The sequence below is a fragment of the Corallococcus exercitus genome, assembly GCF_042231735.1.
GTDB lineage: Bacteria > Myxococcota > Myxococcia > Myxococcales > Myxococcaceae > Corallococcus > Corallococcus exercitus_B.
The window spans coordinates 3,940,798-4,863,543 of the sequence record NZ_CP102577.1; the positions used below are offsets into that span (position 1 = coordinate 3,940,798).

Consider the following 922,746-nt stretch of genomic DNA (forward strand, 5'->3'; position numbering starts at 1 on the left):
CACGTCCGGCGGACAGGTGAGCCTGGGCGGACGCGTGTCCGGGACGAGTCCCGACAGCCGGAACAGCGCCCTGCCCGTCCCGTCGCTCGCGGAGAAGTAGACGGCCGAGCCATTCACCGTGAGCTGCTCGGGGCGTGACGAGCCCGGCCCGGCGACGACGTCCGCGACACGCGTGGGCTGGCCGGTGGGCGAGTCCAGCCGCCACGGCTCGCGGCCTCCCGCGCCCTCCTCCGCGACGAACAGCAGCGGGCCCGACGGAGAGACGAGCGTCAGCTGATCCGGCAGCGACGAGCCGCGCCCCGGCTGGAGGTCCGCCACCCGCACGGTGCCCGCCAGCGTACCATCCGTGCGCCACAGCTCCGTCCCCGACGCATTGTCCTTCCCGGAGAAGAAGGCGACGTCGCCCCAGGTGACGAAGCCACCGGGGTAACCGGGCGTGACGGCCGCGCCCACCGGCTGCGTGCCCTGGGCCGTTCCATCCGTCGTCCACAGGCGGGCCGTGGGGAACCAGGTCCAGAAGACGGCCCGGTCACCCACGGGGTGGAGATCCGAGGGCGCCGAGCCGCCCGCTCCGGGATTCAGGTCCGCCAGGCGCGCGGTCCCGCCAGGGGTCCCATCCGTCTTCCACAGCTCCCGGCCGGCGACGCCGTCATCGGCGAAGAAGAGGGTCTGCGACCCCAGGGGCGTGAAGCCCGCAGGCTCGGAGCTCTTCGAGCCCACCCAGATGTCCTTGAGGAAGACCGTGCCCCCCGGCGTGCCGTCGCTCGCGTACAGCTCGTTGCCCAGGCTGGAGTAGAGCCCCGTGAGGTAGGCCCTGCCGTTGGAGACGCCCATGTTGCGCGCGTTGTCCACGCCGGGGTCGGTCAGGTGCGTGCCCGCGTCGGTGCCGTCCGTCCGCCACAACCCCACGGCCTGGTACGGGGTGGAGCCGATGAACAAGCCGACCTGGTTCGGCAACTGGGTGACGCTCCCGTAGGCCCCGGAGCCCGGCAGCGCCTTGAAGCGCACCGTGCCCGCGGCGGTCGCGTCCGTCATCCACAGCTCCGGCCCACGAGCGATGAGCAGGCGGTCCCCGAAGGGGGCCATGGCGGGGGAGTAGGAGGACGCGCCCATCGCCGGCGAGAGCGGCTGGGTCCCCGCGGCCGTGCCATCCGAGCGCCAGACCACCGTCTGCCCCGCCTCGTTGCTCACGCCCATGAGGAGCCAGTCGTTGTACGCCTGCATCCGGGAGGCATCGCCCTCGCGCTGCACGGGCGTGACGTCCGCGACCATCCGGGTCCCCTCCGGGGTGCCGTCGGTGCGCCACACCTCCTGACCGTGGAAGCCGTCGTCCGCGGGGAAGAAGAGCACGTCCCCCAGACGCACGCCGTCCGTCAGGTCCAGCCCGTAGCGGCTTCCCGACGCCTGCGGCGAGACGATCTCCTTCAGCAGGACGGTGCCTTCCGCGGTGCCGTCCGTCCTCCAGAGCTTCCCGGCCCCACCGGAGGTGAGCCCCACGAAGATCAGCCCGCCCTCCACCGGAAGGAGCTCCGGCCCGAAGAACCCGCCCGAGGTGCCCTGGATGATCTCCTTGAGCATCGCGCTGCCGGCGGTGGTGCCATCCGAGGACCAGAGCTCACAGCCGGCCTGGGTGGTGCACGCGGAGAAGTAGAGCCGGTCGCCCAGGCGCGTCACCCCCTTGGCGTTCGAGGAGGCGCTGCCCGGCACCAGGTCCAGGACCTGGGTGCCCGCCGCCGTGCCATCCGTGGCGCACAGCTCCGTGCCGATGGCCGGCGTGGTGCACTGCATGTACGCGCGCCCGTTCAGGGTGGCGAAGCCTGACTCGCTGGAGCCCACGGTGTAGTTGTTGGCGACGTGGAGCAGTTGGATGGGGCCCGCCGAGCCGTCCGTGGCGTAGAGGGAGCGGCTGTTGGAGGTGGAAGCCGCCGAGAAGAGCAGCTGGCCGTTGATCTCACCCAGCAGCGAGGGACTGCCGCTCGCACTTCCCGGGCCCACGTCCGCGACCAGGACCGTGCCCGGCCCCGTGCCGTCCGTGGCACACAGCTCCACGCCCGCGCTCCCGGAGCCCAGGGTGCAGGCGAAGTACAGCCGGTTCCCCATCACCCGCCATCCGCTGGCGAACGCGTCCTCCGTGACCTTCATCGCCGCGGTGGCGAGGACCTGCGTCCCCTGCGCCGTGCCGTCCGAGCGGTAGAGCGACGTGCCCACGCTGAAGTAGAGCGCGCCGTTGAAGACGACCGGCGGCGTGGGGCTGGACGCGAACGGCGTGTCCAGCATGAGCCGCGTGCCCTCGGGTGTCCCGTCCGACGTCCAGAGCTCCTGCTGCTGGAGCCAGTAGGCCCGTCCCCCCAGCGTGACCAGGTGGGGCGCGCGCTGGAAGGAGTCCACCGTCGGCTCGAGGTCGCGCACGAGCGACGTCCCGGCCTCCGTCCCATCCGTGCGGAAGAGCCCCTTGCGGGCCCTGGAGAAGAAGAGGACGGAGCCGTTCACCTCCGTGAACCCGCCCGGAAGCGTGTGTTGCTTCGTGGCCTGGGCGGTGGAGAAGGCCGTCACCTTCTCCACGGACGTCACGCCCTGCGCGCGCGTCTCCAGCGGGCGCGCGGCCGCGGCCGGCTCCTCGGGCGTGCACGCCATGAACCCCAGGGCGCAGAGCCCCACCAGCGCGCCTGCGCGCGCTCCCCCCATGCGTCGTTTCATGAGACCTGCTTGCTAGCGGTTGAAGACCATCATTCGAAGGAAGGCGCGCGGGTGGCGCGCGGCCCCGTAGGAGATGGTGGCCAGCTCCACCGCCGCGGGCATCATGTCGTCCCGGTCGATGAGCGGATCCACCGCCGTCTCCTTGTGGGTGTTGAACCAGGTGCGCCACTGCCGGGCCTCGTCGGCCGGCAGCGCGCCGGACAGCCGCTGGAGGTTGAGCAGCATCTCCAGGGCGATGCGGTTGCAGAACACCGCGTCCTCGTGCGCCGCGGCGGCGTCGCGCGCGTCCTCCACCGCGCGCTTGAGCGCGTCCCGGTCCCCGGTGGCCGCGTGGTACGCGAGCAGCGGCAGGGGCAGCCCCCGCGCGATGTCGAAGCCCATCTGCCCGTAGAAGCGCGGGTTGAAGTCGATGAGGAGGTACGAGTCCTTCGTCTGGATGAACTCCACCTCGAAGACGCCGTGGTAGCCCAGCCGCTTGCACAGCCGGGTGAGCCCCGCGACGAGGTCCGGGCGCAGCGGCGAGGACTCGAAGCAGACGCCCACGCCCAGGCGGCGCGGACGCTGGAGGACCTTCATCGCGGCGCGGGCCTCGAAGAGCTCGCCGGACTCGTCCACGAAGCCGGAGAGGCTGTAGATGCCCTCGGCGGCCTCCGGGTGGAACTCCTGCACCATGGGGTTCACCACGGCCGGGTCGAACTTCACGAGCATGGGCGCGTACGTGTCGCGTGCGAACTCGCGGTACTCGCGCGCCAGGTCGTCCGGGGACGACACCGGCTGCCCCTTGCGGTGCGTGGCGTGGAGGATCTGCGTGGTGGGCTTGAGCAGCACCGGGAACTTCGCCTCGCGGCGCACCTGCTCCAGGTCCTCTTCCGAATGGGGGAACCAGGTGCGCGGCAGGTGCAGGCCGGCTTCCGTGCCCAGCTCGTAGAGGCGGCGCTTGTTGAGCAGCCCGTACACCGCGTCCACGCCCGGGTCGTAGAGGTGGAAGAGGTCCTCCAGCTTGGAGCGGTGCGCGGCGATGAGCCACGCCAGCTCGTCGCTCGTCGGGTAGAGCACGTGCTTGACGGGCTCGCGCAGGCCGAAGTCCACCAGCCACTGGAGGAAGGCCTCCGGCTGCGACTCCGGCGGGCACTGCACGCGGCGGCTGACGAAGCGCGAATAGCTGGCCGGCCCCAACCGGCCGGTGTCCGCCACCGTCACGTCCACGCCGTGCCGGCCCAGACAGCGGGCGGCGGCCAGGGTGCCGTAGAAGTTCGCGGAGAACAGCAACGCCGGGGGGCGGGCCGCGATGGCGGCCGCGGGGGCCCCACCGGAGTAGGCGGCCTCTTGCATCTCATGCTCCAGGTTCGCGGGGTCGGCCTCGCGGCGCACGCGCGCGGAGGAACGACGGGATTGGCGGTGGGGGCGCTGCGCGAGGCGACCGCCCCCGAGGTCAGGGGTCGACGGGCCGGCGACGGCGGTGCTGGACATCAGCCCCGCGGCGAAAAGCGTCAGAAGGTGCCTGTTCATGTCGAGCCGTCTACCTCCGGCGGTTCGGGGGGTCGCCGGAAGCCCAATTCCCGACAGAATACCTTTTCCGGCGCCGCTTGCGACCCGTTCCCCGACGATTGCATCTCCAAGGAGCTGCCGGGTTCAGGCCGGCACTCAGGCCGGCGTCCCGCCGGGCGGGCTCCAGCGCAGGAAGCCGCGAGCAAGGAGCCAGGCGTCGCTGGAGACCCCCGAGGTCATCCGCGCGAGGCGCACGACGGACTCGGCGAACGCGTCCGGGGGCGCGGTGTGGCCTTCGGCGCGCGCGGCCTTCCACGCCGCCTCCCACGCCTGGAAGAAGGCGTGCATGGGCTCGCCCGGGCGGACGCGGCGGCGCAGGTCGCGGGGCAGCCAGTCGCGCAGGAGCAGCGGCGCGAAGCCCCGGGAGAAGTCGGTGTGGAAGAGGAGCCCCTCGCGCGCGGGGGCCTCGGCCTCCGGGCGCCGCCGCAGCAGGTGGGCCACCAGCACCGCGCCGTCCGTGTCGGAGGAGCCCTCCACGAGCAGCCCCCCGGGCAGCAGGGGGCGCGACATGGCGAGGTGGGCCTCCGGGATGCGCTCCGGCGGCCCCTGGCGCAGGAGGTTCATGGCGCGCACCAGGCGGGCGGGCTCGTCCGGGGCCAGGGGGAGCGCGAAGCCGCCCTCGCGAAAGTGCGTGCGCGCGTCCGCGTGTGCCCGCGCGGCGGCGGTGGCCCGCTCAGGCTCCAGCTCCACACCCACCACGGACAGGCCCGGGTTCAGCGCGCGAAAGGCGGTGGCGCTCTCCAGCGTGGTCCACGGGTGTTCTCCGAAGCCCACGTCCACGAAGACGGCGCGGGCCCAGGTGTCCTCCGTGCGCGTGAGGAGCGCGGCTTCGAACTGGCACAGGTACGCGTCCAGCGCGCGCAGGCGCCCGCGCGCGGTCCTGCCCCGGGTGGGGGTATCCAGCTCACCAGCCATGGGCCCGCGTTGTAGCGCGAGAGGTCATTGCCCGGCGCGGGCCGTAACCCGGAATGTCACACGCGCCCGCCCCAAGTCCTTGAAACCCGGGGGATGGCACCGTGCCAGGGACTGGCACCGACACTGCACAGGGGCCCGGCTTGAAGTCCCCTCTTTGATGATTGGTTCTCCGTCCCCCATGACCACTTCCAGCTTCATGCGTTCCTCCCTCGTGGCCGCCCTCCTCCTCTCCGGCTCCGCCTTCGCGGCCGAGCCCCGGTCCGCGACGACCACCGCGACCGCCTGCGCCGACAGCAAGACCCAGCTGCTGGAGGCGGCGAAGGCGCAGGGCCTCGCGCTCAACGAGGAGCAGATCGGCACCCTGTCGTCGGACACTGGCAACATCGTCGCGACGAGCATCGCGGGCTTCGAGAAGGTCCCCGACACGGAGTACGCGCAGGGCGTGGACGTGGCCTTCGTCTACATTGACTCCCCCGACGCGGGCATCCCGGCGGGCCACTACCGCGTGAACGTCCGGGCCAACCCGGAAGACATCCAGGTGGGCAAGTACAAGGCCATCGCCACCCTCATCGACAAGGATGGCAAGGAGGTCGCGCAGCGGGCGACGCGCATCGAGACCTTCTCCGAGCCGCTGAAGTCGGCGCGCTACGGCTCCCCGATGAACGTGGGCCTCCAGCAGCAGACCATTCGGGACTACAACCTCACGCGCTTCTTCAAGACGGTCACGATCATCATCATCCGCCCCTGGGGCACCACGGTCATCGACCTGTTCGGCGTGGACTACAGCGACTACTACGGCTTCTAGAGCCCACCTCCCGCCGCCGGGAGCCCACGGGTTCCCGGCGGTGTCGGGGTGCGATTTTCGTCCCACCCACGGGGCCCCTAGAATCCGGGGCCCGTGAGCCTTTCGTCCACCACCTGCCCCCTCTGTGGCGCCCCCCGCGTTGACGGGCCCGAGTGCCCGGCGTGCGGCGTCATCTACCAGCGCGCGGAAGTGCGCGCCGCCACCCGTCAGGCGCAAGCCCGCGACCGCGAGGCCCGCGAGGCCGCCGAGCGCGACGCCGAGGACCAGCGGCAGGCGCTGCGCGAGGCCCTGGAGGCCCACGCGGCGCCCACGTTCGTGCCGCCGCTGGCCGCGGCCCTGCCCGAGCGGGACTCCGCCACGGAGGGCATCACCTTCCACGCGGCGGAGGAGCCGGGGAGCGAGGACGTCCTGGAGGCGCGCTTGCGGCTCGCGGTGTTGCCGGCCGCGCTCGTCATCGCCTACCTCGCGGTCCGCTCACCGGGCTTCCACTCGATGCTGCGCATCTTCCTCACGATGCCGGTGCACGAGCTGGGGCACGCCGTCACCGCGTGGTTCTGCGGCTTCAGCGCCACGCCCACGTTCTGGGTGACGCACGTGTCGCGGGACCGCTCGACGTTCATGACCCTGCTGGTGGCGGGGCTGCTCGTCGCGCTCGTGTGGCAGGGCTGGAAGCGCCGCCGGTGGACGTGGCTGGTGGCGGGCGCGGGGCTGCTCGTCGCGCAGGCGGTGTGCAGGTTCGGGCTGACGCACGCGCAGGCCAGGGCCCTCACCTTCTTCGGCGGCGACGCGGGCCTGATGGTGCTCGGCGCGCTCCTGATGGCGACGTTCTACGTGCCCTGGGAGCACTATCTCCGCCGGAACCAGCTGCGCTGGGGGTTCGTCGCCATCGGCGCCGCGGCCTTCATGGATGGCTTCGAGCAGTGGTGGGCGTCGCGCACCGACGTGGACCGCATCCCCTTCGGCCGCATCGAGGGCGTGGGCCTGAGCGACCCCAGCACCCTGGTGGACGTGTACGGCTGGAACGTCAGCCGCGTCATCCACTGGAACGTCACCGTGGGCGTCGTCTGTCTCATGGCCCTGGGCGCGCTCTACCTGCGGGGCCTCTGGACGGCCCGCGACGCGCTGCGCGGCTGAGGCTCGGCCTCGCGCCAGCTCCCGAAGGGCCACTCGAAGCCCGGCGTGCCGAGCACCTCCGGCTTCCGCGCGCCCCGCCAGCGCAGGGCCTCGCCGGGCCGCAGGAGGAGCGCCTGGGGCCCTTCCCCCTGCTCCTTCCGCACCTGGGCCAGCCGCTCCGGATACGGATCCGCGTCCGGGTTCTCGTCCATGTTGCTCGCGCCCGCGACGGGCTCGCCGGGATAGCCGGCGTAGCGCGGGCCCATGCCCTCGCGCCAGTACCAGGGGGCGCCGCCGTCCGCGCAGGGCACCACGTAGCGCGCGCCCAGGAGCGCGCCGTAGCGCAGCGCCTCCTCCGGGCCCGCCATCAGGCGCTGCGGCGTGGTGAGCGCGTCGCGCGGCACGTTGACGAGGAACGCATCCAGCGTGGTGAAGCCGAAGAAGATGGGCGGCAGCCGGAAGCCGCGCACGCCGCAGAAGAGGACGTCCACCGGCCCCTGCTGCTTGCGCACGCGGCGGCACACCGCGTCCATGTCCCCGCGCACGTCGTGGCCCGCGTCCGCGAAGAAGGCGGCGGAGAAGTCCTCCGAGCGCACCAGCCACGTGTTGCCCTCGTTGTAGAGGTCCGGGTGCGGGCCCTCGCCATCCGTGGGCTGCTCGCCGTGGAAGGGCAGCGCGTGCACCGTCACGTCCTCCACCTGCCGCGTCTCCCCCCAGCGCAGGGGCTCCACGCGCGTGAAGCCCAGCTGCTCCAGCCGCAGCGCGCAGTCCGTGGAGAAGAGGCTCTCGCGCGCCACCGCCGGCACGAAGATGCGCGTGTCGCGCGGCAGGGGCAAGAGCGAGCCCAGGTGGAAGTGGTCCCCGTGTGAGTGGGTGATGACCACCGCGTCCACCCGCCCCAGGTCCCCGGCCTGCAACGACCCATAGCCGGGCAGGTCCACCTCGCCCGTGGGGCGGAAGTATGGATCCACCAGCACGCGCCCTTGCCTGCCCGACACCAGCACCGTGTTGTGCCCCACGAAGAGGGCCCCCGGGCCGGGCACGTCCACCGGCCCCGCGTGGCGCACGAGCCAGCCGGCCTGTGACAGGTCGCCCAGCAGCTCGCCCACGATGGGGGTGGTGGCCAGCGCGTGCAGCTCCTCGCGCGTCGCGCCCCGGGCGAGCGACGCGAACAGGTCCGCCACCACGGGCCAGTCCTTCGCGCGCACCAGCACGTCCAGCCCCAGCGAGTCCTGGCGCAGATGCAGCACGCGCGGACGGTGGCGCAGCGGATCCGGGAAGAGGACGTCGTCCCGCAGCACGCGCCGGCCCATGCGCCGCTTCGTGCCCTGGCAGAGCGCGGCGTAGCGGGGCGTGTCCTCCAGCCAGCGGATGAGCGCGTCCGCCTCGCGCAGCGCGCCCTCGCGCCCCAGCGCGGCGATGTGGCGCTTGAGCGGCACCTGCGCGCGGCGCACCGGACGCGCGGTGGGCCCCTGGATGCTGCACCCCAGGTCCTCGTGGTGGTCGGCCTCCGTGCGGGCGGAGGCGAGGACGGCCAGGCTGACGCCGCGGTGCAGGGTGAATCGCATGCGTGCGACGTCGCATGGCGCCAGGCCCTTCGCAAGGGCCTGCGCTTGCGACCGGCCGCCGGGCCGCCCGCGCCCGTGTGGGTTGTGGGCCCCGCGGGAGGCCGGTACCCTCCCCCGCACCCATGGCCCACCCCGCCGAGCCGCTCCCGCCGGAGCCTTCCGCCCCCCTGGCCTCCGTGCCCGACGCCGTCACGCCGCGCTTCCGCTTCCTGCCCGCGGTGGGCACGTGGAAGTACCACCTGCTGCTCGCGTCCGTGGCCATCCTCTTCCTGGGCCCGCTGGGCGGCGTGGCCGCGGCGTACATGAACTTCAGCCTGGGCTTCTTCGTCGCCAGCCAGGTGCTCTCCGGCATCCTGGGCAGCGTCGTCACCTACGGCTACGGCGCGGAGGGCAAGCACGGCGCCAACTACATGCAGACGATGGCCGCGTCGGTGGCCTCGCTGTGCGCCATGGCCGTGCTGATCCAATCCATGGTGTGGCTGGGCATGCCCCAGCCGCCCGCGTGGCAGCTGATGCTCTTCGTCGGGTGCGTGGGCATGTTCGGCGTGGGCGTGGGCATGCTCTACACGCCGCTCCTGGTGGACCGGCTCCAGCTGGACTACCCGTCCGGCTACGCGGTGGCCAACATCCTGCGAGCGCTCACGGACAAGCGCCTGCTCAAGGCCTCCATCGCGAAGCTGGGCGGCGGCACCGGCCTGGGCATCCTGGCCGCGTGGCTCACGGAGAAGGTGGCCGCCATCGCCGCGCTGAGCGTGAGCAGCTCCACGGTGGGCGCCGGCATGGTGGTGGGCAGCCGCATCACCGTGCCCGCCATGCTCATGGGCCTCATCGGCTTCGCCATCACGCCGTACCTGCGAGACATCGGGTGGCTGGGCCCGAATGATCCGTACCGCAAGATCGGCTTCCTGGTGTCGCTGGCCATGATCTGCGGCGCGGCGCTGGTGGACCTGGCGCTGCTCGCGGTGCAGGCGGTGGACCGCATCCGGGGGCGCGCGCAGGCCCCGGCGGACAATGAGCCCGCGTGGAAGAAGGTCAACGTGCCCCGGCTCATCGCCTGGGTGGTGGGCTGGGGCGCGGCCGTGGTGGTGGTGGCCACGCAGGTGCTGCACCAGCCCGCGGGCTTCATCCTCTTCGGGCTCGCGCTGTCGCTGCTGTTCGTGCTCATCAACGGCATCGCCTACGGCATCAGCGACAACAACCCCATCTCCAGCGCCTTCGTGATGTCGGTGCTGCTGATGTCGCTGTTGGGCCTGAAGGATCCGCTGGTGGGGCTGATGGCGTCCTCCATCCTGCTCATCTCCACGTCGGTGGGCTGCGACATGCAGCAGGACCGCTCCACCGGGTGGCGCCTGGGCACCAACCGCGTGGTGCAGTTCCGCTACCAGGTGCTGGGCATCTTCATGGGCGCGGTGCTGTGCGTGGTGCTGGCGCGCGTGTTCATGGGCGCCTACCCGGTGCTGTCCGTCAACCAGCTGGACCACCCGGACGTGAAGGTGGCCCAGTGGAGCTCCGCGATGACGTACAAGTTCGTGGGCGCCATCCGCGACCTGGGCACGCTGTCCGCGCACAAGGTGACGGCGCTGCTCGTGGGCCTGGGCATCGGCTTCACGCTGGAGGTCATCCGCAAGGGGGTCCGCCGCCATCCGGCGTACCTGCGCTACGTGCAGGGGTCGCGCACGGGGTTCGGCGTGGGCTGGGCCATGGACTCGCTGGTGCTGGCCAGTCCCTACGCGTACGCGTTCGGCGGCTTCATCGCGCTGCCTGCGGCCATCTGGTTCGGCGTGGGCGGCATCCTCACGTCCGTCTTCAACACCGTCTCCAAGCGCTTCAAGCGCGAGCCCGCGCCCGGGGAGGCGGTGCTGCCGGAGGACATGAGCACCATGTCCCTGGTGGGCGGCGGCCTCATCGCGGGCGAGTCGCTCTTCTACCTCTTCGTGGGCCTCGCCGGCCTGCTGGCCCTGCTGGGCTGAGGCACCCTGCCCCGGGGCACGGCTTGACTTTCCGTGCGCCCGGGAGCACTTGTTGTCCCGTGAGCCTCGTCATCACCACCACCGCGACCCAGACCACCACCGCTTCGGCGGGCGTGGGTGCGGTGCGCGTGTCGGTGGCCTGACGAGCGCACGGTTTCCCGCCCCGCCGCAGTCCGGCCGGGGCGACCGTGCAACCTCACACGCCCCGTGTCCGGCCCCGGCTGCTTCATCCCGACCGACACACGGAGACGACCCATGCTTGATGAACACGACCACCGCGCGCTGGGCCAGCGCCTGGACCTCTTCCACCTGCAGGAGGAGGCCCCGGGCATGGTGTTCTGGCACCCGCGCGGACTGATGCTGTACCGGCTCCTGGAGGACCACGTCCGCGCCCGCATGCGCGAGGAGGGCTACCGCGAAGTCCGTACGCCGCAGCTGTGCTCCCAGCCGCTGTGGGAGCAGAGCGGCCACTGGGAGAACTTCCGCGAGAACATGTTCTGCATGCCGGAAGGCGACCGGCACCTGGCGCTCAAGCCGGTGAGCTGCCCTGGCCACATCCAGCTGGTGCAGCGCATGGCGCCCAGCCACCGCGACCTGCCCCTGCGCCTGGGGGAGTTCGGGCTGGTGCACCGCAGCGAGCCCAGCGGCGCGCTGCACGGGCTGTTCCGCCTGCGGCAGTTCACGCAGGACGACGGCCACATCTTCTGCGCGGCGGAGCAGGTGGAGGCGGAGGTGGTCCGCTTCGTGCGCTCGCTCAAGGCGTTCTACGCGGGCTTCGGCTTCGACGACGTGCAGGTGGCCTTCTCCAGCCGTCCGGCGCTGCGCGCCGGCAGTGACGCGCTGTGGGACCAGGCGGAGGCGTGGCTCCAGTCCGCGGCGAAGCAGGCAGGACTGGTGTACGAGGACCAGCCCGGCCAGGGCGCCTTCTACGGGCCCAAGCTGGAGTTCGTGCTGAAGGACCGGCTGGGCCGCGCGTGGCAGTGCGGGACGATCCAGCTGGACCTGGTGCTGCCGGAGCGCTTCGACCTGCACTACGTCGGGGCGTCCGGAGAGCGCCTGCGCCCGGTGATGCTTCACCGCGCGCTGTTCGGCAGCCTGGAGCGCTTCATCGGCATGTTGCTGGAGCACCATGGCGGTGCGCTGCCCGCGTGGCTCGCGCCGGAACAGGTGGTGGTGGCCTCCGTGGGCGCGGGGGCCGCCGGCTACGCGGAGGCGCTGGCGGCGCGGCTGCGGCTGGCCGGCTGCCGCGCGCGGGCGGACGTGCGGGACGAGTCGCTGTCGAAGAAGGTCCTGGGCTCGCACGAGGACGGGGTGCCGTTCCTCGCGGTGGTGGGTGGCCGCGAGGTGGAGTCCAAGGGCGTCCGCCTGCGGCAGCGCGACGGCGCGCAGCGCGACCTGCCCTGGGATGACGCCGTGGCGTGGCTGTCCGCCGCGTGCCAGCCGGCCGTGGCGGGCTGAGCGTCAGGACCTGAGGCACCGGCCCGGAGCTCCCTTCGCGGACTTGAAGGGAGCGCCGGGCCCTCTGGAGCTTCAGGAGTAGAGGCTCAGGTGTTCCAGCGGCTCACCGGGCCGCAGCAGCATGAGCGGCTCGGAGACGACGTCGTCCAGGCGCAGGAGTCCGACGGCATGATGCTCGGCGTCCACGACGACCAGGCGGCTCACGTGGTGCTCCTCCATCAGGCGCTCGCCGGCCTCCAGCGGTGCGTCCTCCGGACAGGTGACGAGCGGCGCGGACATTGCCTCGCGCACGGTGGTGACGTCGGGGTCATGCCCGTGGACGGTGGAGCACAGGGAGAGCTCCGAGTCGGTGAGCAGGCCCACCAGCCGGCCGTGTTCGGTCACGGGCAACGCGCCCAGGCTCGAGGACTCCAGCCGCTCGGTGGCGGAGCGCAGACTTTCGTCCGCATCGATGGTTTCTACGTCCCGGGTCATCAGTTCCGAAATCCGCATCGTCAGGCCTCCTGGTGGCGGGCGCGACGCCCCGGGGAAGTACAACTGGCGCACCGCTCCCTTCGCCGCAGGCGTGGGAGCCCGCCGGGACGCGAGGCATGCCGGTGGGGAAGCAGGCCCCTGCCTGCCTCCCTGGTGTAGCGTGCGACGCGAAGGCTGGCGGTGCATCCAAGGCCGTGCTCCGGGCTTCAGGGCCCGAAACGTGGAGGAGGACCCATGGCGGACAAGCTCAACCTTTCCAACGAAGAGTGGCGCAAGCGCCTCACCCCCGAGGAGTTCCAGGTGCTGCGCCAGCACGGCACCGAGTACCCGGGGTCAGGCTGTTTCCTCGGCACCAAGACGCCGGGGACCTACGTGTGCGCGGGCTGCAACAACCCCTTGTTCAAGTCCGGGACGAAGTTCGAGTCCGGCACCGGCTGGCCGTCCTTCACCCAGACACTGTCGGAGGACTCGGTGACGGAGATCCGCGACGTGTCGCACGGGATGATCCGCACCGAGGTCCGCTGCGCGCGCTGCGACGGTCACCTGGGCCACGTGTTCCCGGACGGCCCGCCGCCCACGGGGCTGCGCTACTGCATGAACTCCGTGGCGATGAAGCACGTCCCCGAAGGCAGCCCCATCGAGCTGGTCCGGGCCTGAAGCCGGTCACCAGGAATTCGAACGGGCAATGAAGCGCCAGAGCCGCACAGCCCACCGACCCAAAGCGCGCTGAGCGCCGTGAAGCGGTCCGCCCTCCTTGCCCACCGCCCCGCGGGTTTGTCCGCGGGAGTCGGTGGGTGGAGCCTCGAGCTGGAGGCCAGCGTCTGGAGACGGCGCGTCCCAACTTGTCCGACAGTCGGACAAGTTGCCCGAGGTCGCGCCCGTCACGTCTCCCCCTGCGCCCTCTCCACCGGGCTCGGAGGAGACGGCCCACGGAGTGGCTGGAGAGCTCGGCACTCCCCTGTCCGACTCCAGGGGAAGGGCCCACCCAGGGGAACCGAGGGCAACTCCGAGTGGCCTGGTCTCCTCGGCGGCTGGCGCGATGCGGTCGAGTCCACGCGCCTCAACGCATGAGCGCGCCTCCAGCGAATCGTCCTGCCCGGTGCCCGTCTCGACACAAGAGCATGCCTCGGACGTATCGTCCGACGCGGTGACGGGGGAGGGGTCGCCGAGGGGGCTCTCCTGCGCGTTAGAGGCTTCGGGAGATACCTGCTCCTGAGGACGTGGGGCGAATTGGTCGAGCACCAGCGCATCACACGCCTCCAGCAACGCCGGCAGTTGGCGCTGAAGCGCCTGCATGTTGCGCTCCCCCAGGGCATGCATCGCGCAAATGGCCCATGCGCGCAGCGACTCACCGCCCATGAAGGGAAGCAGCCGGGCCGAAATGCCCCTGAAGGCCCGTTGCAGCGACTGGATGAGGAGCAGGTGCCCTGGACGTGCAGCCGCCTGGGCCGCCAGCCGTAGCAACTCGAACTCCAGCTGCGCGCACCGTGCCCCAGGGTTCCAGTGCGCCGCGTCCGAGAGCCTGTAGCAGGTGTCCTCCAGCAGGCTCACGTCCCGCTCGGAGGCACTCGCGCAGCAGTCCGCCAGGAGCTCCACCAGCACCTGCCGCTTGAGGCTGAAGAAGCCCTCCAGCAGCCGCCGGCATTCCTCGGAGCGCTCGTCATGCAGCGCCAGGCCCAGGTTCTCCAGCGTCAGCGACTCGTCCAGCGTCACCGCTCGCGCCTGGCGCCCGGAGCGCTGCACCACCAGGCCCCGCGCCGCCAACCGCCGCAGCGCCTCGCGCACCGTGCCCCGGCTCACCCCAAAGCGGCGAGCCATCATCCGCTCCGAGGCCAACCGCCCGTTCCTCGGCAGCCGCCCCAGCGCGATGTCCCGCTCGAGTTGCGCCTCCACGTACGCCACAAGCCCCACCCGCACCATCGCCGCCGCCCTTCTCGCCAATGCTTCGCCCATCCAACCAGACGGGTCTGACATGGACGCGTGGGCCACCGTCCATGTCGCCAACGGGAACGGGGCGGCCTCGGGACGGAAGCGGCGCGAACTGGTCCGACTGTCGGACCAGTTCGCGGACATCGCGCCCGGCAGGGGAACTCTGTCCGTGGCCCTATCGCCCCATCCGCTCCAGCTCCCGTGGCCTCGTTACTGCGTTCAGCCCAGGTGCGCAGCGCCACGGAGAATTCCTGGTCGCGGGGCTGATTGACGAACTCCTGGCGCCTCACCGGGTCTCTTGATGCAGGACGCGTCTCCCCTCGTCTGCGAGGATGGGAGGCCATGCGACGACCTCCGGCTGGCCCCTGGGTACTGCTCACCGCGCTACTCCTGTGCGGTGTTTCCCAGGCGGCCCCTCCCCCGAAGTCCGCACCGCCCACGTCGCTCCGGACGACGTGGCTCTATCAGGACCGGTTGGCTTCGCCCTGGGAGGACCTGACGTGGGCTGGCGCGCACGCGATGAGCGCCACCGTCCCGGGGGCCTCGGGCAGCCACGCCATCTCCGTGACGCTGGGGCCGTGGGAGGCGCTGTACTTCGGCCACCCGGGCTTCGACGTGGCACCCGAGGACACGCTGGTGTTGAAGGTGCACGGCGGGAAGGATGGCGCGAACGCGGCGGTGCGCGCGCGCGTCGTCATCGGATCCGAGCAGCCCGTGGGCGTGCCCCTGGGCCCCACCTGCGCGGGCGGCACCATTCCAGCCAGCAAGTGGACGACATGCCGCGTGCCGCTGGCGAAGCTGCTGCCCGAAGGCCGCACGCGCATCACCGGCCTGTGGCTGCAGGAGGACAGCGGCAGGACGCTGCCGCCCCTCTTCTTCGACGACATTGGCATCGAGCAGGGCCCCAGGCCGGTGAGCCTCACGTTGGACACGCCCGCGGTCTTCCTGGCTCCTGGCGCCACGCATGCCTTCCGCGCCACCGTGACGAACAGCAAGGACCCGGCGGTGACCTGGAGCGTGGAGCCGGGGAACGAGCGGGGCACCGTCAGCCCCACCGGCGTCTACACCGCGCCCCGCAAGCCGGGCACCTACCGGGTGATGGCCCGAAGCAAGGCGGACCCGAGCCAGCTGGCCGTGGCCAGTGTCGTGGTGGGCGCGGCTCCCGCCGCGATCGCGCGCCCGGGACACGGCGGCAAGTGGGTGTCGGGCTATTACACGGGCTGGAACGCGGACGACTATCCGCCGGAGAAGGTGGACTTCAGCGCGCTCACGCACATCCTCGTGGGCCGCGTCACTCCGAAGGCGGACGGTACGCTGAGCACGAAGTTCGACAACGACCGGGGGCCGGAGATCGCCCGCACGCTGTCGAAGCGCGCGCACGCCGCGGGCCGCAAGGCGCTCATCATGGTGGGTGGCTCCGGTGAGCACGACGGCTGGGTGGGCGCGGCGTCCGACGCGAACCGCGCGAAGTTCGTCCGCTCGCTGCTCAAGGCCATGGATGACTTCGGCTACGACGGGTTGGACCTGGACTGGGAGCCCGTGGAGAAGGAGGACCGGCCCAAGCTGCTGGCCCTGGTGAAGGCCCTGCGCGAGGCGCGGCCGAAGATGCTCCTCACCTTCCCCCTCCACTGGATCAACACCAACTTCCCCGCTGACGCGGACCCCTGGTTCGCGGAGCTGGCGAAGTACTTCGACCAGATGAACCTGATGTCCTACGAGATGATTGGCGCGTGGGACGGCTGGAAGTCCTGGCACACGTCCGCGCTCAAGGGCGAACAGGGACTGCACCCCACGTCCATCGCGTCCAGCCTGGAGCTGTGGGTGAAGGCAGGCATCCCCAAGGCGAAGCTGGGCATCGGCATCCCCTTCTATGGCCTCGCGTGGCGCCACATCACCGGCCCCTACCAGCCCTTCACGAACTGGTCCGACTACGTGGGCGGGGACAACTCGTTCACCTACAAGAAGATCCTCCGCTATTCGAAGCAGGGGAAGTACCAGTGGGACGAGAAGGCCCAGGCCAGCTACGTGACGTTCGCTCCGGACAAGCTCGTGGAGGACGGCACGGTGACGTGGATCTCCTACGACAGCCCGCAGGCCATCGCCGCCAAGGGCGCCTTCGTGAAGCAGGAGGGCTACGGCGGCACCATCCTCTGGACGCTCAACCAGGGTTGCACCGATCCGGAGACCGGTGCCAACCCGTTGCTGGACGCCGTGCGGGACGCCTTCCTGCGATGACGCCGGAGCGCGTCAGCCCAGGGTGACGCGGGCGTTGCGGAACATGCGCATCCAGGGGCCGTCCTCGCCCCACTCCGCAGGGTGCCAGGAGTGCTGCACGGTGCGGTGCACGCGCTCCGGGTGCGGCATGGTGATGGTGAAGCGCCCGTCCTTCGTGGTGAGCCCCGCGATGCCATGCGGCGAGCCGTTGGGGTTGGCCGGATACTTCGCCGCCACCTGCCCCCGGTTGTCCACCCAGCGCGTCGTCACCAGCCCGGACGCGTTGAAGCGCGCGGCGGCCTCCGCGTTGGCGAACTCCGCCCGCCCCTCGCCGTGCGACACGACGATGAGCATGCGGCTGCCCTCCATGCCCTTGTAGAAGAGGGACGGCGACGCAGCGATCTCCACCGTGCCCAGGCGGGCCTCGAACTGCTCGGACGCGTTGCGCACGAAGCGCGGCCACGCGTCCGCGCCGGGGATGAGCTCGCGCAGCTGCGCGAACATCTGGCAGCCGTTGCACGCGCCCAGGCCGAAGCTGTCCGGCCGCGCGAAGAACTCCGAGAAGGCGTCCCGCGTGCGCGGGTTGAAGAGGATGGACTTGGCCCACCCGCCGCCCGCGCCCAGCACGTCACCGTAGCTGAAGCCGCCGCACGCCATCACGCCGTGGAAGTCCTTCAGCGACACGCGGCCCGACAAGAGGTCGCTCATGTGCACGTCCACCGCGGTGAAGCCCGCGCGCGTGAACGCCGCCGCCATCTCCTGCTGGCTGTTGACGCCCTGCTCGCGCAGCACCGCCACGCGAGGCCGGGCACCCTTCGCGATGAAGGGCGCCGCCACGTCCACCTTCGGGTCGAACGTGAGCACCGGCGACAGGCCCGGGTCTCCCGCGTCGCACTTCGCGGCGTACTCCTCCTCCGCGCAGGTGGGGTTGTCGCGCAGCTTCTGGATCTCGTAGCTCACGCGCGACCAGGTGCGCTTGAGCGCCACCGTCTCTTCCGCGAGCAGCTCCCGGCCGCCGTGCCGCACGCGCACCACCTGCGCGGGCGTGGGCCGCCCCAGTTCGTGGACGTGCGCGCCCAGGCCGTGGCGCGCGAGGACCTCCCGCACGCGCGCCACGTCGGCCGCGCGCACCTGCACCACCGCGCCCAGCTCCTCGTTGAAGAGGGCCGCCACGGCGTCACCGCCCAGCGGGGACAGGTCCACGTCCAGGCCGCAGTGGCCCGCGAAGGCCATCTCCGCGAGCGTGGCCCAGAGGCCGCCGTCGGAGCGGTCGTGGTACGCGAGCAGCACGCCCGCCGCGTGGAGCTCCTGCACCGCGCTGAAGAAGCCCTTGAGCGCCGCCGGGTCGTCCACGTCCGGGCACTCCGGGCCCACCTGCTGCTGCACCTGCGCCAGCACGGAGGCCGCCAGCCGCTGCCGGCCCTTCGCCACGTCCAGCAGCAAGAGGCGCGTGTCGCCCGCCACGTCCACCGGCTGCGGCGTCAGCGTGACGCGCGCGTCCAGCACCGGCGCGAACGCGGTGATGATGAGCGACAGGGGCGCCGTCACCGCCTTCTTCTGGCCGTCCTCCTGCCACTGCGTGCGCATGGACATGGAGTCCTTGCCCACCGGGATGGCGATGCCCAGCGCGGGGCACAGCTCCATGCCCACCGCGTGCACCGCCGCGTAGAGGTTCGCGTCCTCGCCGGGGCTGCCCGCCGCCGCCATCCAGTTGGCGGACAGCTTCACGTCCGACAGCTTCGCGATGCGCGCCGCCGCCAGGTTGGTGAGCGCCTCGCCCACCGCCATGCGCGCGGAGGCCGCCGCGTCCACCAGCGCCACCGGGGTGCGCTCGCCCAGCGCCATGGCCTCGCCCGTGTCGGACATCAGAGAGGACAGCGTCACCGCGCAGTCCGCCACCGGCACCTGCCACGGGCCCACCAGCTGGTCGCGCGCGGTGTGGCCGCCCACGGTGCGGTCGCCAATGGTGATGAGGAACGACTTGTCCGCCACCGTCGGGTGCGACAGCACCGCGTGCGCCACGGCCTTCAAGTCGGACGGGACGCTGAGCGGCGCGTGCTTCAGGGGGCGCGACACACCCTCGCGGTGCATGCGCGGCGCCTTGCCGAAGAGGACGTCCATGGGCAGCGCGATGGGGGTGTCCCCCAGCGTCCGGTCCGTGAGCGTGAGCACCTGCTCCGCGGTGGCCTCGCCCAGGACGGCGAAGGGGGCGCGCTCACGCTCGCACAGCGCGGCGAAGCGCGGCAGGTCCTCCGGCGCCACGCCCAGCACGTAGCGCTCCTGCGCCTCGTTGCACCAGATTTCGACCGGGGACATGCCCGGCTCGTCGTTGGGCACCTCGCGCAGCTCCAGCCGGCCGCCCAGCGCGTTGTCGTGCGCCAGCTCCGGCAGCGCGTTGGACAGGCCGCCCGCGCCCACGTCGTGGATGGAGCGCACGGGGTTCTTGTCGCCCAGCATCCAGCACTGGTCGATGACCTCCTGGCAGCGGCGCTCCATCTCCGCGTTGTCCCGCTGCACGGAGGCGAAGTCGAGGTCCGCCGCGCTCGCGCCCTGCGCCATGGACGACGCCGCGCCGCCGCCCAGGCCAATGAGCATCGCCGGGCCGCCCAGCACGATGAGCTTGTCCCCCGCGCGCAGCGGCGCCTTCTTCACGTGGTCCGCGCGGATGTTGCCCAGGCCGCCCGCCAGCATGATGGGCTTGTGGTAGCCGCGCACCTCCACGCCCTCCGGCGTGGGCACCTGCTGCTCGAAGCTGCGGAAGTAGCCGGTGAGGTTGGGCCGGCCGAACTCGTTGTTGAACGCCGCGCCGCCCAGCGGACCGTCCACCATGATGTCCAGCGCGGACACGATGCGGTCCGGCTTGCCGTAGGGCGCTTCCCACGGCCGCGCGAAGTCCGGCAGGCGCAGGTGGCTGACGGAGAAGCCCGTGAGGCCCGCCTTCGGCTTCGCGCCGCGCCCGGTGGCGCCCTCGTCGCGAATCTCACCGCCCGCGCCCGTGGCCGCGCCGGGGTACGGGGAGATGGCGGTGGGATGGTTGTGCGTCTCCACCTTCATCATGATGTGGGCCGGCTCGCGCACGGTGCCCCACTCGCGCGCCTCGCCCTGCGGGAAGAAGCGCTCCACCTCGAAGCCCTCGATGACGGCGGCGTTGTCCTTGTACGCGGACAGCACGCCGCCCGGACTCTGGGCGAAGGTGTTCTTGATGGCCTGGAACAGCGAGCGCTCGCGCGGCTTGCCATCCACCGTCCACGACGCGTTGAAGATTTTATGGCGGCAGTGCTCGCTGTTGGCCTGCGCGAACATCATCAGTTCGACGTCCGTGGGGTTGCGCTTCAGCTCCGTGAAGCGCTCCACCAGGTAGTCGATTTCGTCCTCCGCCAGCGCCAGGCCCAGCTCGCCGTTGGCCCGCACCAGGGCCGCGCGGCCTCCGCCCAGCACGTCCACGCGCGTGAGCGGCCGGGGCGCGTCCGCGCGGAAGAGGACCTCCGCGTCCTCCAGCCGGGACAGCACCGCCTGCGTCATGCGGTCGTGCAGCACCGCCTGCACCCCTTCCGCCTCGTTCGCGTCCAGCGGCCGGCCACCGGGGCCGGTGAGGAAGAACGCGATGCCGCGCTCCATGCGGCGCACCTGCGCAAGGCCGCAGTGGTGCGCGATGTCCGTCGCCTTGGAGGCCCAGGGCGACACCGTGCCCGGACGCGGCACCACCAGCAGCAGCGTGCCGTTGCGCTCGCGCTTGGCCGCGTGGGGGCCGTACTCCAGGAGGCGCCCCAGCCGCTCCGCCTCGTCCCCGGTCAGCGGCGCCGACGTGTCCGCGAAGTGCACGAACTCCGAGTAGAGGGTGGCCACCGTCGGCACCCGCTCCCGGCAACGGACGAGCAGCTTGGCGAGCCTGAATTCGGAGAGGGCCGGAGCCCCGCGCAGCGTGAGCATGAAGGTCCTTGCGAACGGGTGACGGGAGGTAACAGCGGGGCCGTCCTTATCACCGCGCCCCGCGTCACAACGCCCGGAGTTCATGCCCGGACGCCCGCACAGCACCCAGGTGGGTGAACCGCCGCCGACGTGTGCCCTCCTCCGTCCTGGGCCTCCTTCCCAACACTCCCAGTCTTCCAAGAATTCACCTGAGAGTCCGTGCTCCATGCTTTGCTCACCAAGCAGCACAGACTCGTTTCGTCGCACTGGGGGCATGTCATGACGCGAAAGAACCGCTGGCTCCTCGCCGGCCTGACGTTCACGCTGTCCGCATGTGGTGGGGGAGGTCCCGAAGCCGAGGCGCCTTCCGCCCCTTCTGAAGCCCGCATGGGCGACCTGCAGGCGGCGCTGGGCGCGCTGCCCGGGGCGGAGGTGACGGGGCTCCACGAGGACGGCGTCCCCCAGTTCATCCGGGGCGCCCTGGGCACGGCGGGCCGTCCCATCCCGGGGGCCAGCGCCTGGCAGGCACACGCACTGCTGGAGCCCACCCTGCTGCGCGTGCTGCCCGCCTTCCGGCTGACGGCGAAGGACGTGGTGCCCCTGCGCATCCAGCGCGACGGGCTGGGCCACACGCACCTGCGCTACGCGCAGACCAAGGCCGGCCTGCCGGTGGTGAACGAGGAGCTCATCGTCCACGTGGACGCGCAGGGTCGGGTGTACGCGGTGAACGGCACCGCGCGCGACGGCGAGCCCCTGCCGGCCCCCGCCCGCATCAGCCCGGAGGCCGCGAGCGAAGCGGCGCTGGTGGCGTCCTCCGGCGGCCTCGCGGAGTCGGTGCGTGAGGTGTTCGTCCGTCCGGCCCCGGAAGCGGCCCTGGTCCGCGCCTTCGAGGTGATGGTGTCCGGCCAGCACGAGGACGGCCTGCCGCGGCGCGACCGCGTCTACGTGAGCGCGGCGGACGGCCAGGAAGTGCTGCGCGCGCCCGAAATCCACACCGCGCGCAACCGCAAGGTCTGCTCGGTGGGCGGCCCCACCAACGGCTGGTGCCGGCTGGAGGGCCAGCTGCCCACGGGCGACACGGGCATCGACCGGACGTACGACAACCTGGGCCTCTTCTACGACTGCTTCCAGCAGAACTTCGGGCTGGACTCGTACAACGGCATGGGTGCCCAGCTGCAGGCGCAGGTGCACTACGGCACCAGCTACGCGAACGCGTACTTCGACGGCATGAAGATGATCTGCGGCGACGGCAGCCTGCCCCAGGTCGGACCGCCGTGCGAAGACCCGGACATCGTCGTGCACGAGTTCATGCACGGCATCACGGAGCACACGTCCGACCTCATCTACAGCGGGGAGTCCGGCGCGCTCAGCGAGTCGCTGTCGGACATCTTCGCCGCCACCTGCGGCAGCTGGGCGTCGGGCACCTGGAGCACCGCGACGTCCGTCTGGCACATCGCCGAGACGGCCATGACGCCCGGCACGTCCGGGGATGCCCTGCGCTACATGAACGACCCCGCGCTGGACGGCGCCTCCGTGGACTACGCCCCGGACCTGGACAGCGGCACGGGCGTCCACTACGGCTCGGGCGTGCCGAACCTGGCGTTCAAGCTGCTGTCCACCGGCGGCGTGCACCCGCGCGGCAAGACGACGGTGAACGTGCCGGCCATCGGCGTGGAGGCCGCGGCCCACATCTTCTATTACGCCAACAACAACCTCTTCACCTCCAACACCTCCCTCTCCGGGGCCAAGACGGCGACGCGGATGGCGGCGCAGCTCCTGGGCTACAGCACCGCCGTCCAGGATGCGGTGGACGCGGCGTGGAACGCGGTGGGCGTGGGCATCACGAGGACGCCCTCCTGCATACCGCTGCCCAACAACACCACGGTGTCCCTCATCTCCGGCAACGCCGCGTCGCAGAAGTACTACTGCTTCGACGTGCCCGCGAACACGCCCTCCACGGTGTCCATCTCCAGCGGCACCGGGGACGTGGACCTCTACACGCGCTTCGACACGGCGCCCACGACGACCGCCTACGACTGCCGCCCCTACCTGGGAGGCAACAACGAGACGTGCAACCTGGGGGCGCGGCCCACCGCCGGCCGCCAGTGGATCCTGCTCCGGGGCTTCAGCGCCTACAGCGGCGTGAGCCTGTCCGTGCACTACTGACGCACCTGGCTGCCTGCCCTCCACCGCGCGCACCCGCGGTGAGGGTGGGCACCTGGGGGCTGGCCTCCTTCGGGGCCCTGGGCGAAGAATGCACGCCTGGGGCCAGTGGGGGCTCCCGGCAAGGGCAGAGGGCCATGAGGGACGAGCGCGTCATCTTCAGCAGCAGCGTGGACAGCCTGTATCGCAAGGTGCTGGCGCCCTCCCTGACGCCCGAGCTGTTGGATCGGCTGCGCTCGCGCGGCCTCAACCTCCACGCCCCGCTGCTCGCCGCGTACCCGTTCGCCGTCTGGGTGGAGTGCCTGGAGGACACGGCCCGCACGCTCTACCCGGACCAGCCGGTGGAGCAGGGCCGGCGCATGCTGGGCCGGCGCATGGTGGAGGGCTACGCGCAGACGCTGGTGGGGGGCGCCGTCCTCACGCTGGCCCGCGTGGTGGGCCCCATGCGCTCGCTCGAGCGGATGCAGCACAACTTCCGCAGCGGCAACAACTACACGGAGACGCGCCTCACCGTGCTGGGCCCGTCCCAGGCGGACCTCTGGTTCAACGAGCCGCAGGCGCTGGAGGGCTTCGTGGACGGCGTGCTGGAAGAAGGGATGTTGCGCGTCGGAGTGCAGAAGTTCACCCTGAACCGCACCCGCCACTCGCCCGAGTCCGCCACCTACCACCTGGAGTGGGCCGACCGCGCCTCCTGACCCCGGCTCCCATGTCTTCCATCCTTTCGACGCTGCCCGCCCTCTACCAGGACCTCCTCCCGGCCTTCTTCCGCAAGGACGCGCCGACGGAGACGAAGGCCACCTGCTCCAACTGCGCCATGAGCCGCGCCTCCGCGCAGGCCACGGTGGAGTCCGTGGACGGGGTGGAGCACCTGTTCCGGCCGGACACCAAGTGCTGCACGTACCAGCCGCGGCTGCCCAACTACCTCGTGGGCGCGCTCCTGTCGGATGACTCGCCGCAGATGGCGGAGGGGCGCCGGCGCATCGAGGCGAAGATTGACAGCCGCATCGGCGTGAGCCCCCAGTGGGTGAAGCCGCCGGCGAAGTTCAACCACCTGTACAAGAACGCGCACCAGTTCTTCGGCCGGGCGTCGTCGCTGCGCTGCCCGTACTACGCGCTGGAGTCCGGCGGCTGCACCATCTGGGCGTACCGCGAGTCGGTCTGCTCCACGTTCTTCTGCAAGTACGTGGCGGGCCGGGACGGCCAGCGCTTCTGGATGTCGCTCAAGACGTACCTGACGCTGGCGGAGTTCCAGCTGTCGCGCCACGCGCTGCTCCAGCTCATGCCGGAGTTCCTCCTGGACGGGCGCGACAAGGCGGAGGTGGCCACCGGCCCGCTGTCCGTGGAGGACCTGGACGACGCGGCGCCCCCGGCGAAGGTGTACGCCGCGCTGTGGAAGGGGTACGCCGGGATGGAGAAGGACTTCTACCGCGCCTGCTACGACGCCGTGCGCGCCGTGTCCCGCGACGGGCTGGAGCGGATGCTGGGCCTGGACGGCACCATCGAGCAGAAGGTGCTGAAGAAGCTGCACACCCAGGCCACCGCGCCCACGCTGCCGCGCGTGCTGCGCTTCAACCCGGAGGCGACGGTGAAGTGGCTGCCGGACGGGAGCGTCGCGCTGGGCTCGTACAGCGAATACGACGCGGTGGCGCTGCCCGGCGAGGCCTACGCGCTGCTGGTGGAGTTCACCGGCCAGAAGCCCGTGGAGGCCGTCCGCCAGCACCTGCGCGAGCACAAGCAGGCGGACCTGGATCCGGACATCCTCCTGGAGCTGCACCGGCACCGCATCCTCGTCGAGCCGTAGCGCGCGTCAGAGCTGGCCCGCGAAGGCGCCCACGTCGCGCAGCCAGCGGGCGATCTTCTGGGTGCGCTCCCACGCGGGCTCGGCGGCGACCAGGTGCTCCGCCAGCCACGCGCTGAAGGCCGGGTCGCCCGCGCGCAGCCACGCGGAGGACTCGGCCAGCTCCCCTGCGGCGGCCTCCCACGCGCGGCGCACGGCGCTGGCCACGGCCATCAGCTCCGCGATGCAGCGGGTGAACACTTCCATGCCCACGGTGACTTCGTTGGCGCTGTCGCCGCAGGACAGGGCCAGCGCGCGCAGGTGGCCCAGGTCCTTGAGCAGCCCCTGCTCCAGCGCGGCGGCGGTGCCCAGCCGGGCCTGGGCGGCGCGCTGCAGCAGCTCCACGTCCTCGCAGAGCTGGCGCCACGCCACGTCGTCGCCCATGGGGAAGTCGCCCCGGCGCCGCAGGCGCACGCCCACGGCCTGCCAGAGATTGCAGAAGACGAGCACCTCCTCCACGCTGCGGCGCACGTGCGGCGGGATGTGGTCCAGGAAGTCCACCACGCACGCGCGGGCCTCGCGGACGAAGGCGTCGCCCTTCGGGGTGGCGTCCACCACGCTCCGCGCCAGCTGGAGCACGCGCCAGGCCCACTGGAGGGCGCGCTCGGAGGTGGTGAAGAGGACCTCCAGGCCGGTGCCCAGGGCGCCCGCGGCGTAGCTGGTGTCCGCGGTCGTCGGGGAGGGAATGGAGGGCAGGCCGGGGGCTTCGGCGGGCACGCCGGGCGTACGCGGAGAGGGGGTCCCCACGTCCTCGCTGTCGGTGCCGGGCCCGTGCGGTCCCGGCGCCGTGTGCTCACGCCCCATGCGCGCTTCACCCTCTTTCGCCGGCGGAAGATGCGTCCTTCCGAATATCGCACGCTGCCTGCCGCCTCCAGACCTGGATGCGGGGACGTGCGATGCACCACAAGGCGCCCCTCCCTGAAGCCAGGATGGGCGCCTTGGGATGTCCGGCACTGCGCAACCCCTACGCTCAGTGCAGGGTCGGGTTCTTCTTGAGTGCGCTGAGCCGCGCGTGCGTCTGCTTCTGCGAAGGCAGCAGCTGCTGGCGCACGAAGGTGCGCGCCTCGCCGTGGAGCTTGTCCACGTCGCGCGTGTAGTCCTTCAGGCCGTGGTCCTCGCCCTCCTCCAGCGCGTCGATGGCGCGCTTCTCCCCCAGCAGGTCCGCGCCGGCCTGGACGGCCTTGGCGAAGAGGCCCCAGGGGCCGGAGCCTTCCGCGGGCTTTCCGCCCAGCTTCTCGATGCGCTCCTTGAGCGCCTCGACGCGCTTCTCGTGGTCGTGGAGGCAGGCCTCCACCTCCGTCCGGGCGACCTCGGTCTCGATGTGCTTCGAGGCGAGCCGGTAGGTCTCCACGGCGGAGATCTCACCCCGCAGGAAGGAGTTCAGCGTCTCGAGTTCAGCGGCGGCATGGGCCATGACGTCATCTCCTTGATTCGGATGGGTTGAAATCGTCTGGCGCAAAAGGTGGTGTGCCTTCCCGGCCCGGCAATGAGGGCCCCCCTGTCTGCCCGGTGGGCAGGCATCCGGAAGGGCGCCGCCGTGACGACAGCCGTGGCAGACTCATCAGTGGCATGTGGAACTGGGTTCACCAGCTGGCGGAGTGGGCACGGGAGGACACGCCGTTCGCCGTCGTGACGGTGACGGAGTGCAAGGGCAGCACGCCCGCCTCCCCCGGCGCGAAGCTGCTGGTGCGCGCGGACGGCACCTTCCACGGCACCATTGGCGGCGGCCACCTGGAGCAGCTCGTGCTCCAGGACGCCCGCACTTGCCTGAACAAGGGCGAGGCGCGCCCGTTCCGCTATCCGCTGGGCGCGAAGCTGGGCCAGTGCTGTGGAGGGGTCGTGGACGTCTTCGTCGAGCCCGTCAACCACGGGCCCCAGCTGTACCTCTTCGGCGCCGGCCACGTGGGGCAGGCGCTGTGCCGCATCCTGGAGGGCACCCCGTTCCGCGTGCACCTGGTGGACGAGCGCGCCGAGTGGGTCCAGTCCCCGCGGGTGCCCGCCTCGGTGGTCCGCCACGAGGAGCCCTGGGACGACTTCGCGTCGCACGCGGTCTGGGATGAGGCCCGCACCTACGTGGCGGTGATGACGCACCGCCACGACGTGGACCAGGACATCATCGCCTTCGCCATCCAGAAGCCGGCCCGCTACATCGGCCTCATCGGCAGCGACACGAAGTGGGCCCGCTTCCGGCAGCGGCTGGAGGCGAAGGGGGTGCCCGCCCGGCAGGTGGACCGCGTCCAGTGCCCCATGGGGCTGCCCATCGGCGGAAAGTCACCACAGGAGGTGGCGGTGAGCATCGCGGCCGGGCTGCTCCAGCTCCACCATGGGATGGCCCCGGCGCTGGCCCAGGAGACAGGCGCTCAGTCACAGCCGGCGCCCCTGCTATCCTCCGAGGAATGAGCACCCCCTTCGAGTTCCGGCTCAACGGCCAGACGGTCCAGGTCGAGGACGCGTCGCCCAACACCCCCCTGCTGGACCACCTGCGCGCGCGCGGGCTGACGGGCACGAAGCAGGGCTGCGCCGAGGGCGACTGCGGCGCGTGCACCGTGGCGATGGTGGACCGGGACGTGAACGGCCAGAAGACCCTGCGCGCGTTCAACAGCTGCATCGCGCTGTTGCCCATGGTGGCCGGGCGCGAGCTCGTCACCGTGGAGGGCGTGGGCAGCCGCGCCGCGCCCCACCCCGTGCAGCAGGCGATGGTGAAGCACTACGGCTCGCAGTGCGGCTTCTGCACGCCGGGCTTCGTCGTCTCCATGGTGGAGGCGTACTGTCGCAAGGACTCGGGCTCGCCGGAGGCCGTGGCGGATCAGCTCTGCGGCAACCTCTGCCGCTGCACCGGCTACCGCCCCATCCGCGACGCGATGATGGACGCGCTCGCCACCCGCGACGCGAAGGGTGAAGGCCCGGGCCTCCCCGGCGTGTCGCTGGAGGGGCCGCCCTCCCCCACGCCGCCCCTGCGCTACGAGGCGCGCGACGGCCTGTTCCTGCGCCCCACCACCTGGGAGGACCTGCTCGCGCTGCGCGCCCTGCACCCGGAGGCGATGCTCGTGGCCGGCGCCACGGAGCTGGGCGTGGACATCACCAAGAAGTCCCGCCGCTACCCGTTCCTCATCTCCACGGAGGGCGTGGAGGCCCTGCGCGCCATCCGCCGCGAGGAGGACGGCTGGTACGTGGGCGGCGCCGCGTCGCTGGTGGACGTGGAGGACGCGCTGGGCCACGAGGTGCCGGAGCTCTCGAAGATGCTCAACGTCTTCGCCTCGCGGCAGATCCGCCACCGCGCCACGCTCGCGGGCAACCTGGTGACGGCCTCGCCCATCGGGGACACGGCGCCGGTGCTGCTCGCGCTGGATGCGCGGCTGGTGCTCGCGTCCGTGCGCGGCGAGCGGACCGTGGCGCTGTCGGACTTCTTCCTCGCGTACCGCAAGACGGCGCTCCAGCCGGACGAGGTCGTCCGCTTCGTCGTCATCCCCCACGCCCCGGCGAAGGACAGCGGGCTCACCCGCCACTCGGACAGCTTCAAGGTGTCCAAGCGCCGCGAGCTGGACATCAGCATCGTCGCGGCGGGCTTCTGCATCGAGACGGACGCGCTGGGGCTCGTGCGCACCGCGCGGCTGGGCTACGGCGGCGTCGCGGCCACTCCGGCGCGCGCGAAGCAGACGGAAGCCCTGCTCCTGGGCCACCCGTGGAACGCGGAGGCCGTGGCCCGCGTGCGCGCCACGCTGGAGCGCGAGTTCACGCCGCTCACCGACCTGCGCGGCAGCGCGGAGTACCGGCGCGGGCTGGTGGTGTCGCTCTTGGAGAAGTTCGCGTCCGGCGCGCGCAGCCCCGTGCTGGACGGCCGTCCCCGCTTCGCTTCGGGCGCGCCTTCGACGACGGCGGACGCGGGCCGCGAGCTGCGCCATGAGAGCGCGCTGGGCCACGTGACGGGCAGCGCGCAGTACGTGGATGACCTCGCGCAGCGCCGCCCCATGCTGACGGTGTGGCCGGTGCTGTCGCCGCACGCGCACGCGCGCATCCTCCGCCGCGACGCCAGCGCCGCGCTGAAGGTGCCCGGCGTGGTGAAGGTGCTGCTCGCGGAGGACATCCCGGGCATGAACGACACGGGCCCCATCCGCCACGACGAGCCGCTGCTCGCGAAGGACGAGGTCCTCTTCCACGCGCAGGTGGTGGCGCTCGTCGTCGGCGAGACGCCCGAGGCCTGCCGCGAGGGCGCCCGCCAGGTGGTGGTGGACTATGAGCCCCTGCCCGCCGTGCTCACGCTGGACGAGGCCCTGAAGCAGGGCAGCTTCCACACCGACCCGCACGTCATCCGCCGGGGCGACGTGGACAGCGCGCTCGCCTCCAGCCCGAACCGGCTGGCCGGGGTGCTGACGATGGGCGGCCAGGAGCACTTCTACCTGGAGACGCACGCGGCCTTCGCGGAGGTGGGCGAGGACGGCGACGTCACGGTGACGTCCTCCACGCAGCACCCGTCGGAGGTGCAGGCCATCCTCTCGCACGTGCTGCACGTGCCCAGAAGCCGCGTGGTGGTGAAGGCGCCCCGCATGGGCGGCGGCTTCGGCGGCAAGGAGACGCAAGGCAACGCGCCCGCCGCGCTGGTGGCGCTGGCCGCGGTGCACACGGGCCGGCCGGTGAAGTGGATGCTGGACCGGGACGTGGACATGGTCGTCACCGGCAAGCGCCACCCGTTCCACGCGGCCTGGGAGGTGGGCTTCGACGCCACGGGCCGGCTGCTCGCGCTCAAGGCGGACCTCACGTCCAACGGCGGCTGGTCCCTGGACCTCTCCGAGTCCATCACCGACCGCGCCCTCTTCCACCTGGACAACGGCTACTACGTGCCGTCGGTGCGCTACACCGGCCGCGTGGCGAAGACGCACCTGGTCTCCAATACGGCCTTCCGGGGCTTCGGCGGACCGCAGGGCATGCTGGTGATGGAGGACATCCTGGCGCGCATCGCGAGCGCCCTGGGCCTGGCGCCCGAGGCCGTGCGCCAGCGCAACCTCTACGACGGCGTGGGCGACACCAACACCACGCACTACGGCCAGGAGCTGGAGGACAACCGGCTGCCCAGGCTGTGGAGCGACCTGCTGGAGTCGTCCGACTTCGCGAAGCGCCGCGCGCAGGTGGAGGCCTTCAACGCGTCCAGCCCCCGCATCAAGCGCGGCCTCGCCATCACGCCGATGAAGTTCGGCATCTCCTTCACCGCCACGTTCCTCAACCAGGCGGGCGCGCTGGTGCACGTGTACCGCGACGGCTCCGTGCTGCTGTCGCACGGCGGCACGGAGATGGGCCAGGGCCTGCACACCAAGATTCAGGGCGTGGCCATGCGCGAGCTGGGCCTGCCCGCGGACCTGGTGCGCGTGGCGCAGACGGCCACGGACAAGGTGCCCAACACGTCCGCGACGGCGGCCTCCAGCGGCTCGGACCTCAACGGCGCGGCGGTGCGCGAGGCGTGCATCCAGGTGCGCGAGCGGCTGGCCCCGGTGGCCGCGCGCATGCTGGTTCAGCTGCACGGGCAGGCGGTGTCACCGGACGCGCTGGTCTTCGAGGCCGGGCGCATCGCGGCGGCGTCGCGGCCGGACCAGGGGCTGCCCTTCGCGGCCGTGGTGGAGGAGGCCTACCGCGACCGCGTGGGGCTGTCCGTCACCGGCTACTACCGCACGCCGGGCATCGGCTACGACCGGAGCCTGGGCCGGGGCAAGCCGTTCCTCTACTTCGCCTACGGCGCGGCGGTGAGCGAGGTGGAGGTGGACGGCGACACGGGCATGAAGCGCGTGCTGCGCGCGGACCTGCTGGAGGACGTGGGCGACTCGCTCAACCCCGGCGTGGACCGGGGCCAGGTGGAGGGCGGCTTCGTGCAGGGCCTGGGCTGGCTCACGGGCGAGGAGCTGAAGTGGGACGCGAACGGGCGGCTGCTCACGCACTCCGCCAGCACCTACGCGGTGCCCGCCTTCAGCGACGCGCCCATCGACCTGCGCGTGACGCTCATGGAGCGGGCGGAGCAGAAGGGCACCATCCACGGCAGCAAGGCCGTGGGCGAGCCGCCGCTGATGCTGGCCCTCTCCGTGCGGGAGGCGCTGCGTGACGCGGTGGCCGCCTTCGGAGCGCCGGGCGGCGACGTGGGGCTGCCCTCGCCCGCCACGCACGAGGCCCTGTTCCTCGCCATCCAGCGGCGCAAGGCACGGGGGACCGGGCTCCCGGTTCCGGAGGAAACGCGCGAGGTGGCGTGAGGTGGGAAGCGGGTGCGGCAACATGCCACGGCATGCTTTCGCGCCCAGTACGTTAGACGGGGACACCTTCCAAGGATGATTCCCATGACCTCCGTGCTCCGCTCCCGCCTCCTCCTTCCGCTGGCCCTCATGGGCGCGCTCGGCTGTGGGGACGACGAACCCCAGGTCCCTCCCATGGTGACGGTGGACCTCCCTGTCGTCGCCCGCGTGGGCGCCGAGCCCTTCGCGTGCGGCCGGACGTACACGAACGTCGGGACGACGGGGACGACGTACGAGCCCATGGACTTCCGCGTGTACGTGCACGACGTGCGGCTGGTGACGCGGGCCGGGGAAGAGGTCCCCGTCACGCTGACCGAGGACGGCACGTGGCAGCGCGCAGGCGTGGTGCTCCTGGACTTCGCGAACAAGGACGGCCTGTGCACGCAGGGCACGGCGGGCATGAACGCGTCCATCAAGGGCACCGTGCCCCAGGGTGACTACACGGGCCTGCGCTTCACGCTGGGCGTGCCGGAGGACCTGAACCACGGCGACGTGGACACCGCGGGTGCGCCGCTGGGGGACATCGGCCTCTTCTGGACCTGGCGCTCCGGCTACATCTTCCTCCGCATCGACGGCCACACGCCGGGCCTGCCCGAGCACGTCATGCACCTGGGCAGCACCGACTGCGCTCCCCCGCCCGAGGGACAGACGCAGGGCACGGCGGGCTGCGCGAACATCAACCGCCCGGAGATGGCCCTGGACGGCTTCGACGTCACGAAGAACAAGGTGGTGATGGACCTGGGCGCGCTCTTCGCGGGCTCCAACCTGGACCAGAACCTCAGCGGTCCCAACACGTCCGTGGGGTGCATGTCCTCGTCCACCGACGTGGACTGCGCGCCCATCTTCGAGCGGCTGGGGCTGGGCTTCAGCGGCAAGACCGCGAACCCCGCCGCGCAGTCCTTCATCCGCGCTGAATAGGAGCACCCCCGCCGTGGCACGACGACAAGGCAAGACGTGGAGGTTTCTGGCGACGGCGGCGCTGCTGACCGTGGGCTGCTCGGATCCCGGCACGCCCGGAGAGGAGCCCGCGCCGTACGACTGGAAGCTGCCCGCGGGCTTTCCCGTGCCGCGCGTGCCCGAGGACAACCCGATGTCGGAGGCGAAGGTGCAACTGGGCCGGAGCCTCTTCTACGACAAGCGCCTGTCCTTCAACGGCACGCAGTCCTGCGGCAGCTGCCACGAGCAGGCGCGGGCCTTCACCGACGGGCGCGTGCACTCGGTGGGCAGCACCGGCCAGACGCACCGCCGCAACGGGCAGGGGCTGGCCAACGTGGCGTACGCCACGAGCCTCACCTGGGCGAACCCGGCGCTCACCACGCTGGAGTCGCAGGTGCTGACGCCGCTGTTCGGCAAGGAGCCCGTGGAGCTGGGGTTCGCGGATCAGCAGGAGACGCTGCTCGAAAGGCTGCGCGCGGATGCGGACCTGGTGGGGCGCTTCCAGGAGGCGTTCCCCGGCGAGGCCACGCCCGTGTCGCTGGCCACGCTGACGCGGGCCCTGTCCGCGTTCGAGCGTTCCATCATCTCCGGCACGTCGCCGTATGACCGCTATCTCTACGGCAAGGAGGTGGACGCGCTGAGTCCCGCGGCGAAGCGGGGCCTGCAGCTGTTCCTGTCCGAGCGCATGGAGTGCGACCACTGCCACTCCGGCTTCAACTTCCAGGACGCCACGGCGCACGAAGCCACGCCGGAGCCCATCCTCCCGTTCCACAACACGGGCCTCTACAACGAGGACGGCCAGGGCGCGTATCCAGCCTGGGACACGGGCGTCATCGAGCTGACCGGCCGTCCGGCGGACATGGGCCGCTTCCGAGCGCCGTCCCTGCGCAACGTGGCCGTCACGGGGCCGTACATGCACGACGGCAGCCTGGAGACGCTCTCCGACGTGTTGGATCACTACGCGGCGGGAGGCCGCGCGAGGGCCGCGAACGGAGGACAGCCGAGCCCCCTGCAGAGCGCCTTCGTGCGCGGCTTCGAGCTGACGCCCGACGAGAAGGCGGACGTCATCGCGTTCCTGGAGTCGCTCACGGACACCGCGTTCCTGAACGACCCGCGCTTCGCGGATCCCGCCACCGTGCCGTGACCGGGCGCGCCCGCGCGCGCCATGGCCAGACCTCCTGGCGTCCAGCAAGCCGCGAACTTTGCACCGTGGCGTCGGATGGCGATTGGCCTCGCATTGATTGCCATTGGCGCCATCGCTAGCCTCTTCACTCCCTGTCACAGGAGAGGTGCCATGCGCCGTCTGCTTGCTGGATTCTCCGCCGTCGCCGCGATGTCGCTGTCGTCCGCTGTCTGGGCCGAGGAGTCCCGGCCGCCTGAAGGCATCCAGGCGCTGGGCGCGGGCGATGCGGTCGCGGCCTGCTACGTGGACACGTCCGCCTGGGAGGTCCTGATGCCCGGCTCCTGTTTCTCCATGGCCAGCCCCTACACGACGCAGGTTGTCTTTGGGGTGCAGGGGATTGATCAATCCGGGGGCCGCTACGTCGTGCAGTTCCTGGATGGAACCTGCGAGTCGACCGGGTACACCCTGGATGAAGGCAACATCTGCCTTCGCACCATCCGCCACTACCAGACGCTGAGCCAGCGGGTGCAGGTCTACGACACGTGGACGGGCCAGTGGTCGGGCATCCTCACCGCGGAGGCCTCCTACGAAGGGTTCAACTGAGCCACGGCGCCCAGGGCCTGGCACCCAGGCCCCGAGGTGACGCCCGCTACCGGGACGGCGGGGTGCTCGTAGCGCGTGGAAGGAGATTGGGGGATCGTCATCGGCTGTGAGCCAGCCATGGCGATTCCTCGTGCGGCGGTGGGCGGTGCTGACGTGCATGGCGCTGTTCATCGCGGGCTGTGCTTCGTCGCCGTCCCACGGGGGCGCGTGGAGCTACGGCACACCGACGGCGCGGTCGGCATGGAGGCCCTGGGCTGGCGCCGCCCGGAAGGTGCCCACGGAGGCCTCCGCGGAGAGGGAATGGGCCTGTGGCGGCCAAGCCCCGCCGCAGGGGTGGCCCGACCTGGAGCGTGGCGAGCAGCGCCTCGCGCCCTTTCTGGCCTGTGCCTCGCCCGCGGCCTTCGTGGCCATGCAGCGAGGGGTGGACATGCCCCGGCTGGTGGAATCCCTCGAGGATTGGGATGCCGTCCGGCTGGGAGCACTGGGCCCGCTGGACGCGAAGGCCTCCAGCATCCTCCAACGCAAGCGCGCCGCCTTCCTCGTCACCGCGGTGGAGAAGTACGGCCCGCCGCGCGCCGAGGTGTTCGCCCTCTTCATCCTCCACACCACCTTCGATGACGAGCTGCGCGAGCTGCTTCAGCGTCTGGCCCGCGACAAGCAGTTGGGCGAGACGCTGGGTGGCATGCCCGCCGTGCGCGAGGAACTGCTGCGCCGTGGCTTGAAGGTCGCGGCCCACCCGGAGCGGGAGGAGCGGGCCGGTGACGTTCTGCGGGGACTGGGCCGCGCGGGGCGGGACGCGCTCTCCAGCACCGAGGTGAGTGCGGGGGCCCGCTACGTGGACTTCACGAAGAAGCGGGCCCAATTGCCTCCGCCGTACCAGGAAGCGCTCGACGCGGTGGAGCAGGCCCTGATGGCAGGGCACTTCACACCGGGCAACGTGGTGCTGGGAGGCTTTGATCACCTGACGTTCGGTGTCCCGATGGGCTTCTTCCACCTCGTCGCGGGGACAGCCCAGGGTGCGTCCTCCCTGGCGAAGGGCCGGTACGAACAGGCCACGCGGGAGCTGGCACCCGCCGCGCTCATGGTGGCGCTGTACGCGGGAGGCAAGGGCGCACGGGCCCTTCGGGAAAGACAGCCCGCCTTCGACGTGGAGGCGCTCAAGGCTGCGTTGGAGCGCCTTGAAGATCAGATCGGCGTGAACGCCACGCGAGAGCTGTTGCGCCAGCTCCGAGCGAGCCGGGAAGGTGCCCTCCTCGCGGCCGAGTGGGGAGAAGCCGGAGCGCTGGCGCTGTACGAAGCCCGAGGCAACACGGCGAAGGCCCAGGCGCTGCTGGCGGAGGCAAGCCGTGAACGCCCGGGCGCCGGAAGAAGTGGAGGCGCCGCAGCGCTGTCGAAGGACTTTTCGGGAGTGCCGCCGGAGGTCCTGGAGGCGCGGCTCGCCCAGGTGGAATGGGAGGCCACGGGTCCCCGCCTGTCCCGCGAGGTGTCCTTCCTGAAGGAACATCCGCCAGAGCGGGATGCACCGCCAGGAGCCGAAGCGCACCCGCTCTGGACCGAGTACGTGAGTTATCGCGAGGCCCGGCTCGCGGAACTGGAACAGGGCAAGCAGGCGAAGGGGCCACTGAGGTGGGAAGGCTACCTGGACCTGCGCGGGCTATTCATCCGTGGCCTCATGTTCGAAAGGGCCATGGTCGCCCGGCTCCGGGCGGATGCGGCCTTGCCCCGGGCGCAGCGTCAGTGGCTCCGGGACTTTGATCAGCCCCGCATCGAAACGCACGTGGGCATGACGAAGTCCGACCTGCGCTTCGCGGATGTACTGGTCATTGAAACGAAGCCATCCTCAGGACAACCGCCCCGCATGGAGACCTTCAGCTTCAAGAGCCGTGATCTGCGTCAACTCAACGAGCGTGCATTGAAGGCCCAAATGGGAGCGGACGCGCGTGCGGCGCTTCGGTATTACGGCGAGACCGTGAACGTCCGCAGACCTGGGCTGGAAGGACCGGCACAAATCCGCAAGGTGCGCCTCGTCTACGAGGGAGGGGCCCTCGAATATCGGGGCACGGCCATGTTGGAGGGAATCCTGACGGACCTCCAAGACCAGGTCCCAGGTGTGGAGGTCCAGATCCAATGACCGCGCAAGAGAACCCCGGGTTCATGGCGGGCGACTACCTGTATCTCTCGTTTGATGGAGCCTGTAACACTCCCGGCGACCTCGGACACGAGCTGGCGCCGTTTCTTGAAGCACTCGAATCAGGTGCTGGGGAGTGGATGCCAGACATCGTCAAGGGGGTGCGGCGCCGCAAATACACACGCGAGGCCGTCACCAAGGGCTTGGCTGAATCGCGCCAGGAAAGAACGACCTCTGTAGGGCTCTACAGCACAAGGGTGCCCGACCTGGACACGTCACTCCATCTTCGGCTTCCACCACTACGACCAAGCCTGAGATTCTCTCTTACGGTGAAGCCGCTCGACCGCTTCGCAGGGGAGTCGAGTTGCAAGAAGCTCGTGGAGATGGTCCGGGCCTGGGCCATTCACTACCCCGTCACCCACGCCTCGGCCCACAGCTCGGCGGACAGGGAGCTGGCGGGCGACCCTCTCTTCGGCCGTGACCGGGAAACGTACTACCGGGACGGCTTCGACAAGATCTACGAAGTCTGCTGGCTCAACGTCTTCGGCGCGAAGCTCGTGGAGTCCGTCGGCCGCGAGCGCATGCGCTCCACGCCCGCCCACCGCGTCGAAGAGCTTCCCGACGGCTCCGTCCTCCTCGTCACCTGGCCCACGGCCGCGGACTTCGCCAGCGAGCCAGCTCGCGTTGCCCAGGCCCGCGCGTGGGTCCACCTCCGGCCGGACCTGGACTTCGACACCGTGATGGCCACCCTGCGCGAGCGAAGCGCGATCCTCGCGCCCGTCGAACCCCGCTTCGCACCAGACGTCGCCGCGCTGCTCTCGCGCCTGCCCGAATACGCGTCCCTGGGCCAGCAACAGCGGCGCATCGCCGAGCTCAACACCTACGTCCCGCCAGAGCCCGACGAATGGCTCCCAGCCACCGCCGCCCTCCCCCCGGACGTGGCCGACCCGAAAGCCGCCCTCGATCAATACGCGTACTTCGCGGAACGCCTCATCGCACTGCTCCACACGCCGGTGCCCTCCGTCTTCAAGATGTCCCCCGAATCCCTCACGGACATCGACTTCCACTTCTGGAAGGAAACCTTCCCGGACACCTTCGAGCGGCACAACATCGAAGCCCACGCGGTCCCCGCCGTCGGGGCCTACCTGGGCGAGGTGCTGGTCCGGCACCTGGGCGGACAGTGGCTTCCACGCAAGCAGTGGATGGAAGCCCAGGTCCGCGTCGGTGACCGCGTCTGGCTGCCCTTCGTCCGCGCCCAGCGCTACATGCGGTCCACCCAGGCCCTGCTGGACCACTCCCTCACCCAGCTCTACCGCGTCGCGGAACGCCACTCCCGCTGAAGCCCTCCCTACCGGGACGGCGGCTTGAGGTCGTCCGGCAGCCGCTCCAGCGGCGGACGCTCCAGCGCGCCGGGCCGCTCGACACCGGAGGCCGTGCCCGCGTCCTCCACGATGGTGCCCGCGTCGCTCTGCCCCGTGGGCGGCGGGACGGCGGGCTTGTCCGAACAGCCGGCGAGGACGCCGACGCACAACACGATGAGCCAGTGGCGCATGGTCGCTGTCTCCCGTGCCTCGCTAGTACTTCACCCAGATGACCGTGCCCGGATGGATCTGCGTGAGCGCGGTGACGCCCTGCTCCTTCTCGATGAGCGCCTGCGTCACCGGGTTGAAGCTGTACGCCTGCGAGCCGGACCAGACGATGAGCGCGTCCTTGAACACGGTCAGGTCGTGCACGTGCTCCTCCACCGTGTACTGGTTCCAGCCCGGCAGCCGCGAGGGCAGCAGGTACAGCGACGGAGCCGGGTTCTCCGAGGGCGCCGTGCCCGCGTCCCCGTCGTGGCTGTGCTCGCCCCCGGCCGTGCTCGACCACTCCACCACCGTCTCCACGCCCGCCGGCGTGCGGCACGTCTGCGTCGTGGGGAAGAACACCGTGGTGAACGGCTTCGCGGGCAGCTTCATCCGCAGCCGCAGGTGGAAGAAGTGCGTGTCCGCCGCCTTCACCTCGCCCGTGGGCCGGGTCCACGTCACCGCCTTCACGTTGCCGGCGGCGTCCTTCTCCACCTCGGCCTTGCCGAAGACGGAGTCCACCGGGCGCACCCCCGTCACCCCCTCCGGAATCTCGACCCGCATCTTGTAGGTGTCCGCCCCGTCACAGCCGTGGCTCACCGTGAAGTCCGCCTCGAAGGTCGCGCCGGCATGGGGAGGCGTGACCCCCGCCACCGCCGCGTGCGCGAAGGCAGTGGAGGACAGCAGCGAACCCGCGACGACGCACAGCGGCCCCAGGGGAAGCTTCATCACGTGACTCCAGGAAGAAAGGAGCACCCCGGATAGCAGCCTCCCCGGAAGCGGCGGCTGCGGTCATTTGTCGCAGCACCCGCGCACCGGAGACTCACGGCAGCGCGATGCGCCCCGGAGCGTTCTGGGCGCCCTGCTCGGTGTGACAGGTGTTGCAGTCCCCGTTGCTCTGGGGCGTGAGCATCGTCCGCGACGTGCCATCCGGCCCCACCAGCCGCGCCCGGTACGGCAGCGGGAAGGACGGCTGGAGCGTCGTGGACAGGAAGTTGCCCGCGGCGTTCGGCACCAGCGTGAGCCGCACCTGCCCCTCCGCGTCCAATATCTCCACCTTCACCCGGGACGGCTCCGGCAGCCGCGCATCGCACCCGTCCTGCTCGTGGAGCGTCGGGAACACCGTGCCCATGAAGTAATACGCCAGCGAGGGCGCCTGCCGCAGGTGACAGCTCCGGCACGCGTAGCCCGGCGCCATGCCAGGCCCGGTGGCTCCGCTCGACTCGGTCCAGAGGCTTCCGCTCGCGCACGTCGTCGGCGCGGGCCCCGCGTCCACGCCTACCTCCATGCCCGCGTCCACGACCCGCGCGAGCTCCGGCTCCACGGAACAGCCCAGCACGCCGCACACGAGCAGCGCGCCCCTCATCCACCGCGTCACGTCACGAACCGGCCTCGGCATGCCTCACCCTCCAAAAGCCGCCTCTACCATGCGCTTCGCGAGCCCCCCTGCGGCACAAGCGCGCAGGAGCCGTGTCGGACCTGCCCCGTATCCTCCGGAAACACTCACCGACAGAATTCAAGGAATCCAAACTTCACTGACAATCCACAGACGCAAAGCAATCCCCACGCGACTTCGCCGTAGCAGGGGTGCCGGTCTCAGGCGGACCCATACACTCCGCGTGTTCCCGTCGCATGATCCGATGTGTCACGTTTACACGGACACCGCGCGCGGTATCCCGTGAACGGGGGAGGTCCCCGGGTTTCCGACCTTGGGGGTCGTTTGAATGTTCCTCCGTTCGCGCGATGAAGTGACTCGCGGCCCCGACGCTCTTCGAATTCCGTCACCATGAAATTCGCACCCTGCCCCGCTCCTGATTCTCGAGCCTCCACCGTGCCCGAGGCCCGGCAAGGCTCCAATGTGGGTGGGGGGGGATTGCTCGCGCGCGCGCCAGACGATACATGCGCGAGACAACGCGCCTTCACGGCGGGTGCTGCTTGCGACTGACCTCTTGAAACCCTGTCTTGCCGGGCGACAGCTTCCCCCCGGCCCCTGAATCCGCGTCTCCGTGCTCCCCGTGCACGGAACACCCCCGCCTCCCAGGAGTCGCGTTCATGCCCACTGGAACCACGCCCGGTTCTTCCCCGGCCCCCGACTTTGCGTTTTCCACTCTGGTTGAATTGCTGCGCGTCCGCGCGAGCACCCAGGGAGACCGTCGCGGCTTTACGTTCCTGCTGGATGGGGAAACGGACGAAGCGCACCTGACGTACGCGGAGCTGGACCAGAAGGCCCGCGCCATCGCGGCGGCGCTCCAGGCGCGTGGGGCGCAGGGACAGCGGGCGCTGCTCTTGTATCCGCCCGGGCTGGACTACATCGCCGGGTTCTTCGGCTGTCTGTACGCGGGCGTCATCGCGGTCCCCATCTATCCGCCGGACCCCATGCGTCTGGCGCGCACGCTGCCGCGCCTCCTGGCCATCAGCCAGGACGCGCAGGCCACCATCGCCCTCACCACCGACTTCATCTACGGCATGGGGGAGATGCTCTTCGAGCAGGCGCCGGAGCTGCGGGAGCTGCACTGGATCGCCACGGACACGCTGGACGCGGAGGTCGCCGAAGGCTGGAAGGACCCCGGCGTGGCCACGGACACGCGGGTGTTCCTCCAGTACACGTCCGGCTCCACGTCGTCGCCCAAGGGCGTGGTGCTGACGCACGGCAACCTGCTGCACAACTCGAAGCTGATCCACGCGTGCTTCGGGCACTCCCCGCAGAGCCAGGGCGTCATCTGGCTGCCGCCGTACCACGACATGGGCCTCATCGGCGGCATCCTGCAGCCCCTGTACGGCGGCTTCCCGGTGACGCTGTTCTCGCCGGTGGACTTCCTCAAGCGCCCCATGCGCTGGCTGGAGGCCATCTCCCGCTACAAGGCCACCACGAGCGGCGGGCCGAACTTCGCGTTCGACCTGTGCGTGCGCAAGTCCACGCCGGAAGAGCGCGCGAAGCTGGACCTGAGCCACTGGGACCTGGCCTTCAACGGCGCGGAGCCCATCATGCCGGACACGCTCCGGCGCTTCGCGGAGGCCTTCGGTCCGCAGGGCTTCCGCTCGGAGGCCATCTACCCGTGCTACGGCCTCGCGGAGGGCACGCTCATCGCCTCCGGCGGTGACAAGCGCGAGCTGCCGGTGCAGCGCACCGTGGACGGGGGCGCGCTGAAGGACAACCGCGTGGTGGCCAAGGAGGCCGCGAGCCCCGGCGCCCAGACGCTGGTGGGCTCCGGCCGCAACCTCACGGACCAGCGCCTGGTCATCGCGCATCCGGAGACGGGCGCGCCCCTGCCCCCGGGCCAGGTGGGTGAGATCCGCGTCGCCGGGCCCAGCATCGCGCAGGGCTACTGGGGCCGCGAGGAGCAGACGCGGACCACGTTCCAGCAGCCGCTCGCGGGCACGGGCGACCCGACGCCGTTCCTGCGCACGGGCGACCTGGGCTTCCTCGCGGACGGCGAGCTGTTCGTCACGGGCCGCCTGAAGGACCTGATCATCATCCGCGGGCGCAACCACTACCCGCAGGACATCGAGCGCACGGTGGAGTCCAGCCACCCCGCCATCCGCCCCGGCTGCACGGCGGCGTTCTCCATCGAGCAGGACGACGAGGAGCGCCTCATCGTCGTGACGGAGGTGGACCGCCGCGCGGTGGAGCGCGACGGCGTGGACCTGGACGCGCTGGCGCAGGGCATCCGGCAGGCCGTCGCGGCCGGGCATGACCTGCAGGCCCAGGGCGTGGTGCTGCTCGGGCCGGGCGCCATCCCGAAGACGTCCAGCGGCAAGATTCAACGCTTCGCCACCCGCGCGGAGTACGTCGCGGACACGCTGGAGGCGCTGCACAAGAGCGTGCTCGCCGCAGCACCGGTCCAGGCGCCCGCGGCCCCGGCTGCGACGACGGCCCAGGCCGCCGCGCCCGAGGCCGCCGCGCCCGTGGGCCCGGACACCAGCATGCTGCAGAAGATGCTGGCGGTGGTGACGGACACGACCGCGCGCCGGGCCATGGTGGCGGTGTTTCTCCAGGAGCAGGCCGCGCAGGTGCTGCGGCTGCCCACCGCGCAGGTGGATGCGAACAAGCCGCTGCACGCCTACGGCGTGGACTCGCTGATGGCGGTGGACTTCAAGAGCGCCGTGGACGCGGGGCTGGGCATCGACCTGCCCTTGTCGGACGTGCTCCAGGGCGTGTCGCTGTCGAAGCTGGCGGAAGCCGTCGTGACGCTGATGTCGGCGCCCCCGTCCCAGCAGGCCTCGAGCGCGGTGGCCGTGACGTCCGCCACCGGTGACGCGCCCCTCTCCGGCGGTCAGCAGGCGCTGTGGTTCATGCACCAGCTCGCGCCGGACAGCGCGGCCTACCACGTGCCCGTCGCGGTGCGCGTGCGCGCGGGGCTGGACGCCAGCGCGCTGAAGGGCGCCTTCGAGGCGCTGGTGGCCCGCCACCCCGCCCTGCGCACCACGTTCGTCATGGCGGCCACGGGCCCCGTGCAGCGCGTGCACGCGGAGCTGCCGCTGGACTTCACCACCACGGACGCGAAGGGCTGGAGCGACGCGCAGGTGGCGGAGCACCTGTCCGCCGAGGCCCGCCGCCCGTTCGACCTGGAGAAGGGGCCGCTGTTGCGCGTGCGGCTGGTGTCGCGGTCCTCCGAGGACCACGCGCTGCTCATCGCGATGCACCACATCGTCACCGACTTCTGGTCGCTGGCGGTGATGGCGGAGGAGCTGGACGCGCTCTACCCGGCGCTCAAGCTGGGCAAGCGGCCCTCGCTGGCGCAGCCCGCGCGCACCTACGCGGACTACGCGCGCTGGCAGGCGGAGATGCTCGCGGGGGCTCGCGGGCAGGCGCTGGAGAAGTACTGGCGCGAGCAGCTGTCCGGCACGCTGCCGGTGCTGGACCTGCCCACGGACCACCCGCGCCCCCCGGCGCAGACCTTCAACGGCCACGTCCACACCACCCGGCTGGACGCGACCGTCGCGAACGCGGTGAAGACGCTGGCGCGCGAGCACGGCGCCACGCCGAACATGGTGCTCCAGACGGCGTTCCAGGTGCTGCTGCACCGCTACACCGGCCAGCAGGACTTCACGCTGGGCGTGGTGAGCGCGGGCCGCGGCCGCGCGGAGCTGGCGGGCATCACGGGCTACTTCGTCAACCCGCTGGTGGTGCGCACGCGCCCCTCCCCCACCCTGTCCTTCACGGACTACCTGGCCCAGACGCGCCAGACGATGCTGGGCGCGCTGGAGCACCAGGACTACCCGTTCAGCGCGCTGGTGGACCGGCTGCAGCCGGTGCGTGACCAGAGCCGCTCGCCGCTGTTCCAGGTGATGTTCGTCTACCAGCGCGCCTCCAAGCTGGACGAGCGCGGCCTGACGCCCTTCGCCCTGGACATCCCGGGCGCGAAGTCCACCGTGGCGGGCCTGCCCATCGAGTCGCTGGTGCTGTCGCACGGCGGCGCGCAGTTCGACCTCACGCTCACCATGGGCGAGGCGGACGGCGAGCTGGTGGCCTCCTTCGAGTACAACACCGACCTCTTCGAGGCCGGCACCATCGAGCGCATGGCCGGGCACCTGGCCACGCTGCTGTCCGGCATCGCCGCGCAGCCGGGCCTCGCGCTCGCGGGGCTGCCGCTGCTCACGCAGGGCGAACAGCGGCAGCTGCTGGAGACGTGGAAGGGTCCGCGCGTGCCGCTCACGCAGGCGGACATGCTGCCCGCGCTCTTCGCGGCGCAGGTGGCGCGCACGCCCGACAACGTCGCGGTCCTCTTCAAGGACGCGCAGCTCACCTACCGCGAGCTGGACGCGCGCGCGGGACAGCTGGCCGCGTGGCTGCGCGGCGCGGGCGTGAAGCCGGGCGACATCGTGGGCATCTGCCTGGAGCGCTCGGTGGAGACGCTGGTGTCCGTGCTGGCCGTGATGGCGGCGGGCGCGGCGTACGTGCCCATCGACCCGGCCTACCCCTCCGAGCGCGTGGCCTTCATCCTGGGCGACACGCAGGCGCCGGTGCTGCTCACGCAGTCCTGGCTCCAGCGCTCGCTGCCCGCCGGCACCTCCGCGCGCACGCTGTTCGTGGATCAGCCGCTGGACGGCGCGCTGTCCCCCGCGCCCGCCGCGACGGTGCAGTCCGGCGACCTGGCGTGCCTCGTCTACACCTCCGGCTCCACCGGCCAGCCCAAGGGCGTGATGCTGGAGCACGGGGGCCTTGCCAACCTCGTCCGCTCGTTCGTGGAGTCCTACGCGCCCACGGCCACGGACCGGATGCTGCCGCTCACGTCGGTGGCCTCCGCCAGCTTCGTGGGGGAAATCCTCCCGCTGCTGTGCACGGGCGGCGCGCTGGTGCTGCCCACCGAGGATGAGATCCTCGACCAGGAGAAGCTCTTCCAGCTCATCACCCGCCACACCGTCACCATCGTGAGCACGGTGCCCGCGGTCATCGCCGGGCTCAACGCGCGCCTGGAGCAGCTGCCGCCGCTCAAGCTGGTGCTCTCCGGCGGCGAGGCGCTGGTGGCCAGCGACGTGGAGAAGCTGCTCGCCACGGTGCCGGTGGTGAACGGCTACGGCCTCACGGAGACGACCGTGTGCTCCACCTACCACCGCATGGCGGTGGAGGACCTGCAGGGCCACGCGTGGGTGCCCATCGGCCGGCCCGTCATCAACACGGACGTGTACGTGCTGGACGCGGAGAAGAACCTGCTGCCCGTGGGCGTCGCCGGTGAGCTGTACGTGGGCGGCCTGGGCGTGGCGCGCGGCTACTGGAAGCGGCCGGAGCTGACCACGGAGCGCTTCATCGCGAACCCGTTCGCCTCCGGCAAGGGCGAGCGCCTGTACCGCACGGGCGACCGCGCGCGCTGGCTGCCGGACGGCGTGCTCACGTTCCTGTCCCGCGCGGATGATCAGGTGAAGATCCGCGGCTTCCGCATCGAGCTGGGTGAGGTGGAGGCCGCCGTGCGCCGCCACCCCGCCGTGAAGGAAGCGTTCCTGATGGCGCGCGAGGACTCGCCCGGGGACAAGCGGCTGGTGGCGTACGTGGTGCTGGGCGAGCCCGCGCCCACGCACTCCGACCTGAACACCTTCCTCGCGGAAGCGCTGCCGCCGTACATGCTGCCGTCCGCGTACGTGCCGCTCTCCGCGCTGCCCCTGTCGCCCAACGGCAAGGTGGACGCGAAGGCGCTGCCCGCGCCGGAAGGAGCGCGCCTCGCGTCCGGCGTCGCGTACGCCCAGCCGCAGAGCGCGGTGGAGCGCAGCGTCGCGGCCATCTGGCAGTCGGTGCTCAAGGTGGAGCGCGTCGGCCTCAACGACAACTTCTTCGAGCTGGGTGGCAACTCGCTGCTCATCGCGCAGGCCCACCGGCGCATGCGTGAAGAGCTGGGCGCGGACCTCGCGCTGGTGGACATGTTCAAGTTCACCACGGTGAGCGCGCTGGCCCAGCACCTCGCGAACAAGGGCGAGGACTCGGGCGCGGCCTCCCAGAAGATCAAGGACGAGGCGGAGCGCCGCCGGGCCGCCCAGGCGCGGCGTCAGCAGGCGCGCGGCCGCGGCAAGTAACGAACGACTTTCAGGCACACCCCCAGGTTTCGAAGGACGGCTCCATGAGCACTGACACCCCCGAAGTGGATGGCATCGCGGTCATCGGCCTGGGTGGCCGGCTTCCCGGCGCGAAGACCATCGCCGAGTTCTGGAAGAACCTCACCGGCGGCGTGGAGAGCATCACGTTCTTCACCGACGAGGAGCTCATCGCGGAGGGCGCCGACCCCGCCATGGTCCGCGCGCCCAACTACGTGAAGGCCCGCGGCACGCTGGGCGACACGGACCAGTTCGACGCGGCCTTCTTCGGGATGAACCCCCGCGAGGCGGCGCTGATGGATCCGCAGCACCGCGTCTTCCTGGAGTGCGCGTGGGAGGCCATGGAGAGCGCCGGCTACAGCCCGGAGCGCCAGCCCGGCCGTGTGGGCGTGTTCGGCGGCATGAGCATGAACACGTACCTGCTCTCCAACCTGTACTCGCACCTGGCGCACGTCGCGTCGGTGGAGAGCCTCCAGGCGTCCATCGGCAACGACAAGGACAGCCTCACGACGGAGGTGGCGTACCGGATGGACCTGAAGGGCCCGGCCGTCACGGTCCAGTCCTCGTCCTCCACGTCGCTCACCTGCATCCACTACGCCTGCCAGAGCCTCCTGTCGTTCGAGTGCGACATGGCGCTGGCCGGTGGCGTGTCCATCCACTTCCCGGAGAAGGCGGGCTACCTGTACCACGAGGGTGGCACCACGGCGCCGGACGGCCACTGCCACACCTTCGACGCGGAGGCCGCGGGCTTCGTCGCCGGCCACGGCGCGGCGGTGGTCGCGCTCAAGCGCCTGTCGGACGCGCTCAAGGACGGCGACACCGTCTACGCGGTGGTGCGCGGCTCGGCGGTGAACAACGACGGCTCGCAGAAGGTCAGCTACATGGCCCCCGCCGTCGCGGGCCAGGCGGAGGTCATCGCGCTGGCGCAGGCTGTGGCGGGCGTGGACCCGGACTCCATCGGCTACGTGGAGGCCCACGGCACGGCGACCAAGGTCGGTGACCCGATTGAGGTCGCGGCGCTCACGCAGGCCTTCCGTCAGGGCACGGACAAGAAGAACTTCTGCGCGCTGGGCTCGGTGAAGAGCAACATCGGCCACCTGGACTCGGCGGCGGGCGCGGTGGGCTTCATCAAGGCGGCCCTCACGCTGCACCACAAGGTCATTCCCCCCAGCCTCAACTTCAAGACGCCCAATCCCGCGTGCGACTTCCCCAACAGCCCGTTCTACGTGAACACGGAGCTGCGCGACTTCCCCCGCGGTGAGACGCCGCGCCGCGCGGGCGTCACGTCGCTGGGCATGGGCGGCACCAACGCGCACGCCATCCTGGAGGAGGCGCCGGAGCTGCCCGCCACCGACAAGGCCCGCCTGCCCGCGCAGGTGGTGCTGCTGTCCGCGCGCACGGAGAAGTCGCTGGAGGTCGCCACGGACCGGCTGGCCGAGCACCTGCGCGAGAACCCCGGCGTGGACCTGGCGGACGTGGCGTACACGCTCCAGCTGGGCCGCAAGCGCTTCGGCAAGCGGCGCGCGGTGGTGGCGCGCACCACGGCGGAGCTGGCCTCCGCGCTGGCGGAGCGCACGCCGGGCCGCGTCTTCAGTGGCACCGCGGAGAACAGCGGCCGTCCGGTGATGTTCATGTTCTCCGGGCAGGGCTCGCAGTACGTGGACATGGGCCGCGAGCTGTACGAAACGGAAAGCACCTTCCGCGCCCAGGTGGACACCTGCGCGGAGAAGCTCAAGCCGCACCTGGGCCTGGACCTGCGCACGGTGCTGTACCCGGCCGCGGAGTCGCGCGAGCTGGCGTCGGAGCGCCTCAAGCAGACGGGGCTCACGCAGCCCGCGCTGTTCGTCATCGAGTACGCGCTGGCGAAGCTCTGGGCGTCGTGGGGCGTGACGCCGCACGCGATGGTGGGCCACAGCATCGGTGAGTACGTGGCCGCGTGCCTCGCGGGCGTCTTCACCCTGGACGACGCGCTGGCGCTGGTGGCCGCGCGCGGCCGGCTGATGCAGTCGCTGCCCGCGGGCTCCATGCTCGCGGTGTCGCTGCCGGAAGAGCACGTCACGCCCATGCTGCCGGAGGGCCTGTCCGTGGCGGCGGTGAACAGCCCGGCCACGTGCGTCGTCGCCGGCCCCACGCCGCTGGTGGACGCGTTCGTGGAGACGCTGAAGCTCCAGGGCCTGGCCTCCTCGCGGCTGCACACGTCGCACGCGTTCCACTCGGCGATGATGGACCCCATCCTGGATGCGTTCCGCGAGGCGGTGCGCAAGGTGGCCCGCAAGGCGCCGACGAAGCCCTACCTGTCCAACGTCACCGGCACCTGGGCCACGGCCGAACAGGCCACGAGCCCCGACTACTGGGCCAAGCACCTGCGCGGCGCGGTGCGCTTCGCGGACGGCGTGGCGGAGCTGCTCAAGGAGTCCGACGCCATCCTGCTGGAGGTGGGCCCGGGCAACACGCTCGTCACCCTGGCGCGGCAGCACCCGGACAAGGGCGCGAAGCACGCGCTGATCAACTCGCTGCGCCACCCGAAGGAGCAGGTCGCGGACCTGGACCACGTGATGGGCACGCTGGGCCGGCTGTGGCTGGAGGGCGTGGAGGCGGACTGGGACGCGTTCCGGGGCGGGGAGAAGCGCCGCCGCATCGCGCTGCCCACGTCCCCCTTCGAGCGTCAGAAGCACTGGGTGGACCCGCGCAAGGAGACCGCCGCCGACGGCGAGCGCTCCGAGTGGGCCTCCGCGGACCAGAAGCAGCCGGTGGCCCGCTGGTTCTACCTGCCCTCGTGGCAGCGCGCGCTGCCGTCGCCGCAGGGCGCCTGGAGCGAGAAGAAGGCCACCTGGTGGCTGCTGCTCCCGGACGACGCCAACGAAGGCCTGGGCGCGCGGCTCGCGCTCAAGCTGGGCGAGGCCGGTCAGGACGTGGTGCGCATCACCCCGGCCGCCGTCACCGCGAAGCACGACGAGCACCACTGGTCGCTCGCGCTGGGCGGCGAGGCCTCGGTGCTGGAGGCCCTCAGCGCGCAGGGCCGCGCGCCGGACCACGTGCTGCACCTGGGCACGCTGGGCCTGGGTGACGCGCACGGCGAGGCGGACTTCGAGGCCGCGCTGGGCAAGGGCTTCCTGGGCCTGCTGTCCCTGGCGCAGGCCCTGGGCCGTCAGCCGGGCACGCGTCCCGTGTCGCTGGTCGCCGTGACGAACCGCATGCAGGCGCTGGGCGACGAGGCGCCGAACCCGGAGCTGGCCACGGTGCTGGGCCCGGTGCGCGTCATTCCGCAGGAGTACGGCCACCTGTCCGCGAAGGCCGTGGACGTGCGCCTGCCGCCCTCCGGCAGCTGGCAGGAGACGGCGCTGGTGGAGGCGCTGCTGTCCGAGGCCGCCACGCCGTCCAAGCTGGAGACCGTCATCGCGTACCGGGGCGGGGCCCGCTGGGTGCAGCACTTCGAGCACGTGCCGGCGGACGCGCCGCGCTCCGCCCAGCTGCCGCTGCGCGACGGGGGCGTGTACCTGCTCATCGGCGGCTTCGGCACGCTGGGCTTCTCCCACGCGAAGTCGCTCGCGAAGCGTGCGAAGGCGAAGCTGGTGCTCGCGGGCCGCACGGCGCTGCCGGAGCGCTCGCAGTGGGACGCGCACCTGTCCGCCCATGGCGAGGACGACGCCGTCTCCCGCCGCATCCGTCAGGTGCGGGAGCTGGAGGCGCTGGGCGCCCAGGTGCACGTGACGTCCGTGGACGCGGGCAACAAGGTCCAGGTGAAGGCCGCGGTGGACGAGGCGCTCACGCACTTCGGCTCGCTGCATGGCGTGGTGTTCGCGGCGGGTGACGTGGGGCAGGCGCTCTTCCGCGCCATCCCGGACACCCGGCCGGAGGACGTGCGCGACACCTTCCACGGCCGCGTGCGCGGGCTGTACGCGCTGGAGGAGGCGGTGCGCGGGCGCTCGCTGGACTTCTGCGTGCTGTCGTCGTCGCTGGCGGCGGTGCTGGGTGGTTTGGGGCTGGCGTCGTACTCGGCGGCCACGTCCTTCATGGACGCGTTCGCCACGAAGCAGGCGCAGACGTCGCCGGTGCCGTGGATGAGCGTGGGCTGGGACGCGTGGCAGTACGAGTCCCGCGCGGGCGGCGCGCAGAGCCCGTTCGGCGCGCTGGCCATCACCTCCGCGGAGGGCGAGGACGCCTTCGAGCAGCTCTTCCAGCTGGGCGCCGTGTCGCACGTGGCCGTGTCCACGAGCAACCTGCGCGCCCGCGCGCGCAAGTGGGCCCAGCCGGCCGCCTCGGAGCAGAAGGCGGAGGTGAAGCAGGAGGCGGGGTCGTCCCTGGGCACCACGCCGCGGCCCACGCTCCAGAACGCCTACGTGCCGCCGCGCGACGCGCTGGAGGAGAAGATCGCCCACCTGTGGCAGACGACGCTGGGCATCGACCAGGTCGGCGTGCACGACAACTTCTTCGAGCTGGGTGGCAACTCGCTCGTCGGCGTGAAGCTGATTGCCCGCGTGCGCGAGCAGTTCGGCGTCGCGCTGCCGGCCGTCACCCTCTACGAAGGCCCCACCGTGGGGGCGCTGGCGAAGCTGCTCAAGTCCGCCAGCGGCACCGAGGACACGGAACCCGCGCCCGAGGAGACCGAGGCGCTCAGCCGCGGGGAGCGCCGCCGCGCGCGCCGCGCGAACCGTCAGGGCGACAGCGCCTCCGACGAGGAGTAGCCGTCCCCTCCCCCCACCTTTCGAAGCCCGAGCACACCCCATGTCCGCTGACACGAACATCGACGCGCAGGCCATCGCCATCGTCGGCATGGCCGGACGTTTCCCCGGCGCCCCCGACCTGGCCTCCTTCTGGAAGAACCTGCGCGACGGCGTGGAGTCCATCCAGCCCGTGCCCGACGCGGAGCTGGAGAAGCTGGGCGTGGACCCCGTCCTGCGCAAGGACCCGCGCCACGTGAAGGCCAGCGCCGCGCTCGCCGGCATGGAGCTGTTCGACGCGGGCTTCTTCGGCTTCACGCCCCGCGAGGCGGAGCTGATGGACCCGCAGCACCGCGTCTTCCTGGAGTGCGCGTGGGAGGCGCTGGAGAAGGCGGGCCACACGCCGGAGGGCTTCGACGGCTCCATTGGCGTGTTCGCGGGCGCGGCCACCAACACGTACCTGGTCTTCCACCTGGTCCCCAACTTCGACCAGCTGAGCGGCATGGACCAGGTGCAGGTGGACGTGAACAACGGTGGCGACTTCCTGGCCACCCGCGTCGCGTACAAGCTCAACCTGCGCGGCCCCAGCTACTCCATCACCAGCGCGTGCTCCACGTCGCTCGTGGCCACGCACGCGGCCTGCCAGAGCCTCTTGAATGAAGAGTGCGACCTGGCGCTCGCGGGCGGCGTGTCCGTGCACGTGAAGCACCCGGAGGGCTACCCCTTCGTGCCCGGCGGCATCGTGTCCCCGGATGGCCACTGCCGCGCGTTCGACGCGAAGGCGGAGGGCACGGTGTTCGGCAGCGGCGTGGGCGTGGTGGTGCTCAAGCGGCTGGCGGACGCCATCCAGGACGGCGACCACATCCACGCCATCATCAAGGGCTCCGCCATCAACAACGACGGCGCGCTGAAGGTGGGCTTCACCGCCCCCAGCGTGGAGGGCCAGGCCACCGTCATCACGGAAGCCCTGGGCGCCGCGGGCGTGGCCCCGGAGACCATCGGCTACGTGGAGGCGCACGGCACCGGCACGAAGATGGGTGACCCCATCGAGGTGCGTGCCCTCAACAAGGCCTTCAAGTTCCGCTCCGCGGCGGCCAAGGCGGCCCCGCCGAAGATTCCGGTGGGCTCGCTCAAGAGCAACATCGGCCACCTGGCCAACGCGGCCGGCGTGTCCAGCCTCATCAAGGCCGTGCTGACGCTGGAGAACCGGCAGATTCCGCCCAGCCTCCACGTGTCGGAGGTGAACCCGGAGATTCCGTTCGCGGGCGGTCCGTTCTTCGTCAACACGAAGCTCACGGACTGGCAGGCGAACCCCAAGCACCCGCGCCGCGCGGGCGTGAGCTCCTTCGGCGTGGGCGGCACCAACGCGCACGTCGTGCTGGAAGAGGCCCCCGTCCTCCCGGCCTCCGGTGCGTCCCGGCCCGCGCAGCTCCTGGTGCTGTCCGCGAAGAGCGACGCGGCGCTGGACGCGGCGACGAAGAACCTGGCCGCGCACCTGAAGGCGCACCCCGCGCAGGCGCTGGCGGACGTGGCCTTCACGCTCCAGACGGGCCGTCAGGCCATGGCGAAGCGGCGCGTGCTGGTGTGCCGCGACCGCGACGACGCGATGGCCGCGCTGGACGTGGAGGGCAGCCCCCGCCTGTGGACGCAGACGCCGGACGTGCACGAGCGGCCGGTGGCCTTCCTGTTCCCCGGCCAGGGCTCGCAGTACGTGGGCATGGCGCGCGACCTGTACGCGTCCGAGCCCACCTTCAAGCGGCACCTGGATGCGTGCGCGGACAAGCTGACGTCGCACCTGGGCCTGGACCTGCGCACGGTCCTCTTCCCGGAGGCGTCCAAGGCGGAGGCCGCGACGCAGGCGCTGACGCGCACGGAGCTGACGCAGCCCGCGCTCTTCGCCGTGGAGTACGCGCTGGCGAAGCTGTGGATGGCCTGGGGCGTGAAGCCCTCCGCGATGCTGGGGCACAGCATCGGTGAGTACGTGGCCGCGTGCCTCGCGGGCGTGTTCACCCTGGACGACGCGCTGGCGCTGGTGGCCGCGCGCGGCAAGCTGATGCAGTCCCTGCCCGCGGGCTCCATGCTGTCCGCGAAGCTGGAGGAGTCCGCGCTCAAGCCGCTGCTCCCCGCGAGCGTCAGCGTGGCGGCCGTGAACGCGCCGGGCTTCACCGTGGTCGCGGGCCCCACCGACGCGGTGGACGCGCTCCAGGCGAAGCTGGAGGGCCTGGGCGTGGAGGTGTCGCGGCTGCACACGTCGCATGCGTTCCACTCCGCGATGATGGACCCCATCCTCGCGCCCTTCACCGCGCGCGTGCGGCAGGTGAAGCTCAACGCGCCTGGCCTGCCCTTCCTGTCCAACGTGACGGGCACCTGGATTGAAGCCGCGCAGGCGACGGACCCGAACTACTGGGCCACGCACCTGCGCCAGGCCGTGCGCTTCTCCGCGGGCCTCCAGGAGCTGTCGCGCAAGTGGCCGCAGGCGGCGCTGCTGGAGGTGGGCCCGGGCACGGTGCTCACCACGCTCGCGAAGCAACAGCCGGGCGCGGAGGGCCGCGTGCTCATCGCCTCCACGCGCCACCCGCGCGAGCAGACGCCGGACCTCCAGGTGCTCCTGGGCGCACTGGCCCGGCTGTGGCTGGGCGGCGTGACCGTGGACTGGAAGGGCTTCGCGGCGAACGAGCAGCGCCGCCGCGTGCCGCTGCCCACCTACCCGTTCCAGCGCGAGCGCTACTGGATCGACGCGAAGCCGCTGGGCGGCGGGGCCCGCGCGGACGCGCCCGCGTCGCTGGCGAAGCGCGCGGACGTGGCGGACTGGTTCTACGCGCCGTCGTGGAAGCTGTCCCCGCTGCCCAAGGCGAAGGACGCGGCGGGCGCGGGCTGGCTCGTGTTCGCGGACGACACCGGCGTGGCGGAGGCCCTGGCGTCGAAGCTGGGCGGGGACGTCTTCCGCGTCCTCCCCGGCGCGCGCTTCGAGCAGCGCGCGGACGGCACGTTCACGGTGGATCCGGCGCGCCGCGAGGACTACTGCGCGGTGCTGGAGGCGCTGAAGAAGCAGGGCCGCGCGTTCGCGAACGTGGTGCACCTGTGGAGCCTGTCGCGCGAGCCCGCGTCGCAGGAGAAGGCGCTGGGCCTGGGCTTCCACAGCCAGCTGTTCCTCGCCCGCGCCCTGAGCGAGACGGGCCACCTGGAGCCCCTCACCTGGTCCGTGGTGACCAGCCGCTCCGCCCGCGTGGAGCAGGCGGATTCACATCTGCCGGAGCAGGCCCTGCTGGTGGGCCCCACGCGCGTGCTGCCGCAGGAGTACCCGAACCTCGCCTGCCGCTTCGTGGACGTGGTGCCCGGCGACGCGGGCGCGGTGGCGGACCGGCTGGCCTCGGAGCTGCGCGCGGAAGTGCGTGACGCGGTGGTGGCCCTGCGTGGCCGCCAGCGCTGGGTGCGGACCTTCGAGCCCGTGCGCCTGGAGGCGGCTGGCGCGGAGGTGCTGCGCGACGGCGGCGCGTACCTCATCACCGACGGCCTCACGGGCATCGGCCATGCGCTGGCGTCCGAGCTGGCCACGGTGCACCACGCGAAGCTGACCCTGGTGGAGACGCCCGACTTCCCCAGCCGCGGCCAGTGGACGGCGTGGGTGGAGAAGCACGGCGTGCAGGACGCGGTGTCCCGCCGCATCCAGCGCGCGCTGGCCCTGGAGCGCACCGGCGTGGAGATGCTGGTGCTGCCCGCGGCCCTCACCGACGTGGAGGCCATGCGCGGCGTGGTGGACGCGGCGGTGGCGCGCTTCGGCCGCATCGACGGCGTCATCCACGCGGCGGGCGGCATGCAGGGCGCCACGCTGGGCACCATCGCGGAGACGGGCCCGGAGGAGTGCGCCTGGCACTTCCGCCCGCAGGTGCACGGCGTGCGGGTGCTGGAAGAGGTGCTCCCCAAGGAAGGCCCCGCGTTCTGCCTCCTCGTGTCGTCGCTGTCGTCCGTGCTGGGTGGCCTGGGCCAGGTGGCGCAGGCCTCCGCCAGCGCCTTCATGGACGCCTTCGCGGAGGCGCGCACGGAAGGCTTCGCCTACCCGTGGCTGAGCGTGGACTGGGACGCGTGGCAGTTCGCGGACGCGCAGGCCATGGCGGAGCTGTCCCCCACGCTGGCCCAGTTCGCCATCCAGCCCGCGGAAGGCCTGGAGGCGCTGCGCCGCGCGCTGTCTCACGGCGAGGGCCAGTTGGCCGTCTCCACGGGCAACCTGGCCGCGCGTCAGCGCCAGGGGCCGCGCGCCACGAAGGCGGAGAAGGGCAAGAAGGACGCGGCGAAGGGCAACAAGCACGCGCGCCCCTCCATCCTCACGCCGTACGCCGCGCCGCGCACGGAGCTGGAGAAGACCGTCGCGGGCATCTGGGAGCAGGTGCTGGGCATCGACGGCATCGGCATCAACGACAACTTCTTCGAGCTGGGCGGCCACTCGCTGCTGGCCACGCAGCTGCGCAATCACATCCACGCGGTGCTGAAGGTGGACCTGTCGCTGCGCGGCCTCTTCGAGACGCCCACCGTGGCCGGCGTCGCCGGGCGCGTGGAGCAGGAGCTGGGCAAGCGCGCGGCCTCCACGGAGAAGCCCATCGCGGAGCGCCTGCGCACCGCGTTCCCCACCGAGCGTCCCGCCCTGCTCACCGAGTACCTGCGCCACCACATCTCCGAGGGGCTGCGGATTCCCCAGGACCAGCTGCCCGCCGACGGCAGCCTCAAGGGCTACGACCTGCACGCGCTGGGCGCGGAGCTGGAGTACGACCTGCGGCAGGACTTCAAGTTCCAGCTCTACCCGCACGAGGTGCAGGCGCACCCGTCCATCCCGGAGCTGTCGAAGTACCTGCTCGTGGAGATGGACCGCCTGCAGGATCCGCAGCGCTTCGCGGAGAACAAGCCGCTGTCCGCGTACCCGCTCAAGCCCTACCGCGCCCAGGTGTCCGGCGTGCAGCGCACCAACACGGCGAAGAAGAACCCGCCCATGGTGTTCGTGCACTCCAGCCCGCGCGCGGGCTCCACGCTGTTCCGCGTGATGCTCGCGGGACACCCCCGCCTGTTCTGCCCGCCGGAAGTGAACCTGCTCTTCTTCGAGGGCATGCGCGAGTGGCGCGAGAACATCGGCTTCGGCTCCGAGATGGAGTGGACCACGGGCGGTCTGCAGTGGGCCCTCATGGAGCTGGAGAAGCTGGACTCGCCCGCCGGCGCCGCGCTGGTGGACCGGCTGGTCGCGGATGACCTGTCCGCGCAGGACGTCTACCGCCGCCTCCAGGAGAAGTCCGCGCCCCGGTTGCTCGTGGACAAGACGCCCACGTACGCCATGGACGTGGAGACGCTGGAGCGCGCGGAGCGGATGTTCGAGGGCAACAAGTACATCTACCTCTACCGCCACCCGCTCCCGGTGATGGAGTCCATCCTCCGGATGCGCTTCGACCGCCTCTTCGCCGCCGGCCTCTTCGGCGACGCGGACGTGGACCCCTACGTGGTGGCGGAGACGGTGTGGGCCCTGTCCAACCGGAACCTGCTCAACTTCTTCGACGGCATCGGCCGTGAGCGCTGCCACTGGGTCCGCTACGAGGACCTGGTCGCGGACCCGACGAAGGTGATGACCGGCGTGGCCCAATTCCTGGGGCTCGAGTTCGACGAGCGCATGGTCCAGCCGTACGACGGCAAGAAGGACCGCATGATGGGTGGCCTGGGCGACCCCAACATCCTCCAGCACCAGGGCATCGAGAAGAAGATGGGCGAGTCCTGGAAGCGCATCAAGTGGCCCCGCGCCTTCGACGCCTCCACGCACGCGGTGATTGAGCGGCTGGGCTACTCGGTGGAGGGCGCCACGCCCGCGCCGGCCCCGGTGTCCGTGCAGGTGGCCACGCCCGCCGCGAAGCAGAAGGTGAGCGCGGCGGAGGCGGAGAAGCTGCTGGAGAACATGGACCAGCTCTCCGACGAACAGGTGGCGGAGCTGCTCGCGGTGCTGGAAGACGCGGGCGGCGGTGACGGTGGCGATAGCAGCAGCAGCGAGGACGCGGCCTGAACATGACGCCCGAAGAGAAGCGAGCACGCCTGGCGCAGCTGCTGAAGGACAAGTCGCGCCCTGCCTCGAAGCAGGCGCCCCTGTCCTTCGCGCAGGAGCGGATGTGGTTCCTGGACAAGTGGAGCCCCGGCAGCGCGGCGTTCCACATGCCCACCGCGGTGCGCCTGACGGGCACCGTGGACACGGACGCGCTGCGCCGCGCGCTGGCCCTGCTGGTGGAGCGGCACGACACGCTGCGCACCACCTTCCAGGAGCGCGAGGGCGGCGCCGTGCAGATCATCGCCTCCACGGGCGAGGTGCCGCTGGAGGTGATGGACCTCCAGGGCCTGCCGGCGTCCGAGCGTGAGGCCGAAGCGCAGCGGCGCGTGGTGGCGCTCGCGCAGCAGCCCTTCAGCCTGGAGCAGGGGCCGCTCTTGCGCGCGGTGCTGATGCTGCTGGGCAACGGCGAGCAGGTGCTGCTGGTGGATCAGCACCACATCGTCTCCGACGGCTGGTCCATGGGCGTGCTCGTGCACGAGCTGGCGGTGCTGTACCGCGCGTGCCTGGAGGGCCAGCCCTCGCCGCTCAAGCCCCTGCCGCTCCAGTACGCGGACTGGGCGGTGTGGCAGAAGGACTGGCTCCAGGGCGCGGAGCTGGAGCGCCAGCTCACCTACTGGAAGAACCGCCTCAACCCCCACGCGCTGCTGGAGCTGCCCCAGGACAAGCCGCGCCCGGCGCTGATGAGCTCCAAGGGCGAGCGGCAGGTGATGCACCTGTCCCCCGCCCTCACCAACGCCCTCAAGGCGCTGGGCCAGCGCGAGGGCCGCACCCTCTTCGTGACGCTGCTGTCCGCGTTCAACGTGCTGCTGTCGCGCTACACCGGACAGGACGACATCGTGGTGGGCACGCCCATCGCGGGCCGTCCGCGCGCGGAGGTGGAGGGGCTCATCGGCCTGTTCGTGAACATGCTGGCGCTGCGCTCGGACCTGTCCGGCAAGCCCACGTTCAAGGAGCTGCTGCGCCGCGTGCACGAGTCCACGCTGGACGCGTACGCGCACCAGGACATCCCCTTCGAGCGGCTGGTGGACGCGCTCAAGCCGGAGCGGCACCTCAGCCACTCGCCCATCTTCCAGGTGATGTTCGTCCTGCAGAACGCGCCCATGCCGGCCCTGGAGGCCCCGGGCGTGCTGATGGAGGCGAAGCCGGTGGACACCGGCACGACGAAGTACGACCTGTCGCTCCTGCTGGTGGACCTGCCGCAGGGCCTGCGCGTCACCGCCGAGTACAGCACCGACCTCTTCGAGCGCTCCACGGCGGAGCGGCTCCTGGGCCACTACCTCACGCTGCTGGAAGGCATCGCCGCGCAGCCGGACCTGCCCATCTCCCGCCTGCCGCTCCTGCCTTCCGCCGAGCGCCAGCGCGTGCTGAAGGACTGGAACGACACCGCCGTCACGCACCCGAAGGACGCGACGCTCACGTCGCTCATCGAGGCGCAGGTGGCGCGCACGCCGGACGCCGTCGCCCTGGAGTTCGAGGGCAGCCGCCTCACCTACCGGGAGCTGGACGCCCGCGCGAACCAGCTGGCGCACGCGCTGCGCAAGCACGGCGTGGGGCCGGAAGTCCGCGTGGGCCTGTGCGTGGAGCGGTCGCTGGAGATGGTGGTGGGCCTGCTGGGCACGCTGAAGGCGGGCGGCGCCTATGTGCCGCTGGACCCGGGCTACCCGCAGGAGCGCCTGGGCTGGATGCTGGAGGACGCACGTCCGCCGGTGCTGCTGGTGCAGGAGCGGCTGTTGTCGCGGCTGCCGGCGTCGGACGCGAAGGTGGTGAAGCTGGACACGGGCTGGGAGGACATTGCCCGCGAGCCCACCACCGCGCCCGTGCCCTCCGCCACGCCGGACTCGCTGGCGTACATCATCTTCACGTCCGGCAGCACGGGCCGCCCCAAGGGCGCGATGAACGCGCACGGCCCGGTGGTGAACCGCCTCTTGTGGATGCAGTCCGCCTACCAGCTCACGCCTCGGGACGTGGTGCTCCAGAAGACGCCGTTCAGCTTCGACGTGTCCGTCTGGGAGTTCTTCTGGCCGCTGATGACGGGCGCGAAGCTGGTGGTCGCGAAGCCCGGCGGACACCAGGACCCGGGTTACTTGAAGGCGCTGATTGCCTCCGCGTCCGTCACCACGCTGCACTTCGTGCCCTCCATGCTCCAGGCCTTCCTGGACGAGCCGGGCGTGGCGGAGTGCACGTCACTCCAGCGCGTGGTGTGCAGCGGTGAGGCGCTGCCCCTGGAGCTGAAGGAGCTGTGCCTGCGCACGCTGCCCGGCGCGGGGCTGCACAACCTCTACGGCCCCACCGAGGCCGCGGTGGACGTGACGTTCCACGCGTGCAAGGCGAACGACGGCCGCCGCTCCGTGCCCATTGGCCGGCCGGTGGACAACACGCAAATCCGCATCCTGGACGCGGAGCTCCAGCCGGTGCCGCAGGGCGCGGCGGGCGAGCTGTATATCGGCGGCGTGCAGGTGGGACGCGGGTACCTCGCGCGGCCCTCGCTGACGGCCGAGCGCTTCATCCCCGACCCCTACGCGACGGTGCCGGGCGCGCGCATGTACCGCACGGGCGACGTGGCGCGGTGGCTGCCGGACGGCGAAATCGAATACCTGGGCCGCGCGGACTTCCAGGTCAAGATCCGCGGCCTGCGCATCGAGCTGGGCGAGATTGAGTCGTCGCTGGAGAAGCACCCCACGGTGCGCCAGGCGGTGGTGCTCGCGCGCGAGGACCGGCCGGGCCAGAAGCGGCTGGTGGCCTACGTCACCGGCAAGGACGCCAAGCCGGAGGCGGCGGCGCTGCGCAGCTTCCTGCTGGAGCGGCTGCCCGAGTACATGGTCCCGTCCAACGTCGTGGTGCTGGAGCGCATGCCGCTCAGCCCCAACGGCAAGGCGGACCGCAAGGCGCTGCCCGCGCCGGAAGCAGGCGGGACGGATCCGGCGCGCCCCTTCGTGGCGCCGGGGACGGCCATCGAGCAGCAGATCGCCCAGGCGTGGAAGGACCTGCTCCACGTGGAGCGGGTGGGCCTGGACGACCCCTTCTTCGAGCTGGGTGGCAATTCGCTGCTCGCGCTCCAGTTGCACCGGCGGCTCACGGCGGAACTCGGCGTGACGCTGGCGCTGACGGACCTCTTCCAGTACCCCACCGTGCGGGCACTGGCGGCGCGGCTGTCGCGCCGGGAGGACACGCCCTCGGAGGACGCGGCGCAGGCGGGCCGCTCCCGTGCCGAGGCGCGACGCACGGTCAACCGCCGCGCGGGAGCCTCGCGCGGTCGGGTGGAAACGGATGGAGACGCGGATGAGTGACGCAGTGGGTGGTGGCGAGGAGCGCATCGCGATCGTCGGCCTGGCGGGCCGCTTCCCGGGTGCGAAGACGCTGGAGGGCTTCTGGGAGATGCTCCGGCGCGGCGGCGACGCGCGACGCGTGCCCACGGACGCGGAGCTGGACGACGCGGGCGTTCCGCAGGCCCTGCGCGCCCATCCGCAGTGGGTGCGCTCCAGCTACGTGCTGGAAGGCGCCACGGAGTTCGACGCGGGCCTCTTCGGCTACAGCCCGCGCGAGGCGGAGCTGATGGACCCCCAGCAGCGCATCTTCATGGAGTGCGCGTGGGAGTCGCTGGACAACGCCGGCTATGACCCGCTGCGCTTCAAGGGCGCGGTGGCCGTCTACGCGAGCGTGAGCCTGAGCTCGTACCTGCTGCGCGCGCTGATGCGGCAGCCGGACCTGATGGACGCGGCCGGTTCGTTCGGCGTGATGCTGGCCAACGACAAGGACTACGTGGCCACGCGCGTGTCCCACCGGCTGGGCCTGCGCGGCCCCGCGGCGACGGTGCAGACGGCGTGCTCCAGCTCGCTGGTGGCGCTCCACCTGGCGTGCCAGAGCCTGCTGTCCGGCGAGAGCGACATGGCGCTCGCGGGCGGCTCGTCCGTGTCCTTCCCGCAGACGGCGGGCTACCTCTACCAGGAGGGGATGATCTTCTCGCCGGACGGCTACTGCCGCGCGTTCGACGCGAAGGCCAACGGCACCGTGCGCGGCGCGGGCGCGGCGGTCGTGGTGCTCAAGCGGCTGTCGGACGCGCTGAAGGACGGCGACACCATCCACGGCGTGCTGCTGGGCACGGCGGTGAACAACGACGGCGCGGGCAAGGTGGGCTTCACCGCGCCCAGCGTGGAGGGCCAGGCCGCGGTCATCGCGGAGGCGCTCGCCATCTCCGGCGTCACGCCGGACGACATCCAGTACGTGGAGGCCCACGCGACGGGCACCCCGCTGGGCGACCCGATAGAGGTGGCCGCGCTCAACCAGGCCTTCGGCGGCAAGGAGACGGGCCAGAAGCGCGTGGCGCTGGGCTCGCTCAAGGCGGCCATCGGCCACCTGGACGCGGCGGCCGGCATCGCGGGCGTGGTGAAGACGGTGCTCGCCATGGAGCACGGCGAGATTCCCGCGAGCCCCCACTTCCAGCAGCCCAACCCCGTCATCGACTTCGACGCGGGGCCCTTCTTCGTGCCCTCGCAGCCCCGGCCGTGGACGTCCGCGAACGGGCCGCGCCGCGCGGGCGTGAGCGCCTTCGGCATCGGCGGCACCAACACGCACGTCATCCTGGAGGAGGCGCCGAAGACCGCGGCTCCCGCGCCATCGCGCCGCGCGTGGCACGTGCTGCCCCTGTCCGCCCGCACGCCCGCGGCGCTGGACGCGGCGACGGAGCAACTGGCCGCGCACCTGGACGCGAAGCCGGACGTGTCCCTGGCGGACGTGGCCTACACGCTCCAGGTGGGCCGTCACATCCACGAGCACCGCCGCGCGGTGGTGGTGAAGGACGTCGCGGACGCGAAGGCGGCGCTGCGGGACGCGCGGCGCCTGCTGGGCGGCTCCGGCCCCAACACGCGCCGGCCGGTGGTGTTCCTCTTCTCCGGCCAGGGTTCGCAGTACGTGGACATGGGCCGGGGGCTCTACGAGCAGGAGCCCGTCTTCCGCACGGAGGTGGACGCGTGCGCGGAGAAGCTGAAGCCGCACCTGGGGCTGGACCTGCGCACGGTGCTCTATCCGCCCGCGGACGGGCGCGAGAAGGCCACGGAGCAGCTCAAGCAGACGTCCCTCACGCAGCCCGCGCTGTTCGTCATCGAGTACGCGCTGGCGAAGCTGTGGGCGTCCTGGGGCGTGACGCCGCAGGCGATGGTGGGCCACAGCATCGGTGAGTACGTGGCCGCGTGCCTGTCGGGCGTGTTCTCGCTGGACGACGCGCTGGCGCTGGTGGCCACGCGCGGCCGGCTGATGCAGTCGCTGCCCGCGGGCTCCATGTTGTCCGTGCGGCTGACGCCGGAGGCGCTGACGCCGCTGATGGACGCGCGCATCTCCGTGGCCGCCGTCAACGCTCCGGGCTTCACCGTCGTCGCGGGCCCCACCGACGCGGTGGACGCGCTCCAGGCGAAGCTGGAGGCCCAGAAGGTGGAGGTGTCGCGGCTGCACACGTCGCACGCCTTCCACTCCACGATGATGGACCCCATCGTGGAGGAGTTCCGCCAGGCGGTGGCGAAGGTCGCGCGCAAGGAGCCGAAGGACCTCTACCTGTCCAACGTCACCGGCACCCGGGTGACGCCCGAGGACGCGGTGAGCCCGGCGTACTGGGCCCGCCACCTGCGCGACGCCGTGCGCTTCCAGGACTCGGCGACGCTGCTGTTGAACGACCCCGAGCACGTCTTCCTGGAGGTCGGTCCCGGCAACGCGCTGGCCACGCTGGTGCGCCGCAACGCGAAGGAGGGCACGTTCCCGGCCATCCTCACGACGCTGCCCGCGCCGCGCGACGCCCAGCAGGACGCGCTCACGCACGCCACGGACGCGTTCGCGAAGCTGTGGCTCGCGGGCGCGAAGACGACCGCCGGCCGCGTCTACAAGGGCGAGTCCCGCCGCCGCATCCCCCTGCCCGCCTATCCCTTCCAGCGCGAGCGCTACGACCTGCTCAAGGGTCCGCCGCCCGCGCTGCCTCGCGCCGCCACGGCAGCACGGAGCACGCCGGCGCAGGGCGTGGAGCTGACCGTCCCGTCGTGGCCGCGCACGCGCGCCTCGCCGCAGGTCCCGTCGCTGGCGGGTCAGCGCTGGCTGGTGCTGGAGGCGGACACGCCGGTGGCTGCGCGCGTGACGGAGCGGCTGCGTCAGGCGGGCGCGGACGTGGTGTCGCTCGTCGCGGGCCAGGGCGCGTCGGATCCGGTGACGAAGCGCTTCGCCGTGGACGCGGCCTCGCCCGACGCGGTGAGCGAGCACCTGGAGCGGCTGCGCGGGGAGGACTGGACGCCCGCGCACGTCGCGTACCTGTGGCCGCTGGTGAAGGAGTCGCGCGACCTGGAGTCGGGGCTCGCGGCGTCGTTCCACGGGCTGCTCGCGGTGGCGAAGGCGGTGGGCCCGGGCGCGGCGAAGGCGCCCGTGACGCTGGACGTGGTGACCACCGGAGCCCAGGACGTCACGGGCGAGGAGCCGCTGCTGCCCTGGCAGGCGGCCGCCGTGGGCGCGAGCCGCGTGCTGCCGCAGGAGTACCCCGGCCTCACCGTGCGCGCCGTCGACGTCACCTGGCCCGCGCCGGAGGAGTCCGCGTCCGGCCCGTGGCTGGAGCGGCTGGTGACGGAGCTGGCCACCGGCAAGGAAGCGGTGGTCGCGCTGCGCGGCCCGTACCGCCACGTGGAGGCGTTCGAGACCATCGAGGTCCCGGGCGCTCCGGGCGCTGACACCGCGCAGGCCCCGGGCCTCAAGGACGGCGGCGTCTACGTCATCGTCGGCGGCCTGGGCCGCGTGGGGCTCGCGCTCGCGGAGCAGCTCACGCAGGCGGTGAAGCCGAAGCTCGTGCTGCTGTCGCGCCGCACGCTCCCCGCCCCCGGCGAATGGGACGCGTGGCGCGCGGGCCATGACGCCCAGGACGCGACGTCCAAGGCCATCGAGCGCATGCGCGCGCTGGAGCAGGCGGGCGCGCAGGTGCTGGCGCTGCGCGCGGACGCGGGCGTGGCCGGTCAGCTCGACAAGGCGCTCCAGGTGGCGGAGGCCCGGTTCGGCCGCGTCGACGGCGTCTTCTACGCGGCGGGCGACGGCGGCATGGCCACCCGCATCTCCGTGGACGAGTCCACGCCGGAGGCCACCACCCCGCTGTTGTCCGGCCGCTTCGGAGGCCTCACGCAGCTGGCGGAGGCCCTGGCGTCGCGGCGTCCGGACTTCGTCGTGGTGCAGTCCTCCCTCACCGTGGTGCTGGGCGGCATGGCGGTCAGCGCGGTGGCGGCGGCGCACGCCGGCATGGACGCGCTGGCGGCCCGGCAGGCCCGGCTCGGTGGCACCCGCTGGTACACCGTGGACTGGGACGTGTGGGGCGTGGGCGAGGGCTTCCGGCCCGACGCCGTCATCCCGCCCGCCGAGGGCTTCCGCCTCCTGCGCGCGCTCATCACCCAGCCCAGCGGCGGACGCTTCCTCGCGTCCCGAGGCTCGCTGGAGGCGCGGCTCCAGGTGGCTCGCGACGGCACCTCCGCCTCACGCACGGGTGGCGGCGCCAGTGGCAAACACCCGCGTCCTCCGCTCGCCAACGCCTTCGTCGCCCCGCGCGACGAGACCGAGGAGAAGGTCGCCGCGCTCTGGCAGGACCTGCTGGGCGTGGAGTCCGTGGGCATCACCGACAACTTCTTCGAGCTGGGCGGTCACTCGCTGCTGGGCGTGCAGCTGCTGTCGCGCATCCGCGAGACCTTCCAGGTCGAGCTGTCCATGCGCGCCCTCTTCGAGTCCCCCACCGTGGAGGTGATGACGGTGGCCATCGTGGAGGCGAGCGCCAGCCAGCTCGACCCGGAAGCCCTGGAAGCCATGCTCGCCGAGCTGGAGCAGGGCTGAAATCCCCCTAGGAACGCCGGGCCCGCGCGCACTCCCGTAGTACCGTGCGCGGGCCCTTGAACCTCCTGCCCCCCAGGAGAAAGAGACGTGGAATGAGCCTCGCGCAACGCCTGACCATCACCCAGCCCATGCGGGTCTTCTGGATCACCTGGTTCGGTCAGCTCATCTCGATCCTGGGCTCGGGCCTCACGGCCTTCGGCGTGGGCGCCAAGGTCTTCCTGGACACGCGCTCCACCACGCAGTTCGCGCTCCTGTCCTTCTTCGCGTTCGCGCCCATGGTCATCCTGGCCCCGCTGGCGGGGACGCTCATCGACCGGTGGGACCGCCGCCGCGCCATGCTGCTGGCGGACCTGGGCAACGGCCTCAGCACGTTGATCATCTTCAGCATGGTGCTGGCGGACAGCAAGGGCCTCTTCAAGCTCGAGGCCTGGCACTTCTACCTGCCCGTGTCCTTCGGCGCGTGCTTCGGCGCCTTCCGCTGGCCGGCCTTCTTCGCCACGGTGACGCTGCTGGTGCCCAAGCAGCACCTGGGCCGCGCCAACGCCATGGCGGAGGTGGCCAGCGGCGCCAGCCAGATCCTCTCCCCCATCATCGCCGGAGCGCTCATCGACAGCGTGGGCCTGGTGGGCGTGCTGACGGTGGACGTCTGCAGCTTCACCATCGCCGTCATCACCCTGCTGATGGTCCGCTTCCCGCGCCCCACCGTTTCCGCGGAGGGGCAGCAGGGCAAGGGGTCCATCCTCGCGGAGATGAAGCAGGGCTGGAGCTTCATCAGCAGCCGCAAGGGCCTCATGGCCCTGCTGGGCTTCACCGTCGTGGCCGTGCTGTGCATGGACCTGGTGGTGCTGCTCATCACCCCGCTGGTGCTGGCCTTCACGGACATCTCCACGCTGGGCATCATCGCGTCGATAGCGGGCGTGGGCGCGCTGCTGGGCGCCGTCGGCATGGGCGTGTGGGGCGGCCCCAAGAACCAGCTGCACGGCATCCTGGGGTTCCAGGTGGTGTCGGGCCTGGTGCTCTTCATGGCCGCGCCGTCGCCCAGCGTGCCGCTGGTGGCCACCGCCGCCGCGCTCTACCTGTTCACCATGCCGCCCATGGTGGCGAGCAGCCAGTCCATCTGGCAGCGCAAGATTCCGGCGGACCTCCAGGGCCGCGCCGCGTCCGTGAAGCGGATGATCACCCTGTGCATGTCACCGATCGCCAGCCTCATCGCGGGGCCGCTCGCGGACGACATCTTCGAGCCGGCCATGGCCCAGGGCGGCGCGCTCGCCGGCACCATGGGCCGCCTGCTGGGCGTGGGCCCGGGGCGCGGCATCGCCGTCATCTTCATCGTCCTGGGGCTGGTGACGCTCACGAACGTCGCGTTCGGGTGGTCCAATCCGCGCCTGCGCAACCTGGACCGCGAGCTGCCGGACGCGCTGCCTGACGCGTCCCCCACCCCGGACACCGCCGCCGCCCCCCCGCCGAACGCCCCCACCGCCGGAGCCTCCGCGTCATGAGCGCCTTCTCCCAGGTCCTGCGCATGCTGCGCATGTTGCCGTCCGCCATGGCCGTGGCCGCCCCCGGCGTGGGGCCGTGGCTTGCCCGCCGCCGCTGGCCGCGCGCCGAGGGGCTGCTCACGCTGCCCGGCCTGCACGGCAAGGTGGAGGTGCTGCGCGACACGTGGGGCGTGCCGCACATCTTCGCCAACGACGAGCACGACCTGTTCTTCGCCCAGGGCTACGTGCACGGGCAGGACCGGCTGTGGCAGCTGGAGATGGGCCGCCGGCTGGTGGACGGCCGGCTCGCGAGCCTGCTGGGCCCCATGCTGGTGTCCGCGGATGAGTTCCTGCGCACCATGGGCCTGCGCCACCTGGCCGAGCACGCCTGGGAGCAGGTGGAGCCGGACGCGCGCGCCATCCTGGAGGCCTACAGCGCGGGCATCAACGCGCGCATCGCCGCGGAGCCGCTGCCCTACGAGTTCACCGTCATGGGCACGGAGCCCACGCCGTGGACGCCCGTGGACTCGCTCGCGCGCGGCAACCTGCTGGCGATGATGCTGGGCGGCAACCACCGCATCGAGCTGTTCCGCGCCCGGCTGGTGGCCGCCGTGGGTGAGGACGTGGCCAACGCGCTCTTGCCGCAGAACGCGCCGGAGACGCCGCTCATCGTCCCGAAGGAGGCGCGCCTGCCGGGCCTCCAGTCCGTGAAGACGCTGTCCGGCCTGGACAGCGTGGACGCGCTGATGGGCGACCCGAACATCGTCTCCGGCAGCAACAACTGGGTGGTGCACGGCCAGCGCACGCAGAGCGGCCAGCCGCTGCTCGCCAACGACGTGCACATCCCGCTGGGCATGCCGTCCACCTGGTACGAGAACGGCCTGCACGGCGGCCGCTTCCAGCACGTGGGCTTCTCCCTGCCCGGCGTGCCCATGCTCATCGTCGGCCACAACGGGAAGGTGGCCTGGGGCATGTCCAACCTGGGGCCGGACACCCAGGACTTCTACATCGAGAAGCTGGACGACCCGAAGGCGCCCAAGCAGTACCTCTACCAGGGCACCTGGCACGACCTGGAGGTGCGCCGCGAGGAGATTCCCGTCAAGGGCGGCGCCCCCGTGGTGCTGGAGGTGAGGAGCACCCGGCACGGCCCGCTGATGAACAAGGTGATGGCGGACGAGCTGAAGGACAGCGAGCCCCTGGCCCTCAAGTGGGCGCACCGGGAATGCCAGCCGCTCATCAACGCCGTGCTGAAGCTCAACCTGGCGCAGGACTGGGAGTCCTTCCGCGGCGCGATGAAGGCGTGGGAGGGGCCGGGCCAGAACTTCGTGTACGCGGACACGGCCGGCAACATCGGCTACCAGGCCACGGGGAAGATTCCCATCCGCCAGGGACACCAGGGCCTCATCCCCATGCCGGGCTGGACGGGCGACTCCGAGTGGACGGGCTTCATCCCCTTCGAGGAGCTGCCCGCGTCCTTCAACCCGCCCGCGGGCTACGCGGCCACGGCGAACAACAAGATCACCTCCGACGACTACCCGCACCTCATCGCGCACAACTGGTTCCCGGGCTACCGCGCGAAGCGCATCACCGACCTCTTGGAGGCGGGCACGCAGCACAGCGTGCAGACCATGCGGGACATCCAGGCGGAGACGTACTCGCTGCCCGCGGAGGCGCTGCGCCCGTACTTCCTGGCGGCGGCGCTGCCGTCCGACGACACCCAGCGCCAGGCGGTGGACGCGCTCAAGGCGTGGGACCTGCGCTTCGAGCCGGAGGCCGTGGGCGCCACGGTGTTCCAGGCCTGGTACATCGAGGTGCTGCGCAAGCTGCTCCAGCACAAGCTGGAGCCGGCGCTGGTGTCCGAGTACCTCATGGGCCAGTACGAGCGGCACGGCAGCCTGCACATGCCCTTCGTCATCGGCCTGATGTCCCAGCCGGACAGCGCCTGGTGGGATGACCCGAAGACGCCGGAGAAGGAGACGCGCGACGACATCCTCCGCGCGGCGCTGGGCGTGGCCACCGCGTGGCTGGTGAAGACCTACGGCCCGAAGCCGGAGGCCTGGGCCTGGGGCCAGGTGCACCAGCTCACCTACGCGCACCAGCCGCTGGGCGGGCCCGCCATCCCCGGCCCCATCCGGCGCGTCTTCAACAGCCGCACGGTGCCGGCCCGGGGCGACAACTACTCCGTGGACGGGGCGTCGTTCCTCTGGAGCCGCCCCTTCAAGGTCGTCCACGGCACCGCGCTGCGGATGATTGTGGACCTGGCGGACCTGTCCCGCTCCGTGTCCATCCACGCGCCGGGGCAGACGGAGCACCTGTTCCACAAGCACCGCGACGACCTGATGGAGCTCAACCGCAAGGTGGAGTTCCACCCCATGCTCCACACGCGGCAGGCCGTGGAGCAGCACCGCGAGTCCACGCTGACGCTCACGCCCGCGGTGGCCCTGGCCAAATAAAACAACCCGGACTTGAAGGCCGTCACTCCCCCCGGAGCGACGGGCCTCCAGGCCCGGGTCCATTGCTTTTCAGGCTCCAGCGGGAGCCGGCACTCGTATTCGCGTCGAGTTCCCCCTCAGAAACTCGGCGCTTCCCCCTTCTATGTGCCAGCCCCGCGGTCCCCCTCATTTCCCGCGCATGCCGCGGTGAGCTAGAAAGTCCCCCGACTCCCCGACTCACCGTGTCGCGCTGCGCGGGCCCCCCTGCTTCCCGTGCTGCGATGAAGGAACAGTACCGGGACCCCCTGTTTCGATCTGTGAACCGGCCCACAAGCTGCGTGTGAAGGCGTTCACACCCGCCGGACTTGTCCGCCGGACCTGGATGGGAGGCTTCCCTACCTGCATCCCGGGATTCCAGGCACAATGGCGCCTCCCCCATGTCCTACGCGCAGCTGCTGGCCGAAATCCCCATGTTCGAGAGCCTCGGCCGGGAGGACCTGGAGAACATGTCGTCGCTCCTCCAGCCCCGGCGTTTCGCCCGGGGGGAGGTCATCTTCCACCGGGGGGACGTAGGCACCGCGCTGTTCATCATCCGGCGGGGACAGGTGGCCATCCGGCTCTCCTCCAGCGAGGGGCGCGAAATCACCCTGGCGTTGCTGGACCGGGGGGATGCCTTCGGGGAGCTGTCGCTGCTGGACGGCGAGGTGCGCTCCACCGACGCGATGGCGCGCGAGGAGGCGCACCTGCTCACGCTCCAGCGCGAGGACTTCCGGCGCTACCTGGAGACGCGGCCGCAGGTGAGCCTGGCGCTCCTGGCGAACATGAGCCGGCTGGTGCGGCGCACGACGCAGCTCGTGTACGACTCGGCCTTCCTGGACGCGCGAAGCCGCCTGGTGCGGGTGCTGCTGGAGCTGGCGAAGACGCAAGGCAAGCCGTCCCCCGAAGGGCTGCTCATCACCCCGAAGCTCACACAGTCGGAGCTGGCCAACCTGTGCGGCGTCACGCGCGAGAGCGTGAACAAGTGGCTGCGCTACTACGTGCGCGAGGGGATGCTCAGCTTCGAGGGCGGGCAGATCGTCCTCATCCAGCCGGAGCGGCTGGGACAGGACGCGGAGTAGCCGTCAGCCGCGCACGCGGAAGAGGGACAGGGGCTCCTCGCGGCCCTTCACCGTCACCGGGGCCAGGGGCTCCAGCACGAAGGCGTCCGCGTCCAGCAGGGCGCGCGTGGCGTCGGTGATGAGCACCTCACCCGGGCGCGCGACACCGCACACGCGGGCCGCCACGTTGGTGGCGTCTCCCACGGTGGCGTACTGGAGGTAGCGCTCCGAGCCGATGTTGCCCGCGGCCACCGGGCCGGAGTTGAGCCCGATGTGGACCTGGATCTCCGGCGTGCCCTCCGCCCGCCAGCGGGCGTTGAGGGCGGCCAGGGCGTGCTGCATCTCCACGGCCGCGCGCACGGCCCGGTCCGCGTCGTCCGGCCGGGCGAAGGGAGCGCCCCACACGGCCATCAGCGCGTCGCCGATGTACTTCTCCAGCGTGCCCTCGTGGCGGAAGACGATGTCCGCCATCACCGGGAAGTACGCGTTGAGCATGTCCACCACCTGCCGGGGCTTGAGGCGCGAGGACATGGCGGTGAAGCCGGTGATGTCGGAGAAGAGGATGGTGACGTTCGCCTCGCGCACCTCCAGCGGCACGCCCCGGAGCGCCTTGAGCTGGCGCACGACGTCCGGCGGGAAGAAGCGCTGGTAGGCGTTTCTCAGCACCGCCTCCTCCTCCAGCCGCCGCGCCAGGTGCGCGTGGTCCAGGGCGATGGCGGCCTGGTTGGCGAAGGCGGTGAGGAACTCCAGGTCCTCGTCGGTGAAGAGGCCGCCCTGCGTGAGGCTGTCCAGGTACAGCACGCCCAGCACCGTGTCGCGCGTGCGCAGGGGCACGCAGAGGGAGGCGCGGATGGATTGGCGGAAGACGGAGTCCGCGCCCTGGAGCCGCGCGTCGTCCTTCGCGTCGGTGAAGAGGGCCGCCACGCCGCGCGAGTGCACGTAGTCCACGATGTGCTGGCTGAAGAAGCGCTCCGGCAGCGTCCCACCCCGCGCGCCCCGGGACACGCGCGGCACCAGCGCCCCCGTCTCCCGGTCCACCAGCAGCACCGCCGCCCGGTCCACCGCCCAGATTTGAAAGACGAGCTGCAGCACGCGCTCCAGCAGCCCGTCCACCGGGCCCGGGGACGACAGAACCTGCCCCACCTTGAGGAGCACCTGGAGCTTGTCGCGGGTGCGGTCCGGCGAGCGCGTGTCGAGCAGCGACTCCATGGGCCCGCCGGAGAAGCGCGTCTCCAGCGGCTGCGTGCGCAGCGGGCCCCAGCCGTCCGGCAGCGGCGTGTCCGGGGACACCAGCCGGAACCACACCTCGCCGCAGCGGAAGGACTGGCCGTGGCCCAGCTCCTGGCGGGAGACGCGGTGCGGCCCCACGAAGCTGCCGTTCTTGCTGTCCAGGTCCACCAGCACCACGCGCCCGCCCGCGCGCTCCAGCCGCGCGTGGCGCCGCGACAGGCTGGGGTGCGGCACGCGGATGCCGTTCTCCTCGGTGCGGCCGATGGTGGTGGTGCCCTCCGGCAGCATCACCACCCGTTCATCCACCTGGCCTGGGTTGAGGATGAGGCGCATGGGCTCAAGACCGCGTGGAGAGGAGGACGGGGCTCAGGTGGGCCCCTTGGCCGTGAAGGCCTCCGCGCGGGGCGCGGCCGCGGGCGCTTCCAGGACGGCGGGGGCCACCTGCTCGGAGGTGGCGTCCGCGGAGGACGCGGACTGGCTGCCCTGGCGGGCCACCACCTCGCGCACGCCCAGCCGCTGGCCTCCAGGCCCGGGCAGGTGCCGCTCTCCGGCGGCGCGGCAGTCGAAGGCGTCCGCGAGCCGGGCGGCCAGCGTCTCGCTCACCAGCACCTGGTCGCGCGCGGCCACGGTGGCGAGCCGGGCCGCGGTGTTCACCACGTCCCCCAGCACCGTGTGGTCCAGGCGCCCGCGCCCGGCCGCGCCCACGTTGCCGGAGACCACCGGCCCGGTGTCCACGCCCATGCAGATGCCGTGGGCGTACGGGGACGCGTCGCCGCCGCTCCACGCCAGGCCCTGCAGCCGCTGCTTCACCGCGAGGCACGCGTCCAGCGCGCGCGACACGTGGCCCTCGCCCTGGAAGACGGCCATCACCGCGTCGCCCAGGAACTTGTCCACCACGCCGCCGCGCGACTCCAGCTCCGGGAGGATGACCTCGAAGTTGGCGTTGAGCCGGCGCAGCGCGGACTCCGGCGGGTGCTGGCGGGTGACGGCGGTGAAGTCCGCCACGTCCAGGAAGGCCACCGTGGCGTCCAGCTGCTCGCCCGCGAGGGCGCCGGGGCCGCGCACCAGCGGCAGCACCCGGTCCACGATGCCGCCATGCACGAACATCCGCAGCAGGGCGTTCTCCTCCGTGGAGCGCACCGCGCGGCGCAGCTCCGCCACGTGGCGCACCGTCTTGGCCAGCGTGGACTCCAGGTCGTCCAGGTCCACCGGCTTCACGAGGAAGTCGAACGCGCCCCGGTTCATCGCCGTGCGCAGGTTGGGCATGTCGCCGTACGCGGAGACGATGACCACCTTCACCAGCGGATCCACCTCGCCCACGCGCGACAGGAACGTCAGCCCGTCCATGCGCGGCATGTTCAGGTCGCACAGCACCGCGTGCGTGTCCGGGTGCTGGCGCAGGGCCTCCAGCGCCTCCTCGCCGTCGCGGGCGAAGACGAAGCGGTAGACGCCGTCGCGCACGTGCCGGCGGAAGCGCTGGCGCATGAGCACCTCCACGTCCGGCTCGTCATCCACCACCAGCACCGTGGCGGCCTGCGTGGCGCGGCCGGCCTCCACCAGCGCGACGAAGGCGGCGGCCAGCTCGCGCGCGGAGGTGAAGCGCTGCTCGGGCTTCGGGTGCAGGGCGCGCTGGAAGAAGGCGTCACCGCCCGCGCCCAGCTCCGGCACCAGCTGCGAGACGGGCACCGCGGGCGGGTGGAAGGTGCCGCGCAGGAGGGCGCCCACGGACTCCGGCCCGTAGGGGAACTGGCCGGTGAGGGCGCGGTAGAGCACCACCGCGAGCGACCAGAGGTCCGCCCTCGCGTCCAGGTCCGGATCCGCGCGCAGCTGCTCCGGGCTCATGTAGCGCAGCGTGCCGGTGAGCCCTTCGGCCTGCGCGGGCGCCCCCGTGGGCAGCAGCGAGCGCGCGAGCCCGAAGTCGAGCACCTTCACCACCTCCTCGCCGTCCACGTGGGCGAGGAAGAGGTTGGCGGGCTTCAGGTCGCGGTGGACGAGCCCCGCCGCGTGCGCCGCCGCCAGGGCCCGGGCCACTGGCGTGACGAGCGCGGCCACGCGGGCCGGGGACAGGCGCCCCTGCTGGGTGAGGCGCGTCTCCAGGTCCTCGCCCTCCAGGAGCTCCATGACGATGTACGGCACGCCGCCGTCCACGCCGGAGTCGTGCACCTGCACCACGTGCGGGTGGCGCAGCCGGGCCACGGCCTGCGCTTCCTGTTCGAAGTGGCGGTGCGCCTCTGGCGTGCGCGCCACGACGTCGGAAGCGATGAGCTTGAGGGCCACGTGCCGCTGGAGTTGCAGGTCGATGGCCCGCCAGATGGCGCCCATGCCACCGCCGCCAATCCTGCGCTCCAGCGCGTACCTGCCGCCCAGCGGGCGTCCGGTGTCCATCGGCCCTGTGTCTCCGTCCCGGGCACGGCCTGGCGCACGTGCCTCGCGAAGCCGGGGATGATGGCACACTTGCCCCCTCCCCCGGCGTGCCCATTCGGTGCCATCCCGGTGGCCCGGCCGCACGGCCGGTGTGGGAGGGGGAGCGTCAGGCGCGGGTCAGCGCCTGGGCGAGCCGGGGCAGGACGTCGCCCGCCCTCGCCTCCACGCGCACGTCCGCCAGGGGGTCGCCCCGGCTCTCCCCGATGTTGAGGATGCCGATGGGCAGGTGCCGCTCCGCGGCGCGGGTGACGAAGCGGTAGCCGGAGTAGACCGTCAGCGACGAGCCCACCACCAGCAGCGCGTCCCCCTCCTCCACCAGCGCGAACGCGTCCTGCACCAGCGGCGCCGCGACGTTGTCCCCGAAGAACACCACGTCCGGCTTCAGCGTCCCGCCGCAGCGCGTGCACGCGGGGACGTGGAAGCCGTCCACGGCCTCCGCCGACAGCTCCGCGTCGCCGTCCGGACGCAGCTCCACGACGGCGTGCGCGAAGTCCGGGTTGAGGCCCAGCATCCGCGCCTGGAGCGACGCGCGGGGCTCCTGCGCGCCGCACGCCAGACAGCGCACCCGCGACAGCGCGCCGTGCAGCTCCAGCACGCGCTCACTGCCCGCCGCGTGGTGCAGGCCGTCCACGTTCTGGGTGATGAGGCCCGGCACCACGCCCGCCTTCTCCAGCGCGGCCAGCGCGAAGTGGGCGTCGTTGGGGCGGGCGGAGGTGAAGCGCGGCCAGCCCAGCAGGCTGCGCGCCCAGTAGCGCTGGCGCACCTCCGGCTTGTGCAGGAACTCGCGGTGCTGGATGGGGTTGCGCACCTTGTGGCGCGTCTCCGGGCCGCGATAGTCGGGGATGCCGGACTCGGTGCTGCATCCGGCGCCCGTGAGCACCACGACGCGGCGTCCGCGCAAGAGCGAGGTCAGGGCGTCCACGCCCGCTTCGGGCGGAAGGGCGGCGACAGGGGAGTCCGTGAGGAGCGTCATTCCACCCTCCGTATAACGTGCCCCCCTCGCGCCCGCCCCAAGCCCTGGCGCCGACCGTCGGGGAGGGGGGCGGCTGGCGGCTCCAGGCCTTCACGTCACCGGGTGAGCGCGTCCCGGGAGGGGTCCGCGGGCTTCGGCGTGGCCATGGCGGCCTTGAGGTCCTTGCGCGCGCCCGGGGGCAGCCTGGCGATCCACCGGTCCATCGCCTGGCGGAGCTCCGGCACGGAGGACTCCTCGTCGGGCAGCGCGGCCGCCTCCAGGCGGGCCTCGGCGACGAGCCGCACGGCGCGGGCCGGGTCCTGCTTCGCGTCCCACAGCGCGCGGCCCAGCATGTAGCGCGCGGCGGGGCGCTCCGCCGGACGGGGCCGGGCGCGCTCCCAGCCCGCGACGGCCTTCTCCAGCGGGGCCAGCGCCTCGCGCGGACGGCCCAGCACCATGTACGTGCGCCCCAGGTCCACCAGGGCCCCCGTCCAGCCGCCGTTCACGTCGTCCGGCAGGGACGTCTGGAGCGCGGCGGCGCGCTCGAAGTACGGCAGGGCCTGGTCCGGCTGGTTGCGGTAGCTGAGCGTCTGGCCCATGCCCCGGAGCACCAGCGCCAGCGTGGGGTGGTCCGGGCCCAGGCTCTTCTCCACCTGCTCGAGCGCCGTGGCGAAGCGCTGGGTGGCCTCCTCCAGCCTTCCCAGGTGCACCAGCAGCGTGCCGATGTTGTTGACGATGATGGCCACGGTGGAGCTGTCGCGCCCCTCCGTCGTCTCCGCGATGCGCAGCGCGCGCTCGTAGAGGGGCAGCGCCTCCTCGCGCTTGCCCTGGTACTGCAGCGCCAGCGCCAGGCTGTTGAGCGCGTCCGCCACCTGCGGGTGGTCCTGTCCCAGCGAGCGCTCCAGCAGCGCCAGCGCGCCCCGGGCCAGCCGCTCCGACTGCACGAAGTCCCCCTGCTGCCAGCGCACGCTGGCCTGCTCCAGGCGGATGCGCGCCACGTCCGGGTGCTCGGGGCCCAGCGAGCCGCGCACGGTGCCCAGGGCGCGCTCGTACAGGCCCAGGGCCTCCTCCGCGCGCCCCTGCGAGCGGCGCACGGTGCCCAGCTCCACGCGCACGTCCGCGACCTCCAGGGCCTCCGGGCCGAAGCGCTTCTCCAGGAAGGACAGCGCGCGGGTCAGCTGCTCGTGGGCCTCCGGGTAGCGGCCCTGGCGCGACAGGAGCCGGCCCAGGTTCATCGCGAGCGCGCCGGCCAGCTCCTTGCTGCCGCCCAGCCGCTCCACCGCGGCGCTGGCGCGCTCCGCGGCCTGCTGCCCCTGGGCGTAGTGGTCCAACCGTTCGCCCGTCACGCGCACCGCCAGCGTCCACGCCCGGGCGGCGGCGTCGTCGTTGCGGCCGGCCTCCGCGCTCCACGCGGCCTGGAGCACCGTGGCCTCCGCGCCCCGGTAGTCCCCTGCCCCGTCCTTCAGCTCCGCGAGCAGGAGCAGCGCGTCCGCGGCGCCGGACCAGTCCCCCGCGGTGCGCGCGGCCTGGGCCACGGGCTCCACGCGCGCCACGCCCTGCGAATAGCGGCCGGCGGCGCGCAGGGCCCTGGCGTCCACGAGCGCCTGGAGCAGCGCGACGGTCCTGTCTCTCGCGGCGGCGTCATCCGGCGAGGAGTGGCCCCGCGACGTCAGCGCCTCCACGTCCGAGCAGCCCGCCAGCGGCGCCAGCCCCTCCACCGCGCGGGGCGCCCGCTCCACGAGGTCCGGATCCGCCTGCGTGAACAACTGCGTGAGCGCGGCCACGTCCGCGAGCCGCGCGTCCAGGCAGCGCATGCGCAGCGCCATCACCGCTTCGCTCTGCTCGTGCCGCACGCGGGTGGCCTCGCACGCCGCCGTGCGCGTCGTCACCCACGCGGCGGTGTACGCGTCCAGCCCCCGGCGCACGTGGCGGAAGGCGTCGTGCGCGAAGCGGCGCTGGGTGCCGACGAAGGCCGCCTCCACCGCCTGCTGCCGGGCCGCGTCCCACACACCGTCCATGGCACGCGCGGCGCCCTCGCAGCCCGTGGGGTCGCGGCCGTGGAGGACGTGCGTGAGGCCCACCGCGGACAACAGCAGCAGCGACGCCCCGGCCACGCGCAGCCGCCGCGTCCGGCGCGACGCGGGGTCCGACTCCAGCGCGGCGATGAGCGCCTCCATGGACGCGTGGCGGTCCTCGGGCTTCACCGACAGGCCCTTCACCACCACCTTCCGCAGCCACTGCGGCACGCCCGAGTGCCGGGGCACGCTCTTCACGCGGCCCGCGTGCACCGCCTGGGACAGCTCCTCCACCGTCGAGCCCGCGAAGGGGCGCTCGCCGTAGAGGCCCTCGTAGAGCGCGACGCAGAAGCCGAACTGGTCGCTGCGCGCGTCGGTGCGCTCCTCGGGCGGGAACTGCTCCGGGGCCATGTACGCGGGCGTGCCGCCCTCCATGGCGCGCGGATGGGTGGGGCTCCCGGGGGCCACCGGCGGGGCCACCGCGCCGGACATGATGCGCGACAGGCCGAAGTCGGTGACGCGCACGCGGCCGTCCTGGCCGACGAGGATGTTCTCCGGCTTCACGTCGCCGTGCACGACGCCCACCGCGTGCGCCGCGGCGAGCCCCCGGGCCACGGCGATGAAGACCTCCACCACCTGGCGCCACGGGTGCGGACCGTCGTGCTCCCACTTGCGCAGCGTGTGCGCGTCCACCAGCTCCATGGCCAGGAAGACCTGCCGGCCGAAGGTGCCCACGTCGAAGACGGAGACGACGTGCGGGTGGGAGACGCGGGCCATGGCCTGCGCCTCGCGCAGCACCTGCGAGCGGCCGGCCTCCGCGCCCAGCCCCAGCGCCTCCACCTGGAGCAGCTTGAGCGCGACGCGGCGGTCCAGCTCCGGATCATAGGCGGCGTACACGACGCCCATCCCGCCCACGCCCAGCATCTCCAGGATGAGGTAGCGGCCCACCGCCGTGCCGCGTGCCAGCGGCGGCGTGGGCAGGCGCAGGCGCGGCTTCTTCCCGCGCCACGGGTCCACGGCCAGCGTCGCCAGCTGGCTGTCGAGGACCTCTTCCTCCGGAGCAGGCTCGGGGGCGGTGGACGGCGGTTGCACCTTCAGCGCCTCGGACACCATGCGCCGGCAGGAGGGGCACGTGTCCAGGTGCTCGTCGACGAGCGCGGCCCTGTCGGGCGGCAGCGTCCCGAGCAGGAGGTCCATGAACGTGGGTTCGTCCAGACAGGCGAGGGGCATGGGAGGCACGCGGAAGGACGGCAGCACAGCAGGAGTCACGGCCTGCGTCGAGTCACCCTGGGGACGTTCCAGCCATTGAAGGGTTGCCTGCCCGGCGCCCAGGACGTCGGTTCGCGAACGCACATGACCTATGTGTTGAGACAGGAAGGCCTTTCTGGAAGCGTCCGAGCATGCGGCGCCTGCGACGACTCGGATGGGCCGGGCTGATCTCCCTGGCGCTGCACGCCCTCGTGTTCGGGCTGTTGTGGGCCGTGGAGCCCGCGACGTCATCCACCGGACGCATGGCCCGGATGCGCGAGAAAACGGTCGAGGTGGAGATCATCACCTCGCCCTCCGTCGCCTCCGCGACACCGCCGGTCCAGGAGCCCGCATCGCCGCCGCCCCCGGTGGCGCCGGCCCCTCCACCGCCCCCCTCGAAGCCGCCCACGCCGTCGAGGAACGAACCGGCCCCACCGCCTCCGGCCGTGGCGGAGCGGGAGCCACCCGAGAACACCCCGCCTCCGTCGGAGCCGCGCGCGCCGCCGCAGGCACCGGCCGGGTCACCGCCAGCGGTCGCGACGCGCGAGCCCGCGGAGGACACGCCGCCTCCCGCCGAGGCCCCGCGCCCTCTCGCGGACGACGTCCCCCGCTCCGGCCTCGCGACCCGCGAGCCAGCTCCGGCCGGGGACCGGCCCACGGCGGATGCACCGCGGACGCCGGGCACCCCTCCCCTGAACCTGCTTCCCTCCCCGGGCTTGAGCGGCGGGGTCATCATCTCCACGCCGGAGAACTCGCGGGGCGGCGGCCGCACGCTGCGCCCCGGTGACCCGAGCCTGTCCGCGGAATCCCGCGCCGCCGACGAGCGTGCGCTCGTGTCGGAGCGCGTGCAGGGCATCGTCGATGAGCGCCGCGCCCGTGACCGCGTGGACACCGGCCGCGTGCATCCCTACTTCAGCCAGCTGCGCGCGCAGCTGGAGAAGCAGATGGACGCCCCTCCTCTCTTCGACATGCCCAGCTTCCCCAAGCAGATGCTGTACGCCTACGCGGAGAAGGCCCGGCAGTTCGGCGCCACCGGCTCCCCTGGGAACATGCCGGGGCTCCGCACGGCCCCCAAGCCGGGCGAGCTGCTCGCACGGCGCACCCGCGACGAACCCGGCTACAACCGGCTGCGCGGCCTCACGCAGGCGGGCAATGAGCTCCAGGACTTCGCCCACGGCGTCAGCACCATGAAGCTCGTCGTCACGCTGGAGCTGCTCCAGGGCGCGGACGGCACGCTGCGCGAGGTGAAGCTCATCAGCCGCAGCGGCAACCGGGCCTACGACGACTACGTGCTCCAGTCCGTCCCGCCCGCGCTGGGGAAGTTCCCCGCGCCTCCCTCGGACGCCATGGGCGTGCACACCGACGGCATCCGCAGCGTGTGGGCCGTGGAGGGCCGCGTCGTCTACGTGCGCAAGCTCAGCGAGATGAAGAAGGGCAGCGACAACGTCTACCTCGCCGCCCTGGCCGCCGCGGGCCTCCTCGCCGGAGGCTTCGAGGAGACCACCGGCGAGATCTCCGTCATCGACGTGCGCAACCCGCACTTCGAATGCCGCTCGCGCCTGCTGCGCGTCTACTGACTCAGGGCGTGAACGCCGAGGGCCACCGCACGCCGCCGCCCAGGGGCAGGAGCGCCTCCGCCACGTCGAGCAGCGCCCCGTCCGCCCACCGCCGCCCCACGAGCTGCACGCCCACCGGCAGCCCCGCCGACGTGCGCCCCATCGGGAACACCACGACCGGGCTGCCCGTCGCGTTGAACAGGCAGGTGAACCCGCCGAGGGCCTCCAGGTAGGGGCGAGGCACCCCGTCCACGTCCACCGGACCGCCGAACGGCGTGTGCACCGGCGCGGCCGTCATCGCCACCGGCACGAGCCACGCGTCCCAGCCGGCCAGGAAGCCCTCCAGCAGCGCGATGTGCCCGTCCCGCCGGGTGAGCGCCGTGCCGTAGCCCGTCATGTCCACGCGCGTGCCCTGGACGATGGCCTTCCCCAGCAGGTCGTGCTCCAGGGGGAGGAACTGCCCCTGGAAGGCCTCGCGCACGGGCGGAGGCAGGGGCGCGCCCACCTCGCCGCCCTCCATCAGCCCCCACACCTCCACGAGGTCCGTGAAGTCCTGCCCCGCGGGCACCGCCTGCTCCACCACGGCGCCCTCCGCGCGCGCGGCGGCGGTGAAGCGCTGGAGCACCTCCCGTGTCTCGCGGTCCGCCTGGAAGGGCCCCAGCGTGTCCGCCCACGCCAGCCTCAGGCCCTTCAGGGCCCGGGGCTTCGCGGTCCCCACCGGCGCGACGGGCGGCACCTCCGGGGCGAGCGGATCCGCGCCCTCGATGAGGGACAGGATGAGCCGCACGTCCGCCACCGAGCGCGCCAGCGGCCCCGCGCACGCCATGTGGCGCACGTGGCGCGGCCCGTCCGGCATGTCCGGGATGTGGCCGAAGGTGGAGACGCGGTGCTCCGTGGGCTTGATGCCCACGATGCCGCAGTAGTGCGCCGGCTGCCGGATGGAGCCGCCGATGTCGCTGCCCACCTCGAAGGGGGTGAGCCCCGCCGCCACCGCCGCCGCCGCGCCTCCGCTGGAGCCTCCCGACGTGCGCCCCAGGTCATGCGGGTTGTTCGTCCGGCCCCAGAGCGGCCCGTCCGTCTGGAGGTCCGAGGCGAACGGCGGCAGGTTCGTCTTGCCGAAGAGGATGGCCCCCGCGGCCCGGAGCCGGGCCACCACGGTCGCGTCCCGCGCGGGCACGTACTCCGCGAAGGCCGGATGGGCGGACGTCGTGCGCAGCCCCTGGGTGCTGAACGCGTCCTTCACCGTGAAGGGCACGCCGTGCAGCGGGCCCCACAGCTCGCCCCGGGCGAGCGCCGCGTCCGCCTCTTCCGCCCGCTTCCGGGCCGGGGCCTCGTTCCACGTCACCACCGCGTTGAGCGCGGGGTTGAGCTCGCGGGCGCGGGCGAGGAACGCGTCCAGCGCCTCCACCGCGCTGACCCGACGCTCACGTAGCGCCGCGGCCAGCTCCGTGGTCGAGAGGGACACCAGCGGACGCACTCCGGATTCCTGTGGCGAGACAGACGATTTCATGTGCGCTTTTCCCCGAACGCCGGCCGCGCGGCCGCTCCGGGAGTTCTACCAGCTCCTCAGCGCGCCCGGGCCTCCCGGACCGGGAGCGCGGGCGTCACCACGTAGGCGGACGCGGCGGCATCCACCTTCACGCGTGGGGGGCGCCGGGACTCCTCGAAGAGGCGGTAGCCCGGCTCCAGGCCGCGCCAGAAGGCCTTGCGTGCGTCGGGGACGCCGGAGAGGGCCTCCAGCGCCGCGAGCCCCGCCGCGTCCAGCCGGCGCGGGAAGACGTGCACCGGGACGTCGCGGCCCATGCGCGCGCGGGCCTCGGACACCATCACGTAGAGCGCCTCGATGGGGCCGTTCTCGATGGCCATGCAGCCGATGCTCACGCAATCGCCGTGGATGTAGATGTCACCCCCGGGGTTGGCGGCGCCCAGCTTGCGGTCGAGCGCGTTCGGGTAGCTCACCCGCATGGACAGGTGGTACGCGCTCTTCGGGTTGAAGAGGTCCACCGTGTAGAAGCCCTCCGGGACCTGCAGGTCGCCAAACGCCCGCTTGGGCCCCAGCTCGCCGGAGGCCGCGCAGATGGGGAAGGTGCGCACCTTCACGAGCGGCCTTCCGCGCGGCCCCGCCCAGACCTCCAGCTCGCGCTCGGCCTTGAAGGCCCGGAGGTAGAGCTCCTCGGGGGGCCAGGACACCCCCGCCTCCTTGAACAGCTGGACGAGCCCGGCCGTCTGCCGCTTCCGGGCCGCCGCGACCCGGTCCTCGGCGTGCGCGCACAGCGAGGCCAACAGGACACCCCACGCGAGCAGGACCTTCATGGGCGGAAACGCGCTCCTTGTGGAAAAACCGTTTGGACGCTGGTGGACGTCAATCCGGTCCCCGGGCAGGGATGGCCGGCGAACAGGATACCGGGACGGGGGCACCCCTGGCCCCCTGCTTCCCAAGCTGCTAGCAAGCGGTTCGTGGGCCTTCTGGATGACGTTCAGCGTGACGGCGATGGAAACCAGGGGCTGCCCGGTGTTCTCATCTCCAACGTGCATCATGGCGAGCAGGGGCCGCCGGTGTGCGCAGCGACTGAAGCTCCCCGCCCCGTGCCGTTCCGGCCTTTTGCCTAAGAATGAATGACTCCCTCGAGACCCTCCTCGCCGACGGCATCATCGACGCCGTCATCGGCCAGCTGAAGACGGGGAAGGAGGCGGAGGTGTGGCTTGTCCAGCACGCCGGCCAGGTCGTCGCAGCGAAGCTGTACAAGGAGCGCCACGAGCGCAACTTCCGCAACAACGCCGGCTACAAGGAAGGCCGCGAGGTGCGCAACTCGCGCACGCGCCGCGCCATGGAGAAGGGCAGCCGCTTCGGGCAGGCCGCCGCGGAAGAGGCGTGGAAGAACGCGGAAGCGGACTCGCTCTACAAGCTGCACGCGCAGGGCGTGCGCGTGCCCACGCCGGTGATGTTCTACGAGGGCATCCTCCTGATGGAGCTGGTGCTGGACGCGGAAGGCCAGCCCGCGCCCCGGCTCGTGGAGGCCCCGCCCCAGACGCCCGAGGAGGCCGAGGCCCTCTACCTGGACCTGCGGGCCCAGGTGATTCGCACCCTGTGCGCGGACCTCATTCACGGGGACCTGTCGCCCTACAACATCCTGATGAGCGGGTCCGGACCGACCATCATCGACTTTCCGCAGACGGTGGCGGCCGCGCGCAACAGCCAGGCGGAGTTCTACTTCCGCCGCGACCTGGACAACGTGCGGCAGTACCTGGAGGGTTTCTCGGCCCGGCTGGCGAGCCGTGCGGGCGACACGGGTGAAATCTGGAACGCGTACGTGCGGCGCGACCTGACGCCGGACTTCGTGCCGTCGGGCGCGTTCCGCGAGGCGCCTCGCAAGCAGGGGGGCCCCGGCCGCCAGGGCTTCCGGCAGGAGCGCTATCCGCTGGAGGAGCAGCCCCGGCGCAACGAGTACCGTCCGGCCCCGGCGCCCGTGGCGGCGGTGGAGGAAGGGCTCAGCGCGGAGGAGGCGGAGCTGCGCGCGCTGGAGGCGCTGGTGCTGCGCCAGGGTGGCGGCGAGCGCGGGCGGCCGGTCGTCACGCAGAGCCCGCGGGATGGGCGCCGGCGTGGTGGGTTCGGCGGCAAGCCGCCGCCGCGCAATGGCAACGCGCCCCGGCCCGGGAACGCGGGACCGCAGCAGAACGCGGGAGCGCGTCCGCAGCAGGGCGCGGGCAACAACCGGCCCAACGGCAACCCCGGGCGTCCGCAGCAGGGAGCCCCGCGCAACGGCGCTCCGGCGCAGGGAGCGAACCCTCCGGCGGCGCAGGCGGATGCGCGCGCGAACGGCCGGCCGCAGCAGGGCGGCCCGCGCAACGGCAACCCGCGCAACGAGCCGCGCCGGGATGGACGTCCGCCGCGCTCCCCCAACGGCGAGCCGCGCATGAACGGCCAGCCGCACGGTGAGAACGGCCAGCCACGCATGAATGGCCAGCCGCATGGCGAGAACGGCCAACAGCGCACGAATGGCCAGCCGCATGGCGAGAACGGCCAGCCGCGCATGAACGGCCAGCCGCATGGCGAGAATGGCCAGCCACGCATGAACGGCCAGCCGCATGGCGAGAATGGCCAGCCGCGCATGAATGGCCAGCAGTACGGCGAGAACGGCCAACAGCGCATGAATGGCCAGCAGTACGGCGAGAACGGCCAACAGCGTACGACCGGCCAGCAGCGCGGTGAGAACGGTCAGGCCTCGCAGCGACAGAACGGCCCGCAGCGCCAGAATGGCCAGCAGCGCCAGAATGGCCAGCAGCGAATGAACGGCCAGCAGCGCGGTGAGAATGGCCAGCCGCGCACGACCGGTCAGCAGCACCAGAATGGTCAGCCGCGGATGAACGGCCAGCCGCACGGTGAAAACGGCCAGCAGCGGATGGACGGCCAGCCGTACGGCGAGAACGATCAGGCCCCGCAGCGTCGGAACGGTCCGCAGCGCCAGAATGGCCAGCAGCGCATGAACGGCCAGTCCCATGGCGGCGAGTCGGATCCGAACGCCCAGGCCCCGCAGCGTCAGAACGGTCAGCCGTATGGCGGCGAGCCGGGGGCGAATGGCCGGGGGCCTCGGCAGAACGGCCTGCCGCAGCAGAACGGAGAGCCGCGCCAGAACGGCCGACCGCCGCGTGGCGAGTGGCGCGCGAATGGCCGGCCGCAGCAGAACGGCGGACCCCGCCAGGAGAGCTCGGGGGCGCAGTCGCGCATGAACGGCCAGCCCCGGCAGGACGGCGGCGGCTGGACGGCCGAAGCTCCGGCGCGGCAGGCCCAGGACGGGGCCGGGATGAACGGCGCCGGCGAGTCCCGCGCGAACGGCCAGCAGCGCAATGGCGGCCCCCGGATGAACGGCCGGCCGCCGCGCAACAATGGCTCGTTCCAGGACGGCGCTCCTCAGCAGAACGGCGAACCGCGAATGAACGGCCGGCCGCAGCAGGGTGACGAGTCGAGCCAGAACGGCCTTGGTCCGGGGTCCGGTCCTCGCGAGGCGCGCGGCAACCCGCCCAATAACGGGCCCCGGATGCCCCGTCAGGGCACCGAGCGCGGCGCGGGACGTTCTTCCCGAGGTGCCGCCGCCCCCCAGGTGAGCTACGTGGCCCGTCCGCCCGCGGCCTCGTCCTCCAACCCCGAGACAGGCTCCACCTGAGCCGCCGGCACTGAGAAAGCCAGGTTCCCAGGCCGAGAGGCCGGGGGACCACGAGGACGCCCCAGCCGGGGCGCACGGCACGAACTGGTCCGACTGTCGGACCAGTTGGGGCAACCGCCGCTCCCAGCTGGCTGACCGGCTGCGTCAGCCGCTGCGTCAGGGTCCTTCATTCCAGCCAGGCCGCGACAGCTGGTCCGACAGTCGGACCCGTTGGGACGACTACCGTCCCCAGCCGTGCCTGGGGCAGCCCCTCCAACCGAGCCGAGAAAACCTGTCCGACTGTCGGACCAGTTGGGACCACCACCGTCCCCCAGCTGACTGACCGACTGCGTCAGTCGCCGTGCCGGGGACCTCCACGCCATCCGAACGGTGAGAACGGGTCCGACTGTCGGACCAGTTGGGACGACTCCCGTCCCCCAGCCGTGCCTGGGGCAGCCCCTCCAACCGAGCCGAGCAAACCTGTCCGACTGTCGGACCGGTTGGGATGATCCCGTCGCCGCGGGCGCGCCCTACTCCGCCTTCACCGGCTGCTCGCGCGCCAGTTCCTCGCGGAAGAAGCGGCTGCCCTTCGCGAGCGTCGCCATGTACGGCCGCACGTCCTCGCGAGCCTCCGCGCTCAGCGCCGCGAACGGCGTCACGTGCGCGTCCGGCACGTAGCGGAACGTCAGGTTGATGCGCCGCGTGCGGAAGTCCGGCAGCTCCGGCGGCATCACGTGGCCCGCGCGCGTGTCCACCCGCTGCACCCGGTGGAACGTCTGGTCCTTCCACTGCGCCCCGCCAAAGAGCTGCAGCGACCCGTCATCCAGCCACTGCTCCAGCACCACCGCGTCGCGCTCGCCGGGCCGCGTGGACGTGACGAACTGGATGAGCGCGCGCTCCCCCAGGGACAGCGACGCCACCGGGCCCGGCTCGAAGTCCTTGTGCTCGCCCACGCGCGCGGTGTCCACCCAGCGGCCATCCTCCAACCGGCTGCCGTAGAAGTTCACCAGGCACGTGTTGAGGTGCCAGCCCTGCGGCATGTCCGGCCCCCGGAACATCCGCCGCGCCAGCGCCTCCACCTTCGCAATCTGCCGCTCCAGCACCGCCGGGAACGGCTCCGCCTTCACGCAGCGGTCCTTCACGCCCTTCGGTGGCCGGTAGTAGTCCAGACACGCGAACTGCCAGTTGCCCAGCCAGTACACCGGCCGCAACAACCGCCGCTGCTGCTGCCCCTCCGGCGGCGGGAAGTGCTTCGAGTAGCGCTCCTCCCACAGCGGGTGCAGCGTGCCCAGCCACGCCAGGATTTCCGCGCGGTCCGCCGAGGCCAGGAAGCTCGCGTTGTAGTGGTGGCCCGGCGTGCGCTGCGCGGCCTTGCGCGCCAGCGGGGAACCCGGACCCCTGCGGGGAGGCAAGGCCATCGCTCGGCTCCTCACGCCTCGGAGGCGGCCACGTCGAACGCCAGCTCGATCATCTCGTCGAACGTCGTCTGACGGTCCTCCGGCGACAGGTGCTCGCCGGTGAGGATGTGGTCCGACACCGTGAGCAGCGCCAGCGCCCGCGCGCCGAACTCCGCCGCCACGCCGTACAGGCCGGCGATCTCCATCTCCACCGCCAGGATGCCCATCTTCGCCAGCGTCGCGTTGAGCGCTTCCTGCGGGTGGTAGAACAGGTCGGACGTGAAGACGTTGCCCACGCGCACCGGCTTGTTGCGCTTCTCCGCCGCCTCCACCGCGCGCCGGGCCAGCGTGAAGTCCGCCACCGCCGGGAAGTCGTGTCCCATGGCGCGCATGCGGTTCACATTGGAGTCCGTGCCCGCGCCCATCGCCACGATGACGTCGCGCAGCTTCACGTCCGTGCGCAGCGCGCCGCAGCTGCCCACGCGGATGAGCACCTTCGCGCCGTAGGTCCTCACCAGCTCCGTCGCGTAGATGGAGATGGACGGCACGCCCATGCCGTGCCCCATCACCGACAGCCGCTTGCCCCGGAAGGTGCCGGTGAAGCCCAGCATGTTGCGCACCGACGTGACGGGGCGCGCGTTCTCCAGGAAGCGCTCGGAGATGTAGCGCGCCCGGAGCGGGTCGCCCGGCATGAGGACCACTTCGGCGAAGTCACCGGGAGACGCGGAGATGTGCGGAGTTGCCATGGAACCAGAAGCCCTTTCAGCGTCCGGTCGACAGACCGGACGGAGCACCCGTGGGGACCGCCACCGGCGTCGGTGCCGGCGCGGCGGGAGTGCACGGATTGGGCAGCTTGCCCGAAGCCGCGGGCGCCGTGTTCACCAAAGCGGGGGTCTGCGCCTGGGGAGGCAGCCGGCGCGGCGGCAGCTGCACCGGCGGGGGGATGGGGCAGTGGGTGCACGGCCCCTTCAGCGGAATCACCAGCCGCCGGCCGATGCTCAGGAACGTGTTGCGCATCCGGTTGGCCTTCTTGATGGCCACCACGCTGGAGTTGTGCCGCAGCGCGATGCCGCCCAGCGTGTCCCCGTTGCGGACCCTGTACATCATGAGGTTCTGGTCCGGCTGCAGCGCCAGCAGCGGCGCCACCCGGCGGCCCAGCTCCTGCGCGCGGCCATTGAAGAAGCGCACGTGGAAGTGGTCGCGGTGCCGGCGCGCGTGCTTGATGAGTGAGTTGAAGCCCGCGTTGAACAGCGAGTCCAGCCAGACCTTGTCCTCGCCAATGGACAGCGCGTAGTCGTACAGGACCTTCATCACGCGCTTGTCCACGAGGATCATCTGCACGTCGGTGTTCACCACCAGCGAGCGCACCAGCGCCCAGTTCATGGCCACGTCGATGTAGCGCTCGCGCTCGCGCTCACGCACCGGCTCCGCGGTCGGGTAGTAGAAGCCGAAGTCCACGTCGCGGCCGTTCTGGTGGCTCTTGTGCGGGCGCAGGTAGCCGCCGTCCTTGGTGGACAGGCGGTTGACGCGCAGCGGGGGCACGTTCGGGTACTGCGCGCGCACCGCGCGGATGGCGGCGGCCACGTAGTCCACCGTCTCCTGCGTGCCGTAGGCGATCTCCGGCGACACCACGAGCCAATCCTTGTCATCCGGCACGCGCACGCTGTTGAGCTGCCGGCCGCTCTCCACGAAGCCGATGGACATGGAGCCCAGCGTGGACGGGTCCTTCTTCCACGCCTCGGTGAGCGCCTCGTCGGACAGGTCGGCGGTGTACAGCGGCCCCGCGGGCGCGGCGGGCGCGAGCGGCGCCTGCATCTCGCCTTCCTCGCTCACGCCTTCGTCGTCGGTGGCGGCGGTGGCCTCGTCGTCCTCCTCCTCGTCCACGGGGCAGGGGTTTTCGCGCACGGCGGCGTCGGTGACGACGGCGGCCACCTCCGCCGGGGAGGGCATCGCGGTGGGGGCGCCGGACGCGGTGACCGGAGGCGTGGCCTGCTGGGGCTGACCCGGCGCCGCAGCCGCGACCTGCGCGGGCGGCGTCGCGGCCGGAGTCTCCACGGGCGGCGTCGCTGACGCGGCCGGGGTCGGAGCCGGCGCCGGGACGGGGGTGACGACACGCGCGGCACAGCCGGCGCAGAGCAGGAGGATCAGGAGTGAGGAACGCACCGGGCCGCAGGATGACCCGAGATGCGCAGGCCACCAAGCGCGGAGCGCGATTTTGACTGCGCGTACGCACCCCTGCCTGCCTGCTTCATGCCTGTCTCAAACGCTCCGCGTGAAGCCTTCCGCTTCCAGCACCTGCGAGGCACGGCGCGGCGTAAGCACGTCGAACGGCAGCCGCCGCCCACCACCCATGGACAGCACGCGCTTGTCCTTGCTCACCAGCCACGAAGCCCCCGCGCGCGCGGCCAGCGCGAGGAACTTCTGATCATCCCGGTCCCTGCACGGCGGCAGCTCCACTGGAGTCCCCTCCCCGTCCGCGACCCGCACGAGCGCGCCGTACGCGTCGCGCACCGCCCGCTGCGCGTCCGCCGCCAGCTTGAACGAGGGATAGGCGAGCACCAGCTCCAGCTCCCTCAACGTGTGCCGGTCCGCCCACGCCGTCAGCGCGCCGGAGTGCAGCGCCTCCTTCAACGGCCGCGTGAACGCGTCATCAAAGACGAACACGTCCAGCACCACGTTGGTGTCCAGCACGACGGAACGAATGGCAGGCACAGCGGAAGGCGTCCTCACGGGAAGGAACTTTCCGTCACCAATACCGTCAACACAACCCTGCCCCTCACCCGCCAATCACAATGCACGGAGCGTCCTTGGCCAAAACCCGGAATCATGGATAACAATGCATCTCGTTGAACCCCTCCCCCTGACCGGCCCCGCCGGTGAAAGGTCTGTCCATGAAGCCCACGCCCCGTTCGCTGTGTCTGAGTTTGCTGAGCGCCGCTGCCCTGCTGGGTGGCTGTGGAGGCGAGGAGGCGCCCACGCCGCAGGGTGAAGGCGTCGTGGTGCCGCCGGTCCAGACGGAGGTCGCCGGCAACCAGGTGAGCGCGAGCGCGGCTTGGTGCGACGACGTGACAACGTGGGACCCGGCCTGGGTGGCGTTCGAGAACGAGGTGCTCACGCTCGTCAATCAGCGCCGCGCGGCGGGCGCCACCTGTGGCGGTGTGGCGAAGCCGGCGGTGGGCGCGCTCGTCAACAACGACCTGCTGCGCTGTGCGGCGCGCAAGCACTCCAAGGACATGGGCACGAACAACTTCTTCAGCCACACGGGATCCAACGGCTCCTCGCCGTGGCAGCGCATGACCTCCGCGGGCTACAGCTACCGGACGGCGGCGGAGAACATCGCCGCGGGCTACAGCACCCCGCTGGCGGTGGTGAACGGCTGGATGGCCAGCACGGGCCACTGCAACAACATCATGAACGGCGCGCTGAAGCAGACGGGCATCGGCTACTACAACGCGCCCTCCAGCACGTACCGCGCGTACTGGACGCAGGACTTCGGCACGCCGTAGTCCCAGCGGGAGGGAGGGCGGAGGGCTATGCTTCGCGCCCCATGCCCTCCCCCTTCGCCGAGCACTTCCCCGCCCTGCGGTCCGGCTTCAGCTACCTGGACAACGCCGCGGGGGCGCAGGTGCCCACGCACTGCATCGACGCCATCCATCAATTCCTCTCCGGCGGCAACTGCAACGTGGGCCAGCCCTACGCCGCCTCCCGCGTGGCCACCGCGCTCAAGGCCCGGGCGCGCGAGGAGACGGCGGAGTTCCTCAACTGCCGGCCCGAGGAGGTGATGCTCGGGCCCAGCGCCACCGCGTTCACCTTCCAGGTGGGCCGGGCGCTCTCGCGCCTCTTCCAGGCGGGCGACGAGGTGGTCGTCTCCGAGCTGGAGCACGAGTCCAACGCGGCCCCGTGGCGCGCGCTGGAAGCGCAGGGCGTGAAGGTGACGACCTGGCGCGCGAGCTGGCCGGAGGGCCGGCTGGAGGCGGCGGAGCTGCGCAAGCTCGTCACGCCGCGCACGCGGCTGGTGGCGGTGTCCGCGGCGGCGAACTCCGTGGGCTCGACGCCGGACGTGGCCGCCGCAGCGGAGGTGGCGCACGGCGTGGGCGCGTGGCTGTTCGTGGACGCGGTGCACTCCAGCCCGCACCACCTGCCGGACGTGCGGGCGTGGGGCGCGGACTTCGCGGTGTTCTCTCCCTACAAGGTCTTCGGTCCGCACCTGGGCTGTCTGTACGTGCGGCGTGAGCTGCTCGCGGGGCTGCCGGCGGACAAGCTGTGGTTCATGCCGGATGACGGTCCGCAGAAGTTCGAGCCGGGCACCGCGAACCACGAGGGCTGGGCCGGATGGCTGGGCTCGCTGCGCTACCTGCGCGACGTGCTGGGCGGTGGCCAGCCGGGACGTCAGGGATTGGCGCGGGCCTTCCAGCGCATCGCGCAGCTGGAGCAGCCGCTGCTGGAGGCCGCGCTGGAGCAGCTGTCGCGGCACCCGCGCGTGCGGCTCTACGGACCGAAGACGTCCGCCGGGCGCGTGGCCACGTTCTGCTTCAACGTGACCGGCCTGGCACCGCGCGCCGTGGCGGAACACCTGGCCGAGCAGGGCGTGGGCGTCGCGGCGGGGCACTACTACGCGACGATGGCGGCGGAGGCGCTGGGGCTCATGCCCGACGGCGCGGTGCGCGCCTCGCTGCTGCACTACAACACGGCGGAGGACGTGGGACGGCTGCTCGCGGCGCTGGATTCGCTTCCCTGATGCCGGGAGCGCTCACGCACTGGAGCCTCCCGCTCCGCGTCAGCTTCGACGAGCAGGGCGTCACCTTGCGCCCGCTGCTCGCGAAGCCTGTCTTCATCGCATGGCCGGAGGTGGAGTTCGTCTGCCTCACGCCCACGATGGAGCGGCTTCCCGAAGGCTGGCGGGAGAAGACATACACGTTCCTGCCCAAGGGCTTCCGCTCCACGCTCCAGACGTCGGGGCACCTGTCTGTCGAGCTGGTCGTGAAGGACCGGCGCCCCCTCCTGGCCCGGACCCGGGGCGCCTGGACCCGGCTGTGGCTCACCGGCCGGCTGCGGCCCATGCTCGACGCCATGGATGCGTGGAAGGTGGATCAATCCCTGGTCAGCCTGGATGTCTACCGGCACCGGTTGAACGCGCCCCTGGATGAACTGCTGGACCTGCTGGCGCGACATTGCCGGTTCGACCTGGTCGTCCACGACTTCTGAGCAGGCTCCGGCGCAACAGCTCGCATCGGGGCTGTAGACAATAAATCCGTGACACCGGAGTCAAACCTGACACACGGCGGGTGTGACCCAACCGTATTGTATTCCTCGCCGTCACCACTAGAGTGATTCGCCTCACCCGGCGGCTGTCCCCGCATGCGCTGATACATCGCCATGCATCAACGGGGACGGCCCCTCCCTGCGTTCGAGAACCCCATGCAACGAAAAGGCAGTTCCTGGCTGCTCTGTGTAGCGGTGTCCGTCCTTGCCGTGCTCTCCGGCTGCGCGTCGGAGACGCAACCCGCCGCGACCGGCAGCGTGCAGGTGAGCACCCTCGCCCAGAACCTGGCGTCCTCCGACGTGGCTCGCGTGGAGCTGGCGATCAGCGGGCCGGGCATGACGTCCCTCAACGCGTCGCTGGAACACACGGGTTCTCAGTGGACCGGCATGATTGGCAACATCCCCGCGGGAACGGACCGGACCTTCAACGCCCAGGCCTTCGACGCGAGCGGCACCGCCATCTATGAGGGCCAGGCGACGGGCGTCACCATCGAGTCAGGCCAGACGGCGATGGTGGTGCTGATGCTCCAGCAGCGCACCGCCCCCGCCCCCTTCGAGAACAGCGCGCCCCGCCTCACCGGCATCTCCGCGTCCGCCTGGCAGGTGCGCGCGAACCAGCCGGTGACGCTCAGCCTCTCGGCCACGGACGCGGACGGCGATGCGCTCACCTACGCCTGGACGGCGGAGGGAGGCGCCTTCGGCGATGCCACCGTGGCGAACCCCACCTGGACCGCGCCCGCGACTCCGGGCAACTACTCGCTGGACGTCGTCGTCTCCGACGGCCGGGGCGCGCAGTCGGGCGTGACGCTGCGGATCGCCGTGCTCCAGGACACGGGGTTCGCGAACGTGGCGGCCTCATTCAACACCTGGCCCGTGGTGGCGCAGGTGAAGGGCACGCCGTTCGGGCAGGTGGCGCCCGGTGGCACCGTGACGCTGGACGTGACCGCGACGGACGCGGATGGCGACGCGCTCAGCTACGCGTGGAGCGATGACTGCGGCGGCGGCTTCAGCACCACCACCGCCGCGCACGGCGTCTGGACGGCGCCCGCCTCCGAGCCCACGGGTGGCCAGTGCCAGGTCACGGTCGCGGTGACGGATGGCCGGGGCGGCAGCACGGCGGGCACGCTGCGGCTCAATGTCATCCAGCTCCAGGTTCCGACCCTGCCGCCCGTCATCGGACAGGTCTTCCAGTCCACGGCCGTGGCCGTGGCCGGAGACACGGTGCGGCTGTTCGCCACCGCGACGGATCCGGAGGGAGCGGCCCTGACGTTCACGTGGAGCGCCAGCGGCGGCACGTTGGGGACGCCTGTCTCCACGGCTTCCCGCAGTGAGGTCGTCTGGACGGCCCCGGTGGACTCGGGCGGTGCCGACATGACCGTCACGCTGGCGGTCGAGGATGCGAGCGGCCAGCGGACGACCCAGGCCTTCACGGTCCAGATGCAGGTCTGCGTCCAGACCGTCACGTCCTACCTCCTGAAGACGAATGCCTCCGCCACGCCCCGGGTCCTGACCTACAGCATGGTGGGCGGAGGAGGCGGCGGGACGGACCGCACGCTCGGCACCGATGGCGCCGTGGCGACGGGCAGCTTCACCTGGGGTGCCGGGGAGCCCCTGGAGGTCTTCGTCGGAGGCGGCGGAGGCTATGGGCGTTTCGGTTCAGGCGGTTCTGGCGGCGGTGGCGCGGGGTACTTCGGCGGTGGCGGCGGCGGCTCCTCGCCGGGTGGCGCGGGAGGCGGGGGCGGCGCGGGCAGCAGCGCCATCCTGAGCGCGGGCCAGCTGGTGGCGTTCGCCGCGGGCGGGAGTGGTGGCTCCTGGGGTGGCGAAGGTGGCAGCAACCGGGGTGGCGCGGCAGGACTCGATTACTACGGCACCCGCCGTCCCACGGCCGGAACCGCGAGAGCAGGTGGCTCGACCGACCTCGCCTCCGGAGGCATCGGGTTGAATGGTGGGGCCGGGAACGTCACCGCCGCGGGAGGTGGCGGCGGCTTCGGCGGTGGCGGCGGGGGCTCGGGCCCCATCGCCGAATCCTTCGGGGGCTCCTCGGGCGGAAATGGCGGAGCGAGCGGCGGAGGCCTGGGAGCCAATCACTGGTCCGGTGCCACGACCCTTCCGCCTGAAGCAGGCCTGGGCACGCTCGTGGGCGGCAACGCCGGCCTCGTCATCCTGAAATACGACGGCGCCTGCGCGCTCTGAACCGCACCGCGCGTCAGTCTTGAGCGGTCTCGGGCGATGCGCGCCGGTTGCTGCCGGAGCGCGTCGCCCTCACCGCCGCCACGATTTCGCCGGCGCCGAGAAGGACCACGCCCCAGAGGATGGCCTCCATGAGCCCATCGCCGTTCCCACGCAGGAGCACCTCGCCCAGCCCCAATCCCAGCATCACCTTCCCCAGGCCCGAGAGCATCCCCACGGCGAGGGAGAACGTGCCATGGCGGCCGGTGAGGTTGAGGACGAGCATCACCAACCCCATGGCAAAGAACAGCCCCCCGAGCACCAGCACGGCGGTGGCCATGCCGAAGAGCACACCCAGGGCATTCTCAGCCCCCTGGGCCCAGGCCCGGGAGGCGAACAGGACGCTGGCCGTGCCGAGCATCCAGGAGAGGCGCACCTTCATCGCGGAGAGGGATTGCATCCGTAAAACATACCACCTCACGCCTCCACGGGCGGAGGAGGCCGCTTCGCCGTCAGCGTCGCCCCCGCTGACGCGACGCTCACCAGCGCGACCGCCAGCCATTGCAGGGGCGTGAGGTGCTCGCGCAGGAACAGCCAGCCCACCACCGTGGCCACCCCGGGCTCCAGGCTCATCAGGATGCCGAAGGTGCGGCTGGAGAGCTGCCCCAGCGCCAGCATCTCCAGCGTGTACGGCAGCGCGCTGGACAGCAGCGCCACGCCCAGGCCCGCCGCGAAGAGGCCCGGCGTCATCCGCTCCAGGTGGCCCTCGCGCAGCATGAAGGGCAGCACCGTGAGCATGGCCACCACCATGCCCGCCGCCACACCCTGCCCTTCCGGCACGCGGCGCGACAGCCTTCCGCCCATCAGGATGTAGAGCGCCCAGCACGCCCCCGCTGTCAGCGCCAGCACCACGCCCAGCGGATCCAACCCGCCGGGCTGCGCCGTCCAGGGCGTAATCAACACGATGCCCGTCGCGGCGAAGAGCACCCAGAGGAAGTCCAGCGCCTTGCGCGAGCCCACCACCGCGAGCACGAAGGGCCCCACGAACTCCAGCGTCACCGCGAGCCCCAGCGGGATGCGCGCGATGGCCAGGTAGTACGTGAGGTTCATCACGCCCAGCGCCACGCCATACGGCACGACGGCCGCCCACTGCGCCCGCGTGTAGCGCAGCAGCGGTGGCCGGAAGTAGGCCAGCAGCATCACCGACGCCAGCACCAGCCGCAGGCCCGCGGCCCCCACCGCGCCCAGGACGGGGAAGAGCCCCTTCGCGAGCGCGGCGCCCCCCTGCACGCTCACCACGGCGATGAGGACCGCGGGAATGGGAGGCAGGGAGGAGGCACGGCGTCCGGCGACTTCGCTCATGGCGCCGCAATCTAGCCAGGGTGGCTCACGGATTCACGGGCGCACGCCAGGCCCCGGCCCGCAGGAGCGCCCGGCGCGCGAGGAAGCGGGAGAAGTTCCACTCCGGCACCGTGTCCCCCTGGGACAGCCGCTCCCGGTGGTCCTTCAGCACGGGCGCCAGGCGCTCCTGCTCCCACCCCGAAACGTTGGAGTCCATCAGGACCAGCCCGGGCACGGCATCCGCGGAGAGGTCGTAGAACATCTCGACGTCCACCGTGCCGGTGCGCGCGTACCGCTCCAGGTTGTGGCGGACGATGAAGGCCTCCGGGTTGAGGAAGTTGAGCGCGAGGACCGCGCCCAGCGCCGTCGCGAAGGCGCCCACCGCGAAGCGCTCCGGCTTCCACCACAGCGTCACCGCGCGCCAGGCCAGCGCCGCGCCCAGCGCCACCATGAAGACGTGCGTGTACAGGCGCAGCAGCGTGTAGCCGAACGCGTCCTCGTACAGCGACAGGCGCCGCATCGCCGACGCGAGGATGACCAGTGTCAGCCCCACCATCAGCGACGTGCTCGCGCGGAAGACCGTCTGCGCCACGCGCGTCTCGCGGCGCGTCCACCGCGTCAGGGCCATGACCAGCGCCAGCGTCAGCGAGGCGACGACCACCAGCTCGAAGAAGCCGCGCCGGGCGTACTCCGCGAAGGTGTAGCCGGCCGCGGGCGACACCCCGTCGCCGACGAACAGGTACGACACCTGGAAGGCCGCGAAGACGAAGAACAGCGCGTTGACGGCGAGGATGAGCGTGAGCGCCTCGATGAAACCCAGGCGCGGCGTGGCGGAGGCCACCTCCGCGTCCCCCAGCTCCTTCGTGGCGCGGCGGCGCAGCGCGTGGCCCAGCACGCCCGCCGCGACACACGCGCTGAACGTCACGCCGATGCCGTGCGTCACCACCGAGCCCAGGTCCACGTCGAAGGACACCAGCCGGTGCAGGGTGGAGGAGAAGACGCCGTCCGCCGACTCCAGCAGCAGCCCGAACACGAGCAGCACCGGCAGCGTCAGCAGCAGGCCCCGCGACAGCGCCCCCAGCAGGCGCGAGTGCGTCTTGAGGCCGCGCAGGTCCACGCTGTCCCGGGCGAGCGCCGGCGGGTAGAGCAGGCTCTGCGCGGCGGAGGCGAAGAAGACGACGACATAGTCGGTGAGCCCCAGCCGCTCCACGCGGCCCGCGGCCCAGAAGTGGGACAGCATCATCAGGAGCACGGCCGCGGTCAGGACGTTGAGCGTCAGCAGCCAGGAGCTGTCCCGCAGGGCCACGAAGACGCTGACCAGTCCCAGCGGCGCCAGCAGCCACGCATTGGGCCGCGCGCGCTGCCACCCCTCCCGTCCGCCCAGCCACGCGAGCGCGCCCACCAGGGCCGCCACCAGCACGGGGAAGCCCAGCCCCCAGCGCTCCCGGGCGAGCAGGAACTCCGCGAACACCCCCAGCGCCAGCGACGCCGCCAGCGTCCGGCGCGGGGCGCGCACCCAGGGCAGCAGCGGCCGGGCCGGTGCCGCGACGGAAGGGGCGGGAGAAGAAGGCAGGGGAGACATCGGAACGGACGGGTTCATGGCGTCGGCACCTCGCGGGCGCGTGCGCGCCCCACATGACGGCAGGATGCACACGCCCGGCGGCACGGCTGGGGACCTCGGGGGCGAGCGGTCGCGCAGCCACGCCGAACGGCGCCGGCCCTCCCGTGGCCGGTCGGCACGGGACGATGGAACAGCTCCACCGGGCGTCCACCTCACCGGCACCCGGAGTCCGCGCACGGTCCAGGCGAGCGAGCCGCGCTGCGTCGTCGGACGCTTCGGGCCAGTCCCCCCGTCCCATGAGAAAGCGCGGTGGTAGGTTGCCGCCCCGATGTCACCCTCGCCGCGGCTCCCCTTCCGCTTCCGTCTCCGCTCGAACCTCGCCCTGTGGGGCGCGATGCTCGCCTTCGCGGGCTGTGACGGCTCTTCTCAAGTACTGCCGGTTCCGGACGCCGGGGCGTGTGTCCAGGGCAACTGCCCGCAGCCCGACAGCGGAACGCCGCCGCTCCCGACCGGCCCCCGCGTGCGCATCGCGGCGTTCAACGTGCACCGCCTCTTCGACACCGTCTGCGCCTCGGAGTTCTGCGGCGGCTCCAACTACGAGGAGCTGCCCACCGCGGAGGAGTTCGCGGCGCAGGTGGGCCAGCTCGGCCGGGCCATCACCGCGCTCAACGCGGACATCGTGATGCTGGAAGAGGTGGAGACGCAGGCGTCGTTGGATGGGCTCCTGGGCCAGGTTCCGCAGTTCACCTACTCGCGGCTCGGGGAGACCTACTCCGCGGCGTCGGTGGACGTGGCGGTCCTCTCCCGGCACCCCATCATCGAGACGCGCAGCCACCGCGGCCAATACATCTACCGGCCGGACGGCTCCGCCACCCGCTTCTCGCGCGACCTGCTGGAGGTGCACCTGGACGTGGACGGCGCGCGCGTCATCGTCTTCGCGGCGCACTTCCGCTCCAAGGTGGACGACGATCCCGGCCGCCGCATCGCGGAAGCCAACGCCGCGCGGGAGATCCTCCTCGAGTCGGCGAGGGAGTTCCCCTCCGCGCTGGTGGTGCTCGGCGGAGACCTCAACGACGTCCCCGGCTCTGAGGCGATCAACGCCCTGGACAAGGCCCTGCTGCGCGTCGCCAGGGACCGGCCGGAGAGCGAGACGTGGTCGTATGTCTATTCCGGCCGGGGTCAGGCCATCGACCACCTCTTCCTCGCGCCCGGCGGGGGCGGCGCCTACGTGCCGGGCTCCTTCCGCGTGGCCCGCGACGGCAATGGCTACGGCGGCTCCGACCACGGCGCGGTGTACGCGGACTTCGCGCTCACCGAGCCCCCCTGAGTCAGCGCAGGACGGCGGGAGCCGCACACTCCCCCGCCCTCCTGGCGCGGGCCCTGTGGGCCACCGCACGCGAAAGGGCTGGCATTGACGCGGCAATGACAGCCAGGACGTAACCGTCCACGGCAGCCGCTTTCCAGTACGGCCGCCCTCCCTACCTTGAAAGCCATGAAAGCAAGCTCATGGCGAGGCTTCGCGCTCCGGCAACCCGTCCCCGGGGGCAAGCCATGATTGAGGTCCGCACCTTCGACGGCGACGCCTCCGAGGCCTCCTGGTTCCTCAACCGCGTCTGGCAGTCCACCTACGGAAGGACGGCGCCGCTGCCCGTCTGGGACAAGCGCTTCTGCGACTGGCGCCTGTTCCGGGGCGGCCAGGTGCCACGCGACTACCTGCTGGCGGCGTACGAGGGGAAGACGCTGGTGGGGACCCTCTTCGCGGAGCCCGCGAGGATCCGCCTGGGACGCCTGGAAGTGGACGGCAGCTATGGGCTCCGGGCCACCGTCACGAACTCCCATCGCGGGCAGGGCATTGGCGCGAAGCTGGCGCAGGAGCTGCTCCGGCGGCACCAGGACCGTGCGGCACGGCTCGCCCTGGGCTTCACGACCGCGGAGCCCCGCCCGCCGGGCTTCTGGCGCCGGACGTGGAGCACGCGCCTCTTCGGCGGGCTCGGGCTGTGGATGTATGCCTTTGACGCGCGCGCGCTCGCCCGCTGGTCCTTCACGGACAACGAGCGGCGGCTGTTCACGCTGGCGCATCCCTTCCTGCGGCACCGCTTCCGCGAGGTGGACCGCGAGGGCATCCGTCCCTATCAGCCCACGGACCTGGGGCGCTGCACGGCGCTGGTCCACGACATGCTGCGGCCGGTGACGTTGGGCTACACGTACACGACCGAGCAGCTGGCGGCCCAGCTCCAGTACCGGGACGTGCCCCACACCTTCGTGCTGGAGCAGGACGGCGAGGTGCGCGGGCTCGTCAGCTCCCACAGCCTGCTGATGACGGGCGTGGGAGAGCTCACCGCGGAGGTCGTGGACCTGATGGCCTTCCACGACTCCGTGTCCGACGAGGACCGGCAGCGGCTGCTTCAAGTCGCCATGCAGGACATGGAGCGCCGGGGCGTGGCCTGCGCGGGCATGCTGCGCGGGCCCGGCACTCCCGTGTCCCTGCTGTGCCGCTCGGGCTGGGTGCCCATGCCCCGTCGCGCGAAGGTGACGTGCCTCCTGCCCACCTGCGACCTGGACCTGCCCGCCGACCCGTGCGTCTTCACGCACCTGCGCTGACGCGCGAGCGCGAGCCCTGGACCTTGCGGTAGAGCCGCACGGCCCCGCTGGCCACGGTCCGCACGCCCCCGCCCGCGCAGACGCACAGCGCGGGCAGGACGAGCAGCAGGTACTGCGGCCACTTGGTGTTCCACAGCAGCAGGAACACCAGCCCCACGACGGCGCCCACCGCCCACACGGGCCGCTCGCGCCACGTCCTGGGCAGGCCCACCACCGCCAGCGGCAGCAGCGCCCGCGCGTTGAAGTGCGTGAGGTAGATGCCCGGGTCGGATGCCGACAGCCAGGTGTCCGTGAGGAACACGAGCGGCTGGTACCAGGGCAGCGCGCTGCGGCGCACGTGCTCGTTGTGTGAATAGTCCCAGTGGAACGTGATGGACTCCCACAGCGACGCGAACGGCGACGACCACAGCGCGGGGTTCACCAGGAGGAACGCCGCCGCCGTGGACACCACGATGGCGGCCCACGGGCGCCACTGCGTGCGCGCGCCCGCCACCAGGAACGGCAGGAACGTGAGCCCGCCCACCAGGCCATACGGATACTTCCCCGCCGCCGCGAGCCCCAGCAGCGCCCCCGCCACCGCGGTCCACCCCGGCGCGAAGCCCCCGCGCCGGGCGCGCTCGAAGGCGAGCAGCGCGAGCACCGCGAGCAGCCCCGGCACCGCCTCCAGGTACGCCTGGGACGTGTACTTCGTGTGGTACGGGTCCCACGCGAGCAGGAGCGCGCCGAGCGGATCCACGAGCGCCACGAGCGCCACCTGGAGCACCCCGGCCACCGCCGACAGGCTCCGCGTCGCGCGGAACACGGGGCGCGCGGCGTCCGGGATGGGCCGGCCCATGGGGACGTGGGACCAGTCGGGTTCGGGAGCGCCCGCCACCCGCACGGTCTGCGCGAAGAGCAGCTTCACCAGCGGCGGGTGTTCGAAGTTCTCCCGCAGCGCGCCGATGTCGCCCCAGCGGCCCTCCTCCAGCATCCCGGCATAGGTGAAGGCGATGGGCAGGTAGACCGCTTCGTCGAAGTCCTGTCCCAGCCGCTCCACGGCGCGGGCGCGCTGCCAGACGGCGACCAGGACGGCGACGAGTGCGACGAGGAGGGCCAGCAGGCGCGTGCGGGACACGAGCGCACGGATATCACGAAGGCCGCCCTGCTTTCCGTGCGCGGCCCGCCGGGCAGCCGGAGCACGGCCCTGGTGGCGCGCGTCCCCACGCCCCAGCTTTGAGGCATGAGAATCGCTCGCATCCTGACTGTTGCCGCCCTGCTCGCGGGCGGATCCGCTGTCGCGAAGCGCGACGAGACCGTGGAGCTGCGCACGCCCCGGACGACCGTGCGTGCGAGTGTCGGCGCGCAGGGTCTCCAGGGCCCGGACCTGCGGCTCCAGATGTCGGACGACGCGCTGAAGGGCCAGGCCTTCCAGCGCCCCGTGGACCTGAAGCTGTCGGACCGGCGCATCCAGGGCACCGTGGACCAGAAGCCGGTGAACCTCACCGTGGCCGAGCGTCCGGACGTGGTGGAGGTGATGGGCACCTTCGCGGGCCAGCCGTCGTCCCTGACGCTCAGTCCGGACGCGCTGACGGGGTCGGTGGGACCGTGCGGCTACAACCTCGTCATCGAGCGCGACCGCAAGCACTACCGGGGGACGCGCGCCTGCGGCGACGAGCGTGAGAACGGCGTGTCCGTCGCCATCCCCAAGGCCCTGGAGCAGGAGCCCGCGTCCGGGCGCATGGCCGCGCTGAGCGTGCTGCTCTCCCATCCGTGAGGGCGTGCACGGCGATGGTGCGCGGGGCGCGGGTGTAGTGAAGTCCAGGCCGTGTCCACCCTTCCCTCCGGCGTCGCGCCCGAGCGCACCATCGGGCCCTTCCAACTGCTGGCCCTCGGCGTCAACGGCATCGTGGGCGTCGGCATCTTCTTCGCGCCCGCGGAGGTCGCGGCGCAGGCGCCCGGCCTGGGCGCGGTGTGGGCCTTCGCGCTGACGGGGCTCGCGCTGGTGCCGGTGGCGTTCGCGTTCGCGGTGCTCGGCCGGCGGTTCGACTCGGATGGCGGGCCCGTGGTGTTCGCGCGCGCGGCGTTCGGCGAGCGCGTGTCGTTCCTCGTCGGCTGGGTGGCCTACGTCAGCGCCTTCCTGAGCACGTCCGCGGTGATGGCGGGCCTGGCGCGAGCGGTGGCGCCGTCCGTGGGCCTGGGAGGGCCCGTGGGCGAGCGGCTGCTGGCCTCCGCGCTGGTGACGGGGCTGGCGGCGCTGGTGGCCTCGGGCATCCGGGTGTCCGCGCGGACGTGGACGGGGCTCACGGTGCTCAAGCTCGTGCCCCTGGCGGCGCTGCTGGGCGCGTTCCTCTTCCTGCCGGCCGGACAGGTGCCGCCACCGCTGCCCGCCACGGGGACGTCCTGGCTGAAGGCGGGTCTGACGGTGATGTTCGCCTACCAGGGCTTTGAGATCGTCCCGGTCATCGCCGGGCAGGTGCGAGCGTCGGAGCGCACGGTGCCCATGGCGACGGTGGGCTCGCTGCTGCTGGCGATGCTGCTGTACGTGGGGCTCGTGTGGGCGTGCGTGGCGGCGCTGCCGGACCTGGCGCACGCGGGTGCGCCCCTGGCGCAGGCCGCGGGCGTGTGGGGCGGCGCGGGGCTGGAGCGGCTGGTGGGCGCGGGCACCAGCGTGTCCGCGCTGGGCATCTGCGTGGGGATGATGGTGACGACGCCGCGCTACCTGTCCGCGCTGGCCTCCGGGGAGCGTTCACTGTTCGGGCTGGAGCGCATGTCCGCATCGGGCGTGCCCATGCGGGCGCTCGCGGTGACGTGGGCGCTGGTGCTGGGGTTCGTGAACCTGGGTGACCTGTCGGAGCTCTTCGCGCTCTCCGCCATCGCGGTGCTGATGCAATTCGGTGTAACGGCCGCGGCGCTCGCGGTGCTGGCCCTGCGGCGGGAGCGGAGCCTGCGGCCGGTGCACGCGCTGCTCGCGGTGCCCACGCTGGTGCTGGGACTGACGCTGGTGGCCTTCGGCGCGAGCGCGCGCGAGGCGGCGGTGGCCTCGGTGGCGGTGCTCGCGGGGCTGGCGCTGATGCGGCTGTCGCGGCCGAGGGAGCCAGCGCCCGCCCGCCTGCCCTGACGTCCCCGCACGTCAGGAGGGCGGGCAGGCCTGGGGACAACCCGGCACGTAGTGTTGCGAAGGGGTGACCGGGCCGGGAGACTCGCGCGGGGGTCTTGCGAGGCGATGCTCGGGTATCAGGCGAATGCGCAGTGGCGGGATATGTCCGACTTCGTGGTGCACTTCACGAAGCCCGGGCCCCCGTACCACGACGCCTACCAGAACATGATGAGCATCCTGGGAGCGCGCACGCTCATCCCGGGCGCGGAGGGGTTTGGCATCGCGCGGCGGGAGGCGGTGGTGGCGGACCGGCACCGCTCGGTGTGCTTCAGCGAGATTCCGCTCGATCAGCTCGCGAGGCTGGTGCAGCGCCGGAGCCTGTACGGCATCGCCTTCCGCAAGAGCTTCATCCTGTCGCAGGGCGGAGGGCCTGTCTGGTACGTGCAGTACGGCTCTCCAGCGCACCTGGCGATGAAGCACCAGCTGGATCAGGCGCTGGCGGCGAAGGAGCCGCACAAGGAGCCCGTGTGGGCGGTGACGCCCTTCGTGGACATCCAGGGCGACGCGCACAACGCGCCCTACAGCTACCGCTTCGACTGGGAGCGCGAGTGGCGCGTCCCGGGCCTGCTGCGCTTCACGGAGTACGACGTCGCGGCGCTCTTCCTCCCGGAAGAGGTCCACACCCTGGCGAGGGACTTCTTCGCCTGGGCGGTGCGAGAGCGCGCGGGCCCGGGCTACTTCTGCCCGGTGCTGGACCCCGGTTGGAAGGCGGAGCAGATCATGGAGGCGCTGGCCAAGCAGACAGCGGCGCCGGTCGCGACGGAGCGCAAGAGCGTGCAGGGTTGAGGAGCGGGCTTGCCTACCGCACCCGCTCGATGCGGTGCTTGCGGCCCTTGATGCGGCCCTCGCTCAGCCGCTGGAACGCCACCTTCACCACGCGCTTGGAGACGGCGACGAAGGCGTGGTGGTCGTGGATCTCAATCTTGCCCACGTCCTCCGCCTTCAGCCCGCCCGCCTCGCCCGTGAGCGCGCCCAGGATGTCTCCGGGCCGCATCTTGTCCTTGCGCCCGGCGGAGATGGACAGCGTCTCCCAGCCGGAGATGAGCGACACGCCCGGCACGTTCTCCGGCACCAGCGCGTCCACGTCCCCCTTCTCCAGCTTCACGCCCGTCGTCGCTTCAATGTCCTCCACCTTGCGGCTGTCCGAGCGCGTCACCAGCGACAGCGCCAGCCCGCGCCGGCCCGCGCGCCCCGTGCGGCCGATGCGGTGCACGTACGCCTCCGGCTGCTGCGGCAGCTCGTAGTTCACCACCGCGTCCAGCGCCTCCACGTCGATGCCCCGGCCCGCCACGTCCGTGGCCACCAGCACGCGGGTGCTGTGATTGCGGAACTTCGCCATCACCCGGTCCCGGTCGAACTGCTCCAGGTCCCCCTGCAGCCCGTCCGCGCTCACGCCCGCCTGCACCAGCGCCCGCGTCAGCTCCACCACCACCGCCTTGAAGTTGCAGAACACGATGGCGGAGGCCGGCTGGTACTGGCGCAACAGCCGCAAGAGCAGCGCCTGCTTCTCCTCCGGCGTGCACGCGTAGCCCACCTGCTGGATGTCCGGCGCGGCCTCCTCCTGCGCCAGCGACACCCGCACGGGGTCCTTCTGGAACGCGCGGCTCAGCTTCTCGATGTCGTCCGGGAACGTCGCGGAGAAGAGCACCGTCTGCCGCTTCGCGGGCGTGGCCCCCAGCACCCGCTCCATGTCCTCGCGGAAGCCCATGTCCAGCATCCGGTCCGCCTCATCCAGCACCACCGTGGCCAGGTGCCGCGTGTCCAGCACCTCGCGGTCCAGCAGGTCCATGATGCGGCCCGGCGTCCCCACGCCGATGTGCACGCCCTTCTCCAGCGCCTCCACCTGCGGCCGGATGGGCTGCCCGCCCGCGAGCGCCAGCACCTGCACGCCCGGCATCCGGCGCGCCAGCCGCCTGATTTCCCCCGCCACCTGCGCGCACAGCTCGCGCGTCGGGCAGAGCACCAGCGCCTGGAGGTGGCGGTCCTGCGTGAGCTTCACCTTCTGCAGGATGGGCAGCGCGAACGCCGCCGTCTTCCCGCTGCCCGTGCGCGCCTGGCCCACCAGGTCCTTGCCCTGCAACAGCACCGGGATGCTCTGCGCCTGGATGGGGGTGGCGGTCTTGAACTCCAGCTCCTCCAGCACCTGGAGCAGCGGGGGCGACAGCGCGAGCGCGGAGAATTCCATCGAAGCCTCGGGGAACGGAGGCACGGGCGCCTCGGGAGAACGCGCCCTTGTAGCAGCCTTCACCCGCCGGACAAGCCCGGCAACCCTACCCCGCCCAGCCCGCCACCTCGCCCGCCGTCGCCTGCGCCAGCTTCGCCGCGGCGGCCGGGTCCACGCGGGCCGTGACGAGCACGCCAATCACCGCCCCCAGAAGCAGCTCCACCCGGCGGGCCACCGTCTTGCGCGGCAGCACGCCCGCCCGCGCCGCGCCCTCCAGGGCCCGCGTCAGGTGGCCTCGCAGGAGCGCCCGGTAGTCCTCCACCGCCTGCCTTGCCTCCGCGTCATGCGGGCCCAGCTCCGTCGCCGTATTCACCAGCAGGCACCCCCGCCGCGTCAGGGCCGGCGGCGCGGTGGCCATCGTCGTCGCGAGCGACTCGAAGTACTGCGTCACCTGCTCAAGGCCCGGCGCGTCCTTCGCGAAGACGCCCAGCCGCGGCCCGATGACCTCCTGGAGGTACAGCGTGATGGCCCGCGCGAACAGCCCGCGCTTGCTGTCGAACGTCTGGTACAGGCTGGAGCGGTTCAGCCCCGTCGCGGACTCCAGGTCCGACAGCGACGTCGCCTCGTAGCCGCGCGACCAGAACACCCCCAGCGCCGCCCGCACCGCCTCTGTCTCGTCGAACGCCCGCGTCCTCGCCACGTCACCCTCCTTGACAATTCTGAACCGACCGTTTCAATATGAATTCGGAACTGACTGGTTCAGAATAACCCGACCCCGGAGGGGGAGTCATCATGTCGCTGCTCGCGCAGGTCTTCGCGGTCATCGCCGCGCTCATCCACGTGCTGTTCTTCGTGATGGAGAGCCTCGTCTTCACGCGGCCGAAGGTGTGGCGGCGCTTCGGGCTGAAGTCGCAGGCGGACGCGGACGTGATGAAGGGGATGGCGTTCAACCAGGGCTTCTACAACCTGTTCCTGGCCCTGGGCGTGCTGGTGGGCGTGGTGCTGGTGCACACCGGCGCGGTGGTGTCGGGCGTGGCGGCGGTGGTGTTCGGCTGCGCGTGCATGCTGCTGGCGGCGGTGGTGCTGGTGAGCAGCAACCGGCGCTTCCTCCGGGCCAGCATCGTCCAGGGGGCCCTGCCGCTCCTGGCCATCTCGCTCGTCGTCTTCTGACTCGCCTTTCGCCCTTCGGGCCCGCCGCTCCAGCCACCTGTGGGAGCGGCGGGGCCAAAGGAAGAGAGGGAGCGGGCTCCCTCCCCTCCCAGGACTTCAGCGGCTACGGGCTGAACATGCCCGTGAGCACGCTGGCGCGGGCTCGGGGCAGCGAGCGCTTGAACGGGCTCGTCGCGAGGTCCGAGCCGGGCTGGTACCAGCTCTGGATTTCCGCGAAGTACGTCTGGCCCGCCAGCAGCACGCCCGGGGGCAGGTACACGCTCTGGAGATCCGTGTGCAGCGCCGCCACGCGCGTCGCGGTGGTGGAGCCGTTGCTCGTGCCCAGCCGGTAGATGTTCACCACGTAGTTCGTGGCCGTGCCGACCAGCGGCTTCGACCAGCGCAGCGAGGCGTCGGTCCCCACGCCCGTGAGGTTCTGGAACGCGCCGCGCGTGTTCACCAGGGGCGCCTGCACCGGCCCGACGAGGGGCTGCACGGGCGCGGCGGTGAACGCGCTCGCCTCCTGATCCACGCGGATGTCCACGCTCATCGTGTAGGGCCTCGCGGTTCCCAGCGCGTAGCTCTTCGTGAAACCCGCGGCGGCGAGCGCCACCTTCTGCCACGTCGCCGGGAGCGGGTTGTTGTAGGTCATGCTCCCCGTGACGATGTCGGTCCGCTGCGCGTCAGGATTGAGCTTCACGAGCAGCGGCTGCCCGCTGATGGACGCGATCGCCGAGCTCAGCGCGGCCGGCCGGGCGGACATCCAGATCTCGCTGTACGTGCTGACCGCGCCCGGGTTCACCTGGGTGCGCATGGCCTCGAACGCCGAGCGTCTCCAGTCCACCGCGAAGGTGCCTGTCGCGGCGGGCTGGGTGAAGGTTCCGCTGACGGTGGCGGGCTGGCCCTCCACCTGCGTCATGCTCGTGTCGAGCACCTTGTGCATCGCGCGGTAGGGCACTCCATTCGCGCTCGTCTGCCACCGCATCTGCGCCAGCGAGAACACATCCCCGAGGCCGCTGTCGAGCAGCACCGGGTTGAGCATGTCGGCGTAATTGAAGGTCAGCCCGGAGAGCGACGTGGCGCCCGCCAGGGGGAACCCCGTGACGCCGGTGTTGATGTAGCCGAACGCGCCCGGGTTCAACGAATACACTTCCAGGTAGTCCCCCGGCTGCCAGGGAGACAGGCCGGTGGCGGACACCGTCACGGGGGTAGGCAGTGAGACGAAGGTGCCATCGCGGCCCCACTCCGTGGAGCCCAGGTCGAACGCGCGGCCGGTGCTCACCAGGTAGCGCGAGCCCAGCTTCAGGTAGATGCGGCCGGAAGGAACGTTCGGCACGAAGATGCTGCCGTCTGCGGATCCCGTGCCCTGATAGGCCGTGAACGCCCCGGTCGTTGAGTCCCGCGTGTATGCCACCACCGACGTGGCGGACTGGTCGTAGGGCTTCGTCTCGTTGCCCGACGCGGCGACGAAGGTGACCGTGCTGGTGCCGGTGACCTGGGTGATCAGGCCTTGAGTGACCTGGGAGGTCGCGTCCGTCGACACGGAGGAGTCCACCGCCTCGGCCTCGTCGAGACCCGCGCAGCCGACCCCCGTCATGCCGACCAAAAGCCCGAGGGAAATCAATGACATATTCATTGTGGAGACGACCCTTTCGGCGACGCCTTGGATGGCGCCGCGCAGGGAGATTCATACCGGGTCGGTCTGACATTTCCGGCAGCACTCCGACCCCCATTTTCGCTCGGGGCGGTGAAAGCAAACGCGCTTGCCGGCGGGTGACATCACAGGGGCGCGGCTTCAGGGCGCGACGGTTTCGAAGACGTCCGCGTCCGGCAGGGTGAGGACGACCCGGCCCGCTTCGCCCAGCTTCTCGCGTGGTACGTCGCGGAAGCGCTGCACGAAGCTCGCGGACGGACGCAGCGTGAGCGACTGGCCGGTGTCGCGGTGGCGGAACGTGGTCGCGGTGTCCTCTGGAGCGGGCGCTGTCACCAGCGACAGGTTGAGCTTGCCCAGGCTGGCCCCGGTGGCCGCCGCGGCTCCGTCCGCGACGCAGGTGTTTGGACGTTCGCCGGGCTGTGATGGATGACCTCCAGCTTGAAGCTGCCCCGGGGCAGGCCCAGCTGCTGGAGCGCGTGTTCGCCCATCCGGTAGCCCGCGACCGCCCACGGCCCCGCGCCGCCATGCACCAGCGCCACCCGCTCCAGCGCGCCCGGTTCAGCGGGCGGGGTCGCGGTGGGCTTCGTGCTCGCGCAGCCCAGGGTGAGGCCCAGCGTGACGGAGAGCAGGAGGCGGCGGCGCACGGACATGGGGGCTCCGGAGGTAGGACGGGTGGAGCGTTCTATCTGGAAGCGACGGGCCCTGACGACCCACGACTCCGCCAGGCCTTCGGACGTGCGACCTCTCCACGCGGCACTCCACACAAACCTGTCCGACTGTCGGACAGGTTGGGACCGCGTCGGGGGAAGGCCTGGGTGTCCGTCGGCTTAGAGCGCGTACCCGACCATCAGCGACGCGGAGGCCCTGGGCACCAGCGCCGTGCCGGAGTCCCGCTTCGCCATGACGCCTCCGGCGGAGGCGCTCAGGAGCATCGACAGGCGGCTTCGCACGTCCAGCCGCACGCTCCCGGTGACGAGCGCCAGCGGTTCGAGCCCGAAGCGGGCTTCCTCCTCCGGAATCCGGGACTGGAAGACGGCCAGTGCTCCCGCCTCCATCGCGCCGCTGAACGTCCAGGCGCCCTGCTTCCAGTGCGGCCCCGCACCCAGCCGCAACTCCAGCTCCGTCTGCTGGAAGGTCACCCCGCTGCCCGTCCCCCGGCGTACCCCGAGCCCCAGGCTCGACGTGTCCACTCCGGAGAACAGCCGTCCTTCCCGCACCAGACGCACGTCCAAGCCCGCGATGGACGACAGGCCCGCCACGATGCCCGACGTCAGCGACGGCCCCACCGCGAGCAGCAGCGAAGCCCCCGCGCCCCCCTTGCGCGCGAGCCGCAGCCTCGCGGCCTCCTCGAACGTCGCGCCCCCCACGGTGACGGTTCCGTTGAGCGGCACCATCACCGACCGCTCCAGGTAGCCCTCATCCGCGCGCAGCAGCAGGCGGTACGCGCCGGGCGCCACGGCCAGCGTCGTAGGGCCCTCGCCCTTCTCCAGCTCCGCCACCAGCGAGCCACTCTCCGACGCCACCACCAGCCAGCGGCCCGGCGTCTTCACGTCGAGCGTCAGCCGACCGCGCGCCTGCTGCGGTTCGGAGAGGACCAGCTCGCCGCGTCCTCGCAGGTCCATCCGGAACGTGGGGCGCTGCACGCCTCCGGGTGACACGAGCGTGGACTCCAGCGTCCTCGCGTAGGCGTAGCGGTAGGCCTCCTCCAGCGTGACGCGCCCATCGCGCGATGCATCCGCCGCGCCGCGCAGTCCCACCGCCAGGTGGTGCGTGAAGAAGGAGCCCTGCAGCGCATCCGACTCCTGCGCGTACTCATCCGCGCCTGACGCGCTGATGACCACCCGGCCCTCCAGGTCCGAGGCCTCCATCGTGACGGGCGCGATCACGGGCTTGAGGCCCTTCAGGCGCGTGGCCCCCCCTGAGCGGCAGGAGTCCAGGATGAGCAGTCCCACGCCCACGGGCGCGCCCTTGAGGAAGTCCACCAGCTCGCGCATCGGCAGCTCGGTGCCGCGCAGGTGCAGGCTGCCGTCTCCCGCGTGCGAGGACACGTAGAGCAACAGCCAGTCCCGCGACGACGCCTCCGCGGCCAGCCTCGCTCGGAAGCCCTTCAGGGCCTCCCGCAGCGTCGCGGCATCCGCGCCCAGCAGCGTCATCGTCCGCTCCGGCGACACGGTGCCCACTTCCTGGAGCACCTCGCGCATCCGCTGCGCATCCGCCTCCGCGAAGCGCAGCCGCTCCTCGCCGGCCAGGCCCTGGTTCTCGCCTACCACCAGCGCCCAGCGTCGCGGCGCCTCCTCCACGGCCGCGGCCCTGAGCGGGCCCAGCACCGCGAGCAGCACCGCGAACACCTGGGCGCCCAGGCCCCAGCGGCGCGGGGTCCTCTCCTCAGCGGTCCTCTGGAGCCGGCCCACCGCCGCACACACCCGCACGCCCGGGCCCAGCGCCCGCCTCACGGCACGACCCTCAGCAGCGTGCGGGCCTGGGCCTTCCCGATGTCACCCGGCGTCTCCACGTCCAACGGCCCCTGCCCCTTCGTCCGTGCCTCCGCGACGCTCGACGTGAGCGCCTCGCGCGCCTGCTCCACGTCCAGCGGCGCGTCCGAGAAGAACGCATGCAGCGCCACCGACCCCGGCGTCACCTCCAGCGGCGGGGACAGCTTCACCTCCGCCCCTGGCGCCACCGTGCCGCTCGTCCGGCCTTCCTGTGGCCAGAGCCGGTCCACCACTCCCGCTTCATCCACCGCGAGCACCAGCACGTTCCGGTACGGCCCCGTGCCCACCGCCAGCGTCACGCGCTCGCCGGGCTTCGCGTCCAGCATCGGCGTGCCCTGCTCGGACAAGAGCCGCAATGCCACGGTGCCCTTCAACCGCACGCCATCGTCCGCACCGCGCGGCACGTAGACGACCAGCGCGAGCCCCACCGCCAGCGCCGCCACCAGCGGCACGCCCCAGCTCCAGCGGGGCTTCGTGGACCGGGCCCGCTTCTCCTCCAGCCTCGCCAGCACCGCCTTCGCTCGGGGCTCGCCCAGGCTCGACGCGCGCGCCTGCCGCAGCTGCTCGGCAACCTGCCCGCAGGCCGCGCAGGCCGCCACGTGCCGCTCCGCGCGCCCCGAGGCATCCAGCCCCGCGAGCCACTCGTCCAGCTCCAGCCTTGAAAGGTGCTCAGCCACGCCCCGCCTCCAGCGCTTCCGGCAGCCGCCCCAGCTCCGCCGCCTTCTTCCGGATGGAGTCCAGGTCGCGGACGATGGTCTTGCGCGACACGTCCAGCATCCCGGCGATCTCCTCCTGGGTCAGCCCGTCGAAGAAGTGCAGCGTGGCCACCTCCAGCTCGCGCTCGCCCATCCGCCCCACGAGGTGGCGGATGAAGTCCGCGGCCTCCCACTGGCTGGGCGTGAGCGCCGCGGCCTCCGGGGCCTCCAGGAGCGCCGGCTCCCGCAGCTGGCGCGAGCGCAGCGCGTTGAGGCACAGGTTGGTGGTGACGCGGTACACGTACGTCATCGGACGGGCCTCCCGTCGGAACCGCGCGCCAGCCGTCAGCATGCGCTCGAAGACCTCTTGAACGATGTCCCACGCATCGGCATCGCGCCCCAGCAGCGCGAGCGCGCGACGGTGCACCACGGGCGCGAAGCGCTCGTAGAGCTGCCTGAGCTCCTCCGCATCGAGCCCGCTCCCCATCCGCCTGGTCCGACCTTCCTTTTCGTCCTTGAGACACCCGGCCCCGGCGGCCTGGGACATCGCATCGCATTCGCGATGGGCCGTGGGATATTAGTCCCACCCCGGCGGCATGTCCCAGACCGGCCGCACCGGGTGTCCCAAGCGCCGTGAAACGACCCGTCCTCGCCTCCCTCATCGCGCTCCTCGCCGCGTGCTTCGACCCGCTCTACGAGGACCCGTCGCTCATCGGCGAGGCGTCCTGGGCCGTCTGCTGCGTTGGCGGACAGGTGGACACCTGCCTCTGTGAAGTGACCGAGGTCTGCGACACGACCTTCCGGGCGTGCGCCGCCGGCACCTGCACGGTGTCGCTCAGCCAGAGCTGCGGTTCCGTCCAGGGGGGCCAGGACGCCGGCAACGATGACCCCGACGGTGGCGTCAGCGTCGAGGACGCGGGCTCCACCACCGACGCGGGCACCAGCACGGACGCAGGCACCAGCACCGACGCAGGTACCTCCACGGACGCGGGCGTGGACGCCGGCACCGACGCGGGTGTGGACGCCGGCACCGACGCGGGCGTGGACGCGGGCCCCCAGCAGCCCGTGAGCTACGAGCCGTGCTGCGACCCGTCCTCCCACCGGGTCACGACCTGCCAGTGCGCGCCCTCGGGCTGCGGCTCCAGCCCTCCATTCACGCCCTGTGCGTCCGCCCGCTGCGCGCTGGCGGGAGAGTCGTGCGGGTGAGATACCGGGCGGGATGACGGGCACGTTCCGGTCGCTGCGGGGCTTCAACTACCGGACGTGGGCGGCCGGAGCCATCGTGTCCAACGTGGGCACGTGGATGCAGCGCACCGCCCAGGACTGGCTCGTCCTCACCCAGCTCACCCACAACAACGCCACGGCGGTGGGCGTGGTGATGGCGCTCCAGTTCGCGCCGCAGGTGCTGCTGCTCCCGCTGACGGGCTTCGCGGCGGATCACCTGGACCGCCGCAAGCTCCTGTTCGCCACGCAGGCGACCCTGGGGGCCCTGGCGCTGGGGCTGGGGCTGCTCACGCTCTGGGGGCACGTGCGGCTGTGGCACGTCGACGTGTTCGCGTTCCTCCTGGGCTGCGTCACCGCGTTCGACGCCCCCGCGCGCCAGACGTTCGTGGCGGAGCTGGTGGGCGAGGAGGACCTCTCCAACGCCGTGGCGCTCAACTCCACCTCGTTCCACGCCGCGCGCATGCTGGGGCCCGCCATCGCTGGGGTGCTCATCTCCTGGGTGGGCTCCGGGTGGATGTTCGTCATCAACGCGGCCTCGTTCGGCGCGGTGCTCTGTTCCCTGAGCCTCCTTCGCACGAGCGAGCTGCACGTGCGCGACCGGACGTCAGGCACGCGCGGGGGCCTGCTGGAGGGCTTCGCCTACGTCTGGAAGCGGCCGGACCTGAAGGCGGTGCTGATCATGTTCTTCCTCATCGGCACCTTCGGGCTCAACTTCCCCATCTTCATCTCCACCATGTCCGTGAGCGTCTTCGGCCAGGGCGCGAGCGGCTACGGGCTCCTGACGTCCATCATGGCCATGGGCTCGGTGACGGGCGCGCTGCTCTCCGCCCGGCGCGCGCAGCCGCGCATCGGGCTGCTGGTCACCGGGGCCGCGGTGTTCGGCGCCGGGCTGCTGCTCGCGGCGGTGATGCCGGCCTACGCCCTCTTCGGCGTCATGCTCGTCGTCATCGGCGTGTCGGCGCAGACCTTCACCACCACCGCGAACAGCCTGGTGCAGCTGTCCACCGACCCGTCGATGCGCGGGCGCGTGCTCGCCATCCTCCTGGCCATCGCGCTGGGCGGGACGCCCCTGGGCGCCCCCGTCGTCGGGTGGGTCGCGGACACGTTCGGTCCGCGCCAGGCGCTGTGCGTGGGCGCCGCGGCGGGCTTCGTCGCGGCGCTCGTGGGACTGCGCTACCGCGCGAAGTCGGCTACTTCTTCTCCAGGATGACCGCGTAGAACTCGATGCCCACGCCCTGGCGGTCCTCCTCGGTGATGTAGTCCTCGGGCAGCCCCAGGAACCGGCTCACCGGCTGGACGCCGCCGGGGCCGGGGGTCCACGGCTCGCAGAGCTTGAGGTACTCGGGCAGGGAGAACAGCTCGAAGGTCTCCCCCATCTTCTGGAACATGCCCACGAACTGCTCCCACTGGGGCGTCGTCTTCGCGGGGTCCTTCGTCTCGAACGTGGTGAAGAGCCTGGAGCCCGGCGCGGCCCAGTCGTAGAGGTCGCGGAAGAACTTCTGGTTCTCCTCCGCCTTGAGGAACACGGTGATGCCGTTCGCGCCGATGGCCACCTTGCGCTCGCCGCCCAGGAAGTCGCGCACGTCGGGGCGCTCCAGGAAGGGCTTCGCCTGGCGGATGTCGCACTCCAGGTAGCGCACGCGCGGGTCGTCCCCCAGGAGCACGCGCGCCTGCGCCATGGTCAGCGGGTTGATGTCCGAGTACAGCACCTTCACGTCCTGCGGCAGCACGCCGTGCACGTGGTCGTTGGTGGGCAGGCCGGACGCGAAGTCCACCCAGTGCGTGAAGCCCTCCGCGGACAGCCGCTTCGCCGCGGTCTGGAGGCACGCGCGCAGCATCCGCACCCACTTCCGCGTGGAGGGCAGCAGCGAGAACATGTACTCCGCCGCCTGCCGGTCCGCCTCGAAGTTGTGGGTGCCGCCCAGCGTGTAGTCGTAGATGCGTGCCGCGTCGGGAACCTGGGGATTCACGCCCGGCACGCGGGCCAGCTCGTTCACATCCATGGGGGGTCGCTCCGTGAGCCTGGTGTCCGGGCATTGTGCCGGTCCGCTCGCGTGGTTGCACCCTTCCTACGGAGCGACGCCCGCGACCTGGCGCAGCAATTCCAGGGGGCCCAGCGCGGCGACCGCGTCGAACTGCTCGGGCGTGCGCACCAGGAGCGACCCCGCGAAGCCCAGCGCGTTGACGTTGACGCCCAGGTGCTCCGCGCGGCAGCGGGGCACGAGCAGCATCCAGTCCCGCGTGACGAGCAGGTTGTACGGCGCGGGCTCGCCCAGGCCCATCGCCTCCCGCAGGAGCCGGTAGGCCGCCAGCATCCGCTCGCCCTGCCCTGGCGCTCCCCATGGCCCCAGGCCCGCCAGCAGGTGCGCGAACGGCAGTGACTCCGCGGCGATGACGCGGCCGGGCCCCGGCAGCGGGGGGAGCAGCGCCTCCACCGGCGCGCGGCGGCCGTCCGGCCCCAGGGGCGGCACCAGCTGCAGGTGCTTGTGGCGCTGGCTCGCGCCGGCCGTCTCCCCCGCGTTGTAGAAGGCCAGCCCGTCCAGCCCCTCCAGGCACGTGGAGAGCGCGTCGAAGTCCGCGCGGGTCAGCAGCGCGTCCTGCGACTCGAAGGCCCGCGTCACCAGCAGCAGGTGGTGCTCCACGACGTTGAACTTGTTGAGCAGGCACACGTGCGCGGGAGGCACGTCCCCCAGCACGAGGTCCGGCTCCGGGTTCGCGAACGGGTTGAACGGCTCCGTGCCGGCCGGCGGTGCCGGCCGCTTGCGCTCCTTGAGCGCCACCCGCCCCAGCACGCGCACCTGGAACGTGGTGTTCGCGATGGGCAGCGTGCGCGCTTGCGTGGCGATGGGCTGGAGCGCCCCGGTCTCCAGCGCGTGCCGGGTGACGGCCAGCGTGCGGGGCCACAGGGCGGCGGGCGTCAGCGGTGCGGCGTTCACGGGCGGGCTCCTGTCGTGAGGCCCGGAGTCTGTGCCGTCCGGCGCCGCCAGCGTCAACCCGCTTCCGGTAGGAGAAGCGCCGCGATGTCCGCCTCAGCGCGGAGGGCGGAAGACGTACTGGTACTCCGGTGACGGGCTGCCGGGCGGGTACTGGGCGTCCATGAAGGCGACGTGCGCGTGGTGGGTGATGAGCACGTCCTGGAGGCTGTCGTAGAGCACCACCACGTTCGTGGCCTTGCCGGTGGGGTCCAGGTCCACGCGCACCTTCAGGTTGCCCTTGAGGTCCGGCTTCTCCATCAGGTGCTCCAGGTACAGCGCCACCAGCCCCAGCGACACGCGGTCGTAGATCTGCTCCACCGTGCCCTTCGCGGGCGCCGCGGGCAGCCGCAGCTTCTTGGAGAGCTGCGCGGCCTCCTCCACCGCCTCGGGCACGGGCCGCTCTGGGGCGGCGAGCCCCGCGCGGTACGCCGCCACGGCCTCGAAGTAGCGCTCCTGCTTGAGCAAGAGCCGCGCCCGCCGCACCTGGATGTCCGCGCGCTGGGGCGCGAGCGCCACCGCCTGGTCCAGCCGGGCCTCGGTGCCGGCCGCGTCCTGCTTGCCTTCCGCCAGCGTCGCCAGCCGCAGCAGCGGCTCCGGATCCTTCGGCGTCGCGGCGGCCAGGCGCACCAGGGCCTTCGCCTCGTCGTCCGGGCGGTTCAGCTCCACGTTGAGCCGCACCCAGGTGGCGAGCACGGCGGGCTCCGCGCCCCCGAGCGTCGCGTAGCGCTCCAGCATCTTCACCGCCTGCGCCTTGTCGCCCGCGGCGAGCCACGCCTCCGCCTGCCGCCGGTGCGCTTCACGGTCATGCGGCTGGAGCGCGACGAGCAGCGCGCCGGCCTCCGCGCCCGCCTTCGCGTCCCCGGCCTCGCGGGCCAGCCGCGACAGCACCTGGAGCGCCTCCGGCTGCTCGGGCCACTCCTTCACCGAGCGCACCAGCAGCGCGCGCGCCTCGGCCGCGCCCCCGGGCCGTCCCGCCAGCAGCAGCGCCAGGTCGGTGCGGAAGCGCGGGATGTCCAGCTTCGCCAGCGCCTCGCGCAGCCGGCCTTCCGCCTCCGCGGGCTTGCCTTCCGCCTGGAGGCGCAGGCCGTCCGCCCACAGCGCGGGCGCGAAGCCGGGCACCACCTTGCGCGCGGTCTCCAGCGGCGCGGCCGCGTCCTTCAACATGCGCCAGCGCACGTAGACCAGCCCCATGCCCACATGCGGCCACGGGTTCTCCGGGTACACCACCGCCAGCGCCTTGAACTCGGCGAAGCTCTCGTCGGAGGGCAGCGCGAGGAAGGCCCGGTATACGCGGGGCATCGGGTCCTTGGGCGCCTTCGCCTCCTGGGCGTCCAGCTCCGTGCGCAGCGTGCTGGGGCTGCCCTGGACGCGCGCCGTGTCCATCCGCTGGAGCATCGCCATGCCCTGCGCGGCCGGGGCGGGCACAGGCCTCGCGCCAGCCGCCGGCAGCGCGCACAGCACGGACAGCAGCAGGCACGTCAGGACACGGGACGTCATCGGAGCTTGAGGGGAGCTTGCGGGCGAGCCGGGCGGAACGAGGAGCATCCGGAGGCTACCAGATGCCCGCGCCCGCCGACGCAGGGGAGTGTTTACACAGCTTGCTTGAATTACATGGACACAAGCGATGTTTCACGCGCGCGGGAACGGGGCGGAATGGCCCTGGAGGGCGACCGCGCTTTCGAGCGTTGGACGCCACCCTGGCGGTAGGTCTTGACCAGAACCAGCGGTGCTGGGCGGAATGGCCCCCATGGCCACCGCCGACAAACTCGTATTCCCGACCATCGTCGAAGGACTCTTCGTCCGGGGACTGTCCGGGAAGGTGTCCTTCGCGCTCAAGGAGCAGCTGCGCAAGGAGGGCCTGGACCTGGACCGCCCGCTGCAGCCGGCGTACTCGCTGGACACGTGGACGCGCTGCGTGGCGCTGACGGCGAAGACGCTCCACCCGGAGCAGCCGGAGCAGGTGGCGTGGCGGATGCTGGGTGAGCGGATGATCGACGGCTACCGCGACACCATGGTGGGCCGCGCGCTCCTGGGCGTGCTGCGGCTCATCGGGCCCAAGCGGATGCTGCTGCGTGCGAAGCACAGCTTCCGCACCGGCAACAACTACACCGAGGTGGTCATCACCGAGCGCGGCGAGCGCGAGGCGGACCTGTGGCTCAACGAGCCCGGCCTGCTGCGCTACTTCAAGCAGGGCGTGATGCTGGCCACGGTGCGCGCCGCCAGCGGCCCCGCCACGCAGGTGGACGTGGTCCAGTTCGACGACGACAGCGTCACGTACCGCGTGACCTGGGGCGCCCCCGGCTCCTGAGTCCGCCCAGGTCCCCCCCGCGGATCCGCGACCCCGGGGCCCCTTGCTCGTACCTGTCCCCATCTGCCAGCGTGAAGGTCTGGGCGCGGCGTCCGGGCCGTGAACGGCCGCGCAAGAGGGGGCTTCATCCAATGCCGTCGAGCGAGCGCGCCAACCTGCCGCGCTGGAACGGTCATCAGCGGGGGTTCTTCGAAATCTGGTTCCTGGTGGTGCTCGACCCCGGCGGCGATCGCGCCTGGTGGTTGCGCTACACCCTGTTCACCCCCGCCCCGGGCAGCGGCGGCGAGCCTCGCGCCACGATGTGGGCGGCGGCGTTCGACTGCGCGTCGAGCGACCGGCCCGCGGTGGCGCTCAAGGCCATCCACCCGGCCTCCGCCTTCACGGCGCTGCCCTCGGGCGGCGTGCGCATCGCGGACTCGGAGCTGACGCCCGGCCACTGTCACGGCCAGGTGGCCAGCGGGGGGCACACCATCACGTGGGACCTGCGCTTCCAGGGCGGAAGCCCCGGGCCGGTGCGCCGGGAGCCGCGCGGCACCGCGCTCCTGCCCCTGCCCACGCACGTCTCCCACGTGCACGACGACGCCACCTTCGAAGGCACGGTGACGGTGGACGGCGAGCGCATCGACGTGAAGGGCGCGCCCGGCCTGCAGAAGCACCTGTGGGGCCACCGGCGGCTGGAGGAGCTGACGTGGCTGTACTGCCCGCGCTTCCGCGAGGACGACGCCGCGCGGCTGGAGCTCATGGCGGTGCGCGCGAAGCGCAAGCGGGGCCACCCCCAGCTGTCGCCCATCTACCTGCGCACGCGCGACGCCGAGCACACGTTCCACGAGGTGCCCCACGTGCTCCTGTCGAGCGTGACGTCGCCCGCGTCCGGAGAGCTGTCCTTCCGCGCCGCGTCCGCCACCGTGGCCATGGAGGGCCGCGCGTGGTGCGACCCGCGCACGCTGGTGGGCTACGCGTACCGCGACCCCACGGGCTGGGACGTGCTGGTGGCCCAGAGCGACGTGGCCCGGTGCGAGGTGCAGCTCTTCTCCCGCCCCCATCCCTTCGCGGCGTGGCGGCCCACGCAGAAGCTCACCTCCACCGTGGGCGCGCTGGAGTTCCACGGCCCGGAGCCGATGCCGGGCGTGCGCTACATCCCGTGGGACGGCACCGCGCTCGAAGCGGAGGAAGCGCCCGGCGACGCCGAGGACGCGCCGGCCCTGGGGACGGGCTGAGGCCAGGGACGCCCGCCCCGGCCTTCCGGGAGGGAGGGGCTTACGGGCCCGGGCCCGGGGTGCCGTCCGGTCATCGGGGGGAGGAGCCTCCCCTGGCTGTGGAGGGGGACGGCCGTGGCCACCCTCTGGGGTGACGGCCCGACCCTCCCCCCATGCCCCATCACCGGCTGCTGAGACACCTCCAGTCGCTCTTCCGGGTGGAGCCCGGCAGACCGGCCCTGTGGGCGGGCATCCGGGCCGCCGTCGCCACCGCCCTGCCCCTGTGCCTGTCCTACCTGCTCACCGTGCCCGCGGCCAGCTGGGCGGGCCTCACGGGCCTGCTCGTCACGCTCGCGGACAAGGGCGGCTCCTACCGCGTGCGGGCGCGCGTCATGGGCGCGGTGACGGTGCTGGGGGCGCTGGTCGGCATGCTCGCCGCGCCCGCGGGCCGCACGTACCTGGTGGATGCCACGCTGCTGCTCGTGGGCGTCACGGCGGCGAGCTTCGCGCGCAGCTACGGCGAGACGGCGGGCTCCGTGGGGGGACAGCTCGCAGTCATCTTCGTCGTGTCGCTGGGCGCGCCCGCGGCCTCGCTGCGAGAGGCGGTGCTGCGCGGGGCCGCGCTGCTCCTGGGAGGCCTGTGGGCGATGGTGCTGTCGCTGCTGCTGTGGCCGCTGAGGCCCTACCGCCCCGCGCGCCGGGCGGTGGCGGAGGTGTACGCGGGGCTCGCGACCGCGGCGGAGGCGCTGCGCGGGGCGACGCTGGAGGGGGCCACGCCCGACGCCTGGGCGGAAGGGCTGAAGCGCCATGCACGGATCCGTCCGGACATCGAACGGGCGCGCGGCGTGCTCGCGGCCACGCGGCGCGGGAGGCCGGACGAGTCCCGGCGCGGCGAGCACCTGCTGGTGCTGGTGGAGCTGGCGGAGCCGATGGTGGCGCTGCTCAGCGCGCTGGCGGAGGCGATGCAGGTGGTGGGGCGCGACCCGCACCTGCACGCGACGCGTGAGCGGGTGGCGCGGCTGTGCGAGGCCTTCGCCGCGATGGGCCTGTGGGTGGCGCGAGCGCTGGTGCAGGAGCGCAACGAGGGCATGCGCGCTCCGCCCCGGCTGGCGCTCAAGCCCCGGCACCGGCGGCAGCCCGCGAGGATGGCCGCGCCGTCGGTGCGGCACACCACGGAGGGGCCGCTGTCCACGCACGTCGCCACGCTGCTGGACCGGCTGCGGGAGAGCGCGGGCGTGGCGCACGAGACGGCTTCGGGTCTGCTCTTCGGCGACCCGGTGTCGGCGCGTGGCAGGGGGACGGTGGGAGGGCTCGAGGAGGGGCCGGGGCGCTCCTGGTGGCAGCCGCTTCGGGACCACCTGCACCGGGACTCGGTGGTGCTGCGGCACGCGCTGCGCACGGGGATGGTGGCCACGGCGGCGCTGGGGCTGACGCAGGCGTTGCAGGTGGGGGACGCGCACTGGGTGAGCCTGGTGGTCATCTCCATCCTCCAGCCCTACGCGGGCAGCACGGAGGAGCGCGTGCTCCAGCGCACGCTGGGGACGCTGGTGGGCGCGAGCCTGGCGGCGCTCATCGCGACCACGGTGCACACGCCGCCCATGATGATTGGCGTCATCAGCGTGCTGACGGCCATCTCCGTGACGCTGCTGCCGCTGAACTTCGGCGCGTTCCAGGTCCTGCTCACGCCGGACTACCTGCTCATGGCCACGCTCAGCTCCGGGGACTGGACGGTGGCGTCGCAGCGCTCGCTGGGCGTGCTCATCGCGGGGACGCTGGCGCTGGTGGGCTCCTGGACGTTGTGGCCCAGCCCGGAGCGCCGCCGCTTCCCGGACGCGGCGGCCTCCGCCCTGCGCGCGGATGGGAAGTACCTGCAACAGCTGGCCACGCACCGCAGCGGCACGGAGCCGGCGGTGAACGACGAGCGCCGCCGCCTGGACCAGGCGCTGATGGAGGCGGAGTCCTCCTTCCAGCGGCTGATGACGGAGTACCGGGGCCCGCCCCAGCACCTGGAGCCGGGCATGGCGCTGCTCACCTACGCGCGGAGGTTCGCGCTGGCGGTGACGGCGCTGGGCACGGGACGGCGCGAAGGGAGGACGGCGTCCGTGCTGCCGCAGCAGCTGGCGCAGCGGGCCAGCGACAGCCTGGAGTTGCTCGCCCGAGCGCTGCAGGAGCGGCGCGAGCCCCCGCCCCTGCCCGCCCTGGCGCTGCCACGCACGAGTGACGACCCGGTGCTGGGCGCGCTGCTGGAGCGCGTGCCCCGGCAGCTCGGCATCCTGCACGGCGCGGTGGCGCGGATCAGCGAGGACCCGTCGCTGCGCTGACGGCCTTGGGCGTGGCGCAGGCGGACTGGTAGTCCTGGAGCTTGCGCTGGAAGCGCTCCCGTTCCGGCGCGGGCCACTCCTTCGGCAGCAGGTCCACGGCCTTGCGTTGTTCCGCCAGCGCCTCGGGGCACTGGTTCAGGCCGAAGTGCGCGGCGGCGGCGGTCTCCAGCACATAGGGGTTGGGGTGCTCCCCCATCACGGAGCGGCGGATCACCGGGCGCAGCGCCATCAGGGCCGCGGCGTATTGCCCGGCCTGCACGCGGTGCCAGGCCATCTCCGTCGCCGTCCACTGGAATCTGGGCGCCAGGGCATGGGCCTGTGCGAGCACCTTCGGGTAGTCCGGATCCTCCGGCGTGTGGACGGCGAGCTGCATCGCGAGGTTGGCCCAGGCCCCGCCGCTTTGGGGGAAATGGGCCACCCGCAGCCGCGCCCAGCCCAGCTTCTGCTCCAGCGAAAGCTCATCCTCGGCGGGGCCTCCATAACGGAGGTTGAAGGTAAAGGAATACGAGGTCGCGGCGGCATGTCCCGCCAGGCTCCAAGGCCGGTAGCGGCTCTCACCCAGCTGCGCGATGAAGTGTTGAGAGGGCCGCCCGGAGCCATCCTCGACGACCTGGCAGTCCCGCACGCGCTCATCCACGTCGATGCGGCATTGCAGGATGACCACGGCGTACTCGCTACGGAAGGACCGGCTTCTCTCCTTGGGGTGGGTCACCCCACCCCGGGTCCGCGCCGGCGGGAGGCTCTGCTCCTTCAGGAACTGGCACGCCTGCTCATGGTCCGCGTCGCACGCCGCCTGAAGGTCGCCCCAAGCCTGAACGACCTGGGCCTCGGTGGGCCTTCCCGCCAGGGTCTGGACGGCTTCGTTGAAGACCCCAGGAGCCTGTCCGGCCTCCAGTTCCAGGACCGGAGCATCCACGGGAGTCTGCGAGGAGGTGCCACCGGCGAGGACCGGGTTCCGCGCCACCCGCTTCGCGTAGGAGGCGGGGTCATCCAGGAAGGCATCCATGGCCAATGCCAGATGCCCATGGCTCGCCCCGGGTGGCGGCAGGTCGGACGGAAGCGGTCGGTGGGCACAGCCGGCGGAGAGCACCAGCAGGGAAAGAAGGAGCAAAGGCCAACGCATGGCGCCGCACTCTAGCGCATGGCTTCAGGGAACCACCGGAGCCGCCACGGACGTCGTGGCGGCGACCAGGTTCCCCGCACCGTCCTTCGCCAGGCCATACAGCTTGATGGCCCCTGTCACGGCAGGCAGCCGGACGCGCCACGTACCGGGAGTGCTCCCCTTCCGGGACTCCAGCACCGTCACGCGGTCGCGCTCCGCGCGGGTCGCCGCGCCCCGGAAGTTGTAGGCGAAGGACACGTCCAGCGGCGTGGCGGAGGTGACGTCGAACGCCACGTCCGCCCAACCCTTCTCCACGCCCCGGACCTCCAGGCGCACCGGCACCGGGAGCGCCGGCTCTGGCTTCGTACCCGTGTACGCCTCCCCCACCGCGTGCCACGCGGGCCGCGTGGAGGTGCCGGACAGCATTCCCAGCCACAGTCCGGTGTGGTCCAGCGTCGCGCTGTAGTTGAAGACAAACAATCCCAGACACCGGCCCGCCTGGACGTGCGGCGCCAGGGCGTTGCGCCAGCCGTCCACGATGACGGCGTACTTCTCCCCGTCACCCGGCTCCACGGGCAGGCTGCGCGCGTCCTTGGGGGCTTCCCATTCGCCCTGGGCGCCGAACTCGGTGATGAACCACGGCTTGCGCCCGCCGGCCTGCTTCACCGCGTCCGCCAGCGCATGGACGCCCCGGCCGTAGACGTTCAAGCCATACGCATCCAGCGAGGGGACGTACTTCTCCCAGAGCGGTATGCCCAGCGTCCACGCATCCACGGACAGCACGGGGTGCCCGGGGTCCGCCTTCTTCACCGCGCGGACGACCTTCTCCAGGAAGCGCGCGTAGGCGACCTTCGACGGCTCATCCGGAGAATTGAGGATGACCTCGTTGCCCAGTCCCCATGCGAGCACCGCCGGGTGGTCCTTGAAGCGGCGCACCTGCGCGAGCGTGGCCTGGAGCTGCGCCTCGCGGCCCTTGGCGTCGCGCGCGTAGTCGAAGGCGTCGTCATTCTCCATGCCCGCGCGGCCCGGCCGCAGCCACAGCCCCACCAGCACGCGCAGGCCATGCTTGTGCGCGGCATTGAGCAGCGCGGGAGTCTCCTCGCCGGTGCCCCAGGTGCGCAGCGTGTTGACGCCCAGGGCGCGCAGCTGCTCGCAATCCCTGTCGAAGTTCGCGGGCCCGCCCGTGCCGCTGAACGTCACGCCCTTGGCCACATAGGGCTGGCCGTCCACCTCCAGCTTCCACCCCGCCCCTGCCTTCACGATGGCGGTGCGAGCCTCCACGTTCCACCCGGGGAACAGGAGCGCGGTCAACAGCAGGATGCCGACAGCGAAGGAATGGGCGTTGGCCATGGAAACGGTGAGTGTAGAGCGCCTTCCATCCCTGTCAGCGGCGCCTCGCACGAACCTGTCCGACTGTCGGACAGGTTTGGAAGACTCCGGCCAGGCTTGTCGCGGTCCGGATGTCAGGAGCAGCATTCCCTGGCGTCCGCGTGGCTCGTCCCGAGAGCTGCATGGACGGCTCGGTGGAACTTGGCGGAAAGGCGGTCATGCCATGAAGCTGGAGGGGAACGGCTGGAGCGGTGACTTCTACGGCTCCTGCCCGATGCAGGGCGACGGCGAGGTGGATGGGCGTCCGTTCTACTTCCGTGCGCGCTGGGACTCGTGGGAGCTGGACATCGCGGAGCCGGGCGGAGACCCCATCAACGTCGACGACGCGGCCATGGCGCGCGGAGAGGGATGGCGCCACGAAGAGACCTGGCCGGGCGGCCCCTACGACGCGGGCTACATGGAGCTGGATGACGTGCATCGGTGCATGGACCGCGCTGTCGCCCTCTTCCGCCTCAGCCAGCCAGCCACTCCGTAGGCCCGCGACTCCAGCGGCCTAGCACTTGTCGTAGGCCCCCGGGGCACCGGGGGACTTGCGGCGGTAGCACATGCGCACCTCGTTCGCGGCGTCGCGGCAGCTGGACTCATAGACGCTCTCGCCCGAGGGCATGTCGATGAACTTGCCGCACTCCCGGCTGGACTCCTTGACCTCCAGGAAGCGTGGAAACGCGTCGCCCACCGGCGTGACCTTCGCCTCGGTCGAGCCGTTGACGAAGCCGGAGTGGCTTCCCGACTCGAGGGTGAAGATGGAGCGCAGCGAGCCCTCCTGCGCCTCCCAATACGACAGCGTCTGGTATTCGTTGCGTGAGTCCGCGTCGGTCTGCTCGACGCGGAAGACCTGCCGGACGGGGTCGGTGAGGTTCTCGAAGGAGAACACGACACGGTAGGCCTGGCTCTCCACCACGCCCGGCAGGAACTCCATCGGAAGGGCGCAGAAGGTGTTCTTGCCGCCGAGCGGGTGAAGCACCACGCCAGACAGCAGCTTCAGCCCATCGCACGCCTGCCCGCGGGCCTGGAGGACGAAGTCCTGCGCGTCCGCCGACACGATGCGTGCACGGAAGACGTCGAGCTGCGCCGACGCCGGCCCCTCCTCCTTCAGGCACTCCTGCCGCTCCCACGCCGGGTCCAATCCCAGCGGGTGGAGGAGCTTCCGCAACCCGGCGGTCGTCTTCGCCGCACGCACCTGCTTCTTCAGCTCCTGTGGATCCACCACGACCCGGAGCGCGGGTGGACATGCGTCCTGGCCAGCCTTGCTGGGAGCCGTAGGGGCCGGTGGCTCCTCGGCGGCCGCCGGGGTCATGGCGAGGACCGCCAGGAGCACGGCGGCCCGGAAGCGCGGGAGGGGCGTCACTGAGCGAGTCGTCGCGGATGAGGAGAGGTGTCTGGGCATGAATTTCCCGCGCAATCCTGACATGGGATTGCAATGGCAGCCAGCCTGCCCGCCAGGCCTTCAGGATCGGTGGGGCGCGCATGCGGTTTCGTGCTACTCCGGCGCCGTGGACCCGCTTGTCACCGCACTCGAACCGGCGCCCTGGGCGGACGAAGTGCCAGAAGCCTTCCCGAGCCCCTTCGACGCCGTGGGCCCGCACGCCCTCGCGCGCCGGGCCGCGGAGTCACTGCAGGCCACGCTCCGTGATGGGGTCATTGCTCCCGGGCTGCCAGGGGAGGTCCTCCAGGGGCCGGACGGCGGAAAGATGTTCGGAGTGCTCGTGGTGCGGCAGCCGGATGGGACCTTCGGCGTGCTGCGAGCCTTCTCCGCGATGCTCGCGGGACGCTGGGACGTGCCGGGCTTCGTGCCCCCCGTGTTCGACCGTGAGGCACGTGCCCGCGTGGAGCCAGTGGCCGATGCCACGGTGAAGGCCCTGCTGGCCCGAGCCGAAGCCTGGAGTGCTTCCGAGGAACTGCGCCGCCTGCGCACGGAGGATGACGCCCGCCAGGCCCGCGAGGCCACGGAGCGCGAAGCCATGCGCCTGCGCCATGAGGCCCGCCGCCGCCAGCGGCATGAACGCCGGGCGGAGATCCTTGCCATGCAGGGGCTCACGGAGGCTGAACGCGCGCAGGCACTGCACGCGCTCGACCAGGAGAGCCGGGGTGACAAGGCGGAGAAGCGCCGGTGGGACGCAGCGCAGGAAGAAGCGCGGCGCCAGCTTGCCCCTGCCCGCGCCAAGGCAGAGCGCCGCGTGCGCGCCCTGGACCGGCTGCGGCGCATCGTCTCGCGCGGCTTCATGAGGCAGCTCCACGACACCTACGCCATCACCAACGCCCGGGGAGACACCCGCCCGCTCCGCTCGCTCTACGGCGGCGCGGAACCCCCATCCGGCGCGGGTGACTGCGCGGGCGCGAAGCTGCTCGCCTACGCCTTCGCGCATGGCCTCCAGCCGGTGGCGCTCGCGGAGTTCTGGTGGGGGACGCCGCCCGCGTCCGGCGGCCGCATCCAGGGCGCGTTCTATCCGGCGTGCCGCGACAAGTGCGGTCCCCTGCTCCCGTTCATGCTGGAGGGCCTGGAGGTCTCCGCGCCGCGCGTCTTCGTCCCGCCGTCCGCGCCCACGCCGGAGCTCTCCATCGTCTTCGAGGACGCGTGGCTCGTCGTCATCGACAAGCCCTGCGGCCTGCTGTCCGTGCCGGGCCGGGACGCCGCACTGCTGGACTCGGTGCTCACCCGCCTGCGCGCGCGGTATCCGCACGCCACGGGCCCGCTGCTCGCGCACCGGCTGGACCTGGACACCTCCGGGCTGCTCGTCGCGGCGCTCGACAGCCGCACGCACGCGTCGCTTCAGCGCCAGTTCCTCCACCGCGACGTGGCCAAGCGCTACGTGGCGCTCATCGATGGCCCGGTCCAGGGAGACACGGGCACCATCACCCTGCCCCTGCGCGTCGACCTGGACGACCGGCCGCGCCAGATTGTCGACCCCGTGCACGGCAAGCCCGCGGTCACCGACTGGGAGGTCCTCCGCCGCGCAGCGGGCCACACGCGCGTGGCCTTCCATCCGCGCACCGGCCGCACGCACCAACTCCGCGTCCACGCGGCGCACCCGCGGGGCCTGGGCGCGCCCATCGTGGGAGACCCGCTGTACGGACACGCGGGCCTCCGCCTGCACCTGCACGCCGAGACGCTGTCCTTCGTGCACCCGGCGACGGGGCAGCGCGTGTCCTTCACCCGCGCCGCCCCGTTCTGAGCGCTCGCGTCAGTTGACGAGCAGCACCTTGCCCACGCCGCTCTGCTCCGCGACCTTCTGGGCCTCGCGTGCTTCGTCCATCTTGAACGTCCGGCTGATGGGAATGACCAGGTCGCCCTTCGCGGCGCTCTCCGCGATCTGCGAGAGCCGGTGCGCATCCGGGTGGGCCATGAAGCTGCGCACGACGAGCCCCTTCTCCTTCGCGCCCTTCGGCTCCCCCAGCACGCTGCCCACGGTCCCGCCGTGCTTCACCTTGTCGAGCACCGCCGCCACGGCCTCGCCGCCCACCGTGTCCGCCACCGCGTCCAGCGTGGGCAGCTTCGCGACGTCCTTCGGATCATCCAGCGCGACGACGCCCTCCACGCCCAGCTTCCGCGCCTCGTCCACCTGCTTCTTGCGCACGCCCGCCCAGATGCGCGCGCCCCGCGCCCGCGCCGCGAAGATGGCGGAGCGCCCCACCGCCCCCAGCGCGCCCGTGACGAGCACCGTGTCCCCATGCGAGGGCCGCACGTGCTCCTCGATGAGCTGCGTGCCCGTCAGCGTCACCAGCGGCAGCGCGGCGGCGTCCCGCAGGTCCAGATTGTCGGGCACCTTCGCCCAGCACTCCGTGGGCGCGACCACCGTCTCCGCGTAGCCGGCGTTCACCAGCCCCATCACGCGGTCGCCCGGCTCGAAGGCCTCCACGCCCGTGCCCACCTCCACGACCTCGCCGGCCACGTCGCGCCCGAGGATGGCGGGGAACTTCAGGTCCAGCCCGCCCTTCAGGTCCCCCCGGCGGATCTTCCAGTCCACCGGGTTGATGCTCGCGGCGGTGACGCGGACCTTCACCTCACCCGGCCCCACCTTCGGCTCGGGCATCTCCTGCACCGCGAGCACCTCCACGTCCCCATAGCCTTTGAGCACGACCGCTTTCATCCGGGCCTCCACGTAGCCGAGCGAGGGAAGAGACTTCCAACGTCGGCCCAACGGTAAGCACCCACGAAGGGGGCGCCATCGTCCGCGGCCGGTCGCCCCGCCCCCTGCTCCCCTGGACGGGGCGGCGTGTCAGCGGGGCTGGAACTCCAGCGCCTCGCGCAGCACCGGATAGGAGTCCTCGGCGGCGGTGCTGCCCATGAACGTGTCCAGGTGGCCGTAGCCGGGCAGCATGCGGCGCTGGTACCAGCGCGCGCCGTTCGCCTCGCGCAGCCACTGGAAGGTGCGCTCCGTGGACGACGGCAGGTAGCAGCGGTTGCGCTCGCTGGAGATGAACGTGATGGGGCGCTGGAAGGGCTCCGGATCCAGGTAGTCCGGCGGCCGGGCCTGCCCGTAGCGCAGCAGGTTGCCCACGCGGCCGTAATCGAACTTCACCGCGTGACCGCCGCGCGCCATCTGCCCCAGGTGGCGGAACGTCAGCAGGTTGCAGCGGCCGAACTGCTCCTCCAGCCGCGCGTGCGTCTCCGGATTGAGCCGCGCGTGCCGGTACAGCGGGCCGTACATGAAGGACAGCCGGTGGCACACCGGGCTGTCACACTCCATCCGCAGCAAGCCCGCCACCCGGGTGAAGGCCGCCTGGAACAGCGGCGTGCGGGACGCGTCATCCGGCGTGAGCGAGTCCAGTCCCGCGTCCAGCAGCTCCGGCACGCGCAACAGCGCCTTGAAGCGCGTGGAGGCCGGCGTGTGGTGGTGCAGCGCCACCTGCGACGCCACCACGGTGCGCACGTCCGGCAGGTGCCCCGCGGCCATGGACATGAAGAACGCCGCGGACCCCGCGCAGTGCACCACCGCCTGCACCGACTCCGCGCCGGTGATTTCGCGCACGCGCCGCACCGCCGCCGGCATGTCGTGGTCCGCCGCGTCGTCCAGCGTGAACTGCCGCAGGGGCAGCTGCACGCTGGCGCGCCAGTCCAGCAGCCACGTGTCGTAGCCGTGGCGCACCAGGTGCTGGACGAAGTTCTCCTTCAGCGTGGGCAGCATGAACATGCCGCTCCACACGCCCGCGCCGTGCACCAGCAGCACCGGCCCCTTCGTGCCCCCCACGTAGCGGGTGAGCTTGAGGGGCACGCCGTCGCCCGCGAGGAAGTCGTACCGCTCCGCCAGGGGCAGCCCCTTGAGGGTCACGTCCTGCGACAGCGTCCGCGACACCGCCGCGCCGCTTCGGTAATCAAAAGCCATGGGCCACCGCCTCCGCGATGCGCTCGGCCACCGCGCTGATGGTCATCACCGGATGGAAACCGATGGACGTGGGGATGACGGAGCCATCCGCCACGTACAGTCCGGGGTAGTTGAACACTTCGCCCTCCTTCGACACCACGCCCCGGGCCGGCGACTCCGCCAGGTGCGCCCCGCCCAGCGAGTGCACCGTGAACGGCCGGCGGAACAGCTCCCAGGTGACGAGCGGCGCGAACGTGCCGCCGTACTGCGACGCCAGCTCGCGCATCGCGTCCGTCATGCGGTTCACGAGGGCCGCGTTCTCGTTCGCGTAGTCCCACTCGATGTCCAGCCGGTCGCCCTTGAGCACCATGTGCCCGTTGGCGTTGTCCTGGCCAATGGCGAACAGGTTGCTCGTGCGCGAGGGGTCCACCCCGGTGCCCAGCGGCTTGTTGAACAGCCCCTTGGCGAACGCGCCGTGCATCAGCGGCCACAGCTTCGTCCACAGCGGAGACCCCACGCCGCCCAGCAGGCCCAGCCGCGGCTGTCCCATCCCCGCGAGCACCGCCGTCGCCGGCTGGTTGAACGTGGCCGTCACCATGGTGAAGCGCGGCGCGGCGTCGAAGAAGCGCATCACCGTGGCCACGTCCGGCCCCTCCCACGGCATGATTTCTTCCCGGCTGCCGTGCAGCGAGCCCAGGAAGTCGCCGTTGCCGGAGTAGCCCTTGCCCAGCCACTCGCTCACCAGCGGCAGCGTGCGGGCCCGGTCGCGGCTGCGCAGGAGAATCTCCACCGTGCCCAGCGCCCCGGCGGACAGCACGACGCGGCTGCCCTCCACGGACGTCTTCTCCCCGGTGGCCAGGTCCTTGAAGTGCACGCGGTAGCCGCCCGCGACGCGCTGCACGTGGGACACGGACAGGCCCGGCCACACCGTGGCGCCCAGCTTCTCCGCGCGCGCCAGGTAGGTGAGGTCCAGGGTGTTCTTCGCGCCGTGCTGGCAGCCGAACTCGCACTCCGCGCAGCGCTGGCAGGCCTTGCGGCCCGGAGCGGAGGGCTCCGTCCAGGAGACGGCCTCGTCCGGGTCGAAGGTCTTACGGCCCATGCGCTGGGCGGCCTGCTGGAACAGGTCGCGCTTCTTCAGCGGGATGGACGCGGGGAACGGCTTCACGTCCAGCTCGCGCGCCACCTTGTCGTAGTACGGATCCAACGCCTCGCGGGAGAAGCCCCGGGGCCAGCGCGGGTGGTCGAAGACGATGGGGTCTGGCCGCACGTGCACGTTGGCGTAGATGAGCGACCCGCCGCCCACGCCGCTCGCCGTCACCGTGCCGATGCCGGACAGGAAGCGCACGTCGTAGAGCCCCCGCGCCTCCGGGCGGACCGGATGGCGCCAGAGCAGCTCGTCCGCGCGCGTGATGTCCCGGGGGAACTGGCCCGGGGCGTACCGGCGGCCCCGCTCCAGCACCGCCACTGACTTGCCCGCCTGCGCCAGCCGGAGCGCGGTGATGGAGCCACCGAAGCCGGAGCCCACCACCACCACGTCGTACCGCTTCGCCATGCCCACTGTGTGTTCCCCCCTAGTCGAACTTCGCGCGGGCGAAGACGTCCCAGAGCGTGCCCATGAACATGCCGCCAAAGCGCCGCATCGCGTCCGCCTGCTTCAGCGGCGACGACGTGCCCAGCACGGAGAACGTGGTGAGCTGCTGGAGGAAGTCCGGCAGGTGCAGGCGGATGATGCCGCTGGCCACGACGGGGCCGGAGCGCTCGTGGCCCTTGCGCAGCACGGTGTAGAGCGTGGACGTGTCGCTCCACACGTCGAAGCCCGCGTCGTCGTTGACCTCCTTGTAGCCATCCAGGAGGTACGGCTGGCCGTCCACGCCGGTGAAGGGCATGAGGTACAGCATGCGCCGCTCGTAGTAGCGCTCCGTGCCCACGAAGAGGTTGAAGACGCCGTTCTCCACCGGCGCGCCCCCAGGCGGCGTGAAGCCGCGCACGTGGAGCGTGCCCTGCACGATGCCGCCGTGCGCCTCCTGCGCGAGGAAGCGGTCCAGGTTGGGCAGCGTGATGGTGACGACGAACTCCGCCGCCTGCCCCGCGCGCTGGCCCGCCCGCGCCGCTCCGTCGAAGTCGTCCGGGGCCGGGTGCCCCGGCTGGAGGAAGCCCTTCATCCGCTCCGTGAAGCGCAGCCCCACCACCGGCGTGGGAGACGCCACCGTGCCGCCGGGCGGAATTACCACGTCGCCCAGCGGATCCGTCCCCGGCACCACCGGCGAGGCCACCGTCTCCACCTCCGGCATCATCCGCATGCTGGCGCGAGGCGGGTACGCGGGCGCGGCCTTCACCGGCGCGCGCTCCGGCGCCACCCAGCCCGGCGCGTCCTTCACCTGGCGGATGACCTGCTCCACGTTGCGCTCGGCCACCGCGGCGATGCTGGAGGACGGGTTGACGCCGATGCCCACCGGCAGCGCCGCGCCGTCCATCACATACAGGCCGGGATAGCCGTGCACCTCGCCGTCAGGCTTGAGGACGCCGTACGCGGGCTCCTCCGCCATCGCGCAGCCGCCCAGGTTGTGCACGGACACCGGCAGGTGCAGCCGCTCCCAGAGGGGGTTGTACGCGGCGCGCGTGCCCAGCGCGCGGGCCACGTCCTCGCAGAGCTGTTCCTGCGTGCGGTACAGCGGCAGGTTCGCGGGCACGTCCCACTGCACCTGGAGCTCGCGCGTGATGGGCGACAGCGACAGCCGGCCGTTGGACTTGTCCCGGCCCATGGCCAGGAACACCGCCTGGAAGCGGCTCCGCTCGTTCTCGATGGAGGCCATCTCCTTCGAGCGCGTGCGCAGCACCTTCACCAGCTCGCGCTGGAGCAGGTCCGCCGGGAGCGTCATCGCGCGGTCCGGGTCCATGGCGAGCATCAGCCCCGCCGCCTGCACCGGGTGCCCGCCCTCCTGGAAGAGGAACCAGGTCTTGTCCTTGCCCTGGCCCTCCTCCACCACCATGCCGGTGGTGATGGTGGGACCCACCGAGGGGTCCCACGGCTCCTTCGTGTCGAAGGCGAAGGCGAGGAAGTCCCCGTTGGCCGAGTAGCGCGCCCCCAGCCGTGCGCTCACCTCCGGCAGCGTGCCGAGCACGTCGCGGTTGCGCAGCAGCAGCTCCGTGGTGTTCACCGCGCCCGCGCACAGGAAGACGCGGCGCGCGTCCACGGTGCGCTGCATGCCGGCGCTCGCGTGGTCGGTGAAGGTGACGCGGTAGCCCGGAGACAGGGGCTCGATGCGGGTGACCTCCGCCTGCGTCGTCACCTCCGCGCCCCGCTGTTCGGCGACGGCCAGGTAGTTCAGGTCCAGGGTGTTCTTCGCGCGGCGGTTGCAGCCGATGTCGCACTCGCCGCAGTAGTTGCAGCCCTCCTGGAGCACGCCGAACTTGTTGGGCATCGGCTCGCCCGCGGGGGCGAAGCGCACGGCGAGGTTCGGGTGGAAGAACTGCGCCTCGCGGCCCAGCTTCTTCGCCACCTCCTGCATCCGCTTCGTCTTGGGCGGCAGGCCGCGCGCGGAGGCCGTAATCGGCTGCACGTCCAGCATGTGCGCGACCAGGTCGTAGTACGGATCCAACGCCTCCCGGCTGTAGCCCTCCGGCCACCCGGACGCGAACACCTCCGGCGGCGGGCGCAGGTGCACGTTGGCGTAGATGAGCGAGCCGCCGCCGTACCCCGCGGCCTGCACGATGCTCATGCCCTTGAGGAGCTTGATGTCGAAGAGGCCCTGCCGGTGCTGATACAGCCAGCCGTTGCGGGGGTCCTCGAAGTCGCGAGGGAAGCTGCCCTTCGGGTAGCGCAGTCCGCGTTCGAGCACGCGCACGGTCAGGCCCGCCTGCGCGAGCCGACAGGCCGCCACCGCGCCGCCAAACCCGGTGCCGATGACCAGGGCGTCGTATGCCGGTGCCATGTTCCCCCTCGGGTGCGGTCCCTGGGGAGCAGGGATCCGGAAGCGCGACCCGGGAACGTCCAGGAAAGGACGGACCTGACTCTACAACGGGTCCACCCCGTTTCCTTGAGGCCCTCCCCCCTCCGTGGATCATCCTTTTTCGCTCTGGAGACGGGCATTCCAGGAACAGTTTGGATCCACGGGCGCTCGGGCCCCTCAAGATCAGCCAGCCCTCCGGTCCGCCCGGGTTCCGGAGGCGGGAACGCGACGGGGAGGAAAAGGACCGGCTCACTGGAAGTGCGCGGAGCGCTGCGTCGCCAAGCGAACGAGCGAACAGCAGACAAGCCTCCGGGGCACGCGACGGCATCCCAACGCCCACGGTACTGTCACCGCAAATCGAGCTTTCCCATGAAGACAAGAAGAATTCCGGAGACGGGGGCACACCGGGCGCTGACGGAGCGGGAGGTGCCCCTGGCGTTGGCACCGACCGCGCCGAAGGTGGATCCGCTGCTCGGGGCGAAGCTGGGCGAGTTCGTCATCCAGGAGCGCATCGGCGCGGGCGGGATGGGGGTCGTCTACCGGGCGGAGCACCCCATCATCGGCAAACAGGCCGCCATCAAGGTGTTGCGCGCGGAGCTGATGTCGCCGGAGCAGGAGCAGCGGCTGGTGGTGGAGGCGCGGTCGGTCAACGCCATCCAGCACCCGGGCATCCTGGACATCTTCAACTTCGGGACGCTGCCGGACGGGCGGCCGTACGTGGTGATGGAGCTGCTCCAGGGCCAGTCGCTCGCGGCGTTGCTGCGCGCGCGGGGACGACTGGACGTGGGGACGACGGTCTGGATGTTGGAGCAGATCCTCTCCCCTCTGGGGGCGGCGCACCGCGCGGGCGTGGTGCACCGGGACCTGAAGCCGGCGAACGTGTTCATGGTGGAGCGGCTGGACGCGCCGCCCACGCTCAAGCTGGTCGACTTCGGCATCGCGAAGGTGTTGCAGTCGCGCGAGGGTCTGACGCTGGCGGACGGCTCCGTGCTGGGGACGCCGGACTTCATGGCACCGGAGCAGATCCGCGGCGGCACGGTGGGCCCGGCCACGGACCTGTACGCGCTGGGGGTCATGGCGTTCCAGATGCTCACCGGCGCGAGGCCGTTCCAGGGTGAGAACGTGCAGGTGATGTTCGCGCACGTCGAACAGGCGCCGCCGAGTCCCTCGTCGAAGGTGGAGGGCGTTCCGCCGGAGCTCGACGCGCTGGTGCTCCAGTTGATGGAGAAGGATCCGGCGAAGCGGCCTGCGTCCGCGGAGGTGGTGCGTCAGCGGTTGAAGGCGCTGTCGCTGGGGCGGTCTCCGGGCACGCTGGGGCTTGGCGTACCGGTGGTGATGAAGCGGGAGGAGCCCACGTCTCCCACGGCGCCCCGTCCGCCGGGGCTCGCGGACCGGCGGAAGGTGGCACCGCTCGCGGCGGCGGTGGTCGCGGGAGTCGTGATGGTGGGGACGGGGCTCTGGTGGGCGATGCGGCCCGGGGAACAGCCTGCACCCGTGGAGCAGCGTCCCCCTGTGCCCAGCGCACCCGTGGTGGTGGCACCGGCTCCGGAGGTGGTGGCTCCGACTCCGGTCGTGACGAGCCACCCCGTGCAGGAGACGCATGAGGAAGCGGACACGACTTCGGAGACGGAGGGCAAGGCCTCCGGGCTGCCTCCGCTGCCAGTGGAGACAGCATCCGAGAAGAAGCTGGCGCGGCGGCTGTTCGGATTGTTCAAGCAGCTGCGCGCGCGGGCGAAGGACGTGGACGCGGAGGGAGAGCTGCGCGGCAAGCTGCTCCACCAGTACCGCGCCGCCGTGGACGCGACGAAGGACTCCGAACGGGCGCGCATCCATCAGGCGCTCGATGGCATCGAGAAAGAGCTGACCCAGCGCATCGCGCAGCACGACGCGCCTCCGGTGGCCGTCGTCCCGGAGATGCCACGGATTCCGCCACTCGTGCTTCCCAAGCTGCCCACCCTGCCCCGGACCAATCCCTCCGAACAGCGATTGGCGCAGCGGCTGGACAAGCTGGTCGCGGAGCTGCGCAAGCGCACCCAGGGCCAGGACGTCGCGCCGGACCTCGCGCGGAAATTGGTGGCGCTCTACTCAGACGCCGCGAAGGCGGAGACCGGCACCGAGCGCATGGACGTGAACAAGGCGCTGGACACGTGGCAGGAGCAGCTGCAGGCCCGCTTCCCCCGCTGATCATTTCTCCCCCAAGAGGGAAGTCAGACGCGGCCCCAATGGGTCACCTTGTCTGGTCAACGCACGTAGGGGCCAATGCACGCGGATGTTTGAAAGCCTTGGGAGCGCATGGCTATGGTTCGCGCGCCAGTGCCATTATGAAAACCCCTTCTTCCTCTCGAAGCGACGCCGGGCCATCCGCCCGTCCGGAGTCCCGGTCCAATGCATCTCCGGATCCTCTGCTGGGCACGCAGTTGGGTGAGTACATCCTGCAGGAACGCATCGGGTCAGGAGGCATGGGGGTCGTCTACCGGGCTTCCCATCCCCTCATTGGCAAGCAGGTCGCCATCAAGGTCCTGCGAGCGGAACTCGTCTCTCCTGAGCAGGAGCAGCGGTTGCTGGTCGAGGCCCGTGCAGTCAACGCCATCCAGCACCCGGGCATCATCGACATCTTTGGCTTTGGCAGCCTGCCCGATGGACGCCCTTACGTCATCATGGAGTTGTTGAAGGGCCAGTCACTCTCGACCATCCTGCGCCAGCAAGGTCAGCTCGACATCGATCGCGTGGTGTGGGTCCTGGATCAAATGCTTGCGGCCCTGGGCGCGGCGCACAAGGCGGGCGTCGTCCACCGGGACCTGAAGCCCGCCAACGTGTTCCTGGTGGAGACACCGGACACGGCACCTTCACTCAAGCTGGTCGATTTCGGCATCGCGAAGCTTCTGGAATCGAGTGACAACCCGCTCACGGCGGATGGTTCCGTCATCGGCACGCCGGAGTACATGGCGCCCGAGCAGGTCCGGGGACAGGCCGTGGGGCCGGCGACGGACCTCTACGCCGTCGGGCTCATGGCGTTCCAGATGCTCACCGGGACGCGCGTGTTCCAAGGGGAGCAACTCCAGGTGATGTTCGCGCACGTCGAGCAACAGCCCCCGCGCCCGTCATCCAAGGCACCAGGCATCCCGCCCGAGTTCGATACGCTCGTGCTCCACTTGCTGGCGAAGGATCCCGCGATGAGGCCAACCTCCGCGGAGGCCGTGCGTCAGCAATTGCGCCGCGTTCCCCAGACACCCCAGCCCGGCCCCACGCGTGAACAGCGAAGGCCCCGCGTGCTTTCTGGGCAGGAAGAAACCCTCACCTACTCCGAGCCAGAGTCCCTCCCCACGGCCGCGACCCAGACGATACCCGCGCCTCGACGCCACACGGCCATCGTTGGCGCGGTGGTGGTCGCGACGGCTATCAGCGGGGCGGCCTGGTGGATGGCCCGGCGACAAGACTTCGCACCGCCCCCTGCGACACCCACGGAGGGAGCGCCCATCTCCGCCATCACGCGGGAGCCAGTTCCGGCGCAGGTCGGGACCATCCCTGCCGTTGCTCCAACCAGCCCCACCCTGGAGACCACTACAACTCCTCCCACCATTGCGGCGCCCACCATGCCCGCGACGCCCTCGGAAGGCATTCTTCGGGAGGAAAGAAGCAACAAACCCACATCCCGCCGGACTGGTCCGAAGTCCGGGCCAGCCGCGCCAGAGGTCTCGCAAACCGTAACGCCGGCACCGGCCCCCGCCCCCGTACCAGCCCCGGTGAAGCAGTCATTGGAGCAGAGAGTGGAGGCCATCGTTGCCCGGTACGAGAGTCCAGGCGGGGGCGTGAGATTGCCCAAGGACTTCCGCGACGAGTTGAGCGGGATCGAGCACTCCCTCCGCTTGGCCAAGACCGAACCCGAGCGGGCCTTACTCAAGGAGGTGCTGGACAGTTGGGAACGGCGACTGGCCCAGCGCATGGCGACCGTGCCTGCTCCTGGCGTGCCTGCCGCGCCGTAGCTAACCCCGGTCGTCCTCGTCCGCTTCGTCCAGCCCTTCCGGGGACTCCAAGAGCCGCCGGGCGCGCTCCATCATCTCCACGACGATCTGCCCCGCGGGCTGCACGGTGTCGATGCGCGACATGCTCGCGCCTCCCGCCGGGAGGCTCATCTCCTCCAGGTCGCCCTGCGTGTCCGGCGTCGGCAGGAAGGAGCTGAACTTCGGCATCACGTACCGCACGTCCAGCACGCCCGGGAACAGCCGCGTCGTCCCGATGGCCTCCGACTCCGTTGTCTTCGGCACGCTCGATTCGCGGCCCGCCCACTCGCGCACCACGCGGTTGCGGATCACCCGCATGCGCTTGCCCGGCCACTCCGGCCCGAACAGAGTGGTCATCGCCGTGTCGCCCGCGTCCCCGTCCACCAGCCGCTGCTTGTAGAGCGGGTGCGCGTACGCCTCCACCGACGCCACCAGCCGCGTGCCCACCCAGACGCCGTCCGCGCCGTGGTGCAGCGCTCGCGCCGCGCTGAACCCGTCCGCGATGCCTCCCGCCGCGAGCACCGGCACCGCGTCCGTCAGCTTCCGGAAGGCCCTCACCAACGTCAGCGTCGGCGTGCTGCCCAGGTTGCGCCCGCCCGCCTGTCTCCCCTGCGCGATGAGCCCTTCCACCCCGGCGTCCAGCGCCTGCCTCGCCAGGTCCTCCGTGCCCGCCTGCACCCAGACCCGCGTCCCGGCGGCCTGCAGCGCGCGGATCCACTCGCGCGGCGGCATCGTCCAGTGGAACACCACCACCGGCACCTTCGCCGCGATGCAGGTGTCCACGTGGTCGCGCGTCGTGAAGCCGTGCGGCTCCAGCTTGTCCACGATGAAGTCCACGCCATAGGGGCGCTGCGTGCCCGCCTGGATGGCCTTCAGCCGCGCCTCCAGCACGCCCGGCGGCTCCGGCGCAGTGCCCAACATTCCCAGGCCGCCCGCTTCCGACACCGCCACCACCAGCGGGGGCAGGGAGACGAACGCCATGCCCGCTCCGACGAACGGATAGTGGATGCCCACGTCGCGCGTCAGCCGCGTCTTCAGCGTGTTGCCCTCCAGGACGTAGATGGGCTTCGGCTTCGGACGGGCCTCCAGGCCCGCGGCTTCGGCCTCGCCGTCCGCCAGCGGCGCCTCGTCCTCGGGGGAACCCAAGGGCTGGCCGGGTCGTCCGTCGTTCGCGCCGTTCATCGCGTCTCCCGAATGGATGCTCACGTACCGAGCCTTCAAGATTAGCAGCGACGCCCCCCGATTCAGCCGCGGCCGGGCGGGGCCGTGCTCACTGGCCAGCAGAGCGGCCTCACTCCTCCGGGATGAGGCCGCCGGGCCCCAGCCCCGCGTCCGTCAGCACCCGCCCCCGGGCCAGCCGCCGCGTCAGGGGGCGGTAGCGCTGCGCCACCAGGGTGCTCAACCGGAACGGCAAGCCCCGCTCCCGCTCCACCCGGCGCGCCCGCTCCACCAGCGCCTCGCGCGTCAGCCGTGACGGGCCTTCCAGCCCCACCAGGATGCGGTTGGTGCTGGTGGGGACCTCGAAGAGGGACAGGCCGTGGAAGCTCACCTGGTAGGTGCGCACCATCGCGTCGAAGTGCGGGTTCGCCGCGGACTCCCAGACGTTGCCCACCACCGCGCCGCCCCGCGTCAACCGCGCGCGCACCGCGCCCAGGAACTCGCGCGTGCACAGGTGCCCGGGAATCTGGTCCGCCCCGTACGCGTCCAGGATGATGACGTCGTAGGGCGGCCCATCCGCCTCGATGAAGGCCCGCCCGTCCGCCACGTGCGTGCGCAGGAGCGCGTCCTCCTGGAAGCCGCAGGAGTCCTTCGCCGCGTCCACCACCGCCGCGTCCACCTCCACCACGTCGATGTGCGTGTCCGGCAGCACCGCGCGCAGGAACATGGGGATGGCGCCGCCGCCCAGCCCGATGGCGAGGATGTTCTCCGGGCGGGGCACGAACGCCAGCGCCACCATCGCCATGCGCGTGTACGGCAGCTCCAGCCGCAGGGGCTCGCCAGGCCACACCACGCTCTGGCGCGCACCCCCGTCGCCGAAGCGCAGCGAGCGGCGTCCCTCCGCGTCCTCGGTGACGATGACGGGCCCGGAGCCGTCATCGCGTTTGTCCTCCACGGCCAGGGCGCGGGCTCCCTACTTCGCGCCCGTCACCGGCAGGGGGCCGCTGTCCAGCACCCGCTGCGCCGTCACCGCCGGCCCGTACCGGGGCGTCTGGATGGGCGTGCCCTGGGCGTCCTTCCCCTGGGTGAGCGTCACCGCGTCCGCGTCCGGCAGGTAGCCCACGCGCAGGGACACCTCGCGCACGGCGGACAGCTCGCGCGTCTCCTCCGGGCCCGTGGGGTACGGCAGCGCGGTGCGCAGGGGCAGCGGCACCACGGCGCGGCGGTTCGCCGTGGCGCCCGGCTCCACGCGGGTGACGGCGGGCACCTCCGGGGCTTCCACCGCCAGGTCCTCCGGCACCGGCAGGAGCATGCGCGACAGCACCACCTTGCCGCCGGACAGGTCCACGTAGGCCCGCTCGGGCGCCAGCGTGAGGTGGCCGCTGAAGCCCACGTCCCACAGGCCGTCCAGGAGCAGCACGGCCTTCTGTGTCCGGTTGTGCACCGCGTAGGTGACGGCGAGCGTGTCCGCCTCGCGCGCCACCGACTCCACCTTCAGCTCCACGTCCGCCTGGGCCACGCGTTGTCCTCCTGGGTCCGCCGGGGTCGCCGGAGCCGCCACGGGCCGCTCCGGCGCCCGCGCGCACCCGATGATGAGCGCCAGCGCCATGATGGCACCAGCGCGGCGGAAGGTCCTCATCCCGCGCATCCTAGTAGTGCGGGCGGGTGGGCAGGTTCAGGTCGTCGCGCAGGACGTTCTCTCCGGGACGGCCGCCCTGCACCACGTCCGGCGTGGAGGGGTCCTGGTCCAGGTCGATGGGCAGGCCCACCGCGGAGGTCTCCAGGTTGCGCGTGCCGTCCTTGGAGCCCAGTGCCAGCGTGCCGTTGTTCATGTCCGAGGCGTGCACCAGCTCGTGGAACAGGCCGACGACAGGCGGGCGGTTCATCCACTCCTCGCCGCCCAGCGAGATGCGCGTGGTGTTGTAGTTCACCTGCGAGTCCGTGCCCTTGCCCGGCGTGCCGTCCGCGTTCATGAAGCCGTCGTTGAAGTTCGTGCCGCCCGCGCTGTTGCCGCTGGCCGTCTCGCGGATGACCGTCTTCTTGCCGCTCTTGTCCAGCGAGCCCAGCAGGTCCTGGCCCGACGGCAGCGAGCGCATCGCGTCCAGGTCCGACTGCACGCGCGCCTGGAACTCCGCGCTGCCCGTCACGGACACCGACGAGCCGCGCTGGTCCGCGTCCGTCATGTCGACGATTTCGCGCTCGGCCTTCTCCGCGTCGGCGGTGGTCTCGTTCTCCTCGACGTAGAGCTTGTCGGTGCCCGTGCCGCCCGCGACCTTGTCCTTGCCCGCGCCGCCCGCCACCGCGTCGTTGCCGCGCCCGCCGCTCAGCGTGTCGTCGCCGCGCCCGCCGATGACCTGGTCGTCGCCCGCGCCGCCGTAGGCCCGGTCGTTGCCCGCGCCACCGTCGATGTAGTCCCGGCCGTTGCCGCCGGACACGTAGTCGTTGCCGTCCAGGCCGTAGAGCACGTCGCGGCCCTCGCCGCCGAAGACGCGGTCGTCGCCCGCGCCGCCCTCGAGGTAGTCGTCGCCGTCCTGGCCCTGGAGCGCGTCCTTGCCCTCGCCACCGATGACGGTGTCGTTGCCCGCGCCGCCGACGAGCGTGTCGTTGCCCTTGCCGCCGGTGAGCTTGTCGTTGCCCTCACCGCCGTCCAGGGTGAGGTCCTGCGTGACGCTCGCGTCCACGGTGATGGAGTCGTTGCCCGCGCCGCCGTTGATGATGGCGCCCTTGGCCTGCTCCGCGGTGAGCGTCACCGTGTCAGTGCCGGACTTGATGGTCAGCCCGCCGTCCTTGTTCTGGGACACCGTCGCGGTGTTGTTGCCCACGCCCAGGTCCACCACCGTGCGGCCGTCCGCGTTCGTGCTCACCTGCGGCGCGAGCGCCTTCTGCACGCCCTTGGCGACCTTGTCGATGGCCGAACCCAGGGTCGAGGCGATGCCGCCGAAGAGGCCGCCGCCGTCCTTGTCCTTCGCCGTCTCCGGGGTGCGGGCCTCCTTCAGCACCTGCGGCCGCGCCGCCGTGCGGGGGCCCGCGTCGAAGCCGTCCGACATCCGCTGCGAGACGGCGGCCTTCACCGCGTTGGGCTTCGCGGGCGCCGCGGGCGTCTTCACCGGCTGCGAGGTCAGAGGGGACGCGGGGCGCGAGCCGGGCTTTCCAATCGTGGTCATGTCGCTTCTCCCAGGTGACGGAGACACCCGGCCAGAGGTCCCGGCGACGGGGCGCCGGGGGTCGGACGAACGCCGACATTCCAGATTGTCGTGAACGTTTGCCGCCAGTTGCGTCGCCCACCGCGGAACGACACGGCGCGGCACGGAAGCCCCCGGAATCGTTGTACTTCTCAATTCTCGAATTTCGAGATCAATGCGGGGATTTCATGTATTACAGCTTCACCGCCCACCCCCCATTCGCGGGACTACGGAGGGCGGATGACGGGAGGGAGCACCGCATGAAGCTGAAGACGTTGCTGTCCGCCGGGGTGGCGCTGGCCGCCGCGGCGTGGGCCAGTCCGGGAACGGCGGCCACGGCGAACGGCCCCATCTGCGACACGGCGGCCTACGTGAACTCGACCACCTATTACGGCTGCACGGGGAGCAGCCACACGGCGCTGGATATCGGTAACGGTACCTGCGGCGAGTGGAACCACCGCGGCATGCTGGTGGGCAACTACCGCTACTACTACTACGGCGGCTGCGCGGCGGCCTGCTACGGCTCCAACTGCAACGGTGGCGCGGGCAACTACTACGTGGTGTCCGGCGCGAACGGCTGGGACTTCCGCCAGCTGCACTTCTACGCCAACGTCAGCTCCGGCACGAAGACGTGCGACCGCTGCGCGCTGGGGCTCGTGGGCGGCACGGGCAGCGCCACCGGCCCGCACGTGCACGCGGACAACCGGCAGTACGGCACGCGCAAGTCGGCCTGGTACACCAGCGTCGGCACCACGTGCGGCACCAACGCCTACTGCAACAACCGGCTGGGCGTTCCCACGCTGTAGTCCGCGCGCGTGTGTCCGCCGGGCAGGGGCCGCACGTCCCCTGCCCGGCTTCACGTCCCCGACGTCTGGCGCGCGTGCGCCCGTCCCCTTCCCCTCAAGCGTGAGCCTCCGTTCGACATGACCTCTCGTCCCCACTTCAAGGTCGCGCTCGCCGGCCTCGTCCTCCTCGTCGCCCTGGGCGTCGTGTGGCTGCGGGGCGCGGCCGGGCCCGATGACGCCGCTTCCTCGCGGCCCGTCGCTGCGGCGCCTTCCGCGCCTGGCGCCGTCCCCCCCCCTGCCGCCGCCGCGAGTCCTCCGCCCTCCGCGCGCACCGGACCGCGCGAGGAGATTCCCATGCCCGGGTGCTGGGACGGGCTGGCCGCGCTGGACCGCTCCGCGACGCTGGAGTCGCTGCACGCCGCCGTGGCCGCCGCCATCCAGGCGCGCGACACCGCGCTGGTGGCCTATCTCCAGGAGCGCCTGACGGAGCTCGTGGGGAATGATCCGGACCGCGCGCTCCAGCTGGTGGAGTGGGCGGCGAAGGGGGCGCCGCCGGAGCCGTCCATCTACCTGGAGGCCCTCAAGGCGGCGCCCGCCGTGCGCCACCCGCGCGTCACGGAGAAGCTGCTGGCGGTGGCGGAGAACAAGTCGCTGTTCACGCAGGACCGCGCCGCCGTCCTGGACGCGCTGGAGACGCAGCACCGCTTCACGCCGGAGATGCGAGGCCGCATCAAGGCCATCGCGCTGGACGACTCGGCGGACTCCGCGGCGTGGGTGGCCACGCGCACGCTGGGCCGGGTGATGAAGGAGGACTACGAGCGCACCGGCACGTATGCGCCGTACTGGAAGGACCTGCTGGACATCGGCACCACGTCGGACGACACGGCCGTGCGGCTGCTCGCGCTGGAGATGCCGTCGTACTCCGACCCGCTGCTGGACTCGGACTCCATCGACTCGCTGGCGAAGGTGATGCGCACCGACAAGGAGCGCGACGTGCGCGAGATGGCCGCCTTCCGGCTGGCCGTCACCGAGGATCCGCAGAAGGCCCTGGCCGCCTACCGCGCCGCCTTCGACGGTGAGCACGACCTGTGCGTGAGGTGGGCCTTCCTGCGCTTCGCGGTGCGCGCGGCCGGCGCGGACGCGCTGCCCCTGGTGGAGGAGTTCGCGCGCAAGGACCCGCGCCTGCGGCAGGACTCCCTGGACTTCAAGGCGCTGTACGCCACCGGCACGACGGACTTCGCGCGCATCTGGGCGGGCAAGAAGGAACACCACAATTGCGTGGTCGAGGAAGGAGCGCCGCACTGATGGGCTCGCGAACGATGAAGGCCCGCCTGCTCTGGCTGTCGCTCCTGCCCGGCCTGGCGCTGGCGCAGGGCGCGCCCGTGGCCGCCCCCACGAAGACGGCCTGCACGGTGGAGGGCATGCTGGACGAGGTGCGCGTCGCCATGAAGACAGGGTCGCCCGCGTACCGGAAGTACGCGCGGCTGCGCCTGAAGGAGGCCGCCATCGCCCTGCCGCCGGAGGCCCTGGGCCGGGCGGTGAGCGAGGAGCGCGACCCCGCCGTGCTGGAGGCCGTGGGCGCGGCGCTGGCCACCAAGGCGAGCAACGCGCAGAAGCCGGAGCTGCTCCAGCCGCTGCTCTCCCGCGCGAGCCAGGACGTGGACCCCGGCCTGCGCGCCGCGGCGGTGCGCGCGCTCCAGGGCTCGCCGTCGGTGGAGTTCATGGCGAAGAACGGCGGCGTCGTCACCTACGAGCAGCTGGTGCGAGACAGCGCGCCTGAGGTGCGCCAGGCGGTGGTGGAGAACCTGGTGACGGAGAGCGCCGGCATCTACTTCGGCCACAACCCGGAGCTGGCGGAAGCAGCGGTGAAGGTCGCGGCGGCCTCGGACGACCCGGCGGTGGCGAAGCGCCTGCTCGGCGAGGTCTCCATGGAGGCCGCGAGCCCGGAGGCGGTGCGCAAGCTCACCCAGCAGCTGCGCTCAGAGGATGCGGGCCTGCGCGCGGCGGCGGCGAAGGCGCTGGGCGGCGTGCCCGGCTCCGAGTCCGCGGGCGCGCGCCGCTCGCTCACGTCGCTGTACAAGAGCGACAGCGACCTCGCGGTGCGCAAGTCCGCGCTGGAGGGGCTGGCGCGGCTGGGCCAGTCCGGCGCCCGGCCGCTGCTGGAGTCCCTGCGCGGCGTGGATCCGCGCCTGGATCCGGAGATCGACGCGTGGCTGTCCGCGCTGAAGCGCAACCTCCAGGAGTGGCACCTCATCCTGCGGGAGAAGCAGCGCCTGGCTCCCTGAGTGCGTGCTCGCGGACGCCTCCTGTTCCATGGCGGGCATCCCCGCGCCCGGTCCCTGCTGAAAAGGTGGCCGGGCCCTGGCGAGTGCGACAGGTTGGGAGGCCATGTCCGACAGCGGTTTCGGCTCGTCCACCCTCGCCCTGGCGCTCGTTGGCAGCGCCGTCACCGTCCTGTCCACCAGCCTGGGTGCCCTGCCCGCCCTGGCCGCGCGCAGCATCTCCCGGCGCTCCAAGGACGTGCTGATGGGCTTCAGCGCGGGCGTGATGCTCGCGGCCACGGCCTTCTCGCTCATCGTGCCCGCCATCCACCTGGTGGAGGAGCGCTCCACGTCGCGCTTCCTGCCGGCGGTGGTGGTGGGCGGCAGCATGCTGGTGGGCGGCCTCTTCCTGCACCTGTGCAACCGCTTCATCCCGCATGAGCACTTCATCAAGGGCCAGGAGGGCAACGCGGAGGCGGTGAACTTGAAGCGCATCTGGCTGTTCGTGCTGGCCATCGCGCTGCACAACTTCCCGGAGGGGCTGGCGGTGGGCACCGGCGTGGGCAGCCGCTCCATGACCATCGCGGTGCCCATCCTCGTGGGCATCGGGTTGCAGGACATCCCGGAGGGCTTCGTCGTCGCGCTGGCGCTGATGGGGGTCGCGTACAGCCGCAAGCAGGCGGTGCTGGTGGCGCTCTACACGGGGCTGGTGGAGGGGGCGGCCGCGCTGGTGGGCTTCTTCGCCACGTCGTTCGCGGCGGGCGTGCTGCCGTGGGCGCTCGCGTTCGCGGGCGGGTCCATGCTGTACGTCGTCAGCGACGAGATGATCCCCGAGAGCCACCGCCAGGAGTACGCGAAGGAGGCCACGGCCGGGCTGATGGTGGGCTTCGTGCTGATGATGTTCCTGGACGTGACGCTGAGCTGACGTGTCTGCGTGCGCGTGAACCGCGTCTGTGTCCTCCCGGACACCTGGCTGCCCCGCCCCGGGTGGCCCGGACGTGGTAGTTTCGACCGCATGTCTGTGTCGGATCGAACCCGCATCGACGGGCCCCCCGGGGAGTCGAAGGACAAGGGCGCCCGCCCGGACGAAGAGGGGGCGGAAGCCGCGCTCCATGTGACGCTGCCGTACGAGCAGGCCCGCCGTCCGGGGGACCTGCCCACGGTGCGGCGCTTCCGCCTGTCCGTGGTGGAGGGCCCGGGCGCGGGCACGGTGTGGGAGTCCACGGCGGACACCTGCTCGGTGGGCTCGCACCCGCTCAACGACTTCGCGGTGGAGGACTCCACCGTGTCGCGCTTCCACTGCGAGGTGAGAATCGGGCTCAAGGGCCCGCAGGTGAAGGACCTGGACAGCCTCAACGGCGTCATCGTGGACGGCGTGCAGGTGGTGGAGGGCATCCTGCGCAGCGGCAGCCTGCTGCGGCTGGGCCGCGTGGTGCTGAGGTTCGACTTCAGCGCGGAGAGCAACCGGCTGCCCCTGTCGGAGCTGACGCGCTTCGGCACGCTGGTGGGCACGTCCGTGGCCATGCGCGGCTGCTTCGCGATGATGGAGCGGGCCTCCGCGCGCGACGTCACGGTGCTGCTGGAGGGAGAGACGGGCACGGGCAAGAGCCAGGCGGCGCTCGCCATCCACCAGGCCAGCCGGCGCAAGGACGCGGCGTTCCTGGTGGTGGACTGCGGCGCCATCCCCCCGCACATCCTGGAGAGCGAGCTGTTCGGCCATGAGAAGGGCTCCTTCACCGGCGCGGTGAGCCGGCGCGCGGGCGTCTTCGAGGAGGCCGACGGCGGCACCGTCTTCCTGGACGAGATTGGCGAGCTGCCCCCGGAGCTGCAGCCCAAGCTGTTGCGCGTGCTGGAGAACCGGGAGATCCGCCGGGTGGGCAGCAACACGTACCAGCCGGTGGACGTGCGGCTCATCGCGGCCACGCACCGCGACCTGCGCGCGGAGGTGAACGCGGGCCGCTTCCGCTCGGACCTGTTCTTCCGGCTTGCGGTGCTGAGGATCGCGATGCCGTCCTTGCGTCAGCGCCCGGAGGACCTGCCCCTGCTGGTGTCGGGCATCCTGGAGTCGCTGGGCGCGGACCCGGAGCGCACGGGCGCGCTGCGCACGCAGGAGTTCCTGTCGCGCCTGCGGCACGCGGCGTGGCCCGGCAACGTGCGCGAGCTGCGCAACCACCTGGAGCGCTGCCTGGTGTTCGAGGACGCGCTGCCGCTGGCGGAGGAGGACTCGCGCCCGGAGGGCAGCCCGCTGGAGGTGGACCTGTCGCGGCCGTACGCGGAGCAGCGCCGGCGCGTGGTGGACGACTTCGAGCGGCGCTACCTGCGCGCGCTGCTGGAGAAGCACCAGGGCAAGGTGGCCCAGGCCGCCGTCACCGCCGGCATGGACCGCGTGCACTTCTACCGGCTCCTGCGCAGGCACGGCATCAAGCCGTGAGCGGCGTCTAGCGCCGGGCGGAGAGCCGCCAGCGCTCCGGTGCGTCCGGCAGGAGGGTGGCGGCGAAGTCCATCTCCAGGCCCCGCAGCGCCGGGCCGGTGACGATGGGCGGCCCCTCCTCCCCGTCCTCGCGCACCCAGCCTGGAAGGTGGAGCAGGCCCCCTTCCCCACCCTCCGCGTCCCACGCGGAGGCCGCGCCGTCCGCCCAGCCGTGGGGCTCATCCCGCGCCGTCAGCCGGTCCACGTGCACGGTGACGTGGAAGCGCGCGGGGGAGGCGTCCCGGCCCGTCAGCGCGAGCCCCACGTCCAGCACCCGCGCCCGCAGCTCCCGCTCGCGGCGCACGTCGTCCGGGAGGCTGGCCACGGCGAGCAGGCACGCGCCGCCCATCACCCGCACCTCCAGCCCGGCCTCGCGCGCCAGGGTGCTCGCGCGCTCCAGGCCCGCGTCCAGGTCCTCCATGGCGGCGGGATCCGGCTCGCCCGTCAGCCGGGCCTCCACGTACAGCCCCACCGCGCGCGGCACCTCCACCGGCGCCGCGCCGCCCAGCACCGCGCCCCGGAGGTCCTCCAGCAGCGCGTCCACGTCCGGGTAGCGCTCCTCGCGCGCCTTGCGCAGACACCGCAGCACGACGGCGTCCAGCGCGGCGGACACCGGCGCGTGCTCGCCCGGACGCGGCGGTGGCGCGTGCAGGTGCAGCTGCTCCACCTCGTGGCGCGTGGTGCCCTGGAAGGGCGGCATGCCCGTGAGCAGCTGGAAGAGGAGCACGCCCACGGCGTACAGGTCCGTGCGCGCGTCCGGCACCTCGCCGCGGATCTGCTCCGGCGCCATGGACAGCGGCGTGCCCAGCACCACGCCGGTGTGCGTGAGCGACGAGCTGCCCGGGGCGCCCGGCACCAGCCCCTTCGCCACGCCGAAGTCCACCAGCTTCACGGATGGGCCGCCGCGTCCGGGCGAGAGCCGCACCACGTTCTGCACCTTCAGGTCGCGGTGCACCACGCCCGCCGCGTGCGCCACCCGCAGCGCCGCGCCCACCTGCTCCATCACCGCCAGCACCTCGCGCGGGGACAGCGGCCCGCGCGCGGCCAGCTCCGCCGCCAGGTCCTGCCCCTCCAGCCACTCCATGGCGATGAAGGGCCGGCCGTCCGACAGCTCGCCGTACCCCAGCACCGTGACGATGTGCGGGTGGCTCAGCCGCTGGAGCGTGGCCGCCTCGCGCCGGAAGCGCCGCAGCGCCACCGCCGCCGCGGCCACCTGCGGGTGCAAGACCTTCAGCGCCGCGGGCACGCCGGACCGCGCGTGCCTCGCCCGGTACAGCGCGGACACGGGGCCCTGGACCTGGACGCGGTCCACGACCCACTCGCCCACGAGCGCGCCGGGCCGCAGCTCCTCACCGTAGAGCGCCTCCTCGCCGTGGCCCGCCATCGCCTAGCGCTTGCCCGAGCCGTCCTGCGGCGGCGGGGGCGGCGACTTGCGCTTGCACAGGTCGCGGTGCTTGGCATCCACCAGGTCGCACGCGCCGTTGAGGTAGACGGTGACGGGCTCCATCCAGAGGTTGTTGGACGAGTCGTGGCACTTCTCGAAGTCGCCGTCGCCCGCCAGGAGCGAGCCGTCCTGCAGCTCGCACCGGTGCGTGGCCACCGGGTCGTCGGTCCAGCACGGTCCGGTCACCTTCGCCGCGCAGTCCTCGTTCGAGCCCGGCAGCGCGCACACGCGGTAGGTCGCGTACGCCATGCCGTACACCCAACCCGGGTCGTAGCAGGCGTAGAGGTCCTTGAAGATGGGATCCGTCTGAGGGGACGGCGGCCGGTTGACGACGTAGCCATTCCGCTTCCACACGTCCTGCGTCACGGTCACGTTGATGTCGCCGCGCAGCGCTTCCTTGCCGAAGAGGTTGCCGTAGAAGGCGCCCTCGCGGATCCGGTACACGCCGCGCTCGGAGAGCGGGGCCTGCACGCCGGTCGTGAAGCCCACGTTCGCCGTGCCCTCCGCGGCGCTGTCCCAGGGCGCCGTCATCACCGTGAAGTACCCGCCCGACGCCGGGCAGGAGAAGCTCACGGAGGGGTCCGTCGCGGCGGAAGGCAGGGGGTTCGAGGAGCCGGCCGAGCAGCCCTGGCTGGAGGCCACGTGCCGCGCGTCCGCGCTGTCACAGCCGGCGATGCCCCGGCACACGCGCAGCATCATGCGTGCGTCCGCGCTGGAGCCCAGCGGCGTCCCGGAGGAGCAGTTCGGCGGACCTCCCGCGCCCACGGCGATGGTCTGACCCGCGGGGCACCAGCCCACCGAGTGCATCTTCCAGCCGCAGTCCCGCCCCGCGCCCAGCGCCTGCTCTTCGCACGGCACCGCGCTGCTCAACGGCGCGGACGCGGTCGGCAGCTGGTCCAGCGGCTCTGTCCACGCATCCAGCGCGAACGGCTCCGCGATGGAGAGGCCGGGCTCGTGGAGCTCGCCGCGCATGGACAGCTCCACGCGGAAGCCCCGGCTGTTGTTGCGCGCCAGGAGGCAGGCCGTCACGCGCTTGAGGCACGCGTCGCCCGGCGCCTGCGTGCGCCACCACGGACAGAGGCCCGCGGAGCCCGCCCACTCAGCGCGGTCCGCGGTGGCGGGGTTGAGCCATTCGAGGGTCTCCCCTTCGCCCAGCGCACAGCTCACCAGGTACGCCATGAAGCGCTGCGCGTACGGGTCGCGCAGCTGGTTCTGGATGTGCGCGGCCTGACCGCTGGAGCCCAGCTCGTCGGGGTCGAAGAGGGACTCCAGCGAGTTCGTGGCCAGAGCCTCGTTGGCGTCGTGGTTCGCGGCGATGGCGTTGACCACCAGCTCCTGCGTCGTGAGCGAGTTGGCGATGCGGATGTCCGACTGGCTCGTGCCCAGCCTCTCTTCGGCACGGGGGCTTACGCCGGTGCCGTCCGGGAGCGACGGCTCGCAGCCGGTCAGGGCCAGCAACAGGAAACACCAGGGGACTCGGAGGACGGAGGAGGCCATCGCGCGAACACTCCTTGGGCAGGACTCGGAAATGGGAGGGGAAGGAAACCCCAGGCGCGGCCTTCTTGTCTCCCTGTAGCGCGAAAGGTTACGGGCGCGGACCTGTGTAGCGTTTCCCGTTACAGCGCTGCGGGTGAGAGGGCGGCACGCAGTGCGTGGAAACACGTAGCCCACAGGGGAGCTTCCGCCACGGCGGGCGCGGCGCGCTCGAGCCACGCGCGGGCCTCGTCCATGGCCCCCGTGCGGCGGGCGATGCCGGTGGCCTGCAGGAGGATCTCCGCCTTCTCGTCCGGCGAGGCCAGCGCGTCCGCTTCCGTGTGGAGCGCTTCCCACTCCGTGGCGCGGAAGGCGCCGGCGGTCCGCTGATGGACCTGGAGCTCCACGAGGCGCCGCATGATGGCGGTGGGCGGCAGGGACTCCGGCGGACAGCGCTGGGAGATCCAGGCGAGCTGCCGGGCCGCCGACGCCTCGTCGCCCGCGGCGGCCTGGATGCGGGCGAGGAGCAGCGCGTCCACGGGCACGGGGTGTTCGCGAAAGAAGCGCACGCCCAGCTCGTACGCGCGCTGCGCGAGGGGGAGCGCTTCGTCCAGGCGGCCCTGCATGTAGAGGACCTCCGCCAGGTTGAACGTGGACCAGCGCTCCATCTGCGCGTGGCCCAGCTCGCGGCCCAGCGCCATGGCGCGGCGCAGGTCGGCCTCCATGCGCGGCACGTCACCCTGGCGGAGCCACAGGAGGACGCGGTTGCTCAGCACGGCGGCCTTGTGCAGCCCGTCGCCCGCGGCCTCGCAGCGCTCCAGGGCTTCGTCGAAGCGCGCGGCGGCTTCCGGGGCGCGGTCCAGGAACGTGAGCGCGGCGCCCAGCAGGGCCAGCGACACGACCAGCGTCTCGTGGTCCCTGGCGCTCTCCGCGCCTTCGGCGGTGGACGTGAGCACGCGGGCGGCGGCGGCCCACTCGCCCTGGCGCACGTGCAGGCGGCCCCGGGCCAGGCCGCACCGGAGCGACAGGCGCGGCGCGTCCAGGGGCTCGATGGCGTCGAGGGCCTCGCGCGTGCACGCGGCGGAGCCGTCCGAGTCCTCCATCCAGTCGCGCGCGGTGGCTTCCTCCAGCAGCAGGTCCACTTCGAGCGCCGCGTCGCCCCGGGCGCGGGCCAGGGCGCGCGCGGCGGACAGGTCCGCGAGGCTTTCACGGAAGCGCTGGAGGCGATGGCGCACCTTGCCCCGTCCCGCGAGCGCCTGGGCCCGGCGTGCGGCGTCGGACTCCGGAAGGAGCGCGAGCGCGCGCGTGTAGTGCTGCTCCGCGTCCACGGGCAGGTGGCCGGCGCGGGCCTCCTCCGCCAGCGCGAGGTAGTCCCGCGCGGCTTCCTGATGGGCGCCGCAGACCGCCGCGTGGTGGGCACGGCGACGGCGTTCGGCCACGTCCTCGCCCACGCTGGCCTTGAGCGCGGCGGCGTGCAGGGCGCGCCGGGGCGCGGGAGGCAGCAGGGCCTCCAGGGCTTCGCGCAGGAGCGGGTGTCTGAAGGCGAAGCGGCCCGGGCCCGAGGGGCGCAGGAGTCCCGCGCGGGACAGCCGTTGCAGGCCGGCGCCCGCGTCCAGGGAGGCCACGCGCGACAGCTCCGGTCCGGAGGTCAGGTGGCGCAGGGCCGCGTCCACCCGGGCCACGTCCACCTCCGTGCCGAGCACCGCGCACAGCCGCGCGAGCACGCGGTGGACTTCCGGAAGGCCCGCGAGCACGCGCGGGGCCAGCCGTTCGAACAGCGGCGTGACGGAGACGTCCAGCAGCGCGTCCGGGGCGACGTACCACCCACCGCCGGGAGCCGACCGCAGCGCCCCGGCGGCTCGGAGCGCGCGAGCCAGCTCGACGAGGGACAGGGGCACGCCTTGCGCCAGTTGCTCCAGGCGCGCGAGCACGGGCTCGGGGATGTGCTCCGCCGGGCGCAGCAGGTGGATGAGCACCGCGCGGCTCGCCTCGGGAGGAAGGGGCGGCAGCGGATGGCGGGAGGCGTGGGCGCTGCGCTCGCCCAGGTGGGGACGCAAGCCCAGCAGCGCGGGGCGTCCAGCGAGGCCGATCCACAAAGGCGCCCGGGGTCCTTCGAGCGTGGCGCGCTCCAGCGCATCCAGGCTCATCGGATCCGCGAGGTGCGCGTCATCCAGCAGCAGCACGAGCGGTGCTTCACGGGCCTGGGCCAGGAGCGCGTCGGCGACGGTGCGCGGCTCCGCGGACGGGCGGCCTACGACGGCGCGCAGTGCATCCAGCAGGGAGCTGGACACCGACGCATCCGGAGGCGGAGCGCGCAGCCGGATGACACGCGCGCGACCCTCGGCTTCCAGCCGGGACGCGAGCGCCTTGAACAGCCGCGACTTGCCATGCCCCACTTCACCCGTGAGCACGCCCAGGCCCGGCACCGAGGATGAAAGGCTCCGCTCCGCATCGGAGATCAGTGCGTCCAGCACCGCGTCGCGGCCCACGAACGGCGGAGGCTCCCCATCAGCGCGTGAGCCCTCCTCGTCATGGAGGCGCAGCCGGAAGGCTGTCTCGCTGCCGTCCTGCTTCGTGACGGGCTCGACCCAGCCGGGCTCGAGCCTCGCGGCCGCATCCGGTGTCACCCGCACTTCGCCCGGCGCGACTGCCCTTCCCCACCACGTCTCCGGCCTCTCCAGCGCGGCGCCCGCGATGCGCGGCAGTGCCGTGCCGGGATGCACGTACAGCACGGCGACATGCAGGACCGCCGATGCGTCGCCGGACTCCACCAGCCTCCGTGCCGCGAGCGCGCCCGCTCGCACGTTCGCTTCCGCGGACAACGACTCACAGAAGACGAGCAGGTACCCACCCGCGGCGACCCGCGCCAGCACACCTCCGAACGGCTCCAGCGTGGCCGCAAGGCCTTCCACCGACGACGCCGTGCGCAGGCCCAGCACCGCCACCGGACGCGCACCCGCGAACGTCGTCAACGTCTGCGCGGGTCTCGCGTCCTTCGCCCCGACGACACCGGGCAGCGCGGGCCCTTCCGCGCACGCTGCCTCGAACGCGGCCAGCACGTCCTCGGCGCTCGCGTACCGCTCCGCGGGCTCCTTGGCCAGACACCGCGCCACCACCGCGTCGAGCGCCTCTGGGACCCGTGCCCGTTCGGACATGCGCGGCGGACGCCGGCTCACGTGTCCTTCGCGCACCTCGTCCGCGCTGCCGTGGAACGGCGGCGTGCCCGTCAGCAACTCGAAGAGCAACACGCCCAGCGCGTAGATGTCCGCCGCCGTGCCCGCCTCGCGCGCGTCCAGGCACTGCTCCGGCGCCATGTAGACCGTCGTGCCCGCGCGGTTCCCCGCCTCCTCCGCCGGCCCGCCCTCCATCCTCCGCGCGAGCCCGAAGTCCAGCAGGCTCAGCGCGCCGCCCTCGCGCAGGAAGATGTTCTCCGGCTTGAGGTCCCGGTGCGCGAGCCCCACCGCATGCACGCGCGCCACCGCCGGACACAGCCCCGTCAGCAGCTCCCGCACCCGCGCCACGGACGCCGCGCCCGTCCCCGGCAGCGCCGCCATCCACGCCGCGAGCGTCTGCCCTCGCAACAACTCCTGCACCAGGAACGGCCGGCCCCCAATCCGCCCCTCCTCAAGCACCGCCGGCACCGTGGGCGGCCCCACCCGCCGGAGCGCCTCCGCCTCGTGGGCGAAGCGCGCATGGTGCGGCCCCAACCCCACCTTGAGCGCCACCTCGCGGCCATCCTCCTCGCGCACCGCGGTGAAGACGTGGGCGAAGCCCCCCACCCCCAACAGGGCGGCGCCGGACAGGCCGGGGACGTCGGGGAGCGCCAGCGGCTCCAGGGGGAAGCCGGACCCGGCGGCGACGCCATTCACGGGACACGCCGCGCCGGGAGCGAGGCGGCGGTGGCAGACCGGACAGCGCATGCGGATGCCCGGAGGCTACCAGAGCGCTCGCGCCAGGACGATGCCCACCCCCACCAGCCCCTCGCCCGCGATGAGCCCGGCCGCCAGCGTCACGCCCGGCCCTTCCGACGCGGGCCTCCAGCGCCGGGCCAGCGCCCATCCCAGCCCGCCCAGGAAGAACCCCAGGCACGTGGAGGCAGGCAGCAGGCAGGCCAGCCCCATCCCCACGGCGGACGGCGTCCAGCGGCGGTAGCGCTCCGGCAGCGCCTGCTCGCCCAGCGTGAGGACGGCCGCCGCCAGCGCGGCCCAGGCCATGGCGATCCGCAGGTCCGCCGACACCGCGCCCAGCCCCGACGCCAGCACCCGCGCCACGCCCGCAGTCACCGTCGCGGCCGGCGCCGGGAAGCGCTCCGACCCCAGCACGGACGGCTCCGGCACCAGCAGGTAGAACAGCGGCACCACCACCAGCGCCCCCACGACACATCCCAGGAGCTGCGCCAGGAACACGCGGCGGGGATTCGCCCCCAGCAGGTGCCCCGCCTTCAGGTCCGTGAGCAGATCCGCGGACGAGGACGCCGCGTTGACCGTGATGCCCGCCGTCGCCAGGTTCGCCTTCACGTCGCCCGGCAACAACACGCCATACGTCAGCTGCGTCACCTGCCCCAGCGCGCCCACGGGGCTCACGTCCGTCTCGCCGGTGACGCGGCAGGAGATGAGGCACAGCACGAACGACAGCGCCACCGCGAGCAGCGCGTGCGGCACCGGCACGTCGAAGCCCACCCGCGCCAGCGCCACCGTCGCGGGCGTCAGCACCAGCATCCCCGCGACCCACCACCGCCCGGGCACCTGGAGCGCTTCAATCGGATGGGGCGCCTGCCGCGACGCCCCGCCCCAGAGCCCTCGAAGCGCCCGGCCCCACACCCGGGCCTGGAGCGCGAACTGCAACAGCGACGCGGTGGTGAGCGCCGCCGCGCCTGGCCACAGCGCCCACGCGAGGAAGTCCCCGTCCGGAGCCACCACGCCCGCCGCCATCAACCGGGGCGCGACAACGCCATGGACGACGAGCGCCCCCAGAAACATGGACGCGGTGACGCGCACGCCCAGCAGCGCGCCCCCACCCACTGGCATCAACCCCGTCTCCAGCGCGAATCCCAGCCGCTCCAGCGAAACCCCGCCCAGCGCGCCGGGAAACGCATACGCATACGGCACGCGCCCGAAGCCATCCCGCGCGAGCGTCAACACTCCCGCCACCAGCCCGCCCACGCCCAGCATCCGCAGCCGGGGCCCCGCCGACTCACCGCCCGCGTGCAGCGCGCGAGCCGTCGCCGCGGCCGCCGTCCCGGACGCGAACGGAAGCTGCTCCCGGTCCACCAGCTGCCGCTTGAGCGGCACCGCGAACAGGACGCCCAGCGCGGACAGCAGGAACGTCCACGCCAGCAGCGTCACGCCAGGCAGGTGGTGCCCCGTGGTCAAGAGCCACGCGCCCTGCACCGACACGAGCGCGCCCCCCGTCGCGTACCCCGCCGACGACGCCACCGTCTGCGCGCATCCCAGTTCCAGCAGGGACAGCGGCCCTCCCGCGACCCGGGGGCCCAAGCGCCGGAGCGCGCCATGCGTCGCGGACGCGAGCAGCGCGGCGGTGACGGCCACGCCGAACGCCACGCCCGTCTTCAGGCCCGCGTAGAGGTTCGTGGCGCAGGTGAGCACGCCCAGCCCCGCGCCCAGGGCCACCGCGCGCAGGGTGAGCTGGGGCAGCCGGTCGCCCTGGTACACGCGCGTGAGCCAGTAGGTGTCCACCTCCGCCTGCGTCGCGCCGGGGATGCTCAGCAGCGTCAGCGAGGCATCGGTGGGCTCATCCCCAGCGGGGACGGCGCGGGGAGCAGGGGCCGGCATGAGCGGCCCATCCTCCCCGTTCGTCCCCTTCCGCGCCACCCTCCTGGACCGGGCTGTAACCAAAAAGGTCTCAATCCCTGTCGTCCCACCCTCCCAATCACAGGCACGGGGATGTCACAAAATTCACCCTGGTTCGATGGGACAACTTGGAAATTCCAATCTACACTGTCCGTGAACCAAGCCACGACTCATGGTGGGCCGGGCGTCTGGTTCCGGAGTTCCCCGATGCTCCAAGTCAACCCCCGCTGGAAGCGCCTCGCCCTGTCCGCGATGGTGCTCTCGACTCCCCTCATGGCCGGCTGCACGGCCGAGCCCGCGCGTGAAGCGCCGACGGCCGCCGTGCGCCAGGACCGGGCCGCCGACTCGCTGAAGATGTCGAGGCTGTACAGCCAGTGGAAGCAGCGGCACGCCGGCACGCAGATGCCGCTCGACCTGGGTGACGCGGACCAGTACGCCTTCCTGATGAAGCGCCTGGAGGCGGCGGGCAACACCCCGGCCAACTCCCCGCGCCTGTTCTCCAGCCTGTCGCAGCAGCGCGAGCGCGTGCTGGCGCAGAAGGCCTCCGGCAGCGTGAAGGCGCAGACGACGCCCGCCGAGTGGTGCGGCCACCTGCTGCCGCTGGAGGAGATCGCGCACGGCACCAGCGCGACGACCTTCGAGGGCTCGGGCTTCATCACCTGCGCGGGCGGGTCGGACTACTCCTACGTGGACTTCAACGCGTACTCCACGACGCCGGACCGCCAGGAGTTCCAGCTGCTGGCCACGACCGCCACGGAGGCGTACCTGGCCAAGACGCTGGAGACGGATCCACTGGACGTGGTGCTGGACGCGGGGCCGGACCGGGTCCTGTATTACGACTCGGTGGCCATGGCCTATGACGAGGCCAGCGGCCGGATGGAGACCTACTACTCCACCGCGGACACCACGGTGCTGCTGCTGCCGCCGGGCCTGAACTTCGACCACCCGCGCGAGCTCATCGGCACCAGCCTGCCGGGCAACGCCATCCGCAGCTGCCTGGAGCGAGGCTCCGCGACGGGCGCGCTGGACTGCGACTACACGCTGGCGAAGAAGGACGCGGCCGGCAATATCACCGCCTTCGCTGGCGGCTACACGGGCGTGGCGGCGGTGGATGCCGCGCAGTCCGTGGCCGCGGCCCGGTGGAAGCCGGACACGACGGCGTACTGGCCCACGCCGGGCGCGTTCAACGCCGCCAAGCTGTACCTGCCGGCGCGGGGCACCTACGTGACGGGCCTGCCGTCCAACTGCACCGTGCAGGCGGTGAAGAGCGAGGTGAACATCGTCCTCCTGAGCGCGGGCGGCCGCTGCAAGGTGAACAACGTCGCGGCGACCACGCCGGGCCAGGTCGTGCTCACGGGCAGCCTGCCGCTGGGCACGGGCGTGGACGCGTCCAGCCTGCCCTTCAACGGGCTGATGGACCTGGGCACGGACTGCCTGGCCAACGAGCAGGACGTGGCGATGCAGGCCTTCACCACGGTGAGCGCGACGTGCCCCCGCTCCGGCGGCGGCTTCAGCCCGGTGACGCGCGTGGGCTTCCGCCGGCTGGCGGTGCTGGACTTCAAGAACAGCTGCCTCGCGGCGGGCACGCGTGTGCTGCGCGCGGATGGAAGGTCCGTCCCCGTGGAGTCCGTGAAGGTCGGTGACCGGGTGCTCTCGCAGGCGGGCGGCCGCGCCCTCACCGTCACCACCGTGACGAAGGGCACCGAGTCCCAGCCCATGGTGCGCCTGAAGGCGGGCCCGGGCCGCGACGTGCTCGTCACCCACACGCACCCCATGGTCAGCCGCACCCGCGGCGTCGTGGCGGCGGGCGAGCTGGCGGTGGGCGACGTGCTGCTCACGAAGGACGGCGAGGCGACGCTGGCCTCCGTGGAGCGCGTGCCCTTCAAGGGCCAGGTCTACAACCTGACCCTGGGCACGGACACAGAGCTGCTGGACGTGGGCGTGAAGGAGCACACCCTCATCGCCAACGGCTTCGTGGTGGGCGACGCGCGCATGCAGACGGACCTGGCGCGCCAGAAGCACCAGCCCGTCCCCTCGGACGTGCTGGCCGCGCTGCCGGCCGCGTGGCACGCGGACTACCTGAACAGCCGCCGCTAGGGCTTCACGCCTCGCGCGAGCGCAGCAGGTAGAAGACGTAGCCGTAGCTGTCCCCGTGGCGGCGGTACAGGTTCACCTCCTGTTCCGCCGCCGCGATGACCTCGCGCAGCGCCGCGTCCGCCGTGGGTCGCAGCCGCTCAATGCGCTGGAGGAGCGGCGTGTAGTAGTCGTCCCACCACGCGGACGCGGGCAGCGTGAAGGTGTCCACCACCGTGAAGCCCGCGGACTCCGCGGTGGCGCGGTTCTGGGCGACGCTGGCCATGGACGGATACGCGGCCGACCAGAAGCGCACCGCCTCCGGGGGCCGGGCGTCGGTGAGCCAGGAGCACTCGGTGACGGCCACCTGCCCGCCGGGCGCGAGCAACGGCCGCCATTGGCGCAGCCCCTCCCCGAAGCCCACCACGTAGATGGCGCCCTCGGACCAGATGAGGTCGAAGGACGCGGGCGGCAGCGTCAGCGCACCCATGTCCTCCTGGCGCGTGACGATGGCGTCCGACAGCCCCTGCTCGCGGGCCTCGCGCTCCAGCCGATCCAGATAGGGCCGGTGCAGGTCCACGGCGGTGACGCGGGTGCCCAGCTCGCGCGCGAGCACCAGCGACTGCCGTCCGGTGCCCGCGCCCAGGTCCAGCACGCGCGGCGAGGGCGGCGGCGGGGTCAGGCGGCGCAGCGCCTCGCGGGTGCAGTCGTCGCTGCCGGGGCCCAGGCGGGGCAGCTCGCTGTAGAGCGTGAAGAAGGCGTTGGCCGTCTGGCGCAGCTCGCCCGCGCTGCGCTTCACGTTGCCCTGGAGGAGCGGGACGCGCTTCCAGTGCTCCTCGATGCGCTGCTTGAAGAGCTCCGGCATGGGCAGGTCCGCGCGCAGCGTGGTCCACGCGTCGAGCGCGACCTCGACAGCGCCCTTCACCACCGGGAGGACGTCCTCGTCGGGCAGGCCCAGCTTGCGCGCCAGCCGCTCGAAGCTCTGGAGCGACACGTCCTCGAAGCGCTTGGACTTCGCCAGGTTCAGCGCGAGCTGGTCCTGCGGCATGTACTGGATGGTGGAGACGAAGTCGTACGCGGGCGACAGCGTGGGCCGCGTGCCGTCCGGGTAGTAGAGCGACCAGTTCTTGTGGTGCGCGTCGCCGTTGCCGCACGCGATGATGAACACCAGCCGCCGCAAGAACTCCTGGAGCGCGTCCAGGCCCGCGACCTTGAACAGCACGTTGGCGATGGTCTCGTAGTTGTACTTCTTGTACTTCTCGTCGGAGTACAGCCCCAGCACCTGCGCCAGGTCCTCCATGTGCACGCGGCGGCCCGGCGACGGACGGTCGAAGCGGCGGATGGCGTACGCCAGGTCCTCGCGCAGGGTGATGCCCTCTGGCAGGCCGTGCAGGTCGGAGACCTTGAGCAGCTGGAGCTCCGGCACGTCGATGCCGGTGGCGCGCGCCCAGGTCATCACGGACAGCTCGTTCTCCGGCACGCGGTCGTAGCGGTTGTCCGGGAGCTTGACGATCCAGTCGCCGCCCAGGCCGCCCATGGGCAGCGTCATGCCCCGGTCGCGCCGGAGCATGGAGAACTTCAGCTGCACGCCCGCGAGCGAGAAGCGCAGCGGTTCGCCGTCGGACACGGGCTCGGAGGGGACGTCCGTCAGCGGCGCGTCGTGGCCGGCGAGCTCGCCCGCGGGGCGGACGACGACGGCGCCGGAGAGGTCCTCGCCCAGGTGCGCGATGAAGAAGAACTCGCGCTGCCGGGCGATGTGCTGGCGCTCGGAGATGAGGTCGCGCAGCGGGCCTTCGGGCAGCAGGTTGGAGAAGAACGGCGGCAGCCGCATGCGGCTGGTGTGGCGGCGCGACAGGTCGTCCTCGAAGAACTGGCCCAGGACGGGGCGCGGGTAGCGCTGGCGGTAGTCCTCGGAGAGGCTGAACTCGATGCGCTCGTCCGCGAGCAGCGTGAGCGTGCCGACGTGCACGTCCCCGATGAGGACGTCGAGGATGCCGGTGGTGGACACGGGAAGCGTGGGGTCCATGTCAGTCCTCATCGTCGTCGATGATCATCGACTGGAGCGAAGGCCGGTCCGATTCGTCCCAGCGCGTCCGGGCCTCCATGAACTGCCGCAGGACGGGCTCCAGTACGGCCTGACGCAGGGAGAGGAACGCGCCGTCATTGCGCCGCAAGGACTCCAGCGCCTCCGCCGTGAGCCCCTGGCTGTGGAGCAACTCCTCGCCCGGAGGCGGCTGTGCTTCGAGCAACTGGAGCAGGGAGCGTCCCTCCACCGGAGGATGGAAGAGGTAGTTGAAGGTGCCTTCCATCAGGCGCCGGACCGTCCTGCGGTCCTGGGCCCGCTGCGTGCGCCACCGCACGTCATCCGGGAGCAGGAGGAGCTGGAAGCCCTCGCCCCTCTGCTCCAGCAACTCCGCCGGGTCCAGCACCGCGCCCGTCAGCAGGTGGCGCGGCTGGAGGGACAGCATCGCGATGCGCAGGACCAGCGGGGGCCGCACGGTGGCGTGGGGCATGACCGGCAGGCCGGTCTCCATCCACCAGCGGATGAGCGGAGGCGGCACCTGCGCCAGCAGCGTCTGGAGGGAGCGCTCCTCGTCGGAGCGGATCGCCGCGAAGACCTGCAGGGCCTCCGGGGGCTTCAGCTCCCAGCCGCCAAAGACGATGTGGCGCCAGAACCAGCGGGACAGCAGCTCCCGTGAGCGCGGTGAGGGCTCCGGGTGCAGCTGGAAGAACCGCGTCAGGAGGACGAGCGAGTTCTCCGGCGCGGGCAGCAGCTTGAGGTGCGGGATGAACGCATCGCGCTTGAGGAACACGATGGCGTCGCGGAGCGCCCGGTCCGTGCGGCGGACGGTCTCCGTGAGCTCGTCGTCCTGGTTGAGCTGCTCCTGGTAGCCGCGCGTGAAGTCCAGGCCGCGCACGGCGAGCACTGCGCGCAGCAGCAGCGACTCCGGGATGCTCCCGAAGCCCAGCTCCCGCAGCCCTTCCGTCACCGACTCCAGGCTGAGCGAGCGCGAGCCCACGTACAGCGCGTTGAACACCTCTTCGTCCGTGAGCGGCCGGCCCGCGGTGTTGAGGCGCTTGAAGATGATGCGCAGGACCTTCTCGTCCGCCGTGTCCACGACGTAGGCGGGCACCTGGTACTCGCGGATCGCCTTGCCCAGGCGGATGGCGGCGCGCAGGTGCTCCGGATGCGCCTCCCGGTCCGGGTAGCGGTTGAGCCAGTGGAGCAGGGACTCGCTGTCCAGCACCTCGTTCATCGGCAGCCAGTGCGGCGGGGGCGCTCCGGCTTCCGGAGGCGGGTGCAGCTCCTCCGTCTCCAGGTCGAAGTACAGGTGGAAGTCATCGCGCCCGGCGTCGTCCCCATAGGACGGATGCAGCAGCACGCCCGCGAGCGCCGTCACGCGCTGCTGTCCGTCCACGGCCCACAGACCCTGGCTGGTGGAGGGCGCGTCGATGCGCACGGGGCCGAAGCTGACGCTGGCGGCGGGGGCATCCCGGCGCCAGAACAACAGCGTCCCGATGGGATAGCCCCGGTACACGCTGTCCAGCAGGTCGCGCACGTCGCCCGCGGTCCATCGCAAGGGGCGCTGGAAGTCGGGGATGCGCACCTCGCCGCGCCGCACGCGGTCGAGCAGGTCCTCGATGCTGAACGACTTCGTCTCCGGGCGCCGCGTCAGGGGAGCGGGCATCGCGAGCCTCCTCCCCCGGTCTGTAACCCGAAGCTCCGGAACCCGCCACCTACACCGTGGAGTCCCGTCGCTTCGGCAGCAGCACCACCAGCCCCAGCGCGACCAGTCCCGTCGCGGCGGACAGCACGCGGCCGCCCTGCCCCACCGCGTTGACGTCCAGCTGCAGGTCCAGCAGCCCGTTCGCCAGGTTCCATCCCCAGTGCAGCCCCACGGCGCCCCACAGCGAGCCCGTGCGGGCCACCGCCGCCGCGTACGCCAGGCCCGTGCAGAACAACATCAGCCACTCCAGCGGACCGTTGCCCAGGCGGTACACGTGCGTGAGCACGAACACGCCCGCGGACAGGGCCACGTAGCCCGCCCCCTGCCCCGCCACGGGCCACGCGCGGTACCAGAAGCCTCGCGCCACGATGTCCTCCGCCACCGACGGCACGAACGTGGACACCGCGACGCCCAGCACCGCCACCAGCAGCGCCGTGCCCATCACGGGCGTGTCCAGGGGCTGCACGCGCATCACGCCCAGTGCTACGCCCACCAGCACGGACACGGGCTTGAGCACCAGCATCACCGCCAGCGCCCGCGCGAGCGCGGAACCGCGCCACTCCAACGCATACGCATGGAAGCCATTGCGGTAGCCCAGCCACCGCCCCACGCCCCAGGCCACCGCGTGGAACAGCGTCATCAGCACCGCCGTCACCGCGAAGTTCCCCAGCAGCCGTCCGCCAATCCCCTCCGGCGCTTCGTAGCAGGCGTACAGCACGGCGAACGCGAGCGCGGAGCGCAGCGCGATTCGCGAGGACAGCGACGATTCTGAAGGTGCGGAGCTCATGGCGGAGGCACCTCATAGTGCGGGAACCGTCCCCAACGCACAGCCAGCTTTCGCGAGTCCCTGCGTATTGCACCGCGAGTCACCGCGACTTCCCAACGAGGGGGATTCCCACATGCGCATCACCCATCACGCCCGGATCATCCGGGCGCTCACGGCCGTGGCCTGCCTTGGCACCGCCTGCCGCCCCGAGGACACCACCGAACCCAAGGCTCCCGCCCCGCAGGCGCCCGCCATCTCAGGCGTACGCTCCGCGTGGGTCCGCATCGGCCCCAAGGCCGAGGCCCGTGAGGTGAAGTACGAGGCCGTCAACGGCCTGGCCCTCTTCGAGGGCGACATCATCCTGGGCACCGTGGAGGACGTGGAGCGCGAGTCCCCGAAGGTGAAGGCCCAGGCCGGCAACCGCGTCTCCGCGGAGAGCATCCAGGTCACCGGCAGCAGCAAGCGCTGGCCCAACGGCGTCGTCCCGTACGTGCACGTCTACGGCTCGCTGGATGACAACTACGTCATCAACGACGCCATCCGGCACTGGCAGCGCAAGACGGGCCTGCGCTTCGTGCCCGTCTCCGCCAGCACGCCCTCGTCCACCGACCACGTCTACTTCGTGAAGGGCCAGGGCTGCTCGTCTTCCGTGGGCCGCCAGGGTGGCCGGCAGTACATCACGCTGGAGGGCGCGTGCGGCCTGGGCGCGGTCATCCACGAGCTGGGGCACGCCATCGGCTTCTGGCACGAGCAGAGCCGCGAGTTCCGCGACGACTTCGTGGAGATCCTCTGGGACAACATCCTCGACGGCAAGGAGCACAACTTCGAGCAGCACATCAGCGACGGCGACAACTTCGGGCCCTATGACTACGGGTCCATCATGCACTACGGCGCCACGGCGTTCGGCAAGCCCGACCCCGTCACCGGAAACCCCATGCGGACCATCCGCACCTTGGGCGGCCAGGCCATTGGCCAGCGCATCGGCCTGAGCGCGGGCGACGTCGCCTCCGCCGCGTCCATGTACCCGGGCGAGATGAAGGGCAACTTCGAGGAGATCACCTCCACCGGCTACGTGAAGGGCTGGACGTTCGACACCGCGTCGCCCGAGGTCTCCGTGGACGTGCACTTCTACATCGACGGGCCGTCCGGCTCCGGCGCGTTCGGTGGCGCCGCGACCGCGAACGTCGCGCGCGGCGACGTCAACAGCGCGCACGACGGCATCCTGGGCAACCACGGGTTCTACTTCCCGGTGCCCGCGTACTACCGCGACGGCCAGAACCACACGATGTACGTCTACGGGATCGACGCGCAGGGCCTCCACAACCCGCTGCTCGCGGGCTCGCCGCGCACCTTCAACCTGCCGGGCGCCTTCGGCACGCTCGACAGCATCGCGGGCGACGGCACGGTGTCGGGCTGGGCGCTCGACCTGGACTCGCCCTCGGCGTCCATCACGGTCTACTACTCCATCGACGGCAACCCGGCGTCCGTGGCCAACGTGGTGGCGAACCTCTACCGCGCCGACGTGAAGGCCGCCTACCCCATGGCGTCCGGCGCCAACGGCTTCTCCTTCCGCATCCCGGACGTCTACGTGGACGGCCAGGACCACACGCTGCGCATCTACGCGTTGGATCAGCAGGGCCGCCACAGCCCGCTGCTCGGCAACGCGCCCAAGACGTTCCGGCTGGCCATGCCGTCCGTCTACAAGGCCGGCGTCTTCGCGGGCGCGGGCGGCGCGGACCAGCTCATCGCCATCGACGGGTCAGGCTACGGCCCGCGTGTCGAGGTCTCCGGCTACGTCAACGCCGGCGGGTTCCCCAACTATCACTACCGGGAGAACTGGGGTGTGTCCCCCCTGCTGGACGGCTGGCACAACCCCAGCGACATCAAGCTCCAGGGTGACTTCCGGGGCCTGGGCTACGACCAGATGCTCTTCATCAACAACGACGGCATGGGCGGCCGGGTGATGGTCACCGACTTCCGCGACGGCGCCGCTCCCGCCGAGGTGCGCTACCTCGAGTCCTGGGGACAGAACGGCCTGCTCAATGGCTGGCACGACCCGGAGGACACGCAGCTCGCCGGTGACTTCCTGAACCGGGGCCACGACCAGGTGCTGTTCTTCAACCGCTCCGGCGTCGGGGGCCGGGTGATGATCAACGACTTCAGCGACGGCGCCGTCCCCGCGGAGACCGGCTACCACGAGTCGTGGAGCGCGCCGAACTCCTTCGAGGACTGCTCCGAGCCGGACGACAAGCTCTACGTGGGCGACTTCCAGAACCGGGGCTACGACCAGGTGCTCTGCATCAACCGCTCCGGCACGGGCGCGCGGGTGAAGATCCTCGACTTCAGCACGGGCGTGGCGCCGGCGCAGGTGCGCTACGTGGAGGCGTCCGGTGCCTTCACGCTGTTCGACGGTCTGACGGACGCGGACGACAACCAGGCGGCGGGTGACTTCCGGGGCCTGGGCTACGACCAGCTGCTGCTGGTGAACAACGGCACCACCGGTACGGCCATGCTCATCGCGGACTTCTTCGACGGCGTCGCGCCGGCCGAGGTCCGCTACAGCGAAGCGCAGGGCGTGAGCTACTACCCGACGCTGCTGGCGAACCGGATGCTGGTGGGTGACTTCCGCGGCCTGGGCCACGACCAGGTGCTCTACGGCTCCTGGGGCGACCCCACCTACTACACCACCATCCTGGACTTCTCCGACGGCGCCGCCCCTCCGGAGCGGCTCTTCCAGAAGGTGGAGCTGAACTGAAGCCGCTGACGCGGTGACACCGGCGGGGCCGCTTCCCTCATCTTCAGGGCAGCGGCTCCGTCCGGTGCCTGCGCGCCGGGTTCTCCAGGCCCACACGGAACCAGCGGTAGCTGTAGCCCTCCAGCGTGAGCACGTGGCGCCCGTCGTCCCCGGGCCTGGAGTGGCCCTCGCTCAGCACGTTGAAGAGCGTGCAGGGCTCCTCGCCGCCCACGTCCAGCTTCACCGTGCAGGGCCGGGACGACAGGTTGTGCAGCACCACCAGCGCGTTGCCCTTCCATTCGTACCGGATGGCCAGCACGCCCTTGTTGCCCGTGCGCAGCACCTTCCACGCGCCCCACCCCAGCTCCGGGCACTCCTTGCGCGCGCGGATGATGCGCTCCGTCCAGTTGAGCTGCGAGCCCGGGTCGCGGCGCTGCTGCGCCACGTTCACCTGCTGGAAGCCGAACGGGCCTTCCGCCACCAGGGGTTTCACCGGCGTCTGGGCCAGCGTGAAGCCGCCGTGCGGCTCCGGGCTCCACTGCATGGGCGTGCGCACCGCCTGCCGCTCCACCAGCGCCAGGTTCTCCCCCATGCCCAGCTCGTCGCCGTACCAGAGCACCGGCGTCCCCGGCAGCGTGAACATCAGGCTGTAGGCCACCTCGATGCGGCGGCGGTCCCCGTCCAGCATGGACGCGAACCTGCGGCGCAGGCCCCGGTCATACAGCTGCATGCCCTTGTCCGGCCCCAGCGCCTGGAACACCTCCTGCCGGTCCTCGTCCGACAGGCGCCCCAGGTCCAGCTCGTCGTGGTTGCGCAGGAAGTTCGCCCACTGCGCCGTGTGCGGCAGCTTCGGTGACGACTTCAGCGCCTGCACCAGCGGCGTCACGTCCCCGCGCGTGAGCGCCAGGTAGAAGTTCTGGTTCGCCAGGAAGTTGAAGACGAGCTGCATGCGGTCGTTCTCACCGAAGAACTCCACCACCTCGTCCATGGTGACGTTGGCCTCCGCGAGCAGGATGGCGTCACCCTTCCTCCACGACAGGAACTCGCGCATCTCCTCCAGCAGCTTGTACGGGTCCTTCACGTCCGGGTTCTTCACGCCCTTCAGCTCGACGAGGAAGGGCACCGCGTCCACGCGGAAGCCGGACACGCCCAATTCCAGCCAGAACCCCATGACCTTGAGGATCTGCTCGCGCACCTCCGGGTTCGCCACGTTGAGGTCGGGCTGGTAGTCGAAGAAGCGGTGGAAGTACCAGAGGCGCGCCTCCTTGTCGTACGTCCACGTGGAGGGCTGCACGCCCGGGAAGACCATGCCCTTGTGGGCGTCCTTGGGCTTCTTCTTCGCCCACACGTAGTAGTCGCGGAAGCGGCTGTCCGGGTCCTTGCGCGCCGCCTGGAACCACGGGTGTTGATCCGACGTGTGGTTCACCACCAGGTCCATGATGACGCGGATGCCGTGCAGCTTCGCCTCGTGCGTGAAGGCCACGAAGTCGCCCAGGTCTCCCAGGCGCGGATCCACGCCGTAGTAGTCGCAGATGTCGTAGCCGTTGTCGCGGTTGGGCGTGGGCTGGAAGGGCAACAGCCACAGGCAGGTGATGCCCAGGCCCGCCAGGTAGTCCAGCTTGCGGCGCAGGCCGGTGAAGTCCCCCACGCCGTCGCCGTTGCCGTCCATGAACGTCTCGACGTCGAGGCAGTAGACGACCGCGTTCTTGTACCAGAGGTCTTCAATCATCCTTCCCGTTTAGCCCTCCCCTCCCGGACGTCGGCCGTTCGGATGAGCCCGCCGTGCGGAACCCCACACCTGGGGGCCGTCAGGCTTCGTTCAGCCAACACTCGCGCGAAGACGGGCCTCGCGGCGGGAGCGCTCCCGCTCCAGGGTGGCGCCCGCATGCCACTCATCGGCTTCCACGCGTCACACGAGCAGTTTCCCCCCAGCGAGCTCCTGCGCCTGTCCCAGAAGGCGGAAGCCGCGGGCTTCCAGGCCGCGCTCAACTCGGACCACTTCCACCCGTGGACCGAAGCGCAGGGCCAGAGCGGCTTCGCCTGGGCGTTCATGGGCGCGGCGCTCGCGACCACCGGGCTGTCCTTCGGCTCCGTCACCGCGCCGGGCCAGCGCTACCACCCGGCCATCGTCGCGCAGGCCCTGGCCACCCTGAACGAGATGTTCCCCGGCCGGGCGTGGATGGCGCTGGGCAGCGGCCAGTACCTCAACGAAGCCATCACCGGCACCGGCTGGCCCGCCAAGGACCTGCGCAACGCGCGCCTGAAGGAGTGCGTGGACATCATGCGCGCCCTCTTCCACGGCGAGACGGTGACGCACCGGGGCCTGGTCACCGTGGAGGAGGCGAAGCTCTACACGCGCCCCAAGGACATGCCCCTGCTCGTGGGCGCCGCCGTCACGGCCAAGACAGCCGAGTGGGTGGGCAGCTGGGCGGACGGCCTCATCACCACCGCCCGGCCCCCGGAGGAGCTGCGCAAGGTGGTGGACGCCTTCCGCAAGGGCGGCGGCGAGGGCAAGCCCCTGTTCCTCAAGGTGCAGCTGTCCTACGCGAAGGACGACGAGCTGGCGCGCGAAGGCGCGTACAACCAGTGGGCGTCCAACATCTTCAGCAACAGCGTCCTCACGGACCTGCGCGCGCCCGCGCAGTTCGCGGAGGCCGCGAGCGTGGTGCAGCCGCACGACCTGGACGGCCCGCTGCGCGTCTCCAGCAGCCTCCAGCAGCACCTGGACTGGCTGGGAGAGGACCTGCGCCTGGGCTTCGACCGGCTGTACCTGCACAACGTCAACCGCGACCAGGACGCGTTCATCGACGCGTTCGGCGAGAAGGTGATTCCCGCCCTCGCACGCTGACGCCGCTGGCTATGCTCGGGCGCATGCCCAGCGACGTCCTGTCCACGCAGGCCCTCAACCGCGCCACGCTCGCGCGCCAGCTGCTGCTCACGCGCGAGAAGCTGACCGTGCCTCGCGCCATCGAGCACCTGGTGGGGCTCCAGGCGCAGCTCGCGCGTCCGCCGTACCTGGCCCTGTGGTCGCGACTCCAGGGCTTCCAGCGCGAACAGCTCACGAAGCTCGCGCTGAAGCGGGAGCTGGCGCGCGGCACGATGATGCGCGGCACGCTGCACCTGATGACCGCGAAGGACTACCTGCGCTATCGCGGCCTCTTCCAGCCCCTGCTCAACGCGGCCATGGGCTCCGTGCTGAAGGAGCGCGCCACGGCATTGGACCTGCCCGCGCTACTGGCCACCGCGAAGCCCTTTCTCGAAGAGCAGCCCCGCACCTTCGAGGAGGTGCGCGCGCACCTGCTGAAGCACCACGTGGATGGCGACGAGCGGGCCATGGGCTTCGCCGCGCGGATGATGCTGCCGCTCGTCCAGGTCCCCGAGGAGGGGCTGGAGTGGGGCTGGCCCGGCAGCTCCGGCTTCACGCTGGCGGAGTCCTGGCTGGGCGAGAAGCTCTCCACCGACGAGGACGCGTCCCCGCTGGTGCTGCGCTACCTGGCCGCCTTCGGTCCCGCCACGGTGGCGGACATGCAGGCCTGGTCCGGCATCAAGCCCTTGAAGGACGCCTTCGAGAAGGTGCGAGGCAAGCTGGTGGAGTTCCGCGACGAGAAGAAGCGCATCCTCTTTGATTTGCCCAAGGCCCCGCGCCCGCCCGAGGACGCGCCCGCGCCGGTGCGCTTCCTGCCGGACTTCGACAACCTCATCCTGTCCCACGCGGACCGCACCCGCGTCGTCCCGGAGGAACACCGCGAGAAGCTGTCCACCAAGAACCTGCGCGTGCTGAACGTGTTCCTGGTGGACGGCTACGTCGCGGGCTCCTGGAGCACCGAGCGCAAGAAGGGCACCGCGACGCTGGTGTGCAAGCCCTTCGAGCCCGTGAACAAGGCCGCGAAGGAGGCGCTGGTGCAGGAGGGGGAGGACCTCTTGCGCTTCAGCGACCCGGAGGCCGCGAAGGTGGCGGTGACGTTCGCGAAGTAGTGCCGGGAGTCATCACGGCGACGCGCCACCCAGACGAGGTGACGACGGTGCCAGGCCCTGAAGCGCACCGGGCTGGGAGACGGCAGCCAATCTGAAGCCCTGATTTTCGACTGCTCACATGCCCTGGGAGGCCTCCATCGCCCGGTTGCGGGCCGAGGTGTCGGATCCGGCGGTTATGACCGGGCTCTGCACCCGCACCGGAGTGCAGCCAGGAGGCGCGAGCGATGGACAACCGCGGGTGGGCGGTGCTGTGGCTATGGCTTCTTCCTCTTCGAGGGGAGGCTGCGGCGTCTTCCGACTCCGAGCCTGCGCCGCCAACGCGCTCCTGGTCTTCACTGGCACGGCTGGAGGTGGCGGCGCTCGCGCTCCTTCCGCGCTCAGGCCCCGGTGAGACCGAAGGTTTCGTCCAACTGGAGCCCACGCTCATCCTGGATGGCGGCCCGGAGTTCGGTCTCAACCTGGGCGCCCCCATCCGACTGCGAGCATGGGGCGGCCCGGGCCGCGTGCGTCGCGAGGACTGGGACCGGCTCTCCGACTGGGGCCAGCTCGTGCGTGGCCTCAAGCTGGGCTCGAACGCGGCGCCCGTGGGCATTTGGCTGGGTGCCTTGGAGGACTACAGCCTGCTGTCGGGGCATCTGGTGCGCCGCTACTCCAACCGGACGAATCCTGACTACCACCCGGCGGGCGGCTTCCTCACGGGCACTGTGGGACCGCTCTACACGGAAGCCTTCACATCGGATGTGCTGGGCGCGCGGTTGATGGGGGGAGAGGTCGCGCTGGACGTGGGACGCGTTATCTCGGGATCCGGTCACACACCGGGACGCTACTCACTCGCTGTTTCCGCCGTGCATGACTGGGGACGGGCCGGAGGGAATGCGCCGTCCGTGACGTTGGCGCACCTGGACGGAACGGCGGTGGTGCTCAGGCGTCCGGGCCTGGAAGCGCACCTCTTGGCGGGCTGGGGAGGACGACCGGGCGTCGGAGGCGCCTGGGGCGCGGTGCTGGGCGTGGGGGCGGATGCGGTGACACCGACACGGGACGTATCGCTGCGCCTGGAGGCACGCAGGCAGCATGGTGGCTTCCGGCAGGGCTTCTTCGGTCCCGACTACGAACTGGCGCGCTTCCAGTCAGTGGCCCCGGAGGGCGTGCCGTTGGCCACTGCTCGCTTCCCGGACGGGTACTCGCTCCAGGCGGAAGCGCGGGTGGGTTGGGATGCCGTGGGCTATCGCGGCCTGCAACGGCACCTGACGCTATCGCTGAGCGCGGAAGCCTTCTCCTGGGGCCGCCTGGATGCGGATGGCCGCGTGGCGGTGCAACTCCTGGAGCGCAGCCTGGAGGTCGCGGTGATGGGGCTCGGCGTAGGCATGGGCAAACCCGGGGCGCGCTATCTGGGCGCGGCGGAAGCGCGCTGGCGAATCCTGGCGGGGAAGCTCTATGCGGTGGCCACGGGGGGGACGCTGTTGTTCTCGGAAGGTGACGGGACGCTGCGTCCAGGGGCTTTCGCGTCGGTGGGCCTGGGAGCGGACAATGCGCGTTGACGCCCTGCTTGCGTGCGTGGCCCTCCTCTTCACTGGCTGCGCCTCGTTGCCGGCCGGGCCCGGACGGACGCTGAGCTACACATCCAGCACGGCCACGGACGCCCCTGCGGCGCGAGTGTCGAACGACGATGTGTCGCGTGCATCCGCGCCGGTGCCGAGCGTCACGCACCGTGAAGCAGCGCCGCCCCTGTACCGCCGCAAGGCCGTGCGCGAAGTGATGACGGGGGCAAGTCCTGTCCGTGCGGTGGCCATGGCGGGCAACACCCGTCCCGACGACGTGCAACCGGATGCCTGGGATCAGTTGCTGACGAACGCGGGGCTGGAGGCACGGGACGAACGCCCCCTGGGTGGAGCGTTGACGCCCACGCAAGCGGCGCGGCTGATGGAAGTGCTGATGGGCAAGCCCGTCACGTTAAGCACCTTCCCGCCTCGCATGGTGGCGGGCTTCGTCTTGCGCGAGGTGCTGGAGGGCGGCGAGGTCACGAGGCAGGAGCTTTTGGGGCGGGTGGAGCGCCTCTCCCAGGAGCAGATCGCGGTGCTGCGACCCGACGGCTATCTGGCGTGGGCCCTCACCGGGCGCACGCAGCAGAAGGTTGCACCCGTTGAATGGAAGGACGGCGCCTTCCGCGCGCATGGCTTCGAACTGGGCCGCTTCTACAGCGGCAAGGGCGGCGTCTTCCGGGCCGTGGACGCGCAGTTCCAGGCTACGGACTGGCGTCCCCTGGCCGAGGTGTACGACGACGCGGACGTCGTCAGCCGCACCCTGGATGGAGCCGAGGATGCGTTCGCGGAGCTGTACCACGCGCTGGGCCAGTTGCTCATGCATCCCGTGGACAGCATCGCGGGGCTGAGCCACCTGCCCGCGGGTGTGGCGGCGCTCATCGCGTCATCGCCCATGTACTGGGAGCGCTTCCAGTCCATGACCCGTGGCGAGCAGATCCGCGAAGTGTCGCGGCTGACAACGGGCATGCTCATCACCGGAGGAGCGGCATCGGCCACCACGCGGCCCCTGAAGGGAATGGCGATCGGAGCGGAAGTCTCGGTGCCGGTGCTCTCGCTGTCGGCGGAGGGCACGCTGGCGTTGGAGCGCATCGCAGTGCCAGCAGGGCGCGTGGCGTTGGTATTGAGCAGAGGACCTGGGGCCACCCTCATTCTCCAGCGAGTCGATGACGCAGCGGGCTCGGGAGGTGGTGGCGGTGGGGACTCACAGGAGACCGCGCCGTCGAGTGGACCGAAGGGCTATTCGTCCTTCAAGTCCTTCAAACGGGCCATGGGACCGGCTGGTGATGGAAAGGAGTGGCATCACATCGTGGAGCAGACGGAAGGAAACGCGGCTCGCTTCGGGCCACAGGCTCTCCACAACCGTGAGAACGTCATCCCGCTCGACAAGGGGCTTCACGCTGGAGTCAGCGCCCTGTTCTCCTCGAAGCGATTCGACATCACCAACACCTTCAAGACAGTGCGAGAATGGTTGAGCACTCAGTCCTTCGAAGTTCAACGTGACTTCGGCCTTCGGGCCATTGAGAACGTGAAAAATGGGGTCTGGTGATGTCGCTTGAAAAGTTCGTAGAGGAATTCGCCCAGAACATCGCGGCGCAGACGGACTGCATCCTCCGGGGGGATGCAAGGGCGGGCAATAAGCACGCTGAAAAGGCGCTTGCCGCGTTCATGTCGTTGCGCGAGAGGGGCGATGCGGGCCGCGACGCATTGGCAGCACTTTTTTCGCATGCCCGTATGGATGTCAGGGTCACTGCTGCTGCGTTCCTGCTTCGGCATAAGACCGCCGAAGCCACAGCGGTTCTGGAAGATGCAGCAAAGGGCCAAGGTCTAGCGGCCCTTGGAGCCCAGCAAACCTTGCGGAATTGGCAGAATGGTTCGTGGGCTCTCGACCCTTCCTGATGAGTACCCTGTAACAAGGAACGCCTCACGCGAAGAGCTGGAGCAGGTCCTCGCGGGTGATGGCGGCGGCGCCCGAGGCCTCGCTGAGCGCGGCCTCGAACAGGGCTCGCTTCTTCTCCTGGAGGCCCAGAATCTTCTCCTCCACCGTGCCCTGGGACACCAGCCGGTAGACCATCACCGGCCGCTCCTGCCCGATGCGGTGCGCGCGGTCCGCCGCCTGCGCCTCCACCGCCGGGTTCCACCACGGGTCCATCAGGAACACGTGGTCCGCCGCCGTGAGGTTCAGGCCCGTGCCGCCCGCCTTCAGCGACATCAGCAGCACGGGCGCGCCGTCCTGTCCCTGGAAGCGGGACGTCACCTCGCCGCGGTTCGCCGTCGCGCCGTCCAGCCGCTCGAAGCCGATGCCCGCCTCCTTGAGGCCCGGCTCGATGAGGTCCAACAGCGACGTCCACTGCGAGAACACCAGCGCCTTGTGGCCCTCCGACACCGCCGTCTCCAGCGCGTCCACCAGCGTCTGCACCTTGGAGGACGTCTTCGCGTGCTGGCCCGGCACCAGCGCGGAATGGCAGGCCGCCTGCCGCAGCCGCAAGAGCGCCTCCAGCGCCTTGAGCACGCTGCCGCCCTCGTTGAGCAGCGCCACCACCTCCGCGCGCGTCGCGGCCATCACCGCGTCGTAGACGGAGCGCTCGCGCTCATCCAGCTGCACGTGCATCACGGAGTCCGTGCGCGGCGGCAGCTCCGGCGCCACGTCCTTCTTGAGGCGGCGCAGGATGAACGGACGGATGCGGCGGCGCAGGCCCTCCGCCGCGCCCGGCTTGCCGTCCGCGATGGGCTGCGCCGTCTTCTCCTCGAACTGGCGGCGGCCGCCCAGGAGGCCCGGGTTGGTGAAGTGCATCAGGCTCCAGAGCTCATCCAGGCGGTTCTCCAGCGGCGTGCCGCTGAGCGCGAGCCGCAGGTTCGCCTTGAGCCCGAACGCCGCGCGCGACACCTGGCTCTCCGGGTTCTTGATGGCCTGCGCCTCGTCCAGCACCACCGCCTCCCACGTGGGCGCGCCCAGCACCGGCGCGTCCAGGCGCAACAGCGCGTACGTGGTGAGCGTGATGTCCGCCGCGGGGTCCAGCTTGCGGCCGGGGCCGTGGTACACGCAGACCTTCAGGGACGGCCGGAAGCGCTGGAGCTCCGCCACCCAGTTGGGCAGCACGCTCGTGGGGCACACCACCAGCGACTTCGGGCCCAGGATGCAGATGGTCTGGAGCGTCTTTCCCAGACCCATGTCGTCCGCGAGGATGCCGCCCAGCCCCGCGCCCTTGAGGAACGACAGCCAGCTGACGCCCTGCTGCTGGTACGCGCGCAGCGTGGCGTTGAGCTCCGCGGGCAGCACCGGCGGCGGCAGCTTCTCGAAGCCCTCGACCAGCGGGGCCAGCTTGTCCAGGCCCGGGGGCGGCGGCTGGTCCAACGACTCGCACAGCTGGGTCAGCTCCGGCAGCGCGTGGTTCGCGACGCGCCCGTCCGCCTGGCGCGCGGCCAGCAGGTCCGCGACGCGCTGCCCGTTCTTGTCCAGCCACGCGCGCGGCAGCGGCGCCCAGCCGCCCCCGTCCAGCGGCACCAGCCCCAGTCCCTCCGTCCACGCCCGCACCACGGCCGCGGCGTCCACCGTGCGCGCGCCGCCCTTGCCGCCCTCCACCTCGAACTCCAGCGTGAAGCACACCTCCGGCACGCCCGCGCCGGACGCGCCGCCCTCCACGCGCAGCGACGGCTTGAGGCGCATGTCCGGGCTGACGATGCCCGCCGCGTCGCCGCCCAGGTCGCCCCGGAACTTCCGCAGCTTGTCCGCGAAGCGCATCATCTCCGGGCCCTGCACCGTGAGCCTGCGGCCGGGCACCAGGTTCAGCTCGTCGCGCAGCTGGTGGAGCAACTTCTGCTCCGCGGCCTCGTCGCGCAGCGGCACCGCGCCGCGCAGGTACACCATGCGCCCGTTGTCGATGCGCACCGACGGCGGCGCGCCGTACACCAGCGTGGGCAGCACCGACAGCCCCTGGGTGAGCTGGTTCAGCTCCAGCAGGATGCGCGGCTTGAGGTCGCGGTCCAGCGGCGGCAGGCGGCGGCTCTTCATGTCCACCGGCATGCGCCGCGCCAGCTCCGGCAGAATCTTCGCGGACAGCTCCCCCAGCTGCTCCGGCGAATAGGTGCGCACGAGCGGCAGGTGCTGGAGCCACGCGCCCGTCATCGCCGTCTCGCCCAGGCGCACCAGCGACTCCGCCGTCAGCGCGACGCCGGGGCTCACCACCTCCGTGATGCGCGGGTCGCGCGTGATGGTGATGACCCACTGCTGCCCCCGGTCCTCCACCTTCGCGCGCGGAGGCAGCACCTCGCTGGACACCGCCACCGGCCGGCCATCCAGCAGCACGTTGCGCGCGGGCTCCAGCGCCCGCAGCAGCGCGTCCAGCTTCTCCGCCAGCAGCGGCCCCCGGGTGCGGCGCTCCAGCAGGCGCTCCATCACCAGGTCCACCTGCTCCACCTGCAGCGTGACGCCGCCCTGGGGCTTCGCGATGCGCCCCGTCAGGTCCTCCAGCGGCTCCTCCGTGCCGTCCGCGTGCGCGAGGACGCGGTGCAGCTGCAGCCCGCCCTCCACGCGCGTGAAGCGGTACACCACGCGCGACCAGCGCTCCGCCACCGCCTCCAGCGGCGCGTCCTGCTTCTCCGCCTTGTCCAGGGAGATGGCCGCCGCGACCACGTGCTCGCACGGGTCCACGGGGCTGGGGCAGTCGCACTCCCACGCCTCGTCGCCTGGGTAGAGGACGACGGTGAAGGCCACCGCCCGTCCCGTCACCTTCACGCGCAGCTCGATCTCCGAGGCCGTGCGCGACTGGAGCGCCACGGCCCCGTCGCGCGCGAGGCTGACGCCCCGGGACCAGAGTCCCGGCTTGGCTTCTTTCCGGACGGCTTCGAGGAGCTGGGTGTTCTCGGACATGGCAGGCGGCTTCCCTACGCCCCGCCACGCCCTTGCGCAACGTCGGATGCGCTCCGTCTGACGGACAGGCTACTCGTCGTCGTACGACGGCTCGAAGAGGTACGTGAGCTTCACCAGGAACTCCCGGCTGAACACCGGCAGGGGCGCGTGGCCGCCGTTGTACGGCTGGGCCACCCGGAAGTCGCTGCCCAGGATGTTGTAGACGCCCGCGCCAATCTCCAGGCCCTTCGTCCCCACGTTCTCCGCGCGCACGAAGAGGTTGAGCAGCAGCCGGGGCGTCAGCGACTGGACCTCCGACACGCCCTCCTCGTCCGGTGCGCCCACGGCGAAGCGCTGGCCCACCAGCACGGCGGTGGGGCTGACGGACAGCCACGGCAGCACCTTCGCCGTGCCCGAGAGCGTCGCCTTGTGCGTGGGAAGGCCGGTGAAGGCATCGGGCTCGCCAGGGACCAGGTAGTCCTCCACGTCGTTGCGGCCGCCCGGCCGGTAGAAGGAATAGCCCGCCTGCACGCGGCCCCACGGCCCGCGCAGCCGGTAGTCCAGCTCGATGCCCCGGCTGCCCAGGCGGCCCAGGTTGCGGTACGCCTCCGAGCCCGTGTCCACGTCGTACGAATAGATGATGGGGTCCGTGATGCCCACGTCGAAGGCGTTGGCGCTCAAGCTCTGGCCCTCGCCCAGGCGCACGGTGGCCTCCAGCTCGTACACCGTGGTGCGCTCCGGCCGGACGTCCTCGCCCAGGGAGATGTTCTCGATGCCCGGCGCGCGGAAGGCGCGGCTGTAGAGGGCCTTGCCGCTCACCGGCCCGAAGGACTTGAGCAGCACCAGGCGCGGCACGAACGAGCTGCCGAAGAAGCTGTGGTCCTCGAAGCGCGCGCCCGCCACCACCGTCGCGATGGGGTTGTCCGAGTACGCCTCCACGAAGCCCGCCACGTTGCGGTAGGAGACGACGTCCTCGTCCCCGTTGAAGGGCTCCTGCAGGCCGATGCCCGCGGGGCCCCGCAGCTGCCCCTGGTCGAACGCCAGGTCCACGCCGCCCGTGAGCTGGAGGAAGTCGAACGCCGCCCAGCGCGCCAGGGCCCGGCCCCGCAGGCGCCGGTAGCGCTTGTCGTAGAAGAAGTCCGACGACTCGTCGGAGTCCCGGTAGGACTCGCCCAGGGTGAGGTTCAGCCGGGGGATGATTTCAATCCGGTCCGTGGGCCGGAAGCGGTCGCTCAGCTCGGCGTGGAAGGACTCGAAGTCGGTGTTCGCGGGCGCGGGCAGCACCTCGTCCACGGAGACCACGGACGTGGTGTCCTGGCGCTGGTACAGCACGCTCAGCTGGAGGTCGCGGTAGCCCACGCCGGCCTGCACCACCGTGGGATCCATCCGCGACGCGCCGTTCATGCTCGCGGAGCCGCCGTAGAAGTCGTCGAAGACGGCGTCGCTGCGCTGCCCCTGCCCCAGCGACGCGGAGGCGAAGGCGCTCAGGCCCGGCACGCTCTCGAAGACCTTGCGCCCGGACAGCGTGAGGCTGCGGCGGCCGTTGCCGTGCGACAGCTGCCCGTACGTGCCCACCGCCAGCGCGTCCGTGCTGCCCTGGATGCCCCGGGTGATGACGTTGATGACGGCCAGCTCCGCGTTGCCGCCGTAGATGACGGAGCCGGGGCCGCGCACCACCTCGATGCGCTCAATCAGCTCCACCGGGAACTCGTGCCCCAGCTGCATCGTGGAGTAGAGCTGCTCGTTGATTTCCTTGCCGTCGATGATGAGCAGCACCTTGCCTTCCTGGCCCCACAGGCCCCGGAAGCCCGGCCCCACCGTGCCCTGCACGTCCACCCCGAAGAAGAAGCCGGGCACCTGCAACAGCACGTCCATCAGGTCCCGCGCACCGGAGGCGCGAATCTCCTCCGCGGTGATGGCCGTCACCACCGCCGGCGAGTCGTGCAGCCTGGTGATGGCGAAGGACGCCACCTGGCTGTGCACCTCCGGCTCGTCCTCCAGCTGGGCCTCGCGCTGCGCGTCCACGGAGGGCGTCTCCGGCGGCCCGGGGTCCAGCGTGGGCTCCGTCTGCGCGAAGCCCGTGCCCGCGCCCAGCAGCGCAAGCCATACACACACACGACGCCCGTGCCTGGTGAAGCCCATACGAAACGACCCTCTCGAAGGTGGGGGGCGCGGGCCCTGTCCCGGGGGGGAGACAGCCTCCGCGTGAAAACGAGTGTACCGGCTCCAGCACCGTCCGAAAGTTCTGGGATTACGCGCAGTGCGTCGGATGCGGGCGTGAGCCTTGTTTCACTTCACGCGCACGCGGGTGCTGCGGCCCGGCTCGACCTCCACCGTCATGCGCCGCTTCACCTCGCCGTTGACGCGGACCTCCACGCGCGCGGGGCCGGAGGGCAGCGCCTGCGCGGAGATGGGCGGAAAGCCATACGGCCGGCCGTTGATCCACACCTCGCCGTAGAGCCCCGGCGACGTCACCTCCAGGTCGCCCCGCTGCGCCACGGCGGCCTTCGCCACGGACGGCTCCGGCGGCACCGTGGGCTCCGGGGTGTTCGCGGCTGGCCCACCCACGGGCGCCGCGCTCGCGCCAGCGGGCGAGGCGGGCACCACCGCCACCACGGGCACCGCGGCCGGCTTCGGCGCGGACGGCGTCAGCTCCGCGGTGAGGTCGCGGTTGAGCGAGCGCACCGAGTCCCCGTCCACCTCCACCGTCTCCTCGTACAGGCGGCGGTCGCCCTGCGCGAGCACCACGCGGTGCGTGCCCGCGGACACCTGCAGCCGCGCGGGCGTCAGGTCCAGCGCCTTGCCGTCCACCATCACCACCAGCCCCGGCGGCGTGGACGTCACCAGCAAGAGCCCGCCCTTCGCCTCCTCCTGCGGAGCGGCCTGCGCGGCCTGCTGCTCGCGGGCGGCCCGCGCGGCGGCGAGCTTCGCGGCGCGCGTGCGGGGCGGCGCGCGCGGGGGTGAAGGCTCCCGCGCCGTGGGCGCCTGCGCGGTCCGGGACTGGTCGCGCGAGCGCAGGTCGGTGGCGATGCCCAGCAGGCGCGCGAGGTCGCTGTCCTTGTCGTTCGGGCGCAGCTTGAGCGCCTCGGTGAACTGCGCCACCGCGCGGTCGTAGTCGCGGTCCTCCAGCGCGGCCAGCCCGGACGCGCGCAGCGCCCGGACGAGCCCCGCGTTCGCGTCCTCCGACGGCGGCGCCACGGGCGGCGGAGGGAGCACGTCGGGCGTGGGGACGGGGGGCCGCGTGGCGACGGGCTCCGGCTGCGCGGCCTTGCGCGAGCGGACCACCCAGTACGCCCCGGCGTTCACGGCCACGGCGCCCAGCAGGATGACGGCGACCCAGGTCTTCTGATTCTTCACGTTCGTTGTCCCGCTTCCCACGACGACACGATGCGCCCGCCCTTCACGCGATGAACAGCCAGAACACCGCGCTGCCCACCAGCGCGACCCCCGCCGCGGCGGCCAGCCCCCAGGGGAACGCTCCGGGCGCGTCCGGCTGTTCCGGCGACGGAACGACGCCCGTGGTGGACCCCGTCCCGGTGCTTCGCGGCAGCACGCCGGTGGGCACCAGCGCGCTGGACTCCTGGAGCTCCACCGCGTGCTCCGGCATCGCCGCCGGCGGCGCGCTGGAGAGGCCCGAGCCCACCAGGCTGGAGGAGCCCGGCATGGAGCCCGGCACCGCCACCGCGGTGGACACCCGGCCGGAGGCATCCGGCGGGAAGAGCGTGGCCATCAGCGTCGCCAGCTCCCGGCCACCGGACGTCCAGTGCTGCGCCGTGCGGTAGCGCTCCAGGTCGTCGTGCAGCTCGCGCGCCGTCTGGTGGCGCTGCGCCGGGTCCTTCGCGAGCAGCTTGAGGAGGATGCGCTCCAGCTCGGGCGGGAAGCCGGGGGCCACCTGCGACGGCGGCGGCACGTCCCCCTGCGACGCGGCCACGATGGTGGCCTCCATCGTGTCGCGCTTGAACAGCCGGCGCCCGGTGGACAGCTCATAGAGGACGATGCCCAGCGAATACAGGTCCGAGCGGTGGTCCAGCTCCCGGTTCGTGATCTGCTCCGGGGACATGTACGCGTACTTGCCCTTCACCACCCCGGCCACCGTGCGCTCCAGGTTCACGGAGCTCTTCACGATGCCGAAGTCCGCCAGCTTCACGATGCCGTCGCGCGACACCAGCACGTTGCCCGGCGTGATGTCCCGGTGCACCAGCTTCAGCGGCGTCCCGTCCGACAGCGTCTTCGCGTGCGCGTACGTCAGCGCGTCCGACATCGCGATGCCCACGTCCACCGTCACGCGCGGGCCCAGCGGCATGTGGTGCGCCGCCGCGTGCCGCATGATGCGATCCAACGACTGGCCCTGGATCCACTCCATCGCCAGGTAGTACTGACCGTCGATCTTCCCGAAGTCGAACACCTGCACGATGTTCGGGTGCGTCAGCAGCGCCGCCACCTTCGCCTCGTCCGCGAACATCCGCGCGAAGGGCTCCAGGTTCGCGTACTCCGGCAGGATGCGCTTGATGACGCACGCCTTGGAGAAGCCGTCCGGCCCGTCGAGCGTCGCAAGGAAGATGTGCGCCATGCCGCCCGCGGCCAGCCGCTGCACCATGCGGTACTTCCCGAAGCGGCTGTCCACCCCGGGTGCGGCCGGCGAAGGCGTCGCGGTATCAACCCTGTCCAAATTGTACTCCCCGGACGGAACTCGTAATTCCGGGAAGATACCGATGACACGCCCGGCTCACAAGTTTCGCACGCCGTGTCAACAGGTTTTACGGTGAATACGCTTTAACAACGTAACGGATGGGGGCCGGGCAGGTGTCCCGGCATATCCTCCCGGTCCTCACGCGCATGGCGACCCCCTCCTCTGACGCCCCGTCCCCGCTGGCCGCTCCCCGTCCCCTGACCGCCCAGGACGTCCGCACCCTGGGGCTGGCGGCGCTGGGGGGCGCGCTGGAGTTCTATGACTTCATCATCTTCGTGTTCTTCACGTCGGTGATGGGGAAGCTGTTCTTCCCCCCGGAGACGGCGGAGTGGCTGCGGCAGCTGCAGACGTTCGGCCTGTTCGCGGCGGGCTACCTGGCGCGGCCCCTGGGCGGCATCGTGATGGCCCACTTCGGGGACCGGACCGGGCGCAAGCGGATGTTCACGTTGAGCGTCTTCCTGATGTCGGTGCCCACGCTGTGCATGGGCCTGCTGCCCACGTTCGCCACCGCGGGGTACGCGGCGCCGCTGGCGCTGCTCGTGCTGCGGCTCTTGCAGGGCGCGGCCGTGGGCGGGGAGGTGCCGGGCGCGTGGGTGTTCGTCTCCGAGCACGTGCCGGAGCACCGCGTGGGGCTGGCGTGCGGGACGCTCACCTCCGGGCTCACGCTGGGCATCCTCCTGGGGTCGCTGGTGGCCACCCTCGTCAACACCGTCTTCACGCCGGAGCAGGTGATGGCGTACGGCTGGCGCGTGCCCTTCGTCGTGGGCGGCGTGTTCGGCTTCCTCGCCGTGTTCCTGCGCCGCTGGCTCCAGGAGACGCCCGTCTTCGAGGAGATGCGTCAGAAGAAGGCGCTGGTGAAGGAGCTGCCGCTCAAGGCCGCGCTCCGGGGCCACGCGCCCGCCGTCGTCGTCTCCATGCTGTTCACCTGGGTGCTCACCGCGGGCATCGTGGTGGTCATCCTGATGACGCCCACGCTGATGCAGCAGCTGCACGGCATCCCGATGGCGCGCGCCCTGGCGGCCAACAGCGTGGCCACGCTGACGCTCACCGTGGGCTGCGTCTGCTACGGGCTGCTCGCGGACCGGCTGGGGGCGACGCGGGCCATGGCCATCGGCTCGGGCGTGCTGCTCGTGGCCGCGCAGCTGTTCTACCGGGGCGTGGCGAGCGCGCCCGAACACCTGGTGCCGCTCTACGCGGGCGTGGGGTTCTGCGTGGGCGTGGCGGGCGTGGTGCCCGCCGTGATGGTGCAGGCCTTCCCCCCGGCGGTGCGCTTCTCCGGCCTCTCCTTCTCCTACAACGTGGCGTACGCGCTGTTCGGCGGCCTCACGCCGCTCGCCGTCACGCTCGCGCTGAAGGAGGGCCCGCTGGCGCCCGCGCACTACGTCTCCGGTGTCTGCGCGGTGGGGCTCGTGGTGTCGCTGCTGCTCTTCCGGGGTTTCACCGCTCGCGCCAGCCAGCCGGACGAACACGCCGCGCCGTCGCGCTGACCGCGGGTGGGGCGTCCCAGGGGGCCGGGGGTGTTGACCGGTCGGCGGAGCAGCAGGCGTCCAGGCACGGAGCGCTGGCTCCCCCGGGGGGACGTCGGTTATGCCGCGAAAAAAACGGAGGCGCTTCGGGCAGGCCGTGCCTCCCGTGCGCACCTTGTCCCGGCGCTGGCCTCCGAACGGCGGAGGCTGGCGCTTTGGCCCTCGCCGTCAGACGGACCCTGGAATGCCAAGCAGCGAGCCCGCCCTCTTCCAGAGTGGAATCCCCAGCTTCGACGTCATCCTGGGAGGCGGCATCCCCGCCCGCCAGTCCTTCATCGTCACCGGCACACCCGGCTCCGGGAAGACGGTGCTGTGCAGCCAGGTGGCCTTCCAGGCCGCGGCGCGCGGCATCCCCGTGGTGGTGGCCACCGTCACCTCGGAGCCCCACGACAAGCTGATGGGGGCCCTGTCCAGCTTCGCCTTCTTCAAGCCGGAGGTGCTGGGCGAGAAGCTCTTCGTCATCAGCGCCTACTCCGCGCTCAAGCGGGGCCCCAAGGAGGCCCGGGACCTGCTGCTGCAGACGGTGCGTGAGCGCGGCGCGGCGATGCTCTTCATCGACGGGCTGCGCTCCATCCGGGACCTCTGGCTGGACGAGGCGCGGCTGCGCGAGTTCCTCTACGAGCTGGGCATCGGCCTGGCCGCCATCAACTGCATTGGCCTGTTCACCACGGAGTATCCACTGGAGCGGCTGATGGCGCTGCCGGAGGCCACCACGGTGGACGGCATCGTGTCCCTGTCCGTGCAGACCCACGGCTCGCGCCGGGTGCGCCGGGTGGAGGTGGTGAAGCTGCGCGGCCGGCCCCACCTGACCGGCGAGCACACCATGAACATCCACGAGGACGGCGTGGAGTTCATCCCGCGCCTGGAGTCCATCCCGGTGGACTTCCGGGATGAACCCCCCACGCTCAAGCGCAAGGGCTTCGGGCTGCCGGAGCTGGACGGGCTGATGCACGGGGGCCTGCCGGAGCTCAGCACCACGATGCTCGCGGGGAGCATGGGCATTGGAAAGACGATCCTCGCCCTGCACTTCGCCGCGGACGCCGCGCGGCATGGGGAGAAGGCGCTCTTCGTCTCCTTCTTCGACGCGCCCGCCATGCTCGCGGCGCGCGCCCGGCGAGTGGGGCTGGACGTGGCCCCGCTGGTGCAGGAGTCGCTGCTGGCCTTCCACTACGTGCCGCCCATGGAGGCCGAGGGGGACGTGCTGGTGCAGGACATCCTGCGCAAGGTGGACGCGCTCGGCGTCAAGCGGCTGGTGCTGGACGGGCTCACGGACCTGGAGCTGTCCATCGTCGACCCCGAGCGGCGGCGCATGTTCATGGCCTCGCTCGCGATGCGGCTGCGCGTCCGGGGCATCACCTCGCTGTTCACCCGGGAGGTGCCGAAGATCGTCGGCACGGAGCTGGACTTCAACGACGCGCCGGTCGCCATCCTGGGGGAGAACCTGCTGCTGCTGCGCTACGTGGAGCTGCACGGCCAGATGCACCGCATCCTGTCCGTGCTCAAGATGCGGGACAGTGAGTACTCCACCGACTTGCGCGAGTTCCTCATCAAGGACAGCGGCGTGAAGGTGCTCGCGCCCATGCGCTCCGCCACGGGACTGCTGACCGGGCAGGCCCGCCCCCTGGGGACCACCGTGGGAGGGCTGGGTGAATGAGCCTGGTCCTCATCGCGGAGGATGAAGAGGCGCTCCTGGAGGTCTTCTCCGAGGTGGTGGAGGACCTGGGCCACCGCGTCATCCGCGCGCACAACGGTGAGGAGGCGCTGCTGCTGGCGCGCACGGAGACGCCGGACCTGGTGGTCAGCGACCACATGATGCCCCGCAGGACGGGCATGCAGCTGTTGCACGCCATGCGCTCCGAGCCGGGCCTGACGGACGTGCCCTTCCTGCTCCTGAGCGCGGCGCGGCCGCAGGGGCGCGAGGCGGCGCAGACGTTCCTCGCGAAGCCGGTGGACCTGGCCACCTTCGAGCAGGCCGTGAACAGCGCGCTCCAGTACCGCACGGCGCACCGGACGGACGCCGCCCCGGCCGCGCGCGAGCCGGCCAGCTCCGTGAGCCTGGCGCGCGAGGAGATGCTCAACTGGGTGGCGCACGAGCTGAAGACGCCGCTGAGCTCCGCGCGGCTCAACACGCAGCTGCTCCTGCGCAAGGTCCAGAAGCGCGGCATCGACGACGAGCGCCGCTCCGCGGAGGCCGTCCTGCGCCAGTTGGACCGGATGAACGGGCTGGTGACGTCCATCCTGGACGCCTCCCGGCTGGCGGACGGCAAGCTGGAGCTGAAGCTCGCGCCCACGCCGCTGGCCCCCTTCCTCCAGGAGCTCGTCCAGGAGTGGCGCGACCTCCAGCCGGAGATGGACTTCACCTTCCACGACGGGGAGCCGCTGGAGCCGCTGATGCTGGACGTGGAGCGCCTGCGCCAGGTGCTCAACAACCTGCTGTCCAACGCGGTGAAGTACAGCGGCACCTCGCGCCGCATCGAGGTGGGCGTGACCATCAACCCGGGCCTCGTCCTCATCCACGTGCGCGACTGGGGCGTGGGAATCCCCGCCAGCGCCCTGCCCCACGTCTTCGACCGCTTCCAGCGCGCGGACGAGGACCGGGGGCGCGGCCACGGCCTGGGCCTCTTCATCGCCGCCTCGCTCGCCAGGCTGCACGGCGGCTCGCTCTCCGCCCGCTCCACCCTGGGCGAGGGCTCCACCTTCACGCTCCGGCTGCCCCGGCGGAACTGAAGCAGCACTGCACGATTCCGCCGCAATTCCGCCCAACCCCACCAGCACAGAAGTCCGTGAACACCCGGCGCTCTCGGTGAATTAGAAAGCGAGCGTGTCCACGCCACGTCCGCCCCGCCTGTCCTCGTTGCGCGCGCTGAAGCACCGCGACTTCGCCTTCCTGTGGGGCGGCGCGGCGCTGTCCAACATCGGCACGTGGATGGAGGTGCTGGCGCTGGGCGTGTACGTGACGAAGGTGACGGGCCGGGCGGAGTGGACGGGCGGCGTGGCGGCGCTGACGTGGCTGCCGTCCATCCTCCTGTCGCCCCTGGGTGGAGCGCTGGGGGACCGGTTCGACCGGCGGCGCACGGTGGCGCTGGGGGCGCTGGTGCAGATGGCGCTCGCGGGGACGCTGGCGGCGCTGGCCTTCACGGGCGGGCTCACGGTGCGGTGGGTGGCGGTCATCTCGTTCCTCAACGGGTGCGCCGTCACGCTGTTCATGCCCGCGTTCTCCGCGCTCATCGCCGTCTCGGTGCCGAAGGAGGACCTGCACAGCGCGCTCAGCCTCAACTCGGCGCAGGCCAACCTGGGGCGCATCTGCGGTCCGGCGCTGGCGGCGCTGCTCATCGCGCACGCGGACATCGGCTGGGTGCTGCTGCTCAACACGCTCTCCTTCGGCGCGGTGATGCTGGCGCTGCTGGGCGTGCGCGGGGCTCCGGCCGCCGCGAAGCCCGCCGTGCCGGAGGGGGTGTGGGCGGGCATCGCGCGGGGCTTCCAGGTGGCGCGGGCGGACGAGGGGCTGCTCATGGCCATGGGCGGCACGCTGGCCATCGCCGTGTGCATCGCCCCGTTCACGGCGCTGGCGCCGGTCATGGCCATCCGCGTGTTCGGCCAGGACGCGGGCGCCACGTCGATGCTGGTGACGGCGCAGGGCACGGGCGCGCTCCTGGCGGCGCTGAGCGCGGGCACGCTCGCGGACCGGCTGGGGCGGGGACGGCTGTTGGAGGTGAGCCTGCTGCTCATCGGCCCGGTGGCGGCGGCGTACTGGTGGTCCCCGTCGCTGGGGGTGGCGACGGCGGCGGTGCTGCTGTTGGGGGCGCTGTACATGCTGACGCTCACGGGGCTGGCCACGCTGTGCCAGGCGCGCGTGTCCGGGGAGCTGCAGGCGAGAATCGCCAGCCTCAACTCCATGCTGCTCTTCGTCGGCTTCACGGTGGGCGTGTGGTCGCAGGGCGCGCTCGCGGACCGGCTGGGCGTGCGGCCCGTCATGGGGGGCGCGGCGTTCGGATTCCTCCTCTTCACCGTCCTGCTGCGCACGCTGCGCTCGCGCGGCTTCGCGGCCTACGAGACCTGACGGAGTCATACGATGACGACCTCCTCGCCGGTTGCTCCGGGCAAGAAGCGCGCCCCGCTGCCCCTCGTCCCCAGGACGGAGGCGCTGCCGCTGTCCTTCATGCAGCAGCGCCTGTGGTTCCTGGCGCAGATGGAGGGCACGAGCGCCACCTACAACGTCTACTTCTTCGTGCGGCTCACCGGAGCGCTGGACGCGGGCGCGCTGGAGCAGGCCCTCCAGGGCGTCGTGGCCCGGCACGAAGCGCTGCGCACCACGTTCGCCTCCGTGGACGGCCAGCCGGTGCAGCGCATCGCGCCCACGCTGACGCTGACGCTGCGCCGGGAGGACCTGTCCGCGCGGGGGCTGGACGACGCCGCGCGGGAGCGGGCGCTGCGCGAGCACGCGGAAGCGGAGGCACGCACGCCGTTCGACCTGGCGCGCGGGCCGCTGGTGCGCGCCACGCTGGTGCGGCTGTCGCCGGAGGCGCACGCGCTGCTCTTCGTCACGCACCACATCGTCTGCGACGCGGTGTCGCTGGGCTGGATGGCGAATGAGCTGAGCGCGCTCTACACCGCCGCCACGCGGAACGAACCACCCCGGCTGCCGGAGCTCCCGGCGCAGTACGCGGACTTCGCGCACTGGCAGCGGCGGACGCTCACGGGCGACTTCCTGGAGGCCGAGCGCGCGTGGTGGAAGGAGCGGCTCGCCGGAGCACCGCCCGCGCTGGAGCTGCCCACGGACCGGCCGCGTCCACCGCGCCAGACGTCGCGGGGCGCGGTGTACCGCCTGCCCATGCCTCCAGCCCTGGCCACGGGCATCCGCGAGCTGAGCCGCAAGGCGGCCGTCACGCCGTACATGACGCTGCTGGCGGCGTTCCAGGTGCTGCTGTCCCGCTACAGCGGCCAGGAGGACCTGGTGGTGGGCACGCCCGTGGCGGGGCGCGGACGGCGCGAGGTGGAGCGGCTCATCGGCTTCTTCGCGAACACGCTGGCGCTGCGGCTGGACACGTCCAGAGACCCGTCGTTCCAAGCGCTGCTCGGCCGCGTGCGCGAGGTGTGCCTGGGCGCGTACGCGCACCCGGACATGCCCTTCGAGCAGCTGGTGGACCTGCTCGTGCCCCAGCGCGACCCCAGCCGCTCGCCGCTGTTCCAGGCGATGTTCGTGCACGTGAACGCGCCGTGGGCGGCGCTGAAGTGGCCCGGCCTCACCGTGACGGAGCTGGACTTCGAGCCCGGCGTCGCGCGCTTCGACATCACCCTGTTCCTCTACGACGACCCCAGCGGCCTGGAGGCGCGCTGGGAGTACAACGCCGACCTCTTCGACGAGGCGACGGTGGCGCGCATGGCCGCGCACTACGCGCGCCTGCTGGAGGGCGCCGTCGCGAAGCCCGAGTCCCCGGTGTCCGCGCTCCCGCTGCTGACCGCGCGCGAACGGGAACGCGCGGTGAGGGACTGGAACGACACCGGCGCGGACGTGCCCGTGCTCCCCGGCGTGCACGCCCTCTTCGAGGCCAGCGTGCTCCGGACTCCGGACGCCATCGCGGTGCGCTTCGGAGACGAGCGCCTGACGTACGCGGAGCTGGACCGGCGCGCCAACCGCGTCGCCCATGCGCTGCGCCAGTGGGGCGTGGCGCCGGACACGGCGGTGGGGCTGTGCGTGGACCGCTCGCTGGAGCTGGCGGTGGGCGTGCTGGGCATCCTCAAGTCAGGCGCGGCCTACTGCCCGTTGGATCCGGCCTATCCGCCGGAGCGGCTGGCGCTGATGCTGGAGACGTCGCGCGCGAAGGTGCTCGTCACGCGGCGCTCGCTGGCGTCGGGGCTGCCGGAGGGCGGCGCGGAGCGGCTGTTCCTGGAGGATGACCTCTCCACGCCGGACACCGCGCCGGAGCCCGTGGGCGGACCGGACACGCTGGCCTACGTCATCTTCACGTCCGGCTCCACGGGCGTGCCCAAGGGCGTGGCGATGCCGCACCGCCCGCTGCTCAACCTCATCCAGTGGCAGGTGCGCCGCTCCGCCGCGTCCCGGGGGCGCACGCTCCAGTTCTCCGCGCTGAGCTTCGACGTGTGCTTCCAGGAGATGCTGCCCACGTTCGCGGCGGGCGGGGAGCTGGTGCTCGTGTCGGAGGACACGCGGCGCGACGGCCGGGCGCTGCTCACGTTGATGCGCGACCAGGGCGTGGAGCGCATCTTCCTGCCGTTCGTCGCCTTGCAGCACCTGGCGGAGGTGGCGGACTCGGACGGCCTGCTGCCCACGTCGCTCAAGGAGATCAACACCGCGGGCGAGCAGCTCCGGATGACGCCCGCGCTGCGGCGGCTGCTCCACGCGCTGGACGGGTGCGTGCTGGACAACCACTACGGCCCCACGGAGACGCACGCGGCCACGGCCCACGTGCTGAGGGGCAACCCGGATGCGTGGCCGGACCTGCCGCCCATTGGCCGCACCATCTCCAACGCGCGCACGTACCTGCTGGACGCGCGCGGGGAGCCGGTGCCCGTGGGCGTCGCGGGCGAGCTGTACATCGGCGGCGCGGGGCTGGCGCGCGGCTACCAGCACCGGCCGGACCTCACGGCGGAGCGCTTCGTGCCGGATCCGCTGAGCCCGCATCCGGGCGCGCGGATGTACCGCACGGGCGACTTCGCGCGGTACCTGCCGGACGGCACGCTGGAGTTCCTGGGGCGGCGCGACGCGCAGGTGAAGATCCGCGGCTATCGCATCGAGCTGCCGGAGGTGGAGGCGGCGGTGGCGAAGCTGCCGGGCGTGAAGGACGTCGCGGTGGTCGCGCGGGAGGACGCGGCGCGGGGCAAGCACCTGGTGGCCTACGTGGTGACGCAGCCCGGAGCGGACGTGGACGCGGGCGGGCTCAAGGCGGTGCTGCGCGACCGGCTGCCGGAGTACATGGTGCCCGCGGCCTTCGTGTTGCTGGAGGCGTTTCCCCTCACCCCCAGCGGCAAGCTGGACCGGCGCGCCCTGCCCGCTCCGGACGACGACGCGGACGCGGCCCGGGCCTTCGTGGCCCCGCGCACGCCCCTGGAGACGGAGGTGGCGGGCGTCTTCGCCGCGCTCCTGCGCCTGCCGCGCGTGGGCGCGGAGGACCACTTCTTCGAGCGCGGCGGGCACTCCCTGCTGGCGACGCAGGTGACCGCGCGGCTGCGCGACCGGCTCCAGGTGGAGCTGCCCGTGCGCGCGCTGTTCGAACACCCCACCGTGGAGGAGCTGGCCGCGCACCTGGCCTCGCTGCGGATGGAGGCCGGAGGGGACGACCTGCCGCTCGTGCCCCGCCCGCGCGGCGAAGTCCCCCCGCTCTCCTTCGCCCAGGAGCGCCTGTGGTTCCTCTCCCGGATGGACCCGGACGGGTTCTCGTACAACCTGCCCTGGTTCACGCGCTGGAGCGGGCCGCTGGATGCCGACGCGCTGGAGCGCGGCCTCCAGCAACTGGTCCAGCGGCATGAAGCGCTGCGCACCACCTTCGTGGAACACCACGGGCAGCCGGTGCAGCGCATCGCCCCGGCGCTGGACGTGCTGGTCCAGCGCGAGCGCGTGTCCTCGCTGGCCGAGCTCACGCGGCGCGCGGAGGCGGAAGCGCGTCGTCCCTTCGACCTGGCGCGGGGGCCGCTCGTGCGTGCGACGCTGGTGCACGTGCGGGACGGCGAGCACGCCCTGCTCGTCACGTTCCACCACATCGTCTGCGACGGCTGGTCGCTGGGCGTCTTGGAGCGCGAGCTGACCGCGCTCTACCGCGCGGCGACGAGAGGCGCTCCAGCAGCGCTGCCCCCGCTGTCCATCCAGCCCGCGGACTTCGCGCGCTGGCAGCGGCAGGCCTCGGTGGGAGCCGGGATGGAGGCCCGGCTCGGGTGGTGGAAGGCCCGGCTCCAGGACGCGCCGGCGTCGCTCGCCCTGCCCACGGACCGGCCGCGCCCGGCGGTGCAGACCTTCGAGGGCGCGCACCTGTCCCGGCAGGCCTCGCCCGCGCTGTCGCGGGCCCTGGAGGCGCTGGCCCAGCGCGAAGGGGCCACGCCCTTCATGCTGCTGCTGGCGGGCTTCCACGCGCTGCTCGCCCGCTACAGCGGCCAGGACGACGTCGTCATCGGCGCGCCCCTCGCGGGCCGCGAGCGTCAGGAACTGGAGGGGCTGGTCGGCTTCTTCATCAACACGGTGCCCCTGCGCATCACCGCCCCCGGGAACGCGAGCTTCCGCGACCTCGTGGGCCTCGTGCGCGACCTCACGCTGGAGGCCTTCGCCCACCAGGACCTGCCCTTCGAACGGCTGGTGAGCGCGCTCCAGCCCGAGCGCGACCCCAGCCGCTCGCCGCTGTTCCAGGTGATGTTCGTGCTCCAGAACGCCGGAGGCCCCGCCGCGAGCCCCCTGCCAGACGTGTCCGTCGCGCCGCTGGACGTGGAGACGGGGATGGCGAAGTTCGACCTCACCCTCTTCGCCCAGCAGTCCCCCGAGGGCCTGGGCTTCGTCTGGGAGTACAACACCGCCCTCTTCGAGGAAGCGACCGTCGCGCGCATGGCGGAGCACTACACGCGCCTGCTCGCGGCCGCCGTCGCCCGATGGGAGCAACCCGTCGCCGGGCTCCCGCTGCTCACCGACGAGGAGCGCCAGCAGCTGCTGTTCACCTGGAACGACACCCACGCGGACTACCCGCGCGACGCGTCGCTGACCGCCCTCTTCGAGGAGCAGGCCGCACGGGCACCCCAGGCCATCGCGGTGGAGTTCGAGGGCCGTCAGCTCACGTACGGAGAGCTCGACGCCCGCGCGAACCAGCTCGCGCACCACCTGCGCGCGTTGGGCGTGGACGTGGGCACCCCGGTGGGCCTGTGCACCGGCCGCTCGCTGGAGATGGTCGTGGCCACGCTGGCCATCCTCAAGGCGGGAGGGGCCTACGTCCCGTTGGATCCCGCGTATCCCACCGAGCGCCTCCTCTTCATGGCCCGCGACACACGCCTGCCGGTGTTGCTGGTCCAGCCGGGCCAGGAGGCGAAGCTCGCGGGGTTGGAAGCGCGCGTCGTGACGCTGGAGCCCTCGTGGGCCAGCTTCGCGCGGGAGTCCACGCGAGCGCCGCGCGTCACCCTCCCGGCCGAGGCGCTGGCGTACGTCATGTACACGTCCGGCAGCACCGGGCGCCCCAAGGGCGTGTGCATCCCGCACCGGGGCGTGGTGCGGCTGGTGAAGGGCACGACCTACGCGCGCTTCGGGCCGGAGGAAGTGCTGCTCCAGCTGGCGCCCATCTCCTTCGACGCGGCGACGCAGGAGCTGTGGGGCGCGCTCCTGCATGGCGCGAAGCTCGTGGTCATGCCCGCGCACCAGCCCTCGCTGGAGGAGCTGGCGCAGGTGCTGGAGCACCAGGGCATCACCACGCTGTTCCTCACCACGGCCCTCTTCAATCAGATGGCGATGTTCCAGCCCCGGGCGCTCGCGCGCATGCGGCAGGTGATGACGGGCGGCGAGGCGATGTCCCCGCTGGCCGCGCGGCAGCTGCGCGAGGCGGGCCGGGGCGCCGTCAACGCCTACGGCCCCACGGAGAACACCACCTTCTCCACCACCCATTCGCTGGAGGGCACGGTGGATGACGGACGCCCCATTCCCATCGGCCGCCCCATCTCCAACACGCAGGCCTACGTGCTGGATGCCCTGGGCGCGCCGGTGCCGGTGGGCGTGGCGGGCGAGCTGTACCTGGGCGGTGACGGCCTCGCGTGGGGCTACATGCATCAGCCCGCGCAGACGGCGGAGCGCTTCGTGCCGCATCCGTTCAGCACCACGCCGGGCGCGCGGCTGTACCGCACGGGGGACAAGGTCCGGTGGCGGCCGGACGGCGTCCTCGACTTCCTGGGGCGCACGGACTCGCAGGTGAAGGTGCGCGGCTTCCGCATCGAGCCGGGAGAGGTCGAGGCCGCGCTCAAGGACTCGCCGGGCGTGGAGGAGGCGGGGGTCGTCGTGCGCGAGGACGTCCCCGGCGACAAGCGGCTGGTGGCCTACGTCGTCGGCCCACGGGTGGACACGGCCGAGCTGCGCGCCGGGCTCACCGCGCGGCTGCCGGCGCACCTGGTGCCCTCCGCGTTCGTGAAGCTGGAGCGGCTGCCGCTGACCCCGTCGGGGAAGGTGGACCGCAAGGCCCTGCCCGCGCCGGACACGCAGACGGGCCCGGGCACCTACGTGGCGCCGCGCGAGGGCTGGGAGTCCCTGGTGGCGGAGCTGTGGGCGCCGCTGCTGCGCGTGCCCCGCGTGGGCGCGCACGACCACTTCTTCGAACTGGGCGGACACTCGCTCCTCGCCACGCGGGTGGTGTCGCGGCTGCGGGACGTGCTCCAGCAGGAGGTGCCCCTGCGCCTGCTCCTGGAGGCCCCGACGGTGGCCCGGTTCGCGGAGCGGCTGGAGGCCCTGAAGAAGGGAGGCCCGGGTGCGCCGGTGCCGCCCATCGTCCCGGGGCCGAGTGGACTGCCGAGGCCCCTGTCCTTCGCGCAGCAGCGCCTGTGGTTCCTCGCGCGGCTGGATCCGCGGGGGAGCGCGTACAACGTGCCCTTCTTCCTCCGGCTCGACGGTCCGCTGGACGTCCCTGCACTGGAGGCTTCGCTGGATGCGCTGGTCCAGCGGCACCAGGCCCTCAGGACCACGTTCAGCGACGAGGAGGGCACTCCGGTGCAGCACGTCCGGGGACACCGGCCGTTCACGCTCGCGCTCGAGGCCCTGGATGGGGACGCGCTGCTGCGCTCGCGCGCGGAGGCGGAGGCGAAGAAGCCCTTCGACCTGGAGCACAGCCCGCTGGTGCGCGCGACGCTGATCCGCACCGCGCCGGAGCACCACGCGCTGCTGCTGGTCATGCACCACATCGTGTGTGACTTCTGGTCCATCGACATCCTGGTGCGCGAGCTGAAGGCGCTCTACACGGCACGGCACCAGGACCAACCCCTCTCCCTGCCGCCGCTGCCCGTGCAGTACGCGGACTTCGCCGCGTGGCAGCGCCAGGTGATGGCGGGTGAGACCCTTGAAGCCCAGCGCGCGTGGTGGAAGCACCACCTGGAGGGCGCGCCGACGCTGGAGCTGCCCACCGACCGGCCCCGCCCGCCCGTGCAGTCCTTCCAGGGCCTCCAGCTGTCGCGCCCCCTGCCCGCCACCTTCCCCACCGCCGTGCAGTCCCTGGCGCGCGACGCGGGCGTCACCCCGTTCATGCTGCTGCTCGCGGGCTTCCACGCCCTGCTCGCGCGGCACAGCGGCCAGGACGACGTCGTCATCGGCACGCCCATCGCGGGGCGCGGCCAGCTCCAGGTGGAGAACCTCATCGGCTTCTTCACCAACACGCTGGCCCTGCGCGTGGATGCCTCCGGCGCCCAGAGCTTCCGCGCGCTGCTGGGCCGCGTGCGGGAGGCCTGCCTGGGCGCCTATGCCCACCAGGACATGCCCTTCGAGCAGCTGGTGGACGCGCTGGTCCCCACGCGGGACCTGAGCCGCCCGCCCCTGTTCCAGGTCATGTTCGTCTTCCAGAACGGCGGCGCGCCCTGGGAGCTGCCCGGCGTCTCCGTCAGCGCCCTGGCCTTCGAGCCGGGCATGGCGAAGTTCGACCTCACCCTCTTCGTGCGCGAGACGCCGGAGGGCTGGTCGAGCCTCTGGGAGTACAACACCGCCCTCTTCGACGAGGCCACGGTGGCGCGCTTCGCGGACCACTACACGCGGCTGCTCGAGAGCGCGCTCGCGGCGCCGGACGCGGCCCTGGGCACCCTGCCCATGCTCGGGGACGCCGAGCAGCGGCAGCTCGCGGCGTGGGCGCATCAGTCGGTGGCCTGGCCGCCGGTGCCCGCCCCCCACGCGTTCTTCGAGTCCACCGCCACGCGCACGCCCGACGCCGTCGCGGTGCGCTTCGGAGACTCGACGCTCACCTACGGGGAGCTGGAGCGGCGCTCGAACCAGCTGGCGCACCACCTGCGAAGGCTGGGCGTGGGGGCGGACGTCCGCGTGGGCATCCACCTGCGGCGCTCGCTGGAGCTGCCCGTGGCGGTGCTGGGCACGCTCAAGGCGGGCGGCGCCTACGTGCCGCTCGACCCGGCCTATCCCCCGGAGCGGCTGGCCGCGATGCTCCAGGCCTCGGGCGCGGCGGTGCTGCTCACCACGCGCGAGCTGCGCGACGTGCTGGGCAACGACGCGGCGCGGGTGCTGGAGCTCGACACGCAGGCGGAAGTGCTGGCCCGCGAGTCCGACGCGCGGCCCGAGCTCCAGGGCAACGCGCAGGCGCTCACCTACGTCATCTTCACCTCCGGCAGCACCGGGACGCCCAAGGGCATCGCGATGCACCGCGAGGCGCTGGTGAACCTGCTGCACTGGCAGCTGGGGGACTCGGTGGCACCCGGGGCCCGCACGCTCCAGTTCTCCGCGCTGAGCTTCGACGTGTCCTTCCAGGAGCTCTTCGCCACCTGGGCCGCGGGCGGTGAGCTGGTGCTCCTCACCGAGGAGACCCGCCGCGACGCAAGCCAGCTGCTGGCCCTGCTGGAGGGCGCGGACATCGAGCGGTTCTTCATGCCCTTCGTCGCGCTCCAGAACCTGGCGGAGGCGGCCGAGCGTGAGGGCCGCCATCCCCGCCGCGTGCGGGAGATCATGGTGGCGGGAGAGCAGCTGCGCATGACGCCCGCGATTCGCCGCTTCATGAAGCGCACGGGCGCGGTGCTGCACAACCACTACGGCCCCTCCGAGGCCCATGCGGTGACGTCGCTGTCGCTGAAGGGAGACCCGGACGCGTGGCCGGCGCTGCCCTCCATCGGCCGGCCGTTGATCAACGTGCCCGTGTACGTGCTGGACGCGAACCTCCAGCCGGTGCCCAGGGGCGTCACCGGAGAGCTGTACGTGGGAGGCGTCCAGGTGGGGCGAGGCTATCTGAACCAGCCCGACCTCACCGCCGACCGCTTCATCCCGGATCCGCTCGGCGCGACGCCGGGAGGCCGGCTGTACCGCACGGGGGACTGGGCCCGGCACCTGCCGGACGGCACGCTGGAGTACCTGGGCCGGCGCGACGCGCAGCTCAAGGTGCGCGGCTTCCGCATCGAGCTGGGAGAGATTGAAGCGGCGCTCGCGCAGCACCCGGCGGTGCGCGACTGCGTCGTCGACGCCCGGGACGACGGAGGCGGCCAGAAGCGGCTGGTGGCCTGGGTGGTGGGGACGGAGCCGAAGTCGCTGGACGTCACCGCGCTGCGAGGCTTCCTCAAGCAACGGCTGCCGGAATACATGGTGCCCTCGCGCTGGATGCCGATGGAGCAGCTGCCGCTGACGCCCTCGGGCAAGGTGAACCGCAAGGCCCTGCCCACGCCGGAGGGCGGACGCGAGCCGACGGCCCCCCTGCTGGGGCCACGCACGCCGCTGGAGCTACAGCTCGTGCGCATCTGGGAGGAGGTGTTGGGCGTGCACCCCATCGGCGTGCGCGACAACTTCTTCGAGCTGGGCGGACACTCGCTGCTGACGCTGCGTCTGCAGTCGGCCCTCCGCGCCCGGCTGGGCCGGACGCTGCCGGTGTCGGCGCTCTTCCAGAACCCCACCGTGGAGCACCTCGCGGGCCTGCTCCGCGACGCCACGTCCTGGACGCCGCGGGTCACGCTCCAGGAGGGCCAGGAGGGAGTGCGTCCCTTCTTCTGCGTCCACGCGGTGGGAGGCAACGTCGTGCCCTACGCGGAGCTGGCCCGGGCGCTGGGACGCCACCAGCCCTTCTACGGGCTCCAGGCCCGTGGCCTGGACGGAGCGGAGCCGCCTTGCGACTCCGTGCCGGAGATGGCGGCCCTGTACGTGCGCGCGGTGCGGGAGGTCCAACCCCACGGCCCCTACCTGCTGGGCGGCTGGTCCATGGGGGGCAGCGTCGCGTGGGAGATGGCCCACCAGCTGCGGCGCGAGGGCGAGACGGTGGCGCTGCTCGCGCTGCTCGACTCGTCCGCGAGCCTGCACTTTGGCAACCCGGACGACGTGAACGCGAAGGCGCGGCTGAGCGCGCTGTTCCTGGAAGACCTGCTGCGCGCCATGGGCCAACCGCTGCCACCGAACGACGGCCTCTCCCCGACCCGGTGGATGGAAGCGCTGGAAGCAGCCAGCCAGCCCCTGTTCGCCGCGGAGCAGTCACTGCGCAAGCTGCGCCACGCGTTCGAGGTCCACCTGAACGCGGCCTGGGTCTACGAACCGCCCCCGGCCAGCGGGCCCTTCACGCTGTTCGAAGCGGAGGGCTCGCGCTGGGACCACGGCTGGGCCGCCTACGCGCCCGGCGGGCTGGACGTGCACACCGTGCCCGGCGACCACTACTCCTTCCTCAAGCCCCCCCACTTGAAGGTGCTGGCCGCGAAGCTGCGCGACGCCATCACGAAGGCGCTGCCGGAGTGACGGGGCCGGCAGCGCACCGGCCCCGCTGCCCCACGCGGACTACAGCGCTTCCAGCCGGAACTGCTGGCAGTCGTTGTTGGACCAGGTCCACTGCTGGAGCAGCGTGCCGTCACCGCTGCCCTGCTGGCAGCCCGTCACGTCCAGCACCTTGCCGCTATGGCGGGCCTCCAGCCGGTGGTAGCCGTTGCCCAGGGCCACCGGCTTGAACTGCTGGTTGCCGCCGCCGCCGTAGGACCACTGCTGGAGCCCCGCGCCGTCCGCGGTGCTCACGTCCTTCACGTCCAGCGCCTTGCCGCTGTGGCGCGACACGAAGCGGTAGTAGCCGCTGTCCGTCGCCTCCATGGACCACTGCTGGCTCGCGCCCGTGTGGCAGGCCCACTGGTGGATGATGGCGCCGTCCGCCGTGCTGGGGCCGTTGATGTCCACGCAGCGCCCGGAGGCCTTGTTCACCAGCCGGTACGCCCCCGTGCCGCCCGTGCCCTGCGCCACGGAGTAGATGGCGTTGAGCAGCGACGTGCTCCCGGACGTGTCCTGGGACAGCTCCCAGATCATCACGCCGCCGTTCTGCTTCCCCAGCTGCGTCTTCGCCTGGATGGTCGCGATGCCGTTGTAATAGACGTCCCCCACGTTGTCCTTGTAGGGCGCCTGCGGGTCGCGAGCGACGAGCTCCGAGTAGCCCACGTAGCTCGACGGCGAGCGCCCGTAGAACGGCACGCCCAGCACCGCCTTGGACGCCGGCAGCCCGCGCCCCTTCCAGTAGTTCAGCGACTGGACCGCCAGGTCATACGTCGAATGCGGCTGCCCGCCGTCGTACGCCATGATGTTGAGGAAATCGACGTCGTTGAACACCGACGCCGGCACGCCGCCGCCCGTGTATCCGTTGGCCACCACCGCCGCCGTGAGCAGCTTGCCCCGACTGTGCATCGCGGTGCCCAGCTGGTTCATCAGGAGCGCGTAGTTGTTCCCCGACGTGCCCGGGTCCGGGTACTCCCAATCGATGTCCACGCCGTCCAGCCCGGCCGCGTTGACGAAGTTCACCACGTTGTTCACGAAGGCCGTGCGCGCGCTCGCGTTCGCGGCCATCTGTTCAAAGCCGCTGTCGTTGCCGTCGTTCCAGCCGCCCACGGCGATGAGCACCTTCACGCCCTGCGCATGCGCCAGCGTCACCAGCGAGCGCAGCCGCGCGTCCCCGCTGCTCACCCCCGTGAGCCCACCGGACGCCGTGGGCAGCGCGAACGCGTAGTTGATGTGCGACAGCTTCGAGTACTGCACCGTGTTCACGTCCCCCGCCCACGTCGGCAGGTAGCCCACCACGCGCGTCGACAGCGCGGCCGACTCCACCTCCCCCATGGGCTCTCCGGACGCCGGAGCGTCCACGAGGCCCGAGCAGCCTCCCAACGATGCGAGAAACACGGCGCCCAGCGCCCACGTCCGGAACGGCGTCGAGGTACGAGACACGGCAGACTCCTGCGAAGAGGTTGAACGGGACTGACCCGTAAAACCCACTAAGCAGCTTTGTCCGGAAGACTCAACGACTCATCGGCTCAGCAGCAGCGGCCGCCTCCGGCGCGGTAGCGGGCCTGGAGGCGGTCGTTGAAAAACTCCGCGTAGGTCATCACCGCGCGGTCCGGGTGGTGACGGCGCATGTGGGCGACGTAGGTGTCGTAGTCCGGCACGCCAATCATCAGCCGCGCGGTGCGCACGGCCTGGCGCCAGCCGTGCTGGAGCGCGTGCAGGAGCCTCACGGCTTCACCGGGAGGGCGGCGGCCACGTAGGGCGTCTCGTGCGAGGTGGGCACCGCCGCGCGCCGGGCCCGGAGCGCGGCGCGCAGGCCGAAGAGCACCGTCGCGATGACGACGGCCATGAAGAACACGGTGAGGGCGGCATCCAGGTAGTCGTTGCGGATGATGGCCTCCATCTCCTCCACGGACTTCGCGGGGGCGATGACGCGGCCTTCGGCCACCGCCTGGGAGAAGGCCCGCGCGTGGGCCACGAAGCTCACGCGCACGTCGCCGCCAAACACCTTCTGGAAGCCGGCGGTGAGGGTGCACAGCACCAGCCACGCGGCGGGGATGCCGGGGACCCAGACGTAGCGCTCGCGCTTCATCTTCACCAGCGCCACGCAGCCCAGCGTCAGCGCCACCGCAGCGAGCATCTGGTTGGCGATGCCGAACAGCGGCCACAGCGTGTTGATGCCGCCCAGCGGATCCACCACGCCCTGGTAGAGGAAGTAGCCCCAGGCGGCCACGCACAGCGCGGTGGCCAGCAGGTTCGCGCCCCAGGACTCCGTGCGCTTGAGCGGCGCGTACACCAGGCCCGCCAGTTCCTGGATCATGAAGCGCCCCACCCGCGTCCCGGCGTCCACGGTGGTGAGGATGAAGAGGGCCTCGAAGAGGATGGCGTAGTGGTACCAGAAGGCCATCATCCCCTGCCCGGACACCAGGCCGTGGAGGATCTGCGCCATGCCCACCGCCAGGGTGGGCGCGCCGCCCGCGCGCGACAGGATGGTCGTCTCACCGATGTCGCGCGCCGTCTGCTCCAGCACCTCCGGGGTGATGACGAAGCCCCACTGGCTGAGCGTCGTCGCCGCCTGCGTCGCGCTGGTGCCGATGAGCGCCGCGGGCGAGTTCATCGCGAAGTAGACGCCCGGCTCCAGCACCGACGCGGCGATGAGCGCCATGATGGCCACGAAGGCCTCCATCAGCATGGCGCCGTAGCCCACCAGCTTCGCGTCCCCTTCCGTGGCGAGCATCTTCGGCGTGGTGCCGGACGCGATGAGCGAGTGCCACCCGGACACCGCGCCGCACGCGATGGTGATGAAGAGGAACGGGAACAGGCTGCCGGAGAACACCGGCCCGGAGCCGTCCACGAACCGCGTCACGGCCGGCATCTTCATGTGCGGCGCCGCCAGCACGATGCCCACCGCCAGCAGCAGCACGGTGCCAATCTTCAGGAAGGTGGACAGGTAGTCGCGCGGCGCGAGCAGCAGCCACACCGGCAGCACCGCCGCGCAGAACCCGTAGCCGATGAGCAGCCACGCCAGCGTGCGGCTGTCGAAGGTGAACCAGGGGGCCCAGGCGCCGGACTCGGACACCTGGCCGCCCAGCCAGATGCTGAGCATCAGGAGCACGAAGCCGACGATGGACACCTCCAGCACCTTGCCGGGCCGCACGTAGCGCAGGTACAGGCCCATCAGCACCGCGATGGGAATGGTCATCGCCACGGTGAAGGTGCCCCACGGGCTGTGCGCCAGCGCCTTCACCACCACCAGCGCCAGCACCGCGAGGATGATCATCATGATCATCAGCACGCCCACCATCGCCGTCACGCCGGCCGCGGGCCCCAGTTCCATGCGCACCATGTCGCCCAGCGACTTGCCGTCGCGGCGCACGGACAGGAACAGCGTCACGAAGTCCTGCACCGCGCCGGCCACCACCACGCCCACGAGAATCCAGAGCGTGCCGGGCAGGTAGCCCATCTGCGCCGCCAGCACCGGGCCCACTAGCGGGCCGGCGCCCGCGATGGCCGCGAAGTGGTGCCCGAACACGACCCACCGGTCCGTGGGCACGTAGTCCAGGCCGTCGTTGCGGCGCTCGGCGGGGGTGGCGCGCGAGGGATCCACCTGGAGCGCTTTTTCGGCAATGAAACGGCCGTAGAAGCGATATCCCAGCATGAACACCGCGACCGAGGCGACCACGAGCCAGATGGCACTGATGGACTCGCCCCGGTGCAGCGCCACCACGCCCAGGCTGAAGGCCCCCGCCAGGGCCAACGCCACCCAACCCAACTTCCGAGCGACTCCACCCATGATGTCTCCCGTCAGCGGGCAGGCCACCCCCACCCCGCGTGAGGTTTATAGCGTACGCCCCGCGTCCTCCCGTCCCTCTCGCGGCGGGGTGTCCGGTGGTGGAGGAAGTCGACGCAGGGTCATTTCCCTCGTCCTCGCGGGCCTGCTGGCCGCGTGTGCCACGCCACGAGCCACGGCCAAGCGCGATGCCCCGGACGCGCAGGGCGTGTGGCGCTCGCGCGGCTACGGATGGCTGCTCACGGTGACGCCGGAGGGGATGCGCCTGCACCACGAGACGACGGCGGGGTGTTATCCGGATCCGTCGTCGTCGGTGGAGCTCCAGGAGATGTTCGGGGTCCAGGAGCCGGGGCCCTCCGCGGACGTCCGGGACTTCCTCGCCGCGCCGGGAGAGACGCGCTACCGCTTCGACCGGCTGGCCGCCCTGCCCGCCGGCTGCGACACGCACCGCGCCTGGAGCGCGCTGGAGCTGTTCGACGTGTTCCGGGCGACCTTCGCGGAGCACTACGCCTCCTTCCCCCAGCGTGACCCGGCCTGGCTGGCCCGCCTGGATGCGCAGCGCTCCCGGGTGACGCAGGACATGGACGGCCGCGCGCTGTTCACCCTCTTCGCGGACGCGCTCCGTTCACTGAACGATGCGCACGTGGAGCTGCTCGCGGACGACGCGTCCTCGGAGACCTTGACGTACGAAGCCCGCCCCACGGGCACGTTCGCGATGCTGGAGCAGGCGGCCGTGGCCCTGGCTCGCCCCGCCCGGGACGTGCAGCGGGAGTGGATGCGCTCGTACCGCGACGGCATCCTCCAGACGGTGCTGCGCGGCGAGGGACGCCATGTCGCGAACCAGCGCGTCCTCTGGGGCTTCGCCGCGCCTCGCGTCGCCTATCTCAACCTGCTGACGATGGGCGGCTTCGTCGCCGGAGCGGAGGGCCAGACGCCCACGCTGGCCCAGGAGCTGGCGGCGCTGGAGCCGGTGCTGGATGAGGCGCTGACGGCCTTCGCGGGCGCGGACGCGCTCATCCTGGACGTGAGCAACAACCGGGGCGGGTACGACGCCGTCGCCCGCGCCATCGCGGAGCGCTTCACGGCGCAACCCCGGCGCGCGTATTCCAAGTGGGCGACGGGCGCGAAGGACGTCCCGCCCCAGGTGTTCACCCTCCAGCCCACGCCGCGTCCGTCCTTCCACGGGCCGGTGTACGTGGTGACGAGCGACGTCACCGTCAGCGCGGGCGAGGTCCTGGTGCTGGCCCTGCGCGCGCTGCCGAACGTCGTCCAGGTGGGCACGGCCACGCGGGGCGCGTTCTCCGACATGCTCGTCAAGCCGCTGCCCAACGGGTGGACGGTCCACCTGTCGAACGAGCACTACACCGACATGACGGGCCAGGACTTCGAGGCGCGGGGACTGCCGCCCCAGCGTCCGCTGGACGTCTTCGGCGACGGCAAGGACCCGTGGCACGCCCATGCGCGCGCCCTCCGTGCGCTGGCGGATTCACTGGTGCCCCCGGAGGCGAAGCCCACGCCGTAGGAAGCAGGCGGCCTGTCACCGCATGCCAGCACGACCGGGAAGACCTACCTCTCTTGCGCAAGCGTCCACCGCCGTCCGAGAGGAGCACGCCCGATGCCGACCCGTTCCCCGAGCCGGAAGCGCCTGAAGGATCCGAAGGGTGGCCTCACGGAGGCGGGCCGGAAGTGGTTCCACGAGAAGGAGGGCGCGAACCTCAAGCCTGGCGTGAAGGGCAAGGCGGACACGCCGGAGAAGCTGCGCCGCAAGGGCAGCTTCCTGCGCCGCCACTTCACCCACCCGCGCGGGCCCATGGTGGACGACCAGGGCGAACCCACGCGCCTGGCCCTGTCCGCCCGCGCCTGGGGCGAGCCCGTGCCCAGGGACACCGCCGGAGCGAAGCGGCTGGCCGCCAAGGGCGCGAAGCTGCTGGAGCGCTACCACGCGACGCAGGAGCGCGCGAAGCCCGCCGCCAAGCGCTCCGGTGCGAAGAAGACGCGGACCGCCGTGGCGGCCCGCCGTGCGACGACGGCGAAGAAGCGTGCGCCCACCGCCGCGAGGAAGACCGCGACGCGCAAGCGCACGAAGAAGGCCTGAGCGGCGCGGCCTCAGCGGACGGCGGGCACGGGCAGCGACTCCGCCGCCACCTGCTGCTTCACGAGCTGCACCTTGCCGCCCTTGCGCACGGTGAAGTCACACGCGAGCAACTGGTTGCCCACGAGCACCAGCGCGGAGGCCTGGAAGCCCTCCGCGCCGTCGGAGACCTTCACGGGGTGCAGCTTCGCGACGGCCTCCGCCTTGCGCGCGCCGAGCGCCGCGTCCGTGTTCGTGGCGGGCAGCCACTGCACGTCCTCCGCGCGCTCCACCAGCCGGCGCTTGCCGCCCTCGGTGTTCTCCACGAAGAAGCGCAGGTAGGCCGGAACCTCCGCGGCCTCCAGGCTCAGCGCCTCGTCCTGGTTGACCTTGTAGATGGCCTCCGCGGTGGCCGGCGTGAGGTTGACCGCGACCTTGCCGTCATCCGCGTACTTGAAGCGCAGCGCCCGGTGCGGCAGCCGCACGTCCACCGTCACCAGCTGGAAGCGCTGGTAGAAGCCCAGCGGCTGGCGCGTGAAGGCCGTCGCCGTCAGGTTCTGCTGGATGGTCCCGGCGTGCACCGGGTCCACCCGCTCGATGCGCTGCAACGTCTCGGCGTCCGCATTCACCTTCGGTTCCTCCTGGGTCCCGGCCTTCGCGGGCCGGGCCGTGTCACAGTGCGTGGTGGCCATCACCCACAAGGCTGCGACGAGGACACGATGCATTTAGCGTGACGGGTGCGCCGCGTCCCAGCCCTGGCCGTAGTAGTCGGGATAGTTCTGACCGTTGGTGCTGGTCACCACCGCGCCCGTCCTGAAGCCGTTGAGGACCGCATCGTATCCCGCCTTGTCGCCGATTTCACGCAGTTGCGCTTCGGTGAGCGACGGATCCTTCGCCTTCGCCGCGTCGATGGCCTGCTGGGAGGCGGCGTTGTACTCGGCCTCCAGCGGGAAGGTGGCGGTGACGTTCTCGCCGGCGGCGACCAGCTCGTTCTTCGCCTTGATGCTGTCCACCGTGCCGCGCGTCTCCTCGTGGAGGAGCGTGTTCACGTAGTCGTCGCGCGTCTGGTTCTGCACATCCGCGCGGGGACCGTCGATGGTCGCCTTCGCGTGGTTGATCTCATGCACCAGCGTCAGGGCCGCTTCCTGCGGATCCTGGCTGCGGTCGATGACGATCTTGTTGCCGTCCCAGTAGGAGCCACCACCGTCGGCGAACTCCACCGGGATGTTGTGGTCCTCCATGTACTGCACGGCGGCCGCGCCCGTGGGCGAGTTGCGCAGGACGTCCTTCGTCTCCTGCAGCTTCGCCGCGTCCTTGGAGGCCTGGATGGCGTCGCTGATGGCGCCGCCCACCTGGCCGCCGATGATGCCGCCCACCGGGCCGCCCAGCACGCCACCGATGATGCCGCCAATGACGCCGCCGGTGCTCTTGGCCTTGTCGAAGGAGTCCTTGAAGAAATCACCGACCGGGTTCGCGTTCGTCTGCGGACGGGGGCTCACCACCGGCCGTGCGTTCTGCGAAGCATCCGTGCTCACCACCGGGCGTGCGCCGCCGCGGCCAATTCCGTCAACCCCCATGGCTTCTCTCCCCAGAAAACAAGTGCTGCTTTGCCTGGATTATCGCCTCGGGCCCCCGGAAGTTGCGAGGCCGCCCGATGGCGCATCGCATCAGGACCGTGCGGGTAGGAGGGAGAGCGGCCGGGGAAGCGTGACGTACTCGGAGGGCTCGAAGCGCCCCACCCGGCGGCGGAAGGCGCTGGTGGTGCCGGGCCAGAGGACGGCGTTGCGACCCGTGACGTCCAGGTACCAGCTCCGGCAGCCGCCCTGGTTCCACACCGTGTGGGACAGGCGCGCGTCCACCTCCCGGACGAAGGCGTCCTGGACGTCCGGATCAGGCTCCACGGCGGCGGCGCCCCGCGCGTCCAGGTAGCGCAGCGCGCCCAGCACGTGCTCCAGCTGGGCCTCCAGCATCAGCAGCACGGACGTGTGGCCCAGGCCGGTGTTGGGCCCCTGCATGAGGAAGAGGTTGGGAAAGCCGCTCACGGTGGTGCCCAGGTGCGCCCTGGGGCTGCCCGCCCACACCTCCGCGAGCGTGCGGCCGTCGCGCCCCTGGACGTGGTGTCCCAGTGGCATGTCCGTCACCTGGAAGCCGGTGCCGAAGATGAGCGTGTCCACCGGGTGCACGGCGCCGTCCCCGGTGACGACCGCGTCCTCGCGCACCTCGCGGATGGGGGACGTGACGACCTGCACGTTGGGGAGCGTGAGGGACTGCAGGTAGTCGTCGGAGATGATGACGCGCTTGCAGCCCATCGTGTACCGGGGCGTGAGCCGCTCGCGCAGGGCGGGCTCCTTCACCACCTGGCGCAGGTACCGGAGCGCCCACCGCTGCGCGAGCCGGAGGATCCACGGGTGCTGGAAGCCCACGGACAGGCCCTCGCGCAGGATGCGCAGCCCCTCGCGCAGGAGCCACCGCGCGCCCGGCACCCGCCGGTACAGCGCGCGGCGCAGGGGGCTGGTGGGCTTGTCGCCCCGGGGCAGCACCCATGCGGGCGTGCGCTGGAAGAGGACGAGCCGGCCGACCTCCGGCTGGATGGCCGGCACGAACTGCGCCGCCGACGCGCCCGTGCCCACCACGCCCACGTCGCGCCCGGCCAGTGCGTGCCCCAGGTCCCACCGCGCCGAGTGCATCACCTTGCCCCGGAAGCGCTCCAGCCCGGGCAGCGCGGGGATGACGGGCTCGCTCAACGCGCCCACCGCGGCCACGAAGAGGTCCGCGGTGAGGGTGCCCCGGGACGTCTCCAGCACCCAGCGGCGCCTCGCCGTGTCCCACTTCGCGCGGAGGACCGCGTGCCCGAAGCGCAGGAAGGGCGTGAGCTGGAAGCGCTGCACGCAGTCGCGCAGGTAGGCCTGGATCTCCCAGCCCGGGGAATAGACGCGCGACCAGCCGGGGTTCGGCGCGAAGGAGAACGAGTACAGCAGCGACTGCACGTCGCACGCGATGCCGGGATAGACGTTGTCGCGCCAGACGCCGCCCACGTCGTCCGCGCGCTCCAGGATGACGAAGTCGTCGATGCCGTCCTGTTTCAGCCGGATGGCCATGCCCAGCCCGGCGAAGCCCGCGCCCGCGATGACGACGCGCACGTGTTGCGGAAGACGGGACGACACCGGCGGGACCTCCTGAGACGGAGGCGCACCCGGCCCCCTATCTCCATGCTGTACACCTCCCGCCCGGCGCGGGCCCGACCTGTCTGCTTGTCGGACAGGTTTCCGCCTCGGGGAGGGAGCGGAAGCCCCCAGCCACGGTCTTGCAGATCCTCGGAGGGCCATGCCCTCCTCCCCCTGCTTCCGCCTCAGGCGCCCACCACCTCCGCGCGGGTGATGCGATCCAACCGGAAGTGCCGCCGTTCACCGGACGCGAGGTCCACCGCGTCCAGCCGCGTCTCGTGCCGGTCCATCACCACGGACTCGATGCGCACCTCGCGCACCGTCTCCAGGAAGTTGCCGTCCACATAGGTGATGCGCAGCGGCTGGCGCTCGAACCACGCGCGCTCCAGCGCCTCGCGCACGGGCTTGCGCGTGGGCAGGGATGGCACGCCCAGGAACGTCAATTCGCGCAGCCGGGCCAGCAATTCGCGCTGCGCGGACGTGGACAGCGCGGAGCGGACCTTGTCGAGCGCCGACTCCAGCGTCCCCGTGAAGGGCAGGAGGCGCATGTCGATGGCGAACCGCCCCAGCGCCACCACCAGCGCCGCCTCGCGCGCGGTGAAGTTCACCGGCGGCAGGCTGTAGCCCCGGTCCAGCGCGTAGCCTCCGCCCCGGCCCCGCTCCGCGCCCACCGGCAGCGCCGCGGCGCGCAGCGCGTCCAGGTCCCGGTAGATGGTCCGCACCGTCACGCTGAAGCGCTCCGCCAGCACCTCCGCGGTGACGCCGGTGCGGCGGCCCCTCAGGTACTCCGCGAGGGCGAAAAGTCGCTCGGTGCGCTGCATGGCCTTGGAATCCTGACATACCGCTGTCAGCCGGGGCCCTCAAGCTGGGGCCGAGCCCCCGCGATGCGAAGCCCTTCCGACAGCGCCACGCCGCTCCTGGCCGCCCACCCTTGCGAAGCGGGCACCCGCGCGCCTAAGAGCGCCGGAAGCAGCGTCCGCGCGCCAAGCCGTCCCTCCCCCGAGCCCCTGCCCATGGTCCCGCCGCCCCATCCGCAGGAGGACGAGTGGTTGTGGGGATGGGACCCCACGCCCGGCATCGTGTCCGTCTGGGCGGAGCCGGATGGGCGCGCCTTCATCTGGAAGCGGCAGCCGGGCACGCACGCGCGGCTGCGCGAGGACGCGAGGTACCGGCCCTGGGTGCTGCTCGCGTCGCTCCAGGACCTGGAGCACCTGGGGGATGCGCTCCGCCCGGAGGGCCCGCCCCAGGTGCCGCCCGTGCCGGGAGTCGTGACGTACCGGGAGCTGGAGGGGCCCGGCGCGCTGCGCTTCGTCGTCAGCGCGGAGGACGGCCGCGCGCTCGCGTCCGCGGTGCTCAAGGGCGCCTCGAAGCGGTTGGATCAACGCGTGGGCCACCTGCGCGACCTGGGCCCGGCCACGGCGCTGGTGCTGCCCCCGGAGGAGCAGTACCTGGTGGCCACCGGGCGCGCGTACTTCCGCGACCTCGTCTTCGACGACCTGCGCCGGCTCCAGTTCGACCTGGAGACCACCGGGCTGGACCCTTCGAAGGACCGCATCTTCCTGGTCGCGCTGAGGGATCCGGACGGCCGCGCGGAGACGCTGGAGGTGACCGCGGACGGCGACGCGGGCGAGGCGGACCTGCTGCGCCGGCTGGTCGCGCGCATCCGCGAGGCGGACCCCGACGTGGTGGAGAACCACAACCTGCACGGCTTCGACCTGCCCTTCCTGGACCAGCGCGCGAAGCGGCTGAACGTACCGCTGGCGCTGGGCCGCGCGGGGCTGCCGGGCCTGCGCCACCGCCCTTCCGCGAGGGGCGCCGCGCTGAACCGGGGCCCCGGAGGCCGTGACGCGGACCCCATGCGCCGCGCGCGCTACACCGTGCCCGGCCGCGAGTTCATCGACACGCTGGACGCCGTGCGCCGCCACGACTTCTCCGCCCGCGACCTGCCCGGCCACGGCCTCAAGGCGGTGGCGAAGCACCTGGGCCTGTCCGGGCCCGACCGCGAGCTCATCCCCGGCGCGCGCATCCATGACGTCTTCCTGAAGGACCCGGAGCGCGTGCGCCGCTACGCGCGCGAGGACGTGACGGAGGCCGCGGGCCTGGCGCACCTGCTGGGCGGCGCGGCGTTCGCGCTCGCGCGCATGGCCCCCCGGCGCTACGAGCGGCTGGCGGACGCGGGCCCGGCGACGGGCGTGCTGGATCCGCTGCTGGTGCGCGCCTACGTGCGCTCGGGCGCGGCCCTGCCCGCGCACGAGACCGGCGACGGCACGTCCCACAGCGGCGCGGCGCTGCACCTGTTCGCCACCGGCGTCGCGCGCCACGTGGTGAAGGCGGACGTGGCCAGCCTCTACCCGTCGCTCATGCGCGAGTACCGCATCGGCCCCCGGCGCGACCGGCTGAACGCGCTGCTCGCGCTGGTGGACCGGCTGGTGGATCAGCGCCTGGACGCGAAGGCGAAGGCGAAGAAGGCCCCGCCCGGCTCGCCGGAGCGCCACACGCACGAGGCCTTCTCCGCGGCAATGAAGATTTTGATCAACTCCGCCTACGGCTACCTGGGCGCGGTGGGCCTCACGCGCTTCTCCGACGTGCACGCCGCCAACGAGGTGACCCGGCGCGGGCGAGAGCTCCTGGGCCTGCTGTGCCGCGAGCTGGCGCACCGGGGCGTGACGCTGCTGGAGGCCGACACGGACGGCGTCTACTTCGCGGTGCCGGAGACCTGGACGGAGGCCGACGAGCGCCGCGTGGTGTCGGAGGTCGCGGCCCTGCTGCCGCCGCGCGTGCGGCTGGAGTTCGACGGGCGCTACGCCGCCATGCTGTCGCACGAGCCGAAGAACTACGCGCTCCAGCCCTACGCCGGGCCGCTGCTGCTGCGCGGCGTGGCGTTCCGCTCCAGCCGCGCGGAGCCCTATGGCGAGGACTTCCTGCGCCGGGCCCTCCAGCACCTGCTGGCCGGCGACGTGCGCGCCGTGCGCGACACCTACGTGGACGCGGTGATGGCGCTGCGCCGGCGCCAGGTGCCCACCTTCGAGGTCTCCGCGCAGGTGCGGCTGACCAAGTCCCCCTCGCAGTACCTGGCCACGCGCAAGCAGCGCCGGGAGCTGCCGTACGAAGCCCTGCTCACGAACGGCCGCGAGCACTGGTCCCTGGGCGAGCGCGTGCGCATCTACCGCGCCACGGGCGGCCGGGCGGGCCTGCTCCCGGAAGCGGACGCCGAGGACGGCGAACCCGGCCCGCGCCCCGCCCCGGGCGAACCGGCGGGCGACGACGCGCGCGACTACGACGTCGAGTACTACGTGCGCCTGCTCAAGGACTCGTTCGCGGCCCGGCTCGCGCGCGGCCTCGCCCCGGAGGACTTCGCCACCGTGTTCGCGGACCCCGACCAGCCCTCCCTCTTCACCCCGTCCCTCGCGGACGCCCGGCCCGTGCTCAACGTCGTGCGGGAGCCCCGGGGCCCGGAGTTCGGGGAGGACACGCAGGTGGTTGGAGCCCCGCCCTTCTCACCGTGACTGCAACGTTGTCGTGTCCCGGTTCAGCAGGGATGCGTGGGAGGGCTTCTGCTACGTTGCGTCAACCTCGATGGCCTTCTCGTTGATGACGCGTCCCACGCCGCGCGCGCTGGTGGTTCCCGGCACCGTGGCCCTGCTGCTCCTGCTTCCCTGGCTCATCTACTGGAGCGCGGTCATCCACCGGTATGGCCTGCGTGACGACTACGCCATCCTTCGTGAAGCGCGCGAGGAGCCGGGGAAGATCCTGCGCGTCTGCGCCTCGCAGGGCCGCCCGCTCTACGGCTGGATGCTGGAGGCGTCCGCGAAGGCGGCCGGCGGCATTGACGGGCTGATGGGGCTGCGCCTGCTGGGCGTCGCCGGCCTGGGCGTGCTCGCGGCGGCGGTGTTCCTGCTGCTGCGCAGGGAAGGCTGGCGGCCCGGCTCCGCGGCGCTCTTGGCGGGGTTCCTCACGGTGACGCCGTCCGCGCAGGTCGTCGCCAACTGGGGCATCTGCTGGCCGCAGGCGGTGGCGCTGATGCTGGGCCTGGGGGCGTTCGCCTTCGCCCGCCGCGCCATGGGCCCGCCGGAGGAGGACGCCCCCATCCGGTGGCCGCTCGCGCTGGCCGCGGTGGGCAGCATGGCCACCGCGACGCTCATCTATCAGGTGAGCGGGCTGTTCTCCGCGGTGCTGCTGGCGGCGTCGCTGGTGGTGCACCGCGACGTGTCGCTGAAGGACACCGCGCGCTGGATGCTCAAGCACCTGCTGGTGATGGGCGCGGGCCTGGCGCTCGCGTACGTCGTCACCCAGGTGCTGTTCAAGGCGGGCGTCTTCCCGCCCTCGCCCCGGCTCTCCTTCGAGAAGCACTGGGTGGACAAGACCGTCTGGGCGCTCACGCACGTGTTCCCCAACGCGCTCGCGCTGTCCGCGCTCAACGAGGCGCCGGTGGGCGACATGGACGGCTACCGGGCCATGGTGGTGCTGACGCTGACGCTCTTGGGCGTGGGCGTCGCCGTGGAGGGACGCCGCTCGGGGCTCGTGGGCGTGGGGCGCTGGCTGCTGGCGCTGGTGACGCTGTCGGGCGCGGCGTACTCGGTGAGCTTCCTCGCCGGGGAGCGGTGGCCCACCTACCGCACGCTCAACGCGCTCACGGGCGTGTGGGCCGTGTTCTTCGCCGCGTCGCTGGTGAACCTGGGCACCATCTGGCCCAGGCATGGCCCGCGCATGGCCACGGCGCTGCTCACCGCGTTCGTGGCCTTCAGCGCCCTGCTCGCGCACGAGCAGTCCCTGGAGCTGTTCGCCCTGCCCCAGGGCCGGGAGCTGGCGGTGATGGAAGAGGGCGCCAGCCTCGTCGTCCCGGACCGCAAGCCGCGCGTCTTCGTCCTCACCGCCCGGCAGTCGGACTCCACCGCGCCGTTCCACTACCTGGACGAGTTCGGCTCCGTCTCCGTGGACGCGGAGTGGGTGGCCAAGGAGATGCTCAAGGCCCTGGTGAAGGAGCGCTTCCCCCGGGAGCGCGACGTCAGCGGCCTCTACCGCTTCGCCGCCGGCCCCGTCGCCCCGGAGCCACGCAACTACGACATCCTCATCGACATGCGCCGCCAGCACGTGAGCGCGGTGAACCCCATCCTCCAGAAGCCCCGCTAGCGCCCCGCGTCGTCGACAGCCGCGTGCGCGCGGCTCCCACCCGGATTTCCGGGGAGAGGCGCCGGACGAGGGGACTCTCGCGGTGCGTCGTGAAGGTTGGGCCCCACCGGACGCATGAATCCGGGTAATGAATCAGGCAGTGACGCCCTCCGTTCCCCTTCCGCGACCGCGAGCCCCGGGGATGGCCCCGTCCCGCGCCGCGGAAGGAGGCCCGTGTTGTACCCGGCCCGAGGAGACGCCCGCTGATGGACGGTGAACGTCCGGTGCGGCACGACTGGGTGTACCTGGGCGCCGGCTGGGCGGAGCACCTGCGCTCCCCGCCGTCCCCGGACGTCCTCGCGCAGGTGACGGCGTGGCGGGAGCAGGGCCGGCCCTTCGCCGTCGCCCGCCAGGACATGCCGGACCAGGACGACGAGCTGCGGCTGACGCTCACCCTGCCCGACCGCCGCCACCTGGCGCTGCACGTGGCCCTGCCCGCCGTGGAGCGCCGGCTGCCGCCGCCCACGGTGCAGGAGGTGCGCCCCTCCGCCCCCGAGTCCTGGGGGCCCGCCCTGGACGACGTCATCACCCTGGGCACCGCGTTGGATTTGACGGTGGGCGTGTTCGGTTCGCTGGCCTGGCAGCACCGCTCGGGCGTGCCCTTCGTGCGGCCGCTGTCGGACGTGGACCTGCTCTTCACCCCCGCGCGCTGGTCGGACGTGGAGCGGCTGCTGTTCGGGCTGGAGGCGGTGTCCCGGCGCCACTCGGTGGTGCGCCTGGACGGCGAGGTGCTGCTGCCCGACGGCGGCGCCGTGTCCTGGCGCGAGCTCGCGCTGGAGCCCGAGCGCATCTGGGTCACCGGCCCCCGCGGCGCCAGCCCCCGCACGCTCCGCGAACTGCGCGCCCTCTTTCCCGCCGACTCCTAGGCGAGTCCCAGGCGAGTCCCACGCCCGGCGACGCGCGCCCCGCGTGAATACACGCGGCCCGTGAGCCGTCCCGCAGCGCGCGGCCACGACCCGTTTCCACCCGCCACTCCGAATGCCTCACAGGGTTTTTTCAGACCTGCGGGATTGCCAGGGGTGCGTCCCCCTGGACAAACCTGGAAGAGCCTGAAACCGGAGCCACCGTTGCGCCTTTCGTCAACAAGTCCGTGGGGTTGCAACGTTCGTAGGGCAGGCGGAGGGGCGGACTCCCGGCGTCCCGGCTGCTTGGCCGAGGGGGCCAATTGTCTCCCTGTGAATGGTTTGGTAAAGGTTGTCTTTGGGAGCGCTTGGGGGCCTCCCGTCACGATGATGGGATTCTCCGTACAGCGCTGGGCCGCATGGGCCCCCGGCCTCGTCAACCCTGCTTCCTGGGAAACGTGGCTCGCGACGCCTCACCCGCTCCCGGCCGAAGGTACGCCCGCGCTCTCCGCGATGCCCGCGATGATGCGCCGCCGCGTGGACCGGCTGGGACGCATCGCGTTGCAGGCGGCGTATGACGCGCACGCGGACGCGCCGGACGCGCCGGTCCTCTTCGCATCGCGTTACGGGGACCTGGGCCGCTCGGTGGAGCTCCTGACGCAGCTGGCGCGCACGGAGCCGCTGTCCCCCACGTCCTTCAGCCTGTCGGTGCACAACGCCATCGGCGCGCTCTACTCCATCGCGCGGGGGGACACGTCCTCCTATGGCGCCATCGCCGCGGGCGAGGAGACGGTGGAGGCCGCCTTCACGGAGGCGTGCGGCCTGCTGTCCGACGGCGTCCCCCGGGTGATGGTCGTCGTCTACGACGAGCCCGTGCCCGCCCCGTGGGAGCACTTCTCCCGGGACGTGGCGTTCCCGCACGCGTGGGCCTGCCTCCTTTCGGCCAGCACCGGCGCGGACGCCATCCACCTGGGCTGCGCGACCGCGCCTCCGGACGCGCCCGACACGCGGCAGGAGCCCGACGCCCTCCCGGCGGACCTGCGCGTCCTGCGCTTCCTCGTGTCTGGAGCCTCGCGGTGGGAGCACGCCGTGGGCCCCCGGAGCTGGCGGTGGGAACGCCATGCTTGAGAAGCTCAACTGGCTGTGGCGCCTCTTCGCCACCGGACTGTCCTTCGCCACCTTCGGGCTGGGCGGGCTGGCGCTGCGCCTGCTCTACTTCCCGCTGCTCCAGCTCTTCGTGCGCGAGCCGAAGCGGCAGCAGCGGCTGGCGCGGTTGGCGGTGCACCACACGTTCCGCTTCTTCGTCGGCTACATGCGCTTCCTGGGCGTGCTGCGCTACGAGCTACAGGGCGTGGAGAAGCTGTCGCGCTCCGGGCTGCTCATCCTGGCCAACCACCCGTCGCTCATCGACGTGGTGTTCCTCATCTCGCTGGTCCCCAACGCGGACTGCGTGGTGAAGGCGAGCCTGGCGAACAACCCGTTCACGCGCGGCCCCATCCGGGCCACGCGCTACCTGTGCAACGACTCCGGGCCCGGGCTCATCCAGGACTGCATCGCGTCCGTGAAGGCCGGCAACAACCTCATCATCTTCCCGGAGGGCTCGCGCACGCCGCTGGACGGGACCATGCAGCTGCAGCGCGGCGCCGCCAACATCGCGGTGCGCGGCCCCTGCGACATCACGCCGGTCATCATCCACTGCGAGCCGCGGGGCCTCACCAAGGGCATGCCCTGGTGGAAGGTGCCCGAAAGGCCCATGCACTACGTCATTCGCGTCGAGGACGACATCCACGTGTCGTCCCAGGACGTGGACGCGGGCGAGGCGGCGAAGGCCGCGCGCCAGCTCACCACCCGTTTGCACGACCATTTCTCCAGGGGGAGCCAGGGCAATGTTGGAGCTTGAGCAGGAAATAAAGCGGCTGGTCATCGACACGTTGAACCTCGAGGACCTCCAGCCGGAGGACATTGATCCGGCGGCTCCGCTGTTCGTCGAGGGCCTGGGGCTGGACTCCATTGACGCCCTGGAGCTCGGCCTCGCGCTGCAGAAGTCCTATGGCGTCGTGCTGGCGAGCGACTCCAAGGAGAATCGCCGTCACTTCGCCAGCGTTCGAGCACTCGCGGATTTCGTCAGCACCCACCGTACCCGGTCCTGAAGCTCCCTTTTAAAACCCAAAAGTGAGGAATCACCCCATGACGAAGCACGAGCTGTTCGAGCGCCTGAGCGCCATCCTCCAGGAAACCTTCGACATCGAGCCGTCGCGCATCATCCCGGAGGCGCGGCTGCACGACGACCTGGACATCGACAGCATTGACGCCATTGACCTGCTGGTGCGCCTGAAGCCGGTGGCCGGCCAGCGCGTTCCGCCGGAGGTGTTCCGCTCCGTGCGCACGCTGCAGGACGTGGTGGACGCGCTGTACGGGCTGCTCGGCAGCGACTCCGCCGCAGCGTGAAGCGTCTGCGTCCGGTGCTGTTGGGGCTCGTGAGCCTCGCCTACCCGCCGCTCGTCTATCTGGGCCTGGGCCACTTCGAGCCCCGCTGGATGGCGCTGCCCCTGGCGGCCATGGCGGTGGTGCGCGCGGTGGCCACGCGGGAGAAGATGTGGCTCGCGGCCGCCGTGGGCGCCCTGGTGCTCGCGGGCTCCAGCATGCTGGGCAACAACGCGCTGCCCCTGAAGCTCTATCCGGTGCTGGTGAACGCGGTGCTGCTCACCGTATTCCTCACCAGCCTGGTGTATCCGCCCAGCGTGATTGAGCGTCTGGCGCGGCTTCGGGAGAAGGACCTGCCGCCATCGGGCGTGGCGTACACGCGCCGGGTGACGCAGGTGTGGTGCGGCTTCTTCGTCCTCAACGGCACGCTCGCGTTCACCACGGCGCTCTTCGCGAGCGACGCGACGTGGGCGCTCTACAACGGCCTCATCGCCTACGGCCTCATGGGCCTGCTGTTCGCGGGCGAGTGGGTGGTGCGGCAGCGGGTGCGCGCACGGCACGCCCATGGCTGAGCCGCTCGCGCTCGAACACCTCCTCGCCCACGGCCGTCCTTCCCGACACCCCGTGGCGCGGTGCGAGGACGGCATGCGGGACTTCGGTGCGTTCCGCGCCCGGGTCGCCGGCTGGCGCGCGGCCTTCATGGCGCACGGAGGCCAGCGCTACGCCCTCTTCACCGAGGACACCTTCGACTTCGCCACCGCGCTCCTGGGCGCCTGGCACGCGGGCGCGTGCGTCTACCTGCCCGCGGACGCGCGCCCCGCCACGCTGGACGCGCTGAAGGCCCACGTGGACGGCTTCGCGGGCCGGGCCCCCCAGGGCCTGAGCGTCCTGACGCCGGCCCTGGTCGGCGAGGGGAACGCCCCGGAGTTCCAGCCGCTTTCGCCCCGGCTCGCGGCGCTGGTCGTCTACACGTCGGGCTCCAGCGGGGAGCCCACCGCCATCCCCAAGCGCCTGTCGCAGCTGTCCAGCGAGGTGGCCACGCTGGGCGCGCTGTTCGACGCGGAGGCGGGGGACGTGCCGGTGCTGGCCACCGTGTCGCACCAGCACATCTACGGCCTGCTCTTCCGCGTGCTGTGGCCGCTGACGTCGGGCCGCCCGTTCGACGCGCACGCCCTGCCCTATCCGGAGGACATCCTGGCCGCGCTCCAGGCCGGGCCCGGCCTGCTGGTGGCGAGCCCCGCGCACCTCAAGCGGCTGCCGGCGACGCTGGACTGGGCGTCCGTGCGCGGGAACCTGCGCGGGCTGTTCTCCTCCGGCGGGCCGCTCACCCCCGAAGCGCTGGAAGCCTGCCGCGACCTGCTGGGCCGGGCGCCGGTGGAGGTCTACGGCAGCTCGGAGACGGGCGGCGTCGCGTGGCGCCGGCGCGACACGGACGACACCCCGTCCTGGCGCACGATGCCGGGCGTGGAGGTGCGCGCCGACGAGGACGCCTTCCGTGTCCGCTCGCCGCACCTGGACCTGCCCGGGGGCGACTGGTTCACCACGGAGGACCGCGCGCGGGCCGTGCCCGGCGGCTTCGAGCTGTTGGGGCGCCGCGACCGGCTGCTCAAGCTGGAGGAGAAGCGCGTGTCGCTTTCCGCCATGGAGCGCACGCTGGTGGCCGGAGGGCTGTTGCGCGAGGCCCGGGTGCTGCCCCTCACGGAAGGGCACCGGGTCATCCTGGCTGTCGTCGGCGTACCGGACGCGGAAGGCTGGAAGCTCCAGGAGGCAGGCGGCAGGCGGTCCCTCAGCCAGGCGCTGCGCGAGAAACTGGCCCCGCATTTCGAGTCCAGTGCCTTGCCGCGCCGGTTCCGGTATCTGGAGGCCATGCCGGTCAACTCCCAGGGCAAATCCACCGAGGCGGCGCTCGCCGCCCTCTTCGACCCGAAGCGTCCCCCGTTCCGCGTGCTGGAGCGCTCCGCCGAACGCGCGCTGCTGGCGGTGGAGGTCCCCGCGAACTCGCCGTACTTCGACGGGCACTTCCCGGGCTCGCCCATCCTGCCCGGCGTCGTGCAGCTGGAGTGGGCGCTGCTGCTGGGGCGCGAGCACTTCGCGCTGCCGCCGGACTTCCTGCGGCTGGAGACGCTGAAGTTCCAGCAGGTCATTCCCCCCGGCGCGCAGCTGACGGTGGAGCTCACCTGGGCGAAGGAGTCCGGGCGGCTGGGGTTCAAGTTGACGTCGGCCGCGGGCTCGCACGCCAGTGGCCGCATCGTGTTGGGGGGAGCGGTCGGATGAAGGTCTGCGCGGTGATTCCGGTCTACAACCACGGCGAGGCCGTGGGCGCGGTGGTGAAGGCCGTCCGCGGCCACGGGCTGCCCTGCGTGCTGGTGGATGACGGCAGCGAGCCCGGCTGCGCGGCGGTGCTGGACGGCCTGGCGCGCGAGGACAGCGAGCACGTGGCGGTGGTCCGCCTGCCCCAGAACGAGGGCAAGGGCGGCGCGATGATGGCGGGCCTGCGCGCGGCGCTGGAGCGGGGCTACAGCCACGCGCTCCAAATCGACGCGGATGGCCAGCACAACGCCAACGACATCCCGCGCTTCCTGGCGCTGGCGAAGGCGCAGCCGGACACGCTGGTGTGCGGCACGCCCGTCTACGACGAGTCCGTGCCCAAGGGCCGGCTGTACGGCCGCTACGCCACGCACATCTGGGTGTGGATCAACACGCTGTCGTTCGCCATCCGCGACTCCATGTGCGGCTTCCGCGTGTATCCGCTCAAGCCCACCGTGGCGCTCATCGACTCGGTGAGGATTGGCAAGCGGATGGACTTCGACGTGGAGGTGCTGGTGCGCCTGTTCTGGCGCGGCATGCACATCCTCAACCAGCCCACCCAGGTGCGCTACCCCACCGACGGCATCTCCCACTTCGACGTGCTCTGGGACAACGTGCGCATCTCCGGCATGCACGCCCGGCTCTTCTTCGGGATGCTGGGACGGCTGCCCGTGCTCCTCTGGCGGAAGGTGGCGAAATGAAGTCCCGCCACTGGGCGGAGATGGGGGAGACCACCTTCGTCGCTGGCATCTGGATCCTCTACTGGATCCACCGGCTGCTGGGGCGCTGGCCCTTCCGCGTCTGCCTCTACCCGGTGGTGCTGGTGAACTGGCTCCGGCGCCCGGCGCTGCGTCACGCGTCGCGCCAGTACCTGGAGCGGGTGCAGACCGCCACGGGGGCCCTGGGCCACCCGCCCCGCTGGCGCGACAGCGTGCGCCACGTGCTGATGTTCGCGGAGACCATGCTGGACAAGCTGCTCGCGGTGAGCGGGCGCTACCGCTTCGAGAGCGTGCGCACCGAGGGCCGCGAGGAGTTCTACCAGGTGGCGGCGTCGGGCCGGGGCGGCGTCATCGTCACCGCGCACATGGGCTGCCTGGAGCTGTGCCGCACCATGGCGGAGCGCCGGGGCCAGGTGAAGCTCAACATCCTGGTGCACACGCTGCACGCGGAGCAGTTCAACCGCCTGCTCAAGCGCCTCAACCCGGAGAGCGACTTCCGCCTGATGGAAGTCACGGACATGGGCCCGGCCACCGCCGTCGCGCTGAACGAGCGCGTGGAGGCCGGCGAGTTCGTGGTCATCGCGGGCGACCGCGTCCCGGTGAATTCCAGCCAGACCGTCAGCGTCGACTTCCTCGGCCACCCGGCGCCATTCCCGGTGGGCCCGTACGTGCTGGCGGCGCTGCTCAAGTGTCCGCTCTACCTGCTGGGCTGCATCCATGAGGGCGACGGCTACACCATCCACTTCGAGCGCCTCTTCGAGCGCGTCGTGCTGCCCCGGGGCAAGCGCGAGGCCGCGCTCACCGACTGCGCGCGCCACTACGCCTCCCGGGTGACGGCGCTGCTTCAGCGCGCGCCCTACGACTGGTTCAACTTCTTTCCCTTCTGGGATCAGGTGCATGTCTCCGCGAAGCCCCCAACTTTCTGACACCCCGGTCCGCTTCGACGGCACCCGGCTGACGCTCGAGGACGTGGGCGCCCTGTCGCGCCGCGAGCGCCCGGCGGAGCTGGGCACGGCCCCGGCCTTCCGCCAGCGCATCGCCAAGGGCGCCGCGTTCCTGGACCGGCTGCTGGCGGAGGACGGCGTCATCTACGGCGTCACCACCGGCTACGGCGACTCCGTGACGGTGTCCATTCCGCCCGCGCTCGTGGCGGAGCTGCCGCACCACCTCTACACGTACCACGGCATCGGCGCGGGCCGGTTCCTCACCCCGGAGGAGACGCGCGCGGTGCTGGCCACGCGGCTGGCGTCGCTGTCGCAGGGCTTCTCCGGCGTGGGCGTGCCGCTGCTCACCCAGCTGGAGCTGCTGCTCAAGCACGACGTGCTGCCCATGATTCCCGCGGAAGGGTCCGTGGGCGCGTCCGGCGACCTGACGCCCCTGTCCTACGTGGCGGCGGTGCTCTGCGGCGAGCGCGACGTGTGGCACCGGGGCGAGCGCAAGCCCGCCGCGCAGGTGCTCCAGTCGCTGGGCATCTCTCCCCTCAAGCTGCGGCCGAAGGAAGGCCTGGCCATCATGAACGGCACCGCCGTGATGACGGCCCTGGCGTGCCTGGCGTGGGAGCGGGCGGAGTACCTGTCGCGCCTCTCCACGCGGCTCACCGCGTTCAACGTGCTGGCCAGCGCCGGCAACGCGCACCACTTCGACGAGACGCTCTTCGCGGCGAAGCCCCACGCCGGACAGCAGCGCGTGGCGGCCCGGCTGCGCGCGGACCTCGTGACGGACCGGCCGCCGCGCAACGAGCAGCGGCTCCAGGACCGGTACTCGCTGCGGTGCGCGCCGCACGTCATCGGCGTGCTGGAGGACGCGCTGCCGTACTTCCGCACGCTCATCGAGAACGAGCTGAACAGCGCCAACGACAACCCGCTCATCGACCCGGACGGAGAGCGGGTGCTGCACGGCGGCCACTTCTACGGCGGCCACATCGCCTTCGCCATGGACGGGCTGAAGAACGCGGTGGCCAACGTGGCGGACCTGCTGGACCGTCAGCTCGCGCTGCTGGTGGACCCGCGCTTCAACCACGGGCTGCCCGCGAACCTCTCCGCGTCCACCGGCGCCCGCGCGGCCATCAACCACGGCCTCAAGGCGGCGCAGATCAGCGTCTCCGCATGGACGGCCGAAGCGCTGAAGCAGACCATGCCCGCGTCCGTCTTCTCCCGCTCCACCGAGTGCCACAACCAGGACAAGGTGAGCATGGGCACCATCGCCGCGCGCGACTGCCTGCGCGTGCTGGAGCTGACGGAGCAGGTGGCCGCGGCCATGCTCATCGCCGCGCGCCAGGGCGTCACCCTGCGCCAGCGGCTGGACGCGGACGCGAAGCCCGGCCCCGCGATGGCCGCGATGCACGCGGACCTGGAGGCGCGCATCCCCCTGCTGGTGGAGGACCGGGCGCTGGACGGCGAGCTGCAGGGTCTCATCACCGCCATCCGCCGCCGCGAGTGGAGGCTGCATGAAGCCTGACCTGAGCTGCGAGCTGGAAATCGATCCGCCGTTCCACGACCTCGACATGATGGAGATCGTCTGGCACGGCCACTACGTGAAGTACCTGGAGCTGGCGCGCGCCGTCATCCTGCGCAAGCACGACTACGACTGGCCGCAGATGCGCGAGTCCGGGTACGGCTGGCCCGTGGTGGAGATGAAGCTCAAGTACGTGTCCCCCATCTCCTACAAGCAGCGCATCATCGTGCGCGCCGAAATCACGGAGTGGGAGAACCGCCTTCGCTTCGACTACCTGCTGCGCGACGCGGACACCGGGCGCAAGGTGAACCAGGCCCACACGCTCCAGGTGGCCGTGTCCTTGAAGACGGGGGAGATGCAGTACGTCTGCCCGGAAGTCCTCTGGAAGAAGCTGGGAGTGTGGCCGGGATGAAGCCCCTTCTCGCGTTGGCCTTCGCGCTCCTGTCCGTGAGCGCCCATGCGGCGGACCTGGTGAAGGACGTGCGCGCGCGGCTGGTGGACGCGCCGCTCGTGCGCGGCCAGTTCGAACAGAAGAAGACCGTGGCGGGCTTCAAGAAGCCGCTCGTGTCCAAGGGGGACTTCCTCCTCGCGCGCGACCAGGGCGTGCTGTGGAACACGCGCACGCCGTTCGCCTCCACCCTGACGCTCACGCGCAAGTCGCTGAGCGCGGAGCAGGGCGCGGGCGGCGCGGCCTACCACCTGGACTCCACCAAGGAGCCCGCGCTGGCGGCGGTGAACGAGCTGCTGTTCGCGCTCCTGTCCGGCGACGTCGCGTCGCTCCAGAAGCGCTTCAAGGTGGAGGGCGCGCTGGTGGGAGCGGCCGGCTGGAAGCTGGAGCTGACGCCCACGGACGCGGGGCTCGCGCGCGTCTTCAAGCACATCCGCCTGGAGGGTGACGGGTACGTGCGCCAGGTGCAGCTGGACGAGACGCGCGGCGACAGCAGCGTCATCACGTTCGAGCAGCTGGCCCAGACGCCGCCCCCCAACGCCACGGAAGCGGAACGCCTTGGCAAGTAGGCTGGCCATCCTCTGGGCGCTGGTGGTGCTCGCCGTGGGCGTGCACCAGGTCCAGTTCTGGCGCTCGGCGCGCCTGGACACCGACGTGCTCGCGCTCCTGCCGGAGGACGAGCAGGCGCCGGAGGTGGACGCCGCCACGCGCAAGCTCGCGGACGACGCCGGCCGGCAGGTGGTGCTGCTGGTGGGCGCCAGGGACTGGCCGTCCGCGCAGCGCGCCGCGGACGAGGCCTCGCGCGTGCTGTCGGAGTCCACGGACCTGCTGGAGCCAGCGGTGGTGGACACCTCCGCGCTGGACCAGGCGGTGGACTTCTACCGCCCCTATCGCGACCGGCTGCTCACGCCCGCGCAGCGCCAGTGGCTCTCGCGCGCGACGCCGGAGGAGCTGGGCGGCACGGCGCTGATGAAGCTGTACCAGCCCGCGGGCGCGCGGCTGACGGACTGGAACGCGGATCCGCTGGGCCTGTGGCAGGACTGGTGGCAGGCCCGCGCGGCGGAGACGTCCGCCCGGCCCCGCGACGGACGGCTGTGGCTGTCCGGCGAGGGCCGCGAGTGGGTGCTCCTCACGTGGAAGAGCAAGGTGTCCGCGTTCGCGCTGGGGGACGGCTCGCGCGTCACCGCCGCGGTGGAGCGGGCGCGGGCGAAGGTGGAGGCCACGGTGCCCGAAGGGCGGCTGGTGGCCGCGGGCGTGCCGCTGTACGCGGAGGCCGCCGCCGCGCAGGCGAGCTGGGAGATGTCCACCATCGGCTTCGGGTCGCTGGCGGCGGTGCTCCTGCTCGTCTGGCTCACCTTCCGCTCGCTGCGGCCCATCGTGCTCGTGGGCCTGTCCCTCACGCTGGGCTGCGCGGTGGCGCTCACCGTCACCGCGCTCGTCTTCGAGCGGGTGCACCTGCTCACGCTCGTCTTTGGCTCCAGCCTCGTGGGCGTGGCGGAGGACTACGGCTTCCACTACTTCGCCGCGCGCCAGGGCAAGGCCCCGTCGGAGCGCGGCCCGGTGATGCGCTCGCTGTTGCCCGGCATGGTGCTCGCGCTCGTCACCAGCGTGGTGGCGTACCTGGCGCTGGGCATCGCGCCCTTCCCGGGCCTGCGGCAGATGGCGGTGTTCTCCGCCGCCGGCCTCACCGCCGCGTTCCTCACCGTGGTGTGCTGGTTCCCGTCGCTGGACACGGGCGCCCTGCCCGTCACGTCCTTCTCCGAGCGCTTCTCCGCGTCCATCACCCGCTGGCCGCGCGTCGCGTCCACGCCGGCCTGGTGGCTGACCGGCGCGGTCCTCACCGTGCTGGTGGCCGTGGGCATCTGGAAGCTGGAGCCCCGGGACGACCTGCGCCAGCTTCAGGGCGCGCCCGCGAACCTCATCGCGGATCAGCGCGAGCTGGGGCGCCTCTTGGGACTGCCCAGCCCGGCGCAGTTCTTCCTGGTGCAGGGCGACAGCGACGAACAGGTGCTCGCGCGCGAGGCCCTGCTGAAGACGAAGCTGGACGCGCTCGTCGCCCAGAAGGTGTTCGCGGGCTACCGCGCCGTGTCCGACTGGCTCCCGTCCGAAGCCCAGCAGCGCGAGGACGCGGCCCTGAGCGCCCGCGCGGAAGCCCAGGCGGTCGCCGCCGTCAGCGCCTCCACCGGGGAGGCCCCCACGCGCGCCGCGTTCGCCCCTGAACCGCTCTTGCCCTCGCACTTCCTCTCCGGGCCCGCCGCGGGCGCCATCCGGCAGCAGTGGCTGGGGACGCTGGGCAAGGCGCGGTACAGCGTCCTCATGCTGCGCGGCCTCAACGACCCCAAGGTGCTGCCCCGCCTGGAAGAGGTGGCGCAGGGCCTGGAGGGCATCCGCTGGGTGGACAAGACGGCGGAGATTTCAGGCCTGCTCGGCCGCTACCGCCGCATCATGGGCGGGCTCATCGCCGCGGGATACCTCGCGGTGCTGCTCACGCTGGTGGCCCGCTTCGGGCGCCAGGCGTGGCGCGCGTGGCTCCCGTCCGTGCTGGGCACGCTCCTGACGCTCGCCATCTTCGGCTGGGTGGGAGCGCCGCTGCAGCTGTTCACCGTGCTCGGGCTGGTGCTGCTGCTGGGCATGGGCGTGGACTACGGCATCTTCCTTTTGGAGCACCCCGGTGACGGCTCCGCGTGGCTCGCGGTGGCGCTGGCCGGCGTGAGCACGCTCCTGTCCTTCGGGCTGCTGGGCCTCTCCGCCACGCCCGCGCTGCGCTCCTTCGGCCTCGCCATGCTCGTGGGCGAGGTCACCATCTGGATCCTCACCCCTTGTTTCCGACTACCACCCGGGAAAATCACACATGAGAACTGAAACGACGGACATCCTCATCATTGGCGCGGGCCCTTCGGGCTCTGTCGCCGCGGGCCTCCTTCGCAAGCAGGGCCGTGACGTCCTCGTCCTGGAGCGCGAGCAGTTCCCACGCTTCTCCATTGGCGAGAGCCTGCTGCCGCAGAGCATGCAGTACATCGAGGAGGCCGGCTTCCTCCAGGACGTGGTGGAGGCGGGCTTCCAGTTCAAGAACGGCGCGGCCTTCGAGCGTGCCGGCAAGTACACGGACTTCGACTTCCGCGACAAGTTCAGCACCGGCTGGGGCACCACCTACCAGGTGCAGCGCGCCCGCTTCGACCAGCTCCTGGCCCAGGCCGCGGAGAAGAAGGGCGCCACCGTGCGCTTCCGCCACGAGGTGCTGACCGTGGACTTCTCCAGCGGGCAGCCGGAGGTGACGGCGCGCTCCCCCGAAGGGGAGACGTACCGCGTGAAGGCGCGCTTCCTCCTGGACGCGAGCGGCTTTGGCCGCGTGCTGCCGCGCCTCTTGAACCTGGAGACGCCGTCGAACTTCCCCGTGCGCGGCGCCGTCTTCACGCACGTGGTGGACAACATCCCGCTCGGCACCTTCGACCGGAACAAGATCCGCGTCACCACGCACCCGGAGCACGTGCACGTCTGGTACTGGACCATCCCCTTCTCCGACGGCCGCTGCTCGCTGGGCGTGGTCGCGAAGAAGGAATACCTGGACCAGTACACCGGCACGGACACGGAGCGGCTGCAGGCCATCGTCAAGGAGGCGCCGTCGCTGCAGAGCCTCCTGAAGGACGCCGTCTGGGACACGCCCGCGCGCAAGCTCACCGGCTACGCGGCCAACGTGAAGTCGCTGTGGGGCCCGGGCTTCGCGCTCTTGGGCAACGCGGGTGAGTTCCTGGACCCGGTGTTCTCCTCGGGCGTCACCATCGCCGTGAAGTCCGCGAGCCTCGCCTCGGCCTGCATCGCCCGGGAGTTCGCGGGGGAGAAGGTGGACTGGGAGAACGACTACGCGAAGCCGCTCAAGGCGGGCGTGGACACCTTCCGCACCTTCGTGGAGTCCTGGTACGAGGGCGGCTTCCAGAACGTCATCTTCCACCCGAACCCGTCCGAGGACGTGCGCCGGATGATCTCCGCCATCCTCGCCGGCTACGCGTGGGACAAGAACAACCCCTACGTCGCGGACAGCAAGCGGCGCCTGGGCGTGCTCGAGGCCCTGTGCGCGGCCTGATTCCCGCCCTGCTCGTCGCGGGCCTCCTGGCCTGCACCAGCACGCCCCGGCCGAGGCCCGCCGCTCCTGGCGAGCCCCTGCCACAGCTGCGCCTGGCCCCCGCCGCCCTCGGGGCGTCCGTGAGCCTGGCGCAGCGGCTGGCGTTCGCGCACGAGCAGGACCCGGGCGGCCCCCGCTCCCTGGAGGCCCTGATGGAGGTGGACCCGGCCCAGCTGCGGCTGGCCGGGCTGGCCATGGGGCAGCGCATCCTCACGCTGCGCTGGGACGGCGCCACCCTGGACGAGGAGCGGGACCCCCGCCTACCCGCCCAGTTCAACTCCGCCCTGGTGCTCCGGGACGTGCAGCTCGTCTACTGGCCGGCCGACGCCGTGCGCGCCGCCCTGCCCGCCGGCTGGACGCTGGAGGATGGGCCGGGACGGCGGTCCCTGTCGAAGAACGGCAGGGAATGGGTGACGGTGCGCTACGATGGGCAGCCGCGCTGGGAAGGGCGCACGCAGCTCACCAACCTGTCCGAGCACTACCAGCTCACCATCGAATCGCACGTCGCGGACGAGTGACACCCCATGCCTCCTGTCTTCCTCCATCAGCTGGGCCTCGTCTGCGCGTTGGGCTCCGGGAAGCAGGAGGTGGCCCGGGCCCTGTTCGCGGACACCGTCTCCGGCGTCGCTTCACATGAGGGGTACGCGGACCGCCCGCTGCACCTGGGCGTCGTCACCTCTCCGCTCGCGGCCCAGGACGCCCTGCCCCCTTCGCAGCACAGCCGCAACAACGCGCTCTTGCTCACCGCGCTGGAGCAGGTGCGCCCCGCCGTGGACGCCGCCCTCGCCCGGTTTGGCCCCGCGCGCGTGGCGGTGGTGCTGGGCACCAGCACCTCCGGCATCGGTGAGAGCGAGACCGCCATCGCCGGCCACCTGGCCACGGGTGAGCTGCCCTCGCGCTTCCACCTGCAGCAGCAGGAGCTGGGCTCCCCGGCGCTGGCGCTCACGCAGGTGCTGGGCGTGGGCGGCCCGGCCTATGTCATCTCCACCGCGTGCTCCTCCAGCGCCAAGGCCCTGGCCAGCGCGGCGCGGATGCTGCGCGCGGGCACCGTGGACGCGGTGCTGACGGGCGGCGTGGATTCGCTGTGCCGCTTCACCGTGGCGGGCTTCCGCGCGCTGGACTCCGTGAGCGAGGCGCGCTGCAACCCGATGAGCGCCCACCGCCACGGCATCAACATCGGCGAGGCCGCGGCGCTGTTCCTGATGACGCGCGAGCCGGGGCCGGTGCGGCTGTCCGGCTGGGGCGAGTCCTCCGACGCGCACCACATCTCCGCGCCGGAGCCCGGGGGCAAGGGCGCCATGGCCGCCATCCAGGAGGCCCTGAAGCGCGCCGGGGTGTCCCCGGAGCAGGTGGACTACGTGAACCTGCACGGCACCGCGACGGTGCAGAACGACGCCATGGAGAGCCGCGCGGTGCACGCGCTGCTGGGGCCGGACGTGAAGGCCAGCTCCACCAAGCCGCTCACCGGCCACACGCTGGGGGCCGCGGGCGCGCTGGAGGCGGCCTTCGCGTACCTCACGCTCGTGGACAACCCGGAGGGGCGGCTGCCCGCGCACTTCTGGGACGGGGCCGTGGACGCCTCGCTGCCGGCGCTGTCGCTGGTGAAGCCGGGCGAGGCGCTGGGGCGCCCGGTGAAGCGCGTGCTGAGCAACTCGTTCGCCTTCGGGGGCAGCAACGCCGCCCTCGTGCTGGAGCGCGCATGATGCGCATCGTCATCAACGAGCCCATCGAGGAGTTGGTGCCCCACGAGGGGCGCATGCGGCTGCTCGACCGCGCCCTGGAGGGCGACACGGACTCGCTCGTCGCGGAGGTCACCGTGCGCGAGGACAGCCTCTTCTTCGCCGACGGCGCCGTGGGCGGCTGGGTGGGCATCGAGTACATGGCGCAGGCCGTGGCCGCCTGGGCCGGGTGGCATGCGCGCAGGCGCGGCGGCACGCCCCGGGTGGGCTTCCTGCTGGGCACGCGCCGCTACGAGTGCAGCCGCCCCGTTTTCAAGCTGGGCGAGTGCCTGCGCGTGGAGGTCCACCGCCAGTTCTCCGCGGACAACGGGCTGGGCCAGTTCGACTGCACCCTGCGCATCGGGACGGAGCAGGTGGCCACGGCGGCGCTGACGGTCTACGAGCCGCAACCGGGGCAGGACCTGGGAAGGGGCAACACAGATGGGTGACAAGACGGTGCTGGTGACGGGCTCCAGCCGGGGCATCGGCCGCGCCATCGCGCTGCGCCTGGCCCGCGACGGCTACGACGTCGTGGTGCACTGCCGGAGCAAGCGCGAAGAAGCGGACGCCGTGGCCGCGCAGGTGCGCGAGGCGGGCCGCGAGGCGCGCGTGCTCCAGTTCGACGTGGCGGACCGCGCGGGCACGCAGGCCGCGCTGCTGGCCGACGTGGAGGCCCACGGCTGCTACTACGGCGTGGTGTGCAACGCGGGCATCGCGCGCGACAATGCCTTCCCCGCCATGACGGCCGACGAGTGGGACAGCGTCATCCACACCAACCTGGACGCCTTCTACAACGTGCTCAACCCGCTCACGATGCCGCTGGTGCGCCGCAAGAAGCCGGGCCGCATCGTCACGCTGGCGTCCGTGTCCGGGCTCATGGGCAACCGGGGCCAGGTGAACTACAGCGCCGCGAAGGCGGGCATCATCGGCGCGACGAAGGCGCTGGCGGTGGAGCTGGCCAAGCGCAACATCACCGTCAACTGCGTGGCGCCGGGCCTCATCGACACGGAGATGGTGCCTCCGGAAGTCCTGGAGGAGGCGCTGAAGATCATTCCCGCCCGCCGGATGGGCAGGCCCGAGGAGGTCGCCGCCGCGGTGAGCTTCCTCATGGCGGAGGACGCGGGCTACATCACGCGGCAGGTGATTTCGGTGAACGGGGGGATGATCGGATGAAGCGCGTGGTGGTCACCGGAGTGGGTGCGCTGAGCCCCCTGGGACACGACTGGACGACGGTCGAGGCGCGGCTGCGTGCGCGTCAGAACGCCGTCCAGGTGATGGAGCCCTGGAAGGAATACGAAGGCCTGAACACGCGGCTGGGCGCGCCCGCCCTGCCGTTCGAGCTGCCGCCGTCCGCGTACTCGCGCAAGACGACGCGCACCATGGGCCGCGTGGCGCTGATGGCGACGCGGGCCAGCGAGCTGGCGCTCCAGGACGCGGGCCTGTTGGGCAGCCCCCTGGTGAAGGGGGGGAAGATGGGCATTGCCTATGGCTCCTCCGCGGGGACGCCGGAGAACATGGGCGACTTCGGAAAGATGATCACCCACAAGACGACGGAGGGCATCACCGCGACGACGTACCTGCGGATGATGTCCCATACGGCGGCGGTGAACATCGGCGTCTTCTTCGGCATCACCGGCCGCATCATCACCACGTCCAGCGCGTGCACCTCCGGAAGCCAGGGCATCGGCTACGCCTACGAGGCCATCAAGCTGGGCCGCCAGGTGGCGATGCTCGCGGGCGGCGCGGAGGAGCTGGACGCCACGGGCGCGGCGGTGTTCGACACCCTCTTCGCCACCAGCACGAAGCACAACGAGGCGCCGCACCAGTCCCCCCGCCCCTTCCACGCCCAGCGCGACGGCCTGGTGCTGGGCGAGGGCGCGTGCACGCTGGTGCTGGAGGAGCTGGAGCACGCGAAGGCGCGCGGCGCCACCATCCACGCGGAGCTGCTGGGCTACGGCACCAACAGCGACGGCCGCCACGTCACGCAGCCCAACGCGGACACCATGGCGGAGGCGATGCGGCTGGCGCTGGAGGACGCGGGCGTGCCGGCCTCCGCCATCCCCTACGTCAACGCGCACGGCACGGCGACGGACACGGGCGACGTGGCGGAGAGCACGGCGACGAAGATGGTGTTCGGAGAGAAGGTCGCCATCTCCAGCCTCAAGAGCTACATGGGCCACACGCTGGGGGCCTGCGGCGCGCTGGAGGCGTGGATGAGCATCCAGATGATGCGCTCGGACTGGTTCGCGCCGACGCTGCACCTGACGGCGGACTCCGTGGATCCGAAATGCGCGCCGCTGGACTATGTCATGGGCGAGGGACGTGCTTTGCAGACGGACCTGGTGATGAGCAACAACTTCGCCTTCGGCGGCATCAACACGTCGTTGATCTTCCGCCGCTGGCCTTGACGCCTGGAGACCTCGCGATGAAGAAAGCCCTCCTGTTGCTGGCCCTGACCGCCGCCTCTCCCGCGCTGGCGCGCGACACCGTGACGAAGGTGAAGCTGGCGGACGTGATGGCCCTGCCGGAAGCCAAGCAGAAGCTGGACGGCTCGGTGAAGTTCTACCTGGACGGCGCGAAGACGCCCAACGTGCTGAAGACGCTGGGCAGCGACACCACGAACAAGAAGACCAACGGCGTGGGCAAGTCGGATGACTACGCCTGCAAGTGGGCCGCCCTCTCCGCGCTCATCGCCCTGCAGGAGGGCGCGAAGAAGAACGGCGCCAACGCGGTGGTCAACATCGTCAGCTACTACAAGAAGGTGGAGTCCAAGAGCGCCACCGAGATCGAGTGCCACGCCGGCAGCTTCGTCACCGGCGTCGCGCTCAAGGGCGACTACGCCACCATCGCGAAGTAACCCCCTGCCCTGGCGCGGCGGCGGCTACCGCCGCGCCGGTACCTCGATGCGGCAGACGCTCGCGGGCGCCAGGTTCCGCGAGCGCATCCAGGCCTCCAGGTCGCGGTCGATGCGCGCGGCGGCCTCCGGGTTGAAGCGGCGGTTGTCCTGGAGCTTCCACCCCTGCGGGTAGTTGCCCGAGTAGCCGTTCACCGTGGGCACGCCGTGCTCGACGGACGCCCACACCCCGTCCAGGTTGTACTTCCACTCCTGCGCCTCGCCGGACGTCGGCGCGTAGAAGAAGGTCGCGCAGCCGGGCTGGATGCGCGCGGCCACCGCCTCCACGTCCGCGCGGGACTCGTGCCGGTCATAGACGGGGCCGGTGAGGCCCTGCTCCAGCAGGCACAGCGCGCCCAGCCCCACCGCCAGCGCCGCGCGGCCGGAGTCCCACTGCCGCTGGAGGTACAGGGCCAGCCCCACGCCCGCGGGAATCAGCAGCCACATGCCGATGCGGGCCAGCGCGCGGATGGCCGCCGCGCCGGGCACGCCGTGGAAGATGAGCCACCAGGGCGTGAAGCCGCCGGTGTAGCGCGAGGCCAGCAGCACGGTGGCCACCGCCACCACGAGCAGCAGCCGCACGGCGGGGCGTGAGCGCGCCTGCCACAGGCCGATGCCCGCGAGCACCGGCGTGACGAAGCCGAAGCCCAGCCGGTGCTCCCACGCCACGGGCATGCGCTGGAACTTGGAGAAGCCGTTCGTCCAGCCGTACAGCCAGCTGTCCTGGCCCACGAAGAACCAGCTCCAGATGCGCGGCACCATGGGGGAGACTTCGCCGAAGGTGCGCAGCCCCACCGTGCCAATGGCCTGGCGCGAGTGCAGGACGAGGGGCGCGAGCAGCGCCAGCCCCACGACGCCAAAGCCCACGAGCGCCGGGAGGTGGCGGCGCAGCGCCGCCAGCAGCGGGCCGCGCGTGTCCTTGAAGGCGAGCCCGGCGATGAACGCCAGCAGCAGGAAGAAGAAGAGGAACCAGCCCCAGTAGAAGCCCGCGTAGAGCTGGGCCACGAACGCGCCCACCAGCAGCGCGGCCCAGGCCACCCCTCGCCGCCGGTCCGTCTCCGGCCGCGTCAGCGCGACCACCGCGCCCACGGCGAGGAGCGCGAAGAACTGCCCTTCCAGCTGCGGGTGGTTGAGCTGGTTGATGCGCGGCGCGCCGGCCGTGAAGAGCACCGCGCCCACCACCGCCGGGAAGGCGCGCAGGCCGAACCCGCGCTTCAGCAGCCACACCGCGGCGGCGTAGTTGAGCGCGGCCATGGTGAGCGCCCACGCCTGCCATGACAGGTCCGCGCCCAGCCCCAGCACGCGCCACACCCAGTAGAACGGCGCCACGCCCAGGAGCACGTCGGAGTACGCGGCGACGTTGGGCTCGGGGTGGAACATCGGCGGATCCCAGAAGCGCGCGTGCGCCGGGTCGCCGGACACGAAGCGCCAGCCGTGCTCCAGGATGTAGTGGTTGAAGCGCACGTCGCCCTCGTCACCCTGCACCAGGCGCAGCCCGGACAGGAGGGCGGGGTGGTGCGACAGCAGCACGGCCAGCACGCCGCCAACGAGGACGAGCAGGGCGACGCGGGTGCGTTCCGAGACGGCGGTTCCCATGGGCGCCCGGAGCGTTAACACACCGGGCAGACCCCTGGAACGACGGAGGACGCCTGTCGCGCGCGCCCCCCGTCCCTGCTCCGGTGGACGTCAGCGCAGCGGCAGGTCCAGCCAGGACGGCCCGCCGAGCGACACCGTCGCGCCCGTGCTGTTCGCGTCCAGGTAGAGCGGGTCCTCCGTGTCCACGACGAGCGCCAGCCGGTGCAGCACGGGGACGTCGTACGCGGTGGCGGGGAACACCAGGTCCAGGTCGAGCGGCACGCCCGGCGTGGCGCCCTTCCAGGTGAGGGGCACGTGGGTGATGAGCCCGCCGTAGTCACCGAGGAGGTCGTACAGGTACGCGACGACCGTGCCCGACGCGGTGGACGGCGTGATGCGCACACGCAGGGTCGCCGAGCCGCGGATGGAGAGGCCGCTCAGGGTGGTGGACGACGTCCAGACGCCCGCGTTGAGCCGGTTCACGCCCGGCAGCCAGACGATGGGCGGGATGCCCGTGAGCGCCTGGAGCCCGTTGGTCAGGAGCGCCACGCCCGCGTCGGCGGAGGTGTCGAAGCCGGACCAGAGGACTCGCGAGCCCGTCGAAGCGGCCGTGCCGCCCAGGGTGCCGGTGCCATCCAGCAGGCGGATGGCGCCCAGGCCGTAGCGCTGCGAGCTCCGGGAGACCTGGGCCCACGACGCATACCCCTCCACGTCGCCGTCGTAGGTGCGCAGCACGACGGGCGCCTCGCGGGAGATGCCGGTGTCCACGCCCGCGACGTACTGGTCCATCCAGCGCGTCACGCTGGTCCAGACGCCATTGGGCAGGCCCAGCAGGCCGGTGGCCTCCACGACGGCGTGGTCGCCCGGGGCGAACTCCAGCCGCTTGGGGCCCGTGAGCTGGCCGTGGAACGACACCAGCTGGTTGGGCGGGAAGAGGCTGTCGCCGTAGGCATTGGCCATCAGGATGGCGGGCCTGTTGACGTTGATCCGGTTGACGTAGGTCGCCGCCGAGCGCACGCGGCCCCAGGCCTTGATGGACTCGATGTCCTGGTTGGCGAAGTAGTTGTCGATGGTCGTGCGCAGCTCCGGGCTGGGCCGGCCCAGCAGCGTCGCGGCGAGGTCGAGCAGCGCCACCGCCTGCGGACGCCGCGTCTCTCCACCGAACAGCGACGCCACCAGGTCCGACCAGCCGGAGAGCGCCGCCACCGCCTTCACGCGCGGGTCGAAGCCGGAGGCGATGAGCGCGATGCCCGCGCCATACGAAACCCCCGCCAGCCCGATGCGAGAGGGATTCGCGGTCGTGTTGGCGAGCATCCAATCCATGACGCGCGAGGTGTCCGCGATGTCCGCCGGCCCGGCCGTATCAATGCCACCGCCGGACGCCCAGAAGCCGCGCGGCGTGTAGGAGAGCGCCACGTAGCCCTTCTGCGCCAGCGCGTTGGCCTGGGCCAGGTACTCCAGGTCGTTGAGCCCCCAGCTCGAGATGAAGACCACGGCCGGATGGGGACCGGGCGTCGTGGGCGCGATGTAGTTGGCCTTGAGGACGGTGCCGTCGCTCATGGGGATGTCCACGAACCGGAAGCCCGTCGTCGGCAGGGCCATGCTCGTGAGCGGCAGCAGCAGCAACAACAGGACCACGGGCAAACGCGTGCACCACGCAGGGGGTTTCAACGTCATCGAGACACCTCGGGGGCGGATACCTGGTTATTTCAAAGCAGCTTCTGTCCCAGCACGTCGAAGGCCTCAATGGGGCACGCGGCGGCATGGCTTGTCGGGTATTCGTCAGCGAGCAGGGTCCAGATCATCGTGTCCCGGAGCACGCCGTCGGGTGCGATGAGCCGCTGCCGCAGCGTGCCCTCGTGGACGAACCCCAGCCTCCGGGCGACCGCCGCGCTGCGCACGTTGCGTGGGTCGCAGTGGATCTCCACCCGGCGCACGCCCTCCACCTCGAAGGCGACGCGGGTGAGCGCGCCGGCGACCTCGGTCGCGAGCCCCCGGCCCGTGTGGCTGGCGGAAATCCAGTAGCCGATCTCCAGCGCGCCCTCCCCCACCCGGGGATGCAGCCCCGTGCCGCCAATGACCTCCGAGCCGTCGCGATTGAACACGCCGTAGGCGAAGTCCTGTCCCAGGTCGAACAGCCCGCGCATCCGGCGCAGCTGTCCCGCCTGCTGCGCCACGGTCATGGGATAGCGCTTCGCCCACTCCATCCAGGGACGCAGGTGCTCCAGGTTGGCTTCGATGGCACGGAGCGCCAGCCCGGCCTCGGAGGGTGACCAGCAGCGGAGCACGGAGTGTCCGGTCTGGACTGTGTATGCAGGGCGGAGTGCGGTCGGAGTCATGCGTCCCCCATGAATGGCTCAATCCCTGACCGTAGCCGATCCCCGGGGGCTGGATGGCCGAGCGGACGCGCATTGCCAGCTTCCCGCATCCCGGACACTCCCGCCCTGGAGGGACGCTTTCATGCTGTCACTGCGACGTTGTCCCCCTTGCCTCGCTGTCCTGCTGGCGCTGTGTCTGGGAGGGGGCCCACGGGCCGGGGCCCAGCCCCTGGCCCCGCTCGCCCTGCCAGAAGGCTTCTCCTCCGAGCTCGTGGTCGCGGGCCTCCAGTACCCGACGACGTTCGCGAGCCTTCCCGATGGACGCATCCTCATCGCGGAGAAGGATGGAGCGGTCCGGCTCTTCAAGGACGGCCTGCTCCAGCCCGTGCCCTTCATCGACCTCCGGGGGCGGGTGAACTCGCACCATGACCGGGGGCTGATGGGGCTCGCGGTGGATCCGGCCTTCGCCACCAACGGCTTCATCTACCTGCTCTACACCTACGACGACGATGGCACGGATGACTCCGGCCCCAAGACGTCGCGGCTGGCGCGCTACACCGCCCTGGGGGACACGGCTTCGCCCGCGAGCGAGCTCGTGCTGCTCGGCACCACCGTGGGCAACTCCTGCAATGACTTCCCCGCGGGAGCGGACTGCATTCCGTCCGACAGCGCCTCGCACTCCGTGGGCAACCTCCGCTTCGCGCCGGATGGCAGCCTCTTCGTGACGTCAGGAGATGGGGCCCGCTTCGACGCCGTGGACGACGACGCGCTGCGGGCGCAGAGCCTGGACTCACTCGCGGGCAAGGTGCTGCGCATCACCCGCTCCGGCGAGGGCGTGGCCTCGAATCCGTTCTGGAACGGGGATGCCCGGGCCAACCGCTCCAAGGTGTGGGCGCTGGGGCTGCGCAATCCCTATCGCTTCAGCCTGCGCCCGGGCACCTCCACGCCCTACCTGGGCGACGTCGGCTGGAACACCTACGAGGAGCTCAACGTCGCGCCGCCGGGGGCGAACCTGGGCTGGCCCTGCTACGAGGGCCCCTTCCGCCAGCACGGCTACGAACCCAAGCCGGCCTGCCAGGCCCTCTACGCCCGCGGGCCCGGCGCGGTGAAGGCGCCGCTGTACTCCTGGAACCACGGCGTCGGCCAGACGGCCACGGGCGGCTTCTTCTACACGGGCACCGCGTTCCCGGAGGCGTGGCAGGGCGCCTACTTCTTCGGCGACTACACCCAGCAGTGGATCCGCACCCTCCGGGTGGATGCGAATGATCAGCTCGTGCCCGACAGCGTGACGCTGTTCGCGACCGGGGTGGGCGGGCTGGTCGAGCTGGGCCTCGGGCCGGACTCCAACCCCTTCTTCGTGGACATCCTCGCGGGCGAGCTGCGCCGCATCCGCTACACGGCGGGCAACACGCCGCCCGTGGCGGTGGCCTCCGCGACGCCGCGCCGGGGTGAGCCGCCCCTGCTCGTGCGCTTCTCCAGCGCGGGCTCCAGCGACCCGGAGGGTGACGCGCTCCAGTACCGCTGGGACTTCGGGGACGGCTCCCCCGTGTCGACGCTGCCCGCCCCGGAGCACACGTACGCCATGACCGGCTTCTACGTGGCGCGGCTGACCGTCAGCGATGGACGCGGCGGCAGCCACTCCGCCGCCGTGAGCGTCACCGTGGGCAACGCGCTGCCGGTCGTGACCATCCTCTCGCCCTCGCAGACGTACCGCTTCAAGGTCGGCGACGTGGTGACCTACTCGGGCTCGGCGGTCGACGCCACCGGGGGCCCCATTCCCGACAACCGGCTGAGGTGGACCATCACCCTGCGCCACTGCACGGCGGGAACCTGCCACACCCATCCGTACTCCACGAGCACGGGCGCCACCGGCACCTTCACCGTCCCGGACCATGGGGACGAGGTGCACTTCGACCTGAAGCTGACCGCGACGAGCGCGACGGGGGTGACGAGCAGCCGGCAGATCACCCTGGACCCGCAGCTCGTGCAGGTGACGCTGGAGACGTCACCGCCGGGGCTGGAGCTGGTGTTCGACGGCACGAGCGGACCGGCGCCCCGGGTCCGCTCGGTCATCGTCGGCTCCTCGCACACCCTGGGCGCGCCGTCGCCGCAAGGCGTCTTCGAGTTCCGCGAGTGGTCGGACGGCGGGGCCGCGGAGCACGTCATCCAGGCCGGTGCGAGCGACGCGAGCTACACGGCCATCTTCGAGGCCGTCGCGCCCCTGGAGTGCCCGCTCGGACAGTACCGGGCGGAGTACTTCGGCAACCGGGACCTGGAGGGCACCCCGGCGCTGGTGCGCTGCGAAGGGGCGCCGCTCGAGAACTTCTGGGCCACGGGCAGCCCCGTGCCGGAGGTGGGCCCTGACGACTTCTCCGTGCGCTGGACGGGACGGTTCTACTTCGTGTCGGGCCTGTTCTACTTCCTCGCCCAGGCGGATGACGGCATCCGCGTGTTCGTGGACGGCTCGCGCATCATCGACGGGTGGAAGGACCAGTCGGCCACGAACTACTTCGTGGGCCGCTGGATGACCGCCGACGAGCACACCGTGGTCATGGAGTATTACGAACACGGGGGAGATGCCGTGGCCGGGCTCCGCTGGTATCGCTGAGCCGTGGGGACGACACTGCGCGCATGCGATGGATCAACGCCCTCACCTTCCCCGCCGCGCTGTTCACGAGCGGCGCGGCGTTCGCCTGCGAGACCTGCCGTCCGGCGGTGGAGGCCGGCATCTTCAACGAACACTTCTGGGGCCGGCTGGCCATCACCCTGCTGCCCTTCGGCGTCGTCCTGTGCGTCGTGGCGCCGCTGCACTTCCTGGGGCGTGAGCGATGAGCCGGATGCACCGGGGGCCGCTGCTCTGCGCGGGCGTGATGCTGGGCGTGGGGCTGGGAGGGTTCGTCGACGGCATCCTCCTGCACCAGCTCCTGCAATGGCACAACATGCTCTCCAGCCACCTGCCGCCGGACACGCTGGTGAACGCCAAGGTGAACATGTTCTGGGATGGCCTCTTCCACGCCTTCACCTGGCTCATGACCTTCAGCGGCCTGGTGCTGCTCTGGCGCGCGGGCCTGCGGACGGACGTGCCGTGGTCCACGCGCACCTTCGCCGGCTGCCTCCTGGGCGGCTGGGGCCTCTTCAACGTCGTCGAAGGGCTCATCGACCACCAGCTGCTCGGCGTGCACCACGTGCGCACCGGCCCTTCGCAGACCGCCTGGGACGTGGGCTTCCTCCTCTTCGGGCTGGCGCTGCTGCTGTCGGGCGGCGCGCTGATCCGCGCGGGCCGCGGGGACGTCACGCCCCGGGGTTCCGCCGCCCGCCCTTGAGCTCCGGGGACGCGCAATCGTCCCGGGGTTCCAGGAGCAGGTGAGCGCCTGTCCATTGCCGCACAGGCGTGGAGCACGCCCCTGGCGGGTCCACTCCAGGGCAAGCGAAGTGGCCGGATGTCGCTTCGCTCCGTGCTCCTGACACTCGTGCTGACCGCCGTCCCGCCGGCCTTCGCCTCGGACCGCTCCGTCATCCGCCCCACCGACGGACTCCTGGCGGACTCCGCCATCCTCCCCAGTGGGGGCTCCCTCCGCGCCAGCGCGGGCGGCGGCGCCATGACCCAGCCGGACACCACCGACGCCGACTCCCTGGCCAGCGTGAGCGCATCCCTCCTCTGGGCACCCCTCCCCCGGCTCGCCGCGAAGGTGTCCGGCACGCTGGAAGGCGGCCGGCTCTCCCCGTCCGCGTCGCTGCGCTACCAGCTCCTCTCCGAGGACACCCTCCCCCTCAACCTCACGCTGGGCGCGCGGCTCATGGCCGTGGGCATGGAGGGCCGGGGCTCGGAGGTCATGCTCACCCTGGCCGCGGGCCGCACCTGGGGCCGCCTCTCGGCGACCGGCCAGCTCGCGCTGGGTCAGGGGTTCAACGGCCGGTACGAGAACGACGTGGAGGCCTCCTCCCTCCTCCTCGTCCATCTTTCGGACTCCTTCCGGGTGGGCGCGGAGGCACGGCTGCGCTTCGAGGTGGAGGACGAGGACACCCCGGGTGACGTGGGCCGCCTCTATGAATTGATGGCCGGCCCTTCCGCCGCCCTGCGTCTGGAGCCCTTCGAGCTCCAGGCCCTCATCGGCTGGAGCGCTCCCCGCGCGCTGCTGCCCGCCGGCGTGGCCGGGATGGCGCTGCTGAGCCTGGATCTCTGAAGCCTCACGCGAGCAATTGGCGCCTGGAACGCAATGGCTGGGATGAAACCGCCGTTTGCGCTGTTGGCGACGCGCCCGCGTGCGCCAGAGTGCGCCACCCCGTTCGGGCACATCCAGGAGCTTCCATGTCGTTCCGTTCCAGACCGCCGTTTGGCGCCGCGCGCATGACGCTCGGCGTCTGCGCTTCCGCGCTCATCACCGCGTGCGCCTCCACCGCGCCCGCGGAGAAGTCCCCGCCGCAGGCCCAGGCCGCCACCCCGGCCCCCGCGCCCGCGGCCCCCGCCGCTCCCAAGCCGCACTTCGGGAGCTTCGGCGTCGACACGCCGGGCATGGACACGTCCGTGGCCCCCGGCGACGACTTCTACCGCTACGTCAACGGCAAGTGGGCGGACACCACGGAGATTCCTCCGGACCGCTCCTCCTACGGCATGTTCACGCGGCTGGCCGAGGACGCCTCGCGGCAGACGCGCGAGCTGCTGGAGGCCGCCGCGAAGTCGGACGCCGCCGCCGGCAGCGAGGAGCGCAAGCTGGGTGACTACTACGCCAGCTTCATGGACGAGGCCGCCATCGAGGCCCGCGGCGCCACGCCGCTCAAGCCGGAGCTGGACCGCATCTCCGCCGTCGCCAACCGCAAGGACCTGGCGTCACTGCTGGGCTCCACGCTGCGCAGCGACGTGGATCCGCTCAACACCGGGCAGGCCACCACGGAGCGCCTGCTGGGCCTGTGGGTGGCGGAGGACCTGAACGACCCCAGCCGCTACGCCGCCTACCTCCTCCAGGGCGGCCTGGGCATGCCGGACCGCGACTTCTACCTGAAGGACACGCCGCGCTTCAAAGAGGTGCGGGAGAAGTACCAGCAGCACATCGCCGTCCAGCTGAAGAACGCCGGCATCCCCGACGCGGAGGCCAAGGCCCGCGCCATCTTCGGCCTGGAGACGAAGATCGCCCAGACCCACTGGGCGGCGCAGGACACGCAGGACGTGTCCAAGGTGAACAACCCCTGGAAGCAGGCGGACTTCGCGAAGAAGGCGCCCGGCATGGACTGGGCCGCGTACTTCGCGAGCGCGGGCCTCACGCCCCAGAAGGACTTCATCGTCTGGCAGCCCTCCGCCATCACCGGCATCGCGAAGCTGGTGGGCAGCGAGCCCCTCCAGACGTGGAAGGACTACCTGGCGTTCCACGCCATCATGCGCGGCACGCAGTACCTGTCCAAGCCCTTCGTGGACGCGGGCTTCGACTTCGCCGGCCGCACCATGTCCGGCGCGCAGCAGCTGCGCGAGCGCTGGAAGCGCGGCGTGGACTTCACCAACGCCGCCATGGGCGAGGCCCTGGGCAAGCGCTACGTGGAGAAGCACTTCCCGCCCGCCGCCAAGGCCGAGGCGGACGTGATGGTGCGCAACATCCTGGCCGCCCTGGGCCGCCACATCGACGCGCTCGCGTGGATGTCTCCGGAGACCAAGGCCCGCGCCAAGGAGAAGCTGGGCACGGTGCAGGTGGGCATCGGCCACCCGGACACCTGGCGTGACTACTCCGGCCTGGAGATCGTCAAGGGGGACGCCTTCGGCAACGCGATGCGCGCGAACCTCTTCGAGCACCAGCGCAATCTGGCCAAGCTGGGCAAGCCCGTGGACCGCAAGGAGTGGTTCATGACGCCCCAGGAGGTCAACGCGCTCAACTCGCCGCAGCAGAACTCCATCATCTTCCCGGCCGCCATCCTCCAGCCGCCCTTCTTCGACCCGAACGCCGACCCGGCCGTGAACTACGGCGGCATCGGCTCCGTCATCGGCCACGAAATCATCCACAGCTTCGACGACGTGGGCGCGCAGTTCGACGCGAAGGGCAAGCTGGCCAACTGGTGGACGGCCAAGGACCTGGAGCAGTTCCAGGCCGCGGGCAAGGCGCTGGCCGCGCAGTACAACGCCTACAAGCCCCTGCCCGACATGAACGTGAACGGCGAGCTGACGCTGGGCGAGAACATCGCCGACGTGGCCGGCGTCTCCATTGCCCATGACGCCTACGTGATGTCCCTGGAGGGCAAGCCGGCGCCCACGCTGGACGGCTTCACCGGCGAGCAGCGCTTCTTCATGGGCTTCGCCCAGGTGTGGCGCAACAAGTTCCGCGAGCCGCTGCTGCGCCGGCTGCTCGTGACGGACGGGCACTCGCCGGGCATGTTCCGCGCGGCCACGGTGCGCAACCTGGATGCGTGGTACCCGGCGTTCGGCGTGAAGCCCGGCCAGGGCCTCTACCTCACGCCCGAGCAGCGCGTGAAGGTCTGGTAGTCGCTTCCCCCCCGCACCGGGCGCACGAAGGCCGTGCGTCCGGTGCACGGGGCGTGGGGCCGCGCGTCCTCCTCAAAAAACAATGGAGGCGAAACTTAAAATAGCGCGATGCGACAATGTGGGAGTCGGTAGGTCGCTCCGCATCCCCCCACGGAGGAACACCATGGAAATCAACCGCAAGTCGCCCGCCTCCATCGCCCCCGCCGCTCGCACGGACACCTCTCGCGCCCAGGCGCCCAAGGCGAAGCCCCTGACGGTGCGTGACGGCTTCGACTCCCAGGGTGCGCGGCCCTCCAACTTCGTGGACCGTCCGACGGGCCGTCCCACGCCCCCGGGCGCCAGCGTGCCGGCGTCGGCCTTCGCCTTCGGCGGCGGCAACGTCGCGGTGAAGCCGGGCGCGAACAAGGTCGTCGACGCGAAGCAGGTGGACCCGTCGCAGCCGAAGCCCAAGCTCACGGGCGAGCCGGTCATCGCGGTCATCGACGGTGGCGTGGACTTCAAGCACACCGACCTGGACGACGCGATGTGGACCAACCCCGGTGAGGTGGACGGGGACGGCATCGACAACGACAACAACGGCATCGCGGACGACATCCACGGCTTCAACGTGGGCACCGGCAAGGGCGACCCGTTCAAGGGCGAGGGCACGGACCACGGCACGCACGTGGCGGGCATCATCGCCGCCGAGGACAACGGCGAGGGCAACACCGGCATCGCCGCGGGCAAGGCGAAGATTCTGAGCGTGGGCGGCCTGTACGACGGCGCGGACCTGCTCACCAACTTCGAGCGCTCGGTGGACTACCTGGTGAAGATGAAGACCGAGCACGGCGTGAACATCCGCGCCGCGAACGCGAGCTTCGGCGACTCCTACCGCGACGCCGCGTCCCAGAAGCGCTGGGAGGCCGCCATCCAGAAGCTGGCGGACGCGGACATCCTGCTGCTGGCGGCCACGGCCAACGGCAACGGCAGCAACATGAACAACGTGCCGGACATGCCCGCCAACGTGGACCTGCCCAACGTCCTCACCGTGGCGTCCATGGACCGCGACAACGACAAGCTGGCCCGCTTCTCGTCGCACGGCGACAAGGTGGTGGACCTGGCCGCCGTGGGCGAGGACGTGTTCAGCACCGTGCCCGGCAACGACTGGGAGGAGATGAGCGGCACCTCCATGGCCACCCCCACCGTGGCCGCCACCGCCGCGCGCATGTTCGCGGAGAACCCGGACCTGACGGCCGTGCAGGTGCGCGACCTCATCCTCAAGACGGTCGAGCAGGACCCGGACCTCAAGGGCAAGGTCATCACCGGCGGCAAGCTGGACATCCAGGCCGCCATCGACGCCGCCAAGGCCACCGTCGAGCCCAAGCCGGAGACGCAGCCCGTCGCCACCCGCTGATCCTCCCGGCCTTCACGCCGGGTAGGTCCCCAGCACACACATGCCGGAAGGTTTTTTCCGGCACGGACGCAACTTCCCCCCGCCCCCGTGAGACAATCCGGGGGTTCCTGTTTTGTGCAGAGGGGGAAGTCCGTGACCGTCCGCATTCCGTCCGCTGGTGTTCCGCAGACGCGCCTGCCTGATTCGCAGCCCGTCGCGCGGCGCGCGCCCGTTGCTCCGTCGCTGGGCTACGCCACCAACGACACGTTCCAGGCGGATGCCGGTGGGATTGGCCGCCGAGGCCGCACCCCGAGCGCGGCGCCTCCCCCCGCCACCCAGCCGGCCGCGCCCGCCGCCAACACGCGCGCGGAGCCGCTGCAGCCGGAGACGAACACCGCCCTCCAGGCCCGCCTCTCCACGATGCCGGCGCCCGAGCGCGAGCGCGCCACGCAATTCCTCAACCAGCACGTCCTCAACACGCCCAACGCGGACCGCGCCACGCGCACGTACCTGGACCTGTCCGCGATGCAGGCCGCGCGGCCGGCCCGGCTGAGCATGGACACGGTGGAGACGCTGACGCGCGGCGTGGCGGAGCCGCGTGGCACCGGCGCCGCCGGCCAGGAAGGCATCCTGGGTCCGGCCCAGGCCCGGGCCGCCGCGAGCGCCCTGGTGGGCATGACGGGCGAGGACTTCAGCGCGCTCCAGGGCGCCCTGCGCAACGCGGGCACGCGCGACGGCCAGCCGGTGCCCAACGCGGACGCGCAGACGGAGCGCGCGCTCATCCTCAAGGCCGTGGGGGCACGGAGCCAGGAGATGGCGGCGCCCGGCGCGCTGGACCGCGTGCGCAACTTCTTCGGGGACACGACCTCGGAGATGGACGACGTGACGCGCTTCGCGCGGGACATCGCGGGCACGCCGCGTGACACGCTCATCAACCAGTCCACCGCCATCGACGTGAACGCGGGCTCGCGCGCGCTCCAGCAGCGCTTCGACGACTCGTGCGCCCCCACCGCGGCGCAGGTCACCCACGCGGACGCGGACCCCATCTACGCGCGCCGGCTCCACCGCGAGCCCATCCACAGCCTGGATGCGAACACGGACATCGGCCGCGAGCAGCGGCGCGTGCTGGAGAACAACGGCGGCATCGCGCGGCCCCGCCAGGGCGGCACGGGCGACAGCCTGGGCGTCTCCCCGGACGCGATGCGGGACATGTTCAACCGGGGCGTCTCCCCCAACAGCAACCGCACCTACGCGACCCAGACCATCGCCGACACGCCCCAGGCCCGCCAGGGCGCGCTGGACCGCGCGGACCGGCTCTTGCGCGACGGCGTGGACGTGCCCTTCGCCGTCCTCTGGAACGGCGGCGGCGGCCACGCGATGGTGATGTCCGACGCCCGCGGCCAGGGCGCCAACCGCGAGTACCTGGTCACCGACCCCATGGACGGCAGGACGGGCTGGGTGCGCGGCAGCGACATCGCGGCCGGCAACACCCGCATCGGCCCGGGCACGGGCCGCCTCGCCTGGACCTTCGAATAGCCTTCTGCCCTTGCAGCCCTCCATCCGGGCCCCCTCGCCATGTTCGTGGCGGGTGTGGGCCCGGAGGCCGTTTTTCCTTCCGTGAGCCCTCCATGCCCGCGCCATCCGTGATGCGTCTGCTCGTGCTGTCCGTGCCCCTCTTCTCCGCGCCCGCGTGGGCCATCGAGCGCTGCTCGTTCCAGGGCAAGCCCATCAACCTGGACAACGGCAACTCGACCGCGAAGCTCACCGGCACCGTGCGCTGCGTGGACGAGGACACGAAGAAGGAGACGCACACCGTCGCGTTCAAGAACGGCCAGCAGGACGGCTGGGAGGTGCGCCGCTGGTCCGACGGCCGCGCCGTGGAGCAGGAGTACAAGGCCGGCAAGCGCCACGGCGGCTTCAAGCGCTATGAGGACGGCCGGCTGGTGGAGACCAGCCATTACGTGGACGACCACGAGCAGGGCGAGTCGCTGCGCTACCACCCCAACGGCAAGGTGTCCCGGCGCGTGGACCGGCAGCCGGAGGACGCGAAGAGCACCTTCGCGGACTACGACGAGGCCGGGCGGCTCACCAAGGCGGGCTGCGGCCTGCGGTCCTCCTGGGAGGCGGGCCTCAAGGACTGCGTCTGGAAGGGGCCCTCGCCGCTGGTGTTCTTCCACCCGAACGGCCAGAAGCGCGCCGTCATCCAGCTGAAGGACGGGCGGCGCGAAGGCGTGACGGAGCTCTTCGACAAGGACGGGCAGCGCATCGCGACGAACGCGTTCTCCGCGGGCGTGCTCAACGGCGTGAGCACGCGGTACGCCGCCGGGAAGGCCCTCAGCTCCACGACCTGGGCCCAGGGTGAGCGGGACGGTGACGAGACGGAGTTCTTCAACGACGGCGGCAAGAAGCAGGTCGTCACCTGGAAGGGCCGCCAGCAGGTGAAGCGCGTGGAGTACTTCCAGAACGGCGAGCGCAAGCACGAGCTCGTGGTGACGGGCGAGCGCGCGGTGGAGTCCTTCTTCGAGGACGACGGCTCCCTGCGCGAGCGGCGGAACCTGATCAAGGGGGACTTCCACAACGGCTTCGACCCCGACGGCGTGACGGAGAGCTTCCTCCCGGACGGCGGCACGGAGCGCCGCGAGCACTACGTGAAGGGCAAGGCGGAGGGCCGCCGCCAGGTGTGGGCGGACAACGGCACCCTCATCGAGGACTCGCAGTGGACGAAGGACCGCGTCACCGAGCGCAAGCGCTGGAATCCCGACGGCGGGCTCGTGGAGGACGAGGCCTTCCACGAGGACGGCTCGCGCAAGAAGAAGTAGCAGGCGCGCGAGGGGGCGCCACCTTGACGGAGGATGGCGGCAATATTACTGCCGTCATCCATCATGACGCAGAAGACGGAGCAGAAGCAGAAGTCGCACGACGCCATCCTCGCGTCCGCCGCCACGTTGCTCCTGGAGCGGGGCATCCAGGCCAGCTCCATCATGGACGTGATGAAGGGCGCCGGGCTCACGGTGGGCGGCTTCTACGGGCACTTCGACTCGAAGGAGCACCTGTTCACGGAGACCCTCCGGGGGACGGCCCGGACGGCGTGGAACGCGCTCCTGCGCAAGGCGAAGGAGGACGCCCCGGACGCGCCCGCGCTGAAGGTGCTGGAGCGCTACCTGTCGCGCAAGCACCGCGACGCCGCCACGCCCACGTGTCCTTTGCCCAGCATCACCGCGGAGGTGTCGCGCACGGGGGAGCCCTACCGGGGCGCGCTGGAGGCGGAGCTCCAGGAGTTCGTTCGCTCGTACGCGGAGCTGCTGTCCACGGGGGCGCGGCGCCGGGAGAAGGCGCTGGCCGCCATCGCGCTCATGTACGGCGCGCTGTCGCTGTCGCGCGCCGTGCGCGGCACGAAGCTGGGTGACGAGTTCCTGGACGCGGCGAAGAAGCTGGGCGCGGAGCTGCTGACCGGCGACCGCGCATGAGAAAGCCCGGTCCGCGTCACTTCCGCGGGCCGGGCTCTGGACGGCTCAGCTCATCCGCGCATCAGTCGCGCTGGATGGCGCCCTTCGGGACCAGGATGACGACCTCCTTGCAGTCCGAGTAGATGATGGAGTTCATGTCCTGGTAGTTGTGGGTCGTCTTGCCGCCGTTGCGCACGATGCCCATGTCGTTGCCCTTGGAGCCGCCGCTGTAGTCCCAGCCGTGGCGGGACTGGAAGATGATGGCGCCGTCCGGCACCTTCCCGTCCGCGACGAGCTTGCGGTACTGGTCCGCGGTCACGACGTTCGCGGTGGCGTTGCCGTAGGGGCTCTTGATGGCCTTCTGCTGGGCACCCGGGAACGGGATGGACTCCCAGCCGTTGCGCAGCATCTGCGCCATGCCGCCGCGGGGGTTGTTCGGGTCGTTGCCCGTCGCCGCCGGCGTGTTCGGGATGCCCAGCCGGCTCATGTTGTCCAGCGTGGTGCGCACGCAGTAGCCCGTCTGGCCGTTGTTCAGGCGCGACGTGGCCAGCTTCTTCAGCGTGGCGTTGTTCGTGTCGATGCGGACGCCGTTGCCCAGCACCGCGCCGTTGTTGTTCGTGCCCTGGGTGTTGTTCGTGCCCTGGGTGTTGTTCGTCCCGCCCGTGGAGTTCGTCCCGCCGGTGGAGTTGGTGGTGCCGGGGCGGCGGCCCTGCAGCGCCTTGAGCGTGTCGGGGCCGACCTGGCCCGCGTTGCTGCCCGCCCTCACGCCGTTCGCCCGCTGGAAGTCCTCCACGGCCTTCTTGGTGATGGGGCCGAACTTGCCGTCCGCCGGGACGCCCAGCATCTCCTGGAGCTGCTTCACCGCCGGGCCCTGCATGCCCTCGCGCAGGTTGTTGCCACGCACCTTCACCTGGTCCATCGAGGGCGCGGCGGTCCACTTCGTCCCCGGCCTCTGGGTTCTCGCGGGCTCGAAGGTGTCGGCGGTCTGCGACGGGCGCGTGGGGGTGTTCGTGTTGGGGGTGGTGCCGGTGCTCGTCGCGGCACCGCCGAAGTGCGGCGCCAGCGCCTGCGCGCGCGCCCACACGTCGTTGGAGTAGTCATTGCCCGTGGTCCCCACGTCCATGCCCGCCTGGGTGCGGACGTTGCCGGGGCCGGAGTTGTAGGCCGCCACCGCGCCACGAAGCTGCTGCGCCTCGGACCAGTCCGGGTGCGCCTTCTTCATGTCGTTGACGTAGCCCTTGAGGATGCCCGCCGCCTGGTCGATGTGCTGGGCGCTGGTGGGGCCGCCCTGGGTCTTGTGGTAGCGGTGGTCCACCTGCATCACGCCGAAGCCGTTGCCGCCGTCGCCGTGACCCGTGCGGTCCAGCGCCGCGCCCGCGCGCGACTCGCGGCTCGCGATGGCCGCCAGCAGCGCCGGGGGCAGGCCGTGCTTCGCCGCCGCCGCCTCGATGTTGCCCTTGTACTGCTGCAGCCGCGCCAGGTCCGTCTGCGCCATCTTCGTCGACGCGGCCACGCCGGGCTGCAGCCCGTCCTGCGCCGCCGTGCGCGCGGAAGCGCCCGTGGGCTTGTACTGCGACAGGATGGCGTTGGGGTTCGCGCTGTTGCGAACCGGGTTCGCCGTCACCGTCTGGGAACGATTCGAGAAGACAGAGTTCGTGCGCGTGGACGTGGTCGCGTTGAGGCTCATGCGGGGGATTCCTCGGTGGCGGCTGTGATTCCTGCCCCGATTATCCAGACCCCTCCCCGCGAGTTGCGTGAGATCTGGAAATAAAGATCTCGCAGTTTAACCAGTGCGTAATTTTCCGCTCAAACTTGTCTTGTCTGTGGGGTTTGTCACGACCGGGTGACAATGACCCCCCAAATGCAGACGGGGCCTGTTCCCGTGAAGGAACAGACCCCGTCGGCTGCTACAGGTCTGTGACGCGGCGGGCTATGCGAAGGGGATGCCCGGGATGTCGTCCGGGATGATGCTGTCGAAGAAGTCCTTCACCTTGCCGGCCACGTCGCCGGCGAGCTCGCCCACCTCGCCGGGCAGGTCCGCCAGGGCCCCGAGCGCGTCCTTGGCGGCCTCGATGTTCTTCTTGGCCAGGTCGCCCAGGTGGTTGACGGCGGCCTCCGCCAGCTGGCCGCCCACGCCGGCCAGGTCCTTGAGCGCGTCCACGCCCGCGTCGCCCAGGTCCGCCACGGCGACGAGCAGCTCCTTGCCGCCCTCCGTGAGGTTGTCCTTCCAGGCCTTGGCGACGTTCTTGAACGACTCCACGCCGTCCTTGAGCAGGTCCTTGGCGAAGTCCTTGGCCCACGTCACGCGGTTGTCGACGAAGTCCTTGATGGCGCCGGCCGCCTTGGTGGCCAGCTCGCCGCCCTTGCGGGCCATGTCCGACAGCGCGCCGCCCACCCACTCGCCGGCCTTGGTGAGGGCCTCGCCGGGGTTCTCCGCGATGTACTTGAGCGTCTCCACGGCCTTCTCGCCCGCGTTGGCCAGGCCCTTCACCAGGCCCTCCGCCAGCTCGGCGCCCTTGGCGCCCAGGTCCTTCACGGACTCCCAGGCCTTCTTCGCCAGCTCGCCGCCCTTGGCCAGGGCGTCACCAATGGCCTCCTTCGCCTTGGCCGCGGCCTCGCCCGGGTTCTGGGCCGTCCAGGCCAACAGCTCCAGGCCCTTCTCGCCCAGCTCCTTCGCCTTGTTCACCGTGCTGGAGACGAGCTTCGACGCCCCGTCGATGAGCTCCTTCGCCTTCTCCTTCGCGGCGCCGGTGAGCTTGTCGTAGCCGGCCTTCAGGTCGTTGAGCGTGGAGACGGCCTGCTTGTAGAGCGCCTTGCCGGCGTCCGTGGCCAGGTCCAGGCCGGAGTTCACGACGCTCTTGATGCCGTCGAGCGCCTTCTTCGCGGCCTCGCCCGGGTTCTGGGCGATGTACTTGAGCGTCTCCAGGCCCTTCTCACCCAGCTTCTTCGCGCCGTCGATGACGCCGTCGAGGACCTGCTTGGCCTCCTTCGCCAGCTCGCCGCCCTTCTCGATGGCGGTGTTGAAGGCCTCCGTCGCCGCCTTCGCCGCGGCCTCGCCGTACTTGGACGGGTTGCGCACCACGTCCGCCAGCTTGTGGATGACCTTCGCGGCGCCCTTGAGGCCCTCGCCGGCCAGCTCCGCCTGGGACACGCCAACGAACTCGGCGGCCTTCACCGCGCCCTTGGCGGCCTTCTCCACGCCCCACTGGATGAGCTGCGCGGTGCCTTCCGGCCCGTAGTACGCGGCCATGTGCGCCAGGCCCGCGGGGCCCTGGGCGGCGGCACCCGCCAGGTTCACGGCCTTCATCCAGTCCGGGGCCTTGTAGCCCTCGGGGTCGGCCTCGTACTTGGCCTTCTCCTGGCTGAAGCCGATGTCCATGGCCAGCTCGGCGGCGCCCAGCACCACGCTGGCGCCCACGTCCGCGGCCACGCCCACGCCGGTGAGGTCCAGGGCGATGCCCAGGGCCCCGTCCGCGGTGTTCAGCACCGCGGCGGTGTGCGCGAAGTAGCCCAGGTCGTTGTTCTTGCCGTGCAGCTCCAGGGATTCCTTCTCGTACTTCACCGCGTCGATGGCGTTGGGGATGGCGCCCGCCACCGGGACGACCTTCGCCAGGTTCTTGAAGACCTTGCCGGCCACGTCGGCGGTGACTTCCACGCCAATCTTGCCCAGCACCTTGTCCATCACCTTGAGGCCCTGGCCCACGAGCTTGCTGCCCGCCTTGTCCAGGAGCGGCCCCAGGCCCTTCACGGTGGTGTTGAGCGCGTCCGCGCCGATGCCGTCCGTGAACTTGAGCAGCGCCTTGACCGCGGCCGGGTCCATGTCCGTGACGAGCTTGGACAGCACCTGGCCCGCTTCGTCGTCCAGCTTGCCCGCGAGCTTCGCGAACTGCTCCGTCGTCTTCGGATCGGACAGGACCTCGTTGAGGGCCTTGTGCTCCATGCCGCCCAGCGCGCTCACCAGCCGCTTGCCGGCCGCGGCGTCCGCCTTGCCCAGCTCGCCCACCAGGTTGTCCAGGGCCTTGGGGTCGGTGATGCCCTTGAGCGCGCCCTCCAGCGACTCCGGACCGCCCAGCTTGGTGGCGGCGGCTTCCAGCTTCTTCAGCTGATCCGGCGTGAGCTTGGAGGCGAGCTGCGGATCCAGCCCCTTCACCTTCACGTTGGCCAGCTGCGTGCCCTGCTGGGCCACGTCCGCCGCGTTCTTCACGCCCGCGTTCTTGAGGACGTCCGTGAAGGCTTTGAGGTCCTTCTTGAGGTCGGGCACCTCCGCCAGCAACTGCGCGGCGGCCAGCGCCTTGTCCTGCGTGGAGGCGTTGGGGTCCGCCAGGGTGATGGCGGCGCCCGCGGCGCGCAGCGACCCGTCCAGCTTGCGCAGGTCATTGGAGAGCGCCGGGAACTTGTCCCCGGCGAAGTCCTTGAGCGCCTTGCCCAGCTCCAGCGTGGCGGTGGCCTTGTCGGTGGCGGAGGCGTTGGGGTCCGTCCACTTGCCGATGGCGCCCACCAGCTTCTCCGCGGCGGGCAGGCCCTTGAGCGCGGTGTCCAGCACGCCCTTCAGGTCCTCCGGGGCGAAGGTGTCGCCGGTGGCCTTCGCCAGGGTGAGGGCGGCCTGCGCCTTGTCGACCGTGCTCGCCTTGGGGTCCGTCAGCTTGCCCAGCGAGGTGAGCGCGTCCGCGTTGGTGGCCAGCTTCGCCAGCTTGTCGTCCTTGACGCCCAGGCGCTCCAGCGCGTTGGGGACCGTCTCCGGGAACTGCGAGGCCAGCTCGCCCAGGGCGATGGCCTTCTCAGAGAAGGAGCCGGTGCCCAGCTTGTTGAGCGAGTCGTAGGCCTTCTGCAGGTCCTCCTTCTTCTTGTCCTTCAGCTCCGGGAAGAGCTTGGGCAGGTCCTCCGCCTTGTCGGGCAGGGCCTCCGCGTGGGGCGGCTTCGGGTCGGCCGCCGGGCCCGCGACGTTCTGTCCCGCCGGGGCGTTGACCGGGCGCGGGTTGCCGCTGGCGCCGAGCGGCGCGGCGAACGGCGAGGTCGTCTCACCCGTCAGCCGGTTCACCCCGTTGCGGTTCTGGGGGCCGCCCGCGGAGAACTCGTCGTTCTGGAAGAGCTTCACCGTGGGCTGCTTCGTCTGCGTCTGCTGCTGCTGCTTCGCGGCCTGCTCGGCGGCGGCCTTCGCGGCGGCCTCGGCGGCGGCCTTCGCTGCCGCGGCGCGAGCGGCGGCTTCCGCGGCGGCGCGGGCGGCGGCCTCGGCGGCGGCACGGGCAGCGGCGGCGGCGGAACCATCAATGGGGGTGGACATGGGCGAAGCTCCTACCTTTTCAAGAACCGAGAAAGTCCCCGGGATTCTCTACATTTCGCGGCGAATGTTGCCTGACTCTCCGCGATCTCGTGAATCCCCGGGCGATGAAGGCCATACGCCAGTGCCGCTCGACGGGTTACATGGATCGCTTTGCCCCGCATGACGCGGGAAGGCATAACGGACGCAATGGATGGCTGGCGGCAGGCCCCCGCGCGCTGTCCGGCCGCGTCACGCCCCCTGAAGTGATTCAGGCCCGCGCTTCGGAGCGGAGCATCCACGGGCCCCACCCGCCACGGTCCGGACGGCGATGACGTCGTGACCGCTCATCTTCCCGCCGCGCCGCTCATCACAAAGGCGCGGACCCAATCCGACGGACCCCTAGCCTTCTTCGCGTCACGCACCGCCCGACCGGCGGTCCTTCGCGGAGTCCATCAATGCGCCGCATCCTGCTCGCCCTCTGTACCCTTCCCCTGCTGCCTGGCTGTGCGACGGCGTCCCCCGGCGGCGGCGCGACGGCCGCTCAAGCGTCAGCGCCCACGCCGTTCCGCGTCCAGCGCTCGGGCCAGGGCCGGCCGCTGCGGCTCATCCCCGGGCTGTCGTCGTCTGGCGAGGTCTGGGACGCGACGGTGGCGCACTACCAGTCCCGGTATGACTGCCACGTCTTCACGCTCGCGGGGTTCGCGGGACAGCCCGTCGGGGGCTCACGGCCCGCAGGCCATGGGCTGGCTCATCGCCGGTGCGATGGGGCTGGGGCTCACGCACGTGGCGCGCCGGGCGCTGCGGCTCCACGCCTGGACCCGTCTGCCATTGCCACGGCTGGCCGCGCGCGTGCTGGCGGCGGGGCTCGTCCTGGGCCTGCTCCAGTTCAACTGCCTCAACGGCCCGCGGGGCCTCATCGTGGAGGATCCCATCCGCGCGCAGGAGGTGGTGACGCGCCTGTCGGGGCTGCTGCGCTACGCGCTGGGAGCGCGGGGGCCGGAGACGGTGACGCCGCGGCGGGAGCTCCAGGTGGTGGATGACTACCTGGGCCTGGAGGCCATCCGCCTGGAGGAGCGGCTGCGCGTCCGCATGGACGTGGCGCCCGACGCGCTGGGCGTTCCCGTGCCCGCGATGCTGGTCCAGACGCGGGTGGAGAACGCCATCAAGCACGGCATCGCGCCCGCGCCCCGCGGTGGCGAGGTGTCGGTGAAGGCACGCATCGAGGACCGGGCGCTGTGCCTGGAGGTCGCCAACACGCCGGGGAGTCCGGTCGCGGGCGCGGCGGGGACGGTGGACTCGGGGGGCGTGGGGCTTCGCAATGCCACGGAGCGCCTGCGGCTGCTCTGCGGCACTGGCGCGTCCCTCCGGTTGGCGCCGGACGTGGTCTTCACCACCGCGTATGACACCCACGCGCTGAGGGCCTTCCAGGTGAATGCGCTCGACTACCTGCTCAAGCCCATCGAGCCCGCGCGGCTCGCGGAGGCGCTGGAGCGCGTACGGCAGCGGGGACGTGCGCAGCGCGCGGCGGGCGCGCCGGCGGCGCCCCTGGAGCGCGTGTTCGTGCGGGACGGCGAGCGCTGCTGGCTGGTGACCCTGTCGCAGGTGCCGCTCTTCAGCTCCGAGGGCAACTACGCCCGGCTGCACCTGCCAGACGCGGAGCCGCTCCTGGCCCGCTCGCTCAACCACCTGGAGGAGCGGCTGGACCCGGCGCGCTTCTTCCGCGCGAGCCGCCAGCACCTCATCAACCTCCACTTCGTGGAGGCGTTGGAGCCGGGTCCGGGCGGCACACTCGTCGCCCGGCTCCGGGGAGGCCGGGAGGTGGAGATGTCCCGCCGCCAGTCCCAGCGCTTCCGGGAGCGGCTGAGCCCGTGAGGGCGGCCGGGGCCTACAGCTTGACCTGGCAGGCCTTGCGGTCCGTGTTGCTGACGCCGTTGCAGGCGTAGCCCTCCCGGCAGTCGGCCTGGGAATCACAGACGCGCGAGCACATCAGCACGTCGAGCTGGCGCGTGCACAGCGTGTCGCCCGGGCAGCCGCCGCCCTCCCCTTCCGCGGTGCAGTCCTGCGCGCAGAAGGTGCCGGGGAAGTCCCTGCGGCAGGAGAAGCCGGAGTCACAGCCGTCCTCGCCACAGGTCTCCCCCACGCCGCCACTGCTTTCACAGGCCAGGAAGGGGAGGACCCCCAGCAGGAGGAGCAGCATTCGGGACAGTCGCATGGGAGGTCCTTCCAATCACATGCAGGGCCGGCCCCCCGCTCGGCCCAGCATGGACACCTCCAGGATGGCACGTCCAGCGCCGCGTCTGCCTTTCGTTGGGTCGCGAGCAGTGCGGCTTCAGACGGGCCGGGTGCGCTGGAGCAGCCAGTCGCGCGCCGCGCCCTGGAGGTGGGGCTGGAGCCGCTCGCGCACGGTGGCGTGATAGGCATTGAGCCAGTCCGTCTCCTCCCGCGACAGCAGGGCCGGGTCCACCAGCCGCGTGTCGATGGGGCAGAGGCTCAGCGTCTCGAAGCGCAGGAAGTCGCCGAACTCCGTCTTCTTGTCGGGCACCGCGGCGATGAGGTTCTCGATGCGGATGCCCCAGCGGCCCGGGCGGTAGAGGCCGGGCTCGTTGGAGGTGATCATCCCCGGCTCCAGCGCCGTGGTGAGGTCGTTGGGCATCGTCGGGGAGACGCCGTGCGGCCCTTCATGGACGTTGAGGAAGAAGCCCACGCCGTGGCCCGTGCCGTGGCCGTAGTCCAGCCCCTCCGCCCACAGCGGCGCCCGCGCCAGCGCGTCCAGGTTCGGGGAGCGGGTGCCCCGGGGGAAGCGGGCCCGGGACAGGTTGATCATCCCGCGCAGCACCAAGGTGAAGTCGCGCCGCTGCTCCGACGTGGGCTCGCCCACGGGCACCACGCGGGTGATGTCCGTGGTGCCGGACGTGTACTGCCCGCCGGAGTCGATGAGCAGCAGGCCCTGCGGCTTCTGCCCCGGCAGGCACACCGTCGCGTGCGAGGCCTGCGTCGCGCGGTAGTGCGGCATCGCGGCGTTCGCGTTGAACGCGGCGATGGTGGAGAAGCTGAGCGACACGAAGCCCGGACGCCGGGCCCGCTCCGCGGAGAGGCGCTCGTCGACGGTCAGCTCGGTGATGGGCTCGCGGCCCAGGGCGGACTCGAACCAGGCGAAGAACGCGCACAGCGCGGCCCCGTCCTGCTCCATCGCGTTGCGGAAGTGCGCCAGCTCCGCGTCCGTCTTGCGCGACTTGGCCACCGTGGACGGGTTGAGCCCCTCCACCACGGTCACGCCCTTGCCCACCGCCTGCCGCAGCCCGTGGGTGATGCGCCGGGGGTCCACGAGCAGCCGCGTCCCTTCCGGCAGCGCTCCCAGCGCGCGGGGTGCCTCGTCGTAGGGGTGGAGGGTGATGCCGTCCGCCTGAAGCTCGGCGCGCAGCGCGTCCGGCACCTTGCCCGCGCCAATGAACAGGCGGGCCCCGCCGGGCTCCACCAGCAGGTGCGCCAGGAACACCGGGATGTAGTCCACGTCCGCGCCGCGCAGGTTCGTCAGCCACGCGACGTCATCCAGGGTGGAGATGAAGTGGTGCGTCGCGCCCAGCACGCCCATCTCCGCGCGCACGGCCCGCAGCTTGTCGGTGCGTGACACCGGTGACAGCGCGTGCGCGTACACGGGCGCGGCGGGCAGGGGGGGCCGGTCCGCCCAGGCCTCCGCCACCACGTCCAGGTCCGTGCGCAGCACCACCCCCGCCGCCGACAGCTGCGTGGCCGCCGAGCGCGCCTGGCCCAGCCCCAGCACCGCCCCGTCCACCGCCACCGCCTGCCCCTGCGGCACGTTCGCGGCCAGCCAGTCCAGGGGCGACTGCCCGGGCGCGTTCGTCGTGCGCACCGTCGCGATGCCGCTGCCCTTCAGCTGCGCGTCCGCTTGATCCCAGTAGCGGCTGTCCACCCACAGGCCCGCGAAGTCCGCCGTCACCACCAGCGTGGCCAGGGAGCCGGTGAAGCCAGACGCCCACTCCCGCCCCTTCCAGCGGCCCGGCAGGTAGGTGGACAGGTGCGGGTCGCTCGTCGGCACCCAGACCGCCGCCACACCGCGCTCCCGCATCACCTGCCGCAGCCGCGCGATTCGCTCGCGCGCCGCGGCCCCCTGCGTCTGTCCAAGGCCCATGGCTTCCTCCGTCCGTTGCGCTGCCCGCGTCCTCATGCCGCAAACAGCGCGCCTTTTCGAGGCCCTCGCACACCGGGTGCCACCCGGGTCAAGACTCCCGGGAATCCCGCTGTCGCTCGGAAGACGCGGTGCGGCATCCCGTTGCGTCGTGGATCCGCGATCTGTTGTCCATTGGTGGAAAAGCGCCGCTGGCCCCTGGGCCTCATGCGCGCAGGTGCTTACCAAGCCGTTGGCCGTGGTGAGGAGCACGCGGCCCAGGTCCACCCGTCTCCTGAGCAGGTCTGGTCTTCCACCGTGCGACGCGTTCTGGCCATCCTTCCCTACGTTCCGCTGCCTTCGGATACGGGCGGCACCCTGCGCACGCTCGAGCTGGTGCGTGCCCTTGCCTCGCGCTTCGAGCTCGACGTGTTCGCGGTGCACCGGGCGGGCAACGACGCCGAGGGCTTCAAGCGCTGGCTGGGAGAGCTGGGCGTGCCGGCCTCCCGGCTGCACCTGGTGGACCTGCCGCGCGTGGCGCCCGGGGAGACGCTGAACAGCACGCGGGCCTTCCTGCGGGGCACGCCGCTCACCTACGTCCGCTTCGCGCGCCAGGGCCTGCAGGACGCCTTGCGCCGGGTGCTGGCGGAGCGCGGCCCCTTCGACATCATCCACTTCGACCACCTGCACATGGCGCAGCTGTTGCCGCTGGCGCGGCAGCTCAACCCGGCCGCGCACATGGTCATCGACGAGCACAACGTGGAGAGCCAGCTGCTCGCGCGCATGGCGCCGCTGAGCTCTCCGCCGCTGCGGGCGTTCCTGAACTGGCAGTTCAAGCGGGTGGAGCGGCTGGAGCGCGAGTGCGTGAGCCAGGCGGACACCGTGCTGGCGTGCTCGGACGTGGACGCGCAGCAGCTGCGCTCGCTGGGGGCGAAGCGGGTGCACGTGGTGCCCAACGGCGTGAAGCTGCCGGACTTCGCGCCCCGCGAGGGCACGGGCGACGACCTGGTCTTCGTGGGCTCCATGGACTGGTGGCCCAACGAGGACGCGGTGCTGCTGCTGGCGCGCGAGGTGTGGCCGCTGGTGTCGGCGGACCTGGCGACCAGCAAGCTCATGGTGGTGGGCCGCAGTCCGCCCGCGTCCGTGCGCGCGCTGGAGAACGAGCGGCTGGTGGTGACGGGCTCGGTGCCGTCGGTGGCGCCGTACCTGGCGCGCGCGCTGGCCACGGCCATCCCGCTGCGCGCGGGCAGCGGGACGCGCCTCAAGGTGCTGGAGGCCGCGGCGGCGGGCGTGCCCGTGGTGGCCACGCGCCTCGCGGTGGAGGGCTTGCCGGTGGTGGAGGGACAGCACGTGCTCCTCGCGGAGTCCCCGCAGGAGTTCGCCGCCGCGCTGCGCCGGCTGCGGAATGATCCGGACCTCTGCAAGAAGCTCGCGGACAACGCCCGCCGCATGGCGGAGGCCTTCGCGTGGGACGGCATCGGGGCGGGCCTGGGCGAGCTCTACCTGAACGCCTCGGCCACCGGGCAGAAGCCCACGGGGACACAGGCCGCCTGAGTATTCCCGCCGTGCGGTGGGGGGCCACTGCACGCCCCATGCCTCCGGGCATGACCGCGGCGACGCACCGCCACCCGCGCGGCGCACAAACCTGTCCGACTGTCGGACCAGTTTGGACGCGTGCGGCAGAGGCCTGTCCGACCAGCAGGGCGGTCTGTACGAGCGGCGCACGAACCTGTCCGACAGCCGGACTGGCCTGGACGAGCGGCGCACGAACCTGTCCGACAGCCGGACTGGCCTGGACGAGCGGCGCACGAACTGGTCCGACTGTCGGACCAGTTTGGACGAGCGCGGCGGAAGCCTGTCCGACTGTCGGACCGGTTGGGCCCATCGGGCGGAAGGCGGACCGCAGGCCGGTCTGGGCGCCTGGGGCCATCGCCGCTGGGGCGGGAGCCGCCTGAGCCTCTCTGCATGGTGCGGTGGGCACCCCTACTGCGGGCTCAGCCCATGCGGAAGAACGCCAGGCGCGAGGGCCCGGCGTTGCCCTACCCGGCGGCGGCGGCCTGGGCGTGAGGCAGGTCCACCAGGGCGGGCAGGTAGAGCGATTCGATGTACCGACTCGCCATCCGCTCCGGCGCGTGGTGGGCCACGACGTACTCGCGGGCGGCCTGGGCCATCCGCGTCCTCCAACCTGGAGCCGCCAGCAGCCCCGCGAGCGCCGAGGCCAGCGTGCCCGCGTCTCCCGGCGGCACCACGAGCCCGCGCCCCGTGCCCAGCACGTGGGGCAGCTCGCCGACTCCGGACGCCACCAGCGGCCGGCCCAGCGCCATCGCCTCCAGCGCGACCAGCGGCATGCCTTCCCGCAGGGACGGCATCACCACCGCGTCCGCCGCGGCGTACACGCTGCGCACCTCCGAGCGGAAACCCAGGAAGCGCACCGGCAGGCCCCGCGCCTGCGCCTCCAGCGACTCGCGCAGCGGGCCATCGCCCACCAGCAGCAGCGTGGGCACCGTGGCGCCCGGCGTCCGGGCCAGGCGCTGCATCGCGTCCAGGAGCACCTGCGGGCCCTTCTCCACCGACAGGCGTCCCACCAGCGCGATGACGGCCCCCTCCGGCGCGAGCCCCAGGGCCTCGCGGGCCTGGAGGCGCTCCTCCTCCGTGCACGCTTCCGCGAGCGGCAGCGCGTTGGGGATGTAGACCACCGGCGAGCGGTGGACGTAGCGGCGCAGGCGCGCGGTCAGCTCGCGCGACACCGCGGCCACCGCGCTCGTGCAGTTGCCCAGCACGCGCGCCAGCCCTTCATAGGCAATCAGCGCGGGCGTGGCGCCGGTGTCCCCGTGGTACGTGGCCACCAGCGGCACTCCGGCGAGCGCGCTCGCGGCGGCGCCCAGCGTGAGCGACTTGTAGTCATGCGCGTGCAGCAGCCCCACGCCCCGGCGGCGGACCTCCGAGGCGAGCGTGGCCACGGACATCGCGCTGAAGCGGCCGGGCACCTCCAGCGTCAGCGCGTCCAACCCCTGTTCCCGCGCCGCGCCCGAGAGCACGTCCACCCGTCCGGGCGACACGAGGCTGCACACCTGCGCCCGCCACGGCGACGGCGTCGACGCGGCCAGCGACAGCAACGCCCGCTCCGCGCCGTACAGGCCGCAGGTGCTGCGCACATGGAGGATGGTGGAGTGCGGCACCCGTCGTTCTCCCGTGCCGCTCACGCCTGGGCGCGAGCCGCGGCACCCCGGTAGAGCTTCGCGTACGTGTCCACCATCGTGGACAGCGAGTAGCGCTGCACCTCGCGCTTCGCGGCCTCACCCAGGCGCGAGCGCAGCTCCGGGTCGTGGGCCAGGCGCTTCACCGCGCCAGCGAGCGCATCCACGTCTCCGGACGGAACCAGGAGCGCCGTCTGGCCATCGCTGTGCACCTCGCGGATGGCCGGGATGGCGTGCGACACCGTGGGCAGGCCCACCGCCATCGCCTCCAGCAGCGACAGCGAGCGGCCCTCACGGCGGGACGGCTGCACGTAGACGTCGAACGCGGGAAGGAGCTTGCTCGCCTCCAGCAGCGCGCCCGTGAAGTGCACCCGTCCGGCCAGCGGGGACGCGGCGGCGCGAGCGCGCAGCGTGGCCTCCATCGGGCCGGGGCCAATCATCACCAGGTGCGTGTCCTTCGCGTCCGCGAATTGGCGCAGGAAGGCGTCCACCAGCAGGTCCGGGCCCTTCTCCTCGGAGAGGCGGCCCAGGTAGCCCACCACGGTGGCGTCCTGCGGAAGGCCCAGGCGCTCGCGCGCGGCCCGGCGGGCCTCCTCGCCCGTGGCGACCTCCAGCGGCACGCCGTTCTCGATGGTGACCACGTTCGACAGCAGCTTGGGGCTCCAGCGCTCCAGGCTGGCGCGCACTTCACTGCCGCACGCGACCAGGGACTGGGTGAACATCGCGGCGGCCATGGCGGCGGGGCGCAGCTTGCCCTGCGGCTCGACCGTCTGGTGGAAGGTGCCCAGCACGGGCGTGCGCGGACGCAGCGTCCGGGTGGCGACGGCGTTGAGCCAGGGCCCCACGTCGTGGCCGTGGACCACGTCGGCGCCAAAGGCGTCCACTTCCTGGGCCAGCCGGCGGATGGCCGTGGGCGTCATGCCCGCGAGGCCTCCCAGCCACACCGTGGGGACGTTGACGCGCTGGAGCAGCTCGCGCACCGGACCGTCCGGCCCCAGGGCCAGCACCACGGATTCGATGCCCCGCTCGCGGCCATGCTGGGACAGCCGGACCACCAGCTGTTCGAGTCCGCCCATCTCCAGGCCATACATCACGTGAGCCACGCGCGTAGGCCGCGCCGTCGGGTGCAGTTCGTTCGTCATGGACGCGGGCAAGCTAGGCACGCGCCCCCGGCCCACAACCCCCCGCGGGCCGCCCACGGCCTGGCGGATGTCAGCCAGTGGAAGGTCCTTCGCGGCGCGTGAAGGCACGCCCCTCCTCCGAGGGAAGCCAGCCCGTTTGCACGTGCCCTCTGTCGTGCCGGAGACTCGTGTGCCTCCAACGCCTACAAGCCCCCGAGGGGGGCCCCTACCGGAGCCCCTGCTTGGGAATCCCCGATCACGACTTCCAGCTGCTCACCACCTGCGGCGACGAATCCGAGGCCTTGCTCGTGCGGGCCCTGCTCGAGGCCGACGACATCCCGTGCATCGTCCAGGGCGAGCAGCACCGCTCGATGCTCGGCGTGGCGGGGGCCTTCATCGAGCTGCGGGTGCTGGTCCCGGCCGGGGAGCTGGAGCACGCGAGGGAGCTGCTCAAGAGCACGGCGCGGGAAGAATCGCCGGTAGCCGTCGCCACCGGGACGCCGGACGAGGACTCCGAGGAGGCGCACTGCGCGCTGCATGGTCAGCGCGCCACTCGGACCTGTGAGCGGTGCGGCAACTTCCTGTGCTCGAGCTGCGACGGGGTGAGCACCGGCCTCTGCGAGGACTGCGCCGAGCGCAAGGGCTCGGGCGCCGAGATTCAGCGCGGCCGGAAGCGCAAGGTCGTCGCGTGGCTGATCCTCCTCTTCATGTTCGGGCCGCTCCTCCTGCTCATCCTGGCGAACCTCCTGGGCGCACTGCTGGGCTGAGCGTGCCCACCTGACGTTTGTTCGGCATCAGAAAGGCTCCTGCGGGGTCGAACACCATCCAGGCGGCAGTGGGATACGTATTCAGTCACACGCCCCAGGAGCAACCATGGGCTTCCCGAGAAGCGTTCGTGACAGTGCTCTTGTTGCCGCCGCGCGCCGTTGCTGCGTCTGTCACCGCTATGGTGGCGTCGGAATCGAAGTGCACCACATCGTCCCTGAGGCACAAGGAGGGCCCAACACCCTCGACAATGCGATCGCTCTTTGCTTCGACTGCCATGCGGCAGCAGGCCACTACAACGATTCACACCCGAGAGGAACGAAGTTCTCTCCATCCGAACTGCGGCTCCACCGGGAGAAGTGGCATCAGCAGGTACGCGATCAACGAATCGAGTCACCCACTGAAGATGTGGTCCGTGCTGTCTACCTGACCTGCCGCTCGGATGAAGCCTTCCAAGCAGTCCTCCAAGGAGAACTGCAGTTGCTTCCATCCGTCGGCGCGGGCCGTTCCCACCTTTGGACGGGCCCCATCGGAAGCTTCCTGGATGCACTTCCCCAAGCAAGCGGCTACCTCGACGTCGGCTACTACAGCGACCCCGAAGACTTCAAACGACTGCATCCTGAAACGGCGATTGATGTCACCCAGGCTCCTCTGTCAGGCGGAGTGATTGCACAACGGCACATTCCCGACAGAGAGCTTTTGGACCTCGCGCAAAAGCAGAACCCGCTGCTCTTCGCGTTGCTTTCCGCAGGTTACCCAAGCAATGAACTTGTCAGTCCATCTTGGGTCCGCAGGCAAGGAGGCTGTGGGCTGGGCACCGAGGAATGGGAGAGCCTCGGTTACCAGGAGTCAGCGACTTGCCGGCAGAGCAAGGCGGTCTTCCTCTCCATCATCAACACCCACTCCACCGCGGTCCGGCTTATCGGGCTGGAAGTCAGCAGGGTCGTGTCTCCCGGGTGGAACTACCGCCCCTGGAAGAGCCAATCCGGTGTTGACACAACGCTGCTGCCCCCTTGGCCGGTCCTGGAGCCTGGTGACAGTGTCATCATCCCCATTGCGTGTCTGCTTCCGCCCTTCGATGGCGGGGGAGGCACGCTCTGGCGTTCAACCGTCACCAGGGATGGAATCGGGTTCGACGAGGTTTCCTGTGAGCCACTCTCCTCGAATGACGCGCTCCGCCTCATTGGCCCAGAGCTCCAACCGAAGAGCGTGACCCTTATGACGGAGAACGGGCTCCTCCAGCAGCCTATTCATGCCTTCGACCCAGGACGCACCTACAAGATCAATCGATACTGGGCCTGCGGCAGCTGCCCGCATGTGTTCTTCGCCAATGAAAGCTCCCAGGTCTCCTATGCTGGCGAGCTTTTCACTGCCAGCCCTGGGGCTGTTTGCGAGGAGCACTTCACAGTCCCCGCGACCAGCAAGCGGATGATCATCGCGGAACTCGAAGCGGAAACCACTCGTATCGAGTTTTTGAAGATCAACGGCCGGGTCGTGTTGCGAGATCGACTCCTCAAGACCGGTGAACAGCTCGAGGTCACTTGCCAGCCCGGAGATGTCGTTACGATCAAGGGTTCGTATACCCCCGAGTCCGAACACGCTCCTGAATTGCCGCAAGAGCAAAAGCTGCAACTGCTGAGGCGATTCATCGCTGCCTCCGCATACGAGTAGTTCACGAGGCCAGGATGTCCATCAAGGCGCCCGGCATGGCAGCCTGCCCGGGATGAAGCCCTGTAGCGTTTCCCTGGCCGCCCTCCTGGCCGTGGCACTGGCCACCGCGTGCGTCTCCACAAGCCCCGTGTCCCGCACACTCGTGGAGACGGCCACCCCGATGCGGACAGGCGCTCCCGCGAACGGCCTGCCCTACCGCCTCTTCGTCTCCGGACAAGCCACGCCGGAACACCCGCACCGCCTGGTGGTGTGGCTGCATCCGACGGGCACGGATGGCCTGACGCTGGTGGAGCCCCTGGCCGATGCATTCGCTGCTCAGGGCTTCGCGCTGCTGACGCTCCCCCGCGAGCACGCGGAAGGATGGAATGGCACGGACGCCAACCGGATGATGCTCGGAACGCTGCCGGAGGTGGCGCGTGTCCCCGGAGTGGATGCCGACCGGCCGGTGCTGCTGGGCTTCAGCGCGGGCGCGCAGATGGCGCTCGAACTGTGGGCGGCGCGCCCTGCGGCCTTCCGGGCGTTGGTGCTGGTCGCGGGTGCTCCCCGCCTGTCTCGCGGCGATGAACACACCCCGCCCCAGACCTCCGCGCACGCGCGGGTGCCCATCCTGTCGTTCATCGGCGAGACGGATGGCAGCGCGCCTCTGTGGCGGACGGCGCTTGAGTCCTGGCGTGCGGCCGGGCTGAGGTTGGACTTGCACGAGGTTCTCGGCCAGGGCCACACGTGGCTGCTGGCCCTTCCCGCCGAACAGGCAGCACTGTTTCAACTCCTGGCGGAATTGTCCCGAGCCCCCTGAGCCCTGGCGGCAGCACTGCGAGAAATGTCAACCATCCATGAAACACTTGAATTTCAGGTTGACAGCATGAGAAGCCACCGTCGCGTTTCACAGACAAGGGAGTTCGACGTGCTTCGACGTGCATCACGATGGGTCACGACGTTCGTATTGGGTATCACCTGGATTCAGGCGGGCTGTGCTCCCGCGGAGCCGGCCACTCCGGAGACACCGGAGACCACGGAGGCCGCGCAGCCGCTGCTGGCCGGTGAGCGTTCGCTCCTGGGCACCACCGCGCTCCCGGCCGTGACGGCCACGGACGACAGCGGCGCGGTGGAGCTGGGGGTGCGCTTCCGCAGCGACGCGCCGGGGCGGATCATGGGCGTGCGCTTCTACAAGGGCGCGGGCAACACGGGCACGCACACCGGCAGCCTGTGGACGGCGTCCGGTTCGCTGCTGGCCACCGTCACCTTCCAGAACGAGACGGCCTCCGGCTGGCAGGAGGCGCGCTTCACCACGCCGGTCACCATCGCGGCCGACACGAACTACGTCGTCTCGTATTACGCGCCCGCCGGGCACTACGCGGTGACGAGCAACGGCTTCGCCTCCGCGCTGGACGCGCCGCCCCTGCACGCCGAGGCCACCAGCAACGGCCTCTACCGCTATGGCAGCACCAGCGGCTTCCCGACGAACTCGTTCAACGCGAGCAACTACTGGGTGGACGTGGCCTTCCAGCCCAACGACACCACGCCCCCGCGCGCGCCCACCAACTTCGCCGCCGTGCCCAACTCGCCCACCGCCATCGACCTGACCTGGTACGCGTCCGTGGACGGCAGCGGCGAGACGCAGGGCAACGCCCGCTGGCACCTAGTGTACCGGAACAATGAGCTCATCGCGGAGCTGCCCGGCACCACCACGCGCTACCGCGACACCGGCCTGACGCCCTCCACCGGGTACAACTACGCCGTGCGCGGCCGTGACGCCGCCGGCAACATCAGCCCGTCCTCCACGATCGTCCTCGGCACCACGCTCCCGAACATGGCCTGCAACCCCTGCAGCCTGTGGAACAGCGTGACGGGCGACCCGCAGTTCGAGAACGCCGACACCACCCCCACGGAGGTCGGCGTGAAGTTCCGCACCGACGTGGCGGGCACGGTGACCAAGGTCCGTTACTACAAGGGCAGCACCGACAACGGCCCGCACGTGGGCCACCTGTGGAGCGCCACCGGCACGCTGCTGGCCACCACGGAGACGACGCCCGCGGAGACGGGCTTCGGCTGGCGTGAGCTGTCCTTCCCCACGCCGGTGAGCCTGACCGCGAACACGACCTACGTCGTGTCGTACTTCGCCACGGGCGGGCGCTACGCCATCACCACGAACTACTTCAGCACCGCGGGCGTGGACATGCCCCCGCTGCACGCGCCCTCCACCCTGGAGGCGGGCGGCAACGGCGTGCGCAACCTCAACGGCAGCGCGTTCCCCACGGAGGCGTGGCTCAACACCAACTTCTGGGTGGACGTGACGTTCGTCCCCTCGGAGCCTGGCGGTCCCGCGACGGTGGACCTGGCCGTGACCCAGTCGTTCCCCGCCGGCACGGGCGCCAACGGTGACCTGCTCCTCTACGACATCACCGTGACGAACAATGGCCCGGCGACCGCCACCGACGTCGTGCTCGACGTCCCGATCCCCGCGGGCTTGAACTACTTCTTCTACTCCGCGAACGCGCCGGGCATGAGCGGCAGCCACTGCGGGTTCTTCAGCGACCTGCAGTGCGGCGCCCCCACCCTGCCGCCGGGCGCGAGCTTCACCATCCACGTGGAGGCCATCCCCTTCGGCACCGGGACGTTCACCAGCCAGGCCACCATCTCCGCCACGCAGGCGGACTTCGTGCCCGGCAACAACACCCACGCGCTGCCCATCCCCGTGGGCCCGTCCACCAACCTCGTCACCTTCGACACCTTCCCCGGCCAGGACGAGACCTTCAACGGCACGCATGGCCCCGTCCAGTTCGGCCTCAACCGCTGGTACATCGCGTCGCCCTGGGGCGGGTTCGACACGAAGAGCATTTCGTTCAACGGCGGCGGCCTCACCCAGGCCAACCTGTCCTTCCTGGGCCAGCGCCGCGTCCTGGGCCTGGATGCCTTCACGTGGGACACCGGCGCCACGGTCACGCTGAGCTGCCTTGATCAGCCCGCCATCACCTTCCCCCTGACGGCGGGTGAGATTACGCATCTGGTGCCGACCTGGCAGACGCCCTGCTCGGTTCTCACCGTGAAGACGTCCAACGGCTGGGACACGAACTTCGACAACCTGGAGCTGTCGCCGCTCCCCTGAGCGCGTGACGCAAAGGGAGGGCGGGCATGCTTCACGGATGCCCGCCGCTCCCCTGCTCCTGGGTGTCGCGGCGTCCTACGACGGCCGCTCGCCCGCGCACGCGGCGGCACGCGAGCGCAGCAGCGCCTGCTCCTTCGCGTTGCGCGTGAGCGACGCCGCCCGTTCGAACTCCGCCCGGGCCTCCTTCAGGCGCCCCAGCTTCTGGAGCAGGTCGCCGCGCACGGCCGGCAGCAGGTGGTAGTGCTTGAGCGACGGCTCGGCCACGAGTTGATCCACCAGCTCCAATCCCACCGCGGGGCCAAACGCCATGGACAGGGCGACGGCGCGGTTGAGCTCCACCACCGGCGACGGCGTGAGGCGCGCGAGCACCGTGTAGAGCGCCGCGATGCGCGGCCAGTCCGTCTCCTCCGGCGTGCGCGCCCGTGCGTGGCACGCGGCGATGGAGGCCTGCAACACGTACGGCCCCGCCGTGCCCGCCTTCTCCGCGCGCTCCAGCGCCGCGAGCCCCCGGCGGATGAGGAGCTGATCCCACAGCGCGCGGTTCTGCTCCAAGAGCAGCACGGGCTCGCCCGAGGGCCCCACCCGCGCCCGGGCCCGCGAGGCTTGAATCTCCATCAGCGCCACCAGCCCGTGCACCTCCGGCTCCCCGGGCGCCAGCTCCGCGAGGATGCGGCCCAGGCGCAGCGCGTCCTGGCAGAGCTCCGGGCGCATCCAGCCGTCGCCCGCGGTGGCGGCGTAGCCCTCGTTGAAGATGAGGTAGATGACCTCCAGCACCGACGCGAGCCGCGCCGCCAGCTCCTCGCCCCGGGGGACCTCGAAGGGGACGCCCTTCTCCGCCAGCGTCCGCTTGGCCCGCACGATGCGCTGGGCCACCGTGGGCTCCGGCACCAGGAACGCGCGAGCAATCTCATCCGTCGTCAGGCCGCCCAACAGCCGCAGCGTGAGCGCCACGCGCGCCTCCGGGGACAGCACCGGGTGGCAGGACGTGAAGATGAGGCGCAGCAGGTCGTCGCCGACGTCGTCGTCCAGGGCCGCGTCCAGGTCTGGCACCTCCGCCTCCTCCAGTCCGTGCCCCAGCTCCTCGTGCTTGCGCGCGAGCAGCTTGTGCCGGCGCATCTCGTCGATGGCGCGGCGCTTCGCCGTGGCCATGAGCCACGCGCCCGGGTTCTGCGGCACACCCGACACCGGCCACTTCTCCAACGCCGCCACCAGCGCGTCCTGCGCCAGCTCCTCCGCCTGCCCCACGTCGCGCACCATGCGCGCAAGCCCGGCGATGAGCCGGGCGGACTCGATTCTCCACACCGCGTGCACCGCGGCCTGCGCCTTGGAAGCCGTCACGGCGCGAACTCAATCAAATGCACGTCGAATGGGCGCCCCGGAAATCGACACGGGGGTGCGATTTCCCGCACAACGACACGGCCCCGGGCCTCCCCCTGTCGGAAGAAGCCCGGGGCCGTCACCTCACGCCCGCGCCTCGGCGTGGGAGGCGCTGGCGGACTCCGGCACCGGCTCGTACGTCCCCAGGCGCATGCTGACCTGGGCGCGTCCCTGCGTGCGGCCGCGCAGCGCCGTCACGTAGCCGAACAGGCGCGCCATGGGCACACGCGCGGACACGCACCGCGCCGTCCCCTTCGCCTCCATCCCCAGCACCCGTCCCCGCCGCGACGCCAGGTCGCCCAGCACGTCGCCCAGGAACTCCTCCGGCGTCACCACCTCCACCTCCATCACCGGCTCCAGCCCCTGCACGCCCACGCGCCGGGCGGCCTCCTGGAGCGCCAGCGAGCCCGCCACCGCGAACGCCTGCGGCGTGCTGTCCTTCACGTGCGTGTCCCCATCCACCAGCCGCACCTCCACGTCCACCAGCGGCACGCCCTCCCGCACGCCCCTGGCCATGGCGCCGGCCACGCCCTTCTCGATGGCGGGCACCAGCTCGCGGGGGATGGTGCCGCCCTTCGTGGCGTCCACGAAGACGAGCCCCGCCCCTCGCGGCGCCGGCCCCACGTCCAGCACCACGCGCGCGTACTGTCCGGGCCCGCCGGACTGGCGGACGTGGCGGTACTCCTGGCGCACCGCACCCCGCAGCGTGTCGCGGTACGCCACCTTCGGCTGTCCCACGCGCGCCTCCACGCCGAACTCCGTCCTCAACCGGTCCACGACCACCTCCAGGTGCAGCTCACCCATGCCGGACAGCAGCACCTGGCCGCTCTCCGGGTCCACGCCCAGGCGCAGCGACGGGTCCTCCGCCGCCAGCCGTTGCAGGCCCTCCTCCAGCTTCGGAAGCTCCGCGGGGGAGCGCGCCTCCACGGCGAGCTGCACCACGGGCTCCATCACGTTCAACGCCTCCAGCACCACCGGCGCCTCCGGGTCGCACAGCGTGTCGCCCGTGCGCACGCCCTTGAGCCCCAGCGCCGCGCACAGGTCGCCCGCGTGCACCTCCGCCACCTCCTCGCGGCGGTTGGCGTGCATGAACATCAGGCGCCCCACCCGCTCCCTGCGTCCGGTGACGGGGTTGAGCAGGACGGTGCCCGCGCGCAGCGTGCCGGAGTACACCCGCAGGAACACGATGCCGCCCACGGCCTTGTCGCTCATCAGCTTGAACGCCAGGGCGCTGGGAGGACCCGAGTCCGACACGGGACGGCTGACGCGCTCGCCGGTGACGGGCGCAAAGCCCTCCACCACGGCCACGTCCGCGGGGGACGGCAGGTAGCTGACGACCGCATCCAAGAGCATCTGCACTCCCTTCTTCTTGAAGGCCGACCCGCACAGCACCGGCACCAGGGTCCGCGCGAGGGTGCCCGCGCGCAGCGCGCGCTCCAGGTCCTCCACGGTGATGTCCTCCACCCGCCCGTCCACGAACTTCTCCAGCACGCCCTCGTCCACGTCCGCGCAGACCTCAATGAGGCGCATGCGGTACGGCAGCACCGCCTCCACCAGTTCCGGCGGCACGGGCGCGTCGTCGTCGAAGTGGCCGTCGTCGCCCTGGAAGCGCACCATCCGCATGCGCACCAGGTCCACGAGCCCCTGGAAGTCCGCGCCGTCGCCCACGGGCCACTGCACGGCCACCGGGCGCACGCCCAGCCGGTCCACCATGGACTGCACGCTCGCGGCGAAGTCCGCGCCCACCTTGTCCATCTTGTTGATGAACGCGATGCGCGGCACGCCATAGCGGTCCGCCTGACGCCACACCGTCTCCGACTGCGGCTCCACGCCCTGGCTGGCGTCGAACACCGCCACCGCGCCGTCCAGCACGCGCAGCGAGCGCTCCACCTCGATGGTGAAGTCCACGTGGCCCGGCGTGTCCAGGATGTTGATGCGGTGGGGCACGCCCGCCTCCCGCCCGCGGCGCGGCTGCCAGAAGGCCGTCGTCGCCGCGGACGTGATGGTGATGCCGCGCTTCTTCTCCTGCTCCATCCAGTCCATCTCCGTGGAGCCCGTGTGCACCTCTCCCGTGGAGTGGATGCGGCCGGTGAAGAAGAGGACGCGCTCGGTGAGCGTCGTCTTGCCCGCGTCGATGTGGGCCATGATGCCGATGTTGCGGTACCGCTCGATGCGCGTGGTGCGAGGCATGGAAGACTCCCGTTCCCGTCCGGGCAGCGAGGCCCGCGGGTGTGTATTGGATTGAGACGCCGGTTGGATGAGAGGAATCAGCCCGCGGCGGGCCCAGGGCGCGCGAGGACGCACGAGGGCACCGCGGGGACTTTTCGGGCGGAGACGGGGCTCACGGCACGCGGGCAACCAGCCACGGCGCGCACCGGAGGGGTCCGGTCCGCCTGCTCAAATATCGAGCAGAACCTCGTGACGGGGGGCGAGGCGCACGTCCGCCGCCGGCGCGAAGGCGCTCAGGGTCGGCAGGGCATGGAAGGAGACGGGCCTCATGACGCAATAGAAGTAAGACAGACAACCGCGACTGTCAACCTGGCGGGAACCCGCGTGTTTCACGCCCGGAAGCAAATCCCGGAAAAGAATATCCCCCGCGCGCGCCGTACCAGTGGCGGTTGGCGCCAGAAGCCAGCCCCTGACTCCTCCGAGGGGGAAGCCTATGCGCGCTCTTCGCCACCCCCAACGGCTCCACGGGCATCGCGCTGCACCTGGTGCTGGACTCGCAGATCGCCGCCGCGGACGCCATCTCCAACCTGGACACCGGTTGGGTGGGCGTCGATACCATCAAGAGCAAGTACTTCGCGTCGCGCCGGGCGCCCTTCTTCCACTACGCCCTGTTCGCCAACACCTACGGCACGGACGGCGTGCTGGACTACTCGCGTGTGCGCGTCGCGTCCGTCAGCGAGGCGTCCGTCAACGAGGTCTCCGCCTTCGCGCCCATCGCCCCCACCACGGAAGCGGACCTGGCCCACATCGGCGTGCGCATCAACGGCGCGCAGCGCGCCGGCACCGCGAGCGCGAACCTGGACATCAACGGCAGCGGCGCCATCCAGGCCGCGTCCTTCGCGTACAACTTCAACCGCGACTCCGACAGCGTGGACCTCTTCCCCGCGTCACAGCATGACTGGCTGGCGCTGGTGTACGACGGCGCCGGGCAGATTGGCGACGGCTGGCTGGGCACCACCCAGGGCCTGAGCCGCCAGCAGCCCTTCTTCGTCGTCCCTGAGAAGACCGACTCCTGCCTCACGGAGCAGATGCTCTTCAAGCGGTAGTCCCCGGCCTGCCACTCCAGCAGGTCCTCCCCCGCCGGGCCCCTCTTCACGAGGGACCCGGCGGTCGTCCATCCGCCGCGGGCCCGCGTAGACTCCGGCGCATGCCGCATGTCGCCCTCGTCGGATACGGACGTTTTGGACGCGCGCTGGGAACGCTGCTGGAGGCGGTGGGCGTGGAGCACCGCGCCCTGGACCCGGTGGCGGACATCCCGGAGCCGCTTCGCGCGCGCTCGGTGCCGGAGCTGCTGGAGGGCGCGGAGCGGGTGGTGGTGGCGGTGCCGGTGCCCCAGATGCGGGACGTGCTGCGCGCCCTCAAGCCCCACCTGCGGCCGGAGCACCTGGTGCTGGACGTGGGCAGCGTGAAGGTGAAGCCCGTGGAGGCGCTGACGGAGGTGCTGGGCACGGAGGTGCCGTGGGTGGGCACGCATCCCCTCTTCGGTCCCTTGAGCCTGGCGATGGCCGAGCGCCCCATGCGCGTCGTGCTCTGCCCCAACCCGCTGCATCCGGCAGCGGCCCCGCGCGCCCGGCGCTTCTACGAGGCGCTGGGCTGCGAGGTGATTGAGCAGACGCCGGAGGGCCATGACCAGGTGATGGCGCGCACGCACGCCCTCACGTTCTTCGTGGCCAAGGGGATGGTGGACTCCGGCGCGGCGGCGGACGTGCCCTTCGCGCCGGCCAGCTTCAAGGCGCTGTCGCGCACCATCGAGACCGTGCGCGCGGACGCGGGCCACCTCTTCAACGCCATCCAGCAGGAGAACCCCTTCGCGACGGAGGCGCGCGGGCGGCTGCTCGCGGCGCTCCAGGGCATCCACCGGGACCTGCAAGCCGCTCCCTCCGTGGAGGAGCCCAAGGCCTCGGGCGTCGCCGTGCCCGGACTGGAGCCCGCGGTCCCGGCGCCCCGGGAGCCGCGCGAGCACCTCGATGCGCTCGACCGCGAGCTGGTGGAGCTGCTCGCCCGCCGCGAGGAGCTGGCCCGACGTCAGCGCCGCGCGCAGGCGTCCGGGAACGAGCCCGCGCGCACGGAGGCGCTGCTCGCCGTGCGCCGCGCGTGGGCCCGGGAGCTGGGCGCGGATGCACAGGAGGTGGAGGCCGTCTTCCGCGCCGTGCTGGGCAGCGGCCTGCGCTGACCGGGGCGCTAGAGGTACTCGTCCAGCCAGTCGAACATCCGGTGGTTGGCGACGGCCTGCGCGCCCTCCTGGCAGTGCAAGAGCCCCGTGTCCCCAGCGGTGAAGAGCATGTAGTCCTTCGGGCACTCCAGCGCGTCGAAGAGCAGCCGGGCCTGGCCCTGCGAGAACGCCTCGCCGGTGCCGTCCATCACCAGCGTGCGGCAGCGGATGCGGTGGACGACGGGCGTGTTGTCGTACCGGCGCAGCTCGAAGAGCAGGGCCGACGGCGTGCTGACGCCGTGCTTGGACATCGCGTCCTTCATGTACCAGCGGTACAGGAACACCTGCTCCATCAGCTGGGCCATGGCCGCGTCGAAGGCCTGGGGGTCGCTGTCCAGCAGCGGCATCACCTCCGGGAAGTAGCTGTTGAACTGCTCGAAGGACGCCGCGCCCCAGTCGAGGACGCCGGGGTTGGGGATGAGGATCTTGATGCGCCGCTCGAACGCGGCGGCGCGCGGCACCAGGGCGCCGCCCATGCTCCATCCCAGGAGCGCGATGCGCCGCGAGTCCACGCCCGCGATGCACAGCGCGAAGTCCACCACCGGCCGGATGACCTGCTCCCAGTCATGGCGGAAGGGCAGCCCCTGCTCGCGGATGGCCATGCCCTGGCCGGGCGCGTGCACGATGAGGCAGTGGTAGCCCCGCGCGAGCGCCGCGTCGATGACGTACTTGGACTCCTCCGGCCACGCGTCGCGGCCCTGCTGGAAGATGAGCAGCGGCGCGATGCTCCGGGCGCTCGGGGCGCGGAAGAAGTAGCCGGGCAGCGTGGTGCCTTCATACGGGATGCGCACGGGCGTGCCCGGAAGCTTCAGCAGCGGGAGCGCCTTGTTGTAGGCATCCACCGCCTTGCGCCCGGTGGCGACCACGCTGGGGTGGGTGGGTTCGGGGTGGTGGATGAGCGCGGCGCGGTAGTAGTTGGCGGCGCGCAGGTAGGCATTGCCCGCGCTGATGGGATGGCGGCGGGACAGGCTCGTGTCGCCCATGGCGCGGATGCGGTCGGCGGTGCGGACCCACTCGTTGGGCCAGCTCCAGTCATCCCCCGCGACGATGCGGGTCGCGGTGTCCAGCACCTCGCTGATGTCCGCCTGGGCGCTGTAGGTCGCGGCCAGGAAGTGCAGGAGCTGGCTCTCCATGATGGGGTCCGCCATCAGCCCCAGCTCCCACCAGGGCCGGGGCTCCTCGGCGGCGGTGGAGGTCGTGGGCGGCCGTCCCGCCGCGCTGGCCGTGGAGCCCCGGAGGAGCGCGAGCCCCCCGGTCAAGCCCAGGCTGGCCTGGATGAGGGAGCGACGATCCAATGAGATGCCCATGGTCTGTGACCTCCAGCGAAGTGGATGCTGGCGGGTCGAACACCGGGGGGCGGCCCTTCTGTCACCCGGCTCCCTGGTCCCTCATTTTCGTCCGTCACAAACACGCACTGAATTCACGCCGGGGGATTCATGGGTGACATGGCGCTGTTGGTGGACCCAATGCGCTTGATCAACGACTGGAGCCTCTGCATGAAGAAGACCGCACTGCTGACCTGCCTGCTTGGATTGCTGGGAGCGCTCCCGGCCGCCGCCGCTGAGCTCAAGGACGTGTTCGGCAAGGAGGTGCCCATCGGGCAGGGCCGCCCCACCCTGGTGCTGTACGCCAACAAGGGCACGCGGGAGGAGCTGCGCCAGCATGCTTCCCAGTTCCTCTATTCGGTGCGTGAGAAGAAGCCCATCGTCGTCATCCACGTGGACCTGCGCGACGTCCCGGGCCTCTTCAAGGGCATGGCGCGTGGGGAGCTCCGCAAGAGCCACAACGAGTCGCTCACCGCCATGAAGGACCTGTTCCGTGAGAAGGGCGAAGCGCCTCCCCCGGAGCTGGACACGTCGCTCTACATGGTCGCGGACTCCAAGGGCGAACCCCACCAGTCCATGGGCCTGAAGAAGGGCTTCGACCGCGTGTTCGCCCAGGTGCTGAGCACCTCCGGGCAGGAGGTCGCACGAGGCGCCTTCTCGGACGGCGCCCGGAAGCTCAGCCAGGCCATGACCGCGGCGCCCAGCGTGGCGTCCCGCGAGCCGTGAGTTCACGGGGCGTGCACCCCACGCCCCCGCACCGCGTGGGTGGACGGCAAGGCTTGAGGGGATTTACCTTGCTGACGCGCTAGTCTCTTCTTACCTGGAACCCATGGAGATGCATGGGTTTTCAACGGTGAGCGGCGACAGCGCCTGTCAGCCTCATTTCCCCCCCGAGACACTCCCCCATGTTCAAGTTCAAGACGTGCAGCCTCGCCGTGGTGGCCCTTGCGTTCAGCGCCTGTGGTCCCGCGCCGGAGCCCACGGAGCCGGCCCCCGCCGGGAGCGACGTCGCGCAGGTGCGGTCCGAAGTGACGAAGGCCATCCCGGGCACGACGTGCGTGGTCGAAGCGACGACGCCCTACACGTATGACGTGCTGGGCCCCATCAGCGCGCAGGCCTCTGTCTGGGATTGCGAGCAGGACTACCCCATCATCTACGTCTGCTCCACCGTGGAGAAGCGGTCGGTGAGCAGCACGGGCACGGTCACCTGGACGGCGGTGCCGGGCAGCCGCAGTTGCTACCCGGAGACGAACACCGACTTCGGCGGCCAGACGGCGAACGCCACGCCCTACGCGGCGGGTGTCTACCGGCAGCGCGCGCAGGCGGCCATCAAGCTCAACGCCACCACGTGGACCCCGGCGCAGCCGTCCACCTGCGCCACGCTGGCCAGCGATATCCCCTGCAACTTCACCGCGGTGGTCTCCGGCAACAAGACGCTGTAGCCCGTGACGTGAAGCACGACGGACTCCGGGTGAGAAAGGGAGCAGGCGCCTGGGCTCTCCTCACGCCTCCCCGTTTCCACCCGGAGCTGCTCGCCGTGGGCCTGAGGACGGACGCGGTAGGGATTCCTCCACCTGGGGTCCGGCCCCCACTGGGGGTGCGGTAGGTTCGGGGCCATGCGTACCCCCCTCATGGCCTCACTGCTGTTGCTGATGACGTCTTCGCCAGCCCGGGCTGAAGTGCCCGGCTTCGTGGAAACGAGCTATTCGTCCAACCAGCTGACCCCGGCGACGGGCATGGCATGGGCACCGGATGGTTCGGGGCGACTGTTCATCACACTGAAGAACGGCGTCGTGCGCACGGTGGCCCTGAAGGACGGCGAGCTGGAGACGCAGCCGGGCACCTCCACGCTGGTGACCCGCACGTTCGCCACGGAGCCCTCGGTCCACACCAACAGCGAGTGCGGGCTCATCGGCATCGCGTTCGACCCGAACTACGTGGTCAACCGGTACGTCTACTTCTTCGTCACCGTCTCCGCCACCGAGCAGCGCATCGTCCGCTACACGGACTCCAACGGCACGGGCATCGCGCGCACGGAGCTCGTCACGAGGCTGCCCACGAACGGCCAGAACCACGACGGCGGCGGGCTGGGCTTCGGCCCGGACGGCAAGCTCTACTGGGCCATTGGCGACCTGGGCAACGGCAGCGGCGTGGACGCGGACCTGACGTCGATGGCGGCCAAGGTGAGCCGCGCCAACCTGGACGGCTCGCCCGCCAATGACAACCCGCACAACGACGGCGTGGGCCCCAACAACGAATACATCTGGGCGAGCGGCCTGCGCAATCCGTTCACCCTCACGTTCCAGCCCACCAACGGCCGGCTGTGGGTCAACGGCGTGGGCACCACCTACGAGCAGGTCTTCGTCGTGAACCGGCGCAGCCACGCCGGCTACGACGACTACGAGAACAACCAGCCCATTGCCCCCGGCAACGACTACATCACCCCTGTCATCAAGTACCACACCAACGGCGTGGACACGCGCAACCTCACCGCCACCGGCGCGGTGCGCAGCGGGGGCGTCACCACCTTCACCACCCTGGCGGCCCACGGCTTCCGCAAGGGAGAGCGGCTCACCCTGGCGGGCGTGACGGACACGAGCTTCAACGGCACCTTCTACGTCGCCAGCGCCAACAACGCGGCGGGCACCACCACCTTCACGGTGGCCCAGCCGGGCCTGCCGGATGCGAGCAGCGGCGGAGGCTCCGCGACGACGCAGAAGCTGGGCGGCTCCATCACGGGCGGCACCTTCTACGACGCGACCCTCTTCCCGCCGGAGTACCGCGGCAACTACTTCTTCGGTGACTACAACTCCGGCCAGCTGACGCGCGCCACGCTGGCGGCGGATGACTCGGTGGCGACGGTGGACGAGTGGGGGACGGGCTTCGCCTCCAACGTGGACCTGAGCGTGGGGCCGGACGGCGCGCTCTACACGCTTGGACACACCGCCGGCGTCGTGCGGCGCGTGACGCCCGCGGCCACCGGCCAGAAGCTGGTCGTGTCCGGGCTCCACCTGCGCCTGATGGAGGGCGGCCGCGCGGCCTTCACCGTGCGGCTGGCCCAGGAGCCCGCCGCGGCCGTGACGGTGACCGTTGCCCGCGCCACGGGCGGCTCCGAGGACCTGCGCCTCTTGAGCGGGGACACCCTCACCTTCTCTCCAGAGAACTGGAGCGCGCCGCGGGTCATCGTGCTCGAGGCGGCGGAGGACGCGGACGCGGTCGCGGACACCGCCACCTTCACCGTGGCCTCGGAGGGCCTGCAGGCCGAGGCGGTGGTGGCCACCACCATCGACAACAACTCGCCCCGGCTGGTGCTGTCCACCGCCCGGGTCTCCGTGCCCGAAGGCGGCACCGCCCCCTTCACCGTGGCCCTGTCCGGGCGGCCCTCGTCGACCGTCACCGTCACCGTGGCCCCCACCCAGGGAGACGCGGACCTCACCGTGGCCTCCGGGGGCACGCTCACGTTCACCGTGTCCAACTGGAGCACGCCGCGGACCGTCACGCTCCAGGCCGCGCAGGACGCGGACAACGTGAACGGCGTGGCCACCATCACGCTCGCCATGCCGGGCCTGGACGCGCGCACGCTGGAGGCCGTGGAGGCGGACGACGAACCGCTGGCGCCCGCCATCTCCTCCACGCCCGTCACCACCGCGGTGGTGGGGGCCGCGTACCGCTACGACGTGGAGGCGGAGGGCCGTCCGGTGCCTGGCTATTCGCTGGAGGGCACGGTGCCGCAGGGCATGAGCATCGACGCGGCCACCGGCCTCATCACCTGGACGCCTTCCGCGGCGGGCACCGTGGACGTGCGCGTGCGGGCGTCCAATGGCGTGTCGCCTGCCGCGGAGCAGTCCTTCAGCATCACCGCGAAGGCGGATGAGGCGCCGCGCGCCGTCCTCACCCGTCCCACCCAGGGCGAGCGCGTGTCCGGCGCCACGGCGGAGTTCTTCGGCGACTGCGTGGACGACATGGGCTGCACCCGCGCCGAGTTCTACGTGGACGGCACGCTGGAATACACGGACGTCCGTTCCGACAACCACTTCCACTTCGGTGGCGAGCACAACCGCTGGGACACCACGGGCCTGTCGCCGGGCCCGCACACGGTGCGCTTCGTGGTGGTGGACACGAACGGGGTCCCGGCCGAGGCCACGGCGACGGTCTGCGTCGGGGACGGAAGCTGCGAGCCGGACGCCGGCACGGACGCGGGGACCGGTGGCACCGACGCGGGCACGAGCCTCCCTCCGCCCGAGGACGACTCCGGCTGCGGCTGCGGCGCGGCCCCCGTGGCCCCGCTCGCGTGGCTGGCGCTCGTCGCGCTGGCCACCCGGCGCAAGCGGTCGCGCGAGGAATGAGCCGCCGCTGAAACACGAACGGGAGGGCGCCCGGGTGGGACGCCCTCCCGTCGTCAGCGTCAGCGGAGACAGGGCCTCACGGCTTCGCGGGGACGCGCGGCTCCGTGAGGTCGTCGAACTTCGACGGGAAGTGGCTCAGGTCCGTGGCCGTGTCCTGGGCCACGGGGTTGTGACACCCGAAGCAGCCCGCCTTGTTCGCGTTGGACAGGCCGGAGCCGTTCGGGTCGTAGGCCGTGGAGCCTGTCTGCAGGTAGGTCTCCAGCGCGGTGTTCGCGAGGTTCGGGAAGCCCACCGCCGTCTTCTCCGGCACGCCCTGCTTGGGCGACTGGAAGAGGTCGATCCAGAAGTCCTGGTCCGGCGGCTGGGTGCCCTTGGTCCACAGCGTGCCGATGAGCTGGTAGTTGCCCCAGATGCCCGCGAGCTGGGGCCGCAGCGTCGCGTTGAGGCAGGACACGTTGCCGCCGCTGTTGGCGTTCGGGTCGCTGGTGGAGGAGTCCACCACGGCGCAGTTGGCGGCGCTCGCGCCCCCGGCCGGCAGGGCGTCCGTCCGGCAGATGTTCACCTGCTGGAAGCCGGTGCCCACCTTCGGGTCCAGGTTGCACTGCGCGTTGCCGGGGACGACGCCGCAGGTCTTCGTCTCCATCACGCTGGCGGGCGCCGTCGCGGGATTGAAGAACGCCCACGGCGTCCCCAGGGGCGACAGCGGCGCGATGGGCGAGCTGGAGCCCGCCGCGCAGTCCGGCGTGTTGGCGACGTGCTCGAAGGAGGCCCAGACCCATTCCCCGTGCGTGGGGGTCTTCTGCGCGATGTGCAACGCGACGAGCCCCAGGTTGGTCCCCGCGCAGTACATCTGGGAGGAAGGACAGTCATTGCCGGGGAACTGCCGCCAGGCGGACTTCAGCTCCATGGAGCCCGGGTCCGTGCCGTTGCCCCAGGGCAGCCAGAGCTGCGTCGTGTTGCCGCAGGGGGTGAACGGCGCGCTCGGGTCGGTGGGCTGGCAGAACGCGTCGTAGCCGGCCTGCGTGTAGTAGGTGCCGCCGGTGACGAAGTCATACATCGGCTGGTTGAAGCGGAGGTCGTACAGCACGGTGTTGCCCGCGACGTCGACCAGCTCGTCCTGGCCGCTGCCGGCCTGCTTCTGGTCCAGGCGGCTCACCTGGAGCGTCGTGGCGCCGCCAGGGAAGGCGCCCGGCCGGGGCGAGCCATCCGGCTGGAGCATGTTGTACCAGGGCGCGTAGGAGAGGAACCGGGGCTTGCTGGGGGTCACCGGGTCGTTGGGGTCCTGCACCGTCTGGGTGAGGTAGAGGAACTGGTTCCACGCGAAGGTGTGGAAGTCGCAGAACGACTGCTCGGGCAGGGGCACCTCGCCCAGGGGCTGCGGGTTCGCGACGTTGATGCTCGTGCCGTCGCTGAAGGTGCCGGAGCAGAGCGTCTGCGGATCCACCGGCGTGGGCTCCACCGGGTCGTCCTTGCAGTGGAGGGCGGTGCCTCCCAGGGCGACCACCAGGAGGGACTGCGTGAAGCGGCGGACGGCGTGGCGTGAGGGAAGGTGTGGCATGGCGTGCTCCGGAAGGACGGGGGCCGCCGCGTGCCTACGCAAGCCGGGTGCCACGGCGGCGTGAGAGGGGCGGACGGACGCGGCGGCGTTCCCTCGCGTCGCGCGCGCAAGCGCCTGCGTCTGGCGCGAACGCGTGTCCGGATACGGGATGCGGATTCCCAGCGTCGGTCAGGGACGTGGTGCATTCATCCCACCTCTCCCCTGGGCGTGGCTGTCCAGGCCCCGTGGCATGCGCCATGCTCAAGCGTGTCCGACATGGCCTCCCTCCTCCAGGACCTCCGGTTCGCGCTGCGACGGCTGCGCCGCGGCCCCACCTTCACCGTCGTGGCGGTGGCGACGCTGGCGCTGGGCATTGGCGCCAACGTCGCCATCTTCAGCGTGGTGCACGCGGTGCTGCTGCGGCCCTTGCCCCTGCACGACGACGCGCGGCTCGTGCGGCTCTTCAGCGTGGGCCGGCAGGGCCCGGGGCCGACCTCGCCGCCGGACCTGCTGGACCTGCGCGAACAGACGCGGGCCTTCGAGGGGCTCGTCGGCGTGGCGCCCGCGATGGTGACGCTCGGGGCGGACCGCACGGAGGCCTCGCCCATGAAGGTGCAGGCCGGGCTGGTCACGGCCGGGTTCTTCCAGGTGCTGGGGCCCCGCGTGCAGCTGGGCCGCGCGATCCAGACCGGGGATGACGCGCCGGGTGCGCCCCAGGTCGCGGTGTTGTCGCACGCGCTCTGGCAGCGCCGCTTTGGCGGCAGCCCCGACGTGCTGGGCCGCTCGCTGAACCTGGGCGGGCCCCTGCCGTGGACGGTGGTGGGCGTGATGGCGCCGGGGTTCGACTTCCCGTCGCGCGCGGAGCTGTGGACGCCGCTCGTCCAGGACGCGTCCATGACGAAGCCGGAGGCGCGCGGCGCGCACTGGCTGGAGGTGTATGGGCGGCTGGCGCCGGGCGTGAGCCTGGAGAGGGCGCGGGCCGAGGCCTCGGCGGTCGCGCGGAGCCTGGCGGCTCGGTACCCGGCGACGAACGCGGACATGGGCGCGAGCGTGGAGCCGCTGCGCGACGTGCTGCTGGGGCAGGTGCGCCCTTCGTTGTTGTTGATGCTGGGCGCGGTGGGGCTGGTGCTGCTCATCGCGTGCGCCAACCTCATGCACCTGCTGCTGGCGCGGGCCGCGTCGCGCGAGGGGGAGACGTCCGTGCGCCTGGCGTTGGGCGCCAGCCGGGGCCGCATCGCGAGGGAGCTGCTGGTGGAGAGCGCGCTCTTGTCGGTGCTGGGCGGCGTGGCCGGGCTGCTCGCGGCCATGTGGGCGCTGGATGCGCTGGCGGCGTTCGGGCCGCGGGACATTCCGCGCATCGACGAGGTGTCGCTCGACGGCACCGTGCTGGCGTTCACCGCGGGCCTGTCGGTGTTCACCACGCTCCTCTTCGGGCTGGTGCCCGCGTGGCAGACGTCGCGGGTGGAATTGGCGCGCGTGCTGCGGACCACGGGCGAGGGCGCGGGAGGCGCCGCGCACCACCACCGCACCCGCGCGGCGCTCATCGTGGCGGAGACGGCGCTGGCGGTGCTGCTGCTGGTGAGCGCGGGCCTGCTCCTGCGCAGCTTCGTGCACCTGCGGCGCGTCGACCCGGGGTTCCAGTCCGAGGGCGTGCTGACGGTGAAGCTGGACCTGCCGCCCCTCCGCTATGCCTTTGGCAGCGCGGCGCCCGCGGCGTTCTACGACGGGCTCCTCGAACGGCTGCGCGCCCTGCCCGGCGTGGAGGTGGCGGGCGCGGTGAACGCCCTGCCCCTGGAGGGAAAGCGCTGGACGCTCGCGGTGCGCGACCCCCAGCGGCCGGTGCCGCCGGGCACGGAGGCCTGGCAGGCCAGCATCCGCATCATCACGCCGGGGGCGCTGGAGGCGTTGCGCGTGCCGGTGCTTCGCGGCCGGGGACTGCTGCCGGAGGACCGGGGCGCGGGTGGGCGCGCGGTGTTGATCAACGCGGAGGCGGCGCGGCGCTTCTGGCCGGGAGAGGACCCGCTGGGCCGCACCGTGGACACGGACATGGACTGGGGCAACGGCGCCTTCGGGGGCCGGGTGGTGGGGGTGGTGGCGAACCTGGCCATGGAGGGGCTGGCGGCGCCCGCCGCGCCGGAGGTGTACGTGCCCTATGAGCAGACGCGGACCACGGACATGACGCTGGTGCTTCGCACTTCCGGGGAGCCGCTCGCGCTGGCGAAGGCGGTGCGCACGGAGGTCCGGGCGCTGGATGCGAACCTCGCGGTGGGCAGTGTGCGGACGCTGGCGTCGGTGGTGGATGGAACGGTGGCGCCGCTGCGCTTCTATCTCCTGCTGGCGAGCCTCTTCGCGGGGGTGGCGCTGGTGCTGGCGGCGGTGGGGCTCTACGGGGTGGTGGCCTACGCGGTGGTGCAGCGCACGCGCGAGCTGGGCATCCGCATGGCATTGGGCGCGCGTGCGGGCCAGCTCATGGGAATGGTGTTGAGCCACTACCTGCGGCTGACGGCGGTGGGGCTCGTGCTGGGGCTCGGGCTCGCGTGGGGTGCCAGCCGCGCGTTGTCACATCTGCTCAACGGGGTGCTCCCCACGGATCCGCTCACCTATGGATTGGTGGTGGCGGTCCTCGGCGCGGTGGCGTTCCTCGCGGCCCTGCTGCCAGCGCGGAGGGCCGCGAACGTGCCCCCCGCGGTCGTCCTCCGGGCGGACTGAGCCCATGCCCGCCTTGCGACGGACCTGCGCCCTCTTGTTCTTACTGGCCCTGGGATGCGCGGGTCGCCGCCTCTACTACCTGCGCTCCGAGCTGCCCATCCAGGAAGGTCGGTTCGACCTCGCGGTAGCCCCCGGGCCCTGGCCGCACGAGAACATCCCAACCGTCGTATCGGACTCAGACACGATTCCGGATGACCTGGTGCTGCCAACGCTCCGGGCCCTGATGGCCTTGCCGGGAGCAGCGGACGCCTGCGACCCGAACACCGGCGGTCCACGACCGGATGCGGCTGAGCAGTGACGACCTGACCCAATTCCCCGCGGTGAAGATGAGGGACGGGTTGTGGACGATGGTGTCCTATGCGGCGAGCCCGGGCGGACGGCTGGCGCGTGATTCAAGGAACCGGTTGATCCCCGCATGGGCCTGGCTCGCCACGGGCCACAAGGACGAGCCGCGTTTCTACAAGTGGAACCCCGCGGGGGAAGTCTTCCAGTGGAACGAGGACAAGACGCTTTGGGAGTTCCAGGCGAACTGTCGTCCACAGGAGTCCTTCGGCATGCGCAGCCCCCGCATGCTGCTGCCTCGCTGCTCGCCCGAGCTGAAGTGGTAGAAGTTCCCTGGAGCATGTCCCCATGATGAAACTTCCTCACCACGTCCTTCTCATGACGCTCCTGCTGGATGGAGGCACGCCCCCTGCCCCTTCCGGCACCGCAGCGAGAGATGGGGGCAGCCCCGTGTCCTCCGTCGTGGCGGCAAGCGCCGACGGAGGCGCCACCCCGCGCGCGCCTCTCGTCGCGGAGGGGATTGAGTGGCCTGAGGACCTGCGCCCCCTGGCAACATTGGATGGCCCGGCGATTCTCGCCGCACATGCGGCCCTGCAGCGGCTGCTGGCGAGCTTTCCCAAGGAGTATGCGAAGGACTGTTCGTATACCGCCAGGGCCATGGAGGTCTCCGTCGCCCAGCATGGCGGTCTGTATTTCGTGCAGCTCAACCGGCGCGTCGAGAAGTGCGGCTGGGCTGCACCTGGATTCAACCCCTCCGGGCACTGGTACGAACTGTATGCCGTATCGCCGGAGGGGAAGGTCCTGGCGCGGTACCCCTACCATCCCTGAGAGGGGCACCTGGGCCGTATGACAGGGCGGGCCACGTCAGGCCTTGGTGGAGTGGTTGCCGCGCAGCTTTCCGCCCTTCTTCTCCGAGGAGTCCGCGCGCGACACCTTGGGGACCTTGTTTCGGCCCTTGCCCGTGCGGCCCGTCGCCTTGGATGCCTCGGTCTGCATCTTCTTCGCCTTGCCTGCCTTGACGCCTGCCATGGTCGGTTCCCTCCAGGACTGGGCGCGAAAGGCGCCCTGAAGGAAAGCTGGCACCGGAGGGCGTGCGACGACACCCCGGGCCTCGCCCGGCCGGAAGCTCCTGGAGCAGCGGACGAGCCCCATGCGTCACGCGTCCTCCAGCCACCACCGCACGGCCTCGTGCCGCTGGTCGTCCGGGACGACGTGGGGCCCGTCGAACTCGCGGTAGTGCACCGTGTAGCCGCCATGCCCCAGTTCCCTGGCGAGCCAGCGGCCGCACTGCCCGATGGGGAGCACCCGGTCCTCTTTCCCATGACAGATGAAGAGGCGAGGCATCCCCACCTGCACCGGCGGCGCGGCGAAGCCCGGTGAGAACGCGAGGACGTGCGTGAAGAGGTCCCCGTTGGCCAGCCCCAGCGTGAGCGCGTACGACGCCCCGTCGGAGAAGCCGCCAATGGCCACCCGGTCCGGATCCACCGCGTAACGCTCGAAGACGTGCGCGAGCGCCCGGTCGATGACGCGCACGTCCGGCCCGAAGCCACCCGCGATGACGTCCCAGGTGGGCCCCTGCGAGCGCGGTGACACGAGGAGCAGGTTCGCCGCGTCCGCCAGCGGCGACAGCAGCTCCAGCCCGAACCGGGCGGTCCCCCCCGCGCCATGGAGCAGCACCGCGAGTGCCACCGGCTCCTCCGGGCGGTAGCCTTGCGGCACGTGGAGCAGGGTCTCGTGGCCCGGGCCCACGCTGAGCGGGTGCGTGCCCGCCGGCGCCGCCTGCTCCCGGGGCGCTCCCGGCCGCGCGCTCAACCGCCCCGAACGGGCAGCGCGGGAGACCCCGCCCCCCGGCTCCACCTGTGGCCCGCTCCTGTCATCCATTGGCTGGGTCCTCCTCGCGCGCGCCTCCCTGGAGAATCTAGGGCGCCTCCCCTGCCCTTGCGTCCGGGCCCCGGCATTCCCGGGCCAAGGGAGCCAGCAGCCGGCCGCAAGTTCCAGGGGCCCGCCTGCCCCGTGAAGGGCTACGGAGCGAGTCGCTTGAAGAAGAGGACCGTGGGGTGCAGCTCACCGTCGGTGTGCCGCGCCCAGTCCGGAATCTCTCCGGCGCGCTGCCATTGGCAGTGCTGGTAGACGGCCTCCGCCTTCGAGCCCGCCAGCGTGTCGAGCACCAGCAGGGTGCGCCCCTGTCCCCGGGCGAACTGCTCGACCTCCTGGAGCAGCCGTGACGCGAGCCCCCGCCCCCGGGCCCGCGAGTGCACGAGCAGCTTCTGCACCTCCGCGCGGTGCAGCCCGTTGGGACGCAGGGACGGCGCGAGCTGCACGGTGCCGTCGATGCGGCCGTCCACCTCCGCGACCCAGAGCACCAGCCCCGGGCCCAGCGCCGCGAGGACGCCCCGCCAGTACTCCTCCGCCGCGTCCAGGGAGAGCGGCGGCAGGAAGCCCACCGACGCGCCTCCTTCGACGGAATCGACGAGCAGCTCGGCCAGGGCCTGCCGCTCCCCGGGGGTCGCCTGTTCGAGTCTCCGGATGGAAATCATTCCCGCCAGTCTAACGGCTCACGGCTGGACCGGCTTCGGGGGCTTCGGCGCGGGGGTGACGCGGGCGCCGGTGAAGCGCAGCAGCTCGTCCATGAGGACGCGGCGGCCCCGCTCCGGCCGCTCCAGGTGCACGAAGTGCGTCGCGCCCGGCAGCACCACGGCCTTCACGCTGGCCGCGTGGTGCAGGTGCTCCTGGAGGCGCGTGACGTCCTCCGGCCGGCTCCAGAAGTCGTTCTCCGCGCGCACGAGGAGCACCTTCGCCGTGATGGAGGCCCCGTCCCAGAGCTGCCGGCCCGTGGCCAGGTAGAAGCTGTCCTCCAGCGCCCCGGACGGCGCCCGGAAGGCGAACGGCGTGCGCGAAGGCCCCAGCGGATCACTCGCGAGCGCCTCGCGCTGGAAGGACGCGGCCACCTCCGGGTCGCGCCACTTCGCCCGCTCCGCCTCCTCCGCCGGCAGCTGCCGGTCCCACACCGCCATCAGCGACGCGCCCGTGTTCCACCGGTAGGCGCCCATGCCCTCCGCGTTGAACCGGCCCGGCCGCTTGGGGTCCTCGAAGTCCGTGCCCTTCCCCAGCAGCTTGTGCTCCGCGCTCCCGGCGTACAGCGCGTTGAGCATCACCAGGTGGCTGACGTTGTCCGGATGGAGGCTGGCGTACATGCCCGCCCAGTGCCCTCCGGTGGCCCACCCCACCAGCCCCACGCGGCGCTGGCCCGTGCGCGCCTTCACCCAGGCCACCACCGCGTGCACGTCCTGGACGACCTCGTGAGAGCCCACCAGGGGCCGGCCCTTCGCGGGCGTGCTCATGGCCAGGGGCCGCGTGGAGCCGCCATAGCCGCGCGCGTCCAGGAGGTACACGGCGTGCCCCGCGCGAGCGAGCTCCGCCGCGATGGAGCCGCCCTCCACGGGCAGGTCGAACGAGGCGCGCCCCGGCACCCGCGCGCCGTGCAGGAAGACGAGCGGCGGAAGGTTCGCCACCTGCATGCCGGAGTCCTTCACCTCGCGGACGGACACCTCGATGCCCTCCTCCGACGGCACCAGGAACTCCGCGCGCGTCACCTCCGCCCCCGCGCCCGCGCCCCACAGCACGCCCAGCAGCACCAGGGTCCGGACCACGGCCGCGCCTTCGCGATGCATGCCCACCTTGCCCTCCCGCTTCCGTCGGTTGCGCAGGCGATCCTGCCAGGAGGCCCGCACGGACACACCTCCCGGCGAAGGCCCCCCGTGCAACTCTTGCCGTCCGTGCAAGCCTTGCCAGCCCCCAGGAGCCGGGGACACGCAAGGCTTGCCGTGCCTCGCGGCCCGCGCCGACGCGCCCCCTGGAGCGAGGCGTTGGCATCCCGGTTGCTCATGCACCGTCACGTTCCCCGCTGGCGACCCGGCCGGGACGAACCCCGGCCAGCAGACGCATCGCTGGCATTTCCCGAACGCAGAACGGAGAAACGTCATGTCCAAGAATCACTTCGCGCGGAAGCTCTTCCTGGCGGCGCCCCTGTGCCTCTTCGCGGTGGGCTGTGGTGGCGACCCGATGATGGACGAGGCCGCGGCGAACGCGGCCGTCACGGAGGCCGCCGCCCCGGCCGCCCCGGAGGATGCGTCCCTGGCGACGAGCGAGCAGGGTGTCGCCCTGGGCGGGACCTACTGGTGGGGCACCGCCGCCAATGGCCTGACCTCCACGGCCATCGGGACCTCCACCAACCGGACCTGCTTCCTGACCGGCGTCCAGGGCAACCTGAAGGGCACCAGCTGGGCCGGCGTGGGCGTGTTCCAGTACGCGGGCAACTGGGAGATCTTCGTCAACCAGAGCAACGGCAAGGCGCTGAGTTCGGGCGTGCAGTGCATCAACACCGCCACCAACCGGACCCCGGAAGTCTCCTGGTACGACGGCCAGGCGGCGAAGCTGCTGGGCGCGGTGACCGCGGACCGCCGCTGCTTCCTCACGCAGGTGGAGGCCGCCGGCGGCTTCACGGCCAACGCCGACTACGCCCGCGTCTGGAATGACGGCTACAACTGGTACCTGGGCGGCAACCTGGGCGCGGCCGGTGGCGCGCGCGCCGTCTGCGTGGATGTTCCCTCGGACGCGGGCGGCTGGCTGTGGATCGCCGGCAACCCGGGCAGCTTCACGCACAACCTGGCCTACAACCCGGGGGGCGTGGCCTGCATGCTGTCCGGCATCGGTGGCAACTTCAGCACCAGCAACTACACCGACGGCGTGTCCATCGACTACAACAGCGGCACCCGCTACTGGGAGATGACCGTCAGCAACAGCAAGCGCGGCTGGGGCAACTGCGTCAAGTAGTCGCGCGGCGCTGAAGACGGGAGGCCGGGCTCCAGGGGGAGGCCCGGCCTTCCGGCTCGCGAAGGGAAGCAAGTGTCCGTTTCGCACGGGGAGGTGGGGGCCCGGCGCGAAACGGATGGCGCATCGCCAGCGCGTGTGGTGTCACTTCCCGCCTGGGCGCATGCACCGCCCGCTGGAGGTCACCCACGCCATGCAGGACGTCGACATCAAGACCGCGGATGGAGTGATGGACGCGAAGCTGTTCCAGCCGGAAGGCTCGGGGCCGTGGCCCGCGGTCATCATGCTGACGGATGCCTTTGGCGTCCGCCCTGTCTTCGAGGAGATGGCCCGGCGCCTGGCGAAGGCCGGCTTCGTGGTGCTGCTGCCCAACGTGTTCTACCGGGAAGCCCCCGCGTCGAAGCTGGAGCTCAAGGGCACCTTCCATGACGAGTCCTTCCGCAAGCGCGTCTACGCCCTCATCGGCACGCTGACGCCGGAGCGCCTGAAGGCGGACGCGGGCGCCGAGCTGGACTTCCTCTTCCGCCAGCCCTCCGTGAAGGGTCCGAAGGCGGGCGTGGCCGGCTACTGCTTCAGCGGCGGCCTCGCCGTGCGCATGGGCGCGGACTTCCCGGACCGCATCGCCGCGGTGGCGTCGTCCCACGGCGGACGGCTGGCCACGGACTCGCCCGACAGCCCCCACCGCCTGGTGAACCAGGTGAAGGGCGAGCTGTACTTCGGCCACGCGGACCAGGACAACGCCATGCCCGCGGACGCCATCCGCACGCTGGAGGCGGCGCTGAAGGACGCGGGCGTGACGCACCGCTCGGAGCTCTACCCCGGCGCGATTCATGGCTACGCGGTGCCGGGCACGCCCCAGTTCAACGCGGAGGTCGCGGAGACGCACTGGAGCCGGCTCCTGGACCTGTTCGGCCGCACGCTGAAGGCCTGAGCCCAGAGCCCGATGTCTCCCTTGCGGCAGCGGCTGCGCTCCATCTTCGGCGGCTCGGTGGGCAACCTCATCGAGTGGTACGACTTCTACGTCTACTCGGCGTTCTCGCTGTACTTCGCGCAGGCGTTCTTCCCGGACGCGGATCCGCTGGTCCAGCAGCTCAACACCGCCGGGGTGTTCGCGCTGGGCTTCCTCATCCGGCCGGTGGGCGGCTGGCTGATGGGGCTCTACGCGGACCTGAGGGGCCGCAGGTCCGCGCTGACGTTGTCCGTCACGCTGATGTGCCTGGGCTCGCTGGTCATCGCCGTGTGCCCCACGTACGCGCGCATCGGCGTGGCGGCGCCCGTCGTGCTGATGCTCGCGCGGCTGCTCCAGGGGCTCTCCCTGGGCGGCGAGTACGGCACCAGCGCCACCTACCTGAGCGAGGTGGCCACCTCCCGCCACCGGGGCTTCTACAGCTCCTTCCAGTACGTCACGCTCATCCTGGGACAATTGCTGGCCACGCTGACGCTGCTGGTGTTGCAGCGGCGGGTCCTGACGGGCCCGCAGCTGGAGGCGTGGGGCTGGCGCATCCCGTTTGGCATTGGCGCGGCGCTGGCCATCTTCGGCTTCTACATGCGGCGCAACATGGTGGAGACGGAGGCCTTCACCCGCGAGGCGGCGAAGAAGTCCGGGCACGGCCCCATGCAGGAGCTGTTGCGCCACCCGAAGGAGATCGCCGTCGTGGTGGGGCTCACCATGGGTGGGACGCTCGCCTTCTACACGTACACCGTCTACATGCAGAAGTTCCTGGTGAACTCCGTGGGGCTGACGAGGGACGAGGCCACGCTCATCTCCGCGGGCTCGCTGTTCCTCTACATGCTGCTCCAGCCGGTGCTCGGCTACGTCTCCGACAAGGTGGGCCGCAGGCCGGTGCTGATGGGGTTCGGCATCCTGGGCACGCTGTGCACCGTGCCGCTGCTCACCGCGCTGACCCGGACGCGGGACGCCTTCACCGCGTTCATGCTGGTGCTCGCCGCGCTGGTCATCCTCTCCGGCTACACGTCCATCAACGCGGTGGTGAAGGCGGAGCTGTTCCCCGCGCGCATCCGGGCGCTGGGCGTGGGGCTGCCCTACGCGCTGACGGTGTCCCTCTTCGGCGGCACCGCGGAGTACGTGGGCACGCGCCTGAAGCTGGCCGGGCACGAGGCGTGGTTCTTCTGGTACGTCACGGCCTGCATCTTCTGCTCGCTGCTCGTCTACACCGTGATGCCGGACACCCAGCGGCACAGCCGCATCGACACGTGATAGACGCGCGCGTCCATGACGGCTCCACTCCTGACGCTGCCCCTGCTGCTCCTGCTGGGGCAGGCCCCTGAACCTACACCCACCGAAGCGCCCTTCCAGGCGCGGCTGTCGTTCTACGCCTTCGACGAGGACGTCGACACCGACGGCTCGAACACGTCCTTCCACGCGGCGCTGGAAGGCCATACGCCGGAGCTCGCGTCGGGCCTGCGCGCGGAAGCCACGCTGTCGTTCTTCCTGGCCACGGCCCTGAGCCAGGGCATTGCCTTGCAGGACTTCGGCAGCAACCTCCGGCTGCGCTACCGGCCCTCCAGCTGGGAGGCCGGAGAGGGATGGGTCGTGGCGGTCCACCCCATCACCACGTCCCGGCTCTACATGGGCTTCACCTACCCGGTGACCTGGGAGCGGACGGCCTTCCCCCGCCACAGCGGGACCGAGTCCGCGCTGGAGCTGCGCCTGTCGCGGCGGCGGTGGGACGCCTTCGTGGCGCTCAAGTCCGCCAACGTGCTCGATGAGCTGGCGCTGGAGGCCTCACGGCGCTACTCGCTGCTCGCGGGCGGCTTCCTGGACGTCACCCCCGAGCTGCGGCTGGCCGCGAAGGGCACCGTGCTCAACCGGGGGCAGGTCCCCGGCGCCGCGACCCAGGGCGTCGAGCTGCACGTCCCCGTGCGAGGAGCCTCGCTGGGCGCGCTCTGGCACCGGGGCGAGCCCGTGGGGAACAACGTCGACCTGACGCTCTACACGGGCGACCCGACCTTCTTCGAGCGCTTCTTCCAGCCGGAGACGTACCCGGGGGGCTTCAGCGCCTCCGTGTCGCTGGAAGGCAGCCTCGTGTCGCAGGGCCTGGTGGATCCGGAGACCGCGCCGCCCCAGGGACGCACGCAGACGTCGGGGGCGGGAGCCATGGAGGCGCGGGTGAAGCAGGGCTTCTGGCGGGCGCACGCGCTGGCCTACGTCCGCACGCCGGGTTTCATCCAGGTCGACGCACCCGGGTTCCCCCCGTACCAGGACTTCCCGAGCGATACGGAGAAGCGCGCGGAGGTGTCCGGCACGCTGAGCAGCGATTACCACCTCCAGGACTGGGGGCTGACGCCCGGGCTGCTCGTGCGCGTCACCCGGCCCGCATCGCTGGGGAACGTGTTCGTGGGCATTCCGGGCAACACCTCCACCGCCGTGTTCCAGGGGCCCAACAGGTTCACCCTCCTCCCCGAAGGCGTGGACCCGAAGCTGGTGGTGACGGCGAAGGCCACGGCCCGCTGGGACCTGGAGACGGTGGCCGGCGTGCTGGCGGAGGTCTCCTACACGCACGACCCGAACCAGACCACCTTCGAGGACGACGAGACCGGCGTCGGCGAGCCCGTCCTCCAGCCCGCCAATGAGGTGGGCGTCAACGTGCTGCTCCAGGCCCGCTTCTGACGCCAGGAGTCAGCAGGGGGTGATTGGCGTCCGCGCAAGGCCGGGTGAGAGGATGGCGCTCCGCCCATCATGCGCACCGCCACCGCCCGTCCCCTCCCCGAGGCCGTCGTCCCCGAGTCCACCGTCATTCCCGAGGCCCAGGCCCAGGTCCAGCCCGCGGCCCGGCTCATGGCCCACGCCGGGGCCTGGCTGATGCTGGTGGGGCTGCTCACCGGCGGCTACGTCTCCGCGGCGATGACGGGCAAGGTGCCGGCGGATCCGCACATGGCGCTCGCCGCGCACCTGAACGCGCTGATGGGGACGTTCTTCCTGCTGGGCGTCGCGTGGACGCTGCCCATGCTGCGCTACGGCCCCGTGGGGCAGCGCCGGCTGGCCTGGGCGGTCATCGTCGCCAACTGGGCCAACTGGGGCATCACCTGCGTGAAGGCGTGGCTGCGGGTGTCCGGCGTGGACCTCATCGGACAGCCCGTGAACGACGCCGTCTTCGGCGCGCTCACCCTGTCGGTGGTGATTCCCGCACTCGTCGCCGCCGGCGCATGGGTGTATGGCTTTCGCCGCGCCGGAGCACGCTGACCTCAGAAGGCCGTACGGCCCTGGACTCCCTCTTGCGAGGGATGGAGGCCAGACAGAATCAGCTCTAAGCAGTGACAGATGTATGCGAGGAACATTCAAGCCTTGGGCATCTGGGTTCTGGCCACGCTCTCGCTGGCCAGTGTGAGCTGTAGCGGCGGCGCGCATGCCCAGGTCAGCGATACCCAACCCAGCGCCACTGCGGTGTATCTGGCCCAGGCGCAGTGCGGCCCCAACGACTCTTCCATCAGCTGCTGCGTGAAGACACACCCGGGCAATCCCGCTCGTTGTGGGGCGACGGACCTGGAGGCGGAGGACATCCTCCTCTTCGCAAGGGCCGCGGAGGAGCTCTCCCGGGACCTTCCGGAGTGGAAGCGCATCTGCCTGGAAACCTACGTGCAATGTCAGGAGGACCACTGGACGGGGTCCTGCTACGACTGCTTCAGGTACTGCGAGGGACAGCGGGGCGAGTGGCCGGACGACAGCTGCCGTCCGAAGAGGAAGAGGCGCTGAGCATGTCCGAGGACATCAACTGGGATGAAGTGCGCGCCCTCGCAGCCCGCGTGGAGGCGGGCGAGGCGTTGGTGCTCACTCCGGACGTGCGTGAGCTGCTGCTGCGCACGGCGCGCGAGGTGGCCATCCCCGATGCCGACGCACAGGCAGCCATCCAGGACGTCACCACCGCGACGGCCCTGCTCCGCGAGGAGCGCGGGCGGATCCGCGGCGGCTCCATGCGGATGATGGCAGCAAGGTCCGAAGTCCGAAAGCTTCGGCAGGCGGGCGATACCGCAGGCGCCCGGAAGGTGATGGAGGACCTGCTCGCCGTGGAGGTAGTGCCGCTCTACCGCGAGCTGGCGGAGATAGCGCTGGAGGATCTGGACTGACGCCCGCTGACCTCAGAAAGCCGTGCGCGTGAGCGCGATGTCCGCGTTCGCCCAGGCCGTCTCGAAGCGCTGACGCGCGGCGGACGCCTCCGCCGTGCGGCCCTGCCCCTTCAGCGACTGGGTGAGCCCGAAGAGGGCCCAGCCGTTGCCCGGGTTGCGGCGCAGGTCCTCCCGGTAGACCGCCTCCGCGGCCTTGTACTGCTTCGCGTCCAGCAGCGCCGCGCCCTGGTAGTGGCGCACGGGATAGAACCAGTCGTTGGGCTCCGAGTAGGCCAGCTGATCCGCTGCGCGCACCGCGTCGTCCCAGCGTGACAGCGCGTCCGCGCAGCCCTGACGCTCGGCGATGGAGGCATCCAGCACGCGGGCCGCCACGTCCAGCACGGCCTTCGCCGAGTTGTTTCCCGCGGTCAGCGTGTCGGGGACGCTCGCGGCCAGCTTCACCAGCTCCTCATGCTCCGCGCGGGCCTTCTTGAACTCCCCCTTCGCGGCGAGCGCCAGCCCGTGCGCGTGCAGCCACATCCCCGTCAGCACCGGGTACTTCGCGTCCGGCCGGGGCTCATCGAGCAGCGCGTCGAAGCGGCCGAAGCGCACCATCGCGAGCAGCGGCTCGGAGACGAAGAAGTCCATGCCGGGCATCTCCGTCAGCATCTCCGGCGGCAGGGCCCTCGAGGACTCGCGCGCGGCGCGGATGGACTCCTCACGCCGCCCCTCCATGGACGCGGAGAACGACAGGAAGCCCCAGTTGTGCGCGAGGTACATCGGGTAGTACCCGATGGGGTCCACCTTGCGCAGATAGGCATTGTCCGCATCGACGGCGCGGCGGTTGCTCTCCGATGCGTCCGCGTACCGGCCCACCCGCTGGTAGATGTGCGCCGGCATGTGCACGACGTGCCCCGCCCCCGGCATCAAGCCCGGCAGCCGGTCCGCGGAGGGGAGCGCGCGCTCGGGGTGCTCCGAGGCCTCGATGGCGTGGATGTAATAGTGGTTGGCGCCCGGGTGGTTCGGCGCGCGCGCGAGCACCGTCTCCAGCCGGGAGACAATCTCTCCTGTCCCCGGATTCGGCTTGCCCTCCAGCGTCCAGAGCTTCCACGGGTTCAAGTTCATCAACGACTCCGCGAAGAGCACCTGCACGTCCATGTCGTCCGGGAAGCGCTTCGCCACGTCGCGCATGGCGCTGGCGTAGGCCTGGGAGAAGGGCTTCATCTGCTCGGGCGTGCGAGGCGCCGGCCCGCCATAGCGCTTCGACAGCGCGCCAATGAGCGCCTGCTCCTCGGGGGCCGCCGTGGGGGCGAGCGCCCGGGCCCGTTGCAGGGCCTCCCAGGCGGTCGCGGCCCGGTCCGGCAGCATGGGCACGTTGTAGTTGGGCCCCAGCACCAGCGCGACGCCCCAGAAGCACATGCCGCAGGACGGATCCAACTGCGCGGCCCGGGCGAACGAGCGCGCGGCTTCGTCGTGGTTGAAGGCATACGTCAGCCGCAGGCCCTGGTCGAAGAAGGCCTGGGCCTCCGGCGACCGGGTGGTCACCTTGCGCTGGAAGGTCCCCAGGTCATCGAAGAGGACGGCCCCTTCCGCGAGCGACGTCAGGCTCGAGAGGGCGGACGGCTTGCCATGCGCTCCGTGCGCGGCCGCGCCAGCTTCCGGCGGGCGGGGGTCCTGCGCTCCGGCGGACGTCCCCGAGGCAAGCAACGACGGGATGAGGATGAACAGGAATCGCGCGCGCATCGGGCTTCCCCCTCGGACCGGCGGTCTCAAGGCAACGGTGGGGGGTGGCTGCGCGCGCGGCAATCCGACCCGGGAGGGTGTCAAAGCTGGCGGCGAGGCCCTCGCCCGGGATGCATCCTGCCGGTGCGCCTACTTCTCCAGGTCGCCGACGATCTTCCCGAGCGGCGACGGCGTGCCCATGAACTTCTGGAACCGGCTGCGGTCATCCGAGCCCAGGTCGTAGTTCTCGAAGTTCGCGTCGTTCTTGTTCGCGCCGGGCCGGAAGCCCGAGTAGTCCTGGCGCGAGGGCAGCCCGTGCTCGGCGCGGATGGCGTTCTCCGTGGGGGCGTTCGGCATGCGCGGCGTGGGGCGCAGGCCCACGGTCTCGAACTCCTCGCGCAGCTGCAGGCGCGTCTCCACGGTGTCCTTCATCGGCGCCGAGTGGTCGGGGTAGCGCTTGAAGACGTCCGCGTTGGAGTGCTTGCTCACCGCCAGCGGGCTCACCTGCGTGCCATGGGCGGCGCGCCAGGCGTGCACGGACTCGTGGCCCAGGCTGTTGAAGCGCTGGCCGGGGTCGTTCTCGTTGTAGTTGATGCGGCTGGCCTGGCCCGCGCCAGGCTGGCCGTCGTAGCGGTACGCCGGGCGCAGCGACTGGAGCGTGCCGTCGTGGCGCGGGCGGTGCGACATGGGCATGGACTCGTTGCGGCCGGAGTAGATGTCCGCCACCGTCAGCGGCTTCTGCGGCGTGCCCGTCGCGCCGGGGTTCACGTGCGGCGTGCGGCCGTTGAGCTCCGTCAGCATCTGGTTGCCCACGGGGCGGCTCATCAGCTTGTGCGTGGAGTTGCGCGCGTCCTGCGTGAAGTCCGCGAAGTCCGCGCCGGACTGACCGTGGTCACGGCGGGTCCGGATGCCCGGCAGGTCCGGGTGCACCACGCCGTGGTCCGCGGGCTTGAGGTTGTTCTTGCCGGCCTGCAGCTCCGAGGCGGTGGGCGCCTTCGGCGTCGACACCGTCTCCGGCTTCACCGTCCTGGGCGTCTCCAGCTTGGGAGGCGCGCTGGGGCTGCGCGTGCGGGAGCCGGAGGAGAGGGACGGCGCGGAGAAGGAGGAGGAGCGCAGCTTCATGGTGGGCCTCGGAAGCGGATGACGTGTGTCCCTCCCTAGAGCAACCGTCGTGCCGCCTCTGGAGCGCCCCGGGGACACCTGTCCCTCACGTGATTCCAGGGGTTTGCCCCGGGCCCGGGGGCCCGGCCCTGGTGACCGCGGTCGGGCGCCTGATGTCCGCTGTCACCAGGGCCCGGCCTGAGTAGGTCGCCAAATGTTCCTGAACGAATCCGAGGCGAAGCGGGGGGAACGGGCAAGGCCCCTGCATTCGTCTCGGAACTGGTGGCTCCCTACTTAGATAGGCCCTTAGGAGTTCGTTGCCTCATCCGGGGCGGAGGCACGGCTCAAGCGGATACGTCGGGGGCAGTCGGCACAGGAGTGCTCTTTCAGAGGGGCGACGTGCGGGTCTTCATGGACGATGGAAGAAGCGAAGGGCCGTGGCTGCACACGAAGCAGGTCGCCCTGGTGAGCGAGCAACGGAGCTTCCGGAGGAGCGCAGTCCCCTGGGCTTGGGGGCCTGGGTGGCGTGATGCAGTCCGTCCGACAGTCGGATGGGGCTTCCCAAGGTCGCGCCCGGCACGCCCACCCAACGCCCCCCTCATTGGGCGCGCAGGGGGAAGTTCCGAACGCCTCGGTGGCTGACGTGGGGGCGCCGAGGCCGTGCTCCTCCACGGAAGGGTGTGTCTCAAAAGCGTCGTCTTGCGCAGTGACTGACGCGGGGGAATCAAGGCCGTGCTCCTCAACATACGAGCGTGCATCAAGCGCATCGTCCTGCGCGGTGGCTGACGCGGGGGCTTCGAGGAGGCCCTCCTGGGCGCACTGGACCTCGGAAGACACCATCTGCTGGGGGGCTGGCGCGAAGCGGTTGAGCACGCGCTCATCGCACGCCTTCAGCAGCGTCGGCAGCTGGTGCTGAAGTGCCTGCGCGTCGCGCTCGCTCAGGGCGTGCATCGCGCACAGGGCCCACTGGCGCAGGGATTCGCCGCCCATGAAGGACAGCAGCCGGGCCGCGTTGCCTCGCAGGGCCCGTTGCAGTGACTGAATGAGGAGCAGGTGCCCTGGACGTGACGCCGCCTGGGCCGCCAGCCTCAGCAACTCGAATTCCAGCTGCGCGCACCGTGCACCGGGGTTCCAGTGCGCCGCGTCCGAGAGCCTGTAGCAGGTGTCCTCCAGCAGGCTCACGTCCCGCTCGGAGGCACTCGCGCAGCAGTCGGAAAGCAGCTCCACCAACACCTGCCGCTTGAGGCTGAAGAAGCCCTCCAGGAGCCGCCGGCACTCCTCGGAGCGCTCGTCATGCAGCGCCAGGCCCAGGTTCTCCAGCGTCAGTGACTCATCCAGCGCCACCGCACGCGTCACCCGGCCGGGACGCTGCACCACCAGGCCCCGCGCCGCCAGCCGCCGCAGCGCTTCGCGCACGGTGCCTCGGCTCACCCCGTAGCGACGCGCCAGCACCTGCTCCGAGCCAATCTGGCCGTTCCTCGGCAGCCTCCCGAGCGAAATTTCTCGCTCGAGTTGCTCCTCCACGTACGCCACGAGCCCCACCCGCACCATCACCGTCCGCCTCCTCGCCCCAGCCTCGCCCATCCAACCAGAAGGGTCTGACATGGACACGTGGGCACACCGTCCTCGTTGGTTGCCGGGACGGGGCGGCCCCGGGCCCCATGCAGCGCGAACCTGTCCGACTGTCAGACAGGTTTGGCAAAGGCGCGCCCGGCGGGCGCCCCTGCCCGTGGGCCCGCCGTGACGCCCGCGGATGCACACCGTCGCGACTCACCGCTGCGCTTCGCAAAGCGCGCGTCTTCGCTGAGAACCTCCAGGCCACAGGGCTTGTTCATCAACTTCTGGCCACCTACTTAGAAGTTCACGGCGATGAGGGGGATGGAGGGGCGGGGCTGCCACTGCCGCGTCCTCACGCCGTCGCGGCGGGCCCGGAGGTCGCGCAGCTCCGCCTCCAGCTGGCTCTTCTCCTGGATGAGAGCCTCGCGCTGGGCCTTCCTCTCCCGCGCGATGCGCCCTCCCCGGCTGAAACCCACCACGACCATGACCACGCCCACCACGCCGACGACCGTCAAGGGCACGCCGAGGAGGAGTCTGATCTCCCGGTCCGTACCGGACTCCATCAGGCCGTCGATGATCAGCGGGATGCCGAGGAGCAGCGCCGCCCCCAGGATGAAGCCGAAGGTCGTCATGATCTTCGAGCTGCGGGGGCGTCCCAGGCGGATGCCGTCGATCTCCTCCTGGAGCAGGCCCACTCGCTGGGTCAGCTCCTGGATGCGCGCGTCCAGGCCGCCATCCGGGAAGGGCGTGGCGGGAAAGGCGTTCTCCTGCGCGCCCGTGGGGGCCTGCCGCGCCACCAGCAGCCGCGCGGAGTGCGCGGGTCCGTCCTCCGGCGTCAGCAGCGACAGCGACGGGGACATGGGCGCGGAGGCCAGCAGGACGGCGGCGAGCAACGACACCATGGAGGGCACTCCTACCGAAGACGGATGGGAGCGCGACCCTAGCACCCCCGCATTCCCCGGAAGGACGGCCCCCGTGGGGCCTGTCACCCACCCAGCTTCGTGAGCATGAACGCGGCGAGGAAGCCCGCGACCGTGATGAGGCCGGTGAGCTCGTGGGCCCCTTCGGTGGCCTCCGGCATCATCGTGTCCGCGAGCATGGCGAGGATGGCGCCGGCGGCCACGGCGGTGGTGCCCGCCACCACGCTGGGAGCGAAGCCCCGGAAGACGACGTAGCCCAGCAGCGACGCCAGGCCGGACAGGAGCGAGATGCCGCCCCACACGCCGAAGACGTAGCCCTTGGAGCGTCCGGCCTGCTTCATCCCCGCGGCGGAGGAGAGACCCTCCGGGACGTTGGAGAGGAAGACCGCCACGACGGCCACGAGGCTCACGGCGCCTCCGGTGATGAGGCTCACGCCGATGACGATGGACTCCGGGATGCCGTCGAGCAGCGCGCCCACGGCGATGGCCATGCCGCTCCCTCCACGCTCGGCCTCCGAGGGCTGCTTCCCGCCGGAGCGCTTGCGGTGCTTCGCCCCCCTGCGCGAGAGCACCACGTTGGCCAGGCTGTAGAGGGTGGCGCCCGCGACGAAGCCCAGCGCGGTGGGGACGACGCCGCCCTGCCGGAAGGCCTCATCCATCAGGTCGAAGGAGAGCGCGGAGATGAGCACGCCCGCGCCAAACGCCATCACGCTGGCGATGAGGCGCGTGGGCAGCCGGACGGCATAGCCCACCGCCGCTCCGACGAGCAGCGCGCTCCCGGCGAGCAGCCCCCACAGTCCGGCCTGGAGCCAGAGTGGCATCCCCTTCCCGTCCTCGTCCGCGCGCCTGGCCCGGGCTGACAGCTCAGCGCGACTTCGCCTTGGAGCGCTTCACCTTGTTGGCCTGCTTGCCCAGCGCGGTGCGGGTGCTCTTGGGGAGCTTGCTCAAGGTGCGCTTGCGCTTGGCGGCGGTCGCGGCCTTCTTGATGTTCTTGCGCCCGGCGGCGCGCTGCTTGCTCGTGGCCATGGTGCTTGAAAGGTCCGCTGCCCCGGCCGCCCCTGCAATGCGGCCGCGGCCGCCCGCCTCGGAGGGCAGACGGACGGGCGGCGCTGGCTATAGTCCCGGGCCCGATGAAGAAAGCACGCACCGCGAGCCTCACCCTCGACGCCTTCCTCCCCTATCGCCTGTCGGTCGCGGACAACGTGGTGAGCCAACGCATCGCCCGCGTGTACGCGGCCGAGGACGGCCTCTCCACGCAGGAGTGGCGGCTCATCGCGGTGCTCGGTGAGGACGGAGAGCGCTCGCAGCGGGAGCTCGTCCGGCGCACGCGGATGGACAAGGTGCCGGTGAGCCGCGCGGCTCGCTCGCTGGAGGAGCGCGGTCTGGTGCGGCGCGCCACGAGCCAGAGCGACGCCCGGTCGCGGCGCCTGACGCTGACCGCCTCCGGCCGCAGGCTCTACCAGCGCGTGGCCCCGGCCGCGCTCGAGGCGGAGGCGGAGGTGCTCGCGGAGCTGTCACCCGCTGAACGCGCCGTGCTGCGCTCGCTGCTGGAGCGCGTGGAGCGCACCGCCATCCGGGCCCTGGAGCCCGGCCCCTGAGCCTTGCCGCATTGGTTACATCTGTTACCATCTCGGGTGCCATGGAAAACGTCCGCCACCTGACAGGCTTTGGAAACGAGCACGCATCGGAGGCTGTCGCCGGTGCGCTTCCCGTGGGCCAGAACACGCCCCAGCGCGTGGCCTTCGGCCTCTACGCCGAGCAGCTCTCCGGCACCGCGTTCACCGCGCCGCGCGGCGTGAACCGGCGCACGTGGATGTACCGGCTGCGGCCCAGCGCGGGCCACCCGGCGTACCGTCCCGTGGAGGCCCGCACGCTGCGCAGCGGCCCGTTCCGGGAGGTGCCCCCGTCGCCCAACCGGCTGCGCTGGAGCCCTGCGCCCATGCCCACGGCGCCCACCACCTTCCTGGAGGGCCTCTTCACGCTGGGCGGCAACGGCTCCCCGGCCGAGGGCGCGGGCGCGGCGGTGCACCTCTACGCCGCGAACGCGTCCATGACGGACACGGCGTTCTTCAACGCGGACGGCGAGCTGCTCATCGTCCCGCAGTCCGGGACGCTGCGCATCGTCACGGAGCTGGGCGTGCTGGAGGTTCCGCCCGGCCACATCGCGCTGATTCCTCGCGGCGTGCGCATGCGGGTGGAGCTGCCCGGCGGCCCCGCGCGCGGCTACATCTGTGAGAACTACGGCGCGGGGTTCCGGCTCCCGGAGCTGGGGCCCATCGGCTCCAACGGGCTGGCGAACCCGCGCGACTTCGTGGCCCCGAACGCGGCGTACGAGGACGTGGAGCGCCCCACGCGCGTGGTGCAGAAGTTCCAGGGGAACCTCTGGGAGACGACGCTGGACCACTCGCCCTTCAACGTCGTCGCGTGGCACGGCAACTGCGTGCCGTACACGTACGACCTGGCGCGCTTCAACACCCTCAACACGGTGAGCTTCGACCACCCGGATCCGTCCATCTTCACGGTGCTCACGTCGCCCAGCGACACGCCGGGAACGGCGAACTGCGACTTCGTCATCTTCCCGCCCCGGTGGATGGTCGCGGAGCACACCTTCCGGCCGCCCTGGTTCCACCGCAACGTGATGAGCGAGCTGATGGGCCTGGTGCACGGCGTCTACGACGCCAAGGCGGACGCGTTCCTGCCCGGTGGCGCGTCGCTGCACAACTGCATGAGCGCCCACGGCCCCGACCGGAAGACCTACGAGGCGGCCGTCGCCGCGGAGCTGACGCCGAAGAAGATCGACAACACGCTCGCGTTCATGTTCGAGACCCGCTGGGTCATCGCGCCCACGCGCCAGGCGATGGAGAGCCCCGCCCTCCAGGCGGACTACGACGCCTGCTGGGCGGACCTGCCCAAGGCGAAGGTGCCCTCCACGGGAGGCGGCCAGCCGTGAAGCTCGCCTCGCTCGACGTGGGACGGGACGGGCGGCTCGTCGTCGTGACGAAGGACCTCTCCCGGTACGCGGAGGCCTCCGCCATTGCGCCCACCCTCCAGGCCGCGCTGGATGACTGGGAGCGCCACGCGCCGGCCCTGCGCGCGCTGTCGGAGCGGCTGGAGGGCGGGAAGCTCCAGTCGGAGCGCTTCAACCCCACCTGGTGCGCGGCCCCCCTGCCCCGCGCCTACCAGTGGGCGGACGGCTCCGCGTACGTGAACCACGTGGAGCTGGTGCGCAGGGCGCGCGGCGCGGAGCTGCCGCCGTCCTTCTGGACGGATCCGCTGATGTACCAGGGCGGCTCCGACGGCTTCCTGGGGCCGTGTCAGCCCATCCCGCTCGCGGACGAGTCGTGGGGCTGCGACATGGAGGGCGAGGTCGTGGTGGTGACGCGCGACGTGCCCTTGGGGGCCACGCGCGAGCAGGCCCTGGGCGCGGTGGTGCTGGTGGGGCTGGTCAACGACGTGTCGCTGCGCAACCTGATTCCGGCGGAGCTGGCGAAGGGCTTCGGCTTCTTCCAGTCCAAGCCCGCGTCGGCGTTCTCGCCGGTGTTCGTGACGCCGGACGAGCTGGGGACCGCGTGGCGCGACGGCAAGCTGCACCGGCGCCTGGAGGTCTTCCTCGACGGCGAGCCCTTCGGCCGCGCGGACGCGGGCGTGGACATGACGTTCGACTTCGGCACGCTGGTGGCGCACGCGGCGAAGACGCGCTCGCTGTGCGCGGGCAGCATCGTGGGCTCCGGCACGGTGTCCAACCGGGGCCCGGACGGCGGCCCCGGCAAGCCCGTGCGGGACGGCGGCGCGGGCTACTCGTGCATCGCGGAGGTGCGCGTGGTGGAGACGCTCCGGGACGGCGCGCCGAAGACGCCCTTCCTCAAGCGCGGCAACCGGGTCCGCATCGAGATGCGGGACGACGCAGGCAACAGCATCTTCGGCGCCATCGACCAGGGGGTCGGCGGGTAGCGCGGACCCTCAGTAGTTGAACTGGAGCTGGACGCGCGTCACGTGCCCCTGCTCCTGTTCATACGGGTAGCGCGACGAGGTGCGGTCCGCGATGACGTAGGCGGCCGTCAGCTCCAGGGCCTTCCAGATCTGCCACTCCGCGCCCAGCTCCAGCTCGCGCACGTCGTAGCGCGGGGCGTTGGTCTCGAACTTCTTGCCGCCCTTGTAGAGGGTGCCGCGCACGTAGGGGATGAGCGACACGCCCACCACGCCGTCCAGCTTGTACATGAGCTGCGCGTAGCCGCCCTGCAGGTTGCGGCTGTCGATGAGCAGGTCCTCGTCCCCCGTGCCCTGCGACGGGCCCCGGCCCACGTTGTACTCGGCCTGGAAGCCCAGGGGCTGCGGGTAGACCGTCAGGCTCACGATGGCGCGCGCATCCACCAGGTTGGGGCCACGCGCGAGCGCATAGGCCGCGTCATCGCGAGGGGCCGCGCTCAGGTTGAAGCGGCCGTAGTAGGCGCCAGCGCCGACCTCCACGTACTGGGAGCCGAAGAGGAAGGGATAGCTGATGCGCGCGACGCCGTGCGGGCTGTTGTTGCGCTCGGCGCGGTTGGCCGTCTGGCCGTTGTAGACGCCCAGGCCCACGACGCCGTAGTCGCCAGAGCCCTTGAGGCCGCTGTCGACGAGGAACTTGAAGCGGTCGCGGATGTGCGAGGGCGCCCAGTAGAAGAACACGCCCAGGTCGCGCTCGTCCTTCAGCGCGCTGTTGATGGCGTCGTTGCGGTCCAGCGCCAGACGGTTCTGGCTGGACTGGAGGTTCTCGAAGCCGAAGGGCACCTTGGACTGGCCCACGCGGAAGCGGAACTCCTTCTTCGTGTCCAGGAAGATGTCCGCGTACCAGTCCCGCATGATGGCGACGTTGTACTGGTCACCGATGACGGAGGCGAAGTCCGGCTGCAGGTAGATGGACACGTGCGGGTGCACGTCTCCGAAGATGACCAACCGCGCGCGGCGGATGCCGAAGCCGTTGTCCTTGCCCAGGAAGCGGTCGCCCTGGTCGTTGATGAGCGAGTCGTTCACCCGGAAGCTGGGCAGCCGGTTGTAGCGGACCTGCGTGTAGCCCCGGAGGCGGATGTTCTCGTACCAGGGCTTGTCCTTCTTCTTCTCCTCCGCCGGGGGCGGCACGGCGGCGGGAGGCACGGGCGCGGGGGGCTCCGCGGCGGGCGGAGCCTCGACCGCGGGAGGCGGCGTCCCGGCCGCGGGCGCGGACTCGGGCGGGGTCTCCTGGGCCAGCGCCGAGGAGGTGAACAGGAGCGCGGTACCAGCCAGCAGGGCCTGAAGGACGGAGCGGTGGGACGAGGCGAAGGTCATGGGTGCGTGGGAGCCGGGCGGGGAACAGGGAGGGACCCGCCCGGTCCGATGTGGCGCTTCCGTTACCGAATGGAGCGGCGCTCCGCCACGCACCCCCTGCCGTTGTTGCCACACCGTTACCGGCGACTCCGTCCTGTCACCGGAACGAACGCTGCGTGTCACACGTTCGTGACATGGCCCCGGCATCGTCGGCCCGGTGCGTCCCTGGGCGTCCTGTCCGCGCCCGAAGCGCCCTGGGCGGACCCCCAGTGCGTGCTCCCCCTGGACGGCGCCCGGCTTCCCCCCTGAGCCCGCCCTCCCAGGCGAGTCATTCCGCGGGGTTGGCCTGGAATCAGCGGGGATGAGGCAACCGGCGTCACGCTTTGGCGACAATTCCCTTCGGGCGGCATTCATCCGCCCCCCGGCAGCCGTCCGCCGGGCCCGCACCGGGTGTCCCCGTCACCCGCGAGAAGCGACATGACCTCGATTGGAAAGCCCGGTTCGCGTTCCACCCCGTCCTCCGTGAGCGCGCAGCCGGCGAAGGCGCCCGCCCCGGCGAAGCCCAACGCGGTGAAGGCCGCCGTCGCCCAGCGGATGAAGGACGGCTTCGACGCGGCCCCCCGCACGGGCGCCGCGTCCCGGCCGGCGCTCTCCTCGGAGAGCCGCTCCACCCCGCGCGCGGGTGAGGGCGCGGCGGGCCTCGGGTCCGGTCTGGGCAAGGCGGCGGGCAAGGCGGCCGGCGGCATCGGCGAGGCGCTGGGCAGGCTCGCGGGCCGCGTGGGCAGCGCCCTCGCCGGGCCGCAGGTGAGCACGAACGCGCAGGGCCGCACGGTGGTGGACCTGGGCGCGGGGAACAACACCGCGACGGTGTCGCAGAGCAAGGACGGCGGGCTGACCATCAAGTCCGGCAGCGACACGGTGACGCTCACCGCGGAGCAGGCCAAGGGCGCCATCATCAACGGCGGCGCGGGCAACGACTCCATCACCGTGGACGCCAGCGTCACGCAGGACCTCACGCTGGATGGCGGCGCGGGCGACGACAAGCTCACCGGCGGCAAGGGCAACGACACGCTCGTCGGTGGCGCGGGCAACGACACCGTCATCGGTGGCGAGGGCAAGGACGCGCTGCAGGGCCAGGACGGCGACGACTACCTGGAGGGCGGCGCGGGGGATGACCGCATCCTGGGCGGCGAGGGCCGCGACGTGCTCTACGGCCTGGACGGCAATGACTACGTGTCCGGCGGCAACGGGCGCGACTACATCGACGGTGGCGCGGGCAACGACCGGGCCTACGGCGGCGAGGGCGACGACCAGGTCATCGGCGGGCGCGGCAACGACACGCTGAGCGGCGGGCGCGGCAACGACGCGGTGGCGGGCGGCGCGGGCACGGACAAGGTGTCTGGCGGCACGGGCACCGACAAGCTCTACGTCGAGGAGAACGAGACCACCGCGGACGCGGCCGCGGGCGAGCGCGAAATCGTCGACATGACGGACGCGGATCAGCGCGGCCGCTCGGTGACGGTGTCGGGCAGCGCGGACTTCCAGGCGCGCACGCAGTCGGACCTGGACGCGCTGCGCTCGCTGCCGTCGGGCCAGGAGCTGCTGCGCACGCTGGACGACAGCGGCCACACGACGACCATCAAGGAGACGTCCCAGGGCAACTCCGCGTCCGCGCAGAACAAGGACGACGCCTGGTTCAACGCGGACGGCACGCCGGGCAAGGGCACCAACGGCACGGTGAACTACAACACCACGCGCATCTCGCTGGGCGGCGAGGAGTGGATGAACCGCCCGCCCGTCGTCGCCCTGTTCCACGAGCTGGTGCACGCCTCGGACTACGCCAACGGCACGCTGGCGCTCGGAGCGAAGGACGGCGTGAACAACCGCGAGACGTCCGCGGTGGGCCTGCCCATCGACCTGGACCAGAACCCCGCCACGCCGGACGTGGTGCAGGGCGGCCGCCCCGGGGAGAACGTCCTCCGCGACGACCTGAACCTGCCCACCCGTCCGCACTACTAGGCGCTGCCCCGCGCGGCCTTCTGGATGAGCTCCAGCAGGGAGCGCAGGTGCGGCTCCGTCACCGGCTCCACCATCTGGACCGAGTGCCGCCGCCCACCGTCGTCCTCGATGGTGACGGTGTAGCGCGTGCGGTCCGCGCCCGCCGTGGGAGCGCCTCCCACGGTGGCCGGCTGTTCGAAGAAGCGCGCCTCCCGCACCCCTCGCTGGAGCGCCTCCGCCGTGGCGGGAGGCAGGGACGCCAGGTCCACGGTGCGGGGCCTGGCCAGGCCCGGGAAGAAGGCGACGCCACCCTCCCGTTTGAGTTCGATTCGCATTCCGTCGACCCCGGCGCCTAGTGCTTGCGCTGTACCGGCTGCGCGGCCTGCTTCTGCATCTGCGGGGTCCAGGCCGGCGCGCCCGCCCGCTCCTTGGAGACGCGGATGCCCACCTGGCTCCAGGCGTCGCGCACGATCTTCTCCTCGTCGCCGCTGCCGAAGAGCCGGACGCACGCCGTCACGGTGAGCCGGGCGAAGGAGAGGAACGAGGCGTTGGCCTTCAGCCGGGGGTCGCGCAGCGTCTCGATCCAGATGAGGCCGGCCTTCTCCCACGCGAAGCCCTTCAGGTGGGTGGCCGCGATGCAGAAGGCCTTGTTGGGGATGCCGGAGTTGATGTGGACGCCGCCGTTGTCCTCCCACGTGTTCACGAAGTCCTTCATGTTCGCCGGCTGTGGGTCCTTGCCGAGCACCGGGTCGTCGAACGCGGTGCCAGGGTCCTTCATGGAGCGCAGGGCCTTGCCCTGGACCCGGTCCGTGAGGAGCCCCGCGCCAATGAGCCAGTCGGCCTGCTCCGCCGGCTGGTTCAACAGGCGCTGCTTCACGAGCGAGCCGAAGACGTCCGACAGGTGCTCGTTGAGCGCGCCCGCCTGGAGGAAGTAGGCAAGAGGGCCCTCGTGCTCCGTCACGCCGTGGGCCAGCTCGTGGCCGATGATGTCCACCGCGACGGTGAAGCGATTGAAGAGGTCTCCGTCGCCGTCGCCGAACACCATGCGCTCGCCGTCCCAGAAGGCGTTGTCGTAGCCGCTGCCGTAGTGGACGTGCGCGTTGAGCGGCATGCCGTTGCCGTCAATGGAGTTGCGTCCGTAGACCTCCCAGTAGAGGTCGTAGGTCCCGCCCAGGCCGACATAGGCCTCGTCGACCGCCACGTCGCCGGTGTCATCCATTCCCTCCTTGCGGGCCTCCACGCCTGGAAGCGCTTCGGTGTTCTTCACGTCGTAGATGGTGCGGAGCTTCTGGCTCTCCACGACCATGGGGCCGGGAATCATCCGCTTCGCCACCTGGGGCGCACCGCTGGAGGACAGGCGGATGGCGCGCAGGGTGTTGTCGATGGAGAGCGTCCGCAGGGCCTGCGCGCGCTGCTGCGGCGAGCCGTTCTGGGCAATCTGCCGGCTGATGTAGGGCGGCAGGACGCAGTGGTGGGAATGCCAGATTCGAGTGTTGCAGCACATCACCCATCTCCTTCTGTAGGGGGTACAGGAAGACGATGGTGATGACGGCAAGCCGCATTCGGGACACGGGACGGCAGGGGCTCCCCGGTCGCCAGGGGACCCTTGCGGCGCCCCGCGCTCAGGCCTGCTCGCGTGGCGTCACGAGCCTCGCCAACGCTTCGCGCAGCCGGTCAGGCATGGCCACGGCCCTTCGCGTCTGGCGGTCCACGAAGACGTGCACGAAGTGGCCGTGCGCCGCCGCCTGCTCGTCACCCTCCTTGAAGATGGCGATGCCGTAGGTGACCGAGCGGTTGCCCAGCGTGTCCACGCGCAGGCCCGCCCGCAGGCGGTCCGGGTACGCGAGCGGCGCGCGGTAGGCGCACTTCGACTCCACCACCAACCCGATGACCGCGCTGGAGTGGATGTCCAGGCCGCCCTCGTGGATGAGGTAGTGGTTCGCGACGGTGTCGAAGTAGCTGTAGAACGTGACGTTGTTGATGTGGCCGTAGACGTCGTTGTCCATCCACCGCGTGGTGATGGGCAGGAAGTAGCGGTAGCGGTCGGCCGTCTCTGCGTCGGACACGGGAGGGTCCACCCGCTTCATCCCGAGCGCCCGCGCCCGGTCGCCCACCTCCGCCAGACAGCCCGGGCCGAAGGTGATGCGGAGGTGTCCACCGTGAAGGCGCTGTCGCAGCCTTCCTTCACGGCGGGGGAGTGACAGCAGCCCATGCGCGCGCTCCTTGGCGGACGTGTCCCGCCCCAATCTACAGGGCGGGAGCGCGCCGGAGGCCCGCGCGAAGGGCCGGTGTCAGGGTCTGTGCAGGACCGCCGTGTCCCCCACCATCCACAGCTCCGAGGACGACGGCGCCCACACGCCCCGGAGGACGCGGCGGGTGCCGGTGGTCTCCGCGGCCCAGCTGCCGCCGTCGAGGCGCAGCAGCGTGCCGTTGTCGCCCACGGCCCAGACCTCGGTGGCGGAGCGCCCCATCAGGCCGTTGAGCTGGGACGAGGTGCCGCTGATGACGGGAAGCCAGAGGGCCCCGTTGTAGCGCAGCAGCGTGCCCCCCGCGCCCGCGGCCCAGATGTCCGTCGGCCCGCTGCCCCACACGGCCTTCAGGGACGCGCTGGTGCCGGAGGTCATCGTGCTCCAGGCGGCGCCGTCCCAGCGCAGGATGGTGCCGGAGTCGCCCACCGCGATGGCCAGCGAGGGGCCCTGCACCCAGACGGCGTTGAGGTTCACCTCCACTCCCGTGGGCTGCCGCGTCCAGGTGGTGCCGTCGGAGTGGACGGCCTGGCCGCCCGCGCCCACCGCCCAGACGTCCGTCGCGGACGCGCCGTGGATGGCGTACAGGGCCAGCGAATTCTCCGCCTTGTACTCCGTGTTGAAGCGGGCCCCGTCGAACCGGTAGATGCTGTCGTGGAACGACGACGTCACCCAGACCGCTGTCGGGGACGCCGCGTAGACGCCCGAGATGTCGTCGGTGGTGGAGTCAGCCAGCTTCGGTTCAATCCATCCGCCGCCGTTCCAGTGCAGCACGCGGCCCGAGTCCCCCACCGCCCACACGTCCGACGGCCCCGTGCCATGGATGGCCCGCGCCGCCCCCAGCGTGCGCAGCGGCGCCCTGGAGCTCCACGCCTGCCCGGTCCACCTCTGCACCTGTCCGCCCCGGCCAAAGGACCACACGTCGTCAGGCCCGCTGCCGGCGATGGAACCCACGGCGTCCTCGTCCGTGTCCGTCCACTTCGTGCCGTTGTAGAAGTAGCCGAAGTCCTCGCCGCCGGTCAGCACCAGCGAAGGCGACGCGGCGTACACGGAGAACAGCTGATCCGACGAGCGCAGCGACTGCTCGATGCCGGCGGGCGTGGTCCGGAACACCTGGCCGAAGTCGTCACAGAAGAGACAGGGGTCATCCGAGGCGACGGTCCAGACGTCGTTCGGGCCGGTGCCCGTCACCTCGTGGAAGTCGATGTCCGTCGTGCCCGCGTCGATGCCGGAGACCGCGTTGCCGTCGTACCGGCGCAGCGTGCCGGCCTGCCCCACCATCCAGACATCCGAAGGCCCGCTGCCCCACACGCCGTTCAAGTCCTTCGTCGTGGACACGTCCACGCCCTGGAAGCCGCTGCCCCGGTCGCGCCGCACGGTGCCGCTCGCGCCCACGGCCCAGACGTCGCTGGGACCGGAGGCCCACACGGACTTCAGGTCGCGCGTCGTCCCGGAGCTCACGGGGGAGAAGGCCCCGCCCGTCGTGGAGTGGAGCACGGTGCCGCCCGCGCCCACCGTCCACACGTCCGTCGGGGAGAGGGCGTGCACGTCGCGCAGCGACGTCAGCGTCCCGCTGGCCACGCGCGTCCACCGCGCTCCATCCCAGTGCTGGATGAAGCCGTCCTCGCCCACCGCCCACCCGTCATCGGGAGCGCGGAAGTGCGCGCCCTGGAAGCTGTAGCCATGGGGCAGCGGGTACTCCCAGCACCAGCCGTCGCTGCACTCGCGGTTGGCGGCGGGGATGCCGCAGGTCTTCTCCACGCCGCGCCCGCCGCACACCTCCGGCGCCGTGCAGGTCCCACAGCGGACGGTGCCACCGCAGCCATCCGGTTCCTCGCCGCACTCCACCCCGGCGCTGCACTCCGTCTTCTGCGCGGTGCAACCACACACATTCTCCTGGCCGCCTCCGCCACAGGTGGAGGGCGCCGAGCAGGTGCCGCACTCCAGCGGCTGGCCACAGCCGTCCGTCGCCTCACCGCAGTTGAAGCCCTGCGACTCGCACGTCCGGGGAACGCAGTCCTCGTCGTCGCCACAGCCGGCGGCGAGCGTCGTCATGAGCAGGAGCACGGGTGGGAGGACCACCCTGCCCCACCGATAGAGGCTTGAACGCGCACCTGCCGCGAAGGAGTCGTCACGAGACATGGGCATCTCCAGACCGGACGCGGCGTGAAACCCGCGACACCCCTTGGGGCGTGGCTCCGGTGCGGAGAAGGTTGCAATCAGCGGTCCGTTTGGATCGCCGCCCCCCCACGAATGCTCCAGGGGACCGCACGATGACGCGGCCCGCCGGATGACGCGGCGGGCTGCGAGCGGGTGCTTAGCGTGAACGGCAGACCCCGGAGCACCTGCTCCCGACGACAGGAAGGCCCCCGCGATGTCCGCCATCCATGGAAACACCCAAGGGCTCAAGCCCCGCCAGCTCCAGCGCCTGGAGGCGACCTGGCGCCAGCACGTGCGGCCCCAGGAGGTCGTGAGCCCCGAGCTCGCCGGGCATCTCTGCGCGCTCAGCCAGGAGACGGGCCGGCAGGTGGGCGTGCTCATCGACCGGCGCGGTGAAATCGAAGCCGTCATGGTCGGCGACGCGACCCGGCTGGAGCTCCCGGACGTGGGCCGCATGCGCGCGGGGGACACGCGGCTGCGCGGGCTGCGCCTCGTGCACACGCACCTGAAGGACGAACCGCTCTCGCCCGACGACATCACCGACCTCGCGCTCTTGCGGTTGGACCTCGTCTGCGCCATCGAGACGCGTCCGGACGGCCAGCCGGGCAAGGTCTACCTGGGCCATCTCGACCCTGAGTCCGCGGGTCCCCGGGAGCGCTTCTGGAAGACGCTGAAGGCCACGGACGTCCCCGCGCTCGACCTCGACCCCGTGGCCCTGGCGGAGGAGCTGGAGGAGGCCTTCGGCCAGGCCATCGCGAGCCAGGAGGTCATCACGCAGGGGCGCGCGCTGCTGGTTGGAGTGGCGCTGGAGGGCCGCGCCGTCGCGGAGGCGTCCATGGCCGAGCTGCGGGAGCTGGCGCGCACGGCGGGCATCGAGGTGCTCGACGTGGCCTTCCAGGCGCGCAACCAGGTTGACCCGCGCTTCGTCGTGGGCCGGGGGAAGCTGGAGGAGCTGAACCTGCAAGCGATGCGTCAGTTCGCGGACCTGCTCATCTTCGACCATGACCTGACGCCCGCGCAGGCCCGGCACATCTCCGACCACACGTCGCTGAAGGTGCTGGACCGCACGCAGCTCATCCTGGACATCTTCGCGCAGCACGCGCACAGCGCCGAAGGCCGGCTCCAGGTGGAGCTGGCCCAGCTGCGCTACCGGCTGCCCCGGCTCGCGCAGCGGGACGAGGGGCTCTCCCGGCTCATGGGCGGCATCGGCGGGCGGGGGCCCGGTGAGACGAAGCTGGAGATCGACCGCCGGCGGGTGCGCGACCGCATCTCGCTGCTGGAGAAGCGCATCGACGCGGTGGGCGCCAGCCGGCAGCTGCGCCGCCAGCGCCGCGTGCGGCACGACGTGCCCATCATCTCCATCGTCGGGTACACGAACGCGGGCAAGTCCACGCTGCTCAACCACCTGACGGACTCGGACGTGGTGGTGGAGGACAAGCTCTTCGCCACGCTCGACCCCAGCAGCCGCCGGCTGCGCTTCCCGCGCGACCGCGAGGTCGTCATCACCGACACCGTGGGCTTCATCCGCGCGCTGCCGCGCACCCTGGTGAATGCCTTCCGTGCCACGCTGGAGGAGCTGGCGGACGCGGACCTGCTGCTGCACGTGGTGGACGCGTCGGACCCCGCGTACCGGCTGCAGATGGAGGCCGTGGAGAAGATCCTCCAGGACCTGGGCCTGCAGGACACGCCGCGCCTGCTCGTGTTCAACAAGAGCGACCTGCTGGAAGGCGGCGTGGAGGGCGTCATGGCCAGCCTGGAGGCCCATGCGAACGAAGGCGTCCCCATCAGCGCGCGCACGGGCGCGGGGCTCACGGAGCTGCTGCTGCGCACGGAGGAGCTGCTCTGGCACGAGGGCAAGTCGCTCACGGGCAGCGGCCGCTCGTTCCAGGAGGAGCCCCTGCCCTACTGAGGGAAGGGGCCACGTCAATCCAGGGTGGTGCGCGAGCGCGCGAGCGCCGCGCCCGCCACCGCGAGCACGAACAGCCCCAGCGCGAGCAGGTCGTTGCCCATGTCCGCGAGCACCTGGTCCTTGAGCAGCACGCCCCGGACGATGCGCAGGAAGTGGGTGACGGGGATGATCTCCCCCAGCACCCGCGCCCACGGCGGCAGCCCCAGGAAGGGGAAGGCGAAGCCGGAGAGGAAGATGGACGGCAGCATGTAGAACATGGACATCTGCATCGCCTGCAGCTGGCTGCGCGCCACGGTGGAGATGAGGTAGCCCAGCGACAGGTTGCCCACGATGAACAGCACGATGCCGCACGCCAGGGCCAGCCATCCCGCGGGCGTGCGCGCCATGGGCACCGAGAACAGCCCCCGCGCCATGCCGAGCACGACGACGGTCTGCACCAGTCCCACGACGACGTACGGCGTGAGCTTGCCCACCATGATCTCCGCGGGCGTGGCGGGCGTGGACAGCAGCGTCTCCATGGTGCCGCGCTCGCGCTCGCGGGTGACGGCCATGGCGGTCATCATCACCAGCGTCATGGACAGGATGATGCCCAGCAGGCCCGGCACGATGTGGAACGGCGAGCGGCTCTCCGGGTTGTAGCGCCGGTGCACCACCACCTCGAAGGCGGGCGCGGCGGACCGGGGCGTCCCCAATCCCACCCGTTCGTTGCGGAGCGCCTCCGTGGGCAGCACGCTCACCGCGGCCAGCGCCCCCGCGGCGGCCTGCGGGTCGGACGCGTCCGCCTCCGCGAGGATTTGCGCGCGCTCGCCCTTGAGCAGCCGCCGGGTGAAGTCCGGGGGGATGGTGATGCCCAGCATCACCTGGCCCCGGCGGATGAGCTGGTCCATCTCCTCGTCGGAGCGCGGCAGGTAGCGCACGTCCACGTAGCCGGTGCGCTCCAGCGCGGCGACGACGGAGTCCGCCAGGGTGCTGGTGTCGTGGGACAGCACCGCGGCGGGCAGGTGCCGGGGGTCCATGTTGATGGCGTAGCCGAAGATGAGCAGCTGCATCACCGGCATGAGGAGGATCATCGCGTACGTGATGCGGTCGCGCCTGAGCTGCGTGAACTCCTTGAGCAGCACGGCCAGGATGCGCGGGAGCGGGCCCGTCATGACGTGTACCGTTCGTCGCGCTCGCGACCCATGAGCTGGATGAAGACGTCCTCCAGGGAGGGCGGCACCTCGCTCCACCGGAAGGGCTCCTTGCGCCAGGGGGCGAGCGCGGCCTCCAGGGCTTCGCGCTCCAGCCCGCTGACGTGCACGGCGGCGCCGAACGCGGAGGCGCTGAGCACGCCGTCCGCCCGGGCCAGCAGGTGCGCCGCGCGGTCGATGCCCGGCCCTTCCCCCAGGAACGTCACCAGCCCCGAGTCCCGGATGAGCGTGTCCGCCGTGCCCCGGGCGATGAGGCGTCCGTACAGGATGTAGCCGATGTCGTGGCAACGCTCGGCTTCGTCCATGTAGTGCGTGGACACCAGCACCGTGAGGCCTCCGGCGGCGAGCGTGTGGATTTCATCCCAGAACTCGCGGCGGGCCTTGGGGTCCACGCCCGCGGTGGGTTCATCCAGGAGCAGCAGCCGGGGCGCGTGCAGCGTCGCGGCGGCCAGGGCCAGGCGCTGCTTCCAGCCTCCGGAGAGCGCGCCCGCGAGCTGCCGGCGCCGGTCGAAGAGGCCCAGCCGGTGGAGCGTGTCCTCCACCCGCTCGCGGCGCTGGTCCAGGCCGTGGACGCGCGCGACGAAGGCCAGGTTCTCCTCCAGCGTCATGTCCTCGTAGAGGGAGAACTTCTGCGTCATGTAGCCCGTCAGGCGCTTGATGGCGTCGCCCCGGGCGCGGAAGTCCATGCCCAGCACGGTGCCCTCGCCGCTGTCGGGCGTGAGCAGGCCGCACAACAGCCGCAGCGTCGTCGTCTTGCCGGAGCCGTTGGGGCCCAGGAAGCCGGTGATGCGCCCGGTGTCCACGGCGATGGAGACGTCCCGCACGACATGCCGGTCGCCGAAGGACTTGTTGAGCCCGCGCACGTCGATGGCCCGCTCGTTCATCGGTCCGCCTCCACGGGTGCCCCCTTCAGCGGCGTCACGTCGATGGGCTGTCCTGGCAGCAGCCGCGTGGGGGCGGAGGGCACGGCCTCCACCAGGAACACCAGCTTCTGCCGCGTCTCCAGGCTGTAGATGATGGGCGGCGTGTACTCCGGGCGCGGGGCGACGTAGTCCACGCGCGCCGTCATCCCGGTGTCGCAGCCGTCGCAGGCGATGTTCACGGCGGTGCCCGGCGGGAAGGACGCCACCCGTCCCTGCGGCACGTAGAAGCGCACCTTCAGCTTCGCGTCCGGGATGATGCTGACGACGGGGGCGTTGGGCAGGGCCCACTCGCCCTGCTGGAAGAGGACGTCCTCCACGCGGCCCACCACGGGGGACACGGGCGCCAGCTCCACGACCTGCTGCTCCGCGGCGGTGACGCCCGCGCGTCCGCTGGCGAGCTGGGCGCGGACGACCTCCAGCTGTGCCCCCGCCGCCGCCACGTCCGTGCGGGCCGCGTCGCGCAGGGCATGGGCGCGGGTCGCCGTCGCGCGCAGCAGGTCCAGCTGCTGGGGCGTCACCGCGCCCTCCATGGCCTTCTGGACGGCGACCAGGCGGGCCAGCTCCGCGTCCGCGCGCTCCACCTCCGCCTGCGCGGCGGCGAGCGAGGCCCGGGCGCGGGCCACGTCCGACTGCCGCGCGAGGAGCTGGGCTTCAATCTGGCCCACCTGCGCCCGTGCCTGGTCGGCGCGGGCCGTCAGCGACGTGGGCTCCATGCGGAACAGCGGCGTGCCTGGTTCCACGCGCTGCCCGCGCACCACCGCGACGGAGGCCACCATGCCGGCCACCGGGGAGGACAGGTAGACGTTGTCGCTGACGACGTAGCCGGTGAAGCGCGGCGGCGCTTCCGGGACCGGCCGCCGCAGCCAGAGGATGCCGCTGGCGATGACGGCGACCAGGAGGGCCCCCGCGACGATGCCTCGCTTCGAGTGTTTCGACTTCCTGCCCGGTCCCGACACCCCAGCCTCCTGGCGCGGCCCATGCCGCGAATGAAGCGCCCCCGGAGCGCGGCCGCTCCACGCTACGCCTGCCCGTCCCAGGGAGTCCGCGTCCGGCGCACGGGGCCGTCCTGGCCCTGTGTCCTGGCGTCACCTTGAGCACTGGACGTGCCAGCACTGAACGCGAGGGGCGCCCCCGGGGGCAGGGCCTTCCCTGTTCGGATTTCCGACGCCGGGCGCCGGGACGCCGAACAGGAAGGGGCAGCGCGGGAGCGGCTCCAGGGCACACGGGCTGGGGCATCCGCCTTGCTTGGGCATAGGGTAGCGCCCACGGTCCAGGAGGACGCGCCTTGCATTCCCCAACCCAGCCCACGGCCGCCGGAGTCGAGCAGGTCCAGCGCGAGGCGTTCTCGCGGATGTTCCGGCAGGTGACGAAGGTGCTGCTGTTCCTGAGCCCCCTCCCGGTGGTGATGGGCTCGCTGGGGCTCGTCGGGGACACGTCTGGCTGGCGCCGGTGGTGCGTGGCGGTGGCGTTGGGGATGGTGCTGGTGGGGCTGGGGGTCGCCCTGTCGTGGCGGCGGCAGCCGGTGTTGTCACACGAGCGGGGCACAGCCTTGCCGCTGGTGGCGTTCCCCCTGTTCACGGTGGTGAACCTGTCACTGGGAGGGTTGGAGAGCCCGCTCATTCCCCTGGTGCTGCCGGTGGCCTTCGCCACGGCGATCCTCTTTTCGCCCGCGCGGTCCCGGAGGTGGGTGGGCTACCTGCTGGCGCTGGTGGGCGTGCAGGCCGCGGCGACCTTCACGGGCGCGGTGGGGGACCTGGTGCCCGCGCTCTTTGGAGGAGGCCGGCGCGCGGGGCACAGCGACGCGCTGCTCGTGACGATGCTCACGGTGACGGCCTTCCTTGTCGTGTGGGCGAACTTCATCGGCACGACGATGCGGCGCACGTTCCGGGGCATGGTGCGCACGGCGCTGGAGGCGCGGGATGAAGCGCTGAAGGCGCATGAGGAGCGGGTGCGCTCGCTCACCACGTTGTCCGGGGAGATAGCCCACGAGCTGAAGAACCCGCTGGCGAGCGTGAAGGGCCTGGCGGCGATGATTGCCCGCGAGGTGGAGGGCCGGCCCGCGGAGCGGCTGGCGGTGCTGCGCCGGGAAGTGGACCGGATGCAGGAGATCCTCGAAGGGTTCCTCAACTTCTCCCGGCCGCTGCTCCCGCTCAACGAAGCGCACGTGCCATTGGACGGCCTGTGCCGGCAGGTGGTGGAGCTGCACGAAGGCATGGCGGGAGAGCGGGGTGTGGCGCTGAGGGTCGCGGAGGGGCCGCCGGTGGAAGCCTGGTGCGACGCGCGCAAGGTGCGGCAGGTGCTGATCGACGTGGTGCAGAACGCGCTGGACGCCGCGCCGAGGGGCACCACGGTGGAGCTCCAGGCCTGGACGCTGCCGGGAGGCGGAGGCCGCGTGGAGGTGCGCGACCGGGGCCCCGGGCTCGCGGAGGAGGTGCGGGAGCGCGTCTTCGAGCCGGGCATCACCACGAAGCCCCATGGCTCCGGACTGGGGCTCGCACTGTCGCGGGCGCTGATGCGTCAGCACGGCGGGGAGCTGAGCCTGCGCGCACGCGACGGCGGAGGCTGCGTCGCGGAGCTCGTCCTCCCGGCGCCATCCCCGAGGGTCGAAGCGCCGCGAAAGGAGGCCGTGTCGTGAAGGCACGCGTGCTGGTGGCGGATGACGACGCGGGCGTGCGCTACACGCTGCGCGGACTGCTGGAGGACGACGGGCTCCTCGTGGAAGAGGCCGTGGACGGGGAGGCCGCGCTCGCTCGCCTGGAGGTGGAGCCGCCCGTGGACCTGGTGCTCAGCGACCTGCGCATGCCGCGCGTGGACGGCATGGAGCTGCTGCGCCGCGTCCGCGCGCGCCCGCATGCGCCCCGCGTCATCCTCATCACCGCGCACGGCTCGGAGCGCCATGCGGTGGAGGCCATGAAGCTCGGCGCGCTGGACTACTTCCGCAAGCCGTTCGACGTGGACGACGTGCTGGCCGTGGTGCGCCGCGCGCTCGGAGTGGTGCAGCTGGAGGCGGAGAACGAGCGGCTGTCCGGCGAAGTGAACCTGCTGCGCTCACTGGTCTTCGTGTCGCCATCCATGGCCCGTCTGGCCCTGCTCATCCAGCGCGTGGGCCCGCGCGACGTCACCGTGCTCATCACCGGCGAGAGCGGCACCGGCAAGGAGCGTGTCGCGGAAGCCCTGGTGCGCGCCTCCCCGCGCGCGGACAAGCCCTACGTGCGCTTCAACTGCGCCGCCCTGACGCCGGAGCTCGCGGAGGCGGAGCTCTTCGGCCATGCGCGGGGCGCGTTCACGGGCGCCGTGCGCGCCCGGCCCGGCCTCTTCCGCGAGGCCTCCGGAGGCACCCTGCTCCTGGACGAAGTGGGCGAGCTCGCCCTGCCCCTCCAGGCGAAGCTCCTGCGCGTCTTGCAGGAAGGCGAGGTGCGGCCCGTGGGCGAGGACCGCTCCTTCCCCGTGGACGTCCGCGTGCTGGCCGCCACCCACCGCGACCTGCCCCAGCGCGTGGCGGAGGGCCGCTTCCGCGAGGACCTGTACTACCGCCTCAAGGTCGTGACGCTCCAGGTGCCTCCGCTGCGAAGCCGCCCGGAGGACATCGCCGCGCTCGCGAAACACTTCCTCGCCCGCCACACGGAACGCTTCCGCATGCCGCCGGTGCCGCTCACGCCCGCGCTCCTGGAGCGCCTCACGGCCCACCCCTGGCCCGGCAACGTGCGCGAGCTGGAGAACGCCCTGGAGAGCGCCGTGGTGCTCTCCCCTGACGGCACGCTGGACCTGGAGCTGCTGCCTGCCGGAGGCCCCAGCACGCCCCAGGTCCCGTCCACGGGCGCCACCTTGCGCGAGAAGCTGGACGCGCACGAGCGGGAGCTCATCCTCGCCGCGCTCTCGGCCTCCAAGGGTCAGCGCACGGAAGCCGCGAAGGCGCTGGGCATCGGCCGCGCCACGCTGCACGACAAGCTCCGCAAGCACGGCCTCTTGAACGAAGACGAGGAGCCGGAGCGCTGAAGGCTCACGGCTCCGGTGCCAGCTTGAACTCGCACCTGGACATGGCAGGAGCGTCACGCGGCCTCGCTGAACCATGGCAACGGTGACGGCGTGGTGGCTTCCACGTAGCAACGTGGGCAAAACCAGACGCCCGCCCCGCAAATTCACGTCATCAATGGAAAACCAGTCAGTCCATTGACATCCATCAAAGGTCAGAATTACAAATATTACGGACCTTCATCGACTCGAACGTCTTTCTTCAGATGGTCGCGGCAGTGCCCAGGTCCTCTTCTGAGAGGGCTTGCGGGCAGAGCCGAAGTCGTGGTGCGGCGGGGAGCGCGTCGTCGGCGGACGCGTGAGCACTGAGCCATCTGAAGGAGCACCGACATGCGAGAGTCATTGTCCCGGCGCGCGCCGTCCTGGCGACGTCTGTCTGCCTTTGCCCTGGGCTGCACCCTGACGCTTCCCGCGGGCGCCCTGGCCGCGCCTCCCTCCCGGGGAACCCCTCCCACTTCACGCACCCCGGACGCATCCCCCGCGAAGCTCGTGGTGGAGAAGGTCCCCGGCCTGGCGGCGGGAGGCACCCGGTCCTCGCTCGTCACCGCCGCGGGCTTCGTCTTCCACCGCACCGAGCGGCCCGTCTCCTCGCTGCGCACCGTCACCGCTCCGGAGCCGGGCCTCCAGCTCCACGTCTGGAAGGAGCAGCAGCCGAACGGCTCGCGCCGGGACTTCATGGCCTATACGCGCGGCGGCGCCGAGCTGCTCGGCCGCGTGCGCGACACCGAGTACGTGGTGCGGCTGGCGGAGGCCCCGTTCGATCCGCTCCAGGGCGGCCCATCCCTCACCGGCAACCTGCTCGCCGCGGACGCGGACAACACGCTGCACCTGGTGCAGTTCCTGGGCACGCCCCTGCCCTCCTTCCGCGACGCCATCGAACGCGAGGGCGGCAAGGTGCTGCGCTTCCTCACCGACCACACCTTCGTCGTGGAGATGGACGGCGACACCCACAAGCGCGTGGCGGAGCTGCCCTACGTGCGCTGGGTGGGCCCCTACCATCCCGAGTACCGCCTGGAGCGCGAGCTGCGCGACGCCCTGCTGGGCCGCTCCGCGCGGCTGCCGGAGACGCAGCGCTACTCGCTGATGCTCGGGGAGCGCGGCGCTGCCAGGCAGGAGGCGCTGGCCCGGCGCGTGCGTGCCCTGGGCGGCACCGTGGACCTGGTGGAGCCGGGGGGCCTGCGCATCGAGGCCACGCTCACGCAGGAACAGCTCGCGCGCGTGGTGCGCTCCAACGAGGTGCAGTTCATCGACCGCTGGGGTGGCCCCGGCGAGGTGGACATGGACATCGTCCGCGAGCTGGGCGGCGCCAACGCCGTCCAGTCCCTCAAGGGGTGGACGGGCCAGGGCGTGCGCGGGGAAATCTTCGACACGGAGCTGCGCACCACGCACCGGGAATGGGCCACCGCGCCCATCATCCACAGCACGGGCACGTCGGGTTCGCTGCACGGCACCAGCTGCTACAGCAACAACTTCGCCCAGGGTATCGACCCCGCCGCGCGCGGGATGATCCCCAGCGGCCAGGGCATCTTCTTCCTCTACAGCGAGTCCACCCAGTTCGGCGGCACCAAGTCCCGCTACACCGCGAACCAGGAGCTCACCGACCCGGCCGGCCCGTACCGCGCCGTGTTCCAGACCTCCAGCGTGGGCAGCTCGCTGACGACGTCGTACACGACCATCTCCGCGGAGGTGGACGACTACCTCTTCAAGCACCCCATCCTCAGCACCCAATCCCAGAGCAACGCGGGCAGCCGGCAGTCCCGCCCGCAGGCCTGGGCGAAGAACATCGTCTCCGTGGGGGCCTTCCAGCACCTCAACACCCTGTCGCGCGCGGATGACCGCTGGGGCTTCAGCGGCAGCATCGGCCCGGCGGCGGACGGCCGCATCAAGCCGGACCTGTCGTTCTTCTACGACTCCATCCGCTCCGCCTCCGGCGGCAGCGACACCAGCTACACGGAGTTCGGCGGCACCAGCTCCGCCACGCCCCAGACGGCGGGCCACTTCGGCCTGCTGTTCCAGATGTGGCACCAGGGCGTGTGGGCGGGCCACGGCACCAAGGCGGACGTCTTCACCAGCCGCCCGCAGATGGCCACCGCCAAGGCGCTGATGATCAACCACGCGCACCGCTACAACTGGCTCGCGGGCGGCGCCAACGCGGACATCGACCGCTTCAAGCAGGGCTGGGGCACCTCCGACGTGAAGCGCCTGCTGGACCGCGCCCCCGTCACCAGCATCATCGACGAGACGGACGTGGTGGGCCCGCTGGGCGTCAAGGCGTACAGCGTGAAGGTCGCCACCGGCCAGACGGAGCTGAACGTCACCCTGGCCTACACGGACCCCATGGGCACCGTGGGCGCGGCCCAGGCGCGCATCAACGACCTGTCCCTGCGCGTGACGGCGCCCAACGGCACCGTCTACTGGGGCAACAACGGCCTCACCGCGGGCAACGCCTCCACGGCCGGAGGCGCGTCCAACAAGGTCGACACGGTGGAGAACGTCTTCCTCCAGAACCCGGCCGCGGGCCTGTGGAAGGTGGAGGTGCTGGGCGACGAGGTGGTGCAGGACAACCACCTGGAGACGCCCGCGGTGGACGCGGACTTCGGCCTCGTCGTGAACGGCGGCGTCATCCTGGTGGGGGACGTGTCCGGCAACGGCTGCATCAACGACGAGGACCTGGCCCTCATCAACGCCTCTTTCGGGCAGACCGTGCCGCCCGGCAACCCCGCGTACGACCTGGACGGCAGCGGCCGCATCGACATCTTCGACCGCAACCTCGTCCTCCAGAACTACGGCAAGGGCTGCCCGTAGGCCCCGCCCGCGTCATTCACAGCCTTCCCGCTTCACCGCCGCAAGGTCGTTCATTTCCCTGACTCCCAGGAGGTCGTTCCATGCGTCTTGAATTGAAGCGTCGTTCCCTGTCGCAGGCCGCCGTGGCGCTCGCGTGTGTCGGAGGGCTGTGCTCCAGCGCGGCGCTGGCGGACGAGCACGTCCTCATCCTGCTGGACCGCACGGGCAGCATGGGCGCCACGTCCGTTCCCGGCCTCACGCGCCTGCAGGTGGCCAAGGCCCGCATCGACGGCTATCTGCAGATCATCCCCAGCGTGCCGACGAAGTATGCGTTCTGGACCTTCGACAACTCCGGGCCCACGCCCATCTTCAACTTCGCGGACAACAAGACCCCGGCGCAGATCAGCGCCGCGGTCAACGCGGTGACCCTGGGCGGCAACACGCCCCTGGCCGGCTCCGTGTGCGCCGCCGTGGATGCGCTCATCAACTTCCTGCCCAACCAGAACCACATCAAGCGCATCTACCTGGTGACGGACGGCGATGAGAACTCCACCCCCACCCTGGACCAGTGCTACGGCGGCTGGAGCGCGGGCGTGTGGCCCAACCTGACCCCGGGCAGCTGGCAGGAGAAGGTCCGCAACAAGGCGTGCACGGGCAGCGCCGCCTCCTCGGGCCCCTGCGGCTTCTTCGTGCCGCCCTACCCGCCGAACCTCACGCTCATCGCGGACATCGACTTCCTCTTCGAGGACTACATCCCCCTCCAGGGTGAAGCCCAGGCGCGCGAGCCGGACGACGCGGCGAAGACCGTGATGGGGCCCTACCAGGTCGGCGCCAGCGCCGCGAGCGAGGTGCCGTTCTTCGACGGCCTGGCGAAGGCCACCCACGGTCGCTACGCCTCCATCACCCAGAAGACGCCGCCGGCCCAGGCCACGCCGCTGCCCGGCGACGCGAACCTGGATGGCTGCGTGAACGTGACGGACCGCACGAAGGTGCTGTCCGAGTACGGCACGCAGGTCCCCGTGGGCACGGGCTCCGACTTCAACCGCAACGGCACCGTGGACACCGGTGACTACCAGACCGTGCTGAACAACTTCGGCCGCGGCTGCACCACGCTGCGCGAGTAGCCTTCCCTCGCCGTGCGCGGCCGGGAGCGGGGGGAGTCCCGTGCCCGGCCGCGCACGCGCGAAGGGCCCATGACCTGCCATCCGGGGACGGTCCCTGCCGGGACCCACGCTCCGCCCTGACGGCACGGGATGAATCGGACGGAGCAGGGCCTCAGGGCCCGGGACGGTGCGTGCATGGTGGCTCCCGCGTGGTCGACGGTCCGGGGCGTGTTCCTGGCGGTCCTGCTCTCGGCGTGCTCGGGAGACCCACCCGAGGAGCGCCCGGACGCGGGCGGCCCCGACGCGGGCCTCGTGGACGCGGGCAGCGGCGACGCCGGACATCCGCCTCCCGATGGCGGCACGTCGCCGGACGACGCGGGGACGTGCGGGGACGACGACCCTTGCACGGTGGAGCAGCGCGACGAGTCCGGCCGCTGTGTCGTGACGCCCGCGCCGGAGGGGACGGCCTGTGACGACGGCGACGCCTGCACCGCGCAGGACCAGTGCGTGAGCGGGGTGTGTGGAGGCTCGCCCACGACCAGCGCCCCCATGACGTACGGCACTGCGTGGAGCCATGGGGCGTCCCCCGCGGAGCGCTCCACGGCGCCCCTGGAGGGGCTGGCGGAGTTCGTGTCGGACGACCGCCTCCTCTTCGGCGACCGGCTGGGCGGCAGTGGCCTGTCGGTGTCGCTGGTGCGCGTGACGGCGGACGGACTGGAGCGGCTGGACCAGGCAGCCCTGGACATCCGCGTGGACCGCTTCTTCGGCGCCACGGACTGGTCCGACCGGATGCTCACCTTCTTCGTGACCCTGGGCCCGGACCGCGTGCTCGTCGTGGGGAGCCGGCAGCGGCTGGAGCTGCTGGGCCTGGAGGGGGACCGCCTCACGTCCCTGGCCCGGCTGCCCCTGCACCCCAACAGCAACAGCATCCTCGGGGGCGCGGGACGGGGCACCCACTTCTGGCTGTGCAACGGCAGCGCGGCCACGCCCTACCGCATCGACCCCGGCAACGTCCTGGTGGCGGACGACGCGCACAACCTGCAACTGCCCGGCACCTGCAACTCGATGTCCATGTCCCCGGATGGCAACACGCTCTGGGTGGGCACGACGCGCGGGCTGGTGCCCGTGGACGTGACGCAGCCCGAGGCGCCCGTGCTCAAGCCCACGCTGCTGACGGGCCTGTCCTTCTTCCAGGCGCGGGCCGACAGCACGTACGTGGTGGCGCACGAGCTGCTTCGCTACGGGCAGATGGGCCGCATCCTCGTGTACCGGCAGTCCGACCTGACCAGCACCGGGACGCCCACGCCGGTGAAGTCCTTCCTCCCCGTGGAGGAGACCACGCGCTGGGAGCGGCCGGTGGGCTTCGTCCTCTTCCAGGATGACCTGCTGGTGGAGTGGGTCCGGCTGACCGGCCCCACGCGCGCCTACGTCGTGGAGCGGCACGCGCTGAACGCCAGCGGCGTGTCGTCCGTGGTGGCCACGCTGCCCCTGCGACAGAGCGAGGAGGTGGGGCTGACGCTCTCCCCGTTCCAGCTCACGGGCCGGGGGCGGCACGCCGTCCTCCAGCCGTGGCGCCGCGTGGTGGGGCTGGAGGGCACGGACGCGCTGCGCTTCCGCACGGGTGTCCATCACGGCTCCTTCGAACGGGTGCAGGCCGCGCCCGATGGCTCGCTGCTGGCGGTGGGGCCCTTCGGCTCGCACCGCGTGAGCGTGAGCGACCCGGCGGCGCCCACCGTCGTGTCGGGCGGCGCGACCCTGCCAGCGGACACGCAGCGGCTGCGCCTGGCGCCCGCGCGTCCGGGGGCGGCCACGCGCGACCTGGTGACGCTGCCCGCGGCTGGCGCCAACGTGCACCAGGAGGCGGGCACGGCGGTGTTGAGCTGCCTGCGCGCTTCGGCGGACGGACTCCTGGAGCCGGAGGGACAGGTGCGCCTTGCTGGCGGTCCGGCGGTGCTGGCCTCCACGAAGGGACAGCTCTTCCAGGCCGCGCCCATCGCCGGCGGAGGCTTCACGGTGCGGCGCTTCGCGATGGACGGCGCGTGCTCGGGGCAGACCCTGGCGCCGGCCTTCGAGCAGACCGTCACGGTGGATCCGGCCTCGTCGGAGACGCGCAAGGGCTACGCGCTCGCGGTGGACGGGGCCCGCTCGGAGCTGCTGCTGGGCGAGATGCACTACGTCTCACCGGACAAGCCCTCGCGCATTCCGCTGCTCTGGCGCTCGTGGTCGGGCGAGGGCGAAGCGGCCACCGGCGAGCTGTCCGGCAGCACGGATCAATTCACGGCCATGGCGCTCGCGGGGGGCCGGGGTCTGGTCATCGAGAACGGCCGCGAGGTCTACCTGCTGGAGCGCGAGGGCACGCGCATCGTGACCCGGGCGCACATCAACCTGGCGGAGCGGACCGGGCCGGTGGACGTCTCGCGCATCCTCGCCTTCGACGGCGCGGTGGCGTACCTGGCCATCTCCACGGTCCCGTCGGGGGTGCTGGCGCTGCGCGCGGACGACCTGTCGGAGGTGGGCCGCTACCCGACGCCGGCCCCCGTGCGCTCGCTGACCGTCACGGGGTCGAGGCTCGTGCTGGGGATGAACGAGGCGCTGATGGTCGCCGCGCCCGCCTGTCCCGCCGCTCCGGCGCCACCGGCCCGTTAGGGTCCAGGGGCCGGGGCCCCGGAAGTCCCTTCCCGGACGCATCGCGCGGATGCGCCGGCGCCCGCATTGACCTGTCCGCCTGGAATGACAGACAACGCGGGAGGTGGGTGACGCCGGAAGGAGCGGGGGCATGAAGCTCGACAGGTCCGACCACGAGGCCCTGGCCCGCTGGGCCGCTGACTGCGCCGAGCACGTGCTCCCCTTCTTCGAACAGAAGTTCCCGGAGGACCTCCGTCCCCGCCGGGCCCTCGAAGCCGCGCGGGCCTGGGCCCAGGGAGCGCTGGCGATGAGCGAGGCACGCGCCGCCGCCTTCGCCGCGCACGCCGCCGCCCACGATGCCACCACGCACGCCGCTGCCTGCGCCGCGGCCCGTGCCGCGGGCCATGCCGCCGCCACCGCCCACGCCGTCACCCACGCACCGCACGCCGCCACCTACGCGGCCACCGCCGTGGCCCACGGCGCCGCCGAAGCCACCGACGTCGCGGAGGACACCGCCCGCGAGCGCGCCTGGCAGCGACAGCAGCTCCCGGAGCACCTCCACGCGCTGGCATTCCCGGCGCGGCCCAATCCCTGAACGCACTGCGCGTGCGCGACGCAACCCGGCCATGACAGCTGGCGGGCAATGCCTCGGCCACGCCATTTGACAAAGCGGGTAAAATCCGATTTCCATTTTTATCATGAACTTCAGATTCCCGGCGCTGTGCTCGGTGGTGCTGGCCTCGGTCGCCTGTGGCGGCGAGGCGTTCGAGGGGGACACGGTCGCGGCGGAGGACCTGGCGACGACGCGGCAGGCGGCCTTCTCCGGCGTGAACGGCACGGTGTGCGAGGAGAGCCCGTATAACTGCAAGCTGCGGCCCTCTGGCGGCAACCGCGTGCAGACCAACGACACGAGCGACGACGACTCGTGGGGCATCACCGTGGGCGTGCCCATCCGCGACGGCAACGGCACCATCGTGGGCACGTCCACCCGGACGCGCTCCCTCTTCAACTACGGCCAGACGCGCACGTTCGCGGGCGAGCTGCACGCGTTCGCGACGTCGACGTCCAACTCGAGCGCGGGCTGGCTGCCCATGTCCGCCATCCTGGGGCGCACCTCCTTCGAGGAGAAGGTCGGCCACGTCTCCGCGCTGAGCTCCGGGCTGAGCAAGATGGCGTGCTACGCCGTGCGCAACTGGCACGACACCCACCTGGAGCTGAAGAAGGTGGTCTACGACAGCACGGCGGTGCACGAGCGCGCGGGCGACTACCTGCCGCTCGTGCGCGCCAATGGCCTGCGCTCGGTGAACCTCGCCTTCAACGTGCCGGGCTTCGGCCTGGGCGGCGTGGCGGTGGACCACTTCCCCGCGGGCACGAAGTTCCAGCGCCTGGACGTGCCGACGAACTCGGGCGCGCCCTCCATCGACATCCCGCTCTGGGTGCAGGACGGCGCGGGGCGCTACCGCCAGCAGTCGGGCACCATGAAGTTCATCTACGGCTACGTCATCGCCGCCACCGGCACCCGCCGCAACGGCTGGATGGCGTACGACGCGCTCGAGGTCAGCTCCGGCTGCCCCTGAGCCTCCTGTCGCACCGGGGCCCGGGCTTCCTCCCGGGCCTCCGCGAAGTGAAACACCCTCCCACCCCCGAGCCCCCTTGAAGCGCTCCTCGCTCCTCTCCCTCCGCCCGGGCCGCGTCCTGGCCATGCTGGCGCTCCTGCCCTTCACCGCCGGCGCCGCGCCGCTCTACGTGAGCCCCGGCGGCTCTGACTCCAACGCCGGCACCTCCGCCACCGCGCCCCTGAAGACACTCCAGGCGGCCCTGGACAAGGCCACCGCCGGCACGACCATCCACCTCGCGGCGGGCATCTACCGCGAGCGCCCCACGACGAAGCGGGCCGGCACCGCGTCCGCGCCCATCACGCTCAAGGGGCCGGAGACCGGCAAGGCGCGCTCCGGGCGCTACAAGGCGGTGCTGTTCGGCACCGGGCGCATCTTCAACGTCGACCACAGCCACTACGTGCTGGAGGGCTTCACCATCGACGGGCAGGAGAAGCTGCTCAACGCGGCCTGGCCCACGTCCCTGTCGGGCGTGAGCGCCTTCAAGGACGCCAACACGGGCCTCGTCGCCGACGGGCGGCTCATCTACATCGGCTCGTCGGAGACGTCGCGGGACATCACCGGCGTGGTGATTCGCGACATGTTCCTCAACGGCGCGGGCGGCGAGTGCATCCGCATGCGCAACAACGCACACCACAACGAAATCGCCAACTCCGTCATCCAGTGGTGCGGGCTGTACGCCAAGGACAGCAGCGACGGCTACCGGTACCACAACGGCGAGGGCGTCTACATCGGCACCAGCCCCAAGTCGACCAGCCAGCCGATGTATGCGAATGACACCAGCTCCTTCAACACCGTCCACGGCAACACCATCCACACGTTCGGGTCGGAGTGCTTCAACGTGAAGGAGAACGCGCACGACAACACGTTCGCGCGCAACGACTGCCGCTACAACGACGAGCCCGTGGAGTACCTGGGCAGCCTCGTGGAGCTGCGCGGCCACCACAACGTGCTGGACTCCAACGTCCTCGCGGTCAGCCGCGGCTACGCGCTCAAGATGAAGTCCGACTCGGACGCCTATGACCTGGGCGGCAACTCCGCCACGAACAACACGTTCCAGCAGGCGACGGGCGCGTTCATCCGCAACGACAACGACGCGGCGCAGGCGACCTTCTGCGGCAACACCTTCGACACGACGGCGCCCGTGGTGACGGGCGCGTCCGTGGGCACGCCCACCGCGCCGTGCGCGGGCACGGGCACGGACACCACCCCGCCCACCGCGCCGGGCGGACTGACCGCGAGCGCGGTCTCCAGCAACGAGGTGGAGCTTGCCTGGAGCGCGAGCACGGACAACGTGGGCGTCACGTCCTACAAGGTCTTCCGCGGCGGAACGACGGTGTGCACGGTGTCCGCGCTCGGGTGCGGTGAGCTGGGCCTGAGCCCCGCCACGACGTACAGCTACACCGTGCGCGCCTACGACGCGGCCGGCAATGCCTCACCCGCGAGCAGCACCGTGAGCGTCACCACGCCGCCGGGCACCGGGACTGCGCTGCTGACGGACGGCTTCGAGTCGTACACGTCCTTCCCCACGGGAGGCTGGACGAACGCCAGCGGCAACGGGACCTGGGCCATTGTCACGGACGGGACGAAGGCGGCGCGCCAGCAGTCCTCCTCGTCCGCGACGTACATCCTCACGGGCGGCCAGGCGACCTGGGCGAACTACTCCCACTCCGCCCGGGTGAAGACGGGCAGCACGGCCATCCGCAACGGCCTGGTGGCCCGGTACGTGGACGGGAACAACTTCTACTTCCTGGTCCTCCACAACGGGAACCTGGTGCTGAACAAGAAGGTCGCCGGCTCGACGACGGTCTTGCAGACCGTGCCGTTCCCCGCGAGCACGTCCGCGTTCTACACGCTGACCCTGACCGTCAGCGGCACCTCCCTCCAGGGCTTCGTGGACGGCGTGCTCCGCGTGCAGGGCACGGACACGAGCCTGACCGCGGGCAGGCCCGGCTTCTACGCCACGGGCGTGGCGACCTACGACGACGTGCGCGTCACCAGCCCGTAAAGACAGCCACCGGGGCCCGCTCAGCGGGCCTTCTTCGCGAGCGAGCGCACGACGAACCGGCCATCGACGTAGTCGACCGTGCCCAGCTTCTTCCCATACACGCCGGCCGGCTCGTCCACGTTCGCCTTGATGGTGATGACGCGGCCCTTGCGCGGCAGGGCGAGGGTGATGATGGAGCCCGCCCAGTCCTTGAGGGTCTGCTCGCTCAGGCCCTTCTTGGCGTTCGGCTTGAGGAGCCCCGCGTCGGTGTAGAGCTGGATGGCGTCCGCGTCGGAGAGCTGCAGGGCCGTGTTGTCGGCCTTCAGCCCTTCCGCGTCGCACTTGAAGACCGCCGTGCGGCTCACGGACGCGCCCGACGACACCACCACCAGGTGGTAGCCGTTCGGGTTCTTGAACAGGGCGGCCTCGTAGGTCTCGATGAGGTCCGGGCTCTCCACCAGCGCGTAGCCATTCGGCACGTCGCGCACCTTGAGGGACTCCGCGAGGAACTGGGGCGTGATGGGCTCGCCGGAGTCCCGCGCGACGTCCAGCGTCCCGCCGCCCTTGTAGCGGTCGAACAGGTGGCGGAGCGCGACCTCGATGTTCGTGGTGGCGCAGCCCGCGGAGGCCCCAGGCTTCGCGGGCGCGGCTTCGGGGTTGGCTGAGGACAGGGCCAGGATGAGGGCGGCTTCCAAGAGGATCACGACGGCTCCTTTCAGCGGGGGTACTCCTCCAACCAGGCGACGCCGCGGCGCAACAGCCGGCGTGCCTCGAAGAGATGGGATGGCGCCTGGGCGACCGTTCCGGAGCGGCCGATTCCCTCCGCCAGGCATTGCTCTCCAATGCGCGTGAAGGGGTCCACGCTGGACGCGCGCAGGGCGTCCGTCACCGGCTCGCGGGTGTCGAACTCCTCGAAGTCCACCCAGCGCCGCTCGCCGTGGACGAAGAGCGGTCGCTGGTAGCGGGTGATTCGCTTTCCGGGCAGGTCCGCCAGGTGCTCCGCGTGGTGCAGCAGCGTGAGCGTCTCCAGCGGCGCTCCGAGCATCAGCACCTTGCCGCCGGCCTCCACCAGCCGGGCCAGCGGCGAACCGGGGCCGTAGCCGTAGCGGAAGGGGTGGTCCGCGCAGAGCCACTCCGCCCGCGCGCCGATGGCGACCATGCCCGCGTCCGGATGGTCGCTGCGGACCGCGCCGGGCCACGTCCGCAGCGTCTCCGCGAGGATGCCGTGGTCGCGGCTGGCCCGCGCGGTGCGCTTGTCGAAGGTGGGGATCTCCTCGCGGAGGCGCGGGTCCTCGAAGTCCTCCGGCTCCACGCCCATCTCCCAGTCCAGGTACGCCATGAGCGTGCCCTTGCCGCCCACCGCGTCGAGCAGCGCCTGCACCACGGTGTTCACCCCGCCCAGGACGGGCCCCAGGCTCCGGAGGCCGGCGTGGACCATCACGAGGTCACCCTCCTCCACGCCCAGCCGCAACAGCGCCTCCCTCAGGTCGGTCCGGGTGGCGGGTGCCCTCGTCATGGTGCTCCGTCCTTCCTCTCGCAGAGAGGACCGGAGGATAGCAACAGCCCCGCCCCGTGGGCGCACCCGGCTGTCTTTCCCCACGCAGACGCCTGACACCGCTGGACGGGCTGGGGGGCGCGAGGTGGTGTGAGCAGCCTCCTCGCGCGGGGGCGCAAGGCCTCCAGCCAGGGGGAAGCATCATGCAACGGATTCGAGGTGGGGTCGTGACCTGGCCCCTGGCGCTGTTGCTCCTCTCGGGCACCACCGCGAAGGCCAGCCCCCAGGACGAACGGGAAGCCATGGAGGCGCGGGTCGTCCGGTGCGGGGAGGTGCTGACCCGGAACACGCGGCTCACGAGCGACCTCTCCTGCCCGGGCACGCCAGAGCCCGCGCTCCGGATCGCCGCCCCGGGCGTCGTGCTCGACCTGGGAGGCCACACCGTGCGCCGCTCCGGCCCCGCGACGGACGACTCCATGGGCATCGTGGCCGAGGAAGGCAGCACCGTGAGGAACGGCACGGTCCGTGGGTTCACCTCGGGCTACGTGTTCGACAGCGGGCCGGTGTGGCTGCACCAGGTCGCGCTGCTCGACAACCAGACCGCCATCTACCACCGCCAGGGCTACGCCCAGGTCCTCATCACGGACTCCCGCATGGGCGGGAACGCCGTCGGGATGCGCAGTGAGTTCGACGCGGCCAACGGCGTCGTCGAGGTGCGGGGGTCACAGTTCACCGGAAACGGGACCGTGCTGTTCGTGGATGACCACGAGGTCAGCGTGTCCGGTTCGACCTTCACGCTGAACACGAACGTCCTCTACTGCTTCTACGGCCGTGTCCGCTTCAGGTCGAGCACGCTCGCCTGGAACACCTCCGTGGCCGACCTGGCCTGGAACAACAGCGGCTTCGACAACTGCTGGGAGCTGGTGTTCGACAACACCGTCATCGCGAACAACACCGCGTTCGGAACGCCCGAGCATCCCCACTGGGAGCCGTTCGACTTCCAGCTGCGCAACTCGTGGGTGATGAACAACGGCGGAGGCCTGAACGTCGCGACCCGCACGGTCGACATCCGCGGCAATGTCTGGTGGGACAACGCGGGAGGACTGACCCTGGCCGACCTGCCGGAGTTCGAGCCCCCGCCGCTCGTCGGCGCCGTCCGCAACAACCGCTTCCTGTCGAATGGCGGCGACGGCCTGCGCGTCCTCCCGGTCAGCACCCCCACCCTCTCCAACAACGTCTGTCAGGGCAACACGGGCTGGGGCATCCACGCGCCCACGGCCATTGACGGCGGTGGCAACGCCGCGCGCGGCAACGGCGCGGGCGGCTGCGCAGGGGTCGTCTGCGCTCCGTAAGGCATTGTGAAGGGGTCTCCGGGGACCACGCGGTTTCCCCGGAGACGCCTGCCCATTGTCTTGCCTTCAACGACAGCGCTATCCTGGCGGGGCAACACCTTTCCCCCAAAAACCCCAGGAGAAGCGAATGCGCATGGCAATGATTGCCGGGCTGATGGCTGTCGGTGTGCTCGCGGGCTGTGGCGGCGTCGAGGAAGCGGAGCCGATGAGCCCCGAGGAAGCGAACCGCGTCGTCGAGATGGCGGTGCCCAGCGCCTGCACCGACGCGTGCGACGCGAAGTACTACCAGTGCTACTTCGGCGGCGGCGACCCGTACTACTGCAACAGCTATCGCGCCTTCTGCATCTCGCAATGCCCTCCCTGAAGGAGCGCACCCGCGCGTGGAGCTCACGGTGAGGGCTGCGCCGACACGCGGTCCTTCGCCGCCACCAACTCCTCGCGCCGCAACAACAGCCGTGCGTTCGCGTTGGGCAGGATGCGCACCTGGAAGCGCCGCTGGGCCATCGCGTCGTCCGTGAATACGTTCCGGTCGCTCACGAGCAGCAGCGCCGTGGGCACCACGTCCCGCGCCGAGTTGTTGCCGTAGTAGTGCACCACCACGTGGTACGGCCCCGGCGCGGCCTTCCGGGCGTGGTACAGCTCCGGCCCCAGGCCATCCGTGATGTCCCAGTACAGCCGCCCGCCCAGCGACGACCGCTTGTGCTGGTAGAAGCACTTCTCGCCGTTCGGCTCGATGACCCACAGGTCGATGTCCGTGTTGTCCGAGTTCCAGTGCGTGGTGAGCTGGTAGTCGATGGGCTTCGCCTCCGCGAGCAGCGCCTCGCCGTCGGGGCTCCGCAGCCCGGCGCGGCGCTCACGCAGCACGGAGGCCACCTCCGCGAGCCGGGGCTGCCGCTCCAGCCCCGCCAGCATGCGCGCGTAGTGGAAGCTCGCCACCGTCCGCAGCTCCTCGCCATGCCGGGGCCACGGGCGCGCGAGGACGATCTCGTAGTTCCGCGCGGCTTCTGAATAGCGCCCCGCCGCATCCAGCGCGAGCGCCTCCTCCAGGAAGGCCTGCGCCTCGAAGGGGCGGTTGAGGCGCACGTGCTCGAAGAGCTCCGCCGCCGCCGGGTACTGCCCCAGCGCCAGCAGGCCGTACCCCACCAGCCGCAGCGCCTCCGCGTCGCGAGGCCGCAGCTCCACCGGCGACGACAGCGCCCGCACGGCGCCCCAGGTGTCGCCGGAGAAGGCACGCCTGCGGGCCACGGCCTCGTAGATCATCACGTCGTCCCGGTTCTCCCGCCGCGCCTTGCGGTAGGCCAGCTCGGCCTGGAGCCGCTCGTCACCGCCCGCGTAGGGCATGTCCCGCAGCGGCTGGCGCCGCAGGAGCGCGGGCAGGCCCTTCTGCTCGGCGAGCCGGGCCACCACCGCGCGGCCGGAGGAGTGCACGTCATCCAGCGCGATGCCCAGGAGCTTGTCGCGGCGCTGGTCCTCCTCCCTGCGCCGCAGCGACTCCAGGTTCTCCAGGTCCATCTGCTCGTCGCGCACGGCGTAGCGCGTGTAGTCGCCCTCGGACTCCAGCACGAGCATGGACGCGCGCGCGTTGGCCAGCCGGTAGTGCTGGCTGAGCGCCACGACCATCCGGTCCAATCGCACGTCATCCAGCGACACCAGCCGGGACACGAAGAGCTCCGCCCAGGCCCGGGGCGCGAAGGCGCTGTCCTCGTCGCGCGGCAGGGGGATGCGCAGCGTGCGCTCGGGCCCGGTGCCTGCCTGGGTCACCACCTCCAGCGCCGCGTCACCCTTCCCCGGCAGCCGTCCCGCCACCTGCAGCTCCTGCCCGGGGAAGACGAGCCGCGGCCGTCCCGCCACCACCAGGTCCTTCACGTCCGAGCCCACCACGGCCACGCGGGACAGCACCACGGACGCCGCGCGGTGCGCCTTCGCCGCGGCCTCCACCTCCGCCGCGGACAGGACGTTCACGACGCGCCCCCCGCTGGAGCGCGCCAGCGCGTCGAAGAGCTCCGTGTTCACCGCCGCCTCGCCGAAGCGGTACGTCACCCAGCGCAGCGACTCCACGCACGGGTGCCGGGAGAGGAGCGCGTCCACGCGGCTCTGTCCCCAGGTGATGTTGCCGTCGGAGAGCAGGAAGGCCGTCACGCGCTCGCCGGGGGCGGAAGGCTTGAGCCATTCACGTCCGGCCCCGTCCAGCTCCTCCAGCGCGCCGTCCACGTGGGACGCGCCCTCCAGGAAGACGTGCTCCAGCTCCGCGAAGCTCGCCTGGCGGTGCGCGGCGTCGTTCGGCCGGAAGCCCGGCCCATGCAGCCAGCGGGGACGCACGTCGAAGAGGAGCACCGCGTACTCCTTCAGCGTCGCGTCCTTCTCCAGGAGGGCCCGCAGCGTGGCCGCCTGGATGGCCCACGCGTTGCCGTCCTCGGAGGACAGCGAGGTGTCCACCACCAGCACCGCGCGGCCCGTGGGAGGCCCCTCCGCGCCGGAGGTGAGCTGCCCCGGCAGCCGCACCCGCGCGTGGAAGGCGCGGCCCGGAAGGCCTGCGTTGTCAGCCCCCACCAGCACGTCCGCGTCCTCGCCGCGAGGCTTCAGCGCCAAGCCCAGCGCCCCGTCTCCCGTGAGCTTCGGGAAGTCATACACCTGCCACGCGCCCACCGTGCGGGCCTTCGCGCCCGAATCCGGCTGCACCGCGACCTCCGGAGCCTGTCGCGGATCCACGTGGACGCGAGCGGTGACGCGGAGCTCCTTGCCCGCGCCCGGAGGCAGCGGCCACGTGTAGCGCAGGCGTGTGCCGTCGAAGAGGAGCGTCTGCTCATACGCGATGACGACGCGCTTGAGCGACTTGGGAGGCAGGGGGAAGACGCGGGCGCTGAAGGTGGAAGCGCCGGACCATTCGAGCAGCGCGGGGTCCACGTTGCGGCGCACGACGTCCTCGTACACCTGCCGTGCGCGCTTCTGCTCCACGACGCGGGCCTCCTGGATGTCACCCCAGGAGCGCTTCGACCCACGGGCCGCGGGAGGCGCGGAGGCGGCGAGCCGCTCCGACTCCGTCGAATCGTCTCCGAGTGGCGGCAGCAGGTCCGACGACTGGAACAGCGAGGGCGTGTCCACCGTCACCGCGCCCGAGTACATCGCGAAGCCCGCCACCGTCGCGCCACCGGGCAGCGGGTAATAGAACGTGCCTTCGAGGTTGCGGCCGGTGTCGTTCTCGAAGAGGTGGTCGACCACGGTGCGCGCGCGGGAGCCCTGGATGTACGTGACGACGCGCACGGCGCGGGTCTTCAGGGGCTGGTAGCGGCCGTTGTCGCTCATCACCAGCACCTTGGCGGCGCGGGGCGCGGCCTCCACGCGAGGCAGCACGGGCTTCGGCGCCTCCGGCTCGGCGGCCTGCTTCTTCGCGGGCGCCGCGGCGCGTCCGCCGAGGTCGATTCCACCTCCTCCACTACCGGCCCCCCGGATGACCTGCATGGCGGAGCGGAGACGATCCCCCGACATGGGAGGCGCGGCGGAGGGGGCTGGCGCTCCGAGCTGAGCACCGACGACGCCACCGATGACTCCGCCGACGACGCTCCCCTCCACTTCCTCGGCGTCCTCAGCGGGAGCCGGTGGCGCGGAATCCTCCTCTCCGTTCCGTGCACGCTCCGGGCGTAGGCGCCTCTCGCGACGAGCCATGTCCGCGCTCGGCACGCTGTCCATCACGTCCGTTTCCCCCAGCCCGGGTGCCTCCGGGGGGCGCGCGCTCGGCGGTGGGGCCGCGAGCGCGAGGGCCGCCCGTGGGCGGTTCGTGTCCGGCGAGAGCGCCTGCACCTCTTCTTCGGAGAGCACCCGCGGATCCGCCACGGAGTCACGCAGCGCCGCGAGGTCCACCTCCCCCGTGTCTGGTTGCCCCGCGACAGTGACGGGTGCCACCAGCCCCGCCTGGACGAAGGGCGCCGGAGCATTGACCGGCGCCGCGACCGGAGCGGTGGCCTTGGCCGGGGCAACGTCAGCGTCTCGTTTACAACCCGAGGCGAGGAGCCCCATCAGCAACACGACGGCGGAAGCACGAAAGAGGCGCATGATTGGAACGCTAACCCATCCGCGAATGGCGAGCTCATGCCCGCCAAGACATGGACAGCCCATGACACCGCCATGACGCGATAGGTTCCCAAAAAAGGAGGACGCCCATGGACTGGTCAGCGGCGCAGTACTCGCGATTCGAGGACGAGCGGAACCGTCCCATCCGGGACCTGCTCGCGCGGATTCCCACGTCCGAGGTGAAGCGCGCGGCGGACCTCGGCTGCGGTCCCGGCAACTCCACGGAGCTGCTGCGCGCCCGCTTCCCACAGGCCGCCGTCACCGGAATGGACAGCTCACCGGACATGCTCACCGCGGCGCGCAAGCGGCTGCCGGACGTCCGGTTCGACCTGGGAGACATCGCGACCTGGAGCGACCCGGGCCCCTACGACGTCATCCTGGCGAACGCGGTGCTGCAGTGGGTGCCGGAGCATTCCACGCTGATGCCCGCGCTCTTGAGCAAGCTGGCGGAGGGAGGAAGCCTCGCCGTGCAGATGCCGGACAACCTGGAGGAGCCGTCACACCGGCTGATGCGCGAGACCGCCAGCGGGGGCCCGTGGGCCGACAAGCTGGGGGCCGCCGCGAACGCACGGACGGTCCGCCATGAGGCCGGCTGGTACTTCCGGACGCTGCGCGACGCTGGCGCCACGGTGGACGTCTGGCGCACGACCTACTTCCACCCGCTGACCGGAGGCGCCGGTGCGGTGGTCGAGTGGTTCAAGGGTTCGGGACTCCGGCCCTTCCTCGAACCGCTCGATGCAGGGGAGAAGACGGACTTCCTCCATCGCTATCAGACAGGGATTGCCAAGGCCTACCCTGCCCTGCCGGATGGAACGGTCCTGCTGCCCTTCCCCCGGCTGTTCATCGTCGCGACGCGTTAGCGGTCTGCTGTCGGCCTTGTTCCCTAGCGTTTGGACAGACCGCATCGCGTAGAGTTCGTGCCATGCGACTCCCAATCCTTGCCTTGTCCTGCCTGCTGACCGTTGCATGTGCACACGCCCCGGCCAATGCGCCCACGGCCTCCGCGGAGAAGACCGCCGACCTTCCGCCCATGGAAGCACCCTCGGCACCGATGGCGGGCTGGCTGCAGGCGAAGCGGGCCTCCGCATTGATGGGACAGGAGAAGTACGCGGAGGCCCTGGCCCTCTACGAGCAGGCCCGGGCCGCGGGAAACACGGATGAACGAGCCGCGTACTCGGCCGCGTGCGCGGCGGCGCTCCTCGGGAAGCGGAAGGATGCGCTGGACTGGCTGTCCCACGCGGTCCAGGCCGGCTTCCGGGACGTGGCCTGGATGAAGCAGGACAAGGACCTTGAGCCGCTGCGTGATGACCCGGCGTTTGTCGCGCTGGCCGAGCGGATCCCGACGCTCCCGGAGCGTCATCCCTATTCCACCGAAGAGCTGAAGCAACTCTTCACGGAGGACCAGGCGGACCGTCAGGGGCCGCTGACTCCAGAGGACTGGAAGCGAATCTCGCCGCGGGATGCCAGGCGGCGTCAGCGGGTCCAGGAGCTGCTGGCGCAGGGCGCCCTGCGGGAGGCAGCGGACTTCCTCGCGGCGGGGTTCATCTTCCAGCACGGTAAGACGCTGGAGGACTACGCATTGGCGCGGCAGATGGGGGCGGAGGCCGCGAAGCGCGGTCACCCCAGCGGCCTGTGGCTGGCCGCGGCGGCGTGGGATCGGTGGTTGATGCACGCCGACCGCCCGCAGCGCTTCGGCACCCAGTACAGGGGCGACGGGCCGGACAAGGCCATGAAGCTCTACCCGGTGGACCCCAGCGTGACGGACGAGGAGCGCGCCCGCTGGGGCTTCCCGCCGCTCGCCGAGATTCCCACCGGCATGCGCATGCAGTGATGGCGAAGGGCGCTCGCACCGCGTCGCGGGATGGCTGGGCGGATGGGACGAGCGGCGCGTTCCTCCCCCGGCTCTTCATCGTCGCGACGCGCTGGCGAGACCGGAGGCAATCTTCCCCAGCGTGGCGACGGCGGCCTCGATGCGCGGCGTCCACGGCTGGCCGCAGCTCAGGCGGATGAAGTTCCGGTAGGAGTCCGGCCGCGCGGAGAAGATGGACCCTGGCGCGATGCTGATGCCCGCCTCCAGGGCCCGCGCATTGAGCGCGTGGGCATCCACCGAGGGCGGCAGCTGCACCCAGAGCAGCAGCCCTCCCGTTGGCAGCGCCACGCGCGTGCCCTGGGGGAAGTGTTCGGCGACGGCACGGGCCACGTGCTCCACCTGCGAGGCGAGGCCGCGGCGCAGGGCGCGCAGGTGTCTGTCATAGCCGCCGTTCTCCAGGAAGCGCGCGACCGCCTCCTGGGTCAGCAGCGGCGAGGCCACGGTGTGCGCGAACTTGAGCAGCTCCACGCGCTCCCGGAACCGGCCCGGGGCCACGTAGCCCACGCGGAAGCCCGGTGCGATCGTCTTGGAGAACGAACCACACAGCATCACCTGTCCCCGCGTGTCGAAGGTCTTGCACGGACGGGGACGCTCCGGACCGAAGTGCAGGTCGCCGTAGATGTCGTCCTCGATGAGCGGCACGTCGTGCGCGGTCACCAGCTCCACCAGCCGCCGCCGGCGGTCCTCCGGCATGCAGCTGCCCACCGGGTTGCTGAAGCTGGGGACCACCAGCACCGCGGCCACGCGCCGCCGCTCCAGCGCGGCCTCCAGCGCGTCCAGCTCCATGCCATGGCGAGGGTGGCAGGGAATCTCCAGCGCCTTGAGGCCCAGCGACTCGATGGCGAGCAGCGTGCCGTAGTAGGTGGGAGACTCGATGGCGATGGTGTCACCCTTGCGCGCGGCCGCGACGAGGCACAGGTGCACCGCCTCGGAGGCCCCGCTGGTGGTGATGAAGTCATCAGCCCCCAGCGCGCAGCCCCACTCCAGCGAGCGTTTCGCCAGCTGCTGCCGCAGCAGCTTCGAGCCGGGAGGCACGTCGTACATCACGCCCTCGGCCTGCCGCTCCCGCGCGAGCAGTCCCAGCTCCCGCGACAGGCGCCGGGTGGGAAGCAGCTCCGGCGCCGGCCACGCGGTGCCCAGCTGCACGACGCGCGGCTCGCGTGACGACCGGTACAGATGGGACACCAGGTCGCTGACGGTGACAGGCGTCGCGGAGGCCGGCGGCCGGGACACCGGAGGCTCGGCGAGCCGCAGCCGCTCCCGCTCCCGCACGTAGTGGCCAGACTGGGGCCGCGTCTCGATGAGCCCCTGCGACTCCAGGTGCAGATAGGCCTGGAGCACGGTGGAGACGCTCACCCGCTCACGGGCGCTCAGCTGACGCACGGAGGGCAGCCGCTCCCCCGGGCGGAGCGTGCCCGCGGCGATGGCGTCCTTCAGCCGCTCCGCGACGCTCTCGTAGAGCTTCAGGGACTGCGCACGTGCGCCCATGAAGTGACCCTCCTTCAGGCTTCAACGGATAGCGCCCGGAGCCGCGGCTGCCCAGGTACAGCTTCGCGATGGGACCACCAGCACAGTTCGCCAGGCTGAAACTGTACCGGTCACAATTCCCATTTGCTGCATCTGTTCTGGTCGAGCCTCCGGACGCATGGTGGACCCATCACGGGAGGACCGAGATGGTGGACCGTTACACCTTGCTGAATCCCCACTGGCTGCGCTCGCTGGCCGGGCGCCTGTGGGGCCCTACATCCGGGGAGCGCCAGGAATGCGTGTGCCTGCCGGGAGGCGGCCTGTGGAGCAGGCGCCTGGGCGGCCCTCCCCGGACGTTCGTCTGCGAAGAGGGGCAGGTCTGGCTCACGCTCGAGGGCGACCCACACGACCACGTGCTGGGCGCGGGCGACACGTTGAAGGTGCCGGCGGGACACGTCGTGGTGCAGGCCCTGCGCGCCGCGCGCTTCAACCTGTCCGACTGTCGGACAGGTTCGGCGAAGGAGGCGGGGACGCCGCCGTCCTCACCTTGGGTTGACAGGCCGCGCGGGCTCGACTACCTCCACCGCTGATGCTCGTTCGCGCCGCCACGTTCAGGACCTGTTGTCACGGCATGTGTTGCCGTGTCGCGGCCGGTCCGTCCGTTCGCATGCGCTGAGCCTCCCTCCGCGCATCCGCGCCCTGTCGGTCTGGCCTGTTCCCGTCATCCGGGGACGGGCCTTTTCATTTTCCCCGCTCCCTTCCCCAACCCGTCCGGTGCCCGCGCTCCCGTGGGCGCCCCAGGAGTTCCCGATGTCGCACCGTCGTGACACAGCCCACGCGTCCCCAGGCGCCCTGCCCGGAGGCGCGCGTGATTGAGCTGCGAGGCGTAGGCAAGGTGTTCGGTCAGGGCGCCCGGCAGGTGACGGCCCTGCACGACGTGTCGCTGCACGTGCCACCGGGAGAGGTGTTCGGCGTGCTGGGGCGCAGCGGCGCCGGCAAGTCCACCCTCCTGCGCTGCGCCAACCTCCTGGAGCGCCCCTCGACGGGCGAGGTGCGGGTGGCGGGCCAGGACCTGCTGTCGCTGAACCCCCGCGAGCTGCGGCAGGCGCGACAGGGCATCGGGATGATCTTCCAGCACTTCAACCTCTTCGCCTCGCGCACGGTGGAGGGCAACGTCGCCTATCCCCTGGAGGTGATGGGCCTGCCGCGCGAAGCCATCCGGACGCGGGTGGCGGAGCTGCTGTCGCGGGTGGGGTTGTCCGACAAGGCGCGCGCGTATCCCGCGCAGCTGTCGGGAGGACAGAAGCAGCGGGTGGGCATTGCCCGGGCCCTGGCGCCCCGGCCGCGCGTCCTGCTGTCGGATGAGGCCACGTCCGCGCTGGATCCGGAGACGACCCGCTCGGTGCTCGCGCTGCTGAAGGACCTCCAGCAACAGCTCGGGTTGACGCTGCTGCTCATCACCCACCAGCTGGAGGTGGTGAAGGCGCTGTGTGGTTCGGTGGCCGTGCTGGAAGCAGGAAGGCTGGTCGAGCAGGGCCGCGTGCAGGAGCTGCTCGCGCGCCCGGAGTCCCGGCTCCGTGCGCTGTGCTTTCCGCCCCTTTCAAACCCGGAGGCCCCCGAGGGTCAGCGCGTGGAGCTGTCCCTGACGGACGCGCATGCCCGCAGTCCGTTGATCAGCACCCTGGCCCGCCGCTTCGACGTGGACGTCCTGCTGCTGGAGGGCGCGGTGGAGCGGGTGGGCGAGGCGCGCGTGGGGCGGTTGCTCGTGGAGCTGCAGGGCGCACCGGGAGCCGTGGCGAATGCCCGGACCTTCCTGCGCGAGCAGGGTCTGACCGCCGGGGAGGCCATCCATGGGTGACCTGCCGCGAGCCCTGGGGGTGGCCACCCTGGAGACGCTCTACATGACGTCGGTGGCGGCGGTGCTGGTGGCGCTCGCCGGCCTGCCGCTGGGCGTGTTGCTGGTGGTGACGGACCGGGGCGGGCTCTGGCCGGTGCCCGCGATGAACCGGGCGCTGGGGACGCTGGTGAACGTGGGCCGCTCCATCCCGTTCATCATCCTGATGGTGGCCATCGTGCCCCTCACCCGTCTGGTGGTGGGAACCACCATCGGAACGACGGCGGCCATCGTGCCCCTGGTGGTGGCGGCCATTCCCTTCATGGGCCGGGTGGTGGAGCAGGCCCTGCGCGAAGTGGACGCCGGCCGCGTCGAGGCGGCGGTGGCGATGGGCTCCACGCCCCCGCGCATCATCCTCCGCGTGCTGCTCCCGGAAGCCCTGCCGTCGCTGGTGCGAGGCGCGGCGCTCGTCGTCATCAGCCTGCTCGGCTACAGCGCCATGGCGGGCGCGGTGGGCGGAGGCGGGCTGGGCGACCTGGCGGTGAAGTACGGGTACATGCGCTTCCGCGTCGACGTCATGTGGGGCTGTCTCGCGGTGCTGCTGGTGCTCGTGCAGCTGCTGCAATGGCTGGGAGAGCGTCTGGCCTCCCGGTTCGACCACACCCACGCCTCCACCTCCCCTTCCCCTGAGAACACGTAGACCCATGCGCACTTCGTTCCGAGTCCTGTCCGCCTCCCTCCTGCTCCTCGCGACGTCGCTGCTGGGGGGTTGCAAGCCCGCGCCCTCCGAGCCCGCGAATGCCCACCGCCCCCTGAAGGTCGGCGTCAATCCCGTGCCCCACGGTGAAATCCTCCGCGTCGCGGCGAAGGTCGCGGAGCGAGAAGGCGTGCGGGTGGAGGTGGTGGAGTTCACCGACTACATCCAACCGAACCTCGCGCTGGCGGATGGCCAGCTCGACGCCAACTACTTCCAGCACGAGCCCTACCTGGAGCGCTTCGCCAGCGAGCGCCACCTCGCGCTGAAGAGCGTGGGCGCGGTGCACCTGGAGCCGCTGGCGCTCTACTCACTGCGGTTCCGGCAGCTCGCGGAGCTGCCCTCGGGCGCGAAGCTCACCCTTCCGGCGGACCCCAGCAATGCCGCACGGGCCCTGCACCTGCTGGCGAAGCAGGGACTGCTCACGCTGCGTGAGGGCGCGGGAGCGGGCGCCACGCTTGAGGACGTGGTGGGCAATCCGCGCAAGCTGGAGCTGAAGGAGATCGACGCCGAGCAGCAGCCCCGCACGCTGGAAGACGTGGATGTCGCCGTCATCAACGGGAACTACTTCCTGGAGGCCCAGAAGCAGCTGCACCTGGACGCCCACGTCCTGGCCCGGGAGTCCGCGACGCGCAACCCCCACGCGAACGTGCTCGCCGTCCGGACGGGCGACGAAGCCCGCCCGGAGGTCCGTGCCCTGGTGAAGGCGCTCCAGTCCGAAGAGGTGCGCCGCTACATCGAAGCCACCTACGGCGGCGCCATCATCCCCGCCTTCTGAGCCGGGCACGTGCCCTGACGTCAGACGATGTCGAGTCCGTACTGCGCCGCGGTCAGGTACTGGAGCATGACGAAGTAGACGCTGGAGGAGGCCTTGTGGCCCGAGGCCCCCTGGTAGGACTTGATCATCTCGTTGCGCAGCGCCTTCAGCTGCGACTTGTTCTGCTTGCGGTTCTCCGTGAAGGGATTGCTCAGCTCCGCGACCAGGCCACAGGCATTGGCGAAGGCGTCGAAGGAGTCTCCATCCGTGTCCTCCAGGACCGCGTAGTCGTCCTTCTTCTTTCCACTGCCCTTGACCACGTCCGCCCAGAGCTGCGCGCGCACCCGCGCCCGCTCTTCCGAGACACTGGTCAGGAGCGCGATCTTCAGGTGCGCCGCGAGCGCATCCACGCCCGGCCGCACCGACATCCCCCACATGCCCGTCGGGTTGAAGTCGAACGTGGGCCAGAAGCCCGGATCCTCCGGCAGGCGCGTTCCAGTCTCCCTCCGGACCAGCGCGACGAGACCCTGTCGCACCTCCTCGGGCTCATGCGCATCCGGGAAGGCCCGCGTGCAGTCCTTCAGCGGAATCTCCAACCCCAGATGGGTGGAAGACGTGAGCGGATGGGTGAAGGTCCCCACGACCGAGTTCACGGCCGTCACCGCGGAGAGATTCACCTTCTTGCTGTTGTGCACGGCGTCGTGCGGCGAGAAGTGGTGGAACACCTGCGGCTCTCCGCCGAGGTGCAGCGTGAGCAGCTCCTTCGCCTTCGAGCCGAGCACGACGGGCGGAGCGGAGAGGGCGTAGCAGGCGACGCGCACCCGGCTCTTGATCTTCGCGTAGACCTTCTCCAGCAGCTCGCCGCCCACCAGGTCCAGGTAGGCGCACTGCGCGAGCGCGCCCCCCAGGCTGTGGCCGGTGAAGAGGATCTCCTGGGGCACCCGGCCGTGCATCGCCTCCAGGCAGGCCGCCGCCAGCGACTCCTGACAGCTCTCGTAGGCGTACCAGAAGCCGGCGGAGAGCGTCGCGTTGCTGAACCGGCCGACACGGGCCTCCTTCAGGTGGTTCATGTCGGTGACCCAGTCCGGGCTCCCCGCGCTCTTGACCAGCGCCTGCCCCAGGGCACGCCCCCCGCTTCCGCTCCGGCTCCCGCGAAAGACCACCACCAGCCGCTGGTGGTCGGGGTCGTAGATGGCGGCCCCCAGCCAGCTGGGCCAGCCCGCCTTCGGGTGCGTCTGGGTCATCCCCGTCTTGCCCTGGAAGTAGCAGCACCGCTTCGAGCCGGTCGCCTGGGAGTGCTCGCGTCCCAGCAGGGTCTGCTCCCCGAAGAAGTCCTCGACCTTGATGGGGATGTCCTCGCCCTCCAGGTCCACGCCCTTCGAGAAGGAGATGGAGCGGTCGAGCTCCCGCGGCTGGAAGAGGATGTAGGGCGAGTCGCCGGTACCGCCCCGGTACACGACCCCGAGCGTGGGGTCTGGCGGAGTCGCCAGGTCGTACTCGATGGGATCGAACTTGTGGACGTGCGCCTCGCTGCCGCGCAGCTTGTGCACCCGCGCCAGCACCCGGTCCCGCGCGCCCTGCCACATCCCGGCCCCGTGGGATTCGTAGAACGGATCCATCGGGTAGACACAGCTCTGGGCGTACGCCTTGTAGGCGAAGCGGCAGTACTCCAGCATCTCCAGCGCCGTCTCGGCATTGGGGTGGGGCACGGGGTGACTCCAGGGAGCAAGCGTCGGGAGCCCAGGATCAAACTGTCGACATTGATACAGAGTCAAGGTGCGCCCGGAGCGCGGCGCCCAGCGCATCGGGCGCTTCCAGCTGCGGGAAGTGCCCCACGTCCTCCAGCTCCAGCACGCGCGCCCGGGGCAGGGACTGCTTCCACCGCGACAGGTGCTCGGGCTTCACGACCTTGTCCGCCTTGCCCCAGACGACGAGCGACGGAACGTCCGCGAGCCGGCCCAGCTCCTTGCCCTGCTCCTCCATCCACGGGCCTTCGTGGGAGATGGAGCGCGCGAAGCCCCAGGTGCCCATCCGCGACGCCCGGTCCGGGAACTGCGACAGGAAGGACTGGTGCAGCTCGCGCGTCAGCTTCGCGCGGCGTCCCCAGGACATCTTCACCAGCACCCGCGCGGAGAAGTTCCAGGACAGGTACAGCCAACGCATCAGTGCGTTATCGACGTTGGGCCCCTTCAGGTCCCACAGCCAGCTCTGCACCACGGTGAGGCTCAAGAGCCGCTCCGGCGCCGCGATGGCGAGCGGCAGCGCGATGGGCCCACCGAAGTCATGCACCACCAGGTGGAACGGCCCCAGCGCCTGCTTGTCGAACCACGCGCGCAGGTTCTCCACGTGCCAGGGCAGCGAATAGGTGCGCCAGTCCCCGGGCCGCTCGCTGTCCCCGAAGCCCAGGTGGTCCGGCGCGAGCACGCGGTACGACGGCGTGAGGTGACGGGCCACGTCCCGCCACTCGCGCGAGGACGAGGGCGTCCCGTGCACCAGCACCACCGGCGTGCCCTGCCCTTCCTCCCACCACGCCATCTCACCGCCAGGAACCTTCAGCCGCTTCATGGAGCGTCCGCCTTTCGCTTGCGAAGAGCACCGGGCCACTTCCGTGCCAGGGCGCGAATCACCTCGGCCGCGGGGTAGCCGCCTTCGTGCTGCAGGTACTGCTGGGTGAAGCCTTCCACCGTGGCGAAGAGCACCCACGCTTCAATGCCCGCCTCCGGCACCCCGCGCGCCGCCAGCGCCTGCTCCAGCCGCTGGTGCGTGCCCTCCAGGAAGTGCTCCAGCGGCAGCTTCAGCCGCGCCAGCACCTCCGGCTGGTGACGCAGACCCTGGCTCAGCCGCCAGAGGTCCCGGTGCGCGTCCAGCATCGTCACGGTGGACGTGAGCAGGGCCGTGACGAACCCCCGCGCGGTGGGCTCGCGGTCCGCGTCCTCCAGCGTCCGAGCGACGTCCAGCATCGACGACTGCATCAGCGCGGAGAGCACCGCCTCCTTCGACTCGAAGTGCGAATAGAGCAGCCCCACGGCGATGTCCGCTTCCTGCGCGAGCGCGCGGACGCTGGTCCCATCAAAGCCGTGCCGGGAGAAGAGCCGCACCGCGGCCTGGAGCACGCGCTCCCGCGTCTTCTCCCGGAGGGCTGCGTTGGCGTCCGCGGTGCGAGGCATGCCCCGCATCTTTGAGTGAACGTTCGCTCAATGTAAAGGGTCCACATCGGATTTGGGAAAGCGATCTACCTCTTGAGGGGTACGGCTCTCTTGAGGAGGGGTTGGGTAGCCTTTCCACCCATGACCACGAAATGGAACGGAAGGCCGGAGCTCGCCCTCCTGGCGGAGAAGGAAGAGGACCGCTTCACGCAATTCCTCTGTGAACTGCTCCGCTCGGACGCCGTCATGGATGGATTCCTTCGACTCTGTGGGCTGACCCCAGAGCGAGGAGCGTCAGCGTTACATCCCTCGACGCAGGTGACCGTTCCCGGGGGGCGGTTGGATCTCGCCATCCATGGCCCAGACACCTATCTGCTCTTCGAGGCGAAGGTCGGCTCCTGGCTCCATGATGGGCAACTTGTGCCGTACGCGAAGGACCTGCTGGCCTGGGCGGTCAAGAACCCAGGAGGCCGGAGCCGCATGATCCTGCTCGCCCCGGCGGCGACACTCCTTGAGATTGAAGCGGCGGCCGTGGCCCAGCTTCAAGGCACGGGCTTCCTGGAATCGCCCCGCTGCGTTTCATGGGAGCAGGTCGCCCGGATGTGCGCGGGCCTCAAGGAGGCCGTGGAGCCGCCTGAACTGCGGGTCCACCTGGCCACGTTCACAGCCCTGGTGGAGCGGCGGCTGGGACAGGCACAAGAGCCGTTCTCCTCGGAGGAGATCGCCCTGCTCGCGAACCCACTGACAGGCCGGGCGGTGCACCGGGCAGCCATCGTCCTTACCAAGCTGATCGAATGCCTGAAACGCGGTGGTCCCGACTTCAAAGTCGACACCACGAAGGCCGCTGGCCTTTTGTGGCAGGGGCGTAACCTCTACCTGAACAGGCGCTGGTGGTGGGTGGGGCTCTGGCCGCCGGTCTGGTCGACCGTAGGGGGCTCTCCCCTCCTCCTCCAGGTGCCCGGCATGACTGACGCCATGCTTGCCTCGGTCCCCAAGCACCTTCCGCGGCCTGTCCTTGGCCCTACGACAGCTGGAGATGGTTTCGTCGTGCCCCTCCCCCTGCACCCGGCAATGCCTTTGGACGAAATCGCCCAAGCGCTCGCATCCATCGTTCGCGACTACCTCGTGCAGGTGCCAGACAGCGGTGGGACCAGCCGCGCACACACTGAGGCCGACGAGGAATAGCCTCAGCGGGGGGCACCGGGTCGCGCCCCGTGGCGGATGACACCGCCCGATGTCTACTTGCCCATTGGCATTCCATTGCCCGAGCCCTCATGGCCTCTGCTGCTCCGTCAGCAGGGGCCGCAGGTCCGGCTCGATGAACCGGCTCCGCGCTTCGGCGCCAAAGAGGACCTCGCGGGAGTAGTAGTCCTCGAGGAGGTCCTTGCGCAGGAAGCGCGGGTGGTCGTCGATGAACGCGGTGAAGTCGCGGCCCGGCGCCGCCTCCACCTGCTCGCTGACAAGCCGCGCCCACGCGACCGTCATGGTCTCGTGGTACTTCTCCGGCACGCCGAGCTTGCCGGTCAGCGCCCGCAGTCCCGCGCGGGTCAGCTCGACGGCGGCCTCACCGCCCGCCCTGCGCGTGTAGAGGTAGACCACCCGCACATGGTCCAGGTGGGTGAACCCGCTCACCTCTCCGCGTGAGAACCCCTCCAGAAACACGTCGTCATCCATGGCCACCCCGTCGGACCGCCGACTCTACGCTGCCCCCGCACCTGGGGCCGCATTGACCGGTTTTTCAAGAAAAGCTAACTACACGGGCTGTGCGAGGGCATCCGTCCCGGTGCCCGCACGTTCCCCGTGAGGCCGAATGAAACTGAAACTGACCCAGGCGGTGAGTGCCCTCTCGTTGCTGGCCGTGGCGTGCGGCCCGATGCCCGAAGGACAGGAGCCCGACAGCGAGCAGATCGGTCAAACGGCGCAGATGATCCGCCGGGAGCGGGCCATCCCCGGCGAGTACATCGTCGTCCTGCGCGACTCCACGCAGGCGGTCCGGCAGCAGGGGGCGGCGAACATCGCCCGGGAGCTGACGTCGCTCGGCGGCGGCCGGGTGCTGCGGACCTATGAGCACTCCATCCAGGGCTTCCTGGCGAACATGACCGAAGCCGAGGCCCAGCGCCTCCTGTCCGACCCGCGCGTGGCGTACGTGCAGGAGAACGGCCTCATCCACGTGTCGGCGACGCAGACCGGCGCGACCTGGGGCATCGACCGCATCGACCAGCGCGACCTGCCGCGCAACAGCTCCTACACCTACAACGTCGACGGTACGGGCGTGCACGCGTACGTCATCGACACCGGCATCCGGCTGACCCACAACGAGTTCACCGGCCGCACGGGCAACGGCTACGACTTCATCGACAACGACAGCGACGCCTCGGACTGCCATGGCCATGGCACGCACGTGGCGGGCACGGTGGGCGGCACGACCTGGGGCGTGGCGAAGAAGGTCACCCTGCACGGCGTGCGGGTGCTCGACTGCACGGGCTACGGCAACGACGCGCAGGTCATCGGCGGTATCGACTGGGTGGCGGCCAACCACGTCAAGCCGGCGGTCGCCAACATGAGCCTGGGCGACGTCGGCATCCAGGCCATCGATGACGCGACGGAGCGGCTCATCGCCGCGGGCGTCACGACGGTGGTCGCCGCGGGCAACGACAGCGCCAACGCCTGCAACTACTCGCCGGCCCGTACGCCCAACGCCATCACCGTGGGCTCCACCACCAGCAGCGACGGCCGCTCGTCGTTCTCCAACTACGGCACGTGCGTGGACATCTTCGCGCCGGGCTCGAGCATCACCTCGGCCTCCAACTCCGGCAACTCGTCGAGCACCTCGATGAGCGGCACGTCCATGGCCTCGCCGCACGTGGCCGGCGCCGCGGCGCTCTACCTGAGCGCCAACCCCGGCGCGACGCCCGCGCAGGTGCGGGACGCGCTGGTGAACAACGCCACGCCGAACAAGGTCACCAGCCCCGGAACCGGTTCGCCCAACAAGCTGCTGTACACGCTCTTCATCACCGGCGGCGGCGGCAGTGACACCACCCCGCCCACGACGTCCATCACCTCGCCCGCAGGCGGCTCCACGCTGAGCGGCACCGCGACCCTGAGCGCCAGCGCCGCTGACAACGTGGGCGTGTCGCGCGTGGAGTTCTACGCGGGCACCGCGCTGCTGGGCACGGCGACGGCCGCGCCGTACAGCTTCGCGTGGAACACGACGGCGGTGGCCAACGGCACCTACGCGCTGACCACGAAGGCGTACGACGCGGCGAACAACGTCGGCACGTCGTCCACGGTGTCGGTGACGGTGAACAACGGCACGGGCAGCTGCTCCATCTCCGAGCAGCTCCTGGTCAACGCGGGCTTCGAGAGCGGCAACACGGGCTGGACCACCTCGTCGGGCGTCATCGACGGCACCACGTCCGGCAGCGCGCCGCGCACGGGCACGTACAAGGCCTATCTGAACGGCTACGGCAGCTCGCGCACCGAGTTCGCCTACCAGGACATCACCATCCCGGCCTCCGCGTGCAGCGCCACGTTCAGCTTCTGGGCGCGCATCACCACGACGGAGACGACGACCAGCACGGCCTACGACAAGCTGGCCGTCCAGGTCCGCAACAGCGCGGGCACGGTGCTGGCCACGCTGGCCACGTACAGCAACCTGGACAAGGGCACGGCCTACGTGCAGCGCACGTTCGACCTGGCCGCGTACAGGGGCCAGACCGTCCGCATCTACTTCAACGGCACGGAGGACTCGTCGCTGCAGACGAGCTTCTTCCTGGATGACACCGCGGTGAACATCGTCCGGTAGTCCTCCGGACGGACCGGAATCGAATCACCCAGGGCCCAGCAACCCCACCGGGTTGCTGGGCCTGTTCTTTACGACGCCACGAAGCCGCGGCCGCGGACCTTGTCCGGCGTGGTGCCCGTCATCCGCCGGAACATCGCGATGAAGGCGGAGGCGCTGCTGTAGCCCAGGTCGAGCGCGATGGCCTCCACCGCGTGTCCCTGCTCCAGCATCGCGAGCGCCTTGACCACGCGCAGCCGCTGGCGCCACTCGCTGAACGACAGCCCCAGCTGCTGCTGGCAGCGCCGCTCCAGCGTGCGCTCGGTGGTGTGCAGCTCGCGGGCCCACTCGGCCAGGGAGCGCTCCTCCTCCGGGTGTTGCTCGAGCGCCGTGAGGACCGGCCCGAGGAGCGGATCATCGGACATGGGCAGGTAGCTCCCATGCGCGGGGGCCAGCGCCAGCTGGTCGATGAGCACCCGGAACAACCTGCGCTCGGCGCTGGTGCGTGGCTGCGCCAGCTCCTGGGTGCGCAGGTGCTCCATCAAGGACTTCATCAGCGGGCTGACCGCCATCGCGCACGCCGTCCTGGGCAGGCCCCGGCACCACTCGGGGGCCAGGTAGAGCGAGCAGTGGCTCGCCTCGAAGCGGTTCATGCCCCGGTGCTCCAGGTCGGGCGGCAGCCAGATGCCGTACTGCGGTGGCGCGAGGTAGTGGCTGCCCGCCAGCTTGAGCTCCATCACCCCGCTGAACGCGTAGACGAACTCACCCCAGGGGTGGCGGTGCCGCGGATAGCTCGCCGCCACGGGCAGGCTCGCCGCGCGGAAGTACACGGGGTGTGGAAGCTTTGAGGTGAAGGGAACTTGCAGCTGCTTCGCCATGGCGGCTTCTCGGCATGGGTTGTCGGAATCTCGCTATATCCATCCGCCCCGCCAGCCGCAGGATGAAGTCATGAGTGTTCATCGGAAACCCGCGGACGGCTTCGCGCTCGCGACCATGGTCGTGCTGTGCGCCATCTGGGGGATGCAGCAGGTGGCCGTGAAGCTGGCCGCTCCCCACATCCCGACGATGATGCAGATGGCGCTGCGCTCGGGCGTGGCCGCGCTGCTCGTGGGGCTGCTGTGCTGGCTGAGGGGCGAGCGGGGGCTGTTGCATCGGGGGCCCTGGCGCGCCGGCATGTTGGTGGGTGTGCTCTTCGCCGCGGAGTTCCTCTTCGTGGGAGAGGGGCTGCGCCACACGCACGCCTCGCACATGGGCGTCTTCCTCTACACCGCCCCGGTCTTCTCCGCGCTGGGGCTGCACTGGCTCGTGCCCTCCGAGCGGCTGAAGCGGACGCAGTGGCTGGGCATTGGCGTGGCCTTCGCGGGCATCGCGCTGGCCTTTGGCGGCGGCTGGCTCCACGGGGGCTTCAGCCCGGGCGTGCTCCTGGGCGATGCGCTGGGGCTGCTCGCGGGCCTGGCCTGGGGCGCCACCACGGTGGCGATCCGCGTCTCGGCGCTGTCCGACGCACCGCCCACGCAGACCCTGCTGTACCAGCTGGTGGGTGGCGTCGCGCTGCTGCTGCCCGTGGCCCTGCTCACGGGCCAGGCCGGTCCCATCACGATGGCGCCCGTGGCCTGGGCGAGCCTGCTCTTCCAGGGCGTCATCGTCTGCTTCGCCAGCTACCTCGCGTGGTTCTGGCTCCTGCGCCGGTATCTCGCCTCCAACCTGTCGGTCTTCTCGTTCATGACGCCCCTGTTCGGCGTCAGCGCGGGCATCTTCGTGCTGAACGAGCACGCGGACCTGTCCTTCGCCGTGGGCGCGGTGCTGGTCCTCACGGGTATCCTCATCGTGAGCGGCGCCGGCCTGTTGCGCTCCGCGTCCGCGTTGAAGCCCGGCGCGACCTGATTCGACGTAGAACCGAGCCCATCGAACCGAGCCCCTCCAAGGAGAAGCCCATGACGTCAGCGAAGCACCAGCCCATCGTCGCACCTGGACTGCCCAAGCCCGCGGGCCCGTACTCTCCCGGCATGCAGCTGGACCGGCTGCTCTTCATCTCCGGACAGGCGGCCACGGACCCGGCCACCGGCGTGCAGGCCGAGGGAATCGAAGCGCAGACGGAGCAGGTGCTGCGCAACCTGGAGCGCATCCTCGTGGCCGGCGGCTCCAGCCTCCAGCACGTCCTGCGCTGCGGCGTCTTCCTGGTGGACATGCAGGAGTTCGCCCGGATGAACGCCGTCTACGAGCGCGTCTTCGCCGGCCACCGGCCCGCGCGCACCACCGTGCAGGTGTCCGCGCTTCCCGACGCCGGCCTGCGCGTGGAGATTGACTGCATCGCCTACGTGCCTTGATTCGCTGGACACGGGACGTGCCGCGACGGAGCGGGCTCCATTGACGGGGGTGGACTGGCGAGCGGGGCCCACGGGGGACGGGCGCCTGGGCGCGGTTGGCGGCGCCAGTCCCCATGCCCAGGGTGAGCGTGAGGCGCGAAGGGAGACGGGAGCCTGCCAGGGGGGAGCGCCGGAAGGAGCGCGCGATGACACCGGATGCGAGCACACGAGCGCTGCGCGAACGCATCGAGGAGATTCGGGCCGTCGACAACCACACCCATGCGAACACGGTCGAGCCCGGTGACACGGAGTCCGATGCCCTGACCCTGGAGGCCTTGGGAGACTTCCCGCTTCCCGTGACATTGCGGCCGGAGAGCCCTGCCTGGCTGGCCGCATATCAAGCCCTCTACGGCTTCCCCCACGAGGAACTGAGCGATGCGCACTGGCCCGAGCTGCGGGCCACCATGCGGGCCATCGCGGAGGAGCACGGAGAGGGCTTCCCCGAGTGGGTGCTGGACCGCATCGGGACGGAGGTGATGCTGGCGAACCGGGTGGCGATGGGGCCGGGCCTCGCGCCGCCGCGCTTCCGCTGGGTGTCCTTCGTGGATGCGTTGATGTTGCCGCTCTCCACGCGGGCGGAGGCCACCGTCACGCCGGATCGCCGCAAGCTGTATCCCCTGGAGGCATCGCTCCTGCGGCGCTACCTGGCGGAGCTGAAGGTGGAAGCGCCGCCAGCGACCCTGGAGGCCTACCTGCGGACCGTGGTGACGCCCACGCTGGAGCGTCACAGGCAGGAAGGCTGCGTCGCGGTGAAGTTCGAGGCGGCCCTGCTCCGCTCGCTGGACTTCGCAGACGTCACCCCCCAGACCGCGGGGGCCGTGTACGGGCGCTACGCCAACGGAGGCGAGCCATCCCACGCTGAGTACAAGGCGCTCCAGGACTTCCTGTTCCGGGAGATTTCACGCGTGGCCGGCCACCTGGGGATGGCGGTCCACATCCACTCGTTCGAGGGCCCGGGCGAGTATTACGTGACCGCCGGAGCCGACCCGCTGCTGCTGGAACCGACGTTCAATGATCCGACGCTGCGCCACACCCGCTTCGTCCTCATCCACGGTGGCGGCATCCACGCCGCGCATGCGCTCGCGATGATGTGGAAGCCAAACGTGTACGTGGATACGTCCGCGATGTCGTTGGTCTATCCGCCCGAGGCACTGGCCGCGATCCTCCGAGACTGGCTGCGCCAATTCCCTGACAAGGTGCTCTTCGGGACCGACGCCGCGTCCTTCGGGCCAGACGTCGGCTGGGAGCTGGCCGCATGGATTGGAACGACCCAGACGCGGACCGCGCTGGCGATAGCCCTCAGCGGCATGATTCGCGGCGGAGAAGTGAGTCGCACCCGCGCCGAGGAGCTCGCGACGAGGGTGATGCGCACCAATGCCGGGGACCTCTACGGCCTGTCCCTTGGCACCGGGGGCGCACCGCGTGAGCCGCCCCCGGTGCAGTGGTCGGATGAGTCAGCCAGCCAGCGGCGATGGTGAGGGGCTCCTCCGCCCCAGGACCTCTTGAGGCAGCTTGGAAGGCCCGCCGGGCTCGCGGTGCGCGGCGCGCTCAGCCCAGGCCCTGCTGCCGGTTCAAGAAGGCTTCCGCACGGGTCGCGTCATAGTCCGTGGCCAGGTCCGGATTGGCTATCAACGAACCGAAGGCCGAGTGGAAGGGAATGGCCTCATTCGGCTTCTTCTGGGCCTCATGAAGACCGTCCTTCACCCACTTCTTGATGCCATCAAAGGCAACGTCTTTCAGGTGCCCGACGCCTGGAATGGGCAGAGCGGGGATGAACTCCTTCACTGAGGAGGCGAAGAAATCCGTGGCCCCATCAATGGCCTCGTTCTCCTTCTTCAGGTTCTCGGCGGCGACGTGGAATCCCCCCTCCAGCGTCCCCACCAGGCTCCCCAGCAACCGTGCATCCCGCTTCACGGAAGCAGGCAGCTGCCCGTCCTTGGTGTTGGCGTGCTTGTTGAGCGGCCCCATCAAGTCCCCGAGCTTCGCCGCGACGCTCTTGCCGAGGGCGTCCTTGGAGGGAACCGCGGGGTTGGAGAACAAGGTCCGGGAGAAGAAGGTGGACAGTGCCTTCTGCCCCGTCACGCTCAACTTCCCATTCGCCTCCTGCAGCCCCTTGAGCAGGGTGTCGCGATTGCTGACGAAGAGCTTGGTGAGGTCCTCCCTCAGGGGCGCCCACCTCGCGTCCCCAACGGGGGTCTTCCCCAGGGTGGCTGCCGTATCAGCGAAGACCTTGGTCTTGAAGGCATCATAACGATGGCCCTTCAGGTCTCGGATCTCGCCGAACACCTTGCTGAGCCCATCCATCTTGGTGGGAGCCCGAGCGCTGAAGCTGCCGTTGAGCGGAGGCTGCGACAGGCCCTTCTGGAGGATGGCGTTGAACTTGTCGGGCCCCAGCTTGTCCACGTACTCCTTGAGCAGCGTGCGGTTGGAGGAGAGCACGTCCCCGAACTTCTGCGCGGCGACGTGACTCTTGTCCGCGGTCTTCGCGGCCTCATCGAGGAATGCACGCCGCGCCGCCGCACTGGCCTCGGGCTGCTTGAGGACCGAGACCAGGGTATCCGGCGTGCTGCTCCGGGCCGCATCCCGGGCGAGCTCCTGGGAAACGGAGCGGGGCAGCTGGTTCGTGCTCCTGGCGAGCGCCTTCAGCGCCTCCGTCTGCGCGGCGTCCGTCTTGTAGAGCCCCTTCTGATCATTGGCGACCTGGGCGGAAGCCGCCGCGAACAGCTCCTTGCTGTCCTTGGCCCCCAGGTTCGCGTACAGCTCCTTGACGAAGGCCGGGTTGTTCTGGTGCTTGCGGATGACGTCGGTGAAGTCCTGGGTCCGGCTGTCGCGTCCCGCGGCGCCAAAGTACGTGTCCTTGGCCTTCAGTCGCGCCGCGGCTTCCTTCCCTGTCGCGGCGTCCTGCGGACGTCCCTCGTCCCTGGCTGGAGGACTCTTCGCGGCTGCCCCGGCCGCGGAGGGTGAGGGCGCCTTCTTCGGGGACGCGGCCTCAAATGAGTCCTTCTTGCTGTAGCCGGCTTCCCTCGAGTTCGTGGCGTGTGGCTGCTGGGCCTTGGGCTTGGGGGCTTGTGGCTCGGGACTCTTCTGGGTCGTCGTCCGGGCGGAAACGTCTGCGGCACGGGAAACACCAGCCATATGCGAACCTCGGGAGAAAAGAAGTGGGAGCCGTCGTCCGAAAAGGATTCACAACCCATCATCGGCATGGACAGATCACCGCGGGCCTGGCCATGCGCTCGTGGGGAAAGAGGGAATGGGCGCGCCCGCGTCCCAAGATTTCCTTGGGATTTCTGAACGCGGCCCGGAGGGTGTGACCCCATGCATTCCTGTCCCCAGGAAGCGACGCTGACGGACCTCCTGTCCGGGCTGCTCTCCGAAGAGCACCGGAGCGCGGTCCTGGCGCACGTGGAGGGCTGTACGGACTGCCGCTGGGTCCTGGCGGCGGGCAATGGCACCCAGACCCTGGCGGACGCTCCGGCGGCCTCCGCGCAGGCGCCCTCCCAGCCCCTGCAGCCGGGCGACAGGCTCTCCCGGTACGTGGTGCGAGAGCTCCTCGGCGCGGGAGCGATGGGCGTCGTGTACGCGGCGGATGACCCCGAGCTGGGACGCCGGGTGGCCCTCAAGCTGCTGCGCCCGGAGGGACGCCAGCGCGAGGAGCTGCGGCAGCGGCTGCTGCGCGAGGCCCAGGCGCTGGCCCGGCTCGCGCATCCCAATGTCGTCACCCTCTATGACGTGGGCACCCACGGGGACGGCGTCTTCCTCGCCATGGAGCTGGTGGAGGGCACCACGCTGGCGGAGTGGATGCGGGAGCCGCGTCCCTGGAAGGAGGTGCTCCGGGTCTTCCTCGAAGCCGGCAAGGGCCTCGCCGCCGCGCACGCCGCGGGCCTGGTGCACCGGGACTTCAAGCCCGCCAACACCCTCCTGGGCAAGGAGGGCCGCGTCTTCGTGACGGACTTCGGCATCGCCGGGCCGCTCCCTCCGGACGAGGACACTCCGCTCCAGGCTCCCGGCAAGGCCCCGGTCGCCGCCATGAGGCACCTCACGCGGACGGGCCAGCTCCTGGGCACGCCCGCCTACATGGCGCCAGAGCTCATGGAGGGCCAGCACGCGGACGCCCACTCCGACGAGTTCAGCTTCTGCGTCGCGCTATACGAGGCCCTCTTTGGTGTGCGCCCCTTCCAGGGGGCGACCCTCCAGGAGCTGGCCCAGGCCGCGCGGCAAGGCCGCATCCGCCCCCCGAAGCGCGAGGTGAAGGTTCCAGCCCGCGTCCGGCGCGCGGTCCTCCGGGGGCTCAGCGCCAACCCCCAGGAGCGCTTCCCGTCCATGGCGGCCCTCCTGGCGGCCCTCGCTCCACGGCCCATCCGGTGGATGGCGCGGATGATGGCCACTGCGGCCGTGGCCGGCGTGCTGGGCACCCTCGCGGCCTACGGGGTGACGCATCGGGAGGGGAACCCCTGCGAGCAGGAAGGAGAGAAGCTCACGGTGGCCTGGAGCCCCGCGCGACGCGAACGGATCCGCACGGCCTTCCTGTCCACGGGCGCGTCCTACGCCGCGCCCGCCTGGGAGCAGATCGCGTCGGTGCTGGACGCCTACGCGGCCCAATGGCGGACGCTTCGCACCGAGGCCTGCATGGCCGCGGACGGAGACACGGCGGACGTCGCCTGGCAGACGGCCGCGTGCCTCGACGCGCGGCTCTGGCAGTTCGCCGCCGTGACCGAGGTGCTGGAAAAGGCGGACGTGCTGACGGTGCAGAACGCGCACCCGCTGACGACCTCCCTCCAGGCGCTCGCCGGCTGCCGGGACGCGCCTGGCCTCTCCGCCCGGCCGCAGCCGCCCGAGAACCTCCGAACCCGGGTGGAGGCGGCACGGCACAAGCTGGCGCTGGCACACGCCCACCTCGTGTCGCACCGGTTCAAGGAGGGCCTCGCGGTGACGACCGCCCTCCTCGAAGAGCCGAAGGCGTCTGGCTACAAGCCGCTGGAGGCAGAGGTGTTCCTGGCCCACGGCACGCTCCTCGGGAGCCTCGACAGGCCGAAGGAAGCAGAGGCGTTCGTCTACCAGGCCCTGTGGGCCGCCGAGGCCGCGCGTGACGACGAGACGGTGGCGCGGGCCTGGCTGGAGCTCATGCGGGTGGTGGGCGAAGAGCAGTCCCGCCTCGATGAAGCGGAGAAGCTCGTCCGGCACGCCCGGGCCGCCGTCGAGCGGTTGGGGCGGGAGCACTTCCCGGACATCACGACGGACCTGCACACGCGCCTGACGTCCCTGCGCCAGATGCAAGGCCATTTCGCCGAGGCGGAGCAGGAGGCACTCCAGGGCCTGGAGTTCTCGCGCAGGAGGAATGGCCCGGACAGCCTCCGTACGCCCATCCTCCTCCACCAGCTGGGACGCATCCGCTTCAGCCAGCGCCGCTATGAGGAGTCGCTGAAGTTCCACCGCGAGGCCCTGGCGCTGCGAGAGCGCGTGCTGGGCCCCGGCAACCCGGCCCTCGTGACGTCCTACAATCGGGTCGCCACGGCCTCGCTGGAAGTAGGCCGGCACGCCGAGGCCGTCAGCGCCTGGCGCAAGGCCCTGGCCCTCCAGGAGGCGTCCTCCAGCCCGGAGACCACCCCGCTGGGGACGGTGCTGCTGAACCTGGCCGGGGTCTCGCGCGTGGAGGGCCGGCTGGACGAGGCGCGCTCCCAGGTCGAGCGGGCACGCGCCATCTTCGAGCGGGCCCGGGGCCCCGACCACATCACCGTCGTCTTCACGCTCACGGAGCAGGCGGCCATCGCCCGCGAGGCGGGCCAGGACGCCGAGGCCCTGGCCTTCGCGACCGAGGCCCTGGAGCGCGTCCAGCGTTCCCTGGGCCCGGACTCGCCGCGCGCCGCCCTGCCGCTGACCGCCCGGGGGCAGGTCCACCTGAGGGCGGGCCGCTACCCCGAGGCACGGCGCGACCTGATGGACGCGCTGAAGCGGCTGGAGAAGGACTCCGGCCCGGAGGGAGCCAAGACGGTGCCCGTGCTGCAACCGCTGGCCGAGCTGGCGCTGGCGACGCGGGCCCCGAAGGAGGCGCTCGCGTACTGCGAGCGGGCGGTGACCCTCACCGAGAAGGCCGACGGCGCGCAGTCCCAGGACGGTGCCAACGCGCTGACCTGTGCCGGCAAGGCGCGGCTGGCACTGGGCGACCCGGCGCGGGCCATCCCGCTGCTCGAGCGCGCCCGTCGCATCCAGACCCGCTGGGGCGCGCCCGGTGACGCGGAGGCGGCCGGGAGGACCTCCTTCCTGTTGGCGCGGGCGCTCCTGGAAACGCGCCCCGCCCCGGACCGGGCGCGAGCGCTCGAGCTTGCCCAAGAGGCCCGGACGCGGCTGGAGTCCGTGGGAGTCCGGGGCCGGCCGGAGCTCCAGCGGGTGCTGGCCTGGCAACAGCGGGAGGCGAAGCGATGAGCGAGGAACGGACGACAGACTCCCTGGCGGCGCTGCTGCGGGAGCACCTGCCCCGGGGGCAGCGCGCGGAGCTGGACGCCGTGGAGGGGCTGGAGGCCCTGCTGGACCAGCACATTGAGGCAGCGCGGAGCGGTTGGGCAGGGACCACGACGCCGCTCCCGGCGGAGGCCTTCGCGCGGCACCTGGCCCGGCACCTGCCCGCGGGAAGGACCGCGGAGGTGCTGCGCATCCTCCACGGCGCCGACCTGTACCTCGCGTGCGCCTGCGCCAGAGGGGAGCCCTCGGCCCTCCGGGCCTTCGAGCAGCACATCCTCCGGCACATTCCCGGCCGGCTCGGGAGGGTGTCGCCGAGCATGGTGGACGAAGTGCTGCAGGTGCTGCGCGAGCGGTTGCTGGTGGGCAGCGGCGACACGCCCCCGCGGATCGCGAGCTATGGGGGACGAGGGCCCCTGCTGACCTGGGTGGGCATCGTCGCCGCGCGCATCGCCGGGGAGCTGGTGGGCCGGGACGCGCGCCAGGAGCTCGTCGCGGAGCCGCCCGAGGAGCTCGCGCGGCTCCTGGCCCCGAGCGACCCCGAGTACGCGCTGCTGCGCGAAGACGCGCGCCAGCTCCTCGTCGAGTCGCTCAAGAAGGCGGTGGCGGTGCTCCCCGAGCAGGAGCGCACCCTGCTGCGCCTGCACCACTTCCATGGGTTCACGATGGACCGGCTGACGCTCATGTATGGCGGCTCGCGCTCCGGCATCGCGCGCAGGATCGCCGAGGCCCGTGAGCAGCTGCTCGAGCGCGTTCGCATGGAGCTCACGCCCCGGCTGAAGCAGGACCGGCTCGCACTGGAGAGCCTGCTGGGGCTGCTCAGCAGTCGGCTGGATCTCAGCCTCCAGGGCTTGCTGGACTGAAACCCCGCGGCCCCTCATCCCAGGATTTTTTGGGATGCCTTCGGGCCCGCTCCCTCTTTGTCCTCGATGACATGGGCGGGAGCACCGAAAGACAATGCGAGGCGTTCTTCCACCGACGGCAAGGCACGCGCCATTCCGCCGGCCATCCCGTGGCGGTACGGCGCCGGTGTCTGGGTCCTGTTCCTGGGGCTCACCCTCCTCCCACGGGTTGCCTGGGGTGATGTCTCCCCCGGCGTGCGCGGCTGTGAGACGTCCATCGCCCTGTTGATCGAGGAGCTCGAATACGAGCGTGCGCTGGAACAGGTGGCCCGCTGCAAGGAGGCCTCAGCGGGGTCCGAGGACGCGGTGGTGATGTCGCTCTACCAGGGCGTCATCCTGGCGGAGCTGAGCGGAAGGCTGCGCGACGCCGACGCCGCCTTCAAGGCCGCCCTCACCTTGAACCCCGGTGCGGAGTTGCCGCTGCGTGTCTCGCCCAAGGTGAAGCGGTACTTCGCAGCGGTGCGCAAGGGTGTCCAGAGCAAGCTGTCCGCGCGAGAGGCAGACATGGCGGCCCCGAAGCAGGAGGCCCCCTTGGAAGCGCAGGAGGTCCAGGCGCCACGAGAGCCGCTCCCCGTCGTGGCCACGGAGCTCCCGGAGCCTTCATCCGCCCCCATGCCGGAGGTGTCCGGCGCGCGCTCATCCTTGCGCGACCGGGCGCTCGTTCCCGCCGTGGCGGGAGGGGCGCTCGTCGTCGCGGCAGGCGTCTTCTGGGGAATGGCGGAGGTGCGGAAGTCGAAGCTGGATGCCCCGGCGAAGGACCTCCACTCAGAGGCCGATGCCCGGAACGCGGCCACCAGCGCGCGAAGGCTGCAGACGGCCTCCGTGGGGCTGCTGGTGGGAGGCCTGGTGGGCCTGGGCACCTCCGCGGGAATGTACCTGCTGGGGTCGCCGAGGAAGCCGGTACCCGTGCAGCTCGGGCTGGATGGGACGTCCGTGTTCGTGTCCGGGAGGTGGCCATGAAGGCCCTGTCTCGTATGACAGTCCTTGGCGTGCTGCTGCTCAGCCTCCAGGTCGCCGCGTGTCTCGACGTCGACGCCGTGGTGGGCCAGTTCTGCCTCGACAACCCTGTCATCTGCGAGGACGGCGGTTCGGATGCGGGGCCGGACGGCAATGACCTCCTGGATGCAGGTGGACCGGACGGCGGGGACGCGGGGCAGGACGGCGGGGACGCAGGACCTGACGGGGGCCTCCCCGATGACGAGCGCGAGCCGCCGGGGTGGAAGTCCGTGGCCCCGATGCGGGTGCGGCGCACGGCGCATACGGCGACTGTGTTGGGAGATGGCCGGGTGCTAGTCGTGGGCGGAAGCAGCACGGGCGACCTCTCGATGGTCAGCCCGACGAACACGACGGAGCTCTACACCGTCGCGGCGAACAGCTGGAGCCCCGGGGGCACCCTGAGGACGGCTCGCATGAACCACACCGCCACCCTGCTGCGGAATGGCAAGGTCCTGGTGGTCGGAGGCAGGGGCCCCACGGGTGACGCGCTGGACAGCGCTGAACTCTACGACGTGGGTGCGAATGAATGGAGGGCTGTCAGTCCCATCCCCGGCGGAGCACGTGCCAGCCATGCCGCCGTCTTGCTGCCCTCGGGGAAGGTGCTGGTCGCGGGTGGCGGCTTCTCTGATACCGATGGGCTGAACACCTCCGTCCTCTATGACCCGGACCACGACGCCTGGACGAACGCGGGGGACCTGAACCTCAAGCGCAACATGCTGACGCTCACCCTGCTGGACGGTGGCGTGGCGTTGGCCATGGGTGGCTTCCATCGCTTCGGAGCCGAGACGTCCGCCGAGGTCTACGACTCGAACGCACCGGATGGAGGATGGCGACTCCTTGCGCAGGAGATGGACCGTGGGCGCAACGGGCACGCGTCGACGCTGCTGCCGTCTGGAAAGGTATTGGTCACCGGCTCCCTCGAGGGTTCACCTGGAACGGTCCTCCAGTCAGTGGACCTCTTCGAGCCAGACAGCGCTTCGTGGACACCCCAGGCAGACATGAGGGAAGCCCGCTATCTCCACACGGCCACCGCCCTGCCCTCGGGCGAGGTGTTGGTGACGGGCGGGTATTCCACCCCCTACGGGGAGCCGCGTGCCTCCGCGGAGATATTCCGGCGGGATGGCGGCTGGGAGCCCATCACCCCCATGTCCTGGGCGCGCACCTCTCACACCGCCACGTGGCTGGACTCAGGGAGTGTGCTCATCATCGGAGGCACCGACGGCGACGTGGCGTTGAACACCGCCGAGCGGTACGTCCCCTGAGCGCCGTCTGGGCTCCGCGAGCCACGACGCGGACCCGGTCGCCTGCCACCACCGAGGCGGCAGACGACGCGGGCCAGGACGCGTGGAATGCGATTACTGGCAGGTCAGGCCGACCAGCTTGTCCAGGGTGTTGACCTGGCCGTTCTCCAGGTCGTGCAGCGTGGTCTTCTCCAGGTCCACGCGCTCCTTGAACACCGGGATGTCGCCCTCCATCATCTCCACGACGGCCGAGCCGCCATCGACCTCGGAGATGGAGAGGGTGTTGCCCTTGACCACCGAGCCGTCGGAGAGCTCCAGCGCCATCTGCTCGCTGTAGCCGCTGAGGCTCAGGGAACCACCACCACAGAGCGCCTTGCAGGCGCGCCAGCCACCGATGCAGACCCGACAGCTGCCAAGGCTGTCCCGGATGATGATGACCGCGTGGGCCTGGCTCGCGAGGAGGAGGCTGCACATGACACCGAGGGTGGCCAACGGCTTACGGATTGCGTTGAGGATCTTGTCTGCTGTTCCTTTCAGCGGGCCCGGGGTTGGGGGTTCGAGGGCCTGACTCCATCTGGGGAGCGAAAGGACTGTCTTCACAACCCATGCCATTGCATTGCCATACGAATCCCGAAATGAACGGCATTCCATGGCAAGCCAACCTGTGGCGGAATCCGCCACAAAGGCAGCCGGAAGTGTGGCGGTTCGCGCTACAGCGAAGGGGCCAGGCCGGGGGAAAGGCAAGAGGTGTTGATCAGCCCCTCATGAACAGGAAGTAGAGCAGCGCGCTCAGCGCCACGGAGGCAAGGATGCTGCCCGCACAGCCCAGCTTGTTGGAAAAGAAGATCACAGGCATGGCGGCAACCTAGGCATCGCCGCGCGAATCGGCACGGCATCCCCGCGCCCGCGGGCGCTATTCTCCCAAGCCAGCCATGCTCCTCTGCCCGTTGCCCGTCGCCCTCCTCGCGGTGCTCGCCGCGCTCAGCGCCTCCGCCCAGGTCCCCACGTCCCCGCTGGGGCCCATCTCGTCCACCACCGGACTGGTGCTCCGGGACGACGTCGTGCGCGCCCTCATCCAGGAGAGCTCGGGCGACCGCATCCATGACGGCGTCCAGCGGCTGTCGCTCCTCGCCCGGGACAGCCTGGAGGGCTACGCGGAGGCGGCCGCCTGGACGAAGGCCGCCGCCGAGGCCGCGGGGCTCCAGGACGTCCACCTGGAGGCGATGAAGGACGGCCCCCAGTGGCGGGCCACGCGCGGCGAGCTGTGGGTGGCCGGCCCCCACCGGTACCGGGTGACGTCCCACGCCGACCTGCCCATGGCCCTGGCGCCCGGCAGTGGCAGCTTCGAGGGCACGGACCTGGAGCTGGTCGACGTGGGCATGGGCCTCCAGGACGCCGACTACGCGGGCAAGGACGTGAAGGGCAAGGTGGTGCTCAGCCGGGGCCACCTCGCGGTCACGCTGCTCAACGCCGTGGTGAAGCGTGGCGCCGTGGGCGTGGTCTCGTCCTACTCGACGCCGTCCTGGAACGAAGCCCACCGCATGGACGGCGACTTCCCGGATCAGGTGGGCTGGGCCGCCGTCCCCCGGCGCCTCATCCCCCAGGGAATGCGGATGCCCTTCCTGTTCATGGTGTCGGAGCGACAGGCGCAGGAGCTGCGCTTCCAGCTGCGGGAGGGCCCGGTGAAGGTGGACGTGAGCGTCGCCACGCAGGAGCCCACGGGACACCTCAGCATCGTCAGTGGCGTCATCCCCGGAACGCTCGCGGGGGAGGAGATCGTCCTCACCGGCCACCTGGACCACTACAAGCCCGGCGCCAATGACAACGCCTCCGGAGCCGCCACACTGCTGGAGCTGGTGCGCACGTACACCACGCTCATCCGCCGGGGCGTGCTGCCGCCGCCGGTGCGCACCCTGCGCGTGCTGTGGCTGCCGGAGTTCGAGGGTACCCGCGAGTGGTTCGCCCACCACGGCGCGGATCCGGTGCGGCGGGTGGCGCACTTCAACTTCGACATGCTCGGCGCCAGCCTGACCCGCGCCCACTCGCGCTTCCTGCTCTCCTACACCCCGGACTGGAATGGCAGCTTCGTGAACGCCGTGTCCGAGTCCACGGTGGCCTTCATGAACCGCTTCAACGGGGTGGCCTATCCCCCGAGGAAGGACTTCCGCATCGGCTCGGTGACGGGTTCACAGGACCCGCTGGATGCCCACATGGAGCGCTACAGCCGGGGCTCGGATCACCAGCTCTTCAACGACCACGGCATCCCCGGCGTCGCCTTCTCCACGTGGCCCGACGACGGCTACCACACCAGCGGCGACCGGCCGGAGAACGTGGACCCCACCCAGCTGCATCGCACCGCCTTCGCGGGCCTGGCCACCATCACCGTCGCCGCGTGGGCCGAAGGCACGGGCGCCCTGGAGCTTGCGCGCCTGGTGGCGGTGCACGGCGTGAGGCGCGTGGCGGAGGACGAGTTCCGGGCCCGCCGCGACCTGGCCGGGACGCCCGCCGCGCAGCTGCCCGCCTTCGCCCGTCTGGCCCGCGCCGGGGTGCGCGCCGGCTACCAGCGCGAGAAGGACGCCCTGCGCTCCTGCCTGGCCCTGGGCGCGCCCGCCGAGCCCGTGAAGGCAATGGTCAAGGCCCTGGAGACCGCCGAGTCCCAGGCCCTGAAGCGCCTGGAAGCGGAGGGCAAGGTGCGCGGGGTGTCCCTGAAGGAGCCGACTCCCAGCGAAGCCGAGCGCCGGGCGAGGGCCTTCGTTCCGCGTCGCGTGAAGGGCAAGGAGCTCGCTTCGTTCGACGAGCTGGAGTTCCGTGCGGACCCGGGGGCCCAGGCCCGGGTCGAAGCGGTGAGGGCCGCCATGACCGCCGCGGCCCGGGCCCTGCGGGAGCAGGGAGAGAGCGAGCTGCGCTTCTACCAACTGGAGGATGCGGTCGCGAGCTACGCCGACGGCAAGCGCTCCGTGGCGGACATCCGCGACGCGGCCTATTCCGAGTACGGCTATGTCTTTCCCGTGGACGCGCTGCTGGAGATGTTCGGGCTGCTGGAGCAGGGCGGCATCATGACGCGCGGACGCTGAGTCCGCGCCGCCGGCTCCACCCACGCCGAGGCCCGAGCCCGCGTCTGTTGAAGGCAGTCCTCCATCAGCCGCCCCAGCTCCGCCTGGGGCAACACGCCGTTGCGCGCCAGGAAGCCCTCGTCGACGCCCGGGATGTTGGGGAGCGTGGGCGTTCGTTGTGTGTCCAGCGCGTCCAATGCCAGATGCAGCGCCTGTCTGGCTTTGCCGCCGCCCCGCTCCAGCGCGAAGGCCAGCACGTCCCAACCCAGCTCCGCATGCCGTTCCTCATCCTCGGCGATGACCGCCAGGGTCTCCCGCACGACGGGGTCGCTGGCCCGCCGTGACGCTTCAGCGGCAACGCTGGCGGCCAGCCCTTCCCCCAGGCATCCATCCAGCAACGAGCCACGCACCAGCCGGGACCACTCGTCGCCATCGCCCGAGCTGGGGCGTGGGGGGTGGCCCTGGCCCAGCTCCGGAATCGCGCCCGCGCTCCACGGCAGCCCCGAGTAGGCCCGCGCGAGCGCGAAGCACCGCCGGGCATGGCGGACCTCGTCCAGGGCCGCCAGGTGACACGCCTCCAGCAGCTCCGAGGGCGCGCCCAGGGCGGAGAGCTTGAGCGACAGCTTCGCGAAGGCCGGAATCGACGCGTGCTCCATGCCCGCGGAGTACATCCAGGCCTCCCCCAGCACGGTCCGCTGCCAGGGCGTGAGCCCCTCCAGTCGAGGAGCGGCGTCATCCGCCCAGCCGTCCCCCAGGGTGCGACGGGCCACGCGAGCACGGCCCTTGAGACGCAGCACACGGCCCTTCGAGAAGTTCATGTGGCTGATCGCGTTGTAGGCCCAGAAAACGAGCCCCATCGTCGTGGCGCCCAGGATCGTCAGGATGCCCCCGCGGGTCCCGGAGCCCTTCCGCATGTCGACGAGCCCCCACACGAAGAGCACGGGCCCCAGGAGGACGATGCACAACAGCACCAGCACGACGAGCTCAACCATGCACGACCCTTTCGAACGTCCGCGACCTCTGTGGGCAGACAGCAACCCATGTGCCAGCGGAGGATACCGTCCCTCGTGGGAAGGACGGCCGTCCTGGTGTGCAAGAGGCCGCGCGCAAGGGCTGCGCACCTGTGCATCGCGCTGCACGGTGGCGCGGCGTGACGGCTGACGGCGTCGAACTCGGAGCGCCTGGCTCGGCTCTCGACGGAGGCAGAAGCTTCCAGCGGACCTGCGAGGTCGCATCGCCCTGATGCGGCTCACACGTTGGCCCACTCTTCAGAAGATGCCAGAATCGGAACCTGGAGGTGACTTCCCATGCCCAGAGTTGTCTTTACCCTGTGTCTCGCACTCCTGGTCAGCGCTTGCGGACGAATCAATTCCCCCGCGGTCAAGGCCTTTGATGGCAACAAGCACTGGATGCTTCTTGAGCCCGTCGTCTGGAAGATTGGCGGCTCAAGCGAAACCATTACCGTCCCCAAGGGGTTCGTTCACGACTACGCAAGCATCCCCCGCGCACTTTGGACCATAGGGCTGTCACCGCACGACCAATACAGCCGCGCGGCGATCGTGCACGACTATCTCTACTGGACTCAGCGCTGCACAAGAGACCAGGCCGACGCACTCATGATGATCGCCATGCAGGAAGAAAGAGTCTCGGCCGCGAAGCGCTGGGCTGTTTATGGCGGAGTGGTCGCAGGCGGAGGCCCGGCGTGGCAGGGCAACCGAGACGAGAGGGATTCAGGCCTCACGCGCTATGTCCCCGCCGAATACCAAAACATCTCGAGCGACGAGACCTGGCCGAACTTGCGCGTCAAGCTGAAGAACGCAGGCATTACCGAGGCTCCCGAACAGGGCAGCGCCTCATACTGCAAGCTCGGAGATAGCATCGACGTCCCCAGTTCCTAGCAATGAAGCGGTAGCCCACGGGCCACTCACCCCGTGGGCGTCTGGGTGAGTGCCCGGGGCCTGCCTCGTTCACTCCGGAGCATCCCTGTAGACTGGGGCCATGTCTTCTCGCGTGGGCGCGTCCCTCGGTTTGCTCGTGTTCCTGTTGCCATGGACGGCGATGACGGTGGCCATTGACGTCCTGGTCTGCTCCGACATGGTCCGTCAGGTGCAGGCGGAGAGCTGGCCCACCGTGCAGGGCACCATCACCCGGAGCGAGGTGGAGATGGTGCGCTCGAAGGGCATCAAGTACGCACCGAAGCTGGCCTACACCTACTCCGTCGACGGGCAGCCCTACGAGGGCAGCAAGTACCGCTTCGCCTCGTTCCGCTCGGACGATCCCAGGTACGCGGAGGATGCGGTGGCGCGCTACCCCCTCGGGGCGAGCGTCCCCGTGCATTACCGGCCCGGTCAGCCCTCGGAGGCGGTGTTGCAGCCGGGACTGATGAGCCTGGAGCTGTTCCTGCTCATGATCCTGATGCCCTTCAACCTGGTGGCACTCTGGCTGGGCACCATGGTGGTGCAAAGCTGGAAACCGCAGCCGCCGCTCCTGTCCACCTTCTTCCGGGAGGACGGCAGCGAGTGCGTGACGCTCGATGGGCCGTGGCCGAGCACCCGGGTGTTCCTGGCCTTGGGGTGCGCCGCCCTGGGGTGCTTCGTGCTCGGAGCAGCCACCGGGGCGCTCACCGCACCGCTGCCCGTGGGCGTGGGGGCCTGGGGGATCATCATCGCCTGCGGTGTGTTCGCCGGGCGGTGGTCGCGCTCCCGGCTGAAGTCCGGGCACTACGACCTGCGCCTCCACGCCCAGGCACGAAGCCTCTCCCTGCCGCCCTTCTCCCGACGGAGGCAACGGCTCGACGTCCGGTGGCGCGACGTGCGGTCGCTCCGCGTCGAAACCCAGGTGCGCCAGCACAAGGGGCGACCGGTGACCCGCTACCAGCTCACGCTCGAGCGCTCCTCTGCCGACGGAGGGGTGCGCCAGGAAGACATCGCCGGATTCAGCCGTCAGGAGCAGGCGGAGGCGCTGGCACACTGGCTGCGAACGCACCTCAAGGTGGGCGAGGCCGTTTCGGGAGAACGGCGCTCCGCCTGACGCACGGCGGGCATTGCGCATCGGAGGCCACGCGGACCAGAAGCCGTCCTATTTCTCCTATGTTCCGTGCGCGGCTCTTGCCCCGCCCCCCAATCGCTCATCCAGGTACTCTCCATGCTTCGCCCGCGACTCGCAGCCCTTGCCCTGCTCCCGCTCGTCTCCGCCTGCTCCTCTCCTGAGTGCACGGACACAGGTGACTGTGCGTCCCGGGGCCCCGACATCGTCTGTGTGGAAGAACGCTGCGTTCAGGCCTCCTCGCCAGACGCAGGGACACGTGATGCAGGTCCGGATGACTCGGGCGTGGACGCCGGCACTCCCGACGCAGGCACTGCGGACGCTGGGCTCCCGGATGCCGGCGCCTCGGATGCGGGCCCCCTGGATGGCGGTGGGTCCCCTCCGGAAGCCTCGCTCCGCATCACCGAGATCAACCCCGACGCCCCGCAGGACCTCATCGAGCTGGTGGCCGTCACCGGCGGGACGCTGACCGGCATCTCCCTCCAGGAACTCACCAACTCCGACTTCACCTTCACCTTCCCCCAGGGCTACACGGTGGAGGCAGGAGCCGTGCTGGTGCTTCACCTTGGCGGTTCCTGCACCGATGCTCCCGGCAACCCGGCCGCCTGTGGACAGACCCCGCCCTTCAGCGCCAGTGCCTGGGACTTCAGCACGCCTGGCTCGCTGAGCTACTCCGGCAAGGTGTTCGAACTGCTGTCGTCGAAGGGCACGCCTGTGGATGGCGTTCCCTTTGTCCGAGAGTCCGGAGAGATGCCCTCCAACATCGTCGCCGCCGTCCAGCGCCTGCAAGCGGACCGCGTCTGGGACGCCACTCCTTGCGTGCACGACCCCAGCACAGGTCTCGCGCGCGACCGCTTCTGCCGCAACATCGCCGTGAACTGGTCCAACCTCAACGTGAGCTCCAGCATCATGCGCATCAATGGCACCTCTCCGCTAACGACCCCGGGAACTGCAACGCAATGGAGTGGCCCCCTTCCTTCGCGCTGGGGCTCCTACTAACGGCTCCGTCGGACGCGTCGTAGACAAGGTGAATGGCATCATCGTGCCTGTACCGGAGGACTTCCGATGACACGCGCGTCGCTATTTGTTCTGTCGTTCGTTGCATTGAGCGGGTGCTCCCTTTTCCAGCGCTCGACGCGCCCACCGCATGCGCCTCCCGAAGAGGCCCAGAAGTTCGTCTTCCCAGCCCTCCCCTTCCAGGAGGGCCGGACAACGCTCTTCAGTGGCGACATCGCCACCGCCGTCCAGCTCGCGATGGATGACTTTCTCCCTGGTTGGCATCTACGCGCACACCGAACTCTGCGATCCGCACGATGAGGAAAAGCCTGGCAACCCCACTGGCCTGCCAGGCTCTTTCACTGTGGAGGCGGGGGGATTCGATGCCTTGGCCGGTCAGGCGCAACAGGCTGCATGAGGCCTGCCCTTGCCAGCCTCTCGCACGCGCGACGCGCCAGCTCCACATGCTCCGGGTTGGCCACCGTGAAGCGCACTGGAGCCAGAACGATGAGCGTGCCCTTGTCCTCCACTGGCCGCCGCGTCAGACGTCCTCGTCGGGAAGGAGCGTCAGGAGAAGTTCGTCGTCAGGGCCGAGCGGACGCCATCCAGCGGGGGGGGGATTGGCGCGAAGTGCCTCCCTAGCCAGTCGAACCCTCCCCTTATGGGTTTCTGGGGTGTACGCCGACCACTGGCTGAACACGAGGGCAACCTCCATCCGCGCGTCGTCATCCAGCACGGCCGGCCAGCCATTTGGGAGATATGCGCACAGTTCTCGCACGAACTGCCCGCGAACGAGGCGTGTGACCTGATGGCTGCGCTCCGCCTCGGCCACCAGTCCGCTGAAGACCTGCACCCCGGCAATGTCCTCTCGACCAAGCTCCTCGGCCAGCGTCACCAGCGAAGCGGTAGGGTGGGCCTCGGCAAAGTCAGTGAGTGAGTCGAAGCCGCGTTCGCGGACGCGCTCATACAGGCGGGCCTTCCAGTTCCCCTGCCATGAACGTCCGTCGGTCATCGGCTTCTCCCCTTAGTGAAACTCATCGGGATGTCGTAGATCTTCATGTTCTCTCCGACGATCCTCAGGACTGTATTCCGCGTCAACCTGCGTCCAGCCTCGGCTTCGGCGTCGCGCAGTACCTCCATGATCAGCCGATTCCACTCACCGGGCCAAGTGCGCCCCAGCTTCCAGTCTCCCCCGCCGTGAATCGCCTCGTGGTGGGCCTGATCCAACCGGACGCAGAACTGGTCGATGTCCATGTCGCCCTTGAAGCCGCGCTTCTCGAACCATTCGCGGTGCTCTTGCGGCAGCACATGGTGCTTGGGCGCATCCGACATGCCCGCCCCCGCCCTGCCCGTCACCCGCATGCCGCGAACCTCCGGGCTGTCCCCCAGCGCTTCGCGCACGCCCCTGGGCAAGTCCTGGTGCGCCTGGGTCATCGTGACCTGTCCGCCCTGAATGAGGACGGCCGCGCCGACGGCAGGCACGGAGATGACGCCCGCCTGCACGAGCCTTCGCATCATCTCCACCCACTCGGCGGAGACCACCAGTCGCGAGCCCACCATGACGCCGCCTGAACTCATCGCCAGTCCCACGCCCAGTGTCACAGGGGCCGAGGGCGGCACGCGTGGCAGGGCCATCTTCATCGTGGAGATCATCGTGACCATCTCCACCGCCTGCATCGCCGCGATGATCTGCCCGCCGAGTTTCATGGTCGCGCGGGTTTCTTGATGGAGCGTGTCGAACTCACGCGTCAGCTTCCCCATCAGATGGGGCATTGCGGTCGTCGCCGCCTCCACTCGCTCCGGGTCCAGTGAGGCGAGGTCCGTGAGCGAGGGCTCCAGCAGCCCTTGCACGCGATGAAGGTCCACGAAGAGCTTCTCGGCGCTGCACATGGGGCAGTTGCGGAGCACGGCATCCGCGAGGTGCAGGAAATCCACCCAGGTGGCCAAGAGGAACGTCCCGAATTGGGCCGCCTGGAGCTTCGGCCCTGTCATGCGTAGCAGGCCCAGTTCCATGTCCGTGTCGCCAACTTCCGAGGCCGCTTCCGTCAACGCCGTGGCGCTCCCAATCGCGCCATGAAGCCACGTCACCTGCTTGGAGCCCTGGTCGAGGTAGCGCGTGAAGACGCCGGTCAGGCTCCAGCCCCAGGGGTCTGGAGGCCGGGCCGCCAGCTTGCTGAACGCAGCCTCGACGCTGCGCAAGGAGCCCTTCACGTCTTTCGTCGCGTCGAGGACCGCCTGCCGCGTCAATGCATTACTCCGGCCCCCGCCCCCGACAGCGCTGTCTCCCACGGCGGTCACGTCGTCACGCGACTGCTGGCGGCGCAGGAGCCGTTGCTCGGGCCCAGCAAGAGCGCGCGGGAGGAGGTTCCGGGCGCGCGGGGACTCATCGCTCGGGGTTTCCACCCAGGCGGGCGAGGAGGCCTCTCGCGGTGCGTAGCTCAAGCTTCGGCCACGCCCAGGCGCTTGCGACACGGAGGCGCATCCCGTGGCCAGCAGCACCAGGGTCAGCAAGAGGGCGTCAGCGCGCATTGTCCACCCCCAGGCCCATTGAGGCGAACGCCCCCGGCCGCAGCGTCCCTTCTGGCGGTGAGCGTCAAGGTAGTTGTCGCGTGAGAGGGTTCAGCCGATGCGCTTCATCTCCTGCACTGCCGGGGTGAGGTTCGGAGAGGGGCCGAGACGGACAGGGCCCATCGGCGTCCAGTCGCGCGTGTCTCGGCTCCAGCGCTCGGGGTGACGGTCGCGAGCGCGTTGGTACACCTCGCGGCGTCGGGCCAGCAGCGCGTGCTCGCGGCAGAAGTGCCTGTCGTCGGGCGTGACGAAGCGAATAGCGGAGTGGCGGTGCTCGGTGTTGTACCAGGCCACGAAGCGCGTCACCCACGAGCGCGCATCCTCGACGGACGCGAAGGGGCGCCGCGGGAAAGAGGGGCGGTACTTCAGCGTACGGAAGAGGGCTTCGGAGAAGGCGTTGTCGTCCGAGACGCGGGGCCGGCTGAAGGAGGGCGTGACGCCCAGCCATTGCAGCGTCGCGAGCATCGTGGCGCCCTTCATGGGGCCGCCGTTGTCCGAGTGCAGCACCAGGCCCTCCGGGCAGCCGGCCTGCTGCCAGCAGCGGCGGATGAGGGCCGCTGCATGCTCGGACGACTCCTCCTCGTGCACCTCAAAGCCCATGATGCGCCGGCTGAAGACGTCCACCACCAGGTACAGGTAGAGGAAGGCTCCCTTCACCGGGCCCTTCAAGTAGGTGATGTCCCAGCTCCACACCCCGTTCGGCTCGGTGGCGGTGTGCTCGGCCCGGGGCCTGGGCGTGGGGGCCTTGGCGTGGCCTCGGTGGGCCAGCTGCCCTGCTTCGCGCAGCACCCGGTAGAAGCTTGCCTCGCTGGCCACGTACTCGCCCCGGTCGGCCAACCTGGGGACAATCTGCTTGGGCGAGGCGTCGCGGAACTCCTCGCTGTTGGCCACCGCCAGGATGCGGCGCCGCTCCAGCTCGGAGAGGCGGTTGGCCGGCTGGGTGCGTGGGCCGCACCGCCCGTCCTGGGCCGTTTCCGGCTTCCTCCAGCGCTGGATGGTGCGAGGGGCCACCCCGAGCCGCTCGCACACGGCCTCCAGGCGCACGCCCTTCTCCAGCGCCTCGTCGATGAGGGCGAGCCTCATTTCTCGCTCTTCTCGTCCGCTGCGTCGTCCTCGTCTTCCAGGGGCCGCTCGTCCCAGCCCAGCGCCTGAAGTTTTTTTTCGAGCACCAGCAGCGCCGCCGTCTCCGCCAGCGCCTTCTCCTTGCGGCGCAGCTCGCGCTCGAGCTCCTTCACCCGTTTCTCCGACGAGGCCAGCCGCCGACGCTGGCTGGCCGTTAGAGCTGCGGAGGAGGCCGTCTGCGCGCCTTGGGAAAGTGCTCCAGCGGCCGCGGCCCGCCACTCCCCCAGCTGCTCTTCATGCAGCCCTTCCCGGCGCAGAAGTGCTCCCAGCGCCTCGCCCTCCAGCCCGTGCGCTTCCGCCAGCACGCGCAGTTTCTCCTCGGGCGTCCACTTCTTCGGACCGGCAGGCTTCTTCTCCTCGGGCGGGGGCGTCATCGCCGCCAACTTATTCGCCTCCCGCAGCCACTGCGACAACGTCGGCTGCGAGACGCCCACCTGGCGCGCCAGCGCCGCGGCACTCACCGCGCCCGGGCCCACCATCCGCTTCACCATCTGAGACTTGAATGCATCCGTGTACGGCACTGCGTCCTGCCTGCTCTCGCCCCCAAGGCGCGGTCATCCCGGCCATTCAGCCGAGGCGACAACTTCCCTGACACAGGGGGGGGACCCATCCCAGAAATGGCCTCCGTTTTGCAACTGGCGCAAGCGCGCTCGCATGGTAAGCTGACCTAGCAAGGAGGCACAGTCTGCATCTCGCTAGACGCTCCGCGACTCGCAACTCGCGGATACATGACCAGTATTTTACCTCGACGCTTGTAAGCAACCTTCTCGTCGAGCAATTTACAATTCCAGTTGCGAATGACGTGCTTGAGTTGGGATCGGGAGCTGGCTCACTGCTGGCCGCAGTTCGTCGCCGCTGGTCAAGTGCCCGCCTAACATCTGTCGACATTGACGAGCGCTTGAGGGAAACAACTACTCCGCTTCGTCCGCATCGGCACGTCGTCTCAGATGTCCTGTCTCCTGGGTTTCCAAAACCCCTTCACATAAGCCCAAGCAGTTTCGACGCAGCCGTTTGTAATCCTCCGTATCGGAACACCGCGTGGAATCCGGGATTCAGACGTCTTCTTAAGGACGCTGGACTGGCAAATAGCTCACACAGAAAACAAGACATCGCAGCAGATCTCATCTTTCTTGCACACAACCTTCGCTTTCTAAAAGCCGGAGGACAACTCGCTATCATTGTTCCAGACGGCACTATAACTGGCGCAAAAAATCGCGCACTGCGGGAGTCTCTGCTTGGGGCTCATCGAATACATAGTGTCATCGAACTACCAGAACGCAGCTTTTCTGGAACGGAAGCGAAGACGTTCATCCTTACGTTGGAGAAATCATCGCATTCGCATCGCCATATCCCGCTCTATCGAGCCGATCACTACGGGCAACTCAGCGAGCCGATTTTAATCGACTCAGCTGCTGCGGCCATTCGTATGGACTATCGCTATTTCTCGTGGCTGGAGAATTCACAGTCCGAGAATAGGAAAAGCCTGGACAGCATTGGCTGTGTGCAGCTTTTTCGTGGACAAATATCTGCAACGACGGCGCGCCATCAGGATTTTCGAATCCTTCATTCGACGGATATGTCTAGGCGAACTGCATTGGGTCGAATCCACATTCCTCCAGCCTGGGCGCCTTCCACTGAGGATTTGCTTCAACCTCATGCGCGACCAGGCGACATAATCGTTACGCGAGTAGGTCGGAAACTGAGTGACAAGATCGCTCGCGTTGCTTCAGGGATTGCGCTCATTAGCGATTGTCTCTACGTTATTCGCGGTCCCAGACGGATAACAGACCGCATTTGGATGGAGCTAACATCGTCGTACGGTAAAGAATGGTTGAATGCCCATTCGCGAGGAGTCTGCGCCAAAGTGCTTAATAAATCAGACCTTCTAGCGTTTCCACTTCCAGCTGATATTGACTTATGCCAGAATTGACCCAGCCTTATGATAGCGAAGAGCGGGCCGATCACGTCAAAGATACGGAATTGCTCGATCTGACGGCTGATAGCTCGTTCTACCAGGAGATTCGAGCAAAACTCATTGGCCGAGGGGCCAAACTTCTATCAGGCCCAAGAGGGACCGGCAAAACGCATCAGATGCGTTTTGTTTACCTCGAGTGCGCGAGAAATTCGAACCGTCCAGCAGCAGTCTATGTGTCATTTTCTCGTTACGCTCGCCTTGAGCCGCTACTAAGGACTGCGCCGGATGCACTCAAGGTTTTTACGTCCTGGGTGATCGCAAAGATTGTGCTTGGGGTAATGGCATTCGGTATCGAATGTGAGTCCGATCTCGGCGCTGCAATTGCAGGCGAAATCGGGATATCGCCAAGCGAAGTCGAGGCGTATGTCGCCGAAATTGAAAACGGCGATCGCCTGCTTTCGCATGATGTCGCGCAGCGAAGTCTCAATGTTGCTCGACTTCATGAGCTTCTTCGAGTCGCCTGCAGTATTTGCGGGCGCAGTCGAATGGTTCTTTTGCTTGATGATGCAGCGCTCTCGTTGACACCTGAATATCATATTGAGTTTTTCAATGTGTTTCAGGATCTCAAGTCATCCACCGTGGCGCCGAAAGCTTCCGTATACCCGGGAACCACGCAGTATGGCCCGAGGTTTCATGCGCGTCATGATGCGGAATATGTAAATGCTTGGCTTAGCGTCGAGGAGCCTGAGTATGTCAACGTCATGTCGGAATTGCTGTCAAAGCGTGCCGCGACTCAGGATGTACCAGCCGAGATAGTCGAGTTGTTTCAGTATCTTTCGTTTGGCGTGCCTCGTGTTTTGCTTACAATGCTTAGAGGATATCGCATTGGGGCAGGCAGGAAGCGGACCGTTCAACAAAACGTAAACTCAGTCGTTGAAGAGCAAGTGCGGCTCCAGCGCGCCGAGTATGAGTCCCTGGCTTTTAAGCTCCCTCAGTTTAAGTCCGTGATTAATGCAGGTCTTCATTTGTTTGATAATATATCGAATCAAATCATTCGCGAGAATCAGAGTCTGAGTGATGAGGCTGAGAAGCAAACCGTAATTGGAATACAGCGCGGGCGACATTCGGCAACCCATGAACGAATGATTAGCCTTCTCGTAGAGGTTGGCCTCCTATATCCACTTCAGCCGGTCCAACACGGGGAGGGGCGAGAGTACGACCGCTACATTCCGCACTATGCTCGCCTCATGGATGGGCGTGCATTTGCGCAGGGGCGAGGTTTCTCCGCAAAAGACACAGTTGCCTTTATAAAGCGAAAATCAGTAAAGCACCCTGTTCGCCGGACGCTTGAAAGCTTGCTGAGCAAAGAGGATATAAATGTAGGACTTGATCTGGCGCCATGCTCGAGCTGCAAGACGCCACGAATAGACGAGGCACAACGGTTCTGCCATCACTGTGGACGCCCGCTACCCGAGCCCTCTCGTTTTCGCCAAATGCTTGAACTCCCATTGAGCACACTCCCGATTCCTTCTTGGTACATGAAGGAAATCCAAGAGGCGACCGGAATCAAAACAGTAGGCGATTTGCTGTCTCTTCAAGATCCAGCATCCGAGCTTCGAAAGGCGTGGATGATCGGCAAGAAACGATCGGCCGAAATACTCGACGCAGCTACCACTCTGGTTGAAGAGTTCCTTTCATGATCGCACCGGCAACCGCTGCAACGAGCAAGGCGTATAATAAGACAAAAATACAAACGAAGTCTGCAAAAAAAGCCAAGCGATTCGATGTTTGCTCAGTTCAGACCATCGGCGCCCCATTGAATACGTCCGCACTATTTAGTCTCACCACAACGAATCCTGAAAAATCAGCGCTCGACGAGTTTCTTGTCGCAACTCAAAAGCTTAACTTGCTGCTCAAGCCAAAGCCCGACCATGATCCATTACTTGGACACCTTGTGCTGCTCGGGTATATGTCTGCGGTCGAAAGCTATTTTCGAACGCTTATTCGCAGGATTATCACCATAGATGATGCTGCCCAGAAGTGCGTCCACACCCGCGAGATTGCTTACGCAGCTGCAATGCACCATCGAGATCCAAGCCTTCTGCCGGAGGCCCTCTTCGAAGGTACTACCTTTGTCTCAAAGCACAGTATTTCAGAATCCCTTAAGGACTTCCTTGGCATCAAAGGGCACACCCCCCCAGATCTTGAGGCGACACTCGATGAATACTCAAAGGTCTGCCAAATACGTCACTGCCTAGTTCATCGGTTTGGGAAGCTTGGTTCGAAGAACGCCATTGCGCTTGGTCTTTCAGCTCATGGCCCATTCCTGGAAAAGCCGATTAGTGTCGGCTATGATGAACTTCAGTCGGCCTTCGCCGTTCTCTATCAGACGGTCAAGGTTGTTAATAATCATGTTTTTAATTCAGTGATTTCACGCATACCGGATTGGCATCGTGACCTTCGGCGGGATCGTAGTCGATTCAAGCGGTACTACAGTATTTTTGCGACCGTTTCAGACGTTCCGCCTTCGCCTTCGTTGCGCGAATGCTATGATGCTTTGATTCGAAATCCTGGAGTTTGACTTTGGAATTTTGCCCCATCTATGTGCCTAGGGGCTGTCCCTGATTAGCGCAGCCACCCCCTGTGTCAGGGAAGTTGTCGCCTCGGCTGAATGGCCGGGATGACCACGCCTTGGGGGCGAGAGCAGGCAGGACGCAGTGCCGTACACGGATGCATTCAAGTCTCAGATGGTGAAGCGGATGGTGGGCCCGGGCGCGGTGAGTGCCGCGGCGCTGGCGCGCCAGGTGGGCGTCTCGCAGCCGACGTTGTCGCAGTGGCTGCGGGAGGCGAATAAGTTGGCGGCGATGACGCCCCCGCCCGAGGAGAAGAAGCCTGCCGGTTCGAAGAAGTGGACGCCCGAGGAGAAACTGCGCGTGCTGGCGGAAGCGCACGGGCTGGAGGGCGAGGCGCTGGGAGCACTTCTGCGCCGGGAAGGGCTGCATGAAGAGCAGCTGGGGGAGTGGCGGGCCGCGGCCGCTGGAGCACTTTCCCAAGGCGCGCAGACGGCCTCCTCCGCAGCTCTAACGGCCAGCCAGCGTCGGCGGCTGGCCTCGTCGGAGAAACGGGTGAAGGAGCTCGAGCGCGAGCTGCGCCGCAAGGAGAAGGCGCTGGCGGAGACGGCGGCGCTGCTGGTGCTCGAAAAAAACTCCAGGCGCTGGGCTGGGACGAGCGGCCCCTGGAAGACGAGGACGACGCAGCGGACGAAAAGAGCGAGAAATGAGGCTCGCCCTCATCGACGAGGCGCTGGAGAAGGGCGTGCGCCTGGAGGCCGTGTGCGAGCGGCTCGGGGTGGCCCCTCGCACCATCCAGCGCTGGAGGAAGCCGGAAACGGCCCAGGACGGGCGGTGCGGCCCACGCACCCAGCCGGCCAACCCCCCTGTGTCAGGGAAGTTATCGCCTCGGCATGAAAGGGCCCGACATCCCCAACGAGCGCCGCGGGCATCCTCGTGGAAGCCGCGCGGCTGACACTCACCCGGGCTGTGCGGGTGTTCGCATGCACTGCCCCCGTGGACATGCGCAGTGCTTCGTCACGCGCATCCGAGCGCGTGACGAATTACTCCGACGCCAAGCTTCCTTAGCGGCACGCGCCGGACACGGGCTGAGCGCCGATGTACATGCTGCTGTATGTCGTCGTGGAGCCCTCGTAGGTCTCCTGGGTGGTATAGGGCGGGTTGCCGCAGCTATTATAGTGCTCGGTAATACGGTACACGCTGCAGGTCACGGCCCAGAGCTGATAGGTGGGGTACATGCAAAATGGGCCTTGCTGGATGCCCTGGCCATAAACGTATTGGAGACCGGCCTGCGTCGTCGAGCAGTTGCGACTCACCGTGCCCTTGTCGGTGGTACCGGTGAATGTGCAGTCATTTGCGCAATTGGAACAGCTCTCTCCACTCTGGCAATAGCCGTCCCCACAGTAAGGATTCGCGTTGATCACGCAGGTATCGAAGTCTGACGCGCATCGCTGCTGCAGTATCGATTTATAGTATTCATCCCCCTCGTTGGCCGCAGCCATCATGCAGTCATAATACTGCTGGTCGCAGTCGCTGAGTGAGTTTGCAGAAGCGCTCGAGAGCGACACCGCCATGACACCAGCAGACACGGCCAAAGTCCAACCACGATTCAGGGGCATGCAGTTTCTCCATTGTCTCTCCTGGTATTCAGGAGGAGCTGGAATATGCCAGTTTTGACTGAGCAGAACCAGCTTGATGGATGGAGCCGGCGAGGCAGACCTTGATGCAAGAATTCCGCAGGCAGCTGGGTACCCACCCGCAGCTGAACCATCCTCGACCTACTCCGGCGCGAGGCCTGCGCTCTGCCGGAAAGCGCTGCTCGTGGTGCGGCTGCTGGAGGTCCTGCTCGGAGACGTCCTGCGCTCCCGTGTTCGGGCGGCGGTGTGCGCTCACTTACGTTGGCAGCGAGGGCAGCGGAGGCCTACGGCGAAACGGCATAGCACTGACGCCTGTGAGCAGCCCCAGTTACTCACGGGTACCGTTGGGCATCTACTCCACGTTCGTAATCACCAGGGCCTTCGTGCGGAAGTCCACCACGTAGTAGGCACTGCAACCCTCCACGCGCACGACGGTAGGAATCTGCGGGCGCGGCACAACCGTCCCCACCAGATGCGGCACGGGATAGCCATGCACTGCGGCATCCACCTGCACAGCCCGCTCCAGACGTTCACGAACAGCCTCTGGCAGCGCATCCAGCTTCACCTGGGCGGAAGCCGCACAGGTGACAGGACAGAGCTCGTCGTACGGCGTCACGTTGCTCACGGCGGATCTCCCTGCGTCGGCCCCAAAGAAAAAGCCTGGCAACCCGTACTGGATTGCCAGGCTCTTTCACTGTGGAGGCGGAGGGAATCGAACCCTCGTCCGAAAGCCGTCGGCTCTTCGACCCTACGTGCGTAGTCCGCGATTTGCTACGTCACCGGGGCTCCCACGGACGGGATACCCGATGCCGGTCCTGGAAAGATCTCGTCACCTCGGGCCCAGGCACCCTTGGCGACCAGTCCGCATTATGACGGCCCATCCCTACCCCACGGACCGAGAGCAGGGGGACCGCGCACTAGAGACTGCTAGTTAGGCAGCCAGCGCGAGCTCAACGTTGTCGTTGGCTTTTGTGTTGTTGTCGGAAGTTTTACGAGCACCCAACAAGCTCGGCACGCGTCTCGAACGTCATTGCCCCCGTCGAAGCCAGGTCGCCCCCGGTTCGATGTACTTCATGCGGCCACCACTGCTCCGCACTCGACCTACATTAACCGCTGAACGCCCTCCGTCAATCCTCCTGAATGCATGGAGGTCGCTCCGGCAACATCCCCTTCCCTGCTTGCCCCTCGGGCAAGCCCCCGGAGGCACTCCCCCATGCAGGCGTACGAGCTCCAGCACACCACCGGCTCCTCCAGTTGGACCCTCGTGGAGAAGCCCCAGCCCCAACCGGGCCCCGGCCAGGCGCTCGTCCGCATCCACGCCGTCTCCCTCAACTATCGCGACCTCATCATCACCCGCGGCACCTACCCCGGCCTCCAACTCCCCCTCATCCCCTGCTCCGACGGCGCCGGCCAGGTCGTCGCCGTGGGCCCCGGCGTCACCCGCGTGAAGCCCGGCGACCGCGTGGCCCCCACCTTCTTCCAGGTCTGGACCGACGGCGAGCGCACCCCGGAGCGGACCGCCTATGCGCTCGGCGGCAGCATCCCCGGCGTGCTCTCCGAGTACGTCTGCCTGGACGCCGAGGGGCTCGCCCTCCTGCCGGACTGGCTCTCCTATGAAGAGGGCGCCACCCTCCCCTGCGCCGCCGTCACCGCCTGGAACGCGCTCGTCCCCCAGGGCGGCCTCAAGGCCGGGCAGACCGTGCTCGCGCAGGGCACCGGCGGCGTGTCCATCTTCGCGCTCCAGTTCGCCCGCCTCCTCGGCGCCCGCGTCATCATCACCTCCAGCCAGGACGACAAGCTCCAGCGCGCGAAGGGGCTGGGCGCGGAGGGGCTCATCAACTACCGCCAGACACCGGACTGGGAGCGGGCCGTCCTCACGCTCACCGGCGGCCAGGGCGTGGACCACGTGCTGGAGGTGGGCGGCGCGGGCACGCTGCCCCGCTCCGTCGCGGCCACCAAGGAGGGCGGCCACATCGCGCTCATCGGGCTGCTCACCGGCGCTCCCGGCAAGCCGGACACCAGCGTCACCAGCAGCAAACACCTGCGCGTCATCAGCACCTACGTGGGCAGCCGCGAGATGTTCGAGGACATGCTCAAGGCCATGACGCCCCAGAAGACGCGGCCCGTCATCGACCGCGTCTTCCCCTTTGCCCAGGCCCGCGAGGCCCTCCGGTATATGGAGTCCGGCGGCCACTTCGGGAAGATTGTCATCACCGTGTGAGGCCCCGCTCTGGTGCGCAGGTGACATGCGCCTCCAGAAAGCCGCCCCCACCCGGCCTACCTCCGGCGTAACGTCGCGCGTTCCCCTGGCACCGAAAGGGTCCGCGCATGCGCCGCCTGTTGCCCCTCCTGCTGCTGCTCCTGATGCCGGTGCTCCCGGCGTCCGCCGAGCCGCCTCCAGACGCCTCCCGCTTCTTCCCCTACACGCTGAACACCACGCGCCTGCCCAACGGGCTCACCGTGGTGCGCGTGCCGTTCAACTCGCCCGGCATCGTCGCGTACGTCACCGCCGTGCGCGTGGGTTCGCGCAACGAGGTGGAGCCTGGCCGCACCGGCTTCGCCCACTTCTTCGAACACATGATGTTCAAGGGGACGAAGGCGAACCCGGAGGGCCAGCGCGAGCGCATCCTCGGCGGCTACGGCTTCGACGACAACGCGTTCACCACCGACGACATCACCGTGTACCAGGTGTACGGCCCCACCGCCGGCCTGGAGAAGCTCATCGCGCTGGAGGCCGACCGCTTCCAGAACCTGGAGTACTCCGAGCCGGCCTTCCAGACGGAGGCGCTCGCCGTCCTGGGCGAGTACCACAAGAACGCCGCGGGCCCGGACCTCAAGCTGGAAGAGGAGCTGGCGAAGACAGCATTCAAGCGCCACACGTATCAACACACCACGCTCGGCTTCTACGAGGACATCCAGGCGATGCCCAAGGCGTATGCCTACAGCCGCTCGTTCTTCGAGCGCTGGTACACGCCCGCCAACACCACCCTCTTCATCGTCGGTGACTTCAACGACGCGCAGGTGCTCGCCCAGGTGACCCAGGCGTACGGCGGATGGCAGCGCCAGCCCACCAGCGTCATCATCCCCACCGAGCCCGAGCAGACGAAGGCGCGCTCCGTCCACGTGGACTGGCCGCAGCCCACCCAGCCCCGTCACGTGCTCGCGTGGCACACGCCCGCCGCCCGCGCGGACACGCCCGACGCCGCCATCCAGACCATCCTCGCCGAGTACCTCGTGGGCGACACCAGCCCCGCGTACAAGGAGCTGGTGCTGGAGAAGCAGTACGTGGAGTCGCTCAACGTCTACACCACGCCCCACCGCGACCCGTACCTCTTCCCCATCGACGCCACCTTGCAGGACGAGCAGCACCGCGCCGCCGTGGACGCCGTGCTGCGCCGCGAGGTGAAGGCCGTGGCGGGCGCCCCGGTGGACGCCGCGCGCTTGAAGGCCATCCAGGACCACCTGCGCTACGGCCTCTTGATGGACCTGGAGACGCCGCGCGACGTGGCCATCGACCTGGCGCTGTACGCGGGCGTGATGGGCCGCCCCGACGCGCTCGCCAGCTACCTGAAGCAGCTGGGCAGCGTGACGCCCCAGCAGATCACCCTGTTCGCGAGGAAGTACCTCCAGGACACCAACCTCACCGTCCTCACCCTCACCCCCAAGGCCGTCGCCGCCGGAGGGACGCCGTGATGAAGACCCGCGCCACCGTGTCGCTCGTCCTGGCCGCCGCGCTGTCCCTCGCCGGCTGCGCCCACCACAAGCCGCCTCCCGAAACCCCGCCGCAGAACCCGCCCGGGGAACCCACGCCGCCGCAGCCCGAGCCGGGCGACGTGCCCGCGGTGCCGCTGAAGCAGCCGCCGCCGCTGCACCTCGTGGTGCAGGCCCGGGGGGACACGCCCATCGTCAGCCTGCGGCTCGTCTTCCACACGGGCTCCATCGACGACCCGAAGGGCAAGGAGGGCCTCACCGCCCTCACCGCGAAGCTGATGGCGGAGGGCGGCACGAAGCAGCTCACCGCCGCGCAGCTGCTGGAAGCGCTCTATCCGATGGCCGCCGAGCTCAAGGTCGTCACCGACAAGGAGATGACCACCCTCTCCGGCCGCGTCCACCAGGACTTCCTGCCCGCGTTCCTGCTGCTCTTCACGGACACGCTGCTGCAGCCGCGCTTCGACCCCGCGGAGTTCGAGCGCCTGCGCGCCAACGCGCTCAATGCCGTGCGCAACGGCCTGCGCAGCGAGGACGACGAGACGCTGGGCAAGGTGGGCCTGGACGCGCTGCTCTACGCGGGGCACCCGTACGCCCACTTCACCGGCGGCACCGTGCAGGGGCTCCAGTCCCTCACGCTGGAGGACGTGAAGGCGCACGCGCGCCGCGTCTTCACCCAGGACCGGCTGGTCATCGGGCTCGCGGGGCCGGTGGACGCGAACCTCCAGCAGACCATGACCTCGCGCCTCTCCGCGCTGCCCGCCAAGGGGGCGCCCCGGGTGGAGCTTCCCACCGTGAAGTCCTCCGCGGGGCGCACGCTCATCCTCCAGAAGCCCACGCTCTCCACCGCCGTGAGCATGGGCTTCGTCACGCCCATGCGCCGGGGGGACCCGGACTTCTTCCCGGTGGCGTTCGCGCTGTCGAACCTGGGCGAGCACCGCCAGTTCATCGGCGTGCTCTTCAACGAGCTGCGCGAGCAGCGCGGCCTCAACTACGGCGACTACGCCTACGTCGAGCACTTCATCGAGGACCGGGGCAACGGCACGTTCAACCGCACCAACCTGGTGCGCACCCAGCAGGACGTGTCCATCTGGCTGCGCCCCGTGGTGCCCGCCAACGGCGTGTTCGCCACGCGCGGCGCGGTGTACTTCCTGGAGCGGATGTCGAAGGAGCCGCTCACCCAGGAGCGCTTCGACCTGATGCGCGGCTTCCTCCAGGGCTACACGCGCCTGTGGGAGCAGACCGACCAGCGCCGGCTGGGCTACGCCATCGACTCGCTCTACTACGGCACGCCGGACTTCCTGGAGGCCTACCGCGCCGCGCTGACGACGATGACGCCGCAGTCCGTGCAGGCCGCCGTGAAGCGGCAGCTGGCGCCAGAGAAGCTGGCGCTCGTGTTCGTCACGGAGGACGCGCAGGGGCTGGCGCAGAAGCTGAAGTCCGGCGCGCCGTCGCCCATCACCTACGCGTCGCCCAAGCCGCCGGAGCTGCTCAAGCTGGATGAAATCATCATCCAGCAGAAGCTCCCGGTGCGCCCGGACGCCATCCAGGTCGTCCCGGCGGCGCAGTTCATGGAGCGCTGAGGTCCGCGCCCGTTCCGGCGCTCAGGGGCTCCGCGGCAACGCCGTCCACACGCCGCGGAAGCGCTTGAGCGCCGGATCCTTCTGGCGCTTGCACTCCACGCCGTCCACCTGCACGGTGCCGTCGTCGCTGAGCAGCAGGATGTCGTCGGACGTGTCCGGCGTGAAGAACGCCTCCGGGTTCACGCCCGACAGGTCCACCGACGTCACCGCCGCCGGCGCGTCGTCCCCGCCCTTCCAGGTGAACAGCCGCGACTTCGCCTCGGAGGCCGTGGCCCCCGCCATGATGAGGTAGCGGCCCCGCCACGACGACAGCGAGCGGATGCCCAGCCCTCCCAGGTCCAGCAGCCGGGGCGGCCCGAAGCGCGCGGACGCACCGTCGCGCACCACCGCCTCCGGGTTCAGGAGCGGCACCACCAGCGCCTTGCCTTCTGTCAGCGGGCTCCGGAAGCCAATGAGCATCCCGGGCGCGTCCAGCATCGCCGTCATGCCCTCGATGTTGAGCCCACCGGGCTCCTTGGGCGGCAGCGGCTCCGCCTGCGTGAGCCCGTACGGCGCAAGCCGCGGGTCCGCGAGCAGGTCCTCCAACAGCTGCGTGTACGGCTGCCCGACGAGCTGGACGTGCTCAGGGTCTTCCACGCCCGTGGCGAAGAAGCGCAGGCGCGCGGGCTGCTTCTTGCCGGAGCTGTTGCGGCCATGCGACGTGAGCCAGAAGGCCAGGTTGCCCAGGCGCGAGCCCGCTTCGATGTCCGTCTCCGGCGGCTTCTTCTTCACCGGCAATTCCAGCGACGGCGACAGGTCCACCGTGCGCAGCGGACGGCCGCCCTTCCGTGAATCGTAGACGCGCAGGATGTTGTCCTCGTCGTCCGCCACGACGAACAGCCCCTGGCCCAGCTCTACCGCGCCAGACGCGTCACAGCTGCCTTCGAAGACGACCGTGCCTTCGGGTGCCGCGACCGTCGTGGGCAGCGCGTCGCGCCGCACGTTCGCCTCGCGGGCGCCACAGCCCGCCACCAGGACACAACCCCACAGGAGCCACCGGTTCATGGCCCTTCTTCTCGCCGCTCGCACGGCGTCACGCGCGCGGGGAAACCGGAAGCCCTCCAGGAAGTGTGTCGTAACCGACAGGACGCGGCGCGGATCCACTCACGTCCAGGATTTGTAGAAATGGCATGAGGCTGTAGCTCGCACGCCGAGGGGTGGGTTTTCTTCCGGCGGGAGTGGGTGGGTGCTAAGAGCCTCGGTATGCAATGCCCCGACTCCGAACCTTCGTGGAGCCGGTCCGCGTGCGGCGCGGCCCTGCGACTCGCGGTCCTGGGCCTGCTGCTCACCACGGCAGCGGCCCACGCCCAACCCGACCCCTTCTCGCGAGGCTTCGACGCCGTCCCGGTGAAGCCGACGGCCGCGCAGTCCAGCGGCATTGCCCTGGAAGGCGCCACGGTGGAGCCGGTGGGCAGCTACCGGGGCGCGCTGCTGCTGGACTTCAACTGGCGCATCCTCGCCCTGAAGCTGGGTGACGAGAAGCTGGGGGACCTGATTCCGTACCGGCTGGACGCACACCTGCTGTTCTCCTACCAGCTGCTGGAGCGGTTGGAGCTGGGTGTGGACCTGCCGTTCACGCTCATCCAGGGCGACAACTTCTCGCTGCTGGGTGAGGCGCTGAACGCGCCGGAGTTCCCGGGCGCCGCGGGCGTCAGCGGCACCACGCTGGGCGACATCCGCGTGCTGCCGCGCGTGAGCCTGCTGAACCCGGACCGCTTCCCTCTGGGGCTCGCGGTGGTGACGGAGGTGCGGCTGCCCACCGGCAGCGCCCAGAGCTTCACGGGTGAGCGCGGCGTGGTGTTCGCCCCGCGCCTGGCCCTGGAGAAGAAGCTGGGGCCCGTGCGCGTGCTGGGCAACGCGGGCGTGCTGCTGCGCCCCGCGGCGCAGTACCTCAACCTGCGCGTGGACGACGAGCTGACGTTGGGCGCGGGCGGCATCGTGGACCTGCCGGACATCAGCCGGCTGCGCGAGGTGAAGGCCACCGCGGAAATGCACCTGCGCACGCCGCTGGCGCGCCCCTTCAACTTCGACCAGGCGGATTCGCTCAAGTCGCCGTGGGAAGTGCTCGTGGGCGCCCGCGCGAAGGTGTGGGGCGACTGGGGCGTGGAGCTGGACGTGGGCCGCGGCCTCAACGTCACCACCGGCTACGGCCGCGAGGCCCTGCGCGTGATGCTGGCGGTGCGCTACGACAAGACCTTCAAGGACGAGGGGCCGGACTCGGACGGCGACGGCGTGCCCGACGTGCGCGACCGCTGCCCCACGCAGCCCGAGGACAAGGACGACTTCGGCGACGAGGACGGCTGCCCGGATCCGGACAACGACGGCGACGGCGTGGCCGACGGCGACGACGCGTGCCCCAGCAAGCCCGGCCCGAAGGAGAGCAAGGGCTGCCCGCCGGAGCCGGAGAAGGACACCGACAACGACGGCGTCGTCGACCCGCTGGACAAGTGCCCCACGGTGCCCGGCCCGAAGGACTTCGACGGCTGCCCGGACACGGACTTCGACGAGATTCCGGACGGCGAGGACGACTGCCCCGACGTGGCCGGCCCGCCGGAGAACAACGGCTGCCCGTACGACGCCCCGCCCTACGTGGTCGTGGAGTCGGACCGCATCCGCATCAAGGGCAACATCCTGTTCGAGACGGGCTCGGCGGTCATCCAGAAGCAGTCGTACCCGCTGCTGGACGAGGTGGCGACGGTGCTCGCGAAGAACCCCACGCTGGGGCCGGTGCAGATTGAAGGGCACACGGACAACAAGGGCTCGCGCCAGCTCAACATGGACCTGTCCAACCGGCGCGCGAAGTCGGTGCTCGACTACCTGGTGAAGAAGGGCATCGACCGCAAGCGCCTCACGTCGCAGGGCTTCGGGTTCGACCGGCCCATCGCCACCAACGACACAGCGCTCGGCCGCGCGAAGAACCGGCGCGTGGACTTCAAGCTGGTGAAGTCGGAGATCGAAACCGGCCCGAAGGAGACCATTGTCCCCAACGGCCAGCCGCCACCGCCCGGCACCGAGCCCGTGCCGGGACCGGGCGCGCCGCCCGCCACGGGCACGGGCAAGCCGGCCGGAAAGAAGTAACGCGGTGCGAGGCGAGGTGCTGGAGTCGCACCTGGACTTCTAGCGCCAGCGGTTGGATCCGGACGCGGTGCTGGAGCTGCCCACGGACAGGCCCCGCCCCGCGCTCCCCTCCGGGCGCGGTGCGCGCATCAACGCGAGGCTGCCCGTCGCGCTCGTGGAGTCGCTCAAGGCGCTGGCGCTCGCGTTGGGCAACACGCCCTTCGGCGTGCTGCTGTCGCGCTACAGCGGCCAGCAGGGCGTGGTGGTGGGCACCTCCGTGGCCGGCCGCGGCCGCGCGGAGCTGGAAGGGCTCATCGGCCTGTTCACCAACTCCCTCGCCTTCCGCTCGGACCTGTCCGGCCAGCCGTCCTTCCGCGAGCTGCTCGCGCGCGTGAAGGAGACGACCCTGGAGGCCTACGCGCACCAGGACGTGCCCTTCGAGAAGCTGGTGGACGCGCTGAAGCCCGAAGGAGCACGGGCCCGGACGCGCCGCCTCACGCGTCCGACCCGGGCTCGTAGCCCAGCGCCTCCGCAGCGAAGCGCGCCATGCGTTCAATCAGTTGCGCGATGTCGTCCTGGACGCTGCGGCCGGACCGGTCCGCCTGGGCCTCCAGCCGTTCACCGCAGCGCAGGTCCAGGCAGAGGTTCACGCCCACCCGGCGCTTCGAATCGACATCCGTGGTGAGCAGGCCGATCTCCGCGTCCGTGGACGTCCGGCACCAATCACACATGTTGGGCGCCAGGGCCGGGTCCCCCTGCTGATCCCGCCGGAAGGCGATGCCCGTGGGCTGCTTGCTCCCCGGCGCGACGAACACCAGGAAGACGCGCACGCCATACGGATCCACCCACGAGAAGTAGTCCCGGATGAAGAGCGGGAGCTGGGTGCCCTTGGGCAGCTCGACGTGTTTGCGATCCCTGGAGCGGAATGCGCGCAGCAACTCTTTCTCTGACTCGATTCGGAACATGGCGTTCTCTTCCCGACCTGCCTTCAAGAACATCCTGAACGTGCGTCAGCGGGACTTGTCCATCCCCCCGGGACACTGGGTTGAAATGACCACCGCATACCAGTTTGGAGGGCACTCGTGTCCGAGGTTCCCCCATGCCCCTTCCCATACGGCTCCTGCTGTCCTTGGTGGTCATCGGCTTTGGAGCCTTCGCCTGTGGCGATGAGGCGTCCCCCATCCCCAACACCCCTCCCACCCTGACCGGCCCCACGGTGCAGGCCGCGAGCGTGACGTCCGGCACGCCCGTGGCGATGACGTTGGAGGCGTCGGATGCTGACGGAGACGCACTCACCTACTCCTGGACACAGCTGCCTGCCTCCCCAGCGGGCACCTTCGACAACCCCTCCGCGGCCCAGCCCTCCTGGACCGCGCCCGACGTGGAGGGGGCCCAGAGCTTCACGCTGAAGGTGACCGTGAGCGACGGCAAGGGCGGCTCCACCGAGGGCACGCTCGACGTCTCCGTGCGAAAGACCAACCAGGTGCCCACCGTGAGCGTCACCGCGCCCACGTCGCTGGTGGCCGGGACGACCGGCACGCTCACCGTCACCGCGAGCGATCCGGATGGCGACCCGCTGACCTACACGTGGACGCAGCTTGCACCGGGCACCCCGGGCACCTGGGTGGGTGGCACCACCGGCGCGAGCGCGCAGTGGTACTCGCCCGTCGTCGCGACGCAGACCGAGTTCACCTTCTCCGTGAGCGTCTCGGATGGGGTGGGCCTGCCCGTGGTGCGCAACGTCACCCTGCCCGTGTCGGTGCCCCGCTACGGCGCGGACGTCCAGGCCGTGTGGAGCTCCGTGGAGTGCACGAAGTGTCACGGCAAGGCCGGCGCCCTGAGCCTCGCGGCGGGCAGCAGCCACGCCAGCCTCATCAACGTCACCTCCAGGGCCTGCGGCAGCCTCCAGCGCGTCACGCCCGGGGACCCGGACAACTCGGCGCTCATCCGGAAGATGGAGGGCACGGCGTGCGGAGACCGCATGCCGACGGGCAAGCCGGAGTACTTCGATCAGCACCCGGGCCTGAACGTCCTCGTGCGCTCGTGGATCCTCGCGGGCGCGGCCAACGACTGACGGCCGCGCGACAGAGGCTCGCGCCCCTTGCGGCCGGGGCATAGGCTCCGCCCTCGTGGCCGCCAACCCGCCCCTGCTGGATGACATGCTCCTCTTCGCGGAGGTGGTGGCGGCGGCCAGCATCACCGCCGCGGCGGAGCGCCTGGGCCTGCGCAAGTCCACGGTGAGCCGCCGGCTGGCGGCCCTGGAGGAGCGCCTGGGCATCCGGCTGCTCGAGCGCAACACGCGCAGGCTCCGCCTCACCGAGGCGGGCCGCGAGTACCACGCGCACTGCGCGCGGCTCGTCGCCGAGGCCCGCGAGGTGAATGCGGCCGTCAGCGAATCGCGAGGCACGCCCCAGGGGACGCTGCGCATCGCCACGCTGTCCCTGCTGGGCGAACTGCTCACGCCCGTCATCGCCGAGCTGCTCCTGCACCAGCCCCGGCTGCGCGTGGAGGTGTCACTGGCGCAGACGCACGTGGACCTCATCGCGGAGGAGTACGACCTGGCGCTGCGCACCGGGCCGCTCGCGGACTCGTCGCTGATGGCGCGCAGGCTGGGGCGCGTGCGCACGGGCTACTACGCCAGCCCCAGCTACCTGAGCCGCCACGGCACGCCCCGGACGCCCGAAGCGCTGACGGCCCACGAGTGCATCCTCCTGGCCGAGTCCGGCACCGACGAGGTGTGGTTCTTCGGCGAGGGCAGGAGCGCGCGCACGGTGCCGGTGACGGGCCGCCTGCGCGTGCCGAGCGAGCGCGCGGGCCAGGCGGCGGCGCGCGCGGGGCTGGGCATCGTGCGGCTCGCGGCGTCGCTCGTGGCGGACGACGTGCGCGCGGGGCTGCTCGTCCCCGTGCTCGCGGCGGACACGCCCCCGGGCCTGCCCATCTTCGCCGTCTACCCGAGCAGCCGGCAGCTGCCCCTCAAGGTGCGCGCCTTCCTGAAGCTGCTGTCCGCGCGCGGCGCCGCGCTCCCGTGGGAGGAGGAATAGGGGCTCCTGGCGGAACAATGCGTCCCGCGCGGGGGGCTCCTCCCCGCCCCCGCCCGCGGTTACATCCCCTGCACACGAACCGCAGGGAGGGTGGGACATGGCAGGCAACGTCATCGAGCTGGGCGACGCGGAGTTCCAACGCGAGGTGCTGGAGTCGCAGGAGCCGGTGCTGGTGGACTTCACCGCCACCTGGTGCCCGCCGTGCCGGGTCATCGCCCCGGTCATCGACACGCTGGCCGCCGAGTACAAGGGCCGGATGAAGATGGTGAAGCTCAACGTGGACGACCACCCGAAGACGCCCGAGCAGTACGGCATCCGGGCCATGCCCACCCTGCTGTTCTTCAAGGGTGGGAAGGTGGTGAAGCAGGTCGTGGGCGCCGTGCCCAGGGCGAAGCTGGAGGAGGCCGTGCGCCAGGTCCTCTGACGCTCAGCCGACGCCGCCGGACGGCACCGGCCCGGCCAGCCGCGACTCCACGAAGCGCCGGGTCGCGGTGAGCGCCGCGTCGATGCCGTCCGCGCGCGAGCCGCCGCCCCACGCCACCTCCGGCGAGCCGCCGCCCTTGCCGTCCACGCAGGGCGCCGCCTGGGCCATGAGCTGGCCCGCGTCCACGCCCCGGCCCCGGAGCGCCTCGCTCGCGGCCGTCACCAGCACCACCTTGTCGCCGCGCGTGGCGGTGAGCACCACGCCCACGCTGCCCGCCGCCTGCCGCAGCGCCTCCATCAGCGCCTTGAGGTGCGGGGCCGGCGCCTCGCCCAGGTGCGCGACGACGAGCGACGTGTCGCCCCAGCGCGTTGCCTCCTGGAGCAGCTGGAGGGCCTGGTCCGCGGGCGGCACGCTCACGGGCGCCGCGGCCTGCGCGGGCTTGCGGCGCGCCTCCTGCTCCAGCCGCGTCAGCCGCTCGCGCAGGGCCACCACGCGGGGCATGGGCTGCGGCCAGTTGTGCAGCGTCTGCGACAGCGGCGAGAGCTCGCGCAGCCGGGCCTCGCCCTCCAGCCGGGCCGCGGCCTCCAGCGCCGCCTCCAGCGCGTCCACCTGTTCGCGCAAGGCCTGGGCCGCTTCGCGCGGCGTCTGGCCCGTGGGCGGCGTGAAGGGCAGCGTCAGGGGGCCGAAGCCGGCGACGCCCTCCCCGTCGATCTTCCGCATCATCGCGTGCGCGGCGGGCCGCACGCCGCCGTTGACGTAGCGCTGCAGCGTGCGCCACGCGTACTGGCGGAAGCCCGACAGGTGCTTCACGTGGAAGGCCGACCACCGGGGTACCGGCTGGGAACCGCGCAGGCTCTTGAACGGATCCGCGCCCGGCCCCAGCTCGATGGTGAGCCCCACCTCCAGCGCGTCCTGCATGAGCCGGTGCACGAGCCCGCGGTACAGCCCCAGCTCCTGCGGCAGCGCCAGGTCGTAGCCGAACATGGGGGACCAGACGACGTCCTGGCTGGTGTGGGTGGCGTAGAAGCCATCCACGCGCCCGTCCTTCACCGCGAGCCGGTACTGGAAGAGCCCCTCGCGCAGCGTCCACGCGAAGAACTCCTCCGTGTAGTCCAGCGTGGAGTGGTACTTGTCCGCGTTGAGCGACCGGTACAGCTCCCGCAGCCGGGGCGCGCAGCCGGGCATGTCCCGCCCGTCCACGATGCGGTAGCCCGCGGCCTCCAGGAGCCGCCCGTCGCGGCGCCGGTTCTCGCGCACCTGCCGGCTGACGTCCTGCGTGGGCAGCGTCATGCGCGTGTGCGCCGCATACACGAAGTCGTAGCCCCGCGACGCCAGCGTGCTGAGCAGGGGCGACGCGCCCGCCGGGTTGATGGCGGGGAACAGGATGGCGTGCCCGGGGAACCGCTCCACCAGGAAGGCGGTGAGGCGCGCCACCTGGTCCTCGTCGAGCCTCACGTGGAGGTTTCGCAGCACCAGCCAGTGGTCCACGTAGACGCACTTGTCGATGCGCGCCGCCTTCAGCATCGCGCCCAGCGTCCGCATGGCCCCGCGCATCACCACCGCGCGCGCCGCGCCATAGGTCTCCGCCGTCACCGCCGCCACCGGCAGGCCGATGTAGCGCACCCACGTCGAGTGCAGCGGCGAGTTGTCGTACTCCGCCTCGTTGATGGCCAGCGGGATGCGCAGGTCGTCCATCGCCACCAGCCGCAGGGGGTGCGGTCGCTGAGGAAGGTGGTGCTGCCACGCTTCATCAGCGGGACGAAGTAGTCGCGCGCCAGCCGCGCTTCCGGCGTCTGCGGCCAGGAGCACGCGTCGACGGTGTCCGCGTCGTGGAGGGTGTCATGCCCCCCAGTCTATCGCTTGAGGGCGCGCTCGATGCGGCGGCGGAGGCCGTCCTCGGACAGCATGCCGCGCTGGGCGTCCATCACCTTGCCCTCGCGGTCCAGGAAGTAGAGCGTGGGCAGCGCGTTCACCTGGAAGGCCCGCGCCACGTTGTCGTCCGCGTACACGACGTAGGGCCGCAGCTCCGGCTGGAAGCGCTGGAGGAAGTAGTCCACCTCCTGCGTCGCCGTCGCGCCGTCGTCCCGGCTGGCCGCCACGAAGACGAGCCCCTGGGACTCGTACTCCTTGGCCAGCTTCACCAGGTAGGGCATCTCCTCGCGGCACGGCGGACACCAGGTGGCCCAGAAGTCGAGCATCACCACCTGGCCCTTCAGGTCCGACAGCGCCAGCGAGCCGCCCGCGTGCTTCGTCATCTCGAAGGAGGGCGGCGACGCCCCGTCCGGCACCAGCCGCGCCCGCTGCGCCTCGCGCACGCCCAGGAACGCCAGCGCGGCCAGCCCCAGCACCGCCACCACGGACAGCGCCGTCTTCGCGCCATCCCCGCGCGCGCCCGGCTTCGTCCCCTCGGTTCCAGCCTGCTGTGTCATCCGCGCTCCCTTCGTGTCAGGCGGCCGTGCACCCGCGTCAGGGCCCAGCGCACCCCGGCCTTCACCCGCGGCCGGCGCACCACCCACGCCGCCAGCGGAGGGCCCCAATAATAGTACCCGTCGATGAACCCCTGGCCGAGCCGGCTCTTCCTGAGCACGTCGTCCCGGAACGCCCGGAAGGCCACCAGCTCCGGCGCCCCCTCGCCAAAGGCCGCCGTCACCACGAAGCACGACGACGCGGGGCTCACCCACATCAGCTTCCCGTTGGTGAGGTTCACCACGGCCTTCAGCTCGCGCTGCTCCGTGTAGAGGAAGGCCAGCAGGTCGCGCCGGGCCGCGGGGAACTCCTGCCCGGACGCCTCCTCGAAGTCGATGCGCGTGGTGACGGCGCTGCCCACCTCGTCCACCGTGAAGCGGTAGCGCTTGGAGCTGCGCCGGTGCTCCACCTCCAGCGCCTTCAGCTCCCCGAAGTAGGCCAGGAAGGGCACCCGGCACGCCGGGCACACGAAGCGGTGGTAGGCGTGCGTCGGGATGAAGGCGTAGTCCCCCAGGCGCTTGCAGCCCGTGTTGGGACAGATGAGCTTCACGGTCGCCTGGGACGCGTTGCGCGGGTCGTAGCGGGACTGGCCGCTTCCCTTGTCGAACACCGGCGGCGGCCGCGACGGCTGCCCCACCATCTGCCGCGTGGGGTGCGCGGCCCGCTCCAGCTCCTGGGCCCGGCGCCACGCCAGCTCCGCCGCCTCCAGCCGGCCGTCCGCGGTGTGCACCAGCGCCTCCGCGTGCGCGCGCAGGGCCGCCACCAGCCGGTCCACCAGCGGCGACACCGCCGGCTCCCGCGCCACCGCGAAGGCCTCCGCCAGCACCCGCTCCATCTCTGGCAGGAGCGCCTGGGCCGCCTTGCGTGACGGGTCCTCCGCCCGCCGGTACACCGGGGGCTCCGGCAGTTTCGCGAACAAGGCCGAGGCCTGGGCCCGCACGCGCTCCAGCGCCGCGTCCCCGCGTCCCACGTCCAATCCCGCCGCCCGCGTCTGGGCGGCCCTGATGAGTTCTTCGGGCTGCAAGCCCGTGGACCTTAAGGGTCCCCAGGCCCCCTGTCAGCGACTCCCGAGCCCCCTGTCAGGAAACTCGCCATGCGGCCGGGGCCGATGTAAGACGACGTAGGAGGATGTGAATCATGGGCGTGTTGAAGTTCCTGGTCTGGACGACCTGCGCGGTGGGTCTGGGCGTCTTCCTGGCGCGGGGCAACGTGGGTGGCCGCTCTCCGCTGGAGCACATGGAGCGCACCTGGAAGCGCTCGGTGAACCCTTCCACGATGGACAGGGTGAAGGGCAGCGTGGAGGGCGTGCTGGAGGACGCGAAGGGCGCCGTGTCCCAGAAGTCCGCCAACGCGGCGGGTTCGGGCCCGCGCGAGCGCATCACCGCCGAGGACCGGGCGGCCATCAACGACATCATCGCCAAGAAGCGTTAGGTGACGCGTTGGGTGACGCGTCAGGCGATGCGTCAGGCGCCGTCGCCCTCCGGGGCCTGTTGCTGATCGCGCTCCGCCCCCTTCCGCCCGCCCCACCCCGTGCCTAGGTTGCGCCGGGGCGTTGGGTTGGACGGTGGTGGAGAGGCGGGCCCATGGGTTGGACGCAGGTCGGGGGCGTCATCAGGGTGGCGGTGCTGGCGTGCGCGCTGGGAGCAGCAGGCAGCGCCGGAGCACGGGCGCCCGACAAGCTTTGGTTGGAGGCGCGCAACCGCGCCGTCTCCCGGCAGCACTCCAACATCAGTGAAGTGGCCCGCAAGGCCATGCCGGCCGTGGTGTCCATCACCACGCGCCAGGACAGCGCGGAGGTGGCCCCCGGCGAGGAGCCTCAGCGCGGCATCGGCTCCGGGTTCATCATCCATCCGGACGGCTACATCCTCACCAGCGCGCACGTGGTGGACGGGGCCTCGGAGGTCACCATCTCCATCCGCAGCGCCAACGGCTACGTGGAGGAGTTCCCCGCCACGGTGGTGGGCGAGGACGAGCGCACGGACTGCGCGCTCCTCAAGGTGGACGCGCCCCGGAAGCTGCCGGTGCTGAAGCTGGCGTCCGCGTCCCACGTGGGCATCGCGGACTGGGTGGTCGTCATCGGCAACCCGTTCGGGCTGGCGCACTCCGTGACGGTGGGCGTGGTGAGCTACCTGGGCCGCACGGACGTGACGCCCAACGGCCGCGACGGCGACTTCGACTACGTGCAGATCGACGCGTCCATCAACCCGGGCAACTCCGGCGGGCCGGTGCTGGATTTGCACGGCGACGTGGTGGCGGTGGCCAACGCCGTCAACGTGTCCGGCCAGGGCATCGGGTTCGCCATCCCCATCGACATCGCGAAGACGGTGATTCCGCAGCTGAAGACGCACGGGCGCATGCGCCGGGGGTGGATGGGCATCAGCGTGCAGGACTTCTCCCCGGAGGTGGCGCAGGCGTTCAACCTGAACCCGCGCGGCCGGGGCGTGGTGGTGACGGACGTGGTGGATGACGGCCCCGCGGCCCGCGCCGGCCTGCGCACGGGCGACGTCATCCTGAACATGGACCGGCTGTCCGTGGAGCGGGCACACACCCTGCGCTGGCAGGTGGCCGCGCGTGGCGTGGGCAAGCACATCCGGCTGCAGCTGCGCCGGCTGGGCCGCCCCATGACGGTGAAGGTGAAGCTGGAGGACCTGCCCCTGGTGGAGGCCCCTCCGGCCACGCTGGCGTCCGGGAGCGCGCCGGGCGAGCGCGCCGCCGGGGCCCGCTCCGTCCTGGAGGAGCTGCTCTCCCCGGTTCCCCGCACCCAGGCCGGCCGGCCAGGCGGCATTCCCAAGGCCGGGGACGGCCTGGCCGCCCCCTGACGGATGGGGCCTCCGGGGCCCCGGCGGGTCTCCAGGCTCCTTGCGTTCCGCGAAACCCGGCGATACACCGTCCGCCTTCACATCGTGGCGGATCCACCCACAGGTGGCGCCGCGGGTCTTCCAAGCATCGATTCGCAGGAGAGTCCGTACCATGGCCGAGGCCACCCAGACGACGAAGCTCACCCATTGGCCGCGCACCGCCAAGGGCAGCGGCAAGAAGGCGTGCACCGTGGAGGGCTGCAAGCGCCCCTACCGCGCGAAGAGCTACTGCTTCTTCCACTTCAAGAAGTGGCGCCAGGGCGAGCTGCCCCACTCGCGCTACCGCGTGTGCTCCAAGCCGGAGTGCCGCATCAAGGTGCAGAAGGGCGGCCTGTGCGAGAAGCACTACGCCGAGACCTACAAGAAGGACGCGGCGGCTTAAGTCGCCCCGGCCGTTCTCGTGGCGCCGGCCCCCGCCTCAACCGCGGGAGGTCCCCGGCGCCACGGCGCGGCCCAGATGCTTGAAGGCGTTGAGCCACAGCTCCGCCTCCCGCTGGGTCAGCCGCGCACGCATCAACGTCCGCTCCAGCTCGTGCAGCACGTGCTCCGGCGCCTGCGGGTTGAGGAAGTCCGCCGCCAGCATCGCCGCGCGCATGCGCCCGCTCAGCGCGTTGAGCGTCCCCAGCCGCGCGCCGGCCTCCTCTTCCTGAGGGAGCACGGGTGCATCCGTCAGCCCCTGCCGGTGGCAGAGGTACAGAAGCACCGCGGAGGACTGCGCCAGGTTCATGGACGGCTGCACGTCCGATGTGGGGATGACCAGCAGGTCCTGGCAGTGGGTGAGGTCCTCGTCGGACAGCCCCCGCTGCTCACCGCCGAACAGCAGGGCCACCCGCCCCCGCGTGCTCTCCTCCGCCAGCCGACGCGCCGCGTCCTCCGGCGTCAGCGGGGTGCGCTTCTCCACCTGGGTGCGCGACGTGGTGCCCACGACGTACACGCAGTCCTCCAGGGCCTCCGCCAGGGTGGGGACGACGCGCATGCCCGAAAGGATGTGCCCCCCCTTCACGGCCATCTTCTCCGCGGCACTGAAGTCCTGGACCACGGGTTCCGAGAGAACGAGACGCTCGAAACCGAAGTTCGCCATGACCCGGCAGACCGCACCGAGGTTGTCGGGTGAACGGGTCTGATGAAGGACGACAGTCAGCTCCGCACCTGGACGCATGCCCCGGAGTTTAGCTGGTGGTGCGTCGGCGTGATCGGTATATTCCCAGTGATGCGTCGCTGGGTCCCTGGCTTGCTTCTGTCGCTGTCGCTCCTCACCACCGCCTGCGGTGGCGTGGGCACACCCGTGCGCCCGTCGCTCACGGCGCGGCAGGCGTTGAGCAGCTCGCCGGAAGTGGTGGAGTTCGAGTCCCCGGCCGTCCGGCTGGAGCTCTTCCGGGAGATTGCCCGCCAGTCGGAGCAGGAAGCCGGGCAGTCCGCGCAGGGCGTGGCCCTCTTCCCCATCATCCAGGGCAACGAGTTCGTCGCGGCGCCGGGCTTCGAGTCCCGCGCGGACCTGCTCCAGCCGCCGGACGCGGGCAGCGGCCTCCAGTTCGTCTTCGACGCGCGGACGGGTGACCGTTGGCCGGAGGACCGGCGGGAGAGCCTGCAGGGCCTGTCGGAGCGCGAGGCCGCGGAGCTGGTGGCGCGCACGCTGCTGGCGCTCTGGGACATCCAGCCGGAGGGCGCGGTGCAGGTGGACCGGGCGGCGGGCGCCCCGTACGCGGTCGCCTACGTGGACGGCATCCTGCGGATCAACCCGGCGTTCCTCTATCTGGCATCCGCCTACGGTCCTGCTTCCATGGCGGCGGGCCTCCAGTAGAGTCGCGCGCCTCATGAGCTGGCCCCGCTCCCGCCCCTTTCAGGCGGTCAGTGGCCGGGGCCCCGAGGCGCCTCCGTGAACACCTCCGCCCTCCACGCGCAACTCACCCACACGCTTCGCCAGACGGACCTGCCGTCGCTCGGCACGCCCTACAAGGGCAAGGTTCGCGACACGTACCGCAAGGGCGACACGCTCATCCTCGTGACGAGCGACCGCCTCTCCGCGTTCGACCACGTGCTCACCACCATCCCCTTCAAGGGCGAGGTGCTGAACCGCCTGGCGGCCTTCTGGTTCGACCGCACGAAGCACATCGTCCCCAACCACGTCCTGGACGTGCCCGACGCGAACGTCACCGTGGCGCGCGCCTGCCAGCCCTACTCCGTGGAAGTGGTGGTGCGCGGCTACCTCACGGGCAGCCTGTGGCGCGACTACGAGAAGGGCACGCACACCGCCTACGGGGTGCCCTTCGCCGAAGGGCTGCGCAAGGACAGCGCGTTCGAAACGCCCATCCTCACGCCGTCCACCAAGGCCGAGTACGGCAAGCACGACGAGCCCATCTCCGAGGCGGAAATCCTGTCGCGAGGGCTGGCCACGCCGCGCGACTGGGCCCGCATCACGGAGGCCGCCCGGGGCCTGTTCCTGGAGGGCCAGAAGTGGGCGCGCACGCGCGGCCTCATCCTGGTGGATACGAAGTACGAGTTCGGGAAGGTGGGCGACGAGCTCTTCGTCATCGACGAGATGCACACCCCGGACTCCAGCCGCTACTGGGTGGCGGACGAGTACGAGGCGCGCTTCGCCCGGGGCGAGGACCAGAAGATGTTGGACAAGGAGAACATCCGCCAGTGGCTCATCCGCGAGCGGAACTTCTCCGGCCACGGCGCGCTGCCCGCCATCCCGGACGACGTGCGCGTGGACCTGGCCACCAAGTACGTGGCCGCCTACGAGCGCATCACCGGCACGTCGCTCGCGCTGACGCCCGGCGACGTGCACTCGCGCATCGAGGGGAACCTGCGGGCGAAGGGCTACCTCTAGCCCCCTCGCCCGAGGCCGCACGCCCTTTCAGCTGGCGCGGCCGAAGACGCGCTGGAACACCGCGTCCATCTGGCGCGTGTGGTAGCCCGGGGAGAAGCAGTCGGAGACCTCCTCGGGCGTCATCATCTTGAGCAGGTCCGCGTCGTTGAGCAGGGCCTGCCGGAAGTCCACGCCCTCCTCGAACATCTTCATCGCGTTGCGCTGGACGACGACGTACGCGGCCTGCCGGTCCATGCCCTTGCGCGCGAGCTCCAGCAAGAGGCGCTGCGAGTTCACCACGCCGCCCAGGAGGTCCAGGTTCTTCTTCATCTGCTCCGGGTAGACGCGCATGTTCTCCACCAGGCCCGCGAAGCGGTGGAGCATGAAGTCCAGCAGGATGGTGGCGTCCGGGCCAATCACGCGCTCCACGGACGAGTGCGAGATGTCCCGCTCATGCCACAGCGCCACGTCCTCCATGGCGCTCACCGCGTAGCCGCGCAAGAGGCGCGCGAGCCCCGTGAGGTTCTCCGACAGGATGGGGTTGCGCTTGTGCGGCATGGCGCTGGAGCCCTTCTGTCCCGGCGTGAAGGGCTCCTCCGCCTCGCGCACCTCCGTGCGCTGGAGGTGTCGGATTTCGACGGCGAACTTCTCCAGGCTCGCGCCGACCAGGGCGATGGCGGTGAAGAACTCCGCGTGCCGGTCACGCTGCACCACCTGGCTGGAGGCGGGCGCGGGCGCAAGGCCCAGCTTCTGGCAGACGTGCTCCTCCACCGACGGCGGCAGGTGCGCGAACGTGCCCACCGCGCCGGAAATCTTCCCCACGGCGATGGTGTCGCGCGCGTGCTGGAGGCGCGTGCGGCCCCGGCGCAGCTCGTCGTACCAGATGGCCAGCTTGTGCCCGAAGGTGATGGGCTCCGCGTGGATGCCGTGGCTGCGGCCCATCTGCAGCGTGTGCTTGTGCTCGAAGGCGCGCTTCTCCACCGCGGCCATCACGCGGTCCATGCCCTTGAGGAGCAGGTCCACGCTGTCGCGCAGCGTGAGCCCCAGCGACGTGTCCAGCACGTCCGAGGACGTCATGCCCAGGTGCAGCCAGCGGGCGCTGGGCCCCACGCGCTCCTCCACGAAGGTGAGGAAGGCGATGACGTCGTGCTTCGTGGTGCGCTCAATCTCCTCGATGCGCGCGGCGTCGGCTTCCGTGAAGTCACCGGCGCGGGCGGTGCAGTCCGCCAACGCATCCTTGGGGGCGAGGCCTTGCGCGACCATGCCCTCCAGCGCGGCGAGCTCCACGTCGCGCCAGCGGCGGTAGCGGGCGACGTCGGACCAGAGGGCGGCCATTTCGGGACGGCTGTAGCGTGGAATCACTCGTAGACCTTCACGGCAAAGTCCCGGCGCGCCGCGAACCGGAGCACTTCCAGCGCGACGTCACAGGACGGACCTGACTTCTTCGCGGCGGTGAGGTTGAACGAGAGGTCCAGGCCTTCGGGCCGCGCCACCGCCAGCGCGCCGGGGTCGACCTTCTCGTGGATGATCCGGCTGGCCAACCTCCCCGCCTGCTGACCGAGCGCCAGCGGGGCCGGCGAGAGGGCCAGCGTCGCGCCCTCCTTCACCTGGCTGGCCGTGAGCGCCACCAGCGGCACCTTGCGGGAGGCACTGAAGGCGATGAGCGCCTGGACGACAGAAGCGTTGCCCACGGTCTTGTCCGCAACCATCAAGAGCCCGTCCACCTTCCCCGCCGCGCCCTCCAGCACCTCGCCCACCCGCTCCTGCGCCTCCACGGCCAGCGGGACGATGGTGAGCCCCAGGGCCGCGCCAGCGGAGCGGGCCTGCGCCACCGCGCCCGCCGAGGAGCGCGGGTCATGCAGGATGCCCACGCGCTTCGCGCCAGGCGCCACGGCCTTGAGCGCGGCCAGCTCCGGTCCGAAGTCGCTGGTGAGCGCGATGCCGGTGACGTGGGGCGCCTCCAGGCCGTACTTCTCGTGGTACGGCACCATGGCGAAGAGCACGGGCACGTCCTCGCCCAGCGAGCGGCGCGCGGCGTTGGCGGCCAGCGGCCCCAGGGCCAGCACCAGCGCGGGCTTCTGCGCGGCCAGCGACTTGAAGACGCGCGCGGCCTCCGTGGGGCTCTCCTCCAGGGTCAGCTCGGTGACGTCCGCGCGGGCCTCGGACGTGAAGCCGGCGAGGAAGGAGGCGTACGGCGCCAGGCTCGAGGACTTCACGGCCACCACGCGTGGCCGGGCGGGGCTTCGCGGCGTGGCCTGCGCGAGGGCGACGACGGGCAGGAGGAGCGTGAGGAGCGCGAGCCTCCGGAGCGTCGTCATCGCAGCACGTTCTGGCAGCAGCGGAAGCCCACGTCCGGGGCCTTCAGCGACACGGCCCCCCGCCGGCGCGCGGAGCACCGGGCGCTGTCGCCGGGCGAGCTGAAGGCGCCGCCCTTGATGAGCCGGTCCTCGGTGCCGGGGTAGTTGGAGGCGGTCCACTCGGCGGCGTTGCCGGACAGGTCCATCGCGCCGTAGCCGGAGCGGCAGGCTTGGTTCGTTCCGGAGGCCGCCAGGGCTTTCGCGGGGCCTTCGGTCGTCCCGGTGTTGCAGGCCGTCTGCGCCTGCTCGTCACCGGAGGAGAAGCGCGCGTTGCCGGGGCCCTTGCAGGACTTCTCCCACTCGTCCTCCGAGCACAGCCGCTTGCCGATGCCTTCGCAGGCGGACTTCGCATCCAGCCACGTCATGTTGACGCGGGGCTTGCGGCCGGCCTGGTTGGGGAACTCGAATTCGTCGACGCAGAACGAGTCCACCATGACGCTGTCCAGGCGCATCTCGTCGGTGGAGCCGGACGCCTGCAGGTCCTCCGGGGACGCGCCCTTCTTGAAGCTGCCGCCGCTCACCAGCCGCATGCCGTCCGGACAGTGGTCCCCGGCCATGATGCCGCCCGCCGCGGCGGACGGGCCGGGCGTGGCGGGCGTGGGGCTGTTCTTCGCGGCCTGGGCCTGACGCAGGCGCAGGTAGAGGTAGCCACCGCCCGCGCCCAGCACGACGCCGGCCACCGCGAGGATGATCATCCACATCATCGAGCTGGGCCCGGAGCGGGCCGGCTTCGCCTGCGTGGCCCGCGTCGTGGGGAGCGTGTGCAGGCCGGAGACCGAGGGCGGCAGCCGGCGCGCCGAGGAGCGGACACCCGACACGTCCGGAGGGGGCTCGCCCTTCCGTGAGCGCCCGCCCGTGGAGTTCGTGTCCTGGACGCCGGAAGAACGGACCGCGCCCTGGGCCGCCGAGGCCCGCGAGCCGCGAGGAGCGGACGGCTCCGAGCCGCGACCGTTCACCGAAGACACCGCTCCCGAGGCCCGAGGGTTGCGGCCACCGCGGCTGGAGGAACGGGACTCCGAGGGTTCGTCGTCGTCGGAGCCCCGGCCGGACCGTGACTCCGTGGCGGATGCATCCGCGTTGCGATGGCTGGACCGGCCGTCGGACGCGTCGGCTCCGCGTCCGGAGCGCCCGTCGGATGCCGCTTCACCACGACCGTTGGAACGTGCGTCACCCGATGAGGACTCACCGCGTCCGGAGCGCCCTTCGCCGACAGCGGCTTCACCGCGGCCGTTGGAGCGCAGGTCGCCCGATGAAGACTCGCCGCGAGCACCCGAGCGCGCATCGGCCGATGAGGACTCACCGCGACTGGAACGCCCTTCGCCAACAGCGGCTTCACCACGGCCGTTGGAGCGAAGGTCGCCCGATGAGGACTCGCCACGACCGGAGCGCCCGTCGCTGGACGCTTCACCACGGCCACCGGAGCGTCCGTCGCCAACAGCGGCTTCGCCACGGCCGTTGGAGCGCACGTCGCTGGCGGACGCCTCGCCACGGCCACCACCTGGCTCCGAAGCCCGGCCACTGCGTCCATCGCCAGACGAAGCCTCACCGCCCCGGCCCGAGGACCGGCCCTCGCCCTCCGCGGAGCGGGCCCCACGGGGATCCGCCGGGAACGACGGCTCCTCGGCCTTGGCGAAGATGCGCATCACCGGCTCGGCGGCCTTCGCCTGGGCCGCTCGCGGTTCATCCCCCGCGCGCGAGGCCGCCCGCGGCTCCTGCTGCGTCGCCGCGTCGGGGGCCTGTCCCAGCAGCCGCGGATCCTGCGACGCCTCCGCGCCCTTGCGGCCCGCGGGCGCCACCGCGCGCATCTCCTGCTGCGTCGCCGCGTCGGACACGGAGCGCGCCTCGGGCCCCGTGATGTAGTCCAGCGCCTGCGCGTTCGAGCCCAGGATGGCCGCCAGCGTCGCCGCGTCCAGCGGCTGCGTCGCGTCCGGCGGAGGCGCGTCATCCTGCGCCGGGATGGGCGCGGCGGGCGTGGGCGCCATCGCCACCGGCAACATGCCCGTGGGGACTGGAGGCAGCGGCTTGTTCGCCGCCCTCGCGGCCACCGCGGCCGCGGGCAGCGCCCCCGACGGAGGCACCGCGCGCTGCCTCGAAGCCGCGGCCGGGTGCCGGTGCACCAGCGCCGCGAACTCCGCGTGCAGCTCGCCGCCCGACTTCGGACGGGCCAGCGGGTTCATGTTGAGGGCGCGCCGGTAGAGGGACTCGAACGCGGGCGGCAGGTCCGGATGCCGCACCGACACCTCGGGCACCCCGCCATCCTCCGGGAGCAGTCCCGTCACCATCTCGCCCATCAACACGCCCAGCGAGTACACGTCCATGCGCGTGTCCAGCTCCGCGCCATTCACGTACTCGGGAGCGATGTACGCCGCCGCCCGGTGCCCCTTCTGCGCCTGCACGAAGGGCAGGTGCGGCACCGCGAGCCCCAGCCCGTAGTCCGACACCTTCAGCATGTCCGGCAGGACGAAGACGTTCTCCGGCTTCACGTCCGAGTGCGGCCCGAAGCGGTGCGCCCCGTCCAGCGCCGCCGCCATCTGCGCCAGCAGCGGCTCCACTTCCTTCAGCGAGAACAGCTGCCCCTTCGCCGCGCGCTGCTCCATCATCCGGCGCAGCGTCAGCCCTTCCAGGAGCTGCATCGTGAAGAAGGGCCGGTCCCCGTCCACGCCCTCCTCGTACACGCGCACCAGGTTGGGGTGGTTGAGCTTCTTGCCCACCCGCATGGACAGCGCGAACTGCGTGCGCTCCTCCGGCTGCTGCACCAGCCGGGGCTGGATGACCTTCAGCGCCACCTCCACGTCGATGGCCTGGTCCTGCGCGCGGAAGACGAAGCCCAGCGGCCCCGACCCGACGACCTCCTGGATGGCGTAGCGGTCCGCGACGACGTCGCCCGGCTTGTAGGGCGCGCCCTCCGCTCCCCGCCGGCGCGCCGCCCCCGCCGCCTGGCGCGCGGCCGCGTCGAACTTCTGGCCACACGTGGCACAGGTTTCACTCGTATCGGGGACATGGCTGCCGCAGCGGTAGCAGAGCAAAGCAGTGAAACTCCGGAACAGGGCCGCGGGGGGGCGGCCTCCCCGGCGGGCGGCCGGGAGCCTCCATTCTGCCCGCTCCGGAGCCGTTGAGGAACGACGTTGCGCGCCGGGCCGCTAGCGGCCCGTGGACCCGAAACCGCCGTTACCCCGGGAAGTCACTTCCAGCATGTCCACCTCGCGCAGGGCCGTGGCCGTCACCGGGGCCACCACCAGCTGGGCCACCCGGTCCCCCCGACGCAGGGTGAAAGGGGTGTTGGACAGGTTCACGAGCAGCACCTGCACCTCCCCCCGGTAGTCCGCGTCCACCGTCCCGGGGGAGTTGAGGCACGTCACCCCATGTCGCAGCGCCAGCCCCGAGCGGGGCCGCACCTGCCCCTCGAAGCCCGGAGGGAGCGCGAAGGCCAACCCCGTGGGCACCGCCACCCGCTCCAGGGGCTGGAGCACCCACTCCCCGTCGATGTCGGCCCGCAGGTCCAACCCGGCGGCCAGCTCCGTCTCGTAGCGGGGCAGGGGCAGGGGGTCCGGATGCGAGCGCACCCGGCGCACGGGGACGGTCAGCGAGGGGTCCATGCCCCCTGCCGTAACACGCACCCTGCCCCCCCTCCATTTCCTGGCCCCGACGTCACGGGTCGTGTGGCCCCTGCCCTCACAGCTCGGTCGCGCCGTCCGCCATGCGCAGGGCGGTGCGGAACCCGAACGGGTCCACCGGCCGCGCGGCCAGCTCCAGCTGGTAGTGCAGGTGCGGCCCGGTGGACCGGCCGGTGCTGCCCGACAGCGCGATGGCCTGCCCCTTCTCCACCCGCGTGCCCGGCTTCACCAGCAGCTCCGAGTTGTGGCAGTACGCCGTCGTCACGCCCCGCCCGTGGTCCAGCACCAGCACGCGGCCGTTGACGGAGTCCTCGCTCGCGCGGCGCACCACGCCCGCGGCCACCGCCGACACCGTCGTGCCCGAGCGCACCGCCAGGTCCACCCCCGTGTGCATCCGGCGCGTGCGCAGCGTGGGGTGGACGCGGTAGCCGAAGGGGCTCGTCACCGGAGCGCTCTCCGCCACCGGCCACCCGAGCATCAGCGCCGTGGACAGCGCCAGCGCCTGCGCCGCGCCCACGGAGGAGCCCTCGAAGCCAGGAGGCAGCTGCTTCGCCAGGCGCTCCAGGCTCAGCGCCCCACCCTCCGCGTCCACCCGCTCCAGCGCGAAGCGCGCGGGCACCCGCCCCGCGAACACCGCCGTCACCCGCGCCTCCTCCGACGGGAAGTCCTTCGCGAGCGTGTCCAGGAGCCGCCGCGTCGCCGCCGGTCCCCGCGCGGCATCCACCAGCGTCTCCGGCGCGATGCCCACCTCGCGAGCCAGGGCGAGCGCGGGCTCGCGGGCCTTCGGGTCCAGGGCCTTCAGCGCCGAGTGCGTCCCCCACGCCAGCGCCTCCGCGCTCGTGGGCACGCGCAGGAGCATCGAGGCGGGCAGCGAGTTCGGCACGGGCACCGCCGTGCCGCTCACGCCGTCGTAGTACGCAAGCAGCGGCCGGGCCGTGGTGCGAGTGTGGAAGGCCCAGGCGCCCGCCCGCCGCAAGAGCGCGCCCGCGGGCGTGTGGTGGTACGCGCACCACACGCACAGGAGCGCGAAGGTGAAGTCCAAGAGTCCCCGGGCGCGTCGAGCGAACATGCGTCAGGGCCTCAGCGCAGAAAGGACAGCACCGGGGCCGCATCCCACGCCGCCGCCAGGCCCAGGGGCGCCACCAGCAAGCAGCCCAGGAGCCCACGGGTCCACGCCCGCCGGGGGCCCACCGCTTCACACGCCGCGTCCGCGTGCTGCAGGTTGCGCAGCACCGCGCGCCAGCCCAGCGACACGCTCACGCCGCACAGCGCCGCCACCGCCAGTCCCCGGGCCGCCCAGTCCGACGCCACGTCGCCGAACAGCGGCCGCCACGACAGGTACACCGTGCCCTGGACGAGCCGCGCCACCGTGCACGCGCCCGCGAGCACCACGCCCGCCGTGGCCAGCGGACGCACCCATCGCATCGGCGTGGGCCGCCGCAGACTGCGCCGCAGCAGCGCCTTCCACGAGGAGGACTCCGAAGCGGACGCCGTCACAGGGCGCCAGGGCTCCACGGGCCGGGCTGCGTCGGTCTCGCGGTAGCCGAGCGCGGGCAGCGCCAGGAGCAGGTCCGCCGCCAGCTCCCAGCCCAGGGCCAGGGCCCGCGCCAGCCGGGTGCGCGTCTCCAGGGATACCCAGTCCACCATGGACGCGGTCGCGGGGAACTGGCCCACCCACGCGTCGAACGCGGAGTCCAGCCGGTCCACCGCCGTGAGCAGCCGGTCATCCAGCGTATCCGCCGCCGCGTGCACGCCCACCGCGACCAGCGCGAGCAACCCCAGCGGCATGAACGCCCAGCGGAACGCCCCCAGGAACCGGGACACGTCCGTGAAGAAGCCGCTCGAAGGCTCCGAGGAACTGGATGAATGGGACGGCATGGAGCGCCTCCAGGGCGGTCCCCCATCAACGCGGGAAGCCCTCCCGGGGTTTTAAGCCTCCGGCCGCCCAGGACGAAAACACCGCGCGCCGAGGCCCACCTCCCGCCTCGGTGCTCCAAACCTGTCCGACTGGCGGACCGGTTTCCGCCTCGTGGCTGGAGCGGCCTCCTCTCCCGCCTCGGTTCTCCAAACCTGTCCGACTGTCGGACAGGTTTCCGCGGTACGCCGCCGGGGGACGCGCCTCTCCTGCCTCGGTTCTCCAAACCTGTCCGACTGTCGGACCGGTTTCCGCCGCCCGGATGGAGCGGCCACCCTCCCGCCTCGGTGCTCCAAACCTGTCTGACTGTCGGACAGGTTCTCGCGGTGCGCCGCCAGCGGACTCGCCCCTCCTGCCTCGGTTCACCAAACCTGTCCGACTGTCGGACCAGTTCTCGCGGTGCGCCGCCGGCGGACGCGCCACTCCCGGCGCGGTGCTCCAAACCGGTCCGACTGTCGGACAGGTTCTCGCGGTGCGCCGCCGGGGGACGGTCCCATGCCCCGCAACGACAACGCCCCGCCCCTTCGCGCCCGGAGGCGGGAGGAGACGGGGCGTTTATCCGGAAGCGGCCTTCCTTCACGGAGGGCCGCTACGCGGGGGCCGGACTCAGGCCTTCGCGTCCGGCGTCGCCGCCGGGGCGGCGGCCGCGGCCGGAGGCGTGCCCTGCGCGGTGGCGCGCTCGGCCATGGCCTCCTTGCGGGACAGGCGGATCTTGCCCGTCTTGTCGATGCTGACGACCTTCACCAGCACCTCGTCACCCTCGCTCAGCACGTCCGACACGCTCTTCACGCGCTTGTCGGACAGCTCGGAGATGTGGATGAGGCCGTCGGTGCCCGGGAACAGCTCCACGAAGGCGCCGAACTCGGCGATCTTCCGCACCGTGCCAGTGTAGATCTTCCCGATCTCCGCCTCGCGCGTGAGCGCCTGGATCATCGCGATGGCCGCCTTCACCGCCTCGCCGTTCGCGCTGGCGATGTCCACGCGGCCGGTGTCCTCGATGTTGATGGCCGCGCCCGTGCGCGCGATGATGTCCTTGATCACCTTGCCGCCCGGCCCGATGACGTTCTTGATGAACTCCGGACGGATCTGGATGGTGGTGATGCGCGGCGCGAACTGGCTGATCTCCTTGCGCGGAGCGCTCAGCGTCTTCGCCATCTCCGCCAGGATGTGCTCGCGGCCCTGACGCGCCTGCTCCAGGGCGCGGCTCATGATCTCCGTGGTGAGACCGGTGATCTTGATGTCCATCTGGATGGACGTGATGCCCTTGGTCGTGCCGCAGACCTTGAAGTCCATGTCGCCCAGGTGGTCCTCGTCACCCAGGATGTCGGACAGGATGGCGATCTTCTCACCCTCCTTCACCAGGCCCATGGCGATGCCGGCGACGGGCGCCTTGATGGGCACGCCCGCGTCCATCAGCGCCAGCGTGCCACCGCACACGGAGGCCATGGACGAGGAGCCGTTGGACTCGAGGATCTCGGACACCAGACGCACCGTGTAGGGGAACGAGTCGCTGGCCGGAATCATGTTGCGCAGCGCGCGCTCCGCCAGGGCGCCGTGACCGACCTCGCGACGGCCGGGGCCGCGCAGGGGCTTGGTCTCGTTCACGCTGAACGGCGGGAAGTTGTAGTGCAGCATGAACCGCTTGAAGGCCTGGCCGCTGAGCAGCTCCAGCCGCTGCTCGTCCTCGCTGGTGCCCAGCGTGACGACCACGAGCGCCTGCGTCTCGCCGCGGGTGAACACCGCGCTGCCGTGGGTACGGGGCAGCACGCCGACCTCGTTGGTGATGGAGCGCACCACGTTGTGCGGACGGTCACCGATGCGGCCACCGTTCACGGTGAGCTCACGCATGTGGTCGTACTTCAGGTCCTCGATGACCTGCTTGGCGTGCTTCTCCACCTGCGGGGTGAACTCCGCGCCCAGCTTCTCCTTGAGCGCGGCGACCGCCGCCTTCTTCGCCTTGGAGAGCGCCTCGTAGCGCGCGCCCTTCTCCTTGATGGCGTAGCCGGCCTTCACGCCCTCCAGCGCCAGCTCGCGGACCTGGTTGCGCAGGCCCTCGTCGATGGTGGCGGGCTTCTCGTAGGAGCGGACCTGCTTCTTCAGCTCCGTGCGCAGCTGGTCCTGCAGGTCCAGCGCGGGCTGGGCATTCTGACGGCCGAACTCCAGCGCCGCCACCATGTCCGCCTCGCTGACCTCCTCCGCGCCACCCTCCACCATCACGATGGCCTCACGGCTCACCGCCATGACGAGGTCCAGGTCGCTCTGCTCGCGCTGCTTCGCGGTGGGGTTCGCCACGAACTGGCCGCCCACGCGGCCCACGCGGATGCCCGCGATGGGGCCGTTGAACGGGATGTCCGACACCCACAGCGCCGCGGAGGCGCCGGTGATGCCGTGGATGTCACCCTCGTTCTCCGGGTCCGCGGAGATGACGGACGCGATGACCTGCGTCTCGTAGGCGTAGCCTTCCGGGAACAGCGGACGGCAGGAGCGGTCCACCAGACGGGAGGCCAGCGTCTCCTTCTCCGTCAGGCGGCCCTCGCGCTTGAAGTAGCTGCCCGGGATGCGGCCCGCCGAGTACAGCTTCTCCTGGTACTCCACCGTGAGGGGCAGGAAGTCGACGTCCTTCTTCTCCCGCGCGCTCACCGCGGTGACGAGCAGCATGGTGTCGCCGTAGCGGACCACCACGGAACCGTCGGCCTGCTTGGCCAGGCGGCCCGTCTCGATGCTCAGCTCGTTCTCACCAATCTTGACGCTCTTCTTCAACATGTCGTGTGGCCTCTGTGCCTGCTTCGCGTGCGAGGACCCTTGCCAGCCGCGGCCCGCCCACGTGCGTGGGGCAGGAGCCGCCCGGAAAGGGGCCCTCTGGGATTGAGCGGTCGCCAGGGCCTGAAGCAGGCACATGCCAGACGAACGCTGCCTGTACTGCGGAAACGGGCTCCGTTGCGGAGCGCCGGAGGGATGGACCAGACCTCTTGATCCCTGATCACACCCGCCCACCCAGGGACTTCAGGTCGGCCGGTCTGAACGGAAACCAAAAGAGTCCGCCTCCACCTCTCCCTCGCCCACTCCTTCGCCCACGTCCGCGCTTCTGTTCTGAAACCGTGCTGCGTGCTGCCCAAATGCGCGGGGCGCTGGTGGTGTGCCAGCGCCCCGGGTGCTGCTCGAGGACTACTTGCGGATGCCGAGGCCCTCGATGAGCTTCTTGTAGCGGGCCACGTCCTTGGACTTGAGGTAGTCCAGCATGCGGCGGCGCTGACCGACCAGCTTCAGCAGACCGCGGCGGGAGTGGTGGTCCTTCTTGTGGGTCTTGAAGTGCTCGGTGAGCATGTTGATGCGCTCGGACAGCAGCGCCACCTGCACCTCGGGCGAGCCGGTGTCGGACTCGTGGGTGCGGAACTTCGTGACCAGCTCGCTCTTGCGTTCCTGATGCAACGACATGGGCTTCTTCCTGAATCCCGCTCCGGGGTGACCGCTCGTGCCGCCTGGGTCCGCGGAGGGGTACAGACCCGGCCTCATGGTCCTTCTAACGAGCGGGCCGCTTATAAGCTTCACCCCCTGGGGGGTCAACCTTCGCCGCCCGTCCGTCCGCCCTTCGGGGGTCGGGACAGTGCGAAGACGTACAACCGGCAGCCGCCCGGCATTCCGCCGCCCCCTGGGGAGAGCTCCCGGGCCGTCGCCTCGTCCATCGCCAGGTGCAGGTACATCCCCCCTGGCTCGCCACCGTCGCCCGCCAACAGCTGCCGGGTGCGCGGATACAGCCGCAGGAGCGCCTCCACCACGTCGCCAATGCCCGCCGCGGCGGGGACGCCCAGGGACAGCTCGCGCCGCCCGTCGAAGGCGCCTCGGAGGCCCGGGGCCACGCTCACGGAGATGTCATGGGTCCGGGTGGCCACTTCAGTTGAACACCCGCTGGTAGCGCAGCCGCCCGCCCACCACTTCCGCCATGGCGAGCAGCGCGCCATCCGGGCCCAGCACCCGCACACGGCCCGGCACGGGGGCGACCTCCACAGGGACCCCGTGCAGGACGCGCCGAGCCTCGTCCGCGTTCACCCGGACGGCCGGAAGGTCCGTCAGCGAGTCCGCCAGCGACACCAGCCGCCCGGCCACCGCCTCCCGCGACAGGGACGCCAGCTCTCCCAGGGGCAGCGCGCGCGCCAGGGTGAAGGGGCCGCTCATCGTGCGCCGCAGCGCCTCCAGGTGCGCCCCGCAGCCCAGCGCGCGGCCCAGGTCGTACGCCAGCGTGCGCACGTAGAAGCCCTTGGTGCACCGCACCGACAGGGTCAACCGGTCCGCGGAGAAGTCCCGCAGCACCAGCTCGTGCACGGTGACGGTGCGGCTGGCCCGCTCCACCTCTTCGCCCGCGCGCGCCAGCTCGTACAGCCGCTTCCCGGCCACCTTCACCGCCGAGTACATGGGCGGCACCTGTTCGAAGGTGCCCCGGAAGCGCGCGAGCACCGCCTCCAGCAGCGGGGCCGTCAGCGGGGGCACCGGGGCCTCCGCCGTCGGCTTGCCCTGGGCGTCCTGGGTGTCCGTCTCCACGCCCAGCCGCACCACGGCGTCGTAGGCCTTGTCGCCCTCGGTGATGATGCCGGCGACCTTGGTGGCCTCTCCCAGGCACACCGGCAGCACGCCGGTGGCCATGGGGTCCAGCGTGCCCGTGTGGCCCGCCTTCTTCACCTTCAGCAGGCCGCGCACCTGGCGGACCACGTCGAAGGACGTGGGACCCAGGGGCTTGTCGATGACGAGAACGCCGTCCATGAACCGGGCCCTACCAGCCTTCCTTGCCGCGCACCTCGCGCAGGAGCCGGTCAATCTTATCGCCCTCGCCCACCGACGCGTCGAAGGCGAAGAAGATTTCCGGCGACACGCGCAGGTTGACCGCGGACGTCACCTCGCGGCGCACGAAGCCCTTGGCCGCCTCCAGGCCCTTCTGCGTGTCCGCCTTCTCCTGGTCCGTGCCCAGCATCGAATAGAACACCTTCGCCACCCGTAGGTCCGGCGACACCTTCACGCCGGTGATGGTGATGAAGCCGATGCGCGGGTCGCGCAACTCTCCCCGCGTCAGCAGGGCGCCGATGGCCGCCTGGATCTCCTGCCCCACGCGCTCGGGTCGTGCATGCGTCGTCATTTCTTCTCCCAATCTCGCGGGTTGCGCAGCGCCCGGGCCTTCGCCCGCGCGTCGTCCAGCGTCAAGGTTCCACCATCACCCGTGGGGCGGGACGTCCCGGGCCCGGGGCCCGCGCCCTCGTGCCGCTGGTCCCAGGAGCCCAGCCCTTCGGCCTCCGCCAGCGAACGGTCGCTGCGCAGGAACCGGGCGATGGCCGCCTCCGAGTGCGCATGCGCGTCCTCGGGAGAGAGGTGGGCGTCCTCATCCTCCGGCGCCGGCACCTTCGCCGGGGCGCGGAAGCCCGTCGGTCTCTTGTCCGAGTAGAGCGTGTCCCCGAAGGCGAGGATCTCCGTCTCCCGGGCCATCAGCGGCGCGACGTACATCTCTTCGATGAAGTGGATGATCTTCTCCAGCTGCTCATCCACGTGCGGGCGCTCGTTGCCCACGACAGCCAGGGCCACGGACGCCTTCTGCCAGAGGTCCTGGTCGTCCACTTCCGCGACGGCCACGTTGAAGCGGGCCTTCACCCGGTCCGTCACCCGGCGGAGCACCTGCCGCTTGGACTTCAGCGAGGCGCTCTCCGGAATCTGGAGGGTGAGGCGTGCGACACCGACGAACATAGAGGTCCCCCAGGCCGGCAGCGGCCCTCAGCGCTCCATGCGCGCCAGGGCCCCGCCGACGCGTCGTCCATCCCCCGGGAAAGGTGGGGCCTCCCCCGGGGTCCGTCGAGTGCGCCTCTCAAGGATGACGAGAGGCGCTGCCTCTTCCGGATTACGAGAGGCTCTGCCGGGTCTCCTCGATCTCGTAGGCCTCGATGATGTCGCCGGCCTTGAGGTCGTTGAAGTTCTCGATGCCGATACCGCACTCGAAGCCCTGCGCGACTTCCTTCACGTCGTCCTTGAAGCGGCGCAGCGACGCCATCTTGCCGGAGAAGAGCTGCTTGTTCTCGCGCATGAGGCGCACGAACGAGCCGCGCTTCATCACGCCGTCCAGGACGGCCGCGCCGGCGATGGTGCCCAGCTTCGGCACGTTGAAGGTGTTGCGCACCTCCGCACGGCCCAGCTTGCGCTCGGTGCGGATGGGCTCCAGGAGGCCCTCCATCTCCGTGCGCACCCCGTCGATGAGCTCGTAGATGATGGAGTAGCTCTGCAGCGTCACCTGCTGCGCCTTGGCCGCGGCCTCCGCGCCCGACTCGGGCTTCACGTTGAAGCCCAGCACGACGCCCTTGGAAGCGGCGGCGCGCATGACGTCGGTCTCCGTGATGGCGCCCACGCCCGCGTCGATGATGACCACCCGCACCTTGTGCGTGGTGAGCTTCTCGACCGCCTGGCGCACGGCCTCCGCGGAGCCCTGCACGTCCGCCTTGATGATGACGCGCAGCTCCTTGGGCCCGCCGCCCGCCTTCGTCTTGGCGAAGAGCTGGTCCAGGGACTCGCGGCTGACCTTGCTGAGCTCGGCCTGACGCTCCTTCATGCCGCGGTGGTCGGCGATCTGCTTGGCCGCCTTCTCGTCGGACACCACGTTGATGGCGTCACCCGCGGTGGGCACGCCGGACAGGCCGACGACCTCCGCGCAGTAGCCCGGCTTCACTTCCTTCACCGACTCGCCGCGGCTGTTGTTCATGGCGCGGACGCGGCCGTAGTGCGTACCGGTGACGATGGCGTCGCCCAGCTTGAGCGTGCCCTCCTGCACCAGCACCGTGGCCACGGGACCGCGGCCACGCTCCAGCTTCGCTTCCACGATGGCGCCCACGGACGGACGCGCCGGGTTGGCGGTCAGCTCGAGGACCTCCGCCTGCAGCGCCAGGTTCTCCAGGAGGAGATCCAGGTTCATCTTCGTCTTCGCGGAGACGGGCACCATGATGGTGTCGCCGCCCCACTCTTCCGGCACCAGCTCCTGGCTCGCGAGGTCCTTCTTCACGCGGTCGGGGTTGGCGCCCGGGACGTCCATCTTGTTGATGGCGACGACGATGGGCACCTCCGCCTGCTTCGCGTGCTTGATGGCCTCCACGGTCTGGGGCATCACGCCGTCGTCCGCGGCCACCACCAGCACCACGATGTCCGTCACGTTGGCGCCACGGGCGCGCATGGACGTGAAGGCCTCGTGGCCCGGGGTGTCCAGGAACGTGACGTCGCCGCGCGCGGTGGACACGCTGTACGCGCCGATGTGCTGGGTGATGCCGCCCGCCTCGCCCGCGGCCACGCTGGCCTGGCGGATGGCGTCCAGGAGGCTCGTCTTGCCGTGGTCGACGTGGCCCATGATGGTGACCACCGGCGGACGGGGACGCTCGTCCTCGGCCTTGGCCGCGATCTCCGGCAGGTAGTCCTCCACCTCGAAGCCGACGCGCTCCACCTTCCAGTGGTAGTCGCTGGCGATGAGCTCCGCGGTGTCGGCGTCCAGGATCTGGTTCGCCGTGGCCATCTTCTGCATGCCCATCAGCTTCTTGATGAGCTCCGCGGTGCGGATGCCCATGCGCTGACCCAGGTCGGAGACGCTGATGCCCTCCTGGAGCTTGATGACCTTCTTCTCCTCGGCCATCTGGGTGATCTGCGTCTTGGCGCCCTTCTTCGTGGGCTTGCGCTTCTTGCCGCGGATGGGGATCTGGATGCGGCCCCAGACCATGTCCGACAGCTCCTGCTTCGACACGCTGGTCGTCTCAGGACCCGTGCGCTTGCGCTGGCCACGCTCCTTGTTCTTGGAGACGTCCACGAGCTCGCGGCCGCGGCCCAGGTGATCCGGGACGACCTTGTACTCGCGCTTCTCCGTGCCGAGCGCCGTGCGGCCCGGGGCCATGGGGTACTGCTTGGCCTGGGTCGTGGTGGGCGTGACGCGGCGGACCTGGATGAGCGGGCGCGAAATCACCACGGCCTGGGTGGCCGTGGGGCGGGCCTGGGCGCCCGGCGTGGGCGCGACCTGGGCGTGCGGGACGCCACCGACCATGATGGTCGGGCCGCTCGGCTGCACCGGCGCTCCGGTGCCACCGGCCGTGGGGGGCGAGGACGGACGCACCGGCCCCGTCTGGCCCGGACGCGCCTGAATGGGCGCTCCCGGACGGCTCTGCATGGGCGGCGAGCCCGGACGCCCCTGCATGGGCGCGCCAGGACGGCTGCCCGGCCCCGCGGGCCCACCCGGACGGCTGCCGGGACCACCCGGCCCCCCCGGACGGCTGCCCGGCGGCCCACCAGGGCGCCCGCCCGTGGAACCCGGACGCTGCACGTAGCCGGGACCTCGGGAGATGACCGTCGCGGACGTCGACGTGGAAGAAGGCGTCCGTGCGGTGGGCGGGACCGGCGAGCGCGGAGGGGGGTTGGGCAAGCGGGGACTCTCCTGCGTAGGACTGCGCGGTGTCGCCGTGGCCGGGGTCGGCTCGGCGGCCCGGGGCGTCTCCACCACGGCCGCGGGAGGCGGGGTGGACGGCGGCGTCACGGGCGGGGTGGCGGATGCGGCAACAGGCGTGGGGGCCGGAGCCTCGGGCGCCGGCGGCGCCTCCGGGGCTGCGGCGATGGTTGCGACGGTGGCCTCCGGCGGCGGGGCCGTCACGGCCGGCGCCTCCGGAGCCCGGGCCACGGGGGCCTGCTCCACGGCGGCGGGCGGCGGCTCCACGGCGGCGGGAGCCTGCTGCGGCTCCGGCTCCACGGGGGCGGCGGCCTGCGGCTCCTGCGCGGGCTCCGGCTCGTAGGCCTGCTCGTTCGACTGCGCGTAGGCGTCCTGGCTCTCCTGGGCGGACGCGCCCGCGGGAGGACCGACCTTGCGGCGCACCACGAAGCCCTTGGCGGCGACGGGAGGGGCGGCCTGCTTCGGCTTGCGCTTGTCCAGGATCTTCTGGACCGCGGCGGTGGCCTGGTCGTCATCCAGGGAGGACGAGTGGCTCTTGACGTCGTAACCCAGCCCGGCGAGCTCGGTCACGACCTCCTTGTTGTCGAGCTCAATCCCGTGGCTCTTGAGCTCCTTGGCGATTTCGTGAACGCGCTTCTTCGACATACCTTGATTGGCCTTCTGCTCCGCCAGCGACGAGGCCGAGCACCCTAGTCCAAAGCCGAAATTGTGTGCGAGTGGAGCTTAATAGCCACCTCCCCCCGCAACCTCTCCACCCACCCGCCCTCACTCCCAAGCCTGTCCGAGTGCAGACGGGTCGACCTGCCCCGCCTTGCCCCGGAAGGCCCTGCCCAGCGCCTTACGCTTGAGCGCTGCCGTCAAACAACCGGCACCGCACAGGTACGCCCCCCGCCCCGGCAACCTCCGCCGCCTGTCCGCCACCACGCCGCCCTGGGGACCTACCACGAACCGGGTGAGTTCCGCCTGTGACTTGCGCGAACCGCACCCGACGCAGGTCCTGACCGGACCTGACGTCGTGATTTCCATGGGATGTGTCCCCGGCCGTTTCGTTGCGCGGCGCATCTCCCTACCCCCTGTCGTTACGGTGCCTTGGCCGCTTCCGCGCCCTCCGAGCCGCCAGCCGACGCCAGCAGCCCCCGCTCCGCGTTCAGTTCCGCGCGCAGCTTGGCCTCTTCCACCAGGTAGTTCTCCGCCGCGCTCTTCAGCTGGCGGGCCTTCTTGATGCCCACGCCCGGCACGTCGCCCAGGCGGGTGAGGTCCTTCTCGTTCGCGATGTCCTCCACCGTGCGGTAGCCGGCGAGGATGAGCTGCTCGATGGTCTTCTCACCGACGCCGCGCACGCGCGCCATGCGCTCCGGCTGGGACAGCTCGTCCGGGTGGCGGCGGGCCTCGGCCAGGCGGGCCTGCTCGCGCTCGTAGTCCATGCGCGACAGCTCCTGCTGGTCCTCCACCATGCGCTTCTTGGCCTCCTCCTGCATGGCCGCGATGCGGGTGGGGTCGATGCCGGGAATCTGCGCCAGCATCTCCGCATTGGCGTCCGCCACGTCACGCGCCTGACGGAAGCCGTGCGCGTAGAGCGTCTCCACCAGCATCTCGTTGACGCCCGGCAGGGCGCCCAGGGAGCGGCTGGCGAACTCGCGCATCTCCCGCACGCGGCTCTCGCTGTTGATGTCCAGCTTCCAGCCGGTGAGCTGGGCGGCCAGGCGCACGTTCTGCCCGCGCCGGCCGATGGCCAGCGACAGCTGGTCGTCCGGGACGATGAGCTCCATGGCGTGGTTCGCCTCGTCGATGATGACGCGGCTGACCTCCGCGGGGGCCAGGGCCGAGCACACGAAGCGCGCCGGGTCCTCGTCGTAGGGGACGATGTCGATCTTCTCCCCGCGCAGCTCCTGCACCACCGCCTGCACGCGGCTGCCCTTCATGCCCACGCACGCGCCCACCGGATCCACGTCCGAGTCGCGGCTGGACACGGCGATCTTCGCGCGGCCACCGGGCTCGCGCGCCGCCGCCTCGATGACGACGATGCCCTCCGCGATTTCCGGCACCTCCATCTCGAAGAGCTTGGTGAGCAGGTTCACGGACGCGCGGGACAACACGATCTGCGGGCCCTTGGACTCACGGAGCACGTCCAGCACGTACGCCTGGACGCGGTCGCCGGGGCGGTAGGTCTCACGGGGGACCTGCTCGCGCACGGGCAGCACGGCCTCCGCGCGGCCCAGGTCCACCACGATGTTGCCGCGCTCGAACCGGCGGGCGATGCCCGTGACGATCTCGTTCTTGCGGTCCTTGTACTCGTTGAAGACGTTCTCGCGCTCGGCGTCGCGGGTGCGCTGCAGGATGACCTGCTTGGCCGTCTGCGCCGCGATGCGGCCGAAGCCGCGGCGGAAGGTCTTCAGGCGGAGGATGTCGCCGTACTGGTCGTCCTGGGCCTTGGCCTCGGCGGCGTCCTCGTCCCGGTAGAAGATCTGGAAGACGAGCTCGTCACCGGGCTCCACCTCCATGCCCTTCTTGTGGGCCTCTTCCATGGTGATCTGGTTCACCGCCTGGACGGGGTCGGTGATCTCCGCGACCACGGTGATGGCCTGGAAGAGCTCCACGACGCCCTTGTCCGGGTCGTACTTGGCCTCCAGGTTGCGGTCCTGGCCAAAGTGCTTCTTGGCCGCGGTGTTCATCGCGTCCTCGAGGGTGGCAATGAGCACGGCCCGTTCGATGCCCTTGTCCTTGGCGACCTGATCCAGGACGAGGTTGAGGTTGACTGCCGGGTTGGCGGGCGTGGGCATGGCTTTGTCTTCTCCGAAAATGGGTCCACGGGCGGCCCTGGCGCGAACAGGGTCCCCTGTATGTCGGCTTCTAGAACTCGAACTCCAGATTGGCCTTGGCGATGTCCTTGAAGGGGATGACGAAGACGCCGCCCCCTTCCACGTCCACGGAGATGGCGTCGGCCGCCACATCGGTGAGCGTGCCGCTGAAGTTCTTCCGCGGAGGCTCGCCCAGCGGGCCGAAGGTCTTCACCTTGACCTTCTGCCCCTTCACCCGTTCGAAGTGTCCCGGCTTCTTCAAGGGCCGGTTCACCCCGGGGCTGGACACTTCCAGGTTGTATTCCTGGGGGATGAAGTCCTCCACGTCGAGCACCGGATCCACGGCGCGCGACACCTGGGAGCACTCCTCCAGTCCCACCCGGCCACCGGGCTTGTCGATGAACAACCGCAACACCCAGCCCTCGCGCTCGCGGACGTACTCCACGTCCAGGAGCTCCAGGCCTTCGTTCGCCACGATGGGGTCCAGCAGCGACGCCGCCTTCTCCTCCACCGTCTGTTTGATGTTCTTCGGCTCCATGGCCAGGAAACAGGTCTCCAAAAACGCGAAAAGCGGGCACGGCGGCCCACTTTTCGATGTGATGCGTTCGAAAAATGTCGGGGCGTCCGTAACACACGCCCCCTCGGGGTGTAAAGGAAGGACACACCCCGAGGCACCGGGTCAAACGCCCCCCGGGATTGAAGGATTCCCAGGGGTTCCGAGTGACGCCGGTGGCGTTATAACGCCCCCATGCACCTCATCGCCGCCGCCCAGATGGTGTCCACCGCGGACAAGGCCCACAACCTGGATGTGGCCACGCGCCTCGTGCGCCAGGCCGCCTCCCTGGGAGCCCACCTGGTGGGCCTGCCGGAGAACTTCTCCTGGATGGGTCCGGAGCCCGAGCGCCCCTCCGCCGCCGAGGGCCTGGACGGCCCCACGCTGAGCCGGATGGCGGAGCTGGCGCGGGGGACGAAGACGACGCTGCTGGCCGGCTCCATCCTGGAGGAGGGAGCGCCCGGCGGCCGGCTCTACAACACCAGCGTCCTGTTCGGCCCGGACGGCGCCCGGCTGGCGGTGTACCGGAAGATGCACCTGTTCGACGTGGACGTCGGCGACGGGGCCACCTACCAGGAGTCCGCGGCGGTGGCCCCCGGGACGGAGGTGGTGGCGGCGGACACGACGGTGGGCCGGCTGGGCATGAGCGTCTGCTACGACCTGCGCTTCCCGGAGCTGTACCGGCGGCTGTCGAAGGACGGGGCGACGCTGCTCGCGGTGCCGGCGGCCTTCACGATGATGACCGGCAAGGACCACTGGGAGGTGCTGCTGCGCGCCCGCGCCATCGAGAACCAGGCGTACGTGCTGGCGCCGGCCCAGGGCGGGCGGCACTCCGCGCAGCGGCTGACGTACGGCCACGCCATGGTGGTGGACCCGTGGGGCCTGGTGACGGCGCGGGCCTCCGAGGGCGAGGGACTGGCGCTGGCGCCGGTGGACCCGGAGCTCCAGGCACGCATCCGGCGGAATCTTCCATGCCTGGCGCACCGGCGGCTGGACTAGGCAGGCACCCGTGAACGGAATGGGGCGGGGGCCCTTCCCTGGCGGCTTTTCCGGGTAGAGTGCCCCCAGGAAGACCCCTCTGGTGAATGGACGACGCTGGCCTCCCCTGCTTTTCGCGGTCGCACTCATGGCCCTTCCTCCCGGCTGCACCGCCGATGAGAAGCCCCGAGGGCCCACCGAGGCGCCCCTGCCTCCGCCCGTTCCCCGCGCGCACCTGCGGGGGCTGACGGGGGACGTGCAGATCAAACGCGCGGTGGCGGACGAGTGGAGCTCCGCGCGCGACGAGCTGCCCCTCTACGAGAACGACAAGGTCCGCACCGAGGCCGGGGCCAGCGCCCAGCTGGTGTTCGCCAACGGCAGCAGCCTGCACCTGGGAGGCGATTCCCTGGTGGGCATCGCGGAGAGCAAGCTCCGAACGGACGTCACAGTCCTTCGGGGACGGGTGGACGCCACCCTCGAGAAGCCGGCCACCCAGTCGCTGTCCGTCACCACTCCATCCGCCACCGTCCGCGCGGGCAGGAAGATTGAATTCCAATGAAGGCCGCCCTCTGGCTCAGCGCGTGGATGGGGCTGTCCGTGGTGCCGTCAACCGCCCCGGCGGTGGGGCGCGAGCCTCCGGAAGGGGCCCGCCCCCCCGGAGGCGCCGCCACGCCAGGGCCGCGCAAGGCGCCCGGCACGGAGCCGCAGACGGCGCTCAAGGCGCTGGAGATGTCGCGCGCGGCGGTGAAGGCCGCGCCGGACGATGCGCGCCGCCGTGAGGCCGAGGCCCGCCTCAAGGACGCGGAGACGCACTACCAGGCCGCCCGGTACGCGGACGCGCTGCACAAGGCGGACGAGGCGTGGGCGCTGCTCAACCCGCCCCAGCCGTCCAACTTCACGGTGGAGGTGGACCACGACGGCGGCACCACCACCGTCACCCACCGCCAGGGTCCTCCCGTCACCGTGGAGGCGCAGCACGCCACGCGCGTGCTGGCGAGGGGCGAGTCCGTGCGCGTGCAGCAGGGCACCGTGCTGCCGGAGCCGCCCGTCGCGCCGCAGCTGGCGCAGCCCGCGGACAAGGCGCGGCTCACGCTGAAGCCCTCGTCCGGAGCCGGGGCCGGAGCCGGGGGCCTGCTGGGGCCGGTGACGCTGACGTGGGCGGCGGTCACGGGCGCCACGCGCTACGAGGTGGAGGTCGTCGCGGAAGGCGTGGAGGGTGGAGCGGCACCGGCGCCGGTGCGCTCGGTGGTGGCCGCGCGGCAATGGACGTTGCCGCCGCTGCCCGCGGGCCGTTATCGCTGGACGGTGACGGCGGTGAGTCCGGAGCAGGGGCGGTCCCTGCCCTCCCAGCCACGGCGCTTCGAGCTGGCCGCGGAATCGCTCGAACTCAACGTCAAGGTGAAGGACGGCTGGCAGAAGTAGCCGCCTGTCCGCGCGAGGAGCCACCGCCGTGCGACTTTTCAAAGCCATCCTCCTGCTGATGCTGGTGGTCAGCATCATCCCCACGCTGATGGTGGGCTGGTTGTCGGTGTCCCATACGCGGGAGCTGCTCATCCGCGACGCGCAGGAGCTGGCGCAGGAGCGCGTGAAGCAGCTGCGGCTCAAGGCGGAGAGCTTCCTGGAGGACCCCACGGAGATGGTGGTGGGGCTGTCCAGCGTGCCGGGCGGCTTCTTCACCCTGTCGCGCGACACGCAGAAGCTGCACATCGCGTCGGTGCTCAACCAGCGCCCGGAGGTGCTGGCGCTCACCGTGTTCGGCGCGGACCGGCAGCGGCTTCCCGGCCTGCAGGCCTTCGCGGTGCACGACATGGCGCCCAGCGCGGTGGCGGAGCACGAGGAGCGCGCGCGGGCGCTGCTGGATGAAGGGCTCACCGGGGTGCGCTACTCGGACGTGGTGGCGTCCCAGGGCGGCGGTGGCGGCGGGCCGGTGGTGACGCTGGCCTTCCCCGTGGGTGACCCGGTGCAGGGCTACATGGCCGCGGACATCACGCTCGCGGGCCTGCGGCAGATGCTGGCGCAGGAGCGCGTGGGCAGCACGGGGTTCGCGTACCTGGCGGACCGGCACGGCCGGCTGATTACCGGCGGCGGCGACCTGGGCGCGGTGGGCGACGACGTGTCGAACCGGCTGCCCCTGGCGCACCTGCTCAAGCAGCGCGAGGGCACGCCCGACACGGAGCTGTTCCACGTGGGCAACTTCGGCGAGGGGCGCGCGGCGGTGGTGTCCGCGTACTCGGTGCTGCCGGAGGCGGGCTGGGCCATCGTGTCCGAGCAGCCGGTGGAGCACGCCTACCGCCAGGTGGAGACCATGGAGCGGCGCATCCTCCTGGGCCTGGGCGGCGCCATCCTGGTGGCGCTGGTGCTGGCGGCCATCTTCTCCCGCAACCTCACGCAGCCCCTGAAGACCTTCATCGCGACGTCGCTGGAGCTGGCGCGCGGCAAGTTCGGCGTGGAGGTGCACCTCAAGCAGAAGAACGAGCTGGGAGAGCTGGCCCAGACGTTCAACTACATGAGCAAGCAGCTCATGGCGTACGACATGGAGACGCGCGGCCTCTACGAGAGCCTGGAGAAGGGCTACCTGGAGACCATCGTCGCGCTGGCCAACTCCATCGACTCCAAGGACGCGTACACGCGCGGCCACAGCCAGCGGGTGGGCGACGTGGCGGTGGAGATTGGCAAGGAGCTGAAGCTCACCGAGCGCGAGCTGCGGCAGCTGCAGTACGGCGGCATCCTCCACGACATCGGGAAGATTGGCATCGCGGAGAACATCCTCTGCAAGCAGTCGCGGCTCACCGACCAGGAGATGGCGACGATGCGCGAGCACCCCGCCATCGGAGACGCCATCATCGGGCCCGTCACCTTCCTGGGGCCGGTGCGCGCGTGCGTGCGCCACCACCACGAGCGCTGGGACGGCACGGGCTACCCGGACAAGCTCAAGGGCGAGTCCATCCCGCTGCTCGCGCGCATCGTGGCGTGCGCGGACACGTTCGATGCGTGCACCTCCACGCGCCCCTACCAGAAGGCCATGCCGCTGGAGAAGGCGATGGAGATCCTGGACAACCTGAGCGGCGCGCAGCTGGACCCCAAGGTGGTGGTGGCCCTGCGCGCGGTGCTGGCCCAGCGGGGCGTGCGGCTGGAAGGCCACCGGCAGCCCGTCAAGCTGGCTTCCTGAAGCTCCGCGCCCCGGGCCCTCTGCGGGTTTCACGGCAGCCACCCCACCCCGCCGGAAGGATGGTAGGGAGGGGGCTGCTGTGCTCCAAAGCCTTGGAAGGTGGACCGGTGAGCAACTTCTGGGATCGCATCAAGCCCGCGCCCAAGCCCGTCAGCGCGACGGATGCGAAGCTGTCCGCGGACGGCGAGTCTTTGACGCTGACGTGGGACGACGGCGTGACGACGACGGCCACGGCGCAGGTGCTGCGTCAGCAGTGCCCGTGCGCCGCGTGCGTGGACGAGTGGACGGCGAAGCGCACGCTGGACCCCTCGCAGGTGCCCGCGAACCTGCGCGTGCTGCAGATGCAGCCCGTGGGCAACTACGCGCTCGCGTTCGTCTTCAGCGACCAGCACAACACGGGCATCTACCCGTGGAAGCACCTGCGCGACATCACCCAGCCACAGGGCTGATGCGCCCCACCGCGCCCTACCGGAGGTCCTCGTGACGTCGCGCTATCGGCTGCTGCAACCGCTGGCCACGGGAGGCATGGCGGAGCTGTTCCTGGGAGTGGCGAAGGGCGCGGAGGGCTTCGAGCGCACCGTGGCAATCAAGCGCGTGCTGCCGCACCTGGCGCGCGAGACGGACATCGCGAACATGTTCGTCTCCGAGGCGCGGCTGGCCATGCTGCTGCAGCACCAGAACATCGTCACCGTGCACGACGTGGGAGAGAGCGCCGAAGGGCTCTTCCTGGTGATGGAGCTGGTGGACGGCTGGGACCTGGGCGCGCTGATGCGCGCGGTGACGCGGCAGGGGCTGCGGATTCCTCCGCACCTGGCGGTGTTCATCGCGAGCCAGGCCCAGGCGGGATTGCAGCACGCGTACCGGCGCCAGCACGGCGGCCAGGTGGTGATGACGGCGCACCGGGACGTGTCGCCGTCCAACCTGCTGGTGTCACGCGAAGGCGAGGTGAAGGTCACGGACTTCGGCATCGCGCGGCTCGCGGGCCTGTCGCGCACGGAGCCCGGGGCGTTCAAGGGCAAGGTGCCCTACGCGGCGCCGGAGGTCCTCCGGGGCGAGCCGGCCACGGCGCTGAGCGACCAGTTCTCGCTGGGCACGCTGCTGGCGGAGATGCTCGCGGGGCAGCACCCGTTCGGTGGATCCGCGGAGCCGATGGCGGTGGCGTACTCCATCCTCAACCGCGCGCCCGCGTCGCTGCCGGACGTGCCGGCGTCGCTGGCCACGCTGGTGCTGCGCATGCTGTCGCGCGACCCGGCGGGCCGCTTCCCCCAGCCGGAGGACGTGTCGGAGGCGCTCGCGCGGTGGCTGGCGACGACGGGTGAGCCCGCGTCGTCGCACGCGCTGGCGACCTTCCTGCGCGGGGTGCGGCTGCCCATGTCCGTGGGGGAGGTGGCCCGGGCCGCCCTCGCGGAGGCCCCCGAGTCGACGTCCGCGTCGTTCGTGATGTCCAGCGCGCCGCGCGAGGGCATGGACACGGGGCGGGTTCCGTCCGCGTCCGGCGCAGCCTCGGCCACGGTGGCCTATGGCGGAAAGGTTGCCGCTGCGTCGGGTGCGGCGGCGTCCGCGCCGTGGAAGGCACCTCCGGCGGCCGTCCCCGTCGGGGCGGAGGAAGAGGAGCCGTGGAGCCCGCCGGTGGGAGGCGTCTCGCTGTCCGCGTCCGGCGCCGTGGTCCACACCTGTGCGCTGTGTGGGTCCGCCCTGGAGTCCCCTGAGTCGCCCTGCGAGTCCTGCACGCGCGGGCCTTCCGCGAGCGGAGGTGCCGCGAGCGCGTCCCCCGTGGCTCCCGCGACCGCGGGCCCCAGGACGGCGACGGGCGCGGCTCCGGCCCGGACTGGAGGCCCGGTGCCCGGGACGGCGCGTGGGACGGAGTCCGCCGCGTCCGCACGGTCTCAAGCGAATGCCCCCGCGATGGCGGCGGCCTCTTCCGCGCGGCCCCGGGTGAACGCGCCCGCGGCCCAGGCTCCGGCGGATGCGCCCGCGCTGGCCACGCAGTCCCTGTCGGACGTGGGCGAGTCGGAGCGGGTGAACCGGCCCAGCATCCGGCAGGCGGCGCAGGGAGACCTGGAGCTGGAGGAGCGCGCGCCCCGCCCGGAGGAGACTCCGCATTGGGAGTTCGAACCTGTAGCGGCTCCCCGTCCCCGCAGGCGCTGGGGCCTGGCGGTGGCGCTGTTCGGCATCGCGGCGGTGCTCGCGGCGGGCGCGCTGTACCTGTGGCCCCGCTACGAGGCCCAGGTGATGCACGCGCTCGGGGCTCCGACGCCGCTCCTGTCCATCCGCAGCGAGCCCCCCGGCGCCACCGTCCTGGTGGACGGCGTGGAGGTGGGCGTGACGCCTCTGGCGATGGACAACACCTATCCCTCGCGCGCCATCCCCGTGCAGCTCAAGCTGCGGGGCTACCGCGCCTGGACGGGCACGTTCATGGGCGGGCGGAAGGCGGACGTGGAGGCGGAGCTCAAGCGCTGAAAAGCGTCACCGGGCTTCGGGCTCCGGGGCGGCCGCCCTACTTCACCAGCCGCAGGTGGCCACGGCGCGGCGGCTGCGGCTCGTCCGGGGGCCCACCCTCGGGCGGCGGCGGCGGGGCCACCTCCGGACGCGACTCCGGCTCGTCGGGGCGCTCGGCCTGCACCTCGCGCAGGAAGGCGCGGGGCCTTTCGGCGGCGACGGGCACGGGCGCGGGCGGCGGCGGACGGGAGACGGAGGCCGACGCCACCGGGGGCTGCTGGAGCAGCTCCGGCGGCATCTCCTCCGGGTACATCCAGAACTCCTTCGTCACGTGGCTGGCGATGGCGAACAGCGCCGACCAGGGCACGGCCACCGTGAAGCGCGAACCGGAGAAGCTCAGCGTGGAGCGCACGCCCCACTCCCCCACCGTGAGGTCGGGTGGCTCGAAACGGTAGGAGAGGTTGAGGCGCAGGTGCGCTTCGCCTCGGAGGCTGGCGGGGACGAGCACGCCGGGGCGGCGCGCGTCCAGGTGGATCATCACCATCCCCTGGTCGAGCGCGGCCAGCAGCCGCTCCTTCTTGTCGGAAACCTTCTTGTCCATTCCAGCCTGTCCGGCGGGGAATTGCGGGCGCGCCCTCAACGACGGCGCACTTCCCGGTCCATCTCCCGCTTCGTCTCCCGTTCCTTGATGTCGTGGCGGCGGTCTTCGTGCGTCTTGCCGCGGCACAGGCCCAGCTCCACCTTGGCCCGCCCCTTCCTGAAGTACAGCACGAGCGGGATGATGGAGTAACCGCGCTCGCGCACCTTGGCCGTCCACCGGTCTATCTCCGAGCGGTGCATCAGCAGCTTCCGGCCCCGGGTGGGCAGGTGGTCGAAGACGCTGGCCGCCTTGTAGGAGCCGATGTGGGCGTTGAGCAGGAACAGCTCCGTGCCCTTCTGGAGCGCGTAGGCGTCCGACAGGTTGGCCGTTCCTTCACGCAACGACTTCACCTCGCTCCCCGTGAGCTCCAGCCCGGCCTCTATCTTCTCATCCACCGTGTAGTCGAAGCGCGCACGCCGATTCTCGGCAATGAGCTTCACCCCCGGCTCCGCACCCACACCCTTCGACTTTCCAGCGGCCATAACGTGTCCCGAGTCTCCTAACCGGCCAGGGGCATGTTGTCGATGAGCCGCGTGGTGCCCGAGAAGGCCGCCACCAGCATGCGCGCCGTCTGTCCGGGCGCCACCGTCACCAGAGGTGCCAGCGTTCCGGCGTCCCGCACCTCCACGTAGTCCTCCCGGAGGTCCGCCGCCTGCAATTCACGGCGGGCGGCCTCCACCAGCGCTCCCGTGTCCCGGGTGCCGGAGGCGAGCAGGGCCTGGGCCGCCCGGATGCCCTTCGACAGGGCGAGCGCCCGGCGGCGTTCATCCGCGGACAGATAGGCGTTGCGGCTGCTCATGGCCAGCCCGTCCGGCTCGCGGATGGTGGGCATGCCCACGATGTCCGCGCCCAGGTGCAGGTCGCGGTTGAGCGTCTTGATGACCTGGAGCTGCTGGTAGTCCTTCTCCCCGAACAGCGCCACGGCCGGCCGGAACAGCGCCAGCAGCTGCGTGACGATGGTGGCAACGCCCCGGAAGTGGCCGGGACGCCGCTCGCCGCACAGCCCCTGGCTCACCTCCGTGACCTCCACGTAGGTCTGGTAGCCGGCGGGGTACATCGCCGCGGGCTCGGGCGCGAACACGGCCGTGACGCCCGCGCTCGCGCACTTCGCCAGGTCCCCCTCGAAGTCGCGCGGGTAGCGCGCCAGGTCCTCGCGGGGACCGAACTGCGTGGGGTTCACGAAGATGGAAGCGGCCACCACGTCCGCGCGCCGGCCGCCCTCCCTCATGAGCGACACGTGGCCCTCATGAAGGAAGCCCATGGTGGGCACGAGCGCCAGGGTCTTCCCCTCCTTCTGGAGGGACGCGACCCAGGCCTTCACTTCCGGAACGGTGCGCAGGACGTGGGGGGCCATGGCTAGACCGGAGCCCCGTAGATGCCGCCGACCTTCTCCGCGGCCTCGCCCGCGCCTTCCGCGTCGGGGACGACGGGCGTGGGCGTCACCAGGCGGATGCCCTTGGTGGCCTTGAAGCTGTGGTCCTCATCCGGGAAGGTGCCCGCGCGCACTTCGGAGAAGTACGTGTTCGCGGCCTCCGTGATGTTCCCGTGCAGGTTGGCGAAGCGCTTGACGAACTTCGGCTTGAAGTCCGGGTTCATGCCCAAGAGGTCGTAGCAGACCAGCACCTGGCCATCACAGTGCTTGCCCGCGCCAATGCCGATGGTCGGAATCTTCAGGCTCTGGGTGATGGTGCGCGCCAGCTCCAGCGGCACGCCCTCCAGCACCAGCGCGTAGCAACCCGCGGCCTCCAGCGCGAGCGCGTCATCCAGCATGCGGCGCGCGGCGTCCTCATCACGCCCCTGCACCACGTAGCCGCCCATCTTGTGCACCGACTGCGGCGTCAGCCCCAGGTGGCCCATGACGGGGATGCTGGCGCGGACGATGGCGCGCACGGTGTCGGCGAACTCGGCGCCGCCCTCCAGCTTCACGCTGCCCACGTTGCCTTCAGCCACGAGCCGCCCGGCGTTGCGCACCGCTTCCTGCGGCGACACCTGGTAGCTCATGAACGGCAGGTCGCCCACCACGTGCGCCCGCTTCGCGCCGCGGCTCACCGCCGCCGAGTGGTAGATCATCTGCTCCATGGTGACGGGCAGCGTGGAGTCCTGGCCCTGGATGACCATGCCCAGCGAGTCACCGACCAGGAGCACGTCCGCGCCTCCCTCGTCGAGGATGCGCGCGAACGTCGCGTCGTACGCGGTGACCATGCAGATCTTCTGACCGGACTGCTTCAGGCGCTTCAGCGTGTGGATGGTGACCTTGTCCTTCACGGTTCACCTCCTGTGGCAAGACGGGTGGGACAGCCGCGTGGAACGTCAGGCCCCTCGCCGTCCCCAGGGGGATCGCCGGAGGCCAGGGTTCCACGGGGATGCACTCTAACGCCCTCGGGGCCGCATGGGGGTTTAACCCACCATGCCAGCCAGCCAGCCGGGCGACGGCCGTCAGCCCCGGCGGGACCGGGGGGTGTAGTGCTGCACGCCGGACTTCGCGGACGCGATGGCCTGCATCAGGTCCTCGCGGTCCTGCTCGTTGTGCACGAAGTCGATGTCCGACGTGTTCACCACCAAGAGCGGCGTGTCCTGGTAGTGCGCGAAGAAGTCGTTGTACGCGTGCGTGAGCGACTCCAGGTAGCCCGCGTCGAACTTGCGCTCGAACTCACGGCCGCGCTTCTTGATGCGATGCAGCAGCACGTCCAGCTGCGCCTGGAGGTAGATGACCAGGTCGGGCTGCGGGACGCGGGGCCCCAGCGCCTCGAAGACGCGGTCGTAGAGGGCCAGCTCGTCCGAGGCCAGCGTGAGGTTGGCGAAGATGCGGTCCTTCGCGAACAGGTAGTCACTCACGGTGACGGCGCGGAACAGGTCCTGCTGGAAGAGCTCCTGCTGCTGCCGGAAACGCGACAGCAGGAAGAACACCTGCGTCTGGAACGCGAACTTCTGCCGGTCCGCGTAGAAGCTGGAGAGGAAGGGGTTCTCCTCCACCACCTCCAGGATGCGGCGGCTGCCCAGGCGCTCCGTGAGGAGGTTGGTGAGGCTCGTCTTGCCCACGCCGATGGGGCCTTCGACGACGATGTAGCGGTGGTCCATCGGCCCGAGGCCTCCGCCCCCGGAATCCACGCATGCGACACATGCGCGCGCGGGGGGCGGATAACACAACCATGCCCCCGTGCATCCGGCAATTTTCGCCGGGCCACCCCACCCTTGCGCCCTCCGAGGTCATCCCCTACGGTGCCCGCGAACACGCAAGCAGCGGGAGCAGCGGGCCACAGATGCGCGGCAGGCAGCGGGTGAAGACGGCGGTGGTGGACCTGGTGGAGCCCACGGAAGCGGTGCCCGCCGCCCGTACGGCCACGGCCCCGCCCGCACCTCCCGTGGACGTGGATCCACTGTATGGCGTGGCCCTGCTCAAGACGGCCTTCGAGCTGAAGCGCCGGCCGGAGGGCTCCGTGGACGACGTGCTCAGCGGCGTGCTCGCGCGCCTGCGCATCAACGAGGACGAGTTCCGCGCGTTCCTCGCCCAGCAGGGTGGGCTCCTGGCCGCGCTGGGCCAGAAGCGCTGAGCTTCCCCCAGTCCTCCCCTACTCCTCCGAGGTGTCCTCTTCCGGCGCGTCTGGCGACGGGTCTGGGGGCGGCGGCGCCATGGCGGTGACGGGGCCCAGGGCGCGCTCGATGGCGGCGAACTCCTCCGGGGCGAGCGTCTCCGCGCGGCGGCCCGGGTCGATGCCCGCCGTCTGCAGCGCGGCCAGCATCGCCTCTGGCGTCGCCAGGCCCTTGTCGGACTTGAGCGAGTTGATCAGCGTCTTGCGGCGCTGCGCGAAGCCGGCCTTCACCAGGCGCGTGAAGCGGGCCTCGTCCACCAGCGGCGCGCGGGGCTGCTTGAGCCGCGTGAGGCGCAGCACGGCGGAGTCCACCTTCGGGGGCGGATGGAAGCGCCACGCCTCCAGCGTGAGCACCTGCTCCACGTCGAAGTGCAGGCCGAGCAGCACCGTGAGCAGGCCGTAGTCGCGGTTGCCGGGCTCCGCGGCCAGCCGCACGACGACCTCCTTCTGGAGGGTGAAGACGGCGCGCGAGATGTGGGCGCGCTGCGCGAGCACCTGGAAGAGGATGGGGCTGGTGAGGTGGTACGGCAGGTTGCCCACGAGCGCGATTTCGGGCGCGCCGGCCACCTGGGCGAAGTCCACCGTGGCGGCGTTGCCGGGCACCACGCGCACGCCGGGGATGGCCTCCTTCTCCAGCACGGCCACCATGTCTCGGTCGCGCTCCACGGCGGTGACGCGCGCGCCGGTGGCGGCGAGGAAGCGCGTGAGGTGGCCCAGGCCCGGGCCCAATTCCACCACGGGCTCGCCCTCGCGCAGCGCGAGCGCGTCCGCGATGGACTGGAGCGCGTCCGGGTCTCCGAGGAAGTTCTGTCCCCAGCTGTGCTTGGCCCGCAGGCCGTGGCGCTTGAGGATGTCGCGCGGAGAATCCACTGTCAGGCCCCTACTCCATGCGCCAGGCGGGGTCGGCCGCGAGGCGGAAATCACCGCGCAAGCCGCGGCGCCACGCTTCATACCCCGCGACGGCGATCATCGCGCCATTGTCCGTGCACAACCGCACCGGCGGCAGGAACATGCGCAGCCCCCGCTCCTCCGCGCGCTGCTTGCACAGGGCCCTGAGCCGCGAGTTCGCCGCCACGCCGCCGCACAGCACCAGCTGCGTGTGGCCCAGCTTCTTCGCCGCGGCGACGAGCTTCTTCGACAGCACGTCCGCCACCGCCTCCTGGAAGGACGCGCACAGGTCGTGGAGGGCCTGGCCTTGCGGCACGCCGTGCTTCTGGACGTGGTGGAGCACCGACGTCTTGAGGCCAGAGAAGGACACGTCCAGGTTGTCGCCCGGCAGCGCGCGCGGGAAGCGGATGGCCTCCGGGTCGCCCTTCTGCGCCAGCTCGTCGATGGGCTGCCCGCCCGGGTACGGCAGGCCGAGGATGCGCGCCGTCTTGTCGTAGGCCTCGCCCGCGGCGTCGTCGCGCGTGCGGCCGACGAGGCGGTAGTTCCCGTAGTCGCGCACCTCGTAGAGGCTGGTGTGGCCGCCGGAGACGACGAGCCCCAGGAACGGCGGCGCGGGCGCGTCCGCCAAAAGGCGGATGGCCAGCAGGTGTCCTTCCAGGTGGTTGGCGCCCACGAAGGGCTTGCCGGTGGCGAGGCTCAGCCCCTTGGCCACCTGGAGCCCCACGAGCAGCGCGCCGATGAGGCCCGGGCCGGACGTGACGGCGAGCAGGTCGATGTCGTCCAGCGTCTTGTCCGCGCGGGTGAGGGCCTCGTGGACGACGGGCATCACCTGGACGATGTGGTTGCGGCTGGCCAGCTCCGGCACGACGCCGCCCCAGCGGCGGTGGATGTCCACCTGCGTGGAGACGACGTCCGACAGGACGCGCCGGCCGTCCTCCACGACGGCGGCGGCGGTTTCATCGCACGAGGTTTCAAGTCCCAGGACGAGCACGACGACTCCAGCAAGGACGGGAAGGCGGAGAGCGGACCGGCCGCCTAGCTGCCCATCCCCTTGAGCAGTGCGCGCACGTCCTCCGCCGAGCTCCCCGTCGGTTCGAGGAACAGATACTTCTTATAGGCCTCGGCCGCTCGGGTTTGATCGCCGGAGAACTGGAGCGAGCTGCCCAGCCAGAACCAGGCCTTCGCGTTCTTGGGCTCCGCCTTGACCACGTCCTGGAGCAGCTTCGCCGCCTCGCGGTAGCCGGCCTCGCTGGTGCTGCTGTTGTTCGCCAGGGAGATGCCCAGGCCCGTCTTCGCCTCGATGGAGGCGTTGTCCAGCGCGAGCGCCTTGCGGTAGGCGCCGACGGCCGACTTGAAGCTCTTGCGAGCCATCGCCGCGCGGCCGTCCTTGATGAAGTCCGCGTAGGTGAGCTTCGGCTGCGCCACGGGCGCCACGTCCGGGGGCGGCGTGGGCGTCGGAGCGACCGCGAGGCCCGCGTCGGGGACGGCGGCGGGCTCGGGCGTGGCCGTCTTCACCGGCGCCGTTCCCGCGTCCTCGGGGGCGGTGGCGATGGCGGCCTTCGGCGGGGTGACACCCGCGTCGGGCTGCGCGTCCACCGTCTTCACGGGCGGCGGCGTGACTTCCGGCGGAGGCGTCGTCTCCGGAGGCTTGCGCGCCTCCACGGGCTGCGTGGGCTGCGTCACCTTCGGTTCGGGGGGCTTGGGCGTCTCGGAGCTGCCCGAGCCCTTGGAGATGACCACCGCGGCCACGGCCGCCACCAGGAGCAGGCCGCCCGCGACGTAGAGGCCCGTGCGCTTGGGCTTCATCGCGGCGATCAGCGCCGCGTCGTCCTCGTCGTGCGCGGGCTTCGCGGCGGCGGGCTTCGTGGAGGCGGTGCTGTTCGCGGCCGTAGCCGTCGCGGTGCCGCTGCTGGCGTTCGCACCGGGTGCCGCCGTGTTCGCGCCGGAGTTCGCGGTGTTCGCGCCGGGAGCCGGAGCGCTCGCTCCAGACGTCGCGGGCGCGGAGGGTGCGGGCTCCGTGAAGTACGCTTCGGACGCGGGCACGTCGTGCGCGGCGGTGTCCACCGGCTCCATGGTGGGGGCCGGCTGCGCGTCGAAGGGCGTCGTCGCGGGGAACTCGACGTTGAGCGCCACCGGGGCCACCTGGGGCGGCACGATGCCGTGGCCCGGGTACGGCGGCAGCGCGAGCTGCTGCGGCGCGGCCTCCTCCACCGGCACTTCGTCCTGATGGGGCTCCGTGCCGCTGACCAGCGTCACCTCGGACGACGGCGGGGCCGGCGTGGGTGGCGGCACGGGCGCCAGCGGGCTGGGCGCGATGGCCGCGCCACCGAAGATGGGCGGACGCGAGGGCAGCGGCTCCACCGGCGCCGCCACGGGCGCGGCGGCGAACGGGCTGGGCGCGGGGGCCGGCGCGCGGGACGCGGACCCCCAGGGCGAACCGGGGCCCCAGGTGCTGGAGGAGCTCAGGCCCTCCGTGTCCACCCGGTTCCAGTCGAGCAGCAGGCTGCGCCGCGCGTGATCCACCGCGCGGTGCGCCGGGGGCGGCTCCACCAGGAACGCCGAGCCCTCCTGCGACAGCGGCGGGACGACGGGCTCCGTGCCCTCCTGTCCGAACGGAGGAGGCGCGCCCTCGCCGGGGCGGGTGCGCGGCGGGAAGATGATCACCTGCGCGGGCTGCGCGGAGACCGGCGCATGCGCCACCTCCGCCACCGGCGTGACCTCCTCCACGGGCGCGGGCGGGGCCTCCTCGACGGGCGCGACTTCCGCCACGGGCGCCGCTTCCACGGGGGGCGGCTCCACGGCGACCGGGACCTCCGCGGGCGCGGCCTCCTGCGCGGGCGCGACGTCCACCGGGATGGGCGGCGCGGTGTTCAGCCACTGCTCGATGCCCGGCTTGCTGCTCTGCACGGGCTCCAGCGGCGCGTTGCCCAGCTCGCGGATCAGCCCTTCGAAGTACAGCTTGCTGATGATGCCCAGCGCGGCCAGGTCCTCGAAGTCCGAGTCCTCCACCACGCGCGACAGCGCGCGCTTGCCGTCGAACAGGCGCAGGAGGCCGTTCACCTCGTCGGGGATCTCCGACAGGCGGTCCGCCAGCTGGTGGTAGTCGATCTCGAAGACCGTCTCCAGCGGCGGGAGCTGCTCGAGCATCCGGCCCCACTCGTCCAGCCGGCGCATGCCTTCCATGAGCAGGCCCTGCGTGGAGACCTCGATGCGCTCGGTGCGGTCCAACGTGGTGAACTGCACGTCGAACTGACCTTCGAACGTGTTGAGCAGGCGGTAGAAGGCGTTCTCGCCCTTGAGCCGGCCCAGCTCCGCGTCGATGACGCGGCCTTCCTTGAAGTAGACGACGCCGGTGCGCTCTCCCTGGATGGAGATGACGCCCGTCTTGCGGCCGATTTCAAACGTCTGGACCAGGTCCACGACGCCCATGTCGGCGAGGCTTCCCGCGAAGCCGCCCTTGGTCGTCTCGCGCTTCTCGATGCGTTCCTTCTCGGCCTTCTGAAGGATCATCTTCACGCGGGTGACGATCTCTTTGATGTAGATGGGCTTCGTCAGGTAGTCGTCGCCCCCGAGCTCCAGGCCGCGCACCTTGAACTCGACCGACTTCTGGTTCGTCAGGAAGACGAAGGGGATGAACTTGAAGCGCTCGTCGGACTTGAGCTGCTTGCAGAGCTCGAAGCCGTCCATCTCCGGCATCTTGGTGTCCGCGAGCACGAGGTCCGGCGGGCTGATCTGGACCTTCTCCAGCGCATCCTTGCCGTGGATCGCAGTCGTGACGGAGAAGCCCGCCTTCTTCAGGCTGACCTCCATCACGCGCAGACTCTTCGCGTCACCGTCGACGAGGAGCAGGTGCTGCTTGGCCACGTGGCATGCCTTTCAAAACGGGCGGGACGGCGGATCCAACGGACGCGCCCCGTGGGGGCAAGCATCGGGTCCGGCTTTCAGGTGTGTCAATGGGCGGGACTGTCCGGAAAACCGGCCGATTCCCTCCCTGGGGGACAGGCAAGTCAGCGGAAGAGACCCTTCTTGGGTGGGTTCTTCTTGCGCATGTCGATGAGCCGCAGCTCCTGGTTCGCCTCCAGGTGCTTGGGGTTCGCGCGCACCGCTTCACGGAAGTGCCGCTCCGCGCGGTCCATGTCCCCTTCCACGCGGGCAATGACGCCCAGCTGGTAGTGGGCGCGATCACAGTTCGGGTCGGTGCGCACCGCATCCGCCATCCACTGTTTCGCGCGGGGCATGTCGGCCTTGCGGCTGGGGTCCATGTAGAGGGCCCAGGCGCGCGCCGCGAGGTACAGGGGCTTGGGGTCCAGGGCGTGAGCGCGCTCGTAGTGCTCGCTGGCGGCGACGAAGTCGCGCTTGCGGAAGAAGACCTCGCCCATGCGGAAGAGGTCGTCCGCGCTCGTGTCCGCGCGGGCCGCAGCCGGGCTGCCGGGGCGGGCGGTGGAGGCCGGGGGCTTGGGAGCGGCCTGCGCGCCCTGCTGGGCCAGCTGGTAGTTCTTGCGGCGGGTGTCGTCGTGGAGGACTTCGTAGGCCTCGCGGATGGACTCGAAGACGGCGGTGATCTTCGGCGCCAGGTGGGGCAGCGACGGGGGCAGCCGGTCCGGGTGGAAGACCTTGGCGAGGCTCAGGAAGGCGGCCTTCACCTGGTCGCGCGAGGCATCCTGCGGGACGCCCAGCGTGACGAAGTGGTCCTTCTTCGTCTGGATGTCGGCGTAGCGCTGCTCAATCTGCTGCGCGAGCCGGCCCTCGTCAGGCTTGGGGGGCTCCGGCGGGGCGGCGACGGCGCCGGGCGGCGGCGCGGCGGCTTCGGGCGCACCCGGGGTGCTCGCGGCGGCGGGGGAAGCGGGGCGGGCTCCGAGCGCGCCCATGTTCTCCATGGCGCGGCGCAGGAGGCGCTGGCGCCGGAGCTTGGAGGCTTCGTCGGGGTTGGAGGGGTCTTCGGCCGCCACGTCGTCCTCGTCAAAATCCCATTCGTCCAGATCACCGGACAGCTCGTCCTCAGTCTGGCCAGAAGCCCCTCCGTTGTCACCGGGGAAGGCGGTGGAGCGAGGAGAAGGCAGCGGCTCGAATGTCGCTTCGACGATGGCTTCGACGAGGAATTCGTTGGCATCCCCCACCGACCGGACATCCGAGCGGACGAGGGCTTCCAGGTGGGCGTCCACCTGCTGGAGGGCGGCCTCGAAGGAGGCGGTGAGGTTCTGGGCGGGGTCGTTGGACTCGTCGAAGGAGACGATGCGCCACAGGTCGTCCTCGCTGGCGCGGGCGGGACGCACGGGCGGTGTGGCGGACGCGGGGAACTTGGGGGGCTGGACGGCCCAGAGGTCCGGCTGGGGGGCGGCCTGGACGGGGACGACGGGGGCGTCCGGAGCGGGAGCGCGGGTGTCGGGAAGGGGCGCCGCGGCGGGGACGATGTCGCCCCAGCTCTCCGGCTCCACCTCCAGGAGGGGGAGGTCGGCTTCCGGGGGCGGGGCGACGGGGAAGCGGGAGGACTCCTCGGTGAGCCAGGGGTCCAGGGGCACGGAGGCCGAGCGGCGCAGGGCCTCGGCCATGTCCTGGAGCAGGGCGGCCTGGGCGCGCTTGCGGGCCTCGGTCAGGGCGGTGGTGTTGTCGCTGGCGGGCAGCTCCAGGGCGTCGCGGGGGGACGCGGGGATGGAGTCCGCCCAGGAGTTCGACGGAGCGGAGGGTTCAGGCTCCGCGGTGAGGATGATGTCCTCGGGCCCGAGCGACAGCGGTTCGGGCTCCACCGGCGCGGCGGCGATGGGGACGAGGACCGGGGGCGGCGCGGGGGGCGCGGCCGGGCGGGTGCGCCGGGGGAGTGAGGGCGGATGGGCGGGCTTGCCCTGTTCGGACAGGCGCTGCGCCTCGGCGGCGCGGGCCTCTTCGGCGAGGCGAGCGGCTTCGGCTTCGGCGCGAACACGGGCTTCCTCGGCGAGGCGGGCTTCTTCCGCCTGACGGGCTTCCTCGGCGATTCGAGCGGCTTCGATTCGAGCAGCCTCTTCGGCGAGGCGAGCTTCTTCGGCCAGGCGAGCCTCTTCCGCGAGCCGAGCCTCTTCCACTGCGCGGAGACGGGCCTCTTCGGCGAGCCGAGCCTCTTCTTCCGCACGCAGGCGCGCTTCTTCCGCCAGCCGCGCTTCCTCAGCGAGTCGAGCTTCCTCGATCGCGCGAAGACGGGCCTCTTCCGCGAGGCGAGCCTCTTCGGCCAGACGCGCCTCTTCTTCAGCACGAAGCCGTGCTTCCTCCGCGAGGCGGGCCTCTTCCGCGAGGCGAGCCTCTTCCGCCAGCCGGGCCTCTTCAGCGAGGCGGGCCTCTTCCGCGAGCCGAGCTTCTTCCGCCGCACGGAGCCGAGCCTCTTCGGCCAGGCGCGCTTCTTCGGCGAGCCGAGCTTCCTCCTCCGCACGGAGCCGAGCCTCTTCGGCAAGCCGAGCTTCCTCCGCCAGCCGTGCGGCTTCGGCTACTCGCGCTTCCTCCTCGGCTCGAAGGCGAGCCTCTTTCGCCAGCCGGGCCTCCTCGGCGAGGCGAGCCTCTTCAGCGAGCCGAGCCTCTTCAGCGAGCCGAGCCTCTTCAGCGAGCCGAGCCTCTTCAGCGAGCCGAGCCTCCTCAAGCTCACGGAGTCGCGCCTCTTCGGCCAGACGCGCCTCTTCCGCGAGGCGTGCCTCTTCAATCGCGCGGAGTCGCGCTTCTTCAGCGAGTCGCGCCTCTTCCGCGAGGCGGGCTTCCTCTTCGGCGCGAAGGCGAGCCTCTTCAGCGAGGCGTGCTTCTTCGGCAAGGCGAGCCTCTTCAGCGAGGCGAGCCTCTTCCTCGGCGCGAAGGCGGGCCTCTTCAGCCAGACGCGCTTCCTCTTCAGCACGAAGCCGAGCCTCTTCAGCCAGCCGCGCTTCTTCGGCGAGGCGAGCCTCTTCAGCGAGGCGAGCCTCTTCAGCGAGGCGAGCCTCTTCCTCGGCACGAAGCCGGGCCTCTTCAGCGAGGCGAGCCTCTTCCTCGGCACGAAGCCGGGCCTCCTCGGCCAACCGTGCTTCCTCAAGGACGCGGAGGCGTTCTTCTTCAGCGAGGCGAGCCTCTTCAGCCAGCCGAGCTTCCTCGGCCAGACGCGCTTCCTCCTCAGCGCGAAGTCGAGCCTCTTCCGCGAGTCGAGCTTCCTCTTCCGCGCGGATCCGGGCCTCTTCAGCCAGCCGGGCCTCTTCCGCGAGCCGGGCTTCTTCCTCCGCACGCAGCCGAGCCTCTTCCGCGAGCCGGGCTTCTTCCGCGAGCCGAGCCTCCTCGGCGAGCCGTGCCTCCTCTTCAGCACGAAGCCGGGCTTCTTCCGCGAGCCGAGCCTCTTCCTCTGCGCGGAGACGCGCCTCTTCAGCGAGCCGGGCCTCCTCGGCGAGGCGAGCCTCTTCAGCGAGCCGGGCCTCCTCGGCGAGCCGCGCTTCTTCCTCCGCACGCAGGCGCGCTTCTTCCGCCAGCCGCGCTTCCTCAGCGAGTCGAGCTTCTTCCTCCGCACGCAGGCGCGCCTCTTCCGCCAGCCGCGCCTCCTCGGCGAGCCGAGCCTCCTCAATCGCGCGAAGACGGGCTTCTTCGGCGAGGCGAGCTTCTTCGGCCAGACGCGCCTCTTCCTCAGCACGGAGCCGTGCTTCTTCCGCGAGGCGGGCCTCTTCAGCCAGGCGAGCCTCTTCCGCGAGCCGGGCCTCTTCTGCGAGGCGGGCCTCCTCAGCCAAACGCGCTTCTTCCTCCGCACGAAGCCGAGCCTCTTCGGCCAGGCGCGCCTCTTCTTCAGCACGAAGCCGAGCCTCTTCGGCCAGCCGGGCCTCCTCGGCCAAGCGCGCTTCCTCCTCAGCGCGAAGGCGAGCCTCTTCGGCCAGACGTGCCTCTTCAGCGAGACGGGCCTCTTCAGCCAGGCGAGCCTCTTCGGCGAGGCGCGCTTCCTCCTCGGCGCGAAGCCGGGCTTCTTCCGCGAGGCGGGCCTCCTCGGCCAGCCGGGCCTCCTCGATCGCCCGAAGCCGCGCCTCTTCCGCGAGCCGCGCCTCCTCGGCGAGACGAGCTTCTTCGATGGCCCTTAGCCGAGCCTCTTCCGCGAGACGCGCCTCTTCCTCCGCGCGAAGACGGGCCTCCTCGGCCAGCCGGGCCTCTTCCGCGAGCCGCGCCTCTTCGGCGAGTCGCTCGGCTTCAAGGCGCGCCAGTTCCGCCAGCCGGGCCTCTTCCTCCGCACGAAGCCGGGCTTCCTCGGCGAGGCGCGCCTCCTCCGCCTGTCGAGCTTCTTCGGCAAGGCGCTCCGCTTCAACTCGGGCGGCTTCCTCGGCCAGGCGGGCCTCTTCGGCGAGCCGGGCCTCTTCCGCAAGTCGAGCCTCCTCCGCCAGCCGGGCTTCCTCTTCGGCGCGAAGGCGAGCCTCTTCCTCCGCACGCAGCCGAGCCTCTTCAGCCAGACGTGCCTCTTCAGCGAGCCGAGCCTCTTCCTCCGCACGCAGCCGAGCCTCTTCGGCGAGGCGTGCCTCTTCGGCCAGACGTGCCTCTTCAGCGAGTCGAGCCTCCTCCGCGAGCCGCGCCTCTTCCTCCGCACGAAGCCGCGCTTCTTCCGCGAGGCGGGCCTCTTCGGCCAGTCGGGCCTCTTCAGAGAGCCGTGCCTCTTCAGCGAGTCGCGCCTCTTCCTCCGCACGAAGCCGAGCCTCTTCAGCCAGGCGGGCTTCCTCCTCGGCACGAAGGCGAGCCTCTTCCGCGAGCCTCGCCTCTTCAGCCAGCCGGGCTTCCTCGATCGCCCGAAGCCGTGCCTCTTCCGCGAGTCGAGCTTCTTCCTCGGCGCGAAGCCGCGCCTCCTCCGCGAGCCGGGCCTCCTCCGCGAGTCGAGCTTCTTCCTCTGCACGAAGCCGAGCCTCTTCGGCGAGTCGTGCCTCTTCGGCGAGACGTTCGGCTTCAAGGCGCGCCAGCTCCGCGAGCCGAGCCTCTTCCGCGAGGCGCTCCGCTTCAAGGCGCGCCTCTTCGGCCAGACGCGCCTCTTCCGCGAGTCGCTCGGCTTCGATGCGCGCAAGCTCCGCCAGCCGAGCCTCTTCCGCCAATCGCTCAGCTTCGAGACGTGCCAGTTCTGCAAGCCGAGCCTCTTCAGCCAGACGCTCAGCTTCGATACGCGCGAGCTCCGCGAGGCGAGCCTCTTCAGCGAGCCGAGCCTCCTCAGCGAGCCGAGCCTCTTCAGCGAGCCGAGCCTCTTCAGCGAGCCGGGCCTCCTCCGCCAGCCGAGCCTCTTCAGCGAGCCGGGCCTCCTCAGCGAGCCGGGCCTCTTCAGCGAGCCGGGCCTCCTCAGCGAGCCGGGCCTCCTCAGCGAGCCGAGCCTCTTCCGCGAGCCGAGCCTCCTCCGCGAGCCGTGCCTCTTCCGCCAGCCGCTCTGCTTCAAGGCGCGCCAGCTCCGCGAGCCGTGCCTCCTCCGCCAGACGCTCCGCTTCGAGCCGCGCTTCCTCCTCGGCGCGAAGGCGAGCCTCTTCCGCCAGCCTCGCCTCTTCCAGCGCCCGGAGCCGAGCCTCCTCCGCCAACCGCTCCGCCTCGATGCGCGCCAGCTCCGCCAGCCGAGCCTCCTCCGCGAGCCGAGCCTCTTCCGCCAGCCGCTCCGCCTCCAGCCGCGCCAGCTCCGCGAGCCTCGCCTCCTCCGCGCGCCGCTCCGCCTCCTCGCGCCGGCGCGCCTCCTCGATGGCCCAGGCCTCCTCCTCCGCCTGCCGCAGCTCCTCCTCGCGCCGCAGCCGCTCGCGCTCCTCCCACTCCTCCACCGACAGGGCCTCGATGCGGCCCTCGCGCTCCAGCACGCGCAGGAGCGCCTGCTGTGCCCCCGTCAGCGCCTCCGGCTGCCGGAACGCTCCCAGCGTCTCCAACAACCCGCGCTCCGACGCATCCGTCAGCCACGGCTCGCACGCCGCCACTTCCGGGCAGCGGTAGACCCTCGCCGGCACGGCCTCACTCGGGGCCGGCTCCAGCGCCGCGCGCACCACCCGCACGCCCGCGATGGGCGCGAAATCCCCCGCCGCCTCCACCGCCTGCGCCTCGAAGTCCGCGCGCTCCGCCAGCTCGCTCAGCCTGCGCACCTGCGCCAGCACCTGCTGCTCGTGCACCACCGCGGGCTTCAGCCCGCTGTCCTCCAGCAGCTCCTCGTCCGGCGCCGCCGCCCCACCCCGCGCCCACAGCGCGTCCAGGGCGTCCACGCCCAACAGCCCGTTCTGGAAGAGCGCCTGCGCCGGCGTCTGGTACCCGAAGCCCAACCGCGCGCCCACGAGGTCGCCCTCGCGCAGCCACAGCGCGGACTCGCGTCCACCGGCGTGCAGCGTCAGCCGGCCGGTGGCTCGGGACTTGTGGGCGGCATACAGCGCTTCGGCGACCTGCGAGGCGGACATTCTGCCCCGGAGTGTAGCCCGTCCCGCCCGCCCCTCAATTCGACGGCGGTGCCTGCCTGGCCGCTGTCCCCAGCTGCACCTGACGCAGCGCCTCGTAGGCGCCAATCCCCACCGACGTCGAAAGATTCAAGCTGCGGCGCTCCGGCAGCATGGGGATGGTCACCGGCGTCCCCGTCCCCCCCTCCATCACCTCCGGCAACAGCCCCGTCACCTCCGAGCCGAACACCAGGTGGTCCCCCGGCTCAAACCGCGCCGCGTAGAGCGACGTCTCCGCCCTCGCGGAGAACAGCCACCGGCGGGCCTGGGGGTACTCCGCCACGTAGGCGTCGTAGGTCGGGTACAGCTTCAGGAAGACCTTGTCCCAGTAGTCCAGCCCCGCCCGCTTCAGGTTCCGGTCGTCGATGGAGAACCCCAGGGGCTCCACCAGGATGAGCCGGCAGCCCGTCACCGCGCACAGCCGGGCCACGTTGCCGGTGTTGGGCGGAATCTGCGGGGACACGAGGACCAGGTGCAGGGGGGACGCCAGGGGCTCAAGCATGGGATAGAACACCGGACATGCACTGGAGGGTGACCAACGAAACGCGGCAGCGGCTGCTCGCGGACCGCGCGGAACGCGCCGAGTCCTTCGTCCAGCGCTTCCAGGGGCTCATGGGCCGCGCCTCGCTGCCCATGGGGGGCGGGATGCACATCGAGCCCTGCAACTCCATCCACACCTTCTTCATGCGCATCCCCATCGACGTCGCCTTCCTGGACGCGGAAGGGCGCATCGTCAAGCAACTGTCCGCCATGCCTCCGTGGCGCACCTCGTCCATCTACTTCAAGGCCCGCTCGGTCCTGGAGCTGCCCGCGGGCGTCCTCCTGGCCAGCGGTACCCAGGAGGGCGACCGCCTGGTCTTCAGCCCGGGGGAAGCCCCTGGCGCCTGACGGGGCCAGGGGGCTGGGGCCGCCCTGCCCACCCGCACCCGGAGGGGGGAATGCTGGGACAGACGAGAGGTTTTTGACCCCTTTTGGAGCGCTTTGTTAACGTCGCGCCCCGATTTTCACGCCTCTCCCCCGGAAGAGTCCCTTCGCATGCGCATCGAGGTCGCCGGTAGCACCCACGTCGGGATGAAGCGGAACCACAACGAGGACAACTACCTCGTGCTCACCGAGGAGAACCTCGTGTGCGTGGCGGACGGCATGGGCGGTCACTCGTCCGGGGAGATCGCCAGCCGCATCGCCGTGGACGAGCTGGGTGAGTTCTTCCGCCTCACGTCCAAGGACCAGGACGCCACCTGGCCCTTCAAGATGGACAAGCAGCGCAACTACGACGAGAACCGCCTGGCCACCGGCATCAAGCTGGCCAACGCGCGCATCTTCGAGCGCGCCACGACGGACACCAAGTACAAGGGCATGGGCACCACCATCGTGTCCGTGCACTTCGCGGAGAGCGCGGTCTACGTGGGCCACGTGGGCGACAGCCGCGTGTACTTCTTCCGCGGCGGCATGCTCCAGCAGGTGACGGAGGACCACTCGCTGCTCAACGACTACCTCAAGGCGAAGAAGCTCACGCCGGAGGAGATCGAGAACTTCCCCCACAAGAACGTGATTGTCCGCGCGCTGGGGATGAAGGAGCAGGTGCAGGTGGACGTCACCCGCGTGGATCCGCTGGAGAACGACGTCTTCCTGCTGTGCTCGGACGGCCTGAGCGGCATGATCACCGACGCGCAGATGCAGGACATCCTGTCGCGCACGCCGGAGCTGGAGAAGGCCTGCGGCCAGCTCATCGACCTGGCCAACGCGGCGGGCGGCAACGACAACGTCACCTGCGTGCTGGCGCGCTACCACGCTGCCTGAAGCCAGCGCCGAACGCTGGACACAAGAAGGCCCGTGCTCCCGAAAGAGGAGGACGGGCCTTCGCCGTTCCAGGCCGTGTCAGCGGCCGGAGAGCGGCGCGGGCACCCGGTGCGGGCCCCACGCGAGCACCTCGGTGAGTGACTCACCGGGGGACACCTGCGTCTCCTCGAACACGGCGCAGCGCTCCAGCTTCGCGCCCTGCCCCACCCGCGCGCCCGGGCCCACCGACACGCCCGGACCCACGGTGGCGCCCGCGTCCACGACAGCGCCCGCGCCCACGAACGCAGGCCCGCGCACCGTGCCCGCGACGCGGGCCTCCGGGTGCACCCAGGCTCCGGCCGCTCCGTCCTTCAGCCCCTGGAGCGGCGAGTCCTTCCCCAGCGCCTGGAGCGGCACGCGCCCTTCGAGCACGTCCCGCACCGTGGCCAGGTAGCGCGACGGCATGCCCAGGTCGGACCAGTACGCGTCCACCGCGTGGCCCCGAATCTGGAGCCCCGCCTGCATCACCCGCACGTAGACCTCGCGGTTGATGTCCTCGGGGCCTTCGGCGGTCATGAAGTCGAACACGCTGGGGGACATCACGTGCACGCCGGTGAAGTGCCACGGCTTCAGGCCCTCACCGCCCGGCCCGTACCCCGCGATGCGGCGCACCTGCCCGCCCGCGTCCGCCTCCACCGCCGCGTACTTCTCCCCTTCCGGCATGGGGAGGAGCACCATCGTCGCCACCGCGCCGGAGGCCCGGTGCGCGGCGACCACGGGCTTCAGGTCCACCGGGAAGAGGATGTCCCCGTTGAACACGAGGAAGTCCTCGCCGGAGAGGAAGTCGCGCAGGCCGCGGATGCCGCCGCCCGTGCCCTGGATGACGGGCTCGTGCACGACGTGCAGGGGCAGCCCCGCGCGCTCGCACTCCGCGCGGGCCACCGCCGCCATCGTGTCCGGCAGGTGGTGCGTGTTGATGCCCACCTCCGTCACGCCCGCGGCCTTCAGCACCGCCAGGTGATAGCGGAGCAGCGGCTGGCCGAGGAACGGCATGGCCGGCTTGGGCCAGCGCTCGGTGAGCGGGCGCAGGCGGGTGCCCAGGCCCGCGCAGAGGACCATCGCTTTCATGGCTTCAGGCCGCCAGCTCGGGCACGTACTTCGCCACCAGCTTCTGCAGCCCCGCCAGCTCCGGCCGGCGCGCGAACGCGGCCTTCACGTAGCGCAGCGACGCGGGGATGGACACCAGGAAGCCCGGGTTGCCCTTCACGCGGTGGATGAACTCGAAGCGGCCCGCGTCCTTCAGCTTGCGCTGGATGGTGAGCAGGTCGAAGAACGCCTTGAACTCCTTCGCGTCGATCTTCTCCCCGCTCTCCTGCTCGAACGTGGCGATGTAGCGGTCCAGCATCGTGTCCACGAAGTCGCGGTCCAGCTCCACGTAGCTGTCCCGCAGGAGCGCCACCAGGTCGTACTGGCGAGGGCCCTGGAGCGCGTCCTGGAAGTCGATGACGACCAGCTCGCCCTCCTTCACCATGATGTTGCGGCTCTGGTAGTCGCGGTGCGTGAAGCCGCGCGGCGCGGCGGCCAGCTGCTTCGCGATGTCCCGGAACGTGGCGTCCAGCTGGGCGCGCTCCGCGTCCGTGGGCTGCTTGCCGCTCCAGGCCTCCAGGCCCCACTCGCGGAAGTGGTGCAGCTCCCAGTCGTACAGGTCCTCGTCGAAGGCGCGCGTGAAGGCCAGGCACTCCGGGTCGCGCTGCTTCTCCGCCTGCACGCGCAGCTTCGCCAGGAGGTCCACCGCGCGCGTGTAGAGCGCCTGGTTCTGGCGGCCGCCCTCCAGCGCGGACTCAAAGGTGATGTCGCTCAGGTCCTCCAGCACCATGATGCCGGCGGGCTCGTCGTAGCGGAGGATGCGCGGCACCCGCACGCCCAGCTTCTCCAGGTAGCGGTGCACGTTGATGAAGGGCAGCTCCTTGGGGGGCTCGCCCTTGGTGGCCTCTTCGCTCTTCTTCGTCGCGTCCGGCGGCATCACCATCAGCACCCAGCTGTCCGGGGCGGTGCCGACGCGGTAGTAGGAGCGGTTGCTCGCGTCGCCCTTCAACTTCTTGATGGGGGCATCGGGGACGGGACGGCCAATGGCCTGTCCCACCTGGTCGCGAAGGGCGGCCTCAAGTTCCATGGGGGGCGGGTGCTCCAGAGGGGGAAAGGAACGACGCCCGCGAGTATCGGAGGCACGGCGCGGCGGGTCAAAGCCCGCGTGGGCCGCATGCCCGGCGGACGCCTGCCCTGTCGCCTACGCGACGAGCGCGGTCAGGCGACAGGCCCCCGGCGGGCCAGGGGCAACGTCCCCGCGTCCTCGGCATCCTGCGTCAGGAAGGGCCGAGCCTCCGGGCATGTTCCCCCTGACGGGGCGGAGCACATATAAGGCCCCGACCCTCACTTTTTTCGGGAAGCCACGCACGATGGACATCCAACAGAACATCCTCACCGCCATTGGCCACACGCCGCTGGTGAAGCTCAACAAGCTCGTCGGTCCGAACGACGCCACCGTGCTCGTGAAGTGCGAGTTCATGAACCCCGGCGCGTCCATCAAGGACCGCATGGCGCTCTACATCATCGAAAAGGCCGAGCGGGAGGGGAAGCTCAAGCCCGGCGGCACCATCGTGGAGAACACGTCCGGCAACACCGGCATGGGCGTGGCGCTGGCCGCGGCGGTGAAGGGCTACAAGTGCATCTTCACCATGCCGGACAAGATGTCCCTGGAGAAGATCAACCGCCTGAAGGCCATGGGCGCCCAGGTCGTCGTCACGCCGACGAACGTTCCGGCGGAGGACCCTCGCAGCTACTACGAGACGTCCAAGCGGCTGGCCAAGGAGACGCCGGGCGCGTTCATGCTGAACCAGTACCACAACCCGGACAACATCGAGGCGCACTACCACACGACGGGTCCGGAGATCTTCCAGCAGACCGACGGCAAGATTGACTACTTCGTCTCCGGCCTGGGCACCGGCGGCACCATGAGCGGCGCCGGCAAGTTCCTCAAGGAGAAGATCCCCGGCCTGAAGAACGTCGGCGTGGATCCGGAAGGCTCCGTCTACGAGGGCTACTTCAAGACGGGCAAGCTCACCGAGCCGCACGTCTACAAGGTCGAGGGCATTGGCGAGGACATGCTCTGCGGCGCCATGGACTTCAAGGTCGTGGACGACGTGCGCCAGGTGGATGACCGCATGTGCTTCAACGCCGCGCGCCGCCTTGCGCGCGAGGAGGGCATCTTCGCGGGCGGCTCGTCCGGCGCGGCGGTGCACGTGGCGGTGCAGCTGGCCAAGGAGGTCGGCAAGGGGAAGACCATCGTGGTCGTCCTGCCGGACTCCGGCAGCAGCTACATCAGCAAGTTCCACTCCGACGAGTGGATGCGCGACAACGGCTTCATGCAGGAGAAGGGCGCCGGCACCGTGCGCGACATCATCGGCGCGAAGCCCCGCGAGCTGAAGACGGCCAAGCGCGGTGACCGCGTGGACCGCGTGGTGGAGACGATGCGCAGCCACGGCATCAGCCAGATGCCGGTGGTGTCCGACGACGGGCGCGCCGTGGGCATGGTGCACGAGTACGACCTGCTCAACGCCCTGGTGGCCAACAAGGTGAAGTTCCAGGACGCCATCGACCCCATCGTCGCCCCGCTCCAGGGCGCGGTGTCCGCCGAGGCCAGCATCGACCGGCTGCGTGAAATCTTCGCGCGCGACAACGTGGCCGTGGTGAAGGACGGCGAGACCGTCATCGCCATCGTCACGAAGATCGACCTCATCGACTACCTGCACCGCACCGCCGCCTAAGGCCGCGGGAGCGGATGCCTCAAAACACCGCGGGCCCGGAAGGAGGAGCGAATCCTCCCTTCGGGCCCGTCGTGCTTCAGCGGTGCGGTGTGCTCAGAGCCCTTCGGGGTCCGGCTTCGTCAGGTCCAGGGCCACCATGTGGAAGCCCGGCCCCACGTGGATGAAGCCGAAGCGCTCCGCGCGGTTCTTGATGGCGTCCAGCTGCGAGTAGCCCAGGAGCAGCTTGAAGCCCTGGCGCCGGGCCTCGTCGCGGACGGCGGCGACGATGGCGTTGACGGCCTCGTTGCGGTCCTCCTTGGACAGCCCGGGCGCGGCGATGATGCCTTCAATCAGCGCCACGGAGCTGTCCGTGCGGTACAGGAAGCCCGCCGCCTTGTCCGGCACCACGAACCCGTACTCCGGCAGGGCATCCGGGGTCATCGTCTCTTCCCACGGCTTGCGCCACAGGTTGAGCAGTTCGTGGTGGACCTTGGGGTCGAAGCGGACGGGCTTCATGGACTAGGAGAGGAACGTCGACATCTTCTGGGCCGCGAGCTCCGTCGCGTTGCTCATGCCCAGGTTGGTGAGCGGGTTGTTCTTGGTGGACTTGAACAGGTCGCCGACGATGTCGGTGACCTTGCTCTTGCCCTTCGCCAGGTTCAGCGCGCCGGACAGCAGGCTGTTGCCGCCCGCGCCGTCCATCAGGCCGGAGTTGGCGAAGGCCCCTAGCGCGTTCTTGAACACGCCGCCGCCCGGGATGAGGTCGGTGGCCGCGCCCAGCAGCGACTGGATGGGGTTCTTGCCCTGCATCAGGCCGCTGGCGAAGCCCATCGCCGCGCCGAGGAGCGGGTTCACCATCGTCACGAACGGCTTGACGATGTCCATCACCTTGCCGAGAGCCTTGCCGATGCCGCCCATGGTCTGATCCTTTTCGTGGAGGGCCGCGCGGGCCCTCGAAGTGAGACTGACAGTGGGATTCTCGGCAGGACGCCCCAGAAGTTTCCGGTTCCCGGATTATCCCGTCCCTCGCCGGAAAAGCCCCGGAGTTCCGGGGCTTTAGCGGGACGGCTCAGCCCCGGATGGGGCCCTTCTTCGCTTCGGCGGGATCCACGGCGGCGCCCGGCTTGGGGGCCACGGTCTGGCCGCCCTTGTTGGCGGCGCCCAGCGCGGCGCCGTAGCGCTGCTCGTGGCTCTTGTCGCTGCTGAAGCCGTCGCGCTGCTGGGCGGGGCTGATGACGATCTCCCCGTCGATGATCTTCTGCAGGTGGGTGCCAATCTCCTCCACCGTGGCGATCTTCGGGTCGCGCGCCTTCAGCTCCTCGTCCGGGATGATCTCCAGCTGGGGTGGCTTGTCCGGGTGGATGGCGTAGTCGAGGATCTTCTCCACGTACTGCGCGACCGGAATCTTCAGCAGCTCCGCCTGCTGCTTCACGTCCGCGTCGGCCAGCAACTCCGCGCGCACCACTTCCACGGGACGCTTCAGCCGGCTGGGCGCCGGGGGAGGAACCACCTCGTTGGGATTGGACATGGGAGTCTCCTTTGGGCGTATTGGTAACCCAGGTCAGCCCCGGAACTCAAAATGGCCGCGATAATCCTCGAAGCCCGCTGTGTCGCCCCCTTCGTCGTCCGCGTCCGCTTCAGCGACGGGATGGAGGGCGAGGCCAGCCTGGAGCCCTGTCTCTTCGACTGGGACCTCGCGCGCATCCCCGACCTCACCCCGGAGCTGCGCGAGTGGCTGCGCTCGCCGGAGCACTTCGCGACGGTCCGCCTGGACGCGGACGCGGGCACTCTGGCGTGGGGGGACGCGCGGCCGTTCCCCCCGTCCATTGTCTACTGGCGCGTGGAGCGGTACCGGGTGCCGGTGACGGTCCGGCTCAAGGACGGGACGGTCCTCGCGGAGCTGCTGCTCGGCGGCCGGCGCGAGGTCTGGACGCCGGGGCTCACCGTGGGGAGTGCCCCTGGCAACACCGTCGTCGTGGACCGGCCCGGCGTGGCGCCCCACCACGTGCGAGTGAGGGTGGGCGGCGGCCACCACCCCTGCTACTTCGTGGAGGTGCTGGAAGGCACCACGACCGCCGGGGACACCACGTCCTCCACTCCCGGCGAGACGTGGCGGGTCCCCATGCGGGAGGGCCTGCGGCTGGAGCTGGCGGACTGCGCCGCGGAAATCGGCTGAGCGTCGGCCGGGCTTCAGGGGGCCGGGGGGCGGCGGGCGAAGAGGGCGTTGGCCACCTCCGTCATCACCACCTCGCCGTGCTGGTTCACGACCTCCAGGCCCAGCTTCAGCGCGCCGCGGTCCGGCTTGCTCGCGGAGGGCTTCGCCTCCAGCGTCGTGATGCGCACGGTGAGCGTGTCACCCGGGCGCACGGGCTTCTTCCAGCGCAGCTCGTCCAGGCCCGGTGAGCCCATGCCGGCGGCCTTCCCCAAGAGGCCCTCCACCAGGAGCTTGTGGCAGATGGCGGCGGTGTGCCAGCCGCTGGCGATGATGCCGCCGTAGATGCTCTTGCCGGCGGCGTCCTCGTCGATGTGGAAGGGCTGGGGGTCGAACTGGCGCGCGAACGCGAGGATCTCCTCGCGCGTCACCACGTACGGCCCCCGCTCCATGATCTCGCCGATGGGGAAGTCCTCGAAGTAGCGCATGGTGTCCCTTCCGTTGGCGCCGGGCCCGCCGGCGGTTCCTTCCGCCCTTCCCTACCCTCCGGCGGGCCTCGCGGCTACTGCGGAAGCGGCTCTTCCGGGTCGGCCACGGACTCCAGCGTGTCCGCGGGCGGCACGGGGCCGCGCAGCCTCGGCTCGGCGCGGTCGTCCGTGGGCCCCGGCGGCGTGTCCTGCGCCTCCTCCGCCTCGGCCTCGTCCGCCTCCAGGGCGCTGGCTCGGACGTTCGTGGCGGCCTTGGCCAGCGTCTTCCTGAGGACCAGCGTGTCGCGCACGGTGTTGCTGGAGGTGATCAGCCGCGCGGTGAGCGTGCCGCCGTCCACCACCACGTCCAGGAAGCCGTAGGACTGGTTGTCACGCAGCGCGGTCCACGCGGGCTGGCTGGTGGAGAAGGCGCGCAGCGTGGCGCCGCCGCTGCCCACCACGAGGTACGGGATGCCGCGCTGGGTGCCGGAGGCCATGGCGTCTCCGAACATGGGCTTGCTGCGCTCGTAGTTGTGGTCATGGCCGGTGAGGACCAGGTCCACGCCGTACTTCTCGAACAGCGGGCCGAACTGGCGGCGCATGGTCAACTGCGAGCCGTGCTCACCGCTGGACCAGGACGGGTGGTGGAAGAAGGCCACCGTCCACGGGCGCGTGTTCGCTGCCAGGTCCGCCTCCGCCCACGCCTTCTGCGCCGCGAGCGTGCACCGGTCCGCGGACGCCAGGCCCACCGCGCAGTTGGAGTCCAGGGAGAGGAAGTGCACCGGGCCCCAGTCGAAGGAGTAGTAGCGCTCGGTGCCCTGCGGGTTGTTGGCCGGCAGGTACATGTTGTCCAGGTAGGGCTGCGCCTGGTTCGTCACGTACTCGTGGTTGCCGGGCGTGGCGAACATGGGCACCTCGCGCAGCAGGCCGGCCATGGGCGTGAAGAGGTGCGCCTGGAACTCCGCGTCCGTGCCGTCCGGGTAGGCGTTGTCCCCCAGCGCCAGGAGCAGCTCCGAGCGCCACTGCGGCGTGTTCATCACCGCCATCACCTTCTTCTGCATGCTGCCGCCGGTGCCGAAGTCGCCCATCGCGGTGAAGTGCGCCTTCGTGGCCGCGGACGTCGTGGACGTCTGGAAGCTACGCAGGCCCGTCTTGCTGCCGCACGCCTCCACCACGTAGCCGTAGGTGCGGCCCGCGGACAGGCCGGACAGCTTCACCGCGTGGCGCGTGCCCGTCACGCCCGCGCTGACGGAGGACGTGAGGTGGATGCCCTCGCCGTAGCGCACCGTGGGGTTGCAGCTGCTGGCGGTGCGGAAGGCCACGATGGCGGACGTCTGCTTCACGCTCTGCAGGTACGGCAGGCGCGGCAGCACGGCGCCGGAGTCGGTGGTGGACGGCGGCGCGGAGGCCGAGCACGCCCGCGCCTCCGCGATGGAGTTCCAGTCGTTCACCGTGTTGCCGTTGACGGTGATGCGCACATAGCGCGCGCTGCGTGAGGAGAAGGCCACCGTCTGCGCGGCCGTGTTGAGCGCGCTGTCACCCGCGTACGCCTGGGTGAAGCCGATGCCGTCGGTGGACGTGGAGACGACGAAGTGGTTCTGCCGCTCGTTGCCCCGGTGCCACGCGATGGTGGTGCCCGTGAGCGTCTGCGCGGAGCCCAGGTCCATCTGAAGCCAGACGCCCGTCCCCTGCGCGCTCCAGCGCGTGGCCAGGTCGTCGTCCTGCGTGTTGGCGGGAACGTTGCCGTCGTCGCCGCTGGCCGTCACCGCCCTCGTGACGAGCTGGTTGCAGTTGGACGCGGAGAGCGTGGCCTCCTCTCCCGCCGCTGACGGGGTCGGCAGCGCGACGGGAGGGAAGTCGGAGTCGGTGGGAGCAGGCGGTGACTCGCAGCCACTCACGAGCCACGAGCCCAGGAGGCAGGTGGAGACAAGCAGTCGGTTACGCATCGCGCCGAAAACGTTGTGTACCAACCAACATTCCCCCTGCCCCGGAGGGCAGGCCGGCAGCCTGGAGCGCGAGCGAGCGTCCGGACTACTTCACGCGCTCGAGCGCCTGCGCGAGGTCGTCGATGAGGTCCTGCGCGTCCTCGATGCCGACGGACAGGCGGATGAAGCCGTCCGCGATGCCCAGCTTCTCGCGCGTCTCCTTGGGGACGGAGGCGTGGGTCATGATGGCCGGGTGCTCGATGAGGGACTCGACGCCGCCCAGGGACTCGGCGCAGGCGAAGACCTTCACCGTCTTGAGGAAGGTGCGCGCCGCCTCCAGGCCGCCGTGGATGTCGAACGTCAGCATGCCGCCGAAGCCGGTCATCTGCTGCTTGGCGAGCGCGTACTGCGGATGCGTCTCCAGGCCCGGGTAGGTGACCTTCTTCACCTGCTTGTGCGTGGCCAGGTACTGGGCCACCTTCATCGCGTTCTGCGCGTGGCGGTCCATGCGCACGTGCAGCGTCTTCACGCCGCGCAGCACGAGGAAGCTGTCGAAGGCGCCGGACACGCCGCCCACCGCGTTCTGCAGGAAGTACATCCGCTCCGCGACGTCGTCGCGGCTGGTGCAGACGAAGCCGCCCACCACGTCGCTGTGGCCGTTCAAGTACTTCGTCGTGGAGTGCGCCACGACGTCGAAGCCCAGCGACAGCGGCTTCTGGAAGTACGGCGTCATGAACGTGTTGTCCGCGACGGACAGGATGCCGCGCTTCTTGGCGATCTCCGCGATGCGGCCCAGGTCGATGAGCTTGAGCATCGGGTTCGTCGGCGTCTCCACCCAGACCATCTTGGTCTTCGGGGTGATGGCCGCCTCGAAGTTCTCCGGCTTGGAGAGGTCCACGAAGGAGAAGCTCAGGCCGGAGCGCTTGAACACCTTGTCGAAGATGCGGAAGGTGCCGCCGTACACGTCGTCGGAGACGATGACGTGGTCACCGGCCTCCAGCATGTGCATCAGCATGTCCGTGCCGGCGAGGCCGGACGCGAACGCGGCGCCGTACTTCGCGCCTTCCAGCGCGGCCAGGCAGTCCTGCAGCGCCTTGCGCGTGGGGTTCTGCGTGCGGCTGTACTCGTAGCCCTTGTGCTCCCCCGGCCCGTCCTGGACGTAGGTGGAGGTCAGGTAGACGGGCGTCATGATGGCGCCCGTGGTGGGATCCGGCTCCTGGCCGGCATGGATGGCGAGCGTGTCGAAGCGCATGGCTTCGCGAACTAACACAGTCCCACCGGCCGCGCAGCGCTCCCGTCCTGTTCCGGCGCCGTCTTAGTCGAACTGGCCGTGCCGTCCCGCCCCCTTGGCGAACCGGGTGGCCCCCGGGATGGACTCCGTCTGGAGCACCTCCACCCCGCCCTGGAATTCCTGGCGCATCGCGTCTTCAAACGCCAGGCCGGCCTGGGCGTAGGCGGAAGCCCGGTCCGCGTTCATGCAGGCCTGGGGGAAGGCTGCGATTTGGGCGGCCAGTCCTTCCGCGGCGGCCCGGGCCTCGCCCTTTGGCACCACGCGGTTGACCAGGCCCATGCCCAGCGCCTCCCCGGCGGACACCGCCCGGCCGGTGAGGATGAGGTCCAGGGCGCGCGACAGGCCAATCAGCCGGGGCAGGCGCACGGTGCCCCCGTCGATGAGGGGCACGCCCCACCGGCGGCAGAAGACGCCCAGCACCGCGTCCTCCTCCGCCACGCGCAAATCGCACCACAGGGCCAGCTCCAGGCCGCCCGCCACCGCGTGGCCGCTGATGGCGGCGACCACCGGCTTGGACAGGCGCAGGCGCGAAGGCCCCATGGGCCCGTCCCCGTCCGGCTCCAGGCGCAGGAGGCGCCCTTCGGACACGGCCTTGAGGTCCGCGCCCGCGCAGAAGGTGCCCGCGTCGCCGTAGAGGACGCCCACGCGCGCGTCGGGGTCCGCGTCGAAGGCACGGAAGGCGTCCGCCAGCTCGCGGGCCGTGTCAGCGTCCACCGCGTTGCGGACCTCCGGCCGGTGGAGGATGACGGTGGTGACGGGGCCGTTCTTCTCGACGCGCACGCTCATGGGCGCCGGTTTTCCCCCGCCCCCGGGGCGGCCTGCAATATGAGGGAAGCCATGTCGGACGAAGGCAAGCAGGAGACGCAGGGCGCGGGTGGCATGTTCGAGAACCGCCTGCGCAAGAACGCGAAGCGCCTGCGCAAGTGGGCCCGCGCGCAGGGGCTCACCGCCTTCCGCGTCTACGACCGGGACATCCCCGAGTACTCCTACGCGGTGGACCTCTACGGCGACCACGCCCACGTCGTGGAGTTCCCCCGCCGCAAGGCCCACGCGAAGGGCGCGAACGCGGACGCGGACCGCGCGGAGGTGCTCGCCGCCGTCACCGCGGTGCTGGGCGTGCCGCCCGAGCGCACGTCCGTGAAGACGCACACGCCCCAGCCCTGGGGCCGCTCGCAGTACGGCCGCGTGGGTGAGGGCAGCGAGCGGCTGGTGGTGGAGGAGCAGGGCCTCAAGTTCTGGGTGAACCTGGGCGACTACCTGGACACCGGCCTCTTCATGGACCACCGCAACACCCGCGCGCGCGTGCGCAGCGAGGCGAAGGGCAAGCACTTCCTCAACCTCTTCGCGTACACCGGCGCGTTCACCGTGTACGCGGCGGCGGGCGGCGCGGCGGGCAGCGTGAGCGTGGACCTGTCCAACACGTACCTGGACTGGGCGGAGGACAACCTGGTCCTCAACGGCCTGGCGGACCCGCGCCACGTGCTCATCCGCGCGGACGCGAAGGCGTGGCTGGAGGACCAGGCGAAGCACGGGGACGAGCGGTACGACCTCATCGTCTGCGACCCGCCGTCGTTCTCCACGTCGAAGAAGATGTCGGGGACGTTCGACGTGCAGCGCGACCACGTGCGGATGCTGGAACACCTCCGGGCGCTCATGGCCCCCGGAGGCGTCCTCTACTTCTCCACCAACTTCCTGGGCTTCGAGCTGAAGGACACCGCGACCCGGGGCATGGCGCAGGTGGAGGAGCTCACCCCCCGCTCCATCCCCGAGGACTTCCACCGCAAGGAGATCCACCGGTGCTGGCGCATGGTGGCCCCCTCGCGGTGAGCGTCAGCCGCTGACGGCTACAGCCAGCAGACGTTGTCCTGGCAGCGCTCGCCGGACGGGCACTCGCAGTTGGCCTGGCAGACCTTGCCGGAGCCGTGGTTCACCGGCTTGCACTGGCCGCTGGTGCAGGCCTGGCCCGCCGGGCACTCGCAGTTGGCGCGGCACACGGTGCCGGAGGTCCCCGCGTCCTGCGACGGCTGCGCCGGGGGCAGCTTGCACTTGCCGCTGGTGCAGACCTCACCGGATGGGCACTCGCAGTTCACCGTGCAGGAGATGTTGCTGCCCGAGCCCGCGTCCGGCACCGGCACCTTGCAGTAGCCGCCGTTGCACACCTGACCGGAGGGGCAGTCGCAGTTGGCCTGGCACGACTGGCCCGGGTCCGGCTGCGGCGACTTGCACTGGCCGCTGTTGCAGACCTGGCCCGCCGGGCACTCGCAGTTGGCCTTGCACTGGCCGCCGGTCGGGATGGGCAGGCAGTAGCCCACCTCGCACTTGGTGTCCGCCGAGCACTCCGTCGTGGAGGTGCAGGGCGCGCGGCACTGGCCGTTCACGCAGTCGCGGCCGGTGGGGCACTGGGCCTCCGTGGTGCAGGCGTTCGGGTCCGGCTGCTGCGTGTGGCACAGGCCCTGGATGCACACGCCATTGGGGCCGCACTTGTCGTCGTCGTCGCACTCCTTCCGGCAGGTGCCGTTGATGCAGAAGCTGTCCGCGCCGCAGTCAGTATTGACCCGGCAGGTCGGGGCGGAGCCGCCGTCCGAGCCCGCGTCGGGCTTCGTGCCGCCGTCCGGCTTCGTGCCGCCGTCCGAGCCCGCGTCCGGCTTGGTGCCGCCGTCCGGCTTCGTGCCGCCGTCCGGCTTCGTGGTGCCGGTGGAGGTGCAGAAGTTGTCCTTGCAGCGGCCGCCCGCGCCACATTCCGAGTCGCGGTAGCACGACTGGGCGCACCAGCCGTTGATGCACATCTGCGTGCCGGGACACTCGCTGGAGTACACGCAGCCCTGCGAGTCGGAGCTCAGGTCCCAGCAGCTGCCGGAGTGACAGTACTGGTTGGAGCCACAGTCGGACGTGGAGGAGCAGCCGTAGCTGGAATCGTAGTCGTCGTCGGGCCAGTACCCGTTGCCGTTCGTCTCGAGGATACAACCCGACAGCAGGCCTAACAGCGCAAGGAACGGCACGTACAAGGTGCCGCGAAGCGTGGTGTTCCTCATGAGTGGGGGCTCCAAAGGAATGGGATGGGTCCGGACCGGCCACCGGGGGGGTCATCCGATTTCGAGAGCCTTCGACGCAAGTAGGGGCCGTATTGATCAAATAATTTTGATCTTTTTTCGTCTCTCCGGAGACCCAGGGGCACGGAGGCAGTGTGCTCGTCTGGACCACCGATACAGACTGGAGGGCGTTCCTGGAGGCGGGGGACGTCCGGCGTCGCCCTGAAGGAGAAGCCCTGGTGTTCAGCCGAGGAGCGCGCACGTGGGCGTCCGCGGTCCCGCCGGAGTCCGGCGTGGGCGTGGCGGGCGCGCGCGCACAGGCTTCCTCCGACGAGGCCCACCTGCGGCTGCTGGTCCACCGGGTCCAGGAGGGGGACCTCACCGCCTTCGAGCAGCTCTACGAGGCCACGAAGCTGGACGTGGCGCGCACGCTGCGCCACCTGGTGGGAAACCGCGTGGAGGTGGACGACCTGCTCCAGGAGACGTACCTGCGGCTGCTGACGGCGGTGAAGGGCTACCGGGGCGAGTCTCGCTTCAAGACGTTCCTCTACCGGGTGTGCGCCAACGTGGCGCTCAGCCATCTGCGGTGGAAGCGGCGCCGGCCGGAGGACCCGTTCGCGGACCCGCCGGAGATGGTGGCGACGGGCGAGGACCCGGAGCGTGCCGCGGAGCGTCGTCAGGCGGCCCGGCTGGTGGAGGCGGCGCTGGAGAAGCTCAAGCCCAAGAAGCGAATCGTCTTCGTCTACCACGAGCTGTGCGGCATGAGCCCGGACGAGATTGCCCTCGCCGTGGGAAGCTCCGCCAACACCGTGCGCAGCCGCCTGCACCACGCGAGATTGGAGTTCACCGAGGCCATGCAGCGTCTGGTCGCCGCCCGGCCGGTGGGAGGTTCCCATGGCCGGCCATGAGACCCAGGCCCTGTGGGCGCTGGCCGCGGGGGAGCTGGACGCGGCCGCCCAGGCCCGCGTGGAGGCGCACGTGGCGGAGTGCGCCGCGTGCGCGGCGGAGTGGAAGCGCGTGGTGGAGGCGCGGGCGCTGCTGCACACGGCGCGCGCGGTGGAGCCTTCCGTGCGGTGGGAGGAGACCGGGGCGCGGCTGAAGGCCGAGGCGGCGAAGCGGATGGCCCGGCGCGAGCCGCGGTTCCTGTCGCCCTGGGCGATGACGCTCGCGGGGGCCTGTGCCGTCGCGCTGGTGCTGTGGCTGGGCGGTGCGCTCTGGAAGAAGGGCGGGGCGCGGGACCCGTCGGTCATCGCCACGGGCCCGGCCCCCCAGGCCGGCTCGAAGGCCCCGGAGCCACCGGAGCCCGCGAAGGCGGTGGCCGCGTCCGGTGCGGCGCCCTCCCCGGAGACGGGCACGGCGCGGCCGGAGGTGGCGTCCGGAACGCACGAGGCGGTCGCGGCTCGGCCGGAAGCAGCGTCCACGACGGAGGCGGAGCGCGTCACGGGCGCGGTGCTGCGGGAGGCCACCGGTCTTGAGCATGCGCTGGCCGCCGGGATGCGGCTTCGCTCGGGCATGGCGGTGCGGACGCCCCCGAAGGCCTCGGCGGTGCTGCGGCTTCCGGATGAGAGCCGGGTGCGGCTGTCGGCGGGCTCGGACGTGGTGTTCGCCCGCGCGGAGTCGAACGCCGTGCACCTGACCGTCCAGCAGGGACGGCTCTCCGTGAAGGCGTCGCATGCGAAGCGCGAGGCGTTCCTCGTGGAGTCCGCCGGCCTGCGCGTCTCCGTCGTGGGGACGGTCTTCTCGGTGGAGCGCACGGCGGCCGGCGCCGCGGTGGCGGTCCTGGAAGGACGCGTGCGCGTGGACGCGGAGGGTCAGCCTCCGCGCTTCGTGGACGCGGGCGAGCGCGTGGAGCTCGTGGGCACCGGTGAAGCGCTGAAGCCTCGCGCGCTCTCCGCCGGAGACCGGCAGGCGTTCCGCGACCTGCGAGCCGCCGAGCCGGGAGCCGCGGTCGCGAGCCTCCTGCCCGCGAAGAAGGCCCCTGCCCGACCGGAGGGCGGCAGCGCCCCGCGCCAGTCCGTGGCCACGGGCACCCATCCCCTGGATGCGCGCACGCCTGCTCCCGGCACGCCGCACGTGGAGGACACCACCGCGCCGTCGCAGGCCGTCGCCAACGCGACGCCGGGCTCCCCTGCCCCGGAGACGCCGCGCCAATCCGTTGCCACGGCCTCCAATCCCTTGGAGAGCGCCCCGGCCCAGGCGCATGCGTCCAACACGGAGATTCCCCAGGCCGTGACTCCGAGCGAGGCCTCTCCGTCCGACGACTTCGTGCCCTACCCCGGCTCTCCAGCGGGCTCGCTCGCGTCCTCCGCGCCCCTGCCGACGCCGGGCGCCGTGCAGGCTCCGTCCATGGCCCCGGCCGCTCCCACGGAGCCGCGCAAGCGCAAGACGCTGGGCGCGCTCGTTCCGGGCGGGCTCCTCTCGGACGACTCCGATGAGCGCTTCCTCGGCTACGCCAAGGTGCAGACCGCCGGCGCCACGTGCGGGCGCTTCCTCGTGGGACTCGGGGAGATCGCCGTCGCCAGCCCGCGCACGGGCCACCGGGAAGAGGCCCGCATCCTGCGCGGCCGCTGCTTCAACAGGCAGCACCAGCCGTCGGACGCGGAGGACGAGTTCCGCCAGTACCTCCGCGAGTTCCCCAACGGCCGCTACGCCACCGAGGCCCGCATCGCCCTGGGCATGTCCGCCGAGCCGGAGCCGGGCGCGCCCGCGAAGGCCCCCGCGCCCCTGCCGGTCCCCACGCCCGTCACGCCGCGGTGGAACGGCTCGCCGCAGCGGGTGCCCGTCAGCCCCGGGGTTCCTCGTCGCTGGTGAACTCCGCGTCCACCTCGCCCCCTTCACTCCGGGGGCGGCGGAAGGTCGCGGGGCCTTCCGAGGGCTCCGTCGTCGCGGGCGTCTCCTGCGTGTCGAAGCGCCGGGCGTCCTGGAACGGGTCCTCGCCCGGCATGGGCCCGATGCCGCCCATGTGCGTGAACCGCACGGCGCCCGACTGCAGCGTCTGCTCCAGCGAGCGCCGCACCCGCGCCGTCATCCAGCGGCGCACCGGCGGCACCATCAGCGCCAGCCCCATCACGTCCGAGATGAACCCCGGCGCGATGAGCAGCGCCCCGCCCACCAGCACCAGCACGCCGTTGAGCAGGCCCTCCTCGGGCACGCCGCCGCCCGCCACGGCTTCACGCCAGTTGCGGAACACCCGCTCGCCCTGCTTCCGGGCAATGAGGCTCCCCAGCACGGCGGAGCCGGCCAGCAGCCCGAGCGTGGACGCCAGGCCGATGTGGTGCCCCAGCGTGATCAGCAGGTAGAGCTCCGCCAGGGGCAACAGGATGCAGACGATGACGAGGACTTTGAGCACGCCGGCACGTTAACGCCAGATTCACTCCCGCGCTCATTGCCAGCCGGACAACCCGTGTTTCCCAGAGGGTGCCTGCCAGGGTCCCCGCCGCCCTACTCCCCGCTGAGCTGCTCCATCAGGAAGCGCATCACGAAGAAGAGGATGGCGAAGCCGCCCACGGCGAAGAGCACGAGCCGCGACGTCAGCGACATGCGCTCCGGCGGCAGGCCCAGCATGTCCACCCGCTCCGCCCGGTTCATCGCCTCCTCCAGGCCGGGGGTGATCTCCATGGGCTTCGCGGTGCGCCGGTACAGCTCCGTGCGCAGGTACTGCTCCACCACCCGCTCCGTGGCGGAGCCCGTGAGGACCTCTCCCAGCTGCGGGTCGAACAGCCGGAGCCCGGCCTTGTGGGCCAGCCCGGCGGCCTCGGTCAGGACCTCGCGGATGAGCTCCTCGCGGTCCTCCAGCGGCACGCGCAGCTCCGTGCCCACCACCCGCTTGCCGTCGCGCAGGGGCAGCACCTCCACGACGCCCACCCCCAGGTCCCACTCGCGCACGCCGTCCGGGCGGACGGTCCCCGGGCGCGCCGCCAGCAGGGCGTCCACCCGGGTCTCGTCGTAGGGGGCACCCGGTGCCCGAGGCTGAAGGACCAACTCGTAACTCACGCGGGTTGCGAGTATACGCCGCCCGTTCCCCTCCGCCTCTTTGCCTCCGAGACCGCCTCCGATGAAGCCCACCTCTCCCCCCCGCTCCGGCCGGCCCGGCGCCCCTCCCCCCGGACGCGGCGGCAAGCCCGGCGCGCGTCCGGAGAAGCACGGCCAGCGCCCCGAGAAGCCCCGGCCGGACCGCACGTCGCCGGAGCTGGGCCCGGACGGCACGCCCCAGGTGATGCTCCTGCGCCGCGGCTCCGACCGCTGGCTCGCGGGCCCGCCGTGGATCTACCGCGCGGACCTCAACGGCGACCCCGGCCTCCAGGGCGGTGAAGTGGTCCGCGTGGTGGACGGCCGCGGCTGGTTCCTGGGCAAGGCCTTCTATTCGAAGCAGTCGAAAATCTCGCTGCGCTGGCTCACCAACGACGACGTCGCGGTGGACGTGGACTTCTTCCGCCAGCGCCTCCAGTCCGCCGAAGCGCTGCGCAAGCTCGCGCTGCCTGGGGAGACGACGTACCGGCTGGTGCACGGCGAGGCGGACGGCCTGCCCGGGCTCGTGGTGGACCGCTACGGCGACTACCTCAGCGTGCAGTTCCTGGTCCCCGCCATGGAGCAGCGCAAGGCGCTCATCGCGGACCTGCTGGAGGAGCAGTTCCACCCCAAGGGCATCGTCAACCGCTCCGACGTGAGCGTGCGCCACCTGGAGGGCCTCCTCCCGGAGAAGGGCCTCCTGCGCGGCGCGCTGCCGCCGGGCCCGGTGCCTTTCGACGAAGGCCTGGTGCGCGTGCGCGCGGACCTGCTGGAGGGCCAGAAGACGGGCGCGTTCCTGGACCAGCGCGAGAACCACGTGATGGCGGCGCAGTACGCCTTCGGCGAGGCGCTGGACTGCTTCAGCTACGTGGGCGGGTTCGCGCTCCAGCTGGCCACGCGCGCGAAGCACGTCACGGCGGTGGAGATTTCGGAGTCCGCCTCCGCGCAGCTGCGCGACAACGCCCAGGCCAACAAGCTCACCAACCTGGAGGTGGTGACGGCCAACGCGTTCGACTTCCTGCGCGACGCGGTGGACGAGGGCAAGCGCTACGACACCATCGTCTTGGACCCGCCCTCCTTCGCGAAGAACAAGGACGCGATTCCGGCGGCGGTGCGCGGCTACAAGGAGCTCAACCTGCGCGCCTTCCAGCTCCTGCGGCCCGGCGGCATCCTGGTGACCGCGAGCTGCACGTACCACGTGGACGAGCAGGCCTTCGAGGAGATGCTCGCCTCCGCGGCCTCGGACGCGAAGCGCCGGGTGCAGATCATCGAGCGCCGGGGCGCCGGCCGCGACCACCCCGTCCTCCTCAACCTGCGCGAGACGCGGTACCTCAAATGTTTCGTGCTGCGCATGCTGTGAGATAGGGTAGGACCCATCCAGGGGGTCCATCCATGGGACCCCGACGTGCGGGAACGGTTCAGGGCATGGCACGCCGGGATTGGGACGACGCAGACGACGAGAGCCCCGCGTCCGGGACGCGGGCGTTGGAGCGCGCCATCCAGGAGACGCGCACCGTGTACCGCCAGGCGGACGCGGCGTACGCCCCGTACTCGTGTCCGGCGAGCGGTGAGTGCTGCCAGCTGTCGGTCACGAAGCGCCAGCCCTGGCTGTGGCTCCCGGAGTGGGAGCTGCTCAAGCGCAGCAAGCCCCTGCCGCCCGCTCGCGCCGACGGGGCGTGCCCCTACCTGGATGCGGCGGGCCTGCGCTGCACGGTGTACGCGGACCGGCCGTTCGGGTGCCGCACGTTCTTCTGTCAGCGCATCCAGGGCCCCGCGCGGCAGCCGTCCGAAGAGGTGGCCCGGCTGCTCCTGCGGTTGGAGCGGATTTCACAGCGCGTGATGCCCTCGCTCCAGGGGCCACGCCCCCTCCTGGAATGGTATGCCGGGGTCAGTACCGCCCCGGCCCGGGAGGAACAATGAAGTTCATGCTGCAGACGCGGTGGCGCGCCCACCGGAGTCCCCCCGTGTGCGCGGGGTTCACGCCCATGGGTGTCCGAGGATGATCCCCCCGCGTTGGTTGCTTGCGCCCCAGGAGTTCAAGGGGACCTTGAGCGCGGCCGAGGCCGCGGAAGCCATGGCGGAGGGGCTGCGGGAGGCCTCTCTGGAGGTGGTGCTGGACGTGGCGCCGCTCGCGGACGGAGGTCCGGGCACGCTGGACGCGCTGCTCGTGGGCATGCCGTGGGGCGAGCGCCGCAGGCTCACGGTGCGTGGCCCGCTGGGCGCGCCGGTGGAGGCCTCCTGGGCGCGGCTGGACGACGGACGCACGGCGGTGGTGGAGATGGCGCAGGCCTCCGGGCTGACGCTGGTGCCGCCGGAGCAGCGGGATGCGCGGGCCGCGTGCACGCACGGCACGGGGCAGCTGCTGCGCGAGGCCCTGGACGCGGGCTGTGAGCGGCTCATCGTCGGGCTGGGCGGCAGCGCCACCACGGACGGCGGCAAGGGCGCGCTGGAGGCGCTGGGCTTCCGCTTCCTCGACGTGGACGGAGCGCCCCTTCCGCCGGGCGGCGCGAGCCTCGCGAGGCTGGCGCGCGTGGACGCGACCGGGAAGCACCCCCGCCTGGAGCAGGTGGAGCTGCTCATCGCCACGGACGTGACGACGCCGCTCCTGGGGAGCGACGGCTCCGCGCGCCTCTTCGGTCCGCAGAAGGGTGCGGACGCGGCGGCGGTGGAGGAGCTGGAGGCGGCGCTGGCCACGTTCTGCCGCACCGTGGACGAGGCCACCGCGAACCTGCCGGGCGCGGGCGCGGCGGGAGGGCTGGGCTACGGGCTCGCGGCGCTCGCGGGTGGGAAGCTGACGTCCGGCTATGACCTGGTGGCGCGGGCGCTGGGAATGGAGCGGCGCGTGCTGCTCGCGGACCTGGTGCTCACGGGCGAGGGGCGCTTCGACCGGCAGACGTCCATGGGCAAGGGCCCCGTGGCGCTCGCGAGGCTGGCGCGCGCGCAGGGCACGCACGTGGTGCTCTTCGCGGGCATCGTGCAGCGAGACAACGGCCCGGAGCTGTCCCTCTTCCGCGAGGTGGTGGAGCTGAGCAGCCAGGCCCGCCCTGGTGCCAGCGCGCGGGAGACGCTGCGCGAGGCCACCGCGAAGTGGGCCCTCGCGCGCCTGGGCCGGTAGCCCCCGTGCAACACCCGCGCTACGGGTCCAGCGGATCCGTCGTCCGCACCACGCGCATTCCGGCGGCGCGGAAGCCCTCCAGCGCCTCCTTCGCCACGCGCGGGAAGTCCAGGCCCGGGGGCAGCGGTTGCAACGGGGGCGCGGGCACGGGGCTCATCGCGTCCTCCAGGATGTGGATGCGCTGGAGCTTCGACCTGTCCGTGCGCTCCAGGTACTGCTGCAGGTCGCGCAGCGTGGACAGCACGCAGTGCGAGCTGGCCTGCCCGAAGACGTACACGCGGTCGAACGTCATCAGGTGCTCCATCAGCCGCGCGTTGAACTCGCCCACGCGCTGGCCCTTCACCTCCGTCACCTCCGGCGCCATCACGGAGTAGTTCTCCGTCAGCGGGTGCTCGCCCTTCAGTTCGAAGTGCGTGGGCGTGTCCCGCACCAGCGCGTGGAAGAGGCTCGCCTCGTACATCGCGGGCACCAGCGCGTGGCTCTGCCCGCCCAGGAGCGCGTGGTAAGGCCAGATGGTCAGCACGTACCGGCCGCTCGCCTCCAGCCCCTCGCAGTACGCCAGGCTTTCCTCCGGATGGCGCGTCGCCCGCCAGCGGCCCTCCCGCACGTCCTTCGCGGTGATGACCGTCATGGGCGCGGGCGGACGGCCTTCCGCGTCCTTCCACCACGCCGGATGGAAGATCTGGAAGGCCCGGTGCGTGTCCAGCGAGAACACGAGCCCCGTCAGCCGGTCCAGGTGCGTGTACAGCCAGCGCAGCGTGCGCTGCGTGTCCTCCACCGCGCCCGGGACGAAGAGGCTCGCGCCCGGCGTGCAGAAGGCCACCTGCGCGTCGATGCCGAACGCCGCGATGCGGAAGCGGTCCTCGCGGGCCGGACGCACGCGGTGCTCGGCCGCGTAGCGGTGGGCCTCCTGGGAGACCTCCGCCACGCGCTCCAGGTAGAGCTGACCGGCGCGTGCGTCGTCGTGGAACCGGGGTGGGGGCAGCGACATGAGACGTCCTCTCCAGGCCCGCCAACAGCCGCCGCGCCTGACGTCAGCGGCCCTGCGGGAAGTGGCGCCGGGTGATGGACTCCACCAGCGCCTGCGTGGTGGCAGTGTACCCGATGCGCTGCTCCTCCGGCGTCAGGCCTTCGGACCCCACCAGCGACGGCGCCGACGCGGCCGACTCCATCAGCGGGAAGTAGCCCTGGGGCGTCGCCTCCCCCGCCTGCCCCACCAGCCCCAGCGGCCCGGAGCCCGTGCGGCGGCGGAACAGCACGGGCGTGCCCGGCACGCTCTGCTTGCCCTCCGCCAGCTCGTTGCCGAACTTCATCACCGGCGTCGCGCCCGAGCACGACAGCTTGTAGATGGCCGCCACCCGGTCGCGCGTCAGCGCATGGGACATGGTGCGCGCGACGATGTGGCCGCCGTAGCCGTAGAACTGCGTCGTCGGCTCCCAGCCCACCTGCTTGCGCAGCTCCTCGAACTCGCGCGTCATCTGCGCGTCCAGGCCGTCCTCCAGGATGATGACCGGCTTGATGCCCAGGTCCCGCGCGCGCGTCACCGCGTACAGGTACTGGAGCTTCTTGTTCCCGGAGTCGAACCGGATGGAGTCCCCGCCCTGCGGCTCCTCGGAGATGAGCTTGAACGCCGCCGGGATGCCCGACGTCAGCGTGTCGAAGGTGTCCAGGAGGTAGCTGGAGCGCTGCGGCCTGCGCTCGTGCATCGCGCGGTAGGCCGCGTCGTCGGAGCCGTAGCGCTGCACATGCTCGTGGCCCATGGTGCCCACGGGAATCATGTTCAGCACGCGCGCGCCCTCCACGTTGCTCGTGCGCTGCACGCCCGCCTCCTGGCACGCGCGCAGGGCCAGCTCGTGCTGCTCCAGACAGGTCGCCGCGCGCAGGCCCACCTCGAAGATGCGCGAGGGGTCCTCCACGATGTCCACCAGCTCCTTCACCTGCGCCCGCACGCGCTGCTGGTAGCCCTCCGGGTCCACGCGGATGGACACGGCCCGCACGCCCACCTGGTCCAGCGTCTCCAGGGCGATTCGCTTCTCCTCCTCGCACGACACCGTGGCCAGCGTGCGCGCCAGCGCCTCGCGGTCCTGCAAGGCCTGCGTGGCCACCTGGACGCGGTAGTTGAGCTGCAACAGCATCGGCTCCAGCCAGGACACCAGCGCGGAGGGGCCGGTAATCGTGAGGATGGGCTCGCGCGGCAGGAACAGCGCGCCCCGCGGGATGGCGCGCACGGACAGCCGCTCCTTGCGCAGGATGGCGGCCTTGAAGCCCACGCCCATCTCGTAGTCGTGCCGGGCGAGGAACGCGTAGTCCTCCGCCTGCGGCTCCGGCAGGAGGGCGCGGACCCAGGCCTCCAGGTCCAGCGGCATCACCTGGGGCCCGCCCTTGCGGTGCGAGTAGTAGAACGTTTCCTTCCGCAGGGGCCAGCCGGCCTCCGCCATGCTGAACTTGTAGCCATCCGTGGCGAGCAGAGACTGGGGCATCGGGAAGCGGCTCCTTATCGTTGACCCCGAGACTATGCGTGCCCCCCACCCGGCACCTAGGACCAAGGGTTCCGACGGATGCGGGAAACCACGGGTGGCCTGTCACCCGCCTTTCCTCCTAGAACAGACACATTGGGGAATGCGCCGGATGCGACAGGTCCGGTTAAGCTGTCACGACTCACAACGAAGCAAGGTGCCCATGCCCGCAGAGAACGAGACGCAGAAGGTCGAAGCGGTACTGCGCGAACATGCGATGAGCTACCCCGGCGCCCACGAGGACTTTCCCTGGGGCCACCGCGCGATGAAGGTCAACGACAAGACCTTCCTCTTCATGACCGTCGACGGCGAGAAGCTGAACCTCTCCGCCAAGCTGCCCGACTCCAAGGACGCCGCCCTCACGCTGCCCTTCACGGAGCCCACCGAGTACGGCCTGGGCAAGAGCGGCTGGGTGACCGCCCACTTCGACGAGGCCTCGCAGGTGCCGGTGCCCGTCATCAAGGCGTGGATCGACGAGAGCTACCGCGCCATCGCGCCGAAGAAGCTCGTGGATCAGCTCCCCGCGCGGGGCACCGCCGTCCCCGGCCCCGCCGCCAAGCCGTCCAAGGCCGCCGCGGGCAAGAAGGCCTCCGCGCGCCGGGCCGCGGCCCCGGTGAAGAAGACCGCCAAGAAGGTCGTGGCGAAGGTGAAGACCGTGGCCAAGAAGGCCGCCGCCCGCGTGAAGACCGTGGCCAAGAAGGCCGCCACGAAGGCCGCCAAGGTCGCCCCCGCCGCCAAGGCCAAGGTCGCGCGCAAGCCCGCCGCCCCGGCCCGCGGCAAGCGCCCCGCCGCCTCCGCGCCCAAGCGCGCCCGCCGCTCGTAGGAGCGCGCGAAAAAGAGAACGCGCGGAAGAGGGGGGCCCACCGGCCGCTCCCTTCCCGCGCGTCAGGACCTGCTTGAAGACGGGCTACTTCCCGCCGCGAGCGCCCCGGCCCGACGGCGCCTTGCCAGCCGGCGCCCTGGTCGCGGGGGCCTTGCGGCGGGCGGCCGGCGCGGCCTTCTTCGCGGGCTTCGCCTCCGGCTCCACGAACAGCTTGTCGTAGTCGCGCATGCTGCGGCGGATGACCTCCATCGCCTCCTGCCGGTCGTAGACCTCCGCGATCTCCACGCTGCGCTTTCCCTCACCGGGAATCTGCTTGTAGGTGAGGAAGTAGTGCTTCAGGCGGTCCAGCAGCGGGCGCGGCAGCTGGGCGATGTACTGGAGCTCGCCGTAGACGAGGTCCGACTCCAGCACCGCGATGATCTTGTCGTCGGCCTCGTTGCCGTCGACCATCCGGAAGCCGCCCACGGGCACCGCGTGCACCAGCAGGTTGCCGTTGGAGACGGCCTTCTCCGTCAGCACGCAGATGTCGATGGGGTCACCGTCGCCGTGGATGTCCTTGTGGCCGGTGCGCTCCGCGCAGCGCTTCGCCACCTGCTCGCCGCAGTACGTGCGCGGGATGAAGCCGTAGAGCGTGGGGCACTGGCTGCTGAAGCGCTGCGGCCGGTCCAGCATCAGGATGCCGGACTCCTTGTCCATCTCGTACTTCACGGCGTCCGTGGGGACGATCTCGATGTACGCGGTGACGACTTCAGGAGCCTCCGGCCCGGGCGAGATGCCATGCCAGGGATGGGCCTGCGACGTGGTCTGGGTTGTCTTCTTCATGGAGTGTCTCCCGAGCGTTGGCGCGCCTCGGCGTACAGCCCGGCCACCGCTTCTTCCAGGCGGCGGGTGAGGGTATCCCGGTCATCCAGCGTCAGCCCCTGCGTGGGCACCGGCTTGCCCACCACCAGCGCCACGCGCTGGCCCCACTGGATGGCCCGGCCGCCCTTGGGAAGGATGAGCCGGGTGCCGGAGATGGCCATGGGGACGACGGGGACCTGCGCCTGGATGGCCAGCGTGGCGGCGCCCTTCTTGAACGGCCGCAGCTCGCCATCCGGGCTGCGGGTGCCCTCCGCGTAGAACAGCACGCTGACGCGCTCGCGCAGCGCCGTCACGGCCTCCTGGAGCCGGGCCCGGTCATCCGCGCCGCCCGTGCGCTGCACGGGGATGTTGCCCGCCACGCGCATGGCCCGGCCGAACACGGGCACCTTGAAGAGCTCCGCCTTGGCGACGTAGCGCGTGTGCTTGTCGATGTGCGCGAAGTTCACCATCGCGTCGAAGTGCGACTGGTGGTTGCTCACGAAGACGACGTTGCCTTCGCGGGGGATGTTCTCCAGGCCGAAGGCTTCGTGCCGCACGCCCGCGGCCGCGAGCGCCGAGCGCCCCCAGGCCCCGAGCACCCGGTCCGCCGCCGGGTGCTGCTTCAGCCCGGACAGCACCGTCACCGTCGCGGACGTCACGCCCGTGAGGCCCACCGTGGCCGAGCCGGCGAACACCGTCTGGAGCACCTTGAGCATCAGACGAACCCGTGCGCGGGGAACAGGAGGACGTCCTCGATGCGCTGGACCCCGAGCAGCAGCATGAGGATTCGGTCGAGCCCCACGGCGATGCCCGCCGAAGGCGGCATGCGGCCCACCGCCTCCAGGAAGCGCTCGTCCAGGGGATACACGGCGCGGCCCAGCTTGCGGCGCAGGTCCTGCTCCTCCACCAGCCGCGCGCGCTGCTCCGCCGCGTCCGTCAACTCGGAGAAGCCGTTCGCCAGCTCCAGCCCCTTCGCGTACAGCTCCACGCGCTCCGCCACGCGGGGGTCGCCGGGCTTCAGCCGGGACAGCGCCGCCATGGACGCGGGGTACTCGATGAGGAAGGTGGGCCGCTCGTGGCCCAGGCCCGTCTCCACCTTCTGCAGGAACAGGTGGAAGAAGACGTCGTCGAAGGACGTCGCGTCCCCGGTGCGCACGCCCGCGGCCTCCGCCGCCCGCTTGAGCGACGCGCCGTCCGCGTGCACGTGGATGTCTACCCCCGTGGCGCGCAGCACCGCGTCGCGCACCGTCACCCGCTCGTACGGCGTGCGCGTGAAGAAGGAGGGATCCGCGCCGGGCTCCCCTTCCTTCGCCTCCGCCGCCGCCCGGCCCGCCTGGGCCAGCGCGCCCTCCAGGTCGTCCATGATGGCGTGGTAGTCCGCGTGCGGCCGGTAGAACTCCAGGAGTGTGAACTCCGGGTTGTGCGTCTGGGACACCTCGCCATTCCGGAAGACCTTGCAGATCTGGAACAGCGGCCCGGCCCCTTGAGCGAGCAGGCGCTTCATCGCGTACTCGGGGCTGGTGTGCAGGTAGAGCGTGCGGGCCTTGCCCAGGTCCGTCTCCGGGACGAAGGGCGTCTCGAAGGGGGAGATGTACGGCTCCATGCCGGGGGTGGGCACGAGCAGCGGCGTCTCCACTTCCAGGTAGCCCTGGCCGGCGAAGAACTGACGCAGGGCGGAGTACAGGCCCTGGCGTCCTCGGGCCGCCCGCCATGGGTTTACGTTGGGCATCGGCAGGTCGGAAGTAACATGGGCGGCCCATGTCCCCAAGGATTCCGTCCCTCCTCGCCGCCGCCGTGTGTTTGCTGAGCGCCTGTCACAAGGCGCCGCCCCCGGTGGTGGTCCCCCCTCCCAGCGAGGAAGCACAACTGACCGGGGAGGTGAACGCCCTTTCCACGGAGGCCGCGCTCCTGCTGGAGGAGCAGCACCGGCTCGTCTGGGACTACTGGACGGAGGGCAAGGCGGTGGACATCGCCGCCACCTACAGCGGCAAGCAGGACCTCTTCAGCCTGGAGAACCTGCGCCGCATCGACCGGCTGAGGCACCTGACGAAGGACCCGCGCGAGCTGCGCGCCCTCACCGCGCTCCACGGCCACTTCGCCGGTGAGTTCCTGGCGCGCGAGCTGGCCGAGTACAACGACGCGTCCGCCAACCTGGAGGCGTCGCTCAAGCTGAGCGTGGACGGGCGCGAGGTGCGCTACCACGACCTGGAGCGGCTGCTCGCCAACGAGAAGAGCGCCCTCAAGCGCAGGGCGCTCTACGCGGCGGCCACGCCCGCCCTCACCCGCCTCAACCAGACGCTCCTGCGCCGCGAGGCGAAGACCGGCGAGCTGGTGAAGCAGATGGGCTTCGAGTCCTACGAGGCCTTCGGCAGCGAGCTGCGCCAGGCGGACCTGGAGCGGCTGGCGCAGCTGGCGGAGGAGGTGCTCCAGGCCACGCAGGAGCCGTACCGGCTGGTGATGGAGCGGCTCTCCCAGCGCGAGCTGGGGCTGCCCTTCGCGCAAATTACCCGCGCGGACATCCCGCGCCTGTTCCGCTCGCGCGAGGTGGAGGACGCGTTCCCCAAGGGCGAGTCGCTGGCGAAGGCGCAGGCCACCGTGGCGGGGCTGGGCATCGACCTGAACGCGCTGCCCAACGTGAAGGTGGACGCGCGCGACCTGCCCCAGAAGAACCCGCGCCCGCTGGCCATGGCGGTGAAGGTGCCGTCCGACGTGCGGCTGTCCTTCAAGCCCGGCACGGGCGTGCTGCACCAGGGCCGCGTGCTGCACGAGGTGGGGCACCTCCTGCACACGGCCTTCACGCAGGAGCAGCGCTTCGAGCTGGCGCGGCTGGGCAACCCCACCGTGGGCGAGGCGTACTCCGCCCTCTTCGAGGACCTGCTGGAGGACCCGGTGTGGCTGGAGGAGAACGCGGGCGTGCTGGGGGACGCGGACAAGCGCGCCCAGTACCTGGCGGCCTCCAGCGCGCACAAGCTGTACCTCATCCGCCACGCGGCGGGACGGCTGCTCTACCAGCTGGAGCTGCACCGCCGCACGGACGTGGATCCGCGCGAGCTGTACCGCGCGCTGATGGCCCGCACCGGCGCCATGCCCATGACGGCGGACGACGTGGAGCGCTACCTCGTGGACCAGGAGGACTTCTACCAGTCCGCCGACAGCTTCCGGGCGTGGTTCCTGGCGGGGCAGCTGCAGGGGCAGCTGAAGGCGCGCTTCGGCCCGGCGTGGTGGCGCGCCCCGGAGGCGGGCGCGTTCCTCAAGGAGCTTTGGGCCCGGGGCACCGCGCCCTCCGCGCGCGAGCTGACGCAGGCGCTGGGCGAGAACGGCCTCGCGCCGGACGTGCTGCTCCTGCGCCTGAGCACCACGCTCCAGGTGCCCATGAAGCTGGACCTGCGCCGGCTGGACGACACGCCTTCGCCGCCCGCTCCCGCGGCCCCCGGCGCGACGCCGGCCGCGGTTCCGGAGATGCCCCGGCCTCCGGCCACGCCCCTGCCCTCCTAGGCCCGCCGCCCGGGCCCGCTGCCCGAGCCCGCCGCCCGAGCCCTAACGGGCCCTTCCCGTTCCCACCCGTTGCACGTAGGGTCCTCAGCCATGGTGTCCGTGAAACAGCTCCGTCCCTTCGCGGGGGCCTCGCTGGAGTCCTTCCGGTCCGCGTCCGGCTCCGTGGCCCTCATCCAGCAGCCCGTGGAGTCCGCCTTCCTCGCCGTGGCCCCGGCCATGGTGGGCATGCGCACGGTGGGCATGGCGCACCGCTCGCGCATGGGGGAGCGGCTGCTCGCGATGCTGCGCGACTTCGACAACCTGGAGGTGCACTTCCTTCAGCCGAACCAGGACGGCGAGGAGTTCACCGTGGGCCGCACCGACACGTGCGACCTCATGGTGCCGGAGCCCTCCGTCTCCCAGCACCACGCCACCCTGCGCTGGAACGCGGGCGCCGGGGACTTCTCCGTGCGCGACGCCCAGTCCATGAACGGCACCTTCATCAACGGCGCGCCCCTGGGCTTCAAGGCCCAGGTGATGCTCCACGACGGCGCCACGCTCGCCTTCGGCGACGTGCAGTTCCTCTACCTGCGCGCGGAGACGCTGCACCAACACCTGCGCCTCGCCGTGCCGGGCACGCCTGCCCCCTGAAACGCGAAGGCCCCGCCTCCACGCTTCGGGAGACAGGGCCCTCACTTCACTTCCAGGTCCGCGCGGGGACTACAGCAGCTTCATCAGCTCCGCGCGCTTGGCGTTGTACTCCTCGTCGGAGAGCACGCCCGCGTCCTTCAGCTCCTTGATCTCCTTGAGCCGCTGCGCCGGGCTGCGCGTGTCCGCCGGAGCGGCCGCCTGCGCGGGCTCCGCGGGGCGCTGCTGCTGCTGGTTCTGCTGGTTGGCGAACATCTGCGCCATGCCGAACCCCATGCCCATGCCCATGCCCTGCATGGCGCCGTCGGAGCCGCCACCGCCCTTGGCCATGCCCTCGGACGCGCCGAGCATCGCCTGACCCTGCGCGTACTGCTGGAAGCCGCCGGCCAGCCGCGAGTACGCGACGTCCTTGGACAGCTTCTTCAGGGTGATTTCGTCCTCGGGCTTGATGCTGACGACGAAGTTGCCCATGCGGACGATGGTGAGGCCGTAGGTGTCCACGTGCGGCTTGAGGCCGGCGAGGATCTCCTGCTCCATCTCCTCCACGTAGGCGCCGCTCGTCACGTCCAGCAGCGGCCACTTCTTCTTCACCAGCAGCTCGGCGGTGCGGTCGCGCGTCACCTTGAGCACCTGGCCCTTGAACCAGCCCAGGAACTCCTCGTTGGAGGCGCGGCCCATGCCGACGAGGCCCACCACGAGCTTCTCCGGCTCCGTCACGCGGATGGAGAAGTCGCCGTACACCATGGTGCCGATGCCCAGGCCCGTCTCCGGGTCGCGCACGTCACCGATGGGGCCGCCGAACTTCACGCCCGTGTGCTCGCGGTTGGAGACGAAGAAGATCTCCGCCATGAACATGTTGCCGCCGGTGAAGCCCTCCAGCAGGCGCGACAGGAACGGGATGTTGTTGGTGTCCAGCGTGTGACGGCCGGGCCCCAGCTTCCCCTCCACCTTGCCGTCCTTGACGAACAGCGCCACCTCATCCGCGTCCACGGTGAGCTGCGTCTTCATCCGGACGTTCTTCTCCGGATACTTGTAGACGATCTCGCCCTTCGCGCTGTCCGCGCGGGCGATGAAGTTCCGCTGCGCCTCGCCCTTGATGCTGTCGAAGATCCCCATGTCTGTTTCAGCGCCTCCGTGGCCGCCTGGGCGGCAGGTCTTCAAAGCTTCGTATCCCCAACCCCTAAATGCGGGGCCGCCAGCGCGAAAGCGCCACCGCGCTTCCCCCGGCATCCTCTCCTGGAACATACCAGCTTCACGGGCGCCTGCCCGTCCGGCCGGCCCACTGGCAGTCCACTCGCCAACCCGCCTGTGACTCAACCCCAGCGGCTGACCAGACGTTCCCGGTCCAGCAGCCGGATGCTGGCCCCCAGCAGGATGAGGTCCAGCACCAGCACCACCGCGCCCTGGATGGCGTAGTACCCCAGGCCCGCCTTGAGCACGCCCGCCACCTGCCCGCCCACCAGCCCCACCAGCGGCAGCACCACCAGCGCGGACAGCTGCTGCGCCATGCGCGCCTCGCTCACCCGGGCGGAGATGAGCACCGCGACGCCGTTGCCGAAGAAGGCGAACAGCGGCGCGAGCACGAACACGCCAAAGCCCCACAGTGCGTTGGGCATCAGCGGCGCGCCCACCAGCGGCCACGCCACCCAGTCCACGCCCACGCAGAACAGGGCGAAGGCGAACCAGGTCATCATCACCGCGGGCACCAGCGCGGCCAGGCTCTTGCCCGCCACCAGCTCCGCCGCGGACACGGGCGACGCGAGCAGCGGCTCCAGCGTGCGCCGCTCCTTCTCCCCCGCCACGCTCTGGGACGCGATGAGGATGGGGATGAAGACGGGCATCACCAGGAACATGCCGAACCAGTCCGTGAGCGACTTGTCGATGAGGAAGCGCGCCGCGCTCGCGCCCAGGGGCAGCGTGGGGTCGTAGAAGAGGGCCACCGTGCGCAGGTCGGAGTGGTCCGGCTGCCGCACGTACGTCCACACCACGCCGATGGGCACCGTCACCATCACCAGCGGCAGCACCGCCATGGACGCGAGCAGGCCCACGTTCTTGCGCAGGTCCAGCGAGTCCTTCCAGAACACCGCCAACGCGCGTCGCGGCCGGAAGGCCATGCTCACGTCTCCTCTTCCCGCAGCAGGTCCAGGTACACCTCTTCCAACGGCCGCTGCGCGGGCACCACGCTGTGCACGCGCGCGCCCGCGCCCACCAGGCACGCCACCACGTCCGGCGCCTGCGCCTCGTCCGCCACCATCACCCGCAGGCGGCCCCCCTCCACCAGCACGTTGGGCGTGAACGGCAGCGCCGCCAGCGCGGGCCGGAAGGCCTCCGCGTCGCCCTCCACGCGCACGTCCAGCGCCTGCCCCGCGCGGCGCAGCTCGCGCACCGGGCCCAGCGCCAGCAGGCGGCGGCGCACGACGGCCACGCGCTCGCACAGCCGCTCCACCTCCGCCAGGTTGTGCGAGCACAGGACGATGGTGCGCCCCTCGGAGGCCAGCTCCGCCACCGCGTCGCGCACGGTGCGCGCGGACTCGGGGTCCAGGCCGCTGGTGGGCTCGTCCAGGAAGATGACGCGCGGGTCGTGCACCAGCGTGCGCACGATGGCCAGCTTCTGGCGCATGCCCTTGCTGAAGCCGCCGCACGGGTCGTCCTCGCGGCCGCCCAGCCCGAAGCGGTCGAGGTAGTGCTTCGCGCGGGGCCACGCGACGGACTCGTCCAGCTCATGCAGCTTCATGAAGAAGCGCAGGTTCTCCCGCGCGGTGAGCCGGTCGTAGAGCCCGGGCTGTTCGGTGAGCAGCCCCACCACCTTGCGCAGCGCCTCACCGTCGCGCGTGACGGAGTGGCCCCACACCTCCGCGTCGCCGCTGGAGGGCTTGAGCAGCCCCGTCAGCATGCGCACCGTCGTCGTCTTGCCCGCGCCGTTGGGGCCCAGCAGGCCGAACACCTCACCGGGCCGCACGTCGAAGGTGAGGTCCTCCACGGCGGTGCGCTCGCCGAAGCGCTTCGCCAGCCCGCGCACGCGCAGGCCTCCCTCCACGGGGGACTCCACGCGAGCGACGGGCAGGGGGCGGCTCACTCGATGGTCACCAGCACGAACTTGTTGTTGATGTCCCGGTCGACGAGGGTGACGGTCTTGTCGGAGCCCACCGCGCTCCTCAGCAGGTTCACGCGGTTGTGCTCCACCAGCGCCCACTCGCGGCCGGGGCGCGCCGCGAACTGGCGCATGCGCGTGGCGGAGTCGCTGGCGCGGAACTGCTCCACCGTGTTGCGCGAGTAGAACGTCTCCCCGCGCCAGTTCATCATGTACGCGGCGATGGGCTCTCCCGCCTGGCGCTGGTTGTAGTAGCGCCAGAACAGGTCGCGCTGCGTCCAGTGGTGGGACAGGTCCACCCAGTGGCCCCAGTTGAACCAGAGCGCGAACGCCGCGGCCAGGCCCCAGAACGTGCTGAACAGCAGCACGCGCGAGCGCTGCAGCGCGGCCACCACCGCCAGCACGCCGGCCACGCCGAACGCGAAGCCCATGCCCACCTTCACGTTGATGGTGCCGGACAGGGCCTTGAACAGCGCGTCCGACGCGGGCGGGCCCCGGAAGCCGCGCACCGCCAGCGCCACGCCCACCAGCGCCACGCCGAAGCCCACCGCCTGGAGCACCGTGCGCCCCGGAGCCTCCTCCGGCCGCGACGCCTGCCAGATGAGGAAGCCCGCGAGCGCCAGCAGCGCCACGCCCCACAGCCCCATCGCGGACACCTGCCCCTGCGTGGCCACCGCGGCCAGCGTGGCCCCGCCGGTGAGCAGGAGCCCCAGCGCGATGGCGCGCCCGGCGGCCGGACGCGCCTGCTTCACCTTGGAGGAGAACGCGTCGAAGGCCAGGTACACGCCGAAGGCCAGCAGCACCAGCGTCACCAGGTCCCCCATCCACAGCGGGCGCGAGGAGAAGAACGCGATGGGCCGGGTGACCAGGTCCTGCGGATAGGGCCGGTCGTAGTTGTAGACGAACAGGTCGGTGAAGTCCTTGGGGTTCTCCGACAGGTCCTTGCCCACCAGGATGAAGAGCACCAGGCCGAAGATGAGGCTCACGGCGTGCTCGGAGATGCCGTCCTTCCACAGCCGGTCCACGAACAGCGCGCAGAGGATGGCCAGGCCCGGCAGCACCGGGAACACGTAGTGGTGGAACTTCGTCGCGCTGGAGGCCAGCAGGTAGAACGCGAACGCCACCCACAGCACGGCGATGAGCGCCAGGTGGTCCGCCTTGTCCCGCGAGCGCAGCTTGAGGCGCGACACGACCGCGAACGCGCCGGGCAAGAGCGCCACCCACGGGAAGATGGCGAAGCCGCCCTGCTCGATGAAGTAGGTGAACGACCCGCCCGGCGTGGTGGTGTGCACGCCCGCGGTGAGGCGGTTCAGGTGGTCGTGGATGAAGAAGCGGTACCAGAACAGCTTGCCCTCGTCGTCCACGCCGTCGAAGAGGCACAGCGTCAGGTACCAGGGCACCGCCACCGCCGCGAACACGAGGATGCCCGTGCCCAGCTTCATCCGGTACATCTGCGCCCACAGCACCGGCATGGTCCGCGTGCCCGCGCGCACCTGGGCGCGGACCTCACCGCTGGCCAGCCAGCGCAGGTGCGCCTCCAGGCTCTCGCGGCTCCACGGGATGACGGCGGCGGCCGCGTACAGCACCAGGATGACCGCGGGCAGCCCCACGCCCAGGAGGCCCTTGGCCAGCGTGGCCAGGCCCGCGAAGACGTAGAACGCGTACCACCAGCCAGCGCGGTGCTTCGTGGTGTCGTCCAGCTGCCCGATGAGCGCGCACGCCATGGCGCACACGAAGGTGGTGACGAAGGGCGTGTCGGTGACGGTCTGCCGGGTGAGCAGGAAGTACAGCGGCATGGTGGCCAGCACGAAGCCCGTGGCCAGGCCCGCGCGCATGCTCACCACCCGCGCCACCGCCAGCGACAAGAGCGCCACGGCGGTGATGCTCAGGAGGGCGAAGGGCATGCGCATGCCCCACTCCGTGTAGAGGCCCATGGCGCCGTCGCCCCGGAGCGCGCCGACGAGGTTCATCCCCAGGGCCTGCATCCACATGGTGAGCGGCGGCTTGGAGAAGAACCACGCGTTCTCCCAGAAGGGATAGACGTAGTCGCTGCGCTGGATCATCTCCCGGCCCACTTCGCCGTAGTGCGTCTCCCAGGGGTCCCACAGGCCCACCGCGCCCAGGTAGGGCACGAAGAGCAGCGCCGCGAAGCCCGCGGTCGCCAGGACCACGCGCGTGCTGAAGGACAGGGCCAGCCATCGCTTCGCCCATGAAGACGTCAGGGTGTCCTCACCGAGGATGGCCTGGGTGAAGGTGGAGTCCCCCTGCGAGTTCTTTTCGCCGTCGCTTGCCACGCGCGCGTGCTCCTTCGTCGTCCGGGACGGGCCCACCGTGCACCGCCTGGGGCCGGGGGGCTTATACCCCCACCACCCCCGCCGGTCGACCGACCTGGAAGGGGGTGCGTCGTTCTCGCGCCAGTGCGCGCGCCTCCGAGTGCACAGGTGCTGTGCAGGCGCCTGCACAGCCGCACGGGCAAGTCCGCGGAAGCCCGTCCTCCAGCCAGGGGCACGGGCCTTGTAAGGGCTCCCCATCACGAAGCCTGACCGCGTGGCCGGAGCGCGGAAGGCTGCTCATGAGGAGCAGTGATGCTGGTCTCAGCGGTGACCCTGGGGTGTGCCCTCCTGCTCGGGCAGGTGTCGGAGCCGGAGGTGGCGGCGCCGGAAGCGCCCGTGGAGACAACGCAGGCCGCGGAGCCGCCCGCGGAGCCGGAGCCGCCCGCGGAGCCGGAGCCGTGGGACTTCCAGATGGCCGTGCCAACCGCCTCGTCTCCCCAGCAACGCTACGACGCGCGGGCGCTGTGCCTCAAACTGCCGCCCACGCCCGCCGTGCCTTCCGGGCAGTGGCGCGCCCGCTGCGACGAGGAGAAGAAGGAGTGCCTGGTGTCGCCCGCCCAGGTGCTGGACTCGCAGGGGCATGAGAGCGACCAGCCCCTGGACCGGGTGGACTGGTGCGTGCCGCACCTGATGCCCACGGAGAAGGCGCGCGAGTACCGCCTGGTGCCCGCCATCGCGGAGGCGCCGCCGGGCTGGTACCGCGACGAGCGCGGGCGGGTGCTCCAGTTCAACTTCGACCTGCACCGGCGCGTCTACCTGGGCGGAGCGTGGGCGCCGCGCTGGCTGCGTGAGACGGACGGCGTGGATGAGCGCGTGCGCGTGGACTTCGGCGTGGACCTGGAGTGGCCCGGCGATTCCGACCGGCTGCACCGGATGACGCTCCTGGACACGGAGCTGTACCTGGGCGACGCGGCGTCCTACGAGGCCACGCTCCTGCGCTACGACTTCCGCAGCCAGCACGACGCGCCGCTCTTCCGGGTGACGACCTTCTACGGCCGCCCCCGGCGCTTCGACGTCTACGCCAACCTGGGCTTCTGGATGGAGGTGCTCCACGGCGAGCAGGTGCGCCGCGAGGACGTGCACGCGGACTTCCTCTCCCTGGCGGCGACCCACGTGACGCTGGACCTGTGGCACTCGAGCGACCTCGTGTCCTACGTGCGCGTGCGCGCGGGCCCCTCCGTGGAGCGCGACCGGACGAACGGCTTCTTCACGCTCGTTCCCGCCGCGGCGCTGGAGGGGGACCTCACGCTGGACCGGGACGGCTTCCACCACGTGCGATTCGGCGCGGAGGCCCAGAAGGTGCTGCTCGCGGAAGCCGTGGACGGCCGGCCCCTGCGTCCGGAGCGGCTGCGGCTGCGCGCGGGCTACGAGGTCATCCTGCTGGCCATCAACGACCAGCCCGTGAGCCTGACGCTGGACGGACGCGGGACGTGGCGCGACGACGTGGCGAACGCACCCGAGGGCTGGGCGTGGTCCGCGCAGGCGGGCCTGCGCTTCTCGCTGTGGGCCCCGGCGAGAAGGTCCGCGCCGAAGTCGTCGCCTGGGAAGGGCTAGGCCCGGCATGGTGGCGCTCGCGCTGGCATTGCTCCTGGGCACCGTGCCCGGCCTGTCGTGTGAGGGCCGGACGGCGGCCGGAGAGCCGTTCCCCACCTGCTTCGACCCCGGCACCGGCTGGGTGCTGGGCACCGCGCTGCGCGTGCAGGACGACACGCAGGCCCTCGCCGTGCGCACGGGGTTCCTGGTGCGCGCGGACCGTTCGAGCGGCAGCAAGGCGGACTCGCTGTGGTTCGACTCGCACCGGCTGCTCATGACGGAGGCGTGGGGCGGCGAGCGGAAGGGACTGACCTTCACCGCCTACGAGGGCTTGCTGCGCAGGCACGTGGAGGAGGGCTCCATCCTCGTCTCCATCGGGCGGCCCCGGCGCATCCCCTTCCCGTTCGACGTGGCGCTCGCCGCGCGCGCGGCGCACCTGGAGCGGCGCACATGGGAGGGAGCGGGCTGGACGCTGGAGACGGGCCGCGTGGGGCTGCTGTTGGATCCGCTTCGCACGAACGCCAACTGGGGCTGGCTCGCCGTGGGCCCCGCCGCGAGCCATGCCCTGCGCCATGCGCCGGACGGGACCCGGCACGAGGTGTCCCCCTTCACGTCCCTGCTGCTCGACGCGGGCTGGGAGACGCGGGACGGCCGGTGGGCGCTGCGTGCGACGGGGCTCGCGGGCTGGAGCTTCGAGCTCGATGGCGGCGCCCGGTTCCGGGCGCGCGGCGAGGTCGCGCTGGAGCACGTGCTCCTCGCGGTCAACGATGCACCGGTGTTCGTGCGGCTCACGGCCACGGGCGTGAGGAACGACGCGGGGCTCTTCCGGCGCGATGAAGGGATGCTGGGCGCGGGGCTCGCGGTGCGTCCGTTCGGCGAGCGCTGAAGCGGCGCCCTCCCGCTACGGCCCGTGCGGCTCGAGCGCGGCCTTCAAGGCGCCCTCGGCCGCGCGCAGCCGCGCATCCCGCGGATCCACGCGGCGAGCCTCCTCCAGGCGCAAGAGGGCCCCGGCGGTGTCCCCTCGCGCCAGCGCGCAGCGCACGCCTGCCTCCAGGGCGCCCGTGTCGGACGGCCCGTACACCCGCGCCTCCTCCGCCGCGTGACAGCCCGCCTCCACCTGCCCGGACTCGAAGTACGCACGGGCCAGCTCCACCCGGGTGTCCACCTGCGTCGGCGCCAGCCGCACCGCAGACGCCAGGGGCTCCACCGCGTCGGCCGCCAGCCCCCATCTGCGCAGCGAATGGCCCAGCTCCCGCAGCGGTCCCGCGACCCCCGGCACCAGCAGCGCCCGCGCTCGGGCGACCCGCAGGCTCGCGGGTTCCTCGAAGCGCACGTCCGCCGTCATCCGCTCCACCACCCGCGCATAGGCCGGATAGGCCTGCGGCCAGGTGAAGACGAGCCGGTACACCCACTCTCCGCGTGGCACGAACCACGCCACCAGGTGCGTCCGCCCGTGTGCCCCGTCCAGCTCCGCGCGGATCCGCTGTGCGGGCCTGCCCCCCAGCGACGCGGGCTCCACGGCGCCCACCGACACCGTGCGCCCCTCGGGCCCCGCCCTGCCGGGCACCAGCGACTCGTCCAGGAAGTGCCGGGCCTGCGCGGAGCCGTCCCCCGGCTCACCCGCCTCGATGGCCTCCGCCGTGAGCGTGGCCCGCCCCAGGCCCGTCAGGCCGTTGGAGAAGGCCCGCCGGCCCTGGCCATCCTCCTCGCGGCGCCACCCTTCCGGCAGCGACACCGCCACCCCGAAGCCGTCGTCGCGCTCCACCCGCCACCCCGACCGCTCCGTCACCACCACCGCCGCGCCCAGCACCGCGAGCCCCACCAGTGACGCCGCCCGCGAAAGCCCCGGCCCCCACGCCCGCGAGCGCAGGAGGACGCCCACGAGCAGCCCCGACATCAGCCCCCCCAGGTGCCCCGCGTTGTCCACGCCCACGCTCGTCCACCCGAGCCACAGGAAGACGAGCACCGTGGGCAGCGCGTTCTCCCCGGAGAACCACCGGAAGCGCGCCCCCGGGCCGTTGCGAGCCCGCCGCCCCAGCACCAGCAGCGCCCCCACGCAGCCGAACACCCACCCCGACGCGCCCACGCTCACCGCCGGCGACCAGAAGAGCGAGCCCGTCATCGTCGCCAGCCCCGACACGACCAGCAGCGCCACGTAGTCCCACCACCGGCACGCGCGCTCCACCGCCGTGCCCACCCCCGCGAACACCAGCAGGTTGAGGCCCAGGTGCAGGGCGTCCCGGTGCAGGAGGTTGGCCGACAAGAGCCGCCAGCCCTGCCCCGCGTCCGTCACCAGGGGGCCCGACTTGGCTCCCCAGCGGATCAACGCGTCCACCCCGGGCGACCCGCCGGACGCCACCATTGCGTACAGAATGGCCTGGGCCGCGATCAGCGCTATCGTGAGCCCCGGTATCCTGCGCTCCCCACCCTTTCCGGCCAATCGACCGATGGACAACAGTGCCTCCCTGCCCCTGGGATGGGCGAAAAACCCTGTCGTTCTCGGGGGATACATGGCTTGTCTCGGCAAAGGGCATTCTGCTATAGCTGTACTCGGACCGGACCCGTGCTGAAGCTCATCATCGAAGACGACGAGGGGCGCAAGACCGTTGTTCCCTTCGTGCGCGACGAAATCACCATTGGCCGTCAGGAGGGCAACACGATCCGCCTGACCGAGCGGAACGTGTCACGTCGACACGCCCGGCTGGTGCGCCTCAATGGACACGTCGTGCTCGAAGACCTGGGGAGCTACAACGGCACCCGGATCAACGGCGAACGCGTCGCAGGCCAGCTCCCTCTCAAGGAGGGCGACCTCATCCAGATCGGCGACTACGATCTGGCCTTGCAGGTCGAGGGCGCGGCCAACGCTGGCGCCCCCACTGGCGCCATCACCGCCAAGGTGCCCGCCTCCCGCCGGCCGGAGCCGGAACCGGAGGAGGACGACGACGAGCGCGGAGGCCCCGCCCCCCGCGACACCATGGTGGATGGCGAGGACGAGGCGGAGGACCCCGAGGATGAGGACGGCGACGAGCCGGGCCACACGCCGGTGTCCGCGGAGGCGCGCCGCAACGCCACGTCCATCATCCGCATGGACCAGATGGAGGCGGACCGGCCCCGGCGCGTGGAGCGCGTGCCGGAGGACGAGCAGCCCCGGCTGCTGGTGCTCGCCCCCAACGAGTTCAAGGGCCAGGAGTACGACTGCAACCGCACGGAGCTGCGGATCGGCCGCACGTCGGAGAACGACGTGGCGCTGGACCACCGCTCGCTGTCCCGCACGCACGCGAAGATCGTGCGCGAGGAGACCGGCGAGTGGCGCGTCATCGACATGCAGTCGGCCAACGGGCTGTCGGTCAACGGTGAGAGCTACGCCCAGGCGACGCTCGCCCACGGCGACATCATCGAGATGGGCCACGTGAAGCTGCGCTTCGTGGGGCCGGGCTCGCTGGCGGAAGACATCGCCGCGCAGGAGCGCAGCGGCTCCAAGAAGATGTGGGTGGCCGCGGTCATCGTGTTCCTCTCCATTGGCGCGGGCGCGGCGCTCTTCGTGGTGAAGGGGCAGGACCTGCTGCCCAAGCCGCCGGACGCGCCTCCGCCCGTGGTCGCCGCGGATCCGCAGCCGGTCCCGGAGCCGCCTCCCACGACGAAGCCCACGGAGGCCATGGCCGCGAATCCGCCCGCGACTCCGGACACGAAGCCTCCCGAGCCCGCTCCTGTCGACACGAAGGCGCTGGAGCAGGAGTTCGACACCGCGCTGGCGGCCGCGGAGCTCAACAAGGCTCGCGCGGCGCTGAACTCGCTGCAGCAGGCGAAGGGCTACCCGGCCAGCAAGGCGAAGGACTTCCAGCGGAAGCTCGAAGCCGAAGACAAGGCCTGGGGCCTGTTGGACGCGGCCGAAGCGGCGCTCCAGAACACGCAGACCACCAAGGCGGTCACCGCCCTCAAGGGCTTCTCCTCGAGGATCGAGTCCTTCAACACCCGCTACGAGACGCTGAAGAAGCAGGTCGAAGAGGCCCAGCGCGCCGAGGCGGCAGCGGCAGCAGCGGGCAGTCCGACCGAATCCAGGTCCGCGGTCCTGAAAGGCAAGACCGCCGCCGACTTCGATAAGGACAAGACCCTGATCAACCAGGTTCAAACCGAGGTCAACGACCTGAACAAGGCGAACGACCTTCCGGGGGCGCTGGCGGCTGCCGAGGACTGCGCCCGGATCGCCCCGAAGGTTCCTGAGTGTCACTTGATGCTCGGCGTGCTGTACGCCAAGGCCAAGGACTTCAAGAAGAGCGAGCGGCACTACGAGCAGTTCCTCAGGCTGACGCCCGAGGGCTACCCCAAGCGGGACCGCGTCATCAAGGTCCTGAGCAGCAACAGTCTGAAGGGTGATGGCAATGCAGCGACGCCCCAGACGCCCAATCCCCCCGCCTCGAGCAATGGCGAGTAGTCCCCCCCGCAGCACTTCCCTCAACCCTGCAGCGAGGAGACGCTGTGCAGATTCGCATCCTGGTAGTTGATGACGAGCAGGACAACTGCGACTACCTCAAGCTGGTGCTGACCCGTGAAGGCTACGAGGTCGTCACCACCACGGACCCCACGCAGACGGTGGACATCCTCCGGGGCTCCGACTTCCACCTCGTCATCCTCGACATGATGATGCCGCAGATGTCCGGCACCGAAGTGCTGGAGCTCATCCGCAAGTACGACACGGACATCGCGGTCATCGTCGCCACGGCCTACCCCACCGTGGACACGGCCGTCGCGTCGCTCAAGGCGCAGGCGTCCGACTACGTGAAGAAGCCCATGGAGCCGGAGCAGTTCACGGCCGCCGTGCGCAACGCGCTGCAGAAGAAGGGCCTGTCCCAGGACCCGGAAGCGGACCTGCACCGCGCCATCGGCCGCACCATCCGCGACGCGCGCAAGACGCAGGAGCTCACGCTCAAGCAGCTGGCCCGCCGCACCGGACTGTCCGTGTCCCTGCTGTCCCAGATTGAGCGCGCGGAGTCCTCCGCGTCCATCTCGTCGCTCTACAAGATCGCCTCCGCGCTCCAGCTGCGCATGGGCGAGCTGTTCGGCGACACCTAGCGACCGTTGAACCGGGGCGCGCGCTTCTCCAGGAAGGCCGCGCGCCCCTCCTTCGCATCCTCGCTGCCAAACGCCTCGCCGCGCACCTGACGCAGGTGCGCGACGTCCTCCGGAGACAACCCGGAGCGCGCCAGCAGCCCGAACGCCTCCTTCATCCCCGACACCGCCTTCGGCGCCCCCGCGGCCAGCGTCGCGCACAGCGCCAGCGCGCGCCCCTCCGCGTCGTCGGGGCACTCGTCCAGGAGCCCCCACGCGAGCGCCTCCGACGCCGGCAGCCGCCGCGCGGTGAGGAACAGCTGCTTGGCGCGTGAGAGCCCCAGAAGCCGCACCGCCCGCGTCAGCCCCTCCGGCGAGTACACGATGCCCAGCCGCGCTGGAGGCATGAGGAAGAACGCGTCGCCCGCGCCCACGCGGAAGTCGCACGAGGCCGCCAGGTCGAAGCCCGCGCCCACCGCGCCGCCCTGCACCAGCGCCACCGACGGCGCCGGGTGCCGCTCCAGCTTCAGCAGGCACGCCACCAGCAGGTCATCTGGCAGCCGCCCGTCCGCGCCCGGCGGGCCCAGGTGCGTCAGGTCATAGCCCGCGCAGAAGTGCCCGCCCTGGCCGCGCACCAGCAGCGCGCGCACGTGGCCGGCAGGCTCCAGCGCCGCGTCCAGCCGGGCCAGCAGCGCGTCATTCAGCGCGTTGCGCCGCGACGGGTTGGAGACGGTGAGCACCCGGACACCGCCCTCGCGATCCTCCACCTCCAGCGTGGGCTCCATCCCTGGCCTTGCTCCCCGTCCCCCTGAGTGAAGCGCGTGACTACCCGAGCACCACGAGGACGTCGCCCTCGTTGACCGCCTGCGCTTCCTTGCAGCGGATCTCCTTCACCGTGCCGCCCTCCTCGGCCTCCACGGGCATCTCCATCTTCATGGACTCGAGGATGACCAGCGTCGTGCCGGCATCCACCTTGTCGCCGACCTTCACTTCGATCTTCCACACCGTGCCCGTGATGTGCGCCGCAACGTCCGCCATGAACCGTCCCTCCTCGGGTGGGAATACTTAAGGCTTCGCGTGATGATCCAGGAAGTGCGTGTCCAGCTCACCGGCGCTGAAGGCAGGGTCCTTCAGGATGCGCAGGTGGAGCGGGATGTTCGTCTTGATGCCTTCAATGCGGAAGGACTCCAGCGCCGTCACCGCGCGGGCAATGGCCTCGTCGCGCGTGGCGCCGCTGATGATGAGCTTGGCGATCATCGGGTCGTAGTTCGGCGTCACCACGTCCCCTTCCGCGTAGCCGGAGTCCAGGCGCACGCCCTCGCCCGTGGGCGGCTGGAACACCTTCAGCGGGCCGGGGGACGGGAAGTACTTCACCGGGTCCTCCGCGTAGATGCGGAACTCCAGCGCCGCGCCCTTGCGCTTCACGTCCTCCTGCTTCACCGTCAGCTCCTCACCCGCGGCGATGCGCAGCTGCCAGCCGATGAGGTCCAGGCCCGTGGTCAGCTCCGTCACCGGGTGCTCCACCTGGAGCCGGGCGTTCATCTCGATGAAGTACACCTGCCCGTCCGAGTACAGGAACTCCACCGTGCCCGCGTTCGCGTAGCCGAACGCCTTCGCCGCCTTGACGGCCGCCGTGAAGAGCGTGTCCGCCAGCGCCGCGTTGCGTCCGTTGGCGAACAGCACCGACGGGGCCTCCTCCACCACCTTCTGGTGCCGGCGCTGGATGGAGCACTCGCGCTCCAGGCCGTGGATGAGGTGGCCGTGGGTGTCGCCCAGAATCTGGACCTCGATGTGGCGGGGCGCCGGGAAGTAGCGCTCCAGGTACACGCCCTCGCGGCCGAAGGCGGCCTTCGCGCGGTCCGTGCACTGGCGGTAGACCTTCTCCAGCTCCGCGGGGTCCTTCGCCGCCGCCATGCCGATGCCGCCACCGCCGCTGGCCGCCTTGCACAGCACCGGGTAGCCGATGCGCTCCGCGGCCGCCAGGGCGCTCTGCACGTCCGGCAGCACGCCGTCGCTGCCCGGCACCACCGGCACGCCCGCGGCGGACACCAGCTTGCGCGCCTGGCTCTTGTCCTTCATCCGCGCCATGGCCTCCGGCGGCGGGCCCACGAAGACTAGGCCCGCGTCCGCGCACGCCTGCGCGAACTCGCCGTTCTCCGACAGGAAGCCGTACCCGGGGTGCACCGCCTGCGCGCCCGTCTTCTTCGCGGCCTCCAGGATGGCGGGGATGCTCAGGTAGCTGTCCTTCGCGGGCGCGGGACCGATGCGCACGGCCTCGTCCGCCTCCTTCACGAAGGGCAGGTTCACGTCCGCGTCCGAGTACACCGCCACCGTCTTCACGCCCATGCCCCGGGCCACGGCCCCGATGCGACGCGCGATTTCACCCCGGTTGGCGATGAGCAGCTTCTGGAACATGCTGGCACCCTGGCTTGACGAAGGGCGGCCAAACTAACCCCCACCCCCTTGACTGACAAGCGTTCGGGCAGGCTCGCAACAGGTCCGTACAGTCCCGTAAATTTGCGGACTTGCGAACCCCTGGCGTACCTTGCCCGACGTGAAGCCTCCCTCGACAGGAACGCACAGCGTCGTGGACCTGCATGGTGCCCGCCGCGCCCGCCGTCTGGACTTGTACCGGAACCGGCTCAACCAGCGGCAGCAGGACACCCGCGCCAATCTGGTGACGCTCTACGAGGGCGGCACCCTCTTCACGCCCGACGGCACGAAGCAGGGCCGCTCGCTGCTCAAGGCCCTGCAGCTGCTGCAGCGCGCCGGCACCCGCCTGGAGGAGCTGTCCGGTGACGGACTGCTGCCCGCCCCCAGCGTGTCGGAGCGCATCGACGCGCTCTACGACGAGGTGGACGGACTGTTCACCAAGTGCGACCGCCTCACCGGCAGGGGCACGGCGAGCGTCGCCCGCCTCCCCCGCGGCTAGCGTCCCTCGCTGCCTGTTACGGCAGCTCCGTCTGGCCCTGGCGGCGCAGGAACGTGGGGATGTCGAACTGATCCTCGTCCAGGGGCAGCGCCGCGTCCTTCACCACGGCCGTGCGCGCGCTCTGCATGGAGGCCTTGGGGTTCTCCACGGTGGACATGGTCGGACGGGGCGTGCTCTTCGCGGGCACCAGGCTGGCCACCTCCTCGCGCGGCGAGGACAGGGCCATGGGCGGCGCGGAGGGACGGCCGACGAGCGGCACCTGGACCACCTGCGCCATGGGGCGCGCCTTGGGCGCGTCCCGGTGCACGAAGCCCGTGGCGATGATGGTGATCTTCACCTCGTCCTGGATCTGCTCGTCGATGAGCGACCCGAAGATGATCTCCGCCTCGCCGTCCGCCGCGTCGTGCACCAGCGTCAGCGCCTCGTTGACCTCCTGCAGGGTCATGTCGCGGCCGCCGGTGATGTTGATGAGCAGGCCCGTGGCGCCGTCGATGGAGACGTCCTCCAGCAGCGGGCTGGAGATGGCCTGCTGCATGGCGGTGATGGCGCGGCGGTCACCGCAGGCGTGGCCCGTGCCCATGAGCGCCAGGCCCTTGTCGCTCATGATGGTCTTCACGTCCGCGAAGTCCACGTTGATGTAGCCGTGGTACTGGATGAGGTCGCTGATGCCCTGCACGGCGTTGAGCAGGACTTCATCCGCGCGCTTGAAGGTCTCCAAGAGCGGCATGGGCTCGTTGGAGAGCGACAGCAGGCGCTGGTTGGGGATGGTGATGAGCGTGTCCACCGCGGCCTTGAGCTCCACGATGCCCTGCTCGGCCTGCTTGCGGCGCTTGTTGCCTTCGAAGAGGAACGGCTTGGTGACGACGCCCACCGTGAGGCAGCCCAGGCTCTTGGCGATGTCCGCGATGATGGGCGCGGCGCCCGTGCCGGTGCCACCGCCCATGCCCGCGGTGACGAAGACCATGTCGGCGCCTTCCAGGACCGCGGCGATCTGATCGCGCGACTCCAGGGCGGCCTCGCGGCCCATCTCCGGGTTGGCGCCCGCGCCCAGGCCCTTGGTGAGCGCCTGGCCCAGCTGCAGCCGGGTGGGCGCCTTGCTCGCGGCGAGCGCCTGGACATCGGTGTTGGCGGCGATGAAGTCGACGCGGTCGAGCTTCGACAGAATCATCGTGTTGACCGCGTTGCAGCCCGCCCCGCCCGCGCCCACGACACGAATCTTCGCGGCCTGCTTGTTCTGCTCGAACTGGTCCATGTCGTCCTCGTGGCGGAAGCACCGCGGCGCCGTCCGCGGAAACACCCACCGTCGACAATCATCAGGAAGTCGGGCGCTTTGGCAAGTATTCCGCTACCAGCCTGTAGCGCCCTGCTGCGCGCCCGAGTCCTGACGCCCACTTACGCGTGTGGCATCACCGGGCATGCGGACATCGCGCGCATGCAAACACCCTCTTGACTCGCGTCCGGTGACTCGCCGTGGTCAGTCGTCCACGCCGTTCGCGCACGCGTGACGTGACAGGACGGGACGCGGATGACGAAAAGGCCCGGCTCCCTCGGGGGAACCGGGCCTTCCGTGTTTCATTCCCGCGAGGGAGCGCTACGGGGCGGGCTTCTCCACTTCCACCTTGCCCATCCGCGTGATGTTGAACTCCACGCGGCGGTTGTTCTCACGGCCCGCCGCCGTCTTGTTGGTGTCCACCGGCTTCGACTCACCGAAGCCCTCGGACTCCAGGCGCTCCGCGGCGATGCCCTCGTTGACGAGGAACGTCTTCACGCTGGCGGCGCGGCGCTTGGACAGGTCCAGGTTGGCGACGTCGCTGCCCTGGCTGTCCGTGTGGCCCTCGACGCGCAGCAGCTCCACATGCGGGTTGGCGCGCAGCACTGCCGCCACCTGCTTCAGGATGGGGAACGAGCGCGGCAGGATGACGTCCTTGTTCGTGGCGAAGTAGACCTTCTCCAGGATGAGGATGCGCTCGCCCTCGACGAGCACCTTGACCTTGCCCTTGTCGGGGCAGCCGTCCTCGTCAGCCACGCCATTGATGGTCTCCGGCTCCAGCGGGCACTTGTCCGCCGTGTCCACGATGCCGTCCTTGTCGTTGTCCGGGTCCGGGCAGCCGTCCTCGTCCTGGAAGCCGTCCTTGTCCTCGGGCGCGTTGGGGCACTTGTCGTCCGGGTCCATCAGGCCATCGCCGTCCGTGTCCACCGGCGGCGGAGGCGGCGCGGGCTTCGTGTCCGGGCAGCCGTCGGCGTCCTCGAACGCGTTCACCGTCTCCGGCTCGTTGGGGCACTTGTCCGCCGTGTCCACGATGCCGTCGCCGTCGTTGTCCGGGTCCGCGCAGCCGTCCTGGTCCTGGAAGCCGTCGAAGTCCTCGGGGCCCTCCGGGCACACCGGCCGGGGCTGCGCCGGGGCGCGCTCCGGGGTGCTGTAGCCCACGGACGCGAGCACGCGGAAGGTGGGCGTGCCGTAGCCGTGCGTGAGGCCCGGGCCCGCGCCCACCTGCGCGGACAGGCCGGTGAGGCCGCGGTACTTCAGGGCCGCGAGCAGCTCCAGCGGACGCTCCTCCTCGTTCTGCTGCTTGAAGCCCACCGCGCCCACCAGCGAGGCCTGGACGGCCAGCGGCAGGTCACCCAGCGGCGCCTCCGCGCCCACCCCGTACGCCAGCGCGCTGCCGACGTTCAGGTTGCGCAGCTGCTCCGCCTTGCGGATGTCCACGCCCACGTTGGCGAGCACCCGGAAGCGCCGGCCGTACTCCGCCACCACGCGCGGGTTGACGGACACGCCCGACCCGCCGAGGAAGTCCGAGGCGCCGCCGGTGGGCAGCGACACGGGCACCACCACGGACAGGCCGTAGTTGTCACCGTCCAGGAGCCGCGCCTTCGGGATGAGGCGCAGGTCGCCGATGCCGCCCCCGCTCACCCCGTTGGCGAAGGAGGCGTCCACGCCCGGCGAGTTCTCCGAGCTCTGGATGGTGATGGGCAGCACGACGCCGATTTCGAACCGGTCGTAGATGCCGATGGCGCCCATCAGGTCCACGCCCACCTGACTCTTCACCACGGAGGTGATGTACGTGTCCGAGCGGGGGTCGAAGAAGTTGAGCGGCTTGTCGGCGTAGTTGACCGACAGCCCCACGTTCCACCCCAGGTGCCGCTGCACCTTCGCGCCGTGCACCGCGAGCACGTCCGCGATGCCCGGGCCCGGCTTGTACTGCTGCACGTCGATGGCCTGCGACACGGCCGTGGCCTGCGCGTGGGCGGAGGTGCCCGCGAACAGCGCCGTGACGAACACGGCCAGCGCCCCACCCGCGCGAGCCAGGAGGTTCCCGGCGCGGCGGAAGCGGCGGCCCACCAGGGGCAGCGCCATCAGCATCAGCGCGAAGGGCGCCAGCGAACCGGAGCCGCCCGTGCTGCAACCGTGGCCCACCACCAGGTAGTCATCGTTGGCGTCGAGCGGGTCGGAGCCGCCGTTCACCTCCGTGCCGTCGTCGATGCCGCCCTGGTCGGTGTCCTTCATCGTCGGATCCGTCTCCGTGGTGGCGCGGCGGCCGTCGTGGTTGGCGTCCTCTTCGCCGTCCTTCAGGCCGTCGCCGTCCGTGTCCGCCTTCTTCGGATCCGTCTTCGTCGTCGGGTCCGCGTCCGGCTTGAAGTTCGGGGACGACGTGTCGGTGCCCGGAGGAGCGGTCTCCACGGTGACACCCAGCTCGGTGCCGTCGAGGATGCCGTCGTTGTCGCTGTCAGGATCGAGCGCGTCGACGGTGCCGTCCCCGTCCGTGTCGGTCAGCCCGTCGATGCCGTCCGGCACGCCGTCGTCGTCGGTGTCGGGGTCGAACGGATCCGTCCCCTTCTCCAGCTCCGTGGCGTTGTCGATGCCATCGCCATCCGCGTCCTTGTCGTCCGCGGCGTTGTTCGGGTCCGGCTCCAGCACGTCCACGCGGCCGTTGTGGTTCCTGTCTTCGATGCCGTCGAGCACGCTGCCGCCGTCGGTGTCGGGGTTGAGCGGGTTCGTCTTGGTGTCAGGGTCCTGATCCGCGACGAACTTCGTCGGGTCGGTGTCCTCGCCCTGCGGCTGGGTGAGACCCAGTTCCAGGCCGTCCGTCAGACCGTCGTCGTCCGTGTCGATGTCGTTCGGGTCGGTCTCCGTCGGGTCCTTGAGGCCGTCGTGGTTGGCGTCCTCATTGCCGTCGAGCAGACCGTCGTCATCCGTGTCGTCGTCCAGCGGGTTCGTCGTGGTCGCCGGGTCCTTGTCCGCCACGAACTTGGACGGGTCGGTGTCGTCGCCCTGGGGCTCGGTAACGCCCGTCTCCACGCCGTCGGTCAGGCCGTCATCGTCGGTGTCGATGTCCTTCGGGTCGGTCTCGTCGGCGTCGACGATGCCGTCGTGGTCCGCGTCCTCGTTGCCGTCGATGATGCCGTCGTCATCCGAGTCGTCGTCGAGCGGATCCGTGCCGCCCACCTTGACCTCGATGCCGTCGGGGATGCCGTCGTCGTCGGAGTCCGGATCGTTCGGGTTGGTCCCCAGGTCGACTTCCTCCTCGTCCGTCAGGCCGTCGTTGTCCGTGTCCACCGTGCTCGCCGGGTTGACGGTGAAGGTGGAGGTCGCGGTCGTGCTGTTGGTGGTGCCATTCGAGGACACCGCCGTCACCGTGTACGTGCCGTCCGCCAGCGGGCCGGGCAGGTCCACGGTCCAGGTGTTACCCGTCAGCGTCGCCGGGTAGTCCGTGCCCTGGAACGTCACCGTCACGCTGGTGGCGTTCGTGGCCGAGCCCGTCACCGTTACGTTCGGGTTCGTCACCGTCGAACCGTTGGCCGGCGTGGTGATGGCCACCGTCGGCGTCGGCTGCGGCACCGCCACCGTGAAGGTGGAGGAGGCCTCCGTGCTCGTGGCCGTCCCATTCGAGGACACCGCCGTCACCGTGTACGTGCCGTTGGCCAGCGGGCCGGGCAGGTCCACCGTCCAGGTGTTACCCGTCAGCGTCGCCGGGTAGTCCGTGCCCTGGAACGTCACCGTCACGCTGGTGGCGTTCGTGGCCGAGCCCGTCACCGTCACGTTCGGGTTCGTCACCGTCGAGCCATTGGCCGGCGTCGTGATGCTCACCGTCGGCGTCGGCTGCGGCACCGCCACCGTGAAGGTGGAAGAAGCCTGCGTGCTCGTGGTGGTCCCATCCGAGGACACCGCCGTCACCGTGTACGTGCCGTTGGGCAGCGGACCGGGCAGGTCCACCGTCCAGGTATTGCCTGTCAGCGTCGCCGGGTAGTTCGCATTGTTGAAGCTCACCACGACGCTGGTGGCGTTCGTGGCCGTGCCCGTCACCGTCACGTTCGGGTTCGTCACCGTCGAGCCATTGGCCGGCGTCGTGATGCTCACCGTCGGCGTCGTGGCAGCCGCCACCGTGAAGGTGGAGGAGGCCTCCGTGCTCGTGGTCGTCCCATTCGAGGACACCGCCGTCACCGTGTACGTGCCGTTGGGCAGCGGACCGGGCAGGTCCACCGTCCAGGTATTGCCTGTCAGCGTCGCCGGGTAGTTCGTATTATTGAAGCTCACCACGACGCTGGTGGCGTTCGTGGCCGTGCCCGTCACCGTCACGTTCGGGTTCGTCACCGTCGAGCCGTTGGCCGGCGTCGTGATGCTCACCGTCGGCGGCAGGTTCTGGGTGATGACACCCGGGTTGCCCGGAGCAGAGCCGTATGGCCGACCATCCACGGCCTCAGCCGTGTCCTGGAGGCCCGCCACGCCACCCGCGACCGACGTGCTGCACGAGAGGCTCGTGCCCTGCAGGAAGATGTTGCCGCCACCGCCGCCACCGCCAGTGCCGTGCGGCTCCTCGAAATGGCTGTCGCCGCCCTTGCCACCGTTCGCGGACAGGGTGCCGAGCGGACCGCAAGACAGGGCGCCCGTGAAGCTCAGCGAGATCGTACCGCCCGCGCCACCGCCACCCGCGGCATCATTCAGCGAGTCCTCACCCGGGTCACCATCCGACGTGATGCTTCCGTTGCCGGCCAGGGCCTGACCGCGAATGAAGACGATGCCGCCAGCGTTTCCGCCACCGCCGCCCTCATCATCATTGCTGTGACCTGCGCCACCACCGCCACCAAACAGGAGGCGGTTCGCGGGTGAGAAAGTCAGCCGACCGCCGCCCAACCCTCCGACGGGCCGTGAGGGCGCGTTTCCATCGTCATCACCATCCCAGGTCCTGCCACCGATACCGCCCTCACCGCCGTTGCCGCCACCACCACCGCCGGAGTTGTGGCAGACACCGCCACCACCGCCGTGAAGAACGTTGCCTCGACCCGCGGTCCCGGCAGGAGCCGGAAAGACTTCGTCCGGCTTGTAACGGGCAGGAACCAGGCTCTCGCCCTTGATGGCACCGCGCGGATGCTCGACGTCCAGATCCGTCGCCGGACAATTGTCGCCTTCACCGTTGAACTCCTGGCCACCTCGGAAGCCAGCACCGGAGGCGGAAATGGTGCCGTTGTTCGTCACCGTCCCGGTCGCGAAAAAGACGACGATGCCGCCCAGGTTGTCCACGAAGTCCGCGTCGTTGGACCACGGCTTGGCGACGAGGCTCGCGCCCGCGTTGATGGTCACGTCCGAATACTCGGGCACCCGGATGGCCTGCGCCGAGGTCCGGATGGCCTCTTCGTTGGCATCGCCGCCCGTGAACGACGCCGTGAGCGGCACGCCCGTGAAGGTCAGCCGCGTATCCGTAACGTCCGTGAGCCGGACGAACTGCCAGTTGCCGACCGGGGTCGACTGGAAGTTGAACGGGCCCGGGTCACCCGAGGTCACCGCCTCCGTGAAGCCGGTGGACTGGTAGATCATCACCAGGTCGTCCACCGCGAAGCCGGTGGTGTCCGTCACGTCAACGAACGACTGGCCCGCGGGCGCGGGCGCGGTCAGCCGCGTGTACGTGTTGATGACCGTACCGGCCGCGTTGACCGTCAGCGGGCCATCCAAGCCGTTGCCATTACCGAAGCTGTCCGGTTCCGCGAAGGCCGGTGGCGCCGCGAACACGGCGCACAGCAGGGCCAACAGAGCCGCGACGGAGCCGCGTACTCCCAGTAGGGGCGTCAGCAACCGCGAAGTCTTGTGTGGTGTCATAGGTTCAGAGGCTCACCAGAAACGGCGGGATGCGTTCCGGGAGCCACAGGCCCCCCTAGCAAGCCGGGCGCCATCCTCTGTCGAATTCCCGATCCGTCCAAATCCTGGAACTTGCACGGCTGGACGCCCGTGCTTAGGGCGGGCGTCCGAAAGCCGGATCCGGATTCTGGAATCTGGAACACTCCGCGTCCCAGCCTGACGCGTCAGCGTTGCCCCTGACGCGTCAATGCACTCCCCGGACACAGCCCCCAGAAACGCGAAAGGGCCCCCCGAAGGGAGCCCTGACTCAGCGCATCAACGCGCCGGGACGGCCTAGAAGATCTCTTCCAGCCACTCGCGCATCCGGCCCTTCACCTTCTTGTAGACGTTGCCGTCCTCGCGGATGCGGAACATGCGGCGGTCCATGTGCTTGGCGCCGTAGACCACCAGGCCCACGCCCGTGGCGTACATGGGGCTCTTCACCACATCCACCAGGCCCCCGATGCCGCGCGGCATGCCCCGGCGCACCGGCAGGCCCAGCACCTCTTCCGCCAGCTCCGGCATGCCCGCGAGCAGCGTGCTGCCGCCCGTGATGACGATGCCCGACGCGAGCAGGTCCTCGTAGCCGCACTTCTGGATCTCCCGGTGCACCAGCTGGAAGATCTCCTCCACGCGCGGCTCCAGAATCTCCGAGAGGATCTGCCGGCCCAGGACGCGCGGCTGACGGCCGCCCACGCTGGGGACCTCGATCGTCTCGTCCTTGTTGATCATGGACGCGAGCGCGCAGCCGTACTTCTGCTTGATGCGCTCGGCCTCGTGCGCGGGGGTGCGCAGGCCGATGGCGATGTCGCTCGTCAGGTTGTTGCCGCCCAGGGCGATGACGGCCGTGTGGACGATGGAGCCGCCGGAGAAGATGGCGATGTCCGTGGTGCCGCCGCCGATGTCGACGAGGCACACGCCCAGCTCCTTCTCGTCCTCGCTCAGCACGGCTTCAGCGGAGGCGAGCGGCTGGAGCACGATGTCGGAGACGTTCAGGCCCGTGCGGTTGGCGCACTTGACGATGTTCTGCGCGCTGGAGACGGCGCCCGTGACGATGTGCACCTTGGCCTCCAGGCGCACGCCGGCCATGCCCAGGGGCTCCTTGATGCCGCCCTGGTCGTCGATGATGAACTCCTGCGGCAGGACGTGGATGACCTCCCGGTCCAGCGGGATGGCCACCGCCTTCGCCGCGTCGATGACGCGCGCGATGTCCGCGTCGCGGACCTCCTTGTCCTTCACCGCGACGATGCCCTGGGAGTTGAAGCCCTTGATGTGGCCGCCGGCGATCCCCGTGTAGACGTGGGAGATCTCCGCCCCGGCCATCAGCTCGGCTTCCTCCACGGCGCGCCGGATGGACGACACCGTGGCCTCGATATTGACCACGACGCCCTTGCGCAATCCCTTCGACGGATGCGTACCGATACCGATGATGTCGATACCGCTATCGGTCAGCTCGCCGACGATGGCGCAGATCTTCGTCGTGCCGATGTCGAGGCCGACGATGATCTCCCCCGACTTCTGCTTCGCCATGACTCCTCCCAGGCTCCCTCACTTTCGTGAAGGAAGCATCCTCACTGCGTCGAGTCCCCGCTCCGCACGGAGTCGGACCCACTCGAAAGCCTCACCGCCACCCAACCCGGTCGGGCACGGTTATCCAGGCGAATGATCGCGGCTGCAAGCCCCCTTGTGCTGAGCTCGCGTCGAACGCGCGCCAGCCGCTGGAGCTTGACTTCCGTATCGCCCGCGCCGAGGCGCACCTCCTGCCCCGTCGCCGTCACCAGCGCAAGCCCGGTGTTCTCCAGGCGCACTTCAGAAAGCCGCTCGGATCGTCCCGGCAACAGCCGCGCATAAGCACGGGTTACATCCAGCGCCTCGCGGAACTTCGCGCGCACCCCGTCCGGGTCCGCCACGTACGCATCGCGCTCCACGCCGGTGACGAGCGGCAGGTCCAGCCCGTCCCCGGGGGTGACGCGCTTGAAGGGCTCGCCCTCCTCGTCCAGCACGTACAGGTCGCCCAGCACCGCCAGCGCCGCGGGTGCGTGCTCCGTCACCTCCACGGACACGCCGCGCGGAAACCGCCGCGTCACCTCCACCGTGCGCACCCAGGGGTGCTGGTCCATGGCCCGCGCCAGCGCGGCCGGGTCCAGCGTCCACAGGTTCTGCCCCGCCGCAAGCCCCGACAGCTTCAGGAGCTCCGGGCGCGAGGCCCGCTCCAGCCCGGAGAAGTTCACCGACTCCAGCGCGAAGCGCGGCGTCACCACCGCCCAGGCGCGCAGCTCGATGCAGCCCCAGATGAGCCCCGCCGTCGCGACGGCCAACCCCAGCGCCTTCGCCACCGACGGCCCGTGCGAACGGACCGCGCCCTTCACCGCGTCGTTGCGCGGTGCGGCGTCCAGGCGGCGGCGGTTCTTGGATTTTCCGAAGGCCATGACTAGGGAGGCGCATGCTGCGTGCGGACGTCGAACCACGCCAGTTTTTGGCTACAGGCACGTCGCTGTAGCGGCATGGGGGGACACGCCGGCCTCACAAGAGGCCGGAACTCCAGGAAAGAACGCGGAGCGGCTCAGGCCTTGAGCGAAGCGCCCTGGAGCAGCCGCTCACAGAGGGCCGGGAAGTCGATGCCCCGCCCCGCCGCGATTTTGGGCAGGAGGCTGGAGGCCGTCATTCCGGGCAGCGTGTTGATTTCCAGCAGGAACACGTCACCGGCTTCGGTGACGATGACGTCCGAGCGCGAGCCGCCCGAGCACCCCAGCGCCTTGTGGGCGGCGAGGGAGACCTCGTTGACGCGCGCGTACAGGTCCGGCGGCAGCGGCGCGGGGAAGAGATACTGAGTACCGCTGCCGGCCTTGTACTTGGCCTCGTAGTCGTAGAACTCGCGCGCGGCCTTGACCTCGATGACGCCCAGCGCCTCGTTGTCCAGCACGCCGCCCTGCACTTCGCGGCCCTTGATGAACTGCTCCACAAGGAGCGTGCCCGCGTGCTTCGAGGCGTCCTGGACGGCCGCGGTGTAGTCCTCGCGCGTCTTGCAGATGTGGACGCCCACGCTGCTGCCCTCGCGGCTGGGCTTCACCACCACCGGGAAGGGGAACGGCAGCCGGTCCGCTTCCGCGAGCGCCGCTTCCGCCGAGTCGAAGGCGCGGTAGGGCGGCGTGGGGATGCCGCGCGCGACGAAGATCTCCTTCGCGTACACCTTGTCCATGCCCACCGCGGAGGCCATCACGCCGCTGCCGGTGTAGGGGATGAACATGGCCTCCAGCAGGCCCTGGATGCAGCCGTCCTCGCCGAAGCGGCCGTGCAGCGCGAGCCACGCCACGTCCACCTTCTCCGCGACGAGGCGCGCGGGCAGGTCCTTGCCCACGTCGATTTCCACCACGTCGTAGCCCAGCCCCTTGAGGGCGCCCGACACCGCGGCGCCCGTGCGCAGCGACACCTCGCGCTCACTGGAGAGGCCGCCGTACAGCACGCCGACGCGCCTGGCCTTCAACTCAGCGGGGGTGAAGCCTCGGGGACCGATGGTCATGGCAGGAAGACTCCGACGAATTTGACTTCGGGGTGCATGACGATGCCGGTGGCCTCTTGTACCCGGTCTTGCATCAGGGTGATGAGGCCCCGCACGTCGCGAGCGGCGGCGCCGCCCAGGTTGACGATCCAGTTCGCGTGCAGCGTGGACACCTGCGCGCGCCCCAGGGTGTGCCCCTTCAGGCCCACGAGTTCAATCAGCCGCCCGGCATGGTCGCCCGGCGGGTTGGTGAACACGCTGCCGAAGTTGGGCTGACTCAGGGGCTGCGTGCGCTTCCTGTAGCCCAGGTCCGCGTCCATGGCCGCCTTGCTGGCCACGACATCGCCCTTGGGAAGATGGAAGCGCACGCGCGTGACGATACCTCCAGCGGGCAGCGTGGCGTGACGGTAGGTGTGCGGCACCTGCGCTTTCGTCAGCCACCCCACCCCGTCCGCGGTGGCGACTTCGATGGCCTCCACCACGCGGAAGCACTCGCCGTTCTTGGTGCCCGCGTTCATGGTGACCGCGCCGCCCAGGGTGCCGGGAATGCCCGCGAGGAACTCCGCGCCCACCAGGCCCTGCGCGCGCATCACGTTGACCAGCCGGGCGATGGCCGCGCCCGTGCCCAGCGTCACCCGCCCGTCGTCCGGGCCCACGTCCAGCACTTCCGGGAACAAGTCCGGGGGCAGCTTCACGGTGAGCCCCGGCACGCCGCCGTCGCCCACCAGCGTGTTGGCCCCGCCGCCCAGCACCGTCACGGGAAGGCCCTCGTCGCGGGCCAGGCGCAGCAGGTCCACCAGCGCGTCCGGGGAGCGCGGACGCACCAGGGCTTCCGCCGGACCGCCCACGCGCACGCTGATGAGCGGCGCCAGGGGCTCACCCGGCTTGACGTCCAGGCCCGGCAGACGCGCCACGCGCGCCGCCAGCGGTGTCACCTCGCCCGGCTCCATCCCCTACCCGCCCTTCGCCGCGCCCATCAGGTTCAGCAGGTCCGGGCCCACCTGGGTGATGTCGCCCGCGCCCAGCGTCAGCACCAGGTCGCCCTCGCGCACGCGCTCCAGCAGCGCCTTGGCCACGTCCACGCGCTTCTCCACGAACGTCACGTCGCGGTGGCCGTGGGCGCGGATGGCCTCCGCCAGCGCGTCGCCGGTGGCGCCAGGAATGGGCTCCTCGCCCGCCGCGTAGACGCTGGTGACCAGGAGCACGTCCGCGTCGTTGAACGCGGTGGCGAACTCCTTCATCAGGTCGTGCGTGCGCGTGTAGCGGTGCGGCTGGAAGGCGGCCACCACCCGGCGGCCGAACGCGCGACGCGCGCCGGACAGCGTGGCCATCACCTCCGTGGGGTGGTGCCCGTAGTCGTCCACCACGGTGATGCCGCCCACCTCCCCGCGCACGGTGAAGCGGCGCTGCACGCCGCCGAACTCCGCCAGCGCCCCGCGCACCGTCTCCAGCGGGATGTCCATCTCCTCCGCGATGGCCACCACCGCCAGCGCGTTGAAGGCGTTGTGCGCGCCCACCATGCGCACGCGGAACTCGCCCAGGTCCTCCTCGCGGCGGAAGGCGCGGAAGGTGGTGGTGAAGCCGTCCAGCGCGATGCCCTCCAGCCGGTAGTCCGCCATGTGCGAGCTGCCGTAGGTGACGAAGCGCTTCTCGATGCGCGGCAGGAGCGCCTGGACGTTGGGGTTGTCCAGGCACAGCACGTTGAGGCCGTAGAAGGGGACCCGGTTGCAGAACTCCACGAACGCGGACTGGAGCGTCGCCAGGTCGCCGTAGTGGTCCATGTGCTCCGGGTCGATGTTGGTGACGACCGCGATGGACGGGTGCAGCTTGAGGAAGCTGCCGTCGGACTCGTCCGCCTCCACCACCATCAGCTCGCTCTTGCCCAGCTTGGCGTTGGAGTCGAGCACGTTCACCTTGCCGCCCACCACCGCCGTGGGGTCCAGGCCCGCCGCGGACAGCACCGTGGCCACCATGGACGTCGTCGTCGTCTTGCCGTGGCTGCCGGCGACGGCGACCGCGTACTTCAGGCGCATCAGCTCCGCGAGCATCTCCGCGCGAGGGATGACGGGAATCTTGCGCTGGCGCGCCGTCACCACCTCCGGGTTGTCCTTGCGCACCGCGGAGGAAATCACCACCACGTCCGCGTGCACGAGGTTGGACGCCTTGTGGCCCTCGTAGAGGGTGGCGCCCAGCTTCGCCAGGCGGCGGGTGATGTCGCTCTCGCGCAGGTCGGAGCCGGAGACGCGGTAGCCCAGGTTGAGCAGCACCTCCGCGATGCCGCTCATGCCGATGCCGCCCACGCCCACGAAGTGCACGTGCGCCGCGTGGCGCGTCTTGAAGAGGCTGCCGGGCTTGTTGCTGACGGTCTTGCTGCTCATGCCTTGCTCCCGGGTGCCTTCTTCACGTCCTTGGGTCCGCGGTCCCGCCCGCCCGGGCCCCAGGCCTGGGTGGTCAGGTCCACGCACACGTCCGCCAGCTCCTTCGCGGCGGCCGGGCGGCCCAGGATGCCCGCCTTCTTCGCCATCTGCTTGAGCTTCGCCGGGTCCGTCATCAGGCCGCGCAGCTCTTGCGCCAGCTTCTGCCCGGTGAGCTCCGACTCGCGGAACATGAGGGCCGCGCCCGCGTCCACCAGCGCGCGGGCGTTCACCTCCTGGTGGTTGTCCGTCGCGTGCGGGAAGGGCACCAGGATGCTGGCCTTCTTGCACACCGTCAGCTCCGCCAGCGACGTGGCGCCCGCGCGGCAGATGACCAGGTCCGCCTTCGCGTAGGCGGAGGACATGTCGTCGATGAACTCCACCACCTGGGCCACGTCCGCGAAGCCCTTGTCCGCGTAGCCCTTGCGCACCGTCTCCAGGTCCAGCTTCCCCGTCTGGTGGACGATGGAGATCTGCTCCTTCAGGTCGCCCAGCGAGTCCAGCGCCTCCAGCACCCGGTTGTTGAGGCCGCGCGCGCCCAGGCTGCCGCCGAAGATGAGGACGGAGAACTTCTCGTGCGCGGCGCTGCTGCGCAGGTAGTTGTCCATCAGCTTCTTGCGGATGGGGTTGCCAATCATCTGCACCTTGGCCTCGGGGAAGAACGCGCGCGCCTCCTCGAAGGCGGTGAAGACGACCTTCACGATGCGGCCCAGCACCTTGTTGGTGAGGCCCGGCAGCGCGTTCTGCTCCTGGATGGCGGTGGGAATGCCCATCAGCCACGCGGCCAGCACCACCGGCCCGCTCGCGTAGCCGCCCACGCCCACCACCACGTCCGGCTTCTGGCGCGACAGGATGCGGAACGACGCGAGGAACGCCATGGGCAGCGCGATGAGGCCCTTGAGGAGCCCGAGCAGGCCCTTGCCCTTGAGCCCCTGCACCTTCACGAACTCCAGCGGGTAGCCCTCCTTGGGCACCACGCGCGCCTCCAGGCCCTTCTCCGTGCCCACGAACACCACTTCGTTGGCCGGGTGGCGCGTGACGACCTCTTCCGCGAGCGCGATGCCCGGGAACAGGTGACCGCCGGTGCCTCCGCCCGCGATGAGCACCTTCACGCCGTCACCTCCCGCAGGTCCGTCGTGCCCGTGCGCACCGGCCGCGACGCGCCCTGCGTGTTCGCGCTGAGCGACAGGAGCACGCCCGCGGAGCCCATCAGCACCACCAGCGACGTGCCGCCGTAGGACACGAACGGCAGCGTCAGACCCTTCGTGGGCAACAGGCCCATGGCCACGCACATGTTCACCGTGGCCTGGAACGCGATGATGGAGCTGATGCCCAGGCCCAGGTACGTGCCGAACGTCTCCCCCGCCGCCAGGGCCGCGCGGATGCCGCGCCAGAGGACGACGGCGTACAGCACCACCAGCAGCCCCACGCCGATGAGCCCCAGCTCCTCACCGAGGATGGAGAAGATGAAGTCCGTGTGCGCCTCCGGCAGGAAGAACAGCTTCTGCCGGCCGTCCCCCAGCCCCAGGCCGGTGATGCCGCCCGAGCCGATGGACATGAGCGACTCCGCCACCTGGTAGCCCACGTCGTGCCGGTGGGCCCACGGGTCCAGGAACGCGAGGATGCGCTTCATGCGGTACGGGCTGGTCGCGATGGCGACGAAGGCCAGCGGCAGCGCGAGCAGGAGGGAGCCCACCAGGTACGACAGCTTCGTGCCCGCCGCGAACAGCAGCACGAAGAGCATGAACACCAGCAGCACGCTGCTGCCGAAGTCCGGCTGGAGCATGCACAGGAACACCAGGATGCCGCACAGGGCCAGGTGCGGCAGGAAGCCGATGGAGAACGTGGCCACCTTCTCCCGCTTCTTCGCCAGCGAATAGGACAGGTAGACGAGCCACGCGAACTTGGCCAGCTCCGCCGGCTGGAGGCTGAAGCCCGGCAGGCGGATCCACCGCCGCGCGCCGCCCGCCGTGGTGCCGATGCCGGGGATGGCCACCGCGATGAGCAGCACGATGGCGACGAGCAGCAGCGGGTACGCCAGCCGCGCCAGCTTCCGCCAGCCCAGCTTCATGGCCACCGCCATGGCCACGAGGCCCAGGCCCGCGGCGGACAGCTGGCGCTTGAGGAAGTAGAGGCTGTCGCCCAGCTTGTCCTGCGCCAGCACCGCGCTGGCCGAGTACGTCATCACCAGGCCCAGCGAGACGAGCGCCAGCACCGCGCACAGGAGAATCGGATCGAACCGCACGGGGGCGGCCGGAGGAGAGGTCTTCATCACGGTCAGAGCGCCCCGACGAGGCGCTTGAACGTGTCGCCCCGGTCCTCGAAGTTCTTGAACTGGTCGTACGACGCGCACGCCGGGGACAGGAGCACCGTGTCCCCCGCCCTCGCGACCTCGCGCGCCTTCGCCACCGCCTGGGCCAGGGTGCCGCACGCATGCACCGGCGCGTCGTTCGCGTACGCCCGCGCCAGCGCGTCCGCGTCCTGGCCGATGGTCAGCACGCCCTTCACCTTCCCCTGCCCCGCCTCCACCATGGGCGCGTATGGAGCGCCCTTGCCCTTGCCGCCCGCGATGAGCCACACGTCGCCCGCGAACGCCTTGAGCGCCACCAGCACGGAGTCCACGTTGGTGGCCTTGGAGTCGTTCACCCACTCCACGCCGTCCAGCACGCGCACGCTCTCCAGCCGGTGCGCCAGGCCCGGGTAGCTGTCCAGGCCCGCCTGCACCGCGTCCTTCGCCACGCCGCCCAGCCGCGCCAGCAGCGCCGCCGCCATCGCGTTCTGCGCGTTGTGCACGCCCCGGAGCGAGCGGTTGGTGAGCGTGTAGGACTCGCCCGCGAACTCCAGCTCGAAGCCGCCGGGCCGGGCGATGGCCAGCCCCGCCAGCGTGGGCGCGTCCACCACCGGGCGGCCCGTCATGGAGAAGCCGTACACGGGCGCGCGCGAGGAGGCGGCCAGCCCCATCACCGCCGCGTCGTCCGCGTTCACCACCGCGAAGTCGCCGCCAGCGTCCTGGTTCATGAAGATGCGCGCCTTGGCCGCGCCGTACTCGGCGTGGTTGGCGTAGCGGTCCAGGTGGTCCGGCGTGAGGTTGAGGATGGCCGCGCCCGTGGGCTTGAGCTCGTGGATGCCCTCCAGCTGGAAGCTGGACAGCTCCACCACCAGCGCGTCCCAGTCCCCGGGCGCCATGGCGGCCTCCGCCAGCGGACGGCCCAGGTTGCCGCCCACGAAGGTGCGCAGGCCCGCCTTCGCGTACAGCTCGCCGGTGAGCGCCGTGGTGGTGCTCTTGCCGTTGGTGCCGGTGATGCCCAAAAAGCGCGTGCCCTTCAGGAAGCGGCCCGCGAGCTCAATCTCGCCCCACACGGGGACGCCCGACGTGCGCGCGGCCTCCAGCTCCGGCAGCGACAGCGGCACGCCCGGGCTCACCACCACCAGGTCCTGGCGGGTGAGCAGGCCTGGGGGCGTGGCGCCGGTGACGAGCTCGACGCCTTGCGCGCGCAGCTCCTTCGCGACGTCACCGAGCGCGTCCTCGGAGCGCGCGTCCAGCGCCGTCACCTTCGCGCCCTGCTGCACGAGCAGCCGGAGCGCCGCGACGCCGCTCTTGGCCAGCCCGAACACCGCGACCTTCCGACCGGACAGCGAGGGATTCATGGGGCGGGCCGACCTCGTCTTCGGGAGCAACTACGGGGGGCAAAGCGACTAGCGCAGTTTCAGGGACAGCAGGGCCACGCCACCACAGAGGATGGCGACAATCCAGAAACGCACGATGATCTTCGGCTCGGCCAGGCCCTTGAGCTCGAAGTGGTGGTGCACGGGCGCCATCTTGAAGACGCGCTTGCCCGTCATCTTGAAGGACGCCACCTGGATCATCACGGAGAGCGCCTCCGCGAAGAAGATGCCGTGGATGATGGCGGAGACGACTTCGTTCTTGGAGAACACCGCCAGCGCGCCCAGCGCGCCGCCCAGGGCCAGCGAGCCGATGTCGCCCATGAACACGGACGCCGGGTAGGTGTTGAACCAGAGGAAGGAGATGCCCGCGCCCACGATGCTCGCGCAGAAGACGGCCAGCTCCGCGCCGCCCGGCACCTGGAGGATGCCCAGGTAGCGGTACAGCGGCGTGGCCGTGAGCCGCGCGACGCCGTTCACCGTCTCCGTGTCCGCGATGTGCAGCGTGGTGCCCGCCACGTAGCAGAGCACGCAGAAGGTCACCGCCGACACGATGGTGGGGACAATGGCCAGGCCGTCCAGGCCGTCCGTGAGGTTCACCGCGTTGGACGTGCCAACAATCACGATCCACGCGAAGACGACGTAGAACCAGCCCAGGTCCGGGTTGAACCAATGGGACGGCACGAACGGCAGCGTCAGCCGCGTGTCGATGAGCAGCGTGGGCCCGAAGGAGCCGTCCGCCTTCGTCCACGTGCACATCAGGCCGAAGATGGCGATGAGGTAGAAGAGGGTCTGCAGCACCATCTTCTTGCGCCCGGCCAGGCCCTTGGAGTTGCGCTTGGACAGCTTGAGCCAGTCATCCAGGAAGCCGATGAAGCCATAGCCGAAGGTGAGGAGGATCATCACCCAGACGCCGCGGGACTTGAGGTCCGCGAACAGGAGCGTGCCCGCCGCGATGCAGATGAGGATGAGCGCGCCCCCCATGGTGGGCGTGCCCTTCTTCTTCTGGTGCGTGTCCGGGGTGTCCTCGCGCACGTTGCTCTGCCCGTGCTGCTTCAGGCGCAGCCGCGCGATGAGGCGCGGCCCGATGAGCATCCCCAGGAGCAGGGCGAAGACGCCCGCGGCGATGATGCGGAAGGTCGGGTAGCGCAGGAAGTTGAGGACGCGCCCGGCCTCGGTGTTCTGGATGAGCTCGTACAGAAGGTACAGCACTAGTGACTCCCTCCGGGGGGGGCCGCGCCCGTGAGGGCCGCCACCACGCGCTCCAATCGCATGCCGCGACTGGCCTTCACCAGCACCACGTCACCGGGTGAGAGCCGGGGCGTCAACCACGCCACCAATGGCTCCACTTCGGTGAAGTGGGCGGCGGAATCTCCCATGTCCGCGCTCCCCAGGCCGCCCGAGGACCGGGGGCCGAAGAACGCGACCAGCTTCGCGTGCCGCGCGACGAGCTCACCCAGCCGGGCATGCTCCTCCGCCTCGCCCGCGCCCAGCTCCAGCATGTCGCCCAGCACCGCCACCGCCCGGCCGCCTTCGGGCACCAGCGTGCCCAGCGTGACGAGCGCGGCCTCCATGGAGGCCGGGTTGGCGTTGTAGCAGTCGTCCACCACCGTGACGCCGTTCCGGCCGTCCACGATGTTGAGCCGGCGCGCGTACGGCCGCGCGGACTCCAGCCCCGTCACGCACTCCTCCGGGGAGTAGCCCAGGGCCAGCGCCGTCGCGAACGCCGCCGTCGCGTTCTGCGCGTTGTGCGGCCCCACGAAGTGCAGGCGCACCGGCCAGTCCTTCCCCTGGTAGCGCACGGTGGCCACCATGCCGTCGCGGCCCAGCGTGTGGACGGCGGTGAGGCGCACGTCCGCGTTCTCCGCCCGGCCGAACGTCAGGTGCTTCGCGCCGCTGCGCGCGGCCTGGCGCACGATGAGCGCGTCGTCCAGGTTCACCACGGCGGTGGCCTGGGGCAGCAGCTCGCGGAACATCTCCCCTTCCGCCTCCGCCACGCCCTCCAGGCTGCCCAGCCCCTCCAGGTGCTCCGGCTGGACCACGGTGATGACACCGGCGTCCGGCCGCACCTTGCGGGTGAGCCGCTCGATTTCGCCCGGCTGGTTCATCCCCACTTCGATGACGGCCGCCACGTGGGACGGCTCCAGCCGGAAGAGCGTGAGCGGGACGCCCACCTCGTTGTTGAAGTTGCCCTCCGTCTTCAGGGCGGGGCCTCGCGTGGCCAGGATGGCGCCCACCATCTCCTTGGTGGTCGTCTTCCCGTTGGAGCCCCCCACCGCCGCCACCGGAATCTGGAAGCGGCGGCGGTGCAGCGCCCCCAGCCCGCCCAGCGCGGCCAGGGTGTCGTCGACTTCGTAGAGCGCGAAGCCCGGGGGCAGGGCCGGCAGCGCCCTCCCCCGCTTCACCACCGCTCCGGCCGCTCCCTGGCGCTGGGCGCCGTCCACGAAGTCGTGGGCGTCGAAGCGCTCGCCCTGCAGCGCCACGAAGAGACACCCGGGGGTGAGCGACCGGGTGTCGGTGCAGACGGCGGGGAAGCCCGCGGCAACGGGCTCCCCGCGACGGGTCGCACCCGTCGCCTGCACCACCTCGTCATCGGAGAATCGAGCGGCCATGGAGGGGGGTGTTGGCCTTTGAGAAGGGTCAGCCCGGGATGCGGTTGGCCAGCGCGCGCGCGGCGACCTCGCGGTCGTCGAACGCGAGCTTCTCCGTGCCCACCGTCTGGTAGGTCTCGTGGCCCTTGCCGGCGATGAGGACGACGTCGTCGTCCTTGGCCAGGTTGATGACCTGCTCGATGGCGGCGCGGCGGTCCGCGTCCACGAGGTAGCCCTTCTCCCCGACCTTCGCCTTGCCCGCGGAGATGCGGCGCAGGCCGCCCTTCTCCAGGCCCGGCGTCACCTCCGCGATGATGGCCTCCGGGTCCTCCGTGCGCGGGTTGTCGCTGGTCACCATCACCAGGTCGGCGCCCTCCGCGGCCACGGTGCCCATCAGCGGGCGCTTGCCCTTGTCGCGGTCGCCGCCGCAGCCGAAGACGACGATGACGCGGCCCTTGGCCAGCGTGCGCGCCGCCTCGATGGAGCGCTTGAGCGCGTCATCCGTGTGCGCGTAGTCCACCAGCACCGCCGGGGCGGGTCCGCCGCGGTGGTTCTCCGCGCGGTCCATGCGGCCGGCCACCTGGGAGACCAGCTCGATGCCGCTCTTCACGTCCGAGCGGCTGATGCCCGCGCCCAGCGCGATGCCGGCGGCGAGCATGATGTTCTCCAGGTTGTGGGGCCCCAGGAGCTTGCTCTTGACCTTGATGTCGCCCGCGGGCGTCTTCAGGGTGGCCTCGATGCCCTTGAGCGAGTAGGCGGCGTCCGCGGCGGAGATTTCCCCCGCGCCCGTGCGGCTGAACTTCCACGCCATGCGCTTCTGGCCGCGCAGCTCGTTGTAGATGCGGCTGGCGAAGGCGTCGTCGCCGTTGACCACCGCGGTGCCCGTGGCGGAGAGGTTCTCCACGAAGAGCTTGCGCTTCACCTGGAAGTACTCCTCCAGGTCCTTGTGGTAGTCCAGGTGGTCACGGGACAGGTTGCTGAAGCCCACGGCCTTGAAGGTGAGCCCGTGCACGCGCTCCTGCGCGAGCGCGTGGCTGGAGACCTCCATCACGACCGTCTCCACGCCCGCGTCCACCATCTCGCGGAAGATGCGGTGCAGCTCCAGCGGGTCCGGCGTGGTGTTGGCCAGCTCCGTCGTCTTGCCGCCGAACTTGTAGCCCAGCGTGCCGATGACGCCCGGCGGGTTGGCCCCCGTGTACATGGCGGCCGTCGCGAGGATGGCCTCCAGGAGGTAGGTGGTCGTCGTCTTCCCGTTGGTGCCGGTGACGCCCAGGAGCGTCAGCTTGTCGGCGGGGCGGCCGTGGAAGTTGGCCGCGATGAGGGCCAGCGCCTTGCGCGCGCTGCTCACCTTGAAGAACGGCACCTGCGAGGACTGCCCCTGCTTCTCCGACACCACGGCCACGGCACCGCGCGACACGGCTTCGCCGATGAACTGGGCCCCGTCTTCCTTCAGGCCCGGCACGGCGATGAAGAGATCCCCCGGCTTCACGCGCCGCGAATCCTGCGTCACGCCCGTGACGTCGACCGCGGAACGGCCGCCCGAGGTCTGCTCGGCTCCACACCCTGCGAGGACATCCGTCAGCTTCATCTCTTCCCCTTCACACGCATTGCTGATGCGGGGCCTGGAAAGGACACGGCCTCATTGCCGCGTCGCCAGTTCCAGCGTCACCCGGGCCCCCTTCTCCACCAGCGCACCGGCGGGGGGGGTCTGAGATACGACTCGTCCACTGCCTTGCAGCTGTGGCTCCAACGCCGCGGCGAGCAGCTTCACCACGGCTTCGCGTCCTGCCTGGCCCTGGACGTCCGGCACACGCACCGTGCCGGGCTCCGGGGTCTCGGTCACCGCATCCTCCAGGCCGGCCCGGACGGGCACGGCCTTCGCCAACGCCTTCGGTGCCGGAGGGGGCACCACGGGCGCGGCGGCCGCGGCCACCTCGGCGGGTGCCACCGTCCGGGACGGGGGCACGGCCAGGTGGGCCATGGCAGCGGTAGCGATTTCCTTGAAGGCAGGGGCAGCCACGTTCCCCCCGTATACGTCTGTCTTGGGTTCGTCCACCACCACGAGAATCACGGCGCGCGGTGCCTCGGCCGGCACCATGCCCGCGAACGACGCAATGCGTTTGTCGGAATACCCCCGCGCGACGGGGTCCGCCTTCTGGGCGGTGCCCGTCTTGCCGGCCACCCGGTAGTCGTCCATGGCGGCCTTGGGCGCGGTCCCTCCCTTGACCACCACGCTCTCGAGCATGCCCACGACCTGCCGCGCCACCCTCTGGGAAACGACCCGGCGCAGCTCCGTGGGCTGGTTCTCCAGCAGCACCACGCCGTCCGGGTCCACGACCCTGGAGACGAGGTACGGGCGCATCAGCACGCCGTCGTTGGCCAGCGCGCCGTAGGCCGCCGCCAGCTGGACGGCGGTGGAGGTCATCCCCTGGCCGAAGGATTGGGTGGCCAGGGAGATGTCCGATTTCGGAAACGGGATGACGCCGCGGCTCTCCCCGGTGAGCGCCAGGCCGGTGCGCTCCGCGAAGCCGAAGGCGTGGTAGGCGGCCACCATCTTCTCCCGCCCCAGGGCGTCGGCGATCTTCGCGGCGCAGATGTTGGAGGACACCTGGAGGACGCCCTGCGCGTTGAGCCAGCCGTGCGGGTGGGTGTCGTTGACGGTGTGGCGGCCAATGCGGAAGGCGCCGTTCTCACAGAAGAACAGCGTGTCCGGGGTGATGGCCTTCTGCTCCAGCGCGGCGGCCACCACGAAGGCCTTCATCGTGGAGCCGGGCTCGAAGGCGTCCAGCGCGGCGCGGTTGCGGATGGCGTTCTTCACGCCGTCCTCCGGCGTGTTGGGGTTGAAGCGCGGGTTGTTGGCCAGCGCCAGCAGCTCCCCGGTGCGCGGGTCCAGCACCACCGCCATGCCCGCCACCGCCTTGGCGTCCTCCACGGCCTTGGCCAGCGCCTTCTCCGCGACGTACTGGAGGTGGCGGTCCAGCGTGAGCGTCACCGCGGCGCCCTGGCGCTCCAGGGGGTCCATGGCGCCCTGGACCATCAGCTTGCGGCCCTTGGCGTCCCGGAAGCCGGAGGTGCGCGAGTTCTGCCCGGACAGCTCGTCCTCGAAGGCCAGCTCCAGCCCCTCCAGCCCGTGGCCGTCGGTGCCCACCATGCCGACGATGTGCGCGCCCAGCTCGCGCTGGGGATAGAAGCGCTTGGGCTCCTTGGTGAAGCCCAGGCCGGGCAGGCCCAGCGCCTTGACCGCCGCCACCTCCTGGGGCTTCGCCTGGCGCTTCACCCACGCGAAGCGCTTGGCGCGGGACAGGCGCGCGGCCACGTCGTTGCCGTCCAGGTGCACCGCACGCGCGAGCTGCCGGGCCGCCTGCTGCACGTTGGGGAGCATGGACGGGTCCACCCAGATGGAGTCCACCTCCACGCTCTGCGCGAGCGGCGTGCCGCGCCGGTCGAAGATGTCCCCACGCCGGGCCGGGATGTCGATCTGCCGGACGTACTGGTCCTGCGCCAGGCCGCGCAGCTTCTCCTGCTGGAAGACCTGGAGGTAGACCGCGCGGCCGAACGCCGTGCCCAGGAGCGCGAGGAACAGCCCGAACAAGAGCTGGACCCGCAGCCTGAGCCCCTTCGTGTTCGACTCTGGAATCCGCGCGCTCTTGAGGTCCCTCACCGCCCGGTCCCCCGCTCCGCCACGCGGACCGCGGGGGCGCTGCTCCGGGCCTGCGCGGTGCCCGAGCCCTTCACGCGCTCGTCCGCCAGGGACACCACCGCGCCGCCCTTGGGCATCGCCATGCCCAGCTGCTCACGCGCCACGCGCTCCAGCCGCGCCGGGGCCTTGAGCGTGGCCAGCTCCAGCTTCAGCCGGTCGTTCTCCCGGGTGAGCGAGCGGCTCTCGCCCTCCGCGTTGGACAGGCGGTAGCCCATGTCCACCACCAGCACGCGGCTGGTGACGTGGAGGATGCCCACGCCGGCGAACAGGGTGAAGAGCATGACGGCGGGCAGCAGGTGCATCAGCACGCCGGCCACGGACACGGAGGGACGCGAGAGGGCCTTGCTCATCGGATTTTCTCCACCGCGCGCAGGTGCGCGCTGCGAGAGCGGGGGTTGGCCTCGACTTCCGCTTCGGAAGCCGCGACGGCCTTCTTGGACACGAGGGCGAAATCACCCTGGCTGTTGCACACGCACACCGGGAAGCCCGGCGGACAGGTGCACCCGCCCACCAGGGCGCGGAAGGCTTCCTTCACCTTCCGGTCCTCCAGGGAGTGGAAGGAGATGACCGCGGCGCGGCCGCCCACCTTGAGGAGCGAGGGCAGCGCGGCGAGCAGCGCGTCCAGCGCCTCCAGCTCCCCGTTCACCGCCATGCGCAGCGCCTGGAACGTGCGGGTGGCCACGTGGATGCGGTCCGGCCACGCCTTGCGCGGCACGGCGCGCTTCACCACCTCCGCGGCCTCCAGCGTGCGCTGGGGCAGCGCCTTCTTCAGCTCCCGGGCGATGGGCCGCGCGAAGGGCTCTTCTCCATAGTCCTTGAGCAGCCGCGCCAGGTCGCGCTCGTCCGTTTCAGCGATGAGCTCCGCGGCGGTGACGCCGGTGTCGCCCATGCGCATGTCCAGCGGGCCGTCCTTCATGAAGGAGAAGCCGCGCTCGGCCACGTCCAGCTGGGGCGAGGACACGCCCAGGTCCACGAGCACGCCGTCCACGGGCAGCAGGTCGTGCGCCACGCGGGGCAGGTCCGCGAAGTTGCCCTGCCGGGCCTGGAAGCGCGCGTTGCCGCCCATGCGGGCGGTGGCCGCCGCCAGGGCCACGGGGTCCCGGTCCACGCCCACCACGGTGGCGCCCCGGGCGAGCAGCGCCTCGGTGTGCCCACCGCCGCCGAGCGTGCCGTCGAGGATGACCTTGCCCTCCGCCGGGTTCAGCAGCTCCACCGTCTCGTGGAGCAGGACGGTCTGGTGCTGGAAGTCCACGGGAGGGGGCCTTGGGTGCGGGTCAGACGAAGGGAGCGCGCGCGAGCTGGAAGGCGGCCCGGGCATCGTTCATGTGCGGGTACAGCTCGAAGGTGTCGTGGGCGCCGGCCGCGCGGAAGATGGCGGCCAGGTACGGCGACAGCCCGGACAGCTTCACGTCGCCCCCGGCGCGGCGGAACTGCTCCGTGCGGGCCATCAGCGGGCGCACGCCGCGGTAGTTCAGGTGCGACACGTCCGCGAAGTCGAGGACGACCTGGCGCGTGCCCCGGTGCAGCCGGTGCATCAGGTCCTCGCACAGCTTGAGCAGGTCCGCCTCCTCCAGCTCGCCCTCCAGCATCAGCGTCTCCACGCGCTCGGACGCCGCCACCACCGCCCTGTTCCGACGAACCTCCTGCACCTGGTCCATGCGCCTGCCCACCCTTCTCCTGCGAACTCGAGGCTGTCGACTTCCTGGCTACGGCTGGCGCAGCTCGCCCAGCACCCTCAACACGTCCTGGGAGGTGGCTTCCTGGCGCGCGTCCTCCTGCGCCTTCGCCCAGCCTTCCTGGCTCCAAAGCTCAATCACCTTCACCATCCCCGCCCACACCACTTCCTTCTCCAGCTTCGCGTACGCCCTGAGCGACGGCGGGATGAGCAACCGGCCCAGCTTGTCCAGCGGGCACTCCTGCGCGCTGGCCACGTACAGCCGCATCAACGTCTTGACCCCCGGCTCCATGGGGTTGCGCCGGGCGAGCGCGGTCTCCAACGCCTCCCACTCCCGCACCGGATAGGCGTGGAGGCAGGGGTCCAGGGCCGTGGTGACGATGAGCCGCTCGTCGTAGGCGCCCACCAGCGTCTCCCGCAGCCTGGCCGGGAGGCTGGTGCGCCCCTTCGCGTCGATCTGGTGCTCATAGACGCCTCGGAACACGCGGGACGATCCACCTTTTCAGCCCGGCACGGGACGGACCACCACTCCTTCCCACTTCTTACCCCTCTGCGGCCGGCATACATACGCGCCCCCCCCAGGGGGGTCAAGAAAGCGCGCAACAGGCTGGAACACGCCGCGCCCGGCGCTGGACATCACTCAGGGCACGTGCCGGACGGCCTACCTTCGAGGGTGGGGCAAACTTGAGTTTTTCCGCTCACAGGCTGAGAGTGTGGGCGCGTGAGCACGAACGTTCGACTGAAGGTGGCCTACAAGACCCCGCAGTCGCTGGTCGGTGAGTACACCCGCAGCGTGGGTCAGGGCGGCGTCACCCTGGAGACGCGCAAGGCCCTGCCGCTGGGCACCCGCTTCACCTTCGAGCTGCACGCGGGCGGCATGCCGCGTCCGGTGGAGGTGCTGGGCGAGGTCGTCAAGGTGGAGCCGCGCCCCGGCGAGCGCTTCCTGCTCACCGTGCGCTACGACGGCGCGGAGGATCGCAGCGCGCTGGACGCGGTGCTCCAGTTCATCTTCGCCCAGGAGGAGCAGAACGGCCTGCGCCGCTTCCCGCGCATGCCGCTGCACCTGCGCGCGCGGGAGGCCGACCCCCGGGCGCCGTTCTTCTACGTGCGCGACATCTCCCGGGGGGGCGTGGGCCTGGAGGTGGAGGCCCCCACCCTGCCCCGCGAGGTGCAGGTGGGCGCGCCCTTCCTCATGGAGATGGACATGCAGGAGGGCCCGCTCCTGCTCCACGGCGAGGTGGCGTGGACGTCGTCGGTGCCGCGCAAGGGCGTGGCGCAGGCGATGACGCCGGGCTTCGGCGCGACGTTCGGCCGGCTGCGGCCGGACATGCTCCAGCGGCTGGAGGCCCTGATGGTGCTGGAGCACCTGCCGCCCGCGCCCTGGCGCGCCCGGGTCAGCTTCGGCCTGGATGCCGTGTCGCGGATGCCCTGACCTCACCCGGCCAGGGCACCCGCGCGGTCCAGCGGGTTACAGCGGGTTGTACGGGTAGCCGCCGGCCTCTTCCAGGCCCGCGACCACCGTCTCGCGCAGCTCCGCCGGGTCGTACGCCGTGAAGGCGTCCAGCGCGGACAGGCGCTTGAGCTCCAGCGCGAGCGCGTCGCCCTTGAGCGTGGCGCAGAGCGCGCGGCGGGTGCGCTCGAAGGCGCGCGTGGTGGACTCCATCGCGTACAGCCGCACCAGCGCCACGCGCACGGGGTCCAGCACGCCGCCGGTGGCGGACTGGCGGGTGCGCGTCACCATGGAGTCCAGGGCGTACGCGTCCATCACCACGTCCGCCAGCGCGGCCATGACCTCCTGGTGCTTGTCCAGCTCCGTGCCGAAGGTCTCCGCGGCCAGGCGCATGCCGTGGATGGCCAGGTGCTTGGCGCACTCAGCGGCGATCTCCTCGTGGGCCAGCGCGTCCTGGCGGCCCGCGCGGGGACGCTCGCCGCGGCCCAGTTCCTCCGCCACGGAGCGCGCCTGCGCGAACAGCGGCAGGTCGCCCTTCACCGCGCGCTTGAGCAGCATGCCGGTGATCAGCATGCGGTTGATTTCGTTGGTGCCCTCGAAGATGCGGTTGATGCGCGCGTCGCGGTAGGCGCGCTCCACCGGGTACTCCTCGATGTAGCCGGCGCCGCCGTGCACCTGCACCGCGTCATCCACCAGGAAGTGGAGGGCCTCCGAGCCGAAGACCTTCATGATGGAGGCCTCGGTGGCGAACTCCTCCATGGCGGCGATGACGTGCGCGTCGTAGTCCGCGTCCGAGCGCTCCTTCGCCGCGAGCCGCCCGTCCACCAGCCCCGCCGTGCGGTACGTCATGCTCTCCACCGCGTAGACGAGCGTGGCCATGCGCGCGAGCTTCTCGCGGATGAGCGGGAACGTGGCGATGGGCGCCTTGAACTGCTTGCGCTCCTGCGCGAACTTGAGCGCGTTCTGCAGCTGCAGCTTCATGCTCCCGATGACGCCCGCGCCCAGCTTCAGCCGGCCGTAGTTGAGGATGTTGAAGGCGATGCGGTGGCCCTTGCCCAGCTCGCCCAGCAGGTTCTCCGCGGGCACCAGCGCGTCCTCGAAGTAGAGCGGGCACGTGGACGAGCCGCGGATGCCCATCTTGTGCTCCTCCGGGCCCACGGTGAGGCCCGGGGTGTCCTTCTCCACGATGAAGCCGGTGAACTTGTCGCCGTCCACCTGCGCGAAGACGACGAACACGTCCGCGAAGGCCGCGTTGGTGATGTAGAGCTTGGAGCCGTTGAGCACGTAGTGCTTGCCGTCCTGGGACTTCACGGCCTTCGTCTTCGCGCCGCGCGCGTCGCTGCCGCTGCCCTGCTCCGTCAGCGCGTACGCCGCCACCCACTCGCCCGTGGCGAGCTTGGGCAGGTACTTCGCCTTCTGCGCCTCGTTGCCGAACCACACGATGGGCAGCGACCCGATGCCGGTGTGCGCGCTGGACGTCACCGACCAGGAGCCCAAAAGGCTCATGGCCTCCGCGAGCAGGAGCGACGTCGTCTTGTCCAGGCCCGTGCCGCCGTACGTCTCCGCGATGTCCACGCTCAACAGGCCCAGCTCGCCCGCGCGGCGCAGGAGGTCGCGCAAGAGCGCGTTGTCCTTGCCCTCGATGCGCGCGGCCTGGGGCAGCACCTGCTCCCGGCAGAACTGGAGCGCCGTCTTGAAGAAGAGCCGCTGCTCCTCGGAGAACCCCTCCGGCGTGAGGATGCGGGTGGCGCCCACTTCCTGGAAGAGGAACGTCGCCCCAGCGAGGACATCCTGGGGACGGGAAGCGGGCTCGGTTGCGGCGACCATCAACGACCTCCGGGGAGGGAGCAGTGCCCTCCGATGCCTTCAGAAAAAAGGCGCGCGGCACATTAGGGCGCGCGGACCGCCAGGGGTAGTAGCGGCGAGGCCCCGCCACCTCAATGGGATGCGAGTCCACCCCGGGTGCGTGCCCGGCTGCCCAGCGGAAGGGGGGTGCTGCCCCTGATTACGGGGAACCCGCGTCCAACGTGGCCCGGGGCGTGGGGTACACGAGGCAGAGCGTGTCGAAGAGCCCCTCCTCCGGCGCGACGTACGTGCCGCCGAGCGCCCGCGCCACCTGCACCATCTCCGTGCCGAACGACGGCACGAGGCACAGGTCGTCGGACGTGGTGAAGCGGCCCTTCAAGCGAGCCAGCTCCCGCCGCAGCGTCGCGATGTCCTGGCGCCCGCCGCGCACGGGCACGGACGGGCCGTTGCGGTCAGGCCCCGGCAGCTTGCCCACGCTGGTGGTCAGTTCGAACCCATCCGCGCGCTGGATGATGCGCAGCTTGCCGGGCGCCACCTCCTCGAGCCACGCCCGGAAGCCCTGCTCGTCGCGCAGCACCAGCCGGTAGGCCACCGGCGCGTCCGGGTGCTGGAGCCACACTTCCCGGGCCTGCGTGCGCAGCACCGCCAGCGTGTCGGACACCTGTGCGAGAAACGTGTCCGCGTCCTCGACCGCGACGAGCACGTCCCTGCCCCGCACCCGCTCCGCGAGCCTGTCCGCCTCCGGTCCCCTGGCAGGCATGAAGGCCTCCGCGCCCAGCCGCGCCCGGTCCCCCGACAGCTCCAGCCGGAGGACGTCGTCCGGGAGGGACTCGCCGTAGACGGGCGCGGACACCGGCGCGACGGTCGCATCCGCCCAGGTGCCCGCGTCCTTCGGAGCCACCGGACGAGCCCCCGCTTCCACTACGGGTGAGGGCATGGGAGACACCGGGGGTGCCGGTTCGGAAGGCGTGGACTCGCGGCAGCCGCCTGACGCCAGGCTGCCCACGAACAGGAGGAAGAATGCAGGGTTACGAAAACAGGCTGGCGAGCGTAGCGGAATATTCCACCCGGAGCGTCTGAACGGCCTCATGATAGCTTCTCGCGGTTTTTCCGAAGGACTCCCCTCCACAGGAGCCGATTCGAACGTGCCGCAGCCTTCCGCCGGCCTCCAGTTCGGCAAGTACAAGCTGCTCGAGCGCATCGCGACGGGCGGCATGGCGGAGATCTACCGCGCGCGGATGACGGCGGTGGCGGGCGTCACGAAGCCGGTGGTCATCAAGAAGATCCTCCCTGGCTACGCGGACGACAGCGCGTTCGTGTCCATGTTCATCAACGAGGCGCGCATCGCGCTGGGGCTGTCGCACGGCAACATCGCGCAGATCTTCGACTTCGGGGAGGTGGAGGGCGAGTACTTCCTCGCGATGGAGTGGGTGGACGGCCATCCGCTCTCGCACGTGCTGCGCCGGGCCCGGGAGAAGGGGCTGCCCGCGCTGCCGCCGCCCCTGGCGGTGCTGGTGGCCATCGACATGCTGCGGGGCCTTGCGTACGCGCACACGCGGCTGGACGACAACGGCCGTCCGCTGCACATCGTCCACCGGGACGTGAGTCCGCAGAACGTGCTCCTCTCCTTCGAGGGGCAGGTGAAGCTGGTGGACTTCGGCATCGCGCGGGCGCGGCTTGCCGGACGCAGCGACACGAACGCGGACGTGGCGAAGGGCAAGTACGTCTACTTCGCGCCGGAGCAGGCGCGCGGCGAGGCGCTGGACGCGCGCACGGACGTGTTCGCCGCAGGCACGGTCCTCTACGAGATGCTCTGCGGGCGCCGCCCCTTCGAGGGCTCGCTCCAGGACGTGCTGCGCAAGATTTCCCAGGGCGACTTCCCCCGGCCGCGCGAGTGGGTGCCGGGCATCCCGGCCGCGCTGGAGCGCATCCTGCTCACCGCGATGGCCACCAGCCCGGACCAGCGCTACCCCACCGCGCAGGCCTTCGCGGAGGCGCTGGCGCGGCAGCTCCACATCACCGCGCCAGACGTGTCCGCCAGCGACCTGGGCCACTTCATGGGCTACCTCTTCGAGCCGGAGCTCGTGGAGGCCGGCCGCCCGGTGCAGCTGCCGCGCGAGTTCATCGCGCGGGTGGGCCGCTGGAGCGGCATCGCCGAGCCGCCGCCCGTGCAGACGCCGCCGGAGCTGCCCCGCCACGTGCCCGAGCCTCGCGGCGAGCCCCGGGGGGATTTGACGACGCAGCCCCTGCCCCCGCAGGCGATGCCGCCGGCACCGCCGCCCGCGTGGCACCGCTCCCTGCGCGGCTGGGCGCTGCGCGGCGCGCCGGTGGTGGTGGCCGCGCTCGTGGCCACCTGGCTGGGCCTGGTGATGGGCGGCTCCAACACGTTCGCGGTGGAGCTCAGCTCCTCGCCCGCGGGCGCCACCATCCGCGTGGACGGCCGGACGCTGAGGCAGACGACGCCCACGCTCATCACCCAGCTGCCGTCGGACCGCGAGCACGTGCTGGAGGTGCTGCTGCCGGGCATGGTGCCCTTCAGCCAGCGCGTGCACGCCGAGCGCGGCACCACGCTGGCCGTCCACGCGCGGCTCGCGCCGAAGCATCCGGCCGCCGCGCGAGCCCTGCCCCGCGCCGGCCCGGACGACGCGCCCGTCTCCGGCGCGCGCTACTCCGCGGGAGGCCCGTTCGCGCTCAGCGCGGTCGCGCATGCCCTGCGCGTGCCTCCGTCCCAGGCGGCGCGCATGCGGTTGGATCCCTCCCGCACCTATGGCCTGCGCGTGGAGGGCCGCGTGTCGGTGGGAGGCCCGCTGCCGGTGGCCCAGGCGGTCTACTTCCTGGAGGGCGGCACGGCCCTGGCCGCGCGCGACAGCTTCGGCCTGGTGGGCACGGACGAGGTGCTGGTGCGCGACGCCTCCGTCCTCTACGTGTTCCTCTGGGACGACCGCCCCGACGACAACCGCGGCGCCCTCCAGGTGCACGTGCGCGAACAGGCGAGCGGCGCCATCACCACCCTGCTCCTGGACGCGCGCCGGCACGCCGTCTCGCTGTCGCCCCACGACGGCTTCACGCTCCGGGAGCTGGACCCGTCCACCACCTACCGCGTCGTCGTGCGCGCGGCGCGGGAGCCGGCGCGCACGCGGGGCTTTGGCGGCGGAGAGGTGGGCGGCGTGCTCGCGCTGCACGGCGCGGGGCCGTCCCCGGCCATGGCGCCGGGCACGCTGGAGGTGCTGGAGGTCAACCAGCCCACGGTGCTGCGCGGCGCGAGCTGGCTGCGGCTCGCGTTCCCGGACGACGACGTGAACGACAACGCCGGCGGCCTCACGCTGGAGGTGACGCCGGTGGCGCCGCTGCACCAGTAGCGCGCGCGACGGGCCGCTACAGGACGCCGCCAGCCTGTAGCCGAAAAATTGATCATCCGGGATGCGCCCCTACCCTGGGCCGCCACGGAGGACGCTCATGAAGAAGCTGCTGGCGGTGCTGGGCCTGGGGATCGCGGTGATGGCCACGGTGGGACTTTCCACTCGCGTGGACGCGCGGCCCGGAAGCCGGGCGGACGAGGGGCCGACCGATGCCCAGATCGACGCTGTCCTGGACGCGCAGGCTCACGAGGTCATGGCCCGGCTGCTGGAAGCGCAGCGCAATGCCAACCGGATGACAATGCTTCCCCGGTAATCTCGTGGCATCCGGCGGGGCACGGTGCTACGACCGGGCGCTCGCTTCGGTGCTCATCCACCCGCCCACGAGGGGGCCATGCCAGAAGGGTCCGCTGCACTCCAGCTCCAGGTTGGAGACCGGGTCGTCTACCCCAACCAGGGGGTCTGTCGCGTCGCCGCCATCGATGTGAAGGAGGTGGCCGGACAGAGCCTCACCTTCGTCACCATGCGCCGGGAGGAAGACGGCGCGGTCGTGATGGTGCCGCAGGGAAAAATCATCTCCATCGGCGTGCGCAAGGTCGCCAGTCCGTCGGACGTGGAGGAGATCTACGCGTTCCTCCGCTCGGACAGCGACAAGGCGGACCTGGACTGGAAGCAGCGCGCGCGCACCAACCTGGACCGCATGACCCAGGGCGGCATCCTGGGGCTGGCGGAGGTCGTCAAGGGCCTCCAGGTCCTCAGTGAGCTGCGGCCGCTGCCCACCAAGGAGCGCGAGCTCTACGACAACGCCCGGCACCTCCTGGTGTCGGAGGTCGCCGCCGCGCTGGGCACCGCCGAGGCCAACGCCGAGGACTCCATCGACATCGTCCTCTTCCCGCCCGGGAAGGAGCGTCCCAAGCGCACCGCCGCGGAGTTCGCGCGGCCCGGTGGCGACGAGGACGACATGGACCTGGACGGCGACCTCATGGGTCTGGAGGGCGGAGAGCTGGACCTGCCCTCGGACGAGGAGCCGCAGTCCGAGTCCGAGGAGGAGTCCTCCGAGGAGGGTGGCGAGGAGGAAGGCGGCGAGGAGGCGGCCGAGGACGCCCCCAAGAAGCGCGGCCGTCCGCCCAAGGCCAGGCCGGCCGAAGGCGCCGAGCCCGCCGCTCCGAAGAAGCGCGGCCGTCCGCCCAAGCCGAAGCCCGAGGCGGCGGAGGGTGCCGAGCCCGCCGCTCCGAAGAAGCGCGGCCGTCCGCCCAAGGCCAGGCCGCCGGAAGGCGCCGCGCCCGCGGAGCCCGCCGCGCCCAAGAAGCGCGGCCGTCCGCCCAAGGCGAAGCCCGCCGAGGACGAGTGAACCGCAGGACTCCACGGCCCTCCGGCCGCCCGCGTCGCGCCGCAAGCGCGCGCCCGGCACCGCGAGGGCCCTCCCGCCGAGGTGACGCCCCGTGATTCGCGTCGTGACGCTGGACCCCTTCGACGACAAGCAGCTCGCCAAGTTCAACCGCACGCTCTACACGGCCTTCGGCGTGGGCAGCGAGCACAGCGGCTCCGCGGAAATCCCCGCGGGCATGTCCGAGCCCCTGGACGCGGAGAAGCTGCTCGAAGAGGTGAAGGGCATCCGGGCCTACAAGGACGACAAGGTGCTGCTGCTCACCTCGCGCAAGCTGAAGGACCGCGACCTGCCCAGTGGCAAGGCCCCCACGTCGGGCTTCGCGAAGTACGGCAAGGACCGGGCAATCCTCTCCATCGCGCCGTTCAAGGACCTGGAGAAGGACTTCAAGCCCATCGCGCGCCACGCGCTGCACCAGCTGGGCACGCTCTGGGAGCTGCACCACTGCCTGGATCCGCGCTGCTCGATGTACCCGCCCTGGACGCCGTCCTTCAACCAGGGCGACCACATCTTCTGCACCTTCTGCCGCGAAAAGAGCGAGCAGAAGATCCGTCTTGCCAAGTCCTAAGGCCCTGCGCGCCCTGCCCCTGGTGGAACTGGGGGCGCTGCTCCTCGTCGCGCTCCTGTGCCTCGTCTTCCAGCTGCGGCTGCCGGGCCGGCTGCCCACGGACGCGGACGAGCGCGCCATGGCGGACGTGCTGGCCCGCGACGCACGCCCCGGGGACGCGGTGCTGCTGTTCCCCTGGTGGACGGAGCGCGCGCGCCTCTTCGTGCCCTCCTCGCTCCCCGTGTACGGGTGGCTGGAGTCGGACCGCGCGGACCTGAGCGCGCACCCGCGCATCTGGGTGCTGGGCCAGCCGGACCTGCCCCGCTCCGACGTGGGCGCGTTCGACGCGGCCTTCCTCCCCGGACGCAAGGCGCTGGGCCCCGAGTCCCGCCTGGGCCCCCTGTCGCTGCGCCTCTACGAGAACGGCCGCTACCGCCCCCGTCACTGGGTGGCGAGCGAGTCCGCGACTTCAGCGCGCGTGTACCTGGAGCAGCCGGATGGCTCGCGCCGCGACTGCCCCTTCGACGGGAAGGCGCACCGCTGCCCCGGCCCGCCTCACCTGTACGTCGCGCCGGAGTGGCACGAGATCTTCTACGAGCCCCGGCACTGCCTGTGGATGCACGCGCCGGGAGGGCCGCAGCGGCTGGTGGCGGAGTTCGCCAACGTGCCCTCGGGCCTGGGCCTGCGGCTGGAGGGCGGCATCATCTTCGAGTTCGCGCACTCCAAGGACCCGCGCCTGTCCACCGCGTACCTGGGCGTGGATGACGCGGCCACGGGCGAGCGCCTGCTGGACGTGCCCATCCCCCCGGGCCGCGAGGGCGTGCAGAAGGCGGAGGTGGTGCTGCCGCCCGGGCCGCCGCGCACGGTGAAGGTCTGGGTGCAGGCGGACAACGCGGAGTCGCGGCAGGTGTGCCTGGACGTGATGGCGCTGGAGCCCGCGGTGGGGGTGAAGCCATGACGGTTCCCTTGCTGACGGGCCGTCCCGCCACGCGCGAGGAGAAGCTCACGGCCCTGGCGCTGTGGGTGCTGGGGTTCGCGGCGCTGTGGTTCACGGAAGCGGCCGTGGGCTTCACGCGCGACGAGAGCGTCTACTTCGCCGCGGCGGAGGGCTACTCGCAGTGGTTCCGGCTGCTCTTGCACTCGCCGGCGCAGGCGTTCACGGACAGCGCCATCGTGCGCGCGTGGGACTACAACCACGAGCACCCGGTGCTGATGAAGACGCTGTTCGGGTTGAGCCACCTGCTCTTCCACGACACGCTGGGCGTCATGCGCGACGCGACGGCGTTCCGGCTGCCCGCGTTCGCGATGTCCGCGCTGGTGCCCGCGCTGTGCTTCCTCCTGGGCAGCGCGCTGTACGGCCGCACCGCGGGGTGGTTCGCCGCCCTCTCCTTCCTGCTGGTGCCCCGCCAGTACTTCAACGCGGAGCTGGCGTGCTTCGACCTGCCGGTGGCCGCGATGTGGCTGCTCGTCGTGTACTGCTTCTGGCGTGCGCTGGAGAGCACCCGCTGGGGCATCGCGTGCGGCGTGGCGTTCGGCCTGGCCCTCGCCACGAAGCACAACGCCCTCTTCATGCCGTTCGTGCTGTCACCGTTCGCGCTGTGGCGCGCGTGGCAGGCGAGCGAAGGCGCCCCGGAAGCCCGCGTGCGGCTGGGCCGCTTCGTGGGGCTGTACGCGGCGGTGGCGGTGCTCTACGGCCTGCTCGTGGTGTTCCTGGGCGGGCCCGCCGCGTTCCAGAAGAAGTTCCTGCTCCTGAGCCCGCACACGCTGTTCTTCGTGGGGCTCGCGGTGGGCAGCGGGGTGCTGCTGCGGGACCTGAGGCACGTGAGCCTGCCGGTGACGCGCGCGCTGGTGCCGCTGGCGGCGATGGCGGTGCTGGGCCCCGTCCTCTTCTACCTGCACTGGCCCTACCTCTGGCACGCGCCGGTGGACCGCACCGCGTGGTACCTGGCCTTCCACGCCACGCACAACCACTACGCCTGGTTCTACCTGGGCACGCTGATGCGAGGGCCGCCCTTCCCGCTCAGCTACGTGGTGGTGAAGACGGCGCTCACGGTGCCCACCAGCCTCTTCGCGCCCATGGTGACGGGCTTCGTCGCGCTCGTGGGCCGGGGGCTGCTCAGCCTGAGCGCGCGCACGCGGGACTGGGTGCGGCTGCCCACGGCATCGGAGGCGCTGGTGGGCGTCAACGCGGTGACGTCCATCCTCATCATCAGCCACCCGCAGGTGCCGCACTTCGGCGGCGTGAAGCACTGGTTCCCGTCCATGCCCTTCCTGGGCATCCTCGCGGGCGCGGCGGTGGCGCGCGGGTGCTTCGCGCTGTGGGAGGTGCTGAAGGCCCGGCGGCCGTCGGTGTCACCGCTGGCGGTGACGGTGCCGGTGTTCGCGCTGCTGATGGTGCCCGCGCTGCTGGCGTCGGTGCGGGTGTTCCCCTACGGCACGGCCGCGTACTCGGAGCTGGCGGGAGGCCTGCCGGGCGCGGCGACGCTGGGGATGCAGCGGCAGTTCTGGTCCAGCCACGTCACCGGCGTGCTGCCGTGGATCAACGAACACGCGAAGCCGGGCGCGCGCCTCTACCTGCACGAGGTGAACGGCTTCTCGTTCCGCGACTACCAGCGCAACGGGATGCTGCGCGAGGACGTGCGGCCGGTGAACAGCCCGTTCGACGCGGACATCGTCGCGTACCAGTACCACCAGGAGTTCCGCGAGCACGAGTTCCTCACGTGGCAGGCCTTCGGCACGCGCACGCCCGTCACCGGGCTGTACCTGGACGAAACGCCGCAGGTCATCGTCTACCAGCGCCCGGAGTAGTCCCGGCCTGGGATGACGCGGCAGGCCATGTGCACGACCGTTCACTCGGCGGCCTCATGGGCATGCTTGAAGACCTGACAGGACTGAAAGGCACGGAGCCGGGGTAGGCTCGCGGTGTCGGCCAATCCACCTTCCGGGGGAGGAACACATGATGCGCTGGACGGGCTTGCTGACGGTGATGGCGCTGGGTGCGGGCGTCGTGGGCTGCGACGACGCCAAGCCACCCTCGAAGGTGGCGCGGGCGCAGGTGAAGCGGACGGGCCCCGCGACGATGGAGATCATCCCCGTCGAGGGACAGCTCCCCTACTGCATGCTCTTCACGATGTCCGAGAAGGGCGTCATCCGGCAGCTCACGCTCACGCGGGAGAACCGCTCCATCCGCTGCGACCCGGGCCGCCCCGTCGCCAACACCAGCTTCCGCGTGCCGGTGCAGGAGGGGAAGGTGCGCGTCTACATCTTCTTCTCCGACGAGCGCGTGCCGGCGGGCTCCGTGGCGCAGCAGCTCTACGACCTGCGCGACCGCGAGCGCGTCACCGCCATGGACCTGCGGCTGCCGGGGCGCATCTTCGTGGAGACGCTGGAGTTCACGCCGGAGACCGGCGAGCCGGAAGCGGTAGGCGGCGTCGTGGGCGCGGGCGGCGTGGTGACGTCCGACGGCGGCACGGCCTCGGACGCGGGCACCAGCACGCTGTCCGTGCAGCCCCTGGCGAACTGACCGCCAGACGCGAAGAAGCCCGAGGGTGATGTCCACCCCCGGGCCTCCGTGCTGCTTCAGGTGGTGACGCTGACTAGTTCAGCCAGCCACCGTTGTTCACCGGGGCCCGGTCACGCCGCGCCAGCCGCTCGCGCTCCAACCGCGCCTGCCGCTCCCGTTCCAGCTTCGCCAGCCGCTCGCGTTCCTGCCGCTCCCGCTCCAGCTTCGCCAGCCGCTCGCGCTCCTTGCGCTCCCGCTCCTGCCGCTCGCGCTCCAGCCGCGCCTGCCGCTCCCGCTCCTGCCGCATCCGCTCCTGACGCTCCCGCTCCAGCCGCGCCTGCCGCTCCCGCTCCTGCCGCTCGCGCTCCATGCGGCTCTGGTCCTGGCGGCTCACGAGGGGGGTGGCGGCGTGGAAGTCCGCCGCCATCACCGGGGAGCTCGCGACGAGCGCCACAGCCACCACCATCTTCTTGAGCATCGCCTTCATGACCTGCCTCCGTGAGCCGCATTGTTGCTGCGTTCTGAACCTACTGACGGGGCAGGCGCCGCTGGATTCACCGCGCCCAAGGCACGGGCCCCCTCCTGTTTCCCTCTGAAGCGGCCCGCTGAAACACGCCGAAATCAAGCCCGGATGAAGCCGCCTTCGGGAAGGCCTTCGCCGCGAGCCTGGCGAAGGCCTGTTCGAAGCTCGCATTCCCAGGAAACACGTCCACCGTGTTACGTCAGGGCAGGCTCGCGGTACCGGCCATTCCACCATCCCCTGGGGAGGAACACGTGACGCGCTGGACGGGCTTGCTGACGGTGCTGGCGCTGAGCGCGGGCTTCGTGAGCTGCGACGACGCCAAGCCGCCCGCGAAGCCGAAGCGAGCCCAGGTGAAGCGGACGGGCCCCGCGACGATGGAGATCATCCCCGCCGGGGGACAGCTCCCCTACTGCATGCTCTTCACGACGTCCGAGAAGGGCGTCATCCGGCAGCTCACGCCCACGCGGGAGAACCGCGCCATCCGCTGCGATGCGAACCAGCCCGTCGCAAACACCAGCTTCCGCGTGCCGGTGCAGGAAGGGAAGGTGCGCGTCTATGTCTTCTTCTCCGACGAATCCGTGCCGACGGGCTGGGTGGCACAGCAGCTCTATGAACTGCGCGACCGCGAGCGCATCACCGCCATGGACCTGCGGCTGCCGGGGCGCATCTCCATGGAGACGCTGGAGTTCACGCCGGAGAAGAGCGGGCCGGCGGCAGCGGTCAGCGTGACAACGTCCGATGGCGGCACCGCTCCAGACGCGGGCACCCGCGCACGGTCCGTGGACCGCGCGGCCCACTGACCGCCAGACGCGAAGAAGCCCGAGGGTGACGTCCACCCCCGGGCCTCCGTGCTGCTTTCAGGCTGTGATGCGGACTAGGGGGTGTCCCTAAACGAGAGAAGGTGAGCTGCGGCCGAGGGTAGCAGACGTGCCCTCGGCCGAGCATCAGCAGGTGGGGTTGCACTGAAGCGGGGCCATTGCCTACCCCAGGGGATGCACCGACATGAACTCACCGACCAGGAATGGAAGCGCATCCGCCCGCTTCTGCCTCCGCGGCGGGGCCGGCACTCGCTCAAAGGCGAGCGTCTGTTTGTCAGCGCCGTGTACTGGCTCGCCCGTACCGGCAGCCCCTGGCGAGACCTGCCCGGTCGATATGGCAAGTGGAAGTCCGTGTACAACCGCTTCAACAACTGGTCGAAGCGCGGCGTGTGGGAGCGGCTCTTCAAGGAAGTGCAGCTCGAGTCGAATCCTCCCGTGCCGGGGGACGAAGCGTCCATCCTTGATGGCACCACCATCCGGGCGCATCTGGACGCTGCGGGAGGAAAAGGGGGGTCCAACACAACGCTCTGGGACGCTCTCGAGGAGGTTTTTCGACCAAGGTCCATGCCCTCGTCGACAGCCGAGGACGGCCACGCCATATCGAGCTGACGCCCGGCCAGCGGCACGAGATGACCAAGGCCGACGACCTGATAATGCACGCGGTGGGCGCGGCCTGCATCGCCGACAGCGGGTACGATGCGGACTGGTTCCGCGCCCTGCTCAAGTTCTTCGGCATGAAGGCCGTCATCGCCTCCAAGCCGGAGCGCCCCAGAGCCCTTGCGAAGGACCGCAAGCTCTACGCCCTTCGTTATCTGGTCGAGCGGTTCTTCCATGGCCTCAAGCGCTTCCGCCGCCTCGCGACTCGATATGAGAAGACAGCCCGCAACTACCTTGCCCTCATCCACCTCGCCTGCACTCGGATGTGGCTCAATTAGGGACACCCCCTAGTTCAGCCAGCCACCGTTGTACGTCGAGGCCCGGTCATGCCGCGCCAGCCGCTCGCGCTCCAGCCGGGCCAGCCGCGCCCGCTCCTGCCGTTCACGCTCCATGCGCGCCAGCCGCGCCCGCTCCTGCCGTTCACGCTCCATGCGAGCCTGACGCTCCCGCTCCTGCCGCTCGCGCTCCAACCGGGCCTGACGCTCCCGCTCCTGCCGCTCGCGTTCCAGCCGGGCCTGACGCGCGCGCTCCTGCCGCATCCGCTCCTGCCGTTCGCGCTCCAGCCGCGCCTGCCGCTCACGCTCCTGACGCTCGCGCTCCATGCGGTGCTGGTCCTGGCGGCTCACGAGGGGGGTGGCGACGTGGTAGTCCGCCGCCATCACCGGGGAGCTCGCGACGAGCGCCACAGCCACCACCATCTTCTTGAGCATTGCCTTCATGACCTGCCTCCGTGAGCCGCGTTGTGCTGCGTTCTGAACCTTCTGACGGGGGAGGCCCGGCTGGATTCACGCGCTCCAAAGGCACGGGGCCCCTCCCGTTTCCCTCGGAAGAGGCCCCGCTGAAACACTCTGAAATCAAGCCGGAGTGAAGCCGCTGCTCAGTACGCCTCGCGCGCCATGGCCAGCAGGTCCGCCTGCGTGACGGTGCGCGGGTTGCCCTGGTGGGACGCGTCCTGGAAGGCCTTCTCCGCGATGTGCTCCAGGTCCTTCTCCTGCACGCCCGCCTCGCGCAGCCGCGTGGGAATCCCGACGGCCGCCGCCAGCTTGCGCACGCGGTCGATGGCGTTCGCGGCGAGCACCTCCTCGCGCGCGTTGGACGTGTCCCCCAGCGCGACGGCGATGCGGGCCAGCCGCGCCGTGCTCGACGCGCGGTTGAACTCCATCACCGCGGGCAACACGATGGCGTTCGCCAGGCCGTGCGGCACGTTGGAGATGGGCGTGAGCGCGTGCGCCAGCGCGTGGCTCGCGCCCAGGCCCTTCTGGAAGGCCATGGCGCCCTCCATCGCGGCCACCATCATGTCCGTGCGCGCCGCCAGGTCCTTGCCCTCCTTCACCGCCGTCACCAGCGAGCGCCCCACGCGCATCACGCCGTCGATGGCCACCGCGTCCGCGAGCGGATGGAAGCCGTTGGCGACGTACGCCTCGATGCAGTGGGTGAGCGCGTCCATGCCCGTGGCCGCCGTGACGGACGGGGGCAGGCCCAGCGTCAGCTCCGGATCGATGACCGCCGCCTTCGGCAGCAGGTACGGGCTGAAGATGACCGTCTTGCGGCCCGTGTCCGCCAGCGTCACCACGCCGGAGCGCCCCACTTCCGACCCCGTGCCCGCCGTCGTCGGAATGGCGATGAGCGGGGGCAGGTCGTCGCGCACGTACTGGTCGCCGCCCTTCGCGTCGTCGTAGCGGCTGAGCGGCGGCTCGTGCGTGGTGAGCAACTGCACCAGCTTGCCCGCGTCCAGCGCGCTGCCGCCGCCCAGGGCGACGATGCCGTCCGCCTTGTGCGCGCGGTACGCCTCCAGGCCCGCGAACACGTCGCGCTCCGTGGGGTTGGGCTCCACGCGGTCGAACACCGCGCAGTCCAGGCCCGCGCCCTTGAGCACGTCCGCGACGCGCGTGGCGAGGCCCGCCTTCACCACGCCCGCGTCCGTCACCAGCAGCGGGCGCTTCATGTTCAGCCGCGCCGCGTGCGCCGGCAGCCGCTGGAGCGAGCCCGCGCCGAACACGATGCGCGTGGGCCAGGACATCTCCGTGACGCGCGGCTCCGAGGGAATGTCGAAATGCTTCATGGAAGCGTGCTCCTCCGAATCAGATGAGTTCCAGGTAGCGCTCCAGCTCCCAGGAGGTGACCGCCCGCTCGTACTGGCGCACCTCCCACTCGCGGGTGCGCACGAAATGGTCGACGAAGCCCTCGCCCAGGATTTCGCGGGCGCGCTCGCTGTTCTTGAGCAGCGCCACCGCGTCCTTGAGGTTGCGGGGCAGCGGCTTCGTGTTCTTCGCCTCGTAGGCGTTGGACAGCACGGGCGCGGGCGGCTCGACTTCGTTCTCGATGCCCCACAGGCCCGCGGCCAGGCTCACCGCCATGCCGATGTACGCGTTCATGTCCGCGCCCAGCTGGCGGTACTCGATGCGCATGGACTTGCCGCTGTCACCGATGACGCGGATGGCGCAGGTGCGGTTCTCCAGGCCCCACGTCGCGGTGGTGGGCGCCCAGGTGTTCTCCACGCTGCGCTTGTAGCTGTTGATGGTGGGCCAGTAGAGCGCCGTCAGCTCCGGCATCAGCGCCACCTGCCCGCCGATGTAGTGCCGCATCAGCTTGCTCATCCCGTGCTTCTGGGACGGGTCGTGGAAGAGGTTCTCCTCGTCCTTCAGGTTCCACAGCGACTGGTGCACGTGGCCGGAGCAGCCGGGCAGCTTCGGATCCACCTTCGCCATGAAGCACGCGGACACGCCGTGCTTCGCGCAGATCTCCTTCACCACCGTCTTGAACAGCGCCGCGCGGTCCGCCGCCAGCTCCAGCGTGTCGTAGCGGATGGCGGCCTCGAAGACGCCGGGGCCCGTCTCCGTGTGGAAGCCCTCGATGTTGAGCCCGTACGCGTTGCACCCGTCGATGAGCGCGTGCACCAGCGGCGCGTTCATGGACGTGCGCAGCCACGAGTAGCCGAACATGCCCGGCGTCAGCGGCGTGAGGTTCTGGAAGCCCTTCTCATGCAGGCTCTGCGGGCCCTCCTTGAAGAGGAAGAACTCGTACTCCGCGCCGAACTTGGGCAGGAAGCCCAGCTTGCGCGCGCGCTGGCCCATCTTCTGGAGCAGCTGGCGGGGGCTCGCCTCGAAGGGCGTGCCGTCCGGGTTCACGAAGTCCAGCAGGAACGCCGCGGTGTCCGGCTCCCACGGGATGATGCGCGCGGTGGACAGGTCCACCTTCGCGGGCGTGTCCGGGTAGCCCGTGTGCCAGCCCGTCACCTTCGTGTTGTCCAGCAGCTCGTCGCCCAGGTCCCAGCCGAAGACGACGTCGCAGAAGCCCATGTTGCTCTTCGCGGCGCTGTAGAACTTCTCCAGCGACACGTACTTGCCGCGGAAGACGCCATCCACGTCGATGGCGCCCAGCTTCACCTTGCGGACGCCCTTCTCGTCCATCCACCGGCGCAGGGAGTCCATGTCCCCCTGCTGTCCGGGCACCGCGCGCGGCCCACCCTCGCTCCGCTCCTTCGCGCGAGCCCGGCGGGCCATCGCCGGATGGGTGAGCACCTTGGCCTTGGGACGCGACGCCATCGGGACCTTCCTTTTCTTCGTCATGCGGCGGTGGAGCAGTGGAAATGGAATGGAGCGCGCGGCGTCCGCGTCAGGGGGACGGCAGCTTCGTCCACACGGCCTTCGTCTGGAGGTAGCCGTCCAGCGCGTGGTGGCCCAGGTCCTTGCCCCAGCCGGACTCCTTGTAGCCACCGAAGGGCGCCGCGTCGTCGAACTCGTTGAAGCAGTTGATCCACACCACGCCGCTCTTCACCTGCTTCGCCAGCGCGTGGGCCTTCGCGACGTCGCCCGTCCAGATGGACGCGGCCAGGCCGTACTGCGTGCTGTTGGCCAGCGCGATGGCCTCCGCGTCGTCGCGGAAGCGCAGGCAGCTGAGCACCGGGCCGAAGATCTCCTCCTGGGCAATCTTCATGTCCGGCTTCACGTCGCCGAAGATGGTGGGCTTCACGAAGCAGCCCTTCGCCTTGAAGCCCTCCGTGTCGCGCCCACCGCCCGCGAGCAGCTTCGCGCCCTGCTGCTTGCCGCTCTCGATGTAGCCCAGCACCACGTCCATCTGCTTCTGGCTCACCAGCGCGCCCATCTCCGTGGTCGCGTCCAGCGGGTCGCCCACCTTCATCGTGCCGGCCTTCTGCGCCAGCTTCGCGACGAACGCCTCGTAGGCCTGCTCGTGCACCAGCACGCGGCTGCCCGCGTTGCACGTCTCACCCTTGTTGCCGAAGATGCCCCAGAAGCACGCCTCCACCGCGCGGTCGAAGTCCGCGTCCGGGAAGATGATCTGCGGGCTCTTGCCGCCCAGCTCCAGCGTCAGCTTCTTCAGGTTGCTCGCGGCGGAGGCCTGGAGCAGCCGGCGCGCGGTGCGGCCGGAGCCGGTGAAGGAGATCTTGTCCACGTCCGGGTGCCGGGCAATCGCCTCGCCCGCGGGGTCGCCCAGGCCCGTCACCACGTTGATGACGCCGGGCGGGAAGCCCGCCTCCAGCGCCAGCGCGCCCAGCTTCAGCGCGGTGAGCGGCGTGTACTCGGACGGCTTCACCACCACCGTGCAGCCGGAGGCCAGCGCGGGCCCCAGCTTCCAGCCCAGCATGCACGTGGGGTAGTTCCACGGCACGATGACGCCCACCACGCCCACCGGCTCCTTGAGCGCGTAGGTGTGGAAGGGGCCGTCCACGGGCAGCACCTCACCCATGATGGTGCTGGCCAGGTCCGCGAAGTTCGCGAGCGTCGCGGCGCCCGGTGCCACGTCGCCCCGGATGGCGTCCTTGAACGTCTTGCCGTTGTTCATCGACTCGACGAGCGCGAACTCCTCGCGGCGCTCGTAGAGCAGGTCCGCCAGCTTGCGGATGAGCTTGCCGCGCTCGCGGCCGGTCATCTTCCCCCATGGCCCGGACTCGAAGGCGCGGCGCGCGGCCTTCACCGCGCGGTCCACGTCCGCGGCGGTGCCCGCGGGCACGTCCGCGATCTTCTGGCCGGTGGCGGGGTTCGTCACCGCGAAGGTGCCCCCTTCAATGGGGTCCACCTGCTGCCCGTCGATGAGCAGCTTGAGCACAGGGAGCTTGGGAGTGAGCGAGCGAGCGTCGGTCATGGCGAAGCCTCGGGTGAGCACGGCGCACGAGCGACCTGGAAGTGGCGGGCACCGGACACGGACGGCTGGACACGGTAGGAATGAGGGCATGACGCGGCAAGCTGCCCCCATGAAGAACGTCCTCCTGCTGAAAGCCGGTGACGCGGCGACGTCCGTCCAGCTCTCCGTGGGCGACTACGAGCGGTGGTTTCTGCAAACCATTGGACTGTCCGGTCAGCGCTTCGACATCTTGCCGGTGCACAAGGGAGCGCCCCTGCCGAAGGACGCGAAGGGCTACGACGCGGTGATGATGACCGGCTCGCCCCTGTCCGTGACGCAGCGCGAGCCGTGGATGGAGCGCGCGGGCGCCTTCATGGCGGAGGCGGGCGAGCAGGGCATCCCCGTGCTCGGCGTGTGCTTTGGCCAACAGCTGCTCGCGGAGACCTACGGCGGCAAGGTGACGCGCAATCCCAACGGCCGCGAGACAGGCACCGTGGAGGTGACGCTCTCACCGCAAGGGCGCGCGGATCCGCTGTTCACCGGCCTGCCGGAGCGCTTCGCCGTGCAGGCGACGCATGAGGACATCGTCTCCCGGCTGCCGGAGGGCGCCACGGTGCTCGCGGGCAACGCCAACACCGCGAACCAGGCGCTCGCCTTCCGCCCCAACGTGCGCGGCGTGCAGTTCCACCCGGAGATGCCCACGGACGCCATGCGCGCGGTCATCCTCGCCCGCGAGGACAAGCTGGACGCGCTCGCGCGCGAGAAGGGCGTCCCCGAGGGCGAGTACGTCCCCCGCCTGCTGTCCGGCATCACCCCGACGCCGCTCGCGCACCGGGTGCTGATGAACTTCCTCGAACACTTCACCTGACCGGACGTGCGCTGATCCAGGCCGCGGGGTCCCGCGCTCCCTAGCTTGCTCCGTGTTCCAGGACGGGGGCTGGGGATGAATCCGTTCGTGATGCAGTACCGGAAGCTGAAGTGCCACCTGAAGTACCTGGCCAGCTACGTGGACCTGGATCCGCGCGGCAACCAGGTCGTGCGCCGCACGGACTTCAAGCACTGCCAGAAGCCGGTGCTCCTCCTGCACGGCTTCTTCAGCACGCGCCGCGTCCTGGAGGTGCTGGAGCACCGCCTGCGCCGCGAGGGCTACTGCGTCTGGTCCATCCACCTGGGCGGCACGATGGACCGCTTCAACACGCACCGCATCGACGAGCTGGCGCGGAAGGTCCAGGGCAAGGTGGACCGGCTCTACGAGCGCCATCCGGGCATGGGGCCGCTCACCATCATCGGCCACTCGAAGGGCGGCCTCATCGGCACGTACTACGTGAAGCGGCTGGGCGGGGACGCGCGCGTGAAGAGCCTCATCACGCTGGGCACGCCGCACCGGGGCACGCGCATGGCCTACCTGGGCTGCGCGACGCTGGGCTGGTTCAGCCGCAGCATGTGGCAGCTCACGCCGACGTCGCGCTTCATCAAGGACCTGAGCGCGGGCGCCTTCCCGCGCCACGTGCGGCTCACGTCCATCTACTCGCGTGACGACGTCATCGCGCGCCATCCCTCCTCCGTGCTGGACGTGGACGGCCAGCCCAACGTCTTCAACGTGGAGCTGTCCGGCGTGGTGCCCCACGGCGAGCTGCTCACGCGCCGCGCCGTGTGGGAGGTCATCCAGCGCGAGCTGGCCCTGGGATATGCTGACACCCCGGCGCCCGCGCCCGTCGCCAACGTGCCGGCGCTTCCGTCCCCTCCCCTTCCGGTGGCCCTGACCGCCGCCGCCAGCCCCTGACACATGCCCTCGCGCTGGGACCACCTCTTCGACCTCAAGCCCGTCACCCTCGTGGACCACCTGCTGGACGAGGTGGCACGGCTGCTCGCCAAGGACCTGGACGCCTGGCCTCCGCCCGTCCAGGACCTGGACCCGGCCACCCTGGGCGAGTTCGCCCCGCTGTTCCAGGAGGCCACCCGGCGCCCGGACCCGGCCGTCTACACGGAGGCCCTGCGCCTGGCGAAGTGGGACCTGGCCCGCGAGTTCGACGCCTTCGACGACTACGTCCGCAACAAGCGCTACCTGGAGCGCGGCCTGACCGCCGGGGACCGCGTCCCCCTGCTCTTCCTCACCCGCTGGCTCACCGAGCAGATGCTGGGCCTGGGCGAGGCCACCCAGGGCCGCATCAAGCGCCCCCTCATGCGCGACTGCCTGGAGCGGCTGGAGGCCCGGCTGGGCGACCGGACCGGGCTGCCCCAGGCCTGAAGCCCGCCCGCCCGCCCCCTCTCCCCGGAGGCTTTCCGGACCCTTTGGGGGACAGAGGAGCCCGGCCCTGGCGGAAGCTTTCCCGTGGGTGCTTGTCAGGAGGAGGCTGCTGCCCTAAGCCCGGGGGCATGTCGCAGCCCGTGGAAGCCACTGCCCCCGATGAACGCCGCAAGCGCCTGCTCCTCCTCGCGGGGTTGTGGGTGGCCCTCGCGGTGACGCTCTTCGCCCTTCGCTCGGTGGTGATGCCCTTCGCGGGCGCCGCGCTCATCGCGTACCTGGTGCAGCCGCTGGTGGCGCGCATCACGCGGCTGAAGGTGGCCGGCCGCTACGTGCCGCGCTGGGTGGCCATCCTCGCCATCTACGCGGGGTTCTTCTGCGCCGTATACCTCTTCTTCGTCGCGCTGGTGCCGCAGCTCTACCGCGAGGTGGCGCGCATCAGCCGTGAGATGGCGGGCTTCGCCAGCGCGCTCACGCCGGAGCACGTGCAGACGCTCGCGCAGCGCGCGGAAGCGTGGCTCAACGTGTACGGCATCCCCGTGGCCCTGTCGGACCGGGCCATGGAGGGCGCGGCGGGCGCCACCGGCGGCTTCAGCCTGGCGCTGGACCTGGAGCAGATGCTCACCGACGCGGTGGCGCGCGCGACGTCGCTCGCGAAGGAGAACCTGGCGGACATCGTCAACGTGTCGCGGCGCATCGTCACGGAGGTGCTGACCGGCGTCTTCATGCTGTTCTTCATCCTGATGGTCGCCGCGTTCTTCTCCATCGACGCGCAGGCCATCCGCCGCTACTTCGGCACGCTCATCCCCGCGGAGTTCCTGCCCGACGCGAAGACGCTGGTGGCGCGCATCGACAAGTCGCTGTCCGGCGTGGTGCGCGGCCAGGTCACCATCTGCCTGGTGAACGGCGGCCTCACGCTGCTGGGCCTGCTGCTGTTCGGCGTGAAGTTCGCCTTCCTGCTGGCCACCATCGCCACGCTCTTCAGCCTCATCCCCATCTTCGGCACCATCATCAGCTCGGTGCCCATCGTCCTCATCGCGCTGGCGGACGGCTTCCAGAAGGGCGTCGCGCTCCTCCTGTGGATCATCGGCATCCACGCGCTGGAGGCGTACTTCCTCAACCCCAAGATCATGGGCGAGGCCGCGCGCATCCACCCCGTGGTGGTGGCCTTCTCCCTCATCGCGGGCGAGAAGCTCTTCGGCCTCTGGGGCGCGCTGTTCGCGGTGCCCGTGGCCTCCATCGCGGTGGCCTGCTTCGACTATGCGCGCCTCAAGGCGCAGCCGCCCCCGCTGGTGGCCGCCCCCGCGCAGCAGGCGGTCGCCTCCACGGACGCGGCCCCCGCGGCCTGAGCCGCGAAGCGTCCACCGGTGGAAACCGGGGGCCGCCTCCCACTTTCCCCCCTGGCCATCCCGGGGGTGAGTGACTAATTCCACGCACTCCTCCGCATCTGAGGACGTGTGATGCCCCCCAGCCCCTCACCGGCCCCGGACTTCCGGAGCCTGTTCGAAGCCTCGCCCAACCCGTACCTGGTGCTGACGCCGGGGTTCGTCATCGTCGCGGTGACGGACTCGTACCTGCGCGCCACGCGGACGCGGCGCGAGGACATCCTGGGCCGCCACATCTTCGACGTCTTCCCGGACAACCCCCAGGAACTGGGAGCCAATGGGGTGACCAACCTGCGCGCGTCACTGGAGCGCGTGGTGAAGACGGGCGCCCCGGACGCGATGGCGGTCCAGAAGTACGACATCCCCCGGCCCCCGGAGGCCGGCGGCGGCTTCGAGCTGCGCTACTGGAGCCCGCTGAACACCCCGGTGTTCGGCGAGGACGGAGCGCTGCGCCACATCATCCACCGCGTGGAGGACGTCACCGACTTCATCCACCAGAAGCACCCGGACGACGAGCAGAGCCGCCAGCACGCCGCGCTCCGCGCCCGCGCGGACGAGATGGAGGGCGAAATCTTCCGGCGGGCCCAGCAGATTCAAGAGGCCAACCAGCAGCTGCGCGTCGCGAACGAGCAACTGGGGGAGCTGGACCGGCTCAAGTCGGAGTTCTTCGCCAACGTCAGCCACGAGTTCCGCACGCCGCTGACGCTGATGCTGGGCCCCACGGAGGACCTGCTCGCGGGCCGCGCGGGCCCGCTGTCGGACGAGGTCCGCAAGGAGATGGAGCGGGTGCACCGCAACGCCGGGCGCCTGCTCAAGCTGGTGAACGCGCTCCTGGACCTGTCGAAGCTGGAGGCGGGCCCCAAGGAGGAGCGCTTCGTGCCCGCGGACCTGGCCGCGCTGACGAAGGACGCGGCCGCCAGCTTCCGCTCCGCCATGGAGCGCGCGGGCCTGAAGCTCACGGTGGACTGTCCGCCCCTGTCCCAGCCCGTCTACGTGGCGCCGGACCTGTGGGAGCAGATCGTCCTCAACTTGGTCTCCAACGCGTTCAAGTTCACGCTCCAGGGCGGCGTCACGCTGCGCCTGCGCGAGCACGGGCAGCGGGTGACGCTGGAGGTGGAGGACACCGGCGCCGGCATCCCCGCGCACGAGCTGCCCCGCCTCTTCGAGCGCTTCCACCGCGTGCCGGGCTCGCCGTCGCGCACCGTGGAGGGCAGCGGCATCGGGCTCGCGCTGGTGCAGGAGTTCGCGCGGCTGCACGGCGGCGCCGTCTCCGCGCGCAGCACGGAGGGCGAGGGCAGCGTCTTCACCGTGGAGCTGCCCCTGGGCCACGCGCACCTGCCCCCGGAGCGCATCCGCACCACCGCCCGGCCGCGCTCCGCCGCGCGCGAGGCCACGTCGGCCTACGTCGAGGAAGCGCTGCTGTGGAGCACCAGCAAGCCCAAGGACCGCACGCAGTCCTCGCACCAGCACCCGCCGTCCGCGGACGGCCAGGCCACGAGCCCGGCGCAGCGCGCGCGCATCCTGCTGGTGGACGACAACCGGGACATGCGCGACTACATCCAGCGCGTGCTCTCCCCCGAGTACGAGGTGGAGGCGGTGACGGACGGCCAGAAGGGCCTGGAGTCCGCGCTGGCCCGGCCGCCGGACCTGGTGCTGTCGGACGTGATGATGCCGAAGCTGGACGGCATGGGCCTCCTGCGGGCCCTGCGCGCCGCGCCCACCACGCGCGAGCTGCCCATCCTGCTCCTGTCCGCGAAGGCCGGCGAGGAGGCCACGGTGCAGGGCCTGACCTCCGGCGCGGACGACTACCTGGTGAAGCCCTTCTCCGCCGGAGAGCTGCTGGCGCGCATCGCGTCCAACCTGAAGCTCGCGCGGATGCGCGGGGAGATGGCCAAGGAGCGCGCCCGCGCGGAAGGGCTGGCCGAAGCGCTGCGCGCCCGGGACGACTTCCTCTCCGTGGCGGCGCACGAGCTGCGCACGCCATTGGCGGCCTTCCAGCTGCACCTGGAGCTGGTGGAGCGCGGCCTGGGCCGGGACGCGCCGCCCAAGGCGCTGGAGCGCCTGAAGCAGGCCCGGTCCTTCATCCGCCGGCTGGCCATGCTCGTGGACGTGCTGATGGACGTGTCGCAGATCACCAGCGGCCGGCTGAAGCTCACCCGCACGGACGTGGACCTGGGCGACCTGCTGGTGGAGGTGACGCGCTTCGCGGAGGAGGAAGCGCGCCGCGACGGCACGCCGCTCACCGTGGAGGTGAAGGGCCCGGTGATGGGCACCTTCGACCCGTCACGCATCTCGCAGGTGGTGCACAACCTGGTCGCCAACGCGCTGAAGTTCGGCCGGGGCCGCCCGGTGGACGTGACGCTGCAGCCGGACGGCGAGGTGGTGCGCCTGTCCGTGGTGGACCACGGCATCGGCATCAAGCCGGAGGACCGCGAGCGCATCTTCGAGCGCTTCGAGCGCGCCGTGTCCACGCACCACTACGGCGGCCTGGGCCTGGGGCTCTGGGTGTCGCGCCAGGTGGTGGAGGCGCACCAGGGCCGCATCGACGTGGAGGACACGCCGGGCGGCGGCACCACCTTCCGCGTGACGCTGCCGTTGAGGGACCCGCCGGTGGACGCGACCGGCGGCCTTCCCAGCTGAGCTCCGGCCGCGGGAGACCGCGGCGACGCGGTCACCCGGGCGGCCGCGAGCTACTGGCAGGCGGCGGCGCAGCGCGCGTTGCGGCACGTCGGGATGCAGCGGCCGCAGTCCACGCTGTCGGGGGGACACGAGCCGTCGCACCGCACGCCGGAGCAGTTCGGCCCCACGTCGCGGTGGGTGATGGCGGTGCCCTCACCACAGCACGCGTTCGCGACGCAGTCCGAGTCGTCGTAGCAGACCTGGTCGGAGAGCACCGGCGGGGTGTCCTCTATCGGCAGGTCCTCCACCCCGATGTCGCAACCCGCCAGGAACCCCAGGGTGAGGCCCGCGACAGCGCGGGCGACGAGACGCGGGAAGCGGGCACGACGCATATGGGGCTCCTTGGGCCGGAGGGACTACCGGTTCATCGAGCCCAGGAACTCCGCGTTCGCCGCCGTCGGACGCATGTGCTTGAGCACGAACTCCATCGCGTCGATGGGGGTGAACGGGTGGAGCACCTGGCGCAACGCCGTAATGCGCACCAGGTCCGCCTGAGACAAGAGGAGTTCCTCCTTGCGGGTGCCGGATTTGTTGATGTCGAGCGTTGGGAAGATGCGCTTCTCCATCAACTTCCGATCCAGGACGATTTCGGAGTTACCCGTGCCCTTGAACTCCTCGAAAATCACCTCGTCCATGCGGCTGCCGGTGTCGATGAGCGCCGTGCCGATGATGGTGAGGCTGCCGCCCTCCTCGATGTTGCGGGCCGCGCCGAAGAAGCGCTTGGGCTTGTGGAGCGCGTTGGCGTCCACGCCGCCGGAGAGGATCTTTCCGGACGCCGGCACCACCGTGTTGTAGGCGCGCGCCAGACGGGTGATGGAGTCCAGCAGGATGCAGACGTCGTACTTCTGCTCGACCAGGCGCTTGGCCTTGTCGATGACCATCTCCGCCACCTGCACGTGGCGCGTGGCGGGCTCGTCGAAGGTGGAGGACACCACCTCGCCGCGCACGCTGCGCTCCATGTCCGTCACTTCCTCCGGGCGCTCGTCCACGAGCAGCACGATGAGGTAGACGTCCGGGTGGTTGCGGCTGATGGCGTGCGCGATGTTCTGCAGCAGCACCGTCTTGCCGGCCTTCGGAGGCGCCACGATGAGGCAGCGCTGGCCCAGGCCGATGGGGCAGAACATGTCGATGATGCGCGTGGTCATCTCCGACGACTCGTGCTCCAGCTTGAGCTTGCGCGTCGGATAGAGCGGCGTGAGGTTGTCGAACAGGATGCGCTCGCGCGCCGCGTCCGACATGGGGTCCGCGAAGTTGACCTTGTCCACCTTCTGCAGCGCGAAGAAGCGCTCGCCCTCGCGGGGCTGGCGGATGGGGCCCGTCACCGTGTCGCCGGGCCGCAGGTTGAAGCGGCGCACCTGCGACGGCGACACGTAGATGTCGTCCGGGGACGGCTGGTAGTCGCTGTCCGCGCTGCGCAGGAAGCCGAAGCCGTCGCTGAGCAGCTCCAGCACGCCCTCCGCGTGGACCTCGAAGCGCTTGTCCGCGATGCCGCCCAGCAGCGCGAAGATGAGGTCCTGCTTCTTCAGTCCCTGGTAGCCCTCGATGCCCGTGTCGTGGGCCATCTTCGCCAGGTCGACGATCTTCATCCGCTTCAGGTCATTGAGCTTGATGACCTGCATCGGGGCGCCGTCGCGCTCGACCTCCGTGATGGCGGGGGCCTCGGCGGACTCCTGCGGGGCCGCCGGAGCGGCTTCCTCGGCGGGCGCCTCCTCCGTGCCGCGCAGCTCCTGGAGCTCGTCGTCGCGCACCGGGCGGGAGATGGGGGTGAGCACCGGGCGGGGCGCTTCCGCGGCGACCTCGGGGGCCTCGGCCTCCTCGGCGGGAGCCTCTTCCCTACGGGCGGGCGCACGGCGGGACCGGGGCGCGGGCTTCTCCGCCTCCTTCGCCGCGGCACGCTTGCGCCGGGGCTTCTCCTCCGCGGTGAACTCGGGCTCGACTACCTTTTCTCGGGGGGAACGGGCTTTGGCCATGACGGTCTGCAGACGGAAGAAGGGGGGAATCGCCCGAAGGCTCGGGCAGGCTGTACGCGGGACGGCGGTCCGTCCGCGCGGCGCTCGGAAGCACCTTCCAGGGGGCAGCACCACCCAAGTCCTGGGAACGGACCGGAGGGCGCGTGGGCCTGTGGTTGGGAAGAGACGGCGCCGGGGGAACCCCTGCGCCTGGAATCGCGCTGGAAACTATTGACCGCCTCCAGAGCTGTCAAGGCATCCGTGCCTGGCTCTGTCCCGTTTTTCAGGGGGTTGCACTGGAGGGCGGTGTCCCACCAACAGGGAATCCGCTATGTATCTGAAATCCGGGCCTAATGGGGCGACGGAAGCGCTCCTTGTCGTGCAACACGTGTCCCCGGGTTCCCCTTCCCGAGTGGCCAGGCAGGCCTGTCAGGTGGGGCCGGTAGAGTGGCCTTCCTCCAACGCGGGGCGTGCGCAACTGGCCGCGCCCTTGAATTGGGGTAAGGACACACCCCGTGGACACCTTCCCGAAAGCCGAAGCCCGCGCCCGAGCGCTCCGTCAGGAGCTGGCCCACCACAACCACCGCTACTACGTGCTGGACGCGCCGGAGATCAGCGACGCGCAGTACGACACGCTGATGCGCGAGCTCCAGGGGCTGGAGGAGCAGTACCCCCAGCTCGTCACGCCGGACTCGCCCACCCAGCGCGTGGGCGGCGCGGCGGTGGAGGACTTCGGGCAGGTGGTGCACACCACGCAGATGCTGTCCCTGGCGAACATCTTCGATGACGCCGGGCTCGTGGAGTTCGACGAGCGCATCCGCAAGCTGACGGGCCTCGCGCGGGTGGACTACGTGTGCGAGCCCAAGCTGGACGGCCTGGCCATCTCGCTGAGGTTCGAGGGCGGCCGCTTCATCCAGGGCGCCACGCGCGGCGACGGCACCACCGGAGAGGACGTCACGGCCAACCTGCGCACCATCAAGAGCCTGCCCCTGGAGCTGTTCCCCCAGGACGGCGTGAAGGTGCCCAGGCGGCTGGAGGTGCGCGGCGAGGTCTTCATCCGCAAGGAGGACTTCCGCAAGCTCAACGAGAAGCGCGAGGAGGAGGGCGAGTCGCTCTTCGCCAACCCGCGCAACGCCGCCGCGGGCAGCCTGCGCCAGCTGGACCCGAAGGAGACCGCGGCCCGGCCCCTGTCCGTCTACCTCTATGAGTGCGTGCCCGGCGACGGCGTGCCCGCCTTCAAGAGTCACATCGAGAAGCTGGAGTACCTCAAGACGCTGGGCCTGCCCATCAACCGCTACCAGCGCGCGGAAGGGGCCGACGGGGTGCGCCAGCGCTACGACGAGTCCCTGAAGGGCCGCCACGCCCTGCCCTTCGAAGTGGACGGCATGGTGGTGAAGGTGGACGACGAGGACCTGCGCCGCCGCCTGGGGCAGGTGTCCAAGAGCCCGCGCTGGGCCGTGGCCTACAAGTTCCCGCCGGAGGAGGAGTCCACCACGGTGGAGGACATCGGCATCCAGGTGGGCCGCACGGGCGCGCTCACGCCGGTGGCGCACCTGAAGCCGGTGAAGGTGGGCGGCGTGACGGTGTCGCGCGCCACGCTGCACAACGAGGACGAGCTGCGCCGCAAGGACGTGCGCCGGGGCGACACCGTCTTCGTGCGCCGCGCGGGCGACGTGATTCCGGAGATCGTCTCCGTGGTGCCGTCCAAGCGCCCGCAGGACTCCCAGCCCTTCACCTTCCCCACCCACTGCCCGGTGTGCGGCGCGGTGGCGGCCAAGGACGAGGACGGCGCCATCATCCGCTGCACGGGCGCGTCCTGCCCCGCGCAGCTGGTGGAGAAGGTGCGCCACTTCGCCAGCCGCCTCGCCCTGGACATTGAAGGCCTGGGCGACAAGCTGGCCACGCAGCTGGTGACGTCCGGGCAGGTGAAGACGTTCGCGGACGTGTACGCGCTCACCCGGGACTCGCTGCTCAAGCTGGAGCGCATGGGGGAGAAGAGCGCGGACAACCTGCTGGCCTCCATCGAGGGCAGCAAGAACACCACCCAGCGCCGCTTCCTGTATTCGCTGGGCATCCGCCACGTGGGCGACTCCACGGCGCGCGCGCTGGCGGAGGCCTTCCCGGACGTGAAGTCGCTCTTCACGGCCAGCCTGGAGGACATCAGCCGGGTGAAGGACGTGGGCCCGGTGATGGCGCAGGTCATCCACACCTTCTTCCAGGAGCCCCAGAACCAGGCCGCCATCCAGGCCCTGCTGGACGCGGGGGTGCACCCGGCGCCCCCGGCGGTCGCCACGGGCGGCCCCTTCGTGGGCAAGACGGTGGTGCTCACCGGCACCATGGCGGGGCTGGCGCGCGAGCAGGCCAAGGAGGAAATCGAACGGCGCGGGGGTAAGGTCTCTGGAAGTGTCTCGCGCAAGACCGATTTCGTCGTCGCCGGCGAGGACGCGGGCACCAAGCTGAAGAAGGCGCAGGAACTCGGGGTAAGAATCCTGGATGAGCAGGCGTTCCTGAAGCTGCTAGAAGGGGACGCCAGAGCATGAGGCCAGAGGCATGAGCACGCAGCGCCGGGCGACCCTGCGCATCCAGGGCACGGTCCAGGGCGTCTCCTACCGGGAGAGCGCCCGCCAGGAGGCGCTGCGGCTGGGCCTGTCCGGCTGGGTGCGCAACCGGAGCGACGGCTCCGTGGAGGCCACGGTGGAAGGCGAACCGGGCGCGCTGGAAGACTTCATCCGCTGGTGTCACACGGGGCCCCGCATGGCGCGCGTCACGGACGTGGCGCGCACCGACGGCGGGGCCACTGGCGAGTTCCGCACCTTCACCGTGGAGCGCACATCATGACGCCCTACGCCCTGGCTTCCCTGCCGGCCATGCTGGGCATCCGGTCCGGCACCAAGGTCTCCGTCATCAACCCCCCGCGGGGCTTCGTGCAGAAGCTCAACCCGCTGCCGGACGGGGTGGAGTTCCTCGTCACCGCCCAGACGGGGCTGGACGTCATCCTCTTCTTCACCTCCGACGCCACGGAGCTGGTGCAGCGGCTGCCCGCGCTGTCGCGCGCCACCACCCTCAACGGCGGCATCTGGGTCTGCTGGCCCGCCGGCGAGGGCGTGAAGACGCGCCTGTCCGAGGACTTCGTGCGCCAGGCGGCGCTCGACATCGGGCTGGTGGACAACAAGATCTGCATCATCGACGAGACCTGGACCGGCCTGCGGCTGGTGCGCCGTCCGCGCGGCAAGCTGGACAAGCCGGAGGGGCGCAAGCAGGCCCCCGCCCAGGCCTGAACGTCCGTTTCCGAGCGCCCATCCGCCCCGTGGGCGGGCCCGCCCCCCATCTGCCCGACAGTGGATGAACGGGTGCATCGGGCCTTTACACACCTGGAGGGGCGTGGAAAACTCTCCGTGTTTCTGGGCGGTTGTGTGACGCCCCGCGTTGGCGGGACATCAGGCCCAGGCTGGAATTTCGACGGGTTGCGCTTCCGGTTTCCTCCGGATGCCCCTGCTGCTCCGGGGCCCCCAGACGCCCCCCCAAGGTGACCCACATGAAGGGCACCGACCGGGTGTGGAAGAGGGGGCGGACGGCACGGGCGTGGTGGGAGCCTCGAGCGCGTGAAGAGAAGCAGCCCCGCCCGGCACGGTGCCGGTCGCAATGCGGGGCGACGTGAACTCGGAGGAGCAGGCGGCGATGTCCTCGGCCCCCACCCAGGCGATGCGTTCTCCCTCCGGGTCTTCCGGATGGCGTGCACACGCCGGGGGGCCTCTGGCCGCCTCCCCCATCGCAGCGTGCTCGGAGGTGTGGCGTCTCGCCGCCTCCCGTCCGGTGAGGTCCCCCCTACCGCGCGCGCTACCAGGATTCATCCATGAGCAGTGTGCTCGTCATCAACGCCGCGGGTCGGGAGACCCGGGTGGCGCTCGTCGAGGGCGGCCATATCGCGGAGTTCTACCTCGAGCGTAAGAAGGACAAGGGCGTCGTCGGAAACATCTACAAGGGGCGCGTCGTCCGGGTCCTCCCGGGCATGCAGGCGGCCTTTGTCGACATCGGGTTGGAGAAGGCCGCCTTCCTGTATGTCAGCGACGTCGTCTACGACCCGGACTTCGCCCGCGCCCAGTTCGAGCTGACCGAGGGCGAGCACGAGGACGCCCCGGAGGTCCCCACCGAGTCCGAGGCCGACGCCGTCGAGGCCGCCGCCTCCACCGTCCCTGACGCCACGCACGCCCTGCCCGCGGGCGCGGAAGCGTCCCCGGCCCACCCGCAGCCGGTGCTGACCCATGACACCGCGCTGGCCCTGGACGTCCAGGCCCAGGTTGCCCCCCAGGGTGAGTCTCCGGAAGCATCGCCCGAGGCCGTGAAGCCGGCCCCGGACGCCGCCCCGGCTCCGGAAGCCGCCCCGGCTCCGGTGGAGGCCCAGGCTGCCTCCGAGCCCGGCGAGCCCGTGGCCGCCGTGGAGGCCCCGGCCGAAGGCGCCGCGCAGGAGTCCCAGGTCGCGGTGTCCACCGCCGCCGTGGCGGTGCCGCTGTCGGAGAACGGCACGCCCCCGGTGGAGCCCTCCGCGCCGGTGCAGGAGACGCCCGCGGAGAGCGCCACCGCCGCCGCCCTCGCCGAGTCCGGCGCGGCGCCCGCGACGGACGGCGCCGCCGAGCCGCCGCCGCACGCGGCCGCCCTGGGTGAGCTCATCCCCTCCCCCGCCGCCGAGTCCGCGCGTCCCGCCGAGGTCTCCGGCGAGCGCCGCACCCCGCGTGAGGCGCGCGAGGCCCGCGAGCCGCGCAACCGGGAGGGCCGCGAGAAGGACAAGGACAAGCGCCGCCAGGAGCCGCCCCGCCGCGAGAAGCGCGACGAGGAGAAGGAGAAGCCCAAGCAGCGCAAGACGGACAAGATTGAAGACCTGCTGAAGGTGGGCCAGGAGGTGGTGGTCCAGATTTCCAAGGACCCCATCGGGACGAAGGGCGCGCGGCTCACGTCGCACATCTCCATCCCCGGCCGTCACCTGGTGTTCATGCCCACGGTGGACCACGTGGGCATCAGCCGCCGCATCTCCAACGAGAAGGAGCGCCGGCGGCTGCGTGAAATCGTGGACCGGCTGCGGCCGCCCGGCACGGGCTTCATCGTGCGCACCGTGGCGGAGAACGTTCCCCAGGAGAAGCTGGAGAGCGACATCCGGTTCCTCATCGAGGTGTGGAACCAGGTGGTGCGCCGCAACGAGAAGCGCGGCGGACCGGGCCTCCTGCACCCGGACCTGGACCTCATCCTGCGCGCCACGCGCGACCTGTTCGCCCACGACGTGGAGAAGCTCGTCGTGGACGACGCGGAGGAGTACGAGCGCATCCAGGGCTTCGTCACCGCGCAGGACCCGGCGCTGCGCGACCGCGTGGTGCTGCACGAAACGGACGAGCCCGTCTTCGACGCGTACGGCATCGAGCAGGAGCTGCAGCGTGCCACCCAGCGCAAGGTGTGGCTGAAGAGCGGCGGCTACCTCATCATCGACCAGGCGGAGGCGCTCACCGCCATCGACGTCAACTCGGGCCGCTACGTCGGCAAGAAGAGCCTCGAGGAGACCATCACCAAGATCAACGTCGAGGCGGCCAAGGAGATCGTCTACCAGCTCCGGCTGCGCAACATCGGCGGCATCATCATCTGCGACTTCATCGACATGGAGAAGGCGCAGAACCGCGACAAGGTCTTCAAGTCGCTGCAGGAGGCGCTGGGCCGCGACAAGGCCAAGACGAACGTGCTGCGCATCTCCGAGCTGGGCCTGGTGGAGATGACGCGCAAGCGCGTGCGCGAGTCCATTGGCCGCGTGCTGCACGAGGACTGCCCGTACTGCGACGGCAAGGGCTTCGTGAAGACGGCGACCACGGTCGCGTACGAAATCTTCCGGGAGATCCGCCGCGAGGCGCCGGGCTACAAGGACTCCACGCTCGTCATCAACTGCAACGCGGAGGTCGCGCGGCTCCTGCAGGGCGAGGAGCGCAACGAGCTGCGGCACCTGATGGACCGCTACAACAAGTCCATCCAGGTGAAGGCGCAGCAGAACTACCACCGCGAGCAGTACGACATCTACGGCCGGTCGGCCACGGGCCCCGAGCACAAGGTGGCCTCGTCGCCGGGCTCCGGTGACGGCGAGCTGGCCATGCAGCAGCGCCGCCCGGACAGCAACTACGGCGGCCGTCAGGACCAGGGCCGCCGTGGAGGCGGCCGGGACCGCGACCGTGGCGAGCGCGGCGGCGGTGAGAGCCGGGGCGGTGGCGAGAACCGTGGCGGCGGCGAGCGCGGCGGGGAACGCGGAGGCGAGCGCGGCGGCGGAGACCGTCGCGAGGGCCGGCGTCCCGAGCGCGGTGAGCGCGGCGGTGACCGCAACCGGGGCGGCGACCGCGAGCGTCGCGGCGGCGAGGGCCGTGGCGGTGAGCGCGGCGGCGGCGAGAGCCGTGGCGGTGGCGAGCGTGGCGGCGGCGAGAACCGCGGCGGTGAGCGCGGCGGTGGCGAGAACCGCGGCGGCGAGCGTGGGGAGCGGTCCGAGCGCGGCGAGCGCGGGGGCGGCTCCGGTGGTGGCCACAACGGCGGCAATGGCGGCGGTACGCCTCCCGCGGCATCCGGCGGAGGCTCGTCCGAGCCGTCCGGCGGGGGCAGCGAAGCCTGAGTCCCTGACTCCGGTTCGTGAGTGACAACGAAGGCCCGGTGGGTGCGAACCCCGCCGGGCCTTCTGCATTGGAGCGAGCGACAGCGGGCCGGTGTCGGCGAGTGCTTACGCCTCACGCTGTCCGCCCTCCCGCATGGTGACCCGCCAGGCAGGCGAGGTCGTGAATGGGGTGACAACGTCCGCTTCATCGGGGCGGGCGGGCTGGTTCCGCGGGGCCGAGTTTGGCTACGGTGGCACTTCCACACCGGGGGCGTCGTCCACCCCGGGTCCATCTGAATCGCCTGGGATGAACCGCTCGCCTCCGCGCCTTCGCACGCTCCTGGACTCCCTCGCCCTGGCCGCACCGGGCTGGAAGCTCGCCAGGAGGGAGCCGTGAGGCTGGTCCGGAGGCTGTCGTGGCGCGTCCGGCGGCCCCTGGTCCGGGCGCGGGCCTGGGCGCTCCAGACAGCGGCCCGCGTGTGGGCGCCCATCGGGGCCACGTCGGGAGGCCGCTTCGCGGCGGACATCTTCTTCGCGGGGCGCACCGTGGCGCGCGGCTTCATGGGCGAGAACCTGCGCCTGCGCGCCGCCGCGCTCACGTACATCAGCATGTTCTCGCTGGTGCCGCTGCTGACCGTGGGCATCGTGCTGCTGCGCACGCTCCACCAGGAGCAGTTCCAGCGGAAGCTGCGCTTCGTCATCTCCGAGGTGCTGGCGCCGGGGGTCAGCGAGGAGTCCGCCGCCCTGCTCGACCGGTTCCTGCACCCGGGCGACTCCATCGCGGTGGGCAGCGTGGGCTTCCTCGCGGTGCTGCTGTCGGCGGGCTCGCTGCTGCGCCACATCGACGGCGCGGTGAACGAGCTGTGGGGCATCCGGCGCCAGCGCCCATGGCTGACGCGCCTGTCCATCTACGCGGGGCTGCTGCTGCTGGGCCCCATCTTCCTGGCCATCTCCTTCTCGGGCACGGGCCGGGTCCGCGTGCTGCTGCAGACCTACGCACCCTCCGCGCAGCTGTTCATCTCCGTGGGCACCACGCTCATCGCCATGGGCAGCCTGACGCTGCTGTACCTCTGGACGCCCTACGCCCACGTGCGCGTGCGCTCGGCGCTGGCGGGCGGACTGGTGGCGGGCCTGGGGTGGATGCTGGCGAAGCAGGTGTACGCCGAGTTCGCCGCGCGCAGCTTCCTCTACAACCCGCTCTACGCGTCGCTGGGTGCCCTGCCCCTGTTCCTCGCCTGGGTGTACGTGAGCTGGCTGGTGATGCTCTTCGGCGCCCGGCTGTCCTACGCGGTGGAGCACGTCTCCTTCCGGGGCTCCCTCTTCGCCTTCGGCAGCCACCCGCGCGCGCACGAGCTGGTGGGCGCACGCGTCGCCCAGGACGTCACCCTGTGCTGGGTGGATGGGCGCACGCCGCCCCTTCCGCGCGAGCTGGCCACGCGGCTGCGCGTGCCGGAGTCGCTGGTGCACGAAGTGGTGGACCGGCTGGTGGAAGCCCGGCTGCTGGAGCGGGCGCGACGGGGCGGCCTGCGCCCGGCGAAGGACCCCGCGGAGCTCACGCTCGCCGACCTCACGCTCGCGGTGCACGGGGTGATGATCACCGGCGGCCCCGAGACCTGGACGGGCCCCAAGGCTCCGGGCTTCGAACAGTTCGAGCCCCTGTTCCAGGCAGCCGACTGTGCCGGGGTCGACCTGCTGCGCCGCACCCGGTGGCTGGACCTCGTCACGCCGCTGCGCCCGGGGCTGCTCGCCCCGCCCGCCCCCGAGGCCCCCAAGGCAGCGGTCGGTGGCGGAAATCCGTAACGTTTTTAGAGGGTTGGGAGCCCACCCGGCTTGCAAGGAGGAGGTGTTCTGTTATGTATTCGGGACTCGACCACGGGCCAGAGAGCCCTGTCACCAAGGGGTCACGGGGTTTGCGGGAGCGTCCGATGCTCAAGTCCGATCTGATCAACATCCTCGTCGCCAAACGAGGCGTGACCCAGAAGCAGGCGGAGGCGACCATCGAGACGATTTTCGAGTCGATGAAGGACGCCCTCTGCCGCGGGGAGAACATCGAGATTCGCGGGCTTGGCGCCTTCCACGTGAAGAACTACCAGGGCTACCAGGGCCGCAACCCGAAGACGGGCCAGGTCATCCCGGTGAAGCCCAAGCGCGGCCTGCTCTTCCGCACCGGCAAGGAGCTGCGCGACCGGGTCAACCGCCCCGCGCCGCTGCAGGCCCAGTCGGACCTGCCGCCCTCCTCCGAGTTCAAGGGCAGCAGCGGCACCGGCACCCTCTAGGCTTCACCGCCCCACGGCGACCGGCGACAGCCGGCCGATGGGGCGAATCTGCAGGTCCCCGTCCAGCTCGCCGTAGGTGAGCACCGCCACGTCCGGGAACGGGCCTTCGCACAGCTTGCGCAGCGGGCGGCGGATGTCCGGGGCCGTGAGCAGCACCGCCCGGCCCCCGTTGGCGATCTGCCGCACCCCTTCCAGTATCTCCATGATGCGCTCCGGCTCCGGCGCGGGCCCTCGAGGGCTGCTGGCGCGCAGCACCTCCTCCACCTCCGGATCCACGAGGTACGCGTACAGCGGGCCCGTGGGCGCGAACTGGTGGCTCAGGTAGCGGTGCAGGGCCTGGCGGCAGCGCTCGGCCAGGGCGGTGGCGTCCCCTTCGGTGGTGGGCGCCACGAGCGCCTCCAGGATGGCGCGCAGGTCGCGGATGCTCACCTGCTCCTGCACGAGCCGCCGCAGCACGTCCACCAGCAGCGGCAGCGGCACCTTCTGCAGCGCTTCCTTCACCAGCACGGGAGACTGGGCCTCCAGCCCTTCCAGCAGCCCCTGCACTTCCTGAAGCCCCAGCAGCGCGGAGGCGCGCAGGCGCAGCACGGCCCGCAGGTGGTCCGCGATGAGCTCCGACGGCTTGCGCAGCGGCACCTGCGCCAGCTCCAGCCGGGAGCGGGCCCCCTCCCCCACGCGGCTGATGGGCCGTCCACTCGCGGGCTCCACCGCCGCCTCCGCCTGGACCTCCAGGAAGGCCAGCTCGCCAGGAGGAACGAGCGCGTACAGGGCCCCGGGCTGCACCACGCCGCCACCGGCGGGCACTTCGTCCAGGAGGATGCGGTACTCGCCGGGCCCCAGGTAGGCGGCGTGGGTCCGCACCCGGATGCCGGGGATGCGCACGCCCAGCTCGAAGAACAGCTCGTCACGAACGGCGTTCAGCACCGTGTGCACGAAGGCGCCTCCGTCGGCCTCCGCGAGCGGCGTCAGCTGCGCGGACAGGTCCAGCGTGAGCGGCGTCACGCCGACCGGTGCCTTCGCGCTCTCGGGAGGCTTGCCCGCGGCTCCGGCCGGCACCGCCGCCCCGGTAGAGGCCCCGTCCTTCGACTGCGGCTTCTCCGGAGCCTGCCCCTTGCGCCGCAGCGCATACCCAAGCCCTCCGAGGCCCGCCGCCAGGACGAGGAAGGTCAGGTGCGGCATGCCCGGCATCAAGGCCAGCGCGACGCACAGGCCCGCGACGGTGGCCAGCGTGCGGAAGTCGCCGAAGAACTGGGAGCCAATCTCCGTCCCGAGCGAGTCCTCTTCCTTCTCCGACGCCACCCGCGTGACGACGAGGCCCGCGGCCACCGCGATGCACAGTGAGGGAATCTGGGACACGAGCCCGTCGCCAATGGCGATGAGGGCGAAGGTGGCGGCGGCCTCAGAGAACGACTGGCCGTTCTGCAACACGCCGATGAGGGTGCCTCCCAGCAGGTTCACCGCGACGATGACGAGGCCCGCGACGACGTCGCCCTTCACGAACTTCATCGCGCCGTCCATGGCGCCGAACATCTGGGACTCGCGCTCCAGGTCGCGCCGGCGCCGCCGGGCCGCCGTCTGGTCGATGGCGCCCGCGCGCAGGTCCGCGTCAATGGACATCTGCTTGCCGGGCATGGCGTCCAGCGTGAAGCGGGCGGACACCTCCGCGACGCGCTCGGCGCCCTTGGTCACCACCAGCAACTGCACCAGCGTGAGGATGGCGAACACCACCGCGCCCACCACGTAGTCGCCTCGCACGACGAACTCGCCGAAGGCCTGGATGACCTCGCCCGCATGGCCCTCCGAGAGCGCCAGCCGCGTGGACGACACGTTGAGCGACAGTCGGAACAGCGTGGTGAAGAGCAGCAACGTGGGGAACGACGTCACCCGCAGCGCGTCCCTCGCGTTCAGTGCCGCGACCAGGAGCGCCACCGCCGCGGCCAGGTTCACCGCGAGCCCCACGTCGAGGAGCCACGCGGGTAGCGGAATGATGAGCGCCCCCAGCACCGCCGCCATCGCCACCGCGAGCACGACGTCCGAGGACTGACGGGCCTTCAGCAAGACCTTCATGAGTGGGTGCATCACGTCTGTCTCCGTGGACGGTCGTCCGGGTCGCGAAGCTCCATCGCGGTCCGCAGCACGACGGCCGCCGCCTGGTACAGCTCCTCGGGGATGGCCTCTCCGACGTCGAAGTGGATGAGGCTGCGGGCCAGCGGCACGTCCCGGACCACGGGGATGCCCTGCCGGCGCGCCTCTTCCTTGAGCGCGAGCGCGTCCTGCTCGCGACCCTTGGCCACGAGGTAGGGCGCGTCGCATTCGCCCGCGTCGTAGCGGAGCGCGACCGCGATGTGCGTGGGGTTGACGATCACGGCGGTGGCCTTCTGCACCCCGCGTGCCGGACCGCCCTGCGCCAGCTGGCGATGCAGGGCCTTCCGCTGCCCCTTGTGGCGTGGGTCGCCCTCGCTCTCCTTGTGTTCCCGTTTGATTTCTTCACGGGTCATCATCAGCTCGCGCCGGTGTCTGTGCCGGGTGAGCGCGTAGTCCACGGCGCCGCACCCCAGCACCACCCACGCCAGTCGCGTCACCAGCGCCGCCAGCCGGCCGACGAGGAACTCCAGCCCCCGGGTTCCATCGAGCCACGCGGCCCGCAGAGCATCAGGGCCGACTGTCTCCACTTCATTCCAGGCGATGAGGGCCAGCAGCGCCGCCACCAGCAGCGCCTTGCCCATCTCGACCAGCGACCGGACGCTGAAGAGGCGTTTGAGGCCCTCGGTGGGATTGATCCGCTCGAGCTTCGGCGCGGCATGGCGCGCATCCAACTCGAAGCCCACCGTGGCCACGGAGACCACCAGCGATGCCATGAGGGCCCCGCCCAACGCGGGGCCGCACAGCCGCGCGGCGACCCAGGCCCCCTCCTCCCATGCACCCGCGAGGGTCTGCTCCAGCATCAACCTCGCGGTCCAGTCCCTCAGCCGAGCGAAGCTCTCGGGTGCGAACGCGATGAAGCCCAACAGTCCGCCCAGCGTCGCCGCGCTGGAGGACAACATCCGGCTGCGAGGAAGCTGGCCCTTGCGCCTCGCCTCCCGCAGCCGTTTCGCGGTGGGCTGTTCCGTCTTCTCGCCGCTCATCGCGAGACCTCGCCCAGCAGCGCCAGCGCACCCTCGCTCGAAGCCACGCCCGCGAGCAGCCGCTCACACAGAAGCCCCACGCCCAGCCACAACAACGCGCCGCCTCCGAGGATGCGCAGGGGGGCGCCCAGTTCCTGGAGATTCACCTGTGCCGCGGCCCGGGAGGCCATGCCCAGGAAGCAATCCACCGCGAGCGACGCCGCGGCCACCGGCGCTCCCACCGCGAGCCCCGTGGCCATGGCACCGCCCACCATCACCACCACGTGCAGGGCCGATGCTTCCGTGGGCACGAAGGCCCCCAGCCGAACCACGCCAAAGCCTCGCAGCAGGGCCGAGATGACCACCGGGAACAGTGCTCCCGAGACCACCCTCGCCACCAGCAGGTGGTACAGCGCGTCTCCCGTGGCCGACTCGCGGCTCCCTGCCAGCGGCAGGCTCGCCTCCGCGGAGGTCCCTCGGAACAGGTCGATGAAGCGGCCCCCCATCCTCGCCGCATCGAAGGGCAACGCGGACACGAGCCCCACGGAGACACCGTAGGCCAGCTCGCGCACCACGAGTGCCGCCATCACCACCGGCGTCTCCACCGTGCCGCTGAACTCCACGCCCGCTTCGACGTGCAGGAAGAGCGACAGCGCGAGCACCAGGCCCAGGCGGACCGTCGTGGGCGCGGCCTGGCCTCCCAGCAACGGACAGAGGAACGCGATGGGCACCAGCCGGGCCGCGCACAGCGCCACCGCGACAACGTGCGGTCCCAGGCTGATGAGCTGTTCACCCAAGAAGTCCGGGTTCACAGCGCCACCTCCGCGATGAGCATGAGGACCTGCTGGGTGAAGCGCGTGAGCTGACCGGCGATCCACGGCCCCGCGAGCACCAGGGATAGCACCGCCGCGCACAGCTTGGGCACCACCGACAGCGTGCTCTCCTGCAGCTGCGTGGTTGCCTGGAAGAGGCTCATCAGGAAGCCCACCAGCAGGCTCGCGCCGATGGGCGGCAGCGAGGCGACCACCATCAACAGCAGGGCTTCACGCCCCAGGGTGAGCAGGACGTCCTGGGTCACGGTGTCACCGGTAGCCGAGGATGAGTCCCCGCGCGAGCAGGGCCCAGCCATCCACGGCGACGAAGAGGAGGATCTTGAAGGGCAGGCTCACCTGCCCCGGCGACAACGTCTGCATCCCCAACGCGAGCAACACGTTGGCGATGACCATGTCGAGCACCAGGAAGGGCAGGAAGACGATGAAGCCGATCTGGAAGGCCTCCTTCAGCTCGGTGATGACGAAGGCAGGGATGACGACGAACAGGTCCGTCTCCTGCACCTGCTCCGACTCCTCCGGAGGACGCAGCTCGCGGGCCAGGTCCACGAAGCGGGCCCGTTCCTCGGGGCTGCCGTGCTTCGTGAGGAAGCCGCGCAGGGGCTCCGTCACCTGCTTCGCGGCGGAGAGGACCTGCGCTCCAGAGTGCACCTCGTCGTACGCCGCTTGTCCCGCGTCGTACATGCGTTCCATCACCGGCGCCATGATGTGCCCCGTCAGCACCACCGCGAGCCCCGTCAGCACCAGCGTCGGCGGTGCCTGCTGCGTGCCCATCGCCGAGCGGGCCAGGGAGAGCACCACGGCGATCTTCGAGAAGCTCGTCAGCATCAGCACCGCGAACGGCAGCAGCGACAGGAGCGCGAGCATCCCCATCATCGCCAGCGGACTGCCAGCATAGGAGGCCTGAGCCAGGGATGGCTCCGCGGCGAACGCGACCGCGGGAAGGAACACACCACATCCCAATCCGAGGGCCTTCATCCCCCACCCCGCTTCCGGGAAGCACCGCACGTGACCTGGGTCTGTCGCGCACGAGGAAAGAGCACCGTCGGCTCCAGGTCCAGGTCCACCCGAGGCTTCACCGTGGGCCTGGGCATGGCTCCGGGCAGGACCGCCATGGCGCGGGTCTCGTGGATCTCCGCGAAGGTGTCGCCGTAGGCCACGAGGTAGCGCCGTCCCTCCGCCTCCACGAGCGCCAGGCCACAGCGCTGCGAAAGCCCCGCCCGGGAGACGATGCTCAGGGGTGCCGGAGCGGACTCGTCGCCACTCCCAGCCGCGCCTCCCTTGCGATGCAGCACCCAGCCCAGCCCCGCCAGCGCCATCGAGCCGACGAGCAGGCGCGAAGTGCCCACCAGCGACAGACCTCCCAGTGGCGCGAGCGTCGCCAACCCCACCAGCAGGGCTGACGCGAGCAGCAGCCGGCCGCGTGGAGAGAAGGAGGACAGCAGCGTGTTCACCGGTGCACTCACGGCAGCAACGCCAGGATGCGGGCGCCCACTTCGCCTTCGATCTCCACCAACTCCGCACGCGCGACCACGCGGTCGCCCACGCGCAGCAGCACGGGGCTGCTCGCATTCACGTGCAGCGGCAGCAACGTCCCCGGCTTCAGCGCCGCCAGCTCCGACAGGGGCAACAGCAACCGCGTCAGCTCGATCTCCACATCCACCGGGAGCGGCGGCATCGCCTCGCTCCGCTTGTTCGTCGCCATGTCCGACTCCTGTCGGGCCGCGTGCGAATGCACGCTCCCTGTCGAAAAACCGTCCGCGAGAAACTCGCCACGGAGCGCGAAGCCCCGGGTGATCAGCTGTCCCTTTCCCTCCACGCGGCCATCACGGAGACGCACGCCCTCGAAGAGCACGACGTCTCCCGCCGACAGCGCATCCACGGCCGAGGCCTGCAACGGGCTGCGTCCCACGAGGCAGCGCGCGGGCACCGACGCCGCCAGCACCTGCGGCGCGGCGGCGCCTGCTGGCTCCACGGGCAGTTCCTGAAATGCGGTCTGCACGGCACGGGCGGGCAGGAGCACCCTGCCTCCCACCGTCGCGTCCTCCACCGTCGCCGTCAGCAACACCGCGACATAGGGCTGTCTCGGGTCGACTCGCGTCAGCACGTCACTGCGCCGCATCGACACCGCGGACAAACGAGGTCCCAGCCTTCGCACCCATTCGCCGTGCCCGCGCATCGCGGCCAGGGCGGACAGCAGCAGGTACACCAGCGTGGACTCTTCCAGCCGGGTCAGCTCCGCCACGGGAGTGGGCCGCGGTCCCGTCCCTGCCAGCCTCGCCAGCGCCGCGAAGACCAGGGGCACCTCCAGCTCCACGATGGCCGTGCCGCCCACCGCCGACAGCTCCACCAACGCGAACACCATCCCCACCGCCAGCTCGCGCTCCGGCTGGACCGCCGCCGGCACCAGATGCCCCTCCACCTTGACCGCCGCGCCCACGTCCCGCGACAGCGCCGCGCCCACGTCGCGCAGGAGCTCCGCGCCCCACCGCCCCACCTGGGGCCGCTGTCCCAGCACCAGGTGGGCACGCGTCAGCCGGCGTGCCCCCGGGCGGAACGGACGCGTGGGCCTCTTCGCGACGCTGGGGGATCTGACTGGACTCGTCGTTTGCATCCGGCACTCCGAGACGGCGATGGACACACGTCCCCTGTGCATGGCCGTGGCCAGGGGGACGTCTCGTGGAATCAGGGTGTTGGCGGGGGGTAGAGGTCCGTCATCGGGATGCGGCGTTCCCGGTTCGGGATGGCCCTCCCCGCACCGGGCCGCTCAGCGCAGGGCTTCGCGGATGCGCCGCTCCGCCAGGGCGGTCAGGACCGGTGCGGCCTCCGCCTGCGATGCGGTCACTTCCCATTGGGGAAACCGGCTCCGGTGGTACGGCGGAAGCCCACGCAAGGCTTCCTGGCGCAAGGCTTCGGGAGCCGCCTCCAGGAAGAGGGCCAGCCGGTTCGCGGCGTCCGCCCGCTCGCCGAACTCCACCGATACCTTGGCCTGTCGCTGCGCGGAGGGCATGGCGGCGAAGCGCTCCAGATGGCGCAGCGCCCTTCCCGCTTCGGCGTCCACCAGACCGCCCAGCAGCTCCGCGGCACGCTCCCGCGCCAGGACGCAGACGACCAGCGCGATGCGCTCCAGGGGCAGGGACAGCGCAGGCAGCGTGACATCCGCCACCGTGGCCCGTGGTGCTTCCTTGCGCGATGGCAGGAGCTTCCGGGCCATGCGCATCGCCCGTCCCACGCGTGTGGCTTCCATGGCGTGCTCAGGCCAGCTTGCGCGTGGGGCCCGGTGTCACCACCGGCCGCGCGGGCGTGGGCGGAGCAGGCGGGGCCGCCGGAGGCTGCTCCGCGAGGGCCTGGAAGTGCCTCCAGCGCAGCGTCGTCCAGACGAGCGCGCCGGACAGTCCTGTCACCAACACGCCCAGCAGGGCGAGCACCACCCGCAGCCTCAGCGGCACGGGTCCACCCTTCGGGGACGGGGCCTCCACGTGCGTCGTCACCTCATCCACCAGCAGCGACACCGCCTCCGGTGACAGCCCTTCCACGCCTCCCGCGATGAGCTCGCGCAGCGTGTCCGCCGACTTGCGCACGCGCGTCGCGCCGCCGGGCGCCGCTCGCAGCATGGCCGAGGCCTTCGATGGCGTCTGGGCCTGACCGGGCCTCGGCGGAGGGGGAACCACCAGGTGCACCCGCGCCAGCAGCACACCGTCCACCGTCTGGAGTGTCTTCTCCAGCTCGCGCTCCATTCCCCGGACGCGGCAGACCTGTTCCTCCAGCGGCGAGCGCACGAGCCCGCTCCCGCCGAACACGTCGCAGCCCGTCTCCGCGGCGAGCCGGGGCAGACCCAGCTCCGCCAGGATGCGCACCGCGTCCGAGGACTGCGCGTCCGTCACCTCGATGGCCCAGGTGGGCTTCTTGCCCGGCTCGGGCACCTTGCGCGCGTCGAGCCCCCGCTCGACGAGCACCGTCTGCAGCTCGTTGGCCTGACGCTCGTCGAGGCCGTGCTGGATGCGCTCCCGGCACGCGGAGGCGCCCAGGAGCAGGAGGAAACAGAGACAACGAAGGGGAGCGGAACGCATGGAAGGAAGGACTCCTCACACCTGGGTCTGGAGGACCTGCTTGACGCCGCCGGTGGCCTTCTCGACGACCTTGCCGGCGAGATCGAGCTCCTGACTGGCGCGGTAGACGTGGGCCTGGAGCGCGAGCAACTCCGAGGGACTGAACGTGCGGCCGGACTCGGCGAGCTTCAGGATGTGGTCCAGCCGCTGCTGCGCCTGTCCCACCCGGTCCAGCACCTCCACCGCCTGCTGACTCCGCGCCGCCTGGACCGAATCCACGCGGGCGCCCGGCTTCACCTCCGCGCAGCCCGCCTTCGCCCGCTCCACGCCGTCCGCTCGCGCCGTGCCGGCGGTGGCCTCGGTGGGCGTCCGCACCGGCTTCGGCGGCCCCTCCGTCGTCACCGGCACGGGACGCGACGCGGGCTCGCGCACGCCTTCCAGCACCTTGCCGAAGGCCTCCCTGCCGGACTCCACCGCGGGCGAAGGGCCCGCGCCGCCCACGGCTCCCAACTTGTCGATGGCCATCGCGAACGCGCCTCAGCGGATGTTGTTGATGGCGGCCTTCGCCGAGTCGTGGCGGACCTTCATGATGTTGGAGATGGCGTTGTGCTCGCGGCTCTCCTTCTGCATCTCGTTCTGGAGCGCCACATAGGCCATGTTGAACTTCTGGCCGTCCGCGGCCATCAGCTTCTGCGCCTCCAGCAGGTCCCACGCCTCCCCCTGCCCCGTCGCCGCGGCCCCCGTCCCGGCCATCGCCCCGGCCGTGCTCGCACGCGCCGACATCGCGCTGGCGCCACCCGTCGCGGACACCGACGACACCGCTTCGGCCGGCACCGCCGCGGACACCGTGCCGGCCAGCGAGGACACCACCGCGCTGGAGATGGCGCCCGACGGCAGCATGCCGCCCACGAGCCCCGCGCCCGTGCGCACCACCTCGCGCGCCGCTCGCGCCAACGTGGGGCCGAACTCCGTCTTCGGCGTCTGGCGCTCGATGGACGGGGCGATGCTCAACGACGGGATGCGACGGTCTTCCAAGGGGTGCCTCCGGCAGGGATTCGCCGGGGCTGCCTTCCACCGTCCGTGCCAGGGCCCAACCCCTTGAAACGACAGGGGCGCGCTCCGCCGCTTCCGCGTCAGGCGTCTCGGGTGGGCGAGAGCCGGGTCCACGGCGCGGGACGGCAAAGCAAAACCCGAAAACTTGCCTCCGCGCCAACCTGCTTCACAGTTGTCGCGTCCTGTCGCACTTGAAGGTGAGCACTCCGATGATGACCCCCTCCAACGGCCCCCGTCCGAACGAGCGCGAGCGCTACCACCCGCGCGTCGAAGCGCGTCTCCAGGTGAAGGTGCTCCTGTCGGGCCGCACCGTGACGGCGCAGGCGCGCGACATCTCCATGAATGGCCTGTTCCTCCAGGCCCACCCGGCGGACTCGCAGCGCGCGCTCACCATCGCCCTGCCGCTGCCGGGCGACCGCGAGCTCGTCACCATGTGCACCATCCGCCGCCGGGAAGTGGACGGCGTCGCGCTGGAGTTCGGCGAGCTGGACTGGGACGACCTCATCGCCCTGGCCCGCTTCCTCCATCCGCACCTGCCGTAGAGGCCTTCCGGTGGAGCGTCAGTCCGCGGCCGCGCGGGCCGCGCGCAGGCGCTCCACCAGGTCCATCAGCTCCGCGCCCCGGAAGGGCTTGTGGATGTAGCCGTCCGCGCCCGCCTGCGTCGCGCTCTCCACGTCCGCCTTCTTCGCCTTCGCGGTGAGCATGTAGAGCGGAACCTTCGCCGTGACCGGGTCGCTCTTCAGGATGCGGCACACGGAGACGCCGTCCAGCTGCGGCAGCACCACGTCCATCAGGATGAGGTGGAAGGTCCGGTCGCGGGCCAGCTTCAGGCCTTCAATGCCGTTGGCCGCGCACACCACGTCCACCGCGCCGTCGCTCAACATGGAGCGCACCAGCTCGCGGATGACGGGCTCGTCCTCGACGAGGAGGATGTGGAAGGGTGCCTGCGCGTTGCCAGCCATGGTTCCTCGGGGCCCCTCGTAGGCTATTGCCCTGGCGACGTCCAGCGAAGCGACGCCTCCCGGCAGCCCCTCTGTACGAAAGCGGGCCCCCCTCGGTTTTCCCGAGGGCGGGGGTCGCTCCAGCCCCGCCTAGATTTCAGCGACGCCGTCGCGCTCCGCCCAGCCCTCCAGGCCGTTGGGCAGGCGGATGCGCACGTACTTCCCCGTCTCCTCCAGGAGCTGGACCTTCAGGCCGGCGTGCACCTCGAAGAGGGAGCGTCCCTCCGAGCGGGGCAGCTCCCGCGCCACCAGGGTGGGCGACAGCACCACGGCCTCATGCACGTTCTGGTGCACCCAGATGTGCGCACCCAGGAGCAGCGCCGCCGGCACCGCCGCCGTGAGGCAGAGGCCCGCCACCACCGCCACCACCGTGCGCCGCAGCGCGGGGAAGAGGCGCCGGAAGAGCAGCAGCGCGAAGCCCACCAGCCACGCGACGAAGAAGACCCAGGCCACCGCCGCGCCATCCGTCGCCGCCGCCAGCCGGGGGAGGAAGGCTTCGTCCGCGGTGGCGCCCACCACCTTGTCCACCTGCCGCGCCCGCGCCAGGGCCAGGTTGGCCTCCAGGTCCGCGGCGTGTCCGCCCTGCTTCCGGGCCTGCTCCAGCGCCAGCACCGCGCGGCCCAGGTCGCCCCGGGCCAGGTGCGTGGTGCCCAGGTTGTAGAGCACGTCCGGCCCGCCGAAGCCGTGGGCGATGAGCTTCTCGTAGTGGGCCTGGGCGGTGGCGTAGTCCTCGCGCCCGTACGCGTCGTTGGCCTGCTGGAAGACGGCCTCCGCTTCCTCGGCGGTGTAGTAGCCCTGCGTCGCCGCGTCGCTCATGCGGTCCAGCCTTCCATCACCGCCGCCGCGGTCGCCAGCACCTTGCGCCGCTCGCCCGGCTCCACCCCGCCGCCGTAGCGGCCCAGGTCACACGCCTCCAGCACGAAGAGCACGCGCGCGCGCCGCTCCGCGTCCACGCCCGCCGCCGCCAGCTTCTCCCCGAGCGCCTCGCGCGTCAGCCCGCCCACGGGGAAGCCGAGCTGCGCCTCCAGGAAGCCCACCATCGCCTTCTCCACCTCCACGTAGAAGGCCCCCGCGTCCGCGCCCGCCTTGAGCTTCTCCGCCTCCGCCAGCCGCTTGCGCGCGGCCTTCGCCTGCTGACGGCCCTTGCCCGCTTCCGAGCGGGTGGCCAGCCGGCCGCGCATGCCGCCGATGAACGCCACGCCCGCGAGCAGGCCCAGCGGCGCCAGCACGCCCGCGATGAAGAAGGGCCGCATCCACACGGGCTGCGTCGGTCCCACGAAGTGGGCCTGGGCGCGCACCGGCCGCAGGCCGCCCGTGGTGAGCACGTTCTTCTGCTCGTTGGCCGCGTCCGCCACCTGCGAGGGCGTCATCGTCGACGGCAGCGAGGACACCCCGCCCGCGCCCGCCTCCACGGTGATGGTGACGGGGTCCGTGCGCGCCGTCTCGTACTGGCGCCGCGAGGGGTCGAAGTACGGGAAGCGCAGCTCCGGCAGCGTGAACGTGCCCGTGCGCTGCGGCATCACCAGGTACTCCACCACGCGGCGGCCCTGGATGCGGTTGCGGTTGGGCGTGAGCCGGTCCGTCGTCGTCGGCTCGTAGATTTTCAGCGCGGCCGGGCCGGTGAGCTTCGGCGGGGTGACGTTCTTCACGTTGCCCTGCCCCTCCAGGATGACCTTCACCGTGATGGGCTGCCCCAGCTCCACGCGCGTCTGCGACACGTCCAGCGACATGCGCCACGCGCCCACGTTCGCGTTGGACATGTTCGGCGGCGCACCGGACGGCAGCGGCCGCACCTTCACCTTCAGGCCATTGGAGACGCGGTGCACGCGGTGGCCCGCGAAGAGGAAGCCCGTGGTGATGTCCGCTTCCGCGGGGGTGATGAGCAGCGTGCCGGACTTCACCGGGAACAGCGCGCGGCGGCGCAGGAGGTAGGCGCGGTACGGGATGCCATCCACGACCTTCTGCTCGCCGGTGAGCTGCGTGGGGCTCTCCACCTCCTCCGTCCAGAAGCCCTCCAGCTTGGGCATCGTCACCGCGTCCACGCTGGACAGGTCCACGCGCGAGTAGATGTAGAGCGACAGCGTGGCCTGCTCGCCCACGTAGAGGTCGTCCCGGTCCAGGCTCGCGCGCAGGAACAGGTCCGAGTCCCCGCGCGGAATCACCGGCTCGTCGTCGTTGAGGTCCGAGTCGTCGTCCCCGAACGGATCCGGCATGTTGCGGAAGTTGCGGAATGGATCCGGCAGGTTCGGCCGGCCGCCCTGCTGCGCCTGGGGCGCACCGCCCGCGTGGCCCTCGCGCACGGTGAGCTGCACGGCGTCCGTGCGGTACGTGCGGCCCCCCGCGGTCAGCGTCGCGGGCGGAATCGTGAGCCTGCCCGCGCGCAGCGGGCGCATGAGCAGCTCGTGGCGGGTGATGTCCTGGATGACGGCGGGGCCGCCACCGGACAGCGAGATGGAGCGCTGGCTGCCGCGCGACGAGGAGAGCACCTCGAAGTCGTTGGACTCGGGCAGGCGCACCTGGGCGTTGGACGGCGCGTCCACCACCACCACGGTGAGCTTGAAGGTGTCGTTGGTGCCCACCTCGGTGCGGTCCACCGTCTGGTAGAACTCGATGTCCGCCGCCCACGCCGGCGCCGTGGCCAGGAGGGCGAGCACGGCGAGCAGCGCCGTGCGCCCGCTACCAGTCCTTCTCATTGGGCTTCCTCTGCTTCTTCTTCTGCTGGAAACGCCAGAGCTGGAGATTCTTCTCGTTCTGCTTCATCGCATCCAGCAGGCGCTCGGCTTCCTGCCGGTCGACGTCGCCCGGCGAACTTCCGCCGTCGCGCGGGTTCGATTCCGTCTCCTCCTCGCCCTCGCTGCCGCCGTCCGTGCCGCCATCGCGCGAGTCGCCTTCGCCCTCGTCCTGGCCTCCGTCGGCGCCGCCATCCGCGCCGCCGTCGCCCTTCTGGTTCGGATCCTGCTGCCCGCCATCCGAGCCGCCATCCGCACCGCCATCACCGGGCCCGGCATCACCACCGCCGCCATCCGCGCCGCCGTCCTGACCGCCATCCGGCGCACCGCCGTCCGCGCCGCCGTCAGCGCCACCATCCGGACCGCCGTCCTGGCCTCCGTCCTGAGGGGTGCCGCCGTCGCCCTTCTGCCCGCCGTCCTCGCCCGCGTCCGGACGTCCGCCGTCGTTGCCGCCGTCCTGGCCTCCGTCCGTGCCGCCATCCGGGCCGTTCTGGGGTGGCGGCAGGTTGCGCAGCACCACCTCGTAGTTGTGCCGGGCCAGCGGATCCGTGGGGTCCAGCGTGAGCGCCTTGCGGTAGGACTTCAGCGCCTCCGTGCGGTCGCCCGCCGTGGCCGCGAGGTTGCCCAGGTTGTACCAGCTCTTCTGCGCCAGGTCGGGCTGGCGCGTGGACTCCGCCACCTGCTTGAACGCCTCGCGCGCTTCCGCCGAGCGGCCCAGCTTCGCCAGCGCGTCCGCGCGGTTGAACTCCACCGTCGGATCATTGGGCCGCTCCTTCTTCGCGGCCTCGAAGTCGCGGAGCGCGTCCTCGTAGCGCCCCGCCGCGTAGGCCTCGCGCCCACGCTGCACCAGCGGGTGGTCCTTCTCCAGCGGCCCCACCGCCCACGCGGGCCCCGGCAGCGCCAGCAGTCCCGCCAGGCCCACCGCCACCGCGCGCGCCGCACGCCGCCGCATCGAATGCGCGCTCATGCGGTCCTCCGGCGCGAGGGGATGAGCGTCATGCCCAGCACCAGCAGCACCAGCCCGGGGATGGCGAACAGCTGGAAGCGCTCGTCGTAGCGGACCGTCACGCGGCTCTCCAGCTCGCTCTTCTGGAGCTGGTCGATGCGCTCCACCACCTGCCCCATCGCCACGCCGTTGGGCTGGTAGAAGAAGGCGCCGCCCGTGGCGTCCGCGATGGCCGTGAGCCCCGCCCGGTCCAGGCGCGTGATGACCGTGTCGCCGTTGGAGTCCTTCTTGTAGTCCACGAACTCGCCGCGCCGGTCGTAGACGGGGATGGGCTCACCGGAGTCCGAGCCCACGCCCACCGCGAGCACCTGGATGCGCGCGTCCTTGAGCGCCTCCGTGGCCTCGCGCACCTCGCCCGTGAGGTCCTCGCCGTCCGACAGCAGCACCACCACGCGCTCCTTGGAGCCCCGGTCCGCGTTGTCCAGCACCTGCTTGGCCAGCTTCAGCGCCGCGCCCACGTTGGTGCCGCCCTGGGGCATCACGTCCGGATCCACCGCGCGCAGGAACAGCTTCACCGCCGAGTAGTCCGACGTGAGCGGCGACTGCACGAACGCGTCCCCGGCGAACACCACCAGGCCCGCGCGGTCGCCCTTCAGTTCATCCAGCAGCGTGTTGAGCTCCAGCCGCGCGCGGTCCAGCCGGCTGGGCTGCACGTCGCGCGCGAGCATGGACTTGGACGCGTCCAGCGCCACCACCACGTCGATGCCCCGGCGCTTCGTCAGCTCGCTCTTCGTGCCGCACTGGGGCTGCGCGAGCGCGAGCCCGAACAGCATCAGCCCCAGGCCATACAGGCTGCCCTGCACCGCCGGCCGCCACACGGACACGCCGGGCGCGAGCGTCGCCACGTGGCGCTCCGCGATGAGCGCCGACAGCCGCGTCCTGCGGCCCAGCGCCTTGAGCAGCGCGAGCAGCCCCAGCAGCACGCCCACCAGCGCGAGCCCCAGGAACAGCGGCTGCGCCAGCCCCACCTGATAGCCCAGGAACGTGAAGCGCAAGGCCTCCAGCGTGGGCATCATGGGAACACCCGCAGGAAGGTGGCGCGCAGCAGCAGCTCCAGCGCGGCGAGCCCGAAGGCCACCAGCAGGAACGGGTGGAAGTTCTCCTTGTAGGTGGCGCTGGCGCCGCCCTCCATCAGCTTCGAGCGCTCCAGCGCGTCCAGCACCTTCTGCAGGCCCTGCTTGAGGCCTTCGGGGTCGGTGGCGCGGTAGTACTCGCCGCCGGTGCGGTCCGCGATGTCCTGCATCAGCTCCGGGTTGATGGGGATCTCCGTCTCGCGCCACACGGTGTTGCCGAACAGGTCCGTGCCCTGCGGGAAGGGCACCTTGCCGCCCTTGCCCACGAGGATGGTGTAGATGGGGATGTGGAGCGACGCGGCCATGTTCGCCGCGTCCAGCGGGGAAATCTTGCCGGCGTTGTTGTCGCCGTCGGTGATGAGCACCACCACCCGGCTCTTCGCCTCGGAGTCGCGCAGGCGGTTGAGCGACGTGGCGATGGCGTCACCAATGGCCGTGCCGTCCTCCAGCACGCGGGTGCGCAGCTGCTTGAGCACTTCCTTGAGCACGCCGTAGTCCAGCGTCAGCGGCGACTGCGTGTACGCGGCGCCGGAGAACACCACCAGGCCCAGGCGGTCGTTCACGCGGCCGGTGATGAAGTCCGCGAGCACTTCCTTCGCCACGTTGAGGCGGTTCTGCGGACGGAAGTCACCGGCCTCCATGGACGTGGACAGGTCCAGCGCCACCACGATGTCGATGCCCTCCACCGACAAGTCCCTCACGCGCGAGTCGCGCGACTGCGGCCGGGCGATGGCCACCACCGCGGCAATCACCGCCGCCGCGCGCAGCAGGGGGAGCAGCGGCAGGAGGTACGTGCGGAAGCCCCGGCCGCCCTTCGCGAAGACGTGCGCGGCGGAGAAGCGCAGCGTGGCGCGGCGCTTGCGCTCCCAGAGGGCGAGCACGAGCAGCAGCGGCGCCAGCAGCAGGGCCCAGAGCGCCTCCGGGTTATTGAACGCGAGGTCCGGGGGCAGCATCGGGCTTGGGGGGAGCGGGAGGGACGTACGTTTTGGCGAGCAGGTCGTAGCCGAAGGCCAGCGCCTGGTTGCAGGACTCGGGGGACGCGTCGGCGCGGGCGTACTTCACCATGTCCGACTCGGAGACGAAGCGCATCAGCGCGTCCTCCGGCAGGCCCGGCGTGGGCAGCCGGCGCAGGGACGCCATCAGTTCGGACGACGTGCACTCCAGGGCCTCGAAGCCGTAGCGCTCGCCCAGGTAGCCGCGCACGATTTCGGAGAGGCGGAAATAGAAGTCCTTCGCGTGGCCCCGGCCGGGCAGGTCCTCGCGCTTGAGCGCATCCAACGACTGGCGCACGCGCACGTCCAGGGGCAGCAGCGGAACGACCTTGTCGTGCTTCGGGCGGCGCTGCCACCAGCGCACCAGCAGCCAGGCCAGCAGCCCCACCACCAGCGCCGCCGCCAGCGCGTAGAGCAGCGTCCACGAACGGATGGGCACTTCCTGCGGGGGCTGGTAGTCGAACAGCTCCGCGCCCTGCCCCTGCGCGTCCGGCGGCAGCGTGGAGGCCACCTCCACCGGCTTGCCCTTGAGCACGAACCGGCGAGGCCCTTCCGGCGTCGCCACGTCGAAGGTGAGGTCGGGCAGCTGCACGCTGCCCAGCTCGAACGCGGAGAAGCGCAGGCCGAACGTCGTGGTCGCGTCGTTCGCGTTGTCCTGGCGCTGCCGCGTCTGCTGGAGCAACTCCACCGGGCTCTCACCCGTGGGCGCCACCAGTTCGTAGCGCTGATCCTTCGGGTGCGTGAGCGTCACCTGGTAGGTGAAGGGCTCGCCGATGTGCACCGCTTCCGGCTCCACCCGCGCGGACGCGCCCGTGGGCGACACCTGCTCCAATGCGACAGGTGCCTTGGGCGCGGCGGGGGCCTGGGCCCAGGCGGCGGGCGCGCTGACCAGGAGGACGGCCGCGAGGACGAGCGCGTGTCTCATGCCGCCATCCTCCGGGCCCGCGCGCGGAAGAAGTTCGCCAGCGCCTTGCCGTGGTCGTCCCCGGCGCGCAGCTCCACGTGGTCCAGCTCCAGCTTCTTGAACAGCTTGCGGCGCTCATCGCGCTGGGCCTGCATGGCGCGCATGAACTTGCCGCGCACGGCGGTGGAGCTGGTGTCCACGACGAAGCGCTCGCCCGTCTCCGGGTCCTCCATCTCCACCAGGCCGTGGGCGGGGAAGCGCTGCTCCAGTGGGTCCTCGATGACCACCGGCACCAGGTCGTGGCGGCGGCCCACCAGGCGCAGGGGCTTCTCGTAGCCCGTGGCCATGAAGTCCGACACGAGGAACGTCACGGCCTTCCGCTTGGACACCTGCGTCAGGTACGTGAGCCCCGCGGACAGGTCCGTGCCGTGGCCCTTGGGCTTGAAGGTGAGGATGTCGCTCACCAGCCGCAGCACGTGCATGCGGCCCTTGCGCGGCGGGACGACCTTCTCCACCCGGTCCGAGAAGAGGATGAGCCCCACGCGGTCGTTGTTCGCGATGGCGCTGAAGGCGATCTGCGCGGCGACCTCCGCGGCGACCTCCGCCTTGGTGCGGTCCTTGGAGCCGAACTCGTTGGAGGCGGACACGTCCACCAGGAGCATCACCGTGAGCTCGCGCTCCTCGGTGAAGACCTTGATGAAGGCCTCGTTCATGCGCGCGGTGACGTTCCAGTCGATGAAGCGGATCTCGTCGCCGGGCTGGTACTGGCGCACCTCGGAGAAGGCCATGCCGCGGCCCTTGAACACCGAGTGGTACTGGCCGGCCAGCATGTCGGAGACCACCTTGCGGGTGCGGATCTCCAGCTTGCGGATGCGGCGGATGAGGTCCTTGGGCAGCACGGGCGCGCTCTTACCGGGGCCTTCTCAGGGGACTTCCACGCGGTCGAAGACGCGCTGGATGATCTTCTCCTGGGTGAGCTCCTCGGCCTCCGCCTCGTAGGTCATCGCGATGCGGTGGCGGAGCACGTCGAAGGCGATGGCCTTCACGTCCTCCGGGGTGACGAAGCCGCGGTGGCGCAGGAACGCGTGCGCGCGGGCCGCCTGGGCCAGCGAGATGGTGGCGCGCGGCGAGGCCCCGAACTGGATGTAGTCCGCCAGGTCCTTGAGGCCGTAGCGCGCGGGCTCGCGCGTGGCGAACACCACGTTGAGGATGTACTCCTTCACCTTCTCGTCCATGTAGATGCTGTGGACGAGCTCGCGGGCGCGCACCAGGTGCTCCAGCGCGATGACCCGCTGGGCCTTGGGCGACGAGCCGCCGGACATCCGGTCCATGATGACCTTCTCCTCATCACGGGTCGGGTAGCCCACCTTCACCTTGAGCATGAAGCGGTCCACCTGCGCTTCGGGGAGGGGGTAGGTGCCCTCCTGCTCGATGGGGTTCTGGGTGGCCAGCACGAGGAACGGCGAGGGCAGGCCGAAGGTCTGGTCGCCGATGGTGACCTGGCGCTCGGCCATGGCCTCCAGGAGGGCGGACTGGACCTTGGCGGGGGCGCGGTTGATTTCGTCCGCGAGGACGATGTTCGCGAAGATGGGCCCCTTGCGGACGGTGAAGGCGGCCGTCTGCTGGTTGTAGATCATCGTGCCGACGAGGTCCGCCGGCAGGAGGTCTGGGGTGAACTGCACGCGCATGAAGGTGGCGCTGAGCGAGTCCGCCACGGTGCGCACGGTCAGCGTCTTGGCGAGTCCGGGCACGCCCTCCAGGAGGACGTGGCCGTTGCACAAGAGGCCGATGAGGATGCGTTCGAGCATGTACCGCTGCCCGACGATGACCTTGCCGGTCTCCTGGTTGAGGGCCTCGACGAAGCTGCTTTCCTGCTGCACGCGTTCGGTGAGCGCGCGGATGTCGGTGTTCATGTCCCCTCTGTCGGCCTGGGCGGCGGGCAGCCTAGGGTTCCCGGGCGTCCGGCTCAACACCGCTGTAAGCCAGACATTCCGTCAAGCCGCCCTGTCCCGTAAAGGGTCATCCTCAATGTCCCGCCCTCCCCCGCCCCGCCGCTCCGCCCTCCCCCCTCGCTGGGACGCCGCCGGCCGCCCCGGCGCCCCGGGCGCCACGCCCCCCGTGGGCCCGGTGGAGACGGGGCTTCTGGCCCAATTGGCCCCCGCCGTGGTGCCCCAGGTGCACTGGCTGCCCGGGGGCGGCGCGGTGCGGATCCTCGAGGGGGGCCCCGGCTCCGGGGACGGCGCGCCTTCCACCGTCGTCTTCCTCCACGGGCGTGGGAACGCGGCGACCCACTGGTTCCCGTACCTGACAGTGCTGGCCCGGCACCACCAAGTGCTGGCCCTGGACCTGCCCGGCTTCGGACAGTCCACCCCGGCGGAGGTGCGCGTTCGGTCGGCGGAGGACGCGGTGCGCTTCTTCACCGGGCCGGTGGAGGAGGCCCTGGGGATGCTGGCGCCGGGGCCGGTGTCGGTGGTCGGCCACTCGCTGGGCGGACTGGTGGCGCTGGAGCTGGCGCTGCGAGGCACGGTGCCGGTGGAGCGGCTGGTGCTGGTGGACGCGATGGGGCTGGGGCCGGAAATGCCTCGGGCCTCGCGGCTCTTCTTCCGCGCGGGGCCGGAGCGGCTGGCGCGAAATCTGGGCCCCTGGGCGATGGCGAGGATGCTGCCGCCCCCGCCGACGCCGCTGGGAGAGAAGCTGGGACAGCTGGGCTACGAGCTGCTGAGCGTGCCCGGCGGAAGGCCCGAAGCCGCGCAGGCCTTCAACGCGCTGGTGCCGCTGACGGGCCCGGTGTTCCACCGCCGCGAACGGCTGGGCGAGGTGAAGGTCCCCGTGCTGCTCGTCTGGGGCGAGCGCGACGAGACGCTGCCCGTCTCCCTGGCGGACGAGGCCGCGCGCGGGCTTCCCCAGGCCCGCGTGCTGCGCGTGGACTGTGGACACAGTCCGCAGTTGGAGCATCCCGAGCGCGTGCTCCCCGAGCTGAAGGCCTTCCTGAACGCGGAGCGCTCCGGTCCGTGAGCGGGCGCGGCGTCCCCGGCGTCACCTGAACCGGGTACAGTCCTCCGCCGTGCCGAAAGACTTCCTCGACTTGGAGGCGACGCCGGAGCGGCTGCATGCGCTGGCGGACGCCGGAATCCTGGCCCCGGACGCGTACGGGCGCGCGCTGCACCTGGCGGTCGCCACGCCCGCGCGGCCCGCGTGGCGCGCGTTCCTGTCCACGACGCTGATGGCGCTGGGCTCGCTGCTGGTGCTGGCGGGCGTGGTGTACTTCTTCGCCTTCAACTGGGCGGAGCTGGGGCGCTTCTCGAAGCTGGGCCTCGTGTCGCTGGGCATCGCCGGCGCGGCGGTGGGCGCATGGCGGCTGGGCGAGCGGCCCGCGGGACAGTTCGCGCTGCTCGCGGCCGCGGTGCTGGTGGGGCCGCTGCTCGCCGTGTACGGGCAGGCGTACCAGACGGGCGCGGATCCGTATGAGCTGTTCATCGGCTGGGGCGTGCTCATCCTGCCGTGGGTGGCGCTGGCGCGCTTCACGCCGCTGTGGATGCTCCAGCTCGTGCTCGTCAACACGGGCGTCATCCTCTTCTGGGGCCAGCGCATGGCGCGCTTCGGCTCGCATGAGGAGCAGCTGGCGCTGGTGCTGGGGCTGCTCAACGGGTTCGCCTGGGCCACCTACGAGCACTTCGCCCACCGGAAGGTGTCCTGGCTCCGGGGGCGGTGGATGCCCCGCGTGCTGTCACTCATGGCGCTGGGTCCGCTGGTGGGCCTGGGCATCCTGTTCATCGTCAGCAGGTACGACCGCTCGCTCGTCGTCGGCGTGTCGCTGCCGCTGGTGATGGGGGGGCTGGTGGCCATCTACGCCCTGCACCGGCACCTGCACGGCGAGCTGTTCCTGCTCACCGTGGGCGCGGTGTGCGTCATCACGCTGGTCACCACGGCGGTGGGCTACTTCCTCATGGAGGTGACGCACGCCGAGGAGCTGACCCTCTTCATCCTGCCCCTGGTGCTCATTGGAGAAGTGGGCCTGGCGGTGTACTGGCTGCGCCACGAGTCGCAGGCCACGGGCGTTTCGGAGGAGACCTGAGCATGGCCCTGCGACCGACGATTCAAGACGTGCTGGCGGGGCTCAAGGCCGAGGGCCACGTGGACGCGGAGGTGGACGCCCGCGCCCGCACCACCCTGGAGATCCGTCAGAAGACCGTGGGCGCCTCACCCTGGTTCGTGAAGGCCCTGGCCGGCGCGGGCGCGTGGATGTCCGCCGCGTTCCTGCTCAGCTTCTTCGCCTGCGTGGGCCTGTGGAAGGAGGAGGCGGCGCTCACGGGCCTGGGGCTCGTGTTGATGGTGGCGTCGGTGTTCCTGCGCCGGCAGACCCATGGGGCCTTCATGGAGCAGCTGGCCCTGGCCCTCTGCCTGGCCGGCGCGGGCACCTTCCTGGCGGGGCTGGGAAGCATGGAGTTGGGGACGCTCGGCCTTTCGTCCGTCGGGGCGGTGGTGTGCCTCGTGCTGCTCGCCACGTTCCCGGACCTCATCCTCTACTTCCTGGCGGCCGTGGGGCTCTGCGTGTCCGTCGGCGTGCTGGCGCTCGAGGCGGTCGGTGGCGCGGGCGTGGACGTGTGGATGCTCATGTGCGCCGCGGCGCTCTCGGGGCTCCTGCTCCTCGAGCCCCGGCTGCGGCGCGGGCCCCTGGGCGCCCGCGTGGGGCCCATCGCCTTCGCGCTCGCGTGCGCGGTCCCGGGATGGCTGCTGTTCCGCAGCTATGAGAGCACCCTGGAGGGCTTCCGCTACGTCTTCCGCTTCGACAGCGGGTTCGTGCCGAGCGCGTACCTCTCCCTCCTGCTCGCGCTCCTCGTGGGGGTGACGGGGTGGCGGGTGCTGCGCGAGCTGGGCCTGGAGCAGGAGAAGCGCGTCTGGATTCCGGCGGCCGGCGCGCTCGTGCTGCTCACGGTGATGACGCTGAACACGCCGGGCGTGCTCGTCGCGGTGCTGATGCTGACGCTCGGCTTCCACCGCCGCAGCAGCGTGATGCTGGGGCTGGCGGTGCTGTTCCTGCTGACGTTCGGCGCGTACTACTACTACGACCTGCGCATCACGCTGCTGGCCAAGGCGCTCGCGCTGGTGGGCAGCGGGCTGGTGCTGCTGGGGGTGCGGCAGTTCTTCCTGCGGCGTGAACCCGCCGTGCTCACGGAGGCCCGATGAAACGCGGCGCCGTCATCTTCGGAGGGCTGGGGCTGGTGTTCGTCGCGCTCGCCTTCCTCGTCGTGCAGAAGGAGACCGTGCTGGCGCGCGGGCAGCCGGTGCTGCTGCGGCTGGCGCCGGTGGATCCGCGCTCGCTCATCCAGGGCGACTACATGGTGCTCGACTACGCCATCAACCAGGGCTGGCGCGAGGGCCGCGAGCAGCCCCAGGACGACGGCAATGTGGTGCTCCGCCTGGACGAGCACAACGTGGGCGAGTTCGTGCGCTACGAGACGCCGGGCACCCCGCTCGCGCCCGGCGAGGTGCGCCTGCGCTTCCGCATCCGCAACTCGCAGATGCGCCTGGGCGCGGAGGCCTTCTTCTTCCAGGAGGGCCACGCGGAGCGCTACGCGAACGCGCGCTTCGGCGAGCTGCGGGTGATGGACAACGGCACCAGCGTGCTGGTGGGACTGCGCGACGAGAACCACCAGCCGCTGGGCAGCGCCATCCGCTGAAGGCCCCACGCGCGCCCCGCTGTCCCGCGGGGCGCCGCCCGGGTCAGTCCGCGTCCTCGTTCTCCAGCAGGTCGGAGAAGGGCGAGCCCTCCTCACCCAGCGCCTTGTAGAGGACGTCCACCTTCTCCAGCTCGCGCTTGAGCGCCTTGTGGTGGTTGCGGTTCTTCACCAGGCTCTCGCGGCCCAGCAGGCGGAAGGCCTCGTCGCGGCCCACCTGGCGGATGGCCATGCCCAGCACCAGCCCGCGGAAGCCGTCCGCGTAGTCCAGGTCCAGCGGTCCTCCACGCCGGCGCGCCTCGCCGACGAAGGCCTGCGCCGCGGCCCGCAGCGCCTCCGGCAGCGGACGGCCTCCGGGGGACTGCTCGTAGTCCAGCGCCCGGGCCACGTGCTTCTCCTGCAGCACGAGGTCGCCGGTGCTGCCCGCGTGCTCCACCATCGCCAGCGTGTACGCACGCCGCACGATGTTGTCGAGCTGCCGCAGGTTGCCCGGCCACGTGCTGGTGGTCAGCAGCAGCTCCGCCTCCGGTGCCAGCCGCGCGGAGCCCTCCGGCAGCCGCTCGCGGTGACGGCGGTTCACCATGTACCGGGCCCAGAGGGGAATCTCGTCCTGCCGGTCCTGCAGGGGCGGCATGCGCACCGGCAGCACGTTCACGCGGTAGTACAGGTCCTCGCGGAAGCGTCCGGCGCGCACCTGCGCGTGCAGGTCCGCGTTGGTGCCGATGATGAAGCGCACGTCCGCGAGCTTCTCGCCGGTGCCCTCGCCCAGCGGCCGGTAGCTGCGCGACTCCAGGAGGTGCAGCAGGCCCGCCTGCGCCTTCAGCGACAGCTTGTCGATTTCGTCGATGAACAGCGTGCCGCCGTCCGAGCGGGCCACCACGCCCGGCGCGTCGCGCACCGCGCCGGTGAAGGCGCCCTTCTTCCAGCCGAAGAGCTCCGCCATCTGGAGGTCCTCCGGCACCGTCACCAGGTCCAGCGTCTCGAAGGGCTTGCCCCGGCGGCCGGAGCGCTCATGGCACCAGCGCGCCAGGCGCGACTTGCCCGCGCCCGTGGCGCCGCTCACGAGGATGGTCTCGTCCTGGAGCGCGAAGGTCCGCAGGATGGGCAGCAGCTCCGCCATGGAGCGGCCCACCACGGGCAGGAACTCGTCCACCTCCGGCGTGGCCACCGGCCGCTGCGGCAGCGCGGTGAGGTACGGCGCGGCGATGTCCGTGAGCAGCTGGAGCAGATCCCCCGCGTCGCGCCAGACGAACTCCTGGCCCATGGCGGGGAGGCAGTCCGCCTCCAGGGAGATCATCCCCTCCATGCCCGAGGGCGTGCGCAGGGGCAGCACGCACACGTGCGTCGCGTGGCGGCCCAGGAAGCGCTGCTTGCTTTCGTTGCTGTGGAAGCCCGCGAGGCCCGGGTCGCCCGTCACCGGCGCGTCCGGCGCGTGCGGCTGCACCGTGCCGATGTTCACGTCGATGGACACCGCGCACCGGTGCTCCACCACCGCGCGCCACGCCGTGGCGGAGGTGAAGAAGGGCGTCCCGACGCCCGCGTCCGTCACCTCGCGCGCGCCCACGTCCAGCGCCGCCAGCCGCCGGTAGGCCTCTCCGGGACGCAGGTGGACGATGCCGCGCAGGACCCGGGCCCGGCCCGCATAACGGCTGGACGCCACCGCGGCGTCCGCCACGGCCAGCATCCGACGCAACGTCGCCGCCGCCGCGGTCTCGAAGTCCCTGGAATCCCTGAGCGCAGCCATGAGCTGCGCCAACTCGTCTTGCATCCCCTCGCCTCCCGTGCGGAAGCCGCGCCACCGCCGACCGGCGAAGCCGTCCAGAAAACAGACACGGACTCTATCGGAGATATCGGGGAGGTGCGGATTCAGATGGAGAGCGCGGAAGGAGCGGCCCCTCCTTCCGCGCTCCGGGTGCATCTGGATGCGGTACACGCCGTTGCCGGCGTATGGCCCAACGCTATTGCGGCTGTCGTGCCAAGGGAGAAGCCCAATGATTTCGCGGGGTCCCGTGCCGCCCCCTGCCCCGTCTGCGTCCTGTTGGAACGCAGACGCGTCCTGACGGAACGCAGCAGGCCGCGCCGTTCGGGTCCCAATGCCTGTCGTACCGCGCTCCCTGAACAGGCAGGCGGCCGGGTCATTCCATACCAGTCAGGGAAGGTTTCAGGCCCCGGAAGCCGCGTCCGGCCGGAGGACGAAGACGCGGTCCAGGCGCGGGCTGCCGCGCCCCACGGGCGAGTCCAGGTCGTAGTCGAAGTCGAACGTGGCCGCGACGCGCAGGCCGGACTTGCGGAACAGGCGCTTCGCCTGGGCCTCGTCGTACGTGCGGAAGTACCACGTCGTCTCGATGAGCCAGTCCTTGTCCGGCCCTGTCACACGCAGCCGGTTGCGCATGGGCGAGCGGCGCAGGCGCTTCTCCGGCAGGCCCTCGTGCGTGTTGCACACGACCTTGTCCGCGCCCACCTGCCCCACCCAGCGCTCGTGCTCCGGGCCGGAGCGCGCGTAGTCCGTGAGGTGGAAGCCCAGCACGTAGATGCCGTCCGGCTTGAGCAGGCGACGGGTGCCCGTGAGGTGCTCCACCGCGGCCTTCTCGCTGTCCAGGTAGCGGAAGGTGGAGACCAGCGTGTGCGCCAGGTCCACGCGGCCCTCCAGCGCCGGGTCGAAGAAGTCCTCCATGCGCGCCTGGGACAGCTTCACGCGGCGGCGCTCGGCGGGGGACAGCCGCTTGCGCGCGTGCGCGAGCATGGCCTCCGACAAGTCATAGCCCGCGACCTTCAGGCCCCGGCCCGCGGCCTCCGCCACCAGCCGGCCCGCGCCGCACGCGGGCTCCAGCCACTGGTTGCCGCCGGTGCCATAGCGCCGGCTCAGCGCCTGGAGGAAGTCCGCCTCGCGCACGGTGTCCGTGCCGAAGATGGCCTCGTAGTACTCCGGGTGCTCGTACCAGTCCTTGCGTCGTTCCATGGTGCCTTCAGTGGTCCGTGTGCCCCAGCAGCCGCGCGAGCACGAACATCACCAGCAACCCGGCTGCCAATGCCACCAGGTTGCGTCCGGGCTTGTCCCGCCCGTGCTTGTTCACGTGCGGCAGCAGGTCCGACACGGCGATGTAGAGGAAGGTGCCCGCGGAGAAGGCCAGGGCCTTGGGCGCCAGGGACTGGAAGCTCAGGACCGCGTCGAAGCCGAAGTAGAGCACCGCGCCCACCGGCACCATCAGGCCGTACAGCGCCGTGTACGCCAGGATGGTGCCGCGCTTCTTGCCCTCCGCCTGGAGGATGGACGCGAGCGACAGCGACGAGGGCACCTTGTGCGCGGTGATGGCCAAAAGCGCCATGGCGCCCACGCCCTCCTTCACGGCGGAGCCCAGCGCGATGCCGTCGAAGAGCGTGTGCGTGGACAGGCCCAGGAACGCGCTGAAGCCCAGCGCGTGGCCGTGCACGTGCTCCGCGCAGTCCGGCGGCTCCTCGCAGGTGTGCGCGACGAGGTAGCGCTCCAGCACCAGCACGAAGAGAAAGCCCATGGGCACGAGCGCGAAGGCCCACCAACCGCCGCCCTCGTACGCCTCCGGGAGCATGTGGAAGAAGGCCGCGCCGAACATCACGCCCGCCGCGAAGGCGAGGAACGTCACGAGCCGCGTGGAGCGGTCATTGAAGATGACCACCCCCGCGCCGGCCAGCGCGCTCACCACGACGATGAAGGAGTACAGGAGGACTTCGGCCACGACCGGCGACATGGGGCGCGCACCCTACTCCCAAAACGCCGCCGTCAGTAACTTCGCACCACCAGCACTTCCACCCGCCCCGGCTTCACCTCCACCAGGTGCGTGGTGGGCCGGCCCGGGGCGTCCACCTGGACGGTGTGTTTTCCCGGAGGAAGCCGGAAGCGCGCCACCTGGAACTCCGCCGGCAGTGAAAGCCAGGAGCGCAGGTCGGCCTGGTTGCCCGCGTTGAGCACCAGGAAGGCGAGCACGCCCAGTTCCTTGCTCTTCGTGAGCGCCCCCACGCCCGCGGCCACGCCTGCCTTGGCCACCGCGCCCGCGAGCTGCTTCGCCAGCATGCGGCCGATGCGGTCGTTCAGGTGCACCTGGGCCACGCGCGACAGCGACGTCACCGTCACCGCCGCTTGCGCCCTGCCCTCCACCGACACGCGCACCGGCGGTGTACCGCCGCGGTCCCGGTACACGGGCACCTCAATCAGGTCCCCGGAGTCGCCGTAGTCCCGCGACGCGCGCTCCTTCTGCGGCGACAGGCCCGCCTCCACCACCACGACGAGCTGGCCGTCACCGGGGCCCAGCGGGTCGTGCGCCACGTCCGGGAACTTCTGGGACAGGGACGCGTAGGCGTCGTCGCGGCCGGTCTTCTTCGCCAGCCGCAAGAGCGGCTCCACCAGCCCGTCCAGCCGGGGCTCCAGCTCGTACGCCTTCATGTAGTCGATGAAGGCCGAGTCCCATTCGTGCTGGTCCTCGTACAGCACGCCGCCCAGGTAGCGCGCGATGGCGAGCTGTTCGTACGGCTTCTTCTCCTCGATGATCATCTTCTCGAGGCGCTCGTTGACGCGGCGGACCTCCACGAGCGCGTCCTCGTCCCGGCCCAGCTCCGCGTAGTTGAGCGCCTGGAGGACGGAGATCATCAGCTTCTCGAAGTCCTCTCCCCGGTAGGCGCGGCGCCGCTCGTTGCTGAGCAGGACGCCGGCCTCTTCGCTCACGGAGGTGATGTCCAGCTGGGAGCTGAGGTCATCCGCCTGCGCGAGCACCTTCGTGCTCTCCTCCCACTGCCCGGCCGCGTGCAGCACCATGCCCTTGTCCAACAGCAACAGGAGCTGGTCGCGCTCGGGGGCTTCCTTCTGCTCTCCGTCCAGCTCACGCAGCGCGCGCGGATAGTCGGACGCCTGGTACGCGGAGCGCACGGAGGCCGTGCGCGCCACGTAGTCGCTGGCGCAGCCGGTGCCGAAGCCCAGGGCGCTCACTGCCACGATGAACAGCAGGCCCCAACGCCCCCCCGCCGGGGAGGCGGGGACACGCGGGGCCTGGATTGCGATGTCGGGGAGGTTGGACACGGCGGACGGCTACCAGCTCACGCCCTGCTTCTCGAACTTCTTGCGGATCTGCTTCTCGTCCGTCCACGCGATGGTGCCGGTGCGCACGTCGTTCAGCTTCGCCGTCATCTTGTAATAGACGAGCTTGTCGCGGCCGACCTCCTGGATGATGGACGCGAGGTCGCCCGTCATCAGGAAGTCCACCGACGCCTGCTGGCCCGGGGCCTTGGCGGCGTTCGGGTTCACGTAGCCGGACTGCTGGTACTCGTACTCCTCCGCGATGTCCTGGCGCGCCTGCTGGTCCACCAGCGCGAAGCGGCCCGTCTGCGCGAGCGCCGTCTGAATCTTGTCCCCCAGCGAGCGCATGTCGATGTGCTCACTGGTGCTGTTGCGCAGCTTGCCCACGAGGACGATGGGCAGCGGCTGGCCCTGCGGCGGGGCCTGCGCGAAGCGCGGGGAGCTGGCGAGCGACTCGGCCATCTTCTTCGCGATGAGCTGCAGGTCGTTCTCGTTGAAGCGGTCCCCCAGCATCTCGATGGTGTTGGGGTCCTCGTAGGTACCGCGCGTGAAGGCGCGGGGGCCTCCGCAGCCGGCGAGCGACACGGCGACGAGGGCGGAGAGCAACAGGCGGCGGGTGTTCATGGTCGGGTCGACTCCTAGTTCCATTCGCATTCGAAGCGGCTGCCTTCGAAGTTCCACTTGTAGGCAAGCACCGCGTCGCGGCGGTAGCCGGCCGTCAGCCGGCAGAGGCTCTGCAGCGAGGCGCGCGGATAGTCGAAGGTGTACGTCTGCGCCTTCGCGCGCTCCTGCGGGGTGAGCTGCGAGGGGTGCGTGAGCGTGGGGCTGGCGCTGGCGGCCACCATCACGCGGTGCGCGCCGTACGTCTTGAGCGGGACGTGGCCCGCGAGCTGGATGCGGCGCACCGTGCGCGCCACCATGATGTCGCTGCGGTCCACCATGGTCTCGTGGCTGTTGCGGCGCTGCAGCAGCTCCGGGAGGTTCGCGGAGAACACGCGGGTGATGTCCCCGTCGTCCACGAAGAAGTAGAGGAAGGCTTCGCGCGCGGTGCGGCTCTCCCCGGTGAAGTCCAGCGTCACCAGGATGTCCAGCTGGCGGTTGGGCGCCAGGCCGTGGCGCGACACCGCCGCCAGCACCGTCTTGTCCACGCCCGCCGTCTTCAGGCGGATGAGGCCGTCCGCGCTCGCGTCGCAGGCGCAGCGGCGCTCTTCAATCATCTTCACCAGCTGTGCGGGCTCGAAGCCGGCCTGCGACAGCTTGGTCAGCTCCTCGTCCGTGAGCGGGAGCTGGTCCGACCGCTCATAGATGCGCGGCAGCTGGTTCGGGTCCCACTGGATGATGTTGTAGGTCTGCACGTTCCCGGACGGGAACGGCAGTGACACGGACGGAGCGGCGCGGGGCGCCTGGGCCGTGGTCAACGCGACAGCTGCGGCGAGCAATTGAGCGATCATGGCGTGCGGTCAGAACCGGTATCCGACGTTCATGAACAACCGGTTCGTGACTCCTCCTCCCCCGATGGGAATGTCCGGCGAGTAGTGCAGGCCCATGAGCACGCGGTCGCGGCGGTCCAGGTACAGCTCCGCGCCCACCTGCGGCGACAGGGCGAACCGCAGGCCCTCGCCCTCCGGGATGACCATGGCGCCCGCCTTGAGGCCGAGGGTGAAGGCCACCGGCCAGCCCCAGCTGCGGAAGGTGGGGCCCACGTTGCCGATGAAGCGCCCGCCGTCGAAGACGTACGCGCCGCTGACGTCCAGGCGGTACCAGTCATCACCCCAGAGGGACACGGTGGCGCCCACGAACAGCGGCGGGCCTTCCGGCGCGCCCACGGGGTTCTCCCCGGAGTTGATGGCCGCGCCCCAGTCGAACTGGAGCGACACGCCCCGGCGGGTGTCGCCGTAGTAGCCGCCCTTGCCGTACTCCGACTCCTCGGGCCCGTCGGTGCGGCCCTGCTCCTGGGCGCTCGCGGTGAGCGGCGCGGCGACGGCCAGGAGCGCCAGGGCTCCGCACAACGTGACAGGACGCTTCATCTGTTGAACTCCCAAGCGTGGGTGCGACTGCTCTTGCGCGTCATACGTCGCGACGGACGCCATATTCATCGTGCGGCGAGCGTCCGTGCAAGCGCCTGTTCCTCCAGGCGCCCTTCCTGACTCAGGCACGGGGCTCCGGGGCGCCCGCGGTGGCGTCCTGCCCCTCCTTGGGAGGCGGGGACGTGGCGGGGCGGGACTCGCTGCGCACCGTGGGCAGCCACTGGGGCCGGGCGCGGATGAAGAGCACCAGCCGCTCGCGCACGAGGAAGCGCAGGTCCCCCAGCTTGCCGGAGTCCGCCGCGCTCACCAGCGCGCGCAGGGTGAGCGTCTTGTCCATCACGTCGAAGACGACCAGCGTCTTCACCCGGCCGTCCCACAGGTGCCGGCCCTCGTTGGCGAGGATGCGGTCCAGCTCCGCGCGCAGCGCGTCGATGTCCGCCATGTAGTCCACCTGGAGGATGACGGTGCCCATCATCTCCGGGGAGCCCTTGCTCCAGTTCTGGAAGGGCTTGTCCAGGAACTGGGTGATGGGGATGACCATCCGGCGCTGGTCCCAGATGCGCAGCACGACGTACGTGAGGGTGATCTCCTCCACCGTGCCGAACTCGCCCTCCACCAGCACGTTGTCGCCGATGCTGACGGGCTGGGTGATGGACAGCTGGATGCCGGCGAGCAGCGTGGACAGGGACTTCTGCGCGGCGAGACCGATGGCGAGGCCCGCGATACCGGCGGAGGCGAGCAGCGACACGCCCACGTTGCGCACCACCTCGAACTGCATGAGCAGCAGCGCGGCGGCGATGACGTAGGTGGCGACCTCGAACACCGCGCGCAGCACGGCCAGCTGCGTGCGCAGCGAACGGGCGCGCGGGTGGCTGCCCGTCTCGGAGGTGACGCGGCTCTGGACGTACGTCTCCGACACCCGGAGGAAGCGCAGGATGAACCACGCCACCGCGACGATGAGGAGCGAGTAGCTCACCCGGTCGCTGAGCAGCTTCAGCTTGGGGGGCAGGAGCAGGAACGAGGTGCCCAGCGCCAGCAGGATGGCGAAGAAGGGCAGCCGCAGCGGGCCCCGGCCCGCGTTGACCAGCTGGTCATCCCAGGAGATGCGCGTCCAGCGCGCCACCCGCAGCGCGGCGGACAGGAGGAGCTTCTCCAGGAGGTAGGAGAGCAGCCACGCGCTCAGCAATGTCACCGCGAGTCCCAGCCACTGCCACGGCTCCAGCCCCAGCACCGTGCGCTCGAAGAAGAAGGCCGGGAGCGTTTCCGTCAGCAGCGGGCCGTACTCCTCGAAGAGCGGGTCCACCATCTTCACGGTGGGCTCCGACACCACCCAGATGAAGGTGCCCTCCACGGAGAGGCGCTGCAGCCGGATGGGGACGGTGTCGCCCTTGAGCGGGATGGCCCCCAGCGACACGAAGCGCGAGCTGGCGGACTCGCCCTCCGGCGTCTTCGGCAGCACGGACGTGTCCACCGACAGCTCACGGTCCAGGACGAACTTCAGCTTGCGCGCCAGCTGGGCGCCCTGCGCGGGCTGCTCGGAGGCCGGGAGGTGGTCCAGGTAGAGGTAGTGGGCGGCGCGGGCGTACTCCCCGCGATGCACCGCGTCCAGGAAGCCCTGCGCGGTGGCGCGCGGCGACGTGCGGTCGAGGTCCTGGGGGACCTCCCCCAGTCCACCATTGAGGGCGCGTGCGGGGAGACCACCGAGGACGCACCCCAGGAGAAGGAGGGCCACCAGGACCCGGGAGGCATGGCGCTTCATGGGCGCCTCCTTACTCCGTGTGCGGTCGGTTGTGCGGGAAAGACGGTGGGTGCTTTCGAGCCCGCCCGGCCGCTGGGAAGCCCGGGGTTGAGAACAGAAGGCCCGTGCCGGGATGCGACACGGGAAAGCATTGGTGCGCCGCTGGGTGGTGGGCTAGAACCGACCCCCAAGGAAGGTCGCCGTGTCCGAAGAGAAGCGAAGAATCCTCCTCATTGACGACAGCGAGATCACCCTCGCCATGGAGAAGGCCGTCCTGGAGGCGCGGGGCTATGAGGTCGTGGCCACCTCCACGCTCATGGAGTTTGAGAAAACGCTACAGAGCTGGCGGCCGGACCTCATCCTCACGGACATCCACATGCCCGAGGCCAAGGGCACGGACATCTGCCGCACGCTGAAGAACGAGTACAACACGCAGGACATCCCCATCGTGTTGTTCTCCAGCCTGCCGGACGACGAGCTGTCGAAGCTCGCCGAGCAGGTGGGCGCGGACGGCTCGCTCTCCAAGGTGAACGGCCTGGAGGCGATGGGCGAGAAGATCGACGAACTGGTGCAGAGCATCCTCTGGTGATGGCCATGCGCGCGGCCGTCCTCGCGGTGCTCGTGAGCGCGCTCCTCGCTGGTTGCAGACGCCAGGAAGCGCGCCCTGCCGAGGGCAGCGGCGCCGAGCAGCAGGCCCCCTCCCCCACCGCCACCGCCGCGCCTCCGGGCGCGGTGCTGTTCATCTCCGCGGACACGCGCGGCTACCTGGGCCCGTGCGGCTGCAGCGAGAACATGCGCGGCGGCATTGGCCGGGCGGCGTTCCAGGTGCAGCAGGCGCGCCAGGGCGGCCAGCCGGTGCTCTACATCGACGGCGGCAACAGCCTCTTCGGGGAGACGCACCTCAAGGCGGACCAGGTGCCGCAGGAGGAGCGCAAGGCGAAGGCGCTCGCGGACGCGTTCCGCACCATGGGCATCGCGGCGCGCGCCACGGGAGAGCTGGACGACACGCGCGGCGCGGCGTTCCGCCAGGGGCTGGGACTGCCGGAGGTGCCCGCGGGCGGGGTGAAGGTGCTGGACGCGGGGGCTCGCAAGGTGGGCGTCGTCGCGGCGGCCTCCGGTGAAGCGCTGGTGAAGGCCAGCCAGCAGGCGCGCGAGCAGGGCGCGGACTTCGTGGTGGGCCTGTTGGACCAGCCGCTGGAGGCCGCGCAGGCCGCCGCCGCGCTGCCGGGGCTGGCCGCGAACCTGGTGGTGGCCACGCACAGCGCCAGCGAGTTCTCCGCGGAGGAGAACCGGCTGGTGCGCTCCGACGTGCCGGTGGTGGCGGTGCAGAGCAAGGGGCGCTCGCTGTTGCGCGTGGACCTGACGTACGCGCCGGCGAAGGGGGCCTTCACGCCGCAGCGCTCGCAAGGGGACGTGGACCGCGAGGTGACGGCGCTGGAGCAGCGCATGGCGCTCCTGGACAAGGAGATCGCCCTGCCCGGCATCGACCCGAAGCTGAAGGCGCTGAAGCAGGGCAAGCGCGACGAGCTGTCCTCGCGCAAGCAGGGCCTGCTCACCGCGCCGCCCGCGCCCGCCGCGAACGTCAACGGCTTCGCGCTGCGCTTCCTGCCGCTGGAGGCGAACCTGCCCACCGCGCCGGACACGCAGGCGCTGGTGAAGGCGTACGACGCGGACGTGGGCCAGCTGAACCTCGCGTGGGCGAAGGCGCACGGCCAGGACTGCCCGCTGCCCGAGAAGGGCCAGGCGGGCTTCGTCGGCAGCGCGGTGTGCGCGGACTGCCACCCGGACGCGACCGCCGTGTGGGAAGGCACGAAGCACCACCACGCATGGGAGACGCTGGAGGAGGTGGGCAAGCAGCACCACCTCAACTGCATCGGCTGTCACGTCACCGGCTGGCAGAAGCCCGGCGGCGTGTGCCGGCTGGACAAGGTCGCGGGCCGCGAGGACGTGGGCTGCGAGAGCTGCCACGGCCCCGGCTCCAAGCACGTCGATGCACCGGGCCCGGCCACCATCGTGGGCAAGCCGGGGCAGGCCGTGTGCGTCACCTGCCACAACGCGGAGAACTCCCCGCACTTCGACTTCGCCACCTACCTGCCTCGCATCCTCGGACCCGGCCATGGCGGAACGGGGAAGAGCGGGCAGGCAGGAGAGCCCCCGGCGAAATAGGGTCGCCTGCTCCTACTTGGGGTCCTTCCCGGGGGCATACCGCGCGACTTGTTGTTTGACTGTCAAGAAAGCTGGCGAATACTGCGGCCTTCGCCTGCTTCTGGGCGACCTCGCCTGGCGTTCCCATGCCGCTCTCTCTGCTCCTGCTTGCCCTGGCCTCGGTTCCCTCCTCGCAGGGCGTGGCGCCGTCACCGGTGCCGCCGCCCGGCGTGCATGCGGGGCCCTCCAAGGAAGCCTCCACGCTGACGGCGGATGGCAGCCTGGCCACGCCTCCCTCTTCCATGGAGGATGGCGAGGAGACGGAAGAGGTGGAGTCCGAGTCCGCCGAGCTGGAGGAGCTGCGCGCGCTGGAAGGCGCGACGCTGGACCCGGAGGCGAAGCCGAACGCGGAGATGATGCAGTCGCTGCGGCGGCTGGGCCTGACGAACCCGTTGCGGCTCCGGATGTTGGACGCGCTGGAGGAGCCCACCTTCCGCGAGGACGACACCGCCCCGCCGCTGGCGCGCATCACCGACCTGGCGAACTTCGATATTTCGCAGGTGAAGGACCGCTACGACATCCCGGTGGACATGCAGCCGCGGGTGGCCGAGTACATCCAGTTCTTCCAGGGCCCCGGCCGCAAGTGGTTCCGCAAGTGGATGGCGCGCTCCACGCGCTACCTGCCGGTGATGCAGCCCATCCTGGAGTCGAAGGGCCTGCCCCGGGACACGGTGTACCTGGCGATGATCGAGAGCGGCTTCTCCGCGCACGCGTACTCGTGGGCGCACGCGGCCGGGCCGTGGCAGTTCATCTCCAGCACGGGCAAGCAGTACGGCCTCAAGCAGGACTTCTGGGTGGACGAGCGGCGCGACCCCATCAAGGCCACGCACGCGGCGGCGTCGTACCTGAAGGACCTCTACGGCGAGCTGGGCCACTGGTACCTGGCGTGGGCGGGCTACAACACGGGCTCGTACCGGGTGCGCAAGATGGTGGAGCGCTACGGGACGAACGACTTCTGGGTGCTGGCGGAGGAGCGCGGGCTGGCGAAGGAGACGAAGCACTACGTGCCCAAGCTCATCGCCGCGGCGCTGGTGGCGAAGAACCCCACCGCGTTCGGCTTCTCCGAGGAGGAGTTCCAGTACGAGGACACGCTGGAATACGACGAGGTGAAGCTCACGGACGCGACCGACCTGGACGTGGTGGCGCGCGCGGCCGGGGTGAGCGTGACGGACGTGCAGGAGCTGAACCCGGAGCTCAAGCGCTGGTGCACGCCCCCGGCGACGGCCGCGAAGCCCTACGTGCTGAAGCTGCCGCGCGGCACGACGACGCGGTTCGCGGAGAACCTCCAGAAGCTGTCGCCCTCGGAGCGGCTGACGTTCAAGGTGCACACGGTGAAGCGCGGCGACACGCTGTCGCAGATTGCCCAGAAGTACGGCACGGCGCCGGAGGCCATCCTCCAGATGAACCGGCTGAAGAGCGCGCGGGTGCTGAAGGTGCGCGCGGAGCTGGTGATTCCGGTGCCGGCCAACAGCCGGGGTGGCAGCGGTGGCGCGAGCGGCGCCATCGCGACGAAGGTGGCGCAGGCGCGGCGCAGCGGCGTGGTGGCGACGCGGCCGGAGGACGAGATTCCCGCGGGCACGCCCCGGGGGCCCGTGGCCGCCGGTCCGGTGAAGACGGAGAAGGTGGATGGCAAGACGCGCATCACCTACGGCGTGCAGGAGGGCGACAGCCTGTGGCTCATCGCCAACCGCTTCCAGGTGTCGGTGGACGACCTGAAGAAGTGGAACAACCTGCCCAAGCGCAACCGCACGCTGTCGCTGGGCACGCTGCTCGCGGTGTGGCCGCCGGACGCCAAGGGCGCGGCGCCCGCGAAGGTGGAGGAGCGCGGCGGCACCATCGTGGTGGCCAACGCCGTGGCGGGCCAGGCGCCCGCGGGCCCCAAGGGCGCCCGGGTGCACACGCTGGCCGAGGGCGAGACGCTCTGGTCGGTGTCGCAGCGCTACAACGTGTCCGTCCAGGACATCATGAAGTGGAACCACATCAAGGACCACCGCACGGTCCCCACCGGCAAGCTGCTGTCGCTGAGCGCGCCGTGACGGTGTGATGCGGCGGCCGGGGCCTTGCAGTCCCCGGCGCCATGCTCGCATCCGCACTGCTTCGAGAGTCGTCGCTGCTCCTCCGTGAACCGGCCGACGCGCGCGAATCCGCGCCGGTCCTGTCCGTCCTTCCCCGTGGAGTCGAAAGTCCAGGGGACAGGACGGTGTCCGGGGCCAACTCGCTCACGCGCTTCAGCGGGCCCGTTCCAACCGCGCTGACCGCCACGGCGCTGGCGGCGACCGGCGTCGCGCGAGCGCAGGAGGCGAGGCGTGCGGTGACGGCTGGGGGCCTGGGCGTCATGGAGCCTCCGGTCGCCTTCGCGAGCACGGCGATTCCAGCGGCAGGCGGCCTGGAACATCCCCGCTTCGCCGGTGTGCCGCAGCTCGCGGACGTGGCGTCCGGCGCGACGGTGCTGGGCACGGGCTCGAGAGGGGACGGGCTTCGCGCGGTGCAGGGCGCGCTCATGGACATGGGGTTCGCGCTGTACGGCGGCGCGGATGGCCGCTACGGCCCGGACACGGCGCGCGCGCTCCGCAACTTCCAGGTGCACTCGGGCCTGCGCTCCAGTGGCGTGCTCGACGCCGTCACCCTGCGGGCCCTGGCGGCGCTCGCTCCGGCCCCGGGCTCACGGGGACAGTCGCGCGCCCTGCCCTCCCCGTTCTACGCGGGCCAGCCCGTGCGCGTGGTCATCGCGCTGCGCGAGCACCGCACCTTCCTCTTCGACCCGGAGGGAAAGCTCGTGGACATCTTCCCCAACGCCGTGGGCACCGCCGCCACGCCCACGCACCCGGGCCTCAAGGTCGTCCGGGCGAAGCTGGATCAGGTGGCCACGGAGGACGCGGGCGCACGGCTCTGGAACGACCGGCACGTGTTCGGCGCCCGGCTGCTGGACCTGTCCTGGGTGGATGGCCGCCGCAGCGGGGAGGAGCTGCATGGCACCAGCGCCCCCGCCCTGCTCGGGGGCGACGTGTCCCACGGCTGCATCCGTCACGCGAACGAGGACATCCTCGTGCTGCATGACGCGCTCGCCGTGGGCGACCGCATCGCGGTGGTGGAGACGCTCCAGGACCCGCACCTGGGCGTCCCCATCACCGTGGGCTGAAGGCCTACTGTTCTTCGAGCAGCATCTTCAGCTCGCGCACGCGCTTGCTGATGTAGTCCCGGTCCAGCTTGCGGAAGTTCTCCGGCAAGAGCGACCGGCTGGTGCACTCCTGCACCGCCACCAGGTTCTGCATCTCAATCTCCAGCGGGTAGCTGGGCGGCACGAAGTCCGCCAGCACCGCGGCCAGGTCGTCCTTCGTCACCTGGTCGCGTCCCTCCGCCAGCGCGCGGAACTTCGAGCGCACCATCACCGCCTCGATGTCCGCGCCGCTGAAGGCGCGCACGCCGCCGGGGATGAGCGCGGCGAAGGACTCCACGCCCTCCACCGACACGCCGGTCTTCTTGCTCATCGCCTGGAACAGCTCGTTCCGCTCCTCGTCCGACTGCGGATAGAAGAGCGCGAGGTGCTCCTCCGCGCGGCCCTGGCGCTTCAGGTCGATGGGCAGCAGGTCCGGGCGCGCCGTCAGCAGGAACCAGACAATCTTGCCGCGGTACTGCGTGTTGCCCATGAAGGACGCGATGGAGCCGAAGATGCGGCTGCTCGTGCCGGAGTCCCCGCCGGAGTCGCGGTTGCCGAGGAAGGTGTCCGCCTCGTCGACCATCACCGCCACCGGCCACAGGGCCTTCAGCAGGTTGAAGATCTTCTCCAGGTTGGATTCCGTCACGCCCTGCCACTGGCTGCGGAAGTTCAGGAACTTCACCACCGGGATGCCAATCTCCCCGGCGAAGCAGCTCACCATGAACGTCTTGCCCGTGCCCACCGGGCCGCTCACCAGGTAGCCCATGGGCATGACCTCGATGCGGCCCTTCTTCAGCGCGGACGCCGCCTGCCGCAGCATCTGCTTGGCGGGCGCGTGCCCGGCCACCGCGTCCAGCGTGTGCGCGGGCTCGATGAACTCCAGGAGGCCGTGGCACTCCGCCTGGATGAGCTCCTTCTTCTTCTCCTTGAGCAGCTCCGGAGTGATGCGCACCTCCCGCTCCAGCGCCTCCGTGAGCACGCGGTCCAGGTTGATGCGCGACAGGCCCGCCGTCATCTTCGCCAGGCCCGCGAGCGGCACCTCCGACACCGACTGGAGCTTCTTGCCCTCCAGCTTGGAGCGCACGTACTCCAGGCGCTCCTCCTCCGTGGGCAGCGGCAGTTCAATCGGCGCCACGTACGGGTTGCGGCTGATGCGCGGCGACACGTCCGACAGGTTCTCCGCCAGGAGCACCACCGACACGTCGCCCGCCAGGAACTGCGGGTCGTGCGCCCACTTGTCCAGCGTGGCCACCACGAAGCGGTCCTCCGCGGACAGGTGGCTCATCTCCCCGCCGGGCACCAGCGTCTCCGCGTAGTCGATGATGAGCGCCATGGAGCGGCCCTCGCTCAGGCGCATGCGCAGGAAGTTCTCCAGGATCTGCAGCGCCCGGCCCGGGTCGCGCGGCAGGACCTTGGCGTAGTCCGTGCCGTACATGGCGTCGTAGCCCGTCATGGCCCGCGCCAGGTCCTTCTGCGTCTCCGGCGTCGCGGAGCGGATGCCCGACGAGCGGTCGTAGAAGAGGACGTGGTCACGCCCGCCGAACAGCTCCTCGGACAGGAACGTCTTGAGCGTCCCGAAGCCGCGTCCACCGTCTTCCAGCTGCAGGGGCTGCAAATCCCGCACGGCCCCGTACAGCAGGAAGGTGCTGACCGTCTTCGTGTAGTACTTGCGCGCCAGCTGCTGCGCCCACCGGGGCAGATCCGCCAGCGGATCCGCCTTGTTCACCTTGCGCACCTTGGTCACGGACATCCCTCCGGCGTCGCTCCCCCCAGGGACATCCGGGGGGAGGACCCCCAGGCCTACCTTAAGCGTCAGGACCGCGGGGCCGCTAATCGCGGCAGCGCGCCTGCTTCTTCAGGGTTGCTTCCACCCTGACCGTGGAGCCCGCCGGGGTCGGCGACCCCACGGAGACGTTTGCGTCCGCGTGGCACTTCGCCTTCAGCGTCAGCTCGCGCGTGCCCCACGGCACCCGGACGTTCGTCGGGGTGACGACGCCCAGGTCCTTGCTGCCCAGGAAGACGGCCGCGCCCTCGGGTGAGGACTCGACCCGGACGTCCACGGGCGAGCGCTCCAGCGTCGCCGCCACGTCCAGGCCGTTGTTGTTCACGGCCAGCTTCTTGATGAACGTCACGTAGCCCGGGGCGGACACCTCCACCAGCGGGGTGTCCGCGCTGAGGGAGAAGTCGCGCAGCACCGGCTCCCGGACGCCCTGCTTGCGGGCCACCTGGCCGTCGATCTTCACCTCGGCGTCTTCCGGCTGGGTCTTGAAGACCACGACCACCGAGCGCGACTGCTGCTTGAGCTGCACCGGCACCTGCGTGGCGTTGGCGCCCTCGGCCACCATGACGGACTTGTTGAAGGCGTCGTAGCCGTCCGCGGTCACCACCACCAGCACGTTGCCCACCGGCAGCTGCTTCAGGATGAAGCCGTTGGCGGGGAACTTCTCCGGCGGCCCCGCGTTGATGGACACCATCGCGCGGTCCTTCGCGTCCGGCGTCTTGAGCTCCACCATCACGTAGCCCTGCGCGGCCTTGCTCGGAGAGAAGACCAGGGCCACGCCCACCAGCATGAACAGCGACGCCAGGCCCACGGCGCCGTAGATCAGGCGCTTGTCCAGGCCCTTGAGGCCCGGGCCCCGGGCACCGCCCTCCTCGGGCGCGTTCTTCGCGCGGGCTTCCTTCGCGGACGGCTCCCGGCCCGGGGGCGGACGCGGCGCGTTCCCGCCGTTCAGCACGGGGGGCGCGGGCGGACGCGGCGGGGGCGGCATCGGTTCCGGCGGAGAGTCCGGCCGGACGATGCGCGGCAGCTGGCTGTCGTTGCCCCGGTTGGGCGTGCCGCGGGGCGCGGGCGCGTCGTTGGCCATCAACGTGGGCACGTTGGTCAGCGACGGGCGCGGCGGCGCGGCGCCCAGCACCGGAGCGTTGGCCCGCGGGGGGGCCGAGGGAATCTGGGGCAGCGACGAGGGCGGCGGGATGACGGCGGTGCGGCCCGACACGTCCTCCCCGTCGTCCGAGGGCACGGCCGGGGACTCCAGCGGCGTGACGGCGCGGCCGATGGCGGCGCCCGGCTGGGTGGTGGGCTCCGGCGCGTCGTTGAAGACGGCGTCGCGGTCCACCATCTGCGTCGCCAGCTCCTCGTCCTCCTTGGGCGAGGGCGCGGCGGGCGCGGCGGTCAGCTTGGGTAGCGCGGCGAGCGTGGGCGAGCGGCGCGCACCCTGCCCCGCCGCGTTGTTGGCGCCGGAGTTGGAGGCGCGCGGCGGCGGCGCGGACACGGGCTCCACGGGGGGCGCGGAGGGCGCCACCGCCGGGATGTTGGTCATGCTCTGCGTGGGCACCGGGGACGGGCCGCTGAAGCCCGCCTCGATGGCCGCCAGCATGCCGTCCGGCGCGCGGATGTCCGCGTACTCGGCCAGGCGCTGCTTCTCGCGCTCCACCTCTTCGGCGAACGTGGACTTCATGTACTGCATGAGGTCCTTGCGGCCGAAGATGGAGTCGCTCGTCAGCAGGAAGCGCTGCAGGTCGTCGCCCAGCTCGCTGGCGTACTGGTAGCGCTCCTCCACGTCCTTCGCGAGCGACTTGAGGACGATGCGCTCCAGCGCCTCCGGGATGCGCCGGTTGTACGTGGACGGCGACGGCACCTCCGCCTTGCGCACCTTCTCCAGCACGGAGAAGTCGCTGTCGCCCACGAAGAGGCGCTCGCCGGTGAGCATCTCGTAGAGGCACACGCCAATGGCGAACACGTCCGAGCGGCGGTCCAACGGCAGGCCGCGGATCTGCTCCGGGCTCATGTAGCCGAACTTGCCCTTGAGGATGCCGGCCTGCGTCTTGGTCGCCTTGCCCGCCGCCTTCGCGATGCCGAAGTCGATGACCTTGACCTCGCCCTCGAAGGACACGAGCACGTTCTGCGGCGAGATGTCGCGGTGGACAATGTTGAGCTCGCGCCCCATCCCGTCCTTCTTGCGGTGGGCGTAGTCCAGGCCCTCGCACATCTTCGCCACGCAGAAGGCGACGAGCGGCACCGGCGCCGGCTCACCCTTCTTCCGGCAGCGGTCGAAGATGGCCCGCATGTCCTTGCCGGGGATGTACTCCATCGAAATGAAGTAGCTGCTGGCGATCTGCCCCAGCTCGTAGATCTGCGCGATGTTGGCGTGGGTCAGCTGGACGCTGATCTTCGCCTCATCGATGAACATCGAGATGAATTCTTCATCCTCGGCGATGTTCGGCAGGATGCGCTTGATGGCGACGAGCCGCTCGAAGCCACTGGCGCCGAACTGTTTGCCGCGCCAGACCTCCGCCATGCCGCCGATGTTGACGCGGTCCAGGAGGAGATACTTCCCGAACGGGATGGGTTGCCGCTTCGGTTGAGAGGTCGTCACTGTGTGTGGGGGTCGAGTCCTTGCAGGGAGCCTATCGATCGCGGCTCCGAAGGGTCAACCGCGCACGCGGACCTATTTCCGCCCGCTTGCTCTCCAGGCAACCCGGATTCAGGGTGAAGCGGAGGTCTCGGCGCCCCCATCCAGCACCGTGGGGATCTCCAGGTCGATGCCCGGCATGACGTCGTTCTCCTCTGGGACCTGGGCGCGCACGATGCCGGAGCGCGGCTCGCCCCGCAGGGAGAGCACGGCCGGCGCACCAAAGCGCACCTCGGCGGGCAGCCCGACCAGCGTCACCCACGCCTGCTTGCCGTCCCTGGCGACACAGTACAGCAGCGTGCCGGGCCGCGTGCCGGGCGCGTCACGGACCGGGCCCTCGCAGCCACTTCGCACCTGCAGTGTGTAGGCCGACACCGGCGCGCCACGCTCCAGGTAGGGCGGCGTGCCCAGCGCGTCCACGAGGGGCTGGAGCACCTGCGCCCGCGAGGGCACGGCCTCCACCGTGGCCAGCTTCTGCGCCTCCGCCTGGAAGCGCTGCAGCGCCACGGCGGCCAGCTCCGGCGAGTCCAGCGGTGTCTTCCCCTCCGCCAGCACCAGGTCCAGGAAGAGCGCGGTCACGAGCAGGATGGGCAGCAGCCGGTAGCCCTTGAAGCCCTCGGGCTTCTTGCGCAGCAGCCCCGCGAGGAAGACGGCCAGCCCCACCCCGGAGAGCCCCAGCACAATGCTGGTGCGCACGACGGAGGGCGGCGTCAGGAGCGCGGAGACCTCCGCGGTCCGGGCGCGCAGGGCATCCGAGAGGTCGCCCCCGTAGATCCACCCGAGCGCCCCCAGGCACACGACGTTGGCCAGGAGCGTCTTGTGCGAAGGGCCGCTCATCCCGCCAGCGTCCTGGCCGGATCCGTGGCGGCGGCGCGGCGGCTGGGGAAGTAGGCCCCGGCGAGCGCGGCCACGAGCCCCAACAGCACGCCGCCCAGCACCACCGCCACCGGGAAGGAGAAGAAGCTCTCCGGCTTGAAGGGGAAGTTGGGCAGGTAGCCCTTCGCGAGCCGATCCACGACGAAGGCCAAGAGCAGCGCCGCCGCGGTGCCCGCCGCGCCGCCCAGCACGCCCACCACGCCGGCCTCCGCCAGCACGATGGCGCGCACGTCCGCGCGCGACGCGCCCACCGCCTGCATCACGCCAATCTCCTTGGCCCGCGCACGCACGGACGAGGACATGGCGTGGGCGATGTTCACCGCCGCCAGCACGCAGATGAGGATGGAGAGCAGCGCCAGCGCGGAGGTGGTGAGCGCCACCGCCGCGCCCGCGTTCTCCGCCAGCCGGCGCTCCTGATCATCGATTTCGAAGCCCATCCCCTTCACCGCCTCCACCAGCTCCGGGACGCGAGAGGGGTCCGCCGCCACCAGCGTGACGCCGGAGTAGCTGTCCGCGTCCGCGCCGGATGCGCGGTTGATGCGCACCGCGGTATCCAGCGGGATGGTGATGCCCGCGAGCATGGCCCGGTCGGACGCGCCCACCACCTGCGCCTGCTGCGTGGTGGTGGGCCCGCCGGACGTGGCCGCCACGTAGGAGCGGTTGAACTCCACCGGGAAGCCGAAGCCGATGAGCATCTCCGCGGACAGCTGCGGCAGCTTGCGCGCGGGCGCGAACGTCTTGTTGTACAGCTCCAGGAGGCGCGTGGAGATGAGCGCGGGGATGGCCTTGCCCTCTCCGGGGTCCTTGAAGTCCTTCGCCTCCGGCAGCCCCACGTCCTTCTGCACGAGGCCGGGGTCCACGCCCACCGCGAGCACCTCCATGCCCATGCGCAGGCGCGAGCCGAAGAAGACGCCGTCGTAGCGCGTCACCGCCGGCACGCGGACGTTCATCTTCCGGTACGTCGTCTCCACGCCGGGCAGCGCGGCCAGCCGCTCCACCGCGGCCGCGTCCAGCTTGCCGCCGCCCAGGAGGCCCAGCGACACCGCCGGGGGCACCACGTCCACCAGCCGCGAGTCCGTGGGGAAGATGCGCTCGCGGATGACGCGTCCGACGCCCAGCCCCAGGCCCACGAAGAACACCAGCGCGCCCACGCCCATGGCCACGCCGAAGGCGGAGAAGAACGCGCCCTTGCGCTCGCGCGCGAGGGACAACCGCACCAGTCGCGACAGTGCGTCGAACCTCACGGGGCACCTCGCGAGGCCAGCGCTTGCGGCGCGGGGGGTTCCTCCACCAGCCGCGCGTCCTTGAGCCGGAGCACCCGCCGCGCCACCGCGCTCATGCGCTCCTCGTGGGTGACGGTCAGCACCGTGAGCCCTTCCTTGTGCAGCTCCTGGAAGAGCTGGATGACGCCCGCGCCCGTGGCCGCGTCCAGGTTGCCCGTGGGCTCGTCACACAGGAGCAGCTTCGGACCTCCGAAGAGGGCTCGGGCGATGGCCACGCGCTGGCGCTCGCCGCCGGACAGCCGCACCGGCGCGCGGTCCTGCTTGGCGCCCAGGCCCACGCGCTCCAGGAGCTGGCTCGCGCGCTTGCGCCCGTCCGCCGTGGCCGGACCGAAGTGCGACGGCAGGAGCACGTTCTCCAGCGCGGACAGGTTGGGGATGAGGTGGAAGGACTGGAAGACGAAGCCCACGTGCGTGTTGCGGAAGCGCGCCAGCTCCTTGTCGCGCAGGCCGGTGAGCTTCACGCCCCCCACCTCCACCTGCCCCTGGTAGTGCACGTCCAGGCCGCCCAGGAGGTGCAGGAGCGTGGACTTGCCGCTGCCGGACGCGCCCACCACCGCGACGAAGTCCCCGGCCTCCACGTCCAGCGACACGCCGTCGAGCACGCGCACGCGCGAGCCCTCGCCGTCCTCGTACTCCTTCACGACGTCGCGAGCGCGGATCAAGGCGTGGCCGGGGTGGTGGTCGTGGTGGCGGCGGGCGTCAGCCGCAGGGAGACCTCCGCCTGCAGCGCCTTGTCCTTGCGCGACAGGGCCAGGGTCACCGCGCGCAGGTCGTCCGTGGCGTCCAGCCAGCGCACCGTGGTGGCCTTGATGGCGAAGCCGCCAATGCCCCACGCGGCGGACGGCAGCGCCTTGACGGCATCCGACAGCCGGCGCAGGTCCAGCAGCACCACCAGCGCGGCGTCCTTGCCCACCGCCTTCAGGTCCTCCGACACGGGGCCCGCTCCGGCCGGCTGCGCGAGCGAGGCCAGGGTCGACTCCAGGCGCGCCCGGGGCCCCGCGAGCACCAGCTTGCCGTCCTTCGACAGCGCGAAGTGCGCGCCCTCGCCCGCGCGGTACGACGTGAGGTAGGCCTTCTGGCCGCCCAGGTCCGTGGGCTCCACCTTCGCGCCGAAGCCGCCCGCGAAGCCGGGCACCTTGTCCAGCGTGGCCTGCCCCTTCGCCACGTCCTTCACCTCCGCGAGCGCCACCAGGTTGATGAAGCGGAAGGGGTTGGTGCGCCGCAGGTCCAGGTCCGGCATGCCCGAGGACAGGTTGACGGTGGGCGACAGCGACAGCGCGAACACCATGCCCGGCTTGAGGTTGTCCAGCACCTCCGTCTTCACGTTGAAGCCCGCGTTCTGCACCGCGCGCGTCACCTGCGTGCCGGCCAGGTACGGCCACACGCCGTCGAGCTGCGCGGGGTCCCCCCGGAAGCGCGCCACGAGGAAGCTGTCCGGCGGCAGCCAGCCGGTGAGCGCCTCACCGCCCTTGGGCTCCAGCGCGGCGAGCGACGCCTGCGTGTCCGGCCACGGCGCGTCCGCGCGCAGCGTCACCGCGCGCTCTTCAATCTGGCCCGTGAAGGTGATGCCCTGCACGGTGCCCGTGGGCAGGAGGCCCATGCCCCCCGGCAGCCACACGTGGAAGTCGCGCTCGCCCGAGAGCCGCTTGAGCGACGCCTCCAGCACCGGCTCCTTCGCGAGGGACTGCTCCTCCGGCAGCGCCGCCAGCTCCGTCAGCCGCGCCACCGACGCGCCCGCGGACAGGAGCACCAGGTCGTGCTTGAGGAAGAGCATGCCCAGCAGGGGCGCGGTGGAGCCCGGCCGGTTGAAGGTGACGAGCCGCCCGGCGTCCACCTTCGTGTCCTGCTCCTCCGTCGCGCCCAGGCGCGTGCGGGCGAAGGTGGCGAAGGTCGTCTTCAGCTTGTCCGCGTCCTTCACGCCGATGACGGACACCGCCTGCGTGCCGCCGAGGAAGGCCGCGCCCGCGCCGCGCTTCGGGTCGATGCCCGCGTCCTCCAGCGCCTTCCGGCTGCGCAGGTCCACGCCCACCTGCCGCATCACCGCGGACACGTAGCGTTCCGCGGAGGGGAAGTTCTGCAGCTGCGCGACGAACGAGGCCACCTTGAGGTTCTGGAAGCGCGCGAGCTTCTCGCCCAGCGTGCCCAGGTCGTCGATGACGACGGCCGCCTGCGCGGTGCGCGGCAGGTAGCGCGACACGCCCCGGGGCGAGTCCGCGGGCCCTGCCGCCTCCTTCCCGCAGCGCGAGCAGCCGGCGAAGACAATCAACACCAAGAGCAACGGGACGAACCCAACGCGGCGGAGCATGGGCGTCAGGACAGGATGCCTTCGCCGGAGAGTCAATCTATTCGTGCGCCGTCCCAGGCCCCTGCCAGGCTCGCAAGGTGCCACGGTGAACAGGTGCCCGCCGGAGGGTCCCGCACCACTCGGCGGGCGGCCCGCCATCCGGCCCCGTGCCCGCCCTACCGCACGCGGGTGCCGCCATGCGGAAGGGGCGCGGACGTCTCCTCGGTGAAGTCGAGGAAGCGCTCCATCTGGCGCACCGTCTCGTCCGTGGCCTCCGTCTCCGCGGAGAGCACGTCCAGCTGCCGGTTGACGCTCTCCGGGTCGCGGATGGCGATGGACTGCTCGTGCGTCAGCCGCATCAGGTCCTCGATGCCGGCCAGCTGGTGGCTCACCACCTCGCGGCTCTCGCCCGCCTGCTCGAAGCGCATCAGGCGCTTGCGCAGGATCTCCACGCGCTTGCCCTTCACGTCCTTGAGGCGCGGGTTGGGTTCCTCGGCGACTTCCGCCTCCAGCGCCGTGACCTCGGAGGTCAGGTGCTCGCGGTCGGAGCCGCTCAGGTACGTGCGGTACTGGTTGAGCGCGGAGATGAGGCGCAGGAAGGACGTGAGCAGCGCGTCCAGCTTGGGCTCGCTGTCCGCCGCCAGCACGCGCCCGCCGGGCAGCTTGCGGTAGTTGGCGAGGATCTTCTCCTTCAGCCCCACCAGCTGCTGGTAGTGGTCACGCTGCGACGGCGCCAGGTCCGCGAGCAGCGCGTCCACCGCGGCGCTCGCGGCCTCCGGGTTGTCCGGCTGCTTCGAGCGCACGGCGCGCTGGAAGCGCTTCATGGACGACAGCACGGCCAGGTAGACGCCCTCCACGCCCAGCGCCACCATCATGGGCAGGGGCTCCTGCGTCACGGCGCTGGACATGGCCGCCGTCGTCAGCCCCACCAGGTTGGCCGGCAGGAGGAACGCGGCCTTGATGTAGTTCGGTGTCTTCGCCACGTCCGACTCCCCTTCCCTCTCAGGCCCTTACGGCCCCCGCGCTTCGGAGACGTACTTCAGCGCGCCCAGGTCCCGCGTGTCCTCCGCGGGTGGGGGCGCCGTCCCACGCTTGAGCTTCTGGAAGAGCGCCGCGGCGCTCTGGAAGAGCTCGTCATAGGTAACCGGCGCCTCGCCGGAAAGTCCGAAGAAGGCCCGATTGTCCGCCAGCGTGGCGGGCGGCGCGCTGCGGATGGCCTCCGTGGGGTCGCCCAGGTAGGGGGCCACCTCGCCCAGCAGCCGCGCCCCGGCCGCCGGGTCCTTGAGCACGCCCTGCCCCGCGTCCAGCAGGCCCCGGAGCACCCGCCGCACCGCGTCCGGGTAGCGCGCCGCGAAGTCGCCCCGGGCCACCAGCACCGTGGCCAGGAGGTGCGGCGCGTCCGCCGTGGTGGCCAGCACCTTGCCGCCCCGGTCCCGCGCCGCCAGCTCCACGTCGCCCCACAGCCCCACCACCACGTCCGCCCGGCCCTCCCGCAGGGCCCGGCCCGCGTCCAGCGTGGAGGGCAGGTCCACCCACCGCACGTCGGAGGTGCGCAGCCCCGCGCGCGCCAGCACCCACAGCGCGAAGTAGTGCGAGGAGCCGCCCGGATACACGCCCACCCGCTTGCCTCGCAGGCTGGCCAGGTCCGGCACGCCCACCGCCGCCATGGCCTCCTGGCCCCGGCTGCGCCCCACCAGCAGCACCGTGCGCGGCGCCGCGTCCCGCAGGGTGGGCGCCCACGACGCGAGCCGGTCCACCGACAGGGCCGCCATGTCCACGCCGCCGTTCTCCGCGCCCACGGACAGGGCCTGCTTCAGCTCCTCCTCGCGAGCGAAGAGCACCGCGCGGGCGTCCAGCGCGTAGGCCGTCTTGAGCAGCCCCTGCGCGGCGCCCGGGGGCGTGGCGGGGTTGTCCAGCGTGGTGGCGCCGCCGGTGGAGACGAGCAGCGCGGCAGCCGAGCCGCGCGGGGTGAAGCCGATGAGCACGGGCCGCAAGGGCACCGACGCCACGTCCGCCACCGGGGCCGCGACGCCCGCCGGGAAGTCGCCCGGGGACAGCCGCACCGCCTCACGGGTGGAGGGGAAGAAACGCGCCTGCAGGCGGTCGAGGTAACCCGCCCGCGAGGCGAATACGTACCCCGCGCCCAGGACACAGAGCGCGAGGAAGAGAAAGAGGCCGGGTCCGCGGTGCAGCTTCATCCGTGTGCGCCGGCCCCTTTCATGGGGGGAGACCTACTTGATCTCCACCTTCTTGCCGATGGTCTTTTCCGGACCGGCGCCCACGTCCGACACCGGCGCGGGGCTGTCCAGCAGGCCCATCTCCATCTTGAACTGCTTCACCAGCTCGTCGCCCTGGATCTTCTCCGCCTCTTCCTCGATGGCCGCGGCCTGGTGGTCCACCGACTCCAGCGCCATCTGCATGCGCGCCTCGTTGATGGCCGTCTTCTCCTGGACCTTGCGGAGCATCTCGTCGTGCGTGGAGTCCACGCCCGCGACGGTGAAGGACTCCATGGTGTCGGCGACCTTCGCCTGCCACTTGGCGCGCCGCGCGTCCCGGACGGCGTTCATCGCCTCCTGCGTCTTGCGGTCCTTCTCGCGCATGAACGCCTTCTTGACGTTCAGGGCCTTCTCATAGGCCTGCTTCGCGATGTCCAGCTGCGCCTGGTTGCGCGCGAGGGCTTCCTTCTCCCCCTGCAGCTTGGTCGCGTAGGTGCCGGCCAGGTCGTCCCGGCCCGCCTGGATGGCGGCCTTGACCTTGGCGGTCAGCTCCCGCACGTCCTGCTGGTACTTCATGTTCTCCTTCTCGAGCAGCGTCACATTCGCCCGGACCATGGCGATGGACTCGTTCATCTTGGGGACCTGATCGTTCAGGTCACGGATGTTCTGCTCGAGAATCAGCTCCGGATCCTCGATGGAGGAGACGAAGAAGCCCGCGAAGCTCCGCATCGCTCTCTTGAATCGCTGCCACATGTCGGCTCTCACCTCCGCCTGTGCGTAATCCCAGCCACCTTACACGAACTCCGACGCCCACAAGCATCCGGCCGCAAGGCGCGTGTCACCGTGACTACGCCTGCCCCGGTCGGATGATTGCCCCCGGAAACCCGCCGCCCGCCAGCCCGGCCGGGTCCAGGGCCTCCAGACAGCCCCCATCCGCCACTCCCCGTCCTTAGGGGTCCACCCGGGGTCGCGAAAGACGATGCGGCCATGAACTTGCCGGGCGGGGAGGAAGCGGGGAAAACGAGAGTGTCGCATGGACCCGACTCCTCCCGTCGCCTTCGAGAATGAGCTTGCGCGGGTGGTGGCCGCCCAGCGGCGGCGCGTTCTGGGCGCCGGAGCGGCGGTGCGGCTGGTGGGCACGGCCGTGTTCTTCGCCGTCAGCCTGGGGCTGTGGCTGACGGGTGCCCGGGACTGGGCGCACTACCCGCCGCTCCTGCTCTGCTACGGCGGCGTGGTGGCGCTGCTGTTCGCGCTGCGCTTCAAGCCGGTGACGAAGCAGCTGGGGGTCGTGCAGTCGCTGGTGGACGTGGGGCTGGTGTTCGGTCTCCAGCAGCTGGCCCTGCCCGTGTCGCCCTTCCCGGCGGGCGTGGCGGGCTTCAGCCTGGGGCTCTTCGCGCTGGTGGTGGCGCTCTCCGGCCTGGAGCTGATGCCCTGGCTCGTCTACGGCACGGCGGGCCTGGCGTCGCTGACCCAGGCCGTCCTCATGCACCAGGCGGGCGTGGGCCCGGGCGCCATGGCCGTGGCCTCGGTGACGCTGGTGCTGGTGGCGGCGGTGAGCCACTACGGCACCGGGCGGCTGCGGCAATTGGCCATGGACCTGTCGCACGCGGAGGTGGCCCGGCAGCTGGAGGCCCGCCGCACCACCGAGGTGGAGGACGCCCACCGCACCATCGAGCGCATGCTGTCCGAAGCCCACGCGCGCAACGCCCAGCTGGAGGCGCTCCAGGCCCACCAGGAGCAGCTGATGCAGTTCCTGGTGCACGACCTGCGCTCGCCCCTGTCCGCCGTGACGCTGTCGCTGTCGTGGATGGAGCAGGAGCTGCCCGTCGGGACGCCGCTGGTGGAGTCCGTGCGCACGGGCCTGGCCGTCACCGCGCGCCTGGACCGGATGATCTCCGACCTGCTGGACGTGCCCCGGCTGGAGCAGGGCCGGCTGTCCCCTCGCAAGCAGCCCTTCCCGGTGGCGCCGCTGTTCGACGAGGTGCGCCGCTCGCTGGATGGCGCGGCCCGGCTGCGCAAAATCAAATTGGAGCTGGCGTGCCCGCCGGGCTTCCAGCTGGTGGGCGACGCGGGCCTGCTCATCCGCGTGGTGGAGAACCTGGCCACCAACGCGCTCCGCTACGCGCCGTCCGGCGGCCGGGTGCGCCTGGAGGCGGGCGAGACCGAAGGGCAGCAGTGGCTGGCGGTGCGCAACGACGGCATCGCCATCCCGCCGGAGGCGCGCGAGTCCCTCTTCGACAAGTACGTGCAGGGCAGCCGCGAGAAGGAGGGCCGCCGGGGCTACGGCCTGGGGCTGTACTTCTCCCGGCTGGCGGCGGAAGCCCACGGCGGGCGGCTGGCGGTGGAGGACGCGGAGGGCTGGGCCACGTCCTTCGTGCTGCGCCTGCCCCGCGCGCAAGGCGCCTCGCGGCCGGCCCCGGACGCGACAGCCCACCCGCAGCGCCGCTAGGAGGCCTGCAGCTTCGCGCGGGCGAAGAGCTTCGTGGCCTGCGTGCGGGCGTTGGCCAGCACCGCGTTCGCGTCCAGCGTCGTCAACTCGCCCTCGCGCAGCACCAGCTTGCCGTCGATGAGCACGTGCGACACGTCCGTGGAGCGCGCCGAGTACACCAGCGGTCCCGTCACGTCCTCCGGCAGCGGGCAGAAGTGGAAGCCGCGCGTGTCCACCACCGTGAGGTCCGCGCGCTTGCCCACTTCCACGGAGCCCACCTCGTCCTCCAGGCCCAGGGCGCGCGCGCCGTGCAGCGTGGCCATCTCCAGGACGTGCATGGGCGTCATCGCCACCGGGCCCACGCGCGGGTTGTGCAGCACGGACGCGAGCCGCATCTCGTGGAACAGGTCCAGCGTGTTGTTGCACGGGGCGCCGTCCGCCCCCAGCGCCACGGGGATGCCGTCCTTCAGCAGCTCCGGGATGCGCGCGTAGCCCGACGCGAGCTTCAGGTTGGAGCCCGGGCAGTGGCACACCACCGTGCCGGACTCGCGCAACAGCTGCTGCTCCGTGCCCTCCACCCAGACGCAGTGGGCCAGCGTGACGTGGCGGCCGGTGAGCCCCAGGCCGTGGAAGAAGGCGATGTTGTCCTTCCCCGTCACCTGGCGGACCACGTCCGTCTCCGTGCGGTTCTCGCTGGCGTGCGAGTGGATCCGCACGCCCTTCTCCCGCGACAGCCGGCCCACCTCCCGCAGCAGCTCCGGCGTGCAGGACAGGGCGAAGCGCGGCGCGAACGCGTAGCGCAGGCGGTTGTCGTGGGTGCCGTGCCAGCGCTCCATCAGCGCCAGGCTCTCCGACAGCGAGTCCGCCGTCGTCTCGCGCAGGCCGGCGGGCACCTCCGCGCCGGAGTCCATCATCGCCTTGCCACCGACCAGCCGGTAGCCGCAGTCGCGCGCGGACTCGAAGACGGCGTCGTAGTGGTGCACGGTGCCCATGTCGAGCGCCGCCGTGGAGCCGGAGCGGATGAGCTCCGCGAAGGTGAGGTCCGCGCTGGCGCGCAGGGACGCCGCGTCGTGCGCCGCCTCCATGGGCCAGATGCGCTCACGCAGCCAGTCCAGCAGCTCCCGCTTGTCCGCGTGGCCTCGGAACAGCGTCTGGCAGGCGTGCAGGTGGCCGTGGATGAGGCCGGGCATCACCACCTGCCCGGCGAGGTCCAGGACGCGGCGGGCGCCCTTCACCTTCAGGCCCCGGCCCACCTTCGCGATGCGCCCGTCCTGCACGAGCACGTCCGCGCGCGGCAGCACCTCGCGCTCGCGGTTCATGGTGACGACGGTGGCGCCAGTGAGAAGCAAGTCCACTTGAGAGAGGTCCTAGAGGAAGGAACGGGTGAAGGCGTGCGGCAGCAGCTCGCTGAGCGGGTAGCGCGCCTCCTGCCCGTTCAGGGTGCGGCTTCGCACCGGAAGGTCCGGCCCGGCGAACTCGGCCATCACCTGGCGGCACATGCCGCACGGGGGACAGGGCTCCGGGGTGTCCACGACGACGGCCACGGCCACGGGCTTCTCACGGCCCTGGGCCACGCCCGCGACGAACGCGTTGCGCTCCGCGCAGACGGTGAGGCCGTAGGTGGCGTTCTCCACGTTGCAGCCGGCCACGATGGAGCCGTCCGCGTACAGCACGGCGGCCCCCACGGGGAACTTCGAGTACGGCACGTGCGCGCGCTGGCGCACCCGCAGGGCCTCCTCGAACAGCCGCTCCCAGGGAATCTCCTCCGCCATGCCGCCCTCCTTCACGTCGGGCGCCGTCCACCGGCGCCCGTCCATCCGATAACGCCCTAGCGGGCGCCCCGGGGTTCGTCCTTGCTCTGGTCGTCCAGGTGCCGGGCGATGGCGAGCTCCAGCTCCACCGGCAGCTCCAGGAAGCGTACGCGCACCACCGGCCCCGACATACCGGCCTTGGGGGGCAGGACCTCGCCGCGCACCTGAACCTCTTCCTGGGACGGGGGCAGCGCGAAGCGCACCTCCACGGCCTGGCCCGGTTCCAGCGCCTCTCCCACCCAGCCCACGCCGCCCAGGGACAGGTCCCCCGCACGGTCCAGGAAACCCTCCGCCCCCTCCCGCCGGACCTTCAGGCGCATGGGGACGCGGGGCGAGTCGCGCCGGTCCTCTCCCGCCCTGGGGTCCTGGTTCTCGTTCTGCTCGGACATCGCCGTCATCTCCCTGCCGCTGCCGCTCTCGTATCCGACCCGGGTCGCGCTCCACCACCGCCCCTGGGTCCAGGCTGGCGGCATCATACGCGGGCCCGTCGAATCCGCTGCCCCTGAAAATGCATCCCCGGGTGGCCTCAGCCCCCCGTGGCGCAGAACTGCTCGTAATCGATGAGCTCCACCTTCGCCCCCGGAGCGCACACCGGGCACTCCGGGTCACGGCGCAGCTTGAGCTCCTGGAAGCGCGTGCCCAGCGCGTCGAAGGTGACGAGCCGCCCCACCAGCGTCTCCCCCACCCCGAGCAGGAGCTTCAGGGCCTCCGTGGCCTGGAGCATCCCGATGAGCCCGGGCAGCACGCCCAGCACGCCGGCCTCCGCGCACGACGGCGCCAGCTCCGGCGGGGGCGGCGCGGGGTAGAGGCAGCGGTAGCAGGGCCCCTGGTGGGGGACGAAGGTCGTCACCTGGCCCTCGAAGCGGAACACGGAGCCGTGGACGTTGGGCAGGCCCATCCGCAGGCACGCGTCGTTGAGCAGGTAGCGCGTGGGGAAGTTGTCCCCGCCGTCCAGCACGACGTCGAAGTCCGCGAGGATGTGCTCCACGTTGGCGCTGGTGAGCCGCTCCTGGAAGGGCACCACCTTCACGTCCGGGTTGAGCGCCTCGATGGCCGCCTTCGCGCTCTGGACCTTGGGCTGCCCCCGGCGCTCCAGGGTGTGCAGCACCTGGCGCTGGAGGTTGCTCAGGTCCACCACGTCCGCGTCCACCACGCCCAGCGTGCCCACGCCCGCCGCGGCCAGGTACAGCGCCGCCGGAGAGCCCAGCCCGCCCGCGCCCAGCAGCAGCACCTTCGACTTCAGCAGCTTCGCCTGCCCCTCCTCCCCCACCTCCGGGAGGATGAGGTGGCGGCGGTAGCGCTCCTTCTGCTCGGCGGAGAGGACGACGGGCTTCTCCACCGGGTAGGCCGCGTCGCTCCAGCGGTTGTAGCCGCCCGCGAGCGACGACACGCGCGTGTAGCCCATGTCCCGCAGCGTGCGGGCCGCGAGCGCGGACCGGGTGCCGCCCGCGCAGTAGAGGACCAGCTCCTCGTCGCGGTCCGCCTTCTCCTCGATGCGCAGCTCCAGGTAGCCCCGGGGGATGTGCACCGCGCCGGGGAGCCGGCCCCCGGCGTACTCGTCGGACTCGCGTACGTCCACGAGCTTCACCTTCGTGCCCGTCACCAGCAACTGGCGCACGTGCTCGTGGGAGACCTCGCGGATCTCCTTCTTCACCTCGGACAGCAGCTCGCGGAACGTGGGCGCCATGGTGATTGCCTGACTACTCCAGCCGCTCCAGCACAAGCGGGCGGGCCGCGGGCGCCCGGTCGCCAAACTGGTAGGCCGCGAGCAGCCGCGCCTTCACGTCCTCCACCGGCTTCGCGTCGTTGTAGTGCACCTGCACCACGGGCTCGCCCTGCTTCACCGCGTCGCCCACCTTCTTGAGCAGCGTGAAGCCCACGGCCGGGTCGATCTTGCTGTCCACGCGCTGCCGCCCCGCGCCCAGCGCCACCGCCGCCAGCCCCACGCCCTCCGTGTGGATGCCGGTGACGAAGCCGTCGCGCGGCGCCACCACGTCCGCCGTGGCCTTCGCGGTGGGCAGCAGCGAATAGTCGTCGATGGAGCGAGGGTCGCCGCCCTGCGACTGGACGATCTCCTTGAGCTTCTTGATGGCGCTGCCGTCCTCCACGGAGCGGCGCAGCAGCCCGCGCGCCTCCTCCACGGTGGCGGCCTTCTTGCCCAGCACCAGCATCTCCGCCGTGAGGGCGTAGGTGATTTCGGTGTAGTCGTCGGGCGCCTCACCGCGGAGCATGTCCACGGCCTCGCGGACCTCCAGGGCGTTGCCCACCTGGCGGCCCAGGGGCTGATCCATGTCCGTGAGCAGGGCCACGACCTTGCGGTTCATCTCCGCGCCCAGGCCAATCATGGTGCGGGCCAGCACGCGCGCGTCGTCCGCCGTCTTCATGAAGGCGCCGCTGCCCACCTTCACGTCGAGCACCAGCGCGTCGATGCCCTCCGCCAGCTTCTTGCTCATGATGGACGACGCGATGAGCGGGATGCAGTCCACCGTCGCCGTCACGTCACGCAGCGCGTAGAGCTTCTTGTCCGCGGGGGCCACCTGGGCCGTCTGTCCGATGAGGCAGCAGCCCACCTCACGCACCAGCCGGCGGTAGTCCGCGGTGGACAGGTTCACGTTGAAGCCGGGGATGGACTCCAGCTTGTCCAGGGTGCCGCCGGTGTGGCCCAGGCCGCGGCCGGAAATCATGGGCACGGGCACGCCGCAGGCCGCCGCGAGGGGCGCGAGGCTCAGGGACACCTTGTCGCCCACGCCGCCGGTGGAGTGCTTGTCCACCTTGATGGCCGGCGTGTCGGAGAGGTCCAGGACCTCCCCCGAGTGGAGCATGGCGCGGGCCCACGCCCCCAGCTCCCGCGAGTCCAGCCCCTTGAAGAAGATGGCCATGCACATGGCGGCCATCTGGTAGTCGGCCACGGTGCCGGCGGTGTACGCCTGGATGAACGCCTGGATGTCCGACGGGTCCAGCCTGCCGCCGTCGCGCTTGGCCTTGATGAGCTCGTAGGGTTGCACGGGGCAAGGCCATAGCAGAAGGAAAGCCCTGGCCGCATCTGGTAGATAGCCAGCCCCATGATGCTCCGTCGACTCCACGTGTTTGCCCTGGCCGCGCTCCTGTGCGCCTGTTCCAAGAAGTCCGAGGACGCCCCCAAGGCGCCCTCGCAGGCCTCCACCGCCACGAAGCCCCCCGAGGGAAAGCCCGTGGTCGTGGGGCTCGTCATCGACGTGGGAGGCCGGGGTGATCACTCGTTCAACGACGCGGCCCTGCGCGGCCTGGAGCTGTGGGCCGCCGGCAAGAAGTACGAGGGCGGCAGGTACGTGGACGCGCCCGCTGGCGAAGTGCGTCAGTCCATCTCCTCCGACCTCGCGGCGCTCGCACCGGAAGTGAAGCCGCTGCCGGTGCAGCCGCTGGTGCTCCAGAGCAAGGCGCAGGAGGACTACGCCCCCAACCTCCAGCTGCTCGTGGAGCAGGGCGCGAAGCTGACCATCGGCAATGGGTACCTGCTGGCCAACGCGGTGCGCGACGTGGCCACGGAGAACCCGGAAGCGAAGTTCCTGCTCATCGACAGCCAGCTGCTGGACGCGCAGGGCAAGCCCAAGTCGCTGCCCAACGTGCGCACGGTGCTCTTCAAGGAGCAGGAGGGCAGCTTCCTCGTGGGCGCGCTGGCGGGGCTGGTCACGAAGACGAACAAGGTGGGCTTCGTGGGCGGCATCGAAGTCCCCCTCATCAAGCGCTTCGACGTGGGCTACCGCGCGGGCGTGCGCACCACGAACCCGAAGGCGGCGGACGCGCTGATGGCCGTGTACACGGGCAGCTTCAACAGCGTGTCCGCGGGCAAGGAAGTGGCGCAGGACCTCATCGCCAAGGGCGCGGACGTCATCTTCCACGCGGCGGGCACGGACGGCCTGGGCGTCATCCAGGCGGTGAAGGAGGCGCGGGCGGCGGGCAAGACGGTGTTCGCCATCGGCGTGGACTCGGATCAGTCCCACCTGGCGCCGGACGCCATCCTCACGTCCATGGTGAAGCACAGCGACCTGGCCGTGTACCAGGCGGCGAAGGACCTGGTGGACGGCAAGCTGACGGCGGGTGAGCAGGTGCTGGGCCTCAAGGAGAACGGCGTGGGCATGGCGGACGTGCGCGTGGAGTTCCCGGGCAAGGCGGAGGCGCTCCAGAAGGTGGAGTCGCTGCGGCAGCAGATCCTCGCCGGGAAGCTCTCCGTGCCGGGCACGCAGGCGGAGCTGTCCTCCTTCCAGGTCGCGCAGCCCTGATCTCCCTCCAGCACATCGCGAAGCGCTTCGGGTCGTGCGTGTCCCTGGAGGACGCGTCGCTGGACATCGCCCCGGGCGAGCTGCTCGCCGTGGTGGGCGAGAACGGCGCGGGCAAGTCCAGCCTGATGAACGTGCTCTACGGGCTCTACCACCCGGACACGGGCACGTTCCTGATGGACGGCAAGCCGGTGCGCTTCAAGAGCCCGCGCGACGCCATCGCCCGGGGCATCGGCATGGTGCACCAGCACTTCATGCTCGTGCCCACGCTGACGGTGGCGGAGAACGTGGTGCTGGGCCGCGAGCCCACGAAGCGCGGCCTGCTGGACCTGGACCGCGCCTGTGAAGAGGTGGCCGCCACCGCGAAGCGCTTCGGCTTCCAGCTGGATCCGCGAGCGCGCGTGGACACGCTCACGGTGGGGTCGCAGCAGAAGGTCGAAATCGTCAAGGCGCTGCACCGGGGCGCGCAGGTGCTCATCCTGGACGAGCCCACCGCCGTGCTCACGCCGCAGGAGTCCGACGAGCTGTCACAGGTGATGCGCGGGCTGGTGGCGCAGGGCCGCACGGTGGTGCTCATCAGCCACAAGCTCAAGGAGGTGCTGGGCGTGGCGGACCGCGTGGCGGTGATGCGCCGGGGCCGCACCGTGGCGGAGGTGCGCCCCAGCGAGACCACCGTCTCCGAGCTGGCCTCGCTGATGGTGGGCGAGAGCTCAAAGGGCGCGGCGATGACCGGTGTGCCCGCTGGCGCGTCCGGCGCGCAGGCAGCGGAGACGGGGCCGGTCGTGCTCGAAGCCAGGGACCTGCGGGCCACGGGCGAGAACGGCCGTCCCGCGCTCCAGGGCGTGAGCCTCACCGTGCGCGCGGGAGAAATCGTCGGCATCGCCGGGGTCGACGGCAACGGGCAGCGCGAGCTGGCGGAGGTGCTCACGGGCCTGCGCAGGCTGGACGGCGGCGAGGGAACGTTGCTGGGCGGTCCCCTCGCGGGGCTCACCCCGGCGCTGGCGAAGGCGCGCGGCGTGGGCCACGTCCCCGAGGACCGCCTGGCTCGCGCCGTGGTGAAGGCGATGACGGTGGAGGAGAACGTGGCCCTGGGCCGGCACCGGCAGCCGCCGTTCGCGCGCGGGCCCTGGGTGGACTTCAAGGGCCGCCGCGAGCGGACGAACCAGCTGCTGACCACCTACGACGTGCGCCCGCCCGACCCGACGGTGGCGCTCCAGGCGCTGTCCGGCGGCAATCAGCAGAAGGTCGTGGTGGCACGCGAGCTGGACGCGGCGCCGAAGCTGCTCGTCGTCGTGCAGCCCACGCGCGGGCTGGACATCGGCGCGGTGGCGCAGGTGCACGCGCGCCTGCGCGAGGCGAAGGCCCGGGGTGCGGGAGTGGTGATGGTGTCGCTGGACCTGGAGGAAGTGCTGGCCCTGTCAGACCGCGTCTACGTCCTCTACGAAGGCCGCGTGACGGGGCACTTCACGCGCGAGCACCTGGACGAGCGCGAGCTGGGCCGCCGCATGCTGGGCGCGGAGGGAAGCCATGGGTGAGCGGACGCGGCAGGTGCTGCCGTCGGTGCTCTCCGTGCTGTTGGCGCTCGCGGTGTGCTGGCTGACCATCGCCCTCACGCGCGACGCGGACACCGCCACGCGCGCCTACCTCCAGATGCTCTGGGGCGGCATCGGCAACTGGCCCGCGTTCCTGGACGGCGGCAGCAGCACCGCCGTGCTGCGCCCCCTGGGCGAGGCCGCGATGAAGGCCGCGCTGCTCACGCTCACCGGCCTGTCCGTCGCGGTGGCCTTCAAGGTCGGCCTGTTCAACATCGGCGCGCAGGGGCAGATGATCTGGGGCGCGCTGGCCGCGGCGCTCGTGGGCGCGCACGTGTCCCTGCCCGGCGTGCTCCACGTCCCGCTGGCGCTCCTCGCGGCCGCCGTCGCGGGCGCGGCGTGGGCGAGCATCGCGGGCGTGCTGAAGCTCAAGCGCGGCGTGCACGAGGTCATCTCCACCATCATGCTCAACTGGGTGGCGGTGAGCCTCGTGGACAACTGGCTCGTCATCGGCCCGCTGCGCGCCGTGGCGGAGGGCGCGTCGTCCATCACCGGCACCGCCGAAATCCTCCCCTCCGCGCAGCTGCCCCGGCTCCTGGGCGACGGCTCGCGCCTGAACCTGGGCTTCCCGCTGGCGCTCGCCGCGGCGCTGGGCGTCTGGGTGTGGCTGTCCCGCACGCGCTCCGGCTACGAGACGCGCGCCGTGGGCCTCACCCCGGAGGCGGCCCGGGCCGCGGGCATCCCCACGCTGTGGCGCGCGGGCGGGGCCATGGCGCTCGCGGGCGCGCTGGCGGGCCTGGCGGGCGCGGTGCTGGTGCTGGGCACGGAGGGCCGCTATCCGGGCTCGCTGGGCGCGCCCTACGGCTTCGACGGCATCGCCATCGCGCTCATCGGCAACAACCACCCGCTGGGCGCGGCGCTGTCCGCGGCCGTCTTCGGCATCCTGCGCGCGGGCGGCACGCGCATGCAGCTGCTCGGCGTGCACAAGAGCTTCCCGGAGCTCATCCAGGGCTTCGCGCTGCTCTTCGTCGCCGGCCGCATGGTGTGGCTCGCCCTGCTGGCCCGGCGCCAGAAGCGCGCCCAGGCCCAGGGCCCGGCCCAGGCCGGAGCGGAGGTGCCCCGTGCTTGAGGTGCTCCACTCGCTCCTCTTCTCCACCCTGGACGCGGCCCCCGCCCTGGTGTTCGCCGCGCTGGGCGCCATGCTCTCCGAGCGCGCCGGCGTGGTGAGCGTGGGCGTGGAGGGCATGATGCGCACCGGCGCCTTCTGCGCGGCCGTGGCGGCGCTCGTGATGCCCACGCCGCTCGCGGTGCTCGTGGGCATGGCCGCGGGCGCGGGCATCGCCGCGGTGCACGGCTTCCTGAGCATCCGCTGGCGGTCGGATCAGGTCGTCTCTGGCATGGCCCTCAACCTGGTGGCCATGGCGGGAGGCACCTTCCTCCTGGAGTCGCTCTACGGCCCCAACGGCACGCCCGCCATCACCCAGCTGCCCCGCTGGAACCTCCCGGGCCTGTCCCACGTCCCGCTGCTGGGAGCGCTGTCCGGCCACGCGGCGCCCACGTACCTGGCGCTCACCCTGCCCTTCCTCTTCCACCTGCTCCTGACGCGCACGCCGCTGGGCCTGCGCCTGCGCGCCGTGGGTGACAAGCCGCACGCGGTGGCCACGCTGGGCCTGTCCGTGCCCGCCCTGCGCTGGGGCGCGGTGCTGGGCGGCGGGCTGATGGCGGGCCTGGGCGGCGCGGTGCTGTCCACCGCCGTCCTGGACCGCTTCGAACAGCACACCCCCGCGGGCCTGGGCTTCATGGCCCTGGCCGCCATGGTGTTCGGCCGCTGGACGCCGCTGGGGGCCTTCGCCGCCGCGCTCTTCTTCGCCTTCGGCAACGCGCTGCGAATCGGCCTGGCCTCGAGCGCTCCCTGGCTCCTCGACCTGGTTCCCCAGGGCTTCCTGCTCGCCCTGCCCTACCTGTTGACCCTCCTCGTCCTCGCGCTCCAGGGCCAGCGTGGCCATGCCCCCGCCGCACTGGGCACCGCCTACGAACAGGAATCCCGCTGACCATTTTGAGAGGGCCCGGGTATTCCACGACCCGGGTCGCAATCCACTTTTGGTCAGCTCAGACCCGTCAAATCTGAAGCGGCCACCTGTCCTGATGCGTCTGGTCATTCCCGGGCGAGCCGCCAACCCCCCGACCTTACTGGAGCGTGTTTTTCTGCCTTTCCAGTGTGGGCTGATCTGCCGTTGGGTGAACGTCCGGCATGGCACTGGCAAGGGAGTGCGCCCATGTCGGATTGCGTACCGGACACCGAGCAGGCGCAGCAGGTGGCCCTGTTCGGTGCTGGGACGCGGTCCCCCGGGTTCGAGACACCGCCTTCGGGCGGTGGCGGACCCGGTTTCCAGGCCGGGGTGGCGTGAACATGCAGACGACGGGAACAGGCTCGACGTCACCCCAGCGGCCGCGCGTGATCGCGGTCGGAGTGGAGTCCGGCGGGATTGAGCGGGTGCGCTCCATCCTCACGCCGGCCGGCTACGACGTGCTGCCCGCGAGCGGGACGACGGCCGCGCTGGAGGCGGTGTCCCGCCACTCCGCGGACCTGGTGCTGCTGGACGTGGAACGCGCCCGCACGGTGGGGCTGGCCGCGTACCGGCGCCTTCGCGAGGAGCTGTCCCCGCCGCAGTTCCCCATCCTCATGCTCACGCCTTCCGCGGACCGCCAGACGCGCCGCGAGGTGATGGAGGCAGGTGTGGACGACTTGCTGACGACCGAACCCCTGGACCCGCTGGAGCTGAAGGTGCGCGTCCACACCCTGCTGGAGCTCAAGGCGCACCGCGAGCAGGGCGGCGTCCGGGAAGTGCTTCAGGACCCGCGCACGCGCTGGGTGCGCATGGAGCGCCTGGCGCGCGTGGGCACGCTCGCGGCGGACCTGGCGACGCAGATGGACCAGCTGGGCGTGGGCCTGCAGCGGGCGCTGGAGCACGTGCGCGCCCGCGCGGGCCTGGGGCTGCCGCCGGACTCGGAGGAGCTGCTCAAGCTGGGCGTGGCCGGGGAGCAGATGCGCCTGCACGGCCAGCACCTGCTGTCGCTGGGCCCCAGCTGCCCCAAGGACATCCAGCGCTTCGACCTGCGGGAGGTGGTGCCGGAGGTGGTGTCCCGCCTGCGCGCTTCCGGCCGCCTGGGCCGCGCGGACGTGCGCGCGGTGCTGCCGGAGGACCCCATCGCCGTCATCTTCAACCGCCGTCAGCTGGAGCAGGTGGTGACGGAGCTCGTCTGCAACGCGGTGGACGCCGTGGAGGACGTAAAGGACCGGCCGCGCGTGGTGCACGTGGGCGTGGAGCTGCCGGACATGTTCGGTGAGTTCGGCCCCCAGCTCTTCGTGAAGGACACCGGCATCGGCATCTTCGAGGACGAGCTGCAGGCCATCTTCTCGCCGTACTACACGACCAAGGCCCCGGAGAAGAGCGTGGGCCTGGGCCTCACGGTGGCGCGCACCCTGGTGGAGAGCATGGGCGGCAAGCTGACCGTGAAGAGCCGCGTCAACCTGGGCAGCACCTTCACGGTGGAGCTGCCCGAGCAGACGTCGTCCTGGTAGCCACCGCACGGGCGGGGAAGCACCTCCCCCGCCCGCGTGACGCCGGCTAGAAGCGGTAGGCCACGCCCGCCAGCGCTTCCATCGTGAAGTAGCTGTCGTCGAAGCGCGGGACGATGGAGGGCCCCAGCCGCAGGTTGAAGTTCACGTTCAGGTTGTTGCTGACGAAGTACTCCAGGCCGCCTCCGAAGAGGATGGGGATGACCGGCCCGATGCCCTCGCCGATGTAGACGTTGAACGGTACGTCGATGCCGGCGTTGATCATCAGCGCGCTGCCCACGGGGATGCCCACCACGAACGCCACCGGCAGGGCCATGCCGAAGAGCGTGTTCCCCCGGGGGAAGTAGATGAACGGCCCCGGCTGGAAGGTGATGCCGAAGGCCACCTTGTCCGTCTGGGCGATCATCACGCGCAGCCAGCCCTGGAGCTTGATGCCCGCGTCGGACGCGTCCACCAGGCCCTCACGGCCCCAGTTGAAGCTGAACTTGCCGCCAATATCCACGTTGTCCGAGCCGCCGTGCAGCAGGCCCAGCGACAGGCCCGGGAAGCCGATCTGCGCGCTGAACATGTTGCGGCCCGAGCCGACGGTGTCCGCCGCCAGCAGGGACCAGCCCTGCCCGCGAGCCATCGCGGTACCGGGGACGGCCAGGAGCACGGCCAGGAGGAAACCAGGAATGAAGCGCTTCACGCGGTTCCTTTCTGCGAAGGGACGCGACAGGGGACGCGACCCGTTGGGTTGAGTTGAAGGGTGATTCAGGACTCAGGCTGGCTGGCCACGCTCGCGGGCCAGTGTCAGGAAGGCGTCGATGAGGGCCGCCAGCTTCGCTTCCGCGCGCTGGCGGGCCTGGGGGAGCGGCTCGCCGGGGGCGGGCGTCTCCTTGTGCTCGAAGTAGTACTTGATTTTCGGCTCGGTGCCGGAGGGGCGCAGGGTGACGCGGCCGCCGCCCTCCAGCGCGAAGGCGACGACGTTGGACGGGGGCAGGCCGCCCTCGCCCTTCTGGTAGTCGCGCACGGCGCTCACGCGGGTGCCGCCGATGTGCGCGGGCGGAGACGCGCGGAAGGCCTCCATGATGGCGCGGATGGTCTGCGCACCGGCGGCCCCGGGGAGCGTCACGTTGCGCTGGGCGCCCACGTGCAGGCCGAAGCGGCGCTGGATCTCCTCCAGGTAGCCCAGCACCGTCACGCCGCGGGCCTCGCACCACGCGGCCAGGTCCGCCATCACCAGCGCCGCGCCCACGCCGTCCTTGTCACGCGTGGCGGTGCCCACGGTGTAGCCGAGCGCCTCCTCGTAGCCGAAGACGAACTGCGTGCCTTCCTTCGCGGTGCGCTCCAGCGCGCGGTTGGCGATCCACTTGAAGCCGGTGAGGACCTCGTCGTACGCGGCGTCCAGCCCGCGCGCGATCTCCCCCAGCTGCGTGGAGGACACGATGGTGGTGACGACGTGCGGGCGCGCGCGCTTCGTCCCCTGCGTGAGGACGTAGTGGCCCAGGAGCACGCCCACCTCGTTGCCGGTGAGCAGGCGCAAGCGTCCGGAGGCATCCCGCGCCATCACCGCGAGCCGGTCCGCGTCCGGGTCGTTCGCGAGCACCAGGTCCGCCTTCACGCGCTCCGCGGTGGCGAGCGACAGGTCCATGGCGCCCGGCTCCTCGGGGTTCGGGAAGCGCACCGTGGGGAAGCGGCCGTCGGGCTGCTGCTGCTCGGCCACCGGCGTCACGCGCGGGAAGCCCGCCTCCTTGAGCGCGAGCGCCGCCCACGCGCCGCCCACGCCGTGCATGGCGGTGTAGACGATGGACAGCGTGTCACTGCCCTTGCGGTACAGGCGCAGGTCCAGGATGGCGCGCAGGTACGCGTTGCCCACGTCCTCCGGCAGGTCGCGCCACAGCCCCTTCGCGCGGCCTTCCGCGGGCGTGAGCAGGGGGACTTCGTTGGCGGGCTCCACCTTCGCGATGGCGTCCGCGATGCCCACGTCCTGCGGCGGGACGATCTGCGCGCCGTTGCCCCAGTAGACCTTGTAGCCGTTGTACTCGGGTGGGTTGTGGCTGGCGGTCACCATCACGGCGGCGGCGGCGTTGAGGTGCAGCACGGCGAACGCGGTGACGGGCGTGGGCACCGGCTCCGGGAAGACGTGCGCGGGGATGCCCTCCGCGACGAACACGGCGGCGGTGTCCTCGGCCAGCTCGCGGCTCAGGCGGCGCGCGTCGCGGCCCACCACCACGCCGCGCGTGGTGACGTCCGGCACGGTGGCCTTGAGGTAGCGCGCCAGGCCCGCGGTGGTGCGGCGCACGACGGCGCGGTTCATCCGGTTGGGGCCGGCGCCCAGCACGCCGCGCAGGCCCGCGGTGCCGAACTCCAGGTCCTGCGCGAAGCGGTCCGCCAGGTCCGCCCAGTCCTGCTTCGCGAGCACGTTGGCCAGCTCCGCCTGGGTCTCCGGATCCGGATCCGCCTTGCGCCAGGCCTCCGCCCGCTCCCTGAGTCCGGTCGTGTCCATCGCGCGTTGCCTCGTGGTTGGTTGGAGAAGGGGCTGCTTCAGCCCTTGTAGTCGGTGAGGTGCTTGCGGCGCACCGGCCCCTTGGGGCCATCCTTGTTGTTCTGGCACGCGACGCAGAACTCCGCGTAGGGCATCGCCTTGAGGCGGCCCAGGGGAATCTCGTCGCCGCACTCCTCGCACTCGCCGAAGGAGTCCGGGTCCTCGCGCAGCTTGCCCAGCGCCTTCACCACGCGCGCCAGCGTGCCGTCGGTGTTGCGGTTCCGGCTGGAGGCGATGGTCTGCATCATCTCGTTGAGGGGCTGCTCGTCCTCGTCGCCGCCCACGCGCGCCTCGTCGGTGCGGTTGGGCTCGATGCGCAGGGGCGTCTTCCCGCTCAGCTCCGCGTGGAGCGCGAGCAACTGCTGGAGGAAGTCCTCTCGCTGCTTCGGGGTCACGGTGCGCGTCTCCGGAAAAAAGGGGTCAGTACTGCGCGGTGGAGATCTGCCCGGTGACGATGGCCACGGACGCGGAGGCGCCCAGGCGGTTGGCGCCCGCGCGAAGCAGCTTCACGGCGTCCTCCGCGGAGCGCACGCCACCGGAGGCCTTCACGCCCACCTCGTCCCCCACCACCGCGCGCATGAGCTCGATGTCCTTCACCGTGGCGCCGCCAGGCCCGAAGCCGGTGGACGTCTTCACGAACGCGGCGCCCGCGGCCTTGGACAGCGCGCACGCGACGACCTTCTCCTCGTCCGTGAGGTGGCCCGTCTCCAGGATGACCTTCACGGGCACGGGGTGGCTGGCCTCCACCACCGCGGCGATGTCCTGGTGCACGCGCTGGTAGTCGTGCGCCTTGAGCGCGCCCAGGTTGATGACCATGTCGATTTCATGGGCCCCCGCGCGGATGGCCTCGCGCGCCTCGAAGGCCTTCGCGGACGACAGCGCGGCGCCCAGCGGGAAGCCCACCACGGCGATGGGCACGGCGGAGGAACCGGCCAGCACGCGCGCGGCGGTGGCCACGTGGCAGCTGTTCACGCACACGGTGGCGAAGCCGTACTGGCGCGCCTCTTCCGCCACGCGCACCACGTCCTCGGCGCGCGCCTCGGGCTTGAGCAGCGTGTGGTCGATGTACGGCGCCAGGTCCGTGGCCTTCTGGAGGGTGGCCGGGTCCACGCGCGCGGTGGCGGTCTTCACACCCGGCGGACGCGGGGGCTCGGCGTTCAGCACGGCGGCGGGCGCGGGCGGCACCGCTTCCTGCTGGACCTTCCAGGCGTGCAGACGGTGACGGGCCTGGTCGACCAGCTCTTCCAGGACGGTGAAGAAGGCTTCGGCGTCGGACGGCATGCGGCGCCCCTTAGCCCACTCCCGGCCCTCGGGGAAGCGCTCGCGGGAGGACCGCGCGTCCGGTCAACGCACGGGGTGCCGCGAAGGGGAGCGGGGCTGTAGAGTTCCAACCCGTGAAGGTCTTCGCGCGGCTGCTCGCACTCCTTGTCCTCCTCCTCGCGGCGGTGCCCGGCCACGCGGCGGCTCCGGCCTCCCCGGCCCTCCCCTCCCCCGCGCCGGGCCGGCTCACGGTCTACTTCCTCGACGTGGGCCAGGGGGACGCGGCGCTCATCGTGTCGCCCACGGGCAAGACGGTGCTCATCGACGGGGGGCCTCCGGAGGCCGGCACGCGGCTGGCGGCGCGGCTGCGCGAATTGGTGAAGGGCCCGCTGGACCTGGTCATCCTCACCCACCCGCACCTGGACCACCTGGGCGGGCTGCGCGCGGCGGTGAAGGCGGTGGGCGCGAAGCGCTTCATGGACCCCGGCTTCGACCACCCGAGCGAGGCGTACCGCGACCTGCTGGAGTTCGTGGGCAACGAGGTGGGCCAGGTGATGAGCCCGGAGCCCAACCCGGCCTCGCCCCAGACGCTGCTCACCGTGGGCCTGGGCGAAGGCGTGGCGCTCACCGTGCTCTGGCCGCGCGTGCCCCAGGAGACGTTCCTCGCGGACACGCGCTCGGACGCGAACGCGAACTCCATCGTCGCCAAGCTCACGTACGGGAAGACGGCGTTCCTCTTCACGGGGGACTCGGAGCCGCCCACGGAGGCGGTGCTGCTGCAGAAGCCCGTGGACCTCACGGCCACGGTGCTGAAGGTGGCGCACCACGGCGGCAAGCACTCCTCCACCGCGGCCTTCCTGGAGCGCGTGAAGCCGCAGGCGGCGGTCATCTCCTGCGGCGTGGGCAATGACTACGGCCACCCGAGCCCGGAGGTCCTGGGCCGGCTGCGCGACGTGCGCGCGCGCACCTTCCGCACCGACCAGGACGGCGAGGTGATGGCGGTGAGCGACGGCACGACCGTGACGCTGCGCCCGACGAAGGGCGGGGCCGGGGCCGCGAGCCTGTCCGGCACGCAGCGGGCGGGAGGCCCGGTGGCGCTGGGCCCCATCGAACCCACGCCCCATGGCCGCGCGGGCCGCTCCGTGGAGAAGGAACCGGAGCCGGGCGCGTCCCGGTCCCGGACGCCGGTGGAGTCCACGGCGCCCGCGCCCACGGGTGAGCGCTTCGTGTCACTGAAGGGCAGCAAGGTGTTCCACCGTGAGAGCTGCTCGACCTTGAAGCGTTCGAAGAACGAGCGCACCGTCTACTCCAGCCGCGCCGACGCCCTGCGTGAGCGCCGCCCCGCCGAGGACTGTCATCCATGAAGGCCCGCATCGCGCTGGGAGTGGGGCTGCTGCTCGCCTCCCTGGCCTGTCAGCAGCAGCCGTCCGCGCCTCCCGCGCAGAAGCCCCCGGAGAAGTCGCGCTACTTCGGCGGCGCGCCGGACGGGAAGCTCCACGTGTACTTCTTCGACGTGGGCGCCGGGGATGCCGCGCTCATCGTCACGCCGCGAGGCAACACGGTGCTGGTGGACTCCGGGCCCGCGTCCGCCGAGTCGCACCTGGTGAACCGGCTGCCGGAGCTGCTGCGCCGGGAGCTGGACCTGGTGGTCCTCACGCAGCCGGACCCCAAGCATCACGGCGCGCTGGAGGCGGTGCTCAAGCGCGTGGGCGCGCGGCGGTTGATGGAGCCGCAGCTGCCCGACACGTCGAAGGCCTACGACGCGCTGCTGACGGCCCTGGGGTCGCGAGGGGTGCAGATCTTCTCGCCCGCGCCGTCCTCGTCCGCGCCCAAGGAGCTGGTCCGGCTGACGCTGGAGGACCGGGTGAACCTCACGGTGCTCTGGCCCCGCGCGCCCGCGGAGCCGCTCCTGAAGGGGGCCGCGGACGCGGAGGGGCGCAACGCGGCGAACTCCATCGTGCTGCGCCTGACGTACGACGACACGTCGGTCATCTTCGCGGGCGGCGCGCGCGGTGAGACGGAGGCCCGGCTCCTGGAGCGCGGGCTGCTGTCCTCCGCCACGCTGCTGAAGGTCGGCTCGCCTGGCGTGGAGGGGGCGAACTCGCAGGCGTACCTCGAGGAGGTGCGGCCCCAGGCGGCGGTGCTCAGCGGGGATGACGGCCTGGGGAAGAACCCGAAGGTGAAGGAGCTCCTCGCGCGGCTGCGCGGCGTGGATGCGAAGGCGTTCCGCACGGACGTGAACGGCGAAGTGCACGCGGTGAGCGACGGCAAGCAGTTCGAGCTCTCGCTCCAGCGTCCTTCACCGGGGGAGCCCTCCTCCGCGCGGCGCAGCTTCCCGGGGCTGGATCCGCGCCCCCCGCTGGTGCGGACGGCGAAGCCCGCGCCCGTGGTGAAGCCGCCGCCCACCGAGCCGCCTCCCGCCGTCCGGACGGAGCCCGCGCGAGTCGTCGAAGCGCCGCGAGCCAGCACCGCCCGCGCCGACAACGTGACGGACGTGGATGACCTGCCCACCGCGCGCAGGGGCACGCGGACGGAGGCGCCGGAGAAGGCGGTGCGCTCGTCGGCCAGCACCTCCATGGGCGGCTACCGCGCGAGCAGGCACAAGCCCATCTTCCACAAGGCCACCTGCCGGGCCGTGAAGCTCATCAACCCGGAGAACATGCTCACGTGGAACACGCGTGATGAGGCGCTGAGCTCGGGCCGCAAGCCCGCGGGAGACTGTCACCCGTGACGAAGAAGAAGGCGAAGCCCCGGTCCAGGGCCACGGTGGACCGCATCGAGGACGACGTCGCCGTGCTGGTGGTGGACGGCCAGCAGGTGACCCGCGCCCTGAGCACCCTGCCCTCCGGCGTGCGCGAAGGCGACGTCGTGGACCTGGAGTCGGGCACGGTGGACGCCGAAGCCACCGAGTCCCTGCGCTCCGACGTCCGCGCCGCGAGGGAGCGGGCGATGCGCGGCAAGAAGCCGCCGTCGGGTGACTTCGACCTCTGAGCCGGCCCTCCGGTTCGACGTATCGAGGGCGCAGCCGGTGCCTCCGCCGGATGCGGCGATTCACCTGACCGCTGAGCCGGAGCGTCCCTGCTCGACGTGCCGGGTCATCCGGCCGGAACGGGACGCGGTGGGAGGGCCTGCCCGCCGCGTGACGCGGAAGCAGGCCCACCTCATCCATGGACTCCGGGACTCCGGGACTACGGCGTGGAGCCTTCCGCCGGAGCCGCGGCCTCACCCTCCGCCGCGGCGCCCTGCGGAGGCGCCGCGGGCTCGGCGGCCTCCGGCGCGGGAGCGGCCTGAGGCGGCACCGGAGCCGGGGCCACGGGCGGCGGCGCCTTGCCGGTCACCTTGTTGACCACGTCCGCCAGGGCCGGAGGCAGCATGCCCGCCGCCGACAGGCCGAACAGCGCCACCGCCGGCAGGACGATGAGCAGCAGCAGCACCAGCGCCACCACCTTCAGCGGGCTGCCACGGCGCGCGGGCACCACCGGACGCTTGCGCGCGGCCTTCGAGTCCACCTGGCGCGCGTCCTCTTCCTCCTCGTCGTCGCCGCGGGGGTCCTCGCGCGTCTCGTCCTGACCGGGGTCCTCCTCGTCCGAGGCCTCGCCCCGGTTGCCGGGCAGGTCCAGGTCGGAGAACAGCTCGTTGAGGGGCGCGCCGCTCGCCGCGGGAGCCTCCTCCACGGGCGGTGCCGCCGCGCGGCGCGGGGCGGGCGTGGGCACCGCCGGGGCGGGCGCCTGGCGGTTGTTGCCGAAGAGCGTGCCCTCGTCCTCGTCGCCGTCGCGCTCGAACCCACCGTTGTCGTCCTCGGAGGGACCGGGCTCGTTCTCCGCGTAGAAGGGCTGCTGGGGCTCCGGCTCGCGGCGGGCGGGCGCGGCGCGCGCGGGCGGCGGGGGCGCGACGGCCACGGGCGGCGGCTCCGGCGGCGGCGGGGGCGGTTCCGGCGGCGCGGCGGGCGCGAGCAGCGCGGCCAGCTCCGGGATGTCCGAACCGCGCTTCCAGTCCGGCATGCCCTGGCGCCAGAAGAAGCTGCGCGCGCTGATGGTGCCCGCGGCCATCCACTCGGCCACGGCGGCCTCGTCCAGCGGGCCCTCCTGCTTGTTGCGCACCATCACGAACCACGGGGCCCCGGCCGTCTGGCGGGGAGGCGCGGTGCGCGTGGGCTCATCATCCCAGGGCGTCTGGGGAGCCGACACAGGAGGTCGGGCGAGGGGCGCAGGAGCTGCCGCGGCGGACACCGGTGCTGGGGCGGCCGGAGCGGGCGCGGCGGCGGCACCACCACCCCCCGCCAGCGAACGCTCCTGGGCCCGGATGCGCTCCACGTCGGCGAGCGACACCACGCGGGTGCTCTCCTCCTCGGCGGGCCCTTCCACGGTGATGACGTTCTGGCAGTTCTTGCAACGGACCTTGACCGTCTTGCCGCGGACCTTCTCGTCCGCAATGGAGTACCGCTTCTGGCAATTGTCGCAGGTGAAGTTCAAAGGGGGCGTCCGGCTCTCGGGGGAAACCGGCGGGGATGCTACCGCCAGAAATCTCCCGCGCAAACACACGGTTGACTCTGTTCTTCGGCCCAACTATTCAGCCGCCCTCTGTTTCACTCCAGGCTCTACGAGGGTGGCGCATGCCGGCGAAGGATCTCGGGACCAAGCACACGTGCTTCAAGTGCGGGACGAAGTTCTACGACATGAAGAAGCCGGACCCCATCTGCCCCAAGTGCGGGGCGGATCAGCGGGAGAACGTGGTCGCCAAGCCCGCCGAGGGCCGGCGTGGCCGCCTGGCCGCGGCTCCCAAGGTCATCGAGCCCGAGCCCGAGGAGACGCCCGCCGCCGAGGAGGACGAGGAGAACCTCGACTCCTTCGGGGATGACGAGGACGCCGAGGCCGGCGCCGAGCCCGCCGAGGACGACGACATCTAGGGTCGCACCCAGGCTTGAAGGTTTCAGGGCCCCCCGAGCTGTTCGGGCGGGCCCTTTTGCCGTTTCCCGCCCCCAGGCTCCCAAGCTCCCAGGCTCCAACACGGGCTGGAACGACCCGCCCGGAACGGGGACCCCCTCTCCCAGGGGGCCCGCACCGCTCCGGGACGTCACCTCAGGTGCCGCTCAGACGCTCGTGCGACGACACCAGCGACAGCTCGGTGAGCGCGCTCTGGATCTTCTCGTAGAGGTTGGGCCCCATCTCCTGCATGCCCACCGGGCGGGCGCCCTTGCGGCGGGCATCCAGGGGCAGGCGATCGGCCTGTGCGGACACCGTGGGTTGCTTCCTGGCCTGATGCATGACGAGTCCCCCTCGCGGAAGTGTTCGCTTCCGAGAAAGCAATTTTGCCACCAAGACAGAAGTCTGAACAAGGGGCGTGCTTCCCGGCACTTATACGGAACCCCCGGCCGACGATTTCGTTCCGCCGGCGCCGGACGCGACAGCGGTGTCAGGGGCGCCCTACTTCCCCGGGCCGGCCTGACGCAGTGCTTCCACACCCCAGGTCTGATCGACCTGCACCGTCTCCCCCGCACGGACGGTGACGGTGCGGGAGGTCTCCGGCAGCCGGTCATGCCAGAAGACGAGCGTGTGGGCCCCTTCGGGGACGCGCATCCGGAAGCGGCCGTCCGGGGCGGTGGTGGTGAAGTACGGGTGGTTGAAGGTGCGGACCACCGCGCGCATCCAGGGGTGCACGTCGCAGCGGACCTGGACGGTGCCCGGTTCCGCGGGCAGCGGGCGGCGCAGGGTCATGCCCTCCAGGGGCATGGCGACGTTGAAGACGGAACGGTTCGTCCCGGCCTGGGCGCGCACGTTGTGCACCAGCGGATCGGAGTTGCGCAGCAAGAGCTCCCCGCCGGCCTTCGCCGCGAGCGCGGGAGGTTCGTAGTGGCACTGCTTCTGGTCCAGCACCGGTGGCGGCGCGGGCGTCTCCGGCTCGGGCAGCCCCGCGCCTTCCTGGAGCGAGACGACGGCGTGGGCCAGGGCGCCCTCGCCTCCCACCACGAGCGAGCGGTCCTCCGCCTGGTCGCCGCACACGCTGGCGACGGTGGCGGAGGTCGGCGCGCTGGGGGCCTGGGGAGGGGTCCCGGTGAGCAGCACCCGGCCCTCGATTTCGCCCCACTTCACCGGCCCCGTGGGGCGCGGCGCGACGGCGGCGGGAGGAGGCGTGGCCGCGGGAGCGGGCGGAGGCGGCGATTCGCGGCAGGCCGCGGCGGCGAGGAGGAGCGCGGGGGCCAGGAGGGGGCGGAGGCGGAGGCTGGACACGGGGGCTCGTCTAACGGGTGCGTGAAGCGGATTCAAACGCTCAAGGGGCAGGCGGGGAACACGGGGATGGAGGCCTCCCCATTTACGCGTTGGAACCCCAGCACCCTTGTTGGTACAAGAGCCGAGCCGCACGTCGGTGCGGCCGTGTGGGAGGCAGCAAATTTGCGGGAGAAACTGAAGGCCCTGGCGGAGCTGCAGAAGGTGGACCTCGAGGTCGCCTCGCTCCGGAAGGCGGCGGATGTGCATCCCCGCCAGATTTCCGAGCTGGAGCGGGAGCTGGGGGTCGCGCGCAATGGCATCGAAGCCGAGCGGACACGCGTGGCCGACCTGGAGAAGCAGAAGGCCCTGCTCGAGCAGAACATCACGGACGAGAAGGACAAGGTGAAGAAGTGGGAAGCGCGCCTGTCCGACCAGCGCTCCACGCGTGAGTACTCGGCGCTCGCTCGCGAAATCGACATCGCGAAGAAGGGCATCCTCACCCAGTCCGAGGCGCTCACGGAGAAGGTGAAGGAGCTGGGCCAGGCTCGCGAGGCCATCAAGGGCAAGGAGGCGGACTACGCCACCAAGCAGCAGGGCCTGTCGGGCCGGATGACGGAGCTGCGCGGGAAGCTGGGCGAGTCCGAGTCCCAGGTGAAGCAGCTGGAGGGGCGCCGCGCGGAAGTCGCCGCGAACGTGGATGCCACCCTGCTCCGCCGCTACGAGGTCATCCGCAAGAAGAAGCTGCCCGCGATGGTGGGCGTGGTGGCCGGCACCTGCCAGGGCTGCAACATGAACCTGCCCCCGCAGATGTACAACATGCTGCGCACCTCGCTGGGCACCGACGTGTGCCCCTCGTGCAACCGCATCATCTTCGCCATCGAAGCGCTGCAGGAGCCGAAGGACACCGCCGAGAAGTAGCGGCGGCGCCTCCCTTCGGGCCCCGTCCCCATGCCGACCCCTTCGCTCGTCGACGTCCTCCGTCACATCGCCCGTGAGGAGCCGTTGACGGCGACGGTGCGCGCCTTTCGCGGGCTCACCCGCGAGCACCTGGGCCAGCTGCTGGACGAAGCCGCCGGGCAGCTGGGCGGCGGTCCGCGCGAGGCCGAGGCTTCCGTTTCGGAGCCCGCCCCGCCGGCGCCACCCGGGTCCACCGTTCCCAGCATTGAAGCCGTGGGTCCCACGGCCGCGGGTGGGCTGAACCGCGTGCGCGTCTATTCGGACGGAGCGGCGCGAGGCAATCCGGGCCCCGCCGGCGCGGGAGCGGTGCTGATGAACGCCGAGGGCGCGGTGGTGGCGCGCCTGGGCAAGTTCCTGGGGCACCAGACGAACAACTACGCCGAGTACATGGGCCTGCTCATCGGCCTGCAGCACGCGAAGAGCCTGGGCGCCCGCGAGGTGGAGGTGTTCGCGGACAGCGAGCTGCTCATCCGCCAGCTGGGTGGGAAGTACCAGGTGAAGAGCCCCACGCTGAAGCCCCTGTTCCAGGAAGCGCAGAAGCTGCTCGCCACCTTCGGCAAGGTGAAGCTCGCCCACGTCCCCCGCGCGCAGAACGCGGAAGCGGATGAGATGAGCAACCGCGCCATCGACGAGCGGATGTAGCCCGGAGCACGGGCAGGCCATGGCCTCAAGGGCCATCCTGTTGCATCCGCATCCCGCCTGCGAAGCACGGGCTCCTCAACACTGACGCCACACCGGAGGGATGTGGCAGCGGACGGCTGAGGGCTCCACCATGCCGGCCCCTGAGGGGGTGGGCATGGCGGACCTGCGCAGGGGGATGAGCATTCTCGACCTCATCGGCTGGGCGCCGCCGAGCTCGCTCTCCATGGTGCCCGCCGATGTCGCCCGGGTGCTCGAGCAGATGGCGGTGCTCGACGTCCGGACGCTGGAGAGCCAGAACGCGTTCATCCACCAGGGCATCCTGCGCTCTCCCCTGGGCGCCCTGTCCCCCAAGGATGGACGCGAGGTCGACACGGCCGACCTCCGCTACGGCGTCCCGTTCCAGCTCGCCTTCCGGCGCGCCACGCCTGGCGCCGGACAGACCGTGGAGCCGCGGCCCGGGGGCTTCACGCTCGACCTGCTGCTGAACCGGATGTCGGTTCCCATGCCCTTCCTCGCCGCCCGGCTGGTGCCGGCGGAGGGCGTCCACCCCGCCCACCTGGTCCAGGACGAGAACGGCCGCAAGGTCCGGCTGGTCGCCAGCGGCGTCTACCGCTTCGAGCTGCGCCCGGACGGCGGCTTCGACACCGGGTTCGTGGACAGCCCCGACCCCTTCGACCCGGAAGCGCCCGCGGGCGCCGTCTTCCAGTGCTGGTTCGAGCCGCCCCACTTCGTCATGGGGAACGTCGGCGTCACCGTCCGCAAGGTCACCATCGACAGCTCCACCGCCGTCACCCCCGACGCCGTGCTGGCCCGTGGCCAGGATGCCTCCTGGCAGGGCATCGCCATTGAAGAGGCCACGTTCTACTTCCCGGGCAACACGCCCGTGCTCGGCCGTGCCTCCCTGGGCATCAAGGACCTCCTGCTCGGCAGCCCCTTCGGGCTCCAGTTGGAGGTGAACGCGGAGCTTGGCCGCGACCTCGCCGCCCTCACCGACCCGCTCGCCGGCAAGGTGCAGCTCTTCGCCGAGGGCAGCTCCACGCCCCTGCCCCTCACGAAGCTGGACACCCGCCGCTTCAGCGTCGCCGTGCCCGGGGACGCCCCCCCGCGCGTGCGGGCCCACCTGCCCCAGCCGCCCCAGGGCCTGGAGGTGGGCTGGGTCCTCCCGGATGAAAGCACCGCCAGCGGGCTGACCTCGCCGGACTTCGTCGCGCTGCCCGGTCAGGAGCTGAGGCTCGAGGCCCGGCGGCCCGACGCGGACGGCAAGCCCCTGGGCCTGGGCACGACCCGCTTCGTCTTCGTCGACAGCAGGCCGCAGCAGGGCCCCCGCATCGACCTCGTCCTCGGCCCTGGGAGGCGCGTGCTCAACGTCCTCCACGTGAGCGGCACCGCGGCGGAGCTGGCGGGCCTGGTGTTCAGCACCAGCGACGACAGCCGGACGCAGTGGCGCTGGGACTTGTCGGGCGAGCGCGCCACCTTCTCCGGCTCCAGCTTCACCCTCGGCGCGCGCGAGCAGCTCCCCGGCCCCATCGCCCGGGGGACCCTGGGCTACCACCTGCTGCGCGCGCGCTCGGGCGCCCATCAGCGGCGCGTCGCCATCCAGCTGCTCGAGCGTGGCGAGCTCGTCATCGGCTGCGAGGCCGGCGTCTTCCTGCGCGACGGCACCCGGCTGAAGGCGCTCTCCGTGGAGCCGGCCCACTCGCTGCACAGCTGGCACTCGGTGCACGCCATCCAGCCGGCGGAGGGCGTGGCGCGGCTCGGGGTGGACGGCACCGTCGACGCGCGGTCCGACACGGTGGCGCTCGTCACCGTGAAGACGGGCCTCACGGCGCCGGCCCCCGGAAACACTCCGCCCCCCACCACCCCACCGGAGCGTCCCTCGGACTCCACCTTCAGCCTCTTCATGGCGCATGGAGGCGAGGAGCCCCTGTTCCTGGAGGGGGGCGCCCGGGGCTCGCGCGCGGTCATGCGGGATGCGCTCGCGGACTGGGCGCGGCCCTGGCACGCGTACGACGCCCAGGTGCGGTTCCTCATCGTGGGCCGGACCAACGACCTGGGCTCGGATGGCTTCAACACGCCGCTGGCGGCGCGGCGCGCGCAGGCCGTGGGAGCGCTGCTGACGGAGGCGCTCGCCGAGACGGGCATCCCCGCCACCACGCCTTCGGGCAACCGCATCCTCCTGCGCGGCGAGTTCGACCCGCTGCTCCCGGGTGAGGCGGCGCTCCCGGACTACTACGCCTTCGACGCGTCCCTCGTGCCCCCGGGGCTCGACGTCGCGTTCCCCACGACGCCCTTCGTCGGCGGGCTCCTGGAGCACGTGTACGCGGGCAAGCTCGGCAGTGACGACCCGGCGAAGAAGGTGGCGAACCAGGAGCGCCCTCCCCGCCCCGACTACCGCCGGGCCACCGTCCACGCCCACAGCACGAAGCCCCTGGAGCCCGCGCCCGGGCCGCAGCCGGAGCCGGACGCGCTGCCCGGCCTGGAGCGCGAGGTCTACGTGCCCGGGACGGATTGGAGCCCCACCGCCCCCACGCCGCCGTCCGACCCCAGCTACCCCTACGCCGTCCGCGCCCGCGTCATCTGGGACAGCCCGCAGGTGAACGACCGCGCGGATGCCACCCCCACCCTGGTGGAGGTCTCCATCACCTGGGTCCAGCAGGGGCTGCCCCTCCCCGAGGACCCGACGTCGGTGCAGGACCCCGCGAACCCGGACCCGGACACCCCGCGGCGGCTGGTGGAGCTGCAGGACGCGCGCGGGACACGGGCGGACGAGCACACGATGCTCGGGCGCTTCACCCACGACGTGCGCAGCGGAGAGACGGTCCTCACCCTGCGCTTCGACTCGCGCGGCGAGCCCTCGGGCTGGCGGCGCACGAATGATCCGCTCACCGCCACCACCCTGGCGCTCGCGCCCGGCCTGCTGCCCGGGCTGTCGGCGGTGGGACTCGACAACCTGGGCGCGCGCATGCTCGCGCTGCTGTCCGCCTCCGCGCTGCTCACCCGCGCGGTGCCGTCCGCGGAGACGGTGCTCCACGCGGTGGAGGCGGAGTTCCGCATGCTCGGGCTCGGCGAGTTGGAGGACTCGCGCTTCCGCTTCACCGTGGACTACAGCGTCGCGCTCCAGGTGGACGCGCTCGGCGTGAAGACCGATGAGCCGCTGCAGCTGCGCTACCGCGGCGTCGGCGTGCTCGTGGACACGCGCCTGTCCTTCCCGGACAACCTCAGCCTCGTCTTCGAGGACGCCGACATCGACGTGGAGGACCCCGGGCGCTGGAGCATGCAGGGGGCGCTGGGACAGCTGCTGCGCGTCACCAGCGCCCGGGTGGGCTCGGGCTCCTCTTGGGTTGAGCTGGACCTGGGCTTCGCGCTCGACCTGGGCGTGGTGCGCGTCTCCGGCGCCACGCTGCGCCTCACCTTCACCGGCGGGAACGTGGACGTGGCCCTGCGCGGCCTGGACGTGAGCGTCCACGTGCCCGGGGTGCTGGAGGGCCAGGGCCGCCTTGCACGGGACGCGGGGGGTGGACTGCGCGGCGCGGTGCAGCTCCAGGTCATCCCCGCGGGCCTGTCCTGCGCGGGGGCCGTGGCCTTCGGGGAGCAGGGCTTCTTCACCGTGCAGGTGGACACCACCTTCTCCACGCCCATTCCCCTCTTCACCACCGGCCTGGGCCTCTTCGGCTTCTCCGGACGCTTCGTCTCCAACGGCGCGCGCAACCTCGCCGCGCTTCCGTCCACCGACGTGGTGGAGCGCGAGCTGGCCTGGTACCGGCTGCCTCCGGAGCAGAAGTACGTCCCCCAGCGGGGCCAGTGGGCGCTGGGGCTGGGCGCGGTGGTGGGCACGCTGGCCGACCAGGGCTACAGCTTCCATGCGCGCGGCATGCTCGCGCTGCAGATGCCCGACCTGTCGGTCGTGTTCGGCATCGATGGGCGCTTCCTCGGCCGGCCCGAGCCCGCCACCGAGCGGGACAAGGACCCGGCGGCGGACACGTCGGCGCGGCTGCTGGGCCTGCTCGCGGTGGACTCCAGCGGCGTGGTGCTCGGCATCCGCGGCACCTACGAGTGGCGGCGGCTGCTGCGCGTGGACGTCCCCGTGTCCGGCTTCTTCCCTCGGGCCTCCGGACCCGCGGCGTACCTGCGCGTGGGCGCGGACGGCTTCGAGGGCCGCACCGGCCAGCCCGTCCGCACGGTCATCCTGCCCGGCCGGCTCGACGCGGAGTCCTCCACCTTCCTGATGCTCGAGGAGCGCGGCCTCAAGAACCTGGGCGGGCGCCCCGAGCTGTCCTTCGACGGTTTCTCCGTGGGCTTCGGCTCCCGCTACGAGCTGGACTGGGGCAACGACTCGCTCGGCCTGCATGTCCTGGCGGAGATGCTGGCCGGCATCGGCACGAACCCGCTGACGCTGGGCGCGGCGGTGCGCATCGAGGGCGAGGCGCGCCTGCTGGGGTTGAGCGCCGGCCTCAGCGGCGAGCTGGGCTTCCGCTACGTGGACGTCAGCGGGGGCGCGGACGTGCTGCAGCTGCGCGGCCGCGTCTGCGGCAGGGTCGGCTTCTGGCGCTTCAAGAAGCAGGTCTGCGGCGACGTGCGCCTGGGCGACGGCGACAGCACGGTGCCCCCGCCGCCGCCCGTCAGCGGCCTGGACCTGGTCAGCCCCGAGCAGCGCCTCATCGGCCAGGCCTCGACGACGGCGGGTCAGGGCGCCACGGTGTGGCCGGACGCCATCCCCGTGCTGCACTTCACCAGCCCGGTGACGCTGGCACTGGATGCGGCGACGCACTTCCGGCCGCCTCCGCTCGACGGCTCGGCGTGGGTGGGCCAGGGGGAGGTGCGGCATGCCTACCGCGTGCGCTCCCTGCGCCTGCGCGGGCCGGCGGGCCCGGTCGCCACGGACCTGGACGCGCTCTGGGTGCTGCCCTCGCACCGGCCCTCCCTTCCGCAGGAGGGCGAGGCATCCCTGGGCGACGGCGCGAGGGACCTCCAGCTCATCGCGGGCGAGCCCTACCGGTGGGCCTACAACCTGCTCGACAGCGGAGGCCCGCTGCTGCCGGGAGATCCGGTGGAGAGCCTGGTGCGGCTGTGCAAGCCGTCCCCGGCGGCGCTCCCGGCGAGTGCCGTGGGCCAGGCGGCACGGCGGCTGGGCGACGACCAGGTGTTCCTGCCGCCGCACGCGCCGAGCGCGCCGCCGTTCTCCTCGCGGGTGTCCGCCGTCGTCACCGAGTTCCTCACCGCCGGGACGCCGCTGGCGGCAAGCCTCGACGACATCCTCTCCCAGGGCATCGAGGTCACCGCCGGCACGGTGCGCGCGCTGCCCAACGCCTACGGAAGCGGCGCCCCCGCGCCCATCGTGAGCGCGGCCTGGGAGCCGACGTCATTCCGGGACCGGACGCTCTTCGCGGGCCAGGCCGGCCTGGACGTGCGCTTCGGCTCGCCGCTGCTCCAGCCCCAGGTCGTGCTGGCGCTGGTGAGCCGTGACGACGAACAGACGGGCCGGCGCAGCCGCGCGCACCGCTACCACGACCTGTCCGTGAACCAGCAGTCCACCGACCTCATGCACGAGGGCCAGCGGTACCTGTCCCTGCCGGGCCCCGACGGGACGTACGCCATGAAGGTCCTGGAGACGGTGCCCACCGACCGCCATGCGATTGCCTTCGCGCATGACGGCATCGAGATCCGCCTGGACAAGGTCGCCACCCGGGTCCGGATCATCTTCTACGTGCTGCACCGCACGGACGACGACGTCCAGCCCGGCGGCAACATCACCCTGCAGGCGCTGCGGTTCAACAACACCGTCATCGGCACCGCGCATCGTCAGATTGAACTCGAGAAGGACCTCACGCTCTCCGTCACCAGCAGCACGGCGAACATCGTCAAGGTCCGGCTCACCGGGGGCCATGGCTTCTGCACCCTCGTGGAGCTGCGCTACGAGTTCGAAGGCCCCCCGGCCCTGGCCGGACTGACGGACGTGGAGAACAGCCTGCCGCAGCTCATGGGCACGCGTGTGGATGGGACCCAGGTCGCGTGGAGTTCCCAGGTCCTCGCCAATCCTCCGCCCGGGCACACCCTGGTCCGCTACCAGCCCCCGGCGGGCGCGACGACGTGGCGCTCGGTCCGGGTCCCTCCCTGCAAGGGCCGGCACCTGGCGCTGCTCAGCGTCTCCGGCGTCACGCAGGAGGCGGAGCTGCGGCGCCAGCGGGACCAGGCGTCACGGCAGGCGCAGGTGACGCAGTGGAACGCGCTGGCCCTCCGGACGCTGGGGCGCCCCCTGCTCGACGCCAACACGCCCTACACGCTGGAAGTCCACTGGGACGTCCAGACCTGGTCGCGCCGCACGCCCGGGGGTGAGCTGGGCACGCAGCTGGAGCCGCCGGCGGACCCCTGGGCCGCGCCGGGCCCGATGCACTCCGCCACCACCGCGTTCCACTTCCGCACCGCGCCCGCGGCGGCGTCGCTGTCCGCGCCCCCGCCCGACGTCACGAACGAGGCGACGTTCGACCCGCGCAACCTGTCGCGCTACCTGCTGGGACTGGACCCGGGCGACGCCAGCGGCCCCCACTTCCCGGACGACCCGCTGCGGGTGCACTTCCAGGTGGAGCACGTGGGCCGGCTGCTGGGGAAGTACGGCCGCACCCTGGCCGTGCGCATCCGGCGCACCGACCCGCCCGCGGGGACGGTGGACGCGGGCCAGCGGGCCCTGCCGGACCTGGGCCAGGGCGTGCCCGCCACCTGGGAGCCGCTCCCCATCGAGGCCCTGCTGCCCCTGCAGCGGCGCCTCCAGGACCTGGCCACGCGCGCGCCCTGCCTGAAGGTGCCCCGGTTCGACGGCAGCACCCTGCGGGTCCAACCCACGCTCGTGCCGGGTGCGACCTACGAGGTCCAGCTCGCGGCCCCGCTCCTCTCCGCGCCCGACGCCGCCAACGCGCCCCTCTTCGCCCAGGCGTTGATCCGCGCCTCCCGCTACCCCAGCCCTCGCGCGCTGCTCGACGCGCTGGGGCTGACGGAGCCGCTCCCCAGCCCCTTCCTCCCCTCGGAGGTGGCGGTGGCCGTCCCCGTGCCCACCACGCCCCTCCTCGACGATGACCGCGCGTTCGAGGACACGCTGGCCGTGCTCGGGTTGGATCCATGGCCGGCCCCGCGCGAGCCCCGCGTGGTGCTGCTGATGCAGCCAGGGGCCCCCTTCCGCCTCGCGGGCGTCCTCGTGGAGGCGGAGGAGCCGCTGCACCGGCCCGGCCGGCTCGAGCTCCAGCAGGCCTCCGTCCTCAGGCTCCCGGCAAACGGTGCTCCCGTGATGGAGGCCGCGCTCTCCGTCGTGCGGAGGGATCGCGCGGGAACGCGCCTGCTGCTCGCGCCGTCCAGCCCGCTGCCAATCGACGCCGCCAGCAGGCTCCTCGACGTCACCCTGCTGCGCGGTGGCACGCAGCTGCGGGGCCGCCGCCACGTGTTCGCGCAGGGGTCCGCCCTCGCCTTGGAGGTGCTCGGATGAGCCCCGTCAACCTCGACAGCATCCATGCCTACGTGCTCGCCGCGCCCGACGAGCTGGGCGGGCTGGCCATGGACCCTGGAACGGCCCCGCACCTGGACGGGGCGGGGCTCTACTTCCGGCTGCTCCCGCATCCGGAGATGGCCCTGCCCCGCACGCACCTGCGGGTGTTCCGGCACAACCTCGGCTTCCCCGCGACCTCGCTCATCCGTCGCGACATCGACTGGCGTGACGCCAGCGGCAATCCCCTCTTCCCGCCGTTCAACGTCAACACCGGCAGTCCCGTCACCGGCTACCTGCCGGAGACGGGGACGTGCACCTGGCTCACGGTGGAGCTGACCGGGGCGGTCAACCTGACCCTGGACGCCTACGCCTTCACCCCCACGGGCCGCACGCGGGTGGTGAGCAAGGCGGGCTCGCCCTACACGGTGACCGCGACGCCCATCAACGCCATCGTGCTCACGGGGAAGGCCACGGTGACGGGGATGCGCTGGCTCGCGGCGCAGGACGTGCTCGACGCGGCCCGGGAAGCGAACACGCCGCTCTTTCGGCGCATGGCCCTGCCCATCCCCAGCGGCACCTTCTACCAGGGCATCCCCGATGCGAATGCCCAGGCCGCCGCGCGGCTCCTGCGCACCGCGCCCAAGCGGCGGGGCATGGACGAATCACCGGAGGCCGTGGAGCCCGCGAGCTGCGCCACCGCCACGCCGCAGGACGAACAGACGCGGCTGGCCGCGCTCCTCCCGGAGATCAACAGCCGCCTCCAGGCCCTCGTCAACACCGCCACGCCCGAGTCGCTGACCGAGAGCCAGCCGCTCAACGGCCCCGGAGGCGGCGGAGCGAACAACGCGCTGACGCTGGGAACGCTCCCGCTGCTGTACCAGGCCCTCCACGACCCGGGCATCGCGAGCTGGGTGGGCTTGTTCGACGCCGACCTGTCGCCACCGACGACGACGGCCGGGCACGTGGTGGCGTACATCATCGCGGGCACCTGGCGCTCGCGACACCCGCCCATCATCATCGAGTCCGCGCCGTCAACCGGCGACGCGGACGCGCCGTCCACCCGCGCGCTGTTCGAGCCCACCGAGATGGCCGTGGTGCTGTGCGCCGCGGTGGCCCGCACGCCCGCGCCCCCACCCGTGCCCACGCTCGGGCCCGTCCGGTTGGGGCCCTTCATGCCCCGCGCGGTGCCCCAGGCCCGGCGGCAGGTGGGCGTCCCGGTGAGCAACCTCCTCGACGGGGGCACCGTCTCCTTCATCCGCGGTGAAGGCGCCACCTTCACGAGCCTGCACCGGATGGCGGGAGGACGCGCCCGCCCGCTGGTGCCGGAGCGCCTGACCGAACCGACGCGCGGTGAGCTCGTCGACACCACCGCGCCCGCCTCGCAGGTCACGTACCGCGTCGCCCAGCGGGACCTCGTGGGCCGCTGGGGCAACGCCGGGACGGTGACGGCCGCGGCGCTCACCAGGCCTCCACCGCCCGCGCCCACGCTCCGCGTCGCCTATGAGCAGCCCCCGGTGCCCTCGCCCATGCCGACAGGCCTGCTGTCGGGGACGCTGCGCGTGCGCGTACCCGTGCCCGCGGCCGGAGCGCTGGCGCCGGGCGCGAACCTGCTCGACCGAGCCGAGGTCACGCTCGACGGCGTCCCCTTCGCCCAGAGCGTGGGCACGGCGGCCGTGCTGTCCTTCGACCTCCAGGGTCCGCCGCTCGAGCGCGCCGGCCGCCGCGAGGTCACCCTGGTGGCCCGCTTCGTGGACACGGGCGGCGTGGCCTCGGCCAGCTCCGAGCCCCAGCGGCTGGTGCTCAGGGATCCGCGCTCGGCCCTCACGCCCGCGGTGGCCCCGGGCCTGCGCTTCACCACCCGTCCCGACGCCACGGGCCGCGCGCGCGTGCGGCTCGCCTTCACCACCGCCACGGGGCAGCGCGCCTTCCGGCTGTTCTACTCGGACGAGCGGCGCCTGCTGCACCACCTCCGGAGGCTCGTGGAGCTCTCCGGTCCCGAGGCGCCGCGAGCCCGGGCCGCGCTCGACGCCCTGGCCGCCGCCTCCGACGTGGCCGCGCGCGCGCCCCTCTTCGAGCGTGAAGCGTCCCTCTTCGGCAGGGAGCTGTTCGAGCCCGTGGGCGCGCCCATCAACGCTCCGGCCACGCCCGGCGAGCAGCGCCTGGAGCACGACCTGCCCGCGTCCCTGCGCGTGCTGTCGTTCTACCGGGTCGTCTCCGTGAGCGAGGCCCAGGTGGAGTCTCCGTTCTCCGAAGCCATCCTGGTGCCGGTGGCGGTGCTCCGCGACGACAGCCCGCAACGGCCGGTGCTGGAGGTCTCCGCCCGGCCGGAGCAACCCGGTCAGCCGCTGGCCGCGCGGGTGCGCATCCGCGTGCCCCGAGGCCCCTTCACCGCCGCGGAGTTCCGCCTGCTGCGCGGAATCGAAGGAGGCCAGGACCTGAACCGGATGGTGGTGGTGGCCCAGGGCCCCATCGCCCCGGCCTCCGACCCCGACGGAGTGCAGGAGGTCGAGCTCTCCGATACGGGCGCGTCCCTGCTCGCGCCCTCGAAGACGTTGCGTCCGTTCCTTCGCTACACCTGGCGTGCGCAGGTCCGCGCCGCGCCCGCGCCGGGAGGAGGACCGCCGGCCGCCTGGAGCGAGCCCAGCGCCCTGGTGGCCACCACCTTCGTGCCGCAGCTTCCTCCCGCGCCCGTGACGGGGCTGACGGTCCAGCAGCAGGCCACCCCGGCCGCGCTGCGCTTCGGGCACCAGGATCCGCTGCTGGACGGAGGGCCGGTGGGCCGCTACGTCTTCGAGGTCGACCGGCAGCTCCCGGGTGAGCAGCTCGAGCGCATCAAGACCCTGCCCGCGGACCTGCCGCCCGCGTCGGGCGGACGCGGCGCGGACGGGCTGTTCCGCGTGACGGACACCCGGGTCGTCCCCGTGGGGACCCGCTACCGCGTGTGCCTGCGCGACCCGATGGGGCGCACGAGCCCGCCCGCCATCTGCACCCTGGAAAGCCCCTGAGGAATGCCATGCCTGCGCTGATCCCTTCCTCCGAGCAGCTCGGGCTGGTGTCGCCCGCCCTGGGCCCGTGGTTCGCGAACCCGCTCGGCGCCGGGCCCGCGGCACTGCCCGCGCCGGGTGACGACCTGTCCGTGTCCCTGACGCTGCCTGCGGGGACCGCGTGGCTTCCGCCCGCCACGGGCACCCTGTCGATGTTCGTCCAGACGGCCCCACCGCCGCCGGAGCGCGTGTCCCGCCTGCCGCGAGGCGTGGATGGCGGCGCCGCGCCCTTCGGCGCCGGCCACCTGGTGGCCCTCTTCACCCTGCTGCCGGAGGTGGAGGCCCGCCTCGACGCGCTGCTGAGCGGCGTGCTCGGCCCGCCGGATGGGCGCGGGGCCATCGCCGGGACCCGCTCCCGGGCCCGCGTGCGCACCCTCGCGCTCGAGCTGCTCGAGCCCGCCGTGCTCGACACGAACCGCTGGGACGTGGACCCCACGCTGGTGGGACTCGGGGACGCCGCGCAGCAGGCACAGGTCGTGGGCCTCCAGTTGGCGGCGCAGACGGGCGCGGCGCTGACGAACGGTCCGCTGCCCATGTCGGACCTCAAGCGCGCGGGACGCTTCAACGGCGCGTTCCAGCCGCTGCTCGTTGCTCGCGCGAGCCTGCCCGTGAAGCTCTGGGCCTTCGACCTTCGCGGGCGCCCCGTCGACGCGGGCGCGGTCGCCGCGTGGTGGCAGGCGCTCGCCAATGCCTTCCTGGTGCCCGGCTCCGCCAACTCGCTGTGGGCGGAGGGCCTCACCGGCGCGGATCAGCGCACCCAGGCCGTCCAGGACGCGCGCACCGTCCACCTGGTCAACGCGCACCTGGCCGCGCCCATCGACGGCCTGGACACGCTGACGACCAACGCCACCGGCACCGGCCAGGTGCGCCGCGCCACGGGTGCGGGTGCCGTGAACCTGAGCCTGCCCGCGCCGGCGCCGGATGCCCCGGTCCGCAGGCTGGGGCTGCTTCCCCAGGGGCGCATGGGCACCAGCGTGCAGCTCTGGCCCGCCACGGCCACCGCGCCCGCCCGGGACTTCGTGCGCGTGGCCCTGGTCGACGTGGAGCAGCACCTGCTGGGCCATCCCCGCTCGTCGAACGCCGTCCTGCGGCGCACCACGCCGCCCATCCAGCCGTCCCCGTCACCGGTGCTCCTCGACACCACCGACGAGGTGATCAGCGCCGTGGTGCAGACGCTCTCCGGAAGCGGCGAGCGGACGCTCCTGTGCTCCACCGTGGAGCGGGACCTGGGGGCGCTGAGCCCGCCAACGCCCATCCCCGGCACGGCGCCTCTCACCTTCCCCCTGCTGAGCGGGGAGGACCTGACCGTCGAGGCCCTGCGCGGCGGAGGCACGGCCAACAACGGAGTCGTCACGGGCCAGCGGGTGCTGGTGACGCTGAGGCTGGGGACGGAGCTGGCCGGGGCGTGGGTGCGGGTGTGGCCCCAGGGCTTCGACCGTGAGACGGCCCAGCACTTCCGCATGGACGGAGGCGCGGGCCCGGTGCGCGTCGACGGTCAGGCGCGCGTGGTGGTGACCCTGCCGGATGGAGACGTGAGTGCGTCCGCGCCGCTGTCCCTGGACGTCCTGGTCGTGGCGCGAGCGAGGGAGAGCCGCCACATCGCCGGGCTGCGCTTCCAGCGCCCCGCGCCCGTGGGAGGCACACCGGTGTCGCTCGCGTCCACGAACGCGCCCCTCCTGGTCTGCGAGCTGAATGCCCAGCCCTTCGCGAACGCGTCGGCCCTCACGGGAGTCATTCCTTCTGGCGCCAGCGTGGTGGCGCTCTCCACGCCCCCGGCCCTGGTGGACCGCGCCACGATTCCCAACACCGCCTGGGCCGCGCCCACCCTGGCCAGCACGCTGAACGCGCTGCGCCTGGAGCTCACGCCTCCGGCCTTCCGCAACCTCCCTCCGGGTGACCCGGCGGAGCGCTTCACCGGAGCGGGCGCCACCGTGCGCAGCCTCGGGCGCGTCACCCTGAGCAGCTTCCTGGCCTCGCCGGGCCTGCGCCCTCCCGCGGGGCCACTGCCGAGCCAGGAGCGGCTGGAGGTCGTGGCCGGCAGGGTCGACCGCGCCAACGCCCAGCTGGAGGCCGTCATCGGCGCCACGCCCTGCCTGTCGCGCTACCACGAGCTGCTGCCCCATCCCCAAGCCCATCCCGGAGCCCCTGGAGCCCCCGAGGTGCACGGCACGGGCGCGCGGCTGGTGGGGCCGGCCGCGGTGCGCGCCGTGGAGCTGCTTCGCGAGCGCACCCACTCCACCACGCCCGCCCTGGCCACCGCCGCCGCGACGCCGCTGCCGCAGCCTGCGGCGGCCGCGAACGCCACGGTCTGGACCGCCGTGCTCCAGACGGTGGCCGCGGCCGTGGAGGGCGAGGCGCCCCTCGTCCCGCAGGCCACGGGCCTCCCGTTCTACCCGTTCGGCCAGTCGCTCGCGGACGCCTTGTCGTTCCTGTCCGGAAGGATTCCCGGGATGCCCGCGGCGCCCCCGGGAGCCGCCGAGGCCGCCTCCGTCGCGCGGGCCCTGGACCGCCGCGTGCGCGTGGCCTCGCGAGGCGCGCGGGAGGGCTGGGCCTCCGTGCTGGGCGCCATCGAGCGCGCCCAGGACTTCGTCTACATCGAGACGCCCGCCTTCGACCCCGTCGCATTCATCGGGGACGCGGAGCTGGAGCCTCGGCCGGGCCGCACGCCGTGGCACGCGCTCATCGAGCGGCTGGCCGCGGTGCCCGGACTGCACGCCTTCGTGTGCCTGCCGGTGGACCTCCTGCCCGGCCTGCCGCGGAGGTTGGCCCGCCTGCGCGACGAGCTCATCGCCGGGCTCGAAGCGGCCAGCACCCGCGCGGTGGTGTTCTCACCCGCGACGGGGCCGGGCCGGAGCCTGCGCCTGGCCTCCACCACGGTCATCGTGGACGACGTCCATGCCCTCACGGGGACCACGCACCTGTCCCGGCGGGGCCTGACGTTCGACGCGTCCGTCGCCGTCGCCGCCTTCGACGAGCAGCTCGTGGACGACCGCGCGAGAGAGGTCCGCGACTTCCGCCGCACGCTGATTGCGGGGCGGCTGGGAGTCGACCTGGCCCTGCTGCCCGACGAGCCCCCGGCCCTCTTCGACGCCATCCGGAGGCTCATCGACACCGGGGGGCGCGGCCGGCTCGCGGTGGAGCCGTACACGCTCCCCGACACACCAACTGGCAACCTCACCGCCGACGCCTGGAACCCGGATGGCTCGCCGGGCACCAGCTTCGACATCCTCACGAGGCTCACCGCCCTGCTGACCGGCATCCAGGCCGAGCTGGAGGAAGAGCTCCCCACATCCTGAGGCGAAGCGGGCCTCCTCAGGATGAGCAACCGCGCCATCGACGAGCGGATGTAGGTTCTCTCTCCAGTTCTCGTTCCCGCCCCCTGAATCCGTCCCGGGTCGAGGCGAGGACGCGTGGGAGCACTTGAGGCCGGAAGCACAGCCTACGCCTCGGCATGTGAGCCAGAAGAGCCACGTATCCAGGCCCAGGTCCTGGTGCTCACGCGGCCGCTCCCAACCACTGCACGCAAGCAGGCGACTGTCCCGTGTCAATACGGTCAGCGAAGAGGACAACGCTCGATGCCAGCAGCAGCATCCGGAGCTAAGCTTCTGGGCAAGGAGAGCCACATGGCACGGAAGAAAAACCCCAAGGCGGTGACCGTGAAAGTCGTGGGCAAAAAACCGACTACGCTCGGCGCCAAAAAGATCGGAGAGACGATTCGCATCAGCCAAGAGGTCACGAGTCGAGAGGGCTCGACTCCAGTTGTTCGATTCGAGACCACGACGGTCCAGAAACGCGCTCAAAGCAAGAAGGCCAAGTCGCCCGACTGGATGGAGAACCCCCAGCTTCCGACTCAGCTCCTGACGGCGTTCAGCAAGGCTGTTGACCGGGCGAAGTCGGCGACGGCGAAGTAGCACCATGACCGTTCGCCAAGCGCCATGGTTCATGCTCGTCGGAGGGATTAACGGGGCCGGGAAGAGCACGTTCTCTCAGAGCCCTGAGACGCTGCGCAGCCTCGTCGAGTTATCGGATGCAGATAGTATCCAGATCATCAACCCGGACACGGTCACACGGGCTCTCATGGCAGAGGATCCGAGCCTCGCGCAGTCCGAGGCGAACCGTCGCGCGGCCGACCAATGCGAACAAGACGTCCGGACACTCATCGAGAAGCGGCGGGCGCACTTTGTAATCGAGACAGTGCTGGCGAGCGATAAGTACCGGAGCATCGTTCAGCGTGCGCTGGAACTCGAATGGAACATCCTTTTCGTATACGTAGCACTCCCCTCAGTGGAGGCTGCGCTCGATCGGGTTCGAATTCGCGTAGCCAAGGGGGGCCACGACGTGCCGGAGGAAAAGGTACGGAAGCGTTGGCCTGTTTCACTTCGGAACCTGGCGTGGTTCTGGCGGTCCGCAAACGCGTGCGTACTCATGCTCAACGAGGACAAGCCGGTGTTGCTTGCAAGCAAGCAAAAGGGAACCACTCGAATCGTCGAAACGACTCAGTGTCCGCATGCGGTTGGCCCGGTGCTGAAGGCCACCGCAGAAGCTTGCGGAGTTGTTGACCAACCGGCCGCCGCGCAAGAGTAGCGGCACAGGTGGCCGTGGATCGCACTTCCGACCTGGCCACATTGAATCATCCATGCGTGCATGCAAAGTGACACCTGCTGGGCAAACACCCTGCGCGTGAGCCCTCATACGCAGGACGCGGAAGCGGACGAGATGAGCAACCGCGCCATCCACGAGCGGATGTAGGCCCGGAGCCCGGGCGTCACTCCTCGTCGCCGAAGTAGTCCAGGTCCAGTCGCTTCACCGTGTACGTGGCGACCTCGGTGACACCGACGCCGGAGTCGATCATGAGCTTGGCGAGCTCGCCGCCGTCGATGAGGACGATCTTCTTCTCGATGTGCTTCACGTAGTCGCGGGCCTCGCGGCTGAAGTCCGAGGTCGTGATGAGCACGCCCTTGCGGGCGCGCTGTCCTTCGAGGCTGCCAGCGAACGCCTGGACCACGGGGCGGCCCACAGTGTTGTTCCACCGCTTCGCCTGGATGTAGACGACGTCGAGCCCCAGGCGGTCTTCCTTGATGATGCCGTCAATACCCTCGTCACCGCTCTGGCCAACGGCCTGCCCCGCGTCCTTGCGGGAGCCGCCGTAGCCCATGGTGACGAGGAGGTCGACGACCAGCTTCTCGAAGAACCGTGGGTCACAGGCCTTGATGCGCTCCAGCAGCTCCTCCGCGAGGCGCCGACGCAGCTCCTGGTAGCTCTCTTCGAGGATCTCTTCCGGAGTCTCGTTGGAAACCGGGAGTTCCTGCGCGGACGGCGGGGCGTCCGGAGCGTCATGCTTGAGTGCCGCGAAGGCGTTGTACTCGGGGAACTGCTCCAGGAACTTCATGTCGATGCGCGTCGGCTTGCCCTGGAGGACCTGTCGGCCGCGCGGGGTGATGCGGAAGCGCCCGCGTCCGTTGGCCTCCACGAGCCCGGCTTTCTGCAGGTAGGTCTTCGCCCAACCGACGCGGTTGTGGAGCCGCCGCTGGCGGCCACTGGGGAGCAGCTCGTTGCGCTCCTCCTCGGTGGCCTTGAACTCCACGGCGACGGCATCCACCGCTTCGCCAAGCGTGTGGTCCTTGCCGTCCTGGGTGAGCCGAAGGATCGGGAGCATTGCGCTCTGGAAGTCAGGGACGGGCATGGTCAGGCGACCTTGGTTTCGCTGTGCCGCTTCATGCGCGGGGTTGGCTCGCTATCAGCGGGCTGATTTCGCTCCGCTCGAATCCTTTCGAGGAGGGCCGAGGCAGGCTCGTCTGCCGGGTCCTGAGGGACAAGCTCACCCCGGAATGCCTTCGCAAGAACGGCCGCCTCCAAGGATGGTGTTCGGGAAACAGCCTCTGCGCAGACACGGGCTATAGCCCGAGCCCGAGCCATGGCCGCATCAATCCTGCGAACGATCTGAGCCTGCTCACCGAGAGACGGCAGGGGAACGGGGAGACTTCTCAAGTCAGAGAGATTCACCCCTTGCTGCGCAACCCCTTTGGTGCGACCAGCAAGAAGCTCGGTCGCGGCTGGCGATGCCAAGAGGTACATGACGAACCGGGGATCCACACCTGGCAGTACGGGAAGCATTGCGACTTCGCGACTAATGTTCATCCCGCGCATCTTTTCGGATGCCACAGCCACACCGCCGACGGTGCCACGAATTGCAAGCAGGACCTCACCACCAGCCAGGCGAGTGCGTGCGTACTGCTGCTCAATTGCCGGGGCCACTCGCTTGAGAAACGCGAGGTCGACACCGAAGTCTTTGAGGTCACCGCAGCGCACGGTCGGCACTCCATCTACCGTCTCATCGCCCGTTTGAACAATGCCGTAGGGCACACCTCGGTTCGGATCGCACAGACCTTCGACAGGCGCTACGACCCATCCAAGGTCAGAGACAGAACCAAAGGTATCCGCCTCATCGTTGCACTCGGGTTCCTTGTACTCGGTCTTCCACTTCTCGTCCTTGGGAACCTTGCCCTTGGCCTGCATCCGCTCCAACTCGACCTTTTCCCATCGACTGCGCCGCTCGGAGCGGATCTGTTCCAACAGCTTTGAAGCAGGTGCCACGTCCGGATTAGCCTCACGCCAATCCCGCGTCAGGTCGCCCCGGAATGCGGCTGCGAGCACCGATTGACGAAATCGCTCAAGCAAGGTGGGGATGGCGTCCAGGGCTTCCTTCGCGCTGCTGCTGCGGGCCAGAAGCGATTCGAGCTTAGTAACGATACGACGCTGCTCGTTGAGCGGAGGGATAACTAGATCCGTCCCCTCAAATTTCCCTTTGGTGATGTGACCAAGCCCAACCCCCCCGTGTGCCTGACCGATAAACGACTCAACACGCTGATTCAATGCATATCTAACATACGACTTATCGAGACAACCCTCATTAACAATGACGCGAAATATATGCTGATTAAGAACTGCGGGACCACCGTCCCAAACATGAGCTCCGAAAGATGTTCCGGGCGTTCCAGACCAAGCAAAAAGCAACTCTCCCGTATCAATCAAAAACCGGGCATCCACCTTCCCATCAAAATAGTTAAATGACGACGATGGGTTGTTGAGATTTTGGATCCGAACGATCGGTAAGCCAGACTTCACCCAGTCCGTAGGCTTGAACGCCCGCCCATTTATGAGCTGACAGATGTCACCAATCCGCGCGCTGCCCCATCCCGGAGGTAGAGATTGAAGTTTCGTCACTGCCCCACCTTTTCGGCACCAAGGATTGATTCAAGAGCGTCGATATCCAAAAGAGCGCCTTGGAGCATCGTTCGAATTTCCGACACAATGACCTCCGGTTCGGAGAGCGCATTGGTGTCGCCAAGCGATTCATCCTTAAGCCAAATTACATCCAAATTGTCGCCCCGAGCCTTAATGTCCTCGCGGCTAAACTTCCGAAGCCGGCCTTCGGCGCCCAAGTCCTTGCGCCTGCTCTTTCCATTGGGATCATCGCCAAACAGCTTCTCGAAGTCGGCGAAGTGCTCCCGAAGAAATGGCGTCCGCTTCCCATAGGCCGGGGCATTAGTCCGCATGTCGTAGAACCAGACGGCCTTTGTGTTGCCCTTGTCCGTTTGTCCCCGCGTAAAGAACAATACGTTTGTCTTCACCCCCTGCGCGTAGAATATGCCAGTCGGAAGTCTCAGGACAGTGTGCAAGTCGCACTTGTCCATGAGGTCGGCGCGGATCTCCTGGCCAACGTTCTCCTCGAAGAGCACATTGTCCGGAACGACAACGGCCGCGCGGCCTCCGGGCTTCAAGCCCCGGTAAACGTGCTCCAAGAACGCGAGCTGCTTGTTCGATGTCGGGAACGTGAAATCGTCGCGCTCGGGCTTGCCGCCACCCTTCTTGGTCCCGAACGGCGGGTTCGTGATGATGATGTCCGCCTTCGGCAGGTCGCGCCCGACAGGCGAGAGCGTATCGCCGAGAGTCAGCTCCCCCTCCAAGTCGTGCAGGGCCATGTTCATCAGCGCCAGACGCCGAGTCTCTGGAACCAGCTCCACGCCGTAGAACGCCGTCCGGCGCTGGAACGCCTGCTGCTTCTCCGTGAGGTCGAAGTAGTTGTCCGTCTGTGAGCGGACGTACCGGTCGGCAGCGATGAGAAACCCGCCCGTTCCAGCAGCCGGGTCCTGTACGGTCTCACCGGGTTGCGGCTTCACCACGGCGATGATCGCGTCCACCAGGGGCCGAGGCGTGAAGTACTGCCCTGCCCCGGACTTCACCTCCGTGGCGTTCCTCTCCAGGAGCCCTTCGTAGAGGTCGCCGAGGTTTTCCCGGTCCACCCCGTACCAATCGAGCGCATCCAGGGCCTTCACGAGCGCGTTCAGGCTCTTCGGATGCCTCAGTGATGTATTGGCATTCGCGTAGATGTCCTGGACACGACTGCTGCCCTTCGTGCCGAGGTAGAGGAGCAGTTCCTTGTAGAACTGGAGCTGGTCCGTACCCTCGCGCTTGAGCAGGTCATCCCAGCGATACCCCTTGGGGAGCTGGTCCTCCCGCTTGGTCTCCTTCGCCATCTTCAGGAACAGCACGAAGGCCAGCTCGGCGACGTACTGGTGGTAGGTCACCCCGTCTTCGCGGAGGAGGGAGCAGAGGTTCCAGAGCTTCTGTACGAGTTCGTTCGCGTTGGTGTTCATCCGGTTGCCTTGCCACCTTGTTGCCAGAGAGCGTCGTTCAGGTCAGCAAGGACCTGCTCCAGACGGCCCTCGAAGACCTTGTTGAAGTACGTGAAGCCACCACTGGCCCCGAACTGGCCCTGGTCGAATGCGTCCTTGTCCACGACGGACTCGACCTTGAGCTGCTTGGCGATCCGCTCCAGCCACTTCCGTTGCGGTGACGTCCAGGCCTTCGCTTCCAGCACCTGACGGAGGGCCCGGTCCACACGCTCCGAGTACGGGACCAGCGCCTCTCCCAGTGCCCGCTGACGGATGAAGCCGATGATGGAGGCCGCGATGTCCTGGTTGGTCGTCTCCCGCCAGGCCGTCTGGAGCGAAGTCTCGTTGTAGCCCGCCCGGTCGAGCGCCAGCTTCAGTTCCTTGAGCTGCTGGCGCGTCAGCTCACGCGGCCGCTGGCACACCACCAGCAGCGCCGGGAGCATGTTCTGGTTGTTCCGGATGAAGGTCCCGAAGTCGTTCAGGTAATCACCGGGCCTGACACGCCCCGCGCCGTAGCCCCGCTCTACTGACTTCAGCGAGTCCGCGTGATGACTGACGTAGATGGGCGGCACGGGCCCCGTGGTCGTATCGAGCACTTCGCCCACCTGCGTGTGGGCTGAGAGCCAGGCCGCGACCTCGGCGGAGGACTTCTTCCGGAGGAAGAGCAACAGGTCGCCGACGGGCATTCCGGCGGCGGCCTCGAAGTGCTCGGCGGCCTTCTGCTCGATGGACCGCCGCTTGCGCTGGAGCTTGACCACGAACTGGTCAATCACCTGCCGCTGGGCCTCGGCGTCCTTGAGGCCAAGGACCTCCTGGGCGAGCTGCACGAACGTGAAGGACGGGTTCACGACGACCGGCTTCATCGACGTGAAGCGCTCCAGAGCCGCATAGAGGTCCACGGCATCGAAGATGCGGAAGACCTCCTTGCCGATGTCGTCACATCGGCGCGTCCCCCGGCCCAGCATCTGCTCGTAGAGGATGCGGCTCTTCACCCGCCGCAGGAACACGAGGTTCACGATGGGCGGCACGTCGATGCCGGTCGTGAGCAGGTCCACGGTGACGGCGATGCTCGGCTGCTTCTCGTTCTTGAAGCGGCGGATGAGCTGAAGCGGCTTGTCCGAGCTGCCGGTGATCTTCATCACCGCGTCATCGTCCACGCCCCCGTACTGTGCATCCAACGCCTTCTTCAATGCCGCGACCACGATGTCCGCGTGATGGTCCGTGGCGCAGAAGATGAGGGTCTTCCCCTCCGCGGCAGGATCAATCTGACGCGCCAGTTCCTCGCAGATGACGCGGTTGAAGTTCTCCGTGACGACCCGGGTGTTGAACGCATCCACTTCGAAGGACAGTTCGTCCGGCATGTGAACGAGATCGAACTTCTGGGCCTGGACGTTCCACGTCGCGGCCTGCTCGCCAGCAGCCCAGCGGATGCCAGCCTCGGACAGCTCGGTGGTGATGCGGACCGGCGGCTCATGGTCCACGAGCCAGCCGTCGATGACCGCCTCCGGGTAGCTGTACGTGAACACCGGCTCGCCGAAAATCTGCGTGGTGTGCAGGGCCGGCGTCGCCGTCAGTCCAATCTTCACCGCGTCGAAGTGGTCGAGGACGCGGCGATACGTGCTGATGTAGTCGTCCTGACTCCGGAAGCTCAGCTCCGTGTCGCTCATCTCCCGGTCGAGGGTGTAGCCGCGGTGGCACTCGTCCACGACGATGCAGTCGTAGTCGTCCACCTTCGGCCGCTCGCCGTCGTCGCTGTAGAGGGTCCGCTTCACCATGCCCTGCACCGTGGCGAAGTGGAGCTTTGTTTCGGGGTCCGGCCGGATGTCCTCCATGCCCTTCACGTTGAAGATGTCCGTGAAGGTCTGCAGCCCCTCCAGACGCGCGTGCTTGAAGGCGTTGATGGCCTGCTCCCCGAGGGCACTACGATCCACGAGAAAGAGCACGCGGCGGAAGCGTCGCGTCTTCACGAGCCGGTACACGAGGCCGATGAATGTCCTCGTCTTGCCCGTACCCGTGGCCATGGCGATGAGACATTCGCGGCGCCCTGTCCCCAGCGCTGACTCGACTGCATGAATGGCCTTGAGCTGGTAATCGCGCAGGCCGAGGTACTCCGTCGGCTCCACGCGCAGCGCCGCTTCGGACGACTCCTTGTCCTGCTGGAGCAACCCCTTCAGGCCCTCTGGCGAATACCAGTCGACGAGGGCCCGGGAATGGTTGGTCGGACGCCGCGCATCGAGGAAGTGGATTCCACTCTTCAACTCGAGCTGGCGCAGGTACGGCCTGCCGTTTGTCGCGAAGAGGAAGGGCACCAGGTACTTGCCCCAGGGGCCACCTGGAAGAACCTCATCGCCCTTGAGCCGATAGCCCTCGCTGTAACGCTTCGCTTGCTGAATGGCGCCCAGTACGTCCTTGCTCCGGCGCTTCGCTTCGACCACGGCCAGGACCTCCAGACCGGCGAAGAGGACGTAGTCCGCCGGACCGCTCGTGGTGGGCCACTCCGCGATGGCCAGGTTGCGGCCCCGCTGCGGCCGGACGCCCGCCGCGAAGGTGAGGGTCTGAGAGTCGGCCTCCCAGCCCACCTGACGAAGTTGCGCGTCGATCAGCTTGCGCGTGTCGGTCTCGTCCAGGTCCAGGTCGGCACCAGCGGACTGCGCCTGCTGGACCAGAAGGTCGAGCTGCTTGGAGGGCGTCGCCGCTGCCTGGACCTGTGCAGCGTTGAGACCGGCTCGGAGTTTCGCCTCTGCCTCCTCGGCGAGTGACTGCCAGACCTCGCGCTCCTCGGCATCCTTGCGAGCCCGCTCCTCCGCGGAGAGACGCCGCCGGGCTTCCTCGGCTGCCGCGGCCAGGGAGGCTTCGGCACCCAGCTTCGCCTGCGCCAGTTCACTCCGAAGCCGCTCCAGTTCCTGCGCGAGCGCCTTGCTCTCCTGTGCTGGATCAGGAGGCGGGATGAACGGCCCCGGGTTGAAGTTGCGCTCCTTGCTGAAGGTCCGGTGGAACCAGATGGCCAGCACGCGGCCAATCTTCAATCCGTGGAGCGCGTCACTGTGCGTTCCCCGGACCTCATGCGCGGCGGCGTTCCCGGCTCGCCGAAGCTCATGGAAGACCTGACGGACCTCGACGGTCAGAGCACCGCGCGAATCCAGTGCACGGATGAGGTCCACCTGGTTCTGGTCCGGTGAAGCAAGCAGGCCAAGGTTCGCGGCGGCTCGCTGTGCAAGGACCTCCGCGAACTGCCGGAGCTTCATCAGGCAGGTGGTCGGATCTTCTGCGAAGTAACGCTCTGCCTGGGCCCCTAGCGCGACGAGCAGCGGGTCGTGGGTCCTCAGGAAGTCGAAGTTCGCGGAGCGCGGCTGGGGAGCAGGCACATCCCAACTCTACCGAATGTTCACAGCTTCCCGAGATCCGGAGGGCGGGGTGCTGGGTCCAAGCCACCCCTGCCAGCCCGCACAGCAGCACTCCTTCCGTCAGGGCACCGTGTCCCCCGCCACGGCGCCGGACGGCTTGGGGCGCTCCCACCGCTCGAGCGCGATGGTGACGGGCCCGGGCAGCAGGGCCTCCTTCTTCACGCGCGCGTAGGCGGCCTTGGAGTCCGCGCCCCGCGCATCCAGCTTGCGCGCGAGGACCAGGTGGAGCGCGGCGCGCTCACCCCAGTCCAGCGTGTCCAGCGACTCCACCGGCAGCTTGCCGCTCACCACGTCCTGCAGCTCGCCGTAGTTCAGCTCAGAGTTGAAGACGTCGAGCATCCTCGCCGCGAGCGCGGGGTCCCCCAACCGCTCGAACTCCGCCGCCAGCAACAGGCCCGCCTCGGGACTCAGGTGACGGACAGCGAGGTGGTCGAGCTGGGCACAGGCGCGCGCTGCGACCTCGGGCTCCTCGGCCAGCGCCACCAACACCCGCGTCGCGATCGCGAGGTAGTTCTCCTGGGGCGCGGCGCCCAGCTTCGCGGCGTTCACGGGCTCCCCCAGCGAGGCCGCGAGCCACTCGCTCACGAGGCCCTGGGGCCGGTCCTTCTGGGCCCACTCCACGAGCTGCCGCATCGTCGCGTTCTTGTCGCCGGCCTGCGAGCTGTGCCCGACCACTTTCGCGTAGAGCTCCACGAACGCCGGATGCAGCTCCTCCGTGGCGCCGACCTTGAGCAGGCGCTCCGACAGCCTGCGGACGGCCTCCTCGCGGCGCCCCAGCGCCACCAGCGTTTCGGCATGCGTGTCCTGGAAGCGCGGGTAGTCCGGGTCGCCGTCCCGCTCCATCGCCTCCAGCAGCGGGAGCGCGTCCGCCCAGCGCTGCAGCCGCGCGTAGCGCACGGCCAGCGCCCGACGGGGGAGCAGCTCCCCGGGATGAGCGCGCACCAGCGCCTCGAGCCGCGCCGTGGCTTCGGGCCCCGGCTCGACGCGCGCGAGCAACACGGCCAGGACCACGGAGCCCGGCTCACGCTCCAGCGCGGCCCGGTAGTAGGCCCGCAGTTCGTCGCCGCGTCCGGCACGACGCATGTCATGCATCCACATCCGCTGCGTTTCAAAGTCGTCCGGACGCGCGTCCCGCGCCACTCGCGAGATGGCGAGCGACGCCAGGGGCCCCTCCTCGCGCGCGAGCAGCGACCTCGCGGTGGGGGCCGCCTCCGCCATGCCCGGCAGCTCCGGCAGGGCCTTCGAGAGTCCCTCCACCAGGCGTGCCCCCTCGAGCGTGCGGTGCATCGCGAACAACCAGCTGGCGCTCGTGGTCCAGCCACCTGGCGCCATCCCCAGGTGGATGCGCGACGTGGTCTTTCCGCTCGACTCGTCCGACGTGAGACTCTTGGGAGGCTCGGCGAGCACGTAATCGATGCGCCCCACCCGCTGGAAGGACGTACCCGCCAGGAGCTGGGGAGCGGGCTCCGGAACGGAGCCGGGTGCCTGGTTCCGCGAGTAGAGGACCGTCCGCGTGTAGAGCGGCGCGGCGCCCAGCACGTTGTAGACAAAGAGCCCGCCCTCGTCGGTCACGAACACCGTCTCGTGGGCCCACGTGCCCCCCTCGCCCTGGATGTCCACCTCCAGCGGCCCGACCGGCATCGGGCGCGTCAGGTAGTCATTCGCCGGGAGCGTGAAGTGCGCCTTGCCCGCGGTGACCGTGACGGACGAGTCCAACCCGTTGACGAAGAGCACCCGCTCACGGCCGCCGAGCATCCGGACCGCGCCCACGATGGCGACCGCGCAGACACCGATGCCGCCCAGGAGCAACACACCCTGACGGCGGGAAGTCGAAGGAGCACTCACGGCTGGGCCTCCTGGCCAAGCGTCGAAGCCGTCAACAACAGCGGGCGGCGGTCGCCCGCACCGGGCAGGTGCCAGCGGTCCACCCACGCATGGAAGAGGACCTCCGCGGCGCGCGGATCCGCCGCGTCGGCCACGAGCTCCAGCGGCGGGACCGCCGCGTCCGCACCCAGTCCTTCCTGGGCCACCGACCAGACCCGCTGGGCCGACCCGCTCCCCGCGCCGGGACGCGACTCCTCCCGCACGCGAAGGGTCAGCAGGGGCGGTCCCTCATGGAGCGAACCCCGCCCTCCGTCCACGACCAGCACGCCCTGCCCCAGCGCTTCATCCACGGTCCGTTGCCAGGCCCTCACGAGCAGCTCCGAGGGATCATCCTGCGGCAGCGTCCGCACGCCTTCGGGCGCCGCCCACGTCACGGAGACACGTCGGCTGTGCGTGCGCGAGACGGCCTCCAGCAGCCCCGCGAAGAACGCGCGGGACGGGCCCGCGGGGCTGCCTGGATCCAACCGGGCATCGAGCAGTGCGCGCGACCGGCCCAGCTCCGCGTCCACCCGGGCCTGGATCTCCGGAGCGAAGCGGGGGTCGGGCTGCTCGCGCAGGTATTCGAGCAGGGAGCCCAGGTCCCCTCGGGCCGCGACGCGCGTCCAGGCGTGCTCCGCCGCGACCCGCTGCTGCGGCCAGATGGCCCCGCCCACCAGCACCACGCCCACGCCCGCGGCGGCGAACACGCCGGGCCAGGGCGAACGGGGCGTTCCCGCGCGCACGTGGCCCGCCTTGTCCGCGCGCGCCAGCAGCGCCGGAGGCAGGTGCTCCACGCCGCTCTCCGCGTCCAGCATGCCCCGGCCGAGCAGCTCCAGCACGCGGCGGCGCCGGGCGATCAGCTCGTTGGCCACCGCCTCCGCCTTGTCCTTTCCGCGCACGGTCAGGGTCATGCGCTTGCCGTTGAAGCGCATCTCGAGCGCGGTGTGCTGATAGACGCCGTTGTTCTGGTGGTTCACCAGCTGCAGGTCCTGCAGGTGCACGAGCGGCCACACGGTGATGCGGTCGATGGCCACTTCAATCAAGTGCAGGGGATGGATGGTGTTGAAGCGGCCATAGGGGCTCGCCATCACCCGCAGGAGCTGACGGGCCTGGGCCCAGGTGACGCCGAAGGCGACGGCCGCGAGCACCGCGCACCCGACCCAACCCAGGACGCCGCGCTCGGAGGTCCCGAAGGAGATGAAGGCCATCAGGAAGCAGGTGGCGGTGGCGAGCGCCAGCGTGAAGATGGCCGGCATCACCCAGGTCGTCACGACGCGCCACCCACCAATCCGCTCCGCCTCCGAGTGCAGCCAGTCACGGGTGACGGCCGGCAGGGCGTCCACGTCCAGGGTGACGCGGGTCGGGTACGCGACCTCGGTGGCGCTCTCCGGGTTGAAGCGCCGGCCGAACTCGAGCAGCCGGTTCGCGGCCTTGGACTTCTGCTGGGCGAAGAGGTGCGCGGCGGCGGAGGAGAGCTGGCCTCCCGTCCAGCGGCGCAGCTCGGGGTCGGCGCCCTCCGGCAGCTCGGCGTCGAGCTTCTCCAATTCCTCCGCGACGTTGGCGTCCTGGCCGTACTCCAGCATCGTCGCGATGCGCCGCACCTTGAGGGCGAGCACGTCCATCCGCGACACACCGGGCAGCTCCTGCGCCTTCGTGAGCACTTCAATCGCGTCCGCCACCTGCCCCATCGCCTCCAGGCAGTCGGCCAGTGCCACGCGCGGGCCCACCTCCGAGGGGCCATGCTTGCCCGCGCGCCAGAAGGCATCCGCGGCCTCCTTCAGCTGCTCCTGGCGGACCAGCACCCAGCCCCGCTGCAGGTGTCCCTGCCAGTGGTCGGGCGCGCGCTCGAGCAGCGCGTCGAACTCCGCCAGCGCCTGCTTGAGCTCGCCCTCGAAGAGGAAGTGGCGGCCCAGCAGGAGGCGCGCGTCGTGGAAGTCGGGCTGCTCGGTGAGCAGCGTGGTGAGGACGTTGCGGCCCCCGTCCTTGTCTCCCGCTTCGAACAGGTTGATGGCTTCCTGGAGGTGCGCGTTGCCCGCCGCCTCCGGGCCGTCCGCCTGCGCCGCGGTGCTGGCGTCGAAGGCCTGACGCGCCTCCGGGTCGGAGAGCAGCTCGTACGCCTCACGCAGGCGCCGGAACTCCTCCGGGTGCGTCTCCGGCGGGTTCTGCCGGACGCGCTCGAAGTAGGCCTTCTTGATGGCGCGGGCGTCCGCGTCCTTCTCGACGCCCAGCACCTCGTAGGGGTTCTGGCGGGGCTCGTTGTTCACCTTCGCTCCAGTCCTGGCGTGTTCACGGCCGCGTTCACGAGCCGCCACGCCTCATCCAAGCTGTCCACGGCGATCAGGCGCAGACGCCCGGTCACTTCGGGCGGCAGCGCCGCCACGTCATCCAGGTTGCGGCGCGGGTGCAGCACCACGCGCATGCCTTCGAGGTACGCGGCCACCAGCTTCTCGTGCACGCCGCCCACCCGCCGCACCTCACCGTTCAACGTCACCTCGCCCGTCACGGCCAGCCGCGCGGGCAACGGGCGCTGCGTGTACGCGGAGAGGCCCGCGAGCGAGAGCGCGAGACCGGACGACAGGCCGTCCTTGCCCACCTCGGTGTCCGTGTAGTGCAGGTGCAGGTCGTAGCGGGTCGTGAGCGTTCCCAGGCTCAGCGCGGGAGCGCGGGCACGCACCACGCTGAAGGCCACGTCCGCAGCCTCCTGGCCCTCGGGGCCCACATGGCCACTGCACCGCAGCACGCCGCGCCCGGGCACCGCGACCGCCTCCAGCGGAGACACATGTCCGCCTCCCGGATGCCAGCCGAGCACGCCCACGCGGCCCACCGCGGGCAGGTCGCGCGCCAGCAACCGGCGGCGCTCGGCGACCTCGGCCTCGCGGCCCGCGGCCGCCAGGGACTCTCCGTTCGCCGCCGCGATGGCATAGAGCTCGCGCGCTTCGTCCAGCGCTCCGGCTTCGAGCCGATGATCACCCAGGCGCAGCGCGGCGGCCCCGGGTGCGCTGGCGATCTCGAATGCGGCGCGACGGGCCTCTTCCACCTGGGCGGCGGGGCGTCCCTCCAGCCACAGCAACTCCGCGCGAAGCAGGGCCGCGGCGGCACTGGTCCGGGTCGCGGCGGGCGCGACCACGAGCTGCCGCTTCGCCTCCGCGAGCGCACCTCGGGTGAGTGCCTCGACGGCTGCATCGAGCTTCGCCTGGGAGAGCGCGGCGCGCGCCGTGGGCAGCTTGAGCGCCAGCGCGGCCTGCTCCAGGGGAGGCGCGTCCAGCATGGCGGTGGTGGCGGGAAGCCCGAGCGCGGAACGCGCACCGAGCACCGACTCCGCGAGCCGTGGATCCTCGGGCGCGAGCAGCCGGGCCCGCCTGAGCGCGGGCATGGCTTCGGAAGGACGGTTCGTGCGTTCGCACAGCCGGATGACGGCGCGCCAGGCCTCCAGCTCACCGGGCGCGGCTTCGGCGGCCTCGAACGCATGCACGAGCGCGTCGTCTGGCCGCTCGTCCTCCAGGAACGTGATCAAGTCCGCGCGCAGGGACGCATCGCGGGGAGCTTCACGAACGGACGTCTCCAGCAGCTTCAGCGCTTCGGCCCGCTTGCCATCGCGAGCCCAGGCACCGCACAGGAGGCGGCGCGCGGGCCCGCCTCCGCCCAGGTCCAGGGCCTTGCGCGCATGCTCCGCGGCACCGCGAAAGTCGCGCTCCTGAAAGAGCGCCTCGGCCAATGCCAGACGTGCCGAGGGTTCCGCCGGACGCAGCACCACCGCGCGCTTGAGTTCTGTCAGGAGCATGCGTGCTCCAGGCGCGCCGAGGGTTCCGCCGGACGCAGCACCACCGCGCGCTTGAGCTCGGTCAGGAGCATGCGCGCTCCAGGAATGACCTCTCGGCCCAGCCCAACGGGCCCGGGGAGCGCTGCGCCACCGGGCGCTGGAGTTCGGTCGGAGGCACGTGCTCGCTCAGCCCAGGTCGAACAGCAGGTCGGTCAGCTCCGCATCCAAGCGGGACGCGGCGACGCGGTCCCCCTTCGCACGGGCCTCACGCAGGGCGTTGCACAGCGACTCCAGCCGGGGACGCACGCCCGCCGGCGCGGTCGCGATCCGTTCGGTCGCGGCGGTCAGCAGTGCCTCCGCGTCGGCCTCCGGGGACACGGGCGCAGCCGCCGGCATGGGCACCGGCGCTCCCGGGGCCGCGCCCCACTCGCGCGCCAGCCGCTCCTTCGCCTCCAGCCGCTGCTCCGGCCCCAGGCGCTGCGAGCGCTTGTCCACCACCAGCGTGGCCTCCTTGCCCGTGGAGACCACCCGCGTCGTGACGTCGAGGATGCCGTTGATGTCGTACGTGAACGTGACCGCGACCTTCTCCGTCCCCGCACGCTCGGGAGGCACGCCCTCCACCGTGTACGCGTCCAGCAGCAGGTTGTCCTTCACCAGCCGCGCCTCGCCCTGGAACACGCGGATCTCCACCGCGCGCTGCCCGTCCGCCGTGGTGGCGAAGGTCTCCGTGCGCGACACCGGCACCGTCGTGTTGCGCGGGATGAGCGGCGAGAAGACGCCCCCCACCCGCTCGCGCCCCACCGTCGCCTGCACCTCCACGCCCAGCGTGAACGGACACACGTCGGTGATCATGATGCCGTGCGCGGCGCTCACCGCGCCCGTCTTCAGTCCCGCCTGAAGCGCGGCGCCCAGCGCCACCGCCTCGTCGGGGTGCACGCCTTCGCGCGGCTCGCGCCCGAAGTACTCGGCGACCAGCCGGCGCACCAGCGGCACGCGCGAGCTGCCCCCCACCAACACCACCTCCGCGATGGACTTCTTCGACAGCTTCGCGTCGCGCAGCGCGCTCTCCATCGGCTCGAGCGTGGAGCGCACCAGGTTCGTGATGAGCGCCTCGAACCTCGCGCGCGTCACCTCCACCTCCAGCGACGCGGGCGTGCCACCCCGGCCCGGCGCGAGGAACGGCACGATGACGGGCGTGGCCTCCACCGACGTGAGCGCGATCTTCGCGGCCTCCGCCGCCGCCTTGAGCCGCACCTGCGCCGCCAGGTTCCCGCTCAGCGACACGCCGTGGGTGCGCTCGAACTCCGCGCCCAGCCACGCGGCCAGCGCCTGGTCGAAGTCGCTGCCGCCCAGCTGGTTGTTGCCCGCGGACGCCTTCACGTCCAGCACGCCCTGGAACATCTCCAGCACCGACACGTCGAACGTGCCGCCGCCCAGGTCGTACACGAGCACGTACTGCTCGGCGTCCAGGTGGTTCACGCCGTACGCGAGCGCCGCGGCGGTGGGCTCGTTGAGCAGCCGCTCCACCTTGAGCCCCGCCAGCTCACCGGCATCCTTGGTCGCCTGGCGCTGCGCATCGCTGAAGTACGCGGGCACCGTGACGACCGCCTCCGTCACGGTGCCGCCCAGCGCGCGCTCCGCGTCCTCGCGCAGCGCGCGCAGGATGAGCGCGGAGATCTCCGTGGGGCTGTAGCGCCGGTCCCCCAGCGTCACCGGCAGGTCGCGGCCCATGCGCCGCTTCACCTCCGCGATGGTGCGCTCCGGATGCACGAGCAGCTGCGCGCGCGCGGACTCGCCCACGTGGAGCCGCCCCTCCGCGTCCAGGCCCACCACCGAGGGCGTGAGCCGCTGCCCCAGCCGGTTGGTGAGGAGATTCGGACGGCCCGCGCCGTCGAGCGCGGCCACCAGGGAGTGCGTGGTGCCCAGATCGATGCCAACGACATGACTCATGAGAGGGAAACCCGGGCCTTTCGCCAGGAGGACCGCGAGTGGCGGACTAGGACTCCGGCGGAGTCCACGGCTGGGCCGGCGCGGCGACGGGGGAGGCCTCCGGAGCCGAGTACAGGCGGTGCAGCTGCCTCAGCCCCTCCTCGCTGATTCCCGCCTCACGGGCGATCTCCATCGCGCGCTCCGGCGACGCGTGGGTGACCCACTTCCAGGTGTACGAAGCGACGAGCCCGCCAATGCAGGCCAGCGCGAGCACGCCCGGAACGATGGCGTCCTGCATCTCGTGATTCGTGAAGTTGATGAAGCCGAAGAAGAGCGAGCCGAGCCCCACGACGATGAACAGCATGCGCGCCCACGCCACGAGCACGGACTTGCCGCTCATGCCGATGGCCTGCCCGCGCCAGCCGTTGCCCTCCTGGCTTACGACGAGCCAGCCCTCCAGCGGGATGAGCGGCACGAAGTTGATGTGACCGAACTTCGTCGCCACGTAGCCCAGGCCCGGAATCGCATCGACCTTGCCGTAGAGCCTCGAACCGAAAATGACCATATGCGTCCCCCTCGAAACCGTCGCGCCGTGCCGCAGGGCCCCGGCGGCGCGAGCGCGAATCCTGCGGCACCCGGGCGAAGGCGCGCAATCCCCCGCCCCGGATAGGACAGCGCCTCACGACCCCGTGGGCTGCCATCCAGGCAATACGGACCCGGCGGGCAGGACTGGCTTTGCGACACCCCGAGTGCCCCTGCGCTCCAACGTTGCGTTGCTCAGGGCCGGCGCACGCAACGGAACCCCACCCCCGTCAGGCCGTTCTTCGGATAGGCGAGGCCCCGGTGGGCGGACCGGAACAGGGAGGGCACGTGATTGAGCCAGGAGCCTCCACGGTGGACGGGCTTCGCTGGCACGCCGGAGGGTTCGGGAGGCGCGTCCTCGCCAAGCCGCTCCTGGTAGCCGGTGGCGGTCCATTGCCACACGTTCCCGGCCATGTCGCAGAGCCCCCAGCCGTTGCATCGCGGCCCGGAGTGGACCACCGGTGCCGTGCCGCCACGGCAGCCTCGCGACGCGCAGGACACCGAGCCGACCACGTGCTCCGCGTCGAACGACTCGCCCCACCAGTAGGCGGAGGCCGTCGAGGCACGCACGGCGTATTCCCACTCCGCTTCCGTGGGCAGTGCTCCGCCCACGAGCTCGCAGTAGGCCCGCGCGGCGCGCCAGTCCACGCAGGTCACGGGATGGTCCATGCGCTCGGAGTCCAGGTTGCAGCGGCCGAGCCATTCCTTCGGGGTTTCCGCATCGGTCCACCAACGCGCCTGGGGATCCTTCGCGCGCACCTGCTCACGTCGCGCCGCGAAGGCCCGCACCGTCACGGGCACGACATCCATCTGGAAGCGCTCGAACGCGACCTCCGTCCGGGGCCCCTCGTCCACATCCCGCCCCGGCTCGCCCGCCGGCGAGCCCATTTCGAAGCGTCCGGCCGGCAGCCACACCGACTCAGGCGGGGCCACAGGCTCCACGCGGGCGTCGCGCGGAGCCGCGCCTTCTTTCGCGGTTCCACAGCACGCCATGAGCACAAGGAGGGCGGCACCCGGACGGGCCAGGAAGGAAGTCGAAGTCATCCCGGAGAGTATCGCTCCACGCCCTCCAGCAACGACAGGATGAACGCGTCGTACGCGTCCTTCATCGGCAGCTCGTAGTCCACCTTGAGGCGGCGGCACTCGGCGAGGACCGTCTCCCCGGTCCTCGGGTCGCGCGCCTCCTTCGCGTACGTCTCCCGGTAGAGCCCCGTCCCGCGCTTCTGCCAGTTCGGCAGGTCGTTGAAGTTCACGCCCCGCTGGAAGAGCAGCTCGTTCTTCTGCGCCACGGACGAGTGAAAATAGCCCGCGCGACGTCAGCGCTCTTCGACTTGCCCTCGGGGTACCGCGCCACCATAACAGGGGCATGGCTTCGTCTGAGATGACCGGAATTGAAGAACTTGAGCAGCTGGTCAGGGCTGTCGAGCAGCACGACCTCGACATTCGCCAGCGCATCACGGAGCTGAGCAGCCGACTCGCGGAGCATTCTCGCCGAGCCAGCGTCGTGGTCCACACGGAGTCCTTCACCATTGAAGATAGTGGCGAGCCTATCGAGCGCGTCTATGGCTACCTCGGCGTGGACGCTTCGGGCCTCTATCTCGCCTACCGCTCCGCATATGACGATCTTGAGGAGTCAATGACTGGCGTCTCCGACGAAGACCGTTCGTACAGGGTTGGTCGCCCGGAAAGCTGGGATGTCCGTTGGCTCAGGCTCGTCTCCAGTGATGGACATCTCGACAGAGTGATCCAAGGAATGAAGACGGCACTCAATCGCGTACTCGAAGGAAGAGCGAGCGCATCGAATTCCGTTCAGCGGCTCATCGCGAACCCTCCGGCTGGCATCGCAGAAGCGCTCATCTCCTCAGCACAACACTTCGGCTTCAGTCGGTTAGTCGTGGATTGGGGCAAGGCCGATCGGCTGCTTTCCACAGACCCCGCTGCCGCCGTGACAGCCGCTTCAACGCTCACGGAGACAACGCTCAAGCACATCCTCCTCCATCGAAAAGAGCCCTTGCCTTCGGACCAAACCATTCAAGGCCTCTACAAGGTCGCGTCCAGGAGCCTGTCGATCTCCGAGGAAACGGTCGCGGATGAACTCCGTGGCATCACGCGCAACCTGTCAGCCATGGTCCAGAACATCGGAACGCTGCGCACCAAGACAGGCGATGCGCACGGACGAGGTCCCCAGCACGTCGATGCAGACCGGGCCATTGCGCAGCTCGCGGTTACCGCAGCGGGCGCGTGCTGCACCTTCCTGCTACGCAGGCTTCAGGAAGTCGAATCCGGCAAGAACCAAGCGGTTGAACCCCACCTCCCTTCCTTGCTCGGAGGAGGAAGCTCTTCTCAACCGGAAGTGGACCCGCCCGGGCTGGCTGTTGTATCCCCCGGAGTGCCGGAGCGGTCCGGGTGAACGCCGGCCATCGCAGGCATGGATGGCGGGAGGAAAGTCCGGGCTCCACAGGGCAGGGTGCTGGCTAACGGCCAGTCGAGGCGACTCGCAGGAAAGTGCCACAGAAAACAGACCGCCTGTCCTCGCAAGGGGGCGGGTAAGGGTGAAACGGTGCGGTAAGAGCGCACCGCGTCCGGGGTGACTCGGACGGCACGGTAAACCCCACCTGGAGCAAGAGCCAATAGGAGCGCGTCCCCGAAAGGGGACAGGGATGGCCCGTCCCATGCGTTCGGGTTGCTCGCTGATGAGGTCCCTGGGCAACCAGGGCCCTAGATGAATGTTCGCCGCCCATCCCGAAAGGGGTGGGGACAGAACCCGGCTTACAGGGCCGCTCCGGTTTTTTTCCCTGTCACCCGCCCACGGGGACCTGCGCCAGCAAGAGGCGGCCCCGGCCATCGTTGCGCACCGCCTGCGGGTTGGTGAGGGGCAGCCGGGCGTCGTTGCGCGGCTCCCACAGCCCCATCCACACGTTGATGGCGCGCGGCGCCGCGCCCTGCGGCAGGGCGATGACGAACTCGTCCTTCACCGTCTCCCCCACCTTCCACTGCGTCGTGGGGTACAGGCCGCCCGCGGGCTTGTGGTCCACGTTCATGCGCTCCATGCGCCCGTCCGCGTCCTCCACGTGCACGAAGACGAGGTAGTCCTCCTCCAGCGGCTGGAGCACCTTGAAGAAGACGGTGACGCGCGCCTGGTCCCCCGGGGGGATGCGGCCCGGCTGCACGGACGCGCCCACCACCTCCACCTTGCCGCCCAGGTTGGCGCCGCTGCGGATGGACAGCGGGGGCACCTGGGTGACGGTGGCCGCGCGGCGCTCCTGTTCACTGGCCCCGCCGGGGGCCTCCACGATGCAGGCACTGGAAGTGCCCAGGAGGACGGAAGCGGTCATCAGGACGTTCAGGGGCGGAAGGCGCATGGCGGAGGGCCGTTCTACCCGGCCACGGGCGCTGCATCCAACTGCGCGTTGGTGTATGCGGAGCGGCGATGAAGACCCCGACCTCCCTCGACGCACTCCTGGCGCAGGTGCCCCCTGCCCCCTCCCCCGCCCCCACTCCCGGCGGCGGGACGACGCAGCCGGGCACGGGGACCCCGCCGGACACCGGGCTCACCGGCGGCGAGGTGGTGGGCATTGGCGGCGCGGTCCTCGCCATCGTCCTCGCGCTCGTCGGGGCGCGGAAGCTCTTCGGCAAGAAGCGCGTGCCGGAAGCCCCCCGGAAGCCCGAGGAGGCGCCCCAGCTGCCCGCGGAGCGCCCCGAGCTGCGCGTGGAGCTGCCGCCCAACGAGGCGGAGCTGGCCCGGCGCCGCGAGCTGGACGACGCCCACGCGCGCATGGACGAGCTGCGCCGCGAGCGCGAGACGGCCTCCTTCGCCGCCCACGCCGCCAGGGACCCGGCGGAGAAGGCCCGGCTGGAGGCGCAGGTCCGCGCCCTCAAGGAGAAGGAAGAGGAGGCCAAGCGCGTCGAGTACCGCGCCAAGAAGGCCGTCGACGACGAGACGCGCGAGCGCCGCAAGCGGGAGCAGGCCGAAGCCGTGCGCCTGCGCGAGGAGGCCATCGCCCAGGAGGCCGCCCGGGCGGAGGCCGCCCGTCAGGCGGAGGCCGCCGCGGCGCGCGCCAAGGTGGAGGCGGAGGGTGGCCGCACCCTGGCGCAGGGCCTGGACCGCACGCGCAACCAGGGCTTCATGGCGCGGCTCAACGGCCTGTTCGGCGGCCAGCGCACCATGGACGAGTCCGTCCTGTCGGAGCTGGAGGAGATCCTCTTCACCGCCGACATCGGCGTGCGCACCGCGGACCACCTGGTGGAGGTGGCGCGCGAGAAGCTCAAGCGCAACGAGCTGAAGGACCCGGAGCGCATCAAGGGCGCCATCCGCGACGAGGTGGCGCGCATGGTGGACCTGCCCGTGCCGCGCTCGCTGGAGGGCGGAGGCCCGCCGCACGTGGTGATGGTGGTGGGCGTCAACGGCGCCGGGAAGACGACGACCATCGGCAAGCTGGCCGCGCAGCTCACCGGCCAGGGCAAGAAGGTGGTGCTCGCCGCGGGCGACACCTTCCGCGCCGCCGCCACGGAGCAGCTGGACGTGTGGGCCGGCCGCGCGGGCGCCCAGCTGGTGACGGGCCCGGAGGGCGGCGACCCCAGCTCCGTCATCTTCGACGCGGTGAAGAAGGCGAAAGACGAAGGCGCGGACGTCATCATCGCGGACACCGCGGGCCGGCTGCACACCAAGGCCCCGCTCATGGAGGAGCTCAAGAAGGTCAAGCGCGTGATGGACAAGGCGCTGCCCGGCGCGCCCCATGAAATCCTGCTCGTGCTGGACTCCACCAACGGGCAGAACGCCATCCAGCAGGCCAAGCAGTTCCACGAGGCCGTGGGCGTCAGCGCCATCGCGCTCACCAAGCTGGACGGCACCGCCAAGGGCGGCGTCATCATCGGCATCTGCGACGAATTGAAGCTGCCCGTGGTCTGGGTGGGCGTGGGCGAGAAGGTCGCCGACCTGCGCCGCTTCGAGCCGCGCGAGTTCGTGAAGGCGCTGTTCGACTGAACCGCCGAGCCCGGCGCGCTACTGCCCCATCAGCTGGGGCAAGAGCTGCTCCAGGAGCTCCTGCGTCTGGGCGTCCAGCTTCACGCCGCCCATGCCCATGTTGCCGCCCATGGCCTCCATCAGCCGCTGGAGGTCCGCCGCGCCCAGGTCCTCGTCGCCGTGGGCCTCCTCCCACCAGCGCGTGCGCAGCTGCGTCAGCGCCTTCGCGTTCGCGGGGCTCGCCTTCGCCAGCTCCTGCGTGAAGCACGCCTTGCACGCCCACTTGAAGCGGTACGTGTCCACGTACGCACGCAGGGCCTTGAAGAAGGCGGTGTCCCCCACGAGCTTGCGCGACGCGTGGTGCAACAGCGGCGCCTTGCCGTACACGAGCGCGCCGTACTCCAGCTCGCCGCCGTCGAAGTCGCCCGTGGGCCGGTCCGCGCGGCCGTCGTTGCCGCCGGACAGCCGGAAGAACTGGTAGGGCATCACCAGGGCCTCGTTGCGCAGGGACTCGGCGGCCTCCGGGCCGTGGGCCCATTCCATGTAGAGGAGCGCCGCGTACTGGGCCAGCGACTCGTCCACCACCGGGTCGTGGATGGGGTCGGAGCCCACGAGCCCCGCGAAGTACTGGTGCGCCACCTCGTGCGCCACGGTGAACTCCAGCGTGCGCTCCAGGGACTCGCCCACCTGCGCGCCCACCTGCGCCAGCAGGCCCGCGCCCTGCGCGTCCAGCAGCTCCTCGAAGGCCTCCATGCCGGGCATGCCCGCCAGCATCTTCAAGGGATCCTGCTTCGCGCGGTAGAGCGACGTGCCCACCGTCACCAAACCCGGGAACTCCATGCCGCCCGCGCCCCCGCTCAGGGGCGCCTGCACCACGCGGAAGTGGGTGTAGGGCAGCGGGCCCAGCCGCTTCTCGAACTCCGTCAGCGCCTGCGACGCGTACTTGAGCACGCGCTTGCCGGTCGCCGCGTCCTGCGCCGCGAAGTGGCTCTCCACCGTGACGCCGTTCACCGTGGCGGTGGCGGACTGGTAGCCGCGCGTCACCAGCACCGGGAAGTCGCGCACCGCCGCCGCCGCGAAGCTGTAGCGCACCCGGCCGTCGCGCTCGGGCACCTCGCCCAGCGGCGTCCCGGTGGCGTGCGCCGCCCAGCCCGACGGCACGGTGAGCGTGGCCAGCACGTGCGCGGGCTCGTACAGCGCCAGGTCCCCCATGCCCTGCGGGCCGGCCCACGGCTGGCCCTGGTCATCCACCGGAGGCACCTGCGGCACCACGCCCACCAGGCTCACCACGTCCGCCGTGGCGGAGAAGGCCCCGTGGTCATCCGCGCCGGCCTTCCCCCCGCCGCCCAGGAGCCCGCCCGCGCCCAGGAGCGACTCCGCGCCCGGCGCCGCCCGGGGCACCGTGCCCTTCACCGCGACCTCCAGCGACACCGTGCCGCCGGGGGCCACGGGCGGCTCTACAGCAATGCGCTGCAACGTGGGCTCCGGCCCCAGCTCCAGCGCCACGGCCTTGCCGTTGAGCTTCGCGCCGGAGAGCGTCACCTGGCGGGAGCGGGTGTTGGGCGTCAGCCGCAGGTACAGCTCCGTCAGCGGCCTGGGCCCTTTGGCCACCAGCTCCACCTGCACCTTGCCCCAGACGCGCCGCTCCTTCGGCTCCACCTCCAGCTGCACGCGGTAGCGCGGCACGGACTCCAGCGGCCCCAGCGCCCGCGCAGCCCGGTCCCGCTCCCCCGGCTTCAGGTGCTGGAGGCACAGCTGCACCTCCGGAGCCACGCTGCCCGCGCCCGGGATGGCGGGAGGGGCCGCGGCGGCAGGGCCTGAGAGCAGCGCGCACAGCAGCCACCATCCGGGGAGGGTCCGCATGGGGGGCATGCTAATTGACCCCGTCCAGCGCCGCTCGCTACAAGCCTCCGGGTGCGCCACTCGCGAACGTTGACCCTCTCCGCCGCCGCGCTGAGCCTCCTGGCCTGCGCGAAGCAGGTTCCGCCGTCCACCGCCGTCGCGCCGCCCCAACCGCGCTCGGTCCAGCTGCTCGGCGCCACGCCGGAGCGTGAGACGGCGCGCCTGGAGCAGCGGCGCGAGGACGTGGAGGTGGACACGCGCGAGGGCGAGCGCACGCCGCGCGTCGTCGCCACCGCGGAGACGCCGTCACTGCGGCTGGACGGCGCCCAGGCCCGCCTCTGCGGAGACGCGGCCTGCACGCAGGGCTTCGCCGTGGACAACTTCCTGCTGCTGGAGGTGCTGGACGCGAAGGGCAAGGTGTCGCGCCGCGCCGCCGTGGGCTTCACGGACAGCGTCTTCATCGGCAACGAGCAGGTGGACAACGTGGGCCGGCGCGCCTTCAGCTTCGAGGCCAACGAGGTGGACGTCACCGCCCTGCTGCCGGAGTCCGAGCCCTTCCGCCTCCGCGCCACCGCGCTGGACTACTGGGGCGTGGGCCGCGTGACCAACGTCTTCCTGCGGCTGGAGCCCGGCGCGGGCCGCGCCGAGGACGACCTCCGGGGCCACTGACGGACTCCGGGGCGCGGGAGCCGGGGCGGACGCGGACGTCCGCCCCGCGCGACTTCAGAAGCGCATGCCGGGCGCGGGCATCACCGGGCGCAGGCCCGAGAACCCGATGGAGCCGTCGCACTCCCCGCCGCACACCTGGCCCGGGGTGAGCTCCGCGGGACTCTTGGTCACCGCGTAGGCCCCGGCGCCCGCCGCGGCGGCCACCACGCCCACGCCCACCCAGACGTACCACTTCTGGTACCAGGCCTTGCTGGTGCTCTCCTTCACCTCCGGCGGCTGCTCGGTGCCCAGCGCCAGCCCCGGCTGCTCCACCGGCTCCGCGGGCTTCGAGGGCTCCAGCACCGTCGAGCGCGGCGTGTCGTCCGGCTGCGCCACCGGCGCGGTCGCCACCGGCTCGGACGGACGCAGGCGCCCCTCCACGACGTAGAGCTGGCCGGCGCGCACGTTGATGTTCTTCACGTCCTTGAGCCCCGCCGGCCCGCGGAACTCGATTTCGTGTTGCCCCTGGGTCAGGGGGTGGTTCTCCACGGGGGTGAGGCCCACGCGCGTCCCGTCCACGAACACGGTGACGCGGGGCACGTCCGCGCGCAGGGTGGCGAAGCCCGTCGCCGCGTCCAGCGCGACCGTCAGCTCCGCCGTCTGGCCCGGCGCCAGCGTCACCTGCTGGGTGAAGTCCGAGTAGTTCTGACGGCGCGCCACGACCGTGTGCTCCCCCGGCGCCAGCTCCAGCGGCGTCTGCGGGTTCACCTCCTGGCCGTCCACCGTCACCTTCGCGGTGCGCGCGTTGCTGCCCAGCTTGAGCACCAGCGTGGCCTTGGCCGGCGCCGTGTCCTCGGCGGTGGCCGTCGCGGCGCCCTTGCCCGTCTTGCCCTTGCGCGCGCCCAGCTTCTCCTTCTTGGGCGGCGTCTTGCGCTTCACCGAGGTCTTCGGCTTCGCGGTCTTGGGCTTGCCCTTGGGCTTCGTGGGCTTCGTCTCCTCCGTGGGGGCGAGGAGATCATCATTGTCCTGGGCGAAGGCCGCGGAGGGCAGCGCCAGGGTGGCGACGAGCGACAGGATGGCGAAGCGGCGAAGACTCATGTCGGACCGAAGGTTAGAGAGTCATCCCAGGGGAAGCAAACACCGTCCCACCGGGCCGTCCGTTGGGAGAATATCCGCGCCCCATGCACCGCGCCCTCGTCACCCTCCCCTTAGGCCTCTGTGTCCTCTCGCTCGCGGCCTGTCCGGGCAAGGCCCCCCCCCGGGTGGAGGCCGCCACGGCCGCCCGGCCGCCGCCCATCTACGTGCCGCCCGGCTGTGAGAAGGACCAGTCCGGCGACTACCACCACGCGCAGAACCCGGCCTTCCGCTACCTGGGCCAGGACGACGGCCGCACCCTGTCGCTCGCGGTGGTGCGCGCCTGGGCGGACGGCGGCGTGGAGTCCCCGGACGCGGGCTCGGTGGGCATCGTCCTCACCCGCACGCCGGAGGGCTTCGTGGGCGAGACGCGCGCCACCGGCTTCAGCGCCTCCGGCACGCCCTGCCCCGTCACCTTCCCCACGGAGGCGGTGGCCTGCACCGACGCCGGCCTCACGCTGCGGGCCGCGTCCAGCACCTCCATCGACGAGGGCTGCCGCACCGCGACCGCCGGCCCCGCCCCGGTGCGCCAGGAGCAGGTGCTGCTGCGCGGCGCGCCCGACGCGGGCCTGTAGGCCCCCAGGCCGGAGGCCGGAAAAGCACCGCGCCGCCCTCCCCGCCCTGGAGTCCAGGTGGGAAGCGGCGGCGCGAGGTGGGCCGCGAGGCGGTGGGAGCGGCTCAGGCCGCCTGGCGCGGCTGCTCCTCGGAGGCCGGCACGGCGGGGGCGGCGTCCGGCGCCTTCGCCCGGCCCGCCAGGCCCTGCATCAGGCTGGACATGCCCACGTAGAGGAAGCCCGCCAGGAACAGGATGATGAAGGGCACCGACGTGTAGATGCGCGACTCGATGGCGAACCACAGCGCCCCGGTGAAGTAGGCGGCGAAGAGCAGCTCCACCACCGGCATCAGCGTCTTGCTGCCCCGGTAGCTCTTCTTCACGGCCTTGACGCTCTTGCCCTCGGCGCCCGTCTTCGGCGTGCGCGCGAAGCCCGACTGCTGGTTGAGCAGCGCCTCGCCCACGGCCTTCGCGTTGTTGATGGCCAGGCCGATGCCCAGGCTCATCAGGAAGGGCAGGTACTTGAAGCGCTCCCAGCCCTTCACGCCGCGCTCGCGCTGGGCGGCCACGTAGAAGACGCAGACGCTGGCCGTCGCGGTGATGAAGAACGGCAGGTCCAGGAACAGCGTGCCGTACAGGCCGTGCTGGAAGCGCACCACCATGCTGATGGGCATCAGCACGGACAGCAGCACCATCAGCAGATACGCCATGTTGTTGGTGAGGTGGAAGAAGGCCTCGCGCTTCACCAAGAGCGGCAGGTCGCTCTTGAGGATGGTGGGCAGCAGCTTCTTCGCCGTCTGGATGGAGCCCTTGGCCCAGCGGTGCTGCTGGCTCTTGAAGGCGTTCATGTCCACCGGCACCTCCGCCGGGGAGATGACCTCCGGGAGGAACACGAACTGCCAGCCCTTGAGCTGCGCGCGGTAGGACAGGTCCAGGTCCTCCGTGAGCGTGTCGTGCTGCCAGCCGCCCGCGTCGGAGATGGTGGAGCGGCGCCAGATGCCCGCGGTGCCGTTGAAGTTGAAGAAGCAGCCGGCGCGGTTGCGCGCGGTGTGCTCGATGATGAAGTGCCCGTCCAGGAAGATGCTCTGCGCCTGCGTGAGGATGGAGAACTCACGGTTCAGGTGGCCCCAGCGCACCTGCACCATGCCCACCTTCGCGTCCGCGAAGAAGGGCACCGTGCGCATCAGGAAGTCCGGGCTGGGGACGAAGTCCGCGTCGAACACCGCCACGTACTCGCCCGTGGCCAGCTTGAGGCCGTTCTCCAGCGCGCCCGCCTTGAAGCCCTGGCGGTTGACGCGGTGGATGTAGACGATGTCGTGGCCCTTCTGGCGGTGGCGCTCCACGCACGCGCGCGCGATGGCGCACGTCTCGTCCGTGGAGTCGTCCAGCACCTGGATCTCCAAGAGCTCGCGCGGGTAGTCGATGCGGCACACCGACTCCACCAGCCGCTCCACCACGTACATCTCGTTGAAGATGGGCAGCTGGATGGTTACCCGAGGCAGCGCCGGGAGCGTGCCGTTGGGCGTCGGCAGCTTGAACTTGTGGCGGTAATACAAAAACGCCATGCGGTAGCGGTGGGAGCCGTAGACTCCCAGCACGCTCAGCAAGCTGAAGTAGACTGCCAGGAAGATGATCTCGACGGTGGTCATCGGTGACGCTCAGCCCCTCCCGCTGGCACTGGCGCCAGCGGTCCTACCAGACGTGGCGGCATGCCGACCGACCGCTCACGCTGACCGCCGCCTGTGGGTCTGCTGAGCCCCGCCCCGTATGTGCCCGTAAAGACAGGGCTTTGACCTTCCGGCTACTGATCGCCGGCGGACAATAGGGAGCCACCCGGGTCGTGTCAAACTATTCCCCGGATTCGAGAGGCCTTGAACGGCGGCTTTGACGCGGGATGTCACCCCCTTCTTCCCTGCGTCACAGGGGTGCCGGGACGACGTCCCGGGTGCTCCGAGCGGCGCAGGACCTAGCGGGCGGCGCGCAGGGGCACGGGGGCGGCGGGGACGGAGGGGATGGCTTCCGCGACGTGGGACTCGTCGCGGGTGGCGCGCTCGAGCACGCCCTGCACCAGCGCCGGGAAGTCCAGGCCCGCGCGGGCGGCGATCTTCGGCAGGAGGCTGGTGGGGGTGAAGCCCGGCAGGGTGTTCACCTCCAGCACCACGTCGTTCTCCGTGTCGGAGCAGAGCAGGTCCACGCGGCCGTAGCCCCGGCAGCCCAGGGCGCGGTACGCGGCGAGCGCGAGCGACTCCACGTTGACGCGGCGGGTGTCGGACAGGCGGGGCGGCAGGAAGTACCGGGCGCCGCCGCCCTTGTACTTGGCCTCGTAGTCGAAGCCCTCGCGCGGGAAGGCCACCTCGCAGCTGCCCAGCACGCTGTCGCCGAGGATGCCCACCGTCACCTCCTGGCCCTTCACGAAGCGCTCCACCAGGGCCTCGCCGCCGAAGCGGCACGCCTGGGCCACCGCGGGCACCAGGGCCCCGGCGTCGTGCACCACGGACAGGCCCACGGACGAGCCGCCCTTCGCGGGCTTCACCACGCAGGGGAAGCCGCTGTCGCCGTGCAGCTCCAGCGCGCGCTCCGCGTCCTCGCGGCCCACCCGGTAGCCCCGGGGCGTGGCCAGGTTGTGCAGCTGGAAGAGCTTCTTCGCCATGGGCTTGTCCATGGCCAGCGCGGAGGCCAGCACGCCGGAGCCGGTGTACGGAATCTCCAGCAGCTCCAGCAGGCCCTGCACGCGGCCGTCCTCGCCCATGCGCCCGTGCAGCGCGAGGAAGGCCACCTCGATGTCGGCCGCGCGCAGCGCCCGGTCCAGGCCCGGGCCCGCGAAGACGCGGGTGACGGTGTGCCCCAGGGTCTCCAGGGCCGCCACCACGGCCTCCCCCGTCTTGAGCGAGATCTCCCGCTCCTCGCCCCACCCGCCCATCAGCACTCCCACGCGCTTGCCCATGTCGTTGATGCCTCCTTGGGCCCGCCTCAGAGCACGGATGATGCCACGCACCGGCCATGCCGCTCCGGTGCGGACGCCGCGCGCAAGTGGTTGGAATGACGGGGGTTTCGCGGTGGCGCCAGCGGGCAGGCAGCCGTGTCCGGGGGGACACGGCGCGGCCCGGCGGCCACGTGCGGGAGTGTTTACAGGGCGCCGCGCCCGGGCCCCTGGAGCCTGGGGACCGTGGGCGCGGCAGGCGGCGGGCCGGAAGCGTCCCGCCAGAGGGGGCCGGGCCCGGCGACCGGTGCGGTGACCGGTGACGCGAGCCCGGCGCGGGGGCTGCTTCAGCCCCCGTCGGGGAGGCCGCCGTCGGGCAGCAGTCCACCATCCGAGGTGCCGGCGTCGGTGCCGTCACCCGCGTCGGTGGAGCCTGCGTCGGACGTGCCGGCGTCGGTGGTGCCCGCGTCGGACGTGCCGGCGTCGGAGGGGGTGCTGTCGTCGGAGGTGCAGACCTGGTCGCGGCAGACGTAGCCCTCCAGGCACTGGCCGCGGTCACACGGCTGCCCCTCGGGGTCGAAGTCGACGAGCAGGCTGCAGGCGGACAGTCCCAGGACCAGGGCCGAGGGAACGATGAGCGATGAAAGGCGGCGCATGGCTAGTAGTTCCGGAGATCGTCTTCGTCGAGCTTGGGACGCTTCTTCTCTTCCTCGCGCTTGCGCCGGGCCTCTTCCTCCGCCTTGCGCTTCGCCTCCTCGTCCGCCTTGCGCTTCGCCTCTTCCTCCTGCTTGCGCCGCGCCTCCTCCTCCTTCTTGCGCTGCTCCTCCTCGCGCTTGAGGCGGGCCGCCTCTTCACGCTGGCGCTTCGCCTCGGCCTCGCGCTCCTTGCGCGTCAGCTTCCTCGCGGGCGGCGGGGGCGGAGCCTGCGGGGGCGGCTCGAAGACGGGCGGCGGGGGCGTGTTCGCCGGGGCCGGCTCGGGGGCGGGCGTGGACGTGGCGTTCGCCTTGGGGGCGGGCTCCGTCTTCGCGGGGGGCGGAGGCGGCGGCATGGGCAGCGCCTCCTTCATGGGCTTCTCTTCACGGGCGGGCGCGGCGCGCTCGGACGGCGTGCTCGCGGGGGGGCTGGACGACGAGCCCCCACCCTTCTTGTAGAACGCCAGGTAGCTGCCGGCGCCCGCGGACACCAGGCCCGCCAGCACGCCGATGTCCGCCACCAGCGCGTACGTCTTGCCGGTGCTCTTCAGGTCCTCCGCGCGCGTGCTGCCCTGCGGCGCGGTCTTGAACGCGTCCGACTTGGAGGAGGCCTCCAGGCCGAAGTAGATGCCGCCCGCCAGCAGCGCCACGCCCGTGGCCAGCAGCACGTAGCCCGCGGTGCGGCGGCTCACGCCCCCGCCGCTGGCGAAGTGCTTCACCGGCTTGCCGTCGACGCGCGCCGCGTCCTGGGCCACCAACCCCGTCAACAGCGCCTCGGAGCCCGTGGCCATCGCGTCGCCGCGCGGCACCTGGCCCAGCGCGTACGCCTGGTTGTGGCCGTCCGCCACGTCCATGCGCAGGCCGGTGACGGTCAGCGGCGCGTTGCCCGGGCCGCCGCGCACCACCAGCGCCAGCACCTGCGGCACGCCCGCGAGCGCGCCCAGCTCCTGCAGCGCCTTGTCGCGCTCCTCATCGTCGGGGTTCTTCGCGATGCGCTCCACGAGCGCGGCGTAGCGCTGCTGCACCGGCAGCTTCGTGAGCGTGAAGGAGGACTCGCCCTCGCGCGCCCGGCCTTCCGTCACGACGTAGCCCGGCGACACCAGCGTCACGTAGTGGTCCGCGCGCGTCAGGCCGGTGAGCGCCAGCGGGGACACGCCCCGGTAGGTCCCGTCCACGAACACCTGCGCGGCGGCGGGCTGCGTGCGCACCGACAGCGTCCCCTGCGCGCCCTCCAGCTGCGCCTTGCGCTCCTTCTCCACGGAGGCGACCGCTTCGGGCGGGAAGAAGTTGGGGTTGAAGGTGGCGCGCGGATCCACCGCGAGCACGCCGCGAATCTCCAGCTCCGCGGCCTTGTTCTCCCCGTTGGCCAGCTGCGTCGCGGCCTTCATCACCCGGGCGCGGCTCAGCAGCGGGAACGCGCGCGACAGGTCCGACTCCTCGTAGGCCTTCACCGCCTTGTCGAAGCTCTGGAGCGCCTTCACGGTGTCCAGCTCGTCGTACGCCTTCAAGCCGTCCTTGAACGCGGCGTTGCCCTCCACCGCCTTCTCCTGGCGCGCGCTCGCGCCCTGGGCATCCAGCGCGTCCGTCAGCCGCACCAGGTCCAGGCGCCCGGAGCGGGCCACGGCCTGCTCGGCCCAGTGCGCCAGCGCCAGCGCCTCCCCTTCCAGAGAGGCATCCACGGGAATGGCCACCACCGCCACGCGGGGGCCCGCCGCCGACGGCAGCGTTCGCGGCATCAGCCGCAGCGGTACGTGTTGCTGCTGCGCGGCGGCGGGGCCCACGGCCAGCATTCCCACCAGCCAGCCACTGAGCGTCGCGTGCAGCGCGCGATTGAAAGGACGTCGCATCCGGTCTCCCTCGTTGCTGTGCGCATTACACGCACTGCGAGGCGGAACGCCACCTCGAAAGGGGGTTTCAGCGACCCGCGGTGCTCCCGGAGGCCCGGGACGCGGGCCCTGGCGCCAACCCATGGAGGTAGTTGAGCGCGACCTTCAGCTGTGGATCCGCGAGCTTCGCCGTCACCGCCCAGTCCTTCAGGTTCGCGGGCAGGGTCCGGGGCTGCGTGGCGACCTCCGACGTCGTCTGGGACGGCTCCGCCTTGAAGTGGCGCCGCAGGTCCTTCTCCCGGGGCGCGTCGCTCCCCGTCTTCCCGGAGGCATCCTCCGGCACGAGGAAGTCCGGGGTGATGCCCTTCTCCTGGATGCTGCGGCCCTTGGGCGTGTAGTAGCGCGCGATGGTGAGCTTCAGGCCGGAGCCGTCCTCCAGCTCGATGATGGTCTGCACGCTGCCCTTGCCGAAGGTCTGCGTGCCCATGATGACCGCGCGGCCGTGGTCCTGGAGCGCGCCGGCGACGATCTCGGACGCGGAGGCGCTGCCCGCGTTGACCAGCACCACCAGCGGGTAGTCCTTCTCCGTGTCGCGGTCGCGGCTCTTCTCCTCGGAGGCGTTGCGGCCGTCGCGCCCGCGCGTGGACACGATGGGCAGGCTGCCCGGCAGGAAGCGGTCGCTCATGGCCACGGCCTGGTCCAGCAGGCCGCCGGGGTTGTTGCGCAGGTCCAGCACCAGGCCGTCCAGCTCCCTGCCGCCGTTGAGCGCGCGCAGCCGGTCCAGCTCCTTCTTCAGCGACACGTCCGTGCGGTCCTGGAAGTTCTTCACCTTCACGTGACCGATGCCGTCGTAGAGCGCGCCCTCCACGGACACGATGCGGATGTGGTCGCGCAGGATGGCCAGCTCCCGCGGGGCGTTGAAGCCCGCGCGCATGAGCGTGAGCAGCACGCGGCCGCCCGCGGGCCCGCGCATCTTCTGGAGCGCGCGGCCCAGGTCCATGCCCTGGGTGCTCTCTCCATCGATGGCGAGCAGCTCGTCCCCGGCCTTGATGCCGGCGCGAGCGGCGGGCGTGTCGTCGATGGGCGCCACCACCACCAGCCGGTCGCCCTTGCGAGCGATTTCGATGCCCAGGCCGCCGAACTCGCCGGACGTGTCGATCTTCATCTCCCGGAAGACCTCCGGCGGCATGAAGACGGTGTGCGGATCCAGCGTGTCGAGCATCCCCTGGATGGCGCCCTGGATGAGCGTCTTCCTGTCCACGGGCTCCACGTAGTTGTTCTCCACGTAGGAGAGCACCCGCGCGAACAGCTCCAGCTGGCGGTACGCGGACTCCTCCCGGCCGGCCGCGTCCGCGGGCTTCTGCGCGAACGCGGGCACGCCCCACAGGAGGAGCGCGGCGAGTCCCATGCGCCACGGCTTCGGGAAACGGGTCACGGGAGCGTGTCCTCGGGGGTCGGGTGAGAGGGGCCGTCGCAAGGCCCCCGAGTCTACACCCGGCCCGCCGGACGATTCCCGCCCTTAGAGGCCGGCCCGGTCCGCGAAGCCCACCAGGTGGGACACGAACGCGTCCGGCCGCTCCATCTGCGGCACGTGGCCGAAGCCCTCCACCACGTGGACCTCCGCCTGGGCGGGCAGGTGCTGCCGGTACCAGGTGAGGATCTCCGGGGGCAGGAGCCGCTCGCTGCCGCCCCAGAGGAAGAGCACCGGCATCTTCAAATCCCGCACCGACTGGGGCGCGATGCTCGCCTGCGTCGCGAGCGCGTCCGCCGCGAGCGCCTGCACCGTGGGCGTCGTGTAGAACTTGCGCAGCTCCGACGCGAGCAGCATCGCGGCCCACGGCGGACGGTGGAAGAGGCGCTTCGTCAGGGCGCGGACGTCCGCGTTCGACTTCACCGCGAAGTGGCCCAGGAGCGCCGCCAGCGCCTCGGGCGTCAGCTCCGCGCCCGCGGGGGAGACCAGCGCGAGCGCCTTCACCAGGGACGGATGCTCGGCGGCCAGGTTGACGGACATGGCCCCGCCCAGCGAGTTGCCCACCACCAGGGCGGGCGCCTTCACCACCTCATCGAAGTAGGCGCGCAGCACGTCGAACTGGGCCTGCACGCAGGTGGGGCCGCCGCTGTACTCGCCGGAGAAGCCGTGGCCCGGCAGGTCCGGCGCGAGCACGCGGGAGAAGCGCCGGGACAGGCCGAAGAACGTGCGCCCGAAGCCGTTGGCGGAGCCGCCCAGCCCGTGCACCAGCACCACCGGCGGGCCCTTGCCCTGCCCCTCCAGCGCGTAGTGGTGCACCGCCTGACCGCCGACGTTCACCGTCTCCGACGTCACGCCACGCGCCACCAACATGCGGCGCATCGCCTTCTGCATCCCACCCATCAGGTCCACGCGCGGGCCTCCTTCCTCGCCAACGACCGCTGCCCCGTCCCTTCTAATGCCTTCGCGTCTTGGACGCAGCGCATCAAACAGACACAGTCAGGGCGCCCCGGCGGCGGCGGTGGCGGGCGCCAGCCAGGGGGCGGGGTCCACGGCCTGTCCGGCGCGGCGGACCTCGAAGTAGAGGTAGGCACCCTTGAGGGAGCCGGTGTCGCCCACCTCCCCCACCACGTCGCCCGGGGCCACGCGGGCGCCCACGGCGGTGGCGATGGTGGAGAGGTGGGCCACCAGGGTGTGGAAGTCATCGCCGTGGTCGACGATGAGCAGGTTGCCGTAGCCGCGCAGCCAGCCCGCGTAGACGACGGTGCCCTCGGCCACCGCGTGCACGGGGGTGCCCGCGGGCGCGCGGATGTCCACGCCCTTCTGCACGGTGACGGTGTTGAAGCGCGGGTTCACCACGCGGCCGAAGCCCACCTCCACGATGCCCGCCACGGGCCGGGGCAGCTTGCCCTTCAGGGCGCCGAAGCCGCTCGTCGCGGGGGCTTCGTGCAGGTCCGCCAGCATGCGGGTGAGCTCCGCGTCCGCGCCCTCCAGCTCGCGCACGGCGCGCTTCGCCAGCTCCGCCTCGCCGGCCAGCTTCCCCACGACCTCCTCCAGCGCCTCCTGCTGGGCCTGGGCCTGCTTCGACTGCTGCTGGAGGAAGGCCACGCGCTGCGACAGCGAGGTGTGCAGCCGCTTGAGCTCCAGCGTCGCCTGGCGCTGGAGGGTCGCCACGTGCTGCACGGTGCGCAGCAGCTCCAGGTCGCCCGCCATGCTGGCCTCCAGCGCGCGGGCACGCCACATGAGCGCGGCGAAGTCCTCGGCGGACAGCAGCACTTCCAGGGGGCGGCGGCGCTGGAGCCGGTACAGGGTGCGCAGGCGCGGGGACAGCCGGCGCAGCTGGGCGCGCAGGGCTTCGCGCAGCACGGCCTCCTCACGCTCGGCGAGCGCGACGCGGCGGCGGAAGAGGTTCAGGTCGCCCTCCAGCGCGCGCACGCGGCGGCGGGAGAAGGCGGCCATGTCCTCCATCAGCTCCATGCCCTCCAGCACGGAGAGCTTCTTGGCCTCCACCAGCGCGAGCGTGGCGCGCTGCGCGACCAGCTTCTCGCGGATGGCCGCGCGCTCCGCCTCCTCGTCCTGCTGGGCGAACGCGACGGTCGCGCCCAGGAGCGCCATGAGCCAGACGAGCCGCCTCATACGCGCAGGAAGCGCCCCACCGCGACGAAGCTGCCGCCCAGGCCCAGCGCGCAGCCGGCCACCAGCAGCTCCAGCGCGGTGCGCGTCTCCACCCACGGCGCGGCCACGCCCGGTCCCAGGAGGAACGCGAACAGCGACCCCAGCGTGGGCCCCAGGAGCCGGCCGAACAGCCACAGCCCGCCCACCGCCACCAGCGCGCCCAGCAGGCCCTGCAGCAGCCCCTCCAGGAGGAACGGCGCCTTCACGAAGCGGTCCGTGGCGCCCACCAGCTTCTGGATTTCAATCTCCTCGCGCCGCGAATAGATGGCCAGCTGCAGCGTCGCCGCCACGATGACGACGGTCGTCCCCAGCACCACCACCAGCGACACCAGCGCCCCGAAGCTCAGCGCCCGCGCGATGGCGGACAGCCGCTCCACGGCCGCTTCGCCGTAGTCCACGCCGGTGACGCCGGGCAGCGCGCGCAGCTCCTTCGCCAGGGCCTTGAGCGCTTCCGGAGACCGCCGCGCCTCCGGCACGCGCAGCTCCAGCGTCGCGGGCAGCGGGTTCTCCGGCAGCTCCGACAGGGCCTCGCCCAGGTCGCCCAGCTCCTGCTTGAGCCGCTTCAGCGCCGCTTCCGGCGGCACCACCGTCACCTCGCCGTGGGAGAGCTCCACCACGCGCGTGTGGACGCCATGCACCTCGTCCTCGCCCAGCTGCGGCGCCAGGTAGAGCGTCACCTCCACCTCGCCGCCCAGCGACGCGAGCAGGTTGTCCACCACGTGCGACGCGCCCCGCGCCAGCCCCGCCGCGAACAGCGCGATGGCGATGGTGGATACGGCGATGAAGTGCACGAAGGGCGCGTGCTTCAGCCCCCCGGCCGCCGAGCGCCAGAAGTAGGCCGCCTTCGACAGCACGCTCATACCAGCATCCGCCGCGCCGCCTTGACGCCGTCCTCGTCGGAGACGATGAGCCCGCGCTCCAGGCGCACCGTGCGCTTCTGGTAGCGAGACAGGAGCGTGGCGTCGTGCGTGGCCACCATCACCGTGGTGCCCCGGATGTTGATGTCCGTGAGCAGGTCCATGATTTCGACGGTGAGCGCCGGGTCCAGGTTGCCCGTGGGCTCGTCCGCCAGGAGGATGGTGGGGTCGTTCACCAGCGCGCGCGCAATCACCACGCGCTGCTGCTCTCCACCCGACAGCCGCAGGGGCAGCGAGTTCGCCTTGTGCTCCAGCCCCACCCGCTTGAGCATCCGGAGCACCTTCTCGCGCGCCTCCGCCCGGGGCACCCCCAGCACGTCCAGCGTGAAGCCCACGTTGTCCGCGACGCTGCGGTGGGGCAGCAGCTTGAAGTCCTGGAACACCACGCCGATGTTGCGCCGCAGGTACGGCACCGCCGACTCGCGGATGCGCGCGATGTTCTTGCCGCCCACCAGAATCTGCCCCTTGGTGGCCTTCTCCCCGCAGAAGATGAGCTTGAGCAGCGTCGTCTTCCCCGCGCCGGACGGGCCGGTGAGGAAGACGAACTCGCCCTTCTCCACGTTCAGGTTGATGTCCTGCAGCACCGGCGGATCGCCGGGATACGCCTTGTAGACGTGGAAGAACTGGATCATGACCGGAAGCGAGGGGCTACCGGTGAGCGTACCACCGCCCCCAGGGCCCGCCCAGGAACGGGCCGGGCGCGGCTCCAGGTGCGGGCGAGGGCCGCACCGCGCGGGGGACTACGAGGGCTCGCCCTCGCTCGCCAGGTAGCTGAGGATGACCTCGTCCAGGCTCTTCTCGGAGATGAGGTCCTCTCCGAAGAGCGTCTCCACGCCCACCTCGTTGATGCGCGGCTTCTCCTTGAGGGCGCGCGCGGCGGCCACTTCCGGAGGCAGGTGCGAGGCGGGGGCCACCGCGGGAGGCGGCGGCGGCGTGGGCGGGCGCGGCTGCGCGGGGGCTTGCGGCAGCTTCGGCTGCGCGGCCACCTCCGCGTCCGTGGCGAGCTGGCCGGGCTGGTACGACCGGACCGTGGACTCGTAGTTGTCGTACACGCCGTTGATGAGGTTGCGCAGCATCTCCTTGTGCTGCTCCTCCATCAACTCGCGCACGACCTCCGCCAGGTTCTCCGCGTTGAGGATGTCCGCGTAGGACGTCTTCTTGGACGCGAGGATGTTCCCGCCCACGAACAGGTGGGTGATGATGTGGGGGTTGTTGACGCCCGAGTCCTCGGTCTGGACGTGGTAGACCTTCCCCTTGTGCTTGATGTTGTGATTGAAGCCGGTGACGGCTTTTTCGAAGGTTTTCGCCATTGCCGAGGTCGGGCACCGTAGCAGCGGGGTCCAGGCTTCACAAGGTAAGCGTCACGCGCCCCGCACCTCTTTTACGCGTGCCTGCCCGCTCCCCATGGTGTGCGTCCGCCACCTCCCGCGACGCTCGGTGTACGGATCCGCACGGGTCCACCAGCCTGCCGGGCATGGGGGCCTCTGTTGAAAAGCTGAAATGGCCTGGGGTACGTAAACCGTTCTGACGATCGCGCCGTCAGCCCCTCCCTCCCTGCCGCGGCCGGAACGACCAACGATGAAGAAGCCGGACACCATCGCGGACAAGGTCCGCCTGCAGGATGCCCAGGCGCTCGCGCAGGGCTACTCGCCCGCCATTCGCGCCATGGAGATCGCCTCCATCATCGCGTTCGTGGGCCTGGAGAGCGTGCTCGTCTACAAGCTCTGGAGCACCCACCACACCGGGCCGTGGATGCTGACCCTGGCGGTGGTGCTGGGCTACCTGGCCGCGGACTTCGTGTCCGGCTTCGTCCACTGGATGGGCGACACGTGGGGCTCCACGGAGATGCCCATCCTGGGCAAGGCGTTCATCCGCCCCTTCCGCGAGCACCACGTGGACGAGAAGGCCATCACCCGCCACGACTTCGTGGAGACCAACGGCAACAACTGCCTCGTGTCGCTGCCGGTGGCGGCGCTCGCGGTGGCCATTCCGCTCGCCGGTCCGGGCTGGGTGTTCCTGGCCGCGTTCCTGGGCGCGATGATCTTCTGGGTGATGGCGACCAACCAGTTCCACAAGTGGTCGCACCTGGATGAGCCGCCCGCGCTCATCGGCTTCCTGCAGCGCGTGCACCTCATCCTGCCGCCGGACCACCACCGCGTGCACCACACCAAGCCCTTCAACCAGTACTACTGCATCACCGTGGGCTGGATGAACCGGCCGCTGAAGATGATCCACTTCTTCCCGCTGATGGAGCGGCTCATCACCTGGGCCACCGGCCAGCTGCCGCGCCAGGACGACATCGGCACGGAGGCCGCCCAGGCGCTCGTCGCCGTGGACGACGCCCAGCAGCTGCCCGTGCTCCAGGCGGCCAAGGAGCTGCTCAAGGCCTCCGCCGAGGAGCCCGCGCCTTCCGTCTCCACCCGCCCCGTCCCGTAGGGCGCCGGGGCCGGGACGCCGCCTAGAAGCGCAGGTCCACCTGCTCCGCGGAAGGGATGGGGCGCCCCAGGAAGCGGGCCCCCACCTCCACGAAGCGCTCCGGCACGTCGGTGACGAAGAAGGCGTGCTCCGGCGCGCCCGCGGACGCTGGAGCCAGCAGCCCCTTCGCCCCCAAGAGCTCCGCCACCGCCTCCGCCGTGGCCTCCGCCGAGTCCACCAGCGACACGTGCGGCCCCACGACCTCGGCGATGACGCCCTTGAGCAGCGGGTAGTGGGTGCAGCCCAGCACCAGCGTGTCCACCCCGTCGCGCGCGAAGCCGGCCAGGTACTCGCGGGCCACCAGCAGCGGCACGTCGCCCGTCGTCCACCCCTCCTCCGCCAGGGGCACGAAGAGCGGGCACGCCGTGGCCTTCACCGCGACCTTCGGGTTGCCCGCCTCCAGCGCCCGCTGGTACGCGCCGGAGCGCACGGTGCCCGGCGTCCCGATGACGCCCACCCCGCCGCCCCGGGTGCGCTGGAGCGCCGTGCGGGCCCCGGGCTCAATCACGCCCAGCACCGGCACCGGCAGCGCGGCCTGGAGGGCGGGCAGCGCCGCGGCGGAGGCGGTGTTGCATGCCACCACCAGCAGCTTGATGCCGCGCTCCAGGAGGAACTCCGCGTTCTTCAGCGAGTAGCGCGTCACCACCTCGCCGGACTTGGTGCCGTAGGGCACCCGGGCGGTGTCCCCCAGGTAGAGCGTGCGCTCGTGGGGGAGCCGCGCCATGAGCGCCTTGAGGACCGTGAGCCCTCCGATGCCGGAGTCGAACACGCCGATGGGACCGTGGCTGTCTTGCCGCATGGGGGGAGTCCCTATCACGTTTGATGCCAACGCCCCTCCCTGCCGGCCGTGTCCCCCCGGAACGCACGAAGGGCCGGAAGCCTGGATGGCCTCCGACCCTTCCGTGCCGCCCGGCCCTGGTGGGACCGCGGCCTACTGCACGCGGTACAGGGGCGCGTAGAGCGCGTCCTTCACGCCTGGGAAGTCATGGGCGTAGACCCGGATGGGCGCCAGGTCGCTGCGCGAGGAGTAGGCGCGGCCGCCCGTGCCCGAGGCCTTGAAGGAGACGAAGTACTCGCCGGGGCGCAGGAACTCGAAGAGGGCCGGGGCCTCGTGGCAGGCGAACCACTGGCCGTCATCGCCGTAGACCCACTCGCCGGTGTGGATGTCCTGGAAGTTGAGGCCCACCTCGCTCACGCCGGCCTGGGCGCAGCTGAGCGACACGTCGCCTTCGTAGAGCTTCCAGCCCACCGCGGCCCCGCCGATGATCCAGGTGTTCGCCGTGATGGCGGCCGGGATGCCGACCTGCGAGGTGAAGCCGCCGCCGTAGTAGAAGCGGGGCCGCTCGAACGCGTCGACGGCGACGATCTCCAGGTAGTGCTGCCCGGGGGCCAGGTCCGGCGTCTCCACCGAGCGGCCCTCGCTGCCCTCCTTGCAGTTGAAGCGCGCCCACGGGCCGTCATCCACCCGGGCGTCCACGTAGGCGACCCCGGCCTGTCCGCAGGTGGGGTAGCCCGAGCCCGCTTCCGTCGGGAACAGCCAGTTCACGTAGGCGTAGGACGTGGCGCCCGTGCGGCCCGTGGGGAAGTTGATGGGCACGGACACGTTGCCGTCCACCGTGAAGTTGCCGTGGTACGAGTAGACCGCCACGCCGTCGTAGTCGACCGCCTCCGCGTTGAACGAGTACGTGCCGGGCGCGAAGTCGTGCAGCACGATGCCGTCGAAGCCGTTCGCCGTGCAGGGATACTGGCCGTCGTTCTCCAGGATCTCACCGTCGATGTAGATGTCCACGCCCTGGATGTCCCGCATCTGGTTGCAGGTGGCGCCGTCGAAGCTCCACGACATCCGGACGTCGCCGGGGTAGCGCGGGTGGTGGCTTTCAACGACGCAGCCGGTGAGTCCAGAGGAGAGGCAGAGGAATGCGGCGAGCGTTCTCGCGTTCATGGTGGGCATCCGTGTTTCGGGAAGTTGAGGTCGTCGGCCCGTAACAACCCTCCAGACGACCGACCCCGGGAATTATTCAGTGCCGTCCAAAGCAACCGGGCAGCGACGGCGGGTTTGACCCACCCGAGGACGGAATGTTACGCGCTGGACCCCATGATACCCCACCTGCCCCTGGCCTTTGGCGCCATGAACTACGTGGAGATCATCCGCGACGCCTCGTTCATCGAGCTCGCGGTGCTCCTGCTCCTCATGGCCGTCTCGGTCGCCTCCTGGGCCCTCATCGCCATGAAGGCCACCCAGCTGTCGCGCGCCCGCGCCCAGTCGCTCACCTTTCTCGACACCTTCTGGAAGGCGTCCCGGCTGGAGGCCATCTACCAGTCCGCCCAGAAGCTGGAGGGCTCGCCGCTGTCGAAGGTGTTCTGCGCGGGCTACGAGGAGCTGAGCAAGCTGGCGCAGACGGGCACCCAGGACGGCGGCGCCGAGGCCGCGATGAGCGCCAAGCTGGGCGGCATTGAGAACGTGGAGCGCGCGCTCAACCGCGCGGCCACGGCGCAGATCACCGAGTTGGAGAACCGCGTGTCCTTCCTGGGCACGGTGGGCGCCGCGTCGCCGTTCGTGGGCCTGTTCGGCACGGTGATTGGCATCCTGGGCGCGTTCAACAACATCGCCGAGCAGGGCAACGCGACGCTGGCCACGGTGGCCGCGCCGGTGGGCAACGCGCTCTTCGCCACGGCGGCGGGGCTGTTCGCGGCCATCCCGGCGGTGGTCGCGTACAACTCGTTCGTCAGCCGCATCAAGGTCTTCGACACGGAGATGTCCAACTTCTCCGCGGACTTCCTCAACATCATCAAGCGGCACTTCTTCCGCTAGGGGACCCGTCACATGGGCATGGGCGGAGGCAAGGGCGGCGGTGGCCGCACCACCATGAGCGAGATCAACGTCACGCCCATGGTGGACGTGATGCTGGTGCTGCTCATCATCTTCATGGTGACGGCGCCCCTCATCCAGCAGGGCGTGAAGGTGAACCTGCCGGAGACCAAGGCGGCCCCGGTGGAGGCGACGGAGAAGAAGGTCGTCCTCTCCATCGACGCGGGGAAGAAGGTCTACATCGGCGACGCGGAGGTGCCGCTGGAGGAGCTGGAGACGAAGCTCGCCGCCAACGCGAAGGCGCAGGCGGACAAGGAAGTGTATCTCCACGCGGACCGGGACGTGCCGTACGGCGTGGTGGTGGAGGTGATGGCCGCCGCCCAGCGCGCGGGCATCGCCAACGTGGGGATGATCACGGAACCGGCCACGGGCTCCAAGGCGTCCAACTCCGGCAAGGCCGCCCCCGCGTCCAGCGGCAAGGGCAAGCCCAAGGAGGCGAAGCGCTAGCCCATGAGCTCCGCGGTGACCCACAGCCTGCTGGTGAGCCGGCCCACGCGGCTGTCGCGCTTCCTCGTCGTCTCCGTCGTCGGGCACGTGGCGGTGCTCGCGGCGGCGCTCTTGTACGCGCGCTTCACGTCCGCGCCGAAGATGGACCTGGACCAGAAGCCCATCAACGCGTCGCTGGTGCGGCTGGGCAAGCCGCGCGACCCCAAGCTTCTGCCGCGCAAGGAAGTGGCGCAGCCGCCGCCCAAGGAGGTCGTGGCGAAGCCCACGCCCACGCCGCCCGCGGACGCGCCCGCGCCCTCCCCCGCCGCGGTGGCGGTGCCCGGCGTGAAGCCCGCCCCGGCGCCCGCGCCGCAGAAGGGGGAAGCGAACGCGGAGGACCGGCGCAAGAAGCTCTTCGGCGCGTTCGACAAGTCCGCGAAGCCCACGGAGCCGGAGGAGCTGGAGGGGGCCGAGGACGGCGACCCCGACGGTGACTCCGCGGTGGCGGAGGGCGAGCGGTACTACGGCCTTTTGAAGTCCCAGGTGCGCCGTCACTACAACGTGGCGGACACCATCCCCGACGCGGAGCGCCTGTACCTCAAGGCGCAGGTGGCCATGCGGCTGGGCCGCGCGGGCGAAGTGCTGGACGTGAGCCTGGCCAAGGCCAGCGGCAACGAGCTGTTCGACGCGGCGGTGGTGGCCGCCGTGCGCAAGGCATCTCCCTTCTCTCCTCCCCCCGATGCGCTTCGCGACGCGCTCCAGAAGAACGGCGTCGTCCTGGTGTTCAGCCCATGAAAGCCCTCCTGCTGTCGCTCCTCCTCGTCCCCGCGCTGGTGCTGGCGCAGGCGCCCGTCATCGAAATCTCCGGCGCGAACTTCCGCCCGCTGCCGCTCGCGGCCCCCGCGCCCGTGATGCAGGAGGGCGCGGACAGGAAGGCCGGCCAGACGTTCGACGCCGCGTTCACGTACGACCTCACCGCCTCCGGCATCTTCCAGGTGCTGGACCGCGCTGGCTTCACCGCCGACGCGAAGGAAGGCATGACGGCGGGCAGCATCAACTTCAGCCGCTGGGCGGACGTGGGCGCGGAGTCGCTGGTGAAGGTGTCGCTCGCGCAGGACGGCGGCGCGCTGCGCGGCGAGCTGCGCCTGTTCAGCGTGGCCACGGGCAAGGAGGAGCTGAAGGTGTCCAAGGACGCGCCCGCCGGTGAGCCCCGGCAGCTGGCGCACGCGCTGGCGGACGCGCTCTACCGGCACTTCACCCGCGAGCCGAGCCCCTTCCTGTCGCGCATCACCTACGTGCGCAAGGCGGGCGCCAACCGCGACGTGTACGTGGCGGACTGGGACGGCATGGGCGCGCAGGCGCTCACCCGGGGCGGCACGCACATCCTCCCCACGCTGAGCCCGTCCGGCCAGGTGGCCTACACGTCCTACCGGAAGAACCGCCCGGACATCTACGTGCAGTCCCCCGGCGGCGAGGCGAAGGCGCTGGTGAACGAAGGCCAGATGGCCACGGGCGTCGCGTACTCGCCGGACGGCAGGCGCATCGCGTACGCGCTGGCGGAAGGGGAGAGCGCGCAGATCTACGTCGCCGGGGCGGACGGCTCCGGCGCGAAGGCCGTCACCGACACGCCCTACGGCCTCAACACCAGCCCCACCTGGTCGCCGGACGGCAAGAGAATCGCGTTCGTGTCCAACCGGGGCGGCAGCCCGCAGGTGTACGTGATGAACGCGGACGGCTCCGGCGTGAAGCGGCTCACCTTCCAGGGCAACTACAACCAGACGCCGGACTGGTCGCCGCGCGGGGACCTCATCGCCTTCACCGCGCGCGACGAGCGCAACGCCTTCGACCTCTTCACGGTCAACGTGGACACGGGCAAGGTGACGCGCCTCACGCAGGACCAGGGCAACAACGAGGAGCCCACCTTCTCCCCCAACGGCCGGCTCATCATGTTCAGCACCAACCGCAACGGCGCCGCGCACCTGTGGGTGATGACCTCCGACGGCAACAACCAGGTGCCGCTCCCCATGGAGAAGGGCCACTGGCTGACTCCGGACTGGGGCACCGCTCCGGCGGCGAAGTAGCCCTCCACGGCGGGCGTCCGTTGACAGGGGGGACGCGCCGGGGTGCATTGCGCGCCCCATGAGCGCTCCCCTCCCCTCCCTCAGGACCCACTGGGGGTTGGACCCCCAGGTCGTCTTCCTCAACCACGGCTCGTTCGGCGCCTGCCCCAAGCCGGTGCTCCAGCACCAGTCGGAGCTGCGGGCGCGGCTGGAGTCGGAGCCCGTGCGCTTCCTCGCCCGCGAGCTGGAGCCGCTGCTGAACGAGGCGCGCGCCGCGCTCGCGGCCTTCGTGGGCGTGGACGCGGAGGACCTGGCGTTCGTGCCCAACGCCACCACGGGCGTGAACACCGTGCTGCGCAACCTGCGCTTCCAGCCCGGCGACGAGCTGCTCGTCACCGACAACGAATACAACGCGTCCAGGAACGCGCTGGACGTGGCCGCTTCCGAGCAGGGCGTGAAGGTGGTGGTGGCGAAGCTGCCCTGGCCCGTGCCCTCGCCGGAGTCGGTGGTGGACGCGGTGATGGCGCAGGTGACGCCGCGCACGCGGCTGGTCCTCATCGACCACATCACCAGCCAGACGGCGCTGGTCATGCCGGTGGCGGAGCTGGTGCGCCGCCTGCGCGAGCGGGGCGTGGAGACGCTGGTGGACGGCGCGCACGGCCCGGGCATGGTGCCGCTGGCGCTCCAGGAGCTGGGCGCGGCGTACTACACGGGCAACTGCCACAAGTGGCTGTGCGCGCCCAAGGGGGCCGCGTTCCTGTACGTGCGCCGCGACCTGCAGCGGGGCTTCAAGCCGATGGTGGTGAGCCACGGGCACAACTCGCCGCGCACGGACCGCTCGCGCTTCCGGCTGGAGTTCGACTGGGTGGGCACGGTCGACCCCACGCCCTTCCTGTGCATCCCCACGGTGCTCCGCTTCATGGCCGGGCTCGTTCCGGGCGGGTGGCCGGAGGTGATGGCGTCCAACCGGGCGAAGGTCCTGGCCGCCCGTCAGCGCCTGGACGCGGCGCTGGGCAACGCGCAGCCGCTGTGCCCGGAGTCCATGGTGGGCAGCATGGCGTGCGTGGCCCTGCCGGACGGCTTCCCGGAGCACCCCGCGCCGCCGCTCTACGTGGACCCCCTCCATGTGCGCCTGTTCGAGGAGCACCACATCGAGATCCCCGTCACCGCCTGGCCCCGGGCGCCCCGGCGGCACCTGCGGCTGTCCGCGCAGCTCTACAACACCCCGGAGGACTACGAGGCCCTGGTGCGCGCTTTGGAAGCGCTGCTGCGTTGAGTAGTGTGCGCGGCATGCCGCGCTACGCATCCATCGACATCGGGACCAACTCCGTGCTGCTGCTGGTCGCGGAGCGCCTGCCGGACGGGCGCTTCGAGGCCGTGGTGGAGCGCGCCGAAATCACCCGCCTGGGCCGGGGCGTGGACACCCACCGCGTCCTGTCCTCCGACGGCATGGAGGCCACGCTGTCCGTGCTGGTGGCCTTCGCCAACGAGGCCCGCGAGCTGGGCGCGGAAGGCATCGCCGTGTCCGCCACCAGCGCCGCGCGCGACGCGAAGAACGGCGCGGACTTCATCGCCGCCGCGAAGGCCCGCGCGGGCGTGACGGTGGAGATCATCCCCGGGGAGATGGAGGCGCAGCTGTCCTTCGCCGCCGTGGCCCAGGACTTCGGGAGTCAGGCCGCGGGGCCGCTGCTCGTGGTGGACATTGGCGGCGGGTCCACGGAGTTCATCTACGGCAGCGACGCCGGCACGGTGGCCTTCCGTCACAGCTTCGACGTGGGCGCCGTGCGGCTCACGGAGCGCTACGTGCGCACCGACCCGCTGTCCCCCGACGAGCGCCGCGCCATCGAGGCGCACCTGCGCGACACCTTCTCCGCCCTGCCCCCGCCTCCGCCCGGCGCGATGCTGGTGGGCGTGGCCGGCACGGTGACGACGCTGTACGCCGTGCAGCACCAGATGGCCACCTACGACGCGGAAGCGGTCCACGGCGGCACGCTGTCGCGGGGCGAATTGGACGCGCTCACGGACCAGCTGTGCGCCCTGCCCCTGGACGCGCGCAAGGCGCTGCCCGGCCTCCAGCCCAAGCGCGCGGACGTCATCCCCGCGGGGGCCCTCATCCTGCGCGAGGCGGTGAAGGCGCTGGGCCTGGATGCGTGCCGCGTGAGTGACCGCGGCCTGCGCTGGGGCCTGCTGGCACACCGCTTCGGCTCCGGCTCCTCTCGCTCATGAACGCCTCCACCCCCGTCGCTCCGTCCAGCGCGCGTGCCACGCAGTCCGTGCGCGCGGGCTACGCGCTGTTCATCCTCACGCTGATCAACCTGGTCAACTACCTGGACCGGTACATCATCGCCGTCGCGCTGCCGGAGATTCAGAAGGACTTCGGCATCAACGACGCGCAGTCCGGCCTGCTGGGCACCGTCTTCATCATCGTCTTCATGCTGGCGTCGCCCCTGGGCGGCTTCCTGGGGGACCGCATCCCCCGCCGGCTGCTGGTGGCGGGCGGCGTGATTCTCTGGAGCCTGGCCACGGGGGCCAGCGGCCTGGCGTCCAGCTTCACGGCGCTGCTGCTGGCGCGCGCGGTGATTGGCATTGGTGAAGCGGGCTATGGCGCGGTGGCGCCGTCCATCATCTCCGACCTGTACCCGCGCGAGCAGCGCACGCGGATGCTGTCGTACTTCTACATCGCCATCCCGGTGGGCTCCGCCATGGGCTACGGCCTGGGCGGGTGGCTGACGCAGACGTATTCGTGGCACGCGGCGTTCTTCGCGGGCGGCGTGCCGGGGCTGGTGCTGGGCACCATGGCCTTCTTCATGCCGGAGCCCCAGCGCGGCGCCATGGACGGGCCGGACGCGGCGGTGAAGCTGCCGTTCATGGAGGGCCTCAGGGGACTGGGCCGCAACATGGCCTTCTGGGCCACGACGGCGGGCTACACGCTGATGACGTTCTCCATTGGCGGCCTGGCGTTCTGGATGCCCACGTACCTGGTGCGCGAGCGGCACCTGTGGCTGGAGTACCCGGGCCGCGTGGGCCTGGTGTTCGGCGCCATCACCGCCGTGGCGGGCCTCGCCGGCACCGTGGCCGGCGGCTGGCTGGGCGACAAGATGGACCGCAAGCGCGCGGGCGGCGGACTGTGGCTGTCCGGCGTCGGCCTGCTGCTCGCGGCGCCGTGCATGTACCTGGCGGTGAACCTGAAGGACACGACGCTGACGTTCGCGGCCATTGGCGTGGCGCAGTTCCTCATCTTCCTCAACAGCGGTCCCATCAACGCGGCCATCGTCAACTGCGTGCCGCCCGCGTTCCGCGCCTTCGCCATGGGCCTCAACGTGCTGTGCATCCACATGCTGGGCGACGCCATCTCCCCCACGCTCATCGGGCAGATCGCCGACATGGCCAGCCTCCACACCGCCATCGCCATCAACGCGGTGCCGGTGCTGCTGGGCGGCCTGGCGCTCCTCCTGGGCGCGAAGCTGTTCCGGGAGGCCACGCCGCGCACGCAGGCGGGCTGAGGCCTCGCGTTGAAACGCCTGGGCCCGGAATGCATCCGAGCCCTGTTCGGTTGGGCGAGCAGGCTCGCTGCTCGCCAGGGAAGGAAGCGGAGGCGTTCGTGTCTGTCATGCACTCGCATGCGCTGCGTGCCTGGAACGCACCCTCGGGCCCCCTGGTCGTCGCATGCGGCCACAGCACGCAGACGGCCTCCGCCCACGCCACCTCGCATCCGCAGGCCGTGCTCGCGCTCTACACGGGCGGGCGGGCGGTCATCGACCAGCGCACCCGGCTGACGGTGTCCACGGGCGACGTGATGCTCATCCCCGCCGGGGAGAAGCACCGGATGGTGTCGACCGAGGGGGCGGAGGTCTGGGGGCTCGGGTTCCACCCGTCCGCCTTCGCGCTGACGGAGGTGGGACCCCTGCTGGAGCCCTTCGAGCGCGTGCGGCAGGGCGCGTCCGCCGTCGTGCCGATTCCGTCCGGACGTCAGGAGCACCTGGTGCGCCTGCTGTCGGAGCTGCACGAGGAGACGCGCGCTCCGCACCGTGCCATGGGGGAGCAGGTGACGCGCAGCCTGTTCTCGCTGGTGCTCGCGGAGGTGGCCCGCTCCAGCACGTGGGCGCCCATGGAGTCGCGGGCGCCGCTCGCGGGTGAAGCGCTCACGTTCATTGAACGCAACTGCCTGAAGCCCATCTCGCTGCGGGAGGTGGCCGCCGCCGTGGGCCGCTCCCCCGCGCACGTCACCACCGCGCTGAAGCAGGCCACGGGCCGCAGCGTGGTGGAGTGGATCATCTCCGGCCGGATGGCGGAGGCGCGGCGCCGGCTGATGTCCACCGACGAGCGCGTGGACATCATCGCCGAGCGCGTGGGCTACGCGGACCCCACGCACTTCATCCGCCTGTTCCGTCGCACGGAGGGGCTCACGCCCGCCGCGTGGCGCAAGCAGCACCGCGCGCCGTCCGCGCACTGACGCGCGTCGAGGCTCAGTGCCCCTTCTGCCGTGAGGGCGCGGGCTTCCCCGTCACCGCCGTGTAGCGGCGGTCCGCGTCCTCCAGGATGAGGGCATGGTTCATCATCGCGGCGGCGATGGTGCCCGCGCTGGCGGCGGCGATGGCGGCCTGCATCGGCGTCGTCATGTCCCCTACCGCGACGATGCCCGGCACGGACGTCTCTCCCGTGGCGTTCACCTTCACGTAGCCCAGGTCATCCAGCTCCAGCCCCAGCCGCGTCACCAGCTCGTGCTGACGCTGCGGCGGCGCGGAGAACATGACGCTCCGGGCGATGCGCGTTCCGTCCTCCAGCTCGACCTCCGCCAGGCGCCCGTTCCTTCCATGCAGCGCGCGGATCTTCCGCTCCTCCAGCGGGATGCCCAGGGCCTGGAGCCTTTCGCGCTGCTCCGGCGGTACTTCGAAGGCGCCGTGCGTGAAGACGATGAGGTCCCGGGACCAGTTCTGGATGATGGGCGCGCCCTCCAGGTACTGCGGGTTCTTCGCCAGCATGGCGAAGGGTTGGTCCTGGACCTCCCAGCCGTGACAGTAGGGACACTGGAAGATGCTGGGGCCCCACAGCTCCTGGTAGCCGGGAATGTCCATCATCACGTCCACCACGCCCATGGCCAGCAGGAGGCGCCGGGCGTCCACCGTGGTGCCGTCGCCCAGCGCCACGCGGAAGCCGCCCTCGTGCTTCTCCACGGAGCCCACGCGCGTGTCGCGCATCTCCACGTTGGGATAGGCCTTCAGCTGCTCGCGGCTGATGCGCCGGAACTCCGGCGGCGGGATGCCGTCGCGCGAACCGAAGCCGTGCATGTGCTCGGCCGCCGCGTTGCGCGGCGTGCCCGCGTCGCAGAGCAGCACCCGCTTGCGACCGCGTCCCAGATACAGCGCCGCGTTGAGCCCGCCGGGGCCGCCTCCCACGATGACCACGTCGTATGCCGCCATTGCCCTGCTCCTCGTGCCGGTGTCGTTGATTCCCTGGGGGAAACCTAACGACGGGCCCGGGACCGGCAGGAGGGCGGGACTTTCGGCGGCATCGGCGGATCTTCCGGTCCGCTACCGCGCCACGGGCGAGGCGCCGGGCGCGTCGAGCTTCGGCCGGTACTCCTCCGCCAGCCGCTCCACCTCGCCCGCCAGCCGCTCTCCTTCCGCGAGCAGCCGGGCCTTCAGCCGCTTCCGGTTGCCCAGCGTGAAGAACAGCTCCAGGTCGTGACGGATTTCGTCCCAGCGCTCCGCGAACGACAGCGTGAACAGCGCCAGCGGCGGAACCAGCGCGAACGTCGCGAGCCCCCACGCCCAGCCGCCCCACACCGCCGCGACGGCCGTGAGCCCCCACCACCACACGACCGACACCACCACCGCGGTGAGGAACTTCACCGTGGCCTGGATGTCCAGCTCCGCGCGCCGCGCCGCCATCCGGGGCAGCGGATACGGGATGCCGAACAGCGCCAGCCCCAGCGCGAACAGCGGCAGCCCGAACACCAGCCGCAAGAGCGTCTTCACCGCGAAGGGCACCACGTTGCCCGGGCGGTACTCCACGGACAGCTCCTCTGGCCGCGTGGCCTGCACCAGCGTCATCCGGTGGCCGAACGAGGACAGGTGCTGCCGCAGGCGCTCGTAGCGCTCCGGCTCCTGCGTCCGGAACAGCCGCACCCCGCGCGCCCACAGCCGCAGCCGCTCCGCGTCCAGCGTGCCGCCCTGGCGGAAGGCGTAGAGCTGCTCCGCCACCCGCACCACCGGCAGGTCCGCCCACTGCTCCAGGTTCAGCGTCACCGCGCGCAGCCCCTCCGCCACCCGCTCCGTCAGCGCGCGCACCGCGTCCTGCTCCCCCGCCGCGTCCTTCGGCAGGAAGGCCTGCACGTCGATGGGCGCTCCCTGGTCGATGAGCACCTCGCTGCGAAAGACGTTCTTCTCCGCGTAGGTGAGCCCCACCGGGACGATGCGCACCGGGGCGCCCTCGCGCGCGGCGTTGAGCGCGATGCGCGCCGCGCCCGTCTTCAGCTCCGCCAGCTCCGGCTCCGAGTGGCTCTTGCCCTCCGGAAAGATGGTGATGGCCCGCCCCTGCACGAGCGCGCCCTTCGCCGCGTCCAGCGTGCCCTCGTTGCGGCCCATCTGCGTCGGGTCGTCCTGCTTGCGGTACACCGGCAGCGCGTCCAGCCCCTTCAGGAGCCAGCCGATGACGGGCAGCTTGAACAGCGGCGCCTTGGCCATGAACGTCACCTGGCGCCGCGTGAGGATGAACACCAGCGCCGGGTCGATGAGCCCGTTCGGATGGTTGCCCACGAAGAGCACCGGCCCCGAGGGCGCCTCTCCCGGGGCATTCACCTTCACCCGGTAGAAGAGCCGCAGCGCCAGCGCCACCACCGCCCGCACACACGCGTAGAACACGGAGTGGACTGTATCCCGGCAACCTGGCCCGGGCCCGCTCGCGCTCCGGACACTGTCACCGCCGGGGGCCGGAAGGACCCTCTTCCCTGACAGCCCTCCGGATTCAGCCACTACAGAACAATCCGATGAGACCGCGATCCATGCGGGGCCCCCCGAGACACACCTTTTTTGCGCGCGGCCCCTGGAAGGCCGCCGCACATCTCGGGGGAACACCACATGAAGCGTTTGATGTCGCTGGGTTGGGCCGCCGCCACCGCCGCCGTCCTGGGCTGTGGCGCGAGCGCCTCGCAAGAGGGGGGCGCGAAGGAGGAGGCACCGCCCGCCGTCACGTCGGCCTCGCGGTCCATCGTCACCGCGGCGGCCGCGACTCCCAGTGCCTGCAACGCGCTCTATGCGTCCAGCGCGGCGCAGGCGGCGCTCAGCCAGGCGGTGGTGGATCCGGCGCTGCACACGGACGGCTCGGTGCGCACGCTCATCCTCTCCTTCAACACCGCGAACGCGACGGGCGGCGTGCTGAACCTGGACGCCGTCCTGGGCGGCCTGACGCGGACGCTGGGCGGGGTAACCCAAGGGCTGGGCCTGGGCAACGTGCTGGCGCTCAAGTCGCTGCCCATGGTGGCGCTGAAGGTCCCGGTGACGCCGCAGCTCATCACGCAGCTGCGCCAGGAGCTCCAGCCGCTGGGCCTGCTCTCCATCTACGAGGACAAGCCGCTCCAGTACTTCCTGGACACCAGCGTGCCGTACATCCACGCGGACACGGCGCGCACCGCGTACGGGACGACGGGCGCGGGCATTGGCGTGGGCGTCATCGACTCCGGCATCGACGGCACGCACGGCGACTTCCCCAACATGGCGCGCAACGTGAAGGTCGTGGCCTCCCCGCTGGACGTGGGCATTGGCGGCGCGCTGTATGTGGACACGCCCAACAGCGACCTGACGAGCGGCCACGGCACGCACTGCGCCAGCATCATCGCCGGCTCGGGTGCGCGCTCGGGCGGGGCGCACCAAGGCGTGGCCCCTGACGCGAAGCTGCTGGGCGTGGGCACCGGCGACGCGCTGAGCATCCTGTTCGCGCTGGAGGGCTTCGACTTCCTGATGGACCCCGACGTCCGCGAGGCGCACAACGTGCGCGTCATCTCCAACTCGTGGGGCACCAGCGGCAGCCACTTCGCGCCGTTCGACCCCATCTCCCTCGCGACGAAGCGCGCCTACGACCTGGGCATGGTGGTGGTGTTCGCGGCGGGCAACGAGGGCTCCGCCCCCGACACGCTCAACCCGTACAGCGCCTCGCCGTGCGCCATCTCCGTCGCGGCCGGCACGTCGCGCGACACCACGGCGGCCACCAACCCGCTGCTCAGCCAGGACAAGGCGGGCGAGCTGGCGGGCTTCTCCAGCCGGGGCATCCCGGGCGACGAGTTCCACCACCCGGACATCACGCTGCCCGGTGTGAACATCGTGGCGGCGCGCGCGCTCACCGGCGCCATCATGCAGCCGTACCTGGGCCTGGACCTGCTGCACCCGGAGCCGTTCTACGCGGCCAGCTCCGGCACCTCCATGGCCGCGCCGCACATGGCCGGCGTCGCCGCGCTGCTGCTGGAGGTGAACCCCGCCCTCGACATGGACGGCGTGCTCGCGGCGGTGCAGGCCACGGCGCGGCCCATGTACGCGACGGACGCGGCGGGCAACACGCGCCAGCTGGAGGCGTGGGAGGTGGGCGCGGGCTACGCGGACGTCTACGCGGCGACGAAGCTGGTGAATGACGCCGTGGGCACCCGCTACGTCACGCAGACCACCGCCCTGCCCGGCTGGACGGGCACGGTGAAGACCGCCATCAACCTCCCCGTGGTGGACCTGTCCCTCCGCGCCGCGCAGCACGAGCACGCGCTGGAGGTGCCCGCGGGCGCCAACGCCCTGCGCATCAAGACGGACTGGGGCAACCCGGCCTACGACCTGGACCTGTATGTCCATGGCCCCAACGGGGAGCTCGTCGCGACCAGCGCCGAGGGCACCTCCACCGGCGAGGCCGTCACCATCACGAACCCTCCCGCCGGCACCTGGCGCGTTCAGCTCAAGGGCTTCCTGAACGTGTCCACGCAGTACACCGGCACCGCGGAAGTGGACCGCCGCGTCCCGCGTCCGTAGTCACTCACGGACCCCACAAGGCACGGCAGTCCCCGCCCCCCTCCTGTGCTCGCACGGGAGGGGGGTTGTTCGTTTGGGGCTCAGCGGGGCGTGAGCGTGACCTGCGTGTCCGCGACGGCGCGGCCCTGCGCATCCGTGAAGCGCGCGTGCACCGGCACCGGGCCCGTCAGCCACCCGCCCTGCACGGGCGTGCTGAAGGGCAGCGGGACGTCCACGCCCGCGGCGACCTCCGGGGCCGCGCCCTCACTGGGGAAGAAGCGCAGCGGCTCCCCCCCGGCCTGGGGCAGTCCCTCCAGCGACAGGCGCACGCGCTCCGGCGCGGTGTAGCTGAACTGCACCGCGTTGCCCTCCGCGCACGCCAGCGTCCCGCCGGGACGGGCCTCCGCCAGCACCGTGCCCGTGGGCGAGATGCAGAAGGCGCGCACGCCCCAGGCCCCTTCACCGGGAGCGGAGGAGCGCGCCTGCCACTCCGGCGCGCCCTGCTCCTGACGCACCAGCGACGGCGCCACGGCCACCAGCGCCACGGCCGCCGCGGCGGCGCCCAGCGACAGGGGCATGAGGAGCGGGGACGCGAACCACTTCTTGCGCTCCGGCGCCACCGCCGGCCGCGCGGGGGCCTGTCGCAGCCTCGCGAACAGCGCCTGCTCCAGGAGCGCGCTCCGGGACTGGGGCAGCGCGCGCTGCTCCAGCACCGACTCCACGCGCGACAGCCGCGTGTACGTCTCCTGACAGTCGGGGCACGTGGCCAGGTGCGCGCGCAGGCGCTCGAAGCCGTCCGCGTCCAGCCCGTCCCGGCCCTTCTCGAAGAGGGCGGCCAGGGCCTGCTTCGTCCGGCGGTCGTCACATCCACTCATCGCGCACCCCGCCGCTTGAAGAAGCTCCAGCCCTGCGTCTCCAGGTCCTCGAGGTACCCCTTCGACTGGAGGAACCCCAGCAGTCTGGACTTCAACCCGAACTCGCGCCGCCGCACCTGGATGCGCGTGAGGCCCAGCGCCGTGGCCGCCTCTTCCTGGGCCACGCCCTCGCCGAAGCGCAGCTCGAACAAGCGCTGTTCCTCGCGCGACAGGCCGTCCTTGAACGCCGCGAGCAGCGCCTCCACCTCGCGGTCCTCCAACAGCTCCGCCAGTCCGCCGTCCTCGGCGGAGGACTCGGTGAGCCCCTCGAAGGCCTCGTCGCGGCCCACCATCTCGCGCTCGCGCGACTGCTCCAGCAGCACGTTGCGCGCGATGCCCATCAGGAAGTGGGCATACGGGCGCGTGCCGTTGTAGGCGGCGCGCGTGCGCGGCTCGAAGGCGCGAGCGAAGGTCTCCAGCAGCGTGTTCTCCAGCTCCATCGCGTTCCTCAGACGGGTGAAGGCTCCCCGCCATGCGGCCGCCTTGAGCAGGCGAGCGAGTGGCTCCGCGTGCGCGCGATACACCTCCGCCAGCACCTCCGGGGTGCCTTCGCGAAAACGGCGCAGCGTGTCGTCATCCCACTCCATCCCTCAAGGGCTTACCGCGACCGTTGCGGTCCCGTCATCCGCATGTTGTCGCGAGCGGCCTCCGGTGGATTGTCGGTTGCGCCCCGTGGCATTCTTTCCCACAGCGCACCGCGCAATCCCTGATGCGAATGCCCTCTCACAGGACCCTGGCCCTGGGTGTACTCCTCCTGGCCGGAACCGCTGCGAGCGCCCCGCCGGAGCAGGTGCACTACGCCCTCATCGTGGCCAGCAACACGGGCACCGAGCCGTCCCAGGCCCCCCTGCGCTACGCGGACGACGACGGCGCCCGGTACTACGAGCTGTTCGCCCCCCGCTCGCGCGAGGTGGTGCTGCTGAGCGTGCTGGACGCGGACACGCAGGCCCTGCACCCCGGACTCGCCGCGAAGACGCGCCCCCCCACCCACGCCGCGCTGCGGGACGCGCTCGCCCGCCTGAACGGCCGCATGGCGGAGGACCGGGCGAAGGGCGCGGTGCCGGTGCTGTCCTTCGTCTTCGTGGGCCACGGCAAGCGCGGCGCCGCGGGTGAAGGGGCGGTGAGCCTGCTGGACGGGCCCCTGACGCGCACGGAGCTGTACGCGCGGGTGCTGGCGCCGAGCAAGGCGTCCTTCCTCCAGCTCATCGTGGACGCGTGTGACTCGTACTTCTTCGTCCACTCGCGCGGCGCGCTGCCGGTGGGCCCGGCGTACGCGGACGCGGTGAAGGGGCTCTTGGGCAACCGCGAGCTGGAGCGCTTCCCGCAGGTGGGGGTGGTGCTGTCCACGTCGTCGGAGCAGGAGAGCCACGAGTGGAGCGCCATCCGCTCCGGCGTCTTCAGCCACATGGTGCGCTCGGCGCTGTCGGGCGCGGGGGACGTGAACGGGGACGGCAAGGTGGACTACGCGGAGCTGCGGGCCTTCGTGGCCGCCGCGAGCCAGGGCATGGACGACGTGCGAGGCCAGTCGCGCGTGTACATCCAGCCGCCCGCGCTGGACCGGGCGTTCGCGCTGACGGACCTGGCGGCCACCGCGGCGCTGGGCTACCTGCTGGTGCCCACGGGCGTGGCGGGCCGGCTGTGGGTGGAGGACGCGCGCGGCATCCGCGTGGTGGAGCTGCACAAGGAGCGCGAGCGTCCGCTGGTGGTGTCGCTGCCCGTGGGGCGCGGCTACTACCTCCGGGCCAGCGGCCGCGAGGCGCCGTTCGCCCTCACCCGCGCGTCGGAGGTGGTGGACGCGGGCGGCCTGCGCTGGAGCGACGCCAGCGTGGCGGCCCGGGGCGCGGTGGAGGACGCGCTGCGCGACCGGCTCTTCTCCGTGCCGTTCGGACCGCGCTTCTACCGGGGCTACATGGCGAGCCTCGGCATCACGCCGTCGTCGGACGAGGCCGACGCGGTCCTGGTGCCATGAGCCCGTCCGCGTCCCTGCTGCTCATGCTGCTGCGGGTGTCCGCGCCGTGCGACGCCCAGACGCGCGTGGTGCTCGTGCCCTTCGAGAGGCTGGCCCTGCCGTCCGAGGACGCGCGCGAGCTGGAGGACGCCACGCGGCGCGCGGTGGCCGCGTTGCCGGACGCGTGCCTGGAGTCGCGCGAGGACACGGTGGCGAGGCTGCGCGGCTCGGGCGCGGGGCTGGCGGCGTGTGACGACGCGGAGTGCCGGAGCGCGCAGGCCACGGCGCTGGGCGTGCGCAGGCTGGTGCGGGGTGTGGCGCTGGGCGTGGGAGGCAAGCGCAGCGTGGCGCTCACGGTGACGGACGCGCGGGGCACGGAGACACGAGCGCAGTTCGAGGCACCGGCCACGACGCCGGGCGAAGCGGACGCGCGCGCGACCCACGCGCTCCAGCAGGTCTGGTCGCCGCTGGTGACGGCGCGCGCGGTGCGGGAGCCCCAGGGTTCGCGCGTGCTGCCCAAGGTGCTGTGGGGCGTGGGCGGCGCGGCGCTCATCGCGGGCGTGGGCTTCGGGCTGGCCGCGCGAAGCACGGAGTCCAAGGTGTCGAAGAACGGCGGCGAGTGCGCCACGGCCGGCCAGGCCTTCGCGGACTGCTTCGCGTCGCGGCTCGACGCGGGCCGGCGTCAGGCGCGCACGTCCAACGTGCTGCTGGGCGCGGGCGCGCTGCTGGGCATCGGGGGCGCGGTGTCCTTCATCTGGGAGCTGCCGTGAGTTGGCGGCCCGTGGCAGGTGCCGGCCGGTGGCTGGCGGGCCCCCCGCGGCTCGGCCCGGGTGGTGCAGGGCCTCTCGTTGGAGCGCTGCCGACAGGCGCCGTCGTGCTCACCCCGGCTGACGCGGTGCCCTTCACTGGAGCGATGCCATGAGGAAGCTGCTCGCCGCGCTGATGGGCGCCGTCGTCCTCACGGTGGGAGCGTGCAGCTTCGCGCCGGACCTGTCGCGCTTCGCCGCGTGCGATGCGGCCGGGGGCTGCCCCTCCGGTACGTCGTGCCTCGCTTCGGCGAACCGCTGTCTGCCGGCGTGTGGTGAAGGCGGCCCTTGCGACGACGGGCCTGCGCCCGTGGAAGACGCGGGCGTGGAGCAGGATGGCGGCATGGAGGTGGACGCCGGCACCGTGGACGCCGGCGGGGCGGACGCAGGCGAACCGGACGCGGGTGAACCGGACGCGGGGCCTCCCGCGCTCGCGCTGGAGTCCACCCCCCTGATGGAGGCCGTCGAGACCGTTCCCTATTCGGCGCGGCTCCAGGCCCGGGGCGGCACGCCGCCGTACACGTTCAACGCCACCGGCCAGCTCCCCGCGGGCATCACGCTCGACACCGAGGGCCGCGTCACCGGCACGCCCACGCGCGCGGGGGACCTGGTCCTCCCGGTGGAGGTGACCGACCAGAGCACCCCCACGAAGCGCGCCAGCGGCAGCCTGACCCTGCGCGTCCGGCCGCTGCTGCGGGTCGCGGGGCCGGAGCCGCTCGCGGACGCCGCCAGCAATCGCGCCTATACCGAGCGCATCTCCGCCACCGGAGGCAAGGGCCCGTACAGCTTCGCCCTCGCTCCGGAGCAGTCGCTGCCGTCGGGGCTGACGCTCGCGGCGGACGGCGTCATCACCGGCACCACGACGCAGGCCGGGGAGACGTCGTTCACGGTGGTCGTGACGGACAGCGACACGCCGCCCCAGTCCGTCACCGGCACGCTCTCCATCACCCTCACGAACGCCACCGGCAACGTCAAGCTGTTGTCGCGCGCGGTGCCCACCGGACGCGTGGGTTCCGACTACAGCTACACCCTCCGGACGACCGGCGGCTCCGGCTCGTTGTTCAACTGGAGCGTGAAGGACGGAGCGCTGCCGCCGGGCATCCTCTTCGACACGAAGGAGGGCATCCTCTACGGCAAGCCCACGAGCGGGACCGACTTCACCTTCGAAATCAGCGTCGTGGACCTGCTGGCCAACGACAAGCAGTCCTACACCCTGCACATCGACTGACGTCCAGGCCTCACGGGTAGCGGTCCACCACCTGGATGACGCCGGTGTTGTCCTGCACCACGGAGAAGCCCTTCATGGGGCTGGGGTACGCGATGAGCCCCTCGCCGTCCCGGTCCCAGCGCGTGTCCAGCAGCACGCCGCAGAAGGGCACCGACGTGGCACCGCTCTCCGGGGTGAAGATGCGGTCGTACCGGCCGAACACGCGGTGCTTCGTCACGTAGAGCCGCCCGCCGATGCGCGCCCCCGGCAGCTTCGCCTCCCCTTCCGCCTGCGGCAGCGCGATGACGAAGCTGTAGTTGTACCGGGCCGGCCCCGGGTGGTCCTGGATGCTGTCCACGATGACGGGGATGCGGTCCCCCACCTTCAGCCCCAGCCGCTCCATCTGGAGCTGCGCGCCGCGAGGACAGCTCCCCTCCGGAGGCATCCACGCGGGGCGCGGCGCCTTCGCCGCGGCGTCCGGCCCGTGCTGACACGCGAGCGCGAACAGCCCCAGCAGGGCCAGGCCCCAAGCCCTTCCACGGTGGCGCGCACGGTCGGGTCGCAAGCGAAGGCCTCCGGTCAGAACGTCCCGATGCTGAAGTGGAACTGCGTGGGCGCCTCGTTGAGCGCTTCGTCGCGGTCCAGGTTGAAGCCCACGTCGAAGGCCAGCGGGCCCACGGGCGTCACGTAGCGCAGGCCCACGCCCGCCGCGTAGCGCAGCACGCCCGGGTCGAACAGCGTGCGGTCCTGCCACAGGTTGCCTGCCTCGAAGAACAGCCCCAGGTCCACCGCGGCGATGGCGGGCACGCGCAGCTCCGCCTTGGCCAGCGTGAAGAGCTCGCCGCCCTGGCTCGCGGGCACCTGGCCGGCGAGCACCGCCTTGAGGTCATCCGGGCAGCCCGCGGGGGAAATCACGGCGCGGCACGCGGCCAGCCGCTGGTGCAGCACCTCGCGCACGTCCTGCGGCAGCACGCCGTCCTCGCGGAAGCCCCGGAGGCTGGAGGACCCGCCCAGGTAGAACAGCTTGGACCCGATGTTCTGCGCCCCCTGCGTCAGCGGCACGATGGTGCCCGCGCGCGCGCTCACCGCCACGCTCGCGCGGCGGCCCAGCGGCGCGTACGCGCTCACGCTGCCCGACAGCTTCACGCCGTCGATGGGGAACTCCGGCACGCGGTTGCCCGCGACGTCCGTGGGGTGGACGCTGATGCCGCGCATGAACTCCACGCTGCTGCTGAGCACCATGCCGCGCCGCGGGTTCGCCGGGTCATCACGGAAGTCCAGCGTCATGGACGGGCGCAGCGAGTGCAGCGCGAAGTCGCCGTACGGGTAGCGCAGGCGCTCCTGGTCCGCGCGGTTGATGAGCTCCAGCACGCCCGCGCGCGAGCGCAGCCGGTTGTTCTCCAGTTCGTACTGGAGCGACACGTTCACCCACGACGCCAGCGCCCAGTCCGCGCCCAGCACCGCCGCGAACCGCGTGGACAGGTACGACGGCCGGTGCACGCGCTCGCCAATCAGGTCCAGCCGCGCGCCAATCTCCTGCGGCGCCAGGAAGGACAGCCGGGGCTGGGACAGCGCCAGGTTGCCGCGCCCGCCCAGGCCGCTGAAGCCGTCCAGGTCGGACTCACACGCCTCGCCGGCCAGCTCCCCGGTGGAGCACCCGGCCGGAAGCCGCGACGACGACAGCGCCTCCGCGCTCGCGCCCGCGTAGTTCACCTTGCCGCGCGCCAGCAGGTTCAGCCCCCGGCCATCCAGGTTGCGCCACGCCGTGTCCAGCGTGATGCGCGGACCGTCCACCAGGAAGTAGCCGCCGGACACCTCGCCGTCGATGCGCGGGCGCTCCTGCACCGTCACCAGCACGTCCTTGGAGGCCTCGCGGCGGTTGGGGTCCGCCAGCGACACCTCCGCCTGCCGGAACAGCCCCAGCCGCGACAGCCGGCGCTGCGCCTCCGCCAGCGCCTCCACCGACAGCGGCTGCCCGGGCTTCAGGTCCAGCTGCGCCAGCACCACGTCCGGATCCGAGCGCGTCAGCCCCTGGAGCAGCACCTGCCCCACGCGCACGCGGGGCCCCGGGTCCGTGCGGTAGGTCACCTGCGCGGAGGTGCCGCCCTCCTCCACCGACACGGAGTTGCTCACGTGCGCGAAGAGGTAGCCCTCGCGGCCCAGCCCCCGCTCCAGCGCGGCCTGCGCCTGGTCCACCTTCTCGAAGCTCAGCGGCGTGCCCGCGGGCAGCAGCAGCGTCACCCAGACCGGATCCACCTCCAGCGGCATGCCCAGGAAGATGGGCGCGCGGATGAGCGCCTGGGGGCCCTCCTCCACGTCGAAGTCCGCCTCCGCCGTGTGGTGGACCGCATCCACCGTGAGGCCGCGGAAGGTCACCTGCGCGGACGCGAAGCCCTGCTCGCGGTAGGCCGTCGTCATGGCGTCCGCGGCCTCCAGCCACGCGTCCTCCACGTAGACCGTGGACGGGTCCGGCGGGGACACCCCGCCCGAGTCCTGGCGCCGGTCGCGCCCTTCGGTCTCCAGCGGGTCCTCGCGCATGGGCAGGTCCAGCTCCGGCCACGTCTCCAGCACCGCCACCTGGTTGGTGAGCATGGAGCGCAGCAGGGCGGACGACAGCGCCGCGTTGCCGTGGAAGCGCACGTCCGTCACGCGCAGCGGGGCGCCCTCGTCCACCTGGAAGCCCAGCACCGCCGCGTCCCCGTCCGGCCGGGTGAGCTCCAGCGGCCGCACGCGCACGTCGTGGAAGCCGCGCCGCCGGTAGAACGCCTCCAGCCGCCGCGCGAGCCGCGCCGCCACGGCCTCGTCCATCGCCTCCTCGCCGTCGTAGGCCACCACGCGCGCCAGCAGCGAGCTGGGGAAGCGGCGGTTGCCCGTGAAGCGCAGGTGGAACGCGGGGCCCGCCGACACCGGCACCGCCACGGACGCCTCGCTGTCCTCCACGACGACGGTGGGCGTGCCCACCCAGGCCCGCCAGTGCTGGCCCTCGCGCAGCAGCGCCCGCAGCCGCTCCAGCCCGAAGTCCAGCTTCGCCCGGTCGAACACCTCTCCGGGCTTCATCCCCAGCGCCTCCACCAGGCGCGGCAGGGGCAGCGCGGGGCTGCCGGAGAAGGTCACCTGCCGCACGCGGGTGGGCTTGCCCTCCTCCACCACCAGCGTCACCGCCACGCCGCCCGCGGGCACCGGCCGCTCCTCCACCTGGATGTCGACGGCGTCGTAGCCCTTGCGCTGGTAGGCCTCGCGCACGGCGTCCGCCGCGGTGTCCAGCTCCTCCGGGTCCAACGGCCCGCCCTGGAGCAGCCCGCTCGCCTCCAGCAGCTCCCCGGACGTGAGGACGTGGTTGCCCCGCACCGCCACGTGCGACAAGAGCGGCAGCGGCGTGAGCTGGAAGACGAGCCGCACCCCACCCGGCACGTCCTGGGTGAGCGCCACCACGTCCGCGAAGCGCCCCGTGGCGAACAGCTGCTCCACCGACTTGCGCACCGCGCCGGGCGTCAGCGCCTGCCCCTTGCGCAGCGTGACGAGCCCCGACAGCCCGTCCGGGGCCATGCCCTCCGGCAGGTGCAGCTCCACGGCGACCACCGCGGGCGCTTCGTCGTCGGGGCCAGCGGGCGCCGCGAAGGCGGGCCGCGCGCACACGAGGAGCAGCACCGCGGTCAGCGCGGCTACTCGACCTCCCAGCCCAGCTTCAGCTCGAGCCCGAGGTTTCCGAACGACGCCTGGCTGTTCTCGTTGTCCCACTGGGCCTGTGCGGAAAGACGGTCGTCGAAGCGGTACTCAGCGCGTGCCCGGGTGCCTCGCCCACTCACGGGCTGGGTCATCCCGATTTTAAGCTGCTCGGACAGGAACTTCGACTCCAGTTGTGCGGTGGGCTCCGCCTGTCGGGTGGCGTCGTTGTAGGTGGTGGAGATCTGCAGGGACAAGTCCCTGAGAACGGGGTTGCTGGGCAGGAACCGGCGCACCTGCCGGTCCAGTCCCGACACGTTGAAGAGGGCCTCCGCCGCCAGACCGTAGCTCGCCGACGCGGCCGTGTCCTTGTCCGCGCTCGTCACGCCCAGTGTCAGCAGCGACAGGATGTCACCCTCCGTGAGCACCGGCTCCGACGACAGCACCACCAGCGGGTTGGCCGGCCGGCCGAAGGCGTGCAGCTTCACCACGAACTCGCGCACGGACGTCTGCGCCTGCACCTCGAACACCGGGTCGATGCCGGACGCGTCGCGGAACTCCAGCTGCCCCTGGTCGATGGTGAAGAGGTTGTTGCGGAAGAACGCCTGGCTGCCCTCGGCCGCCTCCACGCGGCCCAGCAGCCCCGGCTTCACGTCCGTGCCGGTGAGCCGCACGTCGCCCAGGAGCCGCGCCTTCGCCAGGTTGTTGTCCACGCGCACGTCGCCGAAGTGCACGTTGACGTCCCAGGTGAAGAAGGGGTCCCTCGCGCGCTCGCCCCCGCCGCCCACCGCGAGCTGCGGCTTCTTCTGCATCGTCTTGAGCAGCGTCTCGATGTCGAGCGGCTTCTGGTAGCGCAGCTTGACGATGTCCAGCCCGCCCGTGACGGTGGGCCCCGTGGGAGGCCCCACCACCTGCAGCAGGCCGGACACCGTGAGCGGCAGGTCCTCCGTCATCCGGTACGGCACGGCATCCAGTTGCAGCGTCAGCGCCAGCCGCTTGGGCACGAAGCGCTCCAGCCGGATGTCGCCGCGCGCGGACACCTGGCCCTCGTTGACCTGGGCCTGCAGGTGCTCCAGCAGCACGCGCTGGCCCGTCAGCTCCAGGCGGCCGGACATGCCGCGCACGGTGAGCGGCAGGTCGCGCATGGACATCCGCACGTCGGACAGCTCCGCGGTGCCCACCACCGACGGCGCGTCCAGCGACCCCGTCGCCTCCGCGTCCACGCGCAGCTGGCCACCCACGCGCTCCATGCCCGGCAGGAGCGGCTCCAGGAGGCGCACGTCCATGCGCCCCTCGCGCAGGCTCATGTTCATGGCGCGCTTGCTCATCCAGCCGCCCAGCGTGACGTCCACCGACGCGCCGCTGAAGCGGAAGGGCTGCACGTCCAGCCGCCCGTTGACGTACGTCAGCACCAGGGGGCCCTGGTTGCGGCCGCGCAGGTCGCCCCGCGCGAGCGACAGCTCCCGCACCGTGGCCCCCACCTGGTAGCCCTCCGGCTGCAACAGCGGGCCCTGCAGCGTCACGCGCCCCGCGAGCATGCCGGTGACGCCCGCGAGCGCCGGCACCTGGGGCAGCAGCGGCTTGATTTCCGGCAGCAGCAGGTCGACGGTGGACTCGAAGAGGTAGGGCTCCTTCACCGTCATGGACAGGGAGCCCTGCGCGTCGCGGAAGGGGCGCCCGGTGATGCGCAGCTGCTTGCCCTCCTGGTGCAGCGCGAGGTCCATGGCGCCCAGGTCGCGCGACGCGAAGGTGACGCGCGGCCCCTTCAGCGTGGCCTGGATGTCGGGCTTGTCCGCCGTGCCCGCCACCGTCCCCGCGAGCGCGAGCGTGCCCTGGATGCCCATCTCCTCCGCGGTCTCCGGGCCCACGGCCTCCGCCAATGACAGGTTCTCGCCGCCGAAGCGGTAGTCCAGCGCGCCCGCGGTGAAGCCGAACGAGCCCTCCACCCAGGTGCGTCCCAGCCGGCCGTCCAGCACGGTGCGCTCCAGCACCATCTCCTTGCCGTCCACGAAGCGCAGCCGCGCGGAGCCCGCGCCCAGCCGGCGCCCCAGGTACGTGGTGTCGCGCAGGTCGAAGGCCACCAGGCCCTCCAGCTTCTCCAGCGGGCTGTCGATTTCGACGCGTCCGGAGGCCGCGCCCGCGAACTGGCCCTGAATCACCGCGATGGACGGACTCAGGCCCGCCACCAGGTCCACCAGGTCCTCGGTGCGCCCCTGCGGCACGGTCACGTCCAGGCGCAGGTGCAACAGGCGCGCGAAGGTGAGCGCCGCCTTGCCGAAGTACTGCGTGCGCCCCTTCTGGCCGGTGAGCGACGGGAACGACAGCACCCCGTCCGAGTACGACAGCTTCGCCTGCGTCACGCCCAGGCCGAAGCCCCAGAAGGTGAAGTCGCGCAGGGACAGGCTCGCGTCCACCTTCACGTCCGAGTACGGCCCCACGATGGAGTAGTTCGCGGAGCCACGCCCGGACCACGGCAGCTCCGCGATGTGGCCGAAGTCCGACAGCTCCAGCTCGCCGTTGCCATGGATGTCCAGGCCGCGAGCGGTGTCGAAGTAGAGCGTCACGTCGCCGTGCACGCGCGAGCGGCCGGACTCCACCGTGAGGCGCGTGAAGGACACGCGGTCCCCCGCCAGCTTCACGGCCGTCTGCGCGCGGCCCCGCTCGAAGGTGAGCAGCGTCTTGCCGGCGCTCGGTGGCGCGTCGAACGCGCGCGTGGCCAGCGTGAAGTGCCCCGTGCGCAGGTCCAGCGGCCCGGACAGCGACGGCCGGGGCAGCAGCGTCCCGGTGAGGTGCGCGTTCGCCGTCGCGGGGAAGTCCACCCAGGAGCCCGCCACGCCCGCGCGCTCCAGGATGCGCCCGAACGACGCGTCCTCCGTCTGGAGCGTCACGTCCACCGGCAATTCCGGCGTGAGCCGCAGCGCGCCGGACAGCTTCACCTTGCCGCTTCCCAGCGGCGCCTCCAGTGACTCCACGCGCACGCGGTCCCCCGCGTACGACAGGCGCGCGTTGAGGCTCACCGGGCCGTACTGCTCATAGGCCAGGTTGCTCGCGGACAGGTCCGCGCCCACCGCGAGCGAGGAGGGCTTCCCGGTGACGGACAGGCGCGTCCACAGGTGCCCGGTGGCCGGACGCGGCAACAGCTTCGCCTGCGACAGCGTGCGCAGCGGCAGGAACACCTGCGCGTCCAGCGCGAGCACCGGATGGCACAGCGTCTCCACGCGGCCGGACACCGTGGCGGTGATGTCGTCGAGCGTCACCTCCGCGCGCTCCACGTCCAGCAGGCCCTCGTCCGGATCCAACGCGCCGGTGAAGCCCAGCTGGCCCAGCGTCAGCTCGCCGCCGCCCGCGCCCAGGCGCACCAGGCCGCGCCGCGCGCCGACCTCCAGCTCCATCACGCCCCAGTGCTCCACCCACCCCACGTCCAGGTTCTCCACCTCCACGCCGCGCCCGTCCGGCAGCGCGAGGCGCACCTCCGCGCCGGTGATGTCCAGGCGCCCCACGCCCACGCGCGTCAGCGGCGTGAGCGGGCACGTGCCGTCGGAAGATGGCGGGCTGGAAGAAGGCCGGGACAAATCCAGCGCCACGCGCGGATGGCGCACGCGCACCTGGCCCAGCATGAGGCGGCGCGACAGGGGCGACAGGAAGCCCAGCGACACCTCCGCCTCGTCCGCGGCGAACAGCGGCGTGTCCGTGCCGCGCGCGAACACCGACACGCCGTGCAGCACCACGCGCGAGCCCAGCGGATCCAGCTCGCACCGGCCGATGCCGATATCCACGCCCAGCAGGTCCGGCAGGTGCCTGCGCGCCACGGTGCAGGCGGCGTCCCAGGTGAACGGCTGACGCAACAGCAGGATGCTCCCCGACACCACGAGGAGCACCCACAAGAGCGCCTTGCGCGCTGCGCTGTTGCGGCTGGGGAGGGACAAGCCGCTAGAGCTTACCGAGTCCCTCGAGGTAGCGGTCGATCTCCGCCAGGTCGATTTTCGTGTTCGCCGTCCGGGGCAGCGACGTGGCGGGAGCGCTCGCTCGCTCGCCTGCCTGGGCAGCAGCCGAGCCGCCCTGGAGTCCCAGGTTCGTCCCGATGCGGTGCACCAGCTCCGCGCTGATGGTCTCCGAGCGCGCCAGGAACGCCTCGAAGAGGGCGTTGTCGCACAGGGTGTTGATGACGCGCGGGGTGCCGCCGGAGTGCTCGTGCACGGCGAGCAGCGCCTCCGGCGTGAAGGGCATGCGCGGGCAGCCGGCGAGCCGCAGCCGGTGCTTCACGTACGCCTCGGTGGACTCCGCCGTGAAGGGCTCCAGCTTGTAGCGGAGCGCCACGCGCTGGGCGAGCGGCGGGTCCAGCTTCAGGTTCTTCTCAATCTCCGGCAGGCCGAAGAAGACGAAGGAGATGAGCTTGCGCTCCGGCACCTCCAGGTTCAGCAGCCCCCGGAACTCCTCCATGATCTCCCGCGTCTCCAGCATCTGCGCCTCGTCGATGAGGACGACGGCCTTCTTGCCGGACTCGTAGATTTGCAGGAGGCGCTGGTAGAGCTGCGACAGGAGCGCCAGCTTCTCCTGCGCGGGGTTCTCCACGCCCAGCTGGAGCGCGATGCGGCGCAAGAGCCACTGGGCGGTGATGCCCGAGTGGATGATGACGAGCAGCGCGGCCTCGTACTCGGACTCCGGAAGCGAGTCGAGCATGCGCCGTGCGAGCGTCGTCTTCCCCGCGCCGATGTCGCCGACGAGGATGGACAGGCCCTTCATGTAGCCCACGGCGTGCATCAGCCGGGTGAGGGCCTGCGAGTGCTGCGCGGAGTTGTAATAGAAGCGGCTCACCGGAGCGTTGGAGAACGGCTCCTGGGTGAGTTCGAAGAAATCGAGGTAGGTCGTCATCGCTCGCCGGGCCTCGTGGGGACGCGCTACACGTACCCTACTTTACGAGCCTTCGGCGCGCCCGCGGCAGGAACCGGTGCCGGTGTCGCGGGGCCCTTGGCCGCGCGAGGCAGCGGGTCCTCCTCCGGCGCGGTCACCGCGGACAGCCGCGTCACCTGCGACCCCACGTCGCGGTACTTCGCGTCCATCGCGGCCACGCGCTGGAAGTGGAAGAGCGCCTTGCCCGGCTCGTTGAGCGCGTCGTAGGCGCTCGCCAGCTCGAAGCCCAGCGCCTTGGCCACCTCGCCCGTCGCGAGCACGTTGGAAAGGCCTTCCTTGAACACCTGCACGGACTCTTCCGGCTTGCCGCGCAGCGTGTGCAGCATGCCAATCATCGTCAGGCAGTCCAGCTCGCGCGGGGTGCCCACGCAGCCCTGGCGGGCCACGTCGAACTCGTGGACGGCGTCGTCCAGCAGGCCCATTTCCTTGTAGGCGATGCCCAGGTCGTAGTGCGTGTCCACGTCCTCGGGCTTCACCACCTTGGCCAGGCCCTTCTTGAACTCGGCGAAGACCTCGTCCACCGAGTACTGGAAGTCCTCGTCCGCCGGGGGCACCGCCGCCAGCGACTCGCCGCCCAGGTCGTCCAGCTCACCGGCCAGCTGCGCCGCCAGGTCGAACGCGTCACCGCCACCGGCGCCGTCGTCGAGCGACGCCTCGGTCACCGGCTGCACGGAGGGCACGTGCACGGGCTCGGAGGGAGCCTCGTCCGCGGGGGCCGCGCCACCGCCGGCCTCCAGCTCCTCCAGCCGCGCCATCAGCTCCCCGGCGCGCACGTGGCCCGGGAACGCGATGGCCACCGTCTCCAGGATCTCGCGCGCCTCTTCCAGGAGCCCCTGGTCGAGGAAGAACGACGCCTCGTCGCACTCCTCGGAGGCAGGCTCCTCCTCGGGCTCGGCTTCCGGCTCCGGCTCCGGCTCCGGCGCATCCGCCAGGGCCTCGGGCTCCGGCTCGGGCGTGTCCTCGAGCGCCTCGGCCTGGGGCTCGTCGTAGGCCAGCGCCTCCGCCGGCGCGAGCACCATGTGCGCGGCGGTGGGCTCGTCGTCCTCGTCGCCCAGCGACATGCCACCGTCGTAGGCGGGCTCTTCCGCGGGCGCGGCGAAGCTTTCGTCCAGGCCGGCGTCGTCCAGCGCGGAGGCGTCCAGGGGCGCGAGCCCCACGCGCGTGGGCGCGTCGTCGTCCTCGCCCAGCGACATGCCGGGCTCGACCAGGGCCTCGTCGCCGCCGTCGTCCAGCGTCGGCAGCTGGCGCGTGTCCGGCGCGGCCTCCTCGAGCAGCGCGCGCGACGGGGACAGGATGCGCGTGGGCGGAGCCTCCTCCTCGTCGCCCAGCGACATGCCGTCCGCGTCGTCCGCGAGCACCATGGGCTCATCGCCGCCCACGTCCGCGAACGAGTCTTCCGCGTACGCCAGCGCGTCGTCCGGAGCGACCAGCGGCTCGTCGTCCAGGCCTCCGGAAGCGTCGGCTCCGCCCAGGGCCGGCTCGTCCGCGAGCACCAGCGAGTCCTCGTCGGACGCCATCACCAGGTCGTCCTGCGGCGGCAGGTCGTAGACGGTGTTCTCGGCGGAGCTGAGGGGCTCGCCCATCACCGCTTCCTCGCCGCTCAACGTGGTCTCCGCGACCTCGTCGTCGACGATTTCATCTGAGTCCGACCCGTGGCTCAGCGCCGCGAGCGCCAGCTCGTCGCCTTCCGGCTGCGCGAGCGCGTCCTCCGGCGGATCCGCGACGAGGACCTCGTCGTCGTTGGAGTCCACCAGGATGGCGTCCTCCTCCAGCGACTCCACGCCCGGCACCGCCGCCGGCGCCACGAAGCCCCCTTCCGTGCGGAGCACGGACAGGAAGGCGGGCACCTCGGGATGCGCCGGGTTCTCCTGGAGGATGGTCGCCAGGTACGGCTGCGCGCGCTGCACGTCCGCGCGGCGCGTGCACAGGCGCAGCACGTTGAGCAGCTGCTCCGACGCCTGCGCGCCGTTATTGGCCGCCACGTAGATGTGGTACGCCTTCTCGTGCGCGTCCAGGTTCTCCGGATCCACGGAGAAGACCTTGCGCAGGTGCTCCAGCGCTTTGTCGTGGAGCCCGTACTTCACGTAGACGTCCGTCTCCGTCAGCAGCTTGGCCAGCTGCTCGCGGCTCATCCCCGCGGGCGGAGGAGGAACCACGGCCGCGGGCGGCGCGGCGGGCGCGGGACGGGACGGAGGCGCCGCGGCGGCGGGCGCGCTCCACGCGGGCGCGGCCGGCTCCTCGTGGTGATGCGCGGCGGCGGGCGCGGGCTCCGGCTCGGGCTCCGCGACGGGCCCCCGGCGCGCGAGCAGATCCGGATCCTGCGGATCCAGCAGCTCGATCTGCGTCCACACGCCGTCGGACTCGGCGGTGCGGCCGCGCTCCTGGTGGATCTTCGCGAGCTCCTTGTAGACGGACACCGTCTTGGAGACCTGGCCCAGCCCCTGGAACGCCTGGGCCAGGAGCGTCAGCGTCTCCACGTCGCGGCCATCCGCCTTGAAGCAGACCTGGAGCTTGGCGAGCGCGCGCTTCTGGTCGCCGCGCTGCAGGTACGACGCGGCCAGCTCCTTCGCGAGCGGGAGGTTGTCCGGCTCCAGCGCGGAGAGGCGCTCGGCGACGCGCAGCCAGTCATCCGCGCGGGCGTTGCGCTTGAGGTACTCCGCGGCGCGCTTGAACTCCTGCGCCGCTTCCTTCGTCATGTTCTCGCGCGCGTACAGCTCCGCGAGCTTGATCTTCGACGCCACGTTCTCCGGGTCGAGATCCACCATCTTCTTGAGGGTGTCGAGGCTCGACCGGGTGTCGCCCGCCTTGTCGTAGTGGTTGGCGACGATCTGGAAGTACGCCATCGCCTCCGACATCAACCCCAGCTGCTGGTGCAGCTCCGCCAGCTTGAGGTTCACCTCCAGCAGGTTCGGGTTGAGCTTGAGGACCTGCTTGTAGAGGGCGACGGCCTTGAGGAAGAAGCCGTCCGAGGAGTAGCTCTCCGCGACCTTGGTGAAGAAGTGCGCCGCCTGCGCGTTGTCGTTCTTCTTCTGGTACAGCTCCCCCATCTTCTGGAGGACCCGGATGTCCTTCGGGTCGACCTCCAGGACCTTCTGGTACTCCTTGATGGCTTTGTCGTACGCGCCCTTCGCGACCAGCTTCGCGGCGGCTTCGATGATCTTGTTCTTGTCCATCGAGCGTGCGCTTCCGGCAGGCAGAAACCCCGAGGAACTTCGCGGGTTTCAGTCCTTCTCTGGGGGGGAGCTTCGGAGGCTAACGGAATCCTCCAATGCGGGTCAAGAAACAGCCTGTCCTCCCCCGGGGCTGGATCACCCGCCTGGACGCTCGTCCGCCCGGCGGGTGCTCCACGCCCTCATGGCGAGCGCTACGGCGTCTCTTCCACGGCCTTCTTGAGCCGGCGCGAGCCCGTCTCGCTCGCCAGCAGGCGCTCCACGAACCGGGTGTCGTAGTTGCCCTCCTGGAAGGACTCCTCCGCCAGTGCGGCCCGGTGGAACGGGATGTTCGTGCGGATGCCCTCCACCACGTACTCGGAGAGCGCGCGCTGCATGCGGCGGATGGCCGTCTCGCGGTCCTCCGCGTGCACGATGAGCTTGGACAGCAGGCTGTCGTAGTGCGGCAGCACCGTGTAGTTCTCGTACGCGGCGGAGTCCACGCGCACGCCGTAGCCGCCCGGCACGCTGTAGCCGGTGATCTTGCCCGGCCACGGCGCGAACGTGACGGGGTCCTCCGCGTTCACGCGGCACTCGATGGCGTGCCCGCGGATCTGCACGTCCTCCTGCTTGAAGCGCAGGGGGTGCCCGTAGGCCATGCGGATCTGCTCACGGACCAGGTCCACGCCCATGACCAGCTCCGTCACGGGGTGCTCCACCTGGATGCGCGTGTTCATCTCCATGAAGTAGAACTCGCCGCGCTCGTCGAGCAGGTACTCGATGGTGCCCACGTTGTTGTAGCGCAGCTTCCGCATCGCGGCGACGGACACCTCGCCCATGCGCTGGCGCAATTCCGGCGTGAGCGCGGGAGACGGGCTCTCCTCGATGAGCTTCTGGTGCCGCCGCTGCACGGAGCACTCACGCTCGTTGAGGTGGATGATGTTCCCGTGCTCGTCCGCGACGATTTGAATCTCGATGTGGCGCGGCTTCTCCACGTACCGCTCGATGTAGAGGTCGCCGTTGTTGAAGGAGGCCAGGGCCTCCGCCTGCGCGGTGGAGAACGCCTGCGCGAGCACGCCCGGCTCACGGACGATCTTCATGCCCTTGCCGCCGCCGCCCGCCGCCGCCTTCAGGATGACCGGGAAGCCGATCTCCTTCGCGAAGGCCTCCGCCTCGCGCGGATCCTTCACCGTGCCGGGGCTGCCCGGGAGCAGCGGCATGCCGGCCTCGCGGGCCGCGGCGCGCGCGCGCACCTTGTTGCCCATCAGCCGCAGCATCTCCGGACGCGGGCCAATGAAGCGGATCTTGCAGTTCTCGCAGACCTCCGCGAACTCGGCGTTCTCCGACAGGAAGCCGTAGCCCGGGTGGATGGCGTCCGCGCGGGTGATCTCCGCCGCGGACAGCAGCTGCGGCACGTTGAGGTAGCTCTCCTTGGACGGAGGCGGCCCGATGCAGACGGCCTCGTCCGCGAAGCGCACGTGCAGCGCGTTGGCGTCGGCGGTGGAGTGCACCGCCACGGTGGCGATGCCCAGCTCACGGCATGCGCGGATGACCCGCAGGGCAATCTCCCCGCGGTTGGCGACCAGGACCTTCTTGAACACGGCCGTGCTCCTAACGCGAGGGCCTTGAGGCGCGGCGCGTCCCGCCCGAAGCGGGCCGGACGCGCCAGACGACGAGAGACTCAGGCCGGCTCGATGCGGAACAGCGCCTGGCCGAACTCCACCGGGCGACCGTTCTCCACGAGGACCTCGGCGATACGGCCGGAGACCTCGGACTCGATTTCGTTCATCAGCTTCATCGCTTCCACGATGCAGAGCACCTGGCCCTTGCGCACCACCGTGCCCACGTCCACGAACGGGGGCTGGTCCGGCGCGGGGGTCCGGTAGAACGTCCCCACGAAGGGGCTGGTCACCAGGTGGCCCGGCTTCTCCGCGGGCTTCTCCGGCGCCGCCACGGCGGCAGGCGCCGCGGACGCGGCGGCGGGGGCCGCACGGGGCGCGACCGGGGCGGAGTACTCCACCGGCGGCGACACCGTCACCCCGGGGCCCGACGGCGCCGCGTGGTGGACGATGGTCGTCTCCGGCGCGTGGCCGCGGCGGATGTAGAGCTTCTCCGGTCCCCGCGTCCACACCAGCCGGGTGACGTCGGAGGCCTCGAGGATTTCGACAATCTGCCGGAGGGCCTCCACGTCCAGGGACGTGGTGCCCGCATCCCGCCCGGAAGCCGCGCCCGAGGACTGGGCCGGCCGGGTTGCCTTGCGCTTCGTTGCCATTCGGACCCCTCCCGGGTCGCCAGGTGAAGGGAAGACGCTCTAGCCCGCGGTGGCGACGCGGGTCAGGTACTTGCCACCTTCACGCGTGTCGATCTTCAGCACGTCGCCCTCGTTGATGAACAGGGGCACGTTGACGGTGAAGCCGGTCTCCAGCGTCGCGGGCTTCATCGCGCCGGACACGGTGTCGCCGCGCACGCCGGGGTCGCACTTGACGACCTTGAGGTCCACGGAGTTCGGCAGGCCGACGGAGATGGCCTTGCCGTTCCAGTAGAGGACCTCCACCGGGGTGTTCTCCTTCAGGAAGTTCTTCGCGTCGCCCAGCACCTTCTCCGTGATGAAGGTCTGCTCGAACGTCTTCTTCTCCATGAAGTAGTACTCGTCCCCCGAGTTGTAGAGGTACTCCATGTCCTTCTGCTCGATGTCGGGGACGCCCACCTTGTCACCGGACTTCATGGTGGGCTCCAGCATGCGACCGCTGAGCAGGCTGCGAATCTTGGTCCGCACGAACGCGGAACCCTTGCCGGGCTTGACGTGCTGGAAGTACTCGATCACGAACGGCTCGCCGTCGATCTCGATCTTCAAACCATTGCGAAATTCAGAGGTGTCGACAAAACCGGCCATGGGGACCGACTCCTTCAGGCTTACCAGACTGACGTAAAGACGAAAGCCCGGGGTGTCTAGCCCATGCCCTGTTTCCTGCAAAGGGGAAAGCGGCGGCACGCTGCGTCGCCGGGCAGGCTCGACGAGCCCCTGCCCGAGCGGACGTGCGTGGCTACAACTCCGCCTTCACCTGCGGCGCGGTGACGCGCAGGACATAGCGCCCCTTGCCGAAATTCCCGTCCGCGCGCAGCGCCAGCACCAGGAAGTACTCCGGCGTCAGCAGGCGCATCACGGTGAGGACCTTCTCGCTGTTGACGGACACCTCGGTGACGGTGCCCGTCTTCAGCGACTCGGCCGCGTTCTTCAGCTGCGTGAGCAGGTTGGCGTACTCCACCCAGGTGCCGGAGACGTCCAGCTCCGTGGCCTCGTCCTTCTGGAACGTGTCCACGGAGATGCCGTCGAAGCCCATCACGCTGCACGCGAGGGCTCCGTCCACCTGGTTCACCACCGCTTCAAGGTGCGTGCGAAAAGACATGGTCCTCCCGGGGCGCGGTGACGGGTGCCCGGCTCACGGCAGCACGCACGAGGGGTAGTTGCCATCCTGCCCACCCTCGGAGCCGCACGGGGCCACGGGCTCGGGCGTCTCTTCGGCCGCGCAGTCAGGGATGCCGCGGTCCCGGCGGTAGGCATCGAAGCTGTAGACGATCTCGTTCGTCTCGAACTCCTTGTGGCCCGAGCCGTACTCACCGGCGAACTGGACGGTGACGCGCACCTGGATGTCCTCGGTCTGCGTGGCCGCCGCCAGGGCCACCGAGGCCTCCCGCGTGAGCAGGTCGGTCACGAGGATGTTGCCCTCGGACGCGGGGGACAGGCCCCCCGTGTAGGGGACCTCCGCGTCGGGGATGGTGACGTTCGGCGTCGTGTCGTAGGACAGCCTCAGCGTGGTGACGAACGCGGTGGCGGCCCCACCCTCGACGCCGCCCGGCTCCAGCGGGACGTCCCCGATGGAAATGGGCGTCGCGCTGTAGCTGTTGTTCACGAGGAAGGCCAGGACGTAGCTGCCGCCGTACTCGAAGTTGAGCGAGCCGGCCGCGATACCCGGAGCGGTCGCTTCGACCGCGCAGGCGGCGCTGGGCAGCTTGATCTCGGTGATCTGGACAGGGGGGGCACTCTCGGAGCACGAGCAGAGCCCGAGCGACAGGGCCGCCGCGATGACGAAGGGCTTCATTGGACGGGTCTCTCCCAATCAGGGCGCGAAGCCATCAGAGGCTCTGCGCGATGGTCTGCCGGTTGAGGATGCGAGGCGTGACAAAGATGAGCAGTTCCTGCCGCTCATCCGTCTCCGTGGTGCTCCGGAAGAAGAAGCCGAGCACGGGGATCCTGGCCAGGAAGGGCACCGAGTCGCGCGAGGTGCTGCCCCGGCGCACGTAGATGCCGCCGATGACCGTGGTGTCGCCATCCTTCACCAGGACCTGGGTGTAGGCCTCCTTGCGCTGGATGGACGGCTGGCCGTTGGCGCCGGTGTTGGACGGGTCCGGCTGGTTGTTCTGCGCCGCGATGGACATGAGGATGCTGCCGTCCTGGGTGATGTGCGGCGTGACTTCCAGCGACAGGCGCGCTTCCACGAAGGTCGTGTTCACGCCGCCCGCGGACGTCTGGCTGAACGGGATGGACAGACCCTGGCTGATGCGGGCCGTGTTGTTGTCCAGCGTGGTGACCTTGGGCGACGAGATGGTCTTCACCGTGCCCTCCGTCTCCGCCGCGGACAGGCGCAGGTTGAGCTGCACGGCGCCGCCCGCGGAGCCGAAGGCGAAGCCCATGGCGCCACCGAGGCCCTCACCCACCGCCGCCGGCAGGTTCACCGCGAAGTTGGGCTGCGTCGGGACGCCCGGCGCCGCGCCACCCGCGCCGCCCGTGACACCGACGGTGCTGGGGAAGATGAGGCCGGTGGGGTTGCCGGTCGCGGTGGACAGGCGCGTCTGCCCGCCCCACTGCACGCCCAGGGCGCGGCTGAAGGTGGTGCTCGCCTCCACGATGCGGCTCTCGATGAGGACCTGCGGCGTCTGCGTGTCCAGGCTGCGCACCAGGGCGCGCGCCTTCTCCGTGTTGGAGCGGATGTCCTTGATGATGAGCACGTTGGTGCGCGTGTCCACCGTCACCGAGCCGCGGTCGCTGAGCACTTCCTTCACCCGCGACGACATGTCCGCGGCCACCGCGTAGTTCACCGGCACCAGGCTGACCAGCAGGTCCTCCTGCTGCTGCAGCGACTTCTTGCGCTCCTGGCGCAGCCGCGCCTCCTCTTCCAGGGTCTTCAAGGGCGCGATGCGGATGATGTTGCCCACCTGCTCCTGGCCCAGCTGCTTGGTGCGCAGGATGAGGTCCAGCGCCTGGTCCCAGGGCACGTTGCGCAGGCGGATGGTCACGCGGCCACCGACGTCGTCGGCGACGACGATGTTGCGCTTGGAGATCTCCGCGATGACGCGCAGCAGGTTCTGGATGTCGATGTCCTTGAACTCGAAGGACACGCGCTTGCCGCGGTAGCGCGCCTGCTGGGGCGCGCCCTCCGCCGCGTACGCCGGGGCCTCCGCCGTGAAGCCGGCGGTGCGCTGGGTGACGGCGACCTCCTCCGTCTTCACGCCCTGCACGTCCAGCCGCCAGCTCAGGCTGTTGGCGCCCTGGGTGACGTTCTCCTCGATGGCGCCGTCCGCGGCGACCACCAGGCGCACCTTGCGGCCCTCACCGGGCACGCTGAAGGCGCTGATCATCTTCACGGGCGTTTCCAGCGCGCTGGTGTCCAGGCTGCGCTCCAGCTTCTTGGGCAGGCGCGCGTTCTCCAGCGTCAGCACGGCGCTGCGCGGATCCGGACGGTCCACCTTCCACGCCGTCGCGCCGGACAGCTTCAGCTGCACGCGGCCGCCCGTGGGGCTCTCGTCGAAGGACAGGTCCTTGACCTCCACCACCGCCTGCTGCGGCGCGGCCTGCGCCACCGCGGGCTGCGGCTTCGCGGCGTCCTGCGCGGGCAGCGGCTGCGGGCGCAGGGGCTCGGTCTCCGCCACCGCGTCGCGGGGCTGGGAGGGCTTGGGCTTGCGCGCCACCGCGCCCCCCAGCACCACTTCCAGGCCGCGCTCGGCGCGGTCCACGCGGTACGCGGGCATGTCACCCTTGGCCACGAGGACCAGGCGCACCTTGTCCTCGTGCGCGCCCACGCGCACGTCCTTGAGCAGGTTGCCCTTCACCTTGGGCGCCTTCGCGCTCAGGCCCACGCCGTACACGTCCACGGCCAGGCGGGGCGGATCCACCAGCTCCAGGACCTCGTAGCGGGCGATGTCGCCGTCGGCGGCGACGCGCAGCGCCTCGCCGTCCATGGACAGCCGGGTGATGCGCTGGGCCGGGTGGGCCACCTCGCGCTCATCCGCCTCCGTGGCGACGACATTCTCACGGCCCGGCGCCTGCGACGGCGCGGACTTGGAGGAGGTCCCCTCCTCCGGCACCACCGCCACCATGGCCTCCACGGGCGCGGCCACCGGGGCCGGCGCGGCCTTCACCGGCGCGGCGGCGACGGTCTGGGCGGGGGCGGGCTTCGGCGCGGCGGGCTCCGCCGGCTTCACTTCCGCGGGAGCCTGGGCGGTCGCGGCGGCGGGGGCCACCGGCGAGCCGTCCACGGAGATGACCACGCGGTTGCCCTCCGCGCGGACGTCGTACTGGGAGGCCTGGTCGAGCGCCACCAGCACGCGGCCCACGCTGGCGCGCGCGTCGGAGAACTGGGCGGCCACCACGCCGGACACCGGACCGGTGCCGTCATGGTGCCCCTTGATGCCGGTGGCGTCCGCGGACGACAGGTCCACCACCAGCCGCTCCGGCCCGCTGAGCCGGAAGACGGTGAAGGTGGGCGGCCGGGTCCCGGTCACCACGACCTGGGCACCGGCTCCCGTCCGGGACACCTGCAGGTCCCGCAGCGTGTTCAAATCCGCGCCGTACACCTTGGCGCTTGCCAGGACGACCGCCCATGCGGCCGCCATGATCCACTTGCCCCTCGTCACAGCGCTCTGCTCGAGCATGCGTCCCCTCAACAAGTTGGAAGCGGGCGACGACTGCCCGCGGGCGCGCCGTGGGGCGCTACTCCCAGTTCTTGCCCGTCATCAGGTTGTAGGCGGGGTCCTTCACGCCATCCGCCTTGAGCTGGAGACTCACCGGATTGCTGATGAGCTCGCCCTTGGCACCCGTGAAGACCTCGGTGACGGTGACCGAGTCCCTTAGAATCTGTGTCACCTTGCCGCCCTGGCGCCCCACCCGGGTGTTGCGCCGGACGATGTGGCCGCGGCCCAGGGGGTCCTCGACCATCGCCAGCGGGCTGGCGTCCCCCGTGACGACCGCCACCAGCTTGAGCTGGTCGAGGTCGAACACGCACAGGGGTTCATTGCAGGCCCGCTCCGGTGCGTCACGCGCCACCGGCCCGAGCTCCTCCAGCGGACTGCGGAACGGATCCCGCTTGCCCACCGGACTGTATGTGTAGACGAACGCTGGCGCCGCCGACGCCTCGGTCTTCTCTTCCACCGGGGCCGGCGCGGGGGCGGCGGCCTGGGGGGGAGCAGGTGGCGGGGCTGGGGGCGTGTCCTCACAAGCGGACAGGGTCAGCGCCATCACCGCAGCGGTCATCGTGGACTTGAACGTCTTCATCCGCGTCATCCCTTGTCGCCCCAGTTGCCGGGCGGATCAAGTTTCTAGTTGCTCTTCGTCTCGATGAACCGGAACGTCGTCGCCAGGAAGCTGCTCTGGAGGACCACCTTCTCGTTCTTCAGGGTCGCGCCATCGAGCTTGATGTTGTTGACGTTCACGATGCGGCGCATGTTGGCCATCTCCTGCAGGAACATGGCGATCTCGTGGTAGTTGCCGCTCACCGTCATCCGGATGGGGATGCGCGCGAAGAACTCGTTGCCCTCGACGTACTCCCTGTCGGGCTCCACGCGGGAGATCTCCAGGCCGGACTTCTTGCCGATGTCGTTGATCTGCGCGAGCAGCTCCTCCATGTCGCGCCGCTCCGGCAGCTCCGTGAGGGCCTCCGCCAGCTTCTGCTCGAGCACGTCCATCTCACGACGGCGCTCGTTGAGGTTCTGGGCGATCTCGCTCTTCTCCGCGAGCTCCAGGTCCAGCGTCCGGCGCTCCGCCTGGCGGCGTGTGATGTCCTCCTCCGTGGGCTGGATGAAGGAGAAGAAGTTGCCCACGGTCAGCAGGACGACGAGTGCCGCGAGCCCGCCGAACTTGGCGGCGGGAGGGGCCTTCGCGAGTTGATCCAGGTATTTTTCCATGACAGGGGTCCTTCGCCGCCAATCAGATGGCGTAGTTGGCGGTGAGGGTGAGCTTGAACTCGACGAACGGCGCGGCGCCGGCCTGGGAGGGCTTGGTCTGCACGGCGTTGGTCAGTTCGATGTTTCCGAAGAAGGGCTTGATGTCGCTGGCGGAGAACTCCTCCACGCTGGCGGTCTCCGTGTTGAAGAGCTCCACGCGCGACGTCTTGCTGGCGCCGCGGCCCTGATCCACCAGGCGCCCCATGCCCTTGGGCGTCCACACCATGCCGCCCAGGCCGCGCATCAGCTCGGCGACCTCGTCGTGGCTGACCGCGCCGCCGTTGATGGTGACGCTGTTGGCGGCCTCCACGAAGTCCTTGAGCCAGACCTTCTTGGGCATGGCGGAGGACAGCGCGTCCAGCATGCGCACCGGGCCGTTGCGGCCCTTGCGCAGCGTGTCCAGCACCGCGAGCTTCTTCTCCACCTCCGCCTTGCGGGCGTTGATGTTGGTCACCTCGCCGATGACCTTCTCCAGCTCCGCGATCTTCGCGCGCGTCTGGACGATGCCCTGTTTGGTGCGCTCCAGCTCGCCGTCACGGTCCGCGAACCAGAAGTAGTTGCCAACCACCGCGGCGATCAGGACCGCGGCGTAGAGGGCCAAAATCTGCCGGCCCATCTCCCGCTTCTTCACCGCCCGGACGGGCAGCAGGTTGATTCGGATCATCATGTGCGTTCAGTTCCTCAAAAGGTCAGAGCGGGATCAGCCCAGCTTGTCGCCCGGACGCCGGAGCGCCAGTCCCACGGCCACCGCGGCCATGGGCGCCACGTCCATGATGAACGCGGGGTCGAACTTGCGGTTGTCCACTTCAATCTTCCGGAACGGGTTGAGGATCTCCACCGGCACGCCGGTCCGCGCCTCGATGGTCTTGAACAGGGCGGGAATCTTCGCGGTGCCGCCGGACAGGTAGACCTTGGTGAAGTTCGAGTCCGCGGCGGTGCCCGCGTAGAAGTCCAGCGAGCGCTGGATTTCACCGGCCACCTGCTCCGCGACGCTGGAGAGCACGCGCTCCACGTCCTGGGGAACGACGGCGTCCGCGTCCGCGCGGTTGCCGCCGATCTTCAGCGCCTCCGCCTCCTCGTAGGAGACGTTGAGCTGCTTCTGGATCTCTTCGGTGAACTGGTTGCCGCCGATGGTCACGTCACGGGTGAAGACGGTGACGCCGTTGGCGATGATGTTGATGTTCACCACGGAGGCGCCGGCGTTGATGAGGACGACGGTCTCCTTGTCCGGCAGCTCGTAGTTCGTGGAGAACATGTTCTGGACGGCGAACGCGTCCACGTCCACCACCACCGGCGCGAGGCCCGCCTCGGAGACCACGGTGGTGTAGTCGTTGATCATGTCCTTCTTGGCGGCCACCAGCAGCACGTCCATCTGACCGGTGGCGTCGTTGCCGCCGCCGTCGAGGATCTGCGTGTCGATGTTCACGTCCTTCACGTCGAAGGGGATGTACTGCTCCGCCTCCCACTGGATGCTCTCCTCGAGCTCTTCCTGGCTCATGCGGGGCATCTGGATCTTCTTGATGATGACCGAGTGGCCGGACACGCCGATGGCGACGTCCTTGCCCTTGACCTTCAGTTCGGACATCAGCTCCTGGACGGCCTGGACGATGGCCGTGGAGTTCATCAGCGCGCCGTCCACGATGGCTTCAGGAGGCAGCGGCTTCATTCCGAAGCTCTGGAGCGCGTAGCCGACTTCACCGCGCTTGCGCTGCTCCTTGAGCATGATCATCTTGATCGACGTCGACCCGATATCCAGCCCGAGTGCCAGTTTGCCCTTCGCCATGCGTAACTCCATCGGAGAGGCGGCCAGCGTAGCACCGGCTTGATACCCCTCCTAAAAAGTGCTTGGCGCCCGGCCGCCCTGCGGACGGGAGAGCGCCGTGATGACCGGCCACGACCGCGCCCCCTGACCCACCTTCGCGGAGGCCCGATTTTCCGGCCCCGGCCGCGTTCCGTCAAATGGCGCCGGAGGATTCCTGCCGGAGGATTCTTGAAAGGCGGCCAGCCGGGCACCTCCCCTGCCCTCAGGTCCGGGTGCCCTCGGCGTCCGGATCGATGCCGTACTCCTTGATCTTGTAGAGGAGCGCCCGGTGGCTGATGTCCAGCACCTCCGCCGCCCGGGTGCGGTTGCCCTTCGTGCGCCGCAGCGCCGCCCGGATGTAGGACTCCTCCAGCTCCCGGATGGCGCGCTTGAGCGACAGGTCGCCTGCGGCCTGTAGCGGCGCGGCCGTCCCCGCCGGGGCGGGTGCGGAAGCCGCCCACAACTTCTCCGGCAGGCAGCCAGGCGCGACGTGGGTGCCCTCCGCGAGCAGCACCGCGCGCTCCATGGCGTTCTCCAGTTCGCGCACGTTGCCGGGCCAGGCGTAGGCCGTCATCAGGGCGTCCGCTTCCGGGGTGAAGCCCTCCACCGGTGGATCACGGTTGAGCTCGCGGTTGAAGCGGTGGAGGAAGGCGCGGGCGAGCAGCGGGATGTCCTCGCGGCGCTCGCGCAGGGGCGGCAGGGTGAGGTTCACCACGTTGAGGCGGTAGTAGAGGTCCTCGCGGAAGTCGCCCTTTTCCACCAGCTTGCCCAGGTCGCGCAGCGTGGCGGCCACCACGCGCACGTCCACGCGCTCCACGCGGCTCTCCCCCACCGGGCGGATCTCCCCCTCCTGCAGCACGCGCAGGAGCTTCACCTGCGCGCCCAGGGGCAGCTCGCCCACTTCGTCGAGGAAGAGCGTGCCGCCGTCGGCCTCCGAGAACAGGCCCCGGCGGGCGGTGCGCGCGTCGGTGAAGGCGCCCTTCGCGTGGCCGAACAGCTCGCTCTCCAGGAGGCCGTGGGGGATGGCGCCGCAGTTGACGGCGACGAAGGGCATGGCGGCGCGGCGGCTCTGGCCGTGCAGCTCGCGCGCGATGAGCTCCTTGCCGGTGCCGCTCTCCCCGGAGATGAGCACCGTGGTGTCCACGGGCGCGACGCGCGCCACCTGCTTGAGCACCGCCTGGAGCGCGGCGCTCTGTCCCAGGATGTGGCCTCCGGACGCGCCGGGCAGCTGCGCCTCGTGCAGCCGGCGGTTCTCGCGCACCAGCCGCTCGCGCTCCTCGGCCTTGCGCAGGACGAGGACGATCTCCTCCGGCTTGAAGGGCTTCTGGACGTAGTCGTACGCGCCCGCCTGCACCGCCTCCAGCGCCTGCTCCTGGGAGCCGTACGCGCTCATCACCACCACGGTGAGGCCGGGCTGCTCCGCGAGCGCGGCCTTGAGCACCGACAGCCCGTCGCGCTTCGGCATGCGCACGTCCGTCACCAGGACGTCGTAGGCGCGGGCGGACAGCTCGCGCAGGGCCTCGTCTCCGTCGGCGACGGCGCGCACGTCGTAGCCCTTGTCGGTCAGCACCAGGGTGAGGATGTGGCGGATGGACGGCTCGTCGTCGGCGACGAGGACGGTGCGGAAGAGGGGCATGGGGTGCGGCCCATCATATGCCGTCCGGCCACGCCGTCAGGCCGCTGGCAGGGACAAACGGAAGCACGCGCCGCCGCCCGCGCCGTCGCGCGCGTCCAGCCGGCCGCCCATGCCCTGGGCCAGGTTCAGCGACACCGCGAGTCCCAGGCCCGTGCCCTGCCGCCCCTTGGTGGTGAAGAACGGCTCGAAGAGGTGCGCCCGCACCTCCGGGGACAGGCCCGGCCCGCTGTCCTGCACCTCCACCAGGACGAGCGAGCCCTCGCTCCGGGTGGAGACGCGCACGCGGCCCTCGCCCCCCATGGCCTGGGCGGCGTTGAGCAGCAGGTTGATGAGGATCTGCGACAGGGGGCCCGGGTCCGCGCGGGCCAGCAGGCCGGGCGTCACCTCCAGCAGGACGTCCACCCGGTCCAGCTCCGGCCCGGCGCGCACCAGCCGCACGCACGTCTCCACCACCTGCCCCACGTCCACCGGCCCGGGCTGGGGGCTGGCCGGACGGCCCAGGTCCAGCAGCCCCCGCACGATGCGGTCGATGCGGAGCACCTCGTGGTCGATGCGCTCCAGGAAGTCCGTCAGCTCCGCGCCCTGTGCCCTGGACCGCGCCAGGGAGAGGTAGCCCAGGATGCCCGCCAGCGGGTTGCCCACCTCGTGCGCCACGCCCGCGGCCAGCTTGCCCACCGTGGCCAGCCGCTCGGAGGCGACCAGCTCCGTCTGCGCCCGCGCGAGCCGCGCGTTCGCCTCGCGCAGCGCCTCCAGCTGCGAGCGCGTGAGGGCCTGCTCCTGGCGCAGCGCCTCCGCCATGCGCCTCAGCTCGCCCTGGATGCGCGACAGGAACGGCCCGCCCTGTCCGGAGAGCGGCACGTCCAGTTGCAGCCGGCCCAGCTGCTCCACGGACTTCTCCATGGCGCGCAGCGGGCGGCCCACCGCCAGGTACAGCACGCCGTAGGCCAGGAGCGTCAGCACCAGCAGGTCCAGCCCCAGCGCCAGCGGCAGGAAGGCGCGGATCCGCGCCAGCCCCTCCATGTCCAGCGACCCTGGCAGCGCCAGCCGGCGCGCCGTGTCCAGCAGGCGGATCAACACCGGCTGCAGCGTCAGCCACGACAGGCCCGTGGACAGCGAGCCCAGGAGGAACGCCACGCTGGCGATGCGCCACTTCATCCCCGCATCACCGCGTCCCCCCGAGCATCAGCGCCACCTCCAGGGGCAGCACGCGCGCGAGCAGCGGCCCCAGCAGCATCACCTCCAGCCCCGCCAGCGCCAGCCACGGGCCGAAGGGGATGTTGGTGGGACCGGGGACCCACTCCTCCTCCTCGCCCGCTTCATCCAGCTCCGCGTCCGGGATGGGCTGGAAGAGCAGGCACCAGGGCACGAGCACCACCCGCTTCCACAGGGGCAGGCCGGGCTTCGTGAAGTCCCACGTCATCGTGGGCTCGGGCTCCTCCTCTTCCTTCGGAGCCTCCACCGCCGCCGGGGTCACGGAGGCGTCGGCCCGCGGGTCCTGGGGCGCCGGAGGCGAGCCTTCCGCTTCCGGGGCACCGCGCGGGCCCGCCCTTCCCGTGAGGGCGAGCAGCGCCACGCCCACGATGGAGCCCTGCAGCGACGAGAAGAAGAGGATGCCCAGGAGCGAGTGCCAGCCCAGGAACGCGCCCAGGAGGGCGACGAGGAACTTGTCCCCGCCGCCCAGCGCCTCGCGCTTGAAGGCGCGCCAGCCCACGTACTCCATCAGCCGGAAGCCGAGGAACCCCACCGCCGCGCCCAGCGCCGCCTGCGCCACCGCGCCGCCGCCCCGGGGAATGGCCAGCAGCACGCCCGCGGCGATGCCCGGCAGCGTCAGCGAGAACGGGAGGATCCAATGTTCCAGGTCGATGAAGGTGAGCGGCACCAGCAGGAACACGAGCACCAGCGCGGGCACCAGCTCGTACGTCCAGTCAAAGCGCTTGAGACACGCGAGGAACAACAGCCCCGTGAGCAGCTCCACCATCACGTAGCGCGGGGAGATGGGCATGCCGCAGCCCCGGCACTTCCCGCGCAGGCCCAGCCACGACAGGACGGGGATGTTCTCGTACCAGGAGAGGACATGCCCGCACTTCGGGCAGCGGGACCCGGGCCGCACGATGCTCAGTCCTTCGGGCACCCGCGCGATGACCACATTAAGGAAGGAGCCGATACACAGGCCGAGGATGAACAGGAAGAGGATGAAGAGGGGCTCGGCCCAGCCCGGCGCGTAGGTGAACGTCACGGAGCCCGGAATCCTACCCGCCGCTTCCGGAGCTGGCGACTGCGCGATGGCGGACGAAAACCGTCAGCGCCGGTGACAAAAATTGGCAGCCCTCCCGCTGATCCATCCCCTGCCCTGCCTGACCGCCCTGGGAATCCCGGGGGTTGGGCGGATTGTTCGGCGTGGCACTCTTCGTGCTAAGAGTTCGCACGTCGTTCAACCCCCCTCTGCCTGCCGCGGAGTTCCCAAACATGATGAACCGTCTCTTCCGGAAGAAGGGTGGCTTCACCCTCATCGAGCTGATGATCGTGGTCGCCATCATCGGCATCCTGGCCGCCATCGCCATCCCGAACTTCATCCGCTTCCAGGCGAAGTCGAAGCAGTCCGAGGCCAAGACGAACCTCAAGGCCATCTTCACGGCGCAGAAGTCGTACTTCGGTGAGAAGGACAAGTACTCCACCGACTTCACGGTCATCGGTTTCGACCCCGAGCCCGCGAACCGCTACAGCTACGGCCTGAAGACCGGCTGCGTGGGCGCCGTCGCGGCGACCAGCACCGGTCGCGCGGACGCGAAGGTGGGCTGCATCGGCCAGGACGTGGCGAAGTTCACCACCGCGCCGACCGCCAAGGACGCGATCGCGGCCCTGGGCGTGCAGCCCGGCGTGAACAGCTGCCCGAGCTGCTTCTTCAGCGCGAACGCGGTCGGTAACGTCGACAACGACCCGATCGGCGACGCCTGGGGCATCACCTCCTCCCCGACGGGCGCGACGCTGGCCGGCACCTGCGGCGTGGACACCAACCTGGTGGCCGCCGGCGAGCCGGGCAACGCGTACAACGACGTGAGCTGCGACCAGTAGTCGGTCAAGCGGCTTCGCCTGAGACTGCCGCGGATCCGTCGTGACGGATCGCAGCGGGGGATGGCAGAATCCATGGGGCGCCCGGGCATATCGGGCGCCCCATTTTCGTTGGGTGGAGCCATGGACAAGGTGTACCTGCGATTCGTCCCGGGCGTGTTGTTGGTGGCGCTGTTGTCCGCGCCCCCCCGGCCCGTCTCCAGGCAGGGCGGTGGGCCCCTGTTGCCCCGGCCCGGACTGCTCAAGACGCTCTTCCGCTCCCAGCAGGGGCTGGTCACCGACTACTTCTGGATCCTCCTGCTCAACCGCATTGGCGCGGCGTCGCGGCCGGCGGAGTACCGCGACATCTACGACTACGCGGACCTGGTCACCGACCTGGATCCCACCTTCTGGCAGGCCTACTTCTACGCGGGCATCACCATCCCGGTGCACCTGGGCAAGGGTGAGTACCTGAACGTCGAGGAGTCGAGCGCCATCCTGCGCAAGGGGCTCCAGCACCTGCCGGGCAACCAGCGGCTGGCGTTCCAACTGGCGTACAACCTGATGTTCTTCGAGAAGAAGTACAAGGACGCGGCGGACATCATCCAGGAGCTGGCCCAGCGGCCTGACGCGCCCGCCTGGTACTCGGCGCTGGCCACGCGCCTGTACGCCCAGTCCGGCGACTTCGACAGCAGCCTGTCGCTGAGCATGGCGCTGCGCGACGGCGCGGAGGACGACGAGACGCGCGAGTTCTACGCGCGCCGCGTGCAGGAGATCCTCCAGGAGCGGCTGCTGCGCACCATCGACGCGGCCATCACCCGCTACCGCGAGCGCGAGGGCCGCCTGCCCGACGACCTGCCCGCGCTGGTCTCCGCGGGAGACCTGTCCCAGCTCCCCGTGGATCCGCTGGGGGGCACGTTGTTCCTGGGCGAGGATGGCCGCGCCTATTCCGACGCCGCGCGCTTCCGCATGGAGCTCATCCAGGATGAACGCACCGAGGACGGCGAACGCCTGGTCCCCAAACCCCGAGTCACGACCCATGACGAATCCCAGCCCTGAAGCCCCGCCCATCGAGGCGCAGGGGCTGCACAAGACCTACAAGGTCGGCTTCTGGTTCAACCGCACCGTGCGGGCGCTCCAGTCGCTGGACCTGCGGGTGGACGCCGGGCAGATCTACGGGCTGCTCGGCCCCAACGGCGCGGGCAAGTCCACGACCATCAAGATTTTGATGAACCTGGTGCGCCCCAGCGGCGGCACCGCGCGGCTCTTCGGGCAGCCGGTGGAGGACGCCGCCACGCGCAGGCTGGTGGGCTTCGTGCCGGAGAACCCCGCGCCCTACGAGTACCTCACGGGCCGCGAGTTCGTGACGCTGGCCGGGCAGCTGGCGGGCCTGTCCGGCCACGAGCTGGACGGACGCGTCACCGAGGTGCTGGGCGCGGTGGAGATGGCGGGCGCGGAGAAGCTGCAGATCCGCCGCTACTCCAAGGGCATGGTGCAGCGCGTGGCCCTGGCGCAGGCGCTGGTGTCCCGGCCGAAGCTGCTCATCCTGGACGAGCCCACGAGCGGCCTGGATCCGCTGGGGCGCCGGCAGATGCGCGACCTCATCCTGGCCGAGCGCGAGAAGGGCACCACGGTGCTCTTCTGCAGCCACATCATCCCGGACGTCGAGTCGCTGTGCGACCGGCTGGCGGTGCTGGTGGGCGGCCGCCGCGTGCGCGAGGGCAGCGTGCAGGAGCTGGTGTCCGCGCAGGTGCCCACGGTGGAGGTCGTGGTGGAGGGGCTGAAGCCGGAAGAGGTGCGCGGGCTGGGCGTTCCGCTGGAGTCGGTGCAGGCGCTCGATGGCCGCGTGATGTTGCAGGTGGCGGACGTGGACAGCCAGCGGCTCCTGGGTGGCGTGCTGGGCGCGGGCGGCCGGGTGAACCGGATGCAGCCGGCGCGCTTCTCGCTGGAGCAGCTGTTCATGAACGCCCTGAAGGAATCAGGCCGCGCATCGAGCGTGGGTGGGGAGATCAACACGTGAGCGCCTTCAGCGCGATGATGTGGAATGGCTTTCGCGAGGCGCGCCGCAACCGGGTGACGGTGGTGGTGGGCGTGTTCGCCGCGGTGGTGCTGCTGTCCTCCTCGCTGGTGACGGAGGTGACGGTCGCCACCTTCGACCGCGTGCTGACGGACTTCGGCCTGGGGATGATGAGCATCATCCTCGTGTTCCTCACCATCTTCCTGTCCAGCAGCCTGCTCAGCCGGGAGATTGAGCGGCGCACCATCTTCCTGGTGGTGAGCAAGCCCGTGTCCCGCCGTCAGTTCCTGCTGGCGCGCCTGGCGGGCACCATGCTGACGCTGGGCGTGCTGCTGGCGGCGATGACGGCCGTGTTCCTGGGCGAGCTGCTGCTCTTCGGCGCGAGCGTCACCTCCACGCAGCTTTTGGCCAGCGCGGGGCTGTGGTTCGAGCTGCTCGTCATCAGCAGCGTGGGCATCCTGTTCTCCAGCTTCGCGGGGCCCGCGGTGTCCGCCATCGCCACCACGGGCATGTACTTCACGGGGCACCTGACGGGGGACCTGTACTCCATCGCCAACCGCTCGGAGAGCCTGCTGGTGCGGGGCATTGGCAAGACGCTGTACTACGCGCTGCCCAACCTGGAGCGGGTGAACTTCCGGCCCCACGCCACGTACGCGATGCAGGTGGACGCCGCCACGTTCTTCTCCGGCGTGGGCTACAGCCTGGCGTGGACGATGGTGCTCACCACGCTGGCCATCGTCATCTTCGAGCGGCGCGACTTCCGCTAGGCCGCCGCCCGGCGCCTGGGGACGAAGCGCCGCCCCAGGCACGCCAGCGCGAGCCCCAGCCACGCCGCCCCGCCCAGCAGCAGCCCCGCCGTCAGGCCGGGGGTGCGGTAGCGCAGCTCCACCCGGTGCTGGCCCGCGGGCACCGCCACCGCGCGGACCGCCACGTCCGCGGGGAGGATGGGGACGTCCTGCCCGTCCACGGTCGCGCGCCACCCCGGCTGGTACGCGTCGTTGACCACGAGCACCGCGGGGGCCAGGGCCTCCACGTCCACCGTGAGATGCTCCGGCGTGCCCGGCGCCACGTGGAGGGCCCCCAGCGGGCCCTCCGGCGTGGGCGGCAGCGGGGTTTGGCACTCCACGATGGCGACGTCGGGGGGCGGCAGCTGGGGCGACGCCATCCGCCGCATGGCCTCCGCCCGGCCCTCCACGCACTCCGGACGCGCCAGGTGGATGCGCGGCGCGGCGTCCGCGTACTCCACCAGGGTCAGCCCCATGAGCGGATCCACGAAGGTGCTCCGCGCGGACAGCCGGGCGCCCAGCTCCCGCTGCTCCGCCGTCGCGAAGGCGATGAACCGGGTGCCCAGCCGGGGCGCGAGCCGGGTGAACCAGTGCACCCGGTCCGCCTTGAGCTGACGCACGCGGGGGCTCACCCCGGGCAGGTACTCGTTCGCGCTCTCCAGGCCCCACAGGGCCACCATGTCCGGCGCCAGGACGGACAGCTGCAGCAGGTTGAGGGCGTCGTTGTGGCGCAGGCCGGGCAGCCGCGGCGCCGGCAGGTCGCGCAGCGACGAGGCCACCCGGACCGGCTCCCCGGGCGCCGTCAGCGCGCGGACGCGCTCCACGAAGGCGGGCGGCGTGGTCAGCAGCTCCTCCGGAGAGAGCTGGTACAGCGGCTCATGGGCCCGCGTGAGCGCCCCCCACTGCAGGGCCACGAGCAACGCGCCCTGGAGGGCGGGCCGCTCGCGCAGGAGCACCAGCGCCGCGCAGGCGGACGCGAGCACCGCCCCGGCCACCGCGCTGGAGAGGACGTTGGCGGACAGCCCCTGGAGCACCGGACCGGGGACCTCCGGCCAGCGGACGCGCAGCCAGTGCTGGCTCCACCCCTGCCCCGCCGCCTCTGCCAGCGCGAGCCCCGCGCACGGCAGCGCCAGGAGCAGCCCCACCCAGACCACGGCCCGGGCGCCCTGGCCTGGCGCGAGGCACCGCTTCCAGCCCAGGCCCGCGGCCACCGCGAGCCCCAGGGACAGGAGCGGCACCAGCTTCTCCGGGTAGCGGAACGGCCGCCAGAACGGGACGAGCTGGTAGGCCCAGCCGTACACCGGCAGCGCGTCCCCCAGGCAGAGCGCGGCCAGCAGCAAGCAGAGCGCCGCGAGCGCCCAGGCCCGCCAGTGCCGGACGGAAGCGGCGAGCCCCGCCAGCGCCAGCACGCACGCGGGCATCCCCAGGTACACCGAGTCCACCCACGTGCGAGTGAAGCCGCCGGACGGCACCAGGTGCGCCACCACCACGGGGGGGATGCCCTGCGTGCCCTCCGCGTCCGCGAGGAAGGGCCCCAGGACGAGCTCCCAGAGCCGCAGCGGGTGGAGCGAGAAGCGCTGCGCCTCCACCAGCGAGCGGGCCCCCGGCTCCGAGCCCGCGGTGAGCGCGGCGGCGGGCAGCAGCTGCGGCGCGGCCAGCAGCCCTCCGGCGAGGACGAGCAGCGCGCACGCCCCCACGCGGCGGCGCCACGGCCCGGCATGCGGCTCCAGGGCCGCCAGGCACACGATGCAGGCGTTGGCCATGACGAACGCCTGGGCATCCCCGGCGAACGCCACCAGGGCCAGCACCATGCCCGCGAGCGTCAGCCGGGTGAGGCCCGGCTCGCGCAGGAAGCGCAGCGCGAGCCAGAGCGCCAGGGGGAGCGTGCTCGCCGCCTGGAGGTACGTGGGGTTGTTGGTGATGCAGACCAGGTAGCCGCAGAACGCGAAGGTCACCCCCGCGAACAGCGCTCCCGCGCGCGGCACGCCCCAGGCCCGGACGAGCGCGTACGTGCCCCCCAGCGCCAGGGGGAAGCAGGCCAGGAGCGTCACCTTCGCGGCCAGCCCGAACGGCAGCACGAGGTGCAGCCACAGGAACGGGTGGAACGCCCCGGTGATGAAGATGCCGGGGAAGGACTGGCCCAGCCCGTCATAGGGGAGCCAGTCGGGGAACTCGAGTGAGGACACGCGCGAGGCCCAGTAAGCCCGCATGGGGTAGAAGGCCCGGAGCGTGTCCCCGGCCATGAAGGCGCCGGACGTGAAGAGCGCCCGGAAGAAGAAGAGGCCCCACAGGAGCGCGGCCAGCGCGACCAGCCCCCAACGCCCGCCCGCTGTCCCACGCTCCTGGTCGCCCATCGCGCTCCCTGGCCGTCCGGCCCGCCGGTGCCGGACCATAGCGGACGGACCTTCAGCGCGGTGGAGCGGATGCGGCGCTCCGGGCCTGCGCCAGCGCCCTGCGCGCGGCCACGAGCCCCGGCTCCAGCCGGAGCGCCTCCTCCAGCGGGGGGACGGCCTCCGAGGGACGTCCGGCGCGCAGCAGCGTGCGGCCCAGCTCCATCAGCGAATCCACCCGCTTGGGCGCCAGGCGGAGCGCGTCCTGGAAGCGCGCGATGGCCGTCTCCAGGTCCCCTTCGTTGCGCGACACGAGCCCCAGGTTGTGCCACGCGACGGGGTTGTCCGGCATGAGGCGCACCGTGCGCTCCAGCTCCTTGCGCGCGTCGCCGAACCGGCCCGCCTTCGCGTACGCCACCGCGAGGTTGTTGTGGACGCGGAACTCACCGCCCATGCCCCGCACCGCGATTTCGAGCTCGGGGATGGCCTCCCGCACCCGCCCTGCGTTGAGGTGCAGGTTCCCCAGGTTGGCGTGGATGAGCGGCTGGTCCTTCGAGGTCTCCTGGACGTAGGTCCAGAGGGTCAGGTCGTCACGCCAGACCGGCACGTAGAACACGGTCAGCAGTGTGAACGCCCCCAGCACGCCCCCGGTCGCGAGCGCGACGGTCCGAGCGTGCTCGGGCCAGCGTGACAAGAGCCCGCGCACGCCCAGGGCCATCCACAGGGTGAAGCCGATGGACGGCAGGTACAGGTAGCGCTCGGCGTAGGCGTCCACGCCGCGCGCCTGAAGCGCCATCGCGGGCAGGAAGGGCACCACCAGCCAGAGCCACCCCGCCAGCATCACCTCCTGCTGCCGGCGCCAGGCCCAGAGGCCCAGCGCGAGCACCGCGAGGATGATGACGGCGCCCACCCAGACCCGGGGATCCGCCGCGGACTCCACGAGCCCTCCCGGAGACGCCACCGACAGCGGCACGGGCCAGACGAGCTTGCCGCCCAGGTCCGCAGGGAACGCGAGCGTCCCGATGACCCGCACCAGGAGCGACCGGCCGCCGTGGCCCGAGGGCAGCGCCCCGCCCAGCGCGGACAGGCGGAGTCCGGCGTAGGCGACGAACCCCAGGCCCAGCAGCGCGAAGCGGCGGACCTGGGCGAGCAGCCCGCCCCGGGCCTCCGCGGAGGTCCACACCCGCTCCATCACCCACAGCAGCACGGGCAGGACGACCGCCGTCTCCTTGAGCAGCAGGCCCAGCAGCCACACCCCGCCCGCGGCCAGCGCCCGCGCGGGCGTGGCGGGCACGGGCCACCACAGCCGCACCGCCACCAGCACCGCCAACGCCATGCCCACGTCCATCGCGCCGGCGACCCAGGCCACGGCTTCCGTGTGCACGGGATGCAGGGCGAAGAAGAGCGCGCCCGCCAGCGCCGCCCAGGCAGCGGCGTCCTCCCGCGCGGGGCGCTTCGCGAAGAGGCTGGCGCGCAGGAACCAGAGCGTCAGGGCTGATACCGACGCGTGCATCAGCATGAGCGCCAGGTGGTGCGCCCAGGCCTGGAGCCCGAAGCCCTGACGCAGCACGAAGAGGAAGACGTGCATCAGCGGCCGGTAGTAGTGGTGCCGCGGGTCCTGCGCCGTGGAGGACTCCATGAAGCCGAACAGCGGCTGGCTGAACACCTCCCGCATGCCCGCCGCCGAGCGCACCCACGGGTTCTCCAGCACGAGCTGGTTGTCGTCGTAGACGAACCCGTTCGCCAGCGACCCGGCGAACACGAGCAGCGACGCGAGGACCACCAGGCCGTACTGGAGGCCGGGGCGCGCGAGCAGGGACCGGGTGACACCCGCGGTCGATGCGGCCTGTTCCATGTCAGCGCCCCTCCACGTGAGCGACCATCATCAAGCTGGTTCCCAGGGGCAGCGCCCCTCCCCTTCGCAGCCACGCCTGCTCCACGGACAGCATCGCGCGCAGGGCCGAGGCGGCCAGCCCGCCCCGGGAGCCATGCTCCATCTCCTGCCGCGCGCGCACCTCGGCCCGGGAGCGCAGTCCCAGCCGGCTTGGCACGGCGCGCATCAGCCACAACGGCAGCGGCAGCGGCGCGAAGAGGTAGGAGGCGAAGTCCACCGCGAAGCCGGAACGCCGCAGCAGCGCGCACAGCGCGCCTCGCGTGTAGCGGCGGAAGTGTCCCGCGACGACGTCGTCCTCGGCCCACAGCCAGCCAAAGGCCGGCACCGTGAGGTACAGCCGGCCGCCGTCCTCCAGCAGCTCCCGCGCGACGGACAGGAGCCGTGCGTCATCCTCGACGTGCTCGATGACGTCGAAGAAGCCCAGCGCGGGAAGCGAGCGGGGGCAGAAGCCCGCCTCCTCCAGCGTGGCGCAGACCACGGGGGAAAGCCCACGCGCCCGGGCCTGACGCGCCCCTTCCAGCCCCGGCTCGACGACGACCACCGGAATGCCCGCGTCCCGCAGCCCGGCGGCGACGTAGCCATTGCCTCCGCCCAGGTCGACGAGCGGCCCCCGGGGCGGCCACGCCTGGACCGCCTGCGTGATGCAGCGGTTGCGGTGCTGGAACCAGAAGGAGGCGTCCTCCACCTGGCGGCAGCTCGCATGTCCGTCCTCCGGATACGAGATGGGAGCGCTCCGCTCCGCCGCCGTCCAGATGCCCTCCTCCAGCGGCACCAGGCCAGGGGCCCACCGGCGCAGCGCTTCTGCCGCCCCCCCGGGGCCGCTCATGGCGTGGACTCCTTGGCGGAGGGCACGGGCGCTGAATACCCCGGGGGAACGGGCGCGGGCTCCTCCACGGAGGACTCCGCCGGCAGGATGCGCCAGGGCTCCGGCCCGCGGCCCGGCTTCAGCCGGAAGAAGCGCCGGTCCGGGTAGCGCTCGCGCAGCGCCTGGAAGTGGCCAATGCCGTCATGCAGGACGATGACGTCCTCCGTGTCGCCTGGCGCCGGCGGTGCCCATTCGAACACCCAGCTGCCCACCCGGCGGAACTCCGGCACGTGCCGCCAGACCCGCTCGTACTGGGGCGCCAGCAGCACCGCGCGGCCCAGGTTCGCGTCGTGGATGAACGTGGCCACCGTCTCATGGATCGCGGCCTGCTCGCGCAGCGCGAGCGCGTGGTGCACGTTGAAGATGCCCAACCCCACCGCGAGCGACCCTCCCGTGGCCAGCAGCAACGGCCGGGGAGACACCGAGGCCCGGCGCACGAAGTCCACCGCGCGCTTCCATCCGTGCACGGCCACCAGCGCCAGGGCCGGCGCGCATTCCGAGTAGTGGATGGGCCCCACCGCGTGGATGCCGTGGTTGTCGTGGAAGAGGCCCAGGCCCAGCAGCGACACCACGGCCAGCGACAGCAGCACGGTGAGCCGGTCCCACGCGGCGCCCAGGGCCACCAGCGCCACGCCGAGCGGCCCGAGGAACCACACCGCCAGCATCAGGACGTTGTAGCTGGTGTTCGCCCCGAAGCGCTGCAGCAGCGTGCCGTCCTCTTGCGTGAGCCGCGCGGGGAACGTGTACATGGACACGCGCGCGGGCAGCAGCGCGTCGCCGGTGACGGCGTGGTTGAAGGCGAGGAAGGCCACCACCGGCAGCAGCCACCCCAGCGCCAGTCCGCCCAGGCACGGGCCGACGGGCAGCTGGCGACGCGCCATGCGCCACAGCAGGTCCAGGTAGAAGGGCGCGAGGAAGAAGAGCGTCTCGAACGGCCGGCACAGGAAGGACACCCCGCTCACCAGGCCCAGCACCGCCCACCCGCGCGCGCCCCGCTCCCCGGCGCGAAGGAAGGCCACCACCGCCACGGCCAGCGCCGCGCGCGACAGCAGGTGCCCGTGCGTGGTCATGGAGAGCATGGCGGACATGGGGGACAGCAGCACCAGCGCCGCGGCCACCCCACCCCACGCGGGCCCCAGCCGGCGGGTCGCCACCCAGGCCACCGTCATCACCGGCACCGTGGCCACCAGCGCGAAGAGCAGCGACCCCGTCCCGGTCAGCTCACTCAAGGCCCACGTCGCCTGCAGGCCCAGCCACTCGAAGCTGGAGACCAGGCCGTCACGCGCGTAGAGGAACAGGCCGGGCTGGGCCAGGGGTGGGCTGAGCATCGGCGTCAGCACATGGCCGGAGGCCAGCACCTGTCCGCCGAAGCGGGCGGACACCTCGTCGTCCGTGACCGGCAAGTCCCGCAGGAAGAAGAAGCGGCCCAGGCGCGCGACGACGAACGCCAGCCCGCCCAGGAGCAGCAGGGCGGCCCGGCGCTCGCGGGCATCCATGGCCTCCACGCGCCGCCACCACCGTCCCAGCGGGGCAGCGAGCGCGGGCGCCAGCGCGAGCCCGAGCAGCGCGCCGCCCGGCACGAGCAACAGCGCGTGGCCCAGCCACAGGTAGAGCTCGCCAGGAGAGCTGTAGGTGAAGGGCCGCTGGAAGGTGACGCGGAGTCCCGGGGACGTCTGGGAGAGGCCGAAGAAGGCCGCCACCAGGAACACGCCCAGGCCCCCCGCCACCGCGGACGTGCGCCATGCACTGCCTTGAGCCGGTACCATCGCCCGTGGGGGTAGCACAGTCCCCGAGTGCCCCGCAAAGCCCGGCGCGGGCCGTCAGGCCCCTCGCCAGCCCCAGATGGCGCGGGGCGCGTCCGGGCCCATATGGACGAGCACATCCAGCACCGTCACCGCGTGCTCGAAGGGCGGGTGCGCCTGCGGGTACTCCGGGTAGCCCGCGTAGTCCTTGTAGGTGAGCACGATGCCCGCCGCGTCGAAGGACTCCTGGCGCAGGTAGTCGCGCGCGGAGGGGCCGGAGACGTAGTGCGTGGCGCCCGCCTGGCGCAGCAGCTCCAGGATGCGCGCCTCCTTGGCGCCCTGGAGCGTCCACTCGCGCGAGTCGCGAAAGCGCGTGGTGAGGCCCAGGAAGTCGCGGGCGATGCGCTGGACGAGGAACTGGTTGAGCTCCGACAGGTGCGTCCAGCTTCGCTCCAGATAGACCTCCTGGAGCAGCGGCGCGACCCACGCGAAGTGGGGCGCCCGGCCGTACTGATGGCGCAGCGTCTGCCAGTGGCGGCGTGCCCAGGCCGCGTCCTCGATGCGCACGTCGCAGATGCGCCGGTCCGTGCGCGAGCCCACCGGCACCGTCAGCCACAGCGGCCCCTGCGCCGTCTTCACGCGGTTGCGGTTGCGCCAGTCGCTGTGCGTGTACTGCACGTCGTCGTAGAAGATGAACGTGTCGACGTCGTGGATGATGTCGAAGTAGCCCTTCCAGGGCAGGTAGTTGGACTGGAGGATGGCCACCGTGTGGCGCGGCTTCAGCACCGGAAGTCCCGCACCGCGGAGAGGACGCGCGCCTGCTCCTCCTCCGTCATCGTGGTGAAGAAGGGCAGCCGCACCAGCCGGTCGCTCACGTCCTCCGTCACCGGGCAGTCGCCGGCCTTGCCGCCGTAGCGCTGGCCCATCTGCGACGCGTGCAGCGGCAGGTAGTGGAAGACCGCGTTGATGCCCTGCGCGCGCAGCTGCTGGATGAAGCGCGTGCGCGCCTCCAGCGACGGCATCAGCAGGTAGTACATGTGGAAGGACTGCTCGCAATGGGCGGGCACGTGCGGCACGGACACGCCCTGGGCCGCGGCCCAGGCGGCCAGCTCGCGGTGGTACGTCTCCCAGAGCGCGCGGCGGCGGGCCTGGATGCGCTCGCGCGCGACGAGCTGCCCGTAGAGGAAGGCCGCCAGCAGGTCCGACATGACGTAGCTGGAGCCGATGTCCACCCACGTGTACTTGTCCACCTGGCCCCGGAAGAAGCGGCTGCGGTTGGTGCCCTTCTCGCGGATGATCTCCGCGCGCTCGGCGTGGTGGGCGTCGTTGATGATCAGCGCCCCGCCCTCGCCGCAGCTGATGTTCTTCGTCTCGTGGAAGCTGAGCGTGGAGAAGGCGCCCAGCGTGCCCAGGGGCCGGCCCCGGTAGGCGCCGAAGAGGCCGTGCGCGTTGTCCTCCGCCACCGGCACGCCGTGGCGCCCGGCGATGGCCAGGATGGCGTCCATCTCACAGCCGACGCCCGCGTAGTGCACCGGGACGATGAGCCGCGTGCGCGGGGTGATGAGCGCCTCCAGCTTCGTCTCATCCAGGTTGAGCGTGTCCGGCCGCACGTCCGCGAAGACGATGCGCGCGCCCCGGAGCGCGAAGGCGTTCGCGGTGGAGACGAAGGTGAAGGACGGGACGATGACCTCATCCCCGGGCTTCAGGTCCAGCAGCAGCCCCGCCATCTCCAGGGCATGCGTGCAGGACGTGGTGAGCAGGGCCTTGCTGCCTGGCAGCGCCGCCTCCAGCACCGCGTGGCACTTCTTCGTGAAGCCCCCATCCCCCATGAGGTGGCTCTTCGCGAGCGCTTCGTCGATGAAGCGCGACTCGTCACCAAGCATCGCCAGCCGGTTGAAGGGAATGGTCATGGGTGCGCCAGAGGCTAGCGCACCTCGGGAGCCTCCGGACCTTCCGGGGGCCCGCGCGGCGCCCGGCGCCTGCCACGGCCTCCCACCAGGCGGGCTCCTGGCGTCGCGTGAGCCCCCTTCCGGCGTGGGAGGCGCTAGAGTCCGCCCGCCCCTTCGCTCCTTCCGCATGCGCACCCCGTCCATCGAGCTCTCCGTGGTCGTCCCCTGCTTCCGGGGTGAGGCCTCGCTGCCGGTGCTGTGCGAGCGGCTGGTGCGCCACCTGGAGGCGCGCGGCGCTCCCTTCGAGATCATCCTGGTGGACGACAGCGCTCGGCCGGCGCTCTGGGCGTGCATCCAGGGCCTGAGCGCGCGCGACGGCCGCATCCGGGGCGTCCAGCTCATGCGCAACTACGGCCAGCACAACGCCACCGTGCGGGGCTTCCGTCACGCGCGCGGCCGCTGGGTGGTGACGCTGGACGAGGACCTGCAGAACCCACCGGAGGAGATTGCCACGCTCCTGTCCCGCGCGGAGGAGGCGGGCGCGGACGTCGTCTACGGCGTCCCCCAGGCCCGCCAGGGGCCGGGGTGGCGCACGTGGGCGTCGCGGCTCATCATGGTGATTCCCCGGCGCGTGATGCAGGTGGACTTCGACATCTCCGCGTTCCGGCTCATCTCCGGCCCGGTGGCCGCGGAGGTGGCGCGCAGCGAGCGCCACGACATCATCCTGGACATCTACCTGTCGTGGGTGACGGACCGCATCACCGCGACGCCCGTGCGCCACGAGCACCCGGAAGGGCTGCGCAGCTCCTACACGCTGCGCAAGCTGGTGCAGGTCTTCTTCAACCTGCTCTTCAACTACGCCACCTTCCCGCTGCGGCTCGCGTCGGTGGGCGGCGTGGCGCTGTCCCTCCTGTCGGGCCTCGCGGGCGTGGCGGTCATCGTCTCCAAGTTCACGGGCACCATCACCGTGCCCGGCTGGGCGTCGCTGGCCATCGCGGTGCTCTTCTCGTCCGGGGTGACGCTCCTGGGCGTGGGCATCCTGTCCGAGTACGTCACGCGCATCTTCCTGCAGATCAACCAGAAGCCCCAGTCCGTGGTGCGCGCCGTCACCGACGGGCACGCGTCACGGGTGCTGGAGCCCCCGGCGTCCGGGGACGCGGCGAGCGGGTCGACACATGGGTATCGCTGAGGAGCAGCGCGCCTTCTACGGGGCGCTGCTGGAGCAGTATGGAGACGACCCCCGGGCCCTGTCGCACCGGGACCAGGCCACCCAGTACGAGCGCTTCCAGCGGCTCTCCCGGCTGTTCGCGCACGAGCCCGGGGACTTCACCGTGCACGAGGTGGGCTGCGGCATGGGCCACTTCGGCGAGTACCTCCGGCACCACCACCCGCGCGCGGCCTACTCCGGCAGCGACGTGCACCCGGGCTTCGTGGACGCGTGCCAGGCCAAGTTCCCCGGGGGCCGGTTCCACACGCGCGACATCGTCGCGACGCTGCCCGGGGACCGGTACGACTACCTGACGCTGTCGGGCACCTTCAACGTGCGGCTGTCCGCGTCCCTCCAGGCCTGGGAGGACTTCGTGCACGGCATGCTCGGCGCCATGTACGCGCTGTGCACGCGGGGCTTCGCGGTGAACTTCCTCACCAGCTACCACGACCCGGAGTTCAGCCGGCAGGAGCTGCACTACCAGCCTCCCGGCGCGCTGCTGGACTTCGTGGTGGGGCACCTGAGCCGCTTCTGGGAGCTGGACGCGGGCGGCCCGCTGTACGAATACACCCTGCGCGTCCACCGGCCCGAAGCCGTCCAGGCGCGCTACCCGGACGAGGCCTTCGCGCGCTACTTCCGCCCGCCCCCCCGTCCACCGGGGACCCCGTGAGCACGCCGCCGCGCATCGCGGTGGTGGGCGCGGGCCCCGCGGGGCTCACCGCCGCCTACGCGCTGGCCCGGACAGGCGCTCGCGTGGAGGTGCACGAGGCCGGCCCGGAGGTGGGCGGCCTGTCGCGCACGCTGGACCTGTGGAACCAGCGCGTGGACCTGGGCCCCCACCGCTTCCACTCGCAGGACGCGCGCATCCTCGCGCTGTTCCGGGAGGTGGTGGGGGAGGACTGGGGCCTGGTGCGGGCGCACCCCGGCATCTTCCGCGAGGCCCACGTCCTGGACTACCCGCTGCGCGCGGCGGACGTGGTGCGCAAGGAGGGGCTGCTCGAGTCCGCCCGCTGCGTCCTCAGCTTCGCGCGGCAGCAGGCGCGGCCCCGCGCGCCCGTGCGCACCTTCGAGGACTGGCTGGTGCGCCACTTCGGTCCCCGCGTGTACGCGCGCTTCTTCCGCGACTACAACGAGAAGTTCTTCGGCGTGCCGCTGGGGCAGCTGGACGCGGCGCTCGCAGGCCCGGCCAGCAAGGACGCGTCGCTGGTGAGCACCGTGCTCAACGCGCTGCGCACGCAGTGGGACAACGCGCGCGCGGGCGCGGTGAAGGAGGTGACGCAGGACTTCCCCTACCCCGTGCGCGGCACCGGCATGGTGTACGAGCGGATGGCGCGGGGCGTGCGCGAGCACGGGGGCGAGGTGTTCCTGGACAGCCGCGTGGAGGCGCTGGAGGTGCAGGGCCGGCGGGTGACGGGCCTGCGCACGTCGCGCGGCGCCCTGCCCTACGACTACGTGGTGTCGAGCGCCCCGCTGGCGCCCCTGGTGTCCCAGCTGCCGGAGCTGCCCGGCGACGTGCGCGAGCACCTGCGCCGCGCGCGCGACGTGCTCACCTTCCGCAGCAACCTCCTGGTGTACCTGGAGGTCCAGTCCTCCTCCCTCTTCCCCTATTCGTGGCTGGAGATGCACACCCCCGCCGTGCGCGTGGGGCGCGTCACCAACTTCCGCAACTGGGTGCCCCAGCTCCACGGGGCAGAGGCCTCCTCCATCCTCTGCATGGAGTACTGGTGTTCCCACGAGGAGCCCCTGTGGTCCGCCCCCGACGCGGAGCTGGTGGCGCTGGCGAAGCGCGAGCTTTCGGCCACGGGGCTGGATGGCGGGGCGGGCGTGGCGCGGGGCCACGTGGTGCGGCTGCCCCGCTGCTTTCCCGTCTACCGCCCGGGCTACCAGGACGTGCTGCGCCCGCTGCGCGAGTACCTGGGGGGCTTCGAGCGGCTGGGCAACATCGGCCGGGGCGGCCAGTTCTCCTACAACAGCCAGGACGCCAACTGGCGCATGGGCCTGGAGGCCGCGGACCAGGCCCGCGCCGCGCTGGGCTGGTGACGGCCCGGCGTCAGCCGGCGCGCGTCCCGCCGGGCTCGTCCAGCTCGTCCGTGAGGCCGTGCTTCGCCAGCCGGTAGCGGAAGGAGCGGAAGGACAGCCCCAGGAGCTCCGCGGCGCGCGTCTTCACGCCCTGCGCCTGCTTGAGCGCGGCCAGCAGGTGCCGGCGCTCGTGGTCGTCCAGGTGCCGCTCCAGGTTGAAGCCCTGGCCCAGCACCGGCTCTCCCCCGTCGCCCGCGCGGGCCTGGGGCTCCGCCTCGCCGCGCACGGAGGGCGGCAGCGTCCCGGGGCCCAGCACGTCCGAGTCCGACAGCGTGGCCGCGCGCTCCACCATGTTCTGCAGCTGGCGCACGTTGCCCGGAAAGGCGTAGCGCTCCATCAACGCCAGCGTCTCCGGCGCGAAGCGCAGGCCCGGGCGCCCCAGCTCCTCCGCCAGCCGCGACAGGAAGTGCGTCGCCAGGGGCGGGATGTCCTCCGAGCGCTCGCGCAGCGGGGGCAGCTCCAGCGTGATGACGTTGAGCCGGTAGAAGAGGTCCTCGCGGAAGCGGCCCGCCTTCACCTCCGCCTCCAGCCGGCGGTTGGTGGCCGCGATGACGCGCGCCTGGAAGGGAATCTCCGCCGCGCTGCCCACCGGCTTCACCTTGCGCTCCTGCAGCACGCGCAGGAGCTTCACCTGCGTGGAGAGGGGCATCTCCCCCACCTCGTCCAGCATCACCGTGCCCTCGCCCGCGGAGACGAGCAGGCCCGGCCGCTCGTGCGTGGCGCCGGTGAAGGCCCCGCGCATGTGGCCGAAGAGCTCGCTCTCCAGCACGCCCTCGTTGAGGGCCGCGCAGTTGAAGGGCAGGAAGGGCTGCGCGGCGCGGTGGCCCCGCAGGTGGACGGCCCGGGCCACCAGCTCCTTGCCGGTGCCGCTCTCCCCCGTCACCAGCACCGTGCTGCGCCCCGGCGCCACCTTCTCCACCAGCTGCCACAGCGCGCGCATGCGGGGGCTGGTCCCCACGAGCAGCCCGCCCAGCCCGGGCAAGAGCCGCGCCTTCAGCGTGCTGTTCTCCTGGCGCAGGGCGCGCTTCTCCAGCGCCTTGTGCACCAGCAGCCGCAGCTCCTCGTTGTCGAAGGGCTTGCAGATGTAGTCGTACGCGCCCTCGCGCATGGCCTCCACCGCGGAGGACGGCGTGCCGAAGGCGGTGATGAGCACCACCTCCGGCGGCTCCTTGCGCGTTCTCGCCGCGCGCAGCACGTCCAGGCCGCTGCCCGCCGTGCCCAGCTTCATGTCGGAGATGACCAGGTCCACCTGGTCCTTCTCCAGCACCGCGCGGGCGGGCTCCACGCCGGGCACGCTCGTCACCGCGTAGCCCTCGCGCACGAGCAATATCTCCAGGTACTCGCGCATGGACAGCTCGTCGTCCACCACCAGCACGTGGCCGCGCGGGCCTCCTTCATGGGGGAGCGCCGTCACAGCGGCAGCCCCACGAGGAACTCGGTGCCTTCGGCCGGGTTGGACGTCACGCGGATGCTGCCGCCGTGCGCGCGGATGATGGAGTGCGCGGTGGACAGCCCCAGGCCGGTGCCGCCGCTGCGGGTGGTGAAGAACGGCTCGAACAGGTGTCCCATCATCTCCTCCGTGATGCTGCCGGCCGAGTCCCACACGCGAATCTGGGCTTCCTTCTCCGCCCGCGCCAGCGCCACCCGGACGGTCCCCTGGGGGCCCGCCGCCTGGAAGCCGTTGCGCAGCAGGTTGATGAGCACCTGGCGCAGCTGATCCGGATCCACCGGCGCCGTCAGCGACTCCGCGGCCCGCACCTCCATCTGGACCTCGCGCGCCAGCGGGTCCGCGCGCAGCATGTCCACCGTCTCCGACAGCAGCGCGTCCAGCGCCACCGGCCGGCGCTGCGGCTCCGGCGGGCGGGCGAAGCGCAGGAAGTCCTCCACCAGCCGCGCCAGCCGGTCCGCCTCCCGCGTGAGGATGCCGGTGAGCTTCGTCACCACCACGTCGCTCGACTGCTCCTGGGCCAAGAGCTGCGCGGAGCCGCGCATGGCGGCGAGCGGGTTGCGGATTTCATGCGCCAGCTGCGCGGACAGCGCGCCCAGGCTGGCCAGCCGGTCCGTGCGCTTCAGGTCCTCCTCCATGCGGCGCAGCTCCGTGAGGTCCTGGAAGACGATGAGCAGCGCGCCCGCCTCGCCCTCCAGCGGTGACACGGACAGCCCCAGCACCCGGTTGCCGCCGGGCGTCCGCACGCGCAGCTCCCCGCGGGTGGAGCGCGGCGCCAGGGACGCCACGCCCGGCAGGAGCGTGTCCACGGGCTGGCCCACGCACGTGCCGGCGTCCGCCTGGAGGATGCCGCTGCCCGCGGTGTTGAGGAAGGTGATGCGCCGCTCGGCGTCGCAGGTGACGAGCCCCGACGGCATGGAGGACAGGATGAGCTGCTGCAGCCGCCCCAGCCTTCGCAGGTCCGCCTCGCTCTGGGACAGCGCGCCGCCCGTCGCGGACAGCTGGCGCGACAGGTAGCCGGACAGCACGGCGATGAGCACCAGCGCCAGCGCGTTGCTGCCCAGCACGAAGAGCACGCGCGCCGCGGGCACCGCCACCGCGTCCTCCGGCGTGGTGAGCCGGATGATGAGCAGCAGCATCGTGAACGCGAACGTGGACATGGCCGCGGCCAGCAGCGCGCCCCGCCAGTCCAGCACCACCGCCGCGCCAATCACGGCCAGGCTGTAGAGGAACGTCAGCGGCGAGTCCGCGCCGCCGCTCAGGTAGACGAGCCCGGTGGCGATGAGCACGTCGCCCACCACCGTCACCGTCGCGTCCAGCCGCCCCGCGGTGCCCCGGCGCAGCCGCAGGCCCGTCACCACCGTGAGGACGTAGGCGCCCGCGATGACCGCGAACGACAGCGAGTCCGCCCGGCTGGGCTCCTGCGCGGGCTGCGTCAGGAGCCGTGCCACCGTCACCACGAGCGACAGGCTCGCCGCGACGGTGCGGAACAACACCAACCACACCAGGCGGGGCCCCAGCCCCGGGGCCGCGCCTGACGCGGCCCCCCCCAGGCGTGCGCTACTTGATCGCGCCGGCAAGGTTGAAGATGGGCAGGTACATGGCGATGAGGAAGCCACCCACCACGCCGCCGAGGAACACCATCAGCAGCGGTTCGATCATCGACGTCAGCGCGCCGATGGCCGCGTCCACTTCGTCGTCGTAGAAGTCGGCGATCTTGTTGAGCATGGTGTCCATGGCGCCCGTCGCCTCACCGACGCCAATCATCTGCACCACCATGGACGGGAACACCTTGGTCTCCAGGAGGGGACCCGCGATGTTCTTGCCCTCGGCGATCTTCCCGCGCACGTAGTAGATGGCCTCTTCCACCGTGCGGTTGCCGGCCGTCTTCGCCGTCACGTCCAGCGCGTCCAGGATGGGCACGCCGGAGGAGATCATCGTGCCCAGCGTGCGCGTGAAGCGCGCCACCGCGACCTTGCGAAGCACGTCGCCGAACAGGGGCAGCTTGAGGAACACCTTGTCCCAGAACTTGCGGCCCTTGGGCTGGCGGTAGCTCCAGGTGAAGGAGAAGACGACCGCGGCGATGCCGACGACGGCGTGGATGAAGTACGCCTGCGCGAACTTCGACAGGTCCACGACCACCTGCGTGGGGCCCGGCAGCTGCGAGCCGAAGTCCGCGAACATCTTCTCGAAGACGGGCGTCACCTTGAGCAGCAGGAGCGCCGTCACGCCGATGGCCACCAGGATGACCACCGACGGGTAGGTCATGGCGCCCTTGACCTTCGCCTTGAGCTTCTCGTTCTTCTCACGGTAGGCGGCGAGCCGGTTGAGGATGGTGTCGAGGATACCGCCCACCTCGCCCGCGGCGCACAGCTGCACGTAGAGCTCGTCGAAGACCTTGGGGTGCTCCTTCAGCGCGTCCGCGAAGGTGCTGCCCTGCTCCACCTTGCCCTTGATGGCGAACACCACCTTCTTGAAGGCGGGGTTGTCCATCTGGCTGGCGAGGATGTCCAGACACTGCACCAGCGGCAGGCCCGCGTCGATCATCGTCGCGAACTGGCGGGTGAAGATGAGGATGTCCTTGCCCGTCACGCTCCCAGGCAGGGACAGCTCCAGGTCGAGGGCGCCCTTCTTGCGCACCTTCGTCGGGTTGAGGCCCAGGGACTTGAGGCGCGCGTTGACGGCCTCGATGTCCGAGGCCTCCATCTCGCCCTTCTTGTTCTCCCCGCTCTTGGTCTTCGCCTCCCAGAGGAACTGGGCCGTGTTCTTCTTCGACGCTGTCGCCTTCTGCTGGACCGCTGGTGCTGCCATACCTGGACCTCCGGGGAGGGCGCGAGTCTAACCCGCGAAATTCACGTCGGAAAACTAACGGGCACCCGCTCCCCCGGCCGGCCGCTGGGCTCCGCCCGGCGCGCCGCCCGTGGCGAGGATGTTGCGCAGCTCCTCCGGGTCGGAGGAACGGCCGAAGGCCTCGTCCTGGGAGATGAGCCGGCGCGCCAGAAGGGCGGCCAGCGCCTGGTTGAACGTCTGCATGCCGTACTTCGCCTGGCCCACCTGCATGGAGGAGTAGATCTGGTGGACCTTGTCCTCGCGGATGAGGTTCCGGATGGCGGGGTTGGGCACCATGACCTCCAGGGCCAGCACGCGGCCGGGGCCGCCCGCCTTGGCGACGAGCGCCTGGCTCATCACGCCCTCGAGCACGAAGGACAGCTGGGCGCGCACCTGGGGCTGCTGGTACGGGGGAAAGACGTCCAGGATGCGGTTGATGGTCTGCACCGCGCTGTTGGTGTGCAGCGTCGCGTAGCAGATGTGGCCCGTCTCCGCGATGGTGAGCGCCGCCTCGATGGTCTCCAGGTCTCGGAGCTCACCGACGAGCACCACGTCCGGATCCTGGCGGAGGATGTACTTGAGGGCCGTCTTGAAGTTGCGCGTGTCCGCACCGACCTCGCGCTGGTTCACCAGGCAGTTCTTGTGCGGGTGCAGGTACTCGATGGGGTCCTCGATGGTCATGATGTGCTCATGACGCTCGGTGTTGATCTTGTCGATCATCGAGGCCAGCGTGGTGGACTTGCCGGAGCCCGTGGGGCCCGTCACCAGGATGAGGCCGCGCGGCTTCTTCACCAGCTCCGCCACCACCGGCGGCAGGCCCAGCTCCTGGAACGTCAAGATCTTGAACGGAATCGTGCGGAACGCGCCGGCGACGGCGCCGCGCTGCATGAAGATGTTCGCGCGAAAGCGCGACAGGCCCTTCACGCCGAACGACAGGTCCAGCTCGTTCTCCTCCTCGAACTTGTGCTTCTGGGCGTCCGTGAGGATGGAGTAGCAGAGCTGCTTGGTCTCCACGGGCGTGAGCGGCGCCGTCTTGAGCGGGACGAGCTCACCGTCCACGCGGAGCTGCGGCGGCGAGCCGGTGGTGATGTGGAGGTCGGAAGAGCCCTTCTCGACCATCGCCTTGAGGAGCTGGTGCAGGTTGGCCACGGATGCGTGTCCTGTCGGGGGAAAAAGGTGGTGGAGGAAGTGGGGTGACTAGAAGCGGTCCGGCGCGGTGTTGCCCACGACCTCTTCGAGGGTGGTCATGCCGTCCATGAGCTTCTTGAGCGCGCTCATGCGCAGGCTGCTCATGCCCAGGCGGATGGCCTCCTGCTTGAGCTCCGCGGCGGAGGCGCCGTTGATGACCAGCTCCTTGAGGCCGTCCCAGAAGGGCATGACCTCGTAGATGGCCACGCGGCCGCGGTAGCCGCGGTCGTTGCACTCGCGGCAGCCGACCTTCTCGTACATGGTGAAGGTGCCCATCTTGTCCGGCGGGATGCCCGCGTCGATGAGGGCCTGCTCGTCCACCTTCTCCGCGGGGCGCTTGCACGCGGGGCACAGCCGGCGCGCCAGACGCTGGGCGAGGATGAGGTTGAGCGACGCGGTCACGAGGAACGGCTCGATGCCCATGTTGAGCAGACGGCTGACCGTGCCCGGGGCGTCGTTGGTGTGCAGCGTGGAGAGCACCAGGTGGCCCGTGAGCGCCGCCTTCACGCCGATTTCCGCCGTCTCGAAGTCGCGGATCTCACCGATCATGATGATGTCGGGGTCCTGGCGGAGGAAGGAGCGCAGGCCGGCCGCGAAGTTCAGGCCGATGTCCTCGTGCATCTGCACCTGGTTGATGCCGGCGAAGTTGAACTCCACCGGGTCCTCCGCGGTGCAGATGTTGGTGCCCACGTCGTTGAGGCTGGAGAGCGCCGAGTACAGCGTCGTCGTCTTGCCGGAGCCCGTGGGGCCCGTCACCAGCACCATGCCGTAGGGCCGGTCGATGGCCTCCTTGAACCAGGCCAGGGGCTGCGCGTCGAAGCCCAGCTTGGTCATGTCCAGCTGCAGGTTGCTCTTGTCGAGCAAGCGCATCACGACCTTCTCGCCGAAGAGCGTGGGGCACACGCTCACGCGGAAGTCCATCTCCTTGCCGCCGCCGATCTTGATCTTGATGCGGCCGTCCTGCGGCAGGCGCCGCTCGGAGATGTCCAGCGACGCCATGATCTTCAGGCGGCTGGTGATGGCGTTGCGCAGCTTCATGGGCGGGCGCATCACCTCGTACATCACGCCGTCGATGCGGAAGCGGACCCGGAAGTCCTTCTCGTACGGCTCGATGTGGATGTCGGACGCGCGCTTCTTGATGGCGTCCATGAGGATGAGGTTCACCAGCTTGACCACGGGCGCGTCGTCCGCGGCCTTGGCCATCTCATCCACGTTCTCCTGCTCGTCCTTGGCGACCTCGATGTCGTCGCCCACGTCGCCGACGATGTCCTCCAGCGAGGGGCCCTTCTCCGCGTAGTAGCGCTCGATGGACTCGCGGATGGAGATTTCCGACGCGACGACGGCTTCGATGTTGTAGCCGGTGAGGAACTTCAGGTCGTCCACGGCGAAGATGTTGGACGGGTCGCACATGGCCACGATGAGCGAGGGCCCCGCGCGGTTGACCGGGATCACCAGGTGCTTCTCGGCCACTTCCTTGGGCACGAGCTTGATGATGTCCGGATCAATGTCGAAGTCCTTCAGGTTGATGGCCGGCACGCCGTACTGCTTCGACAGGAAGTCGGTGAGCTTCGACTCCTCGATGGCGCCCGTCTTGATGAGCGCCGTGCCGATGCGCGCGCCACTCTTCTGCTGCTCCTCCTGCGCCTTGCGGAGTTGCTGGACGGAGATGAGGTTCTCGCGCACCAGCAATTCACCGAGTCGACCGGACATTTCTGGGATGCCTCTTTGAGCGTGAGGAGGGAACAGCCAGAGCCCCGGCTGTCAGCGGGACCCGCGGGGGGAAGGAGGCCATGCTACAGGGGCCTGAAGCCCTGGCACGGATCCTCCCGGATTAGAGGAAACCGATGCGCGGCCTGTCAAGGCGCCCTGGCGTGCTCCCTTGCTGTCCGGCGCCCCCTTCGCGCAGGGGCCGCGCCGGGGGCCTGGGGCCCCTACCCGTCGTCGCGGGCCACCACGGTGCGGGCGGCCTCCACGTCGCGTTTGATTTGACCCACCAGCTCCGCGGCGGAGCCGAAGCGCTGCTCGGGCCGCAGCCGCTCCAGGAACTGCACCCGCAGCTCCTTGCCGTAGAGGTCACCGGAGAAGTCCAGCAGGTGCGCCTCGATGGTGACCTCCGTGCCGCCAAAGGTGGGCTTCACGCCGATGTTGGCCGCCCCGGGGCGCCACGGGCCGGCCTCCTCCGCCAGCAGGCGCACGCGGATGGCGTACACACCGGGCGCGGGCCTCAGCTCGTTCTGCGTGTCCACGTTGGCGGTGGGAAAGCCGATGGTGCGCCCCCGGCCCGCGCCGGACACCACCGTGCCGTCCAGGTCGAACGGGCGGCCGAGCAGGCGCCTGGCCGCGCCCACCCTGCCCTCCAGGATGTACTCGCGGATCCGCGACGAGGACGCGACGACGCCATCCACGTTCACCGGCTGCACGACGTGCACCTGGGCGCCCCGCTTCGCCGCGGCCTCGCGCAGCGTGGTGACGGTGCCGGCGCGCTGGGCGCCGTAGGTGTAGTCGCTGCCCACGACGACGTGGCCCACGCCCAGGCTGTCGAAGAGGGCGGACTCGAAGTCCGCGGGCGTGGAGCGCGCGTAGTCGCGGGTGAAGGGCTGCACCACCACGTGGCCCAGGCCGCACGCGGCGAGCAGCTCCAGCTTGCGCGGCAGCAGCGTAATCAGCTTGGGCGCCAGGTCCGGCTGGAGCACCTTGCCCGGGTGGGGCTGGAAGGTGAGCGCGTTCGCGGGGGCGTGGCGCAGCGCCTCGGCGAAGAGGGCCTGGTGGCCCACGTGCACGCCGTCGAAGTTGCCCAGCGCGAGGGCCTGCCCCTGAAGCTGGCGGCCCGCCTCGGACACGGACTGGAAGACCTTCATGGCCCTTCCCTATACCACCCCGCGCGCTTTTGCCCTGGCCAACCCACGCGGCTCCATGGTTAGAGGCCCCCCGCTCCCGCCATGCGCCCTGCCCTGCTCCCTGATCCGGTCGGCCTCAAGTTCGTCCCCCTGGAAGCGCCCCCGGACTGGGACGCGGAGTTCGGGTTCACGGGGCCGCTGGAGCTGGAGATCGGCTCCGGCGCGGGTGGCCATGCGCTGGAGTACTGCCGCCGAAACCCCGGCGTGCGCTTCGTGGCCTTCGAGTGGCGCAAGAAGTACGCGCGCGACACGCAGATGCGCGCGGAGAAGGCGGGCCTGAAGAACCTGCGCGTCATCGAGTCCGACGCGCGCTTCGTGGTGCCGCGCATCTTCGCGCCCGGGTCGCTGGACGTCATCCACCTGCAGTTCCCCGACCCGTGGTGGAAGCGCTCGCACGCCAAGCGGGCCGTCGTGCAGCCGGACTTCGCGAAGCTGATGCTGGGGCTGCTCAAGCCCGGCGGCCGCTTCGACATGCGCACCGACGTGCAGGACCGCGCGGTGGCCATGCTGGGCATCCTGGAGGAGGCGGGCTTCCACAACCCGCTGGGCGCGGGCGTGTTCCACCCGTACGACCCGGAGGAGGTGCCCTCCACCCGCGAGCGGCGCTACCTGGCGTCCGGAGAACCCGTCTACCGCGCACGCCTGGTGAAACCCGCGCCGTAGTCCCCGCGGCGCCTGTCAGGCCCTGGACGCAAGGGTGGCGCCGGCCCGCCCGGGGTCCGCGGAGGCCCTTGGCAGCGCCCCCCACCCAGGGGAGAATCCACCCACGGGGTTCCCGCCCCGGGGGACACTCGCGACGTTGGCCACGACCGCATCCTGTTGGGGGGTGGGCGCTTCATGCCGGAAGCCGAAAGGAAGCGGATGGCGGAGGGCGCGCGCCGGAGCGGACCCGCGAACGACTTCTCCGGGCGCACCGTGCTCATCGTGGACGATGATCCGGCGCAGGTGAAGCACGTGCGCGAGGGCCTGGCCCCGCACGGCTACGTGTTCAAGGAAGCGCTGGACGGAGCCCAGGCGCTGTCCGCCATCCGCGCGGGCAGGCCCGACCTCATCGTGATGGACGTGGAGATGCCGGGGCTGGGCGGCGTGGAGGTGTGCCGCATCGTCAAGGCGAACGCGGGCGAGGGCGGCTTCGGCTTCATCCCGGTCATCCTGATGACGGCGCGGCAGGCGGCGGGCAAGGTGGAGGGGCTGGAGCTGGGCGCGGACGACTACCTGGTGAAGCCCTTCGACATGCTGGAGCTGGGCGCGCGCGTGAAGTCCATGCTGCGGCTCAAGGCGCTGCAGGACGCGCTGCTGGAGAAGAACCGCGAGCTGGAGTGGGCCAACCGGGAGCTGGACCGCCGCCGCCAGGAGCTGCTCGCCCTGAGCCGCACGGACGCGCTCACGGGGCTGTTCAACCGGCGCTACTTCGAGGAGCGGCTGAGCGAGGAGTTCATGCGCTCGCGCCGGTACCGCTCGCCCCTGTCGCTGGTGATGCTGGACATCGACCACTTCAAGCGCATCAACGACACCTTCGGCCACCCCTTCGGGGACGAGGTGCTGCGCGCGGTGGCGCAGACGGCCCGCGCGACGCTGCGGGAGGTGGACCTGCTGGCCCGCTATGGCGGCGAGGAGTTCATCGCCCTCCTGCCGGAGGCCGCTCCCCAGGACGCGCTCCGGGCGTGCGAGCGGGTGCGGGAGGCCATCGAGCGGCTGGAGCTGACCTGGAAGGCACCGGACGGAATGTCGCAGGAGGTGAAGCTGACCGCGTCGCTGGGCGTGGCGACGGTGCCCGCGGACGACCTGCCGGGAACGGAAGCGCTGCTGCGCGCGGCGGACGCGAGCCTCTATTCAGCCAAGGGGACAGGCCGCAATCGCGTCCACCAGCACGCGGCCTGACGCACCTCGCGCTTCCCCACGGCGGCGGTTTGACCTAAACCGGAGGCTCCATGCGCCCGCTCGCGACGACGACCTGGCTGCTGCTCGCCCTCTTCGCCCTGGGCGGCTGCAACCGGCTCCAGCCGGACTCCCCCGTGGGGGCCTACCAGACGTTCCACCGGCACGTGCAGCGCGGTGAGCTGCCCAAGGCGTACACGGTGTTGTCGCAACCGACCCAGCAGGTCCTGAAGACGCGGGCCCAGCAGGTGAGCGACGCGTCAGGCGGCATGGTGAAGCCGGAACCGCTCGCGTTGTTCTTCGCGAATGTTCCCGTGCCGCCGGATGTTCAGGAGGTTTCGCTGCTCCGGCAGGAGGGCGACGTGGCGACCTTGGTGGTGCGCTCGGCGGGAAAGTCGGGCGAGGTCCGGATGGTGAGGGAGCCGTCCGGATGGAAGGTGGACTTTTCAGCATCCCCCCAGCCGTGAGCCCGGGCATGCCCGGACCCCGCGCATCAGGTAACGTACAACCGTGAACGACAGGAAGACACGGCGGGTGCTCCCCGCAGTCGAAGTCATCCGGCGGCCGGGCTCGACGCCCGGCGGGCCGGTGACTCCGTCCTCGGCCGCCCCCACCCCCACGCCGAGGCCCACGCCCCGGCCCACGCCGGTGGCGCCCTCCGCCCCGGTGGCGCCCGCCAGCGCCGAAGGCGCACCGCGCCCGACGCCGGCCCCCCGCCCCACCCCGGGCGTGGCGCCCACGCCGAAGCCGAGCGGCCTCTCCCCCATGCCTCCCCGGCCGGCCACCCCCGTGGCCCCCGCGGGCCTGTCCGCTCCCACGCCCCGGCCCACGCCGGGCGCGGCAGGCGCATCAGGCCCGGTGTCGGCGGCCCCCTCGGCGCCTCCCCGCCCGTCCGGTCCTCCGGCGGCGGGCTTCACGCCGGGCGCGGCGTCGCGTCCGCCTCCCCGGGGTCCCGGCATGGGCGGGCCTCCGCGCGCGGGCGGGCCTCCGGGCCGCTTCGGGCCGCGCCCCAGCACGCCGCGTCCGCCTCCCACGCCGGAGCAGATCCTGGCGCTGGCCACGCGCGAGCACGTGCCGGCGCGCATCGCCAAGGGTGAGCTGGAAGGCAAGATGAAGGCGCGCATCTGGCGCAAGCTGCACGCCGAGGAGGCGAAGCGCTTCGACCAGGTCTACGAGCTCATGGGCCAGACGCCGGGCCTGTCGCTGGGGGACGCGTTCGGCATCCTCCAGAGCGGCCTGACGGTGCAGGAGTTCATGGCGCGCAAGGAGCGCAGCCAGCGCAAGGCCGCCATCAAGCAGGCGCGCGGCCAGGTGGACAACGCGCTCGTCGCGGACTTCCTGGGCGCGTTCATCGAGCAGAAGACCGAGCTGTCCGTGGTGCTGGCGGAGCGGTCGCTCCTGGACACGCTGCTGGCGGAGGAGGCCATCGCCTTCACCTTCGAGCGCACGGGCCGGCTGGAGAAGCTCCAGGTGGTGCTCATCGCGCGCAGGGGTGACTGGGAGCGGCTGATGCCGAACCTGGAGCGCGACGCGAAGCTCACGCAGAAGCCGGCGCAGGTGGCGCGTCAGCCGGACAAGCGTCCCTATTCGGACCCCCGGCCGTTCCTGCCGCACATCGGGCAGACGGTGAAGCTCACCCTGCGCAACGGCATCACGGTGTCCGCGCCGCTCTTGCGCGTGGGCCGCTTCGACGTGCTCCTGGGTGAGCCGGGGCATGAGCTGTTCGTCCCGCTGCACGCGCTCCTGCGCTTCGAGGCGCCCCCGGCTCCGGCCGAGGACGACTCCGACGACGCGGACGATTCGAAGCCCGACGCCGCGAGCTGACCTCCGCTCGCGGTGCCGTTACTTCCGGGCGGTCCTGCCTTCACGGCACGGGCCGCCCTTCTTCCTTCCTCCTCCCGGAGCCCCCATCCATGCGCCCCTTCTTCTCCCGCATCATCAAGCCCTGGCTCGCGCTCACCGCGGCGGCGGTCCTCGCGGGCGCGTCTCAGCAGGCGTGCTCCAAGGAGTCCTCCGCGAAGGAGCCGGGCGCGCCCGCCGCGCAGGAGGTGGGGCGGCGGGAGAACGGCGTGCACGTGGTGGAGCTGTCCGTCACGGAGAAGGGCTATGAGCCCTCGCCGGTGCAGCTGAAGAAGGGCGAGCCGGTGAAGCTGGTGGTGACGCGCAAGACGGACCTGACGTGCGCCACCGAGCTGGTGATGGACGAGTACAAAATCGACACGAAGCTGCCCCTGAACACGCCGGTGGAGATTGCGTTCACGCCCAACCAGTCCGGGACGCTCAAGTACGGCTGCGCGATGGGGAAGATGATCGCCGGCACCTTCGTCGTGGACTGAGGCCGGCGCAGGGGCCGCCGCCCGTTAACTGGCGATGTCCCCCCGGCCGGGTAGGCTCGACGCCCTGCATGGGCAGCTCGGAGCTCTTCACCCGGCACGTCTTCCTGGACCTCGAAACGACGGGGCTCGACCCTCGCGTGGATGAGGTCATCGAGGTGGGCTGCCTCTTCTTCGAGGACGGCCGGGAGGTGGACCGCTTCTCCCGCCTGTACTCCGCGTCGCGCCCGCTGAACCTCACCATCCGCCGGCTCACCGGCCTCTCCGACGCGCAGCTCGCCGGACAGCCGCGCTTCGACGCGGAGCGCGCGGAGCTTCGGGAGCGGCTGAAGGGCTGGACGGTGGTGGCGCACAACGCCCCGTTCGAGAAGGGCTTCCTGCCGGACGTGCTCGGCGGCGTGCCGGTGCTCGACTCGTGCGAGCTCATGCACTACCTGCACCCGGAGCTGCCCAGCCACTCGCTGGAGTCGCTGATGCGGTGGGCGAAGCTGGGCTCGCAGCAGCCGCACCGCGCGCTGCACGACTGCGTGGCGGTGCACGCGGTGCTGGTGCACGCGCTGGACGGCTGCGTGCGGGACGGGCGCGCGGAGGACGTGGCGGACCTGCTGGCCACCCTGGACCCCCGGGCCCGCGCGGCGCTGGGGCCCACGCCGCTGCTGGACACCCTGTCGGAGGAGGACGCCCGCGACCTGGCGGCGGACGCGGAGGCGCGGCCCCTGTTGGGGCTGCTGTCCCGGCTGTGGGAGGCGTGCCGGGCCACGCCGGTGCCGCTGAGCCTGGAGACGACGGGCGGCTTCCTGCGCGCGCGGCCGGAGCGCAAGCGCGCCAACGGCGGCAGGCCGCCCCCTGAACCCGAGCTGGACGCGACGCCGCTGCCGGTGCGGCCGGAGGAGGTGTCGCAGGTGCTGGGGCCCGGCGGCGCGCTGGAGCGCGGGGGTGGGTTCCTGTCCCGGCCCGCGCAGCTGGAGATGGCGCACGCGGTGGCGCGCACGCTGTCGGACGGCGGGCAGGTGGCGGTGGAGGCCGGCACGGGCACGGGCAAGTCGCTGGCGTACCTCACGCCCGCCGCGCTGTTCGCCGCGCGCAACGGGCTGAAGGTGGGCGTGGCGCCGCACACGAAGACGCTCCAGGACCAGCTGCTGGAGAAGGACCTGCCCCGGCTGCACCAGGCCACGGGCGGCGCGTTCGGCTACGCGCTGCTCAAGGGACAGACGAACTACCTGTGCCGCCGCCGCGCGCTGGAGGCCACGCGCGTGGAGCCGGGGATGAACCACGCCGCGCGGGCGCCCCGGGCGTACGTGCGCGCGTACCTGCGCCGCAGCCTGGACGGGGACCTGGACCGGCTGAGCCACTGGTTCCGCGAGCGCTTCCCGGGGATGCACGGGCTGGTGCCCTCCGTGCGCTCCGAGGCGGCGACGACGCTGGGCGAGCGGTGCCCGCATCACCACAAGTGCTTCTACCACTCGGCGGTGGCGCAGGCGCGCGAGGCGGACGTGCTGGTCATCAACCAGTCGCTCGCGTTCGCGTGGCCCGCGCGCTACGGGCGCCTGGACCACCTGGTGCTGGACGAGGCGCACGAGCTGGAGGACGTGGCCACCACCGCGCTCACGGTGGAGCTGTCCGACCTGGCCTTCCTGCGCCTCACGGAGCGGCTGCACGGGCGCGACGGGCGCCGGGGCCTCTTCGCGGAGCTGCGCCGCGCGCTGGCGGCCACGCGCCGGGACGAGTCCCGCGTGCTGATGTCCGAGGTGGACGACGCCCTGCGCACGCTGCTCCAGGAGGCGCGCGTGCTGGGTGAACAGGTGACGGCCCTGTGCGAGCCCGCGTCCGCGATGCCCGGCGAGGACGCGGACGACGCGGCCTACGCGCCGGAGCTGAGGGTGACGGACGCGGTGCGCGCCCTGCCCGCCTGGGAGCCCGTGCGCGAGGGGCTGGTGGCGGTGCGCACGGCCCTGCAGCGGGTGCACACGCTCCTGGCGGTGCGCGTGCTGGCGGCGCTGCCGGAGCTGGCGGTGAAGCAGCCGTCGCTGGAGCGGGAGCTGGCCGGGGCCACCACGGAGCTGGGCGAGCTGTCGGTGCTGGCCGGAGAGCTGGCCGGAGAGCCGGACGCGAAGCGCTGCTACGCGGCGCGCGCGGAGCCTCGCAAGGGCCGCTGGAGCGTGGGCGCGCAGCCGGTGGACGTGTCCGAGGCCGTGGCGAAGGACTTCGCCGCGAACAAGCGCGCGCTGGTGATGGCGTCCGCCACGCTGGGCACCGGGGACGGCGTGCCCTTCGTGCTGAAGCGGCTGGGGCTGAGGCCGCCGCTGTTGCGCGCGCCGTCGCCCTTCCACCTGGGACAGCAGGCGCTGGTGGTGCTCGTGACGGACGCGCCGCGCGCGCACGAGGAGCCGTTCATCGACTGGGCCTCCGGGCGCATCTCGGGCCTCGCGCAGGTGATGGGCGGCCGGGTGCTGGGCCTGTTCGCCTCCACGCGGCGGCTGGAGCGCGTGTCGCGCGAGGTGCAGGCGCGGCTGGAGCCGCACGGCATCGAGGTGCTGCGCCAGTCGCGCGGGCACGGCCGGTCGCTGGCGGCGCGGCAGGAGCGCGACACGGGCACGGTGCTCTTGGGCACCAAGAGCTTCTGGCAGGGCGTGGACATCCCCGGGCGCGGCGTGGGGTGTGTCTTCATCGACAAGCTGCCGCTGGAGCCGGCGTCACGGCCGCTGGTGGCCGCGCGCGAGGAGCCGCTGGCGAAGGCGGGCAACGAGTACCTGGGCTTCCTCCAGTACCGGCTGCCGCGCGCGCTGCTGCTCTTGCGCCAGGGCGTCGGGCGGCTCATCCGCTCCACCACGGACCGGGGCATCGTCGTGGTCGCCGACCCCGGACACGCCAGCTACCGGCCCATGCTGCTCCAGGCGCTCGCGGGCTACCGCGTCGTCGCGCTGCCGTGGGCGCAGGCGCGGCTGCTGCTGCACTCGGAGCTGATGCAGATGGGGCTCACCGCGGACACCGCGCGGGTGTGAGGCGCCTCGCGCGCTGAGGCAAGGCGCTGCCCTGCACGACCGCGCCAGCTGCTCGTAGGCCGCGCGCTTCGAGCGGGCGGCGCCTCGCGGTGAAGCGAGGCGCCCGGCCCTTCCCTACCGGGCTACCGAGCCAGCCGCTCGCGGTAGCGCGCTTCCAGGGCGCTGAGCTCGTCCACCCAGGGACCCGTGGCGCCGCTCGTGCGCGCCTGGGCCAGGGCCTCCGACAGCGCGCGCGCGTCCTCGGTCTGCTGCGCGCGCAGGCGCTGGGTCATGTCCCGCGCGACCTCGAAGACGTCCTGCAGTTCGTCGCCTTCGCGCAGGCCGTGCTGCGGCGGGTTCAGGTGTCCTTCCGCCACCTCGCGCATCATGCGCTTGATGCGGAAGAGCGGGCCCACCATCCGGTGCGTCACCACGATGGTCGCCAGCGCCACCACCGCGATGAACGTCACCAGGCAGCCGCCCAGCACCCACCAGGTCATCCGCTGGTGGCGCTCCAGCTCCGCGCGCTGCGCGACGATGGCCGAGCGCTCCGCCTCGTACTTCGCGTCGATGGCCTGCGCCTGCTCCCGGAACTGCTTCTCGAACGCCGGGTCGTTCATGTGGGCCATCAGCTCGTTGGAGAGCGTGGCGCCGGACAGCTCCCGGCTCACCTCCGCCGCCGCCGAGCGGGCATCCACCGCCGTCGCCGTCTCGTGCATCAGCGAGTTCGCCGCGCGCACCAGGAAGATGCCCAGGAGCGCCGCCATCACCAGCGACACACCGACGATGTACGCGGTGAGCTTCAGCTGGAAGGGCGCGTCGAGCAGGAAGTTGCGCCAGCGGCGCTTCGTCGTCGGGGCCTGGGCCGTGGTCGTCGTCATGTCTCGCTGCTCCAGTCGAAGGTCGCGGCGGCTTCCTCGATGGCTCGGGGGATCAGGGCCTTCAACAGGTCCGCGGGCGGAGCTCCCGCGGCGTTCACTTCCACCTGTCCCATCAGGGACTGCTCCGGGTACGTCATGCACAGGAGCGCCAGGCGCAGGCCTCCACTGTCCGTCGCCTGGATCTCCGCCGTGATGCGGTAGCCGTGCACGCCCAGCTTCTTGAGCGCGCCCTTCGCCCCGGCCTTGGACTCCTTCTCCGGCGCCAGCTGCGCGCCCCGGCGCACCAGCTTGGAACGAAGGCGCGCCTCCGTCACCTTCACCAGCTCCGCGGGCACCTTGCCCGTCTTGTCCTTCAGCCCGTCCAGCGACAGGTAGAAGCGCGGCCGGCGCGCCTGGTACGCCTTGATGGCCTTGATGGACTCCGCCACCGCCGCCTGCACCGTGGCGTCCGGCTCTCCCTTCACCGCCTGGAGGCAGTCGAGCCCGCCCGGCTCCAGGAGGGCGCCCAGGCCCTTGGCCACCGCCGCGCGCACCAGCTCGCTGGGGTCCTTGAGGCCGCCGCACAAAGGCGTCACCGCCTCTGGATCCTCGGTGGCGCCCAACACGAGCGCGGCTTGTGAGCGAGCACGCGGATCCCTTCCCTTCTCCAGCTGACGACCCAGGAAGGTGATGCGCGTGTCTCCCTGCGCCAGCGCAGCGCTCGGCAGCAGGAAGAAGAGGAGCAGGAGTGCTGTCGGCAGCCGCATGGGATGGGCAAAGAAGTGCCAACAGTGTAGCCGCGATTTACCTGTCCATGACAGTTGCCTCTCAGGGCAATCGCGCACACCTTGCAGGCGCACAATGGGCGACGTCCTCCAGGGGGGAGGACGGCTGGGGTGCGGGGGACCCGAGGCGGGTCACCGCGGGCTGGGGGCGCAATGAAACGCGGATTCATCCTGACGGGTGTTCTGCTGCTGGCGGGGTGGTTGGGCGGTTGCCGTGACTCGGACCGTCTGACGTCGGTGGGCAAGCCGCGGCCTCCCGGGCCGACGCCAGTGGAGTCAACGCCCACCCTTCCCGACGCCGAGACGTCACAGCCGCCGCCCGGCAAGCCTCCTCCGGTGCCGGAGGTGGTGGATCCACCGCCGCCGGACCCGGAGGCGGAGGTGCTGGACCCCACGCCCGTCCCGACGACGGACGGCGTCCCGGGGCCCCTGCCGGGCGTCTACACGGACAAGGGCGAGGCGCCGGAGACGGACCTCATCCGGGGGCTGGTGTCCTTCCCCATCCGCGACAAGGACGCGCTGGAGCAGCGCATCGCGGACATCTACAAGCCGGGCGGCTCCAGCTTCCGCCAGTACATGACGCCCGCCGAGTGGATGGCGAAGCACGCCCCGCTGGAGAAGGACGTCACCATCGTCACGGACTGGCTGAAGTCCGAGGGCATGCAGGTGCCCTTCGTCGCCACCAACCGGCTGCTGGTGCAGTTCGTGGGGACGGTGGGCCAGTTCAACAAGGCGTTCGGCGTGAAGCTGCGCGTCCTCAGCCGCAAGTCGCCCCAGGGCGGCAATGATCCGCACGACGTCTATGGCCTCACGGAGACCGTCAACGCGCCGGCGTTCGTGCAGAAGCGCATCCACGCCGTCGTCGCGCTGGACCTGCCCGTGCCGGTAGGCACGATGCCCGGCGAGTTCGGCCAGCCGTCCACGGAGCCGCCGGACCCCGTCAGCCGGGGCCTCACGCCGCAGCAGGTGGCGCGCGCGTACAACGTGGACTCGCTCTACAAGCAGGGCCACCAGGGCCAGGGCACGAAGCTGGGCGTGGTGATTGGCGCCGGCTTCCGGTGGAAGGACGTGCGCACCTTCTGGAAGATGTGGGGCATCGAGCGCGAGGACCCCAAGGTCATCCAGACCATGGAGCCGCCCGTCACGCGCTACCGCGAGGGCACGCTGGACGTGGAGTGGGCCGCGGCGATGGCGCCCAAGGCGGAGGTGCTCGTCTACATGGGCCCGGATGCGCGCAACACGTCCATCCTCTACACCTACAACGAGGCCATCTCGCGGGGCGAGGTGAGCGTCATCACCACGTCCTTCGCGCACCGCGAGGACTCCGAGCCGCGCGCGGTGCACGAGGCGTACAGCCACTCCAGCACCATGGCCGCCGCGCTGGGCATCACCATCGCCGCCGCGAGCGGAGACTCCGCGGGCGTGGACGTGCCGGGCAACAGCCCCTACGTCACCGCCGTGGGCGGCACGCAGCTGAAGATGAACGGCATGACGGTGACGGGCGAGACGGCCTGGTACTACTCCGGCTCCGGCATCACCCGCACCTTCGCCACGCCGGAGTGGCAGAAGGGCCTCTTCCCGCTGCCCGCCAAGCGCGCGGTGGTGGACGTCGCGCTCAACGCGGACACCGGCTACTGGTACACGTGGCTGGGCGTCACCACGCCCAACACCGGCACGTCGTTCTCCTCGCCCATCTTCGCGGGCATCATCTCCGTGGTGAACGGCGCGCGCGCGGAAGCGGCGAAGCCGCCGGTGGGCTGGCTCAACTCGCAGCTCTACACGCTGCCCAACGTGCAGGACACGTTCCGCGACATCACCGTGGGCATCACCGACCGTCAGTACGAAGCCGGACCGGGCTGGGACATCCCCACCGGCTGGGGCGCGCCGGACGCGGAGGGACTGCTGCGGACCCTGCCCTGAGCCGGCAGGTGACATAGGGCGGACGGGCAGGCGGGCGCCCCTCCGGCTGTCATCCCGAGTTGACGGGATGCGAATGCATGCGCAGGGCATGCTGTTCGGGACAGGACCATGTCTTTGTCCCCCCTGCGCACGTCCCTTTCCTGCCTCCTGCTCCTCGCAGCCGCATGCAGCAATGCCGTCGCTGGACCGAGCGATGCCGTGGCGGAGAACTCCTCCATCAGCGCTCCCGGGAGCGTGGTCCAGGCCCCGGCCTCGCCCAGCGCTCCTGTTGAAGACGTGGGCCAGGTGCCCACCGCGCCGACGCCCACCGACACGGTGACCCCGGTGGAGACGCCCACGGCCGGGACGCCGGTCGCCCCCTCGCCTGAGCCGTCAGCGAGCGTGTGCGCGCCGCTCGGCTCGCTGGCCAGCCTGACGGGCGACCTGACGACGTGGCTCCAGACGGCGCCCATCGCCGCGGCCAACAGCGGCGGCTTCCAGGAGCCGGGCGGTACGGAGCTCGCCGCGTTCGAGGGCGCCTTCCGCGCGCTGCTCACCGAAGGTCCCACCGCGCAGGTGGTGCAGGACCTGGCGGGGATGGGCTACGGCGTGACCACCTTCCGCAACGACACGGGCGGCGGCTGGCTGGTGGTGCGCGAGCAGGGGCTGCTGTCGCGCGGCGGCGGCACGTTCATCATCAACCTGTTCCCCGCGCGCGACCTGTGGCTGGAGGCGCCGCACGCGGACTCCGACGAGGGCACGCTGCGCCAGACGGCCACGCAGCTGGTGACGCTGGGCGCGCGCGCGCTGCTCATCACCGGCAGCAACCGCTGCGCCGTCACCACCGCCAGCCCGTGCAGCGGCACCACCAGCGTGTGCGGCACCAAGGGCCTGCGCATCTCCGACGCCGCGCACTACGGCAACAACTTCTTCACCGCCGCGCACCGCGCGCTGCGCGCCACCTACCCGGACGCCATCGCCGCCAGCATCCACGGCATGGACGCGGGCGACGGCCCCGAGGCCGCCGTGGTGAGCGACGGCACCCGCGTGCAGCGGCCGGAAGCGCTCTCCAACCGCCTGCGCGACGCGCTCAACACCCACCTGGTGGGCACGAAGAAGGCCTTCTCCTGCAACGCGGCGGATGACGCGGGCAAGCACCGCGCCCTGTGTGGCACCAGCAACGTGCAGGGCCGCATCGACAACGGCGCAGGGGACGCCTGCTTCGCGGAGGCCGCCGCCGCCTCGGACCGCTTCATCCACCTGGAGCAGTCCGCCACGCTGCGCGGCACCGGCGCGTCGTCCAAGGCCGTCATCCAGGCGCTCGCGGACACCGTGCCCTGCACGCTCACCGGCTCCGGCCTGGGCTGCCAGGCGCTGGTGGCCGCGCAGGACTGCCCGTAAGGCCACCTCCGTCCCCCTGCCCGCTCCCGAGCGGCCAGGGGGCCGTGACGCATCACGCCGACGCCATCCGCACCCGCGGTTCAAGCCAGGCTTTTCCTCGCGTGAAGCGCACCGGATGATCCGGTTCAGGGGCCACTTCCACTGTCCGGGGTTGGGCATTCAGTGGGACTGGAGGCCCGGATCATCGGTTGGACAGCGGACGCTTCTCATCCCCTGAGAGGGGCAACCCTGGTCGGGGACGGGAGCCTCCCTAGATTCGAGCGGCCACCATGGCGCTCCTTTCGACCCTGACACTCTTTCCGGCTTACTCCCTCGACACCTCCATCCTGGTGGCGGTGCTCGTGGGCGTGCTCATCCTGGCGCTCCTCACGGAGACGCTCGGTTGGGTCTTCGTGGGCCTCGTCGTCCCTGGCTACCTGGCCTCGGTGTTCGTCATCCACCCGGAGGCGGGCTGCACCGTGGTGGCCGAGTCGCTGCTCACCTATGGCCTGGCGCTGGCGTTCTCCAGCGGACTGTCCCGCACAGGGGCCTGGAGCGAGTTCTTCGGCCGCGACCGCTTCTTCGCCGTGGTGCTCGCCAGCGTCGTGGTGCGTGCCGTCAGCGAGACGTGGCTCTTGCCCGTGCTGGGCCACTGGATGGACGAGCGGTGGGGCACGTCCTTCATCGTGGACCGCAGCCTGCACAGCATCGGCCTGGTGCTGGTGCCGCTCACCGCGAACGCCTTCTGGAAGCTGAAGCTGCGCCGCGGCCTGTGGCAGGTGGGCGTGCCGGTGGCGCTCACGTACGTCATCCTCCGCTTCGTGCTCTTGCCCGGCACCAACCTGTCCTTCTCCAGCCTGGAGCTGATGTACGAGGACGTGGCGCAGGACTTCCTGTCCAGCCCCAAGGCCTACATCATCCTGCTGACGACGGCGTTCCTCGCCGCGCGCTTCAACCTCAAGTACGGCTGGGACTTCAACGGCATCCTCGTGCCCGCGCTCCTGGCGCTCACGTGGCTGGAGCCCTTGAAGCTCGTGGCCACGATGGCGGAGGTGCTGCTGCTGGTGCTGGCCGCGAAGGCGGTGCTGTCGGTGCCGGGACTGCGCACGCTCAACCTGGAGGGCCCTCGCAAGACGGTGCTCGTCTTCTGCCTGGGCTTCCTCGTGAAGTGGACCATCGGCTGGGCCATGGGCGCCCGCATCCCGGGCCTGAAGGTCACGGACCTCTTCGGCTTCGGCTACCTGGTGCCCACGCTGCTGGCGGTGAAGATGCTCCAGAAGCAGGTGATTGCCCGCGTGCTGCTGCCCACGCTGCACACGTCGCTGGCGGGCTTCCTCATCGGCAGCCTCGCGGGCTTCGGGCTGTCGCTCGTCGAGCCCCGTCCGGCCACCGCGCTCACCGCGCAGGCGCCGCACGAGCACGTGCCGGGGCTGGGCCTGGACCAGTCTCCGCTGGGCGTGATGGTGATGGGCCGCGCCACCGCGCGCGAGAGCGACGTGGGCGGCTCGCTGCGGCTGAAGCACGGCGACCTGCGCGCGTACACCGGGCTGTGGAACGGCCTGGACGCGTGGCTTGAAACGGGCCGCGCGGAGGCGGTGTCCTCGCTGCGCACGCAGGCGGTGGCGCTGGGGCTGGAGCTTCGCGAGCTGCCGAAGCAGGACGGCGCGCCCGCGCGCTACGCGCTGGTGGAGCGCGTGGAGGGCGAGGGCAAGGCGGGCTGGGACACGGCGCTGCTGGTGCCCGGCGCGCAGGGCCCCGTGCTGGAGGTGCCGCGGCCGCTGACGGAGGCGCCCAGCGCCGAGGCCGCCGCGATGCTGTGCGAGCGCGTGAGCTGCCGCGCCATCATCGTGAGCGGCGTGGATTCCCACCGCGCGGGCCTGGTGCTGGGCGACGCGCTGTCCCAGTCGGAGACGCCGCTGCGCCACGCGCACGACGCGCTGTCGTCGCGGGAGCGCGTGCAGCTGCGCGTGGACCCTTCGCTGAAGCCGGGCCAGGTGGTGCTGCACACGCCGGACGGCAAGGCGCCTCGGGGCCTGGACGCGCTGTGGCCGGGCGCGAAGGTGACGGCGGAGGCCCCGCCGGAGCCCGGTGGCAACTGGGGTGAGTCGCGGGTGAGCGTGCTGCGCGCGGGCGCCTTCGACCTGGCCTCGCTGGTGCTGGCGCGGGCGCCGGCGCTGGCCGAGCCGGTGACGGAGCGCGACGCGCTGGGCACGCTGATGGTGACGCCGGAGGTGGCGCGCGTCCCGGCGGTGCGGCCTTCGGACGCGGAGCTGCTGGTGCTGGAGCAGCAGGTGGCCTCGCCGCTTTTGGGCGGCGGGACGGCGGACGTGCCCATGGAGCTGCGCACGCGCTGGGCCGGCGCCATGGCGGCGCTCCTGGGCCTGCGGGTGCACCCGGTGACGGAGTGCGCGGGCGCGGCCGGGTGCTGGTGGGTGACGGACGCGGAAGGCACGCCGGGCCGGCTGGGCGCGGGGCTGCTGGTGCGGCCGGGCGGCTCGCCGCTCGCGCTGGAGGTGCCGTCGCCGGCCCGCGAGGCGGGCACGCTGCCGGTGGCCGCCGAGGTGTGGCACGAGTCGCGGGCCACCGCGATGGTGTTCGCCACCGCCTCGGGCGACCTGCCCCACCCGGCCACCTTCGGTGAGCTGCGGACGAGCTTCCAGGCGTTCCACCAAGCGGTGCACCGCGCGCTGCCGAAGGAGCAGGGCTGGGTGCTGCACGTGCGCGGGTTCTCCGGCCGGCCTTCGGTGGACGCGGACGTGCTGGTGGACGTGGGCAGCCCGGTGCTGACTCCGACGCAGCGGCCGGCGGACCTGGAGAAGCTGTTGTCGCAGGAGGGCCCGCTGGGCTGGCTGGGGCAGCGCGTGCGCTACCACGACGGCTCTCCGGAGCTGACGGGCCTCAACGACGCGAGCCCGCAGCAGGTCTTCTCCCGCACCTTCGGCGGAGCGCGGCTGGCCACGCTGTGGCTGTCCGAGCCGCTGCGCGGCGCCTTCGTGGGCCCCCGGCTGGCGGCGGAGGAGCTGGCCATCACGGGCCTGACGCCCGAGGAGCCGCGCGAGTCTCCCGAGCGCGCGCTGCTGGCGGACCGGCTGGTGGCGCCCACGCAGCCGGTGTCCAGCGCGCTGAAGGAGCACTTCGCGGAGCTGACCGCCAGCGCGGAGCGCTACGTCGCGCAGCAGAACGTGCACGACCTGCGCGCGCTGGCGCAGACGAAGCGCGTGGGCAACGTGACGCGTCAGGTGAAGTCCGGCTACAGCGCCGAATACGGCCTGCCCTTCCTCCTGGTGGAAGCGCGGCAGGGCAAGCAGGTGCTGCGCGCCGTCTATTTCCTTCAGCAGCACCCGTCGCCGGCGAAGCGCGCGGAGCTGACCGCGGGTGACGCGGAGCTCGCGAGCACGGTGGACCTGGCGCTGCGACACCGCCGTCCGGTGGTGTTGACCGGGGAAGTCTCCCGCGAAGAGGCCCGTCGATGAAGACCCGCAGCCGCGCCCTCGTGGCGCTCCTTGGCCTGATGGTGGGCCTGGCCCTCATCTGGGGCGCGAGCCTCGCCGTGCTGGGCAACACCGACACGCCCACCGCGCGGCGCGACGCGAAGTTCGTCAACGCCGAGCGCCTCATCTTCTACCGCCTGGAGCCGGGCCGGGAGATGCGCGTGCGCGTCCCCGCCGACGCGGAGGAGCTGCTCATCGTCACGCACGAGCTGCTCCCCGACGGCACGCCCTACGCGCCGGAGAAGCAGTACCAGTACGGCCTCAAGGCCATCCTGCGCGGGCCGGAGGGCGTCCTCCTGGAGCGCGCCATCTTCACGCGCACGCGCCAGAGCAAGGGCCAGCCGCAGGAGGACGGCACGTTCCTGCAGGAGAGCGCCTTCACCACGCACGCGGCGCAGCAGGTGACGGACGAGCGCGAGTTCGTGCTGCGCCTGCCCAAGGAGCGGCCGGACTACTCCGTGCTCTACCTGCGGCCCGCGAGCACGAGCGACACGCTGCTGGCGCGCGTCTACGTCCGTGCGCACCGCACGCTGCCGCTGCTCGCGTCGCAGAAGCTGGCCCAGGCCCGCGCGGAGGTGCGCGCCGGCCGCGCCACCTTCGAGCCCTTCGAGAAGCTCTCCGCCGACACGCGCCGCTGGCTCGCGGAGGAGCACTGGGAGCGCCTCAACGCGGAGGGCGAGGCGGGCACCGACTACCAGATTGAACCCGTCTACCGCACCCCCTACCGGCTGCCGCTGGTGGAGGCCACCGAGTCCGTGCAGGAGCGCCTGGGCGCCGGCCGCGCCGTGGCCCTCAACGTCACCGGGCCCGCGAAGCCGGTGCTGTGGCTGTGGAGCGACGCGACGGACGCGAAGGCGCAGCCGCAAGGCCCCGTGACGCTCCAGACGCTGTCCACCGACGGCACGGCCCACACGCTGGAGCTGCCGGGCCCCGTGGCGGGCTCGCCCATGTCGCATCCGCTGGAGCTGCCGGAGGGCGTGCACACGGTGATGGTGCGCAACGACGGCAAGGAGGACCTGCGCTACACGGTGGAGGGCCCGTTCGAGTCGTGGCTGTTGCCCGCCGAGTCGCGTCCCTCGCCCGGGGTCGCGTCGGAGGGCCGCGTGGCCTTCCTGCCGGACACGCGCCGCACGGAGGCGTTCGCCACCGGCCCGGCGTGCCCGGTGCTGGAGCTGGACATCGACCCGCGCATGGACGCGGTGGGACGGCTGGTGCGCCTCGACGCGCGCTCGCTGGACCGCGCGCCCTCGCGCGAGCCGCTGCACCTGAGCCTCACGGTGCTGGATGAGCAGGGCCAGCCGCTGGGCCAGGCCTCGATGGACGCCACGCCGGAGCCCGCGCCGTTCGAGAGCGCGGCCCTGGTGCCGCTGCCCGGGGGCGCGCTGCCGTGCACGCCGGTGGCGCGGGCGTCGCAGGACGCGGGCTCCGCCGGCTCCGGCGAGGTGACGGACCTGCCGGCCTGGGTGTCGAGCGCGGCGAGCGCGCGGGTGTTCCTGCCGATGGGGGCTCGCAAGCTGCGCGTGGAGGCGCCGCGCGCGACCATCGTGCAGCTCTACAGCTTCCTCTCCAGCGGTCAGCCCATCGCCGTGTCGGCGCCGTACACGAACGACGCGCTCACCGCCGTGCGCTGGCGCAACGCGCCCGTGGACATGCGCGCGTGGCACCCCATGCGTCCGGCGAACCTCCCCGCGCTGATGCAGGCGGGCGCCCGTCTGGAGCTGCTCAGCCAGGTGCGCCTGGAGCCCGTGGGTCCGGAGGAGGAGACGCCTCCGCCGTCCGGGGACGCGGTGGTGGTGCGCCCCTACGGCTCGCCCCAGGTGGTGGAGGTGCTGGAGTCCGCGCAGGCGGACACGGTGGACATGGTGAAGGCGCTGTCCACGGTGCTGGAGCCGGGCCGCGCGGTGCGGGCGCGCTTCGATGCGCGCACGCCCACCCGTCCGGAGGTGCGCCTGTCGCTGAAGGACGCGACGGCGCTGGGCAACGAGGTGGAGGTGCTGCTCGACGGCGAGCCCCTGCACCGCTTCACCGTGCGCTCCACCCGGGCGCGGGAGCTCTTGCCTCCGCTGCCGCCGGGTGAGCATGAGGTGCTGCTGCGCTCCACGGCGCCGGGGCTGACGGCGCTGCTCAACCGTCCTCCGGCTGCGGGCAGCGGCCTGCGCTCGCGCACGGTGTATCCGGTGGGCCAGGGGGGCCTGCGCGTGCCGGTGCGCAAGACGGGTCCGGGCGCCGTCACGCTCAACGTGGTCGTCTACACGCCGGTGGCGGAGGGCGCGAAGGAGCCCCAGCTGTCCGTGACGGTGGACGGCGGCAACCCCGTGCGCCGCGCCAGCGTGCTGGTGCCGCACGTCACCCGCGCCGAGCGCACGGTGGTGCTGCCGGCCTCCGAGCGCGACCCGGCGATGCCGGCGGGCCGCCCGGGCGTGAAGTGGTACGCGCGCACGGTGCCGGTGACGCTGGGCGAGGACATCGCGCCGGGCGTGCACACCGTGCGCATCCAGGCGCTGGGCTCCGAGCCCATGTGGGCGCGGTTCTTCATGTTCGGCCAGTCGGTGGAGAACACCGCGCCGCGCATGTGGAACCGGAGCGGCTGGCAGCCCGACGAGGACATGTTGTGAAGTCCCGCCGGAGGACCGGGTCGTGGCGCCCGCTCGTGGCCGCGGGAGTCGTGTCCGTGCTGGGCGCCGCCATGAGCGCCCGCGCGCAGACGACTCCGAGCGCCCCGACGGCACCGGACGCCGCGAAGGCAGCGAAGTCATCCCAGCAGGACGGGCCCCGCGGGGGCATGCGCGCGAAGCCGGGCACGCGGCCGCCTCCGGAGCGCGTGCCTCAGGAGGATCCTTCCGTGAACGTGCCCGAGCAGTCGGGGTGCCGCGTGGACGCGCGCTTCTCCGGGCTGTGGCCGCGCCTGGACGCCGTGACGTTCCACCCCACCACGCTGGAGGAGCGGGCGGCGGTCTCGAAGCTCATCCCCGCGCTGCTGGCGGCGGCGCCCACGCGGAAGGACGTCCCTCCGGAGCTGACGAACCTCGCCGCGTCCGCGGGCTTCTTCCTGGAGACCTGGGCCACGCCGCGCGACACCTTCTGGGTCCTGCGCGAGCGCCCGGACAACCTCCACGGCGCGGGCGCGTATGTGATCCGCACGGGCGAGGCCACCCACGACGTGGTGCAGGTGCCCCATCCGTACTTCGACATCGGCACGGAGGACATCGGCGCCAACCTCTTCTCGTGCCCGCCGGAGGGCCACGCGCCGCGCCTGTTCATGACCGCCACCGCGCACCGCTACAAGGGCGTGCCCGGTGAGACGCCCGAGGATCCGGAGCACCCCGCCGACGTCGCGCACAACCCGGACCACCTCTTCCAGGCCGTGACCGACCTGGCCGCGCGCCAGCTCCGCGCCCCTCGCGTGGTGCAGCTGCACGGCTTCGGCGAGTCCAAGGTCCAGAAGGGCCGCACGGAGCTGCTCGCGGCCGTGGTGAGCGACGGGACGCGCAAACCCGGCGCGTGGGCCCGGAAGGTGGCCGCACAGCTGGAGAAGCCGCTCGGCCCTGGAGTGAAGCTGTTCCCGGACGAGGTGAAGGTGCTCGGTGGGACACAGAACGCGCAGGGCCGCCTGCTCCAGGCCTACCCGCTCGCCCGCTTCCTGCACCTGGAAATGTCATCCCGTACGCGCAAAGCGCTGGCGAGCCCGGCGCGTCTGGACCGGCTGGCCCAGATTCTGTTCGCACCCTTGGAGGACTGAGCGCCGATGTTTCCTGTTCGACGCCGCGCCCGTTACACCCTGCTCGTGGGAGCGCTCGCGGCGCTGCCCGTCATCGCGCAGCCCGCCGTTTCCCAGCCGTCCGTCATCGCCCGCAGCGAAGAGGGCATGACGTGGCGGCCGCGCGCCATCCGGGGCCCGGTGGCGCTGGAGGACCTGCGGGGCCACGCGCCCTACGTGCCTTCCGGTGTCCCCCAGGTGACGGGCGCGATGGAGGTGTCCGCCAGGAAGGGCGCCGCCGTGTGGCTGGGGCCGCTGGACGTGGTGCGCGTCACCGGCCCCGCCGGAGCGCTGCGCTTCACCCGCGTGCCGCTGTCGGAGGGCGACGAAGCGCCCGAGCTGCGCGTGGAGGAAGAGGGCGTGTCGGAGCGTCCGGGCCGCTGGTACCTGGCGGAGCCCATGGGCGCCGGCAGCATCTGGTGGGTCACGGCGACGAAGAACGCCCGCATCGTGGTGGAGCGCCCGACGCACACGTCCACGGCGCGCACCGAGGAGCGGATGCGCGACGCCCTGCTCAAGTGGGTGGACGGCAAGGGCCCGCGCCCGGCGCTCGCGTTCGACGCGGCCACGCGCGCGCGGCTGGACGTGGACGCGGCGCTGGAGGCGGAGCTCGTGAAGGACGAGCCCGCGTCCTCGCCCTTCCGGACCGCGGTGCGTGACTGGCGCAAGGCCGCGGCGTTGCGCGAGTGGGCGCTGGTATCGCCGCTCTATGGCCAGGCGGTGCGCGTGGAGCGTCCGCGTCCCACCGGCACGGAGGTGGTGCTGGAGGGGATGGACGCGCCGTGGATCCGGCCCGACGTGAAGGGCTCGGTCTGGGCGCTGGAGCTGGAAGGCCCGGGCGTGTTCTCGCTGGAGGCGCGCGCCGTGCTGGGCCATGGCGCGCCCGCCGAGGCAGCGACGGTGGAGGTCTACGGCGTGGGCGGGGTGCTCGCGCAGGCGCAGCTCACGCCGCAGCCCGCGTGGGCGGAGGCGCCCGAGGGCGCGGCGCTGCCGGACGGGCGCACCGCGCGGGTGCTCGCGTCGGGTGAGCGCGTGGGCATCGTGGAGGAGATGCGCGTGGCGCTGCCTCCGGGCAAGCACAACTACCGCGTGAGCTGGAAGGGCCCCGCGCCCATGGTGCGCGCGCGCGTCGCCACGCGCCGGCCCACGCTGTCGGAGGCGCTGTCGCACCAGACGCACTGGACGGAGCTGGCGGAGAAGGCGTGGGAGGTGGTGAAGCAGGACACCGCCGCGCGGCCGTCGCTGCTGCGTCAGCGGCTGGTGGCGCTGATGCCGGACCTGGCGCGCGGCACGTACGGACGGATCAAGACGGAGGGCCTGTCGCCGCTCCTGCATGCGATGGCCGCCCTGGGTGATGGCGATACGGACGTCGCGGTGGAGAAGCTGAAGAGCGCGGATGCGTCGCCGCTCGCGTGGCACCTGCGGTTGCTCACCGCGAAGAAGCTCCTGGACGCGAACAAGCCGGACGTGGCGCACGCGCTCTTGGGCACCGCGCCCGCGCTGCCGGACGCGGGCTTCCTCACCGCCGAGGCGTCGGAGCTGGTGGCCCGCCTGCCGCTGGGCAACCCGCTGCGCAGCCGCGAGCTGGCCGCGCTGGAGCTGGCGTGGCGCGCGGAGCCGCTGTCGGAGGACATCCGCCGCGGCTACCGTGCCGCGTGGTGGCGCGCGAGCCGCTGGTCGCAGGTGGCGCCCGCGCCCCGTGAAGATGGAACCGAGGTGAAGGCCTCGCAGTGGCTGGACCTCCAGGGCCTGGAGGCCGACGCGTCGATGGTGGGCAGCGCGCTGTGGCCGCTCGCGGCGGGTGGCACCACGCGCGTGCAGGCCACGGGGCTCGCGGAGGCCCCCACCCTGCTGCGCGCCTACGTGATGACGCCGCCGGGCGCGAAGGCGAACCCGGTGCTGCGCGTGGGGAACAACACGTTCCCGCTGCTGCCGCTGTCGGCGGTGGAGCCGGTGGAGATCGCCCTGCCTCCGGGCGAGCACGCCCTGAAGCTGGAGGGCGCGGAGGGCACGCGCGCGTTCCTGTCGCTCGCGCCCGCGAAGGCGGAGGGCGCGCCGGGCGAAGTGGGCTACGTGCGCTCGCAGTGGCCGGTGAAGGTGGACCAGAAGGCGGTGCGCTTCCGGGTGCCGGACGCGAAGCTGCCCTCTCCCGTGCGCGTGCAGTTCCGTCCGCTGGGTGCTGAAGCAGGCAAGCCCATCGTGGTGCGCATGAACACCGACGTGGGCCATCCGCGCCGCCTGGTGCTGATGCCTGGGGCCGCCAGCCCGCGCCACGTCGCGCTGGAAGGCGCGAAGGGCACGTCGTCCGCGCCGGTGTCCGCGGTGGTGACGCTGCCCGCGCAGGCGCGCGAGGTGTGGTTCGAGCCCGAGGATCCGAAGGTCCAGCTCGCCGTCTCGCTGGCGGTGCGCCGCGCGGAGGTGGCCACGCCCGAGGAGCCCCCTGCCCCGCCGCAGCAGCAGGCCGCGGGCACGGCGTACGAGTCGCTCCAGGCGCTCTCCCGCGCGCTGCGCACGCAGCCCGATGAGGTGGAGCCGCGCCTCGCGCGCGCCGAGCTGCTCTCCTCGTTGCAGGAGGACGGCTTCGCCCGCGCGGACGTGGGCCGGCTGCTGGACGCGCAGGCGAAGCTGACGCCGGAGCAGCAGCGGCGCCTGCTCGCGCTGATGGACCGCCTGACGCAGGCCTCCCCGCGCACGGTGCGCTTCGCGCAGGCCATCACGCAGCCCACGCTGGTGTCCCCCGCCTTCCCGGCGCTGGACACGGACGGAGCGACGCTCGCGGCCACCAGTGCCCCGGACACGCAAGGCAATGCCCCGGTGACGGCGGGCGACACGACGCTCTCCGCGCTCAGCGCCCAGGTGCGCGAGGGCCACATGGACGCGGCGCTCGCGGCGGTGTCGGGCGACAAGAGCCTTCAGGGCCGCTACCTGCGCGCCCGGCTGCTGTCGGCCTCCGGTGAGGACGCGGCGGGTGCGCTGGCCATGGCCGCGCTGTACCGCGAGACGGGCCTGCCGCAGGTGGGCCTGGAAGCGCTCGGCATGCTGGAGCGGCTGCAGGACTCGCCGCAGGCGTGGAAGGACGGCGGCGCGCCGCTCGGTGCCGCGCTCGCGGGCCAGCTCCAGGCGTGGGCGGATCATCCCGACGTGCGCCGCATGCGCTTCACCGCGGGCCGCTGGACGCGCTGGGAAGGCCTGCGCGACGCGGAGGAGACCGCGGGCTCGCTCCTGGCCACGTCGGAGGCCGGCACGGATGACGAGGACGTCGCCATGTCCGTGCGCAAGGCGCTGCTCGCGCCCCCGTGGAAGCTGTCCGAGGCGAAGCTGCTGCCCGCCGGGGCCTCGCGCGTGATGAGCCTGGTGGTGAAGCAGCCCCGGCCCCTGGGCGCCGAGGTCCTCTGCGGCACCACCCCGCGCCCGGGCGTGGACGCCGCCGGCACCTGCTCCTTCGCGCTCCGCGTGGATGGCCGCGTGGTGCGCGAGCTGAAGGTCGCCGAAGGCGAGACCGCCATCCTGGGCACGCGCCTGGACGTCCCCGGCCGCCACCAGGTGGAAGTCGTGATGGTGCGCGCCGACACGCAGCAGACCGGCCTGGTGCGCTTCGTGGAGTCCGAGGAAGCCAGCGCCAACGCCCGCGTCATGGCCGCCCCGCAGCCGCTGTCCCTGCTGCGCAGCCGTCCGGGTGCGCCGGTGGTGATGACCGTGCTGGGCCCCACCGCCCTGCGCGTGCGCGCCTCCGCCCTGGCCCCGTCGTCGGGCCGCGAGCTGCTCCTGCGCAGCACGCCGCTGCCCTCGGGCGACGGCACCGGCGGCTCCAGCGCGGAGGAAGGTCCGCTCATGCACCTGGGCCTGCCCGAGGACGCCGACCCCGGCCTCCAGGGCGCGTCCCAGCCGCTGGGCCGCATGGGCGAGACGTGGCTGCTCCTGCCCTCGCGCGGTCCGCACCGCGTGAGCCTGGAGTCGCCCGCGGGTGAAGCCCTGGTGCAGGTGCAACTGGGTGTCGCCTCGGATCCGAGCGCCCTCGCGGCCCCGTCGTGGGCGCAGGGCACCACGGGCCTGGAGCCGCTGCCCTGGCCCGCGCTGCCGCCCAGCCTGTCGCTGTTGCCGGAGGGCATGCCTCCCGAGACGCGCACGGGCGGCCTGGGCATGGTGTCCGCGGAGATGGGCTACCGCAGCGAGGACGTGGAGGAGGGCGAGCTGCTCAACCGCCCGCTCCAGACGGGCCTGGAGGTCCGCCTGTCCCTGCGCCGTGAGCTGTCCCCGGGCCGCGCGTGGCTGCGCTTCACGCCCGAGGCGCGCTACCCGCTCAACCAGACCGCCGTGCTCGGCGGCACCGTGGCCGGGTACGTGAACCAGCTGCCCGGCGACCTGCGCCTGTCCATGCAGGGCTCCGTGTTCACGCAGACCATTGACGGCGCCATGCGCTGGAGCGCGCGGGGCCGCATCGCGGCGGACCGCTACCTGCGCCTGTCCCCGGACGTGGGCCTCATCCCCGGCCTGGGCCTGACCCTGGAGTCCATGCAGGGCGGCAGCGCGGTGGAGGCCAGCCGCTACGACCAGAACGTCTACTGGCTCTACGGCAAGGACCACCCGCGGCGCCTGTCGCCCCGGCTGTCCCTGCGCTGGCAGCCGTTCCAGGACCACGTGGCCACGCTGGGCATGTCCGCGGTGAGCAACGCCAACTTCTACACGGTGGACAACGCGGGCGCCTACGCGAGCTGGGCGGCGCTGCTGGGCGGCAAGCTCCAGGGCACGCGCGTGGAGCTGGGCTACGGCGCCTCGCAGCGCTTCCAGGATGATCACCGCGCCACCGCGTACCTGCGCCACCGCGTGTCGGGCCGCCTGGACTGGAACGTGTGGATGGGCAAGGGCGGCAACCGCCTCATGCTCTTCGCGGAAGACCGCGCGTTCCTCTCCGGCCCGTACGGCACGCAGAACGTCTTTTCACTCGGAGCGCGGTGGGATTGGACGGGTGGACGTGGGTTGCAGGACGTCACGCCCACCGAAGAGGAGTTCGAGGAGCTGCTGGATGAACGACGTTTGCAGCCGTGAGCTGTCCTGATCCGAACGCGTGCCTGGGGGGGCCGGGCAGGTTTCTCAAGCGATGAATAGCTCTGGCCGCGACATGCACCCGGCGAACGAACCTCTCGAATCCCAGCTGCTGGAAGCCCTGCCCCCCCTGCACCGTCGTGTGCGGGGGGCCTCGGTCGAGGCCCTGGCCCGGCGGCTGGTGGAAACCTGCCCCCGCCCCGCCGACCTGGAAGGGCTGGCCCCGTGGCTGGGCGTGGCCCTGGAGGCCCTGGAGACGGAGCTGGCCGCGATCCACGCGGAGATCGTCCAGTTCACCCGCCAGCACAACGAAGCGGTGGATGACGCCGCCCGCCGCCAGGTGCTGGTGGATCACCTCAAGGCCACGGTGAAGGACCGCAAGGACCGCAAGGAGGACCTGCGCGCCCTGGACCGGTGGATGGGCTTCGATGCCCTGCGCGAGCGGCAGGAGAAGCGCCGTCACAAGCTGCTGATTGAAGAAGAGACGGCGCTGCGCGCGCTGACGGGCGTGCTGGCCACGGCCCCCGTGGAGGAGCTCCAGCCCGCCGCCGTGCCGCTGGCGAGGCAGCTCTTGGACCGCGCCGTGGACGCGCCCCGCGCGCAGAACCGCTTCGCCGCGCTGGAGGCCTTCCGGCAGCTCGCGCAGGTGGTGCCGGGCGTCGCCGCGTCGCTGCCCGAGGTGGGCCCCACGCTGACGAGCCTCGCGGGCCAGGAGGACGTGAGCCCGTTCTTCCAGGCGGAGGCCCTGCGCGCGCTGCTCACCGTGGACGCGCTCACGGGCCTGGCCCTGCTGCGCCAGCGGCTGCGCGCGAAGGCCCCGTCGGAGAAGGACTTCCTCTTCCGCCGCCAGGTGCTGGAGCAGTGCGCGCCGCTGCTGTCGGAAGAGCACCGCATGCCGCTGCTCACCGAGGTCGCGCACCACGACCCCAGCGAGTACGTGCGCATGGGCCTGTGCGCCCTCATCGCGCAGCGTCCGGATGGCCAGTCCCTGCTGCGCCGTCTGGCGGGCCTGGAGTCGATGCCCGCCGTCGCGGGACAGGCCCTGTCGGAGCCGAGCCCGCGCGTGCGCACCGCCGCCGTGCTGGCCGCGGTGGACGCGGCGCTCGCGTCGCCGAAGGTGAAGGGCCCGGCCCTCCAGGTGCTGGTGGACGTGCTCGGCCGTGACACCGCGCCGCTCGTGCTGCGCGTGTCGTGCGAGCGCGCCGCCGCGCTGGCCGAAGCGCTGGGGGCCACCGGCCTGGGCCCCGCGCACGCGGCGCTGCTGGACGCGGTGGAATCGCTGACGACGCAGCCGGGCGCCTCGGGCCCGGTGGTGGAGGCAGCGGCCGCCGCCGCGCAGGTGCTGCGCCGGGTGAAGGACCCGGTGCGCCAGGCGTGGACGGCGTTCCTCGCCGGCCGCGTCTCCAAGCTCCGCCCGGGCAGCCGCACGCGCATCCCGCTCCAGCCCGCGCCGGAGAACCTGCCGCCGATGCCGGAGGGCCCCGCGTGGCTGGGCGCCATCCTCGCGGACCTGTCGCAGGACGGGCACGGCCTGTACGCGGAGCGCACGGACAAGACGCTGACGCTGTGGCACGGCGACCGGCAGGAGCGCCGCCTGTGGCGCATGTGGCACGAGCTGGGCCGCCCCGCGCCGAACAAGCGCCAGGCGTTCCTGCACACCACCGGCCGGGTGATGTCCGGCACGCTGCGCGCGCACCCGGGCCACCTGGACGAAATCACGGAGACGCTGGTCCCCGGCGAGCGCGTCCACGTGGCGAGCCAGGGCAGCTGGGGCCGCCACCTGCCCACCGTGGACGACCTGCTGGACCTGCCGCTGTCGAAGGACGGCAAGGTCCACCTCTTCAGCAGCCACGGCGAGACGGTGCTGGTGCCGCCCGCCTCGCGCCTGCGCCGGCTGACGAACCGCCTGAAGGTGTCGAAGGACTACCGGCGGCTCGCGACGCTGCGGCTGGACTCGCTGGGAGGCGAGGAGCCCCGCGAGCGCCGCCGCTTCGTGGAGCACGTGGAGCGCGCCCTGGGCGTCCAGGTGCGCTTCACGCCGTACGGCCAGAACAAGCAGGTCCCCGCTCCGCTCGCCACGCTCTTCCACGAGCCGGAGGCCGCGCCGAAGCCTCCGTCCACGCTGCACACGCCCGCGCTCGTGGGCCTGCAGAGCGGGTTCCTGGCGCTCCTCACCGAGCGCATCATGGAGAACGAGGGCTACTTCCTGGGGATGGGAGGCAACGGCATCGCGGCGCTGGGCCTCTTCACCGCGGCGCTCTTCTCCCTCTTCCTGGGCGACACGTACGTGAAGCGCCAGAGCGTGCGCAAGTCGCGGGAGAAGATTCCGCTGGTCATCGGCGGCTGGGGCACGCGCGGCAAGTCCGGCACGGAGCGCCTGAAGGCGGCGCTCTTCTCCGGCATGGGCTTCGAGGTGTTCGCGAAGACGACGGGCTCGGAGGCGATGTTCGTGCACAGCGCCCCGGGCGCCGGGCCGTCCGAGTTCTTCATCTTCCGCCCCTACGACAAGGCCACCATCTGGGAGCAGAAGGACATGGTGGAGCTGGGCGCGCGCCTGGGCACGGAGGTCTTCCTCTGGGAGTGCATGGCGCTGCAGCCGAACTTCGTCGAGCTGCTCCAGAACGACTGGATGAAGGACGACTTCGCCACGCTGACCAACGCCTATCCGGACCATGAGGACATCCAGGGCCCGGCGGGCATCAACGTCGCGTCCGTCATCACCAACTTCATGCCCAGGGACGGCCGGGTGGTGACGACGGAGGACCACTTCCTGCCGCTCTTCAAGCAGGCGGCGAAGGAGAAGGACACGACGCTCTTGCACAGCGCGTGGTGGGAGGCGGAGCTCATCCCCGAGGAGTTCCTCGCGCTGTTCCCCTACCGCGAGCACCCGCGCAACATGGCACTGGTGGCGACGCTGGCCGAGCAGCTCGGCGTGTCGCGGCCGTACGCGCTGGCGCTGATGGCCGAGCACGTGCAGCCCGAGATCGGCGTATTGAAGGTCTTCCCGCCGGCGAAGGTGCGCGGGCGGCAGCTCCAGTTCATCAACGGGCACTCGGCGAACGAGCGCACGGGCTTCATGAACAACTGGATCCGCACGGGCCTGGGGGACGTGGATCCGGACGCGAACCCGGAGCGCGCGGTCATCACGGTCATCAACAACCGCTGGGACCGCGTGTCCCGCTCGGAGGTGTTCGCGCGCATCATGGTGGAGGACGCGCCCGCGGACCGGCACGTGCTCATCGGCACGAACCTGGAGGGCCTCCAGAAGTACGTGCGCGACGCGCTGGACCGGCACCTCCTGAGCACGGAGGTCGTCGCGGCGGAGGAGGTCACGAGCCCCGAGGGCCAGGCCCGCGCGGAAGCACGGCTCGCGAAGGAGCTGGCGAAGCTGAAGGTGCCGCGCCCCACGACGGCCACGTTCATGGACCGGCTGGAGCGGTACGCGGCCGGCGCGGGGCTCCAGGCCACGGCCACGCTGGCGCTGACGGCGGCGGTGGGCAAGGCGCTGGAGGGCGGCGACGACGACGTGGGCGTGGAGAAGCTTCGCCGCGCGCTGGAGCGCGAGGTGGGCCCGCTCATCGACGAGGCGCTGTCGCCGGCGTCGCGCGCGCAGCCGCAGGCGCTGCCGGAGGTGCTGACGGCCGCGACGAAGGACGAGGTGCGCGAGCACGCGCTGTACCTGCTGGCGCGCATGGCGGTGCACGCGCGGCTGAAGGCGCTCCTGCCCAGGGGTGAAGTGGATGCGCAGGGACGCGTGAAGGCGTTCCACACGAAGTTCCGCGAAGCCTACAAGGCCATGATGCTGGAGCAGCTGGTGCCGGTGTCCGACTCGCAGGCGACGGGCGACCAGGTGGTGGACGCGTGCGCCCGCGCGGTGCCGCCCGGGGTGCAGGTGAGCATCATGGGCGCGCAGAACATCAAGGGCACGGGCCTGGACTGGGTGTACCGCTGGATGGCGCTGGACCGCGTGACGACGGCGCTCAAGGCGCTGGAGGGCACGTCGGTGGAGGCGCGGCGGCGGGCGCTGGAGTCGCTGGAGACGTTCGACGACTCGGGCTTCGTGGACGCGGGCCTCGCGCGCACGGTGCTGCCGGGGCTGGTGAGCAAGGCCGCGACGCCGGACGAAGCGGACCGGCTGCGCAAGCTGGCGGAGCGCGCCCGGGAGCGGCACGAATTGAAGATTGCCGCGCTGACGCACACGGCGGCGGGCGGCGCGACGCAGGTGGTGGTGCGCAAGCTGGAGAAGGTGTTCGACTACCTGGACAGCGTCACACGGCGCCGGCTGAGCGAGATGTTGCTGGAGGACCTGGAGGCGGGCCGCGTGTCGCACGCGCGGGCAGCGGTGGAGACGCGCAAGCTTTACGAGCGCCAGAAGGGCGGCTGGCTCTTCCGCGGCCTCAAGAAGCAGCCGAAGCGGCTGGCACCGGTGCAGGTGGAGGCGCCCGTGCCCAAGGTGGAGGAGGCGCCGCTGCCGGCGCCCGCGGAGGCGGTGTTCAAGACGGGCGTGGAGCTCCCCAGCACGAAGGTCCCGGTGCCGGTGCGCCACGTCTCCATGGACACCAACGCGTTGACGAAGGGCGAGGGGCCCGTGCTGCTGCGTGACGAGCCGCTGAAGAAGCAGGGCCCGGAGCTCCCGGGCGCTGAGTCGGCGGTGGATGACGCGGGCGAGCCGCTGTCCTGAGTCCCCCCGAGCGCGAGACCCGAGGAGAGACGTACATGGAGGAGAGCCCCATCACGGACGCGATGCTCGGGGAGCGCGTCCCTTCCCTTCCCCGCCCGAACGCGGTGGAGCCCGCGCCGCGCAGGCGCGTGGAGCCCTTGTGCGTGGAGGAGGTCCGGAGCCTTCCGGCCTTCGACGCGCTGGAGACGGAGTGGAACGCGCTGGTGAAGCGCGTGGATGACCAGGTGTTCTACCGGCACGAGTTCGTGCGCTGCTGGCTGGAGCACTTCGCGCCAGGAGCGGCCCTGCGCATCCTCACGGCGAGGAACGCGCTGGGCACGCTGGTGGCGGTGCTGGGCCTCAAGGAGGAGCAGGGCCACCAGTATGGAGTGCCGGTGCGCCAGCTGTCGTCGCTGACGAACAAGCACTCCTGCCGCTTCGACCTCGTGGCCGAGGAGCCGAAGCGCGCCGCGGTGGCCTTCCTGTCGCACCTGATGGGCGACACGAGCTGGGAGGTGCTCCGGCTGTCGGACGTGCCGGAGGGCGGCGCGGCGTGGGAGCTGGTGAACGCGGCGAGGGGCGCGGGGATGCCCTGGGGCGCGTGGCCGAGCGCGCGCTCGCCGTACCTGGTGCTGCCTTCCACGGTGGCGGCGTGGACGAAGGGACGGAGCAACGCGAAGCCGCTGCGGCGCAGGCGCAGGCGCCTGGAGGAGAGGGGCCGCGTGGAGGTGGAGCGCGTGGCCGAAGTGGAGGGCCTGGGGTCGAAGCTGGAGGAGGCCTTCGCACTGGAACAGAGCGGCTGGAAGGCCCAGGAGGGCACGGCGATCGCGCAGGCCGAGCACCGGCGCGGCTTCTACACGGGGCTCGCGCGCACGGCGGCGGAGCGCGGCTGGCTGGGATTGTATTTCCTGCGGTTGGACGGGCGGGCCATCGCGTTCCAGTACGGGCTGGAGTACGGCGGCCGCTATCTGGCGATGAAGCCGGGCTACGACGAGGCCCTGGCGGAAGTGAGCCCGGGGCATCTCTTGACGGAGAACCTGGTCCAGGACTGCATCGGAAGGGGTTTGAGCGAGCTGGACTTGCTGGGGGACGACGCCCCCTACAAGCGCGAGTGGACGGAGCAGGTGCGGCAGCACCACTGGCTGTTCATCTACCGGGACACCTGGATGGGGCAGACGCTGCAGCGGTCGAAGTTCCGCTGGGCACCGGTCGCGAAGAGGATGGTGGGCAGATGGGTCCGACGGCGCTGACGTTCTACCGGGCCGCGAAGCGGCTCCAAGCGCACCCAAGGCTCGCGAACATGGTGGCCACGGTGGGCGACCGCATCCACAACAGCCACGTGGACACGAACGCCGTGCTGCACCCCACGGTGGAGCTGGGCTACGGAGGCATCGGCGTCATCATCGCGCCGGGCGTGGAGATTGGAGAGAAGAGCTTCATCTCCCAGAACGTGAGCCTGGAGCCCCTGCCCGGAGTGGCCGGAGTGCCGCGAGTCGGCCGGGACGTCTACATCGGCGTGGGCGCGCAGATTCTGGGCCCGGTGGTGATTGGAGACGGAGCGAAGATTGGCGCCAACGCCCTCGTGATGGAGGACGTGGCGCCGGGAGCCACCGTGGCGGGGATTCCCGCGCGGGAGCTGAAGCGGCAGGCGCCGCCGACGGGGACGTAAGTCCGCTCCAGGATCAGTCCGGGCTGAAGCTTACGGACACGACCCGGCCCTCATCACCCAGCTTCACCATTCCCCAGTTGGAGTCTCCAGCCCGACGGGTCGGCCTGAAGATCAGATGGTTGGGCACTCGCAGTTCGTCATCCGCTCCGGTTGACGCAGGGCGCTCATCCGATGGGTGCCTTGGCCACCCGGTTCCCTCGGGAAAGTGGACCATGATCTCCCGAACCTGCTCCGCGGTCATTCCGGTTTCGATGGTCTGGAGGATGCGCACGAATTTCTTCTCGACGGTCCAGTCGGTCATGGAGACAACGACTGCGGCGACCGCGATCACGCCCATCTTCGCCACGCGGCTCTTTGTCGGAGCACGGGGTAACGCCGCCATGAGCCCAGCGCACAGGGCAATCGCCATGAACGCTTGCCCATGAAGCAGCGAGACAGCGAACGCGACATCGACCAACAGCAAAGCGCCGACCCCGAAGAGAACGACGAGGTACTCCAGCGCCAGACGGACCTGAGTCATCAACCGCCTCCGAAGTCGAGCCAGGGCCCTACGCTGGCACAGTCTTCATTGAGGTCGCATTCTCCTTAGGAACAGCTGCCCGTTCCAGGTCGCAAGAAACCGAGGGTCCGGGCGCATGACGTGGCGTAGCGACACTGCCGCTCCCGCCCCATCCACTACGGCCGACAGATGCTCGGCGCACCGTGCGCTGAAGTGAGACACGCCAGGCCCTCGGGACATGTGACCGCTTGAGGCGAACACAAGGTCTCGCAGCTCCGATAGGCCTTGAAGCGAGCCCAGAAGGGTTCGGATGGCGGGGATGCCCCTTTGGGCCATCCCATGCAGTACTGCCCCCCGCCATGGCAGTCCTGGTCGATCTCGCATTCGCCGTATGAGCCTGTCGTCAGCCATGTGCCCAGCGCGCCCAGTAACAGGGCGATAGGCACGGCAATCACGCTCCACCTGGGACCGGCCATGAATCCCTTCAGTGAAACTCAGCTGCCCTTGGGCATCTTCAGCGCCATCGCGACCAGCGAGAGCGTCAGGTCCTCGGGCTGATAGGGCTTGAACGGGTTGAGCGTCGTGCCGGTCGAGTCCAGGTGATCCAAGCCAGACAGCGTCACGGACTTGGAGCCGGGGATGAACGCGTCCTGCGGCAGCACCAGGCCGTCGGACTTCACGCCGTAGCGCTGGTGCATGTACTCCTGCATGGCGAACAGCGGCGACGTGGGGTTCGCGGTGGTGGAGGCCATGGACACGGTGGGGATGCCCGCGGGCATCGGGTGCTTCTTCAGGAACTCCTTGCGCGAGTCGTACGTCAGGTCCTCACCCGCCTGGATGCTGCCACCCAGCGCCTCGACCGCGCCGCCCACGCCGTAGCGCACCAGCGGGTTGTCCAGCAGGTCCTGCGCCATGGGCGAGCCGCCGTACGGCGACTGGATGGTGACCAGCGCGCGCACGTGCTCCTTGAGCTCCGGGTACATCGACAGCGCCGCCGCGGAGTCCAGGCCGCCCTTGCTGTGGCCGATGAGCACCACCTGCTTGCCGTTCTTCGAAGCCTCCAGCACCGCCTGACGGACGATGGCCGCGTTGTGCTCCACGCCCATGTCCGTGTCCACGGGCACGCGGCCCACTTGCAGGCCCTGCGCCTCGAGCGCGTCCAGGTTCTTGTCGAAGTAGAGCTGCTTGGGCGCCGCCTCGGAGAGCAGTCCGCCCACGGCCAGGAACACGCAGTCCTTGGCCTCGGGAGGCATCACGTTCTGGCCCGCGCGCACGGCCTGGTTGAGCTTCATGAACTCCGCGGTGGAGTCCTTCGCCGGCGGATACGCCTTCTGGATCCAGCCGATCTTGTCCGCCTCGCCCTTGCCCGGCCACGGGATGGGAAGGCGCAGGGCATTGACCTGCTGCGAACCCGCCGGAGTGGCCGACGTGAAGCGGTCCCCCTTCACCACCGCGTTGTAGCCCTTCACCGCGTTGGCCCGGGCAGGGGCCTCCGGAGCGACCCGCGTCTGGGTGGACGGCGTGAGGCTGGAAGGACGCGTGACCTGGACCATGAGGGGACCTCGGGAGGGGGAGCCGAGTGGAGCAGCGGGGAGGCTTGCCTACATTGTCGGTAAATGGCGCCGAGAGTTGCGTGCCCCATTCCAAGGGCGTGAGAAGCCGAGAACCCCGGCCGCATGTCGCAGTGCGTTGCTAGCGCCTCCCACTGAGTGCGGGCCACCTGGGCGACCGCGTCCAGCGCCTGGGCGTCACCGGGTCAAAGGCACTCGTCCCTCGGCGAACCAGGTACGGCGGACGGTTCCATCCGCGAACTGCTCCTCCCGCAGGATGATGCCGTCCACTCCGATGTTGCACTGCCGCGTGCGAGTCCCATGCGCCATGCGGACTGAGCACGGATAGAAGCCGCGGGGCACGCCCAGGTCGTTCCGCGTGAGCAGCAGCCAATGCTCCCGGAAGGCCAGGGCCAGGAGGAGTATCAGCGCGGCACACCCGACCAGGAGCCAGAGGGCGATGCTTCTCTCCCACTCCCTGTTGCGCCTGGAGCCGGCGGCGCTCTGGCTCACGAGCCCACCGGCATGGCGTTTACCAGCGCATCCACGGGCCCGACTCCGCCCAGGCAGAGAACCTTGTGAGGGAAGTTCATCATCGCAGCCTTGGCATCACGGTGTAGCAGGCCGGTCAGTGCTGGGGGCGTAGACCGTGAACAGCAGCTCCGCCCCAATCCGCAGCAGCGCGGCCATGGCGTCGCGGGAGACAGGAAACAGCGTCGCGGTCGGCTGCGACTCGGCCTGGATCCCCACGTCCATCGTCCGGGTCTCGCAAGCGTCCCAATGCTTCCGAGCCTCCGCTGGAAGGCGCTCGACCACCTGAACCAGCCAATGCAGTCCCTCTTCCACGGTCTGCGGCTGCTCGCGGTGCTCCAGGCTGGCCTCGGTGTCCGTCACCCGGAGCACGAGCATGGATGGCTCCAACGCCTGGACCAGCTCACGAACACCGGCGGTGCCGCGAAGCTCCAGGTCGATGTTCAGAAAGTAAGTCATCGGTCCGCATCTCTACCGCGACCAGTACCCTGAGTCCGGAACCTGGAGCCCCAACGTCGTCAGCAGGGCACCTGGCCGGGCCCTGGCCGCTCCCCTGCCCCCCGGTCGTCAGCCCTGCCTACATGGTCCGTCCCCCAGGGGATGACCCGTCCAGGAACTGCTGCGCCCGGCCCTCTTGTGGCATATACCCACACCATGCCTTCCGCCCTCACCGCCTCCCAGATCCGCGAGGCGTTCCTCCAGTTCTTCGAGGAGCGCGCCCACCGCCGTGTCGCCTCCTCCTCGCTGGTGCCCGTTGGCGACCAGACCCTGCTGTTCACCAACGCCGGCATGGTCCAGTTCAAGGACGTCTTCACCGGCCGCGAGCAGCGGGACTACCGCCGCGCCACCACGTCCCAGAAGTGCGTGCGCGCCGGCGGCAAGCACAACGACCTCGACAACGTGGGTTACACCGCGCGCCACCACACGTTCTTCGAGATGCTCGGCAACTTCTCCTTCGGCGACTACTTCAAGGCCGACGCCATCTCGTTCGCCTGGGAGTTCGTGACGAAGCGGCTGGGCCTGGCCATCGACCGGCTCGCCGTCACCGTGTTCAACGGCGAGAACAACATCCCCTGGGACGAAGAGGCCTTCGACCTCTGGGCGAAGCAGGGCGTGTCGCGCGACCGCATCCTGAAGCTCGGCTACAAGGACAACTTCTGGGCCATGGGCGACACCGGCCCGTGCGGCCCCTGCTCCGAAATCCACTACCACCAGGGCGATGACATCCCCTGTGTGGAAGAGGCCGCGGGCCGCAAGTGCCAGGGCGTCGCGTGTGATTGCGACCGCTGGCTCGAGATCTGGAACCTCGTGTTCATGCAGTTCGAGCGCAAGGAGAAGGACGCGCCGCTCATCCCGCTGCCCAAGCCGTCCATCGACACCGGCGCCGGCCTGGAGCGCATCGCGTCCGTCGTCCAGGGCAAGCGCTCCAACTACGACACCGACCTGTTCCAGGGCATCCTCGCCACCGTCAGCCAGCTGTGCGGCAAGCCGTACACGCAGGAGACCGGCGCGTCCCAGCGCGTGGTCGCCGACCACGCCCGCGCCACCGCGTTCCTCGTGGCCGACGGCGTCCAGCCCTCCAACGTGGCCCGCGGCTACGTCCTGCGCCGCATCATGCGCCGGGCCATCCGCCACGGTGACACGCAGCTGGGCATCAAGGAGCCCTTCTTCTTCAAGGTCGTGGACCGCGTCATCGAGCTCATGGGCGACGCGTTCCCCGAGCTGCGCGACGGCCGCACCTTCATCCTCGAAGTCGCCAAGCACGAGGAGGAGGGCTTCCGCCGCACGCTCGACCGCGGTCTGAAGTTGATGGACGAGGAGCTGGCCAAGCTCCAGGCCTCCGGCGGCAAGCTGCTCTCCGGCGACGTCGTCTTCCTGCTGCACGGCACCTACGGCTTCCCCTGGGACCTCACGCAGATCATCGCGCGCGAGCGCGGCTACGACGTGGACCTGGAGGGCTTCAACAAGCTCAAGGAGAAGGAAGCCGACGAGCAGGACGACTTCGTCAAGAGCAAGAAGTCCACCACGGACATCTTCCAGACCGTGCTGTCGCGTACCGCCCCCACCCAGTTCCTGGGCTACGAGGGCGAGGGCCACGAGGGCGAGGGCAGCGTCATCGCGCTCGTGCAGGACGGCGTGGAGGTGCCGCAGGTCTCCGCGGGCGCCACGGTGGACGTGGTGCTGGACCGCACGCCCTTCTACGGCGAGTCCGGCGGCCAGCTGGGCGACACCGGCCGCATCGTCGCGCACGGCGGCAAGACCGTGGCGCAGGTGAAGGACGCGCAGCGCCCGGTGCAGGGCCTCATCGTCCACAGCGTGGAGGTGAAGGAAGGCACGCTGAAGGTCGGCGACATGGTGCAGACGTCCGTGGACGTGGAGCGCCGCAAGTCCATCCGCGCGAACCACTCCGCCACGCACCTGCTGCACAAGGCGCTCAAGCGCGTGCTCGGCGAGCACGTGAAGCAGGCGGGCTCCGTCGTCGCGCCGGACTTCCTGCGCTTCGACTTCTCGCACTTCTCCCCCGCCACCCAGGAACAGCTGGAGCAGGTGGAGGACCTGGTCAACACCTGGGTGCGTGACAACGCGGACGCGCAGACGCGCGTCATGAACATCGACGACGCGAAGAAGTCCGGCGCCGTGGCCATGTTCGGTGAGAAGTACGGCGAGACCGTGCGCGTCGTCACCGTGCACCCGGAGTCCACGGAGCTCTGCGGCGGCACGCACGTGAAGCGCAGCGGCGACATCGGCCTGTTCAAGGTGACGAGCGAGAGCGGCGTCGCTTCCGGCGTGCGGCGCATCGTGGCCGTGACGGGCGTGGGCGCGCTCCAGTTCGTGCGCGAGCAGGAGCACGAGCTCAAGAAGGTCGCGGCGCTGCTCCGCACGAACCCGAAGGAGGTCGCCACCCGCGTGGAGGCCACCCAGAAGCGCGTGAAGGAGCTGGAGCGCAAGGTGGAGGAGGTCTCGGTGAAGGCCCAGTCGGCCTCGCAGAAGGACCTCATGGACCAGGCGCGCGAGGTCAACGGCATGAAGGTGCTGGCCACGCGCGTGGACCCGGCCGACGACAAGGTGTTCCGCGGCATGGCGGATCAGCTGCGCGACCGCATCGGCTCCGGCATCATCGCCATTGGCGGTGAGAAGGACGGCCGCGCGGTCATCCTGGTGGCGGCCACGAAGGACCTCGTCGCCAAGGGCATCAGCGCCGGCAACCTGGTGCGCGAGATGGCCAAGGAAGTGGGCGGCAAGGGCGGCGGCAAGCCGGACATGGCGCAGGCCGGTGGCCCGGACGCGGACAAGCTGCCCGTGGCGCTCGAGAAGCTCTACGAGCTGGTGAAGGGCGCGAGCCCGGCGTGAGTCCCCGCGCTTCATCCCGCCCCGTGGCGTTCCTGACGGCGGCCCTCCTCCTGGGGGGCTGCACGAAGGACGCCTCCACGCCCGAAGGCGGCCAGGAGGCCGAAGCGCGCACGCTCCAGAAGCTGCGCGCGGAGGCGGACCGGGTGAAGCAGGGCGGCGCCGTGGCCACGCGTCCGCAGCCTCCCCAGCGCGAGCCGGAGGAATCGAAGCTCGCGGGCCTCGCCGCGGGTCAGGGCGACTCCGGGCCGCGCAAGCTGCGGCTGCCCGAGCGCAACGACACCGTGCACGTGGACACGGTGGCGATGAAGGTGACGGGGCTGGAGGCCTCGCACTCGGTGAGGGGCGGCTCCGGCAAGGTGGGGCTGGGACTCACGACGGAGGACCTGTTCCTGCGCGTGGAGCTCATCACCCAGAACGTGGGCGGGATGCCCGCGCCGCTGACGTTGGACGGCGCGAAGGTGACGGACGCGAAGGGGCAGACGTATCCGCTGGCGCGTGACGCGCAGGCGGTGGCCGGCACGAAGCCCCTGCCCACCACGTGGGCGCCCGAGCAGCGCACGGAGGTGGTGCTGCTGTTCGAGGTGCCGCCGGACGTCGTGCAAGACGATGGGCTGGCGCTCGTGGTGCGGGGCTCCGGCGGGGACGTGCGGATCCCCTTGCGATGACCGGGCCGGCCCCCAAGCTCCTCCCCCTGCGGATCCGACTCCCGTACACGGCGGAGGAGGAGTTCATCGAGCGGTACGGCTCGAACGTGGGGCGCGGTGGGGTCTTCGTGGCCACGAAGGCGCTCAAGCCGGAGGGCACGGGGCTGGCGTTCGAGTTCGTCCTCGCGGACGGCACGCGGCTGTTGCGCGGTGAAGGCGTGGTGGCCAAGGCGCAGCCGGACGCGGGCAGTGCCCGCACCGGGATGACGGTGCGCTTCACCAAGCTGGATGCCGCGAGCAAGGCGCTCATCGATCGCATCGTCGCGCGACGGGGCGGGACGGAAGCGGTGGCTGCGCCGCCTGCCGCGCCAAGGCCGGAGGCCGCGCCGCTGCCGCCCGGGCTTGTCCGGCGGACCGCGGCTGTGAATCCGTCACGGCCTGTCTCACGCGTGGGTCCGACGGAGGCAGTGCCTGCGACGCCTGCACCGCTGGAGCCTCCGGCGAAGCCCACCCGCGAGGAACCGGAGACACGCGCCGCGACGCAGAGAGCGTCCATGACGTTGCCGGCCGTGACGGTGCCCGCCGCCGTCACGCCACCGGACCTGGCTGAACCGGATGAGCCGGTGTCGCTCTTTCCGGAGGATGCGGCCGAGGAGGAGGAGGACCTCGCGCCCCTTCCGCCGGTGGGCCTTTCGAGGAAGGCGCGGAGGAATCCGCCGGGCGAAGGGGCACAACGGGCGACCCAGCAGATGTTCACGGTCCAGCCGACGGTGCCGGAGTCCACCGGGGCACGGGCTCCCGCGGCTTCCGGCACCTTCGCGGCCGTGATGCCGCCTCCGGCGGAGGCTCCTGGGACCGCCAAGGCCGTAGGGACGAACGCGCTGTCCGATGCAGCGGCTGCCGATGAAGGCCGTGAGGAAACGCCGTCTTGGGAGGCGACTTCCACGGAGACGTCCGCCGATACCGCGAACGTCGCAGCGGAGTCGTTCAGCAATGCCGAGGCTGACGGCGGCCGAGTGGAAGCAGCGTCCTGGGAGCAGGCCCCCGCTGAAGCACGGCCCGAGGAATCGGAGTGGGATGGCTCCGTCCCGGATGCACGCGCGGACGAATCGCTTCCGCGGGAGACGGGGGCATCGGAGTCCCCTGACGATGGCGGTGCCCCCGAGTCAGTCCACTTCACTCCCGCGTCAGTGGAGGCGTTTGATCCGAACGCCGTGCTCGGAGCCCCGCACGCTCCCGAGCATTCCGAGTGGGCCTCCGAATCCAGTTCGGGGGAACCTGAACGGGTCGGGGCAGCAACCGCCTCCGACGCGTCGTTCGATTTCGACGTCGACCTCAGCATGGAGGCTGAGGAGGAGCCTGCTCCGGCAGCGCCCGGTTCCTCGTTCGCACCGGACTCCAACACGGCGGAAGGTGGCGCGGACGCGACGCTTCCGGAAGAGCGTGGTGCCTGGGCTGCTCCGGACTCCAACGCGGAGGGACTCAAGGCCGAAACAACGCCTCATGAGGGCCAGAGCCATTCCTGGGCGGCGGAGGAAACCGCCACTGAAGCAACGTTGCCTCTTGAAGAGCGCACCTCCTCGGCGGAGCTGGACTCCTACGCGGATGGAGTCGACGCCGAAGCAACGCTCCCTCCGGTGGAGTCCTTCTCCTCCGCGCCGAACGCTGACGCGATGGGAGGCTCCACCGCGGACACTTCAGGCGGCTCGGAGGAAACGCGTCCTCCTCCAGAACCGGTTGTGACGTCGAGCCAGCGGGAGGCTGAGCACCTTCGCGCGTGGGGCATCGACCCGGATTCCCTTCCGCGCGAATTCAGCACGGCCGCGGAGGACGTGGATCCGTTCAGTGCGGCGCTTGAACAGGCTGTCGAAGCCACGGCGCCGGCAGCGACCACGTCACTCGCCGATGAACCGGAGCCCAGGTCGAACACGGAGCCCGTGCTCGACCCGCCAGCCTTCACGGCAGAGCAGGACCCGCCCGGATCCGACTCCGCACCTCCGCAGGAAGAGGAGGATTCGTCGACAGTCGTCGTGGTCGAACTGCCGACGGAGGATGCCTGGACGGCGCTTGTCGGATCCGCTGCGCCTCCTCCAGCCAGCGACACGATCGCCACCGAAGCGGAGAGGCCCTTCGCGACGGAAGCGCTTGCGCACGACGCTTCGCCCGAGTCCGAACGGGCGCTGGCCCGAGCGACCGAGCACGAGGCGGCTCTGACCTCGGCGTCCCCTACTCCTTCCGCTCCTGAAGGAGTGTCGTCCGTCGTCGCGACTCCAGACGCGGAGGAAGCGCGCGCCACGAGCGCCACGGTTCCGTCGAGCGCGTCCCTTGACGAGACGCTGTCCGCCTCTCCGGTAGCACCTAGCCACGAGGAGGCTTCGCCTCATCCGGTCTCCACCATGGAGGCCCCTGACGCATCCGCTGCGCTCGCTCCCGATGCGAAGCCGTCTGTTGAGGAATCTCCGGGCGTAACAACGGCGCTCCAGGTTCCGGTCGGGACCTCCGTTTCGCCCGTCATTGATTCACTGCCAGCTCCGGACGAAGCCACGCAGCCTGCCGCCGCGCGCGCACTCGGTGCCAACGAAGCTGCCACTCCGGCCAGCGCGGATTCGGGACAACAGCCTGCGCGGACATCCGCCGCGACAGAGTCGCCGCGCGCCGCTGAAGCCGCGGTTCCGCACAGTACGGCTTCGGAGCCACTGCCCTCTCAAGCACACGCCTCGGCGGAGTTCCCGCGCGCTGAAGAAGTCGCTCCCATCAGCACGGCCGCGTCGCCACCGCTCACTACGGAGCAACTCTCCCGCGCCAGCGAAGCCACGGCTCCGCTCCGCACGGCCATGTCACAGCCGCTGGCCACGGAGCAGTCCTCCCGCGCAAGTGATGCTGCGGCTCCACTCAGCACGGCTTCGTCACAGCCCCTGGGCACGGAGCAGACCTCCCACGCCAGCGAAGCCACGACGCCACTCGGCACTGCGTCACAGCCACTGGCCACGGAGCAGACCTCCCGTGCCAGCGAAGCCGCCGCTCCCATCAGCACGGCTGCGACACAGCCGCTGTCCACGGAGCAGCCCTCTCGCAACAGCGAAGCCGCAGCTCCCATCAGCACGGCCTCGTCACAACCGCTGACTACGGAGCAACTCTCCCGCGCCAGCGAAGCCACGGCGCCACTCGGCGCGGCCTCGTCACAACCGCTCACCACAGAGCAGTCTGCGCGCGCCAGCGATGCCACGGCTTCTATCAGCACGGCCTCGTCGCAGCCGCTGATCACGGAGCAACTCTCTCGAGTCAGCCAAGCCACGGCGCCACTCAGCACGGCTTCGACACAGCCGCTGGCCACGGAGCAACTCTCTCGCGCCAGCGAAGCCACTGCGCCTCTCGACACGGCCGCGTCGCCACTACTCGCTGCGGAGCCGTCCTCTCGCGCCAGCGAAGCCACGACGCCACTCAGCACGGCTGCGTCACAACTGCTGGCCACGGAGCCGTCCTCTCGCGCCAGCGAAGCTACGGCGCCACTCAGCACGGCTGCGTCACACCGGCTGGCCACGGAGCAGTCCTCCCTCACCAGCGAAGCTACGGCGCCACTCAGCACGGCGTCACAGCCGATAGCTACGGAGCAGCTCTCCCGCGCCAGCGAAGTCACTGCGCCAAGCAGCACGGCTTCGTCACAGCCGCCCACCGCAGAGCAGCCCGCCCGCGCCAGCGAAGCCACGACGCCACTCGGCACGACCTCGCCACAGCCGCCCACCGCGGAGCAGCCCTCCCGCGCCAGCGAAGCCACGACGCCACCCGGCACGGCCGCACCACAGCCGCCAGCCGCGGAGCAGTCCTCCCGCGCCACCGAAGCCACAGCTCCAAGCAGCCCGGCCGCGTCACAGACATCCGCCGCGACACCGTCCCCACGCACCGACGAGGCCGCTCCACCGCCTTCCGCTGACGCACAGAGCAGCGCCGCCACCGCGCGCAGCCGGCGCCGCACGCTCTTCGACATGGCGCCCGCCGTGCCCGTCACCACTCCGGCGGCGGCGGAGGTCGTGCTCGGCATCGACGTGGGCACCTCGCACGCTCGCGTCGCCGCGTTCATCAACGGCGTCGCCACGCCCATCCCCATCCCGGGCACCGACGGTTCGGGCATTCCCTCCGTCATCGCGGTGGCCAGCTCCGGGGAGCTCCAGGTCGGCGCCGCCGCGCTCGTCGAAGGCGCTCGCGCCCCCCGCCGCGCCGCGGCCGGCCTCAAGCGCCTGCTCGGCGTGCGCGCCCGCTCCCCGAACCTGCGCTGGCTCTCCCCGCAGCTCCCCTTCCCCATCGCCACCGACCTCCACGGCGACGCGGGCGTGGAGCTGGGCGGCCGCGTCGTGGCGCCCACCCTCCTCACCGCGATGCTGCTGCGCGAGCTTCGCGAGGCGGCCACCACGTTCCTCGGCCGCAAGGTGACGCGCGCCGTCCTCTGCGCTCCGTCCCACTTCACCGAACGCCAGCGCGCCGCCCTGCGCGAGGCCGCCACCATGGCCGGCCTGGACGTGCCCCGCGTGCTCACCAACAGCGCCGCCGCGGCGCTCGCGTACGCGCACGGCCGGGGCCTGGCCCGCAAGCGCGTCCTCGTCGTGGACCTGGGCGGCGGCGGCCTGGAGGTCTGCGTCGTGCAGGTCACGGGCGACGACCTGGAGGTCGTCACCACCGGCGGGGACCCCACGCTGGGCGGCATGGACTTCGACGGCCGCATCGCAGAAGCGCTCGTCAGCGACCTCTCCGAACAGGGCCACCCGCGCCCCGAACACCCGCTCGACTGGGGCCCCCTGCGCACCCTCGCCGAGTCCACCAAGGAGACCCTCTCCACCCGCGACACCGTGGACGTCACCCTGCCCACGGGCCCCGGGCCCACGCTCGACCGCGAGCGCGTGGAGGCCCTCACCGCCGACCTCGCCCAGCGCGTCGTCTCCGTCACCCGCGAGGTGCTGGAGTCCAACGCCCTCTCCCCTCAAGGCCTGGACGCCGTGCTCCTCGTGGGCGGCCAGTCCCGCGCGCCCCTCGTGCGCCGCCGCCTGGAGGAGAGCCTGGGCGTGCCCGTGCGCGACGACGACGTGGACGCCCGCACCGCCGTGGTGCGCGGCGCCGCGCTGCTCGGCCATGCGCTGCTGCTGTCGGAGACCGGCAAGCCCGCCGCCAGCGTCTCGGAAGTGCTCACCGCCCCCATCGGCGTCGCCGAGGACGCCGGCACCTTCCGCCGCGTGCTGGAGCGCAACACCCGCCTGCCCACCGCCAAGACGCTCGTCATCCCCGTCACCGCCCCCGGCCCGGTGGCGCTCGCCTTCTTCCAGGGCACCGCCGCCACCGCCGTGGAGAACGAATGGCTCGGCGCCCTCACCCTCACCGTGGAGCGCCCCGGCGAGGTGGAGGTGCACCTGGAGCTGTCCACGGACGGCACCCTCGCCTTCAGCGCCACCCTGCCCGGCGCGAAGCGGCAGCCCGTGGTGCTCGCGACGGAGGACCTGGATGACGCCTCCCGCGACGCGATCATCGCCCGCTCGCCCTTCCACACCGAACCGGAGGCCCGGCCGAGCGGCCTGCTGTCCGGCTTGAAGAAGCTCTTCGGCCGGCGCTGAGGCCCTCGGCCTCCTGGCTCCACCCAGCGGGCAGGTGCACCGTCCGGCCCTGCCGTCCCAGCTTCCATTCCAGGTCCAGCAGTTCACGAACCGGGAGGAGCCTGGACATGAAGAAGACTTCGATGATGGCAGGGGTGGTGGCGGTCGGCGTGGGCATCGCGGCCCCGGCCTTCGCGGTGGACGCGACCCAGGTGGGGAGCAGGTTGGGCCTCCAGGAACAGGAGGTCGAAGCCGGCCTGGACGTGCGCGCGGGCCTGGGCGGCTTCACCGGAGAGCTGGACGACGAGACGGGTGTGGGTCCGTTGTTCGGCATCACCGCCGTCGCGCAGCCCGCGCCGCTCGTCGGCGTGGAGGTCGGCTACGAAGGGCAGCGCATCCCCATTGATGACGTCCGCGTGGGCGACGGCCAGCACATCTGGCGCAACAATGGGTCGGTCCTGGGCAAGCTGGGCCCCGTCGTCAAGGAGCGCTGGCACCCGTTCGTCGGCGCCGGCCTGGGCCTGAGCTACCTGGACTCCTCCGACAGCGCGGCGCCCTACTACCGGAATGACTGGCAGACGGAGATCCCGCTGGCGGCGGGGCTCGACTACCGCGCGGGCAACCTCTTCGCCGGCGTGCGCGCCACCTACCGCGTCCTCGGCGGCGAGGAGCTGACCACCGTCCCCGGCACCAGTGACGACGCGAAGGGCAGCCTCTTCAACGGCAACGTCACCGTGGGCGGCCGCTTCTAGCGCGCCCCGCGTCCGCGGCACTCCGCCGCGGACGCGGCCTCACGGCCTCACAGCTCGAAGCGCGTCATCAGCACTTCCGGACGCGGATCTTCCTTCCACGCATCCAGCACCGCCTGCGCCGGCGACCGGCCCGACGCGGCCACCGCCTCCAGCGGCGCCAGGAGCGGCGCGTCCTCCGGGTCCAGCCGCATCAAGCCCCGCTTCGCGATGGCCACCATCTCCCCGGCCAGCCGGTGCAGCTCGCGCGGCCCCAGCTTCCCGGCCAGGCCCTCGCGGCGTGCGGTGTCGTGGAAGGCCAGGTGCTCGGTGAAGGTCAGCCGCGGCAGGAGCAGCTCCGCCTCCTCCAGCGCCTGCGCGTCGTAGAGGATGCCGCGCCAGAGCGCGCCCAGCGCCCCCGTCATCTCCGCGCTGGAACAGTCCGCGCCGCGCACCTCCAGCACCTTCTTGAGCCGCACCTCCGGGAAGAGCGTGGACAGGTGGTCCGTCCAGTCGCCCATGTCCGGCGGCTTGCCCTCGTAGCCCTCCTGCATCAGCTGGCGGAAGGTGAGCTTCGGGTGGCGGTACTCGCCGTCGCGGCGCAGGAACAGGAGCGGCGCGTCCAGCGCCCAGTCCACGTAGGCCTGGTAGGAGAACGAACCGTCGAACCAGGACGGCAGGTAGCCGCACCGCGTGGGGTCCACCTCTTCCCAGACGCGGCTGCGGAAGGACATGTAGCCGGACGGCTTGCCTTCCAACAGCGGGCTGTTCGCGTACAGCGCCACGAGCAGCGGCGACAATCGCGCCACCGCCACCGTCTTGCGCACGCAGTCCGCCTCATCCGCCCAGTCCAGCGACACCTGCCCGGTGGACGTCATCAGCATCATGTTCAGCGCCAGCCGGCCGCGCTCCGGCAGCGTGCGGCGCATCACCTGGTAGCGCGTCTTGGGCATCCAGGGCATTTCCACCCCTCCAGGCCCTGGGGTGCCCACCGGCCGGTAGCCCAGCGCCACCAGGCGCAGGTCCAGCGAGGCCGCCGCCGCCTTCGTCTCCTTCAGGTGCTGGAGGTTCTCCTGGTGCGCCTCCCGGGCCGTGCGGAACGGGCTGCCGGACAGCTCGAACTGCCCGCCCGGCTCAAGGGAGATGGCCGCCATCCCGCGCTGCAGCGCGATGACGGGCGACTGGGGCGTCTCCCGGAAGCGGTCGTAGCCGCCCGGGGCGATGCGCTCCAGGAGGGCGCCGATTCCGTTCGGTCCCTCGTAGGTCGGGGGCTGGGCGGACCCCACGGGATAGATGAACTTCTCGTGCTCCAGCCCCAGCCGGTGCTGGGCCCGGGGCTTCTCCGCCTTGCGAAGCTCTTCCACCAGGGGGGCGGTGGAAGTGAGAGGCTCGGAGGCCACGCGCTTGAGGTCGAGGGACATGAGGGCGCCCTATATAACGGGGCCCGTTGGCCTTGCCCTCATTTGAGCACCCCGCCCCCATGCCTCCTGCGTCTCCTGTCCCCTCCCTCTCCCCTCGACCCCGTCTGTCGGATTTCTTCCAGGGTGTGGGGGTGCTCGGCCGCGCCTTCCGGCTGATCTTCCGCTCGCGCCGCCTCTTCCTCCTGTCCAGCCTGTGCGCGGTCCTCACCGCCGTGGCCCTGGTGGGCCTGGCCGTCCTCCTCTACCGCTACGCCCCCGGCCTGCTGGAGTCCGTGTGGGCCCGGCCCGAGTCCTGGTACGGCCGCGCCGGCTGGTACGTCGCGCTCATCCTGGGCGCGCTGGTCGCCTGGGTGGTGGGCGCCAACGTGGTGCCGCCCCTCCTCCTGACGCCGCTGCAGGACCCGCTGTCGGAGGCGACGGAGGCCGAGTGTGCGCAAGCCGACGCCGTCCTCTCCCCCGCCTCCTTCCTGCGGAGCATGACGACAGGGCTGTTGCACACGCTCGCCCGCATGGCGCTGCTCTTCCTGGGGCTGGCGGTGCTGTTCCCCCTGAACTTCGTGCCGGGCGTGGGGAGCATCGCGTTCACCGTGCTGGCCAGCCTGTGGACGATGCTCTGGATGGCGGCGGAGCACCTGGCCGCGCCCATGACGCGCCACCTGTACCCCTTCGCCCAGGTGCGCCGCATGCTGCGCGAGCGCCGGGCCCTCTGCCTGGGCTTCGGCGCGGGCGTCTACCTGCTGCTCTGGGTGCCCATCCTCAACACCTTCTTCCTCCCGGTGGCCGTCATTGGAGGCACCCTCCTGTACCGGGGCCTGCGGGAGGCCGGGGACCTGCCCCCGCCGCCGGATGCGCTCCACTCCGGGAGCCCATCGTCCGGTGGCCGCCCCTGACGCGAAATAAAGGAGGAGGCCGGGTGTCCATCCGTGCAGGCCCCCCCGGGAACGCATTGCCTGCGGCAGACGTTCTCGGACGCTAGTGACAAGGCCACGCCTTGAAGCACCTGGAAGCCGTGATTAGGCTTGCCCGGCCGCTGCCAGGTCCCTTGGCACCCGTCGAACTGTTCGGATTCACAGGGCTTTTCACGCATCACCCGGGGCGCCCCTCGCGCCCCAGCTGGGATGAACCGCATGCCGCGTATCTTCCGCCGCATCACCGCCGTCGCCGTTCTGTTGGGGGCCTGGGCATTCGCAGGCAGTGACCGTGCGCCCCTCCCGCTCACCGTGGGAGCGGCGGAGGCGGGGCAGGACACCTGGGACGGCGCGCTGCCTTCCGCCAAGGGCGAGAAGGCGCCTCACGACCTCAACAGCCTCCGCGTCCTGACGAAGGTCATCCTCTACGTGAAGGAGAACTACGTCGACCCCAAGCGGGTGAAGCCCAAGGAGATGATGATCGCCTCCCTGGAGTACGTGGAGAAGAGCGTCCCGGACGTGCTCGTGGACGGCAACCCGGAGACGGGCAAGCTCAACGTCAACGTCAACGGCAAGCAGAAGGAGTTCGACATCTCCCACGTGGACTCCCTGTGGAAGATGTCCTTCGCGCTGAAGGACGTGTTCGACTTCCTGTCCAAGAACATGCGTCCCATCGAGGAGACGCGCGACATCGAGTACGCGGCCGTCAACGGCATGCTCTCCACGCTCGACCCCCACTCGGTGCTGCTGCGCCCGGAGCTGTACCGGGAGATGAAGCTGTCCACCAAGGGTGAGTTCGGCGGCCTGGGCTTCGTCATCCAGATGAAGGAGGGCAACCTCACCGTGGTGAAGGTGCTGCCCAAGACGCCCGCGGCGCGCGCCGGCATCCAGAAGGACGACCGCATCAAGAAGATTGGGGAGGAGTCCACCGTCAACATGGACCTCAACGAGGCCGTGTCCAAGCTGCGCGGCCCGGTGGACAGCCGCATCACCATCACCGTGGAGCGCGACGGCTGGGACAAGCCCCGCAACATGACGGTGGCGCGCGCCATGATTTCGATTGAGTCCGTGCAGCACAAGCTGCTCGCGGGCGGCGTGGGCTACGTGCGCCTGAAGAACTTCCAGGGCAACACCACGCGCGACCTGGAGGCGGCGCTGGCGGACATCCGCAAGCAGGCGGAAGCCAAGGGCGGCTTCAAGGGCCTGGTGCTGGACCTGCGCGGCAACCCGGGTGGCCTCCTGGAGCAGGCCATCCAGGTGTCGGACACGTTCCTGTCCAAGGGCAACATCGTCGCGACGGTGGGCTTCAGCGACAAGCTGCGCGAGGAGAAGCGCGCGCGTCCCTCGGAGGGCGAGGAGTCCTACCCCATCGCGGTGCTGGTGAACGCGGGCAGCGCCTCCGCGTCTGAAATCGTCGCGGGCGCGCTCAAGAACCTGGACCGCGCGGTCATCATCGGGCGCCAGACGTTCGGCAAGGGCAGCGTGCAGGTGCTCTACGACTTCCCGGACGACAGCGCGCTCAAGCTGACCATCGCCAAGTACCTCACCCCGGGCGACCTCTCCATCCAGGAGGTCGGCATCGTGCCGGACATCCAGCTGGTCCCCACGCGCGTCACCGCGGACCGGGTGGACGTGTTCGCGCCCCGCAAGTCCATGGGCGAGGCGGACCTGGATCAGCACTTCGGCAACCCGGACTCCACCACCGTCGCCAAGAAGCGCGAAGAGGTGCTGGACCGCGAGAAGCCGGGCACCAGCCTCAAGTACCTGAAGGTGGACGAGAAGGCCGCCCAGGCCGCCGCCAAGAAGGAAGAGCCCAAGGAGAAGGTCGCCGCCAAGCCGGGCAAGGACAAGAAGGAGCACGGCGAGAAGGATCCGCTCCTGGACGTGGACGTGGCCGGCCAGGGCGAGGACCTGGACGACCAGCTGGACGCGGAGTCCCAGGAGGAGATCAAGGAGGACTTCGAGGTCCAGTTCGCCCGCGACTTCGTCCTGAAGGTGCCGGCCGTGAAGCGCAACGAGCAGCTGGCCAAGGGCAAGCAGTTCGTGGAGCAGAAGCGCAACGAGGAGGAGCAGCGCATCAACAACGCCATCGCTGCCCTGGGCCTGGACTGGAGCCCCGGTCCCACGCCGAAGAACGTGCAGCTGGACGCCAGCTTCTCCCCGGGCGCCGACACGAAGATCATCGCCGGCGAGCAGCTGGACATGGTCATCCACGTGGAGAACAAGGGCACGGAGCCGCTCAAGCGCGTGCGCGGCTGGACGGAGAGCGACAACGCGTTCCTCGACCGCCGCGAGTTCCTCTTCGGCGCCATCGCCCCGGGTGAGAAGAAGTCCTGGAAGGTGCAGGTGCGCCTGCCCAAGGACCTCACCAGCCGCCGCGACGACGTGAAGGTGAAGCTGTTCGACGACAACGGCGCGCTGCGCGACACCCTGGTGTCGGAGCTGTCCTTCGTGGAGCTGCCCCGCCCCACCTTCGCCTTCAACTGGCAGGTGGTGGATGACTGCGCCGAGTGCAACGGCGACGGCGTCGTGCAGCGCGGCGAGGACGTCACGGTGGTGATGGACGTCACCAACACGGGCGTGGGCCCGGCGCTGGACTCCTTCGCGCAGATCAAGAACGGCGGCGACGCGAACATCTTCATCGAGAAGGGCCGCTTCAAACTGGGGGAGATCAAGCCCGGTGAGACGAAGACGGCGCGCTTCCAGGTGTCCCTGAAGAAGGGCTACAAGGGCGACACCTTCCCGCTGAAGCTGGCCATCCTCGACGAGCCCCTGGAGGAGTTCGTCCTGGAGAAGCTCCAGCTGCCCGTGAAGGACGGCCCCGTGGCCTCGCTGGAGGCGAAGAAGGGCCTGGTGAAGCTGTCGGACAAGGCGGAGCTGTTCGCCTCCCCCACCGCGGACGCGCGTCCGGTGGCGAAGCTGCCGCAGGGTGCGACGCTGGCCCTGGAGGCCACCACCAAGGGCTACTACAAGGTCGCGCTGGAGAAGGACCGCTTCGCCTTCGTGCGCACGCAGGACGCGAAGGAAGTGAAGACGGGCAAGGCCGCGGCGCCCAAGACGGTGGCGTTCAACACCTCGCACCAGCCGCCGGACATCAAGCTGGACGTGGACCCGTCCCACGGCGGCGTGGTGGTGAACGGCGACAAGTTCACCCTCTCCGGCGCGGTGAAGGACCCCAACGGCCTCTTGGACGTCTACGTGCTGGTCAACGACCAGAAGGTCTACTTCAAGGCCGTGGACCCCAAGGGCGGCGAGCCCAACACGCTGAAGTTCACCTCCGACTTCACGCTCAAGGAGGGCAACAACAACGTGCTGGTGGTGGCCCGCGAGAGCAGCGAGTTCGCCAGCCGCCGCACCCTGGTCATCCGCCGCCGTCCGGCGGAGGTGGCGCAGAAGGTGACGACGCCCGCCGCCGCGGCCACCACGCCGGTGAAGCCGCGCCAGCAGTAGTCGTCCCGGGCTTCCGGGCCCTTCCCCGGAGCGCCTGACCCACGGGCGGCTCACTTCCAGCGGACGCCTCCCCTCCGAAAGGGGGCGTTTCCCTGGAGGAGGGCCGCCCGTTTTGTTGACGCTCCACCGAGGGCCGATTTAGGGTCCGCGGCAGGTGGGCGCCCGCTTGGCCGGCATGCGTCCCGGAGGCCTGATTCCCCCATGCGGACGTTCAGTCGGTGGCTGGTGCTCGCGGCGGCGCTGTCCGGGGCCGCGGCCCATGCGGACGACAACGACCTGTCCATCTCCCGTTTCGGCGTCGACCGGCGCCTGCAGGCGGGCAACAACATCATTTCCGACGCGACCTTCGCCGAAGCCAGCGCGGACTTCCGCGCCTTCGCGCGCACGTTCGGCGCGGTGATGACGTCGGCGAACCTGATGCCCCCGCGCACCACGGGCCACTCGGGCTTCGCGTTCAACGCGGAGCTGTCCGTGGTGTCGCTGCCAGAGGACGTGGCGCTGCCCACGGAAGCCGAGCAGCCGGGCTCCTTGCTGGTGCCCTCGCTCCACGTGCGCAAGGGCCTGCCCTTCTCGCTGGAGCTGGGCGGGCGCGTGGGCTGGATTGAGAAGAGCAGCATGGTGACGGCCACGGGCGAGCTGAAGTGGGCCGTCAACGAGGGCTTCACCTACCTGCCGGACGTGGGCCTGCGCCTGCACGTGACGAAGCTGTTCGGCGCGCACAACCTGGACCTGACCACCACGGGCCTGGACATCGGCGTGGGCAAGCAGTTCCCCCTGGGCGGCATGGTGACGCTGACGCCCTACGGTGGCCTGGACCTCAACTTCGTCAGCGCCACCACGCGCACGCTGGACTTCGACCCCGGCCGCACCGTGGCGGACACGCAGGGCAACGACTCGCGCGACGCGCTGACCAACGCCGCGCCGTACACGCGGGTGAGCGCGGGCGACAACCTCACCCCGCGCTTCTACGCGGGCGCGCGCTTCATTGGCGGCGTGCTGCAGCTGGGCGCGGAGATTTCGCTCACCAACCTGGGCAGCTTCGACCAGGAGGGCGCCACCAGCCGCGACCTGCCGTCCGTCTTCGCCTTCAACACCACGCTGGGGCTGGACTTCTAGTCAGCGCAGGGCCTCGCGCACGCGGCCCGGGCGGTTGGTGATGAGGTAGGACACCCCCAGGTCCCGCAGCACGCGGGCCCGCTGGGGGTCGTCCACCGTCCACGCCGCCACGCGCAGTCCGGCGTCCTTCCACGCGGCCACGCGCTCCGGCGTGCACGCCTCGTGGAAGGGGTGCACCGAGTGCGAGGACACCAGCGGGCTCAGCGCGTACGCCTGCAGCGCCCAGGGCTTGTCCGGGTCGATGAGGAAGCCCCGGCGCAGGCCCGGCGCCACCGCCGCCAGCCGGAAGAGGCTCAGCGGGTTGAAGCTGGACACCACCACGCGGCCCGCCAGGTCGCGGTCGCCCAGCAGCCGCGCCACGCCCGCCGCCAGGCCGCCGTCGTCGAAGCGGTCGCACTTGAGCTCGATGTTGACCAGGAAGTGCTCCGGCAGCGCGTCCAGCACCTCCTCCAAGAGCGGGATGCGCGCGGGGGCGAAGCCCAGGGGCGTGCCCACGTCCGCGCGGGAGAGCTTCCACCAGGGCGTGGTGCGCACCTCCCAGGGCTGCCCCGCCAGGCGGTCCAGGCGCTCGTCGTGACACACCACGACCTCGCCGGAGCCGCACACCATGGCGTCCAGCTCCACGCCGTCGGCGCCCTGGCGCACGGCCTCCGTGAAGGCCTCCAGGGTGTTCTCGGGGGCGTCGGCGCTGGCACCACGGTGAGCGAGCAGGAGCATGGGCGCGCAGTGTGCGCTGGAAAGGCCCCCCGGCGCAGCGCCCACGTGGGACGGGCGTCCAGGGGTGGACGCGTGCGCAACTTGCCTCGCGGGTGGGTTTATTGCAGTGTCGGAAGCATGCTGGGCCTCGGAGAATTCATCGTCCTCGGCTTCATCCTGCTGGTGGTCTTCTCGGCCGCCCGGATGGGGCAGTTGGGCAACGCGGTGGGCAAGTTCGTCTACTCCTTCCGCAAGGCGTCGCGCGGCGAGGACCTGGTGGACGTGAAGCACCTGCCCCACTCGCGCCGGGGCCACACCGACGCGGACTTCACCGAAGGCCCCCACAAGGACCGCCGCTCCTAGAACTCCTCCCCCGTCGGGAGGACCAGCGGACCGGGCGGACTGCCGGGCGCCGGCGCCAGGAGCAGGCGCGCGGCCTGTTGCCTCAGCGCGGGGAGCAGCCCCGTGTCCTCCACCAGCTCGCGCAGGTCCGCGGTGGTGAGCAGCGGCACCAGCTTCGCGCCCACCTCCGGCGGCAGGTACGGGTTGAAGGCGAGCGCGCGGCGCACCTTGTGGCGCACGGACCAGCGCGGCGACTTCCAGATTTCGACGAGCGGCTCCGGACGCGCGGGCCTGCGCGCCGCGATGCGCACCACCAGGTCCTCGGTGAGGCGCGGGTTGATCAGCACGTTGCGCAGCACGGCCGGGTTGCTGACGGTGGCCAGGCGCGACAGCACGTCCGGGTCCCGCGTGAGGCGGGCCTGCTGCTTCAGGTGGCCCAGGGACTGGTTGGCGGCGAGCGCGTCCGCGCGGGCGGCGGCGTCCGCGTCCAGCTCCTTGCGCGCGGGCCCTTGCGCGAAGAGGTCCGCCACCGCCTCCAGCGACTGCACGTGGGCCATGCGCCGGAGCGCCTCCACGTGGGGGATGTGCTCGGCCTCCTGGTCCAGCGCGGCCAGGAAGTCCGACAGCACGCAGGTGGCGGGGGCCTGCCCGGCGCGGGACAGCGTCAGCAGGTGGCCGATGAGCTCGTTCGTGTCGAACGGCTCACGCCGGGCCAGCTCCCGTGCGGCGGCCTTGCGGCGCACGGTGGCGCCTCCGCCCAGGGCGTGCAGGTTGCGCGCGAGCGCGCGGGCCTCCTCCAGCGTGGACATGGCGGCTTCAGCCTCCCGTGCGGTCGGCGGTGGGTTCGGAGGGAACGGGCTCCAGCGTCACCTCCAGCCGGAAGCCGGAGAGGTCCGCGGGGAACTCCTGGAACATCACGAGGAAGGGCACCTTGCCGCCCGCCGGCACCGGAAGTGCCGCGGCGTCCATGCGCTGGCGGAGCGCGGTGGCGGCCTCGCGGGTGGTGACGGCGTGGAGCTCCTCCGGCGTGGCCAGCGCGCCCGCGAGCCCTTCCGCCGAGCGCACCCGCTGGTCCCCGTCGAACAGGGCGGCCTTCACGCGCACGGCCGCGGCGGCGCCGGTGCGGTTCTCCGCCTCGCCGCGCACGACGAAGAGCATGCGGCCGTCGCGCGTCTCGTAGAGGCCGTTGGACACGTCGCTCGCGATGAACGGGCGGGACGCGGGCAGCACCAGCGTGCGCAGCCGGTCCGGGGACAGCGTGGAGGGGTCCACCTTGCCGTCGCGCAGGTACACGGTGCCCAGCGCGCCCAGGGCCACCACCAGCACGGTGGCGATGGCGAGGTTGAGGACCAGCCCCGTCACCTTCCGCGCGCGGCCGGGCAGCCGGCGCTGGGGCATGCCCACGTCTTCGATGCGGGCGGAGGGCTTGGCCACGGTGACGGCGGGACCGCCGCGCATGTTGGCCAGGTCCACCACCTCGCGGCGGGGCGTGGTGATCTTGAACGGGTCGCCGTCGTCGTAGGCCGGCACGTCGCCCAGCAGGGAGATGCCGCCGGGCTCGTCCGCGCCAGCCTCCGCGGGCACGTCACCCAGGAGCGCGGCGCGGCCGGTGTCCGTGGGGGCCATCCCCTCCTCCGCGGAAGCCCCCGCGCCGGAGAAGTCGAACAGGTCGCCCATCGGCTCCGGAGCAGCGCCGGCGTCCATGGGCGCGGCGGCCAGGTCCGGAGCCGGAGCCGCGACGTCGATGGACGCGAACGGATCATCGCTCTCGAAGCCCGGCGAGGGCACCACCGGGCCCACCGCCGTGGCCCCGCTCGGAGAGGGCGCCACGGCGACGTTCGCGGCATGGCGCAGCGACACCGCGTCCGGAGCCGCGGGAGCGTCGATGGAGAAGTCGAAGAGCGGATCCGGCGCGAGGTCCGTCGAACCCGAGGCGGCAAGGCCCGGGGAGGCCACGGGCGCGGCCCCCGGGCGAGCAGCCCCGGCAGGTCCCGGGGGCGAAGCGGTGCGCGCCGGAGCCGCACCAACGCCTCCGGCCACAGGAGCCCCAGGCGGCATGCCCGCGCGCGCCGGGCCTCCGGCCGCGGGAGCCCCAGGAGGCGGCATGCCCGCGCGCGCCGGAGCAGCCCCCACGCCCCCGGCCGAGGAGGCGCCGGGAGCCGAAGGCATGGCCGCGCGCCCCGGGGCAGCATCTGCCCCGGAAGGAGCCACGGCCCCCGGAGCGGTGCGCGCCGAAGCAGGCGCAGGGGCCGCTGGCGCCATCGGGGACGCAGGCCTTGCTCCAGCAGGTGCCGGGCCCCTGGGAGCCACGGGCCCCGGAGGAGCCGAAGCGGTCCCGAGTCCCAGCCCCGACGAATCGGTCCCGGGGAAGTCATCCAGGCCCAGGAACGACGAATCGTCCACGGTGCCGAAGTCAGAAGCCGGCGCACCCGCACCGTGGCCAACGACCGCTGGCGGCCGGGCCCCACCCGCAGGTCCCACCGCGAACGCCCCGGGAGGAGCGGCCCGGGCCGCGGGGGGCGCGAAGGCCCCCGGAGGCACCGCGCGGAAGGTCCCTGACGGAGGAGAGGCCACGGGCCGGGGAGCCGCCACCGGAGCGGCGGGCGCGGGCGCATCCGACATGAAGTCCGCGAACGGATCCTCCAGGTCCAGCCCGGCCAGGTTCGTGGGCGACGGCAGCGGGGCCGCGGGCCGCCGGGCCGCGATGCCCGGGGACGCCGTGGGCGGGTCGAACGGCATCGTCGCCCCTCCCGTGTCCACGTCGATGTCCACGTCCACGTCACCCCAGGTCTTCACCGGGGTCTTCACCGCGGGGGCGCCGGGCGCGTAGTACGCAGGCCCAGGCCGGGTGACCTCCCCGGTAGGCTCCGGGGCGTCTCCGAACGCCTGGAACGGGTCCGCCTGCACGGCCGGTGGGGCGGCTGGCGGGGGAGCGCTCACAGCGGGCGCGGGCTCACGCGCCACCCGGAAGGTGTTCTGGCATTTGGTGCAGCGGACCTTCACCCCTTTTTCCGTCACCTTCTCGTCGGGGATCTTGAACCGCGTCTGGCACTGTTCACACTGGACGATCATGGGGTCGGGTCGGGGGGACTCGAAGCATAGGCCCACCCGCCAACCACGGCGAGTCGGACCCGGGCAACTTGCTCGCTTCCAACCCCTTTGATACGAGGTTCGCCCCTTTGGAAATCAGGTAGTAAACCAGTAAATGCAGGCGCAGCCGGGGTCGGAGACGACAGACATGAGCGAGGCCGAGCAAGCAAACGCTCCCAGCAGCAACAAGGAGCCGAAGATCATCAAGCGCTACACGAACCGGAAGCTCTACGACACCGTGGAGAGCCGGTACGTCACGCTCGATGAGATCGCCGCGATGATCAAGGAGGGCACCGAGGTGCGGATTGTCGACAACCGCACGAAGGAAGACCTGACCTCCGTCACCCTCGCGCAGATCATCTTCGAAGAGGAGAAGAAGAAGAACCAGATGCCGCTGTCGGTGCTGCGGGAGATCATCCGCCACCCCGGCGAGTCCATCTCCGGGTTCATCCAGAAGGAGGTCACGCCGCGCGTGGCCTCCATCCGCGAGGAGGCCGAGCAGCGGCTGGACAAGCTGCTGCGCCGCGAGGACGGCAGCCCCCAGGAGGCCACCCCGGAAGCCGCCGCCACGCCCGCGCCGCAGGCGGAGGGCAACGCCGCGAGCCTCAACCCGGCGGAGCTGCTCAAGGCCAGCCAGCGCGCCTTCGAGGACTTCCAGCGCCGCATCGACGAGCGCGTGAAGCAGGTGGTGGAGAACCTCACCGGCAACCTCCCCGCCCTGGGCCGCGACATGCAGGCGCTCTCGCAGCGGCTGGAGGAGCTGGAGAAGAAGCTCGACGCCGTGGAGAAGGGCGACAAGAAGGACCCCAGCGCTTCCTGAAGCGCTGATGCGTTGAAGCGCGTGGCGCCCGGGGGAATGCGGGCGCCGCCGCTCAGGCCACCTTCGGTTGGGTCCGCTTCCGCTTCGACGGAGCGGCTCCGCCGTCAATCTCCTTCGCGATGGCCGCGAGCATCCGCGCCCCCGGGCTCTGGGGCGCGTACTCCCAGATGGTCTTCCCGTGGCTCTGCGCCTCGTCCACCTTGACGCTGTAGCCCAGCGGCGTGGCGGCGAGCGCGTCGGGGAAGTACGCGCGCAGGCGCTCCAGGATGGCCGTGGCCAGCGCCGTCTTGCGGTACAGCGTGGGCACCACCTTGGTGACGCGCAGGTCCGTACGCCCTTCCGCCTCGCCCACCTGGCGCACCGTCTCCGCCAGCTCCGCGCACCCGTCCAGCGCCAGGTACGTCAGCGCCACCGGCACCACCACCTCCGAGGCCGCCACCAGGATGTTGCGCGTGGTGAGCCCCATGGACGGAGGCGCGTCGAACAGCACCACGTCGTAGCCCGCGCCTTCCGCCTCCCGCATGCGGTCCGCCAGCCGGTGCGCGCGCCGCGGATCCTGCGCCACCACGACCGGGAACTCCGCCATCTCCTTGTACGCGGGCAGCACGTCCAGCCCGCTCACGCCCGTGGGCCGCACCACGGAAGGCAGCGACACCTGCGCGTCGGTGAGCAGGTGGAAGACGTTGCGCGGCAGCGTGCGCACGTCCACCCCCAGTGACTTGCCCGCGTGGCCCTGCGTGTCCAGGTCCACCAGCAGCACGCGGCGGCGCTGCTTGAGCGCGAGCCACGCGGCGGTGTTCACCGCGAGCGTCGTCTTGCAGGTGCCGCCCTTCTCGTTGATGAACGCGATGCGCCGCATGGCCTTGGCAGCGGCGCCCGCTACGCCTTCTTCTTCGAGGACGTGTTCGACACGAGCGTGTCCACCTTGCCCTCGACGGACGCGAGCAGCCGCTCCAGGTCGTCCACCTTCGAGCGCAGCTGCTCCAGGTCCGCCGTGGACGGCAGGTTCATGGCCGACAGCGCCGTGCGCAGCGCCGTGTCCAGCGTGCCCTTCGCCGCGAGCGAGCGGGACACCAGCCCCTGCACCGCCGCCACGAACTTCTCATTGGAGAGCAGCTGCTGCGCGAGCTTGCCCACGCGCTCCTCGCCCGTCTCCACGAGCTTCTTCATCACCGGGTTGTTCTTGAGCATGGTCTTGGAACCGTTCAGGTCCGGCCCACCGCCGACAAAGCAACCAGGCCGTCGGGACAGGCGGGACGTCAGGAAGAGGACGCCGCACTCTGGGAGGGGCCAACGCGACGTGTCAAGCAGGGGAACAATGGGGGTTTCTGCTCGTGGACTCTCGTTGACTCTCCGGGGGGCCATCCCTACGGTTCGCGCGCCCTCTATGGCCGGACTGCTCGACAAACGCCTGTGGATCGTCTCTGGCAAGGGGGGCGTGGGGAAGACGACCGTCGCCGCCGCCCTGGCCCTTGCCTCGGTGCGCGCGGGCCGGCGCACCCTGGTGTGTGAAGTGAACACCCAGGAGCGCGTCAGCCGCTTCCTGGAGCTGCCCGAAGCGGGCCCGGAGGTGAAGCTCCTGGAGGAGAACCTCTGGGCGGTGGACGTGCGCCCCCAGGAGGCCATGCGCGAGTACGGCCTGATGGTCCTGCGCTTCGAGACCCTCTACAAGACGGTCTTCGAGAACCGGCTGGTGCGCTACTTCCTGCGCTTCATCCCGTCGCTCCAGGAGCTGGTGCTCCTGGGGAAGATCCTCTTCCACCTCCAGGAGAAGCTGCCGGACGGCCGCTGGAAGTACGACACGGTGGTGCTGGACGCGCCCGCCACCGGCCACGCCATCTCCTTCCTGAGCGTGCCGCAGGTGCTGCTGCAGACGGTGCCGCCGGGGCCCATGACGCGCGAGGCGCTGAAGATGCGCGACCTGCTGGTGGACCCCACCGTCACCGCCGCGGTGCTGGTGGCGCTGCCGGAGGAGATGCCGGTGAACGAGGCGCTGGAGCTGCACGGCGCGCTGCGGGACCGGGTGCACATCCGCACGCACGCGGCGGTGCTCAACCAGGCCTTCCCCCAGCGCTTCACGGAAGCGGACCTGGAGGCGCTCGCGGGCCATCCAGACCTGCGCCGCGTGGCCCAGGCGCACCATGACCGGGCGTCGCAGGCGGTGCTCGCGGGCACGAAGCTGGAGCGCAACCTCCACGCGCCGGTGTACACGGTGCCCAGGCTGTTCGTGCCGCGCTTCGGACGCGACGCGGTGGAGACGGTGATGGGGCACCTGGACGCGATGGTGAAGGGAGGCACGGGAGCATGACGGCGCTGCAAACGGCGCTCGCGAACAAGCGCGTGCTCATCTGTGTGGGCTCCGGTGGCGTGGGCAAGACGACGGTGGCGGCGACGCTCGCGCTGCGCGCGGCGGTGGATGGCCGCCCCAGCATCGTGTGCACCATCGACCCGGCGAAGCGGCTGGCCAACTCGCTGGGCCTGTCCGGCCTGGGCAACACGGAGGCGGAGGTCCCCGCGTCGGTGCTGGAGCCGCTGGGCGTGAAGCCCAAGGCGGCCCTGCACGCGATGATGCTGGACATGAAGGCCACCTGGGACGACCTCATCACCCGCGTGGCCCCGCCGGAGCAGCGCGAGAAAATCTTCGCCAACCGCTTCTACCAGTCCCTCTCCACGGCCCTGGCGGGCAGCCAGGAATACATCGCCATGGAGAAGGTCTGGGACCTGCGCCGGCGCAGCGACTACCAGCTGGTGGTGCTGGACACGCCGCCCACCGCGCACGCGCTGGACTTCCTGGACGCGCCCAACCGGGTGCTGGACTTCCTGGACAACGAAGCGGCCAAGTGGCTCCTCACGCCCGCGCTGAAGGCGGGCAAGGTGGGCCTGTCCCTCTTCAACCTGGGCGGCAGCTACGTGACGCGCGCGCTGTCGCGCTTCACGGGCACGGAGATGCTCCAGGAGCTGTCCTCCTTCATGGTGACGCTCTCCTCCATGAACGAGGGCTTCCGCGAGCGCGCCCGCGGCGTGCGCGAGCTACTAGAGGACAAGACGACGGGGTTCGTGCTGGTGACGAGCCCCAACCCGGAGCGGCTGGACGAGGCCATCCACTTCCACAAGCTGCTCGGGCAGAACCGCATGGAGATGACGGCCATCGTGGTGAACCGCGTGCACCCCATGCCCACCCCGGCGCAGTGGGAGGACGCGGCCACGCTGACGCCCACCCGGCGCGCGAAGGTGGAGGAGACGCTGCGCGAGACGCAGGTGCTGGCGCAGCAGGACCTGGAGGGCCTGGCGCAGCTGCGCGCGGCCTGTCCGGGCACGCCCCTCATCCAGGTGCCCCGCTTCGGGCTGGACGTGCACGACCTCACCGCGCTGTGGGGCACCGGCCGCTACCTCCTGGGCGACGACGTCCTCGCCTGAGGGCCCTCCCCCACCCCGAGTGATACGCCGCGGACGCCGGGCATATCCGGCGGGCGCGGTCGTTCCTGGTTAGAGTGGCGTGCCCCGGAAGTCCTCTGGGGAAAGCCATCCGGGGAACCTGTCGGGTCCCCGGGGTGTCGATGTCCGGGGCCGCGCCGGGTGACGCGGGTGTCCGGACGGGAGCAGGTGCATGCACGGCAGGAAGCGGATGGAGGCAGCCGGAGTCGCCCGGCGGTGGCTGTGGGTGGGCGTGCTGGGCCTGGGCCTGACGCTCACGGGTTGCCGCACCACGGGCGCGGCGACGAAGCCGGACGCCACGGCGAACAAGCAGGTCGTGGAGTTCGACCCCGTCACGGTGACGGCGGACCTGGAGCTGGACAAGCTCAACGACGAGGAGCTCTTCGCGGGCGGCACCTCCGCCTTCGCCGCCAACGACTTCAAGCAGGCGGCGCGCTACTTCGGCCGGCTCGCGGACTTCCACCCGAACAGCCCGCACCGCCGGCAGGCCCTCTACAACGCGGGCCTCGCGCACCAGCGCCTCAAGGAGTGGGACGACGCCTACGGGCGCTTCTCCGAGCTGGCCGAGCCGGAGAAGGGCCAGGGCGACGCGCTGGAGGCGTCCTTCCGCGTGGCGGAGACGCTCTACCACCTGGAGCGCTACGAGGAGGCCACGAAGCTGCTGACGACGCTGGCCGCGCGCGAGGACCTGCCCGCGGGCCGCCGCATCGAGGCCCAGGTGCAGCAGGGCATCTGCCAGGTGGAGGCCGGCCGCACCGACGACGCGGAAGGCACGCTGCGCAAGGCGCTGGCCGCGTATGACGCCCTGCCGGACAAGGCGGAGGTGGAGGACTACTTCCCCGCGCAGGCGCACTTCTTCGTCGGGGAGATCTACCGGCTGCACTACGAGGCCGTGAAGCTGGAGGCCAGCCGGGGCAGCGACGGGCTGGCACAGGACCTCAACTACAAGGCGGAGCTGCTCCTGTCCGCGCAGGGCCACTACCTGCGCTCCATCCGCGTGGGCAACGGCTACTGGGCCACCGCCGCGGGCTCGCAGATTGGCGCCCTCTACGAAAACCTCTACGAGCACATGGTGAACTCGCCCACGCCCCCGGAGCTCAACGCCGAGGAGGCGGAGGTCTACCGCCAGGAGCTGCGCAAGAAGATCCGCGTGCTGCTCACCAAGTCCATCAACATCTACGAGCGCACGCTGGAGGCCGCCGAGCGCATCGGCTCGCAGAGCGCCTTCGTGGACCGCACCCGCCAGAGCCTGGAGAAGGTGAAGTCGCTGCTGCTCGCGGACGCGGACGCCGACACGGAGTCGGGAGAGGTCTCCGTGCCCATGCCCGCCTCCAGCGCGGGCGCGAAGCAGCGCTGAGCGCTCCGCCGGCCATGGAACCGCTCTTCACCCCGGAGCAGCTCGCCGACATCCACGCCTACCACCAGCCCTATTACATCCGGGCGGCGGTGGAGCCACTGGTGCGGCTGGCCCTGTCGGCGCTGCTGCTGGCCGTGCTCGTGCGGCCCGTGTACCGGGGAGCGGTGGCCGCGGCGGCGGCGCTGGAGCGCAGGTTTGGCGTCACGTTGCGCAAGGCCCCAGTGAGCCGGGCCTTCTTCAGCGCCATGGACCGGCTGTGGGGCGAGCCCGGCTGGGGCACCGCCATCTTCTTCGCGCTCTTCATCGACCTGGCCACCCAGCTGCTCTACGCCCCCGCGAACGTGTACTTCTTCTACGTGCTGGAGCACCGGCACGGCCTGTCCAACGACACGCCCGCCACGTTCGCGTGGACGTGGTTCAAGGGCAGCCTCGTGGGCGCCATCGCCCTGACCGCGCTCGTGGTCGGCCTGTACGGCCTGGCCCGCCGCGTGCGCCGCTGGTGGCTGGTGCTGGGCGTGCCCGTGGCCCTGCTGATGCTGGTGGCCTCCGCCCTGGACCCCTACCGCGCCCGCCTCTACTTCGACCAGAGCCCCCTGCAGGAAGGGCCGCTGCGCTCGCGCATCACCGCGCTGATGCGGAAGGCGGACATCACCTTCTCCGACGTGCTGGTGGAGAAGACGTCCGTGATGTCCAAGCGCATCCAGGCGTACTTCGCCGGCCAGGGCCCCACGCGCACCATCGTCCTCAACGACGTCATCCTGAAGGAGCTGGCCGAGGACGAAATCCTGGCCGCGGTGGCGCACGAGGCGGGCCACGTGCACGAGCCCCGCTGGCCCGGCCGCATCGCCTCCTCGCTCGCGGTGCTGGCGCTGCTCTTCCTCATCGACCAGCTGTTGCGCCTCTCCGCCCGCCGGGGCTGGTGGGGCGTCCAGCGCGCGGGCGACATCCGCACCCTGCCGCTGGTGTCGCTGGTGGTGTTCCTCCTCATCACGCTCGCGGCCCCCGTGTCGGGGGCCCTCTCCCGTGAACGCGAGCGCGAGGCGGACCGCTACGGCCTGAACCTCACCGGCGACCCGGGCGCCTTCCGCCGCATGCTGGTGAAGGCCGCCCGGGTGAACAAGATGGACCCGGAGCCTCCCCGCTGGGTCGTCCTCAAGGGCATGAGCCATCCGCCCATCGGGGAGCGGCTCGCCGCGCTCGACGCGCCCTGAACGCCTTTCAAGAAGCCGCCGGTGGATGGGCCTCCACTCCACTCCCCCTCGCCATCCAGGCCCACCCTCCGGCCGGCCGCCCCCGGACCGCTCCCCAACTGTCCGGTGGCACATCCGTCTTGAAATGTCTCTGCGTTCAACGCCTCACGTCGGCGGAGCGCCCTCCCTCAGCTTCTCCACCGCCACCAGGGTGATGGCCTTCACCAGGGCCTTCGCGCGGCGCCCCGCGGACGTCTCCCCGTGCGGATCCACCTCCACCGCGTTGGCGATGTCCGTGAAGCCCTGCCGCTCGCCCCGGCGCAGGTGCAGCTCGCCCCGGCCCGTGAGCGCCACGGGGTTGCGCGGGTCTCCCGACAGCGCGTGCGTGTACTCGGTGAGCGCGTCCTCCACCCGCCCGAGCTTCTGGTACACGGTGCCCAGCGCCGCGTGCGCCGCGGAGTCCTTCGGGTTCCCCTCCACGAGCCCCTCGAAGAGGATGCGCGCCTCCTCCAGCCGGCCCGCCGCCGCCAGGTCGCAGCCCACCTGCGCGATGGCCTTCGCCTCCTCGAAGGTCATCCCCTCCACCTCCGCCCAGGTCGTCTCCCCCCGCGCGAACGCCTTCAGCCTGCGCGCCGTTCCGGTCTCCATCCGCTGCTCCTCGCCGCCTTCGTGCTTGATGATGCGTCCCATGGCGGCCCTCACGCGCTGCGCAGGTTGGAGATGGCCGTCTTCGCCATCTCGTTGAACTTCGACGACATGTTGCTCATCAGGTCGAACATCGCCTTGCGCTTCTCCATCAGCGTCTGGAGCCGCAGCTCCAGCTCCTGCATGCTCGTGTCCAGCTTCGCGCCGCGCGCCTTGTCGGAGTCGCTGCTGCCCAGCGTGGCGCGCTCCTCGCGGGCGCTGGCCATCTCGTTCATCACGTCCAGCAGTTCCGAGTCCGTGTCCTCGGTGATGCCCATGAGCAGGGCCTGCACCTTCTGCTCGATGCTCATGTTCGGGTTGTCCACGATGTCGCGCGCCCGCGTGCCGCCCGTGCTCCGGCCGCCGCCAGACGGCTTCGGCACCGCGTCGAGCGCCGCGTCCAGGTCCTGCCAGCTGGCGATGCCGTCCCTCCCGCCGCTGGCCGCCATCTCCAGGCGGTGCCAGTACTCCGGGTGGTCCGTGAAGAACTGCGCGGCGCGCTTGAGCGTGGCGGACGCCGCCGGGCTGTCCAGCACCGCCTCCAGGTCCGCCAGCGTCACCTTGCCGTCCTTCGTCCCCTTCGCCGTGTCGAAGGTGTCCCAGTTGTCGTCCAGCACCTGGAGCGCGTCGGCGTACTCCGCGAGGTCCGGGTCCACCGCCCCCGAGCCCCCGCTGCTTCCCGGCCGCCCCGTCCCCCCGGTGCTTCCGCCGCCGTGGCCCGGCCAGCCCGTGCCCGGCGTGCCCTGCCCCGGCCGGCCCGTCACGCCGTCCGTGCTCCCCGTGCCGCTGCCCGGCTTCCCGGTGCCCCCGCTGCCCGGCCGCCCCGTGCCGCTTCCCGGCCTTGGGCCGGAGCCACCGCCCCTGGCCGGCGGCGCGCAGTCCGACGGCGCCGGTTCGCAGTCCGTCGTGGAGGGGGCCGGACGCCCCGGCCGGTCCGGACGTCCGTACTTCGCGAAGTCCGCGGCCAGCCGCCTGGACTCCTGCTGGAGCCCCATCAGGTCGATGCGATCGTCGTTGAAGGTCGGCATCGGCAGGCCGAGCACCTTCTTCTTCGCCGTGTCCACCTGTTCGAAGAAGGTGCGGTTGTCGACGAGGAACCTCGCCGCGTCCCGGAGCGACGGCGACACGTTCCGGTCCTGCGAGATGCGCTGGAGGTCCGCGTGCGACAGCGAGCCGTCCTTCTTGCCGTCCAGCAGGTCCAGGTAGCCGAAGTTCGCCTCCAGCGTGCGCAGCGAGTCCGCGTAGTCCAGCAGCTTGGGGTCCAGCGGGCTGCGGCTCCCGGACGTGCCTCCCGCCTGCGAAGCCCCCGCCGACGAGGCGCCCGCGTAGCCCGCGCCCGCCTTCGCCGCGTCCTGCGGCGCGCAGTACTCCGTCTTCGCGGAGGGGTTCTTCTTCAGCTCATCCGCCACGCCCAGCGCGCCACTGGCCGCCATCATCACGTTGCCGGTCATCACCCCCGCGGCCGTCTTGATGGAGTTCGTGAGGACAGGGGGAAGACCCAGGGCGTCCCCCGCCAGGTCGGTCACGGCCGCCATGGGGCCGCCCAGCAGGTTCGCCACGCCTTTGAGGATGTCGAGCATCGATACTCCCGCGCGACGGGTTGAAGTGGGTGCTGCCAGGGTGCCGCGCGCCGTCTCTTCGGACGCGGGCAGGCATTGCAGCGGCGGTGCCGGGCGCGACAGCGCGCGGGGCGAGTCGATTCGAGGGGTTGTGTGGAAGGGCCCACGGTCCGCGTCCCCGCCCGCGGACGGTCCGGTCCGTCACGGAGGATTGCGGCTAGAGTCCCGCGCCCATGCGCACCTTCGGGCTCGACTACGGCACCAAGACCATCGGGGTGGCCGTCTCGGATGGACTGGGGCTCACCGCCCAGGCGGTCACCACCGTGCGGCGCACGTCGCTCAAGGGGGACCTCGCGGAGCTCTCCCGGCTCGTGAAGGAGCACGAGGTGACGCGCTTCGTGCTGGGGCTGCCCCTCAACATGAACGGCTCGGAGGGGCCCCGCGCGGAGGCCACGCGCAAGTTCGCGGAGGTGCTGGAGAGCGCGCTCGGGCTGCCCGTGGAGCTGTGGGACGAGCGGCTGTCCACCGTGGCCGCCCAGCGCACCCTGCTGGAGGCGGACGTGCGCCGGGAGAAGCGGCGGGAGGTCATCGACCAGCTCGCCGCGCAGTTCATCCTGCAGGGCTGGCTGGACGCGCACCGCCCCAAGACCGACGGCTACGACACAGGCTACGACGACGACTACGACCCGGAGGCCTGAGCACCGCCTCCGGGAACGGTCAGCCAGACACTACGGCTGGCGCCGGTACACGTGCAGCGGCGCGGAGAAGCCGTCCTGCTCCTGGTACGCCACGCCGTCCAGGGTCAGCGTGCGCCCGTCCAGCTTCACGCCCGGGTCCTTCACCAGGTTGCCCTCGTCGAAGCGCACCAGCACGTCCGGCCGCGCGTCACCCAGGCGCTGGCGGAAGGTGTCCCAGCGCACGCGCGCCATGCGCATCTCCGGCAGCGTGGAGAAGAAGGCCACCTGCAGGTCCATGTAGCGCGGGTCGTCGTCGATGGCCGCCGCGCCGCCCTTCGCCGCCACCTCCTCCTTGAGGTAGCGCGCCACCTGCATCACCGCCACGGGGTTCGTGGACGTGGGGCTCACCGGGCGCAGCGAGTCGTGCAGCCCGCCCTCGGTGCGGAACGTGTAGATGCCCAGCGCCACCGGCATCACCACCGCCAGCACCGCGCTCACGCCCACCACCGCGCGGCGCGCGAAGTCTCCCCGGTTGCCCACCACCGCCGCCAGGCCCGGCGCCAGGAACACGGGCAAGAGCACCAGCTGCGTCACCGTGAAGCGCGCCAGGGGCACGAAGCTCAGGAGCACCGCCGCGCGGAAGGTGAAGTACAGCGCGGGCAGCACCGCCATCACCACCAGCCAGCGCGTCTCCGGGTGCTTCTTCCACGCGCGCACCATGCCCACGCCGCCCAAGAGCGCCACGCCGGGCGTCAGCGTGAAGAGCGCCACCGCGGGCCAGAACCCCAGCTGCTGCAGCCGCCAGCCCAGCGCGCCCCCCGCCCCGCCGGAGTCGGACACCCACTGCTTGTGGAAGTCCTCCACCGCCTTGATGGGGAAGAACGGGTCGCCGTGCGCCAGCTCGTTGCCCTGCATCCACAACAGGGGGAACGGCAGGCACACCAGGCCAAAGCCCACCGCGCGCGTGAGCGACGCCACCCGGTCCTCGCTGCTGAACACCAGCGCCACGGAGATGAGCGGGATGTACAGCCACGCGTCGTAGCGCAGCGCGCACGCGAAGTTGAGCAGCACCGCGCCCCAGAACAGCGGCTGGAAGCGGTTCTCCTCCACCCCTTCGGCCACCAGCGCGAACACGGCCAGCATGAAGAACAGCGACACCGCCTCGCTGCCCGCGGTGGTGGAGAACTGCAGGTGCATGCCCCACGCGCTGAAGGCCAGCCCCGCGGCCACGCCCGCGCGCCAGCCGAACAGCCGCCGCGTCAGCGCGAACAGCGGCACCACCGACAGCACGCCGAACACCAGGCTCACCAGCCGGCCCGCCACGTCGCGCTCGAACACCGACAGCACCGCGCCCACCAGGTACAGGTGCAGCGGGCCGAACTGGTACGTGCCGTCCTTGTACGAGGTGATGACGTGCGGCGCGGCCAGCCACCGCTCCGCCAGTTCCGTGCGCACCACCGCGTCCCCGAAGAGGTTCTCGTTGATGAAGAACACCCCCAGCCGGGGGAGCAGCGCCGCCACCAGCAGCAGGCCCACCAACCACCGGGTGGACGGCTCGGGCTGGGGTGCGGGCACCGCGGACAGGCCGGGCACGGCGGCGGAGGGGGAAGCAAGGGCGGCGGGACTCGATGCGGGAACCATGGCGCGCGCGAGGATACGCAGGCAGGGCTCAAAGCCAAGCCAGCGACCCTTCCACCTGCCTGATGCCCGCCCGCCTGCCCTGTCCCACGCGCCAAATCCCCGGGCAGCGGCGGATTCACGCCGTTACGCACCCTTCCGGGCGGGACGGAACCGGTGCGCCGGCCATCACGCCGACATGTGGAGCGGACACGGACGCCGCCCCACAGTGAGGGCCTGCCTGGACGGGGTGTCCTCCAGCGGAGGCCCAAGCGTCGGGAAGTGCGCGCTTGGGAGAGGTGGGACCCGACACATCGCACCAGGGGGGCTCCTCCCAGCGCGCGTCAGGGTCCTTATAATCGAAGTGCCTTTTCACCCCGTGGAGGAGGGCGGCTCCCCTCCGACACGAGCCGAACGCGCGGTCCCACTCCGCGGCGGGGTCCCGAAGGGGCTGAAGCATCGCGATTGTCGTCGCCTGGGACCTCTTCGGAGTGGGTGTGGAATGGCCTTCCAGCCCTCCAGGTTCACCATGTTGGCCCCCCGGAAGCACGCGAGTTCTCGCGTCCTCCTGTGAGGCTACGAGGGAGAGACATGAAGGACGCTGAGAAGGGCTCGTGGGTCTCCAGAATCGCCGCGTTCCAGGACGTGAAGACCTACGCGGAACTCAACTGGGAGGGCTCTTTCGAGGACTACCTCGAAATCGTCCGGAAGAACCCGAAGGTCACCCGCACCGCCTTCCAGAGGATCTACGACATGATCCTCAGCCACGGGAAGTCGGAGTACATCGACAACAAGAAGAAGCTCACCCGCTACCACTTCTTCAGTGACGAGCGCTTCGGCGGCCGGGACGCCATCTTCGGCCTGGACGTGCCGCTGATGAAGCTGGTCAACGTCTTCAAGTCCGCCGCGCAGGGCTACGGCACGGAGAAGCGCGTCATCCTCCTGCACGGCCCCGTGGGCTCGTCCAAGTCCACCATTGCCCGCCTGCTCAAGAAGGGCATGGAGGAGTACTCGAAGACGCCGGAGGGCGCCGCGTACACCTTCTCCTGGCTCACCGACAAGAAGCAGCCGGACGGCACGGTGACCAAGGAGAAGATGAAGTGCCCGATGAACGAGGAGCCCCTCAACCTCATCCCGCGGGAGTGGCGCGACAAGGTCTTCTCCGAGCTGTCCCCGCCGGAGTCCGGCTACACGATTCCCGGCGGCTGCGAGCTGTGCCCCGCGTGCCGCTTCGTCTTCAAGGAGCTGATGACCCAGTACGGCGGTGACTTCGCCAAGGTCATGGGCCACGTGCACGTCAACCGGCTCATCTTCAGCGAGAAGGACCGCGTGGGCATCGGCACGTTCCAGCCCAAGGATGAGAAGAACCAGGACTCCACCGAGCTCACCGGCGACATCAACTACCGGAAGATCGCCGAGTACGGCTCGGACTCCGACCCGCGCGCCTTCAACTTCGACGGCGAGTTCAACATCGCCAACCGCGGCGTCATCGAGTTCGTGGAAGTGCTCAAGCTGGACGTCGCGTTCCTCTACGACCTGCTCGGCGCGTCGCAGGAGCACAAGATCAAGCCGAAGAAGTTCCCTCAGACGGACATCGACGAGGTCATCATCGGGCACACCAACGAGCCCGAGTACAAGAAGCTCGAGAACAACGAGTTCATGGAGGCCTTGCGCGACCGTACGGTGAAGATTGACATCCCGTACATCACCAAGCTGGCCGAGGAGGTGAAGATCTACGAGAAGGACTTCAACTCCCGCGCCATCAAGGGCAAGCACATCGCGCCGCACACGCTGGAGATGGCCGCCATGTGGGCCGTCCTCACGCGCCTGGAGGAGCCCAAGAAGCACAACCTGTCGCTCCTGCAGAAGCTCAAGCTCTACAACGGCAAGACGCTGCCCAACTTCACCGAGGACAACATCAAGGAGCTGCGCAAGGAGTCCGTGCGCGAGGGCCTGGAGGGCATCAGCGCCCGCTACATCCAGGACAAGATCTCCAACGCCCTGGTGAGCGACAAGGGCGAGGGCTGCATCAACCCCTTCATGGTGCTCAACGAGCTGGAAGCCGGCTTGAAGACGCACTCCCTCATCAACACCGAGGACGCGCGCAAGCGCATGAAGGAGCTGCTCACCACGGTGAAGCAGGAGTACGAGGACATCGTCAAGAACGAGGTCCAGCGCGCCATCAGCGCCGACGAGGACGCCATCGGCAAGCTGTGCGGCAACTACATCGACAACATCAAGGCCTTCACCCAGAAGGAGAAGGTCCGCAACAAGTACACCGGCATCTACGAGGTCCCGGACGAGCGCTTGATGCGGTCGATTGAAGAGAAGATCGACATCCCGGAGAGCCGCAAGGACGACTTCCGCGGCGAGATCATGAACTACATCGGCGCGCTCGCCGTGGAGGGCAAGACCTTCAACTACCGGACCAACGAGCGGCTGCACAAGGCGCTGGAGCTGAAGCTGTTCGAGGACCAGAAGGACAGCATCAAGCTCAAGAACCTCGTGTCCTCCGTCGTGGACAAGGAGACCCAGGAGAAGATCGACCTGGTGAAGGACCGGATGATGAAGAACTACGGGTACTGCGAGATCTGCTCCACGGACGTGCTGAACTTCGTGGCCAGTATCTTCGCCCGCGGTGACGCCAAGGAGTAACGCCTAGCGACTTGCCCAAGAGGGACGTGACACCGTGACCTTGAAGATCCACCAGGACCACTCCCGCTTCAAACAGATCGTCCGCGGGAAGATCAAAGCCAACCTGCGCAAGTACGTGCAGAAGGGCGAGATGCTGGGAAAGAAGGGCAAGGATGCCATCAGCATCCCCATCCCCTTCATCGACATCCCGCGCTTCAAGTACGGCCACAAGGAGCAGGGCGGCGTCGGACAGGGTGACGGTGACGTAGGTCAGCAGCTCGGCCCCGGGGCGGTAGAGCCCGGGGACGGGCACCAGGCCGGCCAGGGCGAGGGAGACCACGCCCTGGAGGTGGACGTCACGCTGGAGGAGCTGGCGCAGATTCTGGGAGAAGAGCTCCAGCTGCCGCGCATCGAGCGGCGGCAGAACGAGCGCATCGTCACGCAGAAGGTGAAGTACACCGGCGTCAACACCACGGGCCCGGAGTCCCTGCGCCACTTCAAGCGCACCTTCAAGCAGGCCCTGAAGCGGCAGATCGCCACCGGCACCTACGACCCGAAGATGCCGGTCATCATCCCCACGCGCGAGGACCGCAGGTACCGCAGCTACAAGCTGCAGGAGCTGCCGGAGACCAACGCGGTCATCATCTACATGATGGACGTGTCGGGTTCGATGGGGGACGAGCAGAAGGAGATCGTCCGCATCGAGAGCTTCTGGCTCGATACGTGGCTCAAGCACCAGTACAAGGGGCTGGAGTCGCGCTACATCATCCACGACGCGGTGGCGCGCGAAGTGGACCGCGACACGTTCTTCCACACCCGCGAGTCCGGCGGGACGATGATCTCCAGCGCGTACAAGCTGTGCCGGGACATCATCCAGGCGGACTACCCGAAGAGCGCGTGGAACATCTACCCGTTCCACTTCAGCGACGGGGACAACTGGAGCGCGGATGACACGCGCCAGTGCATTGAAATGCTCCGCAACGACATCCTCCCGCAGGTGAACCAGTTCGCCTACGGGCAGGTGGAGTCCCCCTACGGCAGCGGGCAGTTCATCAAGGACCTGCGCGAGGCGGTGGGTGACTCGACCAACGTCGCGCTGAGCGAGATCGCGGACAAGGACGCCATCTACGCCTCCATCAAGGACTTCCTCGGCAAGGGGCGCTGAAGAGAGCGCTTCTGTCATCCCGCTTCCGGAGCCACCGCCCCATGCCCAAGAGCCTCACACCGCGACTCGCCGCGCTTCGGGATGAAATCCACGGCTACGCCAAGGAGTTCGGCCTGGATTTCTTCGACACCGTCTTCGAGATGGTGTCCTACGACGAGATGAACATGGTGGCCGCCTACGGCGGCTTCCCCACCCGCTATCCCCACTGGCGCTGGGGCATGGAGTACGAGCAGCTGGCGAAGGGGTACGAGTACGGGCTCTCCAAGATCTACGAGCTCGTCATCAACAACGACCCCTGCTACGCGTACTTGATGGAGAGCAACCCGGAGGTGGACCAGAAGCTGGTGATGGCCCACGTCTACGGTCACTGCGACTTCTTCAAGAACAACTTCTCCTTCCGGCACACCAACCGCCGGATGATTGACGACATGGCCAACCACGCCACCCGCGTCCGGCGGTGGGTGGACAAGATTGGCGTGGAGAAGGTGGAGGACTTCATCGACCGGACGCTGTCGCTGGAGAACCTCATCGACCAGCACGCGCCCCACATCCGCCGCAACCCGGACCCGCAGCGCGCGGAGGAAGAGGCCAAGTCCAACGAGCGCGTGGAGGGCTTCAAGGTGGACCGCGAGTACATGCGCGGCTTCATCAACCCTTCGGAGTTCATGGACTCCCAGCGCAAGCGCGCGGAGGACGAGAAGCAGCAGCGCAAGCGCTTCCCGGAGCGCCCTCAGCGCGACGTGCTCTACTTCCTGCTGGAGCACGCGCCCCTGGAGCCGTGGGAGGTGGACATCCTCTCCATCCTGCGCGACGAGGCGTACTACTTCGCGCCGCAGGGCCAGACGAAGATCATGAACGAGGGGTGGGCCAGCTACTGGCACTCCACCATCATGACCCGCAGGGCGCTGCGCGATGATGAGATCATCGACTACGCGGACCACCACTCCGGCACCATGGGCGTGCGCCCCGGCGCCATCAACCCGTACAAGCTGGGCATCGAGCTGTGGCGGGACATTGAGGACCGGTGGAACAAGGGCAAGTTCGGCAAGGAGTGGGACGAGTGCGATGACCTTCGCGCGCGCCAGGCCTGGGACAAGAAGCTGGGCGCGGGGCGGGAGAAGATCTTCGAGGTGCGCAAGCACTACAACGACATCACCTTCATCGACACGTTCCTCACCGCCGAGTTCGCCCAGCAGCAGAAGCTCTTCGTCTACGGCTTCAACGACAAGCGCAACTCGTGGGAGATTCTGGACCGCGAGTTCCGCAAGGTGAAGAACAAGCTGCTCACGTCGCTCACCAACTTCGGCCAGCCCATCATCGAGGTGGTGGACGGCAACTACGAGAACCGCTCGGAGCTCCTGCTCGCGCACAAGCACGACGGGCAGGACCTGAAGGGCGACTACGCGCGGGAGACGCTGCGCAACCTCCAGAGCCTCTGGCGGCGGCCGGTGAACATCGTCACCCGCTACGACGGCAAGGGGACCCTCCTGCGCTACGACGGGCAGCACCACTCGGAAAAGAAAGTGGAGCTGTAAGGGGCTCCGGCCCAAGCAGGCAGGCGGGCTTGGGAAGTGCGGCCAGGATTTGGGCGGAGGACCAACAGTCCTCTACACTCCTGTATCGCCCCCCATGAAGACCGCTTCCCTGCTCTGCCTTGCCGCCCTCGGGGTGGCTTCGACGTCCGAAGCCGCCACCCAGTTCGAAATCAAGAACCGCCGCATCGAGCCGCGCCAGACGCTGGCGGGCGCGCTGCATGACGCGCAGCTGCCCGACGAGCAGGTGACGGCGGTCATCTCCGCGCTGGAAGGCGTGTTCGACTTCCGCAAGTCGCGCGTGGGGGACCAGTTCCGGCTGGTGATGAAGAACGGCGAGCTGGACTTCTTCGACTACCGCCAGAGCACCGTGGACGAGTGGCAGGTGCGCCGCGACGGGGAGAAGTACGTCGGCAGCAAGCGCTCCATCGAGGTGGAGAAGCAGGTGTCGCTGGTGTCGCTGGAGATCAGCTCGTCCCTGTACGAGGCGACGCTGGCGGCCGGCGAGGACCCGTCCATCGGCCTGGTGCTGTCGGACGTGTTCGCGTGGGACATCGACTTCTACCGCGACGTGCGCAAGGGCGATAAGGCCAAGGCGCTGGTGGAGAAGTTCGTCTCCAAGGGCCGCGTGCTGCGCTACGGCGAGGTGCTGGCGGCCACGTACGAGGGCGGCCTGGTGGGCAACAAGCGCGTGTTCCGCTACGTGCTGCCCAACGGCGAGGCCAACTTCTTCCAGGAGGACGGCGCGAGCGCGAAGAAGACCTTCCTCAAGAGCCCGCTGAAGTACGCGCACGTCACCAGCAGCTTCGGGTCGCGCTACCACCCGGTGCTCCAGTACGTGAAGAACCACAACGGCGTGGACTACGGCACGCCCATTGGCACCCCGGTGTGGGCCGTGGCGGACGGCACCGTCGTGTCCGCGAGCTATGCGGGCGCCGCGGGCAACATGGTCGTCCTGCGCCACGCCAACGGCATGGAGACGCAGTACATGCACCTGTCGCGCTTCGGCGACGGCGTGCGCACCGGCCAGCGCGTGCGGCAGAAGCAGGTGATTGCCTACTCCGGCAACACCGGCCGCTCCACGGGCCCGCACCTGCACTTCGGCCTGAAGCGCAACGGCACCTACGCCAACCCGCTCACCCAGAAGTTCCCCCGCGCGGATCCGCTGCCCAAGGAGCTGACGGCGGACTTCCTCGCCAAGGCGCATGACATGGCCCAGCAGCTGGACGCCGTGTCCGTGGCCGCCGTCGCCGGCCAGGCGGGCCCGCCGCCCACCGCCACGAAGTAGCCGGCCTCCCTCCCGCGCTTCAAAGCCCACGGGCCCCCTCCCCTTCACGGCGGAGCGGGGCCCGTCGCTTTTCGCCAGGGCCGTCAGGCCCACTCGATGAGGAACTCGGAGTCGCCCAGGCACCGCTCGGTGCCCCGCACGCTGCCGTCGCGGTGGAGCGCGGTGAGGACGCCGCCGAGGATGCCCTCGTGGACCTCCACGGGCAGCAGGTCGCCCTTGAAGGTCAGCCGCACGCGCTTGTCAGCCAGGGCCTGGTACTCGCGCTGCCCGTAGCTCACCGCGGTGGCGTAGGACGTGGGCGCGTTGCTGTACATGCGCTTGGGGTCGCCCGCGCCGGCGGTGAGGCGCAGCAGCGTCTGCCCCACCGTGGACTCGAAGAAGGTCCCGACGATGGCCTCCCCGCACGCCCGCAGGGCGGCTTCGCGCGTGCCGTACTCGGGCTGGAGCGCTTCCGACGCGAAGGCCATCAGGCGCAGGAAGTCCACCGCCGGGTAGGAGAAGAAGTCCACGGGGCTGCGCTGCATGAGCGGCGCGCGCAGGCGCTCCGCGGCGTCGCGCCCCAGCCGCTGGTGCGTCAGCCGCAGCACCGCCGCGAAGCTCAGCCCCCGCACGGTGTCCCCCGGCCGGGTGAGGGCGATGCGCTGCTCCAGGTCATCCAGGGGGAGGGACATTCAAGAGCGTTTTACCCCAATTCCGCGTGCTTCCGGTTCTTCTCACGACGGCTCCCGCGCACGTCTGTCCTGTCATTCCCTGGGGCCGCGCCGCGTCACGGCGGGTCCCGGGGCACCTTCCCTCCCTGGCGGAGGAAGCGGCCGACCCTGTGGAGCGGCGTGGGTTTCCCCTGCCCTGGGCTGGCGCGACACGGTAGCCTTCCGCCATGGGCGTCCCGCGTCAAAGCGCGGGCACTCCCGGCTGTACTTCAACCCCTTCGCGACCCTCCGAGACGACCGACTTATGGCTCCTCCCGCCTCCGCGCGCCCCGCCCCGCCCCCGCCCTCCGCCTCGGGAGCTCCCGAAGACAGCGGACGCACCGGGCTCGACGCGGCCAGCGTCCGTCGCGGCTTCTTCGAACACGTGCGGTATTCGCGCGGCAAGAACCCGGAGACGGCCACTCCGCATGACCGCTTCATGGCCCTGTCCCTGGCCGTCCGCGACCGCCTCACGGACCGCTGGGTGAAGACGGCGCGCACCTACTACGAGCAGGACGTCAAGCGCGCCTATTACCTCTCCGCGGAGTACCTGCTGGGTCGGGCGCTGGGCAACAACCTGCTCAACCTCAACATGTACGAGGCCGCGGCCGCCGCCATGCAGGAAGTCGGCGTGGACCTGTCGCAGCTCCTGGAGATGGAGCCGGACGCGGGCCTGGGCAACGGCGGCCTGGGCCGGCTGGCGGCGTGCTTCCTGGACTCGCTGGCCACCCTGGGCTACCCGGGCATGGGCTACGGCATCCGCTACGAGTTCGGCATCTTCTCCCAGGACCTGGTGGAGGGACACCAGGTGGAGCGCGCGGACGAGTGGCTGAAGTTCGGCAACCCGTGGGAGATCGTCCGGCCGGAGAAGGCGGTGCCGGTGCGCTTCTTCGGGCGCGTGGAGCACCACCAGGGTCCGGATGGCCGGCCGGTGGCGCGCTGGGTGGGCGGCAAGACCGTCATCGGCGTGCCGTACGACACGCCCATCGCGGGCTACGGCAACAACACCGTCAACACGCTGCGGCTGTGGCAGGCGCGCGCGAGCGCCGAGTTCGACCTGCTGCTGTTCAACGCCGGTGACTACGAGCGGTCGGTGGTGGAGAAGAACGACTCGGAGGTCATCTCCAAGGTCCTCTACCCCAACGACGCGTTCCAGGCGGGCAAGGAGCTGCGCCTGAAGCAGCAGTACTTCTTCGTGGCGTGCTCCATCGCGGACATCGTCCGGCGCTACCTGAAGAACCACAGCGACTTCCGTGACTTCAGCCGCAAGTGCGCCATCCAGCTCAATGACACGCACCCGGCCATTGGCGTGGCGGAGCTGATGCGCGTGCTGGTGGACGAGAAGCGCCTGCTCTGGGACGAGGCCTGGTCCATCACCCAGGAGACGTTCGGCTACACCAACCACACGCTCCTGGCGGAGGCCATGGAGCGCTGGCCGGTGTCGCTGTTCGAGCGCCTCCTGCCCCGTCACCTGGAAATCATCTTCGAGATCAACCAGCGCTTCATGCGCCAGGTGCAGATCCGCTACCCGTTCGACGTGGAGAAGCAGCAGCGGATGAGCCTGGTGGAGGAGGGCCCGGAGAAGAAGATCCGCATGGCCCACCTGGCCGTCGTGGGCAGCCACAGCATCAACGGCGTGGCCGCGCTGCACACGGACCTCCTGCGCCGCGACGTGCTGCCGGACTTCGCGCAGATGTACCCGGAGCGCTTCAACAACAAGACCAACGGCGTGACGCCGCGCCGGTGGCTGGCGTGGTGCAACCCGCGCCTGTCCAAGCTCATCACCAGCCGCATTGGCGAGGGCTGGGCCACGGACCTGGACCAGCTCCAGAAGCTGGAGCCGCACGCGGAGGACCCGGAGTTCCGCAAGGCCTTCCGCGAGGTGAAGCGCGCCAACAAGGAGGAGCTGGCCCAGCACGTGAGGGACCTGCGCTGGGTGCAGCTCAACCCGGACGCCATCTTCGACGTGCAGATCAAGCGCCTGCACGAGTACAAGCGGCAGCTCCTGGACGCCGTCCACATCGTGGCGCTGTGGATGAAGGCGCGGCGCGACCCGGCGAGCGTCATCACGCCGCGCGCGTTCCTCTTCGGCGCGAAGGCGGCGCCGGGCTACCACCTGGCGAAGCTGACCATCCGGCTCATCAACGGCATCGCGGAGGTGGTCAACAGCGACGCGGGCGCCACGGGGTTGCAGGTGGTGTTCCTGCCCAACTACCGGGTGAGCCTGGCGGAGCGCATCATCCCCGCGGCGGACGTGTCCGAGCAGATCTCGACGGCGGGCTGGGAGGCCTCCGGCACGGGCAACATGAAGCTGATGCTCAACGGCGCGCTGACGCTGGGCACGCTGGACGGCGCCAACGTCGAGATCCGCGACGCGGTGGGCGACGAGAACTTCTTCCTCTTCGGCCTCACGGCGGATGAGGTCATCGCGCGCAAGAAGGCCGGCTACCGGCCGCGCGAGGTGTACGAGGCCAACACGGAGCTGCGCGAGGCGTTGGACCTCATCCGCTCCGGCTTCTTCTCCCCGGAGGACCGCAACCTCTTCCAGCCGCTGGTGGACAGCCTGCTCAACGAGGACCGCTACCTCGTGCTGGCGGACTTCGCGTCCTACGCGGCGAAGCAGGAGGACGTGGCGCGCGCCTACAGGGACCCCGAGTCCTGGACGAAGAAGTGCATCATCAACGTGGCCCGCGCGGGCATCTTCTCCTCCGACCGCACCATCAAGCAGTACGCGGAGGAGATTTGGAAGGTGCAGCAGACGACCGTGGAGTGACGCACCGGTGAGCACCGGCAGCCCCAGCCTCCTGGGGCTGCCGTGCCGTCAGCGTCCTACGCGGCCTTGTTGAGCCAGGCCTCGTAGGCGCGGAAGTCGTAGTCGCGGCCCAGGAACTGGTGCACCAGGCGGGCGGCGTCGTCGGAGCCGCCCGGCTCCAGCACGGCGCGGCGGTAGGCCTGCGCGGGCTCCGGGTTGAGCAGCCCCTTCGTCTGGAACACGGTGAAGAGGTCCTTCGCGATGACCAACGACCACATGTACGTGTAGTAGTTGGACGAGTACCCGTCCAGGTGCCCGAAGGTGAGGTGGAAGTACGTGCCCTCCAGGTACGGGAAGGGGATGTACTGGCCCTGCAGCTCGCGCACGAGCGCGGTGGCGTCCAGGTTCTTCGGGTCGCGCCGGTACAGCTCCAGGCTGAGCGCCGCGTAGAACATCTGCTGGCGCACGAAGAGCCCCTTGCCGAACTCGTCCGCGGCGAGCATGCGCTCCACCAGCTCCGCGGGCAGCGCTTCGCCCGTCTGGTAGTGCCTGGCGAAGGTCTGCAGGCACGTCACGTCGCGCGCCCACTCCTCCAGCATCTGCGACGGGGCCTCCACGAAGTCCCACTCCGTGCGCACGCCGGACAGGCCCGCCCACTGCGTGTGGCCGCCGAAGATGTGGTGCAGCAGGTGCCCGAACTCGTGGAAGAAGGTCTCCACGTCGCCGTGCTGCATGAGCGCGGGCTCTGTGCCCGGCTTGGGGAAGTTGCAGATGAGCGCGCCTTCCGGAAGCCGCCGCCCGGACTTGCCGCTGGTCAGCGTGAACTGGGCCGCGTGCTTGTACTTGTCCGCACGCGGGTGCATGTCCAGGAAGAAGCGGCCCTTGAGCGTGGCGCCCTCATAGACGTCGTAGGCCTCCACGTCCGGGTGCCACACCGGCACGTCCTTCACCGGCTTGTAGGTGACGCCGAAGAGGCGCGCGGTGAGGTCCAGGACGCCCTGCTTCACGCGCGTGTACTCGAAGTAGGGGCGCACCGTCTGCGAGTCGAAGGCGTACTGCTCCGCCTTCACGCGGTCATCCAGGTAGCCGGAGTCCCACGGGTTCACCTTGTCGGCGTTCGGGTCGTCCTTGCGCTTGCGCTCCAGGAGCACCGCGTAGTCGCGCTTCATGCGCTCTTCGGACGCGTCGGCGATCTTCCGGATGAAGGTGCCCGCGGCGTCCGCGGTGCGCACCATCTTGTCCTCGGTGGCGTAGGCGGCCCAGTGCGGGTAGCCCAGGAGCGTGGCCAGCTCGTGGCGCTTCTGCACCAGGTTCTGGAGCACGTTCACGTTGGCGGGGTAGCCGCGCTGGCGGTTGGCGCGCCAGAGCTCCTCGCGGGCCTTGCCGTCGCGCGCGTAGGTGAGGAAGGGCACCAGGTCCGGGTAGTCCGTGGAGATGCGCACCTGGCCGTCCTCGCCGGGGGCGTGCGCGCGCACGTAGTCCTCCGGCAGGCCGTCCAGCGCGGACGGGGGTAGGGCCACCTTGCGGGTGTCCTGGCTGATGTTGCGGCTGAACTCCTGGCCAATGCGGACGAGCTCCTCCTGGAGCGCCTTCACCTTCGCGCGGGTGGCGTCGTCGCGGTCCACGCCGGCGCGGCGGAAGTCGCGCAGCACCTTCTCCATCCACTTGCGCGTGGCGGCGTCCTGCTGGGACAGGTCCACGCGCGCCAGGACGTCGTAGACGCCCCGGTCCATGCGGATGTCGTTGGCCAGGTTCTCGATGGCCTGCTCGGCGTTCTCCGCGGCCTCGCGCAGGGCGGCCTCCGGGTGCGTGTGGCGCACGACGCTGGCGCGCGCGGCGGCGTCATCCAGCGCGGCGGAGGACTCGTCGAACAGCTCCAGGACCTCCTTGGGAGGCGTGGAGGCGGGCAGCGTCTTCAGGCGAGCGATGCCGTCACGGGCCTTGGCCAGGGCCTCCTCGCTCGCGCGGCGGAACTCCTCCGGCGGGCAGGTGACATGGCGGGCGGCGTCGGGGACCAGGGGCTCGGACACGGGATGGGCTCCTCTCAAGCCGTGGGTGTCAGGAAAGGGCTCAAAGCTAATGCGCTCCGTCCTCCCTGGCAGCATCCGTGTGGCGTGGCGCTCGCGGGTGCCGGGCAGTGGACGCCCTCCCCTGCCCCGTTCGTCGGGCGGCGGACGGGCGGGCGGTGCCCCAACGGCGGAAGGCCGCCCCGGCGTGCGTGCCGGAGGCGGCCTTCCTGGGGCGGCTCAGGGTGAAGCGGGGGCGTCAGTGGTACTCGAGCGCGCTCGTGGTGCCCTGGGGCTGCCGGGTGGCGCGGGGCACGAAGTCCACGCCGTTGTTGTCCGTGTCCTGCCCATTGCCCCGGGCGGCGTCCGTGCCCCCCGCGGCCATGGTGGTGGAGTCAGAGGAGGCCACGGCCTTGCGCTCCAGGCTTCCCCCCGCCTCGGGATGGGCAGGGGCCGCGGTGCCTTCAGGAGAATCCCCGGCGCCGAAGCCCAGCGTGTCCACGTCCACGTACGTCGTGCCCTCGGGCCCGGTCACGGGGCGCTGGACGCGGATGTGGCCGCCACCGGTCGTGGAGGCTGTTGCGTCGAAGGTGTACGAGAGGTCGGTCAGGCTCGTGCCATCACCGGTGAAGTTGGCTCCGCCCAGGAGGAAGTAACCGTGGGCGGGGATGACATATCCCTCCGGAATGGTGACCGCACTCGCTGGGTCCCAGGCCCCGGTCGCGGGCTTGTAGCTCACCTGCCAGCCGGACAGGTCCACGTCCTTGTTCGTCGGGTTGTAGAGCTCGATGAACTCGTCCGTCAGGCCCGAGCCCTTGCCCCCGCTGAACTCGCTGATGACCACGTGGTTCGTCAGCGGCTCCTTGGCCACCAGCACCGAGCCGTAGCGGCCCAAGGGCGGCACCGTCTTGCCGTCCCGGTCACAGTACTCCCACGGCGCTCCTGGGTCCGTGAACCGGTAGCGGAAGCCGTAGCTGTACGTGCCGGGCGTGGGGATCCGCAGCGGCGCCTTCATCTCGTCGCTCCAGGAGCCGGAGATGCTGTACTGCGCGTTGAAGTCCGCCGGTATCCACGTCCAGCCCGCGGGGTTGGTGGTGTCCGTGCCGTAGCCCACCTGCGCCTCGATGAAGGGGTAGAAGTCGTTGCCCTGCTCGTTGCGCGTCGTGACGTCGTGGCTCTCGAACCGGCTGAGGATGTCGTAGCTGTCGGTGGTGGAGATGAACTCCGGGTAGACGCCGTCAGGCGACGGGAACGTCTTCGGGTAGTAGACGATGCAGGAGAAGAGCGGCTTGTCCACGGTCTGGCCGCAGTCGTCGTTGGCCTGGCCCGGCGTGCCCCGGTCCCCGCCGGACAGGCTGCCGGTGGAGTCACACCAGTACCAGGACTGCGCGCTGCCCTTCGTCCCCACGATGCTGGACGCGAGGCTCATCGCGCGGCCCTCCGTCCGAGGGAACGCGCTCGTGTACGTCAGGCTGTCCACCGTCACCGCGCCCTGCTTGAGGGTGATGGAGCCGGTGTTGTCCAGGGAGAGGTCCGTGCCCCAGGCGTGGTTCGCCGCCACGCCACCGTTGCGCGTGAAGTTCGCGTCCTGCGCGAGCACCGTGCGGCCTCCCGCCGGCACCAGCAGCGCGTGGCCGTGGTTCACCGTGAGGGTCGATGCCGTGCCCGCGCCGTCCACCAGGTTCACCACCAGGCCGTTGGCGTCCAGCAGCTTCGACGTGGTGTTGGTCAGCTCCAGGTACTCCGTGGTGCCCGCGGACGGCGAGTGCATCACCTCCGACAGGACCAGCTCGCCCGCGCCCGGGTGCGGCGCCGTGGTGCACGCGCCCGCGTAGCAGACCGCGTCCGCGCCGGGGCAGGCCTGGAGGGTCGTCTCGCCGTCCTCGCAGGTCGGCGCGCCGTTCCGCACGACGCATACCGACGCGTACACCTCCAGCGACGTGCCGTCCTCCGCGCACTGCGACGCGGGCGGCGTGCACACATGACCGTCGCACAGGCTGGCAGTGGGGGCGCTCGCGGTGGCGAGCGCGCTGGCGTTGCCCGCGCCGTCGAACGCCTTCAGGGCGAAGTGGTACGTCGTGCTCGCCGTCAGCTCGGTGACGGTGAAGGACTCCGCCGTGCCCGCCGTCTTCGGCGCGCCCACGCCCGTCACGAGCGTGGCCGAGTCGAAGGTGGCGTCGGTGATGGCGGACGTGGCTTGGCGCAGCTCATAGCGCTTGGCCGTGCCCAGGACACCGTCGTCGCCCGGGGCCTGCCAGTCCAGCCGGATGCCATCGCTGGACACCGCCGTCGCGCTGAAGCCCGCCGCGGCGGCCGGCGCCTGCGTGTCGGAGACGACCACGTCCTCGCTGTTCACGTCCTGCAGCTGGAGCGGAGCCACGGAGGCAATCAGGTGCGTGGTGCCATGCCCCGCGATGCTCAAGTCCGGGAACGTCGCGATACCGTCGTCAGCCCACTGCTGAGGTCCTCCCGACAGCGTGAAGGCACCCGCCGGCACCGATACGTGCACCATGATGCCCGACACCCGCGACGTGTTGCCGAAGGGGTCCTTCAGCTCGACCTTCACGGTCCCCAGGGAAGCGCGCGTCGACACGGGTGAAGCCGGCTGCTGCGTGAAGACCATGTGCGTGGGCAACGCGGCGGCCACGTTCACGGGGAAGTCGAACGAGAAGGCCCCCGCGCTGTCCTTGAGGGTCAGGACCTGGCTCCCGGCCGTGCGGAAGGTGATGCCCTGGAACGTGAACCTGCCCGCGTCCGCGGCGGTGAACGTGTGGGAGGGCAGCGTGGCGGCCGCGTCCGTGGACGTCAGCGTCACCGTGCCCGTGTAGGTCGTCACCGTGTTGGAGTACCGGTCCGCGAGCGTGACCTCCTGGTCCTGCGCCACGCCCGCCGTGGCGTCATCCAGGAAGCGGTCCACTCCCAGCGCCGCCACCGGACCGGGCAGCACCTTGAAGAAGGTGCTCGCGGCCGGCTCGAAGCCCGGGGCGTTCGCGATGAAGTGGTAGTTGGCGCCCGCGCGCTCCAGCACCACGTCCGGGAAGGTCGCGACGCCGTTCACGGCCGCCACCGTCAGCAGGCCCTCCGGGAACACGATGCCGCCGGAGCCCAGCGACAGCGTCACCTCCGCCGTGCTGTCCGCCACCACCGCGCCGCTGCCATCCCGGACCTCCACCACCAGGCCTTCAATCGGCACGCCCGCCACGCCATCCGGCAGCGCCGAGCGGAACGCGAGCGTCTTCACCGTGCGGACGTCCACGAACTCCACCGTGGCCGCCTGGGTGAGCGGCACCCTCTTGCCGGTGTCGTCCATCACCGAAGCCTTCACCGTCTTCACGCCCGGCACCGTGGACTCCACCCGCGCCTGCGCCATGCCGTTGCTGTCGGTGATGGCCGCGGACTCCAGGACGGACGCGGCCTCCCCCTCCACCGTCACGGACACCGCGCGCCCGGACAGCCGCGAGCCGTCCGCCTTGCGCAGCGCCGTCACGGTGACGACCGCCACGTCGTCGCCGTTCGCGAGCACCCCCGTGGGCCGGTCCACCGTCACCGTGGAGGCCGCCGCGTCCACCACGCCTTCCACCTCGGGCGGAGGTTGCGGGGAGATTCCGGGTTCAGTGCAGCCCAGCGACAGGCCCAGACACAGCACGCTCAGCCCCAGACAACGGGCGAGCACAGCGATCCGTGGGGACATGGATGTCTCCGTCCAGCGAGCAGCCCCGCGCGGCAGCGTCCACCACACGCGGGGTTGCAGTGCCTTCTAGCAGACATCCTCCGGCCCCTACGAAACAGGGCCGGAAACTCGCACATCCCCCGCGAGTCAGCCGTTCATCGCCTGGAGCAGCGCGGCGCCGCCCAGGAGGGACTGGCCGCCGTCGCAGACCATGATGGCGCCGGTGATGAAGGACGCGGCGTCGGACGACAGGAAGAGCGCCAGCCGGGCGATGTCGTCCGGGGTGCCGAAGCGCTGGAGCGGCAGGGCCTCCGCGAGCTTCTGGCGCGAGCCCTCCGAGGGGGCCAGGCGGCTCATGCCCTCCGTGCCCTCAATCGGGCCCGGGGTGATGGCGTTGATGCGCACGCCCGCGCCGCCCCACTCGATGGCGAGCACGCGGGTGAGCATGTCCACGCCGGCCTTGGCGGCGCACACGTGGGCCTGCATGGCCATGGGCAGGTAGGCCTGGGGCGCGGAGATGTTGATGACGGAGGCGCCCGGCTTGCGCAGGTGCTCGAAGGCGGCGCGGGACACGTTGAAGGTGCCCAGCACGTCAATGTCCATCACCGCCTTGAAGCCGTTGGAGGACATGCCCAGCGCGGGCGCGGGGAAGTTGCCGGCGGCGCCGCACACCAGCACGTCGATCTCGCCGTACGCGTCCTTCACCTGCTGGAGGGCCTTCTCCACGGACGCGTAGTCGCGCACGTCGGCGGCCACGCCCATCGCGGTGCCGTGGGCCTGGAGGCCCTTCACCGCGCCCTCCAGCTTCTCCACGTTGCGGCCGTTGATGGCCACCTTCGCGCCCGCTTTCACGAACGCGGTCGCGATGCCGAGGTTGATGCCGCTGCTGCCGCCGGAGACGAACGCCGTCTTGCCCTTGAGCAGCCCGTCCTTGAACACGCTGTCCGCCATGGAGTCGCTTCCTTTCGCTGTCAGCCGAACTCCACGACCTTCTGCCCGAAGAGGCGGTCCACCGCGAGGAGCAAATCGTCGTTCACCTGCACCTTGAGGGTGGTGCCGGAGATGTGCGCCTCCGCCTCGCCGGGGAACAGCACGCTCACCGCCACCGGCGTCGCGCCCGCGTACTTCTTCGCCAGCTCGTTGAGCTTGGCCAGCCGCTCCTCGGTGACGATTTCCGCAGGCAGCCGCAGCTCCAGGCGCTTGGTGCGCTTCTCGCGCACGGCCTTGAGGCTCTGGATGTCCTCGACGATGAGCTCCGCGGTGGGCGTGTTCTCGTCGCGCTGGGAAATCTGCACGGTGCCGGTGACGAGGATGGGGTCGTCCGACTTGAGCAGGTGCTCCCAGTGCTCGTAGCCCGGCTTGGGGCCCTGCTTGGACCACTTGCCGTCCTTGCCCATCACGTTGCGCGTGCCGTCCTTGCCCGGGAAGCACACCAGCTCCGTGGAGCCGGACAGGTCTTCGATGGTGACCCACGCCATGCGCTTGCCCGTCTTGGTGGGGCGCTCGCGCAGCACGGTGATGATGCCCGCCACGGTGAGCTTCTCGTCGCGGCGCGCGCGCTGCACGGCGGTGATGGGCCGCGCGTAGCGCTTGAGCTCCTTCTCGTACTGGTACAGCGGGTGGCCGGACACGTAGAAGCCGATGGCCTCCTTCTCGAAGGCCAGGCGCTCCTTCTCCGGCCACTCCTCCACCTGCGCGTAGTCGTCCTTGAGGCCGGTGCCGGAGGACGCGGGGCCCGCGAGCATGCCGAACAGCGAGCTCTGGCCCGCCGCGCGGTCCTTCTGGCTGGAGGAGCCGCGGTTCATCGCGCGCTCAATCGTTTCGAACAGCTGCGCGCGGGGGCGCTTCTCGAAGTCGAAGGCGCCCGCCTTCACCAGCGCTTCCAGGACCTTGCGGTTGACGCGGCGGCCGTCCACGCGCTCGCAGAAGTCGAAGAGGCTCTTGAAGGGGCCCTCCTTGCGCGCCTCCAGGATGGACTCGATGGCGCCCTCGCCCACGCCCTTGATGGCGCCCAGACCGAAGCGGATCTTCCCCTCCACCGCGCCGAAGGCCATGTCGGACTGGTTCACGTCCGGCGGCAGCACCTGCGTGCCCGACTCGCGGGCCTCGCCGATGTGCTTCACCACCTTGTCGGTGTTGTCCTTCTCGCTGGTGAGAAGGGCGGCCATGAATTCGCACGGGTAGTGGGCCTTGAGCCACGCCGTGTGGATGGTGACCAGGCCGTACGCCGCGGAGTGGCTCTTGTTGAAGCCGTACTCGGCGAACTTCTCCATCAGGTCGAAGATTTCGCCCGCGACCTTCAGGTCCACGTTGTTGGCCTTGCAGCCCTCCAGGAAGCCGGCCCGCTCGGCCTGCATGACCTCGGCCTTCTTCTTGCCCATGGCGCGGCGCAGGAGGTCCGCGCGTCCCAGGGTGTAGCCTCCCAGCACCTGGGAGATCTGCATCACCTGTTCCTGGTAGACGATGACGCCGTAGGTGTCCTTGAGCACCGGCTCCAGCTTCGGGTGCGGGTAGGCCACCTTCTCCCGGCCGTGCTTGCGGTTGATGAAGACGTCCACCATGCCGGAGTCCAGCGGACCCGGGCGGTAGAGCGCGCCCGCGGCGATGACGTCTTCAAAGCAGGTGGGCTTGAGCTTCATCACCATTTCGGTGAAGCCGCTGGACTCCATCTGGAAGACGCCGGCGGTGTCGCCCTCCGCCATCAGCTGCCACATCTTCTCGTCGTGCAGCGGAATCTCGTGCCGCTTGATGTCCTTGCCGTGGTTGCGGTTCACCAGGTCCAGCGCGTGCTGGATGACCGTGAGCGTCTTCAGGCCGAGGAAGTCGAACTTCACGAGGCCCGCGGCCTCCACCTCGTCCTTGGCGAACTGGGTGATGAGGATCTTTTCGCCCGGCGGCTGGTAGACGGGCACGAACTCCCAGAGCGGCTTGTCCGCGATGACCACGCCCGCGGCGTGCATGCCGGGCTGGCGGTGCAGGCCCTCCAGCGCGAGGGCAATCTCCAGCACGTCCTTGGTGGTGACGGGGTTGCCCTCCACCTCACCGATGTTCTGGGGCTTTTCGATCATCTCCTTGAGGCGAGGCTCCATCTCGATGGCCTCCTTCAAGGTGATGTTGAGGACTTCCGGTACCAGCTTGGCGATGCGGTCGCCTTCGCTGAAGGGCAGGCCGAAGACGCGGCACACGTCGCGCAGCACGCTCTTGGCCTTGAGTGAGCCGAACGTGATGATCTGCCCCACGTTCATCTCGCCGTACTTGCGGCCCACGTACTTGATGACCTCGTCGCGCCGGTCCTGGCAGAAGTCGATATCGAAGTCCGGCATCGACACGCGCTCCGGGTTGAGGAAGCGCTCGAAGAGGAGGTTGTACGGGATGGGGTCCAGGTCGGTGATGCGCAGCGCGTAGGCCACCAGCGAACCGGCGCCGGAGCCACGGCCCGGGCCCACCGGGATGTTGTGGTCCTTGGCCCAGTTGATGAAGTCCTGGACGATGAGGAAGTAGCCGGAAAAGCCCATGCGCTGGATGACGCCCAGCTCCAGCGTGAGGCGCGCCTGGTACTGCTCGCGGTCGATGGGGTACTGGCCCTCCAGCTCCTTGAAGCGCTGGCGCAGGCCCTCGTAGGCCAGCTCCGACATGAAGGTGTCCGGCGTGTGGCCGTCCGGCACCTTGAACGTGGGGAGCATGGGCTTGCCCAGCTTCAGCTCCACGTTGCACATCTCCGCGATGCGCATGGAGTTGTGCACGGCCTCCGGCGAGTCCGCGAAGAAGCCGAGCATCTCCTCCGGGCTCGTGACGTAGAGCTTGTCGGTGGAGTGGCGCAGGCGCTTGTTGTCCGCCAGCGTCTTGCCGCTGGCGATGCACATGAGCAGCTCGTGCGCCTTGGCGTCCTCGCGCTTGATGTAGTGCGCGTCCGCGGTGGCGACGAGCGGGATGTCCAGGTCGCGCGACAGCTGCTTCAGGTTCTCGTTGGCCTTGTCCTGCTCGGCCATGCCGTTGGACTGGACCTCCAGGTAGAAGCTGTCGGGCTCGAAGATGCCCTTGTACTCGGCGGCCACGCGGCGGGCGTGGTCCATGTCGCCGCGGAAGCACGCGCTCGTCACTTCACCGCCCAGGCACGCGGTGAGGCCGACCAGGCCCTTGCTGTGCTCCGCGAGCACCTGCTTGTCGATGCGCGGGTGGTAGTAGAACCCGTTCATGTACGCGGTGGAGGACAGGTAGCGCAGGTTCGCGTAGCCCTCCGCGTTCTTGGCCAGGAGGATGAGGTGGTGGGCCACCTTCTCCGAGCGGTCCTCGCGCCCCTTGGGCCCCGCGACGTACGCCTCCAGGCCGAGGATGGGCTTGATGCCGGCGTCCTTCGCCTTCTTGTAGAAGTCGATGGTGCCGAACATGTTGCCGTGGTCCGTCACGGCCACGCTCGACATGCCCTTCTCCTTCACCGTCTTGATGAGGTCCTTCATCCGGATGGCCCCATCCAGCAGCGAATAGAGGGTGTGGAGGTGAAGGTGGGTAAAGGACATGGGCGTTCCGGCTCCCGGTGAAGAAAGAGGCGCCTGAACACTAGAGCCCGCAACCCCTGCTCGCCAGTCCAGTGACGGACCCGGAGGAAAGAAGCGGGACGCGCGCGTGCGGGGCCTGGAAAACCGGCCCGGGAGACACCGGGAGCGGAATTCCTACCCCCCGTCCGTCCGGGCGTGGGCACTCTGCCCGGACATGGGGTGACCGCCGTGGGATTCGTGACCACGCTGCCCCAGGATGCCCGCCTTCGCCCCCACACCGCCGACGCTCGCCCGCGCCCTCCTGCTTGGCTGCCGGGCGGGCCTGCTCGTCTTCCTGCTGCTCTACACGCTCTGTGCCCTGCTGAACATGCAACTGGGTTACCAGGGGAACGAGAGCGGCCTCGTCACGCAGTACGTCTGGGACACGTGGCGCGGCGTGGTGCTGTGGCAGGTGGCGCGGCTCATTGGCGCGTACTGCGCGGTGGGGCTGGTGCTGGGGGCGCTCTTGGGGGCCGGGCTGTGGGCGGCGGGGCGGAGCCGGCGCGCGGTGTTCTGGCTGAGCGGCCTGGGGTGCCTGGTGGTGGAGGCGTTCCTCCTGGCGGGGGACATGGCGCGCCATCCGCACCTGTACGCGGCGACGCTGTACGCGCGCACGGAGGTGACGGCGGCGGTGCTGCGGGGGTTGAGCGGCACGCAGCCCTCGGGTTGGGTCATGGCGGCGCTGGTGCTCCCGGTGTTGAGCGTGCTGGCGGTGGTGGGCCGGTGGCTGTCCGAGTCCCCCCGCTGGCGCGGCGCGATGGGCGGCGTGACGGCCGCGGCGGCGGTGGCGGGCTTCACGGGGCTGGGGCTGACGCGGACGGAGGGCGGAGCGGAGGACAGCGGGCCCGCGCGGCCGAACCTGCTCATCCTGGCGTCGGACGGGCTCAGGCCGGACCACCTGTCGGGCAACGGCTATTCGCGGGCCACGTCGCCGAACATCGACCGGCTGATGGGGGAAGGCACGCGCTTCAACGACACGGTGGTGCAGGTGCCGCGCACGGCGCCGTCGTGGACGACGCTGCTCACGTCGCAGTACGCGGGCGAGCACCCGGTGGTGCACACGCTGGTGGGACGCGAGGCGCGCGAGGCGAAGCTCACCACGCTGGCCACGGCGCTGGAGGCGCAGGGCTACCGCACGGCGGTGGTGGCGGACTACGCGGGGGACCACTTCTCGCGCTTCCCGTACGGCTTCCAGGTGGTGTCCGCGCCGGACTTCCGCTTCCCGGACCTGGTGCGGCAGCGGATGCTGATCACCCACGTGGCGCTGCTGCCGTGGACGGCGCTGGCGCCGGGGCTGTTCAAGGAGCGGGGCGAGTTCCCGGAGCTGACGGACCCGGCCCCGCTGCGCACGCGGGTGCGGCACGTGCTGGACGGAATGCCGGAGGACGCGCCGTTCGCGCTGGTGGTGTTCGCGTCGTCCACGCACTTCCCCTACGCCGCGCCGTGGCCGCAGGAGGGCCAGTACGTGGAGCACGGCTACCGGGGACCGTGGCGCTTCGGTGCGACTCCCCGGATGGAGGTGGAGCCGAACGCGCCCGCGACCACGCCGGACGACGTCGCGGCGCTCGCGGCGAACTACGACGCGGCGGTGCGCACGTTCGACGGGCTGGTGGGGAGCGTGCGCGCGGACCTGGAGCGGCGGGGGCGGTGGGACGACACGCTGGTGGTCCTGCTGTCGGACCACGGCGAGCACCTGGAGGACGAGGGGCTGGGCCAGGGGCACGGCGACCACCTGTGGGGCCGCGCGGGCTTGCGCATCCCGTTCGTGGTGCGGCTGCCCGGGCAGGTGGCGTCAGGGCGGGAGGTGACGCAGCGGGCGCGCTCGCTGGACGTGGCGCCCACGGTGCTGGACCTGCTGGGTGTGCCCGCGCCGGAGTCGTTCCGGGGGCGCTCGCTGGCGTCGCTGGCGAGGCCGGGCGCGGAGCCCAAGCCGCTGCCGGACGTGCCGGCGCTGATTGAAACGGACGTCTGGTTCAGCGACCGGGATGGGCAGGCCTACCAGAAGGTGCGCATGCCGTACCCGTGGCTGTATGAGATTGCGATGGTGGAGGGGGACACGGGGGAGATTGCCCTCAAGCCGGAGTGGGAGGGGCCGGTGCTCCGCGCTCGGCATCGAGGCCTGTACCTGGGGCGGTGGAAGCTGCTGGAGCTGCCGACGCCGGATGGGGTGCGGGTGCAGTTGTTCGACACGGTGTCGGATCCGTCCGAGCTGCGCGACGTGGCCGGAGAGAATCCCAACGTCGTGGCCACGCTGAGGGCGAAGCTGGCGGCGGAATTGCCGGATGCGACGGGCGAGGCTCGCGGTGCCGTAGGCCCCTGAGATGATTTCAGGGCCCGGAGAACACAGGCTCTGGCGACCGGGCATCCATCCGCCGCAGCGCCAGTACCACTCCGACGAACGTCAGTGAGCACACCACCAGCAGCGTGACGTGCACGGAGGTTGGCAGCTCCGCGGTGGACGGCGCGTAGCGAGACAGCAGGAACGACGTCAGGTTGTTGAGGATGTGGACGAAGATGGGCAGGCGCAGGCTGCCCGTGCGTTCCGCGAGCCAGCCCAGGAACAGTCTCATCACCGTGACCACAAGCCTCTGAATGGGGTCCCGTGCAGGATTCCAAGGAGGGTCGCGGACAGGGTCCTCGACGGCTGAATCCGGGACGCGCCGACCGTTGAGTTCCAGGACGGCGCCGCATGCCCAGAGGCGAGAATCTGGATTTCAGACTGTTGGCTGCCGTCTCCCGGCTTGGCGAGCTCCAGCGCCTGGTGCCGTCGTCACCTCGTCCGGATGGCGTGCTGTTGTGGAACTCTTCCGCGAGCCCCAACGAGGCGCGGGCTCGGTCGAGATTCCGTCCGGGTGTGATGTGTCGAGCATGCGCACTGCAATCCCGCCTTCATCATCCGGCACCTCAATGTCCCAGAGCTGGGTTTCCGCTTCCGCGAGGGCTTGCTGAACCTCTTTCACCGCGTCTTCCGCCGAGTAGGGCGGCAACTGCTCCAGCCGCGCGCGGAGGAGGCCCTCCAATTCCGATGCTGTGGCGAAGCGCTCCGAAGGCTCGGATCGTAGCAACGTGTGGAGGATGTCGCGCAGTGGCACGGACAGCCCTTCCGCCGCGCGCGCCACGTCCACGGAACGGTAGGACATGGCGCACCGGATGACGTCCTCCGCGAAGGGCGGCAGATTGAGCCCCAGGGAAGCCACGGACGCCGCGAGCACCTTCTCCCGTTCCTCCCGCGACAGCCGTGCCTCCACCCCTTCCGCGAGCAGATGGCCCGGGTCGTAGAGGTGCCGGCCCGTGGCGAACTCCAGCAACGTCAGCCCCAGGGAGAAGAGGTCACTTCGCGCATCCGCCGCGTCACCCATCAATGCCTCCGGCGCTGCATAGAGAACTTCGCCCTGGGGCCGGGGGAAGGACGTCGCCACGCGCCCCGTCAGCCGGGAGAGGGCCACGCCGAAGTCCGTCATCCGAACTTCACCGCGTGGCCCCAGGCGGATGCGGCCCGGGTTGACGTCGCGGTTGACGATGCCCAGTGGCGTGCCCGCTTCATCCGTGCGCGTATGCGCATGGTCCAGCGCCGCCGCGACCTCCGCGCCCACGTAGAGGACGAAGGACTCGGAGAAGTAGCGCCCGCGCGCCTGGGCCACCGACAGCAGCGTGTTGAGGGATAGCCCCTCCAGGTTCTCCACCACCACGCACAGCCCATGCGTCATCTCGACAAGCCCATGGACGCGGGCGATGCGCGGGTGCTGGAGGTAGCGCGCGAGCCGCACCTCTTCCTCCAGCCGCGTCCGCGTGTGCTGAAAGCCCTCGCACAGCTCTTCGCCTTGCGGCAAGGGGATGCACTTGAGCACCACACAGTCGCCCAGCCCTTGGGGCGTCCGGACGAAGGCGAGCAGGACGCGCTCTCCCAGCCGCCCCACTCCCAGCTCCCGGAAAAATTCGTAGGAGGTGTCCCCCTGCGTGAAGAGCACGACGCCGCTGGAGAGCGGTGGGTTGGACGGATGGGCCATGCGGATACCCCTTGCGCCCGCGCGAGAGGAATTCGCGCGAAGGAACTTGCAAGGTAGTACCCGCATCGCGCCCGTGGAACGACGCGGCGGGTTCAACGTCCCCCGGAATCCCTCTCACTCCGGGTGAGAAGAACAAGGGCTGAACTGTAAATGGGTGTTACGTCGGGAAGAAGCCTCAACGCCAACGTTCAACCGCGATGCCAGACAGGTTACTGCGAGTCACGATCTCGCCCGGCTTGGACTCCTCTGCCCAGGTGCCCCATCCGAGGTCCTCGTGGTTTCCCACCTCGATGCAGACCGGCACCCTCTGGCCATTCGGAAGCCGGGCCTCGGTGTAGCGTCCGAGCAGCCGGTCCTTGTTCCCCGTCCACAGGTAGCCGTACAGCAGCGTGCCTTTGGGAAGTTCGGGCCGGTCGTCGGTATACACCTCACCCGTCACGGGCCCCTCGCGGAAGATCCCATCATGACCCGCGCGCTTCTGACGCGCGTCCGCGTAGAAGGCGACATAGGCATTCTTCCGCAACCCCAACCCGCCGTCCGCCTTCTTGGTGAACATTGCCTTGCGTGCGGCCTCGGGGCAGTCCGCGGCCTCAGGCCGCACCTGGGCTCCCGGGCAGCCCATCTGGAGGGTAGCGGCGGCGGTCAGACCCGCGCACGTCTTGAGGAAGCCACCCCATTCCGCCGGGGGCCAGCCCGGGGAGACGGCCAGGGGCTTTGGCTTCCTGATAGCGGGAGCGGGCGGCGGAGACATGGGCGAGGGAGCGCGCTTCACGGGAGGACTTTCCTTCTGCTCGGGTGCGGACACGGGAGAGGCTACTTCAGGGGGCATCGTGGCGGGCGCTGGAGGGGGAGCAGGTTGCTTCGGCTCTGGATTCACCTGCCATGCGGAGGAGGGCGCTAACGGCGTCCGCTGTGCAGTGGGAAGAGATTCCGAGGGCGTCGTGAAGCGCCAGAGCACGAGGCCGCCCAGGAGCACGGCAAGCGCCACCATGAAGGCCCCTCGCGCGGTCATCAGTCCCTGCCGGGCGGCCGAGGCAGGCACCTCTTGTGATGGCATGAGGGGTGGCGCTTCGGGGGCGAGTTGGACGTGGGGCTTGGGAACGTGGAAGGGATCCCTCCAAGCGATTCCCACCTCGGGCAGCAATGCCGCCAGTTCGCGCCGCATCACCTCCGCCGTGGGGGCACGCTTCTCCGGATCCCGGGCAACGAAATGGAGGACGGCCGCGCCCAGGGCCGCTGGCACCCGAGGGTTGAGCGAATGCGGTGCGGGCAACTCCAACCTGCCCCCCAGAAACATGGTCGGAGACTCACTCCAGGGGCGCGCAATCGTCAGCAGGTCATAGAGGCAGATGCCCAGCGCGTAGACATCATCCGTGGCCTTGAAGGCGTAGCGCGCCTCGGACTCCTCGCCATGCTCGCGCAGGAACTTCGTGGCCTCGGGGGAGCGGTAGCGCCGGGTGCCGGGCGGCAGGGGGGAGTCGGTCAATTCGGGCGCTTGCGCGTAGCTGCCCACCCCGAAGTCCAGCAGGAAGGGCTCGCCGTCGGAGGCACGCACCAGGATGTTGCTCAACTTCAAGTCCCGGTGGAACACACCCCGCGCGTGCACGTGGGCCAGGGCGGAGGCGAGCTTGACGAAGAGGGCCACCACCTCGTGCGCCGTGGGGTGCGTCTTCTCCATCCACTCGCCCAGCGTGTAGCCCTCCACGTAGTCCTCGACGACGTAGAGCCAGCCCCGGGTCGCGTCGTTCCATCGGCCGTGGGCGTACGTGCGCACGATGTTGGGATGGCCGCTCACCTGGGCCAGGCAGACCATCTCCCGCATCAGGCGCGCGTCCGACTGCTCCGCGTCTCCACTGCTGGCGCGGTGCATGGCCATCTTCAGCGCGAAACGCTGGCCCTCTTTCTCTACGAGGTAGACAGCGCCGAAGGAGCCCGAACCCAGGGCCTTCACCACGCGCCAGCCATCCACCATCTGCCCGGGCTTCAAGCTGGCGGGAATGAAAAGCAGCATGGCCCGCGCTTCTAGAACACCAGGGAAGGGATGAGAAGGCGCCGCTCTCCCGCGCTATCGCGCAGTTCCACTCGGAGGGTGGCGTCTTCGGGCCAATCCTCACCACGGGCCTCCACCACGACCAGCGCCTTCCCGCCGGGAGCGATGTGAGGCTCTCGCATCGCCACCATCGCACGGGAGTGCCCACCGCGTGCCGAGGACAGTCGGGCCTCCGTGGGCGTCCAGGGCGCCGCCCCTTCATTCGTGACTTCAAGCGAGAGCGCAACCCACCCTGTACCTCGAAAGGCGGTGACACTCTCTACCGTCAGCCCGTCAGTGGGTTTCACCAGTGGGTCCGCGAGTTCTTTCACCTGGATGCCGTCGACATCCAGCATCCCAGCCAGGAGCATGCCCGAGGGTCCCGTGGCCGCGCTTCGCGCCCGAAGCGCTTCCAATTCGATGTTCTTTCCCGCGCATGCGGCGCGCACCTCGTCTAATTCGGCCTGCACCGCCTCGGCCGTGCGAGGCAGGCGCGACACCTGGACCTGCGCATCCACCTGTGTGGCGTTAGTGACGGGAGCGAAAACAGCGCGTGCTGGGGCCATGCCATCCGCGAAGGGTACGGTCAGCAGGACGCGCTCACCCGTTCCCACGTCGCCTGTGGGCTTGAGCATGATCAACCGGTCAGTGGCCAAGATCAGCTCGAAACGGTCTCTGGCGTCCCCCAGCTTCACTCCTGCACGATCCACGGGGGAGTCGAACTCCAATGCAGTGAGGGAGCCAGATGCGACGTGCAGCTCCACGGGCCTGCCGGTTGCGGACTGGGAGAGTGTCACCCGCCGCTGCACCAACTCACGCCCTCGTGAGGGCTCCTGAGCCGTGACGTTCGAGCCCAGCAGAAGAAGGGACAGCAGCAGCAACGGACGAGAAACCAGGAGCACCGGCAGGCAACCTCCGAGAAGACGGCGCCGACCGTAACAGGTGCCGTGGGGTCGCAGATCTCCGCGCTGCCTTCGCACGCGGTCGTTCCGGCAAGAATCCAGGGTTCGGAAACGGAGGACCCATTGGACCTTTTGCATCCAGCGACACCTCAGAACCCTGTGGGTTCATGAGCCACGAATGACTTGATACCTCAAGCCCGGCGCCCAAGCCCTGGACTGTCTGCCTGACCGACTCGCGATTGCATCTCCACCAGGTCGTGTACGCACCACGCGGATGGCATCTGCTCAAGCAAGGATCGTACTGCCGACACCGGATGGGGTACGGGGGCGGCTGTTCGACTCGGTGGCAGATCCGTTGGAACCGCGGGATGTGGCGGTAGACCATCCGAACGTCGTGGCCACGTTGAGGGCGAAGCTCGCGGCAGAGCTGCCGAATGCGTCGGGCAAGGCTCGCGGTGCCGTGGGTCCTTGAGGCGAGAGAGGCGTCAGGGCCCGGCGAGCACTGCGGGTTCCGGAGGCCGGGCATCCATCCGCCGCAGCGCCAGCACCACTCCGACGAACGCCAGCGAGCACACCACCAGCAGCGTGACGTGCACGGAGGTTGGCAGCTCCGCGGTGGACGGCGCGTAGCGAGACAGCAGGAACGACGTCAGGTTGTTGAGGATGTGGACGAAGATGGGCAGGCGCAGGCTGCCCGTGCGTTTCGCGAGCCAGCCCAGGAACAGGCCCATCATCAGGGCCATGGGGCTGTGGATGGGGTCCAGGTGCAGGAACCCGAAGAGTGTCGCGGCCCCTGCGATGCCTGCCCAGCTCCCCCAGCGCTCCACCAGCCGCGTCTGCACATAGCCCCGGAAGAAGAGCTCCTCCGCCGTGCCTGCCACCAACGTGCCGAAGAACAGCAACAGCGCGAAGGTCACGAACGAGCCCTGGCTCACGGCCTGCAATCCCTTCAGCGACGCCGTGTAATCCCAGACACCCGTGAGGACGGACAGGCTCTCCATCGCCTGTCCCATGGTGAAGCAGCCCACCAGCGCGGCGCCCCAGGCCCACGCCGGCAACGGTGTCCCCTTGCCCAGCCGCAGCCGCTCCTTCAGGGGCTTCGGGGACAGGAACCCGCCCAGGAGCGCGGCGGTCAGCCCCAGGAGGCTCGACGTGATGACGCCGGCCACCTGCAGCCAGGACATCGTCTTGAGCTGCTCCGTCAGGGCCAGGATGGCCTTGCTGTCCCGGGGATCCACCCCTGTCCGGGCGATTTCCACCCCTATCGCGATGCTGGCCACCACGACGCTCACCACGAGGATGCCTGTCAGCAGCAACAGGAACGCCACCAGCACCGTCCAGACGCGAGGGCGCGGTGACTCGGGGACCGGCGGGGTGACGGTGGAGGTTGGCTCGGAATGAGAATCCATGACGGACGATCTGAGTTCAGGCTTCCTCGTCCGGCAAGAGCGTGCGGAGAAGTTCGTCGTCAGGACCGAGCGGATGCCAGCCTGCGGGAGGAAGGTTGGCGAAAAGTGCATCGCCGGCCAGGTCAACGCGTTCCTGATGGGTATCCGGAGTGAAGGAGGACCAACCGGCGAGTACTCGCGCGACCTTGAACCGGTTCGCGTCATCCATCGTGGCCGGCCAGCCCCCAGGGAGATGCTCGCTCAGTTCGCGCACGAACTGTCCGCGGACCAAACGCGTGACCCGGTTTGCGCGCTCCGCTTCGGCGACCAGTCCACTGAACACCTGCACGCCAGCGACGTCATCCCGTCCAAGTTCCTCAGCCAGCGCCACCAGCGATGCGCTGGGACGCGCCTCCGCGAAGGCAGTCAGCGAATCGTAACCGAGTTCCCGGACGCGCTCATACAGGCGGGCCTTCCAGTCTCCCTGCCACGAACGTCCGTCAGTCATCGGCTACTCCCCTGGGTGAACCTCACCGGGATCTCATAGACCTGCATACGCGCCGCGACGATGTCCAGGACCTCATTGCGCGTCAACGCTCGTCCGAGCCTGCCCGCGACCGATAGTGTCCACGTCCTGCTTCGCGGATGGAGCCACGTCACCGAGGAGAGCCGATTGCGGAACGCTCTGCGTGCTTGGAGCCTGGGCCTGATGCTTGCCTGCGGCTGTGCCACGACGTCGGCGGTCCGCGAGGTGCCCTCCATTCCCGACATCGCCGCGCTGGATGCGGAAGCGGCTCGCGCGATGGCCGCGACTGGCACGAAGGGACTGGCCATCGCGGTCATTGACGACGGACGCGTGGTGGCGACCCGGGCCTATGGCGCTCGCGATGCGAAGGGCCAACCGCTGCGGACGGACACGGTGATGTATGGCGCGTCCATCACGAAGACGGTCTTCGCGTACCTCGTGATGCAGCTCGCGGATGAGCAGCGCATCGACCTCGACACGTCCATCTCGAAGTACCTGGATAAGCCCCTGCCGGAGTATCCGGACGAGGACCGTTACTCGACCTGGTCGCACCTGGCCGATGACGAGCGCTGGCGGGACATCACGCCTCGCGTCCTGCTCACCCACAGCGCGGGCTTCGCCAACTTCGGCTTCCTGGAGCCCGACGAGCGGCTGCGCATCCACTTCGCTCCTGGCAGCCGCTACGCGTACTCCGGCGACGGCATCATCCTGATGCAGTTCGTGCTCGAACGCGGGCTGGGGCTGGACGTGGGCGCGGAGCTGCAACGGCGCGTGTTCGACCGCTTCGGCATGCAAACCACCAGCATGATGTGGCGGCCGGACTTCGCACGGAACCTGGCCGACGGATGGAAGTCCGACGGGGGCGTGGAACCGCACGACGAACGCAGCAGGGTGCGCGCGGCCGGTTCCATGGACACCACCCTCGACGACCTGTCTCGCTTCGCCGCCGCGCTGGTGCGTGGCGAAGGGCTGTCACCTGACAGCTTCGCCCGGATGACCTCACCGCAGCTGCCCATCACCACCCGGAGCCAGTTCCCCACCCTCCAGGACGAACTGCCGCCGGAGTCACGGCGCAAGGACCTGGCGGCGGGCCTGGGCGTCGTGGTGTTCGACGGGCCGCAGGGACGCGGGTTCTTCAAGACCGGCCACAACGACAGCACCGCCAATGCCCTCGTGTGCCTGCCGCGCGGACGCCGCTGCGTGCTCATCCTGAGCAACGACGTTCGCGCCGAGCCCGCCTACCCTCACCTCGCGCGCTTCGTGCTGGGCGAGGCCGGCGTGCCCTGGGAGTGGGAGTACGGCGACATGGCGTTCTGGGACGGCCGCTGAAGCTCATGCGCTCGCGAGCATCGCGGGCGCCTCTGTCTTCGGGGCCTCGGGGATGCGTCGCAGCAGCGTCACGGCGCCCACCACCACGAGCGCGCTCACGCAGAGCAGCGCCGTGTGCACGGTGGTCGGGTACTCGGATGACGGCGGCGCGTAGCGGCCGAGGAGGAAGGACGCCCCGTTGTTGAGGATGTGGACGAAGATGGGCAGCCGCACGCTTCCCGTGTGCACCGCGAGCCAGCCCAGGAACAAGGCCACCATCAGGGTAATGGGCCCGTGGACCGGATCCAGGTGCAGCAGGCCAAAGAGCGTGGCGGCCCCCACGACGCCCGCCCTGGGGCCCCAGCGCTCCACCAGCCGCGTCTGCACGTAGCCCCGGAAGAAGAGCTCCTCCGCCGTGCCCGCCACCGGCGAGCCGAAGAACAACAGCAGCGCGAAGGTCCCGAGCGGCCCCTGGCTCGCGGCCTCGAACCCCTTCAACGACCCCGTCCAGCTCCACGCCCCCGTGAGCACCGCCAGGCTCTCCAGGGACTGTCCCACCGCGAAGCAGCCCACCGCCGCCACGCCCCAGGCCCAGGCCGGCAGCGGCACCCCGGCCCGCAGGCGCAGCCGGTCGCGCAAGGGCTGAGGGGACAGCCGGCCACCCAGGAGCGCGAGGCTCAGCGCCACCGTACCGACCATCATCACCACCGCCACGGTCGGCCACGGCAGGGCCTCGACCTTCCCCTGCAGAGCCGCCTGGGCCACGCTGTCGCTCGGATCCACGCCCGCTTTCGCCGCCTCGATGCCCGTCGCGACGTGGTTCACGAGGACGCTCCCGGTGACGAGCAGCCCGAACATCACCACGAACGCGACCAGCACCGTCCACACGCGCGGGCGCCGCATGGGCGCGGAGACAACAGACTCAGACTGGGATTCCATGGCGCGCGACGTTAGTTCTCCCCGGTGCCCCCGTTGAAGCCCGCGCTTCACACTTCTTCACCCCCGGCTCAAACCACCGCAACCGGCGCCTTCCATCTTGGGTCCAGTCACGCAGCGGGAAAGACAACCCCACGCATCTGGAGCCACACGCCATGAAGAAGACGCTCGCCATCGCCGGTACCGCCGTCGTCGCCGTCACCCTGCTCACCGGCTTCGGCTGGGGCCGCCACCACCGCGGCACGCCCGACCCGGAGCGCATCCACCAGATGGTCACCTGGAAGGTGAACGACACGCTGGATGACCTGGACGCCACCGAGGCCCAGCGCACCTCCATCCACGCCGTGAAGGACCGCCTGCTCAACGAAGGCCACTCGCTCATGGAAGGCCAGCAGGCCGCCCGCGCCGAGGCCGTCACCCAGCTGGAGTCCGCCACGCCCGACGCCGCGAAGCTCCACGCCCTGGTGGACGCGCGCATCGACGCCGCGCGCGCCTTCGCCCACAAGGCGGTGGACGCCGTGCTCGAGGTCCACCGCACCCTCACCCCGGCCCAGCGCCAGGAGCTGGCCAGCGACCTCCGCGAACGCACCGGCGCGAAGTAGACCCACCCGGAAGGTCCCATCCCGGTGCGCGGGGCCTGACACATCCCGCGTCTCACCGTGAACCGTCATGGGCAGGGATGACGCGCGCGGTTATGGTCAGTCGGTGGATTACACCGACTACGCACGACGCATCCGCTCCCACGCCTCCCTGGGTGAGCTCTCTGAATACGGCCAGGTGAACGAAGGGGGGCGCGACTATCCCCTCTTCCGCCTCATCGTCCCTGGCGACCGCTGGCTCGTCATCACGTCCGGCTTCCATGGCGAGGAGCCCGCCGGCCCGCTGACGCTCGCCAGGCACCTGCCGGACATCGTCGCGTACGCGAAGTCGAAGGGTGTGGGCCTGCGCGTCTACCCGTGCATCAACCCCTCCGGCTTCGAGGACGGCACGCGCTACAACCGCAGCGGCGAGAAGCCCAACAACGACTTCATGCGCTACGAGATCGCCCCCGGCGAGTGGCGCGGCGAGCTGGTGGGCGACCCGCCCATCCTCCGCTGGGCCCTGTACGACGGCGGCCCCAAGGAGACGCGCGCCGTGCGCGGTGACCTGGCCCGCTTCCCCGCCCCGGACGCCGCGCTCGACATCCACCAGGACAACTACCTGGGCGGCGTCGCCACGTACGCGTACACGTTCGGAGACACCGCCGCCTACCGTCCGCTGATGGAGGCCGCCGCCGCGCACGCCACGGTGGTGAAGAGCCGCAAGGTGGATGACAACGCCTACGCCGACGAGAACGGCCTCATCTTCTTCCACGACGGCAGCGTCACCGACTGGTACATGCGCCAGGGCGTGCCGTATGCCGCCGCGCTGGAGACCACCACGCCCACGACGCAGGACGCGTGCGACGCGGTGAACCTCATCTGGATCCGCGGCTTCATCGACCTGGCCGCGCGTGGCGAGGGCCCCACCCGATGATTCAACGTCCCCTGGGAAACAGCGGCCTCACGGTGTCCGCGCTCGGCTTCGGCGCGGGGCCCGTGGGCAATGAGGCGCTGAGCGACTCCGACGCGGAGGCCCTGCTCCACGGCGTGCTGGACGCGGGCATCACCCTCATCGACACCGCGCCCAGCTACGGCGTGTCCGAGGAGAGAATCGGCCGGTTCCTCGGCGCGCGCCGCCGGGAGTTCGTGCTGTCCACCAAGTGCGGCTACGGCGTGCCCGGCGTGGAGGACTGGACGCCCGAGTGCATCACGCGCGGCGTGGACCTGGCCCTCCAGCGGCTGCGCACCGACGTGATTGACGTGCTGCACTTCCACTCGTGCCCGCCGGACGTGCTCCACCGCCCGGGGCTGGTGGAGGCGCTCACCCGCGCGGTGCAGGCGGGCAAGGTGCGCGCCGCCGCGTACTCAGGCGACAACGCCGGGCTGGACGCCGCGCTGGAGACGGGCGCCTTCGCCGTGGTGCAGACGTCCGTGAACCTCTTCGACCAGCGCGCGCTGGACCACGGCGTGGCGAAGGCCCGGGAGCGCGGCGTGGGCGTCATCGCCAAGCGGCCCCTGGCCAACGCGCCGTGGCGCTTCCCGGGGCGCCCCCACGCGCACGACGTGGGCGAGTACTGGGACCGCATGCAGCGCATGGCCCTCCAGACGGACGGCCTGGACTGGCCGGAGCTGGCGCTGCGCTTCACCGCGTTCGCGCCCGGCGTCGCCACCTGCATCGTGGGCACCACGCGGCTGGACAACCTGCGCGCCAACGCGCGCACCCTGGAGCAGGGCCCCCTCCCCGAGGCCACCTTTCAGGGCATCCGGGACGCCTTCCGGCGCCAGGGGCAGGGTTGGGAAGGCGTCATCTGACGCAGCCCGTCAGGGTGACGTTCCGTCAAGCAGCGAAGATTTCAGCGCGATCAACTGCTCACCATCGACGTTTGTCTCGTCCATGCGGGCCGGGTGCCTGCTCTTGGGTGCGTGCCAACCATCCGGTCCATGAACGTGATGCCAGAGTTTGAGAAGGATGGAGAGTCGGCGGAGATGCACCCCACGGCGCTGGACCTGAACCAGGTCGAGCCCACTCCGCAGGTGGCGAACTGGCTGCGCATGCGCGCCAGCCAGTGGCTCACCATGGCGCAGAAGGACTTCAACGAAGCCCTCTTCGCGCGGGACGGTTCGGAGGCGTCGTTCGACCGCTATGCCGACGCCCGCTCGGAGCTGGACTCCGCGGAGGCCTGGGCGCTGCGCGTCGCGGAGCTCCTCGCCCAGGCCGCGCAGGCGCGGTAGGCCCCCGGGGACTCAGAGCGCGATGCGCTGGAGGGTCGTCGAGCCGAGACCGCCATCCGGGGCCCACTCGGCCCCGTTCAGGTAGAGCGTGGGTGGCGCCGCCCGGGTGAGGGACTGGAGGGGAGAGCCTTCGACGGCGCCCACCTCCTCCACCCCCGTCTCGTCCCAGAGGGAGAGGACGTTCTCCACACCGCCGTCCGCATTCGCCTTCGGATTCACGAAGACGAACCGCTGCTGCCCCGGCACGAAGTCGAAGACCGTCGTGTTGACCTGCCGCGGGAAGGTGAGCCGCTGCTGGCCCGAAGCGCCTTCCCAGCTCAGGGTCCGGGGCCCCAGCTGGTTCCGCAGGTCGTAGGTCATCCACGCCACCGTCGACAGGTCATCGCTCACGGCGGGCTCCCGGTCGATGGAGCCCCCTCGATAGGAGAACTCCACCCCCGGGCTGCTCATCAGCCTGTAGGTCGCCGAGCAACGAACGCCGAAGCAATCCGTGGCCGAGCAGAAGAGCACCGGCTTGCCGCGCCCCTGCCGGAGGCGGCAGGCCGTGGAGCTGAACCGGGTGCACCCCTGCGAGGTACACGAGACGGAGCTATAGCTCGGGGGAAACGTCCCGCCGTTGGTCGCCGTGCTGAGGATGAAGGTGTCCTCGTCGAAGAACGCGAACTCCCACATGCTCCCTTCGCTCGGTGGGACGACCACGTCCCAGAGCAGGGTCTGCGTCCCGTTCTCGTACATCTGGAGGTGCCACTCGGGAGTGAGCCGCGCGAAGCGGTTTCCGCTCGGGGAGACGCGCAGCCAGCTGGAGGGAGCCCCTGCGGCTTCCGCGAGCGTTCCCAGCTCCGTGTCGAAGACCCACGCGCGCTCGCCCCGCTGCATCCACAGGAAGCGCTCTCCCATGAAGAGCCCCAGCGCGTCGGCCGGAGCCGCCTCGACCTGGGTCACCGCCTCGACCTGGCACGTCCCCCCAGCGCACGCCGCGGGGAACACCCGGCGCAGCTCCGAGCCGCCCTCGGCGGTCCGCTCGAGGAAGAGGGCATACGGGGTGGCGCCCTCCTTCACCACGACGTTGCCCCAGACCTGCGTGCTCATCACGGAGGCATCCGCGTCCCCCGGCCGCCACAGCCAGGCGGTGTTGAGCCCATTCGGTCCCGGATGGGTGAGGACCAGGACGCTGCCATCACGGCTGAAGGCTCCGCCCTGGACCGCTGGGGCGATGCGCCGGGTCTCCCCGCTCGCCAGGTCCTGGACCACCGTGGCGCTTCCATCCCGCTCCACCGCGACGAGCCACCGCTGTGAAGCATCCACGTCCATCAGGTGCACGTTCTGCCTCAGCGTCTGGATGGGAGGCCCCGCGTCCACTCCCGCGTCGGGCTCGACGCCAGCATCGACACCCGCATCGACGCCGGCATCCGGCACGTCGGGGTCCCCCTTGCAGTGACTCAATCCCATCCCGAGCAACACCAGCCCCAGGACCTTCCAGGCATTTCGCAATGACATGTGTTTCTCCCACTTCAACAGGCGTCCACGCCGGCCCGGCGGACGCCCCCCGCCTCAGAGCGCGAAGCGCTGGAGGACCGTCGAGATACCGCCATCCGCCTGCTGCCTGGTCCCGTTCAGGTAGAGCATGGGCGGCTCCATCCGGATGATGGCGCGGCTGGGATAACCTTCGACGACTCCCAGCGCCTCCACGCCCGTCTCGTCCCACGCGGAGAGGACATTCTCCACGCCGCCATCCGCATCCGCCTTCGGATTGACGAAGACGAACCGCTGCTGTCCCGGCACGAAGTCGAAGACGTTCGTGTTGATCTGCTTCGGGAAGGTGAGCGGTCGCACGTACGGCGTGCGGTGCCAGCTCAGGGTCCGGGTGCCCAGATGCTCCCGCAGCTCGTAGGTCATCCACACCGCCGTCGTCAGGTCATCGCTCACGGCGGGCGCGTGGTCGATGAGAGAACCCACCGAGGAGAACACCTCACCCGGCTGTCTCATCAACTTGTAGCTCATCGTGCAGCGATTGCCGAAGCAGTCCAGGGCCGCGCAGGAGAGCACCGTCCCGCCGCGCACCGTCCGGGGCTCGCAGACCGTGGATCCCATCCAGGTGCAACCCCGCGAAGTGCAGGAATAGGAGCCCTGATCCGGTGGCAGCTGCCCGACAGGGGCCGACCTGCCGACGATGACGGTGTCCTCGTCGAAGAACTCGAACCGCCAGACGCCCAGGTCGCTCGGCGGCACGGCCACGTCCCAGAGCAGGGTCTGCGTGAGGGTCTCGTACACCTGGACGTGCTGCTCCGAGGTGAGCCGCGCGAAGCGGTTTCCGCTGGGCGAGATGCCCAGCAAGCAGGACCGATCCCCTCCGGCCTCCGCGAGCGCGCCCAGCTCCGTATCGAAGGCCCACCCACGCGTGTCCAGCTTCATCCACAGGAAGCGCTCTCCCGTGAGGAGGCCCGGCTCGTAGGCCGAGCCCGCCTCGACCTGCGCGACCGTCTCGACCTGGCACGCGCGCCCATCACACTCCGAAGGGAACACCCTGCTCAGGTCCGCCCCGCCGTCGGCGGTCCGCTCGACGAAGGCGACGTAGGGGGCAGCGCCCTCCTTCACCGCCACGCGGCCCCAGACCCGCGTGCCCATCACGGACGCCTCCGCGTCACCGGGCCGCCACAGCCAGGCGCTGCCGAGCCCCTCCTGTGGCGCGCTGGCGAGGACCAGGACGCCGCCATCGCTCGTGAAGGACCCGCTCTGGACCGGAGGGGCGATGCGCCGCGTCTCCCCGCTCGCCAGTTCGTGGACCACCGTGCCGCCATCCAGCTCCACCGCGATGAGCCGCCGCTGCCAGGCATCCACGTCCACCAGGAAGGCGTCCCGCATCACCGTCTGGACCGGGGAGCCCGCGTCCCATCCCGCGTCGGGCTCGACGCCAGCATCCGGCACGTCGGGGTCCCCCTTGCAGTGGCTCAATCCCATCCCCAGCAACACCAGGCCCAGGGCCCTGCCAGCAATTCGCAATGACATACGATTCTCCAGACACCCGGCACTTCGAGGCCTGACTACGGGAGCGGCACGCGAATGACGGAGGTGGGCCAGCCGTCTCCCCGGGTGACGGTCATGTACAGCGTGGGCGGGTTGTCACGCACCATGGGAGGAATGGGGTTCAGGAAGGGCGCATCCTTCAACACGGCCAGGTCGGACACGGCCTCCCCATCCCAGAGGGACAGCCGGTGTTCGGTCTTGCCCTCCGCGGGGGTGAGCACCCGGGAGAACAGCACCTGGCGGGCGTCTGGCGTGAACGTGAACAGGACGTTGTCAACCAGGCCCTCCAGCGGCGCCTGGCGCGTCCCCTCCGGCGCATTCCAGCGGAGCGTGTCCACCCTCGCGCCGCCCTGGGTCTCGCGCACGGTCCAGGCCTGATTCCGGAGGTCCGCGCTGAAGGCGGGGTACACCGAGGCGCGGCTGGTGGTCGCGGTGTCGACGAGCACGTGCCCCGTGACATCCAGGTACTCCGCGTCCCGGGTGAAATCGTTCGGCGTGAGCCATCTATCGATGAGACAGAGCACCACCCCCGGGCTGCGCTCCCAGTTCCGGCAGAGCCCCCCTTCCATGTCCCTGCAGCCCGTCGCATCACAGGCGACGGAGTCGGTCTCCGGCGTGCGGTCCGCCTTGATGTTCAGGATGAGGGTCCCCCCGTCCGTCATGAAGGCGTTGGAGACGTGCCAGTCCTTGCGCGTGGCCTCGTCCCGCCAGACCTGCTCCCACTGGAGCGTCCGCGTGGCCGTGTCGAACACCTGGACGTGGTTCGCCGCGTCGAACAGGGCGTAGCGGGCGCCGTCCGCGGCGAGGACCGGGTAGGCCGCCGTCGGGCCCAGCTCCGTGAGGGTCCTGGACGGCACGTCGATGAGCCACGCCTGGGTGCCCTCCGAAGCGAGCAGCGTCGTCCCACCCGCCAGGAAGCTGAGGTTCCGCGACGGGACCTCGAGTGCGGTCCAGAGCGGACATGCCTCAAAGGTACAGGTGTCCGTGCGTGCCACGCGCACGGAGTTCATCCCCGACCCCGGGTCGTACTCTTTGAAGGCGACGAAGGACATCCCCGGGTCATGGGCCACGGACCAGGCCCGGGTGGTCAGCGCAATGGCCGCCGGCGTCCCGGGCCGCCACAGCCACACCGTCCGGCCGAGCCCCTCCCCCTGGGGGCTCCAGAGCACCACGGCGCCGCCATCACTCGCGACGACGGCCCGCTCCGCCGTGCCGGCGATCCGCGACGGCTCCCCCGAGGGCAGCGCCTGCGCGTAGGTGCCGTCCACCTTCACGGACAGGAGGAAGGTCTGCCGGGCATCCACCTCCAGCAACTTCGCGTCCCGCACCATCGTCTGGGCCGGGGGCACGTCCGCGTCGACGCCGGCATCCGGCACGTCGGGGTCCCCCTTGCAGTGGCTCAATCCCATCCCCAGCAACACCAGGCCCAGGGCCCTGCCGACGCTTCGCAATGACATACGGTTCTCCAGGTTCAACAGGCGTCCCGCGCCGGCCCGGCGGACGCATCAGGGTCAGGATGTCCAGGTGCTACAGCGGCACGCGGAGGATGGAGAGGGAGTGCGTCCCGTCCGGCCGCGGCTGGCGGACGTCCAGGTAGAGCGTGGGAGGCTGGTCCCGCAGGATTCCCGATTCCGCGGGCGTCCCCTCCACCCAGCCCAGGTCGACCACCTTCTCCCGGTCCCAGGTCCAGAGGTGGTCCACCGGCGTGCCGTCGGCCTGCTGCACCGCCTGGCGGTACAGCAGCCGCTTCGGCTCCGGGGTGAACAGGAACGGCTGCGTCGGCTGCGGGCCCTGCAGCAGCAGCTTCGACGTCGCGTTGTTCACGGACCACTCCAGGAGGAAGCCCGTGCCCGCCTGCGGCTTCAACCGCGCCGCGTCCAGGAAGCCCTGGGAGAAGACGGGGCCCATCCAGGTGTCGCTCTCTCCAGCCTTGAAGAGCCAGGCCGCCGCGCTGTCCCGGTACGAATTGACGAAGTCGCACCGCACGAAGGGACACAGCTCCTCGCGGCAGTAGATGGCCGGCTGGCCGCTGACCCGCTCGGGCCAGCACTCGTTCTTCGAGACGGCCACGGTGCATCCCGAGGACGTGCACTTGGAGAGCGAGTGCCCCAGCGGAACGCCCTGCGGTGCGCCCCGGTACGGGCCCTGCGTGTTCACGAGGACGTGCACCTCGTCCAGCATCATGGGGGCGCCAGCCGGCAGCCACCCGGGCTGGTACTCCTCGTCCCGCCAGACGTGGTCCCACAGCTGGGCCCCGGTGGCGGTGTCGAACAGCACGACGTGGTTGTCCACCGCCCAGCCGTAGCGGGTCCCCCCGGGGGAGAAGACCGGCGCCGCCGGAAGCGTGCCCAGGGCCGACACCGTGTCGGAGGCCGCGTCGATCAACGTGGCCCGCATCCCATCCAGGAGGAACAACGTCCCCCCGCCGTTCCAGAGCCTCGCGTCCGCCCCCTGGGCCTGCACCGGCGTCGAAGGCACGCAGGCGCCGGGAGCGCAGGTGGCCATCCGCGCCACGCGGACGGAGCGCGCGCCGTTCTCCCCCTCTTCCAGGAAGGCGACATAGGAGAGCGCGCGGTCATGGAGCACGCCCCCCCGGGCGCTCGAGGTGAGGGGAATGAGGTCGGAGGCGCCCGGCCGCCAGAGCCAGACCTTCCGCAGGCCCCCCACCGCCTCGCTCCACAGCACCGCGGAGCTGCCGTCGCTCGCGCCGTAGGCGGCCTCCACGGCGTCCGCGATGCGCACGGGTTCACCCGCGGGCAGGGACTGCGCGTAGGTGCCGTCCTTACGGAGGGAGATAAGGAACGTCTGGCTTTCGTCCACGTGCAACAGGCGCGCGTCCCGCGTCACCGTCGTGAGGGGAACTCCCGCGTCCTCACCGGGGGGCGTTCCCGCGTCCTCACCACCGCCGCCCGGTTCCGAATGGCAGGCGGTCAGCAACAGCGCCAGCAGCCCCAGCATCCTCCGGGTGCTTCCGGCGAGAGACCGGCGTTCATGCACGGGCATGGGATTCTTCCCAATCATGGAAGGGATACGCCCGCGGCCGGCCCGGCGGGCTGGAGAAAGTCGGCGGAGGGGAGGGATTCCTGACGGCCGGACGCAATGGCAGACATTCCAGTGCCTGGCCACGGAAGCGGCGCGTCACGGCGAGGCCTTGTCATCTGGACTTCCCCCTCGACCCCTGGGTGCACCCCGGCCCGGCACCCGCGCGGGGAAGCTATCACGGCGGTCCGCTTCGCTTGCACGGCCCCGCAGTGCGTCTTTCAGCGCCCCACGCCCATGCGCGTCCAGAGCTCCAGCAGCGTGCGCAGCACGGACGCGTCCGGCACGTCCGCCGCGGGTGGCACGTCCACGCGGATGCCCTGCGCGGCCAGCCGCGTGAACGGGTTGTCCGCGTCCGGCGTCTTCAGCGGCACCGAGGGGTCCGCCGGCCGGAAGCCGAACGCCAGCGCCCGGGCCTGCACCGCCGGGCTGCGCAGGAAGGCCACCCACTCCAGCGCCGCCTCGCGCTGCTCGGGCGTCACCCAGTCCGCCTGGAGCACCGCCGCCGGGTGGTCGCTCCACAGCGTCACCGGCGGATAGTCCACCCGCAGCTGCCCCCAGCGCCCCTGCGCGTTCCCCAGGTGCGCGATGGCCAGGCTCTCGTACACCAGCGCCAGGTCGTAGCGGGACGGCCCGAAGCGCACCAGGTCCGTCATGAACGTGCCCGTGGACGGCTCGAAGCGCGTCACGCCCCGCTCCAAGCCCTGGAGCCACGCCTGATAGCCCGGGTCCAGCAGGTCCGCCTCCTTCACGCTCGCGCGCCGGCCCAGGTACTCCAGCGTCGCGGACAGGAGCGCCTGCAGGCCGGAGTTGGACTTCGTGGGGTCCGTGTGGCCCAGCTTCACGAAGCCCCACTCCGGAGGGCCGCCCACCGAGGGCCAGCCCCGGTCGCTCGCCACCGCGCGCTGGAGCGTCTTCCACGACAGGGCCCCGCCGCCGCCCGCCTTGCGCAGCACGTCCATCCGGTCCTGCCAGCCCACGAACACCAGCGGCGTAATCACCAGCGGATGCGGCATGGCCTCGCCCTGCGTGGCGAAGAGCGGCCCGTGCGAGGGCTCCGTCGCCCAGTCCGCCGCGAGCATGCGCAGTTCCGCGCTGTCCGCCGGGCTCCACACCGTGGGCTTCTCCCGCCCCTCCAGGATGGCCCGCGCAGCCTCCAGCGAGCCCCGCCCCACCAGCGTCACCCGCACGTGCGGGTGCGTCCGCTGGAAGTCCGCGAGCGCCGCCTCCACCCACGCCCGCTTCTCCGTGCTGTAGAGGAACGTGATGTCCGTCACCCGCCGCCGCGACGGCAGCGGCGCGGACGCGGACGCGGGCTCCGGCGTCACCGCGCGGGGCGCCACCGGGGCGGCCAGCAGGTAGAACACCCCCAGCGCCGCGGCCAGCACGCCAATGAGGAGGAGGAGGCGGGGCTTCATGTCCCCCCTCGTACTCCGGTCCGCATCCCCGGAAAGCCCGGATGCACTTTTGTCACAACCCTGTCACTCACGGCCTCTCCCCCGGCCGCTCCCCCTCCAGGAGAGTTGCCGCAGGTTTGTTTGTCCTCCAATGGATGGCACAATGCGACGGATGATGACACTGGCTCGAAGCATCGCGCTCCTGGGACTGGGAGCGGTCTTCGGGGGCTGCGCGGCGAAGCAGTCCCCTCCCATCCAGCGCTACGCGCTGGGCATGTCCCGGGCGGAGTACCGGGACTACGCGGGGGCGAAGGCGAGCCCCTGTGACGCGGAGCCGCGCTGGTTCCAGGACGAGCTGACCGCGGTGAACGGCCTGCTGGCGCGCTTCGTCAAGGAGACGGAGCAGGCCGAGGACCTGAAGGCGCTGGAGCACGCGAAGCACCTGGCGCTGCTGGAGGAGGGGCTGCGCACGCTGCCCCCGGTGCTGAAGGTGCACGAGGCCAACCTCCGCGCGCTGACGTCCTGCGACTTCCGGCGCACGGGGGCGTTCCCGGACCTGGCCCAGCGCGGCGCGACACTGCTCACGGAGGCGCGGGAGCGGATGGCGCTGGGGCCCCGGATCCAGGCGGCCGCGGCGCTGCGCGAGGCGCAGAAGCAGTGGCGCGAACAGGGCCCGGAGCGCGAGGCGAAGGCGCGCGCGACGTGGTGCCCGCAGGACCCGAAGGTGGGCCAGCCGGACCTCTACTTCGCGCGGCTGTCGCCGGAGGGGCGCACCGAGTGGTTCTTCTGCGACGGCCACGTCGTGGAGAAGTCCGGCGACGCGGAGCCCGCGCTGCTGAGCCCGGAGGGGCTGTCGAAGTGGGAGCGCCGGCGGGTGCAGCCGAAGAAGTACCTGGACGCGGCGCGGGACTACCCGGCGTCGGAGATGGACCGCCAGCCCACGGCCGCCACCCTCGAGGGCACGGCCTCGTCCGGCGGCAGCGCGGCGGGAAGCGCGCCCTAGCCCGGGGCGTGACGCGCGGGCGTCCGGCGTCACGCTCCCAGCCGGGCGAGCCGCTTCGACAGGTGCGCGTCGCCGCCCGCGTCCACGCCGCCCACGAAGGCGGACAGCGAGTGGCCCGCGCCGGACAGGTGGGCCTCCACGTGCGGCTTGAGCTTCGCCCAGCGCTTCGTCCACGCGTCCTCGGAGCCGTCTCGCAGCTCGGGGCGTTCCGTGAGGAGCGCCGTCACGCGCAGCGCCAGCTCCGGGTCGGAGAGCGTCCGCGCGGCGGCCACGCCCGGAGGCACCGAGCCCGCGGGCGCCGCCTTCCACATCTCCGCCGCGCGCTGGAAGGCCGCGACGTCCACCTGGGACAAGAGCCCCAGCGCGTGGCGCACCGGCAGCCGGCCCTCCGCCTTGGGCCCCACCACGTGCGCCATCAGCGCGGCGAAGGGCGCGGCCAGGGCCGGGTGCGCCGCGGGGTCCACGCCGCCCAGCGCGCGGAGCGCCTGTCGGGCCTTGCGCGCGAGCCGCGTCACCTTCCAGCTGGGGCCCTTGAGGCGGGACTGGAGCCGCGTGAGCGAGGCGGCCGCGGCGGCCACGGCCTCCGGGCCGGGCGTGGCGGGAGCCACGCGGCGCGGCAGCACGAGCGCGGGGGGCGGGGCGGCGGCCTTCGGGGGCGGGGCGGCCGGGGCCGCGGTGGAGCCCGCCTCGGCGCCGACCTCCGCGTAGCCCTCGCGCACCTTCTCCGCGACCTTCTTGTTGTACTCCTTCAGGGCCGCGTCTTCGTCCGGGAAGACCTTCTCCTTGCGCTGCCCCGCGGTGCCGATGCGGCCGTAGGTGACGATGAACGTGGCGCCCTGCACCTCGGGCATCCAGAACTTGGAGCTGTTGCCGTCGACGAACTCGAACCTGCGCATGGACGCGGAGGCTACTCCACCTTCGCGGCCAGCGCGCGCAGTCCCTCCTCGCGCGACACGCTGCCCGCGTAGCCCAGCTCCAGCCGGGCCTTCTCGTCGCTCACCGTCACCTCCTGGCCCGCGAGCAGCAGCTCCGTGCGCGACAGGGGCGGCGCGCTCTTGAGGCCCAGGAGGTCCCAGACGAAGTCGCTGACCACGGCCACGGTCGCGGCCAGCGCGGTGGGCATGGACTTGTCCCCGGGCTCCACGCCCTGCGTCTTCAGGAGCGCGGTGACGAAGGCGCGAAACTCCACGGGCGGGCCGTCGGTGAGGAAGTACACCTGGCCGCCCTGCCCCTTCTCCGCGGCCAGCAGCATCCCCTCCACCAGGTTGGCCACGTGGCAGGTGGACGTGAGGTAGTGCCCGCCGCCAATCCAGCGGAAGCGCCCGGACTTCACCGCGGCGACCAGCGCGGGCAGCACCGTGGTGTCCCCCGGTCCCCAGACCATCCGGGGCCGCACGGCGACGGTGGTGAACTCCGGCGAGCTGACCTGGAGCACGAGCCGCTCGGCCTGCCCCTTGGTGGACGGGTACGGGCCCACGGGACGCTCTGGCAGCGGGTGCGTTTCGTGGAGGTTCGCCATGGGGCCGCCGTCCACCAGCACGGCCTCCGTGCTCACGTGCACGAAGCGCTTCACGCCCGCCGCGCGCGCCGCCTCCAGCACGGCCTCCGTGCCGCGCACGTTGGCTTCGTAGAAGGCCGCGCGGGGACCGGACAGCTTCACGTGCGCGGCGGCGTGGAAGACGGTGTCGCAGCCCTCCATGCCCAGGCGCAGGCGCTCCGGGTCGGAGAGGTCACCCTCCCACGGCTCGCCGCCCGCGGCCCGGACGACGTCCGCGGCGTTGAGCGAGCGGGCCAGCGCGCGCGCCGGCTCCCCGCGCTTCGCGAGCGCCGCGAGCAGGTGCTTCCCGACGAACCCCGAGCCACCGGTGACGAACGCGCGCACGTGTGAAGCCTCCTTCCGCCAGAGGACGCCGCTCCTACCACTGCCGGCGGGGCGCGGGGTAGCCCCGCGCCCGCGCGTCAGAACATGTCGCGCAGCGAGGGGGCGGGGCCCGTGAACAGGGCGCTGGCGGTGTCGAGCGAGCTGTCGTCCGCGCTCAGCATGCCGGCGAGCTGGAGCGCGCGGGGCGCGAGGAAGCCGGTGTAGAGCGGCGCCAGGGCGCGCACGTGCAGCTTGAGGCGGCCCTCGCCGCCCGGCCGGACGCGGGCGGTGCCGCCCTCCACCTCCAGCACGAAGCGCCCCGTGTTCTCCGGGAAGAGGTCGTCCTCCACGTCCAGGTGGAGCGCGCCGGACAGGCCCGTGGGGTAGCCGCGCGCCTCCAGGGCCTGGGGCACGTTCAAGAGGCGCGTCATCCAGTGCATGGAGAGCTTCACCTGGTAGGTCTGCTCCCGCAGCAGCGCGAGGAGCGGCTCGTCCGCGCCGCCGTGCCACATCACGTCCTGCGCCAGCGAGCGGTGGTCGCCCAGGAACCGCAGCAGCCGGCGCGCGGCGGCGGGCGTGGTGGCGGTGAGGTCCGTGAGCTTCAGCACCTGCTTGTAGACGGTGCTCTGGGGCGCGAGGTTCCGGACGAGGTACACGTAGCCCTCCACGCCGGAAGCGCCCTCCACGACGTAGCCGTAGGCGGTGTCGCCGCGGGGCGTGCGCACGCGCCGCCAGATGTAGGGCCCCCGGTCCAGCCAGCCATGGTGCCGTGCGGCGAAGCGCCGGTAGCACGCCTCCACCGCCGCGTCGTCGGACGGGCGCATGGGGCGCAGGGACAGCGAGCGCTCGCCCAATTCCAGCGCGGCCGCGTCGACGTGGATTTCGTAGCGCGCGCCGGAGACCTCGTAGCCCACGCGCCGGTAGAGCGGCTGCGTCGCGGGGTAGAGGGCGGAGAGCGGGGCGCCCTCGTCGCGCATCTCCCGCAGGAAGCGGTGGAACAGGCGCGTGGCGGCGCCCGCGCCCCGGTGCGCGGGAGCGACGCCCACGCCACCCACGCCGATGAGCGGCACCGAGCGGCCGCCCAGGAACTGGCCCATGCGGATGAGGGTGAGGGTCGCGGCCACTTCGCGGTTCACGCGCAGGATGCGCAGCGAGGACTCCGCGAAGTTCTTTCGCACCGCGGTCTCGGAGTCCGCGAGCTGCATGGCGAACGCCTGCGCGGTGATGTCCGCGATGGCGGCCAGTTCCTGCTCATCCCTCGGAGGTCCGTACGCTTCCGTCTCCATCCCGCATCCCCTTTTGCTGGCGTCAGGCGGCGCAGCATGGCGCAGCGGGTGGAGCCCGGGGAAGGCCGGAGGGCTCCGCCGCTATTTCCCAGGCTTCGGGGCCGGAGGCAGGCGCCCTGACTTGCGCAGGGCCTTCACCAGCCGGTCCGGCGGCAGGCCGTGGACGCGGGCGCCCTGGTTGCCCGTCATGGTGTCGGACGCGAGCATCGCGTTCAGGATGGCCTCCTGGGTGGCCTGCACGGTGGCCTCGAAGACGGGGGTGATCCGCTCGTTGTCGAGCATGGAGACCGGGGCGACGGAGGCGTCCTTCGGATTGACGACGGGCTGGGTGGAGAACGCGAGGAAGATGTCGCCGGAGGAGTTCTCTCCCAGGCCGCCCATCTTCCCAATCGCGAGCGGCACCCGCCGGGCCACGCGGTCGAGCTGGTGTGGCAGGAGCGGCGCGTCGGTGGCCACCACGACGATGATGGAGCCCAGGCCTTCCGGATGGGTGGGGCGGGTGCTGGCGCGCCGCGAGCACGGGGGCAGCTGGGAGAAGAAGGGGCCCTTCGGAGCGGTGTCGCCGGTGTAGCAGGCGCGCAGGTCCGCGATCTCCTCGCCCACGGGAGCGCCCGCGACGGAGAAGAGGCGGCGGCTGCCGTAGTTGCACTGCACGAGCACGCCGACGGTGTAGCCCCCCTGCTCCGCCGGGAGCTTGCGGGAGGACGTGCCGATGCCGCCCTTGAAGCCATGACAGACCATGCCGGTGCCGCCGCCCACGGAGCCCTCCGCGACGGGGCCGGGGCGCGCGGCGTCGAGCGCCTGCATCGCGTGCGGGGGCCGGACGTGGAAGCCGTCGATGTCGTGCAGGAGGCCATCCCAGGTCTCCGCGACCACGGGCAGGCCCAGCTCCCAGGTGAGGTTGCGTTTCTGGGCCCAGGTGATGACGCCCTCGTGCACGGCGCCCACGGCGTGGGTGTCGCTGATCATCACGGGGCCGGAGAGCAGCCCGGACTCCTTCACCCAGTGGGCGCCGGTCATCTCACCGCTGCCATTGAGGTCATGGGTCGCCGCGAAGACAGGCTGGGCGACGGCGTCGCGGCCCCGGGGCAGCACGGCGGTGACGCCGGTCCGGACCTGTGCACCGGTGATCAGCGTGGTGTGGCCCACCTCCACGCCCTTCACGTCGGTGATGGCATTGAGCGCGCCGGGCTGTCCTCCGAAGGGGATGCCCAGGTCACTGGAGCGAGGACGGGGAGTGCCTGTGATTGGCAGGAGGCAGAGCAGGCCCAGGAGGACGGCGGGACGAAGTTCCATGGGCCCGGGTTCTACACCTCGACGAACTGACCTCCCACGATGCCGGTCTGCTCCAGGGCGGACTTGAGTTCTCCATCGACGATGAGCGCGGGCCGCCATCCCCACAGGCGGAACACGCGCTCGTCAGCCACCCTTCCCTTGTCAATGCGCAACCCGCCGATGTCTCGATATTCCCCCACCTTTTCGGGCTGCCCGTCTTCGGGCCTCCAGAATTGGACCTCTTCGCTCGCCACTTCATCAACACAGCGGACCGTGCGAGTCACGACCAGGAGGAAGTAGGGCTCGTTCTGGCCCTCGACCTGCACGGGAAAGAGCTGCACGTCGTTGGGGGCCAGCGCGCGAAAAACCTCTGCTGTCCGAGGACTGAGAACGGGCGTGATCCCTACGCCAGCTGAAGTGAAGTCCAGGGCAATCCCAGGACGGGAGAGCGGAACACGCAGCGGCCCCGGGTCAGGGATGGGCGTCCCGCGCGTGAACTCCCACGGGTCATCCAGTGGTTGACCGTCGAGCTGGGTCGGTGTCTTGAAGTACCACCGTCCCGGCACATACACGTCGATGCTCAGGTCGAAGAACCGCCGTTCCATCGCGTCAGGCATCGGGATTCCGGGTGATGAGCTTGCGCAAGCGGGTGCCCGCGGTTGTCAGGTCTTTTGCGATGGCCGCCAGGACGTCCACCAACGCAGTCCGGCACTGAGCGACACCTCGACATTCCGCCATCGCCTGGGTGAGACGATTGAACACGGATTGATGGTACTCCGCAGGATGAGGTCCTCGATGCCCGTTGATTCGAACCAGGTTCGCCGCGTCATTGAGGCTCATTCCCGCCTGCTCGAAGAACGGTTCGAAGATGGGCGTCCAGGGGCCGCCCGACAGCTCCGACACCTCGTTCTTGTCCGTGCAGATGTGATGGACGTCGCCTTCAGGGTCGCCCTGGATTCCGCCCCCAGGTCCCATGGCGACGGCCGCCACGGCGGTCGGCGCGAGCGTGACGTTGAGCACTCCTGCGGACGACAGGGAGATGGCCCTCACCTCACCGGCCAGCGCCCGCGACAGCTGGAACCCTGCCCCGGCCTCCGCGCTCAAGGCCGCCTGCGGGAAGCCCGGCATCCGGGGCCCCTGCGCGGCCATCGCGTTCCTGCCCCCCAGTGCCGTCATCGCGACGATGACCAGCACCCGGGCCCCGTTGTCCCCAAGCACTCGCCCGAAGCGATGCCCCGCATCCCTGAGGGCAGCCTCGTCCCGGGCGTCCCGCGATTCATCCATGAGCCGCAAGAAGGCCTGCCCCAGGTTCCACACGGGCCCCGTGCCCAGATACGCGATGAGCGAAGCCGTCAGCGCCACCGCGACCAGCTTGGTGATGGGCTCCGGTGCGACCAGCATCACCATCGCGGTGCCGATCATCGTCGTGACCATGGCCCGAAGCACGGCGGGATCCATCAGGTCCTCCATCGCCTCCGCGACTCCCTCCCAGACCGTATCGAGCGCGAAGGAGAGCGCCATCCTCCGCCGCTCCATCGGGTCCAGGGTGAAGTCATCGCTCAAGCTGAGCACCTGCCGGCCTCGGGCCCCGTCGACGATGCCGCCCGTGGACGCGAGCAGGGAGCGCCGGCCCTCCTCCCGGAACGCAACGTCCAGCTTCAGCTCGAGCACCAGTTGGGTGACGGCGTTCTTGAACGCCTCCTCGTCAACCCGGACCGGCTCCGTCTCCACCGGCGTATAGGCAATGGGCCTGCCCCGCCCCGTGTCGAGATTCACCACGCGCGTCGTCGCGCAGCCCGCTGCCAGCCACAGCAGCACGGCCATTGCCCAGAGCCTCATGCGCCCTCCCAGGCCTCACGGATCCGACGAGACCACCCGCTCCGGCTCCAGCACTTCCCGCGTCCGCGCTCCCCGAACCGTGCCCCTGGCGCCGCCGTTCCAACCCACTTCACGAGGGAGACTGAACGGAGTTCCATGGGCCAGCGTTCTACACCTCGACGAACTGACCTCCTACGATACCAGTCCGTTCCAGGGCGGACTTGAGTTCTCCATCGACGATGAGCGCGGACTGAAATCCCCACGGGCGGAAGACGCGCTCGTCAGCGACTCTTGCTTTGTCGATACGCAGCCCGGCGATGTACCGGTATCGCCCGACCTTCTCGGGCTGCCCGTCCTCGGGAGTCCAGAGCTTGACCTCTTCACTCGCGGCCTCATCAACGCACCGAACCGTGCGCGCCGCGACCAGGAGGAAATAGGGCTCGACCTGTTCTTCGACCTGCACCGGGAAGAGCTGCACGTCATTGGGGGCCAAGGTGCGGAACACATCAGCCGTCCGAGCACTGAGGACGGGCGTGAGCCCTACGCCAGCGGAGGTGAAGTCCAGGGGCTTCCCAGGGCGGGAGAGCGGAACCCGCAGCGGTCCTGGGTCGGAGATGGGTGCCCCGCTCGTGAACACCCAGGGGTCATCCAATGGCCGCCCATCAGCATGGGTCGATGTCTTGAAGTACCAGCGCCCCGGCACATACACATCGATGTCCAGCTCGAAGAACCGCCGCTCCATCGCGTCAGGCATCGGGATTCCTTGTGATGAGCTTGCGCAGGCGAGTCCCCGCGGTCGTCAGGTCTTTCGCGATGGACGCCAGGACGTCCACCAATGCGGCCCGGCACTGCGCGACGCCTCGGCAGCCCAACATGGCTTCGTTGAGTCGGACACGCACCTCTTTATGGTACTCCGCAGGATGCGGCCCCCGATGCCCGTTGATCCGCACGAGGTTCGCGGGGTCATTGAGACTCATTCCCGCCTGCTCGAAGAACGGTTCGAAAATAGGCGTCCAGGGTCCGCCTGACTGCTCCGACACCTCGTTCTTGTCCGTGCAGATGTGATGGACGTCGCCTTCAGGGTCGCCCTGGATTCCGCCTCCAGGCCCCATGGCGACGGCCGCCACTGCGGTAGGCGCGAGCGTGACGTTGAGCACTCCTGCGGACGACAGGGAGATGGACCGCACTTCACCGGCCAGTGCCCGCGACAACTGGAACCCGCCTTCGACCTCCGCCCTCAGCGCCGCCTGTGGGAAGCCCGGCATCCGGGGCCCCTGCGCGGCCATCGCGTTCCTGCCTCCCAGTGCCGTCATCGCGACGATGACCAGCACCCGGGCCCCGTTGTCCCCAAGCACTCGCCCGAAGCGATGCCCCGCCTCCTCCAGTTCGGCGACGTCCCGGGCGTCCCGCGACTCATCCATGAGCCGCAAGAAGGCCTGCCCCAGGTTCCACACGGGCCCCGTGCCCAGATACGCGATGAGCGAAGCCGTCAGCGCCACCGCGACCAGCTTGGTGATGGGCTCCGGTGCGACCAGCATCACCATCGCGGTGCCGATCATCGTCGTGACCATGGCCCGAAGCATGGCGGGATCCATCAGGTCCTCCATCGCCTCCGCGACTCCCTCCCAGACCGTATCGAGCGCGAAGGAGAGCGCCATCCTCCGCCGCTCCATCGGGTCCAGGGTGAAGTCATCGCTCAAGCGGAGCACCTGCCGGCCTCGGGCCCCGTCGACGATGCCGCCCGTGGACGCGAGCAGGGAGCGCCGGCCCTCCTCCCGGAACGCAACGTCCAGCTTCAGTTCAAGCACGAGTTGGGTGACGGCGTTCTTGAACGCTTCCTCGTCAACCCGGACCGGCTCCGTCTCCACCGGCGTATAGGCAATGGGCCTGCCCCGCCCCGTGTCGAGATTCACCACGCGCGTCGTCGCGCAGCCCGCTGCCAGCCACAGCAGCACGGCCATTGCCCAGAGCCTCATGCGCCCTCCCAGGCCTCACGGATCCGACGAGACCACCCGCTCCGGCTCCAGCACTTCCCGCGTCCGCGCTCCCCGCTCGATGTAGCCGGAGCCGCCTCGCAGCTCGCGGCCGTCCTCCAGCACGGCGATGAGCCGGTAGCCCGACTCACCCTTCACGGGATACGCCAGCGTCACCGTGTCCCCCTTGCCCAGTGGACGGTAGAGGACCTGGCCCTGGTCGTGCTCCAGGCGCACCTCGCGCACGTCCTGGCCCGTGCGGTTCTCCACGCGCACTTCAATCCAGGCCCGCGCGGGACTCGTGTCGTGCCACCACAGCGCGACCCCGGCCATGAGCGTCAGGACCGCGCCCAGCACCAGTCCTCCGAGCATCCACAGAAGCCGCATGAGACCTCCTCCGCCGCGGTTGCCGTGCAAGCAACGCGCACCGCGGTTCTAGCAGGTGCGTCCTCCCAGGCGGTGCTATGCCCTGGCGTCAGGAGGAAGCACGCCCATGCGGAAACTGACCTATTACATCGCCAGCTCGCTCGATGGCTTCATTGCCTCGCCCACCGGGGCGTTCGACTTCTTCGCCATCGAACCGGACTACCTGGACGCCATCGCCGCCGAGTACCCGGAGACGCTCCCCGCGAGCTACCGCGCGCACAGGGGCCTCACGGGTCCGGGGAAGCACTTCGACACGGTCCTGGAGGGCCGGCACACCTATCAGGTCGGCCTGGACGCGGGCGTCACCAACGCCTACCCGCACCTCGAACACTACGTCTTCTCCCGCACCCTCACGCAGAGCCCCGACCCGGGCGTCAACCTCTCCCGCACGCCGCTCGCCACCGTGCGCGAGTTGAAGGCCCGCGACGGCCTGGGCATCTGGCTGTGCGGCGGCGGCCAGCTCGCGGCCGAACTGGCTCCCGAAATCGACGCGTACATCATCAAGCTCAACCCCGTCATCGCGGGGGCGGGCATCCGCCTCGTCGACTCGGGCTTCGCGCCCCAGCGCCTGCGGCTCACCGGCACGCGCACGGTCGACAGCGGCGTCGTCTTCCTGAGCTACGAGCGACGCAAGCCGTAGGCCGCTCACGCCGCCGCACCGGCGGGGGAGGGGCCGCTCCCTCCGCCGGGCGCCGGTCCCCTCAGATGAGGTCGAGCTGCTCGAAGGTGAAGGAATACACCGAGCCTCCAGCGAAGCCCGTCAGCACGTTGCCGGAGCACGTGGGCGACGTCACGGAGACCCGCGTGTTGGACCAGCTGTTGAGGATGACGGTCATCTTCCCGGTGGCGTCCAGCTCCAGCTGGATGTTGTCCGTGGCGAAGGCGGAGAAGTTCTGCCAGCGCGAGGGACTGGCGTAGGTGGAGACGTAGCTCCGGTCATTGAAGCTCTGCCTGCCGGAGTTCGCGGAGCTGGTGAGCCGCGCGGGCGTCTGCGTGAAGACGCCCGTCACGGGGTTGTAGATCCAGCCCGGAGCCACGTAGTTGAGCAGCGTCCCCGTGAAGTACGAGGCCACCGGCCCCACCGTGCCCGTGCGCGGCTTCAGCGACACGCCCGTCACGGAGATCCACTGGTTGTTGCTCGACTGGACCCAGCTGAACTGGGAGTTCACCAGGGTCGTGCAGCTCTGCGCGGAGGCCTTCGCACCGGCGAAGAGGGTCAACGACAAGAGCAGGCCTGCGAGAAAGCGGTACGCGTTCATGGGGAGCACCCGGCCGGAGGACGGCAATCCCGCTTGCCGCCGGCGTTCGGACAAGCGAGCCCAGGCCTTGAGCACGTCCCATGCCGTCGCGGGCTTCGCTCGGGAAACACCGTGGGAAGCGCGCGGCGTGTAGCCGCCGGAGCCACTCCGCCGTGGACTCGCGGGCAACCCGCCGCCGGGCGCGGTGCCGGAGGGACCCATTGGACCCGGGGCCGATGCGCGGCCCCCGAGCACGGCCGCATCCACACAGAGCGTGAGCTTCCGTCCTGCTCGGAAGCCTGGCCCCCGGCAGGGTTGGCTGGTGGATGGATTCAAAACATCGTTCCTCCACGAGCGACCCGCCGGGTGCATTACGATTCCGCACTTATGAGGAGTCCCCTGGACAACGGTCAGCCGCCCTCCTCCGCCAACGGTGGCGACATCGCGTACGTGAGCCCCCAGTCCGCCCGCGACATGGGCGCGCAGCTGCGCCTCTTCATCGACAGCGTGAAGGACTACGCCATCCTGACGTTGGATCCCGCGGGCTACATCGTCAGCTGGAACACCGGCGCCGAACGCATCAAGGGTTACAAGGCCGAGGAGATCCTCGGCCAGCACTTCAGCCGCTTCTACCCGGCCGAGGACATCGCCGCGGGCAAGCCCCAGCTGGAGCTGGAGATCGTCAACCGCGAGGGCCGCTTCGAGGAGGAGGGCTGGCGCGTGCGCAAGGACGGCACCCTCTTCTGGGCCAGCGTCGTCATCACCTCGATGCGCGACTCGCAGGGCCAGCTGGTGGGGTACGGGAAGGTGACGCGCGACATCACCGAGCGCAAGGCCGCGCAGGAGCACCTGCGGCAGAGCGAGGAGCGCTTCCGCCTGCTCGTCGAGCACGTGCAGGACTACGCCATCTACATGCTGGACGCCGACGGCCGGGTCACCACCTGGAACGCCGGCGCGGAGCGCTTCAAGCAGTACAAGGCCGAGGAGATCATCGGCCAGCACTTCAGCCGCTTCTTCCCTCCGGAGGACGTGGTTCGGGGCAAGCCCTGGCACGCCCTGCAGATCGCCGCCAGCGAGGGCCGCTTTGAAGAGGAGGCCTGGCGCGTGCGCAAGGACGGCAGCCTCTTCTGGGCCAGCGTCGTCATCACCGCGCTGCACGACGCGCAGGGCAAGCTGGTGGGCTACGCCAAGGTGACGCGCGACATCACCCAGCGAAAGCAGAACCAGGAGCGGCGCGAGCTGGAGATGCTGCGCGACGCCGTGCGCGCCCGGGACGAGTTCCTCTCCGTCGCCTCCCACGAGCTGAAGACGCCGCTCACCCCGCTGCAGCTGAAGCTGACCGCCCTGCTGCGCACCGTGGAGAACAACCCTTCCGCCCTCCTGCCCGTGGAGCGCATCGCCCGCGACCTGGAGGTGGCCCGCCGGCAGGTGCGCAAGCTGTCGGACCTCATCGAGGACCTGCTGGACGTCTCGCGCATCAGCATGGGCCAGCTGCGGCTGGACCGGGCGCTCATGGACCTGACCACGCTCGCGCGGGAGGTGGTGGTCCGCTACACCCCCCAGGCCGTGCAGGTCGGGTGCGCCGTCACGCTGGAGGCCCCCACCCCCATCGAGGGGCACTGGGACCGCGCCCGGTTGGATCAGGTCATCACCAACCTGCTCACCAACGCGCTCAAGTACGGCGCCGGCAAGCCCATCCACGTCCGCGTGCGCGTGGAGTCCGGGCTGACCGTCGTGAGCGTGCGCGACGAGGGCATCGGCATCCCGCCCGAGGACCAGCCGCGCGTCTTCGAGCGCTTCGTGCGCGCGGTGTCCGAGCGCAACTACGGCGGCCTGGGGCTGGGCCTCTTCATCACCCAGCAGATCATCGAGGCCCACGGCGGCATCGTCCAGGTGCGCAGCACGCTGGGGCAGGGCTCGACCTTCACCGTGATGCTGCCCCGGGGGCCGGACGTGGAGCCGGACCCTGACGCTCCTCCCGAGCCGTGAGGATGTAGCGGTAGGGCACCACGCGCGTCAGCTCATGCAGCGTGGTGACCCCGTCCGCCACCTTCGCCAGCGCGTCCTCCACCAGCGTGCGGAAGCCGCGCGCCCGGGCATGCCGGCGCAGCTGGACGCCCGGCGCTCCGGTGGCGATGAGCAATTGCAGCTCCGGGTCCACCACCAGCAGCTCGAAGAGGCCCACGCGCCCCTTGAAGCCGGTGTGGCGGCACGCCTCGCAGCCCTGCCCCGCCCGGGGCTGCACGCCGTCCAGCAGCGGCCCCAGCAGTGACAGCTGATCCGCCGTCGGCGCCGCGGGCGCGGAGCACTCCGGGCAGATGCGCCGCACCAGCCGCTGCGCCAGCACCGCGAGCAGCGCCTCCGCGATGTCGCCGTCCTCCAGCTTCAACCCGCGCAGGCGGCTCACCGCGCCAATGGCATCCGCCGTGTGCAGCGTGCCCAGCACCACGTGTCCCGTGGACGCGGCCATCAGCGCGGTGCTGCCCGTCTCCAGGTCGCGGATCTCCCCCACCAGCATCACGTTGGGGTCCTGCCGCAGGAGCGCGCGCAAGAGCGTCAGGTGCGGCAGCTGCGGCGACACCTGCTTCTGGTTCACCTTGGGGACCACGTACTCGATGGGGTCCTCCGCGGTGATGATCTTCTTGCGCCCGTCGTTGAGCCGCGCCAGCGCCGCGTACAGCGTCGTCGTCTTGCCGCTGCCCGTGGGGCCCGTCACCAGCACCAGCCCCTCCGGGTTGCCCAGCAGGCGCAGCACCGTGGCCTGCACCTCCGGCGTCATCCCCAGCCTCTCCACCGGCACCAGGCCCACCGTGGCGTCGAGCAGGCGGATGACGACGTCCTCGCCCGCCGGGGAGGGCACCACGCTCACGCGGAAGTCCACGAACTTCCGCCCCGCCTCCCCTTCGTAGAGCGCGCGCAGGCGGCCGTCCTGGGGCCGGCGCTTCTCCGCGATGTCCAGGCCCGCCATCACCTTGATGCGGCTGACCACCTCCGGCAGCGAGTCCGGGGAGATGTCCGTGTACGTCTGGTGGAGGATGCCGTCGATGCGATAGCGCAGGTCCACGTCGTCCGTGTAGCTCTCCAGGTGGATGTCGGACGCGTTCTGCGCCACCGCCACCGCGAGCACGTGGTTCACCAGCTCCACCGCCGTGGGCCGTTGGGACAGCGGCGTGCCGGCCTTCAGGACCACGTCCACCGACGCGTGCACCCCCGCGCCGAAGCCCACCTCCAGGGCGGAGTCGATTTCGTAGCGGTTGAGCCGCACGGGCCGCACCGGCCGGCGCAGGAAGTCCGCGATGCGGTAGCGCACGGAGTCGTCCTGCGGGTCCAGCATCGCCACCGTCACGGGCTCGGTGTCGTTGTCCGCGTCCACCTTCCCCATCACCGCGACGCCCAGCCGGCGGCAGAAGGATTCCGGGAGCAGCCGCAGCGATTCGCGGTCGAGCGTGAACTGGGGCAGTTCGGAGAACGGGGGCACGTCCGGGGGAGCCATGGCCTGCCGGCTTATCACGGCCCCCCTCGTGCCCGGCCAGGGCTGCTATCCTCGTGCCCCATGTCGCGGCCCCCCGCGGATCCTCCCGCCATGCCGTCGCTGCTGGTGTTCGCCGTGGCGGTGCTGCTGTTCGGCTCGCCGCTGCGCCGGTTGTGGCTGGCGGAAGGCGCTCCCGCCTCGCTCCCCTTCGTCGTGTGGCTGGGCGTCATCGCCCTGGGCGGGTGGGTGGCGCACCGGAGCCTGCGCCCATGACGCTGGGGCCCGGCCCGCTCGTCTTCGCCTCCGTGGCCTACCTGGGCGTGCTGTTCCTGGTGGCGTACGCGGCGGAGCGGGGCCGCATCTCCTCGCGCATCACCCAGCACCCGCTGACGTACGCGCTGGCCCTGGGCGTGTACGCCACGTCCTGGTCCTACTTCGGCAGCGTGGGCTACGCGGCCCGCCACGGCTTCCGCTACCTGGGCATCTACCTGGGCCTCACGCTCGCGTGCCTGCTGGCCCCGGTGCTGTGGCGGCCCCTCCTGCGGCTGACGCGCGAGTTGCAGCTCACCTCGCTCGCGGACCTGCTCGCCTTCCGCTACCCCGGCCAGGTGACGGGCACGGCGGTGACGCTGTTCGCGCTGGCGGGCAGCCTGCCCTACCTGGCGCTCCAGATTCGCGCCGTCGTGGAGTCCGCGCGCCTCTTGAGCCCCGCCGCCTCCCCCGCGCTGGTGGGGCCCGGCTTCTGCGGCGTGCTCATCGTCTTCGCGCTCCTCTTCGGCGCCCGCCACCCCGCCCCGCGCGAGCGGCATGAAGGCTTGATGCTGGCCATCGCCTTCGAGTCGGGCGTGAAGCTGCTGGCGCTGCTCCTCGTCGCGGGCTGGTGCGTGGTGTCCGTCTTCGGCGGCGTGGGCGGGCTCAACGACTGGCTCACCCTCCACCCGGAGGCGGTGGAGGCCCTCCAGCGTCCCGCGCGCGACGCGTCCTGGGCGCCGCTGCTGGTGCTCTCCACCATCGCCGCGTTCCTCACGCCCCGGCAGTACCACGTGGCCTTCACGGAAGCGCCCGAGCGCGACGGGCTGGCCACCGTCGCGTGGGCCTTCCCGCTGTTGATGCTGCTCATCAACGCGGCCGTCCCCGTGCTGCTGTGGTCCGGCGAGGCGCTGGGCCTGCCCTGGCCGGCGGACTTCCACGTCCTCTCCGTGCCCATCGCGAAGGGCGCCCCGCTGCTCGCGCTCATCGCGTTCCTGGGCGGCGTGTCCGCGGCGAGCGCCATGGTCATCGTCACCACGCTCGCGCTCGCGCCCATGTGCCTGACGCACCTGGTGCTGCCGCTGAGCAGCACGCGCGGACGGGACGACCTCTACGGGTGGCTCTTGTGGGCCCGGCGCGTGCTCATCGCCGCCGTCATCCTGGCGGGCTACGGCTTCTACCGGCTGCTGAACGCGCGGGCGACGGGGCTGGTGGACCTGGGGCTCGTGTCCTTCGTGGCCACCGCGCAGTTCGCGCCGGGCGTGCTGGGGCTGCTCACGTGGCCCAAGGCCACGCGCGCGGGGCTGCTGGCGGGGCTGGGCGCGGGCGCGGCCACGTGGGCCGTCACCCTGGTGGCCCCGCTGTGGGAGCCGCCCTCGCTGGTGGCGTGGACCAACCAGGTCTCCGCGAAGCTGGGCTTCGGCACGGAGGAGCCCTGGGGCTTCGCCACCTTCACCTCGCTGGCCCTCAACGCGCTGTGCTTCGTGGCGGTGTCGCTCGTCACGCGCCAGTCGGTGGAGGAGAAGGAGGCCGCGCGGGTGTGCGCGCGCGAGGCGCCGGGGCTCGCCGAGGGCAGCGTCGCGGCCAGCTCCCCCGACGAGTTCCGCCGGCAGCTGGAGCCGGTGCTGGGCGCGCAGGTGGCCGCGGCGGAGGTGGACCGCGCGCGCGAGGCGTTGGACCTGGCCCCGGACGAGCGCCGCCCCGCGGAGCTGCGCCGCCTGCGCGACGGCGTGGAGCGCAACCTCTCCGGCCTCATCGGCCCGGTGCTGGCGCGGCTCGCGGTGGGGGAAGCGCTGCGGCTGGACCCCGGCGCGCGCACGGCCCTGGCGGATCAGCTGCGCTTCGTGGAGGAGCGGCTTCGCGACGCGCGCGACATGCGCGGCCCCCTGCGGGAGCTGGAGGTCGTGCGCCGCTACCTCTACCGCATCCTGGAGGACCTGCCGCTGGGCGTCTGCGCCATGGGACCGGACGGCGAGGTCGTCCTCTGGAACGCCGCGCTGGAGGCCCTGTCGGGCGTGCCCATGGACTCGGCGCGGGGCCAGCCGCTCGCGCGCCTGCCGGAGCCCTGGGGCCCCCTGTTCGCGGAGCTCGCGCGGGCGCCGGGCGGCGACGACGAGGTGCGCGTCACCGTGCGCGGCGGGCCGCGGCTGCTGCGCCTGCACCGCTCGCGGCTCGCGCCTTCGGACGGGGACGGCGGCGGGGAGACGGGCATCACGTTCCTGGTGGAGGACTGGACGGAGCGCAAGGCGGTGGACGCGCGGCTCGCGCACCAGGACCGGCTCGCGTCGCTGGGCCGGGTGGCCGCGGGCGTGGCGCATGAGATTGGCAACCCGCTCACCGCCATCGCCAGCATCAGCCAGAACCTCAAGTACGAGCTGGAGGACCCGGAGGCCGTGCGCGAGCGCGTGGGGCTCATCCTCCAGCAGTGCCGCCGCATCGACACCATTGTCCGGGCGCTGGTGGGCTTCGGCCACGCGGGCACCGTGGGCGGTGAGTCCCGGCCCTTCACGCGCGTGGCGGTGGGCCCGCTGCTCGCGGAGGCCGCGCAGCTGGCCCGGCTGTCGCGCAAGGCGCGCGACGTGGCGTGCACGCACCAGAGCCCGGACGGGCTGGACGTGCGCGGCGACGCGCAGCGGCTGGAGCAGGTGCTGGTGAACCTCTTGACCAACGCCATCGACGCGTCGCCCGCGGGCTCGCGCGTGGACCTCATGGCGGAAGCCGCTGGAGACCAGGTGCGCATCCAGGTGGAGGACCGGGGACACGGCATCGCCCCGGAGCTGTCGCAACGCATCTTCGAGCCGTTCTTCACCACCAAGCAGCCCGGCGAGGGCACCGGCCTGGGCCTCACGCTGGTGGAGGGCATCGTGCGCGAGCACGGCGGCACGCTGCGCATCGAGGGCCGCCCCGACGGCGGCACCCGCGTGACGCTGAGCCTGCCCCGCGCTGAAGCGCTGAAGCAGGAGGCCTCCGCTTGAGCCGCATCCTGGTCATCGAGGACGAGCCCATCATCCGCACGGAGCTGCGTCGTCTGCTCACCCGCGCGGGACATGACGTGGCGGAGGCTGGCGCCGTGCCGGAGGCCGCGGCCGAGCATGCGTTGGATGCCTTCGACCTGGTCATCTCGGATTTGCGCCTGCCGGGCCCGCCGGGCACGGACATCATCGCGCTGTGTCCGGGCGTGCCGGTGCTCATCATGACCAGCTTCGCCACGGTGAAGTCCGCCGTGGACGCGATGAAGCTGGGCGCGGTGGACTACATCGCGAAGCCCTTCGACCACGACGAGCTGCTGCTCCAGGTGGAGCGCGTGCTGCGCGAGGGCCGACTCACCCGCCAGAACGCCGCGCTCAAGCGCGAGGTGGAGCAGACCTGGTCCCCCGGCGGCATGGTGGGAAATTCCGTCGCGATGCGCGACGTGTTCGAGCGCGTGCGCAAGGTGGCCCCCTCCGCCGCCACCGTGCTGGTGCTGGGCGAGTCCGGCACCGGCAAGGAGCTGGTCGCCCGCGCCGTCCACGCGCAGAGCCCGCGCGCGGAAGGGCCGCTCATCGCCGTCAACTGCGCCGCCATCCCCGAAGGCCTGCTGGAGAGCGAGCTGTTCGGCCACGAGAAGGGCGCCTTCACCGGCGCGCAGGCCGCGCACGCGGGCCTGGTGGAGGCGGCGCACGGCGGCACGCTCTTTTTGGATGAGATTGGAGAGCTGCCCGCGCCCGCGCAGGCGCGCCTGTTGCGCATGCTCCAGGACGGCGAGGTGCGGCGGGTGGGCGCCACGCGCTCGCGCAAGGTGGACGTGCGCATCCTCGCAGCCACGCACCGCGACCTGCCCCGCCGCGTGCAGGAGGGGCTGTTCCGCCAGGACCTCTACTTCCGCCTGCGCGTCGTGGAGATCCGCCTGCCGCCCCTGCGCGAGCGCGGCGAGGATGTTCCCGCGCTGGCCAGGCACCTGCTGGAGCGGGCCAGCCGCCGCATGGGACGTCCGCTCGCGTCGCTGTCCCCGGACGCGCTCGCGGCCATCGCCCAGCACCCGTGGCCGGGCAACGTGCGCGAGCTGGAGAACGCCATCGAGCGCGCGGTCATCCTCGCGGACGGGCCGCTCATCACCGCCGACCTGCTGGCGCTGGAGCCGCCGGGCGGGCCGGGCGTGGACGTCAACCCGCCCCCGCTGGAGGAGACGGACTTCCCGCCCGTCCCGGCCAGCGAGACCCCTGACTCGCCGGACTCCATGGAGGAGTACTTCCGCCGCTTCGTGCTGGAGCACCAGGACCGCATGGGCGAAACAGAGCTGGCGCGCAGGCTGGGCATCAGCCGGAAGACCCTCTGGGAGAAGCGTCAGCGGCTGGGCATCCCCCGCACCCGCGCCTGACGTACCGGAGTACGACCCGGGTGTTACGACGCGCTGCACGAATCGTTACGGGGGGTAACGTCCTGTCACCTTCCGCCACACCCTGACGCGGCGAGCCAACCCCCAAGGTCCTGAAACCCGGAGTGCGCGCGGGTGGAACGGGCGTTGCTCAGGGGATGGGGACCCATGCGTCCCGTCCCCCCTGCCCTGTCACGGTTCCTGGTGCTCACGACCCTGCTGACCGCGCTCCCGGCGGCGGCGGGGAAGATCCAGCTTGGCGAGGACGCGGTCCTCAACCTCAACGTGCTGCTGCATCCGCAGATGCAGCTCATCAAGGACGGCGCGCCCACGGGCGGCGTGGGCACGGACTTCTACCTGCGCCGCGTGCGGCTGCTCGTCTTCGGCTCCATCACGAAGAAGCTGTCGTTCTTCATCGACACGGACCAGCCGAACCTGGGGAAGAACGGCGACTGGAACCCCGCCTTCTACATCCAGGACGCGACGGTCGCGTACGAGTTCGCCGACAAGACGTGGGTGGAGGCGGGCTTCATCCTCGCGCCGCTGTCGCACCACGCGCTGCAGGGCGCCATCGCGCTCCATACGGTGGACTACCACTCCGACCTCATCCGCTACCCCCTGGGCGTGGGCAAGGTGTGGCGCGACATGGGCGTCCAGGTGCGCGGCTTCGCGGGCCCGTGGACGTACCGCGCCGCCATCCTCAACGGCGTGGAGGGCGCGAAGCTGGAGAACGGCCAGGTGGTCAACGCGGACGACCTGCCGCGCGCGGTGGGCACGGTGCGCTACAACGTCTGGGGCCGCGAGTACGACCAGTTCCTCCGGGGCATCTACTTCACGGACCAGCCCCTGCTGTCGTTCGGCGTGGCCGGGGACTACCAGTACTCCGCCATCGCCACCGCCTCCGGCGTGCACGACGCGGTGGCCCTGGCGGCGGACGTGTTCCTGGACGTGCCCGTGGGCGACGACCAGGAGTTCGTCCTCCAGAGCAACGTCTTCTCCTGGCAGCAGGGCTTCGACAACGTGCGCAGCGGCACCGGCTTCTTCGTGGAGCTGGGCTACCGCATCGGCATCATCGAGCCCGTCTTCACCACCGAGTACTTCAACGGACGCGTGGCCGCGCAGGACCTGCTCACGTTCCGGCCCGGCTTCAATCTCTGGTTCCAGAAGCACACCTTCAACCTGAAGACGGAGGTGGCCGTGTCGCGCGCCGGGGACATCGCCCACGCGACCACGGGCATCACCGGCACCGCCCAGCTCCAGCTCTTCTACTGAGGACGCACCCATGGCCACCCCACCGGATTCGCTCGTCCCGCCGAAGGAAGCCTTCCGCCGCACCGCGCACGTGCGGAGCCTGGAGGAGTACCAGCGCCTCTACCGCCAGAGCCTGGACGCCCCGGACGTCTTCTGGGGCGAACAGGCCCGGCAGCTCACCTGGTTCCACCCGCCGGAGTCCATCCGCGAGGTGAACGAGCAGGCCGCCGACTTCGCCTGGTTCGTGGGCGGCAAGCTCAACGTCACGGTCAACTGCGTGGACCGCCACGCGAAGGCGCGGCCGGACAAGGCCGCCATCCTCTGGGCGAAGAACACGCCCGGCGAGTACGAGACCCTCACCTTCCGCGACCTCGCGCACCACGTGAACCGCCTGGCCAACGTGCTCAAGGCGCACGGCGTGCGGAAGGGCGACCGCGTCATCGTCTACCTGCCCATGATTCCGGAGCTGGTGTACTCGCTGCTGGCGTGCGCGCGCATCGGCGCGGTGCACTCGGTGGTGTTCGCGGGCTTCTCCGCGGACTCGCTGCGCGAGCGCGTGCTGGACTCCGGCGCGAAGGTCGTCATCACCGCCAACGAAGGCCCGCGCGGCCCCAAGAGCGTGGCCACCAAGGCCATCACCGACGAGGCCCTGGACGGCCTGTCCCAGGTGACGTCCGTGCTCGTCGCGCGCCGCACCTCCAAGGAAGTGCCCATGCGCGAGGGGCGCGACCACTGGCTGGACGTGGAGCAGAAGAAGCACCGGGGCGTCTGCCCCGCGGAGTGGATGGACGCGGAGGATCCGCTCTTCATCCTCTACACCTCCGGCTCCACCGGGAAGCCCAAGGGCGTGCTGCACACGACGGCGGGCTACCTCGTCTACGCCAACACGACCTTCCGCTACATCTTCGACACGCAGCCGGACGACGTGCACTTCTGCACCGCGGACGTGGGCTGGGTGACGGGCCACTCGTACCTCGTCTACGGCCCGCTCTCCACCGGCACCACCACGGTCCTCTTCGAGTCCACCCCGACGTGGCCCGACGCAAGCCGCCTCTGGCAGGTGGTGGACGACCTGAAGGCCACCACGCTCTACACCGCGCCCACCGCGCTGCGCTCGCTCATCAAGGAGGGCGACGGGTTCGTCACGAAGTCCTCCCGCAAGTCGCTGCGCCTGCTGGGCAGCGTGGGAGAGCCCATCAACCCGGAGGTCTGGCGCTGGTTCCATGACGTGGTGGGCGAGGGCCGCTGCCCCGTGGTGGACACCTGGTGGCAGACGGAGACGGGCGGCATCCTCATCGCGCCGCTGCCGGGCGCGACGCCCTGCAAGCCCGGCAGCGCCACCCTGCCCTTCTTCGGCGTGGAGCCGGTGCTGGTGGATGAGGAGGGCAAGAAGCTGGAGGGCAACGGCGTGAGCGGCAACCTGTGCCTCGCGCGCTCGTGGCCGGGCCAGGCGCGCACGCTGTACGGCCACCATGAGCGCTTCGTGGAGACGTACTACGCGCGCTTCCTGCCGCTGTACTTCACCGGCGACGGCTGCCGCCGCGACGAGGACGGCTACTATTGGATCACCGGCCGCGTGGACGACGTGCTCAACGTGTCCGGCCACCGCCTGGGCACCGCGGAGGTGGAGAGCGCGCTGGTGGCGCATGAAGCCGTCGCCGAGGCCGCCGTGGTGGGCTACCCGCACGACCTGAAGGGCACGGGCGTGTGCGCCTTCGTCACGGTGAAGCCGGACTTCGTGCGCACCCCGGACGAGAAGATGGTGGGCACCCTGCGCGAACAGGTGCGCCACGTGATTGGCCCCATCGCCACGCCGGACCGGGTGGTGCTGGTGTCGGGCCTGCCCAAGACGCGCTCCGGGAAGATCCTGCGCCGCATGCTCCGGAAGATCGCCGGTGGAGAGACGGAGAACCTGGGCGACGCGAGCACGCTCGCGGACCCGGCCGTGCTGGATGAGCTGTTGACCAAGGGGCTGCCGCCGGCCTCGCGACGCTGAACGGAGCGCACCGATGTATGGCAATTCGAAGGACGACCTGCTGAAGGCGCTGGCCGCGAGGCGCTGGCGCGTGGCCGGCGCGCTGACGGTGGCGATGCTCGTCGCCTACCTGGGCTTCATCCTGCTCGTGGCGTTCAACCGGCCGCTGATGGGGCACCAGTTCGTGCCGGGGCTGTCCGTCGGCATCGTGCTGGGGGCGCTCACCATCCTGCTCGCCTGGGTGCTGACGGGTGTCTACATGCTGTGGGCGAACCGCAAGTACGACCGCGCGCTCGACGAACTGCGCCGCTGAAAAAGAGGCCCCATGAATCCCTCGACCGCGGGCACGCAGCTTGGCCAGCCCAACACCACGGCCATCTTCTTCTTCCTCCTCTTCGTCGGCATCACGCTGGCCATCACCTACTGGGCCGCGCGCAAGACGAAGACGACGTCCGAGTTCTTCGCCGCCGGTGGCGGCATCAGCGCGGCGCAGAACGGCTTCGCGCTGGCCGGTGACTTCATGAGCGCCGCCAGCTTCCTGGGCATCGCGGGGCTCGTGGCCACGTCCGGCTTCGACGGGCTCATCTACTCCGTGGGCTGGCTGGTGGGCTGGCCGGTGGTGACCTTCCTCATCGCGGAGCCCCTGCGCAACCTGGGCAAGTACACCTTCGCGGACGTGGTGGCCTACCGGCTGAAGCAGACCCCGGTGCGCCTGTCCGCCGCGGTGGGCACGCTCACCGTCGTCGTCTTCTACCTGATTGCCCAGATGGTGGGCGCGGGCAACCTCATCCGCCTGCTGTTCGGCCTCTCCTATGAGACGGCCGTCGTCATCGTGGGCGCGGTGATGATCCTCTACGTGCTGTTCGGCGGGATGATCGCCACGACGTGGGTTCAAATCGTGAAGGCGGTGCTGCTCCTGGGCGGCGCGACGGCGCTGGCGGGCGCGGTGCTCTACAAGTTCGGCTTCAGCCCCACGGCCCTCTTCAGCGAGGCGGTGAACCGCTACGGCCCGGAGGCGCTGGCGCCGGGCAAGCTGGTGTCGAACCCCCTGGAGACCATCTCCCTGGGCGTGGCGCTGATGTTCGGCACTGCGGGCCTGCCGCACATCCTGATGCGCTTCTACACGGTGCCGGACGCGAAGGCGGCGCGCACCAGCGTCTTCTACGCCACGGGCCTCATCGGCTTCTTCTACCTGGTGACGTTCATCCTGGGCTTCGGCGCGTCCGTGCTGGTGGGCCGCCAGGCCATCGTGGGCGTGGACAAGGGCGGCAACATGGCCGCGCCCATGCTGGCGGAAGTGGTGGGCGGCACGGGCTTCCTGGGCTTCATCTCCGCGGTGTCCTTCGCCACCATCCTCGCGGTGGTGGCGGGCCTGACGCTGTCGGGCGCGGCGGCGCTGTCGCACGACCTGTGGTCCAGCGTGGTGCGCAAGGGGCACGCGCCGGAAGCGGAGCAGCTCAAGGTGGCGCGCATCTCCAGCCTGCTCTTGGGCATCCTGGCCATCATCCTGGGCGTCCTCTTCAAGAACCAGAACGTGGCCTTCATGGTGGGGCTGGCGTTCGCCATCGCGGCGAGCGCGAACTTCCCCGCGCTGCTGCTGTCCATGCTGTGGAAGGGCTTCACCACCAAGGGCGCGGTGGCCAGCATGCTGACGGGCTCCTTGAGCGCGGTGGTGCTCATCTTCCTGTCGCCCACGGTGCAGGTGGAGCTCCTGGGCAACGCGTCCGCCCTCTTCCCGCTGAAGAACCCGGGCATCGTCACCATCCCGCTGTCGTTCCTGGTGGGCTGGGTGGTGTCCCTGCTGTCGCCGGAAGACGAGGCGTCGCGGCGGTTCGCGGAGGTGGAGCACCGCATGCACGTGGGCGCGGTGGTGACGCCGCCCGTGACGGTCCCCACGGGGGTCGCGGGACGGGTGCCTCCTGGCGTCCCGGAGGCTCCGCAGAAGGTTTGAGGCTGCTCGGCCGTCCTCCACGGTTTCTTCCTCGGCGTGGAGGACAGGGCGGAACCCGGGAGTTTCCAAAGGGGCTCGGGTTCCGCCTTTCTTTTTCCCCCGTGACTACTTCCCGCGCGTGAGCGGGAGCACGTCCTGCACCAGGTGGACGAGCACCTTCCCGGGCTCCTCCTCGTGCACCATGTGCGCGGAGTCCTCGAACCAGACGAGCTTCTTCGACGGCGCCTGGACGGTGGGGTACCAGGCCTCCAGCAGCTGCGCGGACGTGGTGCGGTCATGCCGGCCGTGGAAGAAGACGACGGGCACGGCGAAGCGGTTGGCCTTCGTGAGGTTCAGCTGGGTGATGGGCCCCCAGAACGCCGCGAGGCTCAGGTCCAGGCCCTCGTCGCGCGCCTGCATGTCCTTGTCGGTGACGTCCGGGCTGTAGCGCCAGACCTGGGCGCCGTGCCAGTCCGGCGCGCGCCAGCCGTGGCTCTCATAGTGCGAGCGCCAGCGGCGTTCCTTGTGCAGGTTGGCCAGCGTGCGCGCGGGGTCCTTCGGGTCCGGGAACGGAGCGATGGACTCCAGGTCCGCGATGGCCTTCGCGTTGCCGTCCGCCTTCGCCGCGGCGAGCGTGGCCTCGTAGCCCAGGACCTCGTTCTTCGGAACGTCCACCCCCTGGCCGATGCCCACGTACACGTCGAACCAGTCCGGGTGCTTCTGCGCGAGCCGCACGCCCAGCACCGTGCCCCAGCTGTGGCCCACGAGCACGATGCGCTTCTTGCCGTACGTCTTGCGCAGGTACGCGACGACCTCCTCCGCGTCCGCGACCATGCGGTCCACCGTCATGGTGGGGCGCACCTTGTCCGGCGGGTTGAGGGCGTACGTCTTGCCCGCGCCGCGCTGGTCCCAGTGCGCGACGGTGAAATATTCCTCCCACTCCCCCTGGTAGAAGTACGCGGTGGGCAGCGAGGTGAAGCCCGGCCCGCCGTGCAGGAAGAGCAGCAGCGGGTTGTCCTTGTGGCGTCCCCGCACGGAGATCCACTGGTCGATGCCGCCAATGCGCACGGCCTCCGCCTTCTCGATGCCGTCCGTGAGCACGCTGCGGCGGGCTTCGCGCATGACGGCCTGGGGCGTGGGCGCTTCCCTCGCGACGGCCGGGAGGGCTGAGAGCGACAGGCTCAGGCCCAGCAGGCCGAGGGAGGCGCGCTTCGAGGTGTCTTTCAAGGTCCGCATGCCCGTTGAACGGACGACCCCCGCCCCTATTGCCTGGGCAGGTCCACGATGCTCCGGGGCGGTGCGTCAGGGCTGGGCGCGCAGCCGCTCCTGGAGCGCCCGCAGCGGCTGCTGGTCCACGCGGATGCGTCCCCGGTTGGGAAGGTCCAGGTCCAGGAGGGTGAACATCACGGCGGTCAGGATGACCACGAACAGGGTCCAGGAGAGGACCCCGCGCACGTGCGCATCCGGCCGGTAGCCCAGGAGCACTCCGGAGCCGAGCATCCCGACGAGCAACAGGAAGAAGATGGAGGTCGGGATGAGGTTGTGGGCCGCGGCCAGGCGCTCGTCGGAGGTGTCCAGCACCTCGTTGAGGGCCTCGGCGGTGAGCATCAGGACCGCGGCCGGAAGCTGGGGCGCCACGGCCTCCAGGCGAGACCAGAGCTCGACCCCGAGCGCATCCGATTCCCGGAGCAACTTCGCGAAGTGTTCCGGCTCCCCCACGGCCGCGTAGCCCTCCAGCCGCAGGTCGGTGTAGCGGTGCAGGTGGGCCCGCATCTCGCCGCGAGCGGGCTCGGGGAGGAAGCCGATGCGCAGGTAGAGCGTGCCAATGGCGTTCGCCTCCTGGACGACGAGGGCGCGGCGAAGGCTGTAGCGCTCCTCGGCCATGGAGAAGGAGAAGGCGAGCAGGAGCGCCACCAGGCCCAGCACCGAAGCCTGGAGCGCCGAGGCGTCGTCGAGTCCCGGCTTGCGATGGCTGAGCCGGTAGCCGACCTCCAGGCTCAGGAAGAGCAGGCCCATCACCCCCAGGGCGAGCAGCCACACAGGCAGGACGTCGAGGATTCGGAACATGCGCCGGAAGGACTCCGCTCCCCGCAGGAGGAGGCCCGGGAAGCTGGGCCCGGGAACGGACGCGGGCAACGCGGCCTCCGGTCCAGGGGCGGGGAAGATGCTGAACGTTCCCGGGCGGGAACGCGGGGGATTGCGCCTAAGCTGCGCGGCCTGTGAACCGCCCGTCCGAACAGAGCCCCCCGAGCGGCTTCCGCGCCCGCCTGCACACCATCATCTTCGAAGCGGACACCCCGGCGGGGAAGGCGTTCGACATCGCCCTGCTCTGGGCCATCGTGTTCAGCGTGGTCGCGGTGATGCTGGAGAGCGTCGCGCAGGTGCGCGTGGGCTATGGCCACTGGCTGCACACCGCCGAGTGGGGCTTCACCATCCTCTTCGCGCTGGAGTACGTGCTGCGGCTCATCGCGGTGCGCCAGCCGCTGCACTACGCGCGCAGCTTCTTCGGCATCGTGGACCTGATGGCGCTCCTGCCGTCGTTCCTGAGCGTGCTGTTCCCCGGCGCGCAGACGCTGCTGGTCATCCGCGTGCTGCGCCTCCTGCGCGTCTTCCGCATCCTCAAGCTGGGGCACCTGCTGGGGCAGGCGGAGGTGCTGCTCACGGCGCTGCGCGCGGGCCGCCCGAAGATCATCGTCTTCCTGGGCACGGTCTTGAGCATCGACGTCATCATGGGCGCCGTCATGTACATGGTGGAGGGCGAGGAGAACGGCTTCGACAGCATCCCCCGGTCCATGTACTGGGCCATCGTGACGATGACGACGGTGGGCTTCGGGGACATCACGCCCAAGACGGTGACGGGACAGTTCCTCGCGTCCATCCTGATGGTGATGGGCTACGGCATCATCGCGGTGCCCACGGGCATCGTGTCGGTGGAGCTCGCTGCCGCCACGCGTCCACCCCTGAATACACAGGCGTGCCCCGGCTGTGGCGCACAGGGTCATGACCTGGATGCGCGCTTTTGCAAACGCTGCGGCACGGCCTTGGACTGGGCCCCCTCGCGGACCACCGGGTGAATCCGTCTAGGATGACCGGGCATGGCCCGCGCCCTCGACACGCCCGAGCTGGACGAGGAACGGCTGGTCCACCAGTTCCCCGGCATCGACCGCAAGGCGGTGGGCGCGTTCTACACGCCCGCGCCCATCGTGGAGCGCACGCTGGCGCTCGCGCTGTCACACCTGGGTGACGGGCCGCTCACGGTGGTGGACCCGGCCTGTGGCGCGGGGGCCTTCCTCGCCGCCGCCGCGCGGCACCGCCCGGACGCGAGGCTGTGCGGCCTGGAGCTGGATGCCGGCGTGGCCCGCCTGTGCCAGGCCCGCGTGCCGGGCGCGGACGTGCGCGTGGGTGACGCGCTCCGGGGCGGGCTGGAGCCGCTGCTCGCGGGGACGCCGGAGGGGCACGCGGAGTTATGGGTGGGCAACCCGCCCTACAACGGCACGTCCGCGGTGCTGAAGGACGCGGCCTGCTACGCGCGGCTGCGCGCCCTGGTGCCGCTGGCGATGCCGCCGGGCACGAGCCTCCGGGATGACTTCGCGTTCTTCCTCCTCGTCGCCATGAAGCGGCTGACGGCCCGGCCGGGCGTGCTGGCCTTCATCACGCCCGCGAGCCTGCTGGAGTCGTTCATCTACGCGCCGCTGCGCCACGCGCTTTTGGAGGCGCTCCACCTGCGCGAGGTGGTGGACCTGGGCCCGGGCATCTTCACGGGCACGCAGGTGCGCACGTGCATCACGGTGTGGACGTCGCGGTCCGGCGCGGACGCCTCCGCGCCCCGCTACGAGCACAAGGGCGTGGGGCAGTGCTTCACGCCCGAGCCCCCCGAGTGGCGGCTCTCCCCCATCGCCCAGGAGGCCGCCGCGCTGGACGCGGACTGGCGGGCGCGGGGCGAATTGCTCACCACGCTCATCCCGGTGAGCCTGCCCGGGGTGAAGACGCGCTTCGACGAGCTGCTGGTGGACGCGGACCGGGAGCGGCTGCTCGCGCGCCTGCACGCCTTTTGTGCCGCGACCGAGGACACGCTGGAGGACTTCGCGCGGGAGTACAGCCTGGAGCCCGCGCTGCTGCCCAAGCTGCGCGCGCTGAAGCAGGGGCCGGCGCTGGAGGTGGACGCAAGCCACGTGCGCCCGTTCTTCCGCTACGGCGGCGCGAGGCACCGGGGCGCGCTGCCCCCGGAGGCGAAGGCGTTCTGCTACCTGGACCGGCGGCTGATTCCGCGCGGCGACCACCGGCTGCGCGGTCCGTATGATCCGCACCAGGACGCGGTGAAGCTGCTGTTCAACGTGCGCGAGCTGCCCCTGTCCGCGGCGCTGCTGGAGGAGCCCGGCTGCGTGCACGACCACCGCCACGCGCGGTTCGCGCCGCTGTACGTTCCCCAGCGCGTGCGGGACGAGGGCCTGGGCATCACCCGAGGCGCGACGTCCCGCGACTCCCTGGGCCCGCTGGTGCCGAACCTGTCGCCTCGGGGAAGCGCCTGGGCGGAAGGGCTGGGGGGCCCGGAGGCGGCCTTCCGCGCGGTGATGCGCTTCCTGAACGGGGCGGCGGTGCAGCGGGTGTGGGCGCCCGCGTTCGGAGCGTCCCGGGTGGTGCCGGTGCCGTTGGAGGGACCGCTGCCGGAGTGATGACTCCCCATCACCGGCCGCGCGCCGGGGTGGACATTCTCCAGCGAGCAGGGCGTGCGGCGGGTAGTGTCCCGCGCCGCTGGGTAACCCCATTCCTGGAGTCTCCAAGACATGACGATCCGTCCCCTGCTGATTTCCGCCGTCCTCTTCACCACGCCCGCCCTGGCCCAGGACGCCGGGACGCCGGCCCCCGCGGACGCGGGCACGAAGCCCGCCCTCAAGAAGGGCGAGACGGTCAAGGCGATGCTGAAGGACGCGCAGGGCAAGGACGTGGGCGAGGTGACGATGGAGCAGGCGCCCAAGGGCGTGCTGGTGAAGGGCACGCTGATGAACCTGCCCGCGGGCGAGCACGCCTTCCACATCCACGAGACGGGCAAGTGCGAGGCGCCGGAGTTCAAGACGGCGGGCGGCCACTTCAACCCGACGAAGAAGCAGCACGGCGCGCTGTCGCCCAAGGGGCAGCACGCCGGTGACCTGCCGAACCTCTACGTCCCCCAGGAAGGCAAGGTGCGGTTCGACTTCTTCGTCGCGGACCTGAAGGTGAAGTCGCTGCTCGACAAGGACGGCTCCGCCGTCATGGTGCACGCCAAGCTGGACGACTACCGCACCGACCCCACCGGCGACGCCGGCGGCCGCATCGCCTGCGGCGTGGTGGAGAAGTCGGAGTAGGCACTTCCGGCCCGGGTGATGCCCGCCCTCTGTCAGCAGGGCGGGCGTCGCTCCTGCCGGTGCATCATGCCGGCTTGAAGTGAAGTCCTGCCCGGATCGCGCTGAGCCCGTCATCGAAACTCGTGATCAACCTGCAGTGCCGTTCCTTCAACGCCCGTTTGATACCGCCGGCACTGAAATCAGTCTTGTTTCGATTCAGGAAGACCGACGGGGGCCGAGCGGAGTCCGTGTCCTCCGTCAGCCGGGTCATCACGGAGGCGAGGACCACCGCATCTGGAAAATGCAGGTCAATGTTCTCTTGCTGGAAGCTCGCCGCGCGAGTGATGACGTCGCCACTGACCGGCACGACCTCCGCGCAGTTGAGCAACCGGGCACGAATCGACTTCACACGTGAACGAGCCTCCTGCGTGCTCTTCACCAGCGAACCGATAACCACATCCCACGCTTGGCCCTGGGCTTCAGTGAAGCTGGCGGTGTCGCGCCGGCTCCGTTGCTCCTCCTCAAGCCTGCCTTGTAGTTCCTTGTGGGCGTGAATCCTGCGGCGCAAGGTATCTGCTGGCTCAATGAAGCAGAAGGCCGGAATGACGAGCTGGATGTCTCCTGCTTCGGCATGCCGAACCAATCCTTCGCAAGCCTGGGATTGCGCATGCTCGAAAGCCATCTCCAGAACGAAGTTCGTCTCGACGAAGACCCTCAATCCACTGCCTCCCTGAGCACCTTGCCTTCCGCAAGGGCTTGCGGAAGGCCCGTTCGGGATAATGAGGAAGGAGGCTGCTTCTTCTTTCCCCTGGATGCCAGGTCGTGGAGCCACCACGACACCAGCATTTCGAACGCGTCGGGATGAATCTCGGTTGGAATGATCTCGGCGCGCGTGAAGTAGGGCTCCAGGAGTTCCTTGGCATCAATCGTCTGGGTGGGCGCTCCGCTCTTCACCTTGGGCACGTCCCAGACGAACAACCACAGCGGAGTGACCAGAACGAACAGCTTCGCAGACGGGCGCCGCTCCACCTCTTCAAGGTCGTTCCAGAACTGTTTTGCCCAGGACCGCGTGGCGCGAGGGTTTGCTTTGGCTTCGATTTGCACCCGCAGGCGTCCGGCCGGGTCGTAGACCGCGAAATCGAACCTGGACCGACCTTGCGCGTAGGGGTCTGAGGACGAGTGCATCATTCCTCCATCGTAAGGAGCGCTCTGACACGGTCGCAATGAGACTGCCAGGAACACAGGGGCCCGCAGCCCCGGCTACACGTACCCGAAGCGCCGCCGTGCGAACCACTCCGCGCCCAGGAGCGCGATGAGCGCCACGAGGTAGTACCAGCGGTCCCACAGCGGCTGGTCCTTCGCGCGCCCCACCTCCACCACCGGCGGATCCAACAGCGGCACGTCCGGCATGCCGTCACGCGGCAGCTTGTACGCCTTGCCCTCCGTGACGCTGGCGATCTGCTCCATCAGCTCCGGCCGCACCGACGCGTCCGACAGCTCCGGGCCCACCGCGCGCACCGCCACCGCGTCCTCGCCCTTGCCCAGGTCCGTCTCGCCCTTCTTCGCCGACGCGAGCAGCTTGTACGGCCCCGGCGCCGGCGGCGCGAACTCCAGCCGCACCACGCCGTCCGCCCCCGTCGTGCCCGTCTGCACCGCCACCGGCTTCTGCGTCGCCACGGAGAACAGCTCCACCCGCACCTGCGCGGCCTCCGCCGGCTGGTAGTCCGCCATCCGCGCCTGCACCACCACGCCCACCGGACGCCCCGGCTCCACCGACGGAGGATCCGCCGTCACCTTCAGCGTCGTCAGGTCCGGGTCCCGCACCAGCCACCGCAGCGCATTGCCCCAGAAGCGGTCATACGCGCGGTTCGGTGAGCCCGTCCGGTGCGCCGTGAACGCCCACGACCACGTCGCGTCCGTCGCCACCACCATCGCCCGGCCCCGCCCGTAGTCCCACACCGACACGAGCGGCGCGTTCTTCCCGTCCACCGTCATGAACGGGTGGTCCATCAGCACCGTCGCCCCCGGCCGCGCCCGCGTCAGGTTCGCGCCCGGAATGGGAGCCAGCTCCCCCCACGTGCCCTCCGTGCTCGCCGCGCCCGTGCCAATGGACGTCACCGGGTGCCGCAGGCCCTCCGGCGTGAGCCGGGGCTTGAACGGATCCGCGTTCGCGGGCCCCGCCGCCTCCACCGGCAGCGCCTCCATCAGCGTGGGCATGGCCGCGCGCCCTTCACCCAGCACGCTGTCGCCGCCAATCATCACGAACGCGCCACCCTCGTGGATGTAGCGCTCCAGGTTGCGCTCGTACTCCGCGATGGACAGCGACGGGTCCGAGTAACCGAAGTTCTGGAAGATGACGACGTCGAACGTGTGCAGCTTCGTGTCGAAGATCTCCTCCATGGGGAACGGGATGAGCGACAGCTCCCGCTCGTTCGACACGCCCGGGTCGTCCGACAGCGTGCGCAGGATGTAGAACGACACCAGGTCCACGTTCGCGTCCTGCTTGAGCAGCCCGCGCAGGAAGCGCTCGTCCCACGACGGCCGCCCCACCACCAGCAGCACGCGCACGCGGTCGCGAATCACCTTCAGCGTGAACGAGCGGCTGTTGTTGTCGCTCACCGCCTCATCCGGGAACGTGGGCACCGTCACCGTGTAGACGAAGCGCCCCGTCTGGTCCGGCGTGAAGGTGAACGACACCGGCTTCACGTCATCGCCGGAGGTCATCCGCACCAGCTTGCTCGCCACCGTCTTGCCCTCCTGGCTCAAGACGACGGGGATGTCCTGCCCGGAGAACCCGCGCCCGTGGATCTCCACCTCCACCGTCAGCGAGTTGCGCACGAAGGCGAAGTCATCCACCTTCAGCCCCTCCACCGACAGGTCCTTCAGCGCCTCCTGGCCCACCAGGAACGTGGACACCGGCACGCCCAGGTCCGTGAGCGCGGCCCGCGCCCGGCCCACCGCGCCGGCCTTCAATTCCGTGTTGTCCGCGCCGTCGCTGAACAGGAGCACGCCGGACAGCTTGCGCGACCCCTGCCCGCCGGACGCCGCGGACCTCAGCGCGGCGAGCAGGTCCGTCGTGCCCGCCCGCGCGGGCTCCTGGGCCAGCTGCGCGGCCGTCACCGGAGCGAGCTCCGGATCCACGCCGTACACCTCCACCGTGAAGCGGTCCTGCCAGGACGCGAACGTGGGCGCCGCCTTCTCCAGGAACGCCGCCACCTGCGCGCTGCGCGTGGGCCCGCCCGGCTCCGACGGGAAGTTCATGGACGCACTGCGGTCCACCAGCACCGCCACCCGGTTCTTCATCCGCGCCACCTGCAGGTGCCGGATGCCGGGCTCCAGGAGGAAGAAGAACGCCGCCACGCCCGCGCCCAGGCGCAGGCCCCACAGGAGCAGCTTGCGGCCCCGGGACGGCTCGCGGCGCACGCCCCACGCCGCCAGCGCGATGCCCAGCGCCAGCCCCACGCCCAGGAGCACCAGGGCCCAGACGGGCAGGGGCGACAGGCTGACGAGCTTCCACGCGTTGAAGGACGGGGAGTTCATTCGGTCGTGCGCTTGGGGAGTGCCTTCAGCGCCGCTTGTTGAGGATGAGGGGCAGGTGCACCGCGTCGTCCTTGTAGTCCAGGCAGAGCGCGTACATGCACAGGTTGATGCCCAGGCGGATGGCCAGCTCTCGCTGCGGCTCGCCGCCGGGGGACACGTCGAACTCGTAGTCGCCGGACTCGCTGCGGCTCCACGCGCCCGCCACGTCGTTCTGCGAATAGATGACCGCCGCGCGCTTGCCCACGCTCGCCACCAGCGGCAGCGGCTTGTGCAACAGGCGCCCCGGCGCCGCGTCCAAGAGGAAGAAGGACTTGAAGACGACGTGCGTCCCCGGCGCCTCCTTCAGCGGGCTCTGCGGCAGCACGCGCGCCATCTCCCGGCGGAAGCTGGCGTCGAAGCCGTCCCCGTCGCTGCCGTCGTTGGCGTCCCCGAACACGAAGCCGCCGTACGTCAGGTAGCGGCGCAGGTTGGACACCTCCGCGTCACTCAGCGCGGGAAAGGCCCCGTCCCCCCCGAAGTAGAGGAACGGGTACTCGAAGAGGTCCGGGCTGCTCAGCGCGAACGGGCGCGCGTCCGGCACCACCTCCACGGACGTGCGCCGCTGCAGCTCCCACGCGAGCCGGCGCAGGCCCGACAGCCGGCCGTCCCAGCGCCCCCCGTGCCGGGCCACCGCGGGGATGAAGCGGCTCTTCTCGCCAAAGGCGGCCGCACGCCGGGACAGCAGCGGGACGAGCGCGGACGTGGCGAGGAGCAGGTTTCGACGGGAGAGGGACCGCACGGGCATGGGGACCCGCTTATACCGTCGGCGGGTGCCTGCATTCCCTGGTATAGACGCGCGCCATGGCGAAAGGCGGACAGACGGAGTCCGGCGGCCCCAGCGCTCCCGGCCAGCTTCCCGGCTCGGACGCCGTGCGCGCCGCCTGGGCCCGCAAGGACGCCGGGGACGTGGCCGGTGCCCGGAAGGACGCCGAGCGCATCCTCGCGGGCACCCCATCCCCGGAAGACCGTGAACGGGCGGAAGACCTGCTGCGCGCCACCGCCACGCCCCGCGCCCTGTACGGGTACGCGCTCCTGGGCGCCGTCATCCTGGCGGTGCTGCTGGGGCTCGCCCTGACCCGCTATTCCTGACGGCCATTGCCGCTAGGATGGCGCTTCATGGAAGGCTTCCTCCAGGCGCTCAAGGCATACCAGTCCTTCAACCCCTCCGGCTGGGTGGGCATCTACCGGCTGTTGCCCATGTGGGTCGGCGGGGTGGTGGCGCTCGTGGGGCTGGTGCTGCTGCTCGCGGGCGGCGGCAAGCTGTTCCGCGCCGTGGCGGGCCCGGTGGGCGCGGTGCTGGGCCTGGTGTGGACGGGCGCCGTCACCCAGCGGCTGGGCCTGGGAGACCTGGATCCGCGCCTGCCCACCCTGGTGGCCGCGGCGCTGATGGCGCTGGGCTTCCTCTTCCCGCCCGCCGTCACCTTCGTGGGCGTGGGCGTGCCGCTGGGGCTCGTGGCGGGCCAGATTGCCGGCCCCGCCGACTTCCTGCTCGGCTTCGGACCGGGCTTCATCGTGGGCGGCCTCGTGGGCGCCTTCCTCCACCGGCAGGTGAGCGGCATCGTCGCGTCGGTGGTGGGCGCGTGGCTGCTGGTGATTGGCGCGCTGGCGGCGCTGCACCAGTTCGGGGGCGTGGTGGAGGCGGTGGCCAGCCGCCCGTGGGGCGTCATCATCGCCGCGCTCCTCTTCGCCCTGGCGGGCAGCGTGTACCAGCTCGCCGTGCGCCCCTCGCCGGAGGAGTCGGATCAACAGAAGGCCGAGAAGCAGCGGCTGAAGCAGCGCCTGGCGGAGCAGCAGGCGCTCGAGAAGCGATGGGGGGTCAAGTAACCCCTGTCCCGGCAATCCTTTACGCCGGGGGGGCCGGGGCGTAGATTCCGCCGGCTTTCCCCCTCCCCTTCCTCGAGCATCGATGGGCCAGGCCAGCCGCAAGGACAAGGACACGCAGAAGCAGGAAGGGTCGCCCCCGGCGGCCACCGTCCCGTCTTCCCCGGAGGCCTCCCAGCCCGCCGTGCCCCATGAAGGGTGGCGCAAGCCCGCCGGCATGGGCCGCAAGGGCTGGGCCGTCCTCGCTGGCGCCGTCGCCTTCATCCAGCTCCCGCTCATCCACTACGCGCTCTTCCGGGGCCAGGCGGACGTCACCGCGACGGTGCCCTACCAGCAGGCCTTCAACGACCCGGGCGTCGTCTCCCGCGACTTCTTCTCCACCGGCGCCTACTGGCGCGTGACCAACGGGGAGCTCCTGGGCCCCGCGCCCAAGAACAACCCGCTGTGGCTCCAGGCCGCGCTGCCGGACGACGTGGCGGTGGAGTTCGACGTGCGCCCCGAGTACCCCGAGGGCGACATCCGCGTGGAGCTGTTCGGCAACGGGCGCGACCCGGCCTCCGGCTACGTGCTGGTGCAGGGCGGGTGGAACAACAGCCTGTCCGTCATCGCCCGGCGCGACATCAACGCGCCCGGGCTGGACGCGCTCCAGCGCAGGGCCGCGCGCATCGCGGAGAAGGGCGGCGGCCAGGGCGCGGACCTCGTGGCCACCGGCGTCTTCAAGAGGGACACGGCGGTGCGCGTGGAGTCCCGCGTGGGCGCCCCCATCCAGTCCGGCCGCACGTACCACTGGCGCATCGAGCGGCGCGGCAACGTGCTCAAGTGGGCCATCGACGGACAGCTGGTGGCGGAGCTGGACGACCCGTTCCCCTTCAAGGGCAAGGGCCACGACCGGCTGGGGCTGTCCGGCTGGGAGTCCCAGCTGTTCTTCGACAACCTGCGCATCGGCACGCCGGACTCCATGCCCGCCACCATGGCGGCGAAGCAGGAGCCCACCCTGCCCCCGGGCCCCTCCGAGGACGACTTCAACCGCGACACGCTGGGCGACGCCTGGAACGTCACGAACCCCGCCGCCGTGAAGCTGGAGGACGGGGCGCTGGTGGTGCAGAACGTGGGCAACCGCCCGGTGTGGCTCAAGAAGCCCATCCCGGAGAACGCCGTCATCGAGTTCGACGCCTGGGGTGACAGCCCGGACGGCGACATGAAGATTGAAGCGTGGGGCGACGGCCGCTCCTTCTACGCGGGCGACCCGCGCCTGCAGTACACCGCCACCGGCTACGTCTTCATCTTCGGCGGCTGGCGCAACACCCAGTCCGTCATCGCGCGCCAGCACGAGCACACCAACGACCGCGCCGTGCGCGACGGCGCCGCGGTGGTGCCCGGCCAGCGCTACCACTTCCGCATCACCCGCCGGGACGGCCTCCTGACGTGGGAAGTTGACGGCAAGCCCTTCCTCACCCTCCAGGACGCGTCCCCCCTCTACGGCCCGAGGAACCAGTACTTCGGTTTCTCCGGCTGGCAGACGCGCGTCCACTTCGACAACCTCAAGATCCAGCCGCTGTAGCCTTCCCCCGGGCGGCGGAGGAAACACCCGTGCGCAGAGTCGGAATCTTCGGCTGGGGCGTGGTCGCCCCGCGTTCCCCCAACATCGAGGCCTTCGCGAAGAACCTCGAGTCGTCCGAGACCTGGCTGACCCCCTTCAACGGCTTCGGTCCGGACAACTTCCTCGTCGGCACGCCCACGTTCAACCTGGCGGACTACAAGCCGTGGATCGACGAGCGCTTCCCCGCCAACCGCTTCTCCCAGCTGGAGCGGAAGATGGGGCAGCCCACGCAGTACGCCATCGGCGCCTTCATCCAGTCGCTGGCGCAGAACCCGGGCATTGAAAAAGAGCTCCAGGCGCTGGGCACGAAGGCCCACGTCTACGTGGGCACCGGCCTGGGGGATTTGCCCACCATCCAGAACATCTCCCTGGACCTCTACCGCGCCCAGCGCCGCTGGGACCGCTTCTGGGCCTCCCCGGAGAGGAACGGCGCCCTGCGCGAGTGGCGCGAGACGCGCGAGCCCCTGCCCGGCCTGCCCCCGGAGCCCTCCACCATCGAGGAGGTGGAGCGCGACAAGGCGGAGGACGACTGGTGGCACTTCTGGGCCGGCCGCTCGCCGGAGCTGCGCGAGTACCTGGAGGAGCTGCGCGAGATTGAAGCCATTGGCGTGCCCGACGAGGGCGACGTGGAGTCCGCCAAGCTGGCCGTCATCAAGGAGAAGCGCACGCGCAACGGCCGGCTGCAGAAGAAGTGGAACGCGCCCGAGCCGCCGTGGAACGCCGTGTCCTCCAACGTGCTGTGGAACATCCACAACACGCCCGCGTCCCAGGTGTCCATGCTGGGGCAGATTACGGGCATGACGTTCGCGCCGGTGGCCGCGTGCTCGTCCTTCGGCTACGGGCTGAAGCTGGCCATGAACGCCATCCGCCTGGGCGAGGCGAAGGCCGTGGTGCTGGGCATGACGGACGCGGCGCCCAACCCGCTGGTGGTGGGCGGCTTCTACAACGCGCGCGTCATCTCCGCGGACGCCGCCGTGTCCAAGCCCCTCACCGCCCTGCGCGGCACGCACATCGCGGGAGGCGCGGTGGTGTGGGTGGTGGGCGACTACGAGCACTTCACGCAGAAGGGCTTCAAGGCGCTGGGCCTGGAGCCCGTGGCCGTGGGCGTCACCGCGGACGCGGACCACATCATCACCCCGTCCAAGGAAGGCCCCACCCTGGCCATCCGCGAGGCGCTGGGCGCCGCGGGCTGTCAGCCCCAGGACGTGGGCAGCTGGGACCTGCACGCCACCGCCACCCCGGGCGACTTCCTGGAGGTGCAGAACCTGCGCGACGTGCTGCCGGAGTCCGTGCTGATTACCGCGCGCAAGGGCACCTTCGGCCACGGCATGTCCGCGGGCGGCGGCTGGGAGCTCACGGCGCAGTACCTGGGCGCGGAGGCCGGCAAGGTGTTCCCCACGCCGCTGGCCGCGCCGGAGCTCAACAAGCAGATCGCCAAGGTGCACGGCCGCTTCGTCTTCGACAGGGAGCAGGCGGCGCCCGAGGGGTGCTCGGGCAAGCTGTCCATGGGCGTGGGCGGCATCAACGCCTGCGTCATCTCCCGGCCCTGGAAGTAGCCCTTACGGGTACTTCGCGGACGCCTCGGCCTCCAGGGCCGTGGCGCCCTTCGGGTTGAGCTTGCGGAAGAACTCCAGCTCCAGGTCCAGGTCGCGGTAGCTGGCCTTCTGCTCCGGGGCCAGGCCGCTGGCGCTGCGGCCCACGCCGTTGGCGTCCGCCAGGCCGCCGGTGGACGGACTGCCGGTGCCCTTGTCGGTGGCGTAGCTGACGCCCACGGACTGCTGCACGCGGTCCGTGCGCAGCGCGCGCAGCACGACGCGGCCATCCGCCATGGTGAGCCCCTCGATGAGGTAGCGCGTGGAGGACGTGGGCCCCAGCGTGCCGCCGCCGGAGTCCAGCCACTCCGTCTCCAGCACGAACTGGTTGGGCAGCTCGCGCCACGAGTAGCCGCGCGCGTCCAGGATGGCCTTCACCTCCGGCCACAGCTGCGCGAGCGGCTGCTGGTAGGCGACGGTGGCCGTGCGGTCGCGGATGTAGTTGTCGCGCTGGTGGCCGGCGCACCCGGCCAGGAGGACGACGGAGACGGACAGGGCCCACAACGGGGCCGCGCGGAGCAGTTGGCGCATGGGGACGACCTCCCGGACGGGAAGCAGTGGGGTGTGGAGGCCGCCCATCCTAGCGCGGCCTCCCCGCGCCCCGCGCCCCCACCCCCTGGAGGCCCACGGCCGGGTGTCAGCCCTTGGGCACCGCCACCATGTCGAAGTCCGGGATGCGTTCGCGCATGAACTCGCGCATCCGGTTGATGAGGGCCGCTTCAATCTGCCGGGCGCGCTCGCGGCTGACGCCGTACTTGTCGCCGATGTCCTGGAGCGTGAGCGGCTCGTCCGCGGTGAGGCGGTGCTCGAAGATGTAGCGCTCCTTGCCCTCCAGCGTCTGGGCGAAGGCGTTGAGGTTCTCCCGGAAGAGGGCCTTGAGCTGCTCGCTGCCCAGGCGCTCGTCCGCGGGCACCGCGCTGGACGGCAGGTAGCGGTCCGCCCGCGTGGCGCCCGAGTCCCCGTCGTTGCCCAGCGGCGCGTCGAGGGACATCTCGTCGTGCCCCAGCCGCTGGTCCATCTCCACCACGTCCTGCTCGGAGACGTTGAGCCGCTCCGCCAAGAGACGCGGGCTGGCCTCGAAGCCCTGGGCGACGAGCTTCTCCTGCTCCTGGCGCAGCTTGAAGAAGAGCTTCCGCTGGGCCTCGGTGGTCCCCAGCTTCACCATCTTCCAGTTGTCCATGATGTAGCGGAGGATGTACGCGCGGATCCACCAGGCGGCGTAGGAGCTGAGCTTCACGCCCCGGTCCGGGTCGTACTTCTTCACCGCCTGCATCAGCCCGATGTTGCCCTCCTGCACCAGGTCCAGCAGCGACAGGGGGTTGCGGTGGTACTCGTGGGCCAGCTTCACCACGAGTCTCAGGTTGGAGGCCACCAGGCGGTAGGCCGCCCGCACGTCCCCCGTGGACTGGTACTCCTTGGCCAGCCGGTGCTCCTCCTCCCGGGTGAGCAGGGGGTGCTTCGTCACCTCGGCCATGTAGGCCTGGAGGGGGTCCCGGGTGGTGATGGCGGCGCCTTCCGCGCGCACCAGGGCGGCGGGCCGCACCGGGCGGGCCGGGGTGGCCACCTCCTCGATTTCCGCCTCCGCTTCGTTCAATTCCGCCAGGTCCGGCTCCAGGGCGTCCGGGTCCTGGGGGGATTCCTCCACCTCTTCCCCGGCGCCCTCCGGGGCGGTCTCCGGACGGGCGGAGGCCGCGGGGCGCTTCGCGCGGGGCCGGGGGGCGGCCGGACCATTGGTTCTCTTCCTCCCATTCGCCATGCGCGCTCCATACCCCAAAGTGCCGCGATTGTTGCCAGAGGGTAATGCAGGGGCTATGCCCATGCCCGATGAGCGACATCCAAGAGCCCACGCCGGGAGCCCCGGCGCCTGACGAAGCCACGACGCGTCCCGCCGAATACATCGCGGACATCAGCTTCGACGAAATGAACCTCTCCGAGCCCCTCCGCCGCGCCCTGGCGGAGCGCGGCTATACAAGCCCCACCCCCGTCCAGGCCAAGGCCTTCGGTCCCGCGATGGCGGGCAAGGACCTCATCGTCCGCAGCAAGACGGGCACGGGCAAGACGGCCGCCTTCGGCCTGCCCTTGCTGGAGAAGATTCCCGCGGACGAGAAGCGCGTGCGCGCCCTCATCCTCTGCCCCACGCGCGAGCTGGCGCTCCAGGTGGCGGAGGAACTCACCATGCTCGCCAGGTACAAGGGCGTGAAGGTGGCGGCCATCTACGGCGGCGCCTCCATGAAGCAGCAGGAGGACGCGCTGGAAGAGGGCACGCCCATCATCGTGGGCACCCCGGGCCGCGTCTTCGACCACATCAACCGCGGCAACCTCAAGCTGGACGGCTGCGACCACGCCGTGCTGGACGAAGCCGACGAGATGCTGAACCAGGGCTTCTACGAGGAGGTGACGCGCATCCTCGACCGCCTTCCGAAGACGCGCCAGGTGCTGCTCTTCAGCGCCACCGTCCCCACGGACATCCAGAACCTCATCGCGCGCTACACGACGAACGCGGAGACGCTGCTGTTGTCCGGCGACGTCTTCACGGTGGAGCACATCCACCACATCCGCTACGACGTGTCGGATCAGTTCCCCAAGCCGCGCAACCTCATCTACATCCTGGAGAAGGAGGAGCCCTCCAACGCCATCATCTTCTGCAACACGCGGGATGACACGGCGCTGGTGACCGCGGTGCTCAACCGCAACGGCTTCGACGCGGAGCTGCTCAACGGAGACCTTCCGCAGAAGGAGCGCGAGCGGGTGATGGGCAAGGTGAAGCGCGGCGAGGTGGCCTTCATGGTCGCCACGGACATCGCGGCGCGCGGCATCGACATCTCCGGGCTGGAGTACGTCATCAACTACTCCCTGCCGGAGGACCCCGCCGTCTACCTGCACCGCGTGGGCCGCACGGGCCGCATCGGCAACAAGGGCACCGCCATCAACCTCTTCTCCGGGCGCGAGCTGGCGACGTTCACCGTGCTGGAGAAGAAGTTCGGCATCAAGTTCGAGATGCGCGAGATGCCCGCCCCCGAAGAGGCGATGCACCTGTGGACCGAGCGCCACGTGCGCGAGCTGCGCGAGGGCATGGGCTCCAGCATCTTCGAGGGCTTCCTGCCCCTGGCCTCGCAGCTCAAGCAGCGCCCTGACGCGGACGACCTCATCGCCTTCCTCATCAAGTACTACTTCAGCCGCCTGCGCATGGAGAAGGCCCAGGCCGCCGGAGAGGCGGAGAAGCGCGAGCCCGTGCCGGAGCGCAAGCCGGTGGAGCGCCGCGGCAAGGACCGCGAGCGCGACCGCGAGCGTCCCCGCCGCGAGGAGCGAGGCGAGCGCGCCGAGCGTCCGCGCCGCGACGAGCACCCGGACCGCGAGCGCCGTCCGCGCCGCGACGAGCCGCGCCGCGAGGACCGGGGCGAGCGCCGGGGTGGCGCGCCGTCCGCCGCGCTGGAGCCGGGCCCCGGGGAGACGAAGCTCTGGGTGAACCTGGGCACCGCGGACGGCCTGGGGCCGGGCAGCATCGCCACGGCCATGGAGGACGCGGGCGCGCCGGTGGGCAAGCTGGTGCGCGCGGAGCTGCGCCCCACGTTCGCGTACGTCTTCGTCGCGGAGGAGGACTCCCCCGGCTTCGAGGCACTCAACGGCAAGCAGCACGGCGGCAAGACGCTGCGCGTGGAGAAGAGCAAGCCGCGCAGCGAGCGCGACGTGCCCGGCACCCGCCCGCCCCCGTCCCCGGACGCGGGCCCCGGCGAGGTGAAGCTCTGGGTGAACCTGGGCGCGGATGACGGCATGGACGAGGCGAAGCTGCCCGCCACGCTGGAGTCCCTGGGCGCCCCGGGCGGCAAGGTCATCAAGGCCCTCACCCGCCCCACCTACGGCTACGTCTACGTGCCGGAAGCCGAAGCCCCGGGCTTCGAGGCCCTCAACGGCAAGACGCACAACGACAAGCCGCTGAAGCTGGAGCGGCACCGTCCGCGCGGCCAGCGTGAAGAGCGCCGCCCCCGCCACGAGGCCCTGCCGGATGTCCCCGGCCAGGCGCGGCTGTGGGTGGGCCTGGGCCGGCAGGAGGGCCTGGACGAGGCGGGCGTCACCGCCGCGCTGGAGGCCGCGGGCGCTCCGGCGGGCAAGGTGCTGCGGACCGACCTGCGCCCCACGTACGCGTACGTCTTCGTCGCGGAGGAGGACGTGGCGGGCTTCGAGGCCACCCACGGCAAGCCCCACGGCGAGGGCAAGACGCTGAAGGTGGAGCGCGCCAAGCGCAAGTAGTGGCTTCGCACCTCCGGGGCGCTCAGGGCTCCGGAGGCGTCTTCTTCCTGCGGGCCCGGTGGTAGTGCGCCACGCACAACCCCCGGGCCAGCACGGGCCGGCCGCACTCCGGTGAAGTACAGGCCGCGCTGACCTCCCTGGCCATGAGGCCTGGGGCGCCCGGCCCACCGCTGAACATCGCCTCCGCCACGGCCAGGAGGCGGTCCACGTCCTCCCGGCCCAGCTTCCGAAGCCGCACCCAGTCCACCAGCCGATGAGCCCCCGCGTCCTCCGCGTCCTCCAGCCGGAACAGCTCCCACAGCGGCAGCTCCAGCGCGGCCGCGACCTGGAGGAGCGTGTCGTAGCTGGGGTTGCGCTCGCCGCGCTCCAGCAGCGACACGAAGCTCACGGAGATGTCGCACCGGGCGGCGAAGTCCTCCTGGGTGAGGCCCCGGCGCTCGCGCAGCGTGCGGATGCGGCGGGCCAGCCCCTGCAGGGACGAGCCGGCGTCGCTGTCGTCCGGGGGGTGGGAGCGCATGGACGCGCGCATCGTAGCGCACCCCTTCTGTTAAGGTTTTCCGTCTGTCCCCAGGAGTGAAGCCCGCCATGAACGCCGTCGACGGCACCAACTACTACTTCCGCAAGGCCGCGCGGGTGATGGACGTGGGCACGCCCATCGAGACGCTCCTGGCCACGCCCCTGCGCGAGGTGAAGGTGCAGGTGTCCATCGAGATGGACTCCGGCGAAATCCGCACGTTCCTGGGCTACCGCATCCAGCACGACAACAGCCGCGGCCCCATGAAGGGCGGCCTGCGCTACCACCCCGCCCTGGACCAGGACGAGTGCGTGTCGCTCGCGTCGCTGATGACGTGGAAGACCGCCGTGGTGAACGTGCCCTACGGCGGCGCCAAGGGCGGCGTGGCGTGCGACCCCGCGCAGATGAGCCTCAAGGAAGTGGAGCGGCTCACGCGCAAGTTCGTGGACCAGATCCAGGACGTCATCGGGCCCACGCGGGACATCCCCGCGCCGGACGTCAACACCAACCCCCAGGTGATGGCCTGGGTGATGGACCAGTACTCGCGCTACCACGGGCACTCGCCCGCGGTGGTGACGGGCAAGCCCCTGGAGCTCTACGGTTCCAAGGGCCGCGAGGCCGCCACCGGGCGCGGCCTGCTCTACGTGTGCCGCGAAATCCTGCGGGATCTGGGCATGCCGGTGAAGGGCACGCGCTTCGCCATCCAGGGCTTCGGCAACGTGGGCAGCCACATCGCGCAGCTCATCTGGGGCGACGGCGGCGTGGTGGTGGCCGCGTCCGACGTGCTGGGCGGCATGTACAACCCGATGGGCCTGGACGTGCCCTCCCTCTTCGAGCACGTGAAGCGCACCGGCACCGTGACGGGCTTCAGCGGTGGCACGCCGTGCACCAACGAGGACGTGCTCGCGGCGGACTGCGAGGTGCTCATCCCCGCGGCCCTGGGCCACGTGCTCACCCGCGACAACGCCAACAGCGTGCGCGCGCGCCTGGTGGTGGAGGGCGCCAACGGCCCCACCCAGCCGGAGGCGGACGACATCCTGGAGAAGCGCGGCATCTTCGTGGTGCCGGACATCCTGGCCAGCGCGGGCGGCGTGACGGTGAGCTACCTGGAGTGGGTGCAGAACCTCCAGCACGTCTCCTGGGAGGAGGAGCGCGTCAACGCGGAGCTGGAGAAGACGATGAAGGAGGCCTACGACCGGGTGGCGCAGATTGCACGGTCTCGTAAGGTTTCCATGCGGACGGCCGCCTACATCCTGGCCATTGGCCGGGTGGGCAAGGCCACGGTGCTGCGCGGCATCTGACGCACCCCGCCGCGCACGCGGGCAGGCAGGCGGCTCCGGGCCGCTTCCGTGCGGGGCCGGCTTTAAGCTACACGCCCGGCCATGATGGTCACCCTGCAGGACATCCAGGCGGCGCGCGAGCGGATCCGCCCCGCGCTGCGCCCCACGCCGTGCCCCGCGTCGGACTACTTCACGGAGAAGACCGACTGCGCGGTGGTGTACTTCAAGCTGGAGAACCTCCAGCGCACCGGCGCCTTCAAGGAGCGCGGCGCCCTCAACAAGCTGCTGACGCTGACGGAAGACGAGAAGCGCCGCGGCGTCATCGCGGCCTCCGCCGGCAACCACGCGCAGGGCGTGGCGTACCACGCGCGGCGGCTGGGCATCCGCGCCACCATCGTGATGCCGGAGCGCACGCCGCTCATCAAGGTGACGCGCACGCGTGACGACTACGGCGCGCGCGTGGTGCTCAAGGGCGCCAACTACGACGAGGCCTACGCGGAGGCCCTGCGCATCCAGGCCGCGGAGAACCTGGTCTTCGTGCACCCGTTCAACGACCCGCACGTCATCGCGGGCCAGGGCACCATCGGCCTGGAGCTCTTGGAGCAGTGCCCGGACCTGGAGCTGGTCATCGTGCCGGTGGGCGGCGGCGGGCTCATCTCCGGCGTGGCGGTGGCGCTGAAGCAGACGAACCCGCGCATCCAGGTGGTGGGCGTGCAGGCCTCCACCATCGCCAGCATGAAGGCGTCGCTGGATGCCGGGAAGCGCACGGAGCTCACCGCCGCGGGCACCACCATCGCGGACGGCATCGCGGTGAAGATTCCGGGCGAGCTCACCTACGAGCACGTGCGCAAGTACGTGGACGCGGTGGTGACGGTGGACGAGGAGGAGATCGCCGCCGCCATCCTGATGATGCTGGAGCAGGAGAAGTCCGTCGCGGAGGGCGCGGGCGCGGCGGGGCTGGCGGCGCTCGTCAACGGCCGGGTGCCGCAGGCGAAGGGCAAGCGCGTCGCCATCATCGTCGGCGGCGGCAACATCGACATGAACGTCATCAGCCGCATCATCGAGCGGGGCCTCGTGAAGGCGGGCCGCCTGGTGCAGCTGGAGGTGCGGCTGCCGGACCGGCCCGGCATGCTCGCGCGGCTCACCACGCAGATCGCCGAGATGCGCGCCAACGTGGTGGACCTGCACCACGACCGCGCCTTCTCCAAGGCGGGCCTGGGCGAGGCCACGGTGGAGGTGATGCTGGAGACCACCGGGCACGCCCACATCCAGGAGCTGATGACCGCCCTGGAGTCTCAGGGTTGGCAGGTCGCCCGGACGTAGGGCGGGGAGGCTTGCGCGGGCGCTCGGGGGTTCGGCGATACTCCGAAAACCCATGAACACGCCCCTCATCGCCCTGCTGCTCCTCGCCGCCGCTCCCCCCGCGCAGAAGGCGAAGGAGCTGGCGGCCCACAAGGAGTGGGAGGAGCTGTACCTCGCGTTCGCCGCCGCGGACCCCGCCTCGTACCCGGAGGCGCAGCGGCCGTCCGTGGCGGCCCCGCTGCTCAAGGGCTGCGAGGCGCTGCTCGCGGAGGACGCGGTGATGGCGTACTCGCTGGGCGAGCGTGCCGTGGCCTTCCAGCAGACGGCGGGCGGCCTCAGGTGCCTGGCGCGCTCGGCGCTGAAGACGGATCAACGGGCCGCCGCGGAGGAGGCGCTGAAGAAGGGCCTGGCGGCCTTCCCCAAGGACGGCGCGTTCGCGCTGGAGCTGGGGCGGCTGCAGCTCCTGGACAAGGACCCCGCAGGGGCGCTGGCCACGCTGCAGCAGGTGCCCGCGAAGTCGAAGGAGGCCGCGGAGGCGCGCAAGCTGATGCAGCAGGCGCGCTCGCAGGCGTCGGAGGAAGGGTCCGCGCGGCGCGAGGCGGAGCGCCTGGAGCAGCGGATGAACGGCGAGCCCGGCCCGGGGGACACGCGCCAGGCGAAGGCGACGGCGGGCGCAGACGTCCGGCCGGCGGGGCTGAGCTACGAGTCCGGCGTGGGCAAGGACGGCATGCGCGTGCGCCAGAACAGCCGCTTCGCCATCCGCTACTTCAACAGCGACCGGGACTTCGGCCAGCGCGCGGAGTACGAGGGCAAGGTCGTGTCCGCGCTGGACGAGGCCTATGACTTCACCCAGCGCACGCTGGGGCGGGCCCGCGCGCGGCAGCTCAACGTGGTGCTCTACACGCGCGACGAGTTCGCCACGCACATGGGCGCCACGTTCGCGGCCCGGGTGGCCGGCCTGTACTCCGAGGACGCCATCCGCATGAACGACGCGGCGGAGCTGACGCAGGCGACGAAGGCCACCCTGGTCCACGAGTACGTGCACGCGGCGGTGGACGAAATCTCCCCGCGCGGCAACGCAGCCCTGCCCCGCTGGTTCAACGAGGGCCTGGCCGAGTACATCGAGTGGCGCTACCTGGGGCTGGACGGCCCGCCCCGCAACCTGCGGGACGTGATGCGCGCCCGGTCGAAGCAGGGAGTCCTTCCGAAGCTGTCGGACATGGACTCGCAGGCGCCCATCACCATGTCCCAGCCGGAGATCGCCTACGGCACGTCCGCCATGGCGGTGCGGGAGCTGGTGCGGCTGGGGGGCCCGGAGAAGCTGCTGGCCTTCATCGAGAAGGCGGGCCGGGCCGACTCCTTCCAGGAGGCCCTGAAGGCCACCTACGAGAAGGACTTCGCGGGCCTGGACCAGGCGGTGCGTGCCGCCCTCTCGGGGAGGTAGCGGCCGGTCGGGCGTGGCGGATTGGTTTACCCCCTGGCGGGAGTCCCCTACACTCGCGGGCCTCCAAGATTTTCGCTGCGGCGGTCCCCGTTGGACGCTGGCGCAGCAAGGTGACGGATGTCCGATACGCGCGCCGCGATGAGAGAGTTCCGCTTCCTGGATGAGAAGCGGAAGCTGGGAAGCCTGTCCGCTGTCGAGGAGGCTCGCTGGGTCGAGTTGCGCGGCCTCTTGGGCATCCAGGACGCGGCGGACACCGCGGCGGCGGCCCAGGCCTGGGCCCAGCCGGAGCAGCAGCAGCCCCAGGGGTACTACGGCGAGGACGGCCAGTGGTACGCCTACCCCGCCGGCTACGAGCAGCCCCAGGGCTACTACGGCGAGGATGGCCAGTGGTACGCCTACCCCGCCGGCTACGACCCGAATGCCCAGGGCTACTACGGCGAGGACGGCCAGTGGTACGCCTACCCCGCCGGCTACGACCCGAACGCGGCGGCCTATGATCCGAACGCGGCGGCCTATGATCCGAACGCGGCGTGGGCGCAGCAGGGCTACGACCCGAACGCGGCGTATGACCCGAACGCCGCGTATGACCCGAACGCGGCCGCGGGCTACGCGGCCCCGGTGGATCCGCAGGCCGGTGGGTACGTCCCGCAGGCGCCCACCGACTCGGACAGCCTGAGCCTCAGCACGGACGACATCGACATCCCGTCGTTGAGCGAGCCCGCGCCGTGGATGCCGCAGGCCCCGGTGGCGACCTCGCCGGCGGCGGCGCCGGCGGAGTCGTGGGGGACGGGCGCGGAGGACGACTTCTCCGGGTTGTCGGCGGAGACGCCGCCCCCGGTGGCCGCCGCCGCGCCGGAGCCCTCGCTGGAGGATTCGTTCGCGGACCTGTCGATGGAGGTCGAGTCGGAGGCCCAGGCCCCGGCGACGTCCGGGCTGGATCCGATGGCGGAGGCGCTGGCCTCCGCGGAGCAGGCGGCCGAAGGCGCGGAGCTGCTGGAGGCCGAGCCCGAGTCCGAGGCGGTGCTGGCCGAGGACCTGGCGCCCGCGCCCGTGGACGCGGCGTGGGATGCGGCGCCGCTGGCGGTGGAGTCCGAGGAGTCCCGAGCCAGCGCGCTCGACACGGCGCCGCTCGCGGTGGAGCCGACGGCGTCCGCCGAGGGCGGAGGCGCGGAGTGGGATTGGAGCGACGTCGCGACGGCGGAGCCTGCCGCGCCCGCGGAAGCGGCCGTCCAGGAGGCGCAGCCGGTCGCCACGGACACGGCCGGAGCGTGGGGGGCGGATGCGGCCCCTGTCGCTGGAGCGCCGGAGTCCGGTGGGGAGATCGCGCTCGGCGCGGGTGACATCGCGGAGGCCTGGACCGACAGCGCCGCGGCCACGGAAGTGCCCGCGGAGGAGATCGCCCTGGACGCGGGCGATGTCGCCACGGAGTGGCAAGCCAGCGGCGAGACTCCGGCGGCCGAGGAGATCGCGCTCGGTTCGAACGACGTCGCGACCGCGTGGCAGTCCGGGGGTGAGACTCCCGCCGAGGAGATCGCCCTCGGTTCGGAAGATGTCGCCACGGACTGGCAGGACCCGGCGGCCGCATCCGCGCAGACGTCCACTGACGAAAGCGCCCCTGGCTCGAGTGATGGCGTGACGGAGTGGGCGGCCGACAGCGCCGTTGCCACCGAGACGCCCGCCGAAGAGATCGCGCTCGATGCGAGCGAGGTCGCCACGGAGTGGCAGTCCGGCGACGCGACTCCGGCCGAGACGCCCGCCGAAGAGATCGCACTCGGCGCGAGCGAGGTCGCCACGGAGTGGCAGTCCGACAACACCGCGCCGGCACAGTCCACCAGCGAGGAGCTCGCGCTCGGCACGAATGACGTCGCGACGGAGTGGCAGGCTTCCGGCAACGAGCCGGCGACGGCTGCTTCGACGGAAGCCCCTGGCGAAGAGATCGCGCTCGACGCGAGCGATGTCGCCACGGAGTGGCAGACGGGCAGCGCCACTTCCCCGGAAGCCCCCTCCGAGGAGATCGCGCTCAGCACGGACGACGTCGCGACGAACGGGCAGTCCCCCAGCGACGCTCCGGCGGAAACCTCCGCCGAGGAGATCGCGCTCGACGCGAACGATGTCGCCCACGACGGCGACGCGGACTGGTCCGATGGCGGCGCGGCCTCGGCGGTCGCGGCCGGTGTGGAGGCCCAGACCTTCGACGTGGCCGACCTGGGCGCCGAAGAGGAGCAGCAGCTCACTCCGCCGCCCTCCCCGTTCGCGAATGAAACGGGCGTTCCGTCGCTGCGGATCCGCAGCATCCCTGTCGGCCCGGACATCGAAGCCGACACGCTGGAGCTTGGCGCGGACGACGTCGAGCCCGCGGCCGAAGCAGCCCAGACCTCGGCCTCGTGGGGAGAGCTGAGCGGCAGTGCCGACGAAGCCGTGCCGCTGGCCACCGCGGCCGAGTCGCTGGCCGAAGCGCAGTCCACCGAGCCTTCCGCATGGAACGCCACGGGTGAGGATGCGCAGCAGTGGTCCGCCGAGGGCACGCCCTCCGACGCGACCGCCACGGTCGGACTGCAGGACGCGTCCGCCGCCATCGAGCTCCAGCCCGAGTGGGCGTCCACCGCCGACACGGCGGAGGGAATCGATTCGGCGCAGGCGTGGTCCGCCACCGCGTCGTCCGAACAGCCCACCGCGAACGCCACGCCCGCCTGGGATGCCCCGGCCGCCGAATCCGCGTGGGCCGCATCCACGTCGGTGCCGCCCCCCGACGCCCAGGGCGGATGGACGCCGCCGTCCGAAGAAGCCCCGCTGATCGAAGCCCGGGCCGAGTGGGCCACGCCAGAAGCCGACGCCGCGCCCGTCGCCCAGGCGGCCGAGTGGAGCGCCACGGAAGACGCTGCCCCCATCGAGGCCCAGCCCGAGTGGGCCACGGAAGAGGCCGCCCCCGTCGCGGCGCAGCCGGAGTGGGCCCCGGCGGCGGAGGCCACGCCCGTGGCTGCGCAGGCCGAATGGAGCGCCACGGAAGAAGCCGCTCCCATCGAGGCGCAGCCGGAGTGGGCCACGGAAGAAGCCGCTCCCGTCGCGGCGCAGCCGGAGTGGGCCGCCGCTGAAGAGGCGCCCCTCGAAGCCCAGCCCGAATGGGCCACGGCGGAAGGCACCACGCCTGCCGCCGAGCAGACCGGATGGGGCACGGCCGAGGCCGCGCCGCTCGAGGCCCAGCCCAAGTGGGCCACCACCGGAGGCGCAGCCGCGGTTCCCACGCAGCCGCAGTGGGCCACCCCGGAGGCCGCGCCGATCGAGGCCCAGCCCGAGTGGGCCACCACCGAAGACGCCCCCATCGAAGCCCAGCCCGAGTGGGCCACGGAAGAGACCGCGCCTGTCGCCGCGCAGTCTGAATGGGCCACGGCTGAGGAGACCGCACCGGTCGTCGCGCAGTCTGAATGGGCCACGGCTGAAGAGACCGCACCGGTAGCTGCTCAGCCTGAGTGGACTACGGCTGAAGAGACCGCGCCCGTTGCCGCTCAGGCCGAGTGGGCCACGGCTGAGGAGACCGCGCCCGTTGCCGCTCAGGCCGAGTGGGCCACGGCTGAGGAGACCGCACCGGTCGCCGCGCAGTCCGAGTGGGCTACGGCTGAGGAGACTGCACCGGTCGCCGCCCAGCCCGAGTGGACCTCCACGGAAGGAAACGCGCCGGACACCGCGCAGGCCGAGTGGGCCACGGAAGAAGCCGCGCCCGTCGCCGCACAGCCTGAGTGGACCACGGCTGAGGAGACCGCACCGGTCGCCGCTCAGTCCGAGTGGGCCACGGAAGAAGTCGCGCCGATTGAGGCGCAGCCTGAGTGGGCCACCGAAGAGGCCGCACCGGTCGCCGCGCAGCCTGAGTGGGCCTCCACGGAAGCCGCCGCGCCCGTCGCCGCTCAGCCGGAATGGGCCGCCGCTGAAGAGGCGCCCATCGAGGCGCAGCCTGAGTGGGCCACCGAAGAGGCCTCGCCCGTCGCCGCGCAGCCTGAGTGGGCCTCTGCTGAGGAAGCCGCGCCCATCGAAGCGCAGCCTGAGTGGGCCACTGAAGAGGCCTCGCCCGTCGCCGCGCAGCCTGAATGGGCCTCCGCGGAAGAAGCCGCGCCCATCGAGGCGCAGCCTGAGTGGGCCACCGAAGAAGCCACGCCCGTCGCCGCGCAGCCTGAATGGGCCTCCGCGGAAGAAGCCGCGCCCATCGAAGCGCAGCCTGAGTGGGCTACGGAAGAAGCCGCGCCCGCTTCCGCGCAGTCCGCGTGGGCCACCACGGACGCCGCACCGGTCGCCGCTCAGTCCGAGTGGGCGAATGCTGAAGCCGCTACGCCGGTCGCTGCTCAGTCCGAGTGGGCGGCTGCTGAAGGCACCACCGCACCGGTCGCCGCTCAGCCCGAATGGGCCACCGCTGAAACCGCTACGCCCGCGGCAGCACAGCCGGAATGGGCCGCGACGGAAGACGCAGCTCCCATCGAAGCCCAGCCCGAATGGGCCACCGAAGAGGCCGCCACACCTGCGGTAGCGCAGTCGCAGTGGGCCGCGACGGAAGAAGCCGCGCCGATCGAAGCGCAGCCCGAGTGGGCCACCGAAGAAGCCGCCCCCATCGAAGCGCAGCCCGAGTGGGCCACGGAAGAAGCCGCGCCCGTCGCCGCCCAGCCGGCATGGACCGCGTCCGAAGAAGCCGCGCCCATCGAAGCCCAGCCCGAGTGGGCCACGGAAGAAGCCTCGCCCGTCGCCGCGCAGCCTGAATGGGCCTCCACGGAAGAAGCCGCGCCCATCGAAGCGCAGCCTGAGTGGGCCACCGAAGAGACCGCGCCGGTCGCCGCTCAGTCCGAGTGGGCCTCCACGGACGCCACCGCGCCCGTCGCCGCTCAGCCGGAGTGGGCCGCCGCTGAAGAGGCGCCCATCGAAGCCCAGCCCGAATGGGCGACGACGGAGGATGTGACTCCGGGCGCGGATCAGCCCTGGTCCGCCACGGACGCCTCCGCGCCCGCCGCCACTCAGCCGGAGTGGGCCGCCGCCGAGGACCCCAACGCCGAGGCCGCCTGGGCCCAGCCCGCCGCCGACGCCCAGCAGCCGTGGGACGCCCCGGTCGAGGAAGCCGCCTCCGAGTGGGTGGCCCCTCCCGCCACGCCGGAATGGGGCGCCCCGGAAGCCCCCGCCGCGCGCTCCTCCTGGGCCACGCCCCAGGAGGCCCAGCCTGACTGGATGGCTGACTCCGCGCCCGCCGCGTCCTCCTGGCAGGCCGCCCCTGCCCCCGCCGCCGAGTGGAGCGAGCCCGTCGCCGAGGAAGAGGTCTCCCTCACCGACATCACCGCCCCCACGTGGGCCGCTCAGCCCGCCGCCACGGCCCCGTCCTCCGGTTGGGAAGAGCCCGCCGTGGACGTGGACGCGGAGCTCGACGCCACGCCCGCCCTCGACGTCGAGGAGGTGGAGCCCGAGTCCGAGCCCGTCGCCGACATCGAGCTCGTCGAGGACGTCGTCCCCGCCCTGCCCGTCGCGGCCATGCCTCCGCCTCCGCCGCCCCCGCCGGCCCCGTCACTCTCCGCCGCGCCCGCCATGCCCGTGGCCCGGCTGACGCCCGCCGCCCCCGCGGTCCCGACCCTCCGGGGCCCGGCGCCCGTCGCCCCCGCGACGCCGGTCGCGGCCGCCACTCCCGTGACGGCCAACCACCTGCGCCCCACGGACGACACGCTGTTCGAAGTGCCGGGAGACGGCTTCGCCTCCGCCACCAACTCCTTCGTGGAGGGCGAGCACCGCGTCATCATCCACACCGTGGAAGGCCAGGTGAAGCGCGGCACCATCCGCGACGCGGACCTCCTGGAGGACACCATCTCCCTGGAGCAGCAGAGCGGCTTCGCCCCGGAGCGCATCCCCGGCAAGCGCGTGAAGGCCATCTTCTTCATGCTCGCCGCGGGCGCGCGTCAGCCGCAGGCGGAGGGCTCGAAGATTCGCGTCACCTTCAACGACGGCCGCCAGGTGGCCGGCTTCTCCCAGGACTTCAAGGGCCCCACCCCGGGCTTCTTCGTCGTCCCCGCCGACACCCGCACCAACACCGCGCGCATCTTCATCTACCGCGCCAGCGTGCAGGCCGTCGCCGAGGGCTGAGCCCCGCCACCGGGGCGGCCCCGCCGCCCCACATGCCGCACGAAAAAGAGGGGCCCCGGTCACCCGAGGCCCCTCTCTTCATTTCAACTCAGCGCGGTGAAGACGACGCGGACTACTTCGTGTCCTTGGCCGCCGGCGCCGCCGCCTCGGCCTTCTTCGTGGTCTCCAGGTCCAGGGTGATGGTCACCTCGTCACCCACCGCCACGCCGCCGGCCTCCAGCGCCTTGTTCCAGGTCAGGCCGAAGTCGCTGCGCTTGATCTTCGTGGTCGCCACGGCGCCACGGCGCACGTTGCCCCACGCGTCCTTCGTCTCCGGCGTCGGGCCTTCCACGGCCAGCACGACCGGCTTGGTCACGCCGTGCATGGTCAGGTCGCCCGTGACGTTCAGCTTGTCCTTGCCGGCCTTCGCCACCTTCGTGGACTTGAAGGTGATGGTCGGGAACTTCGCCACGTCGAAGAAGTCCGGGCTCTTCAGGTGCTCGTCGCGCTTGGGCTCGTTGGTGTTGATGGTGGTCGCGTCGAGGGTCGCCTCGATGGTGGACTTGGTGATGTCCTTGTCATCCAGGTTCACGGCGCCCTTCACGTTGCTGAACGTGCCGCGCACGTTGGACACCATCATGTGCTTCACGGCGAACTGCGCGCTGGAGTGCGACGAGTCGATCTCCCACGTGGACGCGAACGCGAACGACGGGGCGGCGACGGCGAGCAGCGTGATGGCGGACTTGAGGGACAGCTTCATGGTGTGACTCCTTGGAGATTGCGGACTGCGAGGTTCAGGCGCGCAGCGCGAAGCTGCGCATGGACAAGGTTCCGTGATGGAAGCCCTCGAACACGGGGGTGAGACGGTCCTCGGGGAGGGCAGCTCCGAGGACGAAGTAGATGGGCAACCAGTGCTCGGCGGATGGATGCGCGAGCCGTGAATTCGGTGCATCCCTCCACGACTGAAGCCCTACGTAATCACGCGCGGCAAGTTTTCCGGCGACCCACGCGTCGAACTCGGCGGCCCATGGCTCCACCGACGCCTGCTTGGAGCTGAAATTCACCCGGCGCAGGTTGTGCACCACCCCGCCGCTGCCCATGAGCAGCACGCCCTCCGCGCGCAGCGGCCGCAGCGCCTCCCCCATGCGCGCCACCTGCGCGGGCGTCGCGTCCGCCGGCAGCGCCACCTGCAACACGGGCACGCGCGCCTCCGGGAAGGCATGCAGCAAGGGCACCCAGACGCCGTGGTCCAGCCCGCGCTCGCCCTCCGCCACCGCGGGCACGCCCGCCGAGGACAGCCGCGCCACCACGTCCTGTGCCAGCGAGGGCGCACCGGGCGGCGCATAGCGCAGCCGGTACATCTCCTCCGGGAAGCCGTAGAAGTCGTAGACGAGCGGCGGAGCGGCCATCGCGGTGACGTGCACGCGCGCGTCCGTCTCCCAGTGCGCGGACACCACCACCAGCGCCTTCACCGGGCCCGCGCCGTCACCAAAGCGCTTGAGCGCCTGGGGGTACGCGTCCGCGTCCAGCGCCGTCATGGGCGAGCCGTGCGAGACGAACAGGGCCGGCGCCACCTGCCGGGCGACCGAGGGGCCAGGCCCCATCACCCCCGCCACCCCGGCGGCCGCCACGCCCTGCAGCACCTCGCGTCTGTCCACCCCGGAAGCCATCGTGGCGCCTTGTACTGCAACCCCAGGACCAGCGCACCCGACATGATAACCCCATGAAATGACAAGGAATCACGTCCCGCCCGTGCGAAACGCCTCTCAAATTGATAGAGAGACGCATCAGTCTGAAAGGCACCGGGAGACACCGTGGCGGGTCTGGAAGGGTTGGACTTGAGGGAGCTGCTCGCGTTCGAGCCGAAGGGCGGGGTCATCCGCTTCGCCGGGCAGCGGGCGTTGTTGATGGATCCGGTGGCGCTGGGGCTCCTGCGCAAGGAGCTCATCGGGATGCTGGGGATGACGGCCGCGCGCGGCATCTTCACGCGGCTGGGCTACGCGCACGGCTGGCGCACGGCGGAGGCGATGAAGACCGCGGTGCCATGGACGGACGAGGCGGAGTGGCGCCGCGCGGGCGGGCGGCTGCACACGCTGATGGGACAGGTGCGCGTGGAGCGCATCGAGCGCACGGACAAGGACGGCCCGGAGCCCTTCGCGGAGGCGCAGTGGCGCGACTCCTATGAGGCCGAGCAGCACCTGCTCCACCTGGGGCAGGCGGACCAGCCGGTGTGCTGGAGCCTCACCGGCTTCGCGTCCGGGTACCTGAGCTACTGCAACAACAAACCCATCTACTGCGCGGAGCTCAAGTGCGTGGGCCACGGCGACGCGCTCTGCCACATCGTGGGCCGCCCCGAGGAGGAGTGGAGCACCGAGTGCACGGAGTTCCTGCGCTTCTATGAGACGCAGTGCATGGAGGGCGTGCTCGGGCAGGTGACGGAGGCGCTGCGGCAGGCGGAGCGCAAGCTGCGCGCGAAGCGGCAGTCGCTGGCGCGCGTGTCCGGCGTGACGGAGGACCCCGCCGGCATGGTGGCGCGCGCGGAGGCCATGCAGCGCGTGCTCAACCTGGCGCGGCGCTCGGCGAAGGTGGACACCACCATCCTCGTCACCGGGGAGAGCGGCGTGGGCAAGGAGCGCATCGCCCGGCTCATCCATGACGAGTCCGGCCGCGCGCCCAAGGCCTTCATCGCCGTGAACTGCGCCGCGGTGACGGAGGGCCTGCTGGAGAGCGAGCTGTTCGGCCACGCGAAGGGCGCCTTCACCGGCGCCACGCACGACCGGCCCGGCCTCTTCGAAGCCGCGCACGGCGGCACCCTCTTCCTGGATGAAGTGGGCGAGGTGCCCCCCGCCATGCAGGCCAAGCTCCTGCGCGCCCTCCAGGAGCGCGAGGTGCGCCGCGTGGGGGAGAACACCAGCCGCAAGGTGGACGTACGCGTGGTGGCCGCCACCAACCGCGAGCTGTCCGAGGAGGTCCGCCTGGGCCGCTTCCGCCAGGACCTCTTCTACCGGCTGCGCGTCATCGAGCTGCGCATCCCGCCCCTGCGCGAGCGCAAGGAGGACATCCTCCCCCTGGCGCGGCTGCTGCTGGCGGAGGCCGGTGAGCGCCTGGGCCGGAGGGTCAACAGCCTGTCCCCGGACGCGGCGGATCAGCTGCTGCGCTACCCGTGGCCGGGCAACGTGCGCGAGCTGGGCAACGCCATCGAGCGCGCGGTGGTGCTGTGCGAGGGCCCGCGCGTGGAGCGCGATGACTTGCCGGAGGAGGTGCGCGCCGCGCCGCCCAGCCTGGTGCCCACCGGCAGCCCGCGCCGGCTGGAGGACATGGAGAAGGAGTACATCCTCGCGGTGCTGGCGCAGAACGGCGGCAACCGCTCCCGCACCGCGGAGCAGCTGGACATCGGGGTGGCCACGCTCTACCGGAAGCTCAAGCAGTACGGCCACCCGGAGGCCGCGCACTAGCCGCGCGGCCTTCGGGCCTTCAGCCCCTTCAGTTGAGGAACTGGTCGCGGTCCGGCGGACGGTTGCGGTCCACCACGCGCAGGTGCTTGGAGCGGTCACGCAGCTGCCGCTGCAGGCGCCAGTGCTGCAGCTGGAGCATCAGCCGCTTGGGGCTCGCGCCGCGCACGTACGCGAACACCAGCACCAGGCTGATGAGCTCCGGGGCCAGCACCTGCCAGGCCGGCGCGGTGAGCAGCCGCAGCACGGTGAAGCCCGCGCCAATGGCCGCGAACCAGTTGCCCGTGAGCGGGATGCCCCAGAAGTTCGTCTGCCCCCGGCCAATCACCAGGCCGTAGGCCACCCACAGCACCGTCGTCATCACCGAGCCGCCGGCGTACAGGCTGGCCATGGGAATCACGAGCGACAGCAGCACCGTGATGACGCCGGCGAGCATCGTGATGCCCACCGACGCCATCAAGAGGCGCCTGGGCCCCCAGGTGGACTCCAGGAAGCCGCCGATGGACCAGATGATGATGCCGCCGAAGACGATGCCCAGCGGGTCCGTGGCCACGAACGCGTAGGTGAACGGCTGCCACACGCGCAGGGCAAACACGTCCCGAGGGTTGAGCAGCAGCAGCACCCCCTGCCCCCGCTGTGTCGCCAGGAACAAGGCGGAGAACGCCACCAGTGCCACCGCCAGCTTGGCGGCCATCGAATCCAGGCCCGGGAAGCCGCCGCCGAAACCGCCGCCTCCCCGGTTGAAGCCCCGCATGGGTCGCATAGAGGCCCAAAGGTGGTGGAACACCGCCCGGTCCGCAACCCCAAATCCAGAAACGATGAAGGGCGCCCCGCCCTGGTGTCACCAGGGAGAAGCGCCCTCGCATCCCACGCCTTCACCAGCCTCGAGGCCGGTCCTACGCCTTGTGGCGGTAGAAGAGCGTGATGGTCAGACAGTGAAACTCCTTGTCCGAGGACTGCGTGACGATCTTGTCCACGACCTCCACCGAGGAGTTCTCCTTCAGCCACTTGGTGATGTTCTCGCCCATGTTCTCGCGATCGCGCGCGAGCGTGGTGGAGAACACCTTGACTCCCGTGAAGCTGATAACGCCCATTCCAACCCTCGTGTCACCAGAGATTACAAATGTTTACCCCGAGTCGCGGGCGCCATCAAGAAACGGGCCCGACAATCCGGCCCGGGAGGCGCGTCCTGCCCCTGGGGGAAGCCCCTGAAGGGAGGGGGCCCGGCCACCGTCCACCCGCCGACAGTGCGGCGAAAGGGCGTGGGCACGGGCCCCGGCTTCTTCAGCGGCCGGCGGCGGCCCGGCGGGTCTGACAGGTGATCTCGTCCTTGCAGGCGGGACCGATGCCTTCCGGGTGGGCCGTCAGGGGCGTCTTGTCGCTCTCCTCCACGCCGCACACCACACAGCGGCGCTTGCGGTTGCGGCGCTCGGCACGGCGCTGCTCGGCGATGGCCTTGGCCCGCTCGCGGGCCGTCTTCGCGTCCACCTCGTTGCTCATCTCACGTCCCGTCCGGAAGTCGTCTGCCCCGTACCCCGTCACCCCGAGCACGCCTAGAGCGCCTCGACCAGCACGGCGATGCCCTGGCCGCCACCGATGCAGGCGGACCCGATACCATAGCGGGCGCCCCGGCGCTTGAGCTCGTACGCCAGCGTCATGGTGATGCGGGCCCCGGAGGCCCCCAGCGGGTGGCCCACGGCGATGGCGCCGCCGTTGACGTTGGTGGCGTCGCGTGGCAGGCCCAGCTCCTTCTCCACCGCCAGGTACTGGGGCGCGAAGGCCTCGTTGACCTCGAAGAGGTCCACGTCCGTGAGCTTCGCGTCCGCGCGCTTCAGCAGGTTGCGGATGGCCGGCGCGGGGCCAATGCCCATGATTTTCGGGTCGCAGCCGGACACGCCCCAGTTGACGAGCCGCGCCACGGGCTTCAGGCCGTGCTTCTCCACGAAGCTGCGCGTGGCCATCACCATGGAGCCCGCGCCGTCGCAGATGCCGCTGGCCGCGCCCGCGTGCACCACGCCGTCCTTCTTGAACACCTTGGGCAGCTTGCGCAGCCCCTCCACCGTGGTCTCCGGACGGTTGTGCTCGTCCTTGGACACCACCGTGTCGCCCTTCTTGCCCTTGAGCGTCACCGGCGAAATCTCATCCGCCAGCCGGCCGGACTCCTGCGCCGCGGCGAAGCGCTTCTGGGTGAGGACCGCGTACTGGTCCACGTCGTCCTGGGTGAGGCCGTAGTCCACCGCCAGCTGCTCGGCGGTGAGCGCCATGGCCTGGCCGGTGTAGCTGTCCGTGAGGGCCGTCCAGAGCATGTCCTCCAGACCGCCCTTGCCCAGCGGCAGGCCCCAGCGCGCGCCGCGGATGACGTGGGGCGCCTGGCTCATGGACTCCGTGCCGCCCGCGAGGACGGCCTCCGCGCCGCCCGTCAGCATCATCTCCGCGGCCGTGACGAAGGCCTGGAAGCCGGAGCCGCACAGCCGGTTGACGCCCAGCGCGGGCACCGGCACCGGCACGCCCGTGCGCAATCCCACATGGCGCGGCAGGTAGATGGCGTCCGCGCTCGTCTGGACGACGTTGCCGTACACCACGTGCTCGATGAGCTCCGGGGAGACGCCCGCCTGGGCCAGGGCCGCCTTCGCGGACTCCACGGCCAGGTCGGTGGCGCTCAGGTCCTTGAGGCTGCCGCCGTAGGTACCGAACGGGGTGCGCTTGCCGGACAGGAAGTAGATTTCCTCGTTCTTGGATACGCTCTTCATGGTGCTCGTCTCCCTACTCTTCCGGGGCGCGCGGTGCACGCACGACGTGACGTGGAAAAGCGTCCGGGGGGCCGTCAGCCCGCGCGCCGTCCCAGGAAGGCGCTGGCGACGATGGCAAGCGCGATGGCCGTCCACAACAACCCCTGGAGGTTCTGGCGGCGGATTTCCTTGCGGCCCAAACCCTCGTACCAGGCCTTCGCCGTCTGGACGCGCCCCTCCCAGGTGAAGCCCTCCGGGCCCGCCAGTTCCAACCCCTCGAGTCGTCGCACATGCGCGCGCAACAGGCGCTCCGGTGCGGCGTCCTCCAGGGAGCCGGAGCGGTAGCCGGGCACGTCCAGCGCGGGGCGCCGGTAGCTGGCGGTGACGACGAAGCCCCCGGAAGCCAGGGGGGTCAGCAGGTAGAGCCGGGGCAGCAGGTCGCTCCCCTCGTGGAGGGTGGCGAAGATGCGCTCGCCCGCGTGCGCCCAGTCGTAGGAGCGGGTGGCCTTCTGGAGAAGGGGCTTCTCCTCGTGGCTGCCCAGGGGCGTGAAGCCCAGCGCCTGGAGCTGGCCCGCCAGGGGGGCGAGCGCGTCCGGCAGGTCCATCTGGTCCGCCGGGGCCTCCGGCTCCACGCGGACGGAGTGGGGAAAGAGGTAGAGCAGCGCGCGCCAGAAGTTGAGGAACAGGAGCACGCCGGCCAGCACCAGCCCCGCGACGGCCACCCCCAGCTGCCCGAGCACGTTCACGGGCGGGGCTTTCCGCCCTGGCGCCGGTCCGCGGTGGCGGGCAGGTGCTGCCACTTCGCCAGGTCCCCGGGGGTGAGCGGGTCGCGGCCCTCCAGGAAGCGCTCCAGGTGGCCCAGCGAGTCCACGCCCCAGAACATCTCGTCGTCCACCAGCACGGACGGCACGCCGAAGGCGCCCGCGGCGAGCGCTCCTTCCGTGTTCTTGCGCACGCGGTCCTTCACCTCCGGCAGCTGCGCGCGCTCGAGCAGCGCCCGCGCGTCGAAGCCGGCCTCCGTCAGCACCGCGCCCACCTGCTCCGGCGTCTCGATGCCCCGGCCCTGGCCCCACGCGGCCGAGTAGAGCGCGGTGGTGAGCCGCGTGCGCTCCGCCACGTCGTCCACCGCGGCCGTCACGCGCAGGGACAACAGCGGGTTGAACGGGTGCGAGGGCGGCAGGGTGAAGGGCGCGCCCTGCTCATGCGCGATGCGGAACGTCTGCTTGAAGACGTAGACGCGCTTGGCGGGAATCTCCGCCGGGCCAATGGAGCCCACGGCATTGAGCAGCCCCGCGAGCAGCACCGGCACGGGCTCCAGCTCCCGGCCGTGCCGGGCCGCGATGGCGGGCATGCGGAGCCAGGCGAGGTAGGCGTACGGGGACAGGTAGTCCAGGCAGAAGCGCAGGGGGGAGGAGGCCATGGCCCCATCCTATGCACGACCCGGCCGTCAGGCGCTCTGCTTCACGTCCTCGTGCTGGCGCGACAGCGGGCCGCGCAGCGACTGGGCCAGCAGCTGGAGGTGCGTGGCCCGGGCGGTGGTGAAGGCCCGCTCGGCGATCTCCAGCTCTCGCATCACCTCTTCCGGCGTGCCGTAGCGCTCCGCGTGCTGCAGGTAGACGAGCCCCATCTGGAGCACGTTGCCGGTGGACTCCGCCAGCAGGCGCGCGTGGCGCAGGTGCATGTCCCCCTCCTCCTGGGACACCAGCGGCGCCAGGGCGCGGCGGGCCAGGATTTCGTCCCAGGGGTTGGCGAACCGGGGGTCCAGGGCGCGCTCGAGCGCGGCGTGCGCGGCGGCGAGCGCGGCGGGCAGCCGGCCCTGGTCGCGCTCGAAGCGAGACTGGTACACGCGCACCAGCGTCTCCATGCGCAGGCCGCCCTGGCGCGCGGCCTCCAGCGCGCGGGGCAGGGACTCGCGCGCGGCGCCCGCGTCCTCGAAGAGCACGTCGCGGCAGGCCTGGTACACGAGCACGTGCGCGCGCAGCCAGCGGTCCTCGGGCAGCACGCGGGACAGGGCCTCGCCGCGCGACACCACCGCGGCGACGAGCTCGTGCTCGCCGCGCTCCAGGTAGTACGGCGGCGTGAAGAGGGCCAGGTTGCGCTCCATCAGCCGGGGGCTGCCCAGCCGGCGGATGAGCTCCGTCTTCTGCGCGAGCGCGGACGCGAACGCGGCGCCGTCGCCGGTGAAGGCCGCGCGCGCCACCTGCGCGAAGAGGTGGTAGGCGCGCACGTCGGTGAAGCCCTGCCCTTCCGCCAGCTGGAGCCCGTCCTTCAGCAGCTCTTCATCCAGCGGCTCGCCGCGCAGGGCCAGGTTCACGTTGAGCAGGTAGCCGCCCATGCCCAGCGCCCACGCCAGCCGCCGGGGCGGGCGCCCCACCGCGTCGCGGAACGCGCGCAGCCGCTGCACCTGCTTGCGCTGCTCGGCCACCCCACCCGCCCACTGGCCGGTGTACGCGCTCAGCGTGGAGCGGGCCACGGACAGCCCCGCCCGGTACGGCGAGTCCTCCGGGTGCTCCGCGGCCACGCGCGCGATGAGCGCCTCCAGCGCGTCCGTGCGCCCCAGGATGGCCAGCGCCATGCCCTGGAGGATTTGAAGCTCCGAGCGCTTCCAGAAGACGTCCACCGGCGCCATCCGCGCGTCCGCCGCCACCTCGCGGAAGAGCGGAATCAAGAGCTCCTCGCGCTCCGCCGGCGTGGCCGTGCGCGCGGACTCCAGCCGGGAGAGCGCCTCGCGCCGTCCGGACGCCACGTCCACCGTGGCCTCCCAGTGCGCGAAGAGCCGGTCCGCGTACGCCACCGACGTCGGCGGGTCGCTGGAGTAGCCCACCTCCACCAGCGACACCCACGTGCGCAACAGCTGCTCCGAGCGCCCCGGGTAGTCCGGAGCGGACTCCAGCAGCGCCGCCGCTTCCTTCAAGAGCAGCGTGGCCTCCAGCAGCGCCTCCGCCTCAATGGCCGCGTGCCCCGCCTCCAGGAGCGGCTGGATGGCCTCCGCGGGCGCGTCCGAGCGCGCGAAGTGCCAGCCCACCGCGCGCACCACGCCCGCGCGCCCCGAGGGCAGCGCCTGGAGCGTCCGCGCCACCCGGCCGTGGTGCGCCCGGCGCTCCGCCTCCGGCGTGCTGTCGTAGACGGCCTGGTGCACGGTGTCGTGCGTGAAGACGTAGCGGCCCTCCACGTCCTGGAGGAACTGCCGCTCCACGATGCCGTCCAGCACGGCGAACAGCTCCGCCTCCGGCAGGCCCGACAGCGCGCGCACCAGCGGCAGGTCCAGCATGCGGCCCGCGGGCGCCAGCCTGCGCAGGAGCGCCACCTGCTCCGGCGGCGCGTTGGCCAGGCGCATCAGCACCGCCTCCTGGATGCTCTCCGGAAGCCGGCGCGTCCCCAGCCCCTCCTCCGCCTCCCACCGCCCGCCCACGCGCTTGAGCGCGCCCGCCTCCACCAGCATGCGCAGGCATTCCGTGGCGAAGAAGGCGTTGCCGCCGGTGGTCGCGTGCAGCCGCTGCACGAACCCCTCCGGCACGTCCAGCCCCGGCAGCACCAGCTCCACCAGCGTGGCCACGTGCTCGGCGGACAGGGGCTCCAGGTCCATGCGGGACGTGAGCTTCTCGTCCACCGTCTGGAACGCGAGGCTCAGGCGCGACAGCTCCTGGGAGCGGAACGTGCCCACCACCATGCCGCGCGTGCCGTGCAGCGCGCGGATGAGGACGTTGAGCGCCTCCAGCGACGCGCTGTCCGCCCACTGCAGGTCCTCGAAGCACAGCACGAAGGACTGCTTCGCCCCGAGCGTGCGCGTCCACTCCGACAGCGCCTCGAAGAAGGCCGCCTTCTCGTCGGAGCCGTCGCGCGGCAGCTGCTCGTGCAGGTCGCTGTCGAACACGTCCGACGACAGGAGGCGCGCGAGTGGGGCCTTCACCCGGTCCATCAGCTCCGCGGACGTGTGCGGCACCAGGCAGCGCAGGGCCTGCGCCACCGGCGCCAGCGGGGACAGCCCCTCCGCGCGGCACTGGCCCCGGCCAAAGGGCAGCTCCGCCAGCTTCGCCTGCAGCTCGAACTCCTGGAGCAGCCGCGTCTTGCCCACGCCCGCGGGCCCGCCCACGAGCACCGCGCGCGACTGGCCCCAGTCGGCCTCCGCCAGGCCGTTCATCAGCCCTTCCAGCTCCGCCTCGCGCCCCACCACCTCCGGCACGTGCAGGTAGCTGGCGCGCGCGGACAGCGACTCCTCCGGCACGGGCTCGCCGCTGGCCTGGCAGAGCGCCTCCAGGAGTTCGCCCGCGTCCTGGAAGCGCTCGCGGGGGTCCTTCGCCATCAGCAGGAGGATGATCTCCTCCAGCTGCGGATCCACCGGGCAGATGGTGGACGGGCGCGGCGCCGGGCGCGTGAGGTGGTCCGCGAGCAGCACCGCGGGGCTCGCGCGCTTGAAGGGCAATTTGCGCGTGGCCAGGTACCAGGCCATCACGCCCAGCGAGTACAGGTCCGCGCGGCCGTCGATGCTCGCGCCCCGCTGCCACTCCGGCGCCAGGTACTCCAGCGTGCCCTTCAGCTTGCCGGGGCTGGGCGTGCCCAGCTGGTGCATCACGCCGAAGTCCATCAGCTTCACCGCGCCGGACTCGGTGATGCGCACGTTGCTGGCCTTGATGTCGCAGTGCACGTACAGGCGCGAGTGGATGAACGCCAGCACCTGCGCCATCTGGATCAACACGCGATACAGCGTGCGCGTGTCCAGCGGCGCGTCGTGCACCAGCGAGCTCAGGTCCTTGCCGCCCACGACCTCCATGGTGATGAAGCGGTTGCCGGCCTCCGTCATGCCCCAGTCGAAGACCTTGAGCGTGGACGGGTGCTGCAGCTTCTTCATCGCGAAGAACTCGTGCCGGAACATCAGCACCAGCTCCTCCACCTTCGCGGCGGACAGCTCCGCGGGGACGTGCATCTCCTTGAGCGCCACGCGGCGGCGCTCCTGCAGGTCGTCCGCCAGCCAGATGCGGCCCATGCCGCCTTCGCCCAGCAGCGACTCCACCCGGTAGCGACCGGTGACGATGACGCCTGGAATCAGCGAGCGCCGCTCGCCCTCGCCCGAGCCCGGCAACGTGATGGGCGTACGCATCCGCTCCCCCCACGTGCTCGGAGGGCGGGTGCGCTCATCCAGTACCGTTGTCTTCTCGTCGTCGCTCACGAGCCAAAGGGCTGGCCGGGGTCCGGCCAGGGTCCGGATTGCAGAATCCAGACGTCGGAGGAATAGCACGTTTCAGTGACACCGCCTCCGGGACATCCGAGCAGGTGCACCCTCGGCGCTCATTCCCCTGATCCACCGACTCGCGGGATGGAGGCGCGGTGGGGCGCCCGGACGCCTGCTGGGGAGCCACTTCCACACCCTCGCCCACGACGCACCCGTCCGCATGCACACCCTTCCTCCAAGCCCGTGGGCCCGTCGCCCCGGGAGGAGGGGGAAGCGGCATGCGTGCATGGAAGTGGGGCGGCGCCACGGTGGCACTCGCGTCCGTGACGGCCTGGATGGCCTGTGGCCAGTCCGGAACCGGTGAAGCCGAGGGCATCGAGAAGGCCGAAGCGGCGACGGTGACCCTGGGCGACGGGCACTGCGCGGGCGTGGTGGTGGGCCAGGGCCGCCATGTCCTCACCGCGGCCCACTGCGTCGCACCGGACGCGGGCAACGAGCGGACGAACTTCGAGGACGGCCGGCAGCTGTGGGGCCGCTACGTGTTCGTGGATCGCGGCCGGGACCTGGCGGTGCTGGAGCTGGAGGCGAAGGCGCCGGTGGCCCCGCTGGAGGTGGCCGAGGGGCTGCCCATCCCCGGCGCGATGCTCGTCTTCACCGGACGCCATGACCGGCCCGGCGAGCCGCAGCGGGTGATGGTGGAGCGCTGGGGCCGCTGTCCCTCGCTGCCGGAAGTGCCCACCGCCCTCTTCACCACGATGCACGGCTTCCCCGGAGACTCCGGCGCGCCGCTGGTGGACGAGCAGCAGCGCGTGGTGGGCCTGGTGCACGGCGGCGCGCGGTGCAGCGTCGCCGCGCCCACGGGCGAAATCGCGCCGGAGATCCAACGCCTGTCGCGGGCGGACGCGCAGCCCCTGGCCCGGCGACCGGCCTCCGCGCCGCGCTGACGCGGCAGGACGGCGCACCCGCCCTTCCCGCACCTGGACGGCCGGGCAGGCAGCCCCCGCACGGGCCGTCGTTGCCCGCCCGCCCCCGCGCGTCCCACCTTCCCGTCGGAGGTGACACCATGGCTTCGGACAAGGACTCCAAGAACTTCCAGCCGCGCAACCGGGGACAGATGGAGGACGCGCTGGACCGCGGCGCCGCAGAGCTGGCCCGGGAGCGCTCCCGGGCGGCCGCCCGGGAGGACGTCAACCCCGGCCCGGTGGAGGAGACGGCCTGGGAGGCGCAGGTGGAGCGCGGCGCGGAGTGGCAGGACGAAGAGGTGCCCGAGCGCGAGGCGCGGGGCGACGAGGAGCCGGACTCCGAGGTTTCCCGGCGCGGCCTCGTGAATCCGCCTCCCGAGAGTTAGGGGCGTTGGCGGCAAACCCGTGAGGTGGAGGCTTTCGTGAATTCTCACGGGTAAGGGGGGACCTCTTGCCCGGTGCGCACGGCGGGGGGATGCTGTGCACGCCGTTCCCCCTTGCCGTCCGCTGTTGCCGCCCCGGGAGTCGATGCACCGTGAAGCCCAAGGTCCTCATCGTGGAGAACTCCTGGACCATGCGCGAGACGCTCCGGCTGCTCTTGTCGGGTGAGTTCGACTGCACGGTGGCGGCGGATGGCGAGACGGGGCTCGCGCACGCGCGGACGCAGCCGCCGGACGTGCTCCTGTCGGACGTGAACATGGAGGGCATCGACGGCTATGAGCTGTGCCGCCGCGTGCGCGCCGAGCCGGCCCTGGCGAACCTGCCCGTGGTGTTCGTCAGCGGCTACGCGCCGCGCACGGACCTGGAGCCCGGGCAGCCCCAGCCGGATGCGTACCTGGTCAAGCCGGTGAAGCCGCCGTACCTCATCGCGCAGCTGCATGCCGTGCTGCAGCGGGCGCGGGGCGCCACCGCCAAGGCCGCCGGCGAGGGCTGAGCCGGACGCCCGCCGGGCCCCGGGCCTCTGTCGCGACGCGGACGCCCCACGCTTCTGTCACTGACCTGGGACACCGGGAGGGCTATACCTTGCCCGAACTTCCCTTTTCCTCTCGTCCCGAGGTCCTCGCGTGCTCAACGCCATCCCCCGCGTCCCGGCTCCCAAGAACGAGCCTGTCCTCTCCTATGCCCCCGGCACCCCGGAGCGCGCGGAGCTCCAGTCCACCCTCAAGCGCATGAGCGGGGAGCGCATCGACATCCCCGTCGTCATCGGTGGCAAGCACGTGAAGTCCGGCAAGACGGACACCGTGCGCATGCCGCACCGGCACCAGCACGTGCTGGCCACCCTGCACGAGGCCGACGCGGGCCACGTGGAGCAGGCCATCCAGAACGCCATGAGCGTGAAGGAGGACTGGGCGCGGATGCCCTTCCACGCACGCGCGGCCATCTTCCTGCGCGCCGCGGAGCTGCTCACCACGCGCTACCGCCCGCTGCTCAACGCGTCCTCCATGCTGGGCCAGTCCAAGACGGCGCACCAGGCGGAGATTGATGCCGCGTGCGAGCTCATCGACTTCCTGCGCTACAACGTCCACTTCGCGCAGCAGATCCTGGCCATCCAGCCGGAGAACTCGCCGCAGACGTGGAACATGACGGACTACCGGCCGCTGGACGGGTTCGTCTTCGCCATCGCGCCGTTCAACTTCACCTCCATCGCGCTGAACCTCTGCGTGTCGCCCGCCATCATGGGCAACGTGGTGCTGTGGAAGCCCTCCTCCACGCAGGCCCTGAGCGCGTGGTACGGCCTGGAGCTCTTACGCGAGGCGGGCCTGCCCGACGGCGTCATCAACATGCTGCCCGGCGACGGCCCCACGGTGGGCAACCCCGTGCTGGCGAGCCCCCACCTGGGCGGCATCCACTTCACCGGCTCCACGCCCACGTTCAACAACCTGTGGAAGACGGTGGGAGAGAACATCGGCCGCTACAAGCAGTACCCGCGGCTGGTGGGTGAGACGGGCGGCAAGGACTTCATCTTCGCGCACCCGTCCGCGGCGGACGACCTGGAGGCGCTCGCGGTCGCCATCGTGCGCGGCGGCTACGAGTACCAGGGCCAGAAGTGCAGCGCGGCCAGCCGCGTCTACGTGCCGGAGTCCCTGTGGCCCAAGCTGAAGCCCCGCCTCCAGGCGCTCATCAGCGAAATCAAGATGGGCGACGTGGCGGACTTCCGGAACTTCATGGGCGCGGTCATCGACGAGCGCTCGTTCAAGAAGGTGTCCTCGTACATCGAGCTGGCGAAGTCCGGCGGCGACGCGACCATCGTCGCGGGCGGCGGCACGGACAAGAGCGAGGGCTACTTCGTGCAGCCCACGCTGGTGCAGTGCACGAACCCGCGCCACCGCATCATGACGGAGGAGATCTTCGCGCCGCTCGTGGGCGTGTACGTCTACCCGGACGCGAAGTTCGAGGAGACGCTGAAGGAGTGCGACCAGTCCGCGGCGTACGCGCTCACCGGCGCCATCTTCGCGCGCGACCGCAAGGCCATCGAGCAGATGATGAGCGGCCTGCGCAACGCGGCGGGCAACTTCTACATCAACGACAAGCCCACGGGCGCGGTGGTGGGCCAGCAGCCCTTCGGCGGCAGCCGGGCCTCGGGCACCAACGACAAGTCCGGGTCGATGATCAACCTGTTCCGCTGGAGCAGCCCGCGCACCATCAAGGAGAACTTCGCGCCGCCCGTGAAGGTCCCCTACCCGTTCATGGACAGCGACCCGAAGGAAGGGGCCATCTAGCTCCATGAGCGGACCGTTCCCGGGCATCGCGGGGCTGGAGACGTACGCGCTGGAGGACGGCGGCTGCCGCGTGGAGGTGATTCCCACGCGCGGCGCGCTCGTCACGCGCATGGTGGTGGACGGCGAGGACGTGCTCTATCTGGACGAGGGCACCGTCGCCGACCTCACGAAGAGCGTGCGCGGGGGCATCCCCGTGCTCTTCCCCAACGCCGGTCCCCTGCCCGGGGACACGTATCCAGCGGACCGCAAGGCGTACTCGCTGCCGCAGCACGGCTTCGCGCGGAAGCTGCCGTGGACGGTGCGCCAGGCGGAAGAGTCCCTGCTGGTGCTGGGGCTCACGTCGTCGGAGGAGACGCTGCGCCAGTACCCGTGGGCCTTCGACGCGCAGCTGGCGTTCTCGCTCGCGGGCCGCAGGCTCACGCTGGACTTCGATTTGGAGAACCGGGACACGCGGCCCCTGCCGCTGCACCTGGGCTACCACCCGTACTTCCGCGTGCCTCAAGGGCAGAAGGCGCAGGCGCGCGTGGAGACGGACGCCACGCACGCGTGGGACAACCGCGCGAAGCACGAGGTGCCCTTCACCGGCCTGGACCTCACCGCGCAGGAGGTGGACATGCACCTGCGTGACCACTCGGCGCCGGGCACGGTGCTGGAGCGCGGGCCGGGTTTGTCCCCCGTGAAGCTGTCGTGGAGCGGGGAGTTCCGCATGCTCGTCGTGTGGACGCTCACGGGGAAGGACTTCGTCTGCGTGGAGCCGTGGACGGCCGCCGCCGGGGCGCTGGCCACCGGCGAGGGGCTGCTGCACGTGGCCCCGGGCGAGCGCGTGTCGCTCGCGTTCGACATCGAGGCGTGAAACGCGGCCCTTCGTCCCGCGCGCGTCAGGCGTGCGGGATGAGGGGCAGGCTCAGCGGGCCGCGCACGGTGAGGGAGGTGTTCCACTTCACCGGGCCCGTGGGCGTGAAGCGCGTGAAGCGGGACAGCAGCACCTCCAGCCCCACGCGCGCCTCCAGCCGGGCCAGCGGCGCGCCCAGGCAGAAGTGGATGCCATGGCCGAAGGGCATGTTGTTCACGCCCTCGCGGTCCATGTCGAAGGTGTCCGGGTCCTTGAAGCGCTCGCCGTCGCGGCACGCGGAGCCGATCATCAGCGCCACGCGCGCGCCCTCCGGAATCACCACGCCCGCCACCTCCGTCGCCTTCGTGGTGACGCGCACCAGGCCGTGCACGGAGGGCTCGTAGCGAAGCACCTCCTCCACGAAGCGCCCCACCTGCGACGGGTTCTCGCGCAGCCGGGCCACCAGGTGCGGCTGCTCCATCAGCAGGCGCACGCTGTGGCTGACGAGCTGCACGGTGGTCTCCAGCCCCGCCACCACCAGCAGGAACAGGAAGCTCATCACCTCCGCGTCGGAGAGCGCCTCGCCGTCCACGCGCGTCTTCACCAGGTCCGACACCATGTCGTCCTGCGGGTGGCGGCGGCGCTCGGCGACGACGTCGGAGAGGTAGTCCTCCATCTCGCGCACGGTGGCCTTGATGGAGTCGTGCCGGTGGGTGTCCTTCTCCGTCGTGCCGGACACGCTGGACAGGTCCACCGACCAGCGCTTGTAGCGGGCCGTCATGGTGGGGTCCAAGGCGAAGAGCTCGCCAATCACGCTGGCGGGCAGCGGCATGGCGAAGGCGTCCACGAAGTCCACCTCGCGCTCCGGAGACAGCCGCTCCGCCAGCGTCTGCGCGAAGCCGCGGATGCGAGGCTCCAGCCGGTTCACCGCCGCGGGCGTCCACGCGCGGCTCACCAGCGTGCGCAGCCGCATGTGGCGCGGCGGGTCCAGGACGATCATCGACTCGGAGAACGGGTTGTGCCCCAGCCACGGCGGCGCGGTGGTGGTGCGCACGCCGGCGGAGGAGAAGACCTGCGGGTTCTTGAAGGCCGCGGCCACGTCCTCGAAGCGCGTGAGGGCCCACAGCCCGCCGGGCTCCACCTGGCACACCGGAGAGGTGCGGCGCAGCTCCGCGTAGACAGGGTAGGGATTGGCCCGGACCTCCGGGGCCAGCAGGTTCACGCGTCCAGTCATGAAAGAATTTCCTTTCCCGGCTGGAAATCTATACCCGGTATACTGGCTGCTGAACAGAGGCCCGGCCTCCCCTCCCTCGAGTCACCATGTCCCGCATCCTCCTCGCCGCCGTTCTCGCCCTGGGTCTGTCCGCGTGTTCCGACGACCCCGATGAAGTCACGCCTGACTCGGGCACCTCCATCACCGACGCGGGCACGGATGCCGGCACCGGCGTCGATGCGGGCACGGACGCGGGGACCGACGCGGGCACGGATGCGGGCACGGGCAGCTCGCACGGCTCGGGCAAGCTCGCGTGCAGCAGGACGGCCACGGTGAGCACGGACGCGGGCACGCTGTCGTACTGCGTGGCGCAGGTGGGTGCGACGGAGGTGAAGATCATCGAGCCGAAGCAGGGCATCGTGGCCGAGCCCATGCGGCTGGCCATCTACCTGCACGGCGACGGCGCGGGCACGTACAACGGCAGCAACCCGCGCTCGCTGTTCACGCACGGCGGTTGGACGTACGGGCACAACACGCTCTACGTGACGGCGCTCGCGCCCAACAAGTGCGCGTGGTGGGTGAAGCCGGAGCACACGGACTGCCCCAGAGAGGGGGTACCGCTGACGGAGCGCGACCTCGAGGGCAAGAACGCGGCGGAGCTGGTCGCGCTCATCGAGGCGCTGCGCAAGGGCTGGGACATCCAGGACGGCCCCATCCTCTTCGGCGGCTCGTCGGGTGGCTCCATCCAGCTGACGGCCAGCTTCCTGCCGCGCTACGGCGACCGCTACCCGGGCGTCTACGCGCTGAGCTGCGGCGGTGAGAAGCCGTGGTCGGGCAGCATGAACTGGGACGCGTCGAACGCGGCGCTGCGCGCGGGCACGAAGTTCTACTTCACGTATGGCGACCAGGATTACCTGCTCCAGGACATCCAGGCGGCGGAGGCGTACCTCACCGGGCTCCAGTTCCCGGTGAACGACAAGGTCATCCCGGGCGCCGTGCACTGCGACTTCGACCAGGTGGGGCGCGTCACGGAAGTCTGGAACGAGGCCACCGCGCAGTAGGCACTTGTTCCGATAGGTCAAGAAGCCGCTCCTGCATCCACTCGCTCCTACTGAAACAGACTCCAGGCGGTGAAATGAATGAGAACGCTGACCTGGATACTGTTCCTTCTTGCCAGCGCGTGCACCAGCAGCGGCACCATCTCGGCTGGGCAGCGTTCTTCTTCCGCCGCTGCGTTCACCGTACCCAGCTTGGTCCTCTGGAAGCGCTGCCCCTCGCCGTGCCTCGATCGCTCGCCACGGTTGGCCATCTATCCAGATGGGACCCTCATCTACGCATCCCTTCATGCGCTTCCGGATGCACCTGCCTTCCGACAGGCGCACCTGACGCGAGGGCAGCTTGAGCAGTTGCTCTCACCCAAAAGAATGCAGGCAATGGAGGAGTTGTTGCCTGCATATTTTGTCTCCAATGGCCTGCATGCGCCCGACCACATCATTCAGTGGCGCACCGCGGATGGCTCACTGCGACAGGTCGAGGTCAACGGCCTCTTGGAGGGACCTGGCGAGCACCCGGAGAGGGATCAAGCGCCCCACGCGTTTCTCGATTTGTTTGATGCCCTGACTGCCTTCCACGCACCGGATGCGACCCGGTACGTCCCCGTCGCCACCCAGGTGGACCTGTGGGCGCTCAAGTCCGCCGTAGGGACGAGCGTGGAATGGCCTGCATCCTGGCCCCAGCCAATGCCAGATTCGGAAGAAGCCGTTCCGGTGGAAGAGCGCGACTTGAGGGCCTTCTTGCCCGGCCAGAGCTTCGGGGAGGTGTATCACTGGATCTGGTCCAACCAGGATGCCGGAAAGGTCGTCGGATTCCAGGGCCGCATCTACTGGCCGATGATTCGAGCAGTCCTTCCCGGGGCTCCTGTGCCCCTGCCTGCTCCCGAGCCGACGCTTCCTTGAAGCGCCCTTCTCGCGGTGATTCCATCGCAAGAAGCGGAGTGCGAGGGCAGAAGGCCGGTCGATAGCATCGCGCGCATCCTCTTGCTGGAGCCCGGATGCGCCTCTACGACTACCTTCCTTCCGCGAACGGCTACAAGGTCCGCACGCTGCTGAAGCAGCTGGGGCTCGCGTACGAGCTGGTGCCGGTGGACATCTTCGCGGGGGAGAGCCACACGGCGGACTTCCACGCGAAGAACCCGGACGGCCGCATCCCGGTGCTGGAGCCGGAGCCCGGGCGGTTCCTCGCGGAGTCCAACGCCATCCTGTTGTTCCTCGCGGAGGGCACGCGCCTGATGCCCGAGGACCGCTTCGCGCGGGCGCAGGTGCATCAGTGGATGTTCTTCGAACAGAACGCGGTGGAACCGAACCTGGGCACGGCGCGCTACTGGCTCCTCACGGGCCGGCAGTCACCGCAGTCCGAAGTGCTCCGAAACCGCATCCAGAACACCGAGCGAGCACTGTCCGCGCTGGAGCGGCACCTGGGCAGCCGCACGTTCCTCGTGGACGAGCGCTACACCGTCGCGGACCTCTGCCTCTTCGCGTACACGCACCTGGCGCCGGAGGCGGGCGTGGGCCTGGCGCCCTACCCATCCGTGTCCGAGTGGCTGGAGCGCGTGAAGGCCCAGCCCGGCTTCCTGGGCCCCGTGCCGCCCTACTCCGCGAACGCTCGCGTGGGCTGAGGCGAGCGCTTCACTCCGCTTCGGCAGCCACCGCCTGACGGACCTCCGCGTCCGTGAGCATCACCGTGGGCGCATCCGCCTTCGCCTCCAGGAGCCGCTTCGCCAGCAGCTCCGTCACGGGCGCGAGCACGCTGAAGTGCGTGGCACCGGGCACGGCGAGGAACGACAGCGGTGCGCCCTTCGCGGCCACGCGCAGCGGTTCGAACGCATCCATGTTGCCGTGGTCCGAGCCCTCGATGACCTGCGTGGGCACGCGCAGGTGTTCCACGTAGCTCACCGGGTTGCGCATCCACAGCTCCGGCCCACGGGCCTGTCCCAGGAGCGGGACATAGTGCGCGTACTCCGACACGTCGTGCACCGGGCCGAACACGTAGGCCCCCTTCAAGCGCGGCGACAGCACCGCCGCCATCAGCGCCACCGTGCCTCCCGTGCTGTGCCCCGCCACGTAGATGCGCGCGGGATCCACGTCCGGGCGCTGCGCCACGAAGTCGATGGCGGCCACCACGTCATCCACCTCGCCCAGGAAGTACTCGCGCGCGCCCGGGTTGTCGTTCGACCCTCGCAGGGACGGCAGCATCAACACCAGCCCCGCCTCGCGGAACGCCCGCGCGCTCTGATCATTGCTCCGGGGCGAATGCGCCCACGCCAGGGCGCCGATTCCGAAGTCCATGCCACCGTGGATCCACACCACCGCCGGCCGCTTCGAGCCTTCGCGTACGGGCGTGACGTAGGCCGCGTTCGTGCCCAGGGGCGCGGGATAGCGCACCAGCTCGAACAGCTCCTTCCGCGGCGTGGGCGCGGGGTCTCGCTGCGGGGGCTCCACCTTCAACTGCGTGCGAAAGGTCTTTCGAAGATTCACGGACGTGGGCGGCGCGGGCTTGGAGGAGCACGCGGCGAGGAAGAGGCAGGCCAGCAGGCCGGAGCAGAGGACGGAGCGAGAGGACATCATTCTGGGAATACGCGGTGAATCGACGTCACGGGCGCGCGACACGCGCGGTGATGTTCCGGAGGGTGGCTTGACAGCTCGCGCCATCGCGTCTACTTCTTCTCGCAGAATGTTCGTCACCTCCGCCATGTGCATGTGTTCGATGCCTGTTCCGGGTGGGCCCAAGCCCGCCGCGGCCGGCTGACGCACAGCCTGCCCCTGGCGAGCCAACCGGAGCCCACCCACCCGCGAGGGTCGGTGGGCTTCGTCGTTCCGGGCCTCCGCTCTCGCACCCCTGCCGAGGAGCGTCGCAGCGCCCAGCACGTCCTGAAGTCCTCCCCGCCGCCCGCAGTGCCCTGACGTCCCCACCACCCGTCTGCCCTTACGCACGCGCGTTCCTTCCGGAGCGACGCGAACAGGAGTCCCTTGCCATGAGCACGCCCAACGAACGCCCGCTGCACCCCGACACGCTCGCGCTGCACGCCGGCTACTCGCCCGACCCCACCACGGGCGCTCGCGCGGTGCCCATCTACCAGACGACCAGCTACCGCTTCCGCGACGCGGACCACGCTGCCGCCCTCTTCGGCCTCAAGGAGTTCGGCAACATCTACACGCGCATCATGAACCCCACGACGGACGTCTTCGAGAAGCGCATCGCCGCGCTCGAAGGGGGCGTGGGGGCGCTCGCGGTCGCGTCCGGCCAGGCCGCGCAGACGCTGGGCATCCTCAACATCCTGAAGACGGGGGATGAAATCGTCTCCGGCGCCAGCCTCTACGGCGGCACGTACAACCTCTTCAAGGTGACGCTCGCGCGGCTGGGCATCACCACGAAGTTCGTGGACGCAGGCAACCCGGACGCGTTCCGCCAGGCCATCGGGCCGAAGACGAAGGCGCTCTACCTGGAGTCGCTGGGCAACCCGCGCCTGGACGTGCCGGACTTCGACGCCATTGGCGCCGTGGCGCGCGAGGCAGGCCTGCCCCTCTTCGTGGACAACACCGCGCTGTCCCCCGCCCTCTTCAATCCGCTGCGCCACGGCGCGCACATCGTGCTGCACAGCGCGACGAAGTACATCGGCGGCCACGGCACCTCCATTGGCGGCGTCATCGTGGACGGCGGCAACTTCCCCTGGGAGAACGGCAGGTTCCCGGAGCTCACCGAGCCCAACCCCGGCTACCACGGCCTGCGCCTGCGAGAGGCCTTCGGCCCCGCGGCGTACATCCTCAAGGCGCGGCTGGAGGGCCTGCGCGACCTGGGCCCCTCGCTCAGCCCCTTCAACGCGCACGCGTTCATCCTGGGCCTGGAGACGCTGCGGCTGCGGCTGGAGCGCCACTCGCAGAACGCGCTCGCGGTGGCGAAGTGGCTCCAGCAGCACAAGAAGGTGGAGTGGGTGCGCTACCCGGGCCTGGAGGACGACCCCGCGTTCCCCAACGCGAAGAAGTACCTCAAGGGCGGCTTCGGCGGGCTCGTCACCTTTGGCGTGAAGGGCGGCCTGTCCGCCGGGCGCAAGGTGATTGACGGCGTGAAGCTGTGGAGCCTGCTCGCGAACATCGGCGACACGCGCTCGCTCATCATCCACCCCGCGTCCACCACCCACGAACAGCTCAGCCCTGAGGAGCGCGCCAGCACGGGCGTCACCGACGACCTGGTGCGCCTGTCCGTGGGCCTGGAGCACCTGGACGACATCCTGGCCGACCTGGACCAGGCCCTGAGCGCGGCCTGACGCCATGCGACCCGTGAGGCCTGGCCAGGAAGTGCCCCCGCGCGCGGAGACTCCGCGCGTCTTTGATTTGTCGCTGCCGGACCTGCCGCTGGAGGCCGGCGCCCGCGTGGCGCCCCACCTCGTGCGCGGCTGGTGGTGGGGGCCTCCGGAGGACCTCGCGTGGTTGCAGTCCCGCGCCCGCGTGCATTCCGAGGAGGCGACGCGCGCAGGCCGGCTGCGCGTGGTGCGCAGGTCCGCCTCCGAGCTGCGCGACGCCGCCTCCGAGCTGCGCGACGCACGCCTCCGAGCTGCGCGACGCACGCCGGACGCGGTGCCCACCGTGCTGCTGGTGCACGCGCTCACCGGAGACATGCACGCCGGAGGTGAAGGCGGCTGGTGGGAGCCGGTCATCGGGCATGGCCGGCCGTTGGATCCATCCCGCGTGCGGCTGCTGTGCTTCAACAACCTGGGCTCCTGCTACGGGACGTTCGGCCCCGCGGACGAGGGCTTCCCGCAGCGCACCGACGACACGCGCTTCGGCCCGTCGCCGGTGCTGCCCAAGGGCGACCTGCGTCTGGATGAACGGAGCCTGCCCGCGACCCTCACGCCGTGGGACCAGGCGCGGTCCATCCTCGCGGCGCTGGACGCGCTGGGCGTGGACGAGGTGGCGCTCGTCACGGGCGGTTCGCTGGGTGGCATGGTGGTGCTGTGCCTGGCGGCGCTCGCGCCGGAGCGCTTCCAGCGGATGGTGCCCATCGCGACGGCGGAGGCCGCGTCCGCGTGGGTGGTGGGCTGGAACCACGTGGCCCGGCAGGCGCTCCTGCTCGACCCGGAGTATCCCGAGTCCCCCAGGCGCGGCCTGGAGCTGGCGCGCCAGCTGGCGACGCTCACCTATCGCGCGGAGGCCGGACTGGACGCGCTCCAGCCGCGTCCGCAGGCGTGGTCGTCGCGCACGCTGTACCCGGTGGAGAGCTACCTGGAGCACCAGGGCGTGAAGCTGGAGGCGCGCTTCGATGCCCGCTCCTACCTGGCGCTGCTGGGCGCCATGGACCACCACGACCTCACGCGCGTGCCGACGCCCAACGGTGGCCCCGGCGTGGGCCGCATCCGCGCGAGCACGTTGGCCATCGGCATCGACCGGGACGTCCTCTTTCCTCCCGAGCACATGAAGAACCTGTCCCGGCGCCTGCGCGCGCAGGGTCCCCATGCCGAGTACGCGGTCCTGTGCAGCGTGCACGGCCACGACGGCTTCCTCATCGAATGGGACGCGCTCGCGTCCCTGTTGCTCCGCGCGCTGGCCCTGCCTCCGGGCCTGGGCCGCGACGATCGCCTCTTCTCCCCTGCCGGCGTCCGCGCCCGGAAGACCTCATGACCGCCCCTGTGAGCATCACCCGTTACGCCCCCTTCCTGCTCGACACCGCCCAGGGACTCGCGTCCGTGGCCACGCACCTGTCACGCCGCGACGCGGGCAACACGCGCGCCGCCATCGTGTCGTCACCGCCGTGGCTCGCGGCGGGGCTGGAGTCCGCGCTGTCCATCGCGTTGGAGGGCAACTCCACGCTGGCCCGGCAGGAGCTGGATGGACTGCTCGCGCGGGGCCTGTTGATGCTGGAGGAGGCCGAGCGCCGGCTGGGCGCGCCCCCGGGCTCCACGTCGGTGGAGGCGGACGGTGCGCGCACGCTGGCGTCGCTGCTGGAGCCCGCTCGCCGCGCGCTGGATGGCGCCAGCCTGGTGCGTGAGCGGCGGCCCGCGCTGGAGGACGTGGTGCGCGGCACCGGCGAGCGGCTGACGGCGGCGCTGCTGGCGCGGCTGCTGGGCGCGCGCGGTGTGCCGTCGCTGGAGGTGGACGCGGCGGACTGGACGGTGACGGAGGGCGAGCCCGGCCAGGCGCGCGTGAACCGCGAGCACACCCGTGCCCGGGTGGCGACGCTGCGGCCTTCATGGGAGGGACGGCTGACGCTGCACGCGGGCGGCCGGGGCGTGGCGCTGGATGGGCGCTCCACGACGCTGGGCGTGGACGGCGCGGACGAGACGGCGGCGGTGCTGTCCGTGTTGCTGGGCACGCCGCTGACGCTGTGGACGGACGTGCCCGGGGTGATGACGGCGGATCCGCTGCACGTCGCGGATGCGAGGCCGGTGCCGCACCTGAGCTACACGGAGGCGCTGGAGCTGGTGTACCTGGGCCTGCCCACGCTGCACCCGCGCGCGCTGTCCACGCTGCGCGACGCGGACATCCCGCTGCGCGTGCGCCACCTGCAACAGCCTGACGAGCCCGGCACGCTCATCGACGTGCGCGGCGCGGGCAACGGCAGCGTGCCCACGTGCGTGGTGTCGCTGGAGGACCTGGCGCTGCTGGGGCTGGAGGGCGGCACCGAGGAAGCGGCGCGGCCGGTGGGGCCTCGCGCGTTGCAGGCGCTGGAGGCCGCGGGCATCGACGCGTGGATGGCGGCGCAGTCGTCACCGGGACGGTCGGTGGCGGTGGTGCTGCGCCGGGCGCACGCGGCCCGAGCGGAGGAGGTGCTGCGGCGGGAGCTGGCGCCGGAGCTGGAGCGCGGCGCGTTGCAGCCGCCGCAGGTGCGCGCGCCGGTGACGCAGGTGGCGCTGGTGGCGGAGGCGATGGGCCAGGGCGCCAACGTGGCGGGCCGGCTGTTCCAGCCGCTGGGTGCGCTGGGCATCAACGTGCGCGCCATCGCGCAGACAGCGAGCGCGCGCTCCATCTCGTTCATCGTGGACGGGGCGGAGACGGCGCTGACGGTGCGCACGGTGCACGCGGCCTTCCACTTCGCGCACGAAGAGGTGAGCCTGCTGGTGCTGGGGCACGGCGTGGTGGGCAGCCAGCTGCTGGACCAGCTGCGCGCGTTGCAGGAGACGCTGGCGCAGGGGCATGGCATCCAGCTCAACCTGGTGGGGCTCGCGGACAGTCGGCGGGTGCTCTTCTCACCGGAGGGCATCCCACTGAAGCAGTGGCGCGAGCGCATCGAGTCCGTGCCCGAGGGCGCGTCGCCGCCGGTGGTCCACGCGCTGCTGGAGCCGCTGCGCCGGCTGCCGGTGCCGGTGCTGGTGGACTGCACCGCGGCGGAAGGCATGGAGGAGCTGTACCTGGAGGCCTTCCGCAATGGCATCCACGTGGTGGCGGCGAACAAGAAGCCGCTGACGCAGCCGCGCGAGGTGTGGGAGCGGCTGCGGAGCACGGCGCACCTGAACCACCGCGCGTACCACTACGAGACGACGGTGGGCGCGGGGCTCCCGGTCATCCAGACGCTCAAGGACCTGGTGCGCACGGGGGACCGGGTGCACGGGGTGGAGGGTTCGTTCTCCGGGACGCTCGGGTACCTGAGCCAGCAGCTGATGGACGGCGTGCCGCTGTCGCAGGCGGTGCGCACGGCGCGCGAGAAGGGCTTCACGGAGCCGCACCCGCGCGAGGACCTGGCGGGCACGGACGCGGCTCGAAAGGCGCTCATCCTCGCGCGCGAGCAGGGCTTGGACCTGTCGCTGGAGGACGTGGAGGTGGAGCCCTTCGTGCCGCGCGAGTACCTGGAGGAGACGGACGTGGAGCGCTTCCTCACGGGGCTGGAGAAGCTGGACCGGACATTCACCTCGCGCGTCGAAGGACTGCGCGCGGAGGGAAAGGTGCTGCGCTACCTGGCGCGCATCGACCCCTCGGCGAGGGACGGGGCGGTGCTGCGCGTGGGCCCGGTGGCCGTGCCGAAGGAGCATCCGGCGACGCGGCTGCGCGGCTCGGAGGCGTTCGTGGCCTTCTCCACGGAGAGATACGCGGACTACCCGCTGCTGGTGCAGGGCGCGGGAGCGGGTGGCCCTGTCACGGCGGCGGGCGTGCTCGCGGACATCCTGAAGATCGCCCAGAACCTGCGGGGGCGGTAGGCCGGAGCCCCCGGCGTCATGCGGCGCGAACCTGTCCGACTGTCGGACAGGTTTGGCGGGAGGCGCGCCCGCCGCCGCGCTCCCGGCTCAGTAGCCGACGTAGCCGCTGCCGCTGTTCATCGCCTGGATGCCCGGGGTGTTGGACACCGAGCCGTAGCGGTCCACCGCGTAGCGCACGGCCGCGATGATGTTGTCCACCGGGTTGCGGATGTTGTCGTGGCCCGGGAGCTTGAACGCGTCGAACGTGGGCTGGATGGTCTGCATCAGGCCGATGGACGGCGTGCCATTCTTGGCGTTCTGGTCCGTCAGGTTGATGGCGTTGGGGTTGCCGCTGGACTCGTGCTCGATGATCTTCGCGATGTCCTGCGGGTTCATCTTGTCCACCGGGACGCCAGCGGCCTTGAGGATCTCCATGGCCTGCTTGATCCAGTCCCCCACCTCGCCCTTCGGCATGTCGCCCGTGGCGCCGGCCGACTGAGCGGAGCCGGCCTGGAACGAGTCACCCGCACCGGACGCGCCGCCCGTGCTCGACGGGGCGCCCGTGCTGGACGCACCGGACACACCCGACGGGGCCTGGGCTCCGGCCGTGCTGTCCGCGGAGGCAGCGCCACCGCTCAAGGAGGTCTGGAGCATCTGGACGATCTGCTGCAGCTCCTTCACCACCTCGCTGAGCCCCTCCATGAACTGCTTGAACTGAGCGCCCTTCGCGGGGCCCGCGCTGAAGCCATCCTGCTGGAACTGGGACGCGAAGCTCGACCCGGGCTTCTGGCACGCGCCACCCTGCACGCGGGCGCCGGACACGGCATCCGGGCGGGAAGCGAAGTCCTGGGAGGGGGCGCGGAAGGAAGCGAGGCGGGGGGCGCCGGGCGGGATGACCATGGGGGATTTCCTCGGGGAGCGTGAGTGCGGCTGACGAGGAACACCTACAGCAGGAGACATGCCAGCCCATTGGAGGACATCCACCGCAAGCCAAGTGCTTGATGTCCTTGAGGAAGCGCGAGGCGCGGTGGGGCGCACCGAGCCCCGCCCCTGGTGACTGGAGTCATCCCCTCACGAACCGCGGTCACCACCCGCGATGCGTCGGCCTCGCGCGGCGAGGCCGCTTGTAGGGCCGTGCTCAGGCCCTCACGGCCATCGGCGCCGCGTTCTACTTCGTGCGCTGGGTGGGCTTCCGGCTCCGCGCTGGCGGCGCGACCTTCTTCGCGGGTGCGGCCTTCTTCACCGCCCGGGCCTGCTTCCCGACCACGGCCTTCTTCGCGGGTGCGGCCTTCTTCCCGACCACGGCCTTCTTCGCGGGTGCGGCCTTCTTCGCCGCTCGGGCCTGTTTTCTGGCCACGGCCTTCTTCGCGGGCGTGGCCTTCTTCGCGGGCGTGGCCTTCTCCGCCACCCGGGGCTGCTTCGTGGTCGCGGCCTTCTTCGTTCCGCGCGCGGGGCCATGCTTCCTCAGCGCGGCGACGCCCTGCTTCGCGAGCCCCTCTTCCAGCTCGGGAGGCTTCCTGGCGCCCTTCTTCCCCGCGGGCTCACGCTTCGGGGGCCCTTCCCGGTTCACCGCCACGGCCCTTCCGGAGAAGGCGTCCCAGCTCTCCAGCGCACGCGTCCACCGGGCCAGCGTCTCCTCCCGCGCGCCCGCGTCCGGCAACCCTTCCGCATGGAGCGCGACGGTGACGCCATGCACCGACGGCAGCACGCGAAGCTGCACGGTGCGAGCCCGGGGCCAGTCGTCACGCTCCAGGCGCAGGCGGAGCTGCCGGGGCGGAACCCGGCGCACCACCTTGAGGCGCGTGCCGTCCGGAAGCGCGACCTGCTCCCCTTCCGTCAACGGCTGGGAGCACGCCCCCACCCAGCGGATGAGTCCTGCTTCCTCGCCCCAGGCGGCCCAGGCCATCTCCGAGCCCACCGCGAACGAGCGCCTCACTCCTGCCTGGTATCCGCCATCCATTGTCCGACCTGTCGACATTGACGCTCCTGGCTCACCCTGCAAGTCGCCCTTCAAGGCGCGGCCACCCGCGCCTGCCGCTCCCACTCCGCCGGCAGGCCGATGTTGAGGAACACCGGGAAGCGCAGCCCCGGGTATGCCGCCTCGATGCGAGCGCGGATGTTCTGCGCCGCCGTGTCCGTGAACGGCCCCTGGGGCTTCTCCGCCGCGACCTCCGCGATGACGCGCTCCAGGTACTGCCGCTCGCTCACGAGCAGCCCCGCGTCTCCGGAAGGCCCCCGCCCCGGGTGCACCCACTTCGGGCGCAGCGCCTTCAGCTCCTCCAGCCGCTGAAGCCACGCCTCCGTGCGGCCAATCTCCAGCCAGCTGTGCGCGTCGTTCGCCACCAGGTCGCCGGGGAACACGTGCCCGTCGAACTCCACCACCACGTGCGCCTCGCTGCACCCCGCGCCCAGCACGTGCGCCTTCACCGTCACCCCGCCCGCGCTCAGCTGCGTCGTCTGGCTTCCGAAGCTGTCCGGCAGCGGCAGCGCCGTCGGGTAGTCCGGCGCGTAGCGCGCGGCGAACGCCCGCGTGCGCTTCTCGTGGATGGCCGGGATGGACGCGCGCACCTGCTCGCTCGTCACCACGCGGATGCCGCGCTTGCGCAGCAGGTCCGTGCCGTTGAACTTGTCCGGGTTGGCGTGCAGCACGATGGCCAGCTCCGCCTTCTTGCCCGTCACCGCCTCCGCCCAGGTGACGAACTCCTCCGCAGCGGAGGGCAGGAACTGCGTGTCCACCAGGATGAGCCCCGTGGGGCCCTCAATCCAATACGACGACGTGCTGAAGCCCCACGGCGACGACACGTAGGTGCCCACGCGCGCGTCCGCGTGCGAGGCCAGCGTCACCTGCGCCCCCTTCAGGCGCGGCGGGGACGACGCACACCCCGCGGACAGGACCACGGCCAGCAGACCCAGGACGACGGCGAAACGATGCAAGGCGGCCTCCGGAAGAAAGCGCGCCCTGCCTAATCGGCCGCCGTCCCGCTCGCAAGCCGTCCTGGACGACTCACCCCGTGGGCCGGTACCCCGGCATGAGGAAGTTGTCGTGGTCCGCGTACGCCGGCGCATCCGCCTCACCGGTGAAGGCGCGCAGGGCGCAGTACTCCGGATAGGACGCCTGGACGGTGATCTGGTCCCCCACCTGGAGCACCACGTCCCCGTTGGGGTGCAGCGTCTCCGTGTCGCCCCGGATGAGCGACAGCGCCAGCCCGCCGAAGCGGTCGCGCACCTGGGACACGTTCATCCCCGGCAGCCCGTCCCGCACCACGAACAGCGACACCACCATCAGGTGCTTGCCAATGCGGAACGAATGGATGAGCCGCGGATCCAACGCCGCCAGCGCCATGGCGGGCGCGGCCAGCGAGGAGCTGGACAGGGCCTCCGCCTTGAACGTGTCGCGCACCTTCGCGCCCAGGTCGTCGTCGAACAGGCGGATGACCACGCGGATGCCGGGGTTCAGCCGCCGCGCGTCCAGCGCGATGTTCAGGTTCGCCAGGTCGTCGTCCGTGGCGCAGACGATGGCGGACGCCTTCTTCACGTGCGTGCGCGGCAGGCACAGCGGGCTGCGCGTGTCGTCGATGAGCAGCGGCACGTTCTCGTCGCGCAGCGCGGACACGAACGCCGCGTCCTCGCGCTTCTCTACCACGACGACGTCCTTGCCCATCTCCCGCAGCTGCGTCACCACGCGGTAGCCCACGCGGCCCGCGCCGCACACCACGACGTGGCCCTTCATCGTTTCGGACACCACGGAGACCCACTCCTTGTCGTTCTTGTGCCGCGCGAAGAAGAGGTACGCGAAGCGCACCACGCCATCCACCACCAGCGCGATGCTGACCGGCGGGATGAGGATGTTGAGCGTCTCCACCAGCCAGTCGCTCACGTACGGCAGCGACGGCTGGCCGAAGAGCAGGAAGTAGACGTGGTGCAGCGCCTCTCCGTAGGAGATGCGGTCCCCGCCCGGCCCCACGTAGCGCCAGTGGTACAGCATCGGCCCCAGCCCGAAGAGGACCACCGCCAGCAGCAGCGTGCTGCGGAACCTCCGCGACAGCGCGCGCAGGTACCGCAGGTCCACCATCAGGCGCGCGGCGGGGCTCTTCATGCGCGGGAAGCCTACGCCGCCGGGGTGATGTCCGTGGAGGCTTCCGCCTTCGCACGGCGCTTCTCGATGAGCCACACCGCCAGCACGCCCAGCTCGTAGCAGAGCAGCATGGGGCCGGCCATGAGCGACAGGTTCACCACGTCACCCGTGGGCGTCAGCACCGCCGCCGCCAGGAGGCACACCACGAAGGCATGGCGCTGGTAGCGGATGAGCCACTGCGACTGCACCACCCCGACGATGCCCAGGAGCGCCATCACCAGCGGCAGTTCGAAGATGACGCCGAAGGCGAGGATGA

The 922,746-nt window shown here is 71.0% G+C and carries 711 protein-coding genes, 2 other RNA genes and 6 pseudogenes (2 of these 719 cut by a window edge); 341 read left to right on the forward strand and 378 right to left on the reverse strand.

Annotated features, from left to right (window positions below; translation table 11 throughout):
• The 3 genes from NR792_RS15280 to NR792_RS15290 form a co-directional block, all read right to left on the reverse strand.
• Positions 1-2,697: the 5' portion of an HYR domain-containing protein gene (locus tag NR792_RS15280; RefSeq protein ID WP_375760761.1), read on the reverse strand. Its footprint begins 516 nt before the window's first position; the window shows 2,697 of its 3,213 coding nt (coding positions 1-2,697); the start codon lies at positions 2,695-2,697; its stop codon lies beyond the left edge, outside the window.
• Positions 2,698-2,709: 12 nt separating this feature from the next.
• A complete protein-coding gene (locus NR792_RS15285) occupies positions 2,710-4,029 on the reverse strand; it encodes a carbamoyl-phosphate synthase (protein ID WP_375761626.1) in 1,320 nt (439 codons plus the stop codon).
• Positions 4,030-4,341: 312 nt separating this feature from the next.
• Positions 4,342-5,160: a methylase gene (locus NR792_RS15290; RefSeq protein WP_375760762.1), complete on the reverse strand. Its 819-nt coding sequence runs from the start codon at positions 5,158-5,160 to the stop codon at positions 4,342-4,344.
• A 196-nt stretch (positions 5,161-5,356) separates the two neighbouring features.
• Between NR792_RS15290 and NR792_RS15295 the strand changes: the two genes are divergently transcribed.
• Positions 5,357-5,965, forward strand: coding sequence for a hypothetical protein (locus NR792_RS15295; protein WP_375760763.1), 609 nt, complete (start codon positions 5,357-5,359; stop codon positions 5,963-5,965).
• 93 nt (positions 5,966-6,058) lie between these two features.
• On the forward strand, positions 6,059-7,099 hold the full coding sequence (locus NR792_RS15300; protein ID WP_375760764.1) for a hypothetical protein: 1,041 nt from the start codon (positions 6,059-6,061) through the stop codon (positions 7,097-7,099).
• Here NR792_RS15300 and NR792_RS15305 read toward each other — a convergent pair.
• Positions 7,054-8,646, reverse strand: a complete 1,593-nt coding sequence (locus NR792_RS15305; RefSeq protein ID WP_375760765.1) for an MBL fold metallo-hydrolase — start codon at positions 8,644-8,646, stop codon at positions 7,054-7,056. The genes NR792_RS15300 and NR792_RS15305 overlap by 46 nt on opposite strands.
• Before the next feature lie 122 nt (positions 8,647-8,768).
• On the opposite strand from NR792_RS15305, the gene NR792_RS15310 reads away from it, so the two are divergent.
• Complete coding sequence (locus NR792_RS15310) at positions 8,769-10,616, forward strand: OPT/YSL family transporter (protein WP_375760766.1); 1,848 nt, start codon at positions 8,769-8,771, stop codon at positions 10,614-10,616.
• Positions 10,617-10,871: 255 nt separating this feature from the next.
• On the forward strand, positions 10,872-12,074 hold the full coding sequence (thrS, locus tag NR792_RS15315; RefSeq protein WP_375760767.1) for a threonine--tRNA ligase: 1,203 nt from the start codon (positions 10,872-10,874) through the stop codon (positions 12,072-12,074).
• 72 nt (positions 12,075-12,146) lie between these two features.
• Here the strand turns inward: thrS and NR792_RS15320 are convergent, their stop codons facing one another.
• Entirely contained in the window at positions 12,147-12,566 is a 420-nt protein-coding gene (locus NR792_RS15320) for a CBS domain-containing protein (protein WP_375760768.1), read from the reverse strand.
• Between the two features lie 216 nt (positions 12,567-12,782).
• Here NR792_RS15320 and msrB point away from each other — a divergent pair, with 216 nt between their 5' ends.
• On the forward strand, positions 12,783-13,205 hold the full coding sequence (msrB, locus tag NR792_RS15325; RefSeq protein ID WP_120526020.1) for a peptide-methionine (R)-S-oxide reductase MsrB: 423 nt from the start codon (positions 12,783-12,785) through the stop codon (positions 13,203-13,205).
• 6 nt (positions 13,206-13,211) lie between these two features.
• Here msrB and NR792_RS15330 read toward each other — a convergent pair whose 3' ends face one another.
• Complete coding sequence (locus tag NR792_RS15330; RefSeq protein ID WP_375760769.1) at positions 13,212-14,489, reverse strand: FadR/GntR family transcriptional regulator; 1,278 nt, start codon at positions 14,487-14,489, stop codon at positions 13,212-13,214.
• A gap of 330 nt (positions 14,490-14,819) precedes the next feature.
• Between NR792_RS15330 and NR792_RS15335 the strand changes: the two genes are divergently transcribed.
• Positions 14,820-16,712 carry a glycoside hydrolase family 18 protein gene (locus NR792_RS15335; RefSeq protein WP_375760770.1) on the forward strand — a complete coding sequence of 631 codons (1,893 nt, stop codon included), beginning with the start codon at positions 14,820-14,822 and terminating at the stop codon, positions 16,710-16,712.
• Positions 16,713-16,724: 12 nt separating this feature from the next.
• Here NR792_RS15335 and purL read toward each other — a convergent pair whose 3' ends face one another.
• On the reverse strand, positions 16,725-20,621 hold the full coding sequence (gene purL / locus NR792_RS15340) for a phosphoribosylformylglycinamidine synthase (protein WP_375760771.1): 3,897 nt from the start codon (positions 20,619-20,621) through the stop codon (positions 16,725-16,727).
• 258 nt (positions 20,622-20,879) lie between these two features.
• On the opposite strand from purL, the gene NR792_RS15345 reads away from it, so the two are divergent.
• The 3 genes from NR792_RS15345 to NR792_RS15355 all read left to right on the forward strand — a co-directional run bounded on the left by NR792_RS15345 (position 20,880) and on the right by NR792_RS15355 (position 24,564).
• The gene (locus NR792_RS15345) at positions 20,880-22,766 is read left to right on the forward strand and encodes a M4 family metallopeptidase (protein ID WP_375760772.1); all 1,887 of its coding nucleotides are present in this window, start codon (positions 20,880-20,882) and stop codon (positions 22,764-22,766) included.
• 134 nt (positions 22,767-22,900) lie between these two features.
• On the forward strand, positions 22,901-23,458 hold the full coding sequence (locus NR792_RS15350; RefSeq protein ID WP_375760773.1) for a DUF2378 family protein: 558 nt from the start codon (positions 22,901-22,903) through the stop codon (positions 23,456-23,458).
• Between the two features lie 11 nt (positions 23,459-23,469).
• On the forward strand, positions 23,470-24,564 hold the full coding sequence (locus NR792_RS15355) for a hypothetical protein (RefSeq protein ID WP_375760774.1): 1,095 nt from the start codon (positions 23,470-23,472) through the stop codon (positions 24,562-24,564).
• A gap of 6 nt (positions 24,565-24,570) precedes the next feature.
• On the opposite strand, the gene NR792_RS15360 is transcribed toward NR792_RS15355, so the two are convergent.
• Both NR792_RS15360 and NR792_RS15365 read right to left on the reverse strand, forming a co-directional pair.
• Complete coding sequence (locus NR792_RS15360; protein WP_375760775.1) at positions 24,571-25,404, reverse strand: hypothetical protein; 834 nt, start codon at positions 25,402-25,404, stop codon at positions 24,571-24,573.
• A 166-nt stretch (positions 25,405-25,570) separates the two neighbouring features.
• Entirely contained in the window at positions 25,571-26,014 is a 444-nt protein-coding gene (locus tag NR792_RS15365) for a DUF2383 domain-containing protein (protein ID WP_375760776.1), read from the reverse strand.
• Positions 26,015-26,169: 155 nt separating this feature from the next.
• Here NR792_RS15365 and xdhC point away from each other — a divergent pair, with 155 nt between their 5' ends.
• The 7 genes from xdhC to NR792_RS15400 all read left to right on the forward strand — a co-directional run bounded on the left by xdhC (position 26,170) and on the right by NR792_RS15400 (position 36,999).
• Positions 26,170-27,000, forward strand: a complete 831-nt coding sequence (gene xdhC / locus NR792_RS15370; RefSeq protein WP_375760777.1) for a xanthine dehydrogenase accessory protein XdhC — start codon at positions 26,170-26,172, stop codon at positions 26,998-27,000.
• Complete coding sequence (gene xdhB, locus NR792_RS15375; RefSeq protein ID WP_375760778.1) at positions 26,997-30,830, forward strand: xanthine dehydrogenase molybdopterin binding subunit; 3,834 nt, start codon at positions 26,997-26,999, stop codon at positions 30,828-30,830. The genes xdhC and xdhB overlap by 4 nt, the downstream gene beginning before the upstream one ends.
• A gap of 84 nt (positions 30,831-30,914) precedes the next feature.
• Positions 30,915-31,787, forward strand: coding sequence for an MbnP family copper-binding protein (locus NR792_RS15380; protein ID WP_375760779.1), 873 nt, complete (start codon positions 30,915-30,917; stop codon positions 31,785-31,787).
• 13 nt (positions 31,788-31,800) lie between these two features.
• Complete coding sequence (locus NR792_RS15385; protein WP_375760780.1) at positions 31,801-32,949, forward strand: MbnH family di-heme enzyme; 1,149 nt, start codon at positions 31,801-31,803, stop codon at positions 32,947-32,949.
• Positions 32,950-33,099: 150 nt separating this feature from the next.
• Positions 33,100-33,531 carry a hypothetical protein gene (locus NR792_RS15390; protein ID WP_375760781.1) on the forward strand — a complete coding sequence of 144 codons (432 nt, stop codon included), beginning with the start codon at positions 33,100-33,102 and terminating at the stop codon, positions 33,529-33,531.
• Between the two features lie 427 nt (positions 33,532-33,958).
• The gene (locus NR792_RS15395) at positions 33,959-35,662 is read left to right on the forward strand and encodes a hypothetical protein (protein WP_375761627.1); all 1,704 of its coding nucleotides are present in this window, start codon (positions 33,959-33,961) and stop codon (positions 35,660-35,662) included.
• Positions 35,663-35,988: 326 nt separating this feature from the next.
• Positions 35,989-36,999 (forward strand): hypothetical protein, encoded by a 1,011-nt coding sequence (locus NR792_RS15400; protein WP_375760782.1) that lies wholly within the window; start codon positions 35,989-35,991, stop codon positions 36,997-36,999.
• An 8-nt stretch (positions 37,000-37,007) separates the two neighbouring features.
• On the opposite strand, the gene NR792_RS15405 is transcribed toward NR792_RS15400, so the two are convergent.
• The 3 genes from NR792_RS15405 to NR792_RS15415 form a co-directional block, all read right to left on the reverse strand.
• Positions 37,008-37,211: a hypothetical protein gene (locus NR792_RS15405; RefSeq protein ID WP_375760783.1), complete on the reverse strand. Its 204-nt coding sequence runs from the start codon at positions 37,209-37,211 to the stop codon at positions 37,008-37,010.
• A 22-nt stretch (positions 37,212-37,233) separates the two neighbouring features.
• Positions 37,234-37,953 carry a YcnI family protein gene (locus NR792_RS15410; RefSeq protein WP_375760784.1) on the reverse strand — a complete coding sequence of 240 codons (720 nt, stop codon included), beginning with the start codon at positions 37,951-37,953 and terminating at the stop codon, positions 37,234-37,236.
• Positions 37,954-38,047: 94 nt separating this feature from the next.
• Positions 38,048-38,623, reverse strand: a complete 576-nt coding sequence (locus NR792_RS15415) for a hypothetical protein (protein WP_375760785.1) — start codon at positions 38,621-38,623, stop codon at positions 38,048-38,050.
• Between the two features lie 719 nt (positions 38,624-39,342).
• On the opposite strand from NR792_RS15415, the gene NR792_RS15420 reads away from it, so the two are divergent.
• The 8 genes from NR792_RS15420 (at position 39,343) to NR792_RS15455 (ending at position 68,340) form a co-directional block, all read left to right on the forward strand.
• On the forward strand, positions 39,343-44,730 hold the full coding sequence (locus NR792_RS15420) for an amino acid adenylation domain-containing protein (RefSeq protein WP_375760786.1): 5,388 nt from the start codon (positions 39,343-39,345) through the stop codon (positions 44,728-44,730).
• Positions 44,731-44,774: 44 nt separating this feature from the next.
• The gene (locus NR792_RS15425) at positions 44,775-49,433 is read left to right on the forward strand and encodes a beta-ketoacyl synthase N-terminal-like domain-containing protein (protein WP_375760787.1); all 4,659 of its coding nucleotides are present in this window, start codon (positions 44,775-44,777) and stop codon (positions 49,431-49,433) included.
• Between the two features lie 40 nt (positions 49,434-49,473).
• Positions 49,474-55,440: a beta-ketoacyl synthase N-terminal-like domain-containing protein gene (locus NR792_RS15430; RefSeq protein ID WP_375760788.1), complete on the forward strand. Its 5,967-nt coding sequence runs from the start codon at positions 49,474-49,476 to the stop codon at positions 55,438-55,440.
• A gap of 2 nt (positions 55,441-55,442) precedes the next feature.
• Positions 55,443-58,766 carry an amino acid adenylation domain-containing protein gene (locus tag NR792_RS15435; protein ID WP_375760789.1) on the forward strand — a complete coding sequence of 1,108 codons (3,324 nt, stop codon included), beginning with the start codon at positions 55,443-55,445 and terminating at the stop codon, positions 58,764-58,766.
• Positions 58,759-63,312: a beta-ketoacyl synthase N-terminal-like domain-containing protein gene (locus NR792_RS15440; protein WP_375760790.1), complete on the forward strand. Its 4,554-nt coding sequence runs from the start codon at positions 58,759-58,761 to the stop codon at positions 63,310-63,312. Before NR792_RS15435 ends, NR792_RS15440 begins: the two co-directional genes overlap by 8 nt.
• Positions 63,313-63,404: 92 nt before the next feature.
• Complete coding sequence (locus NR792_RS15445) at positions 63,405-64,811, forward strand: MFS transporter (protein WP_375760791.1); 1,407 nt, start codon at positions 63,405-63,407, stop codon at positions 64,809-64,811.
• Complete coding sequence (locus NR792_RS15450; RefSeq protein WP_375760792.1) at positions 64,808-67,243, forward strand: penicillin acylase family protein; 2,436 nt, start codon at positions 64,808-64,810, stop codon at positions 67,241-67,243. Before NR792_RS15445 ends, NR792_RS15450 begins: the two co-directional genes overlap by 4 nt.
• 416 nt (positions 67,244-67,659) lie before the next feature.
• Entirely contained in the window at positions 67,660-68,340 is a 681-nt protein-coding gene (locus NR792_RS15455) for a Crp/Fnr family transcriptional regulator (protein ID WP_375760793.1), read from the forward strand.
• A 3-nt stretch (positions 68,341-68,343) separates the two neighbouring features.
• Here the strand turns inward: NR792_RS15455 and NR792_RS15460 are convergent, their stop codons facing one another.
• The 4 genes from NR792_RS15460 to NR792_RS15475 all read right to left on the reverse strand — a co-directional run bounded on the left by NR792_RS15460 (position 68,344) and on the right by NR792_RS15475 (position 76,170).
• Positions 68,344-69,882 carry an adenylate/guanylate cyclase domain-containing protein gene (locus tag NR792_RS15460; RefSeq protein ID WP_375760794.1) on the reverse strand — a complete coding sequence of 513 codons (1,539 nt, stop codon included), beginning with the start codon at positions 69,880-69,882 and terminating at the stop codon, positions 68,344-68,346.
• A gap of 33 nt (positions 69,883-69,915) precedes the next feature.
• Positions 69,916-71,934: a protein kinase gene (locus NR792_RS15465; protein ID WP_375760795.1), complete on the reverse strand. Its 2,019-nt coding sequence runs from the start codon at positions 71,932-71,934 to the stop codon at positions 69,916-69,918.
• A 145-nt stretch (positions 71,935-72,079) separates the two neighbouring features.
• The gene (locus NR792_RS15470) at positions 72,080-72,946 is read right to left on the reverse strand and encodes an NAD-dependent protein deacetylase (protein ID WP_375760796.1); all 867 of its coding nucleotides are present in this window, start codon (positions 72,944-72,946) and stop codon (positions 72,080-72,082) included.
• Positions 72,947-73,041: 95 nt separating this feature from the next.
• Positions 73,042-76,170: a tetratricopeptide repeat protein gene (locus tag NR792_RS15475; protein WP_375760797.1), complete on the reverse strand. Its 3,129-nt coding sequence runs from the start codon at positions 76,168-76,170 to the stop codon at positions 73,042-73,044.
• Positions 76,171-76,340: 170 nt separating this feature from the next.
• On the opposite strand from NR792_RS15475, the gene NR792_RS15480 reads away from it, so the two are divergent.
• Complete coding sequence (locus tag NR792_RS15480; RefSeq protein WP_375760798.1) at positions 76,341-77,765, forward strand: TonB C-terminal domain-containing protein; 1,425 nt, start codon at positions 76,341-76,343, stop codon at positions 77,763-77,765.
• 1 nt (position 77,766) lies between these two features.
• On the opposite strand, the gene NR792_RS15485 is transcribed toward NR792_RS15480, so the two are convergent.
• Positions 77,767-79,209, reverse strand: a complete 1,443-nt coding sequence (locus NR792_RS15485) for an amidase (RefSeq protein WP_375760799.1) — start codon at positions 79,207-79,209, stop codon at positions 77,767-77,769.
• 101 nt (positions 79,210-79,310) lie between these two features.
• The gene (locus NR792_RS15490; RefSeq protein WP_375760800.1) at positions 79,311-80,057 is read right to left on the reverse strand and encodes a murein L,D-transpeptidase family protein; all 747 of its coding nucleotides are present in this window, start codon (positions 80,055-80,057) and stop codon (positions 79,311-79,313) included.
• A gap of 299 nt (positions 80,058-80,356) precedes the next feature.
• On the opposite strand from NR792_RS15490, the gene NR792_RS15495 reads away from it, so the two are divergent.
• Entirely contained in the window at positions 80,357-82,906 is a 2,550-nt protein-coding gene (locus NR792_RS15495; RefSeq protein WP_375760801.1) for an RIO1 family regulatory kinase/ATPase, read from the forward strand.
• 509 nt (positions 82,907-83,415) lie between these two features.
• Here the strand turns inward: NR792_RS15495 and NR792_RS15500 are convergent.
• From NR792_RS15500 to NR792_RS15515, 4 genes are all read right to left on the reverse strand, one after another.
• The gene (locus NR792_RS15500; protein ID WP_375760802.1) at positions 83,416-84,303 is read right to left on the reverse strand and encodes an alpha-ketoglutarate-dependent dioxygenase AlkB; all 888 of its coding nucleotides are present in this window, start codon (positions 84,301-84,303) and stop codon (positions 83,416-83,418) included.
• An 11-nt stretch (positions 84,304-84,314) separates the two neighbouring features.
• The gene (deoD, locus tag NR792_RS15505; protein WP_207048551.1) at positions 84,315-85,028 is read right to left on the reverse strand and encodes a purine-nucleoside phosphorylase; all 714 of its coding nucleotides are present in this window, start codon (positions 85,026-85,028) and stop codon (positions 84,315-84,317) included.
• 16 nt (positions 85,029-85,044) lie between these two features.
• Positions 85,045-86,337, reverse strand: coding sequence for a penicillin-insensitive murein endopeptidase (locus NR792_RS15510; RefSeq protein WP_375760803.1), 1,293 nt, complete (start codon positions 86,335-86,337; stop codon positions 85,045-85,047).
• Positions 86,338-86,541: 204 nt separating this feature from the next.
• Positions 86,542-86,994, reverse strand: coding sequence for a putative toxin-antitoxin system toxin component, PIN family (locus NR792_RS15515; protein WP_375760804.1), 453 nt, complete (start codon positions 86,992-86,994; stop codon positions 86,542-86,544).
• Between the two features lie 179 nt (positions 86,995-87,173).
• Here NR792_RS15515 and NR792_RS15520 point away from each other — a divergent pair, with 179 nt between their 5' ends.
• The 4 genes from NR792_RS15520 (at position 87,174) to NR792_RS15535 (ending at position 91,737) form a co-directional block, all read left to right on the forward strand.
• Positions 87,174-87,788 (forward strand): CAP domain-containing protein, encoded by a 615-nt coding sequence (locus NR792_RS15520; protein WP_375760805.1) that lies wholly within the window; start codon positions 87,174-87,176, stop codon positions 87,786-87,788.
• A 41-nt stretch (positions 87,789-87,829) separates the two neighbouring features.
• Complete coding sequence (locus tag NR792_RS15525) at positions 87,830-89,020, forward strand: cysteine desulfurase-like protein (RefSeq protein ID WP_375760806.1); 1,191 nt, start codon at positions 87,830-87,832, stop codon at positions 89,018-89,020.
• Entirely contained in the window at positions 89,020-89,487 is a 468-nt protein-coding gene (locus NR792_RS15530; protein ID WP_375760807.1) for a hypothetical protein, read from the forward strand. Before NR792_RS15525 ends, NR792_RS15530 begins: the two co-directional genes overlap by 1 nt.
• A 252-nt stretch (positions 89,488-89,739) precedes the next feature.
• Positions 89,740-91,737, forward strand: coding sequence for an Ig-like domain-containing protein (locus NR792_RS15535; protein ID WP_375760808.1), 1,998 nt, complete (start codon positions 89,740-89,742; stop codon positions 91,735-91,737).
• 13 nt (positions 91,738-91,750) lie between these two features.
• On the opposite strand, the gene NR792_RS15540 is transcribed toward NR792_RS15535, so the two are convergent.
• Genes NR792_RS15540 through NR792_RS15550 form a run of 3 tightly spaced genes read right to left on the reverse strand, consistent with a single transcriptional unit; the run spans position 91,751 to position 94,654 of the window.
• Complete coding sequence (locus tag NR792_RS15540; RefSeq protein WP_375760809.1) at positions 91,751-92,173, reverse strand: hypothetical protein; 423 nt, start codon at positions 92,171-92,173, stop codon at positions 91,751-91,753.
• Between the two features lie 17 nt (positions 92,174-92,190).
• The gene (locus NR792_RS15545; RefSeq protein ID WP_375760810.1) at positions 92,191-93,075 is read right to left on the reverse strand and encodes a DMT family transporter; all 885 of its coding nucleotides are present in this window, start codon (positions 93,073-93,075) and stop codon (positions 92,191-92,193) included.
• Positions 93,076-93,100: 25 nt separating this feature from the next.
• A complete protein-coding gene (locus NR792_RS15550; protein WP_375760811.1) occupies positions 93,101-94,654 on the reverse strand; it encodes a DUF4153 domain-containing protein in 1,554 nt (517 codons plus the stop codon).
• A 289-nt stretch (positions 94,655-94,943) separates the two neighbouring features.
• Between NR792_RS15550 and NR792_RS15555 the strand changes: the two genes are divergently transcribed.
• Together NR792_RS15555 and NR792_RS15560 are read left to right on the forward strand one after the other, a co-directional pair.
• Positions 94,944-95,942, forward strand: a complete 999-nt coding sequence (locus NR792_RS15555) for an endonuclease/exonuclease/phosphatase family protein (protein WP_375760812.1) — start codon at positions 94,944-94,946, stop codon at positions 95,940-95,942.
• Between the two features lie 224 nt (positions 95,943-96,166).
• A complete protein-coding gene (locus NR792_RS15560; RefSeq protein ID WP_375760813.1) occupies positions 96,167-97,216 on the forward strand; it encodes a GNAT family N-acetyltransferase in 1,050 nt (349 codons plus the stop codon).
• Here the strand turns inward: NR792_RS15560 and NR792_RS15565 are convergent.
• The gene (locus NR792_RS15565; protein ID WP_375760814.1) at positions 97,200-98,330 is read right to left on the reverse strand and encodes a hypothetical protein; all 1,131 of its coding nucleotides are present in this window, start codon (positions 98,328-98,330) and stop codon (positions 97,200-97,202) included. The genes NR792_RS15560 and NR792_RS15565 overlap by 17 nt on opposite strands.
• A 105-nt stretch (positions 98,331-98,435) precedes the next feature.
• Between NR792_RS15565 and NR792_RS15570 the strand changes: the two genes are divergently transcribed.
• The 3 genes from NR792_RS15570 to NR792_RS15580 all read left to right on the forward strand — a co-directional run bounded on the left by NR792_RS15570 (position 98,436) and on the right by NR792_RS15580 (position 101,138).
• Entirely contained in the window at positions 98,436-98,969 is a 534-nt protein-coding gene (locus NR792_RS15570) for a hypothetical protein (protein ID WP_375760815.1), read from the forward strand.
• A gap of 90 nt (positions 98,970-99,059) precedes the next feature.
• The gene (locus NR792_RS15575) at positions 99,060-100,313 is read left to right on the forward strand and encodes an APC family permease (RefSeq protein WP_375761628.1); all 1,254 of its coding nucleotides are present in this window, start codon (positions 99,060-99,062) and stop codon (positions 100,311-100,313) included.
• A 141-nt stretch (positions 100,314-100,454) separates the two neighbouring features.
• Complete coding sequence (locus tag NR792_RS15580) at positions 100,455-101,138, forward strand: abortive infection system antitoxin AbiGi family protein (protein ID WP_375760816.1); 684 nt, start codon at positions 100,455-100,457, stop codon at positions 101,136-101,138.
• 13 nt (positions 101,139-101,151) lie between these two features.
• Here NR792_RS15580 and dbpA read toward each other — a convergent pair whose 3' ends face one another.
• Positions 101,152-102,537: an ATP-dependent RNA helicase DbpA gene (gene dbpA / locus NR792_RS15585; protein ID WP_375760817.1), complete on the reverse strand. Its 1,386-nt coding sequence runs from the start codon at positions 102,535-102,537 to the stop codon at positions 101,152-101,154.
• 85 nt (positions 102,538-102,622) lie between these two features.
• The gene (locus tag NR792_RS15590; protein ID WP_375760818.1) at positions 102,623-103,216 is read right to left on the reverse strand and encodes a TetR/AcrR family transcriptional regulator; all 594 of its coding nucleotides are present in this window, start codon (positions 103,214-103,216) and stop codon (positions 102,623-102,625) included.
• A gap of 92 nt (positions 103,217-103,308) precedes the next feature.
• On the opposite strand from NR792_RS15590, the gene NR792_RS15595 reads away from it, so the two are divergent.
• Positions 103,309-103,686, forward strand: coding sequence for a DUF1304 domain-containing protein (locus tag NR792_RS15595; protein WP_375760819.1), 378 nt, complete (start codon positions 103,309-103,311; stop codon positions 103,684-103,686).
• A 103-nt stretch (positions 103,687-103,789) separates the two neighbouring features.
• On the opposite strand, the gene NR792_RS15600 is transcribed toward NR792_RS15595, so the two are convergent.
• The 6 genes from NR792_RS15600 to NR792_RS15625 all read right to left on the reverse strand — a co-directional run bounded on the left by NR792_RS15600 (position 103,790) and on the right by NR792_RS15625 (position 108,993).
• Positions 103,790-105,301, reverse strand: coding sequence for an ABC transporter substrate-binding protein (locus NR792_RS15600; RefSeq protein WP_375760820.1), 1,512 nt, complete (start codon positions 105,299-105,301; stop codon positions 103,790-103,792).
• Positions 105,302-105,460: 159 nt separating this feature from the next.
• A complete protein-coding gene (locus NR792_RS15605) occupies positions 105,461-105,676 on the reverse strand; it encodes a hypothetical protein (protein WP_375761629.1) in 216 nt (71 codons plus the stop codon).
• Positions 105,649-105,969 (reverse strand): FmdE family protein, encoded by a 321-nt coding sequence (locus NR792_RS15610; RefSeq protein ID WP_375760821.1) that lies wholly within the window; start codon positions 105,967-105,969, stop codon positions 105,649-105,651. Before NR792_RS15610 ends, NR792_RS15605 begins: the two co-directional genes overlap by 28 nt.
• A 177-nt stretch (positions 105,970-106,146) precedes the next feature.
• A complete protein-coding gene (locus NR792_RS15615; protein ID WP_375760822.1) occupies positions 106,147-107,772 on the reverse strand; it encodes a caspase domain-containing protein in 1,626 nt (541 codons plus the stop codon).
• Positions 107,769-108,488 (reverse strand): hypothetical protein, encoded by a 720-nt coding sequence (locus NR792_RS15620; RefSeq protein WP_375760823.1) that lies wholly within the window; start codon positions 108,486-108,488, stop codon positions 107,769-107,771. The genes NR792_RS15615 and NR792_RS15620 overlap by 4 nt, the downstream gene beginning before the upstream one ends.
• On the reverse strand, positions 108,481-108,993 hold the full coding sequence (locus tag NR792_RS15625; protein WP_207048529.1) for an RNA polymerase sigma factor: 513 nt from the start codon (positions 108,991-108,993) through the stop codon (positions 108,481-108,483). The genes NR792_RS15620 and NR792_RS15625 overlap by 8 nt, the downstream gene beginning before the upstream one ends.
• A 146-nt stretch (positions 108,994-109,139) precedes the next feature.
• Between NR792_RS15625 and NR792_RS15630 the strand changes: the two genes are divergently transcribed.
• Both NR792_RS15630 and NR792_RS15635 read left to right on the forward strand, forming a co-directional pair.
• The gene (locus tag NR792_RS15630) at positions 109,140-109,712 is read left to right on the forward strand and encodes a hypothetical protein (protein ID WP_375760824.1); all 573 of its coding nucleotides are present in this window, start codon (positions 109,140-109,142) and stop codon (positions 109,710-109,712) included.
• Between the two features lie 13 nt (positions 109,713-109,725).
• A complete protein-coding gene (locus NR792_RS15635; RefSeq protein WP_375760825.1) occupies positions 109,726-110,940 on the forward strand; it encodes an MFS transporter in 1,215 nt (404 codons plus the stop codon).
• On the opposite strand, the gene NR792_RS15640 is transcribed toward NR792_RS15635, so the two are convergent.
• The 3 genes from NR792_RS15640 to NR792_RS15650 all read right to left on the reverse strand — a co-directional run bounded on the left by NR792_RS15640 (position 110,921) and on the right by NR792_RS15650 (position 114,202).
• Positions 110,921-111,733 carry an SAM-dependent methyltransferase gene (locus tag NR792_RS15640; RefSeq protein ID WP_375760826.1) on the reverse strand — a complete coding sequence of 271 codons (813 nt, stop codon included), beginning with the start codon at positions 111,731-111,733 and terminating at the stop codon, positions 110,921-110,923. The genes NR792_RS15635 and NR792_RS15640 overlap by 20 nt on opposite strands.
• 66 nt (positions 111,734-111,799) lie before the next feature.
• Positions 111,800-112,666, reverse strand: a complete 867-nt coding sequence (locus tag NR792_RS15645; RefSeq protein WP_375760827.1) for an ATP adenylyltransferase — start codon at positions 112,664-112,666, stop codon at positions 111,800-111,802.
• Between the two features lie 93 nt (positions 112,667-112,759).
• Entirely contained in the window at positions 112,760-114,202 is a 1,443-nt protein-coding gene (locus NR792_RS15650; RefSeq protein ID WP_375760828.1) for a hypothetical protein, read from the reverse strand.
• Between the two features lie 250 nt (positions 114,203-114,452).
• Here NR792_RS15650 and NR792_RS15655 point away from each other — a divergent pair, with 250 nt between their 5' ends.
• From NR792_RS15655 to NR792_RS15665, 3 genes are all read left to right on the forward strand, one after another.
• On the forward strand, positions 114,453-115,013 hold the full coding sequence (locus tag NR792_RS15655; protein ID WP_375760829.1) for a DUF2378 family protein: 561 nt from the start codon (positions 114,453-114,455) through the stop codon (positions 115,011-115,013).
• 131 nt (positions 115,014-115,144) lie between these two features.
• Complete coding sequence (locus NR792_RS15660) at positions 115,145-116,230, forward strand: hypothetical protein (RefSeq protein WP_375760830.1); 1,086 nt, start codon at positions 115,145-115,147, stop codon at positions 116,228-116,230.
• A gap of 152 nt (positions 116,231-116,382) precedes the next feature.
• Positions 116,383-118,530: an FUSC family protein gene (locus tag NR792_RS15665; RefSeq protein WP_375760831.1), complete on the forward strand. Its 2,148-nt coding sequence runs from the start codon at positions 116,383-116,385 to the stop codon at positions 118,528-118,530.
• Here the strand turns inward: NR792_RS15665 and NR792_RS15670 are convergent.
• Together NR792_RS15670 and NR792_RS15675 are read right to left on the reverse strand one after the other, a co-directional pair.
• Complete coding sequence (locus tag NR792_RS15670) at positions 118,505-119,536, reverse strand: tetratricopeptide repeat protein (protein WP_375760832.1); 1,032 nt, start codon at positions 119,534-119,536, stop codon at positions 118,505-118,507. The two genes, NR792_RS15665 and NR792_RS15670, sit on opposite strands and share 26 nt — an antisense overlap.
• A 141-nt stretch (positions 119,537-119,677) precedes the next feature.
• A complete protein-coding gene (locus NR792_RS15675) occupies positions 119,678-120,982 on the reverse strand; it encodes a glycoside hydrolase family 2 TIM barrel-domain containing protein (protein WP_375760833.1) in 1,305 nt (434 codons plus the stop codon).
• Between the two features lie 202 nt (positions 120,983-121,184).
• Between NR792_RS15675 and NR792_RS15680 the strand changes: the two genes are divergently transcribed.
• Entirely contained in the window at positions 121,185-121,496 is a 312-nt protein-coding gene (locus NR792_RS15680; RefSeq protein ID WP_375760834.1) for a hypothetical protein, read from the forward strand.
• A gap of 18 nt (positions 121,497-121,514) precedes the next feature.
• Here the strand turns inward: NR792_RS15680 and NR792_RS15685 are convergent, their stop codons facing one another.
• Entirely contained in the window at positions 121,515-122,369 is an 855-nt protein-coding gene (locus NR792_RS15685; protein WP_375760835.1) for a hypothetical protein, read from the reverse strand.
• A 193-nt stretch (positions 122,370-122,562) separates the two neighbouring features.
• Between NR792_RS15685 and NR792_RS15690 the strand changes: the two genes are divergently transcribed.
• Positions 122,563-124,194, forward strand: coding sequence for a pseudouridine synthase (locus NR792_RS15690; protein ID WP_375760836.1), 1,632 nt, complete (start codon positions 122,563-122,565; stop codon positions 124,192-124,194).
• 9 nt (positions 124,195-124,203) lie between these two features.
• On the opposite strand, the gene NR792_RS15695 is transcribed toward NR792_RS15690, so the two are convergent.
• The 4 genes from NR792_RS15695 to NR792_RS15710 all read right to left on the reverse strand — a co-directional run bounded on the left by NR792_RS15695 (position 124,204) and on the right by NR792_RS15710 (position 130,256).
• Positions 124,204-125,109 (reverse strand): NADP-dependent oxidoreductase, encoded by a 906-nt coding sequence (locus tag NR792_RS15695; RefSeq protein ID WP_375760837.1) that lies wholly within the window; start codon positions 125,107-125,109, stop codon positions 124,204-124,206.
• A 129-nt stretch (positions 125,110-125,238) separates the two neighbouring features.
• The gene (locus tag NR792_RS15700) at positions 125,239-126,345 is read right to left on the reverse strand and encodes an alpha/beta fold hydrolase (RefSeq protein WP_375760838.1); all 1,107 of its coding nucleotides are present in this window, start codon (positions 126,343-126,345) and stop codon (positions 125,239-125,241) included.
• Positions 126,335-127,876 carry an FAD-dependent oxidoreductase gene (locus NR792_RS15705; protein WP_375760839.1) on the reverse strand — a complete coding sequence of 514 codons (1,542 nt, stop codon included), beginning with the start codon at positions 127,874-127,876 and terminating at the stop codon, positions 126,335-126,337. The genes NR792_RS15700 and NR792_RS15705 overlap by 11 nt, the downstream gene beginning before the upstream one ends.
• Positions 127,877-127,895: 19 nt before the next feature.
• Complete coding sequence (locus NR792_RS15710; RefSeq protein WP_375760840.1) at positions 127,896-130,256, reverse strand: GMC family oxidoreductase N-terminal domain-containing protein; 2,361 nt, start codon at positions 130,254-130,256, stop codon at positions 127,896-127,898.
• 387 nt (positions 130,257-130,643) lie between these two features.
• Between NR792_RS15710 and NR792_RS15715 the strand changes: the two genes are divergently transcribed.
• Both NR792_RS15715 and NR792_RS15720 read left to right on the forward strand, forming a co-directional pair.
• The gene (locus tag NR792_RS15715) at positions 130,644-132,458 is read left to right on the forward strand and encodes a serine/threonine-protein kinase (protein WP_375760841.1); all 1,815 of its coding nucleotides are present in this window, start codon (positions 130,644-130,646) and stop codon (positions 132,456-132,458) included.
• Between the two features lie 137 nt (positions 132,459-132,595).
• On the forward strand, positions 132,596-134,257 hold the full coding sequence (locus NR792_RS15720) for a serine/threonine-protein kinase (protein ID WP_375761630.1): 1,662 nt from the start codon (positions 132,596-132,598) through the stop codon (positions 134,255-134,257).
• On the opposite strand, the gene NR792_RS15725 is transcribed toward NR792_RS15720, so the two are convergent.
• The 4 genes from NR792_RS15725 to NR792_RS15740 form a co-directional block, all read right to left on the reverse strand.
• Complete coding sequence (locus NR792_RS15725) at positions 134,258-135,481, reverse strand: NAD(P)H-dependent flavin oxidoreductase (RefSeq protein ID WP_375760842.1); 1,224 nt, start codon at positions 135,479-135,481, stop codon at positions 134,258-134,260.
• Positions 135,482-135,566: 85 nt separating this feature from the next.
• Positions 135,567-136,388 carry a spermidine synthase gene (locus tag NR792_RS15730; RefSeq protein ID WP_375760843.1) on the reverse strand — a complete coding sequence of 274 codons (822 nt, stop codon included), beginning with the start codon at positions 136,386-136,388 and terminating at the stop codon, positions 135,567-135,569.
• Between the two features lie 18 nt (positions 136,389-136,406).
• The gene (locus NR792_RS15735) at positions 136,407-137,072 is read right to left on the reverse strand and encodes a hypothetical protein (protein ID WP_375760844.1); all 666 of its coding nucleotides are present in this window, start codon (positions 137,070-137,072) and stop codon (positions 136,407-136,409) included.
• A 10-nt stretch (positions 137,073-137,082) separates the two neighbouring features.
• Positions 137,083-138,597 carry a M91 family zinc metallopeptidase gene (locus tag NR792_RS15740; protein ID WP_375760845.1) on the reverse strand — a complete coding sequence of 505 codons (1,515 nt, stop codon included), beginning with the start codon at positions 138,595-138,597 and terminating at the stop codon, positions 137,083-137,085.
• A gap of 278 nt (positions 138,598-138,875) precedes the next feature.
• Between NR792_RS15740 and NR792_RS15745 the strand changes: the two genes are divergently transcribed.
• The 5 genes from NR792_RS15745 (at position 138,876) to NR792_RS15765 (ending at position 144,092) form a co-directional block, all read left to right on the forward strand.
• Positions 138,876-139,421 (forward strand): peptidase M23, encoded by a 546-nt coding sequence (locus NR792_RS15745; RefSeq protein ID WP_375760846.1) that lies wholly within the window; start codon positions 138,876-138,878, stop codon positions 139,419-139,421.
• Between the two features lie 117 nt (positions 139,422-139,538).
• Positions 139,539-140,705 (forward strand): HEAT repeat domain-containing protein, encoded by a 1,167-nt coding sequence (locus NR792_RS15750; RefSeq protein ID WP_375760847.1) that lies wholly within the window; start codon positions 139,539-139,541, stop codon positions 140,703-140,705.
• On the forward strand, positions 140,705-141,685 hold the full coding sequence (locus tag NR792_RS15755; protein ID WP_375760848.1) for a HEAT repeat domain-containing protein: 981 nt from the start codon (positions 140,705-140,707) through the stop codon (positions 141,683-141,685). The genes NR792_RS15750 and NR792_RS15755 overlap by 1 nt, the downstream gene beginning before the upstream one ends.
• Positions 141,686-141,788: 103 nt before the next feature.
• On the forward strand, positions 141,789-142,586 hold the full coding sequence (locus NR792_RS15760) for a ZIP family metal transporter (RefSeq protein ID WP_375760849.1): 798 nt from the start codon (positions 141,789-141,791) through the stop codon (positions 142,584-142,586).
• Positions 142,587-142,676: 90 nt separating this feature from the next.
• Positions 142,677-144,092 (forward strand): sigma 54-interacting transcriptional regulator, encoded by a 1,416-nt coding sequence (locus NR792_RS15765; protein ID WP_375760850.1) that lies wholly within the window; start codon positions 142,677-142,679, stop codon positions 144,090-144,092.
• 7 nt (positions 144,093-144,099) lie between these two features.
• Here NR792_RS15765 and NR792_RS15770 read toward each other — a convergent pair whose 3' ends face one another.
• The 4 genes from NR792_RS15770 to NR792_RS15785 form a co-directional block, all read right to left on the reverse strand.
• Positions 144,100-145,515 (reverse strand): serine/threonine-protein kinase, encoded by a 1,416-nt coding sequence (locus NR792_RS15770; RefSeq protein ID WP_375760851.1) that lies wholly within the window; start codon positions 145,513-145,515, stop codon positions 144,100-144,102.
• 3 nt (positions 145,516-145,518) lie between these two features.
• Positions 145,519-147,072: a hypothetical protein gene (locus tag NR792_RS15775; RefSeq protein WP_375760852.1), complete on the reverse strand. Its 1,554-nt coding sequence runs from the start codon at positions 147,070-147,072 to the stop codon at positions 145,519-145,521.
• A gap of 119 nt (positions 147,073-147,191) precedes the next feature.
• Entirely contained in the window at positions 147,192-150,968 is a 3,777-nt protein-coding gene (locus NR792_RS15780) for a serine/threonine-protein kinase PknK (RefSeq protein WP_375760853.1), read from the reverse strand.
• Between the two features lie 15 nt (positions 150,969-150,983).
• Entirely contained in the window at positions 150,984-152,840 is a 1,857-nt protein-coding gene (locus NR792_RS15785) for an OPT family oligopeptide transporter (protein WP_375760854.1), read from the reverse strand.
• Positions 152,841-153,065: 225 nt separating this feature from the next.
• Between NR792_RS15785 and NR792_RS15790 the strand changes: the two genes are divergently transcribed.
• The gene (locus tag NR792_RS15790) at positions 153,066-154,955 is read left to right on the forward strand and encodes a Hint domain-containing protein (RefSeq protein ID WP_375760855.1); all 1,890 of its coding nucleotides are present in this window, start codon (positions 153,066-153,068) and stop codon (positions 154,953-154,955) included.
• Positions 154,956-154,959: 4 nt separating this feature from the next.
• On the opposite strand, the gene NR792_RS15795 is transcribed toward NR792_RS15790, so the two are convergent.
• From NR792_RS15795 to NR792_RS15805, 3 genes are read right to left on the reverse strand one after another with little or no spacing between them, the layout of a single operon-like run.
• The gene (locus NR792_RS15795; protein ID WP_375760856.1) at positions 154,960-156,957 is read right to left on the reverse strand and encodes a HipA domain-containing protein; all 1,998 of its coding nucleotides are present in this window, start codon (positions 156,955-156,957) and stop codon (positions 154,960-154,962) included.
• Position 156,958: 1 nt separating this feature from the next.
• Positions 156,959-158,620 carry a DUF262 domain-containing protein gene (locus NR792_RS15800; protein WP_375760857.1) on the reverse strand — a complete coding sequence of 554 codons (1,662 nt, stop codon included), beginning with the start codon at positions 158,618-158,620 and terminating at the stop codon, positions 156,959-156,961.
• Between the two features lie 49 nt (positions 158,621-158,669).
• On the reverse strand, positions 158,670-159,446 hold the full coding sequence (locus tag NR792_RS15805; protein ID WP_375760858.1) for a CPBP family intramembrane glutamic endopeptidase: 777 nt from the start codon (positions 159,444-159,446) through the stop codon (positions 158,670-158,672).
• 112 nt (positions 159,447-159,558) lie between these two features.
• On the opposite strand from NR792_RS15805, the gene NR792_RS15810 reads away from it, so the two are divergent.
• Positions 159,559-162,180 carry a M12 family metallopeptidase gene (locus NR792_RS15810; RefSeq protein WP_375760859.1) on the forward strand — a complete coding sequence of 874 codons (2,622 nt, stop codon included), beginning with the start codon at positions 159,559-159,561 and terminating at the stop codon, positions 162,178-162,180.
• A gap of 43 nt (positions 162,181-162,223) precedes the next feature.
• On the opposite strand, the gene NR792_RS15815 is transcribed toward NR792_RS15810, so the two are convergent.
• Positions 162,224-163,888, reverse strand: coding sequence for an alpha-amylase family protein (locus tag NR792_RS15815; protein WP_375760860.1), 1,665 nt, complete (start codon positions 163,886-163,888; stop codon positions 162,224-162,226).
• A 156-nt stretch (positions 163,889-164,044) separates the two neighbouring features.
• Between NR792_RS15815 and NR792_RS15820 the strand changes: the two genes are divergently transcribed.
• From NR792_RS15820 to NR792_RS15840, 5 genes are all read left to right on the forward strand, one after another.
• Positions 164,045-165,007 carry a TIGR03885 family FMN-dependent LLM class oxidoreductase gene (locus tag NR792_RS15820; protein ID WP_375760861.1) on the forward strand — a complete coding sequence of 321 codons (963 nt, stop codon included), beginning with the start codon at positions 164,045-164,047 and terminating at the stop codon, positions 165,005-165,007.
• Positions 165,008-165,030: 23 nt separating this feature from the next.
• Positions 165,031-166,134, forward strand: coding sequence for a winged helix DNA-binding domain-containing protein (locus NR792_RS15825; protein WP_375760862.1), 1,104 nt, complete (start codon positions 165,031-165,033; stop codon positions 166,132-166,134).
• Between the two features lie 224 nt (positions 166,135-166,358).
• Positions 166,359-167,672, forward strand: coding sequence for a hypothetical protein (locus NR792_RS15830; protein ID WP_375760863.1), 1,314 nt, complete (start codon positions 166,359-166,361; stop codon positions 167,670-167,672).
• Positions 167,673-167,787: 115 nt separating this feature from the next.
• On the forward strand, positions 167,788-169,221 hold the full coding sequence (locus NR792_RS15835) for a hypothetical protein (protein WP_375760864.1): 1,434 nt from the start codon (positions 167,788-167,790) through the stop codon (positions 169,219-169,221).
• On the forward strand, positions 169,221-169,571 hold the full coding sequence (locus NR792_RS15840) for a DUF2019 domain-containing protein (RefSeq protein WP_375760865.1): 351 nt from the start codon (positions 169,221-169,223) through the stop codon (positions 169,569-169,571). The genes NR792_RS15835 and NR792_RS15840 overlap by 1 nt, the downstream gene beginning before the upstream one ends.
• 25 nt (positions 169,572-169,596) lie before the next feature.
• On the opposite strand, the gene NR792_RS15845 is transcribed toward NR792_RS15840, so the two are convergent.
• From NR792_RS15845 to NR792_RS15860, 4 genes are all read right to left on the reverse strand, one after another.
• Positions 169,597-172,542, reverse strand: coding sequence for an SNF2-related protein (locus NR792_RS15845; protein ID WP_375760866.1), 2,946 nt, complete (start codon positions 172,540-172,542; stop codon positions 169,597-169,599).
• Between the two features lie 69 nt (positions 172,543-172,611).
• Positions 172,612-174,636, reverse strand: a complete 2,025-nt coding sequence (locus tag NR792_RS15850; protein WP_375760867.1) for a TonB-dependent receptor plug domain-containing protein — start codon at positions 174,634-174,636, stop codon at positions 172,612-172,614.
• A 174-nt stretch (positions 174,637-174,810) separates the two neighbouring features.
• The gene (locus tag NR792_RS15855; RefSeq protein WP_375760868.1) at positions 174,811-175,878 is read right to left on the reverse strand and encodes a PEGA domain-containing protein; all 1,068 of its coding nucleotides are present in this window, start codon (positions 175,876-175,878) and stop codon (positions 174,811-174,813) included.
• A 43-nt stretch (positions 175,879-175,921) separates the two neighbouring features.
• Complete coding sequence (locus tag NR792_RS15860) at positions 175,922-177,190, reverse strand: serine/threonine-protein kinase (protein ID WP_375760869.1); 1,269 nt, start codon at positions 177,188-177,190, stop codon at positions 175,922-175,924.
• A 167-nt stretch (positions 177,191-177,357) separates the two neighbouring features.
• Here NR792_RS15860 and NR792_RS15865 point away from each other — a divergent pair, with 167 nt between their 5' ends.
• From NR792_RS15865 to NR792_RS15885, 5 genes are all read left to right on the forward strand, one after another.
• Positions 177,358-178,698: an MFS transporter gene (locus NR792_RS15865; protein WP_375760870.1), complete on the forward strand. Its 1,341-nt coding sequence runs from the start codon at positions 177,358-177,360 to the stop codon at positions 178,696-178,698.
• A gap of 223 nt (positions 178,699-178,921) precedes the next feature.
• The gene (locus NR792_RS15870) at positions 178,922-180,391 is read left to right on the forward strand and encodes an RAD55 family ATPase (RefSeq protein ID WP_375760871.1); all 1,470 of its coding nucleotides are present in this window, start codon (positions 178,922-178,924) and stop codon (positions 180,389-180,391) included.
• Positions 180,388-181,464 (forward strand): ATP-binding protein, encoded by a 1,077-nt coding sequence (locus NR792_RS15875; RefSeq protein WP_375760872.1) that lies wholly within the window; start codon positions 180,388-180,390, stop codon positions 181,462-181,464. Before NR792_RS15870 ends, NR792_RS15875 begins: the two co-directional genes overlap by 4 nt.
• A 94-nt stretch (positions 181,465-181,558) precedes the next feature.
• On the forward strand, positions 181,559-182,797 hold the full coding sequence (locus NR792_RS15880) for an MFS transporter (protein ID WP_375760873.1): 1,239 nt from the start codon (positions 181,559-181,561) through the stop codon (positions 182,795-182,797).
• A gap of 12 nt (positions 182,798-182,809) precedes the next feature.
• Positions 182,810-193,120: an amino acid adenylation domain-containing protein gene (locus NR792_RS15885; protein ID WP_375760874.1), complete on the forward strand. Its 10,311-nt coding sequence runs from the start codon at positions 182,810-182,812 to the stop codon at positions 193,118-193,120.
• 39 nt (positions 193,121-193,159) lie between these two features.
• On the opposite strand, the gene NR792_RS15890 is transcribed toward NR792_RS15885, so the two are convergent.
• The 3 genes from NR792_RS15890 to NR792_RS15900 all read right to left on the reverse strand — a co-directional run bounded on the left by NR792_RS15890 (position 193,160) and on the right by NR792_RS15900 (position 196,928).
• Positions 193,160-194,578, reverse strand: coding sequence for an RICIN domain-containing protein (locus tag NR792_RS15890; RefSeq protein ID WP_375760875.1), 1,419 nt, complete (start codon positions 194,576-194,578; stop codon positions 193,160-193,162).
• Positions 194,579-194,664: 86 nt separating this feature from the next.
• Positions 194,665-194,856 carry a YbdD/YjiX family protein gene (locus tag NR792_RS15895; protein ID WP_375761631.1) on the reverse strand — a complete coding sequence of 64 codons (192 nt, stop codon included), beginning with the start codon at positions 194,854-194,856 and terminating at the stop codon, positions 194,665-194,667.
• A gap of 5 nt (positions 194,857-194,861) precedes the next feature.
• Positions 194,862-196,928, reverse strand: a complete 2,067-nt coding sequence (locus NR792_RS15900) for a carbon starvation CstA family protein (RefSeq protein WP_375760876.1) — start codon at positions 196,926-196,928, stop codon at positions 194,862-194,864.
• Positions 196,929-197,133: 205 nt separating this feature from the next.
• Between NR792_RS15900 and NR792_RS15905 the strand changes: the two genes are divergently transcribed.
• Together NR792_RS15905 and NR792_RS15910 are read left to right on the forward strand one after the other, a co-directional pair.
• A complete protein-coding gene (locus NR792_RS15905; RefSeq protein WP_375760877.1) occupies positions 197,134-198,447 on the forward strand; it encodes a S41 family peptidase in 1,314 nt (437 codons plus the stop codon).
• A gap of 93 nt (positions 198,448-198,540) precedes the next feature.
• Positions 198,541-199,020 (forward strand): DUF6321 domain-containing protein, encoded by a 480-nt coding sequence (locus NR792_RS15910; RefSeq protein ID WP_375760878.1) that lies wholly within the window; start codon positions 198,541-198,543, stop codon positions 199,018-199,020.
• Between the two features lie 11 nt (positions 199,021-199,031).
• Here NR792_RS15910 and NR792_RS15915 read toward each other — a convergent pair whose 3' ends face one another.
• From NR792_RS15915 to NR792_RS15930, 4 genes are all read right to left on the reverse strand, one after another.
• Positions 199,032-199,625 (reverse strand): hypothetical protein, encoded by a 594-nt coding sequence (locus tag NR792_RS15915; RefSeq protein ID WP_375760879.1) that lies wholly within the window; start codon positions 199,623-199,625, stop codon positions 199,032-199,034.
• 96 nt (positions 199,626-199,721) lie between these two features.
• Positions 199,722-200,573, reverse strand: a complete 852-nt coding sequence (locus tag NR792_RS15920; protein ID WP_375760880.1) for a hypothetical protein — start codon at positions 200,571-200,573, stop codon at positions 199,722-199,724.
• Positions 200,574-200,663: 90 nt separating this feature from the next.
• Positions 200,664-202,160, reverse strand: coding sequence for a flavin-containing monooxygenase (locus tag NR792_RS15925; RefSeq protein WP_375760881.1), 1,497 nt, complete (start codon positions 202,158-202,160; stop codon positions 200,664-200,666).
• Between the two features lie 185 nt (positions 202,161-202,345).
• Positions 202,346-202,981 (reverse strand): YafY family protein, encoded by a 636-nt coding sequence (locus NR792_RS15930; protein ID WP_120563765.1) that lies wholly within the window; start codon positions 202,979-202,981, stop codon positions 202,346-202,348.
• Between the two features lie 192 nt (positions 202,982-203,173).
• Here NR792_RS15930 and NR792_RS15935 point away from each other — a divergent pair, with 192 nt between their 5' ends.
• The 22 genes from NR792_RS15935 to NR792_RS16040 all read left to right on the forward strand — a co-directional run bounded on the left by NR792_RS15935 (position 203,174) and on the right by NR792_RS16040 (position 225,218).
• Positions 203,174-205,666, forward strand: a complete 2,493-nt coding sequence (locus NR792_RS15935) for a ribonuclease H-like domain-containing protein (protein WP_375760882.1) — start codon at positions 203,174-203,176, stop codon at positions 205,664-205,666.
• Between the two features lie 70 nt (positions 205,667-205,736).
• Positions 205,737-207,290, forward strand: coding sequence for a hypothetical protein (locus NR792_RS15940; protein ID WP_375760883.1), 1,554 nt, complete (start codon positions 205,737-205,739; stop codon positions 207,288-207,290).
• 245 nt (positions 207,291-207,535) lie between these two features.
• Entirely contained in the window at positions 207,536-208,195 is a 660-nt protein-coding gene (mdcG, locus tag NR792_RS15945; protein WP_375760884.1) for a malonate decarboxylase holo-[acyl-carrier-protein] synthase, read from the forward strand.
• 366 nt (positions 208,196-208,561) lie between these two features.
• Entirely contained in the window at positions 208,562-209,299 is a 738-nt protein-coding gene (locus tag NR792_RS15950) for a beta-ketoacyl synthase chain length factor (RefSeq protein WP_375761632.1), read from the forward strand.
• Entirely contained in the window at positions 209,292-210,071 is a 780-nt protein-coding gene (locus tag NR792_RS15955; protein WP_375760885.1) for a lysophospholipid acyltransferase family protein, read from the forward strand. Before NR792_RS15950 ends, NR792_RS15955 begins: the two co-directional genes overlap by 8 nt.
• Entirely contained in the window at positions 210,058-210,321 is a 264-nt protein-coding gene (locus NR792_RS15960; protein WP_375760886.1) for a phosphopantetheine-binding protein, read from the forward strand. Before NR792_RS15955 ends, NR792_RS15960 begins: the two co-directional genes overlap by 14 nt.
• A 37-nt stretch (positions 210,322-210,358) precedes the next feature.
• Positions 210,359-210,619, forward strand: a complete 261-nt coding sequence (locus NR792_RS15965) for an acyl carrier protein (protein ID WP_120528038.1) — start codon at positions 210,359-210,361, stop codon at positions 210,617-210,619.
• Entirely contained in the window at positions 210,616-211,167 is a 552-nt protein-coding gene (locus tag NR792_RS15970) for a hypothetical protein (RefSeq protein ID WP_171414123.1), read from the forward strand. Before NR792_RS15965 ends, NR792_RS15970 begins: the two co-directional genes overlap by 4 nt.
• On the forward strand, positions 211,160-212,869 hold the full coding sequence (locus tag NR792_RS15975; RefSeq protein WP_375760887.1) for an AMP-binding protein: 1,710 nt from the start codon (positions 211,160-211,162) through the stop codon (positions 212,867-212,869). The genes NR792_RS15970 and NR792_RS15975 overlap by 8 nt, the downstream gene beginning before the upstream one ends.
• Positions 212,866-213,603 carry a glycosyltransferase family 2 protein gene (locus NR792_RS15980; protein WP_375760888.1) on the forward strand — a complete coding sequence of 246 codons (738 nt, stop codon included), beginning with the start codon at positions 212,866-212,868 and terminating at the stop codon, positions 213,601-213,603. The genes NR792_RS15975 and NR792_RS15980 overlap by 4 nt, the downstream gene beginning before the upstream one ends.
• On the forward strand, positions 213,600-214,547 hold the full coding sequence (locus NR792_RS15985) for an acyltransferase (protein ID WP_375760889.1): 948 nt from the start codon (positions 213,600-213,602) through the stop codon (positions 214,545-214,547). The genes NR792_RS15980 and NR792_RS15985 overlap by 4 nt, the downstream gene beginning before the upstream one ends.
• Positions 214,519-216,078: a histidine ammonia-lyase gene (gene hutH, locus NR792_RS15990; RefSeq protein ID WP_375760890.1), complete on the forward strand. Its 1,560-nt coding sequence runs from the start codon at positions 214,519-214,521 to the stop codon at positions 216,076-216,078. Before NR792_RS15985 ends, hutH begins: the two co-directional genes overlap by 29 nt.
• Complete coding sequence (locus NR792_RS15995) at positions 216,068-216,487, forward strand: thioesterase family protein (RefSeq protein WP_120528044.1); 420 nt, start codon at positions 216,068-216,070, stop codon at positions 216,485-216,487. The genes hutH and NR792_RS15995 overlap by 11 nt, the downstream gene beginning before the upstream one ends.
• Complete coding sequence (locus NR792_RS16000) at positions 216,484-217,092, forward strand: outer membrane lipoprotein carrier protein LolA (protein WP_375760891.1); 609 nt, start codon at positions 216,484-216,486, stop codon at positions 217,090-217,092. The genes NR792_RS15995 and NR792_RS16000 overlap by 4 nt, the downstream gene beginning before the upstream one ends.
• Complete coding sequence (locus tag NR792_RS16005; RefSeq protein ID WP_375760892.1) at positions 217,082-219,385, forward strand: MMPL family transporter; 2,304 nt, start codon at positions 217,082-217,084, stop codon at positions 219,383-219,385. The genes NR792_RS16000 and NR792_RS16005 overlap by 11 nt, the downstream gene beginning before the upstream one ends.
• Positions 219,375-220,604 carry an NAD(P)/FAD-dependent oxidoreductase gene (locus NR792_RS16010; protein ID WP_375760893.1) on the forward strand — a complete coding sequence of 410 codons (1,230 nt, stop codon included), beginning with the start codon at positions 219,375-219,377 and terminating at the stop codon, positions 220,602-220,604. The genes NR792_RS16005 and NR792_RS16010 overlap by 11 nt, the downstream gene beginning before the upstream one ends.
• Positions 220,592-221,161, forward strand: a complete 570-nt coding sequence (locus NR792_RS16015; protein ID WP_375760894.1) for a DUF3261 domain-containing protein — start codon at positions 220,592-220,594, stop codon at positions 221,159-221,161. The genes NR792_RS16010 and NR792_RS16015 overlap by 13 nt, the downstream gene beginning before the upstream one ends.
• Before the next feature lie 6 nt (positions 221,162-221,167).
• Positions 221,168-222,346: a beta-ketoacyl-ACP synthase gene (locus NR792_RS16020; RefSeq protein WP_375760895.1), complete on the forward strand. Its 1,179-nt coding sequence runs from the start codon at positions 221,168-221,170 to the stop codon at positions 222,344-222,346.
• Complete coding sequence (locus NR792_RS16025; protein WP_375760896.1) at positions 222,343-222,810, forward strand: 3-hydroxylacyl-ACP dehydratase; 468 nt, start codon at positions 222,343-222,345, stop codon at positions 222,808-222,810. The genes NR792_RS16020 and NR792_RS16025 overlap by 4 nt, the downstream gene beginning before the upstream one ends.
• On the forward strand, positions 222,803-223,534 hold the full coding sequence (gene fabG, locus NR792_RS16030; protein ID WP_375760897.1) for a 3-oxoacyl-ACP reductase FabG: 732 nt from the start codon (positions 222,803-222,805) through the stop codon (positions 223,532-223,534). Before NR792_RS16025 ends, fabG begins: the two co-directional genes overlap by 8 nt.
• A complete protein-coding gene (locus NR792_RS16035) occupies positions 223,531-224,769 on the forward strand; it encodes a beta-ketoacyl-ACP synthase (protein ID WP_375760898.1) in 1,239 nt (412 codons plus the stop codon). The genes fabG and NR792_RS16035 overlap by 4 nt, the downstream gene beginning before the upstream one ends.
• A 17-nt stretch (positions 224,770-224,786) precedes the next feature.
• The gene (locus tag NR792_RS16040; protein WP_375760899.1) at positions 224,787-225,218 is read left to right on the forward strand and encodes an excinuclease ATPase subunit; all 432 of its coding nucleotides are present in this window, start codon (positions 224,787-224,789) and stop codon (positions 225,216-225,218) included.
• Positions 225,219-225,242: 24 nt separating this feature from the next.
• Here the strand turns inward: NR792_RS16040 and NR792_RS16045 are convergent, their stop codons facing one another.
• The 3 genes from NR792_RS16045 to NR792_RS16055 all read right to left on the reverse strand — a co-directional run bounded on the left by NR792_RS16045 (position 225,243) and on the right by NR792_RS16055 (position 229,117).
• Complete coding sequence (locus NR792_RS16045; RefSeq protein ID WP_375760900.1) at positions 225,243-226,850, reverse strand: hypothetical protein; 1,608 nt, start codon at positions 226,848-226,850, stop codon at positions 225,243-225,245.
• A gap of 90 nt (positions 226,851-226,940) precedes the next feature.
• Positions 226,941-228,467 carry a CocE/NonD family hydrolase gene (locus NR792_RS16050; RefSeq protein WP_375761633.1) on the reverse strand — a complete coding sequence of 509 codons (1,527 nt, stop codon included), beginning with the start codon at positions 228,465-228,467 and terminating at the stop codon, positions 226,941-226,943.
• A gap of 71 nt (positions 228,468-228,538) precedes the next feature.
• Positions 228,539-229,117, reverse strand: coding sequence for a GNAT family N-acetyltransferase (locus tag NR792_RS16055; protein WP_375760901.1), 579 nt, complete (start codon positions 229,115-229,117; stop codon positions 228,539-228,541).
• Positions 229,118-229,289: 172 nt separating this feature from the next.
• Here NR792_RS16055 and NR792_RS16060 point away from each other — a divergent pair, with 172 nt between their 5' ends.
• From NR792_RS16060 to NR792_RS16100, 9 genes are all read left to right on the forward strand, one after another.
• Complete coding sequence (locus tag NR792_RS16060) at positions 229,290-231,755, forward strand: PQQ-dependent sugar dehydrogenase (protein ID WP_375760902.1); 2,466 nt, start codon at positions 229,290-229,292, stop codon at positions 231,753-231,755.
• A 23-nt stretch (positions 231,756-231,778) separates the two neighbouring features.
• Positions 231,779-231,979: a hypothetical protein gene (locus NR792_RS16065; RefSeq protein ID WP_375760903.1), complete on the forward strand. Its 201-nt coding sequence runs from the start codon at positions 231,779-231,781 to the stop codon at positions 231,977-231,979.
• Positions 231,976-232,470: a DUF2243 domain-containing protein gene (locus NR792_RS16070; protein WP_375760904.1), complete on the forward strand. Its 495-nt coding sequence runs from the start codon at positions 231,976-231,978 to the stop codon at positions 232,468-232,470. The genes NR792_RS16065 and NR792_RS16070 overlap by 4 nt, the downstream gene beginning before the upstream one ends.
• A 117-nt stretch (positions 232,471-232,587) precedes the next feature.
• Entirely contained in the window at positions 232,588-233,331 is a 744-nt protein-coding gene (locus NR792_RS16075; protein ID WP_375760905.1) for a hypothetical protein, read from the forward strand.
• Between the two features lie 125 nt (positions 233,332-233,456).
• Positions 233,457-235,610, forward strand: coding sequence for a M13 family metallopeptidase (locus NR792_RS16080; protein WP_375760906.1), 2,154 nt, complete (start codon positions 233,457-233,459; stop codon positions 235,608-235,610).
• Positions 235,611-235,773: 163 nt separating this feature from the next.
• Complete coding sequence (locus tag NR792_RS16085; protein WP_375760907.1) at positions 235,774-237,003, forward strand: S8 family serine peptidase; 1,230 nt, start codon at positions 235,774-235,776, stop codon at positions 237,001-237,003.
• Between the two features lie 132 nt (positions 237,004-237,135).
• The gene (locus NR792_RS16090) at positions 237,136-238,518 is read left to right on the forward strand and encodes a hypothetical protein (RefSeq protein WP_375760908.1); all 1,383 of its coding nucleotides are present in this window, start codon (positions 237,136-237,138) and stop codon (positions 238,516-238,518) included.
• A gap of 92 nt (positions 238,519-238,610) precedes the next feature.
• A complete protein-coding gene (locus NR792_RS16095; RefSeq protein ID WP_375760909.1) occupies positions 238,611-239,801 on the forward strand; it encodes a toxin-antitoxin system YwqK family antitoxin in 1,191 nt (396 codons plus the stop codon).
• 63 nt (positions 239,802-239,864) lie between these two features.
• On the forward strand, positions 239,865-240,449 hold the full coding sequence (locus tag NR792_RS16100) for a TetR/AcrR family transcriptional regulator (protein WP_375760910.1): 585 nt from the start codon (positions 239,865-239,867) through the stop codon (positions 240,447-240,449).
• Between the two features lie 61 nt (positions 240,450-240,510).
• On the opposite strand, the gene NR792_RS16105 is transcribed toward NR792_RS16100, so the two are convergent.
• Together NR792_RS16105 and NR792_RS16110 are read right to left on the reverse strand one after the other, a co-directional pair.
• Positions 240,511-242,115, reverse strand: coding sequence for a peptidoglycan-binding protein (locus NR792_RS16105; protein ID WP_375760911.1), 1,605 nt, complete (start codon positions 242,113-242,115; stop codon positions 240,511-240,513).
• A 243-nt stretch (positions 242,116-242,358) separates the two neighbouring features.
• Positions 242,359-245,709, reverse strand: a complete 3,351-nt coding sequence (locus tag NR792_RS16110) for a Dauer Up-regulated (RefSeq protein WP_375760912.1) — start codon at positions 245,707-245,709, stop codon at positions 242,359-242,361.
• Between the two features lie 717 nt (positions 245,710-246,426).
• Here NR792_RS16110 and NR792_RS16115 point away from each other — a divergent pair.
• Entirely contained in the window at positions 246,427-247,560 is a 1,134-nt protein-coding gene (locus NR792_RS16115) for a LytTR family transcriptional regulator DNA-binding domain-containing protein (RefSeq protein ID WP_375760913.1), read from the forward strand.
• Between the two features lie 13 nt (positions 247,561-247,573).
• Here the strand turns inward: NR792_RS16115 and NR792_RS16120 are convergent, their stop codons facing one another.
• Together NR792_RS16120 and NR792_RS16125 are read right to left on the reverse strand one after the other, a co-directional pair.
• On the reverse strand, positions 247,574-247,900 hold the full coding sequence (locus NR792_RS16120; RefSeq protein WP_375760914.1) for a hypothetical protein: 327 nt from the start codon (positions 247,898-247,900) through the stop codon (positions 247,574-247,576).
• A gap of 117 nt (positions 247,901-248,017) precedes the next feature.
• Complete coding sequence (locus NR792_RS16125; protein WP_375760915.1) at positions 248,018-249,838, reverse strand: aminopeptidase P family protein; 1,821 nt, start codon at positions 249,836-249,838, stop codon at positions 248,018-248,020.
• Between the two features lie 294 nt (positions 249,839-250,132).
• Here NR792_RS16125 and NR792_RS16130 point away from each other — a divergent pair, with 294 nt between their 5' ends.
• Positions 250,133-251,368 carry a glycosyltransferase family 4 protein gene (locus tag NR792_RS16130; protein ID WP_375760916.1) on the forward strand — a complete coding sequence of 412 codons (1,236 nt, stop codon included), beginning with the start codon at positions 250,133-250,135 and terminating at the stop codon, positions 251,366-251,368.
• Positions 251,369-251,853: 485 nt separating this feature from the next.
• Here the strand turns inward: NR792_RS16130 and NR792_RS16135 are convergent, their stop codons facing one another.
• Positions 251,854-252,993 (reverse strand): glycosyltransferase family 4 protein, encoded by a 1,140-nt coding sequence (locus tag NR792_RS16135; protein WP_375760917.1) that lies wholly within the window; start codon positions 252,991-252,993, stop codon positions 251,854-251,856.
• Between the two features lie 20 nt (positions 252,994-253,013).
• Positions 253,014-254,153, reverse strand: coding sequence for a glycosyltransferase family 4 protein (locus NR792_RS16140; protein ID WP_375760918.1), 1,140 nt, complete (start codon positions 254,151-254,153; stop codon positions 253,014-253,016).
• Between the two features lie 221 nt (positions 254,154-254,374).
• Here NR792_RS16140 and NR792_RS16145 point away from each other — a divergent pair, with 221 nt between their 5' ends.
• The 4 genes from NR792_RS16145 (at position 254,375) to NR792_RS16160 (ending at position 259,674) form a co-directional block, all read left to right on the forward strand.
• Entirely contained in the window at positions 254,375-254,899 is a 525-nt protein-coding gene (locus NR792_RS16145) for a DUF2007 domain-containing protein (protein WP_375760919.1), read from the forward strand.
• A 106-nt stretch (positions 254,900-255,005) separates the two neighbouring features.
• Positions 255,006-256,568, forward strand: a complete 1,563-nt coding sequence (locus NR792_RS16150) for an HNH endonuclease (RefSeq protein WP_375760920.1) — start codon at positions 255,006-255,008, stop codon at positions 256,566-256,568.
• Positions 256,569-256,695: 127 nt separating this feature from the next.
• Positions 256,696-257,364, forward strand: coding sequence for an alpha/beta hydrolase (locus tag NR792_RS16155; RefSeq protein ID WP_375760921.1), 669 nt, complete (start codon positions 256,696-256,698; stop codon positions 257,362-257,364).
• A gap of 147 nt (positions 257,365-257,511) precedes the next feature.
• Positions 257,512-259,674, forward strand: coding sequence for a DUF4082 domain-containing protein (locus tag NR792_RS16160; RefSeq protein ID WP_375760922.1), 2,163 nt, complete (start codon positions 257,512-257,514; stop codon positions 259,672-259,674).
• Positions 259,675-259,749: 75 nt separating this feature from the next.
• Here NR792_RS16160 and NR792_RS16165 read toward each other — a convergent pair whose 3' ends face one another.
• Both NR792_RS16165 and fusA read right to left on the reverse strand, forming a co-directional pair.
• Complete coding sequence (locus NR792_RS16165; protein ID WP_375760923.1) at positions 259,750-261,012, reverse strand: RNA polymerase sigma factor; 1,263 nt, start codon at positions 261,010-261,012, stop codon at positions 259,750-259,752.
• Positions 261,013-261,135: 123 nt separating this feature from the next.
• The gene (fusA, locus tag NR792_RS16170) at positions 261,136-263,241 is read right to left on the reverse strand and encodes an elongation factor G (protein ID WP_375760924.1); all 2,106 of its coding nucleotides are present in this window, start codon (positions 263,239-263,241) and stop codon (positions 261,136-261,138) included.
• 524 nt (positions 263,242-263,765) lie between these two features.
• On the opposite strand from fusA, the gene NR792_RS16175 reads away from it, so the two are divergent.
• A complete protein-coding gene (locus NR792_RS16175; RefSeq protein WP_375760925.1) occupies positions 263,766-264,326 on the forward strand; it encodes a hypothetical protein in 561 nt (186 codons plus the stop codon).
• Positions 264,327-264,427: 101 nt separating this feature from the next.
• Positions 264,428-265,453, forward strand: coding sequence for a prephenate dehydrogenase/arogenate dehydrogenase family protein (locus tag NR792_RS16180; RefSeq protein ID WP_375760926.1), 1,026 nt, complete (start codon positions 264,428-264,430; stop codon positions 265,451-265,453).
• 8 nt (positions 265,454-265,461) lie between these two features.
• Here NR792_RS16180 and NR792_RS16185 read toward each other — a convergent pair whose 3' ends face one another.
• Positions 265,462-266,799 (reverse strand): alpha/beta hydrolase family protein, encoded by a 1,338-nt coding sequence (locus NR792_RS16185; protein WP_375760927.1) that lies wholly within the window; start codon positions 266,797-266,799, stop codon positions 265,462-265,464.
• A gap of 189 nt (positions 266,800-266,988) precedes the next feature.
• On the opposite strand from NR792_RS16185, the gene NR792_RS16190 reads away from it, so the two are divergent.
• From NR792_RS16190 to NR792_RS16200, 3 genes are all read left to right on the forward strand, one after another.
• On the forward strand, positions 266,989-267,543 hold the full coding sequence (locus NR792_RS16190; protein ID WP_375760928.1) for a hypothetical protein: 555 nt from the start codon (positions 266,989-266,991) through the stop codon (positions 267,541-267,543).
• 179 nt (positions 267,544-267,722) lie between these two features.
• Positions 267,723-268,259, forward strand: coding sequence for a hypothetical protein (locus tag NR792_RS16195; RefSeq protein WP_375760929.1), 537 nt, complete (start codon positions 267,723-267,725; stop codon positions 268,257-268,259).
• A gap of 174 nt (positions 268,260-268,433) precedes the next feature.
• Positions 268,434-271,163 carry a PQQ-dependent sugar dehydrogenase gene (locus NR792_RS16200; protein ID WP_375760930.1) on the forward strand — a complete coding sequence of 910 codons (2,730 nt, stop codon included), beginning with the start codon at positions 268,434-268,436 and terminating at the stop codon, positions 271,161-271,163.
• Between the two features lie 76 nt (positions 271,164-271,239).
• On the opposite strand, the gene NR792_RS16205 is transcribed toward NR792_RS16200, so the two are convergent.
• Positions 271,240-272,721, reverse strand: coding sequence for a hypothetical protein (locus tag NR792_RS16205; protein WP_375760931.1), 1,482 nt, complete (start codon positions 272,719-272,721; stop codon positions 271,240-271,242).
• A 255-nt stretch (positions 272,722-272,976) separates the two neighbouring features.
• Here NR792_RS16205 and NR792_RS16210 point away from each other — a divergent pair, with 255 nt between their 5' ends.
• From NR792_RS16210 to NR792_RS16220, 3 genes are all read left to right on the forward strand, one after another.
• Entirely contained in the window at positions 272,977-275,409 is a 2,433-nt protein-coding gene (locus tag NR792_RS16210) for an ABC transporter permease (RefSeq protein ID WP_375760932.1), read from the forward strand.
• 281 nt (positions 275,410-275,690) lie between these two features.
• Positions 275,691-276,017 carry a hypothetical protein gene (locus tag NR792_RS16215; protein ID WP_375760933.1) on the forward strand — a complete coding sequence of 109 codons (327 nt, stop codon included), beginning with the start codon at positions 275,691-275,693 and terminating at the stop codon, positions 276,015-276,017.
• Between the two features lie 124 nt (positions 276,018-276,141).
• Positions 276,142-276,519, forward strand: coding sequence for a hypothetical protein (locus NR792_RS16220; RefSeq protein WP_375760934.1), 378 nt, complete (start codon positions 276,142-276,144; stop codon positions 276,517-276,519).
• 36 nt (positions 276,520-276,555) lie between these two features.
• Here the strand turns inward: NR792_RS16220 and NR792_RS16225 are convergent, their stop codons facing one another.
• The 4 genes from NR792_RS16225 to NR792_RS16240 all read right to left on the reverse strand — a co-directional run bounded on the left by NR792_RS16225 (position 276,556) and on the right by NR792_RS16240 (position 279,362).
• Positions 276,556-276,720, reverse strand: coding sequence for a hypothetical protein (locus tag NR792_RS16225; protein WP_375760935.1), 165 nt, complete (start codon positions 276,718-276,720; stop codon positions 276,556-276,558).
• Between the two features lie 126 nt (positions 276,721-276,846).
• Positions 276,847-277,572: an alpha/beta hydrolase gene (locus NR792_RS16230; RefSeq protein ID WP_375760936.1), complete on the reverse strand. Its 726-nt coding sequence runs from the start codon at positions 277,570-277,572 to the stop codon at positions 276,847-276,849.
• A 140-nt stretch (positions 277,573-277,712) separates the two neighbouring features.
• Entirely contained in the window at positions 277,713-278,228 is a 516-nt protein-coding gene (locus NR792_RS16235; RefSeq protein ID WP_375760937.1) for a GNAT family N-acetyltransferase, read from the reverse strand.
• 18 nt (positions 278,229-278,246) lie between these two features.
• On the reverse strand, positions 278,247-279,362 hold the full coding sequence (locus NR792_RS16240; RefSeq protein ID WP_375760938.1) for an alpha/beta fold hydrolase: 1,116 nt from the start codon (positions 279,360-279,362) through the stop codon (positions 278,247-278,249).
• Positions 279,363-279,672: 310 nt separating this feature from the next.
• On the opposite strand from NR792_RS16240, the gene NR792_RS16245 reads away from it, so the two are divergent.
• The 7 genes from NR792_RS16245 to NR792_RS16275 all read left to right on the forward strand — a co-directional run bounded on the left by NR792_RS16245 (position 279,673) and on the right by NR792_RS16275 (position 285,606).
• The gene (locus tag NR792_RS16245) at positions 279,673-280,524 is read left to right on the forward strand and encodes a hypothetical protein (RefSeq protein ID WP_375760939.1); all 852 of its coding nucleotides are present in this window, start codon (positions 279,673-279,675) and stop codon (positions 280,522-280,524) included.
• A 190-nt stretch (positions 280,525-280,714) separates the two neighbouring features.
• A complete protein-coding gene (locus tag NR792_RS16250; protein WP_375760940.1) occupies positions 280,715-281,452 on the forward strand; it encodes a dienelactone hydrolase family protein in 738 nt (245 codons plus the stop codon).
• Positions 281,453-281,464: 12 nt separating this feature from the next.
• A complete protein-coding gene (locus NR792_RS16255; RefSeq protein ID WP_375760941.1) occupies positions 281,465-282,739 on the forward strand; it encodes an MFS transporter in 1,275 nt (424 codons plus the stop codon).
• Positions 282,740-282,754: 15 nt separating this feature from the next.
• The gene (locus tag NR792_RS16260) at positions 282,755-284,152 is read left to right on the forward strand and encodes a hypothetical protein (RefSeq protein WP_375760942.1); all 1,398 of its coding nucleotides are present in this window, start codon (positions 282,755-282,757) and stop codon (positions 284,150-284,152) included.
• Between the two features lie 69 nt (positions 284,153-284,221).
• Positions 284,222-284,725: a hypothetical protein gene (locus NR792_RS16265; RefSeq protein WP_375760943.1), complete on the forward strand. Its 504-nt coding sequence runs from the start codon at positions 284,222-284,224 to the stop codon at positions 284,723-284,725.
• A 102-nt stretch (positions 284,726-284,827) separates the two neighbouring features.
• Positions 284,828-285,235 (forward strand): hypothetical protein, encoded by a 408-nt coding sequence (locus NR792_RS16270; RefSeq protein WP_375760944.1) that lies wholly within the window; start codon positions 284,828-284,830, stop codon positions 285,233-285,235.
• A 2-nt stretch (positions 285,236-285,237) separates the two neighbouring features.
• On the forward strand, positions 285,238-285,606 hold the full coding sequence (locus tag NR792_RS16275; RefSeq protein ID WP_375760945.1) for a DUSAM domain-containing protein: 369 nt from the start codon (positions 285,238-285,240) through the stop codon (positions 285,604-285,606).
• A 12-nt stretch (positions 285,607-285,618) separates the two neighbouring features.
• On the opposite strand, the gene NR792_RS16280 is transcribed toward NR792_RS16275, so the two are convergent.
• The 6 genes from NR792_RS16280 to NR792_RS16305 all read right to left on the reverse strand — a co-directional run bounded on the left by NR792_RS16280 (position 285,619) and on the right by NR792_RS16305 (position 291,911).
• Positions 285,619-287,328 (reverse strand): tetratricopeptide repeat protein, encoded by a 1,710-nt coding sequence (locus tag NR792_RS16280; RefSeq protein ID WP_375760946.1) that lies wholly within the window; start codon positions 287,326-287,328, stop codon positions 285,619-285,621.
• A gap of 129 nt (positions 287,329-287,457) precedes the next feature.
• The gene (locus NR792_RS16285) at positions 287,458-288,429 is read right to left on the reverse strand and encodes a M91 family zinc metallopeptidase (protein WP_375760947.1); all 972 of its coding nucleotides are present in this window, start codon (positions 288,427-288,429) and stop codon (positions 287,458-287,460) included.
• 285 nt (positions 288,430-288,714) lie between these two features.
• Complete coding sequence (locus NR792_RS16290) at positions 288,715-289,959, reverse strand: FadR/GntR family transcriptional regulator (RefSeq protein ID WP_375761634.1); 1,245 nt, start codon at positions 289,957-289,959, stop codon at positions 288,715-288,717.
• Between the two features lie 302 nt (positions 289,960-290,261).
• Positions 290,262-290,867, reverse strand: a complete 606-nt coding sequence (locus tag NR792_RS16295; RefSeq protein ID WP_375760948.1) for a hypothetical protein — start codon at positions 290,865-290,867, stop codon at positions 290,262-290,264.
• A gap of 83 nt (positions 290,868-290,950) precedes the next feature.
• Complete coding sequence (locus NR792_RS16300) at positions 290,951-291,706, reverse strand: ZIP family metal transporter (RefSeq protein ID WP_375760949.1); 756 nt, start codon at positions 291,704-291,706, stop codon at positions 290,951-290,953.
• Positions 291,707-291,749: 43 nt separating this feature from the next.
• Positions 291,750-291,911, reverse strand: coding sequence for a hypothetical protein (locus NR792_RS16305; RefSeq protein WP_375760950.1), 162 nt, complete (start codon positions 291,909-291,911; stop codon positions 291,750-291,752).
• Between the two features lie 104 nt (positions 291,912-292,015).
• Here NR792_RS16305 and NR792_RS16310 point away from each other — a divergent pair, with 104 nt between their 5' ends.
• From NR792_RS16310 to NR792_RS16320, 3 genes are read left to right on the forward strand one after another with little or no spacing between them, the layout of a single operon-like run.
• Complete coding sequence (locus NR792_RS16310; RefSeq protein ID WP_375760951.1) at positions 292,016-292,483, forward strand: MarR family winged helix-turn-helix transcriptional regulator; 468 nt, start codon at positions 292,016-292,018, stop codon at positions 292,481-292,483.
• Positions 292,484-292,524: 41 nt separating this feature from the next.
• The gene (hmgA, locus tag NR792_RS16315; protein WP_375760952.1) at positions 292,525-293,835 is read left to right on the forward strand and encodes a homogentisate 1,2-dioxygenase; all 1,311 of its coding nucleotides are present in this window, start codon (positions 292,525-292,527) and stop codon (positions 293,833-293,835) included.
• The gene (locus NR792_RS16320; protein ID WP_375760953.1) at positions 293,832-294,836 is read left to right on the forward strand and encodes a fumarylacetoacetate hydrolase family protein; all 1,005 of its coding nucleotides are present in this window, start codon (positions 293,832-293,834) and stop codon (positions 294,834-294,836) included. Before hmgA ends, NR792_RS16320 begins: the two co-directional genes overlap by 4 nt.
• Positions 294,837-294,845: 9 nt before the next feature.
• Here NR792_RS16320 and NR792_RS16325 read toward each other — a convergent pair whose 3' ends face one another.
• Positions 294,846-296,186: a porin gene (locus NR792_RS16325; RefSeq protein WP_375760954.1), complete on the reverse strand. Its 1,341-nt coding sequence runs from the start codon at positions 296,184-296,186 to the stop codon at positions 294,846-294,848.
• A gap of 456 nt (positions 296,187-296,642) precedes the next feature.
• Here NR792_RS16325 and NR792_RS16330 point away from each other — a divergent pair, with 456 nt between their 5' ends.
• Positions 296,643-298,184: a M91 family zinc metallopeptidase gene (locus NR792_RS16330; protein WP_375760955.1), complete on the forward strand. Its 1,542-nt coding sequence runs from the start codon at positions 296,643-296,645 to the stop codon at positions 298,182-298,184.
• Here the strand turns inward: NR792_RS16330 and NR792_RS16335 are convergent.
• The 4 genes from NR792_RS16335 to NR792_RS16350 form a co-directional block, all read right to left on the reverse strand.
• Complete coding sequence (locus NR792_RS16335) at positions 298,181-298,498, reverse strand: protealysin inhibitor emfourin (RefSeq protein WP_375760956.1); 318 nt, start codon at positions 298,496-298,498, stop codon at positions 298,181-298,183. The two genes, NR792_RS16330 and NR792_RS16335, sit on opposite strands and share 4 nt — an antisense overlap.
• A 17-nt stretch (positions 298,499-298,515) precedes the next feature.
• Entirely contained in the window at positions 298,516-299,667 is a 1,152-nt protein-coding gene (locus NR792_RS16340; RefSeq protein ID WP_375760957.1) for a M4 family metallopeptidase, read from the reverse strand.
• A gap of 118 nt (positions 299,668-299,785) precedes the next feature.
• The gene (locus NR792_RS16345; protein ID WP_375760958.1) at positions 299,786-300,229 is read right to left on the reverse strand and encodes an acyl-CoA thioesterase; all 444 of its coding nucleotides are present in this window, start codon (positions 300,227-300,229) and stop codon (positions 299,786-299,788) included.
• Between the two features lie 225 nt (positions 300,230-300,454).
• Complete coding sequence (locus NR792_RS16350; protein ID WP_375760959.1) at positions 300,455-302,551, reverse strand: WD40/YVTN/BNR-like repeat-containing protein; 2,097 nt, start codon at positions 302,549-302,551, stop codon at positions 300,455-300,457.
• Positions 302,552-302,783: 232 nt separating this feature from the next.
• On the opposite strand from NR792_RS16350, the gene hflX reads away from it, so the two are divergent.
• Positions 302,784-304,478 carry a GTPase HflX gene (gene hflX / locus NR792_RS16355; RefSeq protein ID WP_375760960.1) on the forward strand — a complete coding sequence of 565 codons (1,695 nt, stop codon included), beginning with the start codon at positions 302,784-302,786 and terminating at the stop codon, positions 304,476-304,478.
• A 14-nt stretch (positions 304,479-304,492) separates the two neighbouring features.
• Here the strand turns inward: hflX and NR792_RS16360 are convergent, their stop codons facing one another.
• From NR792_RS16360 to NR792_RS16370, 3 genes are read right to left on the reverse strand one after another with little or no spacing between them, the layout of a single operon-like run.
• Positions 304,493-305,629, reverse strand: a complete 1,137-nt coding sequence (locus tag NR792_RS16360) for an ABC transporter permease (RefSeq protein ID WP_375760961.1) — start codon at positions 305,627-305,629, stop codon at positions 304,493-304,495.
• Positions 305,626-306,552, reverse strand: a complete 927-nt coding sequence (locus NR792_RS16365; RefSeq protein WP_375760962.1) for an ABC transporter ATP-binding protein — start codon at positions 306,550-306,552, stop codon at positions 305,626-305,628. The genes NR792_RS16360 and NR792_RS16365 overlap by 4 nt, the downstream gene beginning before the upstream one ends.
• Positions 306,549-307,547 carry an HlyD family secretion protein gene (locus NR792_RS16370; RefSeq protein WP_375760963.1) on the reverse strand — a complete coding sequence of 333 codons (999 nt, stop codon included), beginning with the start codon at positions 307,545-307,547 and terminating at the stop codon, positions 306,549-306,551. The genes NR792_RS16365 and NR792_RS16370 overlap by 4 nt, the downstream gene beginning before the upstream one ends.
• A 329-nt stretch (positions 307,548-307,876) precedes the next feature.
• On the opposite strand from NR792_RS16370, the gene NR792_RS16375 reads away from it, so the two are divergent.
• The 8 genes from NR792_RS16375 to NR792_RS16410 all read left to right on the forward strand — a co-directional run bounded on the left by NR792_RS16375 (position 307,877) and on the right by NR792_RS16410 (position 320,759).
• On the forward strand, positions 307,877-309,226 hold the full coding sequence (locus tag NR792_RS16375) for a sensor histidine kinase (RefSeq protein WP_375760964.1): 1,350 nt from the start codon (positions 307,877-307,879) through the stop codon (positions 309,224-309,226).
• On the forward strand, positions 309,223-310,587 hold the full coding sequence (locus tag NR792_RS16380) for a sigma-54-dependent transcriptional regulator (protein ID WP_375760965.1): 1,365 nt from the start codon (positions 309,223-309,225) through the stop codon (positions 310,585-310,587). Before NR792_RS16375 ends, NR792_RS16380 begins: the two co-directional genes overlap by 4 nt.
• Before the next feature lie 366 nt (positions 310,588-310,953).
• A complete protein-coding gene (locus tag NR792_RS16385) occupies positions 310,954-313,428 on the forward strand; it encodes a S8 family serine peptidase (protein WP_375760966.1) in 2,475 nt (824 codons plus the stop codon).
• A gap of 80 nt (positions 313,429-313,508) precedes the next feature.
• Positions 313,509-314,531: a VWA domain-containing protein gene (locus tag NR792_RS16390; protein WP_375760967.1), complete on the forward strand. Its 1,023-nt coding sequence runs from the start codon at positions 313,509-313,511 to the stop codon at positions 314,529-314,531.
• 174 nt (positions 314,532-314,705) lie between these two features.
• Positions 314,706-317,156, forward strand: coding sequence for a hypothetical protein (locus NR792_RS16395; RefSeq protein ID WP_375760968.1), 2,451 nt, complete (start codon positions 314,706-314,708; stop codon positions 317,154-317,156).
• A gap of 130 nt (positions 317,157-317,286) precedes the next feature.
• Positions 317,287-317,730, forward strand: coding sequence for a putative immunity protein (locus NR792_RS16400; protein WP_375760969.1), 444 nt, complete (start codon positions 317,287-317,289; stop codon positions 317,728-317,730).
• A gap of 103 nt (positions 317,731-317,833) precedes the next feature.
• The gene (locus NR792_RS16405; RefSeq protein WP_375760970.1) at positions 317,834-318,712 is read left to right on the forward strand and encodes a hypothetical protein; all 879 of its coding nucleotides are present in this window, start codon (positions 317,834-317,836) and stop codon (positions 318,710-318,712) included.
• Positions 318,713-318,788: 76 nt separating this feature from the next.
• On the forward strand, positions 318,789-320,759 hold the full coding sequence (locus tag NR792_RS16410) for a fibronectin type III domain-containing protein (protein ID WP_375760971.1): 1,971 nt from the start codon (positions 318,789-318,791) through the stop codon (positions 320,757-320,759).
• Between the two features lie 20 nt (positions 320,760-320,779).
• On the opposite strand, the gene NR792_RS16415 is transcribed toward NR792_RS16410, so the two are convergent.
• Complete coding sequence (locus tag NR792_RS16415) at positions 320,780-321,442, reverse strand: hypothetical protein (protein WP_375760972.1); 663 nt, start codon at positions 321,440-321,442, stop codon at positions 320,780-320,782.
• 11 nt (positions 321,443-321,453) lie between these two features.
• On the reverse strand, positions 321,454-322,278 hold the full coding sequence (gene aac(3) / locus NR792_RS16420; protein ID WP_375761635.1) for an aminoglycoside 3-N-acetyltransferase: 825 nt from the start codon (positions 322,276-322,278) through the stop codon (positions 321,454-321,456).
• 158 nt (positions 322,279-322,436) lie between these two features.
• Between aac(3) and NR792_RS16425 the strand changes: the two genes are divergently transcribed.
• Both NR792_RS16425 and NR792_RS16430 read left to right on the forward strand, forming a co-directional pair.
• Complete coding sequence (locus NR792_RS16425; RefSeq protein ID WP_375760973.1) at positions 322,437-323,585, forward strand: right-handed parallel beta-helix repeat-containing protein; 1,149 nt, start codon at positions 322,437-322,439, stop codon at positions 323,583-323,585.
• 133 nt (positions 323,586-323,718) lie between these two features.
• Positions 323,719-323,949 carry a hypothetical protein gene (locus NR792_RS16430; protein ID WP_375760974.1) on the forward strand — a complete coding sequence of 77 codons (231 nt, stop codon included), beginning with the start codon at positions 323,719-323,721 and terminating at the stop codon, positions 323,947-323,949.
• Positions 323,950-323,972: 23 nt separating this feature from the next.
• Here NR792_RS16430 and NR792_RS16435 read toward each other — a convergent pair whose 3' ends face one another.
• The gene (locus tag NR792_RS16435; protein WP_375760975.1) at positions 323,973-327,044 is read right to left on the reverse strand and encodes a VIT domain-containing protein; all 3,072 of its coding nucleotides are present in this window, start codon (positions 327,042-327,044) and stop codon (positions 323,973-323,975) included.
• 698 nt (positions 327,045-327,742) lie between these two features.
• Here NR792_RS16435 and tam point away from each other — a divergent pair.
• Together tam and NR792_RS16445 are read left to right on the forward strand one after the other, a co-directional pair.
• A complete protein-coding gene (gene tam, locus NR792_RS16440; protein ID WP_375760976.1) occupies positions 327,743-328,513 on the forward strand; it encodes a trans-aconitate 2-methyltransferase in 771 nt (256 codons plus the stop codon).
• Positions 328,514-328,704: 191 nt separating this feature from the next.
• Entirely contained in the window at positions 328,705-329,484 is a 780-nt protein-coding gene (locus NR792_RS16445) for a hypothetical protein (RefSeq protein ID WP_375760977.1), read from the forward strand.
• 75 nt (positions 329,485-329,559) lie between these two features.
• Here the strand turns inward: NR792_RS16445 and NR792_RS16450 are convergent, their stop codons facing one another.
• Entirely contained in the window at positions 329,560-331,011 is a 1,452-nt protein-coding gene (locus NR792_RS16450) for a PLP-dependent aminotransferase family protein (RefSeq protein ID WP_375760978.1), read from the reverse strand.
• 185 nt (positions 331,012-331,196) lie between these two features.
• On the opposite strand from NR792_RS16450, the gene NR792_RS16455 reads away from it, so the two are divergent.
• The 4 genes from NR792_RS16455 to NR792_RS16470 all read left to right on the forward strand — a co-directional run bounded on the left by NR792_RS16455 (position 331,197) and on the right by NR792_RS16470 (position 334,356).
• Positions 331,197-331,580 (forward strand): DUF2917 domain-containing protein, encoded by a 384-nt coding sequence (locus tag NR792_RS16455; RefSeq protein WP_375760979.1) that lies wholly within the window; start codon positions 331,197-331,199, stop codon positions 331,578-331,580.
• Between the two features lie 278 nt (positions 331,581-331,858).
• On the forward strand, positions 331,859-332,848 hold the full coding sequence (locus tag NR792_RS16460; protein WP_375760980.1) for a methionine ABC transporter ATP-binding protein: 990 nt from the start codon (positions 331,859-331,861) through the stop codon (positions 332,846-332,848).
• Positions 332,841-333,524, forward strand: coding sequence for a methionine ABC transporter permease (locus NR792_RS16465; RefSeq protein WP_375760981.1), 684 nt, complete (start codon positions 332,841-332,843; stop codon positions 333,522-333,524). Before NR792_RS16460 ends, NR792_RS16465 begins: the two co-directional genes overlap by 8 nt.
• 4 nt (positions 333,525-333,528) lie before the next feature.
• Positions 333,529-334,356 carry a MetQ/NlpA family ABC transporter substrate-binding protein gene (locus NR792_RS16470; protein WP_375760982.1) on the forward strand — a complete coding sequence of 276 codons (828 nt, stop codon included), beginning with the start codon at positions 333,529-333,531 and terminating at the stop codon, positions 334,354-334,356.
• Between the two features lie 20 nt (positions 334,357-334,376).
• Here NR792_RS16470 and NR792_RS16475 read toward each other — a convergent pair whose 3' ends face one another.
• The 3 genes from NR792_RS16475 to NR792_RS16485 are packed head-to-tail and all read right to left on the reverse strand — an operon-like array spanning position 334,377 to position 337,502.
• The gene (locus NR792_RS16475) at positions 334,377-336,044 is read right to left on the reverse strand and encodes a hypothetical protein (protein ID WP_375760983.1); all 1,668 of its coding nucleotides are present in this window, start codon (positions 336,042-336,044) and stop codon (positions 334,377-334,379) included.
• Positions 336,045-336,081: 37 nt separating this feature from the next.
• Positions 336,082-336,900, reverse strand: coding sequence for an alpha/beta fold hydrolase (locus NR792_RS16480; RefSeq protein WP_375760984.1), 819 nt, complete (start codon positions 336,898-336,900; stop codon positions 336,082-336,084).
• A complete protein-coding gene (locus NR792_RS16485; protein WP_375760985.1) occupies positions 336,897-337,502 on the reverse strand; it encodes a TetR/AcrR family transcriptional regulator in 606 nt (201 codons plus the stop codon). Before NR792_RS16485 ends, NR792_RS16480 begins: the two co-directional genes overlap by 4 nt.
• Before the next feature lie 120 nt (positions 337,503-337,622).
• Between NR792_RS16485 and NR792_RS16490 the strand changes: the two genes are divergently transcribed.
• Positions 337,623-338,666, forward strand: coding sequence for a hypothetical protein (locus tag NR792_RS16490; protein WP_375760986.1), 1,044 nt, complete (start codon positions 337,623-337,625; stop codon positions 338,664-338,666).
• Between the two features lie 87 nt (positions 338,667-338,753).
• Here NR792_RS16490 and NR792_RS16495 read toward each other — a convergent pair whose 3' ends face one another.
• A complete protein-coding gene (locus NR792_RS16495; RefSeq protein ID WP_375760987.1) occupies positions 338,754-339,155 on the reverse strand; it encodes a hypothetical protein in 402 nt (133 codons plus the stop codon).
• Positions 339,156-339,291: 136 nt separating this feature from the next.
• Here NR792_RS16495 and NR792_RS16500 point away from each other — a divergent pair, with 136 nt between their 5' ends.
• Positions 339,292-341,286: a S8 family serine peptidase gene (locus NR792_RS16500; protein WP_375760988.1), complete on the forward strand. Its 1,995-nt coding sequence runs from the start codon at positions 339,292-339,294 to the stop codon at positions 341,284-341,286.
• A 68-nt stretch (positions 341,287-341,354) separates the two neighbouring features.
• On the opposite strand, the gene NR792_RS16505 is transcribed toward NR792_RS16500, so the two are convergent.
• Positions 341,355-342,140 carry a helix-turn-helix domain-containing protein gene (locus NR792_RS16505; RefSeq protein WP_375760989.1) on the reverse strand — a complete coding sequence of 262 codons (786 nt, stop codon included), beginning with the start codon at positions 342,138-342,140 and terminating at the stop codon, positions 341,355-341,357.
• A 70-nt stretch (positions 342,141-342,210) separates the two neighbouring features.
• Between NR792_RS16505 and NR792_RS16510 the strand changes: the two genes are divergently transcribed.
• The 3 genes from NR792_RS16510 (at position 342,211) to NR792_RS16520 (ending at position 345,106) form a co-directional block, all read left to right on the forward strand.
• Positions 342,211-343,146: a DMT family transporter gene (locus tag NR792_RS16510; RefSeq protein ID WP_375760990.1), complete on the forward strand. Its 936-nt coding sequence runs from the start codon at positions 342,211-342,213 to the stop codon at positions 343,144-343,146.
• Between the two features lie 50 nt (positions 343,147-343,196).
• Positions 343,197-343,589: a RidA family protein gene (locus NR792_RS16515; protein WP_014394963.1), complete on the forward strand. Its 393-nt coding sequence runs from the start codon at positions 343,197-343,199 to the stop codon at positions 343,587-343,589.
• 185 nt (positions 343,590-343,774) lie between these two features.
• On the forward strand, positions 343,775-345,106 hold the full coding sequence (locus tag NR792_RS16520) for a hypothetical protein (RefSeq protein ID WP_375760991.1): 1,332 nt from the start codon (positions 343,775-343,777) through the stop codon (positions 345,104-345,106).
• A 70-nt stretch (positions 345,107-345,176) separates the two neighbouring features.
• Here the strand turns inward: NR792_RS16520 and NR792_RS16525 are convergent, their stop codons facing one another.
• Positions 345,177-346,763, reverse strand: coding sequence for a hypothetical protein (locus tag NR792_RS16525; protein ID WP_375760992.1), 1,587 nt, complete (start codon positions 346,761-346,763; stop codon positions 345,177-345,179).
• A gap of 180 nt (positions 346,764-346,943) precedes the next feature.
• Here NR792_RS16525 and NR792_RS16530 point away from each other — a divergent pair, with 180 nt between their 5' ends.
• The 4 genes from NR792_RS16530 to NR792_RS16545 all read left to right on the forward strand — a co-directional run bounded on the left by NR792_RS16530 (position 346,944) and on the right by NR792_RS16545 (position 353,241).
• Positions 346,944-350,048 (forward strand): tetratricopeptide repeat protein, encoded by a 3,105-nt coding sequence (locus tag NR792_RS16530; protein WP_375760993.1) that lies wholly within the window; start codon positions 346,944-346,946, stop codon positions 350,046-350,048.
• Positions 350,045-350,944, forward strand: a complete 900-nt coding sequence (locus NR792_RS16535; protein WP_375760994.1) for an RNA polymerase subunit sigma-70 — start codon at positions 350,045-350,047, stop codon at positions 350,942-350,944. Before NR792_RS16530 ends, NR792_RS16535 begins: the two co-directional genes overlap by 4 nt.
• Before the next feature lie 234 nt (positions 350,945-351,178).
• On the forward strand, positions 351,179-351,943 hold the full coding sequence (locus NR792_RS16540) for a hypothetical protein (protein WP_375760995.1): 765 nt from the start codon (positions 351,179-351,181) through the stop codon (positions 351,941-351,943).
• Positions 351,944-351,957: 14 nt separating this feature from the next.
• On the forward strand, positions 351,958-353,241 hold the full coding sequence (locus NR792_RS16545; RefSeq protein ID WP_375760996.1) for a Kelch repeat-containing protein: 1,284 nt from the start codon (positions 351,958-351,960) through the stop codon (positions 353,239-353,241).
• 93 nt (positions 353,242-353,334) lie between these two features.
• Here NR792_RS16545 and NR792_RS16550 read toward each other — a convergent pair whose 3' ends face one another.
• The gene (locus NR792_RS16550; protein ID WP_375760997.1) at positions 353,335-353,694 is read right to left on the reverse strand and encodes a hypothetical protein; all 360 of its coding nucleotides are present in this window, start codon (positions 353,692-353,694) and stop codon (positions 353,335-353,337) included.
• Positions 353,695-354,167: 473 nt separating this feature from the next.
• On the opposite strand from NR792_RS16550, the gene NR792_RS16555 reads away from it, so the two are divergent.
• Positions 354,168-356,294 carry a M28 family peptidase gene (locus NR792_RS16555; RefSeq protein WP_375760998.1) on the forward strand — a complete coding sequence of 709 codons (2,127 nt, stop codon included), beginning with the start codon at positions 354,168-354,170 and terminating at the stop codon, positions 356,292-356,294.
• Here NR792_RS16555 and NR792_RS16560 read toward each other — a convergent pair.
• On the reverse strand, positions 356,216-357,265 hold the full coding sequence (locus NR792_RS16560) for a ferritin-like domain-containing protein (protein WP_375760999.1): 1,050 nt from the start codon (positions 357,263-357,265) through the stop codon (positions 356,216-356,218). The genes NR792_RS16555 and NR792_RS16560 overlap by 79 nt on opposite strands.
• Positions 357,266-357,580: 315 nt before the next feature.
• Here NR792_RS16560 and NR792_RS16565 point away from each other — a divergent pair, with 315 nt between their 5' ends.
• The 3 genes from NR792_RS16565 to NR792_RS16575 all read left to right on the forward strand — a co-directional run bounded on the left by NR792_RS16565 (position 357,581) and on the right by NR792_RS16575 (position 360,317).
• Positions 357,581-358,171, forward strand: coding sequence for a DUF1353 domain-containing protein (locus tag NR792_RS16565; protein ID WP_375761000.1), 591 nt, complete (start codon positions 357,581-357,583; stop codon positions 358,169-358,171).
• Positions 358,172-358,271: 100 nt separating this feature from the next.
• A complete protein-coding gene (locus tag NR792_RS16570; protein ID WP_375761001.1) occupies positions 358,272-359,303 on the forward strand; it encodes a DUF3592 domain-containing protein in 1,032 nt (343 codons plus the stop codon).
• A gap of 300 nt (positions 359,304-359,603) precedes the next feature.
• Positions 359,604-360,317 (forward strand): hypothetical protein, encoded by a 714-nt coding sequence (locus tag NR792_RS16575; RefSeq protein ID WP_375761002.1) that lies wholly within the window; start codon positions 359,604-359,606, stop codon positions 360,315-360,317.
• A 356-nt stretch (positions 360,318-360,673) separates the two neighbouring features.
• On the opposite strand, the gene NR792_RS16580 is transcribed toward NR792_RS16575, so the two are convergent.
• The 4 genes from NR792_RS16580 to NR792_RS16595 form a co-directional block, all read right to left on the reverse strand.
• Entirely contained in the window at positions 360,674-360,844 is a 171-nt protein-coding gene (locus NR792_RS16580; protein WP_375761003.1) for an Imm52 family immunity protein, read from the reverse strand.
• Positions 360,845-360,855: 11 nt separating this feature from the next.
• The gene (locus NR792_RS16585) at positions 360,856-361,326 is read right to left on the reverse strand and encodes an NUDIX hydrolase (protein WP_375761004.1); all 471 of its coding nucleotides are present in this window, start codon (positions 361,324-361,326) and stop codon (positions 360,856-360,858) included.
• The gene (locus NR792_RS16590; RefSeq protein ID WP_375761005.1) at positions 361,323-362,843 is read right to left on the reverse strand and encodes a DUF2380 domain-containing protein; all 1,521 of its coding nucleotides are present in this window, start codon (positions 362,841-362,843) and stop codon (positions 361,323-361,325) included. The genes NR792_RS16585 and NR792_RS16590 overlap by 4 nt, the downstream gene beginning before the upstream one ends.
• A 90-nt stretch (positions 362,844-362,933) precedes the next feature.
• Positions 362,934-364,525, reverse strand: a protein-coding gene (locus NR792_RS16595; RefSeq protein WP_375756402.1) for an IS3 family transposase whose coding sequence is annotated in 2 segments (ribosomal slippage) — positions 362,934-364,034 and positions 364,037-364,525 — 1,590 coding nt in all. Because the reading frame shifts where the segments join, the coding sequence is not laid out codon by codon here.
• 203 nt (positions 364,526-364,728) lie between these two features.
• Here NR792_RS16595 and NR792_RS16600 point away from each other — a divergent pair.
• The 5 genes and pseudogenes from NR792_RS16600 to NR792_RS16620 all read left to right on the forward strand — a co-directional run bounded on the left by NR792_RS16600 (position 364,729) and on the right by NR792_RS16620 (position 369,444).
• Positions 364,729-365,934: an N-6 DNA methylase gene (locus tag NR792_RS16600; RefSeq protein WP_375761636.1), complete on the forward strand. Its 1,206-nt coding sequence runs from the start codon at positions 364,729-364,731 to the stop codon at positions 365,932-365,934.
• Positions 365,922-367,619 carry a hypothetical protein gene (locus tag NR792_RS16605; RefSeq protein ID WP_375761006.1) on the forward strand — a complete coding sequence of 566 codons (1,698 nt, stop codon included), beginning with the start codon at positions 365,922-365,924 and terminating at the stop codon, positions 367,617-367,619. Before NR792_RS16600 ends, NR792_RS16605 begins: the two co-directional genes overlap by 13 nt.
• Positions 367,616-368,500, forward strand: coding sequence for a hypothetical protein (locus NR792_RS16610; protein WP_375761007.1), 885 nt, complete (start codon positions 367,616-367,618; stop codon positions 368,498-368,500). Before NR792_RS16605 ends, NR792_RS16610 begins: the two co-directional genes overlap by 4 nt.
• A 136-nt stretch (positions 368,501-368,636) precedes the next feature.
• Positions 368,637-369,056, forward strand: a pseudogene (locus tag NR792_RS16615) (transposase); the annotation flags it as partial.
• Positions 369,057-369,195: 139 nt separating this feature from the next.
• Positions 369,196-369,444, forward strand: coding sequence for a helix-turn-helix domain-containing protein (locus NR792_RS16620; protein WP_375761008.1), 249 nt, complete (start codon positions 369,196-369,198; stop codon positions 369,442-369,444).
• A 109-nt stretch (positions 369,445-369,553) separates the two neighbouring features.
• On the opposite strand, the gene NR792_RS16625 is transcribed toward NR792_RS16620, so the two are convergent.
• From NR792_RS16625 to ssrA, 3 genes are all read right to left on the reverse strand, one after another.
• Positions 369,554-369,727, reverse strand: coding sequence for a hypothetical protein (locus NR792_RS16625; protein WP_375761009.1), 174 nt, complete (start codon positions 369,725-369,727; stop codon positions 369,554-369,556).
• Between the two features lie 751 nt (positions 369,728-370,478).
• Complete coding sequence (locus NR792_RS16630) at positions 370,479-370,751, reverse strand: hypothetical protein (protein WP_375761010.1); 273 nt, start codon at positions 370,749-370,751, stop codon at positions 370,479-370,481.
• 69 nt (positions 370,752-370,820) lie between these two features.
• Positions 370,821-371,184, reverse strand: a transfer-messenger RNA (tmRNA) gene (gene ssrA, locus NR792_RS16635).
• A 155-nt stretch (positions 371,185-371,339) separates the two neighbouring features.
• Between ssrA and NR792_RS16640 the strand changes: the two genes are divergently transcribed.
• The 3 genes from NR792_RS16640 to NR792_RS16650 all read left to right on the forward strand — a co-directional run bounded on the left by NR792_RS16640 (position 371,340) and on the right by NR792_RS16650 (position 375,417).
• Complete coding sequence (locus NR792_RS16640) at positions 371,340-372,347, forward strand: NAD(P)-dependent alcohol dehydrogenase (RefSeq protein WP_375761011.1); 1,008 nt, start codon at positions 371,340-371,342, stop codon at positions 372,345-372,347.
• 107 nt (positions 372,348-372,454) lie between these two features.
• Positions 372,455-373,819: a M16 family metallopeptidase gene (locus tag NR792_RS16645; protein ID WP_375761012.1), complete on the forward strand. Its 1,365-nt coding sequence runs from the start codon at positions 372,455-372,457 to the stop codon at positions 373,817-373,819.
• A complete protein-coding gene (locus tag NR792_RS16650) occupies positions 373,819-375,417 on the forward strand; it encodes a M16 family metallopeptidase (RefSeq protein ID WP_375761637.1) in 1,599 nt (532 codons plus the stop codon). The genes NR792_RS16645 and NR792_RS16650 overlap by 1 nt, the downstream gene beginning before the upstream one ends.
• 21 nt (positions 375,418-375,438) lie before the next feature.
• On the opposite strand, the gene NR792_RS16655 is transcribed toward NR792_RS16650, so the two are convergent.
• Entirely contained in the window at positions 375,439-376,461 is a 1,023-nt protein-coding gene (locus tag NR792_RS16655) for a DUF3616 domain-containing protein (protein WP_375761013.1), read from the reverse strand.
• Positions 376,462-376,659: 198 nt separating this feature from the next.
• Here NR792_RS16655 and NR792_RS16660 point away from each other — a divergent pair, with 198 nt between their 5' ends.
• Together NR792_RS16660 and NR792_RS16665 are read left to right on the forward strand one after the other, a co-directional pair.
• Positions 376,660-378,534 carry an OmpA family protein gene (locus tag NR792_RS16660; protein WP_375761014.1) on the forward strand — a complete coding sequence of 625 codons (1,875 nt, stop codon included), beginning with the start codon at positions 376,660-376,662 and terminating at the stop codon, positions 378,532-378,534.
• Positions 378,535-378,601: 67 nt separating this feature from the next.
• Positions 378,602-378,937, forward strand: a pseudogene (locus tag NR792_RS16665) (condensation domain-containing protein); the annotation flags it as partial.
• Positions 378,938-379,007: 70 nt separating this feature from the next.
• On the opposite strand, the gene NR792_RS16670 reads toward NR792_RS16665, so the two are convergent.
• The gene (locus NR792_RS16670; protein WP_375761015.1) at positions 379,008-379,478 is read right to left on the reverse strand and encodes an FBP domain-containing protein; all 471 of its coding nucleotides are present in this window, start codon (positions 379,476-379,478) and stop codon (positions 379,008-379,010) included.
• A gap of 134 nt (positions 379,479-379,612) precedes the next feature.
• Between NR792_RS16670 and NR792_RS16675 the strand changes: the two genes are divergently transcribed.
• The 3 genes from NR792_RS16675 to trxA all read left to right on the forward strand — a co-directional run bounded on the left by NR792_RS16675 (position 379,613) and on the right by trxA (position 381,978).
• Positions 379,613-380,587 (forward strand): Ig-like domain-containing protein, encoded by a 975-nt coding sequence (locus tag NR792_RS16675; protein WP_375761016.1) that lies wholly within the window; start codon positions 379,613-379,615, stop codon positions 380,585-380,587.
• 55 nt (positions 380,588-380,642) lie between these two features.
• A complete protein-coding gene (locus tag NR792_RS16680) occupies positions 380,643-381,554 on the forward strand; it encodes a LysR substrate-binding domain-containing protein (protein WP_375761017.1) in 912 nt (303 codons plus the stop codon).
• Positions 381,555-381,651: 97 nt separating this feature from the next.
• Positions 381,652-381,978: a thioredoxin gene (trxA, locus tag NR792_RS16685; RefSeq protein ID WP_375761018.1), complete on the forward strand. Its 327-nt coding sequence runs from the start codon at positions 381,652-381,654 to the stop codon at positions 381,976-381,978.
• A 3-nt stretch (positions 381,979-381,981) separates the two neighbouring features.
• Here the strand turns inward: trxA and NR792_RS16690 are convergent, their stop codons facing one another.
• From NR792_RS16690 to NR792_RS16700, 3 genes are all read right to left on the reverse strand, one after another.
• Positions 381,982-383,673, reverse strand: a complete 1,692-nt coding sequence (locus NR792_RS16690; RefSeq protein WP_375761019.1) for a DHHA1 domain-containing protein — start codon at positions 383,671-383,673, stop codon at positions 381,982-381,984.
• A gap of 158 nt (positions 383,674-383,831) precedes the next feature.
• Positions 383,832-384,407 (reverse strand): TlpA family protein disulfide reductase, encoded by a 576-nt coding sequence (locus NR792_RS16695; protein ID WP_375761020.1) that lies wholly within the window; start codon positions 384,405-384,407, stop codon positions 383,832-383,834.
• Positions 384,404-385,468 carry a CFI-box-CTERM domain-containing protein gene (locus NR792_RS16700; RefSeq protein ID WP_375761021.1) on the reverse strand — a complete coding sequence of 355 codons (1,065 nt, stop codon included), beginning with the start codon at positions 385,466-385,468 and terminating at the stop codon, positions 384,404-384,406. The genes NR792_RS16695 and NR792_RS16700 overlap by 4 nt, the downstream gene beginning before the upstream one ends.
• A gap of 113 nt (positions 385,469-385,581) precedes the next feature.
• Between NR792_RS16700 and NR792_RS16705 the strand changes: the two genes are divergently transcribed.
• The 3 genes from NR792_RS16705 (at position 385,582) to NR792_RS16715 (ending at position 387,684) form a co-directional block, all read left to right on the forward strand.
• Positions 385,582-385,875, forward strand: coding sequence for a hypothetical protein (locus tag NR792_RS16705; RefSeq protein ID WP_375761022.1), 294 nt, complete (start codon positions 385,582-385,584; stop codon positions 385,873-385,875).
• Between the two features lie 152 nt (positions 385,876-386,027).
• Positions 386,028-387,263 (forward strand): S1C family serine protease, encoded by a 1,236-nt coding sequence (locus NR792_RS16710; RefSeq protein ID WP_375761023.1) that lies wholly within the window; start codon positions 386,028-386,030, stop codon positions 387,261-387,263.
• Positions 387,264-387,414: 151 nt separating this feature from the next.
• Positions 387,415-387,684: a vegetative protein gene (locus NR792_RS16715; RefSeq protein ID WP_375761024.1), complete on the forward strand. Its 270-nt coding sequence runs from the start codon at positions 387,415-387,417 to the stop codon at positions 387,682-387,684.
• Between the two features lie 36 nt (positions 387,685-387,720).
• Here NR792_RS16715 and NR792_RS16720 read toward each other — a convergent pair whose 3' ends face one another.
• Positions 387,721-388,461, reverse strand: a complete 741-nt coding sequence (locus tag NR792_RS16720; RefSeq protein WP_375761025.1) for an RNA methyltransferase — start codon at positions 388,459-388,461, stop codon at positions 387,721-387,723.
• Between the two features lie 72 nt (positions 388,462-388,533).
• On the opposite strand from NR792_RS16720, the gene NR792_RS16725 reads away from it, so the two are divergent.
• Together NR792_RS16725 and NR792_RS16730 are read left to right on the forward strand one after the other, a co-directional pair.
• Positions 388,534-389,103: a hypothetical protein gene (locus tag NR792_RS16725; protein WP_375761026.1), complete on the forward strand. Its 570-nt coding sequence runs from the start codon at positions 388,534-388,536 to the stop codon at positions 389,101-389,103.
• 75 nt (positions 389,104-389,178) lie between these two features.
• Positions 389,179-390,135, forward strand: coding sequence for a phosphoribosylaminoimidazolesuccinocarboxamide synthase (locus NR792_RS16730; RefSeq protein WP_375761027.1), 957 nt, complete (start codon positions 389,179-389,181; stop codon positions 390,133-390,135).
• A 27-nt stretch (positions 390,136-390,162) separates the two neighbouring features.
• Here NR792_RS16730 and purB read toward each other — a convergent pair whose 3' ends face one another.
• The 16 genes from purB to rimP form a co-directional block, all read right to left on the reverse strand.
• The gene (gene purB / locus NR792_RS16735) at positions 390,163-391,476 is read right to left on the reverse strand and encodes an adenylosuccinate lyase (protein WP_375761028.1); all 1,314 of its coding nucleotides are present in this window, start codon (positions 391,474-391,476) and stop codon (positions 390,163-390,165) included.
• Positions 391,473-392,432 carry an ABC transporter substrate-binding protein gene (locus NR792_RS16740; protein WP_375761029.1) on the reverse strand — a complete coding sequence of 320 codons (960 nt, stop codon included), beginning with the start codon at positions 392,430-392,432 and terminating at the stop codon, positions 391,473-391,475. The genes purB and NR792_RS16740 overlap by 4 nt, the downstream gene beginning before the upstream one ends.
• Positions 392,429-395,497, reverse strand: coding sequence for an SUMF1/EgtB/PvdO family nonheme iron enzyme (locus tag NR792_RS16745; protein WP_375761030.1), 3,069 nt, complete (start codon positions 395,495-395,497; stop codon positions 392,429-392,431). The genes NR792_RS16740 and NR792_RS16745 overlap by 4 nt, the downstream gene beginning before the upstream one ends.
• 114 nt (positions 395,498-395,611) lie before the next feature.
• Positions 395,612-396,067: a dUTP diphosphatase gene (gene dut / locus NR792_RS16750; RefSeq protein ID WP_375761031.1), complete on the reverse strand. Its 456-nt coding sequence runs from the start codon at positions 396,065-396,067 to the stop codon at positions 395,612-395,614.
• Positions 396,068-396,143: 76 nt separating this feature from the next.
• Positions 396,144-397,154 carry a M23 family metallopeptidase gene (locus NR792_RS16755; protein WP_375761032.1) on the reverse strand — a complete coding sequence of 337 codons (1,011 nt, stop codon included), beginning with the start codon at positions 397,152-397,154 and terminating at the stop codon, positions 396,144-396,146.
• Between the two features lie 11 nt (positions 397,155-397,165).
• Positions 397,166-397,963, reverse strand: a complete 798-nt coding sequence (locus NR792_RS16760) for a hypothetical protein (protein WP_375761033.1) — start codon at positions 397,961-397,963, stop codon at positions 397,166-397,168.
• Positions 397,964-398,606: 643 nt separating this feature from the next.
• Entirely contained in the window at positions 398,607-400,763 is a 2,157-nt protein-coding gene (gene pnp / locus NR792_RS16765; RefSeq protein WP_375761034.1) for a polyribonucleotide nucleotidyltransferase, read from the reverse strand.
• 402 nt (positions 400,764-401,165) lie between these two features.
• Positions 401,166-401,435, reverse strand: a complete 270-nt coding sequence (gene rpsO, locus NR792_RS16770; protein ID WP_014398807.1) for a 30S ribosomal protein S15 — start codon at positions 401,433-401,435, stop codon at positions 401,166-401,168.
• A gap of 125 nt (positions 401,436-401,560) precedes the next feature.
• On the reverse strand, positions 401,561-401,890 hold the full coding sequence (locus NR792_RS16775; protein ID WP_375761035.1) for a hypothetical protein: 330 nt from the start codon (positions 401,888-401,890) through the stop codon (positions 401,561-401,563).
• A gap of 1 nt (position 401,891) precedes the next feature.
• Positions 401,892-402,755 (reverse strand): tRNA pseudouridine(55) synthase TruB, encoded by an 864-nt coding sequence (gene truB / locus NR792_RS16780; RefSeq protein WP_375761036.1) that lies wholly within the window; start codon positions 402,753-402,755, stop codon positions 401,892-401,894.
• A 10-nt stretch (positions 402,756-402,765) separates the two neighbouring features.
• On the reverse strand, positions 402,766-403,125 hold the full coding sequence (gene rbfA / locus NR792_RS16785; protein WP_120523869.1) for a 30S ribosome-binding factor RbfA: 360 nt from the start codon (positions 403,123-403,125) through the stop codon (positions 402,766-402,768).
• The gene (locus tag NR792_RS16790; protein WP_375761037.1) at positions 403,122-403,724 is read right to left on the reverse strand and encodes a DUF503 domain-containing protein; all 603 of its coding nucleotides are present in this window, start codon (positions 403,722-403,724) and stop codon (positions 403,122-403,124) included. The genes rbfA and NR792_RS16790 overlap by 4 nt, the downstream gene beginning before the upstream one ends.
• A gap of 151 nt (positions 403,725-403,875) precedes the next feature.
• Entirely contained in the window at positions 403,876-407,085 is a 3,210-nt protein-coding gene (gene infB / locus NR792_RS16795) for a translation initiation factor IF-2 (RefSeq protein WP_375761038.1), read from the reverse strand.
• A 120-nt stretch (positions 407,086-407,205) separates the two neighbouring features.
• Positions 407,206-407,502: a YlxR family RNase P modulator gene (locus NR792_RS16800; protein WP_171417108.1), complete on the reverse strand. Its 297-nt coding sequence runs from the start codon at positions 407,500-407,502 to the stop codon at positions 407,206-407,208.
• Between the two features lie 17 nt (positions 407,503-407,519).
• Positions 407,520-409,220, reverse strand: coding sequence for a transcription termination factor NusA (gene nusA, locus NR792_RS16805; RefSeq protein ID WP_375761039.1), 1,701 nt, complete (start codon positions 409,218-409,220; stop codon positions 407,520-407,522).
• Between the two features lie 70 nt (positions 409,221-409,290).
• Positions 409,291-409,776, reverse strand: coding sequence for a ribosome maturation factor RimP (rimP, locus tag NR792_RS16810; RefSeq protein ID WP_375761040.1), 486 nt, complete (start codon positions 409,774-409,776; stop codon positions 409,291-409,293).
• A gap of 210 nt (positions 409,777-409,986) precedes the next feature.
• Between rimP and NR792_RS16815 the strand changes: the two genes are divergently transcribed.
• The 6 genes from NR792_RS16815 (at position 409,987) to NR792_RS16840 (ending at position 416,398) form a co-directional block, all read left to right on the forward strand.
• A complete protein-coding gene (locus NR792_RS16815; RefSeq protein ID WP_375761041.1) occupies positions 409,987-410,790 on the forward strand; it encodes a carbon-nitrogen hydrolase family protein in 804 nt (267 codons plus the stop codon).
• Positions 410,791-410,917: 127 nt separating this feature from the next.
• A complete protein-coding gene (locus NR792_RS16820) occupies positions 410,918-411,328 on the forward strand; it encodes a FecR domain-containing protein (RefSeq protein WP_375761042.1) in 411 nt (136 codons plus the stop codon).
• Entirely contained in the window at positions 411,325-412,191 is an 867-nt protein-coding gene (locus NR792_RS16825; protein ID WP_375761043.1) for a peptidoglycan-binding protein LysM, read from the forward strand. The genes NR792_RS16820 and NR792_RS16825 overlap by 4 nt, the downstream gene beginning before the upstream one ends.
• Before the next feature lie 28 nt (positions 412,192-412,219).
• Positions 412,220-413,938 carry an HD domain-containing phosphohydrolase gene (locus tag NR792_RS16830; RefSeq protein WP_375761044.1) on the forward strand — a complete coding sequence of 573 codons (1,719 nt, stop codon included), beginning with the start codon at positions 412,220-412,222 and terminating at the stop codon, positions 413,936-413,938.
• A gap of 59 nt (positions 413,939-413,997) precedes the next feature.
• A complete protein-coding gene (locus NR792_RS16835) occupies positions 413,998-414,387 on the forward strand; it encodes a DUF971 domain-containing protein (RefSeq protein WP_375761045.1) in 390 nt (129 codons plus the stop codon).
• Between the two features lie 31 nt (positions 414,388-414,418).
• The gene (locus tag NR792_RS16840; RefSeq protein WP_375761046.1) at positions 414,419-416,398 is read left to right on the forward strand and encodes a serine/threonine-protein kinase; all 1,980 of its coding nucleotides are present in this window, start codon (positions 414,419-414,421) and stop codon (positions 416,396-416,398) included.
• Between the two features lie 37 nt (positions 416,399-416,435).
• Here the strand turns inward: NR792_RS16840 and NR792_RS16845 are convergent, their stop codons facing one another.
• The 5 genes from NR792_RS16845 to NR792_RS16865 all read right to left on the reverse strand — a co-directional run bounded on the left by NR792_RS16845 (position 416,436) and on the right by NR792_RS16865 (position 420,095).
• Positions 416,436-416,978, reverse strand: coding sequence for a ClpXP protease specificity-enhancing factor SspB (locus NR792_RS16845; protein ID WP_375761047.1), 543 nt, complete (start codon positions 416,976-416,978; stop codon positions 416,436-416,438).
• Between the two features lie 35 nt (positions 416,979-417,013).
• Positions 417,014-417,499 (reverse strand): SsrA-binding protein SmpB, encoded by a 486-nt coding sequence (smpB, locus tag NR792_RS16850; RefSeq protein WP_223636257.1) that lies wholly within the window; start codon positions 417,497-417,499, stop codon positions 417,014-417,016.
• 17 nt (positions 417,500-417,516) lie between these two features.
• Positions 417,517-418,371, reverse strand: a complete 855-nt coding sequence (gene panC / locus NR792_RS16855; protein WP_375761048.1) for a pantoate--beta-alanine ligase — start codon at positions 418,369-418,371, stop codon at positions 417,517-417,519.
• Between the two features lie 2 nt (positions 418,372-418,373).
• Positions 418,374-419,282, reverse strand: coding sequence for a 3-methyl-2-oxobutanoate hydroxymethyltransferase (panB, locus tag NR792_RS16860; protein WP_375761049.1), 909 nt, complete (start codon positions 419,280-419,282; stop codon positions 418,374-418,376).
• Positions 419,283-419,453: 171 nt separating this feature from the next.
• Entirely contained in the window at positions 419,454-420,095 is a 642-nt protein-coding gene (locus tag NR792_RS16865) for a deoxynucleoside kinase (RefSeq protein ID WP_120527230.1), read from the reverse strand.
• Between the two features lie 182 nt (positions 420,096-420,277).
• Here NR792_RS16865 and NR792_RS16870 point away from each other — a divergent pair, with 182 nt between their 5' ends.
• Positions 420,278-420,568 (forward strand): hypothetical protein, encoded by a 291-nt coding sequence (locus tag NR792_RS16870; RefSeq protein WP_375761050.1) that lies wholly within the window; start codon positions 420,278-420,280, stop codon positions 420,566-420,568.
• Positions 420,569-420,586: 18 nt separating this feature from the next.
• On the opposite strand, the gene rsmA is transcribed toward NR792_RS16870, so the two are convergent.
• The 5 genes from rsmA to NR792_RS16895 all read right to left on the reverse strand — a co-directional run bounded on the left by rsmA (position 420,587) and on the right by NR792_RS16895 (position 432,379).
• Positions 420,587-421,477: a 16S rRNA (adenine(1518)-N(6)/adenine(1519)-N(6))-dimethyltransferase RsmA gene (gene rsmA, locus NR792_RS16875; protein ID WP_375761051.1), complete on the reverse strand. Its 891-nt coding sequence runs from the start codon at positions 421,475-421,477 to the stop codon at positions 420,587-420,589.
• Between the two features lie 10 nt (positions 421,478-421,487).
• Positions 421,488-422,486 carry a tRNA (adenosine(37)-N6)-threonylcarbamoyltransferase complex transferase subunit TsaD gene (tsaD, locus tag NR792_RS16880; RefSeq protein WP_375761052.1) on the reverse strand — a complete coding sequence of 333 codons (999 nt, stop codon included), beginning with the start codon at positions 422,484-422,486 and terminating at the stop codon, positions 421,488-421,490.
• A gap of 44 nt (positions 422,487-422,530) precedes the next feature.
• Positions 422,531-425,359 (reverse strand): response regulator, encoded by a 2,829-nt coding sequence (locus NR792_RS16885; protein WP_375761053.1) that lies wholly within the window; start codon positions 425,357-425,359, stop codon positions 422,531-422,533.
• A gap of 143 nt (positions 425,360-425,502) precedes the next feature.
• Entirely contained in the window at positions 425,503-431,841 is a 6,339-nt protein-coding gene (locus tag NR792_RS16890) for a DnaJ domain-containing protein (protein ID WP_375761054.1), read from the reverse strand.
• Between the two features lie 34 nt (positions 431,842-431,875).
• Complete coding sequence (locus tag NR792_RS16895) at positions 431,876-432,379, reverse strand: tRNA (cytidine(34)-2'-O)-methyltransferase (protein ID WP_014398831.1); 504 nt, start codon at positions 432,377-432,379, stop codon at positions 431,876-431,878.
• A gap of 17 nt (positions 432,380-432,396) precedes the next feature.
• On the opposite strand from NR792_RS16895, the gene NR792_RS16900 reads away from it, so the two are divergent.
• Both NR792_RS16900 and NR792_RS16905 read left to right on the forward strand, forming a co-directional pair.
• Positions 432,397-432,765 (forward strand): DUF192 domain-containing protein, encoded by a 369-nt coding sequence (locus NR792_RS16900; RefSeq protein ID WP_375761055.1) that lies wholly within the window; start codon positions 432,397-432,399, stop codon positions 432,763-432,765.
• A 147-nt stretch (positions 432,766-432,912) separates the two neighbouring features.
• On the forward strand, positions 432,913-433,677 hold the full coding sequence (locus NR792_RS16905; RefSeq protein ID WP_375761056.1) for a Stp1/IreP family PP2C-type Ser/Thr phosphatase: 765 nt from the start codon (positions 432,913-432,915) through the stop codon (positions 433,675-433,677).
• Between the two features lie 78 nt (positions 433,678-433,755).
• Here NR792_RS16905 and NR792_RS16910 read toward each other — a convergent pair whose 3' ends face one another.
• Positions 433,756-434,784 (reverse strand): sugar phosphate nucleotidyltransferase, encoded by a 1,029-nt coding sequence (locus NR792_RS16910; RefSeq protein WP_375761057.1) that lies wholly within the window; start codon positions 434,782-434,784, stop codon positions 433,756-433,758.
• Between the two features lie 4 nt (positions 434,785-434,788).
• Entirely contained in the window at positions 434,789-435,829 is a 1,041-nt protein-coding gene (locus NR792_RS16915; protein ID WP_375761058.1) for an aminoglycoside phosphotransferase family protein, read from the reverse strand.
• Positions 435,830-436,112: 283 nt separating this feature from the next.
• Between NR792_RS16915 and NR792_RS16920 the strand changes: the two genes are divergently transcribed.
• Positions 436,113-437,480, forward strand: a complete 1,368-nt coding sequence (locus NR792_RS16920) for a pyridoxal-phosphate dependent enzyme (protein WP_375761059.1) — start codon at positions 436,113-436,115, stop codon at positions 437,478-437,480.
• Positions 437,481-437,573: 93 nt separating this feature from the next.
• On the opposite strand, the gene NR792_RS16925 is transcribed toward NR792_RS16920, so the two are convergent.
• From NR792_RS16925 to NR792_RS16935, 3 genes are all read right to left on the reverse strand, one after another.
• The gene (locus NR792_RS16925) at positions 437,574-437,975 is read right to left on the reverse strand and encodes a hypothetical protein (RefSeq protein ID WP_207048297.1); all 402 of its coding nucleotides are present in this window, start codon (positions 437,973-437,975) and stop codon (positions 437,574-437,576) included.
• A 3-nt stretch (positions 437,976-437,978) separates the two neighbouring features.
• Complete coding sequence (locus NR792_RS16930; protein WP_375761060.1) at positions 437,979-438,377, reverse strand: hypothetical protein; 399 nt, start codon at positions 438,375-438,377, stop codon at positions 437,979-437,981.
• A 151-nt stretch (positions 438,378-438,528) separates the two neighbouring features.
• Entirely contained in the window at positions 438,529-438,987 is a 459-nt protein-coding gene (locus tag NR792_RS16935) for a hypothetical protein (RefSeq protein WP_375761061.1), read from the reverse strand.
• Positions 438,988-439,038: 51 nt separating this feature from the next.
• Between NR792_RS16935 and NR792_RS16940 the strand changes: the two genes are divergently transcribed.
• Positions 439,039-439,635 carry an FHA domain-containing protein gene (locus tag NR792_RS16940; RefSeq protein ID WP_375761062.1) on the forward strand — a complete coding sequence of 199 codons (597 nt, stop codon included), beginning with the start codon at positions 439,039-439,041 and terminating at the stop codon, positions 439,633-439,635.
• A 14-nt stretch (positions 439,636-439,649) separates the two neighbouring features.
• On the opposite strand, the gene NR792_RS16945 is transcribed toward NR792_RS16940, so the two are convergent.
• The 4 genes from NR792_RS16945 to NR792_RS16960 form a co-directional block, all read right to left on the reverse strand.
• On the reverse strand, positions 439,650-440,099 hold the full coding sequence (locus NR792_RS16945) for a MaoC family dehydratase (protein ID WP_375761063.1): 450 nt from the start codon (positions 440,097-440,099) through the stop codon (positions 439,650-439,652).
• Positions 440,100-440,173: 74 nt separating this feature from the next.
• On the reverse strand, positions 440,174-442,024 hold the full coding sequence (locus NR792_RS16950; RefSeq protein ID WP_375761064.1) for a discoidin domain-containing protein: 1,851 nt from the start codon (positions 442,022-442,024) through the stop codon (positions 440,174-440,176).
• 85 nt (positions 442,025-442,109) lie between these two features.
• A complete protein-coding gene (locus NR792_RS16955; RefSeq protein ID WP_375761065.1) occupies positions 442,110-443,255 on the reverse strand; it encodes a cystathionine gamma-synthase in 1,146 nt (381 codons plus the stop codon).
• Between the two features lie 63 nt (positions 443,256-443,318).
• Positions 443,319-444,080, reverse strand: a complete 762-nt coding sequence (locus NR792_RS16960) for a crotonase/enoyl-CoA hydratase family protein (RefSeq protein ID WP_375761066.1) — start codon at positions 444,078-444,080, stop codon at positions 443,319-443,321.
• A gap of 51 nt (positions 444,081-444,131) precedes the next feature.
• Here NR792_RS16960 and NR792_RS16965 point away from each other — a divergent pair, with 51 nt between their 5' ends.
• On the forward strand, positions 444,132-445,121 hold the full coding sequence (locus NR792_RS16965; protein ID WP_375761067.1) for a class I SAM-dependent methyltransferase: 990 nt from the start codon (positions 444,132-444,134) through the stop codon (positions 445,119-445,121).
• A gap of 17 nt (positions 445,122-445,138) precedes the next feature.
• Here the strand turns inward: NR792_RS16965 and NR792_RS16970 are convergent, their stop codons facing one another.
• Complete coding sequence (locus tag NR792_RS16970) at positions 445,139-446,326, reverse strand: Dickkopf N-terminal cysteine-rich domain-containing protein (protein ID WP_375761068.1); 1,188 nt, start codon at positions 446,324-446,326, stop codon at positions 445,139-445,141.
• A gap of 236 nt (positions 446,327-446,562) precedes the next feature.
• On the opposite strand from NR792_RS16970, the gene NR792_RS16975 reads away from it, so the two are divergent.
• Together NR792_RS16975 and NR792_RS16980 are read left to right on the forward strand one after the other, a co-directional pair.
• Positions 446,563-447,231 carry an RNA polymerase sigma factor gene (locus tag NR792_RS16975; RefSeq protein WP_375761069.1) on the forward strand — a complete coding sequence of 223 codons (669 nt, stop codon included), beginning with the start codon at positions 446,563-446,565 and terminating at the stop codon, positions 447,229-447,231.
• Positions 447,218-449,134 (forward strand): FecR domain-containing protein, encoded by a 1,917-nt coding sequence (locus NR792_RS16980; protein WP_375761070.1) that lies wholly within the window; start codon positions 447,218-447,220, stop codon positions 449,132-449,134. The genes NR792_RS16975 and NR792_RS16980 overlap by 14 nt, the downstream gene beginning before the upstream one ends.
• On the opposite strand, the gene NR792_RS16985 is transcribed toward NR792_RS16980, so the two are convergent.
• Both NR792_RS16985 and NR792_RS16990 read right to left on the reverse strand, forming a co-directional pair.
• Positions 449,106-449,672, reverse strand: a complete 567-nt coding sequence (locus NR792_RS16985) for an FxsA family protein (protein WP_375761071.1) — start codon at positions 449,670-449,672, stop codon at positions 449,106-449,108. The genes NR792_RS16980 and NR792_RS16985 overlap by 29 nt on opposite strands.
• A 92-nt stretch (positions 449,673-449,764) precedes the next feature.
• Positions 449,765-450,256: a hypothetical protein gene (locus tag NR792_RS16990; protein ID WP_375761072.1), complete on the reverse strand. Its 492-nt coding sequence runs from the start codon at positions 450,254-450,256 to the stop codon at positions 449,765-449,767.
• 121 nt (positions 450,257-450,377) lie between these two features.
• On the opposite strand from NR792_RS16990, the gene NR792_RS16995 reads away from it, so the two are divergent.
• The 3 genes from NR792_RS16995 to NR792_RS17005 all read left to right on the forward strand — a co-directional run bounded on the left by NR792_RS16995 (position 450,378) and on the right by NR792_RS17005 (position 453,446).
• On the forward strand, positions 450,378-451,691 hold the full coding sequence (locus tag NR792_RS16995; RefSeq protein ID WP_375761073.1) for a class I SAM-dependent rRNA methyltransferase: 1,314 nt from the start codon (positions 450,378-450,380) through the stop codon (positions 451,689-451,691).
• Between the two features lie 65 nt (positions 451,692-451,756).
• Positions 451,757-452,251 (forward strand): YkgJ family cysteine cluster protein, encoded by a 495-nt coding sequence (locus NR792_RS17000; RefSeq protein ID WP_375761074.1) that lies wholly within the window; start codon positions 451,757-451,759, stop codon positions 452,249-452,251.
• A 79-nt stretch (positions 452,252-452,330) separates the two neighbouring features.
• Positions 452,331-453,446: a glycerate kinase gene (locus tag NR792_RS17005; RefSeq protein WP_375761075.1), complete on the forward strand. Its 1,116-nt coding sequence runs from the start codon at positions 452,331-452,333 to the stop codon at positions 453,444-453,446.
• 19 nt (positions 453,447-453,465) lie between these two features.
• Here NR792_RS17005 and NR792_RS17010 read toward each other — a convergent pair whose 3' ends face one another.
• Together NR792_RS17010 and NR792_RS17015 are read right to left on the reverse strand one after the other, a co-directional pair.
• Positions 453,466-454,437, reverse strand: coding sequence for a nicotinamidase (locus NR792_RS17010; protein WP_375761076.1), 972 nt, complete (start codon positions 454,435-454,437; stop codon positions 453,466-453,468).
• 43 nt (positions 454,438-454,480) lie between these two features.
• Positions 454,481-455,926 carry a nicotinate phosphoribosyltransferase gene (locus NR792_RS17015; RefSeq protein WP_375761077.1) on the reverse strand — a complete coding sequence of 482 codons (1,446 nt, stop codon included), beginning with the start codon at positions 455,924-455,926 and terminating at the stop codon, positions 454,481-454,483.
• A gap of 199 nt (positions 455,927-456,125) precedes the next feature.
• On the opposite strand from NR792_RS17015, the gene NR792_RS17020 reads away from it, so the two are divergent.
• Positions 456,126-456,785 carry an MmcQ/YjbR family DNA-binding protein gene (locus tag NR792_RS17020; protein ID WP_375761078.1) on the forward strand — a complete coding sequence of 220 codons (660 nt, stop codon included), beginning with the start codon at positions 456,126-456,128 and terminating at the stop codon, positions 456,783-456,785.
• A gap of 84 nt (positions 456,786-456,869) precedes the next feature.
• On the opposite strand, the gene NR792_RS17025 is transcribed toward NR792_RS17020, so the two are convergent.
• The 3 genes from NR792_RS17025 to epmA are packed head-to-tail and all read right to left on the reverse strand — an operon-like array spanning position 456,870 to position 459,354.
• Positions 456,870-457,607, reverse strand: a complete 738-nt coding sequence (locus tag NR792_RS17025) for an inorganic pyrophosphatase (protein ID WP_375761079.1) — start codon at positions 457,605-457,607, stop codon at positions 456,870-456,872.
• The gene (locus tag NR792_RS17030) at positions 457,604-458,341 is read right to left on the reverse strand and encodes a lysophospholipid acyltransferase family protein (RefSeq protein WP_375761080.1); all 738 of its coding nucleotides are present in this window, start codon (positions 458,339-458,341) and stop codon (positions 457,604-457,606) included. The genes NR792_RS17025 and NR792_RS17030 overlap by 4 nt, the downstream gene beginning before the upstream one ends.
• Positions 458,341-459,354, reverse strand: coding sequence for an EF-P lysine aminoacylase EpmA (gene epmA, locus NR792_RS17035; protein ID WP_375761081.1), 1,014 nt, complete (start codon positions 459,352-459,354; stop codon positions 458,341-458,343). Before epmA ends, NR792_RS17030 begins: the two co-directional genes overlap by 1 nt.
• Positions 459,355-459,503: 149 nt before the next feature.
• Between epmA and NR792_RS17040 the strand changes: the two genes are divergently transcribed.
• Together NR792_RS17040 and NR792_RS17045 are read left to right on the forward strand one after the other, a co-directional pair.
• A complete protein-coding gene (locus NR792_RS17040) occupies positions 459,504-461,120 on the forward strand; it encodes a chromosome segregation protein SMC (RefSeq protein WP_375761082.1) in 1,617 nt (538 codons plus the stop codon).
• Between the two features lie 90 nt (positions 461,121-461,210).
• Positions 461,211-461,750 (forward strand): FHA domain-containing protein, encoded by a 540-nt coding sequence (locus NR792_RS17045; RefSeq protein ID WP_375761083.1) that lies wholly within the window; start codon positions 461,211-461,213, stop codon positions 461,748-461,750.
• Positions 461,751-461,819: 69 nt separating this feature from the next.
• On the opposite strand, the gene NR792_RS17050 is transcribed toward NR792_RS17045, so the two are convergent.
• From NR792_RS17050 to NR792_RS17065, 4 genes are all read right to left on the reverse strand, one after another.
• Positions 461,820-462,863, reverse strand: coding sequence for an SPFH domain-containing protein (locus NR792_RS17050; protein ID WP_375761084.1), 1,044 nt, complete (start codon positions 462,861-462,863; stop codon positions 461,820-461,822).
• Positions 462,864-463,060: 197 nt separating this feature from the next.
• Positions 463,061-463,861, reverse strand: a complete 801-nt coding sequence (locus tag NR792_RS17055; RefSeq protein WP_375761085.1) for an ABC transporter permease subunit — start codon at positions 463,859-463,861, stop codon at positions 463,061-463,063.
• Positions 463,862-463,863: 2 nt separating this feature from the next.
• Positions 463,864-464,823, reverse strand: coding sequence for an ABC transporter ATP-binding protein (locus NR792_RS17060; RefSeq protein ID WP_375761086.1), 960 nt, complete (start codon positions 464,821-464,823; stop codon positions 463,864-463,866).
• Positions 464,820-467,132 carry an ArnT family glycosyltransferase gene (locus NR792_RS17065; RefSeq protein ID WP_375761087.1) on the reverse strand — a complete coding sequence of 771 codons (2,313 nt, stop codon included), beginning with the start codon at positions 467,130-467,132 and terminating at the stop codon, positions 464,820-464,822. Before NR792_RS17065 ends, NR792_RS17060 begins: the two co-directional genes overlap by 4 nt.
• Before the next feature lie 291 nt (positions 467,133-467,423).
• On the opposite strand from NR792_RS17065, the gene NR792_RS17070 reads away from it, so the two are divergent.
• Entirely contained in the window at positions 467,424-468,725 is a 1,302-nt protein-coding gene (locus NR792_RS17070; protein WP_375761088.1) for a hypothetical protein, read from the forward strand.
• A gap of 7 nt (positions 468,726-468,732) precedes the next feature.
• The gene (locus NR792_RS17075) at positions 468,733-469,590 is read left to right on the forward strand and encodes a hypothetical protein (protein ID WP_375761089.1); all 858 of its coding nucleotides are present in this window, start codon (positions 468,733-468,735) and stop codon (positions 469,588-469,590) included.
• 15 nt (positions 469,591-469,605) lie between these two features.
• Here the strand turns inward: NR792_RS17075 and NR792_RS17080 are convergent, their stop codons facing one another.
• Positions 469,606-471,039, reverse strand: coding sequence for a rhomboid family intramembrane serine protease (locus NR792_RS17080; protein ID WP_375761090.1), 1,434 nt, complete (start codon positions 471,037-471,039; stop codon positions 469,606-469,608).
• A 228-nt stretch (positions 471,040-471,267) separates the two neighbouring features.
• On the opposite strand from NR792_RS17080, the gene NR792_RS17085 reads away from it, so the two are divergent.
• A complete protein-coding gene (locus NR792_RS17085; protein ID WP_375761091.1) occupies positions 471,268-473,136 on the forward strand; it encodes an FHA domain-containing protein in 1,869 nt (622 codons plus the stop codon).
• A 44-nt stretch (positions 473,137-473,180) separates the two neighbouring features.
• On the forward strand, positions 473,181-473,774 hold the full coding sequence (locus NR792_RS17090; RefSeq protein WP_014398871.1) for a response regulator: 594 nt from the start codon (positions 473,181-473,183) through the stop codon (positions 473,772-473,774).
• Here NR792_RS17090 and NR792_RS17095 read toward each other — a convergent pair.
• The 3 genes from NR792_RS17095 to NR792_RS17105 are packed head-to-tail and all read right to left on the reverse strand — an operon-like array spanning position 473,771 to position 476,165.
• Positions 473,771-474,535 (reverse strand): enoyl-CoA hydratase/isomerase family protein, encoded by a 765-nt coding sequence (locus tag NR792_RS17095; protein WP_375761092.1) that lies wholly within the window; start codon positions 474,533-474,535, stop codon positions 473,771-473,773. The genes NR792_RS17090 and NR792_RS17095 overlap by 4 nt on opposite strands.
• Positions 474,536-474,575: 40 nt before the next feature.
• Positions 474,576-474,788 (reverse strand): biotin/lipoyl-binding carrier protein, encoded by a 213-nt coding sequence (locus NR792_RS17100; RefSeq protein WP_120552625.1) that lies wholly within the window; start codon positions 474,786-474,788, stop codon positions 474,576-474,578.
• 27 nt (positions 474,789-474,815) lie between these two features.
• Positions 474,816-476,165: an acetyl/propionyl/methylcrotonyl-CoA carboxylase subunit alpha gene (locus NR792_RS17105; RefSeq protein ID WP_375761093.1), complete on the reverse strand. Its 1,350-nt coding sequence runs from the start codon at positions 476,163-476,165 to the stop codon at positions 474,816-474,818.
• 172 nt (positions 476,166-476,337) lie between these two features.
• On the opposite strand from NR792_RS17105, the gene NR792_RS17110 reads away from it, so the two are divergent.
• On the forward strand, positions 476,338-476,682 hold the full coding sequence (locus NR792_RS17110; RefSeq protein WP_375761094.1) for a hypothetical protein: 345 nt from the start codon (positions 476,338-476,340) through the stop codon (positions 476,680-476,682).
• Positions 476,683-476,698: 16 nt separating this feature from the next.
• Here the strand turns inward: NR792_RS17110 and ftsZ are convergent, their stop codons facing one another.
• From ftsZ to mraZ, 18 genes are all read right to left on the reverse strand, one after another.
• The gene (gene ftsZ, locus NR792_RS17115) at positions 476,699-477,934 is read right to left on the reverse strand and encodes a cell division protein FtsZ (RefSeq protein WP_375761095.1); all 1,236 of its coding nucleotides are present in this window, start codon (positions 477,932-477,934) and stop codon (positions 476,699-476,701) included.
• 339 nt (positions 477,935-478,273) lie between these two features.
• The gene (locus tag NR792_RS17120; RefSeq protein WP_375761096.1) at positions 478,274-483,703 is read right to left on the reverse strand and encodes an Ig-like domain-containing protein; all 5,430 of its coding nucleotides are present in this window, start codon (positions 483,701-483,703) and stop codon (positions 478,274-478,276) included.
• A gap of 381 nt (positions 483,704-484,084) precedes the next feature.
• Positions 484,085-485,320 carry a cell division protein FtsA gene (gene ftsA, locus NR792_RS17125; protein WP_014398878.1) on the reverse strand — a complete coding sequence of 412 codons (1,236 nt, stop codon included), beginning with the start codon at positions 485,318-485,320 and terminating at the stop codon, positions 484,085-484,087.
• Between the two features lie 41 nt (positions 485,321-485,361).
• Positions 485,362-486,219, reverse strand: a complete 858-nt coding sequence (locus NR792_RS17130; protein WP_375761097.1) for a cell division protein FtsQ/DivIB — start codon at positions 486,217-486,219, stop codon at positions 485,362-485,364.
• A 134-nt stretch (positions 486,220-486,353) separates the two neighbouring features.
• On the reverse strand, positions 486,354-487,310 hold the full coding sequence (locus tag NR792_RS17135; RefSeq protein ID WP_375761098.1) for a D-alanine--D-alanine ligase: 957 nt from the start codon (positions 487,308-487,310) through the stop codon (positions 486,354-486,356).
• Positions 487,307-488,239, reverse strand: coding sequence for a UDP-N-acetylmuramate dehydrogenase (murB, locus tag NR792_RS17140; protein ID WP_375761099.1), 933 nt, complete (start codon positions 488,237-488,239; stop codon positions 487,307-487,309). Before murB ends, NR792_RS17135 begins: the two co-directional genes overlap by 4 nt.
• A gap of 3 nt (positions 488,240-488,242) precedes the next feature.
• Complete coding sequence (murC, locus tag NR792_RS17145) at positions 488,243-489,667, reverse strand: UDP-N-acetylmuramate--L-alanine ligase (RefSeq protein ID WP_375761100.1); 1,425 nt, start codon at positions 489,665-489,667, stop codon at positions 488,243-488,245.
• A complete protein-coding gene (gene murG / locus NR792_RS17150; protein WP_375761101.1) occupies positions 489,664-490,815 on the reverse strand; it encodes an undecaprenyldiphospho-muramoylpentapeptide beta-N-acetylglucosaminyltransferase in 1,152 nt (383 codons plus the stop codon). Before murG ends, murC begins: the two co-directional genes overlap by 4 nt.
• Positions 490,812-491,975: a putative lipid II flippase FtsW gene (ftsW, locus tag NR792_RS17155; protein WP_375761102.1), complete on the reverse strand. Its 1,164-nt coding sequence runs from the start codon at positions 491,973-491,975 to the stop codon at positions 490,812-490,814. Before ftsW ends, murG begins: the two co-directional genes overlap by 4 nt.
• Before the next feature lie 5 nt (positions 491,976-491,980).
• On the reverse strand, positions 491,981-493,351 hold the full coding sequence (gene murD / locus NR792_RS17160; RefSeq protein WP_375761103.1) for a UDP-N-acetylmuramoyl-L-alanine--D-glutamate ligase: 1,371 nt from the start codon (positions 493,349-493,351) through the stop codon (positions 491,981-491,983).
• A gap of 48 nt (positions 493,352-493,399) precedes the next feature.
• The gene (mraY, locus tag NR792_RS17165) at positions 493,400-494,578 is read right to left on the reverse strand and encodes a phospho-N-acetylmuramoyl-pentapeptide-transferase (protein ID WP_375761104.1); all 1,179 of its coding nucleotides are present in this window, start codon (positions 494,576-494,578) and stop codon (positions 493,400-493,402) included.
• Positions 494,578-495,978: a UDP-N-acetylmuramoyl-tripeptide--D-alanyl-D-alanine ligase gene (murF, locus tag NR792_RS17170; RefSeq protein WP_375761105.1), complete on the reverse strand. Its 1,401-nt coding sequence runs from the start codon at positions 495,976-495,978 to the stop codon at positions 494,578-494,580. The genes mraY and murF overlap by 1 nt, the downstream gene beginning before the upstream one ends.
• A gap of 28 nt (positions 495,979-496,006) precedes the next feature.
• On the reverse strand, positions 496,007-497,545 hold the full coding sequence (locus NR792_RS17175) for a UDP-N-acetylmuramoyl-L-alanyl-D-glutamate--2,6-diaminopimelate ligase (RefSeq protein WP_375761106.1): 1,539 nt from the start codon (positions 497,543-497,545) through the stop codon (positions 496,007-496,009).
• Positions 497,546-497,596: 51 nt separating this feature from the next.
• Positions 497,597-499,618, reverse strand: coding sequence for a penicillin-binding protein (locus NR792_RS17180; RefSeq protein WP_375761107.1), 2,022 nt, complete (start codon positions 499,616-499,618; stop codon positions 497,597-497,599).
• Entirely contained in the window at positions 499,615-500,007 is a 393-nt protein-coding gene (ftsL, locus tag NR792_RS17185) for a cell division protein FtsL (protein ID WP_375761108.1), read from the reverse strand. Before ftsL ends, NR792_RS17180 begins: the two co-directional genes overlap by 4 nt.
• A complete protein-coding gene (gene rsmH, locus NR792_RS17190; RefSeq protein WP_375761109.1) occupies positions 500,004-500,909 on the reverse strand; it encodes a 16S rRNA (cytosine(1402)-N(4))-methyltransferase RsmH in 906 nt (301 codons plus the stop codon). The genes ftsL and rsmH overlap by 4 nt, the downstream gene beginning before the upstream one ends.
• A gap of 22 nt (positions 500,910-500,931) precedes the next feature.
• On the reverse strand, positions 500,932-501,315 hold the full coding sequence (locus NR792_RS17195) for an STAS domain-containing protein (RefSeq protein WP_120523313.1): 384 nt from the start codon (positions 501,313-501,315) through the stop codon (positions 500,932-500,934).
• Between the two features lie 48 nt (positions 501,316-501,363).
• Positions 501,364-501,816 carry a division/cell wall cluster transcriptional repressor MraZ gene (gene mraZ / locus NR792_RS17200; protein WP_375761110.1) on the reverse strand — a complete coding sequence of 151 codons (453 nt, stop codon included), beginning with the start codon at positions 501,814-501,816 and terminating at the stop codon, positions 501,364-501,366.
• A 237-nt stretch (positions 501,817-502,053) separates the two neighbouring features.
• Between mraZ and NR792_RS17205 the strand changes: the two genes are divergently transcribed.
• Positions 502,054-502,764 carry a PilZ domain-containing protein gene (locus NR792_RS17205; protein ID WP_375761111.1) on the forward strand — a complete coding sequence of 237 codons (711 nt, stop codon included), beginning with the start codon at positions 502,054-502,056 and terminating at the stop codon, positions 502,762-502,764.
• Between the two features lie 36 nt (positions 502,765-502,800).
• Here NR792_RS17205 and NR792_RS17210 read toward each other — a convergent pair whose 3' ends face one another.
• Both NR792_RS17210 and NR792_RS17215 read right to left on the reverse strand, forming a co-directional pair.
• Positions 502,801-504,609, reverse strand: a complete 1,809-nt coding sequence (locus NR792_RS17210; RefSeq protein ID WP_375761112.1) for an acyl-CoA dehydrogenase family protein — start codon at positions 504,607-504,609, stop codon at positions 502,801-502,803.
• 178 nt (positions 504,610-504,787) lie between these two features.
• Positions 504,788-505,525, reverse strand: a complete 738-nt coding sequence (locus NR792_RS17215; protein WP_375761113.1) for a hypothetical protein — start codon at positions 505,523-505,525, stop codon at positions 504,788-504,790.
• A gap of 208 nt (positions 505,526-505,733) precedes the next feature.
• Here NR792_RS17215 and NR792_RS17220 point away from each other — a divergent pair, with 208 nt between their 5' ends.
• From NR792_RS17220 to NR792_RS17250, 7 genes are all read left to right on the forward strand, one after another.
• Complete coding sequence (locus tag NR792_RS17220; RefSeq protein WP_375761114.1) at positions 505,734-507,947, forward strand: protein kinase; 2,214 nt, start codon at positions 505,734-505,736, stop codon at positions 507,945-507,947.
• 97 nt (positions 507,948-508,044) lie between these two features.
• Positions 508,045-508,260 carry a hypothetical protein gene (locus tag NR792_RS17225; RefSeq protein ID WP_375761115.1) on the forward strand — a complete coding sequence of 72 codons (216 nt, stop codon included), beginning with the start codon at positions 508,045-508,047 and terminating at the stop codon, positions 508,258-508,260.
• Between the two features lie 78 nt (positions 508,261-508,338).
• The gene (locus NR792_RS17230; protein ID WP_375761116.1) at positions 508,339-509,295 is read left to right on the forward strand and encodes a CarD family transcriptional regulator; all 957 of its coding nucleotides are present in this window, start codon (positions 508,339-508,341) and stop codon (positions 509,293-509,295) included.
• Positions 509,296-509,386: 91 nt separating this feature from the next.
• Positions 509,387-509,899, forward strand: coding sequence for a hypothetical protein (locus tag NR792_RS17235; protein WP_120523274.1), 513 nt, complete (start codon positions 509,387-509,389; stop codon positions 509,897-509,899).
• Positions 509,886-510,836: a hypothetical protein gene (locus NR792_RS17240; protein ID WP_375761117.1), complete on the forward strand. Its 951-nt coding sequence runs from the start codon at positions 509,886-509,888 to the stop codon at positions 510,834-510,836. The genes NR792_RS17235 and NR792_RS17240 overlap by 14 nt, the downstream gene beginning before the upstream one ends.
• Entirely contained in the window at positions 510,833-512,686 is a 1,854-nt protein-coding gene (locus NR792_RS17245; protein WP_375761118.1) for an ArnT family glycosyltransferase, read from the forward strand. The genes NR792_RS17240 and NR792_RS17245 overlap by 4 nt, the downstream gene beginning before the upstream one ends.
• A gap of 148 nt (positions 512,687-512,834) precedes the next feature.
• Positions 512,835-513,401, forward strand: a complete 567-nt coding sequence (locus NR792_RS17250) for a hypothetical protein (RefSeq protein ID WP_375761119.1) — start codon at positions 512,835-512,837, stop codon at positions 513,399-513,401.
• Positions 513,402-513,474: 73 nt separating this feature from the next.
• On the opposite strand, the gene NR792_RS17255 is transcribed toward NR792_RS17250, so the two are convergent.
• Positions 513,475-513,867, reverse strand: coding sequence for an ATP-dependent DNA helicase (locus NR792_RS17255; protein WP_375761120.1), 393 nt, complete (start codon positions 513,865-513,867; stop codon positions 513,475-513,477).
• A gap of 287 nt (positions 513,868-514,154) precedes the next feature.
• Here NR792_RS17255 and NR792_RS17260 point away from each other — a divergent pair, with 287 nt between their 5' ends.
• Positions 514,155-514,703: a hypothetical protein gene (locus tag NR792_RS17260; protein WP_375761121.1), complete on the forward strand. Its 549-nt coding sequence runs from the start codon at positions 514,155-514,157 to the stop codon at positions 514,701-514,703.
• 219 nt (positions 514,704-514,922) lie between these two features.
• Positions 514,923-515,656, forward strand: a pseudogene (locus NR792_RS17265) (IS5 family transposase); the annotation flags it as partial.
• 9 nt (positions 515,657-515,665) lie between these two features.
• Here NR792_RS17265 and NR792_RS17270 read toward each other — a convergent pair.
• From NR792_RS17270 to NR792_RS17285, 4 genes are all read right to left on the reverse strand, one after another.
• On the reverse strand, positions 515,666-516,097 hold the full coding sequence (locus NR792_RS17270) for an ATP-dependent DNA helicase (RefSeq protein ID WP_375761122.1): 432 nt from the start codon (positions 516,095-516,097) through the stop codon (positions 515,666-515,668).
• Positions 516,098-516,255: 158 nt separating this feature from the next.
• The gene (locus NR792_RS17275; protein ID WP_375761123.1) at positions 516,256-517,440 is read right to left on the reverse strand and encodes an iron-containing alcohol dehydrogenase; all 1,185 of its coding nucleotides are present in this window, start codon (positions 517,438-517,440) and stop codon (positions 516,256-516,258) included.
• A gap of 19 nt (positions 517,441-517,459) precedes the next feature.
• Entirely contained in the window at positions 517,460-518,923 is a 1,464-nt protein-coding gene (locus NR792_RS17280) for a glutamine synthetase family protein (protein ID WP_375761124.1), read from the reverse strand.
• Between the two features lie 70 nt (positions 518,924-518,993).
• Positions 518,994-520,481 (reverse strand): aldehyde dehydrogenase family protein, encoded by a 1,488-nt coding sequence (locus NR792_RS17285; protein ID WP_375761125.1) that lies wholly within the window; start codon positions 520,479-520,481, stop codon positions 518,994-518,996.
• A 109-nt stretch (positions 520,482-520,590) separates the two neighbouring features.
• Here NR792_RS17285 and NR792_RS17290 point away from each other — a divergent pair, with 109 nt between their 5' ends.
• The 5 genes from NR792_RS17290 to NR792_RS17310 all read left to right on the forward strand — a co-directional run bounded on the left by NR792_RS17290 (position 520,591) and on the right by NR792_RS17310 (position 526,730).
• Positions 520,591-521,328, forward strand: coding sequence for a glutamine amidotransferase (locus NR792_RS17290; protein WP_375761126.1), 738 nt, complete (start codon positions 520,591-520,593; stop codon positions 521,326-521,328).
• A gap of 75 nt (positions 521,329-521,403) precedes the next feature.
• Complete coding sequence (locus NR792_RS17295; RefSeq protein WP_375761127.1) at positions 521,404-522,243, forward strand: esterase/lipase family protein; 840 nt, start codon at positions 521,404-521,406, stop codon at positions 522,241-522,243.
• Positions 522,244-522,246: 3 nt separating this feature from the next.
• Positions 522,247-522,708 carry a hypothetical protein gene (locus NR792_RS17300; RefSeq protein ID WP_375761128.1) on the forward strand — a complete coding sequence of 154 codons (462 nt, stop codon included), beginning with the start codon at positions 522,247-522,249 and terminating at the stop codon, positions 522,706-522,708.
• A gap of 128 nt (positions 522,709-522,836) precedes the next feature.
• On the forward strand, positions 522,837-524,054 hold the full coding sequence (locus tag NR792_RS17305; RefSeq protein WP_375761129.1) for an AI-2E family transporter: 1,218 nt from the start codon (positions 522,837-522,839) through the stop codon (positions 524,052-524,054).
• Positions 524,055-524,165: 111 nt separating this feature from the next.
• Positions 524,166-526,730 (forward strand): ATP-binding protein, encoded by a 2,565-nt coding sequence (locus NR792_RS17310; RefSeq protein WP_375761130.1) that lies wholly within the window; start codon positions 524,166-524,168, stop codon positions 526,728-526,730.
• Positions 526,731-526,780: 50 nt separating this feature from the next.
• Here NR792_RS17310 and NR792_RS17315 read toward each other — a convergent pair whose 3' ends face one another.
• Positions 526,781-527,101, reverse strand: coding sequence for a hypothetical protein (locus NR792_RS17315; protein WP_375761131.1), 321 nt, complete (start codon positions 527,099-527,101; stop codon positions 526,781-526,783).
• A 24-nt stretch (positions 527,102-527,125) separates the two neighbouring features.
• A complete protein-coding gene (gene rho / locus NR792_RS17320) occupies positions 527,126-528,739 on the reverse strand; it encodes a transcription termination factor Rho (protein ID WP_375761132.1) in 1,614 nt (537 codons plus the stop codon).
• A gap of 494 nt (positions 528,740-529,233) precedes the next feature.
• Here rho and ligA point away from each other — a divergent pair, with 494 nt between their 5' ends.
• The 6 genes from ligA to NR792_RS17350 all read left to right on the forward strand — a co-directional run bounded on the left by ligA (position 529,234) and on the right by NR792_RS17350 (position 537,601).
• Complete coding sequence (gene ligA / locus NR792_RS17325) at positions 529,234-531,258, forward strand: NAD-dependent DNA ligase LigA (protein WP_375761133.1); 2,025 nt, start codon at positions 529,234-529,236, stop codon at positions 531,256-531,258.
• 10 nt (positions 531,259-531,268) lie between these two features.
• Positions 531,269-531,556, forward strand: coding sequence for an acylphosphatase (locus NR792_RS17330; RefSeq protein WP_375761134.1), 288 nt, complete (start codon positions 531,269-531,271; stop codon positions 531,554-531,556).
• Entirely contained in the window at positions 531,553-531,996 is a 444-nt protein-coding gene (locus NR792_RS17335; protein WP_014398919.1) for a DUF3052 family protein, read from the forward strand. The genes NR792_RS17330 and NR792_RS17335 overlap by 4 nt, the downstream gene beginning before the upstream one ends.
• Before the next feature lie 575 nt (positions 531,997-532,571).
• Positions 532,572-535,346 carry an Rne/Rng family ribonuclease gene (locus NR792_RS17340; protein WP_375761135.1) on the forward strand — a complete coding sequence of 925 codons (2,775 nt, stop codon included), beginning with the start codon at positions 532,572-532,574 and terminating at the stop codon, positions 535,344-535,346.
• Positions 535,347-535,736: 390 nt separating this feature from the next.
• The gene (locus NR792_RS17345; RefSeq protein WP_375761638.1) at positions 535,737-537,125 is read left to right on the forward strand and encodes a YhjD/YihY/BrkB family envelope integrity protein; all 1,389 of its coding nucleotides are present in this window, start codon (positions 535,737-535,739) and stop codon (positions 537,123-537,125) included.
• Between the two features lie 125 nt (positions 537,126-537,250).
• Complete coding sequence (locus NR792_RS17350) at positions 537,251-537,601, forward strand: HU family DNA-binding protein (protein WP_043321998.1); 351 nt, start codon at positions 537,251-537,253, stop codon at positions 537,599-537,601.
• A 3-nt stretch (positions 537,602-537,604) separates the two neighbouring features.
• On the opposite strand, the gene NR792_RS17355 is transcribed toward NR792_RS17350, so the two are convergent.
• The 11 genes from NR792_RS17355 to NR792_RS17405 all read right to left on the reverse strand — a co-directional run bounded on the left by NR792_RS17355 (position 537,605) and on the right by NR792_RS17405 (position 546,619).
• Positions 537,605-539,680 carry a flagellar biosynthesis protein FlhA gene (locus tag NR792_RS17355; RefSeq protein WP_375761136.1) on the reverse strand — a complete coding sequence of 692 codons (2,076 nt, stop codon included), beginning with the start codon at positions 539,678-539,680 and terminating at the stop codon, positions 537,605-537,607.
• Entirely contained in the window at positions 539,680-540,726 is a 1,047-nt protein-coding gene (locus tag NR792_RS17360) for a flagellar biosynthesis protein FlhB (protein WP_375761137.1), read from the reverse strand. The genes NR792_RS17355 and NR792_RS17360 overlap by 1 nt, the downstream gene beginning before the upstream one ends.
• Positions 540,723-541,517 carry an EscT/YscT/HrcT family type III secretion system export apparatus protein gene (locus tag NR792_RS17365; protein ID WP_375761138.1) on the reverse strand — a complete coding sequence of 265 codons (795 nt, stop codon included), beginning with the start codon at positions 541,515-541,517 and terminating at the stop codon, positions 540,723-540,725. The genes NR792_RS17360 and NR792_RS17365 overlap by 4 nt, the downstream gene beginning before the upstream one ends.
• A complete protein-coding gene (locus NR792_RS17370) occupies positions 541,514-541,783 on the reverse strand; it encodes a flagellar biosynthetic protein FliQ (RefSeq protein ID WP_120523294.1) in 270 nt (89 codons plus the stop codon). The genes NR792_RS17365 and NR792_RS17370 overlap by 4 nt, the downstream gene beginning before the upstream one ends.
• Before the next feature lie 4 nt (positions 541,784-541,787).
• Positions 541,788-542,513, reverse strand: a complete 726-nt coding sequence (gene sctR, locus NR792_RS17375) for a type III secretion system export apparatus subunit SctR (protein WP_375761139.1) — start codon at positions 542,511-542,513, stop codon at positions 541,788-541,790.
• Positions 542,510-543,001, reverse strand: a complete 492-nt coding sequence (locus tag NR792_RS17380; protein WP_375761140.1) for a hypothetical protein — start codon at positions 542,999-543,001, stop codon at positions 542,510-542,512. Before NR792_RS17380 ends, sctR begins: the two co-directional genes overlap by 4 nt.
• A complete protein-coding gene (gene sctQ / locus NR792_RS17385) occupies positions 542,998-544,053 on the reverse strand; it encodes a type III secretion system cytoplasmic ring protein SctQ (protein WP_375761141.1) in 1,056 nt (351 codons plus the stop codon). The genes NR792_RS17380 and sctQ overlap by 4 nt, the downstream gene beginning before the upstream one ends.
• Before the next feature lie 249 nt (positions 544,054-544,302).
• Positions 544,303-544,782, reverse strand: coding sequence for a hypothetical protein (locus tag NR792_RS17390; protein WP_375761142.1), 480 nt, complete (start codon positions 544,780-544,782; stop codon positions 544,303-544,305).
• A gap of 7 nt (positions 544,783-544,789) precedes the next feature.
• Complete coding sequence (locus NR792_RS17395) at positions 544,790-545,605, reverse strand: flagellar M-ring protein FliF (RefSeq protein ID WP_375761143.1); 816 nt, start codon at positions 545,603-545,605, stop codon at positions 544,790-544,792.
• Between the two features lie 15 nt (positions 545,606-545,620).
• Positions 545,621-546,109, reverse strand: a complete 489-nt coding sequence (locus NR792_RS17400) for an ATP-dependent helicase HrpB (RefSeq protein WP_375761144.1) — start codon at positions 546,107-546,109, stop codon at positions 545,621-545,623.
• A 12-nt stretch (positions 546,110-546,121) separates the two neighbouring features.
• Entirely contained in the window at positions 546,122-546,619 is a 498-nt protein-coding gene (locus tag NR792_RS17405) for a hypothetical protein (protein ID WP_375761145.1), read from the reverse strand.
• Positions 546,620-546,846: 227 nt separating this feature from the next.
• Between NR792_RS17405 and NR792_RS17410 the strand changes: the two genes are divergently transcribed.
• Positions 546,847-547,179 carry a PilZ domain-containing protein gene (locus NR792_RS17410; protein ID WP_120523302.1) on the forward strand — a complete coding sequence of 111 codons (333 nt, stop codon included), beginning with the start codon at positions 546,847-546,849 and terminating at the stop codon, positions 547,177-547,179.
• Between the two features lie 18 nt (positions 547,180-547,197).
• Here the strand turns inward: NR792_RS17410 and NR792_RS17415 are convergent, their stop codons facing one another.
• The 9 genes from NR792_RS17415 to NR792_RS17455 all read right to left on the reverse strand — a co-directional run bounded on the left by NR792_RS17415 (position 547,198) and on the right by NR792_RS17455 (position 556,255).
• Positions 547,198-547,599 (reverse strand): response regulator, encoded by a 402-nt coding sequence (locus NR792_RS17415; RefSeq protein ID WP_375761146.1) that lies wholly within the window; start codon positions 547,597-547,599, stop codon positions 547,198-547,200.
• A gap of 129 nt (positions 547,600-547,728) precedes the next feature.
• Entirely contained in the window at positions 547,729-548,454 is a 726-nt protein-coding gene (locus tag NR792_RS17420) for an SH3 domain-containing protein (protein WP_375761147.1), read from the reverse strand.
• Positions 548,451-550,331, reverse strand: coding sequence for a BatD family protein (locus NR792_RS17425; protein ID WP_375761148.1), 1,881 nt, complete (start codon positions 550,329-550,331; stop codon positions 548,451-548,453). Before NR792_RS17425 ends, NR792_RS17420 begins: the two co-directional genes overlap by 4 nt.
• On the reverse strand, positions 550,315-551,334 hold the full coding sequence (locus NR792_RS17430; RefSeq protein WP_375761149.1) for a tetratricopeptide repeat protein: 1,020 nt from the start codon (positions 551,332-551,334) through the stop codon (positions 550,315-550,317). Before NR792_RS17430 ends, NR792_RS17425 begins: the two co-directional genes overlap by 17 nt.
• Complete coding sequence (locus tag NR792_RS17435) at positions 551,331-552,386, reverse strand: VWA domain-containing protein (protein ID WP_375761639.1); 1,056 nt, start codon at positions 552,384-552,386, stop codon at positions 551,331-551,333. The genes NR792_RS17430 and NR792_RS17435 overlap by 4 nt, the downstream gene beginning before the upstream one ends.
• A complete protein-coding gene (locus tag NR792_RS17440) occupies positions 552,386-553,399 on the reverse strand; it encodes a VWA domain-containing protein (protein WP_375761150.1) in 1,014 nt (337 codons plus the stop codon). The genes NR792_RS17435 and NR792_RS17440 overlap by 1 nt, the downstream gene beginning before the upstream one ends.
• A complete protein-coding gene (locus NR792_RS17445) occupies positions 553,371-554,363 on the reverse strand; it encodes a hypothetical protein (protein WP_375761151.1) in 993 nt (330 codons plus the stop codon). The genes NR792_RS17440 and NR792_RS17445 overlap by 29 nt, the downstream gene beginning before the upstream one ends.
• The gene (locus NR792_RS17450; RefSeq protein WP_375761152.1) at positions 554,360-555,241 is read right to left on the reverse strand and encodes a DUF58 domain-containing protein; all 882 of its coding nucleotides are present in this window, start codon (positions 555,239-555,241) and stop codon (positions 554,360-554,362) included. Before NR792_RS17450 ends, NR792_RS17445 begins: the two co-directional genes overlap by 4 nt.
• Positions 555,242-555,265: 24 nt before the next feature.
• On the reverse strand, positions 555,266-556,255 hold the full coding sequence (locus NR792_RS17455; protein WP_375761153.1) for an AAA family ATPase: 990 nt from the start codon (positions 556,253-556,255) through the stop codon (positions 555,266-555,268).
• A 115-nt stretch (positions 556,256-556,370) separates the two neighbouring features.
• Here NR792_RS17455 and NR792_RS17460 point away from each other — a divergent pair, with 115 nt between their 5' ends.
• From NR792_RS17460 to NR792_RS17475, 4 genes are read left to right on the forward strand one after another with little or no spacing between them, the layout of a single operon-like run.
• The gene (locus NR792_RS17460) at positions 556,371-557,357 is read left to right on the forward strand and encodes an alpha/beta fold hydrolase (protein ID WP_375761154.1); all 987 of its coding nucleotides are present in this window, start codon (positions 556,371-556,373) and stop codon (positions 557,355-557,357) included.
• Positions 557,358-557,406: 49 nt separating this feature from the next.
• Complete coding sequence (locus tag NR792_RS17465) at positions 557,407-558,417, forward strand: DUF2157 domain-containing protein (protein WP_375761155.1); 1,011 nt, start codon at positions 557,407-557,409, stop codon at positions 558,415-558,417.
• Positions 558,418-558,419: 2 nt separating this feature from the next.
• Positions 558,420-559,529, forward strand: a complete 1,110-nt coding sequence (locus tag NR792_RS17470; RefSeq protein ID WP_375761156.1) for a DUF4401 domain-containing protein — start codon at positions 558,420-558,422, stop codon at positions 559,527-559,529.
• Complete coding sequence (locus NR792_RS17475; protein WP_375761157.1) at positions 559,526-560,023, forward strand: GDYXXLXY domain-containing protein; 498 nt, start codon at positions 559,526-559,528, stop codon at positions 560,021-560,023. Before NR792_RS17470 ends, NR792_RS17475 begins: the two co-directional genes overlap by 4 nt.
• Positions 560,024-560,066: 43 nt before the next feature.
• Here NR792_RS17475 and NR792_RS17480 read toward each other — a convergent pair whose 3' ends face one another.
• The 8 genes from NR792_RS17480 to NR792_RS17515 form a co-directional block, all read right to left on the reverse strand.
• The gene (locus NR792_RS17480; protein ID WP_375761158.1) at positions 560,067-561,788 is read right to left on the reverse strand and encodes a sigma-54-dependent transcriptional regulator; all 1,722 of its coding nucleotides are present in this window, start codon (positions 561,786-561,788) and stop codon (positions 560,067-560,069) included.
• A gap of 393 nt (positions 561,789-562,181) precedes the next feature.
• Positions 562,182-562,979: a class I SAM-dependent methyltransferase gene (locus NR792_RS17485; protein WP_375761159.1), complete on the reverse strand. Its 798-nt coding sequence runs from the start codon at positions 562,977-562,979 to the stop codon at positions 562,182-562,184.
• 7 nt (positions 562,980-562,986) lie between these two features.
• A complete protein-coding gene (locus tag NR792_RS17490) occupies positions 562,987-563,745 on the reverse strand; it encodes a ZIP family metal transporter (RefSeq protein ID WP_375761160.1) in 759 nt (252 codons plus the stop codon).
• Positions 563,746-563,777: 32 nt separating this feature from the next.
• The gene (locus NR792_RS17495; protein WP_375761161.1) at positions 563,778-564,983 is read right to left on the reverse strand and encodes a COG3014 family protein; all 1,206 of its coding nucleotides are present in this window, start codon (positions 564,981-564,983) and stop codon (positions 563,778-563,780) included.
• A gap of 93 nt (positions 564,984-565,076) precedes the next feature.
• On the reverse strand, positions 565,077-565,688 hold the full coding sequence (gene lpoB / locus NR792_RS17500; protein WP_375761162.1) for a penicillin-binding protein activator LpoB: 612 nt from the start codon (positions 565,686-565,688) through the stop codon (positions 565,077-565,079).
• 14 nt (positions 565,689-565,702) lie between these two features.
• Positions 565,703-566,515, reverse strand: coding sequence for a hypothetical protein (locus NR792_RS17505; protein WP_375761163.1), 813 nt, complete (start codon positions 566,513-566,515; stop codon positions 565,703-565,705).
• Between the two features lie 9 nt (positions 566,516-566,524).
• Positions 566,525-567,091, reverse strand: a complete 567-nt coding sequence (locus NR792_RS17510; RefSeq protein ID WP_375761164.1) for a hypothetical protein — start codon at positions 567,089-567,091, stop codon at positions 566,525-566,527.
• A gap of 121 nt (positions 567,092-567,212) precedes the next feature.
• A complete protein-coding gene (locus tag NR792_RS17515) occupies positions 567,213-568,850 on the reverse strand; it encodes a mechanosensitive ion channel family protein (RefSeq protein ID WP_375761165.1) in 1,638 nt (545 codons plus the stop codon).
• 181 nt (positions 568,851-569,031) lie between these two features.
• On the opposite strand from NR792_RS17515, the gene NR792_RS17520 reads away from it, so the two are divergent.
• The 4 genes from NR792_RS17520 (at position 569,032) to NR792_RS17535 (ending at position 574,173) form a co-directional block, all read left to right on the forward strand.
• Positions 569,032-569,418 carry a PleD family two-component system response regulator gene (locus tag NR792_RS17520; protein WP_014398957.1) on the forward strand — a complete coding sequence of 129 codons (387 nt, stop codon included), beginning with the start codon at positions 569,032-569,034 and terminating at the stop codon, positions 569,416-569,418.
• 5 nt (positions 569,419-569,423) lie between these two features.
• Entirely contained in the window at positions 569,424-570,995 is a 1,572-nt protein-coding gene (locus tag NR792_RS17525) for a multiheme c-type cytochrome (protein ID WP_375761166.1), read from the forward strand.
• 125 nt (positions 570,996-571,120) lie between these two features.
• Positions 571,121-573,070, forward strand: a complete 1,950-nt coding sequence (locus NR792_RS17530; protein WP_375761167.1) for a LysM peptidoglycan-binding domain-containing protein — start codon at positions 571,121-571,123, stop codon at positions 573,068-573,070.
• Between the two features lie 299 nt (positions 573,071-573,369).
• Positions 573,370-574,173: a L,D-transpeptidase family protein gene (locus tag NR792_RS17535; RefSeq protein WP_375761640.1), complete on the forward strand. Its 804-nt coding sequence runs from the start codon at positions 573,370-573,372 to the stop codon at positions 574,171-574,173.
• Between the two features lie 4 nt (positions 574,174-574,177).
• On the opposite strand, the gene NR792_RS17540 is transcribed toward NR792_RS17535, so the two are convergent.
• The 9 genes from NR792_RS17540 to NR792_RS17580 form a co-directional block, all read right to left on the reverse strand.
• Positions 574,178-575,935 carry an ATP-binding protein gene (locus NR792_RS17540; protein WP_375761641.1) on the reverse strand — a complete coding sequence of 586 codons (1,758 nt, stop codon included), beginning with the start codon at positions 575,933-575,935 and terminating at the stop codon, positions 574,178-574,180.
• 85 nt (positions 575,936-576,020) lie between these two features.
• Positions 576,021-578,567, reverse strand: coding sequence for a protein kinase (locus NR792_RS17545; RefSeq protein ID WP_375761168.1), 2,547 nt, complete (start codon positions 578,565-578,567; stop codon positions 576,021-576,023).
• A gap of 108 nt (positions 578,568-578,675) precedes the next feature.
• Complete coding sequence (locus NR792_RS17550) at positions 578,676-579,440, reverse strand: hypothetical protein (protein ID WP_375761169.1); 765 nt, start codon at positions 579,438-579,440, stop codon at positions 578,676-578,678.
• Positions 579,437-580,723, reverse strand: coding sequence for an ABC transporter permease (locus NR792_RS17555; protein WP_375761170.1), 1,287 nt, complete (start codon positions 580,721-580,723; stop codon positions 579,437-579,439). The genes NR792_RS17550 and NR792_RS17555 overlap by 4 nt, the downstream gene beginning before the upstream one ends.
• Positions 580,720-581,424 (reverse strand): ABC transporter ATP-binding protein, encoded by a 705-nt coding sequence (locus tag NR792_RS17560; protein WP_375761171.1) that lies wholly within the window; start codon positions 581,422-581,424, stop codon positions 580,720-580,722. Before NR792_RS17560 ends, NR792_RS17555 begins: the two co-directional genes overlap by 4 nt.
• The gene (locus NR792_RS17565) at positions 581,421-583,067 is read right to left on the reverse strand and encodes a hypothetical protein (RefSeq protein WP_375761172.1); all 1,647 of its coding nucleotides are present in this window, start codon (positions 583,065-583,067) and stop codon (positions 581,421-581,423) included. Before NR792_RS17565 ends, NR792_RS17560 begins: the two co-directional genes overlap by 4 nt.
• A gap of 155 nt (positions 583,068-583,222) precedes the next feature.
• A complete protein-coding gene (locus NR792_RS17570; RefSeq protein WP_375761173.1) occupies positions 583,223-584,029 on the reverse strand; it encodes a hypothetical protein in 807 nt (268 codons plus the stop codon).
• A gap of 27 nt (positions 584,030-584,056) precedes the next feature.
• Entirely contained in the window at positions 584,057-585,244 is a 1,188-nt protein-coding gene (locus NR792_RS17575; protein ID WP_375761174.1) for an ABC transporter substrate-binding protein, read from the reverse strand.
• 33 nt (positions 585,245-585,277) lie between these two features.
• On the reverse strand, positions 585,278-586,015 hold the full coding sequence (locus NR792_RS17580) for a PspA/IM30 family protein (RefSeq protein WP_207048188.1): 738 nt from the start codon (positions 586,013-586,015) through the stop codon (positions 585,278-585,280).
• A 280-nt stretch (positions 586,016-586,295) separates the two neighbouring features.
• Between NR792_RS17580 and NR792_RS17585 the strand changes: the two genes are divergently transcribed.
• The gene (locus NR792_RS17585) at positions 586,296-587,711 is read left to right on the forward strand and encodes a sensor histidine kinase (protein WP_375761175.1); all 1,416 of its coding nucleotides are present in this window, start codon (positions 586,296-586,298) and stop codon (positions 587,709-587,711) included.
• On the opposite strand, the gene NR792_RS17590 is transcribed toward NR792_RS17585, so the two are convergent.
• From NR792_RS17590 to NR792_RS17610, 5 genes are all read right to left on the reverse strand, one after another.
• Positions 587,708-589,045 carry a 5'-deoxyadenosine deaminase gene (locus tag NR792_RS17590; protein WP_375761176.1) on the reverse strand — a complete coding sequence of 446 codons (1,338 nt, stop codon included), beginning with the start codon at positions 589,043-589,045 and terminating at the stop codon, positions 587,708-587,710. The two genes, NR792_RS17585 and NR792_RS17590, sit on opposite strands and share 4 nt — an antisense overlap.
• Positions 589,046-589,057: 12 nt before the next feature.
• On the reverse strand, positions 589,058-589,462 hold the full coding sequence (locus NR792_RS17595) for a cytidine deaminase (protein WP_120528060.1): 405 nt from the start codon (positions 589,460-589,462) through the stop codon (positions 589,058-589,060).
• Between the two features lie 56 nt (positions 589,463-589,518).
• Positions 589,519-589,890 (reverse strand): PilZ domain-containing protein, encoded by a 372-nt coding sequence (locus NR792_RS17600; RefSeq protein ID WP_375761177.1) that lies wholly within the window; start codon positions 589,888-589,890, stop codon positions 589,519-589,521.
• Between the two features lie 137 nt (positions 589,891-590,027).
• Complete coding sequence (gene moeB / locus NR792_RS17605) at positions 590,028-591,188, reverse strand: molybdopterin-synthase adenylyltransferase MoeB (RefSeq protein ID WP_375761178.1); 1,161 nt, start codon at positions 591,186-591,188, stop codon at positions 590,028-590,030.
• A gap of 13 nt (positions 591,189-591,201) precedes the next feature.
• Entirely contained in the window at positions 591,202-592,506 is a 1,305-nt protein-coding gene (locus NR792_RS17610; RefSeq protein WP_375761179.1) for a thymidine phosphorylase, read from the reverse strand.
• Between the two features lie 60 nt (positions 592,507-592,566).
• On the opposite strand from NR792_RS17610, the gene NR792_RS17615 reads away from it, so the two are divergent.
• The 5 genes from NR792_RS17615 (at position 592,567) to NR792_RS17635 (ending at position 598,872) form a co-directional block, all read left to right on the forward strand.
• The gene (locus NR792_RS17615; protein WP_375761642.1) at positions 592,567-593,760 is read left to right on the forward strand and encodes a BMP family protein; all 1,194 of its coding nucleotides are present in this window, start codon (positions 592,567-592,569) and stop codon (positions 593,758-593,760) included.
• 38 nt (positions 593,761-593,798) lie between these two features.
• The gene (locus NR792_RS17620) at positions 593,799-595,292 is read left to right on the forward strand and encodes an ABC transporter ATP-binding protein (protein ID WP_375761180.1); all 1,494 of its coding nucleotides are present in this window, start codon (positions 593,799-593,801) and stop codon (positions 595,290-595,292) included.
• Positions 595,285-596,418 carry an ABC transporter permease gene (locus tag NR792_RS17625; protein WP_375761181.1) on the forward strand — a complete coding sequence of 378 codons (1,134 nt, stop codon included), beginning with the start codon at positions 595,285-595,287 and terminating at the stop codon, positions 596,416-596,418. The genes NR792_RS17620 and NR792_RS17625 overlap by 8 nt, the downstream gene beginning before the upstream one ends.
• Positions 596,411-597,340, forward strand: coding sequence for an ABC transporter permease (locus NR792_RS17630; protein WP_375761182.1), 930 nt, complete (start codon positions 596,411-596,413; stop codon positions 597,338-597,340). The genes NR792_RS17625 and NR792_RS17630 overlap by 8 nt, the downstream gene beginning before the upstream one ends.
• 404 nt (positions 597,341-597,744) lie before the next feature.
• The gene (locus tag NR792_RS17635) at positions 597,745-598,872 is read left to right on the forward strand and encodes a sensor histidine kinase (RefSeq protein ID WP_375761183.1); all 1,128 of its coding nucleotides are present in this window, start codon (positions 597,745-597,747) and stop codon (positions 598,870-598,872) included.
• 46 nt (positions 598,873-598,918) lie between these two features.
• On the opposite strand, the gene NR792_RS17640 is transcribed toward NR792_RS17635, so the two are convergent.
• The 4 genes from NR792_RS17640 to deoC form a co-directional block, all read right to left on the reverse strand.
• Complete coding sequence (locus NR792_RS17640; RefSeq protein WP_375761184.1) at positions 598,919-599,557, reverse strand: hypothetical protein; 639 nt, start codon at positions 599,555-599,557, stop codon at positions 598,919-598,921.
• A gap of 72 nt (positions 599,558-599,629) precedes the next feature.
• Positions 599,630-601,357, reverse strand: a complete 1,728-nt coding sequence (locus NR792_RS17645) for a phospho-sugar mutase (protein WP_375761185.1) — start codon at positions 601,355-601,357, stop codon at positions 599,630-599,632.
• A gap of 38 nt (positions 601,358-601,395) precedes the next feature.
• The gene (locus NR792_RS17650; RefSeq protein ID WP_207048176.1) at positions 601,396-601,791 is read right to left on the reverse strand and encodes a TraR/DksA family transcriptional regulator; all 396 of its coding nucleotides are present in this window, start codon (positions 601,789-601,791) and stop codon (positions 601,396-601,398) included.
• Positions 601,792-601,816: 25 nt separating this feature from the next.
• Positions 601,817-602,677: a deoxyribose-phosphate aldolase gene (gene deoC, locus NR792_RS17655; RefSeq protein ID WP_375761186.1), complete on the reverse strand. Its 861-nt coding sequence runs from the start codon at positions 602,675-602,677 to the stop codon at positions 601,817-601,819.
• A 113-nt stretch (positions 602,678-602,790) separates the two neighbouring features.
• On the opposite strand from deoC, the gene NR792_RS17660 reads away from it, so the two are divergent.
• The 3 genes from NR792_RS17660 to NR792_RS17670 are packed head-to-tail and all read left to right on the forward strand — an operon-like array spanning position 602,791 to position 605,647.
• Complete coding sequence (locus NR792_RS17660; RefSeq protein WP_375761187.1) at positions 602,791-604,020, forward strand: ComEC/Rec2 family competence protein; 1,230 nt, start codon at positions 602,791-602,793, stop codon at positions 604,018-604,020.
• Entirely contained in the window at positions 604,017-605,387 is a 1,371-nt protein-coding gene (locus NR792_RS17665; protein ID WP_375761188.1) for a ComEC/Rec2 family competence protein, read from the forward strand. Before NR792_RS17660 ends, NR792_RS17665 begins: the two co-directional genes overlap by 4 nt.
• Entirely contained in the window at positions 605,384-605,647 is a 264-nt protein-coding gene (locus NR792_RS17670; RefSeq protein ID WP_375761189.1) for a DUF3006 domain-containing protein, read from the forward strand. The genes NR792_RS17665 and NR792_RS17670 overlap by 4 nt, the downstream gene beginning before the upstream one ends.
• 197 nt (positions 605,648-605,844) lie before the next feature.
• Here the strand turns inward: NR792_RS17670 and NR792_RS17675 are convergent, their stop codons facing one another.
• Positions 605,845-607,128, reverse strand: coding sequence for a GYF domain-containing protein (locus tag NR792_RS17675; protein ID WP_375761190.1), 1,284 nt, complete (start codon positions 607,126-607,128; stop codon positions 605,845-605,847).
• Positions 607,129-607,268: 140 nt separating this feature from the next.
• Here NR792_RS17675 and NR792_RS17680 point away from each other — a divergent pair, with 140 nt between their 5' ends.
• Positions 607,269-607,562: a TIGR02300 family protein gene (locus NR792_RS17680; RefSeq protein WP_207048170.1), complete on the forward strand. Its 294-nt coding sequence runs from the start codon at positions 607,269-607,271 to the stop codon at positions 607,560-607,562.
• 172 nt (positions 607,563-607,734) lie between these two features.
• Here the strand turns inward: NR792_RS17680 and NR792_RS17685 are convergent, their stop codons facing one another.
• Together NR792_RS17685 and NR792_RS17690 are read right to left on the reverse strand one after the other, a co-directional pair.
• Complete coding sequence (locus NR792_RS17685) at positions 607,735-607,893, reverse strand: hypothetical protein (RefSeq protein WP_375761191.1); 159 nt, start codon at positions 607,891-607,893, stop codon at positions 607,735-607,737.
• Between the two features lie 186 nt (positions 607,894-608,079).
• Positions 608,080-608,883: a carboxypeptidase regulatory-like domain-containing protein gene (locus tag NR792_RS17690; protein WP_375761192.1), complete on the reverse strand. Its 804-nt coding sequence runs from the start codon at positions 608,881-608,883 to the stop codon at positions 608,080-608,082.
• Positions 608,884-609,045: 162 nt separating this feature from the next.
• Here NR792_RS17690 and NR792_RS17695 point away from each other — a divergent pair, with 162 nt between their 5' ends.
• The 7 genes from NR792_RS17695 to NR792_RS17725 all read left to right on the forward strand — a co-directional run bounded on the left by NR792_RS17695 (position 609,046) and on the right by NR792_RS17725 (position 625,560).
• Complete coding sequence (locus tag NR792_RS17695) at positions 609,046-609,780, forward strand: zinc ribbon domain-containing protein (protein ID WP_375761193.1); 735 nt, start codon at positions 609,046-609,048, stop codon at positions 609,778-609,780.
• Positions 609,781-609,810: 30 nt separating this feature from the next.
• Positions 609,811-610,461 carry a ribonuclease HI family protein gene (locus NR792_RS17700; protein ID WP_375761194.1) on the forward strand — a complete coding sequence of 217 codons (651 nt, stop codon included), beginning with the start codon at positions 609,811-609,813 and terminating at the stop codon, positions 610,459-610,461.
• 130 nt (positions 610,462-610,591) lie between these two features.
• Positions 610,592-617,932 (forward strand): hypothetical protein, encoded by a 7,341-nt coding sequence (locus NR792_RS17705; RefSeq protein ID WP_375761195.1) that lies wholly within the window; start codon positions 610,592-610,594, stop codon positions 617,930-617,932.
• Entirely contained in the window at positions 617,929-620,937 is a 3,009-nt protein-coding gene (locus tag NR792_RS17710; protein ID WP_375761196.1) for a hypothetical protein, read from the forward strand. The genes NR792_RS17705 and NR792_RS17710 overlap by 4 nt, the downstream gene beginning before the upstream one ends.
• Positions 620,938-620,945: 8 nt before the next feature.
• A complete protein-coding gene (locus NR792_RS17715) occupies positions 620,946-624,272 on the forward strand; it encodes a hypothetical protein (protein ID WP_375761197.1) in 3,327 nt (1,108 codons plus the stop codon).
• A gap of 327 nt (positions 624,273-624,599) precedes the next feature.
• Positions 624,600-624,887, forward strand: coding sequence for a hypothetical protein (locus NR792_RS17720; RefSeq protein ID WP_375761198.1), 288 nt, complete (start codon positions 624,600-624,602; stop codon positions 624,885-624,887).
• A 4-nt stretch (positions 624,888-624,891) separates the two neighbouring features.
• Positions 624,892-625,560 carry an AAA family ATPase gene (locus NR792_RS17725; RefSeq protein WP_375761199.1) on the forward strand — a complete coding sequence of 223 codons (669 nt, stop codon included), beginning with the start codon at positions 624,892-624,894 and terminating at the stop codon, positions 625,558-625,560.
• A 181-nt stretch (positions 625,561-625,741) separates the two neighbouring features.
• On the opposite strand, the gene NR792_RS17730 is transcribed toward NR792_RS17725, so the two are convergent.
• From NR792_RS17730 to NR792_RS17780, 11 genes are all read right to left on the reverse strand, one after another.
• Positions 625,742-626,632: a restriction endonuclease gene (locus NR792_RS17730; RefSeq protein WP_375761200.1), complete on the reverse strand. Its 891-nt coding sequence runs from the start codon at positions 626,630-626,632 to the stop codon at positions 625,742-625,744.
• A 29-nt stretch (positions 626,633-626,661) separates the two neighbouring features.
• Complete coding sequence (locus tag NR792_RS17735; RefSeq protein ID WP_375761201.1) at positions 626,662-628,200, reverse strand: restriction endonuclease subunit S; 1,539 nt, start codon at positions 628,198-628,200, stop codon at positions 626,662-626,664.
• Positions 628,197-629,633: an N-6 DNA methylase gene (locus NR792_RS17740; protein ID WP_375761202.1), complete on the reverse strand. Its 1,437-nt coding sequence runs from the start codon at positions 629,631-629,633 to the stop codon at positions 628,197-628,199. Before NR792_RS17740 ends, NR792_RS17735 begins: the two co-directional genes overlap by 4 nt.
• The gene (hsdR, locus tag NR792_RS17745; RefSeq protein WP_375761203.1) at positions 629,630-633,016 is read right to left on the reverse strand and encodes a type I restriction-modification system endonuclease; all 3,387 of its coding nucleotides are present in this window, start codon (positions 633,014-633,016) and stop codon (positions 629,630-629,632) included. The genes NR792_RS17740 and hsdR overlap by 4 nt, the downstream gene beginning before the upstream one ends.
• Before the next feature lie 99 nt (positions 633,017-633,115).
• Positions 633,116-634,900, reverse strand: coding sequence for a tetratricopeptide repeat protein (locus tag NR792_RS17750; RefSeq protein WP_375761204.1), 1,785 nt, complete (start codon positions 634,898-634,900; stop codon positions 633,116-633,118).
• Positions 634,897-637,182: a DnaJ domain-containing protein gene (locus NR792_RS17755; RefSeq protein ID WP_375761205.1), complete on the reverse strand. Its 2,286-nt coding sequence runs from the start codon at positions 637,180-637,182 to the stop codon at positions 634,897-634,899. Before NR792_RS17755 ends, NR792_RS17750 begins: the two co-directional genes overlap by 4 nt.
• On the reverse strand, positions 637,179-638,699 hold the full coding sequence (locus tag NR792_RS17760; protein WP_375761206.1) for a S16 family serine protease: 1,521 nt from the start codon (positions 638,697-638,699) through the stop codon (positions 637,179-637,181). Before NR792_RS17760 ends, NR792_RS17755 begins: the two co-directional genes overlap by 4 nt.
• A 165-nt stretch (positions 638,700-638,864) precedes the next feature.
• Positions 638,865-640,628 (reverse strand): Hsp70 family protein, encoded by a 1,764-nt coding sequence (locus NR792_RS17765; RefSeq protein WP_375761207.1) that lies wholly within the window; start codon positions 640,626-640,628, stop codon positions 638,865-638,867.
• Between the two features lie 46 nt (positions 640,629-640,674).
• On the reverse strand, positions 640,675-641,172 hold the full coding sequence (locus NR792_RS17770) for a hypothetical protein (RefSeq protein ID WP_375761208.1): 498 nt from the start codon (positions 641,170-641,172) through the stop codon (positions 640,675-640,677).
• Between the two features lie 212 nt (positions 641,173-641,384).
• Positions 641,385-642,122, reverse strand: coding sequence for a formylglycine-generating enzyme family protein (locus NR792_RS17775; protein ID WP_375761209.1), 738 nt, complete (start codon positions 642,120-642,122; stop codon positions 641,385-641,387).
• 107 nt (positions 642,123-642,229) lie between these two features.
• Positions 642,230-642,478, reverse strand: coding sequence for a hypothetical protein (locus NR792_RS17780; RefSeq protein ID WP_375761210.1), 249 nt, complete (start codon positions 642,476-642,478; stop codon positions 642,230-642,232).
• Between the two features lie 464 nt (positions 642,479-642,942).
• Here NR792_RS17780 and NR792_RS17785 point away from each other — a divergent pair.
• Both NR792_RS17785 and rnpB read left to right on the forward strand, forming a co-directional pair.
• Positions 642,943-643,437, forward strand: a pseudogene (locus tag NR792_RS17785) (abortive infection family protein); the annotation flags it as partial.
• 146 nt (positions 643,438-643,583) lie between these two features.
• An RNA gene (gene rnpB / locus NR792_RS17790) (RNase P RNA component class A) lies at positions 643,584-643,977 on the forward strand.
• Between the two features lie 10 nt (positions 643,978-643,987).
• On the opposite strand, the gene NR792_RS17795 is transcribed toward rnpB, so the two are convergent.
• Positions 643,988-644,551 carry a hypothetical protein gene (locus tag NR792_RS17795; protein WP_375761211.1) on the reverse strand — a complete coding sequence of 188 codons (564 nt, stop codon included), beginning with the start codon at positions 644,549-644,551 and terminating at the stop codon, positions 643,988-643,990.
• A 68-nt stretch (positions 644,552-644,619) separates the two neighbouring features.
• Here NR792_RS17795 and ftsY point away from each other — a divergent pair, with 68 nt between their 5' ends.
• Positions 644,620-646,173 carry a signal recognition particle-docking protein FtsY gene (ftsY, locus tag NR792_RS17800; RefSeq protein WP_375761212.1) on the forward strand — a complete coding sequence of 518 codons (1,554 nt, stop codon included), beginning with the start codon at positions 644,620-644,622 and terminating at the stop codon, positions 646,171-646,173.
• Between the two features lie 18 nt (positions 646,174-646,191).
• Here the strand turns inward: ftsY and NR792_RS17805 are convergent, their stop codons facing one another.
• Positions 646,192-648,015 (reverse strand): M1 family aminopeptidase, encoded by a 1,824-nt coding sequence (locus NR792_RS17805; RefSeq protein WP_375761213.1) that lies wholly within the window; start codon positions 648,013-648,015, stop codon positions 646,192-646,194.
• A 51-nt stretch (positions 648,016-648,066) separates the two neighbouring features.
• Here NR792_RS17805 and NR792_RS17810 point away from each other — a divergent pair, with 51 nt between their 5' ends.
• Positions 648,067-648,663, forward strand: coding sequence for a hypothetical protein (locus tag NR792_RS17810; RefSeq protein WP_375761214.1), 597 nt, complete (start codon positions 648,067-648,069; stop codon positions 648,661-648,663).
• A 54-nt stretch (positions 648,664-648,717) separates the two neighbouring features.
• Here NR792_RS17810 and NR792_RS17815 read toward each other — a convergent pair whose 3' ends face one another.
• Positions 648,718-649,740, reverse strand: a complete 1,023-nt coding sequence (locus tag NR792_RS17815; RefSeq protein WP_375761215.1) for a PEGA domain-containing protein — start codon at positions 649,738-649,740, stop codon at positions 648,718-648,720.
• Positions 649,741-649,823: 83 nt separating this feature from the next.
• Here NR792_RS17815 and NR792_RS17820 point away from each other — a divergent pair, with 83 nt between their 5' ends.
• Entirely contained in the window at positions 649,824-650,351 is a 528-nt protein-coding gene (locus NR792_RS17820) for a hypothetical protein (RefSeq protein ID WP_375761216.1), read from the forward strand.
• Positions 650,352-650,454: 103 nt separating this feature from the next.
• On the opposite strand, the gene NR792_RS17825 is transcribed toward NR792_RS17820, so the two are convergent.
• The 10 genes from NR792_RS17825 to NR792_RS17870 form a co-directional block, all read right to left on the reverse strand.
• The gene (locus tag NR792_RS17825; protein WP_375761217.1) at positions 650,455-651,978 is read right to left on the reverse strand and encodes a cellulose synthase family protein; all 1,524 of its coding nucleotides are present in this window, start codon (positions 651,976-651,978) and stop codon (positions 650,455-650,457) included.
• Positions 651,979-652,295: 317 nt separating this feature from the next.
• Entirely contained in the window at positions 652,296-653,273 is a 978-nt protein-coding gene (locus NR792_RS17830; RefSeq protein WP_375761218.1) for a D-alanine--D-alanine ligase, read from the reverse strand.
• Between the two features lie 323 nt (positions 653,274-653,596).
• Positions 653,597-653,905, reverse strand: coding sequence for a hypothetical protein (locus tag NR792_RS17835; protein WP_375761219.1), 309 nt, complete (start codon positions 653,903-653,905; stop codon positions 653,597-653,599).
• Positions 653,906-653,907: 2 nt separating this feature from the next.
• Positions 653,908-655,788, reverse strand: a complete 1,881-nt coding sequence (locus NR792_RS17840) for a PEGA domain-containing protein (protein WP_375761220.1) — start codon at positions 655,786-655,788, stop codon at positions 653,908-653,910.
• Between the two features lie 67 nt (positions 655,789-655,855).
• A complete protein-coding gene (locus NR792_RS17845) occupies positions 655,856-657,202 on the reverse strand; it encodes a S41 family peptidase (protein ID WP_375761221.1) in 1,347 nt (448 codons plus the stop codon).
• A gap of 84 nt (positions 657,203-657,286) precedes the next feature.
• The gene (locus tag NR792_RS17850; RefSeq protein ID WP_375761222.1) at positions 657,287-658,147 is read right to left on the reverse strand and encodes an alpha/beta fold hydrolase; all 861 of its coding nucleotides are present in this window, start codon (positions 658,145-658,147) and stop codon (positions 657,287-657,289) included.
• Positions 658,148-658,234: 87 nt separating this feature from the next.
• Positions 658,235-659,371 carry a murein hydrolase activator EnvC family protein gene (locus NR792_RS17855; RefSeq protein ID WP_375761223.1) on the reverse strand — a complete coding sequence of 379 codons (1,137 nt, stop codon included), beginning with the start codon at positions 659,369-659,371 and terminating at the stop codon, positions 658,235-658,237.
• Positions 659,368-660,270 carry a cell division protein FtsX gene (locus tag NR792_RS17860; RefSeq protein ID WP_375761224.1) on the reverse strand — a complete coding sequence of 301 codons (903 nt, stop codon included), beginning with the start codon at positions 660,268-660,270 and terminating at the stop codon, positions 659,368-659,370. Before NR792_RS17860 ends, NR792_RS17855 begins: the two co-directional genes overlap by 4 nt.
• The gene (gene ftsE, locus NR792_RS17865) at positions 660,267-660,959 is read right to left on the reverse strand and encodes a cell division ATP-binding protein FtsE (protein ID WP_375761225.1); all 693 of its coding nucleotides are present in this window, start codon (positions 660,957-660,959) and stop codon (positions 660,267-660,269) included. The genes NR792_RS17860 and ftsE overlap by 4 nt, the downstream gene beginning before the upstream one ends.
• 108 nt (positions 660,960-661,067) lie before the next feature.
• Positions 661,068-661,637, reverse strand: coding sequence for a hypothetical protein (locus NR792_RS17870; protein ID WP_375761226.1), 570 nt, complete (start codon positions 661,635-661,637; stop codon positions 661,068-661,070).
• A 268-nt stretch (positions 661,638-661,905) separates the two neighbouring features.
• Between NR792_RS17870 and carF the strand changes: the two genes are divergently transcribed.
• Positions 661,906-662,763, forward strand: coding sequence for a plasmanylethanolamine desaturase (carF, locus tag NR792_RS17875; protein WP_375761227.1), 858 nt, complete (start codon positions 661,906-661,908; stop codon positions 662,761-662,763).
• A 22-nt stretch (positions 662,764-662,785) separates the two neighbouring features.
• On the opposite strand, the gene murI is transcribed toward carF, so the two are convergent.
• The gene (gene murI, locus NR792_RS17880; RefSeq protein WP_375761228.1) at positions 662,786-663,601 is read right to left on the reverse strand and encodes a glutamate racemase; all 816 of its coding nucleotides are present in this window, start codon (positions 663,599-663,601) and stop codon (positions 662,786-662,788) included.
• A 132-nt stretch (positions 663,602-663,733) separates the two neighbouring features.
• Positions 663,734-664,744, reverse strand: coding sequence for a hypothetical protein (locus NR792_RS17885; protein ID WP_375761229.1), 1,011 nt, complete (start codon positions 664,742-664,744; stop codon positions 663,734-663,736).
• 153 nt (positions 664,745-664,897) lie between these two features.
• On the opposite strand from NR792_RS17885, the gene NR792_RS17890 reads away from it, so the two are divergent.
• The 8 genes from NR792_RS17890 (at position 664,898) to NR792_RS17925 (ending at position 672,610) form a co-directional block, all read left to right on the forward strand.
• Entirely contained in the window at positions 664,898-665,614 is a 717-nt protein-coding gene (locus NR792_RS17890; protein WP_120527931.1) for a MotA/TolQ/ExbB proton channel family protein, read from the forward strand.
• A 12-nt stretch (positions 665,615-665,626) separates the two neighbouring features.
• Positions 665,627-666,118, forward strand: coding sequence for a protein TolR (gene tolR, locus NR792_RS17895; RefSeq protein WP_375761230.1), 492 nt, complete (start codon positions 665,627-665,629; stop codon positions 666,116-666,118).
• A 3-nt stretch (positions 666,119-666,121) separates the two neighbouring features.
• On the forward strand, positions 666,122-666,892 hold the full coding sequence (locus tag NR792_RS17900; protein ID WP_375761231.1) for a TonB family protein: 771 nt from the start codon (positions 666,122-666,124) through the stop codon (positions 666,890-666,892).
• On the forward strand, positions 666,889-668,178 hold the full coding sequence (locus NR792_RS17905; RefSeq protein WP_375761232.1) for an LpqB family beta-propeller domain-containing protein: 1,290 nt from the start codon (positions 666,889-666,891) through the stop codon (positions 668,176-668,178). The genes NR792_RS17900 and NR792_RS17905 overlap by 4 nt, the downstream gene beginning before the upstream one ends.
• Positions 668,179-668,236: 58 nt before the next feature.
• Positions 668,237-669,433, forward strand: a complete 1,197-nt coding sequence (locus NR792_RS17910) for an aminotransferase class V-fold PLP-dependent enzyme (protein ID WP_375761233.1) — start codon at positions 668,237-668,239, stop codon at positions 669,431-669,433.
• A gap of 14 nt (positions 669,434-669,447) precedes the next feature.
• Positions 669,448-670,383 (forward strand): Ppx/GppA family phosphatase, encoded by a 936-nt coding sequence (locus NR792_RS17915; protein WP_375761234.1) that lies wholly within the window; start codon positions 669,448-669,450, stop codon positions 670,381-670,383.
• Positions 670,380-671,660: a spinster family MFS transporter gene (locus tag NR792_RS17920; RefSeq protein WP_375761235.1), complete on the forward strand. Its 1,281-nt coding sequence runs from the start codon at positions 670,380-670,382 to the stop codon at positions 671,658-671,660. Before NR792_RS17915 ends, NR792_RS17920 begins: the two co-directional genes overlap by 4 nt.
• Positions 671,661-671,767: 107 nt before the next feature.
• The gene (locus NR792_RS17925; protein WP_375761643.1) at positions 671,768-672,610 is read left to right on the forward strand and encodes a helix-turn-helix domain-containing protein; all 843 of its coding nucleotides are present in this window, start codon (positions 671,768-671,770) and stop codon (positions 672,608-672,610) included.
• Between the two features lie 13 nt (positions 672,611-672,623).
• Here the strand turns inward: NR792_RS17925 and NR792_RS17930 are convergent, their stop codons facing one another.
• Complete coding sequence (locus NR792_RS17930; RefSeq protein ID WP_375761236.1) at positions 672,624-673,577, reverse strand: NAD(P)/FAD-dependent oxidoreductase; 954 nt, start codon at positions 673,575-673,577, stop codon at positions 672,624-672,626.
• A 111-nt stretch (positions 673,578-673,688) separates the two neighbouring features.
• A complete protein-coding gene (locus NR792_RS17935) occupies positions 673,689-675,020 on the reverse strand; it encodes a lysophospholipid acyltransferase family protein (RefSeq protein WP_375761237.1) in 1,332 nt (443 codons plus the stop codon).
• 216 nt (positions 675,021-675,236) lie between these two features.
• Here NR792_RS17935 and NR792_RS17940 point away from each other — a divergent pair, with 216 nt between their 5' ends.
• Positions 675,237-677,162 carry a S8 family serine peptidase gene (locus tag NR792_RS17940; protein WP_375761238.1) on the forward strand — a complete coding sequence of 642 codons (1,926 nt, stop codon included), beginning with the start codon at positions 675,237-675,239 and terminating at the stop codon, positions 677,160-677,162.
• A gap of 80 nt (positions 677,163-677,242) precedes the next feature.
• Here the strand turns inward: NR792_RS17940 and NR792_RS17945 are convergent, their stop codons facing one another.
• Complete coding sequence (locus NR792_RS17945) at positions 677,243-678,016, reverse strand: anti-sigma factor family protein (protein ID WP_375761239.1); 774 nt, start codon at positions 678,014-678,016, stop codon at positions 677,243-677,245.
• A complete protein-coding gene (locus NR792_RS17950) occupies positions 678,013-678,642 on the reverse strand; it encodes an RNA polymerase sigma factor (protein ID WP_375761240.1) in 630 nt (209 codons plus the stop codon). The genes NR792_RS17945 and NR792_RS17950 overlap by 4 nt, the downstream gene beginning before the upstream one ends.
• A 128-nt stretch (positions 678,643-678,770) precedes the next feature.
• On the opposite strand from NR792_RS17950, the gene NR792_RS17955 reads away from it, so the two are divergent.
• The 3 genes from NR792_RS17955 (at position 678,771) to NR792_RS17965 (ending at position 682,037) form a co-directional block, all read left to right on the forward strand.
• A complete protein-coding gene (locus NR792_RS17955) occupies positions 678,771-680,024 on the forward strand; it encodes a hypothetical protein (RefSeq protein WP_375761241.1) in 1,254 nt (417 codons plus the stop codon).
• A complete protein-coding gene (locus tag NR792_RS17960) occupies positions 680,021-680,773 on the forward strand; it encodes a hypothetical protein (RefSeq protein ID WP_375761242.1) in 753 nt (250 codons plus the stop codon). Before NR792_RS17955 ends, NR792_RS17960 begins: the two co-directional genes overlap by 4 nt.
• A gap of 148 nt (positions 680,774-680,921) precedes the next feature.
• Complete coding sequence (locus NR792_RS17965; RefSeq protein ID WP_375761243.1) at positions 680,922-682,037, forward strand: Ig domain-containing protein; 1,116 nt, start codon at positions 680,922-680,924, stop codon at positions 682,035-682,037.
• Between the two features lie 10 nt (positions 682,038-682,047).
• Here the strand turns inward: NR792_RS17965 and NR792_RS17970 are convergent, their stop codons facing one another.
• From NR792_RS17970 to NR792_RS18055, 18 genes are all read right to left on the reverse strand, one after another.
• The gene (locus tag NR792_RS17970) at positions 682,048-682,581 is read right to left on the reverse strand and encodes a hypothetical protein (RefSeq protein WP_375761244.1); all 534 of its coding nucleotides are present in this window, start codon (positions 682,579-682,581) and stop codon (positions 682,048-682,050) included.
• A gap of 14 nt (positions 682,582-682,595) precedes the next feature.
• Positions 682,596-685,664 carry a POTRA domain-containing protein gene (locus tag NR792_RS17975; RefSeq protein WP_375761245.1) on the reverse strand — a complete coding sequence of 1,023 codons (3,069 nt, stop codon included), beginning with the start codon at positions 685,662-685,664 and terminating at the stop codon, positions 682,596-682,598.
• 14 nt (positions 685,665-685,678) lie between these two features.
• Positions 685,679-689,605: a translocation/assembly module TamB domain-containing protein gene (locus tag NR792_RS17980; RefSeq protein WP_375761246.1), complete on the reverse strand. Its 3,927-nt coding sequence runs from the start codon at positions 689,603-689,605 to the stop codon at positions 685,679-685,681.
• 4 nt (positions 689,606-689,609) lie between these two features.
• Positions 689,610-690,551 (reverse strand): ExeA family protein, encoded by a 942-nt coding sequence (locus NR792_RS17985; protein WP_171433757.1) that lies wholly within the window; start codon positions 690,549-690,551, stop codon positions 689,610-689,612.
• Positions 690,552-690,577: 26 nt separating this feature from the next.
• Complete coding sequence (locus NR792_RS17990; RefSeq protein WP_375761247.1) at positions 690,578-693,763, reverse strand: tetratricopeptide repeat protein; 3,186 nt, start codon at positions 693,761-693,763, stop codon at positions 690,578-690,580.
• Positions 693,764-693,954: 191 nt separating this feature from the next.
• On the reverse strand, positions 693,955-695,340 hold the full coding sequence (gene accC, locus NR792_RS17995) for an acetyl-CoA carboxylase biotin carboxylase subunit (protein WP_375761248.1): 1,386 nt from the start codon (positions 695,338-695,340) through the stop codon (positions 693,955-693,957).
• 80 nt (positions 695,341-695,420) lie between these two features.
• A complete protein-coding gene (gene accB, locus NR792_RS18000; RefSeq protein WP_375761249.1) occupies positions 695,421-696,011 on the reverse strand; it encodes an acetyl-CoA carboxylase biotin carboxyl carrier protein in 591 nt (196 codons plus the stop codon).
• Positions 696,012-696,050: 39 nt separating this feature from the next.
• Positions 696,051-696,632, reverse strand: coding sequence for an elongation factor P (gene efp, locus NR792_RS18005; protein WP_120525950.1), 582 nt, complete (start codon positions 696,630-696,632; stop codon positions 696,051-696,053).
• Positions 696,633-696,783: 151 nt separating this feature from the next.
• Positions 696,784-697,146: a hypothetical protein gene (locus NR792_RS18010; protein ID WP_120525949.1), complete on the reverse strand. Its 363-nt coding sequence runs from the start codon at positions 697,144-697,146 to the stop codon at positions 696,784-696,786.
• 33 nt (positions 697,147-697,179) lie between these two features.
• Positions 697,180-697,839 carry a hypothetical protein gene (locus NR792_RS18015; RefSeq protein ID WP_375761250.1) on the reverse strand — a complete coding sequence of 220 codons (660 nt, stop codon included), beginning with the start codon at positions 697,837-697,839 and terminating at the stop codon, positions 697,180-697,182.
• A 34-nt stretch (positions 697,840-697,873) separates the two neighbouring features.
• Positions 697,874-700,669 carry a type IV pilus secretin PilQ gene (pilQ, locus tag NR792_RS18020; protein ID WP_375761251.1) on the reverse strand — a complete coding sequence of 932 codons (2,796 nt, stop codon included), beginning with the start codon at positions 700,667-700,669 and terminating at the stop codon, positions 697,874-697,876.
• Between the two features lie 58 nt (positions 700,670-700,727).
• Positions 700,728-701,288, reverse strand: coding sequence for a pilus assembly protein PilP (locus NR792_RS18025; protein ID WP_338280787.1), 561 nt, complete (start codon positions 701,286-701,288; stop codon positions 700,728-700,730).
• Positions 701,289-701,332: 44 nt separating this feature from the next.
• Entirely contained in the window at positions 701,333-701,917 is a 585-nt protein-coding gene (locus NR792_RS18030) for a type 4a pilus biogenesis protein PilO (RefSeq protein ID WP_375761252.1), read from the reverse strand.
• A gap of 22 nt (positions 701,918-701,939) precedes the next feature.
• Positions 701,940-702,623 carry a PilN domain-containing protein gene (locus tag NR792_RS18035; RefSeq protein WP_375761253.1) on the reverse strand — a complete coding sequence of 228 codons (684 nt, stop codon included), beginning with the start codon at positions 702,621-702,623 and terminating at the stop codon, positions 701,940-701,942.
• 33 nt (positions 702,624-702,656) lie between these two features.
• The gene (pilM, locus tag NR792_RS18040; RefSeq protein ID WP_014399064.1) at positions 702,657-703,739 is read right to left on the reverse strand and encodes a type IV pilus assembly protein PilM; all 1,083 of its coding nucleotides are present in this window, start codon (positions 703,737-703,739) and stop codon (positions 702,657-702,659) included.
• Positions 703,740-703,980: 241 nt separating this feature from the next.
• Positions 703,981-705,393, reverse strand: coding sequence for a sigma-54-dependent transcriptional regulator (locus NR792_RS18045; RefSeq protein ID WP_375761254.1), 1,413 nt, complete (start codon positions 705,391-705,393; stop codon positions 703,981-703,983).
• A gap of 36 nt (positions 705,394-705,429) precedes the next feature.
• Positions 705,430-706,548, reverse strand: coding sequence for a sensor histidine kinase (locus NR792_RS18050; protein WP_375761255.1), 1,119 nt, complete (start codon positions 706,546-706,548; stop codon positions 705,430-705,432).
• Between the two features lie 7 nt (positions 706,549-706,555).
• Entirely contained in the window at positions 706,556-707,629 is a 1,074-nt protein-coding gene (locus NR792_RS18055; protein ID WP_375761256.1) for a prepilin peptidase, read from the reverse strand.
• Between the two features lie 230 nt (positions 707,630-707,859).
• Between NR792_RS18055 and NR792_RS18060 the strand changes: the two genes are divergently transcribed.
• The 4 genes from NR792_RS18060 to NR792_RS18075 all read left to right on the forward strand — a co-directional run bounded on the left by NR792_RS18060 (position 707,860) and on the right by NR792_RS18075 (position 711,225).
• Positions 707,860-708,465, forward strand: a complete 606-nt coding sequence (locus NR792_RS18060) for a type IV pilin protein (protein WP_375761257.1) — start codon at positions 707,860-707,862, stop codon at positions 708,463-708,465.
• A gap of 120 nt (positions 708,466-708,585) precedes the next feature.
• Positions 708,586-709,500: a tetratricopeptide repeat protein gene (locus tag NR792_RS18065; RefSeq protein WP_375761258.1), complete on the forward strand. Its 915-nt coding sequence runs from the start codon at positions 708,586-708,588 to the stop codon at positions 709,498-709,500.
• Positions 709,481-710,461 (forward strand): ABC transporter ATP-binding protein, encoded by a 981-nt coding sequence (locus NR792_RS18070; protein WP_375761259.1) that lies wholly within the window; start codon positions 709,481-709,483, stop codon positions 710,459-710,461. Before NR792_RS18065 ends, NR792_RS18070 begins: the two co-directional genes overlap by 20 nt.
• Positions 710,458-711,225 carry an ABC transporter permease gene (locus tag NR792_RS18075; protein ID WP_375761260.1) on the forward strand — a complete coding sequence of 256 codons (768 nt, stop codon included), beginning with the start codon at positions 710,458-710,460 and terminating at the stop codon, positions 711,223-711,225. The genes NR792_RS18070 and NR792_RS18075 overlap by 4 nt, the downstream gene beginning before the upstream one ends.
• Here the strand turns inward: NR792_RS18075 and NR792_RS18080 are convergent.
• The 6 genes from NR792_RS18080 to rffA form a co-directional block, all read right to left on the reverse strand.
• Positions 711,222-713,597 carry a YfhO family protein gene (locus tag NR792_RS18080; RefSeq protein WP_375761261.1) on the reverse strand — a complete coding sequence of 792 codons (2,376 nt, stop codon included), beginning with the start codon at positions 713,595-713,597 and terminating at the stop codon, positions 711,222-711,224. The genes NR792_RS18075 and NR792_RS18080 overlap by 4 nt on opposite strands.
• A gap of 52 nt (positions 713,598-713,649) precedes the next feature.
• Positions 713,650-715,428 carry a tetratricopeptide repeat protein gene (locus tag NR792_RS18085; RefSeq protein WP_375761262.1) on the reverse strand — a complete coding sequence of 593 codons (1,779 nt, stop codon included), beginning with the start codon at positions 715,426-715,428 and terminating at the stop codon, positions 713,650-713,652.
• A 1-nt stretch (position 715,429) separates the two neighbouring features.
• On the reverse strand, positions 715,430-716,293 hold the full coding sequence (locus tag NR792_RS18090; RefSeq protein ID WP_375761263.1) for a class I SAM-dependent methyltransferase: 864 nt from the start codon (positions 716,291-716,293) through the stop codon (positions 715,430-715,432).
• Positions 716,290-718,059: a glycosyltransferase family 39 protein gene (locus tag NR792_RS18095; protein ID WP_375761264.1), complete on the reverse strand. Its 1,770-nt coding sequence runs from the start codon at positions 718,057-718,059 to the stop codon at positions 716,290-716,292. Before NR792_RS18095 ends, NR792_RS18090 begins: the two co-directional genes overlap by 4 nt.
• Before the next feature lie 93 nt (positions 718,060-718,152).
• A complete protein-coding gene (locus NR792_RS18100) occupies positions 718,153-718,860 on the reverse strand; it encodes a WbqC family protein (RefSeq protein ID WP_375761265.1) in 708 nt (235 codons plus the stop codon).
• Positions 718,854-719,984, reverse strand: a complete 1,131-nt coding sequence (gene rffA, locus NR792_RS18105; RefSeq protein ID WP_375761266.1) for a dTDP-4-amino-4,6-dideoxygalactose transaminase — start codon at positions 719,982-719,984, stop codon at positions 718,854-718,856. Before rffA ends, NR792_RS18100 begins: the two co-directional genes overlap by 7 nt.
• Before the next feature lie 166 nt (positions 719,985-720,150).
• Here rffA and NR792_RS18110 point away from each other — a divergent pair, with 166 nt between their 5' ends.
• The 3 genes from NR792_RS18110 to NR792_RS18120 are packed head-to-tail and all read left to right on the forward strand — an operon-like array spanning position 720,151 to position 723,210.
• Positions 720,151-721,152 (forward strand): glycosyltransferase family 2 protein, encoded by a 1,002-nt coding sequence (locus tag NR792_RS18110; protein WP_375761267.1) that lies wholly within the window; start codon positions 720,151-720,153, stop codon positions 721,150-721,152.
• Positions 721,139-721,840: a class I SAM-dependent methyltransferase gene (locus NR792_RS18115; RefSeq protein ID WP_375761268.1), complete on the forward strand. Its 702-nt coding sequence runs from the start codon at positions 721,139-721,141 to the stop codon at positions 721,838-721,840. Before NR792_RS18110 ends, NR792_RS18115 begins: the two co-directional genes overlap by 14 nt.
• Positions 721,837-723,210: an FAD-dependent oxidoreductase gene (locus NR792_RS18120; protein ID WP_375761269.1), complete on the forward strand. Its 1,374-nt coding sequence runs from the start codon at positions 721,837-721,839 to the stop codon at positions 723,208-723,210. The genes NR792_RS18115 and NR792_RS18120 overlap by 4 nt, the downstream gene beginning before the upstream one ends.
• A gap of 10 nt (positions 723,211-723,220) precedes the next feature.
• Here the strand turns inward: NR792_RS18120 and NR792_RS18125 are convergent, their stop codons facing one another.
• From NR792_RS18125 to NR792_RS18150, 6 genes are all read right to left on the reverse strand, one after another.
• A complete protein-coding gene (locus NR792_RS18125; protein ID WP_375761270.1) occupies positions 723,221-724,663 on the reverse strand; it encodes a sigma-54-dependent transcriptional regulator in 1,443 nt (480 codons plus the stop codon).
• Positions 724,660-726,195: a nitrogen regulation protein NR(II) gene (locus NR792_RS18130; protein WP_375761644.1), complete on the reverse strand. Its 1,536-nt coding sequence runs from the start codon at positions 726,193-726,195 to the stop codon at positions 724,660-724,662. The genes NR792_RS18125 and NR792_RS18130 overlap by 4 nt, the downstream gene beginning before the upstream one ends.
• A 61-nt stretch (positions 726,196-726,256) precedes the next feature.
• Positions 726,257-727,507, reverse strand: a complete 1,251-nt coding sequence (locus NR792_RS18135) for a type II secretion system F family protein (protein ID WP_375761271.1) — start codon at positions 727,505-727,507, stop codon at positions 726,257-726,259.
• A 54-nt stretch (positions 727,508-727,561) separates the two neighbouring features.
• Positions 727,562-728,674, reverse strand: a complete 1,113-nt coding sequence (locus NR792_RS18140) for a PilT/PilU family type 4a pilus ATPase (RefSeq protein WP_207048093.1) — start codon at positions 728,672-728,674, stop codon at positions 727,562-727,564.
• 48 nt (positions 728,675-728,722) lie between these two features.
• Entirely contained in the window at positions 728,723-730,423 is a 1,701-nt protein-coding gene (pilB, locus tag NR792_RS18145; RefSeq protein WP_375761272.1) for a type IV-A pilus assembly ATPase PilB, read from the reverse strand.
• A 221-nt stretch (positions 730,424-730,644) separates the two neighbouring features.
• A complete protein-coding gene (locus NR792_RS18150; RefSeq protein WP_375761273.1) occupies positions 730,645-731,571 on the reverse strand; it encodes a bifunctional riboflavin kinase/FAD synthetase in 927 nt (308 codons plus the stop codon).
• An 81-nt stretch (positions 731,572-731,652) separates the two neighbouring features.
• Here NR792_RS18150 and NR792_RS18155 point away from each other — a divergent pair, with 81 nt between their 5' ends.
• The 6 genes from NR792_RS18155 (at position 731,653) to NR792_RS18180 (ending at position 738,823) form a co-directional block, all read left to right on the forward strand.
• Positions 731,653-732,273 (forward strand): tRNA (guanine(46)-N(7))-methyltransferase TrmB, encoded by a 621-nt coding sequence (locus NR792_RS18155; protein ID WP_375761274.1) that lies wholly within the window; start codon positions 731,653-731,655, stop codon positions 732,271-732,273.
• A 174-nt stretch (positions 732,274-732,447) separates the two neighbouring features.
• Positions 732,448-733,491: a diguanylate cyclase gene (locus NR792_RS18160; protein ID WP_120527970.1), complete on the forward strand. Its 1,044-nt coding sequence runs from the start codon at positions 732,448-732,450 to the stop codon at positions 733,489-733,491.
• Between the two features lie 50 nt (positions 733,492-733,541).
• Entirely contained in the window at positions 733,542-733,955 is a 414-nt protein-coding gene (locus NR792_RS18165) for a hypothetical protein (protein ID WP_375761275.1), read from the forward strand.
• Positions 733,956-734,022: 67 nt separating this feature from the next.
• Positions 734,023-735,312, forward strand: coding sequence for a hypothetical protein (locus NR792_RS18170; protein ID WP_375761276.1), 1,290 nt, complete (start codon positions 734,023-734,025; stop codon positions 735,310-735,312).
• An 89-nt stretch (positions 735,313-735,401) separates the two neighbouring features.
• Complete coding sequence (locus NR792_RS18175) at positions 735,402-735,824, forward strand: cupredoxin domain-containing protein (RefSeq protein WP_375761277.1); 423 nt, start codon at positions 735,402-735,404, stop codon at positions 735,822-735,824.
• Between the two features lie 68 nt (positions 735,825-735,892).
• Complete coding sequence (locus NR792_RS18180; RefSeq protein WP_375761278.1) at positions 735,893-738,823, forward strand: helicase C-terminal domain-containing protein; 2,931 nt, start codon at positions 735,893-735,895, stop codon at positions 738,821-738,823.
• Between the two features lie 122 nt (positions 738,824-738,945).
• Here the strand turns inward: NR792_RS18180 and NR792_RS18185 are convergent, their stop codons facing one another.
• Together NR792_RS18185 and NR792_RS18190 are read right to left on the reverse strand one after the other, a co-directional pair.
• The gene (locus tag NR792_RS18185) at positions 738,946-739,683 is read right to left on the reverse strand and encodes a signal protein (protein WP_375761279.1); all 738 of its coding nucleotides are present in this window, start codon (positions 739,681-739,683) and stop codon (positions 738,946-738,948) included.
• Positions 739,680-740,429, reverse strand: coding sequence for a HEAT repeat domain-containing protein (locus NR792_RS18190; protein WP_375761280.1), 750 nt, complete (start codon positions 740,427-740,429; stop codon positions 739,680-739,682). Before NR792_RS18190 ends, NR792_RS18185 begins: the two co-directional genes overlap by 4 nt.
• A gap of 171 nt (positions 740,430-740,600) precedes the next feature.
• Between NR792_RS18190 and NR792_RS18195 the strand changes: the two genes are divergently transcribed.
• From NR792_RS18195 to NR792_RS18235, 9 genes are all read left to right on the forward strand, one after another.
• Positions 740,601-742,367 (forward strand): protease pro-enzyme activation domain-containing protein, encoded by a 1,767-nt coding sequence (locus NR792_RS18195; RefSeq protein ID WP_375761281.1) that lies wholly within the window; start codon positions 740,601-740,603, stop codon positions 742,365-742,367.
• A gap of 198 nt (positions 742,368-742,565) precedes the next feature.
• Complete coding sequence (locus tag NR792_RS18200; protein ID WP_375761282.1) at positions 742,566-743,747, forward strand: hypothetical protein; 1,182 nt, start codon at positions 742,566-742,568, stop codon at positions 743,745-743,747.
• Between the two features lie 269 nt (positions 743,748-744,016).
• Positions 744,017-747,199, forward strand: a complete 3,183-nt coding sequence (locus NR792_RS18205; RefSeq protein ID WP_375761283.1) for a poly-gamma-glutamate biosynthesis protein PgsC/CapC — start codon at positions 744,017-744,019, stop codon at positions 747,197-747,199.
• Positions 747,196-749,832 (forward strand): hypothetical protein, encoded by a 2,637-nt coding sequence (locus NR792_RS18210; RefSeq protein ID WP_375761284.1) that lies wholly within the window; start codon positions 747,196-747,198, stop codon positions 749,830-749,832. The genes NR792_RS18205 and NR792_RS18210 overlap by 4 nt, the downstream gene beginning before the upstream one ends.
• Before the next feature lie 35 nt (positions 749,833-749,867).
• Positions 749,868-750,956 (forward strand): hypothetical protein, encoded by a 1,089-nt coding sequence (locus NR792_RS18215; RefSeq protein ID WP_375761285.1) that lies wholly within the window; start codon positions 749,868-749,870, stop codon positions 750,954-750,956.
• A 6-nt stretch (positions 750,957-750,962) separates the two neighbouring features.
• Positions 750,963-756,020: a hypothetical protein gene (locus NR792_RS18220; protein WP_375761286.1), complete on the forward strand. Its 5,058-nt coding sequence runs from the start codon at positions 750,963-750,965 to the stop codon at positions 756,018-756,020.
• 52 nt (positions 756,021-756,072) lie between these two features.
• Entirely contained in the window at positions 756,073-760,698 is a 4,626-nt protein-coding gene (locus tag NR792_RS18225) for a hypothetical protein (RefSeq protein ID WP_375761287.1), read from the forward strand.
• A 35-nt stretch (positions 760,699-760,733) separates the two neighbouring features.
• Complete coding sequence (locus tag NR792_RS18230; protein ID WP_375761288.1) at positions 760,734-761,927, forward strand: GNAT family N-acetyltransferase; 1,194 nt, start codon at positions 760,734-760,736, stop codon at positions 761,925-761,927.
• Positions 761,909-762,346, forward strand: a complete 438-nt coding sequence (locus NR792_RS18235) for a serine O-acetyltransferase (RefSeq protein ID WP_375761289.1) — start codon at positions 761,909-761,911, stop codon at positions 762,344-762,346. Before NR792_RS18230 ends, NR792_RS18235 begins: the two co-directional genes overlap by 19 nt.
• 13 nt (positions 762,347-762,359) lie before the next feature.
• On the opposite strand, the gene NR792_RS18240 is transcribed toward NR792_RS18235, so the two are convergent.
• The 3 genes from NR792_RS18240 to NR792_RS18250 form a co-directional block, all read right to left on the reverse strand.
• Entirely contained in the window at positions 762,360-762,866 is a 507-nt protein-coding gene (locus tag NR792_RS18240) for a hypothetical protein (RefSeq protein ID WP_375761290.1), read from the reverse strand.
• A 473-nt stretch (positions 762,867-763,339) separates the two neighbouring features.
• On the reverse strand, positions 763,340-764,398 hold the full coding sequence (locus tag NR792_RS18245) for an esterase/lipase family protein (protein ID WP_375761291.1): 1,059 nt from the start codon (positions 764,396-764,398) through the stop codon (positions 763,340-763,342).
• Positions 764,399-765,004: 606 nt separating this feature from the next.
• Positions 765,005-765,385 (reverse strand): hypothetical protein, encoded by a 381-nt coding sequence (locus NR792_RS18250; protein WP_375761292.1) that lies wholly within the window; start codon positions 765,383-765,385, stop codon positions 765,005-765,007.
• A gap of 195 nt (positions 765,386-765,580) precedes the next feature.
• Between NR792_RS18250 and alaS the strand changes: the two genes are divergently transcribed.
• From alaS to NR792_RS18275, 5 genes and pseudogenes are all read left to right on the forward strand, one after another.
• Positions 765,581-768,277 (forward strand): alanine--tRNA ligase, encoded by a 2,697-nt coding sequence (alaS, locus tag NR792_RS18255; RefSeq protein ID WP_375761293.1) that lies wholly within the window; start codon positions 765,581-765,583, stop codon positions 768,275-768,277.
• Positions 768,274-768,942, forward strand: coding sequence for a hypothetical protein (locus tag NR792_RS18260; protein WP_375761294.1), 669 nt, complete (start codon positions 768,274-768,276; stop codon positions 768,940-768,942). The genes alaS and NR792_RS18260 overlap by 4 nt, the downstream gene beginning before the upstream one ends.
• Positions 768,939-769,232 (forward strand): annotated as a pseudogene (locus tag NR792_RS18265) (TIGR02266 family protein); the annotation flags it as partial. The gene NR792_RS18260 and the pseudogene NR792_RS18265, both read left to right, overlap by 4 nt.
• A gap of 3,672 nt (positions 769,233-772,904) precedes the next feature.
• Positions 772,905-774,518, forward strand: coding sequence for an Hsp70 family protein (locus NR792_RS18270; RefSeq protein ID WP_375761645.1), 1,614 nt, complete (start codon positions 772,905-772,907; stop codon positions 774,516-774,518).
• A gap of 107 nt (positions 774,519-774,625) precedes the next feature.
• Positions 774,626-775,249, forward strand: a complete 624-nt coding sequence (locus NR792_RS18275) for an outer membrane protein (protein WP_375761295.1) — start codon at positions 774,626-774,628, stop codon at positions 775,247-775,249.
• 47 nt (positions 775,250-775,296) lie between these two features.
• On the opposite strand, the gene NR792_RS18280 is transcribed toward NR792_RS18275, so the two are convergent.
• Positions 775,297-776,646: a glutamate--cysteine ligase gene (locus NR792_RS18280; protein WP_375761296.1), complete on the reverse strand. Its 1,350-nt coding sequence runs from the start codon at positions 776,644-776,646 to the stop codon at positions 775,297-775,299.
• Between the two features lie 59 nt (positions 776,647-776,705).
• Between NR792_RS18280 and NR792_RS18285 the strand changes: the two genes are divergently transcribed.
• The 3 genes from NR792_RS18285 to NR792_RS18295 all read left to right on the forward strand — a co-directional run bounded on the left by NR792_RS18285 (position 776,706) and on the right by NR792_RS18295 (position 782,120).
• Positions 776,706-777,536, forward strand: coding sequence for an EI24 domain-containing protein (locus NR792_RS18285; RefSeq protein WP_375761297.1), 831 nt, complete (start codon positions 776,706-776,708; stop codon positions 777,534-777,536).
• Between the two features lie 228 nt (positions 777,537-777,764).
• Positions 777,765-781,004: an MXAN_5808 family serine peptidase gene (locus NR792_RS18290; RefSeq protein ID WP_375761298.1), complete on the forward strand. Its 3,240-nt coding sequence runs from the start codon at positions 777,765-777,767 to the stop codon at positions 781,002-781,004.
• Between the two features lie 201 nt (positions 781,005-781,205).
• Positions 781,206-782,120: a hypothetical protein gene (locus NR792_RS18295; RefSeq protein ID WP_375761299.1), complete on the forward strand. Its 915-nt coding sequence runs from the start codon at positions 781,206-781,208 to the stop codon at positions 782,118-782,120.
• Here the strand turns inward: NR792_RS18295 and NR792_RS18300 are convergent, their stop codons facing one another.
• On the reverse strand, positions 782,121-782,837 hold the full coding sequence (locus NR792_RS18300) for a glycerophosphodiester phosphodiesterase (RefSeq protein WP_375761300.1): 717 nt from the start codon (positions 782,835-782,837) through the stop codon (positions 782,121-782,123).
• A gap of 117 nt (positions 782,838-782,954) precedes the next feature.
• Here NR792_RS18300 and NR792_RS18305 point away from each other — a divergent pair, with 117 nt between their 5' ends.
• Positions 782,955-783,179 carry a twin-arginine translocase TatA/TatE family subunit gene (locus NR792_RS18305; protein WP_375761301.1) on the forward strand — a complete coding sequence of 75 codons (225 nt, stop codon included), beginning with the start codon at positions 782,955-782,957 and terminating at the stop codon, positions 783,177-783,179.
• Here the strand turns inward: NR792_RS18305 and NR792_RS18310 are convergent.
• Together NR792_RS18310 and NR792_RS18315 are read right to left on the reverse strand one after the other, a co-directional pair.
• On the reverse strand, positions 783,176-783,967 hold the full coding sequence (locus tag NR792_RS18310) for a hypothetical protein (protein ID WP_120527385.1): 792 nt from the start codon (positions 783,965-783,967) through the stop codon (positions 783,176-783,178). The two genes, NR792_RS18305 and NR792_RS18310, sit on opposite strands and share 4 nt — an antisense overlap.
• A 7-nt stretch (positions 783,968-783,974) precedes the next feature.
• Positions 783,975-785,114 (reverse strand): hypothetical protein, encoded by a 1,140-nt coding sequence (locus NR792_RS18315; RefSeq protein WP_375761776.1) that lies wholly within the window; start codon positions 785,112-785,114, stop codon positions 783,975-783,977.
• Between the two features lie 664 nt (positions 785,115-785,778).
• Here NR792_RS18315 and NR792_RS18320 point away from each other — a divergent pair.
• Positions 785,779-785,988 carry a hypothetical protein gene (locus tag NR792_RS18320; RefSeq protein WP_375761777.1) on the forward strand — a complete coding sequence of 70 codons (210 nt, stop codon included), beginning with the start codon at positions 785,779-785,781 and terminating at the stop codon, positions 785,986-785,988.
• Positions 785,989-786,131: 143 nt separating this feature from the next.
• Here the strand turns inward: NR792_RS18320 and NR792_RS18325 are convergent.
• A pseudogene (locus NR792_RS18325) lies at positions 786,132-786,230 on the reverse strand (zinc-ribbon domain-containing protein); the annotation flags it as partial.
• Positions 786,231-786,396: 166 nt separating this feature from the next.
• Between NR792_RS18325 and NR792_RS18330 the strand changes: the two are divergent.
• On the forward strand, positions 786,397-787,068 hold the full coding sequence (locus NR792_RS18330) for a polyhydroxyalkanoate synthesis regulator DNA-binding domain-containing protein (protein ID WP_375761302.1): 672 nt from the start codon (positions 786,397-786,399) through the stop codon (positions 787,066-787,068).
• Positions 787,069-787,120: 52 nt separating this feature from the next.
• On the opposite strand, the gene NR792_RS18335 is transcribed toward NR792_RS18330, so the two are convergent.
• Both NR792_RS18335 and NR792_RS18340 read right to left on the reverse strand, forming a co-directional pair.
• Positions 787,121-787,927, reverse strand: a complete 807-nt coding sequence (locus NR792_RS18335; protein WP_375761303.1) for a ParA family protein — start codon at positions 787,925-787,927, stop codon at positions 787,121-787,123.
• A 20-nt stretch (positions 787,928-787,947) separates the two neighbouring features.
• Positions 787,948-788,259, reverse strand: coding sequence for a hypothetical protein (locus NR792_RS18340; RefSeq protein ID WP_375761304.1), 312 nt, complete (start codon positions 788,257-788,259; stop codon positions 787,948-787,950).
• A gap of 196 nt (positions 788,260-788,455) precedes the next feature.
• Between NR792_RS18340 and NR792_RS18345 the strand changes: the two genes are divergently transcribed.
• The 4 genes from NR792_RS18345 to NR792_RS18360 all read left to right on the forward strand — a co-directional run bounded on the left by NR792_RS18345 (position 788,456) and on the right by NR792_RS18360 (position 793,071).
• On the forward strand, positions 788,456-789,376 hold the full coding sequence (locus NR792_RS18345; RefSeq protein ID WP_375761305.1) for an ArsA family ATPase: 921 nt from the start codon (positions 788,456-788,458) through the stop codon (positions 789,374-789,376).
• Positions 789,373-790,485, forward strand: a complete 1,113-nt coding sequence (locus NR792_RS18350; RefSeq protein ID WP_375761306.1) for an ArsA family ATPase — start codon at positions 789,373-789,375, stop codon at positions 790,483-790,485. Before NR792_RS18345 ends, NR792_RS18350 begins: the two co-directional genes overlap by 4 nt.
• A 190-nt stretch (positions 790,486-790,675) precedes the next feature.
• Positions 790,676-791,860 carry a tetratricopeptide repeat protein gene (locus NR792_RS18355; protein WP_375761307.1) on the forward strand — a complete coding sequence of 395 codons (1,185 nt, stop codon included), beginning with the start codon at positions 790,676-790,678 and terminating at the stop codon, positions 791,858-791,860.
• Between the two features lie 14 nt (positions 791,861-791,874).
• The gene (locus NR792_RS18360) at positions 791,875-793,071 is read left to right on the forward strand and encodes a M48 family metalloprotease (protein WP_375761308.1); all 1,197 of its coding nucleotides are present in this window, start codon (positions 791,875-791,877) and stop codon (positions 793,069-793,071) included.
• Positions 793,072-793,215: 144 nt separating this feature from the next.
• Here the strand turns inward: NR792_RS18360 and NR792_RS18365 are convergent, their stop codons facing one another.
• Complete coding sequence (locus tag NR792_RS18365; RefSeq protein WP_375761309.1) at positions 793,216-793,740, reverse strand: tetratricopeptide repeat protein; 525 nt, start codon at positions 793,738-793,740, stop codon at positions 793,216-793,218.
• A gap of 8 nt (positions 793,741-793,748) precedes the next feature.
• The gene (locus NR792_RS18370; protein ID WP_375761310.1) at positions 793,749-795,314 is read right to left on the reverse strand and encodes a hypothetical protein; all 1,566 of its coding nucleotides are present in this window, start codon (positions 795,312-795,314) and stop codon (positions 793,749-793,751) included.
• A 212-nt stretch (positions 795,315-795,526) separates the two neighbouring features.
• Here NR792_RS18370 and ruvX point away from each other — a divergent pair, with 212 nt between their 5' ends.
• On the forward strand, positions 795,527-795,991 hold the full coding sequence (ruvX, locus tag NR792_RS18375; protein WP_375761311.1) for a Holliday junction resolvase RuvX: 465 nt from the start codon (positions 795,527-795,529) through the stop codon (positions 795,989-795,991).
• Between the two features lie 30 nt (positions 795,992-796,021).
• Here the strand turns inward: ruvX and NR792_RS18380 are convergent, their stop codons facing one another.
• Positions 796,022-797,611, reverse strand: a complete 1,590-nt coding sequence (locus NR792_RS18380; RefSeq protein ID WP_375761312.1) for an ArnT family glycosyltransferase — start codon at positions 797,609-797,611, stop codon at positions 796,022-796,024.
• Positions 797,612-798,178: 567 nt separating this feature from the next.
• Between NR792_RS18380 and NR792_RS18385 the strand changes: the two genes are divergently transcribed.
• From NR792_RS18385 to NR792_RS18400, 4 genes are all read left to right on the forward strand, one after another.
• Positions 798,179-800,242, forward strand: a complete 2,064-nt coding sequence (locus tag NR792_RS18385) for a PrkA family serine protein kinase (protein WP_207048052.1) — start codon at positions 798,179-798,181, stop codon at positions 800,240-800,242.
• A 34-nt stretch (positions 800,243-800,276) separates the two neighbouring features.
• Positions 800,277-801,386, forward strand: coding sequence for a DUF444 family protein (locus tag NR792_RS18390; RefSeq protein WP_375761313.1), 1,110 nt, complete (start codon positions 800,277-800,279; stop codon positions 801,384-801,386).
• 41 nt (positions 801,387-801,427) lie between these two features.
• Positions 801,428-802,921: a SpoVR family protein gene (locus tag NR792_RS18395; RefSeq protein ID WP_375761314.1), complete on the forward strand. Its 1,494-nt coding sequence runs from the start codon at positions 801,428-801,430 to the stop codon at positions 802,919-802,921.
• Positions 802,922-803,015: 94 nt separating this feature from the next.
• Positions 803,016-804,206 (forward strand): M23 family metallopeptidase, encoded by a 1,191-nt coding sequence (locus NR792_RS18400; RefSeq protein WP_375761315.1) that lies wholly within the window; start codon positions 803,016-803,018, stop codon positions 804,204-804,206.
• 83 nt (positions 804,207-804,289) lie between these two features.
• Here the strand turns inward: NR792_RS18400 and NR792_RS18405 are convergent, their stop codons facing one another.
• On the reverse strand, positions 804,290-804,877 hold the full coding sequence (locus tag NR792_RS18405) for a DUF2378 family protein (RefSeq protein WP_375761316.1): 588 nt from the start codon (positions 804,875-804,877) through the stop codon (positions 804,290-804,292).
• Between the two features lie 283 nt (positions 804,878-805,160).
• Here NR792_RS18405 and NR792_RS18410 point away from each other — a divergent pair, with 283 nt between their 5' ends.
• Positions 805,161-807,668, forward strand: a complete 2,508-nt coding sequence (locus NR792_RS18410; protein WP_375761317.1) for a glycogen/starch/alpha-glucan phosphorylase — start codon at positions 805,161-805,163, stop codon at positions 807,666-807,668.
• A gap of 56 nt (positions 807,669-807,724) precedes the next feature.
• On the opposite strand, the gene NR792_RS18415 is transcribed toward NR792_RS18410, so the two are convergent.
• The 4 genes from NR792_RS18415 to dnaE form a co-directional block, all read right to left on the reverse strand.
• Positions 807,725-809,677, reverse strand: coding sequence for a M3 family metallopeptidase (locus tag NR792_RS18415; protein ID WP_375761318.1), 1,953 nt, complete (start codon positions 809,675-809,677; stop codon positions 807,725-807,727).
• Positions 809,678-809,912: 235 nt separating this feature from the next.
• Positions 809,913-813,344, reverse strand: coding sequence for a lamin tail domain-containing protein (locus NR792_RS18420; protein WP_375761319.1), 3,432 nt, complete (start codon positions 813,342-813,344; stop codon positions 809,913-809,915).
• 126 nt (positions 813,345-813,470) lie between these two features.
• Entirely contained in the window at positions 813,471-814,274 is an 804-nt protein-coding gene (locus NR792_RS18425; RefSeq protein WP_120524683.1) for an SDR family oxidoreductase, read from the reverse strand.
• Between the two features lie 20 nt (positions 814,275-814,294).
• Entirely contained in the window at positions 814,295-817,840 is a 3,546-nt protein-coding gene (gene dnaE / locus NR792_RS18430; protein WP_375761320.1) for a DNA polymerase III subunit alpha, read from the reverse strand.
• A gap of 235 nt (positions 817,841-818,075) precedes the next feature.
• Here dnaE and NR792_RS18435 point away from each other — a divergent pair, with 235 nt between their 5' ends.
• On the forward strand, positions 818,076-820,178 hold the full coding sequence (locus NR792_RS18435; RefSeq protein WP_375761321.1) for a sulfatase: 2,103 nt from the start codon (positions 818,076-818,078) through the stop codon (positions 820,176-820,178).
• Positions 820,179-820,185: 7 nt separating this feature from the next.
• Here the strand turns inward: NR792_RS18435 and NR792_RS18440 are convergent, their stop codons facing one another.
• The 6 genes from NR792_RS18440 to NR792_RS18465 form a co-directional block, all read right to left on the reverse strand.
• A complete protein-coding gene (locus tag NR792_RS18440; protein ID WP_375761322.1) occupies positions 820,186-820,440 on the reverse strand; it encodes a type II CAAX prenyl endopeptidase Rce1 family protein in 255 nt (84 codons plus the stop codon).
• Positions 820,441-820,572: 132 nt separating this feature from the next.
• Positions 820,573-821,865, reverse strand: a complete 1,293-nt coding sequence (locus tag NR792_RS18445; protein WP_375761323.1) for a serine/threonine protein kinase — start codon at positions 821,863-821,865, stop codon at positions 820,573-820,575.
• 175 nt (positions 821,866-822,040) lie between these two features.
• Positions 822,041-823,876 (reverse strand): serine/threonine protein kinase, encoded by a 1,836-nt coding sequence (locus tag NR792_RS18450; RefSeq protein WP_375761324.1) that lies wholly within the window; start codon positions 823,874-823,876, stop codon positions 822,041-822,043.
• Between the two features lie 11 nt (positions 823,877-823,887).
• Positions 823,888-824,775: a DUF2381 family protein gene (locus NR792_RS18455; protein WP_375761325.1), complete on the reverse strand. Its 888-nt coding sequence runs from the start codon at positions 824,773-824,775 to the stop codon at positions 823,888-823,890.
• A gap of 506 nt (positions 824,776-825,281) precedes the next feature.
• Positions 825,282-826,205, reverse strand: coding sequence for a lysostaphin resistance A-like protein (locus tag NR792_RS18460; RefSeq protein ID WP_375761326.1), 924 nt, complete (start codon positions 826,203-826,205; stop codon positions 825,282-825,284).
• Between the two features lie 16 nt (positions 826,206-826,221).
• On the reverse strand, positions 826,222-826,692 hold the full coding sequence (locus NR792_RS18465) for an NUDIX hydrolase (RefSeq protein ID WP_375761327.1): 471 nt from the start codon (positions 826,690-826,692) through the stop codon (positions 826,222-826,224).
• A 165-nt stretch (positions 826,693-826,857) separates the two neighbouring features.
• On the opposite strand from NR792_RS18465, the gene NR792_RS18470 reads away from it, so the two are divergent.
• Positions 826,858-828,039 (forward strand): serine hydrolase domain-containing protein, encoded by a 1,182-nt coding sequence (locus tag NR792_RS18470; RefSeq protein ID WP_375761328.1) that lies wholly within the window; start codon positions 826,858-826,860, stop codon positions 828,037-828,039.
• Between the two features lie 3 nt (positions 828,040-828,042).
• Here the strand turns inward: NR792_RS18470 and NR792_RS18475 are convergent, their stop codons facing one another.
• Positions 828,043-828,957, reverse strand: coding sequence for a lysostaphin resistance A-like protein (locus NR792_RS18475; protein WP_375761329.1), 915 nt, complete (start codon positions 828,955-828,957; stop codon positions 828,043-828,045).
• A gap of 152 nt (positions 828,958-829,109) precedes the next feature.
• On the opposite strand from NR792_RS18475, the gene NR792_RS18480 reads away from it, so the two are divergent.
• The 4 genes from NR792_RS18480 to NR792_RS18495 all read left to right on the forward strand — a co-directional run bounded on the left by NR792_RS18480 (position 829,110) and on the right by NR792_RS18495 (position 831,767).
• Positions 829,110-829,556, forward strand: a complete 447-nt coding sequence (locus NR792_RS18480; protein WP_375761330.1) for a Spy/CpxP family protein refolding chaperone — start codon at positions 829,110-829,112, stop codon at positions 829,554-829,556.
• Between the two features lie 103 nt (positions 829,557-829,659).
• Positions 829,660-830,469 (forward strand): hypothetical protein, encoded by an 810-nt coding sequence (locus NR792_RS18485; protein ID WP_375761646.1) that lies wholly within the window; start codon positions 829,660-829,662, stop codon positions 830,467-830,469.
• On the forward strand, positions 830,466-831,347 hold the full coding sequence (locus NR792_RS18490) for an aldo/keto reductase (RefSeq protein WP_375761331.1): 882 nt from the start codon (positions 830,466-830,468) through the stop codon (positions 831,345-831,347). The genes NR792_RS18485 and NR792_RS18490 overlap by 4 nt, the downstream gene beginning before the upstream one ends.
• 138 nt (positions 831,348-831,485) lie before the next feature.
• The gene (locus NR792_RS18495; RefSeq protein ID WP_375761332.1) at positions 831,486-831,767 is read left to right on the forward strand and encodes a FruA-associating protein, FapA; all 282 of its coding nucleotides are present in this window, start codon (positions 831,486-831,488) and stop codon (positions 831,765-831,767) included.
• 12 nt (positions 831,768-831,779) lie between these two features.
• Here the strand turns inward: NR792_RS18495 and NR792_RS18500 are convergent, their stop codons facing one another.
• The 5 genes from NR792_RS18500 to NR792_RS18520 all read right to left on the reverse strand — a co-directional run bounded on the left by NR792_RS18500 (position 831,780) and on the right by NR792_RS18520 (position 839,248).
• Positions 831,780-833,264: a hypothetical protein gene (locus tag NR792_RS18500; RefSeq protein WP_375761333.1), complete on the reverse strand. Its 1,485-nt coding sequence runs from the start codon at positions 833,262-833,264 to the stop codon at positions 831,780-831,782.
• 54 nt (positions 833,265-833,318) lie between these two features.
• Positions 833,319-834,773, reverse strand: coding sequence for a hypothetical protein (locus NR792_RS18505; RefSeq protein WP_375761334.1), 1,455 nt, complete (start codon positions 834,771-834,773; stop codon positions 833,319-833,321).
• A gap of 35 nt (positions 834,774-834,808) precedes the next feature.
• Positions 834,809-836,266 (reverse strand): hypothetical protein, encoded by a 1,458-nt coding sequence (locus NR792_RS18510; RefSeq protein ID WP_375761335.1) that lies wholly within the window; start codon positions 836,264-836,266, stop codon positions 834,809-834,811.
• A gap of 52 nt (positions 836,267-836,318) precedes the next feature.
• On the reverse strand, positions 836,319-837,794 hold the full coding sequence (locus NR792_RS18515) for a hypothetical protein (protein WP_375761336.1): 1,476 nt from the start codon (positions 837,792-837,794) through the stop codon (positions 836,319-836,321).
• A gap of 257 nt (positions 837,795-838,051) precedes the next feature.
• Positions 838,052-839,248, reverse strand: a complete 1,197-nt coding sequence (locus NR792_RS18520) for a substrate-binding domain-containing protein (protein WP_375761337.1) — start codon at positions 839,246-839,248, stop codon at positions 838,052-838,054.
• A 151-nt stretch (positions 839,249-839,399) separates the two neighbouring features.
• Between NR792_RS18520 and NR792_RS18525 the strand changes: the two genes are divergently transcribed.
• Positions 839,400-840,230: a hypothetical protein gene (locus NR792_RS18525; RefSeq protein ID WP_375761338.1), complete on the forward strand. Its 831-nt coding sequence runs from the start codon at positions 839,400-839,402 to the stop codon at positions 840,228-840,230.
• A gap of 29 nt (positions 840,231-840,259) precedes the next feature.
• Here NR792_RS18525 and NR792_RS18530 read toward each other — a convergent pair whose 3' ends face one another.
• The 9 genes from NR792_RS18530 to NR792_RS18570 form a co-directional block, all read right to left on the reverse strand.
• Positions 840,260-841,126, reverse strand: coding sequence for a WGR domain-containing protein (locus tag NR792_RS18530; protein WP_375761339.1), 867 nt, complete (start codon positions 841,124-841,126; stop codon positions 840,260-840,262).
• Positions 841,127-841,137: 11 nt separating this feature from the next.
• The gene (locus NR792_RS18535) at positions 841,138-842,112 is read right to left on the reverse strand and encodes an NAD-dependent epimerase/dehydratase family protein (RefSeq protein ID WP_375761340.1); all 975 of its coding nucleotides are present in this window, start codon (positions 842,110-842,112) and stop codon (positions 841,138-841,140) included.
• A gap of 77 nt (positions 842,113-842,189) precedes the next feature.
• Positions 842,190-843,377, reverse strand: a complete 1,188-nt coding sequence (gene eis, locus NR792_RS18540) for an enhanced intracellular survival protein Eis (RefSeq protein ID WP_375761341.1) — start codon at positions 843,375-843,377, stop codon at positions 842,190-842,192.
• 81 nt (positions 843,378-843,458) lie between these two features.
• Positions 843,459-844,673, reverse strand: a complete 1,215-nt coding sequence (locus NR792_RS18545) for a P1 family peptidase (protein WP_375761342.1) — start codon at positions 844,671-844,673, stop codon at positions 843,459-843,461.
• An 11-nt stretch (positions 844,674-844,684) separates the two neighbouring features.
• The gene (locus NR792_RS18550; protein WP_375761343.1) at positions 844,685-845,269 is read right to left on the reverse strand and encodes an imm11 family protein; all 585 of its coding nucleotides are present in this window, start codon (positions 845,267-845,269) and stop codon (positions 844,685-844,687) included.
• Positions 845,262-846,491 carry an AHH domain-containing protein gene (locus NR792_RS18555; protein WP_375761344.1) on the reverse strand — a complete coding sequence of 410 codons (1,230 nt, stop codon included), beginning with the start codon at positions 846,489-846,491 and terminating at the stop codon, positions 845,262-845,264. The genes NR792_RS18550 and NR792_RS18555 overlap by 8 nt, the downstream gene beginning before the upstream one ends.
• Before the next feature lie 148 nt (positions 846,492-846,639).
• On the reverse strand, positions 846,640-847,224 hold the full coding sequence (locus tag NR792_RS18560; protein ID WP_375761345.1) for an imm11 family protein: 585 nt from the start codon (positions 847,222-847,224) through the stop codon (positions 846,640-846,642).
• Positions 847,217-848,446 (reverse strand): AHH domain-containing protein, encoded by a 1,230-nt coding sequence (locus tag NR792_RS18565; protein ID WP_375761346.1) that lies wholly within the window; start codon positions 848,444-848,446, stop codon positions 847,217-847,219. Before NR792_RS18565 ends, NR792_RS18560 begins: the two co-directional genes overlap by 8 nt.
• A gap of 15 nt (positions 848,447-848,461) precedes the next feature.
• Entirely contained in the window at positions 848,462-848,830 is a 369-nt protein-coding gene (locus NR792_RS18570; RefSeq protein WP_375761347.1) for a hypothetical protein, read from the reverse strand.
• Between the two features lie 106 nt (positions 848,831-848,936).
• On the opposite strand from NR792_RS18570, the gene NR792_RS18575 reads away from it, so the two are divergent.
• On the forward strand, positions 848,937-849,509 hold the full coding sequence (locus NR792_RS18575; RefSeq protein WP_375761348.1) for a dihydrofolate reductase family protein: 573 nt from the start codon (positions 848,937-848,939) through the stop codon (positions 849,507-849,509).
• Positions 849,510-849,570: 61 nt separating this feature from the next.
• On the opposite strand, the gene NR792_RS18580 is transcribed toward NR792_RS18575, so the two are convergent.
• Positions 849,571-850,128 carry a hypothetical protein gene (locus NR792_RS18580; protein ID WP_375761349.1) on the reverse strand — a complete coding sequence of 186 codons (558 nt, stop codon included), beginning with the start codon at positions 850,126-850,128 and terminating at the stop codon, positions 849,571-849,573.
• A gap of 366 nt (positions 850,129-850,494) precedes the next feature.
• Here NR792_RS18580 and NR792_RS18585 point away from each other — a divergent pair, with 366 nt between their 5' ends.
• The gene (locus NR792_RS18585) at positions 850,495-852,096 is read left to right on the forward strand and encodes a PAS domain S-box protein (RefSeq protein WP_375761350.1); all 1,602 of its coding nucleotides are present in this window, start codon (positions 850,495-850,497) and stop codon (positions 852,094-852,096) included.
• On the opposite strand, the gene NR792_RS18590 is transcribed toward NR792_RS18585, so the two are convergent.
• Positions 852,032-853,600: a GspE/PulE family protein gene (locus NR792_RS18590; protein WP_375761351.1), complete on the reverse strand. Its 1,569-nt coding sequence runs from the start codon at positions 853,598-853,600 to the stop codon at positions 852,032-852,034. The genes NR792_RS18585 and NR792_RS18590 overlap by 65 nt on opposite strands.
• A 90-nt stretch (positions 853,601-853,690) precedes the next feature.
• Between NR792_RS18590 and NR792_RS18595 the strand changes: the two genes are divergently transcribed.
• The 7 genes from NR792_RS18595 to NR792_RS18625 all read left to right on the forward strand — a co-directional run bounded on the left by NR792_RS18595 (position 853,691) and on the right by NR792_RS18625 (position 863,359).
• Positions 853,691-853,852, forward strand: a complete 162-nt coding sequence (locus NR792_RS18595; protein WP_014399164.1) for a hypothetical protein — start codon at positions 853,691-853,693, stop codon at positions 853,850-853,852.
• Entirely contained in the window at positions 853,849-856,803 is a 2,955-nt protein-coding gene (locus NR792_RS18600; protein ID WP_375761352.1) for an ATP-binding protein, read from the forward strand. The genes NR792_RS18595 and NR792_RS18600 overlap by 4 nt, the downstream gene beginning before the upstream one ends.
• Positions 856,800-858,185 carry a sigma-54-dependent transcriptional regulator gene (locus NR792_RS18605; RefSeq protein WP_375761353.1) on the forward strand — a complete coding sequence of 462 codons (1,386 nt, stop codon included), beginning with the start codon at positions 856,800-856,802 and terminating at the stop codon, positions 858,183-858,185. The genes NR792_RS18600 and NR792_RS18605 overlap by 4 nt, the downstream gene beginning before the upstream one ends.
• Before the next feature lie 165 nt (positions 858,186-858,350).
• Positions 858,351-859,454: a porin gene (locus NR792_RS18610; RefSeq protein WP_375761354.1), complete on the forward strand. Its 1,104-nt coding sequence runs from the start codon at positions 858,351-858,353 to the stop codon at positions 859,452-859,454.
• Positions 859,455-859,464: 10 nt separating this feature from the next.
• Positions 859,465-861,429 (forward strand): acetate--CoA ligase, encoded by a 1,965-nt coding sequence (gene acs / locus NR792_RS18615; RefSeq protein ID WP_375761355.1) that lies wholly within the window; start codon positions 859,465-859,467, stop codon positions 861,427-861,429.
• Between the two features lie 13 nt (positions 861,430-861,442).
• Positions 861,443-861,721, forward strand: coding sequence for a DUF485 domain-containing protein (locus NR792_RS18620; RefSeq protein ID WP_120527272.1), 279 nt, complete (start codon positions 861,443-861,445; stop codon positions 861,719-861,721).
• A 12-nt stretch (positions 861,722-861,733) separates the two neighbouring features.
• Positions 861,734-863,359, forward strand: a complete 1,626-nt coding sequence (locus NR792_RS18625; protein ID WP_375761356.1) for a sodium/solute symporter — start codon at positions 861,734-861,736, stop codon at positions 863,357-863,359.
• Positions 863,360-863,464: 105 nt separating this feature from the next.
• On the opposite strand, the gene NR792_RS18630 is transcribed toward NR792_RS18625, so the two are convergent.
• Both NR792_RS18630 and NR792_RS18635 read right to left on the reverse strand, forming a co-directional pair.
• Positions 863,465-864,565 (reverse strand): alpha/beta fold hydrolase, encoded by a 1,101-nt coding sequence (locus tag NR792_RS18630; protein ID WP_375761357.1) that lies wholly within the window; start codon positions 864,563-864,565, stop codon positions 863,465-863,467.
• 75 nt (positions 864,566-864,640) lie between these two features.
• Complete coding sequence (locus tag NR792_RS18635; RefSeq protein WP_375761358.1) at positions 864,641-865,405, reverse strand: hypothetical protein; 765 nt, start codon at positions 865,403-865,405, stop codon at positions 864,641-864,643.
• 152 nt (positions 865,406-865,557) lie between these two features.
• Here NR792_RS18635 and NR792_RS18640 point away from each other — a divergent pair, with 152 nt between their 5' ends.
• The 3 genes from NR792_RS18640 (at position 865,558) to NR792_RS18650 (ending at position 868,680) form a co-directional block, all read left to right on the forward strand.
• Complete coding sequence (locus NR792_RS18640; protein ID WP_375761359.1) at positions 865,558-866,412, forward strand: ion transporter; 855 nt, start codon at positions 865,558-865,560, stop codon at positions 866,410-866,412.
• A 21-nt stretch (positions 866,413-866,433) separates the two neighbouring features.
• Positions 866,434-868,011 carry an N-6 DNA methylase gene (locus NR792_RS18645; RefSeq protein ID WP_375761360.1) on the forward strand — a complete coding sequence of 526 codons (1,578 nt, stop codon included), beginning with the start codon at positions 866,434-866,436 and terminating at the stop codon, positions 868,009-868,011.
• Between the two features lie 111 nt (positions 868,012-868,122).
• Complete coding sequence (locus NR792_RS18650) at positions 868,123-868,680, forward strand: superoxide dismutase family protein (protein WP_375761361.1); 558 nt, start codon at positions 868,123-868,125, stop codon at positions 868,678-868,680.
• A gap of 64 nt (positions 868,681-868,744) precedes the next feature.
• Here NR792_RS18650 and NR792_RS18655 read toward each other — a convergent pair whose 3' ends face one another.
• From NR792_RS18655 to NR792_RS18670, 4 genes are all read right to left on the reverse strand, one after another.
• A complete protein-coding gene (locus tag NR792_RS18655) occupies positions 868,745-869,377 on the reverse strand; it encodes a PIN domain-containing protein (protein ID WP_375761362.1) in 633 nt (210 codons plus the stop codon).
• Positions 869,374-869,847, reverse strand: a complete 474-nt coding sequence (locus tag NR792_RS18660) for a hypothetical protein (RefSeq protein ID WP_375761363.1) — start codon at positions 869,845-869,847, stop codon at positions 869,374-869,376. The genes NR792_RS18655 and NR792_RS18660 overlap by 4 nt, the downstream gene beginning before the upstream one ends.
• Positions 869,848-869,919: 72 nt before the next feature.
• Entirely contained in the window at positions 869,920-872,199 is a 2,280-nt protein-coding gene (locus NR792_RS18665; RefSeq protein ID WP_375761364.1) for a glutamine amidotransferase, read from the reverse strand.
• A 25-nt stretch (positions 872,200-872,224) separates the two neighbouring features.
• Entirely contained in the window at positions 872,225-872,983 is a 759-nt protein-coding gene (locus NR792_RS18670; RefSeq protein ID WP_206789459.1) for a DUF4159 domain-containing protein, read from the reverse strand.
• Between the two features lie 56 nt (positions 872,984-873,039).
• Here NR792_RS18670 and NR792_RS18675 point away from each other — a divergent pair, with 56 nt between their 5' ends.
• The 4 genes from NR792_RS18675 (at position 873,040) to NR792_RS18690 (ending at position 877,215) form a co-directional block, all read left to right on the forward strand.
• Positions 873,040-873,327 carry a molecular chaperone DnaJ gene (locus NR792_RS18675; RefSeq protein WP_375761365.1) on the forward strand — a complete coding sequence of 96 codons (288 nt, stop codon included), beginning with the start codon at positions 873,040-873,042 and terminating at the stop codon, positions 873,325-873,327.
• A gap of 27 nt (positions 873,328-873,354) precedes the next feature.
• On the forward strand, positions 873,355-874,062 hold the full coding sequence (locus tag NR792_RS18680) for a hypothetical protein (RefSeq protein ID WP_375761366.1): 708 nt from the start codon (positions 873,355-873,357) through the stop codon (positions 874,060-874,062).
• Positions 874,063-874,144: 82 nt separating this feature from the next.
• Positions 874,145-875,620, forward strand: coding sequence for a hypothetical protein (locus NR792_RS18685; RefSeq protein ID WP_375761367.1), 1,476 nt, complete (start codon positions 874,145-874,147; stop codon positions 875,618-875,620).
• Between the two features lie 29 nt (positions 875,621-875,649).
• Positions 875,650-877,215, forward strand: a complete 1,566-nt coding sequence (locus NR792_RS18690; RefSeq protein ID WP_375761368.1) for a beta-ketoacyl synthase N-terminal-like domain-containing protein — start codon at positions 875,650-875,652, stop codon at positions 877,213-877,215.
• A 3-nt stretch (positions 877,216-877,218) separates the two neighbouring features.
• Here the strand turns inward: NR792_RS18690 and NR792_RS18695 are convergent, their stop codons facing one another.
• Together NR792_RS18695 and NR792_RS18700 are read right to left on the reverse strand one after the other, a co-directional pair.
• A complete protein-coding gene (locus NR792_RS18695) occupies positions 877,219-877,782 on the reverse strand; it encodes a hypothetical protein (protein WP_375761369.1) in 564 nt (187 codons plus the stop codon).
• Positions 877,783-877,888: 106 nt separating this feature from the next.
• Positions 877,889-879,007, reverse strand: a complete 1,119-nt coding sequence (locus tag NR792_RS18700) for an RNA polymerase factor sigma-32 (RefSeq protein ID WP_375761370.1) — start codon at positions 879,005-879,007, stop codon at positions 877,889-877,891.
• Positions 879,008-879,075: 68 nt separating this feature from the next.
• Between NR792_RS18700 and NR792_RS18705 the strand changes: the two genes are divergently transcribed.
• Positions 879,076-881,499, forward strand: a complete 2,424-nt coding sequence (locus tag NR792_RS18705; protein ID WP_375761371.1) for a DEAD/DEAH box helicase — start codon at positions 879,076-879,078, stop codon at positions 881,497-881,499.
• A 22-nt stretch (positions 881,500-881,521) separates the two neighbouring features.
• Here the strand turns inward: NR792_RS18705 and NR792_RS18710 are convergent, their stop codons facing one another.
• Positions 881,522-882,016: a helix-turn-helix domain-containing protein gene (locus tag NR792_RS18710; RefSeq protein WP_375761372.1), complete on the reverse strand. Its 495-nt coding sequence runs from the start codon at positions 882,014-882,016 to the stop codon at positions 881,522-881,524.
• 68 nt (positions 882,017-882,084) lie between these two features.
• Here NR792_RS18710 and NR792_RS18715 point away from each other — a divergent pair, with 68 nt between their 5' ends.
• From NR792_RS18715 to NR792_RS18730, 4 genes are all read left to right on the forward strand, one after another.
• On the forward strand, positions 882,085-883,314 hold the full coding sequence (locus NR792_RS18715; protein ID WP_375761373.1) for a Glu/Leu/Phe/Val dehydrogenase: 1,230 nt from the start codon (positions 882,085-882,087) through the stop codon (positions 883,312-883,314).
• An 84-nt stretch (positions 883,315-883,398) separates the two neighbouring features.
• Positions 883,399-884,616: a threonine ammonia-lyase gene (locus NR792_RS18720; RefSeq protein WP_375761647.1), complete on the forward strand. Its 1,218-nt coding sequence runs from the start codon at positions 883,399-883,401 to the stop codon at positions 884,614-884,616.
• 52 nt (positions 884,617-884,668) lie between these two features.
• Positions 884,669-886,039: a peptidase MA family metallohydrolase gene (locus tag NR792_RS18725; protein WP_375761374.1), complete on the forward strand. Its 1,371-nt coding sequence runs from the start codon at positions 884,669-884,671 to the stop codon at positions 886,037-886,039.
• 117 nt (positions 886,040-886,156) lie between these two features.
• Complete coding sequence (locus NR792_RS18730; protein ID WP_375761375.1) at positions 886,157-892,138, forward strand: DUF6982 domain-containing protein; 5,982 nt, start codon at positions 886,157-886,159, stop codon at positions 892,136-892,138.
• Positions 892,139-892,250: 112 nt separating this feature from the next.
• Here the strand turns inward: NR792_RS18730 and NR792_RS18735 are convergent, their stop codons facing one another.
• Both NR792_RS18735 and NR792_RS18740 read right to left on the reverse strand, forming a co-directional pair.
• Entirely contained in the window at positions 892,251-892,877 is a 627-nt protein-coding gene (locus NR792_RS18735) for a YceI family protein (RefSeq protein WP_375761376.1), read from the reverse strand.
• A 34-nt stretch (positions 892,878-892,911) separates the two neighbouring features.
• Complete coding sequence (locus NR792_RS18740; protein WP_375761377.1) at positions 892,912-893,787, reverse strand: DODA-type extradiol aromatic ring-opening family dioxygenase; 876 nt, start codon at positions 893,785-893,787, stop codon at positions 892,912-892,914.
• 144 nt (positions 893,788-893,931) lie between these two features.
• On the opposite strand from NR792_RS18740, the gene NR792_RS18745 reads away from it, so the two are divergent.
• Positions 893,932-895,572 carry a sigma 54-interacting transcriptional regulator gene (locus NR792_RS18745; protein ID WP_375761378.1) on the forward strand — a complete coding sequence of 547 codons (1,641 nt, stop codon included), beginning with the start codon at positions 893,932-893,934 and terminating at the stop codon, positions 895,570-895,572.
• A 28-nt stretch (positions 895,573-895,600) separates the two neighbouring features.
• Here the strand turns inward: NR792_RS18745 and NR792_RS18750 are convergent, their stop codons facing one another.
• From NR792_RS18750 to NR792_RS18780, 7 genes are all read right to left on the reverse strand, one after another.
• Complete coding sequence (locus NR792_RS18750) at positions 895,601-896,332, reverse strand: DUF1751 domain-containing protein (RefSeq protein WP_375761379.1); 732 nt, start codon at positions 896,330-896,332, stop codon at positions 895,601-895,603.
• A 133-nt stretch (positions 896,333-896,465) separates the two neighbouring features.
• Positions 896,466-896,663: a hypothetical protein gene (locus NR792_RS18755; protein ID WP_207047995.1), complete on the reverse strand. Its 198-nt coding sequence runs from the start codon at positions 896,661-896,663 to the stop codon at positions 896,466-896,468.
• 190 nt (positions 896,664-896,853) lie between these two features.
• Positions 896,854-897,069 (reverse strand): hypothetical protein, encoded by a 216-nt coding sequence (locus tag NR792_RS18760; protein WP_120523727.1) that lies wholly within the window; start codon positions 897,067-897,069, stop codon positions 896,854-896,856.
• Positions 897,070-897,122: 53 nt separating this feature from the next.
• Entirely contained in the window at positions 897,123-898,319 is a 1,197-nt protein-coding gene (locus tag NR792_RS18765; protein ID WP_375761380.1) for an acetyl-CoA C-acetyltransferase, read from the reverse strand.
• A gap of 74 nt (positions 898,320-898,393) precedes the next feature.
• Positions 898,394-899,044, reverse strand: coding sequence for a hypothetical protein (locus NR792_RS18770; RefSeq protein WP_375761381.1), 651 nt, complete (start codon positions 899,042-899,044; stop codon positions 898,394-898,396).
• Positions 899,041-899,718, reverse strand: a complete 678-nt coding sequence (locus NR792_RS18775; RefSeq protein ID WP_375761382.1) for a 2-hydroxychromene-2-carboxylate isomerase — start codon at positions 899,716-899,718, stop codon at positions 899,041-899,043. Before NR792_RS18775 ends, NR792_RS18770 begins: the two co-directional genes overlap by 4 nt.
• A gap of 27 nt (positions 899,719-899,745) precedes the next feature.
• Positions 899,746-903,396 (reverse strand): protein kinase, encoded by a 3,651-nt coding sequence (locus NR792_RS18780; protein WP_375761383.1) that lies wholly within the window; start codon positions 903,394-903,396, stop codon positions 899,746-899,748.
• A gap of 350 nt (positions 903,397-903,746) precedes the next feature.
• Between NR792_RS18780 and NR792_RS18785 the strand changes: the two genes are divergently transcribed.
• The 5 genes from NR792_RS18785 to NR792_RS18805 all read left to right on the forward strand — a co-directional run bounded on the left by NR792_RS18785 (position 903,747) and on the right by NR792_RS18805 (position 908,003).
• Positions 903,747-904,412: a serine protease gene (locus NR792_RS18785; RefSeq protein ID WP_375761384.1), complete on the forward strand. Its 666-nt coding sequence runs from the start codon at positions 903,747-903,749 to the stop codon at positions 904,410-904,412.
• A 119-nt stretch (positions 904,413-904,531) separates the two neighbouring features.
• A complete protein-coding gene (locus tag NR792_RS18790) occupies positions 904,532-904,816 on the forward strand; it encodes a hypothetical protein (protein ID WP_375761385.1) in 285 nt (94 codons plus the stop codon).
• A gap of 149 nt (positions 904,817-904,965) precedes the next feature.
• Positions 904,966-905,364: a response regulator gene (locus tag NR792_RS18795; protein WP_375761386.1), complete on the forward strand. Its 399-nt coding sequence runs from the start codon at positions 904,966-904,968 to the stop codon at positions 905,362-905,364.
• Between the two features lie 130 nt (positions 905,365-905,494).
• A complete protein-coding gene (gene pruA, locus NR792_RS18800) occupies positions 905,495-907,150 on the forward strand; it encodes an L-glutamate gamma-semialdehyde dehydrogenase (protein WP_375761387.1) in 1,656 nt (551 codons plus the stop codon).
• A gap of 4 nt (positions 907,151-907,154) precedes the next feature.
• Positions 907,155-908,003 carry an aldose epimerase gene (locus tag NR792_RS18805; RefSeq protein ID WP_375761388.1) on the forward strand — a complete coding sequence of 283 codons (849 nt, stop codon included), beginning with the start codon at positions 907,155-907,157 and terminating at the stop codon, positions 908,001-908,003.
• 25 nt (positions 908,004-908,028) lie between these two features.
• Here NR792_RS18805 and NR792_RS18810 read toward each other — a convergent pair whose 3' ends face one another.
• Positions 908,029-909,216, reverse strand: a complete 1,188-nt coding sequence (locus tag NR792_RS18810; RefSeq protein ID WP_375761389.1) for a cytochrome P450 — start codon at positions 909,214-909,216, stop codon at positions 908,029-908,031.
• Between the two features lie 86 nt (positions 909,217-909,302).
• Between NR792_RS18810 and NR792_RS18815 the strand changes: the two genes are divergently transcribed.
• The 3 genes from NR792_RS18815 to NR792_RS18825 all read left to right on the forward strand — a co-directional run bounded on the left by NR792_RS18815 (position 909,303) and on the right by NR792_RS18825 (position 911,869).
• On the forward strand, positions 909,303-910,256 hold the full coding sequence (locus NR792_RS18815; protein WP_375761390.1) for a hypothetical protein: 954 nt from the start codon (positions 909,303-909,305) through the stop codon (positions 910,254-910,256).
• Positions 910,257-910,334: 78 nt separating this feature from the next.
• Positions 910,335-911,150, forward strand: a complete 816-nt coding sequence (locus NR792_RS18820; protein ID WP_375761391.1) for a hypothetical protein — start codon at positions 910,335-910,337, stop codon at positions 911,148-911,150.
• Between the two features lie 95 nt (positions 911,151-911,245).
• The gene (locus NR792_RS18825; RefSeq protein WP_375761392.1) at positions 911,246-911,869 is read left to right on the forward strand and encodes a glutathione S-transferase family protein; all 624 of its coding nucleotides are present in this window, start codon (positions 911,246-911,248) and stop codon (positions 911,867-911,869) included.
• A gap of 10 nt (positions 911,870-911,879) precedes the next feature.
• Here the strand turns inward: NR792_RS18825 and NR792_RS18830 are convergent, their stop codons facing one another.
• Positions 911,880-912,818, reverse strand: a complete 939-nt coding sequence (locus tag NR792_RS18830; RefSeq protein WP_375761393.1) for an alpha/beta fold hydrolase — start codon at positions 912,816-912,818, stop codon at positions 911,880-911,882.
• Positions 912,819-913,225: 407 nt separating this feature from the next.
• Here NR792_RS18830 and NR792_RS18835 point away from each other — a divergent pair, with 407 nt between their 5' ends.
• From NR792_RS18835 to NR792_RS18845, 3 genes are read left to right on the forward strand one after another with little or no spacing between them, the layout of a single operon-like run.
• Positions 913,226-914,515 carry an O-acetylhomoserine aminocarboxypropyltransferase/cysteine synthase family protein gene (locus tag NR792_RS18835; RefSeq protein WP_375761394.1) on the forward strand — a complete coding sequence of 430 codons (1,290 nt, stop codon included), beginning with the start codon at positions 913,226-913,228 and terminating at the stop codon, positions 914,513-914,515.
• A 4-nt stretch (positions 914,516-914,519) separates the two neighbouring features.
• Positions 914,520-915,866: an alpha/beta fold hydrolase gene (locus NR792_RS18840; RefSeq protein ID WP_375761395.1), complete on the forward strand. Its 1,347-nt coding sequence runs from the start codon at positions 914,520-914,522 to the stop codon at positions 915,864-915,866.
• Complete coding sequence (locus tag NR792_RS18845) at positions 915,863-918,376, forward strand: bifunctional aspartate kinase/homoserine dehydrogenase I (RefSeq protein ID WP_375761396.1); 2,514 nt, start codon at positions 915,863-915,865, stop codon at positions 918,374-918,376. The genes NR792_RS18840 and NR792_RS18845 overlap by 4 nt, the downstream gene beginning before the upstream one ends.
• Positions 918,377-918,463: 87 nt before the next feature.
• On the opposite strand, the gene NR792_RS18850 is transcribed toward NR792_RS18845, so the two are convergent.
• The 5 genes from NR792_RS18850 to NR792_RS18870 form a co-directional block, all read right to left on the reverse strand.
• Entirely contained in the window at positions 918,464-919,255 is a 792-nt protein-coding gene (locus tag NR792_RS18850) for a transglycosylase SLT domain-containing protein (protein ID WP_375761397.1), read from the reverse strand.
• Positions 919,256-919,523: 268 nt separating this feature from the next.
• Positions 919,524-920,291, reverse strand: a complete 768-nt coding sequence (locus NR792_RS18855; protein ID WP_375761398.1) for a hypothetical protein — start codon at positions 920,289-920,291, stop codon at positions 919,524-919,526.
• Between the two features lie 74 nt (positions 920,292-920,365).
• Complete coding sequence (locus NR792_RS18860) at positions 920,366-921,289, reverse strand: MBL fold metallo-hydrolase (RefSeq protein ID WP_375761399.1); 924 nt, start codon at positions 921,287-921,289, stop codon at positions 920,366-920,368.
• Positions 921,290-921,359: 70 nt separating this feature from the next.
• Positions 921,360-922,451, reverse strand: a complete 1,092-nt coding sequence (locus NR792_RS18865; RefSeq protein ID WP_375761400.1) for a potassium channel family protein — start codon at positions 922,449-922,451, stop codon at positions 921,360-921,362.
• A gap of 11 nt (positions 922,452-922,462) precedes the next feature.
• Positions 922,463-922,746 carry the 3' end of a twin-arginine translocase subunit TatC gene (locus tag NR792_RS18870; RefSeq protein ID WP_375761401.1) on the reverse strand. Its footprint extends 922 nt past the window's final position, so the window shows 284 of its 1,206 coding nt (coding positions 923-1,206); its start codon lies beyond the right edge, outside the window; it ends in the stop codon at positions 922,463-922,465.

Bases quoted from the DNA above. Each gene is read 5' to 3' on its own strand.
- NR792_RS18635 (WP_375761358.1), bottom strand. From the start codon at position 865,405: ATGTTCCGAATCCTCGACGTCCTGCCTGTGTGGCTGCTCGCCCTGGGG.
- NR792_RS17215 (WP_375761113.1), bottom strand. From the start codon at position 505,525: ATGCCCTCACCCGTAGTGGAAGCGGGGGCTCGTCCGGTGGCTCCGAAG.
- carF (WP_375761227.1), top strand. From the start codon at position 661,906: ATGAAGAAGCCGGACACCATCGCGGACAAGGTCCGCCTGCAGGATGCC.
- NR792_RS15750 (WP_375760847.1), top strand. From the start codon at position 139,539: ATGACCTCTCGTCCCCACTTCAAGGTCGCGCTCGCCGGCCTCGTCCTC.
- NR792_RS15500 (WP_375760802.1), bottom strand. From the start codon at position 84,303: ATGGCCTTGCCTCCCCGCAGGGGTCCGGGTTCCCCGCTGGCGCGCAAG.
- NR792_RS15940 (WP_375760883.1), top strand. From the start codon at position 205,737: ATGGCCTTCTCGTTGATGACGCGTCCCACGCCGCGCGCGCTGGTGGTT.
- NR792_RS16195 (WP_375760929.1), top strand. From the start codon at position 267,723: ATGTTCAAGTTCAAGACGTGCAGCCTCGCCGTGGTGGCCCTTGCGTTC.
- NR792_RS17360 (WP_375761137.1), bottom strand. From the start codon at position 540,726: ATGAGCGGCGAGAAGACGGAACAGCCCACCGCGAAACGGCTGCGGGAG.
- NR792_RS16565 (WP_375761000.1), top strand. From the start codon at position 357,581: ATGCCCAGAGTTGTCTTTACCCTGTGTCTCGCACTCCTGGTCAGCGCT.
- NR792_RS17480 (WP_375761158.1), bottom strand. From the start codon at position 561,788: ATGCAAGACGAGTTGGCGCAGCTCATGGCTGCGCTCAGGGATTCCAGG.
- NR792_RS17990 (WP_375761247.1), bottom strand. From the start codon at position 693,763: ATGGACAAGAACAAGATCATCGAAGCCGCCGCGAAGCTGGTCGCGAAG.
- NR792_RS16740 (WP_375761029.1), bottom strand. From the start codon at position 392,432: ATGACGACGCTCCGGAGGCTCGCGCTCCTCACGCTCCTCCTGCCCGTC.
- NR792_RS18530 (WP_375761339.1), bottom strand. From the start codon at position 841,126: ATGCGCAGGTTCGAGTTCGTCGACGGCAACAGCTCCAAGTTCTGGATG.
- NR792_RS16390 (WP_375760967.1), top strand. From the start codon at position 313,509: ATGCGTCTTGAATTGAAGCGTCGTTCCCTGTCGCAGGCCGCCGTGGCG.
- ftsA (WP_014398878.1), bottom strand. From the start codon at position 485,320: ATGGCGAAGCAGAAGTCGGGGGAGATCATCGTCGGCCTCGACATCGGC.
- hutH (WP_375760890.1), top strand. From the start codon at position 214,519: ATGTCTCCGCGAAGCCCCCAACTTTCTGACACCCCGGTCCGCTTCGAC.
- tam (WP_375760976.1), top strand. From the start codon at position 327,743: ATGGACTGGTCAGCGGCGCAGTACTCGCGATTCGAGGACGAGCGGAAC.
- NR792_RS15920 (WP_375760880.1), bottom strand. From the start codon at position 200,573: ATGGGGGTTGACGGAATTGGCCGCGGCGGCGCACGCCCGGTGGTGAGC.
- NR792_RS17300 (WP_375761128.1), top strand. From the start codon at position 522,247: ATGCCCTCGCGCTGGGACCACCTCTTCGACCTCAAGCCCGTCACCCTC.
- NR792_RS16095 (WP_375760909.1), top strand. From the start codon at position 238,611: ATGCCCGCGCCATCCGTGATGCGTCTGCTCGTGCTGTCCGTGCCCCTC.
- NR792_RS18025 (WP_338280787.1), bottom strand. From the start codon at position 701,288: ATGAAGACGTTCAAGTCCACGATGACCGCTGCGGTGATGGCGCTGACC.
- NR792_RS16190 (WP_375760928.1), top strand. From the start codon at position 266,989: ATGAAGAAGACCGCACTGCTGACCTGCCTGCTTGGATTGCTGGGAGCG.
- NR792_RS16610 (WP_375761007.1), top strand. From the start codon at position 367,616: ATGATCGCACCGGCAACCGCTGCAACGAGCAAGGCGTATAATAAGACA.
- NR792_RS15810 (WP_375760859.1), top strand. From the start codon at position 159,559: ATGCGCATCACCCATCACGCCCGGATCATCCGGGCGCTCACGGCCGTG.
- NR792_RS15465 (WP_375760795.1), bottom strand. From the start codon at position 71,934: ATGGACACCGGACGCCCGCTGGGCGGCAGGTACGCGCTGGAGCGCAGG.
- NR792_RS15625 (WP_207048529.1), bottom strand. From the start codon at position 108,993: ATGGGGAGCGGGCTCGATGCGGAGGAGCTCAGGCAGCTCTACGAGCGC.
- NR792_RS17700 (WP_375761194.1), top strand. From the start codon at position 609,811: ATGCCGACCCCTTCGCTCGTCGACGTCCTCCGTCACATCGCCCGTGAG.
- NR792_RS16950 (WP_375761064.1), bottom strand. From the start codon at position 442,024: ATGCGTAACCGACTGCTTGTCTCCACCTGCCTCCTGGGCTCGTGGCTC.
- NR792_RS15555 (WP_375760812.1), top strand. From the start codon at position 94,944: ATGTCACCCTCGCCGCGGCTCCCCTTCCGCTTCCGTCTCCGCTCGAAC.
- NR792_RS16480 (WP_375760984.1), bottom strand. From the start codon at position 336,900: ATGAAGCGGCTGAAGGTTCCTGGCGGTGAGATGGCGTGGTGGGAGGAA.
- NR792_RS15670 (WP_375760832.1), bottom strand. From the start codon at position 119,536: ATGGATGCCTTCCTGGATGACCCCGCCTCCTACGCGAAGCGGGTGGCG.
- smpB (WP_223636257.1), bottom strand. From the start codon at position 417,499: ATGGCCGCTGGAAAGTCGAAGGGTGTGGGTGCGGAGCCGGGGGTGAAG.
- NR792_RS18505 (WP_375761334.1), bottom strand. From the start codon at position 834,773: ATGTCATTGCGAATTGCTGGCAGGGCCCTGGGCCTGGTGTTGCTGGGG.
- NR792_RS15545 (WP_375760810.1), bottom strand. From the start codon at position 93,075: ATGAGCGAAGTCGCCGGACGCCGTGCCTCCTCCCTGCCTCCCATTCCC.
- NR792_RS17760 (WP_375761206.1), bottom strand. From the start codon at position 638,699: ATGCTCCTGACAGAACTCAAGCGCGCGGTGGTGCTGCGTCCGGCGGAA.
- rimP (WP_375761040.1), bottom strand. From the start codon at position 409,776: ATGGAGCCGAAGAACATCAAACAGACGGTGGAGGAGAAGGCGGCGTCG.
- NR792_RS15320 (WP_375760768.1), bottom strand. From the start codon at position 12,566: ATGCGGATTTCGGAACTGATGACCCGGGACGTAGAAACCATCGATGCG.
- truB (WP_375761036.1), bottom strand. From the start codon at position 402,755: ATGGACGGCGTTCTCGTCATCGACAAGCCCCTGGGTCCCACGTCCTTC.
- NR792_RS16125 (WP_375760915.1), bottom strand. From the start codon at position 249,838: ATGGGCCTTGGACAGACGCAGGGGGCCGCGGCGCGCGAGCGAATCGCG.
- NR792_RS18825 (WP_375761392.1), top strand. From the start codon at position 911,246: ATGCGCCTCTACGACTACCTTCCTTCCGCGAACGGCTACAAGGTCCGC.
- NR792_RS15675 (WP_375760833.1), bottom strand. From the start codon at position 120,982: ATGGCCAACGCCCATTCCTTCGCTGTCGGCATCCTGCTGTTGACCGCG.
- NR792_RS18305 (WP_375761301.1), top strand. From the start codon at position 782,955: ATGCTGGGCCTCGGAGAATTCATCGTCCTCGGCTTCATCCTGCTGGTG.
- NR792_RS15875 (WP_375760872.1), top strand. From the start codon at position 180,388: ATGAGCCTGGTCCTCATCGCGGAGGATGAAGAGGCGCTCCTGGAGGTC.
- NR792_RS17455 (WP_375761153.1), bottom strand. From the start codon at position 556,255: ATGAACACCGACATCCGCGCGCTCACCGAACGCGTGCAGCAGGAAAGC.
- pnp (WP_375761034.1), bottom strand. From the start codon at position 400,763: ATGTTGAAGAAGAGCGTCAAGATTGGTGAGAACGAGCTGAGCATCGAG.
- rho (WP_375761132.1), bottom strand. From the start codon at position 528,739: ATGGCCAAAGCCCGTTCCCCCCGAGAAAAGGTAGTCGAGCCCGAGTTC.
- NR792_RS16650 (WP_375761637.1), top strand. From the start codon at position 373,819: ATGAAGACCCGCGCCACCGTGTCGCTCGTCCTGGCCGCCGCGCTGTCC.
- NR792_RS18650 (WP_375761361.1), top strand. From the start codon at position 868,123: ATGACGATCCGTCCCCTGCTGATTTCCGCCGTCCTCTTCACCACGCCC.
- NR792_RS15640 (WP_375760826.1), bottom strand. From the start codon at position 111,733: ATGGATGTGAACGAGCTGGCCCGCGTGCCGGGCGTGAATCCCCAGGTT.
- NR792_RS18355 (WP_375761307.1), top strand. From the start codon at position 790,676: ATGCACGGCAGGAAGCGGATGGAGGCAGCCGGAGTCGCCCGGCGGTGG.
- NR792_RS17050 (WP_375761084.1), bottom strand. From the start codon at position 462,863: ATGGGGATCTTCGACAGCATCAAGGGCGAGGCGCAGCGGAACTTCATC.
- NR792_RS17045 (WP_375761083.1), top strand. From the start codon at position 461,211: ATGGTGTCCGTGAAACAGCTCCGTCCCTTCGCGGGGGCCTCGCTGGAG.
- NR792_RS15560 (WP_375760813.1), top strand. From the start codon at position 96,167: ATGATTGAGGTCCGCACCTTCGACGGCGACGCCTCCGAGGCCTCCTGG.
- lpoB (WP_375761162.1), bottom strand. From the start codon at position 565,688: ATGAACACCCGCCGCCTGTTGCTCTCCGCCCTCGTCGCCGTGTCGCTC.
- NR792_RS18830 (WP_375761393.1), bottom strand. From the start codon at position 912,818: ATGATGTCCTCTCGCTCCGTCCTCTGCTCCGGCCTGCTGGCCTGCCTC.
- NR792_RS17105 (WP_375761093.1), bottom strand. From the start codon at position 476,165: ATGTTCCAGAAGCTGCTCATCGCCAACCGGGGTGAAATCGCGCGTCGC.
- NR792_RS16035 (WP_375760898.1), top strand. From the start codon at position 223,531: ATGAAGCGCGTGGTGGTCACCGGAGTGGGTGCGCTGAGCCCCCTGGGA.
- NR792_RS16660 (WP_375761014.1), top strand. From the start codon at position 376,660: ATGCAATGCCCCGACTCCGAACCTTCGTGGAGCCGGTCCGCGTGCGGC.
- NR792_RS16210 (WP_375760932.1), top strand. From the start codon at position 272,977: ATGGCCTCCCTCCTCCAGGACCTCCGGTTCGCGCTGCGACGGCTGCGC.
- NR792_RS16070 (WP_375760904.1), top strand. From the start codon at position 231,976: ATGAGCCGGATGCACCGGGGGCCGCTGCTCTGCGCGGGCGTGATGCTG.
- NR792_RS16450 (WP_375760978.1), bottom strand. From the start codon at position 331,011: ATGGGCGCACGTGCGCAGTCCCTGAAGCTCTACGAGAGCGTCGCGGAG.
- NR792_RS15550 (WP_375760811.1), bottom strand. From the start codon at position 94,654: ATGAACCCGTCCGTTCCGATGTCTCCCCTGCCTTCTTCTCCCGCCCCT.
- NR792_RS17890 (WP_120527931.1), top strand. From the start codon at position 664,898: ATGATACCCCACCTGCCCCTGGCCTTTGGCGCCATGAACTACGTGGAG.
- NR792_RS15955 (WP_375760885.1), top strand. From the start codon at position 209,292: ATGCTTGAGAAGCTCAACTGGCTGTGGCGCCTCTTCGCCACCGGACTG.
- NR792_RS18715 (WP_375761373.1), top strand. From the start codon at position 882,085: ATGAACGCCGTCGACGGCACCAACTACTACTTCCGCAAGGCCGCGCGG.
- NR792_RS18085 (WP_375761262.1), bottom strand. From the start codon at position 715,428: ATGGAACAGGCCGCATCGACCGCGGGTGTCACCCGGTCCCTGCTCGCG.
- dnaE (WP_375761320.1), bottom strand. From the start codon at position 817,840: ATGTCCTTTACCCACCTTCACCTCCACACCCTCTATTCGCTGCTGGAT.
- NR792_RS17095 (WP_375761092.1), bottom strand. From the start codon at position 474,535: ATGGAGCCCACGCTGGAGGTGGAGGATCGCGAGGGCGGTGTCCGGGTG.
- NR792_RS17335 (WP_014398919.1), top strand. From the start codon at position 531,553: ATGACGCCCTACGCCCTGGCTTCCCTGCCGGCCATGCTGGGCATCCGG.
- NR792_RS16225 (WP_375760935.1), bottom strand. From the start codon at position 276,720: ATGGCAGGCGTCAAGGCAGGCAAGGCGAAGAAGATGCAGACCGAGGCA.
- NR792_RS18340 (WP_375761304.1), bottom strand. From the start codon at position 788,259: ATGCTCAAGAACAACCCGGTGATGAAGAAGCTCGTGGAGACGGGCGAG.
- NR792_RS15455 (WP_375760793.1), top strand. From the start codon at position 67,660: ATGTCCTACGCGCAGCTGCTGGCCGAAATCCCCATGTTCGAGAGCCTC.
- NR792_RS16275 (WP_375760945.1), top strand. From the start codon at position 285,238: ATGTCCGAGGACATCAACTGGGATGAAGTGCGCGCCCTCGCAGCCCGC.
- NR792_RS18750 (WP_375761379.1), bottom strand. From the start codon at position 896,332: ATGCGACCCATGCGGGGCTTCAACCGGGGAGGCGGCGGTTTCGGCGGC.
- NR792_RS15540 (WP_375760809.1), bottom strand. From the start codon at position 92,173: ATGCAATCCCTCTCCGCGATGAAGGTGCGCCTCTCCTGGATGCTCGGC.
- NR792_RS18050 (WP_375761255.1), bottom strand. From the start codon at position 706,548: ATGAAGTGGCGCATCGCCAGCGTGGCGTTCCTCCTGGGCTCGCTGTCC.
- NR792_RS15735 (WP_375760844.1), bottom strand. From the start codon at position 137,072: ATGAGGACCTTCCGCCGCGCTGGTGCCATCATGGCGCTGGCGCTCATC.
- NR792_RS15785 (WP_375760854.1), bottom strand. From the start codon at position 152,840: ATGCCGGCCCCTGCTCCCCGCGCCGTCCCCGCTGGGGATGAGCCCACC.
- NR792_RS17940 (WP_375761238.1), top strand. From the start codon at position 675,237: ATGAAGCGTTTGATGTCGCTGGGTTGGGCCGCCGCCACCGCCGCCGTC.
- NR792_RS18695 (WP_375761369.1), bottom strand. From the start codon at position 877,782: ATGCGCCAACTGCTCCGCGCGGCCCCGTTGTGGGCCCTGTCCGTCTCC.
- NR792_RS16995 (WP_375761073.1), top strand. From the start codon at position 450,378: ATGAAGCCCACCTCTCCCCCCCGCTCCGGCCGGCCCGGCGCCCCTCCC.
- hflX (WP_375760960.1), top strand. From the start codon at position 302,784: ATGTCCGCCATCCATGGAAACACCCAAGGGCTCAAGCCCCGCCAGCTC.
- NR792_RS17030 (WP_375761080.1), bottom strand. From the start codon at position 458,341: ATGCTCAAGGTGCTCCAGACGGTGTTCGCCGGCTCGGCCACGGTGGGC.
- NR792_RS18285 (WP_375761297.1), top strand. From the start codon at position 776,706: ATGCCTCCTGCGTCTCCTGTCCCCTCCCTCTCCCCTCGACCCCGTCTG.
- NR792_RS17595 (WP_120528060.1), bottom strand. From the start codon at position 589,462: ATGGCGGAGGAGATTCCCTGGGAGCGGCTGTTCGAGGAGGCCCTGCGG.
- NR792_RS18335 (WP_375761303.1), bottom strand. From the start codon at position 787,927: ATGCGGCGCATCGCGTTCATCAACGAGAAGGGCGGCACCTGCAAGACG.
- NR792_RS18665 (WP_375761364.1), bottom strand. From the start codon at position 872,199: ATGAACTCCCCGTCCTTCAACGCGTGGAAGCTCGTCAGCCTGTCGCCC.
- NR792_RS18700 (WP_375761370.1), bottom strand. From the start codon at position 879,007: ATGGCGAATGGGAGGAAGAGAACCAATGGTCCGGCCGCCCCCCGGCCC.
- NR792_RS16000 (WP_375760891.1), top strand. From the start codon at position 216,484: ATGAAGCCCCTTCTCGCGTTGGCCTTCGCGCTCCTGTCCGTGAGCGCC.
- NR792_RS16060 (WP_375760902.1), top strand. From the start codon at position 229,290: ATGCTGTCACTGCGACGTTGTCCCCCTTGCCTCGCTGTCCTGCTGGCG.
- NR792_RS15335 (WP_375760770.1), top strand. From the start codon at position 14,820: ATGCGACGACCTCCGGCTGGCCCCTGGGTACTGCTCACCGCGCTACTC.
- murD (WP_375761103.1), bottom strand. From the start codon at position 493,351: ATGAATCCCTCGCTGTCCGGTCGGAAGGTCGCGGTGTTCGGGCTGGCC.
- NR792_RS16490 (WP_375760986.1), top strand. From the start codon at position 337,623: ATGACCACGAAATGGAACGGAAGGCCGGAGCTCGCCCTCCTGGCGGAG.
- NR792_RS16400 (WP_375760969.1), top strand. From the start codon at position 317,287: ATGAAGCTCGACAGGTCCGACCACGAGGCCCTGGCCCGCTGGGCCGCT.
- NR792_RS18070 (WP_375761259.1), top strand. From the start codon at position 709,481: ATGACGAATCCCAGCCCTGAAGCCCCGCCCATCGAGGCGCAGGGGCTG.
- NR792_RS18400 (WP_375761315.1), top strand. From the start codon at position 803,016: ATGAAGACCGCTTCCCTGCTCTGCCTTGCCGCCCTCGGGGTGGCTTCG.
- NR792_RS18560 (WP_375761345.1), bottom strand. From the start codon at position 847,224: ATGCCTGACGCGATGGAGCGGCGGTTCTTCGAGCTGGACATCGATGTG.
- NR792_RS16890 (WP_375761054.1), bottom strand. From the start codon at position 431,841: ATGTCCGCCTCGCAGGTCGCCGAAGCGCTGTATGCCGCCCACAAGTCC.
- NR792_RS16940 (WP_375761062.1), top strand. From the start codon at position 439,039: ATGGCCGCGATAATCCTCGAAGCCCGCTGTGTCGCCCCCTTCGTCGTC.
- NR792_RS15695 (WP_375760837.1), bottom strand. From the start codon at position 125,109: ATGAAAGCGGTCGTGCTCAAAGGCTATGGGGACGTGGAGGTGCTCGCG.
- NR792_RS15760 (WP_375760849.1), top strand. From the start codon at position 141,789: ATGTCCGACAGCGGTTTCGGCTCGTCCACCCTCGCCCTGGCGCTCGTT.
- NR792_RS16100 (WP_375760910.1), top strand. From the start codon at position 239,865: ATGACGCAGAAGACGGAGCAGAAGCAGAAGTCGCACGACGCCATCCTC.
- NR792_RS16140 (WP_375760918.1), bottom strand. From the start codon at position 254,153: ATGACGAACGAACTGCACCCGACGGCGCGGCCTACGCGCGTGGCTCAC.
- NR792_RS17475 (WP_375761157.1), top strand. From the start codon at position 559,526: ATGAAACGCGGCGCCGTCATCTTCGGAGGGCTGGGGCTGGTGTTCGTC.
- NR792_RS16935 (WP_375761061.1), bottom strand. From the start codon at position 438,987: ATGTCCAATCCCAACGAGGTGGTTCCTCCCCCGGCGCCCAGCCGGCTG.
- NR792_RS17280 (WP_375761124.1), bottom strand. From the start codon at position 518,923: ATGGCGTCGCGTCCCAAGGCCAAGGTGCTCACCCATCCGGCGATGGCC.
- NR792_RS17460 (WP_375761154.1), top strand. From the start codon at position 556,371: ATGTCCCGCCCTCCCCCGCCCCGCCGCTCCGCCCTCCCCCCTCGCTGG.
- NR792_RS16110 (WP_375760912.1), bottom strand. From the start codon at position 245,709: ATGTCCACCCCCATTGATGGTTCCGCCGCCGCCGCTGCCCGTGCCGCC.
- NR792_RS18610 (WP_375761354.1), top strand. From the start codon at position 858,351: ATGCGTCCCGTCCCCCCTGCCCTGTCACGGTTCCTGGTGCTCACGACC.
- NR792_RS15770 (WP_375760851.1), bottom strand. From the start codon at position 145,515: ATGGCGGGCCACGGCGAGGAGGCGCTCTACGGTGAGGAGCTGCGGCCC.
- NR792_RS16290 (WP_375761634.1), bottom strand. From the start codon at position 289,959: ATGGTGCGGGTGGGGCTCGTGGCGTACGTGGAGGAGCAACTCGAGCGA.
- xdhB (WP_375760778.1), top strand. From the start codon at position 26,997: ATGAGCACCCCCTTCGAGTTCCGGCTCAACGGCCAGACGGTCCAGGTC.
- NR792_RS16470 (WP_375760982.1), top strand. From the start codon at position 333,529: ATGCGCACTTCGTTCCGAGTCCTGTCCGCCTCCCTCCTGCTCCTCGCG.
- NR792_RS17410 (WP_120523302.1), top strand. From the start codon at position 546,847: ATGATGACCCCCTCCAACGGCCCCCGTCCGAACGAGCGCGAGCGCTAC.
- NR792_RS18555 (WP_375761344.1), bottom strand. From the start codon at position 846,491: ATGAGGCTCTGGGCAATGGCCGTGCTGCTGTGGCTGGCAGCGGGCTGC.
- NR792_RS18500 (WP_375761333.1), bottom strand. From the start codon at position 833,264: ATGTCATTGCGAAATGCCTGGAAGGTCCTGGGGCTGGTGTTGCTCGGG.
- NR792_RS18405 (WP_375761316.1), bottom strand. From the start codon at position 804,877: ATGTCCCTCCCCCTGGATGACCTGGAGCAGCGCATCGCCCTCACCCGG.
- NR792_RS16230 (WP_375760936.1), bottom strand. From the start codon at position 277,572: ATGGATGACAGGAGCGGGCCACAGGTGGAGCCGGGGGGCGGGGTCTCC.
- NR792_RS17015 (WP_375761077.1), bottom strand. From the start codon at position 455,926: ATGCCCCAGTCTCTGCTCGCCACGGATGGCTACAAGTTCAGCATGGCG.
- NR792_RS18790 (WP_375761385.1), top strand. From the start codon at position 904,532: ATGGCTTCGGACAAGGACTCCAAGAACTTCCAGCCGCGCAACCGGGGA.
- ruvX (WP_375761311.1), top strand. From the start codon at position 795,527: ATGCGCACCTTCGGGCTCGACTACGGCACCAAGACCATCGGGGTGGCC.
- NR792_RS16695 (WP_375761020.1), bottom strand. From the start codon at position 384,407: ATGACACAGCAGGCTGGAACCGAGGGGACGAAGCCGGGCGCGCGCGGG.
- NR792_RS18010 (WP_120525949.1), bottom strand. From the start codon at position 697,146: ATGTCTTTTCGCACGCACCTTGAAGCGGTGGTGAACCAGGTGGACGGA.
- NR792_RS18475 (WP_375761329.1), bottom strand. From the start codon at position 828,957: ATGGAATCCCAGTCTGAGTCTGTTGTCTCCGCGCCCATGCGGCGCCCG.
- NR792_RS18065 (WP_375761258.1), top strand. From the start codon at position 708,586: ATGGACAAGGTGTACCTGCGATTCGTCCCGGGCGTGTTGTTGGTGGCG.
- murF (WP_375761105.1), bottom strand. From the start codon at position 495,978: ATGGCCGCTCGATTCTCCGATGACGAGGTGGTGCAGGCGACGGGTGCG.
- NR792_RS18740 (WP_375761377.1), bottom strand. From the start codon at position 893,787: ATGGCTTCCGGGGTGGACAGACGCGAGGTGCTGCAGGGCGTGGCGGCC.
- NR792_RS16900 (WP_375761055.1), top strand. From the start codon at position 432,397: ATGCACTGGAGGGTGACCAACGAAACGCGGCAGCGGCTGCTCGCGGAC.
- NR792_RS18395 (WP_375761314.1), top strand. From the start codon at position 801,428: ATGCCCAAGAGCCTCACACCGCGACTCGCCGCGCTTCGGGATGAAATC.
- NR792_RS15930 (WP_120563765.1), bottom strand. From the start codon at position 202,981: ATGCAGCGCACCGAGCGACTTTTCGCCCTCGCGGAGTACCTGAGGGGC.
- NR792_RS17275 (WP_375761123.1), bottom strand. From the start codon at position 517,440: ATGAAGCATTTCGACATTCCCTCGGAGCCGCGCGTCACGGAGATGTCC.
- NR792_RS17225 (WP_375761115.1), top strand. From the start codon at position 508,045: ATGAAGAAGCTGCTGGCGGTGCTGGGCCTGGGGATCGCGGTGATGGCC.
- trxA (WP_375761018.1), top strand. From the start codon at position 381,652: ATGGCAGGCAACGTCATCGAGCTGGGCGACGCGGAGTTCCAACGCGAG.
- NR792_RS17795 (WP_375761211.1), bottom strand. From the start codon at position 644,551: ATGCGCCTTCCGCCCCTGAACGTCCTGATGACCGCTTCCGTCCTCCTG.
- NR792_RS18235 (WP_375761289.1), top strand. From the start codon at position 761,909: ATGGGTCCGACGGCGCTGACGTTCTACCGGGCCGCGAAGCGGCTCCAA.
- NR792_RS18080 (WP_375761261.1), bottom strand. From the start codon at position 713,597: ATGGGCGACCAGGAGCGTGGGACAGCGGGCGGGCGTTGGGGGCTGGTC.
- NR792_RS15350 (WP_375760773.1), top strand. From the start codon at position 22,901: ATGAGGGACGAGCGCGTCATCTTCAGCAGCAGCGTGGACAGCCTGTAT.
- NR792_RS15415 (WP_375760785.1), bottom strand. From the start codon at position 38,623: ATGCCGAGGCCGGTTCGTGACGTGACGCGGTGGATGAGGGGCGCGCTG.
- NR792_RS16255 (WP_375760941.1), top strand. From the start codon at position 281,465: ATGTCTCCCTTGCGGCAGCGGCTGCGCTCCATCTTCGGCGGCTCGGTG.
- NR792_RS15355 (WP_375760774.1), top strand. From the start codon at position 23,470: ATGTCTTCCATCCTTTCGACGCTGCCCGCCCTCTACCAGGACCTCCTC.
- NR792_RS18685 (WP_375761367.1), top strand. From the start codon at position 874,145: ATGGGCCAGGCCAGCCGCAAGGACAAGGACACGCAGAAGCAGGAAGGG.
- NR792_RS18580 (WP_375761349.1), bottom strand. From the start codon at position 850,128: ATGAACGCGTACCGCTTTCTCGCAGGCCTGCTCTTGTCGTTGACCCTC.
- NR792_RS15950 (WP_375761632.1), top strand. From the start codon at position 208,562: ATGGGATTCTCCGTACAGCGCTGGGCCGCATGGGCCCCCGGCCTCGTC.
- NR792_RS15910 (WP_375760878.1), top strand. From the start codon at position 198,541: ATGCCGACCCGTTCCCCGAGCCGGAAGCGCCTGAAGGATCCGAAGGGT.
- acs (WP_375761355.1), top strand. From the start codon at position 859,465: ATGGCCACCCCACCGGATTCGCTCGTCCCGCCGAAGGAAGCCTTCCGC.
- NR792_RS16570 (WP_375761001.1), top strand. From the start codon at position 358,272: ATGTCTTCTCGCGTGGGCGCGTCCCTCGGTTTGCTCGTGTTCCTGTTG.
- NR792_RS15475 (WP_375760797.1), bottom strand. From the start codon at position 76,170: ATGCCCCTCGCCTGTCTGGACGAACCCACGTTCATGGACCTCCTGCTC.
- NR792_RS15865 (WP_375760870.1), top strand. From the start codon at position 177,358: ATGGCGACCCCCTCCTCTGACGCCCCGTCCCCGCTGGCCGCTCCCCGT.
- NR792_RS17835 (WP_375761219.1), bottom strand. From the start codon at position 653,905: ATGCGCCGCCTTTCATCGCTCATCGTTCCCTCGGCCCTGGTCCTGGGA.
- NR792_RS16025 (WP_375760896.1), top strand. From the start codon at position 222,343: ATGATGCGCATCGTCATCAACGAGCCCATCGAGGAGTTGGTGCCCCAC.
- NR792_RS15495 (WP_375760801.1), top strand. From the start codon at position 80,357: ATGAATGACTCCCTCGAGACCCTCCTCGCCGACGGCATCATCGACGCC.
- purL (WP_375760771.1), bottom strand. From the start codon at position 20,621: ATGCTCACGCTGCGCGGGGCTCCGGCCCTCTCCGAATTCAGGCTCGCC.
- NR792_RS18730 (WP_375761375.1), top strand. From the start codon at position 886,157: ATGTCCGATACGCGCGCCGCGATGAGAGAGTTCCGCTTCCTGGATGAG.
- NR792_RS16285 (WP_375760947.1), bottom strand. From the start codon at position 288,429: ATGAAGCTGCGCTCCTCCTCCTTCTCCGCGCCGTCCCTCTCCTCCGGC.
- NR792_RS15820 (WP_375760861.1), top strand. From the start codon at position 164,045: ATGCCACTCATCGGCTTCCACGCGTCACACGAGCAGTTTCCCCCCAGC.
- NR792_RS16845 (WP_375761047.1), bottom strand. From the start codon at position 416,978: ATGGACAAGAAGGTTTCCGACAAGAAGGAGCGGCTGCTGGCCGCGCTC.
- fusA (WP_375760924.1), bottom strand. From the start codon at position 263,241: ATGCCTCGCACCACGCGCATCGAGCGGTACCGCAACATCGGCATCATG.
- NR792_RS18290 (WP_375761298.1), top strand. From the start codon at position 777,765: ATGAACCGCATGCCGCGTATCTTCCGCCGCATCACCGCCGTCGCCGTT.
- NR792_RS15995 (WP_120528044.1), top strand. From the start codon at position 216,068: ATGAAGCCTGACCTGAGCTGCGAGCTGGAAATCGATCCGCCGTTCCAC.
- NR792_RS17055 (WP_375761085.1), bottom strand. From the start codon at position 463,861: ATGGCCTTCCGGCCGCGACGCGCGTTGGCGGTGTTCTGGAAGGACTCG.
- NR792_RS17135 (WP_375761098.1), bottom strand. From the start codon at position 487,310: ATGACCATCGGTCCCCGAGGCTTCACCCCCGCTGAGTTGAAGGCCAGG.
- NR792_RS17645 (WP_375761185.1), bottom strand. From the start codon at position 601,357: ATGGACACGACCGGACTCAGGGAGCGGGCGGAGGCCTGGCGCAAGGCG.
- NR792_RS15450 (WP_375760792.1), top strand. From the start codon at position 64,808: ATGAGCGCCTTCTCCCAGGTCCTGCGCATGCTGCGCATGTTGCCGTCC.
- NR792_RS15405 (WP_375760783.1), bottom strand. From the start codon at position 37,211: ATGCGCCACTGGCTCATCGTGTTGTGCGTCGGCGTCCTCGCCGGCTGT.
- NR792_RS16920 (WP_375761059.1), top strand. From the start codon at position 436,113: ATGGACATCCAACAGAACATCCTCACCGCCATTGGCCACACGCCGCTG.
- NR792_RS16045 (WP_375760900.1), bottom strand. From the start codon at position 226,850: ATGGGAACCGCCGTCTCGGAACGCACCCGCGTCGCCCTGCTCGTCCTC.
- NR792_RS18845 (WP_375761396.1), top strand. From the start codon at position 915,863: ATGACCGCCCCTGTGAGCATCACCCGTTACGCCCCCTTCCTGCTCGAC.
- NR792_RS17070 (WP_375761088.1), top strand. From the start codon at position 467,424: ATGCTGGTCTCAGCGGTGACCCTGGGGTGTGCCCTCCTGCTCGGGCAG.
- NR792_RS17580 (WP_207048188.1), bottom strand. From the start codon at position 586,015: ATGTGGCAGCGATTCAAGAGAGCGATGCGGAGCTTCGCGGGCTTCTTC.
- NR792_RS17575 (WP_375761174.1), bottom strand. From the start codon at position 585,244: ATGAAGCTGCACCGCGGACCCGGCCTCTTTCTCTTCCTCGCGCTCTGT.
- NR792_RS16945 (WP_375761063.1), bottom strand. From the start codon at position 440,099: ATGCGCTACTTCGAGGACTTCCCCATCGGCGAGATCATGGAGCGGGGG.
- NR792_RS16560 (WP_375760999.1), bottom strand. From the start codon at position 357,265: ATGGTTGAGCTCGTCGTGCTGGTGCTGTTGTGCATCGTCCTCCTGGGG.
- NR792_RS15310 (WP_375760766.1), top strand. From the start codon at position 8,769: ATGGCCCACCCCGCCGAGCCGCTCCCGCCGGAGCCTTCCGCCCCCCTG.
- NR792_RS18220 (WP_375761286.1), top strand. From the start codon at position 750,963: ATGTTTCCTGTTCGACGCCGCGCCCGTTACACCCTGCTCGTGGGAGCG.
- NR792_RS17515 (WP_375761165.1), bottom strand. From the start codon at position 568,850: ATGAAGCGCCATGCCTCCCGGGTCCTGGTGGCCCTCCTTCTCCTGGGG.
- NR792_RS18155 (WP_375761274.1), top strand. From the start codon at position 731,653: ATGCGCCCTGCCCTGCTCCCTGATCCGGTCGGCCTCAAGTTCGTCCCC.
- NR792_RS17075 (WP_375761089.1), top strand. From the start codon at position 468,733: ATGGTGGCGCTCGCGCTGGCATTGCTCCTGGGCACCGTGCCCGGCCTG.
- NR792_RS18450 (WP_375761324.1), bottom strand. From the start codon at position 823,876: ATGCTGCTTTTCATTCCCGCCAGCTTGAAGCCCGGGCAGATGGTGGAT.
- NR792_RS16120 (WP_375760914.1), bottom strand. From the start codon at position 247,900: ATGCGACTGTCCCGAATGCTGCTCCTCCTGCTGGGGGTCCTCCCCTTC.
- NR792_RS18815 (WP_375761390.1), top strand. From the start codon at position 909,303: ATGTCCCGCATCCTCCTCGCCGCCGTTCTCGCCCTGGGTCTGTCCGCG.
- NR792_RS15900 (WP_375760876.1), bottom strand. From the start codon at position 196,928: ATGGGTGGAGTCGCTCGGAAGTTGGGTTGGGTGGCGTTGGCCCTGGCG.
- NR792_RS16515 (WP_014394963.1), top strand. From the start codon at position 343,197: ATGACGTCAGCGAAGCACCAGCCCATCGTCGCACCTGGACTGCCCAAG.
- NR792_RS17310 (WP_375761130.1), top strand. From the start codon at position 524,166: ATGCCCCCCAGCCCCTCACCGGCCCCGGACTTCCGGAGCCTGTTCGAA.
- murC (WP_375761100.1), bottom strand. From the start codon at position 489,667: ATGAGCAGCAAGACCGTCAGCAACAAGCCCGGCAGCCTCTTCAAGACG.
- NR792_RS18595 (WP_014399164.1), top strand. From the start codon at position 853,691: ATGCCGTCGCTGCTGGTGTTCGCCGTGGCGGTGCTGCTGTTCGGCTCG.
- NR792_RS16295 (WP_375760948.1), bottom strand. From the start codon at position 290,867: ATGGTGTCGTTGCTCGCCGCCGTCCTGCTGGCCTCCGCGCCCATGTCC.
- NR792_RS17210 (WP_375761112.1), bottom strand. From the start codon at position 504,609: ATGGTCGCCGCAACCGAGCCCGCTTCCCGTCCCCAGGATGTCCTCGCT.
- NR792_RS15980 (WP_375760888.1), top strand. From the start codon at position 212,866: ATGAAGGTCTGCGCGGTGATTCCGGTCTACAACCACGGCGAGGCCGTG.
- NR792_RS18225 (WP_375761287.1), top strand. From the start codon at position 756,073: ATGAATAGCTCTGGCCGCGACATGCACCCGGCGAACGAACCTCTCGAA.
- NR792_RS15285 (WP_375761626.1), bottom strand. From the start codon at position 4,029: ATGCAAGAGGCCGCCTACTCCGGTGGGGCCCCCGCGGCCGCCATCGCG.
- NR792_RS15435 (WP_375760789.1), top strand. From the start codon at position 55,443: ATGACGCCCGAAGAGAAGCGAGCACGCCTGGCGCAGCTGCTGAAGGAC.
- NR792_RS15960 (WP_375760886.1), top strand. From the start codon at position 210,058: ATGTTGGAGCTTGAGCAGGAAATAAAGCGGCTGGTCATCGACACGTTG.
- pilB (WP_375761272.1), bottom strand. From the start codon at position 730,423: ATGTCCGGTCGACTCGGTGAATTGCTGGTGCGCGAGAACCTCATCTCC.
- NR792_RS17585 (WP_375761175.1), top strand. From the start codon at position 586,296: ATGGACCCGACTCCTCCCGTCGCCTTCGAGAATGAGCTTGCGCGGGTG.
- NR792_RS18205 (WP_375761283.1), top strand. From the start codon at position 744,017: ATGGCGCTCCTTTCGACCCTGACACTCTTTCCGGCTTACTCCCTCGAC.
- NR792_RS18545 (WP_375761342.1), bottom strand. From the start codon at position 844,673: ATGGAACTTCGTCCCGCCGTCCTCCTGGGCCTGCTCTGCCTCCTGCCA.
- NR792_RS18410 (WP_375761317.1), top strand. From the start codon at position 805,161: ATGGCTCCTCCCGCCTCCGCGCGCCCCGCCCCGCCCCCGCCCTCCGCC.
- NR792_RS18755 (WP_207047995.1), bottom strand. From the start codon at position 896,663: ATGGGCGTTATCAGCTTCACGGGAGTCAAGGTGTTCTCCACCACGCTC.
- NR792_RS18230 (WP_375761288.1), top strand. From the start codon at position 760,734: ATGGAGGAGAGCCCCATCACGGACGCGATGCTCGGGGAGCGCGTCCCT.
- NR792_RS15445 (WP_375760791.1), top strand. From the start codon at position 63,405: ATGAGCCTCGCGCAACGCCTGACCATCACCCAGCCCATGCGGGTCTTC.
- NR792_RS15790 (WP_375760855.1), top strand. From the start codon at position 153,066: ATGCTCCAAGTCAACCCCCGCTGGAAGCGCCTCGCCCTGTCCGCGATG.
- epmA (WP_375761081.1), bottom strand. From the start codon at position 459,354: ATGCCCAACGTAAACCCATGGCGGGCGGCCCGAGGACGCCAGGGCCTG.
- NR792_RS16705 (WP_375761022.1), top strand. From the start codon at position 385,582: ATGGGCGTGTTGAAGTTCCTGGTCTGGACGACCTGCGCGGTGGGTCTG.
- NR792_RS15395 (WP_375761627.1), top strand. From the start codon at position 33,959: ATGCCCCGGCTGGTGGAATCCCTCGAGGATTGGGATGCCGTCCGGCTG.
- NR792_RS15660 (WP_375760830.1), top strand. From the start codon at position 115,145: ATGCCGTCGAGCGAGCGCGCCAACCTGCCGCGCTGGAACGGTCATCAG.
- NR792_RS17195 (WP_120523313.1), bottom strand. From the start codon at position 501,315: ATGGACCAGGTGCAGGAGGTTCGTCGGAACAGGGCGGTGGTGGCGGCG.
- infB (WP_375761038.1), bottom strand. From the start codon at position 407,085: ATGTCGAAGAAGCGCGTTCACGAAATCGCCAAGGAGCTCAAGAGCCAC.
- NR792_RS15290 (WP_375760762.1), bottom strand. From the start codon at position 5,160: ATGGCTGGTGAGCTGGATACCCCCACCCGGGGCAGGACCGCGCGCGGG.
- NR792_RS16535 (WP_375760994.1), top strand. From the start codon at position 350,045: ATGAGCGAGGAACGGACGACAGACTCCCTGGCGGCGCTGCTGCGGGAG.
- NR792_RS15295 (WP_375760763.1), top strand. From the start codon at position 5,357: ATGCGTTCCTCCCTCGTGGCCGCCCTCCTCCTCTCCGGCTCCGCCTTC.
- NR792_RS15595 (WP_375760819.1), top strand. From the start codon at position 103,309: ATGTCGCTGCTCGCGCAGGTCTTCGCGGTCATCGCCGCGCTCATCCAC.
- NR792_RS17535 (WP_375761640.1), top strand. From the start codon at position 573,370: ATGGAGCCTCCGGTCGCCTTCGCGAGCACGGCGATTCCAGCGGCAGGC.
- pilQ (WP_375761251.1), bottom strand. From the start codon at position 700,669: ATGCTCGAGCAGAGCGCTGTGACGAGGGGCAAGTGGATCATGGCGGCC.
- NR792_RS18190 (WP_375761280.1), bottom strand. From the start codon at position 740,429: ATGCGGCTGCCGACAGCACTCCTGCTCCTCTTCTTCCTGCTGCCGAGC.
- NR792_RS18365 (WP_375761309.1), bottom strand. From the start codon at position 793,740: ATGGGACGCATCATCAAGCACGAAGGCGGCGAGGAGCAGCGGATGGAG.
- NR792_RS18175 (WP_375761277.1), top strand. From the start codon at position 735,402: ATGCGCCCCTTCTTCTCCCGCATCATCAAGCCCTGGCTCGCGCTCACC.
- NR792_RS15870 (WP_375760871.1), top strand. From the start codon at position 178,922: ATGCCAAGCAGCGAGCCCGCCCTCTTCCAGAGTGGAATCCCCAGCTTC.
- NR792_RS15410 (WP_375760784.1), bottom strand. From the start codon at position 37,953: ATGAAGCTTCCCCTGGGGCCGCTGTGCGTCGTCGCGGGTTCGCTGCTG.
- NR792_RS15360 (WP_375760775.1), bottom strand. From the start codon at position 25,404: ATGGGGCGTGAGCACACGGCGCCGGGACCGCACGGGCCCGGCACCGAC.
- NR792_RS17005 (WP_375761075.1), top strand. From the start codon at position 452,331: ATGATCCCCCCGCGTTGGTTGCTTGCGCCCCAGGAGTTCAAGGGGACC.
- NR792_RS16365 (WP_375760962.1), bottom strand. From the start codon at position 306,552: ATGAACGAGCGGGCCATCGACGTGCGCGGGCTCAACAAGTCCTTCGGC.
- ftsE (WP_375761225.1), bottom strand. From the start codon at position 660,959: ATGATCCAGTTCTTCCACGTCTACAAGGCGTATCCCGGCGATCCGCCG.
- NR792_RS18245 (WP_375761291.1), bottom strand. From the start codon at position 764,398: ATGGTCCAGGTCACGCGTCCTTCCAGCCTCACGCCGTCCACCCAGACG.
- NR792_RS17510 (WP_375761164.1), bottom strand. From the start codon at position 567,091: ATGAAGCGTCCTGTCACGTTGTGCGGAGCCCTGGCGCTCCTGGCCGTC.
- NR792_RS17445 (WP_375761151.1), bottom strand. From the start codon at position 554,363: ATGAGACACGCGCTCGTCCTCGCGGCCGTCCTCCTGGTCAGCGCGCCC.
- NR792_RS17565 (WP_375761172.1), bottom strand. From the start codon at position 583,067: ATGCTCCGCCGCGTTGGGTTCGTCCCGTTGCTCTTGGTGTTGATTGTC.
- NR792_RS17825 (WP_375761217.1), bottom strand. From the start codon at position 651,978: ATGACCACCGTCGAGATCATCTTCCTGGCAGTCTACTTCAGCTTGCTG.
- NR792_RS18520 (WP_375761337.1), bottom strand. From the start codon at position 839,248: ATGAAGCCCCGCCTCCTCCTCCTCATTGGCGTGCTGGCCGCGGCGCTG.
- NR792_RS18150 (WP_375761273.1), bottom strand. From the start codon at position 731,571: ATGAAGGTCTTCCAGTCCGTGTCCGAGGCGGGCCGCCAGCTTCAGGGG.
- NR792_RS17855 (WP_375761223.1), bottom strand. From the start codon at position 659,371: ATGAGGCGGCTCGTCTGGCTCATGGCGCTCCTGGGCGCGACCGTCGCG.
- NR792_RS18090 (WP_375761263.1), bottom strand. From the start codon at position 716,293: ATGAGCGGCCCCGGGGGGGCGGCAGAAGCGCTGCGCCGGTGGGCCCCT.
- NR792_RS18705 (WP_375761371.1), top strand. From the start codon at position 879,076: ATGAGCGACATCCAAGAGCCCACGCCGGGAGCCCCGGCGCCTGACGAA.
- NR792_RS17430 (WP_375761149.1), bottom strand. From the start codon at position 551,334: ATGAGCGCGCATTCGATGCGGCGGCGTGCGGCGCGCGCGGTGGCGGTG.
- NR792_RS15705 (WP_375760839.1), bottom strand. From the start codon at position 127,876: ATGGCGAAGCGGTACGACGTGGTGGTGGTGGGCTCCGGCTTCGGTGGC.
- NR792_RS18710 (WP_375761372.1), bottom strand. From the start codon at position 882,016: ATGCGCTCCCACCCCCCGGACGACAGCGACGCCGGCTCGTCCCTGCAG.
- NR792_RS18565 (WP_375761346.1), bottom strand. From the start codon at position 848,446: ATGAGGCTCTGGGCAATGGCCGTGCTGCTGTGGCTGGCAGCGGGCTGC.
- NR792_RS15610 (WP_375760821.1), bottom strand. From the start codon at position 105,969: ATGTCCGTGCGCCGCCGCCTCCTGCTCTCCGTCACGCTGGGCCTCACC.
- NR792_RS15715 (WP_375760841.1), top strand. From the start codon at position 130,644: ATGAAGACAAGAAGAATTCCGGAGACGGGGGCACACCGGGCGCTGACG.
- NR792_RS16525 (WP_375760992.1), bottom strand. From the start codon at position 346,763: ATGGCTGGTGTTTCCCGTGCCGCAGACGTTTCCGCCCGGACGACGACC.
- NR792_RS15305 (WP_375760765.1), bottom strand. From the start codon at position 8,646: ATGCGATTCACCCTGCACCGCGGCGTCAGCCTGGCCGTCCTCGCCTCC.
- NR792_RS18115 (WP_375761268.1), top strand. From the start codon at position 721,139: ATGGGTATCGCTGAGGAGCAGCGCGCCTTCTACGGGGCGCTGCTGGAG.
- NR792_RS16010 (WP_375760893.1), top strand. From the start codon at position 219,375: ATGAGAACTGAAACGACGGACATCCTCATCATTGGCGCGGGCCCTTCG.
- alaS (WP_375761293.1), top strand. From the start codon at position 765,581: ATGCCTTCCGCCCTCACCGCCTCCCAGATCCGCGAGGCGTTCCTCCAG.
- NR792_RS16425 (WP_375760973.1), top strand. From the start codon at position 322,437: ATGCAACGGATTCGAGGTGGGGTCGTGACCTGGCCCCTGGCGCTGTTG.
- NR792_RS18670 (WP_206789459.1), bottom strand. From the start codon at position 872,983: ATGCCCGTGCGGTCCCTCTCCCGTCGAAACCTGCTCCTCGCCACGTCC.
- NR792_RS16690 (WP_375761019.1), bottom strand. From the start codon at position 383,673: ATGGACGACCTGCGCATCCCGCTGGCCATCAACGAGGCGGAGTACGAC.
- NR792_RS16240 (WP_375760938.1), bottom strand. From the start codon at position 279,362: ATGCATCGCGAAGGCGCGGCCGTGGTCCGGACCCTGGTGCTGCTGGGC.
- NR792_RS15935 (WP_375760882.1), top strand. From the start codon at position 203,174: ATGGTCCCGCCGCCCCATCCGCAGGAGGACGAGTGGTTGTGGGGATGG.
- NR792_RS15460 (WP_375760794.1), bottom strand. From the start codon at position 69,882: ATGCGCCTCATCCTCAACCCAGGCCAGGTGGATGAACGGGTGGTGATG.
- NR792_RS18425 (WP_120524683.1), bottom strand. From the start codon at position 814,274: ATGGCGGACAGCGTGTTCAAGGACGGGCTGCTCAAGGGCAAGACGGCG.
- NR792_RS15700 (WP_375760838.1), bottom strand. From the start codon at position 126,345: ATGGCTTTTGATTACCGAAGCGGCGCGGCGGTGTCGCGGACGCTGTCG.
- NR792_RS17020 (WP_375761078.1), top strand. From the start codon at position 456,126: ATGCCCGCAGAGAACGAGACGCAGAAGGTCGAAGCGGTACTGCGCGAA.
- NR792_RS17000 (WP_375761074.1), top strand. From the start codon at position 451,757: ATGGCACGCCGGGATTGGGACGACGCAGACGACGAGAGCCCCGCGTCC.
- NR792_RS16930 (WP_375761060.1), bottom strand. From the start codon at position 438,377: ATGGGCGGCATCGGCAAGGCTCTCGGCAAGGTGATGGACATCGTCAAG.
- NR792_RS18550 (WP_375761343.1), bottom strand. From the start codon at position 845,269: ATGCCTGACGCGATGGAACGGCGGTTCTTCGACCTGAGCATCGACGTG.
- NR792_RS17715 (WP_375761197.1), top strand. From the start codon at position 620,946: ATGCCTGCGCTGATCCCTTCCTCCGAGCAGCTCGGGCTGGTGTCGCCC.
- NR792_RS16520 (WP_375760991.1), top strand. From the start codon at position 343,775: ATGACACCGGATGCGAGCACACGAGCGCTGCGCGAACGCATCGAGGAG.
- NR792_RS17840 (WP_375761220.1), bottom strand. From the start codon at position 655,788: ATGCGACGTCCTTTCAATCGCGCGCTGCACGCGACGCTCAGTGGCTGG.
- NR792_RS18760 (WP_120523727.1), bottom strand. From the start codon at position 897,069: ATGAGCAACGAGGTGGACGCGAAGACGGCCCGCGAGCGGGCCAAGGCC.
- NR792_RS16835 (WP_375761045.1), top strand. From the start codon at position 413,998: ATGGTAGGGAGGGGGCTGCTGTGCTCCAAAGCCTTGGAAGGTGGACCG.
- NR792_RS15845 (WP_375760866.1), bottom strand. From the start codon at position 172,542: ATGTCCGAGAACACCCAGCTCCTCGAAGCCGTCCGGAAAGAAGCCAAG.
- NR792_RS15345 (WP_375760772.1), top strand. From the start codon at position 20,880: ATGACGCGAAAGAACCGCTGGCTCCTCGCCGGCCTGACGTTCACGCTG.
- ftsW (WP_375761102.1), bottom strand. From the start codon at position 491,975: ATGAAGACCTCTCCTCCGGCCGCCCCCGTGCGGTTCGATCCGATTCTC.
- deoC (WP_375761186.1), bottom strand. From the start codon at position 602,677: ATGCCGTCCGACGCCGAAGCCTTCTTCACCGTCCTGGAAGAGCTGGTC.
- NR792_RS16435 (WP_375760975.1), bottom strand. From the start codon at position 327,044: ATGCAGGTCATCCGGGGGGCCGGTAGTGGAGGAGGTGGAATCGACCTC.
- NR792_RS16105 (WP_375760911.1), bottom strand. From the start codon at position 242,115: ATGAGCCTCAACGCGACCACGTCCACGCGCACGAACTCTGTCTTCTCG.
- NR792_RS17485 (WP_375761159.1), bottom strand. From the start codon at position 562,979: ATGGAACGACGCAAGGACTGGTACGAGCACCCGGAGTACTACGAGGCC.
- NR792_RS16495 (WP_375760987.1), bottom strand. From the start codon at position 339,155: ATGGATGACGACGTGTTTCTGGAGGGGTTCTCACGCGGAGAGGTGAGC.
- NR792_RS15490 (WP_375760800.1), bottom strand. From the start codon at position 80,057: ATGAAGGTCCTGCTCGCGTGGGGTGTCCTGTTGGCCTCGCTGTGCGCG.
- NR792_RS16445 (WP_375760977.1), top strand. From the start codon at position 328,705: ATGGCGGGCTGGCTGCAGGCGAAGCGGGCCTCCGCATTGATGGGACAG.
- NR792_RS18570 (WP_375761347.1), bottom strand. From the start codon at position 848,830: ATGCGGCTTCTGTGGATGCTCGGAGGACTGGTGCTGGGCGCGGTCCTG.
- NR792_RS15795 (WP_375760856.1), bottom strand. From the start codon at position 156,957: ATGGACCCCACGCTTCCCGTGTCCACCACCGGCATCCTCGACGTCCTC.
- NR792_RS18300 (WP_375761300.1), bottom strand. From the start codon at position 782,837: ATGCTCCTGCTCGCTCACCGTGGTGCCAGCGCCGACGCCCCCGAGAAC.
- NR792_RS16085 (WP_375760907.1), top strand. From the start codon at position 235,774: ATGGAAATCAACCGCAAGTCGCCCGCCTCCATCGCCCCCGCCGCTCGC.
- NR792_RS16820 (WP_375761042.1), top strand. From the start codon at position 410,918: ATGGCCCTTCCTCCCGGCTGCACCGCCGATGAGAAGCCCCGAGGGCCC.
- NR792_RS18850 (WP_375761397.1), bottom strand. From the start codon at position 919,255: ATGGTCATCCCGCCCGGCGCCCCCCGCCTCGCTTCCTTCCGCGCCCCC.
- ftsL (WP_375761108.1), bottom strand. From the start codon at position 500,007: ATGAGCAAGGCCCTCTCGCGTCCCTCCGTGTCCGTGGCCGGCGTGCTG.
- NR792_RS18165 (WP_375761275.1), top strand. From the start codon at position 733,542: ATGCGCCCGCTCGCGACGACGACCTGGCTGCTGCTCGCCCTCTTCGCC.
- NR792_RS18135 (WP_375761271.1), bottom strand. From the start codon at position 727,507: ATGGCAGCACCAGCGGTCCAGCAGAAGGCGACAGCGTCGAAGAAGAAC.
- NR792_RS16080 (WP_375760906.1), top strand. From the start codon at position 233,457: ATGTCGTTCCGTTCCAGACCGCCGTTTGGCGCCGCGCGCATGACGCTC.
- ftsY (WP_375761212.1), top strand. From the start codon at position 644,620: ATGAAGACCCCGACCTCCCTCGACGCACTCCTGGCGCAGGTGCCCCCT.
- NR792_RS16800 (WP_171417108.1), bottom strand. From the start codon at position 407,502: ATGCGCCGCGCAACGAAACGGCCGGGGACACATCCCATGGAAATCACG.
- NR792_RS16020 (WP_375760895.1), top strand. From the start codon at position 221,168: ATGCCTCCTGTCTTCCTCCATCAGCTGGGCCTCGTCTGCGCGTTGGGC.
- NR792_RS17290 (WP_375761126.1), top strand. From the start codon at position 520,591: ATGAAGAACGTCCTCCTGCTGAAAGCCGGTGACGCGGCGACGTCCGTC.
- NR792_RS18030 (WP_375761252.1), bottom strand. From the start codon at position 701,917: ATGGAAAAATACCTGGATCAACTCGCGAAGGCCCCTCCCGCCGCCAAG.
- NR792_RS17705 (WP_375761195.1), top strand. From the start codon at position 610,592: ATGCCGGCCCCTGAGGGGGTGGGCATGGCGGACCTGCGCAGGGGGATG.
- NR792_RS16500 (WP_375760988.1), top strand. From the start codon at position 339,292: ATGAAACTGAAACTGACCCAGGCGGTGAGTGCCCTCTCGTTGCTGGCC.
- NR792_RS17420 (WP_375761147.1), bottom strand. From the start codon at position 548,454: ATGAGCGACGCGGCGACGCAGGGCTACTACACCGCCGAGGAAGCGGAG.
- eis (WP_375761341.1), bottom strand. From the start codon at position 843,377: ATGGAGACGGAAGCGTACGGACCTCCGAGGGATGAGCAGGAACTGGCC.
- NR792_RS17435 (WP_375761639.1), bottom strand. From the start codon at position 552,386: ATGCCCACGCTGGAGGCCTTGCGCTTCACGTTCCTGGGCTATCAGGTG.
- NR792_RS16910 (WP_375761057.1), bottom strand. From the start codon at position 434,784: ATGAAAGCGATGGTCCTCTGCGCGGGCCTGGGCACCCGCCTGCGCCCG.
- NR792_RS17285 (WP_375761125.1), bottom strand. From the start codon at position 520,481: ATGACCGACGCTCGCTCGCTCACTCCCAAGCTCCCTGTGCTCAAGCTG.
- rffA (WP_375761266.1), bottom strand. From the start codon at position 719,984: ATGACCATTCCCTTCAACCGGCTGGCGATGCTTGGTGACGAGTCGCGC.
- NR792_RS18805 (WP_375761388.1), top strand. From the start codon at position 907,155: ATGAGCGGACCGTTCCCGGGCATCGCGGGGCTGGAGACGTACGCGCTG.
- NR792_RS16335 (WP_375760956.1), bottom strand. From the start codon at position 298,498: ATGCGAATCGAACTCAAACGGGAGGGTGGCGTCGCCTTCTTCCCGGGC.
- NR792_RS15885 (WP_375760874.1), top strand. From the start codon at position 182,810: ATGACGACCTCCTCGCCGGTTGCTCCGGGCAAGAAGCGCGCCCCGCTG.
- NR792_RS17600 (WP_375761177.1), bottom strand. From the start codon at position 589,890: ATGTCCGAGCAGAACGAGAACCAGGACCCCAGGGCGGGAGAGGACCGG.
- NR792_RS16340 (WP_375760957.1), bottom strand. From the start codon at position 299,667: ATGTGCTGCAACACTCGAATCTGGCATTCCCACCACTGCGTCCTGCCG.
- NR792_RS17815 (WP_375761215.1), bottom strand. From the start codon at position 649,740: ATGAGTCTTCGCCGCTTCGCCATCCTGTCGCTCGTCGCCACCCTGGCG.
- NR792_RS17860 (WP_375761224.1), bottom strand. From the start codon at position 660,270: ATGAGCGTGCTGTCGAAGGCGGCCTACTTCTGGCGCTCGGCGGCCGGG.
- tolR (WP_375761230.1), top strand. From the start codon at position 665,627: ATGGGCATGGGCGGAGGCAAGGGCGGCGGTGGCCGCACCACCATGAGC.
- NR792_RS18160 (WP_120527970.1), top strand. From the start codon at position 732,448: ATGCCGGAAGCCGAAAGGAAGCGGATGGCGGAGGGCGCGCGCCGGAGC.
- NR792_RS17710 (WP_375761196.1), top strand. From the start codon at position 617,929: ATGAGCCCCGTCAACCTCGACAGCATCCATGCCTACGTGCTCGCCGCG.
- NR792_RS17505 (WP_375761163.1), bottom strand. From the start codon at position 566,515: ATGATCGCTCAATTGCTCGCCGCAGCTGTCGCGTTGACCACGGCCCAG.
- NR792_RS16200 (WP_375760930.1), top strand. From the start codon at position 268,434: ATGCGTACCCCCCTCATGGCCTCACTGCTGTTGCTGATGACGTCTTCG.
- xdhC (WP_375760777.1), top strand. From the start codon at position 26,170: ATGTGGAACTGGGTTCACCAGCTGGCGGAGTGGGCACGGGAGGACACG.
- NR792_RS15780 (WP_375760853.1), bottom strand. From the start codon at position 150,968: ATGCGCTGTCCGGTCTGCCACCGCCGCCTCGCTCCCGGCGCGGCGTGT.
- NR792_RS16405 (WP_375760970.1), top strand. From the start codon at position 317,834: ATGAACTTCAGATTCCCGGCGCTGTGCTCGGTGGTGCTGGCCTCGGTC.
- NR792_RS16360 (WP_375760961.1), bottom strand. From the start codon at position 305,629: ATGACGGGCCCGCTCCCGCGCATCCTGGCCGTGCTGCTCAAGGAGTTC.
- NR792_RS15635 (WP_375760825.1), top strand. From the start codon at position 109,726: ATGACGGGCACGTTCCGGTCGCTGCGGGGCTTCAACTACCGGACGTGG.
- NR792_RS15745 (WP_375760846.1), top strand. From the start codon at position 138,876: ATGAAGCTGAAGACGTTGCTGTCCGCCGGGGTGGCGCTGGCCGCCGCG.
- NR792_RS16215 (WP_375760933.1), top strand. From the start codon at position 275,691: ATGCGGCTGAGCAGTGACGACCTGACCCAATTCCCCGCGGTGAAGATG.
- NR792_RS18480 (WP_375761330.1), top strand. From the start codon at position 829,110: ATGAAGAAGACGCTCGCCATCGCCGGTACCGCCGTCGTCGCCGTCACC.
- NR792_RS17490 (WP_375761160.1), bottom strand. From the start codon at position 563,745: ATGTCGCCGGTCGTGGCCGAAGTCCTCCTGTACTCCTTCATCGTCGTG.
- NR792_RS16260 (WP_375760942.1), top strand. From the start codon at position 282,755: ATGACGGCTCCACTCCTGACGCTGCCCCTGCTGCTCCTGCTGGGGCAG.
- NR792_RS17470 (WP_375761156.1), top strand. From the start codon at position 558,420: ATGGCCCTGCGACCGACGATTCAAGACGTGCTGGCGGGGCTCAAGGCC.
- NR792_RS16865 (WP_120527230.1), bottom strand. From the start codon at position 420,095: ATGGACCACCGCTACATCGTCGTCGAAGGCCCCATCGGCGTGGGCAAG.
- NR792_RS17915 (WP_375761234.1), top strand. From the start codon at position 669,448: ATGCCGCGCTACGCATCCATCGACATCGGGACCAACTCCGTGCTGCTG.
- NR792_RS17245 (WP_375761118.1), top strand. From the start codon at position 510,833: ATGACGGTTCCCTTGCTGACGGGCCGTCCCGCCACGCGCGAGGAGAAG.
- NR792_RS17740 (WP_375761202.1), bottom strand. From the start codon at position 629,633: ATGAACACCAACGCGAACGAACTCGTACAGAAGCTCTGGAACCTCTGC.
- NR792_RS16545 (WP_375760996.1), top strand. From the start codon at position 351,958: ATGACAGTCCTTGGCGTGCTGCTGCTCAGCCTCCAGGTCGCCGCGTGT.
- NR792_RS17665 (WP_375761188.1), top strand. From the start codon at position 604,017: ATGAAGGCCCGCATCGCGCTGGGAGTGGGGCTGCTGCTCGCCTCCCTG.
- NR792_RS17925 (WP_375761643.1), top strand. From the start codon at position 671,768: ATGCACTCGCATGCGCTGCGTGCCTGGAACGCACCCTCGGGCCCCCTG.
- NR792_RS17550 (WP_375761169.1), bottom strand. From the start codon at position 579,440: ATGAGCGGCCCTTCGCACAAGACGCTCCTGGCCAACGTCGTGTGCCTG.
- NR792_RS18330 (WP_375761302.1), top strand. From the start codon at position 786,397: ATGAGCGAGGCCGAGCAAGCAAACGCTCCCAGCAGCAACAAGGAGCCG.
- NR792_RS16040 (WP_375760899.1), top strand. From the start codon at position 224,787: ATGAAGAAAGCCCTCCTGTTGCTGGCCCTGACCGCCGCCTCTCCCGCG.
- NR792_RS17805 (WP_375761213.1), bottom strand. From the start codon at position 648,015: ATGCGGACCCTCCCCGGATGGTGGCTGCTGTGCGCGCTGCTCTCAGGC.
- NR792_RS15665 (WP_375760831.1), top strand. From the start codon at position 116,383: ATGCCCCATCACCGGCTGCTGAGACACCTCCAGTCGCTCTTCCGGGTG.
- NR792_RS17900 (WP_375761231.1), top strand. From the start codon at position 666,122: ATGAGCTCCGCGGTGACCCACAGCCTGCTGGTGAGCCGGCCCACGCGG.
- NR792_RS18015 (WP_375761250.1), bottom strand. From the start codon at position 697,839: ATGAAGCCCTTCGTCATCGCGGCGGCCCTGTCGCTCGGGCTCTGCTCG.
- NR792_RS15680 (WP_375760834.1), top strand. From the start codon at position 121,185: ATGAAGCTGGAGGGGAACGGCTGGAGCGGTGACTTCTACGGCTCCTGC.
- NR792_RS17400 (WP_375761144.1), bottom strand. From the start codon at position 546,109: ATGGCCATCGACAAGTTGGGAGCCGTGGGCGGCGCGGGCCCTTCGCCC.
- NR792_RS18385 (WP_207048052.1), top strand. From the start codon at position 798,179: ATGAAGGACGCTGAGAAGGGCTCGTGGGTCTCCAGAATCGCCGCGTTC.
- NR792_RS16245 (WP_375760939.1), top strand. From the start codon at position 279,673: ATGTCCAAGAATCACTTCGCGCGGAAGCTCTTCCTGGCGGCGCCCCTG.
- NR792_RS17625 (WP_375761181.1), top strand. From the start codon at position 595,285: ATGGGTGAGCGGACGCGGCAGGTGCTGCCGTCGGTGCTCTCCGTGCTG.
- NR792_RS16710 (WP_375761023.1), top strand. From the start codon at position 386,028: ATGGGTTGGACGCAGGTCGGGGGCGTCATCAGGGTGGCGGTGCTGGCG.
- NR792_RS18435 (WP_375761321.1), top strand. From the start codon at position 818,076: ATGCCCGCCTTCGCCCCCACACCGCCGACGCTCGCCCGCGCCCTCCTG.
- NR792_RS16455 (WP_375760979.1), top strand. From the start codon at position 331,197: ATGGTGGACCGTTACACCTTGCTGAATCCCCACTGGCTGCGCTCGCTG.
- NR792_RS15530 (WP_375760807.1), top strand. From the start codon at position 89,020: ATGCCGGGAGCGCTCACGCACTGGAGCCTCCCGCTCCGCGTCAGCTTC.
- NR792_RS18680 (WP_375761366.1), top strand. From the start codon at position 873,355: ATGGAAGGCTTCCTCCAGGCGCTCAAGGCATACCAGTCCTTCAACCCC.
- dbpA (WP_375760817.1), bottom strand. From the start codon at position 102,537: ATGGAATTCTCCGCGCTCGCGCTGTCGCCCCCGCTGCTCCAGGTGCTG.
- NR792_RS15975 (WP_375760887.1), top strand. From the start codon at position 211,160: ATGGCTGAGCCGCTCGCGCTCGAACACCTCCTCGCCCACGGCCGTCCT.
- sctR (WP_375761139.1), bottom strand. From the start codon at position 542,513: ATGAAGGCCCTCGGATTGGGATGTGGTGTGTTCCTTCCCGCGGTCGCG.
- NR792_RS17770 (WP_375761208.1), bottom strand. From the start codon at position 641,172: ATGGTCATTTTCGGTTCGAGGCTCTACGGCAAGGTCGATGCGATTCCG.
- NR792_RS16625 (WP_375761009.1), bottom strand. From the start codon at position 369,727: ATGTACCCCACCTATCAGCTCTGGGCCGTGACCTGCAGCGTGTACCGT.
- NR792_RS17945 (WP_375761239.1), bottom strand. From the start codon at position 678,016: ATGAGTGGATGTGACGACCGCCGGACGAAGCAGGCCCTGGCCGCCCTC.
- NR792_RS17355 (WP_375761136.1), bottom strand. From the start codon at position 539,680: ATGCACCCACTCATGAAGGTCTTGCTGAAGGCCCGTCAGTCCTCGGAC.
- NR792_RS18490 (WP_375761331.1), top strand. From the start codon at position 830,466: ATGATTCAACGTCCCCTGGGAAACAGCGGCCTCACGGTGTCCGCGCTC.
- NR792_RS15570 (WP_375760815.1), top strand. From the start codon at position 98,436: ATGAGAATCGCTCGCATCCTGACTGTTGCCGCCCTGCTCGCGGGCGGA.
- NR792_RS16675 (WP_375761016.1), top strand. From the start codon at position 379,613: ATGCCCCTTCCCATACGGCTCCTGCTGTCCTTGGTGGTCATCGGCTTT.
- thrS (WP_375760767.1), top strand. From the start codon at position 10,872: ATGCTTGATGAACACGACCACCGCGCGCTGGGCCAGCGCCTGGACCTC.
- NR792_RS16300 (WP_375760949.1), bottom strand. From the start codon at position 291,706: ATGCCACTCTGGCTCCAGGCCGGACTGTGGGGGCTGCTCGCCGGGAGC.
- NR792_RS18280 (WP_375761296.1), bottom strand. From the start codon at position 776,646: ATGTCCCTCGACCTCAAGCGCGTGGCCTCCGAGCCTCTCACTTCCACC.
- NR792_RS18180 (WP_375761278.1), top strand. From the start codon at position 735,893: ATGGGCAGCTCGGAGCTCTTCACCCGGCACGTCTTCCTGGACCTCGAA.
- NR792_RS18320 (WP_375761777.1), top strand. From the start codon at position 785,779: ATGAAGTCCGCGAACGGATCCTCCAGGTCCAGCCCGGCCAGGTTCGTG.
- panC (WP_375761048.1), bottom strand. From the start codon at position 418,371: ATGGCCCCCCACGTCCTGCGCACCGTTCCGGAAGTGAAGGCCTGGGTC.
- NR792_RS16645 (WP_375761012.1), top strand. From the start codon at position 372,455: ATGCGCCGCCTGTTGCCCCTCCTGCTGCTGCTCCTGATGCCGGTGCTC.
- NR792_RS17270 (WP_375761122.1), bottom strand. From the start codon at position 516,097: ATGAAGGCAATGCTCAAGAAGATGGTGGTGGCTGTGGCGCTCGTCGCG.
- ftsZ (WP_375761095.1), bottom strand. From the start codon at position 477,934: ATGGACCAGTTCGAGCAGAACAAGCAGGCCGCGAAGATTCGTGTCGTG.
- NR792_RS18810 (WP_375761389.1), bottom strand. From the start codon at position 909,216: ATGACTGGACGCGTGAACCTGCTGGCCCCGGAGGTCCGGGCCAATCCC.
- NR792_RS17340 (WP_375761135.1), top strand. From the start codon at position 532,572: ATGAGCAGTGTGCTCGTCATCAACGCCGCGGGTCGGGAGACCCGGGTG.
- NR792_RS18420 (WP_375761319.1), bottom strand. From the start codon at position 813,344: ATGTCCCCACGGATCGCTGTGCTCGCCCGTTGTCTGGGGCTGAGCGTG.
- NR792_RS17390 (WP_375761142.1), bottom strand. From the start codon at position 544,782: ATGGAAGCCACACGCGTGGGACGGGCGATGCGCATGGCCCGGAAGCTC.
- NR792_RS16485 (WP_375760985.1), bottom strand. From the start codon at position 337,502: ATGCCTCGCACCGCGGACGCCAACGCAGCCCTCCGGGAGAAGACGCGG.
- NR792_RS16250 (WP_375760940.1), top strand. From the start codon at position 280,715: ATGCAGGACGTCGACATCAAGACCGCGGATGGAGTGATGGACGCGAAG.
- NR792_RS18585 (WP_375761350.1), top strand. From the start codon at position 850,495: ATGAGGAGTCCCCTGGACAACGGTCAGCCGCCCTCCTCCGCCAACGGT.
- NR792_RS17230 (WP_375761116.1), top strand. From the start codon at position 508,339: ATGCCAGAAGGGTCCGCTGCACTCCAGCTCCAGGTTGGAGACCGGGTC.
- NR792_RS16330 (WP_375760955.1), top strand. From the start codon at position 296,643: ATGACCTCGATTGGAAAGCCCGGTTCGCGTTCCACCCCGTCCTCCGTG.
- efp (WP_120525950.1), bottom strand. From the start codon at position 696,632: ATGGCCGGTTTTGTCGACACCTCTGAATTTCGCAATGGTTTGAAGATC.
- NR792_RS17395 (WP_375761143.1), bottom strand. From the start codon at position 545,605: ATGCGTTCCGCTCCCCTTCGTTGTCTCTGTTTCCTCCTGCTCCTGGGC.
- NR792_RS17730 (WP_375761200.1), bottom strand. From the start codon at position 626,632: ATGCTCCCGATCCTTCGGCTCACCCAGGACGGCAAGGACCACACGCTT.
- NR792_RS18240 (WP_375761290.1), bottom strand. From the start codon at position 762,866: ATGACTCAGGTCCGTCTGGCGCTGGAGTACCTCGTCGTTCTCTTCGGG.
- moeB (WP_375761178.1), bottom strand. From the start codon at position 591,188: ATGGCGCCCACGTTCCGCGAGCTGCTGTCCGAGGTGAAGAAGGAGATC.
- NR792_RS15650 (WP_375760828.1), bottom strand. From the start codon at position 114,202: ATGACGTCCCGTGTCCTGACGTGCCTGCTGCTGTCCGTGCTGTGCGCG.
- NR792_RS17130 (WP_375761097.1), bottom strand. From the start codon at position 486,219: ATGGCCTTCGGAAAATCCAAGAACCGCCGCCGCCTGGACGCCGCACCG.
- NR792_RS15985 (WP_375760889.1), top strand. From the start codon at position 213,600: ATGAAGTCCCGCCACTGGGCGGAGATGGGGGAGACCACCTTCGTCGCT.
- NR792_RS16915 (WP_375761058.1), bottom strand. From the start codon at position 435,829: ATGGAACTTGAGGCCGCCCTTCGCGACCAGGTGGGACAGGCCATTGGC.
- NR792_RS16075 (WP_375760905.1), top strand. From the start codon at position 232,588: ATGTCGCTTCGCTCCGTGCTCCTGACACTCGTGCTGACCGCCGTCCCG.
- NR792_RS15800 (WP_375760857.1), bottom strand. From the start codon at position 158,620: ATGCCCGCTCCCCTGACGCGGCGCCCGGAGACGAAGTCGTTCAGCATC.
- NR792_RS16670 (WP_375761015.1), bottom strand. From the start codon at position 379,478: ATGTTCCGAATCGAGTCAGAGAAAGAGTTGCTGCGCGCATTCCGCTCC.
- NR792_RS15755 (WP_375760848.1), top strand. From the start codon at position 140,705: ATGGGCTCGCGAACGATGAAGGCCCGCCTGCTCTGGCTGTCGCTCCTG.
- NR792_RS18045 (WP_375761254.1), bottom strand. From the start codon at position 705,393: ATGCCCCTCTTCCGCACCGTCCTCGTCGCCGACGACGAGCCGTCCATC.
- NR792_RS18525 (WP_375761338.1), top strand. From the start codon at position 839,400: ATGATGACACTGGCTCGAAGCATCGCGCTCCTGGGACTGGGAGCGGTC.
- NR792_RS16655 (WP_375761013.1), bottom strand. From the start codon at position 376,461: ATGAACCGGTGGCTCCTGTGGGGTTGTGTCCTGGTGGCGGGCTGTGGC.
- NR792_RS16505 (WP_375760989.1), bottom strand. From the start codon at position 342,140: ATGGCGAAGCAGCTGCAAGTTCCCTTCACCTCAAAGCTTCCACACCCC.
- murB (WP_375761099.1), bottom strand. From the start codon at position 488,239: ATGGAGCCGGGCGAGGTGACACCGCTGGCGGCGCGCGTGGCGCGTCTG.
- NR792_RS18660 (WP_375761363.1), bottom strand. From the start codon at position 869,847: ATGATGCACTCGTCCTCAGACCCCTACGCGCAAGGTCGGTCCAGGTTC.
- NR792_RS18720 (WP_375761647.1), top strand. From the start codon at position 883,399: ATGGTCACCCTGCAGGACATCCAGGCGGCGCGCGAGCGGATCCGCCCC.
- accB (WP_375761249.1), bottom strand. From the start codon at position 696,011: ATGGCAACGAAGCGCAAGGCAACCCGGCCGGCCCAGTCCTCGGGCGCG.
- NR792_RS17530 (WP_375761167.1), top strand. From the start codon at position 571,121: ATGCCGCTCTCTCTGCTCCTGCTTGCCCTGGCCTCGGTTCCCTCCTCG.
- NR792_RS18060 (WP_375761257.1), top strand. From the start codon at position 707,860: ATGATGAACCGTCTCTTCCGGAAGAAGGGTGGCTTCACCCTCATCGAG.
- NR792_RS15520 (WP_375760805.1), top strand. From the start codon at position 87,174: ATGAAGCCCACGCCCCGTTCGCTGTGTCTGAGTTTGCTGAGCGCCGCT.
- NR792_RS15740 (WP_375760845.1), bottom strand. From the start codon at position 138,597: ATGACCACGATTGGAAAGCCCGGCTCGCGCCCCGCGTCCCCTCTGACC.
- NR792_RS16955 (WP_375761065.1), bottom strand. From the start codon at position 443,255: ATGCGCTTCGACACGCTCGCCATCCATGCCGGCCAGGAGCCGGATCCC.
- msrB (WP_120526020.1), top strand. From the start codon at position 12,783: ATGGCGGACAAGCTCAACCTTTCCAACGAAGAGTGGCGCAAGCGCCTC.
- NR792_RS15965 (WP_120528038.1), top strand. From the start codon at position 210,359: ATGACGAAGCACGAGCTGTTCGAGCGCCTGAGCGCCATCCTCCAGGAA.
- NR792_RS16235 (WP_375760937.1), bottom strand. From the start codon at position 278,228: ATGATTTCCATCCGGAGACTCGAACAGGCGACCCCCGGGGAGCGGCAG.
- NR792_RS16395 (WP_375760968.1), top strand. From the start codon at position 314,706: ATGGTGGCTCCCGCGTGGTCGACGGTCCGGGGCGTGTTCCTGGCGGTC.
- pilM (WP_014399064.1), bottom strand. From the start codon at position 703,739: ATGGCGAAGGGCAAACTGGCACTCGGGCTGGATATCGGGTCGACGTCG.
- hmgA (WP_375760952.1), top strand. From the start codon at position 292,525: ATGGAAAACGTCCGCCACCTGACAGGCTTTGGAAACGAGCACGCATCG.
- NR792_RS15480 (WP_375760798.1), top strand. From the start codon at position 76,341: ATGCGGCGCCTGCGACGACTCGGATGGGCCGGGCTGATCTCCCTGGCG.
- NR792_RS15805 (WP_375760858.1), bottom strand. From the start codon at position 159,446: ATGAGCTCCGCACCTTCAGAATCGTCGCTGTCCTCGCGAATCGCGCTG.
- mdcG (WP_375760884.1), top strand. From the start codon at position 207,536: ATGGACGGTGAACGTCCGGTGCGGCACGACTGGGTGTACCTGGGCGCC.
- NR792_RS17330 (WP_375761134.1), top strand. From the start codon at position 531,269: ATGAGCACGCAGCGCCGGGCGACCCTGCGCATCCAGGGCACGGTCCAG.
- NR792_RS18310 (WP_120527385.1), bottom strand. From the start codon at position 783,967: ATGTCCACGCTGGAGGAGGCCCGCGCGCTCGCGCGCAACCTGCACGCC.
- NR792_RS18865 (WP_375761400.1), bottom strand. From the start codon at position 922,451: ATGAAGAGCCCCGCCGCGCGCCTGATGGTGGACCTGCGGTACCTGCGC.
- NR792_RS16150 (WP_375760920.1), top strand. From the start codon at position 255,006: ATGGGCTTCCCGAGAAGCGTTCGTGACAGTGCTCTTGTTGCCGCCGCG.
- NR792_RS17960 (WP_375761242.1), top strand. From the start codon at position 680,021: ATGAGCCCGTCCGCGTCCCTGCTGCTCATGCTGCTGCGGGTGTCCGCG.
- NR792_RS15775 (WP_375760852.1), bottom strand. From the start codon at position 147,072: ATGGCCTCCTCCGTCCTCCGAGTCCCCTGGTGTTTCCTGTTGCTGGCC.
- NR792_RS18600 (WP_375761352.1), top strand. From the start codon at position 853,849: ATGACGCTGGGGCCCGGCCCGCTCGTCTTCGCCTCCGTGGCCTACCTG.
- NR792_RS16585 (WP_375761004.1), bottom strand. From the start codon at position 361,326: ATGACCGACGGACGTTCATGGCAGGGGAACTGGAAGGCCCGCCTGTAT.
- NR792_RS17820 (WP_375761216.1), top strand. From the start codon at position 649,824: ATGCACCGCGCCCTCGTCACCCTCCCCTTAGGCCTCTGTGTCCTCTCG.
- NR792_RS17255 (WP_375761120.1), bottom strand. From the start codon at position 513,867: ATGAAGGCGATGCTCAAGAAGATGGTGGTGGCTGTGGCGCTCGTCGCG.
- NR792_RS17910 (WP_375761233.1), top strand. From the start codon at position 668,237: ATGAGCGCTCCCCTCCCCTCCCTCAGGACCCACTGGGGGTTGGACCCC.
- NR792_RS18445 (WP_375761323.1), bottom strand. From the start codon at position 821,865: ATGGCCCATCCGTCCAACCCACCGCTCTCCAGCGGCGTCGTGCTCTTC.
- NR792_RS16065 (WP_375760903.1), top strand. From the start codon at position 231,779: ATGCGATGGATCAACGCCCTCACCTTCCCCGCCGCGCTGTTCACGAGC.
- NR792_RS18820 (WP_375761391.1), top strand. From the start codon at position 910,335: ATGAGAACGCTGACCTGGATACTGTTCCTTCTTGCCAGCGCGTGCACC.
- NR792_RS17950 (WP_375761240.1), bottom strand. From the start codon at position 678,642: ATGGAGTGGGATGACGACACGCTGCGCCGTTTTCGCGAAGGCACCCCG.
- NR792_RS15710 (WP_375760840.1), bottom strand. From the start codon at position 130,256: ATGGCACCGGCATACGACGCCCTGGTCATCGGCACCGGGTTTGGCGGC.
- NR792_RS18345 (WP_375761305.1), top strand. From the start codon at position 788,456: ATGGCCGGACTGCTCGACAAACGCCTGTGGATCGTCTCTGGCAAGGGG.
- NR792_RS18590 (WP_375761351.1), bottom strand. From the start codon at position 853,600: ATGGCTCCCCCGGACGTGCCCCCGTTCTCCGAACTGCCCCAGTTCACG.
- dut (WP_375761031.1), bottom strand. From the start codon at position 396,067: ATGGACCCCTCGCTGACCGTCCCCGTGCGCCGGGTGCGCTCGCATCCG.
- NR792_RS18275 (WP_375761295.1), top strand. From the start codon at position 774,626: ATGAAGAAGACTTCGATGATGGCAGGGGTGGTGGCGGTCGGCGTGGGC.
- NR792_RS18195 (WP_375761281.1), top strand. From the start codon at position 740,601: ATGAAACGCGGATTCATCCTGACGGGTGTTCTGCTGCTGGCGGGGTGG.
- NR792_RS16385 (WP_375760966.1), top strand. From the start codon at position 310,954: ATGCGAGAGTCATTGTCCCGGCGCGCGCCGTCCTGGCGACGTCTGTCT.
- NR792_RS16870 (WP_375761050.1), top strand. From the start codon at position 420,278: ATGCGCGGCAGGCAGCGGGTGAAGACGGCGGTGGTGGACCTGGTGGAG.
- NR792_RS18360 (WP_375761308.1), top strand. From the start codon at position 791,875: ATGGAACCGCTCTTCACCCCGGAGCAGCTCGCCGACATCCACGCCTAC.
- NR792_RS16280 (WP_375760946.1), bottom strand. From the start codon at position 287,328: ATGCGCGCGCGATTCCTGTTCATCCTCATCCCGTCGTTGCTTGCCTCG.
- NR792_RS17175 (WP_375761106.1), bottom strand. From the start codon at position 497,545: ATGAAGCTGACGGATGTCCTCGCAGGGTGTGGAGCCGAGCAGACCTCG.
- NR792_RS15425 (WP_375760787.1), top strand. From the start codon at position 44,775: ATGAGCACTGACACCCCCGAAGTGGATGGCATCGCGGTCATCGGCCTG.
- NR792_RS17615 (WP_375761642.1), top strand. From the start codon at position 592,567: ATGCTCCGTCGACTCCACGTGTTTGCCCTGGCCGCGCTCCTGTGCGCC.
- NR792_RS16620 (WP_375761008.1), top strand. From the start codon at position 369,196: ATGAGGCTCGCCCTCATCGACGAGGCGCTGGAGAAGGGCGTGCGCCTG.
- NR792_RS16905 (WP_375761056.1), top strand. From the start codon at position 432,913: ATGCGCATCGAGGTCGCCGGTAGCACCCACGTCGGGATGAAGCGGAAC.
- NR792_RS18495 (WP_375761332.1), top strand. From the start codon at position 831,486: ATGCCAGAGTTTGAGAAGGATGGAGAGTCGGCGGAGATGCACCCCACG.
- NR792_RS16715 (WP_375761024.1), top strand. From the start codon at position 387,415: ATGGCCGAGGCCACCCAGACGACGAAGCTCACCCATTGGCCGCGCACC.
- NR792_RS18515 (WP_375761336.1), bottom strand. From the start codon at position 837,794: ATGCCCGTGCATGAACGCCGGTCTCTCGCCGGAAGCACCCGGAGGATG.
- NR792_RS15830 (WP_375760863.1), top strand. From the start codon at position 166,359: ATGGACAACCGCGGGTGGGCGGTGCTGTGGCTATGGCTTCTTCCTCTT.
- NR792_RS15825 (WP_375760862.1), top strand. From the start codon at position 165,031: ATGCCCAGCGACGTCCTGTCCACGCAGGCCCTCAACCGCGCCACGCTC.
- NR792_RS17525 (WP_375761166.1), top strand. From the start codon at position 569,424: ATGCGCGCGGCCGTCCTCGCGGTGCTCGTGAGCGCGCTCCTCGCTGGT.
- NR792_RS18735 (WP_375761376.1), bottom strand. From the start codon at position 892,877: ATGAAGCTGTCCCTCAAGTCCGCCATCACGCTGCTCGCCGTCGCCGCC.
- NR792_RS16960 (WP_375761066.1), bottom strand. From the start codon at position 444,080: ATGAGCGTGCGCGTCGAGAAGAACGGCCCCGTCACCACCGTCATCCTC.
- NR792_RS15525 (WP_375760806.1), top strand. From the start codon at position 87,830: ATGCCCTCCCCCTTCGCCGAGCACTTCCCCGCCCTGCGGTCCGGCTTC.
- murI (WP_375761228.1), bottom strand. From the start codon at position 663,601: ATGCGGCAAGACAGCCACGGTCCCATCGGCGTGTTCGACTCCGGCATC.
- NR792_RS16430 (WP_375760974.1), top strand. From the start codon at position 323,719: ATGGCAATGATTGCCGGGCTGATGGCTGTCGGTGTGCTCGCGGGCTGT.
- NR792_RS15470 (WP_375760796.1), bottom strand. From the start codon at position 72,946: ATGACGCTCCTCACGGACTCCCCTGTCGCCGCCCTTCCGCCCGAAGCG.
- NR792_RS18775 (WP_375761382.1), bottom strand. From the start codon at position 899,718: ATGGCCTCCTCCCCCCTGCGCTTCTGCCTGGACTACCTGTCCCCGTAC.
- NR792_RS16895 (WP_014398831.1), bottom strand. From the start codon at position 432,379: ATGCTTGAGCCCCTGGCGTCCCCCCTGCACCTGGTCCTCGTGTCCCCG.
- NR792_RS16790 (WP_375761037.1), bottom strand. From the start codon at position 403,724: ATGTTCGTCGGTGTCGCACGCCTCACCCTCCAGATTCCGGAGAGCGCC.
- NR792_RS17725 (WP_375761199.1), top strand. From the start codon at position 624,892: ATGACCGTTCGCCAAGCGCCATGGTTCATGCTCGTCGGAGGGATTAAC.
- NR792_RS18270 (WP_375761645.1), top strand. From the start codon at position 772,905: ATGGCGCCCGCCGTGCCCGTCACCACTCCGGCGGCGGCGGAGGTCGTG.
- NR792_RS16530 (WP_375760993.1), top strand. From the start codon at position 346,944: ATGCATTCCTGTCCCCAGGAAGCGACGCTGACGGACCTCCTGTCCGGG.
- NR792_RS18295 (WP_375761299.1), top strand. From the start codon at position 781,206: ATGCGGACGTTCAGTCGGTGGCTGGTGCTCGCGGCGGCGCTGTCCGGG.
- NR792_RS17440 (WP_375761150.1), bottom strand. From the start codon at position 553,399: ATGCTGCCCCCGGACCTCGCGTTCAATAACCCGGAGGCGCTCTGGGCC.
- NR792_RS17930 (WP_375761236.1), bottom strand. From the start codon at position 673,577: ATGGCGGCATACGACGTGGTCATCGTGGGAGGCGGCCCCGGCGGGCTC.
- NR792_RS15380 (WP_375760779.1), top strand. From the start codon at position 30,915: ATGACCTCCGTGCTCCGCTCCCGCCTCCTCCTTCCGCTGGCCCTCATG.
- NR792_RS15815 (WP_375760860.1), bottom strand. From the start codon at position 163,888: ATGATTGAAGACCTCTGGTACAAGAACGCGGTCGTCTACTGCCTCGAC.
- NR792_RS18645 (WP_375761360.1), top strand. From the start codon at position 866,434: ATGGCCCGCGCCCTCGACACGCCCGAGCTGGACGAGGAACGGCTGGTC.
- NR792_RS16640 (WP_375761011.1), top strand. From the start codon at position 371,340: ATGCAGGCGTACGAGCTCCAGCACACCACCGGCTCCTCCAGTTGGACC.
- NR792_RS18210 (WP_375761284.1), top strand. From the start codon at position 747,196: ATGAAGACCCGCAGCCGCGCCCTCGTGGCGCTCCTTGGCCTGATGGTG.
- fabG (WP_375760897.1), top strand. From the start codon at position 222,803: ATGGGTGACAAGACGGTGCTGGTGACGGGCTCCAGCCGGGGCATCGGC.
- NR792_RS16325 (WP_375760954.1), bottom strand. From the start codon at position 296,186: ATGACCTTCGCCTCGTCCCACCGCTCCGTCCTTCAGGCCCTGCTGGCT.
- NR792_RS17415 (WP_375761146.1), bottom strand. From the start codon at position 547,599: ATGGCTGGCAACGCGCAGGCACCCTTCCACATCCTCCTCGTCGAGGAC.
- NR792_RS18675 (WP_375761365.1), top strand. From the start codon at position 873,040: ATGGCGAAAGGCGGACAGACGGAGTCCGGCGGCCCCAGCGCTCCCGGC.
- NR792_RS16180 (WP_375760926.1), top strand. From the start codon at position 264,428: ATGCCGCATGTCGCCCTCGTCGGATACGGACGTTTTGGACGCGCGCTG.
- NR792_RS16205 (WP_375760931.1), bottom strand. From the start codon at position 272,721: ATGCCACACCTTCCCTCACGCCACGCCGTCCGCCGCTTCACGCAGTCC.
- rpsO (WP_014398807.1), bottom strand. From the start codon at position 401,435: ATGTCGTTGCATCAGGAACGCAAGAGCGAGCTGGTCACGAAGTTCCGC.
- NR792_RS16465 (WP_375760981.1), top strand. From the start codon at position 332,841: ATGGGTGACCTGCCGCGAGCCCTGGGGGTGGCCACCCTGGAGACGCTC.
- rbfA (WP_120523869.1), bottom strand. From the start codon at position 403,125: ATGACGACGCATGCACGACCCGAGCGCGTGGGGCAGGAGATCCAGGCG.
- NR792_RS16965 (WP_375761067.1), top strand. From the start codon at position 444,132: ATGTCGGACGAAGGCAAGCAGGAGACGCAGGGCGCGGGTGGCATGTTC.
- NR792_RS18575 (WP_375761348.1), top strand. From the start codon at position 848,937: ATGCGGAAACTGACCTATTACATCGCCAGCTCGCTCGATGGCTTCATT.
- NR792_RS17885 (WP_375761229.1), bottom strand. From the start codon at position 664,744: ATGAACGCGAGAACGCTCGCCGCATTCCTCTGCCTCTCCTCTGGACTC.
- NR792_RS16305 (WP_375760950.1), bottom strand. From the start codon at position 291,911: ATGGCCACGAGCAAGCAGCGCGCCGCCGGGCGCAAGAACATCAAGAAG.
- NR792_RS17680 (WP_207048170.1), top strand. From the start codon at position 607,269: ATGCCGGCGAAGGATCTCGGGACCAAGCACACGTGCTTCAAGTGCGGG.
- NR792_RS16115 (WP_375760913.1), top strand. From the start codon at position 246,427: ATGGGCTGGCTCATCGCCGGTGCGATGGGGCTGGGGCTCACGCACGTG.
- NR792_RS15390 (WP_375760781.1), top strand. From the start codon at position 33,100: ATGCGCCGTCTGCTTGCTGGATTCTCCGCCGTCGCCGCGATGTCGCTG.
- NR792_RS17010 (WP_375761076.1), bottom strand. From the start codon at position 454,437: ATGTCGCTGCCCCCACCCCGGTTCCACGACGACGCACGCGCCGGTCAG.
- NR792_RS18460 (WP_375761326.1), bottom strand. From the start codon at position 826,205: ATGGATTCTCATTCCGAGCCAACCTCCACCGTCACCCCGCCGGTCCCC.
- NR792_RS18840 (WP_375761395.1), top strand. From the start codon at position 914,520: ATGCGACCCGTGAGGCCTGGCCAGGAAGTGCCCCCGCGCGCGGAGACT.
- NR792_RS18350 (WP_375761306.1), top strand. From the start codon at position 789,373: ATGACGGCGCTGCAAACGGCGCTCGCGAACAAGCGCGTGCTCATCTGT.
- NR792_RS17100 (WP_120552625.1), bottom strand. From the start codon at position 474,788: ATGGCGGACGTTGCGGCGCACATCACGGGCACGGTGTGGAAGATCGAA.
- NR792_RS15720 (WP_375761630.1), top strand. From the start codon at position 132,596: ATGAAAACCCCTTCTTCCTCTCGAAGCGACGCCGGGCCATCCGCCCGT.
- NR792_RS18185 (WP_375761279.1), bottom strand. From the start codon at position 739,683: ATGACGACGACCACGGCCCAGGCCCCGACGACGAAGCGCCGCTGGCGC.
- NR792_RS17305 (WP_375761129.1), top strand. From the start codon at position 522,837: ATGTCGCAGCCCGTGGAAGCCACTGCCCCCGATGAACGCCGCAAGCGC.
- NR792_RS15655 (WP_375760829.1), top strand. From the start codon at position 114,453: ATGGCCACCGCCGACAAACTCGTATTCCCGACCATCGTCGAAGGACTC.
- NR792_RS17830 (WP_375761218.1), bottom strand. From the start codon at position 653,273: ATGGGCAAGCGCGTGGGAGTGCTGATGGGCGGGTGGGGCGAGGAGCGG.
- NR792_RS16815 (WP_375761041.1), top strand. From the start codon at position 409,987: ATGCACCTCATCGCCGCCGCCCAGATGGTGTCCACCGCGGACAAGGCC.
- NR792_RS16550 (WP_375760997.1), bottom strand. From the start codon at position 353,694: ATGTGCAGCCTCCTCCTCGCGAGCCAGGCCCACGCGGTCATCATCATC.
- NR792_RS18725 (WP_375761374.1), top strand. From the start codon at position 884,669: ATGAACACGCCCCTCATCGCCCTGCTGCTCCTCGCCGCCGCTCCCCCC.
- NR792_RS17350 (WP_043321998.1), top strand. From the start codon at position 537,251: ATGCTCAAGTCCGATCTGATCAACATCCTCGTCGCCAAACGAGGCGTG.
- NR792_RS18625 (WP_375761356.1), top strand. From the start codon at position 861,734: ATGAATCCCTCGACCGCGGGCACGCAGCTTGGCCAGCCCAACACCACG.
- NR792_RS18620 (WP_120527272.1), top strand. From the start codon at position 861,443: ATGTATGGCAATTCGAAGGACGACCTGCTGAAGGCGCTGGCCGCGAGG.
- NR792_RS15430 (WP_375760788.1), top strand. From the start codon at position 49,474: ATGTCCGCTGACACGAACATCGACGCGCAGGCCATCGCCATCGTCGGC.
- NR792_RS17905 (WP_375761232.1), top strand. From the start codon at position 666,889: ATGAAAGCCCTCCTGCTGTCGCTCCTCCTCGTCCCCGCGCTGGTGCTG.
- deoD (WP_207048551.1), bottom strand. From the start codon at position 85,028: ATGGCAACTCCGCACATCTCCGCGTCTCCCGGTGACTTCGCCGAAGTG.
- NR792_RS18380 (WP_375761312.1), bottom strand. From the start codon at position 797,611: ATGGTTCCCGCATCGAGTCCCGCCGCCCTTGCTTCCCCCTCCGCCGCC.
- NR792_RS15440 (WP_375760790.1), top strand. From the start codon at position 58,759: ATGAGTGACGCAGTGGGTGGTGGCGAGGAGCGCATCGCGATCGTCGGC.
- NR792_RS18250 (WP_375761292.1), bottom strand. From the start codon at position 765,385: ATGACTTACTTTCTGAACATCGACCTGGAGCTTCGCGGCACCGCCGGT.
- NR792_RS18370 (WP_375761310.1), bottom strand. From the start codon at position 795,314: ATGCTCGACATCCTCAAAGGCGTGGCGAACCTGCTGGGCGGCCCCATG.
- NR792_RS17425 (WP_375761148.1), bottom strand. From the start codon at position 550,331: ATGAGAAGGACTGGTAGCGGGCGCACGGCGCTGCTCGCCGTGCTCGCC.
- NR792_RS17985 (WP_171433757.1), bottom strand. From the start codon at position 690,551: ATGACGACCTACCTCGATTTCTTCGAACTCACCCAGGAGCCGTTCTCC.
- nusA (WP_375761039.1), bottom strand. From the start codon at position 409,220: ATGCCCACGCCCGCCAACCCGGCAGTCAACCTCAACCTCGTCCTGGAT.
- NR792_RS16720 (WP_375761025.1), bottom strand. From the start codon at position 388,461: ATGCGTCCAGGTGCGGAGCTGACTGTCGTCCTTCATCAGACCCGTTCA.
- NR792_RS17250 (WP_375761119.1), top strand. From the start codon at position 512,835: ATGATGCGCTGGACGGGCTTGCTGACGGTGATGGCGCTGGGTGCGGGC.
- NR792_RS16760 (WP_375761033.1), bottom strand. From the start codon at position 397,963: ATGCCGTCCCATTCATCCAGTTCCTCGGAGCCTTCGAGCGGCTTCTTC.
- NR792_RS17315 (WP_375761131.1), bottom strand. From the start codon at position 527,101: ATGCGTCGTGCCCGCTTCCCGCGTCTCGTCGCCCGCGCTGTCGCGGGC.
- NR792_RS15600 (WP_375760820.1), bottom strand. From the start codon at position 105,301: ATGAATATGTCATTGATTTCCCTCGGGCTTTTGGTCGGCATGACGGGG.
- NR792_RS18835 (WP_375761394.1), top strand. From the start codon at position 913,226: ATGAGCACGCCCAACGAACGCCCGCTGCACCCCGACACGCTCGCGCTG.
- NR792_RS16980 (WP_375761070.1), top strand. From the start codon at position 447,218: ATGGCCGGCCATGAGACCCAGGCCCTGTGGGCGCTGGCCGCGGGGGAG.
- NR792_RS17870 (WP_375761226.1), bottom strand. From the start codon at position 661,637: ATGGCGAAAACCTTCGAAAAAGCCGTCACCGGCTTCAATCACAACATC.
- NR792_RS16185 (WP_375760927.1), bottom strand. From the start codon at position 266,799: ATGGGCATCTCATTGGATCGTCGCTCCCTCATCCAGGCCAGCCTGGGC.
- NR792_RS18465 (WP_375761327.1), bottom strand. From the start codon at position 826,692: ATGACTGACGGACGTTCGTGGCAGGGAGACTGGAAGGCCCGCCTGTAT.
- NR792_RS15580 (WP_375760816.1), top strand. From the start codon at position 100,455: ATGTCCGACTTCGTGGTGCACTTCACGAAGCCCGGGCCCCCGTACCAC.
- NR792_RS18110 (WP_375761267.1), top strand. From the start codon at position 720,151: ATGCGCACCCCGTCCATCGAGCTCTCCGTGGTCGTCCCCTGCTTCCGG.
- NR792_RS16925 (WP_207048297.1), bottom strand. From the start codon at position 437,975: ATGAAGCCCGTCCGCTTCGACCCCAAGGTCCACCACGAACTGCTCAAC.
- NR792_RS16265 (WP_375760943.1), top strand. From the start codon at position 284,222: ATGCGCACCGCCACCGCCCGTCCCCTCCCCGAGGCCGTCGTCCCCGAG.
- NR792_RS17920 (WP_375761235.1), top strand. From the start codon at position 670,380: ATGAACGCCTCCACCCCCGTCGCTCCGTCCAGCGCGCGTGCCACGCAG.
- NR792_RS17025 (WP_375761079.1), bottom strand. From the start codon at position 457,607: ATGAAGAAGACAACCCAGACCACGTCGCAGGCCCATCCCTGGCATGGC.
- NR792_RS15365 (WP_375760776.1), bottom strand. From the start codon at position 26,014: ATGGCCCATGCCGCCGCTGAACTCGAGACGCTGAACTCCTTCCTGCGG.
- NR792_RS16755 (WP_375761032.1), bottom strand. From the start codon at position 397,154: ATGTTCGCTCGACGCGCCCGGGGACTCTTGGACTTCACCTTCGCGCTC.
- NR792_RS15765 (WP_375760850.1), top strand. From the start codon at position 142,677: ATGTCTGTGTCGGATCGAACCCGCATCGACGGGCCCCCCGGGGAGTCG.
- NR792_RS18035 (WP_375761253.1), bottom strand. From the start codon at position 702,623: ATGATGATCCGAATCAACCTGCTGCCCGTCCGGGCGGTGAAGAAGCGG.
- NR792_RS17955 (WP_375761241.1), top strand. From the start codon at position 678,771: ATGCCCTCTCACAGGACCCTGGCCCTGGGTGTACTCCTCCTGGCCGGA.
- NR792_RS18780 (WP_375761383.1), bottom strand. From the start codon at position 903,396: ATGCGTACGCCCATCACGTTGCCGGGCTCGGGCGAGGGCGAGCGGCGC.
- NR792_RS16510 (WP_375760990.1), top strand. From the start codon at position 342,211: ATGAGTGTTCATCGGAAACCCGCGGACGGCTTCGCGCTCGCGACCATG.
- NR792_RS16350 (WP_375760959.1), bottom strand. From the start codon at position 302,551: ATGTCTCGTGACGACTCCTTCGCGGCAGGTGCGCGTTCAAGCCTCTAT.
- NR792_RS17765 (WP_375761207.1), bottom strand. From the start codon at position 640,628: ATGAGTCATGTCGTTGGCATCGATCTGGGCACCACGCACTCCCTGGTG.
- NR792_RS17295 (WP_375761127.1), top strand. From the start codon at position 521,404: ATGAATCCGTTCGTGATGCAGTACCGGAAGCTGAAGTGCCACCTGAAG.
- NR792_RS17965 (WP_375761243.1), top strand. From the start codon at position 680,922: ATGAGGAAGCTGCTCGCCGCGCTGATGGGCGCCGTCGTCCTCACGGTG.
- NR792_RS15840 (WP_375760865.1), top strand. From the start codon at position 169,221: ATGTCGCTTGAAAAGTTCGTAGAGGAATTCGCCCAGAACATCGCGGCG.
- NR792_RS18785 (WP_375761384.1), top strand. From the start codon at position 903,747: ATGCGTGCATGGAAGTGGGGCGGCGCCACGGTGGCACTCGCGTCCGTG.
- NR792_RS16825 (WP_375761043.1), top strand. From the start codon at position 411,325: ATGAAGGCCGCCCTCTGGCTCAGCGCGTGGATGGGGCTGTCCGTGGTG.
- NR792_RS16590 (WP_375761005.1), bottom strand. From the start codon at position 362,843: ATGCGCGCTGACGCCCTCTTGCTGACCCTGGTGCTGCTGGCCACGGGA.
- NR792_RS16310 (WP_375760951.1), top strand. From the start codon at position 292,016: ATGAAGAAAGCACGCACCGCGAGCCTCACCCTCGACGCCTTCCTCCCC.
- NR792_RS16605 (WP_375761006.1), top strand. From the start codon at position 365,922: ATGCCAGAATTGACCCAGCCTTATGATAGCGAAGAGCGGGCCGATCAC.
- NR792_RS16970 (WP_375761068.1), bottom strand. From the start codon at position 446,326: ATGAGGAACACCACGCTTCGCGGCACCTTGTACGTGCCGTTCCTTGCG.
- NR792_RS17720 (WP_375761198.1), top strand. From the start codon at position 624,600: ATGGCACGGAAGAAAAACCCCAAGGCGGTGACCGTGAAAGTCGTGGGC.
- NR792_RS18765 (WP_375761380.1), bottom strand. From the start codon at position 898,319: ATGAAGAGCGTATCCAAGAACGAGGAAATCTACTTCCTGTCCGGCAAG.